The 762,415-nt window shown below is 65.9% G+C and carries 762 protein-coding genes, 18 tRNA genes, 4 rRNA genes and 8 pseudogenes (1 of these 792 running past the window's edge); 398 read left to right on the top strand and 394 right to left on the bottom strand.

Features of this window, described 5'->3' with window-relative positions:
- Nucleotides 1-100 precede the first annotated feature (100 nt).
- The 5 genes from NATPE_RS18375 to NATPE_RS18360 all read left to right on the top strand — a co-directional run bounded on the left by NATPE_RS18375 (nt 101) and on the right by NATPE_RS18360 (nt 3,257).
- A complete protein-coding gene (locus NATPE_RS18375) occupies nt 101-739 on the top strand; it encodes an Era-like GTP-binding protein (protein WP_006183100.1) in 639 nt (212 codons plus the stop codon).
- A 6-nt stretch (nt 740-745) separates the two neighbouring features.
- Entirely contained in the window at nt 746-1,147 is a 402-nt protein-coding gene (locus tag NATPE_RS18370; RefSeq protein ID WP_006183099.1) for a DUF2073 domain-containing protein, read from the top strand.
- Nucleotides 1,147-2,133, top strand: coding sequence for an OapC/ArvC family zinc-ribbon domain-containing protein (locus tag NATPE_RS18365; RefSeq protein WP_006183098.1), 987 nt, complete (start codon nt 1,147-1,149; stop codon nt 2,131-2,133). The genes NATPE_RS18370 and NATPE_RS18365 overlap by 1 nt, the downstream gene beginning before the upstream one ends.
- A 252-nt stretch (nt 2,134-2,385) precedes the next feature.
- Nucleotides 2,386-2,475, top strand: coding sequence for a hypothetical protein (locus NATPE_RS23585; protein WP_015299283.1), 90 nt, complete (start codon nt 2,386-2,388; stop codon nt 2,473-2,475).
- The gene (locus tag NATPE_RS18360) at nt 2,475-3,257 is read left to right on the top strand and encodes a DUF7089 family protein (RefSeq protein WP_006183097.1); all 783 of its coding nucleotides are present in this window, start codon (nt 2,475-2,477) and stop codon (nt 3,255-3,257) included. Before NATPE_RS23585 ends, NATPE_RS18360 begins: the two co-directional genes overlap by 1 nt.
- A gap of 128 nt (nt 3,258-3,385) precedes the next feature.
- Here the strand turns inward: NATPE_RS18360 and NATPE_RS18355 are convergent, their stop codons facing one another.
- Nucleotides 3,386-3,964: a DUF7090 family protein gene (locus NATPE_RS18355; RefSeq protein WP_006183096.1), complete on the bottom strand. Its 579-nt coding sequence runs from the start codon at nt 3,962-3,964 to the stop codon at nt 3,386-3,388.
- A gap of 349 nt (nt 3,965-4,313) precedes the next feature.
- Between NATPE_RS18355 and NATPE_RS18350 the strand changes: the two genes are divergently transcribed.
- Nucleotides 4,314-4,994 (top strand): class I SAM-dependent methyltransferase, encoded by a 681-nt coding sequence (locus tag NATPE_RS18350; protein WP_006183095.1) that lies wholly within the window; start codon nt 4,314-4,316, stop codon nt 4,992-4,994.
- 204 nt (nt 4,995-5,198) lie between these two features.
- Here NATPE_RS18350 and NATPE_RS18345 read toward each other — a convergent pair whose 3' ends face one another.
- Nucleotides 5,199-5,774: a DUF1684 domain-containing protein gene (locus NATPE_RS18345; RefSeq protein WP_006183094.1), complete on the bottom strand. Its 576-nt coding sequence runs from the start codon at nt 5,772-5,774 to the stop codon at nt 5,199-5,201.
- Nucleotides 5,775-5,912: 138 nt separating this feature from the next.
- Nucleotides 5,913-6,149 carry a DUF7127 family protein gene (locus tag NATPE_RS18340; RefSeq protein WP_006183093.1) on the bottom strand — a complete coding sequence of 79 codons (237 nt, stop codon included), beginning with the start codon at nt 6,147-6,149 and terminating at the stop codon, nt 5,913-5,915.
- Between the two features lie 210 nt (nt 6,150-6,359).
- On the opposite strand from NATPE_RS18340, the gene NATPE_RS18335 reads away from it, so the two are divergent.
- Nucleotides 6,360-8,732 (top strand): ATP-dependent DNA helicase, encoded by a 2,373-nt coding sequence (locus NATPE_RS18335; protein ID WP_006183092.1) that lies wholly within the window; start codon nt 6,360-6,362, stop codon nt 8,730-8,732.
- 16 nt (nt 8,733-8,748) lie between these two features.
- Here NATPE_RS18335 and NATPE_RS18330 read toward each other — a convergent pair whose 3' ends face one another.
- Together NATPE_RS18330 and NATPE_RS18325 are read right to left on the bottom strand one after the other, a co-directional pair.
- On the bottom strand, nt 8,749-9,240 hold the full coding sequence (locus NATPE_RS18330; RefSeq protein WP_006183091.1) for an adenylyltransferase/cytidyltransferase family protein: 492 nt from the start codon (nt 9,238-9,240) through the stop codon (nt 8,749-8,751).
- A complete protein-coding gene (locus tag NATPE_RS18325) occupies nt 9,237-9,545 on the bottom strand; it encodes a DUF7521 family protein (RefSeq protein WP_006183090.1) in 309 nt (102 codons plus the stop codon). The genes NATPE_RS18330 and NATPE_RS18325 overlap by 4 nt, the downstream gene beginning before the upstream one ends.
- 377 nt (nt 9,546-9,922) lie before the next feature.
- Between NATPE_RS18325 and NATPE_RS18320 the strand changes: the two genes are divergently transcribed.
- Nucleotides 9,923-11,791, top strand: a complete 1,869-nt coding sequence (locus NATPE_RS18320; protein ID WP_172637306.1) for an SLC13 family permease — start codon at nt 9,923-9,925, stop codon at nt 11,789-11,791.
- A gap of 21 nt (nt 11,792-11,812) precedes the next feature.
- On the opposite strand, the gene NATPE_RS18315 is transcribed toward NATPE_RS18320, so the two are convergent.
- The 5 genes from NATPE_RS18315 to NATPE_RS18295 form a co-directional block, all read right to left on the bottom strand.
- Nucleotides 11,813-12,010, bottom strand: coding sequence for a hypothetical protein (locus NATPE_RS18315; RefSeq protein WP_006183088.1), 198 nt, complete (start codon nt 12,008-12,010; stop codon nt 11,813-11,815).
- A 72-nt stretch (nt 12,011-12,082) separates the two neighbouring features.
- Nucleotides 12,083-12,394, bottom strand: coding sequence for a hypothetical protein (locus NATPE_RS18310; RefSeq protein WP_006183087.1), 312 nt, complete (start codon nt 12,392-12,394; stop codon nt 12,083-12,085).
- 84 nt (nt 12,395-12,478) lie between these two features.
- Nucleotides 12,479-13,516 carry an ABC transporter ATP-binding protein gene (locus tag NATPE_RS18305; RefSeq protein ID WP_006183086.1) on the bottom strand — a complete coding sequence of 346 codons (1,038 nt, stop codon included), beginning with the start codon at nt 13,514-13,516 and terminating at the stop codon, nt 12,479-12,481.
- Nucleotides 13,513-15,414: an ABC transporter permease gene (locus NATPE_RS18300; protein ID WP_006183085.1), complete on the bottom strand. Its 1,902-nt coding sequence runs from the start codon at nt 15,412-15,414 to the stop codon at nt 13,513-13,515. The genes NATPE_RS18305 and NATPE_RS18300 overlap by 4 nt, the downstream gene beginning before the upstream one ends.
- A 4-nt stretch (nt 15,415-15,418) precedes the next feature.
- The gene (locus NATPE_RS18295) at nt 15,419-16,540 is read right to left on the bottom strand and encodes a thiamine ABC transporter substrate-binding protein (protein ID WP_006183084.1); all 1,122 of its coding nucleotides are present in this window, start codon (nt 16,538-16,540) and stop codon (nt 15,419-15,421) included.
- Between the two features lie 98 nt (nt 16,541-16,638).
- On the opposite strand from NATPE_RS18295, the gene NATPE_RS18290 reads away from it, so the two are divergent.
- Nucleotides 16,639-17,754: an AI-2E family transporter gene (locus tag NATPE_RS18290; RefSeq protein WP_006183083.1), complete on the top strand. Its 1,116-nt coding sequence runs from the start codon at nt 16,639-16,641 to the stop codon at nt 17,752-17,754.
- Nucleotides 17,755-17,971: 217 nt separating this feature from the next.
- Here NATPE_RS18290 and NATPE_RS21555 read toward each other — a convergent pair whose 3' ends face one another.
- On the bottom strand, nt 17,972-18,856 hold the full coding sequence (locus NATPE_RS21555) for a halocin C8-like domain-containing protein (RefSeq protein ID WP_015299281.1): 885 nt from the start codon (nt 18,854-18,856) through the stop codon (nt 17,972-17,974).
- 214 nt (nt 18,857-19,070) lie between these two features.
- Nucleotides 19,071-19,892 (bottom strand): helix-turn-helix transcriptional regulator, encoded by an 822-nt coding sequence (locus NATPE_RS18280; RefSeq protein ID WP_006183081.1) that lies wholly within the window; start codon nt 19,890-19,892, stop codon nt 19,071-19,073.
- A 249-nt stretch (nt 19,893-20,141) separates the two neighbouring features.
- On the opposite strand from NATPE_RS18280, the gene NATPE_RS18275 reads away from it, so the two are divergent.
- Nucleotides 20,142-20,354: a hypothetical protein gene (locus tag NATPE_RS18275; RefSeq protein ID WP_006183080.1), complete on the top strand. Its 213-nt coding sequence runs from the start codon at nt 20,142-20,144 to the stop codon at nt 20,352-20,354.
- A gap of 7 nt (nt 20,355-20,361) precedes the next feature.
- Here NATPE_RS18275 and NATPE_RS18270 read toward each other — a convergent pair whose 3' ends face one another.
- The gene (locus NATPE_RS18270; RefSeq protein ID WP_006183079.1) at nt 20,362-21,837 is read right to left on the bottom strand and encodes a hypothetical protein; all 1,476 of its coding nucleotides are present in this window, start codon (nt 21,835-21,837) and stop codon (nt 20,362-20,364) included.
- A 160-nt stretch (nt 21,838-21,997) separates the two neighbouring features.
- The gene (locus NATPE_RS18265) at nt 21,998-22,207 is read right to left on the bottom strand and encodes a hypothetical protein (RefSeq protein WP_006183078.1); all 210 of its coding nucleotides are present in this window, start codon (nt 22,205-22,207) and stop codon (nt 21,998-22,000) included.
- Between the two features lie 263 nt (nt 22,208-22,470).
- Between NATPE_RS18265 and NATPE_RS18260 the strand changes: the two genes are divergently transcribed.
- On the top strand, nt 22,471-23,016 hold the full coding sequence (locus NATPE_RS18260) for a DUF5518 domain-containing protein (RefSeq protein WP_006183077.1): 546 nt from the start codon (nt 22,471-22,473) through the stop codon (nt 23,014-23,016).
- On the opposite strand, the gene NATPE_RS18255 is transcribed toward NATPE_RS18260, so the two are convergent.
- The 3 genes from NATPE_RS18255 to NATPE_RS18245 all read right to left on the bottom strand — a co-directional run bounded on the left by NATPE_RS18255 (nt 23,017) and on the right by NATPE_RS18245 (nt 25,477).
- Nucleotides 23,017-24,309 (bottom strand): ABC transporter permease, encoded by a 1,293-nt coding sequence (locus NATPE_RS18255; protein ID WP_006183076.1) that lies wholly within the window; start codon nt 24,307-24,309, stop codon nt 23,017-23,019.
- Nucleotides 24,306-25,055, bottom strand: a complete 750-nt coding sequence (locus NATPE_RS18250) for an ABC transporter ATP-binding protein (RefSeq protein ID WP_006183075.1) — start codon at nt 25,053-25,055, stop codon at nt 24,306-24,308. The genes NATPE_RS18255 and NATPE_RS18250 overlap by 4 nt, the downstream gene beginning before the upstream one ends.
- A 110-nt stretch (nt 25,056-25,165) precedes the next feature.
- Nucleotides 25,166-25,477 carry a hypothetical protein gene (locus tag NATPE_RS18245; protein WP_006183074.1) on the bottom strand — a complete coding sequence of 104 codons (312 nt, stop codon included), beginning with the start codon at nt 25,475-25,477 and terminating at the stop codon, nt 25,166-25,168.
- A 318-nt stretch (nt 25,478-25,795) separates the two neighbouring features.
- Here NATPE_RS18245 and NATPE_RS18240 point away from each other — a divergent pair, with 318 nt between their 5' ends.
- From NATPE_RS18240 to rpiA, 3 genes are read left to right on the top strand one after another with little or no spacing between them, the layout of a single operon-like run.
- A complete protein-coding gene (locus NATPE_RS18240; protein WP_015299278.1) occupies nt 25,796-26,737 on the top strand; it encodes an ABC transporter ATP-binding protein in 942 nt (313 codons plus the stop codon).
- Nucleotides 26,734-27,588 (top strand): ABC transporter permease subunit, encoded by an 855-nt coding sequence (locus NATPE_RS18235; protein WP_006183072.1) that lies wholly within the window; start codon nt 26,734-26,736, stop codon nt 27,586-27,588. The genes NATPE_RS18240 and NATPE_RS18235 overlap by 4 nt, the downstream gene beginning before the upstream one ends.
- 53 nt (nt 27,589-27,641) lie before the next feature.
- Nucleotides 27,642-28,349 (top strand): ribose-5-phosphate isomerase RpiA, encoded by a 708-nt coding sequence (gene rpiA / locus NATPE_RS18230; protein ID WP_006183071.1) that lies wholly within the window; start codon nt 27,642-27,644, stop codon nt 28,347-28,349.
- A 19-nt stretch (nt 28,350-28,368) separates the two neighbouring features.
- On the opposite strand, the gene NATPE_RS18225 is transcribed toward rpiA, so the two are convergent.
- From NATPE_RS18225 to NATPE_RS18215, 3 genes are all read right to left on the bottom strand, one after another.
- Nucleotides 28,369-28,797, bottom strand: a complete 429-nt coding sequence (locus tag NATPE_RS18225) for a hypothetical protein (RefSeq protein ID WP_006183070.1) — start codon at nt 28,795-28,797, stop codon at nt 28,369-28,371.
- 7 nt (nt 28,798-28,804) lie between these two features.
- Complete coding sequence (locus tag NATPE_RS18220) at nt 28,805-29,257, bottom strand: hypothetical protein (protein ID WP_006183069.1); 453 nt, start codon at nt 29,255-29,257, stop codon at nt 28,805-28,807.
- Nucleotides 29,258-29,374: 117 nt separating this feature from the next.
- Nucleotides 29,375-29,542: a DUF1931 family protein gene (locus NATPE_RS18215; protein ID WP_004267503.1), complete on the bottom strand. Its 168-nt coding sequence runs from the start codon at nt 29,540-29,542 to the stop codon at nt 29,375-29,377.
- A 298-nt stretch (nt 29,543-29,840) separates the two neighbouring features.
- Between NATPE_RS18215 and larB the strand changes: the two genes are divergently transcribed.
- The 5 genes from larB to NATPE_RS18195 all read left to right on the top strand — a co-directional run bounded on the left by larB (nt 29,841) and on the right by NATPE_RS18195 (nt 33,694).
- Nucleotides 29,841-30,599, top strand: a complete 759-nt coding sequence (larB, locus tag NATPE_RS18210; RefSeq protein ID WP_006183068.1) for a nickel pincer cofactor biosynthesis protein LarB — start codon at nt 29,841-29,843, stop codon at nt 30,597-30,599.
- A gap of 118 nt (nt 30,600-30,717) precedes the next feature.
- The gene (locus tag NATPE_RS22840) at nt 30,718-30,867 is read left to right on the top strand and encodes a DUF7563 family protein (protein ID WP_006183067.1); all 150 of its coding nucleotides are present in this window, start codon (nt 30,718-30,720) and stop codon (nt 30,865-30,867) included.
- Nucleotides 30,868-30,946: 79 nt separating this feature from the next.
- Nucleotides 30,947-31,195 carry a GIY-YIG nuclease family protein gene (locus tag NATPE_RS18205; protein WP_006183066.1) on the top strand — a complete coding sequence of 83 codons (249 nt, stop codon included), beginning with the start codon at nt 30,947-30,949 and terminating at the stop codon, nt 31,193-31,195.
- A 58-nt stretch (nt 31,196-31,253) separates the two neighbouring features.
- Nucleotides 31,254-32,237 (top strand): hypothetical protein, encoded by a 984-nt coding sequence (locus tag NATPE_RS18200; protein ID WP_006183065.1) that lies wholly within the window; start codon nt 31,254-31,256, stop codon nt 32,235-32,237.
- 62 nt (nt 32,238-32,299) lie between these two features.
- Nucleotides 32,300-33,694, top strand: coding sequence for a phosphoglucomutase/phosphomannomutase family protein (locus NATPE_RS18195; protein WP_006183064.1), 1,395 nt, complete (start codon nt 32,300-32,302; stop codon nt 33,692-33,694).
- A 278-nt stretch (nt 33,695-33,972) separates the two neighbouring features.
- On the opposite strand, the gene cysE is transcribed toward NATPE_RS18195, so the two are convergent.
- From cysE to NATPE_RS18180, 3 genes are all read right to left on the bottom strand, one after another.
- Nucleotides 33,973-34,488, bottom strand: coding sequence for a serine O-acetyltransferase (gene cysE / locus NATPE_RS18190; RefSeq protein WP_006183063.1), 516 nt, complete (start codon nt 34,486-34,488; stop codon nt 33,973-33,975).
- A 195-nt stretch (nt 34,489-34,683) separates the two neighbouring features.
- Complete coding sequence (locus tag NATPE_RS18185; protein WP_006183062.1) at nt 34,684-35,352, bottom strand: metallophosphoesterase family protein; 669 nt, start codon at nt 35,350-35,352, stop codon at nt 34,684-34,686.
- 149 nt (nt 35,353-35,501) lie between these two features.
- A complete protein-coding gene (locus tag NATPE_RS18180; protein WP_006183061.1) occupies nt 35,502-36,092 on the bottom strand; it encodes an IMP cyclohydrolase in 591 nt (196 codons plus the stop codon).
- A gap of 107 nt (nt 36,093-36,199) precedes the next feature.
- On the opposite strand from NATPE_RS18180, the gene NATPE_RS18175 reads away from it, so the two are divergent.
- The 3 genes from NATPE_RS18175 to NATPE_RS18170 all read left to right on the top strand — a co-directional run bounded on the left by NATPE_RS18175 (nt 36,200) and on the right by NATPE_RS18170 (nt 37,735).
- Nucleotides 36,200-36,769, top strand: coding sequence for a homing endonuclease associated repeat-containing protein (locus tag NATPE_RS18175; protein WP_015299277.1), 570 nt, complete (start codon nt 36,200-36,202; stop codon nt 36,767-36,769).
- A gap of 67 nt (nt 36,770-36,836) precedes the next feature.
- A tRNA-Gln gene (locus tag NATPE_RS22435) sits at nt 36,837-36,909 on the top strand.
- 127 nt (nt 36,910-37,036) lie between these two features.
- Nucleotides 37,037-37,735, top strand: a complete 699-nt coding sequence (locus NATPE_RS18170) for a rhodanese-like domain-containing protein (protein WP_006183059.1) — start codon at nt 37,037-37,039, stop codon at nt 37,733-37,735.
- Nucleotides 37,736-37,739: 4 nt separating this feature from the next.
- Here NATPE_RS18170 and NATPE_RS18165 read toward each other — a convergent pair whose 3' ends face one another.
- The 4 genes from NATPE_RS18165 to NATPE_RS18150 form a co-directional block, all read right to left on the bottom strand.
- The gene (locus NATPE_RS18165) at nt 37,740-39,113 is read right to left on the bottom strand and encodes an oxidoreductase (protein WP_006183058.1); all 1,374 of its coding nucleotides are present in this window, start codon (nt 39,111-39,113) and stop codon (nt 37,740-37,742) included.
- Between the two features lie 53 nt (nt 39,114-39,166).
- On the bottom strand, nt 39,167-39,667 hold the full coding sequence (cgi121, locus tag NATPE_RS18160; RefSeq protein ID WP_006183057.1) for a KEOPS complex subunit Cgi121: 501 nt from the start codon (nt 39,665-39,667) through the stop codon (nt 39,167-39,169).
- Nucleotides 39,667-42,039 carry an ATP-dependent DNA helicase gene (locus NATPE_RS18155; protein ID WP_006183056.1) on the bottom strand — a complete coding sequence of 791 codons (2,373 nt, stop codon included), beginning with the start codon at nt 42,037-42,039 and terminating at the stop codon, nt 39,667-39,669. Before NATPE_RS18155 ends, cgi121 begins: the two co-directional genes overlap by 1 nt.
- A gap of 69 nt (nt 42,040-42,108) precedes the next feature.
- Entirely contained in the window at nt 42,109-42,537 is a 429-nt protein-coding gene (locus tag NATPE_RS18150; protein WP_006183055.1) for a DUF6069 family protein, read from the bottom strand.
- Between the two features lie 296 nt (nt 42,538-42,833).
- On the opposite strand from NATPE_RS18150, the gene NATPE_RS18145 reads away from it, so the two are divergent.
- On the top strand, nt 42,834-43,298 hold the full coding sequence (locus tag NATPE_RS18145; RefSeq protein ID WP_244880097.1) for a universal stress protein: 465 nt from the start codon (nt 42,834-42,836) through the stop codon (nt 43,296-43,298).
- 37 nt (nt 43,299-43,335) lie between these two features.
- On the opposite strand, the gene NATPE_RS18140 is transcribed toward NATPE_RS18145, so the two are convergent.
- Together NATPE_RS18140 and NATPE_RS18135 are read right to left on the bottom strand one after the other, a co-directional pair.
- A complete protein-coding gene (locus NATPE_RS18140; RefSeq protein WP_006183053.1) occupies nt 43,336-44,544 on the bottom strand; it encodes an inorganic phosphate transporter in 1,209 nt (402 codons plus the stop codon).
- A gap of 79 nt (nt 44,545-44,623) precedes the next feature.
- Entirely contained in the window at nt 44,624-45,466 is an 843-nt protein-coding gene (locus tag NATPE_RS18135; protein WP_006183052.1) for a class I SAM-dependent methyltransferase, read from the bottom strand.
- Nucleotides 45,467-45,580: 114 nt separating this feature from the next.
- Between NATPE_RS18135 and NATPE_RS18130 the strand changes: the two genes are divergently transcribed.
- A complete protein-coding gene (locus NATPE_RS18130) occupies nt 45,581-45,826 on the top strand; it encodes a ferredoxin (protein ID WP_006183051.1) in 246 nt (81 codons plus the stop codon).
- 111 nt (nt 45,827-45,937) lie between these two features.
- On the opposite strand, the gene mdh is transcribed toward NATPE_RS18130, so the two are convergent.
- Entirely contained in the window at nt 45,938-46,852 is a 915-nt protein-coding gene (gene mdh, locus NATPE_RS18125) for a malate dehydrogenase (protein WP_015299276.1), read from the bottom strand.
- Between the two features lie 169 nt (nt 46,853-47,021).
- Between mdh and NATPE_RS18120 the strand changes: the two genes are divergently transcribed.
- The 3 genes from NATPE_RS18120 to NATPE_RS18110 all read left to right on the top strand — a co-directional run bounded on the left by NATPE_RS18120 (nt 47,022) and on the right by NATPE_RS18110 (nt 49,360).
- Nucleotides 47,022-47,480 carry a TIGR00725 family protein gene (locus NATPE_RS18120; protein ID WP_015299275.1) on the top strand — a complete coding sequence of 153 codons (459 nt, stop codon included), beginning with the start codon at nt 47,022-47,024 and terminating at the stop codon, nt 47,478-47,480.
- 60 nt (nt 47,481-47,540) lie between these two features.
- Nucleotides 47,541-48,260, top strand: coding sequence for an Sjogren's syndrome/scleroderma autoantigen 1 family protein (locus tag NATPE_RS18115; protein WP_015299274.1), 720 nt, complete (start codon nt 47,541-47,543; stop codon nt 48,258-48,260).
- A gap of 242 nt (nt 48,261-48,502) precedes the next feature.
- The gene (locus NATPE_RS18110) at nt 48,503-49,360 is read left to right on the top strand and encodes a phosphatase PAP2 family protein (protein ID WP_006183047.1); all 858 of its coding nucleotides are present in this window, start codon (nt 48,503-48,505) and stop codon (nt 49,358-49,360) included.
- Between the two features lies 1 nt (nt 49,361).
- Here the strand turns inward: NATPE_RS18110 and NATPE_RS18105 are convergent, their stop codons facing one another.
- Nucleotides 49,362-51,803: a DEAD/DEAH box helicase gene (locus NATPE_RS18105; protein WP_006183046.1), complete on the bottom strand. Its 2,442-nt coding sequence runs from the start codon at nt 51,801-51,803 to the stop codon at nt 49,362-49,364.
- 127 nt (nt 51,804-51,930) lie between these two features.
- Between NATPE_RS18105 and NATPE_RS18100 the strand changes: the two genes are divergently transcribed.
- Entirely contained in the window at nt 51,931-52,431 is a 501-nt protein-coding gene (locus NATPE_RS18100) for a TspO/MBR family protein (protein WP_006183045.1), read from the top strand.
- A 23-nt stretch (nt 52,432-52,454) separates the two neighbouring features.
- On the opposite strand, the gene NATPE_RS18095 is transcribed toward NATPE_RS18100, so the two are convergent.
- The 4 genes from NATPE_RS18095 to NATPE_RS18080 form a co-directional block, all read right to left on the bottom strand.
- Nucleotides 52,455-53,675 carry an MFS transporter gene (locus NATPE_RS18095; protein ID WP_006183044.1) on the bottom strand — a complete coding sequence of 407 codons (1,221 nt, stop codon included), beginning with the start codon at nt 53,673-53,675 and terminating at the stop codon, nt 52,455-52,457.
- 99 nt (nt 53,676-53,774) lie between these two features.
- Entirely contained in the window at nt 53,775-54,359 is a 585-nt protein-coding gene (locus NATPE_RS18090) for a diacylglycerol/polyprenol kinase family protein (protein WP_006183043.1), read from the bottom strand.
- A 195-nt stretch (nt 54,360-54,554) separates the two neighbouring features.
- Complete coding sequence (gene glyS / locus NATPE_RS18085; protein ID WP_006183042.1) at nt 54,555-56,324, bottom strand: glycine--tRNA ligase; 1,770 nt, start codon at nt 56,322-56,324, stop codon at nt 54,555-54,557.
- Nucleotides 56,317-57,168, bottom strand: coding sequence for a CBS domain-containing protein (locus NATPE_RS18080; protein WP_006183041.1), 852 nt, complete (start codon nt 57,166-57,168; stop codon nt 56,317-56,319). Before NATPE_RS18080 ends, glyS begins: the two co-directional genes overlap by 8 nt.
- Nucleotides 57,169-57,297: 129 nt before the next feature.
- Here NATPE_RS18080 and NATPE_RS22835 point away from each other — a divergent pair, with 129 nt between their 5' ends.
- Entirely contained in the window at nt 57,298-57,459 is a 162-nt protein-coding gene (locus NATPE_RS22835; protein ID WP_015299272.1) for a DUF7556 family protein, read from the top strand.
- 178 nt (nt 57,460-57,637) lie between these two features.
- Nucleotides 57,638-58,159: a hypothetical protein gene (locus NATPE_RS18075; protein ID WP_006183039.1), complete on the top strand. Its 522-nt coding sequence runs from the start codon at nt 57,638-57,640 to the stop codon at nt 58,157-58,159.
- Nucleotides 58,160-58,290: 131 nt separating this feature from the next.
- On the opposite strand, the gene NATPE_RS22830 is transcribed toward NATPE_RS18075, so the two are convergent.
- On the bottom strand, nt 58,291-58,446 hold the full coding sequence (locus NATPE_RS22830) for a hypothetical protein (protein WP_015299271.1): 156 nt from the start codon (nt 58,444-58,446) through the stop codon (nt 58,291-58,293).
- Nucleotides 58,447-58,692: 246 nt separating this feature from the next.
- On the opposite strand from NATPE_RS22830, the gene NATPE_RS22430 reads away from it, so the two are divergent.
- Entirely contained in the window at nt 58,693-58,962 is a 270-nt protein-coding gene (locus NATPE_RS22430; RefSeq protein ID WP_015299270.1) for a hypothetical protein, read from the top strand.
- A 110-nt stretch (nt 58,963-59,072) separates the two neighbouring features.
- Here NATPE_RS22430 and NATPE_RS18070 read toward each other — a convergent pair whose 3' ends face one another.
- The 5 genes from NATPE_RS18070 to NATPE_RS18050 all read right to left on the bottom strand — a co-directional run bounded on the left by NATPE_RS18070 (nt 59,073) and on the right by NATPE_RS18050 (nt 65,253).
- Nucleotides 59,073-60,392 (bottom strand): ABC transporter ATP-binding protein, encoded by a 1,320-nt coding sequence (locus NATPE_RS18070; protein WP_006183037.1) that lies wholly within the window; start codon nt 60,390-60,392, stop codon nt 59,073-59,075.
- Nucleotides 60,385-61,545: an ABC transporter ATP-binding protein gene (locus NATPE_RS18065; protein ID WP_006183036.1), complete on the bottom strand. Its 1,161-nt coding sequence runs from the start codon at nt 61,543-61,545 to the stop codon at nt 60,385-60,387. The genes NATPE_RS18070 and NATPE_RS18065 overlap by 8 nt, the downstream gene beginning before the upstream one ends.
- A 2-nt stretch (nt 61,546-61,547) precedes the next feature.
- Nucleotides 61,548-62,576 (bottom strand): ABC transporter permease, encoded by a 1,029-nt coding sequence (locus NATPE_RS18060; RefSeq protein WP_006183035.1) that lies wholly within the window; start codon nt 62,574-62,576, stop codon nt 61,548-61,550.
- A 2-nt stretch (nt 62,577-62,578) separates the two neighbouring features.
- Nucleotides 62,579-63,580 (bottom strand): ABC transporter permease, encoded by a 1,002-nt coding sequence (locus NATPE_RS18055; protein ID WP_006183033.1) that lies wholly within the window; start codon nt 63,578-63,580, stop codon nt 62,579-62,581.
- A gap of 95 nt (nt 63,581-63,675) precedes the next feature.
- Nucleotides 63,676-65,253 (bottom strand): ABC transporter substrate-binding protein, encoded by a 1,578-nt coding sequence (locus NATPE_RS18050; RefSeq protein WP_006183032.1) that lies wholly within the window; start codon nt 65,251-65,253, stop codon nt 63,676-63,678.
- Nucleotides 65,254-65,544: 291 nt separating this feature from the next.
- Here NATPE_RS18050 and NATPE_RS18045 point away from each other — a divergent pair, with 291 nt between their 5' ends.
- Together NATPE_RS18045 and NATPE_RS18040 are read left to right on the top strand one after the other, a co-directional pair.
- Nucleotides 65,545-65,964, top strand: a complete 420-nt coding sequence (locus NATPE_RS18045; protein ID WP_006183031.1) for a PPC domain-containing DNA-binding protein — start codon at nt 65,545-65,547, stop codon at nt 65,962-65,964.
- Between the two features lies 1 nt (nt 65,965).
- Nucleotides 65,966-71,128 (top strand): DNA polymerase II large subunit, encoded by a 5,163-nt coding sequence (locus tag NATPE_RS18040; RefSeq protein WP_006183030.1) that lies wholly within the window; start codon nt 65,966-65,968, stop codon nt 71,126-71,128.
- Nucleotides 71,129-71,369: 241 nt separating this feature from the next.
- Here NATPE_RS18040 and NATPE_RS18035 read toward each other — a convergent pair whose 3' ends face one another.
- Entirely contained in the window at nt 71,370-72,281 is a 912-nt protein-coding gene (locus NATPE_RS18035) for an alpha/beta fold hydrolase (RefSeq protein ID WP_006183029.1), read from the bottom strand.
- A gap of 350 nt (nt 72,282-72,631) precedes the next feature.
- On the opposite strand from NATPE_RS18035, the gene NATPE_RS18030 reads away from it, so the two are divergent.
- On the top strand, nt 72,632-72,970 hold the full coding sequence (locus NATPE_RS18030) for a DUF7130 family rubredoxin-like protein (RefSeq protein WP_006183028.1): 339 nt from the start codon (nt 72,632-72,634) through the stop codon (nt 72,968-72,970).
- Nucleotides 72,971-73,151: 181 nt separating this feature from the next.
- Nucleotides 73,152-74,057 carry a ketopantoate reductase family protein gene (locus tag NATPE_RS18025; protein WP_015299267.1) on the top strand — a complete coding sequence of 302 codons (906 nt, stop codon included), beginning with the start codon at nt 73,152-73,154 and terminating at the stop codon, nt 74,055-74,057.
- Nucleotides 74,058-74,153: 96 nt separating this feature from the next.
- Here NATPE_RS18025 and NATPE_RS18020 read toward each other — a convergent pair whose 3' ends face one another.
- Together NATPE_RS18020 and NATPE_RS18015 are read right to left on the bottom strand one after the other, a co-directional pair.
- Nucleotides 74,154-74,519 (bottom strand): NifU family protein, encoded by a 366-nt coding sequence (locus NATPE_RS18020; protein ID WP_006183026.1) that lies wholly within the window; start codon nt 74,517-74,519, stop codon nt 74,154-74,156.
- A 72-nt stretch (nt 74,520-74,591) separates the two neighbouring features.
- Nucleotides 74,592-74,963 carry a DUF5783 family protein gene (locus NATPE_RS18015; RefSeq protein ID WP_015299266.1) on the bottom strand — a complete coding sequence of 124 codons (372 nt, stop codon included), beginning with the start codon at nt 74,961-74,963 and terminating at the stop codon, nt 74,592-74,594.
- Nucleotides 74,964-75,120: 157 nt separating this feature from the next.
- On the opposite strand from NATPE_RS18015, the gene NATPE_RS18010 reads away from it, so the two are divergent.
- Nucleotides 75,121-75,510 carry a hypothetical protein gene (locus NATPE_RS18010; RefSeq protein WP_006183024.1) on the top strand — a complete coding sequence of 130 codons (390 nt, stop codon included), beginning with the start codon at nt 75,121-75,123 and terminating at the stop codon, nt 75,508-75,510.
- A gap of 32 nt (nt 75,511-75,542) precedes the next feature.
- On the opposite strand, the gene NATPE_RS18005 is transcribed toward NATPE_RS18010, so the two are convergent.
- Both NATPE_RS18005 and NATPE_RS18000 read right to left on the bottom strand, forming a co-directional pair.
- A complete protein-coding gene (locus NATPE_RS18005) occupies nt 75,543-76,349 on the bottom strand; it encodes a DUF7260 family protein (protein ID WP_006183023.1) in 807 nt (268 codons plus the stop codon).
- A complete protein-coding gene (locus tag NATPE_RS18000) occupies nt 76,346-77,272 on the bottom strand; it encodes a DUF7551 domain-containing protein (RefSeq protein ID WP_015299265.1) in 927 nt (308 codons plus the stop codon). The genes NATPE_RS18005 and NATPE_RS18000 overlap by 4 nt, the downstream gene beginning before the upstream one ends.
- 1,061 nt (nt 77,273-78,333) lie before the next feature.
- Between NATPE_RS18000 and NATPE_RS17995 the strand changes: the two genes are divergently transcribed.
- Entirely contained in the window at nt 78,334-79,089 is a 756-nt protein-coding gene (locus NATPE_RS17995) for a CehA/McbA family metallohydrolase (RefSeq protein ID WP_006183022.1), read from the top strand.
- Nucleotides 79,090-79,417: 328 nt separating this feature from the next.
- Here NATPE_RS17995 and NATPE_RS17990 read toward each other — a convergent pair whose 3' ends face one another.
- The 5 genes from NATPE_RS17990 to hemC form a co-directional block, all read right to left on the bottom strand.
- On the bottom strand, nt 79,418-80,920 hold the full coding sequence (locus NATPE_RS17990) for a DHHA1 domain-containing protein (RefSeq protein ID WP_006183021.1): 1,503 nt from the start codon (nt 80,918-80,920) through the stop codon (nt 79,418-79,420).
- Between the two features lie 68 nt (nt 80,921-80,988).
- Nucleotides 80,989-82,077, bottom strand: coding sequence for a CapA family protein (locus tag NATPE_RS17985; RefSeq protein ID WP_006183020.1), 1,089 nt, complete (start codon nt 82,075-82,077; stop codon nt 80,989-80,991).
- A complete protein-coding gene (locus NATPE_RS17980) occupies nt 82,074-82,814 on the bottom strand; it encodes a uroporphyrinogen-III synthase (RefSeq protein WP_006183019.1) in 741 nt (246 codons plus the stop codon). Before NATPE_RS17980 ends, NATPE_RS17985 begins: the two co-directional genes overlap by 4 nt.
- A 3-nt stretch (nt 82,815-82,817) precedes the next feature.
- Entirely contained in the window at nt 82,818-83,615 is a 798-nt protein-coding gene (gene cobA, locus NATPE_RS17975) for a uroporphyrinogen-III C-methyltransferase (protein ID WP_006183018.1), read from the bottom strand.
- Between the two features lie 14 nt (nt 83,616-83,629).
- Nucleotides 83,630-84,769, bottom strand: coding sequence for a hydroxymethylbilane synthase (hemC, locus tag NATPE_RS17970; protein WP_006183017.1), 1,140 nt, complete (start codon nt 84,767-84,769; stop codon nt 83,630-83,632).
- 185 nt (nt 84,770-84,954) lie between these two features.
- On the opposite strand from hemC, the gene NATPE_RS17965 reads away from it, so the two are divergent.
- Both NATPE_RS17965 and NATPE_RS17960 read left to right on the top strand, forming a co-directional pair.
- Nucleotides 84,955-85,320, top strand: coding sequence for a group I truncated hemoglobin (locus tag NATPE_RS17965; RefSeq protein WP_006183016.1), 366 nt, complete (start codon nt 84,955-84,957; stop codon nt 85,318-85,320).
- A 234-nt stretch (nt 85,321-85,554) separates the two neighbouring features.
- A complete protein-coding gene (locus NATPE_RS17960) occupies nt 85,555-87,879 on the top strand; it encodes a nitric-oxide reductase large subunit (protein WP_006183015.1) in 2,325 nt (774 codons plus the stop codon).
- A gap of 174 nt (nt 87,880-88,053) precedes the next feature.
- Here NATPE_RS17960 and NATPE_RS17955 read toward each other — a convergent pair whose 3' ends face one another.
- The 6 genes from NATPE_RS17955 to NATPE_RS17930 form a co-directional block, all read right to left on the bottom strand.
- Nucleotides 88,054-88,506, bottom strand: coding sequence for a hypothetical protein (locus NATPE_RS17955; protein WP_015299264.1), 453 nt, complete (start codon nt 88,504-88,506; stop codon nt 88,054-88,056).
- 96 nt (nt 88,507-88,602) lie between these two features.
- Entirely contained in the window at nt 88,603-89,949 is a 1,347-nt protein-coding gene (gene hemL, locus NATPE_RS17950; RefSeq protein WP_006183013.1) for a glutamate-1-semialdehyde 2,1-aminomutase, read from the bottom strand.
- Between the two features lie 139 nt (nt 89,950-90,088).
- On the bottom strand, nt 90,089-90,676 hold the full coding sequence (locus NATPE_RS17945; RefSeq protein ID WP_006183012.1) for a PH domain-containing protein: 588 nt from the start codon (nt 90,674-90,676) through the stop codon (nt 90,089-90,091).
- A gap of 126 nt (nt 90,677-90,802) precedes the next feature.
- The gene (locus tag NATPE_RS17940) at nt 90,803-92,449 is read right to left on the bottom strand and encodes an ammonium transporter (RefSeq protein WP_006183011.1); all 1,647 of its coding nucleotides are present in this window, start codon (nt 92,447-92,449) and stop codon (nt 90,803-90,805) included.
- Nucleotides 92,450-92,981: 532 nt separating this feature from the next.
- The gene (gene hemB / locus NATPE_RS17935) at nt 92,982-93,995 is read right to left on the bottom strand and encodes a porphobilinogen synthase (RefSeq protein ID WP_006183010.1); all 1,014 of its coding nucleotides are present in this window, start codon (nt 93,993-93,995) and stop codon (nt 92,982-92,984) included.
- Between the two features lie 52 nt (nt 93,996-94,047).
- Entirely contained in the window at nt 94,048-95,667 is a 1,620-nt protein-coding gene (locus NATPE_RS17930) for a succinic semialdehyde dehydrogenase (RefSeq protein ID WP_006183009.1), read from the bottom strand.
- A gap of 335 nt (nt 95,668-96,002) precedes the next feature.
- Between NATPE_RS17930 and NATPE_RS17925 the strand changes: the two genes are divergently transcribed.
- Nucleotides 96,003-96,326 (top strand): 4Fe-4S dicluster domain-containing protein, encoded by a 324-nt coding sequence (locus NATPE_RS17925; protein WP_006183008.1) that lies wholly within the window; start codon nt 96,003-96,005, stop codon nt 96,324-96,326.
- Here the strand turns inward: NATPE_RS17925 and NATPE_RS22825 are convergent, their stop codons facing one another.
- The gene (locus tag NATPE_RS22825) at nt 96,327-96,491 is read right to left on the bottom strand and encodes a DUF6757 family protein (protein ID WP_006183007.1); all 165 of its coding nucleotides are present in this window, start codon (nt 96,489-96,491) and stop codon (nt 96,327-96,329) included.
- A gap of 56 nt (nt 96,492-96,547) precedes the next feature.
- The gene (locus NATPE_RS17920) at nt 96,548-97,327 is read right to left on the bottom strand and encodes a PHP domain-containing protein (protein ID WP_006183006.1); all 780 of its coding nucleotides are present in this window, start codon (nt 97,325-97,327) and stop codon (nt 96,548-96,550) included.
- 158 nt (nt 97,328-97,485) lie between these two features.
- Here NATPE_RS17920 and NATPE_RS17915 point away from each other — a divergent pair, with 158 nt between their 5' ends.
- Nucleotides 97,486-97,773, top strand: coding sequence for a DUF5789 family protein (locus NATPE_RS17915; RefSeq protein ID WP_006183005.1), 288 nt, complete (start codon nt 97,486-97,488; stop codon nt 97,771-97,773).
- A gap of 272 nt (nt 97,774-98,045) precedes the next feature.
- Here NATPE_RS17915 and NATPE_RS17910 read toward each other — a convergent pair whose 3' ends face one another.
- The 3 genes and pseudogenes from NATPE_RS17910 to NATPE_RS17900 form a co-directional block, all read right to left on the bottom strand.
- The gene (locus NATPE_RS17910) at nt 98,046-99,110 is read right to left on the bottom strand and encodes a zinc-dependent alcohol dehydrogenase family protein (RefSeq protein WP_006183004.1); all 1,065 of its coding nucleotides are present in this window, start codon (nt 99,108-99,110) and stop codon (nt 98,046-98,048) included.
- An 89-nt stretch (nt 99,111-99,199) separates the two neighbouring features.
- Nucleotides 99,200-100,180, bottom strand: a pseudogene (locus NATPE_RS17905) (DUF5784 family protein); the annotation flags it as partial.
- A gap of 9 nt (nt 100,181-100,189) precedes the next feature.
- Nucleotides 100,190-100,825 (bottom strand): IS6 family transposase, encoded by a 636-nt coding sequence (locus NATPE_RS17900; RefSeq protein WP_015298673.1) that lies wholly within the window; start codon nt 100,823-100,825, stop codon nt 100,190-100,192.
- Between the two features lie 223 nt (nt 100,826-101,048).
- Between NATPE_RS17900 and NATPE_RS22425 the strand changes: the two genes are divergently transcribed.
- The gene (locus tag NATPE_RS22425) at nt 101,049-101,222 is read left to right on the top strand and encodes a DUF5786 family protein (RefSeq protein ID WP_006183001.1); all 174 of its coding nucleotides are present in this window, start codon (nt 101,049-101,051) and stop codon (nt 101,220-101,222) included.
- 76 nt (nt 101,223-101,298) lie between these two features.
- On the opposite strand, the gene NATPE_RS17895 is transcribed toward NATPE_RS22425, so the two are convergent.
- Complete coding sequence (locus NATPE_RS17895) at nt 101,299-102,291, bottom strand: zinc/iron-chelating domain-containing protein (protein ID WP_006183000.1); 993 nt, start codon at nt 102,289-102,291, stop codon at nt 101,299-101,301.
- Nucleotides 102,292-102,404: 113 nt separating this feature from the next.
- On the opposite strand from NATPE_RS17895, the gene NATPE_RS17890 reads away from it, so the two are divergent.
- Nucleotides 102,405-102,650 (top strand): DUF7561 family protein, encoded by a 246-nt coding sequence (locus NATPE_RS17890; RefSeq protein ID WP_006182999.1) that lies wholly within the window; start codon nt 102,405-102,407, stop codon nt 102,648-102,650.
- Between the two features lie 160 nt (nt 102,651-102,810).
- On the opposite strand, the gene NATPE_RS17885 is transcribed toward NATPE_RS17890, so the two are convergent.
- Nucleotides 102,811-102,899 (bottom strand) — tRNA-Gly (locus tag NATPE_RS17885).
- 223 nt (nt 102,900-103,122) lie between these two features.
- On the opposite strand from NATPE_RS17885, the gene NATPE_RS17880 reads away from it, so the two are divergent.
- Nucleotides 103,123-104,982 carry a helicase C-terminal domain-containing protein gene (locus tag NATPE_RS17880; RefSeq protein ID WP_006182998.1) on the top strand — a complete coding sequence of 620 codons (1,860 nt, stop codon included), beginning with the start codon at nt 103,123-103,125 and terminating at the stop codon, nt 104,980-104,982.
- Nucleotides 104,983-104,995: 13 nt separating this feature from the next.
- Here NATPE_RS17880 and NATPE_RS23330 read toward each other — a convergent pair whose 3' ends face one another.
- The 4 genes from NATPE_RS23330 to NATPE_RS17865 all read right to left on the bottom strand — a co-directional run bounded on the left by NATPE_RS23330 (nt 104,996) and on the right by NATPE_RS17865 (nt 108,518).
- Complete coding sequence (locus NATPE_RS23330; RefSeq protein WP_275040184.1) at nt 104,996-105,118, bottom strand: hypothetical protein; 123 nt, start codon at nt 105,116-105,118, stop codon at nt 104,996-104,998.
- A gap of 35 nt (nt 105,119-105,153) precedes the next feature.
- Nucleotides 105,154-106,326, bottom strand: a complete 1,173-nt coding sequence (locus NATPE_RS17875) for a class I SAM-dependent methyltransferase (protein ID WP_006182997.1) — start codon at nt 106,324-106,326, stop codon at nt 105,154-105,156.
- Nucleotides 106,319-107,440, bottom strand: a complete 1,122-nt coding sequence (locus tag NATPE_RS17870; RefSeq protein WP_006182996.1) for a 60S ribosomal export protein NMD3 — start codon at nt 107,438-107,440, stop codon at nt 106,319-106,321. The genes NATPE_RS17875 and NATPE_RS17870 overlap by 8 nt, the downstream gene beginning before the upstream one ends.
- Nucleotides 107,441-107,744: 304 nt before the next feature.
- Nucleotides 107,745-108,518, bottom strand: coding sequence for a creatininase family protein (locus tag NATPE_RS17865; RefSeq protein WP_006182995.1), 774 nt, complete (start codon nt 108,516-108,518; stop codon nt 107,745-107,747).
- A gap of 137 nt (nt 108,519-108,655) precedes the next feature.
- Here NATPE_RS17865 and htpX point away from each other — a divergent pair, with 137 nt between their 5' ends.
- The 11 genes from htpX to NATPE_RS17815 all read left to right on the top strand — a co-directional run bounded on the left by htpX (nt 108,656) and on the right by NATPE_RS17815 (nt 122,293).
- Nucleotides 108,656-109,546 carry a zinc metalloprotease HtpX gene (htpX, locus tag NATPE_RS17860; RefSeq protein ID WP_006182994.1) on the top strand — a complete coding sequence of 297 codons (891 nt, stop codon included), beginning with the start codon at nt 108,656-108,658 and terminating at the stop codon, nt 109,544-109,546.
- Between the two features lie 24 nt (nt 109,547-109,570).
- Nucleotides 109,571-110,224, top strand: a complete 654-nt coding sequence (gene pspAB, locus NATPE_RS17855; protein ID WP_006182993.1) for a PspA-associated protein PspAB — start codon at nt 109,571-109,573, stop codon at nt 110,222-110,224.
- 273 nt (nt 110,225-110,497) lie between these two features.
- Nucleotides 110,498-111,706 (top strand): outer membrane protein assembly factor BamB family protein, encoded by a 1,209-nt coding sequence (locus NATPE_RS17850; RefSeq protein WP_006182992.1) that lies wholly within the window; start codon nt 110,498-110,500, stop codon nt 111,704-111,706.
- Nucleotides 111,707-111,850: 144 nt separating this feature from the next.
- Nucleotides 111,851-112,882, top strand: coding sequence for a DNA repair and recombination protein RadA (gene radA / locus NATPE_RS17845; RefSeq protein WP_006182991.1), 1,032 nt, complete (start codon nt 111,851-111,853; stop codon nt 112,880-112,882).
- A 75-nt stretch (nt 112,883-112,957) separates the two neighbouring features.
- Nucleotides 112,958-113,122, top strand: coding sequence for a hypothetical protein (locus NATPE_RS22420; RefSeq protein WP_157557363.1), 165 nt, complete (start codon nt 112,958-112,960; stop codon nt 113,120-113,122).
- 348 nt (nt 113,123-113,470) lie between these two features.
- Nucleotides 113,471-114,844, top strand: a complete 1,374-nt coding sequence (locus NATPE_RS17840; RefSeq protein WP_006182990.1) for a diaminobutyrate--2-oxoglutarate transaminase — start codon at nt 113,471-113,473, stop codon at nt 114,842-114,844.
- Entirely contained in the window at nt 114,841-116,424 is a 1,584-nt protein-coding gene (locus NATPE_RS17835) for a pyridoxal phosphate-dependent decarboxylase family protein (protein ID WP_006182989.1), read from the top strand. The genes NATPE_RS17840 and NATPE_RS17835 overlap by 4 nt, the downstream gene beginning before the upstream one ends.
- On the top strand, nt 116,421-118,310 hold the full coding sequence (locus NATPE_RS17830; RefSeq protein WP_006182988.1) for an IucA/IucC family protein: 1,890 nt from the start codon (nt 116,421-116,423) through the stop codon (nt 118,308-118,310). Before NATPE_RS17835 ends, NATPE_RS17830 begins: the two co-directional genes overlap by 4 nt.
- Entirely contained in the window at nt 118,307-118,972 is a 666-nt protein-coding gene (locus NATPE_RS17825; protein ID WP_006182987.1) for a GNAT family N-acetyltransferase, read from the top strand. The genes NATPE_RS17830 and NATPE_RS17825 overlap by 4 nt, the downstream gene beginning before the upstream one ends.
- Nucleotides 118,965-120,431, top strand: coding sequence for a lysine N(6)-hydroxylase/L-ornithine N(5)-oxygenase family protein (locus NATPE_RS17820; RefSeq protein WP_015299261.1), 1,467 nt, complete (start codon nt 118,965-118,967; stop codon nt 120,429-120,431). Before NATPE_RS17825 ends, NATPE_RS17820 begins: the two co-directional genes overlap by 8 nt.
- A 2-nt stretch (nt 120,432-120,433) precedes the next feature.
- Nucleotides 120,434-122,293: an IucA/IucC family protein gene (locus tag NATPE_RS17815; protein WP_006182985.1), complete on the top strand. Its 1,860-nt coding sequence runs from the start codon at nt 120,434-120,436 to the stop codon at nt 122,291-122,293.
- A 259-nt stretch (nt 122,294-122,552) separates the two neighbouring features.
- Here NATPE_RS17815 and sufU read toward each other — a convergent pair whose 3' ends face one another.
- From sufU to NATPE_RS17775, 8 genes are all read right to left on the bottom strand, one after another.
- Nucleotides 122,553-122,972 carry a Fe-S cluster assembly sulfur transfer protein SufU gene (gene sufU, locus NATPE_RS17810; protein WP_006182984.1) on the bottom strand — a complete coding sequence of 140 codons (420 nt, stop codon included), beginning with the start codon at nt 122,970-122,972 and terminating at the stop codon, nt 122,553-122,555.
- 112 nt (nt 122,973-123,084) lie between these two features.
- Nucleotides 123,085-123,717, bottom strand: coding sequence for an HD domain-containing protein (locus NATPE_RS17805; protein WP_006182983.1), 633 nt, complete (start codon nt 123,715-123,717; stop codon nt 123,085-123,087).
- Nucleotides 123,718-123,869: 152 nt separating this feature from the next.
- Nucleotides 123,870-124,319 (bottom strand): response regulator, encoded by a 450-nt coding sequence (locus tag NATPE_RS17800; RefSeq protein ID WP_015299260.1) that lies wholly within the window; start codon nt 124,317-124,319, stop codon nt 123,870-123,872.
- A gap of 421 nt (nt 124,320-124,740) precedes the next feature.
- On the bottom strand, nt 124,741-125,988 hold the full coding sequence (locus NATPE_RS17795) for an aminotransferase class V-fold PLP-dependent enzyme (RefSeq protein ID WP_006182981.1): 1,248 nt from the start codon (nt 125,986-125,988) through the stop codon (nt 124,741-124,743).
- A 362-nt stretch (nt 125,989-126,350) separates the two neighbouring features.
- On the bottom strand, nt 126,351-127,202 hold the full coding sequence (locus NATPE_RS17790; RefSeq protein WP_006182980.1) for a sensor domain-containing protein: 852 nt from the start codon (nt 127,200-127,202) through the stop codon (nt 126,351-126,353).
- An 11-nt stretch (nt 127,203-127,213) separates the two neighbouring features.
- Nucleotides 127,214-127,549, bottom strand: a complete 336-nt coding sequence (locus NATPE_RS17785; RefSeq protein WP_006182979.1) for a DUF7521 family protein — start codon at nt 127,547-127,549, stop codon at nt 127,214-127,216.
- 43 nt (nt 127,550-127,592) lie between these two features.
- Complete coding sequence (locus NATPE_RS17780; protein ID WP_006182978.1) at nt 127,593-127,916, bottom strand: hypothetical protein; 324 nt, start codon at nt 127,914-127,916, stop codon at nt 127,593-127,595.
- A gap of 5 nt (nt 127,917-127,921) precedes the next feature.
- Entirely contained in the window at nt 127,922-128,263 is a 342-nt protein-coding gene (locus tag NATPE_RS17775) for an ArsR/SmtB family transcription factor (protein ID WP_006182977.1), read from the bottom strand.
- 102 nt (nt 128,264-128,365) lie between these two features.
- Between NATPE_RS17775 and NATPE_RS17770 the strand changes: the two genes are divergently transcribed.
- Nucleotides 128,366-129,352 carry an ABC transporter ATP-binding protein gene (locus NATPE_RS17770; RefSeq protein WP_006182976.1) on the top strand — a complete coding sequence of 329 codons (987 nt, stop codon included), beginning with the start codon at nt 128,366-128,368 and terminating at the stop codon, nt 129,350-129,352.
- On the top strand, nt 129,349-130,224 hold the full coding sequence (locus tag NATPE_RS17765) for an ABC transporter permease (RefSeq protein WP_006182975.1): 876 nt from the start codon (nt 129,349-129,351) through the stop codon (nt 130,222-130,224). The genes NATPE_RS17770 and NATPE_RS17765 overlap by 4 nt, the downstream gene beginning before the upstream one ends.
- 106 nt (nt 130,225-130,330) lie before the next feature.
- On the opposite strand, the gene NATPE_RS17760 is transcribed toward NATPE_RS17765, so the two are convergent.
- From NATPE_RS17760 to NATPE_RS17750, 3 genes are all read right to left on the bottom strand, one after another.
- Entirely contained in the window at nt 130,331-130,624 is a 294-nt protein-coding gene (locus NATPE_RS17760) for a DUF424 domain-containing protein (RefSeq protein WP_006182974.1), read from the bottom strand.
- 4 nt (nt 130,625-130,628) lie between these two features.
- Nucleotides 130,629-131,558, bottom strand: coding sequence for a tetratricopeptide repeat protein (locus NATPE_RS17755; RefSeq protein ID WP_006182973.1), 930 nt, complete (start codon nt 131,556-131,558; stop codon nt 130,629-130,631).
- Nucleotides 131,559-131,621: 63 nt separating this feature from the next.
- On the bottom strand, nt 131,622-133,250 hold the full coding sequence (locus tag NATPE_RS17750) for a hydroxysqualene dehydroxylase (RefSeq protein ID WP_006182972.1): 1,629 nt from the start codon (nt 133,248-133,250) through the stop codon (nt 131,622-131,624).
- Nucleotides 133,251-133,369: 119 nt separating this feature from the next.
- On the opposite strand from NATPE_RS17750, the gene thpR reads away from it, so the two are divergent.
- Nucleotides 133,370-133,927 (top strand): RNA 2',3'-cyclic phosphodiesterase, encoded by a 558-nt coding sequence (gene thpR, locus NATPE_RS17745; RefSeq protein WP_015299257.1) that lies wholly within the window; start codon nt 133,370-133,372, stop codon nt 133,925-133,927.
- A gap of 521 nt (nt 133,928-134,448) precedes the next feature.
- Here the strand turns inward: thpR and NATPE_RS21550 are convergent.
- Nucleotides 134,449-135,417, bottom strand: coding sequence for a M48 family metallopeptidase (locus NATPE_RS21550; protein WP_241432778.1), 969 nt, complete (start codon nt 135,415-135,417; stop codon nt 134,449-134,451).
- Nucleotides 135,418-135,652: 235 nt separating this feature from the next.
- On the opposite strand from NATPE_RS21550, the gene NATPE_RS17740 reads away from it, so the two are divergent.
- The 4 genes from NATPE_RS17740 to NATPE_RS17725 all read left to right on the top strand — a co-directional run bounded on the left by NATPE_RS17740 (nt 135,653) and on the right by NATPE_RS17725 (nt 137,213).
- Entirely contained in the window at nt 135,653-135,805 is a 153-nt protein-coding gene (locus NATPE_RS17740; protein WP_004267621.1) for a 50S ribosomal protein L39e, read from the top strand.
- Between the two features lie 2 nt (nt 135,806-135,807).
- Entirely contained in the window at nt 135,808-136,086 is a 279-nt protein-coding gene (locus NATPE_RS17735) for a 50S ribosomal protein L31e (RefSeq protein WP_006182969.1), read from the top strand.
- A 2-nt stretch (nt 136,087-136,088) separates the two neighbouring features.
- Nucleotides 136,089-136,754, top strand: a complete 666-nt coding sequence (locus tag NATPE_RS17730) for a translation initiation factor IF-6 (RefSeq protein ID WP_006182968.1) — start codon at nt 136,089-136,091, stop codon at nt 136,752-136,754.
- A 135-nt stretch (nt 136,755-136,889) separates the two neighbouring features.
- Complete coding sequence (locus tag NATPE_RS17725; protein WP_006182967.1) at nt 136,890-137,213, top strand: hypothetical protein; 324 nt, start codon at nt 136,890-136,892, stop codon at nt 137,211-137,213.
- 1 nt (nt 137,214) lies between these two features.
- Here the strand turns inward: NATPE_RS17725 and NATPE_RS17720 are convergent, their stop codons facing one another.
- Nucleotides 137,215-137,526 carry an ASCH domain-containing protein gene (locus NATPE_RS17720; protein WP_006182966.1) on the bottom strand — a complete coding sequence of 104 codons (312 nt, stop codon included), beginning with the start codon at nt 137,524-137,526 and terminating at the stop codon, nt 137,215-137,217.
- A 150-nt stretch (nt 137,527-137,676) separates the two neighbouring features.
- Here NATPE_RS17720 and rpl18a point away from each other — a divergent pair, with 150 nt between their 5' ends.
- From rpl18a to NATPE_RS17690, 6 genes are all read left to right on the top strand, one after another.
- Nucleotides 137,677-137,850, top strand: a complete 174-nt coding sequence (gene rpl18a, locus NATPE_RS17715; protein ID WP_006182965.1) for a 50S ribosomal protein L18Ae — start codon at nt 137,677-137,679, stop codon at nt 137,848-137,850.
- Nucleotides 137,850-138,296: a prefoldin subunit alpha gene (pfdA, locus tag NATPE_RS17710; RefSeq protein WP_006182964.1), complete on the top strand. Its 447-nt coding sequence runs from the start codon at nt 137,850-137,852 to the stop codon at nt 138,294-138,296. Before rpl18a ends, pfdA begins: the two co-directional genes overlap by 1 nt.
- Before the next feature lie 28 nt (nt 138,297-138,324).
- The gene (ftsY, locus tag NATPE_RS17705) at nt 138,325-139,944 is read left to right on the top strand and encodes a signal recognition particle-docking protein FtsY (RefSeq protein ID WP_006182963.1); all 1,620 of its coding nucleotides are present in this window, start codon (nt 138,325-138,327) and stop codon (nt 139,942-139,944) included.
- A gap of 246 nt (nt 139,945-140,190) precedes the next feature.
- A complete protein-coding gene (locus NATPE_RS17700; protein WP_006182962.1) occupies nt 140,191-140,775 on the top strand; it encodes a hypothetical protein in 585 nt (194 codons plus the stop codon).
- A 303-nt stretch (nt 140,776-141,078) separates the two neighbouring features.
- Entirely contained in the window at nt 141,079-142,806 is a 1,728-nt protein-coding gene (locus NATPE_RS17695; RefSeq protein ID WP_006182961.1) for a nitrite/sulfite reductase, read from the top strand.
- Complete coding sequence (locus NATPE_RS17690; RefSeq protein WP_006182960.1) at nt 142,796-144,538, top strand: Coenzyme F420 hydrogenase/dehydrogenase, beta subunit C-terminal domain; 1,743 nt, start codon at nt 142,796-142,798, stop codon at nt 144,536-144,538. The genes NATPE_RS17695 and NATPE_RS17690 overlap by 11 nt, the downstream gene beginning before the upstream one ends.
- Nucleotides 144,539-144,898: 360 nt before the next feature.
- Here the strand turns inward: NATPE_RS17690 and NATPE_RS17685 are convergent, their stop codons facing one another.
- Nucleotides 144,899-145,858 carry an AEC family transporter gene (locus tag NATPE_RS17685; RefSeq protein WP_006182959.1) on the bottom strand — a complete coding sequence of 320 codons (960 nt, stop codon included), beginning with the start codon at nt 145,856-145,858 and terminating at the stop codon, nt 144,899-144,901.
- A 324-nt stretch (nt 145,859-146,182) separates the two neighbouring features.
- Here NATPE_RS17685 and NATPE_RS17680 point away from each other — a divergent pair, with 324 nt between their 5' ends.
- From NATPE_RS17680 to NATPE_RS17665, 4 genes are all read left to right on the top strand, one after another.
- A complete protein-coding gene (locus tag NATPE_RS17680) occupies nt 146,183-146,791 on the top strand; it encodes a GNAT family N-acetyltransferase (protein ID WP_006182958.1) in 609 nt (202 codons plus the stop codon).
- Nucleotides 146,792-146,869: 78 nt separating this feature from the next.
- Entirely contained in the window at nt 146,870-147,535 is a 666-nt protein-coding gene (gene thiE, locus NATPE_RS17675; RefSeq protein ID WP_006182957.1) for a thiamine phosphate synthase, read from the top strand.
- A complete protein-coding gene (thiM, locus tag NATPE_RS17670) occupies nt 147,532-148,362 on the top strand; it encodes a hydroxyethylthiazole kinase (protein ID WP_006182956.1) in 831 nt (276 codons plus the stop codon). The genes thiE and thiM overlap by 4 nt, the downstream gene beginning before the upstream one ends.
- 88 nt (nt 148,363-148,450) lie before the next feature.
- Nucleotides 148,451-148,723, top strand: a complete 273-nt coding sequence (locus tag NATPE_RS17665; protein ID WP_006182955.1) for a DUF7553 family protein — start codon at nt 148,451-148,453, stop codon at nt 148,721-148,723.
- 277 nt (nt 148,724-149,000) lie between these two features.
- Here the strand turns inward: NATPE_RS17665 and NATPE_RS17660 are convergent, their stop codons facing one another.
- From NATPE_RS17660 to NATPE_RS17650, 3 genes are all read right to left on the bottom strand, one after another.
- Entirely contained in the window at nt 149,001-149,636 is a 636-nt protein-coding gene (locus tag NATPE_RS17660; protein WP_006182954.1) for a hypothetical protein, read from the bottom strand.
- A 68-nt stretch (nt 149,637-149,704) separates the two neighbouring features.
- Nucleotides 149,705-149,917: a hypothetical protein gene (locus NATPE_RS17655; protein WP_006182953.1), complete on the bottom strand. Its 213-nt coding sequence runs from the start codon at nt 149,915-149,917 to the stop codon at nt 149,705-149,707.
- Between the two features lie 115 nt (nt 149,918-150,032).
- On the bottom strand, nt 150,033-150,890 hold the full coding sequence (locus NATPE_RS17650) for a sulfurtransferase (protein WP_006182952.1): 858 nt from the start codon (nt 150,888-150,890) through the stop codon (nt 150,033-150,035).
- 279 nt (nt 150,891-151,169) lie between these two features.
- Here NATPE_RS17650 and NATPE_RS17645 point away from each other — a divergent pair, with 279 nt between their 5' ends.
- Complete coding sequence (locus tag NATPE_RS17645) at nt 151,170-151,973, top strand: sulfurtransferase (RefSeq protein ID WP_006182951.1); 804 nt, start codon at nt 151,170-151,172, stop codon at nt 151,971-151,973.
- 16 nt (nt 151,974-151,989) lie between these two features.
- Here NATPE_RS17645 and NATPE_RS17640 read toward each other — a convergent pair whose 3' ends face one another.
- The 5 genes from NATPE_RS17640 to NATPE_RS17620 form a co-directional block, all read right to left on the bottom strand.
- Complete coding sequence (locus tag NATPE_RS17640; protein ID WP_006182950.1) at nt 151,990-152,331, bottom strand: HalOD1 output domain-containing protein; 342 nt, start codon at nt 152,329-152,331, stop codon at nt 151,990-151,992.
- 71 nt (nt 152,332-152,402) lie between these two features.
- Entirely contained in the window at nt 152,403-153,395 is a 993-nt protein-coding gene (locus NATPE_RS17635) for an IS5-like element ISNpe16 family transposase (protein WP_015299157.1), read from the bottom strand.
- 63 nt (nt 153,396-153,458) lie between these two features.
- The gene (locus NATPE_RS17630; RefSeq protein WP_006182949.1) at nt 153,459-154,136 is read right to left on the bottom strand and encodes a helix-turn-helix domain-containing protein; all 678 of its coding nucleotides are present in this window, start codon (nt 154,134-154,136) and stop codon (nt 153,459-153,461) included.
- Nucleotides 154,137-154,195: 59 nt separating this feature from the next.
- A complete protein-coding gene (locus NATPE_RS17625; protein WP_006182948.1) occupies nt 154,196-155,650 on the bottom strand; it encodes a dihydrolipoyl dehydrogenase in 1,455 nt (484 codons plus the stop codon).
- A gap of 78 nt (nt 155,651-155,728) precedes the next feature.
- Nucleotides 155,729-155,950, bottom strand: coding sequence for a type II toxin-antitoxin system HicB family antitoxin (locus NATPE_RS17620; protein ID WP_006182947.1), 222 nt, complete (start codon nt 155,948-155,950; stop codon nt 155,729-155,731).
- 148 nt (nt 155,951-156,098) lie between these two features.
- On the opposite strand from NATPE_RS17620, the gene NATPE_RS17615 reads away from it, so the two are divergent.
- The 4 genes from NATPE_RS17615 to NATPE_RS17600 all read left to right on the top strand — a co-directional run bounded on the left by NATPE_RS17615 (nt 156,099) and on the right by NATPE_RS17600 (nt 159,710).
- Nucleotides 156,099-156,635 carry a DUF7342 family protein gene (locus NATPE_RS17615; RefSeq protein ID WP_006182946.1) on the top strand — a complete coding sequence of 179 codons (537 nt, stop codon included), beginning with the start codon at nt 156,099-156,101 and terminating at the stop codon, nt 156,633-156,635.
- A complete protein-coding gene (locus tag NATPE_RS17610) occupies nt 156,636-157,085 on the top strand; it encodes a hypothetical protein (protein ID WP_006182945.1) in 450 nt (149 codons plus the stop codon).
- Nucleotides 157,086-157,208: 123 nt separating this feature from the next.
- The gene (locus tag NATPE_RS17605) at nt 157,209-158,600 is read left to right on the top strand and encodes a signal recognition particle protein Srp54 (protein ID WP_006182944.1); all 1,392 of its coding nucleotides are present in this window, start codon (nt 157,209-157,211) and stop codon (nt 158,598-158,600) included.
- 114 nt (nt 158,601-158,714) lie between these two features.
- Nucleotides 158,715-159,710, top strand: a complete 996-nt coding sequence (locus NATPE_RS17600; RefSeq protein WP_006182943.1) for a hypothetical protein — start codon at nt 158,715-158,717, stop codon at nt 159,708-159,710.
- Here the strand turns inward: NATPE_RS17600 and NATPE_RS17595 are convergent.
- Both NATPE_RS17595 and NATPE_RS17590 read right to left on the bottom strand, forming a co-directional pair.
- A complete protein-coding gene (locus NATPE_RS17595) occupies nt 159,707-160,120 on the bottom strand; it encodes an RNA-binding domain-containing protein (RefSeq protein WP_006182942.1) in 414 nt (137 codons plus the stop codon). The genes NATPE_RS17600 and NATPE_RS17595 overlap by 4 nt on opposite strands.
- Nucleotides 160,117-160,695 (bottom strand): AAA family ATPase, encoded by a 579-nt coding sequence (locus NATPE_RS17590; RefSeq protein WP_006182941.1) that lies wholly within the window; start codon nt 160,693-160,695, stop codon nt 160,117-160,119. Before NATPE_RS17590 ends, NATPE_RS17595 begins: the two co-directional genes overlap by 4 nt.
- A gap of 331 nt (nt 160,696-161,026) precedes the next feature.
- Between NATPE_RS17590 and NATPE_RS17585 the strand changes: the two genes are divergently transcribed.
- From NATPE_RS17585 to NATPE_RS17575, 3 genes are all read left to right on the top strand, one after another.
- Nucleotides 161,027-161,383 carry a hypothetical protein gene (locus NATPE_RS17585; protein WP_015299254.1) on the top strand — a complete coding sequence of 119 codons (357 nt, stop codon included), beginning with the start codon at nt 161,027-161,029 and terminating at the stop codon, nt 161,381-161,383.
- Nucleotides 161,384-161,558: 175 nt separating this feature from the next.
- Nucleotides 161,559-161,633 (top strand) — tRNA-Arg (locus NATPE_RS17580).
- 475 nt (nt 161,634-162,108) lie between these two features.
- A complete protein-coding gene (locus NATPE_RS17575) occupies nt 162,109-162,774 on the top strand; it encodes a YIP1 family protein (RefSeq protein WP_006182939.1) in 666 nt (221 codons plus the stop codon).
- Here NATPE_RS17575 and NATPE_RS17570 read toward each other — a convergent pair.
- Entirely contained in the window at nt 162,771-163,886 is a 1,116-nt protein-coding gene (locus NATPE_RS17570) for a glutamate-cysteine ligase family protein (RefSeq protein ID WP_006182938.1), read from the bottom strand. The genes NATPE_RS17575 and NATPE_RS17570 overlap by 4 nt on opposite strands.
- Before the next feature lie 303 nt (nt 163,887-164,189).
- On the opposite strand from NATPE_RS17570, the gene NATPE_RS17565 reads away from it, so the two are divergent.
- From NATPE_RS17565 to NATPE_RS17555, 3 genes are read left to right on the top strand one after another with little or no spacing between them, the layout of a single operon-like run.
- Nucleotides 164,190-164,795 (top strand): NAD(P)/FAD-dependent oxidoreductase, encoded by a 606-nt coding sequence (locus NATPE_RS17565; RefSeq protein WP_006182937.1) that lies wholly within the window; start codon nt 164,190-164,192, stop codon nt 164,793-164,795.
- 48 nt (nt 164,796-164,843) lie between these two features.
- Nucleotides 164,844-165,464: a VOC family protein gene (locus NATPE_RS17560; RefSeq protein ID WP_006182936.1), complete on the top strand. Its 621-nt coding sequence runs from the start codon at nt 164,844-164,846 to the stop codon at nt 165,462-165,464.
- Nucleotides 165,461-166,102 carry an alpha/beta hydrolase gene (locus tag NATPE_RS17555; protein ID WP_006182935.1) on the top strand — a complete coding sequence of 214 codons (642 nt, stop codon included), beginning with the start codon at nt 165,461-165,463 and terminating at the stop codon, nt 166,100-166,102. Before NATPE_RS17560 ends, NATPE_RS17555 begins: the two co-directional genes overlap by 4 nt.
- A gap of 33 nt (nt 166,103-166,135) precedes the next feature.
- On the opposite strand, the gene NATPE_RS17550 is transcribed toward NATPE_RS17555, so the two are convergent.
- Complete coding sequence (locus tag NATPE_RS17550; RefSeq protein ID WP_006182934.1) at nt 166,136-166,555, bottom strand: universal stress protein; 420 nt, start codon at nt 166,553-166,555, stop codon at nt 166,136-166,138.
- Nucleotides 166,556-166,673: 118 nt separating this feature from the next.
- Nucleotides 166,674-167,768 carry an aminopeptidase gene (locus tag NATPE_RS17545; RefSeq protein ID WP_006182933.1) on the bottom strand — a complete coding sequence of 365 codons (1,095 nt, stop codon included), beginning with the start codon at nt 167,766-167,768 and terminating at the stop codon, nt 166,674-166,676.
- Nucleotides 167,769-167,893: 125 nt separating this feature from the next.
- Here NATPE_RS17545 and NATPE_RS17540 point away from each other — a divergent pair, with 125 nt between their 5' ends.
- Nucleotides 167,894-168,910: a threonine aldolase family protein gene (locus tag NATPE_RS17540; protein ID WP_006182932.1), complete on the top strand. Its 1,017-nt coding sequence runs from the start codon at nt 167,894-167,896 to the stop codon at nt 168,908-168,910.
- A 20-nt stretch (nt 168,911-168,930) separates the two neighbouring features.
- On the opposite strand, the gene NATPE_RS22820 is transcribed toward NATPE_RS17540, so the two are convergent.
- Together NATPE_RS22820 and NATPE_RS17535 are read right to left on the bottom strand one after the other, a co-directional pair.
- Nucleotides 168,931-169,077, bottom strand: a complete 147-nt coding sequence (locus tag NATPE_RS22820; protein WP_006182931.1) for a DUF7859 family protein — start codon at nt 169,075-169,077, stop codon at nt 168,931-168,933.
- Between the two features lie 442 nt (nt 169,078-169,519).
- Nucleotides 169,520-170,032 carry a metallophosphoesterase gene (locus tag NATPE_RS17535; protein ID WP_006182930.1) on the bottom strand — a complete coding sequence of 171 codons (513 nt, stop codon included), beginning with the start codon at nt 170,030-170,032 and terminating at the stop codon, nt 169,520-169,522.
- 149 nt (nt 170,033-170,181) lie between these two features.
- Between NATPE_RS17535 and NATPE_RS17530 the strand changes: the two genes are divergently transcribed.
- The gene (locus NATPE_RS17530) at nt 170,182-171,126 is read left to right on the top strand and encodes a cation diffusion facilitator family transporter (RefSeq protein ID WP_006182929.1); all 945 of its coding nucleotides are present in this window, start codon (nt 170,182-170,184) and stop codon (nt 171,124-171,126) included.
- Between the two features lie 18 nt (nt 171,127-171,144).
- On the opposite strand, the gene NATPE_RS17525 is transcribed toward NATPE_RS17530, so the two are convergent.
- A complete protein-coding gene (locus NATPE_RS17525; protein ID WP_006182928.1) occupies nt 171,145-171,555 on the bottom strand; it encodes a hypothetical protein in 411 nt (136 codons plus the stop codon).
- A gap of 163 nt (nt 171,556-171,718) precedes the next feature.
- On the opposite strand from NATPE_RS17525, the gene NATPE_RS17520 reads away from it, so the two are divergent.
- Nucleotides 171,719-173,920, top strand: coding sequence for an ATP-dependent DNA helicase (locus tag NATPE_RS17520; protein ID WP_006182927.1), 2,202 nt, complete (start codon nt 171,719-171,721; stop codon nt 173,918-173,920).
- A 19-nt stretch (nt 173,921-173,939) separates the two neighbouring features.
- Here the strand turns inward: NATPE_RS17520 and NATPE_RS17515 are convergent, their stop codons facing one another.
- The 5 genes from NATPE_RS17515 to NATPE_RS17495 all read right to left on the bottom strand — a co-directional run bounded on the left by NATPE_RS17515 (nt 173,940) and on the right by NATPE_RS17495 (nt 176,743).
- Nucleotides 173,940-174,257, bottom strand: a complete 318-nt coding sequence (locus NATPE_RS17515; protein ID WP_006182926.1) for a rhodanese-like domain-containing protein — start codon at nt 174,255-174,257, stop codon at nt 173,940-173,942.
- Nucleotides 174,257-174,550: a sulfurtransferase TusA family protein gene (locus NATPE_RS17510; RefSeq protein ID WP_006182925.1), complete on the bottom strand. Its 294-nt coding sequence runs from the start codon at nt 174,548-174,550 to the stop codon at nt 174,257-174,259. The genes NATPE_RS17515 and NATPE_RS17510 overlap by 1 nt, the downstream gene beginning before the upstream one ends.
- Nucleotides 174,551-174,599: 49 nt before the next feature.
- On the bottom strand, nt 174,600-175,772 hold the full coding sequence (locus NATPE_RS17505) for a YeeE/YedE family protein (protein WP_006182924.1): 1,173 nt from the start codon (nt 175,770-175,772) through the stop codon (nt 174,600-174,602).
- Between the two features lie 236 nt (nt 175,773-176,008).
- Nucleotides 176,009-176,509 carry a 2'-5' RNA ligase family protein gene (locus tag NATPE_RS17500; RefSeq protein WP_006182923.1) on the bottom strand — a complete coding sequence of 167 codons (501 nt, stop codon included), beginning with the start codon at nt 176,507-176,509 and terminating at the stop codon, nt 176,009-176,011.
- Between the two features lie 48 nt (nt 176,510-176,557).
- Nucleotides 176,558-176,743, bottom strand: a complete 186-nt coding sequence (locus NATPE_RS17495; protein ID WP_006182922.1) for a DUF7554 family protein — start codon at nt 176,741-176,743, stop codon at nt 176,558-176,560.
- Between the two features lie 84 nt (nt 176,744-176,827).
- Between NATPE_RS17495 and NATPE_RS17490 the strand changes: the two genes are divergently transcribed.
- From NATPE_RS17490 to argF, 10 genes are all read left to right on the top strand, one after another.
- Nucleotides 176,828-177,949, top strand: a complete 1,122-nt coding sequence (locus NATPE_RS17490) for a helix-turn-helix transcriptional regulator (protein WP_006182921.1) — start codon at nt 176,828-176,830, stop codon at nt 177,947-177,949.
- Between the two features lie 340 nt (nt 177,950-178,289).
- On the top strand, nt 178,290-179,489 hold the full coding sequence (locus NATPE_RS17485; RefSeq protein ID WP_049804961.1) for an argininosuccinate synthase: 1,200 nt from the start codon (nt 178,290-178,292) through the stop codon (nt 179,487-179,489).
- 2 nt (nt 179,490-179,491) lie between these two features.
- Complete coding sequence (argH, locus tag NATPE_RS17480) at nt 179,492-181,012, top strand: argininosuccinate lyase (protein WP_006182919.1); 1,521 nt, start codon at nt 179,492-179,494, stop codon at nt 181,010-181,012.
- 228 nt (nt 181,013-181,240) lie between these two features.
- The gene (lysW, locus tag NATPE_RS17475) at nt 181,241-181,405 is read left to right on the top strand and encodes a lysine biosynthesis protein LysW (RefSeq protein WP_006182918.1); all 165 of its coding nucleotides are present in this window, start codon (nt 181,241-181,243) and stop codon (nt 181,403-181,405) included.
- A gap of 88 nt (nt 181,406-181,493) precedes the next feature.
- Nucleotides 181,494-182,372 carry a lysine biosynthesis protein LysX gene (gene lysX / locus NATPE_RS17470; RefSeq protein ID WP_006182917.1) on the top strand — a complete coding sequence of 293 codons (879 nt, stop codon included), beginning with the start codon at nt 181,494-181,496 and terminating at the stop codon, nt 182,370-182,372.
- Nucleotides 182,369-183,445: an N-acetyl-gamma-glutamyl-phosphate reductase gene (gene argC, locus NATPE_RS17465; RefSeq protein WP_006182916.1), complete on the top strand. Its 1,077-nt coding sequence runs from the start codon at nt 182,369-182,371 to the stop codon at nt 183,443-183,445. Before lysX ends, argC begins: the two co-directional genes overlap by 4 nt.
- Complete coding sequence (locus NATPE_RS17460; RefSeq protein ID WP_015299251.1) at nt 183,446-184,318, top strand: acetylglutamate/acetylaminoadipate kinase; 873 nt, start codon at nt 183,446-183,448, stop codon at nt 184,316-184,318.
- Nucleotides 184,315-185,463 carry an aspartate aminotransferase family protein gene (locus NATPE_RS17455; protein WP_006182914.1) on the top strand — a complete coding sequence of 383 codons (1,149 nt, stop codon included), beginning with the start codon at nt 184,315-184,317 and terminating at the stop codon, nt 185,461-185,463. Before NATPE_RS17460 ends, NATPE_RS17455 begins: the two co-directional genes overlap by 4 nt.
- Complete coding sequence (locus NATPE_RS17450) at nt 185,460-186,530, top strand: [LysW]-lysine hydrolase (protein WP_006182913.1); 1,071 nt, start codon at nt 185,460-185,462, stop codon at nt 186,528-186,530. Before NATPE_RS17455 ends, NATPE_RS17450 begins: the two co-directional genes overlap by 4 nt.
- Nucleotides 186,531-186,553: 23 nt before the next feature.
- Nucleotides 186,554-187,483, top strand: coding sequence for an ornithine carbamoyltransferase (gene argF / locus NATPE_RS17445; RefSeq protein ID WP_006182912.1), 930 nt, complete (start codon nt 186,554-186,556; stop codon nt 187,481-187,483).
- Between the two features lie 193 nt (nt 187,484-187,676).
- On the opposite strand, the gene NATPE_RS17440 is transcribed toward argF, so the two are convergent.
- Together NATPE_RS17440 and tnpC are read right to left on the bottom strand one after the other, a co-directional pair.
- Nucleotides 187,677-188,162: a hypothetical protein gene (locus NATPE_RS17440; protein WP_006182911.1), complete on the bottom strand. Its 486-nt coding sequence runs from the start codon at nt 188,160-188,162 to the stop codon at nt 187,677-187,679.
- Nucleotides 188,163-188,539: 377 nt separating this feature from the next.
- On the bottom strand, nt 188,540-189,997 hold the full coding sequence (tnpC, locus tag NATPE_RS21545) for an IS66 family transposase (protein ID WP_015298749.1): 1,458 nt from the start codon (nt 189,995-189,997) through the stop codon (nt 188,540-188,542).
- Between the two features lie 223 nt (nt 189,998-190,220).
- Here tnpC and NATPE_RS17425 point away from each other — a divergent pair, with 223 nt between their 5' ends.
- From NATPE_RS17425 to NATPE_RS17410, 3 genes are all read left to right on the top strand, one after another.
- Nucleotides 190,221-190,604, top strand: coding sequence for a helix-turn-helix domain-containing protein (locus NATPE_RS17425; protein ID WP_015299250.1), 384 nt, complete (start codon nt 190,221-190,223; stop codon nt 190,602-190,604).
- 55 nt (nt 190,605-190,659) lie between these two features.
- The gene (gene thrC / locus NATPE_RS17420; RefSeq protein ID WP_006182909.1) at nt 190,660-191,937 is read left to right on the top strand and encodes a threonine synthase; all 1,278 of its coding nucleotides are present in this window, start codon (nt 190,660-190,662) and stop codon (nt 191,935-191,937) included.
- 543 nt (nt 191,938-192,480) lie between these two features.
- Complete coding sequence (locus NATPE_RS17410; RefSeq protein WP_015299249.1) at nt 192,481-193,407, top strand: transcription initiation factor IIB; 927 nt, start codon at nt 192,481-192,483, stop codon at nt 193,405-193,407.
- 90 nt (nt 193,408-193,497) lie between these two features.
- On the opposite strand, the gene NATPE_RS17405 is transcribed toward NATPE_RS17410, so the two are convergent.
- A complete protein-coding gene (locus NATPE_RS17405) occupies nt 193,498-197,016 on the bottom strand; it encodes an LAGLIDADG family homing endonuclease (RefSeq protein ID WP_006182906.1) in 3,519 nt (1,172 codons plus the stop codon).
- Nucleotides 197,017-197,102: 86 nt separating this feature from the next.
- Nucleotides 197,103-197,750 carry a DUF502 domain-containing protein gene (locus NATPE_RS17400; RefSeq protein WP_006182905.1) on the bottom strand — a complete coding sequence of 216 codons (648 nt, stop codon included), beginning with the start codon at nt 197,748-197,750 and terminating at the stop codon, nt 197,103-197,105.
- A 243-nt stretch (nt 197,751-197,993) separates the two neighbouring features.
- On the opposite strand from NATPE_RS17400, the gene NATPE_RS22815 reads away from it, so the two are divergent.
- The gene (locus NATPE_RS22815; RefSeq protein WP_006182904.1) at nt 197,994-198,170 is read left to right on the top strand and encodes a hypothetical protein; all 177 of its coding nucleotides are present in this window, start codon (nt 197,994-197,996) and stop codon (nt 198,168-198,170) included.
- Nucleotides 198,171-198,953: 783 nt separating this feature from the next.
- Here the strand turns inward: NATPE_RS22815 and NATPE_RS22415 are convergent.
- Together NATPE_RS22415 and NATPE_RS17390 are read right to left on the bottom strand one after the other, a co-directional pair.
- The gene (locus tag NATPE_RS22415; protein ID WP_157557362.1) at nt 198,954-199,094 is read right to left on the bottom strand and encodes a hypothetical protein; all 141 of its coding nucleotides are present in this window, start codon (nt 199,092-199,094) and stop codon (nt 198,954-198,956) included.
- A gap of 744 nt (nt 199,095-199,838) precedes the next feature.
- A complete protein-coding gene (locus NATPE_RS17390) occupies nt 199,839-201,317 on the bottom strand; it encodes an IS66-like element ISNpe8 family transposase (RefSeq protein WP_015298760.1) in 1,479 nt (492 codons plus the stop codon).
- 254 nt (nt 201,318-201,571) lie between these two features.
- Between NATPE_RS17390 and NATPE_RS22410 the strand changes: the two genes are divergently transcribed.
- Nucleotides 201,572-202,279 (top strand): DUF3900 domain-containing protein, encoded by a 708-nt coding sequence (locus NATPE_RS22410; protein WP_157557361.1) that lies wholly within the window; start codon nt 201,572-201,574, stop codon nt 202,277-202,279.
- Nucleotides 202,276-204,081, top strand: coding sequence for a hypothetical protein (locus tag NATPE_RS22405; RefSeq protein ID WP_015299246.1), 1,806 nt, complete (start codon nt 202,276-202,278; stop codon nt 204,079-204,081). Before NATPE_RS22410 ends, NATPE_RS22405 begins: the two co-directional genes overlap by 4 nt.
- On the opposite strand, the gene NATPE_RS21540 is transcribed toward NATPE_RS22405, so the two are convergent.
- Nucleotides 204,008-204,814 (bottom strand): beta clamp domain-containing protein, encoded by an 807-nt coding sequence (locus NATPE_RS21540; protein WP_015299245.1) that lies wholly within the window; start codon nt 204,812-204,814, stop codon nt 204,008-204,010. The two genes, NATPE_RS22405 and NATPE_RS21540, sit on opposite strands and share 74 nt — an antisense overlap.
- A gap of 897 nt (nt 204,815-205,711) precedes the next feature.
- A tRNA-Pro gene (locus NATPE_RS17375) sits at nt 205,712-205,784 on the bottom strand.
- A gap of 82 nt (nt 205,785-205,866) precedes the next feature.
- Here NATPE_RS17375 and NATPE_RS17370 point away from each other — a divergent pair.
- Nucleotides 205,867-206,118 (top strand): pro-sigmaK processing inhibitor BofA family protein, encoded by a 252-nt coding sequence (locus NATPE_RS17370; protein ID WP_006182897.1) that lies wholly within the window; start codon nt 205,867-205,869, stop codon nt 206,116-206,118.
- On the opposite strand, the gene NATPE_RS17365 is transcribed toward NATPE_RS17370, so the two are convergent.
- Together NATPE_RS17365 and NATPE_RS17360 are read right to left on the bottom strand one after the other, a co-directional pair.
- Complete coding sequence (locus tag NATPE_RS17365) at nt 206,119-206,814, bottom strand: DUF7504 family protein (RefSeq protein WP_006182896.1); 696 nt, start codon at nt 206,812-206,814, stop codon at nt 206,119-206,121.
- Nucleotides 206,815-206,925: 111 nt separating this feature from the next.
- On the bottom strand, nt 206,926-208,992 hold the full coding sequence (locus NATPE_RS17360; RefSeq protein WP_006182895.1) for a DEAD/DEAH box helicase: 2,067 nt from the start codon (nt 208,990-208,992) through the stop codon (nt 206,926-206,928).
- 170 nt (nt 208,993-209,162) lie between these two features.
- On the opposite strand from NATPE_RS17360, the gene NATPE_RS17355 reads away from it, so the two are divergent.
- On the top strand, nt 209,163-211,523 hold the full coding sequence (locus tag NATPE_RS17355) for a methyl-accepting chemotaxis protein (RefSeq protein ID WP_006182894.1): 2,361 nt from the start codon (nt 209,163-209,165) through the stop codon (nt 211,521-211,523).
- Nucleotide 211,524: 1 nt separating this feature from the next.
- On the opposite strand, the gene NATPE_RS17350 is transcribed toward NATPE_RS17355, so the two are convergent.
- The 7 genes from NATPE_RS17350 to NATPE_RS17315 all read right to left on the bottom strand — a co-directional run bounded on the left by NATPE_RS17350 (nt 211,525) and on the right by NATPE_RS17315 (nt 217,825).
- Nucleotides 211,525-212,634, bottom strand: coding sequence for an ABC transporter substrate-binding protein (locus NATPE_RS17350; protein ID WP_006182893.1), 1,110 nt, complete (start codon nt 212,632-212,634; stop codon nt 211,525-211,527).
- Nucleotides 212,635-212,701: 67 nt separating this feature from the next.
- Nucleotides 212,702-213,769 (bottom strand): ABC transporter substrate-binding protein, encoded by a 1,068-nt coding sequence (locus NATPE_RS17345; protein ID WP_394297128.1) that lies wholly within the window; start codon nt 213,767-213,769, stop codon nt 212,702-212,704.
- Between the two features lie 84 nt (nt 213,770-213,853).
- Entirely contained in the window at nt 213,854-214,717 is an 864-nt protein-coding gene (locus tag NATPE_RS17340; RefSeq protein ID WP_006182891.1) for an ABC transporter ATP-binding protein, read from the bottom strand.
- Nucleotides 214,717-215,826 (bottom strand): FecCD family ABC transporter permease, encoded by a 1,110-nt coding sequence (locus NATPE_RS17335; protein WP_006182890.1) that lies wholly within the window; start codon nt 215,824-215,826, stop codon nt 214,717-214,719. The genes NATPE_RS17340 and NATPE_RS17335 overlap by 1 nt, the downstream gene beginning before the upstream one ends.
- A 120-nt stretch (nt 215,827-215,946) precedes the next feature.
- Nucleotides 215,947-216,312: a cupin domain-containing protein gene (locus NATPE_RS17330; RefSeq protein ID WP_006182889.1), complete on the bottom strand. Its 366-nt coding sequence runs from the start codon at nt 216,310-216,312 to the stop codon at nt 215,947-215,949.
- A 1,012-nt stretch (nt 216,313-217,324) separates the two neighbouring features.
- Complete coding sequence (locus tag NATPE_RS17320) at nt 217,325-217,519, bottom strand: cold-shock protein (RefSeq protein ID WP_005554588.1); 195 nt, start codon at nt 217,517-217,519, stop codon at nt 217,325-217,327.
- An 87-nt stretch (nt 217,520-217,606) separates the two neighbouring features.
- The gene (locus tag NATPE_RS17315; protein WP_006182887.1) at nt 217,607-217,825 is read right to left on the bottom strand and encodes a hypothetical protein; all 219 of its coding nucleotides are present in this window, start codon (nt 217,823-217,825) and stop codon (nt 217,607-217,609) included.
- A gap of 83 nt (nt 217,826-217,908) precedes the next feature.
- Between NATPE_RS17315 and NATPE_RS17310 the strand changes: the two genes are divergently transcribed.
- The 3 genes from NATPE_RS17310 (at nt 217,909) to NATPE_RS17300 (ending at nt 222,619) form a co-directional block, all read left to right on the top strand.
- On the top strand, nt 217,909-218,370 hold the full coding sequence (locus NATPE_RS17310) for an Lrp/AsnC family transcriptional regulator (RefSeq protein WP_006182886.1): 462 nt from the start codon (nt 217,909-217,911) through the stop codon (nt 218,368-218,370).
- A 303-nt stretch (nt 218,371-218,673) separates the two neighbouring features.
- The gene (locus NATPE_RS17305; protein ID WP_006182885.1) at nt 218,674-220,170 is read left to right on the top strand and encodes a proton-conducting transporter transmembrane domain-containing protein; all 1,497 of its coding nucleotides are present in this window, start codon (nt 218,674-218,676) and stop codon (nt 220,168-220,170) included.
- Complete coding sequence (locus tag NATPE_RS17300) at nt 220,160-222,619, top strand: DUF2309 domain-containing protein (RefSeq protein WP_006182884.1); 2,460 nt, start codon at nt 220,160-220,162, stop codon at nt 222,617-222,619. Before NATPE_RS17305 ends, NATPE_RS17300 begins: the two co-directional genes overlap by 11 nt.
- 18 nt (nt 222,620-222,637) lie before the next feature.
- On the opposite strand, the gene NATPE_RS17295 is transcribed toward NATPE_RS17300, so the two are convergent.
- Complete coding sequence (locus NATPE_RS17295; RefSeq protein ID WP_006182883.1) at nt 222,638-223,357, bottom strand: carbonic anhydrase; 720 nt, start codon at nt 223,355-223,357, stop codon at nt 222,638-222,640.
- Nucleotides 223,358-223,487: 130 nt separating this feature from the next.
- Between NATPE_RS17295 and NATPE_RS17290 the strand changes: the two genes are divergently transcribed.
- Nucleotides 223,488-224,504, top strand: coding sequence for an NADP-dependent oxidoreductase (locus NATPE_RS17290; protein ID WP_006182882.1), 1,017 nt, complete (start codon nt 223,488-223,490; stop codon nt 224,502-224,504).
- Nucleotides 224,505-224,538: 34 nt separating this feature from the next.
- Here NATPE_RS17290 and NATPE_RS17285 read toward each other — a convergent pair whose 3' ends face one another.
- From NATPE_RS17285 to NATPE_RS17270, 4 genes are all read right to left on the bottom strand, one after another.
- Complete coding sequence (locus tag NATPE_RS17285) at nt 224,539-225,024, bottom strand: zinc ribbon domain-containing protein (RefSeq protein ID WP_006182881.1); 486 nt, start codon at nt 225,022-225,024, stop codon at nt 224,539-224,541.
- A 59-nt stretch (nt 225,025-225,083) separates the two neighbouring features.
- Nucleotides 225,084-225,887, bottom strand: a complete 804-nt coding sequence (locus NATPE_RS17280; protein ID WP_006182880.1) for an ABC transporter permease — start codon at nt 225,885-225,887, stop codon at nt 225,084-225,086.
- On the bottom strand, nt 225,887-226,894 hold the full coding sequence (locus tag NATPE_RS17275; protein WP_049804959.1) for an ABC transporter ATP-binding protein: 1,008 nt from the start codon (nt 226,892-226,894) through the stop codon (nt 225,887-225,889). The genes NATPE_RS17280 and NATPE_RS17275 overlap by 1 nt, the downstream gene beginning before the upstream one ends.
- 94 nt (nt 226,895-226,988) lie before the next feature.
- Complete coding sequence (locus NATPE_RS17270; protein WP_006182878.1) at nt 226,989-228,227, bottom strand: site-2 protease family protein; 1,239 nt, start codon at nt 228,225-228,227, stop codon at nt 226,989-226,991.
- Between the two features lie 196 nt (nt 228,228-228,423).
- Here NATPE_RS17270 and NATPE_RS17265 point away from each other — a divergent pair, with 196 nt between their 5' ends.
- The 3 genes from NATPE_RS17265 to NATPE_RS17255 all read left to right on the top strand — a co-directional run bounded on the left by NATPE_RS17265 (nt 228,424) and on the right by NATPE_RS17255 (nt 230,517).
- On the top strand, nt 228,424-228,675 hold the full coding sequence (locus NATPE_RS17265) for a hypothetical protein (RefSeq protein WP_006182877.1): 252 nt from the start codon (nt 228,424-228,426) through the stop codon (nt 228,673-228,675).
- A gap of 76 nt (nt 228,676-228,751) precedes the next feature.
- Nucleotides 228,752-229,282, top strand: coding sequence for a 50S ribosomal protein L16 (locus NATPE_RS17260; RefSeq protein WP_006182876.1), 531 nt, complete (start codon nt 228,752-228,754; stop codon nt 229,280-229,282).
- A gap of 365 nt (nt 229,283-229,647) precedes the next feature.
- Nucleotides 229,648-230,517 (top strand): ATP-grasp domain-containing protein, encoded by an 870-nt coding sequence (locus NATPE_RS17255; RefSeq protein WP_006182875.1) that lies wholly within the window; start codon nt 229,648-229,650, stop codon nt 230,515-230,517.
- Between the two features lie 193 nt (nt 230,518-230,710).
- Here the strand turns inward: NATPE_RS17255 and NATPE_RS17250 are convergent, their stop codons facing one another.
- Together NATPE_RS17250 and NATPE_RS17245 are read right to left on the bottom strand one after the other, a co-directional pair.
- A complete protein-coding gene (locus NATPE_RS17250) occupies nt 230,711-231,112 on the bottom strand; it encodes an Hsp20/alpha crystallin family protein (RefSeq protein WP_006182874.1) in 402 nt (133 codons plus the stop codon).
- A 158-nt stretch (nt 231,113-231,270) separates the two neighbouring features.
- Complete coding sequence (locus NATPE_RS17245; protein ID WP_006182873.1) at nt 231,271-232,284, bottom strand: type II glyceraldehyde-3-phosphate dehydrogenase; 1,014 nt, start codon at nt 232,282-232,284, stop codon at nt 231,271-231,273.
- A gap of 212 nt (nt 232,285-232,496) precedes the next feature.
- Here NATPE_RS17245 and NATPE_RS17240 point away from each other — a divergent pair, with 212 nt between their 5' ends.
- The 5 genes from NATPE_RS17240 to NATPE_RS17220 all read left to right on the top strand — a co-directional run bounded on the left by NATPE_RS17240 (nt 232,497) and on the right by NATPE_RS17220 (nt 236,530).
- A complete protein-coding gene (locus tag NATPE_RS17240) occupies nt 232,497-233,453 on the top strand; it encodes an aminopeptidase (protein ID WP_006182872.1) in 957 nt (318 codons plus the stop codon).
- Between the two features lie 71 nt (nt 233,454-233,524).
- Nucleotides 233,525-234,106, top strand: coding sequence for an LURP-one-related/scramblase family protein (locus tag NATPE_RS17235; protein ID WP_006182871.1), 582 nt, complete (start codon nt 233,525-233,527; stop codon nt 234,104-234,106).
- Nucleotides 234,107-234,172: 66 nt separating this feature from the next.
- Complete coding sequence (locus tag NATPE_RS17230) at nt 234,173-234,826, top strand: HVO_0476 family zinc finger protein (protein ID WP_006182870.1); 654 nt, start codon at nt 234,173-234,175, stop codon at nt 234,824-234,826.
- Between the two features lie 160 nt (nt 234,827-234,986).
- On the top strand, nt 234,987-235,628 hold the full coding sequence (locus tag NATPE_RS17225) for a protein-L-isoaspartate(D-aspartate) O-methyltransferase (RefSeq protein ID WP_006182869.1): 642 nt from the start codon (nt 234,987-234,989) through the stop codon (nt 235,626-235,628).
- A gap of 131 nt (nt 235,629-235,759) precedes the next feature.
- A complete protein-coding gene (locus tag NATPE_RS17220; protein ID WP_006182868.1) occupies nt 235,760-236,530 on the top strand; it encodes a protein-L-isoaspartate O-methyltransferase family protein in 771 nt (256 codons plus the stop codon).
- Between the two features lie 545 nt (nt 236,531-237,075).
- On the opposite strand, the gene NATPE_RS17215 is transcribed toward NATPE_RS17220, so the two are convergent.
- From NATPE_RS17215 to NATPE_RS17200, 4 genes are all read right to left on the bottom strand, one after another.
- The gene (locus tag NATPE_RS17215) at nt 237,076-239,190 is read right to left on the bottom strand and encodes a bacterio-opsin activator domain-containing protein (RefSeq protein ID WP_006182867.1); all 2,115 of its coding nucleotides are present in this window, start codon (nt 239,188-239,190) and stop codon (nt 237,076-237,078) included.
- Nucleotides 239,191-239,463: 273 nt separating this feature from the next.
- A complete protein-coding gene (locus tag NATPE_RS17210) occupies nt 239,464-239,874 on the bottom strand; it encodes a group I intron-associated PD-(D/E)XK endonuclease (protein ID WP_006182866.1) in 411 nt (136 codons plus the stop codon).
- A gap of 256 nt (nt 239,875-240,130) precedes the next feature.
- Nucleotides 240,131-240,203: transfer RNA gene (locus tag NATPE_RS17205), tRNA-Asp, on the bottom strand.
- A 376-nt stretch (nt 240,204-240,579) separates the two neighbouring features.
- Nucleotides 240,580-240,652, bottom strand: a tRNA-Asp gene (locus tag NATPE_RS17200).
- A 316-nt stretch (nt 240,653-240,968) separates the two neighbouring features.
- Here NATPE_RS17200 and NATPE_RS17195 point away from each other — a divergent pair.
- Genes NATPE_RS17195 through NATPE_RS17170 form a run of 6 tightly spaced genes read left to right on the top strand, consistent with a single transcriptional unit; the run spans nt 240,969 to nt 249,159 of the window.
- Nucleotides 240,969-241,196 (top strand): DNA-directed RNA polymerase subunit H, encoded by a 228-nt coding sequence (locus tag NATPE_RS17195; protein ID WP_015299243.1) that lies wholly within the window; start codon nt 240,969-240,971, stop codon nt 241,194-241,196.
- The gene (locus NATPE_RS17190) at nt 241,197-242,777 is read left to right on the top strand and encodes a DNA-directed RNA polymerase subunit B'' (RefSeq protein WP_015299242.1); all 1,581 of its coding nucleotides are present in this window, start codon (nt 241,197-241,199) and stop codon (nt 242,775-242,777) included.
- A gap of 3 nt (nt 242,778-242,780) precedes the next feature.
- Nucleotides 242,781-244,610, top strand: a complete 1,830-nt coding sequence (rpoB, locus tag NATPE_RS17185; protein WP_006182863.1) for a DNA-directed RNA polymerase subunit B — start codon at nt 242,781-242,783, stop codon at nt 244,608-244,610.
- Nucleotides 244,611-244,613: 3 nt separating this feature from the next.
- Entirely contained in the window at nt 244,614-247,541 is a 2,928-nt protein-coding gene (locus NATPE_RS17180) for a DNA-directed RNA polymerase subunit A' (protein ID WP_006182862.1), read from the top strand.
- Nucleotides 247,534-248,730 (top strand): DNA-directed RNA polymerase subunit A'', encoded by a 1,197-nt coding sequence (rpoA2, locus tag NATPE_RS17175; RefSeq protein WP_006182861.1) that lies wholly within the window; start codon nt 247,534-247,536, stop codon nt 248,728-248,730. Before NATPE_RS17180 ends, rpoA2 begins: the two co-directional genes overlap by 8 nt.
- Nucleotides 248,731-248,733: 3 nt before the next feature.
- Entirely contained in the window at nt 248,734-249,159 is a 426-nt protein-coding gene (locus NATPE_RS17170; protein WP_006182860.1) for a NusA-like transcription termination signal-binding factor, read from the top strand.
- Between the two features lie 86 nt (nt 249,160-249,245).
- On the opposite strand, the gene NATPE_RS17165 is transcribed toward NATPE_RS17170, so the two are convergent.
- The 4 genes from NATPE_RS17165 to NATPE_RS17150 all read right to left on the bottom strand — a co-directional run bounded on the left by NATPE_RS17165 (nt 249,246) and on the right by NATPE_RS17150 (nt 256,463).
- A complete protein-coding gene (locus NATPE_RS17165) occupies nt 249,246-250,091 on the bottom strand; it encodes a TorD/DmsD family molecular chaperone (RefSeq protein ID WP_006182859.1) in 846 nt (281 codons plus the stop codon).
- Between the two features lie 2 nt (nt 250,092-250,093).
- Nucleotides 250,094-251,296 (bottom strand): 4Fe-4S dicluster domain-containing protein, encoded by a 1,203-nt coding sequence (locus NATPE_RS17160; RefSeq protein ID WP_006182858.1) that lies wholly within the window; start codon nt 251,294-251,296, stop codon nt 250,094-250,096.
- Nucleotides 251,297-251,298: 2 nt separating this feature from the next.
- The gene (locus NATPE_RS17155; RefSeq protein ID WP_006182857.1) at nt 251,299-254,838 is read right to left on the bottom strand and encodes a molybdopterin-dependent oxidoreductase; all 3,540 of its coding nucleotides are present in this window, start codon (nt 254,836-254,838) and stop codon (nt 251,299-251,301) included.
- 419 nt (nt 254,839-255,257) lie between these two features.
- Nucleotides 255,258-256,463, bottom strand: a complete 1,206-nt coding sequence (locus tag NATPE_RS17150; RefSeq protein ID WP_006182856.1) for a P-loop NTPase — start codon at nt 256,461-256,463, stop codon at nt 255,258-255,260.
- 169 nt (nt 256,464-256,632) lie between these two features.
- Here NATPE_RS17150 and NATPE_RS17145 point away from each other — a divergent pair, with 169 nt between their 5' ends.
- Nucleotides 256,633-258,144 carry an aldehyde dehydrogenase family protein gene (locus NATPE_RS17145; RefSeq protein ID WP_006182855.1) on the top strand — a complete coding sequence of 504 codons (1,512 nt, stop codon included), beginning with the start codon at nt 256,633-256,635 and terminating at the stop codon, nt 258,142-258,144.
- 72 nt (nt 258,145-258,216) lie between these two features.
- Here the strand turns inward: NATPE_RS17145 and NATPE_RS17140 are convergent, their stop codons facing one another.
- Nucleotides 258,217-258,852 (bottom strand): 4-vinyl reductase, encoded by a 636-nt coding sequence (locus NATPE_RS17140; RefSeq protein ID WP_006182854.1) that lies wholly within the window; start codon nt 258,850-258,852, stop codon nt 258,217-258,219.
- Nucleotides 258,853-259,265: 413 nt separating this feature from the next.
- Here NATPE_RS17140 and NATPE_RS17130 point away from each other — a divergent pair, with 413 nt between their 5' ends.
- The 3 genes from NATPE_RS17130 to NATPE_RS23325 all read left to right on the top strand — a co-directional run bounded on the left by NATPE_RS17130 (nt 259,266) and on the right by NATPE_RS23325 (nt 260,716).
- Nucleotides 259,266-259,694: a 30S ribosomal protein S12 gene (locus NATPE_RS17130; RefSeq protein WP_004267302.1), complete on the top strand. Its 429-nt coding sequence runs from the start codon at nt 259,266-259,268 to the stop codon at nt 259,692-259,694.
- A gap of 2 nt (nt 259,695-259,696) precedes the next feature.
- Nucleotides 259,697-260,305, top strand: coding sequence for a 30S ribosomal protein S7 (locus tag NATPE_RS17125; protein ID WP_006182852.1), 609 nt, complete (start codon nt 259,697-259,699; stop codon nt 260,303-260,305).
- A gap of 282 nt (nt 260,306-260,587) precedes the next feature.
- The gene (locus NATPE_RS23325; protein WP_006182851.1) at nt 260,588-260,716 is read left to right on the top strand and encodes a DUF7503 family protein; all 129 of its coding nucleotides are present in this window, start codon (nt 260,588-260,590) and stop codon (nt 260,714-260,716) included.
- A 95-nt stretch (nt 260,717-260,811) separates the two neighbouring features.
- Here the strand turns inward: NATPE_RS23325 and NATPE_RS17120 are convergent, their stop codons facing one another.
- From NATPE_RS17120 to NATPE_RS17110, 3 genes are all read right to left on the bottom strand, one after another.
- On the bottom strand, nt 260,812-262,881 hold the full coding sequence (locus NATPE_RS17120; protein WP_015299241.1) for a hypothetical protein: 2,070 nt from the start codon (nt 262,879-262,881) through the stop codon (nt 260,812-260,814).
- 72 nt (nt 262,882-262,953) lie between these two features.
- The gene (locus NATPE_RS17115; protein WP_006182850.1) at nt 262,954-263,652 is read right to left on the bottom strand and encodes a DUF7504 family protein; all 699 of its coding nucleotides are present in this window, start codon (nt 263,650-263,652) and stop codon (nt 262,954-262,956) included.
- Nucleotides 263,653-263,781: 129 nt separating this feature from the next.
- Nucleotides 263,782-264,537, bottom strand: coding sequence for a DUF5781 family protein (locus NATPE_RS17110; protein ID WP_006182849.1), 756 nt, complete (start codon nt 264,535-264,537; stop codon nt 263,782-263,784).
- 241 nt (nt 264,538-264,778) lie between these two features.
- Between NATPE_RS17110 and NATPE_RS17105 the strand changes: the two genes are divergently transcribed.
- The gene (locus tag NATPE_RS17105) at nt 264,779-266,965 is read left to right on the top strand and encodes an elongation factor EF-2 (protein ID WP_006182848.1); all 2,187 of its coding nucleotides are present in this window, start codon (nt 264,779-264,781) and stop codon (nt 266,963-266,965) included.
- 472 nt (nt 266,966-267,437) lie between these two features.
- Nucleotides 267,438-268,976 carry a hypothetical protein gene (locus NATPE_RS17100; RefSeq protein WP_015299240.1) on the top strand — a complete coding sequence of 513 codons (1,539 nt, stop codon included), beginning with the start codon at nt 267,438-267,440 and terminating at the stop codon, nt 268,974-268,976.
- A gap of 301 nt (nt 268,977-269,277) precedes the next feature.
- Here NATPE_RS17100 and serS read toward each other — a convergent pair whose 3' ends face one another.
- A complete protein-coding gene (serS, locus tag NATPE_RS17095) occupies nt 269,278-270,657 on the bottom strand; it encodes a serine--tRNA ligase (RefSeq protein WP_006182846.1) in 1,380 nt (459 codons plus the stop codon).
- Between the two features lie 118 nt (nt 270,658-270,775).
- On the opposite strand from serS, the gene NATPE_RS17090 reads away from it, so the two are divergent.
- Nucleotides 270,776-271,984 carry a potassium channel family protein gene (locus NATPE_RS17090; protein ID WP_006182845.1) on the top strand — a complete coding sequence of 403 codons (1,209 nt, stop codon included), beginning with the start codon at nt 270,776-270,778 and terminating at the stop codon, nt 271,982-271,984.
- A gap of 156 nt (nt 271,985-272,140) precedes the next feature.
- Here NATPE_RS17090 and NATPE_RS17085 read toward each other — a convergent pair whose 3' ends face one another.
- From NATPE_RS17085 to NATPE_RS17070, 4 genes are all read right to left on the bottom strand, one after another.
- Nucleotides 272,141-272,722, bottom strand: a complete 582-nt coding sequence (locus NATPE_RS17085; protein ID WP_006182844.1) for a magnesium transporter — start codon at nt 272,720-272,722, stop codon at nt 272,141-272,143.
- Complete coding sequence (locus NATPE_RS17080) at nt 272,722-273,297, bottom strand: magnesium transporter (protein WP_006182843.1); 576 nt, start codon at nt 273,295-273,297, stop codon at nt 272,722-272,724. Before NATPE_RS17080 ends, NATPE_RS17085 begins: the two co-directional genes overlap by 1 nt.
- Before the next feature lie 141 nt (nt 273,298-273,438).
- Nucleotides 273,439-273,867, bottom strand: a complete 429-nt coding sequence (crcB, locus tag NATPE_RS17075) for a fluoride efflux transporter CrcB (protein WP_006182842.1) — start codon at nt 273,865-273,867, stop codon at nt 273,439-273,441.
- The gene (locus tag NATPE_RS17070; RefSeq protein WP_006182841.1) at nt 273,864-274,271 is read right to left on the bottom strand and encodes a CrcB family protein; all 408 of its coding nucleotides are present in this window, start codon (nt 274,269-274,271) and stop codon (nt 273,864-273,866) included. Before NATPE_RS17070 ends, crcB begins: the two co-directional genes overlap by 4 nt.
- A 209-nt stretch (nt 274,272-274,480) precedes the next feature.
- On the opposite strand from NATPE_RS17070, the gene NATPE_RS17065 reads away from it, so the two are divergent.
- Entirely contained in the window at nt 274,481-275,392 is a 912-nt protein-coding gene (locus NATPE_RS17065) for a cation diffusion facilitator family transporter (RefSeq protein ID WP_006182840.1), read from the top strand.
- A 12-nt stretch (nt 275,393-275,404) separates the two neighbouring features.
- Here the strand turns inward: NATPE_RS17065 and NATPE_RS17060 are convergent, their stop codons facing one another.
- Nucleotides 275,405-276,565: an ATP-binding protein gene (locus NATPE_RS17060; RefSeq protein ID WP_006182839.1), complete on the bottom strand. Its 1,161-nt coding sequence runs from the start codon at nt 276,563-276,565 to the stop codon at nt 275,405-275,407.
- Between the two features lie 144 nt (nt 276,566-276,709).
- On the opposite strand from NATPE_RS17060, the gene NATPE_RS17055 reads away from it, so the two are divergent.
- The 3 genes from NATPE_RS17055 to NATPE_RS17045 all read left to right on the top strand — a co-directional run bounded on the left by NATPE_RS17055 (nt 276,710) and on the right by NATPE_RS17045 (nt 281,863).
- Nucleotides 276,710-277,630, top strand: a complete 921-nt coding sequence (locus NATPE_RS17055; protein WP_006182838.1) for an MBL fold metallo-hydrolase — start codon at nt 276,710-276,712, stop codon at nt 277,628-277,630.
- Between the two features lie 203 nt (nt 277,631-277,833).
- Complete coding sequence (locus NATPE_RS17050; protein ID WP_006182837.1) at nt 277,834-279,792, top strand: AMP-dependent synthetase/ligase; 1,959 nt, start codon at nt 277,834-277,836, stop codon at nt 279,790-279,792.
- 187 nt (nt 279,793-279,979) lie between these two features.
- Complete coding sequence (locus NATPE_RS17045; protein ID WP_006182836.1) at nt 279,980-281,863, top strand: cation:proton antiporter domain-containing protein; 1,884 nt, start codon at nt 279,980-279,982, stop codon at nt 281,861-281,863.
- Between the two features lie 30 nt (nt 281,864-281,893).
- Here NATPE_RS17045 and NATPE_RS17040 read toward each other — a convergent pair whose 3' ends face one another.
- Nucleotides 281,894-282,307, bottom strand: a complete 414-nt coding sequence (locus tag NATPE_RS17040; protein ID WP_006182835.1) for an EamA family transporter — start codon at nt 282,305-282,307, stop codon at nt 281,894-281,896.
- A gap of 51 nt (nt 282,308-282,358) precedes the next feature.
- Nucleotides 282,359-282,982: a DUF2391 family protein gene (locus tag NATPE_RS17035; RefSeq protein WP_006182834.1), complete on the bottom strand. Its 624-nt coding sequence runs from the start codon at nt 282,980-282,982 to the stop codon at nt 282,359-282,361.
- Between the two features lie 145 nt (nt 282,983-283,127).
- Between NATPE_RS17035 and NATPE_RS17030 the strand changes: the two genes are divergently transcribed.
- Nucleotides 283,128-284,813, top strand: coding sequence for an aldehyde ferredoxin oxidoreductase family protein (locus NATPE_RS17030; protein WP_006182833.1), 1,686 nt, complete (start codon nt 283,128-283,130; stop codon nt 284,811-284,813).
- 45 nt (nt 284,814-284,858) lie between these two features.
- Here the strand turns inward: NATPE_RS17030 and NATPE_RS17025 are convergent, their stop codons facing one another.
- The 4 genes from NATPE_RS17025 to NATPE_RS17010 form a co-directional block, all read right to left on the bottom strand.
- Nucleotides 284,859-285,617 carry a TraB domain-containing protein gene (locus NATPE_RS17025; protein ID WP_006182832.1) on the bottom strand — a complete coding sequence of 253 codons (759 nt, stop codon included), beginning with the start codon at nt 285,615-285,617 and terminating at the stop codon, nt 284,859-284,861.
- A gap of 47 nt (nt 285,618-285,664) precedes the next feature.
- Nucleotides 285,665-285,982, bottom strand: a complete 318-nt coding sequence (locus tag NATPE_RS17020) for a hypothetical protein (protein ID WP_006182831.1) — start codon at nt 285,980-285,982, stop codon at nt 285,665-285,667.
- An 87-nt stretch (nt 285,983-286,069) separates the two neighbouring features.
- Complete coding sequence (locus tag NATPE_RS17015; RefSeq protein ID WP_006182830.1) at nt 286,070-286,291, bottom strand: hypothetical protein; 222 nt, start codon at nt 286,289-286,291, stop codon at nt 286,070-286,072.
- A gap of 341 nt (nt 286,292-286,632) precedes the next feature.
- Nucleotides 286,633-287,769 carry a thiolase family protein gene (locus tag NATPE_RS17010; protein WP_015299239.1) on the bottom strand — a complete coding sequence of 379 codons (1,137 nt, stop codon included), beginning with the start codon at nt 287,767-287,769 and terminating at the stop codon, nt 286,633-286,635.
- Nucleotides 287,770-287,975: 206 nt separating this feature from the next.
- On the opposite strand from NATPE_RS17010, the gene NATPE_RS17000 reads away from it, so the two are divergent.
- The 4 genes from NATPE_RS17000 (at nt 287,976) to NATPE_RS16985 (ending at nt 291,705) form a co-directional block, all read left to right on the top strand.
- Nucleotides 287,976-288,632, top strand: coding sequence for a DUF5806 family protein (locus NATPE_RS17000; protein ID WP_006182827.1), 657 nt, complete (start codon nt 287,976-287,978; stop codon nt 288,630-288,632).
- A 47-nt stretch (nt 288,633-288,679) separates the two neighbouring features.
- Nucleotides 288,680-289,108, top strand: coding sequence for a hypothetical protein (locus NATPE_RS16995; protein WP_006182826.1), 429 nt, complete (start codon nt 288,680-288,682; stop codon nt 289,106-289,108).
- Nucleotides 289,109-289,171: 63 nt separating this feature from the next.
- Entirely contained in the window at nt 289,172-290,644 is a 1,473-nt protein-coding gene (locus tag NATPE_RS16990; protein ID WP_006182825.1) for an aldehyde dehydrogenase family protein, read from the top strand.
- A gap of 152 nt (nt 290,645-290,796) precedes the next feature.
- Nucleotides 290,797-291,705, top strand: coding sequence for a hypothetical protein (locus NATPE_RS16985; RefSeq protein WP_006182824.1), 909 nt, complete (start codon nt 290,797-290,799; stop codon nt 291,703-291,705).
- A gap of 194 nt (nt 291,706-291,899) precedes the next feature.
- Here NATPE_RS16985 and NATPE_RS16980 read toward each other — a convergent pair.
- From NATPE_RS16980 to NATPE_RS16965, 4 genes are all read right to left on the bottom strand, one after another.
- A tRNA-Leu gene (locus NATPE_RS16980) sits at nt 291,900-291,983 on the bottom strand.
- 67 nt (nt 291,984-292,050) lie between these two features.
- A complete protein-coding gene (locus NATPE_RS16975; protein WP_006182823.1) occupies nt 292,051-292,392 on the bottom strand; it encodes a ferredoxin in 342 nt (113 codons plus the stop codon).
- A 664-nt stretch (nt 292,393-293,056) separates the two neighbouring features.
- Nucleotides 293,057-293,833, bottom strand: a complete 777-nt coding sequence (locus NATPE_RS16970; protein WP_006182822.1) for an IclR family transcriptional regulator — start codon at nt 293,831-293,833, stop codon at nt 293,057-293,059.
- A gap of 479 nt (nt 293,834-294,312) precedes the next feature.
- Nucleotides 294,313-295,848, bottom strand: coding sequence for an aldehyde dehydrogenase family protein (locus tag NATPE_RS16965; protein WP_006182821.1), 1,536 nt, complete (start codon nt 295,846-295,848; stop codon nt 294,313-294,315).
- A gap of 214 nt (nt 295,849-296,062) precedes the next feature.
- Here NATPE_RS16965 and NATPE_RS16960 point away from each other — a divergent pair, with 214 nt between their 5' ends.
- The 5 genes from NATPE_RS16960 to NATPE_RS16945 all read left to right on the top strand — a co-directional run bounded on the left by NATPE_RS16960 (nt 296,063) and on the right by NATPE_RS16945 (nt 300,189).
- Complete coding sequence (locus NATPE_RS16960) at nt 296,063-296,791, top strand: helix-turn-helix domain-containing protein (RefSeq protein ID WP_006182820.1); 729 nt, start codon at nt 296,063-296,065, stop codon at nt 296,789-296,791.
- 83 nt (nt 296,792-296,874) lie between these two features.
- On the top strand, nt 296,875-297,714 hold the full coding sequence (locus NATPE_RS16955) for a proline dehydrogenase family protein (RefSeq protein ID WP_006182819.1): 840 nt from the start codon (nt 296,875-296,877) through the stop codon (nt 297,712-297,714).
- Nucleotides 297,715-297,851: 137 nt separating this feature from the next.
- A complete protein-coding gene (locus NATPE_RS22810; RefSeq protein WP_006182818.1) occupies nt 297,852-297,998 on the top strand; it encodes a hypothetical protein in 147 nt (48 codons plus the stop codon).
- Complete coding sequence (locus NATPE_RS16950) at nt 297,988-299,676, top strand: sodium/proline symporter (protein ID WP_006182817.1); 1,689 nt, start codon at nt 297,988-297,990, stop codon at nt 299,674-299,676. The genes NATPE_RS22810 and NATPE_RS16950 overlap by 11 nt, the downstream gene beginning before the upstream one ends.
- Nucleotides 299,677-300,189 (top strand): hypothetical protein, encoded by a 513-nt coding sequence (locus NATPE_RS16945; RefSeq protein ID WP_006182816.1) that lies wholly within the window; start codon nt 299,677-299,679, stop codon nt 300,187-300,189.
- A gap of 704 nt (nt 300,190-300,893) precedes the next feature.
- On the opposite strand, the gene NATPE_RS16940 is transcribed toward NATPE_RS16945, so the two are convergent.
- The 3 genes from NATPE_RS16940 to NATPE_RS16930 all read right to left on the bottom strand — a co-directional run bounded on the left by NATPE_RS16940 (nt 300,894) and on the right by NATPE_RS16930 (nt 305,915).
- A complete protein-coding gene (locus tag NATPE_RS16940; RefSeq protein ID WP_006182815.1) occupies nt 300,894-301,841 on the bottom strand; it encodes an oxidoreductase in 948 nt (315 codons plus the stop codon).
- Nucleotides 301,842-301,913: 72 nt separating this feature from the next.
- Nucleotides 301,914-305,339 (bottom strand): PAS domain S-box protein, encoded by a 3,426-nt coding sequence (locus tag NATPE_RS16935; protein WP_006182814.1) that lies wholly within the window; start codon nt 305,337-305,339, stop codon nt 301,914-301,916.
- A gap of 57 nt (nt 305,340-305,396) precedes the next feature.
- Nucleotides 305,397-305,915, bottom strand: coding sequence for a peptidylprolyl isomerase (locus NATPE_RS16930; RefSeq protein WP_006182813.1), 519 nt, complete (start codon nt 305,913-305,915; stop codon nt 305,397-305,399).
- A 127-nt stretch (nt 305,916-306,042) separates the two neighbouring features.
- Between NATPE_RS16930 and NATPE_RS16925 the strand changes: the two genes are divergently transcribed.
- The 3 genes from NATPE_RS16925 to NATPE_RS16915 all read left to right on the top strand — a co-directional run bounded on the left by NATPE_RS16925 (nt 306,043) and on the right by NATPE_RS16915 (nt 307,771).
- A complete protein-coding gene (locus NATPE_RS16925) occupies nt 306,043-306,393 on the top strand; it encodes a helix-turn-helix domain-containing protein (protein WP_006182812.1) in 351 nt (116 codons plus the stop codon).
- The gene (locus tag NATPE_RS16920; protein ID WP_006182811.1) at nt 306,390-306,725 is read left to right on the top strand and encodes a type II toxin-antitoxin system PemK/MazF family toxin; all 336 of its coding nucleotides are present in this window, start codon (nt 306,390-306,392) and stop codon (nt 306,723-306,725) included. Before NATPE_RS16925 ends, NATPE_RS16920 begins: the two co-directional genes overlap by 4 nt.
- 74 nt (nt 306,726-306,799) lie before the next feature.
- On the top strand, nt 306,800-307,771 hold the full coding sequence (locus NATPE_RS16915) for a succinylglutamate desuccinylase/aspartoacylase family protein (protein ID WP_015299238.1): 972 nt from the start codon (nt 306,800-306,802) through the stop codon (nt 307,769-307,771).
- Here the strand turns inward: NATPE_RS16915 and NATPE_RS16910 are convergent, their stop codons facing one another.
- Together NATPE_RS16910 and NATPE_RS16905 are read right to left on the bottom strand one after the other, a co-directional pair.
- Complete coding sequence (locus NATPE_RS16910) at nt 307,772-308,533, bottom strand: SDR family NAD(P)-dependent oxidoreductase (RefSeq protein ID WP_006182809.1); 762 nt, start codon at nt 308,531-308,533, stop codon at nt 307,772-307,774.
- 747 nt (nt 308,534-309,280) lie between these two features.
- The gene (locus NATPE_RS16905; protein WP_015299237.1) at nt 309,281-310,054 is read right to left on the bottom strand and encodes an IclR family transcriptional regulator; all 774 of its coding nucleotides are present in this window, start codon (nt 310,052-310,054) and stop codon (nt 309,281-309,283) included.
- 195 nt (nt 310,055-310,249) lie between these two features.
- On the opposite strand from NATPE_RS16905, the gene NATPE_RS16900 reads away from it, so the two are divergent.
- On the top strand, nt 310,250-311,446 hold the full coding sequence (locus NATPE_RS16900; protein ID WP_006182807.1) for an acyl-CoA dehydrogenase family protein: 1,197 nt from the start codon (nt 310,250-310,252) through the stop codon (nt 311,444-311,446).
- A gap of 1 nt (nt 311,447) precedes the next feature.
- Nucleotides 311,448-312,446, top strand: coding sequence for an MBL fold metallo-hydrolase (locus NATPE_RS16895; protein WP_006182806.1), 999 nt, complete (start codon nt 311,448-311,450; stop codon nt 312,444-312,446).
- On the opposite strand, the gene NATPE_RS16890 is transcribed toward NATPE_RS16895, so the two are convergent.
- The 3 genes from NATPE_RS16890 to NATPE_RS16880 all read right to left on the bottom strand — a co-directional run bounded on the left by NATPE_RS16890 (nt 312,419) and on the right by NATPE_RS16880 (nt 315,988).
- On the bottom strand, nt 312,419-313,408 hold the full coding sequence (locus NATPE_RS16890) for a TIGR03617 family F420-dependent LLM class oxidoreductase (protein ID WP_006182805.1): 990 nt from the start codon (nt 313,406-313,408) through the stop codon (nt 312,419-312,421). The genes NATPE_RS16895 and NATPE_RS16890 overlap by 28 nt on opposite strands.
- Nucleotides 313,409-313,478: 70 nt before the next feature.
- Entirely contained in the window at nt 313,479-314,417 is a 939-nt protein-coding gene (locus NATPE_RS16885) for a D-2-hydroxyacid dehydrogenase (protein WP_006182804.1), read from the bottom strand.
- Nucleotides 314,414-315,988 (bottom strand): class I adenylate-forming enzyme family protein, encoded by a 1,575-nt coding sequence (locus tag NATPE_RS16880; RefSeq protein ID WP_006182803.1) that lies wholly within the window; start codon nt 315,986-315,988, stop codon nt 314,414-314,416. Before NATPE_RS16880 ends, NATPE_RS16885 begins: the two co-directional genes overlap by 4 nt.
- A gap of 177 nt (nt 315,989-316,165) precedes the next feature.
- Between NATPE_RS16880 and NATPE_RS16875 the strand changes: the two genes are divergently transcribed.
- Both NATPE_RS16875 and NATPE_RS16870 read left to right on the top strand, forming a co-directional pair.
- On the top strand, nt 316,166-317,314 hold the full coding sequence (locus tag NATPE_RS16875) for an acetyl-CoA acetyltransferase (protein ID WP_006182802.1): 1,149 nt from the start codon (nt 316,166-316,168) through the stop codon (nt 317,312-317,314).
- The gene (locus NATPE_RS16870) at nt 317,311-317,736 is read left to right on the top strand and encodes a Zn-ribbon domain-containing OB-fold protein (RefSeq protein WP_006182801.1); all 426 of its coding nucleotides are present in this window, start codon (nt 317,311-317,313) and stop codon (nt 317,734-317,736) included. Before NATPE_RS16875 ends, NATPE_RS16870 begins: the two co-directional genes overlap by 4 nt.
- 19 nt (nt 317,737-317,755) lie before the next feature.
- Here NATPE_RS16870 and NATPE_RS16865 read toward each other — a convergent pair whose 3' ends face one another.
- Nucleotides 317,756-318,772: an FAS1-like dehydratase domain-containing protein gene (locus NATPE_RS16865; protein WP_006182800.1), complete on the bottom strand. Its 1,017-nt coding sequence runs from the start codon at nt 318,770-318,772 to the stop codon at nt 317,756-317,758.
- Between the two features lie 264 nt (nt 318,773-319,036).
- On the opposite strand from NATPE_RS16865, the gene NATPE_RS16860 reads away from it, so the two are divergent.
- The 6 genes from NATPE_RS16860 to NATPE_RS16835 all read left to right on the top strand — a co-directional run bounded on the left by NATPE_RS16860 (nt 319,037) and on the right by NATPE_RS16835 (nt 326,751).
- The gene (locus tag NATPE_RS16860) at nt 319,037-319,810 is read left to right on the top strand and encodes an SDR family NAD(P)-dependent oxidoreductase (RefSeq protein ID WP_006182799.1); all 774 of its coding nucleotides are present in this window, start codon (nt 319,037-319,039) and stop codon (nt 319,808-319,810) included.
- Between the two features lie 140 nt (nt 319,811-319,950).
- Nucleotides 319,951-321,528: a class I adenylate-forming enzyme family protein gene (locus NATPE_RS16855; protein ID WP_006182798.1), complete on the top strand. Its 1,578-nt coding sequence runs from the start codon at nt 319,951-319,953 to the stop codon at nt 321,526-321,528.
- Between the two features lie 42 nt (nt 321,529-321,570).
- The gene (locus NATPE_RS16850) at nt 321,571-322,866 is read left to right on the top strand and encodes an MFS transporter (protein WP_006182797.1); all 1,296 of its coding nucleotides are present in this window, start codon (nt 321,571-321,573) and stop codon (nt 322,864-322,866) included.
- 99 nt (nt 322,867-322,965) lie between these two features.
- Nucleotides 322,966-324,510 (top strand): molybdopterin-dependent oxidoreductase, encoded by a 1,545-nt coding sequence (locus NATPE_RS16845; protein WP_015299236.1) that lies wholly within the window; start codon nt 322,966-322,968, stop codon nt 324,508-324,510.
- 289 nt (nt 324,511-324,799) lie between these two features.
- Nucleotides 324,800-326,152: an ABC transporter substrate-binding protein gene (locus tag NATPE_RS16840; RefSeq protein ID WP_006182795.1), complete on the top strand. Its 1,353-nt coding sequence runs from the start codon at nt 324,800-324,802 to the stop codon at nt 326,150-326,152.
- A gap of 104 nt (nt 326,153-326,256) precedes the next feature.
- The gene (locus tag NATPE_RS16835; RefSeq protein ID WP_006182794.1) at nt 326,257-326,751 is read left to right on the top strand and encodes a carbohydrate ABC transporter permease; all 495 of its coding nucleotides are present in this window, start codon (nt 326,257-326,259) and stop codon (nt 326,749-326,751) included.
- 147 nt (nt 326,752-326,898) lie between these two features.
- Here the strand turns inward: NATPE_RS16835 and NATPE_RS16830 are convergent, their stop codons facing one another.
- Complete coding sequence (locus NATPE_RS16830; RefSeq protein ID WP_012289254.1) at nt 326,899-328,065, bottom strand: ISH3-like element ISH27-2 family transposase; 1,167 nt, start codon at nt 328,063-328,065, stop codon at nt 326,899-326,901.
- A 47-nt stretch (nt 328,066-328,112) separates the two neighbouring features.
- Between NATPE_RS16830 and NATPE_RS16825 the strand changes: the two are divergent.
- From NATPE_RS16825 to NATPE_RS16815, 3 genes and pseudogenes are all read left to right on the top strand, one after another.
- Nucleotides 328,113-328,604 (top strand): annotated as a pseudogene (locus tag NATPE_RS16825) (carbohydrate ABC transporter permease); the annotation flags it as partial.
- Nucleotides 328,601-329,473, top strand: coding sequence for a carbohydrate ABC transporter permease (locus tag NATPE_RS16820; protein ID WP_006182792.1), 873 nt, complete (start codon nt 328,601-328,603; stop codon nt 329,471-329,473). The pseudogene NATPE_RS16825 and the gene NATPE_RS16820, both read left to right, overlap by 4 nt.
- Before the next feature lie 44 nt (nt 329,474-329,517).
- A complete protein-coding gene (locus NATPE_RS16815; RefSeq protein WP_006182791.1) occupies nt 329,518-330,603 on the top strand; it encodes an ABC transporter ATP-binding protein in 1,086 nt (361 codons plus the stop codon).
- Between the two features lie 6 nt (nt 330,604-330,609).
- Here NATPE_RS16815 and NATPE_RS16810 read toward each other — a convergent pair whose 3' ends face one another.
- From NATPE_RS16810 to NATPE_RS16795, 4 genes are all read right to left on the bottom strand, one after another.
- Nucleotides 330,610-331,185: an RDD family protein gene (locus NATPE_RS16810; RefSeq protein WP_006182790.1), complete on the bottom strand. Its 576-nt coding sequence runs from the start codon at nt 331,183-331,185 to the stop codon at nt 330,610-330,612.
- A 74-nt stretch (nt 331,186-331,259) separates the two neighbouring features.
- Nucleotides 331,260-331,541 (bottom strand): hypothetical protein, encoded by a 282-nt coding sequence (locus tag NATPE_RS16805; protein ID WP_006182789.1) that lies wholly within the window; start codon nt 331,539-331,541, stop codon nt 331,260-331,262.
- 203 nt (nt 331,542-331,744) lie between these two features.
- Nucleotides 331,745-332,995: an acyl-CoA dehydrogenase family protein gene (locus NATPE_RS16800; protein WP_006182788.1), complete on the bottom strand. Its 1,251-nt coding sequence runs from the start codon at nt 332,993-332,995 to the stop codon at nt 331,745-331,747.
- A gap of 136 nt (nt 332,996-333,131) precedes the next feature.
- On the bottom strand, nt 333,132-334,280 hold the full coding sequence (locus NATPE_RS16795) for a thiolase family protein (RefSeq protein WP_049804958.1): 1,149 nt from the start codon (nt 334,278-334,280) through the stop codon (nt 333,132-333,134).
- 161 nt (nt 334,281-334,441) lie between these two features.
- On the opposite strand from NATPE_RS16795, the gene NATPE_RS16790 reads away from it, so the two are divergent.
- A complete protein-coding gene (locus NATPE_RS16790) occupies nt 334,442-335,227 on the top strand; it encodes an SDR family NAD(P)-dependent oxidoreductase (protein ID WP_006182786.1) in 786 nt (261 codons plus the stop codon).
- Between the two features lie 36 nt (nt 335,228-335,263).
- On the opposite strand, the gene NATPE_RS16785 is transcribed toward NATPE_RS16790, so the two are convergent.
- The 7 genes from NATPE_RS16785 to NATPE_RS16755 all read right to left on the bottom strand — a co-directional run bounded on the left by NATPE_RS16785 (nt 335,264) and on the right by NATPE_RS16755 (nt 343,765).
- Nucleotides 335,264-336,700 carry an amidase gene (locus NATPE_RS16785; RefSeq protein ID WP_006182785.1) on the bottom strand — a complete coding sequence of 479 codons (1,437 nt, stop codon included), beginning with the start codon at nt 336,698-336,700 and terminating at the stop codon, nt 335,264-335,266.
- 136 nt (nt 336,701-336,836) lie between these two features.
- Nucleotides 336,837-338,057, bottom strand: a complete 1,221-nt coding sequence (locus tag NATPE_RS16780) for an acyl-CoA dehydrogenase family protein (protein ID WP_015299233.1) — start codon at nt 338,055-338,057, stop codon at nt 336,837-336,839.
- 21 nt (nt 338,058-338,078) lie between these two features.
- A complete protein-coding gene (locus NATPE_RS16775; RefSeq protein WP_006182783.1) occupies nt 338,079-339,734 on the bottom strand; it encodes a long-chain fatty acid--CoA ligase in 1,656 nt (551 codons plus the stop codon).
- A gap of 75 nt (nt 339,735-339,809) precedes the next feature.
- A complete protein-coding gene (locus NATPE_RS16770) occupies nt 339,810-340,973 on the bottom strand; it encodes a CaiB/BaiF CoA transferase family protein (RefSeq protein WP_006182782.1) in 1,164 nt (387 codons plus the stop codon).
- 87 nt (nt 340,974-341,060) lie between these two features.
- The gene (locus NATPE_RS16765; RefSeq protein WP_006182781.1) at nt 341,061-341,993 is read right to left on the bottom strand and encodes a ferritin family protein; all 933 of its coding nucleotides are present in this window, start codon (nt 341,991-341,993) and stop codon (nt 341,061-341,063) included.
- A gap of 87 nt (nt 341,994-342,080) precedes the next feature.
- Nucleotides 342,081-343,517, bottom strand: a complete 1,437-nt coding sequence (locus NATPE_RS16760) for an APC family permease (protein ID WP_006182780.1) — start codon at nt 343,515-343,517, stop codon at nt 342,081-342,083.
- The gene (locus NATPE_RS16755) at nt 343,514-343,765 is read right to left on the bottom strand and encodes a hypothetical protein (protein WP_006182779.1); all 252 of its coding nucleotides are present in this window, start codon (nt 343,763-343,765) and stop codon (nt 343,514-343,516) included. Before NATPE_RS16755 ends, NATPE_RS16760 begins: the two co-directional genes overlap by 4 nt.
- A gap of 211 nt (nt 343,766-343,976) precedes the next feature.
- Between NATPE_RS16755 and NATPE_RS16750 the strand changes: the two genes are divergently transcribed.
- The 3 genes and pseudogenes from NATPE_RS16750 to NATPE_RS16740 all read left to right on the top strand — a co-directional run bounded on the left by NATPE_RS16750 (nt 343,977) and on the right by NATPE_RS16740 (nt 345,652).
- Nucleotides 343,977-344,714, top strand: a complete 738-nt coding sequence (locus tag NATPE_RS16750; RefSeq protein ID WP_006182778.1) for a 3-hydroxyacyl-CoA dehydrogenase family protein — start codon at nt 343,977-343,979, stop codon at nt 344,712-344,714.
- A gap of 214 nt (nt 344,715-344,928) precedes the next feature.
- Nucleotides 344,929-345,297: pseudogene (locus tag NATPE_RS16745) on the top strand (helix-turn-helix domain-containing protein); the annotation flags it as partial.
- Between the two features lie 70 nt (nt 345,298-345,367).
- A complete protein-coding gene (locus tag NATPE_RS16740; protein WP_015299230.1) occupies nt 345,368-345,652 on the top strand; it encodes a hypothetical protein in 285 nt (94 codons plus the stop codon).
- A 99-nt stretch (nt 345,653-345,751) separates the two neighbouring features.
- Here the strand turns inward: NATPE_RS16740 and NATPE_RS21530 are convergent.
- Nucleotides 345,752-346,375 (bottom strand): annotated as a pseudogene (locus tag NATPE_RS21530) (IS630 family transposase); the annotation flags it as partial.
- A gap of 36 nt (nt 346,376-346,411) precedes the next feature.
- Between NATPE_RS21530 and NATPE_RS16730 the strand changes: the two are divergent.
- Complete coding sequence (locus NATPE_RS16730; RefSeq protein WP_049897244.1) at nt 346,412-347,524, top strand: IS630-like element ISNpe13 family transposase; 1,113 nt, start codon at nt 346,412-346,414, stop codon at nt 347,522-347,524.
- Nucleotides 347,525-347,858: 334 nt separating this feature from the next.
- On the opposite strand, the gene NATPE_RS16725 is transcribed toward NATPE_RS16730, so the two are convergent.
- A complete protein-coding gene (locus NATPE_RS16725) occupies nt 347,859-348,656 on the bottom strand; it encodes an enoyl-CoA hydratase/isomerase family protein (RefSeq protein ID WP_006182771.1) in 798 nt (265 codons plus the stop codon).
- Nucleotides 348,657-348,991: 335 nt separating this feature from the next.
- On the bottom strand, nt 348,992-350,059 hold the full coding sequence (locus NATPE_RS16720; RefSeq protein WP_006182770.1) for an anthranilate phosphoribosyltransferase: 1,068 nt from the start codon (nt 350,057-350,059) through the stop codon (nt 348,992-348,994).
- A 173-nt stretch (nt 350,060-350,232) separates the two neighbouring features.
- Between NATPE_RS16720 and ahbB the strand changes: the two genes are divergently transcribed.
- From ahbB to NATPE_RS16705, 3 genes are all read left to right on the top strand, one after another.
- A complete protein-coding gene (ahbB, locus tag NATPE_RS16715) occupies nt 350,233-351,273 on the top strand; it encodes a siroheme decarboxylase subunit beta (protein WP_006182769.1) in 1,041 nt (346 codons plus the stop codon).
- A 100-nt stretch (nt 351,274-351,373) separates the two neighbouring features.
- Nucleotides 351,374-351,973 carry a membrane protein gene (locus tag NATPE_RS16710; RefSeq protein ID WP_015299228.1) on the top strand — a complete coding sequence of 200 codons (600 nt, stop codon included), beginning with the start codon at nt 351,374-351,376 and terminating at the stop codon, nt 351,971-351,973.
- Nucleotides 351,974-352,029: 56 nt separating this feature from the next.
- A complete protein-coding gene (locus tag NATPE_RS16705; protein ID WP_006182767.1) occupies nt 352,030-352,593 on the top strand; it encodes a hypothetical protein in 564 nt (187 codons plus the stop codon).
- 46 nt (nt 352,594-352,639) lie between these two features.
- On the opposite strand, the gene NATPE_RS16700 is transcribed toward NATPE_RS16705, so the two are convergent.
- The 5 genes from NATPE_RS16700 to NATPE_RS16680 all read right to left on the bottom strand — a co-directional run bounded on the left by NATPE_RS16700 (nt 352,640) and on the right by NATPE_RS16680 (nt 361,736).
- On the bottom strand, nt 352,640-355,714 hold the full coding sequence (locus NATPE_RS16700) for an FAD-binding and (Fe-S)-binding domain-containing protein (RefSeq protein ID WP_006182766.1): 3,075 nt from the start codon (nt 355,712-355,714) through the stop codon (nt 352,640-352,642).
- Nucleotides 355,715-356,051: 337 nt separating this feature from the next.
- On the bottom strand, nt 356,052-356,933 hold the full coding sequence (locus NATPE_RS16695; protein ID WP_006182765.1) for a 3-hydroxyacyl-CoA dehydrogenase family protein: 882 nt from the start codon (nt 356,931-356,933) through the stop codon (nt 356,052-356,054).
- 881 nt (nt 356,934-357,814) lie between these two features.
- On the bottom strand, nt 357,815-358,801 hold the full coding sequence (locus tag NATPE_RS16690; protein WP_006182764.1) for an asparaginase: 987 nt from the start codon (nt 358,799-358,801) through the stop codon (nt 357,815-357,817).
- Between the two features lie 201 nt (nt 358,802-359,002).
- Nucleotides 359,003-360,772 carry a Na+/H+ antiporter NhaC family protein gene (locus NATPE_RS16685; RefSeq protein ID WP_015299225.1) on the bottom strand — a complete coding sequence of 590 codons (1,770 nt, stop codon included), beginning with the start codon at nt 360,770-360,772 and terminating at the stop codon, nt 359,003-359,005.
- A gap of 199 nt (nt 360,773-360,971) precedes the next feature.
- Complete coding sequence (locus NATPE_RS16680) at nt 360,972-361,736, bottom strand: IclR family transcriptional regulator (protein ID WP_006182762.1); 765 nt, start codon at nt 361,734-361,736, stop codon at nt 360,972-360,974.
- Between the two features lie 1,268 nt (nt 361,737-363,004).
- Here NATPE_RS16680 and NATPE_RS16675 point away from each other — a divergent pair.
- On the top strand, nt 363,005-364,147 hold the full coding sequence (locus NATPE_RS16675; RefSeq protein WP_006182761.1) for a thiolase family protein: 1,143 nt from the start codon (nt 363,005-363,007) through the stop codon (nt 364,145-364,147).
- A gap of 155 nt (nt 364,148-364,302) precedes the next feature.
- Here the strand turns inward: NATPE_RS16675 and NATPE_RS16670 are convergent, their stop codons facing one another.
- The 4 genes from NATPE_RS16670 to NATPE_RS16655 all read right to left on the bottom strand — a co-directional run bounded on the left by NATPE_RS16670 (nt 364,303) and on the right by NATPE_RS16655 (nt 370,527).
- On the bottom strand, nt 364,303-365,442 hold the full coding sequence (locus NATPE_RS16670) for an acyl-CoA dehydrogenase family protein (RefSeq protein ID WP_006182760.1): 1,140 nt from the start codon (nt 365,440-365,442) through the stop codon (nt 364,303-364,305).
- Nucleotides 365,443-365,597: 155 nt separating this feature from the next.
- Nucleotides 365,598-367,166, bottom strand: a complete 1,569-nt coding sequence (locus NATPE_RS16665) for a long-chain-fatty-acid--CoA ligase (protein ID WP_015299224.1) — start codon at nt 367,164-367,166, stop codon at nt 365,598-365,600.
- A gap of 106 nt (nt 367,167-367,272) precedes the next feature.
- Complete coding sequence (locus tag NATPE_RS16660) at nt 367,273-369,483, bottom strand: TRAP transporter permease (protein WP_006182757.1); 2,211 nt, start codon at nt 369,481-369,483, stop codon at nt 367,273-367,275.
- Between the two features lie 6 nt (nt 369,484-369,489).
- Nucleotides 369,490-370,527: a TAXI family TRAP transporter solute-binding subunit gene (locus NATPE_RS16655; RefSeq protein ID WP_015299223.1), complete on the bottom strand. Its 1,038-nt coding sequence runs from the start codon at nt 370,525-370,527 to the stop codon at nt 369,490-369,492.
- Nucleotides 370,528-370,753: 226 nt separating this feature from the next.
- Between NATPE_RS16655 and NATPE_RS16650 the strand changes: the two genes are divergently transcribed.
- The 4 genes from NATPE_RS16650 to NATPE_RS16635 all read left to right on the top strand — a co-directional run bounded on the left by NATPE_RS16650 (nt 370,754) and on the right by NATPE_RS16635 (nt 374,099).
- Nucleotides 370,754-371,917 carry an acyl-CoA dehydrogenase family protein gene (locus tag NATPE_RS16650; protein WP_006182755.1) on the top strand — a complete coding sequence of 388 codons (1,164 nt, stop codon included), beginning with the start codon at nt 370,754-370,756 and terminating at the stop codon, nt 371,915-371,917.
- Nucleotides 371,918-372,100: 183 nt separating this feature from the next.
- Nucleotides 372,101-372,865: an IclR family transcriptional regulator gene (locus tag NATPE_RS16645; protein WP_015299222.1), complete on the top strand. Its 765-nt coding sequence runs from the start codon at nt 372,101-372,103 to the stop codon at nt 372,863-372,865.
- Nucleotides 372,866-373,174: 309 nt separating this feature from the next.
- Entirely contained in the window at nt 373,175-373,606 is a 432-nt protein-coding gene (locus NATPE_RS16640) for a hypothetical protein (protein WP_006182753.1), read from the top strand.
- A 130-nt stretch (nt 373,607-373,736) separates the two neighbouring features.
- A complete protein-coding gene (locus NATPE_RS16635) occupies nt 373,737-374,099 on the top strand; it encodes a hypothetical protein (protein WP_006182752.1) in 363 nt (120 codons plus the stop codon).
- 1,204 nt (nt 374,100-375,303) lie between these two features.
- On the opposite strand, the gene NATPE_RS16630 is transcribed toward NATPE_RS16635, so the two are convergent.
- Together NATPE_RS16630 and NATPE_RS16625 are read right to left on the bottom strand one after the other, a co-directional pair.
- Nucleotides 375,304-375,377 (bottom strand) — tRNA-Ile (locus NATPE_RS16630).
- Nucleotides 375,378-375,452: 75 nt separating this feature from the next.
- Complete coding sequence (locus NATPE_RS16625) at nt 375,453-376,037, bottom strand: FxsA family protein (RefSeq protein WP_006182751.1); 585 nt, start codon at nt 376,035-376,037, stop codon at nt 375,453-375,455.
- Nucleotides 376,038-376,163: 126 nt separating this feature from the next.
- Between NATPE_RS16625 and NATPE_RS16620 the strand changes: the two genes are divergently transcribed.
- A complete protein-coding gene (locus NATPE_RS16620; protein WP_006182750.1) occupies nt 376,164-377,801 on the top strand; it encodes a DUF255 domain-containing protein in 1,638 nt (545 codons plus the stop codon).
- An 82-nt stretch (nt 377,802-377,883) separates the two neighbouring features.
- Nucleotides 377,884-378,687 (top strand): TrmB family transcriptional regulator, encoded by an 804-nt coding sequence (locus tag NATPE_RS16615; RefSeq protein WP_006182749.1) that lies wholly within the window; start codon nt 377,884-377,886, stop codon nt 378,685-378,687.
- Here NATPE_RS16615 and mptA read toward each other — a convergent pair.
- Entirely contained in the window at nt 378,684-379,610 is a 927-nt protein-coding gene (mptA, locus tag NATPE_RS16610; RefSeq protein ID WP_006182748.1) for a GTP cyclohydrolase MptA, read from the bottom strand. The genes NATPE_RS16615 and mptA overlap by 4 nt on opposite strands.
- 302 nt (nt 379,611-379,912) lie before the next feature.
- On the opposite strand from mptA, the gene NATPE_RS16605 reads away from it, so the two are divergent.
- The 3 genes from NATPE_RS16605 to NATPE_RS16595 all read left to right on the top strand — a co-directional run bounded on the left by NATPE_RS16605 (nt 379,913) and on the right by NATPE_RS16595 (nt 382,777).
- Nucleotides 379,913-380,833 (top strand): nucleotidyltransferase domain-containing protein, encoded by a 921-nt coding sequence (locus tag NATPE_RS16605; RefSeq protein WP_006182747.1) that lies wholly within the window; start codon nt 379,913-379,915, stop codon nt 380,831-380,833.
- A gap of 426 nt (nt 380,834-381,259) precedes the next feature.
- Nucleotides 381,260-382,018: a hypothetical protein gene (locus tag NATPE_RS16600; protein ID WP_006182746.1), complete on the top strand. Its 759-nt coding sequence runs from the start codon at nt 381,260-381,262 to the stop codon at nt 382,016-382,018.
- A 108-nt stretch (nt 382,019-382,126) separates the two neighbouring features.
- Complete coding sequence (locus tag NATPE_RS16595) at nt 382,127-382,777, top strand: DsbA family oxidoreductase (protein ID WP_006182745.1); 651 nt, start codon at nt 382,127-382,129, stop codon at nt 382,775-382,777.
- Here NATPE_RS16595 and NATPE_RS16590 read toward each other — a convergent pair whose 3' ends face one another.
- The gene (locus tag NATPE_RS16590; RefSeq protein ID WP_006182744.1) at nt 382,778-383,614 is read right to left on the bottom strand and encodes an NAD(+)/NADH kinase; all 837 of its coding nucleotides are present in this window, start codon (nt 383,612-383,614) and stop codon (nt 382,778-382,780) included.
- A 205-nt stretch (nt 383,615-383,819) separates the two neighbouring features.
- On the opposite strand from NATPE_RS16590, the gene NATPE_RS16585 reads away from it, so the two are divergent.
- The 6 genes from NATPE_RS16585 to NATPE_RS16560 all read left to right on the top strand — a co-directional run bounded on the left by NATPE_RS16585 (nt 383,820) and on the right by NATPE_RS16560 (nt 388,749).
- Nucleotides 383,820-384,842, top strand: coding sequence for a KaiC domain-containing protein (locus NATPE_RS16585; RefSeq protein ID WP_006182743.1), 1,023 nt, complete (start codon nt 383,820-383,822; stop codon nt 384,840-384,842).
- A 120-nt stretch (nt 384,843-384,962) separates the two neighbouring features.
- The gene (locus NATPE_RS16580; protein WP_006182742.1) at nt 384,963-385,202 is read left to right on the top strand and encodes an amphi-Trp domain-containing protein; all 240 of its coding nucleotides are present in this window, start codon (nt 384,963-384,965) and stop codon (nt 385,200-385,202) included.
- A 1-nt stretch (nt 385,203) separates the two neighbouring features.
- Nucleotides 385,204-385,566 (top strand): hypothetical protein, encoded by a 363-nt coding sequence (locus NATPE_RS16575; RefSeq protein WP_006182741.1) that lies wholly within the window; start codon nt 385,204-385,206, stop codon nt 385,564-385,566.
- A gap of 91 nt (nt 385,567-385,657) precedes the next feature.
- Nucleotides 385,658-386,086: a universal stress protein gene (locus NATPE_RS16570; RefSeq protein WP_006182740.1), complete on the top strand. Its 429-nt coding sequence runs from the start codon at nt 385,658-385,660 to the stop codon at nt 386,084-386,086.
- Between the two features lie 105 nt (nt 386,087-386,191).
- Nucleotides 386,192-387,676 (top strand): hypothetical protein, encoded by a 1,485-nt coding sequence (locus NATPE_RS16565; protein WP_006182739.1) that lies wholly within the window; start codon nt 386,192-386,194, stop codon nt 387,674-387,676.
- Between the two features lie 107 nt (nt 387,677-387,783).
- Nucleotides 387,784-388,749 (top strand): transcription initiation factor IIB, encoded by a 966-nt coding sequence (locus tag NATPE_RS16560; protein WP_006182738.1) that lies wholly within the window; start codon nt 387,784-387,786, stop codon nt 388,747-388,749.
- Between the two features lie 96 nt (nt 388,750-388,845).
- Here the strand turns inward: NATPE_RS16560 and NATPE_RS16555 are convergent.
- A tRNA-Gly gene (locus NATPE_RS16555) sits at nt 388,846-388,916 on the bottom strand.
- Between the two features lie 442 nt (nt 388,917-389,358).
- Between NATPE_RS16555 and NATPE_RS16550 the strand changes: the two genes are divergently transcribed.
- Complete coding sequence (locus NATPE_RS16550; protein WP_006182737.1) at nt 389,359-390,153, top strand: NAD+ synthase; 795 nt, start codon at nt 389,359-389,361, stop codon at nt 390,151-390,153.
- On the opposite strand, the gene NATPE_RS16545 is transcribed toward NATPE_RS16550, so the two are convergent.
- Nucleotides 390,154-390,693 carry a GNAT family N-acetyltransferase gene (locus NATPE_RS16545; RefSeq protein WP_006182736.1) on the bottom strand — a complete coding sequence of 180 codons (540 nt, stop codon included), beginning with the start codon at nt 390,691-390,693 and terminating at the stop codon, nt 390,154-390,156.
- A 54-nt stretch (nt 390,694-390,747) separates the two neighbouring features.
- On the bottom strand, nt 390,748-391,452 hold the full coding sequence (locus tag NATPE_RS16540) for an enoyl-CoA hydratase/isomerase family protein (protein WP_006182735.1): 705 nt from the start codon (nt 391,450-391,452) through the stop codon (nt 390,748-390,750).
- A 60-nt stretch (nt 391,453-391,512) separates the two neighbouring features.
- Between NATPE_RS16540 and NATPE_RS16535 the strand changes: the two genes are divergently transcribed.
- Together NATPE_RS16535 and NATPE_RS16530 are read left to right on the top strand one after the other, a co-directional pair.
- Nucleotides 391,513-392,286 carry a DUF7114 family protein gene (locus NATPE_RS16535; RefSeq protein ID WP_006182734.1) on the top strand — a complete coding sequence of 258 codons (774 nt, stop codon included), beginning with the start codon at nt 391,513-391,515 and terminating at the stop codon, nt 392,284-392,286.
- Between the two features lie 98 nt (nt 392,287-392,384).
- Nucleotides 392,385-392,456, top strand: a tRNA-Thr gene (locus NATPE_RS16530).
- Nucleotides 392,457-392,511: 55 nt separating this feature from the next.
- Here the strand turns inward: NATPE_RS16530 and NATPE_RS16525 are convergent.
- From NATPE_RS16525 to NATPE_RS16510, 4 genes are all read right to left on the bottom strand, one after another.
- Nucleotides 392,512-392,718 (bottom strand): hypothetical protein, encoded by a 207-nt coding sequence (locus tag NATPE_RS16525; RefSeq protein WP_006182733.1) that lies wholly within the window; start codon nt 392,716-392,718, stop codon nt 392,512-392,514.
- 73 nt (nt 392,719-392,791) lie between these two features.
- On the bottom strand, nt 392,792-394,402 hold the full coding sequence (locus NATPE_RS16520; RefSeq protein WP_006182732.1) for a preprotein translocase subunit SecD: 1,611 nt from the start codon (nt 394,400-394,402) through the stop codon (nt 392,792-392,794).
- Nucleotides 394,399-395,274 (bottom strand): protein translocase subunit SecF, encoded by an 876-nt coding sequence (gene secF / locus NATPE_RS16515; protein WP_006182731.1) that lies wholly within the window; start codon nt 395,272-395,274, stop codon nt 394,399-394,401. Before secF ends, NATPE_RS16520 begins: the two co-directional genes overlap by 4 nt.
- Nucleotides 395,275-395,348: 74 nt before the next feature.
- Nucleotides 395,349-395,822: a DUF5812 family protein gene (locus tag NATPE_RS16510; RefSeq protein ID WP_006182730.1), complete on the bottom strand. Its 474-nt coding sequence runs from the start codon at nt 395,820-395,822 to the stop codon at nt 395,349-395,351.
- A 196-nt stretch (nt 395,823-396,018) separates the two neighbouring features.
- On the opposite strand from NATPE_RS16510, the gene NATPE_RS16500 reads away from it, so the two are divergent.
- From NATPE_RS16500 to NATPE_RS16480, 5 genes are all read left to right on the top strand, one after another.
- Nucleotides 396,019-397,026: a ribose 1,5-bisphosphate isomerase gene (locus tag NATPE_RS16500; RefSeq protein ID WP_006182728.1), complete on the top strand. Its 1,008-nt coding sequence runs from the start codon at nt 396,019-396,021 to the stop codon at nt 397,024-397,026.
- 198 nt (nt 397,027-397,224) lie between these two features.
- Nucleotides 397,225-398,046, top strand: coding sequence for a DUF63 family protein (locus tag NATPE_RS16495; protein ID WP_015299220.1), 822 nt, complete (start codon nt 397,225-397,227; stop codon nt 398,044-398,046).
- 100 nt (nt 398,047-398,146) lie between these two features.
- Nucleotides 398,147-399,031, top strand: a complete 885-nt coding sequence (locus tag NATPE_RS16490) for a carbohydrate kinase family protein (RefSeq protein WP_006182726.1) — start codon at nt 398,147-398,149, stop codon at nt 399,029-399,031.
- A 133-nt stretch (nt 399,032-399,164) separates the two neighbouring features.
- Entirely contained in the window at nt 399,165-399,467 is a 303-nt protein-coding gene (locus NATPE_RS16485) for a HalOD1 output domain-containing protein (RefSeq protein ID WP_006182725.1), read from the top strand.
- A 103-nt stretch (nt 399,468-399,570) separates the two neighbouring features.
- Nucleotides 399,571-400,299 carry a nucleoside phosphorylase gene (locus NATPE_RS16480; protein ID WP_006182724.1) on the top strand — a complete coding sequence of 243 codons (729 nt, stop codon included), beginning with the start codon at nt 399,571-399,573 and terminating at the stop codon, nt 400,297-400,299.
- Between the two features lie 13 nt (nt 400,300-400,312).
- Here the strand turns inward: NATPE_RS16480 and NATPE_RS16475 are convergent, their stop codons facing one another.
- Nucleotides 400,313-401,200 (bottom strand): universal stress protein, encoded by an 888-nt coding sequence (locus tag NATPE_RS16475; RefSeq protein ID WP_006182723.1) that lies wholly within the window; start codon nt 401,198-401,200, stop codon nt 400,313-400,315.
- A 42-nt stretch (nt 401,201-401,242) separates the two neighbouring features.
- The gene (locus NATPE_RS16470; RefSeq protein WP_015299219.1) at nt 401,243-402,046 is read right to left on the bottom strand and encodes an HNH endonuclease; all 804 of its coding nucleotides are present in this window, start codon (nt 402,044-402,046) and stop codon (nt 401,243-401,245) included.
- 108 nt (nt 402,047-402,154) lie between these two features.
- Between NATPE_RS16470 and NATPE_RS16465 the strand changes: the two genes are divergently transcribed.
- The gene (locus NATPE_RS16465; protein WP_015299218.1) at nt 402,155-402,811 is read left to right on the top strand and encodes an amphi-Trp domain-containing protein; all 657 of its coding nucleotides are present in this window, start codon (nt 402,155-402,157) and stop codon (nt 402,809-402,811) included.
- A 48-nt stretch (nt 402,812-402,859) separates the two neighbouring features.
- On the opposite strand, the gene NATPE_RS16460 is transcribed toward NATPE_RS16465, so the two are convergent.
- The gene (locus tag NATPE_RS16460) at nt 402,860-403,597 is read right to left on the bottom strand and encodes a DUF547 domain-containing protein (RefSeq protein ID WP_006182720.1); all 738 of its coding nucleotides are present in this window, start codon (nt 403,595-403,597) and stop codon (nt 402,860-402,862) included.
- Between the two features lie 111 nt (nt 403,598-403,708).
- Here NATPE_RS16460 and NATPE_RS16455 point away from each other — a divergent pair, with 111 nt between their 5' ends.
- Nucleotides 403,709-404,734: an AI-2E family transporter gene (locus NATPE_RS16455; protein WP_006182719.1), complete on the top strand. Its 1,026-nt coding sequence runs from the start codon at nt 403,709-403,711 to the stop codon at nt 404,732-404,734.
- A 24-nt stretch (nt 404,735-404,758) separates the two neighbouring features.
- Here NATPE_RS16455 and NATPE_RS16450 read toward each other — a convergent pair whose 3' ends face one another.
- Entirely contained in the window at nt 404,759-405,286 is a 528-nt protein-coding gene (locus NATPE_RS16450; protein WP_006182718.1) for a winged helix-turn-helix transcriptional regulator, read from the bottom strand.
- Between the two features lie 170 nt (nt 405,287-405,456).
- Between NATPE_RS16450 and NATPE_RS16445 the strand changes: the two genes are divergently transcribed.
- From NATPE_RS16445 to NATPE_RS16425, 5 genes are all read left to right on the top strand, one after another.
- The gene (locus NATPE_RS16445) at nt 405,457-405,651 is read left to right on the top strand and encodes a cold-shock protein (protein WP_006182717.1); all 195 of its coding nucleotides are present in this window, start codon (nt 405,457-405,459) and stop codon (nt 405,649-405,651) included.
- Between the two features lie 180 nt (nt 405,652-405,831).
- The gene (locus NATPE_RS16440; RefSeq protein WP_049804955.1) at nt 405,832-406,179 is read left to right on the top strand and encodes a DUF7471 family protein; all 348 of its coding nucleotides are present in this window, start codon (nt 405,832-405,834) and stop codon (nt 406,177-406,179) included.
- A 26-nt stretch (nt 406,180-406,205) separates the two neighbouring features.
- The gene (locus tag NATPE_RS16435; RefSeq protein WP_006182715.1) at nt 406,206-406,544 is read left to right on the top strand and encodes a hypothetical protein; all 339 of its coding nucleotides are present in this window, start codon (nt 406,206-406,208) and stop codon (nt 406,542-406,544) included.
- A 94-nt stretch (nt 406,545-406,638) separates the two neighbouring features.
- Complete coding sequence (locus NATPE_RS16430) at nt 406,639-407,892, top strand: tRNA (N(6)-L-threonylcarbamoyladenosine(37)-C(2))-methylthiotransferase (RefSeq protein WP_006182714.1); 1,254 nt, start codon at nt 406,639-406,641, stop codon at nt 407,890-407,892.
- Nucleotides 407,893-407,985: 93 nt separating this feature from the next.
- A complete protein-coding gene (locus tag NATPE_RS16425; protein ID WP_006182713.1) occupies nt 407,986-408,351 on the top strand; it encodes a winged helix-turn-helix domain-containing protein in 366 nt (121 codons plus the stop codon).
- A gap of 82 nt (nt 408,352-408,433) precedes the next feature.
- Here NATPE_RS16425 and NATPE_RS16420 read toward each other — a convergent pair whose 3' ends face one another.
- Complete coding sequence (locus NATPE_RS16420; RefSeq protein WP_006182712.1) at nt 408,434-408,913, bottom strand: redoxin domain-containing protein; 480 nt, start codon at nt 408,911-408,913, stop codon at nt 408,434-408,436.
- Nucleotides 408,914-409,015: 102 nt separating this feature from the next.
- Here NATPE_RS16420 and NATPE_RS16415 point away from each other — a divergent pair, with 102 nt between their 5' ends.
- A complete protein-coding gene (locus tag NATPE_RS16415) occupies nt 409,016-409,252 on the top strand; it encodes a glutaredoxin family protein (protein WP_006182711.1) in 237 nt (78 codons plus the stop codon).
- A 95-nt stretch (nt 409,253-409,347) separates the two neighbouring features.
- Here NATPE_RS16415 and NATPE_RS16410 read toward each other — a convergent pair whose 3' ends face one another.
- A complete protein-coding gene (locus tag NATPE_RS16410; RefSeq protein WP_006182710.1) occupies nt 409,348-409,752 on the bottom strand; it encodes a cupin domain-containing protein in 405 nt (134 codons plus the stop codon).
- A gap of 102 nt (nt 409,753-409,854) precedes the next feature.
- On the bottom strand, nt 409,855-410,394 hold the full coding sequence (locus NATPE_RS16405; RefSeq protein WP_006182709.1) for an HIT family protein: 540 nt from the start codon (nt 410,392-410,394) through the stop codon (nt 409,855-409,857).
- Nucleotides 410,395-410,648: 254 nt separating this feature from the next.
- Between NATPE_RS16405 and NATPE_RS16400 the strand changes: the two genes are divergently transcribed.
- Entirely contained in the window at nt 410,649-410,849 is a 201-nt protein-coding gene (locus tag NATPE_RS16400; RefSeq protein WP_006182708.1) for a DUF7835 family putative zinc beta-ribbon protein, read from the top strand.
- 100 nt (nt 410,850-410,949) lie between these two features.
- Here NATPE_RS16400 and map read toward each other — a convergent pair whose 3' ends face one another.
- Together map and NATPE_RS23320 are read right to left on the bottom strand one after the other, a co-directional pair.
- Complete coding sequence (gene map, locus NATPE_RS16395; RefSeq protein ID WP_006182707.1) at nt 410,950-411,846, bottom strand: type II methionyl aminopeptidase; 897 nt, start codon at nt 411,844-411,846, stop codon at nt 410,950-410,952.
- Between the two features lie 64 nt (nt 411,847-411,910).
- The gene (locus NATPE_RS23320) at nt 411,911-412,045 is read right to left on the bottom strand and encodes a hypothetical protein (RefSeq protein ID WP_006649918.1); all 135 of its coding nucleotides are present in this window, start codon (nt 412,043-412,045) and stop codon (nt 411,911-411,913) included.
- A gap of 615 nt (nt 412,046-412,660) precedes the next feature.
- On the opposite strand from NATPE_RS23320, the gene icd reads away from it, so the two are divergent.
- From icd to NATPE_RS22400, 3 genes are all read left to right on the top strand, one after another.
- The gene (icd, locus tag NATPE_RS16390) at nt 412,661-413,923 is read left to right on the top strand and encodes an isocitrate dehydrogenase (NADP(+)) (RefSeq protein WP_006182706.1); all 1,263 of its coding nucleotides are present in this window, start codon (nt 412,661-412,663) and stop codon (nt 413,921-413,923) included.
- A gap of 280 nt (nt 413,924-414,203) precedes the next feature.
- A complete protein-coding gene (locus NATPE_RS16385; protein ID WP_006182705.1) occupies nt 414,204-414,647 on the top strand; it encodes a GNAT family N-acetyltransferase in 444 nt (147 codons plus the stop codon).
- Between the two features lie 110 nt (nt 414,648-414,757).
- A complete protein-coding gene (locus NATPE_RS22400) occupies nt 414,758-414,916 on the top strand; it encodes a hypothetical protein (RefSeq protein ID WP_015299215.1) in 159 nt (52 codons plus the stop codon).
- Between the two features lie 120 nt (nt 414,917-415,036).
- Here the strand turns inward: NATPE_RS22400 and NATPE_RS16380 are convergent, their stop codons facing one another.
- Complete coding sequence (locus NATPE_RS16380; protein WP_006182704.1) at nt 415,037-415,396, bottom strand: cupin domain-containing protein; 360 nt, start codon at nt 415,394-415,396, stop codon at nt 415,037-415,039.
- A 145-nt stretch (nt 415,397-415,541) separates the two neighbouring features.
- Here NATPE_RS16380 and NATPE_RS16375 point away from each other — a divergent pair, with 145 nt between their 5' ends.
- Nucleotides 415,542-415,874: a DMT family transporter gene (locus NATPE_RS16375; RefSeq protein ID WP_006182703.1), complete on the top strand. Its 333-nt coding sequence runs from the start codon at nt 415,542-415,544 to the stop codon at nt 415,872-415,874.
- Between the two features lie 86 nt (nt 415,875-415,960).
- The gene (locus NATPE_RS16370) at nt 415,961-416,485 is read left to right on the top strand and encodes a DUF5817 domain-containing protein (protein WP_006182702.1); all 525 of its coding nucleotides are present in this window, start codon (nt 415,961-415,963) and stop codon (nt 416,483-416,485) included.
- On the opposite strand, the gene NATPE_RS16365 is transcribed toward NATPE_RS16370, so the two are convergent.
- From NATPE_RS16365 to NATPE_RS16355, 3 genes are all read right to left on the bottom strand, one after another.
- Entirely contained in the window at nt 416,451-417,704 is a 1,254-nt protein-coding gene (locus NATPE_RS16365; RefSeq protein WP_006182701.1) for an ATP-binding protein, read from the bottom strand. The genes NATPE_RS16370 and NATPE_RS16365 overlap by 35 nt on opposite strands.
- A gap of 77 nt (nt 417,705-417,781) precedes the next feature.
- Complete coding sequence (gene hmgA / locus NATPE_RS16360; protein ID WP_006182700.1) at nt 417,782-419,008, bottom strand: hydroxymethylglutaryl-CoA reductase (NADPH); 1,227 nt, start codon at nt 419,006-419,008, stop codon at nt 417,782-417,784.
- Nucleotides 419,009-419,057: 49 nt separating this feature from the next.
- A complete protein-coding gene (locus NATPE_RS16355) occupies nt 419,058-419,450 on the bottom strand; it encodes a hypothetical protein (protein ID WP_006182699.1) in 393 nt (130 codons plus the stop codon).
- Between the two features lie 161 nt (nt 419,451-419,611).
- Between NATPE_RS16355 and NATPE_RS16350 the strand changes: the two genes are divergently transcribed.
- Nucleotides 419,612-420,595 (top strand): LLM class flavin-dependent oxidoreductase, encoded by a 984-nt coding sequence (locus tag NATPE_RS16350; RefSeq protein ID WP_006182698.1) that lies wholly within the window; start codon nt 419,612-419,614, stop codon nt 420,593-420,595.
- 118 nt (nt 420,596-420,713) lie between these two features.
- On the opposite strand, the gene gfo6 is transcribed toward NATPE_RS16350, so the two are convergent.
- Nucleotides 420,714-421,784: a D-xylose 1-dehydrogenase Gfo6 gene (gene gfo6, locus NATPE_RS16345; protein WP_006182697.1), complete on the bottom strand. Its 1,071-nt coding sequence runs from the start codon at nt 421,782-421,784 to the stop codon at nt 420,714-420,716.
- A 204-nt stretch (nt 421,785-421,988) separates the two neighbouring features.
- Here gfo6 and nadA point away from each other — a divergent pair, with 204 nt between their 5' ends.
- The 4 genes from nadA to nadC all read left to right on the top strand — a co-directional run bounded on the left by nadA (nt 421,989) and on the right by nadC (nt 426,778).
- A complete protein-coding gene (gene nadA / locus NATPE_RS16340; protein WP_006182696.1) occupies nt 421,989-423,122 on the top strand; it encodes a quinolinate synthase NadA in 1,134 nt (377 codons plus the stop codon).
- Between the two features lies 1 nt (nt 423,123).
- The gene (locus tag NATPE_RS16335) at nt 423,124-424,644 is read left to right on the top strand and encodes an L-aspartate oxidase (protein ID WP_006182695.1); all 1,521 of its coding nucleotides are present in this window, start codon (nt 423,124-423,126) and stop codon (nt 424,642-424,644) included.
- Nucleotides 424,645-424,716: 72 nt separating this feature from the next.
- Nucleotides 424,717-425,874 (top strand): MFS transporter, encoded by a 1,158-nt coding sequence (locus tag NATPE_RS16330; protein ID WP_049804957.1) that lies wholly within the window; start codon nt 424,717-424,719, stop codon nt 425,872-425,874.
- A gap of 88 nt (nt 425,875-425,962) precedes the next feature.
- Nucleotides 425,963-426,778 carry a carboxylating nicotinate-nucleotide diphosphorylase gene (gene nadC / locus NATPE_RS16325; protein WP_006182693.1) on the top strand — a complete coding sequence of 272 codons (816 nt, stop codon included), beginning with the start codon at nt 425,963-425,965 and terminating at the stop codon, nt 426,776-426,778.
- 6 nt (nt 426,779-426,784) lie between these two features.
- On the opposite strand, the gene NATPE_RS16320 is transcribed toward nadC, so the two are convergent.
- Nucleotides 426,785-427,291: a DUF7529 family protein gene (locus NATPE_RS16320; protein WP_006182692.1), complete on the bottom strand. Its 507-nt coding sequence runs from the start codon at nt 427,289-427,291 to the stop codon at nt 426,785-426,787.
- Nucleotides 427,292-427,422: 131 nt separating this feature from the next.
- Between NATPE_RS16320 and NATPE_RS16315 the strand changes: the two genes are divergently transcribed.
- Nucleotides 427,423-427,692, top strand: coding sequence for a hypothetical protein (locus NATPE_RS16315; RefSeq protein WP_006182691.1), 270 nt, complete (start codon nt 427,423-427,425; stop codon nt 427,690-427,692).
- Nucleotides 427,693-427,719: 27 nt separating this feature from the next.
- On the opposite strand, the gene NATPE_RS16310 is transcribed toward NATPE_RS16315, so the two are convergent.
- A complete protein-coding gene (locus NATPE_RS16310) occupies nt 427,720-428,427 on the bottom strand; it encodes a lipoyl protein ligase domain-containing protein (RefSeq protein ID WP_006182690.1) in 708 nt (235 codons plus the stop codon).
- Between the two features lie 57 nt (nt 428,428-428,484).
- Between NATPE_RS16310 and NATPE_RS16305 the strand changes: the two genes are divergently transcribed.
- Both NATPE_RS16305 and NATPE_RS16300 read left to right on the top strand, forming a co-directional pair.
- A complete protein-coding gene (locus NATPE_RS16305) occupies nt 428,485-429,378 on the top strand; it encodes a hypothetical protein (RefSeq protein ID WP_006182689.1) in 894 nt (297 codons plus the stop codon).
- Between the two features lie 98 nt (nt 429,379-429,476).
- A complete protein-coding gene (locus NATPE_RS16300; protein WP_006182688.1) occupies nt 429,477-429,968 on the top strand; it encodes a PaaI family thioesterase in 492 nt (163 codons plus the stop codon).
- A 71-nt stretch (nt 429,969-430,039) separates the two neighbouring features.
- On the opposite strand, the gene NATPE_RS22805 is transcribed toward NATPE_RS16300, so the two are convergent.
- From NATPE_RS22805 to NATPE_RS16295, 3 genes are all read right to left on the bottom strand, one after another.
- Nucleotides 430,040-430,204, bottom strand: a complete 165-nt coding sequence (locus NATPE_RS22805) for a hypothetical protein (protein ID WP_006182687.1) — start codon at nt 430,202-430,204, stop codon at nt 430,040-430,042.
- 200 nt (nt 430,205-430,404) lie between these two features.
- Nucleotides 430,405-430,569 (bottom strand): hypothetical protein, encoded by a 165-nt coding sequence (locus tag NATPE_RS22800; protein WP_006182686.1) that lies wholly within the window; start codon nt 430,567-430,569, stop codon nt 430,405-430,407.
- A gap of 141 nt (nt 430,570-430,710) precedes the next feature.
- Complete coding sequence (locus tag NATPE_RS16295) at nt 430,711-431,283, bottom strand: cysteine hydrolase family protein (RefSeq protein ID WP_006182685.1); 573 nt, start codon at nt 431,281-431,283, stop codon at nt 430,711-430,713.
- A 173-nt stretch (nt 431,284-431,456) separates the two neighbouring features.
- On the opposite strand from NATPE_RS16295, the gene NATPE_RS16290 reads away from it, so the two are divergent.
- The 3 genes from NATPE_RS16290 to NATPE_RS16280 all read left to right on the top strand — a co-directional run bounded on the left by NATPE_RS16290 (nt 431,457) and on the right by NATPE_RS16280 (nt 435,850).
- Nucleotides 431,457-433,118, top strand: a complete 1,662-nt coding sequence (locus tag NATPE_RS16290) for an Hvo_1808 family surface protein (protein ID WP_006182684.1) — start codon at nt 431,457-431,459, stop codon at nt 433,116-433,118.
- Nucleotides 433,119-433,187: 69 nt separating this feature from the next.
- Nucleotides 433,188-434,648: an Hvo_1808 family surface protein gene (locus NATPE_RS16285; RefSeq protein ID WP_015299214.1), complete on the top strand. Its 1,461-nt coding sequence runs from the start codon at nt 433,188-433,190 to the stop codon at nt 434,646-434,648.
- A 38-nt stretch (nt 434,649-434,686) separates the two neighbouring features.
- A complete protein-coding gene (locus NATPE_RS16280; protein WP_006182682.1) occupies nt 434,687-435,850 on the top strand; it encodes a nicotinate phosphoribosyltransferase in 1,164 nt (387 codons plus the stop codon).
- 63 nt (nt 435,851-435,913) lie between these two features.
- Here NATPE_RS16280 and NATPE_RS16275 read toward each other — a convergent pair whose 3' ends face one another.
- Nucleotides 435,914-436,513, bottom strand: coding sequence for a TIGR00296 family protein (locus NATPE_RS16275; protein WP_006182681.1), 600 nt, complete (start codon nt 436,511-436,513; stop codon nt 435,914-435,916).
- A gap of 578 nt (nt 436,514-437,091) precedes the next feature.
- Between NATPE_RS16275 and NATPE_RS23580 the strand changes: the two genes are divergently transcribed.
- On the top strand, nt 437,092-437,730 hold the full coding sequence (locus tag NATPE_RS23580) for a hypothetical protein (protein ID WP_449406624.1): 639 nt from the start codon (nt 437,092-437,094) through the stop codon (nt 437,728-437,730).
- Between the two features lie 318 nt (nt 437,731-438,048).
- Here NATPE_RS23580 and NATPE_RS16265 read toward each other — a convergent pair.
- Nucleotides 438,049-438,121, bottom strand: a tRNA-Arg gene (locus NATPE_RS16265).
- A 277-nt stretch (nt 438,122-438,398) separates the two neighbouring features.
- Here NATPE_RS16265 and NATPE_RS16260 point away from each other — a divergent pair.
- The 3 genes from NATPE_RS16260 to NATPE_RS16250 all read left to right on the top strand — a co-directional run bounded on the left by NATPE_RS16260 (nt 438,399) and on the right by NATPE_RS16250 (nt 441,420).
- Nucleotides 438,399-439,883, top strand: a complete 1,485-nt coding sequence (locus NATPE_RS16260; RefSeq protein WP_006182679.1) for a single-stranded DNA binding protein — start codon at nt 438,399-438,401, stop codon at nt 439,881-439,883.
- Nucleotides 439,884-439,949: 66 nt separating this feature from the next.
- Entirely contained in the window at nt 439,950-440,381 is a 432-nt protein-coding gene (locus NATPE_RS16255) for a histone family protein (protein WP_006182678.1), read from the top strand.
- Between the two features lie 4 nt (nt 440,382-440,385).
- Nucleotides 440,386-441,420, top strand: a complete 1,035-nt coding sequence (locus NATPE_RS16250; protein ID WP_006182677.1) for a histone deacetylase family protein — start codon at nt 440,386-440,388, stop codon at nt 441,418-441,420.
- Between the two features lie 9 nt (nt 441,421-441,429).
- Here NATPE_RS16250 and cca read toward each other — a convergent pair whose 3' ends face one another.
- Nucleotides 441,430-442,830: a CCA tRNA nucleotidyltransferase gene (gene cca, locus NATPE_RS16245; RefSeq protein WP_006182676.1), complete on the bottom strand. Its 1,401-nt coding sequence runs from the start codon at nt 442,828-442,830 to the stop codon at nt 441,430-441,432.
- A gap of 95 nt (nt 442,831-442,925) precedes the next feature.
- Here cca and NATPE_RS16240 point away from each other — a divergent pair.
- From NATPE_RS16240 to NATPE_RS16230, 3 genes are all read left to right on the top strand, one after another.
- Nucleotides 442,926-442,998 (top strand) — tRNA-Asn (locus NATPE_RS16240).
- A 164-nt stretch (nt 442,999-443,162) separates the two neighbouring features.
- Nucleotides 443,163-443,747 (top strand): MogA/MoaB family molybdenum cofactor biosynthesis protein, encoded by a 585-nt coding sequence (locus NATPE_RS16235; protein ID WP_006182675.1) that lies wholly within the window; start codon nt 443,163-443,165, stop codon nt 443,745-443,747.
- A 95-nt stretch (nt 443,748-443,842) separates the two neighbouring features.
- Nucleotides 443,843-443,917, top strand: a tRNA-Ile gene (locus tag NATPE_RS16230).
- 231 nt (nt 443,918-444,148) lie between these two features.
- On the opposite strand, the gene NATPE_RS16225 is transcribed toward NATPE_RS16230, so the two are convergent.
- Nucleotides 444,149-444,523 carry a hypothetical protein gene (locus NATPE_RS16225; RefSeq protein WP_006182674.1) on the bottom strand — a complete coding sequence of 125 codons (375 nt, stop codon included), beginning with the start codon at nt 444,521-444,523 and terminating at the stop codon, nt 444,149-444,151.
- Nucleotides 444,524-444,658: 135 nt separating this feature from the next.
- On the opposite strand from NATPE_RS16225, the gene NATPE_RS16220 reads away from it, so the two are divergent.
- The 7 genes from NATPE_RS16220 to rrf (NATPE_RS16195) all read left to right on the top strand — a co-directional run bounded on the left by NATPE_RS16220 (nt 444,659) and on the right by rrf (NATPE_RS16195) (nt 451,701).
- Nucleotides 444,659-445,501, top strand: a complete 843-nt coding sequence (locus tag NATPE_RS16220; RefSeq protein ID WP_006182673.1) for a hypothetical protein — start codon at nt 444,659-444,661, stop codon at nt 445,499-445,501.
- Nucleotides 445,502-445,849 (top strand): DUF6920 family protein, encoded by a 348-nt coding sequence (locus NATPE_RS23390; protein WP_338047147.1) that lies wholly within the window; start codon nt 445,502-445,504, stop codon nt 445,847-445,849. It begins immediately after the preceding gene.
- A gap of 566 nt (nt 445,850-446,415) precedes the next feature.
- Nucleotides 446,416-447,888: ribosomal RNA gene (locus NATPE_RS16215) — 16S ribosomal RNA — on the top strand.
- A gap of 153 nt (nt 447,889-448,041) precedes the next feature.
- A tRNA-Ala gene (locus tag NATPE_RS16210) sits at nt 448,042-448,113 on the top strand.
- 224 nt (nt 448,114-448,337) lie between these two features.
- Nucleotides 448,338-451,259: ribosomal RNA gene (locus NATPE_RS16205) — 23S ribosomal RNA — on the top strand.
- A gap of 127 nt (nt 451,260-451,386) precedes the next feature.
- Nucleotides 451,387-451,508: ribosomal RNA gene (gene rrf / locus NATPE_RS16200) — 5S ribosomal RNA — on the top strand.
- Between the two features lie 71 nt (nt 451,509-451,579).
- Nucleotides 451,580-451,701 (top strand): 5S ribosomal RNA (gene rrf / locus NATPE_RS16195).
- The 16S, 23S and 5S rRNA genes sit together here with 1 tRNA gene alongside, the layout of an rRNA operon.
- A gap of 105 nt (nt 451,702-451,806) precedes the next feature.
- On the opposite strand, the gene NATPE_RS16190 is transcribed toward rrf (NATPE_RS16195), so the two are convergent.
- The 3 genes from NATPE_RS16190 to NATPE_RS16180 all read right to left on the bottom strand — a co-directional run bounded on the left by NATPE_RS16190 (nt 451,807) and on the right by NATPE_RS16180 (nt 454,320).
- Nucleotides 451,807-453,153, bottom strand: coding sequence for a ribonuclease J (locus NATPE_RS16190; RefSeq protein ID WP_006182672.1), 1,347 nt, complete (start codon nt 453,151-453,153; stop codon nt 451,807-451,809).
- A 444-nt stretch (nt 453,154-453,597) separates the two neighbouring features.
- Complete coding sequence (locus NATPE_RS16185; RefSeq protein ID WP_006182671.1) at nt 453,598-453,873, bottom strand: PadR family transcriptional regulator; 276 nt, start codon at nt 453,871-453,873, stop codon at nt 453,598-453,600.
- A gap of 252 nt (nt 453,874-454,125) precedes the next feature.
- Entirely contained in the window at nt 454,126-454,320 is a 195-nt protein-coding gene (locus tag NATPE_RS16180; protein ID WP_006182670.1) for a cold-shock protein, read from the bottom strand.
- 456 nt (nt 454,321-454,776) lie between these two features.
- Between NATPE_RS16180 and NATPE_RS16175 the strand changes: the two genes are divergently transcribed.
- From NATPE_RS16175 to NATPE_RS16160, 4 genes are all read left to right on the top strand, one after another.
- Nucleotides 454,777-455,502, top strand: coding sequence for a queuosine precursor transporter (locus NATPE_RS16175; protein ID WP_006182669.1), 726 nt, complete (start codon nt 454,777-454,779; stop codon nt 455,500-455,502).
- A gap of 89 nt (nt 455,503-455,591) precedes the next feature.
- On the top strand, nt 455,592-456,689 hold the full coding sequence (locus NATPE_RS16170) for an aminopeptidase (RefSeq protein WP_006182668.1): 1,098 nt from the start codon (nt 455,592-455,594) through the stop codon (nt 456,687-456,689).
- A gap of 320 nt (nt 456,690-457,009) precedes the next feature.
- On the top strand, nt 457,010-457,624 hold the full coding sequence (locus NATPE_RS16165; protein ID WP_006182667.1) for a DUF309 domain-containing protein: 615 nt from the start codon (nt 457,010-457,012) through the stop codon (nt 457,622-457,624).
- Nucleotides 457,625-457,758: 134 nt separating this feature from the next.
- Entirely contained in the window at nt 457,759-458,631 is an 873-nt protein-coding gene (locus NATPE_RS16160) for an LLM class F420-dependent oxidoreductase (RefSeq protein ID WP_006182666.1), read from the top strand.
- 1 nt (nt 458,632) lies between these two features.
- Here NATPE_RS16160 and NATPE_RS16155 read toward each other — a convergent pair whose 3' ends face one another.
- The 3 genes from NATPE_RS16155 to NATPE_RS16145 all read right to left on the bottom strand — a co-directional run bounded on the left by NATPE_RS16155 (nt 458,633) and on the right by NATPE_RS16145 (nt 460,883).
- Nucleotides 458,633-459,604: an aldo/keto reductase gene (locus NATPE_RS16155; RefSeq protein ID WP_006182665.1), complete on the bottom strand. Its 972-nt coding sequence runs from the start codon at nt 459,602-459,604 to the stop codon at nt 458,633-458,635.
- A 63-nt stretch (nt 459,605-459,667) separates the two neighbouring features.
- Entirely contained in the window at nt 459,668-460,441 is a 774-nt protein-coding gene (gene azf, locus NATPE_RS16150; RefSeq protein WP_006182664.1) for an NAD-dependent glucose-6-phosphate dehydrogenase Azf, read from the bottom strand.
- A gap of 85 nt (nt 460,442-460,526) precedes the next feature.
- The gene (locus NATPE_RS16145) at nt 460,527-460,883 is read right to left on the bottom strand and encodes a dihydroneopterin aldolase family protein (protein WP_006182663.1); all 357 of its coding nucleotides are present in this window, start codon (nt 460,881-460,883) and stop codon (nt 460,527-460,529) included.
- A gap of 271 nt (nt 460,884-461,154) precedes the next feature.
- On the opposite strand from NATPE_RS16145, the gene NATPE_RS16140 reads away from it, so the two are divergent.
- Entirely contained in the window at nt 461,155-461,598 is a 444-nt protein-coding gene (locus tag NATPE_RS16140; RefSeq protein ID WP_006182662.1) for a DUF5790 family protein, read from the top strand.
- A 20-nt stretch (nt 461,599-461,618) separates the two neighbouring features.
- Here NATPE_RS16140 and NATPE_RS16135 read toward each other — a convergent pair whose 3' ends face one another.
- Entirely contained in the window at nt 461,619-462,356 is a 738-nt protein-coding gene (locus tag NATPE_RS16135) for a creatininase family protein (protein ID WP_006182661.1), read from the bottom strand.
- A 152-nt stretch (nt 462,357-462,508) separates the two neighbouring features.
- Between NATPE_RS16135 and NATPE_RS16130 the strand changes: the two genes are divergently transcribed.
- Nucleotides 462,509-463,429, top strand: coding sequence for a phosphatase PAP2 family protein (locus NATPE_RS16130; RefSeq protein ID WP_006182660.1), 921 nt, complete (start codon nt 462,509-462,511; stop codon nt 463,427-463,429).
- A 142-nt stretch (nt 463,430-463,571) separates the two neighbouring features.
- Nucleotides 463,572-463,916, top strand: a complete 345-nt coding sequence (locus NATPE_RS16125) for a DUF5789 family protein (RefSeq protein WP_006182659.1) — start codon at nt 463,572-463,574, stop codon at nt 463,914-463,916.
- A gap of 15 nt (nt 463,917-463,931) precedes the next feature.
- Here NATPE_RS16125 and NATPE_RS16120 read toward each other — a convergent pair whose 3' ends face one another.
- Complete coding sequence (locus NATPE_RS16120; protein ID WP_006182658.1) at nt 463,932-465,866, bottom strand: ABC transporter ATP-binding protein; 1,935 nt, start codon at nt 465,864-465,866, stop codon at nt 463,932-463,934.
- A 33-nt stretch (nt 465,867-465,899) separates the two neighbouring features.
- A complete protein-coding gene (locus NATPE_RS16115) occupies nt 465,900-466,529 on the bottom strand; it encodes a DUF192 domain-containing protein (RefSeq protein WP_006182657.1) in 630 nt (209 codons plus the stop codon).
- A 62-nt stretch (nt 466,530-466,591) separates the two neighbouring features.
- On the opposite strand from NATPE_RS16115, the gene NATPE_RS16110 reads away from it, so the two are divergent.
- Nucleotides 466,592-466,665 (top strand) — tRNA-Val (locus NATPE_RS16110).
- Nucleotides 466,666-466,895: 230 nt separating this feature from the next.
- Here NATPE_RS16110 and NATPE_RS16105 read toward each other — a convergent pair.
- The gene (locus NATPE_RS16105; protein WP_006182656.1) at nt 466,896-467,342 is read right to left on the bottom strand and encodes a DUF7344 domain-containing protein; all 447 of its coding nucleotides are present in this window, start codon (nt 467,340-467,342) and stop codon (nt 466,896-466,898) included.
- 220 nt (nt 467,343-467,562) lie between these two features.
- Here NATPE_RS16105 and NATPE_RS16100 point away from each other — a divergent pair.
- Nucleotides 467,563-467,636, top strand: a tRNA-Phe gene (locus NATPE_RS16100).
- A gap of 359 nt (nt 467,637-467,995) precedes the next feature.
- Here the strand turns inward: NATPE_RS16100 and NATPE_RS16095 are convergent.
- From NATPE_RS16095 to NATPE_RS16080, 4 genes are all read right to left on the bottom strand, one after another.
- On the bottom strand, nt 467,996-468,208 hold the full coding sequence (locus NATPE_RS16095; RefSeq protein ID WP_006182655.1) for a YgaP-like transmembrane domain: 213 nt from the start codon (nt 468,206-468,208) through the stop codon (nt 467,996-467,998).
- A gap of 248 nt (nt 468,209-468,456) precedes the next feature.
- Nucleotides 468,457-468,660, bottom strand: coding sequence for a helix-turn-helix transcriptional regulator (locus tag NATPE_RS16090; protein WP_006182654.1), 204 nt, complete (start codon nt 468,658-468,660; stop codon nt 468,457-468,459).
- A gap of 3 nt (nt 468,661-468,663) precedes the next feature.
- Entirely contained in the window at nt 468,664-469,053 is a 390-nt protein-coding gene (locus NATPE_RS16085; RefSeq protein ID WP_015299210.1) for a hypothetical protein, read from the bottom strand.
- Nucleotides 469,054-469,205: 152 nt separating this feature from the next.
- Nucleotides 469,206-469,496 carry a DUF7577 domain-containing protein gene (locus NATPE_RS16080; RefSeq protein ID WP_006182652.1) on the bottom strand — a complete coding sequence of 97 codons (291 nt, stop codon included), beginning with the start codon at nt 469,494-469,496 and terminating at the stop codon, nt 469,206-469,208.
- Nucleotides 469,497-469,672: 176 nt separating this feature from the next.
- On the opposite strand from NATPE_RS16080, the gene NATPE_RS16075 reads away from it, so the two are divergent.
- Nucleotides 469,673-470,533: an aldo/keto reductase gene (locus tag NATPE_RS16075; protein WP_006182651.1), complete on the top strand. Its 861-nt coding sequence runs from the start codon at nt 469,673-469,675 to the stop codon at nt 470,531-470,533.
- A gap of 1 nt (nt 470,534) precedes the next feature.
- Here the strand turns inward: NATPE_RS16075 and NATPE_RS16070 are convergent, their stop codons facing one another.
- The gene (locus NATPE_RS16070; protein ID WP_006182650.1) at nt 470,535-471,821 is read right to left on the bottom strand and encodes a hypothetical protein; all 1,287 of its coding nucleotides are present in this window, start codon (nt 471,819-471,821) and stop codon (nt 470,535-470,537) included.
- A 146-nt stretch (nt 471,822-471,967) separates the two neighbouring features.
- Between NATPE_RS16070 and NATPE_RS16065 the strand changes: the two genes are divergently transcribed.
- A complete protein-coding gene (locus NATPE_RS16065; protein ID WP_006182649.1) occupies nt 471,968-472,816 on the top strand; it encodes an alpha/beta fold hydrolase in 849 nt (282 codons plus the stop codon).
- 30 nt (nt 472,817-472,846) lie between these two features.
- Here the strand turns inward: NATPE_RS16065 and NATPE_RS16060 are convergent, their stop codons facing one another.
- From NATPE_RS16060 to NATPE_RS16050, 3 genes are all read right to left on the bottom strand, one after another.
- Nucleotides 472,847-473,200 carry a hypothetical protein gene (locus tag NATPE_RS16060; protein WP_006182648.1) on the bottom strand — a complete coding sequence of 118 codons (354 nt, stop codon included), beginning with the start codon at nt 473,198-473,200 and terminating at the stop codon, nt 472,847-472,849.
- Nucleotides 473,201-473,414: 214 nt separating this feature from the next.
- Nucleotides 473,415-475,376: an ATP-binding protein gene (locus NATPE_RS16055; protein WP_015299209.1), complete on the bottom strand. Its 1,962-nt coding sequence runs from the start codon at nt 475,374-475,376 to the stop codon at nt 473,415-473,417.
- A gap of 316 nt (nt 475,377-475,692) precedes the next feature.
- A tRNA-His gene (locus NATPE_RS16050) sits at nt 475,693-475,764 on the bottom strand.
- A gap of 166 nt (nt 475,765-475,930) precedes the next feature.
- Here NATPE_RS16050 and NATPE_RS16045 point away from each other — a divergent pair.
- Both NATPE_RS16045 and NATPE_RS16040 read left to right on the top strand, forming a co-directional pair.
- On the top strand, nt 475,931-476,386 hold the full coding sequence (locus tag NATPE_RS16045) for a DUF5814 domain-containing protein (protein WP_006182646.1): 456 nt from the start codon (nt 475,931-475,933) through the stop codon (nt 476,384-476,386).
- Nucleotides 476,387-476,533: 147 nt separating this feature from the next.
- Nucleotides 476,534-476,761: a hypothetical protein gene (locus tag NATPE_RS16040; RefSeq protein ID WP_006182645.1), complete on the top strand. Its 228-nt coding sequence runs from the start codon at nt 476,534-476,536 to the stop codon at nt 476,759-476,761.
- Between the two features lie 24 nt (nt 476,762-476,785).
- On the opposite strand, the gene NATPE_RS16035 is transcribed toward NATPE_RS16040, so the two are convergent.
- Entirely contained in the window at nt 476,786-477,190 is a 405-nt protein-coding gene (locus NATPE_RS16035; RefSeq protein ID WP_006182644.1) for a ribbon-helix-helix protein, CopG family, read from the bottom strand.
- Nucleotides 477,191-477,339: 149 nt separating this feature from the next.
- Here NATPE_RS16035 and NATPE_RS16030 point away from each other — a divergent pair, with 149 nt between their 5' ends.
- Together NATPE_RS16030 and NATPE_RS16025 are read left to right on the top strand one after the other, a co-directional pair.
- Nucleotides 477,340-478,320, top strand: coding sequence for a VOC family protein (locus NATPE_RS16030; RefSeq protein WP_006182643.1), 981 nt, complete (start codon nt 477,340-477,342; stop codon nt 478,318-478,320).
- Complete coding sequence (locus tag NATPE_RS16025; protein WP_006182642.1) at nt 478,317-478,988, top strand: alpha/beta hydrolase; 672 nt, start codon at nt 478,317-478,319, stop codon at nt 478,986-478,988. The genes NATPE_RS16030 and NATPE_RS16025 overlap by 4 nt, the downstream gene beginning before the upstream one ends.
- Nucleotides 478,989-479,033: 45 nt before the next feature.
- Here NATPE_RS16025 and NATPE_RS16020 read toward each other — a convergent pair whose 3' ends face one another.
- From NATPE_RS16020 to NATPE_RS16010, 3 genes are all read right to left on the bottom strand, one after another.
- The gene (locus tag NATPE_RS16020) at nt 479,034-479,678 is read right to left on the bottom strand and encodes an RPA family protein (RefSeq protein WP_006182641.1); all 645 of its coding nucleotides are present in this window, start codon (nt 479,676-479,678) and stop codon (nt 479,034-479,036) included.
- Nucleotide 479,679: 1 nt separating this feature from the next.
- Nucleotides 479,680-480,609: a hypothetical protein gene (locus NATPE_RS16015; RefSeq protein ID WP_006182640.1), complete on the bottom strand. Its 930-nt coding sequence runs from the start codon at nt 480,607-480,609 to the stop codon at nt 479,680-479,682.
- Between the two features lie 190 nt (nt 480,610-480,799).
- A complete protein-coding gene (locus NATPE_RS16010) occupies nt 480,800-481,381 on the bottom strand; it encodes a dihydrodipicolinate synthase family protein (RefSeq protein ID WP_015299208.1) in 582 nt (193 codons plus the stop codon).
- Nucleotides 481,382-481,492: 111 nt separating this feature from the next.
- Here NATPE_RS16010 and NATPE_RS16005 point away from each other — a divergent pair, with 111 nt between their 5' ends.
- Entirely contained in the window at nt 481,493-481,804 is a 312-nt protein-coding gene (locus tag NATPE_RS16005; RefSeq protein ID WP_006182638.1) for a DUF7091 family protein, read from the top strand.
- A gap of 1 nt (nt 481,805) precedes the next feature.
- Entirely contained in the window at nt 481,806-482,846 is a 1,041-nt protein-coding gene (locus NATPE_RS16000; protein ID WP_006182637.1) for a mannose-1-phosphate guanylyltransferase, read from the top strand.
- 37 nt (nt 482,847-482,883) lie between these two features.
- On the opposite strand, the gene NATPE_RS15995 is transcribed toward NATPE_RS16000, so the two are convergent.
- The 4 genes from NATPE_RS15995 to NATPE_RS15980 are packed head-to-tail and all read right to left on the bottom strand — an operon-like array spanning nt 482,884 to nt 485,841.
- Entirely contained in the window at nt 482,884-483,093 is a 210-nt protein-coding gene (locus tag NATPE_RS15995; protein ID WP_006182636.1) for a hypothetical protein, read from the bottom strand.
- Complete coding sequence (locus NATPE_RS15990) at nt 483,094-484,875, bottom strand: b(o/a)3-type cytochrome-c oxidase subunit 1 (protein ID WP_006182635.1); 1,782 nt, start codon at nt 484,873-484,875, stop codon at nt 483,094-483,096.
- Nucleotides 484,835-485,641, bottom strand: a complete 807-nt coding sequence (locus tag NATPE_RS15985; RefSeq protein ID WP_006182634.1) for a cytochrome c oxidase subunit II — start codon at nt 485,639-485,641, stop codon at nt 484,835-484,837. The genes NATPE_RS15990 and NATPE_RS15985 overlap by 41 nt, the downstream gene beginning before the upstream one ends.
- On the bottom strand, nt 485,638-485,841 hold the full coding sequence (locus NATPE_RS15980; RefSeq protein WP_006182633.1) for a hypothetical protein: 204 nt from the start codon (nt 485,839-485,841) through the stop codon (nt 485,638-485,640). Before NATPE_RS15980 ends, NATPE_RS15985 begins: the two co-directional genes overlap by 4 nt.
- A gap of 100 nt (nt 485,842-485,941) precedes the next feature.
- Here NATPE_RS15980 and NATPE_RS15975 point away from each other — a divergent pair, with 100 nt between their 5' ends.
- From NATPE_RS15975 to NATPE_RS15965, 3 genes are all read left to right on the top strand, one after another.
- Nucleotides 485,942-486,157: a hypothetical protein gene (locus NATPE_RS15975; RefSeq protein ID WP_006182632.1), complete on the top strand. Its 216-nt coding sequence runs from the start codon at nt 485,942-485,944 to the stop codon at nt 486,155-486,157.
- A 98-nt stretch (nt 486,158-486,255) separates the two neighbouring features.
- Nucleotides 486,256-487,047 carry a sulfite exporter TauE/SafE family protein gene (locus NATPE_RS15970; RefSeq protein ID WP_006182631.1) on the top strand — a complete coding sequence of 264 codons (792 nt, stop codon included), beginning with the start codon at nt 486,256-486,258 and terminating at the stop codon, nt 487,045-487,047.
- Nucleotides 487,048-487,049: 2 nt separating this feature from the next.
- The gene (locus NATPE_RS15965) at nt 487,050-489,500 is read left to right on the top strand and encodes a heavy metal translocating P-type ATPase (RefSeq protein WP_006182630.1); all 2,451 of its coding nucleotides are present in this window, start codon (nt 487,050-487,052) and stop codon (nt 489,498-489,500) included.
- A gap of 43 nt (nt 489,501-489,543) precedes the next feature.
- Here the strand turns inward: NATPE_RS15965 and NATPE_RS15960 are convergent, their stop codons facing one another.
- The gene (locus NATPE_RS15960) at nt 489,544-489,780 is read right to left on the bottom strand and encodes a CDGSH iron-sulfur domain-containing protein (RefSeq protein ID WP_006182629.1); all 237 of its coding nucleotides are present in this window, start codon (nt 489,778-489,780) and stop codon (nt 489,544-489,546) included.
- A 261-nt stretch (nt 489,781-490,041) separates the two neighbouring features.
- On the opposite strand from NATPE_RS15960, the gene NATPE_RS15955 reads away from it, so the two are divergent.
- Nucleotides 490,042-490,314 carry a DUF7521 family protein gene (locus NATPE_RS15955; RefSeq protein WP_015299206.1) on the top strand — a complete coding sequence of 91 codons (273 nt, stop codon included), beginning with the start codon at nt 490,042-490,044 and terminating at the stop codon, nt 490,312-490,314.
- Nucleotides 490,315-490,632: 318 nt separating this feature from the next.
- Nucleotides 490,633-491,826: an NAD(P)/FAD-dependent oxidoreductase gene (locus NATPE_RS15950; protein ID WP_015299205.1), complete on the top strand. Its 1,194-nt coding sequence runs from the start codon at nt 490,633-490,635 to the stop codon at nt 491,824-491,826.
- 1 nt (nt 491,827) lies between these two features.
- Here NATPE_RS15950 and NATPE_RS15945 read toward each other — a convergent pair whose 3' ends face one another.
- The 3 genes from NATPE_RS15945 to NATPE_RS15940 form a co-directional block, all read right to left on the bottom strand.
- Nucleotides 491,828-492,319 (bottom strand): Hsp20/alpha crystallin family protein, encoded by a 492-nt coding sequence (locus NATPE_RS15945; protein ID WP_006182626.1) that lies wholly within the window; start codon nt 492,317-492,319, stop codon nt 491,828-491,830.
- 201 nt (nt 492,320-492,520) lie between these two features.
- Complete coding sequence (locus NATPE_RS22795; protein WP_006182625.1) at nt 492,521-492,679, bottom strand: DUF7559 family protein; 159 nt, start codon at nt 492,677-492,679, stop codon at nt 492,521-492,523.
- 68 nt (nt 492,680-492,747) lie between these two features.
- The gene (locus NATPE_RS15940) at nt 492,748-493,992 is read right to left on the bottom strand and encodes a winged helix-turn-helix transcriptional regulator (RefSeq protein ID WP_015299204.1); all 1,245 of its coding nucleotides are present in this window, start codon (nt 493,990-493,992) and stop codon (nt 492,748-492,750) included.
- 276 nt (nt 493,993-494,268) lie between these two features.
- On the opposite strand from NATPE_RS15940, the gene NATPE_RS15935 reads away from it, so the two are divergent.
- Together NATPE_RS15935 and NATPE_RS15930 are read left to right on the top strand one after the other, a co-directional pair.
- Nucleotides 494,269-495,996, top strand: a complete 1,728-nt coding sequence (locus tag NATPE_RS15935; protein WP_006182622.1) for a radical SAM protein — start codon at nt 494,269-494,271, stop codon at nt 495,994-495,996.
- Between the two features lie 150 nt (nt 495,997-496,146).
- A complete protein-coding gene (locus NATPE_RS15930; RefSeq protein WP_006182621.1) occupies nt 496,147-496,557 on the top strand; it encodes a TRAM domain-containing protein in 411 nt (136 codons plus the stop codon).
- 206 nt (nt 496,558-496,763) lie between these two features.
- On the opposite strand, the gene NATPE_RS15925 is transcribed toward NATPE_RS15930, so the two are convergent.
- From NATPE_RS15925 to NATPE_RS15915, 3 genes are all read right to left on the bottom strand, one after another.
- Complete coding sequence (locus tag NATPE_RS15925; protein ID WP_006182620.1) at nt 496,764-497,483, bottom strand: YkgJ family cysteine cluster protein; 720 nt, start codon at nt 497,481-497,483, stop codon at nt 496,764-496,766.
- A gap of 30 nt (nt 497,484-497,513) precedes the next feature.
- Nucleotides 497,514-498,338: an MBL fold metallo-hydrolase gene (locus tag NATPE_RS15920; protein ID WP_006182619.1), complete on the bottom strand. Its 825-nt coding sequence runs from the start codon at nt 498,336-498,338 to the stop codon at nt 497,514-497,516.
- Nucleotides 498,339-498,439: 101 nt separating this feature from the next.
- Nucleotides 498,440-498,721 carry a helix-turn-helix domain-containing protein gene (locus tag NATPE_RS15915; protein ID WP_006182618.1) on the bottom strand — a complete coding sequence of 94 codons (282 nt, stop codon included), beginning with the start codon at nt 498,719-498,721 and terminating at the stop codon, nt 498,440-498,442.
- A gap of 210 nt (nt 498,722-498,931) precedes the next feature.
- Between NATPE_RS15915 and NATPE_RS15910 the strand changes: the two genes are divergently transcribed.
- Both NATPE_RS15910 and NATPE_RS15905 read left to right on the top strand, forming a co-directional pair.
- A complete protein-coding gene (locus NATPE_RS15910; protein WP_006182617.1) occupies nt 498,932-499,639 on the top strand; it encodes a class I SAM-dependent methyltransferase in 708 nt (235 codons plus the stop codon).
- Between the two features lie 53 nt (nt 499,640-499,692).
- On the top strand, nt 499,693-500,592 hold the full coding sequence (locus NATPE_RS15905; RefSeq protein ID WP_006182616.1) for a glycosyltransferase family 2 protein: 900 nt from the start codon (nt 499,693-499,695) through the stop codon (nt 500,590-500,592).
- Nucleotides 500,593-500,622: 30 nt separating this feature from the next.
- Here the strand turns inward: NATPE_RS15905 and NATPE_RS15900 are convergent, their stop codons facing one another.
- Both NATPE_RS15900 and cysK read right to left on the bottom strand, forming a co-directional pair.
- The gene (locus tag NATPE_RS15900) at nt 500,623-501,411 is read right to left on the bottom strand and encodes an enoyl-CoA hydratase/isomerase family protein (RefSeq protein ID WP_006182615.1); all 789 of its coding nucleotides are present in this window, start codon (nt 501,409-501,411) and stop codon (nt 500,623-500,625) included.
- 130 nt (nt 501,412-501,541) lie between these two features.
- Nucleotides 501,542-502,486: a cysteine synthase A gene (gene cysK, locus NATPE_RS15895; protein ID WP_006182614.1), complete on the bottom strand. Its 945-nt coding sequence runs from the start codon at nt 502,484-502,486 to the stop codon at nt 501,542-501,544.
- A 136-nt stretch (nt 502,487-502,622) separates the two neighbouring features.
- Here cysK and NATPE_RS15890 point away from each other — a divergent pair, with 136 nt between their 5' ends.
- The 3 genes from NATPE_RS15890 (at nt 502,623) to NATPE_RS15880 (ending at nt 505,598) form a co-directional block, all read left to right on the top strand.
- On the top strand, nt 502,623-503,381 hold the full coding sequence (locus tag NATPE_RS15890) for an SIMPL domain-containing protein (protein ID WP_006182613.1): 759 nt from the start codon (nt 502,623-502,625) through the stop codon (nt 503,379-503,381).
- A 90-nt stretch (nt 503,382-503,471) separates the two neighbouring features.
- On the top strand, nt 503,472-504,647 hold the full coding sequence (locus NATPE_RS15885) for an ABC transporter substrate-binding protein (protein WP_006182612.1): 1,176 nt from the start codon (nt 503,472-503,474) through the stop codon (nt 504,645-504,647).
- Entirely contained in the window at nt 504,648-505,598 is a 951-nt protein-coding gene (locus tag NATPE_RS15880) for an FAD-binding protein (RefSeq protein ID WP_006182611.1), read from the top strand.
- 121 nt (nt 505,599-505,719) lie between these two features.
- On the opposite strand, the gene carA is transcribed toward NATPE_RS15880, so the two are convergent.
- Nucleotides 505,720-506,799, bottom strand: coding sequence for a glutamine-hydrolyzing carbamoyl-phosphate synthase small subunit (carA, locus tag NATPE_RS15875; RefSeq protein ID WP_006182610.1), 1,080 nt, complete (start codon nt 506,797-506,799; stop codon nt 505,720-505,722).
- A 102-nt stretch (nt 506,800-506,901) separates the two neighbouring features.
- On the opposite strand from carA, the gene NATPE_RS15870 reads away from it, so the two are divergent.
- Together NATPE_RS15870 and NATPE_RS15865 are read left to right on the top strand one after the other, a co-directional pair.
- Nucleotides 506,902-507,315: an Lrp/AsnC family transcriptional regulator gene (locus NATPE_RS15870; RefSeq protein ID WP_006182609.1), complete on the top strand. Its 414-nt coding sequence runs from the start codon at nt 506,902-506,904 to the stop codon at nt 507,313-507,315.
- Nucleotides 507,316-507,430: 115 nt separating this feature from the next.
- Nucleotides 507,431-509,299 carry a PAS domain-containing protein gene (locus tag NATPE_RS15865; RefSeq protein WP_006182608.1) on the top strand — a complete coding sequence of 623 codons (1,869 nt, stop codon included), beginning with the start codon at nt 507,431-507,433 and terminating at the stop codon, nt 509,297-509,299.
- Between the two features lie 121 nt (nt 509,300-509,420).
- Here the strand turns inward: NATPE_RS15865 and NATPE_RS22790 are convergent, their stop codons facing one another.
- Entirely contained in the window at nt 509,421-509,588 is a 168-nt protein-coding gene (locus NATPE_RS22790) for a hypothetical protein (protein ID WP_006182607.1), read from the bottom strand.
- A gap of 497 nt (nt 509,589-510,085) precedes the next feature.
- Complete coding sequence (locus NATPE_RS15860; RefSeq protein WP_172637302.1) at nt 510,086-510,811, bottom strand: PHP domain-containing protein; 726 nt, start codon at nt 510,809-510,811, stop codon at nt 510,086-510,088.
- Nucleotides 510,812-510,865: 54 nt separating this feature from the next.
- Here NATPE_RS15860 and NATPE_RS15855 point away from each other — a divergent pair, with 54 nt between their 5' ends.
- The 5 genes from NATPE_RS15855 to NATPE_RS15835 all read left to right on the top strand — a co-directional run bounded on the left by NATPE_RS15855 (nt 510,866) and on the right by NATPE_RS15835 (nt 515,689).
- Nucleotides 510,866-511,837 (top strand): diacylglycerol/lipid kinase family protein, encoded by a 972-nt coding sequence (locus NATPE_RS15855; RefSeq protein ID WP_006182605.1) that lies wholly within the window; start codon nt 510,866-510,868, stop codon nt 511,835-511,837.
- Nucleotides 511,838-511,907: 70 nt separating this feature from the next.
- Nucleotides 511,908-512,468: an NUDIX hydrolase gene (locus tag NATPE_RS15850; RefSeq protein ID WP_006182604.1), complete on the top strand. Its 561-nt coding sequence runs from the start codon at nt 511,908-511,910 to the stop codon at nt 512,466-512,468.
- An 86-nt stretch (nt 512,469-512,554) separates the two neighbouring features.
- Entirely contained in the window at nt 512,555-513,916 is a 1,362-nt protein-coding gene (locus tag NATPE_RS15845) for a glycosyltransferase family 4 protein (protein WP_015299202.1), read from the top strand.
- Nucleotide 513,917: 1 nt separating this feature from the next.
- On the top strand, nt 513,918-514,640 hold the full coding sequence (locus NATPE_RS15840; protein WP_006182602.1) for a class I SAM-dependent methyltransferase: 723 nt from the start codon (nt 513,918-513,920) through the stop codon (nt 514,638-514,640).
- A complete protein-coding gene (locus NATPE_RS15835; RefSeq protein ID WP_006182601.1) occupies nt 514,637-515,689 on the top strand; it encodes a glycoside hydrolase family 15 protein in 1,053 nt (350 codons plus the stop codon). The genes NATPE_RS15840 and NATPE_RS15835 overlap by 4 nt, the downstream gene beginning before the upstream one ends.
- A gap of 294 nt (nt 515,690-515,983) precedes the next feature.
- On the opposite strand, the gene NATPE_RS15830 is transcribed toward NATPE_RS15835, so the two are convergent.
- Both NATPE_RS15830 and NATPE_RS15825 read right to left on the bottom strand, forming a co-directional pair.
- Nucleotides 515,984-516,730 (bottom strand): class I SAM-dependent methyltransferase, encoded by a 747-nt coding sequence (locus tag NATPE_RS15830; RefSeq protein WP_006182600.1) that lies wholly within the window; start codon nt 516,728-516,730, stop codon nt 515,984-515,986.
- The gene (locus tag NATPE_RS15825) at nt 516,730-517,785 is read right to left on the bottom strand and encodes an alkaline phosphatase family protein (protein ID WP_006182599.1); all 1,056 of its coding nucleotides are present in this window, start codon (nt 517,783-517,785) and stop codon (nt 516,730-516,732) included. Before NATPE_RS15825 ends, NATPE_RS15830 begins: the two co-directional genes overlap by 1 nt.
- A gap of 211 nt (nt 517,786-517,996) precedes the next feature.
- Here NATPE_RS15825 and NATPE_RS15820 point away from each other — a divergent pair, with 211 nt between their 5' ends.
- A complete protein-coding gene (locus NATPE_RS15820; RefSeq protein ID WP_006182598.1) occupies nt 517,997-518,302 on the top strand; it encodes a DUF7853 family protein in 306 nt (101 codons plus the stop codon).
- A gap of 12 nt (nt 518,303-518,314) precedes the next feature.
- Here NATPE_RS15820 and NATPE_RS15815 read toward each other — a convergent pair whose 3' ends face one another.
- Complete coding sequence (locus NATPE_RS15815; RefSeq protein ID WP_006182597.1) at nt 518,315-518,626, bottom strand: hypothetical protein; 312 nt, start codon at nt 518,624-518,626, stop codon at nt 518,315-518,317.
- Nucleotides 518,627-518,699: 73 nt separating this feature from the next.
- The gene (locus NATPE_RS15810; protein ID WP_006182596.1) at nt 518,700-519,725 is read right to left on the bottom strand and encodes a zinc-binding dehydrogenase; all 1,026 of its coding nucleotides are present in this window, start codon (nt 519,723-519,725) and stop codon (nt 518,700-518,702) included.
- A gap of 116 nt (nt 519,726-519,841) precedes the next feature.
- Between NATPE_RS15810 and NATPE_RS15805 the strand changes: the two genes are divergently transcribed.
- Together NATPE_RS15805 and NATPE_RS15800 are read left to right on the top strand one after the other, a co-directional pair.
- Nucleotides 519,842-520,408, top strand: coding sequence for a MogA/MoaB family molybdenum cofactor biosynthesis protein (locus NATPE_RS15805; protein ID WP_006182595.1), 567 nt, complete (start codon nt 519,842-519,844; stop codon nt 520,406-520,408).
- A gap of 1 nt (nt 520,409) precedes the next feature.
- Nucleotides 520,410-521,138 carry a 5-formyltetrahydrofolate cyclo-ligase gene (locus NATPE_RS15800; protein WP_015299200.1) on the top strand — a complete coding sequence of 243 codons (729 nt, stop codon included), beginning with the start codon at nt 520,410-520,412 and terminating at the stop codon, nt 521,136-521,138.
- A 566-nt stretch (nt 521,139-521,704) separates the two neighbouring features.
- Here the strand turns inward: NATPE_RS15800 and NATPE_RS15795 are convergent.
- The 4 genes from NATPE_RS15795 to NATPE_RS15780 form a co-directional block, all read right to left on the bottom strand.
- Nucleotides 521,705-522,034 (bottom strand): DUF7126 family protein, encoded by a 330-nt coding sequence (locus tag NATPE_RS15795; protein WP_006182593.1) that lies wholly within the window; start codon nt 522,032-522,034, stop codon nt 521,705-521,707.
- Complete coding sequence (gene guaA / locus NATPE_RS15790) at nt 522,031-522,948, bottom strand: glutamine-hydrolyzing GMP synthase (RefSeq protein ID WP_006182592.1); 918 nt, start codon at nt 522,946-522,948, stop codon at nt 522,031-522,033. The genes NATPE_RS15795 and guaA overlap by 4 nt, the downstream gene beginning before the upstream one ends.
- Nucleotides 522,948-524,633 carry a glutamine hydrolyzing CTP synthase gene (gene pyrG, locus NATPE_RS15785; protein WP_006182591.1) on the bottom strand — a complete coding sequence of 562 codons (1,686 nt, stop codon included), beginning with the start codon at nt 524,631-524,633 and terminating at the stop codon, nt 522,948-522,950. The genes guaA and pyrG overlap by 1 nt, the downstream gene beginning before the upstream one ends.
- Before the next feature lie 131 nt (nt 524,634-524,764).
- Nucleotides 524,765-525,115 (bottom strand): hypothetical protein, encoded by a 351-nt coding sequence (locus tag NATPE_RS15780; RefSeq protein WP_006182590.1) that lies wholly within the window; start codon nt 525,113-525,115, stop codon nt 524,765-524,767.
- Nucleotides 525,116-525,294: 179 nt separating this feature from the next.
- Here NATPE_RS15780 and NATPE_RS15775 point away from each other — a divergent pair, with 179 nt between their 5' ends.
- Both NATPE_RS15775 and NATPE_RS15770 read left to right on the top strand, forming a co-directional pair.
- A complete protein-coding gene (locus tag NATPE_RS15775) occupies nt 525,295-526,215 on the top strand; it encodes a hypothetical protein (RefSeq protein WP_015299199.1) in 921 nt (306 codons plus the stop codon).
- Between the two features lie 48 nt (nt 526,216-526,263).
- Nucleotides 526,264-526,641 carry a cyclophilin-like family protein gene (locus tag NATPE_RS15770; protein ID WP_006182587.1) on the top strand — a complete coding sequence of 126 codons (378 nt, stop codon included), beginning with the start codon at nt 526,264-526,266 and terminating at the stop codon, nt 526,639-526,641.
- A 311-nt stretch (nt 526,642-526,952) separates the two neighbouring features.
- On the opposite strand, the gene infB is transcribed toward NATPE_RS15770, so the two are convergent.
- The gene (infB, locus tag NATPE_RS15765) at nt 526,953-528,752 is read right to left on the bottom strand and encodes a translation initiation factor IF-2 (RefSeq protein ID WP_006182586.1); all 1,800 of its coding nucleotides are present in this window, start codon (nt 528,750-528,752) and stop codon (nt 526,953-526,955) included.
- Between the two features lie 200 nt (nt 528,753-528,952).
- Between infB and NATPE_RS15760 the strand changes: the two genes are divergently transcribed.
- Together NATPE_RS15760 and NATPE_RS15755 are read left to right on the top strand one after the other, a co-directional pair.
- Nucleotides 528,953-529,198 (top strand): PRC-barrel domain-containing protein, encoded by a 246-nt coding sequence (locus NATPE_RS15760; RefSeq protein ID WP_006182585.1) that lies wholly within the window; start codon nt 528,953-528,955, stop codon nt 529,196-529,198.
- Between the two features lie 4 nt (nt 529,199-529,202).
- Entirely contained in the window at nt 529,203-529,661 is a 459-nt protein-coding gene (locus tag NATPE_RS15755; RefSeq protein WP_006182584.1) for an NOB1 family endonuclease, read from the top strand.
- A gap of 55 nt (nt 529,662-529,716) precedes the next feature.
- On the opposite strand, the gene NATPE_RS15750 is transcribed toward NATPE_RS15755, so the two are convergent.
- Both NATPE_RS15750 and NATPE_RS15745 read right to left on the bottom strand, forming a co-directional pair.
- On the bottom strand, nt 529,717-530,832 hold the full coding sequence (locus NATPE_RS15750; RefSeq protein ID WP_006182583.1) for a CPBP family intramembrane glutamic endopeptidase: 1,116 nt from the start codon (nt 530,830-530,832) through the stop codon (nt 529,717-529,719).
- A gap of 70 nt (nt 530,833-530,902) precedes the next feature.
- Nucleotides 530,903-532,198, bottom strand: coding sequence for a hypothetical protein (locus NATPE_RS15745; protein ID WP_006182582.1), 1,296 nt, complete (start codon nt 532,196-532,198; stop codon nt 530,903-530,905).
- Nucleotides 532,199-532,348: 150 nt separating this feature from the next.
- Between NATPE_RS15745 and deoC the strand changes: the two genes are divergently transcribed.
- Nucleotides 532,349-532,984: a deoxyribose-phosphate aldolase gene (deoC, locus tag NATPE_RS15740; RefSeq protein WP_006182581.1), complete on the top strand. Its 636-nt coding sequence runs from the start codon at nt 532,349-532,351 to the stop codon at nt 532,982-532,984.
- 80 nt (nt 532,985-533,064) lie between these two features.
- Nucleotides 533,065-534,483: an HPP family protein gene (locus NATPE_RS15735; protein WP_006182580.1), complete on the top strand. Its 1,419-nt coding sequence runs from the start codon at nt 533,065-533,067 to the stop codon at nt 534,481-534,483.
- A gap of 1 nt (nt 534,484) precedes the next feature.
- Here the strand turns inward: NATPE_RS15735 and NATPE_RS15730 are convergent, their stop codons facing one another.
- Nucleotides 534,485-535,669 (bottom strand): NAD-binding protein, encoded by a 1,185-nt coding sequence (locus tag NATPE_RS15730; protein ID WP_006182579.1) that lies wholly within the window; start codon nt 535,667-535,669, stop codon nt 534,485-534,487.
- A 117-nt stretch (nt 535,670-535,786) separates the two neighbouring features.
- On the opposite strand from NATPE_RS15730, the gene NATPE_RS15725 reads away from it, so the two are divergent.
- Genes NATPE_RS15725 through NATPE_RS15715 form a run of 3 tightly spaced genes read left to right on the top strand, consistent with a single transcriptional unit; the run spans nt 535,787 to nt 538,588 of the window.
- Nucleotides 535,787-537,031, top strand: coding sequence for a TrkA C-terminal domain-containing protein (locus NATPE_RS15725; protein ID WP_006182578.1), 1,245 nt, complete (start codon nt 535,787-535,789; stop codon nt 537,029-537,031).
- The gene (locus NATPE_RS15720) at nt 537,028-538,275 is read left to right on the top strand and encodes a TrkA C-terminal domain-containing protein (protein WP_006182577.1); all 1,248 of its coding nucleotides are present in this window, start codon (nt 537,028-537,030) and stop codon (nt 538,273-538,275) included. The genes NATPE_RS15725 and NATPE_RS15720 overlap by 4 nt, the downstream gene beginning before the upstream one ends.
- A gap of 31 nt (nt 538,276-538,306) precedes the next feature.
- On the top strand, nt 538,307-538,588 hold the full coding sequence (locus NATPE_RS15715) for a ubiquitin-like small modifier protein 1 (RefSeq protein WP_006182576.1): 282 nt from the start codon (nt 538,307-538,309) through the stop codon (nt 538,586-538,588).
- Nucleotides 538,589-538,591: 3 nt separating this feature from the next.
- Here NATPE_RS15715 and NATPE_RS15710 read toward each other — a convergent pair whose 3' ends face one another.
- Complete coding sequence (locus NATPE_RS15710; protein WP_006182574.1) at nt 538,592-539,554, bottom strand: GNAT family N-acetyltransferase; 963 nt, start codon at nt 539,552-539,554, stop codon at nt 538,592-538,594.
- A 165-nt stretch (nt 539,555-539,719) separates the two neighbouring features.
- On the bottom strand, nt 539,720-540,970 hold the full coding sequence (gene gatD, locus NATPE_RS15705; protein ID WP_006182573.1) for a Glu-tRNA(Gln) amidotransferase subunit GatD: 1,251 nt from the start codon (nt 540,968-540,970) through the stop codon (nt 539,720-539,722).
- Between the two features lie 137 nt (nt 540,971-541,107).
- Here gatD and mfnA point away from each other — a divergent pair, with 137 nt between their 5' ends.
- From mfnA to NATPE_RS22395, 4 genes are all read left to right on the top strand, one after another.
- Complete coding sequence (gene mfnA, locus NATPE_RS15700) at nt 541,108-542,214, top strand: tyrosine decarboxylase MfnA (protein ID WP_081597645.1); 1,107 nt, start codon at nt 541,108-541,110, stop codon at nt 542,212-542,214.
- 82 nt (nt 542,215-542,296) lie between these two features.
- On the top strand, nt 542,297-543,118 hold the full coding sequence (locus NATPE_RS15695; protein WP_006182570.1) for a hypothetical protein: 822 nt from the start codon (nt 542,297-542,299) through the stop codon (nt 543,116-543,118).
- A 76-nt stretch (nt 543,119-543,194) separates the two neighbouring features.
- On the top strand, nt 543,195-545,291 hold the full coding sequence (gene metG / locus NATPE_RS15690; protein ID WP_006182569.1) for a methionine--tRNA ligase: 2,097 nt from the start codon (nt 543,195-543,197) through the stop codon (nt 545,289-545,291).
- Between the two features lie 121 nt (nt 545,292-545,412).
- Nucleotides 545,413-545,583, top strand: a complete 171-nt coding sequence (locus NATPE_RS22395; RefSeq protein ID WP_015299198.1) for a hypothetical protein — start codon at nt 545,413-545,415, stop codon at nt 545,581-545,583.
- 99 nt (nt 545,584-545,682) lie between these two features.
- Here the strand turns inward: NATPE_RS22395 and NATPE_RS15685 are convergent, their stop codons facing one another.
- Entirely contained in the window at nt 545,683-545,970 is a 288-nt protein-coding gene (locus NATPE_RS15685; RefSeq protein ID WP_006182568.1) for a GYD domain-containing protein, read from the bottom strand.
- 131 nt (nt 545,971-546,101) lie between these two features.
- On the opposite strand from NATPE_RS15685, the gene pyk reads away from it, so the two are divergent.
- From pyk to NATPE_RS15660, 5 genes are all read left to right on the top strand, one after another.
- On the top strand, nt 546,102-547,859 hold the full coding sequence (gene pyk / locus NATPE_RS15680) for a pyruvate kinase (protein ID WP_006182567.1): 1,758 nt from the start codon (nt 546,102-546,104) through the stop codon (nt 547,857-547,859).
- Between the two features lie 128 nt (nt 547,860-547,987).
- Complete coding sequence (locus NATPE_RS15675; protein ID WP_006182566.1) at nt 547,988-548,377, top strand: DUF7312 domain-containing protein; 390 nt, start codon at nt 547,988-547,990, stop codon at nt 548,375-548,377.
- A 103-nt stretch (nt 548,378-548,480) separates the two neighbouring features.
- Nucleotides 548,481-549,125, top strand: a complete 645-nt coding sequence (locus NATPE_RS15670; RefSeq protein WP_015299197.1) for an NfeD family protein — start codon at nt 548,481-548,483, stop codon at nt 549,123-549,125.
- Nucleotides 549,126-549,196: 71 nt separating this feature from the next.
- Nucleotides 549,197-550,381 (top strand): SPFH domain-containing protein, encoded by a 1,185-nt coding sequence (locus NATPE_RS15665; protein ID WP_006182564.1) that lies wholly within the window; start codon nt 549,197-549,199, stop codon nt 550,379-550,381.
- A 116-nt stretch (nt 550,382-550,497) separates the two neighbouring features.
- Nucleotides 550,498-551,127 carry a winged helix-turn-helix transcriptional regulator gene (locus tag NATPE_RS15660; protein ID WP_006182563.1) on the top strand — a complete coding sequence of 210 codons (630 nt, stop codon included), beginning with the start codon at nt 550,498-550,500 and terminating at the stop codon, nt 551,125-551,127.
- 17 nt (nt 551,128-551,144) lie between these two features.
- On the opposite strand, the gene NATPE_RS15655 is transcribed toward NATPE_RS15660, so the two are convergent.
- The 3 genes from NATPE_RS15655 to yjjX form a co-directional block, all read right to left on the bottom strand.
- Nucleotides 551,145-551,801, bottom strand: a complete 657-nt coding sequence (locus NATPE_RS15655; protein WP_006182562.1) for an HAD family hydrolase — start codon at nt 551,799-551,801, stop codon at nt 551,145-551,147.
- 103 nt (nt 551,802-551,904) lie between these two features.
- On the bottom strand, nt 551,905-552,126 hold the full coding sequence (locus NATPE_RS15650; RefSeq protein ID WP_006182561.1) for a DUF7123 family protein: 222 nt from the start codon (nt 552,124-552,126) through the stop codon (nt 551,905-551,907).
- Between the two features lie 244 nt (nt 552,127-552,370).
- Nucleotides 552,371-552,895, bottom strand: a complete 525-nt coding sequence (gene yjjX, locus NATPE_RS15645) for an inosine/xanthosine triphosphatase (RefSeq protein ID WP_006182560.1) — start codon at nt 552,893-552,895, stop codon at nt 552,371-552,373.
- Between the two features lie 215 nt (nt 552,896-553,110).
- Here yjjX and NATPE_RS15640 point away from each other — a divergent pair, with 215 nt between their 5' ends.
- The 4 genes from NATPE_RS15640 to NATPE_RS22785 all read left to right on the top strand — a co-directional run bounded on the left by NATPE_RS15640 (nt 553,111) and on the right by NATPE_RS22785 (nt 555,625).
- Complete coding sequence (locus tag NATPE_RS15640; protein ID WP_006182559.1) at nt 553,111-554,091, top strand: transcription initiation factor IIB; 981 nt, start codon at nt 553,111-553,113, stop codon at nt 554,089-554,091.
- Nucleotides 554,092-554,152: 61 nt separating this feature from the next.
- Nucleotides 554,153-554,833, top strand: coding sequence for a type I 3-dehydroquinate dehydratase (locus NATPE_RS15635; protein WP_006182558.1), 681 nt, complete (start codon nt 554,153-554,155; stop codon nt 554,831-554,833).
- A 55-nt stretch (nt 554,834-554,888) separates the two neighbouring features.
- Nucleotides 554,889-555,323: a zinc ribbon domain-containing protein gene (locus NATPE_RS15630; protein ID WP_006182557.1), complete on the top strand. Its 435-nt coding sequence runs from the start codon at nt 554,889-554,891 to the stop codon at nt 555,321-555,323.
- 140 nt (nt 555,324-555,463) lie between these two features.
- Nucleotides 555,464-555,625: a DUF7331 family protein gene (locus NATPE_RS22785; RefSeq protein ID WP_015299195.1), complete on the top strand. Its 162-nt coding sequence runs from the start codon at nt 555,464-555,466 to the stop codon at nt 555,623-555,625.
- A 2-nt stretch (nt 555,626-555,627) separates the two neighbouring features.
- Here the strand turns inward: NATPE_RS22785 and NATPE_RS15625 are convergent, their stop codons facing one another.
- Nucleotides 555,628-556,875 carry an NADH dehydrogenase gene (locus NATPE_RS15625; protein WP_006182556.1) on the bottom strand — a complete coding sequence of 416 codons (1,248 nt, stop codon included), beginning with the start codon at nt 556,873-556,875 and terminating at the stop codon, nt 555,628-555,630.
- Nucleotides 556,876-557,091: 216 nt separating this feature from the next.
- A complete protein-coding gene (locus tag NATPE_RS15620) occupies nt 557,092-558,297 on the bottom strand; it encodes a 3-dehydroquinate synthase II (protein WP_006182555.1) in 1,206 nt (401 codons plus the stop codon).
- Between the two features lie 211 nt (nt 558,298-558,508).
- Between NATPE_RS15620 and NATPE_RS15615 the strand changes: the two genes are divergently transcribed.
- Nucleotides 558,509-559,111: a hypothetical protein gene (locus NATPE_RS15615; protein ID WP_006182554.1), complete on the top strand. Its 603-nt coding sequence runs from the start codon at nt 558,509-558,511 to the stop codon at nt 559,109-559,111.
- 35 nt (nt 559,112-559,146) lie between these two features.
- Here NATPE_RS15615 and NATPE_RS15610 read toward each other — a convergent pair whose 3' ends face one another.
- Nucleotides 559,147-560,001 carry an HFX_2341 family transcriptional regulator domain-containing protein gene (locus NATPE_RS15610; protein WP_006182553.1) on the bottom strand — a complete coding sequence of 285 codons (855 nt, stop codon included), beginning with the start codon at nt 559,999-560,001 and terminating at the stop codon, nt 559,147-559,149.
- A 309-nt stretch (nt 560,002-560,310) separates the two neighbouring features.
- Between NATPE_RS15610 and NATPE_RS15605 the strand changes: the two genes are divergently transcribed.
- Complete coding sequence (locus NATPE_RS15605) at nt 560,311-560,982, top strand: HAD family hydrolase (RefSeq protein WP_006182552.1); 672 nt, start codon at nt 560,311-560,313, stop codon at nt 560,980-560,982.
- 3 nt (nt 560,983-560,985) lie between these two features.
- Here the strand turns inward: NATPE_RS15605 and NATPE_RS15600 are convergent, their stop codons facing one another.
- Together NATPE_RS15600 and NATPE_RS15595 are read right to left on the bottom strand one after the other, a co-directional pair.
- On the bottom strand, nt 560,986-561,519 hold the full coding sequence (locus NATPE_RS15600; RefSeq protein ID WP_015299194.1) for a hypothetical protein: 534 nt from the start codon (nt 561,517-561,519) through the stop codon (nt 560,986-560,988).
- Between the two features lie 75 nt (nt 561,520-561,594).
- On the bottom strand, nt 561,595-562,167 hold the full coding sequence (locus tag NATPE_RS15595; protein WP_006182550.1) for a SprT family zinc-dependent metalloprotease: 573 nt from the start codon (nt 562,165-562,167) through the stop codon (nt 561,595-561,597).
- Nucleotides 562,168-562,246: 79 nt separating this feature from the next.
- Here NATPE_RS15595 and NATPE_RS15590 point away from each other — a divergent pair, with 79 nt between their 5' ends.
- Nucleotides 562,247-563,194 carry a phosphorylase family protein gene (locus NATPE_RS15590; RefSeq protein ID WP_006182549.1) on the top strand — a complete coding sequence of 316 codons (948 nt, stop codon included), beginning with the start codon at nt 562,247-562,249 and terminating at the stop codon, nt 563,192-563,194.
- A 15-nt stretch (nt 563,195-563,209) separates the two neighbouring features.
- Here NATPE_RS15590 and NATPE_RS15585 read toward each other — a convergent pair whose 3' ends face one another.
- Nucleotides 563,210-563,812, bottom strand: a complete 603-nt coding sequence (locus NATPE_RS15585) for a poly-gamma-glutamate hydrolase family protein (protein WP_006182548.1) — start codon at nt 563,810-563,812, stop codon at nt 563,210-563,212.
- Between the two features lie 173 nt (nt 563,813-563,985).
- Between NATPE_RS15585 and NATPE_RS15580 the strand changes: the two genes are divergently transcribed.
- Nucleotides 563,986-564,936: a cation diffusion facilitator family transporter gene (locus NATPE_RS15580; protein WP_006182547.1), complete on the top strand. Its 951-nt coding sequence runs from the start codon at nt 563,986-563,988 to the stop codon at nt 564,934-564,936.
- Nucleotides 564,937-564,984: 48 nt separating this feature from the next.
- Here NATPE_RS15580 and NATPE_RS15575 read toward each other — a convergent pair whose 3' ends face one another.
- The 4 genes from NATPE_RS15575 to trpC are packed head-to-tail and all read right to left on the bottom strand — an operon-like array spanning nt 564,985 to nt 568,872.
- Nucleotides 564,985-565,779, bottom strand: coding sequence for a 2-amino-3,7-dideoxy-D-threo-hept-6-ulosonate synthase (locus NATPE_RS15575; protein ID WP_006182546.1), 795 nt, complete (start codon nt 565,777-565,779; stop codon nt 564,985-564,987).
- 24 nt (nt 565,780-565,803) lie between these two features.
- The gene (gene trpA / locus NATPE_RS15570; RefSeq protein ID WP_006182545.1) at nt 565,804-566,742 is read right to left on the bottom strand and encodes a tryptophan synthase subunit alpha; all 939 of its coding nucleotides are present in this window, start codon (nt 566,740-566,742) and stop codon (nt 565,804-565,806) included.
- A complete protein-coding gene (gene trpB / locus NATPE_RS15565) occupies nt 566,739-568,004 on the bottom strand; it encodes a tryptophan synthase subunit beta (RefSeq protein ID WP_006182544.1) in 1,266 nt (421 codons plus the stop codon). The genes trpA and trpB overlap by 4 nt, the downstream gene beginning before the upstream one ends.
- Before the next feature lie 25 nt (nt 568,005-568,029).
- On the bottom strand, nt 568,030-568,872 hold the full coding sequence (gene trpC, locus NATPE_RS15560; protein WP_006182543.1) for an indole-3-glycerol phosphate synthase: 843 nt from the start codon (nt 568,870-568,872) through the stop codon (nt 568,030-568,032).
- 113 nt (nt 568,873-568,985) lie between these two features.
- Here trpC and NATPE_RS15555 point away from each other — a divergent pair, with 113 nt between their 5' ends.
- Nucleotides 568,986-569,195 carry a hypothetical protein gene (locus NATPE_RS15555; RefSeq protein ID WP_006182542.1) on the top strand — a complete coding sequence of 70 codons (210 nt, stop codon included), beginning with the start codon at nt 568,986-568,988 and terminating at the stop codon, nt 569,193-569,195.
- 78 nt (nt 569,196-569,273) lie between these two features.
- Nucleotides 569,274-569,744: an MGMT family protein gene (locus NATPE_RS15550; RefSeq protein ID WP_006182541.1), complete on the top strand. Its 471-nt coding sequence runs from the start codon at nt 569,274-569,276 to the stop codon at nt 569,742-569,744.
- Nucleotides 569,745-569,759: 15 nt separating this feature from the next.
- Here the strand turns inward: NATPE_RS15550 and NATPE_RS15545 are convergent, their stop codons facing one another.
- Genes NATPE_RS15545 through NATPE_RS15535 form a run of 3 tightly spaced genes read right to left on the bottom strand, consistent with a single transcriptional unit; the run spans nt 569,760 to nt 572,007 of the window.
- Nucleotides 569,760-570,350, bottom strand: a complete 591-nt coding sequence (locus tag NATPE_RS15545) for an NUDIX hydrolase (protein WP_006182540.1) — start codon at nt 570,348-570,350, stop codon at nt 569,760-569,762.
- A complete protein-coding gene (locus NATPE_RS15540; protein ID WP_006182539.1) occupies nt 570,347-570,838 on the bottom strand; it encodes a DUF7109 family protein in 492 nt (163 codons plus the stop codon). The genes NATPE_RS15545 and NATPE_RS15540 overlap by 4 nt, the downstream gene beginning before the upstream one ends.
- A 26-nt stretch (nt 570,839-570,864) precedes the next feature.
- Nucleotides 570,865-572,007: a glycosyltransferase family protein gene (locus tag NATPE_RS15535; protein ID WP_015299193.1), complete on the bottom strand. Its 1,143-nt coding sequence runs from the start codon at nt 572,005-572,007 to the stop codon at nt 570,865-570,867.
- A gap of 253 nt (nt 572,008-572,260) precedes the next feature.
- On the opposite strand from NATPE_RS15535, the gene NATPE_RS22780 reads away from it, so the two are divergent.
- Nucleotides 572,261-572,431: an HVO_0758 family zinc finger protein gene (locus tag NATPE_RS22780; protein WP_006182537.1), complete on the top strand. Its 171-nt coding sequence runs from the start codon at nt 572,261-572,263 to the stop codon at nt 572,429-572,431.
- 114 nt (nt 572,432-572,545) lie between these two features.
- Entirely contained in the window at nt 572,546-573,565 is a 1,020-nt protein-coding gene (locus NATPE_RS15530) for a carbohydrate kinase family protein (RefSeq protein ID WP_006182536.1), read from the top strand.
- Here the strand turns inward: NATPE_RS15530 and NATPE_RS15525 are convergent.
- From NATPE_RS15525 to NATPE_RS15510, 4 genes are all read right to left on the bottom strand, one after another.
- Nucleotides 573,562-574,749: a DHH family phosphoesterase gene (locus NATPE_RS15525; RefSeq protein WP_006182535.1), complete on the bottom strand. Its 1,188-nt coding sequence runs from the start codon at nt 574,747-574,749 to the stop codon at nt 573,562-573,564. The genes NATPE_RS15530 and NATPE_RS15525 overlap by 4 nt on opposite strands.
- A 53-nt stretch (nt 574,750-574,802) precedes the next feature.
- Nucleotides 574,803-575,699 carry an SDR family oxidoreductase gene (locus tag NATPE_RS15520; RefSeq protein WP_006182534.1) on the bottom strand — a complete coding sequence of 299 codons (897 nt, stop codon included), beginning with the start codon at nt 575,697-575,699 and terminating at the stop codon, nt 574,803-574,805.
- Nucleotides 575,700-575,811: 112 nt separating this feature from the next.
- Nucleotides 575,812-577,053, bottom strand: coding sequence for a sulfite oxidase (locus NATPE_RS15515; RefSeq protein ID WP_006182533.1), 1,242 nt, complete (start codon nt 577,051-577,053; stop codon nt 575,812-575,814).
- Between the two features lie 67 nt (nt 577,054-577,120).
- Nucleotides 577,121-577,546, bottom strand: coding sequence for a DUF5791 family protein (locus NATPE_RS15510; RefSeq protein WP_006182532.1), 426 nt, complete (start codon nt 577,544-577,546; stop codon nt 577,121-577,123).
- 159 nt (nt 577,547-577,705) lie between these two features.
- Between NATPE_RS15510 and NATPE_RS15505 the strand changes: the two genes are divergently transcribed.
- From NATPE_RS15505 to NATPE_RS15490, 4 genes and pseudogenes are all read left to right on the top strand, one after another.
- Entirely contained in the window at nt 577,706-578,788 is a 1,083-nt protein-coding gene (locus NATPE_RS15505) for a tubulin/FtsZ family protein (RefSeq protein ID WP_006182531.1), read from the top strand.
- A 123-nt stretch (nt 578,789-578,911) separates the two neighbouring features.
- Nucleotides 578,912-580,828: a glycoside hydrolase family 2 protein gene (locus tag NATPE_RS15500; RefSeq protein WP_006182530.1), complete on the top strand. Its 1,917-nt coding sequence runs from the start codon at nt 578,912-578,914 to the stop codon at nt 580,826-580,828.
- Between the two features lie 313 nt (nt 580,829-581,141).
- Nucleotides 581,142-582,023 (top strand): coiled-coil protein, encoded by an 882-nt coding sequence (locus NATPE_RS15495; RefSeq protein WP_006182528.1) that lies wholly within the window; start codon nt 581,142-581,144, stop codon nt 582,021-582,023.
- 454 nt (nt 582,024-582,477) lie between these two features.
- Nucleotides 582,478-583,269, top strand: a pseudogene (locus tag NATPE_RS15490) (carboxylate--amine ligase); the annotation flags it as partial.
- Between the two features lie 224 nt (nt 583,270-583,493).
- Here the strand turns inward: NATPE_RS15490 and NATPE_RS15485 are convergent.
- Nucleotides 583,494-584,309 (bottom strand): IS5-like element ISNpe14 family transposase, encoded by an 816-nt coding sequence (locus NATPE_RS15485; protein WP_015298633.1) that lies wholly within the window; start codon nt 584,307-584,309, stop codon nt 583,494-583,496.
- A 78-nt stretch (nt 584,310-584,387) separates the two neighbouring features.
- On the opposite strand from NATPE_RS15485, the pseudogene NATPE_RS15480 reads away from it, so the two are divergent.
- A pseudogene (locus NATPE_RS15480) lies at nt 584,388-584,978 on the top strand (carboxylate--amine ligase); the annotation flags it as partial.
- A 505-nt stretch (nt 584,979-585,483) separates the two neighbouring features.
- Here NATPE_RS15480 and NATPE_RS22385 read toward each other — a convergent pair.
- A complete protein-coding gene (locus tag NATPE_RS22385; RefSeq protein WP_152422614.1) occupies nt 585,484-586,095 on the bottom strand; it encodes a hypothetical protein in 612 nt (203 codons plus the stop codon).
- A gap of 266 nt (nt 586,096-586,361) precedes the next feature.
- On the opposite strand from NATPE_RS22385, the gene sppA reads away from it, so the two are divergent.
- The 5 genes and pseudogenes from sppA to NATPE_RS15455 all read left to right on the top strand — a co-directional run bounded on the left by sppA (nt 586,362) and on the right by NATPE_RS15455 (nt 590,836).
- Nucleotides 586,362-587,354 carry a signal peptide peptidase SppA gene (sppA, locus tag NATPE_RS15470; RefSeq protein ID WP_006182523.1) on the top strand — a complete coding sequence of 331 codons (993 nt, stop codon included), beginning with the start codon at nt 586,362-586,364 and terminating at the stop codon, nt 587,352-587,354.
- Nucleotides 587,355-587,459: 105 nt separating this feature from the next.
- Nucleotides 587,460-588,755, top strand: a complete 1,296-nt coding sequence (locus tag NATPE_RS15465) for a DUF373 family protein (RefSeq protein WP_006182522.1) — start codon at nt 587,460-587,462, stop codon at nt 588,753-588,755.
- Between the two features lie 47 nt (nt 588,756-588,802).
- Nucleotides 588,803-589,528, top strand: a complete 726-nt coding sequence (locus NATPE_RS15460) for a diphthine--ammonia ligase (protein WP_006182521.1) — start codon at nt 588,803-588,805, stop codon at nt 589,526-589,528.
- A gap of 132 nt (nt 589,529-589,660) precedes the next feature.
- A pseudogene (locus tag NATPE_RS21520) lies at nt 589,661-589,774 on the top strand (diphthine--ammonia ligase); the annotation flags it as partial.
- A 198-nt stretch (nt 589,775-589,972) separates the two neighbouring features.
- Nucleotides 589,973-590,836 carry a hypothetical protein gene (locus tag NATPE_RS15455; protein WP_006182519.1) on the top strand — a complete coding sequence of 288 codons (864 nt, stop codon included), beginning with the start codon at nt 589,973-589,975 and terminating at the stop codon, nt 590,834-590,836.
- A 47-nt stretch (nt 590,837-590,883) separates the two neighbouring features.
- Here NATPE_RS15455 and NATPE_RS15450 read toward each other — a convergent pair whose 3' ends face one another.
- Nucleotides 590,884-591,606: a hypothetical protein gene (locus NATPE_RS15450; RefSeq protein WP_006182518.1), complete on the bottom strand. Its 723-nt coding sequence runs from the start codon at nt 591,604-591,606 to the stop codon at nt 590,884-590,886.
- Between the two features lie 76 nt (nt 591,607-591,682).
- A complete protein-coding gene (locus NATPE_RS15445; RefSeq protein ID WP_006182517.1) occupies nt 591,683-592,654 on the bottom strand; it encodes a sugar phosphate nucleotidyltransferase in 972 nt (323 codons plus the stop codon).
- A 130-nt stretch (nt 592,655-592,784) separates the two neighbouring features.
- Here NATPE_RS15445 and NATPE_RS15440 point away from each other — a divergent pair, with 130 nt between their 5' ends.
- Nucleotides 592,785-593,075, top strand: coding sequence for a transcriptional regulator (locus NATPE_RS15440; RefSeq protein WP_006182516.1), 291 nt, complete (start codon nt 592,785-592,787; stop codon nt 593,073-593,075).
- Between the two features lie 185 nt (nt 593,076-593,260).
- Nucleotides 593,261-593,620, top strand: a complete 360-nt coding sequence (locus NATPE_RS15435) for a DUF7344 domain-containing protein (RefSeq protein ID WP_006182515.1) — start codon at nt 593,261-593,263, stop codon at nt 593,618-593,620.
- Here the strand turns inward: NATPE_RS15435 and NATPE_RS15430 are convergent.
- Nucleotides 593,617-594,051: a Rieske (2Fe-2S) protein gene (locus NATPE_RS15430; protein ID WP_006182514.1), complete on the bottom strand. Its 435-nt coding sequence runs from the start codon at nt 594,049-594,051 to the stop codon at nt 593,617-593,619. The genes NATPE_RS15435 and NATPE_RS15430 overlap by 4 nt on opposite strands.
- Nucleotides 594,052-594,147: 96 nt before the next feature.
- On the opposite strand from NATPE_RS15430, the gene NATPE_RS15425 reads away from it, so the two are divergent.
- Nucleotides 594,148-595,275, top strand: coding sequence for a saccharopine dehydrogenase family protein (locus tag NATPE_RS15425; protein ID WP_006182513.1), 1,128 nt, complete (start codon nt 594,148-594,150; stop codon nt 595,273-595,275).
- A 140-nt stretch (nt 595,276-595,415) separates the two neighbouring features.
- Complete coding sequence (locus tag NATPE_RS15420) at nt 595,416-595,808, top strand: hypothetical protein (protein ID WP_006182512.1); 393 nt, start codon at nt 595,416-595,418, stop codon at nt 595,806-595,808.
- Between the two features lie 4 nt (nt 595,809-595,812).
- On the opposite strand, the gene NATPE_RS15415 is transcribed toward NATPE_RS15420, so the two are convergent.
- The gene (locus NATPE_RS15415; RefSeq protein WP_006182511.1) at nt 595,813-596,685 is read right to left on the bottom strand and encodes an aminotransferase class IV; all 873 of its coding nucleotides are present in this window, start codon (nt 596,683-596,685) and stop codon (nt 595,813-595,815) included.
- Nucleotides 596,686-597,058: 373 nt separating this feature from the next.
- Here NATPE_RS15415 and NATPE_RS22380 point away from each other — a divergent pair, with 373 nt between their 5' ends.
- Nucleotides 597,059-597,805, top strand: coding sequence for a hypothetical protein (locus tag NATPE_RS22380; protein ID WP_152422613.1), 747 nt, complete (start codon nt 597,059-597,061; stop codon nt 597,803-597,805).
- Nucleotides 597,806-598,675: 870 nt separating this feature from the next.
- Nucleotides 598,676-598,894 (top strand): HalOD1 output domain-containing protein, encoded by a 219-nt coding sequence (locus NATPE_RS15405; protein ID WP_006182510.1) that lies wholly within the window; start codon nt 598,676-598,678, stop codon nt 598,892-598,894.
- 19 nt (nt 598,895-598,913) lie between these two features.
- On the opposite strand, the gene NATPE_RS15400 is transcribed toward NATPE_RS15405, so the two are convergent.
- The 4 genes from NATPE_RS15400 to NATPE_RS15385 all read right to left on the bottom strand — a co-directional run bounded on the left by NATPE_RS15400 (nt 598,914) and on the right by NATPE_RS15385 (nt 602,969).
- Nucleotides 598,914-599,615 (bottom strand): anthranilate synthase component II, encoded by a 702-nt coding sequence (locus NATPE_RS15400; protein ID WP_006182509.1) that lies wholly within the window; start codon nt 599,613-599,615, stop codon nt 598,914-598,916.
- On the bottom strand, nt 599,608-601,212 hold the full coding sequence (gene pabB / locus NATPE_RS15395; RefSeq protein ID WP_006182508.1) for an aminodeoxychorismate synthase, component I: 1,605 nt from the start codon (nt 601,210-601,212) through the stop codon (nt 599,608-599,610). The genes NATPE_RS15400 and pabB overlap by 8 nt, the downstream gene beginning before the upstream one ends.
- Nucleotides 601,213-601,378: 166 nt before the next feature.
- The gene (locus NATPE_RS15390; RefSeq protein ID WP_006182507.1) at nt 601,379-602,095 is read right to left on the bottom strand and encodes a helix-hairpin-helix domain-containing protein; all 717 of its coding nucleotides are present in this window, start codon (nt 602,093-602,095) and stop codon (nt 601,379-601,381) included.
- Between the two features lie 70 nt (nt 602,096-602,165).
- Entirely contained in the window at nt 602,166-602,969 is an 804-nt protein-coding gene (locus NATPE_RS15385) for a shikimate dehydrogenase (protein ID WP_006182506.1), read from the bottom strand.
- A gap of 470 nt (nt 602,970-603,439) precedes the next feature.
- On the opposite strand from NATPE_RS15385, the gene NATPE_RS15380 reads away from it, so the two are divergent.
- The gene (locus tag NATPE_RS15380; protein WP_006182505.1) at nt 603,440-604,384 is read left to right on the top strand and encodes a calcium/sodium antiporter; all 945 of its coding nucleotides are present in this window, start codon (nt 603,440-603,442) and stop codon (nt 604,382-604,384) included.
- Nucleotides 604,385-604,420: 36 nt separating this feature from the next.
- Here NATPE_RS15380 and NATPE_RS15375 read toward each other — a convergent pair whose 3' ends face one another.
- Both NATPE_RS15375 and NATPE_RS15370 read right to left on the bottom strand, forming a co-directional pair.
- Nucleotides 604,421-605,746, bottom strand: coding sequence for a DUF7344 domain-containing protein (locus tag NATPE_RS15375; RefSeq protein WP_006182504.1), 1,326 nt, complete (start codon nt 605,744-605,746; stop codon nt 604,421-604,423).
- A gap of 74 nt (nt 605,747-605,820) precedes the next feature.
- On the bottom strand, nt 605,821-608,262 hold the full coding sequence (locus NATPE_RS15370; RefSeq protein WP_006182503.1) for a PAS domain S-box protein: 2,442 nt from the start codon (nt 608,260-608,262) through the stop codon (nt 605,821-605,823).
- Between the two features lie 267 nt (nt 608,263-608,529).
- On the opposite strand from NATPE_RS15370, the gene NATPE_RS22370 reads away from it, so the two are divergent.
- Nucleotides 608,530-608,691: a hypothetical protein gene (locus NATPE_RS22370; RefSeq protein ID WP_157557358.1), complete on the top strand. Its 162-nt coding sequence runs from the start codon at nt 608,530-608,532 to the stop codon at nt 608,689-608,691.
- Nucleotides 608,692-608,839: 148 nt separating this feature from the next.
- On the top strand, nt 608,840-609,232 hold the full coding sequence (locus NATPE_RS22365) for a hypothetical protein (protein WP_152422612.1): 393 nt from the start codon (nt 608,840-608,842) through the stop codon (nt 609,230-609,232).
- 6 nt (nt 609,233-609,238) lie between these two features.
- Here the strand turns inward: NATPE_RS22365 and NATPE_RS15365 are convergent, their stop codons facing one another.
- Nucleotides 609,239-610,240 carry an IS5-like element ISNpe18 family transposase gene (locus NATPE_RS15365; protein WP_015298676.1) on the bottom strand — a complete coding sequence of 334 codons (1,002 nt, stop codon included), beginning with the start codon at nt 610,238-610,240 and terminating at the stop codon, nt 609,239-609,241.
- A 243-nt stretch (nt 610,241-610,483) separates the two neighbouring features.
- Between NATPE_RS15365 and NATPE_RS22360 the strand changes: the two genes are divergently transcribed.
- The 3 genes from NATPE_RS22360 (at nt 610,484) to ftsZ (ending at nt 614,012) form a co-directional block, all read left to right on the top strand.
- On the top strand, nt 610,484-611,176 hold the full coding sequence (locus tag NATPE_RS22360) for a hypothetical protein (protein WP_152422581.1): 693 nt from the start codon (nt 610,484-610,486) through the stop codon (nt 611,174-611,176).
- Nucleotides 611,177-611,304: 128 nt separating this feature from the next.
- Complete coding sequence (locus NATPE_RS15360) at nt 611,305-612,687, top strand: D-aminoacyl-tRNA deacylase (protein ID WP_006181443.1); 1,383 nt, start codon at nt 611,305-611,307, stop codon at nt 612,685-612,687.
- Between the two features lie 158 nt (nt 612,688-612,845).
- A complete protein-coding gene (ftsZ, locus tag NATPE_RS15355) occupies nt 612,846-614,012 on the top strand; it encodes a cell division protein FtsZ (RefSeq protein ID WP_006181442.1) in 1,167 nt (388 codons plus the stop codon).
- 106 nt (nt 614,013-614,118) lie between these two features.
- Here the strand turns inward: ftsZ and NATPE_RS15350 are convergent, their stop codons facing one another.
- Nucleotides 614,119-614,754 (bottom strand): hypothetical protein, encoded by a 636-nt coding sequence (locus tag NATPE_RS15350; RefSeq protein ID WP_006181441.1) that lies wholly within the window; start codon nt 614,752-614,754, stop codon nt 614,119-614,121.
- Between the two features lie 86 nt (nt 614,755-614,840).
- Here NATPE_RS15350 and NATPE_RS15345 point away from each other — a divergent pair, with 86 nt between their 5' ends.
- Nucleotides 614,841-616,022: an MBL fold metallo-hydrolase gene (locus NATPE_RS15345; RefSeq protein WP_006181440.1), complete on the top strand. Its 1,182-nt coding sequence runs from the start codon at nt 614,841-614,843 to the stop codon at nt 616,020-616,022.
- A gap of 4 nt (nt 616,023-616,026) precedes the next feature.
- On the opposite strand, the gene NATPE_RS15340 is transcribed toward NATPE_RS15345, so the two are convergent.
- Nucleotides 616,027-616,359 (bottom strand): 2Fe-2S iron-sulfur cluster-binding protein, encoded by a 333-nt coding sequence (locus NATPE_RS15340; RefSeq protein ID WP_006181439.1) that lies wholly within the window; start codon nt 616,357-616,359, stop codon nt 616,027-616,029.
- Between the two features lie 195 nt (nt 616,360-616,554).
- Between NATPE_RS15340 and NATPE_RS15335 the strand changes: the two genes are divergently transcribed.
- The 3 genes from NATPE_RS15335 to NATPE_RS15325 all read left to right on the top strand — a co-directional run bounded on the left by NATPE_RS15335 (nt 616,555) and on the right by NATPE_RS15325 (nt 620,954).
- Nucleotides 616,555-618,306 carry an alpha/beta fold hydrolase gene (locus tag NATPE_RS15335; RefSeq protein WP_006181438.1) on the top strand — a complete coding sequence of 584 codons (1,752 nt, stop codon included), beginning with the start codon at nt 616,555-616,557 and terminating at the stop codon, nt 618,304-618,306.
- 89 nt (nt 618,307-618,395) lie between these two features.
- Complete coding sequence (locus NATPE_RS15330) at nt 618,396-619,799, top strand: geranylgeranyl reductase family protein (RefSeq protein WP_006181437.1); 1,404 nt, start codon at nt 618,396-618,398, stop codon at nt 619,797-619,799.
- A 375-nt stretch (nt 619,800-620,174) separates the two neighbouring features.
- Nucleotides 620,175-620,954, top strand: a complete 780-nt coding sequence (locus NATPE_RS15325) for a DUF4397 domain-containing protein (RefSeq protein ID WP_049804901.1) — start codon at nt 620,175-620,177, stop codon at nt 620,952-620,954.
- 13 nt (nt 620,955-620,967) lie between these two features.
- Here the strand turns inward: NATPE_RS15325 and NATPE_RS15320 are convergent, their stop codons facing one another.
- The 3 genes from NATPE_RS15320 to NATPE_RS15310 all read right to left on the bottom strand — a co-directional run bounded on the left by NATPE_RS15320 (nt 620,968) and on the right by NATPE_RS15310 (nt 624,156).
- A complete protein-coding gene (locus NATPE_RS15320) occupies nt 620,968-622,194 on the bottom strand; it encodes a M48 family metallopeptidase (RefSeq protein ID WP_015299186.1) in 1,227 nt (408 codons plus the stop codon).
- 129 nt (nt 622,195-622,323) lie between these two features.
- Nucleotides 622,324-623,652, bottom strand: coding sequence for an amidohydrolase (locus NATPE_RS15315; protein ID WP_006181434.1), 1,329 nt, complete (start codon nt 623,650-623,652; stop codon nt 622,324-622,326).
- Between the two features lie 168 nt (nt 623,653-623,820).
- Nucleotides 623,821-624,156 carry an uS10/mL48 family ribosomal protein gene (locus tag NATPE_RS15310; protein WP_006181433.1) on the bottom strand — a complete coding sequence of 112 codons (336 nt, stop codon included), beginning with the start codon at nt 624,154-624,156 and terminating at the stop codon, nt 623,821-623,823.
- 180 nt (nt 624,157-624,336) lie between these two features.
- Here NATPE_RS15310 and NATPE_RS15305 point away from each other — a divergent pair, with 180 nt between their 5' ends.
- Together NATPE_RS15305 and NATPE_RS15300 are read left to right on the top strand one after the other, a co-directional pair.
- Nucleotides 624,337-624,777 carry a bis(5'-nucleosyl)-tetraphosphatase gene (locus tag NATPE_RS15305; protein ID WP_006181432.1) on the top strand — a complete coding sequence of 147 codons (441 nt, stop codon included), beginning with the start codon at nt 624,337-624,339 and terminating at the stop codon, nt 624,775-624,777.
- A gap of 159 nt (nt 624,778-624,936) precedes the next feature.
- The gene (locus NATPE_RS15300) at nt 624,937-625,986 is read left to right on the top strand and encodes a DUF5787 family protein (RefSeq protein WP_006181431.1); all 1,050 of its coding nucleotides are present in this window, start codon (nt 624,937-624,939) and stop codon (nt 625,984-625,986) included.
- A 24-nt stretch (nt 625,987-626,010) separates the two neighbouring features.
- Here the strand turns inward: NATPE_RS15300 and NATPE_RS15295 are convergent, their stop codons facing one another.
- From NATPE_RS15295 to NATPE_RS15285, 3 genes are all read right to left on the bottom strand, one after another.
- Nucleotides 626,011-626,514, bottom strand: coding sequence for a DUF5797 family protein (locus NATPE_RS15295; protein WP_006181430.1), 504 nt, complete (start codon nt 626,512-626,514; stop codon nt 626,011-626,013).
- Between the two features lie 71 nt (nt 626,515-626,585).
- Nucleotides 626,586-627,749, bottom strand: a complete 1,164-nt coding sequence (locus tag NATPE_RS15290) for an epoxide hydrolase family protein (protein WP_006181429.1) — start codon at nt 627,747-627,749, stop codon at nt 626,586-626,588.
- Between the two features lie 87 nt (nt 627,750-627,836).
- Entirely contained in the window at nt 627,837-629,126 is a 1,290-nt protein-coding gene (locus NATPE_RS15285; protein WP_006181428.1) for an MFS transporter, read from the bottom strand.
- A gap of 115 nt (nt 629,127-629,241) precedes the next feature.
- Here NATPE_RS15285 and NATPE_RS15280 point away from each other — a divergent pair, with 115 nt between their 5' ends.
- From NATPE_RS15280 to NATPE_RS15270, 3 genes are all read left to right on the top strand, one after another.
- Nucleotides 629,242-629,496 carry a DUF5789 family protein gene (locus tag NATPE_RS15280; protein WP_006181427.1) on the top strand — a complete coding sequence of 85 codons (255 nt, stop codon included), beginning with the start codon at nt 629,242-629,244 and terminating at the stop codon, nt 629,494-629,496.
- Nucleotides 629,497-629,668: 172 nt separating this feature from the next.
- A complete protein-coding gene (locus tag NATPE_RS15275; protein WP_244880096.1) occupies nt 629,669-630,064 on the top strand; it encodes a hypothetical protein in 396 nt (131 codons plus the stop codon).
- 135 nt (nt 630,065-630,199) lie between these two features.
- On the top strand, nt 630,200-630,508 hold the full coding sequence (locus NATPE_RS15270) for a transcription factor S (RefSeq protein WP_006181425.1): 309 nt from the start codon (nt 630,200-630,202) through the stop codon (nt 630,506-630,508).
- A 415-nt stretch (nt 630,509-630,923) separates the two neighbouring features.
- Here NATPE_RS15270 and NATPE_RS15265 read toward each other — a convergent pair whose 3' ends face one another.
- The 3 genes from NATPE_RS15265 to NATPE_RS15255 all read right to left on the bottom strand — a co-directional run bounded on the left by NATPE_RS15265 (nt 630,924) and on the right by NATPE_RS15255 (nt 633,073).
- Nucleotides 630,924-631,709: a methyltransferase domain-containing protein gene (locus tag NATPE_RS15265; RefSeq protein WP_015299185.1), complete on the bottom strand. Its 786-nt coding sequence runs from the start codon at nt 631,707-631,709 to the stop codon at nt 630,924-630,926.
- Complete coding sequence (locus NATPE_RS15260; protein WP_006181423.1) at nt 631,706-632,086, bottom strand: nascent polypeptide-associated complex protein; 381 nt, start codon at nt 632,084-632,086, stop codon at nt 631,706-631,708. The genes NATPE_RS15265 and NATPE_RS15260 overlap by 4 nt, the downstream gene beginning before the upstream one ends.
- Nucleotides 632,087-632,215: 129 nt before the next feature.
- Nucleotides 632,216-633,073, bottom strand: a complete 858-nt coding sequence (locus tag NATPE_RS15255; protein WP_006181422.1) for an SDR family oxidoreductase — start codon at nt 633,071-633,073, stop codon at nt 632,216-632,218.
- 98 nt (nt 633,074-633,171) lie between these two features.
- Here NATPE_RS15255 and NATPE_RS15250 point away from each other — a divergent pair, with 98 nt between their 5' ends.
- Nucleotides 633,172-633,783: an HD domain-containing protein gene (locus NATPE_RS15250; protein WP_006181421.1), complete on the top strand. Its 612-nt coding sequence runs from the start codon at nt 633,172-633,174 to the stop codon at nt 633,781-633,783.
- A gap of 35 nt (nt 633,784-633,818) precedes the next feature.
- Here the strand turns inward: NATPE_RS15250 and NATPE_RS15245 are convergent, their stop codons facing one another.
- Nucleotides 633,819-634,307, bottom strand: a complete 489-nt coding sequence (locus NATPE_RS15245) for a PUA domain-containing protein (RefSeq protein ID WP_006181420.1) — start codon at nt 634,305-634,307, stop codon at nt 633,819-633,821.
- 114 nt (nt 634,308-634,421) lie between these two features.
- Between NATPE_RS15245 and NATPE_RS22775 the strand changes: the two genes are divergently transcribed.
- Nucleotides 634,422-634,598 (top strand): hypothetical protein, encoded by a 177-nt coding sequence (locus NATPE_RS22775; RefSeq protein ID WP_006181419.1) that lies wholly within the window; start codon nt 634,422-634,424, stop codon nt 634,596-634,598.
- Between the two features lie 38 nt (nt 634,599-634,636).
- Here the strand turns inward: NATPE_RS22775 and NATPE_RS15240 are convergent, their stop codons facing one another.
- A complete protein-coding gene (locus NATPE_RS15240; protein ID WP_006181418.1) occupies nt 634,637-635,134 on the bottom strand; it encodes a LabA-like NYN domain-containing protein in 498 nt (165 codons plus the stop codon).
- Between the two features lie 69 nt (nt 635,135-635,203).
- Nucleotides 635,204-636,028, bottom strand: a complete 825-nt coding sequence (locus tag NATPE_RS15235) for a M48 family metallopeptidase (RefSeq protein ID WP_006181417.1) — start codon at nt 636,026-636,028, stop codon at nt 635,204-635,206.
- A gap of 350 nt (nt 636,029-636,378) precedes the next feature.
- Here NATPE_RS15235 and dapA point away from each other — a divergent pair, with 350 nt between their 5' ends.
- The 8 genes from dapA (at nt 636,379) to NATPE_RS15195 (ending at nt 643,182) form a co-directional block, all read left to right on the top strand.
- Nucleotides 636,379-637,302, top strand: a complete 924-nt coding sequence (gene dapA / locus NATPE_RS15230) for a 4-hydroxy-tetrahydrodipicolinate synthase (protein ID WP_006181416.1) — start codon at nt 636,379-636,381, stop codon at nt 637,300-637,302.
- Entirely contained in the window at nt 637,299-638,066 is a 768-nt protein-coding gene (gene dapB, locus NATPE_RS15225) for a 4-hydroxy-tetrahydrodipicolinate reductase (RefSeq protein WP_006181415.1), read from the top strand. The genes dapA and dapB overlap by 4 nt, the downstream gene beginning before the upstream one ends.
- The gene (locus NATPE_RS15220; protein ID WP_006181414.1) at nt 638,063-638,899 is read left to right on the top strand and encodes a 2,3,4,5-tetrahydropyridine-2,6-dicarboxylate N-succinyltransferase; all 837 of its coding nucleotides are present in this window, start codon (nt 638,063-638,065) and stop codon (nt 638,897-638,899) included. The genes dapB and NATPE_RS15220 overlap by 4 nt, the downstream gene beginning before the upstream one ends.
- 110 nt (nt 638,900-639,009) lie before the next feature.
- On the top strand, nt 639,010-639,261 hold the full coding sequence (locus NATPE_RS15215; protein ID WP_006181413.1) for an AbrB/MazE/SpoVT family DNA-binding domain-containing protein: 252 nt from the start codon (nt 639,010-639,012) through the stop codon (nt 639,259-639,261).
- A gap of 6 nt (nt 639,262-639,267) precedes the next feature.
- Nucleotides 639,268-639,648 (top strand): type II toxin-antitoxin system VapC family toxin, encoded by a 381-nt coding sequence (locus NATPE_RS15210; RefSeq protein ID WP_006181412.1) that lies wholly within the window; start codon nt 639,268-639,270, stop codon nt 639,646-639,648.
- Nucleotides 639,649-639,694: 46 nt separating this feature from the next.
- The gene (gene lysA, locus NATPE_RS15205; protein WP_006181411.1) at nt 639,695-641,071 is read left to right on the top strand and encodes a diaminopimelate decarboxylase; all 1,377 of its coding nucleotides are present in this window, start codon (nt 639,695-639,697) and stop codon (nt 641,069-641,071) included.
- Between the two features lie 97 nt (nt 641,072-641,168).
- Nucleotides 641,169-641,999, top strand: coding sequence for a diaminopimelate epimerase (gene dapF, locus NATPE_RS15200; RefSeq protein ID WP_006181410.1), 831 nt, complete (start codon nt 641,169-641,171; stop codon nt 641,997-641,999).
- Between the two features lie 13 nt (nt 642,000-642,012).
- Nucleotides 642,013-643,182 (top strand): M20 family metallopeptidase, encoded by a 1,170-nt coding sequence (locus NATPE_RS15195; RefSeq protein WP_006181409.1) that lies wholly within the window; start codon nt 642,013-642,015, stop codon nt 643,180-643,182.
- A gap of 34 nt (nt 643,183-643,216) precedes the next feature.
- Here the strand turns inward: NATPE_RS15195 and NATPE_RS15190 are convergent, their stop codons facing one another.
- From NATPE_RS15190 to purB, 4 genes are all read right to left on the bottom strand, one after another.
- The gene (locus NATPE_RS15190) at nt 643,217-643,480 is read right to left on the bottom strand and encodes a hypothetical protein (RefSeq protein WP_006181408.1); all 264 of its coding nucleotides are present in this window, start codon (nt 643,478-643,480) and stop codon (nt 643,217-643,219) included.
- Nucleotides 643,481-643,562: 82 nt separating this feature from the next.
- Nucleotides 643,563-643,979, bottom strand: coding sequence for an EamA family transporter (locus NATPE_RS15185; RefSeq protein WP_006181407.1), 417 nt, complete (start codon nt 643,977-643,979; stop codon nt 643,563-643,565).
- Nucleotides 643,979-644,401, bottom strand: coding sequence for an EamA family transporter (locus NATPE_RS15180; RefSeq protein WP_006181406.1), 423 nt, complete (start codon nt 644,399-644,401; stop codon nt 643,979-643,981). The genes NATPE_RS15185 and NATPE_RS15180 overlap by 1 nt, the downstream gene beginning before the upstream one ends.
- An 81-nt stretch (nt 644,402-644,482) precedes the next feature.
- Nucleotides 644,483-645,868 (bottom strand): adenylosuccinate lyase, encoded by a 1,386-nt coding sequence (gene purB / locus NATPE_RS15175; protein WP_006181405.1) that lies wholly within the window; start codon nt 645,866-645,868, stop codon nt 644,483-644,485.
- 177 nt (nt 645,869-646,045) lie between these two features.
- On the opposite strand from purB, the gene purH reads away from it, so the two are divergent.
- Nucleotides 646,046-647,728 (top strand): bifunctional phosphoribosylaminoimidazolecarboxamide formyltransferase/IMP cyclohydrolase, encoded by a 1,683-nt coding sequence (gene purH / locus NATPE_RS15170; protein WP_006181404.1) that lies wholly within the window; start codon nt 646,046-646,048, stop codon nt 647,726-647,728.
- A 206-nt stretch (nt 647,729-647,934) separates the two neighbouring features.
- Here purH and NATPE_RS15165 read toward each other — a convergent pair whose 3' ends face one another.
- Nucleotides 647,935-648,372, bottom strand: a complete 438-nt coding sequence (locus NATPE_RS15165; RefSeq protein WP_006181403.1) for a DUF5518 domain-containing protein — start codon at nt 648,370-648,372, stop codon at nt 647,935-647,937.
- A gap of 220 nt (nt 648,373-648,592) precedes the next feature.
- On the opposite strand from NATPE_RS15165, the gene NATPE_RS15160 reads away from it, so the two are divergent.
- The gene (locus NATPE_RS15160) at nt 648,593-649,921 is read left to right on the top strand and encodes a glycerate kinase type-2 family protein (RefSeq protein ID WP_006181402.1); all 1,329 of its coding nucleotides are present in this window, start codon (nt 648,593-648,595) and stop codon (nt 649,919-649,921) included.
- Here the strand turns inward: NATPE_RS15160 and NATPE_RS15155 are convergent.
- Nucleotides 649,918-651,279, bottom strand: coding sequence for a GntP family permease (locus NATPE_RS15155; protein WP_006181401.1), 1,362 nt, complete (start codon nt 651,277-651,279; stop codon nt 649,918-649,920). The two genes, NATPE_RS15160 and NATPE_RS15155, sit on opposite strands and share 4 nt — an antisense overlap.
- 342 nt (nt 651,280-651,621) lie before the next feature.
- The gene (locus NATPE_RS15150) at nt 651,622-652,455 is read right to left on the bottom strand and encodes an amidohydrolase family protein (protein ID WP_015299184.1); all 834 of its coding nucleotides are present in this window, start codon (nt 652,453-652,455) and stop codon (nt 651,622-651,624) included.
- Nucleotides 652,456-652,642: 187 nt separating this feature from the next.
- On the opposite strand from NATPE_RS15150, the gene thsA reads away from it, so the two are divergent.
- Nucleotides 652,643-654,187, top strand: coding sequence for a thermosome subunit alpha (gene thsA, locus NATPE_RS15145; RefSeq protein ID WP_049804899.1), 1,545 nt, complete (start codon nt 652,643-652,645; stop codon nt 654,185-654,187).
- Between the two features lie 106 nt (nt 654,188-654,293).
- A complete protein-coding gene (locus tag NATPE_RS15140; RefSeq protein ID WP_006181398.1) occupies nt 654,294-654,665 on the top strand; it encodes a HalOD1 output domain-containing protein in 372 nt (123 codons plus the stop codon).
- Here NATPE_RS15140 and NATPE_RS15135 read toward each other — a convergent pair whose 3' ends face one another.
- Both NATPE_RS15135 and NATPE_RS15130 read right to left on the bottom strand, forming a co-directional pair.
- A complete protein-coding gene (locus tag NATPE_RS15135; RefSeq protein ID WP_006181397.1) occupies nt 654,666-655,511 on the bottom strand; it encodes an SAM hydrolase/SAM-dependent halogenase family protein in 846 nt (281 codons plus the stop codon).
- 28 nt (nt 655,512-655,539) lie between these two features.
- A complete protein-coding gene (locus NATPE_RS15130) occupies nt 655,540-656,058 on the bottom strand; it encodes a nicotinamide-nucleotide adenylyltransferase (protein ID WP_006181396.1) in 519 nt (172 codons plus the stop codon).
- A 285-nt stretch (nt 656,059-656,343) separates the two neighbouring features.
- Here NATPE_RS15130 and lonB point away from each other — a divergent pair, with 285 nt between their 5' ends.
- Genes lonB through NATPE_RS15115 form a run of 3 tightly spaced genes read left to right on the top strand, consistent with a single transcriptional unit; the run spans nt 656,344 to nt 659,895 of the window.
- A complete protein-coding gene (lonB, locus tag NATPE_RS15125; RefSeq protein WP_006181395.1) occupies nt 656,344-658,497 on the top strand; it encodes an ATP-dependent protease LonB in 2,154 nt (717 codons plus the stop codon).
- The gene (locus tag NATPE_RS15120) at nt 658,498-659,523 is read left to right on the top strand and encodes a CPBP family intramembrane glutamic endopeptidase (RefSeq protein ID WP_006181394.1); all 1,026 of its coding nucleotides are present in this window, start codon (nt 658,498-658,500) and stop codon (nt 659,521-659,523) included. It begins immediately after the preceding gene.
- A 24-nt stretch (nt 659,524-659,547) separates the two neighbouring features.
- On the top strand, nt 659,548-659,895 hold the full coding sequence (locus tag NATPE_RS15115) for a hypothetical protein (protein WP_015299182.1): 348 nt from the start codon (nt 659,548-659,550) through the stop codon (nt 659,893-659,895).
- An 86-nt stretch (nt 659,896-659,981) separates the two neighbouring features.
- On the opposite strand, the gene NATPE_RS15110 is transcribed toward NATPE_RS15115, so the two are convergent.
- Together NATPE_RS15110 and rnhB are read right to left on the bottom strand one after the other, a co-directional pair.
- On the bottom strand, nt 659,982-660,359 hold the full coding sequence (locus NATPE_RS15110; protein ID WP_006181392.1) for a hypothetical protein: 378 nt from the start codon (nt 660,357-660,359) through the stop codon (nt 659,982-659,984).
- A gap of 63 nt (nt 660,360-660,422) precedes the next feature.
- Nucleotides 660,423-661,094, bottom strand: a complete 672-nt coding sequence (rnhB, locus tag NATPE_RS15105) for a ribonuclease HII (RefSeq protein ID WP_006181391.1) — start codon at nt 661,092-661,094, stop codon at nt 660,423-660,425.
- A 106-nt stretch (nt 661,095-661,200) separates the two neighbouring features.
- Here rnhB and NATPE_RS15100 point away from each other — a divergent pair, with 106 nt between their 5' ends.
- Nucleotides 661,201-661,500, top strand: coding sequence for a ribbon-helix-helix protein, CopG family (locus NATPE_RS15100; RefSeq protein WP_006181390.1), 300 nt, complete (start codon nt 661,201-661,203; stop codon nt 661,498-661,500).
- 45 nt (nt 661,501-661,545) lie between these two features.
- Here NATPE_RS15100 and NATPE_RS15095 read toward each other — a convergent pair whose 3' ends face one another.
- Complete coding sequence (locus tag NATPE_RS15095; RefSeq protein WP_006181389.1) at nt 661,546-662,919, bottom strand: tRNA pseudouridine(54/55) synthase Pus10; 1,374 nt, start codon at nt 662,917-662,919, stop codon at nt 661,546-661,548.
- 155 nt (nt 662,920-663,074) lie between these two features.
- Here NATPE_RS15095 and NATPE_RS15090 point away from each other — a divergent pair, with 155 nt between their 5' ends.
- From NATPE_RS15090 to NATPE_RS15080, 3 genes are all read left to right on the top strand, one after another.
- Nucleotides 663,075-664,187 carry a S1C family serine protease gene (locus tag NATPE_RS15090; protein WP_015299181.1) on the top strand — a complete coding sequence of 371 codons (1,113 nt, stop codon included), beginning with the start codon at nt 663,075-663,077 and terminating at the stop codon, nt 664,185-664,187.
- A gap of 269 nt (nt 664,188-664,456) precedes the next feature.
- Entirely contained in the window at nt 664,457-664,648 is a 192-nt protein-coding gene (locus NATPE_RS15085) for a DUF7511 domain-containing protein (protein WP_006181387.1), read from the top strand.
- A gap of 8 nt (nt 664,649-664,656) precedes the next feature.
- Entirely contained in the window at nt 664,657-664,845 is a 189-nt protein-coding gene (locus tag NATPE_RS15080; protein ID WP_006181386.1) for a hypothetical protein, read from the top strand.
- A 26-nt stretch (nt 664,846-664,871) separates the two neighbouring features.
- On the opposite strand, the gene NATPE_RS22770 is transcribed toward NATPE_RS15080, so the two are convergent.
- Complete coding sequence (locus NATPE_RS22770; RefSeq protein WP_006181385.1) at nt 664,872-665,048, bottom strand: HVO_A0556 family zinc finger protein; 177 nt, start codon at nt 665,046-665,048, stop codon at nt 664,872-664,874.
- Nucleotides 665,049-665,153: 105 nt separating this feature from the next.
- Between NATPE_RS22770 and NATPE_RS15075 the strand changes: the two genes are divergently transcribed.
- Nucleotides 665,154-665,705, top strand: coding sequence for a metal-dependent hydrolase (locus tag NATPE_RS15075; protein ID WP_006181384.1), 552 nt, complete (start codon nt 665,154-665,156; stop codon nt 665,703-665,705).
- Nucleotides 665,706-665,721: 16 nt separating this feature from the next.
- Here the strand turns inward: NATPE_RS15075 and NATPE_RS15070 are convergent, their stop codons facing one another.
- Nucleotides 665,722-666,033, bottom strand: coding sequence for a HalOD1 output domain-containing protein (locus NATPE_RS15070; RefSeq protein WP_006181383.1), 312 nt, complete (start codon nt 666,031-666,033; stop codon nt 665,722-665,724).
- A gap of 114 nt (nt 666,034-666,147) precedes the next feature.
- Between NATPE_RS15070 and trmY the strand changes: the two genes are divergently transcribed.
- Together trmY and NATPE_RS15060 are read left to right on the top strand one after the other, a co-directional pair.
- Nucleotides 666,148-666,750, top strand: coding sequence for a tRNA (pseudouridine(54)-N(1))-methyltransferase TrmY (gene trmY, locus NATPE_RS15065; RefSeq protein ID WP_006181382.1), 603 nt, complete (start codon nt 666,148-666,150; stop codon nt 666,748-666,750).
- Nucleotides 666,751-666,828: 78 nt separating this feature from the next.
- Nucleotides 666,829-666,901: transfer RNA gene (locus tag NATPE_RS15060), tRNA-Pro, on the top strand.
- Between the two features lie 591 nt (nt 666,902-667,492).
- Here NATPE_RS15060 and NATPE_RS15055 read toward each other — a convergent pair.
- From NATPE_RS15055 to NATPE_RS15040, 4 genes are all read right to left on the bottom strand, one after another.
- Nucleotides 667,493-667,711, bottom strand: a complete 219-nt coding sequence (locus NATPE_RS15055) for a hypothetical protein (RefSeq protein WP_006181381.1) — start codon at nt 667,709-667,711, stop codon at nt 667,493-667,495.
- A gap of 145 nt (nt 667,712-667,856) precedes the next feature.
- Nucleotides 667,857-669,938 (bottom strand): hypothetical protein, encoded by a 2,082-nt coding sequence (locus tag NATPE_RS15050; protein WP_006181380.1) that lies wholly within the window; start codon nt 669,936-669,938, stop codon nt 667,857-667,859.
- A 143-nt stretch (nt 669,939-670,081) separates the two neighbouring features.
- Nucleotides 670,082-671,662: an acetolactate synthase large subunit gene (locus NATPE_RS15045; protein ID WP_006181379.1), complete on the bottom strand. Its 1,581-nt coding sequence runs from the start codon at nt 671,660-671,662 to the stop codon at nt 670,082-670,084.
- Between the two features lie 292 nt (nt 671,663-671,954).
- Entirely contained in the window at nt 671,955-672,344 is a 390-nt protein-coding gene (locus tag NATPE_RS15040) for a PPOX class F420-dependent oxidoreductase (protein ID WP_006181378.1), read from the bottom strand.
- A gap of 246 nt (nt 672,345-672,590) precedes the next feature.
- On the opposite strand from NATPE_RS15040, the gene NATPE_RS15035 reads away from it, so the two are divergent.
- The 3 genes from NATPE_RS15035 to NATPE_RS15025 all read left to right on the top strand — a co-directional run bounded on the left by NATPE_RS15035 (nt 672,591) and on the right by NATPE_RS15025 (nt 674,064).
- Entirely contained in the window at nt 672,591-672,860 is a 270-nt protein-coding gene (locus NATPE_RS15035) for a hypothetical protein (protein WP_006181377.1), read from the top strand.
- Between the two features lie 81 nt (nt 672,861-672,941).
- Nucleotides 672,942-673,670, top strand: a complete 729-nt coding sequence (locus tag NATPE_RS15030) for a hypothetical protein (protein WP_015299180.1) — start codon at nt 672,942-672,944, stop codon at nt 673,668-673,670.
- Nucleotides 673,671-673,809: 139 nt separating this feature from the next.
- On the top strand, nt 673,810-674,064 hold the full coding sequence (locus NATPE_RS15025) for a DUF7511 domain-containing protein (protein WP_006181376.1): 255 nt from the start codon (nt 673,810-673,812) through the stop codon (nt 674,062-674,064).
- A gap of 82 nt (nt 674,065-674,146) precedes the next feature.
- On the opposite strand, the gene NATPE_RS15020 is transcribed toward NATPE_RS15025, so the two are convergent.
- On the bottom strand, nt 674,147-674,422 hold the full coding sequence (locus tag NATPE_RS15020) for a PadR family transcriptional regulator (protein ID WP_006181375.1): 276 nt from the start codon (nt 674,420-674,422) through the stop codon (nt 674,147-674,149).
- A 186-nt stretch (nt 674,423-674,608) separates the two neighbouring features.
- Here NATPE_RS15020 and NATPE_RS15015 point away from each other — a divergent pair, with 186 nt between their 5' ends.
- Entirely contained in the window at nt 674,609-675,178 is a 570-nt protein-coding gene (locus NATPE_RS15015) for an NUDIX hydrolase (RefSeq protein WP_006181374.1), read from the top strand.
- 66 nt (nt 675,179-675,244) lie between these two features.
- On the opposite strand, the gene NATPE_RS15010 is transcribed toward NATPE_RS15015, so the two are convergent.
- Together NATPE_RS15010 and NATPE_RS15005 are read right to left on the bottom strand one after the other, a co-directional pair.
- Entirely contained in the window at nt 675,245-676,339 is a 1,095-nt protein-coding gene (locus NATPE_RS15010) for a hypothetical protein (protein WP_006181373.1), read from the bottom strand.
- 336 nt (nt 676,340-676,675) lie between these two features.
- Complete coding sequence (locus NATPE_RS15005) at nt 676,676-676,867, bottom strand: HVO_0649 family zinc finger protein (RefSeq protein WP_006181372.1); 192 nt, start codon at nt 676,865-676,867, stop codon at nt 676,676-676,678.
- Nucleotides 676,868-676,972: 105 nt separating this feature from the next.
- Here NATPE_RS15005 and NATPE_RS15000 point away from each other — a divergent pair, with 105 nt between their 5' ends.
- From NATPE_RS15000 to NATPE_RS14990, 3 genes are all read left to right on the top strand, one after another.
- Nucleotides 676,973-678,856 carry a bacterio-opsin activator domain-containing protein gene (locus NATPE_RS15000; protein WP_015299179.1) on the top strand — a complete coding sequence of 628 codons (1,884 nt, stop codon included), beginning with the start codon at nt 676,973-676,975 and terminating at the stop codon, nt 678,854-678,856.
- Between the two features lie 108 nt (nt 678,857-678,964).
- The gene (locus tag NATPE_RS14995; protein ID WP_049804900.1) at nt 678,965-679,165 is read left to right on the top strand and encodes a DUF1328 family protein; all 201 of its coding nucleotides are present in this window, start codon (nt 678,965-678,967) and stop codon (nt 679,163-679,165) included.
- 286 nt (nt 679,166-679,451) lie between these two features.
- A complete protein-coding gene (locus NATPE_RS14990) occupies nt 679,452-681,377 on the top strand; it encodes an aldehyde ferredoxin oxidoreductase family protein (protein WP_006181369.1) in 1,926 nt (641 codons plus the stop codon).
- Between the two features lie 195 nt (nt 681,378-681,572).
- Here the strand turns inward: NATPE_RS14990 and NATPE_RS14985 are convergent, their stop codons facing one another.
- Nucleotides 681,573-681,968, bottom strand: coding sequence for a winged helix-turn-helix domain-containing protein (locus tag NATPE_RS14985; protein ID WP_006181368.1), 396 nt, complete (start codon nt 681,966-681,968; stop codon nt 681,573-681,575).
- Between the two features lie 142 nt (nt 681,969-682,110).
- Between NATPE_RS14985 and NATPE_RS14980 the strand changes: the two genes are divergently transcribed.
- Both NATPE_RS14980 and NATPE_RS14975 read left to right on the top strand, forming a co-directional pair.
- Entirely contained in the window at nt 682,111-682,770 is a 660-nt protein-coding gene (locus NATPE_RS14980; RefSeq protein WP_006181367.1) for a helix-turn-helix domain-containing protein, read from the top strand.
- 174 nt (nt 682,771-682,944) lie between these two features.
- On the top strand, nt 682,945-683,094 hold the full coding sequence (locus NATPE_RS14975) for a DUF7560 family zinc ribbon protein (RefSeq protein WP_006181366.1): 150 nt from the start codon (nt 682,945-682,947) through the stop codon (nt 683,092-683,094).
- Between the two features lie 37 nt (nt 683,095-683,131).
- On the opposite strand, the gene NATPE_RS14970 is transcribed toward NATPE_RS14975, so the two are convergent.
- The 11 genes from NATPE_RS14970 to NATPE_RS14920 form a co-directional block, all read right to left on the bottom strand.
- Entirely contained in the window at nt 683,132-683,584 is a 453-nt protein-coding gene (locus tag NATPE_RS14970; RefSeq protein WP_006181365.1) for a pyridoxamine 5'-phosphate oxidase family protein, read from the bottom strand.
- A 104-nt stretch (nt 683,585-683,688) separates the two neighbouring features.
- Entirely contained in the window at nt 683,689-684,060 is a 372-nt protein-coding gene (locus NATPE_RS14965) for a hypothetical protein (RefSeq protein ID WP_006181364.1), read from the bottom strand.
- Nucleotides 684,061-684,321, bottom strand: a complete 261-nt coding sequence (locus tag NATPE_RS14960) for a hypothetical protein (RefSeq protein WP_006181363.1) — start codon at nt 684,319-684,321, stop codon at nt 684,061-684,063. It abuts the gene before it with no gap.
- 50 nt (nt 684,322-684,371) lie between these two features.
- Complete coding sequence (locus NATPE_RS14955; protein ID WP_006181362.1) at nt 684,372-684,692, bottom strand: AzlD family protein; 321 nt, start codon at nt 684,690-684,692, stop codon at nt 684,372-684,374.
- Nucleotides 684,682-685,464, bottom strand: a complete 783-nt coding sequence (locus tag NATPE_RS14950; RefSeq protein WP_015299178.1) for an AzlC family ABC transporter permease — start codon at nt 685,462-685,464, stop codon at nt 684,682-684,684. Before NATPE_RS14950 ends, NATPE_RS14955 begins: the two co-directional genes overlap by 11 nt.
- A 73-nt stretch (nt 685,465-685,537) precedes the next feature.
- Nucleotides 685,538-685,747 carry a hypothetical protein gene (locus NATPE_RS14945; protein ID WP_006181360.1) on the bottom strand — a complete coding sequence of 70 codons (210 nt, stop codon included), beginning with the start codon at nt 685,745-685,747 and terminating at the stop codon, nt 685,538-685,540.
- Nucleotides 685,748-685,815: 68 nt separating this feature from the next.
- Entirely contained in the window at nt 685,816-686,094 is a 279-nt protein-coding gene (locus NATPE_RS14940; protein ID WP_006181359.1) for a ubiquitin-like small modifier protein 1, read from the bottom strand.
- A 68-nt stretch (nt 686,095-686,162) separates the two neighbouring features.
- Nucleotides 686,163-686,513 (bottom strand): hypothetical protein, encoded by a 351-nt coding sequence (locus NATPE_RS14935; RefSeq protein WP_006181358.1) that lies wholly within the window; start codon nt 686,511-686,513, stop codon nt 686,163-686,165.
- Between the two features lie 224 nt (nt 686,514-686,737).
- Nucleotides 686,738-687,124, bottom strand: coding sequence for a hypothetical protein (locus NATPE_RS14930; protein ID WP_006181357.1), 387 nt, complete (start codon nt 687,122-687,124; stop codon nt 686,738-686,740).
- 94 nt (nt 687,125-687,218) lie between these two features.
- Complete coding sequence (locus NATPE_RS14925; RefSeq protein ID WP_006181356.1) at nt 687,219-687,782, bottom strand: PadR family transcriptional regulator; 564 nt, start codon at nt 687,780-687,782, stop codon at nt 687,219-687,221.
- Nucleotides 687,783-687,874: 92 nt separating this feature from the next.
- Complete coding sequence (locus NATPE_RS14920) at nt 687,875-688,732, bottom strand: GNAT family N-acetyltransferase (protein ID WP_015299177.1); 858 nt, start codon at nt 688,730-688,732, stop codon at nt 687,875-687,877.
- A 1,105-nt stretch (nt 688,733-689,837) separates the two neighbouring features.
- Here NATPE_RS14920 and NATPE_RS14910 point away from each other — a divergent pair.
- From NATPE_RS14910 to dpsA, 6 genes are all read left to right on the top strand, one after another.
- Nucleotides 689,838-690,725 carry a VOC family protein gene (locus NATPE_RS14910; RefSeq protein ID WP_006181353.1) on the top strand — a complete coding sequence of 296 codons (888 nt, stop codon included), beginning with the start codon at nt 689,838-689,840 and terminating at the stop codon, nt 690,723-690,725.
- A 287-nt stretch (nt 690,726-691,012) separates the two neighbouring features.
- Nucleotides 691,013-692,014 carry an IS5-like element ISNpe18 family transposase gene (locus tag NATPE_RS14905; RefSeq protein ID WP_015298676.1) on the top strand — a complete coding sequence of 334 codons (1,002 nt, stop codon included), beginning with the start codon at nt 691,013-691,015 and terminating at the stop codon, nt 692,012-692,014.
- 294 nt (nt 692,015-692,308) lie between these two features.
- Entirely contained in the window at nt 692,309-692,704 is a 396-nt protein-coding gene (locus tag NATPE_RS23495; protein ID WP_081597644.1) for an ATP-binding protein, read from the top strand.
- Nucleotides 692,697-693,161 carry a response regulator gene (locus NATPE_RS14900; RefSeq protein ID WP_006181352.1) on the top strand — a complete coding sequence of 155 codons (465 nt, stop codon included), beginning with the start codon at nt 692,697-692,699 and terminating at the stop codon, nt 693,159-693,161. Before NATPE_RS23495 ends, NATPE_RS14900 begins: the two co-directional genes overlap by 8 nt.
- On the top strand, nt 693,158-694,849 hold the full coding sequence (locus tag NATPE_RS14895) for a bacterio-opsin activator domain-containing protein (RefSeq protein ID WP_006181351.1): 1,692 nt from the start codon (nt 693,158-693,160) through the stop codon (nt 694,847-694,849). Before NATPE_RS14900 ends, NATPE_RS14895 begins: the two co-directional genes overlap by 4 nt.
- A 149-nt stretch (nt 694,850-694,998) precedes the next feature.
- A complete protein-coding gene (gene dpsA / locus NATPE_RS14890) occupies nt 694,999-695,544 on the top strand; it encodes a DNA starvation/stationary phase protection protein DpsA (RefSeq protein WP_006181350.1) in 546 nt (181 codons plus the stop codon).
- An 81-nt stretch (nt 695,545-695,625) separates the two neighbouring features.
- Here dpsA and NATPE_RS14885 read toward each other — a convergent pair whose 3' ends face one another.
- The 3 genes from NATPE_RS14885 to arcS all read right to left on the bottom strand — a co-directional run bounded on the left by NATPE_RS14885 (nt 695,626) and on the right by arcS (nt 699,153).
- Nucleotides 695,626-696,012 carry a metal-dependent transcriptional regulator gene (locus NATPE_RS14885; RefSeq protein ID WP_006181349.1) on the bottom strand — a complete coding sequence of 129 codons (387 nt, stop codon included), beginning with the start codon at nt 696,010-696,012 and terminating at the stop codon, nt 695,626-695,628.
- 299 nt (nt 696,013-696,311) lie between these two features.
- A complete protein-coding gene (locus NATPE_RS14880) occupies nt 696,312-696,914 on the bottom strand; it encodes an HdeD family acid-resistance protein (RefSeq protein WP_015299176.1) in 603 nt (200 codons plus the stop codon).
- 487 nt (nt 696,915-697,401) lie between these two features.
- Nucleotides 697,402-699,153 (bottom strand): archaeosine synthase subunit alpha, encoded by a 1,752-nt coding sequence (gene arcS / locus NATPE_RS14875; protein WP_006181346.1) that lies wholly within the window; start codon nt 699,151-699,153, stop codon nt 697,402-697,404.
- A 140-nt stretch (nt 699,154-699,293) separates the two neighbouring features.
- Between arcS and NATPE_RS14870 the strand changes: the two genes are divergently transcribed.
- A complete protein-coding gene (locus NATPE_RS14870) occupies nt 699,294-701,267 on the top strand; it encodes a hypothetical protein (RefSeq protein ID WP_006181345.1) in 1,974 nt (657 codons plus the stop codon).
- Between the two features lie 44 nt (nt 701,268-701,311).
- Here the strand turns inward: NATPE_RS14870 and NATPE_RS14865 are convergent, their stop codons facing one another.
- On the bottom strand, nt 701,312-701,674 hold the full coding sequence (locus tag NATPE_RS14865; RefSeq protein ID WP_006181344.1) for a TRAM domain-containing protein: 363 nt from the start codon (nt 701,672-701,674) through the stop codon (nt 701,312-701,314).
- Nucleotides 701,675-701,929: 255 nt separating this feature from the next.
- Here NATPE_RS14865 and NATPE_RS14860 point away from each other — a divergent pair, with 255 nt between their 5' ends.
- Entirely contained in the window at nt 701,930-702,238 is a 309-nt protein-coding gene (locus NATPE_RS14860; protein WP_006181343.1) for a HalOD1 output domain-containing protein, read from the top strand.
- 64 nt (nt 702,239-702,302) lie between these two features.
- Here NATPE_RS14860 and tgtA read toward each other — a convergent pair whose 3' ends face one another.
- Nucleotides 702,303-703,781 (bottom strand): tRNA guanosine(15) transglycosylase TgtA, encoded by a 1,479-nt coding sequence (tgtA, locus tag NATPE_RS14855; protein WP_006181342.1) that lies wholly within the window; start codon nt 703,779-703,781, stop codon nt 702,303-702,305.
- Between the two features lie 121 nt (nt 703,782-703,902).
- On the opposite strand from tgtA, the gene NATPE_RS14850 reads away from it, so the two are divergent.
- Entirely contained in the window at nt 703,903-705,003 is a 1,101-nt protein-coding gene (locus tag NATPE_RS14850; protein WP_006181341.1) for an archaeosine biosynthesis radical SAM protein RaSEA, read from the top strand.
- A gap of 52 nt (nt 705,004-705,055) precedes the next feature.
- A complete protein-coding gene (locus NATPE_RS22765; protein WP_006181340.1) occupies nt 705,056-705,220 on the top strand; it encodes a hypothetical protein in 165 nt (54 codons plus the stop codon).
- Between the two features lie 15 nt (nt 705,221-705,235).
- Here NATPE_RS22765 and NATPE_RS14845 read toward each other — a convergent pair whose 3' ends face one another.
- The 3 genes from NATPE_RS14845 to purS form a co-directional block, all read right to left on the bottom strand.
- Complete coding sequence (locus NATPE_RS14845; RefSeq protein WP_006181339.1) at nt 705,236-708,418, bottom strand: PAS domain S-box protein; 3,183 nt, start codon at nt 708,416-708,418, stop codon at nt 705,236-705,238.
- Nucleotides 708,419-708,548: 130 nt separating this feature from the next.
- A complete protein-coding gene (purQ, locus tag NATPE_RS14840; protein WP_006181338.1) occupies nt 708,549-709,226 on the bottom strand; it encodes a phosphoribosylformylglycinamidine synthase I in 678 nt (225 codons plus the stop codon).
- A gap of 118 nt (nt 709,227-709,344) precedes the next feature.
- Nucleotides 709,345-709,596: a phosphoribosylformylglycinamidine synthase subunit PurS gene (gene purS / locus NATPE_RS14835; RefSeq protein WP_006181337.1), complete on the bottom strand. Its 252-nt coding sequence runs from the start codon at nt 709,594-709,596 to the stop codon at nt 709,345-709,347.
- Nucleotides 709,597-709,651: 55 nt separating this feature from the next.
- Between purS and NATPE_RS14830 the strand changes: the two genes are divergently transcribed.
- Together NATPE_RS14830 and NATPE_RS14825 are read left to right on the top strand one after the other, a co-directional pair.
- Nucleotides 709,652-709,951 carry a hypothetical protein gene (locus tag NATPE_RS14830; protein WP_006181336.1) on the top strand — a complete coding sequence of 100 codons (300 nt, stop codon included), beginning with the start codon at nt 709,652-709,654 and terminating at the stop codon, nt 709,949-709,951.
- Between the two features lie 52 nt (nt 709,952-710,003).
- A complete protein-coding gene (locus tag NATPE_RS14825) occupies nt 710,004-710,963 on the top strand; it encodes a formyltetrahydrofolate deformylase (RefSeq protein WP_006181335.1) in 960 nt (319 codons plus the stop codon).
- 75 nt (nt 710,964-711,038) lie between these two features.
- Here the strand turns inward: NATPE_RS14825 and NATPE_RS23575 are convergent, their stop codons facing one another.
- Entirely contained in the window at nt 711,039-711,209 is a 171-nt protein-coding gene (locus NATPE_RS23575; protein ID WP_015299175.1) for a DUF7576 family protein, read from the bottom strand.
- A gap of 324 nt (nt 711,210-711,533) precedes the next feature.
- On the opposite strand from NATPE_RS23575, the gene NATPE_RS14820 reads away from it, so the two are divergent.
- A complete protein-coding gene (locus NATPE_RS14820; protein ID WP_006181333.1) occupies nt 711,534-712,841 on the top strand; it encodes an acetamidase/formamidase family protein in 1,308 nt (435 codons plus the stop codon).
- Nucleotides 712,842-713,057: 216 nt separating this feature from the next.
- Here NATPE_RS14820 and NATPE_RS14815 read toward each other — a convergent pair whose 3' ends face one another.
- The 4 genes from NATPE_RS14815 to NATPE_RS14800 form a co-directional block, all read right to left on the bottom strand.
- Nucleotides 713,058-713,330, bottom strand: a complete 273-nt coding sequence (locus tag NATPE_RS14815) for a MoaD/ThiS family protein (RefSeq protein ID WP_006181332.1) — start codon at nt 713,328-713,330, stop codon at nt 713,058-713,060.
- A 149-nt stretch (nt 713,331-713,479) separates the two neighbouring features.
- Entirely contained in the window at nt 713,480-714,775 is a 1,296-nt protein-coding gene (locus NATPE_RS14810) for an MFS transporter (RefSeq protein ID WP_006181331.1), read from the bottom strand.
- A gap of 442 nt (nt 714,776-715,217) precedes the next feature.
- Complete coding sequence (locus tag NATPE_RS14805) at nt 715,218-715,415, bottom strand: hypothetical protein (protein ID WP_006181330.1); 198 nt, start codon at nt 715,413-715,415, stop codon at nt 715,218-715,220.
- A 130-nt stretch (nt 715,416-715,545) separates the two neighbouring features.
- On the bottom strand, nt 715,546-716,565 hold the full coding sequence (locus tag NATPE_RS14800) for a phosphoribosylaminoimidazolesuccinocarboxamide synthase (protein WP_006181329.1): 1,020 nt from the start codon (nt 716,563-716,565) through the stop codon (nt 715,546-715,548).
- A gap of 340 nt (nt 716,566-716,905) precedes the next feature.
- On the opposite strand from NATPE_RS14800, the gene cofH reads away from it, so the two are divergent.
- Nucleotides 716,906-718,285 carry a 7,8-didemethyl-8-hydroxy-5-deazariboflavin synthase subunit CofH gene (gene cofH / locus NATPE_RS14795; RefSeq protein WP_006181328.1) on the top strand — a complete coding sequence of 460 codons (1,380 nt, stop codon included), beginning with the start codon at nt 716,906-716,908 and terminating at the stop codon, nt 718,283-718,285.
- A gap of 190 nt (nt 718,286-718,475) precedes the next feature.
- Entirely contained in the window at nt 718,476-718,898 is a 423-nt protein-coding gene (locus tag NATPE_RS14790; RefSeq protein WP_015299173.1) for a hypothetical protein, read from the top strand.
- A 100-nt stretch (nt 718,899-718,998) separates the two neighbouring features.
- On the opposite strand, the gene NATPE_RS14785 is transcribed toward NATPE_RS14790, so the two are convergent.
- A complete protein-coding gene (locus tag NATPE_RS14785; RefSeq protein WP_006181326.1) occupies nt 718,999-719,652 on the bottom strand; it encodes a cyclase family protein in 654 nt (217 codons plus the stop codon).
- Nucleotides 719,653-719,764: 112 nt separating this feature from the next.
- Here NATPE_RS14785 and NATPE_RS14780 point away from each other — a divergent pair, with 112 nt between their 5' ends.
- Nucleotides 719,765-720,523: an SDR family NAD(P)-dependent oxidoreductase gene (locus tag NATPE_RS14780; protein ID WP_006181325.1), complete on the top strand. Its 759-nt coding sequence runs from the start codon at nt 719,765-719,767 to the stop codon at nt 720,521-720,523.
- Between the two features lie 45 nt (nt 720,524-720,568).
- Nucleotides 720,569-721,027, top strand: a complete 459-nt coding sequence (locus NATPE_RS14775) for a nucleoside deaminase (protein WP_006181324.1) — start codon at nt 720,569-720,571, stop codon at nt 721,025-721,027.
- A 74-nt stretch (nt 721,028-721,101) separates the two neighbouring features.
- Here NATPE_RS14775 and cofG read toward each other — a convergent pair whose 3' ends face one another.
- The 4 genes from cofG to NATPE_RS14755 form a co-directional block, all read right to left on the bottom strand.
- Nucleotides 721,102-722,262, bottom strand: a complete 1,161-nt coding sequence (cofG, locus tag NATPE_RS14770) for a 7,8-didemethyl-8-hydroxy-5-deazariboflavin synthase subunit CofG (RefSeq protein WP_006181323.1) — start codon at nt 722,260-722,262, stop codon at nt 721,102-721,104.
- 60 nt (nt 722,263-722,322) lie between these two features.
- Complete coding sequence (cofC, locus tag NATPE_RS14765) at nt 722,323-722,994, bottom strand: 2-phospho-L-lactate guanylyltransferase (protein ID WP_006181322.1); 672 nt, start codon at nt 722,992-722,994, stop codon at nt 722,323-722,325.
- A gap of 159 nt (nt 722,995-723,153) precedes the next feature.
- Nucleotides 723,154-724,332, bottom strand: coding sequence for a tubulin/FtsZ family protein (locus NATPE_RS14760; protein ID WP_006181321.1), 1,179 nt, complete (start codon nt 724,330-724,332; stop codon nt 723,154-723,156).
- Between the two features lie 235 nt (nt 724,333-724,567).
- The gene (locus tag NATPE_RS14755; protein WP_006181320.1) at nt 724,568-725,488 is read right to left on the bottom strand and encodes a complex I NDUFA9 subunit family protein; all 921 of its coding nucleotides are present in this window, start codon (nt 725,486-725,488) and stop codon (nt 724,568-724,570) included.
- Nucleotides 725,489-725,586: 98 nt separating this feature from the next.
- Between NATPE_RS14755 and tmk the strand changes: the two genes are divergently transcribed.
- From tmk to NATPE_RS14730, 5 genes are all read left to right on the top strand, one after another.
- A complete protein-coding gene (gene tmk / locus NATPE_RS14750) occupies nt 725,587-726,192 on the top strand; it encodes a dTMP kinase (protein WP_006181319.1) in 606 nt (201 codons plus the stop codon).
- Nucleotides 726,193-726,263: 71 nt separating this feature from the next.
- Complete coding sequence (locus NATPE_RS14745; protein WP_006181318.1) at nt 726,264-726,494, top strand: Lrp/AsnC family transcriptional regulator; 231 nt, start codon at nt 726,264-726,266, stop codon at nt 726,492-726,494.
- 140 nt (nt 726,495-726,634) lie between these two features.
- Nucleotides 726,635-727,381: a potassium channel family protein gene (locus NATPE_RS14740; RefSeq protein WP_006181317.1), complete on the top strand. Its 747-nt coding sequence runs from the start codon at nt 726,635-726,637 to the stop codon at nt 727,379-727,381.
- Nucleotides 727,381-727,611, top strand: a complete 231-nt coding sequence (locus NATPE_RS14735; RefSeq protein ID WP_006181316.1) for an Lrp/AsnC family transcriptional regulator — start codon at nt 727,381-727,383, stop codon at nt 727,609-727,611. The genes NATPE_RS14740 and NATPE_RS14735 overlap by 1 nt, the downstream gene beginning before the upstream one ends.
- A 540-nt stretch (nt 727,612-728,151) precedes the next feature.
- Nucleotides 728,152-729,264, top strand: coding sequence for an IS630-like element ISNpe13 family transposase (locus NATPE_RS14730; protein WP_015298696.1), 1,113 nt, complete (start codon nt 728,152-728,154; stop codon nt 729,262-729,264).
- Between the two features lie 169 nt (nt 729,265-729,433).
- Here NATPE_RS14730 and NATPE_RS14725 read toward each other — a convergent pair whose 3' ends face one another.
- The gene (locus NATPE_RS14725) at nt 729,434-729,961 is read right to left on the bottom strand and encodes a DUF5813 family protein (protein WP_006181315.1); all 528 of its coding nucleotides are present in this window, start codon (nt 729,959-729,961) and stop codon (nt 729,434-729,436) included.
- A gap of 183 nt (nt 729,962-730,144) precedes the next feature.
- On the opposite strand from NATPE_RS14725, the gene NATPE_RS22760 reads away from it, so the two are divergent.
- Complete coding sequence (locus NATPE_RS22760; protein WP_006181314.1) at nt 730,145-730,315, top strand: hypothetical protein; 171 nt, start codon at nt 730,145-730,147, stop codon at nt 730,313-730,315.
- On the opposite strand, the gene NATPE_RS14720 is transcribed toward NATPE_RS22760, so the two are convergent.
- The 9 genes and pseudogenes from NATPE_RS14720 to NATPE_RS14680 all read right to left on the bottom strand — a co-directional run bounded on the left by NATPE_RS14720 (nt 730,312) and on the right by NATPE_RS14680 (nt 741,403).
- Nucleotides 730,312-730,701, bottom strand: coding sequence for a DUF7522 family protein (locus NATPE_RS14720; RefSeq protein WP_006181313.1), 390 nt, complete (start codon nt 730,699-730,701; stop codon nt 730,312-730,314). The genes NATPE_RS22760 and NATPE_RS14720 overlap by 4 nt on opposite strands.
- Nucleotides 730,702-730,787: 86 nt before the next feature.
- Nucleotides 730,788-732,080 (bottom strand): O-acetylhomoserine aminocarboxypropyltransferase/cysteine synthase family protein, encoded by a 1,293-nt coding sequence (locus tag NATPE_RS14715; RefSeq protein ID WP_006181312.1) that lies wholly within the window; start codon nt 732,078-732,080, stop codon nt 730,788-730,790.
- Nucleotides 732,081-732,169: 89 nt separating this feature from the next.
- Nucleotides 732,170-733,180 carry a sodium:calcium antiporter gene (locus NATPE_RS14710; RefSeq protein WP_006181311.1) on the bottom strand — a complete coding sequence of 337 codons (1,011 nt, stop codon included), beginning with the start codon at nt 733,178-733,180 and terminating at the stop codon, nt 732,170-732,172.
- A gap of 73 nt (nt 733,181-733,253) precedes the next feature.
- Nucleotides 733,254-734,063: a hypothetical protein gene (locus NATPE_RS14705; RefSeq protein ID WP_006181310.1), complete on the bottom strand. Its 810-nt coding sequence runs from the start codon at nt 734,061-734,063 to the stop codon at nt 733,254-733,256.
- Nucleotides 734,064-734,066: 3 nt separating this feature from the next.
- Nucleotides 734,067-736,704 (bottom strand): annotated as a pseudogene (locus tag NATPE_RS14700) (alkaline phosphatase PhoX).
- A 297-nt stretch (nt 736,705-737,001) separates the two neighbouring features.
- Nucleotides 737,002-737,415, bottom strand: coding sequence for a hypothetical protein (locus NATPE_RS14695; protein ID WP_006181309.1), 414 nt, complete (start codon nt 737,413-737,415; stop codon nt 737,002-737,004).
- Between the two features lie 104 nt (nt 737,416-737,519).
- Entirely contained in the window at nt 737,520-739,298 is a 1,779-nt protein-coding gene (locus NATPE_RS14690) for a histidine kinase N-terminal 7TM domain-containing protein (protein WP_241432749.1), read from the bottom strand.
- Between the two features lie 57 nt (nt 739,299-739,355).
- Nucleotides 739,356-740,930 (bottom strand): 2,3-bisphosphoglycerate-independent phosphoglycerate mutase, encoded by a 1,575-nt coding sequence (gene gpmI / locus NATPE_RS14685; RefSeq protein WP_006181307.1) that lies wholly within the window; start codon nt 740,928-740,930, stop codon nt 739,356-739,358.
- A 176-nt stretch (nt 740,931-741,106) separates the two neighbouring features.
- On the bottom strand, nt 741,107-741,403 hold the full coding sequence (locus NATPE_RS14680; RefSeq protein ID WP_006181306.1) for a hypothetical protein: 297 nt from the start codon (nt 741,401-741,403) through the stop codon (nt 741,107-741,109).
- 92 nt (nt 741,404-741,495) lie between these two features.
- On the opposite strand from NATPE_RS14680, the gene NATPE_RS14675 reads away from it, so the two are divergent.
- Nucleotides 741,496-742,767 (top strand): DNA double-strand break repair nuclease NurA, encoded by a 1,272-nt coding sequence (locus NATPE_RS14675; protein ID WP_006181305.1) that lies wholly within the window; start codon nt 741,496-741,498, stop codon nt 742,765-742,767.
- A 15-nt stretch (nt 742,768-742,782) separates the two neighbouring features.
- Here NATPE_RS14675 and NATPE_RS14670 read toward each other — a convergent pair whose 3' ends face one another.
- The gene (locus NATPE_RS14670) at nt 742,783-743,115 is read right to left on the bottom strand and encodes a DUF7113 family protein (protein WP_006181304.1); all 333 of its coding nucleotides are present in this window, start codon (nt 743,113-743,115) and stop codon (nt 742,783-742,785) included.
- A gap of 427 nt (nt 743,116-743,542) precedes the next feature.
- Here NATPE_RS14670 and NATPE_RS14665 point away from each other — a divergent pair, with 427 nt between their 5' ends.
- From NATPE_RS14665 to NATPE_RS14655, 3 genes are all read left to right on the top strand, one after another.
- The gene (locus tag NATPE_RS14665; RefSeq protein ID WP_006181303.1) at nt 743,543-744,169 is read left to right on the top strand and encodes a DUF7344 domain-containing protein; all 627 of its coding nucleotides are present in this window, start codon (nt 743,543-743,545) and stop codon (nt 744,167-744,169) included.
- A gap of 163 nt (nt 744,170-744,332) precedes the next feature.
- A complete protein-coding gene (locus NATPE_RS14660) occupies nt 744,333-745,115 on the top strand; it encodes a cohesin domain-containing protein (RefSeq protein WP_006181302.1) in 783 nt (260 codons plus the stop codon).
- Between the two features lie 59 nt (nt 745,116-745,174).
- Nucleotides 745,175-747,022, top strand: a complete 1,848-nt coding sequence (locus NATPE_RS14655; RefSeq protein WP_006181301.1) for an ATP-binding protein — start codon at nt 745,175-745,177, stop codon at nt 747,020-747,022.
- A 51-nt stretch (nt 747,023-747,073) separates the two neighbouring features.
- Here NATPE_RS14655 and NATPE_RS14650 read toward each other — a convergent pair whose 3' ends face one another.
- Together NATPE_RS14650 and NATPE_RS14645 are read right to left on the bottom strand one after the other, a co-directional pair.
- Nucleotides 747,074-747,259, bottom strand: a complete 186-nt coding sequence (locus tag NATPE_RS14650; protein WP_006181300.1) for a hypothetical protein — start codon at nt 747,257-747,259, stop codon at nt 747,074-747,076.
- 94 nt (nt 747,260-747,353) lie between these two features.
- Nucleotides 747,354-747,962, bottom strand: coding sequence for an alpha/beta hydrolase (locus NATPE_RS14645; protein WP_006181299.1), 609 nt, complete (start codon nt 747,960-747,962; stop codon nt 747,354-747,356).
- A 373-nt stretch (nt 747,963-748,335) separates the two neighbouring features.
- Here NATPE_RS14645 and NATPE_RS14635 point away from each other — a divergent pair, with 373 nt between their 5' ends.
- Together NATPE_RS14635 and NATPE_RS14630 are read left to right on the top strand one after the other, a co-directional pair.
- Nucleotides 748,336-749,160, top strand: coding sequence for a PspA/IM30 family protein (locus tag NATPE_RS14635; protein WP_006181298.1), 825 nt, complete (start codon nt 748,336-748,338; stop codon nt 749,158-749,160).
- Nucleotides 749,161-749,272: 112 nt separating this feature from the next.
- On the top strand, nt 749,273-749,620 hold the full coding sequence (locus tag NATPE_RS14630; protein WP_006181297.1) for a hypothetical protein: 348 nt from the start codon (nt 749,273-749,275) through the stop codon (nt 749,618-749,620).
- Between the two features lie 51 nt (nt 749,621-749,671).
- Here NATPE_RS14630 and NATPE_RS14625 read toward each other — a convergent pair whose 3' ends face one another.
- Nucleotides 749,672-750,181 carry an FxLYD domain-containing protein gene (locus NATPE_RS14625; protein WP_006181296.1) on the bottom strand — a complete coding sequence of 170 codons (510 nt, stop codon included), beginning with the start codon at nt 750,179-750,181 and terminating at the stop codon, nt 749,672-749,674.
- A 151-nt stretch (nt 750,182-750,332) separates the two neighbouring features.
- Between NATPE_RS14625 and NATPE_RS14620 the strand changes: the two genes are divergently transcribed.
- On the top strand, nt 750,333-751,379 hold the full coding sequence (locus NATPE_RS14620) for a hypothetical protein (protein WP_006181295.1): 1,047 nt from the start codon (nt 750,333-750,335) through the stop codon (nt 751,377-751,379).
- Nucleotides 751,380-751,583: 204 nt separating this feature from the next.
- Entirely contained in the window at nt 751,584-752,030 is a 447-nt protein-coding gene (locus NATPE_RS14615; protein WP_006181294.1) for an AAA family ATPase, read from the top strand.
- 25 nt (nt 752,031-752,055) lie between these two features.
- On the opposite strand, the gene NATPE_RS14610 is transcribed toward NATPE_RS14615, so the two are convergent.
- The 3 genes from NATPE_RS14610 to NATPE_RS14600 form a co-directional block, all read right to left on the bottom strand.
- Nucleotides 752,056-752,955 (bottom strand): hypothetical protein, encoded by a 900-nt coding sequence (locus tag NATPE_RS14610; RefSeq protein ID WP_006181293.1) that lies wholly within the window; start codon nt 752,953-752,955, stop codon nt 752,056-752,058.
- Nucleotides 752,956-753,323: 368 nt separating this feature from the next.
- Nucleotides 753,324-754,370 carry a dipeptide epimerase gene (locus tag NATPE_RS14605; RefSeq protein ID WP_006181292.1) on the bottom strand — a complete coding sequence of 349 codons (1,047 nt, stop codon included), beginning with the start codon at nt 754,368-754,370 and terminating at the stop codon, nt 753,324-753,326.
- Entirely contained in the window at nt 754,367-755,386 is a 1,020-nt protein-coding gene (locus NATPE_RS14600; RefSeq protein ID WP_006181291.1) for a DUF1611 domain-containing protein, read from the bottom strand. Before NATPE_RS14600 ends, NATPE_RS14605 begins: the two co-directional genes overlap by 4 nt.
- Nucleotides 755,387-755,493: 107 nt before the next feature.
- On the opposite strand from NATPE_RS14600, the gene NATPE_RS14595 reads away from it, so the two are divergent.
- Both NATPE_RS14595 and NATPE_RS14590 read left to right on the top strand, forming a co-directional pair.
- A complete protein-coding gene (locus NATPE_RS14595; protein WP_006181290.1) occupies nt 755,494-756,852 on the top strand; it encodes an MFS transporter in 1,359 nt (452 codons plus the stop codon).
- A gap of 362 nt (nt 756,853-757,214) precedes the next feature.
- A complete protein-coding gene (locus NATPE_RS14590; RefSeq protein ID WP_006181288.1) occupies nt 757,215-757,400 on the top strand; it encodes a hypothetical protein in 186 nt (61 codons plus the stop codon).
- A 51-nt stretch (nt 757,401-757,451) separates the two neighbouring features.
- On the opposite strand, the gene NATPE_RS14585 is transcribed toward NATPE_RS14590, so the two are convergent.
- Both NATPE_RS14585 and NATPE_RS14580 read right to left on the bottom strand, forming a co-directional pair.
- Nucleotides 757,452-758,372: a Vms1/Ankzf1 family peptidyl-tRNA hydrolase gene (locus tag NATPE_RS14585; RefSeq protein ID WP_006181287.1), complete on the bottom strand. Its 921-nt coding sequence runs from the start codon at nt 758,370-758,372 to the stop codon at nt 757,452-757,454.
- Nucleotides 758,373-758,401: 29 nt separating this feature from the next.
- A complete protein-coding gene (locus tag NATPE_RS14580) occupies nt 758,402-758,785 on the bottom strand; it encodes a DUF5802 family protein (RefSeq protein WP_006181286.1) in 384 nt (127 codons plus the stop codon).
- 352 nt (nt 758,786-759,137) lie between these two features.
- Between NATPE_RS14580 and NATPE_RS14575 the strand changes: the two genes are divergently transcribed.
- Together NATPE_RS14575 and NATPE_RS14570 are read left to right on the top strand one after the other, a co-directional pair.
- Nucleotides 759,138-759,950, top strand: coding sequence for a hypothetical protein (locus tag NATPE_RS14575; RefSeq protein ID WP_241432748.1), 813 nt, complete (start codon nt 759,138-759,140; stop codon nt 759,948-759,950).
- An 85-nt stretch (nt 759,951-760,035) separates the two neighbouring features.
- Entirely contained in the window at nt 760,036-760,695 is a 660-nt protein-coding gene (locus NATPE_RS14570; protein ID WP_006181284.1) for an ArsR/SmtB family transcription factor, read from the top strand.
- Here the strand turns inward: NATPE_RS14570 and NATPE_RS14565 are convergent.
- On the bottom strand, nt 760,692-761,318 hold the full coding sequence (locus NATPE_RS14565; protein WP_015299171.1) for a hypothetical protein: 627 nt from the start codon (nt 761,316-761,318) through the stop codon (nt 760,692-760,694). The genes NATPE_RS14570 and NATPE_RS14565 overlap by 4 nt on opposite strands.
- A 255-nt stretch (nt 761,319-761,573) precedes the next feature.
- Nucleotides 761,574-762,415 carry the 3' portion of a phosphoenolpyruvate synthase gene (gene ppsA / locus NATPE_RS14560; protein WP_006181282.1) on the bottom strand. It continues 1,495 nt past the right edge of the window, so the window shows 842 of its 2,337 coding nt (coding positions 1,496-2,337); its start codon lies off the right edge, out of view — the gene reads right to left on this strand; the stop codon is at nt 761,574-761,576.

The following is a 762,415-nucleotide window of genomic DNA, read 5'->3' as shown; positions in this document are numbered from 1 at the left end:
AACTCCCGGTCATCGAATTGTCTACATGTCTGACGTAGGCTTAAGTGAGTTCAGTTTGTAGTACGCGCAACTGCACCCCGCGGTGCTGGAGGCCCCACAGATGGGACTGTTCACAGAACTCAAAGATAGTATCTCTCGGGCAACGGATCGCCTGTTTTCGGAACAGGAGCCCAAACGAATCGGTATCTACGGTCCGCCCAACGCTGGAAAGACGACGCTCGCGAACCGCATCGCGCGTGACTGGACCGGTGACGCGGTCGGCGCGGAGAGTCACGTCCCGCACGAGACGCGACGCGCACGCCGGAAAGAAAACGTCGAGATCGAACGCGACGGCAAGACGGTGACCATCGATATCGTCGACACGCCCGGCGTGACGACGAAGGTCGACTACGAGGAGTTCACCGACGATATGGACGAGGAAGACGCCATCCGTCGCTCCCGCGAAGCGACCGAAGGCGTCGCCGAGGCGATGCACTGGCTGCGCGAGGACGTCGACGGCGTCATCTACGTCTTAGACAGCGCCGAGGATCCGATCACACAGGTCAACACGATGCTGATCGGCATCATCGAATCGCGCGATCTCCCCGTTCTCATCTTCGCGAACAAGACCGACCTCGACGACTCGAGCGTCAAACGGATCGAAGACGCGTTCCCCCAACACAAGACCATCCCCCTGTCGGCCAAAGAGGGGGACAACATGGACGAAGTCTACGACAACATCGCGGAGTACTTCGGGTGACCACCGATGCCAAAAGCAACTAACGCGGACGATGCCGATGCCCCCGACGGCGTCCAGATCGACCTGATCAGCGGCGAACGCATGGCCGGCATGGCGACGATGGAGAAGATCAGGATGATCCTCGACGGCGTCCACGACGGCAACATCGTCATCTTAGAGGAGGGGCTAACGCCCGACGAGGAGAGCCGACTCATCGAGGTGACGATGGCCGAGATCAGTCCCGACGAGTTCAACGGGATCGAGATCGAGACCTATCCCAAATCCGAGACCCGCGACTCGTCGCTGTTGGGCCGAATCATGGGCAGCAACGAGACGGAAGCGAAACTGACGGTGATCGGCCCGGCCAACCAGATCGAGACGCTCCACAAGGACGAAACGCTCATCAGCGCGCTCGTGTCCCGCAACTAATGCCCCATCAGTGTACGAACTGTGGCCGGCAATTCGCCGACGGCTCGAAGGAGATGCTGTCGGGCTGTCCCGACTGCGGCGGGAACAAGTTCCAGTTCGCGCCGACCACGACGGCCGCAGCCGATTCGTCGGCCTCGACGGAGGCCGAAACCGACGGTTCAGGGGCAGTCGACGCCGGATCGTCACCGGACTCGAGCGACACCGAGTCCCCGGACGGCGTCGCGACTCGAGCCGCCGAAACCGTCCGGAACCTGATGTCCGCCGGTTCGGCCGACGACGCCGAATCGGACGATGCCGACCACCGACGACCGGCGGATACGGAACCGACCGCGGACACGGAACCGACTGCGGACGACGGTTCCTGGCCCTCGAGCGGGGCCGCCGAGACGGACGGCTCGGAGCCGGCAACCGGCAGCGATGCCGGTTCCGCAGGGGAATTCGACGAATGGCCGGAGACGGCACGCCGGCCCGCGGACCGCTCCGACCCGCCGGCGGATCGGACGGGTGACGACACTGACCGGTCCGATCGGTCGTCGGACGGCTCGAGCCGGCCGACAGAGGGCCCGACGACGACGTACGCCGACGATGAGAACACGGCACAGGCCGATGCCCGAAGCGAGGTCGTTCCCACGGACGAACTGCCGGCACACGAGGGTGACGAACCCCGACTCGAGACCGAGAGTGGCGACGAGTCCCATCCCGGCACCGATGCCACGGGCGACTCCTCACCCGTGACCGACGCCGCCGACACGCCACCGGACCACGGACGGGTCGTTCAGGAGCCGAGCGGCCAGCGCCCGTCGATCGAGGAACTCCGGGCGGAACTCAACGAACAGTTCGAGAGCATCAAAATCGTCCGCCCGGGTCAGTACGAACTCAACCTGATGGAGCTGTACAACCGCGAGGAATACATCATCTCGCTTCAGGAGGACGGCCGCTACGTGATCGACGTACCGGACTCGTGGCGAGACGCCGACGACGAGTGACACGGCATCCGACACCCCTCCGTTTCGATTGTAATTCACCTGTCGTCTCCTTCGTGGCTCTCTCACACAGTGAAACCCGTTCCATTGGAAACGATGCCCACAATCCGGCTCTCCAACAGGTCGTACTGCGGCGATCCGACGACGGAGTCTCAGGCAACTTCGGTGTGACCGTCGAATCCACTGTAGCCGCTCGAGGGCCGTCTCCGAACGAAGAAAGATGGATTTAAACGACGCGGCTACGACCCCTCGAACATGAGTACCGCAACCAAGGTCGTTCTCGCGACGGTCGGAGTATCGGCGCTACTGTCGATCCTGCTCGTCTTCCAGACCGCACTCGCCTGATGTTCGAGGCCCGTGCGCTCTCGGCGGCGGTCGACGCCGTCCGCGAGAGCCACGCACCCGACGTTCGGGTCCTCAACTGCGAACGCGACTTCGAGACGTTGAACCCGGCACGCGCGGAGGATCTGGGGCTGGTCGTCGACTCGCTCGAGCCCGCGAGCTACCCGGCAGCGTGGCTGCCCGAGGACGCACCGACGCTGCTCGCTCGTTACGCGAGTTCGGAGCTGACGATCGGGATGCCGGGCGACGGTAGCGTCGCCTGGACCCGCCAGACCGAGCCCCCGCTCGTGCTGGTCAAACCGCGTGTCGAGGGCTCGCCCGACGCCTTCATCGACTTCCTGATCGCCGAGGCACTGGTCCAACTCGATCTCGGCGTTCCGGAACACTTCATCGGCTTCTTCGAGGAGTCCTATCCCGACCTCGACCGGGCGGTCGAACTGGACCCGAACGGCACCTATCAGGTCGCCGCGGCGCTGTACGACGGCTGGGTCGGACTGCAGACCCGAGAGGTATTCGCCGAGTGGCACGACAACCACCCCGACCTCGCCGACGCCTGGCAGGACGCAGGGACCCGCCTCGAGGACCGCGTTTCGGACCTGCCGCGGGCGGTCGCACGCGGCGACACCGACTTCGCCGACGCGACGGAACTGGCGTGTGCGGCGATCAAGCACGCGATCGAGTTGCCGGCACCCTTCGCCGCGCTCGACACCGAAGCCTACCTCGATCACGGCCCCGAGTACGCCATCCAGTGGGCCGAGACGACCTTCGAGTCGCTCGAGAACTAGTTCGTTTGGCGTCGGCTGTCAGCAACTAGATGCCTGTACTCGATCGGCCACGCGAGTCATGACACGGCACGCGCCACGCTGCGACGCTTTTCTGTGATCGGGAACCCGAACTCACCGCTGCTCGCCGCTCAGAAGTCGGCGTCGATGCTGCCGTCCTCGTCGAGGTCAATCACGCCGTCGAACCGGTCGCGGAACCGGTCGACCAGGTCCGCGTCGTGGGGGTCCTTGGCGAGGTGGAACAGTCCGACCGCGTCGTACTCGGCGAGCAACTCGAGGATCCGGTCGACGGCCTCGAGGGCCTGCTCGTCGCCGGCGTAGTAGGCGAGTTCCGTGACGGAGTCGATACTGATGCGGCGTTTGCCGTCGTGTTCCGCGAGGAAGCCCTCGATGTGATCGACGATGCCGTCGACGTCGTCGGGGGCAGCGACGTAGTGGACGGTATCGGAGGAGCGCCGGGAGTAGCCGCGTTCGATGCTCAGCGTGTCCAGGATCTCGGCCTGCTCCTCGTCGACATCGTAGTACTCGAGTTTCTGTCTGACTTCGCGGGCGGTGGTTCGGGTGGAGACGACGAGGAAGTTGTCGGTATCGGTCTTGAAGAAGTCGGTGTCGATACGGTCGGTCTCGCCGGTACTCGGATGCAACAGGAGTACCCCGGTGCCGCCCGGTATGGTTGCCGGTGTCCCGTCTATCTCGAGCGTATACTCCATACTGGCCGCAACAACTCCGGGAACTCCCTTAAGCGTGCGGATGTCTCTCCCGGGGAAGTCGGAAGCGGTGGAAGGGTCTGAAAAACTGGCGAGGGGTGGGACAGTGCGACTCACCGAACGTCGAGGCGAAATCCGGATGCCCACGGATTTCGATCCGACGACCCTTCGCCTGCTACTTTTTAGGCCAGCCTAAAGAGTCTGTCGGTGGTTCTCGTGGCAGTGAGAACGATCGCCGATACCGGTGATCGTCGTCCCATCGATACCCCTAGGCTACTGCTGTCCCGTTCCATCGAGGTTGCTTCCGTCTCGATGCGAACGCGTTTAGGGTCGCGGCGCGACGCTTGTGGATATGAGCGTTCGCGAGGAGTTCGACGACTGGGCGGCCAGCGGTCGGGATAGAGGCATGGAAGAACGACACTGGCACACCGCAAAACACGCGCTCGCACGGATGCCGATCGAGTCCGGTGACACCGTCCTCGATCTCGGCTGCGGGAGCGGCTACGCCGGCCGCGCCCTGCGGGACACGAAGGACGCAGGGCGGGTCTACGGCCTCGACGGCTCGCCGGAAATGGCACACAACGCGGCCGGTTACACGGACGAGTCGGCCGTTGGCTACCTCGTCGGGGACTTCGACGAGTTGCCCTTCGCCGACGATTCGATCGATCACATCTGGAGCATGGAGGCGTTCTACTACGCCGCCGATCCCCACCACACGCTCGAGGAGATCGCCCGCGTTCTCCGGCCCGGCGGTACCTTCTACTGTGCGGTCAACTACTACGAGGAGAACGTCCATTCCCACGAGTGGCAGGAGTTCATCGCCATCGAGATGACCCGCTGGGACCGCCACCAGTACCGCGACGCCTTCCGGGAGGCGGGCTTGCACGTGGCCGAGCAGGACAACATTCCCGACCGCGAGATCGCGATTCCGCCCGCGGCCGAGTTCCCGACCGAGGACTGGGAGACCCGCGAGGCGATGGTCGAACGCTACCGTGAGTTCGGGACTCTCTTGACCGTCGGCGTCGCACCCTGATTCCCCGCATTCAGTCGTCCGCCACACAAGAATCGCGTTCTGCCGCCCGCGATCGATCCGGAGTCGTGGGTCGAAACCCCCCGGTTTCCACTCGAGGTCCGTAACCTCCTTCGAGGGGCCGTCACACGGCCGCTGACTCGAGTCGAAACGGTCCCGTCCGATCGGTGACAATCATCGGCTCGTGACTGTGGCGTTTCGCCGTCGTTATTCGTGGCGTTCGCCGGCCGGGATCGCGACCTCGAGCCAGTTCTCCTCGGGCGGGAGCGGACAGTCGAAGGTCTCGCTGTAGGCACAGAACGGCGAGTACGCGAGGTTGAAGTCGACGACGATCTCGTCGCCGTCCGCGAGGTCTCGATCGGGCTCGAGTTCCATGTAGCGGCCGCCGTCGTAGCTCTGCTGGCCCGTCGTCTTGTCCCGGAAGGGGAGGAAAAGCGGCTGCTCCTCGGGGCTCTCCTGTTGGTAGGCCGCGAGTTCGAACGTGCCGTCCTGCAGGTCCTCGTCCTCGCGGTCGAGGTCGAACTCGAGCGTCGCGACCCGCAGATAGCGCATCTCCCGGCCCGCAGTGGTGTCTAGCAACACGACCTCGGGCTCGTCGTGGACCGTCGCGGTCGCGGTCACGCGGTAGGTCGGATCCGGCTCGAAGTAGTCCAGTCCCGCGAAGTCCTCGCGCTCCTCGGGCGGGATCGGCGACTGCGGATGGTCGGCGAAAAAGTCGTCTTTCTCGGCGCGTTTGGACTCGAGTTCCGTTCGCCAGCGGTCGACGTCGATGGAATCGCTCATAGCCGGCGTAGGCGGCCAAGCGGGGAAGGCGTTGTGCTTCGACTCGATTTCGGTCGCTATGAGCGCGCGCTATCGAGCGTCGAAAACACGGTCGATCGGGGCCCTCACTGCGCCGTTCGATTTCTGTAGTCCGGCGCGCTACTCTTCGATCGTGAGTACGCCGTTCCGGGCCGAGACGGCGGTCGCTTCCGGCGGGAGTTCGAACTCGAACTGCTCGCCGTCCGCGATGATGATCGCGGTCGACCCGACGATGTCGACCGAGATGTCCGCGGCCGACGTGCCGAAATCGACCGCGATGGTGCTACCGTCATCGTATTCGAACGTACGAACGACGACGTCTCGGTCGACGTTCTCGAGGGAATGGGGAACCTTCACACGCGACCTAGGGACTGAGCTAAGTAAAGGGTCACGCTGGCAGCAATCGGGTGGGTCGATCGCGGATCGATCGTCGGCCCCGTAGCGTCGTGACCGCCCGCTCGATCCCGACCGATCCAGCATCGCACCGACGACCTGAGGTTTATGACTGAGCGAGCGACCACTCCAGTCCGTCAACGCTATGGACGACCGACCATGAGTACTGGCAGAATGACGGACTGGCGGACGGTGTTCGGCCACGACGAGCCCTACGAGCCGCAGGTCGACGGTATCGAGACGGCCATCGACACCGGACGAGAGGGCGGCTACACCGTCATCGAAGGCGCCTGTGGTACCGGGAAGACGATGATCGCGCTCACCGCCGGGATCGATCTGGTGCGCGATCCCGACACCGACTACGAGCGCGTGTTCGTCCTCACGAGCGTCAAACAGCAACTGCGCCAGTTCGAAGCGGACCTCGAGACGATCAACGAGAACCTGCCGGCCGACTGGAACCCCGTGTCGGGACTGACCCTCGTTGGGAAAGCCGACGTCTGTCCGTACAACCGTGAGAAGACGGCGGGGTTCGACGACGGGAACGTCTACGACCGCTGTGAAACCCTGCGTGATCGGACCCGCGATCTCACCGGCGAGAGCGGCGATACGACCGCGAAGAACCTGGCCGCCCGCGCCCGCAGCCAGCAGATCGGGCTGGCCGACAGCGGGAGCCGATCGAAAAACACCTTCCTCGAGACCGCCGGCGAGCCGACTCCCTACCCGCCCGACCTGCCGGAGTACGGCGAGGGCGGGCCGGTCGGGGCCGAGACGGAGTACTGTCCGTTCTACGCACAGTATCTGGAGGACCTGCCGGACGACGAGGACGGCTCGCCCGCGGAGGCGATACCCTACGACTTCACCGATGCGGGAATGATCACGCCCGAGGACCTCGTGGCCCGCTCGGTGACACACGGCACCTGCCCCCACTCCGTGATGGGGGCCGCCCTCGGCGAGGCCGAGGTCGTCATCGGCAACTACTACCACGCGTTCGATCCCCGTACCGTCGGCTCCTTTACGGGTGCCCTGCTCGACGACTCTACCTTCGTCGTCTGCGACGAGGCCCACATGTTAGAGCCCCGCGTCCGCGACCTGGTCAGCGAGGGCGTCGCCGACCGCACGCTGCGGGACGCCGAGACCGAACTCTCGCGGGTCATCCAGCCGGTCAAATTCGAACGGGAGGGCCGACAGGCCGAGGGCGGCTCGAAGACCGCCGACGCCGACCTCGTCCGCGGCGAACTGAACGACAGCGACGTCTCGTTCGAGGAACTCAACCGGACCCTCGAGTTCGTGCAGGACCTCCGGGCCGAACTCGATCGGCGCGTGACTGCCTCCCTCGACCGCAACCACCGAGGCTGGCAGTCGAACCTGAACGACCTCGAGGACGCGGAACTCCCCCTTCGAGACCCCGCAGAGCCCGCCGAGGACGAACTGACCGAGTGGGCCCGCGAGGCGGGCTACGGCGACGCCGACTGGGTCCGTGCCGAGGCCGTCGGCGCGGTCGTCCAGCGCGTTTTAAACGAGGCCGAAGACGAGGACCGGACCCGCGCTGCGCCCGCCGTCGGGCGGGTCCTCGGCGAGTGGTACCGCCGCGGTCACACCGATTACTTCCGCGAGATCGAACTCGAGCGAACCTGGGACGACACCGAGCCGCCCGACTCGTGGCGGCGGGCCTACAACGCTCGCCTCTCGCTTCACAACTGCGTCCCAAGCGACGCCATCGGCGACCGACTCGGGCACTTCGGCGGCGGCGTCCTGATGAGCGCGACCCTCGAGCCGATCGAGGCCTTCACCGAGGTGACGGGCCTGCAGTACCTCGCCCGCGAGGAGGACCGCCCGGTCGTCGAGCGACGGTACGGCCTTCACTTCCCCGCGGAGAACCGCGAGAGCTTCGCGGTCGCCGCGCCGAAGTACACCTACGACAACCGCGGCCGACCGGGCGAGGAGAACCCGACCCGCCGATCCTATGCGAACGCCGTCGCGACGGTCGCCCGCCTCCCCGGCAACGTCCTCGTCGGCATGCCAAGTTACGCCGAGGCCGAGTGGATCGCCGGCCGACTCGAGGAACGGGTCGACAAACCGGTCCTGCTCGACGTCGCCAGCGACGACGAGACGACCGAGTCGCTCAAAGACGAGTTCTTCGCGGGCGCGGGGAAGGTGCTGGTCACGAGCCTGCGGGGAACCCTGACCGAGGGCGTCGACTACAGCGGCGACCGACTCGCCGCTGCGGTCGTCTGTGGCGTCCCGATCGTCAATACCTCGAGCCCCAGAACGAAGGCCGTCCGACGCGCTTACGACGACGCGTTCGGTGACGGCTTCACGTACGCACTCACGATTCCCGCCGTCCGGAAGGCCCGTCAGGCCATCGGTCGGGTCATCCGCAGCCCCGACGACGTCGGCGTTCGCGTCCTGCTCGACGAACGGTACGCCCGCGACAGCTGGGACTCCGTTCGTCCCTACCTCCCCGACAACGGCGAGTTCCAGCCCGTCAGTCCTGACATGCTCGATGTCGGTCTCGATCGGTTTCAGTCACGGCTCTCCTCGCAGTAGCGTCGTCCGTTCCCGCTCAGTCGTCCGATTCGGCCTCGAGCGATGGCCGGCGATCGCTCTCTCCCCGCCGCTCGAGAACTCGCTCGACGATGTCGCTGCTCGAGTGCAGGCGCTTTCCCGTCGGCTCGAGCCCGCTCGCCCGCTCGACGCGACAGTCGATCCCCCACGCCGCGAGCAGCCCGGCAATCTCGTCCTCGTCGTGGTGCTGGTCGTGACCCAGCACAACGACGTCGGGATCGATCTCGCGGATCGGGACCGAGAAGTCCGACGGATGGCCCAATCGGGCGTGATCGACCGCCTCGAGCGCGGCGACGGCGTCCCGACGCTGCTCGCCCGGCAGCACGGGGTCGGGTTTGTGCGTGACACTCTCCGCGCGGGCGACGATGACGTGGAGTTCGTCGCCGGCCGCGGCGGCCGCCTCCAGATAGTGGACGTGGCCGGGATGGAGGACGTCGAAGGTTCCCTGAGCGACGACTCGCGTCGGTCGGCCGGACGGTCCGTCGGTCATACTGACAGCTCCGTGGTCACGGTGATGTCGGTGGTTTCGGCGTACAGCGAGTAGAGCAAGATCGCGAACCCGAGTGCTGTCGCCGAACTCTGGAGGGCGATGCCCAGTCCCATCGTCTCGCCGAGGAGGTGAACGCCGCCGCCGAGGATCGAGCCGATGACGATGACACCGAAGCCGGCGGCGACGGCACGCAGCGCCGCCGACCCGGTCCGTCGGAAGGCCCGATAGGCGAGCAACGCGATTGCGCCGCCGGTCAGTACCGTCGCCGTGTTCGCGATCGCGATGGGGAGCGTGTACTCGTTCATGGCTCGGTGGGGCAGCGGCCGCCGCCCGAGCCACCCTCTCGAGTCGGTCGCCGCGAGAGGCGGTGGGGAGTCGCGGCGACGAGAGGGGGTCGGCCGTCGGCCGTCTCCGTACCCGTTCGTCCTCGGAACAGTCACTTGAGTACGCCCACCGGTTCTCGAACCAAAGGAACGTGGCCGATGATGTTCGCCGCATTCCGACGGCCGACCTGCGCCGATCGCTCGGGAAGACAGCCGATCGCGACGGCGTCGGCGAACCGGGGGCTTCAAGCGGCATCGTCAAGGAATCCGTACTATCAACCGTGACCGGACGTCTCTTCTCCGAGGGCGGAGTCGTACCGCTGGCCGCCGATTCCGGCGGGCTCGCGGTGACGCCCCAGATGCTCGTGGTGTTCGCGATCATCCTTTTCGCGCTGGTTCTGTTCATTACCGAGTGGCTGCCGATCGACGTGACCGCCATCCTGATCATGGTGCTGTTGATGATTCTGGGTGCCGATGGCGTCGCGAACTTCACCGAAATCTCGACGACGGAAGGGACTTCCGGGTTCTCCAATTCGGCGACGATCACCGTGCTGGCGATGCTCATTCTGAGTTCGGGGATCAGCCAGACCGGCGTCGTCCAGATCATCGGCCGGAAGATGTCCGCGTTCGCCGGCGAGGACCTCGACAAACAGCTGCTCGCGACGATCGGCGTCAGCGGCCCCATCTCCGGCTTTATCAACAATACGCCGGTGGTCGCCATCCTCGTGCCCGTCGTCTCCGACATCGCTCACAAGGGCAAGACCTCGCCGTCGAAACTGCTGATTCCGCTCTCGTATGCCTCGATGTTCGGCGGCATGCTCACGCTGATCGGCACCTCGACGAACATCCTCGCGAGCGACGTCTCCGCGCGCCTGCTCGATCACCCCTTCTCGATGTTCGAGTTCACCAAACTCGGCGTCATCGTCCTCCTCGTCGGCAGCATCTATCTCATGACCGTCGGTCACCGACTGCTGCCCGAGCGGGTCCCCGTCGACGAGGACTACGTCACGGAGTACGCCATCGGTGAGTACCTGACCGAGGCGATCGTCGACGAGGGCTCCCCGATCGTCGGCTCGACGGTCGCCGACGCGATCGATCGCGTCGAGTTCGACGCCGACATCCTGCAGGTCGTCCGCGACGGCGAGGAGTTCATCGAACCCATCGGCCAGAAGACGATCCGCGCCGGCGACACGCTCCGGCTGCGGGCCGACCGACCGACCGTCCAACAACTCGTCGAACGCGAGACGCTCACGATCGACGGCGGTCCCGAGACCGACGCCGAACTCGAGCCGGACGAGATCCCCGACCGCACGCTGGTCGAGGTCGTCGTCCCCCGGGGCTCCTTCCTCGTGGGCGAGTCGCTCGAGACGTCGACGTTCCGCCAGCGCTACGACGCGACCGTGCTGGCCTTCCGCAGCCGAGGGGAAACGGTCCGCAGCGACATGGACGAACGCCGCATTCGAGTCGGTGACACGCTGTTGGTCCAGGCGGCACCCGACAGCATCGACCGGCTCTCTCAAAACGACGACTTCATCGTTGCCCACGAGCCGGACGAGCCCGACTACCGAACGGAGAAGATTCCCCACGCGGCGGCGATCATGGCCGGCGTCGTCGGCTTCGTCGCCGTCCCGTGGGGCGCGGTCGGGAGTGCGCTGGCCGGTGTGACCGGTGTCGGCGGCTTCGAGGCCATGTCGTCGCTGTCCCTGCCGATCATGGTCACTGCGCTGGCCGGTGTCGTCGCGATGGTCGCGACGGGCGTCCTCAAGCCGACCGAGATCTACGACGCCGTTGAGTGGGACGTAATCTTCCTGCTGGCGGGAATCATCCCGCTGGGGATGGCCTTAGAGCAGACCGGCGGAGCCGACCTCTTGGGGTCGCTCGTCGCCTCGACCGGGGCCTATCTCCCGGTTCTCGGTGTCCTCTGGGTGTTTTACCTCGCGACCGGACTCATTACGGGTGTCATCTCGAACAACGCGAGCGTCGTGTTGATGCTCCCGGTCGCCGTCCAGACGGCCGACCAGATCGGCGCGAACCCCTTCGCGTTCGTGCTGGCCGTGACCTTTGCGGCCTCGACGGCGTTTCTCACGCCCGTCGGCTACCAGACGAACCTGTTCGTCTACGGCCCCGGCGGCTACAAGTTCACGGATTTCGTCCGGGTCGGCGCGCCGCTGCAGTTGCTGCTCTCGATCGTCACCGTCCTCGGCATCGCGTTCTTCTGGGGACTGTAGCCCTCGATATACTGCCGACTGCTATTCGTCGCTCGCCGCGGTTCCCTCGGCCGATCCCTCGCCGTCGTCCGCGACCGACTCGGCCCCGTCGTCCTCCGCCTCGTCGGCCGGCGGCTCGTCCTCGTCGTCGCGCTCGAGGGCTTCCTCGAGTTCCCGCTCGCGCTGGCGCTTTTCGGCGTCGTCGGCCTGTTTCTCGCGACCGTCCTTGGTATCTGCCATAGTCTCGCACACATCGCCGGTAGGGATAACGCTGTGCCATGCTGGGCCAGCGGTGTCGCCGGCGGCCATCCGTTACCGGGATCCCACGAGACGGTGCGGGCGACGCCTCGAGGCCGTCGAGACGACCCGAACGAGCGCCGATCCCGGCTCGTAGGCCACGCGGTCGGTCGGGGACTTCGCGGCGACGAGTTTCCAGAAGCCCGGCGCGTCGAGTCGCAGCCGACACAGCCCCCGCTCGTCCGTGCGGGCCGATTTCCGTCTCGCCTCGACGAACGCCCCTTCGACCGGCCGTCGCCGGTCGTCGCGAACGCGAACGGTGAACTCGGTTCCGACGGGTACCTCGTGGCGCTCGAGGTCGACCCGGAGCCGGCGAGTGACTTGCATGATGGTTGGTAACATGCACCGATCGAAAAGCGGCCACCCTGTGTATTCCGGCCGAGGGCCGGCTCCGCATCACGCGTGATCGACTCAGTCGGTCGCGACGACGTGGGCGTCGTCGGGGTCGAACCCGACCGTCAGTTCGTCGGCCTCGGGGACCGCGGGGAGTTGCAGGACCATCTCGGCCCCGTTCCAGTGGCCGTGGACGCGGACGGTCTCGCCGAGGAACTCGCTGGTTTCGACGGTCACCGGCAGCCGGTTGGTCCCGACGTTCCGGGAGAGCGCACCCGGTCGCACGCAGACGGTGACCCGGTCGGCCTCCGGCGGGACCGCCGACACCGCGAGGGTCTCGCCGCCGACGTCGATCCGCGCCCGGTCCGCCTCTCGCTCTCGAACCGTGCCCTCGAAAACGTTGTTGTCGCCGACGAACTCGGCGACGAATCGCGTTTCGGGCTCGCGGTAGATCACCTGCGGCCGGCCGACCTGTTCGACCCGGCCGCCGTTCATCACCGCCACGCGATCGGAGATCGCCAGCGCCTCGGCCTGATCGTGGGTGACGTAGACCGTCGTGATCTCGAGTGCCGACTGGATCCGTTTGATCTGCCGGCGCAGCGACTCCCGGAGCTGTGCGTCGAGCGCGCTCATCGGCTCGTCGAGCAAGAGCAGATCGGGAGCCGGCGCGAGCGCCCGCGCCAGCGCGACCCGCTGGCGCTGGCCACCCGATAACCCCTCGGGGTCGCGCTCGCCCATTCCCTCGAGGTCGACCAGCGCGAGCAGTTCCCGGACGCGTTCCTCGACGGTCTGTCCGCCCGGCGGCTGCCGGAACCGCAGCCCGTAGCCGACGTTCTCGGCGACGCTCATGTGGGGAAATAGCGCGTAGCTCTGGAAGACGACGCCGACGTCTCGCTCCTCCGGCGGGACGCCGTCCATCGCCCGCCCGTCGAAGCGGACGGTCCCCTCGGTCGGCGACTCGAAACCGGCGATGGTCCGCAACGTCGTCGTCTTTCCACAGCCGGAGGGCCCGACGAGCGTGAAGAACTCGCCGTCACGGACCGTCAGATCGATCCCCTCGAGCGCCGCGGTCCCGCCGTAGCGTTTGGCGACGCCCGCGAGTTCGAGGGCGGTCATCGCTCGAACCTCCCGCCGACACGGTCGACGACGACGAAGCTGGCGGCCGTGACGAACAGCAGGACCGTTCCCATGGCGATCGCGGGGCCGGAGCGACGACCGAGATAGCGCTCGACGGCGACTGGCATCGTGTAGGTGTCGCCGCTGCCCGCCAAAATCACCGTCGAAGAGAACTCTCCGATCGAAATGGCGAAGGCGAAGGCCGCGCCGGCGACGATGCCGCTGGCCACGAGCGGCAATTCGACGTCCCGGAGCGCGCGGTACCGGGAGGCACCCAGCGCACGGGCGGACTCGACCATCGCCGGATCCAGGTTCGCGAGCAGCGGCGAGACGTTGCGCGTGACGAAGGGGTAGGCCGCGACCGCGTGGGCCGCGACGATCGCGACCGCGCCCGTCACCCGGAACCGCCAGCCGCCGGGCAACGGAATCCCGAAGACCAGCCCCCGGAGCAGGCCGATCCCGAAGACGACGCCGCTGACCGCAAGCGGCAACATCGCCAGCGCGTCGACGACGGCCCCCGAACGGCCCGCCCGGGCGGTTACGACCGAGATCACGACGCCCATCGGGACGGCGACCGCGAGCGTCGCGACGCCAAACAGCAGCGAGTTCCGGACCGCGATCCACGGTAGCGTCTGGTAGCTGGCCCCCTCGAGCTGGCGCTCGAGCAAAAAGGCGTAATGGCGACCCGTCAGGCCGCTCCCGTCGGTGACGCTGCCGACGACCAGACTCGCCATCGGGCCGACGAAGACCACCAGCGCGACGAGCCCGTAGCCGACGATCGCCAGCCGACGCGGCGACAGCGCGGTCCGCAGGTCTGGAACGAGCGGCCGCCTCGCGGTCGAACCGGCCGAACGTGCCAGCCCCGATTGGGCGGACTCGTATCGGAGATAGGCGTACGTGAGTCCCAGCGAGAGTACCGTCTCGAGGACGGCAAGCGTCGCTGCCTCGCCGTAGGCCAGCTGGCGCACCCGGTCGTAGATCCAGACCTCGACGGTCGCCAACTGGAGCCCGCCCAGCGCGAGGACGATGGGGAAGGTCATGAAGGTGAAGATGAAGGTCAACAGCGTGCCGGTCAGGATCGCCGGCAGCAGCTGCGGAACGACCACGTCGCGGAACGCCCGCCGCGGACTCGCGCCGAGGCTGCGAGCGGTCTCGACGGCCCGGCGGTCGACGGATTCCCACGCGGCGACGGTCACGCGGGCCACCAGCGGTGCGTTGTAAAAGGCGTGGGCGACGATCACGATCGCCAACGGGTTCCACTCGATGAACGGGTACGGCCCGAGCCCGACCAGTCCGAGCAGGCCGTTGAGCGTGCCGCCCCGGCCGAACATCGCGTAGAAGCCGACCGCGACCATGATCCCGGGCAGGACGAACGGCAGGATCGTCAGCGATCGAATCGTCCGTCGACCCCGGAACTCGTAGGTCGCGAGGACGTAGGCGGCCGGTAGCCCGAGTGCAACGCTTGCGAGCGTCGACAGCGCCGCCTGATAGGCGGTAAAGCCGAACAGCCCCCACTGCATCCCCGGTGTCTCGAGGGCGAGCCACGGCACCGGCAGGTCGAGGCCGGGGAGCGGCCGGACGAGCGTAAGAGACACCGAGATGGCCCCGAGCCAGCCGGCAACGCCCTCGAGATGGCTCCCGACCGCAAGCGGCTCCGCGAAGACGTCCGCGAGCGCCCCGACATAGAACGGATCAGTCAGGACCCCGCGGAAATGGCCGAGCGTCGGCCGGCCCGCCTCGAGGATTGCCTCGACGAAGACGACCCCGACCGGCAGATAGAGCATGACCGCAAGCACCGCGGCCGTCCCGAGCGCCGCCAGCGAGAGGGCATGGCGCTCGAGGCGCGACTGGAGGGTCACGAACGCGTTCCGAAGCCCTCGGCGATCCGATGCGGGCACGGGCTTACTGGCCGGCGAACTCGCGGGCCCAGTCGTCGACCCACCCCTCGAGGTTGCCCCGGAGTCGGTCGTAGCCGACGGTCACCGCCTCCGGCGGGACGTGGGCGTACTGGTCGAACTCGTCGTCGAGATCGACGAACTCCTCCTCGACGGCGGGGAACTGGACGTTGCGCTGTGCGATGACGGCCTGGGCCTCGCTCGAGAGGGCGAAATCGAGGAACTCGTAGGCGAGGTCGAGTTCGCTCGCGCCCTCGAAGATCCCCATTCCTTCGGGGTTGGCGTACCCCTGATCGTTCGGGAACGCGACCTGATGGCGACGCATGTCGTAGCCGTACTCGTTTGCGTACACCTGGTCGGTCGAGTAGGAGACGACCATGGGTCGCTCCTCTTCCATATACGCGCCGCTGTAGGACTCGGACCAGTCTTTGAGGATGCGCACGCCGTTGGCCGCGAGGTTGTCCCAGTAATCGAGATAGCCATCCTCGCCGTAGGCGTCGATCGTCCACAGCAAGAATGCCTGGCCGGGATCGGAACTCTGGGCGTTCTGGGCGAGCAACGCGTCCTCGTAGGCCGGTTCGGTCAGATCCGCGAGCGTCTCGGGTTCGTCGACGACGGTCTCGTCGTAGACGAGGCTGATGTAGCCCGTGTCGTAGGCGAGGACCCGGCCGTGAGGATCGCCCATGTCCAGCCCGTCGCGGATCCGCTCGGCGTTGTCGATTCGGTCGACGTTGAGATCCCGGAGCAACCCGCCTTCCTCGAGTCGGTCGTCGACCAGAACGAGATCGTCGACGTTCGCGCCGAGATAGACGTCGGCGTCGAGGTCCACGTCGCTTCGCTCGCGCTCGATGTACTGGTTGATGCCGTTTTCCGGCACCGTCCAGGTCAGTTCGGCGTCGGGATACTCCTCCTCGAAGACCTCCTTGAGCCACTCTCCGGCCGGATTCTCGCCGTCGACCATCGAACTGTAGGTCGCGACTCGAAGCTCCCCCTCGAGGTCCGGATTTTCCGGCTCGGGGTCGCCGTCGCTGCCGTCGTCGCCGTTTCCGTCGCCATCGCGAGTCAGACAGCCGGCGACGCCGGCGACCGTCCCCGCACCGACCGTCCCGATGAACGTTCGTCGATCCATTACTCGGTGGTTACACTCAGTGGTCTTAAACGGCGTGATCGGCCGATCGGTCCCGTCAATCGGACAAAGACTTTACCGCTCGAGTGAGAGTCTCGGCTGTGACTGAGACCGCTCGCGGGGGAGATCGCTCGAGACGAAAGCGCCGTTACGTCCTCGCGGGGATCGTCGTCGCGCTCGGGGTCGTGACCGGCGGGATCCTGCTCGAGGTACTGGGAACGATCCTCTTCGCACTGACGGTCGCCTACGTCCTCATGCCGGTCCAGGGGTGGCTCGTCAGGCGCGGGCTCTCGGAGTGGACGGCCGCGCTCGCGGCGACTGTGATCGGCTTCGCGAGCGCGACCGCCGTCTTCGCGCCGATCGTCGTGACGCTGTACTTTCGCATCGAGGGCGTCCTCGAGGCGGTCGAGGCCCTGCCGCGTGAGCTGTCGATCACGGCCTTCGGAACGACCCAGACCATCGAGGCGGGGCAGGTCCAGTCGATGGCGGTCGATTCCCTGAGCGGCGTCGCGACCGACTTCGCGCTTTCCCTCCCGGTGCTGGCGATCAAGTTCGCGCTGTTTCTCGTCCTCATCTTCGGCGTCCTGCTCAAAGGCGACGAGGCGGGCCGGGCCGCCGTCGCGCCGATCCCCTACGACTACCGCGACGTCGTCTACGCGCTCGCCACGCGGGCTCGAGAGACGCTGTACGCGATCTACGTCCTGCAGGTCGCGACCTCGCTCGCGACGTTTGCCGTTGCCTACCCGCTGTTTTGGGCGCTGGGATACGAGGGCGCACTGACGCTCGCGATCGTCGCCGCCGTGTTGCAGTTCGTCCCGATCATCGGGCCGAGCATGTTGATCACGCCGATCGCGCTCTATCAGGCGGTCGCCGGCAACCTCGTTGCAGCGGCCCTGATCGGCGTTCTCGGCCTCGTCCTCGTCGGCTGGCTCCCCGACGTCGTCGTCCGGCCGCGGCTGGCGCGTCGCTCCGCCGGCCTCCCCGGCAGCCTCTATTTCGTCGGCTTCACCGGCGGGCTCTTTACCCTCGGCCCGATCGGCGTCGTCGTCGGCCCGCTGCTGGTCGCCGTCTTCGTCGAGGCCGTCGACCTGCTGGCCGACGAGGTCAACACCGACGCCACGTTCAGCGAGATCATCGAAGCCGATCTCGAGCCGCCCGCGAACGGCGATACGGAGACGACTTTTCAGGAGTCGAGTTCGCAGACCGCGGATGACTGAGTCCGCGGACGAGATCGAATCCAACACGGAACCGAATCCGTACGGCAGGGACCAACGTGCGGCCCCGACGGTATCGCCCGATGGGGGTGGTGGCTCTGCGACCCCGAGCCGGCGCGCAGCCGGGACCGCTATGTACTTATCTGGTCGCTATGTCCCGGAGACATGGTCTCGGCGGGCTGCTGACCGCTCACCGATACCGCATCGCGGGCTCGTCGAATCAACAGAGGTCCGCTCTGTCACAGGCCTCTTCGGCGACTGCATCGCCGCAGCCGCTGTACTCGTCGGCGACGGTACAGATGATCTCGACGAGACCCAGACAGCTGAGTCCGGCAACCGGAACGGTGATCCCGAGGAATCCACAAATGAAGCCGCCGGTCGCACCGCAACCGACGTTACAGACCTGTCCGGCCACGATCTTACAGGCGTCACACCCCGTGACGTCGATCTGCGTCGTGACCGTTCCGTTCGCCGTACCGCCCGCGCCCGACTCGTCTAGCTCGGTCGAGCCGTCCTGTACCCTGCGGATCGCCGCCGTGTCGACGGAGATGACCGTCGTTCCGCCCGCCGAGTCCGCTGTCGCGGTCTCGAGCTGTTCGCTCCCAGCCGCGTCCGCGGATTCCGTTCGATGGACCTCATCCAGAACGCCGTCGTCGGTCTCGTAGTAGTAATCAAGGCTCGCGACTTCGATCTCATCGGTCGTCGGGTCGCGTCCGACGACGATGCTGCCCCGCTCGGCGTCGCTCAGTCCCTTGAGCTCGTATTCGACAATTTCCCGAGTGAATCCCTCACCCGTGGCGTAGCCGGCAGTGACGCCGTCCGCCTCGTTACGAATCAGATTTCCGTCCTCTCGAGCCTGCTGTGCCAGCTCTCGGAACGCCTCGGTCTCGGAAAGCTCGCGGGCGAGTTCCCGTTTCTCTTCGCCGGTAAGGAGCCTCGTTTCCTCCGCCCGCGAGAACTGGCTGCCAGCGGCTGCGACACCGGCCGTTCCGGTCGCGAGAACACCGGCCGTACCGACCGTTCTGAGGACCGTTCGTCGATCGATGCCCGTCTTGTCGTCCGAGCGTTCGTCTTCGGTCATCGCTGCAGTTATTATTTCTTTCATGTGTGTATTAATAGTATCTAGTGCGGAATTAGTATCCAGTGTCGCTCGAACGACTGCCACTCAGTGTGTAGGGCCCGCACGAATCCGCCCGACCGGTCGCTCGACGGTGTTATTCGTCTCGGACCGACTGCAGCGACGGTTACCGCGTCGACGATCTCGGCACTGGCGGCGGGTCACCGAATCACGACCGAGGACTCGTCTGGCAGACGCCGGCTCATTCGGTTAGGGGTAGTTCGGCGTTCCGTCCGCCCTGTTCGAACGACCTGTATTCGTCTTCCAGCCAGTTCTCGATACCGCCCGCGGGATCGTCGAACCGAACGATACCGTGTATCCCGCCCCCGTCGTTGTACGCGACCAGCATGCATCGGTCCTCGTCGAAACAGATTCCGAACGGTGGGCGCTCATCGATTACCGTTACCGCTACCGTGTCCGATCGCCGTAACGTTCGGAGTTCGGCGGCCGCCGTCGCGACCAGCGTTTCGAAACACTCCTTCGGTCCGACGAGTTCGATTCGGGTCGTCGGACACAAATCGGTAAGCAGCGTCACATATCTCGGGTTTATCGCTGGAAGACACAACTGCAACCGGTCCGCGGTTTCGATGAATTCGATGAATTCGTTCACTGCAGCGAACGGCTGGTCGGCTCCGTTCAACGCGATTTCATCGTTTCCCAGCGCGGGGAACTCCTCGGGGAGATCGACGGTACACTCCGTAAGAAACGTTCCAAGCTTGGTCGCGCGTTCGACATCGCGTAGTAATTCGTCGAAACTCGAGAGTACGATCTCGCCCGCGGCCGTGATCGCGTATCGGTTCCCGTCTTCCGCGATCCAGTTTTGCTGTCGCAACGTGCGGAGGTTACGCCGGAGGGTCGTTCGATGGATGTCCATTTGTTCCGCCAACTCGGACTGCGTTCGTGACGACTGCTCGAGGAGACGCAGCAGTCGAAATCGATGTCGCGTCTCCATCAGCACTTTCGCGTCGTCGTACGTGTCGTTCTCGACGCTGTCCTCGACTTCGGTCTGGGTATCGAAGTTCATGTGTAGTGACGGCCTCGACTCTGGTTTGATCCGCCGATGCGCGTTCGCGGAGTACGCTTCTTCTGTCAATTCGACCGGCCCTTTAGTTTCTATATTTTCGATATAGTATTTATTTCTTTTTATGAAAATGTATATGTGGGCGCGAACGATATCCTGTCACGTTCTCTCGAAGTTCCGGGATTGCCCAACGGTAAAAATCGGAAATTAGTAAACATCACTTTAATATGGTTGGTGTATCTACACGTTCGCATGAACCGTCAAACCTCGCTGCCGATCGCCCTGTTGATCACGGGCGTAGCGGCCCTCTGTGGGCTGATCGTCGCGTCGGGGTTCCTCGACCCCGATTGGATGCTCGAGACGCTCGGGCTCGAGGTGTATCTCGCTGCGATCGTCGGGATACTCGTCTGTGGTGTCCTCTCGTTCTGGTTCGACCTCGCAGGGACGATTCGACGGAAACTGTGAGGAGGATTCAATCGAGCGTGTAGCGGTCGAAGCATCGGACCGCGATCCGGTAACAGCCGTATCCGACTCCGGCCTCGATCGAGAGCCAAACGAGCGTTGAGAGTCCAGCGAACATGGAGACCGTTGTGGGATCGCCCTCGAACAGTATCCACGGACCGAGAACGGCGACGACACCTCCAACCCCGAACGCGAACACTATCGTCGAGTAGATCGCGAGGGCGGTCAGACTCGGCGGGACGATGTCCCGTCGTCGACCGATACGGACCGCGCCGAATCGTGGAAACACCATCCCGACGGCGAGTCCGATCGCGATGGCGGTTGACCCGTGAACGCCGGCCCAGACCGCGAGTCCCACGGAGACCGGCAGCGAATACGCCGCGACGCCACTCCCGGCGACGCTTCCGACAAGCAACGGGATGCCGACGACGGCGCTGACAAGCGCCGTTCCCCGCACGAACTGCCGGCCGGCAAGCGGTGACGCTAGCGTCGTCGGTAACGCCGCCCCGTCGTCACCCAGCGGGTTCAGCGTGAGGAATCCGCCGACGAACCACGCCCCGAGGAGCCCGACGGCGATCGGAAACCCGGATTCGATATCCCCGATCCGGGCCAGATCAACGAGCAGCCACGCGCTGATAAGCAGCGGCAACGCAAGGTGCGAGAGCCGAGACGGACGTCGTTTCGCCCGACGGACCGACCGGCATGCGACACAGCGCGTCGGTCGATCGACCCGTTCCGCGAGCGACGCGACCGAGACGAGTCGATCGTCCGACTCGTCCGCTGTCCGTCCGCCCGACCAGTCCTCGTAGGCGGTCGCGTTCCGTCCGTCCAGCCAAAGGGCCGTCGTGGTCCGTTTCGTTGCGCTCCCGCACGCAGCGACGAGAACGCCCGTTCCAAGTACCGCGCCGACGGCTCGGTACGGTGACGCTTCGATCGGTGTTCCGACGGCGAGGAGATCGCCGTACCAGCTCGGCGGCAAGCGCGCGGCGAGTTCGGGAGCCGTACCGAGTCGGCTCATGGCGACGACGAGACCGGCGACAGTGACGAGTGCGATTCCACCGGCCACGAACGACGTCTTCCACTTCGACCGCCGACTGAACAGGGCGATTCCGGAGCCGGCCGCGTAGCCACAACAGACGCTACTCAGCAGTGCGAGACAGACCGTCAGTGGGACGGTAACCAGCGGTGCGTACGTATCGGCTCCCGAGAGAAAGCCGAGACCGAGGAGCCCCGTCGGCAGGAGCGCGAAGGCGAGCGCGCGGACGTATTCACCGACCAGAACTCCGATCGTCACCGCCGTCGGTCCCGTACTCGTCAGTAGCAGCGACGCGTTTTCGATATCGTCGACCCGCATCGCCGCCCGCTGGCCGAACAACGCGGTACTCGACAGCCACAACAACGTCGTGAACAGTCCGACCAGCGGCGGAAGCGTCGGGTCGGAGCGAGCCACGAGTTCCGCGGTGCCGCCCTCGATGACCAGCGCCATCAGCCCTAGATAGAGACACGACACGACACCGCCACAGACGAGCAATGCGAGCCGAAGGGGTTCTCGCCTGAGCGTCCGCCAGTCTCGTACTCCGTCAACGTATCCAATCCGCAGGCCATCGATGAGGGCTCGATATCGTCGCGACATCTCTCGCGGCCGGCTACGAGGCGCCGTATTTCAATCCCCCGTAGTAGATCGCTCCCAAGACCACGCCGGCGACGACCGCCTCGAGTACCGACGGGTCTTTGCCCGTGGCTACGTCGAACCCGATTTTGACGGCGAACACGACCACGGCTGCGATGATGCCGTGAACGACGTGGTTCTCTATTAGCAGTCGATTCAGTCGACCGAAGATCGAGAGTACTGGCATTCTCGGTCCTCCTTCCGTAACTGGTTACGCCCTCATCCGGGCCGCAATCGGTCCATCGGCGATGCTTGTACCCACACGGCGTCTATCCGGTGCTGGTTTATTCATGGCAGTTTATACAAAATCAAATTTTCTACATAGTCTGATATATTTTATGGTTATTACGCCAGGATAGAGCGTGGCGACCGATGGGACGAACGCCGTTGCGGTCGATGTTTCCGAGTGGGTCCCGCCACACCTTTCACTGCGTCCGTCATCCGTTCGATATGGTCAGCACTCGAACCCTTCTCAACGCCGTCATCGGTGCTGTCGTCGGTGTCGTCCTCTCGTTCATCCCGTTCTCGACCGTCCTCGGCGGCCTCGTCGCCGGGTTCCTCGAGGGGCCGGATAGCCGTCAGGGTGCGACCGTCGGCGCGATCGCCGGTGCGATCACGTTCCTGCCGATCGCGGGAATGGGGCTGGTCGTCTTCGGTATCCTCGGGCTCGGGCTCACCGGTGGGGTTCCCCTCGAGGGGTTCGCGCTGGTTTCGATCGTGATCGCCGTCGGCGGGCTCTTTGCTCTCTTCTATACGGTGGGCCTCTCACTGCTCGGCGGCTATCTGGGCGCGTATCTCGCTCGCGAGTATCCCGACCGCCACCACCGGACGCGGGCCACGATCGGCTACGAAACGGAATCCGGTCGGGCACCCCCTGCCGACGGCGAACCGACGTGGGACCGCGACTCGGGAACCGCTGACTCGAGGGAGTTCGGCGCCGATCGCACCGCGGACGAACGTGACGCCGACCGCGAGCGGGATCGCGACCGGTTCTGATCACTCGTAGCGCAGCGCGTCGATCGGGTCCGTCCGCGCGGCCCGCCATGCGGGATACAGCCCGGCGAGGACCCCGACGAGTATCCCCACGACGACCGCGAGCGCGACGTACTCGAGGGGGTAGACGAGCGGCAGGTCGACGTATTCGGCCCCGACGTAACCGCCGACCAGTCCGAGGGCGGTCCCCAGGATCGCGCCGATCACGCCGAGGATCACCGCTTCGGTCAGGAACAGGCCGAGGACGTCGCGGTTCTGTGCGCCGACGGCTTTCATGATGCCGATCTCGCGGGTCCGCTCGGTGACGCTGACCAGCATGATGTTGGCGATGCCGATCGAGCCGACCAGCAGGGAGATGGCCGCGATGCCGACGATGAAGTTCCGCAGCAGGTCGAGTACGTCCTGAAGCTGCTGGAGCAGTTCCGTACTCGTCTGGAACCTGACCGCGAGGTCGTCATCAAGGAACTCGCTGGCGTCGGACTGATCGCTCTCGAGGTAGTCGGTCGCGCTCTCGCGGGCGGCGTCGATGTCGGCCGCGTCGTCGGAGGGGGCTTCGACGATGATCGCGAGGAAGCGCGCCTCGCCGTCCTCGCCGCCGCTTTCGTTCTCGCCCCCGTCGTCGGCCCCGCCGGCTCCGAGTCCCGACGCTTGTTCCGTGTAGTAGGGATCCGTGGGAACGTACACCCGCGGCGAGGACTCGAACCCCTCGAATGGGCTCTGGCCTTCGCTGGTATCGGTGATCCCGACCACTTCGACGGTCCGGCGCTCGCCGCCGAGGATCGTCACGGTCAGTTCGTCGCCGACGGTAACGTTCTCCTCGAACTGGTTGGCAGCCGCCGGGTTGAGGACCGCCTCGGGTTCGCCCTGCCGGAACTGGCGCCCCTCAGCCAACCGCTCCTCGCGGATGTAGGACGGCCCCGAGGCGATCAGCCCGTTCCCCTGGGCGACCGTCTCGTCGCCGTTCGAGATCGCTTGCGTCTGGATCGTCGCGTAGCCGTAGGCCGCCTCGACCTCGTCCAGATCCTCGACCGCCTCGAGGTCGTCGCCGGTAAACACCGGCTGGGCACCCGCCAGCGGCCCGCCTTCGGTGTCTGGCTCGGCCGCCCAGCCGTAGACGTTGCGCTGATCGTCGGGGCTGATATCGCCGATGATGCCGGCCTGGAGGCTCGCACCCAGCGTGACGAAGGCGATCACCGCCGCGATCCCGATCACGATCCCCAGCGTCGTCAGCGCCGACCGGAGCTTGTGGCCCCGGATCGACCGCCACGCCAGCCGTAGGCTCTCTATCGGGTTCACTCGGAATCGGCCTCCGACGACCTCGTTCGCGAGGCCGGCTCCGGTGTGTCGTCGCCCGCGAGTTCCTCGATCCGTTCGATCCGCCCGTCGAGCAGGTGGACGATCCGGTCGGCCCGCTCGGCGACGTGCCGTTCGTGGGTAACGACGATCATCGTCGTCCCGGCATCGTGGAACTCGTCGAAGAGGTCCAAGATCTCCGTCTCGGTGTCGGTATCGAGGTTGCCGGAGGGCTCGTCGGCCAGCACGATCGCGGGATCGTTGACCAGCGCCCGGGCCAGCGCGACCCGCTGGCGCTGGCCGCCCGACAGTTCGTTGGGCAGGTGATCCCCGCGGTCGGCGAGCCCGACCCGCTCGAGCAGGTCACGCGCTCGCTCGCGCCGTTCCGTCCGGTCGATCCCCTGAAACAGCTGCGGGAGGGCGACGTTCTCGACGGCGTTCAGTCGGGGCATGAGGTTGAACGTCTGGAAGACGAAGCCGACCTCGGTGCCCCGGAGGCGAGTCCGCTCGCGGTCGTCCAGCGTGTCGATCGCTCGCCCGCCGACGACGACCTCGCCCGCCGTCGGGGTGTCCAGACAGCCCACGAGGTTCATTAGCGTCGACTTGCCCGAGCCGCTGGGGCCCATGATCGCCGTATAGGACCCTTCCGGTACCTCGAGCGAGACGCCGTCTAACGCGTGGACGGGCTCGCCGATCCGATAGGTCTTGCGGACGTCCGAGAGGGAGACGGCCGTCTCCGCCGTTGCCATGAGCGTTGATCGACGGACGGCTCAAAAAAAGTTCGGCGTAACGATGTATTCGTGCCGGCGCCCGATCGCACGGCCGGCTGGACCGCGGAGCCGGCGACGACCCGTGACGGCTACCAATCGCCGCCCGTCGCGTCGCCGCCCATCGGCTCCGTCGTCGTCTCGTCGCCTCGGAGGAGGACGTACGCGATGACGGCGATGACGCCGATCGGGAAGGCGAAGAACAGCAACGCGCCGACACCGACGGCCCACGCGAGTTCGTTGTTCTCGCGTTTCGAGGCGTCCTTGTATACCCAGTAGGCGACGCCGACCGTGATCGCGACGCCGATGATGAGGCCGATTACCATCGCGGCGAGCATCGTCGTCGAGTCGACGGGGAGGTCTTCACCGCCGGACTGGAGCGGGAAGAGGGCGAGTTGCAGCATTATACCACCCGGCTCGAGCGGCGGGTCGGTCGTCGAACGGGACCATGTTGCCGATCAGAATCGGCGTGATCGGCGGGGTGGAGAGCGGGTTCTTGCATACAAATGATTGTGGCCCAACAGGTGTTATAGCTCTTCCGATCTGGTTCCGTAATTGACAATACGTCCTCGCTGCCGGGACGGATATCGTAGCCGCTGAAGCGATTGACACACTGACTGCAACGCTGTCGTACGATCAGGTGCGCAGTGACTGTCAGTGTCGACTATCGTTCCGGCATGCAGAAAGTTATTTGCCATCCAAAAAAGTAGTATAGTTAAACAGTGCCCTCCATCGATATATCCAACGTGACGAAACGGTACGGCACCGAGACGGCACTCGACGGGCTCTCGCTGTCCGTCGAGCGTGGCGAAATATACGGCTTTCTCGGTCCCAACGGGGCCGGGAAGTCGACAACGATCAACCTCCTATTGGACTTCATTCGGCCGACTACCGGCGAGGTTCGGGTGTTCGACCTCGATGCGCAGGCGGACTCCCTCGAGATCCGCCAGCGAACCGGTATCCTTCCCGAGGGCGCCGAACTCTACGAGCGCCTGACCGGCCGCCAGCACGTCGAGTTCGCGATCGAGTCCAAGGGGGCCGACGACGATCCCGACGATCTCATCGAGCGGGTCGGTCTCTCGCCCGACGCGGCCGGAAAGAAAGCCGGCGGCTACTCGAAGGGGATGGCCCAGCGGCTCACCTTCGCGACGGCCCTGGTCGGCGAGCCCGACCTCCTGATCTTAGACGAGCCCTCCACCGGCCTCGACCCCAACGGGGCTCGCCGAATGCGCGAGATCATTCGCGAGGAAAACGAACGCGGCGCGACCGTCTTCTTCTCGAGTCACGTCCTCGGGCAGGTCGAGGCGGTCTGTGACCGCGTCGGCATCCTCCGGGACGGCGACCTGATCACCGAGGACACCGTCGAGGGACTGCGCGACTCGATGCCCGACCAGACCAGACTCCGCGTGACCCTCGATCGGATCCCCGACGACTCGGATGCTGCCCTCGCGGCGGTCGAGGCGATCGATGGCGTCTCCTCGGTAACCCCGGAGGGACGGTCCCTCGTCGTCGCCTGCGAGGACCGCGCCAAGACCGAGGTCCTCCACGTCGTCGAGGAGTACGGCGTCACTGTCGAGGACTTCGAGACCGACGAGTCCTCGCTCGAGGACCTGTTCGTCGCCTACACTACGGGCGCCGACGGTGGCCGGGAGGTGGTTCGATGAGCGCGATCACCGTCGCGAAGAAGGACTTTCGTGACGCGGTCCGGTCGCGCCTGCTGCTGGGACTGACCGCGCTCTTTGCCCTGTTTACCGTCGGCGGAGCCGCGCTGGCCTCGTGGGCTTCCGGGTTGTTTTCGGAGGGTGGCGGCGAGTCGACGATCGGACTGATCTTCGCGTTGCAGACGCCGGCGGGCTTTCTCGTCCCCGTGATCGCACTGATCGTCGGCTACGGTGCGATCGCGGGCGAACGCGAGACCGGGAGCCTGAAGTTCCTGCTCGGACTGCCCCACCGCCGTCGGGACGTCGTCCTCGGGAAGGTCCTCGGTCGAACTGGCGTCGTCGCAGTGTCGATCCTGATCGGCTTCGCCGTCGGCCTGATCGGGCTCGTCGCCTTCGTCGGCGAGGTCTCGCCCGTCGACTATCTCGCCTTTACGCTGGTGACGGTCGCTTTCGGGTTCGTCTACGTCTGTCTCGGCGTCGGCATCTCCGCGATGACCCGGTCGACGACCAAGGCTGCCGTCGGCGCGATCGCACTCGTGGTCCTGTTCAAAGCCCTCTGGGGACTACTCTCACAGGTCCTGCTCTACGCCATCGAGGGAACGTTCCTTCCCGAAACGTTCCCCGGCTGGTACCTCGTCTTCAACTCCATCACACCGGATGCCGCCTACGGCTCCGCGATCGGGTTCGTCCTCCGCGAATCGCAGTTCACCTCGGCGGGTGCCTACGAGTCACAGGGACTGATCGAGAGCGTGCCGCTGGTGGCCGAGCCGTGGTTCGGTTTCGTGATCCTCGCCGTCTGGGCGCTCCTGCCGCTGGCACTGGGTCTCTGGGGGTTCGGACGAGCGGATCTCTGAGCGGCCGACCGCGAATTACAACGTTTTTGCCCTCGCCGCTCCCGTGAGGAGGTATGAAGACGGCAGGTGGCTCCGACGCGGCGAAACGACGGGCCGGCGAACGCGCGGCCGAGGACGTCGCCGACGGGTTCGTCGTCGGCCTCGGCACCGGTTCGACGACCGCCTATGCGATCCGCGCGCTCGGCCGGGCCGTCGACGACGGCCTCGAGATCCGGGGGGTCCCGACCTCCTTCCAGTCCCGTCAGTTGGCCCTCGAGGTCGGCATCGAACTGACGGACCTCGACGCGGTCGACGGCCTCGATCTGGCGATCGACGGGGCGGATCAGGTCGTCGACGACGCGGACGCGGCCGCACACGGCGCGTTGATCAAGGGTGGCGGCGCGGCACACGCCCGCGAGAAACTCGTGGACGCGGCGGCTGACCGGTTCGTCGTCGTCGCCGACCCCTCGAAGCTGACCACTCGCCTCGAGCGGTCGGTCCCGGTCGCCGTCCTTCCGGACGCTCACACTGTCGTCGCGGACCGGATTCGGGACCTCGGCGGCGAGCCGACGCTCCGAGATGCCGGCGAGAAGGACGGCCCGGTCGTGACCGACAACGGCAATCTCGTCCTCGACTGTGCGTTCGGCTCGATCGACGATCCCGACGAACTGGCGACACGGCTCTCGGCGATTCCGGGCGTCGTCGAACACGGGCTGTTCGTCGGGATGGCCGACGCGACCTACGTCGGCACCGACGACGGCGTCGAGACCCGCCACTACTGACGGGTAGGTGCCCGAGCGGCTACCGGTCCTCTCGCGTCTCACCGTCGGTGGTCGCGTCCCTCGGCGCATCGATCGGCTGCGGGAACAGGGCGACGGCCACGTAGCCGATACCCAGCAGCCGGGTCACCGGCAGCACCCACCGTTTCGGCTCGAGTTCGTTGCCGTTCTCGTAGGCCAGTTCGAGGCCGACCTCGAGGGCCGTTCGGGGGAACAGCGCCAGCCCGAGGCCGACGACGGCCAGTCCCGTCTCGAGACCGGACGGCGAGCCCCGCTTGCGACCGAGCAGCCAGACGACGATCGCTCCCTTGAGCCGAGCGATCGGGATCGTCCACGGCCGGAGCCGTCCGGCGTCCGGATCGACGAACGCGAGGCGCTCGGCGGCGGCGACGATCCGGTCGGGAACCGCGATCACGAGCAGTCCAGCGCCGACCGCCAGCGCTCGTCTCATGGACGCGTCACCGCGAGGGAAGCGGAACTCGACCCGACGGTTTCTCCGACTCCGCCGAGCCGTCCTTGCTCGTTTCCTCGCCCGTACTCCGTGAAAGCAGCGTCACGGTCAGATAGAGGACGCCAAGCAGCCGCGCCGCGGGCTCGACCCACGGCTGCAACTCGAGGTCGTCGGTGTTGGCATAGACCAGGTGCTGGCTGAGGTCGATGATCGGTCGGGGGACGAGGACGAGCGTCAGCCCGGCGAGCCCGAGCAGCCCGGAAACCAGCGTCGATCCCTGCCGGCCGCGGACGAGCAGCCAGACGAAGACAAGCCCCTCGAGCCGAGCGCCGGCGAGCGCCAGCGGCCGCGGTTGGGGCTCGCCGGGGTTTCGGAGGCCGATCCGTTCGCAGGCGGCGATCACCGGTTCGGGTTTCACGATCTCGAGGAGGCCGAAGCCGATCAGCAGTCTGCGCAGCATATCCGTCCGTATCACGGCATCGGGGAAAAAACTCGAGCCGGCAACGTCGTCCGGGCGTCGGCCGGCGACAGCTATCGCTATCGACCGTAGCGTCCGAAAAAATTGGGGTGGCGTCCCTTACAGGTCGCGGGGCTGGACCGTCTTCCGGTCGTTGGCTTCCGCGCGTCGGGCGGCGTCCTCGAGAAGCTCGTCGACTTCTTCGTCGAGTGCGTCGTAGAAGTCGGAGGCAACGTTTTTGTCATCGAGCGCTTCCTTTACGGCGGCTTTGACGATAAGATCTGCCATACGGTGTATCGGTTTCGCATAACTCCATATAAGAATTTTGGTTAGCAGCGGAAATACGGGGGTTGCAGCGGTTGATTCGCCCGTTTCGACCACCGATTTCACCGGAAAGTATATGGCATATGAGTGGCGGCCCCGCTGAACGGGGGTCGCGAATCGGCTGAGTTGCCTCGCGCGCGGTCCTCCGGGGCTCGCACGTACGTTACGAGATCACAAGATCATCGACGGCGTCCGCGCCGTGACTCGTCCCGGACCGACCGCCAGCCGACGCATTCGAGTACGTCGACCCCGGAACGGCGGTATGCGCGAACTCCTCGAGGCCGTGGCCGACGGCGACCTGTCGCCGGCCGAGGCCGAAGCCGAACTCAGGGGATACGTGGTCGGCGAGGCGGGCCGGTTCGACGCGGCCCGTCGACAGCGACGCGGGATCCCGGAAGCGATCTTTGCGGAGGGGAAGTCGGCCGAACAGGTCGTCGCGCTCGCCGAAACCGCCCTCGAGACGACGGGCCGAGCGCTGCTGACGCGTCTATCGGAGCCGCAGTTCGACGCGCTCAGGGATCACTTCGCAGCGACCGCCCCCGACGCGACGCTCGAGCGCCGGAGCGCGACGGCGCGAGTGCTGGCTCCCGACTACGAGCCGCCGTCGCTCGATGCGATGGTGGGGATCGCCACCGGCGGGACGGTCGACGAAGCGGTCGCCGACGAGGCCGAGACCGTCCTGCTGGACGCGGGCGTGACGGTCGATCGCGTCGACGATATCGGCGTCGCCGCGCTGTCCCGAACCCTCGACCAGCTCGACCGGCTCCGCGGGGCCGACGTGTTGATCGTCGTCGCCGGCCGAGAGGGTGCGTTGCCGACCGTCGTCGCCGGCCTCGTCGATACGCCGGTCATCGGCGTTCCCGTCGCGAGCGGCTACGGCTACGGTGGCGACGGCGAGGCGGCGCTTGCCGGGATGCTCCAGTCCTGTACCGTCCTCTCGGTCGTCAACGTCGACGCGGGCTTCGTCGCCGGAGCACAGGCGACCCTCATCGCCCGTGCGATCGCCGCTGGCCGCGACTAAGCTCTACCCCGTTCGGAAAAAAATAGTTTCCACAACCCAAAAGCCAAACAGTGTTTGGAGAAGGCTATTTAACCGTACACCCGGTATACCATGATACCGGCTCCGGCCGGTGTGACCAATGCCCAAGTGTGACCACTGCGGCGCGCACGTTTCCGAACGGTTCGCACGCGTCTTCGCCGACGAACGCGGCGAGATCCACGCGTGTGTCAGTTGTTCGGCCAACGCCGGCATCGCTGAAGCCGCGAAAGAGCGCGCTCGCGGCACCTGACCATCGCGATCGATCACGACTACCACGCGCCCCCACACGGACGAGACGCTTTTTAGGCTGGTCTCCCTGCTCACGACCGATGGCCGATCACGTCGTCTACGTCCTCGAGTGTGCCGACGGCTCCCTCTATACCGGCTACACGACCGACCTCGAGCGACGCGTCGCCGAACACGATGCGGGCGAGGGCGCGAAGTACACCCGCGGTCGGACGCCGGTCGAACTCCGCTACCACGAGCGCTTCGACTCGAAATCGGCGGCGATGTCCCGCGAGTACGAGATCAAACAACTCTCCCGAACTGAGAAGGAACGGCTCGTGGGCCTCGAGTAACGCCGGTCACGACGAATGCCTCGCTGGTCATTTCCCTCTGACACACGCCGAAAAATAGATGTCCGTCGGGAATGACAGTTCTCTCGAGATGCAAATCGATGTCGTCGACGAACTCAGACAACCGGAGTACACCGGCGACAACCGGTGTGAGCCCTGTACCGTCCTGAACCTGGTTATCGCGGCGATACTCGGTTCGATCGTCGCCCGCAAGTCCCGCCTCGGCGGACTGCTCGCCGTCGGCGTGTCGATCGCACTGATCTACCTCCGGGGGTATCTCGTCCCCGGGACGCCGACGCTGACCAAGCGGTACCTCCCGCCCGCGGTACTGCGCTGGTTCGGCAAGGATCCCGAACCCGCGGTCGCGAGCGGCCTCGGCGGCGGCCCGACGACCGAAACCGACCGCGATTCGACGGCGGACGACGCGGTCACGTTCGACGAGGACGCGGCCGTCGCGACCGACGACGCGACGTCAGCCGCCGACGGCGACGGGACCGCCGCTGCCGGAGCCGACGCCGATCCTGTCGCCGATCTCGAGACGTTCTTCCTCGCAAACGACGTCCTCGAGCCCTGCGAGGATCGCGACGATCTCTGTCTCACCGACGAGTTCGAAGCCGTCTGGTTCGGCGAGATCGACCCGCTCGCTGAGTCGGGGGTCGACGTCGAGGCGGCCGTCGACGCCTTCGGGTTCGACGCCGACCCCGAGCAGTTCGAACTCAGCGAACGCGGGGAGGCATACCGGCTGCTCTCGGAGACCGGCGCGGCCGGTCGCTGGCCCTCACACGCGGCCTTGCTCGCCGACGTCGCCGCCAGCCGCGCGCTCGCATCGTGGACCGACGACTGGGAGGCCTACGCGCCCGAGACGAAAGGCGAGGTCCTCAACGGGCTGCGGATGTTCCTCGAGACCTGTCCCTCCGGCGGCGACGTCCGGATGGGCGAGGAGGTCGTCGAGTCCTGTTGTAGCTCCCACGAAGTGATCGCGGTTACCTGCGAGGATACCGGCGAGCGGCTCTTCGAGCAGCGACTCGCTGACGTCGACGCCTGATCGCTTCCGAACGGCCCCGTCGTCCCGTCGCTTTTTTCGCGCCGGCCCTTGACCACCGGTGCATGGAGTCGATCAGCTTCGGTACCGACGGCTGGCGGGCGACGCTCGAGGAGTTCACGTCGCCCCGCGTTCGGATGGTGGGGCAAGCGGTCGCGACGTATCTCACCGACGAGGGCCTCGCGGGCCCGGTCGCGGTGGGGTACGACGCCCGCGAGAGTTCGCGGGGGTTCGCCGAGGAACTGGCACGGGTGCTGTGTGCCAACGGGTTCGATGTCCTGCTTGCCGATCGGGACCGACCGACGCCGCTCGTCGCCTACGCCATCGCCGACCGCGACCTCGCCGGCGGGCTGGTGATCACCGCCTCGCACAACCCGCCGGAGTACAACGGCGTCAAGTTCATCCCCAGCGACGGCGCGCCGGCCCTACCCGACGTTACCGACGCCATCGCCAACCGGCTCGCCGAGCCCGATCCGCTCCCCGAGGCCGACCACGGGGCCGTCACCGAGGTCGACTTCGCCGGGCCACACGCCGACGCCGCCCTCGAGCTGGTCGAATCGATGGCCGGCGACGTCGACCTCGCCGACCGCACCGTCGCCTACGACGCCATGCACGGCAGCGGCCGCGGGACCACCGACGCCCTGCTCGAGCGGGCCGGCGCGTCCCTGGAGTGTCTGCGCTGTGAGCCCGATCCCGCGTTCGGCGGCGGCGCACCGGAACCCGCCGCCGAGAACCTCGAGACGCTGATCGACCTCGTCACCGCCGACGACACCGCGCCGGAGCTGGGGATCGCCAACGACGGCGACGCCGACCGCATCGCCGTCGTCACGCCCGAGCGGGGCTATCTCGACGAGAACCTCTTCTTCGCCGCGCTCTACGACTACCTGCTCGAGACGGACTCGGGGCCGGCGGTCCGGACCGTCTCCACGACCTACCTGATCGATCGGGTCGCCCAGTCCCATGGCGAGACGGTCCACGAGGTCCCCGTCGGCTTCAAGTGGGTCGCGCAGGCGATCGGCGAACACGACGCCCTCGTCGGCGGGGAGGAGTCGGGCGGGTTCACCGTCCGGGGCCACGTCCGCGAGAAGGACGGCGTCCTCATGGCCCTGCTCGCAGCCGTGATGCACGCCGCAGAGCCGATCGACGACCGCGTGGATCGCCTGCTCGCAGAACACGGCACCGTCGTCCAGGACAAGATCAGCGTCGACTGCCCCGACGACGAGAAGGAGCGGGTGATCTCCGATCTCGAGGCTGAGATCCCCGAGTCCGTCGCAGGGACTGCCGTCGAGGACATCAACACCGCCGACGGGTTCAAGCTGCTGCTGGCCGACGGGTCGTGGCTGCTGGTGCGTCCCAGCGGCACCGAGCCCGTGTTGCGGGTCTACGCCGAAGCTGAAGACGAGGAGCGGGTGACGGAGTTGCTCGAGGCGGGTCGGGACCTGGTCGAACCGCTGGTGTGAGTAACTGCATCTGTTGAAGGGTTTGCGTAGGGAGCAGTTCGAGAGGTCAGAGCGTTCTGCTATCGTGGCAACAGGGAGCGGCCACGCCCTCCCCAGCCGATTCGCTCGTTCCTTTCAGTCACTCGCTCATCCCTCGCGCAGTGTTATCGACCGCCCTCGCTAGCGCTCGTCCGGTCGACAGTACGCGCCACCGCAGACGAACGATCGGCTTGCAGTGATACGTGTCTATTCGCGGCGTCCATCGAGCAGTGCTGGATGAGATGGGCAGCCTTTCTCGATCAGTCGACTCGCTCGGCCGGAACGCCGACGACGGTCGCACCGTCCGGAACGTCGTCCGTGACGACCGAACCGGCACCGACGGCCGCGTCCTCGCCGATCGTGATGTCGCCCAGCAGCGTCGCGTTCGCGCCCAGTTGCGCGCCGTCCTCGACCGTCGGGTGGCGCTTGACCGGTTCGTTCGTGTCGCCGCCGAGGGTCACTCCGTGGTACATGTGAACGTCGTCGCCGATCTCGGCGGTTTCGCCGATGACGACGCCCATCCCGTGGTCGATCGTCACCCGGCGGCCGAGTTCGGCGGCCGGATGGATCTCGACGCCGGTCAGCCAGCGCACCAGGTGGGAGAGCAGTCGGGCGAGCAGTCGAAAGCCCGGCCCGCGATTCCAGCAGCGGTGGGCGAGCCGATACCCCCAGACCGCGTGCAGCCCCGAGTAACACAGCAGGACCTCGAGTCGCCCCTTCGCGGCGGGGTCGCGCCCGGTCATCGCCCGGACGTCCTCACGCACGCGCTCGAACATCGGTCTCCGTCGCGGCGGCGGTCTCGAGGCGACGCGTGCGGTGCGGGGACGGCAAGCGACAACACCGGCCCACGGCGCGACGGGGTCGGTTCCGAGCGGGACGCGCGGTGTGGCCGATGGATACCATGTCCGGCAGTAGCAGCGGGGTGAGTGTAAAAGGGTTCGTTTCGGGGTGCCGACCGCATCGCTCGAGTCCTACTTGCCGCGGGCCAGCCGGGTACCGATGCGACTGGGCAGTTCAGCCTCCTCGACGGCCGTCTGGACGGCGTCGACGTCGTACTCGACGCGGTGGGTCTCGACGGTCAGGGCGTCGAGATCGACCACCGCGTAGCCCGCTCGCGGGTCCCCGTCGCGGGGCTGGCCGACGCTGCCCGGGTTGACGACGATCCCATCTCCGAACCGCTCGACGCCTTGGACATGGGTGTGGCCGAGTACCAGCACGTCCTCGTCGCCGAGCATTCGTTCGGTGAACTCCTCCGGGTAGGTGTATCGCGTGTAGCGGTCGGGATCGTCCGGGTGGCCGTGGACCAGTTTGACCCGGCCGTCGCACTCGAGTCGCTCTGCCGGCAGGTCGGCCAGCCACTCGAGCTGGTTGTCGGACAGTTCCCCGTTCGCGTGGTCAACGCCGGCCTTGGCCATGCCGTTGAACCGAAACGGGGTATCCCCGGCGACGGCGGCGTCGTGATTACCCATCACCGTCGGCACGTCCCGCGCACGCAGTTCGTCGACGCACTCCCCCGGCCAGGGGTTGTAGCCGACCACGTCGCCCGCACAGCACAGTTCGTCGACCGCGGGCATGTCCTCGAGGACGGTCTCGAGCGCGACCCGGTTGCTGTGGACGTCAGAGATGAGTCCGACCTTCATGTGTGAGTGATACGCCGCGAGGGATTTGTAGGTTGGCCGGGGCGTCGCTCACGCTCGCTCGGTGTCCGATGGAGAACCGATGTCGCTCCGGTCGGTTAGCTGACCTGCAGTGGCGCACGCTGGCGGCTGGCCGAGCGTAACGAGGTCGTTCAGTCGCCGTTCTCGATCGCCGTCTCGAACCCGTCGTCGGTCCGGGCGACGCCGGCCGCACAGACCGCGTGTTCGAACTCGAGGTCGTAGGCCGCGCTCGCGGCCGCGGCCGCACCGTCGGCGTCGAACTCGAACGCCTCGGGCGCGTTCTTCTCGTAGGTCGCGACCAGCGTCGGCTCGTCGACGGTCTCGATCAGCAGGGCGTCCTTTCGGACGGTCCCGATCAGGGCCTCGCCGTCGCCGCCGATCGTCGCCGCGATCCGGGGCGTATCGTAGTCGTCTTTCTCGTAGTCAAGCGCCAGCAGACTCTCGGCGAGGGCGTCCCGGGCGGGATACCCCAGCTCGAGTTTCTCCGCGATCGGATCGACATGCGAGCCGTTGCCGAAGGCGGCCGTCTCGCCGGTCGGCGTCTCGACGACCCGCAGGCAGTTGTACGAGACGTAGGGGTTGTCCGTCTCCGGAGCGTCCTCGGTGGGCCCGACGGTCAGGGCCTCGTCTCGAGCGGTGATTTCGCGGTTCGGGAACGATCGCGAGGAGACGCGGTACGCGCCGACCTCGGGACCGACGACGACGAATCGTCCGACGTACATACTCGGGGGTGCGCACGAGCGGGGAAAAGGAATGTCGGTTCGTTCTCGAGGTCAGTCGGACGGGTACCGTCCGGAGGTTTATACGGGATCGCGCGGCCAACCGCGGTATGGTTACCGAGGCGGCGTGTCTCGAGGCACTGCGGGAGGCCGCCGAACGACTGGGCGAGTCACCGACGAAGGCGCAGTACGAGGAGTTAGGGCTGACGCCGGCTTCCGCGACGATTATCCGAACGTGTGGCGGGTGGAACGACGCGAAGGAGACGGCGGGACTCGAGACATCCTACTCGAGAGGGCCTCGGGTTGGGCCGAAACCGGATGATGTCGAACTGCCCGAGGGAACGGCATGGGAAGATCTTTCCGTCGATCAGCGGTGGCACTATCGGAACACCGAGTGGAACACGGAACGGTCTCTCGACCGACGAGCAAAACATCGAGCATGGGTGTTCGAATATAAGCAAGAGAAGGGGTGTAACCGATGTGATGAGGACGATCCCAGGTGCTTGGACTTCCACCATCTAAACGAAGATGAAAAGGAGATGGCCGTCGGGAAGATGATCTCTTTCGGGTATTCGAAAGACAGAATCGAGAGTGAGATCGAGAAGTGTCTCGTTCTCTGTGCCAATTGTCATCGGAAAGAACACTACGACTCGCGCTGTACCGACCATCTGAGTTCGTAACACTCTAATACGGCTACCTGCTATCACGTGATACGCCGTTGGAAACGGATCCCAACGGAGACATGCTAGTCCATTAGGGTAGCGGCCAATCCTCCGAGCTTCTGGGGCTCGGGACGCTGGTTCGAATCCAGCATGGACTACTTCTCTGCCGTTTCGACTCGAGCAATCTTCCAGCCTCGCCTCCCGGTTTCCAGTTGAAACGAAGGGGTCAGTAGTGACGTGAGAGTCACCAGAAACCATATCTCCCTCTCGTCGCTAGACGAACCTATGAACCGACGGAGATTCCTCGCTCTCGGGGGGACGGTATCGCTTGGGGCGGTCGCCGGCTGTCTCGGCGACGACAATGGAACGCCGGCCAACGAGTTCGACTACGAGACGACGACGACCGACGGAACCGAGGTCCCGCTCGCGCCGGTCACGGACGTCTACGAGTGGTACGACAACGATGAGGCACAGTTCGCGGACGCACGGGGCCGCGATCAGTACGAGGAACTCCGCATCGCGGGTGCCGTGTTCTCGCCGGCTCCGGACGGAACCGAGAACGACCCGGTCGAGGAGTGGTCGACGAACACGCGGATCGTTACCTACTGTCGGTGTCCCCATCACCTGTCCTCTCAACGTGCCGCGTCGCTGATCGATGCGGGCTACGAACACACGTACGCGATCGACGAGGGACTGGGCGGCTGGGAAATGCAGGGATATCCGGTCGAGGGGTCGAACGTTCAGGCAGACTTCCAGCGCTACGAGATCAGCGGGACGACCGATACCGAGTACGCCGACGAGATGGTCGAACTCGAGCAGGTCGATGCGGACCGGAAGGAAGCGGCACCGATCGCCGACGACGGCTCGTACACCCTGCAGCTTCACTATGCGGGCCCGACCGACTCGCGGTTCAGAGTCGGCGTCGACGACACCTGGACCGAGGGGACGCTCGCGGAGTTGACCAGCGACACCGTGACGCTGTAAGGCGCTACGACCGGTCGTAGGCACCGTTTCGCTCGAGTTCGCCCCGTTTTCGCACCACTGTGGGCGTCCGGCAGACCCCCGGCGCGCCGGTCGCTTGTGGTACCGTACAGTTGTTGCAGCTCTCACAGAGGACACGTACGGAGTCGTCGCCCCCGGTGGCGGACCCGTTACTGCCGGCCTCGAGCAGCCGTGCGCCAAGTCGCGGCTCGGCGTAGAACGGCCGTGCCATGCCGACCATGTCACAGGCCGGGTCGGCGTCGGTTCCGTGATCCCCGCTCGAGTCGCCCAGCAACCGATCCATCTGCGCTCGCTCGCGAATCCCACCCTCCGCCAGCACCGGGATCGACACCTGCTCGCGAACCCGGCGACAGAACGTCTCGTTCCACGCGGGTTCGAAGCCGTACTGCAACGATTGGAGTCGGTTCGCCAGCGCGACGAGTCGCTTTCGTGCTGCGCCGCCGAACGCCGCGTCGTACTCCGCCTGCAGCCCCTCGTTCGACCACGCGCGGTCGGGATATTCCCCGCGGACGATGCTCATGTCCCAGACGACCGACGTCTGCACCGGCACGACCGCGTCGTAGCCGATCTTCTCGAGCCGGCGGGCGATCTCGACGCCGTCCCGGAGCGAGAGCTTCCGGCGGACGACCGGCGCGGGCGGGGCGGGCGTTTCAGCCGGCACCTTCGTCAGCAGCGGCACGTCGCCGGCCCGCTCGCGGATCTCGTCGTGGACGACCGCGAGGAACTCGAGTCGCGCTTCGGGCGAGCCGCCGAACTCGTCGTCTCGGCGGTTGTAGAAGGGCGAGCAGAACTGCTGGACGATCCCCATGTTCGCGCCGGCGAGGTGGACGGCGTCGTAGCCGGCGTCGACGGCACGGGCCGCCGCCCGGCCGAAATCCGCCGCGAGGTCGTACACTTCTTCGGTCGTGAGGACGTGCGGGTCGTACGAGAGAAACCCCAGCTGATCGAGGGTTCGCAACTGCCACGGGGGTCGCGAGACGGCGAGTTGCTCGAGAGCGGGATGCTCGTCGCGGTATTCGGCGTGCCAGGTCTCCATGCTCCGGAGGCCGCCGTGTTCGAGCTGGATGGCGATCCGGCTCCCGTGGTCGTGGATGCGGTCGGTCAGCCGCGACAGTCGCGAGACGAACTCGGGGTCGTGGACGCGGGTCATCCCCGGCGCGGCACAGCCGCCCTCGCCGCGGACGATCGTCGCGCCCTGACAGACGAGTCCGGCCCCCGACTCGGCCGCGGGCTCGAGGTCCGCGATCAACGCGTCGACTGCGTCGGGACCGTTGCCCGCACACTCGAGCAGCGGCGCGCGGTAGAGCCGGTTCGGGATCGTGAGGCCGCCGATCTCGACGGGATCCTCGAGGGTGGCCATGGCCAGTTTTCGAGACGATCGCACAAGAGCGTGCTGTCGATTCTCGACTCGATCTATTTCTCGACTTCGAGCAGCGCGACCCGCTCGCGGACCAGCGCCGCCAGCCCCGCGTCGGTCGCCGCCCGCTCGGCGTCGGGAATCCCGAAGAAGTCACACAGCGTTTCGTCGTCCCGCGAATCGAGCGTCTCGGTCCGCCCGCGGAACGCGGTCAGGTCCTCGACCGCCTCGAGCGCGGCGCGTTCGTCCCCGTCGCCGTCGACGAGTACGACGGCCGGGGTCTCGCCCTCGTCGACGCCCATCTCGAGGGCCCGGTCGATCTGTCGGCGGCCCGCGGCGTACAGCAGGATCTCGACGGCGCGGTCCCGGGCGACGTTCTCGCCGCGGTCGATGGCCCGATCGGCCAGTTCGACGGCCCGCTCGAGGTGGGCGCGATCGGCGACGTAGCGCGCGTCGAAGGCCTGTACCGTCACGTCGTGGCGATCGCCGATTTCGCCCAGCGTCGCCACGAACGCGTCCAGATCGTCGATCGCGAGGGAACACTCGAGTAGCTCCATCAGAAATCACCCAGGCTCGCTTGACTGTCGTCTGGCTCCGCCTCCGTCGCTTCCGCGGTGCCGTCGTCCGTTCCGTCGCTTCCGGTCGTCCCGTCCGCGGCGTCGCTCGCGCTCGGCTCGATGCCGTCCATCGAGGGGTCCTCGCGGCCGGCGTTCTCGAGGATGTTCTCGGCGGTCTTTTTCCCCTTCAACGCCCCGAGGACGACGCTCTTGTCGGCAGTCCGGAGGTCCGCGGGCTCCTCGATCCCCGCGTCGTGGAGCCGTCGGGCGCGCTTGCGACCCACGCCACCGACCGAGACGAGTTCGAGCAACTCCTCCCCGACGCCGTGTTCGACGCGGGCGCGGGCCTCCCGGACCGCGACGGTCCACTCGCTGTCGATCTCGGCGGCCAGCGATTCGGCCGCGCCCAGCAGCCACTCGGCGGTGTCGACCTTCCCGCGCAGGTCGCCGGGGCCGATCTGGTACCGGTCCGTGATCCGTTCCTCGTCGGTCTCGTCGGCCCAGTCCTCGAGCAGTTTGCCGGTCTTGAGCGCGGCCAGCCAATCCTCGAAGCGTTCCTCCTCGAACTCGCTCGGGGCGGCACCCAGCAGTTCGGCCTCGCGCTCGTAGAACAGCTCGCCGTACTGCTCGTCGTCACCCGAGCGCAGGTAGAGTTCGTACATGTCCGGCGTCCTCGAGACGAGTTGGTAGAGCCCCAGCGCTGTCGGTCGCTCGTCGGCGTCCTCGAGCCCGTGGACGATCTCGGCGGCGCTCATCGGATCCAGATAGAGCCTCGAGACGGTGTGACCGAGGCTGGTCGCCTCGAGGTCCTCGTCGCGGCCGCCGCCCTCGAGGGCGGCCGCGGTGGTGAACGCGCCGTGGTCGTCGCGCTCTCGCGGTGAATCGCTCGAGGAGTCCGAGGCGCTACGCGCCTCGCGCTCGATGAAGTCGTTCGACTCGAGGTACTCCAAGACGGTATCGGTGACCGTCTCGAGCCGGCCGGCTTCGCTCGACTGGCTGGCATAGAGGGTGGCCTCGAGGAACTCGAGCAGCCCCTCGCGGGTGCGGGCGAAGCCGGAGGCGATGGTCGCGAGGACGTGGGTCCGCAGCGCAGGCTCGGCCGCCAGCTTCGACCGGACGGGCTCGGGATCGGCCCAGATATAGCGGTCGAACAGCTCCTGGCTCTCGTCGTGGCTCTTCGCGAGCAACACGGCCTCGCCGTAGGGGTCGAGGCCGGGTCTGCCCGCCCGGCCCATCATCTGGTGGACCTCGAGGACGTCGAGCGGAGCCATCCCGCCCGCACTGGGATCGAAGCGCCGCCAGTCGCGGACGATCACGCGGCGGGCCGGCGTGTTGACGCCGGCGGCCAGCGTCGGCGTCGCCGAGATCACCTTCAGGAGCCGGTCGCGAAAGGCCTCCTCGACGATCGAGCGCTGGGTACTCGAGAGGCCGGCGTGGTGGAAGGCCGCGCCCCGTTCGACGCAGTCGGCCAAGTCCGTGCTCGTCTCGGTGTCGCTGTCGTCGCGGATCTCATCGGCTAGATCGGCGAGTTCGGCCCGTTCGTCGCCGGTCAACTCCGGTTTCACGACCCCGCCCAGCCGGCCCGCGGCGGCCTCGGCGTTCCGGCGGGAGTTGACGAACACGAGCGACGAGCCGCCCTCCCGGACGATGTCGCGGACGAGCGCGGCCTCCTGCTTTTCGCTGCCCTGGATCGGCACCTCTCGAGTCGAGCCGTCGTCGAAGTTCAGGGCGTTGCCGTAGTGGACGCCCATCCGCAGGTCGATCGGCCGCCAGTCGGTGTCGATCAGGGCTGCGTCGAGCCAGTCGGCGATCTCGTCGGCGTTGCCGACCGTCGCCGACAGTGCGACCTGTTGCATCCCCGGGTTGAGCTTTCGGAGTTTGGCGAGGGTGACCTCGAGGGTCGGCCCCCGGTTGCGGTCGTCGATCAGGTGGACCTCGTCGCTGACGACGCAGGTCAGCTCCGAGAGCCAGTCCGCGCCGTTGCGCACGAGCGAGTCGACCTTCTCGCTGGTGGCGACGACGATATCCTTCGTCGCGAGCCAGTCGCTGGTACTCTCGTAGTTGCCCGTCGTAACCCCGACCGTGACGCCGAACTCCTCGTAGGCCTCGAACGCTTCCTTTTTCTCGCTGGCGAGCGCCCGCAGGGGGACGATATAGAGCGCTTTTCCGCCGCGTTCGATCGACGACAGCATCGAGAGCGCGGCGATCATCGTCTTCCCGCTGGCAGTCGGGACGGCGGCCACGAGGTTCTCCCCGTCGGTCGCCCCGGCCTCGACGGCCTCGGCCTGGGGCGGGTAGAGTTCCTCGATGCCCTCGCGCCGGAAGTGGTCGACGGCACCGGCCGGGAGCCCCGACAGCTCCTCGATATTCATTACCCGCCCTTGGCCCCTTTCGCGGTTTAAACTATCGTCTTCTGGACTCCGCGGACCGGGACCGCCGTCTCATCGTCCGTTCCGGCGGTCGGTCAGTACCCACACACAAACGACTGCCGTCGTGACGTGCATCAGACCGAGAACCGCGCCAGCGAAGAGACTGCCACCGGGCTGATCGGGGATGACGACGAAATCGGGAAGCACGGAGAGACCGAGGACAATCGCCGCGACGATCGCGAACGCCCGGTCCTGATCGGCAACGGTTCGCGCGAGAATCCCGTACGTGACGGTTGCACCGACGACTCCGATGGTCGTAAAGAACGACACCGGTTCGTAATTTAGTGCCTCCAGTTCGGGCGCGATGCCGCCGGCGTTCGCCATGAATACGATGAGCCAGTTGATGACCAACGACACGACGAGCGCGACCGCTCCCGACCGTACGAGGTCGCTTCGGGAGAGGGGCCGGGCCGATTCCGACACCCCCGCTTCGGAGTCCATGATCTGGGTTCTACTCCAACTGGTGAAAATCATTTGCCACGATTCCGATTCATATTCGAATCGGCGACTGATGTTCCGACTGATACGGTCTGCTGTCACCGCGTCCCGACGTACCCGCGTCGCGGGTCGCAGGCGCGCTGGACACGACTGACAGCGGTTCGTCTGCGGGACGCTGGTCTGCGTCTCGAGCGGCTCCGATCGGTCGTCGCTTGCTCCTCGAACAGCAGTCGGTGCCGGTCGAACCGGGGTGACCGAGATGCCCGGCGCTGCGAGACCGGATCGACGGCGATAGACCGATGGGACTGGCTCCCGAAGCGCCACGCATGGCCGACTCCGATCCCGACCGCGTCCTCGTCCCCACGCTCGGTCGCCCCCGCGAGGACGAGGCGCTTGCCTACGCTCTCGAGACGTTCCCCGACGCCGAGGTCACGCTGCTCGCCGTTGTCACCCCGCTCGATGCCCCCCTCAGCGAGGGCGGCGTCCTCGAGCGCGATGACGAGCGGACGGCGGCCGCCCGGGAGAGCGCGACCGCGTTGCTCGAGTCGGTCGCCGACAGCCGGCCGGAGCGGGTCCGGATCGAGACGGCCGAGGGCCGACCCGGAACGGTCGTCCCGCGCTACGCGTCCGACGAGGGAATCGACCACGTCGTGCTGTACGGCTCGGAGACCGGTTCGACGGGCTTTTTCAGGCGGTTCCTGGGTCGCGGGATCGCCGCCACGGTCGTCGAACGCACTGCGGAGCCGGTGACGGTGCTGGAGTGACCGCCCGGGGTCGCTCTCGAGCCGCCGCGGATACTCATTATCCGCCGATCATCGCCGCGAACAGCCGGTACAGCCCGTAGCTGACGACGACGGAACTCGAGAGCGTGATCAGCCAGAAGGTGATCGTGACGGCGATCTTCCGTCGGGAGACGCCGGCCGAGCCGCCGGCCAGCCCGCCGCCGATGACCCCCGAGAGGACGATGTTGTTCAACGAGATCGGGATGCCAAGCGCGATGGCGAGTTGGGCGATGATAAAGCCGGGTACCAACGCAGCGATCGACCGTCGCACGCCCAGCTGGGCGTACTCCCGAGAAGTCGCCTGCAACAGTCGCGGTGCGCCCATCCACGCGCCGGCGAGGATGCCCGTCGCACCGATCGCCAGCAGGAGAATCCCCGGCAGCCCGAGTTCGACTCGGAAGAGGTTCTCGAGCGGCCCGGTCGCGAGCCCGACCTGCGAGCCGCCCGACGAGAAGGCGACGATGCCGCCCAGCACGAGCAGGAACGAGCGGATGCCGTCCTCGACGGAGACGCGGACGCGATCGCGGACCAGAAAGAACGCGAGGAGACCGGCGCCGACCGTCACGAGGGCGGTGCCGAGGTCGATCCCGGCGACAAGCGTGGGACCGCCGCCGATCAGTCGGGAAACGAAGCCGGCCAGCGTGCCCTGATCGGCGGTCGGATCGGGAATCACCCCGAGCCGGACGTTGGCGACGATCGCGCCGACGACGCCGGCCAGCAGCGGCACGCCCACGGTCTCGGGGACGTCGTCGCGTCGTAGAATCGTCGCCGTCGCGTAGGCCAGCCCGCCGGACATGACCGGAACCAGTGCCCAGAAGATCCCGAGTCGGCGGTAGGTCGCTATCGCGGGATCGCCACCGAGCGAGAGGCCGACGCCGATCATCGCGCCCGTGGTCGCGAACGCCGCGGGGATCGGGTACCGGGTGTAGATGCCGATCGCCATAAAGCCCGCCGCGGTCAGCAGCCCCGCGGTGGCCGCAAGCGGCGTGATCGTCACGCCGTCGATCAGGTCCGCGCCGACGGTCTCGGAGATACTGCCGCCTTGCATGAGCGCCCCTGCGGCCGCGAGCAGGCCGATGACGAACGCCGCCTGCATCGTCGAGATGGCGTTCGCGCCGATCGCCGGGGCAAAGGGCGGCGAGTTGCTGTTGGCCCCCAGTACCCACGCCATGAACAGGCAGGTGGTGACGGACGCGACGACGAGAACTGCGAAGGAGAACGCGACCATTTCGTCTCGTATCCTGTCGTTGTACGACCCGGTGCAAAAGCGTTGGCTCGGTAGTCGTGTCGCGGACCCCGGGCCGTCGCTATTTCGTTGGGCCGTCGCGGTTCCCCTTTCGTAACTCGAGGCTGTAATGACCGTCCTCGTCAGTCCGAGAGACGCGGGCCGTCGTCCACGGCGTTCCGACCGTCGCCTCGCGAAGCCGTCCGGGCGAACACAGCAGGAACTGCAGGGTAGGTCCGACCTCGCGTCGCTGCTCGCCGTTTGTCTCGCGAACGAACTCGAGGTGGAAACAGCGATGGGCGATGCCCTCGCGGGGATCCGACCGGTAGCCGAGGAAGTCGTCGTCCAGTCGCGCCGGGTCGTAGTTGTCCACGACGGCCACGCCGGCGTCGTCGGTCACGCGGGCGAACTCGCGGAGCAGGTCGCGGATTCCGGCCAGCGACCGCCCGAGGCCGATCTGCGTCCCGACGGCGTGGACCGCGCCTACCGCGCCGGTCGCGACTGGCAGGTCGAACATGTCGCCAGCCAGAACGCCCCCGACGCCGCGCTCCGCGGCGTCGCCGCTTCGCCTCGCGGTACTGCGGACCTCGCACCGCTCGCGGGCCGTTCGCACGGCGGTCGGACTCACGTCGACGCCGATGGCCTCGACACCGCGCTCGTCCCACCACAGGAGGTGTTTGCCCGCGCCACAGCCCACGTCGAGGATCGGTTCACGCTCGGCGACTCGATCGAGAACCGTGACCGTCGCCGGTGCCCACGACTCCGGGCTCGAGAAGTAGAACTCGGCGACGTTGCCATCCCGTACGTCCGTCCCGTCGCGGTAGACGAGTTGTCCCGGCTCGTCGCGGTGGTGTGCGAGCATCGCCAGTCCGAGCGGGTCGGCCGCGGCCGTCGATTCGGACGGCCCGGATCGGTCCGCAGTCATGCTCGGAGTGACGACCCGCCGAGTAATAAAATCATACTGACAGGTGGTCTCTGGTATCACGACCCATGGGCAGGGACCGCTACCGATTTACGCCGATCGATCCAACGGCATCGCATGAAGGTCGAATTCGACGAGGACGTCTGTATCGGGATGTTCCAGTGTGTCGCCGAATGGGACGCCTTCGAGGAGGACAAATCGAAGGGGAAGGCGATCCTCGCGGACAGCGAGGAAGTCGAGGAGGGGGTCTTCGTCCGCGAAGTACCCGACGACGCGGAACTGGACGCGAAGTTCGCCGCCCGCTCCTGTCCGGTCGACGCGATCACGATTTACGACGACGACGGCGAGCAGGTGATCTCGTAGCGAGCAAGCACGGGGTCTGTCTGTCGACGGTCAGCACGTTCGGTCCGTCGAGACACACTGCTGACGGCGGGAACGAAACTGTGCGAAAACGGACCGCAAGCGAGGACCGCGTTAGCTGATCTTGTCGTACTGTTCCGAGAGCTTCTCGGCGGCCTCGCCGAGCTGGTTGCGCTCGTACTCGGTCAGGTCCCACTCGACGATCTCCTCGACGCCGTCCGAGCCCAGCTTGACGGGGACGCCGAAAGCGGCGTCCTCGTGGCCGTACTCGCCCTCGAGCCTGACGCTCGCGGGCAGCACTTCGCCCGTATCTCGGAGGATGGCCTCGACCATGTGGCCGACGCCGGTGGCCGGCCCCCACTCGGTCGCGCCTTTCTTCTCGATGACGTTCATCGCCGAGGTCTGGAGTTCCTCTAAGAGTTCCTCCTTCTCGTCCTCGTCGAACGCGACGTCTCGCCCGTCGACCCGCACTTTGGAGAAGACGGGGACCTGGGCGTCGCCGTGTTCGCCGAGGATGGTCGCGTCGACGTTCTGGACGGGAACGTCGAAGCGCTCGGAGATCACGTAGCGAAAGCGGGCGGAGTCGAGCCGGCCGCCGAAGCCGATCACCTTCTCGCGGGCGCGCTCGCCCGTCTCGTAGAGGTGTCGGTTCAGCAGGTCGACCGGGTTCGACGTGGTGACGGTGACGAAGTCGTCGTTGTGTTCGGCGATCGAGGAGCCGATGTCCTCCATGATCGGCGCGTTGTCGCCGGCCAGATCGATCCGGGTCTGTCCCGGCTGGCGCGGAATGCCGGCCGTGATGACGACGACGTCCGAGCCGGCGGTGTCCGCGTAGTCGCCCTGTCGGATCGTCGTGTTCGAGTCGTAGGCCACGCCGTGGTTCGTGTCGGCGGCCTGCCCGATCGTGTCGTCTTCCTTGTCCGGAATGTCCACGAAGACGATCTCGTCCGCGACCTCCCGAAGCGCGATGTTGTAGCCCGCAGCGGCCCCGACGGTTCCGGCCGCGCCGACCACGCTAACTTTCGTCATACCGCGTAATGCTTCCCCATCACACACGTTAAATCCGTCGAAACCTCCCACTTCTAACGGATTGTCCGATACGTATTTCGTCGATCGTCGTACCGGGTCCTCGGCCCGTCGATCGGGCGGCCGACTCGAGACCGAACCGATCATGGTGGCCGCTCGCGCCCACTCACGTATGCGCGTCAGCGTCATCGGCGGCGGGACGATCACGGACGAACAGGCGGCCCGCGCCGAGCGGGTGGGACGCGAACTCGCCGCACGCGGCCACACGGTCGTCTGTGGCGGTCGCGGCGGAACGATGGCGGCGGTCTGTCGCGGCGCGAAAGCCGAGGGTGGGACCACGATCGGGATCCTCCCTGGCGAGCGCCGTGACGCCGCCAACGACGACGTCGATCTCCCGATCGTGACCGGGCTGGGCCACGCCCGAAACGCGCTCGTCCCGCTGAACGGCGACGCGGTGATCGCGCTGGCCGGCGGCGTCGGTACCCTCTCGGAGATCGGTTTCGCCGGCATCTACGACCGGCCCGTCGTCGGTCTCGAGACCCACGACGTCGACGCGGTCGGGCTCGACCTCGAGACCGTCGACACCCCCGCCGCGGCCGTCGACGCCGTCGAAGCGGCCCTCGAGTCCTGATCGCCGGCTCGAGCCGTCGCTGTCGCAGGTTTTTCGACGCCCCGTCACTTCTAGACGGATATGAGCGACTTCGATAAGGAAGCCGAGCGCGAGAAACTCCGCGAGAAGTACGAACAGGACCAGAAAGAGCGCGAGGCGACCCAGCGGATGAGCGACCTGCTGCTCAAGGGCGCGACGATGACCAACGCCCACTGTGGGACCTGTGGCGATCCGCTGTTCCAGCAGAACGGCACCACGTTCTGTCCCAGCTGTCACGGCAATCCGGATGCCGTCGAGGGGACCGACCTCGAGGCTCAGCCAGCCGAGGGAGCTGCCCCCAAGGGAAGCGACGACGGGCGGGCCGAATCGGCGTCGACCGATACTGCCGCACCGGGCGCTGCTGGGACTGAATCCGCGACGGGCGACGGTGCGGCCCCGACCGACCAGCGACGCGACGACCGAACCCCGACCACCGACGACGCGACTCCCCCGAGCGCCGCCGACCGAACGCGGTCGACCCCGACCGAACCCGAGCGCCAGCCACCGACGGCCGACGCCGCCGGCCGCGACGCCTCGCGTTCGCCGACCGACGACCGCTCGAGCGACCCCGGCCCGTCGCGACGCACTCCCGCGGCGACCCCGTCGTCGGTCGACGGCGACCTCGAGGCGGCCCGTGACGCGCTCGTTCGGTCGCTCGAGCGGTTCGCCGAGGAGGCGGCCGCAACCGACGACCCGCGGTACGCGCGGGACTGTCTCGCGGCGGCACGTGAGGCCGGTGAGGCGCTGTCGACGCTTCGGTGACGGTTCGACACACTTGTCGTCTTTTCTGCCATGGCCTCGCCGATCGGTTTCCATCGTCGTCCCGACTCGGGGCGATCGACGTACCAGTAGATATATATTTAGTATAGATGTATGATATCGTGAGTTTACAGCTGATGAATAGATCGACCGGCGCACGTGTCACGGCTGGTCGGTACCGCCCTCCCCGGGCGACCGACGCGTCGCCCGTCCCCCGCTCTACGACCCCCTGATATATCCCACCCATGGCACTCGGATTCGTCGTACTGCTTACGGTACTCGTCGTTTGCATCGGACTCGTCGCGACCTGCGCGGTGTGTCTCGATCGAACCATGCTCGGCCGGGCGTTGGCCGACTACGATCGTCGATTCGTCGAGATCGTCCCGTATCTCGGCGTTACGGCGCTGTTCTTCCTGGGGAAACGCGCGACACACGGCTATAGCCTCCGTATCTCGGAGGCACTCGATTGGGACCTTACCGCCGAAATCTACGCTGCCGAAGGGGAGTTCGTCGCGTGGCTCCAGGGGATCACGCCCGAGGCCACGCTCGAGTTCTTCTCGGCGATGTACATGTTCGGGTTCCCCTACCTGCTGGTGACCGCGCCGATCCTGTATTTCCTGCTGTCCTCCCAGCGGTATTTCAAGGAACTCCTCGTCTCGTACCTGCTGAACTATCTCGTCGGATCGCTCTTTTACACGCTGTTTATCGTCTACGGGCCGCGAAACCATCTCTCGGCCGTCGACGGGCTCATGTACTCCTTTTACCCACAGACACAGGAGATGACCGCGGCCGTGTCGGCGAACACGAACGTCTTCCCGTCGCTGCATACGTCACTGTCCGTCGTCGTCGTGTTGCTCGCGTGGCGCTCCCGGCGGGAATATCCGCGGTGGTTCCCGATCGCGTCGTTCGTCGGCGCGTGCGTCGTCTTCTCGACGATGTATCTGGGCATCCACTGGCTGATCGACGTCGCGGCGGGCGTCGTCCTCGGCGTCGGGGCCGTCGTCGCCGCCGACCGAATCGTCGCCCGAGCGGAGGGCGACGCCGGTCCGGTTCCCGCGCCCGACGAGCGCGAGGACGGCATCGCGTCCGACCCCAGCGACTGATCTACCCCGTGTAGTCGCTCCCAACGACCTCTCGAATTCGCTCGGCAGTCACCTGCCCGACGCCGTCGGCGTCCTGTAACTCGTCTTCGGTCGCGATCATCACGCCCTCGACGGTCCCGAACTCCTCGAGCAGCGAGCGCGCCGTCACGGGGCCGATCTCGGCGATCGAGGCGACGACGTACTCCTGCTGTTCGGACAGCGTTTTGGACTGTTTCTCGCCGTGGACTGACACCTCCCGGTCCGATACTTCTTGTTCGCGGCCGGCGATCACGTCGAGCAGTTCCGTCGTTTCGTCCTCGCCGCCGGTCCGCAGGACGCTCGCGCCGAAGTCGACTGCCAGACTCGAGAGCGCCCCCCGGATGGCGTTGGGGTTGACGTTGCGCTGTTCGTACAGCCCCTCGCCCTCGACGATCACGATCGGCCGGGAGTAATGGCGCGCCATCGCCCCGACCTGCTCGAAGACCGAGCGGTCACCGCCGACCAGCGAGTCGACGAAGTCCGCGACCGACTTGCGCTCGACGACGACGCGATCCGACAGGACGTAGTCGCCAACGTCGAGGGTCTCGAGTTGGACCTCGATCTCCTCGCGTCGTGAGAGGTCCCGCGCGATGTTGGCATCCATCTCGCGCTGGTCGGCGACGATCTCGACTGCCTCGCCCTCGGCGTGGGGCTCGTGGGTCTCGACCTCGTCGTCGGCCGGGTCATCATCGCTCGAGCCGGCGGCGTCGGCGGCGAAGTCCTGCAGTCCGGGCCGGTCCGTGACCCCCTCGCTTCCGTTGGAAGAATCGCCGACTACGTCGGGATCGCCGCCGTCGTCGTTCACTTTCGCCGTACGCTCCCCGTCGCCGAAGTCGGCAAGCGACTGCTGGGAGTCGTCGAGTTCCTCGGCCAACTCGTCGGCCATCCCCTTGAGGTCGCGCAGTTCCGATTCCATCTCCTTCTCGCGCCGCCGGGAAATCCAGAAATAGGCCTCGTCGCGGGTGTCCTCGGCCATGAGGACGACGACCCGCCCCTCCGACTGGCGGCCGGTTCGGCCCTTCCGCTGGATCGACCGGATCGCCGTCGGCACGGGCTCGTAGAAGAGGACGAGATCGACCTCGGGGACGTCTAACCCCTCCTCGGCGACCGACGTCGAGACCAGCACCTCGAACTCCCCGGCGCGGAACTCGTCGAGGACGTCCTGTTGCTCCGTCTGGGTCATCCCGTCGGAGCCCTCGCGGTCGCCCTGTCCGACGAACCGCTTGGCGTCGAAACTGTCCGAGAGGAAGTCGGTCAACGCCTCGGCCGTGTCCCGCGATTCGGTGAAGACGATGACGCGCTCGCCGCCCTCGAGCCCGAGCGTCTCGGCGAGCAACATTCGCGTCTTGCGGTATTTCGGGTGGATCTCGTCGAAACTCTCGGCCTTGCGCATCGCCTCGCGGACCCGCGGATCCGAGACCATCCGCTGGCTGGCCTTCGAGGCCCCCGACGAGCGGGCCTGGTTGCGCTGGCGGTCGAAGTACCGCCGGACCGCCTCGACGCTTTGGGTTTCGACTAAGGTGACGGCCTGTCGGAGCTTCATCACCTCCGCGTGGATCGACATCCCCTCGAACCCCTCCGACTGGTCGTTGTTGATCAGTTCCTGGAGTTCGGCCCGCATCCGGTTGAGGTCCTTCTGGGACTGGTCGGGCTGAGTCGAGGACGCCACACCGAGTTCTTTCAACTTCTCGAGGCGTTCTGTAATCACCTCGTTCAACGCGTCCCGGATCTCGAGGACGGCCTCGGGGAGGTCGATCCGCTCCCACTCGACGTCGGTCTCGTGGGTGAACTCGTCGACGTCGGCGTCCTCCTCGGTCATCACCTCGACCTCGTCGATGCCGAGGTTCTCACAGACCTCGAGGATGGCCTCCTCGTCGCCGCCGGGGGAGGCGCTCATCCCCGTCACGAGCGGCCGTTTCGCGTCGGCATGATAGCGCTCGGCGATGTAGTTGTAGGCGTAGTCGCCGGTCGCGCGATGGCACTCGTCGAAGGTGACGTGGGTCACGTCGGCAAGCGAGATCCGACTCCCGACGAGGTCGTTCTCGATCACCTGTGGCGTGGCCATCACGATCGTCGCCGACTCCCACATCTCGGCGCGGTCGTCCGGACTCACGTCGCCGGTGAAGACGACGATCTCCTCGTCGGGTATCTGTAGGGCCTCCCGGTAGAAATCGGCGTGTTGCTGGACGAGCGGTTTCGTCGGCGCGAGCATCAGTGACTTCCCGCCGACCTCCTCGAGTCTGCGCGCCGTCACCAGCAGGCTCACCGTCGTCTTCCCAAGCCCCGTGGGGAGACAGACCAGCGTGTGGTGGTTCGCGGCCGTCCCCGCGAGTTTCAGCTGGTAGAGTCGGCGCTCCAAGAAGTCGGGCTCGAGGAGCGGATGGTCGATCGATGCCGGCTCCCCGTCCTCGTCCGTCGCTGCCATTACCCGTCGTTCACCCCGGCTGCGAATAAGGGTTCCCGTACCGCGGTGAAAGTGGTCTCGAGAGCATGGACCGGCCCGCGTCGGGCCGGAGTCATCGATATAAATCCGCGGGGGACGTACGGGGCGTATGGAATCGCTAGCGATCGGCCGCCGCCTTCCGGACGGCAGTTCGATCCTCACCGCGATCGGCTTCGTCCTGCTGGTCAACATCGTCGGCGCGGCCCCGAGTGCCGTCGCCTCGCCCGACACGCCGTGGTTTCGCGCCCTCGAGAAGCCGTGGTTCTATCCGCCGACGATCGCGTTCCCGGTCGTCTGGACGCTCCTCTTTGTTCTCCTTGGCATCGCGCTGTGGCTCGTCTGGCGCAGCGACGCCGACGGCCGACGCCTCGCGCTCGGCGCGTTCGCCGCCCAGATGGCGTTCAACGTCGCCTGGACGCCCGCCTTTTTCGCGCTCGAGGCCCCGCTGGTCGCCCTGGGGATCATCGTCGCCCTCTGGGCGCTCGTGGTCGGGACGATCCTCGCCTTCTGCCGGGTCGACCGCCGTGCCGCGGCGCTGCTGGTGCCGTATCTCGCGTGGGTGACGTTCGCGACGGTCCTCAATCTCGAGATCTGGCGTCTGAACGCCTGAAACCGTTCTACTGTTGGCGGGGTTCACTGCTCCGACAGCGAGGGCAGCCACCACGTCAGCCCGACTGCGACGGCAACCAGCCCGGCCAGCGCGAGGTACGCCTCGTCGAAGTAGCCCCGGTCAGCGAACGCGCCGAACGCGACCGGGCTCACCGCGCCGATGGTCATGTAGACGGTCCGTAAGAATCCGAGGCCGGTCCCCTGCATGTCCGACGGGAACGCCGAGGTCATGTACGGCAGGGTGATCGTCCCGTAGCCCAGAATGCTCGAGAGGAAGACCGTCCCGACGACGAGCGGCCAAAAGCCCTCGAGAAACGGGAGCGCGACCAGCGAGACCACGACGACACCCAGGACCGGCGGCAGCGATGTCCGGATGCCGAACCGGTCGTAGAGCCGGCCGGTCAGGGGCTGGACCACGATTCCGGCCGCGAAGAAGGCGCTGAAGAGCCCGGTCGCGACGCTCTCCGAGAACCCCTTGATCTCGATCAGATAGGTAGGGTAAAACCCCGTAAAGGCCTGCCAGACGCAGTAGGTCAGGATCTGGATCGCGGTCACGGTGACGATCTCGGGTCGGCGCAGCTCCGAGAGGACGTATCGGACCGTCTCGAGCGAGACGCTGTCGACGGCGCTGTCCGCACCGGAGGTGTGGGCCGGTACGACCAGCCGGAGGCCGACGGCGACGAGCGCGAAGGCGGGTACGACGAGACCGAAGCCGTACTGCCAGGCGAAGGCCGAGGCGATCCCGCCGGCGGCAAGCGGCAGGAGGGTGTTGCCGGCCTGGCCGGCCGCCATCGTGACGCCGATCGCCGTGCCGTCGTTGTCGGGGTAGACGTCCGACAGCGTCGTGAAGCGGGCGACGCCGTACAGTGCGGTCCCGAAGCCGAAGGCCCCGGTCGCGAGGTAGACGACCGGCGCGGAGCCGGCGACAGCGACGACGCCGAGGGTCACGGCCGAGACGAGCGTACTCGCCACGAGGACGTTCCCCTCGCCGAACCGGTCGGCGAGCAGTCCGCCGGGAAGTTGGCCCAGTGCGTAACAGAGCCAGAGAGCGGTCAGCAGAAAGCCGGCCGTCGTCAGATCGAGGCCGTAGGCCCGCCGGAGATAGGGCAGCAAGACGGGGTAGGCGAGTCGAACGCCGATCGAGAGGAACCAGCCGGCGGCGACGGCGACCAGAATCTCGCCGCGGCCGTCCGTCAGGAACGACCCCACGTTCGACAGCTTCGTCCGCGCGCGTGACAGCGACACTGTTGCCCCTCTTTCGCTGTCGATCGTCTTGAGGGATCCAGAACGGTGTGCGTTTGCCGGTATCGGAACCACGGCCCTGCGGCGCTTCTCTCGAGGCCGCTACAGGGGCGCGAACTCGAGGGCCGCCCACGCGAGACAGGCCGCGTAGATCGGGATCGTCAGGTTGTCGTCGACGATGTAGGTCCGGACCTCGAGGGTGACGCCGTCGGCCAGTGTCGCGCCCACCGCGGCGATCAGCGCCGCGGTGATCGGGAGGAACGGGATCGCGATGAGCGTCGAGACGAGAAACATCGTCCCGAGTACCTTCGGCGGCTTGACCCGCTGGAGGGTGTTGTCCGAGACCGCGCCGCTGATCGGGTCCCCCAGCGCGAGCATCAACATCGCCGGCAGCGCGATATCGGGCTCGAAAACGACCACGACCGCCGCCATACTGATCAGATAGAGCGCGTAGGCGGCGGGGTTGTCCTGTTCGTACTCGCGGGTGAGGACGTCATAGAGCCGCCAGTCGAGTCCCACTCGAAGCCGAAGGAACTCGAGGACGAGTGCGCCGGTCGCCAGCACGACCATGAGGAGCCGGAAGCCGGTCCAGGTCAGCCCGGCATCGAGGGCGTCGGCCAGCAGCCAGAGGGCGACCAGTCCCGAACCGCTGGCGTGAACCAGGCGGCGCTTCAGTTCGTCGGCCATCACGTCGTGCCTCGGGAGAGGTGACCTTCAGTCCGTCGGTTAGTTCTCCGGACCCCTATATAGTATATAAAGGCTCGCGGAACGGACCCCGTCTCGAACCGAGGGCCGGGTCCGTGAGGATGACTCGGCGGGTGCCGTCGATCGCCGTCAGCGGTTCCCGCGGACGACCGCTAGTCCGCGGGTGCGTTCTCCGTTTTACAACTCGTCGAACGCGAGGTCGCCCTCACGAACCGCCGCCAGCGTCTCGGCGAGATCATCGACCGGGAGTCGCTTCTGCTCGGTCGTGTCGCGTTCGCGGACGGTAACGGTCGTCTCCTCGTCCTCAACGGTCTCGAAGTCGACGGTCACACAGAACGGCGTGCCGACCTCGTCCTGCCGGCGGTAGCGACGGCCGATGTTCCCCGAGTCGTCGTACGTGACCGAGAGGCCGGCCGCGCGAAGGTCCTCAACGATTTCGTTCGCTTGTGCCTCGAGCGCGTCGTCGCTTTGCAGCGGGAAGACCCCGACGAAGGTGGGTGCGACTTCGGGCTCGAGGTCGAGATACGTTCGTTCCTCGCCGTCGACCTCGTCCTCGCGGTAGGCGTGGTGGAGGACGGTGTAGACGAGCCGGTCGACGCCGAAGGACGGCTCGATCACGTGCGGGACGATGTGTTCGCCGGCCTCAGTCTGTTCCTCGACCGCGAAGCCGGTCTTTTCGACGGGGATCTCGTGGGTCTCGCCCTCGAGGTCGATCTCGACGCTGTCGCCGTCGAAGGCCGAGCGGTCACGGGCGGCGAGGTCCTCGAGTTTTCCGACGACGGCCTGAGCGTCACCGCCGAACTCCGGGCCGAGATAGCTCATGTCGGGGTCGACGGTGGCGCGCTCGACCGTCTTGGGCTCGTCGTACTGCTTGAAGATGGTAAAGCGGTCGTCGGAGTACTCGTCGTGTTTCGAGAGGTCGTAGTCGCCGCGGTAGGCGAAGCCGGCCATCTCGATCCAGTTGCCGTCGACCTCGCTCTCGGCGTCCCAGCAGTCGCTGGCGTAGTGGGCCCGCTCGCCCGAGAGGTGCTGGCGGAACCGGAACCGGTCCATGTCGACGCCGACCGCCTCGTACCACGGCTTGGCGACCCCGAGGAAGTACGCGACCCACGGACTCGAGATGATCCCCTCCTCGACCGCAGTGCCGATCGTCGTCTCGATCTCCTCGCCGCCCTCCTCGTTCTGCTCGCTGGCCGGGTAGAGCGTGACCTCGACGTCGGCGACGCTCTCGAGGTCGGGCTCGTCGGTCTCGGGGTCGATGAAGTACTCGAGTTCGGCCTGTGTGAACTCCCGTGTCCGGATGATCGAGCGCCGGGGGCTGATCTCGTTGCGGTAGGCGCGGCCGATCTGGGTGACGCCGAACGGCAGTTGGTTGCGCGCGTACTCCTTCAGGCGGGGGAACTCGACGAAGATGCCCTGTGCGGTCTCGGGACGGAGGTAGCCGGGGTCGGAGTCGCCGGGACCGATGTTCGTCTCGAACATGAGGTTGAAGGTCTCGACGGCCTGGCCCGCGAGTCCCGCCCCGCAACTCGGGCAGACGAGTTCGTACTCGGCAATGACCTCCTCGACTTCCGGAATGGGGAGGCTCTCGGCGTCCTCGTACTCCGTGTTGTCCTCGACGACGTGGTCCGCGCGGTGGCTCTCGCCACACTCGGGACACTCGACGAGCATGTCGTCGAAGCCGTCCAGATGGCCGGAGGCCTCGAAGACGGGCTCGGGCATGATCGTCGGCGCGTCGATCTCCATGTTGCCCTCCGCGACGGCAAAGCGGTCGCGCCAGGCGTCCTCGACGTTGCCCTTCAGGGCCGCACCCTGCGGACCGAAGGTGTAGAAGCCGCCGACACCGCCGTAGGCGCCCGACGACTGGAAGAAATAGCCCCGCCGTTTGGCGAGTTCGACTAGTTTCTCGCTCGTTACCGCCGTCTCCGCAGTGTCGTCGTCACTCATAGAGTGCCTCCAACAGATCGATGTCGCGAGCGATACCGACGAGGTCCTCGCCCGTGACTATCGGGATCTGTTCGATATCGTTGCTGATCATCCGCTGTGCGGCCTCCTGGACCGACGTGTCCGCCGCGACCGTCACCACGTCATCGCTCATGAACTCCCGGATCGGGCCCGCGGGGATCTCGATGTCCCGCGTCGGGAGGTAGCGGCTCCCGACGGCCTTGATCCCCTCCCAGGACCAGTCGTCGTCCTGGTCGCCGAAGTTGTCGCCCGTCTCCTCTTCCCCCTCGACGATCCGGGCGACCTCGAGGATGTCGACCTCGGTCAGCACGCCGCTCATTCGACCCTCGTCGTCCAGCGCGACGGTGTAGGGGACGTTGGCGTAGGAGAGTTCCCGCTCGGCGACGGGCAGGGGGGTTCCCTCGTAGGTCGTGTTCACGTCCTGGCTGGCGTAGGCGTCGACGGTACCCTCGGTCGCCTGATCGCCGGCCGCGATCGCGTGGATCACGTCGGTCACGGTGACGATGCCCTCGAACTCGCCGTCGACGACCGGCACGCGGCGCGCGCCTTCCTCGACCATCGTCCGCGCGACGTCCGCGAGCCCGGTTTCGGCGGTCGTCGTCGGTACCTCCTCCATCAACATGACGAGCTGGTCCTCGTCGGGCTCCTCGATGAGTCGCTCTCGGGAGATCAGACCGCGGTACTCCGGCCCGTTGTCGGTCGGTTTGACGACCGGGACCGACGAGAACGATTGCTCTTGCAGGTACTCGAGGACGTCCGAGCGGGTCCCGGGCAGGTCGGCGGTAACCACGTCTTCACGGGGCGTCATCGCGTCGGCTACGTTCATATCCCGTCGGTACGGCGAAAATGAGTATAAACCCAGTGTTTCACGGACCGACGTTCGATCGGCAACCGGTCACTTGGCTGGACAGTCCGATTCGATGCGTTTATATGTGAGTGGTTGTCACTCACTCACATGGCGACGAACCCCCACGCCATGGCGTCCGACGACACGATCGTCGGTTCGATCGATTCGACGGCCACGAGCGATGAGTACGTCATCGCGGACATCTCGGCCGACGGTGCCTGGCTGTCCATGCGGGCCGATGACGCGCTTGCGCTTCCGGCCTGGCGATAACTGGGGGTGGGATGGGATCGATTGTCGCGTCCGGTCGCGACTGCGCTGTTTTCCGTTGTCCGCGTTCCGACGCGAGATGGCCCCGATCGGATGGCTGCCGCGATGTCGACGTTCTCGCCGTTTTCAGCACGTCTCGAGCGGCCGTACCGTTTAGTGGACTCGGGTAGTCGCTACGGCCATGAGACGCTCTCGGCCGCAACGTGACACGGAGTCCGACGCGAGCGACGGCGACGAGTTCGGCCTCGAGCGTGCGGGCGATCGTCCGTCGGTCGTCACGGCCCTCTCACGGTTCGTTCCGGCGGCACTCGCCCGCCGCGTGATCGCCGTCTCCGTCGCGACCGACCGCGAGGTCTACGCGCGTGACGACCCGGTCGAGATCACCGTCGACTTCGAAAACCGGCTCCCGGTCCCCGTCGAACTCCGGACGCCCCGCCAGCGCCGCTGGGGCTGGACGATCGACGGCCACCTCGAGGCCACCGACGAACGCCGGTATATACCGGACCGACCCGCTACGTTCGACTTCCGCGCCGGCGAACGAAAGCGCGCGTCGGTGACTTGGAACGGCCGCCTCGAGCGGACCGGCGGCGACCGCCACGAGTCGGTCGTCCCCGAGTCCGGCGAGTACGAGATCCGGGCGTTCGTCGCGACCGCTACGGGGACGACTCGGCCGGCCGACGCGACGACGATCACGATCAACTGACTGGCCGAGGCGTGGCTACGTGGGGAGGATAGCGATCGGAAAAACCGCGTGTCGTCCGTGACTCACCGGTATCGGTTCGGCCCCGTCGTCGGGGCGACTCGAGCGGTGCATGCTCAGTCAACTCCTTTGGCTTAGCCGGTGAGGAACCCGCCGGGCGAGACCTGCGTCGCCGGCCGGCCGTCGTCGCTCGTCTGGACGCCCGTGAACGAGGGCGAGTGGTCGATCGTTCGCTGTACCTTCGCGCCGGTTTTCGTGTGCGTTGCCAGGATGGCGAGCATCTTACTCATGTATGAGTAAATAGTGGCGGTCCACTCATAAGTGTTATTGCGATGATCGACCGTGTTGGATGATCCTCTCTCACACTATCAGTCCATGACTGTCACGGGAGCGAAACGCCGTCAACGAGTTCGAGGGGCCAGTCTATCGCGGCTATCAGACACGCAAACGCCGGTTCGCGTGATCAATGAGAACGATGGTTACGTTGCGAAAGATGACGGAAAATTATTCTTTGGCACAATCAAATCAATCATTTAATGGGACCTGTTGCTGTCCTCGGTCTGACGATCGTGTACGTATCGATACACGTGTTTCTGTCAATTCTCGTATTGAAAGATGCAGAGAAACGTGGAATCGAAAATTCGGTGACGTGGGCCACAATTGTTGTTGTCTTCTCTGGGGTTGGACTCGTTGCCTACCTCATCAGACGGACTATGCCCGAAAGTGAAGCCGAGGATCCTGAAGATGCGGAGTTTCTACTCCCCGAAACAGAGCATTCTGATGACTCATCTCCCGCAGACGAGTGACCGAGTTATTTTATTGAACCATTTGTGATTTCTCTGTCCTCACCGGTCGAAGGGTCGTCATAGGAAGTGACTGCGACCGTCCTCTGACACGTTCAGCCGTTCAGCCCTTGTTATCGGTGCAGGTGACAGGCGGCGAACCGCTCGCCGTCGCCGGACTCGAGTTCGTAGGCCGGCCGCTCGCGGGCACAGACGCTCGCTTCGGCGAAGGACTCGAGCAATAGGTCGGTCGCGGCTTCCCAGCGGTCGGCTTCGTCGCCGTCCGCCTCGCCGTCGGTGGCGACCAGCTCGATCGCCTCCGCGACGATCGACCCCGCCTCGCCACGGGGCAGCGTTCCGTCGAAAAACTCGGCTTCGATCCGTGCCGCCGGCATCGGTTCGAACGTCCGCCGTTTGACCGCTCGCATGAACGCCCGCGTCCGTGGCCACTCCTCGCCGGTCCAGTCGTACGTGTCGGGGGCGATCAGGCGCGGACACCGCGTCCGGAACCGACACCCCGAGGGCGGATCGACCGGGCTCGGGACCTCGCCCTCGAGGACGCCCCGGGAGCCGTTCTCGCGGGGGTCGGGGACGGGGATCGACTCGAGCAGGGCGCGGGTGTAGGGATGCTGTGGGTTCTCGAACAGTTCCTCTTTCCCCGCCAACTCGATGATGTGGCCCAGATACATCACCGCCACGCGGTCGGAGATATGGCGGATGACCGAGAGGTCGTGGGCGATAAAGAGGTACGTGAGACCGAACTCCTGCTGCAGTTGCTCCATCGTGTTCAGCACCTGTGCCTGAATCGAGACGTCCAGCGCGGAGACGGGTTCGTCACAGACCACGAAGTCGGGATCGACCGACAGCGCCCGTGCGAGGTTGATCCGCTGGCGCTGCCCGCCGGAGAAGGCGTGGGGATAGCGGTTGTAGTGGCGCGGGTCGAGCCCCACCTTCTCGAGCAGTTCCTTCGCGCGGGCCTCCCGCTTCTCGTCGTCTAACATGTCGTGGGCCCGCATCGGCTCCTCGATGATCTGCCCGACCTTCATCCGCGGATCGAGCGATGACTGGGGGTCCTGGAAGATCATCTGCATGTCCGAGCGCGTCTGCCGGAGTTCCTCACCACCGAGGTCGGCCAGGTTCTCCCCTTTGAAGTAGATGTCTCCCTCGGTCGGCTCGAGCAGGCGCAGGATCGTCCGCCCGAGCGTACTCTTGCCACAGCCGGACTCCCCGACCAGTCCCAGCGTCTCGCCGGGTCGAACCTCGAGCGAAACGTCGTCGACCGCTCGCACCCGCTCTTGCTCGACGCTGAACGGTGGGAACTCGCTCGCGTCGAACTGCAGGCCCGCGAACAGGCCGGACTCCTGCCCGAAGTGTTTCGAGACGCCGTCCAGTTCGAGCAGCGGTCCCTCGCTGTCGTACTCGCGGTCCTCGTCCAACCGGAGCCCGCTACTCACGACCCTCACCCCCGTCGTCGGCCGGGTTCGGCGCGAGTTCCGACGCAGTGCCCTCGGCCACCCCGTCTCCGGTTTCCCTCGTCGCGCCCGCAAGCGGCGGACTGCCCTCGTAGTCGACATCGAAGGCGTCGTGTTTCACGCAGGCCGCCCGGTGGGGCTCGCCGTCGGCGTCCGCGACCACCGTCGTCTCGGGATGGACGCGCTTGCACACCTCACGCGCGTCGGGACAACGCGGGTGGAACCGACAGCCCGACGGCGGCTCGATCGCCTCGGGCATCACCCCCTCGATCGCCTCGAGTTCCGTGACGGTGCGGTCGGGTCGTGGGATCGAGTCCAGCAGGGCGTCGGTGTAGGGGTGTTTCGTCTCGTAAAACAGCTCGTCGACCGGCGCTTGCTCGACGATCTCGCCGAGGTACATCACGTTGACCCGGTCACAGATCTCGGCGACCACACCCAGGTCGTGGGTGACCCAGACGAAGCTCGTGCCGTATTTCGACTGTAGCTCGTCGACTAACTCGAGGATCTGGCCCTCGACGGTGACGTCAAGGGCCGTCGTCGGCTCGTCGGCGATGATCAGGCTGGGTTCGCAAGCCAGTGCCATCGCGATCAGCACGCGCTGGCGCATCCCGCCGGAGAACTGGTGGGGGTACTCCTCGTAGCGCTCCTCGGGGTCCGGAATGCCGACCTCGCGGAGCATGTCGATCGCTTCTGCGCGAGCCTCGTCGGCCTCGAGGCCGCGGTTGAGTTCGATGAACTCCCGTAGCTGGCCGCCGACAGTGAACACGGGATTGAGCGACTCCATCGGGTCCTGGAAGATCACCGCGATCTCGTTGCCCCGGATGCGGGTCCGGATCTCCTCGTCGGAGAGGGCGTCGTCTCGCTTTCGCAACTCGCCGTCGGGGCCCTCCTCGAGGCCGAAGATCGTCTCGCCCTTGTAGGTGATCTCGCCGCCGACGATCTCGCCGGGGGCTTCGACGAGCCCCATGATGCTCATCGAGGCGACCGACTTCCCGGCGCCGCTCTCGCCGACGAGGCCGACGATCTCGCCCTCGCGGACCTCGAAGGAGATGCCGTCGACGGCGCGTACTGTGCCTGCTTCGGTGAAGAACTGGGTCTTCAGGTTCTCGACGCGGAGTAGTGGTTCGGAACTCATTGTCAGTCGTCGATTCGGGGGTCGAGGGCGTCCTGCAGGCCGTCGCCGAACAGGTTAAAGCCCATAATGGTGATCATGATCGCGATACCCGGCCAGATCGAGAGCCAGACGTTCGAGTGCATGTAGCCGTGGGCGATGTTGAGCATCTGCCCCCAGTCCGGCGTCGGCGGCTGTGCGCCGTAGCCAAGGAAGGAGAGCCCGGCGACGATGAGGATCGTCACGCCGATCTGGAGCGTCGCGTAGACCAGCACCGGCGCGAAGCTGTTGGGAACGACGTGGCGCAGGATGATCTCTCGATCCCTGACGCCGGCCGCCCGCGCCGCTTCGATGTAGTCCATCTCGCGGACGCTCAGCACGCGACTCCGGATGATGCGGGCGAAGACGGGGACGAACGCGATCCCGACGCCCAGCACCGCGTACCAGATGTTCGCGCCGCCGACGAAGACCGTGAAGACGATGATGAGGATCAGCGGGGGGATCGCGTACACCGTCTCGACGATCCGCATGAGGATGTCGTCGACCCGGCCACCGTAGTAGCCGGCGACGGCACCGACGACCGTCCCGCCGGTGAGTCCGATGAACGTCGAGACGATCCCGACGAACACCGACACCTGCGTCCCGTAGACGATCCGCGTGAAGTAGTCCCGACCGGTGTGGTCGGTCCCCAGTGGATGCTCGAGCGTGCCGCCGGCCGGCAGCGGGTTCCACGGCTGCTCGGCCAGCGGGAAGTACGGCGGCATGTGTTGGGTTCCCTCCCCCGGCGACGGGATGTAGGTCGGGTGATCGAAGATCGGCACCAGCCGCGCGAAGGTGTAGTCCGACAGGACGCCGAACGTGAGCAGGGAGAGGTTGCTGTCGATCGCGGCGTAGATCGCGACGAACAGGACGATCGTGACGACGTACAGCCCCCAGCGGGCCGTCGTGTCCGCTTTGATCCGTGCGGCCGTGTAGCGCCAGCCGACGCGGGCCTCGACGTCGTCTTCGCTTTCCGTCTCTCGATTGCCTTCGAACTGTGATTCACTGACTGCCATGCTTAGTCTCGCTCACCGTAGGTGACTCGCGGGTCGACGTACGCGTACGAGATGTCGGTGATGATGACGCCGACGACGAACAGGACGCCGAGCATCATCGTCACGCCCATCACGAGCTGGTAGTCGTTTCGCTGGATCGCGCCGACGAACAGCTGTCCCATTCCGTTGATGTTGAACACCGTCTCGACCAACACCGCGCCGCCGATCGCCGTCGACAGGTTGAGTCCGACGATCGTGATGATCGGTAACTGTGCGACCTGGAACGCGTGCTTTCGCAGGACTGTCCGCTCGGGCACGCCGTAGGCACGGGCCAGCTTGACGTACTCGCCCTGCAACGACTCGATCATCTGGGTCCGCTCGACGCGCATGATCGTCGCCATCTGCAAGGTCCCCAGCGCGATCATCGGCAACAGCAGGTGTCTGGCCGACTGATAGTACAGCTCGAGGTGGCCATCGATTCCCCGATAGGCGCTCGGCGGTCGCCACGGATAGTAGAGCCCGCTCGAGGGGAGCCAGCCGAGTTGCACAGCGAAGACGAGGATCAGGACGATCCCGATCCAGAACGAGGGGGTGCTGACGCCGACGAGCGCGGCGATGCGGGAGACGTGGTCGGTCGGTTCGTTGCGTCGGTCGGCGGCCACGACGCCGAGCGGGATCGCGGTCGCCAGCGCGAACACGTACGCCGAGACGACCAGCAACAGCGTCGGTCCGAGCCGGTCCAGTATCAGGTCGGTGACTGGCCGCTCGTAGTAGATGCTCTGTCCGAGGTCTCCCTGTAGCAGCCCCGCCATGTACGTCAGGTAGCGTTCGTGTAACGGCCTGTCGAGCCCGTACCGTCGTTCGATCGCCCTGACCAGCTCTTCGCTGTGTTCCTGGCCCTGAAGCATGAGGCTAACCGGATCGCCCGGTCCCAGATTCGCCAGCAGGAACGTGATGACGGAGATCCCGATCAGGACCGGGACCGCCTGTGCCAGCCTGTATACCGTGTACTTGAGTAGCTTCATTGCTCAGCGAGTCGATCGCGTTGGTCGTCGGACGGTGCGACGCGGTCGAGGGGAGTCGACGGCCCGCCGACCGCGACGGGTCGCCGTTCGTCAGTTTACTCCATCGAGACGTTCGTGTACTCCGCGACGAGGGTTGGATTCCTCGTCACCTCCGGATGCGCCTGGAGGTCCTCGACGTAGTCGCGGGACGCCATCGTGTTGTCCTGCGTAAACGCCGGTAAGACGGGCAATTGCTCGACGACCTCCCGGATGACGGGTTCGTAGATGTCGTAGCGTTCCTCCTGACCTGCCGAGTTACGCCCCTCGGCGATCGCCTCGTGGAACCCGTCGCTACCCCCGTAGTAGTGGCCCTGATTGGTTCCCGCCTGGCTCTCGTGGAACAGCGGGTAGAGGTAGTAATCGGGGTCGGGACCGCCGGTCCAGCCGAGCAGGTACATCTGGTAGTCGTCGGCGTTCCCGCTGGTGTAGGTGTCGACCAGCGTCGCGAAGTCAAGCACCTGTACGTCCGCGCCGTACCCGATCTCGTCCAGTCGGGTCGCGATCCGCTCGGCCAACTGGGCACGGATCCCCTCCGGCGTAATGATCGTCGGGGTGAAGTCGTCGGGTGCGTGTTCGTCGAGCAACGACTGGGCCTGATCCGGATCGTACTCCGGTAGCATCTCCTGATACTCCTCTTCGGGGAATTCCCAGACCTCGTTGACGACCGGCGGGATCGGGCTGTACATCGGCGAACTCACGTTGCCCGCGTTCGACTCGATGAAGTCCTGCATCGAGAACGAGTGGGCGATGGCCTGTCGCACCTCGGGGGAGGTCGTCGGCCCCTCGTTGCAATTAAAGGCCATGTACATGAACGTCGGGCTCTCGGCCGAGTGGAGGGTCACGCCGTCCTCGTTCTCGAGGACATCCCAGTCGTCGTTCGGAATCCCAGCGATGACGTCTGTGTCGCCTGCTCGGATGTCAGAGACGCGACCCGCGGGGTCCTCGTGGGCGACGAACCGCACCTGTTCGAGATTCGGCTCGAGGTCGTCCCAGTAGTCGTCGTTGCGCTCTACGTCGACGTATTCGTTTTCTTGCAGGTCGGCGAACTCGAACGGGCCGGAGCCGACCGGGTCCGTATTGAACGCATCGCGGTCTTCGGTCCGGACGCTCTCCGGCACGACCGTCACGCCCATGGTCGCGAGTTCGAACGGGCCGTAGGGCTCCTCGCCGAGGTCGACCTGGAGCTGGTAGTCGTCGATGACCTCCGTACTCTCGATCATGTCGTACTCGGAGGCGTTCTCCGTCTCCTCTTCGACGGGTGCGGTAAAGGAGTGGGCGACGTCCCCCGCGGTCACCTCGTCGCCGTTGTGGAACGTCGCCCCCTCCACCAGTTCGAAGATATAGCGCGTGCCGTCGCGCTCGACCGTCGGCTCGCCGGCCGCGAGTTTCGGCTGTAACTCGAGGCCCTCGTCGAACTCGTAGAGCCCGTCGAAGACGAGCTGAATGACCTGAAAGCTGTACGCGTCGTTCGAGACGACCGGATCGAACTGCTCCTCGCGCGATTGTTCCTGTGTGAAGTGGAACCGATCGCCGTCTCCGGAGCCGCCCCCACCGATACAACCCGCAAGCGCCGCCGCGGAGACGGCGGCGCCCGAGGCGAGTAGCCGTCGTCGCGTTGGGTAGTCCAGCACCATCCTGTGGAGAGTTATCATTCAACCCATTTTGGTATCGACCGAGTACGGCGTGCAATCAGCTCTTACTAACGGAGAATACGTCTACTACCGGTTCCATCAGTGAGACGATTCGGCCAGCGATGGACCCTCCTGTGCATCGATGTCGATTCGCGAAGTCGGGGCCGTCGCCGTCACGAGTCGGGCCACGACGCTGGGTCTCGCTCGTGGAGCGAACGGCCGCTATCGACGGTCGGCGCGGCCAACGCCGACGGACCCGTGGTATTTTTCTTCAGCCGGACACAGAACACGTGTATGAACTATCGCGCCGTCGAGACCACCGAAGAGTACGTCGCCCGACTCGAGACGGGTGCCGACTGGCGGGCCGAGATCGAGTCGCTGGCGGACGCGGTCGAGGCCGAGGCCGGCTGGTTCACCGCACTCGGCGCGGTCCAAGACGCCGAACTCTGGTTCTACGATCAGGACACCTGCGAGTACGCCCCGATCGAGTTCGACGAGCCGCTCGAGGTCGCCGCTTGCGTCGGCAACGTCTCGTGGCTCGACGATGAGCGGTTCGCACATACTCACGCCGTTCTCTCCGACGACGAGGGTCGGACCTACGCGGGCCACTTGAACGAGGCGACCGTCTGGGCCGGCGAGGTCCACCTACGAGTCTTCGAGGAGTCCCTCGAACGCGAGTACGACGAGTCCACCGAACTGGACCTCTGGCTCTGACATGCGCGAAGAAGACGAACAGTACTTCGAGCGACTCGAGGACCAACTCGAGTCGGCCTTCGACGTGGCCGAACGCGCCAAGGAACGGGGCGGCGATCCGAAACCCGAAGTCGAGATCCCGACCGCGCGGGACATGGCCGACCGCGTCGAGAACATCCTCGGGATCGATGGCGTCGCCGAACGCGTCCGCGAACTCGAGGGGAAGATGAGCCGCGAGGAAGCGGCGCTCGAACTCGCCGAGGACTTCGCCGAGGGACGGGTCGGCGACTACGAGACGAAAGCCGGCAAGGTCGAGGGGGCCGTTCGCACGGCGGTCGCCCTGCTGACCGAGGGCGTCGTCGCGGCACCGATCGAGGGGATCGACAAAGTCGAAATCCTCGAGAACGACGACGGGACGGAGTTCGTCAACGTCTACTACGCCGGTCCCATCCGCTCGGCGGGCGGGACCGCACAGGCACTGTCCGTCCTCGTGGCCGACTACACCCGCGCGCTCGTCGGTATCGATCAGTACGGCCCTCGAGAGGAAGAGATCGAACGCTACGCCGAGGAGATCGCCCTCTACGACAAGGAGACCGGCCTCCAGTACTGCCCGAAGGCGAAGGAGGCCAAGTTCATCGCGAAACACCTTCCGATCATGTTGGACGGCGAGGCCACCGGCGACGAGGAGGTCTCCGGCTTTCGCGACCTCGAACGGGTCGACACCAACAGCGCCCGCGGCGGGATGTGTCTCGTCCTCGGGGAGGGGATCGCGCTGAAGGCCCCGAAGATCCAGCGCTACACCCGGAACCTGGACGAGATCGACTGGCCGTGGCTGCAGGACCTCATCGACGGCAACTACTACGACGACGGCGACGCGGACGACGAGGCCGACGGTGACGACGAATCGGACGAGAGCGAGACGGACGACGAAGCCGACGCGAGCGAGGCCGACGCCGCCGATGAACCCGAGGGGCCGCCCCGCGTCGACACCTCCGAGAAGTTCCTCCGGGACCTGATCGCCGGCCGTCCGGTCTTCTCCCATCCCTGTGCGGAGGGCGGGTTCCGGCTGCGCTACGGTCGCGCACGCAATCACGGCTTCGCGACCGCCGGCGTCCACCCCGCCGCGATGCATCTGGTCGACGACTTCCTCGCGACGGGCACCCAGATCAAGACCGAACGGCCCGGCAAGGCCGCCGGCGTCGTCCCCGTCGACTCCATCGAGGGACCGACGGTCAAACTGGCAAACGGCGACGTCCGCCGGATCGACGACCCCGAAGATGCTCTCGAGATCAGAAACGGCGTCGAGAAGATCCTCGACCTCGGTGAGTACCTCGTCAACTACGGCGAGTTCGTCGAGAACAACCACCCGCTGGCCCCCGCCTCCTACACCTACGAGTGGTGGGTCCAAGACCTCGCAGCCGCCGGTGCCGACGTCCAGGCCCTCGAGGACGACCCCCGAATCGACCTCGAGTTTCCCGACCCCGAGGAGGCCCTCGAGTGGGCCACGGAGTACGACGCCCCCCTCCATCCCGAGTACACTTACCTCTGGCACGACATCTCCGTCGATGCCTTTCGCGACCTCGCCGCGGCGGTCGCCGAGGGGCGGATCGAGCGCGACGGCGACGGCAGCGTCAACGGGAACGGGGACGACAGCATCCTCGTTCTCGCGTCCGACGACGGCGTCGCCGACGCCCTCGAGACGATCGTCATCGAACACCGCCAGCGCCCCGACGACGACCGCATCGAGATCGACGACTGGCGGCCGTTCGTCCGCTCGGTCGGCTGTGAGCCCCGGCAGGCCGTCGCCGACGGCGCGGCACTCGAGCCCGAACAACAGCCGAGTATCGAACTCGAGCGCACCTGGACCGACGGCGACCTCTCCGAGCGCGCCCGTACTTGGGGCCACGAGACCGAGGGCGACAACGCCATCGAGGCGGTCAACGAGGTCGCGCCGTTCCGGGTTCGCGAGCGCGCCCCCACGCGGATCGGCAATCGAATGGGCCGGCCGGAGAAATCCGAGAGCCGCGATCTGAGCCCGGCGGTCCACACGCTGTTCCCGATCGGCGAGGCCGGCGGCACGCAGCGAAACGTCGCCGACGCCGCCAAACACGCCGAGACGATGTCCGACACTCCCGGCGTCGTCGAACTCGAGGTCGGCCGCAAGCGCTGTGACTCCTGTGGCACGGAGACGTTCAAGAACCGCTGTCCGGACTGTGAGGAACGCACCACGCCGGACTACCGCTGTCCCGACTGTGATCAACGGCTCGAGCCCGACGAGGCCGGCCGCGTCGAGTGTGACCACTGCGAACGCGAGGGCTCCTGCGTCGAGACCCGTGAGATCGACGTCAACGACGAGTTCCGCAGCGCGCTCGAGTCCGTCGGGGAACGCGAGAACGCCTTCGAGATCCTCAAAGGCGTCAAGGGACTGTCCTCGCAGAACAAGGTCCCCGAACCGATCGAGAAGGGGATTCTACGGGCCAAACACGACGTCTCGGCGTTCAAAGACGGCACCGTCCGCTACGACATGACCGACCTCCCCGTGACCTCGGTCCGGGCCAGCGAACTCGACGTCGACGTCGGTCAGCTTCAGGCACTGGGCTACGAGGAGGACATCCACGGCGAACCCCTGACCCACGAGGACCAACTGGTCGAACTCAAGGTCCAAGACATCGTCCTCTCGGACGGCGCGGCCGAACACATGCTCCAGACGGCCGACTTCATCGACGACCTCTTGGAGCAGTACTACGGGCTCGAGTCCTTCTACGAGTTCGAGGACCGCCAGGACCTGGTGGGCGAACTCGTCTTCGGGATGGCACCCCACACGTCCGCGGCAACTGTCGGCCGAGTGATCGGATTCACGAGCGCGGCCGTCGGATACGCCCATCCGTACTTTCACGCCGCGAAGCGGCGGAACTGTTTCCACCCCGACACGGAAATATGGTATCGAGACGAAGCGGACGAGTGGCATCACGGCCCAATCGAGACACTCGTCGAGGAACGACTCGACGATCCCGAATCAGACGACTTCGGAACGCTTGTTCAGGAACTCGACGGTGACGTTGCCGTTCCATCGATTGACGATAGCGGAAGCCTTACGCGTAAACCGGTCGAGGCCGTCTCGAAACACCCAGCACCCGATCACCTCGTTCGGCTCGAGACACGGAGCGGTCGCGAAATCACACTGACGCCGGACCACGAGGTCCACGTCTACGAAGACGGACAACTCCAGTCGAAACGGGCTGCCCAACTCACGACTGAAGATCACGCTGTCGTCCCTGAACATCTCGATGTCGTCGATACTGACGACGATCCACGCGTGTTCGATCTGCTTGACGAGTTCCTTGAGGTCGATAGCGTCGATCCGTCTCGGCTGATGATCAAGGGACTGGAGAAGGATCGACTGTACGAACTCTTCGAGGATCGGCTCGGCGACGGGTGGGATGGACAGTTCTATCCGCTCACGAGTACAGCCGAATACTTCGATCTGAGCAAGAAGACGTTCAGCAACTACCTGTACCGGGAGAGTTTCCCCGCGGATCTGCTCCTCGAACTGTTCGATTCGCGGCAGGAACTTCTCGAGTTCGTTCCGGCTGACGTCCAGCTCGGTATGCGACGCGATCGAACCGAGATCGACCGGTTCGTAGAACTCAACGAGCGTGTCAGTACGCTGTTGGGATATTACGCTGCTGAAGGATTTGCACGGGAACAGGAAACGCCGAAAGGAGCGATACATCAAACGACGATTTGTGGAACCGAAGCCGAGGCCCGCGACTTCTATATCGATGTGTTCCGGGAGGAATTCGGTACCGAACCGTACCGCGAAAACGAGGCAAAAGTCACTGTTTCGGGCCGACTCACGCGCGTTTTCTTCGATTCGGTACTCAAAGCAGGAATCTTCGCGGAGACGAAACGCGTTCCACAGCCGATCTTCGACGCGTCGGACGAGATCGTCGCCGCCTATCTCCGAGGCTATTTCAGCGGTGACGGCGGCGTCGATGCGAACGCGTTGTTGGTCTCTGCGACGACGGTCAGTGCCGAACTCAAGGAGGACCTGCTCGCCTTACTGAGTCGGCTGGGGATCTGCGGCCGAGCGACGATCACCGACCCGGTTCCGCTCTGCGAGAAGTTCCCCGATTTCTACGAACTCGACGATCCGTCGATGTCCGCTCCGACCTACGTTCTCGATATTTCCTCTGAGGACGCGAGTCAGTTCGCCGAAATAGTGGGATTCCACCTGTCTCGAAAGGACGATCTCTTGCAGTCACATGTCGAAGATATCGTCCCAACTGGACGGCGCGTCTTTGACGGTGGCGATGATGCGTATCTCGTCGAACCGATTTCGTCGGTCGAATATATCGAGTCGACCGTCGATTCGGTCTATTGTCTTACCGTTGCCGAGACGCATTCCCTCGTTGCGAATAACATGTCTCAAAAGCAATGTGACGGCGACGAAGATTGCGTCATGCTGCTTCTCGACGGACTTCTCAACTTCAGTAAGTCTTTCCTCCCCGACCAGCGGGGGGGTAAGATGGACGCCCCGCTGGTCATGTCCTCCCGAATCGATCCCTCCGAGATCGACGACGAGGCCCACAACATGGACGTCGTCTCGCAGTACCCCCGCGAGTTCTTCCTCGCGACCCGCGAGCAGGCCGACCCCGAAGACGTCGACATCGAGATCGCCGAGGTAAACCTCGGCACCGACCTCGAGTACACCGGCTTCGACCACACCCACGACACCACCGACATCGCGATGGGGCCCGATCTCTCGGCGTACAAGACGCTGGGTTCGATGATGGACAAGATGGACGCCCAGCTCGAGCTATCGCGCAAGCTCGAGGCGGTCGACGAGACCGACGTCGCCGAGCGGGTCATCGAGTACCACTTCCTGCCGGACCTGATCGGGAACCTGCGGGCGTTCTCCCGGCAGGAAACGCGGTGTCTCGACTGCGGCGAGAAGTTCCGGCGGATGCCACTGACCGGCGACTGCCGCGAGTGTGGCGGCCGGGTCAACCTCACCGTCCACAAGGGCTCGGTCAACAAGTACATGCAGACCGCGATTCAGGTCGCCGACGAGTACGACTGTCGGCCCTACACTAAACAGCGGTTAGAGGTCTTAGAGCGCTCGCTCGAGAGCATCTTCGAGAACGACAAGAACAAACAATCGGGCATCGAGGATTTCATGTAGAACGAACTTTTGCTCTGCGGGCGCGGCGAAGCCGCGCCCTCGGCAAAACTTCGATGAAAAGCACTCCTCCTTCCGTTCGCTCGGCCTTGCAGGCCTCACTCACATCAGTCGTCGGCCCGCTCGCTCCCGATGGTCGCTCGCGGTCGGTGTCGGGTAGCGGCCTGCCCTTCCCCGGGTCCTGCGTCTCTCGCGTCTGCTCGAGACGCACTCCCGGCCGAACGGCAAAACGACTGCTTCGGAATCAATCGCCGCTGGCGCGCGTCACGCCGGGCATTCCTTCCTTGGTGTACTGCGGTTCCGGCGCGTTCCGGGGATCCGGCAGCCAGTCTGCGAGGACCTCGTTGAACCGCTCCGGTCGCTCTCGCGGCGTCCAGTGGCCACAATCCTCGATGACCTCGAGGTCGGCCTCTGGGATCCGCTCGGCGGCTCGCTGGGACCACTCGAGGGGGACCAGCGGGTCCTGGCGGCCGTGGACGAGCAGCGTCGGCACGGAGAGGTCGGGGAGGTCGTCGACGTAGTTCGTCGCGACCCGGCCGTTGAACGAGAGTTCGTTGTCCTGAAACTGCTTGAACGCCTGTATCGAGCCCGGTTCCTGCAGCTTTTCCCTGACGTCGGCGACGAAGGGAGCGGGGAGGGCGTCGGCGTCCGCGACGAGACTATCGAGGACCAGCCGGACGCTCCGCGTGGATGCGCTGGCAGCGATCTTCCCGAACTCGGTCGCGCCGGGGAACCGCGAGAGGACCTTCCACTGGAGGGCGCTCGGTAGTCGGTCACCCAGCCCGTAGCTGTCGATCAGCGCCAGCCCCTCGACGCGGTCGGGGTTCGCAAGCGTATAACCCAGGGCGACGCCGCCGCCCATCGAGATGCCCGCAAGCGTCACGCGATCGAACGGCAGCGTCTCGAGAAAGCCCTCGAGGACGTCGATGTAGCCGTCGACGGTGTGAGTGACGTCGCCGGTGCTGTTGCCGTACTCGGGCCAGTCGATCGCGTAGACGCGGTAGTCGTCGGCCAGTGCGTCGATCGCGTGTTGCCAGGAGACGGTTGCATCGTCGATCCCCGCGCCGTGACAGAGGACGACCGGCGGGCCGTCCGTTCCCGCGCGTCGGTAGGCGACCCGACAGCCGTCGATCGTGGCGACGCCGGTCCCGCTCATGATCGAATCACGTGCCCGTTTCGAGGGACTGTGGCTATCTCAGCGACCGGGTTGCCCGTGCCGGCCGCGACCGGCCACGGGAGACACACACTACCAGTGGCCGTGTCGGGTGGGGCGCCGGCGAGTAATCCCTGGATGAGACGAATTATCATGATACGGGTTCAGTACTGGGAGTGTATATTGTTTTCTATTATCACGGTATGGCTTAACAGTCGTATCTCGTCGCGGTGCTGACGCATCGACTGCAGCCGTCTCCGTTCGTGGCCGATTCACGCCGTCCCGAGGCTGTGAGCGGCCGCTCGCACAATGCACGCCCTGTCTTTATTCCGATCGGCGGTGTGGCTCCGGTCATGGTCGAAACCGGTGAGAAGCCCGCGGAAGAAGGTGAGCAGGAGGCAATCGAGGCGGTAGAGAAACTCAACTTCGGCCAGCGGGTCTACGACGAGGACGGGAACGAGATCGGGCGGATCCGGGGGTTCGAGCAGAGCGGCGTCTTCGTCACGACCCGCGAGGGCGCGGAGGCCATGAGCGTCGAACACGCCCGCTCGGGCCACGAGTTCGGCGAGGCCGAACTGATGTGGCGCTGCATGGAGTGTGGCGAGATGGGCGAGATCGACGACGGACTGCCCGATCGGTGTCCGAACTGTGACTCCGAGCGCGAGCAGTTGATGTACTGGACCGAGGACTGACTCGACCGCGTCGACCGGGTGTCTCCACCGGCTAGTCCGCGATTTAATATAGCACGATAGGATTTACGGAGGGTATTGCTCCCGTCTTCGGGCGTTGGCGGGGAACTCGTCCAGCCGGTTCGAATCCTCGAGTCGCCCGTCGGACGAAACCCGTTTATACCGCACCGTGTCACCTCGAGCCATGGAGATCGTCGTGTTCGGAGCCGGCAGCCTCGGCAGTCTCGTCGGCGGGTTCCTCGCGCGCGACCACGACGTGACGCTGGTCGCTCGCGAGGACCACGCCCGCGCCGTCCGCGAGTCGGGGCTGTCCCTCGAGGGGGCAGTCGACGGCCCTGACCGCGTCTTCCCGGCGGCGACGACCGACGGCACCGGGCTCGAGGCGGACCTCGCCGTGGTGACGGTCAAGGCCTTCGATACGGCAACAGCGGCCGACCCGCTCGCGACGGGAGCCATCGATGCGGTCCTCTCACTGCAAAACGGCATGGGTAACGAGTCGACCCTCGCCGACCGGCTCGAGGCTCCAGTGCTAGCGGGGACGGCGACCTACGGGGCCGTCCTGCGGGAACCGGGCGTCGTCGAGTGTACCGGCGTCGGCGAAGTGGTGCTGGGCGCTCGCGCGGGCGGTCCCTCCTCACTCGCCGATCGCATCGGCGAGCGGTTCCGCTCGGCGGGCATCGAGACGCTCGTCGCCACGGATATGTCCCACCGTCTGTGGGAGAAACTCGCGGTCAACGCGGGTATCAACGCCGTTACTGCCCTGACCGAAACCGAAAACGGGGCCGTCCTCGACGCGCCGGCGGCCGATCTCTCGCGTGCGGCAAGTCGCGAGACGGCCCGGGTCGCCCGCGCCTGCGGCGTGTCGCTCTCGAGCGACGAGGCGGTGGCTGCCATGGAGGCCGTCGCCGAAGCGACGTCTGCGAACACCTCTTCGATGGCCCAAGACGTCCGTGCCGGCCGGCGCACCGAGATCGACGCGATCAACGGCTACGTGGTCGACCGGGCGGCCGACCACGGGCTCACGGTCCCGACGAACCGGACGTTGGCGGCGCTGATACGGACGTGGGAACGCGGTCGCGGGTTGCGATAGCGCCGCCGTTCGGATCAATAATGGACGCTCCGCGGCCCGTACCGTCGGCTGTCGGGGCGGAAATAGCGAAAAACTCGCGTCGAAACTACGGCGGCGTTAGAACGGTGCTTCGGGGCCTTCGTCGACCTCGCCGTCGTCGTCATCGACGGTTTCGCCGGGGAAGGAGGGACTCATGCCGCCCATCTCCTCTTCGCCGCCGTCCATGCCGGTGGACGCGTTGACTTTCTCGATTTCGGGAATCTCCTTGACCATCCGGCTCTTGATCGCCTGGATCGTCATCGGCGAGATCCCACAACCGCTGCAGGCACCACCGAGAGCGATGCTGACTTCGCCGCTCTCGCGATCGATGTCCTGAATCGCTGCGCTGCCGCCGTGCATCTGGATCTGCGGGAAGTTCCGGCGAAGGAAGTTCGTCACGCGCTCCTCGAGGTCGTCCCCGTCGTTCTGGGTCTCGGTGCTCATGAAACGCTCTTGGGTATCAGCCCCCCTAAACCTTCCGTCCGCCATGTTCGTCTGCCACCGTCGCCGACGGCGTTACTCGAACTCGAAGACGCGTCGGAGTTCCGTTTCGATCTCCGCGACGTATTTCTCGAGGAGTTGCTCGAAGCGCTCTTCCTCGACGAGGACGCCGTCGAGGCGATCGTAGGGGTCCTCCGGGAGTTCGACCCGGAACTCGCCGTCGTGTTCTCGCGGGCTCTGCCCGCTCGAATCGTCCGCGGAGCTTTGCTCCGCGCTACCCTCGTAGAAGGGCTCGCTCTCGTTCAGGACCTGCTGGTCGATCGCGTGGACCAGTTCGGAGTCGTAGCTGTCGTTCATCCGGTTGAACGCGTTCTTGTACGCCTGCTGGAGTTCGGGGAAGTAGTTGGCGTACTTGTCCTCGAACTGCTCGGGGTCGAAATCGGCCATACCCGACTCGAGGACGAGCGGAGACAAAAGTCGGACGATCGACCCGTTTGCCCGGCCTCCTCGTGACCGACCGTCGACCCGCGGTAGGGGATGCCTACAGAGATGCCCGCGCTCGCAAGCGGAACGAACACCCCCGCACCCGGCGATATCAGCGTACATGGCTGTCGACCAGGATCCCATTCCCCAGGAGGCCCTACCGCCGCGCTGGGGCCTCGCAGAACGCTGTGAGGGTCGATTCGTCTACCGACACGCTCGCCCGCGGATCGACCTGATCGCGGACTGTGTCCCCGCGCGGTCCCATCCGACCCTCGGGCTCTGTCGACACTGGGAGCTTCAGTATCGCTTTTTCCTCACTGATCGGTCGGTCTCTCGCTCGATCGGGCGCGTCTCGACCCGACGGGCGGCCGTCGACGGCCTGCTCGAGTGCATGCGGCGGATCCACGAGAGGGTCTCGACGGCCGACGATCCGCTCACGGTCGGGACCGTTCTCGAAGACGTTTCGCTGGCCGATCTCGTTCCGGACCGACTCTCCGAGTCGCCGCCGTAGCGCGGTCCCGCTGGACTGAAACGCGATACGGACTACACGCGTCGAGTCAGGTGGGTCCGGACCGTCCGCTGACAGTCGCCACAGACCCCGTAGAGCCGCGCGGCCGTCGAGAGGAGCGGGTATCTGGCCGGCTGCGCGGAGTACACCGACTCGACCAGCGTCCGATACCGGGTCCCGCCCGGCCCGTACCGGTTCGTCGTCTCGGTGAGCTGTGACTGCCGCCGGGCAGTCAGTTCGTCGAGTCGCTCCCGGGAGCGCTCGAGGCGGTCGTGTTTCGCCCGCAGTGTCTCGAAACCACACTGCAGCAGCGACTCCTCGGCCGTCGACTGCAGCCACGTCAGGATCTCGTCGATCTCGTCGATCGCCGCGACGACGGTCTCCCGTTCGGTCTCGAGGGTCTCCCGAACGATATCGACCTCGCGGCGTCTGGTGGCGATCTCCTCGAGAACGGCGCGTTTGAGCGTCGGCGTCCAGCCCGTTTCGGCGGTGAGCGCGACGGCGACGTCCTCGTTCAACTCCGCGGCGATCGTCTCGGCGAGCGGTTCGTCGTCCGCGAGGTCGGCGGTGCTGTGGGGTGCGACCGTCTCGGCGAAGGCCTCGCGAACGGCGACACATCCCGTTCCGCCCGTCGTCGCACTCGCGCCGCTCGCTTCGCCCGCTGTCGTCATCGCGACCGGCGTCGCCGCAGTCGCCCCTCCGCGGCCCGTCGCCGGGGTCGTCGCTTGGAGGTCACGGACGCGCCGGGCGAACGTCCCGAACGCCTCGTCCCGAGTGGCCACCGCCGCCAATTCCCGGTCGACGCAGTCGGGGGCACCGTGGAGCGCGGTCGATCCGGTCATGGCTGTTCCCCTCGAGTACAGACGAGTCCGGCCGCCGTCCCCGCGTCGCTCGTGAGGACGAACTCCCAGTCGCCGTCGCCCAGCGCCCGTACGTCGGTGACGGCCGGCGCGTCGGCCGTTTCCGACCGTCGCAACACGTCGATCCCGATCGGCAGCGTCGGGAACCGCCGGTCGCCACACTCGATGGCGTACCCCCGCAGCGAGACGGTCCACACGTCCCGGTCCCCGGCCGCCGTCGACCTGCGGCTCAGTCCGTACTCCCGGAGCAGCGACAGCGAGTCCAGGAACTCGAGGCTCGCGGCGACCGGATCCGCAGCCGACGCCACCGGCGGGAGGTTCGACGCCGCTGCCTCCAGCAGGCGGGTCCGCTCGGTCGCCGCGAGGTGGGTCTCTAACTCCGCGGCCATCGTCTCGAGCAACACCAGACAGAGCGTGTTCGGATCGGTCGTCGCCTCGGCCGCGGCCAGGTACGTCTCCATGATCGCCCGCTCGGCGGCGTCGTAATCGCGGGCCGACAGCGCCTCGAAGACGGAGCCGGAGACGTCGTGGCAGAAGCTGATCAGGGGGTCGTCGTCCGCGGGCGCGCTTCCGGTCGTCGACGCCGGGGCCGCCTCTGCCGCCCGTGGCTGTCCCGACTCCGGGGTCGGCCGACTCGAGGTCGTCGGCGTCGGGTCGTCGCCGGCCCGCTCCTGACAGACGACCGGATCGTAAAACGGGAGCTGTGGGTCGTAGCGTCTGAGCGCGGCGCGGTACTGTTCGGTCGCCTGTGCGGCGTCGGCCGCGGCGGTCCGCGTCGGGAACCGCTGTCCGGCAACCGGGACGGGGCGCTCCCCGGAGCGGGCACAGACGACGTAGTAGTTCCCGTCGTCGCTGGCCAACTGTTCGATGTGATGGCGAATCTCTCGGAGCGTGGTTCCGACCATGGGTGCCTCCTGTCTCGTCCCCGAAGGGCCGACTCCGAGCCGTTCGAGGTGGCTCGAGTGCCCATCGGCGACGGTGTCGTTATCCTTTAGGCCAACCTAAACAATGATAAGTCCATCGGAATTTAGGCCGACCTAATTTCTCTATTTGCGTGAACGATCCGGCGAACCCGGCTCGAGAATCCGGTAACAGGTGATTTCCGGTCGGTCCCCTGTTCGGTCGTCCTGACCGACTCTCACCGATTCTGTATACCGAAATGGGATATATGACCGGGCCGCGTTCCGGTCGTCTGGGTCACGATTCCCCGACGAGACGTCCTGTCGCGGGTCACACGACCGTTTACGAGGATTCGGCCCTAACCGGTGAGCAACTGACGTCTACAGCCCGCGTATCGGATTCGGCCATCTATTGTAGCCGCTTCCTCGAGCGCGGGCAGCCGCTACGTCTCGCGACGCGGCGAAAGCGACGGATTTGATCGACGCTCGAGACGGTCGTCCGCCACGTAGCGACTCCGATGCGGTCGTGCGGTTCGGCGGCTGGCTGCTGTCACGTCGGCTCGGTCCCCGGGTGAGAACGGCCAGTTGCCGGCCGCCTACCGGCGACGACCGAACGAAACTGACCTCCTCCTGCCCTCCCACGGGGTCACGTCGTGCCCTCGGAGGAGTCCCCGGCCTCGAGTGGTCCACCCGTCACCCGTCGGCTATTGACCCCATCGTGGGTACCGGTGAACACCGGTCACGTTGACGACCGTCGACGCAGTGGGGTCGTTCGCTCGCGGCTCGGGATCAGCGACCCCCATGATGACTGTTCACGGCTGCTCGTCAACCATGAGTATGACACTTCCGTCGATGTAATCCGCTGACACCGTGTTTTCTCCGTTTTGCTGCCGTCTCGCCGTTCGCGACTGCCGCTCTCGAGTCGCCCGTTCCATCCCCTATTAAACTGAATAACGATATATTGAATTGGGCGACGGCTCGATGATGCCCCGATCGCCGCGACACACAGTGTTTATGCTCGGCAACGAGCTATTGGTAGTCACGACGCGCAGGCCAGTCATTCCCCTATGTCCTCTCAGATTCCGTTCGCGATCGACTTTCACGTGCATTCGGACGACTCCTACGACGGCCACGAACCGATCGAACTCATCCTCGAGCAGGCCGCTGATATCGGGCTCGACGGCGTGGTGATCACCGACCACGACGAGATCTCGGAGTCGCGGCGGGCCGCCGACCTCGCGCCCGACTACGGGTTGATCGGCATCCCCGGCGTCGAGGTGTCGACGCGACACGGGCACCTGCTGGCGATCGGGGTCGAGGAACGGCCCGATCCCGGCCAGCCGTTCATGGCGACCGTCGAGACCGTCCGCGAGCTGGGCGGGGTCGCGATCGTTCCCCATCCGTTTCAGCGCAGTCGCCACGGTGTCCGCAAGCGCTATATCGAGGACGCCGACGCGATCGAGACCTACAACTCGATGGTCTTTACCGGGTATCGCAACCGCCGGGCCCGGACCTTCGCTAGCCGGCGGGACTACCCCCAGATCGGTGCCAGCGACGCCCACTACCTGCCCAACGTCGGCAAGGCTTACACAGAAGTACTTGTCACGCCCGAGGCCGCGACCCCGACCAAAGCCGACATCGACGGCGACGACCTCGTCGAGGCGATCCTCGAGGGCCGAACCCAGATTCGCGGCAAGCGCACGCCGATCCGGAAAAGCGCCGTCCAGTACGGCAAGGGAGCAGTGCGCAAGGCGACCTACATGTTCACCTCGCGCGCACCGTTGCTGCCGACGGTGCCGGCCTCGATGGACCGATCGACCTGATTCGTGGGTAGCGGAATCGGGTTGGGTCGCCGTTCCGTCTCCGTTCCGTTCGACCCGGTATCACACCGGCAGACTTGCGTACAGGCTTCCAAAACCGGGTCGAGTCTGCTATCGTGGCTGCAGTGAGTCGCCACGGCCTCCCCAACCGACTCACTCGCTGCTCACGGCTCCCTCCGGTCACCGTTCGCTTTCGAGACCTCACTCCGTTCGGCCTCGCACCGCTCGTTCGTCCCTCGCACGACGTCGTGAGACGGCTCACTGGTCGTTCGCCGTCTCACAGCGCGCGCCACCGCAGACCGGTCGAACGGTCCGAGCTGCGACGACAGTACTAGGACAGTTGCTCGCCGACGATCTCGTCGGCGCGGTCGACGAACGTCTCCTCTTTCCCTTTCGGTACTGTCGCCCCCGCGGCCACGTCGTGGCCGCCGCCGTCGCCACCGACGGCCCGGGAGGCCTCGCCCATCACGACCGAGAGGTCCAGTCCCTGCCGGACCAGCGAGTGGGTCCCTCTGGACGAGACCTTGACCTCCTCGTCGTTCTTGTCTGCGAACGCGATGATGGGCTTCGAGCGGCTGATCCCCTCGTTGCCCATCGCCATCCCGGCGACGATGCCGACGATGGTCTCGCGGATCTCGTCGCCCGCGTGGAACCACTGGATGTGGTCTTCTTGGGTCGCCCCCTTGCGGGTGACCAGATCGATCCCGTTCGAGAGGTTCCGCCGGTGGTCGCGCAGGAGCTGTCGCGCCCGCTCGAGCGCGCCGTCGCGATCGCCCAGACAGACTCCGAGGCCGACGTCGGCCCGCTCGTAGCGGGCGGTCGCATTGAGTAGCGTCGAGAACTCGCTGGCGTCCCGGAGTTCGGTGCCGACCGGCTCCTCGCTCAGGACGTAGGCCGTACTGACGAGTTCGTCGATCTTTGTCGCGGGGACGCCGCTCGAGACGGCCTGCTGGACGAGGGCGCTGGCGACGGTCCGTTTCTCGTCGTTCGAGAGATCGGCCCACGTTCGCCACTCGCCGTCGCGTTGCAACTCGAGATCAAGTCCGTCGAGAAAGCGCAGCGCCCCGTTCTCGTCGTTCGAGATCCCGGGAATGTGAACGTCGGTGGCGTACTCGAGCAGCTTGGGAAGCGGCCGGGTCTGCTTGCCGTAGAGCGCGAGGTCCTTGCCGGTCTCGAGGACGCCGGCGTCGACGCCCTCCTCGACGATGCCCGTGTTCGCGCCGTGGAGTTCCCCGCTGGTGGCCTGCATGTCCCCGACCGCGCCGACCACCGCGAGGGCGGCGAGATCGCGGTTGTCCGCGCGGGCGTCGGCCGCTCCCGACGCGGTGACGGTCCCGCCGTCGGAGCGAGGCTCACCCCCGTCCGACGCGACCGACGAATCGGCCTCGTCCGCCACGTCCGCGAGCGCTCGCGCGAGGACGTAGCTCGCCCCGGCGCCCGACAGCTCCGACGCGCCGTCGATGCCGAACAGGAGTGGGTTGAGGTGATACTCGGTGTCTCGGTCGGCGGGCTGGTGGTGGTCGGCGATCACGGGCGTGAAGTCGCCGGCGTCCTCGTGGTCGCCGATGCTGTCGAGCTGGCCGCTCCCGAAGTCGGTAAAGAGGACAGTGTCGTAGTCGGTCGCCGCGATCGCGGCGATCGCCTCGTCGTCGAGCTGTTTCTCGAAGACCGTCTCGAAGGGGATCCCCGCCCGCTCGAGCGCCGTCGCGGCGATCGCGGCGCTGGTGAGCCCGTCGGCGTCGATGTGTGAGGCGAGCAACACGCGGTCGGCCGCACACAGCCGCTGGGCACACGCTACCGCACGATCCTCGAGGTCGGGAACCGGCCCTGCCATCGACACACTGTGGGGCGGCTTCGCCCATAAACCCGCGGATCGCCGGCAGCGAGCGGCCGCCGACGCACTTACAGCGAGAGAACGAGATCCGTGCCGTCGCGGTCGTACTCGGTCCCGAACGGCGCGGAGCGCTCGCGCATCGTTTCCCGGAGCCACGCCGCCTCGTTCCCGTCGGCCGGTGTGACCGTCTCGTCGTCAATGACGGCGGGAACGAGGCGCAGTTCCACTGGCGTTCCGTTCTCGAGGCCGAGTTCGAAGAGGACGGTTCGGTCGTTGCGCAACTCCTCTTTGATCACGTAGTCGTCGACGATGTCGCCGGTGTCGTGGAGGACGAGCCCGTCGCCGTATCGCTCGACACCTTGGACGACGTGAGCGCTGTGGCCGTGGACGACGTCGACCCCCTGATCGATCAGCCAGTGGCCGAACGCCCGGAGGTCGTCGTCGGGGTACTCGACCCAGTTTGGCCCCCAGTGGACCGACGCGACGAGCAGGTCCGGCTCGGTCGCCGCGGCGCGCTCGAGGGACTCGCCAACGAGCCGCCGGCTCTCGGCCGATTCCGGGTCGAACTCGACGTAGGCCGTGCCGGGTCGGTCGTCGGTCACACCGTACTCGGCGTAGTGGTCCGCGAAGGAGACGACCGCGACGTCGACATCGCCGATCGAGACCGTCGCGGGAGCGCGGGCCGTCGTCGGCGTCTCGCCGGCGCCAGCGGAGCTGATCCCCGCACCCTCGAGGGCGTCGACGGTGTCCAGCAGCGCCGTCGGTCCGAAGTCCAACATGTGGTTGTTCGCGAGCGACGCGAACCGGACGTTCCCGGCCTCGAGGGCGGGAACGGCCCACCCGAGATCGGCCCGGAAGTAGTAGGTCCGGTCGGGGAACCGCTGGCCCCGCGTCGACAGACAACACTCGAGGTTACAGCAGACGCCGTCCAGCGACTGCAGGCGGGGTCGGAGGTCCCCCCAGACGGCTGCCGGGTCGGTTCCGGCGCGCCCGTATCGCTCGTCGACGTTGCGGCCGAGCATCGCGTCGCCGACGAATCCGACCGTCGCGTCGTGGCGCTCGTGGTCCGCGAACGCGGTCGGCTCGACCGCGGGCGCGGCACAGCCGGCAAGCGCCGCTGCCCCTGCGGTCGCGAGAAACGCGCGACGGCCGGTCATTCGCCGTCGGTCGCCGCGTCGACGGTCTCCGCGGCCAGCCGTTCGAAGGTCGCTTCGCTCGCGACCAGATCGACATCGACGCCCCGCTCGGCGGCGGTCTCGGCCGTCGGCTCGCCGATGACGCCGACGACGGCGTCCTCGAGTCCCGCGATGGTTGCGTCCCGAACTCCCGCTTCCGCGGCGGCCTCGAGGAAGTGGTCGACGGTCAGCGACGAGGTGAAACAGGCGGCGTCGAGGTCGCCGGCGGCGGCCAGCCGGGCGGACTCGCCGCTTCCCTCGGGCCGGACCAGCCGGTAGAGGATCGTCTCGTGGACGTACGCGCCCGCCTCCTCGAGCCCGTCGAGCAACACTGGGCTGCCGTGGTCGCTGCGGGCGACCTCGACGCGTGCGCCGTCGACGGCGTCCGAAAGCGCTGCGACCAGCCCGCTCGAGGTGAACTCCTCGGGAACGAGATCGACCGTGTATCCCTCCGCGCGGAGCGCGTCGGCCGTCGCTGGCCCGATGGCACAGACGGTTTCGCCGGTCGGCTCCCAGCCGGCCGCGGCGATCAGTTCCGCGCCGGTCTTGCTCGTGAAGACGACGTAGTCCGCATCGGTCCGCGGGACGGCGTCGGTCGCCTCGACCGCGAGCATCGGGTCCGGGACCGGCTCGGCACCCAGTTCCGCGAGCAGGTCGGTCGCCCGCTCGATGCGGTCGTCGTCGGGCCGAAAGACGGCGACGGTAGGGGTATTAGTCATCGCTCACTCCCCGCCGTCGGCCGCGCCGTAGTCGTTTTGCAGGAACTCGACCACCGACTCCCGCGTCCCAGCCACGTCGCCGATCACCGTCACCGCGGGCGGTTCGATCCCCGCCTCGTCGCGGGCCTCGACGATCGTCTCGAGGGTACCTGTCGCGACCTGCTGGCCTGGCCAGGTGCCGCGCTCGACGAGTGCCACCGGCGTCTCGGGGGCCATGCCGGCCTCGAGCAGCGCCTTTGTATAGTCCGGCAGGCGGCCGACGCCCATCAGGACGACGATGGTGCCGCCGGTCGCGGCCAGCGCGTCCCAGTCGACGGCCGATTCCTCTTTCGTGGGGTCCTCGTGGCCCGTCACGAACGAGACCGAGGAGGCGTGATCGCGGTGGGTGACGGGAATGCCCGCTACCGCGGGCGCGGCGATCGCCGAGGTGACCGCGGGGACGACCTCGAAGGGGACTCCGTGGGCCGCGAGATACTCCGCTTCTTCGCCGCCGCGGCCGAAGACGAACGAGTCGCCGCCCTTCAGCCGGACCACGCTCTTGCCCTTGCGGGCGAGTTCGACCAGCCGCTCGTTGATCTCGGACTGGGGCGTGCGTTCGCCACCGGCGCGCTTGCCCACGTCCTCGCGGCGGTCCTCGGGAAGCCGGTCGATGATCTCCGGTCCCGGAAGCTTGTCGTGGAGGACGACGTCGCACTCCTCGAGCAGCCGCTTCGCTTTCACGGTCAACAGGTCGGGATCGCCGGGGCCGCTGCCGACGAGGTAGACGGTGCCGGGTTCGGCGTCGATGGCGTTGCCTGACATTCGTTACTCGCTAGCTATTTCCCCTCGGGCTTATCTTCCTCGGAGACGCCCTCGTCGTCGCCCTCGGCGTCCTCCCGTGCCCCTTCGATCAGTTCCGCGGCCCCGCGGTCGGCCAGGTCCCGGGCGAACTCCCGGGCAGCCTCGGCGTGGCTGTCGACGGGCAGGTCGCGGCTGCCGGTCACCGACTCGTCGCCATCCTGATCGAAGACGGTGACGGTCGCGTGGACGTGTTCCCCCTGCAGGATCGCGTAGATGCCGACCGGCGCGATACAGCCCCCACCGAGTTCCGCGAGGATCGTCCGCTCGACGGTCGTCTCGACGCGGCTCCGCGGGTGATCGATCGCGCTCTTGATCTCGCGTGCGGTCTCGCCGTCCGGGGCGGTCACTGCCAGCGCCCCCTGTCCCGGCGCGGGAACGAACGTATCGGTCGGCAGTTCCTGATACTCCACGTAGTGGGCGAGCCCGCTGCGCTCGAGGCCGGCCTGTGCCAGCACGATGGCGTCGTACTCCGTCTCGACCTCCCGGCCCAGCGCCTGGCGCTCGAGTTCCGAGAGATCGTCGAACCACTCGTCGGTGGTGCGGTCGTACTCGGCCTCGAAATCGTCGTCGCCGGTGTTCCCCTTCCGCTCTTTGTCGGCTTCCGATCGCTCCTGATGTTCCGCCTGCAGCGACGGGGCCAACAGCTTCTCGAGGCGCGTGTCGACGTTGCCACGCAGGGGCTCGACCTCGAGGTCGTCCCGTTCCGAGAGCAGTTGCGCGCGCCGGCGCAGACTCGAGGTGCCGACGGTCGCGCCCGCCGGCAATTCCTCGAGGGTCGAGCCGTCGGGCGTGATGAGGACGTCACCCGGCAGTCCGCGCTCGGGAATCCCGGCGGTCACGAGTGCTTCGGGCTGTTCGGTGGGCATGTCCTTCATCGAGTGGATCGCGCCGTCGAGATCGCCCTCCAGGACCCGTTCGTCGAGTTCGCGGACGAACGCGCCCGTCTTGCCGAGCCGGTGAATCAGTTCGTCCCGGATCTGGTCCCCCGTCGTCTCGACCGTGACGAGTTCCACCTCGTACCGGCGCTCTTCGAGGGCCTCTTTGACGAGCGAGGCCTGTCGCCGGGCGAGAGCGGACCCCCTCGTCGCCAGTCGTAACGTCCCGCGTGTTCTCATAGGCGTCAGTCCGAGCCTCGGGTATGAAAAGCGCACGCTTGTCCGACGCGTGGCGGATCGGTCTCGGAGCCGTCGATCGAGAATGAAGTCGGTCTCTTTTCATGTGTTTGGTAACCACACACAATTTTTTTCCACAACGTGTTCGGGCCGGAGTTTATTTACTTCAAGTGGGTACATATGACCCGATGACAGACTCGCTCTACGAGCGACTCGGTGGCGAAGACGCGATTACGGCCGTCGTCGACGAATTCTACGACCGCATCATGGCGGACGAACAGGTTGCAGGGTACTTCGACGATGTGGATATGCAGAAACAGCGGGCCCATCAGGCCCAGTTCATCAGTTCGGTCACCGGCGGTCCCGTCGAGTACGCCGGCGGGGAGATGGAAGCCGTCCACGCGGACATGGGAATCACGCCGTCGGATTTCGGGGCGATCGCGACGCACCTCGACGACGCGCTCGCCGAGTTCGACGTCGCCGAGGACGACCGCGAGGCCGTCCTCGATGAGATCGCGAGCTATCAGGACGCGATCGTCACGGCCGCCGACTGACAGTTCGGTCCACCGCCCCATCGTATGATGGGTACGGCCCCGTTTTCCGACTCGAGCGATCGAGTCTTCGTAGTGACGGCCGCATCCCTTCGTAGCCCCGTAATTTTCGTTCCCGAACGAACTGATACTCGCTCCGTTCCCCTAACCGCTGCCGCGAACACGTTCGTACGTTTTTCCAGTCCGTAGGAACTCCCGGGACGTTTGACGGGGGTCACGGACTGAGTTGCGATCGTCATGCAAGTAACGCGAAAACAGCTGGCGACGTTCCTCGCCACGATCTTCGTCGTCAACCTCATCGTCATGGGCGGTGGGGCGTGGCTCTCCTATGCGAACTCGCCCGACATCCCCGATACCATCGTCGGGCCCGACAGCGAGACGGTCGCTACGAGCGAGGACGTCCAGGACGGCAAAGCTGTCTTCCAGGAGAACGGCTTGATGAACCAAGGGTCGATCCTCGGGCGCGGTAGTTACTACGACACCGACTACACTGCCGATACGCTCGATTCCAAGGCCGAGTACATGCGCGACTATTATGCCCAAGAGCGCCACGACGAGAACTACTCGGCGCTGAACGCCTCGGTCCAGGCCGGGATCGACGAGCAAGTCCGGCAGGAACTGCAGGACAGCGAGTACGGCTCGCAGGTCCAGTACTCCGCGGCGGAGGTCTATGCCCACCAGCAGGTGCGTGAGGACTACGTCGAGCGCTACCACGAGGGCGACCGGGAGCGTGGTATCCCCGCCGGACAGATCGAGAGCGCCGAGGAGGCGGAGGAGTTCGCCGACTTCGCGCTCTGGACCGCCTGGATCTCCCACACTGAACGCCCCGACTCCTCGGCTTCGTTCACCAACGACTGGCCGTACTCGCCCGCGGCGGGCAACGACGCCGGCGGCCCCATCATGACCTGGAGCGTCATCGCGATGGTGTTGCTGGTCGGCGGTGCCGGTGCCGCTATCTGGCTCTACCAGTCCGTCGACCTCCCCGAACCGGAGGCCGATGGCGCGTCGATTCCCCACCCAAGCGAGATCGAACTCACGCCAAGTCAGCTGTTGAGTACCCGGTTCGTCCTCATCGGGGCCCTGCTGTTCGTCGCCCAGACGTTCCTCGGGGGCTTGCTCGCCCACTACTACATCGAGCGTGACGGCTTCTTCGGCATCCAGGAACTGATCGGGGTCGACATCCTCCAGTGGCTCCCCTGGTCGATCGTCAGGACCTGGCACGTCGATCTGGGTATCCTCTGGATCGCCACCATGTGGCTCGGCGCGGGCCTGTTCCTCGCGCCGCTTTTGACCGGCCGCGAACCGCCGAAACAGGCGCTGTACGTCAAAGGCCTCGTCGGCGCACTACTGGTCGTCGCCGTCGGCGGTCTGGCCGGCATCTGGCTGGGTATCAACAACTTCTTCGACGGCCAACTGTGGTGGCTGCTGGGCAACGAAGGCCTCGAGTACGTCGAGATCGGCCGGATCTGGCAGGTCGGTCTGCTGGTCGGCTTCCTCGGCTGGACCGCCCTCGTGGCGCGCGGGTTCAAGCCGCTGCTCGATCGCGAACCCCGCTACGGACTTGCCCACATGATCGTCTACGCGGGCGGCTCGATCGGCCTGCTGTTCATGGCCGGCTTCCTCTACACCCCCAAGACCAACATCGTCGTGACGGAGTTCTGGCGCTGGTGGGTCGTCCACATGTGGGTCGAGGGCGTCTTCGAGTTCTTCATCCTCGTCGTCATCGCCCTCACGTTGGTCTCGATGAACCTCCTCTCGAAGAAGTCCGCCGAGAAGGCGGTGATCTTCCAGGCCGCCCTCGTCATGGGCAGCGGGATCATCGGTGTCTCCCACCACTACTGGTGGGCCGGCCTCCCCGAGGTCTGGCTCCCCATCGGGAGCGTCTTCTCGACTATCGAGTTCATCCCGCTCCTCTTTATCCTCTACGAGGCGCTGGGCCAGTACCGCGCGATGGATTCCGCCGGGAAGGACTTCCCTTACCGGATGGCATTCTACTTCATCGTCGCCTCGAGCGTCTGGAACTTCTTCGGGGCCGGCGTGATCGGCTTCTTCATCAACCTCCCGATCATCAGCTACTACGAGACCGGGACCTACCTCACGGTCGCCCACGCCCACGGCGCGATGTTCGGTGCCTTCGGCCTGCTCGCGATGGGGATGTCCGTTTACATCCTCCGGGTGACCACCCGCGCCGAGAGCTGGACCACGCGCCGACTGCGCTGGTCGTTCTGGCTGTGTAACCTCGGGCTGGCGCTGATGATCTTCCTCTCCCTGCTGCCCGTCGGCTTCCTCCAGCTCGAGGTCGGGTTCACGCAGGGCTATGCCGCCTCACGGAGCCTCGAGTTCTACAACGGCGAGCTGATCCAGACGCTGTTCTGGCTGCGTATGCCCGGCGACACGATGCTGATCGCCGGCGCGGTCCTCTTCGCCTGGGACGTCGTCGCGAAGCTGCTGTTCCAGCGGAAAGCGACCGCCGGCGAGTCGAGCAGTCACGTCATCGCCGACCGGATCTTCGGCGACAGTGACCCGTCGGACGTCGTCGACCCCGTTAGCGACGACGACTAATCCGACGCGGGCCGGCGGCTCTTTTCGAGGTATCCTGCCGATCAGTGACGGCCCCCTCGGCCGTCCCGGGCCCGTCGAGACCGAAAACAGATCGCCGGGGTCGGAAACCGATCCCGACTACTGAAACGATTCTCCACCGATCATACCGCATCGTACGAGCAGGGACGTTCGATGTCAGTCGCTACTCGAGTCCATGATCGTGATCGTGTGTTCTTTCGTCACCGAGTCGGCGTCGTCGCGGTCGGCGTCGCCCCAAGCCGTGATCGCGTAGGCGTACTCCCCCGGTCGTGCGTCCTCGGTGGCCCGAATCGGTACCTCGAGGTCGACGTTCGAACGCGTCTCGGCCCAGCGCCAGCACGGCGGTGACGAGTCGGTCCGATCCGACGGCGACGGTGACAGCGTCGCTGCGTCGATCTCGAAGACCACCGTCTCGGTGGCCGGGACGCGCTCGAACTCGATCGCGCCGACGGTCGTGGCCGAGAGATAGAGGGTCGTCTCTTCGCCGGGACCGAGCGAGACCGTTCCGCCACCGATACTGGGTGACCGCTGTGCGCGGGCACCGAGACACCCGGCAAAAGCGCCGATACTCGTGACTGCTGCGGACGAAAGCAGCGCCCGTCGATTCATGCCGACGGCTTTCCGGACGACCCCGATACGTGTTCCCCCGAACACGTCCGCGTCGGCGGCGAGGGTTCAGCGATCGAGCCCGCGACGGGCGGACACCTATAGCGCTTCTTTGTACGCCTCGAGGGTCCGCTCGACGTCGTCGTCGGTGTGGCCGTAGCTGACGAACTGACACTCGAACTGGTTCTGTGAGAGGAACACGCCCTCGTCTTTCATTTGTCCCCAGAAGACGCGCCGCCAGCGCTCGGTCTCGGCGTTTTTCACGTCGGCGGCGTTTTTCGGACAGTAGTCGTAGCGCGGACAGGTCGGGTCCTGTCGGCAGCCGGCCGAACACTGTTCCTCGAGCGAGTCGGGGCCGGGGCCGTCTCGCGTGAAGATGACTTTGAACATGCTGTCGGTGCCGGTGACGGTGTAGCTCGGGGCCTGATCGGCGACGATGTCGCTGAGCCCGCTCCGGAGCCGGTCACCGAGCCCGTTGACGTGGTCGTAGACGTCGTTTTCCGCGGCGAATTTCAGGGTCTCGAGGCCGGCGGCCATCGTGACGGGGTGGCCCGAGAAGGTCCCGGCTTGGAAGACGTCGCCGGAGGGCGTGAAGTTCTCGACGATTTCGGCGCGGCCGCCGATGGCACCGACGGGGAAGCCGCCGCCGATGATCTTGCCGAACGTGGTCAGATCGGGGGTGACGCCGAACTCGCTTTGGGCACAGCCCAGTCCGCCCACGCGGAAGCCGGTGATCACTTCGTCGAAGATCAGCAGGGAGCCGTGGTCGTCGGTGATCTCCCGGAGGAACTCGTGATAGCCGTCTTCGGGGTAGACGATGCCGTAGTTCCCGAGGATGGGCTCGGTCAGCACCGCAGCGATGTCGTCGCCGTGTTCCTCGAAGACTTCTCGGATGGCGTCCTCGTCGTTGAACGGAACGGGAAGGGTGTGTTCGGAGAACGACTGGGGGATCCCCGCGGAGGACGGTTTGGGATCGTCCGCGTCGCCCTCGACCAGCGTCGACTCCTGGGCGCCGTGGTAGCCGCCCTGCATGACGACGATCTTGTTCCGGCCGGTGTAACCCCGCGCGAGACGCACTGCGGAGGTAGTCGCCTCGGTACCGGAGTTGACGAAGCGGATCTTCTCGACGCTTGGGACGTGGCGAACGACGAACTCCGCGAGGTCGACCTCGATCTCGGTCGGGGTGCCGTACATCGGCCCTTCGCTTGCCTTCTGCTGGATGCTCGCCTGGACGGGGTCGGGTAGGTCGTGGCCCAAAAGCAGCGGGCCGAGCCCCATCACCCAGTCGATGTAGCGGTTGCCATCGGCGTCGATGACGTGGCCGCCCTCGCCCTTCCGGACGAAGAACGGATAGGGTTCGATCGCTGCGCGAACTGCGGAGTTGACGCCGCCGGGCAGCACCGACAGCGCTCGATCGTACAGGTCACGCGAGTTGTCGTCGCTCATATCGCTGCCTTGGAAACCCGACGGGAAAGTAGTACCGAGGTCTCCTCGCTTGTGGTTCCGGACCGGCGGTTCGGACGGCTACGAGTCGATTTCGGTGCGGTCGAGACTCATCCATCCGTCACCGAGCCGACAGCCCGTCTCAGTAATCGCCGGCCTTCCGCTCGGATTGGCGTTGCCGGATCGTATTCGCCACGTCGTCGTAGTTCGGCACGCCCGAGAGTACCAGCGAGTTCGTTCGGCTGAACCCCTGCGTGAACCCCTGCGGGATCACTGCGTGCGAGACGGCGATCGTTCCGAACCCCCGGTCGCGGCTGAAGGCGGTCGTACTCGTCTGTAGCCCGCGGATGTCTTCCATCCACGTCTCGGTGGTCTTCCTGCCGGTAAATCCCGCGATCACGACGATCCGCCGATCGGTGACGAGGTAGCGGACTCGGTTCCGTCGATACCAGATATAGCCCCCGATCACGAGCGCCGTGACGAACCCGAGCAACGCCGCCGCCGTACTCCCGACCGCGAGGCCGACTACCCCGACCAGTCCAGCCAGTCCGCCGACGACGGCGTGGCCGATCCAGTTCCACCACGTCGGCTGTGCGTCGACGAGGACCTCCTCGCCCTCGAGAGGCGAGAGCGCGCTCGTCGTGTCGGTTCGATCCGAGCGGTCCGGATCGCGACCGACCGTTTCGGTTTCGTCGTACGCTACGTCAGATCCGTCGCGTTGCTGACTCATTCACGATGCGTCTCGACGGCAGATAAATGAGTGTACTGGTCGGTTCGCTCGAGCATCACGCGAGCGCTCGGGCGACACACGAGGGCGGAGGACCCACAGAAGCAGTGAAACGGGGTGTGGCCGCGATCAGACCGCGTCTCGGCCGGTCTTGCCGGTCCGGATCTGGGTCGCGCTCTCGACGGGCATGACGAAGATCTTGCCGTCGCCGGGTTCACCGGTTTCGGCACCCTCGCGGATGGCATCGACGACCTCTCCGGCGGGGATGTCGGCGACGACGCACTCGATCTTGACTTTCTGGTGGAGGTCGACCGTGTACTCCTCGCCGCGCCATTGGCCCTTCTTCGCGGGCTGGGAGCCGCGGCCGGAGACGTTGGTGACCGTCAGCGACGGCGCGCCGGCTTCGGCCAGCGACTGCTTGATCGCCCCAAGTCGGTCGGGGCGGACGATGGCGGTGACCATCTTGATCTCGCCGTCGTTCGGCTCACCCCCGTCCGCGCGGATGATCTCGTCGCCGCCGTCGGTGGCGACGTCGGGCTGGCCGAACTCGGGGTAGGTGTCGACGCCGTGTTCGGAGACGTCGAGCCCGTCGCGTTCGTGTTCCGGCGAGACGCGGGCCTGGCCGGTGGCCTTGAACGCGTACCAGATAACGCCGGTCGCGACGATCGTCCAGGCAGCGATGACGACGACGCCGATGACCTGGGCGACGAACGCGTTCACGATGCTATCGACGACGCCCGGTGCGGCGACGAAGGGGAACAGCAGCGTTCCGAGGACCCCGGCCGAGCCGTGGACGGGGAACACCGCACAGACGTCGTCGATCTTCAGGTACTGCTCGACGAACTCGAAGACGAGGGGCAGTTGCACGCCGGCGAGGCCGCCGACGACGAACGCGCCCCACCACGCCGTGGTGTCGGGGATCGCGGTGATCGCGGCGAGGCCGGCCAGCAGCCCGTTGGCGACGTACAGGGTATCGACTTTGCCGGTCTTGAGCCACGCGACGAGGCCGGCCCCCATCGCACCGCAGGCCATCGCGGCCGTCGTGGTCAAGGCGACGCGACCGAGCTGATCGCCGAGGAACGCGCCCTCGCCGATGATCGCCGAGGTACCGACGTTGAAGCCGTACCAGCCGAAGGCGAGGATCAGCGTGCCGAGCACGGCGAAGGTCAGCGAGTGCCCGGGAATGACGTTCGCGCTCCCGTCACTGTTGTATCGGTCCATGCGCGGACCGAGGACCCACGCGGCGGTGAGACCGGCGATACCGCCCATGCCGTGGACGATCATCCCGCCAGCGAAGTCGTGGAACAGGACGTCGCCGTACGCGAGGTGTTCGCCGGCCCACGTGAGGCCGGTGACGACCGGGTAGATGACCGCCGCCAGCAGGAAGGTGTAGCTGACGTACGCACGGAGTTTCGCACGACCGGCGACGGCACCCGAAACGATCGTCGCCGCGGTCATGGCGAAGACCGCACCGTACAGCCAGTCTAGCCAGCCCGCGGCATCGCCTTGGAAGGCCGGCGCGAAGCCGTCACCGGCGACGACGCCCTCAACACCCACGCCGATGAGGAAAAACACCGTCACGCCGACGCTCCAGGTCAGCAGGTTCTTCGTCAGCTGGTTCGCCACGTTCTTCGAGCGCACCTGCCCCGCCTCGAGCATGGCGAAGCCGGCGTGCATGAAGAAGATCAGGAACGTGGCGACCAGGATCCACATGTAGTTGATCGAGTCGATCAACATCTCGACCTCGGCCTCGCTCTGCAGGAGCGTCGGCTCCATCAGGCGTCCACCTCGGTTTTCCACGTACCGTTCCCCTCATCGACCAAACGATCGTCGTCTTTCAGTGCAATCGCGCTCATGTTTGACCTCTTAATCACGTTTGAGTTGGTTGCACTTACATCATTTAAGGGTTAGCGTTGACAAATGGCTAAAATTGTGGGTGTATTAGGGTCACCCGTCCAAAGCTAAAGCAGCTTTAATGTGTATAAGGGTGTTGGAAATTACGACCTTTTCGAGCGGCGGTTATATTTTGCTTGTTTGTAAACCCGGACGGCACCGGATATCCGCTCGCTGTCGCGAGAATTACCGGTTATCGGCGCTCGAAGGGGGCCTCTCAGTACGATTCAGCTCGCGCGCGGCAGATATTGCCACTCCTCGCTCCGCGGCGGGCCGTTGATTGACGATCGTCTACTATCCGGTCCAGAGTGGTCAAACCTGGTCGATTCGACGGTGGCCGACTCGGGCGGGCCGACCGGCAACCCGACCGATCTACAAAAAAGCCGAGTGCCTCGGGGCTTGACCCCGAGGCGGTTCACAGTTGCTTTGCGATGTCCTCGGCGAAGTAGGTCAGAATCAGGTCCGCGCCCGCTCGCTTGATCGACAGCAGCGACTCCGTCGCGACCGCCTCGAGGTCGAGCCACCCCTTCTCGGCGGCGGCGTGGAGCATCGCGTACTCGCCGGAGACGTTGTAGGCGGCGACGGGGTGGTCGAACTCCCGGCGGACGGAACTGATGATATCGAGGTAGGAAAGCGCGGGCTTGACCATCATCACGTCCGCGCCCTGCTCGGCGTCCAGTCGGACTTCCCGCATGGCCTCGCGAGCGTTGGCCGGATCCATCTGGTAGTGTCGGCGGTTCCCGAAGGTCGGCGCGCCGTCGGCGGCGTCCCGGAACGGCCCGTAGAACGCGCTCTCGTATTTGGCCGCGTAGCTCATGATCGGGACGTTCGCGAACCCCTCGCGGTCGAGCGCCGACCGGATGGCCCCGACCATTCCGTCCATCATTCCGCTGGGCGCGACCATGTCCGCGCCCGCCCGGGCGTGGGAGACGGCGATCTTCTCCAGGGCCGCGAGCGTCGCGTCGTTGTCGACGGTCATCGAGGGCTCGCAGGCCGGACCGTCCGCGGCGACGCCGCTCTCGCTTCGCAGCTCCTCCTCGAGCGGGCCGCAGTGGCCGTGGTCGGTGTACTCGCAGAGACAGACGTCCGTGATGACGTAGGCGTCGGTCTCGCTCGTGATTCGGCGCAGCGCCTCCTGGACGACGCCGTCCTCGGCCCAGGCGCGGGTCCCCTCGGGGTCTTTCGATTCCGGGATCCCGAACAGCATGACGGCCTCGACGCCCGTCTCGAGGACGTCCTCGACGCGGGCGACCGACTCCGCGATCGGGACCCGCTCGTGGCCGGGCATCGACTCGATCGGCCGGCGCTCGTCGGTCGTCGCGTCGACGAACACCGGGGCGATCAGGTCCGAGGGCTCGAGGCTCGTCTCGCTGACGAGCCCGCGAACCCGGTCCTGTCGGAGCCGCCGAGGGCGATGTGTGAGGTCCATACCCGAGTATTCGACGGGAGCCGCAAAAGCGCCTCGTTCGAAGAATCGCTCGTCAGAAGCCCGCGTCCCGGAGTCGCCGCGTGACGCTCGCGACCGTCGGCAGCCGCCGTTGCAGGCGCGCCAGCGCGAACATCCCGCGAGCGTACCACGCGGTCGGCACCCCCGGCGGGACGTCGAGTGGCCCGGTTCGGGAGGTGGCGATCGTCCGGGACTCGAGGTAGCGCTCGACCCCCTCGGGGCCGTGGCGGCGGCCGAGTCCGGAGTCGCCGAACCCGCCCATCGGCGCGTCGACGGCCGCCCAGCCGGAGACGTAGGCGTCGTTGACACAGACGGTTCCACAGTCGATCTCGCGGGCGACGGCAACGCCGCGCTCGCGGTCGCCGGTCCAGACGCTCGCGTTCAGGCCGTACTCGGTGTCGTTGGCCCGCTCGATCGCGGTCGCGACGTTCGGGACCGACTCGACCGACACGACCGGACCGAACGTCTCCTCACAGGCGGCCGTCGCCTCGGGCTCGAGGTCGGTCAGGATCGTCGGTTCGTAGCAAAACGGTCCCACGTCGGGCCGGCGCTCGCCGCCAGTAAGCACCGTCGCACCGCGCTCCCGTGCGTCCTCGACGTGGCGCTCGACGCGCTCGAGTTGGTCGCCGTCGATCAGCGAGCCCACGTCGTCCTCGTAGTCGAACCCGGTTCCGAGGGTGTACTCCCGCGTCGCCGCGACGAAGGCCTCGACGAACTCGTCGTGGATCGAGTCGGCGACGTAGACCCGCTCGGCCGCGAGACACAGCTGGCCGGCGTTCGAGAAACAGGCCTGAACCGCGCCGCGGGCGGCCTCCTCGATGTCGGCGTCGTCGAGGACGAGCAAGGGGTTCTTGCCGCCGAGTTCCAGCGAGCAGCCGATCAGGTTGCGGCCCGCCTGTTCCGCGACGAGCCGGCCCGTCTCGGTACTCCCGGTAAAAGAAATGTAGTCGACGCGGTCGATCAGCGCCGGCCCGACGGTCGCGCCGCGGCCAGTGACGATCTCGAAACAATCCGCCGGCAGCCCGGCTCGCTCGAGCAGGTCCGCCAGTGCCAGTGCGGTGTACGGCGTCTTCTCGTCGGGTTTGAGGACGACGCTATTGCCCGCGATGAGCGCGGGAAGGACGTCGGTCAGCGAGAGGGTAAGCGGGTAGTTCCACGGCGAGATCGCGCCGACGACGCCGACCGGCTCGTAGGTCACGCGGGCGGTCGTCGCCGGCGGGATCGCGCCGCGTCGCCGCTCCTCGCGAAACGCCGCGTCCCCGCGATCGGCGTAGTACGAACACGTCAGCGCCACGTCGACGACTTCCTCGACGGCGTGGCGGCGGGATTTACCGGTCTCGAGTTGCAGGATATCGAGCAGTTCCGACCGGTGTTTCAGCACGAGGTCGCCGAACCGGTCGATGATCTCGCGGCGCTTGTCGATCGCCGTTTCGGCCCACGACGATTGGGCCGCTCGAGCGCGGTCGACGGCCCGTTCGACGTCGGAGCCGGCACAGTCCGGAACCGCACCGACTGCGGTGTCCGTCGCCGGCGCTCGTACCTCGATCGTCTCGCTGCCGTCGGCATCGACCCGGTCGGCAAGCGCCGCGAGTCGGCCCGCGGAGACGCTCGTCGCCGCGAGAACGTCCGCTCGGGGTTCGGTCTCGAGTGACATGTGTACTCATATCGTCTGTACCTGCACCCATACGCCTTTGTGTCGCGGAGGGCCTCGATCGGTCTCGGCCGCCGAAGCGGTTCCCATGTCCCGCTTCTCTAGGGGGGGCCCGACCGACCGGAACGCGATCGGCCGTCCGAACCGACGGCCGGACTCACGGCTTCGCCGTCTGGATCCGCGAACTGCTCGACGACCTGGTGGTGGACCGCGACGCGGACCGGACGACGGGCGGCTGCATTCCTGCGACCGCGTCCTGCGGTCGCTCGCGTCGGCGAGTCACGCGTCGCAACGAGTACGCAAATTTAAGTGCGCGTCCCGCATTGAACCTGTTAGCAATGGCCATAGATCCGCAGTTCAATGAGAACCGCGAACAGGTCGACGAACACGAGGGCCACGCGGTCTGGGGCCCGGTCGAGGAGCCGGAGGAACTCGGCATCCACGGCACCCACGTGGCGGTCGATTTCGACATCTGCATCGCCGACGGGGCCTGCGTCGAGGACTGCCCGGTCGACGTCTTCGAGTGGGTCGACACGCCGGGGCATCCCGAAAGCGAGGAGAAAGCCGATCCGGCCAACGAGGCACAGTGTATCGATTGTATGCTCTGTGTCGACGTCTGCCCGGTCGACGCCATCGACGTCGACGCCGGACGAACGGCCTGATTACTCGGCGCGGTCGACGTCGACCTTCTCTTTGAGGCTCTCGAGCCCGTCGGCTTCGGCGAGTTCCTGAAGGCGCTCGCGGAAGTGTTCCTCACAGAGGCCGACTTTGAGTCCATCGGACTCGGCGGCGAAGGCGGCCTCGCGGTCGCAGTAGTGGCAGTTCATACTCACGCGTTGGGACCACGTCGCATTGAACCCTCCGCTAGCGGCCAACGTTTGGATCAATCGACGCTCAACTCGAGTCGCTCGAAGGCTTCTCGCGAGAGGCCCGCGACGCCGATTCGCTCGTCGTGGGCGTCGCTGCCGCCGGTGACCAGCAGACCGTGGCGCTCGATCGCCCGTTCGACGGGGGCGCGGTCGACGTCGCGGCCGTACGGATATCGTAACTCGACGGCGTCGAGAGCGGCCGCCAGCGCCAGCGCGCTCTCGGGGTCGCGGTACCGCAACGGATGGGCGAGCGAGACGAGCCGGCACGACTCGGCCAGCGCCGCCCGCCCGCGCTCGAACGACGGTACGTCCCGAGGCACGTAACACGGACAATCCGAGCCGATGAGGTGGTCGAACGCGCCCTGGTAGTCGTACTCGGCGTCGGGATGGGCCTCGATCGCCCGCGCGATGTGGGGCCGCCCGAACCCGCCGTCGACCGTCACGTCCAGCTCGATCCCCAGCCGGGATTCCACGCAGTCGACGATCGCCCGGCCGCGCTCGATGCGGTTTTCCTGAATCGTCTCGAGGATCGCCTCGAGGTCGCCGCTCGGCTCGAGGCCGTAGCCCAGTAGGTCGAGTCGCTGGCCGCCCGGCGTCTCGACGCGAAGCTCGATCCCGTGGATGAGCGTCACGCCGTCGCGTTCGACGACCGGGCCGTCGAACGGCTGGACCCGGTCGTGATCGGTCACCGCGACCACCTCGACGCCGCCGCGGCGCGCGGCCTCGGGCACCGCCTCGAGATCGAGGCTCCCATCCGACCGCGTCGTATGAACGTGTAAGTCCGCGTGAGGCATACGCTATCCGAACCGGGCCGCTCCTAAAGGCGTTTCTCCGTGCCCGCGTTCTGTTTTCGCGATCTCTAGGGGTCTACTAGGTGTTCTAGGTCTACAGTGCGACTAGGAAACATAGATGGACAATGTTTATAATCATTGTTCACGGAGGATTTGGTGTAATGCTGCTCAATGGCACCGGCGACGTCATCGACGACCACGAGTACCCCGCCACGACCGAGGAACTGATCGAGGAGTACGGGGACCGCACGCTCGAACTCCCCAACGGGACCGAGACGGTCGGCGATGTACTCGCCCGCCTCGAGTCCGAAACCTTCGAAAACTCGGAGGACGCGCGCTTTGCCGTCTACTCCGCTGTCAGCGACAAGGCCGTTGGCCGCGTCGGCTACAGCGACCGCGACCCGACCCCGGTCGGCAGTCCCTACTCGCCCGACGCCGTTTCCTTCTAGCGAACTTTTTACGCGGGGTCCTCCCTCGCTGCGCTCGGTCGAACCCCGCGCAAAAACTTCGATGAAAAAGGCCGAGCGCGCCGACGGCGCGCTCGGTACAACTGCTTGCAACCAGTACAATTGAAGCCTCTACTGCTGCGGTTTGGTTGAGCGTTGCACCCGCGAGTGACCAGCGGGAGCGAGCGGGCCGACGACCGACCCGTAGGGGAGGGAGGAGTGCTTTTATACTAAATTTTGCCGAGGGCCGCCTTCGGCGGCCCGCAGAGCAAAATTTAGTTGAACGTGTCGATGACCGGAATCCCGACGGTCTCGAAGTCGGTCATCGCCTCGAGTTTGTCGCTGACGTCCTCGAGCCCGATCGTCTCGGAGACGACCTTCTCGGGCTCGAGTTTGCCGGTCGAGACCATCCGGAAGATCTCGTCGTAGCGGGTCGGGGGCATTCCGAGCGAGCCGATGAACTCGATCTCCTGCATGACCATCGCGTCGGACGGCAGCGAAATCATCCCCTGTTCGTCCTGAGTCGTCAGCCCGACCTGAATGTGCTGGCCGCGGGCGTCGAGGCTCGAGACGGAGTTTTGGCTGGTCGTCGCGATACCCAGCGCGTCCATCGAGACGTGAGCGCCGCCGTCGGTGATCGCCGAAACCTCGCCGGGGACGTCGCCGACGTCGTCCGCGTTGATCGTCTCGACCGCGCCGAGGGACTCGGCTTTCTCGAGTTTCTCGTCTTTGAGATCGACCGCGACGACGTTTGCCCCGAGCGCGTCGGCGATGTGGACCGCCGAGAGGCCGACGCCGCCGCAGCCGTGGACCGAGACCCAGTCGCCGGCACCGACGTCCGCGCGGTGGGCCAGCGCGTGGAACGAGGTCATGAACCGACAGCCGAGGCCGGCCATATCGACGGACGAAACGCCGTCGGGGAGCGCCACGAGGTTGTGGTCGGCGACGGGGACGTGGACCTGTTCGGCGAACGCACCCTGTGCCTGCTCGATGAACCCGAGCGGCATCACGTTCTCGCAGATGTTCGAGTGGCCACGCTGGCACCGCGGACAGGTTCCGTCGCCGAGGTTGAACGGGACGGCGACGTGGTCGCCCTCCGCGACGTTCTCGACTTCATCGCCGACGGCGACGACGTGGCCAGCCGGTTCGTGGCCGAGGATCTGTCCCGGCTGGGTCTCGAGGCCGAGCCACCCCCAGTCACCCTGCCAGCCGTGCCAGTCACTCCGACAGACCCCGCATGCTTCGAGTTCGACGACGGCCCCGTTCGGTGCCGGCTCCGGCGCGTCGACGTCTTCGATCGATAGCGGTTCGCCGTGTTCCTCGAGGACTGCTGCGCGCATGTCTGTGGCTACCGTTGCCATGGGACAAATACGTCCGACCCCGTCTCAGAACCTGATAATTCACGCAGCCGAACGGTCGGTGGCCGCGCTCAGTCCAGAAAGTCGACCGTGTCGGCCAGCTCGAGCGGGACCGCGCCCTTCCGGTAGCCCTCGACGTGGCCGTTCGGACGGGTGCGGTAGACGACCGCGGGGCGGTGGCGCACGTCGGGCTGTTCGCCCCGAACGGCGGCCCACGCGTCGTCGCGAAAGCTCGAGCAGTCGACGAAAAGGGTCGCGCCGCCGCCGTGTTCCGCGAGTTGGCCGTTGGTCTTGGTCTCGGCGGTATCGCGGACGGCGGCCACGGGGCCGGCCGCGGCGCGGTTGATCGGCGGCTGGGGCCGCGTGACCTCCACGAGGACGTTCGTCTCGGCGTCTTCCGCCCGGAAGTCAAGCGAGTGGCCGGTCGTGACCTCGATCTCCGGGACCACGTCGTAGCCGGCCTCCGTGAGGATCTTCGCGGCGATGAACTCGGCCATCGCGGCGCTCATCCGGACGCGATCGACGTGGTCGCTGGTGCCGAGTTTGCCCGACATGACGTGTCGGTACTCGTCTAAGACGCCGGTCGCGAGGAAGTCCTCGAAAAAGCGGGTCGTCTCCCGGCGGCCGGCGTCGGGGAAGCCGGCCGCATGTTCGCGGAAGAACGCACGGGTCGACTCGCGGCCGTCCTTGGACATGAACACCGGGAGGAAGAACCACGAGAGATGCGGATACTCGGCGAGCCACGGATCTTCCTCGTGCAGCGTCGCGGTCAGTTCCCGCGTCGCCCACCGCGAGACGGGGTAGGGGATCTCGCGCCAGCCGAACTTGTCGGTTTTCCACAGCGCGGAGGGTGTTTCGGTGTTGCCCATCCAGTAGGCCTCCTCGTCGGTGCGCGCGAACAGCGCGATGTCGCCGTTGGCCATCTCGAAGCGGTGTGTCTGCCAGTCGCCGCCGATCTTGAACCACGGCGTGACCGACTGTGCGCCGATGTTCGACTGCAGCGGTTGGAGAATCTCGTTGTGAACTCGCCTGTCGCTCCACGACTGGGGCGAGGGTAGTGTTCAGATAAGCTGATTCCATGCGAAGGCGAACGCTTGGAGCCAATTTTCGACGGTGTCTGCTTCAGCATGGCTAAAACAGTTTGAGAACTGGTTAGTTCGGCGTTTTAGTTCTCGAAATACACGTTCGACACTGTTCCGATTACCGTGTTTTTCGTATCTGTAATCGAGGCCATGTCGGTGGAGTGCCGCTTGCAGCCACGGTGCAGAATCGACGAGAAAGAGCGCGTCATCGACGAGATGTTTGTCGCGGAGTTCCGCGAGGAACATCTCGGTAATTGCTTGATTTCTCGTCGGTGAGAGCTTGACGTGTAGCAAGCGGTTTGTTGCGGGATCAACGGCGGCGTACAGCCAGAATCGTTCGTCATTCAGTTGGATCACGGTCTCGTCAACCGCGACGTGATCCGGATTTGCGCCATCAAGCGGCTGTAAATCTGCCTTCTGCACCCAGTTGTGAACGGTCGATCGACAGCGTTCGACACCCAACCTCTCGAGAATAGAGATGGTATCCGAAAGTGATAGTCCAGCCAGATGGAGCCGGATACCGAGCTTCATCGCGGGCTCGGGTGTCGCCTCTCGCTCCAGAAAATCTAACTCGAAGCAGTCGCTACCTCTGTTGAGGCGGGCGGTTTCGAGCATAGACCACTCAAAAATCGTTCCGCCTCACCCTTCATCCTTATCTGAACACCGCCGGGGCGAGTACCGAAAGCGAAGCGGCCGTGCCACGGCCGTCCCTACGGGTCGGGGTCGCATATATCGTTCGTTGCGCGTCTCGACGGCGCGCCTACGTTTCACTCGTCCGAGGAGTGTGATAGACCGTTACATTCATACCTACCACGCGTCTACTATGTACATACCTACCATGTCAATGGGTGCCTATGACGAGGACGAACACGAGCGTCGCGAACAGCAAGCCTCGAAGGTGGACACGGATTTCGACGACGAGCGGACGATCTATCACGGCGAAGTCGAGTACGACTCCGGCGACTCCGCCGAGGACCTGCTAGACACCTTCGAGCAGATCAAATCCGAGTAACGACGATCGGTTCGTTTCTCCTTTCTCCGCCCTCGAGCCACTCGAGACGCCCGTTGCCACCCGCAGCGACGGGCCGTCACTCGAGGGCGTCCCAGCCCGGCGTCTCGGGCGCGCCCCGATCAGTCTCGACGGCGTCGGCGACGGCCGGTGACGGTACCGTGCCGTCGGCGTCCCGAAAGCGGCGCTGCCAGTCGCGGATCGCCGGCCCGACCCACGAGGACCGCTCGTCGTTCCCCTCGGAACTCGCGTCGCCATCCGTATCGCCGAGCATGCGCTCTCTGGCTCGCTCGTAATGGTGGTCGGAGATGGCCAGCGTTCCGGGGCTCGAGGCGGCTGCGACAGCGACGAGTTCGGCCCGATCCTCGTGCGTGAGTTCGTCCGCCGCGGCCCGGTCGACGATCCCCTCGAGTTCGGCGGGCTGGGGGTGACAGAACAGTTTCGCGCCGATCGCCTGCGAACCCAGCAACAGCCCCTCGGGATCGTCGTGGTCGGCATCGAGCAAGCGTTCGCCCCCGACGATCGCCTCGACGCGTTCGCACTCGGTCGTCCCCTCGAGCGCGAGATTGTGTTCTGGATACGCGCCGCACTCGTCGGGGAAGCGCTCGTCCCCGTGGATCCGACACTGCAGCGTCGTCGGATCGAGGAAGACGCAAGTCGGGAGCCAGACCGGTTCCGCGAGCCCGAACGGGGCGACCGGTTTCGGCGGCTTCCGGAGGCCGACGAAGAAGGCCGGCCGGCCCGCGACGGCGGCGAGGCTGTGGCCGTCCACAGCGATGCCCTCGTCCTCGTCTCGAGCCGCCCAGAACCGCGGCGTCAGGACCTCGCCCATCCCCGCCTCGAGGAACCCGCGTACCTCGTCGCGGGTCAGCGCCACGAAGTTGGTGTCGTCGTCGAGGGGCTCTCGAGACGGTCGTTCGCCCTTGTCGTCGGCGAACGGGTCGTCCCGCTGCCAGTGTCGATGATCGGTTTCGCCGCCCTCGCCGACGTCCTGAGGCGCAGATCCGTGTTCCGCGAGCAGCGATCGCCAGTCCATGCAACAGCCGGCACAGCCCTCGCAGTTCACCTCCATGTGCGGGCGTATGTCACTGACACCCATAACCGCTATGCGGGCCGCTGCGGCAGTTCGGTTCGGCCGGTGGCCGCGGGCGAACGACTTTCACCGTCGGGCACCGACGACCGCGTATGTCGAAGGACTCCTGTGACGGCTGTGACCGCACCGTCACCGTCTCTGGCGGGATCGCCAACATTTGGTCGTTCGGGACCGACGCCGGCACCGTCGGAACCGCGATAACGCTCGAACTCGATGACGGGGGGTCGTACCTGCTGTGTTATCCGTGTCTCGAGGCGTTGCCCGATTATCCGACCGACGAGGACATCGACCGGTTGGAGCAGGTCGACGAGGAAACCTCACGAGTCGGATCGCCGTAGGCCGCGGTCGGCAGTGTCGTGCTGTCGTCGCTACTGCTTCTGATCCGTCGGCGCAAAAAATACGGAGTCGGCGGCCTCGAGAGACGGGTCGGTCCACCGCATCGCTCGAGCGCGAGTACGGCCGGGCCGGTCGGACCGCCGCGGTCCTCGCGGCCGGAAGCGGAAGGGGTGGGATTCGAACGCCACGAGGCGAAATGCCGCCGCGGACCCGGATGGTACCGCGGTACTCTACCGCTGAGCGACCCTTCCGTACCTGAATCGAAGGACGGATTCCGTATTTGTAATCGGTCGGTTACCGGCCCAGTTGTGGACAGCCGTCGATGGTAGGCGGCTGCTACCGGCCGGTAGACGGTAGTTTCGGCCTCGAGCGCCGGTCGCCGTCGATCGACCGCTGACTCTCGTCGACTGGTCGTTCGTCAGCGGGCGCGACGCTCCGTAGCCTTTAGGACGTGGCCGCGCCCTGCAACGAACGGTGAATCCCGAGCGGATCTTCGAGGAGTTCCCCGCACCGAGTTACCGCGGGACGCAGGAACAGGCCCTCCGCGACGTTCGCGACGCCTTCGCGGCCGGCAACGACGTCGTCCTTGTGCGCGCGCCGACCGGGAGCGGCAAGTCCCTGCTGGCCCGCGCCGTCGCCGGCTGTGCGCGCCGTGCCGGCGCGGGCGATCCCAGCGACGCCACCGGGGCCTACTACACGACCCCGCAGGTCTCCCAGCTCGACGACGTGGCCGCCGACGACCTGCTGGCCGACCTCAACGTCATCCGCGGGAAGTCCAACTACACCTGTATCCTGCCCGAGGAGCGGGACACGCCGGTCAATCAGGCCCCCTGCGTTCGGGAGCGGGGGTACGACTGCTCGGTCAAACATCGGTGTCCGTACTTCTCCGACCGCGCGATCGCCTCGAACCGCGAGATCGCGGCGATGACGCTCGCCTATTTCATGCAGACCGCCGGCAGCGAGGTCTTCCGCAAGCGCGACGTCGTGGTCGTCGACGAGGCCCACGGCCTCGCCGAGTGGGCCGAGATGTACGCGACGATCCAGCTCGGGCCACGTACCGTCCCGTTCTGGGACGACCTGCGGGTCCCCGACGTCGACTCGGTCGAGCGCGCCGTCCGCTACGCCGAGAGCCTCGCGGGGACCTGCGAACGCCGGAAAGACGACCTGCTCGCCCAGGACTCGCTGTCCCCCGCCGAGGTGCGCGAACGCGACCGGTTGCAGGAACTCATCGGCGACCTCAAGTGGTTCGTCTCCGACTTCCGCGACCCCCAGAGCCCGACGACGTGGCTGGTCGACCAGTCCGACCCGCGTTCCAGTGGGCGAGACGGCGGCGACGGGGACGACCCGCAGGGCGGCCCCCTGACGATCAAACCGATGAGTCCCGAGAAGTACCTCCAGCACACCGTCTGGGACCGGGGCAACAAGTTCGCCCTGCTGTCGGCGACCATTCTGAACAAGGACGCCTTCTGCCGGCAGGTCGGCCTCGAGCCCGACAGGGTAGCGCTGGTCGACGTCGACCACACCTTCCCCGTCGAGAACCGGACGCTGTACGACGTGACCCAGGGGAAGATGACCTACGACGAGCGCGACGAGACGACGCCGAAGATCGCGCGGACGATCGTCCGGCTCATGCAGCACCATCCCGACGAGAAGGGACTGATCCACGCCCACTCCTACGACATCCAGGAGCGACTCGCCGACCTGCTTTCGGACTTCGGCGTCGGCGACCGGGTCCGCACCCACGACCGAGACGGCCGCGACGCCGCCCTCGACGCGTGGAAAGCGAGCGACGACCCCGATGTCTTCCTCTCGGTGAAGATGGAGGAGGCCCTGGACCTCAAGGGCGACCTCTGTCGCTGGCAGGTCATCTGCAAAGCGCCGTTCCTCAACACCGGCGACTCGAGAGTCGCCCACCGCCTCGAGGAGGGTCAGTGGGCGTGGTACTACCGGACGACGCTGCGAACGGTCATCCAGGCCTGCGGCCGGGTCGTCCGCGCCCCCGACGACTACGGGGCGACGTATCTGGCCGACTCGAGCCTGCTCGATTGCTTCGAGCGCGCGCGGACGGACATGCCCGACTGGTTCGCGGCGCAGGTCGACCGGATGGAGCGACCGGCGCTACCGGAGTTCGAACCCCGGGCCGCGCTCGCGGGGACGGACCCGGCGTCGGGTGGCCGGTCCGGTCGCGGCTCGCACACCGGTTCGCGCGGGGCGACGAGCGGGGCGAACGCCGACGGAAACGGCGGCTCCGGCCGCTCGTCGTCGCGCTCGAGCGGGTCGCGGCGGTCCTCCCGCTCGAGTCCGCTTGCGGACGTCTGGGACACCGACGAGTGAGACGGCCGGCCGATTAGAAGATGGCCGTCGCGCCCCAGGCGACCATCGAGGTCACCATCAGCAGCGCGAAGACGACGGCGATGAGCTGATTCTTGTCCATACAGCGACGCAGTCCCTGCTCGAGTATCAATGCCACGACACCCCGTGGCCGGCGACCGTTTCCGGTCGGCCCTACTCGAACCGAGCGTCGACGACGACGTGGGCCACGCCCGCGCTGTGGCTTTTGACCCGTCGCTTTTCGAGGATCTCGAGGTCGTGTCCGGCCGCGTCGGCGGCCGCCTCGAGGCGTTCTATCGGCCGCTCCCACAGCAGCGCTTCCGGGGTCGCCTCGTGGTAGTGGACGACGCCGCCGGGAACGAGCGCCTCGAGGGCGTCCCCGAGGAAGTCGTGGGCCTCGTCGCTGCGCGTGCCGTGATCCGCGGTTCCGTCTCCACCGCCATCGCCGTCGGCGTGCCCGTAGTAGCCCATGACGACCCGATCGGCATCGATCTCGCTCGCGAGGTCGCGACAGTCGGTCATGTAGGCGTCGACCCGGTCGTCGACGTCGTTGAGGACGGCGTTCTCGAGCAGGTAGCGGAAGGCGGTCGGGTTGATCTCGGTCGCGGTCACCCGCGCGCCGGCCCGGGCCATCGGGAGGGTGAAGTAGCCGATCCCGGCGAACATGTCGAAGACGCGTTCGTCGCTACTCCCGAGTTCTTCCATCCGGGCCCGCTCGGCCTGGTTGCCCGGCGAGAACATCACCTTCGCGGGGTCGAGCCCGTACTGCGTCCCGTGTTCGGTGTGGATCGTTTCCGTGTTCGCGTCCCCGGCGAGCAGTCGGGTCCGGGGCTCGCGATGGGTGCCGGCCGCACCGTCGTTTGCGATCCCTTCGTCGGCCAACACGCTGTCGGCCTCGCCGTGGAGTTCGAGCAGCGCCTCGCCCAGTTCCCGCTCGTCGTGACAGCCCTCGGGCACCGTCACGAGGATCACCGAGCCGATCACCGCCCACGAGCCCGGCACCGACTCGAGGTCGCGCTCGCTCCAGCCCCGGTCGGCGAGCAGGTCCTCGAGATCGGGGCTCCGGGATTCGGGCTCGAGTTGCCTGACGACCTCGAGTACGTCGGTCTCGGTGGGCGGCTCGGTGATCGGGAGCGCGACCCTGTCGGGGCCGTCTTCCCGGACGCGCCGCGTCTCGTCGTAGACCCCCTCCGCGCGGAGCGACTCGGCGGCCGTCTCGGCGCGGGGTTTCGTGACGACCGCAGCCAGTGGGCCGTCGGCCGTCGCCCGCTCTAAGACCTCGTCGGCCGCCGGCTCGAGCGCGCGGTCGGCCTCCGTCGCGTCCGCCTCCACGTACTCGTCAGTCATCGTCCTCGGGCAGGATGTGCAGGCCGGCACGGCTCTTCAGGACGGGGACGGTCTCGGCGTCGGGATCGAAATAGTCCGGCCGGGCGACCGTTGTGGCCTGAAACGTTTCGGGATCGAGGACCTGCACGGCGTTGTCGTCCTCGACGGTGACGACCGTCGCCTCGGCCACGTCCTCGAGGTCGCCCAACTTCCGCGCGTCGGGGGAGTTGCCCTCCTCGTAGCCGGCCTCGTAGCGCTCGCCGGTCGTCACGCGGACGCCCTTGAGGTTGCCGCGAGCGCTGCGGACGAGGACGGGGCCGCCATCGTCGTCGGCGAGATCGATCACGTTGCCGGGCCTGTAGGGCGGCAGTCGGACGGCGAAGGTGACCCGGTAGACCTCGTTGCCGTCCTCGTCTTCCGTGACCAGCGTCTCGGCGTCGTTGACGGTGCCGCCGAACTCCTCGATCATCTTGTTCGAGATCTTCTTCCCGATCTTGTTGGTCGAGACCTTGATGTTCAGCCCGTCGTCTACCTCGCCGATCTCGGTGACGAAGGCGTTGCGGTCGCCCGTGGCCTCCATGTCGGCGACGATCCCGTTCGCGATCTCCTTTGCCCGTTCGATCTCCTCGGTCGTCGGGGTCCGGTCCTCGGCGCGGATCTGGACGATGCTGGCGTAGTAGTCGCCGGCGATCCGTCCACAGCGGGTACAGGTCTGGCGGGCGATCTTGACCGGCACGGTCACCTCTTCCTCGACCGGCGTCTCGCGGACGACGCCGGTGAAAAACGAGTGCATCCGGATCGTGTTCTGATCGACCTGCTCGGGATCGATCTGCCAGGCGACGTCCTCGACGTCGACGTGGACGCCAAGCGCCTCGCTGACCTCCTCGATGGCGATGTCCGTGTAGTCCTGTGCGCCGACGTCGACCCATCGGTTCCCCCGGTAGACCGCGCCACATTGGGCACAGACCCGGACGTCGATCCGGTCCGGCGCGTCGACGAAGTCGAAGTCCTCGAAGTAACAGGAATCGCAGAGTTCGACCTCGGCACCGGGGCGTAACGGATCGTTCGCGTCGGTGGTCGACCGCTCGGGGACCGGATCCCCACACCGGGGACAGAACGCGCGCGACTCACTCATTGGCCCCGTTTGGGACCTCGCGGAGTTAAGCGGCCCGTCTCCGCTCGAGAGCCGTCCGATCGGCCCCCGTCGCTTCCAGTCTCCGACCGGTACGGTTCCGTGACCCTCGCGTCGCTCTACGCGAAACGGAGGGGGAGAGTAGCAAAACGTCAGACGACCGTCACACTACTGCCGGTACGGTCGCGTCAGACGTGACTCCGTCACAAGGTCTCCATGCGAAACGAAGGGGTTCGATCGACCGGCTCGTGACGTATCAACTGCGATTACAATACCGCCGGCGGGCACGACGCGGAGCCGTCGCCGGTCACTGCGTCCCGTCGCTTACGGCGTCGCGCTCGGCTTCGATACGCTCGACGTATGCGTCGGTGACGGCGTCGAAAATCGCCTCGCCGGCGTCGGCCGTGGCCTCGCTGGGATCTCCCAGCACGCCGTTCTCCGTGATCGATTCGAACCCCTCGCTGAGCAGTCGCGCCGTTGAGAACGATCCCTCCGGTCCCGTCTCGAGGCGGTCCGTCCGGACGAGCCCCTCCTTGATCGCGAGGATCATAGCCGTCTCGGCGGCACCGGCGTGGATAACATCCTGTTGATATTCGAGGCCGGCCTCTCGAAGGCCCTCGTTCAGCAGTTCCATGTGATCGTCGAGGTCCGCGAGGGCGATCACGGAGGCATCGATCTCGCGAGCGATTTCGGGTGCGACCGTCGAGACCGGCGCGAAGTTCCCGCCGTGGGTCGGGACGAGGACGACGTGGTCGAACCCGTGATCGTCCAGCGAGCGACAGTAGGCGCGGATCACGTCCATCAGCGTCTCCGGCGGCATCGTGATCGTCCCCGGAAACGCCATGTGGTGGCCCGAGCAGCCGGGGCGGATCGTCGGGGCAGCCAGCGCGTCGCCGAGTTCCGCGGCGATTCGGCGTGCGAGTTCGTCGCCATCGAGCGTGTCCATGTTCAGCGGCAGGTGCGGTCCGTGTTGCTCGATCGACCCGACCGCGACGATCGCCGTCCGTGTTCCGTTCTCGAGCGCCGTTTCGACTTCCGTCCACGTACACTCCTCGAGGCATACCGACTGTGGGGAGGGCATTGCTGTTTCGTCGAAACGCGTCGACCAAAATATACGTTTTCACGGACTGGTCCGACGGCTCCACTCCTCGACGTGCCGGCGCGTTTCTCGGCCCGATGGTCAAGGTACTTATTTCGGCCCAGCCCGTTGCTCTAGGCATGAACTGGCAGGCGGACTGGGGATTGCGACTTCGGATGTTCGTGACGATGTTTCTGCTATTTGCGCTGTATATCGTCTTCGCGGCCGTGATCACCGCCTACGTCGGCGGCGGACTGCTGGTTTTCGGGCTGTTCTTCGGCGGCTTCTCGCTCGTACAGTACTACTTCAGCGACACGCTGACCCTGCGGAGCATGGGCGCGAAGACGGTCTCGGCCGACGAGTACCCGCAACTGCACGCCTCGATCGAACGCCTCTCCCAGCAGGCCGACCTCCCGAAACCGAAGGTCGCGGTGGTCGATTCGAACACGCCCAACGCCTTCGCGACCGGCCGCAATCAGAAAAACGCCGCCGTCTGTGTAACGACCGGGATCATGGACACGCTCGAGCAGGACGAACTCGACGGCGTCCTCGCCCACGAACTCGCCCACGTCAAAAACCGCGACATGATGGTGATGACTATCGCCTCCTTCCTCTCGACGATCGCGTTCATGATGGTTCGCTGGGGGGCGTTCTTCGGCGGTGGCCACAGACGCGGGGGCGATCGGCAGGGTGGGGGCGGTATCGTCGTCGCCATCCTCGTCTCGTTGCTGGTCTGGATCATCAGCTACCTGCTGATCCGGGCGCTCTCCCGGTACCGCGAGTACGCCGCCGACCGCGGTGCCGCGGCCATCACCGGCAACCCCTCGGCGCTCGCCTCCGCCCTGTTGAAGATCTCCGGCGAGATGGACAAGGTTCCCAAGGACGACCTGCGCGAGGAGGCAGAGATGAACGCCTTCTTCATCATCCCGATCAAGTCCGGCGTCGTCGGCCGCCTGTTCGCGACGCATCCGCCGACCGAGAAGCGCGTCGAACAGCTCCGCGATCTCGAGCGCGAAATGCAATCGTTCTAAGGTACGGCGCCCGTCACTCGAGGTATGGGACTGCTGGACGGGCTGCGGGCTATCCTCGGCTCCCGGGCCGAGGCCGACGCCGGCCGTGACGCCGACCCCGACGACCTCTTCGGGATGAGTACCGCCTACCTCACGATGCAGGCCGATCTGGGCTACGAGTCGCTCGACGTCGGCGCGCTCTGTTTCTCCGGCGTCGACTCGGCGGCCTTCCGCGACGCCGTCGACGAGGTCGAGGCGATCCTCGAGGCCGGCCGCGAGGAGACCGGCACAGCCTTCTCGGTCACCAGTGACGACCACGGCTATCACTGGGTCGTCCTCGCGGACGACGACCCCGAGGACCTGATCACGAGCATGCACTTCGCGGCGGACACGTTCATCGAACACGGCTACGGCTCGCGGCTGCTGGCGGCCGTCTTCGCGTACGAGAAGGGCGATGCCGCGAAGCGGCATCGAGACGGAGGCGGTGGAACCGCCGGAGCGGGCGATCCCGCCTACTGGATCTACTCCTTCCGCCGGGGGCGGTTCTACCCCTTCGTCCCCCGGTCGGGCCGGGAACGTGACTCGAGCGCGGAGTTCACTCTCGAGTCGACCTTAGACGGCGAACTCGAGATCGAGCGCGAGAAGGACTACTGGTACCCGCTCTGGCCCAGCGAGGGCGGAACCCACCCCTGGGAGTAGCGCCGTTTTCGAACCGGTCGAATCCGCCGTTGCCCGACGAGGCGATCACGTCGTCGGGGGGTCCCTCGCGGACCGGCCGACTCCCAAATCGTGTAGGAGTCAGCCGTATGCCCGCTCCCCGTATAGGAAGACGTACGCGGCAGGAAGCCACATCATCATCATCACAACTGCGCCATACACCAGTTGCCCCTTTTCCTGCCGCCCGCTCCGTTCGACGAGCGACGGCAGCGGCTCCACCCACTGTTATGACGGTTCGCTCGGTAGCCGGGGACAGTGACCGAGTGGAACCAGTTCAAGGGCGATCCGCACAACTCCGGGTGTCGGCGCGAGATCGACGGCCCCACCCGCGTAACCGAGGGCTGGACGGTCGATCTCGCCGGCCCGCCGGGGTCGCCGGTCTGTGACCGCGACACCGTCTACGTCGGCACGGCACGGGGGAACTGCTATGCCCTCGAGCGGGCGACCGGCCGTCGCCGGTGGGTTGCCGAGACGACGGCCGCGACCGACACCGCGCCGCTTGTGACCCGCGACCGACTGTTTCTGGGGACCGCCGACGGGACGGTTCGTGCGCTCGACCCCGGCCGGGGCGAGGTGGAGTGGGAAGTCGACCTCGTGGACGGCCTCGAGGCCGCGCTTGCGCTCTCCGACGGCCGACTCTACGTCGGCCACGCGGACGGAGTGACCGCGCTCGAGCCCGAGACGGGGACCGAACTATGGCGCCACGAGACCGAGTCGGGCGTCGTCGGCGCGCCGGCGGTCGCCGACGGTCGGGAGGGACGGCGTCGTCGTTCGGCCCTCGAGCGGGACGAACCGTCGGACGCGGACCCCCTCGCCGGGACTGATCCGCGCCCGCTCGAGACGGACCGACCCGCCGACACCAACGGAGAGTGGACCGGTGATCGCCTCTTCGCCGGAACCGAGTACGGGGCCGTCGTCGCCCTCGAAGCTGAGACGGGCGAGGAAGTCTGGACCGCGCCGGCCGACGGCGCGCTCGAGGCCGGCCCGACCGTCGCCGACGGTCGCGTCTACGTCGCCGACGACGAGGGAACGATGGTCGCGATGGACGCCGGTACCGGCCAGTCGTGGTTCACCTACGAGATCCGCGACGCCTTCACCACGTCCGCGACCGTCCTCCCGGCCGCCGAGACCACCTTCGTCGGGGCTGCGGACGGCTACTGCCACGTCACCGACACCACCGTCGGCCGGCGGAAACTGCGGGGCTGGCTCTTCTCCCGGAAGGGGATCGAACTCGACGGCTCGATCCGGTCGTGCCCGGTCGTCGCCGGCGATGTCGTTTGCGTCGGCGACGCCAGCGGCTCGGTATACGGGATCGACGTCGCCGACGACTGCGACCTCGCGTGGCACGTCGCCCTCGAGGACGGCGTGATCGGCACGCCCGCGATCGGCGACGGCCGGCTGTTCGTCGGCTGCGAGGACGAGCGCCTCCACTGCCTCGAGTGGGGCGACGAACCGCGGCGCTGACCGTCGCTCGCCGGTCCCGGAGAGGCGCGTCTTTCGTTCTAAACCCACGGCCTCCAGTTCCGACTACCCCGTTGCCCGCCTGCACTTTCACTTTCACTCCCCTGTAAACGAGGGTTTATGGGGGGTCCGGCACAACGGAGGAGTATGCCCGAAGCAGATCTCGAGGAACTCCCCGGTGTCGGACCCGCGACCGCAGACAAACTCCACGATGCAGGTTTCGACTCCTTCCAGAGTCTCGCCGTCGCCTCGCCGTCGGAGCTGTCGAACACGGCCGACGTCGGCGAGTCCACCGCCGCGGACATCGTCAACGCCGCCCGTGACGCCGCCGACGTCGGCGGCTTCGAGACCGGTTCGACGGTACTGGAGCGGCGAAACGAAATCGGCAAGCTACGCTGGCACATCGACGAGGTCGACGACCTGCTCGGCGGCGGGATCGAGACCCAGTCGATCACCGAAGTCTACGGCGAGTTCGGGGCCGGCAAGTCCCAGGTCACCCACCAGATGGCCGTCAACGTCCAGCTTCCCCAGGAAGTCGGCGGGCTCCACGGCAGCGCCATCTTCGTGGACAGCGAGGACACCTTCCGGCCCGAGCGGATCGACGACATGGTTCGGGGCCTGTCCGACGAGGCCATCAACGCGACCCTCGAGGACCGCGAGATCGAGGGCTCGGCCGACGACGAGGACGCAGTCGACGCACTCGTCGAGGACGTCCTCGAGAAGATCCACGTCGCGAAGGCGTTCAACTCCAACCACCAGATGCTGCTGGCCGAGAAGGCCAAGGAACTCGCGAGCGAACACGAGGACAGCGAGTATCCGGTTCGTCTCCTCTGTGTGGACTCGCTGACCGCCCACTTCCGCGCGGAGTACGTCGGCCGTGGCGAACTCGCCGACCGACAGCAGAAACTCAACAAGCACCTCCACGACCTCGACAAGGTCGGGAACCTCTACAACACCGCCGTCATCGTCACCAATCAGGTCGCCTCGAACCCCGACTCGTTCTTCGGCGACCCGACCCAACCGATCGGTGGCAACATCCTCGGCCACAAGTCTACCTTCCGGATCTACCTGCGCAAGTCCAAGGGCGACAAGCGGATCGTCAAACTGGTCGACGCGCCGAACCTCGCCGACGGCGAGGCCGTCATGCGCGTCCAGGACGGCGGCCTGAAGCCCGAGTAATCGAGCGACACTTCCTTCTACCGCCCCGTCACTGACGCGGCGGCCGCTTTTACGCGCTCGCGTCGAAGCGCGACCATGACCGAGACGGTCGCCGTCACCGGTGGCAACGGTCGCGTCGGCCGGGTCGACGACGGGCCGGTACTGGACCCGTCGCCGGCTCTCTGTCGCCCTTCGATCCGGGGCCGACGATGGACCGCGGCGTCCGAACCGATCCCTCAGTACGACGGACACTTAAATTAACCCGCCCTGTTTCGCGGGTCGGTGTCGGGACGGTCCGATCCTGAACCCGGCCGGGTAGCGGTAGTTACCGCCTGCTACCGGTCGATCCGGCGACCGGCTGCTGGCCGCTGATTCCGCAGTTCGGGCCCGATCACTGGCCGCTTCGGGGGGTCGGTTCGTCCGCTGTGATCGCCGCTTAGCTCCGCTCCACGCCGTTTTGCTTTCTTTCAGCACCTCATGTATAAGCTTTAGGTTGGCCTAAAACCGACACGCTTTTCAATATTTAGGCTGGCCTAAAACCTGCATGACGACGCGACGACTACTACCGACCCGACTCGAAGATCGGTCGCCGGCCGGCGGTGAGCGACCGTGACCGACGGCGGTTCGTCGGCCGAGCAGCTCCTCGCACAACAGGCCCGGCGCGAATCGAACGCGCGGACCTACCCCCGATCGCTGCCGCTGGCGATCGAACGCGCCGACGGGGCGATCCTCGAGGACGTTGACGGCAACGAGTACATCGACTGTCTGGCAGGCGCGGGGACGCTCGCGCTCGGCCACAACCACCCCGCAGTCGTCGAACGGATGGAGGAACTGCTCGAGCGGGGACGTGCGATCCACACGCTCGATCTGACGACGCCGGTCAAAGAGCGGTTCGTCGATCGACTGCTCGAGAGCCTCCCCGACGAGTTCGCCGAAACGGCGAAGGTGCAGTTCTGCAGTCCGGCCGGCACCGACGCCGTCGAAGCCGCGCTGAAACTCGTCAAGACGGCGACGGGGAACCGGTCGATGCTGGCCTTTCAGGGCGGCTACCACGGGATGACCCACGGCGCGCTCGGACTGATGGGCGATACGGCGGCCAAGGAGGACGTGCCGGGATTGATGCCGAACGTCCAGCACCTGCCCTATCCCTACGCCTATCGGTGTCCGTTCGGGCTCGGCGGCGAGGCCTGCTGGCGGACGAGCGCCGAGTACGTCGAGCGAACCCTCTCGAACCCCGATAGCGGGGTCGTCGACCCCGCCGGTATGATCCTCGAGCCGGTACAGGGGGAGGGCGGCGCGGTGCCGGCCCCTGCCGACTGGCTCCGCGAGATGCGCCGGATCACCCGCGAACGCGACGTGCCGCTGATCGTCGACGAGATCCAGACCGGGCTCGGGCGAACCGGCGAACTATACGGGATCGAATACGCCGACGTCGTCCCGGACGTGATGACGCTCTCGAAGGCCGTCGGCGGCGGACTCCCGCTGTCGGTCGTCGTCTACGACGAGTCACTGGACGTCTGGGAGCCCGGAGCGCACGCCGGCACGTTCCGCGGCAATCAGCTCGGCATGGCCGCCGGCGCGGCGACCATCGAGTACGTCCTCGAGAACGACCTCGAGGACCACGCCGCGGCGATGGGCGATCGGCTACGGGACCGCCTCGAGGAGACCGCGGCGACGTTCGAGGCGGTCGGGGATGTCCGCGGGCGCGGCCTCATGCTCGGCATGGAACTCGTCGATCCCGACGGCGAACCGGACTCGCTCGGTCACTATCCCGCCGACGGTGACCTCGCATCGGCCGTCCAGTCGGCGGCGTTCGATCGCGGGCTCGTCGTCGAGACCGGCGGTCGGGACGGCAGCGTCGTCCGGTTCCTTCCCCCGCTGACGATCTCGCCCTCACGGATCGATACGGTCGCCGAGATCGTCCACGAGAGCGTTCGCGCGGCCCTCACGGCCCGACAGGATCGCGCGGAGGCTCCGGCATGACCGGCGGCGACCTCACCGGACGGCACCGCGCGGCGACCGACGGGCCGACGCCGCCGGATACGGCCAGCGCCTTCCTCGGCGATCCGGACGGCAACGCCGCGTACGCGGCGGCGATCGATCGGGCCCGCGACTGCCTCCTCGAGTCGTTCGCGACGGTCGATGGCCCCTACGCCGGAACCGACCACGAGACGCTCCGTGCGCGGATCGACGAACTGACCGTCGTTCCCGAGACGGGCGATTCGCTTGCGGCCGTCCTCGAGACGGTCGCGGAGGAGGTCCTCACCGACTCGGTCCGGGTCCACGATCCCGACTGCGTCGCACATCTGCACTGTCCGCCGGCGATCCCGGCGCTGGCCGCCGAGCTGTTGCTCTCGGGAACCAATCAGTCGCTGGACTCGTTCGATCAGGCTCCCGCCGCCTCCGTCCTGGAGGAACGGGTCGTCGACGCCTGCTGTGACCTGTTCGACTATCCGGCCGATGCCGACGGCGTCTTCACCGGCGGCGGCACGGAATCGAACCTCCTCGGGCTCTTGTTGGCCCGGGACTGGTACTGCCAGACGCGGTTCGACCGCGACGTCCAGTCGGCCGGGCTCCCGCCGGAGGCGGCCGACCTCCGGCTCCTCTGTTCGGACGCCGCCCACTTCACCGCCGACCAGGCCGCCCACCACCTCGGGCTCGGCGAGGACGCGGTCGTCACGGTGCCGACCGACGACGACCGCCGGATGAACCTCGCGGCGCTGGACGAGACCCTTGAGGCCCTCGCAGCCGACGGCCGCCGCCCCTTCGCGATCGTCGCCACCGCGGGCACGACCGACTTCGGGAGCATCGATCCGCTCGCGCCGCTGGCCGACCGGGCCGCGGAACACGACCTGTGGCTGCACGTCGACGCCGCCTACGGCGGGGCCTGTGCGATCAGCGACTCGCTGCGACCCAAACTCGCGGGGATCGATCGCGCCGACTCGATCGCGGTCGACTTCCACAAGCTGTTCTACCAGCCCATCAGCTGTGGGGCTTTCCTGTTGCGCGACGGCGACCGCTATCGGTTCCTCGAGCGCAACGCGGCCTATCTCAACCCCGAGCGCGACGACGCGGCGGGGGTGCCGAATCTCGTCTCGAAATCGCCGCGGACGACCCGTCGGTTCGACGCGCTGAAGCCGTTCGTGACGTTCAACGCGCTGGGCCGGGCCGGCGTGGCCGACTGCGTCGAGTACGTCTGCGAGCTGGCCGACGCCGTCGCTGACGAGATCCGGGCCGAGCCGGCGCTGGAGCTGTGTTGTGACCCCGAACTCAGCGCGGTGGTCTTTCGGTATCGGCCCTCGGATCGCGGCGCTCGAGCGGGCGAGTCGGACGACCGGCCCGGTTCCGCGTCTCGGCCCGCGCTCGATCGGCTCAACCGCGGGATCCGCGACGAACTGTTCGCCGACGGCGAGGCCATCCTCGCGCGGACCGAAGTCGACGGTACCGCCGCGCTGAAACTCACCCTGTTGAACCCGAAAACGACGCTTTCCGACCTCCAAGCTGTCCTCGCGGCGGTCGTCGACCGCGGCGAGGCACTCGAAGCGGAGACCGATTCCACATGACAGTACGACCCACGACACGGACGAGTACGTCCGACGACGGCGTCGACGCGACGCGAGTCGCACGCGACGCGACGGTGCATAGCTTCCTGAACTGCTACTGCCTCGAGACCGGTGCCGGCGAGTTCGTTCCCGCGGCCGAGACGCCGATCGACCGCCGGCCCGAGAGCGGGCTCGTCCTGCGGTGTTCGCTTCCGAACCAGGGGATCGACCTCTTCGTTCCGGTCAGGTACCGGTCCCCGACGGGCCGTCACCTGTTCGATCTGCCGGCCGCTTTCCGGGCCGGCGACGGCGAGCCCCAGCCGTTGGACTATGCGACGCTCGCGACGCTCGCGACGAAGGAACTCGAACTCGCCCGCGGCGCGGACCCCAACCGCGACGACCTCCTCGAGCGGGTCGTCCGCTCCTGTCGAAACGTCGAGCGGTACGTCGAGGCCCGCGCCGACGACGGCGACGCCCTCTACGGGACGGACTTCACCTTCCGCGAGGCCGAGCAGTCGCTGGTCTTCGGCCACCTCCAGCACCCGACGCCCAAGAGCCGTCGGGGGATGGGCAACGACGCCGAACGCTACGCCCCGGAACTCGAGGGCTCGTTCCGCCTGCACTACGTCCGCGCGGACGCCGATATCGTCGAGAGCGAGTCCGCTCGCGAGGGGTCGGCCGCCGGCTGGGTCCGCGAGGCGCTCCGGGCCGATCCGGCCGTCGACGAGTCGGTCCTCGAGGGGTATCTGGGGGCCGACGACGTCCTCCTGCCCGTCCACCCCTGGCAGGCCGAACGGCTGCTCGAGCGCCCCGACGTGCAGGATCTCGTCGCGGCGGGGAAACTCGAGTCCATTGGTCCGCTGGGACGGGAGTTTTACCCGACGACGTCGGTCCGGACGCTGTATGCCCCCGACTCGCCGTTCATGGTCAAGGGGTCGCTGGCCGTCGAGATCACCAACTCCCTGCGAACGAACAAGCGGCCGGAACTCGAGCGCGGGGTCGCGATTTCGACCCTGCTGGCGACCGAACTCGGCGATAACCTGCGCGACCGGTTCCCCGACTTCGACGTGATCCGCGATCCGGCCTACCTCACCGTCGATCCAGACGCGCTGGCGACCGACGGCGACGAGTCCGGCTTCGAGGTCGTCCTCCGGGAGAATCCCTTCCGGGGCGAGGACGCCCGGCAGGCGACGCCCGTCGTCGCGCTCTGTCAGGACGCCATCGGTGACGGCCGCTCGCGGCTGGGCCGGATCATCGCCTCGATCGCCGAGCGCGAGGGCCGCGACCCCGCCGCCGTCAGCGAGGAGTGGTTCCGGCGCTACCTGGCGATCTCGGTGCGGCCGCTGTTGTGGCTCTACCTCGAGCGGGGGATCGGCCTCGAGGCCCACCAGCAAAACAGTGTCCTGACGCTCGACGAGGCGGGGTATCCCGACGAGTTCCGCTACCGGGACAATCAGGGCTATTACTTCCCGGAGAGCGCCTACGACCGGCTCGAGGCGGTCTGTCCGGGGATCGGCGAGCGGGCGAACTCGATTTGTCCCGACGCGGTCGCCGACGAGCGGATCCGTTACTACGTCGTGTTGAACAACGCGCTGGGCGTGATCAACGCCTTCGGGACCGCGGGGCTGGTCGCGGAGGAACGGTTGCTCGCGATCCTCCGCAAGGAACTCGAATCGCTCCGGGAGTTCGACCGGCCCGGAACGTCGATCCTCGACCCGCTGCTCGAGTCCGAGACCGTCCCCCGCAAGGCGAACCTGCTGACGCGGTTTCGCGGACTGGACGAACTCGACGCGCCGTCGCTGGACGAGCAGTCGGTCTACGCCGAGGTGCGGAACCCGCTGGTCGACGCCGGGGACGCGGCCGGTACCAGTACGGGGCAGTCGTCGGGGCCGGAGGTGAACCGATGACGGCCCGGACGCCGGACCGTGGCCCCCACGCCACCGCCGTCGCCGAGTACGACTTCGAGTACTACGACCGGACCATCGACCGACACATCGGCTTCCGGCCGGTCGACCTCGAGCGCGACCTCGGTCGCCTGCACGCGTGGCTGGGTTCGGATCACGTCAAGCCCTCCTGGGACCTCGACGAGCCGCTGCCCGAGTTCCGCGAGACGCTCCGGGAGAAGCTCGCGGACGACCACCAGACCCTGTACGTCGGCTGTCTGGACCACGTCCCGATGAGCTACTGGGAGCGCTACTGGGTCGCCGATGACGACCTCGCGGCGTACTACGACGCCGAGCCGGCCGACCAGGGGATTCACCTCCTGCTCGGTCCGCCCGAGTACGTCGGCGAGGGGGTCGCGATCCCGTTGCTCCGGGCGATGACGGCCTTCCAGTTCAGCCACCCCGAGACCGACCGGGTCGTCGGCGAACCCGACGCCCGCAACGACGCCGTGTTGACGGTCGCCCAGCAGTGTGGCTTCGAGTTCCGGCGACAGTTCGAGTTCCCCGAAGAGGAGAAGACGGCTAACCTCGTCGTCTGCACCCGCGAACGGTTCGAACGAGAGGTCTGGCCGCCGACCGCCCACGGGGCCGCTGTGTCGCCGACCGAGGTGGGCGACGATGACTGAAGGCAATGCCGACGACGCCGACGAACCAGTCGTCGATCGGGGTCACTACGACGTCCTCGGCGTCGGTCTCGGTCCGTTCAACCTCGGGCTCGCGGCGCTGCTCGATGGCGCGGACGCCGATCTCGAGGCGGTCTTCCTCGAGCGCGACACCGAGTTCGCCTGGCACGAGGGGATGCTGATCGAGGGGGCCACCCTCGAGGTCCCGTTCCTCGCCGATCTGGTGACGATGGCCGACCCCACCAGCCCCCACAGCTTCCTCAATTACGCCCGGGAACGGGACCGTCTCTACGAGTTTTACTTCTACGAGACGTTCCAGATCCCTCGCCGGGAGTACGACGATTACCTGCGGTGGGTCGCCGACCGGCTTCCGACGACGGCGTTCGACCGCGAGGTCACGAGCGTCGCGTACGACCCCGACGGCGACTCGGGGGGAACGGAGCCGGACTCGGACGGTGCCGACCCCGGCGACGGCGGGACCTTCGTCGTCGAGGCCCGGTCCCCGGAGACGGGCCGGCGCTACCGCTACCGGGCCGACGACCTCGTCATGGGCGTCGGCTCCCGGCCCGCCCTACCGGCGTTCGCCCGCGACCACGCCGACGGGGAGGCTCCCCTGTTTCACACCGCCGACTACCTCGAGCGCCGCGATGAGGCCCTCGAGCGCGACGCGATCACCGTCGTCGGCTCGGGACAGAGCGCCGCCGAGGTCGTACTGGACCTACTCGAGCGCCAGCCCGATCACGGCTACCGACTCGACTGGCTCACCCGCTCGGACGGCTTCTACCCGATGGAGTACTCGAAGCTCGGTCTCCAGCACTTCACGCCCGAGTACTCGCGGTACTTCTACGACCTCCCTCAGTCGCGAAAGGACGACCTGCTGGCCGAGCAGGACCTGCTGTACAAGGGGATCGACCCCGAGACCAGCGAACGGATCTACGACACCCTCTACGAGCGCTCGATCGGCGACCGCGACCCCGAGTTCGGTATGCTCGCGACGACCGCGGTCCGGGACCTCGAGCGCCTCGAGGGCAGTTACTGGCTCGCCTGCGAACAGCGCCAGCAGGAGCGATCGTTCGCCCTCGAGACCGACGCCGTGATCTTCGGGACGGGGTATCAGCGGCCGATGCCGACCTTCCTCGAGCCGATCGCCGACCGGATCGCGTTCGACGACCGGGGCCGGTTCCGCGTGACCGAGGACTACCGCCTCGAGGGCGCGTTCGCCGGCCCCGATGCCGGCCGCGTGTTCGTCCAGAACGCCCCGCTACACGCCCACGGGGTCGGGACCCCCGACCTCGGGCTGGGCTGTTACCGGAACGCGATCATCGTCGAACAGCTCGCCGGGCGCGAGATCTATCCCGTCGACCGGGACACCGTCTTCCAGGACTTCGACGTCGACCAGTTCGCCGACCACGCGTCAGTTCGTGCCGACGCCCCCCAATCGCTGTCGCTCAATACGGAGTAACCATGCAACACACACGACATACCACGGACCAGGAGTACGGATTCGACGGAACCGACACGCTCGAGACGGTGCTGACCGAGGATCGCTGGGACGACGCCGGCCGCGAACTCCTCGCGAAGATCGTCCGGGAGTTCACCTACGAGGACATCCTCGAGCCGGAGCCGGTCGCCGACCCCGACGGCGAGTGGACGACCTACGAGGCCGACCTCGAGGGGGTCCGATACCGCTTCGACGCCATCGAGCGGTTCTGGGACTCGATCAGCGTCCGCGTCGACTCCCTCGAGCGCGACGACGGCGACGGGTTCGAGCCGGCTGCCGACCCCCTGCAGTTCGTCGTCGACCTCGAGCCGACGATCGAGATGGACTCGATCACGGCGGGGCATCTCGTCCGCGAGTACACCAACACGCTGCTTGCGGACGCCCACATCGATGCCGACGACGGGGCCGACGCTGACGCCGCCGAGACGACGGCGCGCTCGGTCCTCGATATGCCCTACGCCGAGATCGAGGGCGAGATGACCGGCCACCCGTGGCTCACGTTCAACAAGGGCCGGATCGGCTGGGGGTACGACGACTACCGCGACTACGCGCCCGAACGGTCCGAACCGATCCGGCTCTCGTGGTGTGCCGTCTCCCGCGAGGCCGCCACGTTCGTGGGCGTCGAGGGTCTCGACCACGAGGCGCTGCTCGAGGCGGAACTCGGCGACTACTACGGGCGGTTTCGGGACGACCTCACGGACCGCGGGCTCGACCCCGACGACTACCTGTTCCTGCCGGTCCACGACTGGCAGTGGGAGAACGCGATCGTCCCGCTGTTCGGCCGCCAGCTCGCGACCGACGACATCGTCCCGTTGGGGCCCGGGCCGGACGAGTACCTGCCGATGCAGTCGGTCCGTACCTTCGTCAACGCCGACGAGCCGACCAAACACAACGTGAAGCTCCCGCTGCAGATCGTCAACACGCTCGTCTGGCGCGGTCTGCCCGGTGAGCGCACCGAGGCCGCGCCGCTGGTCACCGAGTACGTCAAAGATGTCCGGGATTCGGACCCGTTCCTGCGCGACGAGTGCGAACTCGTCCTGCCCGGAGAGATCGCCGGCGTCAACTTCGATCACCCCACCTTCGACGCGCTCGAGGCACCGCCCTACCAGTACAACGAACTGCTGGGCTGTGTCTGGCGTGAGAGCGTCACCGACCTGATCGACGACGACCAGCGAGCGATGAGCCTCGCTGCACTCCTTCACGTCGAGGACGGCGAGCCGGTGGTCTCGAAGTTAGTCGAGCGCTCCGAGCTGTCGCTGTCGGCGTGGCTCGACGAGCTGTTCGAGACGATGCTGCCGCCGCTGTTGCACTACCTCTACCGGTACGGAACCGCGTTCTCGCCCCACGGCGAGAACACGATCCTCGTCCTCGAGGACGACCGGCCCGCCCGGCTGGCCGTCAAGGACTTCGTCGACGACGTCAACGTCGCCGATGCGCCCCTCGAGGAACTGCAGGGGATGCCCGAGGATCTCGACGACGTGTTGCTGTCGGTCCCGCCGGAAGAGCTGCGGCTGTTCGTCGTCTACGGGCTGTTCGTCGGCGTTTACCGCTACCTCGCCGACCTGCTGGCCCGCCATCACGATTACCCCGAAACCGAGTTCTGGGGCCGGGTCCGGGCCGCCATCGAGGACTACCACGCCCGGTTCCCCGACCTCGAGGAGCGGTTCGACCTGTTCGACCTGCTCGAGCCGTCGTTCCCGAAGCTGACGCTGAACCGCAACCGGATCGTCGGCGTGGGCTACGGCGACCTCCCCGAGCGGCCCCACGCGATCGAACACGGCACCGTCCCGAACCCGCTGGCCGAGGTCGATCCACAGCGGTAAGCTGAGCCGGGAGGCGGCGACTCGCTCAAGCGATGGATGCGATCTCGTCGCCGGCAAAACGAGACGATATCGCTACTTCGCAGACGTGCGGTAGGCGTTACTGGGAAAATGTGATGGCCAGCGATCGCACCCGCGAGCGAACGAGAGCGCGGCGCTACGCGCCGCGCCGAGTGAGCGAGCGGCTCTTTTTTGGTCCAGATTTTTTGCGTGAGTGGTGAGCGAGCGCAGCGAGCGAACCCGAACGCAAAAAAGGTGGGTGTTAGTCCTCGGTCGTCGTCTTCTCGACGTCGAGTTCGCCCTCGTAGATCTCCGCGCCGTCCTGTGCGACCTTCTCGGCCAGCACGGCACATTTGACTCGCATGGGCGAGACCTCGACCCCGAGCATGTCGATCACGTCGTCGCGATCCATTTCCTGGAGTTCCTCGAGGGTCTTGCCGACGAGTTCCCCGGAGAGCATGCTGGCGGAGGCCTGACTGATCGCGCAGCCGTCGCCCTGGAAGGCGACCCGCTCGATCGTCTCCCCGTCGTCGGCGAGGTCGATGTCCATGCGGATCTCGTCGCCACACATCGGGTTCTCGCCGATGTGTGTGTACGTCGGATCCTCGAGTTCCCCGTAGTTACGCGGGTTCTTGTAGTGGTCGAGGATCTGCTGTCGGTACATATCGGAGCCCAGTCCCATCGTTGGCTACGGATAGGCCAGTGAGTTGTAAAAGGGTTCCGGGGCCGAAACGGCCGATCGCGTCGGTTTCCGACGGGTTCGGGGCCGTCGGGTCCGGTCGCCGACCGGCCGCCTATCGCTCGCCGACGACCTCGCTATCGAATCGATCGAGGTACTCGCGAACGAACGCCACACGCTCCGCCGCGAGGTCGCGACCGACGTCGGTGTACATCCGCGCTGGCAGGTCCAGGATCTTCTTGTGGATGTGGTTGTACTGGGTCGCGCCGGCGTCGGTGTCGTCTTCCGCGATCGGCTGGGCGGGGTCGTGGATCGGGTCGCCCATCTCGCCGCCGTAGGCGAACACGCGGGCGATGCCGACCGCGCCGAGCGCGTCGAGGTTGTCCGCGTCCGAGACGAGTTTCGCCTCGAGCGTCGCGGGCTCGAGGTCGTTCGAGTAGCGGTGAGCCCGAATACAGTGTTGGACCCGCTCGATCGTCGCCGCGTCGGCCCCGCACTCGCGCAGGATCCCCTCGGCTTCCCGCGCGCCCCATCGCGCGTGGTCGTCGATCTCGCCGCGGTCTTCCTTCGTCCGGCCGACATCGTGACAGTAGACGGCGAGGCGGACCACCCGCTCGTCGACGGCGTCGGGGTGGCGCTCGCACAGCGTCTCGGCCAGCCGCTCGACTCGCTGGACATGGTGCCAGTCGTGGGCCGGTGACGCGTCATCGAAATAGGTGCGGGCACGGTCGCGAACTGTCTCGAGCATCACCCCCGAATTCCGCCGGCCGAAAAAATAAACGCGCCGGCTGCGGTCGGCGCCATACGGACTACTGGAAGTCGTTTCCGGTGTGACCGCGACCGTCCTGCGGTCGCACCGGGAAACCGTTACAGCAGACCGTATCAGTCGCGGGTCGCCGACTACGAGGGCTTCTGGACGATCGCGAACCAAAACTCCTCGATCGACCCGACGAACTCGACGAATTCCTCGGGCTTGACCGGCTTTTGCAGGTAGGTGTCGGCCTCGAGGCCGTGGGACCGGACGACCTGCTCGCCCGCATCGGAACTCGTGAGGACGACGACCGGAATCTCGTTCAACACGGGGTCGTTCTGTAGTTCCGAGAGGACCTCGATCCCGCTCTTGCCGGGCAGTTGTGGCTCGAGCAGGACGATGTCGGGTCGGGGATCCTCGGCGAACTCGCCACGCTGGTGGAGAAACGCAAGGGCCTCGTCGCCGTCGGAGACGGTGTGGATGGTGTTGAGCAACTTCGCATCCGTGAACTGCTCCTCGAACAACCGGCTGTCGCCGGGGTTGGGCTCGACCAGCAGGATATCGATCGGATCGTCCGTGCCCTCGTCGTCCGTGGCCATCGCCGTTACGTAGCGAGCGAGCGGGTATAACGTCCGTGTCACTCGCGTTGAACAGTGTTCGTACCCGACCGGTCGCGATTCGGCTCGAGTCGATCGTTCGTCCGTGCCGTCGCAGTACTGGCCGGTCACTGACGGCCGACGGGGGAGCCGTTGCCACCCGCTCGAGCGGAGAACTACGCTTTCCAAAATAGTCCCGCTGAGACACTCCTCAGGCGTCGACGAACGGTAGTTATGCGAACAACTGCCGGGCGTCTACGAAGCGGCGAAGCCGCTTCGAGCCTTGCCTCGCTGCGCTCGGCAAGACGTCCCTCGCGCGTCAACGAAAGAGCTGACGCGCCCGGCGAGAGCGAAGCTCTCGCTGGCCTTTGCTCACTCCGTTCGCGAAGACGTCGTCGACATCTCCTCGCACTCCGTTGTTCGCTTACGCGAACAACTGTCGTGCGTCGTCGATGGCGTCGACCAGCTTGTCGACCTCTTCTTTCGTGTTGTAGATGTAGAACGAGGCTCGAGCCGACGCGGCCACCCCCAGTTTATCGTGCAGCGGCTGGGTACAGTGGTCGCCGGCGCGGATCGCGACCGCGTGGTCGTTCATGATCGAGGCGAGGTCGTGGGCGTGGACGCTCTCCAAGTTGAACCCAACGAGGCCGCCGCGTTCGGGACCGGGTTCGGGGCCGTAGATCTCGATGCCGGGTTCGGCGTCGAGCTGTTCGTAGGCGTAGCGGGCCAATTCCTCCTCGTGGGCCTCGATGCGTTCCATGCCGATCCCCTCGAGGTAGTCGATGGCGGCCACGAGCCCGACGGCTTCCGCGATCTGTGGCGTCCCGGCCTCGAACTTCCAGGGGAGTTCGTTCCAGGTCGACTCCTCGAAGGTCACCTTCGTGATCATGTCACCGCCGTAGAGGTAGGGATCCATTGCCTCGAGGATCTCCTCCTTGCCGTAGAGGGCTCCGATGCCGGTGGGGCCGGCCATCTTGTGGCCGGAGAAGGCGTAGAAGTCGGCGTCGATGGCCGCGACGTCGACGGGGCGGTTGGGGACTGCCTGTGCGCCGTCGATGAACGCCAGCGCGTCGTGGTCGTGGGCGATGTCGACGAGGTCGGACACGGGGTTGACGGTGCCGAGCGTGTTCGAGACGTGGACCGCCGAGACCATCGCGGTGTCGTCGGTGATGATCTCGCTGGCGTGGTCCATGTCGAGGCGGCCCTCGTCGGTGACTCGAACGTACTTCACGTTAGCTCCGGTGCGCTTGCCGATCTGTTGCCACGTGACCAGCGAGGCGTGGTGTTCCATCTCGGTGAGGACGATCTCGTCGCCGGGGCCGAGTTCGTTCAGTCCCCACGAGTAGGCGACGAGGTTCTCGGCCTCGGTCGTGTTCTTCGTGAAGACGATCTCCTCGCGGCCGTCCGCGCCGATGAACTCGGCGACGCGGTCGTGGGCCTCCTCGTAGGCGATCGAGGCCTCCTGGCTGAGGTGGTGGATGCCGCGGTGGACGTTGGCGTTGTACTCCCGGTAGTAGTCGCTCATCGCGTCGACGACCGGGTCCGGCGTCTGGGTCGTCGCCGCGTTGTCGAGGTAGACGAGTTGCTCGCCGTTGTCGAACTCCCGCTGGAGGATGGGATACGCCTCCCGGATCGCCCCGACGTCGAGCGCCTCGAGGTTCTGTTGACTCATTGGCGACTAGCAGGGACCGCACGCAAAACACTCCTTCGGTCCGGCGGTGGCCGACGTTCCGGAATCGCGTCGAATCGGCCGCGTCGGTTCGGGGCCGCGATCGCTGGCCGGTCGGCTTCGGACGCGTGGACGAAACGGACGGTGGGTGGGGAGGAAGGGGGTGGGGTGAGGCGGGGTTCGGGAGGTGACGGCAGGGGGGAGTGGGGTCGGATCTGGTGGGTGCCCTGCCGCAACGGGTATTTGGAGCGCCACGGGGATACGGCTACCTCCAAACGATTTTGGGACGCCGACGGCTCGAGTGGCGAGTCCGGCCACGGACCGACCGCGGGACCGGAGACGGCGAGCCACGGTGGCCGTATGGTTCACTCCGTCGGCGGTTCGCTGAAGACCGACGGCTGGGTGCCGTCCAACACCAGTTCCGTGTACCGGGCCAACAGCCACGCGACGGCGTTGAGCAGGTGGAGGACGACCAGTCCGACGAGGACGCCGACGGCCGAGACGACGAGCGCCGACGGCAGCGCGTCGACGTACACCGACACCAGTTCGCCGTCGGTGATCGACAGCGGGATCGGCGAAGTCAGGTCGACGGCCCAGTCCTCGTGCTGGTAGGTGAGTTCGGGGACGATCTCGATCGGGTCGCCGATGTGGATCCCGACCAACTGATTCCGGTAGTGAAGCGGCGCGGCGACGAGGGCGTACGTGAACGCAAACCCCATGATGACCGCGATAAACGAGCAGAGTCCGAGTACGAACTTGCTAAACAGGTAGCCGACCCCCTTCCACGTCCCCCGATCGAAGACGAGCCGGCGAGCCCGCTCACGGATGGTGCTGGCCGGCTCGCTGGTCCGGACGTCCGCACCGAGCAACCGCGTCGCCAGCAGCCGCTCGAGGGCGGTCAGTTCGATCGACGCGAACAGGACGCCGGCCACGAGCGGGCCGCCGATACACACCAGGACCAACGAGAGCGGGATCCCGGCGATGAGCAGCGCGATCGGCTCCGTCATGGCCATATCGACGACCGCGAAGCCGAGCCCGATCGGGATCGCCGCGCCGGTCACGAGGACGGTGAAGTAGCCGATCCCGAGCGGGAACGACAGCAGCAGGTACGCGATATTGGCGTAGGTTTGCTTTCGTGCGACGACGCCGAGGAACCAGCGGCTCCAGGCGCGGACGCGGTCGAGTATGGTTCCGACTGTCGTGCGTGCTGAAGTCATGGGTGTAGATGTCATGTCGAATCGGGCCTCCTGAACGAGCGAACGATCGCGAGCAGTCCGAACAGGTGCGAGAGAGTGACGACGAGCAACACCGTCGCGTCGGTCGCGTCGGTGCCCCAGTCGACCGCGTACGACGAGACGAACGGCACGACCGTGAGGAAGGCGATGCCGACGGCCAGAAACAGCATCGGTCGACTATCGTTTCGCGCGTACCCCCGATAGGCCGTCCACGCCACGACCGTTCCGAGCGCGGCGCTGGTCAGTCCTGTCAGGAAGATCGTTGTCGCCTCGTCGAGTCCGAAGACGGTCGTCTCGAGCGCGGCCGTCGCGAGTCCGGGCCCGGTCACCGGTCCCACCTCGCGCTCGCTCGAGCGGTCCGGCGGATGCCGGTCACGGCCGCCCGTAGACGGTATAGAGGATCGCGACCAGGCCCGCGATCTCGCTGCTCGTCGCGAGGATGGCCGTCGTCACCGACGAGGCACCGAGTACCGTCGGTAACAGGAACCGAAGGACCGTGGGCACCGCGGCCAGCAGCGTGATCCCGAGCGCGAGCCACAGCAGGGGCTTCCGGCGGACGTCCCGGTAGCCGTCGTAGGACCGCTTTGCGATCCAGCACGCGACCACGAACGCCGTTGCCTGCCCGAGGAAGACGGCGACGGCTATCGCCGTCGTCCCGCCTTCGCTTTCGACCGTTTGTAGTAGTGGTCCGAACATGACGCTCACAGGTCTTCGAACAGTCTGGTAAACCGGTCGGCGGGATCCTCGTCGCGGCGGTACACGTCCATCTCCATCGAGCCCTCGGCGATCTCGATCGCCACGCGCTCGAGTCGCGTGCTGTAGGTCTTGTAGTGGTGTCCATCGGGATCGAGTTCCTGATACTCGTCGAGGAACCCCTGGTCCGCGAGCCGCTCGATCCGCCGGTAGATCGTCGGCGGCGATGCGTCGCAGCGTTCGGTGAGGCGGTCGACGGACATCGGTTCCTCGCTGGCCGCGATGAGGATACGACGCGCGTACTCGTCGTCGAGTAAGGCGAGTACTTCTTGGTCCTCATCGTCGGTCATTCGATCGTTCGTATGACAGGATGATATAAAAGACCCCACAGTTTCCGACCGTGAAACCGTGGTTCCTGCCCTATACACGTGCCCGCTGTAGCCTCGCTCGAGATGGTTGCCATCGAAACGACCGGTCTGACCAAGGAGTACGGCGATCTCACCGCCGTCGACGATCTGGATCTGACCGTCGACGACGGCGAGGTGTTCGGCTTCCTCGGCCCCAACGGGGCGGGGAAGTCGACGACGATCAACATGCTACTCGATTTCGCGCGGCCGACCGCGGGGTCGGCGACGGTACTCGGCTACAACGCACAGGCCGAGGCCGACGCGATCAGCCCCCGCGTCGGCGTCCTCCCCGAGGGGTTCGACGTCTACCCCCGGCTGTCCGGCCGCCGCCACATCGAGTTCGCCGCCAAGACGAAAGGGGCCGCCGACGATCCCGACGAGATCCTCGAGCGGGTCGGGCTCGATCCTGCGGACGCCGAGCGGCCGGCCGGCGACTACTCGAAGGGGATGCGCCAGCGGCTCGCGACCGGCATGGCGCTGGTCGGTGACCCCGACCTGCTGATCATGGACGAGCCCTCGACCGGGCTCGATCCCCACGGCATCCGCGAGATGCAGGACCTCGTCGGCCGCGAGGCCGAGCGCGGGACGACGGTCTTCTTTTCGAGCCACATTCTCGAACACGTCGAGGCGGTCTGTGACCGCGTCGGCGTATTGAACGAGGGCGAACTCGTCGCCGTCGACACCATCGCGGGGCTGCGCGAGGAGATCGGCGGGGGTGCGACGATGACGCTGACCCTGGCCGATCGAAGCGCGGCCGACGCCCGCGACCTCGTCCGCGACCTGTCCGGGATCACCGACGTCACCGCGTCCGGGCGTACCCTCGAGTGTACGGTCACCGAGCCGGCTGCGAAGGCCGACGTCGTGACCGCCGTCGCCGACGCGGGCGTTTCGATCGCGGACGTGCGGATCGAGGAGGTCTCCCTCGAGTCGCTGTTTACCGCCCTGACGAACGGCGACGCAACCGAGAACGCGGCGATATCGGGGGCGATCGAACCCGACGCGACCGCGGTCGAACCGGCGGTGTCTCGATGACCTCACACATCCCTACCGTCGCTCGCAAGGAGTTCGACGACGCCGGCCGGTCGAAGCTCCTCTGGACGCTGATCGGCCTGCTCGTCGGGCTGGTCGCGATCGGCTACACCGCGATCTGGTACACGGTCGACGACGTGACCGCGGCCGAGGTGCTGAACTTCCTCGGGCTCCCGCTGCAGGTAATCATTCCGGTCGCCGCGCTGATCGCCGGCTACATGGCCGTCGTCGGCGAGCGTCGATCGGGCAGCATCAAACTCCTGCTCGGCCTGCCACCGAACCGGACCGATGTCGTGTTCGGCAAGCTACTGGGCCGCACGGCGGTCGTCGGGGTAGCGGTCGGCCTCGCGTTCCTCGCCTCGCTCGTCCTCGGTGCCGTCTTCTTCGGCTCGGTGCCGTTCGCCGACTGGCTGGGCTTTGCAGCCGTCTCAGTGCTGTTCGGGACGACCTTCGTCGGACTGGCCGTCGGCGTCTCCGCGGCCGTCTCCTCGCGGGGCAAGTCGATGGCCGTCGTCGTCGGGTGCTACATGGTGTTCGTCGCGCTCTGGGAACTGCTCACTGCCGGCCCGTACTACCTCCTCTACGACGAGGGGCCGCCGATCGAGGCCGAGACGTGGTATCTCGTCCTCGAGCAGTTCAACCCCATCTTCGCGTATACCAATCTGGCCAGCAGCGTCGTCGAAGGGACGATCTATCCCTTCCAGTTCCAGTACGGCCTGCAGTCGCCGGAGGCCTATCAGATGACGCCCGCCGAGCGGTTCCCGGGCGACGCACCGTTTTATCTGCAGGACTGGTTCGGCGTCGTCGTCATGCTGGCCTGGCTGGCCGTGCCCGTCGCGATCGGCTACTATCGGTTCAAGCGAACCGATCTCTAATCGCTCGAGCCGACGGCTCTCCGGACGAACCTTCCGCAGAAATTCCCCGCTGACGCTCGTTCCGTCCCGATCGTAGCGGTCCCCGCTGACACCCGACCCGGACGCCCTACTGCATCCGCAGCAACTGCGCGTGCAGCGTCGTCCCCACCTCGAGGACGTTCGCCTCGTCGATAAAGCCCTCCTCGACGGCGAGTTCGACGGCGCGGGTACCGACGATGTTGGCCACGTCGGCCTGCGCGAGGCTCTCGACGACGGCGTCCTCTTCCACTGCGTCGCCGCCGTAGAACTCCTCGGTGACGGTCAGCGAGAGGTCGCCCTCCTCGAAGGTCTCGCCCAGCACGTCCTCGTCGCAGACCGCAACCAGCAGCCCCTCCTGAGTGTCGCGCTCGTTGACGATCATCCGATCACTCGAGTTCCCACTCGCGATCCTCGTCCTCGTCGCCGGTGCCGAGGTCGCCCAGTCCCAGGTCCTCGAGCCCGATGTCGCCCTGCTGGGGGCGGGACTGCCGGCCGGTCCCGAGTCCGGGCTGGCCGCCGGCTCCCGGTCCGGCACCCATGCCGCCGGGGCCGCCCTGACCGCCGCCGAGGGTTTCCTTGCGGTCGTCCATCATCTCCTGTTCGGCCAGCTCGCGCATCTCGTTTGCCTCCTCGGCGATCTCCTCGGCCTGATCGAACTCGCCGAGTTCCTCGAGGATCTCGGCTTTCTCCTCGAGGACCTTCGCGTTGCGCAGGCCCAGCCGGATCGCGTTGTCGATACAGTGTAAGGCCTCCTCCGAGAGGCCCCGTTCCGAGAGGAAGAACGCGCGGTTGAACCAGCCGGCGGCGAAGCGTTCGTCGATCTCGATGGCGCGTTCGGCGTGTTCGAGCGCCTCCGAGGTTTCGCCGAACTCCCAGAGCGCGTAGGCGAGGTTCGTCTCGGCGGTGGCGGCGTGTTCGCTCTCGTCGTCGATCCGCAGCGCCTCGCGGTGGGCTCCGATCGCCTCGTCGTACTCCTCGAGTTCGGCGTGGGCGACGCCCTTGTTGACCCAGGCCTCCTGCTCGAGACGGTCGTCCTCGGCGTAACGGGCGGTCCGCTCAAAGGCCTCGGTGGCCTGCTCGTAGCGGTTGATCTGCATGTAGTTCAGGCCGACGTCGAGCAGCTCGGTGGCGTCGACCTCGTCCGAATCGATGTTGTGTTTGTCCAGCGTGTCGGTGACGACGCGGGAGTCGACGGGGTCGACCTTCGAGGGGTCGACGCCGAGTTCCGGCGGATCCAGATCGAACTCCTCGTAGGGATCGCCGAAGCCCTCGCCCTCGGAGAACTGATGGTCGCGATCGTCGTCTCGGTCAGTCATTAACAGGAATTGGCGACGGCGACTGTTAAGGGCTGCGACCCGGGTAGCGGCGGGGCTCGGGCGTCAGATCCGCTCGCCGAGCCGCCTGGTCACGCCCCGCAGCGACTGGGTGACCGCGGCCGGATGGGGGAGCCCGAGCCGGTACCGGACACGGTCCTGGCGCTTGAACGGTTCGAACACGCCGGGCTCCTCGAGATCCCAGACCCGCGCCCGCGAGCAGCGGGCACCGCGGCGGTCGAAGACGGCATTTGCCGCCCGTCGGCCGGCCTCGTTGGCCGACTCCATCGAGGCCAGATCCGAGTTCGTCCGCACGTAGTCGCTGGCCAGCGCGAGGTTTCGGACGCCGACGTCGGCCGGCGGCCGGTTCCGGAGCGAGCCGACGGTGTTGATAAGGAGCGGCGAGCGGTTCTCCACTCCCTCGTCCGTCTCCACGATCGACGGATCGAGGAACCAGTCGACGAGATGGTCGTCCCGCAGTCGCTCGTTGGGGCCGTTCAGATGGGCCTTCAGCTGCGCCCAGATCTCCTCGGCGATCTCCTCGCGGGTACACTCCCGGGCCGGTTTCTCGTGGACGATTCCCGGCGTGTCCCAGTCGGAGGCGATCACCGAGAGGACGCCCTCGACCTCGTCCGGACCGCGGCCTTCGAGGGCGTCGTCCGTCCAGAACTGCCGCTGGGAGATCGAGGTCAGCGCCCACGGGGCGTCCGCGTAGACCTGATGGCCCCGCGTCAGTTCGACGTCCGTCGAGAGGTAAAACTGGATCCCGTTCATCCAGGCCGTCTCGAGGCGTTCGATCCGCCCCAGTTCCGGCGCGGCGCGGCGCAGTTGGGGCGTGACGAACTCGGTGGCGACCTCGACCGGCACCGCCAGCACGTAGTCGTCGGCCGCGACCGTCTCACCGTCGGCCAGCGTCGCGCCCGTGATCCGCCGGCCGTCGAACTCGAGGGCTCGAACGGGCGTGTTCGGCCGGAACTCGACGCCCAGCGACTCGAGGTGGGCGAGCCAGGGGTCGATCCAGGCCTCGTTGGTCGGCGCGTTCAGGATTCGCTCTGTCGGTTCGGTCGGATCGAGCTGACCGAAGAGCAGCTGCAGGTAGATCGTCCCGACGGTCCGGGCGCTGCCGACCTGCGGTCGGAGCGCGACCAGCGCCTGCGTGGCGTAGGCCAGCCGGTCACGAAACTCCGGCGAGCGGTTCTCGGCATCGATGAACTCCCACCACGAGATATCGTCGAGTTCCTCCTCGCGTCGCTGATGGCAGGCCGTCAGCAGGTACAGCAGTCGCTCGAGGAGGTATCGAACGTCCTCCCGGGGCAGGTCCTCGGCGAAGGCCGGGCGCAGCGCCGCGAGCCAGCCACGGACCGAGTCGGGCGTTGTCGTCTCGGCGATCCGTTCCTGACCGTCGGTACTCGCGATCAGGGTCGCTTCGGTCTCGACGAGGTTGTCCGCGACGACCCCGTCGCCGTCGGGGATCCGCTCCATCGTCTCGACGACGTGCCGGTAGAACGCCGGGAAGAACCGGAAGCCGTGTTCGCCCTGCAGCGCGTCCGGCTCGTCCGTGATCGGCATCGAGCGCGCTTTGCCGCCGAAGCGGTCGTTGGCCTCGAAGACGGTCACCTCGAGTCCCCGCTCGGCGAGTTCGTGGGCCGCGGTGAGGCCGCCGATCCCGCCGCCGAGGACGGCTACGTCGGTCATTACCCTCTCTGGGACCCCAGCCGTCATAACGCGACCCCCTAACTACGAACTGTCCGGGGCGGATGCGGCCGGTTCGGGCACCCGTCACGCTTGAGTGGCCCGCCGACGAGGTGCCGCGTATGCGACTGTTCGCCAGCGTCGACCTCCCCGACGACCTCGCTGAGCCGGTCGCCGACCTCCAAGACGAGTTCGCGGACGCGAGCGGCCTCGAGTTCACCGACCCGGCACAGGCCCACGTCACGATGAAGTTCCTCGGTGACGTGGACGAGGACCGACTGCCGGCCCTCGAGCGGGCACTCGAGACGGCGGTTACCGACGCCGCCGTCGACCCCTTCACGGTTCGCTACGGCGGGCTGGGTGTCTTCCCGAGTCTCGAGTACATCAGCGTCGTCTGGCTGGGCGTCGCGGACGGCAGCGAGGAGTTGACCCGGCTGCACGAGGCCATCGAGGACCGAACGACGGCAATGGGGTTCGACCCCGAAGATCACAACTTTACGCCACACGTCACGCTCGCCCGGATGACTCACGCCGGCGGGAAGGAACTGGTCCAAGAACTCGTTGAGGAGCGCGAGCCGGCGATCGGCGAGGCCCGCGTCGACGAGGTCCGCCTCACCGAGAGTACCCTCACCGACGAGGGACCGGTCTATTCGACCGTGGCGTCGTTCCCGCTCGGATGAGACCGGCGTCGATCGTGCTTCCCGTCATCGAGTACGTCTGCTGTCGTCAAGCGAATCCACTGTTAGACCGAGTACAGTCAGTCGGATGTTTGGATATATAGATCGGTTCGGTCATATCGAGTCCGAGATTTTAGACCTCGGTCTCAACGACTTCCTGCCGGAACACGCGAACGGTCAGTGACGTCTCACACATCAAAAGACCCTCGCTGCGATCCGAGTGTGACCCTTGCATCTTCGGTCGGTGGACGGAGAGAGCGACCAATACCGGTCGCGACTCGCCGGTCAGTCCGGATCTATCCGGGACTTTCCGCTATAGATCTGACTGGAGTGTGGACTTGACGACGGGTTGTGACTAGACGCCATCTCTCTTGTGACACGCGTGGATCAGCGTCAGGACCCGCACGGATTTTGTTTTTCTATCAGCAAACCTGACCTCGCCTGAGACTGTGCTTCCGTCGATCTTGCCAGTACAATCAGAAGAATCGTACCGTAACTACCGACCTCATCTGTTATGTTGGCACTCATTTCCGACTTTCGTAGTTCAAAATCATCTCAACCCGCTTTTCAGTAGGTGGATGTGTCCGAAATAGCCGTGATTCAAGGCGTAACAAAGGCTTTCGTATTGACCAGCAGAACGGTTTTATATTCTCTTCATACCAGTACCCCAATACTTCTTCCCGGTTGTACGACTCGAATGGGAGGATCGAGAGCGACGATACTGCACGTGCATTCCGGAGGTCCTGAGAGGGCGTCTCCTGAATCTGCTGATCGAGTGTTCGAAGTGCACTCGCTAACGGTGCACCTGAGCCAAGTACCTCGACGGCTGCTTTGTCTGCTGCGAGTTCTCGAGTTCGAGAGCAAACAGTGATGATCGCCTTCGTGACCGGTACCACTGCACGGCCAACAGCGCCCAGAATGATTGCAACGGGGACCCGGTGTCGAGCTAGATCCCGCGTTCGAGCGGCGATCCCAGCCGAGAGTATCATCGGTACTGAAACGATCGTCATGACCGTTGCATCACGGTTCTTTACGTGTGCCAGTTCGTGAGCGATTACAGCCTCGAGTTCAGCTGCATCGAGGGTGTCGAGTAATCCCTCAGAAAGAATCAGCCGGCTGGTCGTCGGTCGAACACCGATAACCATTGCCTCGGGTGCCAAACTATCTGAAATTGAAATAGTAGGTGCTGGTATCCCGAATATCGATGAAACTCGATTTACAGTGGCATAGAGTTCAGGATATTCTTCGACCGTCACTGGTGTCGCAGTTGCCGCTTGCTCGATTTCCCTCGTTCCACGACACTCGAGGACGATGATCCAGAGGAGTAACAAAACTGTCGGAATAATTGAAAGAAGCATCGCAGTGGAAAGAGATGTCCGAGCAAATAGGAAAAAGCCGACAAATACAGCCCATAGGGCGCCAACAAATCCGACAATAGCCACGAACAATAGTAGCAATGAACAGATCATCCTCAAAACGAGGGCTTGTTCCACCGACCAGCGCATTACTGTTTCCTTTGGAAGTCCTGTTGTGTATCGATTACGGTCTTCTCGACGGAGACATCGGGTAATGCCGACTGTCTCTAATTCGCGAGACTGTCTCGCAGCAATAAGCGGAGTACTCGTCATATCGATGCTGACTGGCAGAATCCCGTCGCGACCGTCCTCGATCCACAGGCTCTACAAGATGGACAAGATTTTAAGCCACCGCGGGCTACGTCCGGCTACTATGGGTAAGAAATCGAAGGGCAAGAAGAAGCGACTTGCCAAACTCGAGAACCAGAACAGCCGCGTGCCGGCCTGGGTCATGATGAAGACGGACATGGAAGTCCAGCGCAACCCCAAGCGACGCAACTGGCGGCGCAACGACACTGACGAGTAACGATGAGTGCAAGTGATTTCGAGGAACGCGTCGTCACCGTTCCCCTGCGAGACGTCAAGAAGGGCGCGAACCACGAGGCCGCCGACTACGCGATGCGACTAGTCCGCGAACACCTCGCGAAACACTTCGCGGTCGAGGAAGACGCCATCCGACTGGACCCTTCGATCAACGAGGAAGTCTGGTCGAACGGGCGCTCGAACCCGCCGCGAAAGCTTCGCGTCCGCGCGGCCCGCTTCGACGAAGAGGGCGAAGCGGTCGTCGAAGCCGAGGTCGCCGACTAAACTTGCAACGCCTCGCCTTCGCCGGGTCGGCCTACGTCGGCGTCTTCGCCCGCGCGACCGACTCGTGCGTACTCGTTCGCCACGATGTCGACGACGACGTCGTCGCCGATCTGTCCGACGAACTCGAGGTCCCCGTCGTTCCCACGACCGTCGGCGGCTCCTCGACGGTCGGTGCCCTAGCGACGGGTAACGAGAACGGCCTGCTCGTCAGTTCCCGGGTCCTCGAGTACGAACTCGAGACCCTCGCGGACGAGATCGACGTGCCCGTCGCCGAACTGCCCGGCAGTATCAATGCCGCCGGCAACGTCGTCCTCGCGAACGATTACGGGGCCTACGTCCATCCGGACCTGCCCCGCGAGGCGATCCAGATCGTCGAAGACACCCTCGAGGTCCCCGTCGAGCGTGGCGACCTCGCCGGGGTCCGGACCGTCGGGACCGCCGCGGTAGCGACCAACACCGGCGTCCTCTGTCACCCGAAAGCTACCGACGCCGAACTCGACGCGCTCGAGGAGGCCCTGGACGTCCGGGCCGACGTCGGCACGGTCAACTACGGCGCGCCGCTGGTCGGCTCCGGCCTGATCGCCAACGAGGCCGGCTACGTCGTCGGCGAGGACACGACCGGCCCCGAACTCGGCCGGATCGAGGACGCGCTGGGCTATCTCGACTGACGGTCAGTCCCCCCGATTTCGATTCTCACGTCTTCTCGAGCGGCCGCGATCGACGCCGCTTGACGCCGGTATTTCGTCTTCTCGAGACTGCTTCCGACCGATGTCTATATTTACTCGGTAGCGAGTATCCTCTGTATGGCATGGCAGGATTTGCTCTTCATGGCCGGTAGTCTGCTCTCGGTGGTCTTTCTCGCGCCCGCGCTTCGGGACGTAAACGCGCGGATCCCTCTCGCGACGAGCGTTCCCAAAATGGCGCTGGGTGGCGTCTACGCGATCACGTTCGCGACGATGGGCATGTCGCTGGCCGCGGTCGGCCTCCTCGCAACCGGGCTCATGTGGGGGCTGCTCGCGGCGTACCGGTCGCCGTCGTCGCCCGCGCCCGCTCGCTCCCGCCCGAACGCGTCGTCTGGTACGGTCGCAAGCGATGGACAACGGCCCCCTCGGCGACTCGAGGATTGAGCTACTGCCGTTCGAACCGATGTAAGACGACGTCGCTGTCGTCGTCCCACTCGAAGTTCTCGTGGGCGTGATCGAGCATGCGTCGGTATCCCTCGAGGTCGTCCATCCCTTCGGCTCGGGCGTCCTCGTCGGTCAGGTCACCGAGCGTGCGTTCTCGCACCGCGGTCACCTCGAAGGTCGTGTCGTCGATCGCGAACGTGTCCCCTTCGTCGGCATACTGCTGGCCCCGGTGGATCTGGGTGACATCACCCTCGAGGGCCTGCTCTCGCATTCGCTCGCTGGGCAACAACTCGTCGGCATCGAGTTCGCTCATGGAGCCGGGTTCGATCGCCCGTCGGAAAACGCTTGACCCTTCGCTCGTGGGGAACGCCGGGGAGAGACCCTCGTTCCGGCACCTCGCGTCGGTCGGCGGCCGTCGAATGGGAAGGGAAGATTCTTCCGACTGCCTGCCGGAGGGATAGGCATGAGTCAATTTACGGTCAGTGGTCGGTTCAAGAACCGCGACGGGTTCGCGGAGTTCGAGACGACCATCGACGCCGAGAACGAGAACGTCGCTCGCGAATACGCCTACACGCAGCTCGGAAGCCAGCACGGGCTCAAACGTACCGAGATCGAACTCGAGGAGGTATCCCAATAATGGGTCAGCAGCAACTCCAGCAGCTGTCCCAGGAGCTTCAGGAGATCGAAGAACAGATCGAAGGTCTGCAGGCGAACGTCGAAGCCCTGCGACAGGAACAGACCGAAGTCGACGAGGCCATCGAAGCGATCGAGACCCTCGAGACCGGCTCGACGGTCCAGATGCCGCTTGGCGGCGGTGCCTACCTGCGAACGACGATCGAAAACATCGACGAAGTCATCGTCGACCTCGGCGCCGACTACGCCGCGGAGTTCGAGGAGGGCGACGCCGTCAACGCCCTCGAGAACAAGAAGGATCACCTCGACGACCAGATCGACGAACTCAACGAGGAGATCGCGGAACTCGAGACCGAGAGCGACGAACTCGAGCAGCAGGCCCAGCAGCTCCAGCAGCAGGCGATGCAACAGCAGATGCAGGGAATGGGCCAGGGCCAGCCCGACGAGTAACGCGGCGTAGATACTTTCATCGCCAGCCATGTTCGATAACCTGAAGGACAAGCTCGGAAGCTTCCGCGACGACGCCGAAGAAGCCGCCGAGGAGAACGTCGAGGAGGTCGACGAGGACGACCTCGACGCAGCGGAACTCGAGGATGCCGAGGCCGACGTGGACTCGACGGACTCGAGCGACGCGACCCCGTCGGACTCGGCCGATGCAGCGGACGCGGAAGCCGTCGATACTACCGTCGACGCCGAGACGGCGACGCCGGCGTCCGCCGCGGTCGAACCGGACGCGGCGGTCACCGCTGAATCGGAACCGGAGCCGACGACCGAGGCCGCCACTGCGGACGCGGCCGAATCCGCGGGCCAGGAGCCGGCGACCGACCCCGATCTCGAGGTCGACGACGCCGGTTCGGCCCCGGACGAGTCGGTCTCGGACGAGGAGCCGGCTGCCGACGAAGACGAAGAGGCCACGGCGGACGACGAAGACGAAGACGACGACGGCGGCCGGACCGGGCTCGGCGCCAGAGCACGCTCGCTCTTTTCGGGATCGTCCGACGACGCCGAATCCGATGCCGACGAAACCGGTTCCGACGACGAGCCGGTCGACGCCGCGACGCCGGACGAGGCGGCGGCAGAGACGGCGACGGTCGACGACCCGGCCGCCGAAACGGCGGTCGACGAGGGGCCAGTCGCTGAGGACGCCGACGAGACCCCGGATGAGGCCGACATCGACGAGGACGATGCGACCGCCGACAACGGCGGGACCGGCTTCGGTGCGAAGGCAAAGTCCCTCGTCAAGGGGAAGTTCGTCATCGAGGAGGAAGACCTCGAGGGGCCGCTGCACGAACTCGAGATGGCCCTGCTTTCCAGCGACGTCGAGATGGGCGTCGCCGAGGAGATCCTCGACAACATCCGCGACGAACTGGTCGGGGAGACCCGGACCTTCACGACCTCGACCGGCGAGGTCGTCGAGGAGGCGCTGCACAACGCGATCTACGACGTGATCAGCGTCGGTCAGTTCGACTTCGACGAGCGCATCGCCGAGGCCGACAAGCCGGTCACCATCGTCTTCACCGGCGTCAACGGCGTCGGGAAGACGACCTCGATCGCCAAACTGAGCCGCTACTTCGAGGAGCGTGGGTTCTCGACGGTGATGGCCAACGGCGACACCTACCGCGCCGGTGCCAACGAGCAGATCCAGGAACACGCCGACGCGCTCGAGACGAAACTCATCAGTCACGAACAGGGCGGCGACCCCGCTGCGGTGTTGTACGACGCCGTCGAGTACGCCGAGGCCAACGACGTCGACGTCGTGCTGGGCGATACCGCCGGGCGGCTCCACACCGACGAGGGCCTGATGGATCAACTCGAGAAGATCGACCGCGTCGTCGGCCCGGACATGACGCTGTTCGTCGACGAGGCGGTGGCGGGACAGGACGCGGTCAACCGCGCTCGGGAGTTCAACGACGCCGCCGAGATAGACGGTGCGATCCTGACGAAGGCCGACGCCGACTCCAACGGCGGCGCAGCGATTTCGATCGCTCACGTCACCGGGAAGCCGATCCTGTTCCTCGGCGTCGGGCAGGGATACGACGACTTGGAGCAGTTCGATCCAGACGAGATGCTCGACCGACTGCTCGAGGACGAGGCGTAACGTCCATTCGTCGCTTCGTCGCCGCTGGATTCTCGAAAGATTGCCCGCGGATTCGAAGGCGTGAACGACGATTCTCCCGGTCTCTCGGCGGGTAACGAGACCCCACGGCGGTGAGCCTCGTCGGACCGGCGGTCCGACGCTGGCACGGGACCCCGATCGACTGCTCGAGGAGTCGGAGCCCCGACCGCACCAGTGGACCGATCGTTCTTTCAGAAGATACTTATTGTTAGTTTGAGACGTTAGCGTATGAACCGCCTCCGACCTCGCCGCGGATTTCTCGCGTCGGTCGTCACGACCGTCGCGGTCACGACGGGCGGTTTCGAGTACGCTTCGGACGGGCCGACCGGCCCGCCGCTGGACTCCGGAACCGTCCCGGCCGATTGGTTCGAGTGTGACGACGTCAACCGTCCCGATCCCGATCCGCCGGACGACGCCCCGCTCGAGCCGCGGACGTATCCGTCGTCGCCGTCGTCGCTGGACGATACCATGGTCGAGTACGTCACGACGTTCGAGCGGACGTATCAACACAACGCGTTTCTCGGCCAGTACGGTGCCGAAGCGCGGACCGTCGACCTCCGCCGAACGGACGGCCGTGTGGCTGCCGTCGGGTCGGCGACGAACCCGGATGCGGTCATGGTCGCGATCCGATACGACCTGACGACCGGGACCGGCCGCTCGAGCGTCGACCCGCGTGACAGGTGGGACATCCGCGCCGTCTATTATGTCGACGAGAACGTCGTCCTTCGATCCCGGTACCACGGACTCGCCGAGGAGTTGCGCTTCGAGCCCGATCCACGAACCCAGGGCGAACTCGTCGCCTGTTTCGACTGACCGTCCCTGCTCCCAATCCGGCGTCGCCGCCGGGTACGGTACCGGAACCTATTACCGCTACCGACGACGCGTGGCGTCCCGGTGTCGCCTCGTTCCCGTCCGTGCCGGTGTCTTGCCGACGATTTCCATCCGCCCCTCTCGTCGGTGGCACCACGTCGGGGCAATATTTACTGGTGGGAACGACCCACGTCATGATTCGCCGAGTTGCGGGGGTGTATACGAACGGGGTCGCATTACCCGCTAAACAATGGTCCTTGAAGATAGTCCGACCGCTCGAGTGGCTGCCGACCGGCGGTGGTCCCCATGAACACGGTCGAGCAGCACAAACAGGAGAAACATCCCCTCGACGTCGTCGACGACGTCTACGACTACGCCGACGAGGAACTCTCCTTCGAGGAGATCGAGGAGCGCGCCGGCGGCGGCGAGTGGGAGCGTCTGAAGTGGGCCGGCATGTACGCCCAGAAGCAGGAGGGCTACTTCATGATCCGGACGAAGGTCCCCGGCGGGAAGCTCACCCCGGAACAGGCCGAGGTCATCGGTGAAGTCACCGACGACCTCGCGGTCGCCCCCGAGGAGTACGGCGGCGAGGAACAGAACGAACTCTGGGGCGACGCGTACCTCGACATCACGACCCGACAGGACATCCAGAAACACTGGATCCGCGTCGAAGACGTCCCCGAGATGTGGGACCGCTACGACGAGGTCGGCCTGACGACGGTCCAAGGCTGCGGCGACTCCGCCCGGAACGTCCTCGGCTGCCCCGCGGCCGGCCTCGACGATCACGAGTGTTTCAACGCACAGCCGGTCATCGAGGCGGTCTCGGACTTCTTCACCGAGAACCGCGAGTACGCCAACCTCCCCCGGAAGTTCAAGATCACGATCACGGGCTGTGCCCACGACTGTGCCCAGTCCCAGATCAACGACGTCGGACTCGTCCCCGCGAAAAAGGAGATCGATGTCTCCGGCGAAGCCGGAGGCTCGTCGGACTCGTCCGACGGTGGCCAGCAGCTCTACGGCTTCCACGCCCGCGTCGGCGGCGGCCTCTCCGACGGCCCGCGAATGGGCTCGGAACTCGACGTCTTCATCCGACCCGAAGATGCCGTCGAGTTCTGCCGCGCCGTCGCTCAGACGTTCAAGGAACTGGGCGACCGGAACAACCGCGGTGTCTGTCGCATGCGGTATCTCGTCGAGCAGATGGGTGCCGAGAAGTTCGAGGAAGCCGTCCGCGACCGCTGTACGATCGACCTGCCAACCGGCGGCCAGAACCTGACCGTCGGCTACCAGAGCGACCACGTCGGCGTCCACGAGCAGAAACAGGACGGGCTCAACTACGTCGGCTTCAACGTGATCGCCGGCCGCATGGGCGGCGACGAGTTCGCCGCAGCGGCCCGCGCCGCCGAGAAGTACGGGACCGAGGACGCCTCCGTCCGCCTCGCGACCGACCAGAACTTCCTCATCACCCACATCCCCGACGAAAACGTCGACGACCTGCTGGCCGAGCCGTTCGCCCAGGAGTACAGCCCCGATCCGGGGGCGTTCTCCCGCGGCGCGGTCGGCTGTACGGGCAACGAGTTCTGTAACTACGCCATCATCGAGACCAAAAAGCGGACCAAGCGCTGGGCCCGCGAACTCGACGACCGCATCGATGTCCCCGACGACATCGAGTCCATCCGGATGCACATGTCCGGCTGCTCGGCCTCCTGTGCCCAACCCCAGATCGCCGACATCGGCTTCCGCGGCGAGACGGTCAAGCTCGAGGACGAGGACGGTGACGACATCGTCGAAGGGATGGACTTCGGCCTCGGCGGTTCGCTCGGTGCCGACAACGAGTTCCTCGACTGGGTCGAGAGCGCCGTCCCCGCCGACGCCGTGATCCCCGCCCTCGAGCAGCTGTTCGAGGCCTACTCCGCGGATCGTGACGACGGCGAGGAGTTCTACGAGTGGTGTCGCGGCGTCGACAACGGGCAGCTGCGGTCAATCATGCAAGGGGCCGACGCGCCGGTCGCACGGGGTGTTGCCCATGGGGACTGATAGCGAGGACGAACGTAGTGAGTCCTCGAAGAAGCGAGCGGGAGCGGCGGGATCCGAGCAAGGCGAGGATCCCGAGAATGCGAGCGGTGAAACCGCGAGCGAGAAGCGACACGCGAGCCGCGAGGACGAACCCCGCCTCCCCCACGTGCCGGAATCGGACGACGATGACGACGCCGTCGTTGTCCCCGACGCCGACAGCGGTGCGTCCCGGTCCCGGGAGAACACCGACCACGCTCGAGAGGGCGCCATCGCCGCGGACGGCGGCGAGCGAGCCGACGCGGGTACCGAGGGCGAGAGCTGCTCGCCGAACACCTGTACCTGCGGCGAGAAAACGGCTACCGATACTGATACCGGGTCCGAAACGCCGCCCGTCGCCACGGACGGCGCCGGCGTCGCGAACGTCGACGAGATGGGCGAACTCGGCGACCTCGAGTTCACCGAGCCCGCGGAGGACGTCAGTCAGGACGTCTACGACGACGCTCCCGACACGCGCGTCGGGGTTCCCGAGGGCGTCGATCTGGACACGCCGGAGTACTCGATCCGCTCGCGAATGAACGACATCGAGACGCCCGACGAGAAGACCTGGTTCATGGAACTGGACGAGGCGGTCATCGACGAGGGCCGCTGTATCCAGTGTGGGACCTGTGTCGCCGCCTGCCCGTCGGACTCGATCGGCGTCGGCGACGACGGCCTGCCGGAGCTGGTCAAGATGTGTACCGGCTGTTCGATGTGTTGGGACTTCTGTCCCCGCGGCGGCATGCGCTACGAGCGCCAGTGGAAGATCACCGGCGGCGAGGACAACGTCAAGGGCGCGGGCGACCCGATCACGGAGTTCTCCGCGAAGGTCGAGGACGACTGGACCGACGGGGCCCAGGACGGCGGCGTCGTCACCGGCGTCCTCTCGACGCTGCTCGAGGAGGGTGAGATCGACGGCGCGCTCGTCGCGACCGAGAGCGAGGAACAGGAGTGGAAAGCGGAGAGTTACCTCGCGACCACGACCGAGGAACTCATCGAGAACGCTGGCACCGTCTACAACCAGACGCTGGCGCTTGGCAACCTCGACTTGGCGCAGTGGGAACACAAGCTCCCCGACAAGGACTGGGACGACCTCTCACTGGCCATCGTCGGCACGCCCTGTGAGATCGAGGGCATCCGCGCCCTGCAGGACTTCGAGTGGGACTACCAGGCCCAGAACGAGGGTATTCGGGCCGTGGACTACACGATCGCGCTGATGTGTACGAAGAACTTCAACTACCACAGCCTCATGGGCGAGCAGTTGGAGGAGCAACGCGGCATCTCGCCGTCGGAGATCGGCAAGATGGACGTCCTCGACGGCAAGATGATGGTCTACGACCACGACGGCGAGATGATCGTCGAGGAGGACATCGAGAACTTCCACGACGCCGCGCTCAAAGGCTGTGACGAGTGTGCCGACTTCACCGGCTTCTGTTCGGACATCACCGTCGGCTCCGTGGGCTCGAGCGACGACTACTCCAGTGTCATCATCCGGACCGAACAGGGGATGGACGCCTGGGAGCTGACCGAGTCGAAACTCGACTACCACGACTTAGAGGACAAGTCGGCGGTCGGCAAGCTCCAGGGCTGGGACAAGAAGAAGGCCTTCGAGAGCCTCGAGCGGCCCTTCGATCCCGACGCGCCGCGGTTCATCGACTACACCGACCATGCCGAGAACTACGGCACGGCGTTGAACCCCCACGACCAGGGCCACTGAGCGGTCGCGTTCCGTCCTTTTCCGCTGTTGTACGCCGGGTTGCGTCGCGCTCGAGTGCCGTCGCTGTGGGTCGCATTCCGTCGCTCGAGCCAAAAGGGGGTATGAGCCCCGGGTTCGCCGCCCCCAACGTCCCAATCGTGGCGCTCGCGGTGTCGGATCGGTCGGCGTGATCCACCTCCGGATCAGTGTCAGTTCCGGACGCGGACCATGGTTGACTGTGGGAACAAGACGCATAGTCCTTGGCCCGACCTATGCATGGACGGCGCGCAGGCACGCGATCTCGGGTCCGAGCGACGGCGAAGTGCCCTTTCGAGCCGGCCGAGTTGCCGGTGGCCGCGAGCCGTCACCTACCGCCCTCGTTCAGATCACGACGCCGGACTGTAAGAGTGCGATCAGGGCGGTCAGTATCGGCACCGACAGCAGCGTCGTCAGGAGGACGCAGGTCGAGACGTACTCCGAGACGAGGATACCCTCCGTCCGCGCGCCGTCCGCGAACTCGATGACCAACACCAGCGGCGTCACCGCGGCGGGCATGGCCGTCTCGAGGACGAACACGCGCGCGACGGTCGGGTTCTCGAAGCCGATCAGCAAGGCGACGCCGAGTCCGACCAGCGGCGCGACGACCGTCTTGAGCGCGGTCGCCGGCCAGGCCCGGGAGACCGCTGAGGCAGTATCGGCCCGTGCGAGTTGGATCCCGAGGATGAGCAACATGAGCGGGATCGAGGCGTCACCGACGAGTCCCAGGGTCTCCATCGCCGCGGTGTCGGCGGGCGGAACGAGACCCAGCGCCCGCGCACCCAGCGCGGCGGCGACGGCGTACACCAGCGGGATGTAAAACACCCGGCGGACGCCCTCGAGGCCGGCGGAGCCGCTGCTCCGGGAGGCGACGTAGACGCCGACGGTGTACATCAGCACGGACTGGACCGAGAGGAAGAGGACGGCCGTCTGGCGGCCGACCGCGCCGAACGCGAAGTCCGAGACCGGAATCCCGAGGTTGCCGGAGTTGGTGAAGATCGCGACCAGTACCAGCCCGCTCAGGGCCGGTTCCCGTTCGCCGACGGCGCGGCCGGCCAGTTCCGCGACCGCCCACATCGCGGCCGTGAAGACGCCGATTCCGACCGTTACCCGTACCAGCGTCGCCACCTCGAGTTCGGTGGTCGCGAGGCTGTGAAAGACCAGCGCGGGCGCGAGGACGTAGACGACGGCGGTGTTCAGCGGCTCGGGATCGATCTCCTTGACGGTCGCCAGCAGGTAGCCCACTGCCGCGATGGCGACGATCGGCCCGATCGCCGAGCCGAAGATAGCGAGCAGGTCGGCCATCGGTCAGCGCGCCCCCTCGCGTCGCGCTCGTGGGCTCGAGGGACTCATCGATCGGTGGGCGGTCGCTCGCTGCATTCGCGGGCAGCTACTCGCCACGCGGGGTATGGTACTTGCGATGGCGGCGCGACGCCGGCCGCTGGGAGGGCGGTCCGCGTTCGTTCTTTAAGTGGTTCTGGTCACAAGATGTAGACACGACGGGAGAACGGTCCCTTCTCGAGGCAGTCACGACCGGTCAGCGACGCGTCCCGGCCGTCTCCGGAACGCCCGGCCGCGTCGTCGGCGTCGTTCGGCGGACTTATTCGCCATCGCACGGGAGCCACGACCATGCCTTCCGACGCCCGGATCCGCGTCGCGACGCCGGCCGACGCGGCCGCCGCGCGCGACATCTACGCGCCCTTCTGCGAGTCGACGGCGGTCACCTTCGAAGAGACACCGCCCACCGAGAGCGAACTGGCCGACCGGATCGCGTCCACCCTCGAGCGACACCCGTGGCTCGTCTGCGAACGCGACGGTGCGGTCGTCGGCTACGCCTACGCCGGCCCGCTTCGGAAGCGCCGCGCCTACGAGTGGGTCGTCGAACTGTCGGTCTACGTCGCCGACTCGGCCCGCGGATCGGGCGTCGGCCGCGGACTCTACGAGTCGCTGTTCGCCGTCCTCGAGCGCCAGGGGATCCGCGACGCCTACGCCGTGACGACGGTGCCCAACCCCGAGACGGAGCGGTTTCACGAGTCGATGGGGTTCAAGCGGCTGGTCGACTTCCCGGCGATCGGTTATACCCAGGACGAGTGGCAGGACGTGGCGTGGTGGCGCCGTCCCCTCGCCGAGAAGGCCGAGTCGCCCGACCGGCCGCGGCCGTTTCCCGTGGTCCGCGAGGACGACGATTGGGAGGCGCTCGTCCGGACCGGGGAAGACGCGCTCGAGCCGTCGCCGTAGCGCTCGGCCGTTGTGACGGTCGTCCGTGATCGGCGTCCGACCGACACCGCTTAGTGGCACTACCGACTGGTACCGCCCGTGAATCCCTCGAACTGGCGGACCTACCTCGTCACACAGGCGTCGCTCTCAGACGGCCGGTCGACGTCCGAGATCGTCCGCGCGGCCATCGACGGCGGCGTCGACGCCGTCCAACTGCGCGAGAAGGAGACGAGCGCCCGCTCGCGGTACGAACTGGGCCTCGAACTGCGCGAACTCACCGCCGACGCGGGCGTGGATCTGATCGTCAACGACCGGGTCGACATCGCGCAGGCGATCGACGCGGACGGCGTCCACGTCGGCCAGTCCGACCTGCCGGTCGGGGTCGCCCGCGACCTGCTCGGCCCGGACGCCGTCGTCGGCTGCTCGACGTCGACGGTCGCCGAGGCCCGCGAGGCCGAACGCGAGGGCGCGGACTACCTCGGCGTCGGGGCGGTCTACGGCACGTCCTCGAAAGATGTCGCAGACGACGAGGACGGGATCGGGCCGGAGCGAATCGAAGCGATCGCCGACGCCGTCTCGATCCCGATCGTCGGCATCGGCGGTATCACGGCGGACAACGCCGCGCCGGTCGCCGAGGCGGGTGCGGCCGGTGTGGCCGTCATCAGCGAGATCACGGCGGCCTCCGATCCGGCGGCGGCGACCGCGGCGCTTGCCGAAACCGTCGAAACTTCGAAGGGAGTCGCCGACGGAGGTCGAGGCGCATGAGCGTTACCGACATCGCCGCCGCCGACCTCGCCGACGCCGTCCGGACGGTCCGGGAGACCGAGCCACTCGTCCAGCACGTGACCAACACGGTGACGATCAACGACGTCGCGAACCTGACGCTGCACTGGGGCGGGCTGCCGGTGATGGCCGACTCCTTCGGCGACGCCGGCGAGATGACCGCGGCCGCGCGCGCCCTCGTCATCAACATCGGGCAGGTCCCCGACGACCGCGTCGAGGCCATGCACGAGGCCGGTCGGAAGGCCAACGACCGCGGGGTTCCGGTCGTCCTCGACCCCGTCGGCCTCGGCTCGACCCCCTCGCGCGAGGCGGTCACCGAGAGCCTCCTCGAGGCGGTCGACTTCGCCGCGATCAAGGGCAACTACGGCGAGATCAGCGCCCTGGCCGGCGTCGAAGCGAACGTCGAGGGCGTCGAGTCCATCGGCGACTACGAGGCGATCGAGGCAACCGCTCAGTCGGTCGCGGACTCGACCGGCACGGTCGTGGTCGCCTCGGGCGTCGAAGACATCGTCGCCGACGCCGACGGCGCGGTTCGCCTGTCGGCCGGCCACGAGATGCTCGGCGAGGTGGTCGGCACCGGCTGTATGCTCGCCGCGACCGTCGGCACCTTCGCCGGCGCGCTCGAGGATCCCCGCGAGGCTGCCGTCCACGGGACGCTCGCGTTCGGCATCGCCGGCGAGCGTGCGGCCGCGATGGACTACGCCGGCCCGGGCAGTTACCGGACGAACTTCCAGGACGCTGTCTACGGCGTCACCGGCGACGACCTCGAGTCGGCCGACCTCGCGGACCGGATCGAACCGGCGCTGTAGGGCGACGCGAACCCGTCGGTTCGACCGATGTTCCCGATTTCCGGAACGTACTGCAACGATTTTAGTCCCACCGGACGAACTCGTTCGTATGGCTCGAGACGAACTCGAGAACGCGGCCGACGCCATCGAGGCGGCGGCAGCGGCCGCGGCAGACGACGAGGCACAGGAGCGACTCGAGAAGCAGGCGGCGAAGTTCGCGGAGTACGCGGACGCCGACCGCGGGCCGGACCACGGCCAACTCGCCCGCCACGAACACATCTTAAACGACATCGCCGACGAGGAGGGCGGTGACGTCGCGTCGAAGCTCGCGGACGCGCTCGAGTCGATCAGCGCGTTCCGGGAGACGGTCGAAGGCGTATAGGAAGCGATCCCCGGTCGTGTTCAAGAAACGGCAGGAAACACCCTTTTTCGACGGCGCCTGGACGGCAGCGGGTCGGTTTGCGCAGTGACCGGATAGTGGTTCGTCCGAGTCGGTCGGAGACAGCGGGCGTCCTGCTACCGTGGCGGCACGGAGTGTCCACACCCTCCCCAGCCGATTCGCTCGCTGCTCACGGCTCCCGTTGGTCACCGTTCGCAATAGCGAGACCAGTCGCCAGCGCGCGCCACCGCACGGCGGCTGACCAGTTCGGCGGAACCCGCTAACAGACCGGCTTCGGGTTCGCGCCCATTCCCTCGAGCGTTTCGACGTACTCGTCGTAGGCGGCCTGGATCGCACCGCTTGCGGCCTCCTGAGCGCGCTCCCAGTCGTCGTCGCTCTCGCAAACGTCGCCGAGGAGGTCTTTCGCGCGCTCGAGCTGGTCGTCTAAATCCTCGCCGAACCCGCGGAACAGGCTGGCCGTCTGTGGGTCGGCGTCGCCGACGAAGTAGCCGACGACCTGGTCTTTCGAGCGCTGGCTCGCGAGGATGCGGCCGACGAGCGCGCCGACTCGTTCGACGGTGTCCTCGCGGGCGCGCAGGTATTCGTGGAGCTGCGGGGTGTTCGTCGGCTCGTAGTCGTCGGCGGCGAGTTTCCCGTCGACGGTCTCGTAGTGGTCCTGCTCTTCCTCGGCCGTTTGCTCGAAGGCCGCGCGCGCTTCGTCGTCGGCCTCGTCGTCGGCCCACTCGAGGAAGGTTTGCCAGGCGGCGTACTCGGCGTCCGCCGTCGCCTCGAGGACGGGCTCGGTATCGATCTCGCCGCCGGTGTCGGCATAGAGCGACTTCGAGGAGCCGAGTCGCGAGAGCGCGGTCTGGTTGTCGTCGTTGACGGTCTCGACAAATGCGTCCGGATCGGTCATAGGCGAGCATTCGGGGAGCCGAGTGTTAGGCCTATCGTCACGAGGGGGCATGCGAGCCCGGCTATCGATTACCCGCCGTCGGCCCGGAGCAACCACCCGAGAAACAGGACGATCGCCGTGACGAGGATCAGGAGCAGCAGGCTCTCCGCGACGAACCGTATCGCCGCGGGGCCGGTGTCGCCGACGCTGACAAAGCCCGCGGCGAGAACGACGATCGTGAACCCAAGCAGTCGGTTCGTCGTCTCACGGCTCGCGAGCCACGAGTCCTCGCCGTCGCTCATCGTTTCGGATCACTAACCGATAGCTGATATCGGTTCCGGTCCCGGCGATCGGTCGGCCTCGATCGGGGAACGATCCCGATGGTCGCGTCCCGCGTCGGGCGGGCGACGGATCGCGTTAGTTGCCCTTCTCGATCGGCGCGTTGACGAGGTTGCCCCACTCGGTCCAGGAGCCGTCGTAGTTGACGGTGTCCTCGTAGCCGAGCAGTTCGTGCAGGGCGAACCAGGCGACCGACGAGCGCTCGCCGATGCGGCAGTAGGCGACGGTCGTCTCGTCGCCATCGATGTCTTCCTCGGCGTAGAGGTCCTCGAGTTCGTCGGGGGCTTTGAAGGTGCCGTCGTCGTTGGTCACGGCAGCCCACGAGATGTTCTTCGCGCCGGGGATGTGGCCGCCGCGCTGGGCGGTCTCCTGGAGTCCCGGGGGCGCGAGGACCTCGCCGGAGTACTCCTCGGGCGAGCGAACGTCGACGAGCGGAACGCCGCGCTCGATTGCCTTCTCGACGTCGTCGCGGTAGGCGCGGATGCTCTCGCGCGGGCCGGCGGCGTCGTACTCGGTTTTGGAGAAGTCGGGCTCCTCGTCGGTGGTCGGGTAGTCGTTCTCGAGCCAGTATTCGCGGCCGCCGTCGAGGAGTTTCGCGTCGTCGTGGCCGTAGTACTTGAACTGCCAGTAGGCGTAGGCGGCGAACCAGTTGGAGTTGTCGCCGTAGAGGACGACGGTGTCGTCCTCGCTGATGCCGTGGTCACCGAGCAGGGCCTCGAAGTCTTCCTTCTCGAGGATGTCCCGCTGGGTCTGGTCCTGGAGCTGGGTCTCCCAGTTGAACCCGATCGCGCCGGGTGCGTGTTCTTCCTCGTAGGCTTCCGTGTCGACGTCGACTTCGACGAGTCGGAGGTCGGAGTCGTCGTCCTGGAACTGGTCGAGTCGGTCCTCGACCCAGTCAGCCGAAACGAGTACGTCTTTGGCGTAGTCGTCTGCCATGGACGGTCCTACGATGGCGACACACAAAGGGACTTCTTAACCGGTCAATTCGGACACCGGTCGACCGTGGGGGAAACTTTTGCCGCGTCTTTTCGCCGCGATTCGGCTCGCGCTCGGGAAGAGCGACGCGTTCGGCGGTCAGACGCCGCTCTCGATGGATACCCGTATTTATAGGCTGGCTCCCTCGACAAACAGGGGCAAGAGTTGCCACTGTCCCGGTATCCGCCGCTCGCCCCGAAACCGGTGCGTACTCGGGGCTTGGCTTCCTATGCCGGCCCAATGGACGAATCCGTCGTCGTCTCCCCCGACTGGCTCGCATCGCGTCTCGACGATCCCGCCGTCCGCGTCGTCGACGTCAGGGACGCCTGGGAGTTCGATGGGATCGGACACGTTCCGGGCGCGGTCAGTATCCCGTTCGACAGCTACCGCGACGAGAGCGACGTCGACCGCGGTACCCTACCCGGTGCGGACGCCTTCGCGACCCTGCTCGGCGACGCCGGGATCTCGCCCGACGATACCATCGTCGCCTACGACGATACCCACGGCGTTTTCGCGGCCCGCTTTGTCCTCACCGCCCTCGAGTACGGCCACGACGACGTCCGCCTGCTCGACGGCGACTACAGCGCCTGGAACCAGACCTACGAGACGACGAGCGACACCCCCGAGATCGACCCGGTCGATTACGAGGCCGACCCGCTCGAGCCCGACGAGAGCCCGCTGGTCGGCTACGACGCCGTCGAAGCGGCCCTCGAGCGCGACGCCGTTTTCGTCGACACCCGCGAGCGCGAGGAGTTCGAGGAGGCCCGCTTGCCGGGTGCCGTGCGGTTCGACTGGCGCGACGTCATCGACGACGAGACGCGTCGACTGAAGCCCGAAGACGAACTCGAGGCACTCCTCGCCGACCGCGGGATCACCCCGGACCGCGAAATCGTCCTCTACTGTAACACGGCCCGGCGGATCAGTCACACCTACGTCGTCCTCACAGCGTTGGGCTACGAGGACGTCATGTTCTACGAAGGAAGCCTCACGGAGTGGCTGGCCAACGACGGCGAGACCGAGAGCGGACCGGTTTCGACCGAGTGACCTCGCCGTCTATCTGTTACTCGGCCGGTTCGCCGGCCGCTCGCTCGAGTCGCTCGAGGCCGATCCGTCGGTCGCCAGTGATCGTGATCTCGTACCCGTGGTAGGTAAACGTCACTCGGTCGGGCGTTCCGGCCGTTCCGAAGCCGTCGCTTCCGAACAGTGCGTCGAGTGCGTCCGGGTCGACGGCAGTGTACAGCGGGTCGAGCGCCGTCGTTCCACCGGCGGTACCGCCGGTCGGAACCATCTCGGCGTCCGCGGCAGTCGCAACCGCCGTCACGACTCCCGTACTGATCGACTCGTCGTCCGCAAGCTCGTACACCGTGGCCGTTTCCCCCCGCCGCTGGTCGCTCGTTTCCATCACGTGGGGATACTCCGGGTGGACTGGTGAGTCACCGTCTTACCTATGTAGAGGGTGTCATAGAACTCTTGTCACACCGTGATGATCGTGCTTCCCGGATTATCTCCTCGTTCGTAGTTGGTGATCGCAATAACGAGACGCAGACACAACGACAGGAACACTTGTGCTCGTGCATGGACGCGGCCTCGGGCGTGGACGTGCCCGAGGCCGCAGTCCTTGACTGCGTCGTTAGTTCGTTCGACGCCTGTCCGGCAGTTGTACGTCTCATCTAACGTCGATTGCTTCAACTTCACGTCCTTGCTGTGTTCTTTGATACGGTCTTCGACCCTGTACTCTATGTCCAGTGGATCGTCGGTGTTGCGTGCGTTGTACGGGGCGATTGGCACGACTCCTGCGGTCAGCAGGTAGTCGTGCCAATCGAGTGTGTCATAGGCGCTGTCTCCAAGCATCCAGATCGGAGTGTCGACGGCGAGCGCGTCACGCGTGACGCGCATCGCCGTCTCTTCTGGCGCTTGTTTGCTCTCGGTGAATTCCGCTGCAATCGGGATCTTTGAACCAGTCGAAACGATCGTGCAGCCGTAGCCGTAGTAGTACTCTTCAGCCGTTGGATCGTAGCATTTCGACGCGTCTTGATCGGCTGGCATCGTTCTCACGTCTGTCGAATCAATCGAGTAGGTCAAGTCGAGCAGGCCCCGCAAGGCGGCCTGCTCGACGAGGTGGTCGAAAATCTCGTCGATGACGTGTTCGAGATCGGTGAGGAAACGATCGACCGCGTCTCTCGACGGCGGTCGATCGAAGCCACAGCTGAGCCAGACGACTGTGTTGTTCAGTTCTCGCGCAACCGGACGAATGCCGTAGATATCCTTGTAGTAGCAGTGCAGAAACCCACGCATCATCTCGGGTGGTTCGTGGTCTCGTGTTCGCCCCGTCTCCGCCGGGGCGAACACGTCGAATTCTTCGAGAAACTCGAAGGAGAGATGCTCGAACAGCGCTAGCGTCTCCGTCTCCACGGCATTGAAGAACGTCTCTACCGTAGGATTATCTTGCAGGGTCGCTGGGCTCATACCACCTCAGCGTTCACCCTGCTCTCTGGTATGAGAACTGTTCTATGACACCCTCTATGTAGTCTATTTATACGGCTGGTCGCTGCTCTGTGGGTCCCCGACGATCGTTCCCTCGATGAGGTTCCGATACCCCCGCCTGAGTCGGGACGAGAACGCCTGTCTCGAGATGCCGAGCTGGGAGGCGAGCGTCGCCTGATCGGTCTCACGCGTATCGCTGTAGTACCCCTGATTGTAGGCTAGCAACAGCGCTTCGCGCTGTTCCGGCGTGAGGCCGTACTCGGCACCGGCCGTCATCTCCGAGAGGCGATTGAGCCGTGTGAGCGTCACTTCGATGTCGTGGTCCGCACAGTACTGCTGGAACGCCGAGAACCGATCGACGGACCCCGCACGGAGTTCGAACACCCAGCCCGTTCTGGTCCCGGTCGCCGAGACGACCGTGACGCCGGTTTCCGCGATCGCTCGCATGATCCCCATGTACTCCGGCTTCCACTCGGCGCGATAGAGGCCCCGGTCACCCAGGTCCTCCATGAGAACCGCCGATCGCAGCTCCGGCAACCCCTCGAAGATATTCAAGATTGCCGCCAGTTCCTCGTCGGGATCTTGCACCCAGAAGTACGGCATGACCGTGTCACCGCTTGGGACGACGCGGTCGAGATCCAGCGTCACCTCGGGTCTGTCCTCGAAGACTCGCCCGAGTGGAAAGTCCGCCGGCGCGAGGGTGAACTCGGCGATCGAAGTCATAGTGGCCCTTCGCGCTCTCGACTGTTAAGCCTCACCGCGGGCCGACCCCTCGAGGGCCCTTACCCGTCGCCGACGTCCCGCCAGTCCGGGGCCGTGGAGTACGCCCGCGATGAGAGTTCGTCGAACGCCGCGTAGACGACTTCGTTCAGCGCGGGGTGGACGTGGACCGGCCCGGCGACGTCGTCGACGGTGCCGCCGCCGTCCATCGCGACGACGACCTCGTGCAGCAACGTTGCGGCCTGTGGCCCGACGATGTGACAACCCAAAATTTCGCCGTCCGGTCCGGCGAGGGCCTTCACGAACCCGTCGCCGGCCTCGAGGATCAGTCCCAGCGGCGCGGCGTCGTAGGGAACCGTCGCGACCTCGTACTCCCGGCCGGCGTCCGCGAGGTCGCCCTCTGTCTGCCCCACGCTCGCGACTCGCGGCTCCGTGAAGATCGCGTGGGGCATCGCCTCGTAGTCGACCGTCCGGCTCGCGTCGTCGAGGACGTTCCGCATGACGACTTGCGCCTCGTAATCGGCCGCGTGCTTGTACGGCTGCTGGCCGATCACGTCGCCCAGCACCCAGATGCCGTCGACGGCCGTCTCGAGGCGGTTGTCGGTCTCGACGTACCCCTTGTCGTCGGTCTCGACGCCCGTCTCCTCGAGAGCGAGCGTATCGGTGTTGGGTCGGCGACCGGTCGCGAGCAGGAGGTCGTCGGCGGCGAGTTCGACCGTCTCGCCGCCGTCGTTCCCGTCGTCGCTCGGCTCCGCGGTAACGACGATTCCCTCCCCGCTTTGCCTCTCGTCGGCCGGCTCCACTTCGGCCGCCTCGTAGCCGGTGTAGACGTCGCAGTAGTCCGCGAGCGACTCGGTCACGGCCGTGCTGACGGCCTCGTCCTCGCGGGGCACCAGCCGCTCGCTCCGGCCGACGAGCGAGATGTCGGCTCCGAGCGCGCCGAAGAAGTAGCCCAGTTCGGCCCCGATGTAGCCGCCGCCGACGATCACGAGTTCGTCCGGCCGCTCGTCGAGGAACAGCGCGTCGTCGCTGGTGAGATAGCCGACGCCCTCGAGGCCGTCGATCGGCGGGACCATCGGTCGGCCGCCGACGGCGATAACGACCGTCTCGCCCGTTATCTCCGCGGTTCCACTTCCGTCGTCGGGGTCGACCGCTATCGTCCGGTCGTCGACGAACCGTCCCTCGCCACGGCAGAGCGTCACGTTCGCCGCCTCCCGCATGCTCGAGGTCTGGTTGTCCGCCTTCGCGTAGACGGTGTCGTGAATCGCGTCCGTAATGCCGTCGTAGTCGACGCCGTGTACCCCCGCATCGATACCGAACGCCTCGGCTCCGCGGACCGCCTCGACTACGTCCGCGCGGTGGATGAGCGCCTTCGAGGGGACACAGCCCCGGGTGATACACGCGCCGCCCAGCGGGCCGGGTTCAACGACCGCGGCCTCGAGGCCCCGCTCGGCCGCCGCGGTCGCGACCTGACTGCCCGAGCCGCCGCCCAGCACGACGATGTCGTACGCTTCCATACCCCCTCCGACCACGGACGGCCGCCTAAAACGAGCGCCTGCGATGCGAACGCGCGGTCGTGAGCCGCCTTGCGTCGCTCAGAGCCAGTCGTCGCCGGTCTCGTCTGACTCGGCCTCGCGGTGGGACTCGACGGCCGCCGCGAGGTTCGCCAGCGCCGCCTCGGGAGTCTGGCCCTGGCTCGAGACGCCGGTCGCCTCGTGGTCCGCGATGTGCAGGCCGTGTTCGTTCTGTCGCATGGTGACGTCATCGCCCGCGAGGGCCTCGTAGTCGTCGGGATCGGCGTCCGCATCGGAACTCATACCTGTCGGTTGTCGCGGTCGAGTGAAATACGCATCGACGCCGCTCGAGCAAGTCGTGTGCCGCTCGAGACGGCAACCGCCGCCGCCATGGTCGAACACATATTTGCGAGCCCGCACACATATTACTGTGTATCACGTCGGTACGACCATGAGCGACTTCGATCCGGTACCGAATTCCGACGCCGTCAACGACGTCCGTCAGCGGTGGCGCGAGACGACCGATACGTTTGGTCGGGTCTACGAGACCGCCCTCGGGGTCACGGAGCCGACGCCGTATCCCGAGATCGCGTCGACCGCGGACTGCTCGCCTAACGCGGCGAAGAAACACCTCGACCGGCTCGCAGAGATGGGAATCGTCCGGGCCGACACCGACGCCCAACCGGCCCGGTACGAGCGCGACGACGGCTATCTCGAGTGGCAGGAGGCCAGCCGGATCGCGAGGGAGCTGACCGTCGAGGAGATCATCGACCGCGTTCGCCAGTTGGAAGCCCGCCACGAGGCGTTCGTCGATCAGTTCGGAGCCGACGATCCGTCCGCAGTGTCGCTGCTCGAGCGCGACGATCACGAGGAAATCCACGAACTGATGGAACGGCTCAGTGACTGGGAGGCCGTCGAACGGGACATCCGCCTCTACGAACTCGCGCGACGGCTAGCCCAAAACGACGGGCATCTCATTCCCGCATAGATGGGCCCGGAACGGGAGAGCGGGCCATCGTCACCGGGGCCGCCCGATCGTCGAACGCTCCGACTCCTCGAGCGTCGCCTCGCGGACGACCCCCTCGTCGTCGGGACCGCGTTCGATCCCGACAGTACCGAACCGCGGGTACTCGAGGCGCGTCTCGATAGTGACCTGTTTCCACTGTCGATCGACGGTGCCCGGTTCGATATTCGCTGGTTCACGACCGACGATTTCACGATCCATTACGTCGAGACCGGAGCCGATGGCCATCGATGGGAGTGTCGCTGGGATCGGCATCCGAACCCGCACGACCCGCGATTGCACTTTCACTGCCCGCCCGACGGAACCGAGACGGCCGACCTCGAACTGCCGTCCGTCCATCCGCTAGATGTCATCGCAACGGCTCTCGCCGCTGTCGAGGAACGGATCGACCGAGCATGGGACGCTCGTGACTGATGGCAGTCACGTCGATCGCGATCGACCGGTCCGGACGAGACTGAAGCCACTCGTTCGACGGACCGAACGATCGCGTCGCGCGTAGAAAAAGCCTTTAACGCTATCGCCTCGTACACCCAGCAAATGGTACTCGACGATCTCGGGAGTTCTCTGCGGGGCACCCTCGACAAGCTCCGCGGGAAGTCGCGACTCAGCGAGGAAGACATCGAGGAGATCGTCAAGGAGATCCAGCGCTCGCTGCTCTCCGCCGACGTCGACGTCTCGCTCGTGATGGAGCTGTCGGACAGCATCAAGGAACGTGCCTTAGAGGAAGAACCCCCAGCCGGCACCCCCGCGCGGGACTTCGTCCTCCGGATCGTCTACGAGGAACTGGTCGATCTCATCGGCGACTCGACCGAACTGCCCCTCGAGGAACAGACGATCCTGCTGGCCGGGCTGCAGGGGTCCGGGAAGACGACCTCCGCGGCGAAGATGGCCTGGTGGTTCTCCACGAAGGGGCTGCGCCCGGCGGTCATCCAGACCGACACCTTCCGGCCCGGCGCGTACGACCAGGCCGAGGAGATGGCCGAGCGCGCCGAGGTCGAGTTCTACGGCAATCCTGACAGCGAAGACCCCGTCGAAATCGCCCGCAAGGGCCTCGAGGAGACGAGCGAGGCCGACGTTCACATCGTGGACACGGCCGGTCGCCACGCGCTCGAGGACGACCTGATCGACGAGATCGAGCAGATCGAGGGCGTCGTCGAACCCGACACCTCCCTGCTCGTCCTCGACGCCGCGATCGGGCAGGGGGCCAAAGAGCAGGCCCAGCAGTTCGACGAGTCGATCGGGATCGATGGCGTCGTCATCACGAAACTCGACGGGACTGCGAAGGGTGGCGGCGCGCTGACCGCCGTCGACCAGACCGACTCCTCGATCGCCTTCCTCGGGACCGGCGAGGAGGTCCAGGACATCGAGCGCTTCGAGCCCGACGGCTTCATCTCGCGGCTGCTCGGGATGGGAGATCTCAGTCAGCTCGCCGAGCGCGTCGAGCGTGCGATGGAGCAGACCGAGATGGAGGAAGACGACTGGGACCCCGAGGACATGCTCCAGGGCCAGTTCACCCTCAACGACATGCAAAAGCAGATGGAGGCGATGAACAACATGGGGCCGCTCGATCAGGTCATGGACATGATCCCCGGGCTCGGCGGCGGGATCAAGGACCAGCTCCCCGACGACGCGATGGACGTCACCCAGGAGCGGATGCGGACCTTCAGCGTCATCATGGACTCGATGACCGACGCCGAAAAGGAGTACCCGAAGGCCATCGGCGCGAGCCAGATCCAGCGCATCGCCCGCGGCTCGGGTACCAGCGAGGAACAGGTCCGAGAGCTGCTCCAGCAGTACAAGATGATGGAGAAGACGATCAAGCAGTTCCAGGGCATGGGCTCGGAGAAGGAGATGCAGCGCATGATGCAACAGATGCAACAGGGCGGCGGTGGCGGAGGCGGCATGGGCGGCATGGGGCCGTTCGGGTAACGCCGCGTCCATCGTCCCCCGGAATGGACAGTTTTCCCGCTCTCGAATTCTAAATCCGCTGACGCTCTCGCTGCCACTACGTTAATGCCCTTCTAGACGAACCCTCGAGTAGGAATGAATCGTCGGCAGTATCTCGCTCGGACCGGCGCGGCCGGTGCGAGCCTCGGAACCGTGACGGCGCTGGCCGGCTGTCTCGACACTATCGAGGGGTCGTCGGATGAGGCCGACGCCGAGGTCGAAGACCGGACCGGTCAGCGCGCGCTCGACCGGGCGGCCGGACAACTGAACAAGGCGGCTCAACGGTTGGACGAGGTCGACGGGCTCGAAGACCCCGAAAACGTCGAATTTGATCCCGGAGAGCCACTGCACCACATCTCGTTGGCCGAGGAGTACCTCGAGACGGCCGCCGCCGAACTGAGCGACGATCGGTCGGCCGACCTCGAGACGCTTCGGTCGTACGCGGCCGTCATCGAGGGGCTCGTCTCCGTGACGGTGATCGTCACGGACGACACGATCGAGGACGACATCGACGAGGTCACCGCCGCGGTCGAAGCAAACGGGGACATCGAAGGCGCGAACCAGACGGTCGACGACCGCCACCGGACGGTCGTTTCGGCTGCCGATCGACACGCGCAGGTTCGAGAGACCCTGCAGTCGATCGACGGCGAGCGACTCACGGCCATCGCCGGTACCGATATCTCCGATCTCGAAGAGGGCGCGACCACGCTCGGCGACGTGGTGACGTCGCTCGAGACGCTGACCGGCGCGTACGATTCCATGCTGGATCTCGAGACGGGATACGGCGCGCTCGAGGACGGCCGAACCCAGCTCGATAACGAGCAGTTCGGAGCGGCACGGGAGTCCTTCGAAACCGCCGAAGGGACGTTCGGCGACGCGCTCCAGCGTCTCGAGGACGGGACCGAGGACGCGCCGGACGGGCTCGGCGAGTACTTCGAGACGGCTCGGTGTCAGAACGAGCATCTCGCGGCGGCGTCGGGCCACTTCGCCGACGCGGCAGCGGCGGCCGAGGACGGCCGCTATCGGACCGCGAGACGAAAGCGGACCGAGGGCGAGGCGGCGCTCGACGACGTCGGCGACTGTACGAACTAGGCGTCGACCGGCCGCCCGTCTTCGGTCGGCGGCGCGATATGGTCGACGTACTCCTCGAGGCTGGGCGCTTCGACCCGCACGCGGACGCTGATCTCGCCGAGTTCGTCGGAGTCGCCGACCGAGAAGTTGGCGTGGCCCTCGAAGGCCGCCTGCTTTTTCAGTGCGAAGGTGAACGTCTCGCCGTCGCGGTTGGCGAAGAACTCGCCGCGGGCGGTATCGAGGATCTCCTGCTGGTGGAGCAGGTCCGAGAAGTGATCGAGGGCGTGGGCTTCGCCGCGTACTTCGCCGAACTCCTCCTCTACGTCGGCGTTGGGGAAGATATTCGCCACGGCGTCGACCACTCGGCCCGTGACTTCGGTGTCGTAGATCGGTGCCGTGATCTCGACGTCGACGCGGTAGATTTCGCTCATGGGTCGGCTTCGGCCTCGGCGGGTTTCCCGTCGTCGGTTCGGATCACCGACCGGATCGACTCGTGAAAGGCCACCAGCGAGTCGGTGTTCTCGACGACGACGTCGGCCCGGTCCATCGCGTCGTCCATCCCGAAGCCACGTTCGCGTTCGTCACGCGCCGCGAGGCTCTCGCCGCCGTCGGCCTCGCCGGCGTCCCGGCCGCGCTCGTCGATCCGCTCGGCCCGAGTCTCGAAGGGGGCCTCGATACTGACCAGCGTGAACGCGTCGCCGAACCGCTCCTCGAAGACGTCGACCTCGACGTCCGAGCGGATCCCGTCCACGAGGACGGTGTTGTGGTTCTCGAGGCGGTCCTCGATCATCGGGAGCGACCGCTCGGCGATGGCCGTCGGGCCGTTCTCCTCGCGTAGCGCCTGCGCGACCGTGCCGTGGTCCTTCGCGGGGTCGAGCCCGCGGTCGGCCGTCTCCTGGCGGACGACGTCGCCCATCGTCACTACGGGAATCCCGTCCTCGCGTGCGACGGTGGCCGCCTCGCCCTTGCCGCTGCCGGGGAGTCCCACCGTTCCGATGACGTGCATCGAGCCCACGTACCGGCGAGACGGGCATAAACGCTGTGTTCGCCGTTCGGCCGTCCGTTGTTTCCCTGCAACGGTTTTTCAGCCGCCAATTGCCACGCTGGGAACCGCCTCGGTGGCCGCTCGAGGCGGGATCGGCGTGATCCGGCCTCGCTCGAGGTCGGACGCTTATGCGGGCGCTATCGGTCGGTTTGTCTGCGTCGAAACGATTATTTTGCCGATAGCGACTCGCCCGCTCACTCGAACTCGAGATAATTCGGGTGAACGCTGACTGATCGATGAAACGGAAATACGTCGTTATGTGGCTGTCCGTCGCGGAGACTGGTGTCGTACGATGACAGATACGCCACTCAACAGGCGGCGATTCACGGCCGGACTCGGTGCCGGTCTGGTCGCCGCGGTCGCAGGATGTATGGACGACGGCGAATCCAGCGACGCCTCGCCGAGCGACGACTCGGACGGACCGAGCGACGGAGCCAACGACACCGACAGCCTCGGACCCGACGACTCCGCGGACAACGGGTCCGACGGCAATATCGGAAACGAGTCCGCTGGCGGAATCGGAAACGAATCCGACGACGGAACCGATAACGAGTCCGACGATATGGGCGCGGACAACGAGTCCACCAACGAGTCGACCGACGACACGACGGAAAACGAGAGCGACGACGGTTCGGAGATCGATTACTGACGTCTCTCAGCGGCGTCGGTCACGTGGGTCAGGAGCGCTTCTCTTTTTTCCGTGATTCGACCGATAGCACCGGCTACTCGCGGTCGAACTCCGTTTCCATCCGGGTTCGAAGTTGGATCGACCGCGACCGGAAATCCCAACCGCTTATACCGTTTCGCCGCCGAATCGGACTCGAGGGCGCGTAGCTCAGTCCGGAAAGAGCGTCGGACTTCTAATCCGACGGTCGTGGGTTCAAATCCCATCGCGCCCGTGCAGCGAACGAAGTGAGCGAACCGGCACGTGGGATTTGAACGAGAGAACGGCGAGCGATAGCGAGCCGTTTGCGTGGTTCAAATCCCATCGCGCCCTGGTTCTCGCCGGACTCGTCGCCGATCGCCGACGCTCGAGCGCGCTCCCTCCGAGGCGGTAGCCGAGACGGTTTGGTCGAAAATATATACCTAGTGACTGGTTCCGGTACACTAATGTCAGCCACTAACGTTATATATCGTGTCGGCAGCGCCGGCCGAACGGCACTACAGGGGATACGGGGGACACGGATCATCGCCACACGACGATCACCATCCCCACTGCCGACTGTGTACACCCTTTCGATACCCGACGACACCTCGCCAGCGACTGCCTTTCTCGCATGTAGTTCCGTCACACCGGCCGTGAACACGTGGGCGACTGTCCGCGTTCCCCCTCGAGCCGGAACGCATGAATAGTCGGAGCAACGACACGATGGCATGACTGGTCGCTTGCGACGACTCCTCCTCGAGCCCGCGGGGTTTTTCGCCGCCGAGTCGCCCTCGCTGTCGCGGTCTGGCGGCGTGTTGCTGGCCGTCGGGATGGTCTCGCTGGGAATCGTCCCGCCGGTCGTCTCGCTGTTGCGGTCGCCAGTGATCCCCGACGACGTGGTCCTCGATGCGTTTCCGTCGTTGCGATACGTTACGACCGGTTGGGAGGTGTCCGTTCCCGGTATCGTCGGCCTTCTGGTTGCGGCCCTACTGGCGATGCCGGTACTCGCCTGTCTCCTGTTCGCGGCGTTGTTTTATTTGCTTTCGTGGCCGGTCGCGAGCGAACGGGGGTTCGGCCGGACCGCCGGACTCGTCGCCTGGGGGTTCGTTCCGCAACTGTTCGCGAACGTCCCGGCGGTCGCCGTCCTCCTCGTCGCGTTCCCGTCGACGCCGACCGAGGTCTGGGCCCTCGGCATGACGGTTCCCGCCCGGATTTACGCGATCCCGCCCGCGTTCGATCCGCTGTTCGCCTCGGTGACCGCCGTCGGCGTGATCTGTCCGCTCTGGTCGGGCTACCTGTGGGCCCACGCCGTCGCGGCCGCTCGCGGACTGTCGCTCCGGCAGGGAATCGCCGTCATCGCCGTCCCGACGATCCTCGTTCTCGGCCCGATCTAGGGCGCTCGAACCCGGCGGCGCTCGAGGTCGGCCTCGAGCCGGTCGGCGGCCCGAAGCCGCAGTCGCCGCGCCTCCCGATCGGTGAGCCGGCCGTCCGGCATGCGGTCGGCGAGCGGGTCGTAGTCGGCGGGTGTGAAGCCGAGCCCGCGCAGGTATTGATGGACGCCCGTGCCCTCGAGGCCGTCGCGGATGGCCGCGTCGGTGATCGATTCAACGGTATCGAACGCGGGGAGCCGGAGGGGCCCGTCGGCCGCGTTCGAGTCGACGATTGCGTCGGATGCCGTCCACGATCCGGATCCGTCGTCGACGACCGTGCCGTTCGCGTCGGCGCGGGCGACGACCGACCGGACCTCGCTTGCGAGGCGTAGCACCTGACTCGGCAGGGCCGCGTCCGGCGAGCGCCATTCGACGGTTGGCATCGCTTTGCGAAGGCGAACCGGGTTCCAGGCCGCCTCATAGGGATCGAACGCGTCGTCGAACCGGGCCGGATCGACGCCACGCTCGAGCGCGCGCTCCCGGAACGTCTCGTAGTCGGCCTCGAGCCGCCGTTCCCACTCGGCGACGCTGTCGACGTAGGGTCGCAGCTGGCCCTGTTCGGGACAGGGCTCGTAACACGAGCGCCGGTAGAGGTACGGCCGGGCACACTGGTGGAGCCGCTCGCCGCGGTAGTGCGAGGCGCTGGTCACCAGCGCGAAGGCCGGATCGATCGCGGTCAGGGCGTTGAGCTGGTCGGCGACGCTGGACTGCTCGATGTGGAGGTGTGTCCCGGCACAGACCCGGGCGTCGTCGAACGTCGGGCCGACGATCCGCCGCTGGAGGTCGGTAGCCGCCGTCTCGCGGTACGGGATCTCGGCGGGCGAGGCCGACAGCGGCGTCGCCAGCGGGACGAGCCGTTTGTCCCGTCGGCGTGCCGCGTCGGCGACCCGTTCGATCCGACCGAGCAACTCCTCGCGGAGTTCGGCCATCGATTCGCAGGGCGTCGTTTTGATCTCGAGCATCGGCTCGACGAACTCGGGATCGACTCCCGGCGAAACGTCGAGCAGCGTCTCGGGCGCGACGAGGTCGCCGTCCGTATCGACGACCCAGTACTCTACCTCGAGGCTGGTTTTCATGGATGTATCCGTTGGAGCGTTCCGAATGGCCCTCGAGCAAGCCGTCACTGGGCTACACTGGTCGGGGACGATCAGCCGCCGGGTGCCGTGCGGACCCGGGTCGACTGGACCGTGACCCCGTCGTCTCCTGTTGGATCTGCTGCTACGCCCGACTAATGCGAAGGGGTTGAGCCTGCAGCTGCAGGTCGTGATAGGTGGTACCGCCTCTCCTGAAACCCGTTCGTCCCCACTGACATCGGTGTTACGTGGTGGCCCGCGGGTTGCTGCTGGCTTTATACGTCTGGTAACACAATGTGACTACACATGAGCGACGAAGCGACTGCAGACGCGTCAGTGATCGTAGTCGGCGGCGGCCCCGCCGGACTGAGTGCGGCGCTGTTCACCGCGAAGAACGGCCTCGAGACGACAGTGTTCGACACCGACGGGACCTGGATGCACAAGGCCCACCTGTTCAACTACCTGGGCATCGGCTCGGTCGGCGGCAGCGAGTTCATGGCGACGGCCCGCCAGCAGGTCGACGACTTCGGCGCCGAGCGCCGACAGGGCGAGGAAGTGACTGCCGTAAGCGAGTCCGGTGACGGCTTCGCCGTCGAAACAGATGACGGCGAGTACGAGGCGGACTTCGTCGTCCTCGCGACCGGCGCGAACCGCGACATCGCCGAGGACCTCGGCGTCGACTTCGCCGAGGACGGCACCGTCGACGTCGGCGTCGAGATGGAGACCAGCCTCGAGGGCGTCTACGCGACCGGCGCGATGGTCCGTGCCGAGGAGTGGCAGGCGGCAATCGCCGTCGGCGACGGCGCCGCCGCGGGACTGAACATCCTCTCGGCGGTCAAGGGTGAACACTACCACGACTTCGACGTCCCCGCCGACGCCGAGCGCCTCTTCGGCGAACAGCTCGCGGAGTAACCCGACCGACTCGGCCGCGGGACCGATCCGATCCCCGATTCAGCTACCATGTCCGACGACCCAATCAATCCAGTCACCGCCGAACTACCCGACAGCCCCGTCCACACCACGGGAACTGACCACATCACCATCTGGGGCTCCAACGAGGAGGACACGATCGAGTTCTACCAGGACTTGCTCGGAATGCCGCTGGTGCTTCGCCAGCCGAACCTCGATGACCCGTCCCAGACCCACCTGTTCTTCGACACGGGCGACGGCCGCATCCTGACGTTCTTCGTCAGCGACGACCGTCCCTCCGCCCGCGGCCAGCGCGCCGGCGTCGGCGCGGTCCATCACCTCTGTTTCAGCGTCGACCCCGACGAGTACGAGGAGACGATGCAGGCCTTAGAAGACGCCGGCCACGGCTACAACGTCTTCGACCGCGGCATCTTTCACTCGATCTATACCCGCGACAACAACGGGCTCGTGATCGAACTCTCGACGGACAAATACGAGATCCCCGACGACCGCCGCGGCGAGGTCTTAGCGAAGGCGCAGGAACTCCGCGAGGACGACGGTGCCGACTACGCCAAGGACGAACACCTCCGCGGCGCGATCGAAGCGCTCGGCCTCGAGGTGATCGAACACGACCTGCCCGAGGCCAGCTCGGGCGTCGGTGGTGTCGAATGAGCGCCGACGGCCCCCATCAGGGCCAGCCGCTCGTGACCGGTGGAACCGATCTCGCCGATGCCGAGGCTGCGCTGGTGCTGACCCACGGTCGCGGGGCGACCGCACAGGGGATGCTCCAGTTGGCCGACGAGGTCCACCGCGAGGGCGTCGCCTTCCTCGCGCCGCAGGCGGCTCGCAAGACCTGGTACCCCAACTCGTTTCTGGCACCGGTCGAGCGTAACGAGCCCGGCCGGACCTCCGGCTTGCAGGCGATCCGCCACGCCATCGACGAGGCTACCGGTGCTGGCGTCCCCCTCGAGCGGATCATGCTGGTCGGCTTCTCGCAAGGGGGCTGTCTCGCCAGCGAATACGTCGCGCGCAACCCGCGCCGCTACGGCGGACTGGCCGCCCTCAGCGGCGGCCTCATCGGCGAGGACCTCGACGACGAGTATCCCGGCGATCTCGAGGAAACCCCCGTTTTCCTCGGCTGTAGCGACGTCGATCCGCACATTCCGGAAGAGCGGGTCCACGACACGGCCGCCGTCCTCGAGTCGATGAACGCCGACGTGACAACGCGGCTCTACGAGGGGATGGGTCACGGGGTCAACGAGGACGAACTCGAGTTCGTCGCCGGGATGGTCGCCGAACTGCTCGACTGAGGCGTCGGACTTGACTCCCCGGTTCGAATCGCGTCAGCGGATGACGGTCACGGGGACCGGCGAGCGGCGGACGATCTTTTCGGCGACGCTTCCCAGGAGGACTCGAGAGAGCCCTTCCCGGCCGTGGCTGCCGATGATGATGTGGTCGATCTCGTCGTTCTCGTCCGCGAACGAGACGATCTCGCGGGCGGGGTCGCCGACGGTGGTCTCGGTCCGGAACTCCCTGTCGGGATCGCCGATCAACTCCGCGATATCCTTCGGGAGTTCCTTGGCGACTTTCTCCTCGCGTTCCCGAAACATCTCCTGTGCGAGTTTGATGCCGGCTCCGGTCGATCCCTCCGCCGCTTCGACGACGCGAATGAGAACCACCTCCTCGTCGGGATAGGTCGTAAACGCGTGTTCGACGGCGTCCTGTGCCGGTTCGGAACCATCGTAGGCGACGAGTACTGCCATACCTGTGGTCGGTCTTTCAGGAATATAAACCCGTCCGGTAGTTCCCGCCCGCTTTGCTCGCCACCGCTCGTGAAACACCGTCCGGAAAATCGGTCCGCTTTACCCGTTCTCGCTGTCTCTACTCCTCGAAGCCGTCTTCGAACCGGAAGGTGCCGTTGCGCTGGACGACCTCGCCGTCGACCTCGATGAACGAATCCTCGCTCATGTCGACGATCATGTCGACGTGGACCGCCGAATCGTTGGCGTCGTTGCCCTCGCCGACGGTGTCGTCGTAGGCCCGCCCGACGGCCATGTGGACCGTATCGCCCATCTTCTCGTCGAACAGCATGTTGTAGGTGAACTGGTCGATATCGCGGTTCATCCCGATGCCCAACTCGCCCAGCCGGCGCGCGCCGTCGTCGGTGTTCAGGACCTCCGTCAGGACGTCTTCGTTTTTCGCCGCCGAGTGGTCGATCACTTCGCCGCCCTCGAACTCGAGGTAGACGTCCGTGATCTCCCGGCCCTGATGATAGAGCGGCATGTCGAACAGTACCTCGCCCTCGACGCTGTCGGGCTGTGGTGCGGTGAAGACCTCGCCGCCGGGCAGGTTGTGTTCGCCGTGGTCGTTCAGCGTCGGATTGCCGTCGATCGACATCGTCACGTCGGTCGTGTCGCCGCTTTTGATGCGGATCTCCTCGGCGGGATCCATGATCTCGACCATGTTCTCCTGGTGTTCGCGCTGGGCGTCCCAGTCCTTGTTGACGGCGTCCCAGACGAAACGCTCGTACCCTTCGGTACTCATCTCCGCGAGCTGGGCGTTTGCGGGCGCGGGGTACTGCGTGAGACACCACCGCTTGGAGAGGCGCTCCTCGAGGATGGGGCGGTGGGCCTGTTGGTGGGCCGCTTGCGTTTCGGGGTCGACGTCGCTCGTCTGCGTCATGTTGTCCGTCGCGCGGATAGCGATGTAGACGTCGGTGTTCTCGACGAGCGCGAGTTCGTGGTCGGGCGTCTCGAACTCCTCGTCCGACGCGCGTAGGTACGCGCGCTGCTGGCGTTTTCCGGTCCGCTGGCTCGTCGTGATCGGGTTCGCACCCCGATCGCCGATCACTTCGTGGAGGGCGACGACGAGGTCCTCGGCGACCGGATGGGCGTCGATGATGACGTTGTCGCCTTCCTCGAGGTCGACGGAGTGGTTGGCAATGATCTCGGCGTGTTCGCGAATGCGCGGGTCCATATCCCGACATTACTCCGGGAGGAAAAAAACGGTTCGTAATGGCGACCCCGTCATCCAGTGGTCCGTCGTTGGGTCGATCCGCCGCGAACAGGACGTATTTCACCCTCCATCCGGTAGCGAGTTCCATGATTGACTTCCGAAGCGATACCGTCACGACCCCCGACGAGGCGATGCGCGAGGCCGCCGCCACCGCCGTGGTCGGGGACGACGTCTACGGCGAGGACCCGACGGTGAACGAACTCGAGGCCCGCGTCGCCGACCGCCTCGGTACCGAGGCGGCGCTGTACTTCCCGACCGGGACGATGGCGAACCAGACCGCCGCCCGCGTCCACACCGAACGCGGGCAGGAGGTGATCGCCGACCGGGAAAGCCACGTTATCAAGTACGAACTCGGCGGCCTGGCACAGCACTCGGGGCTGCAGGTACGGACGCTCGACGCCGATCGTGGCGTCCCCTCACCGGAGACGGTCGCCGCGGCGATCGTCGACGAGGACCTGCACCGCCCTGGCACCGGACTGTGCTGTCTCGAGAACACGCACAACGCCCGTGGTGGGCTCGCGATCGAACCAGGGGCGATCGACGCGGCGGCAACGGCGGCTCGCGAGCGCGACGTTCCAGTACACCTCGACGGCGCGCGACTGTTCAACGCCGCGACGGCGCTCGACGTCTCCGTCACCGAACTCACGGCACCGGTCGACTCCGTCATGGTCTCGCTTTCGAAGGGGCTGGGCGCGCCCGTCGGCTCGATGCTCGCCGGCAGCGACGAGTTCGTCGAGCGGGCCCGCCGGACCCGGAAACTGTTCGGCGGCGGAATGCGACAGGCCGGGATCGTCGCCGGGCCGGCCCTCGAGGCGCTCGAGAACGTCGCCGACCTCGAGCGGGATCACGAGAACGCGCGGCTACTGGCCGCGGGACTCGACGACGTCGACGGGTTCGACGTTCGAGAGCCCGAGACGAACATCGTCATCGCGGACGTCTCGGGGACGGGCGAGGCCCCGTCGACTGTCGTCGATCGCCTCGGTGAGCGGGACGTGCTGGCGTCGCCGTTCGGCCCGACGACGGTCCGGTTCTGTACGCACCGCGACGTCTCCCGCGGGGACATAGAGCGGGCGCTCGAGCGAATCGGCGACGAGTTCGCCTGATCGCGGCCGCGTCGTTTGTGCTACCGCTCGCCGCGCATCCCGTCTCGAAACTCCAGGACGGTCCGTCGCAGGAGGAGATACGAGAAGAAGACCAGCGACAGGAGGATGACGACGACCGCGATGATGACGGGATCGTCGGGGACGAGACCGGTCAGGGTGTCCAGCATACGCGGGCGGTACACTGTCAGCGTGGTTAATCGTTTCGACCTCGATCGGTCGTATCCGTACGGCCACGTACCTAACTAAAACTCGAGTTTCAGCTTGCGCTGACTATAACGTGGGCCGGCGCGTATCCCCAAATGCGCCTCGATCGCCGGCCCGCTGCCCTCCACGCCCGTTCGGGTCGGCTCGTGATCGAGGCCAGCTTCCCCTGACATCCGTTCCGATCATCCCCCGACCGCTCGCGGCCCCTCCGTTCGACAGCCCACCGCCGCGGGCGGTCGTTTCCCACTGCTGGTCGTTCCGCCCCGGACCCCCCCCTGACGCTTGCACTCCCACTGATCGGTTCGCTGTCTACACGCATCTCTGTTTCGTCGCCCGCTGAGTTACACACGATTCGAGGCGAACGCCTCTCTGTTCACGGCGGGGACGAAACCACCCGACTGGCGCTTATTCTCCCGCGAACTCCACTGTCTCGAGGACCGTCCCGTCGGGCTCGCGGATCTCCCCCTCGAGTCCCTCGCCGCGCTCCTCGAGGACGGCGAAACCGGGCCGGTTCCCCCGCGGATCGGCGTGGCTCCCCGGGTTCAGCAGGACGATGTCGTCGGTCTCGACGACCGTCGGCCGGTGGCTGTGCCCAAAGACGACGAGGTCGGCCCCTCGCGACCGGCCGAACATCGCGAGCCCGGTTTCGCCGCCGTCCCGTCGGTGGGTCACCGCGATCCGCACGCCGCCCGCCTCGACGACCCGGGCCGTCGGCAGCCGGTCCCTGACCGCCACGCTGTCGGCGTTGCCGTGGACCGCGAACAGGCGGTCACACTCGTCTCGAAACGCCTCGAGCGCCGCGTTGCTGGTGAAATCGCCCGCATGGACCACGACATCCGCCTCGCGCGCGGCGGTCAGGGCCGCGCCCTCGAGTTCGTGGCCCGTGCTGCTGTGGGTGTCGGAAAAGATCGCGATCATGGGCGGGCTTCGGTCGGCGCCGACAGGTGGCTTTCGGACGCGACCGACCGGCGGGCCGTCGGCCACGTCCCGTCCGCGGACTCGCGCCCCGCCGAAACGAACTCCAGAACGGCTTAGGTTTTAGGGACGCCCTTTCGTACTCCCCGGCGATGGCCAGTAGCACCTCCGTCGTCCTCGCCGCCCTGTTCGCGAACGGCGCGATCGCGGTTCTCAAGTTCGGCGGGTTTCTGTTGACCGGGAGTCCAGCGATGTTATCGGAGACGTATCACTCGATCTCGGATACGGGCAATCAGGTCTTTCTGCTGATCGGAATCAGGTACGGTGCGCAGGAGGCGACCCGCGAACACCCGTTCGGCCACGGGAAAGCGCAGTTCTTCTACTGCCTGCTCGTCAGCGTCATGCTCTTTGGCATCGCCGGCTGGGAGAGCGCGCGCCACGGCTACGACGCCTTGACCCACGGCGGCGTCCACCGCGCCGCCGAAGACGTTACCCTGCTGGGCCTGACCTTCGATCCGGTCTACGTCAACTACGCCGTGTTGCTCGGCGCGATCGCCTTCGAGTCCTACGCGTTCCGGAAGGCCTATCAGGGGATCAGTCGCCAGATGGACGAGTACGGCTGGACGACCCTCCGCGAGGCCTTCGCAAAGACCAGCGACGTGACGACCCTGACCGCACTCACCGAGGATACCATCGCACTGGCCGGCGCGGGGATCGCCCTCTTCGGGGTCTATCTCACCCGGACCACCGGGAACCCGATGTACGACGCCGCTTCCGCGCTCCTCATCGGGATCATGCTGATGGGCTTTGCCGTCGCGCTCGCCTGGCAGAACAAGCGACTCATCCTCGGAGAGAGCCTGCCGAAAGAGGCCGAGGACGAACTGCGCGAGATCGTCGCGGGCTGGGACGGCGTCACCGAACTCGTCGACTTCCGGACGGTCTACTTCGGTGCCGAGGAGCTGCTCGTCACCGCCGACGTCGCCTTCGAACCCGACCTTGACGCCGAGATCATCAACGAGCGCATCACGCAGATCGAACTCGCTCTGATGGACCACGACGATCAGGTACAGAAGGTCTACATCGAGCCCGAGACGTAGTCCGCGTCGCCCGATAGGCTACTCCTCCCGTTCGTCGTCCGTGTCGTCGTACCCCGCGACTACCGTCGAGCCCGGCGGCCGATCGTTCAACACCGCCGTCACCGTCGTCTCCTCGAGATCGACCGTCGACTCGAGGGGGTCCCAGCCGGCCTCGGTCTCGACGGCGACGGCCACGTCGGTCGGGCTCGCACCGGCCGGCAACTTCGAGGGGTCGTAGACGAGCGCGATCCGGACGGCCTCGATTGCCTTCAGATCCTCGCATGCCACGAGGTCGACCGGGTCGGCCAGCGCATCGACCGGCGGCTCGCAGCCGCTCTTTCGGAGGCCGAACGCGTCCGGGACGACGCCGGCCACGAGGTCGACGCGGGCTCCCACCTGCTCGAGTGTATACTCGGCGACGGTACTGGAATCGTATCCGGGAATCGTCATACGGGAGGCAGGCACTCGAACCATATGGCCCTGTAGCGCGCGTTCGCCGGCCGGGGGGTCGGCGAGCGTCGCCGCCGTCGGCGTTTAAACGGACCGACGGAATCGAGACGAATCCTTTTATCGGAGCGCGAACCTATCCTCTCGTGTGTCCGAAACCGGGTATATGCGCTTTTTCCCGTACGACCGACCGTACGAGAACCAGCGCGAGGCGATGGACCGCATCCACAACGCCCTCCACCGGGGACAGGACGTCCTCTTCGAGGGGGCCTGCGGGACCGGCAAGACCCTCTCGTCGCTCGTCCCCGCCCTCGAGGTGGCTCGCGAGCAGGACAAGACGGTCGTCATCACGACCAACGTCCACCAGCAGATGCGTCAGTTCGTCGCCGAGGCCCGCGCGATCACCCGCGAAGAGTCGATCCGCACGGTCGTCTTCAAGGGAAAGGGCTCGATGTGTCACATCGATGTCGGCTACGAGGAGTGTCAGACGCTCCGGGACAACACCCGCGCCGTCGTCGACGCCGAGCAGGATCGCGAGCAACTCGAGCGCCGCCAGCGCGAGTTGCTCGCCGAGAGTCAGGACGGCGACGGCTCGGCGGCCGACGCCCGCTCGGCGGTGATGGACGAACTCGAAGACATCGAGGAGCGCCTCGAGGACCTCGAAGAGCAGAACGTCTGTGACTACTACCGGAACAATCTCACGCAGGATACGGACGAGTTCTTCGGCTGGCTCTTCGAGGACGTCCGCACGCCCGACGAGATCTACGAGTACGCCGAGCGGCAGGAACTCTGCGGGTACGAACTCCTCAAAGAGGGAATCGAGGGCGTCGATCTGGTCGTCTGTAACTACCACCACCTGCTGGATTCGACCATTCGAGAACAGTTCTTCCGGTGGCTCGGCCGCGATCCTGAGGACGTGATCGCCGTCTTCGACGAGGCCCACAACGTCGAGGACGCTGCCCGCGAACACGCGACCCGGACCTGCTCCGAGCGGACGTTCGAGTCGGCGCTCGAGGAGTTGGCCGACAGCGACGACCCGCGGGCCGAGGACGCTGCGAATGTCCTCTCGGCTTTCCACCGTGCGCTCGTCGAGACCTACGAGGACTCGTTTGGCTTTGGGGAGAGCGCGGCGCAACGCGCCGCGGACAACGCGAGCGGCCCCGGGCCGCGAGCGCGCGAATCCATCGGCGAGAACTGGACGGACGTCCCCATCGCCAACGACGACCGCAAGGACGATCTCACCCTCGAGTTCTTACAGCGGTACTCGGGCCGCGGGATCGACGACGATCTGGAGGCGGCGATGAAGCTGGGCCAGGAGTTAGACGAGGAGTACGAGGAGGCCTACCGCGAGGGCGAGACGGCCACGCGAACGGAGTGTCAGACCCTCCAGGCAGCTGCCTTCGTCAGCGCGTGGATGAGCGAGGGTTCGACGGAGGGGCTGTATCCGGTCGTCGCCGTCACCCGCGACGCCGGCACGGACGAAATATACGGCCGCGTTGAGCTGTACTCCTGTCTGCCCCGGCAGGTGACCGGCCAACTCTTCGACGAGATCTACGCGACCGTCCTGATGAGCGCGACGCTCCAGCCGTTCGAGGTCACCGAGGACGTACTGGGTATCGAGGACGCGGTGTCGATGGCCTACGGTCTCCAGTTCGCCGAGGAAAATCGCCGAACCTACGCCGTCGAGACGCCGCCGCTTTTCTCCTCGGATCGCGACGACCCCGGGGTCCAGGCGGACGTGACCGAGACGATCAACGACGCCGTGCGGATGACGCCAGGTAACACGCTGGCCTTTTTCCCCAACTACAGCGAGGCGAGCCGGTACGCCGACCGACTCGTCGGTCGGACCGACCGGACGGTATACGTGGACGAGCCGGGCCAGTCGGCCGAAGACCTCCGTCAGCAGTTCGTCGCGGACGACGGGGCGGTCCTGTGTACCTCGCTGTGGGGCACCCTCGCGGAAGGGGTGAGCTTCGACGGCGACGACGCCCACACGGTGTTGGTCGTCGGCGTCCCGTACCCCCATCTCGATGACCGCGCCGAGGCGGTCCAGGAGGCCTACGACGCGGCGTTCGACGGCACCGATACGGGCTGGCGCTACGCCGTCGAGTTCCCGACGATCCGCAAGACGAGACAGGCGCTCGGTCGGGTCATCCGGTCGCCGGAGGAAGTCGGGGTTCGCGCCCTGCTCGACCGGCGCTACTCCCGGCAGGCAAAGCCCGATCTGGGCAAGTACAGCGTCAACGGCATCTTCCCCCACGAGGAACGGGAGGAGCTGATCGACATCGAGCCGGGGAAACTCAAGTTCGCGATGCTCAACTTCTACGGCGGCCACGACGCCTACGACGGCGAGCCGCCCGCGCCCTAGACGACCCTCGAGACGGGGGTCAGTCGGCCGCCGAGGGATCGAGCGGCTCCCACGCGTCGTAGCCGCCAGCCATGCTCGCGACCCGCTCGGCGTCGCCGTACTCCTCGATGAGGCGGGCGGCCTGGACCGAGGTCTGGCCGATGTAACAGTAGACGACCACGTCGTCGGCCCAGTCCCGGTCGACGACGGTGTCCTCGAGTTCGTCGATGGTGAGGTGTTCGGCCTCGGGGAGGTGGCCCTCCGCGTAGTCCTCGTCGTCGCGAATGTCGATAAGGTCGAACTCCTCGTCGTTCTCGATGCGTTCCCGGACCGTCTCGGGGGCGAATTCCTCGACCATTATCGCTTGCGGAGGTAGATGCGGTAGACCGCGTCGCCGCTGCGCCAGACCTGCGCGTCGGCATCGTCGCCGACGGCTCGCGGTACGTTCTCGGTACAGGGGACGTGGTCGGTTTCCTGGACGAGGAGATCGCCTGACTCGAGTCCCTGGAGCCCCTTCTTGGCCTCCACCTGCGGGTACGGACAGACCTCGCCCATCATGTCCTGGACGAGGTCCGCCTCTTCGAGGAGTTCGTCCGCTCGGTCGTCGCTCAGTTCGTCCGGCGTGTCAGTGACGTCGTCGATGGATGGCATTGTATCGTGTTTCCGTGGTCGGATCGGTTTGTAACTGGCGAACGGTTCCTCAGATGGCACAGCCGACTTCGCGGTAGATCCAGTGAGTCATCACGTAGACGCCGGCCACGATGCCGACGGCCGCGATGAAGGAGTGAATCGAGAGTTCGGCGATGCCGGAGTAGATGTTCCCGATGTTGCAGCCGGGGGCGAGACGGGAGCCGGCCCCCATCATGAGGCCGCCGACGACGGCGTTGGGGAGCCGGCGGCGCTTCGGGACCCGCACCGAGAAGTCCCCGCTCCAGAGGGCGGCGAGGAACGCGCCGACGATGACGAACGCGATCATCAGCATGTCGACGGTCACGCCGACGCCCTGGCCCTGGAAGAGGACCGAGCCCCAGTAGTCGAACGATTCGGCGTCGACGCCGGCCTGCGAGAGCAGATAGCCAGTCCATCGGGCCTCCGGACCCGTGACGCCGACGATCGATACCTGACTGAACCACAGCACCGCCGCGGCCGTGATCCCGAGCGCGGCGGTCCGGGGGTCCCACGGCCGCTTGCTCGAGGCGATCGGATCGCGCCACGCGCGGACGAGTCCGCGGAAGTACGCGACCGTCCCGCTGGCGAACCCGCGGAGCCCCGCGACGGGCGCGAGGAGGACGCTCGGGTTGAGCTGTGCTGCATCGGCGCGCTCGCCGAAGTCGGCGGTCGTCGATGCACGACCGGTCAGCGTCGCGTAGACGAGGACGGCGGCGACCGCGACCGCAAGCGCCAGCAGTCCGCCCGGGACGGACGTGAGTTCGAACAGGGTCGCGCCGGTCCCGAACGTGAGCGCGTCGAAGTACGTACTCTCGAGCGTCGGGAAGGCAACGGTGAAGCCGGCGTAGCCGACGCCCATGAACAGCAGGGTGAGCCAGAACTGCAGATAGCCCTCGCCGGCCCGGTAGAGCGTCCCGCTGGCACAGCCGCCGGCGTAGGTCATCCCCACGCCGAAGACGAAGCCGCCGAGGAGGCCGGTCAGCCCCCAGTCGGGCGTCCAGAACCCCTGATAGTAGCCGAGTTGGTAGGCGATACCCCAGAAGACCATGGTGAGAAGCGTCGCAGCGAGGACGCCCTTCGTGACCCGGGAGTCCTTGTACGCGAAGAAGTCACGGAAGGCGTTGACGAAACAGAACCGCCCCTTCTGGAGGAAGGCACCGATGGCGATTCCGACGACCGCTGCGACGAGTAGCGTTGCGACCACACCGTCACCAGCCGTTCCGACGACTTAACCCGCGGCCAGTCGGACAGGGCTTCCCGGACCACTGACGCCGTCCGCTCTCGAGACCGCCCAATAGAGCAGTCGAAAAGTGCTTCTCCCTCGGAAATCGCGCTCTCGCATCACCGTAGGTAGTTGCAGTATTTGTCGAGACCGACAGCCTGGGGTCCGAGTCTGTGTTCCGGCTGCTACGACCTGCCCGCTCGAGACCGCGTGGGGAGCTACGACGGCAGCGAAACGCTGCTGACCGGTAGCTTGTGGGTCCCGTCCCAGAACTCGAGTTCGCCGACCGTCCAGCGGACGGGCTCGATCTCCCGGTCGGCCAATCGCCGTGCCGTCTCGCGGTCGCCGCCGCGTGCGAGGGTCACGTGGGGGACGTAATCGCTGCCCTCGAGTCCCTCGACGGCGTCGAAGGCGTCGGTGAGGTCGGCGTGGATCCGCTCGAGCCCGGGGCTCTCGACGGTCAGGTAGACGACGGGCGCGGAGCCAAGCGGCGGGTCCGCGAAGTAGTCGATGCCGGTTACCGCGGCCTCGACGGCGGGCTCGCCCTCGAGCGCGCGGTGGGCTCGGTGTTGGAGCTGTGCGACGTGGTCGGCGTCGCCGAGTCGCTTGAGCAGACAGGAGTGGTCCTCGCGGACGGTCTCGAACCCGATCAGCTCGGGGTGGAGCCGGTTCGCCAGTTGCCGGACGCGACCGGGGAGAGGGACGTTGACGCTGTACACTTCGTTCGCCTTTCGTTCGAGACGGCTATCAGTTTGCTGGTCTCGACCTCAGAGCCGGTCGAGCAGCCAGAGGACGATCAGGACGGCGATCACCAACGCGATCAGCGGGCCCAGCAGACCGATAATGGTCCCGACGATCGCCTCGAGAACCTCGATAACGAGCAAAACGGCGAGCAGTCCGAGGACGATCTTCAGCAGCGTTTCGACCTCGAGTTCGCCGCGCGTGTCGAGCATACCCTCTAGTAGGCGTGACTGTCTCAAAAACGCACCGACGCGTTCGTCGGAAAACCTATCTGGACGGCTGAGGCATGTCCGATAATGGACGCGAGGGGGCTGCGAGCCCTGAGTATCGTGCTGGTGGTGGTTTGTTCGGTCGCCGCCGCGGCGGCTCCGATCGGTGCCGCGGCCGACCCGGGGAGCCGACCAGCGGCGCTGCAAGCGGAGGACGAACTGGCCCTCGAGGACGCCGATCAGATCGTGATGGACGTTTTCATCGCGGAAAACGGCTCGGCGCTGGTCACCGTCGACTACCAGTTCCGCTACGGCGAGAACGGGACGTCCGAGGCGGCGTGGGAACGGCTGCGGACGGACGTCGAGTCCGACACCGAGTCCTACGTCGACGCGGAGCGGACCAAGTGGAACGACACCGTCGCCGACGGGGCGAACGAGACCGGGCAGAACATGTCGCTGTCGAACCTCTCGATCGCGACGGAAAACGAGACCGCACTACAGAGAATCGGCCACGTCGAGGTCTCTTTCCGCTGGGAATCGTTCGCGGCCGTCGAGATCAACCAGCTCACGGCGGGGCCCGCACTCTCCGGGTTCACGCTGGACGACGACACGCGATTGCAGTTTCGCTGGCCGGCCGGGTACTCGATCTACGAGAACGACGGGCAGCCCCAGATCGATCCGTCGCCGAGCAATCGGACCGACGACATGGTCATCTGGCGGGGGAGCGAGGTCGACTTCTCTTCCGAACAGCCGTGGGTCGTCCTGATCGAGGACGGCGGTTCGAACGCGAACACGACCGCGACGCCCTCGAACGAGGGGCCGACGATGCCGTGGACGATCGTCGTTCTGGCACTGGCCCTGCTCGCGGCCGTCGGCGCAGGCGGGTGGCTGCTCGGCCGCGAACGGACCGCCGACAACGGGAGCAACCGCGAGGCCGAACGGCCGACACAGCCCGACGGATCGACCGGTTCGGCGTCGAACGCCGCCGACAGCCCGCCACCGGAACTGCTCAGCAATGAGGAACGCGTCCTCCGACTGCTCGAAGAACGCGGTGGTCGGATCAAACAGCAGGCGGTGGTCTCGGAACTGGGCTGGACCGAGGCCAAGACGAGTCAGGTCGTCGGCGACCTGCGCGAGGCCGACGAGATCGAAGTCTTTCGGATCGGCCGGGAGAACGTACTGTCCCTGCCCGAAGCGGACGAGGAGTAGCCGGCCACCTCATCGACGAACCGCTCGCGGCGTGTCGGCACAGTCGTCGCCGAACCGAACTCGGAAAGGTTTTAATACTGGGGTTCCCCATTCCGTACCAATGAGCCACTCCGTCGGCACCACGCTCGCCCTTCTCGGTACCGACGGGACCGTCGCTCGGCGGCGACCGCGACGACTTCGACGGGCCTTTTGAGCCCGTCTACCCTTTCACTCCACGTCTCCGATTCGTTCCATCGATCCCGAAACTGCAGATTTTTCGGTTAGCAGACGCTCTACCGGTTATTTTCAAACACTAAACCAATGGGCTTAAGGCCGTCCGCTGGTGTCGTTCGAGTACGACATGACCCGCGTTGCACTCGCGTTCTCGGGCGGCCTGGACACGACCGTCTGTGTCCCGCTGCTCGAGGAGGAATACGGATATGACGACGTGATCGGCGTTACCGTCGACGTCGGCCAGCCGGCCGAAGAGTTCGACGAAGCCGAAGAAACCGCCGAGGCGCTCGGCCTCGAACACTACGTCGTCGACGCGCGAGCGGAATTCGCTCAACTCTGTCTCGAGAGCGTTCGCGCGAACGCGACCTATCAGGGCTACCCGCTCGGCACGGCGCTTGCCCGTCCCGTGATCGCGGAAGCGATCCTGGAGGTCGCAGAGGAACAGGACTGCACCGGCATCGCCCATGGCTGTACCGGCAAGGGCAACGACCAGCTGCGTTTCGAGGCCGTCTGGCGCAGTTCCGATCTCGAAGTGATCGCCCCCGTTCGCGAACTCGGACTCACCCGCGAGTGGGAACAGGAGTACGCCGCCGAGCGCGACCTGCCCGTCGAGGGCGGCAGCGGCGGCGACTGGTCGATCGACACCAACATCTGGAGCCGCTCGGTCGAGGGCGACGCCCTCGAGGACCCCAACTACGTCCCGCCGCGTGACATCTACGCGTGGACCGACGAGCCCGGCACCGAGACCGAGGAGATCGAGATCGCCTTCGAGAACGGTTACCCAGTCGCCGTCGACGGCGAGGAGTACGAGCCGGTTGAACTCATCGAATACCTCAACGACCTCGCCGGCAGTTACGGCGTCGGCCGCACCGACATGATGGAAGACCGCATGCTCGGGCTGAAGGTCCGCGAGAACTACGAACACCCCGGTGCGACGACGCTGTTGAACGCCCACGAAGCGCTCGAGGGGCTCGTCCTGACCCAGGAGGAGCGCCAGTTCAAACAGCAGATCGACCAGCAGTGGTCCCAGAAGGGCTACGAGGGCCTGATCGACGCGCCGCTTGTCAGCGCGCTCGAGAGTTTCATCGACGAAACCCAACAGCGCGTGACCGGGACGGTCACGATCCGCTTCGAGGGCGGCCAGGCGCGTCCGGTCGCTCGCGACAGCAAGTACGCGGCCTACTCGGCCGAACACGCCTCCTTCGACACCGAGACGGTCGGGAAGATCAAACAGGAGGACGCGACCGGCGTCGCGAAGTACCACGGCTTCCAGCGCCGCCTCGCGAACGAGGCCATCGCCGCGAACGCGACCGACGAGGACGAGTAAGCATGACCGAGGAGAGCGCTCACGAGGGCGGCGCGGCCGAACGGGCGATCGCGACGGACGGCGGCGAGCCGACTGACGGCGCGGACGACGAGAGCGTCGTCCGCCGGGACCGCTTCAGCGGCGGCCCCGCCCGGAGCTTCCTCTCCTCGCTCGCGGCCGATCGGCGCATCTTCGCGGCCGACCTCGAGGTCGACCGCGCTCACACCGTCATGCTGGCCGAGCAGGGCATTATCGGCGAGGACGTGGCCGGCGAGATCCTGACCGCGCTGGACGCCATCGAGGTCGACGGCCACGGCTCGCTGCCCGACGGCGAGGACGTCCACGAAGCCATCGAGACCGCAGTCATCGAACGCATCGGTGCCGAGGGCGGGAAGATGCACACCGCCCGCTCGCGCAACGACGAGGTCGCGGCCTGCATCCGCTATCGCCTGCGCGAGGACGTCCTCGAGGCGATCGAGACGACGCTCGCGCTGCGCGAGTCACTGATCGACGTCGCCGACGATCACCGGGAGACGATCATGCCCGGCTACACCCACCTCCAGCCAGCCCAGCCGACCACCGTGGCCCACTGGGCGCTGGCCTACGAGGGCGCGGTTCGCCGCGACACCGAACGCCTGCTCGAGGCCTACGCGCGGATCAACGAGTCGCCGCTCGGCGGCGCGGCCTTCGCGGGAACGACGTTCGATATCGACCGCGAGCGGACGGCCGACTTGCTGGGCTTCGAGGGTGTCGTCGAGAATTCGATGGACGCCGCCTCGAGCCGCGATTTCCTGCTCGAGACGACCCAGGCACTGTCGACCCACGCGACGACGCTGTCGGGGCTGGCGGAGGACGTGATCATCTTCGCGAACCGCGGCTTCGTCGATCTGGCGGACGACTACTCCTCGACGTCGTCGATCATGCCCCAGAAGAAGAACCCGGACACGCTGGAGTTGGTCCGCGCGGTCGCGGGCGACGCGGCCGGCGACGTTCAGGGGCTGACGACGACGCTGAAGGGGCTGCCCCGCGCGTACAACCGCGACCTGCAGCGGGCGACGACCCACGCCTGGGAGACCGTCGACGCGGTGACCGAGGCCAGCGAGGTCGCGGCCGGCGCGGTCGCCACCGCCGACTGGAACGAGGAGACGCTGGCTGCCGAAGCCGGTGCGGGCTTCTCGACGGCGACCGGCGTCGCGGACCTGCTGGCGGCGAACGGGTTGCCGTTCCGGACCGCCCACGAGTTGGTGGCCATCGCTGCCGAGGGCGGTGCGGACTACGACGCCCTCGAGGCCGCGGCTCAGGAGGTCCTCGGCGAGTCACTCGAGGCCCACGTCGAGCGCGAGGCGGTCGAAGCGGCCCTCGATCCGGTCGAGAGCGTCGCGAGCCGCGACTCGCAGGGTGGACCCGCCCCCGAGGCGGTCGCCCCGCAACTCGAGGCCGCACGGGAGTCGCTGGCGACCGACGCCGACGACCTCGCGGCGTTGACCGACGCGCTCGAGGCCGCCCACGAGCGATTGCGCTCGGAGGTGAACGGCTATGTCTGAGGTCGTCAGTTCGCCAGTGGCGGCGGAACACCGGCCGCAATCGCCCCCCGCCGACCGGCCGGTACGACGACGATCCCCGCGAGGGGATCAATTACCGAACACATGATATGTCAAAATAGACTTGCGGTAATGTAGCTCCGACGGACCGTTAGCGTGGCGTGCAGATAATGTAATTTTGCTGTTAAGTTCGAAGGCTTTAAGGGATCCCGGCACCCACGTTGGGGTACAATGACCGAATGTGTCGAGTGTGGGGCTGAGGTGTCCCTCCACGACGATCTGGAAGTGGGAGAAATCGTTGACTGTACGACCTGCGGTGCCGAGCTGGAAGTCGTCGATACCGAGCCGCCAGTCCTCGAGCAGGCCCCCGAGCTGGAAGAGGACTGGGGTGAGTGACCTTGCAGACGGCTGGGAAACTGCCGTCCTCCGCTGCGACGGTTCGCGGGGCGCGTAGCGCCGCGACCCACAATCAGAGGTGGCTCGCGTGAACGTAGGCATACTCTACTCACGGATTCGCAAAGACGAGAAGCTCCTGCTCAACGAGCTTCGCGAGCGCGATCACGAGATCACGAAGATCGACGTCCGCAAGCAGACCTTCGACATTGCGGACGCGCCCGCGGCGTTCGACGGCCTCGACATCGTCGTCGACCGCTGTCTCGCCACGAGTCGGAGCCTGTACGCCACGCAGTTCTTCGAATCGTACGGCATCCCCGTGGTCAACAGCCACGAGACCGCCGACGTCTGTGCGGACAAGGTAAAGAACAGCCTCGCGCTCGAGGACGCGGGCGTCCCGACCCCCGCGACCAAAGTCGCGTTCACCAAAGAGACCGCGATGGAGGCCATCGAGGACTTTGGCTACCCCTGCGTCCTCAAGCCGGTCGTCGGCTCGTGGGGGCGTCTGATGGCCAAGATCGACTCCGAGTCGGCCGCCGAGGCCATCCTCGAACACAAGGCGACGCTGGGCCACTACGAACACAAGGTGTTCTACGTCCAGGAGTTCGTCGAGAAGCCCGGCCGGGACATCCGCGTGCTGGCGATCGACGGCGAACCCATCGCCGGGATGGTCCGATCGTCGGACCACTGGATCACTAACGCCGCGAAAGGCGCGGAGACGGACGTCTTCGAGATCGACGACGAGGCGCTGGATCTCGTCGAACGAGCCACCGATGCCGTCGGCGGCGGGCTGCTCGGGATCGACCTGATGGAGACCGCGGACGGCTACACCGTCCACGAGGTCAACCACACCGTCGAGTTCAAGGCCCTCGACGAGGCCGTCGAGACCGACGTCGCCGGCACCGTCGTCGACTGGCTCGAGGCCAAAGCACAGGCCGCCGATCCGGAACTCGAGGTGTCGGCCCAATGACGGTGGGCGGCGATATCGGTTCCGCGCCGGACGCCGAGGCGGTCACCGCGAGCGTCATCGGTGGCAGCGGCTTCACGGGCGGCGAACTGCTCCGGCTGCTCGCCGGCCACCCCAACTTCGAACTCGTCGAAGTCACGAGTCGCTCGAAGGCCGGCAAGAGCGTCGGCTCCGTCCACCCGCCGCTTCGCGGGTCGGACCTGCGCTTTACCGAACCCGACGACCTCGAGTCGGTCGACGTGCTGTTCGCCGCGACGCCCCACGGCGTTTCGATGGGGCAGATCGACGAGTTCTTCGACATCGCCGACACCGTCGTCGACCTCTCGGCGGACTTCCGCCTCGAGAGCGAGGCCCAGTACGACGAGTGGTACGACGGCCACGAGGCCCCCGAGTACTTAGAGCAGGCCGAGTACGCGCTCCCCGAGATCAACCGCGAGAACCTCGCGGGCGCCGAACTCATCGCGGGGGGCGGCTGTAACGCCACCGCGACCATTCTGGGGCTCTACCCGCTGTTCGAACACGGGATCTTGGAGGGCGGCGAGCAGATCGTCGTCGACGTGAAGGTGGGGTCGTCGGAGGGCGGTGCCGGCGGCGGCGAGGCCTCGAGCCACCCCGAACGCTCGGGCGTCGTTCGCCCGTACGCGCCGACGGGCCACCGCCACGAGGCCGAGATCGAGCAGTTCCTCGACACCTCGGTCGCTTTCTCCTGCCACGCCGTGGACATGATCCGCGGCGCGAGCGCGACGAACCACGTCTTCCCCTCGGGGCCGGTCTCGAAGGGGGACCTCTGGCAGGCCTATCGGGGCTGCTACGAGGACGAGCCGTTCGTCCGCATGGCTGCCGGCGGCTCCGGTGTGTATCGGTATCCGGAGCCAAAGGCGGTCGCCGGCACCAACCTCGCCGAGGTCGGCTTCGAACTCGATCCCTCGAACAAGCGCATCGTCGTCTTCTCGGCGATCGACAACATGATGAAAGGCTCCGCGGGGCAGGCGGTCCACGCCGCCAACGTCGCCCTGGGCCTCGAGGAGACGGCCGGACTCGAGTTCACGGGACTGCACCCCGTGGGGGCACCGTAAATGACTGTAGTGGTCAAGATCGGCGGCGCACGCGCTGTCGATCCCGAAGGCGCGCTTTCCGACGTTGCCTCGCTCGTCGAGGACGGCGAGGACGTCGTGTTGACCCACGGCGGTTCGACCGCCGTCGACGAAACGCTCGAGGACCTCGGCAAGGAGCCGACCTACGTCGAAACGCCCGGCGGCGTCGTCGGGCGCTTTACCGACGAAGAGACGATGGACGTCTTCAAGATGGTCATGCCCGGCAAGCTCAACACCGATCTGGTCGAGAGCCTGCACAACGAGGGCGTCGACGCGGTCGGGCTCTCGGGCACCGACGGTAAGCTCCTCGAGGGCAAGCGCAAGTCCGCCGTCCGCGTCAAAGAGGACGGCAAGAAAAAGATCAAGCGCGGCGACCACTCGGGGAAGATCGAGTCGGTCAACGCCGACCTCCTCGAGACGACGCTTGCGGGCGGCTACACGCCCGTCGTCTCCGTTCCCATGCTGGGCAAGGAGAAGTCGGGCGGCTACACGGCAGTCAACGCCGACGCCGACCGCGCCGCGGCCGCCATCGCTGGCGCGCTCGAGGCCGACCTCGTGGTGCTGACCGACGTCTCGGGGATCTACGAGGACCCCGACGACGAGTCCACCAAGATCGACTCGGCGTCGACCCCCGAGGAGTTCGAGGCCGTCAAGACGGCGGCTGAGGGGTTCATGACGAAGAAGGTCATGGCCGCCGAGGAAGCCCTCGAGGGAGGCGCGGCTTCGGTCACCGTCGCGACGGCAAACGCCGACGACCCGATCTCGAGTGCGCTCGCGGGCGAGGGGACGACCCTCGAGCCCGGCGTGCTCGAAGACGAGACCGACGACGAAACCGCACAGGAGGCCGACGAATGAGCGACCTCGATTTCATCTCCGGAAGCAAACCGATCGGTATCGAACGCGGTGAGGGGCCGTACCTCTACACCGACGACGGCACGGAGTATCTCGATGTCGGCGCGAGCTACGCCTGCACGCCGCTGGGCCACTCTCACCCCGCGGTCGTCGACGCGGTACAGGAGCAGGTCGCCGACCTGACGTTCGTCGACTCCTCCTATCCCGTCCAGTCGCGTGAGGACGCCTACGCCTCGCTCGTCGCGGCCGCACCCGACGGCCTCGAGTCGGCCTGGTTCTGTAACTCCGGGACCGAGGCCAACGAGGCCGCCTTGAAGTTCGCCCGCTCGGCGACCGGCGACTCGAAGATCGTCGCCGCGACCCGGAGCTTCCACGGGCGCACAATGGGATCGCTCGCGGCTACCTGGAAGGACAAGTACAAGAAGCCCTACGAGCCGCTGGCCGGCGACGTGGAGTTCGTCCCCTACGGCGACGGCGAGGAACTCGCGGCCGCCGTGGACGACGAGACCGCGGCCGTCATCCTCGAGCCGATCCAGGGCGAGGGCGGGATCAACGTCCCGCCCGCGGGCTACCTCGAGACCGCCCGCGAGGCCACCGAGGAGGCCGGCGCGGCGCTCGTCCTCGACGAGGTCCAGACGGGAATGGGCCGCACGGGCGAGATGTGGGCCTGCCAGAACGCGGGCGTCACGCCCGACGTGTTGACGACGGCGAAAGGGCTCGGTAACGGCCTGCCCGTCGGCGCGGTCGCGGTGCAGGACTGGATCGCCGACGGCGCGGCCTCGCACAACGCCACGTTCAGCGGCGGTCCCGTGGTCGGCGCGGCCGTCCACGCGACGATCTCGACGCTGGTCGAGGCGGAGTACCCCGCCCACGCCGCCGAAGTCGGCGATTATCTGGTCACGGAACTCGAGGCGGCACTCGGCGATTCGGTACGCGAGGTCCGCGGCGAGGGCCTGCTCGTCGGCGTCGAGTTGAAACGCGGTGCGAACCGCGTCGCTCGCGATCTCGCGATGAACCACCAGGTGCTGGCGCTGCCGGCCGGTCGAACCGTCCTCCGACTGCTCCCGCCGCTCGTGATCGAGCGGGCCGAGGCCGATCGAGTCGTCGACGCGATCGCCGACGCTCTCGGAGCGACCGACGACTCATGAGCGCAAATGCCCACCCCTCGAGCGACGTGTCGGCCGCCGAGGCCCGCGAGTTGCTCGTCGATCTCGTCTCGATCCCCTCGCCGACCCGCGAGGAACGCGAGGCGGCCAAACGGCTCGTGGACTTCTTCGAGGCCCATGACCGGGAGGTCTGGATCGACGCAGTCGGGAACGTCCGTGCGCCGGCGGACGATTCCGTCCTCCTGACCTCGCACATCGACACCGTCCCCGGGGACATCCCCGTCGAGGTCGAGGAGACCGGCGACGACGAGATCCTCTGGGGCCGTGGCAGCGTCGACGCGACGGGGCCGCTCGCCGCGATGGCGGCCGCCGCCGTTCGCACCGGCGTCTCCTTCGTCGGCGTCGTCGGCGAGGAGGTCGACTCGAAGGGGTCGCGCTACCTGGTTGACGACCGCGACGAGGCACCGGCGGCCGTCGTCAACGGCGAGCCCTCCGGCGCCGACGGAATCACGCTGGGATATCGCGGCCTGATCGCCGGGACGTACGTCGCGACCAGCGAATCCGGTCACACCTCGCGGCCGGACCTGAACGCGATCCAACACGCCGTCCGCTGGTGGTCGGCCGTCGAGGAGTACTTCGAGGGCGACGAGTACGAACCGGTCTTCGAGCAGGTGACGACCAAGCCGGTCGACATCGAGGGCGGCGTCAGCGACGACGGCCTCTCCGTCGAGGCGACGATGGACGTCCAGTTGCGCGTGCCACCGGCCCTCGACGTCGGAACCGTCCGCGAGGCCGCCGAGGCCGAACTCGAGGTCGGGACCGTGACCTGGAAGGACAAGGTCCCGCCGGTGATGATGAGTTCGCGAACGCCGGTCGCCCGGGCGTTTCGGGTCGCCATCCGGAAGGAGGGCGACGATCCGCGTCTGGTGCGCAAGACCGGCACGAGCGACATGAACATCTACGCCGGGGCCTGGGACTGTCCGATGGTCACCTACGGGCCGGGCAACTCGGACCTCGATCACGCGCCCGACGAGCGACTGTCGCTGTCGGAGTTCGACCGATCGGTATCGGTTCTCGAGCGCGTCGCACGGACGCTTAGTGAGCAATAACGTTTCAGACGAGCTATCATACCATGACAACAGCAACGAACGAGACGGAGCCGAGACATTTCCTCGACGTCGACGACCTCTCCGAGGCGGAACTGCTTGCAGTGCTGGACAGGGCCGACGAGTACAAACGCGCCGTCGACGCCGGCGATGACCACGCGGACCTGTCGGGCCAGACCCTCGGGATGCTCTTCCAGAAGGCGAGTACCCGTACCCGGGTCTCCTTCGAGACGGGCATGACCCAACTCGGCGGGCACGCGATCTTCCTCGGGGAAGACGACATCCAGCTCGGTCGGGGCGAACCGCTGAAAGACACCTCGCGTGCGCTCTCGCGGTACGTCGACGCCGTGATGGCCCGCGTGTTCAAACACGAGAACGTCGAGGTACTCGCGGAGTACTCTTCGGTACCGATCGTCAACGGCCTCACCGACGACGCCCACCCCTGCCAGACGCTCGCGGACCTACAGACGATTCGCGAACACGAGGACGGCTTCGAGGACGTTTCGGCGGCCTGGATCGGCGACGGCAACAACGTCGCCCAGTCGTTCGCGCTCGGTTGTGCGCTGACCGACATCGACCTGACGATCGCGACGCCGGAGGGGTACGAGGTCGACGGCGAGGTCCTCGAGCGGGCCCGCGAACTGGGCGGCGATCCGACGGTCACGACCGATCCCGTCGAGGCCGCCACCGACGCCGACGTCATCTATACGGACGTCTGGATCTCGATGGGCCAGGAGGACGAACGCGACGTCCGGATGAACGACTTCGAGGGCTTCCAGGTCAACACGGACCTGCTCGAGAACGCCCCCGACGCCTCGGTCATGCATTGTCTCCCCGCCCACCGCGGCGAGGAGGTTACGGATGACGTCATCGAGGGCGATCGGTCGATCGTTTTCGACCAGGCCGAGAACCGACTGCACGCGCAGAAGGCGTTGTTGAGTTGGCTGCTGGAGTAGGTCACCCACGAGCGCAGCGAGTGGGCTTTTTGGTCCAGATTTTTGCGCGAGTGGTCAGCGTAGCTGACCCGAGCGGAAAAAGGTGGCCACGGAGGCGTTGTTGAGTTGGCTGCTCGAGTAGGCGTTTGATCACGAACGGAGTGCGGGCGGTTTTTGATCCGGGTTTTGTGTGACCGAAACGGAGTGCCGAATCTCAGCCACGGTAGGTATCCAGCCGCGGGACGACGGCCGCGTACACGACTCCGAGGCCGAGACCGTAGACGATGTGATCGACGATCGGGCCAGCCGCCAGCGGATCGATCGGCGTCGACATCGAGAGCAGGTGTGGCGCGAGAACGAGGTTCCAGCCGATGACGATGTTGCCCAACCACAGGGCGACCCCGTAGCCAAGGCCAAGGACGGCACCCGTGGGAATCGATTCCGAAAACGGCCGCAGCCGGTGGTGGTAGACGATCAGCCCGTATCCGGTCGCGAAGACGGCGCTGTATCCGATGTGGAGGACCCACCACAACTGCATTTCGGGCAGCGTCGTGAGGACGCCCGTGGTCGGTCCGATATCGGCAATGATCGTCAGAGCCGGCCGAATCACTCCGACCAGTCCCCCGAGAAGGACTGCGTACGGCCAGTACGAGTGGACGACGAGCGATCGGTCGGCGTGGTGAGCATGGTCAGTCGACATACGCGATGCTTGGGATCGGATTCGAATATACGTCCAGTGACGTTTCCATATGCTGGGAACGAGCGCCCGGCAACCGGCCTCCGGCCCGTTGAACCGTGGCAGTATCATCCCACCTGAACGTCCCTGCTACTGATCACACGGTGGCTACCCGGCCGGCCGAACCGACCCGCTGCTCGGGGCTTCCCGCTCCGTGACCGTCAACCGGTGGCCCGCTCCACTTCCGATTAATCGGTTGTTTCTCCGATATAACGTCTCCCATACCTGTTGAAACGTAAGGAAGTATTATACTTCGGGTGGTGGTCGGTGAAATTTACAATGTGGTTTCGATTCGTAGTAGTTGGATAGCGTGACTATAATTCACTGCTCGGTGATGCCTCTCACCCTGAGCTGAGTTCTTCTCCACCGAGGATAGACTGGAGCTGTTCGGGCGGATCTAGTCCTCGTCGTTTCCACGTGGCCAACATGGTCGTGATCGTCTCGTGAATCTGGACCCCTTCGGCTGAGCGGAGGGTCCGGAACATCTTCCGCAGCACAACTTGCTCGCGCAGAGCGCGCTCTGCGCGATTATTCGTCGAATCGACATCTGGCTCTGTAACGAACGTCAGCCAGTGCCCTAACCCGTTCCTGATCTTCTCGATCAGCTTCTTGACCTCCTGTGCCTCGTAGTCTTCCCTGATCAGGCCTTCCAGATGTAACGACGCCTCCGCCCGCTTTTGCTCGCGGGCGGAGGCGGACGGATCCTCCTCGTCGAACGCCGTTAAATCGTCGTGGAGAGCGTGTAACTCCTCAGACAACCTCTCTGCTTCCTCGTACCGTTCAGCAACGTACTCCGCCTCCCGCAACAGATGTGCCCAGCACCGCTGGAGCTTCGTGTGATAGCTCGGATACGCTGACCAACCGTCACAGCTGAGCGTTGAGTCCTCGGCGAAGTCCTCGCCGAGGACGTCCTCTAACACCTGGCTTCCACGACTCTCATCAACCCAGAACAGCACTTCTTCGTCAGTAACGAACGTCCACGCCCAGTGTTGCTCTCCGTCAACAGGAAAGCCCGTTTCATCGCAGTAGACGACGTCACTTTCCTGAATACGGGCTTTGACATCGTCATACGCGGGTCGCAGCCGGTCTGCGACCCGCTTGGTCAGGTTGTAGATCGTCCGATGAGAGATGGGTGTATCGAGCTCCCAGTCAAACAGCTCCGCCTGTTTACGGTTTGGAAGTCGCTGATGGAACCTACCGAGGGCGGTTTGGGCCATGATATTTGGCCCAAACCGCCCGGTTTCCGGGCAGTCAGGATGTTCAGCAACGACTTCGTTTCCACAGGAACAGCGGTGTTTGCCGAGTTCGTACTCGACGACAGTGGTTGGAATAGGGAGAGGTATGTCGATAATCGTCCGTGAGATGTAGCTGTCCGGGTTAGAGAGGATTTGCTCACAGTCTGGGCAATATCCCTGATCGACTCGAATAGTCTCCTCTGGTTCCGGAGGCGGTCGAGTTGTTCCTTCGTGACCTTCGTCACGTCCTGGAGAGGAGTCGCTGGCGGCGTCAGCGTCGCCGCCAGCGTCGTCCCCTTGGTCTTCGTTCTCTTCCTTGTCGCTGTCACCGTTGCCAGGTGATCCAGCCGCGCCACCCTGCTTACTGGGTGGTGTGTTTGGGTTTTCGTACCGCTTGAGGCGAGTCTCAAGTACCTCTATCTGCTGTTGCTTTACAGCGAGTTGACGACGGAGAAGGCGGTTCTCGAGCTTTTGGACTACGAGTTGCTGGCGGAGATGCGTACTGTTCTCGGTGCGGATCGCGGAATCTATCGATTCCGGCGATCCGCCAATCCCCAGCGACACACTTGGTTCACCATTGAGAGACCATTCATGAGACTGCTACGAAATCGGTCTGACGGCAAATCGCTATCCAACTACGATTCGTACTCGCCGTACTGCTCATGCTACTGGGGCCGACGGCGGTACTCGTCGTCTACCTGTTGTAGCGGGATGAAACCGACGGCTGGAGCCGTCCGTGAGCATCGACTGCAACGGGTATTTTGAGACGCCCGCCCATAGGGGTAATATGGCCGAGCCCCCCCAGCATCGCCTCGGAGAACTGATGGAGGAATCGAACCCGGCGTTCGAAGCGGTGATGAGTTGCGTGTTTGGGATCGAGGATCACGAGACACGGACCTATCTCGTCCTGTGTGATCGGCCCGGGAGTACGATCGCGGAACTGGCCACGGCCCTCGAGCGCGACCGGAGTACGGTCAACCGGTCGCTGTCGACGCTCCGGGACCGCGGGCTCGTGTACCGGGACCGGCGGCTGCTCGACGGCGGCGGCGACGTCTACCAGTATACGGCCACGTCGCTGCCCGAGGCCAAGGCGATGCTCCACGAGGCCCTGGACGCCTGGACCGCGACGGTCCACGACGTGATCGACGAGTTCGATGACGGGGCCGACTGAGACATCCACCGTGGAATCCACCCACTTTTTGCCCCTGCGGTCCTCCCCTCCGACAATGAGTCTCAGTCTCTCGGCCGAGCAACCCGACCAGCCTGCCGACGCCGACGAGGGCGTTTGGCTCGAGTGCATCGAGTGCGGCGAAACCTTCGCTCCGTTCGACGACGTCCGCTACACCTGCGACGACTGCGATGGCCTCCTCGAGGTCCGCTACGCCGAGCTGCCGACGTTCGACGACTTCGAGGGCGAGGGTGTCTGGCGCTATGCCGATGCCCTGCCGTTCGAGGCCGGCGTCTCGATTCAGGAAGGGGCGACCCCGCTGTACGAGGTCCCCCGTCTCGAGGACGAGATCGGGATCGAAGCGCTGCGGATCAAACACGAGGGGATGAACCCGACGGGGTCGTTCAAGGACCGCGGCATGACCGTCGGCGTCAAGGTCGCAAAAGAACTCGGCGTCGGCCGACTGGCCTGTGCTTCGACGGGCAACACCAGCGCCGCCCTGGCCGCCTACGGCTCCCGTGGCGGAATGCAGACGCTCGTCCTCTTGCCCGCGGGCAAGGTCGCCGCCGGCAAGATCGCACAGGCCAGCCTCCACGGAGCCCGCATTCTCGAGGTCGACGGCAACTTCGACGCCTGTCTCGACATCGTCCAGGAACTCGCGGGGCAGGGCGAGGCCTACCTGCTGAACTCGCTGAACCCCTTCCGGCTCGAAGGGCAGAAGACGATCGGCCTCGAGATTCTCGAGGGCTTTCTCGCCGACTACGACGCCGTCCCGGACCGAATCGTGCTGCCGGTCGGCAACGCCGGCAACACGTCGGCGCTGTACAAGGCCTTCCGCGAACTCGTCCAGGCCGGCGCACTCGACGAGGACGACGTCCCGAAACTGACCGGCGTGCAGGCCGAGGGGGCCGCGCCGATGGTCGAAGCGGTCGAGAACGGGGCCGACGAAGTACGGCGCTGGGAGGACGTCGAGACCCGCGCGACCGCGATCCGGATCGGGAACCCGGTCAACGCGCCGAAGGCACTGCCCGGTATCCGGGAGACCGACGGAACCGCCGTCGCGGTCTCCGACGAGGAGATCACCGAGGCCCAACGGGACATCGCTGCCGAGGGGATCGGCGTCGAACCGGCCTCCGCAGCCTCCGTCGCCGGCCTGCGAAAACTCCGAGCCGAGGGGATCGTCGACGACGACGAACGCGTCGCCTGTCTGACCACCGGCCACCTGCTCAAAGATCCCGACGCTGCCGCTGCGGCGGGGAGCGAACCCAAATCCGTGCCGGCCGACACTGAAGGAGTCCTCGCGAGTCTTGCGAGTGAGGGCTCGTCGGATCGATAGATCCGACGGCGTCCTCGACCATCTCCAAGAGTAACGTCGGCCGGATGCACGACCGACGTCTGACGCGTCTGACACCCGACTGACTGACCTTTTTCCGGGCCAGCGTCGAACCCGCAGGCGAGCCATGTCCGTCGAACGAGGTCCGACCCAACCCGCCGTCGACGAACCGACGCGTATTACTCACCGGAACCGGTCCGTTCGAGCCGATCCACGCCGGTGTCGTCCTCCGGTCGAGTCCATCGACCAGACAGCCTCCTGTGAACTGCCGCTGTCCGCTCGGATCGAGCGAACTCGACTTCGACTCCGAATCGCCGCACTCGAGCGACTCGTCGCGAGGAGCGAAACGCGCCGACAGGCCGTCATCGACCGGTACGAACGGGTGTTAGCGGATCGAGACGATTCGACCCAGGACGCCGCAGCTTCGTCGTCGTCATCGCTGCTGGCTCAGCTACGCAGCCTCTGATCCTGTCCTATTTAATTCAAACAGTCCTACATTTTAAATATCAGGGGTTGTCAATTTGTTGTAGGGAGAACAAATAACCGATGGCAGATACGGCTGCAGTCTGTCCCGAATGCGATGGCAGATTACGGCAGAGAGGTACCGAAATCGTGTGTGAGGATTGCGGACTCGTCTCCGGCGAGGATTCGATCGATCGCGGCCCGGAATGGCGGTCCTTCGAGGACGAGGACACCGATCGACGACGGACCGGCGCGCCGCTTACCCGCTCGAGACACGATCGTGGGCTGTCGACGGAGATCGGCTACGGCTCCGGCTCCGATTCGGGATACAGCTCCCGGCTGACCGGCCGGAAGCGTCGACAGATCGCTCGCCTCCGAAGGGAACACAATCGCGCACGCATCTCCTCGAAAGTCGAACGGAATCAGGTCTACGGGTTCGCCGAAATCAGACGGATTACCGCCTCGCTCTCGCTGCCGGAATCGGCCAGAGAGCAGGCCTGTGCCCTCTTCGAGTCCGCACAGTCCGAGGGGCTCTTTCAGGGCCGTTCGCTCGAGGGGTTCGCGGCCGCCGCCATCTACGCGACCTGCCGGACCCGGTCGATCGCCCGGACGACCGACGAGATCGCCGAGACGGCCCGCGCCGACGGCGACGAACTCTCCGTCGCCTACGACGCGTTGAACCGCGAACTCGGGCTCCCGACCGGGCCGATCGATCCCGCCGAGTACCTGCCGCGATACGCCTCGAAACTCGAGGTCGGAACGGCCGTCGAGCAACGCGCCCGCGATCACGTCCAAACTCTGCTCGAGTCGGGACGGATCGGCGGGCGAAACCCGAGCGGCGTTGCGGCGGCCTGTCTCTACAAAGCCGCCGGGGAACGCGAGGACTGGCCCACGCTCACGCAGGCCACGGCGGCCGAGGTCGCCGACGTCGCGCCGGTGACGATCCGGTCGACCGTCGTCGATCTCAGGGAACTCGGGTCGGCCGAACTGGTATCCGCTCCGTCGGACTGACCGGCAATCACCGTTTCTCGGTGCCGAGTGGCAGTGGCACCTCGCTCGGCGCGTAAAAACACTCTCGTCCCGTTCAGCGGCCCCGCTCGATCACGTCGTCCGGAGCGTATTCGTACTCGGTTCGTAGACCTCGCCTTTCTGTTTGAGCTTGTCGATCTCGTGTTCGGCCTTTGATTGGTCCATGCCGATCTCCTCGGCCCGCTCCATGACGATGTCGACCGGCGCGCCGTCGTCGTACTCCTCTTCGATGTCCCCGATGAGCTGTTTGAGGTTCTTGATCCGATCGCGCTGGGATTTCGAGGTCCCGGCTTCGACGATGTCAGCGTCGAACTCGCCGGTCTCGGGGTCGACGCCGACGTCTTGTAGACACGAGCGGACGATCTCGATGACCCGCTCGGCGTCCGCCTCTTCGACCGTATCCGAGAGCCGCACGCGGGCGCTGGCCTCCGAGAGCCGCACGAGCGCCTCGAGCTTTCGGGCCGTGACCGGCACCGCGGCGTCCTCGTCGGTCCCTTTCGAGCGCAGATCGACGTAGAAATCCCGGATCGCGTTGCGGGCCGCCTCGGTCATCCGCGGGTGGCAGTTCTGCTTGGCGTAGGCGATGTATTTCCGCAGGAGTTCGGCGTCGATCTCCGGATCGACCTGGTCGGTCATCTCGTCGATCTCTCCCTGACTGACCTCGAGACTGGACATCTCCTCGCGCTGGGTGGTCAACTCGCCGGCGTAGTTGGTGGTGATGATGTGTTCCGCGAGGTTGCGGTCTTTCTCCTCGTCGGGCGTGTCCGTCACGGTAAAGATCAGGTCGAACCGCGAGATCAGGGCCGGCTCGAGGTCGATCTGCTCGCTGATCGGTTCGTACTGGTCGAACCGGCCGTACTTGGGGTTTGCCGCACCCAGCAGCGAACACCGGGACTTCAGCGTGGCGTTGATGCCGGCCTTCGAGACGGAGATCTTCTGTTGCTCTAAGGCCTCGTGCATGGCCGACCGGTCTTCCGGTCGCATCTTGTCGAGTTCGTCGATGGCCGCGATCCCCTGATCGGCGAGGACGAGCGCGCCGGCCTCGAGGCTCCACTGCTGGCCGTCGCCGAAGTCGTCGCGAACGGCGGCGGCGGTGAGACCTGCCGAACTGCTCCCCTTCCCGGAGGTGTAGACGGCCCGCGGCGCGATGTTCTCGATGTATGCGAGCATCTGAGAGTTGTGCGAAACGACGCCGTTCGAGATGTAGTTGTGGGTCCCGTCGACCTCGAGGTCGTATACCCAGTCGTAATCGGGATCGACTTCGTCGATGGACTCGATCCGTTCCCAGCAGATATCTCCGTCGGCGAACTGCTTGAGAGCAGTGACGTCCTTTGCTACTGTTCCTCCGTCAGTCAGAACTGCGCCCTCGTTCGGATGTTCACTTTTCGGTAACGCATCTTCGAAAGCCGAAACGACCCGGCGGAGACTGTCTCGGCTCGGATTTCGTGATCCCCGTTCGTAATGCTGGTACGTCGACCGGGGGAGCCCACATTCGGCCTGTGTGATCGAGAGCGCTTCACGAATTCGTCGAAGCTCCGTTCCGAGATTCGGGATGATGTCGAGATTGGTGTTCCCGTCCGTGTCAGCGTACTGTCGCGCGGTCCGCTGTTTCCGCTGGGTTACGAACCCGATATTGGAAACGTATTTCTCGAATTCATCGCCGCTTATTCTGAGCCGGTAACTCCCGTTCTGTCGGTCGTGAAGCTGTGAACGAATCCCCAGTGAGAGAAGCAGCGTCCTCACGTTTTCGAGGAGTTCACGACTCGTCGAGGCAGCAGTTATCTCTCGTTGAGATTCCGAGACGTGCCCTTCTCCTTCGAGGAACGCTTTGAGGAATTCGGATCTGATCGACTCGGTGGTCCGGAAAATCGGATCGGGAACGCATTGATTGTCCGAGGACTGTAGAAGCTGTTCTGCTAATGTGTCGAGGAAGCTTACGAATTCGCCCGCTGAACAGAGCAGTTCGCGTGCGTCCTTGGACTCATGCGGGTCCCGTTCAGTAACATTCAGCCCCAAGTCCGCTAGTGCATTCGCTGCGTCATCTAACACTTCTCTATCGTTGTTCGTAATCGAAACGAAGCCTGTCTGATCGTCTCGCTGCTCGACGTATCCTTCTGCAACGATGTATCCGATTAGACGTGCCAGTGATGGAGTCCATTTCTCGGGCAAATCAAGCTGCACCGCATTTCGGGACTTGGATCGCCGGAAATCAACTTCAAGGGTATCGTCGCTGTTCGTCTCGACACTTCGTGGGGTTGCGATAAACTGTCCCTCGTTGAGTTCATCAGCAACGATCGGCGTGAATCGTCCGTCCTGTTGGACGAACAGGGGATGCGACGGTGTCACCTCGAGTTCCCGCCCGCCTGCAGTCCGGAGTCGATACATCCGGTCGGGAGCCTCTCGTTTCCAGACCTTTGTCGCACGCTGTGGATCGATCTCCCCGTTTTCCTGTAAGGAGGGGACGTCGATATCGATCTCGTCGTACCAGCCGTCATCGATCGGTTTCGGATTGTCGAGGTTCGATTCGACAAGGTCGCGGATAGGCACGTCACGGCCGTCCGCGAGCGTGACCTTCGTATCGCCGCGGACGCACTTCCCCGTCCCGGGGTCCCCGATCAGAAGCATATGGAGGTCGCCCCGGATCCGCGAGCCATCGGGTAACTGCTTCGTGACGCCCGAAAACAGCTGGAGGATCATCGAGAGCTTCTCCTGATCGTAGCCGTAGATCGAGGGGGCGATAGAGGCGACCATCTTCTCGTAGATGTCTTCGGAACTCGAGAGACGGACGATCTCCTCTTTGTCCTCGCCGGTAATATCCATGTCCTCGAACTGCTCTTCGTCGATCTCGACGGACATGCCCTCCATGTAGAAGTCGAAGACGGGCGACGGGTCCTGCTGGTCGCCCTGTTGCTCGAGGCGGAGAACGCCGGTCGCGGAGACGTGGTCGCCGGGGGTAACCTCGCCGGTGATGTCGTCCTCGATGTTGATATCGAGGGCCTGTGGCGTCTCGCCGCCGCGGAGTCCCTCGGGACTCTCCTGGACGCGGAGCTTCTGGGAGTCGACGAACTCGGACTGGTCGAAGTTCACGCGGAAGGGACCCTGCCGCTCACAGCCCTGACATTCGTGGGGTTCCTGGAAGTCGCCGCTTGACTGGGGGACCCGCGTGAGGGTGCCACAGAGCTGGCACTCGAAGGCGGCCTCTTCGATCTTCGGGCGGACGTCGGTGGCCTTGCGGACGATGCCGTGGACCTGCACGAGGGAGTTCATATCGCGGGCGCGGATCTCGCGGATCTCGGGCGACTCCGTTTCCGGGAGGTTCCGCACGCGGACGTGGGCCTGCCCGAGGCTCACGTCGATCGGGAGGTCGTACAGCCGCAGCGCCTCCTCGGCGTATCGTTGCAGCTGTTCGGGCTGGTTGATGAAGTCGTCGGCAAGATCGGGATCGAACCGGTAGAGGTCCTGCCAGTCGACGTGCAGCGACCGCTGCTCGTTGGGGTACTGCTGGGCAAGCTGCTTGATCTCGCTGTCGTAGTAGTTCCGGAAGAACTGCTCGAAAGAGTCGACGAGTTCGGAGTTTCCCGCTTGCGCCATTGCACACCGCTAGGGCCGCCATCGGGTATAAATGGTCGTATACCGGGGCGAAACTGGTCCCGGACAGTCACGTCGCCTGCCGCCGCTCAGTCGCCGGCTTTGGCCTCGCCGAGGCTGTCGGCGGCCACGCCGAGCGTCGCGATCGACCGGAACGCCTCCTCGACGGTCAGGTCCACCTCGTGGACCTTCTCGGCGGGCATGTGCATGACGTAGCCGTTCGTGGCGGGGTTGGGCGCGAGCGGGACCATCAGCGTCACCATCTCGTCCTCGCCCGCGCTGGCCTCGACCATGGGGGGTGTCTCGGCCGTGAGAAAGCCGAGCATGTACGCACCCTCGTGGGGAAACTCGACGAGTTTCACGTCCTGGAACTGGTCGGACTCGTCCTCGACGAGCAGTTTGCTGGCGCGGCGAACGCTCTCGTAGACGGTGCTGACGCCGGGGATCGTCTCCATCGTCGCGTGGACCCGCTTGGAGAGGTAGGTTCCGGGAGTGTATTCCGCGACCAGTCCGACTAGCAGGAAGACCCCGATCACCGACGCGAGCGTCGCGAACTGGATCACCGGCACCGGCGGCTCGTCGGGCCAGACGTAGGTGATCCCCGCGATCACCGGTGCGAGGGCCCCGAGGATGAAATTGAGGACGATCGAGACAACCAGTAGCGTCGCAACCAGCGGAATCGTGATGACGACCCCGTTGATGAACAACCGCTTGACGCTCGAGGCAGGATCGGCCATGCGTCCTGCCACTTGCGGTGACGCCGAAACCGTTGGGCTTGCGGGCGGATCAAGCACGGACCTGTGCCGGTCGGAGTGTGTCCCACACAGTCATGTGTCTGGCCGCTGCGGGCTCCGGTTCCGTGGGTCGGCACTCGGCCGTGGCCGCCGGCTCGAACAGATCGTTCTCGCGGACGGTCCGCTTTGGGCCCCCTTCACATTTTGGAACGACAGTGATTGCGATGGAGGGCGTTGTTGGACTCGATGTCGACACACTCCGACCCGACGCGAGCCGCGGTCCGCTGTGAGGGCTGTGGCGTGATCCTCGTCGCGGAAATCACGGGCGACGACTCGATCCGTCCGCTCGGTACCAGCGAGGACTGCGTCTGCGGCGACGGGAGTTTCGTTCGGCTCGAGCGACCCGCGACGGTCGCGCACTGACCCGGTCTGTCGGTCGGTTCCGTCGCAGTCGGTCGCCGTCCTCTGTCCTCAAGCGTTCATTGGTCACAAACACCAGTGTCCGCGTTCCGGAAATCGAACAGTATCGTACTGGGCTGGTTTGTGTGGACATTCGTTTCCCTTTAATGTACAGACTGCACCTATTGCGCTAGCAGGAATCTTTATTATTGAACGGACGATACAGTAGTGTGAGGTGATGACAACGAACACAGACACGACCAATGTAGCACCGACCCGCCCACTGTGGCCATTGTGACCGCTTGTCCATACACCCTCGTGGTTTGACACTGGACGCCGCTTGTTCCCGCCGTGGAACGCCGCTATCCACGGTCGTTTACCCCGTCTGCGTTTTCGTCCGTCCCGTCGAAGCGCCCGCTATCGGCATCTCCTGTTCCTCCCGTGATCGTCGGTCGCCGTCACACTCGAGATCGCGAGACGGTCCCGTCTCGAGCGTTCGATCGCTACCGGCCGGCTCGAGCGACTCGGCCGTTCGGTATCGTGACCGCGATCGTAGCCACTGCGAGTCATTGCATATCCGATCGCACGACGGCTGTGTGATCGGTGTGTACCCGTAGAGTACGGCGATCTGCCCCACCTCTGGACAAGAGTGATTGGTTCCATCGAATGGGTACCAAACCGGGGCAGATCACGCGACTCTTGCAAGCGTTCCTACAAAACCCCTCTCATTTACTGCCGGTGAACGACTCGTCCCCGCGCGGGTACTGGTCTCCTGTCGATACGTGTCGGCGGTTCCCGGTCGAAGAATCAGAACCCGAGCGACACCAACCCGTAGTAGTCGGTGACGACATCGACCGCCCCGTACGCTACCGCCAGGATCACAGCCGCACAAAGCAGGAGGAACAGCACGACGAGAGAGACGATATACGTGAGACTCTCGGAGTCCATACTACTCGATCAGCGACTCTCCGACAAAAACGTGGTGTTGATCCGGTTCCGGGATCGCCTTGGGGTCATCCGGCGCATCTGGGACACAGCGGACGTAGCTCGGACCCTGTGATTTTCGGCACTGTCGGCCTCGAGACTCCCAGCAAGCGCTTTTCGCACGAAGCGCGACCCGGTTCCGCCGGCGTTGCCGTCGCTATTGGTCGGATTCACGGACTCGTCCACACGCCCCCGAAATCCGCGTGCTTTCGACTCACTGAACGGCCCCGTTTCAGTCCGACAACGACGGGCCCCTGTGGTCCAGTCGTACAGAACAGTGTCTCGAGTGGCGGTTCGGCTCGAGAGTTGCACACGCGGTGTCGTGACTCGTGTGTATATTCGGGGATCGGGTTCTGGCGACGTACATCCTCAGGGAGAAGAAAACATAGATAGGGCTACCGTTGGTCCAGTAGTAAATAACACTCGAAGAATACCCATCTGACTCAATTTGGCAGATTGATTCCTATCATGGAGTTACTCTTTTATACTGAGTAACTATATTTCCATACAAGTCGGAGCATATCATTTATCATGATTAAACCAAATGCTGTTGGGTTGTTCTATTGTGAGGCAAGTGGTGATATTGATGAGGTTGACGCAGAAGTAATAAGAATTCTAGTTGGGGATGACCTCAATGAGTATAGTGCTGTTCGTGAAGTGGCTGGTCAGCTCTTAGGTCGATTACAGGGTAAAGATTTTCGTACGTGTTTACCCCGAGGTCTCAACAACCGGCACAGTCTGCTCTCGTGAGATCATTTCGTTGTCGTGGACAACCCGCGTAAGTTCCTCGTATGGGTTGCGTCCCTGCTGGCGCCACGTCGCCAGCAGGGACAAGATCGTCTCGTGAACGAACATGCCACGGTCGTTCCGGAGTGTTCCGATGATTTTCCGGAGAACAACAGGTTCACGAAGGGCGTTTTCTGCGGCATTGTTCGTCGGGGAGACCGCTGGCTCACCGACGAAGGTGAGCCAGTGGTCGAGTCCACCTTCGATCTTCCCGAGGAGTGTTGCCACTGGTTCGTCGGTCACTGACCGCTCAACGAGCGATCTGAGGCCGTCCTGACACGCTCGATGCATCTGTGCTCTCGCACGAGGATCTGGGTCGGTCTCCAGCCACGACTGGAGACCGACGAACATCTGCTTGAGATACCGGTACACCGGTTCTGCCTCCTCGTGGTCACTAGCAACGTCTTCAGCCTCCCGGAGAAGATGTGCCCAGCACCGCTGAAGCGTACTGCTGAACGCTGGATACGCCGTCCACCCATCACAGATGACCGTTCCCGCGAAGTCCTCGCCAAGGACTTCCGCGGGAACATCACTCCCACGACTCTCTCTGACCGCGTACAGCGTATGCTCGTCCGTCCGAAACGTCCAGATCCACGCTTGGTCACCGTCACGCTTGATGCCGGTTTCGTCAACGTGGACGATTTCAGCCTCCTGAATCTCTCGACGGATCTGCTCGTACTCACAGCGACCGGCGCGCGCAGCGCGCTCGGTCGCGTGCCACGCGGATGCACCTGAGAGTTCGAGTCCGTGAAGTTGCTCGAAGCGGTCCGTGATTTTCCGGTAGGGAAGGCGGTGATCGTACCGTGACAGGGCAGATTGCGCGATGACGTTCACCCCGAACTGCCCCTCATCGGGGCAGTCGGGGTGAGTCGCAACCGTCTCAGTTCCACAGGAGTCGCATTGGTAGCGGTGTCGGTTGTACTGGGTGACTTCTGGTGGCTGTGGATCCGGGACTTCCTCGACGAGTCGGGGGCTGACGCCCACCGACTCGTCGAAGTGGTCGCCACACTCGGGACAACAGTCAGAGGTGACCTCGATTTCTTCATCAGGATCGGGCGGAGAGCGCCACTCCGGGTTGTGACCGTCCTTTCGACCGGGAGTACCACCATCAGTTCGGACATCGTCGTCTTCGTCGTCCTGCGAGGTCGGGGACTCGTCGGTCCCCGACCGTCGCTTACTGGGTGGAGTGTGTGGATTCTCGTACTTCCGGAGACGTGTTTCGAGTTCTTCGATCCGCTCTTGCTGCTCTTCGATCCGCTCTTGCTGCTCTTCGATCCGTTCGTTCTGTTCCTCGATCCGCTTGTCCTTCTGGGCAATCTTCTCTTCCAGCTCGTCGATTCGCTCCTCCATCTGGAGAAACCGCGAGAGGAGTTCGTCCTTGGAGAGATCGTCCCAGCTCATCGATTCCACCTCGAAACGACGACAGCAGGGCCGACGGGATGGTCTCCGGGCAGCGGAGACCATCCCTGAGAATGTAGACTGACTCCCTGCTGACAGACCATGTATCTGTCACAGGCCACCACCTACGAGACAGTGACGAAATCAGACGGGGCTAAACACGTACAGATTTTCTAAGCCAGAAGAGCGCTCGAGTGCATAAGTTTTCAGAGCAAGCAAAACAGCCACGTGGCGTCAAAGCAGTCAGTACTAAAGATTTGCTTGCCCAAACCGTTGAAGGGGACAATATTAAAGAAAATCTTAAGACACTGGCTAGTTGGTATTTACAGACAGATTATGCACAGTCCGGGTTACTTCTGGTCACGCGTTTCCACTCACATGGTGATCAACAGGTAGGAATAATCAAAGCGCCATTTGTTGATGATATCTACGAGCCAGATGACGAAGATATACTTAATGAACTCAACGAGGTTATTAAGGGGGATTTGAAGAAAGGGATCCTCTACCCGAGAATAACTCCAGATGGGGAATGTAGGTGGGACGAAGTATGTCTCTATCAAAAACAAGGGAGTAGCAGTAGATACCCCAAACACTGGTTCCAATACCTCCATCTAAAGCCTAATCCTACATCTGAGGAGATCCTTTCCGAAATGTTTGAAGAAGAGGAAAATGAATTGAGTGAGGCAGAATCGACTGAGGAGTTTGATGAAATAGTGGATAATATCGACGATATTACTGAGGAAGCAGAGGTTTCTATTAAAATAGGCGGACGAGAAGTGAAAATAGAGATTGGTGAGATACTTCGAAGAGATCGAGTTCATTTAGTGGAAAGTGAAGAGGGATACCATTTGGTGATTTCAGGAGATGAGCCAACAATAAGGTTCTATGATAATCGTCGGGGCGAATATCGCGAAGTCCTGAAGGGAATTGAATCCTTTGATTCGATTGATGATATCATATCATGACTGCACATGAGTTTGCAGAAGATCTAAGACAGATAATCTATACACACGATTGCCAAGAAACATTGGGTCGGATAGAACTAAATCTAGAATTTTCTAACACTGATGATGAGTTAGTAGGTCGGATCTTATCCTTCGCTGATTCTCAACCAGATTTTTTCTCGTTCGGTTCTATCAAGCTTATATTTCAGAATGATAGAGCAGATCTAGATATACTCGATCTTACCTCAACTGGCTTTCAGAAGTCGTTTGAGGAGGAAGAACTACCAAGCAAGATCAGGGATTTTAACAGACAGATTCCATATCTCCTCGATGAGGAACGATATTCTGACTTAGCTGAATTACTCTCCAATGGACCCTGTGATGAGAATTACTATTTTGTTTTCTCTGTAGCAGCAGATAAAGAACCATTCTCTAAATCGCTCTTAGGAGAATACTTGTCTGAATGGGATGAATCGACAATAGATGTATACCTCTGGGTAAGTCCTCAATCTTTGCAAGAATGGGTGAGACAAGAAGGTGTATCTGATGCTTCCCACACCTTTTTTGATGAGTCCTATCCAGTTTTCATTTTCCTTTCTAAAGATACTATTGCACATGATGAAACGCTTGTGTTTAGCACAATAGACGAAGCTGATATGATAGAAAATATTAATGAGAAGATCGATGAGTACCAATCTCACATGGAGTGGGCCTCTGAGATCAGTTCGGATACTATACCTCCAATGATATTCGATTCTAAAGAGGCTCGATCTATCCTTACAGCTCCGTTTCTCTATTCAATAGTATCTACCATTTCGGACAGTTATGAGACAACAGGGAATGCAATCTCGTTTGAGATTGAGTCGACAAAGGGGGTATTCACAGACCGCATCGACACCCAACAAGATAATTACGATATTAGTAGATTATTCAGGTTTTCTGAATCATTTTCCCAAAGAGGGAATAAGCAGGTGTACAGGGAACTCTGGCACCAATCTATAGTCGAACATTGCGAGGATTTCACTGACTTAATAAACAAAGACCAGAATATATGTAAATACTATAATTCTTTGGAAGAGGGGGCCATTCAAGGAAATTTCGAAGAATTAAGCACTGCAGTTCAAGACGCACAGATTTTCATTGGAGGGGTGACAAACACCCTATCTGAATCTACGGTAAATCTAACCACAGAAATTCAAAAAGTAGTTGCAGCCCTATTTGGAGTGATTGCAACGAATGCCTTTTTGATTCTGATCGAGGGGACGGTCGATACTGCTGCTCCATTTACTGTAGTCGCAATTTCTGGACTTCTATTGTTCTATTTTCCAACTGCTCAAGAGAGAATAAACGAACTCAGTAGAGTGGTACGAGAGGGGAAAGAAGACGCTGAATTATATTCTGAATTAGCCTCAAATGTCGGTGCCAAGGAATTGGTTGATGTTTCTCGATTTGAATCACGACATGAGTCTTACATTCAGTTTGCTAATGATAGGGTGGATTGGGCAAAACAGCGACTAGAGTATGCATATCACATTCTCTGTTTGAGTTGGATAGGTATAGGTACTTTTTCGCTTTTTGCCTATTCCGCGCTCTCAGTTCCATTTTTGGTTACAATAGCAACATTACCGGTATCGATCATTATTTCCTATCGTCACAATGAACTCGATTATTATTCCTCGCTACATGATTGTCTTCCAAGTTCTTCAACTTTAGTTGCTATCTCACTAACAATCGGAGTTTTAATAGCAGTTACCCTTCCGGTTGTAACCGCTGAGCCAACCGTATTTGGGTCAATATCTTCTCTTCTACTCGTCTTGTATTAATTTCTAAAGGGTTTTTAGAATCGAAGTTCGATTTGAAAAGGCCATTAGGAGTGAACTTGGGGATATACTCAATATAGTCTGAGGAAAATCTTGCTTGGAGTTCCTTCTTTTTTTCATCGAAAACGATGTCAGCTCCGTCTTGATTATCTTCATCAGAGGCTTCCAAATTTATCTCAGCAGAATCAGCGTCACCTGATGCTGATACGTATACCCCATCGTCTGTGAAATTGAAAACTATCTCTTCATCAGCCATACTAAGAATCTTGTTTGATCTTCTAAAAACACCACTATGGGTCCACACCGTTATTTCATGATCGATCTCATTTTGAGGAGGTTCATTGATTGAAGATATTTCTTTAGGGGCCAAAGAGTAACTCACCTCACCGAAGCTAAGATCCAACTTATTGGTATCGTTGCATAATTCCAACTTGATAGTATCGTTACTATCTGCTTCTTCAAGGAGATTCGCCACTTTTCCGCAGGCTACGCCTATTGGCAGTTCTTCATCCTCTAGATCGACCTGGTATATATCAAACTCATCAGATTCGATGGTTTGTGTAACACTCATCACTCTTGCGCCATCCATCGCACCCACGACCAATTTGTCTTCAGTCCAGCGGAAGATGGCTTTCTTTTCCTTTGTTAATTCGACGGGGGGATTAACTACTGCATCTAAAACGTCAGAACCAATCTCCACATATAGACTATCTTCACTTCCAATTTGTTCAGGCATAGTTTCTTCTGTGCGCTAAGTGTAACTGAGAGTTCTTATCTTAAATATACTTTGACCGGAGACACAGTTCATATTTCACTAAGGTAGAATTGCGGAATCGTGCATCAAAAATATTGTCTATATGTCACTAGCGGGCATATACTACTTCCTGGATATAAAAGAAACCAAAACGGGGATTGTTGGTACCCTAATCTACAGAGTTCACTGACCTCCGTTTCATGTGTTTCAACTGGATCCTGCAAAGAAGAAAGAAGCGCGCTGTCGCCTTGGCGACACCCGCCAAGGGGGCGTTCGCGCGAAGCGCGAAACGACCCCGCCGGCGTTGCGGCACGATCGCGGTGCTGACCCCCGCCCTCGAGCCACTGACCACAACCGGAGTTGCAGACGAAACCGTGGGAGTCAACCTCCGTTACAGAACTGATCGATCTCGAGAGTGGTGCCACTACGCGGCCGGTTCACCGATCCGCAACAGCACTGACGACTCCGGTCTCCGTCCCGCCGCCCGGCGTCTTCCAAGTCAGTTCGACGCCGTGGAGGGCCGCCGGATCGTTCCTCGACGTCGACCACTTCTCGAGGGCCTCACTGGCGATCGTCGCGACGGTCTCGAGCTATCGGCGTTCAATTGCGAGCGGATCGTCTCGATCCGCATCCGGCGCGGGTCACCGTTCTCGTCGTACTCGAGGGCACACGGTTTTCTCGAGTCACGCTCGAGAACCTGCCCTTCGCGCAGAACCTTCGAATCCGATGTTGTAGCCACCGCTTACCGATCGGTCACGATAACGAAGGGATCGCCCGGATTTGAACCACGCGAACGGCTCGCTATCGCTCGCCGTTCTCTCGTTCAAATCCGGGCTCGTTCCAATTGCTGCTGCTCGCGATTTGCTCGCAGCAGCAATATGGGATCGCCCGGATTTGAACCGGGGTCACGGGCACCCAAGGCCCGAAGTATACCAAGCTAACCCACGATCCCGTACCACCCACTACCGTCCCGACGTCATAAAGCGTTTCGTTACGGTCCGAACGGTTTTGGGGGCTGCCGTGATACCGCCGCTATGACCGGCCTCGAGATTCTGGTGTTGGTGGCAGTCCTTGCACTCGTCCTCGTTGCGGCCCAACTCGTCAGGGCGGCCAGCCCATTCATCGTCAACGCGATCGTTGGCCTCGTCGTCTTGTACCTCGCCCAGGCGGTCTTCGGCCTCGCGATCGCGATCACGCCGGTCGTCATCGCCATCGTCGCCCTCGGCGGCCTTCCCGGTTCGATCGTCGTGATCGTCCTGTCGGTCCTCGAGATCGCGTTCGTCTGACTATCGGCTGAGGGTTCGCGCGATCTCCTCGTCGGTGGCCTCCGAGTCCGCCGCGGGCTCGAGGTCGTCGCTTGCTTCGTCCTCCCATTCGGCCAGAAGGTCGGCGACCTCTTCATCGGTCGCTTCCGGGAGCGACTCGTCGGTGTCGTCGTCGGCGACGACCTCGTCGAAGATCGTTCCGAACGTCGAGACGACCCGGTCCTCGTGACGGGTGGGATCGAAGTGAAAGTGGGCGTAGGCGTCGACGTTCGCCAGCCGGTTCGTGAGGACGTGTGCGAACTGGAAGACCGCCTCGGGCGAGGTATGCCGGAGGAGTGCGTCCAGCGAGTCGAAACAGACGGCGATATCCTCGCCGGCCGCGGACCAGTGCTTGCAGAACCGACTGATGGCGACGCCGATCTTGGAGAGGTCGGTCGGATCGGTGACCGAGTCGGTGACGACTGTCTCGTCGAAGTCGGGGGACGACTCGGTCCCCGAATCGGCCAGCACGTCCCCGATGGTGAGCAGGCCTCGCTTGCCATCGACGTCGTCCGCGGCCGGCGGCTCCGGTGTCTCGTCCCCGAAGGTCACTATGAGTCGCGCCGTCTCCGCACCCTCGTGACACAGTTGTTCGCAGGCGTCGGGCTCGTCGCAGTCGGGATGGACGAGCAGGAGGTTCGCCGGCGGCTCGATCGCGGCTGGCGTAAGCGGATCCATGATACGGCCGGGGAGATCCCCGCGTTGGCCTTCGATTGCGCGCTCTCGTTCTTTATGGTTCCGGCCGGATCGAGACTGCCGGGCACGGCCGCCGTCACCGATCGTCGACGGTCACAGCTCCGCGTCGCGTAACTCGATGTCGGCGACGAGTTCGTAGGGGTGGGCGTCCTTCCGGATGCCATCGAGCAGGGTAAACGCTTGGCCGGGCGCGAGGAAGTGTTCGGTGACGACCTGTCCTAGCGGCGTGGGCTCGAAGCCGTCGATGAAGTCGTACTCGAGCAGTTTTCCGATGGCGTGTTTCGTGGGCACCTCGCCGAGCATGCGGTCGTTCAGGGCCTTTGCGGCCTTGCCGCCGACCGCGACGTTCGCGAGGGTCTCCTCAACGGCGGCGGCCTCGTCGTAGTGGGTCATCACGGACTCCATCTCCCCCTTGAGGAGCTTGAACGCGACCTCGTCCTCGGTCATCTCCATCGAGTTGTGGTAGGCGGTGTCGGGTTCGACCAGCACGTACACCTTCCCCTCGTCGTGGTAGTCCGGCCGTCCGGCTCGTCCGAGCATCTGGTGGAACTCCTGGACCGAGAGCCATTCGATCCCCATCGCCAGCGAGTCGAAGACCACCTGCGAGGCGGGAAAGTCGACACCGGCTGCGAGCGCGGCGGTCGTGACGACCGCCGACAGCTCCTGTTCGCCGAACTTGCGCTCGACTTCCTTGCGGCGTTTGTAGTCCAAGCCAGCGTGGTAGGGCGCGGCCGAGTAATCGAGTTTGCGCGAGATTTCGTGACAGCGCCGCCGGGAGTTGGTGAAGATAATCGTCTGGCCGCGATACCCCTTCGACGATTCCGTATCGAACTCGCGTTTGACGAGTTTGTTCTCCACCCTGACTTTCTCCTGGCCGTCGGCGAAGGTGACGTGGCGCTCGATCGGGACCGGCCGCTCCTCGAACTCGATGAGTGTCGACTCGAGTACCTCGGCGAGGTGTTCGGGGTTGCCGACCGTCGCCGAGAGGTAGACCCACTGTGCGCCGCCGTAGTCGTCGCGGCGCTTCGCGCGCTGCTCGCAGGTGTACTTGAGTCGGGAGATCAGCCCGTCCAGCCGGTGGCCCCGGTCTTCCTCTTTCAGGGTGTGGACCTCGTCGATGACGACGGTCCCGATGTCGCCCATCTCCTTGCCCGTCCGCAGGGCGTGGTCGATCCCCTCGTAGGTGCCGACGATGACGTCGGCCTCGGGATCGAACCGTTCGCCCTCGTCGGCGATCCGGCTCGCGCCCACGCGAATGGAGACGTCGACGAGGTGGCCGTACTCGTCCTGGAAGTCCTCGTACTTCTGGTTTGCCAGCGCCACGAGGGGCACGAGAAAGAGCATCGTCCCCTTATCGTTCAACACGCGGTTGATGCCGGCCAGTTCGCCGACCAGGGTCTTCCCGGTCGCCGTCGCGGAGACGACGAGCTGGTCGTCGCCCTCAAAGAGACCGTGTTCGACCGAGAGGCTCTGGACCGGTAGCAAGGTATCGAACCGGTCCTCGAGTAAGTTCTGCAGGCCTGGATGCAGGTTCAGCGAGTCGGTCCGGACGGGGTCGACCTCGTCGGTCGTCGCCGAGATGGTATCGAACTTCGTCAGATCGGGATCGAGCCGCCCCTTGAGGAGGTTGACGATCCGCTCTAAGTCCTGGACCTCCATCATGAGGTCCTCGAGGCGTTCCTTTGCGGCACCCGAGACCGCGCCACCGCCGGAAAAGGACAGTTGGCGCTCGAGTTCCTGCCGAGCGCAGTCGCGACAGATCCAGTCGTCATCGTCCTTGACGGCGGTGTCGGTCGTGATCGGCGAGTACCGCCCCGCGCCGGCACAGTACCGGCAGGTCCGGACGGTCTTGGTCTTGTCCTCGAGCTGGTAGCCCGCGAGCATCTCCCGCAGGTCCTGTCGGCCCGCGGCGGAGGTCTGTTCGGAGATACGGATCCGCTTGGCTCGGCGGGCCAGTTCGACGAACTCGTCGGGCTGGCGGGGCTCCTCGCTCGAGCCCTGTTTCAGCCGGAACTTCGCGGGGCGTGGCCCGGCCGAAGTCTCCGAGAGTCCGAGTTTCGCGCGGAATAGCCGTTTGCCGTCACGTTCGACGACGACGAGGTAGTCGTCGCCCGTTTCGTGACAGAAGATCGTTTCGACCTGCTGGACCTGCTTCGACACGGAACGGAGTAGGCCGTGACGGTATTTCAGCGATTCGGACTGCGGCGACGCGGTCCGGCCGCGGTCGGTGACGGTCCAGCGATATCGTCCATATCCGTCACGATCGATCCATAGGCGTATATATAATTCTTAGCGAGATACATATCGGGGGCGTCGGAATCCGACGCCGTATGGGGATACTTTCGTGGGAGACCGTGCCGGGAGTCCGCCGCAGCTACGCGCTCCGGTTCTTCGCCGCGCTCGTCGCCATCCTCGTGGTGATCGGGGCGTTCGGGGGCAGTATCTACGCACACACCGGGACCGAACTCGAGTCCGAGGTCGAATCGCAGTTGGTCGGCGACGCGAAACAGGACGCCGATCGGCTCGACATCTGGTTCCGGTCGACCGAACGGCAGCTGGAATCGCTGCCCAGATCGGCGGCGTTTCGCGGCGACGACCGGGTCGCGATCGCCGATTCGCTCACCCGCCTGACCGACCGGTCCGCCGTCGAAGGTGCCTACTACGTCGAGTCGGACGGGACGGTCCGCGTCGACGCCGGGACGGACGCGGTCGTCGACGACGACCGGACCGTCAGTCCGGCGGTCGCCGACCGGCTCTCGAACGCGGCGGCGGACGGGTCACAAGTCGTCTTTTCCGAGGCGTTCGAGACGGGCGACGGGCGACCGGCGATGCTCGCGATCAGTCAGGTCCCGGGCGAGTCCGACCGGGCCCTCGTTGCGCTCGTCGACCTCGAGTCGCTGTCCCGGTACATGGTCGGGGGCGACGACACGAACGAGGTCGTCGTCACCGACGCGAGCGGGACGGTCGTCCTCGCCGAGGACCGCTCGCTGTTGCTCGGAAACGATACGGTCGCGCCGACGGGTGCCGGTGACGACGCCGGAACCACGTCGATCGAGGGCGAGGACGACGAGACGCTCGTTGGATACGCGGACCTCGGGAACGCGGACTGGACGCTGACGACCCGCGTGCCGGCCTCGCAGGCCTACTCGCTGCAGTCGGATATCTCGAACTGGATTCTCGCGATGCTCGCGGTCACCTTCGGGGGGATACTCGTCCTCGGCGCGACCGTCGGCCGGTCGACGGCCCGATCGCTCCGGTCGCTGTCCGACCGCGCGGCCGCGATCGAGGACGGCGATCTCGAGGAGCCGGTCGAGTCGGACCGGAGCGACGAACTCGGGGAGCTGCACCGCTCGCTCGACCGAATGCGTCGCTCCCTGCGCGATCGCCTCGAGGAGACCGAGGCTGCTCGGGCCGAGGCCGAACGGGCCCGTTCGGAGTCCGAGACGTTCTCCCGGCACCTCGAGCGGACGGCCGACGAGTACGGCGCGACGATGCAAACCTGTGCTGAGGGCGATCTCACGCGGCGGCTCGAGCCCGATACCGAGAGCGAGGCGATGGCAACGGTCGCCCGCGAGTTCAACGCGATGATGGACGACATCGAGGCGACGGTCGCCGCTGCACGGGCCTTCGCCGACGCGGTCGACGACGCGGCCGCGTCGACGGCCGACGGCGTCGTCGAGGTGCAGTCGGCCTCTCAGCAGGTGACGACGTCGGTCCAGGAGATCGCCGATGGGGCCGAGCGCCAGAGCGACCGGCTCGCGTCGATCAGCACCGAGATCGACGAGCTGTCGACGACGACCGAGGAGATCGCGGCGACCTCCTCGCAGGTTGCCACCCTCGCGGAACGGACCGCGACCACGAGTACCGACGCCCGCCGGGCCGCTCGCCGCGCCATCGAGGGGATGAACGCCATCGAGGACGAGGCCGACGCGGCCGTGGCCGAGGTCGACCGCCTCGAAGCGGAGATCGAGGCGATCGACGACCTCCTCGAGTTCATCGGCGGGGTCACTCAGGAGACGAACCTGCTGGCACTCAACGCGAGTATCGAGGCCGCCCGCTCGAGTTCCGACGACGCGGAGTTCACGGCCGTCGCCGACCAGGTCAAGTCACTCGCTGCGGACACTCAGGAAGCCGCCGAAGACGTCGAGGAGCGCCTCGAGCGGGTCAGCCGCCGGACCGAAGCGGTCGCGGCCGTCGTCCGCGAGACCGACGACCGGATCGCCGACCACCGCGAGGCGGTCGAGACCACGGTCGGAGCGCTCGAGGAGATCTCGGACTACGCCGCGGAGACCAACGACGGCGTCCAGGAGATCTCGGCGGCGACCCAGCAACAGGCCGGGGCGACCCAGGGGCTCGTCTCGATGACCGACGACGTGACGGCGATCAGTGAGGAGACCAGCGCGGAGGCGGAGACGGTCGCGGCGGCCGCGGAGGAACAGACGTCGTCGCTCGCCGCGGTGTCCCGGACCGCGACGTCGCTGTCGGACCGTGCGCGGGAACTCACGGACTCGCTGTCGACCTTCGAGGTCGACGCCGAGCCGGCGGACGCCGTTCCGGGCGACGCCGCGGACGGGGCCGAGGGCGAACCGCTGGCGGTCGACGATTACGCGGCCGACTCGGACGCCGATGAGCGCAGGGCCGCGGACGAATCGTCGGCCAAGCGGCCGTTCGACTGGCTCGAGGCGCAGTAGATTAGAAGTCGCCGTTGACGATGTCGCTGACTTCCTGCGGGTCGTAGAGCTGTTCGTCGACGTCGTAGAGCTGTTCGGCCAACCGCTGAGCGGCGACGAGGTTGATGATCGGGCCCTGATAGAACGGGACGGTCTTGTATACGTTGTCGTTCTGGACGGCCGTCAGTTTCTGCCCGGCGTCGTGGCTCTGTATCGGTTCGATGTAGTTCTGCTGGAACTCCTCCTCGCTGAGGTATTGCTCGGTACGAAGCAGGATGTACTCCGGATTAACTTCGAGGAGCGTCTCGTAGTCGATCGATCCACGGGTGTTGTGGAAGTTCTGGACGTCGGAGTTCGCGAGCGCGTCCTCGACTCCGAGGTCCCGTAGATGTTTGTAACTCGTCGACTCGTCGATGGTGTAGGGGAGGAACGAGTCGTCCGCTATCTGCGGGTACAGGACTGCAACCTCAGGTCGATCGCTCGAGGGAACGACGTTCTCGAGTTCCGACTGGAACTCGTCGTGTAGCGTCTCGAACTCGTCGTATCGTTCCTGTTCCTGGAAGACTTCGGCGAGTTTCTCGAAGGCCTCGTACATCGTGAGGTAGTCGTAGTCCTCATGCCACGAGTAGCCCCGAGAGGTGATACTGTTCCCGAAGAACGGCGTCCCCGTCGATTCGATCCGCTCGATGGCGTCGCCGCTCCAGTCGGCCCGTCCCGTGAGGAAGTTCGGATCCATGACCAGGGCGTCCACGTCCTCGGCAAGGCCGATGAACTTCTCGGGGCCGAACTCGTCGTCCCAGAGCGTATCGATATCGTCGGGGCCGACGCTCACGTCAGGAATGTCGTCGTAATACCCACTATGTAACCGCCCCGCGATATAGAGTCCCACCGGCGGCTCCTGACCTAGTGCGATCCCCATGTCTGCCCAATCCGCGGTGCCGGCGGCCCACGTCTCGGGGACCGACTCGAACTCGACGTCGCCGACCGGCGGCATCGAGACCGTGTACGGATCGACATCGCCCTCGTCGTCCGGTCCGTCACCGCTGATACAGCCGGCCAACGCGCTCACGCCAGCGATGGTCCCGCTCGTTCGAAGCACGTTGCGCCGCGTCCACGTCGGTTCGTTACTCATAATCTTTAGGCTGGCCTAAAACAACAAAAGTGTTCCGAACCCGACGTTGTCTCGCTCCCGCCGAGCATCACTCGCCGGTGACGATATCGCCGACGGCCTGCCGGTCGAACAGTTCCTCGCCGCCGAACTCGTCGGGATAAATCCCCTGTGCCGCCCGCTCGAGTTGGAACAGGTGGATAATCGGTCCCTGATAGGTCATGCCACCGTAGACGACGCGGTCGTTCCGGACCGCACGGAGTTCGCTCGCGACATCGTGATCGCGCATGAACGAGACGATCCCCCGTTCGAAATCCGACTCGGTGGTCTCCCCTTGCTGTCTGATCGCGATGACATCGGGATCGATCTCGAGCAACGTCTCGTAGTCGATGGTGCCACTCGTCGCCTGCGCGTCGCCGACGCCGTTCGCGGCGAGTGCGCCGTCGACCTGCAGATCGGCCCAGTGTTTGGACTGGGTATCGTCCTCGATGTGGTACGGGTAGAACGCGTCCGGCTCGGCCGAGGCGGGGACGAGGACCGCAACCTCGGGCCGCTCGTCGGGGAGTCGGGACTGTACGTCGGCCAGCACGTCATCGTGGAGCCGTTCGAACGCCTCGTAGCGCTCTCGCTCCTGAAAGACCTCCGCCACCTTCTCGAAGGCCTCGTAGAGGGTGTAGCGGGGGTAGTCGTGCCACTCGTAACTGGCCGAGAAGACGGTGTTGCCGACGAACGGGGCGACGTTGTCGGCGATTTCGTCGACCTCTTCTCGGCTCCAGCCAAGCCGGTTGATCATGAAATTCGGATCGATGAGGTGGACATCGGCCTCGAGTTCGTAGAACACCTCCTGTCCAGTCCCGTCGTCCCAGAGTTCGGTCAGATCGTCCGGTTCGACCGAGACGCCCGGCAGTTCGTCGTAGTAGTGGGTTGCGTACCGGCTCTGCAAGCCGATTCCGACCAGCCCGTCGGCCCGTCCGAGTGCAACGCCCATGTCCGCGTAATCCCCCGTATAGGGGAGCCACGTCTCGGGCACGGAGTCGAACTCGACGGTACCGACGGGCTCCATCGTGACGGAGTACTCGCTCTCGCCGTCTCCCGTCCCCTGCGTGCCGAGACAGCCAGCGGTCATACCGAGCCCGGTGATCGCTGCTCCCGTTTTCATCAGGCGTCGTCTCGTCCGTTTCGATTCGGCGGCCATCGATCTTTAGGCCGGCCTAAAAATACAAAAACGTTCCGACTGATGGCGTCACGTCCGGCTGTCCGGAAGCGCCCGCTTCGGCAGTACCTGCAGTTCGGGCTCGTACTCGACGGTGGCCTCGACGCCGAAGACATCGGCGAGCAACTGTTCCGTCACGACTTCCTCGGGCGGCCCCCAGTCGTAGAGTTCGCCGTCGCACATCGCGACCAGATAGTCCGCGAACCGGGCCGCCTGTGAGATGTCGTGGAGAATGACCGCGACCGTAACGCCCCGTTCCTCGTTCAGTTGTCGAATCGTCTCGAGGACGCGGAACTGGTGGTGAATGTCCAGAAACGTGGTCGGCTCGTCGAGCAACAGGACGTCGGTGTCCTGTGCCAGCACCATGGCGATCCAGGCCAGTTGCTTCTGCCCGCCGCTCAGCTGACCGAGTTCCGACTCCCGGAGGTGGTCGATCCCCGCCAACTCGATCGCACGTTCGACCGCTTGCTGGTCCTCCTCGCTGACGCCGTCGAAAAAGCCCCGATGCGGGTAGCGGCCGTGATAGATGAGGTCCTCGACCGAGATCGAGCCGAGCGAGTCGTTCTCCTGCGAGAGGACACCCATTTCGCGCGCCAGTTCCTTGCGACTGAACGCATCGAGGTCCTTGCCGTGTATCTGTACGGACCCCGCGTTCGGCTCGAGATGCTTCGAGAGCGCCTTCAGAAGGGTACTCTTCCCGCTGCCGTTGGGTCCAACAAGCGCGGTCACCGCTCCCTCGGGGATGTCGAGGCGCGCGCAGTCGACGATGGTTTCCTCGCTCGTCGGATAACTGAGTTCGAGGTCGTCGCCGACCAGTGCGCTTTCGACCGCGTTGCCGTCGTCGTCGGTGATCCGCTCCTGTTCTCGATCCGCGCTCTGCTGTGTGCGTGACATTATAGCTCACCCATCGATTGCTGTTTCCGCATCAGATAGAGGAAATACGGGCCACCGATCAGTCCAGTGACGACGCCGACGGGCATCTGGGCCCCACCCAGCGCGAGTCGCGCACCGACGTCGGCGGACACCATCAGTGCGGGTCCGGCGAAGAGACACCCGATCATCAGGCGTCGGTAGTCCCCACCGACCGTGTTCCGGACGATGTGGGGGACGACGAGGCCGAAGAAGCTGACGATACCGGCGACGGCGATTGCGGCGCTGGCGGCCACGATCGCGACGGCCGAGAGAGAAAACCGGACCCGTTCGACGCGCATACCGAGGGATCGAGCGGTGCTTTCACCCAACATGAGGACGTTCAACTGCCGTGCACCGGCGAGCGCGATCGCGATCGCCACGGCTGCTGGCAGGATTGCGATCCGTACTTCTTCCCAGCCGGTGCCCGTGAGCGACCCCGTCAGCCAGGCGATCGCCGTCTGGACGACGCCCAGATCGTCCGCGAAGAAGAACAGCCCCTGCTGGAGCGACTGAAAGATCATGTTTACGACGACGCCCGCGAGTACGAGTCGGACGGGGCTCGTCCCACCCTTCCAGGCGATCGAGTAGACGGTCAGGAACGCGACCGTCCCGCCCAGGGCGGCGATCAGCGGCAGGAACGGCGTGAGGCCGCTAAAGACGACCAACGTCGCCAGCACGGCGAATCCAGCGCCGGAACTGACTCCGAGTACGAACGGACTCGCCAGTTCGTTCCGCGTCACGGCTTGGAAGATCGCACCGGAAATCGCAAGCGTCGCGCCGGCGATGATCGCGACGAACACCCGCGGCATTCGGAGGGTCCAGACGACGATGCTCGCGGTACTCATCTCCGGCAGGTCCGTCCCGAAGAGGAACGCCGACCAGGCGTGGAGGTTGAATATCACGCTGGGTTCGAACACCGCCTGCCAGGCCTCGAGGAACGTCATCGAGTACTCCCCGAAGCTCACCTGGACGAGTCCGGCGACGACGGTGATGACCGTACTCGCCAGACAAAAGAGGACGAGCCGCCCGGTTACCCATCCCTCCCGCTCTCGGGCGGACCTGTGCCCCTCGACCGACTGCGCTTCTCCCATCGCATTTAGGTGTGCCTAAAAGACGTTTAGTAGTTGCGGTTGCAGAACGATGTGACAATCGCTGCCACCAGCCGGAGTCGGTCGGTTCTCTCGACTCGAGCCGCACGACGGGCCGTGCCGTTACTCGAGCAACTCGATTTCGTCGTCGCCGTTTGGCACCGCACAGATGAACGCGCCCGGCCGGTCGCTCTCGTTGCGGTACCAGTGGACCGTTCCCGCCGGGATGAGCAGCGAGTCGCCGGCTTCGACCTCGTACTCCTCGTCCTCGAGTCCTACGGTGTACTCGCCCGCGAGGACGTACTGTTCGTGTTCGACGTCGTTGGTGTGTTTCGGGACCTCGGCGCCGGGCTCGAGGACGAACCGCCGGATCGCAAACGTCGGCGCGCCGTGGTCGTCGTTGAGCAGGACGGCCTTCTCGAGGCCGTCGGCCGCGTCGACGGTCTCGTACTCGAGGTCCGCGCCGCGGCGAAGCAGTGGCTCGGTCATACTGCACGTCGGTGGCCGAGCCGGAAAACCGTCCGGGTTCGCCGAACGCCGAGCCCGTTGGGAGGGTTGGCCTTCCCCGAGTGCAGCCGAGTCAGGGCCTTCGAACGGCCAGCGCGAGGAACGCGATGCCGAAACAGCCCGCCAGCAGAGCGACGTACGAGAGGATCACGAGTTCGTCACCACCCTGCTCGAGGCCGAGGAACACGGCGCCGCCCGCACCGGTGAGCGCGCCGACGCCGAAGACCGCGAGGAGGACGCGTTCGGCCCGGCTCTGCTGACCCGTCGACGCCGTCTCGCGCGTGGCGGCATCGAAAGCCGTTTCGCGTTCTCGTATGCGTCACGGGGCATCACAACGGACGACGGTGCCGTCACGCCTCTCGTCTTGGTGGCGTACGACGGGCGGAGAACGACAGTTTCGACGGCCGGGACGCGGAAGGCGCGAACCGCTGCGAGTTCCTCGAGCGCGAACGACCGGCCGTTTACGCGGACCGTTCCTGTCTCCGGATCGATCCGTCCGCGGGACGTGAGCAGCCACGTCACGATCCCCGTTCCGAACGGAACCGCCACGAACGCCGCCAGCAGCACCGTCGGAACCGTCACGATCGCATGGGGGTGATCCGCCACGTACCGCCTTTCGTGTCACTGAGGTATGAAATCATGCTCGAGGACGAACCGTCGGTCGCGACGGGCGGCACGCCGCGGTCGTCGACGAGGGCTGAGATCGGCTCACAGCGCGCGCCGGAGTTTGGTGGCCAGATACCAGAGCCCGCCGATGGCACCGGCGACGAGTGCAAGGTTGAAGGCGATGATGAGCAGTTCGGGCGGACCGATGGAGAGGACTGGCATATACGCTCGTTCGCACCAATCGCTATTACCTTCTTGCCATCGTGTCGCCGTTCTCCTGCTGCGGTCGTAGTGGTCGGGTCGACCGGCCTCCGTCAGTCGCGACGGCGCTGTCGCTCAGGAGTGGTAAAATACTGCAGTCAAGTGCCGATACCGTTACGAATCCGCGTTACAGGCGCTCGACGTTCGTCGCGCGCGGGCCCTTGGGGGCCTGCTCGATGTCGAACTCGAGTTCCTGTCCTTCCTCAAGGTCCGGGCCGCCGATGTCTTCCATGTGGAAGAACACGTCGTCGTCCGCGTCCTCAGTCTCGATGAATCCGTAGCCGCCAGTGTCGTTGAAGAAATCAACGGTTCCTTTCGCCATTGCTTCTAAAGAGAACGGCCGGTGGGTATTAAACCCTATGACTCCGGAGTCGTCTCGAGAACTGTCGGAGACGACGCGCTCGGGCCCTCAGATACTGTCGCCGTCCTCGAGTCGCTGGACCGAGATAGCGATGAAATACACGAGCATGAACACGAAAAAGCCCCCCGAGAGGCCGACCAGTTCCACCGTTCCCACGCCGTCGGGGTTGATGAGGGCGAAGGCCGCCATCCCGACGACGAACACGGCGATGATGAAGCCGCCGACGGCGTAGTAGAAGCCGAGATCCGACTCGAGTCGTTCGCGCATGCCTGTCCCTTTCGGCTCCCAGTATAAGTATTCGGAGTCTTGGGAGCCGAAGTACCTTATAGCCGCCGCGGCAACGAACGCGTATGGCGGAGTACGAGCTGGACGCGGTCGACCGGGAGATCCTCTACGCGTTACAGGAGGAGGCACGGAACCTCTCCTCCAGCGAGATCGCCGACCGGACCGACGCCTCCTCGAGTACGGTCCGCAAGCGCATTCAGCGACTGGAATCGGAGGGTGTCATCAAGGGCTACAGCGCCAACATCGATTACACGAAGTCCGGCTATCCGATCCGGATGCTGCTGTTCTGTACGGCACCGATCCCCGACCGCGGGGAGTACATCGACGACCTGCTCGAGATTTCGGGCGTCGTCTCGGTGCAGGAGTTGATCACGGGCGAGCGGAACCTCCTCGTGACCGTGGTCGTCGAGAACGACAGGGCCGTCACGCCGATCGCACAGCAGATCGCGGACATGGGACTGACGATCACCGACGAAGTCCTCGTCCGCAGTCATCGATCGACCTCGTTCGACGAGTTCTCTTCCTAACGCGGTCGTCGGGAACCCGGCCTCGACAACCGGCTCGAGGGGACCGAGCCCGCGGGCTTCGTATCGACAGCCGGAGGCGACTCCGGCATGCGATTCAGCCGAAAGCCGCCGGCTCGGCGCTCGAGCGGCCGGTTACGAACGATCGTAACGGCCCGCACCGCCGACTAACGAACGATTTGTTCGAACCGAAGGCTATAATAACCGCTCTGTTCACGTATGGGGTAGAGACGACCGGTTACGCAAGTGTTGCCGTGAACGACACGTCGCGACGGGACCCGATCCCGTGCTGGTCGACTACGATACATGACCGAGGACACAGCAACGATCGACGACGACGTCGCACAGCGCCCCGAACCGACGCCGCCGCGTTCGGCCGTGCCGCGAGCGTCGACCTGGACGGTCTGGACGCTCTTTCTGGCCAGTCTCGCCGTTCTCGCGCTGACGGTTCGAGGGGGTGCCGGCTGGGAGTTTTCGACGCTCCTGCGGGTTGACGGATTGACCGCGGTCATGTGGGTCGTGGTCACGTTCTTCAGTGGGATCGTCCACAGCTACTCGCGGCGCTACATGGCCGGCGACCGTGACATCGAGCGGTTCTTCGGTCGCGTGTTCGGCTTTACCCTCGCCGTCATGACGATGACCGCGGCGAACCACGTCGCGCTGTTCGTGGCCGCGTGGCTGGCGATGGGCCTGCTGCTGGCCGGTCTCATCGGCCACGTTCGCGACTGGCCACAGGCCCAGGCCGCCGGCCGGGTCGCCCGCCGCTATTTCCTCGCCAGCAGCGCCCTGCTCGCCGGCTCGGTGGCGCTGCTCGCCTGGGCAACCGGCGCGATGACGCTTACCGGTATCCTCACCGGGCTCGAGGGTGTCTCGCCGACGGTCACGCTCGTCGCCGCCGCGGGGGTCGTCCTCGCGGCGATGGTCCAGTCGGCGCTCGTGCCGTTTCACGGGTGGCTGCTGTCGTCGATGACCGCGCCGACGCCGGCGTCGGCCCTGATGCACGCCGGGTTCGTCAACGCGGGCGGGGTCCTGTTGACCAGGTTCGCGCCGCTGGTCGGCAACGAACTCGCGATCATGTCGGCGATCGTCCTCGTCGGCGCGGTCAGTGCCCTGCTCGGGCAGGCGATGATCCTCGTCCAGACGGACGTCAAGCGCAAGCTCGGCAGCTCGACGATCGCCCAGATGGGCTTTATGTTACTCCAGTGTGGGCTCGGCTTTTTCGCCGCGGCCATCGCTCACCTCATCCTGCACGGTTTCTACAAGGCGTATCTCTTCCTCTCGTCGGGGGCCGGTGTCGAGCGCGTAGCTCCCAAAGACGCGGGCCACACCGAACTCGGCTTCTCCGGGATCGCCGTCAGCCTCGTGACGGCCGTCGGCGGCGGCGCGCTCTTTGGCATCCTCACCGGGAAGGCGACGAGCCTGACGCTGAACAGCGGGACGATCCTGACGCTTGTCGTGGTCCTGACGACGCTAACCGCGGCTCGGGACATCCTCCGGCGCTCGACCCTGCCGACGGCGGTCCGGTTCGTCAGCGTCCCGCTGGTCGTCCTGACCGCCATCGGTGGCTACGCCGTGATGTTCAACGCCGTCTCCTCGATGCTGTCCGGCGTCCCGATGACCCACGTCTCGACCGAGCTGACCGTCGTCCACTACCTCGTCGTCGCCCTCTTCGTCGGGGCGTATCTCGTCGCGGAACTGGGCTGGTATCGCTCGAGCGAACGTCTCTACGTCGCCCTGCTGAACGTTTCCCAACCCGATCCGTCGACCGTCCTCACCAACACGGAGGAATACAATGACGCGTAACACCGACGATGCCCGTCGCATCGAAACGAGTATCGACCGCGCGGCCGAGCGCATCGGTTCGGTCTGGCCGCTGCACTCGTTCGTCACGGCCAACCCCCTCTCGGGGTTCGAGGACGAACCGTTCCACCGGGCCGTCGCGGAGGCCGAGGAGCTGTTCGGCGGCCGGGGCTACCCCCACCCGTCGGTCTTCCGCCGCGCCTGGGAGTCCGGCCGGATCGATGCCGACACGCTCCGTGCGGAACTGGCGTCCCACGGGATCGAGCGCGATCCCGAGACGCTGCTCGAGGAACTGGCCGACGCCGAAGCGGCCCGCGACGCCGCCGACCCCGATGACGCGACCGAGGCCGTCGACCGAGTCCTCTCGAAGTGGCTCGCGGCCTTCCTCGACGAGGGACAGGCCAAGTGGCCGATGCCCAACCGCGAGGATGGGTTCTATCAGGCGTGGCGCGCGGTGGCCCCCCACGATGGCGACGTGCCCGGCCCCGCCGACGCCGACGACCTCCCCGAGACGGCAATCGAGGCGCTCGAGTCGGCCCTCGGCGACTACCCCGAGGGGCGCTGGGTCGAGATCCTCGAGGCCCATCTCGCGGCGCTGCCGGGCTGGAGCGGGTTCATCACGCAGCGGACCGACGACGCCGTCGATCCGTGGCAGGAGCAGTACCCGATCACGCTGGCCCAGTACCTCGCGGTGCGGCTGACGATCACGGATCTGCTCGACGCGCCGATCGATCTCGACGCCGGCGACGGGATCGACGCCGATACCGACGAGGTCCCCCTGCCCGAGATCTGGCTGACTGCCTGGGAGAAGAGCTACCGCGAGCGACTCCTCGACGGGATCGACGACGCCGTGACCGGTCCCGAAGCCGCCGGGGACGGCGGTCGTCCGGCCGCCCAGCTCGTGTTCTGTATCGACACGCGCTCGGAAGTGATCCGCCGCCACGTCGAGACACAGGGTCCCTACGAGACCCACGGCTACGCGGGCTTTTTCGGCGTGCCGATGCGCCACCGCGGCTACGAGGCCGCGGCCGATACCGACGCCTGCCCGCCGATCGTCGAGCCCGAACACCGGATCGTCGACCGGCCCGCCGACGCCGAGTCGGCGGCCGCCCGCGACCGCTGGACCGGACTCGCCACGGCCGCGCGCAAGCACTTCAAGACGCTCAAGTCCAACCTCGTCGCGGCCTTTACCTTCGTCGAGGGGGCCGGCAGCGCCTACGGCTCGGCGATGGCGGCTCGCACGCTGTCGCCGTCGACGATCGCCACACTCGAGTCGGCTATCGCGGAGCGCGTTCCGAGCCGCCACGAGGCCGCCGCACCCGCCGTCGACTACGACGCCTACGACGATCACGACCACGCCGACCACGACCTTCCACAGGGGATGAGCCACGAGGCGAAAGTCGAGTACGCTCGGAACGCCTTCGAACTCATGGGCTGGACCGAGTTCGCCCGGCTGGTCGTCTTCACGGGCCACGCGAGCGAGACGACGAACAACCCCTTCGGCTCGAGCCTCGACTGCGGGGCCTGTGCCGGCAACCCCGGCGGCCCCAACGCCCGCGTCCTCGCGGCGATCTGTAACGACCCGGACGTCAAGGCGGCACTGCGCGACCACGGGATCGATATCCCCGAGGACACCGTCTTCCTCGCGGGCGAACACAACACGACGACCGACGAGATCACGCTGTTCGACGACGACGACGTGCCCGAGAGCCACCGCGCGGACCTCGAATCCCTGCGCGAGGACCTCGCCCGCGCCCGCGCCGAGGCCGCCGCCGAGCGCACCGCGTCGGCCGACGACGAGGCGGCCGTCAACGAGGTCGAGCGCAAGGCGGCCGACTGGGCCGAGACCCGTCCCGAGTGGGGGCTGGCCGGCAACGCCTCGTTCGTCATCGGGCCGCGTGAACTGACCGCCGACCAAGACCTCGACGGCCGCGCGTTCCTCCACTCCTACGACTGGTCCGTCGACCCGGACGGCGACGCCCTCGAGGCGATCGTCACGGGGCCGCTCGTGGTCACCCAGTGGATCAACAACCAGTACTACTTCGCGACGGTCGACAACGGCGTCTACGGGAGCGGCTCGAAGGTCACTCAGAACCCGGTGGGCAACGTCGGCGTCGTCCAGGGCAACGGCGGCGACCTACTGACCGGCCTGCCGTTGCAGTCGCTCAAACTCGACGACGAGCGCCCGTTCCACCAGCCGCTGCGCCTGACTGCGGTGATCCACGCGCCCCGCGAGCGCGTGACCGAGATCCTCCGCGACCACGAGGACGTCAGGGAACTGCTCGACAACGGGTGGATCGGCGACCTGACCGTCGTCGATCCCGAACGCGACAACGAGTCGTTCCACTACGCGGGCGATCTCGAGTGGGCGAGCCATCGCGAGGAGGCGATCCCGGAGGCGGCGACGCCGACGGAGACGACGCCGGTCGCGGAGTCGACGGCCGACGACTGACGCACCTCACAGTCGCCGTCACTCCACCGATCCGTCGCCGTACAGCAGACTTTTCACCGCCGACTCGTCGCCCGACGGCACCCGTTCGGCGAGGACGTCGGGATCGGTCTCGCCGTCGACGCTGACGAGATACGCACGCCCCGGCTCGTCGCCGTAGACGCCCTGAAAGTCGTAGACGAAGCCGTAGACGTCGACCCGGTCCGGGATCTCGTCGGCGGCACACAGCGAGCGGGCCTGATAGTCGACGTTGTACTCGACGAGCCGGTTGATGACGGCCTCGTCGTCGGCCGTGCGGTCGATCAGCCCGCTCTCGAGGGCCTCTTCGATCACGGGGACGAGCATATCGACCCACTTGTCGACGCCGCGTGGCCCGGGCGGATCCCCACCGGTCGCGACCCGATAGGCGGCGGTGACCGCCCCACACCCGGTGTGGCCCACGACGGCGATGGCGTCGGTCCCGGTGTGGTGGATCGGATAGAGGACGCCACCGTCGACGATCCGTTCCCCGTTGTCGTCGTCCCAGACCTGATTCCCGATGTTGCTGGGCGTAAAGATCGTGCCCGGCCGATCGACGCCCCACATCCCCTCGTGAGAGACCCGCGAGTCGGAACAACAGACCGCGACGACGGACGGGTGCTGGCCGGTCTGGACGTCCGCGAAATGCTCCTCGGGCAGCGACTCGACGTGGCGGCGGTTCCCGGCGAGTAGCCGCTCGAGGGTATCGCGATCGGTTCCCATACTCGACCTACACGAACGGTGATGAAAAAGGTTCGAGGCCAGTATCCCGTCGTGGGAAGACGACGTTCGCGCCGATGGCGCGAGGTTCCGCGAGCCCAATCTTCACCTATGACCGTCTCTATGAGTGAGTATGGCAGAAACCAGACAGTGGCAACTTGCTAGTCGTCCCGTCGGCGAACCGACTCACGACAACTTCGAACTCGTCACCGTCGACCGGCCCGAACCCGACAACGGTGAGGTACTGGTCGAGACGCTCTATCAGTCGGTCGACCCGTACATGCGCGGTCGCATGCGCGACGCGGAATCGTACGCCGAACCCTGGGACGTCGGCGACCCGATGAAAGCCAGCGTCGTCGGCGAGGTCGTCGAGTCAAACAGCGGCCGGTTCGACGAGGGCGATATCGTCACCGGCGAGCTGCTGTGGGCGGAACACGCCGTCGCGGACGCGAACGAACTCCAGCGAGTCAACCCCGACCACGGACCGATCTCGACCGCGCTGGGCGTCCTCGGAATGCCCGGCGTCACGGCCTACTGGGGGCTGAACGACGTCGGTGACCCGAAACCCGGCGACACGGTAGTCGTCTCCGCCGCGGCGGGTGCCGTCGGCTCCGTCGTCGGTCAGCTCGCCCGCCTCGCGGGCGCTCGCGTGGTCGGCACCGCCGGGAGCGAGGCGAAGATCGACTGGCTCACCGACGACCTCGGCTTCGACGCCGCGATCAACTACAAGGAGACCGACGACCTCTCGAGCGCGATCGACGAGGCCTGTCCCAACGGCGTCGACGTCTACTTCGACAACGTCGGCGGTCCGATCACCGACGCCGTCTGGCCCCGGCTGAACGTCGACGCCCGCGTCGCGGTCTGTGGCCAGATCGCCCTCTACAACGAGACCGAGGTGCCGACCGGCCCGCGGAAACTCGCCAAACTCATCGAGTCCCGCGCGACGGTCGAAGGACTCCTCGTCAGCGACTACCAGCCCCGGTGGGGCGAGGCCCTCGAGCGACTCTCGACGTTCGTTCAGAACGGCGACGTGCAGTACCGCGAGAACGTCGTCGAAGGCTTCGAGAACGCACCCGACGCCTTCCTCGGACTGTTCGAAGGGGACAACATCGGCAAGCAGTTGGTGCAGGTCGCCGAGTACGAGGCGTAAGCCGCGCCTCGCCGGCGGCGGTCGTTCCGGTTCTTCAGATGATGTCAGGAGTCGCCGGATACGACCACGCCTCGCCGTCGGCAGCCTTGACCGCGGCGATGGCACAGAACGCCAGATCGACGACCGGCAAGAGCAGTACCGGGACGATGCCGATGACTGCGAGGACGAGGACGGCCGAGACGAGCATGTAGAACGTGAACGCGATCTGCCAGTTCAGCGCGTTCCGCGCGTTCTCCTCGACGAACGGGTCGTCGGTCGCGATGAGGACGATCAGCGGCCCGATAGCCCACGTGAATATCGCGAGGACGTGGGTGAGTGCCGCCATCGTCGTATCCCCGTCGGTCCGGCGGCTCGAGCCGTATTCCGTCCGCGAGTCGCTTCGCGAACCGTCCGAGCCCCAGCTACTCTCCTCGCTCGAGACGCCCCACGAATCGTCGTCGACTGCGTCACCGCACTCGCTGCAGTAGTTCGCGTCCGGCGAGAGCGAGGCACCACAGTTCGGGCAGCTGTCGGGAACCATGGTCTCACATCGAGTCGACGGACAAATAATTGTAGCCCGACCGGTCCGCTCGATCGCGGTCAGTCAGTCAGGCCGTAGCCGATCTTGAACAGGTAGACGTCGATCGCCAGCACCGCCGCAGTGGCGGTCGTCAGGACTCCAAGCGCGAACAGCGGCGCGAAGTCGGCGTAGGGCGCGGGCAGGACGCCGACACCGATCAGGTCCGAGTGGCCAAGCAGCCCATAGCGGACGCTGTCGACCATGTAGACCATCGGGTTCAGCAGCGAGAGGGTTATCTGCCAGGCCTGCTCGAACGTCTCGAGCGAGTAGAAGACCGCGCCGAAGAACACGAGCGGCCGGAGGATGAACTGGTTCATGACCGTCAAGTCGTCGAAGTCCCGGGCGACGAGCCCGCCGATGATACCGAGCCCGGCGAACAGCGCCGTGATGACGACCATCGTCGCGATCAGGAACAGGCCGTGTTCGATCCCGATCGGGACGAACAGCCGGCCGACGGCGGCGATGATGATCCCGACGACCAGGCCACGCACCGCGCTGGCACCGACGTAGGCGACGACCATCTCGGCGTAGGACAGCGGCGAGGTCAGCGTCTCGTGGATGTACTCGTTCCACCGCCCGTGGAAGATCGAGAACGAGGCGTTCTCGAAGGCGTTCGAGATCGCCCCGAGGACGATCAGCCCGGGGACGATAAAGAGGATGTAGGGATAGCCCGCGATCTCGTCGATCCGGCCACCCAGGATCACGCCGAAGACGGCGAAGTAGAGGACGTTCGTGATCGCCGGCGGCATGAACGTGTTCTTCGGCCGGCGGACGAATCGCAATACCTCGCGCCGAAAGAGCGCCCGGAAGCCGACCGACAGCATCAGGCGACCCCCTCCTGTTCGCGCTCCGGTTCACGGCCTTCGGCGGCGCTCTCGCCGTCCGCGCTCTCAGCCGACGACCGCGTGACGGTCCGGTCCTCGCTGCGGGTCAGATCGACGAAGATCTCCTCGAGCGAGGTCCGCGTGATCTCGAGGTCGGCGATCTCGAATCCGCGGGCCTCGAGGTCGTTGAGCAGCCGCGGCGCGGTCGCGCCGCCGTCGTCGACCCGGACCTCGAGCCGGTCGCCCGACACCGTCGTGTCGTGTGCGTAGGCCCCGAGATCGGGGACGGTCGAGGGCTCGGACTCGAGGCGAACGGCGATCGTGTCGGTGCCCCGTTCTTTCAGCTCGTCGGGAGTCGCGACCGTTACCTTTCGGCCTTCGTTCATGATCGCGACCCGGTCACAGAGCCGTTCGGCCTCCTCGATGTAGTGGGTCGTCAGCAGGATCGTCGTCCCCTCCTCGTTGAGTTCGGTGACGAGGTCCCAGAGGTCGTGGCGGAGTTGAACGTCGACGCCGGCGGTCGGTTCGTCCAGAATGAGGAGATCGGGATCGGTGACGAGGGCTCGAGCGAGCAGGAGCCGACGTTTCATCCCGCCGGAGAGCCAGTCGAAGCGTTCGTTTCGCTTGTCGTAGATCCCGACCCGTTTGAGGACCTCGTCGGCGCGCTCGGCGGCCTCGTCCTCGGGGATCCCGTGGTAGCCGGCCTTGTGCAGCAGCACCTCCTTGATGGGGAAGAAGCGATCGACGTTGAACTCCTGGGGGGCAAGGCCGATGGCGTCGCGAGCTTGCCGATAGTCGTCCTCGACGTCGTGACCGAAGACCCGGGCGTCGCCGCCGGTCTTGCGGACCAGGCCGACCAGCGTGTTGATAAACGTCGTCTTCCCCGCCCCGTTGGGGCCGAGCAGGCCGAAGAACTCGCCTTCCTCGACGGTCAGTGAGAGTTCCTGCAGCGCGCGGAGATCGCCGTACTCCTTCACGAGATCGACGGTTTCGATGGCCGGTGGCATCGCCATGGCATCGGCCCCCGCCGCGGTTAAGAATGTTGGTATCGGCACTCGAGCCGGCCGATACGGCCGATATCGTTGCTCACACTGGGGGCGCTCAGTCCGCGGTTCGGGGCCGGCTTGAGGGCGCGATCGAACCGCTTTGCTGGACGATATCGAGGGCGGTCATCACGTCGCTGCGCGAGATCAGCCCGACGAGATCGCCGTCTTCGGGTTGGGGTTCGCCGAACGACCCGCCCGCATCGGGTACCTCGACGACGAGGAGTCGGCCGATCCCGTGTTCCTGCATCCGTTCGATCGCCGTCATGGCGTCCGAGTCCGGCGTGATCGTCTGCAGATCGGTCGTCATCACGTCCGCGACGGTGTAGGCCTCTCGTTCGACCTGGTCGACCTCACGGGCGTCGGACAGGGCCACGAGCCCGACGAGGCGCTCGCCGCCCGCGCCGCGTTCGACGACCGGGTAGCCGGTGTGTCGCTCTCGGAACATCCGTTCGATCAGTTCCGCGACCGTCGTGTCGGGGTCGACCGTGTGGAGGTCCTCGACCGGCGTCATGATGTCGTCGACGGTGACGTCCTGAAAGGCCGCCTTCATCGTCACCTGCTGTGCCTCGCCCGAGGCGGCGATGAAGACGAAGAAAGCGACGCCGATGAGGATGATGTTGAGCGCGAACAGGCCGAACAGTCCCATCGCGACAGCGAACAGTTTCCCGACGCTGGCGGCCTGCTGGGTCGCCTGCGCGTAGGGGCGGCGACGGGCCAGCAGCGCGCGCAGCACGCGGCCGCCGTCCATCGGGAACGCGGGGAGCATGTTGAAGACGGCGAGTGCGACGTTCAGGATCGCGAGATAGCCGAGGACGAACCGCGTCCCGCTAAGCAGTCCCGGCGACGCTCCGCCGAGGATTTCGGGCGTGAGGACGAAGAGACCGTAGGAGCCGATACCGACGAGGACGCTGACGATCGGCCCCGCGATGGCGATGTTCAGTTCCTGTCGCCAGTCTTCGGGCATCTCCGAGAACGAGGCGATACCGCCGAACAGCCAGAGCGTGATCGAATCGATCGGGAACCCGTACCGCTGGGCCGTCAGCGAGTGACCCAGCTCGTGGAGGATGACGCCGACGAACAGGCCGACGGCGGCTGCCAACCCGAGGAGCCACGGAATCGGCCCGCCGGTGATAGCCCCGACGTCGATCCCGGCACCGAGCGCCTCGTTGAGGAGTTCGGAGACGGGCTCGATCCGCGTGCCGATCAGGTACGCAAACAGCGGCAACACGAGCAAGAACGTGAGATCGAGCTTGATCGGGATCCCGAACAGCGAGCCGATCCGGAAACTTCTCATAGTCGTTTCTTTCGGCGGCGGACCCTTAAGCGCGCCGACGACCCGACATCGGCGGCCGACGCCCCGCGACGCTCGACCGGTCCGACCGCTCGAGCGGGCTATAGGGATATATAATTGCAATAATACTACCTAGCGTCTCGATACTATACCTCCCATAGCGTTATATGCAAGTTCGTGGTTTCGTGTTCGTACACTGATGGAAACGACAACTCCCTCACCGCGTGTCGACGAACTGCCGGCCGAACTCGAGTCCGCCCAGTCGAAACTGGTCTATCTCTACGTGCGGGCGACCGACGGGGCGACGGCGACCGACCTCCAGCAGGCGCTTGGCCTCCGGAAACTGGCGATCCTCAGCGTCGTCGGCTCGCTCTCGAGCCGGGGGCTGATCGAGGAAACCGAGGCCGGCTACGTGGCCGCGGCCGCTACGACCGACCCGATCACGGCGTAATCTCCCGACAGCGACGGACGCGGCGCTTCGAAGCCTTTATCCGCTCGGTGGGCTTCCGTTTTCGTAAGTAACCACCATGTCCGACAAACCTGCCTCCATGTACCGGGAGATCAGTAAGCCGGCCTACACGCGCCGCGAATACATTACCGGCATCCCGGGTTCGAAGATCGCACAGCACAAGATGGGCGACGCTCAGGCAAACGCCGAGGACTACCCCGTCCAGATCAGCCTCATCACGGAAGAAGAGGTTCAGATCCGCCACGGGAGCCTCGAGGCCTCGCGCCTCTCGGCGAACCGTCACATGCTGAAAAACGCCGGCGAGAACAACTACAAGATGGTCCTGCGCAAGTTCCCCCACCACGTCATCCGGGAGAACAAGCAGGCGACGGGCGCAGGGGCAGACCGTGTCTCCGACGGGATGCGCCAGGCATTCGGGAAGATCGTCGGCACCGCCGCTCGCATCGACGCCGGTGAGCGCATCTTCACCATCTGGTGTGACGTCGACGACGCCGAATTCGCCAAGGACGCCCTGCGGCGCTCCTACAACAAGATCTCGCCGCCGTGTCGCGTCGTCGTCGAGCGTGGCGAAGAGCAGCTGATCGCCTAGAAACCACCTTTTACGCTGCGCTCGTTTCGCGCCGGGAGCGCCGTTGGCGCTCCGCGGCGCGCCGTCGCTCGGTAAAAGCTGGACCAAAAGCACTCCTCCCTCCGTTCCGAACGCATAGCGTTCTCCACATCGGTCGTCGGCCCGCTCGCTCGCGCCTGCGGCGCTCACTCGCGGTCGGATCGGATGAGCGCCAGCCCTCCCCCGTTGAGCGGACACGTAGTGTCCGCGATGCTCGGAAGAGCTTGCTCTTCCGTAGGGTCGCGCGGCTCTCGCGTCTGCTCGAGCCGCTCTCCCGGCCGCCAGATCTCGAGCGGAGCGGTTCCTCCTCGAGCAGTTTTTTGCCTCCCTCGCCCCGAGTCCCACGTATGATCGATCTCGCGGTCGCGAACGACCAGGAGACGTTCGGGCGGATGCGAGAGCCGCTGGCCGAGCGGGGGATACGGGTTCATCACGTGCCCGCGAGCGAGCGCGTGGTCCCGCTGGGGGACGACGCGCCGTGGACGGCCGGCGACTACGACGTCGGCTTCGTCTACCCCGGCCGGCTCATGGAAGGGGGGGTTGCCGACGCCCTGCTCGAGATTCCGTGGCTCAACGACCACGAGGCCGTGCTGACCTCGCGGAACAAGGCCGAAGTGATCGCGCGCCTCGAGCGAGCCGACCTCCCGGTGCCGCGGTCGGTGTACGTCTCGAACGACGTCGGCGAGGACGAACTGGCGGCGGTCTTCGACCGCTTCGAGCCGCCGGTGGTCGTCAAGCCAAACTCGACGACGCGGGGGACCGGCGTCGCGAAGGCCCACGATCTCGATTCCTTCCTGGGGATCTGTGACTACCTCTCGCTGGTCCACGACTACCGGGCGACCGGCGACCGCTCCTTTCTCGTCCAGGAGTACCTCCCGAACGCGACCGATTACCGTGTCATGGTCCTCGAGGGCGAGTACGTCGGCGCGGTCGAGCGACGACTGCCCGACGACGCGATGCAGGAGGGCCAGTGGAAACACAACGTCCACCGCGGGGCCGAGGCTACCGGCGTCGATCTCCCCGCGGAGTGGCGCGCACTCGCCGAATCCGTCGCTGCCGAACTCGAGATTCCGTTCCTGGGTGTGGACCTGCTCGAGACCGACGACCGGCTGGTAGTCAACGAGACGAACGCCCGCCCGACGATCGACGCCGAGACGAAGTACGAGCCGGACTTCTACGACCGGCTCGCGACCGCGATCCGGACGGCCGCGGAGTGACGGTCGCCGGGACTCCGAGTGCCCCTCCGGGGCGTCCCTCGAACCTCCACGTACGCGCGCGAACGAACAACGTCCGTCCTGCAGTGGTGTGCGCAGTCGAGACCGTCGTGCGAGGGTTGAGTGTGAGTGAATACAGAAGCGACTGAATCACGGTGACGAGACGGAAAACGGGGGATCGACCGCGACTGCCCGACTACTCGAGACTGATGTCCGAGGACTGTTCGGCCCGATCGAAGACGACCTCGAGGACGCCGTTGTTGTAGGTCGCCGAGGCGGTGTGTTCGTTCACGGGCGACGGCAGGGAGACGCGCTCGTCGTACTGGCGGTGGTCGCTTTCCGCGGAGATAGTCAGGGTCGTCCCGTCACACTCGAGTTCGATGTTGTCCTTCTCGACGCCGGGGAGGTCGGCGACGACCCGGACCTCGTCGTCGGTCTCGTGGATGTCGACGTGGGTGTCCATACCGAAGCCGTTCTCGACGTCGCTCGAGGAGTCGAAATCGACGTTCGCGTCCGCGCCGTTCATCATCTCGTTCATCATCCGCTCGATCTCGCGAAACAGGTCGTCGAAGGGTTCGTCGCGGTCGTCTCGGCGCATGTGGCGGTCTAGGGGACCGCGTGGCAAAAACTTTCTGTCGTCGCTATAGGATCGGTGGCCGGGTTCGATCGCCGGTACCCGGACCCGATGCCGCCCCGGTATTCTCGAGGCCTCGAGCGGTCCTCGAACCCCGTCCCGAGAACCGGCGTTTCTCGCGTCTATAGTCCAATACCGAGCGTCTCGTTGGTCGTTGCGATGCTCTCAGCGGCGTCGGCGCTGCCGGTCACGGCACGGATCGCGTCGACGTTCTCGGGGACGACGTCGCTCTCCTGGTGGATCCCCTGGAAGAGATAGAGGTCGTCGCCGACGGTCGAGATCGACTCCTCCCAGATGCAGTTCTCCCAGATGTCGCCGCGCGGGCGACCCGCGTCCATCGCGTACTCCTTGAGTTTGCCGCTCCCGTCGATGTCCATCCGCTCGGGGATCAGGAACAGGCGCGACTCGTCGGCCAGCAGTTCGCGGACCTCGGCGGCGTCGACCTCCTCCTCGAGCGTGACGTTGAGGCTGTGCATGTGCATCAGCGTCGCGGGCACCTTCATCCCGAGCGTGTCGATGTCCAGCTCGGGGAAGATGGTCTCGACGTCCGGACCGTGGTGGGACGGGATCGTCACCGGGTTCGGCAGGATGTCGTTGATCGGGCCGCGCGAGGTCTGTCCGGGGTCGCCGCCGCGTCGAACCAGCGTCGCGCGGACCTTCTCGACGCCGTATTCCTCGCGCAGTGGGGCGATGACCCGCGAGAGACCGGTCGTGTTACAGGAGACGACGCGGACGTGGTCGGCGTCGACGGCGTCCTCGAAGTTCGAGCGTGCGTTGAAGCTCGTCTCGACGAGGTCGGCGTCCTCGCCGCCCTGGTAGAGCGCCGGCGTGTCGTACTCCTCGTAGAGGTCCTTGTTCTGGGCACCGATACCCGACGGCGTGGCGTCGACGACGACGTCGGCGTCGGCCACGAGGTCCTCGACGGGACCGGCGATCTCGAGGCCGGCCTCGTCGAACAGGTGTTCGCGCTCCTCGACGGCCGCATACAGCGGGAATCCCTTCTCGACCGCCGTCTCGGCCTCGAAGTTAGGGCGGGTCTTCGCGACGCCCAGTACCTCCATGTCGGGCTGCTGTCGGACCGCGTCCGCGACGCGTTTGCCGATCGTGCCGTAGCCGTTGATCGCGACCTGTTGCATATGCTCGGGAGTGGACCACCGAGCGGGATAATCGTTTCGAGCCGTCACAGTCGACGTTTACTCGGATCGGAGTTTTCGATCCCTCTCGAGGCCGATCTCGGCGCTCGGACGGCGCGCTCGAGCCGCCGATCCACCGCGTCGGAACTGGACGATTGCATGCCGGCGACGGGCCGAGGGCAAGACATATCGGCCCGCTTACCCCAAGGTAGTGTATGGCAGCACTTCGAGCGGCGGCGGAGACGGCCGTCCGCCAATGTCTGGCTCTCGACACGGCGGAGTCGTGTGCGATCGTCACTGACGACAAGCGCGAGCGGATCGGGGAGGCGCTCTACGAGGTAGCAGCGGAGATCACGGACGACGCCGTGATCGTCCGGTATCCGCCGGGCGACACGCACGGCAGCGAACCCCCCGAGCCCGTCGCGGCGGCGATGGCGGGAGCCGACGTAGTTCTGGCACCGACGACCAAGAGCCTGAGCCACACTCGCGCCCGGACCGAGGCCAACGAAGCCGGGGCGCGGGTCGCGACCCTGCCGGGGATCACCGAAGACGTGTTCACGACCGGACTCGAGGCCGATTACGAGTCGATCGCGGCTCATTGCGAGTCGGTCCGCGAGCAGGTCGCCGACGCCGACGAGATCCGGGTCACGACCGAAGCCGGGACCGACATCACCTTCGGCGTCGCCGGGCGGCGGTGGCTCTCGGACACCGGCATCGTCCACGAACCCGGCGAGATGTCGAACCTGCCCGCGGGCGAGGTCTTCATCAGCCCCGAGACCGCCGACGGCACCTTCGTCGTCGACGGGACGATGCGGCCCCACGGGCTGCTCGAGGCCGACCAGCGGCTCACCTTCGAGGTCGAGGACGGCCTCGTCACCCGCATCTCCGACGACGAGATCCGCGAGACAGTCGCGGGCGCGGCCGAAGACGTTGGTGACGCCGCGTACAACCTCGCGGAGCTGGGCATCGGGACGAACGTCGCGGTCACCGAACTCGTCGGCTCGGTCCTGCTGGACGAGAAGGCGGGCGGGACCGTCCACATCGCGATCGGCGACGACGCGGGGATCGGCGGCGACACGGACGCGCCGATCCACCTCGACGGCATCCTCCGCGAGCCGACCGTCTACGCCGACGGCGAGCCCATCGATCTGCCGACGCCGACCGACGCCTGACCGGGCTTCGATGCGTGCCGGAAGTGTGCGAATATAGTGGATTCAAGTGATGGTGCCGTGTGGCCCCAATCATGAGCGATTCGCGAGCGTACGACATTCAGGGTCTCGAACTGACCGACGACCGCTACACGGTCGAGCAGGGACTCGTCCGGAACAAGTACAGAGCCCTCGATAGCGACGGCAACACCGTTCTCAAGGGGAAGCAGAAGATGCTGAAGATGAAAGAGGAGTTCCCCTTCGTCGACGGCGAGGGCAACGAGGTCTTCACCGTGAAAGCCGGCGGGATCCTCGACGTCGCGGGCAACTACGTCCTCACCGACGCCCGGACCGGCGAGGACCTCGTGGTTCTGGACAACGACTACTCGCTGTTGCAGGACACGTGGACGATCCGCGACGCGACCACCGAGGAGAAACTGGCCGCGATCGATTCCCGTGGCGCACTGGTGACGCTGGCGCGGGCGTACGTCCCGTTCGGCGGCCTGATCCCACACAAATACGAGATCACGGACCGGTCGGGCGCACACGTCGGCTCGATCAGCGGGCGCATCGGGCTGCGCGACCGCTACGACATCACCATCGACGACGCGAGTTCGGTCCCGAAAGAGCCCGTCGTGGCCGCGGCGATGGTCATCGACGCGATTCAGGACAACTAACGACCGCCGTTCGAACGGGCGCGACGGGTTCAATCGCCTTTTCAGTGCGTAGCGTCTAGACAGCCCATGAGCGAGACACCGGATCGGGTTCCGACGCCCTGTCCCTCCTGTTCGCCGGACCTCGAGACGGTCCACGAGGTACTGACGGAAGGCGGCGGCACCTACACCGTTCGTTGCAGCGAGTGCAGCCACGTCCACAAGGTCCAGCCCGACAGCGAGCGCGAGGTCACCATAGACGTCGTCGTCTCCCAGGGCGGCGAGTCCTTTACCGCGAACGTCACCGCGCCCGAAGACGAGTCGATCGAGGTCGGCGACGAGTTCATCCTCGAGACCGAGGAAGTCCTCTCGACGGTTCGCGTCACGAGCGTCGAACTCGACGGTCACAAGCGGGTCGAGGAGGCCCCCGCGGACGAGATCGAGACCGTCTGGACCCGCGAGGTCGACAACGTGGCGGTCAACGTCACCGTCCACCCACAGGACGGCTCGAAAGACGACAGCCGCTCCATTACGGTGCAGGTGCCCGGCGACTACGAGTTCGAGGTCGGCGCGGTCGAGTCGTTCGGCGACGACGAATTCGAGATCGACGCCTTCGTCGTCCGTGGCGACGCCGAGGGCTACCGCCGGGACCGCTTCGAGGAACCGGGCGACACCGGCTTCGCGAAGGACATCAAGCGCGTCTACGCCTACGACGAGCAAAGCAGCGCCTGGTCGGCCTGGTAGTCGGCCGACATCACGAACCGTCCGGTTCGTGCCGGACTCTTCACTGGTACCGACCGACGGGTTCTGCCTCGAGAGTCATACCCAACGTCAGCCGCTGCTCCGGTCGGTGCCGGGACCTGCTACCCGACCGCATACGGCGTCCGAGCCCGTACCCTCGACTATGTCCGACAGCGACGAGGCCGCCCGCCAGCGGATGGTCGAGACCGTCGCGGCTCGCGTCGACGACGACCGCGTCCTCGCGGCTCTCGGGGCCGTTCCACGCCACGAGTTCGTCCCGCCGGACCGTCGCGAGAGCGCCTACGCCGATCGCCCGCTCCCGATCGGCGACGGCCAGACGATCAGCGCGCCACATATGGTCGCGATCATGGCCGACCTCCTCGCGGTCGAACCCGGCGACCGGGTCCTCGAGATCGGCACCGGCTGTGGCTATCACGCGGCCGTCACGGCAGAACTGATCGGCGACGAGCGCGTCTACAGCGTCGAGTACAGCGCCGAACTGGCCGACCGAGCCCGCGAGCGACTCGCCGATCTGGGCTACGACGGCGTCTCGGTCCGGGTCGGCGACGGCCGCGAGGGCTGGCCCGACCACGCGCCCTACGACGCCGTCTACTTCACCTGCGCGATCGCCGAGTTCCCGGCCCCGGTCGTCGAGCAGGTCCGGCCCGGCGGACGGCTGCTGGCCCCCGTCGGCACCGGCCGCCAGACGCTCGTCGACGCGACGAAACGCCCGGACGGCTCGCTCGAGCGGACCGAACGCGGCGGCGTCCGGTTCGTCGAGATGCGGGGCGATAGTAGCCACTGAACGTCACTGCACGCCCGATCGCACGCCAGCGTTGCGATCAGCGTGTCAATCGTTGCAGTGGCTACGATAACCGTGTGACGGCGTCTCCCCGCAAGCGCGCCATTCATAACTGCCGCCCCGATAGCTGGCGTATGGATCCCGCGGTACTGCGCGAGGACATGGTCGACGGCCTCGAGTCCCCGCCTAGGGACGTACTGAGCGATGAGGACGTGGCCGTCGCGATGCGCGACGTCCCGCGTCACGCCTTCGTCGACGACGAGCGGACGGCCTACGCCGACCGCGACCACGAGGCGTTGGGGACGCGCGTCCTCGCCCCCAGCACCGTCGCCCGCCTGCTGCAAGCGCTGTCGCTCGAGTCCGACCAGACGGTGTTGATCGTCGGTGCCGGCGTCGGCTACACCGCCGCCGTGACGGCCGAGATCGTCGGCGAGACGAACGTCCACGCCGTCGACATCTCCCGCCCGTTAGTCGTCGCGGCTCGAGGCAACCTCGCCGAAGCGGGTTACGAGGGCGTCCTCGTCGACCGCCGCGACGGCGCGGACGGCCTCCCCGAGTACGCACCCTTCGACCGCATCCTGCTCGAAGCGGCCGCGGTCGATCCGCCGCGCGCGCTGCTCTCGCAGTTGACCGACCGCGGCCGGCTCGTCTTCCCCCGTGGCACTCAGCGCCAGCGTCTCGAGGCTGTCTCGAGCGACGGCGCGGTCGACCGGTTCGACCCGGTTTCGTTCGACCCGCTTCTCGTTGAGGGCGAGCAGTCCGGCGCGGTCGAGCGCAATCGGACGACTCGCGAGGACCGCGAGCGCGCCCAACGACGCGCCGAGTCCCGCCGGGGCTGGGAACACGACTGGATCGAGTGGGAGGACGCGGGCGACGGGCAGTCCCGACGACAATCGCCACGATAACATCGTCGTCTCTCACGGGCCGGTCGCACCGCTTTCCCGGTCGGTCTCGCTTCGAGATCGTCCGCAGTCGCTGTCGCTGAACGGGAAGTGTGGAAAGGGGGGTGGGGAAAGGGGGTGGGGGTGGCGACAGTCTGTCTCGTATCGCCACTTACGGGTACGTCGCGGTGTGGGTTAAGAATATCTTCTAATCTATTAGTACTGCCGAGATACTATTACTAATCAGTTAGTGTCGAATCGGATAATAACTAATGGCAGCTACTACCTCCCGTCGAGTTCAGTTATCGGGTCGTTCGGCAACGTCCCCGCGAACGGCTGTCGCACGACGGGTCGTCGGCGCCGTGTCGCGTGATGAATCGGTTCGTCGTTTCACTCGACTCGCTCGATGGCCCGAACCACGGAAGCCAGCGGTCGCTATCTGGTGCGAGTTCGGTGAAAGGTGATGGGGGGTGGCGACAATCGATTGCGGATCGCCATTCGGCGGTCCGAACCGATGCTGGGTACGGGCAGTCTCTCATCGGTTGGTGTCGGAAGTGACCAGGTACTACTCAGTTAGCGCTTCCGTCGAACGCCAACGAAACGAGCTTTCGTTCGGCCGCACGGAGATGGTAGTGATAGGTCGGCGACGACACGTCCAGTGCGTCCGCCAGATCCTCGCCGGTACTCTCGCGCGGCCACTCGAAAAACCCGCTGTAGTGGGCCGCCTGCAGCGCTTCCAACTGTTTGTCGGTGAGTCGCTCGGCCAGATGCGTATCGAGCTGTCGCGCCGATATCGTTCCCGTCCGCTCGCGTTTGGCCACGAGTTCCGTCTCGGGATACTCCTCCCTGATCGCCTCGACCAGCGACCGGGTCTCGACCCCCTGTGGCACCTCGAGGACGACCGTCGCCGTCCCGTCCTCGGCCGTCGCCATCCGTATCTGGACGTCGTAGGTCCGCAAGACGTCGAGAAACGGCGTCGACGTGACGGTGAGTTCGAACAGCCGCTCGTCGTCGCCCTCGGAGACGACCGACAGCGTCTCGATCGACGCCCAGTCGGCTTCGAGGTCGGTCAACGACGCCGTCGCCGGCGCGCTGACGAACAGCACGACGCCGTCCTCACCCCGATCGACCACGCCCTCGAGCCTGATCGGTCCCGCGTTCTCGGCGTGGTCGGAGAGGCGGTTGAGCAACAACCGCGAGTCACCGACCGTGAGTTCGAGTTCGAGACGGCTGTCGGTCACCATCGCGCGGGTCCGTTCGACCGATCGGATCGCGTGGCCGATCGTCTCCCCGAGTTCGGCGAGGACCTCGCGCTCGCTCTCGCCGACCGAATCGGCCCCCGCGACGTGGACCACCAAGGCCCCGTATCGGCGCTCGTCGGCGACCAACGGTACCCCGAGTACCGTCTGATAGCCGTAGGTCAACGCCTCCTTGCGCCGCGACTGCCACCCGTCGGCCTCGAGGACGTCCCGGACCGTTCGGACGCCGTTCCCCTCGAGCGTCTCCCGGACCAGTCCGATCTCGGGCGCACGCTCCCCGTCGTCACGGATCCGGTCGATGTAGGCGGCGTCGATACCGGCCCAGGCAGCCGGGACGGGCGGATCGTCGTCGCTCGCGGCGATCCAGGCGAAGCGATACCGGTCCGTCTCGGCGAGCCGATCACAAACGGTCGCTTCGATTTCGTCCCGTGTCGACGCCTGTGCGATCCCGTGATTGATCTCCCGGACGATCTCGTTCGTGTGATTGAGTCGGGTCAGCTCCTCGTTTTGCTGGGTCAACGTCCGGTCGTGGTCCCGAAGCAACTGCTCGCGCTCGGCGCGATCCAGTGCGGCCTCCGTGTTGGCCCCCAGGATGTGCAACAGCTCCGTCATCGTCTCGTCGAATCCGCCAGTCCCCTCCGTTCCCGCGACTAACACGCCGTGGGTTCCAAGCGGTACGATCGCCTCGCACCGACTCACCGCCTCGATGCCGTCTCCGCGGGTGACGTCCGTGTAACAGGCACTTTCCCCTTCGGAGAACACGTCCCAGACGAGCCCCTCGCCCCGCTCAAAGCGCGTCTCGGGATCGCCCAACTCCAGTGACTGTCCCGTCGACGCCGCGTGTTCGAGAACGCCCGCGGTCGGCTCGAACGCGTAGGCCGCGGCGACGGCTACCTCGAGGATCTCGTCTGCCGTCTCGACCGCCGACCGGTAGATTTCGTCTTTGGTCTCGGCCCGCATCAGGTCCCGCGTCGTCTCCTGAAGCGTCGTCAGCGTTCGCTCGTACCGGCGCTCGCTCTCCCGGAGTTCCGTCTCGGTACGGTACTGGGCGACGGCGTTCGTGATCTGGTTGGCCAGCAGGGCATACTGCTTCGTGCCCGACTCTTTCTGGCGGTACTGGGTGACCCCCGCTGCGATCGCCTCGCTGGCGATCTCCTCCGATCCCCGCCCCGTAAAGAGAATAAAGGGGAGATCCGGATCGTCCTCGCGGACCCGCTCCAACAGCTCGAGGCCGGTCATCTCCGGCATCTCGTAGTCGCTGACGATACAGTCGACGTCCCGCCGCTCGATGACTGCCAGCGCCTCCCGGCCGTTCGTCGCCGCCTCGGCGACGATCGATTCGCGTTCGCGCTCGAGCATCTCGCCGGTGAGGTCCGCGAATCCGGGTTCGTTATCGACGATGAGTACGGTGATCGGTTGTGACATGGTTCCGCTGAGACCGACGAACGTGGTTCTGGCGGTGCGTTATCGCCGGTTTATCTATTCGAGTCTCACATAAGTACTAATATATTAGGATCGCCACCGAGTACCCGCTAGCTCTTTCGAGCGAGGGTAACGGAACAGGACTGCAACGGCCGTTCATACGCATCCGCTTCTCATCGCCGACATACTGTGTAATCGAGTCAGCTGGGGGAATCGATTTCTCGAGAGCAGTGCAACGGAACCTGCGAAAAAAGCGCGACGAACACCGTACGATATTCACGGGAGTCGATTCTCGAAGCGATACGTCTCGGCGAACTTGACGCTCGGATGATCGATCTTCGGCTCCGTCAATCGTAAGTACGTACTTTTCTTTCCGATATCGTCGATCGGAACCCAGTACAACGTCTCGGTTTCTTTGCAGCGAACGGCGAACGCATCCACTTCGCCGTCGTAGTTGTCCATCGTCACGGATCCGTCTGTCGTCGTTTTGCTGGCCGTTTTGAACCGTACGACGTCGTCCTCGATCCACCCGGTCTTGCACTGGATGCGGAGCAATTGGCAGCCGGTATCTAGGACGAGATCGTACTTGTCGTTGTCGCCGAACGGAACGGAAACGGTGTACCCCTCCGCGATGAGTGCTGCAATGATCCGTGCTTCCGTTTCGTCGCCGGTCTGTTTGGTATTCATTCGTTTTCGACCGTTCGTTTCTGAAATGAGTGGGGAATGATATAAATACAGGCCTACTTCGACTAGTCGAAAGCAGTCTTCGCCCATCGCGGCGCTTCTCGCTCGAGAATTGAAACCAAGAAAACGCCCGAGACGGGATTTAAACCACGGTCACGGCGAAGGAACTCTCTGCTTCAAATTCCGAGGTCCGCTCTGCCGATTTCGGACTCCTCACGGCCAGCAAGCTGACAACTCGTGGGAATTGAGATCGGAAAAGCGCCCGAGGCGGGATTTGAACCCGCGTCACGACCGTGACAGGGTCGTATGATGGGCCACTACACCACCCGGGCTCGCAACTCTTCGTTTCGCCGTCGGAGTATTAAGGGTTTTGTTCCCGGACCGTTCCCAATGCTGAATGACACGTTTTCTCGTTAGTACTCGTTTCTGCCGAGTCGTGTTCTCGATAGATCGGACGATGTGTCAGATAAACAGTCGAGACTGAGTTACACTCCCGAACTCGACTCGTCGTTTCCGCACTTCGCCGGGCACGTTTTTGCAGTTCCACGCGCTGCTTTCCGATTAGTTCGGGAAAAATGTCCGGGAAGGGTTTTGAACCACGATCGCAGCGACGCCGCTCCCTAATTCAAATTCCGAGTTCCTCTTTGTCGATTTCGGACTCCCCGCGGCCAGCGGACTGACAGCTTGTGGGAATTGAGATCGGAAAAGCGCCCGAGGCGGGATTTGAACCCGCGTCACGACCGTGACAGGGTCGTATGATGGGCCACTACACCACCCGGGCTCGCAACTCTTCATTTCGCGGTTACAGTATTAAGGCTTTTCAATCGAACCCCGTGTGGTACGGTCAATCGATCCACGACCGTCGCCTCGAGCGCCCCTCTCGCCAGTATCGTGATACCGGATCACACGACCCACAAGGAATATAACTGAGAACCGGCTACTCTCGAGTGTGATCGTTCGCTCCGGTCAGGTTCGCCCGGCCGGGTAGCCCTGCTTGTGCCCCGAGTTAGTAACCGTTAAATGGTTCCCGCCGCTATCTGCCTGTAGTATCTCGTGACAGCCGCTTCTCTCCCGATAGCAGACACGCACACCCACACATGGTAGACGTAAGCCAACACGAACTCGTTCCGGAGCATACCGTCCTCGAGGACGACGAACTCGAGGAGGTGCTGACGGAATACAACATCGATCGTACAGACCTGCCGAAAATAAAGCGCAACGACGCCGCGCTCCCCGACGACGCAGAAGTCGGCGACGTCATTCGGATCGTACGCGACTCGCGGACGACCGACCAGTCAGTCGTATACCGACTCGTGGTGGAATAAATGGCAATGGAACTCAACCGCGACAAACGACGAGAGATCTCGCGCGAATATTTCTCGAAGGAACGGATCGCCGAACACCACTACCGCTCGTTCAACGCCTTCCTCAACCGGGGGATGCAGGAGGTCGTCGACGAGAAGGCGACGATCGACACGGACATCGGTGACAAGGAAGGCGAGGAGCCGGTCCACGTCGAGCTGGGCGACGTCCGCGTCGTCACGCCTCGCGTCCGCGAGGCCGACGGCTCCGAGGAACTGCTGTACCCACAGGAGGCTCGCCTCCGGAACATCACCTACTCCGCGCCGGTCTTTATGGAGATGTCGATCGTCAAGGGCGAGGAGGGCGACCAGCGGGTCGTCGACTCCACGGAGACGAAGATCGGTCGGATGCCGATCATGGTCGGCTCCGAGAAGTGTAACATCGCCGGCTTCTCCGACGAGGAACTGATCGAGATCGGCGAAGACCCCGCCGACCCCGGTGGCTACTTCATCGTCAACGGCTCCGAGCGGGTGCTGATGACCAGCGAGGACCTCGCACCGAACAAGATCCTCGCGGAGTACGACACCAAGTACGGCGACGAGATCCAGGTCGCCAAGACGTTCTCCCAGCGCCGTGGCTACCGTGCCCTGGTGCTGTGTGAACGAACGCGGGACGGCCTGCTCGAGGTCTCGTTCCCGTCGGTCTCGGGCTCGATCAACTTCGTCACGCTCGTGCGCGCCCTCGGACTGGAGTCGGACGAGGAGATCGTCCACAAGGTCTCGAACGACCCCGAGGTCGTCAAGTACATGCTCGAGAACTTAGAGGAAGCGGAGGTCCAGACCGAGGAGGAGGCCATCGAGGAACTGGGCAAACGCGTCGCCTCCGGGCAGGGCAAGAACTACCAGCTCAAGCGCGCGAACTACGTTATCGACCGCTATCTCCTGCCGCATCTCCACGAGGACGGCGTCGAGGAAGAGGACGTCCGCATCAACAAGGCCCACTACCTCTGTCGGATGGCCGAGGCCTGCTTCGAACTCGCCTTGGGCCGGCGCGAGGCCGACGACAAGGACCACTACGCGAACAAGCGACTGAAGGTCAGCGGCGACCTGATGAAGGACCTGTTCCGGACCGCACTGAACAAGCTGGCCCGGGACGTCAAATACCAACTCGAGCGCGCGAACATGCGCAACCGACAGCTCTCGGTCAACACGGTCGTCCGCTCGGACGTCCTGACCGAACGGCTCGAGCATCCGATCGCGACGGGCAACTGGGTCGGTGGCCGCTCCGGCGTGAGCCAGCTGGTCGACCGGACCGACTTCATGGGCGTTCTCTCGCACCTGCGTCGCCTGCGCAGTCCGCTCTCGCGCTCGCAACCGCACTTCGAGGCGCGGGACCTCCACGCGACCCAGTGGGGTCGCATCGGTCCCTCCGAGACGCCGGAGGGTCCCAACTGTGGGCTGGTGAAGAACTTCGCCCAGTCGATGGAGCTGTCCCAGAACGTTGAGGACGAACAGGAACTCAAACGCGAACTGGCATCCATGGGGGTCGAGGGCATTCCCGGCCTCGAGGGTATCGAACGAACGGCGGCCTCAGGGGACGACTAAATCATGAGCAGCCAAGAACGAGAGGCGAAAGTCTACGTCAACGGATCGCTGGTGGGCACCCACCCCGATCCGCACGAACTGGCAGAACAGATCCGGGAAGCGCGACGCATCGGCGACGTCAGCGAGATGGTCAACGTCTCGGTCAAAGAGCGCACCCGCGAAGTGATCGTCAACGCCGACGCCGGCCGTGCGCGACGACCGCTTCTGGTCGTCGAGGACGGCGAACCGCGTATCTCCGAGCAGGAGATCGAGGCGCTCCAGGAAGGTGACCTCGAGTTCGAGGATCTGGTCGATCACGGCTACATCGAATTCATCGACGCCGAGGAGGAAGAGGACATCCTCGTCGGCGTCGACGAGGACGATCTGACCGAGAACCACACCCACCTCGAGATCGACCCGTCGCTGATCTTCTCGATCGGTGCGGGGATGATCCCCTACCCCGAACACAACGCCAGCCCCCGCATTACGATGGGGGCGGGGATGATCAAGCAGTCGCTCGGTCTGCCGAGCGCGAACTACCGGATCCGACCGGACACGCGCCAGCACCTGCTGCATTACCCGCAGCTCTCGATGGTCAAGACCCAGACGACCGAACAGATCGGTTACGACGAGCGGCCCGCCGCCCAGAACTTCGTCGTCGCCGTGATGAGCTACGAGGGGTTCAACATCGAGGACGCGCTGGTCATGAACAAGGCCAGCGTCGAGCGTGCGCTCGCTCGCTCGCATTTCTTCCGGACCTACGAGGGCGAGGAACGCCGGTATCCGGGCGGCCAGGAGGACCGCTTCGAGATCCCCTCCCAGGACGTCCGCGGGGCCCGCGGCGAGGAAGCCTACAACCACTTGGACGAGGACGGCCTCGTCAACCCCGAGACGACGGTCGACGAGAACTCCGTCCTGCTCGGGAAGACGTCCCCGCCGCGATTCCTCGAGGAGCCCGACGACATGGGCGGACTCTCGCCCCAGAAACGGCGCGAGACCTCCGTCACGATGCGCTCGGGCGAGTCCGGGATCGTCGACACCGTCACGCTCATGGAGGGCGAGGACGGCTCGAAGCTCTCGAAGGTCTCGGTGCGCGACGAACGGATCCCCGAACTCGGGGACAAGTTCGCCAGCCGCCACGGCCAGAAGGGGGTCGTCGGCCACCTCGCACCCCAGGAGGACATGCCCTTCACCGAAGAGGGCGTCGTCCCCGACCTCGTGCTGAACCCCCACGCGCTGCCGTCCCGGATGACCGTCGGCCACATCCTCGAGATGATCGGCGGCAAACTCGGCTCGATGGAAGGTCGCCGCGTCGACGGGACGCCCTTCCTCGGCGAGGACAAGGACGAACTCCGCGAGGGGCTCGAGGAGGCCGGCTTCGATTCGGCCGGCAAGGAGACCATGTATTCGGGCATCACCGGAGAGAAGATCGAGGCCGAGATCTTCGTCGGCGTGATCTTCTACCAGAAGCTCTACCACATGGTCTCGAACAAGCTGCACGCCCGCTCGCGCGGGCCGGTACAGGTGCTGACCCGCCAACCCACCGAGGGGCGGGCCCGCGAGGGTGGGCTCCGTATCGGGGAGATGGAACGCGACGTGTTCATCGGCCACGGGGCGGCCATGACGCTGAAAGAACGACTCCTCGACGAATCCGACCGTGAGTTCATCCACGTCTGTGCCAACTGTGGGATGAGCGCGGTCGAGAACGTCGAACAACGGCGTGTCTACTGTCCGAACTGCGACGAGGAGACCGATATCCACGAGATCGAGATGAGCTACGCGTTCAAGCTCCTCTTGGACGAGATGAAGGCGCTGGGTATCGCACCACGACTCGAACTGGAGGACGCCGTCTAACCCATGCAAGACACGACACCCAAAGACATCGGAGCGATCACCTTCGGGCTCATGGAGCCCGAGGAGTACCGGGAGATGAGCGCGACGAAGATCATCACCGCCGACACCTACGACGATGACGGCTTCCCCATCGACATGGGGCTGATGGACCCGCGGCTGGGCGTCATCGACCCCGGCCTCGAGTGCAAGACCTGCGGGAAGCACTCGGGTTCCTGTAACGGCCACTTCGGGCACATCGAACTGGCCGCGCCGGTGATCCACGTCGGCTTCACGAAGCTCATCCGACGGCTCCTGCGTGGCACCTGCCGGGAGTGTTCCCGCCTGCTGCTGACCGAGGACGAGCGCGACGAGTTCCACGACCAACTCGACGAATCGCGGAAGCTGAGCCGGGACCTCAACGACGTGACGAAGGCCGCTATTCGGCAGGCCCGCAAGAAGGACCGATGTCCGTTCTGTGGCGAGATCCAGTACGACATCGACCACGAGAAGCCCACGACCTACTACGAGGTCCAGCAGGTCCTGACCAGCGAGTACTCCCAGCGCATCGCCGGCGCGATGCAGGGCGACGAGGAAGAGGGCATCGAGCGAACGACGCCGGACGAACTCGCCGAACAGACCGAGATCGAACTGACTCGAGTCAACGAGATCCTCTCGGGCTCGTTCCGCCCGCGTGAGAGCCAGCGCAAGGCCATCGAGAAGGCCCTGGACATCGATCTGACCGAGGAGGACACGAACAAGCTGATGCCGAGCGACATCCGGGACTGGTTCGAAGCGATCCCGGACGAGGACATGGAGGTTCTGGGGATCAACCCCGAGCGCTCCCGTCCCGAATGGATGATCCTCACCGTCCTCCCCGTCCCGCCGGTCACCGCGCGGCCGTCGATCACGCTCGACAACGGCCAGCGCTCCGAGGACGACCTCACGCACAAGCTGGTCGACATCATCCGGATCAACCAGCGGTTCATGGAGAACCGTGAGGCCGGCGCGCCCCAGCTGATCATCGAGGACCTCTGGGAACTGCTGCAGTACCACGTCACCACGTTCATGGACAACGAGATTTCGGGGACGCCGCCGGCGCGACACCGCTCCGGCCGCCCCCTCAAGACTCTCTCCCAGCGCCTGAAGGGCAAGGAGGGTCGATTCCGCGGCTCGCTGTCCGGGAAGCGTGTCAACTTCTCCGCCCGAACCGTCATTTCGCCGGACCCGACCCTCTCGCTCAACGAGGTCGGTGTCCCGGATCGCGTCGCCAAGGAGATGACCCAGACGATGAACGTCACCGAGCGCAATCTCGAGGACGCCCGGCGGTTCGTCTCGAACGGACCGGAGGGCCATCCCGGCGCGAACTACGTCCGGCGGCCGGACGGTCGTCGGCTGAAGGTGACCGAGAAGAACTGCGAACAGCTCGCGGAGAAGGTCGAAGCCGGCTGGGAGGTCAACCGGCACCTCATCGACGGCGACATCGTCATCTTCAACCGCCAGCCGTCGCTGCACCGGATGTCGATCATGGCCCACGAGGTCGTGGTCATGCCGTACAAGACGTTCCGGCTGAACACCGTCGTCTGTCCGCCCTATAACGCCGACTTCGACGGCGACGAGATGAACATGCACGCGCTGCAAAACGAGGAGGCCCGCGCCGAAGCGCGCGTCCTCATGCGCGTGCAAGAACAGATGCTCTCGCCGCGGTTCGGTGAGAACATCATCGGGGCCATTCAGGACCACATCAGTGGGATGTACCTCCTGACCCACGACAACCCCCGGTTCAACGAGACACAGGCGCTTGACCTGCTGCGTGCCACCCGGATCGACGAACTGCCCGAACCCAGCGGCGTCGACGACGAGGGCGAGCCGTTCTGGACCGGTCACGACGTCTTCTCGGAACTGCTGCCCGACGACCTCGATCTGGAGTTCACCGGCACTGTCGGCGACGAAGTCGTCGTCGAGGACGGCCAACTCCTCAAGGGGACCATCGCCGAGGACGAGGTCGGCGAGTTCGGCGGCGAGATCGTCGACACCATCACGAAGGTCTACGGCAACACCCGCGCCCGGATCTTCGTCAACGAGGTCTCGACGCTTGCCATGCGGGCGATCATGCACTTCGGGTTCTCGATCGGGATCGACGACGAGACCATCCCGGGGGAGGCCCAGTCGCGCATCGACGAGACGATCGCGGACGCCAACGACCGCGTCGAAGAGCTGATCGAGGCCTACGAGAACAACGAACTCGAGAGTCTCCCCGGCCGGACCATCGACGAGACCCTCGAGATGAAGATCATGCAGACGCTCTCGCGTGCGCGTGACAACGCGGGGAACATCGCGGACGAACACTTCCAGGACGACAACCCCGCAGTCGTCATGGCCAACTCCGGTGCGCGTGGGTCGATGCTCAACCTGACCCAGATGGCCGGTGCCGTCGGTCAGCAGGCAGTTCGGGGCGAGCGGATCAACCGCGGCTACGAGGACCGCACCCTCTCGCACTACGAACCGAACGACCTCTCGGCCGAGGCCCATGGCTTCGTCGAGAACTCCTACACCAGCGGGCTCACGCCTCGAGAGTTCTTCTTCCACGCGATGGGTGGCCGCGAGGGTCTGGTCGACACCGCAGTCCGGACCTCGAAGTCCGGTTACCTGCAGCGGCGGCTGATCAACGCCCTCTCGGAACTCGAGACCCAGTACGACGGCACGGTCCGGGACACCTCGGACACGATCGTGCAGTTCGAGTTCGGCGAGGACGGTACTTCGCCGGTCAAGGTCTCCTCCGACGAGGACAACGATATCGACGTCGAGGCAATCGCCAGCCGCGTCCTCGATTCGGAGTTCGATTCCGAGGAGGACCGCGAGGAGTTCCTCGGCTCCAAGCCGCGCCCGACGAACCTCTCGGAACACGCCGACGATCGACTGACCGAGGGCACGGAGGTGAGTTCCGATGACTAACGTCGAGTACGACGTCGACGACGACACCATCGCCGTCGTCGAGGACACCGATCTCCCGCGGCGACTCAAGGACAACGTCTACGAGACCCTCGAGGATCGCGGCGACGCGACCGTCGAGGACGCCGACGAACTGGCGAAGGCCGTCGAGGCCCGGTATCTCGACACCCGCGTCGATCCGCTCGATCCCGTCGGTACCGTCTCGGCCCAGTCGATCGGCGAACCCGGGACTCAGCTGACGATGAACACGTTCCACTACGCCGGCGTCGCCGAGATCGACGTGACCCAGGGGCTGCCCCGGCTGATCGAACTAGTCGACGCCCGGAAGACCCCGGACACGCCGATGATGACCGTCTACCTCGAGGGCGAGTACGCCACCGAACGTGAGAAGGCCCACGAGGTCGTCTGGAAGATCGAGGCGACGAAGATCCTCGCGCTGGGTGACGTCTCGACGAACGTCGCGGACATGCGCGTCCAGATCTCGCTCAACGAGGACACCCTCAAAGAGCGGATGATCACACCCGACGAGGTCGCGGGGATCATCGAGGACTCGCTTGGCGTCAAGACGGTCCAGCAGGGCACTGAGATCCAGTTCGGTCCCGAGGAGCCGTCCTACCGGGACCTCCTCCAGCTCGTCGAGGAACTGCGCGACATCACGTTCAAGGGAATCGAGGACATCTCCCGCGTCGTCATCCGCCGTGAGGAACTGGACAACGGCAACGAGGAGTTCGTCCTCTACACCGAGGGGTCGGCCTTCGGCGACGTCCTGGAGATCGAGGGCGTCGACGCCTCGCGAACGACGTGTAACAACATCCACGAGATCCACCGGAACCTCGGCATCGAGGCGGCCCGCGAGGCCATCATCGAGGAGACGAACAACACGCTGGCCGAACAGGGCCTCGACGACGTCAACGTCCGTCACCTGATGCTGGTCGCGGACATGATGACCAACCGCGGCGAGATCGAGTCGATCGGTCGCCACGGCATCTCGGGCTCGAAGGAGTCCGTGCTGGCCCGCGCGGCGTTCGAGGTGACGGTCAACCACCTGCTCAACGCCGCGATCCACGGCGAAGTCGACGATCTCGACGGCGTCACGGAGAACGTCATCGTCGGCAAGCCGATCAAGCTCGGCACCGGCGACGTCGATCTTCGGATGGGGTCGACCACCTCCGGCAGCGGTCAGGCCGACTGATCGATGGGCGTCACCCTCGACGACGACGCCCGGCAGTATCTGGCGGCCTTCGAGGACGTGACCGGCGTCGACGGACGGGACTGTCTCGTCACCGACGGCGGTGACAGCCTCCTGATCGTCGTCGAACGCGGCGGCATGGGCGAGGCGATCGGCCCCGACGGCAGCACTGTCAAGCGGTTCGAGGACCGCGTCGACGCGCAGGTCCGTCTCGTCGAAGACGCCGACAACGCCGAGGAGTTCGTCGCGAACGCGCTCGCACCGGCGGCGGTCTACAACGTCACGATCAGCGAAAACGACGATACCGTCGCGTACGTCGAGGTCGCGGAAGCCGACCACGGCGTCGCGATCGGCACGAACGGTCGCACGATCGACGCCGCCCGCACCCTCGCGAAGCGCCACTTCGCGATCGACGACATCCAGCTGTTGTAGCCGTTTTTGGTTTCTCTCTCGAGAGGCGGAGCGACGCGGCCTCCGCGTCGGAGGCCGGCCGATCAGTGCCGTTCTCGCCGCGATTCTCAGCCCAAGTCGCTAACGTTCGCGCCGCACCCGCCACAGCCGCGGCCGGCGTCACCGAAGACGTCCTCGTTCCACTCGGTGACCTCGGGATCGTCCGGGACCCAGTCGGGGTCGAGATCGAGGGTCTCGATCTCGTGTTCGACCAGTGCGGCCAGTAGCTCCGCGAGGGCGGCGTAGAACGCCCCGTCGTCGTGGCTGCCGACCTCGTCGGCGAGCCGCCAGTACCACCGGCCGAGGTGGTCCTCGAGGAACGACCGCCGCGCGTCGACGACGACCGCGACGCCCTCGTCGTCGCCCCTCTCCCGGAGCGAGGCCTCCCGGAGACAGAGCGCACTCAGGAACTCCGTCAGGTAGCAGACGTGATCCCCGCGGTCGGTCCCCTCGTCGGCCAGTGAGAGGTCGAACGCCTCGTAGAACCCCCTAACGTCGGCGAGCCGGCGGACGTTGGTCATCAGCGGTCCCGGGAGGTACGTCAGCTCGTAGGGGGAGACGGTCACCCCCTCCTCGACGCCGAACAGGGCAGCCCACTGGTGGTGGAGTTCGTCACCGTCGACACCCTCGAGGGCGTCGGTGACGGCCGCGGCCGCCGCGGCAATCTCGGGATCGATCGCCGCCGCGGACGCGTGGAGGTCCGCGGCGTACGCGTCCTCGTCGCGGGCCGCCTCGAAGTCCTCGCCCGGGCGGTCGAACCCGAGCGAGAGCAGCGAGTAGAGCCGACTCCGGTGGATCGCCGTCTCGGCGTCGCCCGGCAGGTCGGCTGGGTCCGGCGTCGGCTCGGCTTCCGGTTCGTCGGTCGCGTCCGTGGCCCGGTTCGGCGGGCCGCCGAGGATGGTGTTCTCGCTCATGGTTACGTGATATCCAGCCGGTAGACGTCCTCGTCTTCGTCGTAGCGATCCCGTTCGGTGGTGGGTTCGGTGATCGGCACGCGACCGACCTCGTCGCCCTCGTAGTAGCCGACCGCTTCGTCGCCGTCGATCTCGAAGGCCGTGATCGACCACTCGGTCGACCCCATCAGTTTGAACAGCCCCTTGAGCGCGGGCTCGTCGCCGTTACGCATCGCGCGGTAGGTGGCGATGGCGTCCTCGACGCCCGGACCGAACATCTGGGAGAGGTAGTCGGTCGGTGCCGTGATCGGCGGCACGTAGTAGACGTTCGGCTCGAGGCCGAACTGCGGGTACAGCGGCTTCGCCAGCTCCTTCTGGTGGACGACGAAGTCGAGCGGGTTCGTGGGCTCGGCCATCGGATCGGACTCGTCGGCCTCATCGGGCGGGTTGATGTAGCCGTGGAGGCGGATCTTCCCCAGACAGTTCTCGAAACACTGCGGGGCCTTTCCCTGCTCGGTCTTCGTATAGCAGCCGATGCACTTCTGTGACTTGCTCTCGGCGGGGTTGAAGATCGCCTTCTTGTAGGGGCAGGCCTCGTTGCACTGCTGGAAGGCCTGACAGGAGTCCTCGTCGATGAGGACGACGCCGTCCTCTTCGCGCTTGTAGATGGCGGGGACCGGACAGGAGCCGGCACACGCGGCGTACGTACAGTGGTTGCAGATCCGCGGGAGGTAGAAGAACCACACGGGGTGGGTCTCCTCGTCGAAGTGGGTGATCGACTCCATCGAGTCGCCGGCGATCTCGTCCTCGCCGAGGTTCGGATATCGCCAGTCGTCGGTCCCCGGGAAGAAGCCGGCCAGCTCCCCGGCCGCCTGCTGGGATTCCTGGGGATTGTTCTCCGGATCGTCCCAGTCGGTCCCGTTGGCCTCGAAGATCGTGTCGCCCTCGTAGGTACCGTCCTCCCAGTCGCCGGGGTCGAGATCCTCGAGGGTGCGCTTGTCCCAGCCAACCGGGTGGGAGCCGTAGGGTTTGGTTTCGACGTTGTTCCAGAACATGTGTTCCTGGCCCTCGCCGTGGGTCCACGTGGTCTTGCAGGCCAGGGTACACGTCTGGCACTCGATACACTTGTTCAGGTCGAAGACGCCGGCCCACTGGTCGTCGGGGCGTGCGCCCTCGTAGGGGTACTCCATCTCGCGGCCGAGTTGCCAGTTGTCGACTGTTGGCATCGTTAGTCACCCTCCGTTGACGTGAAGTCGCCGTCGAGATACCGCTGCATCGTCTCGGTTTCGTAGCCGGGCCGTAGCCCCATCTCGGCGGGTCGCCACAGCCCTTCGCCGTCCTCGCCGGCGTCGCCTTCCTTCTCGAACTTGACGAACGATTCTCTGGGTGCGCCGTTGGCACAGTGGACGTCCGGGGCGAAGCCCTTGCCGATGGACTGGCCCATCAGTCCCTTGCGGTTCATCTCGTCGGTCAAGATGGTCGGCCGGAGCCACGAGCGGGTCATGCTCTGGTGGCCCCCGCGCCGGTACAGCGACACGTAGTCGGTCTCCTCGTTTTTGGCCATGCCCGTTCGGTCGGGCGTCGCCTCGGTCGTCCCGTGGCTGGCCTGGTTGAGGTTGTGCCAACTTCGGGTCACGCCCCGCGGCATGGCGGGCTGGTATCGCACCCGCATCAGCGCTCGCGAGTACTCGTCGGGATCCCCGTTGGCGCTGGGGTACGGCCGGTCGTTGGGGTCGGCGTCGACCCACACGTAGTCACCGTCTTCGAATCCCTCTTCCTTGGCGTCCTCGGGGTTCATCTCGACGTAGCCCTCGCCGAAGTACGGTTTGCGATCGTCCTTGCGGTCCCGGTCGCCGAACGGCCCCCACCAGACGGCGATGTTCGGCAGGGCGTTACAGAACGTGTGTGCGCCGTGTCTGTACTTGGGGGTCATAAAGGAGTACTTGAACCCGGGATCGACGTCCTGCAGGGGGTGACTCGAGTTCACGAGGGCGTCGGTACTCACGACCTCGTTGCGGACCTGGCGGGCGGAGGCGTCCTCGATGTTGTCGTCGTCCCAGCCCAGATCGTCGGGGGTCTCCGGGTCGATGAGCGGGTGGTCGCCGTCGTCGACGATGACGTTGGGTTTGTAGATGGTGCCGTCGACCGCCTCCCGATGGACCGGGAGGGTCTCGCCCACCTCGGTCCAGGTCTCCTCCTCGCGGAGGAACTCGAGCCGTCCGGTCTTGGTGTACCAGGGTTCGTCGTCGTTGGCCTGTCTGGTCCCGATCTTCTTGGGGTAGGTCGTACTCATCATCAGGGCCGGTTCGCCGCGTTCGGCCTTCTCGATGAGCGTCTCGGCGTCATACCCCTTCGTCATGTTGGAGTTGTCGAGGATCCGTTGGACGTAGGGTTTGCCCCTGTACTCGTCCTCATCGATGAACTCCCACATCTGCTCGAGGCGGGGTTCGTCCAGTTTCTCGGCCAGTTTCTCCGCCACGCCCTGATAGATCTGGCAGTCGTGGCGCGTGTCGTAGACGCGGTCGATGCCCGTCTCCGGGAACACCATCAGGAAGGGGTTGGTGACGGAGGCGGTGAGGTCGTGGACGTTCTGTTCGGCCCACGAGTCCGCCGGGAACACGATATCGGAGTACTCGCAGGTCATCGTCCACCACCACTCGTTACAGAAGAACGCCTCGAGTTTCCCGGTCCGGAGCAGCCCCTCGATGATCTTGTACGATCCCTTCGCGTTGCCCAGGATCGAGTTCGAGCCGGCGACCCACAGCGACTTCGTGGGCGTGTTCATGTGGCTGTCGCCCATGTGGTACTCGCCCTCGATCTTCAGCGGCTTGTCGAGGTTGGAGTAGAAGTGCATCGACTCCATCGTGATCCGGCTATCGACCCGCGAGTCGGCGTCGGGGTCGAGTTCGGGATCGAAGGGATCCTCGAGGTGGTAGTGGGGGATCCCGTTGAGCATCGCCGCGCGGTAGTTGCCCGCGTAACTGCCGACGTTGCCGCTGTGGGTGCCGACGTTGCTGGTCAGCGACGCCACCAGGAAGGCCGCGCGGTCTTTCAGGTCGCCGTTGAAGTACTGGTTGGGCCCCATCCCGGTGAGCAGCAGGGTACTCTCCTTGTTGTCGGCGAACTGCTCGGCGAGGTTCGTGACCGCCTCGGGTTCGGTCCCGGTGACCTCGGCGGTGGACTCGGGGTCCCACGTCGTGTCGAGGTACTCCTTGACGAGGTCGAACACCGGGCGGACCTCGACGATGTCGCCGTCGGCGAGTTCGAGTTCCCAGCTGCCCTCCAGCGCCGCGTCGACGTCGAACTCCTCGCCGACCGCCTCGCGGTCGACGGCCCGAACGCCGCCGGCCGCGTCGTCGTAGACCACGAAGTCGTCCCAGTCCTCGCGCTGGTCCGGGGTGATCCACTGGTCTGCGGTGTCGACGGTCGTCGGGGCCGGGTGTTCGTCGGCCGGCGCGACCTGCGTCCGCTCGAGGTCCGCCGGGTCGTAGTCCTCGAAGACGTCGCTCGCACGGAGGTGGTCGCCCGTATCCATGCGGACCAACAGGGGCAGGTCCGTGTTCGACCGGACGAACTCCGCGTCGTAGCCGTCGGTGGCGATGATCTGCTGGGCGACGCCGAGGAACAGCGCCGAGTCGGTCGCCGGGCGAATGATGACCAGCTCGTCACACTTCGAGGACGTGGCGTTGTAGTCGGTGAAGATGCCGGTCACGTTCGCGCCGTTCATCCTGGCCTCGGTGAGCCAGTGGGAGTCGGCCATCTTCGTACACATCCAGTTGATCCCGGCCAGGACGATGTTGTCGGCGTACTCGACGTTCGCCAGGTCGAAGTCGACCGTCTGCTGGCCGGTCACCATCGGATGGCCCGGCGGGAGGTCCGTGTGGAACGTGTAGTTGTCCCCGCCGACGCCGCCGAGCGCTTCGTCCTCGCCCACGTCGCGGACGTGGTGATCGACGAGCGCCATCGAGTTGGCAAAGCGGTACTCGCCGAACAGCCCGATGGTACTGAGCATCGGCATCCCGCCCCGGAACTTCATCGTACGGGTCCCGACGCCTTGCATCTCCTCGACGACGCGGTCGTCGTACCCCTGCTCGAGCAGCAGCTCCTGGGCGTCCGCCCCGGAGTAGTGGTCGGCGAGTTCTAAGAACGTCTTGGCGGCGTACTCGTAGGCCTCGTCCCAGCTCGCCTCGTACCAGCTGTCTTCCCCACGCTTGGCGTATTCCTCGGGCATCGAGCCGTCCTCCTCGCGCGGGAAGCCCTCGTCGACCCAGTCTTTGAACCCCTGCCGGATCATCGGCGAGGTGACGCGGCGTTCGCCGTAGAAGCGCTCGACCATCGACAGGCCCTTCTGACAGACCCGCGGGTCCCAGCGGTCCGAGGCCTGATTCCCGTACAGGTCCTCGGCCTCGCCGTAGTTCATCGACGGGCCGAGACGCGTCACGACCCCGTTCTTGACGTTCGCCTCGAGGTAACAGTTGTGCGTATCGTTCGGCCGACACGCCAGGTAGTAGGTGTCGTCGACGTCCCAGACGTCGCGGTAGTGGCTCTCCCACTCCCGGTTGGGGTACTCCGTCAGCGGGTTCAGCTTCGACGCCGTCGACGTCCCGTTGCCGTTCCCCTCCCCGTCGTCGGTAAACAGTCGGAGACAGCCCGCGAACCCGGCGACGCCGGCTGCCCCTGCGCCACCGAGGAGCGTCCGACGGGAGACCGACGTTCCTTCGGCCGACCGCTCGTTTGCCGAGTCGACGCTCCGATCGCGGTTAGCCATGGCGACACCACCTCCCGGCGTCGATCACGCTCGAGAGCCGGTGCCGCGGTGACTGTTCGAGCACCATGTGTGACGGATGGTGATCGGTACTGTAAGTGGCTCACCACCGTTCTTATCTGACAGGAACGGTCTGGAGGTGTTCGCCCGACCATTTATGTACTTGCCCTGTTCCTTCACTGGTACAGGTTTATAAATCACGGTTCAAACGGCATCACGTCCCGGAATTATCGGGTATCGCCGATTCCGGCTACCTGCAACTGTTGCGGTATTCAAGTCGGGTCGGTAAGTAGCGTCCCTCGTCGTTGTGCCGAGTCTTCAGTTTCGCACGCGCAGGCGGAACATACTATATAAAACGGATCCAGCAGTCGCGAAAACCGTCGTCACCGTGCCGCTACGTCCGGCCCGGGGTCATACGCCGATCAGCGCCGCGTCACTGCCAGCAACGCACCGGTGGTGGCGATCCCCTCCCGGTCGACGTCCGCGAGTAGTTCGCCGGCGTCGCTCCGGAGGGCGTCCCGGACCCATTCGGGGTCCTCGACGACGACCCGGACGGTGTCCCCGGCGTCGGCGGCCGCCAGCTCATCACACAGCTGGCGCGTCTGGCTGGCCCGCGGCAGCCCCCGCAGATCGAACGCGTCCTTGGGGACGTCCTCGAGGACCTCGTCGATGAACGATTCGACGGTCTCGGCCAGCGCGTCGATCGTCTCGTGCGAGTCGGTCCCGCCGGGAGCGCGCTGAAGGGTGCGATCGAACGGGAGGTCGTGGGCGACGGGGACGTCGATGTCGACGGGGTCCTCGAACAGCCGGTTGCGCTCCCCACAGCACTCGCAGTCGAAGCTGTTCATGTTGACGACCCCGGCGACCGGAGCGACCCCGTTCTCGGCGAACAAGTCGACGGTCCGTTTCGTGTCGTCGACGCTCGCGTCGAAGGGGGTCGTGACGAAGACGGCCCCGTCGACGGGGACGTGTTCCAGCGCCGCTCCGACCACGTCGTCCGTGCCGGCGGGCATGTCGATGATCATGACGTCGCGATCCGACCAGTCGCCCTGTCCGAGCAGGTTCTCGACCGCACCGTAGGCGATCGCCCCCCGCCGCGCCGTCGGCGCGTCGCCGCCGGCCACGCCGGGGCTGAGCATCTCGAGTCCGTTTTCGGCCTCCAGCGGCACCGGCTGGCCGTGTTCGTTCGTCAGGACCGGCCCGTCGACGTCCTCGAGCAGGTGGGGGACGTTCGGGCCGTAGATGTCCGCGTCGAACAGCCCGACGTCGACCCCGCGGGCGGCGAGGGTCCGCGCCAGTGCGACCGCGACCGTCGTCTTGCCGACCCCGCCTTTCGCGCTCGCGACGGCCAGGACGTGATCGACCGTGGGCAGTTCGACCTCTTTGTCCGCGTCCCGGACCGGTTCGATGCGGACGTGGTCCGCGTCCGGCAGCGCAAGCGCCGCCCCCCGGACCTGTTCGACGATCCGCTCGGCGAGGTCTTCGCCGAGCCCATCGATCGCGATTTCGACCGTCATCGTGCCCTCGTTCGAGCGGATCCGCCGGACGATCCCCTTCGAGATCGGATCGCTGCCGTCGGGCAGTTCGATCGCCCGGAACGGCTCGAGGGAGTCGCTCTGCTGTGCCATATCGGTGGGTAGGCCACACAGCGCGTAAAAACCGGACTCGCATTCCCGCCGGGTGAAAAACGGCTGTCGCGGGTTTCGATCCGCCGCTTTCCCGACCGACCTCGATAGTCCGCTATCGTGAATGTCGGATCCAAATGAATAAGCCGGGCCCACCGATAGGCAGACTCACATGACGAATACGAGTGCAGAATCACCCGACGAGGTCGCCGTCGATGACCTCGAGATCGCGCCGGAAACCGGCTGGAACGCCCTGTATCTCGACGGAGAGTGGGTTCCCGCGGGTGACCGTGACCTGATCGACGTCGAAAACCCCGCGACGCGGACGTCCCTGACGTCGGTCCCCTCGGGTACCGAGGACGACGTCGACGAGGCGTACGCGATCGCGGAGGAAGCGCAAGCGGAGTGGGCACAGCGACCGCCCCAGGAGCGCGCCGGGATCGTGTCCGAGGCCTGTCGGTTGCTGGGCGAGTACGCCGACGACCTCGAGACGTTGTTCGCGGTCGAGTGCGGCGGTGTCGGGCTGAAAGCGGACTTCGAGACCCAACTCGCACAGGGGACGATGGAGGTCGGTGCCGGACTGGCGATGCGCGACGGCGGTCGCCGCAAGGACTCGGTCACGCCGGGCAAGGAGAACCTGCTCGTGCGCGAACCGGCCGGCGTCGTCGGCGTCATCACGCCGTGGAACTTCCCGCTGTATCTCTCCAGTCGCGTCGTCGCACCCGCCATCGCGCTCGGCAACAGCGTAGTGCTAAAACCGGACGAACACACCCCGATAGCGGGCGGCCTCGTCCTCGCGAAGGTCTTCGAAGAGGCTGGCCTCCCGGCGGGCGTTCTGAACGTCGTCCCCGGCTACGGTCACGAGATCGGCGACCACTTCTCGGGGCACTCGGTCCCGTCGGTGATGTCGTTTACCGGCTCCTCGGAAGTCGGACGCGGCGTCGGCCAGCGCGCCGTCGGTGCATACACGGAACCCGCACTCGAACTAGGCGGCAACAACGCCCACATCGTCCTCGAGGACGCCGACCTCGAGCGGGCGATCGACGCCGGTGCATTCGGCTCGTTCACCCATCAGGGGCAGGAGTGTATTTCGATCAACCGCCATCTGGTCCACGAATCGCTGTACGACGACTACGTGGCGGGGCTGGCCGACCGCGCCGAACAACTCCCCATTGGCGATCCGCTCGAGGAAGGGACGCTCGTCGGCCCGGTCATCAACGAGAGCCAGCGCGACAAGATCGTCGGCTTCCTCGAGGAGTCGGTCGAACGCGGCGCGACGGTCGAGGCCGGCGGCGACTACGAGGGACTGTTCGTCGAGCCGACGGTGCTGTCGGACGTCACCAGCGACATGCCGGTCGCCTGCAACGAACACTTCGGGCCGGTCGCGCCGGTCGTTCCCTTCGAAACCGACGAAGAGGCGATTCGGATCGCCAACGACACCGAGTACGGGCTGTCGGGATCGGTTCACTCGGCGGACGTCGCCCGAGCGCGTGACGTGGCCGACGCGATGGAGACGGGCATGGTCCACATCAACGACCAGCCGCTGAACGACGAACCGCACGTCGCGTTCGGCGGTGTTGGCGCATCTGGCATGGGTCGGTACAACGACGAGTGGATCCTCGAGACGCTGACGTCGGTCAAATGGATCTCGGTCCAGCGCGAACCGAGAGAGTATCCGTACTGAGTCGGTCTCCTCGTTCCGAACCCGGAACGATCGGGTCGACCGGCTACGTCGCCGGTCGCGACACGGCCCCCATCAAAGCCATTCGACGCGATACTCACAGCGGTGATCGCCGTCCGATCGACACTGGTCGCCGACTTCCTCGACCTGCACGGGGTTGTCGGCGAACTTCTTCGCGACGCCCTTGATGAGCCCCTTATCGAATTCACACGGATAGGGGTTCTCACAGGTCATCACACCCGCGTTCGGACCTTCCTGTTGGAACTCGTAGGAGCCGATCTCGCTGCCGCGGTGGTTCTGGTGGTAGGCCGTATCGATCGCCCGTAACGCGTTATCGACTTCGGACAGGTCCGGCGGAAATTCGACGTGTTCGGGGACGTTCTGGCCCATGTTTCGCATCCTGACGTCGCCGTATTCGTCGCGCATATCGTACAGCATGGCAAGCGGGACCTGGAGCGGATACCATTCGTCGGGCTCGATCTCCTCGAGTCCGTACTCGGCGAGTTTGGACGTGATCTGTTTCCCCACGAACGAGGAGATCGATTCGCCGGCAGCGATATACGACAGGGGACTCCGCCCGATCACTTCCGCGTCCTCGAGTGAGGCTTCGAATCCGATTCGGTCATCGACTGCCTGCAGTTCGTCGCTGGACTGGGACTCCTCGTCGGCGCTCCCGACGAGTCGCTTGATCCAACTGTTCAGTGTGGCCATAACGAGTACAGAACAGCCCCAGTCTATCTAATAACTTTAGCTATCGATCCGGTAAGATTATATGTCTCGGATTGTCACGGCTCGCGATCAGCGACGTTCCGGTCGCTTCGGATGGCAGTTGTCGGACGGTTCGCGGCAACAACCACTCCCGATCGCGCTTCGAGACGAAAGGCAGGCCACGACTCGACGCACAGCGAGGCGACCGAGGCGTCGATTGCCGGACTGCGTCGGGAACGAGTGATCGTCGCGAACGGCACCGATACCGATCCGAACGCAACCGATCCGACGCCAGCGAGCGCCTCCGGCGACGAAACGCGCTGAAATCGCTTCGTTCCCCCTCGTCGCCGATTCTCGAGCCGTAACGCGCGACTCGAAACGGGTCGCTTAAGTGCCTCCGTCGGATAGCGACGCCCATGGCAAACGGCAAATACGCCGCGCGCAAGCTCAAGAAGGACCGCCAGAATCAGCGGTGGTCCGACTCGGACTACGCGCGCCGCGCCCGTGGACTTCGCGAGAAGTCCGATCCCCTCGAGGGCGCACCTCAGGCCCGCGGTATCGTACTCGAAAAGGTCGGCATCGAGGCCAAACAGCCTAACTCGGCGATTCGGAAATGCGTCCGGGTCCAGCTGATCAAGAACGGCAAGCAAGTCACCGCGTTCTGTCCCGGTGACGGTGCGATTTCGTTCATCGACGAACACGACGAAGTCACCATCGCCGGGATCGGTGGGGCCAAGGGTCGTGCGATGGGTGACCTCTCCGGTGTCAACTACAAGGTCGACAAGGTCAACGGCGTCGCACTGAAGGAACTCGTTCGCGGGAACGCGGAGAAACCGGTGCGATAACCATGGCGGCAGAAGACCAACCCGACCCGGACGCGCCGGCCGGCGGCGCGGACGTTTCGGCCAAGCTGTTCGGCGAGTGGGAGATCGGCGAAATCGAGTACGCCGACCCCTCGACCGAACGCTACATCACGGTATCGCCCGTCGCTCACACCGCGGGTCGCCACGCCAGCAAACAGTTCAAAAAGTCCGAGATCTCCATCGTCGAGCGCTTCATCAATCGCTTGATGCAGACCGAGGAGAACACGGGCAAGAAACAGCAGGTCCTCAACTACGTCAGCGACGCGTTCGACATCGTCCACGAGCGCACCGAGGAGAACCCGATTCAGATCCTCGTGACCGCCGTCGAGAACGCGGCCCCGCGCGAGGAAACCGTCCGCCTGAAATACGGTGGTATCTCGGTCCCGAAGGCCGTCGACGTCGCGCCCCAGCGCCGCGTCGACCAGGCCCTGAAGTTCCTCGCCGAGGGCGTCTACAACGACTCGTTCAAGACGACCACTGACGTCGAGGAGGCCATCGCGAACCAGCTCATCGGCGCGTCCAACTACGACGTTGGCACCTACGCCGTCAGCCAGAAAGAAGAGAAAGAGCGCGTCGCGGCAGCTGCACGCTAACGCGTTATGCCGTCGCTTTTCGGTTTTCTTCGGGCGGGATAGCTTCGCCTTCCGGTAGCGAGCGGGCTGCTCGTGACCGCGGGCCATTTTCGACGGACATAGCAGTTTGAGATCGCTTCTCCGAGTCGAGGCGCTTCCGCCGGCCGACTCGAGGCCGAAGATACTTCCGGTTGGTTCTTGCACCCGCATTCTACTGCTGTCCATATTGTTGATATTATTATCTTGACGTATATTATATTAAGATAAACTTTTGTCAACAGGCAACTATTGGTCGAATGTACCATGACGGATGTTACACAGTACCTGAAGAACCACCCACGACTGATCGGCGCGCTGTTTACGATCCTATTGCTACTCGGACAGACAGGCAACGTCGCAGCGACGAACGCGAGTACCTTCGTCGGCCCCTAAACCGGAGATCGCGGACCGGGAACTGATTTCGTGTGCCAGTGTTGACCGCCGTCGGGTCTCGACCACCGTGATCGATTCCGTCCGTCGGACTCGAGTCAGTCGTCGACGAGGTCGGTACTCCACTGGACGTGTCCGTCCCGTATTACGGGGAACAACGCCTCATCGAAAAGCGCCTCGAGTTCCGACTCCGTCACCGGAATCGGCCCCGTCTCACCGGGAACGACGAAATACGACTCGACCGAATCGATGTGTGGCGACAGGACGCTTCCGTGCCGTCTGTTTGCCGCCGTGTACGCGACGATGTTCGCCGTGAGCGTGTCACGTTCCCCGGATACCAGACAGACGTTCGGGATTCGCGTTTCGGACTGTGTGATCGTCGTTCTGCCATCACCGACCAACTGGTACTGTTGCCCGACGATGTTTTCCTGCCGGGCGATGTCCAGCGTGCTGTAGAGGGAGAACCCGAGGTTCAACAGCCGGGAAACGAGGACGCCGACACTGACTGCGCCGCTGTTGACGACGTTACTGAGCGTGACGATTCCGCCGATACTTCCCCGCTCGACGAGATGCAGTCCCTGTTCGTGGGATCGACATGCGTTCAATAAGAACGCCTTTATGCCGACGGTATCGACTGTGTGGGCATCTAACTTCCCGTCCGAACACTGGAATCCCTCGTCGTCGATGTGTCCGATGTAGTGTAAGAAGTCGCTGTCTTTCGCGAGAACGGCCGCGAGGTCGTCCGTGGTGAGATCGTAGTGGATCGTCGTCTCGAACGGGAGTCGCGTCCGGCTCCCGTAGGTTCCGTTGACGCTTTCGAGTTCCTCGCGCATATCCGGGTCGTTACAGACGACCTCGATTTCGATGGGGCCGTCTTTCGGCGTTCGCCCGATATCGTTCCGGTAGGCCGTGACGGACGTGGTGCTGACGATTTCCGTCTCGTCGATACCGGTCCACGACTGCTGGATCGTCGGGGCGTCCGACTGGTCGGTCGCCGTCTCGACGCGTGCGTCCCCACGGACGGAACTGGGCTGTGTGCTTCGCACGAAATCGTCCCGCGTGAACGCGTCGATCGCCCGTTCCGCGACCGGCTCCGGCCCCGCCCGGTCTCGGTCGCTTTCTCTCGTCGTGACGATCGCGAGATCGTCGGCGAGAAACGGGAGAAACGGCACGTGATCGGCGGTCGGCTCGAGCCGTGTCTCGAACTGCCAGTCCGGGAGATGGGGTTCCAGTTTCTCGTATGGAATCTCGAGATAGCGCTCGAGCCGTTCGGCCAACGGTCGGTCGTACGTGTCCGCGATATCGAGGTCGATCACCGGTTCGATCGATCGTCGTTCGCGTGACGGGAGCGGCGTGTTTCCTTCGGTCCTGACGACACAGTCGAGAAGGAACGTTCGTTGCAGGGCCCGCTTGACTGCCGGTTCGAACCCGTCCGAACCGTCGAGTGACTGCGTGTATCCGCTTTCGGTGACGATCCGTGGCCTCGATCCCGGAACGACTGCCGCATCGAGATAGTACGCGAGCGGTGCGACGACGAACACGTGCCGGAGTGTCTCGGGAACCGCTATCCGAACGCTGTGATCTCGATCGAGTGGGGCCGGTATCCGGAGTTCGTCGCCGAGTTCGAGACGGGGCGGATGCCCCCGCAGCGTCGGATACGTCCGTTCCGGTGACGTCGTCTTCAACTCCGAGCCGAACGCCGACACTGCGGCCATCAGATCGGTCGGCGCAGTCGTCGTCGTAATCGTTCTCGCCGGGCGCTTGTGTAACGATCTGGCCCCGAGGTGGACAGCCGTCTCCGTCCCGAAGGTGAGATACGTCTTCTCTCGGTCCGAAAACACCTGTACGGAACCGGTAACACGAGCGTATACCTTCAGCGGACCGGACAAATCAAGCGTATACTCGTCCGGCGGGAGCCCCAATTGCTCGGTCGGGCTTACCTCGGTGAGCATCAGCCCGTCCGAGTTCCGAACGAGGACCGTATCGGGCTTCGGTAACGTGATCGAATCGGTCGTCACCGTCACTGCGGACCCGATCGGAAAGCCGATCCGATCAGTATCCGCTGCCGATGGGGTTACCGGACTTCCGGTCTCGAGATGGTAGCGGTGTCGCTCGATCGGATCGATTATTTCTACGCCGCGTCGTGTGGGCTCGAATTTCGGTTTCATTGGAACGGTCACTCGTGCGGTCGCCCGCGAACCGCCGGGGTCGTCGCTCGGAACTGGGCTGGCCCCGAGCCGTTACTCGGCGCCGACCGATACCCAACCGGAACGGCGGTCGCCGTCCTCGATCGTCCAGCGCTCCTGGTAGTCGCCGTTCCGCTCGCGGAGTTCAACGATAATATCGAAAAGCGGCGAGAGAGTCTGGACGATCCTGGCATCGCGCTCGACCGGCAGGTGGTAGTGGGCCATCCCATTGACGTCCCGCGTTCGTCCGTTGATGAGATGGAGGAATTTGAACACCCGCTGGCGACCGTCCGCCTCGAGCAACGGGAGCAGCGAGTCGATCCCCAGCCTGACTTCGCCGGGTTCGAGCGCGGCGGTATTGGTTTCGAAGTCCTCGATCCCCTGTTCGATGGCGAGCCCGAGGTCGGCGAGCGACTCCGCTTCGGTCGTTTCCGTCCCGACCGACGGTGTCTCCCCTGGCTCGGCCGTTGTGACGTTGCGAGCCTGCGTCTCGTAAGCGATGACCGAGAGGGCTGCCGACCCGGCCTCGTCGATGTGGTGTGTGGCGTGGTGTGGGCCCGCCGTCGTCGAGACGAGGACGCGTCGCCGGACCCGATCGGCATCACAGCCAAGCAGCCGTCGACAGGCGTCCCGACACTGATCGGGGCGGACGGAGCCGACGACGAGAACGCTTGCCCCCCGGCGTTTCAATCGCGATAACTCGTCGGAGAACCCCCCGTCAGTAGCCCCCACGCCGTCCGTTCCCGAGAACATTCTCTATGTTCCACACGTTCTTGGCATCAAACAATAAACGTTCGGGCCGAACTGTAGGCTGGCTCGAGCGATGGGCGTCGCGTTGTGCGCTGTGGGTGTCGATGCCGGACCCGCACGTCACGACGGTACTCAATCGGCCGCAAGGCCGTCACCGCCGACGTACGACCGGGTCGCATCGACCAGCACCTGTCGGTACGTACTCACGTCGGTCTCCCGCCCGAGTTCCCGGAACCGCCGTTTGAACCCTTCGAAGTCGATTTCCGGGGCGTCCATCGCTGCCGCGTGCGCGAGGTCGTAGAGTCGGTGGTCCCTGTCGACGAGGTCGTGTCGCTCCGCGAGCGCGAGCGCGAAGGCCGCGTTCACCGCCGTGATCTCGGGGTCGGCGCTGGCGGACAGCCGCTCAAGGCCGGGACGGGGCGGCGTTTCGGGCCGGTCGGCCACCGCCGCGGCCAGACTCGACTCGAGGAAGGAGAGCAGTTTCTCGCCGGGACCGACCGAGAGGGTGATGTCGTCGGCGTAGATGTCTTTCATGTGGTTGGCGATCTGGTAGCAGTGCGAGAGCTTGCGGCGTTCGACGCTCTTGCCGGCCAGTGCCAGGTAGAGAACCTCCTCGGTCGACTGGGTGTGTGAGGGGTGATCCTGTTCGTGACGCGCCATGTGTGCGAACTCGTGGAGGGCGAGTTCGCTGGCCATCGCGCTCGAGGCGGCCTGTCGCGAGATGTTCAGGACGTGGCGATCGTCGTAGTGGGCGGCCCAGGTCCGTTCGTCGGGATCGTCCCGGAGCTGGACGTGGACCGGCAGCGAGAGGTCGTGTTCGGTTTCGAAGCGGTCTCGGGCGCTGAGGAATGGAGAGGTCGGGCCCGGTCCCTGCACGCGAATATCCATGTGTAGTTCTACCAAGAGCCGACGGGATTTGACTCTTTTGTGCGTTCGCACGTCATCGACTCCGTCGCGTTCGTCGTCTCACATCGCGGGCGGCAACCGACTCGCGGCCGGATCGACATAATATTGGGAGTGATTCACTCACTCAAATTGGATATTCCAACGTTCAAACCGGGAACGACGGCGGATTTCGGCGCCGACGAAACACTACCCTTTTGACCCCGCTGCCGGTAATGAGGGGTATATGGGCCGACGCAAGAAGATCGTCCAAGAGTGTGAACGGCTGATGGACGAACCGAAGAACATTCGGAACATCGCCATCGCCGCTCACGTCGACCACGGGAAAACGACCCTTACGGACAATCTGCTGGCTGGTGCCGGCATGATCTCCGACGAGACTGCCGGTGAACAGCTCGCGATGGACACCGAGGAAGACGAGCAGGAACGTGGGATCACCATCGACGCGGCGAACGTCTCGATGACCCACGAGTACGAGGGTGAGAACCACCTCATCAACCTCATCGACACGCCGGGCCACGTCGACTTCGGTGGCGACGTCACCCGCGCGATGCGGGCCGTCGACGGTGCCCTCGTGGTCGTCGACGCCGTCGAAGGGGCCATGCCCCAGACCGAGACGGTGCTGCGACAGGCACTTCGCGAGGGCGTCAAGCCGACGCTGTTCATCAACAAGGTCGACCGCCTGATCTCCGAGCTGCAGGAGGGTCCCGAGGAGATGCAACAGCGTCTCCTCTCGGTCATCCACGACGTCAACGAACTCATCCGCGGCATGACCGAGGAGATGGACGACATCGAGGACTGGACGGTCTCCGTCGAAGACGGTACCGTCGGCTTCGGCTCCGCACTGTACAAGTGGGGCGTCTCCATGCCGTCGATGCAACGTACCGGGATGGACTTCGGCGAGATCATGGAACTCGAGCGCGCCGACAAGCGCCAGGAACTCCACGACCGTACGCCGCTGTCGGACGTCGTCCTCGACATGGTCTGTGAACACTTCCCGGACCCCCTCGAGGCCCAGCCCCGTCGTATCCCGCGCATCTGGCGCGGTGACGACGAGAGCGACCTCTCGGAGTCGATGCGCCTCGTCGACGAGGACGGCGACGTCGTCCTGATGGTTACCGACATCGGGATCGACCCCCACGCCGGCGAGATCGCCGCGGGACGTGTCTTCTCGGGTACCCTCGAGAAGGGCCAGGAGCTGTACGTCTCCGGGACCGCCGGCAAGAACCGCATCCAGTCGGTCGGGATCTACATGGGCGGTGAACGCGAGGAGGTCGACGAGGTTCCCGCCGGGAACATCGCCGCCGTCACGGGTCTCAAAGACGCCATCGCCGGCTCGACCGTCTCGAGTGTCGAGATGACGCCGTTCGAGTCGATCGAACACATCTCGGAGCCGGTCATTACGAAGTCCGTCGAGGCCCAGAACATGGACGACCTGCCGAAGCTGATCGAGACGCTGCGACAGGTCTCCAAGGAGGACCCGACGATCCAGATCGACATCAACGAGGACACCGGCGAGCACCTCATTTCGGGACAGGGTGAGCTTCACCTCGAGGTCATCACCCAGCGTATCGAGAAGAACCAGGGTATCCCGGTCAACACCGGTGAGCCGATCGTCGTCTACCGCGAGCAGCCCCAGGAGCCCAGCGACGAAGTGGAGGGCATCTCGCCGAACCGGCACAACCGCTTCTACATCTCCATCGAGCCGATGACGGACGACCTCGTCGAGACCATCAAGCGCGGCGAGGCCTCGATGGACATGCCCGAGCAGGAACGCCGTGAGGCCCTGCAGGAGGCCGGCATGGAGAAGGAGACCTCTCAGAACGTCGAACACATCCACGGGACGAACGTCCTCATCGACGACACGAAGGGGATTCAGCACCTGAACGAGACGATGGAACTCGTCATCGAGGGGCTCGAGGAGGCCCTCGACAACGGCCCGCTCGCAAACGAGCCGGTTCAGGGGACGCTCATCCGCCTGCACGACGCACGGCTCCACGAGGATACTATCCACCGTGGCCCGGCACAGGTCATCCCCGCGACCCGCGAAGCCGTCCACAAGTCGCTGATCGACGGCAAGATCAAGATGCTCGAGCCGATGCAGGACGTCCGCATCGACGTGCCCAACGACCACATGGGCGCGGCCTCGGGCGAGATTCAGGGCCGTCGTGGCCGCGTCGACGACATGTACCAGGAAGGCGACCTGATGGTCGTCGAGGGCATCGCGCCCGTCGGCGAGATGATCGGCTTCGCCTCGGACATCCGCTCCGCGACCGAGGGACGGGCCTCCTGGAACACCGAGAACGCCGGCTTCGAGGTCATGTCCAACTCCCTCCAGCGCGACAAGATCATGGAGATCCGCGAGCGCAAGGGTATGAAGCTCGAACTGCCGCCGAGTATCGACTACATATAAGGCCGCCGTTCGAAACGGACAGCCTCGCACCTACGTGCTGATCGGACGCGTTCGGTTCTTTCCGATCAGCCGCGCTTTCTATCGACCGCGAGTGGCGACGCTCTCACGGTCGTCGACACCGTGTTCCAGTTTCGACCGTCGTTCCGACGAACCCTGTCGTGACGTGGAACCGCTTGATGGCTCTCGAGGAGTCGTGACGTTGTCCTGTCGTAGCCGTTGAGTCGCCACTACCCGTTCTCGGTGCATCGTCGATCGGCATATTGACTGTCTATTAATTTAATAAATCTAAAAACGGTTGAGAATCATTTGTAATTTATAGTCGAAAATATTTATCACTGGTGGCATAGTTTGTTGCGCCACTCACACGCAAATAAGTCGTATTGCGAACGCGGTCGGTCAGTGCAGGTAACCGACGAGTGGCAATGCTGTGAGTCCGCCAGCGCCGGGCGTCGTACGGCGTCAGAGAGCAACAATGAATCGACGCAAGTTCATCGCGAGTACAGGCGGTATCGGCACGGCAGCTATCGGCACTGCAGTAGTGCTTTCGGGTTCAGCAGCAGCAGAAATCGGCGACTATCGGTTCACCGGAACTAGCATCAGCGGGGAAAGTGACGACGGGTCCCTCTCGGACATTCGTGCAGGTGCGACCAACGTCGTCTTCCAGTACGAAGGACTGGACGAGGACCCAGGGGAAGCGACGGTCGAACTCCAGGTGGTCCACGGCGGCAACGCGGCGACGATCGACGAGGCGACGACTTCGGTCAGCGGCACCAGCCAGTCGGACGTTTCCCTCGGAGAGGACCTCTCGGGGAGCGTCCTCGATCACGACGGTCTCTCCGCATCCGATTTCCGAGCGGAAGAAGACGGCAGTGTGACTGAAAAGAACGTCGCCCTTCGCCTCAAAGTCACGGTCAACGACGTCAGCGGCTCGAGCGAGACCGATCTGAACGTCGTCATGCGCAACGCGGCCGCGGACGCCGGAATCGGTGGCGAAGCCGACGGTGAGGTCGTCACGGAAGAAGAGGACGAAGATCCTGGCGATGACGGTCCCGTCGCGGAGATCAACGCCATCATCGAGGACATCAACGCGGAACTCGCAAACGTCGAGCCGGTCGGTACGATCGACGACACCGACGACGAGACGATCGGTGCGCTCATCGAGGAGATCTTCACGCAGGTCACGGCCGAAATCGAAGCCCAGGCCGGCGTCGAGTACGATGTGAGTACGCCCGCGGAGGCACGGGAAGCGGCCGAGGAGGCCACGCTGCCGCCGATCGCCGACGCACTGAACAACGCGGCCGACGCCGTCGAGGAGATCGCGGCCATCGCCGACTACACTATCGACGACGGCGGTGACGACGGTGGCGACGACGAACCGGTTGCGGAGATCAACGCCATCATCGAGGATATCAACGCGCAACTCGAGAACGTCGAGCCGGTCGGGACGATCGAGGACACCGACGACGCGACGATCGGCGCGCTCATCGAGGAGATCTTCACGCAGGTCACGGCCGAGATCGAAGCCCAGGCCGGTGTCGAGTACGACGTCAGTACGCCCGCGGAGGCCCGGGAGGCGGCCGAGGAGGCCACGTTGCCGCCGATCGCGGACGCGCTGAACAACGCGGCCGATGCCGTCGAGGAGATCGCGGCTATTGCCGACTACACCATCGACGACGGCGGCGACGGTGACGACGGCGACGGCGAGAACGGCGATAGCGAAACGGTCGCGGAGATCAACGGCATCGTCGAGGACATCAACGCGCAACTCGAGAACGTCGAGTCGGTCGGGACGATCGACAGCACTGACCCCGAGACGATCGACGCCCTCGTCGATGAGATCTTCACGCAGGTCACGGCCGAGATCGAAGCCCAGGCCGGCGTCGAGTACGACGTGAGTACCGTCGAGGAGGCCCGTGCAGCGGCTGAAGAGGCCATGCTCCCGCCGATCGCGGACGCGCTGAACAACGCGGCCGACGCCGTCGAGGACATCCGGAACCTGGCCAGCCAGTAACACCGTTAGTATCGGTGCGGGCGACTGATCCGGAGGCAGTAACCCGGCCATCGACGGTGATTCCGTCGCGGTAATCCCCCGAACTGGCCGCCGGCGCGCGTTCGCGGCGATCGTCCGCCGTCGGCACCCCTCCCCGTCGAGTCAGCAACGGACGACCCAGTCGTCGACGAGGATCCGATCGCACAGTATTTCTCACCTCCACTGGTCAGCATATCCCGCCCCAGACGTATCGACTCCGGACCGAGATCACCGTTCTGACGGGCTAGGTGATTCCGAACAAGGGAGACCCTGCGGGAGCGTGCTACTCGCGTTCGCCTGCACCCAGCGCCGACTCGCCGACCTTCTCGTGGCCTTCGATGACCGCTTTGCCGCCCATGTACGGCCGCAGGGGTTCGGGGATCGTGACGGTGCCGTCCTCGTTCTGGTAGTACTCGAGAATGGCCACCATCACCCGGGGGATCGCGAGTCCCGACGCGTTCAGGGTGTGGAGGTACTCGGCCGACTCGTGGCGCTCGGGCCGGTAGCGCAGGCCGGCACGCCGGGCCTGGAAGTCCTCGAAGTTCGATGCGCTCGAGACCTCGAGCCAGCGCCCGCCGTCCTCGGGGCCGTCGTCCATGTCGTCGCCGGGGGCCCAGACCTCGATGTCGTAGGTCTTGGCGGAGGCGAACGTGAGATCGCCGGTACAGAGTTCGAGGATGCGGTAGGGAAGGTCGAGCCGACGGAGGACCTCCTCGGCCTCGTCGAGCAGGTCCTCGAGGCGGTCGTAGCTGTCCTCGGGTTCGACGAAGTTGACGAGTTCGACCTTGTTGAACTGGTGGACGCGGACGATGCCCCGGGTTTCGGTGCCGTGTTCGCCGGCTTCACGCCGGAAGTTCGGGGTGTAGGCCTGGTGTTTCAGCGGGAGGTCGTCGTCCAGCAGGATCTCGTCGGCGTACATGTTGGTGACCGGGACCTCCGCGGTGGGACAGAGCCAGAGGTCGTCGTCGTCGTAGGCCTCCTCGTTGCTGCCACCCAGCCGGTAGGCGTCGTCGGCGAACTTCGGCAGCTGTCCGGTTCCCTGCATCGCCGAACTCTTGACCGGGACCGGCGGGAAGACGTCGACATACCCCTGCTCGCGGTGGACGTCCATCATGAACTGGATCAGGGCGTGTTCGAGCTGTGCGCCCTCGCCTTTGAGGAAGTAGAAGCCGGCACCGGTCGTCTTGGCGGCCCGTTCCTCGTCGATGATGTCGAGTTCCTCGCCGAGTTCGTAGTGAGGGGTGACCTCTTCGGGGAGGTCGTGGTCCCCGTCGAAGCCCCAGCGGCGGTCCTCGACGTTGTGGCGCTCCTCGAGGCCGAGCGGCACGCTCTCGTGGGGGACCTGTGGAATCTCGAGGATACGTTCTCGGAGTTCCTCCTCGAGTTCGACGCCTTCCTCTTCGACCTCCTCGATCTCGGCTTTGAGTTCCCGCGACTTCTTGATGGCTTCTTCGCGCTCCTCGTCTTTGCCGTCGGCGACGAGCTGGCCTATTTTTTTCGTGATTTGGTTGCGATCGTGGCGCAGGTCGTCGCCGCGTGCTTTCAGCTCGCGCCAGCGTTCGTCGAGTTCGAGGAACTCGTCGATGTCGACGTCGGCCCCGCGGTTCTCGAGGGCGTCGCGTACCTCCTCCGTATTCTCGCGTATATAGGTCCGGTCGAGCATTGATCTTGCCCGTGCGTTCTTTGTGCCCGGGCAAAACCGTGTCGGAAGGCTGCGTCTTACGAGTGTCTGTACCGGCGGCGGGAAACGCTTTTTTCGTCGGCGGGCGGACTCTCGAGGTATGGATCCGCTCGAGGGCGAGACATCGTCGGCGTCGATCGAGTACGAGCCGGTCAGTGTCAAGGACGTACTCGTCGAGATGAAAGACACCGCGGAGCTGTTGATCGACCTCTCGTACTCGGCGGTCCTCCACCGCAGCGAGGAACTCGCGACGGAGGTCCTCCGACTCGAGGAACGGATGGACGTCCTCGAGATGCGAGCCCGAATGAGCCTGCTGATGGCCGCCCGGAAGCCGGCCGACGCCGAGCAGCTCGCGCCGGTGCTGGGCATCGTCGGGGCCGCCGACGAGATCAGCGACGCCGCCGGCGACATCGCGAAGATCGTCCTCGAGGACATGGGGTTGCCCGAGGCGATGCGGGCGGCCCTGCCCGACGCCGCCGAGGCGCTGCTCCGGGGCGTCGTCGCGGCCGATTCCCCCTACGCCGGCCGCACGTTACAGGAGATCGATCTCGAGTCCGAGACCGGCGTCCGGGCCATCGCGCTCCGGCGGGGCAACGAGTGGCTGCTCAATCCGGGGCCGACGACACGGATCGAGGCCGACGATGTCGCGTTCCTCCGGGGGCCCGAGTCGGCGATCGGCGACGTCTGTGAGACCCTGACCGGGGAGGTCTACGAAGCGCCCACGGTCGAGAGTCCCGATATCGACGATCTCGAGCGGGCGGTGGACACGATCATCCACATGAAAGACTTCTCGGAGCTGGCGGTCGATCTGGCCTACAGCAGCGTGCTGTTCGACAGCGAGGAGCTGGCCGAGGAGGTCCGCAACTTGGAGGTCGAGGTCGACGCGATGCAGTCGCGATTCGAGGCCTGGACGTTGCGGGCGGCCGCGGACGCGACGGATCCAGTCGTGTTGCGCGGACTGATCCAACTGGGCAGTAGCACCGAGCGGATCAGCGACACCGCGATCGAGATCAGCGAGGGCGTCCTGCGCGATATCGACGTCCATCCGGTCGTCCAGTTGGCGGTCCAAGAGAGCGACGAGATCATCGCCCGCATCCCGGTCGAACGGGACAGCGATCTCGACGGGACCGCGGTGACCGAGGGCGTCCCCGACGCCGACTCGACGATGTCGGTAATCGCTATCCGCCGGCCGGACGAGGGCTGGCTGCTGGTGGCCGACGCCGACGCCGAACTGCGCGGCGGCGACGTGTTGATCGCGAAGGGGACCCGGACGGCCGCCGCCGCCTTCCGGGATCTCGCGTCCGCGTAGCCGGTGGGGGCTCACGGGCCCACCGGGTCGCTCGCGCTTTAAGTGGTTCTGGTCACAAGATGAAAATACGACGGGAAAACGATCCGTTCTCGAGTCGACTATGACCGGCGAGACGCCAGTCCGTCGTTCGAGCCTCGAGTTCCGTTCGGGACGGTCTCAGTTCAGGACGACGATCGCAACCCCCGAGAGGACGATCACGCCGAGGATGTCACAGACGTTCGTGACGATCGGGATCGTCGTGTCGTCGGGGTCCAGCCCCTGTTTGTAGGAGACGTAGGTCGCGAGGACGCTGAGGACGATCGCGAGCCCGGCCAGTACCATCCCGCTGACGACCGAGATGAGCATGAGGTCAACGAGCGCCATCGGTTCGGCGATGAACTGGCCGACAAGCCAGGCGACGATCCCCAGCGCGGTGAAGATCGTCGCCGCGAGCCCGAAAATCGCCACCACGTTCGTCCACAGCACCTCGTCGCGGGGATCGAACTCGAGCAGGCCCAGGTGGAGCCGCGTCGAGAGCCGCGAGGAGAGGATCGCGCCGAGGTTGCCGCCCATGCCGATCATCACGGGCACCAAGACGAGCAGCGTGGGGTTTGCGAGGTAGGTCTCCTCGAGTTCCTCGAGGACGTAGCCCGACCCCATCTCGAGGATCGAGAGCGCGATCAGGATGGGAAACATCGTGGCGACGATGCTCCGGATCGACCAGGTGTTGACCGACTCGTCGGGATCGGTCGCGCCCATCAGAAGATCACCCCGACGACGGTGATCGCGACGAACAGGAAGACGACGCCGAAGATATCGCCGAGCGTGGTGACGATCGGCCCGATCAGGTTGTCGGGATCGAGCCCGTACTCGTAGCTGGCAAACACGAGCGCCAGCATGCCGAAGATCAGCGTCACCGAGGTCAACACGCCCGAGACCAGCATGATACCGACGAGTTCGACGAGTCGGGCGGACTCACGACCCAGCAACTGGAGAATTCCCCACGAGAGGACGCCGATGAACACCGAGATGCCGATCCCGTTGATAAAGGAGGCCGCGACGGCGTTGACGAGTCGCCGGTCCCACGAGAACTCCGGATCGATCATCCCCTGATGGAGGCCACTCGAGATGCGCGCCCCGAGCGCGCCGTAGACGTTCCCCCGGGTCGCGAGGAATGCGGGCAGGAGCAACAGGAGGCCGGGGAACCGCTCGAATCCCGCGGTCATCCCCTCCGAGCCGAGGACTGAGCCGGCGAAAACCCCGCCGGCGAGGCTGACCACGAGGATCGGCAGTGACTCGCGGTAGATGCGCCACGCGTCTTGGCGAGCCGCCATAGCGTCGTCTAACGCAGGCCGGACATATACCTACCACGGGTCGAACCCGAGCGGATCGCGCGAAACCATGGGGATAGGTACCGCACCTGAGGGATCGCCAACGTGTTTCGACCGGGCCGGCGTGCTGTCCCGAGCTGGACCTCAGAGGGCGGCGACGAGTCCCCACGCGAGGCCGATCGCGGCGAGCGACCCGGCGAGACCGGCCGCGGCGTTGCCGACCGCGAGGGCGCGGTCGCCGCGTTCGTACAGCCGGACGGTCTCGACGGAAAACGAGGAAAACGTCGTGAACGAACCGCAGATCCCGGTCGCGACGAGTTGCAGCGTCGACTCGCTCGCGCCCGCGAAGACGACGAGCCCGAGGGTAAAGCTCCCGAGAACGTTGACGACGAACGTCGCCACCGGGAGCCGCTCGCTCTCGAGGCGACTCGAGACCCACTGGCTGACCCAGTAGCGACAGACCGCCCCGATCGCGCCGCCGGTGCCGACGACGTGGGCCGGCTCGGGATCGACGGTGACGGTCGCGCTGGCGAGCGCCTCGAGCAGCGGGGCGCTCAGCAGTGCCGGGCTCACGCCGTCTCACCACCGGCGGGTCGGGGACCGCCGAGGCGACGCGCGAGCGCACGACCCGCGAGTACCCCGGCCAGTCCGAACCCGTAGTTGGCGGCGACGATGCCCAGCAGGGCAAGCGGCGTCGACGCGAGCGCGGCCTGCAGCGCGAACGTGCTGTAGGTCGACAGCGAGGAGAGAAACCCGGTCGTGAAGAGGAGTCGCGCCCGCGACGACAGCCGGCCGGCGGCCTCGGCTTCGTAGACGACGACGGCGAGGACGGCACTGGCGACCGCGTTGACGAGGACGATCGACGCCGTATCCGGGACCACACCCATCGCGAAGAACCGGAGGTTCGAGCCGGCGAACCCGCCGATCGCGATCAGTGCGACCGTCTCGAGTCGAACGAGGGGATGTGAGTCTGCCATGGCTGGTGGTGGCAGGGACCGTCAGCCGACCGTCGCCGCGATGTGGGTCGTCACGGCTTCGGAACGGCGGTCGGCAGTTGGGTCAGGCGGGCCCCATCGCCCGGATACGACGCGGTTCGTCCAGGCGCGAAATGAACGTTGCGAACACCGTCACGCCGCGACGAGCGAGGAGGGAAAGATCCAAGGTTAGACTCGCTCTAAACCGAGCCATGGCCGAAGACGTCCCCGCGGACGGTGGTCGGTCGGCGTTCGCGAGAGCGTCGTGGGCGAACGTCCTCGGTAACGTCGTGAAGATCGTCGCCGAGGGAAGCGCGGGACTTGCCTTCGGCAGCGTTGCCCTGCTCGCCGACGCGGCCCACTCGCTGGCGGATCTGGTCGCCAGCGTCGTCGTCCTCGTCTGGGGGCGGAGTTCATTCGACGAACCCGATACGACGCATCCACACGGGCACGACCGGATCGAACCGCTGACGGCGCTTTTCGTCGGGGCGATGATCGCACTGCTCGGGCTGAACCTGCTCTACCGGTCCCTCGAGGGACTCGTGGCGGGCCCCGATATCGAGTTCAGCGTCCTGTTGCTCGCGGCGCTTGGCTTCTCGATCGTCGATATGTACCTGGTCTATCGCTACACCGTCCGTATCAACGACCGTCTCCAGTCGACCGCACTCGCCGCGCTCGCGAAGGACTGTTTGAACGATATCTACACCTCGATCGCCGCCATCGTCGGCGTCCTCGGCGTCCTGGTGAACTACCCGCTGCTCGATCCGATCGCCGGCGGTCTCGTCAGTCTGCTCGTCGTCTATCAGGGCGTCGAGATCGGCAAGGAGAACGTCGACTACCTGATCGGTGCCGCGCCCGGCACGGAGAAACGGGGGGAGATCACGGCCGCCCTCCGTCGCCACCCGGCCGTCGAGGGCGTCCACGATCTGACGGTCTTCTACGACGGCACCGTCCTCGAGGTCGAGGTCCACGTCGAGGTCGACGGCGACATGCCGTTCCGCGAGGCTCACGACATCGAGTCGGCGCTGGTCGATCGCCTCCGGGGCCTCGAGGACGTCGGTGACGCACACGTCCACCTCGATCCATCGGGGATCGGCGAGTGGAAGGAGTCGGCCGAGCGGTGACGGGCAGTCGCCTCACTGCGAACGCTCGGCCGCATCGACGTCCGCGTCGGTGGACGCCGCACGCTGTAAGGTCACCGCGAAGACGCTGCCGTTCGGGCCGGTCTCGACGAGTTCGACGTCACCGCCGTACCTGCTCGCGAGGATCCGCGAGAGGTAGAGCCCGAGCCCGTGGTTGGTCGATCTGCGTTCGAACAGCGTTTCCCTGTCGGCCTCGGCAATTCCCGGGCCGTTGTCGGCGACCCTGACGACGACGGTTTCCGGCCCCCGCTCGGCGGTGACCCGAACGCGGGCCTCGCCCTCGTTGTGTTCGATCGCGTTCTCGAGGAGGTTCGCGAAGATCCACTTGACGCCTTCGTTAGCGCTGACGTGGGCAGTTTCCGGGAGGTCGGCCTCGATGTCGACGTCGTCGAACCGGGTGCGATACTCGAGGAGTTGGGACTCGAGTACCGCGACGAGATCGACCGCACTCTCGCTCTGTGGCCCCCGATTCGCGTCCAGCATCGCCCGAACGTCCTCGATGACGCCGACGAGGTTGTCACTCTCGCGTTCGATCGTCTCGAGGCGGTCGCGGACCGCCTCGCGGTCACACTCCGCCTGCAGGAGCGTCGCGTGGCCCCCGATGATCTGCGAGGAGTTGAGGACCTCGTGTCGCAACAGGTCGTTCAGGTACGCCAGCAGCTCCCGTTCGTCCTCGAGTTGCCGGGCACGGACCGTGGCGGCCGTCGCTTCGACCTCCCTCTGGATGGCCCGCGCTTCGACGTAACCGACGGCGAACCCGCCGACAGCACCCGTGTTGATGGCGAAGTGAGCCCAGGTGGTGTTGCCGGCCACCGAATCGGCGGGAAAGAAGACGATCGACAGCATGTTGACCGCCAGAAAGGCGACCGCGCCGCCGAAACACCACTTGCATACCCGGCCGTACCGGCTCTCATCGATGTCGCTTTCCGTGAGCCGGTAGCCGCCCCAACTCAGTCCGACGGCGGGGACGCCGATCGAGAGCAGGGTGGTCAGGTAGGCGGTGGCCCCGATCGTGTCCGCGAAGGCGAGCCACCAGCCGACGAGGCCGGCGATCGAGAGCCCGCCGAACGCGGTGACGAGCCAGGGCAGCGACGACCGCTCGAGCCACAGCGGAGTGCCGACGAGTTGGCTCGAAGCCGGCGTATCGTGGCTCATATCGGCTCCGATGACGGTGGCGATTCGCGGACGATGCGGGTCATTTACACTGTCCATGAGAGCGAGGTGTGAAATCTGTACCGGCTCTCGGCCCGGGGTCGCCGCGACGCGAGCTTTTATCGGGTCCCATGACGGCGTTTCGATATGGCAATCGGAGACGTCCGCGAGGTCACCGCCGGCGACTGTTCGGACTGCTACTACCTCGATACGGGAATGTACGAAACCAGCGGCTACGGTGCCGTTTACATCCTCGACGATGACCGCCCGGCCGTCGTCGACACGGGCATCGGTACGAACTACGACCTGCTTCGCGAGGCGCTCGCCGAGGTCGGCATCGACCGCGAGGACCTCGCGGTCATCGCGCTGACACACGTCCACCTCGATCACGCCGGCGGGGCCGGCTTTCTCGCCGCCGACTGCCCGAACGCCGACGTCTACGTCCCCTCGCTGGGGGCCGATCACATCGCCGACCCCTCCCGACTGGTCGCGGGGACGAAGGCGGCCGTCGGCGACCAGTGGGACCACTACGTCGAACCCGAACCCGTCCCCGAGGACCGGATCGTCGCGATCGAGGACGGCGATGATATCGATCTCGGGGCACACGAACTGCGAGTCCACGCGGCACCCGGCCACGCCCCCCATCAGGTCGTCTACGAAGATTCCGCGAACGACGCGGTCTTCGTCGCCGACGCCGCCGGCATCTGGGTCCCCGACGTCGAACGGATCAGGCCGACCTCGCCGCCCTCGAACTTCGACCTCGAGCAGTGTCTCGCGGACGTCGAAATGCTGCAATCCCTCGACCCAGTCGTCCTCCTGTACCCGCATTTCGGCCCTCGATTCGTCGGCGACGACGCTGAACGGACCCTCGACGAATACGCGACCGTCCTTGAGGAGTGGGTCGACCGGGTCGCCGACAAACGCCGGGACCTTGCGGACGACGAGGCGGTCCTCGAGTACTTCGCCGAGGAAGCCGAGCTGGCCGACGTCTGGGGCAGGGAGAAAGCCAGCGAGGAGGCGAAACTGAACACGCGTGGCGTGTTGGGCTATCTCGATCACCGGGGGTGACCGGGCAGCGTCGCCGCCATGGCGACTCGGTTCCATCGCTCGGAGCCGATTTCGAAACCAACGTCCAGTCCTTTCGGGTTGAGCGTCCGGTTTCAGGGCGCTCGCCGGTTCTCTCCCGGACGGCAGCGACGAGCGATAAACGTAGTGATGGATGAAACAAGTTTCATCACGTTTTATCGCACGGGAGCAACTCTCACACACATATGAACTGGCGGGACGCGGAACGAGAGTACGAGGACGAGGTCATCGGCGAGACGAATCTCGCACGCATGTTCGAGGACGCGGCCGAGCGGTACACGAACCGTCCAGCCCAACAGTACAAGGGCGGTATCTACGATCGGTCGCTGACGGACGACGTCGTCCCCGCCGCGACGCCCGGCGAGTTCCGGACCCTCTCCTATGCCGAGATGCGCGACATCGTTCGCAACCTCTCGGCCGGTTTTCGCGAACTGGGGGTCGACGCGGGCGATCGGATCGGCATCTTCTCGAACACGCGCATGGAGTGGGCCCAGTCGGACTTCGCCCTGCTGTCGGCCGGCGCGGCCGTCACGACGGTCTATACGAGTTCCTCGCCCGACCAGGTCGCGTACCTGCTCGACGACCCCGACGCCGACGGCGTCGTCGTCGAGAACGCGGACCTGCTCGAGAACGTCCTCGCGGTCGAGGACGAACTCGATCTCGAGTTCATCGTCACCATCGACGAGGTCGACGGCTACGATGATCGCGACGACGTGTTGACGTTGGGTGACGTCTACGACCGCGGCGAGGACGCCTTCGACCTCGAGACCTACCAGGTGCGCATCGATGGGATCGATCTCGACGATCTGGCGAGCCTGATCTACACAAGCGGGACGACGGGCAAGCCAAAGGGCGTCCAGCTGACCCACTGGAACTTCCGATCGAACGTCAACGGCTCCCGGAAGCGGTTCGGTCCGCGGCCGGACAAGGACGACGACGTCCCCGTCCTCGACGAGGAGTCGGTAGCGATGTCGTATCTGCCCTTGGCCCACGTCTTCGAGCGGACTGCAGGCCACTTCGCCCTGTTTGCCGGCGGCACCTGTATCGCCTACGCGGAGAGCCCGGACACGCTCCAGGAGGACTTCAGCACCGTACAACCGACGACGGCCACGAGCGTTCCCCGCGTCTACGAGAAGATCTACGACGGCATCCGCGAGGAGGCCAGCGGCTCGAGCGTCTCCCGGCGGATCTTCGAGTGGGCGACCGACGTCGGCGTCGCGTACCAGCAGGCGGCGTCGCCGGGGCCGATCCTGAAGGCCAAGCAAGCCCTGGCCGACAAACTCGTCTTCTCGACGGTTCGGGAAGCGCTCGGCGGCAACATCGAGATCCTGATCAGCGGCGGCGGGAGCCTCTCGCCGGAGCTGTGTCGGCTCTATCACGCGATGGGGCTGCCGATCTTCGAGGGGTACGGGCTGACCGAGACCTCGCCCATCGTCGCGACGAACCCGCCCGAGGGCGCGAAGATCGGGACCATCGGGCCGACGCTGTCCAACGTCGAGGTAAAAGTCGACGAAGCCATCGCCGATCAGGACGCCTTCGCGGACGACGCCGGCGAGGTCGGCGAACTCCTCGTCAACGGCCCCAACGTCACGCAGGGCTACTGGAACAAGCCCGGTGCGACCGAGGGCGCGTTCACCGAGGACGACGACGGCACGCGCTGGTTCCGCACTGGCGACATCATTCACGTCCGCCCCGACGGCTACCTCGAGTTCCGCGATCGCGTCAAACAGATCATCGTCCTTTCGACGGGGAAAAACGTCGCCCCCGGCCCGCTCGAGGACGCCTTCGCGGCCAGCGAGGTCGTCGAGCAGGCGATGGTCGTCGGCGACGGCGAGAAGTTCATCGGTGCCCTGCTGGTCCCGAACACGAACCACGTCCGCGAGTGGGCCGACGCGGAGGGGATCGACCTACCCGACGACCCGCAGGCGATGTGTGACGACGACCGCGTCCGCGATCACATCCAGGAAGAGGTCGATCGCGTCAACGAGAACTTCGAGAAACACGAGACGATCAAGCAGTTCGAACTCGTGCCCCAGGAGTTCACCGAGGAAAACGACATGCTCACCCCGACGATGAAAAAGAAGCGACGGGTCATCCTCGAGCGGTTCGAGGATCGGGTCGACCGGATCTACGAGGACGCCTGATCGGTCCGGCTTGCCGACGGCCGACGCGTTCGATCCCGCGCGGCCGCGATCGACGCGGCAGCAGTTACCCTCGGCCAGTCGTACGGATTTCTCACAGGAGTTAACCGCATGGACTGATTCCTTCGAACCGAATGGTCGGACGAGTCGCACCGGGACGGCGAGCGGGTATGGCGTGTCGGGTCCGACAATGACGGGTGCAGAGGCAAGTGGCGACCTCCTGATACTGGTCGCCATGATCGTCGGACTCGGCGTCCTCTCACAGTTGTTGTCGGCACGGTTTCGGGTGCCGAGTGTTCTCTTTCTCATCACTGCGGGGGTCGCGATCGGTCCGGAGGGGCTCGGCGTATTGACCATCGACTCCTTCGGCGAGAGCGGGCTCTCGACGATCGTCGGGCTCTCGGTCGCCATCATCGTCTTCGAGGGCGCGTTCCACCTCAAGGCCGAGAAGATACGGGAAGCGCCGGCAGCCGTGATCCGATTGACGACGGTCGGTGCGGCGATCGCCTTTCTGGGAACCGCCGGCGCAGTCCGCTTTTTCCTCGGGGCGAACTGGGATATCGCACTGTTGATCGGCGCACTCCTGGTCGCGACGGGACCGACGGTCATCACGCCGATCCTGAAGGTCGTCCCCGTCCGCGACCGGGTCGCAGCGACCCTCGAGACGGAGGGGATCGTCAACGACGTGACGGCGGCGATCCTCGCGGTCGTGCTGTTCAAGTCGATGACCGTCAGGGAGATCCACGCGGACGTCTACCTGCAACTGTTCGCCGAGCGGCTCGGAACGGGCCTGCTCGTCGGCGTCGTCGTCGCCGCGGTCGTCTGGGCGGTGTTGCAGTACGTCGACATTTCGCCCGACGATGCGCCGCGGAACGCACGATTGCTGACGTTAGCGGGGGCGATCGTCGCCTTCGGGACGGCCGATTACGTTTTCGCCGAGGCGGGCGTCGCGGCCGCGGCGACGGCCGGCCTGATCCTGGGCAACGCCAACCTCCCCTACGAGGAGGAGATCGAGGCGTTCAAGGGCGATATCACCCTGCTCGTTCTCTCCTTCGTCTTTATCACCCTCGCGGCATTGCTCGAGTTCGACCAGCTGTTCGCGCTCGGGCTCGGCGGCGTGGCGGTCGTGGTGGCCGTCATGCTCGTCTTGCGGCCGTTTCTGGTCTTTCTCTCGACGCGGGGCGGCCGGTTTACGTTCAGAGAGCGGCTCTTTATGAGCGCCGTCGGGCCGCGGGGGATCATCCCGGCTTCGGTCGCGACGCTGTTTGCGATCCGACTCCAGACCGACGCAGCGCCGACGAACCCGGCCGGTGCGGACCTGCTCGTCGGGACGGTCTTTCTCGTCATCCTCGTGACGGTCGTCCTCGAGGGCGGCCTGGCCCGGCAGATCGCGGAGACACTCGACGTGATACCCATGCGTGTACTCATCATCGGCGGCGGCCGCGTCGGTCGCTCGCTGGCAGAACGACTCGAAGCGCGCGGCGAAAACGTGGTCCTGATCGAGGCGGACAAGACGGTCCTCGAGGAGCTTCGCAACGACGGGTTCACCGCCCGCGAAGGCGACGGCACCGACACCGAGGTGTTACGTGAGGCGGGCGTGGAGAACGCCAAGACCGTCGTCGCGGCGTCCGGCGACGACGACGTGAACCTCCTCGTGGCCCAGCTCGCGAAATCGAACTTCGACGTCGAGAACGTGATCGCTCGGGCGAACAACCCGTCGAACGCGTCGGCGTTCGAGGACCTCGGCGTCCAGACGATCTCGGCGGCCGAGTCGACCGCGTGGGCGATCGACAACCGGATCGAGCGGCCCGCGCTCTCGGACTGGATGTCCGAACTCGGTCGCTCCGGCGACGTACAGGAGATCGAGATCACCGACGAGGATCTCGTCGGGCAGCGGATCGTCGACGTCGGGGGCGAACTCCCGAACGGCGTTCTCATCGCGCTCGTGAGCCGGAACGGGGCCAGCGAAGTGCCGACCCCCGACGTCGAACTGCAGGCGGGGGATCACATCACACTCATCGGCCGCACGGAGGCCGTTCAGGAGGCGATCAACCAGTGTGGCAAACCGGTCTAACACGCGGCTTCTCGCGGACGGACTGACTGATCAGGTCGCGACGAGGCCGACGGCGACGACCGCGAGGACCAGCCCGGCGACGTTCGTCGCGCTGAGCTGTGCCCCGAAGTAGAAGACGCCGACGACGGCCGGGATCACGAAGTAGAGCGCCGCGATCGCGGAGACGATCGCCATGTTGCCCCGGGCGAGGCCGGCGTAGAAGCAGATGGAGGCGGCCGCGAGGAACGCGCCGGAGACGAGGGCGGCGGCGACGTCGACGCGGGTGCCGGAGACGGGACGGCGAAGCGAGAGGACGTAGCCGCCGGCGATGACGAGACTTGCGACGTAGGAGAGGAACACGGCGTTGACCGGCGAGAGCGAGCGGGTCGCGACGCCGCCGGCCACCGCCCAGCCGCCATAGAGGAGCAACGCACCCAGTGCGAACAGGATCGACGTACTGACCATGCGGCCGGCTTCGCCGTGATTCGGAAAAACGTTGCGTTCGCGCTGACTGTCTTACGCGTCGTCGCGATCGTCCCCGCGACGGTCGGGGGCGTCTATCGGCCGATGCTCGGCTTCGCCGGGGAGGATGTCGCCCAACGAGCCGCCAAGCGCCATCGCGGTGAAGACGACTGACACCTGACAGCAGTTCACCCACGGCTCGTCCCACGCGACCCGCCCCCACAACGTCATGAGCCCGGCCGCGGTCGAGAACGCGATGAGCAGTACCCAGACCGGGCGACGCGGGACGGCGCCGAAGTAGGGGTCGTGGATCTGAACCTCCCTGAAATCGGCGACGTAGAGGATGCCGACGACGAGCCCCACGGTAAACAGGAGGTTCGCCACCAGCAGTGCCGGATGGGTCGCGAGGAACGCGCCGATACTGAAGACGCCGTCCTCGACCAGCATCGGGAGCCCGATAACGACGCTGCCGACGAACGCCTCGGCCTTGTCCTTCCGAGTAAACTTGGTGATGGCCTTGCCGACCGCCGCGTTGTGCGAGAGTCGGCCGAGCAGGCGCATCGTCCGCCGTACCTCCGTCCGCTCATCGGCCGTGTCGACCGTCTCCTCGAGCGTCTCGAGTTGCTCGTAAACGTCATCGATGGTCGTGCCCTCGAGCGACTCGTCCGGCTGGGACATACCGGGACCAGACGTCCCGAGTGGATAAATCCAGTCCGACTCGGGATCCGCCGGCCCGATCGCAGCCGCCGCCCGAACGGCTCAGCGTCGAATCCCGCCCGAAAAACCGATACCGTTTTGCGGCCGTGTCCACCACTGTGGTACTATGAAACACTCACGGGGACCGCTGTGTTCGATCGACGTCGGGGACCGAACCGTCGAGACCGAGGACATCGACGACGTCCTCGAGTCCTATGTTGGCGGTCGGGCGCTCGGGACGAAACTCGCCCACGAGCGGATCCCGTTCGATGTCGATCCGCTCGGAGCCGACAACCGCCTGTTCTTCGCGACGGGGCCGCTTCAGCACTCGACGATGAGCTTCACCGGGCGGACGTCGGCGACGACCGTCTCGCCGCTGACCGACGGGCTGCTCTCCTCGAACGCCGGCGGGTTCGTCTCGCGGAACTTTACGGGGACCGGCTACAGCGCCGTCGAGATTACCGGCGCGAGCGACGGCCTCGTCGTCGTCCACGTCACCGACGACGGCGTCGAGTTCGAGGCCGTCCCCGACCTCGAGGGGGCGACCGTGCCCGAGACCTGCGAGTACCTCGAGGACGAACACGACCTCGGGCCGGAACACACCGCCGTTATCGGGCCGGCCGGCGAGAACGAGGTCCGCTTTGCCTCGGTCATGACCTCGGAGGAACGGGCCTTCGGCCGCGGCGGGCTCGGCGCGGTGCTGGGGTCGAAAAACGTCAAGGCGATCACCTTCGACGGCGACTCGACCCGCGAAGTCGAGATCCCGGCCGTCCAGATGGAGATCCACGGCGAGGCCGCCCAGGCCGACCACCCGATGAAGGCACAGGGGACCACTTCGGTTGCCGAGTACGCCAACATGGTCGAGGCCCTCTCGAGTTACTACTTCGAGGACCTCTCCTTCGAGGGGATCGACGGGATCAGCGGTGACCGCGTCGAGGAGAAGAAGTACAAGAAAGGCACCTGCTCGTCGTGTGCCTTCGCCTGCAAACTGCCGACCCGCGACGAGGAATCGGGACTCGAGACGGAAGGCCCCGAGTTCGAGACGCTGATGGCCTTCGGTTCGAACTCGGGCGTCGACGACATCGTCGACGTGATGCAATCGAACAAGCTGTGTGACGTCTACGGGCTCGACACCATTTCGACGGGCGACACCATCGCGGCCTACCTCAAGAGCGAAGACGAGTTCGGCAACGTCGACCTCATCCACAACCTCGTCGAGCAGATCGCCCACCGCGAGGGCGTCGGTGATACGCTCGCGGAGGGCGTCGACCGGATCCACGAGGACCTCGGCGTCGAGAACTGGTCGGTCAAGGGCATGGAGTTCGCCGCCCACGACGGCCGCACCCTGAACGGACAGGGGCTGGCCTTCGCTACCTCGAACCGCGGCGCCGACCACATGTACGCCGAGTTCTACCCCTACGAGTACCCGCTGGTCGGCGAGGAAGACGCGTTCCAGAAGGAGGGTCTCGAGGGCAAGCCGCCCAAACTCGTCGAACTCGAGAACCTAAACGCCGTCAAGGACAGCGCGATCTTCTGTAAGTTCTCCCGTGACTTCCTGACCGAGGAACGCATCGAGACGCTGCTCGATGCCGACTACGACGACCTGCTCGCCCTCGGTGGCGAGGTCGTCGCCATGGAACGGCACTTCAACAACCAGCGCGGCTTCGACCGCGGCGACGACCGGCTGCCCTACGAACTGCCCGACTTCGAGCAGGGGCTCGAGGAGTATTACGCCGAGCGCGGCTGGAACGACGACGGCACCGTCCCCGACACCAAAGTCGGCGGGGGCAGCGCGGCACCGGCCGACGACTGATCACGACTCTATTTGCCCCGATCGGCGCGAGCGGTCCGAGCCCGCTTACTCGATCGGAATTCGCGTTACCGTCCGTGCGGGCGTTCTGATCGGGACCGACTCGGTCCGCTCGGCGGCGTTGCGCTCGCCCTCGAGCGCCGCGAGCCGTCGCTCGAGCCCGTTGTGGTGGCCCGCGCCGACGACTGCGACGACGTCGTGACCGTCACGACGGAGCGCGTGCAGTCGCTGCGCCATCGCCCGGTCCCGGCGGTCGATCAGTACCGCCGCCACCTCGGGGAACAGCCGCCGTAGGTGGTCGATCGCCGGCTGGACGTCGTCGCCGTGTGAGATCTCCGCGACGGGCCGCTCGAGCAGCGCCAGCTGGTCGGCGTACGCGTCCGGTCCCATCGACTGCGCACGGAGCATACTTCGAGGGATCGTCAACGGCCCGACGCGACGGGCGAGTTCCCGCAGGGTCTCCGCCACCGGATCATCGATCAGCGCGACGTCGAGGTCGCACTCGGCGGCCGTCTCGATGGCGGCCTCCATGTCGGTGTAGTCGGGATCGAGTCCGGCGAGGCGAACGACCGTCCGCTGGAACGCACGCACCGCACTGTAGGCAGCCGCGGCCGGCGGCGACAGTTCGCGGCTCAGTTCGGTGAGCGCCGGCCCGCTATCGGCCTCGAGACGCTCAAAGCGCGACTCGTCGAGTTCGACGGCCACGAGGTCCGGTTCGACCGCGCGGATCCGCTCGCGGACCCGTCGGCAGTGGGTCGGCGAGAAGTGGACGCTGGGGACGACGGTGACTGTGCCGTGGTCGGACATCCCCTGTGCGTTCACCGGCCAGCGGCTTGAAGCCACGACCCCGCCCGCTACTCGTCGTCGGTTTCCTCGAGTTCCGGCTCGAGGCGGTCGTCACCGCGTGACGGCAGCGACGTGTCGTCGGCCCGCGAGGGGTGGATGTTGACGTTGTGTCCCCGATAGGGGTCGCTCTCGGGGTCATAGGAGAGTTCGCTGCGCTCGAAGATGTAGATGAAAAACCCGATCAGCGGGATACAGAAGGTGATCGCCGCCCACTTCCACTGGGGCTCGAGGCCCACCCGACCGGCGTCCCAGTAGGCGACCGCGGTGAGCCCGAGATGCCAGGCCAGCGGGATGCCGACGATGATCGTGAGGAGGCCGATGCGCATACGCAGCCTACGGACTCGAGACTACTAAACGACCCGCCACCTGATGGGGGCTCGAGGATGGGCGGCGGAGAGCTGACGGACATGCTGTTAGCTCGCGTACTCCCCCCATCGCCCGAACGCGCACTCGAGGCCGAACATGACGAGCGCCATCGTGACCGCTTGAACGAGGAGGAGGTCCCGACTCAACAGGAAGCCGGTTGCGAGGACGCCGATCCCTGTCACTAGCCCCAACACGGCCGCGTACCGTCTGCGAGAGAGCCCCCGCAACCACGCATCAGTGCGCTCGTAGAGACGTTTCACACTGCCCATCTGTAACTACAATAACTCGAGCGTGAATATCCTATCGGAGCAACAGTACTTTTTATCTCGGATGATGCTCCCGCGTCGCCCTCGCAAAATCTGGACCAAAAAGTCCAGTCCCAGCGGTTTAGTTGACGTCGAATTCGATCGCCGCACCCTGACGCGACCACCTTTTGTCTCGGACGACGCTCCCGCGTCGCCCTCGCAAAACCTGGACCAAAAAGTCCAGTTCCGCTGCTTAGTTCACGTCGAATTCGATCGCCGCACCCTGACGCGACCACCTTTTGTCTCGGACGACGCTCCCGCGTCGCCCTCGCAAAACCTGGACCAAAAGGCCCGGTTTCCGCTGCTTAGTTCACGTCGAATTCGATCGCCGCACCCTGACCGAAGCCGACACACAGCGTCGCCAGCCCGAGGCCGCCGCCGCGCTTCTGGAGTTCGTGGATCAGCGTCACGGGCAGACGCGCGCCCGAGGCACCCAGCGGGTGACCCAGCGCGATCGCCCCGCCGTTGACGTTGAAGATGTCGGGGTCGATGCCGAGTTCGTCACGGGAGTAGAGCGACTGGCTCGCGAAGGCCTCGTTGAGTTCCACGAGATCGTACTCGTCGATGTCGCGGCCGTTGCGCTCGAGCAGGCCCTTCGTGGCCGGGACCGGGCCGATCCCCATGACGGTCGGGTCGACGCCGGCGACGTTGTTCCGGCCGACCTCGGCCATGATCTCGAGGTCGTGTTCCTCGGCGAAGTCCTTGCTGGTGACCAGCAGGGCGGCCGCGCCGTCGGAGATCTGGGAGGCGTTACCGGGCGTGACGGAGCCGTCCTCCTTGAAGACGGTGGGGAGTTCGGCGAGTTTCTCGGGAGTCGTACCCGGTCGGATGCCCTCGTCTTCCTCGACGGTGCCGTCCTCGGTTTCGATCGGGACGATCTCGTCGTCGAAGCGGCCTTCTTCGGTCGCCTCGGTGGCTCGCTGCTGGCTACGGGCGGCGTACTCGTCCTGTTCCTCGCGACTGACGCCGTACTCCTCGGCGACTTTCTCGGCGGTCATCCCCATCTGGAGATCTCCGAGGTCGTACAGTTCGGAGATCTTCGGGTGGATGTGGCCGTAGCTCTCGCCCATCGCGACGCGGCTCATGCTCTCGACGCCGCCGGCGATGATGGCGTCTCGGTTGCCGGCCGCGATGGCGTCGGAGGCGGAGATGACCGACTGCATCGAGGAGGCACACCAGCGGTTGATCGTCGTCGCCGGCACCGACTCGCCGAGTTCGGAGAGTAGGGCGATGACGCGGGCGAGGTTGTTGTCCTGTTCCTCGCGCTGCTGGGCACAGCCCCACATCAGATCGTCGATTTCCTCACCGGAGAGGCCAGTTTCGGCCAGAATCTCGTCGATCAGTGGCACCGAGAGGTCCTCGCTGCGAACGTCGGCGTACACGCCGTCTTCTTTCCCCTGTGGCGTCCGCACTGCCTTGACTACGACTGGCGTCTGTGACATATACTACCGCATGCCCCTCACGGACTTAAATCCGGTCGAACTCCGGCTGGCGGGAAAAGTGTTTACGGGCCGAGTAACCGGTCCCCGACCGTCCGTCGTCGCCGACCCACGGCCCGCCGGGGTCGACGACGGGGGTCGATCGCGCCGCCCTCGAGCCGGTCGGCTCGAGAACAACCCTTATCTCGGATAGCTGGTAATACGCGGGCATGGACGAGGACGGACTGGACGCGTCTCGGTTCGAGGGCGACGACGCCGAATCGGACCGCGATCCCAAACCCGAACCCGCTGGGACGGCAGACGAGGACGGCGACGGCGGCTCGATGCCGGGGGTGCCGGATCCCGACCCGCAGGACGACGATGTCCCCGAGGACGTACAGAAGTACGCCCGGTTCACGAAGATGGACGGCGCGCAGTACGACCGGGTCAACGAGTTCCTCCGGGACCGCACGTACATCACCGCTCGCGAGTGGGCCATCGCGCGGCTCTGTTCGGACTTCCGGACCGAGACCGGCGTCGAGATGACCAAGATCGGCGAGAACCTCCCCGAACTCGTCCCCTTCATGACCGACACCTACTCCCCGCAGGCGGTCAATCAGGCCCGCGCCTCCTTCGAGGAGAAGGTCCGGACCGCCGGCGCGACCTTCCTCTACGGCGCGATGTGTGACTTCTTCACCGCCGAGGAACTCGACGACGTGATGTACGAGGCCACCGAGGTCGCCAAGTTCCTCCTCGAGGTCGAGGGCGTCGACCTCTCGGTCGAGGAGGAACTCGAAGCCGAGGAACGCATCTCGACGGTCATGCGGGAGGTCCGCGAGGCCAGCGAAGAGTTGCGTACGGAGGACCTCGCCGAGAGCGAGGAGTAGGCGAGTGACAGAAAACGGTAATATGGCTGTAGTGAGTCGACACGGACATGAACGACTCTCGTGACGAACGGTCGGGCTCGGCCGACGACGGCGACCGCTCGCCCGGACTGATCGGTGCCGGCATTGGCGTCCTCGAGCTGCCGGTGTTTGGCTATCTCGGGCTCGTCCTGTTCGGCCAACCGATCTTCGGCGCGTTCGTCGGGCTCGTAGTGGGGCTCGGAACGTACCTCTCTTTTCCCGCCCTCGTGGCGGACGACGACTCCAGTGACATCGAGACGACGCCGGAACCCGTCGGCGACCGGCTCCGTCGGTTCCACCGCACGGCGGCCGGGCTCGCGCTCCCGCCTGCGGGGATCCTGCTGTTCGCATGGCGGTTCGTCAACGAGAACGTCCTGCTTGGGGTCCTCGCGACGGCCGTGATCGGCCTGGCGATTTACGCCCCGCTTGCAGTGTTGCTGCCGCGACGACTCTCCTGACGCGGCCGATCGTTGCGCTTGCGCGTCCGCTACTTATGCCCGCTCGAGGGCTATGTCGCTCGCATGACGGACCTTCCACTGGCACCCGACGGCGGCTGGGACTCGCTCTATCTCGCTGGCGACTGGACCGACAGCGGCGATCGCGACGCGATCACCGTCGAGAACCCCTACACGCGTGAGTCGATCGCGTCCGTCCCGGCGGGGACCGACGCCGATGTCGACCGGGCCTACGAGACTGCCGCGTCGGCACAGGAGACGTGGGCCAAGCAACCGCCACAGGCCCGTGCAGGTGTGATCAGCGCGGCTATCCAGTTCGTCGGGGATCACCGCGAGGAGATCGTCGAGCTACTGGCCCGCGAATCGGGGAGTACGCGGGTCAAATCGGAGGCCGAAGTGGAGACTGCGAGAGGGATGATGCAACAGGCCGCCAGTTACCCGTTCCGGATGGACGGCCAGCACGCGGACTCGATCACGCCGGGCAAGGAAAACGTCGCCGAGCGAGTGCCGGTCGGCGTCGTCGGCGTCATCTCGCCGTGGAACTTCCCGCTGCATCTCTCGATGCGGGCGGTCGCGCCGGCGATCGCTGCCGGGAATTCGGTCGTCCTCAAACCCGCCTCGAACACGCCGATCACGGGCGGGTTGCTGCTCGCGCGGATCTTCGAGGCCGCGGGCGTCCCCGAGGGCGTCCTCAGCGTCGTCCCCGGCCGCGGCTCCGAGATCGGCGACGCGGTCGCCGGCCACGACATCCCCCGGACTATCGCCTTCACCGGCTCGACCGAGATCGGACAGGGGGTCGCCGCCACGGCGGCGCGCAACTGCGCCCTACCCGCCATGGAACTCGGTGGGAACAACGTCCACGTCGTCACCGACGACGCCGACCTCGAGCGGGCCGTCGACGGCGGCGTCTTCGGTTCCTTTCTGCACCAGGGCCAGATCTGCATCTCCATCAACCGCCACCTGGTCCACGAGGATGTCTACGACGAGTACGTCGACGCACTGGCCGACCGGGCCGCGTCGCTGCCGACCGGCGATCCGACCGACGACGACACCGTCATCGGTCCCATCATCGACGAGAGTCAGCGCGATCAGATCCTCGAGTACGTCGAGGAATCGGTCGACGCGGGTGCCACCCTCGAGACCGGCGGCGACCACGACGGACTCGTCGTCGAACCCACAGTCCTCTCCGACGCCGACAACGACATGGCCGCGGCCTGCAACGAACACTTCGGCCCCGTCGCGCCCGTGATCCCCTACGCGAGCGACGACGAGGCGATCGAACTGGCCAACGACACGATCCACGGTCTCTCGGGGTCGGTCCACAGCGAGGACCTCGAGCAGGCCCGGGAAATCGCGGACGGGATCGAGACGGGGATGATCCACATCAACGACCAACCGGTCAACGACGAACCGCACGTCCCCTTCGGCGGAATGAAGCAATCGGGAATGGGCCGGTACAACGGCGAGCAGATCCTCGAGGAAGTGACGACGACGAAGTGGATCTCGATCCAGCACGAGCCTCGCGAGTACCCGTTCTGAGTGCCACTTGGTCCACGGATCCACGGCGGTTCCGACCGTCTCGGTCCGTCGCTGCGTCCGATTCGTTCGGGGTCCGTCCTCGTCGCTTCGTCGCGCTTCTCCCGGTTGGAAACGTGGTTCTTATGACAGTGTAAATTAACCAACTAGTAGGCATGGAACGCCGAACCTACCTGGTCACCGCTGGCATCGGCACCTCGTCCCTCCTTGCGGGCTGTCTGAGCGACGGTCCGAGCGATGACGAATCCGACGGCGACGACGAACCGGACCCCGACGGCGGCGAGTCCGAACCCGAAAGCGAACCGGACTACGAGCAGGTCATCGAAACCTACCTCGAGGCTGCTCAGGCCGAAGACCCCGACGCGATGGCCGCGGTCGTCCACAGCGCGAGCCCGTTACAGGGGATCCTCACCGATCCGGAGTGGGAGTTCGAATCGAGCGGCGCCGCCGATCTCGACGCGCTCGAGACCGAAGTCGTGACGGCAGACGGCTCCGTCGCGGATGTCCGCGGGCTGGAGGGTGCCGCGTTCTGGTTCGCACAGTCCGACCTCGAGGCCGAGATCGACGACGCGGAGATCGTGCTGGTCCGCGCCGAACTGGACGATGCGGCCGCCGGCGACAGTGCCGGCGTCTACGCGCTCGTGACCGAGGACGAGGAGTGGAAGATCTTCTGGGTCGAGAGTGGGGACGACTCCCCGGAAAACCCCGAGGACGCGTTCGAGCCGGAGATCATCGATACCGACGAGGACGTCGTCGAGCGGATCGAGTGGGGCGTCGACGCGGTGGACGCCCCCGAGGGCTCCGACGTCGAAACCGGATACTACGCCCGCGTCCACCTCACCGACTCGCCCGGCCGCGAGGCCGACCTGCTCCGCATCGAATCGACGATCGCCGGCTCTACGTTCGAGTTCTACGGCGAGAGTAAAGACGAGCCATCGACCTCGTGGGCGGGCACCTGGACGAACGTTCGGCTCAACACCGACGGCGATCAGATCGTCGTGACCGCCGTCCGCGGGGACACCGAGACGGTCGTCCACCGGGAACACTACGAGCCGTCGGACTGATCCCGTCGATCGGGATCGCGGATTTCGGCTCGAGGGCTGTCGTTGTGCTGTCGCGGATTGCTCGCAGCGACATGCGAGGGTTGGGATTTGAACCACGCGAAGACGGTCGCCCTCGCTTCGCTCGGGCGCTGTGACTTCTCTGATTCGAATCCCACGTCTCGCAGACACGACTCTCACTGTCGTTCGAGTCGGTATGCGAGGGTTGGGATTTGAACCCAAGGACTCCTACGAGAGCGGGTCTTAAGCCCACCGCCGTTGGCCTGCTTGGCTACCCTCGCACAGAAGGCGTTCGATGGTTGTTCCGGGGTGGGGATGTGCGTTTCGGTGTGCGTTCGCGCCGTCGGCCTACCAGTCGACGCTTAACGTGCCGTCGCCGTGGGGGTCGGGCGCGATCTCCTCGTCGGTTCGGCGGTCGACGACGTGGATGCAGCCGTCGTCTTTCTTGGCCGGACAGACCTCCGCAGCGCGGACGTTGTGATCGAGGTCGTCCTCGGCGATGAAGTACTCCTCGGGCTGGGCCATCCCGGAGGCGATGGACATCTCCCAGTTGTCGCTGACCTCGGCACACTTGCCCGCGCCGAAGCACTTGTTGGCCTCGAAGATGATCTTGTAGGGTTTCTCGTCGATCGGGGGCGCGTCGCCGGAACCGACGTCGCTGGCCTGCTGGATACCGTCGTCGTCGCTCATGTGTCCCCGTTCGAGCGAGCGGCCTTTCGCGTTACGGTTGGCGCGAGTGACGGTATCGATTCCACCCGCCGTGAACCAGCGACGCCACTGCTGGGTTCGATTCGAGACCGGTTCGTCCGCTCGTCGTCGTGGCTGCTCTGTGGCGGGTGATTCGTCTCTCGGTATCGGGTGGCCGATCGTCTCTCCCAGAAGTACCAATACGATCATGTTCTTGTACAAGGAGCAATATTGTTTCTAAGGAGCAATACAGTATTGGGGGCAGGATCGATGTTGCTACAGAACCTACTGAGTACGTTCACACTTTGGCCTGGTCGTGAACCGCATGGATACTGTGTCGAACCTCGTTTTGTTTTGGGAGTATTGCCCAGACGATGTGTTCGTACAGTGAATCAGGAACTGTGAAACCTATATACTCGACAAGGCTTATCGAGTGTCGGTACGTCTGCCGCTTCAAATGGTCTTTTATCCTACATTTCTTTGCCAGCTGTTGTTTGGTGATAATGCAATAGTGTGTGCGGATATCGGCATAGTTATCGGATAGCCATATTATCGTATGAGAGACTCTGTTTCCGTGACGTAGCCCCGCTGCATCGACCGGGACGGAGCAGCTGACCCGGCGTTGAAACCCACGACCCCAATTACAAACATATGTGTGTCATGGGTGTCAGAACAGCGTGGACTCGAGCGACCCGATTTCGTCTCGAAGCAGTTGTGCCAACTCCTCGGCCGTCGACTCGTCGGTCGCCATGCGATAGGTCGGGCCGCCGACCGAGAACGCCCCGAGGACTTCGCCGTCGGGGTCGGTTACGGCCGCCCCGATGGACCGATAGCCGTCGATCAGCTCCTCGTCGTTGACCGCGTACCCGCGACGGCGGATCGCCTCGAGTTCGTCGAACAGTTCGGCCTCGTCGGTGATCGTCTGGTCGGTCGTCGCCGGCAGCCCCCAGCGCTCGAGAATCTCGCCGACACGCGATTCGGACATCGACGCCAGCAGGGCCTTTCCGGAGGCGCAGTTATGCATGTAGAACCGGTTGCCCGCCCGGAACGGGCTGGATTCGGACAGACTCCGTCGGGACGACTCGCCAATCGCGTACTCGAGGGAGTACGCGCGGCCGTTCTCCTCGACGATGAAGTCGGCTTCGTGGCCGGTCGTTTCGGCGAGGGAGTAGACGTGCCGGCGCGCCGTCGCGTACAGCGGGTTTCGTCCGCGTGCGTGTTCGCCGAACGCGAGGAACTGGAGACCGACGTGGAAGGTGTCGCCGTCCCGGACGAGGAACCCCTCGTCGACCAGTGTGTGGAGGTGGTTGTGGACGGTGCTTTTCGCCAGCTCGAGGCGGTCAGCCAGTTCGCTCAGCGTGGCACCGTCGCTCTCGCGGACCGCGCGAACGAGTGCGAGCGACGTTTGCGTCGTCTTGACTGGCCGAGGGCGATCGTCGGTCATCGTTCGAAGTCGTCGTGTCGTCCGTGCATAAGGGTTCGGAATGTGTGAACCGTATTCTGGAAGTATCGTCGAATGTACGGTTTATTTCTTGATGATTTACGATGCCAGATCGGTATTTGGGTAGTACCCTATCCGCCTATATATGCGTCACAGTACCACAGGCGATCGGTGGTGTGGCATGCCGGGCTCCGACTCCCGTCGGTGGCCGTCCGTTCGGAATGCGTGAATGGAAGACGGCGGACTCGATCGGCGCGGTCGATTCCGGCCGTTATCTCCCACGTCGGCTCGGATTCGGTGTTCTGGCGTTCGCACCTTCGGAACGCGCTGCCGTCGGCGACCGCGGGCGGATCCGCACGACTGGTTCGGGCGGTGGTCCGGTCGACCGGCGCTAATCGGCGCCGCAGTGGTTCGTCCACCCGCAGTGCTGACACCACTCCTCCGGTGTGTCGGTCAGTCGCCCACAGAGCGGACAGTTCGTCTCAGTCATCGTCGGTCGTGATGTCGGCGGACAGGCCCTGTGCCATCTCGATGTCTTTGGAGTTGTTCAGCGTCCAGGCGGTGCGCTCGGTGACGGCTTCGATCACTTCGCGACCGCTCGGATAGCCGTTCCCGGACTTGTTGACGCCGCCAAAGGGCAGGTGAACCTCCGCGCCGATACACGGCAGGTTCCCGTACGCGAGTCCGACCTCGGCGTTGTCGCGGTAGTAGTTGATCTCGCGGTAGTCCTCGGAGATGATCGCTCCCGCGAGCCCGTACTCGGTGTCGTTGTGGATCTCGACGCCGTCCTCGATGTCGCCCGAGTACGTCATGAGCGCGACGTGGGGGCCGAAGACCTCCTCTTGTGTACATCGGAGGTCGGCGTCCGGGTCGGCCTCGTAGACGAACGGGCCGATCCAGTGGCCGTCCTCGTGGCCGTCGGGCACTTCCGCGTCGGCCAGTTCGTCGCGGTCGACGAGGACGTTCACGTCTTCGCTTCGCGCGAGTTCGTTGTACTCGAGGACCTTCTCCTTGTGTTCGCCCTCGACGAGCGGCCCCATGAACGTGTCTTCGGCCAGCGGGTCGCCGACCGCGATGTTCTCGGCGATCTCGACGAAGCGCTCCTTGAACTCGTCGTAGACGTCCTCGTGGACGATCAGCCGTTCGGCGGAGACACAGCGCTGACCGGTGGTCTTGAACGAACTCATGACCGCCGAGTGGACGGCCGTATCGAGGTCGGCCTCGTCGCTGATGACGACGGCGTTCTTGCCGCCCATCTCACAGGCCGCGAGTTTGCCGGGCTGTTCGGCGACGGTTCGAGCGACCTCCTGACCGACCTCGGCCGAACCGGTAAAGAGGACGGTGTCGACGCGTGGGTCGTCGACGATCGAGGCCCCAGCGTCGCCGAAGCCCTGGACCATGTTGAACACGCCGTCGGGGATACCGCTCTCCTCGAACATCTCGGCGATGATCTGGCCACACCACGGGGTCTGCTCGGCGGGCTTCCAGACAACGGTGTTGCCCTCGACCAGCGAGACGGCCATGTGCCAGAACGGGATCGCGACGGGGAAGTTCCAGGGCGTGATACAGCCGACGACGCCCCGGGGCTTGCGGCGCATGTACGCGTCCTTGCTCCCGATCTCGGAGGGGACTACGTCACCGTGTGGGTGGCGGGCGTTGCCCGCGGCCCACTCGACCATGTGTGCGGCTTCGACGACGTCGGCTTTCCCTTCGGAGATCTCCTTGCCACACTCCTTGGTGACGATCTCGCCGAGTTCGTCCGTCCGCTCGCGCAGTTCGTGGTAGATGTCCCAGAGGAACTCCGCGCGGTCGATGTGCGACAGGTCGCGCCACTCCTCCTGTGCCGCCTCCGCGGCCTCGAGGGCTCGATCGACGTCGGATTGCGTTCCGCGGTGGAAGGTGCGCAACGTCTCGCCAGTCGCCGGGTTCTCGCTTGCGAAGGTTTCCTCGCCCTCGCCGTCCGTCCATTCGCCGTCGATGTAGTGTCGGTCGGGTTGCTCTGTCGTCTGCTGGCTCATACAGTACGGATGACGGATCACGGCGGAATAACCACGGCCTCCCATGGTCGGGCGCGCCGCCCCCAGCGACGATCGACGATGGAGACCGCGACGCGACCCGTGCTTTCGGCTCGCGACGCGGTACGGGTCCAACGCGAGTCCACGACCGGTCCATGATATCGGTATTCAGTATGTTTATAGTCCTCACGGCGTACTGTCCGAGTAGAATCGACACATGAGCAGTACGAGTTCGACGACGACCACGACAGGGGCAACCGACGGGACGCGACTCACGCTCGATATCTGGCATCCGGACTGCTGGGGCCTGCAGGCGACCGAGGCGGTCGACGCCGGCTTGCTCGTCCACACCGTCCACCGAACCGTCGAGGAGACGGTCAAGGGTCACTTCACCGTCTACGCCGACACGACGGCACAACTCGACGAGTTCGTCGCGTTCGCGGCCGAGTCTCCGCTAACGCACTCGACGGTTGAACTCGGCCAGCGCCCCACGACGGCACCGAACCCGGGGAACGCGACGCGCGAACTGTTCGTCGAGTACGAGCCCGAACACAGTATCAGCGACACGCTCGTCTCGCATGGCTTCATCCACGACGCGTCGGTACGCGTCGAGGGCGGCGTCGAACACTGGCCGGTCTTCGTCGCCGGCGGTCGCGACGAGATCCGGCGTCGACTCGAGGCTATCCGGGCCGAGACGGACGCGGAGATTTCGATCAGTCGGGTCGCCACGCCCGACGGCGGTCCGTCGGAGACTGCCGACCGGACGGATCTCCTCACGCCGCGCCAGCGTGAGGCGTTCGAACTCGCCTGCGAGCGGAACTACTACGCGTGGCCCCGCGAGATCAGCACGCGCGAACTCGCGGACGAACTCGGCGTCTCGAAGACGACGCTGCTCGAGCATCTCCGGAAGGCCGAAGCGAAACTGCTCAACCCCGACGACGTCTGATCACCGTGTATTATTTCGCTCTTTGACGGACGAATCTTTTGGTCGGGTATCCATTTAGGTACCTGTCGTCCCAGCAGTCCGGTATGATACCACCGATCGCGAGCCGGTTCGTCGCCGGGACGACTGCGTCAGGCGCTCTGGACCACGTTTCGGAGTGTAACGAAGCGGGGATGGGCGGCATCCTGAACCTCCTCGGCGAACACTACGACGATCCCGAACCCGCCGCGGAGGACGCCGACGCGTACTGTCACCTCGTCTCCGAACTGGCCAGTCGTGGCCTGAACGGCAGCGTCTCGGTCAAACCGTCCCAGATCGGTATCGACGTCGGACCGGACGTCTTCAGGGACAACTTCGAACGAATCGTCGAGACGGCGGCGGCCGAGGACGTGTTCGTCTGGTGTGACATGGAAGACCACACGACGACCGACACGACGCTCGACGCCGTCGAAGCGACGGCCCGGGACCATCCCCATGGCGTCGGCGTCGCGATTCAGGCGAACCTCACGCGGACGCGCGATGACCTCCGTCGCCTCGCTGACGTTCCCGCCGCCGTCCGGCTGGTGAAAGGCGCCTACGACGAACCGTCGTCGGTCGCCCTCGACTCGAAATCGGCCGTCGACGACGCCTACGAGGATCACCTCGAGTTCCTGTTTCGCGAATTCGACCAAGGTGTCGCGGTCGGGAGCCACGACCCGGCAATGCTTCAGGTCGCGGTCGACCTCCACAAGGAGTACGGGACACCGTTCGAAATCCAGATGCTGATGGGGGTCCGCGAGGACGCCCAGCGCGAACTCGCCGCGAAGGGGTACGAGGTCAATCAGTACGTCCCCTACGGCGACAAGTGGATGCAGTACTTCTACCGACGGATCCGCGAGCGCAAGGAGAACGCACTGTTTGCGCTCCGCGCCGTTGTCGGCGTCTGACCGGACTGTGGGGTTCGCGACGGCGTCGTCTACCAGCCCGCTCGAGCGTCGACTCCTTTATTTTTCCACGCTGGCACGTGTGGTATAAAGGGTGCAAATTCGGTATATTTATGTGTGGGTAGTAAGCACACGCCACTATGCCAGAGAGTGGATCAGTCGAATTGATCTGGTTATTCGGACCGTTCGCCCTGTACCTGGCGATGCTCGTCGTCTACTACGTCTGGGAAGGGAAGCGAGAGAAACGACTCCGCGAGCGCTACGAGGAGGCAAAACATGGCCAGTGAGGGGTTAGCCGGCTCGGCCGGGAGCTGGGTCCTCGGAACGTTCGCCGTCTACCTGCTCGTCCTCCTCGGTATCGGACTGTACTCCTCGCGTCTCATGGATTCCGTCGACGACTACGTCATCGGCGGTCGGAGCGTCGGCCCGGTCGTCACCGGCTTCTCCGAACGCGCCTCCGAGATGAGCGGCTGGCTCACGCTCGGTGTCCCGAGTGACGCGTTCGGGACCGGCGTGATGGCCTTCTACAACGGTCTCGGGATGATCCCCGCCGACCTGTTCGCGTGGGCCGGCATCGCGAAACGCCTCCGGAAGTACACCGAGATCGTGAAGGCGGTCACGTTGCCGACCTTCTTCGAGACACGACTGCAGGACGACACCGGCTACGTCAAGGGCGTCTCAGCGTTCGTGCTGATGATCTTCGAAGGCGGATACGTGGGCGCACAGATCGTCGCCGCCGGGACGCTGCTCGAGGTCCTCACCGGCGTCTCGTCGCTGGTCGGGATCCTCGTCGGCGGCGTCATCGTCGTCGGCTACACCATGCTCGGCGGCTACTTCGCGGTCGCGTGGTCGGACTACGTGCAGGGTGCGATCATTCTGGTCGCGTTCATCATCCTGCCGATCATCGCCTTTACCAACTACGGGCTCCCGTTCGGCGACCTCGCGTCCGCCGGGAGTTCGTACACGAGCGTCACGGCTGGCATGACCGGTTGGGCTGCGATCTTCGGGATCATCAGCTACGCCGCCATCGGGCTCGGCATTCCCGGGAACCCGCACGTGATGGTCCGATTCATGGGGATCGACGAGGTCGAGAACATCCGTCTCGCGGCGCTGGTCGCCCAACTGTTCATGTTCGTCGCCTACATCGGCGCCGGCTTCGTCGGGCTCTATGCGCTTGTCGTCTTCGGGCAGGGCGGCATCGAGGACCCGAACAACGTCATGCCGCTGCTCACTCTCGAGTTCTTCCCCGGTGCGATCGCGGGGATCATCCTGGCGGCCGCCCTCGCCGCGATGATGTCCAGTGCCGACTCGCAGCTGCTGGTCGCGACGAGTGCCATCGTCGAGGACGTCTATCACGGCTACGTCAACCCGGACGCGAGCCAGGAGCGGCTCGTTCGCTACTCCCAGTACGTCACGCTCGGGCTCGGCGCAGCCAGCGTCGCGTTTGCGCTCCTCGCACAGAACACGCCGATCTACACGCTCGTCCTCGACTACGCGTGGGGCGGCCTCGGCGCGGCCATCGGCCCGACGCTCATCGCGGCCGTGTGGTGGAAACGGGTCACCGCGACGGGCTCCGTCGCGAGCATGATCGTCGGGACCACGACGATGATCATCTGGACGCAGCTGTCGACTATCCTCGAGCTGCTCGGCCTCATGGGGGCCATCGAGGGGTCGTCGTTCCTCACGGGGCTGGTCGGCGTCTACGGGCTCTTCCCCGCGTTCATCCTCTCGACGGCGACACTCATCGTCGTCTCGCTGCTGACGACGCCGCCCGAGGGCGTCGACGATCACTTCGATTCCTTCAACAAACCGCTCTCGGCCCTCTCGAGCGCCGACGATCCGACCGGAACTCCCGACTACGTGACCGACGGCGGTCGCGACGTCGAACCAAAGGCCGTCACGGAAACCGACACCATTCGCGCACACGTGACCGCCAGCGAATACTGGGACGAGGGTGACGAGTAAATGAGCGACGCGCGTCGACGCTCGGTCGAGCCCGCGACGCTCACGGGCGAGTCGCGTGACCGAGCCGCCCTTACCGTCATCGAACCGACGGTGGCGCGCGCGGACGTCGACTCGAGCGGTCGCGTCGGTGCCGTCGCGTACCCGTATCGGATCTACGACGCCGTCGCGACGATCGAACGACCACTGCTTTCGGACCGCGATATCGAGTACGTCGTCAGCGTCGACCGCGCTCGCCGGCTCGCCGTCAGGGCCGACGTGTTTCCCGACACCGTCACGGAAACCGTCGACGACGTCCTGCTCCTCCCGTCGGAACTCTCCGACGCGCAGGTCCGGGACAAGGCCGAAGACGCGGTGTTCACGTGGACGCTCCGGAAAGTCGCCGTCGGCTCCGCGCCGGACCTGACTTTCGAACGGTCGGTCGACGCCCACAAACTGTTCTGGATCGCGTCCCGCCCCGACGGGGACGTCATCGTCGATAGCGTCCGCGGCACGGAGATGCCACTGACGGAGTGAGCCGGGAGGGGGATCGACTCGGCCGCCGCACCCGCGCGGCGCTCGTCTCGAGTCTGCCCGTCTCCATCGACCCTGAGAAGTCGAAATCCGCGTGCCGGTTCGTTCCTCTTTTCTCGAACCGATCATTCTCGCATACATGTGAGAAAATTAGTATTATCTGATCGTGCGAACCAAGTAGCGAGACACACCGATCGATCGTTTGCTGTCGATGAGAACTCCTCTAAGGGTACGAAATAGCCTTATAATTCTTCTAACGGAGTTTCACTTGATCTCTCGAGACGGAGACGAAAGTCGGTCGCCACGTCTCGGAACGGAACCCCTACGTTCGCCACTGCCCTCGAGATATCGGTGATTCGACGCCGAAAACCCGTATCACCCTCGATACCTGGCCGCCTACATCGGGCGATCCCACGTCCGTCGCCGACCGGGGACCTGCGAGCGGTTGGCGGCTCTCGAAAATGAATCCAAACTGGTAGGTACGAGGACATCTACTCATGCCGACATACTTTCGTGCCAGTCGTTCGTCGGTCCGCAGTTCTATAGTAGCCGCTGAAACGATTCACACACTGATCGCAACGCCGTCGTTCGATCAGGTGTGCAATGACTTTCAGCGGCTACTATCGTGTCACTAGGTATCGAACGCAGCCGGTCTCGTTCATGGAGGGCAGTTCCGGGAGATCCGGCCGGTGTCGAAGCGGCCTCGGTTACGCCGGAACGTCTGCTGCCGGCGTCGGCAGATCGTACGTGACGCCGGTCAGTTCGCTCGAGACGCGCCAGAGCCGCCGTGCGGTGTCTTCGTCGTAGGAGCGGTCTGAGGAGGCCTGGCGTTCGGGCGTGCCGCGCATGTTCATCAGACCGCCGGGACCGTAGTAGGCACCGCCCTCGGCTTCGGGCGCGGTGGCGGCATACAGAGTCGGGAGCGCGCCCATCGCGGCCGATTGGGCAGCGACGGTGTTTAGTACCCTCATCGCGGCTTTGCGGAGTCGGCTGCCGCTCTGCTCGGGGCCGCGCAGCTGTAACTGGGTGTTCGCGTAGCCGGGATGGACGGCCATGCTCGCCGCGTTCGCGTCGGCGGTGAGCAGCCGGCGCTCGAGTTCGTAGGCGAACAGGACGTTCGCTAGCTTCGACTGGGCGTAGGCGTCCCACTTGTCGTAGTCGTCCTCGTGCTGGAGGTCGTCGAAGTCGATCTCGCCGTTCTCGTGAACGCCGCTCGAGACGGTGACGACCCGCGAGTCGGGCGCGGTCTCGAGGCCCAGGTTCTCGAGCAAGAGTCCGGTCAGCGCGAAGTGGCCGAGGTGGTTGACGCCGAACTGTGTCTCGAAGCCGTCGTCGGTCTCCGAGCGGGGGATCGCCATGACCCCGGCGTTGTTGATGAGGACGTCGATTGACTCCTCGAGTCGGGCCGCGAAGTCCCGAACGGACGCGAGATCGCCCAGATCACAGGCCTCGACGCGGAGGTCGGCACTGGGGATCTCCTCGCGAATCCCGTCGGCCGCGTCCGCGCCGCGCTCGGTGCTGCGACAGGCCATGATCACCGTCGCACCGTTGCGCGCGAGTTCACGCGTGGCCTCGAGGCCGATGCCGCTGTTCGCGCCGGTGATAACGATCGTCCGTCCGCTTTGGTCGGGGATGTCGTCGGCTGTCCAGCCCATGGGGTCCGTACGGGCCGGCGACCCTAAATGGGTACGCCGACCACCGGCGGTGGCCGGTCCCCATCGCGGCGCTTACTCCGGCGAGACGGGCAGGACGACCGAGACCGTCGTTCCCTCGTCGGGTGCGGAGTCGATCGTGATCTCGCCGCCGTGGCGTTCGACGATGCGTTCACACAGCGCGAGCCCGATTCCCGTCCCCTCGTACTTCTCGCGGCTGTGGAGCCGATCGAAGACGTTGAACACGCGATCGTGATCCTCGGGATCGATCCCGATCCCCTCGTCATGGACCGCGATCTCCCACTGCGTTCCCCGTCGTTCGGCGTCGACACGGACGCGGGGCGACTCGTCGCCGCTGTAGGTGAGCGCGTTCTCGAGCAGGTTCTGGAACACCTGTCGCAACTGACTGGCGTCGGCCTCGAGGCGGGGAAGGTCACCGATCGTGACCTCGGCGTCGGTCTCCTCGATCCGGACCTGCAGGTCCGCCAGGACGTCCTCGAGGACCGCGTTCAGGTCCGTCGGCTCGAACGGGTTGCCGTTCGTTTCCACTCGCGAGTACTCGAGGAGGCCGTCGATCATCTCCCGCATCCGCTCGGCGCCGTCGACGGCGTAGGCCAGGAACTCCTCGCCGTCCTCGTCGAAGGCGTCGCCGTAGCGCTGCTCGAGGAGGGTCAGATAGCTCGTGATCATCCGCAGTGGCTCCTGGAGGTCGTGGGAGGCGGCGTAGGCGAACTGCTCTAACCGTTCGTTGGACTGCTCGAGCTTTCTCTCGTACTCCCGTCGCTCGGTGACGTCCTGGGCCATGACCATCCCCGCGAAGATCTCGCCGTCCTCGTTTCGGACCGGCAGGGTGTGGGCCCGTACGTCCCGGCCGCGGGTCCGATACTCGAACGTGTTGGACTCGCCGTCGAAGACGGCCCGGAAGTGGGGTTCGATCTCCGCGACGAGGTCGTCGGGGTACCGATCGGCGAGGGTCGTCCCGATGATCTCCGACTCCGCGATGCCCAGTTTGTCGAAGGCCTCGCCACCGACGACGAGATACTCGAGGGCCTCGTCGTAGAGGCCGACCGCGCCGTCGGGGAAGTTCTCGACGAGGGTTCGGTACCGCCGCTCGCTCTCCTCGAGTTCCCGTTCCCAGGCTTTCCGTTCGCTGATGTCCCGGGCGACGCCGACGCGGTGCCACGAACTGTCGTCGGTCGGTAACATCGCGAAGCTCGCTTCCATGGGGATCGTGTCGCCGTCAGCCGTTCGAATCGGGGCTTCTATCGTCGGTAACTCGCCGGCCGCTGTGTCGGATTCCAGTTCCCTGGCCCGGTCGATGACCGTCTCGTCGGCGACCAGCGAGACGTGTTCGCCGATGAGATCCGATGGGTCGTACCCCAGCATCGCTGCGTACGTCTCGTTGACCATAGTGAAGTAGCCGTCCTCGTCGACGACGTAGACGCCGTCGTTGACCACCTCGACGATGGTCTCGTAGCGCTCGAGGTCGTTTTCGCGTTCGACCTGCTCGGTCACGTCCTGTGCGAAACTGAGCCCGGCGAAGATCTCGCCGTCGGCGTCGCACAACGGCGTCGCCCAGACACGCCAGACACGGCCGCCGAACTCGGTCTGGACGTCGCCGGTCTCGCCGTCCTCGACGGCCGTCCGGAACAGCGGCTCGAGGTCCGCCACCGTGTGGTCGGGGAAGCGGTCGGGGAGCCGGCTGCCCTCGAGTCGGTCCGCGGCGGGAAGCGTCTCGCCGAGTTCGATACCCTCGGCGAGCGTGTACGTGAGGTCGTGATCGTAGATGCCGACGGCCCCGTTGGGGAAGTGCTTGGCCAGCGTCCGGTAGCGTCGTTCCGACTCCTCGAGTCGACGCTGGCGCTCGACCCGGTCGCTGACGTCGCGCCCGATCCCCGCCAGCACCGCGTTCCCCTGGGGATCCTCGAGCGTCGTGGCGTTGAACTCGAAGGGGACGGTGTCGCCGTCGTTCGTAGCGAGGTTCACTTCGACGCTGACCGACCCCGTCTCGAAGCCCTCGCGGATCGCAGCGGCGGCGGTCGTTCGGTCCTCGCCCTCGAAGAAGTCGGTCGGCTCCATCGACGCGATCTCCTCGTCCGGATACCCCGTCACTGCGGTCAGGCTCTCGTTCCAGCGCTGGAGACCGCCGTCCTCGTCGACGACGTAGAACACGTCGTCGATCGCGTCCAGGATCTCGTCGGTGTATTGCTGGTACCGCTCGAGTTGGCGTTCGCGCTCCCGGAGCTTCCGTTCGCGTTCCTTGCGTTCGGTGATCTCCTGGACCATGATCATCCCGCCGAAGATCTCGCCGTCGTCGTCCGCGACGGGGAGCGTGTATGCCGTCCAGTCCCGGTCGTGAAACGCCAGCTCGAACGAACTGGTCTCGCCCTCGAGGGCCGCCCGGAACCGTGGCTCGAGGCGCTCGGCAAGCGCCGACGGATACCGTTCCCAGAGCGTCTTCCCGACGATCTCGTCCGCCGACGCGCCGATCTCGTCGAAGGCATCGCCGCCGGCAATCCGGTACCGGAGGTCCTCGTCGAACAGTCCGACCGCGCCGTTTGGGAAGTGATCGATCAGCGTCCGGTATCGCTGCTCGGACTCCTCGAGTTGGCGCTCGTACTCGTCGCGCTCGGTGACATCCTGGGACATGCCGATCGCGGCGGTCGGCTCGCCGCCGTCGTCACGAACCGGGACGATGTGGAAATCGTAGACGCGGCCGTTCGAGGTCGCTTCGAACGAACTGGACTCGCCCTCGAGTGCGGCCTCGTACCGCGGGACGAGTTCGTCGGCCAGCGACTCCGGGATGGCGTCCCGGACCGATTCCCCCTCGATCTCGGCGGCCGTGACGCCGGCCACGGCCGTTGGCTCGCCGCCGACGGTCCGGTACGTGAGGTCCTCGTCGACGAGCGTGACCACGCCGTTGGGGAAGGACTCGACGAGCGTCCGGTAGCGCCGCTTGGACGCCGCAAGGTCGCGCCGCGTACGGACGTTCTCGACGGCCGGCTCGAGGAGGGCGGCCACGCGGCGGCAGAAGTCGACCGTCGCGTCCGTGGCCGCCGCTCGGTCGGTCGCATACACCGCGAGGACGCCCCATGGATCGTCGTCGGAGCCGATGGGGACGCCGACGGCGCTGGTGATCGACTGTGCGGCGAGTGACTCGGGGAGGACCATCCGTTCGCCGGCCCCCGGATCGTCGGTGACGACCGGCTGGTCGGCTCGAAGCGAAGCGCCCAGATGCGTCTCCGGCCCAGTCGAAACCGTCGCCCCGATCCGATCGGCCTCCCAGCCGACGCTGGCTCTACAAACGCCCGTCTCCCCGTCCGGAAGCGACTCGAGGACGACACAGTACTCGGCTCCGACCGTCTCGGTGACGGTCGCGGCCACGTCGCGAAGGAACCCCTCGGGGTCGTCCGTCTCCAGCGCCCGCCGGCAGAGGTCGGTAACGACCTCCTGTCGCCGAAGCCGCGTCCGGAGTCCGTCAGTGGGCGAAGGCGATTCCATGTTACGCCCACAAGCGGGGGTTCGGTAAAACGTCTTGGTCGATCTGCTCGAGCGAGTTTACTCGTAGTCGACGGAGACCGACTCGAGGACGACGTCTTCCTGGGGCTGGTCGTTGGCGTCGGTCTCGACGTTTCCGATCTCGTGGACGACGTCCATGCCGTCGGTGACCTTACCGAACACGGCGTGGCGGTCGTCGAGGTGGGGCTGGGCGTCGAGGGTGATGAAGAACTGCGAGCCGTTGGTGTCGGGCCCGGAGTTGGCCATGCTCAGGATGCCCTCGTCGTCGTGGCGTAGTTCGTCGTGGAACTCGTCGTCGAACTGGTAGCCGGGACCGCCGCGGCCGGTCTCGGTCGGGTCGCCGCCCTGGATCATGAAGCCCTCGATGACGCGGTGGAAGGCGACGTCGTCGTACAGGGGCTCGCCGTCGATTTCTTCGCCCGTCTCGGGGTCTTCCCAGGTCTTGCCGCCGGTCGCGAGCCCGACGAAGTTGTCGACGGTTCGGGGGGCCCGCTCGTCGTAGAGTTCGACCTCGATATCGCCGCGGTTCGTGTGCAGGGTGGCAGTAACGTCTCCCATATCATGCGCGACGGCGGGCCGAGGGAAAACGGTAGTGGTCCGTCCCTGTGATCCCGTGCTGACTCCCGGCTACTATGATACCACTTACAGAATAACGCTTATTACTTCGATTACTCTACTGACCCCTATGCCGCTCGATATCGAGACGTTCGACGAGAACTCGGACGAGGAACTCCGTGGACTCACGAACGCCGAGAAAGTCGTTCGGTTTCTCGCCGATAACAACGACAAGGCGTACACTCCCTCGGAGATCGCCGCCCGGGTTGACGTCAAGCAAAACTCGCTGGGAACGGTCCTCAGTCGCCTCGAGGACCGCGATCTCGTTCGACACAAGGGTGACTACTGGGCGATCGGCGAGATGGAGTCGGTCCGTCGGGCGTACGACCTGCATCGACTCATCGACTCGCTAAACGAGCGGTACGGGGAGGAAGATCTCGATGACTGGCGGGCGCACGCCGCCGAGAACGAACCGCAATGAGAGACGAGCGCTGCGATGTCGTCATCGCCGTCGACCCGTTCAGAGGCGATTCGAGTGGACGGCCGTTTCTCATCGTCGGCAGCGAGGAAACGCCGTTTCACGGCGAGCAGTATATCGCCCTCTCGCTTACGACCCGGACGTGGTACGACGAACGACTCCCGCTGAACGAGGGTGACTGGGACGACGGCGGCGCACCCCGCTCGAGTTCGATCATGCCGTGGTCGGTCAACTCGATCGACGCCGACCTGATCGAGCGCTATCAGGGGCGGCTCGGAACGGACGTCGTCGACGAGGCCACGACTCGGCTCGTCGAGTACGTCGGTCCTGACTGACCGCGCCGCTCAGGGCTCGGTCGCTGACGGTGGCCGGCCGCAGTTACATACCGCGGGCCGTGGAACGGGCCGTCATGAGCGGTGGGACGCACACGGCGGATCGCATCACCCTCGCACGACTCCCGTCGGGCGTCGAGCTGACGACGACGGTCCACACCTATCGCGGCGTGACACCGGGGCCGACGCTGTACGTGCAGGCGGCCCAGCACGGCCGCGAGATCAACGGCACCGAAGTCCTCCGACGGTTCCACGAGCGACTTCCCCTCGAGTCGCTGTCCGGAACCGTGATCGCCGTCCCCGTCGCGAACCCGCTGACGTTCGACCGGGTCTCGTATACGACGCCGGAGCAACTCGACAGCGTCCACCCGAACATGAACCGGATCTGGCCGGGCGATGCCGAGGGCAGCCTCCACCAGCGGCTGGCCGCCCGCCTCTGGGAGTACGTCACGGCGGCCGACGCCGTTGTCGACCTCCACACGGGGAGTCCCGACATGCTGCCCCACGTCGTCTATCGCGAGGGCGACGAGCGCTCCCGCGATCTCGCGGCGGCGTTCGGCACCGATCTCCTGCTCGCCGAGGGGGCCGGCGAAGACGCCCCCGACGAGTGGCACCGACGCGGTTTCGAGGGGAAGCTCCGGGTCGCCGCCGCCGAGGCAGGTATCCCGTCGATCACGCCGGAACTTGCCCACAACAAACAGATCCTCGAAGACGTCGTCGAGACGGGCGTGACGGGGCTGTTGGCCGTCTGTCGCTCCCTCGAGTTGCTCCCCGGCGCGGTCCCCGAGCGCGACCAGCGGATCGCCCGCAACCATCTCGGACAGGTCTCCGCGGACGCCGCCGGCCTCTTCCGGCCGACGCCCAGGCTCGCCGTCGGCGACGAGATCGCCGAGGGGGAGCCCATCGGGACGGTGTACGATCCGACGACCTACGACGCGCTTCAGGAGGCCCGAACGGAACGAAGCGGGCTCCTTTACGCGCTCACGCGCGAGGCGACGGTGACCGCGGGCGATCAGCTCGCAAGCGTGGCACTGACCCGCGAGGCGTAGTCAGCAGGTCGAGAACCCGCCGTCGACGACCAGCCCGTGGCCGCTGACGAACGAGGCCTCGTCGCTGGCCAGAAAGAGGATGGCGTTTGCGATCTCCTCGGGCTCGCCCAGTCGCTTGAGCGGGTAGTCCTCGATCATCTCCGTTCTGGCTACCTCCGGGTCGTCCTGCTGTGCGAGAAAGCCCTCGAGCATCTGTGTCTCGGTGAAGCCGGGGCAGACGGCGTTGGCGCGGACGCCGTAGGGGCCGGCCTCGGCCGCGACCGTCCGAGTCATGTTCAATACGGCGGCCTTGGTCGTCGAGTAAGCCGCCTGCTTGGGGAGCCCGAGAATGCTCGCCAGCGAACCGACGTTGACGATCGAGCCGTGGCCCTGGTCTTTCATGTGGGGCAGCGCGGCCGAACAGCCGTTCCAGACGCCTTTGATGTTGATATCGATCACGAAGTCCCGGGTCTCGTCGTCGAGGTCCTCGAGGTTCCCGCCAGGATGGCCGGTGCCGGCGTTGTTGACCATCACGTCGATGCCGTACTCCTCGGCCACGGTGTCGACGACGTCGTGGAACTGCTCGCTGTCGGTGACGTCGAGTTCGGCGAACTCCGCCTCGCCGCCGGCCGCCTCGATTCGCTCGACGGTCTCCTCGCCGCCCTCGATATCGACGTCCGTGACGATGACGCGTGCCCCCTCCTCGGCACACCGCTTGGCGGTCGACCGACCGATCCCCGACGCCGCACCTGTGATAACTACTGTCTTGTCCTCGAGTCGCATATCGTCCGTATCGGGCGGCCGCTACATAAATTCGTTCATAATTTGCCGGCAGTACTCTGCCGATGTTCATCGGAACTCTCCGTCACGAAAACAGTGTAATCCATTGCTCGAGTCCGATCGGCCACTCGCGGTGCGTCCGGCCATCACCGCCAACAAGTAATGGATAGCCGATACTATTCGAAACAACTGTTTTATTTATAACTTTGATGGAGCGGACCGCGGCCGCTCGATCCTCTCCCGGACCGATGCCACAGTGGCTATACGATTCTGCCCGGAAAGCCGTTGCTAACCGTTGGAATACGTACGAACAGTGTGGCGCTAGCGACGAATCGGGGCTGGAACGCCGTCCGAGCCGATTGCCCCGTCTCGTTTCCGAGTAGTCCGGCTGGAGGGCGCTATTCGTTCGGTTTGGGACTATTTGAGACGACTCACGGACGATACCGGATTTTCGCACCAATCGCTCGAGGGGGCGGCTTTTATCAGTAAGATAGTATACTTTGTGTTCCGTTAGATAGGGTTTCGAACACCACTCGGTGGGACCGGCGCTCCGGTCGCTCGTTGGCCGGCGACTGCCTATCGAACGCCGGCGGGGCCGCGGCGACCACCGGCCGACCACCGATACTTCATTACAATCGTACGGTTGTAATTTCCTTGGAGAACGACTGCTTTTCGTGCCCGTCCACGGTTGCTGGGTTCCAACCGGCGTTCGTCTCGCTCTGTACTGCTGCGTTCGGCCTGACTGAACGGCTACGAGAACATCACGTTCACTTCGATCGTGTTCGCCGTCGACAGCAACCGGTCTCGTAGGTCGTTTTCCTCCCACTCGTTCTCGAGGCGGTGTTGTGGGCCGGCGACGGTGACCGCCCCGTAGACGGTGCCGTCGTTGCCCAAGATTGGAGCGCCGATCGCGCTGATTCCCCGGAGATACTCCCCGTTGTTGTACGCGACGCCGTCCTCCCGGGTCGCGTCGAGTTCGTCGTAGAGCGTCTCTCGGTCGGTAATCGTGTTTTCGGAAAATGCCGGGAGCCCCCACTGTTCGATCACGTCTTCGACTCGCTCCTCGGGGAAGTGAGCGAGCATCGCCTTGCCGCCGGCCGAACTGTGGAGATAGGTGTGTGTGCCGACATCGATGTCGCTGGTAAAGGAACGGGTCCCCTCGCTGACGTTGATGACCGTCCCGAGCCCGTTCTGGTGTGTCGAACAGAGGACTCGCTCGCCGACCTGCGCCGACAGTTCGTCGATCGGCGCGTCGGCGGCCTCGTACAGTGGCTCGGCGTGTTTGACGTGTTCCCCGAAGGAGAGAAACCGGAGGCTTAGCCGGTATTCGTCGCCGTCCTGGACGACGTATCCCTTCGACCGCAGCGTCGTCAGATGGGCGTGTACCGTACTCTTTGCCACCCCCGTTCGCTCGGTGAGTTCGGTGACGCCGGCCCCTTCGGCCTGCCACAGTGCCTCGAGAATATCGAGGGTCTTCACCACCGCTTCGACCCGATTCCCTCCATCTACGCCCGGTGTTGTCATACGCCACGTTCAACGATGGGTGCCAAAACTGTTCCGCTCTGCTGAACGCCGATTACGGACGAAAAAATCGATTCAGCTCCGAACCGACGTGGCTTTGGGTCCGAACCGGCGGATTCACGGCGATCGGGCCACTGTATGTCGACTGAAAACGAGTGTCATGGTAACGTTTATGTATGGCGTCATGTGACGTAGATTATGGACTTCAGCGAACCGTCCGAAGCCGTCCAGATCAAGAAGGCACTCGACGAGTTCATCAAACAGGAGGTCGCCCCGCTCGAGAACGAGTACGATGAGTTCCTCGGCGCGGACTACGAGAAGGAGATCGTCGACGACGAGCATCGGCAGGTCCCCGAGTATCGCAACATCGTCGAGGAGATCCGCCAGAAATCCGTCGAGGCGGGCTTCTACGGCATGACGATGCCCGAGGAGGTCGGCGGCGGCGATGTCGACATCCTCACTCGCGCCATCGTCGGCGAACACATGTCCAATCGGCCGCCGGGCTTTCACAGCGCCATCTTCGGCGGTGCGGGTGGGCCGACGCCGATCCTGCTGAACTGCGACGAACGCCAGCGCGAGGAGTACCTCGAGCCGCTGATGGACGGCGAGATCACCACCTGTTTCGCACTGACCGAACCGGGCCACGGCAGCGACGCCCATCACATGGACACCCGCGCCGAGAAGGACGGCGACGAGTGGGTCATCAACGGCCAGAAGGTCTACATCACGAACGCGCCCTACGCCGACTTCGCGATGGTCTTTGCCCGGACCAGCGGCGACGACGGCGATCTCAGCGGGATCACCTGCTTCCTCGTCGACAAGGAGACGCCCGGCTTCGAGGTCGGCAAGATCCACCGCGCGATGGGGATGACGCCCGGGACCCACGCCGAACTCCACTTCGACGACTGCCGCGTCGGCGAGGAACAGGTGCTGGGCGAGGTCGACGCCGGGTTCCAGTCCGCGATGGACTGGATCGGCGGCGGCCGGATCAACATCGCGGCCGGTGCGGTCGGGACGGCCGAGTTCCTGCTGGACATGTCCCTCGAGTACGCCCGGGACCGGGAGACGTTCGGAAAGCCCATCGGCCATCGACAGGGGATCTCCTTCCAGCTGGCCGAACTCGCGACCGACATCGAACAGGTTCGCCAGCTCTATCGCTACGCCGCCTGGAAGATGGACAACGGCGAGCGCGCTCGGAAAGAGGAGTCGATGGCGAAGCTCCGCGGCGCGAAACTGGCCAACGACGCGGCCGACATCGCGATGCAGGTCCACGGCGGGGCCGGCTTCATGAAGGACCTGCCGATCGAACGCAACTACCGCTCGGCGCGGGTCTTCCGCATCTTCGAGGGGACCGACGAGATCCAGAAACGGACGATCGCTCGCGAACTCATCTGAGATGGGTGAGTCGACGGAGCGGGGCGCAAGCGCCGCCACGGGGCAGGTGTCGCGCATCGACTTCGACATCGAGTGGCCGCCGAAACACGCTGCGGCCTATCTCATCGAGGAGCCCGCGCCGATCCTGATCGACACCGGCGACCCCGAAGCGCGCGCCGAGGCGACGATCCGCGACGGGCTGGCGGCGGCGGGGTACGACCTCGAGGACGTCGCTGCGGTGGTCGTCACGCATCCCCACAGCGATCACATCGGGCAGGTCCCGCTGTTGCGCGAGGCCGGCGCGACCGTCTACGCTCCCCGGCCCGTCCTCGAGCAACTCGAGCGCGACCCGGCCGACCTCGCGGCGGGGATCCGCGAGATCGGCCGGTCGGCCGGCTACCACGGCGAGGCCATCGAACGCGAGACCGAACGCGCGAAATCGTCGCTCGAGCGCAATCGCCGGCTGCTCGAGCCCGAGAAAGCGGTGCCGTTCGGGTTCGACGAGCCGGTCACCGTCGCGGGCCGGGCGTTCGACCCGATCCACACGCCCGGCCACCAGGTTCACCACGCCAGTCTGGCGACCGAGGTCAACGGCGAGCGCGTCCTCTTCTCGGGGGACGCACTCATCGAGCCGTTCCGCCCGGGCGCGATCAACGTCGGCCTCGATTACGGTGCCTACGACGCCGTCGACGACTTCCACCGCGCGATGGACCGGCTCGAGGGCCGCACCGTCGACCGGGTCTTCCCCGGGCACGGCCCGGTCTTTACCGACTACGAAGGGGCCATCGAGAGTACGCGGTCGGCCCTGGAGTCGCTCACGGCCGAAACCCTCGAGTCGGTCAGCGCCGTCGGCCCGGCGACGCCCTTAGAGATCACCCGGCATCGTAGCGGCGAGGTCCGGCACCCCGCCCAGTTGCTCGACACGATCGGCGCGCTCGGCACGCTCGAGGGGCGGGACAGGATCGAGTACGAGGACCGCGACGGCGCTCGCTACTACTCGTTCAGGAAGGCCTCGCCGTGATCGAGCGGGAGGACGACGCGGTCGGCGATCCCGCCGTAGACCGCCTCAGCCTCCGCGAGTAGTTCTTCGGGCGGCGCTTCGATCGCGAACGTCGACACCATCTCGTCGGTCACGAGGTCGGCCATTTCCTCCCACTCGCCGTCTTTGGAGAGTTCGTGTAGCTCCTCGCCGACGGACTTCCAGCCGTGGTGTTCGAGGACGTCGTGATAGGTCCGGGTGCTGCCGTAGAAGGCGATGCGTCGGCGCACCTCTCGGCGGGATCGCTCGCGTTCGTCCTCGGTCTCGCCCGTCACGACGAAGGGGCTCGCGGAGAGCGAGACGTCCTCGAGGGACCGCTCCCCGCGATCGGCTCCCTCGGCGACGGTCGGCGCGATGACGTCGTCGGTGTAGCCGGGGGTGTTGAACACGTGCATGTCCAGTCCGTCGCAGAGTTCGCCCGCGAGCCGGATGTTGTACTCGTTGACGCCTGCGATGTAGATGGGAACGTCGGGATGGTCGATCGGCCCCGGATTGAAGTTGTCCGTCATGAGCGAGAACGAGTAGTGGTCGCCCTCGTAGTCGAGGTCGGCCTCGCCCTGGAACACGTCGAAGATGTGCCGCAACGACTCGACGACCTCGCGCAGTCGCGGGCCGGGCGACTCCCAGTCGACGCTGAACCGGCGTTCGTTGTGGCCTTTGACCTGCGTGCCGAGGCCGAGGACGAACCGGCCGTCGGTGTACTGTGCGAGGTCCCAGGCGGTGTAGGCAAGCGCCATCGGGCTGCGGGTGAACGAGAGTGCGATTCGCGTCCCCTGCTGGATCTCCTCGGTTCGGTCGGCGATCACCGGGTGCGGCAGGAACGCGTCGTTGTCCATCTCGGGGGTCCAGACGCCGTCGAACCCGAGTTCCTCGGCGCGGGCGGCGGCCTCACCCGAATCGTTCGCCAGCTTCGGTACCATCGCGTCGATGCGAAGGTCTGACATACCCGATGGTCGACGGGTCGACCCTTCAATCTATGGACGGGTACGGCCGCGAGTGGAGTGGAAAAAGCGCTCAGACGACGCGGTTCTCGAGCGTCTCACCGTCACGGAACCGGTCGTAGTTCCGGAGGAAGACGTCGGCACACCGCTCCCAGTAGTGGGGCGTGCTGCCGGCCATATGTGGCGTCACGAGGACGTCGTCGCGGTCCCACAGCGGCGACGACTCGGGGAGGGGTTCCTCCTCGAAGACGTCAAGCGCCGCGCCGCCGAGGTCGCCGGCCGCGAGCGCGTCGACGAGCGCGGACTGGTCGACGATCTGCCCCCGTGCGATGTTGACCAGTACGGCGTCCTCCGGCAGCGTCGCGAGCGCCTCGGCGTCGATCAGTCCTCGCGTCTCGTCGGTCAGCGGACAGGCGATCACGAGGTAGTCGCTCTCGGCGAGAACGGACTCGAGCTCGCCGGGACCGTAGATCTCGTCGACGCTCTCGGGCGCGTCGGTCGGGTCCCGCTTCGTCCCGATCACGCGGGCGTCGAAGGTTTGGCAGTAGTCGGCCACTTTCGAGCCGATCGCGCCGACGCCGACGATCCCGACGGTTCGGTCGCCGAGTTCCCCGCCCATGTAGCGCTCCCACTCGCGGTCGTCCTGCTGGGCGATCGCGCGATCGAAGCCGCGCTCGAAGTGCAACAGATAGCCCAGAACCTGCTGGCCGATCGGCTTCGCGTGGATTCCCGAGACGTTCGTCAGCGCCACGCCGCGGTCGGCCAGCGCGTCGTGATCGAAGCGATCGGTGCCGGCACTGAGCGCCTGTACCCACTCGAGCCCGTCGGCACCCTCGAGTATCTCGTCGGGGAGCCGGTGGGTGACGAGGACCTCGGCGTCGGCGACCGCCGCCGGGAGGTCGTCCGCGTCCTCGACGTGTTCGAGGTCGATCTCCGGCCGGCGCTCGCGGATCTCGGCGGTGACCAGCGGCCCGCCGCCCGAGAGGACGTGCGGGGAGACGACGACCTTCACGACTCGTCCTCGCCGTCCTCGAGTTTGTACTTCTGGATCTTGCCGGAGGTGGTGCGGGGGAGTTCCTCGATGAACTCCACCTCGCGTGGGTGTTTGTAGGAGGCGACGTTATCGAGGAAGTACTCCGTGATCTCCTCGGCCGTGATGTCCTCGCCGGGTTCGACGCCCGGCGCGGTGACGACGAACGCTTTCGGGACTTCGTTGCGGCGCTCGTCGGTGATCCCGACCACGGCTCCCTCGGCGACGGCCTCGTGTTCGGCCAGCAACTCCTCGAGTTCGCTGGGGTAGATGTTGTAGCCGGCCGAGTTGATCATGTGCTTTTTCCGGTCGACGATCTCGTAGTAGTTGTCCGCGTCCCGGCGGGCGATGTCGCCGGTTCGGAACCACCCGTCGTCGGTGAACGCTTCGTCGGTGGCGTCGGGCATCCCGTGGTACCCTTTCATGACCTGCGGGCCGCGGACGAGGAGTTCTCCCTCCTCGCCGATCCCGACCGTCTCCCCGCTCGAGTCGACGATCTTGGCCTCGGTCATGCGGGTCGGCTGGCCGATCGTCCCGTGGCGCAGGCCGAACGTCGAGTTGCGCTGGGAGTGGGTCGCGCCGTTGGTCTCGGTCAGCCCGTACCCCTCGGCCATCTCGACGCCCGCAGTCTCCTCGAACTCCTCTTGGACCGCGACGGACATCTTCGCGCCGCCCTCGCCGGCCGACTCGAGGCTGGTGAGGTCGTACTCACCGAAGTCGTCGCTGTTGATCATGTCGACGTACATCGCGGTGACGCCGACGTAGTGGGTGATGCCCTCCTCCTCGATCAGTGCCATCGCGGCGTCGCCGTCCCAGTTGGCCGCGCTGCGCAGATAGACGCTCCCGCCGCGGACGAGGGGCTGCCAGGCGGTGTGCGTGAAGCCGGTGATGTGATAGAGCGGCAGCCAGACGAGGCTTTTGACGGCCTCGCCCTCGAGGGTCTGCTCCTGTGCGAGGACGGAGAACGTCTGGGCCCGGAAGTTGCGGTGGGTCAACTGGACGCCCTTCGGTTTCCCGGTCGTCCCCGAGGTGTACGGCAGCAGCGCCACGTCGTCGTCGGCCCGCTCGACGAACCGCTCCTCGCCGCGGACGTTGTCGAAGGCATGGACGCCATCGTCGTCGGTGTCGCTATCGACGGAGATGACGATCGGATCCCAGTCGATCGCCTCGAGTGCCTCCTCGAGATGGGGCTCGAGGGCCTCGTGGGTGAGAACGGCCGCGGCCTCGGTGTCCTCGAGCTGGTAGGTCAGCTCGCGTTTGCGGTACTGGGGGTTGACCGGCGAGACGATCACGCCGGCTTTGAACGCACCCAGCGCGCCGATCAGGTACGGCGGACAGTTCGGCAGGTACTGGAGCATGATATCCCCCGGCTCGAGCCCCAGGTCGGCCAACCCGCCGGCAAAGCGGGCGCTCTCGGCTCTGAGGTCGTCGTGGGTCAGTGTCTGCCCGTGGTACTCGATCGCCTGCGCGTCGCCGTGCAGCCGAGCCGTCTCGTCGTGGAGCCGCGCGACGTTCCCTTCCCTTGCACTCTCGCTAACGCTTGCCAAATCCATGTCACACGATATCACGGAATGGTATAAAATAGTATCTCTCGGTAGCCGACGACGGTGGGGTCCCACTGATGTGTGACTCGATGTTCCACGGCCTGTGGTATCCCCTACCACAACTTATTTGCGTTCGGTCGAGATATCGGGAGACGATGATACGACCGGTACGACGGAGGGACACCCGTGGCTGAACCGATCCTCGCGGGCGTCGCCGAGAGCGACCTCGGCGAGACGCCCGACCGGAACTGGCTGGACAACGCCGCGATCGCGACAGTGCGAGCCCTCGAGGACGCCGGCTGCCAGCTAGCGGAGGTCGACGGCGTCGCAGTCGCCGGCGGCGACGACTACATGCCCGCGCTGGTACTGTCCGAGTACCTCGACCTCGACGAACCCTCGTTTCTCGAGGGGACCGAGATCGGCGGCTCGTCGTTCGAACACTTCTGTGGCCACGTCCGCGACGCGATGGCCCGCGACGAGGCCGACGTGGTGGTCGTCGCCTACGGCTCGACGAGCAAGACCGGCCCCGGCAGGGACCAGTCGCTCGAGGAGACCCACCCGATCGACGGCTTCGTTCGGCCGACGGGCCTCTTCCGGCCGCCGGGGGCCTACGCGATGGCCGCGCGCCGACACATGCACGAGTACGGCACCACCGAGGAACAGCTCGCGGAGGTCGCCGTCGCGACCCGCGAGTGGGCGTCGATGAACCCCAAGGCCGCCCAGCGGGAGCCGATCACGGTCGACGACGTCCTCGAGTCCCGGGAGATCGCCGAACCGTTCAACCTGCTGGACTGCTGTCTCGTCTCGGACGGCGGCGGCGCGGTCGTCCTCGTCAGCGAGGAAAAGGCCGCGGAACTGGGTGTGCCGGAGATCGGCGTCGCGGGCGTGGCGTCGACGAGTACCCACCGCCAAGACATCAGCGAGATGCCCGACATGACGACCACCGGGGCAGCGGTGACCGGCCCGAAGGCGTTCGACCAAGCCGGGATTACCCATGACGACGTCGACGTCGCCGAGATTTACGACTCGTTTACCTACACCGCCCTCGTGACCCTCGAGGACCTGGGCTTCTGCGAGAAAGGCGACGGCGGCGAGTTCGTCTCGGGCGGCACCACCGCGCCGGGCGGCGAGTTACCGATGAATACCCAGGGCGGCGGCCTCTCGTACTGTCACCCCGGTCACTTCGGGATCTTCGTCCTCATCGAGGCCGCCCGGCAGCTCCGGGGCGACTACGAGGGCGACCGCCAGGTCGACGACGCCGAGGTGGCGGTCGCCCACGGTACCGGGGGGTTACTTTCCTCGAGTAGCACCGTCGTCCTCCGGAGGGAATCATGACCGGGCAGGTCGAGGACCGCCGCGAGGACTGGGAGGGGCCGGTGCCGGTCCCGACCGGCTCGACGGCCCCCTTCTGGGCAGGTACGCTCGAGGGCGAACTGCGCTATCAAGAATGCGAGTGCGGCCACCGCCAGCTGTACCCGCGAGCGATCTGTACCGCCTGCGGGGCCGAGGACCCGCCGTTCGAGGCGAGCGAGGGTGTCGGGACGATCTACACCTACACCGTCTGTCACGTCCCCGGCGAACCCGGCTTCGGCGACCGGGTCCCCTACGTCGTCGGCGCGATCGACCTCGCCGAGGGACCGCGCCTGCTTGCGCTGCTCGACGCCGATCCCGACGATCTCGAGATCGGCGCGGCCGTCGGGGTGGCGTTCTGGCAGGTCTCAGAGGAAGCCGCGATTCCGGTGTTCGTACCGGAGTAAGAGTTCGAACGCGTCTTTTTTACTCGAGGTCGGCCGTCGCCGTCCCGGTCAGTAGCGTCTCGCCGTCGGTCGTCCGGGCCTCGAGTGCCGCCTCGACCGTGCCAGCGTCGGGGTCGACCTCGGCGACCTCGCCGCTCGCGACGACGGTGTCGCCGGGGAAGACCCGTGACTGGAACCGGACGCCGAAGCTCGTCACGTCCCGCAGGTCGAACCAGTTGGCGACGACCCGCGAGGTGACGCCGGCGGTGAACATCCCCTGGCCGAAGACACTCTCGTTGCCCGCCCCGGTCGCGTACGGTTCGTCGTAGTGGATCGGGTTGAAGTCGCCGCTTGCCCCGGCGTACTTGACGAAGTGCTTTCGCTCGAGGTCCTCGACGACGACCGTCGGGCCGGCATCGCCGGGCTCGAGGCCGTCGACCTCCCGGACCCGCTCGAAGTCGTCGACGGTCGGCGAGGGCATCGCGGGATCCGCTTCGGCGGTACCGCCGTCGGGCTCGGCCGGCTCGCCGTCGCTCGCGGAGTCCTCGGCCGCACTCTCGTCGCCGTCGTCGATCGCGCCCTCGGTTTCGATCGCCGTCGAGCGGTCGGTCAGGACGAGTTCGCCCTCCGGGGTTCGGTACTCGGTCTCGAGGACGGCGAAGGTCATCGTCCCCGCTCGACCCCCTTCGCGCTGGAAGACGTCGGCGAGGGTAGTCGTCCCCTCGAGAACGTCGCCGACGTAGACCGGGCGTTCGTACTCGTGGGCCTGCTCGCCGTGGATAACGTACTCCGGCTGGAAGGCTAGGTCGAAGCCCTTGCCGTCGATGTCGGCGGGGGTGTACCGCGGGAACCGGGCGACCTGCGAGTAGGTCAGCGGCGCGGGAACGCGATCGTGGCCCCGCTCGGCGGCGACCGACTCGTCGCGGAAGACGGGATCCTCGGCGGTGATCGCCCGCGCGAACTCCTCGACTTTGCCCGGCTCGATCCGGAATTCCTCGGCCGTGACCGTGGTGTCGCCGACCATCGCCTCGAGTTCCTCGATTGGTCTATTCGGCATCGTGGCCCTCCGTGGCTCTTCCGGTCGTCGCGGGCTGGTCGGTCGTCGCGTCGCGTCGCGCCTCGGTGCTGTGTCCGCGCTTCATTGCCGCCATGGTTTGTGGACGACTGACATAACAGTACCCTTCTCGGACGCCCTTCGTCCCGACTGGTCGAATAGCTTATACCGGCGGTCGATGAACACGGAGACGCTCATGGCAGTGACTATTACACTCGGGTATGGAGACCAGTCAGTAGAACGAACGCACATCGTGGAGGGCGACCGATGACGGTCGACCAGTTCAGCGTCGACGGAGAGACCGCGATCGTCACCGGCTCCTCGAGCGGGATCGGGAAGACGATCGTCGAGCGATTCGCCGACGACGGGGCGAACGTCGTCGTCACCTCGCGGGACATCGATAACGTCCAGCCGGTCGCCGACGACATCAACGAGAGCGAGCGGCCGGGCGAGGCGATCGCGATCGAGTGCGACGTGACCGACCGCGACGCGGTCGGGGACCTGATCGACGAGACGGTCGAGACGTTCGGCGGGCTCGACGTCCTGATCAACAACGCGGGGGCGAGCTTCCAGGCCCCGCCCTCGGAGATCAGCGAGAACGGCTGGAAGACCATCGTCGACATCAACCTGCACGGCACTTTCCACTGCTCGCAACTGGCCGTCGAGTACATGCGCGACAACGGCGGCGGCCGGATCGTCAACTTCGCCAGCGTCGCGGGCACCCGGGGCTCGAAGACGATGAGCCACTACGGCGCGGCCAAGGCCGGCGTCGTCAACTTCACCACATCGTCGGCGGCCGACTGGGCCGAGGACGGGATCTGGGTCAACTGTATCGCGCCCGGACTCGTCGCCACCGAGGGCGTCCGCACCCAGATGGGCGTTGAGGACGACGCCGACGAAATCGCCCGCACCTCGCCGGATCGTACCATCGGCAAACCCGAGGAAGTCGCCGACCTCGCGCAGTTCCTCGCCAGCCCCGCCTCATCGTACATGGTCGGCGAAACGATCGAGATCAAGGGCATCCCCCGCCTCGGCGAGTAACGACGCGTCGCCGCGAGCGCCCGACTCGAGTTCACGGTGGCCTCGGAGCCGACGCCCGACCGCTCGAGACGGGACCGAAACACGAACTGTGTTACCAGTACCTGCACACTTTTCAGGTCGAACGACAAATCAGGGCGAACATGGAGCTCGATATCGTTTCCGCGGAGACGCTCATGGAGTCGCCCTACGACGGCAACGTCGCCACCCTTCTCGAGCGGGCCGTAACCGAACACCCCGATACGATCGCGATCGAACACGCCGGCGAGACCATCACCTACCGCGACTTCGGCGACCGCGTCGCGCGCTTTGCCGACGGTCTGCGGGAACTCGGCCTCGCGGCCGGCGACCGGGTCGGCGTCTACATGCCCAACGGCATCGACTTCTGTACCGTCGTCTGGGCCTGCTGTCACGCCGGGATCATCGCCAGCCCGCTGAACCCCGAGTACCGTCGCCGCGAGATCGAATACCAGCTCGACCACGCCGACGCCGAGGCGGTCCTCGTGGAGGGGTCGGCCGACGAGTACGTCCGCGAGGCCGTCGCCGACCTCGAGACCGACATCGTCAGTGCGACGGCCGGCAGCGACCACCCCTCCCTGCCTGAACTGGGTACCGATACCGAGGCGGCGGTCGTCGACCGCGAGGACGAGGACGTCCTCCTCCAGCCCTACACCTCGGGAACGACCGGGAAGCCGAAGGGCGTCCTGCTGACCCACCGCAACTTCCGGGTCCAGATCGCTCAGGCCGTCTCCAGTTACAGCGCCGGCCCGATCAAGGGCGACGGCATCATCGTCCTGCCGATGTACCACATCACGGGGATGGTCGGCATGCTGTCCTCGCTGTGTGCCGGCCGGACGCTGCACCTGCTGCGGCCAGATCAGTGGGATCCCGAACTCGTCCTCGAGAAACTCGACGAACACGACATCCCGGCCTTCGTCGGCGTCGCCGCGATGTTTGTCGACTTGCTCGAGGCCTACGACCCCGACGAGTACGACCTGTCGACGCTGGTCCGAGCGGGACAGGGCGGGGACAAGCTCCCGCAGCCGACCCGGGAGGGGTTCGAGGAGGCCCTCGACGTACCGCTTACCGAGGGGTACGGGCTGACCGAGACGACCGCGACGAGTCACACGATCCGGTGGTCGTCGCTCGGCAATCGGCCCGGCAGCGTCGGCCAGCCGGTCGGGCACACCCGCTCGAAGGTCGTCGACGAGGACGGCGAGGAGGTCGAGCCCGGTGAGGAAGGCGAGATCCTCATCGCCGGCTCGCAGGTGATGAAAGGCTACTACAAGAACCCCGAAGCGAACGAGGAGGTCTTCACCGAGGACGGCTTCTTCCGGACCGGCGACATCGGGACCCGCGACGAGGACAACTACTACTACATCAGGGGCCGCGAGAAGGAGATGATCCTGACCGGCGGCTACAACGTCTACCCCCGCGAGATCGAGGACCTGCTGTACGACCACCCCGAGATCCACGAGGCCGCGGTCTTCGGTCTCCCCGACGAGCGCCGGGGCGAGACCGTCGCCGCCGCGATCACGCCCGCCGAGGGAGCCGAGATCTCCGCCGAGGACGTCGAGTCGTACGTCCTCGACGAACTCGCGCCCTACAAACACCCCCGTATCGTCGAGGTGCGCTCGGAACTCCCCAAGACCGGCAGCGGAAAGATCCGCAAGACGAAGTTGCGCGACGAGATCGCCGACGAACGCGGGCTCGAATCGTGAGACGGATACCCGTGCGCGCTCGAGTCGTCGACCACTGCCACCATGTCTGAGGAGGCCACCTACTCGACGGGGGAGATCCGGACGATCGCGCTCGCGGTTATCGCGGGGGTTTTCTTCGGCGGCGTCGCGACCGGGGTCGCGTTCCCGACGCTGCCGTTGCTCGACGAGAAACTCGTCATCTCCGCGGTGATGTTGAGCATCATCCTCTCGGCGAACCGGATCGGACGGCTGTTCATGAACACGCCGGCGGGGACGATCATCGACCAGTACGGCGCGCGGACGCCGATGATCTTCGGGCTGTTCACGCAGGCGCTCGCGCCCTTTGGATACATCGTCGGGCTGCACACGCCGCCGACCCACCTCGGGACGCTCCCCCTGCTTGGCGACGTGTCGCTGCCGGGGCTGGTCTTCGTGCTGGCGCGGCTGTTCTGGGGGGTCGGCAGCGCCTTCGTCTTCATCGGCGCGTTCGCGACGATCACCTACGTCACGACGGCGGACAACCGCGGCCGCTGGGTCGGCTACATGCGGGGCGGGCAGTCGCTCGGCTTCCCGACCGGGCTCGTCCTCGGCGGTCTGTTGACCGACCTCGCCAGCATGCAGACCGCCTTCCTCACGGCGGGCGTTCTCGCCTTAGTCGCTGGCACCGTCGCGACGCTCGTCCTCCCCGACGTTCACGGCGGTGCCGACGAGGGCAGAGCTGCCAAGCTCCGCGAGGTCCCCGCCCTGCTCGCGGCCAACCCGACCGTCGTCCTGATCGGCTACGGCAACTTCGCCGTCCGCTTTCTCTGGGGCGGGATCATCCTCTCGACGCTGGCCCGCTACGCCAGCGACTACGGCCTCGAGCTGTCGGCGCTGGGCGCGGCCGGCATCAGCGGGATCGTGATGGGACTGGGCGTGATCACCTCGGGGTCTATGACGATCGTGACCGGCTGGCTCTCGGACATGGTCAGCGATCGGACGCTACTGACGGTGCCGGCGTTTCTCGCGATGGGGGCGGGCTTTCTGGTGATCGCCTACGTGCCCACCATCGAGGCGCTGCTCGGGGCGATCGTCCTCGTCGGCGCGGGGATGGGGGCGGCCGCGCCCGCATTGCTGGCGATCATGGGCGATCTCACCCCCGGCGACGAACTCGGCCGGATGGGCGGGGTCTATCAGGTGATGGGCGACGTCGGGCTCAGTCTCGGCCCCCTCGTCGCCATCCCCGCGGTGGACCTCTGGTTCGGGTACCAGCTGACCTACGTCCTCTGTGCGGCGCTCGTCCTCAGTTGCCTGACGATCGTCTCGCTGCCGCTGCTTCGCAACCCCGAGGTCACGCGGACGGGCGTGAAAGCGGACTGAGGTTGCCGAGGCCCGAACCCGAACCCGAACCCGAACCCGTCTCCCTACGCTCGTGCGCGAAGCTTTCATGTTCGGCCGGGTGTATTGCTACATGTTACCATGGTGGGTTCACGCCTGCGGAGTGCGGTCGTCCGGGTGCGGCCGTGGCTGCCCGCGGTCGCGGTGGCGCTCGCTGCGGGACTGGCTGCCGTCGCGGGGTCGTATCTGGCCGTCGGCCGGCGGCCGGCGTTCGTCGTGACGCCGTTCGACCGACTCGTCGTCGCGCTCAGCCCCGACGCGCTCATCACCTTCGCGATCACCCAACTCGGGACGCTCGGGCATCAGCTGGCGTTTCTGCTGGCCATCGCGGTGGCCTGTCTCGCGTTCGGATTGGCTGCTCTCCCCGGGGTGGCGCTCCTGCTGGGACGCGGTCCCGCCGCCGGGCTACTGGACCGGGGACGTGGGAAAGCCGTCGTCGGCGTCCTCCTCGGACAGGCCCTGCCGTCGGCGCTCGCGTTCGGACTCACGCGCTCCCGGCCGTCGGCGCTCGGCACCGCCGCCGGCGCGGGGATCGTCCTGCTCGTGGCCGCCGTGGCGACCGTCCTCGCCGCCGGCACGGATCGCCCACTCGGCTCGCTCGAGCGGCGACGCGTTCTCGGTTCCCTCGGGACGGCGATCGGCGTGAGCGCGCTCGCCGTTTTCGTCCACGGGACCGGCGAGGAGTCGTTCCCCTCGCCCCTCGAGATCCCCGAGGACGCCCGCCCCGCGGTCCGGGAATCGCTGACACGCGCGAAAGAGCAATCGCTCGCAGTCGAGGGCCTCGAGCCGCTCGTCAGTACGGACTTCTATCAGGTGGACATCGGCAACGTCGATCCTGCCGTCGACCGCGACGAGTGGTCGCTCTCGATCACGGGGGCAGTCGCCGAGGAGCAGGAGTACGACTTCGGGGACCTCGAGGCGATGGCACTGGAAGACCGCTTCGTCACGTTGCGGTGTGTTGGGGACCAACTCAACGGTCGCCAGATGGACACCGCCCTCTGGAGCGGCGTGCCCGTCGCCGACCTGCTCGAGGCGGCGGAGCCGTTGGGCGATCGGGTGATCCTGCACGGGGCCGACGACTACTACAACGAGTTCCCGATCGACGCGCTGTGGCCGGGGCTGTTGGCCTACCGGATGAACGGCCGGCCGCTACCCCGGGCACACGGTGCGCCGCTGCGCGCGCTCGTGCCGGGCCACTGGGGCGAGATCAACGTGAAGTGGTTGACCGAGATCGAGGTCCGGGACGAAGACACCATGGGCTACTGGGAACACCGCGGCTGGCACGGCACCGGGCCGGTCGAAACGGTCGCCAAGCTCTGGCAGGTCAATCGCTTCGACGGCGGCCGGTACGAGGTCGCCGGGCACGCCTACGCCGGCACCAGGGGGATCGAGGCCGTCGAGGTGTCGACCGACGGCGGCGACACCTGGACCGAGGCCGACCTCTCCGAGCCCCTGCCCGGCGACGACGTCTGGCGGCAGTGGCGTCACGAGTACGGGGCCGGCGGGCGCCACGAGGTGATCGTCCGGGCCCGCGACGGGGACGGGAACCTCCAGATCCCCGAGGAGGACGGCCCGAAGCCCGACGGCGCGACCGGCTGGGTGTCCGAAACCGTCGGCCCGCAATGACCGGCCATGACCGGGTGTTTCCCCGCCTGAACGTCGGCCACCCACCCCCGTGACCTGTCCGCATCCACGTTTTATACCTGTACGAGATATTATGATAATTCCCCATCAGGACGGATAACGGAGGTGCTTCGGGTGAATCCCCCGAGTAAACTGGTGGAAAAAACATGAACGTTTATATGGGAGTAGCAGGATGTTAGCAGTGGACAAGAGTGATTGTGAACCAATGACACGGGATTCCATCAACAGGCGACGGGTGCTTACGGGTGCAGGTGTAGGACTTGCGGGGGCAATGGCCGGTTGTCTCGGTGGCGGTGGCGGTGACGACGACGTCCAATTCCTGACGGACTACTACAACGACGCGTGGCAATCGGTCTGGGACGACCTCGAGCCCCAGTTCGAGGACGAGACCGACATCCCGGTCTCTATCGAGGAAGCGGGGATGTCCGGAAGTCAGGAGTCGCGGCTCTCCCAGCTGATTCAGTCGGGCAATCCGCCGGAAGCGAACACGTCTACGTTCGACCAGGTGGCCGACATCTGGGAGACGGACCAGCTCGAGACCGTCAACGACGTCGTCTCGTCGATCGAAGAGGTAAACGGGGAACTGAACGCCGGCGGCGCGTTCCTCGGTGAGGGAGACGACATCTATCAGATCCCCCACGGCGTGTACGTCTCGAACTTCCAGTACCGCCAGGACGTCTACGACGAACTCGGACTGGACGAGCCCGAGACGTTCAGCGACGTCCTCGAGAACGCCGAGGTGATCGACAACGCCGGCGGTGATCTCGAGGGCATGCGCGGCTACGGGCTAGCCGGGGCGAAGACCGGCAAGAGTCAAGACGAAATGCTCGTTTTGCTCGCGAGCGCGGGCATTTCCGGGACCGGCCTCGTCTGGCAGGATCCGGACACCCGCGAGGAGCTCGAGATCTCGTGGCCCGAAGACACGGTGATCGAGGTACTGGAGTACGTGGATGAACTCTCACAGTACTCGCCGGATCCGACCAATATCGGCTGGGCCAGCTCGCTCAGCAGCTGGGTACAGGGGGAATACGCCCAGTGTTACCACCTCAACGCGTGGCCGGTCGGCGTCACCGCACAGACTGCCGAGGCCAACGACAGCGACGGGCTGCGTTCGGTCGCCGAGAACACCGAGATCATCCCCTATCCGATGCTGGACGGCGTCGATCCGGACGAGAACTGGCTGTCCGCGCCGGCCCCCGACGGCTACCACATCTTCGCGAACTCCGAGCGGCCGGGCGACGCCAAGGAGTGGTTCGAGTGGCTCTACGCCGATAGCATGGAGCGCACCGTGAGCTTCTACGAGACGGACCCCGGTCGGTTCCTGCCGACCTACTCCGACGTGCTGGAATCGGACGCGTTCCAGAACCAGGACATCTTCGAGAATCACGGCCACTTGCTCGAGAAACTCCAGTACGTCCAGGACGAGATCTGGGGCAACCACTACGGCAGCGTTGACGAGGCCAACACCTCCTCGCCGGTATCACTGTACATGCAACGGCAGTGGTTCTACGGCGAGATGATCAACAACGTGGTCACCGACTCGATGACGCCACAGGAGGCCTACGACTGGGGGTACGGGGAACTCGAGGACGCCTTCGCAGAGGCACAGGACACGTTCGGATAATCGGTGCCGGACGGCCGACCCTCTTTCGGCCGTGTGAGCGCCGGAGGGAATCGTTTATAGCCAACCGTGAGATTAACATACATGCACGCAGAGGAAATCTAGATATGGCCAGTGAAACCGGAGAATCGATACGGCCTGGCAGGGCGTACATTCCGTGGGACGACCTGCCGGTAAAGCGGGAGACGGTCGCGGGAATCGGGACCGTGCTTCCGGTCGTCGTCCTGTACTTGCTCATCGCGGTGTTGCCAGTCGCGTTCGCGTTCTGGGCATCGTTACACGAGATCCACACGCTCAATCCGGAGTGGCAGTGGGCCGGCCTCGAGAACTACCGGGAGGTCCTGAACATCTCCACGTTCTGGGGCTCGCTGTGGCGGGGGATCGTCTACATGGTCGGCAGTACCCTCCTCCAGCTCGCCGTCGGGCTCTGGATGGCGCTGGTGCTGAACCGCATCACCCGCGGACAGAAACTGCTCACTGCGGTGGTCTTTACGGCCTACCTGATCCCGACGATCATCGTCTCGCTGGTGGCGCTGCGGGTGTTCGATCCGGCCGGCGGCGTCTTCCAGATGATCAGTACCTCACAAAGCATCGCCGGCTAATCCGACTTGAGCCATCTGTTCTGTTGTGGTGAGTCGTCGATCACGGTTGAGCAACGCTGATCGAAGGCGGAGCTGTCGCTGTCGGCGGCGCTCAGCCGCCGACGCGACAGCGTTGCCACTTGCGGAGACGCCGTACTCGGTGGGTGACTACCGGTGGAACCGGTCGTCTGGTGGCCGGTTCGCGGGGACGGCCCGACGCACCGCGAGGGCCGTCCACGCTGCCCGTCGAACCATATTCACGAACTCCTTGTACGGCCACCACCAGAGGCGACGCCCGCCTCGGCGCGGCGTCGCCACGTATTCGTAGTGCAGATACCGCCACGTGTTCTGCAACAGCAGACTCACCACGACGTACAGCAGTCTCACCGTGGAGTCTCGCGTCGTTGTCGTCGCTATCGCTTGCTCAGACAACCGATAGCTCGACTCGATACCGAACCGTTTCGAGTAGTGGTATCGAGCGTCGCGTGGATTCTCGATGAACGGCGCGTCAGCGGCGTAGCCGTGACGCGCCACGCCGTGCTCGTCGTACCGTCCGTTCAGGTACGTACAGTCGATGTAGACGGGAAACTCGACGGTCCAGCTGTGACCGTCGAGTTTCCCCGTCAGATCGTGTTGGATGACGCGACTCCACCCTTCCGAGAGTTCCTGCTGAATCGCTTCACCCCACCGGATGATCGGGACAACGTAGGCGTAGTTGTGCGTCTGTAACAGCGTGAGACACTTGCTGTCGTAGAATCCGCGATCAAGATAGACGGCCTTGACGTCGGTGTCAAGGCCGTCGAGGACACCGAGGAACTCAGCGAGGACGCTGCTGGCGGTGTCGCCGTCTTCGAGACGGCGCACCGCCAGCGTGTAGCGTTTGTTCTTCACACGCGCGTAGAGTGTGGCGTAGGCGTGGAATGCGGTGGTTCCACGCTTGGCTTCCGAGTGATAGAGGTTCTCCGTGTCGTCTTCATCACCGTAGTAGGGCCGCAGGTGGAGGTCTGCGCAGACCTCCACCTGCTCGGGGAGCAGTTCGACGATGTCTCGGCGAAGAAGCGTGTTAGCGACGCGTTCGAGCCGTTCCGGCTCGAACTTCGTCCGTAGATGATAGAGAATCGTGTTCGCCGATGGGGAGTCTTCACTGGAGTTGCACAGCGTCGAGATCGAGGTCCCGTCGGCGGTCGCGCCGACGAGGACCTCGTAGATGTCCTCTGCACCGATTTCAGCGTTGTTGGCGAGGTTGAGAGAAACTTCCTCGTCAAGGCAGTTGACGAGGAAGTTAAGGAGCTGGTCCTCGTGAATCTCACTGTCTGCTTGCTGGGTCGTAGACACACCTTCAGCAAGCAGACGTTCTAACTAAGCGGCTTTGTGATGTACTGATGATCGGTGCTGAGTGGCTCGGCCTGTGGGGCGGACGGGAGGCCCCGCTGGGCTCGCGCGACTGGGCGATGCGGCTGCTGATCCTCGTCGGGACTTGGAAGTTCGCCGTCTTCGTCACCATCTTCACGCTCGCGCAGTTGCGCGCGATTCCCGATCGGTTCTACGAGGCGGCGAAGGTCTGTGGCGCGAACCGCTGGCAGATGTTCCGCGACATCACGCTGCCGCGTCTCATGGGGATCGTGACGGTCGTCGTCCTGCTCCGGTCGGTCTTCATGTTCAACAAGTTCGACATCATTTGGCAGCTCACTGAGGGTGGCCCCGGTAACGCCACGACGACGCTGCCCGTGCTGGCCTACAAGACCGTGTACACGGACCAGGCCTACGGCCTCGCCAACGCGATTGCCGTGGTCATGTTCCTGTTCCTGCTAGCGTCGGCGATCATCTACTTCCAACTGTTCAACCCCAGCGAGGAGGTTGAGACGACGACATGAGCCAAAGCGAACCACCGGGAGGCGTCTTCGGCCTCTCATACGACCGCGAGACGAGTGTTATCGAATCACTGAAAGTCGTCAGCACTGCGATCATCGTCCTCGTCGGTGCCTGGCCGATCTACTGGATGACCCAGTTGGCCTTTACCGAGTACGAGACGGTCGAAGACACAGTCACCGTCTTCCCCACGCCGGACATCTTCACGCTGGATAACTTCAACGTCCTGACCGAACCGGAGATGTACACCTACATGTTCAACACGGTCGTGGTGGCTATCGGGACCATCGTGACGGTCGTCCTCGTCTCGCTGATCGCCGGCTACGGCCTCGCGCGACTGGAGTTCCCGCAAAAGGAGAACTTCGCGCGGATCCTCCTGATCGGCTACCTCTTCAGCCCGATCGTCATCGGGATCCCGCTCTACCAGATCTGGCAGACCATCGGCCTGCTCGGGACCCGATTCGGGCTCATCATCGCCCTCTCGGCGATCTCGATGCCCTTCGCGGTCTGGCTGATGTGGAAGTACATCATGACGATCCCGGAAGCCCACGAGGAAGCCGCGTGGGTCGACGGCGCCTCGCGGTGGCGGGGCTTTCGTGACGTCGTCGTGCCGCAGTGCCGACCGGCGATCATCGCCGCGGCGCTGTTCGCCTTCGCGCTCGCGTGGAACGACTTCACGTTCGCGCAGATCCTCCTGCCCCAGACCGATACCACGACGTTCGCACCCGGTATCCTCCGAGCGATGGGGCAGGCACAGTTCCTGCCGCAGGCCTACCTGATGGCGATCTCGCTGGCCATGACGCTGCCGCCGCTGCTGTTTGCCTACTTCATGCAGAGCTACCTGCTGAAGGGGTTCCAGGTCAGAGCCCTCTGAGCGTGCATCACCTTTACAACTAACACCACGAGACATACCAACATATGCCAGACATCGAGATCCGGAACCTGACGAAAGTGTACAACGAATCGGGTAACAGCATCGTCGCCGTCGACGACGTCGACCTCACCATCGAGGACGGCGAGTTCGTGACGCTGGTCGGCCCCTCGGGCTGTGGCAAGACCACGACCCTACGCTGTGTCGCGGGGCTGAACAAGCCGACCAGCGGGACGATCAAATTCGGCGACCGTGACGTCACACAGAAGCCGGTTCAGGAACGCAACATCGCGTTGCTGTTCCAGGACATCGCGCTCTACCCCCATATGAGCGTTCAGGAGAATATGGCCTACGGGCTCAAGATCTCCGGCTTCTCCCGGGAGGAACGCATGGCCCGCGTCGAGGAGGCCGCCGAGTTGCTCCAGATCACGGACCAATTAAAGAAGATGCCCGCGGATCTCTCGGGCGGCCAGCAACAGCGCGTCGCACTCGGGCGATCGCTCGTGCGGGACCCGGAGATCTTCCTGTTCGACGAGCCGATGTCGGACCTGGACGCGAAACTCAAGGCCGAACTGCGGCCAGTCATCGAGAAGGTGACCGACGAAATCGGCTGTCCGACGCTGTACGTGACCCACGACCAGGAGGAGGCGATGACCATGTCCGACCGCGTCGCCGTGATCAACGACGGCGAACTGGCACAGGTCGCTCCACCGAAGGAGGTCTACGACGAGCCGGCCTCGCAGTTCGTCAGCCAGTTCATCGGCCAGCCGTCGACGCAGTTCTTCGAGGGCAACGTCGGCGCGGTCAACGGAACCGCCGAACTCGACGTCGGCGGCTACGAGTACGCCCTCGCCCGCGACGGCCTCGAGGGCTGGGCCGGCGAGGACGTCCGCGTCGGCCTTCGGCCACAGTACATCCGGGTCAGCGACGATCCTGACGCCGGTATCCCGGCGACACACCTGCTCGACGAGCCGCTGGGCGATGCGACCCACAGCTTCTTCGACACCGAGTTCGGCGAGATCGTCGTCGTCACCGATCCCGACTTCGAGGGCAACGGTGGGGAGTACGGCCTCGTCTTCGAGGACGACTACATCCAACTGTACGACAACGACTCCGGCGTCCGGATCGCCTGATTCCGGTCAGTTCTTTTCGTCGCCGCTCGCTCGAGCGGCCGCGCTCGTGTCCGCGTCGGCAGCGACTGCCGTCTCGAGATCCGCCGGTGCCGTCGAGCGGACGACGATCGTGCCGGCGGCGAGATCGCCGACGCGTCGGCCGTCGGCCACCAGCGCCGAGACGAGCCCGAGTACCAGCGGCGGGACGCCGAGCAGATCGACGTACCGACAGAGGTTTCGGACGGCGCTTGCCCGGAGCGTACACTCGCGACCGTCGGCCATGACGACCAGCAGACCGCGGTTGACTTTCCCCGGCGTCCGCCCGTAGCGCCACTCACAGACGAAGGAGTAGGTAACATAGAGCGGCAAGAGCGCGACCAGCGACAGGAAGACGACGTACCCACCCAGCGCCTCGTAGGGCCCGCTGAGGACCACGCTCGCGGCGTAGATCAGCGGGAACTCGAGCAGGACGTAACAGAGAAACAGGTCGATCGCCGCCGCCGCCACGCGGGCGAACAGCACGTCTCGGTCGGCCGCAGTTTCGACTCTTGGGGCCGGTTGTCGCCGGGTCGGGAGGAACCCGTCCAGCGTCCAGTCGATCACGGTGCGACCGCCTCGGCGTTCATGCGGGAGTCATTCAGTAGCGGACGGGAAATAGCTGCCGTCGTCCGACGGCGTTACTCCATCCGGATGTCCGTTCGCAGCGTCACGAGGAAGTAGGCGAAAAGAGCGAGCGTGATGCCGCCGAACACCTGCGAGTCGATCGAGAGGTAGCCGTCGATCTGGTACAGCAAGACGCTCGTGATCGCCAGCACGACGATGGCACCGAGCGTCCGCCAGCGTTCGATCGTTTTCTCGACGGCGATTCCCGCCGTGGACTTCTCGACCGCATCCGACGCCTTGCGGATGTTCTCGAGCCCCGCGCTATCGGATTTGCGTGATGTGGTATCTCCACTCATATAGTGTTGGCATTCCTTCCGAGAAGTAAATATCTATGGGTACAGGTGACACGATTTCGCCGACGGGGTTACACGGGCAGACGGGCCAGCGGCTCGGCAATGGCAATACCCCCCGACAAAACAGGCCGACGGCGACACCCGTCGAGTCGGCGACGATGGGGCACGTGGAACCCGGCGGCGAGGCCGAGGACTCGAGGCGAGCGTTACTCCTTGAGTTCGTCGTTTCGCAGGTCCTCGTCGAACTGGAGGGTGTTCTCGATCTCGGTCTCGTCGACGTCCTCGAACGCCCAGCGGGCGATCGAGCGACGGTGGACCTCGTCGGCCCCGTCGACGATACGGAACGCGCGGACGTTCTCGTAGAAGTGTGCGATCGGGATGTCCTTCCCGATCCCGTTGCCGCCACAACACTGTAGCGCGAGGTCGATCGTGTCGTTGGTGACGTTCGCGGTGAACATCTTCGACATCGCGACCTCGATGCGTGCGTCGCTGCGATCGAGTTCCCGCGCGGCGTGGCGAACCATGGTTCGTGCGGCGTGCAGGCGGGTTTCGGCGTCGGCGATGCGGTGGCGCAGCGCCTGCTTGTCCTCGAGTTTCGAGCCGAAGGCCTCCCGCTCCTGAAGGTAGGCCTTCGCGATCTCGAGCGAGCGCTGGGCCATTCCGGAGTAGCGCATACAGTGGGTGAGCCGACCGCCGCCGAGGCGCATCTGGGCGATGCGGAACCCGTCGCCTTCCTCGCCGAGCGTGTTCTCGACGGGGACGCGGACGTTGTCGAATTTCATCTCGGCGTGCCCGCCCTCGCGCTCGGTGATCCCGTGGCCGCCCAGGTGATCGACGTTGCGGACGACCTCGACGCCGTCGGCGTCACGCGGCACGAGGATGATCGAGGCACCCTCGTAGGGGTGTGCGTCCAGATCGGTCCGGACCATCGTCAGATAGTAGTCCGCACCCAGCCCGTCGGAGGTCCACCACTTGTGGCCGTTGATGACCCACTCGTCGCCGTCCTTGACGGCGGTACTCTGGAGCATCTTCGGGTCAGAGCCGGCACCTACCTTGGGCTCGGTCATCGCGAAGGCAGTGGAGATCTCGCCCTGTACGAGCGGGCGCAGGTACTCCTCTTTCTGTTCGTCCGTGCCGACCATCTCGAGGGTGTGCATGTTCCCCTCTTGGGGCGCGTTGGCCCGGATCGCGATCGCGCCGATCAGCGAGCGGCCGACCTGCTCGAACGACGGCAGCATGTCGCTGAAGTCCAGTCCCTGCCCGCCGTACTCCTCGGGGACCTGGGGCGCGAACAGGTCGCGCTCCTTGGCCATCTCCCACATCTCGTGGATCTCGTCCATGGAGATCGTCTCACCCGTCGCGAGTGCCTCTCGCTCGCGTGGAATGACGACTTCGTCCATGAAGTCCTCTACGCGGCCCGCAACCTCTTTTGCTTTCTCGGAGTCGTGGTACTCCATATCATCCATAACCGCATACAGCATTGTAAAGCTATAGGTAAGGAAACGCATACATTGGCAACGAACGGGTGGTGAATCGACTACGCGTTCCGAAGCGACGCCCGCTTCCACTCGGCTTCCGACAGCGGTCGTCCGCTCAGACCCGTTCGAGGATCGTCGCGACGCCCTGGCCGAAGCCGATACACATCGTCGAGAGCGCGGTGTCCTGGCCGGTGCGCTCGAGTTCGTGGGCCAGCTTGGTCAGCAACATCGCGCCGGTCGCGCCCAGCGGGTGACCGTGGGCGATCGCCCCGCCGTTGACGTTGACGTCCTCCCAGGACGCGCCGGTCTCCTCGAGCCAGGCCGCGACGACCGAGGCGAAGGCCTCGTTGACCTCGAAGAGATCGATATCGCCGACGCTCATGTCGGCTTTCTCGAGGACGTTCTCGGTCGCCGGGATGGGGCCGCGAAGCATCGTGACGGGGTCGACGCCGACGACCTCGGTCTGGACGATGCGGGCCATCGGCTCCCAGCCGTGTTCTTCGGCGGCCGCTTCGCTCGTGATCAACAGCGCACAGGAGCCGTCGACGATCCCCGAGGAGTTGCCGGGGTGGTGAACGCCCTCCCCTTCCTCGCGGAACGACAGCGGGAGTTCGGCGAGCGTTTCCTCGTCCGTGCCTGGCCGCGGGTGTTCGTCCTGTTCGACGACGACCTCCTCGCCGTCGAGTTCGGTCTCGACGGGCGTGATCTGGTCGTCGTAGCGGCCCTCGTCCCAGGCCCGCTTCCAACGGCGCTGGGAGTCGGCGGCGATCTCGTCGAGTTCCGAGCGCGTGAGGCCGTAGTTCTCCGCGATGCGTTCGGCCCCCTCGCCCTGCGTGGTCAGTTCGTCGAAGTACTCGAAATACGTGTCAGTCGGTGCGTCGCCGTCCGACCCCATCGGCACGCGGGTCATGTGTTCGACCCCGCCGGCGATGAGGATGTCGTGTTGGCCGGCCATGACGTTCGCGGCGGCGAAGTTCGCGGCCTGCTGGCCCGATCCACACATCCGGTTCAGCTGGACGCCGGGGACGACATCGCCCCAGCCGGCGACCATCGGCGCGAGCCGCCCGATGTTCAGCCCCTGCTCGTCGACGGGCGTGACACAGCCGTAGATGACGTCTTCGATCGTTTCCGGCTCGAACCCGTTGCGCTCGCGCAGGGCCTCGAGCGGTTCGGCGGCCAGGTCCTGCGGGTGCGTGTCGCTGAACGACCCGTCGCGTTTCCCGAACGGTGTCCGGACGGCGTCGACGATGACTGCGGAGTTCATGACGTGGACTTGAGTATTCCGCGATCCGTCATAGAAGTTGTGCATATATTCGTGATCGACCGTGCTGGACTCTTTTCGGGGGACTCAGGTTCGCTGATCGGCGTGTCGGTTGGTAGCCCTCCACAACGATTAAATCAGATAGTGTAGTATTCGCTCGGGCGATGGATTTCGGACTACAGGACCGGACCGCCGTCGTCACCGGCGGGGCCGGACGCATCGGAAGCGCAGACTGTCGACTGCTCGCCGAGGAAGGCGCGGACGTCGTCGTCCTCGACGTGGACGCCGACGGCGCAGGGGAGACCGCCGCGGAGATCAACGAGACCGCCGGGGGCGGCGAGGCGATGGCCCTCGAGTGCGATCTGACCGACCGAGCGGACGTGGCCGACTCGATGGCCGCGGTCCGCGACGCGTTCGGCGGCGTGGATGTCCTCGTGAACAACGCCGCGATGGTCGACGCCCGCTCGCGCGTCGGCGACTACGACGACGACGTCTGGGACCGCGACGTCGAGATCAATCTCACCGGCACCTACAACATCAGCAAGGAGCTGTTCCCGCGGATGTGTGAACGCGGCTGGGGCCGGATCGTCAACATGTCCTCGATGGCCGGCTGGTACGGCGGTTTCGGCCAGTTTTCCTACTCCGCGACGAAGGCCGCCATGATCGGCGTCGGCCGGACGATGGCGCTCGAGGGGGCCCAGTCGGGGGTCACCTCCAACGTCATCGCGCCCAACATCGTCGTCGGCGACTGGGCCGACATGAGCCCCGACGAACTCCGGGAGAACGTCGACGAGTACTACGCCCGCATCGCCGACGCGACGCCGATGCGCCACCTCGGGACCGAGGAGGACGTCGCCAACATGGTCACCTACCTCTGCTCGGAGCAGGCCTCCTACGTGACCGGGCAGGTGATCGGGGTGACGGGCGGGATCGACCTCTTTAGCTTCTAATCGCGGGTCGGAAATGCGGTGGTGACGCCGTCGGCCTCACGCGGGATACGCGTCGTGCCACGGCCGCTGGCGCTCGAGGGCGGCGCTGGCCGCGATGACCGCGTCGTCGTCGTGTCGCTGCCCCGCGATCTGCATCCCGACGGGGAGCCCGTCGGCGAAGCCGGCCGGGACCGAGGCCGCCGGCTGGCCGGTGAGGTTGAACGGCTGGGTGAGGACCCAGCCCCGATACGGCTCGATCTCGACGCCGTCGATCTCTTCCGGTTCCTCGTCGTGGGGGAACGGCGTCGTCCCCGCCGTCGCCGTCACGAGGAGGTCGTATTCGTCGAACAGGTCGACCAGTCCGTCGAGAACGTGGGTCCGGACCACGTCAGCGCGCTTGTACTCCCGCGTCGTCGGCTCCTCGGCGTCGACGATCAGTTCGACGAGATACGGCCGCAGGCGGTCGCGGTCCTCGCCGAGCGGGTCGAACCCCTCCGCCCTGAGATTCTCGAGCAGCGACCCCCACCGCACGGTCGCCATGGTGTAGTAGGCGTCCAGGATTGCCTCGTTGTCGTGTCCCAGGTCCGGATCGACCCGATCGACCGTCGCGCCGGCGCGCTCGAACGCCGAGACGGCGTCCTCGAGGACTTCGCGGACGGCGGGGTCGACGGGATAGACCCCCATGTCGGGACTGAAGGCGATCTCCATCCCGTCGATCGGCCGGTCGACGGCGTCGCGGTACTCGTCTCCCTTCGGGACCGAGAACGGGTCCCGCGGGTGGGATCCCGCCATTACGTCCAGCGAGAGCGCCGCGTCCCCGACGGTGCGGGCCAGCGGCCCGTGCGTGGAGAAGGGAGTGTGGCTCGCGAACGCGTTCGGTCGCGTGACGTTCGGGATCACGCCCTGCGTGGGCTTGAGCCCGTAGACGCCGCAGAAACTCGCCGGGATCCGGACGGAACCGCCGGCGTCGGAGCCGGGCGCGAGCGGGACGAGCCGATCGGCAAGCGCCGCGCCGGCCCCGCCGGAGGAGCCCCCCGAGACCCGGTCCGGATCGAACGGGGTCCCCGTCGGCCCGGCGACGCGGTTATCGGTCGTGACGCCGAGCCCGAACTCTGGGGTGTTGGTCTTCCCGACGATGATCGCACCCGCCTCTTTGAGCCGGGCGACGAACGGCGAGTCCGACTCGGCAACGCGGTCCTCGAAGAGCAGGGAGCCGGAGGTCGTTCGGACTCCTTCGACGTCGTCCAAGTCCTTGATCGCGACCGGGACGCCGTGGAGCGGCCCGAGCGGTTCGCCCTCGTCGATCGCCCGCTCCGCCTCGTTGGCCATCTCGCGGGCGAGGTCGTCGGTCACCGTCACGAAGGCGTTCGTCCGCTCGTTTCGTTCGTGTATTCGCTCGAGGACCGCGTCGACGACCGCGGTCGGCGAGAACTCGCCGTCACGGATCGCCCGCGCGAGCCCGGCGGCAGTCCGGTCTGTGGGTCCTGTTACCATGATACGAGTTATCAGCGTACCGGATGAAAAGCGTTCGTCTCGGCGAACCGCAGTTGCGACCGCGAGCTGGGACGCGAAAACCCCTCCCCCGACGAGCGAGCGGAGCTATCCCCTCGAGCGAAGCAGTGGAAGGTAGTTACTCCGTGATGCCCATCGTCTTCGCGATCGTGTTGAGCTGGATCTCGTCGGTTCCCTCGACGATCCGTAGGATCCGCGCCTGGTGGACCAGATCCATGTAGGGGCTCTCCTCGGCCAGCCCGTTGGCCCCGTTGACCTGCACCGCCGCATCGGCGACCTCCCAGAGGACGTTCGTGGCGAACCACTTCAGCACCGACGAGTCCATGATCGTCCGCTCGTCCTGGGCCATCTTCCAGGCGAGTTTCAGCCCCGCCGCGTCGGCCGCGTAGGTCTTTGCCTTCCCCTTCGCGAGCTTCGCGGAGACCTGCTGGAAGTTCCCGATCGGCTCGCCGAAGGCCTCGCGCTCGGTGACGTACTCGCCGGCCTCGGAGAGCAGGTACTCGCTGTACCCCACGGCCTCGGCACCCAGCTCGAGTCGCCCGAGCGAGAGGAACTCCATCGCGGCGTAGAAGGCCTCGTCGACTTCGCCGAGGACGCGGTCCTCGGGGACGCGAATGCCGTCGAGAACGATTTCGGCCTGCGACCCCTCCGCGCCGACGGCGTTGTTGTACGAGCCGATCTCGTACTCGTCTTCCTCGACGATGAAGCAGGTGATGCCGCCGTAGCGGCCGACGTCCTCCTGGGGCGTCGTCCGGGCGAACAGCTGGACGAAGTCGGCGTAAGGCGCGTTGGTGATCCACTGTTTGCGCCCGTTGAGTATCCACCCGTCCCCATCCCGTTCCGCCGTCGTCTCCATATTCGGCGAATCCGACCCCACGCCGGGTTCGGTCTGGCCGAACGCCGTCGACTTCTCGCCGCGGACCACGGGCTCGAGGTATTTCTCGCGCTGGTCGCCCTCGGCCTGTAACAGCAGTGGCTTCGGCCCCTCGGGGCCGGCGAGGACGTACCGCTCGAGGCCGCCGCCGTGGCTCGCGAGGTGCTTTTTCGCTCGATACCAGGTGACCGGTGAGATGCCGTCGCCGCCCGCGTCCTCGGGCAGGTTCATCGCGTAGAAGCCCGCCTCGGCGGACTTCCGCCTGATCTCCTCGCGGGCCTCGAGCAGTTCGTCGGTCCACCGGCCGTTCTCGTGGTGGCCCTTTCGAGGGTTGGTGTAGGTATCGCCCAACTCCTCGACGATCGGCTCGACCTCCCGTTCGATGAACTCGTCGATGCTCTCGAGGATCAGTTCGGTCTCGTCGTCGGTGTCGAAACTCACGCCGCCTGTGGTGTTTGCTACCATAGTGAAATACGTCAAAACCGCTTACTGCTGTGGTGCCTGCTCGTCGTCTGCCGGCTGTTCGTCCTCTTCCGCCTCGAGGACCACGTCGAACTGGTCTCGGAGCGTCTTCTTGTCGAACTTGCCCGTCGAGGTCTTCGGGATCTCGTCGACGATCTCGTAGACGTCGGGCAGCCACCACGAGGGGAACGTCTCGGCGAGGTGGGCCTCGAGGTCGTCCGCGTCGACGGTCGCGCCGTCCCGCGGCACCACGACCGCCATGGGCCGTTCCTGCCAGCGTTCGTGGTCGACGGCGATGACCGTCGCCTCGCTGACGGCCTCGTGGCCGATCAGTTCGTTCTCGAGTTGGACCGAGGAGATCCACTCGCCGCCGGACTTGATGACGTCCCTGTCGCGGTCGACGACGTCGATATACCCCATTTCGTCGCGGGTGGCGATGTCGCCGGTCCGCAGGTAGCCGTCGTCGGTGAAGGCCTGCTCGTTCTCCTCGGGCCGATTGTGGTAGCCGTCGGTCACCCACGGGCTGCGGACCTGCAGTTCGCCCATCGTCTCCCCGTCGGCGGGGACTTCCTCGCCGTCATCGTCGATTACCCGGGTCTGCATCCCCGGGACGGGGATGCCGGCCTTCGCGCGGTACTCGTATTGCTCGTCGCTTGGCAGTGCCGCCGTCTCCTTCCGGAGCGTACTGAGCGTGCCAAGCGGCGAGGTCTCGGTCATCCCCCAGCCCTGGAGGATCGGCGCGTCGTACTCCTCGTCGTACTTCCGGATCAGCGACTCCGGCGGCGCCGACCCGCCGACCGTCAGCCGGTCGATGTTCGAGATGTCGACCTCGGGGTTCTCGTCCAAGAACTCCGCCATCTCGAGCCAAATCGTCGGCACGGCCGCGGAGAAGGTCACGCCCTCCTCGTCGATCAGCCGGGCGATCGTCTCGGGATCGGTGTGGACCGAGGGGAAGACCTGCTTTGCTCCCACGAGCGTCGCGCCGTAGGGGAGCCCCCAGCCGTTGGCGTGGAACATCGGCACGACGGGCAGGATCGTATCGCGCTCGCCGATCCCGTTGGCGTCGACGTGGCCGCCCATGATGCTGTGGAGGTACATCGCCCGGTGGGAGTAGGCGACGCCCTTCGGCAGCCCCGTCGTCCCCGAGGTGTGACACATGCCGTACTCGGCGTCTTCGTCGATCTCGGGCCACTCGTAGTCGGTCGGCTGGCCGGAGAGCAGTGACTCGTAGTCGGTCACCGGCTCGAGGTCGGTCTCGGGGACCTCGTCGTCGAGGACGACGTACTGCTCGACGGTATCGAGGTCGTCGGCGTTGGCTTCGACCTTCTCGATGAGGCCGGGATCGACGAAGATCACGCGGTCTTCGGCGTCGTCGATCGTATGGACGAAGTGGTGATCGGGCAGCCGCATGTTGCACATGTGAATCGACCGTCCCGAACACGCCGGCCCGAAGTAGAGTTCGTAGTGGCGGTAGTGGTTCGTCGCGACGACGCCGACCCGATCGCCCCGATCGAGTCCGAGGTCGTCGAGCGCGGACGCGAGTTGATTGATCCGGTCGTACGCGTCGCCGTACGTGTACCGATGGACGCTCCCGTCGGGCAGTTTCGTCACCAGTTCCCGATCGGGAAACAGGTCGACTGCCCGCTCGAGTACCTTGTCAAGTGTTAACTGGACACCCATCATGGTCGTCGCCACTATTCTGTCCAGTACCTTATGAGTTGGGGCGAGACGGCGGTTGCGCCGTCGACGCGGCGATCAACGGATCGCACCGCGGTCGCGAAGCGCGGCCAGCTCGTCCGCGTCGTATCCCGCGGCGGCGAGCAGTTCGTCCGTATGCTCGCCGTGGCCGGGGACCGATTCGTCGCGGCCCTCGGGGGCGTTCGACCCCAGCGCCGGGAACCCGACCCGCGGCGGCGCGTCGTCGGGCCGTTCGACCAGCCCGCGGGCCTCGAGTTGCGGATGTTCGAGCGCCTCGGCGGGCGTACAGACCGGCCCGGTCATCGTCTCGTCGCTCAGTTCGTCGAGCCAGTCATCCCGCGTGCGGGTTGCGAACAGGGCTTCGAGTTCCTCACGGACGGCGGTCAGTTCGGCGGGGTCGTCGGTCCTGTGCGCGTCGATCAGCTCCTCGCGGCCGACCTCCTCGCAGAAGGCCGTCCAGAACTTCGGCTCGAGGGCCGCCAGCGTCAGATAGCGGCCGTCGGCGGTCTCGTAGACGTCGTACCAGGGGAACTGGCCAGTAAGCGCCGTCTCGCCGGGACGGGGATCGTCGCCGGTCAGCGCCTCGTGACTGATCGCCTGCGAGAAGGAGGTGACCACGTCGGTCATGGCCACGTCGACGTACTCGCCGCCGTTGCCCAGTTCCCGCGAGAGGAGCCCGCCGACGATCGAAAACGCCGCGAACAGCCCGCCGCCGAGGTCGCCGATCTGATAGCCCGGGATCTGTGGGGCCATTTCCTCGTCCTCCCGGGTCATATCGAGTAAGCCGGCCACCCCGACGTAGTTGAGGTCGTGGCCCGCGCGCTCGGCGTAGGGTCCGGTCCCCCCGTAGCCCGACAGCGAGCAGTAGACCAGGTCCTCGTTGTACGCGACGAGCGTCTCGTAATCGATCTCGAGGCGGTCGGCGACGCCGGGGCGGAACTGTTCGAAGACGACGTCGGCCTCGGCGACGAGGTCGTAAAACGCCTCGCGGCCGCCCCCCGATTTCAGGTCGAGCGCGACGCTGCGTTTGCCGCGGTTGACGCTGTCGAACAGTGCGCCGACGTCACGCTCCGTCGTCGGCGGCGTATAGCGGGCGTAGTCGCCCGCGTCCGTGTCCTCGACTTTGATCACGTCGGCACCCGCGTCGGCGAGCAGTTGCGTCGCGTACGGACCCGGCAAGAGCCGCGACAGGTCGAGTATTCGAACGGAATCGAGCTGCATGGTACCACGTCCCGATCCGATCCCAAAAGTCTACTGTCGGTGGTCGGCCGGGGCTGTGGCCCCCCAGCCGCGATCGGCGCGAATCGCTCAGTCGTCGCCCTCGAGCGCCACCAGGTCGTCGACCGACGGGATGTCTGCCGCGGCGTCGGTGATCTGTTGCATCCGGTCGGTGTGTTTTTCGATCGCGTACTCGGCCAGTTCGCCGGACTCGAGGCCGCGGCGATCCGCGGGGTCGTCGGGCTGGAACCGCTCGTCCTCGGTGATCCCCTGGACGAGCGGGAGCAACTCCTCGACGGTCTCCTCGATGAGGTGGGGATCGACCCCCTCGGCGATGAGCTTCTTGAGCTGGTTCATCCCGAAGCCGACGTGGCGGCCCTCGTCGCTGCGGATCTTGGTGAATCCCTGGACGAGCCCCGGCAGGTGTGGCAGCCCCTCGAACTCGCCGCCGTAGGAGGTCTGCATCCCGTAGTAGCCCGTCTGTGCGAGGATGCCCTCCACCGTGAGGTGGTAGTGACAGTACGCTTTCGCCCTGTTTTCGGGGGTGTCTTCCTCGAGCAGTCGGAACTGCGCTTTCCGGTTGCGGTCGAACAGCTCGATGTAGGGGTCGTTGAACCACCGCTCGTGGCGGGGGTTCGACCGCTCCCAGCCGAGTTCGTCCTCGACCGTCCAGACGACCTCGCGCCAGTAGCGATCGAAGAAGTCGGCGTGTTTGGCCTCCTCGTACAGTTGGGTCGTTAGGAACAGCTGGTCGTCGATGTTATCGAGGACGGACCCCAGCGGCGCGAGGTCCTCCGTCACCGCGTCCTCGCCCGCCCCGAACTTCGCGATGCCGTTGAGGGTGCCATACCACGACTCCTGGTCGTATCCGTCCGTCTCCTCCATGAACGCGAGTAAGTTCTCGACGTCTCGCTCGAGGTCGATCTCGCCGGGGTCCCAGTGGCGCTCGACCGCGTTGCGGTAGTAGCGGTTCGATCGGGACTCCCGGTCCATCATCTCGGTTGGCGTGTACTCAGTTGCCATACCACATACTACTCGTCGCGGCTATTAAATGTGCAGTCCCTGTCACGCGGATCGAGTCCGTCGGGGTACCCGGAACCGCTCGAGCGGTCAGTCGCCGCCCTCGCCGGCGTCCGCTCGCCGGCTGTCCCCGCTCGCGTCACCCGAGGCGTGGTGTGTCTCGCTTTCCTCGATGCGCTCGTGGCGGTCGAGGGAGGTCATCGTCCGGTAGGTCTCGATCCGGTCGGTCTTCGCGAGCCTGTAGCGGTAGTAGCCGTAGGCGACGACGAACCAGCCCACGAGGACGACGCCGACGATCGGTCGCTGGAGCAGCGTGACGATCCAGAACGCGCCGGTCGCGACGGCCCCGCCGAGGACCGCGAGGAGGAGCCCGCGGTAGCGCCGGAGTCGGAACGGGGCGTTGGCGTAGTGGGCTGGGAACTCACGGGGCAGGTTCCAGAGCCCGATCGCACAGAAGAAGTACGCGGTGAGGCTGGCCAGGCCGATGAACACCGAGAGCCCCACGATCTCGTCCGCGATCGGGACGAGTACGAACGGCGGGAGGCCGAGCAGCGCAACGGCGTAGTGTGGGGTATCGAACCGGGGATGGATCCGGGCGAGCGACGCCGGGAGGATACCGTCGCGGCTCGCGCGCATGAGCGTCCGGGAGAAGACCAAAAGCGTCGTGTTCACGGTCGTGACGACCGCGAAGACGGCACCGGCGGCGACGACGTACTCGCCCCACCACGGGAGGAACCGCGTGGCGGCCATCGCGAGATCGGCTTCGGCCCCCAGTTCGGTGTAGGGAACGACGCCGACGAGGACGGCGATCAGCGCCACGTAAAACAGGGCGACGATCCCAATGCCCAGCCCCAGCACCAGCGGGATCGTCCGGCCGGGATCCTCGATCTCTTCGCCCAGTTCGACCAGCAGCCCGAAGCCAAGGAACGGATAGAACAGGGCGACCACCGCGAGCCCGAACGCGCCGTAGTCCGGGAAAAACGGCGCGTAGTTGGCGGCGTCGACTGCGGTCGCGCCGGGGACGATAAAGGTCAGGAGCGCGATCACGAGCCCGGCGAAGAAGACGAGTTGGACCTGTGCGACGACCCTGAGCCCGATCAGGTTGACCAGCAGGACGAACGCCAACAGGACGTAAATCAGCGGCGTCGACGGGACGTCGACGAAAATACGGATGTACTCCGCGAAGCCCGTCGCCGTGATGAGCAGCGATGCCCACGCGACCAGCGGGATGGTAACCGGGACCAGAAATCCCCAGTACGGCGCAGTGAGTCGAGAGATATAGACGTACAGTCCACCGGCGACTGGCATCGCCGACCCGAGCAGGGCGTTGTAGAGGACGACGAACGACGCCGGGATCGCCGCGAGGAGGATCGCCACCACGAGCGACGGGCCTGCGGTCCCCGCCAGCGGCCCCGGCAGGACGAATATCGGCACCGAGATGGCGTTCCCGACCAACAGCGCGAGGACGCCGACGATCCCGATGCTCGAGGACAGCGTCGCCGCGTCGGTGTCGCCGGAGGCGCTCATTCCGCCGTGGCTCGATCGGCCCGCCGGCGTCGGACGGCGGCGTCGCGGAGCCGTCGACCGAGGGCGAATCCGACGACGGCGCCGAGAACGGGCGCGACGGCGAGCAGCGCCGGGACCGTCGCCAGCGGGAGGACGATTCCGAGCCCGAGGCCGACCACCAGCCCGCCTTCGGGATACTGCGCCGCGGCGACCTCGCGCTCGACGTCGTCCATCTCCGCCGGCTCGTCGCGGTACTCTCCGATTGCCATGTAATGTCCCACCATACCACGGGTAAAATAGCTTCTGGACGTTGACACCAGCTGAACGTCGGTCGGTGGTGTCGGGACCGCGTCCGCCTCGCAGCGGCGCGTCGCGTTCGCGGCTCCGGCGGCGGGTCGGTGAGCGGCTCGGGCCGGCGACCGACACCGGCCTCCACGCACGTTGATAAGAACTAAGTCGGTTCCCATGAAGGTTGGTGCCATGGCACAAAAGAGTGCTGCCGTCGTCGGTGGCGGCATCATGGGCGCCGGTATCGCACAGGTACTCGCACGGAACGGCTACGACGTGGCCGTCCGCGAGATCAACGAGGAGTTGGCCGACGAGGCTCGAGAGCGCGTGATCTCGGGCAATTACGGGCTCGAGGACGCCGTCGAGGGCGGTTATCTCTCCGAGGACGAGAAAGACGCGGTCCTCGAGCGGATGACGTTCACGACGGATCTCGACGCGGCAACCGACGGGACCGACTTCACGATCGAGGCGGTTACCGAAGACCTGGCGATCAAGGGGCAGGTCTTCCGCGATCTGGACGAGGTCACGGACGATCAGCCGCTGTACTCGAACACGAGCGGGTTCGCCGTCACGTCGATCGCCAACGCCGTCTCCGACCCCTCTCGGGTCGCGGTGACGCACTTTTTCAACCCCGTCGCGGTCATGGACATGGTCGAAATCGTCCAGGCACCGGAGACTGACGAAGCCGTCGTCGAGCGCGCCGAGGAACTGGTCGACGAACTCGGGAAGACACGGGTTACCATCGACGACGATCCCGGCTCCTACGGCTTCCTCGCCAACCGCTGTCACGCGGCGATGCGCGAGGAGGCAAAGAAGATCGTCGACGAGGGGATTGCTACGGAGGAACAGGTCGACAAGGCGCTCGAGGACGGCTACAACCTCCCCGTCGGCCCGTTCTCGCTGACCGGCATCGGTGAGGAGTGGGACTGAGGTCGGTTTCGCAAACTGGTGCAGATTCGCTTCAGTTTTTGACTGCTGAATCGGTATGCGGTGGCGTGCGCTGAACCGCAGTGAGCGATAAGCGAACTGCGGTTCGATACTGCGCGAGGTCTTCGCGAGGTCTTCGCGAACGGAGTGAGCGAACGGCTCGGAAGACGCTTAGTGATTCGGGAAAGTTATTGAGCAGAAGTATCTCTTTAGTGTAGTGACTGGCCGAGAGAAGAAAATTGTGCGACACCTGTGTGAAGAGGATCTGGATCGTCTGCTCGGCGAGGCAGACGGTCAGAAGGAATTCGAACGCCTCGTGTTCATCAAACGGCTGTATAAGGGTGCCACGCTGAAGGAGGCTGCCGATGACGTTGGGAAATCTGAGGGCACCGCCACCAACTGGGTCAACCGCTGGAACGAAGGGGGTCTCGGCAAACTCACTCCGAACTTCGGGGGCGGTCGGCCCCCGAAGCTCGACGAAGACCGACAAGACGAACTCATCGATCGACTACGTGAGGGACAACCGTGGAAAAAACAGGAGATTCAGCATCTTCTCGACGAGGAGTTCGATGTCGAATATCATCCACACTCGGTAGTTCCCATCGAGTCAGCAGTTAGTTACGACTGATGAGGTTAGATTCTCAGAAAGCGTCTAGATGGGTGTTGTGCAATTCCTATACCATCCAGACACCGTTCTTACGGCCTCTGACCTTGAAACCTTAGCGCTTGATCTCCTCTCTGAGGTCCCGATCCCTGGAGTCGAAGGCTGTGGCTTCGACTCCGGGATCATCCGGCAGACACTCCTCCAAGCCGCTGTCGATCAGAAATCCATCAAGGCTGTCACTGACAGCACTCTCGGAACGTACTCCGACGACTACACACTCGCTCAGCTTCATACCGTTCCTGCTGCTGAACTCGAAGCCGTCGTTGTATCTGTTTAGCGGAGCGGCCAAGGTAAAATCGTAGCTCTCAGGGAAGAGCAGGACGAACAGCCACTAATCGTGCTTTCCGGGCTTGACGGATCGCCGGGGTCGTAATGATCAAGGAAACTTTTGAAAATCAAGAAACTTCTCACACCAGCTCTTTGCGAAACTGACTCGTTGTGTCACTTGATCAAATACGTCCTTGACGAGTTCGTGGAACTCGTCTTCGTTCTCAACGATGATCGGTGCCATCGTCCACTTGAGGTATTTCCAAACCTGTTCGATTGGGTTGAGATGCGGTGATCCTGAGGGAAGGAACACGAGATCGATGCCAAGTTGGTGCGCACGCTTGCGCGTGTATTCACAGATGTGGGAGCCGTGCTTGTCCAAGACGAGCAGAATCCGCTTGCCGGGATTCTGCTCGCGTACCGCCTCTAACACCTCGCAAATCCGCTCTTTCTCCTCGGTTTCTTTCCACTGGACCACACTGGTGCCGTTCACTGCGTAGAACCCAACCGCCGAGTCTTCTGTCTTCACTAACGGCCGCTCAATGTGTGGATCATCGACGTACCAGACACGTCGTGAATTGTCATACGGTTGTGGTTGTGATGCATCGAAAAACCCGAGAACAGTGCCTCCATCTGTACAGATATCGTCGTCGACGATCCACCCTTCTTCATCATCTCCTTCACGTTTGTTGTGGGGTTGATCATCTTCGTCGAGCGCGTCGTATAGTGATTCGGGAAAGTTATTGAGCAGAAGTATCTCTTTAGTGTAGTGACTGGTCGAGAGAAGAAAATTGTGCGACACCTGAGTGAAGAGGATCTGGATCGTCTTCTCGGCGAGGCAGACGATCAGAAGGAATTCGAACGCCTCGTGTTCATCAAACGGCTGTACAAGGGTGCCACGCTGAAGGAGGCTGCCGATGACGTTGGGAAATCTGAGGGCACCGCCACCAACTGGGTCAACCGCTGGAACGAAGGAGGCCTCGGCAAACTCACTCCGAACTTCGGGGGCGGTCGGCCCCCGAAGCTCGACGAAGACCAACAAGACGAACTCATCGATCGACTTCGCGAGGGACAACCGTGGAAAAAACAGGAGATCCAGCATCTTCTCGACAAGGAGTTCGATGTTGAATATCATCCACACTACCTCCCAACGTTCCTATACAATCTCGGCCTTTCCTACGCCATTCCTCGGACAAAACGGCCTGATCGACCCGACAACGCCGAAGAGATCCTCGACGAACGCGTCGAGTACGCGTTCGACGAGGATGCTCACGACCAGCCACACAATAAGCGCGACAGTGACGACGATGACGACGAAGAGGAGTGGCGCACCGATGAGGACATCTGTACTGATGGCGGGACTGTGGTGGGATTTTTCGATGTCTCGCATCCACAACCATGGGACAACTCTCAGCGACTGTACACGGTCGATGACCCACATATCACTCGGCCGCTGGTGAAAATCGATACACCAGCGGCCGGGTTCTATGCGCTCAACGGAGAGAGCGTGCTGTCGTTCCCACCGAACCAGGAGAAAGAACAAATCTGTGGGTGTTTCGAGGAGATCCGCGAGCAGAATCCCGGCAAGCGGATTCTGCTCGTGTTGGATAACTTTTCGTCACACGTCTGCAAGCACACGCGCAAGCGTGCTCATGAACTCGGGATTGATCTGGTGTTCCTGCCGGTTGGTTCCCCGGACCTCAACCCAATCGAACCTGTCTGGAAAAGTCTCAAGTGGGAGTCTTCGCCGTTGATTGTTAACGGCGAAGACGAATACCGGAGACTCCTTGACGAACTGTTCGACCAACTGACCGAGAAACTGAGTTTCGCTGCATCGTGGATTGACAATCACCTCAGTGGATTTCTCAATAAGATTTGCTAATCACTACGCGTCTTCCGGTGGATGAGCGAGCATAGCGAGCGAATCGGCTGGGGAGGGTGTGGTCCCTCCGTGTTGCCACGATAGCAGGAGCGCTTACCCTGTGGTTCTAAACACCACACGACGAGTGTCATCGACCAAGATAGCGCATTCTGCTATCGTGGCAACTAGGGATTCCACGTCCTCCCCAACCGATTCGCTCAGTCACTCCGTTCCTTCGCTCATCCCTCGCACAGCGTTGCGTCGCGGTTCGTTCGTCACTCACCGCGACACAGCGCGCGCCACCGCAGGCCGGTTCGTCGGGTAGCGTAAAACCAATGATACCGGTGCGAAGGCGTTACTTCCCGTCGAACTCGGGCTCGCGGTCCTCGGCAAACGCCGCCGCGCCCTCCGCGTGGTCCTCGGTCTTGAGCAGTTCCTGAAAGAGCTGGTTGTCGTAGGCCAGCCCTTCCTCGAGCCCGCTGTGAACCGCCATGTCGGCGGACTTCTTGATCGCCTGGATCGCGAGCGGTGCCTGCCCAGCAAGATCGTCGACGAACGCGTCGACTTCGTCCTCGAACTCGTCGTCGGCGTAGACGTGGTTGACGATGCCTTCCTCGCCCGCCCGTTCCGCGGAAATATGCTCGCCAGTCATCGCGAGTTCCTTCGCGAGGGCGGGGCCGGCAATCTTCGTGACGTACTGGACGCCGCCGGCACCGGGCAGGATGCCGAGGTTCACTTCGGGGAAGCCGAACGTACTGCTCTCGCTGGCCAGTCGGAAGTCACAGGCCAGCGCGGTCTCTAAGCCGCCGCCCAGACAGTAGCCATCGATCTTCGCGATGACCGGCGCGGGGAAGTCCCGAATGAAATCGTAGTGGCTCCGGGCCGAGGTGCCGCCGGCCGACGCGTCGGAGAAGCCGCCGATGTCCGCGCCGGCACAGAAGGCCTTCTCGCCGGCCCCCTCGAGGACCACGGCACGTAAGGCGACGCCGTCGGCACCCTCGTTTTGCTCCTCGAGCAGTTCGAGGCCCGCGACGATATCGTCCCTGAGCTGGGCGCTCAGCGCGTTCAACGCGTCCGGCCGGTTCATCGTCAGCGTGCCGACGCCGCTGTCTTCGTCGAACTCCACTAGGACTGTCTCGAGTGATTCGTCCATGGGTGACGGTCACGGCCACCGATCAAAAAGGTGTCCCGTTTCACACCCCGGCCGACGGACGACCCCAGTCACTGGCCGGCACGTACCATCCTGCTGTCGTCGCCGTCGGTTCCGGGATCGAGTCCGCGCCGGGAGCGACCGCTCGAGCGCTTGTAGTCGCTGAAAACATACTGAAACTCGTCTTTCGGACGATGGGTGCTAGAGTTACCCGAATAATCGTTCCGATCCGATTGCACAACTGAGAGACGATCCGTCGTTTCCGAACGCGGCCGAGGGATCGGCCCGGCAACCCGTTCCCGTCGGACCGATCGATCGGCGAGCGGACTGGCGCTCGGTCAGAACGCCTGCAGGTCCTCGAGGACGGCCTCTGCGCTGCCGTCGTCGATGACCTCACGAGCCCGCTCGAGGCCCGCGTCCAGGCTCTCGACGTCCTGGCGGGCGTACATCCGGAACGCGCCGTTGAGCGCGATGGCGTCGGCGAAGTGGTCCTCGCGGTCGCCGGACAGTACCTCCGCGGTGATCGTCGCGGAATCGACCGCGATGTCGTCGACGGCGAGGTCCTCGCGTTCCATGTCCATCCCGTACTCGGCAGTCTCGATCTCGTAGTCCTCGAGGTCCTCGCCCGAACTCCACTCGGCGACTTTCGTGTAGCCGGGTCGAATGTCGTCGTAGCCCTCCATCCCCTGGAAGAAGATGGCCCGCGAGTAGTCGAGTCGCTCGCTCTCTCGGATGAGGTCGATCATCTTCCGCGCGAACGCGAGGTGGTAGAACGACCCCAGGTGGACGTCCGCGTTCGCCGGGTTGGCGACGGTCTCGATCGTGTTGACGAACGTTCGGACGCCCATCTCGTCGCGACGGTCGAAGAGGTCGTCGATGACGGGGTTGAACGCGGGCTGGTAGTAGAAGCCGAAGCCGGTCTCGTCGACCATGTCGGCGCTCTCGCCCGGCTCGAGTTCGGTCCGAACGCCGAGTTCCTCGAGGACGTGTTTGTAGGGGGTCGCCTTCTGGGAGGGAACGCGGTCCCCGGAGTGGACGACGACCGGCGTGCCCGCGGCGGCGGCGACGACGCCGGCACCGACGCCGAGGATGGCGGAGGTGTCCTTGCCGTCGTAGTTCGCGCCGCAGTCGACCGGATCTGCCTCGGGTTCGGCGGTCACGACCGACTCCTCGCGCATGACGTCGGTGTAGGCCGCCAGCTCCTCGGGGTTGTTGCGCTTCCAGCGATTCGCCAGCCAGAACGCGCCGAGGGTGGTCTGGTCGGGCTCGCCGGCCAGGATCCGCTGGAAGGCCTCGCGGGCCTGCTCGCGATCCATGTCGTCGGCCGATTTGGGGCCGGAACCGACTACCTCCGTCATCAGGCGTTTCAACGGCCAATCGCCGAACTCCTGGGATGCCTGCGCCATGGGCGAGGCTTCGGACGGCCACCGCAAAAACCCCGCGTTTCCGGGATTCCCGCGGCCGTCAAACGACGGGTTCGATGTCGCTCGAGCGACGCGGCGTCACGGCGATCGTCCGGCGCTCCCGACCGCCGAGACGACCCGAAAACGATACGGTCCCCTTCTCCCTAGGACGACCAATGAGTGCCCTGTCGGGGAACTGGCGCGACGCCATCGACGACGTGGACGCGGCGCTGATCGACGGCTATCAGAGCGGGTTCCCGATCGAGGAACGCCCGTTCGACCGCGTCGGTGCCGACCTCGGAATCGACGAATCCGCCGCGGTCGACCGCGTTCGAGCCCTCCGAGAGGCGGGGATCGCCCGCCGGTTCGGAGCCGTCCTCAACCCGCCCGTGATCGGCTCTTCGACGCTTGCCGCGATCCAGGCCCCCGAGGACCGCTTCGACGAGATCGCGGCGATCGTCAACGAGTACCGGCAGGTCAACCACAACTACGCCCGCGACCACGAGTGGAACATGTGGTTCGTCGTCACTGCCGGCTCCCGCGAGGCCCGCGACGAGATCCTCGCCGAGATCGAGGCCCGAACCGGCTGTGACGTGTTGAACCTGCCGATGCTGACCGACTACTACATCGACCTCGAGTTCCCCGTCGTCAACGCCGACCGCTTTGCGCGCGAATCGCTCGAGGCCGGCACCGACTCCTCGGCGACCCGGATCAGCGAGGCCGCGACGGGCGATCTCTCCGCGCTCGAGGCCGACCTCCTGCTCGAGATTCAGGATGGCTTTCCCCTCTCGGCGACGCCGTACCGGGACATCGCCGCGGCGCTCGACGCCCCCGTCGACGACGTCCTCGCGGCCGTCGAACGCCTGCTTTCGACCGGTTGTATCAAGCGGATCGGCTGCGTGATCAACCACGTCGCCACGGGCTTCGATGCCAACTGCATGGTCGTCTGGGACGTTCCCGACGAGGACCTCGATGCGTGGGGCGAGCGGGCTGGCGGGTTGCCCTACGTCACCCTCTGCTATCACCGACCCCGCCGGCCCGAGCAGGACTGGCCGTACAACCTGTTCACGATGATCCACGGTCGCGACCCCGACGCCGTCGACGAGAAGATCGACGAACTCGCCGCCGATTACCTCCCCGTCGACCACGAGCGACTCTACTCCACCGAGACGCTGAAACAGACCGGCGCGCGCTACGACGACCTGCTCGGTACGTAGCCGGGCGCATCGACCGCTCTCGTCGGTGTCGACGCTGCTATTCGAGCAAGTCGGGAGGCGGGAAACGTATTTCCCGTCTCGTCGCTTACGAGGGGACACAATGATGGCGACGACCCACGCGCTGTTGGGCTTGGCTCTGGCGCTGCCACTACTGGCGGTCGCTCCGGACCTCGCACCGGCCGCGTTCCTCGCGGGACTGGTCGGCGGGGTGGCTCCCGACCTCGACCTCTACACCGGCCACCGGAAGACGCTTCACTATCCCGTGTACGGCTCGATCGCGACGGTGCCGGCGGTCGTCCTCGCGGCGCTCGTTCCCACGCCCGTCACGGTCGCGATCGCCGTCGGTCTCGCGGCCGCGGCGCTCCACGCCGTCGCCGACGCGGCCGGGAGCGGCCTCGAGTTGCGGCCCTGGCAGGGGACCTCCGAGCGGGCGGTCTACAGCCACTATCACGGACGCTGGGTTCGCCCGCGACGGTGGGTCCGATACGACGGCGCTCCCGAGGACCTCTTCGTCGCCGGGATCGTTGCGGTGCCGCTCGTCATGCTCGGCGACGGCCCCGTGACTGCTCTCGCAGCCGGCCTCGTCGCAGTGTCGGCCGTCTACGTCCTGTTACGCAAGCCGCTCGCGACCGTCGCCGAGCGACTCGTCCCGTTGCTCCCGGCGGCGGTTCGCCCTTACGTCCCCGCGCGGTATCTGTGACGGGTCGGCACGACTGAACGATATTTTTATCAGTCAGCGATTCGACTAATTCCGCAATGAACGGAGAGCGAGCGGCTGAACGCGGCGTCCGAGCGGGACTCGTCGCCGTCCTCGTCGCGGGCGTACGCCAACGCGATCCGGGCGCGGTCGTCAACGCCGTCGTCGCGTTCGCGGCGACGTACGCCCCCGACGCCCTCGAACGCGTCTTCGGACTCGAGTTTCGCCCGTGGCAACGCGCGTACGTCGACGGTGCGATGCTTACCCACGCCATCGGCATGCTCGGCCCCTACGACGACGTCTGGTGGTGGGACCACCTGACTCACGCCTACTCGTCGACGCTCGTGGGCAGCGCCGCCTTCGCGGCCGCCCGTCGCCGCGGTGACGATCCCTCCCCGCGCGTCGTCGCCGCCGTCGCCGTCGCCGGCTGCTGCTGGGAACTCCTCGAGTACGTCATCCACGCGACCGCGAACCGGCTCGGTCTCGAACCGGTACTGGTCACCTACGGCAAACGTGATACCGCGCTGGATCTCGTCTTCAATCTCGTCGGGGCCGCCGTCGTCCTCTTGCTGGGCGACCACGCCCTCGAGAACTTCGCCCGAGCGCCCGCAGCCGACGACTGATCGGCCGCTTCGGAATACGGACTTCGAATCGTTCCAGCGGACCGTCTCACTCGAGCGCGTCGGCGACGACTTCGATCGGCGTCGGCGGTTCCTCGGTGGCGTCCGGCCGGTTCTCGAGTTGCGTGCGACAGGACGCGCCGGGAGCGACGACCCGGCCCCCGGGACTGTCTTCGACCTGCTCGTAGAGGATCTCGGCGATGGCGTCGCTCATCGAGGCGTGTTCGGACTCGTAGCCGAAACTGCCGGCCATCCCACAGCAGCCCGAATCGAGCGGATCGACGGCGTAGCCCGCCCGGCGGAGGACGCCGACGGCGTGGTGGTCTTTCGCGACCGACTGCTGGTGGCAGTGGCCGTGATAGACCAGTTCGTCGGTGGCCGCTCGCTCGTCGAAGGCGATCCCCTCGTCCAGTCGGAAGGTGTCGAGGTATTCGCAGACGCCGTACGTACCGCCCGCCAGCCGCTCGGCGGCGTCCGAGCCGAGCAGGTCGAGGTAATCGGACTGGAACATGACCGCGTCGGAGGGCTCGATGACGACAACGTCCCAGCCGTCGGCGACTCGCGGCGCGAGCGCAGTGACGTTCTCCCGGGCCGTCTCTCTGGCTTTCTCGAGGAACCCCTTCGAGAACGCCGGCCGGCCGGTGTCGCCGAGGTCGTTCGGGACCGCGACGTGAACGCCCGCGGCCTCGAGGACGCGGACGGCCGCCTTCCCGGCCGCTGGGTGGCTGTAGTTGGTGTAGGTGTCGGGGTAGAGGACGGCTTTGCGGGTGGCCTCGGCCTCGCTCACGCGGCACCCTCCCCGCTCGTGGAACCAGTCTCGGAACGTCTTCGCGCGGAACGTCGGCAGCGGCCGGTCGGAATCGATCCCGACGACGGCCTCGAGGGCCGTCCGAGCGCCCGGGAGCTTCGGGAGGACGTTCGACAGCGGCGCGAGCCGGCTCCCCCACTTCGAGAGGGTCCCGACGTTGGCGAAGAGTCGATCGCGGATGCTCGCGCCGTTTCGCTCGTGATACTCGTGGGTGACTTCGGCCTTGAGCTTCGCCATGTCGACCTCGCTGGGGCAGTCGATGGCACAGCCCTTGCAGCCGATACAGAGATCCATCACCTCCTCGACGAACTCGTCGGAGACCGCCTCGTCCGGGTCGAGATCGCCGCTCATCGCCCCCCGGAGCGCGTTGGCCCGGCCGCGGGTGGCCGTGATCTCCTCGTGGCTCGCGCGGTAGGTCGGACACATCACGCCGCCGGTCGTCGACTGCTCGCCCCGACAGCCGCCACAGCCGTGACAGAGTTCGACCATCCCCTGCATCCCGTTGTCGTTGTCCCACTCGAGTGTCGGCTCGAAGCCGGCGTCGAACTCGTAGTCGGGGTCGAACCGGAGATTCTCCCGGAGGTCGGTCGGCTCCGCCTCCCGGAAGACGACCTGTCCCGGGTTCAGGATCCAATCGGGGTCGAACGCCGTCTTGAGATCCTGGAACGTTTCCCAGAGGTCGTCGCCGTAGCGCTTGCGGTTCCACTGGGTACGGGCGCGGCCGTCGCCGTGTTCGCCCGAGACCGAGCCCCCTAACTCGACCACGAGGTCCGTCACGTCGTCGGCGATACCGTGGAGCTGCTCGAGGCCAACCTCCGTCTTCGAGTTCACCAGTGGCCGGACGTGAAGCACGCCGGGCCCGGCGTGGGCGTAGAAGCTCGCGTAGGTGTCGTGGGCCTCGAGGATCGCCTCGAAGCGCTCGACGAACTCCGGGAGGTTCGCAGGCGGGATCGCCGTGTCCTCGATGAAGGAGATGTGCTTCGCGTCGGTCGTCCGCGAGAGCAGGATCGGGAGGCCGGACTTCCGGAGCTTCCACAGCTTGGCGCGCTCGGGTGCGTCGTAGGCCTCGAGCGCCGCGAGCGCGAGGGGCTCGCCATCGCTTTCCGGTGCGTCGTCGGCCGGCTCCCCCGCCGGCGTCGCCGACGGGACGCGGTCGGCCAGCAGGCCCGCGACCTGCGCTTTTCCGTGGTCGGCGTCCGCGGCGTAGAACTCCACGAGCAGGACGGCGTTGGTCCCCTCGGGAAGGGCCTCGGTGACGGGGCCGAACTCCGCCGTGTCCCGAGCCAGATCGAGCAACACGTCGTCCAACACCTCGACCGCCGCGGGGTCGTGTGCGAGGATCGGCTCGACGTCTTCCATCGCTTCGTGGAGGTCACGGTAGCAAAGCAGGGAGACGGCCTTCGTCTCGGGGACCGGCTCGAGCGAAACCGTCGCTTCGGTGATGACCGCCAGGGTGCCCTCGCTGCCGGCCAGCAGCCGCGCGAGGTTGACGGTGCCCGGCTCGCCGGTCTCTTCTCCGCCCGGCAACGCCTCGCCGCGGGCCTCGGCGACGAGCCGGTCCAGATTGTACCCCGAGACGTTGCGCTTGAGGTCGGGGTAGGTGTCCGCGATGCGGTCCGCGTCCTCCGCGAGGATCCGCTCGACTTCGGCGTAGATCCGCGCCTCGAGGTCGCCGTTGGGATCGGCTCGCTCGCCGACCTCCTCGCGAGTAATCTCGCCAAAGCGCGTTACGGTGCCGTCCGCGAGGACGGCCTCGACCGCCTCGATGTAGGCGTCGGTCTTGCCGTACTGCAGCGAGTGAGCGCCGGTCGAGTTGTTCCCGATCGCGCCGCCGATGGCGCTCTTGTCGCCCCACGCCGGATCGGGGGCGAACTTGAGATCGTGTGGCTCGAGGGCTTCGTTCAGCGTCCCGAGGATCGTCCCCGGCCGGACCGTCGCGGTCCGGCCCTCGGGATCGATCCCGCGGATCTCGTCCATGTGCCGGGTGAAATCGAGGACGACGGCCCGGTTGACCGTCTGTCCGGCGAGGCTCGTTCCCCCGCCCCGCGGGAGGACCGGGATCTCCCGCGCCCCACAGTACTCGAGGATCCCCGCGACGTCGGCCGTCGACTCCGGGAAGGAGACGGCGATCGGCGTCAGCTCGTAGGCGCTCGCGTCGGTCGCGTACAGCTGCCGGGAGTAGGAGTCGCCCCGCACTTCGCAGTCGACGACGGCCTCGAGGTCCGCGACCAGCGCCGGGCGGTCGATGTCGTCGCTCCGGTAGTCGTAGTTCGCGCGCCGGTCGGCGGCCGGGTCAGCGCTCGGCTCGAGGGACATGCGTTATCCTTCCACAGGCGCGGCTAAAAGCGCCCGCATTGCCGACAGTACTGGGGCTCGCCGGCGTACGGTCACGCACGAGTCAATGGGAAGTGACCGGACGGCCGCTCTCGAACCGTCCGGCCCGCACGTGGGGGCGAGGTGCTGGGAGTGGTGACCGAGCGAAAAGTGGCCCCGTCGTTTTCCCACGTGCGCCCCCGGGGCCGCCGTCCGATCTCACGGACGGTATCCGCTTCTATGGGGGACGCCGCAACAAACGATCTGCCTAACTAGTTGGGGGTTGTGCGCGCTCGAACAGCGACGACTGCGGCTGTTACACCGCGGCCGTCATGTCCCGTTACTCGTCCCAGTCACCGCTCGTGCCGACGCGTTCGCCGTCCTCCCAGACGTAGTAGCCCTCGCCGGTCTTCTTGCCGAGCTTGCCGGCCCGTACCTTCCGGCGCAGCGACTGCGGTGGCTTGAACCGCTCGCCGAGTTCCTCGCGGAGGTATTCGGCGATGTGCAGGCGGACGTCCAGTCCGACGTGGTCGGTCAGCTCGATCGGGCCCATCGGATGGCCGTAGCCGATCTCCATCCCCTCGTCGATGTCCGCCGGGCTGGCGACGCCCTGTTCGACCATCCGGATCGCCTCGAGCCCCAGCGCCAGTCCCAGCCGCGAGGTGGCGAAACCGGCCGTGTCCCGGACGACGACGTCCTCCTTCTCGATGTCCCGAACGTAGTCGACGGCGAACTCCTCGGTTCGCTCGTCGGTCTGCTCGGCGATAATGATCTCGACGAGATCCATGATGTGGGGCGGGTTGAAGAAATGGAGACCGACGGCCCGTTCCGGGTTCTCGAGGGCGCTTGCCATCTCGGTCACCGACAGCGAGGAGGTGTTCGACGCGATGACCGTGTCCTCGCCGGTCGCGTCCTCGACGTCCGAGAACACCTGCTGCTTGAGGTCCATGTCCTCCGGTACCGCCTCGACGACCAGATCGGCGTCCGCAACCGCCGCCTCGAGGTCGGTCGTCCCCTCGATGCGCTCTACGGCCGCCGCCATCTCGTCTTCGGTAAGCTTGTCCCGGTCGACCCCGCCCTGGAGGTTCTCCCGGATCCCCTCGAGGCCGTCCTCGACGAGGTCGTCCTCGACGTCACGGAGGACCACGTCGTGGCCCGCCGTCGCGGAGACCTGTGCGATGCCGTGTCCCATACTCCCGGCTCCGAGAACTGCGATTTGCATGTGCGAATCCACAGACGATGCGATCAAAAGCGTTCCTATCACTCCTCAGCGGCCGGCTGCCGCCGCCTCCCTGTGGACGATTTCTGGCGATGTCAATACTATCAGTATGATGGCTAAAAAGAGGTCCTATATTATTTCTCCCATTATGCAGTCAATACGTCGGGCCATCCATCGAACGTAGTATACTCCCGTAGCTGGCCGCGTTCGCCGACAATTGCCGGTCTGCAGCCGTACTGTACTCCGGGCGGTCCACAGTGACTCGGTCGACGATTCGAGACCGTTTCAACTCGAGGTGATCGATAGTCCGACGATAGCGCTCCGAACGGTCGTTCCGCCACGAGGCGTTCGTCCCGTCGCGTGGGTCGGGTCCTCGTTTGCCTCGAGTTATTTTCGATGATATGTCTGAAACAGATGTACTATGAGCAGATTACAGTTCGGGTCATCGACGACCATCGAATGCGTTCGTTGTCACTGACGGTCGGGTTTGCCGGCGTTCGCCTTGGGTCGCCGGTCACCGGTCGTTATCTGTCTCCGTACACGTGCTTTCGATTTTACAGGCTCTGTTCGGACCCGTTGCTGACGTGCGATCGATTGGCGCCCGATAGCAGCCCCAGTTCATACGCTACGAAAAGCGGTGATCGGATCCGGAATGTACGGAACAGTGAGGTGCTTTCGACGTCGTTCTGCTATCGAACGGTACCCTGCCAAGTGGCCACTGCTTCGATGTTCGAGAGGCAGTCTGCTGCGTATTTCGCCGAATTACCGACGTCTCGAGTCAGGTCCGGTTCCACTCTCCGTCTCACGGAATCGTCGCCGCGAAGCGATTGGCTACACGACTCCGTTCTGGCAAACAACTGCATCTCACTATTCGAAAACGTCCGTCACGCATACCCGTGCCCGTCGATTTGGCTGGCATCAAACGCCTCTCCAACCGTCTCGTCTGATTGCTGTGACAGAGCGACCAAGAGTTTGATTCGGGCCTTGTGGGCGGGAAGGTTCGATGCGAACAGCACACCCTCTTCCTCGAGAGTTGCGCCACCGCCTTTGGATCCGTACACTGGCGAGACGACTCCGTTGTGACACCGCGTCGCAATAACGACGACAACGTCGTTGTCAACGGCGTCACCGATGGCATCTGCAACGTTTGCGGGAACATTTCCGAGTCCGAGCGCGTCGACGACGATTCCATCGACGCCGCGATCGATGGCGTGACTGATCTGTCTTCCGTCGGTGTCCGTCGACGTCGGTACGATCTCCACGGTCGCCGTGATATCTCGTGTCGGGAGCGTCACCGATAGACTCTCGGGTCGCCGGTAGAACCAAAGACCGTTCGGTGTCCGATCGGCGACCGGTCCGTAGTTGCCCGAACCGTACGCGTCGGGATTGCTGCTATGTTCTTTCGTTACTGGTCGCGCTGCGTGAAGACGGTCGTTGAAGAAGACGTAGGCACCCGTCCGAACGTGATCGTGACTCGCTGCCGCGAGGGCCCCGTGAATGTTCGCCGGCCCGTCAGGACTACGGCTATCGTACGGTCGTTGTGCGCCAGTGAGGACGACTGGGATGTCGACGTCGAGGACGAGATCGAGGTAGTACGCGGTCTCTTCGATCGTATCGGTTCCATGGAGGACGACGACTCCATCGATATCGTCGGCAACGGCTCGCACACGATCACTCAGTGTCACGAGATCGTCGATTGTCAACTCCGAACTCGGGGCTTGCGTGAGTTGCTCCAGTTCGATATCGACGTGTTCGAACGTCTCCGGATAGGCCTGCACTAACTCCTGTACTGACTCGGTCGGGACCGTCCCGGTGTCGCTCGAGGTACTCACGATCGTGCCGCCGGTAGCAATGATGTACACAGTCGACATACGTCGTACTGCCCGAACAAAACCTATATCGGTTATGATTGACATTGGCAACGACGATCCCCGTTCGGTAAGAGAACCCTGCCGGGTACCGCACGGCGAATATCTCGACGAATCGGTCGTGCTGTCTCTGGTACCCGGACGATGCGTAGCCGGATACGCATTCTTCACCAAAAACGCTGAGACGGAAGTCCCGATCCTCGCCTAGAAGCCGAGGGTCATAAACCCAAATACCAGGCAGAGATAGGCGATAACGATCCCGACTGCGGTCAGCGGAATCGATTCGACGAAACTGTACCGTCCGTTGATCCGGGTTCCGTCGGTTTTGCTTCCGTTCTCGATCGCATCGACGTCGATTTCACCGTTGTCGATGGCGTCGGTCGTCGGCATGACTTCGGGCAGGTTCTTGCGGCGAGCATCGAACTTGTTCAGTGCGATGACAGCGCCCGCAGTGAGGACGACTGATAGCGGGAGCAACACCAGCGGCGACGTCACACCGACTGCGTACAGGAGCAACATGAGGACCGTCACGCCGGCTGCGGTCATCGCGAACGGAATCTGTGTCGTCACGTGATCGATGTGGTCCGAACCGGCGAAGATCGACGACATGACGGTCGTATCACTGATCGGTGAGACGTGATCGCCCCAGATCGCGCCGCCGAACAGCACTCCCATGAGAACCGGCAGGATCGACAGTCCGGACATTTCGTAGCCAAGCGGAATCGCGAGCGGGGTCAGAATAGCCATGGTCCCCCACGAAGTTCCCGTCGTAAATGCGATGAACATCGCTGCAAGGAAGATCAGCAGCGGTAGGAACGAGCCGGGGATGCTACTGTCGACCATGACGTCAACGATATACTGGGCGGTTCCGACCTGGTCAGCGGCGTGACCGATACTCCACGCAAGGACGATGATCGCAGCCGCGATCATCATCGTCTTGAATCCGCTAATCACGGTATCGCTCGCTTCCTCGAGGTCCATGGTCCCGAATCCGACGGCACCGAGCATGCCGACGGCCATGAACGCGAACGAACCGTATAGGAGACCGAGTGCGACATCGGTTTCCTGGAACGCAGTCGCGATATCAACACCGGACTGGTGGCCGCCACCGAGCCACCACATCGAGACGAGTCCGACGACCAGCAGCGACAGAATCGGTGCGAAGAAATTGATCAGCGTCGGGTTCTTCTCGCTCGGCTCGCCGACGTCGGTCGTGATGTCCGAGAGCGGCGTCGCGTCGTCCCGTCGAGTTTTCTTTTCTTTGCGCGCCCGCCACTCCGCGTTCAGCATCGGCCCGTAGAATCGCTGCGTAATCGAAATGAATCCGACCATAAAGAACGCTAGGAAACAGTAGATGTTCCATGGAATGCTCTGCAGGAAGAGTCCGAATGCGGTGATACCGACTTCCTCGGCGGTGAACCGGGCAGCTTCGAACCCAACGATGATCATCGATACTTGGTACCCGATCCAGTTCGATACGGGTCCGAAGGTCGTCACCGGCGATGTCGTCGAGTCCAGCACGTAGGCGTGCATCTCTCGAGAAGTGTTGTTTTCCTGAGACAGCTCACGAGTCGCGTTTCCAGTCACGATGGTACTCGTATACGAGTCGAAGAAAATGAAAATCCCAATGAGCCATGTGAGGATCTGCGAGTCTCGTGCCGTGTTCACCCGATGACCGATCCAGTTCTGGAGTGCGATGATCCCGCCTGACTTGTAAATAAACGCGGCACCAGCGCCCATGAACATAATCAGAATCAGAAACTTGGTGTCAAATGGTGATCTGACGACCTCGACGATCCAGTCCATTGACAACGCTGTTGCTGCGATCGGATTCCAGTCGGCGATCATCAACGCCCCGATCCATACCCCGGCGAACAACGATACGAGTACTTGGCGCGTATACATCGCGAGTGCGATCGCGATAATCGGCGGTGCCAGCGCTAGTGCCGCAATCGGAAGGGATTCGTATGACATACACACCCACTGTCTGAGTTGTACTATTTTAATCTTTTGAAGGAAAATGGGGAGAGGGCGCGGATGGGTGCCTGTAGTGCCGTTCGCTGCGGGATATTCAACGGATATCGCGGGAAAATCTATACGTATACCATTCAAGTTGCCCGTATAGCGGCTACAATCGATCGATCAGCTCCTCTCTCGTCGATCCCGGGGTCGATTACAGGAGTCCCTGTGAGACCAGTTCTGTCTCGAAATTCGGGACGACTCGCTGCAGGATGTCGGGAAATTCCTGGTGGAGATCGGCGTCTTCGATCCGGTACGCCGGACCGGAGACGGTGAATCCGCCGATGACGGCCCCATTGGGGCCCTCGGCGACGACACCGGCAACGCGTTTGCCCGGAATCGACTCTTGATCGTTGATCGCGTAGCCCCGTTCCCGGATACGCTCGAGTTCGGCATCGAGTTCCGCCCGTGACGTGATCGTCTCCTCGGTGAGTTCCGGGAGGCCCCACCGGTCGTCGATTTCGTCGATGCGTGACTCCGGCAATCGAGCAAGGATCGCCTTCCCGATGGCCGTCGTATGCATGTACTCGTAGTTGTTGAGCCGGGAACTTGGCTTGGCGGAACTACCGACCGAATCGAATAGCGTCACGATGCGACCATTCTCCTCGATTCCGAAATCGGATTCCTCGTTCGATTGCTCGGCGAGTTCGATGACGTACTTGCCCGCCAACTCGTATACTTTGCTGCGGTTTCGAACGTACATCCCGATGTGATAGAACCGCGCCCCGAGTCGGTATTCGTCGCCTTCGGAGGCGACATAGCCGTGTTTCGCGAGGGTATAGAGGTGTTTGTAGACAGCACTCTCGGATAACTCGAGTGCCGCCGCGAGTTCGGCTGGCGTCGCCCCGTCGAGTTCCTGAATCGCCTCGATCACCGCTAACGATGTGTCGGTCGTCGTCAGAAGTTGGCTGTCAGTCATACCTTCCCCGTCCGTTCGAGCCCCTATAAATCCATGTATCATGGAACTGCTGTCATTCAGTACAGCGACAACCCCACGATGACATCGATCGTTGGGCCCCTCCCTTGCTCAATACGAGCAGCCTGGTAACCGTGTGTCGTGATTTGTCGCTTTCCGCTTCTTGGGAGAAATCGGCCGTTTTCGGTCTCCTACCCGAATCATTGAACCGGAAGACGGATAATTGTCGTCCCTGTCCCATTGCTTCGATCCACTACTCTATTACATTCGTATATGTGTAAATACACTCTCACCGGCCATCGAAGAACTGTGCTAGAATGGATTCCATGTATGAAAGAACGAATTCCTCATCGGAGTGAGTCCAGTTCGAAATCAGATCTCATCCCGATTTGTACTTGTGTGTATTCAGAAACCAGTTTCATTATCGACAACTGGGTGCGATCTAGTTCCGTCTCTCCCCCCGACTAGCTTTTTCTAATTGGTTTTCAATGCAGTCATTGATGGTGGTAGTAATGTATGAAACAATCAAGACGTTCTCGGATGATTGCCCGACTGTCCCTCACGAATTGTAGAAGCGGTCGACTCTCAGTTTGAACGTGTAGACCCACGTTCCGATGCGGGTTCAACCGACATAATCGGCCCAAATACCCGGGTCTATCGAAAGAGAGCCTGGTAGTCGAATTGATCGACAGGAAACCCAGCTTTGGAACGATCGTTTTCGTGGAACAACTGCAGAAATTCAGCTGGCAGGCATGCCATATCGACCAACTACGACACCATCGAGGATCAACTTTGTCTCGGGTGTTATTGCTATAGGAAAACAATATCGTCTGTCATTTATATTGACAGCAATTCGTCAACAGCGACCGACAATGGTGTCGTCGTCACCAGTCTAATTAATACCATGTTATATATGATTATCCTTTGAAGCTGTTCCCTATCGAGTGGCAGGGTCGATAACGGATAAATAGCGACGAAAAGCTGATCGACAGCTAATAACTGGAAACTAGTCGGGTCGTGTCGACTCTTCTCAGGTTATACTCTACGTCCCATACTATGGAAATCGCTGCCGGTTGCGCGAGCCAACCCGTCAGTTACCTCGTCCCATCGATGTCCTCTAGTAGCAACTGAAACCACCGATATACTGCTTGCAACGCTGTTGTGTAAGCAGGTATGCAATTGGCTCCGCTACTTAGCGGTTCGCCGTCAGGGTACTGACGCGGTACAGAACGGTGCGTCTTTACCGCTGTAGCGAGAGGGAACAGTTACCAATGAGCGATCGCCAGCCAGTCGTCGTGCAGGCAGTCAGAACTCCACAGGGGAAACACGGTGGCGTCTTCGCCGAGACCGGCAGCGAGGAGTTGTCGGTCCCGCTCGTCGACGAGATGCTCGAGCGGACGGGCCTTACCGGCGAGGACGTCGACGACATCCGGTGGGGGTGTGCAAAGCAGGTCAACGAGCAGAGCAACAACATCGCGCGGGTGATCGCCCTCCTGTCCGATCTCGGTGAGGGCGTCCCCGGCACCACGATCGACCGGCTCTGTGCCTCCTCGGCGGAGGCGATCATGAGCGCCAGCGACGCCGTCAGGGCGGGCCAGCGCGACGTCATCGTCGCCGGCGGCGTCGAGAACATGTCTCGCAACGAGCGCCGGAAGGGGATCGACTCCTACGCGGGCATCGCCGAGCAGTACGACGCGGCCGGGCTCGCGATGGGCCAGACCGCCGAGAAGGTTGCCGAGGAGTTCGACATCGGCCGCGAGGAGCAGGACGAGTACGGCGCGCGCAGCCAGCAGCGGGCCTGTAAAGCGACCGAGGACGGCAAGTTCGACACGGAGATCGTCCCGATCGAGACCGAGGCAGGCCTCGTCGAGGAGGACGAGGGGCTCCGCCCCGGCACGACCAAAGAGAAGATCGCCGGCCTTCCGCCAGCGTTCCGCGAGGAAGGTACCGTCACCGCCGCCAACGCCTCGCAGGTCTCCGACGGCGCTGCCGGCGTCCTCATCACGAGCAAGGCGTTCGCCGAGGAGCAGGGCCTCGAGATCATGGCCGAGATCGAGGACCACAACGTCGCGGGCGTCGATCCGACGATCATGGGTGTCGGCCCGGTCCCCGCGGTGCGGGGAATCTGGGAGCGCAACGGCCGCTCGGCCGACGACTACGATCTCGTGGAACTCAACGAGGCCTTCGCGAGCCAGACGATCTACTGCCGGGACGAACTCGGCTTCGACGACGACAGCTTCAACGTCAACGGCGGGGCGATCGCCATCGGCCATCCGCTCGGCGCGTCGGGTGCCCGTCTGCCCGTCACGCTGATTCACGAACTCCAGCGCCGGGGCGGCGGGCTGGGGCTCTCGACGATGTGCGTCGGCTACGGGCAGGGTGCGGCCGTCGAGTTCCGCGTTCCGGAGCAGTAACGACGCCGTTCCGTCTGCGGTCCTTCTCCGGGTTCCGTGCCGGAAAAACCCGTTTCAACTCGGTTGATCGTTCCTCGAGAGCCGTGGGACGGCCCTCTCGGCGGGCGGCAACCACCGCGAAAAAGACGGCGTGGATCCGCGATCGTCGTGCCGGTCTAGAGGATCTGGTCGGCGATGATGTTCTTCTGGATCTCGCTGGTGCCCTCGTAGATCTTCGTAATGCGGGCGTCGCGGTAGTAGCGCTCGGCGGGGTAGTCCGTGACGTAGCCCGAGCCGCCGTGGACCTGAATGCCCTCGTCGGCGACTTCGACCGAGATCTCGCTCGCGAAGTACTTCGCCATGCTCGAGTACTGCGCGGCGACGTCCTGGTTGTTCTGCTCGACCTGGGTCGCGGCGCGGTAGGTCAGCGAGCGGGCGGCCTCGACCTTGGTGGCCATCTCGGCGATCTTGTGCTGGATGGCCTGGAACTCGGAGATCTTCTGGTCGAACTGCTCGCGCTGGTTGGCGTACTCGATGGCGGCGTCGAGTGCGCCCTGAGCGGCACCGACAGCCTGTGCGGCGACGCTGGTGCGGCCGGAGGCGAAGAACTCCATCAGCTGGTAGAAGCCCTTGTCGACTTCGCCGATGACGTTCTTCTCGGGGATGCGGACGTCGTCGATGACGACTTCCGCGAGGTCCGAGGCACGGATCCCGAGCTTGTTGTTGATCTTGTCGGTCGAGACGCCGTCGCGGTCCATCTCGACGAGGAAGGCGGTGATGCCCTTGTGGCCCTCGCCGGGGCTGGTCTTGGCCATGCAGACGCCGACGTCGGCGACGGTCCCGTTGGTGATCCACATCTTGTTGCCGTTGAGGACGTACTCGTCGCCGTCCTTCTCGGCAACCGTCTCGATGCCGGCGACGTTCGAGCCGTGGGCGGGCTCGGAGATCATCGAACAGGAGGCGGTCTCGCCGTTGGCGATCTGGGGCAGCCACTCCTCTTTCATCCACTCGTCACCGAACTCGACGATCATGTCCGTCCCGAAGCCGGCCGAGCCGACGGCGGAGCCGATCCCGGGGTCGGCACGCCAGAGTTCCTCGGTGACGATCGTCGAGGAGATCTTGTCCATCCCGGCCCCGTCGTACTCGAGCGGGATGTTCGGCGCGACGAAGTCGTACTCGGCGGCCTTCTTGCGGAGTTCCTCGGGGTATTTCCCCTCCTGGTCGTGTTCCTCCGCGACCGGCTTCATCTCGTTTTCCCCGAACTCGCGGACGGCCTCACGGATCGCTTCGTGTTCGGCTGACAGCTGGAACGTCATAATAGATTGCTTGGGTTCGTCTTACAAAGTAGCTTCGGATACAATCCCCGGTTGGTGTTGTTAACCCGACTGCCGGATCGTCGGTCACGATGGAAACCGTCGACGGCCGGCGGCGGGCCGATCGCGATCAGGCTGTCGGGGCGGGTTTCAGCCGTCTATTGGTCGTTTTCGCCTTCGCCACGGAGTTCGAACTTCTGGACCTTCCCGGTCGTGGTCCGGGGCAGTGCCTGCACGAACTCGACCTCACGGGGGTGTTTGTACTCCGCGAGGTTCTCGAGGCAGTACTGCTTGATCTCCTCGGGCGTCGCCTCGGCGTCGGGCGTCGTCACGACGAACGCTTTGACCGTCTCGCCGCGGCGCTCGTCCGGCACGCCGACGACGGCGGCGTCGGCGACGTCCTCGTGTTCGAAGAGGAGTTCCTCGACTTCGCGCGGGTAGACGTTGTACCCGCCCGTGACGATCATGTGTTTCTCGCGGTCGACGACGTAGAAGAAGTCGTCCTCGTCCCAGTAGCCGATGTCGCCGGTGTGGAACCAGCGCTTGCCGTCCTCGTTAGTGAAGGCCTCCTCGTTGGCCTCCGGCAGGCCGTAATACTCCTTCATCACGTTGGGACCGTGGATGACGAGTTCGCCGGTGATGTCGTGGATCGCGGCCTCCTCCTCGTCGATCGGACCCTCCGCAACGCGGGGGACCTCCTCGAAGTCCTCGTCGACGATCTTCGCCTCGACGCCCTCGAGGGGCTGGCCGATGCTGCCCTTCCGACGGCTCTCGTTGGTGTTGGCGTGGGTGACCGGACTCGTCTCGGTCAGGCCGTAGCCCTCGTTGAGCTGGACGTCCCAGAGGTCCTCGAACCGCTCGAGGACCTCCAGCGGGAGACTCGAGCCCCCGGAGTTGGCAAAGCGCAGGGACTCGAACTCGTAGCTCTCGGCGTCCGGGTGGTTGATCATGTCGTTGAACATCGCGGGGACGGCGAACATGATGGTGATCTCGTCGTCCTCGAGCTGGTTCATCACCTCGGTGGCGTCCCACTCCGGCACCGGGTAGTAGGTACCGCCGCTGTACATCGCGCCGTTCATGACGACGGACATGCCGTAGATGTGAAACAGCGGGAGCGTCCCGATGAGTCGGTCGGAGGCCTGGAAGCCGCCCGGCGGGATGACGGCGTTGGCCCGGGTCGTAAAGGCCAGGTTGTGATGGGTCAGGAGGACGCCCTTCGGCGTGCCAGTCGTCCCGGAGGTGTAGGGCTGGACCGCGACGTCGTCGTCCGCACGATCGACGACGGCTTTGGTGTCCTCGGCGAGGAAGTCGTCGAACTCGGTCGCGCCATCGACGTCGGCTCCGACGCTGACGACCTGCTCGACGTCCGTATCGTCCTGTACCTCGAGGACGTTGGGGACGAGGTCGGCAAGCGCCACGACGGCTTTCGCCCCGCTGTCGCCCAGCATGTGGCTGATCTCACGGGACTTGTACTGGGGATTCATCGGGACGATGATCCCGCCGGCACGCAGGGTCCCGTAGAAGGCCGTGACGAACTGCGGCAGGTTCGGCAGGTAGATGCCGACGCGGTCGCCCTCGCCGATGCCACGATTCTCGAGGGCCTGTGCGAACTGTCCGGCTCGCTGCCAGAACGCCTCGTAGCTCAGTTCGGTCCCTTCGTACGCGATCGCGGGCGATTCCGGGTTCGCATCGACGGTCTCGACGACCTCCGTCACGAGGTTTGTCATACCTTGTGTATGGTTACCCCGGTCGCAAAAGGGTTGTCACTCGGCGCTTCCATTTACTTCGGTTGTTTTCGAGAACGCGCGACTCGAGTGCCCTGTCGGGCCTCGATCAGTCGAGCGTCGTCGGATCCACGCCGGACTCGGTGCCGGTGTCGTTCGGCAGGTCGTAGCCGACGACGTATCGGGCGTGTAGCAACGCGGCGACGATCGCTGCTGCGGCGACGAGCTGGACCGCGACGTGGACGATCGAGCCGAACATCGCGCCAAGGGCGGCGACGATGAAGAGCGCGCGGACCGGCGCGGAGAGGTCCCGCGCCCCGTCGAACCCGATCGTCGCGACGATCAGGCCAACGGTGCCGGCGAGAACGACTGGGAACGCGACGAGCGTTGCCTGCGACCACTCGATGAGGCTATTGTTCGTGATGAAGGCGTACGGGATGACAAACCCGGGTGCGCCCAGTTTGAGTGCCTGTAAGCAGGATCGAAGAAAACTCGAGTCTGCAATCCGCGAGCCGACGGCGACCGAAATCGCGACCGGCGGCGTGATCGCCGACAGCATCGCGAAGTAGAACACGAACATGTGTGCCGTAATCTGGGGTACGCCCATGCCGATGATACCGGGGGTCACCAAGACGACGACGAGGACGTACGCCGCCGGCGTGGGCATTCCGAGCCCGAACATGATGCTCGCGATCATCGCGAGGAAGAGGACGATGAAGAGTCCGCTTCCGAGGCCGAACAACGAGACACCGTCGCTCAGGCCGGTGATCGTCGTCGCGATTCCCTGCGTGAGGCCGGTCCCTTCGAGGAGTTCGATGATGAGCCCCATCGCAGCGAGGACGCCGACGAGGGGCGCCATCTCGGTGCCACCTCGTTTGAGGCCGTCCAGTGTCTGTTTGGTCGTCACGACGACGCTTCGACCGATCGAGTCGGCCCGTATTCGCTCGCCGACGATTTCTGCCGTCACGTCTTCGTCGCCGATCCCGAAGCCGCCGACGATACCGTTTCGGACGTACATTACGCCGATGATCGTGAGGATGGTATACAGTCCAGCCGAGAGCGGCGTGTACTGCAGGTAGATGAGCGTTACCAGGAGGACTCCGAGCGGGACGGTAAAGTGTAACCCACTGGTTAGCGTCCGCCAGTCGAACGGCGACAGGTCGCGCGAGACCCAGTCGAACTTGAGGATCGTGAAGTGAACGGCGACGAAGACGCTGAGGTAAAACAGCGCCGCGGGGATCGTTCCTGCCTGAACGATTTCGACGTAGCTGACACCGGTGAAGTCGGCCATGAGAAACGCCGCGACTCCCATCACCGGCGGCAACATCTGGCCCCCCGCCGAGGCGACCGCCTCGATCGAGGCGGCGAAGTCGTCGCGGATGCCCTGATCTTTCATCATCGGGATCGTGAAGCTCCCGGTTGTCGCCGTGTTCGCCGCGGCACTACCGGTGATCGATCCCATGACCATACTCGAGATGACGGCGATCTGGACGACGCCGGTCCGCAGGCTCGATCCGAGTTCTCGGCCGATATCGAGGACGAAGTCCATCAGGCCGTAGGCCTTCGCGATCCCGGCGAACATGATGAAGATCGCGACCCACGTCGACCCGATCCGCATCAGCGTCTCGTCGTAGACGCCGCTGACGCTGATTGCGCCGTTTTCCGCGATCGTCCCGACGTTCATCCCGGTGTGGTAGAACAGTCCGGGGAGGTTCGGTCCGACCGCCGTGTGAGCGTAGGCGATCGAGAGGACGGCGACGGCCGCGATGACGTTCCCGAACGCGCGCCGGGTCGAATCGATCGCCAGCGTGATGAGGAGCAGTCCGATGAGATGGTCGGTCGAGTTGTACCCGAGGAGGTGGGCGGACTCGGTCAACCGTGTGTAGTTGACGTGGACGTATGCTACTGCACCGATCGCTGCCACGCCGAGCGCGAGGGCAATGATCGGATCGATCCGTGCGTACGCCGATTTGACCCGCTCGAGCCCTCGCCTGGCACCGGTACTGGCCCCGTGTTCGGTCGTGTTCGCCGACGATGACTCGGACGAACCGTCGTCGTTCGACCGAGAGTCGTCATACTGAGAGCGTGCGTAGTCGAAATAGTACAGGGCCAGCCCCATTCCGAGAAAGACGTTCACGTACTCGTCGGTCTCCGCGAACAGATCGATCTGAATCGCGAACGCGATTTTAATCGCGTACCCGATAGTCAACAGCGTCAACGCGATGCCAAGCAGGTACACGATCCCGTTGAGGACGTCGAGGGGACCGGTCCGTCCGATCGACTGGCGAACACGGCGGTAAAGGCGGCTATTGGAGGCCATCGCTAGTTACGGCTCTGCTGCTCGTTCGAAGTCGTCTTGCCAGACGCCGATCTCCTGGTAGAAGTCGGCTGCAGCGGCGTGGAACGGGACGCCATCGTACATGTTCTCGACCCAGAACTCCTCGTCGTCGAGCCGTGCGAGTACCGCGCTGTAGTCTTCCAGCACGCTGCGGTTCTCGTGCATCGTCTCGAGGAAGTCGTAAACCGTATCGTAATCGAGGTCGGCTCGAGAGACGAAGTTGTACGCGAAGGTCGGGCAGTGAACCTGGTCCGGTGCGTTCTGGGTGCCGTCGATCTCGTCACCGCTGAACGACTGAATGAGGAGTCGGTCGTCGCTCTCCCACTCCTCGAGGGTCGAGTCGTCCACGTCGAGGATGTTCAGGTCGGTCGAGTTCAGCATCTCCTGCACCCAGCCGGGGACGATACTGAAGTTCATGTACGTGCCGACGCCGACATCGAGACTGCCCTCGTTGAGCGAGCCGCTCTGATCGCCGAAACCGACACTCGTCCGATTGTAGTCGTCGGTTGCATAGTCGAGCGCGTGTTCGAGTGCAGGTGCCGTTCCGGATCCTCGCGGCGTCGGAGAAACCGTCGTTCCCGACTCGATCTCCGAGAGGGAGTCGAGGCCTGTCGCCAGGAAGAACCACGGGAGGTCGTAGAAGTGAAACACCTGCGCCATCTCGAACTCGAGCTGGTCGAAGTCACCGGCCCCCTCTTGTACGTCTTGGGCGGACCAGTTCTGGATGTAGACCATTTCCGCGTCCTGACTGTTGAGCGCACCGAGGTTCGCCTCGGTCCCTTCGCTCGTCCGTGCTTCGACGGTGAGATCGTCGCTATTGTCGTTAATGACCTGTGCGATGCCTTCGTTTGCGGAGTAAGCAGTCGTCGAGGCCTGCGACGTCCGCATGCGGATCGTGCCGGACTCGACATCACCGCCCTCGTCGCCGAGGCAGCCAGCTACTGCCGTCGCCGCACCGACGCCTGCTGCCGCGAGAACTGATCGTCGAGTCGACTGCCTATCCGTGTGCTTGTGTTCCTTCGCCATGGGGCATCTCTTCATAGTTACCTGTTATAGTCCTTCCGCTATCTGTTGGAATTGGATCCTTATTGTATGACACTGGATTGCAGTCATTCAGCCGACAGTATTGCTGACGGACGGCTCCCTGTTCGGACAGTGACGGTTCTGAGTGGGCGTCCGCCGTCGTTTCGGTGATCACTAACGTGGCAATCGGTATCGCAATACCTATTGTGCCATTCCCGTAGGTCTAGGTATGCTGGATTTCGTTCAGCTCGAAGACGACCTCGATCAAGAAGAACGGATGATCCGGGACACGGCCCGGGAGTTCGTCGAAGAACACGTCAAGCCCGACATCGGCGACCACTTCGAGGCGGGGACGTTCCCGAAGGAACTCATCCCGAAGATGGGGGAACTCGGCTTCTACGCCCCCAATCTCGAGGGCTATGGCTCGCCGAACGTCTCCGAGACGGCCTACGGCCTGTTGATGCAGGAACTCGAGGCCGGTGACTCCGGGCTGCGTTCGATGGCGTCGGTCCAGGGCGCGTTGGTCATGTACCCGATCCATGCTTACGGGAGCGAGGAACAGAAAGAGGAATGGCTGCCGGAGATGGGACGGGGCGAGGCGATCGGTTGTTTCGGGCTGACCGAACCCGAACACGGCTCGAACCCGTCGGCGATGGAGACCCGCGCCGAGCGCGACGGCGACGGCTACGTCCTCAACGGCTCCAAAACCTGGATCACGAACTCGCCGATCGCCGACGTCGCGATCGTCTGGGCGCGTGATCAGTCGGCCGAGGACGACCCCGTTCGTGGGTTCCTCGTCGAGACCGACCGCGACGGCGTCACGACCAACAAGATCGACGACAAGCTCTCGCTGCGCGCGTCGATCACGGGCGAGATCGGCCTGAACGACGTCCACGTGCCCGAGGAGAACGTCCTCCCTGGCGTCGAGGGAATGAAGGGGCCGCTGTCCTGTCTCACGCAGGCCCGCTACGGCATCGCCTGGGGCGCGGTCGGTGCCGCCCGGGACTGTTTCGAGGAGGCTCGACAGTACGCGAAGGATCGCGACCAGTTCGGCGGCCCGATCGGTCGGTTCCAGCTCCAGCAGCGCAAGCTCGCGGAGATGGGCACCCAGATCACGCTGGCACAGTTGCTGGCTCACCGGCTCGCCGAACTCAAAGAGCGCGGCGAGATGCGGCCACAGCACGTCTCGATGTCGAAGCGAAACAACGTCCGCATGGCCCGAAACCAGGCCCGCATCGCCCGCGAGATGCTCGGCGGCAACGGCATCACCACCGACTACTCGCCGATGCGGCACATGTCCAACCTCGAGACGGTCTACACCTACGAGGGCACGCACGACATCCACACGCTCGTCCTCGGCGAGGAGTTCACCGGCATCCCCGCCTACCAGTAACGCCGCGTCGCCGGTTCGCGTTCTCTCCCGTTTTCTCTCCCCGCTCCGTCCCAGCCACCGATTCTGCTCCGGCGGGGATCTCTCCGACCGAACCGACTCGGCTTCGGAAACGGCCGTCCCGCTCGCCAGTACTCCCGTTCCAGTATCCGAAATATTAATTGCGCCTTCCGAACAGTATCCCACATGGGCATGGATCGAGATGGGGACGACGGGGCCGGAGTTTCCACGACGCGGAAGACGTTCCGGCTCCTCGAGGCACTCAAAGACGAGGAGGGGGTCACCATCGCCGACCTCACCGAGCGGACGGATCTTCCCAAAAGCACCGTCTACCGCCACCTTCGGACGCTGACGGAGTTAGGGTACGTGATCGAACGCGACGGTCGCTACTACGTCGGGTTTCGGTTTGTCGAACTCGGCGAGCAGGCCCGGTCCCGGAGGACGGGATACACGGCCGCGAAGCGAGCGGTGTTCGAACTCGGCAAGGAGACCGACGAACGCGCGGTGTTCATCGTCGAAGAGGACGACGACGCCGTCTACGTCCACCGCTACGGCAGCCTCTCGAATTCGATGATCGGCCAGCGCCGACCGCTGCACTCGATGGCCTCCGGCAAAGTGATTCTCGCGGAGTGGGACGACGACGCCGTCGCGGCCTACGCCGAGCGGAGCGGCCTCGAGGCACACACGGAGAACACGATCACCGATCCCGAGGCGCTCTTCGACGAACTCGAGCGGGTTCGGGACCGCGGCTACGCGGTGAACGAGCAGGAACACATGGACGGCCTTCGCGGGATCGCCGTGCCCGTCTATACTCCTGACGACGAATTCCTCGGCTCGCTGGCCGTCTTCGGGCCGACGAGTCGGTTCACCGACGCCTACGTTCACGACGATCTGGCGACTCGCCTTCGGGACAAGGCGGGCGAGATTAAAGTCACGCTCGCGTACGGGTGATTGTGCCATCTCGCTGCCCGACTGCCGTTCGTCCCCCTGTTCCGCTGGCCGGAACGTGATCGATCCTTTCGTCTCGAACGACCAACAATCCGTCACGCGACCCGATTCTTGGGTTGAGTGTTCCGCTATGCGAAACACGTCTTTCGAAACGATCGAAGACCGCCGTCAGCACCCATACGCGTTTCCCCGTTCTACAATCGGTCGCACGATGACCGAGGCGACGGATCCCGGACCCGACGGTGGCTACCGAACGGGTAGGCGGTGGCCTCCAGCCGAGAGTTTATACGACATTCCGCGGCCAAGCGGGGTATGTCGGACCACACCCGACGACCGCGACGCACGATCCTTCAAACGCTCAGTGCCCTGGGCATCGGGGCAGCCGCCACAGTGACGACTGCCAGTGCGGTTGACGACGCTCATCCCGATGCCGATGCTTCCCCAGCTCGTGGACGGCCGTCAACCGACGACGCGGCGACCGGTGATGAAATCGACGGCAGCGATCTGTACGTCGGCGTCGTGGATCGGATCGTCGACGGTGACCACGTCGTCCTCCTGCTCGAGGACGGTGAGGCGGTCGTCGACCAACTCGTGTTGCCGGCCGAACGATTCGACGGCATGGAACCGGACGACGTTTTCCTGACCGCCGTTATCGACGGCGAGTTACGCGCCCGCCGACGCCTGCCGTCGAAACCGACTGACTGTCACGACGACAGATTCGACCGCATTTCGGAGGAGTTGTAAGCCGGTTTCACGGTCGCTCCGATCCGATCGTCCCGGAACAGTCCTGCCGGTTGAGCGGTGTGAACTGCTCACAGGGCCGGAATCAGCAAGTCCAAGGCGTAATGCTTGGCGGCCCTTCGATCCGACCACGATGGTGGACACAGCGGACGCGTTCGGAATCGGATTGGATCGGCCTGGGACCACCAGCCTCCGTACCGCTTTCTTTGCCGTCTGGTTCGTCGACCTCGTCGCGACAGTGGGCTTTTTCACCGTCCCGTACGCCTACGAACTCAACCCCGTGACGGTCTTCCTCCACGATCTCTTCGGGCTCGCCGGTGTCGTCCTCGCCGCCGTCATCTACGCCGGTGCCGTGATCGCGATCGGCTACGTCCTCTCGAGGCCGTTCGACGTCGGCTTCGTCGTGGCCATCGTCTGCTGCTACGCCCTCTTCGCGAGCAACAACGTCGTCCTGTTGGTCTCCCGAGAACCGCTACTGACGCCGTTGATGCCGTGATCGGCATCGACTGTGGCAACCAGTCGTCACTCCGTTTCGGTTCCCCTCGAATCGCGGCCAGCCTCGGGAAACGCATATCCCCTGTCGCGCAGGCGGATCCAGTCCGGTGTTGCCAGTCGAGACAGTCGCCCGACCGTCACTCAAACTATTACAGATATATGACTGTCTAACTCGGCTGGCCGGGTGTCCCCTTTCGATGACCGCTTGATCGGCCGTACCGTACACGTAGTCGGCGAATACGATCGATTTCGCCGCTGCTGGCCGCTGTTTCACGGTGGGCCGATACACTGGCGATCGGTTCTCCAGAACCGAGCGATACCTGCGGCCGTTCGCCGTACTGCCCCACGTTGGTCCCGGGTTGTAACGGGGACTGATACCGTCCACCGACTCGGTACGGCCGATTCGACGAACACAGTTTGAATGTCTCATATCCGACTATACTTAGATACTACCAGAATTAACATACTACTGGCCCTCTATCGTTCTGGCGATTCGTGCGTGACTAAGGTGCTGATAACAGCCCTAAAACGGAAGTATTCGGCTCTTGACGCAAACAGTGTTTCTCACTGATGTGATTCAATCCGTTTCGAGATCGGAGACCTAAAACCGGTAGAGAAAACGCCATTCATTATTTAGCCTCCATAGAGCCCCTCTTTAGTTCCTGTGTCCTCGAGATCGGCGCCTCTTTCTATCTACCCTTTCGTAACTATCTCCAAATCTGGTATGATCGTACCACTCACGTGGTTCGGACTGCGGATCGTCGCGTTCGCGTGAGTGGTGCCTTGTGTTTTAAGCGGCCACAGCTGTCGCTCAGCGACAATGGGATCTTCCACCGGCTCACGTCCGTCGCCTCGAGACGCGGTCCGGTCGCGCTCTCTGTGTGGCTCGAGGAATCGCTCGCCGCAACCGTCTAGATCGACTCGGAGTCATATCGGAGACGGACGGTCCGGTCACAACTGCGGCTGCTATAGCACAGGTCCTCGTGGCAGCATGTACGCATGACTTCCGGGGTCGATCGTCGTTCCGCCGCTTACGGCTCTCTACGTTCGCGTTGTTCGCAGTAGAAATGGGCTAACTCGGATTTGAACCACCGGAAGACGTTCCGGGTCGCTCACTTCGTTCGCTCCCGGACTGTGACTTCCGTCATTCAAATCCGAGTCGGATTCCATATTTGCGGCTCGCGGAGTTGCTCGCCGCAAAAGTATGGGCCAACTCGGATTTGAACCGAGAGCCTCCACCTTATCAGAGTGGCGCTCAACCTAATTGAGCTATTGGCCCGCGTCCGTCCTTCGCACTCAGTAGTTGCTCGGTGGGACGTTTAAGCGTTTCTTTCTTCCCGACCCGTGCGAACCGCTACCGAGCGAGGGGATCGTCCTCGTCGTCGCCGTCGTCCGGCCGCTCGTCCTCGAAGTCGATCGTGTAGGCGTCCTCATCGTCGACGCTGTAGGCGTCCTCACCGAGGTCGTAGGTTCCGCCGTCGCTCGAGTCGGCGGCCTCTCGAGTCGGGTCCTCATTGGGGAAGCCGAACGTCCAGACCCCGCCGCTTGCGAATCCGCCGGTCTTCTTGTCCGCGTAGGGGACGACCACGTACCGTTTGAGTGCCATTCGGATCGGAACCCGGGTCAGCGGGACGGCCAGCAGGAATCCGAGCAGGTCGGTCACCAGTCCGGGAGTCAGCAGAAAGGCTCCGGCGGCGATCAGCAGGCCCCCGTCGAGCAGTTCGTTCGTCGGGGGCTTTCCCTGAGCCAACGATCGCTGCATCTTCCGAATCGTCCGCCGGCCTTCGGCGCGGACGAGGAGCATGCCGACGAGGCCGGTCAGGACGACGAGCAGTATCATCCCTACCCAACTGAGCGCCTCGAACTGGGTGACGATCACCGCGAGTAACACGGCGTCGAGAAACGGGATGAGCAACAGCGCGAAGATCCACCGGAGCATACCACGATCTAGCCGCCGACGGGTGAAAATCTTTTACTCTCAGTCAGGAACGGAATCGCGGCCACCGGCGGGCCGATTGCGACACGCGAACGAAGGGCTTACGCCCGCGACTCCCGTCGCTCCGGTATGGACGATACGACCCGCGTCGAGTGGCGCGAGTGGGGACAGGCGGCCTTCGACGAGGCCGCCGAGGCCGACCGCCCCGTCTTGCTCTCGCTGACCGCGACGTGGTGTGACCACTGCCACGAGATGGACGAGGAGACCTACGCCGAGCCCCGGATCGCGGCCAACCTCAACGACAGTTTCGTTCCCATCCGGGTCGATGTCGACCGGTACCCGTGGGTCCGCGACCGGTACAACATGGGCGGCTTTCCGTCGACGGTCTTTCTCGCCCCGAACGGCGAGGTCCTGACCGGCGCGGGCTATCTCGGCCCCGACGGGATGCGTCAGGTCTTGGACAGCGTCCGGACCATGTGGGAGACGAAAGGCAGCGGTGCGGCCCGCGTTCCCCGGCCGCTGCGGGAGGACAACCCGCCGGCCGGCGAACTGACCGCCGAGATCGAACAGGGGATGCTCGGCCATCTCACCGACACCTACGACGAGACCGCCGGCGGCTGGGGCCAGAGCCCGAAGTTCCCCCTGCCCGACGCGCTGGAGTTCGCGCTCAAACGCGACCGTGAGATGGCGCTTCGCTCCTACGACGCGGTCAGTGCGAACCTGTTAGACGAGTACGACGGCGGGTTCTACCGGTTCGCGACCGATCGGGACTGGTCGGGACTCCAGCGCGAGAAACTGCTCGACTCCAACGGCGCGTTGGTGCGGGCTTTCGCCAACGCCTACCTGCTGACCGGGAAAGACGAGTACCGCGACCCCGCCGCCGACACCATCGACTACCTGACGACGACGCTGTGGAACGACGAGGTCGACGCCTTCGCGAACAGTCAGGCCCCGGGCGACGCCGACGCCCACAGTCTCGACGCGACCGACCGCGCGGCCGCCGACGAGCCGCCGGTCGATTCGGGCGTCTTCGCCGGGCCGAACGCGCTGGCGATCGACGGCCTGCTGACCTACTACGCCTACACCGACGACGAACGGGCCCGCCGCTACGCCGAGCGCGCGCTCGAGACCCTCCGGACGGACCTGCTCGCAGACGGCGTCGTCGCACACGCACGCGAGGACGCGATCGAACGCGACGAGGCGCTCCCCTTGCTCACCAACCAGGCCCGCGCGTTGACGGCCCTGACGACGGTCGCGAGTACCCTCGAGACGGACGCGCTCGCGGACGCGACCGCGGTCGCCGACGCGACGATCGAGCGGCTCCACGACGGGGATTCGTTCCTCGACGGCCCCGCCGAGGGCGTCGGGCTCTGTGATCGCCCGCTACGGCCGCTGGACGCCAACGTCGCCCTCGCGGACGCGTTGATCGATCTGGCGGTGCTGTCCGGCGAGGACCGATACCGCGAGTACGCACGGGAGGCCCTCGAGGCCTTCGCAGGGGCCAGCGAGCGCTTCGGCGTCCAGATCGCCCAGTACGCGACGGCGACCTCCCGACTGCTCGAGGGCCCGCTGGTGATTCGCGTTGGCGACGACCCCGGCTCGGACCTCCATCGGGCGGCGCTGCGGATGGCCGACCACGAGAAGGTGGTCGTCCCCGATGCCGACCGCGAGTCGGGGACGGCGCGGGCCGAACTGGGCGAAGCCGTGTCAGCCACTGCCGAAACTCCTGCCGAGTTGAGCGACGCGGTCCAGCAGCTTCTCGACTGACGTTCGGTCCCCTCGCGGCCGACGCCATCGAAACGCCAAACTACCACAGTGTTTATGTCTCTTCAGCGGGTTGCTCTCGGACATGGCCAGTCTCAGGGATCTCGGGCTCTCCGAGTACGAAGCTCGAGCTTACCGATCGCTACTCAACACCGGCCCCACAACGGCCAAAGAGTTGTCCCGGGCGAGCGACGTCCCGATGGGCCGGATCTACGACGTGTTGAACAGCATCGAACAGTACAATCTCGTCCGCAGCCAGACCGCCAGCCGGCCGAAGAAGTACGTCGCCGTCGAGCCCTCGACGGCGCTGGATCGGCTGCTCGAGGACAAGAAACGCGAACTCGAGGAGAAGGCCGATCAGTACGAGTCGATCGTCGACGACCTGGCGGACGAACTCGACGCGGCCGAGCCCGTCGAGGAGCAGTTCTGGACCGCCGCGGTCGGCCCCGAGGAGACGAAGGACCTGCTCCTGGAACGGCTGGCGGCCGCCGACCGCGACATCGTGATGGTCTCGTCGCACCCGTCGCCGCAGTGGGACATGCAGGCCGCCAGCGAGGAGATCAACGCCCAGCTCGAGGACGCCCTCGATCGGGGCGTCTCGGTCGATCTGTTGATGACGCGGGAAATGGTCGGCTCGATGTCGGAGGAAGTGGGGCGGCGCTACCGGGAAACCCTCCAGCAGCGAGATGACTTCGACGTCCGCACGAACGATGACATCACGGGCTCGTTCAACATCATCGACGGCGTCGAGGTCTGCATTCAGGTCCCTAACCCACTGTCCTCGGGCGAGGCCTTCGCCATGATCGATCTGAAGGATCCGGAGTTCGCCGCGAACGTCCACGAGGAGTTCGTCCCGCGGTGGGAAGAAGCCGACCCGCTCGAGTTTTAACGGTCGATCTCGTCGCGCAGCGTCCCCAGCTTGACGACTCGCTCGGCGTGGGCGTTGTGCTGGTGGATCGACTCGTCGTTGGATTGGCTCATCGTGATCACCGCGTCGTCGTCGAGGTGGTCGAACTCGTCGACGACGCCCTCCGCCAGCGCGCGCACACAGTCCTCGACGAACTTCGCGTCGGCGTGGGCCGCGTAGGTCATGTGGTCCTCGTCGGGCCGTTTCGCGAGGTTGTAGATCCGCGCGCTCATCGAGTCCCGGGCGATGTCGATGATGTCGTTCAGATCGACTTCAGGGTCGCCGCTGGCCTCGACGGTCAGCGTCGCGTGCCCTCGCTGGGAGTGGCCCGGCTGCGGAACTCCCTCTAAGAACTCCGTGATCGTCTCCTCCTCGACGCCTAAGTCCTCGAGGGTCTCCTTCGCGCGGGCGGCGGACATCCCCTGCGAGCAGGGACAGACGGTCATCCCGGTGACCGTCGCGCCGATCTCCTCGCGAGTCCCCTCGTCGGTCGCCGTCGCCGAGGCGACGATGTCGACCGTGTGTTGGGTCTCGCGGTCGCTCGCGGGGGTCTGCTCGCGGCGCATGAACTCCGCTTCCATCGAGACCTCCGCCTTCGAGGTGTAGTCGTGTTTCTCGAGCAGCCGTTCGGCGGCCTCGCCACAGACTTCCTCGACGCCGTAGGCCTCCTCGCGGGTCGCGTCCTCGAGGATCTCGTCGATGACCTCCATGTTGCGGCTCATGTCGGCCCCTTTGCGCCAGCCCGGTAGGTCGACGAAGACCTCGAACTCGGCGGTGAGGACGATCGGTCGTTTGCCCTCGCGGGCGATCTTGACGAGTTTGTCGACGCCGGTGACGCCGACCTGGCTCAGGCCGACGGTGACGTCGGGTGACGTGGCCTGCACGTCCGGCAACTGATGACTCATTGGCCGCATTCAGGGCAGCGGGCGATTCAACCTTTCGGAACCGGGGGTCGCTTGCGCCCCGGTGCCGACGGCGGCTCGAGCCGTCGTTTCTTTAAGTATCTCTGGTCACAAAGTGGAGCTATGACGGGAAGTCGGCGGCCGTTCTCCGGGTGTTCCGTTCGGCAGTTGCAACGCTCCGTCCGAGCTATCGCGATGCCTGGGGTTCGTTCTTTAAGTACCTCTGGTCACAAGGTGAAGCTACGAAGGGCATTCGTCACCCGGTCTTCTCGCGGTGTCGTTCTCACCGGCCTTGAGCGACAGCTATGACTACCGTCTCGGCAGCCGTCCGTACGACCGTCGACGACCACTTGACGACGATCGAGCGAGACCGCGACGTCGCGATCCCGTTGGCGGTCGCCCGCGGCAGCCACGCGTGGGGTGCGGCCAGTCCCGACAGCGATTACGACGTGGGGTTCGTCTTCGTTCCGACCGACCTGCGTCGATACGCCCACCTCGAGGGCCCGCCGGAGACGGTCGTCGAGGAGTACGGCGAGTTCGAGTATCAGGGCTGGGACGCCCGGACGTTCGCGCGCCTGCTGGCCGACTCCAACGACGGGGCGATCGACCTGCTCCGGAGCCCGATCCGTTATCGGACCGCGTTCGACCCCGCGGCTCTCAGGGCGTACGTCGAGCGGACGTACAATCCGATGGACCTCTATCACGCGTGGCGGGGCATCGCGACGAGCAACTACCGGAAGTACCTCTCGCACCACCTGGTCCGGAGCGACGACGAACTCTTTCCGATTCTGGAGGCGCGCGACGGCGAATACCTCGTCGAGACCGACGACGGGACGACGACGGTGGCGGCCGACGACGACCGCTTTCGGGAAACCCAGACGAAGCCCACCGTGAAGCGAAACCTGACGATTACCCGCGCGGCGATGGCCGCGCGGTACCTGAAGACTACTGGGGACCAAGGCGACCACGACCTGCCCGCGCTCGAGTTCGAGTCGTTTCTCACCGAGCAAGCGCCCGCCGTCTTCGACGCCGACCGGATCGAACGGGCTCGAGACCTCCTCGAGCGAAAACGAGCCGGCGAGGGCGGCGAACGGGTCGGCGACGCCGTGGGTCGGTCGTTCGCCCAGCCGCCGCGGGAGATCGATCCAGACGTTCACGCGCGGGCCGGCCCCGATCCGGCCCGACTCGACGGGTTCGTCGACGACCTGATCGCGGCGGTCCGATAGCTTGCGTCGGCGTCGTTCTTTAAGTGTCTCTGGTCACAAGGTGAAGATACGACGGGAGACCGGTTCTTCTCGGGTCTGGCTCACTGGGTAGCGACGCGTCTCGTCGGCCTCAGTCGCCCAGTCCTGTGACTCGGCGACCACGATTCTGATTTCGAATGGGGCTCGAGCGGGGCCATCGACGACTGAGCGTGATCGCAACCGACGGTTCGTTCTTTAAGTGGTTCTGGTCACAAGGTGAAGCTACGAAGGGCTTTTCGCGAACCGCCACCACCCTCGAGCGACGGCGTTGCTCTCCGAGCCGGCAGTGAACCGTCCGCTCGAGTTTCCGCCCGCCCGGGAAAACCTGTTAGCGGACCTGTCAGTCCGTCCAGCCGATCGATCCGACGGAGCGAGCCTTTTTCACGCTCCCTCTCCGAGCGACAGACGATGCAAGACGACGGTGCCGACTCCGGTCCAGCTACCGAGCCAGTCGCGGCCGAGACCGACGGCTCCCACGCCGATCCGGACGGCGAGCGCCGCCTCGAGACCCGACCCGGCTCCGGCTCGCTCTCGCGGGCGGACGTCCAGCGCGACTCGACGGTCCGCCAGTGGGGCGTCGTCACGCCGAGTGCGACGGTCATCGGCCGGGCGGAGTCGCCCGACGCCGACCTCTCCGAGAGCGTGCGCCGTCTCCACGACGAACAGCACGCGGCCACGCCGGGCTACAGCGAGCGTGCCCACCACCTCGATCGACTGCGGACCACGCAGGCGCTGTGTAACGCCTTAGAGGTGACGCCGTGGCAGCGCGATCTGGCGCTGGGGGTCATGGACGAGATCGATCTCACCGAGTTCGGTAGTCAGCGCGCCATCGAGAAGGTGGCGCTGGTGGTGATCCGCCACGTGGTCGACGTCGACCGGAAGCAGTACTTCGGGCTCGACGAGATCGACGCGCAGGCGCTGTCGGCCGACCGCATGGAGGAGCTGTTCGCCCAGTACCGGGCCCACGATATCACCGACGAGGAGACGTTCGAGCGGCTCGCAGCCGACTACGGGCTGGATACGACGAGCCTGAACCGGCTCCGTCGCGTCCTGAAGGAGCAACTCGAGGACGAGTTGCCGGCCTACGGCCGCAATCCCTACCGCGATCCGAACCTGCCGGACGCGACCGAGACCGGCGACGCATCGCCGTCCGAATCGGAGTCGTAGGCGGCGTCCGCTGGACCCCGTTCGTACTGTCTCTCCGGCCGCGGCCTGAGCCGCGGCCGCCGCTGCCGGGGACCGGCGACTTTTCCCTCTCAGAACCCTACCGGTGGTATGACCGACGCTGACACCGGCCCGACTACCGAGACGACCGATCGTATCGAAATCTACGCCGACTACGTCTGTCCGTTCTGTTATCTGGGGACCCGCTCGCTCGCCCAGTACCGCGAGGGCCGCGACGAGCCGCTTGACGTCGAGTGGCACCCCTTCGACCTCCGACGCGGGAAGCGAAACGCGGACGGCTCGATCGATCACGACGTCGACGACGGCAAAAGCGACGAGTACTACGAGCAGGCCAGACAGAACGTCCGCCGGCTGCAGGAGGAATACGACGCCGAGATGGCCCAGGAGATCGCGACCGACGTCGACTCCTTCGACGCGCAGGTCGCCTCGTGGTACGTCAAGGGGGAGTACCCCGAGCAGTGGGGGGCATTCGACGAGGCGATCTACACCGCCCTGTGGCAGGACGGGCGTGACATCGGCGACGTCGACGTGCTGGCCGATCTCGCCGACGACTGCGGACTGCCGGTCGACGAGATCCGCGACGCGGTCGCCGACGACGGCATCCGGGCGGAACTCGAGGACCTGTTTGCGGAGGCCCAACAGACGGGCGTCACCGGCGTTCCGACGTTCGTCTCGGACGGCCACGTCGCCCGCGGCGCGGTGCCGCCGGAACACTTGGAGCGACTCGTCGACGGCCAGTAGTTACTCGAGTTTGTCGAGGCCGTCGAAGAAGTTGGCCTGCGGGCCGACGAGCGTGACGGGATCGGCCGCGGGCGTTACCGTCACCGTCGCTGGCGGCTCGAGGCGCTGTCTGTTGCGGCCGTCGCTGATCGCGTAGGCGGTGTCGGCATCGGTGACCGTGAGGCTGATTTCCGTGTCCGGTTCGACGACCAGCGGCGGCATCGACTCGGCCGCGGCCATCTGCGTGACGATGACGGCGTCCGTCGCGGGGTGGACCAGCGGCCCGCCCTCGCTCAAGTTGTAGGCGGTCGAGCCCGTCGGGGTCGCGACGAGGACGCCGTCGGCGTGGCTCTCCGCGTACGATTGGCCGTCGACCCGGATCTCGATCGTCGCACCGCCGCCGTGGCCGCGTCGCCGCCCGTGGACGACGATCTCGTTAAGCGCGGGCGCGAGCGTCCAGTCCTCGTCGACGCCGGTCGCCCGGAGCCGCGCCAGTTCCCGGCCCTCGACGCGGCCCGTCCGCGCGATGTCCGCGACGACATCGGTGACGACGTCGACGGCGTTTTCGGGGGCGACGGCATTGAGAAAGCCGACCTCACCGAGGTTGACTCCCATGATCGGCACGGGGCTGACCTCGCGGGCGACGAACAGCAGGGTCCCGTCGCCGCCGATGCTTACGACGAGATCGCGATCGTCCATCGAGTCGACCGGTACGGGGGTCGCCGCGATCGCCGCGCCCGTGGCCTCGTCGACGACTGCGCTCGCGCCGGCCGCCTCGAGTGCGTTGACGAGGGCGGCGGCGAGGTCCTGTGCACGCTCGTTGTCGCGCTGGGCGACGATTCCGACGGCGACGTCCATCGGCGGCGGCTACCCGCCGCTACGCCAAAAACCCACGCTTGTCCGGCCAGCGGCAACAAGCTTAATCCGGATGGAACGATTCCGGTCAGGTGAACCCCTGCGACGACCCCGTCGCAGTGTCCAGTATGGCGTCGGCGTTCCCGTCTCCCACCGGCGATCGCAGTCGACACCAGCGACCGCTTTCTCCGAGGGCCGCGCTCGACAGGTGGTCCCCGTGAACGACGACGCGGACGATCCGGACGACGACTGGTTCGAGCGCGCGCTCGACGACGAGGCCGATGCCGCGGGCGACCCGGACTCGAGCGCGGGCGACGATCCGGCGGCCGTGGACGACGACACCGGCGACTCCACTCCCGAGGACGGCGACGAGTCCCTCTTCGAGGAGGACTTCGGCTCTGCCCTCCACGATACTGACGCCCCGGCTATCGACGCCGACGTCGGCCCCGGGACCGACGGCCCCGAGGGGTTCGACGCCCTCGATTTCGTCCTCGGCGGCGACGAACCCGACTTCGACGAGGCGGTCGACTCGGATCTCCCGCGACTCGACCTCGGGATCGAGGGACTCGACCGAATGATTCAGGGCGGCATCCCGGAGCGGTCACTGCTCGTCGCAATGGGCAGCGCCGGCACCGGCAAGACCACCTTCGGCCTGCAGTTTCTCAACCACGGCCTCGAGCAGGGCGAACGCGCGGTCTTCATCACGCTCGAGGAGAGCCGCGAACGCGTGATCAACAGCGCGACCGAGAAGGGGTACGGCTTCGACGAGTACGTCGCTGACGGCCAGCTGGCCGTCGTCGACGTCGATCCCATCGAGATGGCAAACAGCCTCGCCTCGATCCGCAACGAACTCCCCGCGCTCGTCGAGGAGTTCGACGCTTCGCGGCTCGTCCTGGACTCGGTCTCCCTACTCGAGATGATGTACGAGGACCGCGCGAAACGCCGCAACGAGATCTACGACTTCGCCCGGAGCTTGAAGGAGGCGGGTGTCACCGCCATGTTGACCAGCGAGGCCTCCTCGGAGACTGCCTACGCCTCGCGGTACGGAATCGTGGAGTATCTCACGGACGCCGTCTTCGTTTTACAGTATGTCCGTCCCGACGATTTCCGGGAAACGCGGCTGGCGATCGAGATCCAGAAGATCCGCGACGCGAACCACTCCCGGGAGAAAAAGCCCTACGAGATCACCGGCGAGGGGATCTCGGTCTACCAGCAAGCGAACCTGTTCTAATGATAGTTTACATATCGGCACATTCAATCTGAACGGTACAGACGTTCATGGGCCGGTAAGTGCCACTTATCGATGTGTTCAAGCCCCATACTTTTGCGGGCGGGAACCGGATATGCCCGTATGGCGCAACGGACGACGGCCGACGAAACACTGCCACGGGAGGAACTCGCGGCCTACCTCGAGGAACTCGCCGCGGAGTTCGAGGGCGAGAGCGAGGCGGTCTCGATACGGGTCGGCAACAAGAACGTGTCGCTCAATCCGCCACACAACATCGACGTCTCGGTCGAGACGGTCGAGCGGTCCTCGATGCTGCGGGGCGACCGCGAGACGGTCGAGATCGAACTGAGCTGGAAACCCTAATATGGCTGCCGCAGACTCGATCCTGATCTTCGTCCTGAGCCTGCTGGTCGGGACGATCGGTATCCTCGCTGGCGCGCGGCTGGTGTTGGACAGGGACGCGAGCTTCGTCAACGCGGCGGTCACCGCCCTCATCGGGGCGGCCGCCTGGGGGATCACGAGCTTCTTCGTCGGCTGGATCCCCATCCTCGGCGTGGTGCTGATGCTGGTCATCTGGGTCGGCGTGATCAACTGGCGCTACCCCGGCGGCTGGGGGTCGGCGGCCGCGATCGGCTTCGTCGCCTGGATCGTCGCCGTCGGCATCCTCTATGCGCTGGCTGCCGTCGGCTTCGTCACCCCCGACGCGCTCGGCATTCCGGGCATCTAGAACGTCCGCCCGGATCGCGTCGGATTTCCCGTCGCCGGGGACGGAGGGAAACCCCTTTTTCCGTCCGGGCGAGTGGTCCACCTAGACAGCAATGTACGAGACGATCCTGCTTCCGACGGACGGCAGCGACCACGCGGCGACCGTCGCGGCCCACGCCATCGACGTCGCGGCCACCCGTGACGCAACCCTCCACGTCCTCTCGGTCGTCGACGACCGTGCCTTTCTCGTCCTCGACGACAACCGCGTCGAGCAGGTCCGCGACGACCTCGAGGCGACCGCCCGCGAAGCCGTCGACGAGGCGGCGACCCGTGCCGCCGACCGCGGCGTCGAGACGACGACGGCCGTCGACACCGGGAACCCCGCCGAGTGCATCGTCGACTACGCCGCGAGCGAGCCCGTCGACCTGATCGTCATGGGGACCAGCGGCGACGAGTACGAACGGAACGTCGTCGGTAGCGTCTCCCAGCGGGTCGTCCGCGAGGCCCCGGTCCCGGTCACTACGGTCGGCCCCGACGTCTGAGCCCCGGCCCGCCGATGGTCGTCCGGGGGCGGTCCGAACCGCGCCCGAAACGGTCGGCATAATTACACACGGTTTGATATATACCCCGTCGCTAGTCCTTGAGAGATGCGTCGCTCGATCGTCATCGGAGCGGTACTGATCGTCCTCGCGTTCGTGTTCGTCGGCGGCCCCTCGGTGTTGCTGTCGCTGTCATCCGACCAAACCGCGGCCGGCGGACCCACGGACGGGGAATCGAAGCCGACGCCGGAGTTGGTCACGCCCGAGGACTCCGAGAGTAGCTTCTGGGAGTATCTCAGCCCGCGAAAGGGCTTCCAGAAGCGCAGTCCGGTCAACGTGATCGTCCGCGGCGATACCGAAGACGTCGAGCGAGTCCTGACCGAATCCGACGGCGGCGACTGGTCCGAAGTGAACGAGTCGGAGGAGGTAGCCCTCCCCGATACGTACGCGATTACCGCCGGCAACGAGTCCGACAACGAGACGGACCCGATCGCGGATCCGGGAGCGAACGACACCGCGGGTAACGTGACCGCCAACGACACCGAGAACGCAACTGCCAACGACACCGAGAACGACTCGTCCGATCGCTCGGGCGTCCTGCCGAACCTCAACTGGGGCCAGGCCGACGGCGGCACCCGCTACGCCTACGTCGATCCCGGCGAGAACGAGAGCGGCTACTGGACGACCGAGACGCGCCAACTCGAGGACGGCACCTACTACGGCCAGCGCTATCACATCCGGCTCTACGAGAGCCCCAACGAGGACGACGACTGGGTCGTCATGCAGACCCACTCCGAACACTTCGACTGGTTCACCCTCCGCCATCGCGTCCACGGTTCACAGGACGCCCAGACGAAACTCGAGCAGGACTTCATGGAGCATCCGGGCGTCGATGTCCAAGACGACGTCCGCCGGATCTACCTCGATAACAGCAACTCCGTCGACGCCGACGGCTGGGCGACGCTCGTCGAACTCGCCGGGCTGATCGTCGTCCCCACGCTGGTCGGCGTCGGAACCGGACGCCGTCGCCCCGAGGCCGGCGGGAGCGCCGAGGGATCGACCGAAGAGCGGGTCGCGCGGCACACCCCCCATGCGATCGACGATCACCTGACTGACGTCGACCGCCAGCGACTCGCCGCCGCCTACGACCGCCTCGAGGCCGGACACGTCCTGTTGGTCCTGGCTATCCTTGCGCTGTTCCTGGGGGTCCGGATGGGCGGACTCGTCCTTGAGCGCCGAGCCACGTCGCTGACGCCCCATCAAATCGCTGCGATCCTCTATCCGGTGATCGCGATTGGGATCCCGACCGCGACGTACCTGATCGCACGCGGGCTCACGCGGCGACTCGACGCCGCCGTCATCGCCGCGGGCTCGCTTGCGGCCGCCATCTGGATCGATTACGGCTGGCTCGGCATCACCGCCCTGCCCGTCGACGTCGTTCTCCAGCGGATGCTCGTCGTCGTCGCGCTCGGATTGATCGCCGGCGGCGCGGCCAAACGCGCCGCGCGCAGTTCGAAGTTCAACGACATGCTGCTGGTCGGCTCGGCGATGTGGGTGCTGGTACTGGCCGGCACGCTGTTTGGCTACTTCTGAGCGCGCTTCCGGTCGTTTTTCGACCCGACAGTGACCCTCTCGCCCGTTCGAGGGGGAGCGTCCTGTGCCGAGACCTTAAGTCCTTCCGCCGTCGTTACCAACATGACATGGCAAGCCCCACCCGCCAGCGCGAACGCGATCCTGAAACGACAGAAAAAACGCAGGAATCGGAGCGCGAGCGGGTGTGTGACGAGTGCGACGGCGGGACACTCGTCAAAAGCGAGGACCAGGGCGAACTCGTCTGTGACCAGTGCGGCCTGATCGTCGAAGGGAGCAACATCGACCACGGGCCGGAGTGGCGCGCGTTCAACCACTCCGAGCGCCAGAACAAGTCCCGGGTGGGCGCGCCGACGACCCAGACGATGCACGACAAGGGCCTGACGACCGCCATCGACTGGAAGAACCAAGACGCCTACGGCCGCTCGATCTCCTCGGACAAACGCAGCCAGATGCGCCGCCTGCGCAAGTGGCAGGAACGCATTCGGACCAAAGACGCCGGCGAACGGAACCTCCAGTTCGCTCTCTCCGAGACCGACCGGATGGCCTCCTCGCTGGCCATCCCCCGCTCGGTCCGGGAAGTCGCCTGCGTCATCTACCGTCGAGCCCTCGACGAGGACCTCATCCGCGGCCGCTCGATCGAGGGCGTCGCGACCAGTACCCTCTATGCCGCCTGCCGGATGGAGGGCATCCCCCGCTCGCTCGAGGAAGTCGCCGCCGTCTCCCGCGTCGAGCGCAAGGAGATCGGCCGCACGTATCGGTACATCGCCCAGGAACTCGGCCTCGAGATGGAGCCGGTCAACCCCAAGAAGTACGTCCCGCGCTTTTGTTCGGAACTCGAACTGTCCGAGGAGGTTCAGGTCAAGGCCAACGAGATCATCGACGTCACGACCGAGAAGGGGCTGCTCTCGGGCAAATCGCCGACGGGCTACGCCGCGGCCGCGATCTACGCTGCTTCCCTGCTCTGTAACGAGAAGAAGACCCAGCGCGAGGTCTCCGACGTCGCACAGGTGACCGAGGTCACGATCCGGAATCGGTATCAGGAGCAGATCGAAGCGATGGGGATCCACGAGTAAGGCAGTCGGTCACCGTCCTGTTGTCGCTTTCTTCGACCAGTAACCGATTCTACGAAACGTCGATACAGTGGCTCGAGGGCCATTATATCGAAGAAATGCGCCGGCCGGGAATTGAACCCGGGCCGCGAGCTTGGGAAGCTCGAGTCCTACCACTGGACCACCGGCGCACTACGCTCACTTCGTTCGCTTGTGCGCCGAGGATCGCAAATCCGTCGGATTTGCTCACCACCGGCGTCACTCACGTCGACACTCGAGCATACCCACCGGTCCCACTTCAACGTAGCGCTCTCGAGCGAGTCCGACGACCAGCCAAAAGAACCCGGTCTCGAGTTGCAGGATCTGCGGACCATCCGACCTCCTTACCGATCGGCCGTGGTAGCGAGGGACGCGCCGAGACAGTGTGTCCGGGTTGGGGTAGTGGGCATCCTTCGGCCCGTCTCGGCTGCGACGCGCAGTTCGTTTCTCGCACCCGGACCTCCCGCGTTCGATCACCACAGTCGGCACACTGACTGTTCAGTGACGATGATTCCGGCCCATCGAAACCCAACGTCCGGTCACTTCTTTCCGGTTAGGCGAGCCTATTAGGTCACCGCAGTCGTACCCTCATGTATGATCGATCTTCGGTTTTCGGAGTCGGAACTCGAGCGGCGGCACGAACACATCACGTCCTTTATCGACGATCAGGTCGCGGCCGCGGGGGCCGACGGTGTCGTGCTGGGCCTTTCGGGCGGGATCGACAGCACGCTGACGGCGTATCTCGCCGTCGAGGCGATCGGCACCGAGAACGTCCACGGGCTCGTCCTCCCCGCGACGGTCAGCAGCGAGGAGAACATGAGCGACGCCGAACGGGTCGCCCAGGATCTGGGGATCAGCTACGACGTCCTCGAGGTCGAGCCGATCGTCGACGCCGTGCTGGCGGCCTACCCCGAGGCCGAGGGCGACCGCGAGGCGGTGGGCAACGCCCGTGCGCGCGTCCGGGCGGTTCTGAACTACCTCGTCGCCAACCACGAGGAGCGGCTGGTCCTCGGGACGGGCAACCGGAGCGAGGCCGCGGTGGGTTACTTCACGAAGTACGGCGACGGTGCGGTCGACTGTCATCCCATCGGCAACCTATATAAGGGGCAGGTCCGCCAACTGGCCCGCCACGTCGGCGTCCCCGAGGAACTCGCCGCCAAGACCGCCACCGCGGAGCTGTGGGCCGACCAGACCGACGAGGACGAACTCGGAATCAGCTACGACACCCTCGACTCGATTCTGGCCACCCACATCGACGGCCCGCTGTCGGTCGCGGCGACCGCTCGACTGCTCGAGGTCGACGAGGACACGGTCGAACGGGTTCGCGGCATGTACGAGGGCAGTGCCCACAAACGCACCGCGCCGCCGGCTCCGGAGCCGCTGGACTGATTACGGTTCCCGGTCTCGCCATTCGTCCTCGAGCAGCCCGTACCAGTGGGTGTCACGGTACTCCCCGTCGACGAACTGGAACTCTCTGCTGGTTCCTTCGCGAACGAACCCGACCGACTCGAGGAGTCGCTGGGAGGCCTCGTTGAACGCGAACACGCGGGCCTGGACTCGGTGGAGGCCCAGCTGGTCGAAGGCGTACGCAACCAGCAGTTCGGTCGCCTCGGTGCCGTACCCCTGCCCGTGTTCCTCGGGATCGATCCAGTAGCCGATCTCACCGCGGCTGGCCTCCCAGTCGATATCGCGAACGGCGATCGTCCCGACCGGCTCGCCGTCGGCGGTAATCAGCAGGTGGACGCCATCGTCACCACACACCACCTCGTCGAAGAACTCCTGTTCCTGTGTGCGGTTGATCGGACGAGAGCCGCCGATCGGTCGCCAGATCGCCGGATCGTTGATCGCGTCCCGCAAGTACTCGAGGTCGTCTTCCTCGATCGGTCTGAGATCGACCCTCTCGCCGGGGAGGAACGTCGAATCGGGCATGGTCCCGGATCTCGTCACATGGAGAAAAAGATTATGGACTGCTCACATGTCTCGTCACTCGAGCAGCGCGTCGACGTCGTCGGCGTGGGCGGCCACGAGGTCGGCGAAGGCCGCGGCCTCGCGTCGCTCCTGGGTCGCGCGCTCGCCGTCGTCCCGGAGCCGACGCTTGAGAACCGCCAGCGCGTCCGTCGCGTTGTCGGCGATCTCCGCGGCGACCGTACGGGGTTCGTCCTCGATCCGCGATATCAGACCCATTCGCAGGGCTTCCTCGGCGTCGATCGACCGTCCCGAGAGCGCGAACTCGAGGGCGTCGCCCTCGCCGAGGACGCGGGGCAGCCGGACGGTCCCGCCCCAGGCCCCGAACAGGCCGAAGCTGACGCCGGGTTCGCCGTAGGTCGACTCGGGGGTTCCGACGCGGACGTCACAGGCCAGCGCGAGTTCGAGGCCGCCGCCCCGTGCGGGGCCGTCGATCCCCGCAACGACGACTGCGGGCGAATCCTCGATCGTTCGGGCGACCCGCTGTCCCAGCCGCGCGAACTCGGCCGCGCGGTCCCGATCCCCATCGAGGGCGGCAACCTCGTTGAGATCGGCACCAGCGGAAAAGGCCGGTCCGCGCCCGCGCAGGTAGATTACGGGCTCGTCGGCATCGGCGACCGCCGCTTCGAGGGCCTCGAGCCCGTCGACGGTGAGTGCGTTGCGGGCTTCAGGGCGGTCGATCGTCACGGTCCGAATCCGTCCGTCGGCGTCGATGTCGATCATGCCAGCAGTCGATCCGGCGTTTCCAAAGGTCTTTGCCTCCCCCGTCGTAACCCCCCGCTAATGGACAAGGCCGACAGCTGTCGGCGTGCCGCCGCCGAGGCCGTCGCGGACGTCGAACCACCACAGCTACACGAGTATCTCGGATCCGTTCTCGATCGAGCGTCGATGGTACCCGCGACGCTCACGCTCGAGAGTGCCGCCGCGATGGCGGCCGAGGGCCACGTCTTCGACGAACAGTACGATCACGGGGTGGCCGACGAGACGACCGCCGATCGGAACCGTTCTTCCGGCAGTGACCACGACGTCGTCACCCACGCGGCCGGCGTCCAGCTCATCTACGAGGGGCTTCGACTGACGCGGGCGCTCGCCCACGACGAACCCTGGACGGCCGGCGACGCCGACGCGGGCGAGGCCGACCTCGAGATCCTGGCCGCCGACATCCTCGTCGCGCGGGGCTTTTACCTGCTGGCTCGCACCGAGGCCGCCGGCACGGCCGTCCGCACCGTCCAGTCGTTCGGCCGCGATCAGACTCGGCGGGCCGACCTCCCAACGGATGACGATCCCGACTCGACCGCCGCGATCGACGACGACCCCACGGCGATCGACGCCAACCTCGAGCGCGACGTCCTCGAACTCGCGGTCCGTACCGGGGCCGTCGCCGTCGGCGAGACCCCCTCGCCGCGACTGCTGGCCCTCGCCGAGGATCTGGCCGACGCCGCCGGCACCTCGTTTCCCGCCGTCGAGGACTGTCTCACCGATCTCGGACCGTCGGTCTCCGACCGCTCGCTCGAGGACCACGCGACCGACCGGGCCACGTCGGCGACCGACCCCTGATCGGCCTCGAGACTCCGAGACGGCACCGCGACACACCGACGCATGGCTCCCGTGGATCGAAACGCATAAAGACATCTCCGATCAACGAAGAAGTACGCGCCTGGGTAGCTTAGCGGTAAAGCGCGTCCTTGGTAAGGACGAGAGCCCGGGTTCAAATCCCGGCCTAGGCTTTTCGTTTTCGTCGCCTCGAGTCACCGAGCCCTAGCTATCGGGTTCGAGTCCTGATCAGTGTGGGATCGGATGATCCTCCTCGAGGAGCGTCGTCGACACCGGGCCGTTCTCGGCGAACTGCAGTTGCACGGCGCTTACGAGTACGGTTGCGATCGCAGGCAGTTCGGTATTGATCGTTCCGCCGGTGTCTCGTGTTGGTGTCTCGAATGCCCGTTTGTACGTCCTGTCAGCAGCCGGTTTCGTACGACTTCGTGCGCGCACACGGCGATAGCAACAGTGTCGACTGGTGTCCGCGTGTCGGACGGCGTAAAACGAAAAATCGATCGGACGGCGATCAGCGGTCGGTCAGCAGGCGTCGCAGGATGTCCCCGTAGGCGGGGCGGGTGATGAGGACGCCGATGAACACGCCGAGGATGGTGATGATGGCGAACCCGCGGAGATCACCGAGGCTCAGTACCGCGAGCGGCGAGAGGGCGACGACGGTCGTCGCGGCGGCGGCCCCGATGACCCAGAACGCCTTGCGGAACCGCGATTGGAAGACGCGTTCGGAGCTGACGTCGCCCTCGTCCATCACCTCGTCGGCGATGATCACGAGGTCGTCGACCCCGGTCCCCACGACGGCGATGAACCCGGCGACGTGGGAGAGATCCAGCGGCATGCGTATCAGCGCCGCGAAGCCAAGCAGGATGACCACCTCAGCGATGGCCGTGACGATCATCGGCAAGGCGACGCGGGTGTCGGTGTATCGGGCGTAGACGACGCCGCTGACGGTGAGGACCGAGAGCAGTCCGATCAGCAGCGAGTACTGTTTGAACTGGTCGGCGTGGCCGGGTTCGATCGAGTAGACCTGTTCCTCACTGAAGTCAAGCGGTGCGCGCAGGCTCCCTGCCCGGAGGTTGACCGACAGCGATTGGGCCTGTTCCTGGCTCGGTGCGCCCATCTGGAACGTCGGGTCGTTCTCCCAGCTCCCCTCGTTCATCGGGTTGGCGAGATCGCCCATCGAGTGGGCGTCGACGACCTCGTCGTCCACGACGGTCAACAGACAGTACTGCTGACCGTCGTGATCGAAGTCGACGCTCCCACTGTCACCGCTGAGGCTGCACTGTCCCTGTCCCTCGGTCGTGAATCCCAGATCGACCATCTGCTGTTGGAACCCCGGTGCGGCGTCCTCGCTGACCTGGACGGGAACGAAGTAGCCCGAGCCGCGCGGGTTCTGTTCCGGCGGGTCGACCTCGACGATGTCTTCGCCCCGCAGGACTGTGTCGTTCGTCTGTGTCCCGTTCTCCGGATGGTAGGCGACGACCTTGACCTGGCCGCGTTCCGAGAGGATGGTCCGGAGTTCGTCGGCGTCCATGTTGGGGACCTCGACGACGATGTAGTGGTCACCACTTACTGTCGTCGACTCGTAGGCCGTCCCGCCCGAGAGGCCCGCGGCGTTGATCTTCGTCTGGATCGTCCTGATCATATTGTCGCGGGTACTCTGGGTGACGCCATCGCGGATGTCGTCCTCGGTGGCGTCGATGTCGGCCGTCTGCAACGCCGCGGCGAACTCCGACTCGCTGACGTTGTCGTTGAACACCTCGGCGGTGACGGTCCCGTCGTCCTGAACGGCGACGCTGACGTCCGCCTGATCGAGATCGAGTTCGCTCTGGAGCGTCGACTCGATGCCGTCGATCCGCTCCTGATCGACTGTCCCGTCGTCGCTGACCGCGCCGGTGTCGATGTCCTCCGCGGTCATGCCGGCGACCGGGACCCGGATCCGACTCCCGCCCTCGAGCCCGAGCCCGAACTCGAGGTTCGTCGGGCCGCTGTCGACGCTGTCACTGGCGAGGCCGTCGTCGGCGACGATCCCGCCGGGGATAAAGAGCGCGACGACGGCGAACACGAGGAATGCCCCGAGCAGGAGGACGCGCCAGTTGCCCTTGATGGCGCCGATCGGACTCATGAGCGGACCCCCTCGAACTTGTACCAGCGAAGCAGGCTCAGGTTCAACATGTAGGTGTTCAGCAGGTCGGCGGCGAGGCCGACGAACAGGATGATCCCGATCGATGCCAGCAGGCTGATCCCGAAGAGGGACGCCGAGACGCCCATGACGAGCATCGCGACCATCGACGTGACCGTCATCGTGACGCCGGTCCGCATCGCGCGGTGGGTACTCTCGTAGAAGTCACCGCTCCGGCGCAGGACGTGGTTGTTCAACAGGATGTCGGAGTCGACGGAGTACCCGATGAGCATCAGCAGGCCGGCAACGGTGCCAAGCGAGAGCGGGATGCCGGCCAGCCGCATGAACGCGAGCGGGATCACGAGGTCGGAGAACGCGGAGATGACGATCGCGATCGAGGGCACGAACGTCCGAAAGAGCAGGAAGGCGATCGCGCTCATGCCGACGAACGCGATGACGAGCCCGAGCATGGCCGTCTGCTGACTGTCCTGGCCGAAGCTCGCTGACGTCGACGACACCGACTGGACGACCGCGGCGCTGCCGTCTTGCTCGAGATTGCCCTCGGCCTGATCGCTCAGGGCCTGCGAGTCAGTCGACGAGAACTGGACGATGTACTGGTTCTCGCTTCCCGTTCCGGTCACGGACTCGGGCGTTTCGTCGAACGCCGCGCCGATGTTGCCTTCCGCCGTCGTCGTCTGGACGGTCAGTTCCGTCCCGCCGGCGAAGTCCATGCCAAGCGGCACCGGCGTTCCGTACGCAAGGAACGCGCCGCTTAACACGAGCAGTGCGACCGCGAGAACCGCCAGCGGAACCGCTGCGAGCTGGCGATTACTGTACCGGGTGTAATCGATCTCCGGTACGTCGAAATACCCCATATACCGGACTACTTACAGCCCCGCGAAGTAAGCCTTCTCAATTCGACCCGGGCGAGCGGCCGATCGGACCGTGGTCAGTCCGGCAGGTAGCGGACGCTCAACACGCCCTCGTCGGCGGCCGACCGGACCTCGACCCGGACCGCCTCGAGCCGGGCGGCCCGAGCGATCGTCTCCTCGTCTTCGAGGACGTCGTCGGCGGCGGCCGCGACCTCGTCGCCGGGAACCCGGAACACGTGGATCTCGCCGGTACCGGCCCGCTCCTCCTGGACGAGGTCGCCGATCTCGGCGTCGGCCGCCAGCTCTTTCTCGTAGGTGGTCGGCTCGAGGTCGCTGTCGACCAGTTCGATAGAGCGCTGATCGTCGACCTCGATCACCTCCCAGGTGACTTCCATCGGCGGCTCGGGAGCGACGGTCGCCTCGAGGACGTCGTGGACCTCGAGGTCAGGGTTGGACGCGAGGGTGTGTACCTGTGCGGTCTGGACGTCGCGGACGACCGCCGAGTCGGGCTCGGCGTGGGTCACGACGAACGTGCCGGTTCGTTCGGTCATGGACGCTCGTAGCCGACGGATCGGTTTCCGGGTTTCGGCTTCCGATCACCGGTCGACTCTCGATTCGGTGGCCGATCCGGTTCGACGGTCGCTCGAGCGGTGTTCGGATCGGGGGCTCGGGCTGTCGACCGGATCGACGGAGCGACCCGCCGGAACCGACGGCAGTCTTTTCAGCACTGTCGTGTAACTCGTTCGCATGGGTGATGCCGAACCGGAGGTGGTGCCGGCCGTCGAGTCCACCGCCGACGCAATCGCCGCGATGGAGATTCGCGGGGCGGCGACGATCGCCGACGCGGCCGCGGCGGCGCTGGCGACCCAGGCCGAGGGGAGTCCGGCCGAGACGCCGGCGGCGTTTCGCCGCGGGCTTCGAGCAGCCGCCCGGACCCTCTATGAAACCCGGCCGACAGCGGTCAGCCTGCCGAACGCGCTCCGATACGTGCTTCGGGGCGTCGACGGCGATACCGTCGCCGAGTTACGGGCGTCGACGATCGACCGCGCCGCGTCCTTCCGGCGCGATCTCGAACACGCCCGGGAGACCCTCGGTGGGATCGGTGCCAACCGGTTACGGGACGGCGACGTCGTCCTGACTCACTGCCACTCGACGGACGCGCTGGCCTGTGTAGAGGCCGCCCTCGAGGACGGAAAGTCCCTCGAGGCGATCGTCAAGGAGACCCGGCCCCGCAAGCAGGGTCACATCACGGCCACACAGTTGCGCGAGTGGGGGGTGCCGGTGACGCTGATCGTCGATGGGGCAGCCCGGCGGTACCTGGACGCGGCGGACCACGTGCTAGTCGGGGCTGACAGCATCGCGGCCGACGGCAGCGTGATCAACAAGATCGGCACCAGCGGACTGGCCGTCGTTGCTCGCGAGCGCGGCGTGCCGGTGATGGTCGCTGCCCAGACGATCAAACTGCATCCGGATACCCTGACGGGCCACACCGTCGCGATCGAGACCCGCGACGAACGCGAGGTACTCTCCGACGAGGAGCGCGCGTCGATCCGCTCGAGCGACGCGCCGGACGGGTCAGTCGGCGAACCCGGAAGTGAGGACGGGCTGACCGTCGAGAACCCTGCGTTCGACGTGACACCGCCGCGGTACGTCGACGCGATCGTCACCGAGCGCGGTCAGTTCCCACCCGAGAGCATCGTGACGCTCATGCGGGAACTGTTCGGCGACACGACCGACGAGCCCTGGGCGGAGTGACCGACGCCTCTCGATGGTCGGAACGTCGACGCGGGCTCTCGAGATCTCACCACCGTTCGCACGGTCGATACGCCGGTTCTCGGACGTCTAATGGTTCGAACCGCGTTCCGGGACGACGCGACAGCGGCCGAAACCTTCAACACTGTGAATCGTCCGGGATCGGAAAGTGTTAGTCACTGGTGACAGCCATTGCCCCGTATGGTGTTACCCGAGGGGTTCGTCGTTCCGCCGTGGTACATGGTGGTGCCGGCCGCCGTGATTCTCGGGGGGGTGATCGCGCTGTTGTGGGCGATCGAACCACCCGTGACCGACCGGACCGTGCTGGCCTTCGCCCCGTGGATGATGTTCGGCGCGACGTTACACGTCCTCTACAAGATGGGAGCGTTCCCGCCGACCATCGAGCCCCTGTTTACCGCGCCGATGGTCTACGTCGTGACGGCGATCATCGCGGGACTGGCCTGGGTCGTCGGCGTCTTCCTCCACGTCGGCGGCCTCCAGCCGACGATCCCCCGCTTCGTCGGCGTTGCCGGGACGGCCTTCTTTACCGTGTTCACGATGTTCGCGCTCTTCCGGAGTATCCAGACGGGGACGTTCGAGCCCTTCTGGCCGGTCATCACGGTCGTCATCGCCGGCATCGTCACTGCGCTCGCCTGGCTCGCCCTGAGCCTCTGGTTTACCGACGTCGCGGCGACCACGGGTACGACCGGCGCGCTCGTCGTCTTCGCACACACGCTGGACGGCGTTACGACCGCCGTCGGCTACGACGTCCTCGGGGCCGGCGAGGACGTTCCGCTGTCGCTGCTGTTGCTCGAGGCCGGAGAGGCGCTGCCGACCGCCGAGTACGTCGGTGCCGGGTGGCTGTTCGTGCTGGTCAAGGTCGCGCTCGCGCTGGTCATCGTCGGGCTGTTCCGCGAGTACGTCGCTGACCGGCCACAGCAGGGCCGGACGGTCCTCGCCCTCGTCGCCGCGGTCGGGCTCGGTCCGGCCGTTCACAACGTCCTGTTGTTCACCGTGATGTGACCGCGGGCCGGTTTCCCCGCGTCGTTCGCGTCTGTCCCTCAGCGTCTGCCACCGAAACCTAGGTTTTTGCCGGCCGGTCCCGTCCCTTTACTATCGGCGAATGGATTCGATCACCGTACTCGCGGCCGGCCACGTCAACTGGGACGTGACCCTCCGTGTCGACAGACTGCCCGAGAGCGACGGCGAGGCGGCGATCCGCTCGCAACGCCAGTCGGGCGGCGGCAGTGCGGCCAACGTCGCCGCGGCGCTTGCCGGCCTCGGCGTCGACGTCGGCCTGATCGGCAGCGTCGGCGACGACGACAACGGCCTGCTCGCCCGCCGCGAACTCGAGGCCGCCGGCGTCTCTCTCGCGGGGGTCCGCGTCGTCGAGGACGCCGAAACGGCGGTGAAGTACCTGCTGGTCGACGACGACGGCGAAGTCGCGATCCTCGGCAACGACGGCGTCAACGAGGCCGTCGGGCCGTCGGCCCTCGAGCCGTCGCGGATCCGGGCGGCCGATCACATCCATCTCACGGGACAGCGACCGGAGACGGCCGCCGCGATCGCACGGATCGCCGACGAGGCCGGTATCGGGATCAGCTTCGATCCCGGTCGGCGGCTCGCCGACCGCGAGTACGGCGAACCGCTCGCGCTGGCTGACGTCGTCTTCGTGACCGACCGGGAGGCCGCCGCCCTGTTCGACGACGACCCCGACGGGGCCGCCGACGACCGGATCGTCGTCGTCACCTGCGGAGCCGACGGCGCGGAAGCGTACGCGCCGTCGGGAACCGTCGTTCACGCGGGGTTCGACATCGACCCCGTCGATACCGCCGGTGCGGGCGATGCCTTCGCCGCCGGCTTTCTCACGAGGTGGCTCGCGGACCGCGACCTCGAGCGGGCGCTTGCGACCGGCAACGCCTGCGGGGCCGTGACCGCGAGCCGCGAGGGGGCCCGGAGCGCACCGACCGACGCGGAACTCGAGGGGCTCCTCGAGCGCCGCCCGTAAAAAGGCGTAACGATCGGTCGCGCACCGTCACGTCGCCGCCGTGTGGTTCTCACCCGGTGTCGTCTGACGGTAGGTATATGGGCCGGGCCGTTGGCCACTCGACTGAACAGTCACTTTCCCGTGACTGAGAGACATGACGGAAGGAAGGGTAACCGAGTCCCACGGATGCGGCCTCAGACGGCGCATCCAGTACGACCGACACGATGACGAACCGCCGAGTATCGCCGCTGCAACCGCCCTGGCCCGCTATCACGGCCACGACGTCACGGCGGCCAGCACGCAGCTATACGACTACGTCGATCCCGACGCGCTCGACGAACTGTTCGCCGACACCAATCGCGGCGCCGCTCGAGCGACGGGGATCGTCGAGTTCGAGGCCGACGGCGCGATGGTCACGATTCGGCCCGATTGCGTCGAAGTGCGTCCGACGGGCTGATCAGGGACGGGAAGGGGGTGGCGTCGAGAGTTGCCGAGCCGAACCGGTCGCTTCTCGACCCTTCCTCGAACCTTTTTTCTCACCGCCCGCGGAACCCGAGGGTATGGCGACGCAGCCACACCTGCTGGTCGACGACGGCGACCTGACGGACATCGCATTGCTCCCGGGCGATCCCGGCCGGGTCGATCGGATCGCCGACCACTGCGACGAGTCGGAGACGATCGCGCGCAACCGCGAGTACAAGGTCGTCAACGCCACCTACGAGGGGCGGGAGCTGACGATCTGTTCGACGGGGATCGGCTGTCCCTCCGCGGCGATCGCGATCGAGGAACTGGCGAACGTCGGCGTCGAGACGTTCCTCCGGGTCGGGACGACCGGCGCGCTCCAGTCGGGGATCGAGATCGGCGACATGATCGTCGCGACCGGCGCGGCGAAAAACGAGGGGACGAGCAAACGGTACGAGGCCGTCGAGTACCCCGCGGTGCCCGATTACGACGCGCTGTCCGCGCTGGTCGATTCGGCGGAAGCCAACGGCGAAGCGGTCCACGTCGGCCCGATCGCCTCCGACGACGCCTACTACGCCGAGACCGACGACGCCGTCGACGACTGGGAGGCCGCCGGCCTGCTCGCCGTCGAGATGGAGGCCGCTGCCGTCTTCTCACTGGCCCGTCGTAAGGGACTGGCCGCTGGCGCGATCTGTACCGTCGACGGCAACCTCGTGGAAGGCACCCAGAAGGGGACCGACACCGAGGACGACGAACTCCCGGCCAAGGCTAAAAACAACGTCGGCCGCGCGATCGACATCGCGCTCGAGGCCGCGACCCAACTGTAACGCCGCGACGACGCTATTCTTCGTCGCTCGAGCGACCGAACAGCCGCTCGCGCAGCGACCGCTCGGTCGGGCGCTCGGCCAGCAGCACGGAACACTCGAGGTCGTCGACGACGTCGGAGACGATCGAGCCGCGGACGAGCCGCGAGAGTAGCCCGCGCTCGGTCGCGCCGACGATCACGAGCGTCTCGTCGGTGGCCTCGCGGGCGATCGCCCGCTCGACGTCGCCCGACGTATCGACGGTCAGTACGGCGTCGCCGATGTCGTGATCGGCGGCCCACTCGGTGAGGAACCGTTCGCCGGCCTCGCGCTCGCTCTCGTCGTCGACGACGTGGAGCAGGTCGATCGAGGCCCCGGTCGCCGAGCGCAGCGTCCGCGCGACCTCCGCGCCGAGATCGGAGTCGGGCCCGCCGGCGGTCGGCAGGAGGATCCGGCTCGGATCGTACCCGCGGTCTTTCAGCACGAGGAAGTCACACGGGAGGTCGCGGGCGACTTCGTCGAGTGGCCCTTCGGCACGGCCCGCCGTCCACGGTCGGTCGCCGCCCCAGCCCATGACTACCTGATCGGCGTCGTGGGTGCGTGCGGCATCGAAGATCTCCTCGAACGACCGGTGCGAGACGATCGTCGTCGTCTCCAGCGGCGCGTCGTACTCCGCGGCGTGGTCGCGGGCCCGCTCGAGCAGTTTCTCGGACTCGGCGTCGATCCGCTCGAGCTGCTCGGCACCGCGGTCCAGCGGCGTCTGGTCGGGGACCTGCACGATGTGGACCGCGTGGACGACGCCGCCGCGGTCGGCGGCCAGCGTGCTGGCCAGTTCGATCAGATGCCGTTCCGTGCGGGGGTTCGAGAGCGGCACGAGGACCCGGTACTCGCTCGAGCCGTCGGACTCGACCGTCGACTCGGTCATTCGACTATCTCTAGGCTCGAGACGGCAAAAAGAACGAGGGACCTACGCCGCCGTTAGCCGTTCGGCCAGCGTCGTCGTCCGATCGGTCAGCGTTTCCGTCGTCGCCGAGGCTTCCTGCAGGCGGTCGTTGATCGTCGCGAACAGCCGGTCGAACGCGAGGGTCCCGTCGTCGTCCTCCCAGTCGGCCGTCTCGCGGACCGCGAGCCCGCAGGTGTCACAGGTCGGCCCCGACTCGAGGGCGTCGAAACAGCCGTGACAGCGATCGAGCCCGGTCGCGACGGTTTCGCTCAGTGTCACGACCTCGCGAAGCGCCGACTGGAGGTCGGTCGCGGTCTCGGAAAACGCCTCGAGGGCGTCCGCGGCCGCCGGCTCGTCGGCGTCGTAGTCGAGTGCGGCCAGTCGCTCGAGGCGGGCGTCGACGACGGCGATCGCGAGCAACACGTCGCGTCGGTGTCGCCGGTACTGTGCGATCGATTCCTCGAGGGCGGCGTCCTCCCCCTCGTCGTCGAGTGCGGACTCGAGGTCGCCGGGGAGCGCGGTCGCGACGGAGGCGAACGAGGCGACCGTCGAGATCGTCTCTCCCTGGATGCGGGTCGTCTCGCGGACGTGGTGAAACAGCTCCTCGGCGCCGGTCGGCATCGCGGACGGCGAGTCCGACAGCGTCCCGAAACAGTCCGCACAGACGGTTACGAGCGCGCTCTCGTGGACCTCCCCCTCGAGCGCCACGTCGCCGACGGGGTAGGCTCGGAGCGCCTCGGTGTCGTCGGCAGTCCCGCAGTGTCGACAGGTCCGCGCGTCGCGGTCGAAGACGGCCTCCCGGTCGGCGTGCCAGTCGCGTGCAGTCACGAGCGTGCGAAGGAAGGGCGTCGACAAAAACGCACCGACAGGGTGCCCGGCACGAATCGAGGCCAGCGCGTGGGAAACACTAACCCGTCGCCTCCAGTACACGTCGGTATGGTGGCTTCCGACGAACCCGACGACGAGTTCGAACTCGAGCGCGCACACGACCGAACGGAACTCGCGGCCGTCTTCCGCGAGTTCGCGACCGCCTTCGAGTCCGGTCGCCCGGTCCGGCTGAACGGCGAGGGACGAAGCGTCAGGGTCGCCGTCCCCGAGCGGGTCGTCGCGGCGTTCGAGGCCGGACTCGGGGCCGACGAACCCCAGGTCGGTGAACTCGAGATCGAACTCGAGTGGGACGATCCGGCCGACTCGAGCGTACGGATCACCGACCACCCGGCCGACGGCGACGCTGCGGGTGGTGATCGGGACGAGACGTCGACTGCGGCCGACGTCGACCCCGCGGCAGCGGTGATGCCGCTCGAGGGACTCACCGGCGACGACTCACCGGAAGACGGCGGGACGGAGGCGACGCCGGTGACGGCCGAGGGGGACGACACGGCAGCGATCGACGAGACGAGCGAGACCGGCCGGACGAGCCGGTTCGAGGTCTACGAGGACAGGGGCGGCGAGTGGCGCTGGCGGCTCGTCCACTGGAACGGCAACATCGTCGCCGACAGCGGCGAGGGGTACGCCTCGCGGTCAAACGCCGAACGCGCGGCCAGAAGCGTGATGCGAATCGCGCCGAACGCGACGATCCAACGCCTCGAGTGAGCCGGCCGGACCGTCTGCCGACTCGAGCGTCGGCCTGCGGGGTCTCGGCTACCGCCGGACCTCGTCGCCCTCCAGATCGACGTCCAACTCGGCGGAGTGGTCGACCCGTTCGTATTCGAGCGAGGGGCCGGCGTCGGCCGGGACCGCGTTGTACTCCCGGAGGAACGCCACGATGCCGCGGCGGCCGCCGAAGTCGCCGCGATAGCGTCGGAAGAGTTGGGGGACCGTCGCCGTCTCGGTTTCCCGGTCGTAGCTGACGTTTTCCTCTAAGAACCACTCGATGGCGATGTCGAGTTCCTCGTCGACGTCTTGGGGAGAGTAGACCGCGATCGGCGGACAGTGATCCGTCGCGTGACTGATCGCGAAGTGGATCCGGGGATCGCAGTCGTCGAGGCGAAACTGCCGTTCGAACGAGGAGGGAAACGGGCGCGGGAGATAGCCCATTCCCCACGGCAGCTTCGAACTCCGGAGCAGCCCGTGTTCGATGTCGTTGAGACTCAGCCAGACGCCGCCGACGGGGACCCGATCGCGGGCGAAGAACTTCCACGCCTCGAGCAGCCCGCCCTCGTGGAGGTCCGGCTCCTCCGACTCCAGCAGGAGCTGGGCGTAGGCGTTGTAACAGTTGAGCCAGAAGGCGAGTTTCCCCTCGCGGCTGGACAGCGCCCGCTCCAACCGCGACCGATCGATCGTCGCGAGGTGGTCTCGCAACGGCTCGGCGTCGCCCTCGGTCTTGACCGTATACAGGAGATCGGCCGAGAGGGAAAGGGGATCGAGCTGAGTCGACATTCGGCTAGAAATACACGTACCAGCCTCTTGAAGCCGTGTGACGCCTTGCTACGACAGTCCAGAGTGGCGATACGTTCATGCCGTGGTTTTATGCCAACGAACGGAGAAATAATGGGCGTGAATATCAGCAAGGGATTTCTGCTCGTTCTCGTCGGGCTCTTCGCCTATCTCTCCCTGTTGCTCGTGTTGCCGTTCTCCCAGTACGTCCTCGGCGCTATTCTCATCGCGTACGTTCTGTATCCGCTCCAGCAACGCCTCGAGGAGCGGGTCGCGCCCCCGATCGCCGCGTTCGCGCTCGTCGGGCTCGCGGTCGCTGGCTTCGTCGTCCCGCTGGTCGTCATTGTCGCCGCAATCGCCAGCGATGCCCGGCGGCTCCTCGAGCAGGTCAACACCGACTCCATCCAACTCGGCGAACTCGAGCGTGCCATCGAGGAACAGACCGGGCAGACGGTCGATCTCCCGTCGGCGCTGGCCGACGCGGCACAGAACGTCGGGACGATGGTCCTCGAGAGTTCGACCGAGTGGTTCAGCGCGATCACCCACACGCTGATCGGGCTCGGGCTCGCGATCTTCCTGCTGTACTACCTGCTCAAGGACGGTAGCGACCTGCTGACGTGGATGCGAGAGCTGACGCCGCTACCTGACGACGTACAGGACGACTTTTATCAGGAACTGGACGAGGTCATGTGGGCCGTCCTCGCCGGCCACGTCATGATCGCGATCATTCAGGGGACCCTCGCGGGACTGGGACTGCTGGCGACCGGCGTCCCGAACGCGGCGTTCTGGACGGCGATCATGATCATTCTGTCGCTGATCCCACTGATCGGGTCGTTCATGGTTTGGGGACCCGCCGTGATCTATCTCTTCCTGATCGAGGAGCCGCTGCTTGCGGTCGCGCTGTTCGTCTACAGTATGATCGTCGTGGGCCTGTCCGACGACTATCTCCGTCCCATCCTCGTCGATCGGTACGCGGAACTCAACCCCGCCGTCATCATCCTCGGGGTCCTCGGCGGTGTCTACGCGTTCGGCGTCATGGGACTGTTCTACGGGCCCGTCGTCCTCGGCGCGCTGATCGCCGTTCTCGACGTGATGAACGACCACTACGACCGGCTCGCGGACGAGCCCGGGATGCGGTGATCGGCGACCGACTCGAGCGAGCCGCTACGACGAGTCACCGGTCCCTGCAAGCAGTTCGTCGACGAGCCGCGTGAACCGGTCGACGAGCCGATCGGGAACCGTCGGCGTCACCGTCGTCAGGAGCCGTCCCGTCGCCTCGGGATCGGCGAGGTCGAGGACGACGCGGTTCCGGTCGTCGTAGCGTTTCTCGACGATGTCGTGTGCGACGAGCCGATCGACGTGGTACTCGAGGGTGCTGCGTGCGATCCCGAGGTCGTCGGCGATATCGGCCGGCGCGGCGGTGTCGGTTTCCGCCAGCGCGACGACGATCTCGCGGGCCGTCTCCCGGCGAAACAGTGCCAGCGCGGCCCGCTCCCACTCGTCGTAGGTCGGCGGATAGTAGTGGGTCCGGCCGTAGAACTCCTCGCGAACGAGCCGGTCGTCCTCGAGCAGCCGCCGGATGTGGTACTGTATCTGTCCCGGCGCGAACGCCGACTCCCTGACGAGTTCGTTGAAGTGGACGCCGGCGTTGTCGTCGACGTGTGCCCGAATTCGTTGTCGCGTGTCGGTCATATGAGTCCCCGCAAACCCTGGCGTCGGCTAGCGCCGGGGGGCATATAACGGGTGGCTCGCGTTCCCGGCCGCCGAGAACCGCGGCCCGATCCCGGTCCGATCGGGCCGACGGTCGTGGTATCACGACTCTCGGAAGGGTTATCCGTGTATTGCCCCTCTCTTTGGTTGTAATGGCGAAAGGCAACGTTGATTTCTTCAACGACACAGGCGGCTACGGTTTCATTTCGACTGAGGATGCGGACGATGACGTGTTCTTCCACATGGAAGACGTCGGCGGCCCGGACCTCGAGGAAGGCACCGAGATCGAGTTCGACATCGAACAGGCCCCCAAGGGTCCTCGCGCGACGAACGTCGTCCGCAACTAACGTCGCCGTCAGTGTCGCTTTGACGGCGCTGTACGACGATTCCGTTTTTCGAGACGCTCCGTACCGAGCCGCGGCTCCCGACTCCGGCGAGTGAGAGCCGAGCCCGACGGCGCGGCGGGGACTCGAGCCCGACACCGAAGCGAATAGGTAGCCACCGGTCCGAGTAGCGGTATCGATCGCATGGTGCCCGCAATGTCGGTCGCCGAGGGGTGGCTCGACCCGCAACTCGCGCCCGTCCTCGTCGCGATCATCGTGCTGGCCGCGCTCGGGACGACCGCGCTGTTCGTCGTCGGCGTCGCCGCCTACGCCCGGCGTCGAACGGCTCGTTACTGTTTGATCGCGGTCGTACTGGGTGTGCTTGTCGTCCGGTCGATAACCGGACTGGGAACCGTCCTCGGGCTCGTCCCGATGACGGTCCATCACCTCGTCGAACACGGCTTCGACTTCCTGATCGCACTCTTGCTTCTCTACGCGATCTATCGGAGCGGCACGGCTGGCGACGGCCGAGCCGCCGAGTTCGACGACTAGAAACCCGTCGGGTCCGTACCGCGACCATGCGCGTCCGTCGTTACATCTACGACTCCGATCGCGCCGCCGACCACGTCGACGACGTCCTCGAGCGGCTCGCGGCCCTCGAGGAATCGATCGACCGACAGGACGTCGCCGCGGCCGCGGACCGGGACGACGCGATCCGGGAGGCGATGCTCGCGGTCCGCGAGTCGGTCCGGATCGGTTCGAATCCCGACGAGATCTACGACGAGAACGGCGACCCCGACTTCTCTGCCGGCGTCCTCATCACCCAGGCACCGACGGGCCGGCGACACCTCTATACCGGTCGGGACGCGCTCGAGGCGCTGTCCGAAGCGACGGGGGCCGATTCCGACGACGCGTGACCTCGCGTCGACACCGTGTGAACCGATCCCGGAGCCGTGACGACCGGGATCCGTCGGGCTTTTGGCCTCCCGCGCCCGATGGATCATCGAACGGATGGCCCGGTATCACATCGAAACCTACGGCTGCACGTCCAACCGCGGGGAGAGCCGCGAGATCGAGCGGCGACTCCGAGACGCGGGCCACTACCGGGTCGACGGCCCCGAACAGGCCGACGTCGCCATCCTCAACACCTGTACCGTCGTCGAGAAGACCGAACGCAACATGCTCCGGCGGGCCGAGGAACTGGCAGACGAGACGGCGGATCTCTTCATCACGGGGTGTATGGCCCTGGCCCAGGGTGAGGAATTCGCACGGGCCGACGTGGACGGGCAGGTACTGCACTGGGACGAGGTCCCGGAAGCGGTCACCAACGGCGAGTGCCCGACGACGACCCCCGACGCCGAGCCGATCTTAGACGGCGTCGTCGGCATCCTCCCGATCGCACGGGGCTGTATGTCCGACTGTTCGTACTGTATCACCAAGCAGGCCACCGGCAAGATCGACTCCCCGTCGATCGAGGAAAACGTCGAGAAGGCCCGGGCACTGATCCACGCCGGCGCGAAGGAGATTCGTATCACCGGTCAGGACACCGGCGTCTACGGCTGGGACGAGGGCGAGCGCAAACTCCACCGCCTGCTCGAGCGGATCTGTGCGATCGAGGGCGACTTCCGCGTGCGAGTGGGGATGGCCAACCCGAAGGGCGTCCACGGCATCCGCGAGGACCTCGCCGATGTCTTCGCCGAAAACGACGAACTCTACGACTTCCTGCACGCACCCGTCCAGTCGGGCAGCGACGACGTTCTCGGGGACATGCGCCGCCAGCACCAGGTCGAGGAGTATCTCGAGGTCGTCGAGGCCTTCGACGAGCGACTGGACTACTGGACGCTGTCGACGGACTTCATCGTCGGCTTCCCGACCGAGACCGATCACGACCACGCGCAGTCGATGGCCCTGCTTCGCGAGACCCGGCCGGAAAAGATCAACGTCACGCGCTTTTCGAAGCGGCCCGGCACCGATGCCGCCGAGCTGAAGGGGCTTGGCGGGACGATCAAGAAGGAACGCTCGAAGGAGATGAGCGAAGTCAAGCGCGAGATCGTCGGCGAGGCCTACGCCGACATGGTCGGCGAGGTCCGCGAGGACTGTCTCGTCGTCGAGGACGGCACCGCCGATTCGGTGAAGTGTCGTGACTCGGCCTACCGGCAGATAATCGTCCAAAACGCCGACGACTACGGCATAGCGCCCGGCGACTTCGTCGACCTCGAGATCACGGCCCACGAGACGATGTACGCCTTCGGCGAGCCCGTGTAGCGAGTCGGTAGCCGACCCGACTCGTACAGACCAATCCTCAGTTGCCGGGAACCGGCTCTGGGAGCAAAGTGGCTCCGGTGCGTATCAACGAACATGAACGAGTCAGCCGACCGGCCGACCCGCTGTCCGCGGGAGAAACGGGACGGCGAGATGGGCTGTGATCCCTATCGGGTCATGGACCTGCTCAACGACGACGACGCGCGAGCGGTGTATCTGTACGCCGAGGAGCCGACGACGGTAAACGAGATCGCCGAGGCGCTGGATCTCCCGCAGTCGACGGCCTATCGGAAGGTCGAGAACTTGGAGGAAGCGGGACTGCTCTCACAGCTCAACGAGCGGTCGCGGACCGGCATGCCCGCCCATTACACGCAGGCCATGGATCACGTGTCCGTGACCTACGACGATCCGCTCCGGATCGAGTGTGAGTGCAACGGCAGGACGCTGTACTGTGAACACTGAGACGGTCGCCTGTCCGTCAGTGTCGGTGGGATCGGCTCGTCCTGGGCCCACCGAGAACGGGACAGCAACCCGTCTGCCGTCCCTACAGCTCCGCGACGGCGGCCTCGATCTCCTCGCGGGGGAGCGGCGAGATCCAGTCGTCCGCGACGAAGGCGTACTGGACCTCGCGATCCGCATCGAGGACGAACGCCGACCGCCACGGCGTCGAGACGTCCGCCATATGATCGCGGTCGGCCAGCAACTCGAGCGACTCGCTGACCTCACCGTCGACATCGGCGAAAAAGCGGAACCCGGGCTCGTCCAGCCAGCGCAGGAACTCGTTTTGTGCGTACGGACCGTCCCGACTGATCCCGAGGACGGCGACGTCCTCGAACTCGTCCCAGCCGGCCCGAACGAACTGTTTCCACCAGTTCTGTGCGATCGCGCTGAACGCGAAGCCGGTCGCGATCACGACGCCGCCGCGCTCGCCGAGCGCCGCGGACAGCGCCGTCGACCGGAACGTCTCGCCGTCACACAACAGCGCCTCGAACTCCGGCACCGTCTCACCCTCGATCGGTGGCATACCCCGAATCGACCGTCGACCGACTAAAACCTCCGTGCCGCGGCAGCCTATCGCTCGAGACGGGCACCTACGCTTTTGTCGCCGCGACCCGAACGGGCAGGTATGGTTACCCTGTACCAACTCGAGGGCTGTCCGTACTGCGAACTCGTCGCCGACCGCCTCGACGAACTCGACGTCGAGTACGACAGCGTCTGGGTCGAAGGACTCCACTCGAAACGCAACGAGGTCAAGCGTATCTCCGGCCAGCGGCAGGTCCCGGTCATCGTCGACGAGGACCGTGGGATCACGATGGCCGAGTCCGAGCGGATCGTCGACTATCTCGACGCGACCTACGCCTGAGACGGGTTGCTGTACCGATTTACCGGTGCAACTGCGACCGCTCTACAGTTGCACCGGTACTGACGGACAGGAGACCGTATGGGAACCCCGCCTCGCTACTCCTCGTCGAGCCCGTGGGGATCCAGCCCCGGGTCCTCGACCGCAGGTGCGCCGATCGCGAGGACGACGCCTTCCTCGTCGCCGACGTTGCGGTGGCCGTGGCCGACCTCCGGCTTGGCGACCCAGAACGTTCCGGGGGCCGCGTCGACGTACTCTGCCTCGCCCGAGCGACCGAGTTTCAGCGAGAACTCCCCTTCGAGGACGTAGTATAACTCCTCCTGCTCGGCGTGGGCGTGATACTTGATCTCCTCGCCGGGCTCGAAGTACCACAGCTTCAGGTTGACCGCGTCGGTGTCGAAGAAGTCATCGAGCGCGCGGATCCGCAGGTCCGGTGGGATTTCTTCGACCTCGGAGAGGTCGGTCATCGGGACATCGTCGGTGTGGACAACGTCGTGGTCCATGGTACCGTATGGCATTACCGGGACCAAAAGCGTCCGGTCGTCCCGCACGGATTGCTGGCTCTCCGGAAGCGCCCGTTCGCGACCGCCCTCGAGCCGTCGTCGCTACTCGAAGCTGATCGCGTCGTCTTCGCCGGCGACGGTCGCCCCCTCCTGTGCGGCGAAGGCCTCGCGCACGCGGTCGTACGTTTCGTCGAGCGCTTCGACGATCACCGAGGTGTCGCCGATGACCGGCATGAAGTTGGTATCCCCCTCCCATCGCGGGACGATATGGGTGTGGAGGTGGTCGTCGATGGAGCCGCCGGCCCCGTCACCGAGGTTCAAGCCGGCGTTGAACCCGTTCGGCTCGAGTGCGGCATCGAGCGCGTCGAAGGTTCGCTGTTTCAAGCGGGCGTGATCGAGCAGGATCGGGTCTTCAAGGGCCGCGTACTCGCCGGTGTGGGTGTGTGGAATCACCATCGCGTGGCCCGGGTTGTAGGGGTAGTTGTTCAGCATGACGAACGCGTGTTCGCTTCGCGCAACGATCAAATTCTCCCGATCCGAGTCCTGATGGGGCAGTTCACAGAAAACGCAGTCCTCGATATCGGCGTTTTTGTCCTCGCGTTCGATCCACTCGATCCGCCACGGTGCGAACACCTGCTCCATGTCGGATACCACTCGAGGCGCGCCTAAAGCGTTTCAGTCCCGCCGCTCGGGGCGATTGTAGGGGATTTTGTTGCCGCTTTCCGGCCGTTGTCTCGGGAATAAACGCTCGTAACGCGTCGAGCGTTGTCGATAAACGAAATAGGACGCTCTCGTCCGGTCTCTCGAACGAAGGCAACGCCGTCTTGCGGTTTTGACGACTCACCCTTCAAAATGAAGCGTGGGTTTAAGATGGGACTACTGCAAGTAATCAGGTAATGGCAACGACTGACGACTCCTTTAACGGGATGACCGAACACTGCGAGGAGTGCGAGTTGGAAACGCTTCACGAGGTTTCGGTCCAGATCAGAACCGAGAGCATCAAACAGGAGAACGCCCAGTTCTCCCGCGAACCGTACCGCGTGAGCGAGTGCCAGCGCTGTGGCAATCGCTCGAGCCAGCGGATGAACAACGCCTGAGAACGCCGCACTGACCGCGGCCGGTCGGTCTCCCGTTTTCTCCCCCTCCGCGGATCCCTCGTTTCGGCCCAGTGCCGATTTCGGTTCGAAACCGACTGCGTTATTCAGTCGTTACTTCGCAGCCGTCCTCGGTGACGATGATCGTGTGTTCCTTCTGGCTGACGAGGAAGCCGTCGTCTTCCTTGAGAACCGGATAGCTGTGGACGATGTCGTTGCGCTTGAGCCGCCGCAGCGCCATCTCCGGCCGGTCCGTCTCGAGCCAGCGGGTCGCAAACGGCAGCGTCCGGAACTCCTCGGTGATCTGCTCCAGGGCATCGCGGGCCTGCCGGTTGCGGACGGTGCCCTCGCGCTCGAGCGAGAAGATCTCCTCGCTTGCACCCTCCGAGACCTTGCCGCCGCCGTCGGTCGCGAACGGTTCGATCGCGACGACATCGCCGACCTCCAGCGTCGTCCCCTGCGAGACGGCGCGGTTGGGGATGTTCGGACTGGTGTGTTGCTCCCAGTGGCCCAGCCCGTGTCCGGTGAGGTTGACGACGGGGTTGTAGCCGTAGCCGTCGATGACGTCTTCGATCTCGGCTCCGATCTCGCCGGTCCCGACGCCGGGTTCGACGATGTCGAGCGCGGCCTCTAAGGCCTGTTCGGAGGCCTCGGCGAGTTCCGGATTGCCGGAGAGGTCGACGGTGACGGCGGTGTCGGCCAGCCAGCCGTCGACGTGGACGCCGATGTCTAAGTTGATCATCTCTTCGCCGAATGTCGTCTCGTCGTCGATCGACGGCGTCGCGTGGGCCGCCTCCTCGTCGACGGAGATATTGACGGGGAAGGCGGGTTCGCCGCCCAGTTCGCGGATGCGATCTTCGGCCCACGTCGCGACCTCGAGGTGGCTCGTGCCGACCTCGACGCGCTCGGCGGCCTCCGCGCGTACCTGCGCGAGGATCTCGCCCGCCTCGCGGTGTTTCTCGTACTTTTCGGACTCGAGGTCCACGTCGGATTCGGCCATGCACCGGGGTTGTACCGGTCGACAAAAAGAGGTTCCGTCTCTCCGACGGCCTCGGTCGGACCGATCAGTCACAACGCGGCCGATCCGGTCGGTCGGTGATCCACTGACAGTCGGGACAGGCGTCGATCCCCTGGACGTTCGCCAGCGGTAACCCACACTGCGGACACCGCCGGATCGCGTGCTGTGGTACTCGGAGCATGGTTCCCCAGATGAATACGTCGATAATAAAACTACTTCACGACGATCGTCGAAACGCAGGCGATAGCGTCCCGTTCGTCGGGAGAGCAGTCGAGACGGTCCGGTCGCGAACCCGACCGTTCGAGGAAGAAACGACGTGTATACCGCGTGTGGCAACGATAGAGTCTGCGCCGTTAGGTGCTTTCTGGCCGGAAATCCCGCGACTGGGAATCTCGCTTCCGGGAACCCCGAAACGGCCGCCACGCGTTATACCGATCGGCGGACTCGTCCCGAGTGGCGTGAGAGACGCCAGCCGGGCGCGTCACTGGCACGCTGATTCGTCCGAAACGCTCGCCGTCCCGAGGCCGGCAGCGAGGACGACCTCGGCGGGTGGATCCCGGGTTCGGGACGGCACCCACGGCCGGTTCGCGGTGAAGTGCTGGTTTTGCGGCGAACGCACCCATCATTTAGTGGATTTTTATCCCGTGGTGGACAGTCATCGAGAGCGATTCCCCGCTCGTCGGCCGTTCTCCGTCGGTTTCGGGCCCAGTAAGTCGACTGCGCATCGGTCAAGTTTTGCCGGCCCGCGATGGAAATGGTAGACCTTTTACCCCCATCGAAGAACCGTATAGACGAGATGAGCTACGACAAGATCGAAGTCCCCGAAGACGGGGCGCAGATCACGCTGAAAGAGGGTACCGACGACGAACTCGAGGTACCTGACAACCCGATCATCCCGATTATTTACGGCGACGGCGTCGGCAGCGACGTCGGCCCCGCCGCACAGAAGGTCCTCGAGGCCGCCGCGGAGGAGACCGGCCGCGAGATCAACTGGATGCGTCTCTACGCGGGCGAGTCCGCACGCGAGAAGTACGACGAGAACCTGCCCGACGAGACCGTCGAGGCGATCAAGGAACACCGCGTCGCGATCAAGGGTCCGCTGACGACGCCTGTCGGTGCCGGGTTCCGCTCGCTGAACGTCGCGCTGCGAAAGAAGCTCGACCTCTACGCGAACGTCCGACCGACCTACCACCTCGACGGCGTCCCGTCGCCGGTCAAGAACCCCGGCGAGATGGACATGGTCACGTTCCGTGAGAACACGGAAGACGTCTACGCCGGCATCGAGTGGGAGGCCGGTACCGACGAGGTCCAGGAGGTCAAGGAGTTCGTCGAGAACGACATGGGCTTCGACAGCACCATCTACGACGGCCCCGTCGGCATCGGCGTCAAGCCGATCACGGAGTTCGGGACGAAGCGACTCGTCCGCCGCGCCATCGACTACGCCCTCGAACACGACCGCGACTCGGTCACGCTGGTCCACAAGGGCAACATCATGAAGTTCACCGAGGGCCAGTTCCGCGACTGGGGCTACGAGGTTGCAGAAGAAGAGTACGGTGACGAGGTCATCACCGAGGACACGCTCTGGGAGGAGAAAGACGGCGAAGCGCCCGACGACGCGGTCGTCGTCAACGACCGCATCGCGGACAACATGCTCCAGCAGATCCTCACCCGGACCGACGAGTACGACGTCGTCGCGACGATGAACCTGAACGGGGACTACATGTCCGACGCCTGCGGTGCCCAGATCGGTGGTCTCGGCATCGCCCCCGGTTCGAACTTCGGCGACGGCCTCCTGCTGGCCGAACCCGTCCACGGCTCCGCGCCCAAGTACGAGGGCCAGGACAAGGTCAACCCGACCGCCATGATCCTCTCGGGCCGCATGATGCTCGAGTACCTCGGCTGGTCCGACGCCGCCGACCTCGTCCGCGACGCCGTCGAGGAGACCATCTCCTCCGGCAAGGTCACCTACGACTTAGAGCGCCAGCTCGAGGACGCCGAGAAGCTCGCTACCAGCGAGTTCGCCGAGGAAGTCGTCGCGAACATCGAGAAGCTTTCGTAGAAAGCTTCTCGCGCTCACGCGGTGGAACCGCGTGAACATCGAAAAACTGTCGTAAACAGTTTTTCGAGCAGTCAGAACGCTACGCGTTCTGACGACATCGAGAAACTCTCGTAACGGGTTTCTCGCACTCACGCGGCATCTCTCTGTCTCGATTTCTTTTGCCATCGATATCGACCAGCGATAGCCAACTCGAGTCCGTTCACCCGTCGGATCCGCTCGAGCGACGGCCGCTCCGTTCGCTTCGTAACGCTCTCACGGCCGGCCGTCGTAGCCCTCGTCGATGGACGAACGCGACCTCGCGGTCCGGATCGCCGACACTGACCGAAAACGAACGGACGCCTTCGACGTTCGCCACGCGGTCTTCGTCGCGGAACAGGGCGTCGACGAAGAACTCGAGTACGACGACCACGACGAGACGGCGACCCACTTCGTCGCCTACGACGGCGCGGAGCCGATCGGCGCGGCCCGGCTGCGCGAACCCGAGGACGGCGTCGGCAAGATCGAACGCGTCGCCGTCCTCGAGTCCCGCCGCGAGGAGGGCGTGGGACGGGCGCTGATGGCAACGCTCGAGCGCCGGGCCGCCGACGAGGGGCTCACGACGCTGAAACTCCACTCCCAGACCCACGCCGCCGATTTCTACCGCGAACTCGGTTACGAGCGCCACGGCTCGGAATTCGAAGAGGCGGGGATCCCCCACGTAGAGATGCGCAAGTCGCTAGCGTGATCCGTCGGGGCCGCGGTCGTCCGTCGGCGCTCGAGCGGGTGCCGCCCCGCCGCCGGCGTCGGCCGCCCGTCTGACTGACTTTCAAGAGTGCGGCCGTGGGCATCGGAGCTATGCAACAGGACAGCTACGTCCCCCTGACCGTCCCCGAAACGACGCTGACGAGGCTGCGAACGACCGGCCGAATCGTCCTCCCGCTCGCGGTCGCGGCCGCCATCACCTGGCTCGGGGTCGTCGTCTTCCTCGAGGTCGTGACGACGCTGCTGACGTAGGGGACGGTGGACTGGCGAGGCACGCTCGAGGCGGTCCGTCGAACCGCTCTCGAGTACGACGTGGGGACCGCTGGAGCGACCGACGGCGGTTCCGCATCGAGACGGCGGTGATCGACGGCGTCATTCCCCGCGCCAGCTCGGGTCCTTCCGCGGCGGGCTGAAGATGTCGACGCCGCGGACGACTTCGTCGCTACGGTTTTCCGCGGCATGGGGCTGGTCGCCCGGAATCGCGTAGGAGTCGCCCGGACCGCAGACGATCTCCGTTCGCCCGTCGCGGTCGTCGCCACCGACGAGAAAGGTCAGTTCTCCCGAGCAGATGTACCCGGTCTGTTCGTGTGGGTGGCTGTGTTCCTCGACGACCGCGCCCGGTTCGATCTCGAAGTGCTGGACGTTCATCGAGTCGGTACCGGCAAGCAGCGCCAGATGGACGCCATCGGCGGCCTCGGCCGGCTCGCGGTCGGTCAGGGAAACGCGTTCCATACGACCGTCGAACGATGATCGCCGATATAATTCCACGGGTTCCGATCGATTCCGGCACCCACCGATCGACCCGGGCCGGGACGTGGGTCGCCGACGACGGATCGCGACCGGAAAGCGTATCAACCACATGTGTTAATGGAGCAACATGAATCCGTACGTACTGCTCGCCGGGGCGATCCTATCGGAACTCGTCGGTACGACGGCGCTCAAACTCTCCGAGGGGTTCTCACGGCCGCTCCCGAGTCTCGTCGTCTTGCTCGGCTACGGCGTCGCTTTCTACCTCCTCTCGTTGACTCTCGAGGAACTGCCGGTCGGACTCGTCTACGCGACGTGGGCCGCGCTCGGAATCGTCGGCGTCGCGTCGATCGGCGTCGTCGTCTTCGGCGAGCGCCTCGATCCGGCAGCCGTCGTCGGGCTGGGACTCGTCCTCGCTGGCGTCTACTGTCTCAACGTCGTCTCGGACGTGGCCGCCCATTGACGTCGCCGGAGCAGTAGCGAACCGCCGGCGATCACGATCGCTGTGCGTGGCGAAGGTTGAACTGTCCCGAGGAGCCATCTCGAGCCATGTACGCCGTCGTCGGCTGTAGCGAGTGTTCGAACCTCTGGATCATCGAGGGCCGTTCGGAGACGACCCAGTGTCCCCGCTGTGGCGCGCGCAAGGCCTACGAGAAACGCAAGAAGTTCGTCGAGACCGACGACGCGGCTCACGCCCGCGACGTGCGCGCCTCGATGCTCGCGAACCGACAGGGCGAGGGCGAGGCCTTCGCCGAACTCGATTCCTTCGACGCCCTCGAGGACGAGGTCGCCGACGGCGTCGTCGACGACGACGAGTACCTCGCGGAGTCCGGACTGGACGTCGACGCGGTCGACGCCGCCGGCGAGCGCGACCCGCGCGGCCCGACCCGAAGCGGGAGCAAGCGAGAGATCGTGGAGTCGGCCCTCGAAGCCCTCGAGGAGCCGACTGAGGGCGAAATCATCGATTACGCTGCCGAACGCGGCGTCAGGCCAGAGTACGTTCGGGACGCTCTCGAGAAGCTGACGCGCCGGGGCATCGTCAGCGAGAGCAGCGGCCGGTATCGGTTGCTGTAGTACCGCTACAAGTGTTCCCTGAACCGGTTCCGATCGGTGCCGCCACGGTGACCGGCGGGCGGTTGAACACGCGGGAGACGGGACGAATCGGCCAGGGCGAGGCATCGGAACCAACAGCCCCAGCGAGGCGGCCACAGCCGTCGGTCGCGGCCGCCCGCGGGAGTTCCACGACGAACACCGATCCACGGGGCTCGTTGTCTTCGATCCGGACGCTCCCGCCGTAGGCGTCGATCAGCGTCCCGACCAAGGAGAGCCCGCTCCCGGAGGGATCGCCCGGCTCGGAATCGAAGATCGTCCCCTTTCGTGAATCGGGGATTCCCGGGCCGTTGTCCCGAACGACCAACCGTACCGTTTCCGAGTCGGTCGTCACGTCCACGTGGACGGACGGGTCGTCGGCGTCGTTGTGTTCGGCGGCGTTCTCGAGGAGGTTGTCGACGACCGACCGCAGACCGGCGTTGCCAGTGACCAGCGCCTCGTCGGGCAGGTCGGTCGTGACGGTCGCCTCGAACGCCTCCTCGACGCGGTTCGCCATCTCCGCGGTGATCCCCGCGATATCGACCGGCTCGAGGGACGCTTCGCCGAGTAACGTTTCGGCGATCGCCTCGGTGGTGTCGATACGGTCGAGTGCCTCAGTGGACTTCTCGACGACGACCGACGGACCGCCCGGACCGTTCTCGTTCGCGGTCGGTCCGAGATCGGCCGCGATCGCCTCGGCGTAGCCGCGGATGACGGTCAGATCGTTCCGCAGGTCGTGACGAATGAGCGTGTTCACGAACGCGAACGCGTCGCTTATGGTCTTCGCCCGTCGGGCGTCTGCCCGCGCTCGAGCGTTGTTGTATCCGGCGAGCAGTCCGGCGATGGCACCGACTTCGGTCGCGACCAGTACCGGAAAGATCGGTTCGGCGATGGTCCGTCCTTCGAACGCTCGGACGAGGACGGTCGCGCTGATCACGCCGCCGATCAGCACGGCACCGCCGAGCGACCAGCTCAAGGCCGTCCACTCTCCCTCGGTCGGGAGGTCCGTCCCCGCCACCCAGTAGCCGCTGTAGACGATCCCCAGCGCGAGCAGGCCGTCGAGCGCGACGGCGAGTACGGGCCCGGTCACGCCGTCTATAAGGGAGACCTCGTTTACGTGATGTGCGATCGCAACGAGAAACAACACCGCCCCGAAACAACCCAAGAGGAACGGCGCGCTCGCACGGAGTCGGTGCTGGCTCATACGTCTACTGTCTGACGATCGCGTTTAGCTGTTCTGGCTGATAAGGTGGGTCGGTGACGGTCCCGCGCGTGACGTCGCTATCGACCGAGGTCTTCGTGGGCACTCGCGAGGTGGTTCGACGCCAACGCACCGAGCAGGGAGAGTTCGCCGGCGAGCGCGCCGACGGCGATGATTTCGGCCAGCGCGTCGGCGTTCGAGCCGGGCGGATCGCCCCCGCCTCGCAGCCCCAAAACGTCCAGCGCCTCGGCCTGGGTCGGGAGTTTCGTGCCGCCGCCGACGGTCCCGACCTCGAGCGAGGCCAGCGAGACGCTGGCGTAGAGGTCGGTGGTGCCGTCCTCGCGCTCGCGGGCGTCCATCGTCGTGATGGTGTTGGCGGCCTCGACGACCTGGGCCTCGTCCTGTCCGGTCGCGAGGAAGGCCGCGCCGACGACGTTGGCGGCGTGGGCGTTGAACCCCAGACTGCCCGCCTTGGCGCTCCCGACGAGGTTCTTGCGGGTGTTGGCCTCGGCGATGGCGTCGGCGGTCGTGTGCAACCGGTCCTCGACCAGTTCGCCGGGGATCACGGCGTCGGCGGTGACCGAGCGGCCCCGTCCCTCGACGGCGTTGATGGCGGCGGGTTTCTTGTCCGAACACATGTTCCCCGAGAGCGCGACGAGCGAGGCCGGCGTCTCGCGCTCGACGAGTTCGCAGGCCTCGCCGGTGGCGATCGTGGCCATGTTCATCCCCATCGCGTCCTTGGTGTCGTAGGCAAAGCGCAGGAAGACCGAGTCGCCGACGACGTAGGGCTCGACGTCGAGCAGTTCGCCGTGGCTCGTGGTGGACTCGGCGGCCTCGGCCAGCGCCTCGAGGTTCTGAGAGACCCAGTCGACCGTCTCGGCCGCCTCGGCGACGCCCGCGACCCGAAACACCGGGGCGCGGGTCATCCCGTTTTTCGTCACGCGGGCGTCGGCACCGCCCGCGGACCGGATCACGCCCAGCCCGCGGTTGACCGACGCCAGCAGCGCGCCTTCGGTCGTCGCCAGCGGCAGGTAGTGATCGCTGTCGGCCGCGCCGCCGTCCACTGGGACCGGTCCCACGACGCCCATCGGCACCTGCGCCGCACCGATCATGTTCTCGATGTTCGGCTCCGCCCGCTCGGCGTCGAAGGCGTAGTCGCCGATCGCCTCGAGGTCGGTCCCCGATTCACGTTCGACCAGCAGCCGTCGGGCCGCGGCCGCGGTGTCGTGGTCGGCGTGGTCCTCGAGTTCGTGAATGCGGAGGTCCCCCTCCTGCACCCGGTCGGCGAGGGTCTCAGGATCTGTCATGAGTAGGCCGAGACGGGGCCGGCCCCTAACAGTTGCTGATTGGCCGCGGTCACTCCGAGCCGAGATCGAACGAGAAGTCGCCGCCGGCGGCCCGATACCCCGTGACCCCCTCGTAACAGACCAGCGCCAACAGCGCGCCGGTCCCGATCGTGGCGATGACGAGTTCCCGGAGCCCCTCGGCCTCGGCGGCGAACGCGACTGCGAATACGGCGGTCGCGAGCGCGGCGAACCGAAGCCTGCTTTGGGGCCGGATCGTCGCGTCAGTGGCTGCGAGATACAACTGCGGAATGGCGACGGCGACCCCGGCGAACAGCAGTACCGCGACCACCGGGCCGTCCCGAAGCGAAACCCCGAACTGTCCCTCGAGGACGACCGAGACAGCGACCGCGAGGACGAACACCAGCAGCGAGCCGAAGAGGACGCGACCTTCGCGATCGATCATACCGATCGGTCAACGCGGAGCCGGGTCAACGTTGCGTTCGTTTGCAGGTTCGGCGACTGTCGGCGTCGTCGTCGCGGCCCCGCACGGTCACCGGGCCGTCGGCGATCCGCGGGACCGCTCGAGGGGGTCGATTTTTGCCGCTGGATCGAGAGGACGGGAGCATGGACGTCGGACTCATGGTGACGGACTTCGGCGAGACCGATCTCGCGGACGTGGCCGTCCGCGCGGAGGACAGCGGCTACGACGCCGTCTGGCTCGGTGAACTCTGGGGGGCAAGCAGCATCGTACAGGCGACCGAGATCGCCTGCCGGACCGACGAGATCGGGATCGGTACCGCGATCGTGAACGTCTACTCGCGGACGCCGGCCGTCCTCGCGATGACCGCCGCCTCGCTCCAAGACGTCTCGGACGGCCGGTTCAGGCTCGGCCTCGGAACGAGTACCGCCACCGCGGTCGAGGGGCTCCACGGGATGGCGTTCGACCGGCCGGTGCGACGCGCCCACGAGACGATCGAACTGGTCCGCGAACTGACCGCGGGTACCGGCGACCCGGTCGACTACGAGGGCGAACTGCTCGAGTCGTCGGCGTTCCCGTCGATCGAGGTCTCGGTGCCGATCTACCACGCCGGGCTCGGCCCGGCCAACCGCCGGGTTGTCGGCCGGCTGGCCGACGGCTGGATCCCGCACAACGTCCCGTTCTCGCGGCTCGAGACGGCCTTCGAGGAGGTCGCAGCGGCCGCACGAGAGCGCGACCGCGATCCCGATTCGATCGAGATCGCGCCGTACGTGCCGTCGGCGGTCAGCGACGACCCCGAGGAAGCGCGCGAGACCCTGCGCCGCCACGTCGCCTACTACGTCGGCAGCGGCGAGGGGTACCGCCGGGCGGTCGCGACCGAATACCCCGACGAAGCCGATCGGATCGCCGAAGCCTGGCGGGCGGGCGAGAAGGGCGAGGCGGCGGCCGCGGTGACCGACGCGATGATCGCGGATCTGGGCGTAGCCGGCACTCCTGAGGCGGCTCGCGAGCGGTTCCGGACCCTCGTTTCCGAGACCGGGATCGACCATCCGATCGTCGTCGTCCCCGAGCCCGCTTCCGATGACGTCGCCGAGGCGACGATCCGGGAACTCGCGCCCGACCGGCTGTAGGCGGACCGAGTGGCTGGGCGGCTCGGCAGCCCGCGGTCGTGTGATCCGGCAGCCGACGACGCGACCGATCACGTGGCTCTCGCTCTCGAGACTGACTCCGAGACGTCCGTCGCCGGCGCTACTCGAGCCCGACTCGGCACCCAGTCTCGGCCGATTCGTAGGCAGCCTCGATGACGCGCAGGTCCGCCAGCCCGTCCGCGCCGTCGGGTTCGGGTGTGGTGCCGGTCAGTACGCAGTAGCCGAAGTAATCGAACTCCTCGCAGACCTCGTCGACGGACGGGCCGGTGTACTCCATACAGACGTCCCCGCTCTCGACGACCATCTCCTGTGGAACGACGCCGCCGAACGGCGACTCGATGTGGACTTTTCCGTCGGTGCCGACCAGCTCGAGCCGGCTGCTGGCGTGAGCGTCGAAACTGGCGGTACACGAGGCCGTCGCGTCCGTCCCGAACTCGAGTTGGACGGCGACGTGTTCGTCGACGGCCGCGAAGGGGCCGCCGCTGGAGTGCGTGGTCGCGTACACGCCCGTCGGCTCGCGATCGAGCAGGAACCGGACCGTGTTGAGCGGATAGATCCCGAGATCGACCAGCGCGCCGCCGCCGGCGAGAGCGGGATCGAGCCGCCACGTATCGGGCCCTGCGGTCTCGAGCAGCGGGTTCGAGAAGCCGCCGTGGATCTGAACGACGTCGCCGATAGCCCGTTCGCGGACGAGTTCTCGGGTACGACGCACCGTCGGCTCGGTCTGGAGTCGATAGGCCGTCATCAGGGTCACGCCGGCGTCGGCACACGCGTCGACGATCTCGCGGGCGCGGTCGACGGTCGTCTCGAGCGGTTTTTCGCAGATGACGTGTTTGCCGTGGTCGGCCGCCGCGATCGCGTACCGTCCGTGGGTCGCGTTCGGCGTCGCGACATAGACGGCGTCGTAGGCGTCCGCGCGATCGCCCGCGAGGAAGGCGTCGTAGTCGACGACAGCGTCGACGTCGTACGTCTCGGCGACGTCCGTCGCCCGATCGGGGGAACTCGTCACCAGCGTCGTCGTCTCGCAGTAGGCCCCCGCGTCGATCGCCGGCAGCGCGCGCTGGCGTGCGAAGCCGCCGATCCCGACGACGGCGAGGCGAACCGTGCCCGCCGCCGATTCGCGCTCCCAGTCCCGTCGGGTGAAGTCCGCGAAGGCGTCCTCGAGTGCCATACCGTCGCTAGGGCGGCGAACGGAAAGGCTCCAGTGTCCCGGTCGCGGACTGTCTCGGCTACGGACCGGTCGGTCTGCCCGAACAACTGATAGCTGGTTTTCGATCGTTCTACCAGCCGATGGTATTCCCCCGGAACGCAGTATCGAAGGAAAAAATTATTCAATATGCGCCTCTGAGTTGTAGTCACTCACAGGTGACGTCCAATGGCTAACATGGAAACGGCGGAGCTGGAAACCGACCTGAGTCTGTTCAAATACGACAACCTAGAGCAGTTGCCCCCCCAGTACCGGGATCTCGAGGAGTCGGAACGAACGGACCGCATCGAGGCGGCCCTCGAGGAGTTGGGTGACGACGTCGTCATCCTCGGGCACAACTACCAGCGACGCGAGATCGTCGAACACGCCGACTTCATCGGGGACTCCTACCAGCTCTCGAAGGAGGCGGCCGAGGCCGACGCCGAGTACGTGATCTTCGGCGGCGTGACGTTCATGGCCGAGAGCGCGGACATCATCACCGACGACGACCAGTCGGTGATCCTGCCAAGCATGGAGGCCTCGTGTCCGATGGCGGGGATGGCCGAGGCCCTGCAGGTCGACAGCGCGTGGGCCGAGATCACGGCCGCCGCACCCGACGAGGAGATAATCCCGATCACCTACATGAACTCCTACGCGGACCTGAAGGCCTTCTGTGCGAGCCAGGGCGGGCTCGTCTGTACCTCTTCGAACGCCCACAAGGCCTTCGAGTACGCCTTCGAGGAGGGCGATAAGGTCCTCTTTCTCCCGGACAAACACCTCGGAGAGAACACGGCCCACCGGCTCGGTATGGAAGACGAGATTGCCCAGTGGGACCCCTGGGATCCGGCGGGGAAAGACGCCGACGAGGTCGCGGAAAGCGATATCATCCTCTGGGACGGCTACTGTCAGGTCCACGAACGGTTCACCGCCGACCACATCACCGAGATCCGTGCGGACCACCCCGACGCGAAGGTGGTCGTCCACCCCGAGTGTCGCCGCGAGGTCGTCGAGGCCGCCGACCGGGTCGGCTCGACGAGTACGATCTGTGAAACCGTCGAAAACGCCGACCCCGGCGAGACGTGGGCCATCGGCACCGAGATCCACCTCACGAACCACCTCCAGCGCTGGCACCCCGAGGTGAACGTCCTCCCGCTCTGTGGCGAGGCCTGCATGGACTGCAACGCCATGCGCCAGATCGATCCCAACTACCTCACCTGGGTCCTCGAGGAACTCGTCGCGGGCCGGGAACACAACGTGATCGAGGTCGCCCCCGAGGAGAAGGAACTCGCGGAAGTGGCCCTCGACCGCATGCTCGAGATCTGAGATGACCGAAACCGACACCAGCACGGCGACGACGACCGACGGCGAAGTTACGGACGTTCTCGTCGTCGGCAGCGGTATCGCGGGCTGTGCGGCCGCCCTGTCGGCCGCGCGGGAGGGCGCGAACGTTCTCCTCCTGACGAAAGCGACCAAACCTGACGACGCCAGCACCGACTGGGCGCAAGGGGGTATCTCCACGACGCGGGACGATCCCGAGTCGCTCAAATCGGATATCATCGACGCCAGCGACGGCACTGCCGATCCCGACGCCGTCGAGACGCTCGTCGCGAACGCCGACGACGCCGTCGAAGACGTTCTCGTCGATACCCTCAAGGTCGCGTTCGACGAGGGCGAGGACGGCGAGTTCGACTACACCCGCGAGGCCGCCCACTCCGAGTACCGGATCCTCCACGTCGACGCCGCGACCGGCTCGCACATCCTGCGGCCGTTCCTCAGCTACGTCGACGATCACGAGCGCATCGAAGTCCGCCAGGACACGGCGGCGCTCGAGTTGATCACCGCCGAGGGACGGGTCCACGGCGTGGTCAGTGACGAGGATCCCGAGGGCCACCCGATCTATGCCGGCGCGACGGTGCTGGCGACCGGCGGCATCGGCGCGCTCTACGGCCGGTCGACCAACCCCGGCGGCGCGACCGGCGACGGGATCGCCATGGCCGCCCTCGCCGGGGCCGACGTCGAGGACATGGAGTACGTCCAGTTCCATCCGACTGCGTATGCCGGCGAGGACCCGTTCCTGCTCTCGGAAGCCCTGCGCGGCGAGGGCGCAGTGCTTCGCAACGGCGACGGTGAGCGGTTCATGACCGAGTACCACTCGCAGGGCGATCTCGCGCCGCGGGACGTGGTCGCCCGCGCCGTCGAAACGGAACGCGAGGAAACCGGCGCGGTCGTCCTCGACGTGAGTCCCCTCGAGTTCGAGGCGGAGTACCCCGCCATCGCCGAGAAGTGCCGGGATCGGGGCATCGAGGGCGACGAGATCCCCGTCGCGCCCTGCGAACACTTCCTGTGTGGCGGCATCGCCGTCGACGACCGCGGCCGCACCTCGCTCGACCGGCTCTACGCCGCCGGGGAGTGTGCCCGCACCGGCGTCCACGGCGCGAACCGGCTGGCCAGTACCAGTTTGCTCGAGGGGCTCGTCTGGGGACTGCGCGCGGGTGAGGACGCAACTGGGTTCGAACCCGAGTCCGTCGAGGCGCCCGAACTCCGGAACCGCGACCCCGACCTGCCCGACCGGTTCGCCGCCGAGAAGTTCACCCGTCTCACGCGGACGATGGACGAGTACCTCGGTCTCGAGCGCGACCCCGAGGAGATCGCCCGCGCGGGTTCGGTCCTCCGGCGGCTCAAGGGCGAGGTCGACGCCTACGTCCGCACACGGACGACACGCAGCCTCTACGAACTGCGCAACGCCAGCGTCGTCGCGCTGTTGATCGCGCGTGCGGCGAGCGAGAACACCGAGTCGATCGGCTGTCACTACGTCGTCGACGCGGAACGTCCGCCTCGAGCCTGACCGGACGACTCCTGGTAGCAGTCCCCGTTCCGCTTTCGGAACGCTTGAAGTCACCTGTGGAGAATGTCGAGCGTGGCCCGCGCTCGACTCTTCGCCTCCCTCTGTGGACTCGTCTTCTTCGTCAACCTCGCCAGAATCGTCTTCGCACCGCTGCTCGACGTGTTCATCGGCGAGTTCGCGATCGGCGAGGCGACCGCCGGCCTCATCGTGACACTCGCGTGGGTTGGGAGCGCATCGCCCCGATTGCCCACCGGGTGGCTGCTCACGAAGGTCCCGAGACACTACGTCGTGATCGGTGCGGGCACGATCCTCGCGGTCTCGTCCGGCCTCGCCGCGACCGCGACGACGGTCCGTCATCTCATGATCGGCGCGTTCCTCATGGGGATCGCCTCCGGGGTGTACTTCGTCTCGGCGAACCCGCTGTTGAGCGAACTGTACCCGACGCGGATCGGCCGCGTCATGGGGATTCACGGGGCCGCCAGCCAGCTCGCCGCGGTGATCGCTGCTCCCTTCGTCGCGCTCGCCCTGCTCGTCGACTGGCGGCTCTCGTTGTGGGTGATCGCCGTCGGAGCGGCGCTCGTCACCGCCTACGCGTGGTACGCCGCGAGCGGGACCGAGATGCCGGCGGCCGGACGGGCCGACCGCGATTTCGTCGCCGGCGCGCGCTCGGAGTGGCGGATCATCGTGACGGCGCTTGCCATCGTCGGCGCCGCGTCGTTCGTCTGGCAGGGCGTGTTCAACTTCTACGAACTCTACATGCAGTCGAAGGGGCTCTCCGACCGCACCGCGGGGGCGATGCTCACGATCGTCTTCGCCGCCGGGGTGCCCGCGTTCTTCTTCGGCGGCGACCTGGCCGACAGGCTCCCGAAGGTCCCGTTTCTGCTCGGGATCGTCGGTGCGTTCTCGGCGTGCCTGCTCGCGCTTACCGCCGTCGACGGCCTGCTCGTGCTGGTCGCGCTTTCGGCTGTCATCGGGTTCGTCATCCATACGCTGTTTCCGGCCACGGACACGTATCTCCTCGATACGCTCCCGGACTCCGCGCGCGGCAGCGCCTACGCCGTGTTCAGTTCCGCGTGGATGCTCACGCAGGCACTCGGCTCGTCCGCTTTGGGACTGTTCATCGAGCGGGGATACACCTACGACGCGGTCTTCGCCGTCGCCGCGCTCGGTCTCGCCGCCACGATCGCGGTCCTCGTCGGCCTCGAGCAGACGGGCCGACTCCCCGAGTAGCCCGTCGATCGCGACGAACCGGCTCGGTCGCGAGTTCGAGGCCGCACCAAGCGGGTCGCTTTTTTGCCGGGCGCTCACAGACTCGCGTATGATCACCGACGTGCAGGTCGAACGCTGGCTCCGCGAGGACGTGGGCCACCATGACGTGACGAATCAGGTGCCCGGCGAAACGACCGGGCGACTCGTCGCGAAAGAGTCGGGCGTCGCTGCCGGCCTCGAGGCCGCGACGGCGGTCTTCGACTACCTCGATGTAACCGTGACCGACCGCCTCGAGGACGGAACCGAGATCGAACCTGGCGACGAACTCCTTCGGGTCGAAGGGGCCGCACGCGAGGTGTTGCGGGGCGAGCGCGTCGCCGTGAACCTCGCGGGCCACGCCTCGGGGATCGCGACGCGGACGCGCGAGGCCGTCACCGCGGCGCGAACCGAATCGGATGACGTCGCGATCGCGGCGACCCGAAAGACGACGCCCGGCCTGCGCGGGGTCGAGAAGCGCGCGGTCGTCGCGGGCGGCGGCGACACCCACCGGCTCGACCTCTCGCATATGGTCATGGTCAAGGACAATCACATCGAAGAGATGGGCCTCGAGGGGGCGATCGCCCACTTCGACGAGCGGACGTCGTTCGCGACGAAGATCGACGTGGAGGTCGAGCGCGTCGAAGACGCCCCGCGTGCGGCCACAGCGGGTGCCGATATCGTCCTGCTGGACAACATGACGCCCGACCGAACGCGGGACGCGGTCGCGGAACTCGCCGACTACGACGGCGTGTTGGCCGAGGCCAGCGGCGGGATCGCCGTCGCGGACGTGCCCGACTACGCCGCCACCGGCGTCGACGTGATATCGATGGGGTCGCTGACCCACTCGGCGCCGTCGCTCGATCTCTCCTTTCGAACCGGAACCTGACGCCTCTTACTCCTCGCTCCAGGCCTGCACGTCCGACTCCTCGAGGAAGAGCGAGGGATCGTCGTGGGAGAACGTCACCCAGCCCGCGACCGGATCGGCCGCGACGTGAACCAGCAACTCTGCCTCGAGCAGCGCGGTTTCGAAGACGGATCGACACGCCGAGACGTCGTAGACCAGCGGGACGAGGACGGCCGTCTCGGTTTCCTCGTCGCGTTCGACCGCAAGCGCCACCCGCCGATCGCCGTCGCCCTCCTCGAGGGGCCGATAGTAGACGTCGGCCGCGGAAATCGTCACGTCGCCGTCCTCGATCAGGCCTTCGACGAGTTCGTACGCCGACTGCGAGACCGCGACGTCGAGCCCGGTCCGGTCGTCGCTTTCGACCGGTGAGACGTCGGTCGGTTCGAGGACGACGGCGTCCCATCCCTCCTCGCGGTACTCTTCCGCGATTCCCGCCGCGTCCTCGAGGAGGTCGTCCCAGACGTCGTCCGTCCCCATCGAGTCCTCCGCCGTCATCGCCGCCCCTCCGGTCCCGTCGGTGTGTGCATACCCGGGGGAACGACGTGGAGACGAAAAACGTTACCTCACTTCGGGGATCGTGGTAGCGGTCCGATATTATTAGGTGATGGCGCGTCGACACGTCACGTATGTCCGCCCGCGACGACTCGGGGCGCGATCGCAAACCGTTCCCGAAACGATTGGGTGAACTCGCCGTTTCGATCGTCGTCCTGACCGGCGTGACGGTCGTGGTCGGCTACGGCGGCTGGGCCGTCCTGACGTTGCTCGCCAAGCTGGGCGGTCCCGACCCGGAGACGGCCGACGGGGACCCGCTCAGGGAGCGACTCCTGGCCTGGCCCGAACGGAACCGCGAGTTCATGCGAAACGACGGCTGGGGGGAACTCCCGCTGAAACCGTAGCCCGACGCGAGCGGCCGACTCGTTGCGTCACGGCTCCGACTCCGCGTCGTCGATCGAACCGACAGTCGCGTCGCCGACCAGTTCGTCCTCGAGCGCCCGGCGCACGGGCGCTGGATCGGCCGGGCCGTCCGCGTCCGCGACTGAGCCGACCGACGCCGGCTCGAGCGAGAGCCCGAGCGTGCCGTAGACTTCCTCGAGAACGTCTGCGAGTCCTTCCCGGTTCGCGACGAGGACGACGCCAGCGACGAGCGCGGCGTCCTGCCGGACCCGCTGGGCGATGCCGACGACCTTCCGTCGCTGCCCGTCTCTGTCCTCGGCCGACAGCGAGTGGGTCCCCGGACAGAACGCGTCTTCGGGCTCGCCCCTGACCGGCGAGGGGCCCAGTCCCTCGAGCGTGCGCTCGACGGCGGCCGTGACGCGCTCGTAGCGGTCGGTTGTCCCCTGCCGATACTCCGCGACCGGCTCCGCACGGGCAAAGGCAAGCGTCGTCTCGCCGTCGTAGGCGACCGCCCGCCCGCCGACCGACCGCTCGATCGGCGGGAACCCCCGTTCGTCGGCCGCCTCGCGGGCGCGGTCGTACCCCTCGAGTTCGGCGTCCCGGCGGCCGAACGCGACCTGTCGGTGAGGGACCCAGACCCGGACGGCGGGTTCACCGTCGGCGGCGCTCGAGAGCAGTCGTCGGGTCGCGTCGCGATCGGCGGGGATCGAATCGGCCCGTCCACGAAGCACGCGCATATCGGCCGTTCGACTCGGTGGGTCTAAACGGTCACGCCACCCAGCGTCGGACGACCGATGGCCGTTACGCTCCCCGAAGCAGTCCTGGCCCAGTACGAGCGCTTCTCGCTGTACAACTCGCCCTATCCCGCCCACGACGGCGGCTGTGCGATCGATCTCTATCCCGGGACGCTCGCCGACGGGCGGACGACCGCCGCGCCGAGCCCGGTCGCCGGCACCGTCCGGGAGACCCGCACCGTCCGCGCGCCGCCGAAACCCTACGCGCCCGACCACGACTACCTGATCCTGCTCGAGCCAGCGGCCTCGAGCCCGCTGGCTGGCCACACAGTCCGGATCCTGCACGTCGAGCCCGCGGTCGCGGCCGGCGACCGCGTGGCGCGTGGCGACTCGCTGGGGCGACTCGTCCGCGCGGGCTTTTTCGCGCCGTGGGTCGACAACCACCTCCACGTCGGCGTCCGGGAGCCGGACCAGAACCCCTACCGGGCGTCGGGCTCGCTCCCGCTCGAACTCGGGGTGTCGGTCCGGCCCCTCGAGTGGGACGGCACCGGCCGGGTCGTCTCGACGGGGGAGACCTACGCGGTCCTCGATTCGCCGGCGCATCCGAACCCCGGCGCGGAATTCGCCGGCGTCCGGGCCGACGACGGCGGCGTCATAGACGGCGGGCTCCCCCACTACGACGGCGGCGGACTGCTCGAGGGCGGCGAGTCCCTCGAGGTCGACGACCCGGCCGAGACGGTCGTCTCGCTGAACGGCGACCGACTCGGCGTCGCGACCAGGCGGACGATCGCGTGGGACGACGTGACCGTCACCGCGAACGGCGAGCCGATCACCGGGGTGTCGCTGTTCTGTGCCCGCGACGGCGCGTTCGGTGCGAAACTGATCTGTCCCGATCGCCGCTTCGAAGTCGGCACGAACGTTCGCGTGCGGGTCCGCTCGAGCGACGAGCGCTGATCGATGCCTGTCCCGGACCGCGGTCCGCGAACCAACGGCGGACAACGGGAACGACTAGAAACGTAGCTGTCAAGAGCGTCGCCGAGAGACGGGCGGCTATGACTGAGGACACCCCGACGGAGGCCATGCTCGAGGAGTTCGACGATCGCGAGAGCATGCTGCAACACTTCCTCGACGAGAACCAGGAGTTCCTCTCGTGGCTCGGGACGAGCATCGATCACGTCGGCGACGGCACGATGACGATGTCGATCCCCTACGACGAGAAACTGACGAACACGCGGCCCACCGCCGCCGACGACGAACGGGCGGACATGCACGGCGGCGTTGCCGCGACGCTGATCGATACCGTCGGCGGTCTCTGTCTGCGGACGGCCATGGACGATCCCTTCAGCGCGCGGATCGCGACCATCAATCTGAACCTCAACTATCTCCGACCGGCGACGGGGGATCTCGTGGCGACGGCGGACGTCGTCCGAGTCGGCGGCAGCGTCGGCGTCAGCGAGATCGTCGTCGAGAGTACGACGCCCGACGGGGAAACCCACGAGGTCGCGATCGGGCAGGGCGCGTATCGGGTCTTCCGGGGCGACTAATCGCGGTCACGGCCGCGCTCGTCGCGGCTCCGCCTCGTTCTCGCTCTCCGTCGGTCACCGATCGGCGTCGTCTACGAGTCGGCGGTCAGTATCCGCAATCGAGCCACGAACGCCGCGGTAACGAGCCCGAAGACGAGCGCGGGCAGAAACGCACTCGCCGAGACGTAGTACCAGAACACGTACGCGCTACCGGCGGCACCGAGCAGGTACACCGGCAGTAACCGCCGTTCGTTCATTCGGACGGTCCCTCCATCGTCGATCCGTCGCTCGAGTTATCGTCGACCACCACACGTACCGATCGAACCCCGCTCATACCCGTTCGTTCGACTGACGGGGGTAAACATCTGCGGACCGGCACCCGTCGGCCGAGCGTTCCGCTCTCGCGAGCGACGTGTCCCCGTCGGTGGCAGTCCTCGAGTATCGGCGGCGCAGCGACTCAGCCGTCGGTGGATACCATCCGCAGCCGAACGACGAGATAGCCCGCGACGAGGGCGAACGCGCCGGCGTACAGCCACGTACCGTTCGTGACCGCATAGCTGAACGCGATCGCGTTGAGCGCGATACCGACCAGATACAGCGGACGCAGTCGCCGCCGGTTCATGTGCGATCACCGCCCGTCGCCGACTCGAGGCGCGGACCGTTCGCTTCGTCGTCGAGTCGTGATCGACCGGAGTCCATAGCCGACCCTTGGACCGACGGCCGTGAAAAGGCAGGGGCCGAGCGAGCAACCATCGACGGGCGGTTACGCGAACGCGATCTCCGCGCTCGGTTCGACCTCGCCGAACAGCCACGCGGCGTGATCGAGGGCGTACTCGCGGTGGTCGTCCTCGATCGCGCCGATGCAGTCCTCGAGCATGATCGGCCGGAAGTCCCGCAACCCCGCGCTGCCGCCGGTGTGGAGGACACAGACGTTCGCGAGGGTCCCACAGATCACCAGATCCTCGATCCCGCGGGCGTTCAGCCACCCCTCGAGTTCGGTGTTGTAAAAGGCGTCGTAGGTGTGTTTCTCGATCACGTGGTCCCCGTCTTCGACGGGCAGCCCGTCGACGATCTCGGCCTCCCACGAGCCCTCGAGGACGTGTTCGCCCCACTGGTCGAACTCGTCGTAGTAGTGGGCGTCGTCGAACTGTTCCGGCGGGTGGACGTCGCGTGTGAAGATCACCTGCGTCCCGGCCTCGCGAGCGCGCTCGAGCAAGTCGGCGATCGGTTCGATGACTGCCTCGCTGCCCGGCGCGTACAGCGAGCCGTCCGGATGACAGAACCCGTTTTGCATGTCGACGACCACCACCGCCGTGCGCTCCGGCTCGAGTTGCATGTCCGACGGTACGGACGGGATCGTCAAAACGTTCGCGCCGGCTCCGAAGGAGCGCTCGAGTCGATCGTCGACTCGCCGCATGCGACACCGATATGGCCGCCCGTATCGGTGAACGCGCGGCGTAACCATTGTTCTTTTTACACTCCTGTTCCAACGGATACCTATCACATCGTATGAAATCGATTTCTTCCCGTTCGTCCGTCGCCCTTCTCGCAGTCGTCTTCGCCGCAGTGCTTGTAACCGGCGGGGTCGCCGGGCCGGTCGTGGCGACGACCCCGACCGCTGAGTCGAGTACCACCGTCGACGCAGCGCCCGCTATCGAGCCGGTCGCGAGCGCGGCGACGGAACCGCAGGCAGACCGCCCCGCCGACCCCTCGACCGAGGACACCGTCGGCTACGTCGAGGGCTACTGGTACGACGACGACCTGCCGGTCGACGACCGCAGTGACGCCGTCGTCGACGAGTCCGAACTCGACGCCGTCGTCTACCGGTCGATGGCCCGCGTCGAGCGCATCCGGAACCTGACCTTCGAGGACGGCGTCGATGTCGATGTCGTCACCCGCTCGGAGTACCAGGAAACCAACGACGACCGGTTTGCCAATGTCACCGACGCCGACCGTCTCGAGGGCAACGTCGGGTACGAGGCGCTGTTTATGGTCGACCGGGACACCGACGCGATGAACTCGACGAAGTCGGTCTACGGCGGTTCCGTCGCCGGCTACTACGACCCCGAAACCGACGAGATCGTCATCGTCTCGAACAACCCCGAGACGCCGGAGTTAGACGAACTCACGCTCGGTCACGAACTCGTCCACGCCTTGCAGGATCAGCGGTTCGACCTTGCGTCGCTTGAGGGGACGACCCAAGACAGCGATACCGGGATGAGCGGCCTCGTCGAGGGCGACGCTAGCCATGTCGAAAACGAGTACGAGCGTCGGTGTCGTACCGACTGGGACTGTCTCACGCCCAGCGGAAGTGGTGGGCAGGGCGGCGTCGGCGACGTCAACTGGGGGATCTACTTCAGTATCTACCAGCCCTACAGCGACGGCCCCAACTACGTCGATCACCTGCGCGAGCAGGGGCCGGGCTGGTCCGCAGTCAACGCCGCCTACGACGACCCGCCGACGACCACCTCGGCGGTGATTCATCCCGGTTCCGACCGCGAACCGGCGACCGTCTCGGTGCCGGATCGCTCGAGCGAGGACTGGCGACAGCTCAGGATCGACGGTGAGGTGGCAAACGACACCGTCGGCGAGGCGGGGATGGTTGCGATGTTCGCCGCCGACACGGTCGATCGGAACCGCGAGTCGGTGATCAGCGCCGACGACTTCTTCCGGGGCGGCACCGGGGAGTACGACTACGACCAGCCGGCCACCGACGGCTGGGCCGGCGACGAACTGGTCGTCTACACGAACGACGGCGCCGACGCCGCGAGCGGCCCCGGTGCGGCCGGCGACGCCGGCTACGTCTGGCGGACACAGTGGGAGACGGACGGCGACACCGAGCAGTTCGTCGACGCCTACAGTCAGTTACTCTCGACTCACGGTGCGGAATCGGTCGAGGACCGGCGTGATACCGCCGTCATCGAGGACGGCGGCTACGCCGGTGCGTACTACCTCGAGCGCGACGGCCGAACGGTGACGATCGTCCGCGCGCCGTCGGTCGCGGAACTGCCGAACGTCGAGGCCGGTGCCGCGCCGGCGGGCGACGATGAACTCCTGACCCTCGATGAGGGTGCTGAGACCGTTCCCGGCTTCGGCGTCGGGGTCGCGGCGATCGCGCTCGCACTGGCGGCGGTCGTCGCCCGCGTCGCCGCCGGTCATGGACGGAACTGACCCTCGGGCGGGTCCCAGCACGGCTCCCCGACCGATGGCTCTTTGATCGCGTCGCCGAATACCCACCCTATGTCTCGAGTGCGGCTGTTTGCCGTCCTCGCGCTCGTCGTCCTCTCGGGCTGTGCCGTGCCCGGCACCTCCGACGGGTTCGACACCGATCGCGACCTCGGCTACGTCGACGACTACGCCCACGACGACGTCTTTTCGTTCGATACGAGCGACGGCCTCACCGAGTCCCAACTCGAGGCCGTCAAATACCGCTCGATGGCGCGGATCGAGGTCGCTCGCGGGCGCAAGTACGAGCGCGACGTCGACCTCGAGATCGTTACCCGCGAGGAGTACCGGGCCCAACGAGGGGCGACCCGCGGGAACGGCTCGGCGTTCCGAAACGAGGTCTGGCGCGGTGCCTTCCTCGTCGACGGCGAGACGGACGTCGACCGGGCGTTCGACGACCTCTATGCCGATTCGGTTCAGGGCTACTACGTGAACGATCGGATCGTCATCGTCGCCGACGACGCCGACGAGATTCGTATCGACCGGCGGACGCTAGTCCACGAACTGACCCACGCGCTACAGGACCAGCACTTCGGCATCAGCCGCGAGAGCGAGACGATCGATGGCCTACGTGCCGAGAACGGGCTGCTCGAGGGCGAGGCGGGCTACGTTCCCGCTCGGTACGATCGCCGTTGTGGCGCGGCGTGGCAGTGTCTGCCGGACCCACAGCCGCCGGCGGCCAGCGGCGAGGCGCTCACCCGTCGGCCGTTCAACGCCGGGCTCTTCCTCTCGATCTACGCCCCCTATGCCGCGGGGCCGCCGTTCGTCGCCGATCTCCACGACCGCGGTGGGTGGGCGGCCGTCGATCGCGCTCACGACGATCCGCCCCGGAGTACCGCACAGCTGCTCCACTCCGAGCGATATCCCGACACCGAGCCGGTTTCCGTCGAACTGCCGGACCGCTCGAGCGATGGCTGGGACCCCGTCTCGGACGACGGCGAGCCGCGGACGGAGACGATCGGCGAGGCGACGCTGTTCGCGACGCTGTGGGCAAACGGCGTCGTCGACCGGCCGCTCACCAGCGGCGCTGGCGAGAACTCGCCGTACAACTACACCCACCCGGCGACCGCGGGCTGGGCCGGCGACGGGTTGCAGGTGTACCGGGCGACCGACGACACCGACCGGACGGGCCACGTCTGGCGGCTCGCGTGGGACAGCTCGGCCGACGCACGCGAGTTCGCCGACGCCTACCGCGGACTCCTCGAGAACCGCGGGGCCGAACGAATCCGGGCCGCGGGTGACGGTGTATACCGCATTCCCGACGGCGAGTCGTTCGCCGGCACGTATCGCGTCGCCGTTACCGACGACCGCGTCGAGATCGTCGGCGCACCGACCGTCGACGCACTCGCGGCGATCCGTCCTAGGGAAACGGACGCGCGGCCAACGCCGTCGCTCGAGGCGGCGGACCGACCGCTGTCGACCGGACCGCCCTCGGCGACGGCGCCGGGGACGCCGGAGCCCGCCGCCACGCCGTAGACGGGCAGTTTTTTTGTCTCCCACGGGAAACCGACGATATGTCAAACCCGTTCGGCACCGTTCCCCCGGACGCGATTCTCGCGGGGGAAGCCACCGACGCCTACTTCGAGCGGACCCGGGCAACGCTCGAACACGCGGACAAGAACCCACACGTCGTCGCCGAAGTCACCGCCGATCAGTTCCCGACCGGCGAGTTCGACGTTTTCACCGGCGTGAAAGACGTCGCGACGCTGTTCGAGGGTCGTAACGTCGACGTCGACGCGCTCCCCGACGGTCAACTGTTCGACGGCGGCCCCGTCTGCCGGATCGAGGGCCCCTACCTCGAGTTCGCCGCACTCGAGACCGCGCTGCTTGGCTTTCTCTCGCAACCGAGCGGGTTCGCGACGGCTGCCCTCGAGGCACGGGTGGCCGCCCCTGACTCGCTGGTGCTTTCCTTCGGTGCGCGCCACGTCCACCCCTCGATCGCGTCGACGGTCGAGCGGGCCGCGCTACTGGCCGGACTCGACGGCTTCTCCCACGTCGCGGCCGGCGAGATTCTGGGCCGGGAGGCCGGCGGCACGATGCCCCATGCGCTCATGTTCTGCTTCGGCGAGGGCAACCAGGCCGACGCCTGGACGGCCTTCGACGAGGCCGTCGGCGAGGACGTGCCACGGATCGCGCTGGTCGACACCTTCTGGGACGAGAAAAGCGAGAGCCTGCTGGCCGCCGAGACGCTCGGCGACGATTTGGACGGCGTCCGGATCGATACCACGGGGTCCCGCCGGGGCGACTTCCGCCACATCATCCGCGAGGTCCGCTGGGAACTCGACGCCCGCGGCCACGAGGACGTCGATATCTTCTGTAGCGGCGGGCTCGTGCCCGAGACGATTCGCAACCTGCGCGACGTCGCCGACGGCTTCGGCGTCGGCAGCCACATCACGGGTGCCGACTCGGTGGATTTCAGCCTCGATATCGTCGAGATCGAGGGCGAACCGATCTCCAAGCGCGGCAAGCTGTCGGGGGTCAAAGACGTTTACCGAACCCCCGACGGCGGCCACCACGTCGCGCTGGCCGACCGCGAGGCACCCGACGACGGCGAGTCACTGCTCGAGCCGCTGGTCCGGGACGGCGAGGTCGTCCGGGAGTTCGACCTCGAGACGGCGACCGATCGCTGTTTGACCGACGCCGCTGCCGTCGACTTCGGCTCGACACTCGAGGAGTAGTTCCGGACGACAGCCGTCGCTTCGCGTTCGAGACGGATCGAGCGGCGGAAAACAACGTGGCGTCTAGATCTCTTCGATGCTGCCGTCGGCCTCGCGCTCGCGGAAGACCTGCCCCTCGAACAGCGTCACGACGACGTCGTCGTTCTGCCAGGCCCCCGGGGCGAGCTTCGCCTTCCGGCAGGTCCGATCGAGGTACTCGCGGGCGCTCCAGTTGTTCTCGACGGGAACAGTCGGGTAGAGCCAGCCGCCTTCGCCGCCGTCGATGGCGACGCCGTGCGTGCCGAGTTCGAGGTCGGCCAGCGGATCGTCCGTCAGGACGACGCTCTTGACCGTACAGACCGACACCGTGAGGTTCGGCAGCTCCGAGGGGCTGACCTCGGAGCCACAGGAGTCCTCGCTGGCGGCCTCGATGGCCGCGTCGACGATGACGTGGCCGAGCTGGTCATCCGAGTGGTAGCCGCCCGCACAGCCCCGCAGGCTCCCCCGGCCGCGGGTCGACTCGAGGCGGACGAACGCCCCGGTCCGCTCGTAGAAGGCTTCGCGCATACTGCCCGGTTGTTCTCGTTGCCCGTGTTGTACGTAGGATTCGACGGATTCTCGCGCGAGTTCGACCGCGCGAGCCCCGTCTTCGTAGGAGAGGTCGACGCCCTGTCGCTGGGACATACAGATGGACAAGGGGATAGTCGTCCTAAAACGCTTCCATTCGTCACTGGCTGTTTTTTGCGTCCCCGACCGGGGGACTTATTCGCCCCACGAGCCTAGATCGAGTGGGAGAGAGAGCCCGGCCGCCGCGATGGTCGCACCGGCAACGGCGCGGCCACCTAGTGCGGGCCGCCCCTCCGGGGTGCCCCGCGCTCTACCGTTGCCCGTCCCTCCAGGACGCGCAACGCTCATAACGTGATCCGTCCCTTCGGGACGCATCACGCTCGCGAGGAAAGTCCCCCCACCTGTTCGGGCAGGTGACCGGACGCAAGTCCGGAGCGGGAGACCGCTGGCTCTGGAACAGAAACGACACGTCTCGGCCCGACCCATGACGCGTGCGAACCCGACCGAGAGGAAGGGGAGTTGACCCGCAGAGGGAACGCGTGGGCGCTTTGCGCCCACGTTACGTGAGGCGGTGGGAACCGCCGAACGGGCGAGCGGCGGACGCCGCGAGCCGTGTGCGGTCGTCAAACCGTGGTTCGAATCCACGGGTCACGAGCGCGGTTCGGAGCGCCCTCGGCGCGAGAACCGCGAACGTCGTGATCGACCGCACACCGACGGCCGAGGAGCGATGGAACGGCGAACCCTCACCGGTGCAAGTCCGCGCCGTGGTAGCCCGAACGCCCCGCGGCACCGCCGCGGACGGCGTGGACGCTCAGCCGAATGCCGGGCCGAACAGAAGGGGGCTTACTCCTCTCACCCAGTTTTCGCCCTCGAGCGGTCGCTATCCTCGCAGAAACTCCGACAGAAGTTATTTATTCGCTGTCACGCTTTGTTCTGATATGAACAGCCGCGAAGTCGTCGTCTATCTCGGGGCCATACTGCTGGCGTTTGTGGGGGTACTCGTGGCTGGTTTTGTGGCGTATGGCCTCGATTTCAACTCAGACATGGTGGAAATCGCAGTGGTACTCGTATTCTACGGGATCGCACTCGGCGGCGGCCATCTGTACCTCGCGCTCCGAAATGAGGGCAGCGACGTGCCACCGTCCGCACGATGGCGATATCTCGCGGTTCTCATCGTCCTCCTCGTCGCAGGTGCTGTACTCGCCGTTAACGGTGAGCAGACCATCGTAACGATCGAACTCAGGACGATCGGACGGGCCGTTATCGGCGTGACGATCGTCGGCTACGTCCTGACTGAAGCCGTCGACGGCTATCGGACAGTTCGCTCGAGTTGATTCGCCAATTTCCGCGGACAAGTTTCATCGACAGCAGCCGCTCGCTTCGCTCTCGAGTTGTCTCGGCAGAAACGCGTCCTGACGGAGTCCAACGCGAGCGTTAGCGAGCGTTGGGCACGTCAGGACCGAACGACGCAGCGAGTGCTGAACATCGTGAAGCACTCGTAAGGAGTGAGCGTCCTGACGGAGATTTGAACACGGGAAGACGGTCGGCCTCACTTCGCTCGGCCGCTGCGACTTCCCTGCTCAAATCTCCGTGTATGAGTTTCCTTCAGCACGAACCGCTCGCTACGCTCGCGGTTTTGTGCTGAAGAGAAACGTCCTGACGGAGATTTGAACTCCGGTCCCTGGCTCCGCAAGCCAAGAGGATAGTCCACTACCCTATCAGGACTCATCTCTTCATACCCCGGTGAACATTAAAGCCCTTTCGAAAGGACCCCGTCGTCGTCCCTGATTCACATGGTCTAAACGTGAAGGTTTATATACAGAACCGGGGCCAGTCGAGGGCGTGACTCCCCACTGGCACCCCCTCGAGCGAGCGGCCGGCCGCGGCGGTTCGACGCGATCAGAATCGACCGACGGAGCCGGATCGTCGGCAGCCGTCCGGCACCGGCCGGGACGCCGAATGGATAACGCTTATGCGCGGGCTACCCATGCACGAGCATAGAATGAGCGATATCGAGGGCGTATACGAGGACCTCGAGGCCGACGTCTCCCTCGAGGAGTTTCGCGAGGCCGTCGAGCAGAAAGTCGAGCAGATGGGTGGGCTCGCGGACGAGGAGACGGCGGCGATGCTCATCGCTCACGAGATCGGCGAGAGCGAAGTCGGCGGGATCGCCGACATCGAGCCCGGCATGGAGGAGGCGAAGTTCGTCGCCAAGGTGATCTCGATCGGCGAGAAACGAACGTTCGAACGTGACGGCGAGGACGAGGACGGCCAGGTCGTCAACGTCGAGGTCGCCGACGAGACCGGCTCGGTGCGGGCCGCGTTCTGGGACGACCACGCCGAGGCCGCGATCGGGGAACTCGAGGAGGGGCAGGTCCTCCGGATCAAGGGCCGTCCCAAGGAGGGCTTTAGCGGCGTCGAGGTCAGCGTCGACGACGTCGAACCCGACGACGACACCGAGGTCGAGGTGCAGGTTTCCGACACCTACGCCATCGAGGACCTCTCGCTTGGCCTCTCGAACGTCAATTTGGTCGGTCTGCTGCTCGATACCGACAGCGTCCGCACCTTCGACCGCGACGACGGCTCCGAGGGGAAGGTCTCGAACCTCGTGCTGGGCGATTCGACCGGCCGGATCCGCGTCACGCTGTGGGACGAACGGGCCGACCTCGCGACCGAACTCGAGGCCGGGACGACCGTCGAGGTCGTCGACGGCTACGTCAAGGAACGCGACGGCCAACTCGAGTTACACGTCGGCAACCGCGGTGCGGTCGAGGAAGTCGACGAGGAAGTCGAGTACGTCCCGGAGAGTACGCCCATCGAAGACGTCGAAATCGGTCAAACGGTTGATCTCGCTGGCGTCGTCCGTTCGGCCGACCCAAAGCGGACCTTCGACCGCGACGACGGCTCGGAGGGACAGGTCCGCAACATCCGGGTTCAGGACGCGACCGACGACATCCGCGTGGCGCTGTGGGGCGAGAAAGCCGACATCGATATCGGCCCCGGCGACGAGGTCGCCCTCGGCGATGTCGAGATTCAGGACGGCTGGCAGGACGACCTCGAGGCCTCCGCGGGCTGGCAGTCGACGGTGACGGTCCTCGAGTCCGACTCGGGGGCGGCCGGCGAGGAGGCCGACGGCTCGAGCGACGAGAACGCGGGGCTCTCCGCGTTCGCCGGCGACGGAAGCGCGGCCGAGGAGACCGCGGCCGACGGAACCGGCACGGCGGACTCAACCGGTGACGGCGACCCCGCCGATTCAGCGGCTAAAACCGCCGCCACCGACGGCGCTGCCGTCACCTCCGACGAGCCGACCGACGGCGAGGAACTCGAGTTCACGGGCGTCGTCGTGCAGGCCGGGAGCCCGGTCGTCCTCGATGATGGAGAGACGACCATGAGCGTCGCGACCGACGTCGACGTCGGGCTCGGCGAGGAGGTAACCGCCCGAGGGGTCGTCCGCGACGGCCGCCTCGAGGCAAACGACGTGTTCTGAGGTCGCGAGCAACCTCATCGAGCGCCTAGGAAAAGCGTTAAGGGAGTTAGCTTCGCCTATGAATATATGAACGTCGAACTCCCGTTCGCCCCGGTGGATACGATCATCCGGCGGAACGCGGGCGATCTTCGGGTGAGTGCCGACGCGTCGAAGGAACTCGCAACGCGGATCCAGGAACACGGGAGCGAACTCGCGATCGACGCCGCCGAGGAGGCGACGGCGGACGGGCGCAAGACGCTGATGGCCCAGGATTTCGGCGTCGAACGCGTCGTCGACAAGGACGACCTCGAGTTACCGGTCGCACCGGTCGACCGCATCGCCCGACTCGAGATCGACGACCGATATCGCGTCTCGATGGACGCCCGGGTGGCACTGGCCGACATTCTCGAGGACTACGCCGACAACGTCGCCCGCGCGGCGGCGATCCTCGCGCGCCACGCCGACCGGCGAACGATCACCGACGACGACATCGAGACCTACTTCTCGTTGTTCGAGTGAGCAGATGCAGTTCGGCTACAGCGAGATCTGTCTCGCACACGATCCCGGTTCGCGCCACCCCGAGTCGCCGGACCGGCTACGGGCGATCCGCAAACGGCTGCAGAAAAAACACGGCGTCGAGTACGTCGAGGCCGACCCCTGCGACCTCGATGCGATGGCGACCGTCCACGAGCGCGAGTACCTCGAGTCGGTCCGAGAGTTCTGTGCCGACGGCGGCGGCAGCTGGGACCCCGACACCACCGCCGTCGAGGAAACGTGGGACGCGGCCTCCCGGAGTGCGGGGTTAGCCTGTTGGGCCGCCGAAGAAGCCCTCGAGGGAGCGACGGGCCGCGAGACGCCCTTCTCGATCGGGCGTCCGCCGGGTCACCACGCGGTCTACGACAACGCGATGGGGTTTTGCTTCGTCAACAACGTCGCCGTCGCCGCCCAGCACGCACTCGATCACGACGCCTACGACGTCGATCGGGTCGCGATCCTCGACTGGGACGTCCACCACGGCAACGGCACGCAGGACATCTTCTACGACCGCGGTGACGTCTTCTTCGTCTCGCTCCACGAACAGGGGCTCTATCCTGGCTCCGGCGATATCGACGAGACCGGTGAGGGCGACGGCGAGGGGACGACGATGAACATTCCCATGCCGGCCGGTACCGACGACGGCGAGTATCTCGCCGCCGTCGACGGCCCCATTGCCGCCGCGCTCACCGACTTCGATCCCGACCTCCTGTTGATCAGCGCGGGCTTCGACGCCCACCGTCACGACCCTATCTCGCGGATCCGACTCTCGACGGAGGCCTATGCCCTGTTGAGCGACCGGGTTCGAACCCTCGCTGAAGATACCGACGCCGCGCTTGCTTTCATTCTCGAGGGAGGATACGGCCTGGACGTCCTCGCCGACAGCGTCGCGATGGTCCACGAGACCTTCGACGGCCGCGAACCGATCGAGCCCGACGACGAGCCCGACGACAACGCCGAATCGACCCTCGAGGATGTCCTCGAGGCACACGACCTCGACGTCGAACTGGACGATCACTACTAGCGATCCGGCTCAGGGTCGCGGCTCGAAATAGGCCGCGAGTTCCGCACCGAACGTCGCGATCAACGCCGTGACCTCCTTGCCGACCAGCACTTCGTACCCGTCCTCGAGCGTCGTCTCGACGTGTGCGCCCAGTCCCACGTCGAAGAGCCGGTCGCTCTCGAGGAACTCGCAGGCGGTCGTGAACTCCCGCTCGCGCTCGGTGACGTATCGGTCGTCCTCGATGAACGGGCCGTACGACTGGGGATCGTCCGCGTAGGCGCCGTAGAACCCGCCGGCATGGTCGCGAACGTGGACCGGTGGCCCCTCGTGGCGCTCGACTCCGGGCCGCTCGCTCACCGCGAGTTCGACGAAGACGACGGCGTCCCCGTCGGCCATCGTCGTCGCCCGGAAGACGTCGAACCCGCGCTCGTCGAGCCCTCGCGTGATCCCGTCCAGTGACTTCCGGAGCTGTGGATAGAGTTGGTCCTCGACGAGGTCCGGGGCGTCGAAACGGACGGCGACGGGAGTCGTCCCACGGCGCTCGAGGTGGTCGCGCAGCTCCGCTTCGGTCAGCGGCTCGGCCGTCTCCGGTTCGAACAACGCCGAACGCGGCGACTCGAGGAACGACCGGGCGTAGTGTTGGAACCGGGCGACGTTCGCCGCCGAACAGACGGCGGCGACGTTACGCTCCGGATCGGTCGGATCGATGATCACCAGCGGATCGTCGAACGTCTTCGTCCCGTGATCCTCGGGATCGAGTTCCACCGGCGGTCGCCAGTCCGCTGCGGCCTCGAGCAGCGGTCGAAAGCCGCCGTACTCGCACACGAGGAGTTCCGTAAGATAGCCGCTGAACCCGCGCGTTCGGAGGTCGCTTCCGTAGACGCCGATCCCCTTGAGGAACTGCTTCGTGAGCCGAACGTCCCCCGCAAGCTCGTCGTCGAGCCGTTGCTGGAGATACTGCGTATGAAACGGCGTGCGGTCGACGGCCGACCGAATCTCCGTCGCGGACTCGAGCCGGAAACACGGGACCACGTCGATATCGAACCCCTCGACCTCGCCTTTGACGTAGGGGTGTTCGGCGTACTCCTCGTGGCCCGACGGCAGGGTCGCGTGGCCGACCGCGAGGCCGTACTCCTCGAGGGTCTCACGGTCGAGTTCCGGCGGAAACCGAACGAAGATGTCGATGTCGCGATCGCCGGCGATCCAAGTGTTCCGGGCGGTCGAGCCGACCTGCAAGACGTCAGCCCCATCACAGCGATCGGTCGCCGCGGCCTCGGCCCGGTCGATGAGACGGTCGGCGACCTCGCGAAGCCGCGTCCGTTCCGCCTCGTCGGGGGTCACGCGATCACGAACCTCGGCGAGTACCGCCTCGAGATCGCGATCTCCGTCTCCATCCTCGGGTCCGTCCCGGTCAGCGTCCTCCTCGCTCATCGACCGAGCGTACTCGAGCAGTGCGTGAAAGGGTGTCGAACCCGCTGCAGGCAAAACGAAAGCCCTATCAAATACACCCGACTATCGGAGGATAGGCCGAAGTAGCTCAGATGGTAGAGCACCTCGCTGTTAACGAGGTTGTCCCAGGTTCGAGTCCTGGCTTCGGCGTCTTCTTCCCGACGCCGTGATCGATAGCATTGAGTCTCCTCGCAGGTCGTAGTCGCTCGCCGGAGCATGGCGCAGGGACACTCCCTGCGTCTCAGCGATGGCAGCCGATGCATGACCCTGCCTTCGGGGGAGGGATTAACCACCTCCGCCAGCCATGTGTACCTATGACCGCCGATCACGACGATCGCCGGAGTACCGACGACCACGGCCACGACCTCATCGACCCACTCCACGTCGGCATCGTTACCGTCTCGAGTTCGCGCGCACGCGAAGACGATCCCGACGACCCGGGCGGAGACACCATCCGTGACTGCTTCGAGGGCGACGGCCACGAGGTTCGAGCCCGACTACTGGTCCGGGACGACTACTCGGCGATCCGAACCGCCGTCCGGCGGCTGGTCGCCCGTCAGGACATCGACGTCGTCTGTACCACCGGCGGGACCGGTGTCACCGTCGACGACGTCTCGCCGGAGGCGACGTCGTCCCTATTCGAACGCGACCTGCCCGGCTTCGGTGAACTGTTCCGCTCGCTCTCCTGGGACGAAGTCGGCACGCGGGCGATGGCATCACGCGCGACCGCAGGCATCGCAGTCGACACGCCGGTCTTCTGTCTGCCCGGTAGCAAAAGCGCCTGCGAAACCGCCTGCGAGGAACTGATCGTGCCCGAAGCGCCACACCTCGCGGGACTGGCGACTCGCCATCGGACCGGGACGACCGATCAAACGCTCGCGGAGTACCGAGACGAGTAGCCGGCACGTCCACCGGGCAGTTGGGTCCCTTACGTTTCTCTCGAGCGGACCGGACAGCAAACGTTAATTAGTGCGCACGATTGGTCCCGACTGGAGGGCCCTTAGCTCAGTCCGGTGAGAGCGCTCGGCTCATAACCGAGTGGTCGATGGTTCGAATCCGTCAGGGCCCATGGTTTGAGAGAATTGGTGTAAGGGCCACTCTGAGGACAAAACGGCGCTTATTCTATTACAGAACACTTCGACCTGGTGAGAGCATCCCGAATGTGCAGGTTCCTGAGCCAGTGGAATGTGGCACTTCGTGTCTCGCACGACACACTTCTCTGGTACCAGATGTGAGAGATGAGTTCATCTGCTAACAGATTCCACAGGATTCTCAGTACCATTCTGCCAACGAATCCGAGTCAGATGAATTGAGAATACACCACTGCGACGAGGATTCCCAGGTTGGCGACGATGCCGGCGTAGGCGACTGTGTAGTCGAGAACTGTCAAGATCAGTGAAAAGAGCGCAACCAAGCCCACCAACAACGGCCAGTGGTCCCAGTCTACGAGTACTGCGCCGGCGGCGGCGACGAATCCGATGGCAGCCACTGCCCAGAGGATCCCGAACACACGCATACCCATGTCCCCTACGTTCACCGCACTGCCGAGGAGCGTCGTCTTGTATGGGAACTCGGCAACATCGGCGAGTCCGAGATACACGGCGGTGCCGAGAAGATGAACAATCCCATGTCCAACGAGGATGATCGATCCCACGTACGCCAGGAGGCCCCTCATGCCTGTAATTATACAGTGTCTCAGAATGATTGTTTCGATATATGAATATTTTCCCCGAATGCAACATCCCGTCACTGTCCGTGTTAAAGACCATGCTAGCGCACCGCGACGCCGATCGGAGCAACGACTGAGGTTGTGAGCGTGTCTCAGATACCGATTCCCCGCCCGTACCGTCTCGCATCGCTCGCGACGCTGGTGCTGACGACAGTTGCCACCAGCGTCGGACTGTTCGTCCCGAACTTCTACCGCGATCACCCCGTGTTGCTGCCCCAGATATACGGGCAAGACCTGTTAACGCTCATAGTTGGCGTCCCAGCTCTCGCTATCTCGCTGTACTACGCAAACCGTGGGTCGCTACGGGGCTACGTCATTTGGCTCGGCGTGACTGGCTACCTGTTGTATACCTACGCCTCGTACGCCTTCATGACCGCGTTCAACGAACTGTACCTCGTGTACACGACGTTGCTCTGGCTGACGCTGTTCACGTTCGTCGGTGGGATGGTTCGGCTCGACGCAGCAACGCTGAAACGCGACCTGGGCGAGGCGTCCGTTCGCCCCTACGTCGCCTTCCAGCTCTCGCTGGCCGTCTTGGTCTCGTTGCTATGGCTCTCGGAGATTTTGCCGGCGACCCTCGAGGGGACGTCACCGCTGGCCATCGCCGAGGCGGAACTCCCTACCGCAGTTATTTATTCGCTGGATCTGGGCATCATCGTCCCTGCATTTGTTCTGACAGCCTACTGGCTTTGGAACCGTCGGGCCTGGGCATACGCGTTCACCGCCGTTTTGCTCGTGAAGATCGCCACACTCGGTGGCGCCGTCCTCGCAATGATCGTTTTCATGACCCTCGAGGGGCAGGCTGTGCCGCTGCCCCAGATACTCATCTTCGGAACGCTAACAGCTATCAGTCTGTGGCTGATGGGTCGATTTCTGATGGCGATCGGTTCTGAGTCCAACCCGGTCCGGGCAAGAACATCGTAGATGGGCCTCCGGTATCCGACGACTGTCCGTGAAATACGCTTAAGACGCGGGCTGCGGTCCTGTACCTATACGATACGTACTATTCTCAAACGCATTATCAGGGTGTCCGTCGCTCTCGCCGGAACCGTCTGGCACCAGCATGAGACGGCCCGCCGCGTAGACGATGGCTACGAACTGATGCCCTGGTCCGGCTACTGGCGGAACTACGAGACACGAAACGGCATGACCGTGCCAACAGAGGGAGAGGTCGTTTGGTACCTTCCGGACGGTGACGTACACGCATGGCAGGGGAGAGTCACGGATATACAGTACGACGAACTTCTTTCCTGTCGTGGACGTAACCGATGACCCTGACCCTCTTTGCCTCGCCCGAATCCGATCCGGACAATGGCTCCCCTTCGTCCACCGACACTGCACGAGGCGGTCACAGCCCATGACGGGCTGTGAGCCGACTCGAACGGCACGGATCGGGCTGACGCGAAGCGAACTGTCTCCGATAGTTGATCGGCTCTTAGTATGAACGGCTGTCATTTCGGGGGAGATAATTGGAATACTGTCCCATAACCGTGTGTGGGACTCCCTCTCTGTGAAGTATCGGTTCGTAGGCCTTAAGTAGTAACCAGCGATTGTGAATATATACGAAGAAAGAGGCGGCGTGCGTGACGCACTCTGTCTCCACGGATGGTTCGAACCCGAAGGGGTTATGTACCCCGGACGGTCTACGAATACATCCGAAGGAAATGAGGATTCCACCCCTGCGGTCCGCCGTACAGATGGGATCTGATGTTAGCCTTGGTAGTTCGGTGACGCTCGATCGGTCAGACGACCGGCGTCAGCGAACGTGGACCCATGTGTGAGTGTGTACCAACATTCACCGCCAAACAGACCCTCCCCAGCTGGGGAGATCAGATAGCATTCCGGTTGATCCTGCCGGAGGTCATTGCTATTGGAGTCCGATTTAGCCATGCTAGTTGCACGAGTTTAGACTCGTAGCAGATAGCTCAGTAACACGTGGCCAAACTACCCTATGGATCCGAATAACCTCGGGAAACTGAGGCTAATTCGGAATACGATTCATCACCTAGAGTGGTGTGAATCCGAAACGCTCCGGCGCCATAGGATGTGGCTGCGGCCGATTAGGTAGACGGTGGGGTAACGGCCCACCGTGCCCATAATCGGTACGGGTTGTGAGAGCAAGAGCCCGGAGACGGTATCTGAGACAAGATACCGGGCCCTACGGGGCGCAGCAGGCGCGAAACCTTTACACTGCACGAAAGTGCGATAAGGGGACTCCAAGTGCGAGGGCATATAGTCCTCGCTTTTTGCGACCGTAAGGTGGTCGCGGAATAAGTGCTGGGCAAGACCGGTGCCAGCCGCCGCGGTAATACCGGCAGCACGAGTGATGACCGCTATTATTGGGCCTAAAGCGTCCGTAGCTGGCCATGCAAGTCCATCGGGAAATCCGCGCGCTTAACGCGCGGGCGTCCGGTGGAAACTGCATGGCTTGGGACCGGAAGACCAGAGGGGTACGTCCGGGGTAGGAGTGAAATCCCGTAATCCTGGACGGACCACCGGTGGCGAAAGCGCCTCTGGAAGACGGATCCGACGGTGAGGGACGAAAGCTCGGGTCACGAACCGGATTAGATACCCGGGTAGTCCGAGCTGTAAACGATGTCTGCTAGGTGTGGCACAGGCTACGAGCCTGTGCTGTGCCGCAGGGAAGCCGTGAAGCAGACCGCCTGGGAAGTACGTCCGCAAGGATGAAACTTAAAGGAATTGGCGGGGGAGCACTACAACCGGAGGAGCCTGCGGTTTAATTGGACTCAACGCCGGACATCTCACCAGCATCGACAATGTGCAGTGAAAGTCAGGTTGATGACCTTACTGGAGCCATTGAGAGGAGGTGCATGGCCGCCGTCAGCTCGTACCGTGAGGCGTCCTGTTAAGTCAGGCAACGAGCGAGACCCGCACTCCTAATTGCCAGCAACACCTAGCGGTGGTTGGGTACATTAGGAGGACTGCCAGTGCCAAACTGGAGGAAGGAACGGGCAACGGTAGGTCAGTATGCCCCGAATGTGCTGGGCGACACGCGGGCTACAATGGCCGAGACAGTGGGATGCAACCCCGAAAGGGGGCGCTAATCTCCGAAACTCGGTCGTAGTTCGGATTGAGGGCTGAAACTCGCCCTCATGAAGCTGGATTCGGTAGTAATCGCGCCTCAGAAGGGCGCGGTGAATACGTCCCTGCTCCTTGCACACACCGCCCGTCAAAGCACCCGAGTGGGGTCCGGATGAGGCCGACGCAACGTCGGTCGAATCTGGGCTCCGCAAGGGGGCTTAAGTCGTAACAAGGTAGCCGTAGGGGAATCTGCGGCTGGATCACCTCCACAGACCGGGACTGGGGCGTCGCCCCAGCCTACCTTGACTCGTAGCATTCGTGCTACGTAGTCCACGTTCGATCGACCCACGTCGTGGCCGATCGGGCACCTTTGAACTACCAAGGCTAACGCTTCACGCTCTGTCCGCCCTTGTGGCGGACGTGGGCCCATAGCTCAGTGGTAGAGTGCCTCCTTTGCAAGGAGGATGCCCAGGGTTCGAATCCCTGTGGGTCCATGTCTCGGAGGAAATCACAGATCGTGCCCCTTAAGTGGGAGACGACCCGAGGATTGAATCCGAACGAACCGATGCACCACCCCGCGCAAGTGCGGGTGGGAAGGGTTAATGCAGGCCGGCCGTCTACCGGCGTGCAGATGAGACCGTGTGTACGTGTAGTCCAGGCGTCCACTGGACCCGTTCCCGGGTCACGATGTTGCGACTCTGTCGCAACGCCGATCCGATGAACGTGGCTACTGTGCCAGCTGGTGGATCGCTCGGCTTGAGAGCTGAAGAAGGACGTGCCAAGCTGCGATAAGCCCAAGGGAGCCGCACGGAGGCAAAGAACTTGGGATCTCCGAATGGGAATCCCCACCGCAATTGCTTCGCGCAATGGGGAACGTCGAGAATTGAAACATCTTAGTATCGACAGGAAAAGAAAGCAAACGCGATGTCGTTAGTAATGGCGAATAAACGCGACACAGTCCAAACCGAAGCCTTCACGGGCAATGTGGTGTTCGGACTGACGATCACTTCCCGAACGGCGACGCGAAGTCTCTTGGAATAGAGTACGAAACAGGGTGACAGTCCCGTACCGTCGACAAGTAAGGAACGAGTCAGCTCCAGAGTATCGGGGGTTGGATATCCCTCGTGAATATCGCGGGCATCGACCGCGAAGACTAAACACTCCTCAAGACCGATAGCGAACAAGTAGCGTGAGCGAACGCTGAAAAGCACCCCACGAAGGGAGGTGCAATAGGGCGTGAAATCAGTTGGCGATGGAGCGACAGGGCACACAAGGTCCCGGACAAAATGAATCAGGTGCGAACCTGTAGTAAGAAGTTTGGGAAGCCGGTGTTCTGTCGTACGTTTTGAAAAACGAACCAGGGAGTGTGCCTGTTTGACGAGTCTAACTCGATCATCGAGGAAGGCGAAGGGAAACCGACATGGCCGCAGTGCTTTGCACGAGGGCCGCCGTGTTCAAGCGCGGGGAGTCAAACGGGCACGACCCGAAACCGGACGATCTAGGCGTGGGCAAGGCGAAGCGTGCCGAAAGGCACGTGGAGGCCTGTTAGAGTTGGTGTCCTACAATACCCTCTCGTGACCTACGTCTAGGGGTGAAAGGCCCATCGAGTCCGGAAACAGCTGGTTCCAACCGAAACATGTCGAAGCATGACCTCTGCCGAGATAGTTCATGGGGTAGAGCGACGGATTGGGGGATCGCACTCCGAGAGGAGTGTGCCCCCCTGTCCAACTCCGAACCTATGAACGTCGTTTGACGCAGGGAGTCCGGTGCACGGGGTAAGCCTGTGTACCGTGAGGGAGACAACCCAGAGCTGGGTTAAGGTCCCCAAGTGTAGACTAAGTGCGATCGAAGGTGGTCTCAAGCCCTAGACAGCCGGGAGGTGAGCTTAGAAGCAGCTACCCTCTAAGAAAAGCGTAACAGCTTACCGGCCGAGGTTTGAGGCGCCCAAAATGATCGGGGCTCAAGTCTACCACCGAGACCTAGCAGCACCACTGATACTGGTGATCTCGTAGGTTGGCGTTCTGTTCGGGTGGAAGCACGGTCGAGAGATCGTGTGGACCGTTCAGTAACGAAAATCCTGGTCATAGTAGCAGCGTTAGTCGGGTTAGAACCCCGACGGCCGAACGAGTAAGGGTTCCTCAGCAATGCTGATCAGCTGAGGGTTAGCCGGTCCTAAGTCAGCCCGTAAGTCGAAGCTGACAACAGGGAAATAGGTTAATATTCCTATGCCAGTGTGTACTCAAAGCCAACGCTTTGGGGCCGCCTCTGCCGGGCTTTCGCCCGGTCGAACTATCGAAGTTCGTGGAAGCCGTAATGGCACGAAGCGACCGAATGATAGGATAGCGCAAGAGAGGTCAACCTAGAGCCCGTGAAAAGGCAAACACACTGTCCGTACCGAGATCCGACACAGGTACTCGTGGCGGCGAAAGCCAAGGTCTGTCGGGAGCAACCGACGTTAGGGAATTCGGCAAGTTAGTCCCGTACGTTCGCAATAAGGGATGCCTGCCCTGCAATGGGGCAGGTCGCAGTGACTCGGGCGCTCCGACTGTCTAGTAACAACATAGGTGACCGCAAATCCGTAAGGACTCGTACGGTCACTGAATCCTGCCCAGTGCAGGTATCTGAACACCCCGTACAAGGGGACGAAGGACCTGTTAACGGCGGGGGTAACTATGACCCTCTTAAGGTAGCGTAGTACCTTGCCGCTTCAGTAGCGGCTTGCATGAATGGATCAACGAGAGCGCCACTGTCCCAACGTTGGGCCCGGTGAACTGTACGTTCCAGTGCGGAGTCTGGAGACCCCCAAGGGGAAGCGAAGACCCTATAGAGCTTTACTGCAGGCTGTCACTGAGACGTGGTCGCCATTGTGCAGCATAGGTAGGAGCCGCTACACAGGTACCCGCGCTAGCGGGCCACCGAGGCAGCATTGAAATACTACCCGATGGTGACTGCGACTCTCACTCCTGGCGGAGGACACTGGTAGCCGGGCAGTTTGACTGGGGCGGTACGCGCCTGAAAAGATATCGGGCGCGCCCCAAGATTTCCTCATCCGCGTCGGAGACGCGGAAAAGAGCGCAAGAGCAAACGGAAGTCTGACAGTGTCCGGCACAACGACGGACGCTGACGCGAAAGCGTGGTCTAGCGAACCAATTAGGCTGCTTGATGCGGCCAATTGCTGACAGAAAAGCTACCTTAGGGATAACAGAGTCGTCACCCGCAAGAGCACATATCGACCGGGTGGCTTGCTACCTCGATGTCGGTTCCCTCCATCCTGCCCGTGCAGAAGCGGGCAAGGGTGAGGTTGTTCGCCTATTAAAGGAGGTCGTGAGCTGGGTTTAGACCGTCGTGAGACAGGTCGGCTGCTATCTATTGGGGGTGTTACGGTATCTGACGGGAACGTTCGTATAGTACGAGAGGAACTACGAATGGGTGCCACTCGTGTACCGGCTGTCCGAAAGGGCACGTGCCGGGCAGCGACGCACCACGGGGTAAGAGCTGAACGCATCTAAGCTCGAAACCCACCTGAAAAAGAGATACCACTGAGATCACTCGTAGAAGACGAGTTCGATAGACTCGGGGTGTACGCACCAAGGCAACGAGGTGTTGAGCCCGCGAGCACTAATCGATCGAGCCACACATTCATACTACATCGCATTGGATCCGTGACGCGTGAACGGGTCCGGACGCAAACTGGACTACACGTACACTCGGTCTTGGAGAGACCACCGATATTGGCATGATCGCGGTTCGATTCCGTGAATCGGCGTTACGGCGGCCATAGCGGCGAGGTGCCTCCCGTACCCATCCCGAACACGGAAGATAAGCTCGCCTGCGTTTCGGTCAGTACTGGAGTGGGCGACCCTCTGGGAAATCTGATTCGCCGCCACCATTCATATCGGCCAATAGAGCCGAAATATACCGATCGTGGTCTGACGGCGGTTCGATTCCGCCGGTCGGCATTACAGCGGCCATAGTGGCGAGGTGCCTCCCGTACCCATCCCGAACACGGAAGATAAGCTCGCCTACGTTACGGTCAGTACTGGAGTGGGCGACCCTCTGGGAACCCCGTTTCGCCGCTTCCATTCATACTTCAACCCGCATAGTCGCTACTATGCGGGTTTTCGTATTTATTGTCGCACACTCTATGCTATTTGTATCTGAGAGAAGAGAAATCGCTGTTGGCTAACTCAGACGAGGTCGATGATATTCCCGTTCGAGGTGACGTGCAGATCCCGTCCGAGCTTGTACCCCTGATTAGAGGCCAGATCGACGTATCCCGAGAAGCCGCTCATGTTCTGGTGGGCCGGAATTACGTGTTCAGGCTGCAACTCATCGAGCATCTCGTAGTGACCCTCCTGACAGAGGTGCCCCGAGACGTGAATATCGTCGTAGATGCGCGCACCTTGCATGCGGAGGAGTTTCTCGGCCTGGTAGCGCTGGCCCTCGTTGGTCGGCTCCGGAATGACTCGTGCCGAGAAGACGACCTTGTCACCGTCTTCCAGTTCGTAGGGTGTCTCGCCGCGGCCCATGCGGGTGAGGGTCGCACGCGGTTCGCCCTGATGTCCAGTGACGACAGGCAGGAAGTTCTCCTTGCCCTCGTTCATGATCCGCTCGAACGTCTGCTCGATGGATTGGCGGTAGCCGACCATCTCGACATCGGACGGGAAGTCGATCCCGATTTGTTTCGCGGTGCCGGAGTACGTCTCCATCGAGCGGCCCAGCAGAATCGGCTGCCGACCGATATCTCGAGCGAACTCGATGAGAGACTTCACGCGCGCGATGTGACTCGAGAACGTCGTCGCGACGATGCCGCCGTCGTAGTCCTCCATGCTGTAGAGGACGTCGCGGAGGTGTTCGCGGGCGACGCTTTCGGAGGGCGTTCGGCCCTTCTTGTTCGCGTTGGTACAGTCCTCGATGTAGGCGAGGACGCCCTCGCCCTCGCGGCCGATCTCGCGGAACCGCTCCATGTCGATCGGATCGCCGATGACGGGGGTGTGGTCCATCCGTTTGTCCAGCCCGTAGACGACGGCGCCTTCGGGCGTGTGGAGGACGGGATTGATCGCGTCGACGATGGAGTGGGTGACGTTGACGAACTCGAGGTCGAGGACGCCGCTGTCGCCGATCGAGGTCGTCTCGCCGGGATCCATCGCGATCAGTTCGTTGTCGGCGTCGAACTTGCCTTCCTCCTCGAGTTCGCCTTTGACCAGCTCGAGCGTGAACGGGGAGGCGATGATGGGGGCGTCGTACCGGTGTGCGAGTTTGCTGATCGCACCGATGTGGTCGAGGTGACCGTGGGTCGGCACGATCGCCTGGACGTCGCCCTCGAGGTCGCTCATGATCCGATCGTCCGGAATGGCACCCATGTCGATCAGATCGAGACTGTGCATCCCTTCGGTTCGGATGTTGTCGTGAATGAGTACCTTCGACAGGTTCAGGCCCATGTCGAAGATCACGATGTCGTCGCCAGCGCGGACAGCCGTCATCTGTCGGCCGACTTCCTCGTAACCGCCGATCGTCGCAATTTCGATTTCCATTGGTGGGACCGATCAGAGCAGTCCTGTGGACAGTCACGCGGCCAGAACGGCCGCCGGACGGATGTGCTGCACGGCGAGAACCGGCGTCGATCACGTCTCGGGCGGCCGAACCGATATCCGGCCCCGACTGCGCCACGGACAGCGCCTTTTTCGGATAGTATAGCAACCGCTCTCCCGACGTAAGTAGCCCCGGGTTTCAGCGAGCGAGAGAGCGATCAGCCGGGGGTCGATTGGTGTGAAAACGGGTAGTCGCGGGAGCCGGGAACCGAGACGCGACGGTGAATCGCATCGGCACCACGTTTTGGGTCGGATGGCGGCTCGAGGCGGTGCTGACTGGGTCGAGCGGGATGGTCGGGACAAGGGCCTATTCGGTACTCGTGGCGTCGGGTGGTTGCCGTCCGTGGCGGCCCCGTGGTATCGACCTCGTGTGGCGGTCGGCGGAGCTTAGTCGCTGATATACTGTTGCTCCCACTCGCGGCGTCGTTCGATGGCTTGTTGGCCGCTGTCGCTGATCTCGTAGTAGTTCGTCCGGCGGTCGAGTTGCCCTTTCTCGACGAGGTCCTTGTTGACGAGCGTATCGAGGTTCGGATACAGCCGCCCGTGATTTATTTCGCTGTTGTAGTACGTTTCGACTTCGTCTTTGACGTCTTGGCCGGACGGCTGATCGGCCCCCGCGATCACGTACAGAAGGTCTCGTTGAAACCCAGTCAGATCGTCCATTGTGTACTCGGGTGGACGAACGGGAATCCGACTATTTGTTATCGATTTCGTATCAACCGTTCCGAAGTCGTTTCGGGCAACTAATTGAGGCTCTCGGATCGATGGGTCCGATTTCACTCGGTAACGACTGACTATATCCGAACGACGAGGGAGTCGTTCGCCGAGTAAGAGAGAACGCAGTCGCTCAAGCGTCTGCGTTCCGAAGAATGGTATTCGAACTGTGAAACCCGTTACCGAACGCAAGTAGCCGTATTACAGGCGGGTGACGTTGGTGGCGCGGGGGCCCTTGGGGGCCTGTTCGATGTCGAATTCGATCTCTGTGCCTTCTTCGAGGTCCGGACCGCCAACGTCTTCCATGTGGAAGAAAACGTCATCGTCCGCGTCGTCAGTCTCGATGAAACCGTAGCCGCCTGTGTCGTTGAAGAAATCAACGTTTCCTTTCGCCATTGCAATTCCAGAGAGACCCGCGATGCGTATAACAGTTGTGCAATTATTCCGCAGCCGAAAGAAAAATACTGAGCTATAATTGGAAACGGGTGACGAGCGAACTGCAGAGAAACGGTGGAACCTGTTTTTCTCGAGTGGTGCGTGGCGGAATCGGACGGAAACCCACGGAACAGCTCTCCAACTGGATGTACTTCCCAACTGTCCCCGTAGTCGTCGGTTAAATACGTCTCGAGAGTTCGTGACGTCGTCGATGTCGTTGGGTCCGATTCGAATCGGAGTGACCGTCCGTCAAGAACGCCTTCGGACCGCTTTCCCCTCGAGGGCGTGCGTTCGATGGAGGGTCGAACAGTGGACGCGGGTTATCGTCGATGCGTCCGACCGCCGTTCGAGGCGACGGACGGCGATCACGGCAGCGAAGTAGCATCGTTTAGGTGAGTCCGACGGATACGCGGCGGCATGAGTCAGGAACGATCCACGGGTGTCCCAACGGCTGCCCAGGTCGCGTTGATCGGTCTCTTCGTGGCGGCGCTCGTCACCGCACAGTTGACTGCCTCGAAGGTATTGGCCTTCGAACTACCCGTCGCGATCCCGATCACCGGGGCACAGCTCGCGTTGCCGGGGGCCGCGCTCGCCTACGCACTGACGTTTCTCGCGAGCGACTGTTACACCGAACTGTACGGTCGCCGCGCCGCACAGGTGCTGGTCAACGTCGGCTTCGTGTTGAACTTCGTCGTTCTCGCGCTGGTCTGGTCGACGATCGCCGCGCCCGCCGCCCCCTCGAGCGTCGATCCGGGCGCGTTCGAGACCGCGCTGGGGGCGTCGACGAACGTGGTACTGGGGAGCCTCCTGGCCTACGTCGTCAGTCAGAACTGGGACGTTCTCGTCTTCCATCGAATTCGCGAGTACACCGGCCCCGAGAAGCTCTGGCTTCGGAACATCGGGTCGACGGCCTCCAGTCAGGCCATCGATACCGTCATCTTCGTCGTCGTCGCGTTCGCCGTTGCACCCGCCGTCCTCGGCGTCGGGACGGTCCTCACGCCCGACCTCTTGCTCTCGTTGATCGTCGGCCAGTACCTGCTGAAACTCGCAATCGCCTTCCTGGACACCCCGATCGTCTACGCCATCGTCTCGCTCGTGCGTTCGCGCGAGGGGGTCCCGGCCGAGGACGCCAGCACCGCCTGATCGTTCGCGGCTCGCAGTCCCCCTCCTCACAGCCCCGGATTCTCGGTCCGAACGGGGAGCGTTTAGTAGCCCGCTCGAGAGGTGCGGGTATGGACGAACGGGTCCGCGAACACGCCGAAGTACTGGTCGACTGGAGTGCGCGGGTTGAGGCGGGCGACGACGTGGTCGTCTCGGTCGGGCCGGACGCCCACGAACTGGCCGTGGCCGTCGCCGAGAAACTCGGCGAGCGGGGCGCGAACCTGCTCGCGACGTACAGTTCGGGCGAGATTACGCGCGCGTATCTACAGGCTCACGACGACGCGTTCGACGAGACCCCCGCCCACGAACTCGCGCTCGTGGAGAACGCGGACGTCTACCTCTCGCTGGGCGGCGGGCGAAACACGAGCGCGACGGCGGACGTGCCGGGCGAGCGCCGGCGGGCCTACACCGAGGCCAGAAACGAGATCCGGGAGACGCGACTTGGGACCTGCTGGGTGTCGACGGCGCATCCGACGCGCTCGCTGGCCCAGCAGGCGAACATGGCCTACGAGGAGTATCAGGACTTCGCGTACGACGCCATCCTGCGTGATTGGGAGTCGCTGGCCGACGAGATGGCTCAACTGAAAGACCTCCTCGATGCGGGCTCGGAGGTGCGGCTCGTCTCGAGCGACACCGATCTCACGATGTCGATCGAGGGCCGAACGGCGGTCAACAGCGCCGCCTCCGTCGCCTACGACTCCCACAACCTGCCGAGCGGCGAGGTGTTTACCGCGCCGTACGCGACCGAGGGCGAGGTGACATTCGACGTGCCGATGACGATCCGGGGCGAGGCCGTCCGGGACGTCCGCCTCGAGTTCGCGGACGGTGCGGTCGTCGATTACGACGCCGAGCAGGGCGGAGACGTGATCGGCGACGTCCTCGAGACGGACGACGGCGCGCGCCGGTTGGGCGAACTCGGTATCGGGATGAACCGCGGGATCGACCGCTACACGGACAACATCCTCTTCGACGAGAAGATGGGTGATACCGTCCATCTGGCGCTTGGACGGGCATACGATGCCTGTCTCCCCGACGGCGAAGCGGGCAACGACTCGTCGGTCCACGTCGACCTGATCACCGACGTCAGCGCGGACTCCCGCCTCGAGATCGACGGCGAGGTCGTCCAGCGAAACGGGACCTTCCGGTTCGAGGATGGGTTCGATGCCTGAACGCTCGAGCTGACCGACCGGTAGGAAATGCTTACCGTCCTCGAACGCGCTCGGAAACGCCGGAAGCAATCCCATACTAATCCGTACGGAGCCCCTCACAACGGATACCGCCGCACCGGTGGCGGCCAGTAACCGGTTGGGATCACACGTCCCGGAATCGACCCGTCCACAGTCGTCTGCCCGCCCTGCCGGAGGCGGTACGCGTCGTCGGGCGGCGATTGGGCCGTTCGCTCCCGGTGCGGCCCCGATCGCTTCCCGACGAGGTATCCGGCGGTCACCGTTTTCGTCACGTTCTCGAGTTTCGAGCCCCAACCACGGCTATGCGCGATCACCTTCGAGCCGGGGCCGCGATCTTCAACGCCGGTTATTACCACGCCGCTCACGACGCCTGGGAGGACCGGTGGCTCGAGTGCGAGTCCGGCAGCGACGACGAGCGGCTGCTCCACGGACTCATCCAGTACAGCGGTGCGGTCCACCACGCCCGTGAGCGCAACTGGGAGGGCGCGGTCGGGCTCGCCGAGAGCGGCGGCGAGTACCTCGCGGGGCTGCCCGCGGACTACCGCGATCTGGGACTCGAGCCGATCCGGACCGCGCTCTCCGGACTCGCGGCCGATCCCGAACGGATCGAGCGGGGCCCGCCGGTCTCGATCGAACACGAGGGCGCGCCCCCCTCACTCTCGGACCTTGCGTTCGAGCCGACGGCGATCGCGGCGGTCGTCCTGGCCGAGGAGTTCGGCTACGACCCGGAGCCGGTCGCACGGGCCCGGGAGTACGCCGAGGACGCTCTCGTGGCCGGCGAGGACGACAGTCGGTTCATCACGCTGGTGTTCGATTTCGTCCGAGAGGACGAGCATCGGGGGATCATTTATCAGCGCCTGACGGACCACGTCGGCCGGCGGCGGGCTCGCGAGGAGGACGTCGAGGGATTGTTCTAATGTGTCGGCGCTCGAGTCTCGGGTGACGATTCGCCAGGTGATGTTGAGCGGCACGTGGTCGTCCAGCGTGCCGATAGCCGCCGTCGTTCGCCGACGGCCGGAGCTTCAAGTCGGCCCCGTCCGAACGCCGGGGTATGGAAATCGGTACCGTGTTACCGCAACTCGAGATCGGCCACGACCCGGAGACGCTCGCCGACTACGCACGGCGGGTCGAGTCATCGGGGTACGAACACGTGCTGGCGTACGATCACGTCCTCGGGGTGAACCCGGACCGGGAGGGATGGGACGGCCCATACGACTACGAGAGTACGTTCCACGAGCCGCTGACGACGTACTCTTATCTGGCTGGGCAGACGGAGGCGTTGACGTTCATGACGGGGATTCTCGTCCTGCCACAGCGCCAGACGGCGCTCGTGGCGAAGCAGGCCGCCCAGCTGGATCGGTTTACCGACGGACGATTTCGGATGGGGGTCGGCGTCGGCTGGAACGAGCCCGAATACGTCGCGCTTGGCGAGGACTTCTCGCGACGCGGACAGCGTATCGAGGAACAGGTCGAAGTCCTCAGGTCCCTGTGGACCGACGACTTAGTCGAGTTCGACGGCGATTTCCACGAGATTCCCGATGCCGGTATCCGACCGCTGCCGGTCCAGCAACCGATTCCGCTCTGGATGGGCGGGATGGCAGAACCGGTCAAGCGCCGGGTCGCCCGCCTCGCCGACGGCTGGTTACCCCAGTTCCAGCCGGGCGACGACGCCGAGGCCCACCTCGCGGACCTCGCTGAGTACGCCGAGGAAGCAGGTCGCGATCCCGACGACATCGGCCTTGCCGGCCGGATGTACGCCGTTCCCGACGAGGAAGACGAGTGGATCGAGCGCGCCCAGGCCTGGCGGGAGCTGGGGGCCGACTACCTCTCGATCACGACGATGTACCAGGGCCTCGAGGGGGCGGAACACACGGCCCACCTCGAGCGGGTCGCCGAGGTGTTGACCGAGACCGGCCTGCTATAGTTTATTGGTGTCCAGCCACCGGCAACGGCTCGTACGGTTCCTCGAGGTACTCCATATCGGAGTCCGAGAGGTCGATCTCGAGTGCCTCGACGGCGTCTTCGAGGTGTTCGACGCTGGTCGTGCCGACGATTGGGGCATCGACCCAGTCCTTGTGGAGCAGCCAGGCAAGCGAAATCTGGGCCATCGAGACGCCCTTGTCGGCGGCCAACTCCTGAATCCGTTCGTTGATCGCCTCGCCGCCGCCCTGGAGATAGGACATCTGCTCGAGGTACTGGTCGGTCCGACCGCGCGTGGTCGACTCGATCTCCTCGTGGGGGCGGGTCGCGACGCCGCGGGCCAGCGGCGACCACGGGATGACGCCGATGTCTTCCTTGTCACAAAGGGGTAGCATCTCGCGTTCCTCCTCGCGATAGAGGACGTTGTAGTGGTTCTGCATCGTCGCGAACCGCTCGAGGTCCAACGCATCGCTCGTTTGCAAGGCGTTGGCGAACTGGTGGGCCCACATCGAGGAGGTGCCGATGTAGCGTACCTCGCCGCGGCGGACGGCGTCGTCGAGCGCACGCAGTGTCTCGTCGATCGGCGTCTCGTAGTCCCAGCGATGGGTCTGGTAGAGGTCGATGGTGTCCATCCCGAGTCGCTCGCGGCTGGCCGCGAGTTCCTGCTCGATGGCTTTGCGGGAGAGGCCGCTGGCATTGGGGTTGCCGGGATCCATCTCGCCGAAGACCTTCGTCGCGACGACCTGCGAGTCGCGGTCGTAGCCCGCGAGCGCGTCGCCGAGGATTTCCTCGGACTCGCCGGTGGAGTAGACGTTCGCGGTGTCGAAGAAATTGATGCCGAGATCGATCGCGCGGTCGATCAACGCCTTGCTCTCCTCGGGATCGAGCATCCACTCCCGTTCCGTACCGAAGCTCATACAACCGAGACAGATTCGGCTGACCGTCATCCCGGTCGAGCCGAGCGTCGTGTACTCCATGGATCACGATCCGACCGGCGGCGACAAAAAATCGGGCTCGTCGGAGTCGGTTGCCGGCTCTTGTCAGGCGTCCGGTTCGACGACTTGCTCCTCGCCGTCGTAGTACGCGGAGTTGTCCTGCGGGTCGTAGCCCAGCGCCTCTCGAGCGCGCTCGATCGAGTAGTACTTGCGGTCGTTGTCGGAGATGCCGTAGACGATCTCGTAGTCGTAGTCCGCACGAATGCAGCGATCGAACAGATGCGCACAGTCGCGGTAGGAGAGCCACATCGCCTGCCCGCGCTCGTAGTCGATCGGCGGGTGACCCTGTGTGAGGTTGCCGATGCGCACACAGGCGACGGAGAGGTCGTGTTCGTCGTGATAGTACCGACCCAGTGTCTCGCCGGCGGCCTTCGAGACGCCATAGAGGTTGCTTGGCCGCGGGAGTTCGGTCCCGTCGAGCAGGTAGTCGTCGTCCTCGCGATACATCTCGGGCGTGCGCTCGTCGGTCTCGTAGTTGCCGACGGCGTGGTTCGAGGACGCGAAGACGACCGCCTCGACGCCGGCGTCGACGGCCGCCTCGAAGACCGTCTGGGTCCCGTCGATGTTGTTCGTCAAGACGCTGTTCCACGGCGCTTCCGGACGCGGGTCGCCCGCGAGGTGGATCACGACGTCGATGCCGTCCATCGCCTCCCGGACGGCCTCCGCGTCGGTGATGTCCGCGACGACGAACTCGCCCGGCTGGTCGTCGGTCGGCGGCTCCCGATCCAGTAATCGCCACTCGTAGTCGTCCGCGAGGCCGCCGAGGATGGCGTCTCCGACCCGCCCCGCAGCCCCGGTGAGCAGGACTGACTGTGCCATTCGTTCGGTGGAAGGGAAAGCGTCGATAAGTACCATGCGGTTTGCCGGGCGTGCGGTCGGTGATGCCACACGTCCGTCGATCGGCTCACTCTCGAACCGACTCGAGTCGCATCAGGGGATAGCCGTCCTCCATTTCCATACGGGTGACGACTGTACAGCCCTCGTAGTCGACGACGATCTCGACCTCGAGAAACCGTCCCGTCAGCTCGGTGTAGTCGGCCGTCGACTCGGCGAGTTCGGCCTCGAGTTCGTCGGTTCGGACGTCGACGGTGACCGCGCGACAGTGAGGCTGGTTCTCGATCGATTCCGCTATCGCCGTCGCGAGGCTGGGCGCGCTCTCGGGCGAGACGGGCGTGCCGGCGAACTGGTGGTACAGCGAGCCGAACTTGATGCCGGCCTCGAAGCAGGCCGTCTCGGCGTCGGTCGGTGTCTCGGAACTCATACGATGGGTCTCGTCTGCGGCCGGCAAGGGGATTCCGATGTTCGTGGAGCGACGATTGCGACGGTCCGGACACGTCGCTTGCGTCTGGCCGTCCGTCCGGAGCGGTCGTCGGCTCGCTGCCGAACGAGGCGGACGCAAGCGATCCGCCGCTGGACTGAGGACCTCCCTTTCGAAATCGTGCCGCCGTTCGACCGATACCGACCCGCTCGCGACTGATTTCACTTTCACTTTCGGGCTATCTTTTAACCCCCGTGCCCGCAAAGACGGTGACATGAGCCAAGCGACGCTCGGCGACGACGAGGAACTGTTCGGGGAAGCCGCCAACGAGATGCGCGAGGACGTCGAGTCCTCGCTCGAGGCGGCCTGGGCGGCCCTGCCCGACGCCGACGACGTCTGGGAGACCGACGCGGACAACGTGTTGGGTGCGCTCAACGGGCTCAACTCCGCGCTTGAGGTCGGCGACGCCGAGGATCACCTCCGCGACGCGAAGAAGTGGTTCACGATGGGCCAGCGCGCCGACGCCTTCGACGACGCCGATGACCTCGAGGCCGAGATCGAGGACCTCGAGGACGCGATCACGGACATCGCCGAGGCCGGCGAACAGGTCGGTGAACTCACCTCGACGATCCCGGCGCTTCGGGGTACGCTGCAGGACGCCGGTCCTGCCGACGATGAGTCGGCCGACGCTACGGACGACGAGGAAGACGAGGAGTAATCGAGCGCCGGCCCACTCGTCTATCGGTCCGCGGGTCGCGAAACGTCGCGTTCGGCGACCGCCTCGAGCAGCCGAGCGAGCGCGTCGCCGGCGAGATCGAGCAGTTCCGCGCCGCGAGCAGCGTCGCCGTCACCCGGATCACCGACGACTCCGTTCTCCGTAAACTCCGCCGCGTCGTAGGCCAGGTTGGCGTGACTCGTCCACTCGCCCCAGCCGTCGGCAGCGCCGTCGCGGGCCTCGTCGATGCGGTCCTCCCGAACCGAGTCGGGATCACAGTGACGTAGTAGGGCCGTCTCGAGGGGGCCGCCGTGGCCCATATCGGCGCTGTGGTCGCCGACGGCCTCAAACCAGGTGAAGGGGACGGCGTAGGCGTCGCCGTCCCGCGTGAGTCGGCCGCCGACCTCCCGGAGGGCGTCGACGTTGCCGCCGTGACCGTTGACGAGGACGACCCGGTCGAAGCCGTGATGGGCGAGGCTCGAGACGGCCTCGCCGACGTAGTCCCGAAACGTGTCCGCCGAGACCCACATCGTGCCCGGGAACTGGCGGTGTTCCTCGGCGACGCCGACCGGGATCGCCGGGGCGCGGGCGACCTCGCGCTCGCAGCGGTCGACTCCGGCGTCGGCGACCGCCTCGGCCGTCGCCACGTCCGTCCCGAGCGGGGCGTGGGGCCCGTGCTGTTCCGTACTCCCGACGGGGACGACCGCGAGGTCGGTCTCGAGGTCTCGGGCGTCCGTCCACGTCGCCGTCGTGAGGTCCATAGCGGAGTATGCCGACCGCGGGGACATGAAACCCGCGATGGTGAGCAGGCAGTCATCGCTGCCGGGCGCGTGACGCCGGCGCTCGAGGCGAAAAAGACCGGCCTGCAAGTTCCCGGCCGAGCGTTATCGGCAGTGCCGTGAAAGCCGCTCGTGTGTTCCGCGGAGCCCGCCTTCTCGACGGTATCCGCGACCTCGTCCCCGACTGGGGGGTGGTCCTCGCCGCGGTCGTGACCCAGCTCGGCGACGGCTGGTGGCTCCTCGCGCTCGGACTCGGCGCGTCGTGGGCGACCGCGTGGCGGCGGCGCGGTCGCCCCGGACACCGGCCCGGAGTCGGCCGTTCCGACGGTCCCTGGTTCCTTGCGGTCATCGTCGGTGGGCTGGCAGTGATGACGGCGCTAAAACATTTCTTCGCGTTGCCGCGTCCCGACCTCGGGACGGTCGTTCCCGCGTGGCTCCCCTCGTCGCTCGAGCCCCTGTACCGCTCGGTCGCCAGCGCCGGGGGCTACGGCTTTCCCAGCGGCCACGCGGTCGGCGCGACCGTCACTTACGGCCTGTTCGCGCTGATCCTCGAGGCCGGAACCCGTCGGCTCCGGCTTGCGGTCGCCACCTCGCTCGTGGCCGCCGTCTCGGCCACTCGGCTCGTCCTCGGCGTTCACTACCCGCTCGATGTCGTCGCTGGGGTGGTCGTCGGCGGTGCGTATCTCGCCGTCGCGTGGCGGCTCCTCGAGCGGTCGCCGTTCGATCGAACGATCACCGCATCGGGGCTCGCACTGACGCTGGCCGGCGTGGCGGGGCTCACGAGTGGGGGAGCGGACAGCGCCGTCGGGTACGTCGCGCTCGTGGCCGGCGCGCTCGCAGGGTGGCTCGGCGGTCAGGCGCTTCCGATGCCCACGGCCGGACGGTATCACACGGGGGTCCTGTTGCTCGCGATCGGGGCACTGACTACCGTCGGTGTCTCCCTCTTCGACGGCCGGGCGCGACTGGTCGCGTCGGCGACGCTGCTCGGTCTCCTGGCGGGAGTCCCGACGGCCGTGCTTTCGCGCTCGAACAGGGGCGAGCCGGCGTCGGACTGACCCACCGTCTCATACGGATTATTGTCACTGTTTCCCGGTGTCCCCGCAGGACGGTCGCGGGGACCGGTACTGACTGACAGTACACCGTCTCACGGCGAACGCAGGCCCAACCCGTTTGCGTCGCCGACTCCTTTCACGACCCATGCCCGACGATAGCCGCGAACGCGGCGTCGAACTCGGCGGCTTGCAGGAGACCCTCGAGAGCGAGTCGTACCCGATCGGCCACGACGAACTCCTCGAGAAACACGGCGACGAGACGATCGAGATGAGCGGCAACACGACGACGCTCGCGGACCTCATCGGACCGCTCGGCGAGGACGAGTACCGCGACTACGAGGAAGTCGAGGGCGCGATCATGAACATGGTCAGCGACGAGGCCATCGGGCGGAAGAACTACAGCGACCGGACCCCGCCCGCCGCGGGCGAGGACAGACAGGACGAGGGCGGGCCGGACCAGGACGATCAGGACGGACAGGAATCCTTTTAATTCAGGCGGGACCCCTCAGTCGTCGCCGGCTTCGGTCCGGGCCTGTCGTCGTTGGGCCCGCTCGATGAACTCCTGCGGTAACTCGTCGATCTCGCCGGCTTGGACGCCCCAGAGATGCGAGTAGAGTCCGCCGTTTTCCAGCAACTCTTCGTGGGTACCCCGCTCGACGACCTCGCCGCCCTCGAGGACAAGCACCTGATCGGCGTCCTTGATCGTCGAGAGTCGGTGGGCGATGGCGAAGGTGGTCCGGTCTTCCGCGAGGTCGTCGATCGAGCGCTGGATGAGCATCTCCGTCTCGGTGTCGACGTCGCTGGTCGCCTCGTCGAGGACCAGAATGTCCGGGTCCTTGAGGATCGCGCGGGCGATCGAGAGCCGCTGGCGCTGGCCGCCCGAGAGCTTGACGCCGCGTTCGCCGACCTCGGTATCGTACCCCTCCGGCAAGTTCTGGATGAACTCGTGGGCTTCGGCCATCTTCGCGGCTTCGATCACGTCCTCGCGGTCGGCGTCGAAGGTGCCGTATTTGATGTTTTCCTCGACGCTGCCGTAGAACAGGAACGTGTCCTGACTGACGTAGCCAAGCGACTCGCGCAGGCTCCGAAGCGTCACGTCCTGGATCCGCTGACCGTCGACGCGGATCTCGCCCTCGTCGACGTCGTACATCCGCAAGAGGAGTTTCAACACCGTCGACTTGCCGGCCCCGGTCGGACCGACCAGCGCGAGCGTCTCGCCGCCCTCGACGGTGAAGTCGATGTCCTCGAGGATCGGCTCCTCGTCGTAGCCGAAGGAAACGTCGTCGTACTCGACCCGGCCCTCCGTTACCTCGAGATCGGGGGCGTCGGGCTCTTCCCCGACCCGGTTTGGCTCGTCCATCAGCCCGAAGATGCGGGCGCTCGAGGCGCGAGCCCGCTGGTACATATTGATGATCTGGCCGAACTGGGCCATCGGCCAGATGAAACGCTGGGTGTAGAGGATGAAGACGACGAACATCCCGGTCGAGAGGTCGCCGGTAAACGGCCCCGGCGGGCCTTGCGTGACCCAGAGGCCGCCGACGAGGAAGGTGACGACGAAGCCGATTCCCGCGAGGACCCGCAGGCCGGGGAAGAACTTGATCCGGGTGCGGATCGCTCCCCAGTTGGCGTCGAAGTACTCCCGGGAGACGTCCTCGACGCGGTCGGACTCGTAGGACTCGGTCGTGCTGGACTTGATGACCTGGATGCCGCCGAGGTTGTTCTCGAGCCGGGAGTTGACCTTCCCGACGGTCGAGCGGACTGCTGCGTACTTGGGCTGGATGGTCTGGATGAACAGGTAGGTGAAGACGGCGATCAGCGGCACCGGAAGCAGTGCGACCAGTGCGAGTTGCCAGTTGATCGCGAGCAGGAGGCCACCGATCCCAACCACCATCACGAGCAGCCGAAAGAGGGAGTTCATCCCGTCGTTCAAGAACTTCTCGAGGCGGTTGACGTCGTTCGAGAGGATCGACATCATCTCGCCGGTCTGTTTGTCGGCGAAAAACCCCATGTCAAGGCGCTGCATCTCGTCGTAGGTGTCGGTCCGGACGTCGTGTTGGACGTTCTGTGCGAACGTGTTGAACCCCCAGTTTCGGGTCCAGTGAAAGCCGGCCGAGAGGATAAACGCGCTCGCAATGATCCCGATCGTCAGCCAGAACTGGGCCATCTGTCCGTCGGGAACGTACGGCCCGACGAGGCCGCCGCCGACCGGGAACGCCTCGGCGTAGGGCACGTCCTGCCGGATCACGGCGTCGATCGCGACCCCGAGCATGAGCGCGGGCAGCAGGTCCAGGATCCGGGCGAAGAAACTCGCGATGACCCCGACGACCGCAGCACCGGTGTAGTTCGACCCGTACTCCAGGAACAACCGCTTCATCGGGTTCTCGATCTCTTCGCGTTGTTCCTCGAAGGGATCGTCCTCGTCCCAGTCGACGCCACTCATTGCACACGGCTCCGGGATCGCCGGCAATAAGGGTTACCTACGAACCGAAACATGTCGGACGCCGACGGCCGCCGCTGGGACCGAATCGGGGTCGGCTACTGCCGCCTGACGCTCGAGCGAATCGGCGGGAACGGTGTCGAAGATCGACGTCCGGTTCGACTCGAGGTCGATCTCGACCTGGTCGCCGACCTCGATTCCGGTTTCGTTCGCGTAGCCGCGGGGGACCTCGAGGACCCACTTCCCGCGGCCCGAGTACTGGAGTTCCTCGCCGTCCTCGCCGGGTTCGGGTGCGCGGGCGTGGTGTATCTGAGTTATCTCGCCGTCGGCGTCGATGAAGATGATGTCGATGTCGAAGTCCATCTCGCGCATGACGTAGGTCAGGTCTCGTTCCCCATTGTGGACGAACAGCATGCCGTTGCCCCGCTCGAGCGAGTCGTGATTGCTTAGTCCGGTGCGACGTTCTCGTGTGTCGTCAGCAATCTCGACGTCGACCACGGCCTTGAGTTCGGTTTCGTTCCCGCCGTCGGACTCGTTGTGGACCTGTACTTGCCCCTCGTCCGGTCCCCATGGAACCGAGACCAAACCGGCTTGCACGAGGACGACGCCGACGAGCAAGACGGCGGCGATCACCAGCAGCCCCTTCCAGACGGACTCGAGCGCCATGCACGATTCCTGTGGAGCCAGAGAGTAAAGGTTATTCGGACGGACCCACTCGTCTCGGGTGCGGGCTCGTGGTCTAGCTGGTCATGACGCGGCCTTTACAAGGCCGAGGTCGGTGGTTCGAACCCGCCCGAGCCCACTTCCTGCTGCGAGCAACTTCGCGAGCAGCAGGTATGTGGACCGAGTGCGGTTCGAACGAGAGTAGGCGACGCGAACCCAGTGAGCGAGTCTTCGCGTTGTTCGAACCCGCCCGAGCCCAGCCGAGTCTTCACCGTGTTCAAACCCGCCGGTCCGAGTGGTCCGGCAAACGCGGAGAAACGACCTCGAGTCGAGACGTCTGACTGACCAACGCCGGCCGCAGTGCTGGCGTTACTGTTTGAGTCGGGCGACGTTCTCGCGGATCTGGCCGAGCAGGCCCTCACCCGACTCGGTCTGGAGGGCGGCATGCAGCGTCGAGTTCTCCGGTTCGTCCTTGACGACGATCCGGAGGTACGGCTCGAGTTGGTCGAAGTTGTCCGCGAGGACGACGGTGTGGTTGTCCTCGTCGTGGTCGACGACGCCGGCGTCGTCCAGTTTCGGGACGTGACACTGGACCGACGACACGTAGACGCTCTTGTACTCGTTTTTGGCGACCTCGTCCGGTGGGACGTCGTGTTCCCAGCCCGCAACCGTCTCGGCCAGCGTCGAGAGTTCGATCGGGTCCTCCCGCCCGCGAAGGGCATAGAGGAGGTAGCGACGCCGGCGGTTCGCTAACAGCTCGAGAATCGTGTCGGCGTCGAGTTCGTGGGCCTCCTGACTCGAGGTAAGGGCTTCCATAACACGGTATTACCTCCCGGGGCGCAAAAGGGTGTCTTGAATATCCGAAATTCCAACAGACGCCGGTAATGGCACGTAGAGTCGCGTGTATCGCCTCCATTACTCACGAATCACAACCGTACTCGAGCGGTCCGGTCGCCGGTCGGCCATCTGTAAGCCGATCGGAACGACGATCGCGATTCGAAATCCTTTTTTATACGATGGACGGAGAAAGAGATGCGCCGCCTTAGCTCAGACTGGGAGAGCACTCGACTGAAGATCGAGCTGTCCCCGGTTCAAATCCGGGAGGCGGCATTTTCCTGCGAACGAAGTGAGCAGTAAAAACGCTCCCGAGCGGATTCTGAACCCTGGAAGTCATAGCCCGCGCAGCGAAGCGAGCAGGAATGTCTTCCTTCGGTTCAAATCCGGGAGGCAGCATCCTTTTGCGGTTCGTTGCAGATTGACCGTACAGCGGTGGATTTCGACAGTGTTGTCCCCGTGATTCCGGAGCGATTTGAACCGGCTCATGAACGCACCCTTCGCTGGCGGGCGTTTCATTATACGTCCCGCCGACCAGCATTCGCTGTCGGTATCACTCGAGTCGGGAACGGAACTCGAGGCTGAACGGCTTGTGAACGAGGCGTAGTCGCTCTCTTTCGCTCGAAGAAGGGGCGCTACTCGTCGGTCGTCGTGTCGATCCCGAGCGCCTCATTCAGCCCGCAGAAACACGTCGTCGCGTTGAAGCCGAGCCCGAGCGCCCCGACGAGGGCAAGTAGGCCGGTCTTGCGCTTGCCGTTTCGGAGCGTGGTTGCTGCGACGAGCGTCAGCACAACGGCGAGTAGTGCGCGGACGAGTCTGTCACGGCCACCGACGTTCTGGTCGACCATATCCGACTCATGGGCCGCTTCGGTCTTGTATTTTCCCGAGCGGATGCTAACTCCACAGCTAGCCCCTGCAGTGAAGCAATCCGGACCTCCCGGTCAAATCCGGGACGGCGTTTCCGTTCGGTCCCTCTCCGAGAGCCGACTCTGTGAGGCCGGCCATCGAGTCCCGGTCGTGAAAGACACGCCACGTGAGCGGCCGGTCGACGGCGTAGAAGCGAGTACTGAACGCTTTCGATCGGGTTCCCCAGCGCTCAGTCGTCGGCCGACTCGTAGTCGAAGATGTCCTCGATTCGGCAGTCGAAATAGTGTGCTAGTTCGAACGCGAGTTCGAGGCTCGGGTCGTACCGCCCGCGTTCGATCGCGTTGATCGTCTGTCGCGAAACACCGACCTGATCGGCGAGTTCGGCTTGCGTGATATCGGCTTTCGCCCGCCAGACGGTGAGATCGTTCTCCATCGTTTACATGACCCGTCCGTAGTACCAGATCGTACTCGGCAATACGAGAAACGGCACGATCATGAGCCACGTCAGCGGTTCGAGTACCGGCGTCGTGAGATCGGTACTGCGCTCGAGGGTCGTCCAGACGGCGACCGCCCAGAAGAACACCCAGAGGGAGACCGCCGTTCCCCGGAGGCCGATCTTGAGATACCGTTCGTCGTAGTCGTTTCGTCGCTCGGTGAGGCGAAACGACCAGACACCGACGAGCGTGATGAGGAGGCCGCCGCCGATCGCGAGGGCAGTGCTGATCTCCGGATCGGGTGCCACGTCGGCACCGACGGTCAATGCGATGACGCCGGCGACCATGAGTCCGATCCCGGCGGAGAGCTTACGGGAGTACGTTTCTGCCATCTCGTGTAAAGCACACTTTCCAATACGTTATAAGAATTTTCCATACTATCGGAGAGATACGACGCTCAAGTGACGACGGCTCACGGAACTAACTGTAGAACGGCCCACGACGAACGGCCCTCGATCGGTTACCTCGATCCGTTCGGGAGCGGTCAAAGCGGCGTCGTACAGCGACGACAGTACGTGAATTCGGCGTCGTTTTCCGCGCCACAGCGACGACACGTCACGCGCGTTCGATCCGCCGTGTCCGCCTCGAATGCTCCGGGAGGCCTGCGGTCGAACTCCTCGTCGTCGGTGTCGCGCTCCAGTTTACCGGCCCGTCGCTTGCGGTGGCGCTCGAGGCCGTCCCGTGCGATTCCGACGAGAACCGGGACGCTGACTCCCAACGCGACGAGCAGGAGAACGCCGATGATGGCGGCATACAACTGCCCGGGGGCACCCATATCGTCGCTACGGTCGCCCGACAGTTAGCGATTGGGGCATGATACCATACGATACTCGTCCGGCGAGACGAACGGTGGTATCTCTCGAGTCGGACGGCGAAACGGACCCAACTGACGTAACCGGCACATCGTTCGGGAAGCCGACTTCTCAAGGGGCCCGAGGCTGACATACGGACGTGAGCAGTAACTCGATTACAAACGAGAGCGACACGTTCGAGATCGGCGAGACGACGGTCCATCGGCTCGGATTCGGGGCGATGCGGATCACGGGCGAGGACATTATCGGCGCACCCGACGACGAGGCGGCCGCCCGTGAGGTCGTCGAACACGCCGTCGACTGCGGCGTCGACCTCATCGACACGGCCGACTCCTACGGCCCGGCAACCAGCGAGCGACTCATCGGCGAGGCGATCGGCGATCCCGACGACGTGCTGGTCGCGACCAAGGCCGGCCTGTTGCGCAACCGCGAGGGCGACTGGCTCGCCCACGGCGACCCCGACTACATCCGGAATCAGGTGCTGACGTCGCTGGACCGGCTCCGGACCGACACCATCGACCTCTACCAGTTCCACCGGCCAGACGACGACACGCCGTTCGAGGACTCCGTGGCAGCCTTCGCGGAACTCAAAGACGAGGGACTCGTCGATCAGGTCGGCCTCAGCAACGTCTCCCCGGAACTCATCGATCAGGCCCGGGAACAGATCGAGGTCGCGACCGTCCAGAACCGGTACAACCTGAACGACCGCGGCGCGGCCGATTCCCTCGAGGTCTGTGCCGAGAACGACATCGGCTTCATCCCGTGGGCCCCGATCAACGGCGACGACCTGGCCGAACACGGCGACCTCTTAGACGAGATCGCCGAGACCCACGACGCGACGCGCCGACAGATCGCGCTGGCGTGGCTCCTCGAGCGCTCGCCGGTTATCCTCCCGATTCCGGGTACCTCGGATCCCGACCACCTCGAGTCGAACGTCGCCGCCTCGCAGCTGTCGCTGTCCGACGACGAGGTGCAGCGACTGACCGACGCGGCCGAGTGAGTCACGAGGCCGCGAGTCGGCCGGCGATGCGCTCTGAGAGGTCGGTGAGATAGAACGAGCCCCAGACCGCGGCGACGACGGCCCCGACGGTATCGTAGACGAGGTCGACGATCGTGTCCGAGAGCCCGTGCTGGGCCAGCACCGCCTCGAGGCCGAGCCGCTGGGCGCTCCAGTCGATGCCGAACTCCATGAGTTCCCAGACGACGCCGAAAGCCAGTACGAACACGAGGATGAACGTGAACAACATCGCAGGCGGGACGTAGATCTCGTCGGTATGGAGGTCGATCGCTCGGACGACTGCGTAGCCGCCCGCGGCGACGATCGACGCCGAGACCGTGTGCGTCATGCTGTCCCACTGTCCGACGAGCGCGTACATGCCGGCCGATCCGAGGACGTGCAGGAAGACGGCCGCCGTGAGCCAGAACACCAGCCCCGGCTCGAGGGGCAACTTGGCGTCGCGCTCGAGAAGCGCGGGGAGGAACGTGATCGCGAGCGCGATGGCGGCGTTCGAGACGGTCGTCAGATCGCGGCTGACGACGCCGTATACGAGGAGGATCGCGAGCGCCGCCTGCATGCCTCGGGAGAGTCGGACGACGATCCCATCGGGGACGTCCAGCTGATCGCGGATCAGCGTCGGGACGGGATCCGGCTCCTCGTCGGGTGAGGTGTCCCGCGGCGTCGGCGTCCGTCGCGTCTCGACCCCCTCGTCGCCGTCGGATCCGAAGTAGCGGCCGAAGAGGACGCCAGCGAACAGGCCGGCCACCGCCGCGTACCCGAAGTCGATCATCAGTGCGCGGTTGGCCGCGTCCTGCGAGCGCCCGTTCAGTATGTACTCCGTCCCGAACGTTACGTCGGCCAGCCACTGGGCGACGTTCCACGCGCCGGCGACGGCGAGGGTCGTCAGTACGACGAGCGCGACCGCGAAGGCGTGGTTCATCCGGACCGCGGTGAACCGGTCGATCTCCACGGTGACGACGAGCGCGACCGCGGCGACGGCGACGTAGACGGCGATCGACGTGAGGGGCGATTCGCCGAGGACCGTCGCGTCGACGACGGGGAGCAAGACCAGCACCAGCAACTCCCACGGCGGCATCACGAGCGGATCTCGAAACGCGACGACGGGAAGCAGGACGATGGCGACCGCGAACGCGGTAAACGCGAACCAGCGGTACGAGTCCGCGAACCCGTGATTGATCGCCAACGCGACGAGCGCAATCGTCAGCGCCCACGCGAGTACCGCGTTTCCTTGCGTGTCGTCGAACAGGCCGTCGAGTCGAGCGTCCGCCATACGACGCTGTATGGGCCGACGGCCCTAAACGCGAGAGCATGACAAAGCCACCGCCCGGCTCGACTGCCTCGAGCGACTCCGAACGGCCCGACTCGCCACCCCGTTTCCGACGGAAGCCTGATACGTCAGTCCCGCAATGGTGACGTATGGTTGCACGTGACGACCTCGAACACGGACAGGCCCGCGTCAACGACACGAAACTCCACTACGTGACCGCTGGTGACGGCCCGCCACTGGTCCTGTGTCACGGCTGGCCACAGACGTGGTACGAGTGGCGGGACGTGATCCCGTCGCTCGCCGACGACTACACCGTCATCGCGCCCGACCTCCGTGGGCTGGGTGATTCCGCGACCCCAACCTCGGGATACGACAAGGACACTGTCGCGACCGACGTCCGGGAACTCGTCGCCCACCTCGGCTTCGGCGACGATCGGATCGCCCTCGTCGGCCACGACTGGGGGATGCCGACGGCCTACGCCTACGCCGCCCAGTATCGCGACGAAGTCCGTGCGCTCTGTGTCCTCGAGGCCGGCCTGCCGGGGATCAACGAAGACGGAAAGACGAAACTCTGGCACACCCGATTCCACGGCGTTCGTGACCTGCCCGAGCGGCTAGTCGCCGGCCGGGAACGGCTCTACCTCGACTGGTTCTACAAGGAGGGCGCGTACGATCCGTCGGCGATCGACGACGAGGCCCGCGATGAGTACGTCCGCTGTTACTCACAGGCCGGCGGCCTGCGGGGCGGCTTCGAGTATTACCGTGCCTACGAGACCGACGCCGAACACAACCGTGCCCACGCCGAGGAACCCCTCGAGCTGCCGGTCCTCGCACTCGGCGGTGCGGCCTCGTTTCGGGAGCTGCCGATCAGGGACATGGAGGCGGTCGCGACCGATGTCGAGGGCGAGGTCGTCGACCGTGCCGGCCACTGGATCCCCGAGGAACGGCCGGCGTACTTCGTCGATCGGTTGACGACGTTTCTCGACGACGCCGCGTGACCGCCCCTCGAGCCGGTCGTGACTACGCGCTCAGTACTGTTCTTTGACCCTGTCGATCTGGCAGTCGAGACAGAGATCGTCGGCAAAACAGGCGACGTTGTCGTGGGGGCAGTCGTACGCCTCGACGTCGACGGAGAGGCGGCGTTTCGCGCGTTCCCACTCGGTCTCCCAGTCGTCGATCGTCATCTCCGCGGAGGTAAAGACGACATCGCCGCCCCGGTCGACGATCTTCGCGACCGTGACCGAGCGGTGGTTGGCTTTGACGACGTCGATCGCCTCCTCGTAGGAGCCACAGCGGATCTCCTCCCGGCCCGACTGATCGTCCAGCAGGTGGACGGCGATAGAGCCGTCGTACTCCTCGGTCGGCTCCAGTCCGTGGGTCATGTGGTCCACTGTCGGAGTCGTACGATAAAAAGTCCCGCTTCGGGACTGGAGGCCGCCTTCTTCCGGGCGGCGCATTGCCCGGTGAGTAGGCCATCGCCGGCGCGTGGCGCGTGGTCCCGATCCGGCGGTCTTTGAACGCCGCCGCCGTCGGCCACGCGATACCGGTATCGTCCTCGACTCACATCACCTCCATCGGCGCACTCCCGTTCGCCGATCACGCATCGCGATCACGTGGTGCCGGCAGCGTAAACGAGAACGTCGACCCGTCGCCCGGTTTGGAGTCGACCCAGATCTCACCGTCGTGGCGCTCGATGATCCGCTCACAGAGTGCCAGCCCGATACCGGTGCCAGCGTGTTCGTCGGGGCCGTGGAGCCGCTGGAACACCTCGAAGACGGCCGCTTGGTCGTCAGGATCGATCCCCATCCCCTCGTCGCTGATCGAGACCACCCAGTCCCGCCCGGCCCGCTCTGCAGAGATGGCGATCCGTGGCGGCTCGTCTCCCGCGTACGTGACTGCGTTATTCAGTAAATTCTGCAAGAGTTGGCGCAGCTGGCTGGCGTCTCCCTCGACACGGGGCAGTGACGCCGCCGTGATGTCGGCGTCCGTTTCCTCGAGTTGCAACTGTAGATCGGCGAGAACGTCGTCGAGTACCGCGTTCAGATCGACCGGTTCGAGCGGGTCCCCCTCCGTATCGACACGAGAATACTGCAGCAATCCGTCGACCATCGCACGCATCCGGTCTGCGCCGTCGACAGCGAACTCGAGGAATTCCTCACCCTCCTCGTCGAGCGTATCCTCGTACCGCCGTTCGAGGAGTTGCAGGTAGCTCGAGACCATCCGCAGCGGCTCCTGCAGATCGTGAGAGGCGGCGTAGGCAAACTGCTCCAATCGCTCGTTCGATTTCTCGAGTTTCTCGACCGTGTCCTCCAACTGTTGTTTGCGCTCTTTCTGTTCGGTGATGTCCTGGGCCATCGTCATTCCGGCAAAGACCTCACCAGCATCGTCGGTCACCGGCACGGCGTGCACTCGCCAGTCTCGGTTTACGTACTGAAACTCGACTGACGTCTCGTCGCCGTCAAGCGCCGCCCGGAGTGCAGGTTCGAGGTCGTCAGCAACCGAGTCACCCCACACTTGTGCTGGTGTCCGCTCTTCGACGTCGTCCGGCGAGATCGGTAACTCCGCGAACGCCTGTCCCGCGGCGAGCGTGTACTCGAGGTCGGCACCGAACAGCGTGACGATCCCGTTCGGGAAAAACTCCGCCAGCGTTCGATACCGACGTTCGCTCTCTTTGAGTTTGCGCTCTCGCTCCTTGCGTTCCGTGACGTCTCGAAAGTAGATCGAGAGTCCGGATTCGGAGGGATAGGCGTGAACCTCGAACCACGTGCCAAGCGGCGGGTAGTACTCCTCGAACGATGTAGGTTCCTGCGTTCGTACCGCCTCCCGGTACTCTTCCTCGAACGTCGTTCCGAGCGCCGGTTCGAACATCTGCCAGAAGTTCTCGCCGACTAAGCCCTCGTCTTCGGGGTCGAGGACGTTCTTCCCCCGCTCGTTCGCGTACGTGATAGTCCAGTCTTCATCGAGACCGACGAATCCGTCGGTGATCCGTTCGAACGTCCGCTCGAGTTCGGTCTCTCGCTCCTCGAGTTTCCGTTTGGTTCTCGTTTCCTCGATCGCTGCTGCGAGGACGTTCGCGACGTTTTTGACGAAGGTAACGTCGTGGTCGGTGAACTCGCGCTTCTCGGTGGCGTGTACACCGAGGATCCCCCACGGGTTTTCGATCGAGCCGATAATGACGCTGATCCCGCTGACGACGTCGTGACTGGTGAGGAGTTCGGGGCCGGAAAAGCGTTCCTCGGTACGCAAGTCGTCGACGACCACGGGCTCTTCGGAAAGCAGCGTGTAGCCCGCCTGTGAGCCCCGGTCGGTCGGGACTGTCGCGTTCCCGACGAGACCCTCCCGCCAGCCGACACCCTGCCGAAGGAAGAGTTCGTCACCACTGGGCAGCAACTCGAGGACCTTACAGTAGTCGTTGCTCAGCGTCTCGGCTACTGCAACGCATGCGTCGTGCATCAACTGATCTATGTCGTCGGTTTCGAGCGCCTGTTGGCCGAGTTCAGCGACAACCACTTGGTGTCGAATTCCGGAGTGAGGATCTGTATCGGCCGATGAAGCCATGCCCAATTCAAACGGAGTGAGACGGGTAAAGCCTTCTCCGGCGTCTCGCCAGTCGACGGGCTCTCGTTCGGAATCGAACACAGTCACCACAGGCCTCAGCAGGTACTCGTCGGAACCGTGCCAGTCGGAGACACTCGTCTCGCGTGGTTCCGCCTTCCGGCTTTTCCACTCTTCTCGATGGTCGTCGCGACAAAGTCCGGGTGCGAGAATCGAACCGTAGCCAGACGGTCGGCCTCGCTTCGCTCGGCCGCTGCGACTGGCAGGGTTCGATCTCGGTCGGATTTGCGCCGCTCACGGATTTGTTCGCGGCGACAAAGTCCGGGTGCGAGAATCGAACCCGCGTCTCAGCCTCCACAAGGCTGAAGGATAACCACTACCCCAACCCGGACACGCTTACACCTGAACCTACAGCCGGTTGGACTAAAATACGTTACGACTCCCGGACGCGGTGTGTGATGCCCTCGCTCGGTTTCGGCCGGCGGATCTCGGCTGCCCCCGCGGGTCGCTCGCGACCGAGACGTTTTTCGATCCGCGGGCGTTAGTCCCGCCAACGCGTGGCCATCACCGACAAGATCTACGTCAAGAATCACCGCCAGCTCAGCTCCCAGCTCGAGACGAACATCCCCAAAGGGGCGTTCAAGGGCGCGACGCTGGACATGCTCTTCCAGGGGGAAGGCCTCGAGAAACTCGACGACGCGACCCGCGAGCGGGTGCTGGATTTCACGCAGGACTTTCTGGACTGTAGCTGCGACAACAACCCCTACTGTGGCTGTCCCGAGCGCAAGTTCATGACGTACCTGCTCGAGTTGCGCGCCGAGGGACTGGGCCCGGACGCGATCGTCGACGTGATGACCGACGACTACATGGTCTATGCCTACTCCGGGGACGTTCTCTCCTTCCTCGATAACGCCGTTCGAACCCTCGAGGCCGCCGAAGGGTTGGCGCGAGTGGACGGTGCCGGGGAGAAACACGACGAAATTCGGCGGGCGAAACGGAACCTCGAGCGGTAACCGACTGTTGTTCCGTTCTCCGACCGCCCTTACACCCTGGTCGACGCGCCGTCTCTCGGTTGTAGTGGCCACCTACGCGTTTCGAACATTATTAATAGTCTATAATCATCGAGCGCGACATCAGTGGGTCTCCCCTATCGAGAATCGATGCCGGACACGACGATAGAGACGATCAACACGATGCTCGATAGCGTCCAGGGGGAACTCGAGGACCCGGACCTACGGTTCAAGCTCCGGACTGTGCGGCAGTTGCTGTTGGTGATCGAAGAACGACACGACATCGGACGAGACGCGCTTGCGGACGCCGATCTCGACGACTCGACCCGCGAGGACTTACAGCAACTCGGGTATCTGGGCGCGGACGACGACTGCTAGGTTCGTTCCGACCGGGAACGATCGTCAGCGCAACTGGTAGGATTCGTCTTCGTCGTCGAGTTCGTCGAGCAACAGGATCTCCTCTTCCTCGTCCTCGAGGCGGTCCTGGAGGTCGTTGACGTAGGCCTTGTACTCCTCGAGTTGCTCCCGGAGGTGTTCGGCCTCGAGTTCGAGTCGCTCGTGTTCGCGGACGAACCGCTTTGGCACCTCGACGGTCGGCGGGAACGACACGTCTTCCCCCTCGTCCGTGCGGGCCTCGAGGTCGGCCTCGGGGACGACCTCGACCTGGCCGTCGTGTTCGACCAACTGGTCGACGTAGTCACGGAAGACGGCCGACAGCGAGATGTCGCGCTCCTCGGCGATCGCCTGCAGCGCCTCGAAGGCGTCCTCGTTGACCCGGAACGAGATGGTCTTGTTCTTGTTCCCCATCGATACCCCTAGTCGTCGTTCACGGAACTTAACTATTAGTCAGACACGGGGCGTCGCGATGACCGCTGACCGCGCTCGAGCGCCGGGCGAGAACCGACGTGACCACTCGGGATCCGACACGCTATGCGCCTCGAGGCCCAACACGGCGTATGCTGACTGACACGGCGGGACTCCACCACGTGACCGGGATCGTCGGGGACGCCCAGTCGGCGATCGACTTCTACGGCGGCGTCCTCGGGCTCCGGCTCGTCACGCAAACGGTCAATTTCGAGGACGTCCTCCAGCATCACCTCTACTTCGGCGACGCCGCCGGCCGGCCGGGGACGGTCCTGACCCACTTCGCGGACCCCCACGGCGATCCCGGCCGGTTCGGGGCTCCCCAGCCCGAATCGGTCGCGTTCGTCGTCCCCGACGGCTCGCTCGCGTACCGGGCGGACCGGCTCGCCGAACGCGGCGTCGCGCTCGAGGGGCCCCTCGAGCGGTTCGACGAACGCGTCCTGCGCTTTGCCGACCCCGCAGGGACGCGACTCGAACTCGTCGCCGGCCCGCCGGTTCCGGGCGACGTCGAGCCGTGGACCGAAGGACCGATCCCGACGGACCACGCGATCCGCGGCCTCCACGGCGTCGCGACGCTGTCGGTCAACCCCTACGGGACCGCGGGCGCGCTCGAGACGCTCGGGTTCGAACACGAAGCGGAAGACGGCGACCGGATCCGGTATCGTGCGTCCGGCTCACGAGCCGCAGTCGTGGACGTCCTCGATCGCGACGCGGCGTTCGGCCGCGAGGGACAGGGAACGCTGCATCACGTCGCGGTCCGGGTGGAGAGCGAGGACGCCCTCCACGAGTGGCGGGACCTGTTCGACGAGCGCGGCCACGACGTATCCCGCGTGAAAGACCGGCACGTCTTCCACTCGCTGTACGTCCGTGAACCGGGCGGCATCCTCCTCGAGCTGGCGACGGAAACCGACGGCGTCGCCGCCAGCGGACCGACCGGCGGCCCCGGCGAGTCGCTGTACCTGCCCGCGTGGTTCGAACGCGACCGGGAGTTGATCGAGAGCCAACTGCCCGAGCTAACGGTGCCTAACGGGAACGGGGACGACGAGAGCGGCGACTCTCCCACGGACCGATGACCGGCTCCGGCCGCTCGATGGACGGCGTCTCGGGGCCCCACGCCGGCCGACCGCTGCTCACTGCCGGCGCGCCCGCGCTGGCGGCCGACGCCGCGCTCGTCGCCTGTCACGGCCGCGGCGCGACCGCGCAGGGCGTTATCAACCTCATGGAGCCGGCGATTCGCCACGGCGTCGCCGTCCTCGCGCCGGACGCCGAGCGAAGCCGCTGGTACCCCCGCCGGGCGACCGCCCCCCGAGCCGAGAACGAACCGTGGCTCTCCTCGAGCGTCGACTGCGTGGCGGCGGCCGTCGATGCGGCGGCCGAGATCGGCGTCCCGCCGGAGCGCACCGTCGTCGCGGGCTTCTCGCAAGGGGCCTGCGTCGCCGCCGAGTTCGCCCGCCTGAACCCGGCGCGGTACGGTGGGATCGCCGTCCTCTCGGGAACGCTCCCCGGGACGCTCGCCGAACTCCGTGCGACCGCGATCGACGGCTCGCTCGAGGGGACGCCGATACTACTGGGCTACGGCGCTGTCGATCCACACGTCGCTCCCGACCACGTCGCCGAGACGACCCGAATCTTCGAGGGCGCGGCTGCTTCGGTCGAGACGCGGCGCTATCCCGAAACCGGCCACGAGGTCACCGACGACGAGTTCGACGCGATCGGGGCGATGCTCGAGGCCGTGCTGTAGCTCGCCGTTCGACTAAACCAAAAAACCGGTCGACTGGTTCAGGCGTCAGACCGTCGCTTCCGCGTCGTCGGGCTCCTCGACGTCCTCGAGTTGCTCGAGCGCCTGAATGACGTCGTTGCGGTAGTTGACGACCGGCGAGTCGTAGCGCTCGCGGGCCATCTCGGCGTATTCGTTCGTGGGTGCGGTCGAGCCGCTTTCGGGTGCTTCCTGCTCGGCTTCCCACGCTTCGAAGGCCTCGATGCGGTCGAGGGTGCGTTCGGCGGTTTCGACGACCCAGCGGTCGCGGGTGGCGTCGTCGACGACCGCGATGGACTCGGGTCGCAGGGAGACGTTGACCGTGCCGTCGTCGGTCTCGTAGGTCCGGGGTTTGCCGACGATCGAGACGTAGGCCGGCGGTTCGGTGTCCCGGAGGACGGCGGCGGCTTCCGGCTGGTACTGGCCGGCGTAGACGAAGAACGTCCCGGTCGGGTCGACGACCCGGCCGCGCCAGTACTCGCTTTCGTCGCCGACGTCTTCGGTCTCGGTCAGGGTCCCGGTGACGAACACGCGGTTCGCGCGGTCGCCCGTCGGTAAGAGCGCGTAGTTGGGCGCGCGCTCGTCGTCGCTCTCTTTGAAGGTGTACGTCGAATCGTTGAATTCCGATGCGAAGACGCGGCGGGCGACTTCGCGGGTGAGTTCTGCCTGGCTCATATCACATCGACCTCGCTTTGATCAGCAGTTCCTCGCCATCGATCGGCCCGTCGAGCTCCTCGACGTCATCGGCCAGCACGTACCGGCCGAAGGTCGGCCCCTCGATGCGGTAGTAGGTCCCGACGATGTCCTCGCGGATCTCGTCGGCGACGATGGTCGTATCCAGGGCGTCCATCGCCATCTCCTTGGCCTCCTCGAGGCTCAGTCCCGTCAAGTTCTCCGTGGCGTCCTTGTCGAAGATGACCTCGTGGGCGTCGATGCCGTCGTCGACGACGGCCTTGATGCGGAGGTCGAACTCGCCTTCGCCCTCGCCGTGTTCGTTACAGCGGCCGTTCTGGAGGACGCGGGTACAGCCCTCCTCGGGACAGCGCTTGATCAGTCCGCTGCCGCTTTGCATGTCGACCAGTGCGCCCTCGACCTCGCTCGTGTCGTTGCCGACCTCGAGGTCCTCGTCGAGTTCCTCGATCACCGTCGTCGAGTTGAGTTTGACCGAGTACCGGCCCTGGTACTCGTCGGTGACGACGTTGCGAAGTTCGTAGACCTTGCCCTCCTCGAGCGCGGGGAGGTCGGACTTGGCCCACTTGGTGAACTTGATCGTCCCCGTCGGGTCGCCCAGCAGGCCGACCTGTGCGACGGAGTCGCTGCGGGGATCCCAGAGTTCGATGACCTTCGCGGTGAGGTCGATCCACTCCTCGGGCTCGTCGACGTCCTCGACGTTGGCCGCCTCGCTGTCGCCGCTCGAGATGTCCTCGCGATCGAGGCCGGCCTCCTCGAGGTAGTGGTTGGTGACGCTCCGGCGTGCCTCGTCCATCGGTACTTTGTACTCGTCGACGAGCGTCGTCAGGCGCTCTTCGACGTCCTCGACATCGACGTCGAGGTGGTCCGAAAACTGCTCGTGGATGTCGTCCGCGTGTTGTCGTACGTCGCTCATTGGCTTCACGCCTCCTCTTCGGTTTCAGTGGGAGGCATACACCCGTTCGCTCCCAATGGTATTTAAACTACCGCCACCGGAGCGAAAGTGAACGGCGGCGGAAGAAACCGCAAGACGGCGTCGCGGGGCCGATTGAAGATGTCGCTCTGCAGCGGTGTCGTCGGGTTCCGCCGATCCCGTGGACCGGCGGTTACTGCCTGCCGACCTCGAGCGTCGTCTCGAGGGCGGCGGCGATCGCGTCGGTTCCCGCGTCGTCGACGCCGACCAGCGGCGGGCGGACCTCGTCGGAGGGGATGACGCCGCGCTCGGCGACGGCGGCAACGGTCTCGGGTTCGATCCGCTGGCCCGTACACTGCGGAATGTTGTACAGCAGGACGGGGAGCGCGGCATCGTCGAGGACGGCCTCGAAGAACCGCCGGTTGCCGTCGGGCGCGTTCGCCGTCGTGAAATACGGCGCGACGATCGCGGCGGCATCGGCTCCCGCCTCGGCCGCGCGGTCGATGGCTGTGACGGTATCGGCGACGCTCGTGGCGGCCGCACCGGCGACGACCGGGACGTCGACGCGGTCGACGGTCGCCGCGACGATCCGGCGCTGCTCCTCGGTGGTCAGGCTCGGAAACTCGCCGGTCGTCCCGCAGGGAAAGACCGCGTCGATGCCGCCGTCCTCGAGGTGGGCGAGCAGATCGGTCAGGTCCGCCTCGTCGATCGCGCCGTCGTCGAAGGGGGTCACCGTCGGTGCGGTGATCCCGCGGAGTGCATCGCGGATAGCCATGCTCGTTGCCTCCGTCGGGACGATGAAAATCGTTCGCATCGGTTCCGCAAGCCGTCGCCGCGCCTCCGACCACCGGCGGGCCTATGTGTCCGGCGGTCGAACCACGGGGCAATGGCGGATCGGCGTCGACTCGAGCGGTTCCTGCGCTCGACGCTGCAGGGAGCCGGCGAGCAGTTCGAGGAGCTTCGCAGATCGACCGACGACCAGCTCGAGGAGGCCCGCGAGGCCTACGAGGTGGCGCGAAACGCCCGCGAGTTACCCACCGACGAGGCGGGCCGAGCGAAGATCGTCTGTCGGCGCTACGCCCAACAGCGGGCGGCGAAGTTAGACGAGGAGTACCGACCGGCCTGTTACGAGGCGGATCACCCCGACTGCGAGGGCTGTGCCGAGGACGTCCGGAACGGGCGGATCGAGACCTGGTAAGATGGATCGGCCCATCGTTGCCTGTGTCCTCGCCGGGGGTATCGGCAGCCGGCTCTATCCCGCGAGTCGCGGGGAGCGCCCGAAACAGTTCCTCGAGTTCGGCGGCGACCGCTCGCTCCTCTCGCAGACGATGGATCGGACGGCGTTCGCCGACGAGCGCTTCGTCCTGACTCGCGAATCGTTTGCCGACGAAATCCACGAACACGCGCCGGAAGCGGGCCTGCTCGTCGAACCCGCCGGCAAGGACACCGGACCGGCGCTGGTCTATGCCGCCTGGCGGCTCCGGGAGCGGTTCGACCGCGCCCCCGTCCTCGTCTGTCTCCCCAGTGACCACCACGTCGGCGACGACGCCGCCTTCGCCGCCCACCTCGAGCGCGCCGCCGAGATCGCCGCCGAGACGGACGGTCTCGTGACGCTGGGCGTCGAACCCACTCGGCCGGCGACGGGCTACGGCTACATCGTCCCCGACGGCGACGCGGACGAACTCGAGGGGGCGAGCGCGGACTACGACGGCGTCGAACGCTTCACCGAGAAACCCGACCGCGAGGAAGCGCGGCGGCTCCGCGAGGCGGGCGCGTACTGGAACGCCGGGATCTTCGCCTGGACGCCCGCCGCCCTGCTGCGGGAAGCGCGGGCCTCGCCGCTTGCCTCGCTGGTCGAGGCCCTCGAGGCCGGCGAGCCGGAACGCGGCTTCGACGCGGTCGAGGCCGTCAGCGTCGACTACGCGATCATGGAGCGGGCGAGCGACGTCTTCGTGACGCCGTTGCCGGTGGACTGGGACGACCTCGGAACGTGGGACGCCGTGGGGCGGACCCGCTCGGACCGTGACGCGGCCGCGACGAACGACCGAATCGCCGGCGAGATCCTGCCGGTCGACGCGGCGAACAACGTCGTCGCCGCGCCCGATCGGCACGTCTCCCTGCTCGAGGTCGAGGACCTGATCGTCGCCGCCTACGACGACCGGATCCTCGTTGCGCCACGGACGTCGTCACAGCGGGTTCGCGAAGTCGTCGATCGGCTTCGTGAACGCGACGCCTTCTGAGAAACAGCGACGGAACGCAGCGAAACGAGTGCGGCTGTCAGCTCGAGTCGGCCGTTCCCGTCCCGCCGTTACCGTTTTTCGGCCACACCGCCCAGAGCAGGAGCCCGAGGACGAGGACGCCGGCAAGGGCGAGCGACTCGAGGACGGTGAGTTTGATCCCGAACCACGACAGCGCCGTTCGGAACTCGACGACGAACGGGACGAGCAAGGCCACGACGACCAGTAGCGCCCCCTTCGAGATACGCATCTAGCGAATCACCTCACCGAGAGACTCGATGACGGCGGGATCGACCCACGTCGAGAGCCTGACGCCCTCGATGTCGGGCCCGAAGATGCCGCCGGCGTCGATGATGCTCGCGAGCGGGAGCGTGTACGCGATGATCACGAGGACGACGGCGATCGCGGTCCAGAGCTTGAGGTTGTCGAGGATGCGCGGCGAGTCCTCGGCCCCGGAGAGCGTCCCCGCGTAGGTGTTGTCGGGGATCGACTCGCTGTCGTCGCCGATCGACGTCATGATCATGTTCAGGAGGAACAGGGCCAGCGACAGCGTCAGGATGACGCCGCCGAGGGCGACCTGCATGTTGATCTCGCCGACGGTACCCACGGCGGGTTCGAAGTTGAAGCCCTGATACTGCGGTTCGGCGGTCCGGCGGGGCATCCCGAACAGTCCGGAGCGGTGCATCGCGTTGGACATGAACGTCATGCCGATGAACCAGAGGAGGACCTGTCCGAGCGCGACCGACCGGTTCCAGAGTTCCTTGCCCGTCAGCTGCGGGATGAACCAGTAGGACGCCGCCATGAACGTCAGTGCGACGGCGGTGCCGACTGTGAGGTGGAAGTGACCGACGACCCACCACGTGTTGTGGACGAGGTAATTGATGTTCATGCCGGCGTTGATCATGCCGGAGAAGCCGGCCGCGGCGAACATCAGGCCCGCGAGCGCCATCCCGGTGAAGATCGGGTTGCGCCACGGGAGCGCCTTCAGCCAGCCGAGGTAGCCCTCGCCGCCGCGCTGGCGCGCGCCGTGTTCCATGCTCGCGACGACGGTGAAGGCGGTCAGCAGGCTCGGCAGGAGGAGGAACATCGTGTTCGTCATCGCGATGAACTTGTACCCCTCAGCGATGCCCGGATCCAGATACTGATGGTGGATTCCAAGCGGTGTCGAGAGCAGCAGGAACAGCACGAAGACGACGCGTGCAAGCGGGTCGCTGAACAGCTTTCCGCCGGAGAACTTCGGCAGCATGATGTACCACATCATGTACGCCGGCATCAGCCAGAAGTAGACGACGGCGTGACCGAAGTACCAGAACAGCGTCCGGGTCAACAGTGGGTTAACCGAGTCGGTGATCCCCAGCGACCACGGCAGCAGGAACACGAGGATCGACAGGGCCACACCGAACGTGCAGATGTACCAGAACAGCGTCGTCGTCAGCACCATGAAGGTCGGCAGCGGGATCCGCTCGTCGGGGTTCTCGCTCCGCCAGGCCAACCACGTCCGGAACCAGTCGACGCCGGCGAGCCAGGAGCCGACCACGAACAGCACCAGTCCGATGTAGAAGATCGGATGGGCTTCCAGCGGCGCGTAGAACGTAAAGAGGACGTCGGCGTTCAGTTCCGAGCCGAGTACCGACGGCGCCGACTCGAGGAAGCCGCTAAAGATCGCGATCCCAACGAGTGCCGTGCCGATGACCATCATGATGTACCAGGCCCAGGTGAACCGGACGTCGACGACGCCCCGGTCCAGACTGGTCGTTACCGCCCACGTGAAGGTCCCCACGAGGAAGAAGATCGTGAACGTGATCGCCAGCAACACGCCGTGGGCGGTCAGGACGGTGTAGTAGTCGGGCGACTCGATGAACCTGAAGACGTCGGTCCGGTGGAGTGCTTGGATCAGCCCGAGCGTCCCGCCGATTGCCAGCGCGATGAAGGAACTCCAGAAGGCCGCTTTGATCACTCGCGCCTCGTCGGGGAACTGGTCAACGTAGGCGTTACGCATCGCCGTCACCTCCGTCGGCGGACTCGTTGCCATCGGGAGTCACGACCGACAGCGTTCCGCTTTCCTCGTAGTCGTCGACGGTCACGGTCCAGTCGTGGTCGCCCTCGCCGAGGTCGGCGCTGTCGACGGTAAACGCGACTTCCTCGCTGCCGTCGCCGGGGACGGTGATGTCCGCTTCACGCGTTTCGTCGTCGATCTCGAGGGAGACGGTCGTCTCGAGGTCCTCTTGCATGCCGTTTTCCACGTTCGCGGTGATCGTCGTCTCGTTGCCCGATTCGACCTCGTCGTCGGCCTCGACGGACAGTTCGGTCATGTCGAACTCGTCTTCGGGAACGACGTTCAGTTTGCCTTCCATCGTGTGGTGATACTCGCCGCAGTACTCGTTACAGAGGATGCCGTACTCGCCGGGTTCGTCGAACTCCACGGTCATCTCCGAGACCTGCCCGGGAATGACCATCGTGTTCACGTTCGTTCCCACGACGGAGAAACTGTGTGTCACGTCCCGGCTGGTGACATAGAAGGTCACCTCGCTGTTGGCTGGCACCTCTATTTGGCTCGGCGTGTACGACCACGCCTGTGCGACGACCGAGACTTCATACTCGTTGCCGCCGACGTGTTCGACGCCGGGCTCGGCGAACCGTTCGTCGTCGTTGATCTCGTCGGGGTTGATGTCGCCGCCGTCGTCGTCGATCATCGCGATACCCGGGCCGACTGCCCCGTACGTGATCGTCGCGATGAAACCAACGATTAACACCATGGCGGCGACGAGCCATACCTTCTCATAGGTGTGAATGTTCATGCCAGTCCCACCACCGTCAGGGCCATTCCGACGACGGTCGGCCCGTTGCCGAGAAACTCAACGAAGTACATGAATATCCACAGCAATACCAGTATCAGGAAGTAGATCCCGATCAGGATCGCCGTCCCGATCGGATCGTACTCCTCGTGCCCGAGTGTTTGAACATGTTCGGGCTCCCGTTGTTCAGTTTTGGAACTCATACGGACGAGTAGGGAATAGGGACGACTTACTATCAACCTTGGTTCCCGATCGATGGGAAGATGGTGGGGTATTAAGCGCTCGTCCCGCCCAGTACCGTGTATGAACCTCGAGACAGTACCGCCGCGGCTGGCTGCGATCGCGGGGCTACTGGCGATCGTTCCGCTGCTCGTCTATGGGCTCACCAACTCGACGGTCGCCGGCGCCGTCAGCGCGGTCAACGTCGTTCTTATCGTCGGCTCACTGTACCTCGCGATGTCCCCGGTCGAGGGCTCGCACGGCGATCACCACGGTGACGGCAACGGAACTGCCGGGTGACCGCCGCCCGCGAAATGACCCCTAGTTCACTTTCCCCGGAGCTACTGACGACTAGCGCGGGGCACGGAGCCGTCCGGTTCCCCATCGGAACACCGCTGATGGCGAGTCCGGGCTCCGGACTCGCCCCCGAACACGTGAACCTGTTCGTCCTCTTCGTCGTCGGACTGCTCGCCGGCGCACACTGTCTGGGTATGTGCGGCCCGCTGGTGACGACCTACGCCGATCGGATCGGTGACGCCAGTGACAAGCGCCGCGACGACACGCTGACCGGCTACGAGGTGCGCCAGCACGCGCTGTTCAACCTCGGCCGGACGCTCAGCTACGCCGCGATCGGGGGCCTGTTCGGTCTCCTCGGTGCGGTGACGGTCGCCTCGAGCGAGGCCGTCGCCGCGGTCGGCGATAGCGTCAGGGGGGCGACCGGCATCCTCGTCGGGATCGCGATCGTCGCGAGCGGCCTCTACTATCTCCGGGGCAAGACCGCCGTTCCCGGCCACGGGCTCCCGATCGTCGGCACGCTGTTTCGCCGACTCTCGGAGCTGCTCTCGAGCCATGTCGATCGGCTCGCGACGTCGCCGGGGATCGTCGCGCTCGGAGCGGTTCACGGGGTCATGCCGTGTCCGATCATCTATCCCGCGTATCTCTACGCGTTCGCGCTGGGATCGCCGGCACGCAGCGCGCTCTCGCTGGCCGTCCTTGGACTCGGAACGATCCCCACGCTGTTCGTCTACGGCACCGCCATGACCGCGATCGACGTCGACACGCGGGTGCGACTTCACCGCGCGCTGGGCGCGGCGTTCATCCTCCTCGGCTACATCCCACTCTCGCACGGCCTGATGCTGTACGGCATCCACCTGCCCCATCCTCCGCTCCCGTACGAACCACTATTCTAACGATGACACCGGATTCACCACCCGCTCGAGGCTCGCTATCGGCACCGGCTGAAACCGGCGGGACGGCGGCGGACGACGACTCAGTTGCTGACACCTGCGACCTCTGTGACCTGCCGACGCCCGCGGAGCCGATCACCGACCCGGACGTCGACGGCACGTACTGCTGTCGTGGCTGTCTCGAGGTCGCTCGCACGCTCGACGGGACCGACGACGCGCCCGACGAGTCGGCGGTCCGATCCCGCCTCGATTCCGGCGACGACGGGCCGGACCTCGACGATCTCGACGGCGAAGACGCCTACCTCGCGGTCGACGGCATGCACTGCTCGACCTGTGAGGCGTTCCTCGAGACCACCGCCGAGCGAGAACCCGGGGTCCGCGGCGCGACGGCGAGTTACGCGACGGATACGATTCGGCTCGTCTACGATCCCGACCGACTCGATTCCGACGACCTCCCCGAACTCGTCTCCGGCTACGGGTACTCCGCGTCGGATCGATCCGCTGTGGGCGAGACGAGCGGTTCGGACGACGGGCTTGCGCCGCTCTTGTTCGGCGGTTTCTTCGGCATGATGGTTATGATGTGGTACATCCTGTTTCTCTACCCGACGTACTTCGGCTACGAGCCGGTCGCCGACTTCGGCGGGTACGAGACCGCCTTTCTGTCGGCGAACATCTGGGTGTTCACCTCGATCATTCTCTTCTATACCGGCGGTCCGATCCTTCGGGGGGCGTACGTTAGCCTCCGGGCCGGCAGCCCGAACATGGACCTGCTGGTGGCGACGGCAGCGCTTGGCTCCTATAGCTACAGCGCCGTCGCGACCCTGCTCGGCAGCAGTCACCTCTACTTCGACGTCACCGTCGCCGTCATCCTCGTCGTCACCGCGGGCGGGCGCTACGAACAGGCGGTCAAGCGCCGCGCGACCGGCCTGCTCTCCGACCTGACCGAACGACAGGTCGACGAGGCCCGTCGCGAGAGCGGCGAGACGGTGCCCCTCGAGGCGGTCGAGCCCGGCGATCGTTTGCTCGTTCGTCCCGGCGAGCGGGTTCCCCTCGACGGCGAGATCGCGGAGGGATCGGCCGCGGTCGACGAGTCGCTGGTCACCGGCGAGTCGCTGCCGGCCGAGAAGGGACCCGGCGATCCGGTCCGCGGGGGGACCGTCGTCACTGACGCCCCGATCGTCGTCGCGGTCGGTGACGAGGCGGAAAGTACCCTCGACCGGCTCGTCTCCCTGCTCTGGTCGATCCAGAGTTCCCGTCCGGGCGTCCAGCGGCTCGCGGACAAGCTCGCGACCGTCTTCGTCCCGCTGGTGATCGCCCTTGCCGCCGGGACGGTCGCCGTCTCGCTGGCGACCGGCTCGAGCCCGGCGACGGCGCTGTTGCTCGGGCTCACGGTCGTCATCGTCTCCTGTCCCTGCGCGCTGGGACTGGCGACGCCGCTTGCCATCGCTGCGGGGGTCCAGTCGGCCGCCGAACGGGGGATCGTCGTCGCCGCGGAGACGATCTTCGAGGACGCCACCGAGGTCGATACCGTCGTCCTCGACAAGACGGGGACACTCACGACCGGGACGATGACCGTTGATACCGTCCATATGGCCGGCGGCGACGCCGCGGGCGGCGGCCCCGGGCGCGAGGAACTGCTCCGACGGGCCGGCGCGGTCGAGTCCCTCTCCGAACACCCCGTCGCGGCCGCCGTCGCCGACGCGGCACCCGACGACGCGACGGCAGCCAGCACCGTCGCGGACTTCGAGCGGGCGAGCCGCGGCGTCAGCGGTCGCGTCGACGGCGACCGGGTCGTCGTCGGCCACCCCGACTTCTGTCGGGAGCGCGGGCTGGCGATCCCCGACGCCCTCGAGCCCCGGATCGAGGACGCGCGATCGGCGGGCCGCGTGCCCGTCGTCGTCGGCTGGGGCGGCCAGGCTCACGGCGTCGTCGTCGTCGGGGACGCACCGCGTGCGGACCTCGAGGCGGCCCTGACCGACCTCTCGGCGGACCACGAGATCGTCGTCCTCACCGGCGACGAAGGGGCGGCGGCCGAGCGTTTCCGCGACCTCGCAGGCGTCGACGAGGTCTTCGCGGGCGTGCCGCCGGAAGCGAAGGCCGAGACCGTCGACCGGCTCCGGGCCCGCGGGACGGTCGCGATGGTCGGCGACGGCAGCAACGACGCGCCCGCGCTGGCCGCGGCCGACGTCGGCATCGCGATGGGCGGGGGAACACAGCTCGCGACCGACGCGGCCGACGCGGTGATCGTCGGCGACGACCTCACGGCCGTCGGCGAAACCTTCGACGTGGCGACGGCCACGCACCGACGGATCCGCCAGAACCTCGGCTGGGCCTTCGCCTACAACGCGGTCGCGATCCCGCTGGCAGTCGCCGGTCTGTTGAACCCGCTGTTTGCCGCCGTCGCGATGGCCGCGAGCAGTCTGCTCGTCGTCTGCAACTCCGCCCGCTCGCTGTGAGCGAGGCGATGCCGATGCCGTCGCGTCCCGGCCTCGAGCGCCCCTACTCGTCCGCTTCGTCGGCCGTCACGACCCGTTCGACTTCTCGCCGTTCGCCGTCCTCGTAGACGTACGTCGTCCCCTCATCCTCGTCGCGGGTCCGCCGGTGGCTCCCGTCACAGAAGGGGAACTCGTCCGAGAGCCCGCACTGACAGACCGCCACGTCGCCTTTCCCGTCGTCGATGTCGTCCGGCTCGAGCTTCCGTGGGCCGTTGGCCTCGAGTTCGACCAGTCGCGTCATCGTGTGTGTCTCGCGTCGCCGTCGGCAAAACGCTTCGCTCGCAGCCGTTCCACGGCGGTGTGATCCGCCAGTGTGCCGTCATCCGGCGGAAAGCAGCCACGAACCGCCGATCCCTGGGACCGGCGTCGACGTCGACTATCAGTACCGGCGACTGGTAGTGTGGGATGGTGGCACGGAACACCGTCTCCGGGAACGGCAAGGTTCTTGGTTCGGCTGTTGAAAATCAGGATAGGAACAGTCATGTGGGTCTCCGCCGCGACAATGCCGACCGCGATCGCCCTCGCGGTCGTCAAGACGCTCGTCCTCATCGTCGGCGGCGTCATCACGTTCTTCGCCTACAAGGCCTACCGGCGCACTCGTCAGTCCGCGCTGGGCTATCTCTCGCTCGGCTTCGGCCTCGTCACCCTCGGACTGGTACTGGCCGGCATGCTGTATGAAATACTCGGCGTCCCGCTGATGACCGGCATCCTCCTCGAGAGCCTGCTGGTACTGGCCGGCTTCTTCGTGATCGCATACTCGTTGTACGTGACCTGAGCCGCGTCGATGTCGCGATCGGCCAAATTTATTTGGGAGTAACGGTATCCGTGATCGGCGAATAACCGAAGGTACGGCAGGGACGATCGGCGCTGAACCATGGAGCTTCACGCCCCCTGCCGTCGTACCCCCTCTTCCCCCATCCACTCCCCCTTTCGTTCGACGCGCCGGTCTTCGCACAGGCGATACGTTCGCTCGGATCGCGGAATCACCCAGAGGTAAGTGGGCCGCCACACGAGTGACCGCTATGCGAACCGAACACGCAGCCGACGGGCAGTCGCCGAGCGGATCGGCCACCGCGTCGGTGGGGGATCGACGATGAGCAGTCCGGACGACGCCGAGCTGGCGGTCGGTGCGGACGCGTTCACGCAGGACGGCAGCGGCCTCGAGGTCGCGGTCGTCGGCGCGGGTGCCGTCGGCGCGACCGCGGCCTACGACCTCGCCCGCGAGGGTGCCGACGTGACGGTCTACGACCGCGGGAGCGTCGCCAGCGGTGCCAGCGGCCGGGCGGCGGGGATCTGTTACGACGCGTTCGCGGACGGGCTCGACGCCGAGATCGCCGGCGACGCCATCGAGCGATTCCGCGCGCTCTCGGGCGACGATACCTTTGCGTTCGTCGAGTGTCCCTACGTCTGGCTCGCCCGCGAGGACGACCTCGAACGCGCTGACGCGATCCGAGAACAGGTCCGTCGCATGCAGGAACACGGTATCGTCGCGCTCGAACTCGAGGGCGACGCGCTCGCGGACCGGTTCCCCGCGCTGCGGACCGACGACGTTGCCGTCGCCGGGATCGCCGGCGCGGCGGGCTATGCCGATCCCGCCGAGTACACCGCCTGTCTCGCGGCCGCGGCCACCGGTGCGGGTGCGACTCTCGAGACCGAGACCCCGGTCGAGGTCCGGGCCGATCCGAGCCGGGTGATCCGTCCGGACGGCGGCGTTCACGAGGTCGACGCAGTCCTCGTGGCAGCCGGGGCCCGGACCGGCGGCTTGCTCGCGGACGCGGGCCTCGAGTTGGCCGTGAAACCCTACCGCGTCCAGGCGCTGCTCGCGGACGGCGATCTGGCGGAGCCGATGTGTTACGATGCGAGCGGCGACTTCTATCTGCGACCGCACGCCGGCGGCATTCTCGCGGGCGACGGGACCGAAGAACGCGAGGCGGATCCCGACGGCTACGACCGCGAGGCCGATCCCGAGTTCCGGGCCGATCTCCGCGAGCGGGTCTCACACCGGGTCCCGGCGATCGATCTCGGGGGCGAGAACGCGATCACGCGCTCGTGGGCCGGTCTCTGTACGTCGACCCCGGACCGGGATCCACTGGTCGGTGCGGTTCGGGACGGGGTCTACGTCGCGACCGGCTTCCAGGGTCACGGGTTTATGCGCGCGCCGGCGATCGGACAGCGACTCGCGGCCGAGATCCTCGGCGGCGACGGGATCGACGCGTTCGACCCGACCCGGTTCGACGGCGACGAAGCATTCGAGATCGCGGAAGGAATGTCGACGGAGCCGAACTGACTTAGTCGTCGACGGCGACCGGTTCGGTCTCGGGGTCCGTCTGTGTGGACCCGGTCCGATCGGTTTCCTCGCGTGACTCGGCGCTCGAGTCAGCCTCCTGTGACGGCTCTTCGAGCGACGATCCCTTCGGGATTTCGACGCTCAGCGTGCCGGTTTCGGTGAGTCGGGCGGTCCCGGCGTCGGGATCGACGACGGCGTCGCCGGGCAGTTCGGCGGCGCCGGATAACGACATTCCCCGGCCGGGAAACCGCATTTCGTAGCCTTCATGGAATCCCCGAAAGCGATCGATCCGGATTTTGACGGTGCCATCGAGATATCGGACCTGCACGTCGTCGGGTTCGGCACCGGGCGCGTCGAAGACGACCCGATAGGCGTCGTCGTTCTCGAGGATGTCGACGGGGAGCGAACGGTGGTTCTGGACGCGGCCGCTCGCGCGCCCGATCTGTCGATACAGCGTGCTGCCGACCGATTCCCCGAGATCTTGGAGGCTCACGGGACCTCACCTCGGGCGGGACGGCCGGCGCGGGCGGCGGTCGTGGGGACCGAGAGAAGGGACTGACAGTACGTGGGAGACATGGCCGTACGACCGGATACGTGAGCCCGTTTCATATCTCTTTTGCCCATGCCAAAAGAAACGTCAGACGCGCGGCTCGACACCGTCCCAGCAAGACGACGGACGGACGCCACTCCCCCGTCAGAGTTCGACCCGCTCGAGGCAGTCGGTCCCCCCACAGACCGGACACGACAGGTCGGTGACCGCGAGGTCATCGGGAACGTCGTAGGTGTAGTGGTTCTCGAAGATGTCGAGAAAACAGTCGTCGTCGGTACACACGATCTCTTCCGTCGGCGGCATACCCGTCCGTTCGGTCGGGAAACTAATCAACATTGGCTTCACCCACGACGACTGCAGGCTCCGGTGGCTCAGTCCCGCTCGAGGGCCGGCTCGACGCCGGGTGCGAGGCTCGTGATGACCGCCGGGCCATCGCGGTCCCTGACGACGAGCCCGTCCTCCTCGAGCGTCGAGAGGTGATGGGTCACCGTACTCGGATCCCGATCGAGGCGGTCGGCGAGCGTCGTCGTCTGTGCCGGCCCGTCCTCGGCGAGCGCCTCGAGGATGCGACGGGTCGGTACGTTCTCGAGCGCCGCCCGCAGTTCGATATCGACGTCGTCGATCGCGTCCGCACGGGCGTAACAGCGGTTCCCCCGGCGCTTCGTCGACGCGATCAGGTTCTCCTCCTCGAGGATCCGGAGGTGGTGGCGGACCGTCGACAGGGAGGCGTCGGTCGCCGACTCGAGTTCCGAGAGTACTATTCCCGGCTCGTCGTCGATCGTTTCGTAGAGCGTCTGCCGGACGTCGTGGTCGAGCGGGTCCGAGTCGTCGTATCGACTGTAGCGAAACAGCGAGCCCAGCACCCGCCACGGCCGGTCGCCGCCCGCCTGCTCGAGGGAGAGCGCCGCCATCCGGGCCGAGGACTGGCCCGCGACGACCGAGGCGCTGCCGGTGGCCGAGGCGTTGACCGCACCCGCAGTGAGCATCGTCGCGAGCGCCAGTCCGGCCGCCTCGCTCGGGCTCGTGGACTCGTCAGGCGGCGACTCGGGACCCGACTCGTTCCCGTCGCTCGAGTCGACGGGTTCGGTAACGTCGGCCGACTCGAACGGGTCGCCATCGGCCGTCGACCCCGATCCGTCGCCGGACCCGTCCGTGCGGTTCGGTCCGTCCGGAGTTTCGGCGTCGTCGGCACCGTCAGGATCATCGGGGTCATCTGAATCGTCGGGGTCGTTTGGATCATCTGGGTCATCCGGGTCGTCGGAGTCGTCCGGATCATCGGGGTCATCAGGATCATCGGGGTCGTCCGGATCGTCGAGGTCGTCAGAATCGCTCGTGTCTGTGGTGTCGCTGGTATCGGACGTATCGTTCTGGTCCGACGTATCGTCGGGATCGTCCGGGTCGTCCGGATCATCAGGATCATCGGGATCGTCCGGGTCGTCGGAATCGGTCTGTATCGCAAACGCGGTCCGGTCACCGTCCGAGACGAGGGACTCCGCCCGGTCGCCGGTTCCGTCCGCAGCGGCGGCCGTCGCCGTCGCTCCCGCCGTGACCGTCGTCGCAAGGATCACTATGACGACGCTCATCAACAGCACCGGTCGCGCGCGTCCGACCCTCATGGGTACTCGAGTCACCGATCGGAACGCTGTCCTGCCGGCCGGCGAGTCGCCATCGGCCGCGATCGTGACACGATGTCGGGGCCGACGGCGGCGGCTCTCCGTGCGATCGTCTCCGTTCCGACTGTTCGAAACGAACATCGTTCCGTCCTTTAAATTAATCCACTCGATACGATCCGGACTCGATCAGCCGCCCGAGAGACGACCGCGGCGAATCACTGCAGTGTCGGCCGAGAGCGTGTAGTCACCGTTTTACCCCTCGAGGCGCTACCGGGAGCCATGACTGACCCCGAGACGCTGTCGGTGACGATCGTCGACGGCTACGTCGACGAGCCCGCACACTTCGGGGTGCCGCCGTATATCTCGACATATCCCCGGTACGCGGCAGGTGCGCTCGTCGATGCGGGTGTTCCCCGGGAGCGGATCACCTACCATACGATCGATCGACTCCGCGACGAACCCGACTACTGGCGAGACGTCGACGAGGCCGACCTCTTGCTCTATCTGGGCGGCATGACCGTCCCCGGGAAGTACGTCGGTGGGACGCCGGCCGAACCCGACGAGGTCCGCAAGCTGGCCTGGACCGCCAACGGCACGAGCCTGATGGGCGGCCCCGTCAAGTTCGGCGTCGGCGACGAAAACGCCGGCGCGACCGAGACTGAACGGCAGGATCTTGACTTCGATTTCGTCGCCAAGGGCGACGTCGAGGCTGCCGTCCACGATCTCGTCGAGAGCGGCCTCGAGGGCTTCAACAACCGGATGCGAGACATCGAGGAGGTCTCACGGTGGGCACGGGAGGGGGCGTTCGTCGTCGAACAACACCCCAACCACCCGGACCATCTCATCGCCGAACTCGAGACCTCGCGGGGCTGTGCGTATCGGTGTTCGTTCTGTACGGAGCCGCTCTATGGTAACCCCGAGTTCCGACCGCCGCCGACCGTCGTCGGCGAGGTCGACGCTCTCTCCGATTACGGCGTCAAACACTTCCGGCTCGGCCGGCAGGCCGATATCCTCGCCTACGGCGGCGACGGGGAAGCGCCCAACCCCGACGCCCTGCGCCAACTCTACGGCGGCATCCGCGAGGTCGCGCCCGACCTCGAGACGCTCCATCTGGACAATATGAACCCCATCACGATCGTCGAGTGGCCCGAGCAGAGCCGCGAGGGGATCCGGATCATCGCCGAACACAACACGCCCGGCGACACCGCAGCGTTCGGCCTCGAGTCGGCCGATCCGGTCGTCCAGGAGGAGAACAACCTCAACGTCACCGCCGAGGAGTGTTTCGAGGCGGTCAAGATCGTCAACGAGGAGGCCGGCTGGCGACCCGGCGAAGACCCCGGGGACGGCCCGAGCGTCGGTCGGGACACCCCGAACCGGCTCCCAAAACTCCTGCCCGGCATCAACCTCCTGCACGGCCTCAAGGGTGAGCGCGAGGAGACCTACGAGCGCAACCGTGAGTTCCTCCAGCGGGTCTACGACGAGGGCTACATGCTTCGCCGGATCAACATCCGGCAGGTGATGGCCTTCGACGGCACCGACATGAGCGACACCGGAGCGGAGATCGCCAACGACCACAAACAGCTGTTCAAACGCTACAAGAAGCGGGTCCGCGAGGAGATCGACAACCCCATGCTCGAGCGGGTCGCCCCGCTCGGCACCGTCCTCCCCGACGTCCACCTCGAGTACCATCAGGACGGCAAGACCTTCGGCCGCCAGCTCGGCACCTACCCCCTGCTGGTCGGGATTCCGGGCGAGCGCGAACTCGGGCGGACGATCGACGTCGCGGTGGTCGACCACGGCTACCGCTCGGTGACCGGCGTCCCCCACCCGCTAGATCTCAACGCGGCCTCGATGGACGAACTCACCGCCATCCCCGGCATCGGGGACAGCACCGCCGGCGACATCGTCGTCGACCGTCCCTACGAGACCCTGTCCGACGCCGACTTCGGCAGCGAGGTCGACCTCTCGCGGCTCGCGACTGTTCGCCCCCTCGAGCGCGCGGACTGATTCCTCGCGTCTGGGACCGTCACACACTCGCATGGCCCCTCGAACCGCCCGGTCGAACGGGTACACAAGCCTCTTTCCCCGTCAGTCGACGGCTCGGTGTCGGTAGTTCTATTATGGATGGGTCTCTGCAATGAAATAGAGGGTCTACCTGTGGAGATATCTGAAAAGCTGCTGTGTCTGTTCAGTACGGACGTTTCGGAGGAAGAGGATCGCTACGTCATCGAAGTACCCCGTCAGGAGGTCGAAACCGGCGACATCGACCCCGGCGAGGTCTACCGTGTCGCGCTCATCTCGCGGGACGAGGCGGCCGCCGAGGACGACTCGGGGACGGCGAGCCAGCCCCAGAGCGCACCGTCGGAGCCGCAGCCACCGGTCGACGTCGGGGAAACCCGCTACGTCGAAATCGAGGACATCGGCAAGCAGGGCGACGGCATCGCCCGCGTCGAACGCGGCTACGTCATCATCGTGCCGGGTGCCGACGTCGGCGAACGGGTCAAGATCGAAGTCACCGAGGTCAAGTCGAACTTCGCGGTCGGCGAGATCATCGAGGACACGTTCTAGAGACCACCTTTTTTGCGCTCGGGTCGGCGGAGCCGACCTCTCGCGCAAAAAATCTGGACCAAAAAAGGCCGAGCGCGAGCGGGGCGAGGGCTGAACGAAGCGAAGCCCTCGGAAACGCGAGCGCTCGGTGAAACGGCGCGCGGAGCGCGCCGTACAGGACTGCTCCTAAGAAGTCCCACTGCTCGAGCCGTCGGTTTCTTCTTTTGTTACTCCTCGAGCGGCGTCCCATCGGCCCGCTTCGCACCCTCGGAGTCGTGGACGACGACCTCGCCTGGGTCTGGATCGGCGGGCGCGTAGTTGTCCCGAACGGCGATGGCCTCCTCGAGTTCCCGCACGGCCCGTTCCTTCAGCGCTCGAGCCAACTCCTCGGCGTCGGCTCTCGAGATGTCGCGGCCCAGCCCCTCGCACTCGTGGGCGCGGACCATCCCGGCCTCGTCGCCGGCTTCGCCGGCTTCCCGTTGCGCTTCCAGCGCAACGCTGTCGACCACCTCGCCCATCGGCTGGCTGGTGCCCGCGAGCGCGACGCTGAAGGGGTAGGTCCGACAGATCAGCGGCCGATCCCCGTGTGCGGCACACGCGCCCGTGCCCGAGTCGTCTTCCTCGTAGAACGTACAGTCGCCGCAGTCGTCGGTCTGTAAGGCCCACTCGAAGGTCTCGCCCTCGAGATCGCCGTCCTCGGTCTCCGAGAGGCCGTACGGCATCGGTCGGGCGATATCGCGCCAGTCGTAGTCCCCGTCGTACTCGTCGCTTTCCTCGAGGTCGCGGACTTCGTCGGGGAACACCGTCGCGGTGTGATCGTCCTCGGCCTCGCCCGTACAGCAGGCCCCACAGCGGGTACACTCGAAGCCGATGGACTCGATCGCGTCCGCGAGGTCGGCGATCGAGAGCTGGCGGGCGTCTTCGAGTTCGGCTTCGAGCGATTGCACGCTCGAGGGGAGGGGGTCGAGGCGGAAAAGTCAGTCGTCCGCGGACGGTGCGGCGCGCTCGCCGTCCCACTCGACCCGTCCCTCGACGGCGAGTTTCTCGAGGTGGGCCAGGACCGTCGCCTGTGCGAGGTCTTCCACCCCTGAGAGGTCCTTGTCGTAGGCCGCCGCGAGGATCCTCTCGAGCGTGTCCGCGCCACCGGTGACGGCCTCGCGGACGCGCTGCTCGCGGTCGGCCCGGTGGGTAAGCAGTCGCTCGAGGGTTTCGCGGGGGGCGTCGATCTCGGGGCCGTGGCCGGGATACAGTGCCGGCGGATCGGCCGCCCAGAGGCGACGGAGAGTCGTCACGTACGCGCGCATGTCCCCCTCGGGCGCGCCGACGACGACGCTACCCTCGCGGACGGCACAATCACCACAGCAGATCGGGCCGCCGTGGCCGGCCTCGAGGGCGACGTGGTCCGGCGCGTGGCCGGGCGCGTCGAGAACGCGAACTCGCTCCTCGCCGAGCGGAATTTCGGTCCCCGGCGTGAAGGTGCGGTCGGGCTCGATCCCGGTCGCGTCGCGAAAGCGGTCGGCGCGGCCGTAGCGGGCCCAGACCGTCGCGTCGGTTTCGGCCGCGTAGGCCGCGACGGCACCGACGTGATCGGGGTGGGTGTGGGTGACGAGAACGTGATCGACGGATCGGTCGCAGACCGCCCGGTCGAGGGCGTCGGTTCGAGCCGCGGGGTCGACGAGGATCGCCGATTCGGGGCTGGACCCGCCGTCCGAGGACGGTTTCGCTCCCTCGAGGAGGTACGCGTTGGTGTCGCCGGACGGCGCGCGCGTCGCGACGGGGACGGACCACCGAGTAACGTGCATGTCAGGACAGTACGACCGGGTGAAAAAAGACGTATCGGCGGCGACCGGCACTCGACCCCTCCCCGCTCCCCCGAGCAGTGGAGACGTGGGCGGCGAGCCGGTCAGTGATTCAGGTAGTAGACCTGTTTGCGCGCGTCGCGGAAGCTGTATCGGGAGCCGACCAGTCCGACGTCTTCGAGGCGATTGAGGGCGTAGCGGACGGTGCGGTCGGGCAGCAGCGACTCCTCGGCGAGTTGGCCCTGCGAGAGCGGCGAGTCGGTCTCGAGAACTTTCGCAACGAGTTTCGCGCTCGGGGGCAGATCGCGGAGTCGGTCGCGGTATTCGTCCTCCGACAGCGTTTCTTCGGCAGCAGCGCCACGGTCCTCGGCTGTACTCATGCTCATACCCACTTGAGTGCAATCGCCAGTGGTAAAGCTTCCCTATATGTGGATACGAACAATGCAGTTTGTATAAGGCATATGAATGAGGTATTAACACAATATATTGTGCCCGGCTCCGATCGACCGCAGGCGGGTGGGTAACTGCCGTCGACACCGATTCGTCAGTCGACTCCAGTATCGTTTTATCCCATCGCGACAGTAGATTCGCTCAGTGTGAAAGGACAGGAGTGGTACCAAGCCGACGACATCGCCGAGGAATACGACGACAAGCGCTTCTCCCGGGGCGGCCAGCTGATCGACCGCCGAGAGAAGGAGGCCGTCCTCGAGGCCATCATGCCGGTCGAGGACCGCAAGGTCCTCGAGATCGCCTGTGGTACCGGGCGGTTTACGGTCATGCTGGCCCACCAGGGGGCTGACGTCGTCGGACTCGACATCTCGGCGGCGATGTTACAGCAGGGACGACGGAAGGCGAAACAGGACGAGCTTTCGGGAACGCTGGAGTTCCTCCGGGGGGACGCGGGGCGGCTGCCGTTCCCGGACGATCACTTCGATACCGTCATCGCGATGCGGTTTTTCCACCTCGCTGACGACCCCGAGGCCTTCCTCGAGGAGATGCGACGGGTGGCCCGCGATCAGATCGTCTTCGATACGTTCAATCGGTTCTCGAGCCGGAGCGTCTACAACTGGGCGCTGCCGATGGGGTCCCGACTCTACTCGAAGAGCGAAGTGGCGGTCCTGCTCGCGAAGACCGATCTCACGCTCGTCGACGTGGAAGACGACTTCCTCCTCCCCTACGGGTTGTATCGATCGATTCCGAACGCGCTCGCCTCGCCACTTCGGGCGATCGACGAGGCGGTTGGGACGCTCCCGGTCACCGATCACTTCGCGTCGGTATCGTACTGGAACGCGCGCGTTCGGTGACGGCATCGGGGTCAATCCAATCTATTTACTATCAGGAGCCCGTACCGGGACGTATGGAGCTCTCGGTAGTCGTCTCGACGCTGAACGACCGGGAGCGGTTGCCGTCGTGTCTCGACGCCCTCGGGGGACGAACGCCGTCGTCGACGGAAATCATCGTCGTCAACGGCCCGTCCTCGGACGGGACCACTGGCGTCGTCCGTGATCGCGACGACGTCGATGTCCTCGTCGAGATCTCCGAGCGAAACCCCGGCGTCTCCCGAAACGCCGGCCTCGAACTCGCGACGGGAGACGCGATCGCCTTCCTCGACGGCGAGTACACGATCGATCACAGCTGGTATCCGGCCATCGAGGGGGCGATGGCCGACGAGACCGATGTCGTCACCGGCCCCATCACCGGCGGGTCCGATCGCGAGCGCGATCGCTCGCCCCGGCGGATCGGCGGCCGGACGGTGACGGAGTTTCACGGCGACAACGTCGCCTTCGAGCGGTCCGTCCTCGAGGCATTGGACGGGTTCGACGAGTACCTCGTCCAGGAAAGCGAGTGCGACTGTGCCCACCGCGTGGCCGGCCTCGAGTACGAGGTCTCGTGGGACGCGGCGATGGCCGCCCGCCGTGAGGTCGGGACCGACGGCGGCCGGGCCGACCCCGACTGGGGGCCGACCTACCGCTCGCTGTCCTACCGACTCGCGAAGAACTACGGCCCCCGGCCGAGCGTGTTCGCCCGGACCGTCGGGAGCGCGCTCCGGGACGGTGCCGGCGGCGTCCGCCGACTGGCCGCCGGCGAGGCGACGCCGACCGGCTGGGTCTCGGACGGCGTCGATGTCACCGAAAACATCGCCCGCGGGCTCTGGGACGGCGTCCGCGCCCGCTATGCCGACCGCTCGAGCCGACGGAACCCCAACGGGCTCTCGGAGCGCCACGACCGGGCAGTTCGGGTCTACGACCGGCGCTGATGTGATACCGCGGGCCCGCCCCACCACCTGTTATTCGCCGCGGAACTCGGGTTCCCGGCCCTCGAGTCGCGCCTCGAACCCCTCGCGGTAGTCGTGGGTGTCGTCGATCTCGTAGGCCAGTTGGCGCTCGTAGGCCAGCCCCTGCTCGAGGGGGGTCTCGAGGGCGGCGTTGAGGGCTTTCTTCGCGTTTCGCAGACCGAGCGGCGCGTTCTCACAGAGTTTGTCGGCGAAGGCCTTCGCCCGCTCGTCGACGTCGTCGGTGTCGACGACCTCGTGGGCCAGGCCGATGTCGGCGGCCTCCTCGGGGTCGACGAACTCGCCGGTCAGGACGATCTCTTTGGCCTTCGAGAGTCCGACCAGCCGGGGGAGCCGCTGCGTGCCCCCTGCATGGGGGAAGGTCCCCAGTTGGACCTCGAGCAGGCCGTACTTCGCGTTTCGGCCGATGATCCGGAAGTCACAGGGCAGCGTGAGTTCGAACGCGCCCGCGGGCGCGGCGCGTTTGATGCCGACCACGACCGGTTGGCGGGTCTCCTCGATCGTCTCGAGGACCTCGGGGAATTTGTTGCGGTCGATCCCAGCGTCGGGCTCGACCCGGTCGCGCATCATCTCGAGGTCCATCCCGGCACAGAAGACCGGCCCTTCGCCGAGCAGGGTGGCGGCACGGATGTCCTCGTCGGCGTCGACCCGCTCGAAGGCCGTGATGAGGTCGTCCATGAGCGGGACGGTCATCGCGTTTCGCTTGTCGGGTCGCGAGAGGTAGACGTCGGCCCGGTCGTCGTGCCAGTCGATCGCCGCGAGGCCACTGCCAACGGATTCCATGAGCGATGCATTGCACAGGACCCGGTTAAGTGTGGCTGGGGCCGCACGTCCTGCCGATACCATCGCTCGAGTGCGACGCGATTCCCGGATCAGTCGCGCTCGAGGCGGGTTCCACGACTCGAGTCCGCGGTCAGTCCTCGATGTCGTAGAGGTCCGTCGAGAGGTAGCGTTCGCCGGTGTCGGGGAGGACGACGACGATCAGTTCGTCGGGGTTGTCGGCGGCGTAGTCGGCGGCGGCCGCGATCGCTGCACCGGCGGAGATGCCCACGAGCAACCCCTCCTCGCGGCCGAGTGTCCGGGCCGCGGCCCTGGCGTCGTCGGCCTCGACGGCCCGGACCTCGTCGACGAGTTCGGTCCGGAGGATCTCCGGGACGAAGCCGGGGCCGATCCCCTGGATGTCGTGGCCGTCGGAACTGAGTTCCGAGAGGGTCGGCGACTCGGCGGGTTCGACCGCGACCGACGTGAACTCGGTCTTCCCCCGCTCTTCCTTGATGTACTCCGAGACGCCCGTGATCGTGCCGCCGGTCCCGACACCGGCGACGACCGCGTCGACCGCGCCGTCCGTAGCCGCCCAGATCTCGGGGCCGGTCGTCTCCCGGTGGGCCGTCGGGTTGGCCTCGTTCTCGAACTGGCCCGCGAGGACGGCGTTCTCCCGATCGGCGACGATTTCCGCGGCCCGCTCGTTGGCGCCGCCCATCCCGTCCTCGGCAGGGGTCAGCTCGAGGTCGGCCCCCAGCGCCCGCAGGAGCTGGCGGCGCTCGGTCGACATCGATTCGGGCATCGTCAGCACACAGTCGTAGCCTCGAGCGGCCGAGACGGCCGCCAGCCCGATCCCCGTGTTGCCGCTGGTCGATTCGACGACGGTGCCGCCGGGCTCGAGAGCGCCCTCGCGCTCGGCGGCATCGATGATCGCCCGCGCGATCCGGTCTTTGACGGAGTAGGGGTTGGCCGCCTCGACTTTCCCGACACAGTTGTCGGCGACGGCATCGAGTCGCAACAGCGGCGTCTCGCCGATCAGTTCGTCGACGGTCGCTGCGGCATCGATCTCGGCTGCGGCGGGAAGCGATGAGTCCATCACCCGAATCACTGGCGAGGACGCCAGTCCGCGTTATCCCGAACAGGTTCGTACGGGTTCGTGACTCGCGGCCCTGGCTCAAAGACACGTTTGAGCTTGGGGCGGGCTTTTTTCCGTTTCCGAACGAGCGTTCAGTATGGATCGACGACGATTCCTCGCGGCCTCGAGTATCGGGCTCGCGGCCGCAGTGGCAGGATGTACCGGAAGCGCGACCGAGGGCGACGACGACCCCGAGTCGGGGTCGACTACGGACTCGAACACGAACGACGATGCCGACGGCGAGATCACGGTGAGTGCCGACGGTGAGGTCGAGGCCGAACCGGATCAGGCGACGGTCGATGTCGGGGTCACTGCGACCGGCGAAAGCGCCGACGCGGTCACCGACGAACTCGCCAGCGGTGCCGAACGGCTCCGCGAGACCTTCGACGACCTCGGCATCCCCGACGAGAACGTCGAGGAGGGGCGGTACCGCGTCCATCCCGCTCGCGGGCGCGAGACCGACGGGTTCGAGGGGTCTCACTCGTTCGACGTGACCCTCTCCGATGTCGACCGGGTCGGCGAGGTCATCGACGCCGCGATCGAGGCCGGTGCCGACGACGTCGGCCGGGTCCGGTTTACGCTACAGGAGGAGACCCGATCGACGCTACGCGAGGACGCGATCGACGCCGCGCTCGCGAACGCCGACGCGGAGGCGGCACACATCGCCGACAACCGCGAGGTCGAGATCACGGGAACGGCGGCCGTTACGACCGGTGACGTACAGGTGCATACGGTCCGTACCGAAGCCAGCGACGACGCGGCCGGCGGTGCCGGCGGGGCCCCGCCGACCGAAATCGACGCCGATCCGGTCAGCGTGACCGCGAGCGTGACGGTCACCTACGACTTCGAGGAGTGACCGTTTCGGCGGGCCCGTCCGGCGGACCGCAACGTTTTCGGCCAACCTAAAACCGAACGCTTTTTGAATAATTAGGCGCGCCTAAATCGTATGGATCCGACCCCACAGGCGGACCGAAGCCGTCGCGCGTTCGTCGCGACGGGTATCGCGGCCGGCAGTGCGGCAGTAGCCGGCTGTATCGGCGGAATCGATTCCGAATCGACGAGCGATGGCGACTCCTATACCGTCTCGATGGCCCCGATGGGCGAGGTCGAGTTCGATTCCGTTCCCGAGGACGCCTTCGTCTCCTTCCCCCAGTATGCGGACATGGCCGTCGCACTCGGTCATGGCGACGCGGTCACCACCCTCTTTGCGCCCGACATGTCCGGCGCGACGATGAACACCTACTACGACCGCCTCGAGGGCGTGTCCTTCGAGTGGGAAGGGCTCGAGAACCCCCTCGCGGAGGGACTCAGCGAAGAGCAACTCTACGCCCTCGACAGCGACGTTCACTTCCTCGACCCGTCCTACCCCGTCAAGACCGACGACGACTGGGACGACTCGAGGATCGCGGACGTCGCCGATCAGATCGGCCCGTGGGTCGGCAACTTCCACAGCGGCGTCCACAGCGAGCCCGCGTCGGCCTACGCCGACAGCTACGAGTACTACACGCTCTGGGAGCTGTTCGAGCGGGTCGCCGCGGTCTTTCGCGAGGAAGAACGCTACGAGGCCCTCGCCGAAGTCCACGCCGACCTGCGTTCACACATCGCGTCGAAGCTCCCGCCCGAGAGCGAGCGGCCGACGGTCGCCCGCGTCACGCTGGACGACGGCCAGTTCTTCGCCTACCACCTCAATGCGGACGGCTACTGGCAGGCGGACACGCGCCCGCTCGGGGCCCGCGACGTCTTCGCCGACCGGGACTGGGAGCGCGACTGGGGCACCGTCGGCTACGAGGCGATGCTCGAGGAAGATCCCGACGTGATCCTCCACCTCTGGGGGATCACGCCCCGATACGCCATCGGCAACGTTCGCAAGCGGCTGGCAAACGACTCCGCCGGCAGCCAGCTCACCGCGGTTCAGGACGACCGGGTCGTCCCCGGCGGGATGCGCTATCAGGGGCCGCTCATGCACCTCTTCCAGCTCGAGATGACGGCCAAGCAGCTTTACCCCGAGCAGTTCGGCGAGTGGCCCGGCTACGAGTCGGGCGAGTCCTACCCCGAGATTCCGGCCGCCGAGCAGCTGTTCGACCGCCAGCGCGTCGCGGAGATCGTCACCGAGGGCGCGTAGATGGGCGCAGACAGCGACGACACGGACGGCCGCACCGACCGCGAGTTCGATGCCGACGTAGCCGTCGTCGGCGGCGGGCCGGCCGGCTGCGCCGCCGGCGTCTTCACCGCGCGAGCGGGCCTCGAGACGACGATCTTCGACCGCGGCCCCTCGTCGCTACGGCGGTGTGTCTCCCTCGAGAACTACCTCGGCTTCCCCGGCGGGATCGACGTCGAGACCTTCCTCGATCTCGCACAGGATCACGCCGAGACGGCGGGCTGTCGGTGCCGCGAGGCCCTCGTCGAGTCCGTCGCGTTGCCGGCCGACGGCGGGTTTCGGCTCGAGACGCAGGACGGAGCGTCCTACCGGACGCGGTACGTGATCGCCGCGAGTAAGTACGATGGCTCGTATCTCCGCGGGCTCGACGACCCCGACGCGCTGTTCGTCACCGAGGAGCGCGACGGCGAGACGGTCGAGCGCTTCGACGAAACCTATCCCGACGCCGACGGCCGGACGCCGGTCGACGGACTCTACGTCGCCGGCCCGCTGGCGGGCTGTGGCGATCAGGCGATTATCGCGGCCGGCCACGGCGCGACGGTCGCCCGGTCGCTGCTCCGGGACCGCCGCGAGGACGCGGGCTACTGGGGCCGGTTCGCCGAGCGCTACGACTGGCGACGCGACGCCGCAGACAGGGCCGAGGAGTGGGCCGATCCCGACCGCTGGGTCGATCTGTTCGAATCGGACGCCCCCGAGGAGTACGACCCCGCCGAGATCCGTCGCCTCGCGGAGGCCTACGCCGACGAGCGCGAGGGCAGCTACGTCGACCCCGAAACTGCGAACCGGCGGGCCGAACGCGGCCAGCGACGGCTTGCGGCCGCGCTCGACGACGACGTGCTGCTCGAGGCCGTCGACGACGACGCGATCCGCGCGTACGTTCGCGACGCGGACGGCGACGAGCCGACGAGGGACTGACCGGAGACGGCCCGCGAGCGGCGATTGCGTGTTCGATCGCACGCTCGAGTGATCGGGTTCGCATCGCACGCTCTATCGAGGTACGTAGTGAATACCGAACGGAAAACGGGGGTCGCGGCCGTTAGTCGTCGGCCGGAACCGCCTGCGAGTCCGCTCGCCCGGAAGCCATGGCGAGGACGTCGTCGAAGAAGTCGAGGGTGTCGTGCGGGCCGGGGTTGGCCTCGGGATGGTACTGGCGGGTGATCACGTCGTACTCGACGCCGTCGATTCCTTCCGGCGTGTCGTCGTTGACGTTGATCTGGGTGACCTCGAGGTGTTCCCCGGGGTCGGCAACGGTGTAGCCGTGGTTCTGGGTGGTCATCACGACCTGCCCGGACTCTAAGTCGAGGACGGGCTGGTTGACGCCGCGGTGGCCGAAGGTCATCTTTTCGGTCGACCCGCCGAGGGCCTCGGCGACGATCTGCTGGCCGAGACAGATGCCCGCAACGGGCGTGTCCTCGACGAACGCCTCGACGAGGGTGATCGCTTGCCCGAAGTTGACCGGGTCGCCCGGGCCGTTCGAGATGAAGAGCAGATCGGGGTCGACGGCCTCGACCGCGGACACGTCGGCGTCGTAGGGCAGCACGTGAACCGTCGCGTCGCGCTCGAGCAGCGAGCTGATGATCGAGCCCTTCGCGCCGCAGTCGATCAGTGCGACCGTCTCGCCGTCGTTGTCTTCGCCGTAGACCTCGGGCTCGTCGACGCTGACCTGTGCGCCGATGTCGGTGTGGTCGCTCATCGCCTTGCAGGCCTCGAGTTGCTCTAAGGCGTCCTCCTCGGTGACGTCCTCGCCGACGGCGATACCGCATTTCATCGCGCCGCCGTCGCGGATGTCGGTGACGACGTCGCGGGTGTCGAGGTGGTCGACCGCCGGGATCCCCTCGCGCTCGAACCAGTCGACGATCTCGTCGGTGAACTCCTTGGCGATCGCGGCGCGGGGGTGGATGCGGTCGTCCTCGAAGCGCTCCTCGCGGACGCCGTAGTTGCCGATTAGCGGATACGAGAACGTGAGGATCTGCTCCTCGTAGGAGGGATCGGTGAGACTCTCCTCGTAGCCGGTATACGCTGTTGTGAATACGATTTCGCCGCGGGCAGTCCCGTCGGCACGACCACGTCCCTCGAGTACGTGGCCGCCTTCCAGTGCGACGTAGGCTTCCGTCATTACGATCTACGTATCGGATGGACCGGCATAAGTGTTGTCTTCGAAACTCAGTTACGATTTTCGTAATCGGTAAGTGCGGGTTCGCCGTAGGTACGCATCTCCATGGACGACCTGGACCGACAGATCCTCGATATTCTCCGGCGAGACAGCCGAACGCCCTACACGGAGATCGCCGACGAAGTGGGGACCAGCGAGGGGACCGTCCGGAACCGCGTCGAGCGAATGCTAGACGACGACGTCATCGAGCGCTTTACGATCTCGACCCGGACGGGCAACGTCCAGGCGATGATCGAACTCAGCGTCGCGGTCGACGTCGACACCAAGGCCGTCTCCGAGCGGATCGCCGAGTGGAACGAGGTCGACTTCGTCTGGATGGTCTCGGGCGAACAGGACGTCGTCCTCGTCGTCGACGCCGCGGACACGCGCGGGGTCAACGATCTGATCACCAAGGCCCGCGATCAGGAGGAGGTCGTGAGTACGAAAACGCGGCTGATTCTGGACGAGGAACTCGGCTGAATCCGCCGCTCGCGTCGACCCGGGACGAACCGACGGCGACTCGAGTCGCGCCGGTGTTCCCGTTCGGTAGGCGAACTTCCTCGCTTTTTTGCCCGATGGGCCACATTCCGTTCCAATGACCACCGAGAAACGCTCCGGAAACCGAAACGAGTCGGTCGCGACCGATCGGGCGGGGGATTCGAATCGGGACCGACCGGTGGCCCCCGACGAGGCCGAAACGCTGTTTCACGCCGTCGAGGGGGCAGTCTTTCTAATCGACGTCGAACGGACGGGGCGGGATCTCGAGTTCACGTTCCGACGCGTCAACCCGGCCTACGAAGCGGCGACTGGCCTGACCGACGCGTCGGTCACTGGAAAGTCCTTACAGAACGTGTTCGAGTTGCGTCCCGACGGCGAGACGCTCCGCCGTTACCGGGAGTGTGTCGAGGGCGGAGAGCCGGTCGATGTCAGCGCGACGCGTTCGTTGCCGGTCGGGCAACGAACCGTCGAGACGACGCTGCACCCGGCCGACTCGAGCGGTCCGGTTCGCCGGATCGTCGGCATCGTTCGTGACATCTCCGAACGGGAGACGCCGGAGCGTGAACTCGAGCGGAACCGGGACCTCCTGACGAAAGCGGAGGACCTCGCGGCCGTCGGCGGGTGGGAACTCGATCTCCGAACGAACGATCTCCGGTGGACCGACGGGACGCGAGCGATCTTCGAGGTCGACGACGACTACGAGCCGACGCTTCCGGACGCGATCGAGTTCTACCGGCCCGCCGATCGGCCCCGGATTCGGGCGTTCGTCGAGGCATGTCGACACGACGAGGAGTCGTACGACGGCGTCCTCGAAATCGTCACGGCCGAGGGGAACGACCGATGGGTCCGGACGGTCGGGAAACCGGTCACGGAGGGCGGAACCGTCGTCGCGTTACGCGGCGCGGTTCAGGACGTCACGGCTCGGAAGGAACGCGAGCGGGAGTTGCAGCTCTTCCGAAAAGCGGTCGAACAGGCCGGTCACGGGATCATCATCACGGATCGCAGCGGGACCATCGAGTACGTCAACCCGGCTTACGAACGGGACACCGGATACAGCCGAACGGAGGCCGTCGGTCTGAATCCACGGATCGTCAAGTCCGGAAAGCACGACGAGGCGTTCTACGAGGACCTCTGGGACACGATCGGCTCGGGCGAGATCTGGGAAAGCGAACTCGTCAACCGGCGCAAGTCCGGCGAACTGTACCACGTCGACCAGACGATCGCACCGATTACCGACGACGCGGGCGAGATCACGCATTTCGTGGCCATCGAGACCGATATCACGGCACAGCGGTTGCGGCGACAGCGTCTGGGCGTCCTCAACAGAATCCTGCGACACAACATCCGAAATGCGATGAACGTCATCAAAGGGAACGCGACCCGGCTCCGGACGGCGTCCGCCGCGGCGGAGCGTCACACCGCCGTGACGGCGATCGAAGAGCAGGCGGCCGACCTCCTCAAGATCAGCGAGAACGCGGCCGCCGTTCGGGACCTGTTCCAGCGGGAGCGAGACGCCGACGCGACCTGTGACGTCGGCGCGATGGTCTCGAGGCTGGCGGCCGACTTCGACGAGCAGTACCCGGACGCCGCGATCACGGTCACGGCCCCCGATTCCGTCCCGGTACAGGCCGACGACCGCCTGGAGATGGCAATCCGAGAGGCGATCCACAACGCCGTCAGTCACAACGACCGCCCCGTCCCGGACGTGACGGTCGGCGTCACCCCGCCCGAGGCGACCGACAGCGGTGACTGGGTCGACATCGTGATCGCCGACAACGGCCCCGGCATCCCGGCGGAAGAACGACCGATGATCGAACTGGGTCACGAGACGCCGCTCGTCCACGGCACCGGCCTCGAGCTGTGGCTCATCTACTGGGTGACGAAGAACGTCGGGGGCGAACTGCGGATCAGCGAGAACGAGCCGCGTGGCACGATCGTCACGCTCCGGGTGCCGCCGGCGACGTAGCCCGCCCGCGGTGGGGGCGACTGTGCCGCCGCGGTTCGGAGACACGAACCGCCAGCGAGGCGTTGCATGCGACCTCGAGCGGGTCACCGGTGGTCCTCGAGCGCCGGTCAGACGGCCCCTGTCAGTCCTCCCGATCGGGCGTCAACAGGGCCGGCGGCAACGAGCAGCCACAGGGTTCGACGGTGCCGGTGGACGGCCCCGTGGCGACGACGAACGCGACCGGCTCGCCGCAGGTCGGACAGTCGGGAAACGGCGTGTCGTCGTCGCCGGTCTCGGGGTCGCTACTCATCGGCCCGCCTCCGTGGGATCTCGAGCGAGTGGGGACGGACTCGAGTGTAGTCGCGACTGGCGATACGGCTGTCGTGCGGGACGTTTATATCCCGGTAGAACGAACTGAATCATGGCTTGCTAACCCTCTCGGGTTGGAAGCCGGGTCTCGGGTGCTAGGTCCACCCGGGACGTTTCGAGACGTCCCCTGCTGGAGATCGGCTTCCGTACTAATTGTTGGGTAGTAGAAACTTATATCTACTGTTACTGGTGTGGAATCTGACGGTGTCTGCTCGAGATGATCGATCGATGACTGTGTCTGAGAAGGATGATATCGACGATGAGTGTGCTACTATCGTGGCAACACGGGGTGGCCACGCCCTCCCCAGCCGATTCGCTCGCTCCAGAGTCGCTCGCTCATCCCTCGCACGGTTTCGAACTGTGCCTCACTCCCGCTCGGCACAGTTCAGCGCGCGCCACCGCACGGTGGCTGGTCGAGTTGCTGTCGGAGAGCGGCCGTTACTGCTCGACCGAGTTGTCGTCCTCGCCGGGCGGTGTGCCCACGCCGGGCGTCGGGCGGTCGATGGCGTCGATCACGCCCTTCCGGTCGTGGACCACGCGGTAGGCCCGCCGCAGCAGGCTGTCGAACCCGGATCTCGAGACGGTCGCGCTCACCCGGCCGTCGCGGATGGCCGCGACGATCGATTCGGGGGTGAGCCGGTCGGCCTCCACGACCGTGTAGGCCCGGCCCACTTCGACGGGGTAGTGGGCGTCGCTGCCGCCGACCAGCGGCAGGTCGCGTTCGCCGGCCAACTCCTCGACCAGCGGCTGCGAGCGGGGGTGTTTGCCGTTGACCTCGATCGCGTCGAAGGGAACGTCCTCGAGTTCCCGCACCGTGCTGTTCCGGAAGGGGTGGGCGACGATGGCGGCACAATCGCGGTCGTGGGCCAGCGCGACGGCTTCTTCGGGCGAGAGCGCACCGGGTTTCGTCGCACGGGGCGGATCGGGGCCGACGACGAGGACGTGGCCCCGATCCGTGGTGATCTCGATGCCCGGTAGCGTCGCCACGTCGGGCGCGGGATCGAACGGCGTGTAGTAGTCGTGATTGGTGGTTGCGACCCCGTCGAGGCCGCGGCGTTCGGCCACCTCGGTGAGGAGTCTGACGCCCAGCGGATCGAACCGGTCGCCGAGCCCGCGGCGGCCATGGAAGAATCGCGTGTGCGCGTGGAGGTCGACGGTGTACACGAATATGCAGACGCCGGCCAGACCCTTTTGCGCTCGGCCGGCGTCTCCCATGGTATGCAATCGGAGGGGCCGGACGACGCTCGAGCGGCCGCGGATCGCGTCCTCGTCTGCAACCCGGTCAGCGGCAGCGGGGACCACGTCGACACCGTCACCGCGCTCGCCGAGCAACACGGCTTCGAGATCCGACGGACCGAGGAGGCGGGCGACGCAACTCGACTCGCTCGCGAGGCCGCGCCCGACGCCGACCTCGTCGCCGCGGCCGGCGGCGACGGCACGCTCAATGCGGTCGTCAACGGCGTCGCGGCCGCCGACGCCCTCGAGTCGACAACGATCGCCGTCGTCCCCGCGGGGACGGGCAACAACTTCGCGACGAACGTCGGGATTCGGGGGATCGAGCATGCCTTTTCGGTGATCGAAGAGGGCCGCCGCCGGGAGATCGACGTCGGCTGGGCGAACGACCGAACCTTCGTCAACTCCTGTGTCGGGGGGATCACCGCCGAGGCCAGCAGCGAGACGACTCCCGAGAGCAAGGCCGAACTGGGTGTGCTGGCCTACGTCAAGAACACCATCGAGACGGTCGGGGAGTTCGACTCGCTCCCGCTGCGCGTCGAGACGGCCGCGGGCCCGAACGGCGAACGGGCCCGCGCCTGGGAGGGCGAGGCGATGTTCGTCCTCATCGGCAATTGCCGGCGTTTTACTGGCGCACGGACCGCACAGGCCGACGTCGAGGACGGCCTGCTCGAGGTGACGATCGTCGAAGACGCCGCGACGACGGACCTGCTGAGCGGCGCGGCCCTCGAGGGGTTGTTCGGCGGCGATAGCACGCACATCGTCCGCCGACGAACGCCGACGCTGTCGATCGAGAGCCGTGCGGACGCCGTCGAGTACAGTCTGGACGGCGAGACTCTCGAGACCGAACGGCTGCGACTCGAGACCGAGCCCGGCGCGCTCACGATTCCCGTCGGGGAGGCGTACCGCCCCGATCCCGACGGGGGCGAGCTATGGTCGCTCGAACCCGCCGGATAGGGAGCATATCGATTCGAAACGGCCGTCACGAGACGATACTGGTTTCAGGAGTCACGGTAATTGTGCGGGTATGAGTACGCCGGAGGAAGACCTCCAACACGAGAACGCCGGACAGGACGTGATCGCCGTCGACGCCGACGATACCGAACTCGAACTGGTCAACCGGCTCGACGCCCACACCGGCGACGGGATTCGTCACCGAGCATTTACCTCGCTCGTCTTCGACGGGGAGGGCAACATTTTGCTCGCACAGCGCGCGCCGGACAAGCGCCTGTGGGGCACCTACTGGGACGGCACCGTCGCCTCCCACCCCGTCGAGGGCCAGAGCCAGGAGGAAGCGACCCGCCAGCGTCTCGAGGAGGAACTGGGGATCTCCCCGGACCAGTACGACGACCTGCAGCTGACCGACCGGTTCGAGTACAAGCGCTACTTCGAGAACGCGGGCGTCGAACACGAGGTCTGTGCCGTCCTGCAGCTGACGCTGTCCGACCGGAGCCTCGATCCCAACGAGGAGGAGGTCGCCGGCCTGATGTGGGTCCCTTACGAGCGACTCCACTCGAACCCGGAGTGGTACCGCCAACTGCGACTCTGTCCGTGGTTCGAGATTGCGATGCGACGGGACGTGCGATAACGAAACGCACGACGAAACACCCTCGAGAAACAGTACACGAGCGGGAGGTTTATAGGGGAGTGCCCACACATGGCGGATAGACTGCGATGGTGATGGGTACGCTCAGACGGCTTCTCCGGGGGAGTATCAGTACGTCGGTCGCGTCGACGGGGGAGTCGCCCGCTACGGCGGCGACGGCGGAGCCGTCGGCCGAGGCGAAGCGGCCCGCCGAACAGCTCGATATCTGTCTGTTGAGCTACCGCTCGAACCCCTACTCCGGGGGACAGGGCGTCTACGTCAAGTACCTGAGCCGAGCGCTGACGGAGCTGGGCCACTCCGTCGACGTCATTTCGGGCAAACCGTATCCCGACCTCGACGACGACGTCGGACTGGTGAAACTCCCCGGCGAGAACGTGGTCGACGAACTCGACCGGCTGGGGCAGTTCGAACCGTCCTATCTGCGGGAGCCGCTTGCGCTCTACGAGTGGCTGAGCGCGCTCACCGGCGGCTTTCCCGATCCCTACGCCTTCGGCCGCCGGGTCGTCGACTACTTCGAGACACACGATCCCGACTACGACGTGATCCACGACAACCAGTCGCTGTGTCACGGCCTCCGGACGCTTCGCGAGCGCGGGCATCCCGTCGTGGCGACGGTACATCACCCGATCACCGTCGACCGCGACGCCGCGCTTGCGGCCGCCGACGACTGGAAAGAGCGGCTCCTGATCCGGCGGTGGTACCGGTTCCTGCGGATGCAACGCGAAGTCGTTCGGGAACTGCCCCACGTCCTGACCGTCTCGGAGTCGGCCAAACACCGCACCGTCACCGACTTCGGAGCCGACCCCGACTCGATCCGGGTCGTCCACAACGGGATCGACACCGACCTGTTTCGCCCCGTCGACGGCGATCATGACCGCCCGCGCGTGATGACGACCGTCAGCGCCGATGTCCCGCTGAAGGGAGCCCGACACCTGCTCGAGGGGTTCGCGACCGTTCGGGAATCGATCGACGCCGAACTCGTTGTCGTCGGCGAGTTCGACGAGGGCGGCGACTGCGACCGGCTGGTCTCGGAACTCGGCATCGAAGACGCGGTCGAGACCCACAGCGAGATCAGCTACGAGCGGATGGTCGAACTCTACGGCACCGCCGATGTCGCCGTGGTCCCCTCGATCTACGAGGGCTTTGGCCTGCCTGCCGGCGAGGCGCTGGCCTGTGGCATCCCGGTGGTCGCCACGACCGGCGGCGGCCTCCCCGAAGTGGTCGGCGATGCGGGCGTGCTCGTCGAACCGGGCGATTCCGACGCTATCGCCGACGCCGTTCACGAACTACTCGTCGACGACGAGCGTCGACGGCAACTCGGCCGGCGCGGCCGGGAGCGCATCGTCGAGGAATTCGACTGGGAACGGGCCGCCCGCGAGACGGTCCGGGAGTATCGGGCCGCCATCGAAACCCGGTCGCGGGGTGTCTGAGATGGAGACGATCGACTTCGACCGATTGACGCTGACCCCCGGCATGCGGGTCCTCGACGTCGGCTGTGGCGAGGGCCGCCACGTCAACGCCGCCGCCCTCGAGAACGTCGGCGAGGTCGTCGGGCTCGACCTCGAGCGGGCGAACCTCGAGGCAGCCCGCGACGATCACGACGAGTACATCGCGCCCGAGTCGGACGTGCCGGTCACGTTCCTCTCGGGGGACGCGCTCAGACTCCCCTTCGAGGACGGCGCGTTCGACGTCGTCTGCTGTACCGAGGTCCTCGAACACATCCCCGACTACGAGGCGGCGCTCGACGAACTTCGGCGGGTCTGTACGCCGGGCGGGGCGCTGGCGGTCAGCGTTCCGCGGGCCGGCCCCGAGCGTGTCTGCTGGGCCCTTTCCGACGAGTATCACGAGGTCGAGGGCGGCCACGTTCGGATCTTCGACCGCGAGGAACTGCAGGCGGCGATCGAGCGGCGCGGCTTCGAGCGGGTCGACGGCCACTTCGCCCACGCCCTGCATGCCCCCTACTGGTGGCTGAAGTGTCTCTGGTGGGACCGCGACCAACAGGGTGACGCGCCCCTGCCCCTGCGGGCCTACGATCGGTTCCTCGAGTGGGACGTCCTCGAGTCGCCCCGGCCCGTGCGGCTGCTCGAGCGCGGGCTCGACCCCGCGCTGGGCAAGAGCGTCGTCTACTACTTCGAACTGGAGGGGTCGGCGTGAGCAACGCTACGCTCGAGTCGCTTTCCGACTGGGGGCTCGAGCCCGCGCTCGAACACATCGAACGTGCCCAGCGTTCGGACGGGCTCATCCTCTGGTATCCCGAGGGGCCGGCCGATCCGTGGGACCACGTCGAGAGTGCGATGGCGCTGTCGATCGCCGGCCGCGAGGATGCAGCCCGTCGCGCGTACCGCTGGATCGCCGACGCTCAGCACGACGACGGCGCGCTGTGGGCGACCTACGGCGAAGCCGAGGACAACGACGGGGCCCACGCCGGCGACGAGCCGCGCAAGGAAACCCACCGCAGCGCCTACGTCGCCGTCGGCGCCTGGCACCACTATCTCTGTACCGAAGACCGGGACTTCCTCGCAGAACTGTGGCCGACCGTCCGCGATGCCCTCGCGTTCGCGTGTCGCCAGCAGGCTCCGACCGGCGAGATCTACTGGACCGTCGGCCCCGACGGCGAGCCCTACGAGGACGCACTGATCTCGGGCTGTGCCTCCCTCTACAAGAGTTTGGCCTGTGGCGCGGCGATCGCGGACGTGCTGGGCCACGACGCGGCCCGCGAGCGCTGGCTCGCGGCCCGTACCGACCTCGGTGAGGCGATCCGAACCCGCCCCGACCGGTTCGACCGCACGTGGGAGAGCAAGTCCCGCTATGCGATGGACTGGTTCTACCCCGTCCTCTGTGGGGTACTGACCGGGGACCCGGCACGGAACCGGCTCGAGGCCGGCTTCGATCGGTACCTCGAGGAGGGACTGGGCTGTCGTTGCGTCGCGGACGAGCCGTGGGTGACCGTCGCCGAGTCCTGCGAACTCGTCGTCTCGCTGGCCGCGGTGGGCCGGACGGAGCGCGCTCGCGAGATCTACGACTGGCTCTTCCAGTGGACCGATGACGAGGGGGTCTTCTGGACGGGCTACCAGTTCGAGGACGAGGAGTTCTGGCCGGGCGAGCGGCCGACGTGGACCGGCGGAGCGGCGGTGTTGGCTGCGGATGCGTTATCTGGACTCTCCCCCGCCGCGGACCTATTCACCGACCCGCGACCGGAGTGAGCGCGGTTCGGACGACGCTGGTGAATAGTGGATCGACTGTCTTGTTGAACCGTATCGCTCCGAGATCGGCTAACCGACCTGCGGTGGCGCGCGCTGTCGGTCGGCCGAGCGGTGCGAGGCCGAACGTAGTGAGGCCTCGATGCTGCGAACGGTGACCGAAGGGAGCCGTGAGCCGAGCGAAGCCGACCGACGACATTGTGCGAGGGATGAGCGAGTGACTGAAAGGAACGAGCGAATCGGCTGGGGAGGGCGTGGCGACCCCGTGTTGCCACGATAGCAGTACGCCTCGAGTCGTCAGTACGTATTTTCCGACGCCGGTATTCGAGCGATCCCCGTATCACAGACCACACACGACCCCAACCCGTTCGCATCGGTGAACCGGTCGAACAGCCCGGAGAGCCGCACGTCGTGGCTGGCCAGAACGCCGCCCGATGCGAGATGCGGAAGCGCCGTCTCGTACTCGAAGCGCATGTGGGGCAGCCGGTGGTCCGAGTCGTGCAGGAACAAATCGACGGGGCCGACCGCCTCGAGCAGGTCGGGCAGCACCTCCCGTGCGTCACCTCGATGCAACTCCCACCGATCCCGACACCGGTCGGGGATCAGGTGGCCGTACTCGAAGGGGCCGGGCGGGCCACCGGGCAGGTCAACCGCATGCAGCGTCCCGCCGCCGTTTCGCTCCATCGCCGCCAAAATGTGTGCGTCGAACGAGCCGAACAGCACGCCGGTCTCGACGGCAGTCTCGACCCCCAGCGCACGACAGACGACGTAGATCGTCACGCCGTCGCGCCAGTGGGTCGTGTCGGTGGCCACGCCGGCCTCGTGGATCTCGGCGACGCGGTCAGCGTAGGCGTCGTGAAACCACTCGAGGTCGTCGTACTCGCGCTCGTAGCCGCGGAGTTCGTCGGCCGAGGCCGGTAACACGTCGGCCATCCGGTCGGCCCGTTCGCGCGTCTCCCGGCCGTAATCGAGCCGGCGGCGCTCGAGGCCGAGCCGGGCCTTCCGCAGGGCATAGATCGCGTCCCGGATCGGGGTCCCGACCATTAGCGGTACCCCAGCGCCTCGAGGCGCGATTCGATCTCGCCGTCGTCGTCTCCGGCGGCCGAATCGCCCTCGCGGATCCCCGCCGGAAGGGCGGGGTCACAGGTCTCTCGGTCGCGACCCTCGCGGACGACCCAGGGGACCCGGCGCACGGCGGGGACAGGGGTACCCGGCGGATGCGACCAGACACCGAACTCGCCGAGGCCGTTGCCGTGGTCGCTGGTCAGTGCGAGCCGGCCATCGCAGTTCTCGTAGAGCCGGGTCAGGTCGTCTAAGACCCACTCGAGGTTGTCCCGGTAGGCCGCCCAGACCGCCTCGCGGGAGAGGTCGCCCTCGCGGACCCGCAGCCAGGGGTCGTTCATCGAGTCATCGTCGTCGTCGGCCTCGGCGAATGCCTCGAGTGCCTCGCGTTCCTCGGCGGTCAGCGATTCGGGGTCGAACTCCTCGTCATCGTCGTCGGCCTCGACGAACTGGCCCCAGTGTTCGATGTCGGCCGAGCCGAAGAACCAGTCCGGCTGGGATCGGAAGGGGGCATGGGGCTGCATGTAGTGGACGAGAACGCGGTCGATCCCCAGTCGCTCGCGGGCGCGCCAGACGGCGATCGCGGCGTCGGTCAGCGGCGTGGGCGGAATCGTCGAGATATCGTCGTCGACCCACTCGTCGCGCCAGGCCTCGTGAAGGACGCCGAAGTCGTCGGCCGAAAGCGGGAGGACCTCGTCGGAAGTCACGAGGATGTGGTCGCAGGGTTGCGAGGAAAACGGGTTGCCGGTCACGTAGGCGGTCCGGGCCATCCGCTCGCGATGCTCGGGGGCGAAGGTCCGATCCATCCACTCTGCCGACTGGGAGCCGACCGACCACAGCGAGCCCACCCCCTCGGGCCCCGGCAGCAACTCGTGGCCGGCGGCCGCGGTTTCGCGCATGAGATCGTACCGGCAGCCGTCGAGGACACAACAGACGTCCCACTCACGTTCCCAGACGGCCGTCGACGGGACGAGCCGGGAGATCGCGTGTCCGACGCGGCCGGTCGCGATCGATTCCGTCAGCCTCGTGAGATCCATTCGGTCGTCCCGTTCCTCGGGGCGATTCTGTTAGTAGCTTTTGATCGACGGCCGACCCGTTGTCGGCCGTGGGTCCGTCGGTCACCCCCGCGTGGCACGCGACCGTTGTAGTTTAGCGGAACGCGGCAATCATGACACTCGGTAACAAGGCTTATTATCACGCTGTTCGTAGCGTTGCCTGAGGACCGACACCACGGTCCCGTCTGACGAAATGAGTTCCTCACCACAAACCGAGACGTACGAAGTCACGCTCTCCCGAGACGAGCAATGGGTCGCCCATCACGTCCTGTCGAACCGGCTTGACGAGGCTCTCGACGGCGACGAGACACCGCCGGAGTGGGTACTCGAGTCGATCGACGCGGTCGAAGCCGACGGCGAGACGCGACTCACCGGTTCCCAGGCCGATCGGCTCTATACCGCGTTGGTCTCGTACGTCGACCGCGAGGACGCTCCGGAACGGGACGTCAGCCACGGGGCGGCCGTCCTCGAGACCCTCGAGGGCGTTCGCGAGCCCTAAGGGACCGCTTTTTCAGGGGCGCGTCGTCGCCCAGACGGCAGTCACGGCGAGCAGAATAGCTGGAGCCAGCGGCAGGATTAGTAATGCGAACCGATACCCCTCCGCGCCGGGCGGGAAGAGATAGATCGCGGTCGGGGCGATCAGGAAGGCGAACACGAGGACGCCGACGAGGACCCAGCCGCGCCAGTCGAACTCGCGGTCGACCGCCTCCGGGTGGACCGGCTCCCCACCTTCGCCGTCTGCAGCCGACTCGTCGCTCTCCCCGTCGTCGGCGTCGAACGCCGCCGGATCGTGGACGTAGCCGCCGTCGTCGTTCGAACTCACTATCGGACCCTTTGACCGCATCGTAAAAGCCCTCACGGTTGGCCAACCGGGTCGGCCGTGATCGAGACGGGGGTTAGAGTTCGCTGTCCGGCCGAACGACGACCTTGCCGAAGCCCTCCCGGTTCTCGATGATCTCGTGAGCGCGGGTCGTCTCGCTCATCGGCAACTCCTCGCGGATCGCGGGTTCGAAGGTGCCGTCCCAGACCAGTTCCATCACGTCGTCGACCTGCTCGGGCGTAGCCATTGTCGAGCCGATGATCGTGAGCTGTTCCCAGAAGATCCGCGGGATGTCCGTCTCGGGGTTACCCCCGCCGGTGCCGCCACAGGTCACGAGCCGGCCACCCTTGGTCAGGCTCTTCAGCGAGTCCCGCCAGGTGGGCGCACCGACGTGTTCGACGACTACGTCGACGCCACGGCCGTCCGTCTCCGAGAGAACCCAGTCCGCGAAGTTCTCCTCCTCGTAGTTACAGACGTGGTCCGCGCCGTGTTCCTCGGCGTACTCGAGTTTCTCCTCGGTGCTACCGGTCGCGTAGACTTCCGCGCCCGCGTAGTCGGCGATCTGGAGGGCGGCGTGGCCGACCCCGCCGCTTGCCCCCAGCACGAGGACGCTCTCGCCGGCCTCGAGGTCCGCTCGCTCGATGAGCATGCGCCATGCGGTCTGGAAGACCAGACTGCTCGAGCCGGCGACCGCCCAGTCGACGCCCTCCGGGACGGGAATCAGGTTATCCTCGGGGACGGCGGCGTACTCGGAGTGGACGCCCCGGACGTGTTCGCCGATGATGTGGAACTTCGGGTCGAGCGTCGGGTCGTCCATCCGCAGGTCGCCGACGCCGGCCGAGACCGCGACGCGGTCGCCTTCCTCGAAGCGGGTGACGTCCTCGCCGACCTCCTCGACGACGCCCGCCGCGTCGCTGCCGGGAATGTGGGGCATCTCGAGGTCGAGGCCGGGCATTCCGCGGCGCGTCCAGATGTCCAGGTGGTTGAGCGCGGCCGCCTTGACATCGATCAGTACCTCGTCCCGATCGACCTCGGGGTCGGGGAACTCGCCGTACTCGATGACGTCGGTGTCGCCGTGTTCCGTGATTTGGACCGCTTGCATATACCGTGGCCAACGGAAACGGCGTCCATAACAGTTGGGCTACCAGCACCTGACGTAGGGATCGTCGATACGGATGCGTGCGTAGCTTTTACCCGCCGGCTTTCGAAGGCAGGCGTATGGACGAGACGGACGCGGACGCAGCCGCGGACACGCTCTGTACCGGCGTCATCACGATCGCCTCGGACCGCGGGCTCGAGGAGGACGCGGCCGGGGAGACGGTCACCGATCTCCTCGAGGCTGACGGACACGAGGTCGCGGTACGAGAACACGTCAACTCGGACCACGATACGGTCCAGTCGATCGTCTCACGGCTGCTCGACCGCGACGACGTCGATATCGTGATCACGGCCGGCGCGACCGGTGTCGAGCCCGGCGATATCACGATCGAGGCGGTCGAACCGCTCCTGAAGAAGGAACTGGCCGCGTTCAGCGAACTCGTCACCGTCCTCGGCTACGAGCGGGTCGGCACGGAAGTCGTCGGCGCACGGACGCTCGCGGGTGTGGCCGACGGCACGCCGGTCTTCTGCCTGCCGGGTCACGTCGACGCGGTCCAGCTCGCCATCGAGGAGATCGTTCTCGAGGAGGCACCGTCCCTCGTCGAGCGCGCCGGGTACGAGGCATCCGACGCCGACGAGGAACCGACCGACGCGAACGGGGCCGAACCCGCCGACGGGGGTGCCTGACGTGAGCGAGACTCTCGAGAAGACGGCCGTCCGCGAGCGCGTCTGGGATGACTTGGAGGTGAGTGGAGAAGCCCGGTTCCCGTTCCCGCCCCACGGCCGGATCCCGAACTTCGCAGGGGCCGACGACGCCGCCGATCGACTGGCCGAGCAATCCGAGTGGGAGCGAGCGACGGCGATCAAGGCCAATCCCGACGCGCCGCAGCTGCTCGTCCGCCGGCGGGCGTTGCGCGAGGGCAAGACCGTCTACATGGCCGTCCCGCGGCTCCGGGACGAGAAGTGCTTCCTGAAGCTCGATCCGGACGAACTCACCGACTACGACGCGGCGACGACCGTCTCGGGCTCGTCGGACCACGGCGAGCAGGTCGGCCCCGACGAGGTCGATCGGGTCGATCTGATCGTCTCCGGGAGCGTCGCCGTGACGAAAGCAGGCGGCCGCATCGGCAAGGGCGAGGGCTACAGCGACCTCGAGTACGCCGTCCTCCGAGATCTCGGTCTCGTCAACGACTCGACGCCGGTCGCGACGACGGTCCACGAGCGGCAGGTGATCGACGACCCGGTCGCGATCGGGAGCCACGACGTCGCGATGGATCTCGTGGTCACGCCCGACCGTACGTTCCGGCCCGAGACCGACGACCAGCCGGCCGGCATCGACTGGGACCTGCTCGAAGACGAGCGACTCGCGGAGATTCCGGTCCTCCGGCGGCTCCGGGAGCGGTATAGTAGCCACTGAAACGATTCACACACTGATCACACTGTCCGCGGTTCTCGCTCACGTCGCTCGCTCCGAACCGCGCTCCTGTCGTGCGATCAGTGTGCAATGACTTTCAGTGGCGACTATCGTTCAGCGTCGAGGAAAGGGGATCCATCCCCGGGGCACGGTCGGGCCGTGCCCCGAATGCCAGGGTCGCAGGGTGTGACGCGAGCCGGTGGGGCGGGCTCGCGTCGGCGAGAATCGGTTGGCAGTGGTGGGGGAAGGGTGCTGTGGTGGGGTTGCTGGAAGTCGCGGGAACAGGTGGTGGGTGCCTTGGGGTCTGCCCGTCGACCTCCACGCGATGGTAGCGGCCGATCCCACTTGAACGGCGGTGATGGTATACCGCTCTTACGCCGAGTTTGACCGAATTCAACACGGCTTTATCGGCTCGAGATCCGCCATGAGACGGTTTATACTGGGCGTCTCGGACGTAATGAAAGCGAACGCTGACGGTCGCCGGAACGGACGCTTCGTCGGCGTTCGGACGACGACGAATTCGGCTGCCATCGCCCCGGCTCCTCGTGACCGGTGTTGTGGCGGCTGCCTCAGTCGACGAGTTCCTCGACGACGATGTCGGCGTCCATCAACTGCGGGTCGATCGCGATGTCGAGTTGGCCCTTGACGAACTCCGGGACCGTCCGGTTGGCGTAGACGACGGTTCGGACGGCGTCGTTCAGATCGCAGACGATTGGGATCGTCGTCGCCTGCCCGACGTCGGTCAGGACGTAGAGGTCGGCCTCGACGACGCCGGCCTCCTCGAGCTGGGGACGGGAGACGACGCCCATGACGCGGGTCACGTCGACGCCTGCGTTCTCGAGGGCCGCGCCGATGCCGTCCTCGTCGTCGCCGGCGACGACCGCGGTCGTGGCGCTCATTCGTACTCGATGGTCGCGGGCGGTTTGTGAGTCACGTCGTAGACGACGCGGGCGACGTTCTCGTGGGACCCCGTAATTCGGGACTGAATGCGCTGGAGGGTGTCCCAGTCGATCTCCTGGGCGCGGGCGGTCATGCCGTCGCGGGACTCGACCGAGCGCACCGAGACGACCCAGCCGTGGACGCGGTTGTCACCCTTGACGCCGGTGGCCTTGCCGATGACGGCCGCCAGCGCCTGCCAGGGCTCGTACTCCTCGAGTTCCTCCTCGACGACGTGGTTGGCCTCGCGGGCGACCTCCAACTTCTCCTCGGTGATCTCCCCGATGATCCGCACGGCGAGACCGGGGCCGGGGAACGGCATGCGTTCGGAGACGACCTCCTCGAGGTCGAGCGCGCGGGCGACCTCGCGGACCTCGTCCTTGTAGAGGTCACGCATGGGTTCGACGATGCCCTCGAAGTCGACGACCTCCGGGAGGCCGCCGACGTTGTGGTGGGACTTGATCGTCCCCTCGCTTTCGATGCGGTCGGGGTAGATCGTCCCCTGCACGAGGTAGTCCGCGTCGACCTCGTTCGCGACCGTCTCGAACTCCCGGATGAACTGCTCGCCGATGATGTGGCGTTTCTCCTCCGGGTCGGTGACGCCCTCGAGCGCCTCGAGGAAGCGGTCTTGGGCCTCCACGATCCGGAGACTGTCCATGTAGTCGAACGTCTCGCGGATCTCGTCGGTTTCGCCTTTCCGCATCAGGCCGGTGTCGACGTAGACGGCCGTAAGCTGGGTGCCGATCGCTTCGTACGCCAGCGCGGCGGCCGTCGAGGAGTCGACGCCGCCCGAGAGGGCGATGACGGCGTTTGCATCGCCGATTTCGTCTTCGATCTCTGCGACTGCGTCGGGAACGAACGTCTCGGTATCTACCATCAGTGGGTTACCTCTGTTTCCGCGTCGGTGTCGTCGTCTGCGGGGTCGGTGTCGTCGTCATCGGCCGGTTCCTCGAGAACGGCCTCGACCAGCCCCAGGAACGGCGGGCTCGGCTGGCCGGGTCGGGACGTGTACTCGGGGTGGAACTGCGTCCCGACGAAGAACGGATGATCCTCGAGTTCGAGGATCTCCATTCGGTTGCCCGCGGTCCCGGAGAACGTCAGCGGCTCGTCCTCGAAGGCGTCGAAGTACTCGGGGTTGACCTCGTAGCGGTGGCGGTGGCGCTCCGAACAGGAGGTGTCGCCGTACAGGTCGTAGGCCAGCGTCTCGGGCTCGATGACGGTCGTGTGTTCACCCAGCCGCATCGTCCCGCCCATGTCCTCGACCTCGTATTGCTCGGGCAGGATGTCAATGACGGGGTGGGGCGTGTCTTCCTCCATCTCGGCGGAGTGGGCGCCCTCGAAGCCCAGCACGTTCCGTGCGTACTCGACGACGGCCATCTGGAAGCCCAGACACAGGCCCAGGAACGGCACGTCGTTCTCGCGGGCGTACTGGACCGCGCGGATCTTCCCTTCGGAGCCGCGCATCCCGAAGCCGCCGGGGACGATGACGCCGTCCATCCCCTCGAGTTGGCCGTCGTAGCCCTCGCTCAGTTCGTCGGCCGCGACCCAGTGGACGTTCACGTCGACGCCGACCTCGAAGCCGGCGTGTTTCAGCGACTCGTGGATCGACATGTACGCGTCCTCGAGGTCGTACTTGCCGACCAGCGCGATGTCGACCTCACCGTCTTTCTCGCTCGTGACGATCTCGCGCCACTCGTTGGCACGTTCGCCTTCCGGCAGGGCCTCCTCGGCCAGCCCGAAGTGTTCGAGGACGTACTGATCTAACCCTTCGTCCTCGACCATCAGCGGGACGTGGTAGACGTCCTCGACGTCGGGGTTCGAGAACACCGCCTCCGTCGGGATGTCACAGAACAGCGCGATCTTCTCTTTGGTCTCGGGATCGAGTCGATCCTCACAGCGGCCGACGATCACGTCGGGCTGGAGACCGATCGAACGGACCTCCTTGACCGAGTGCTGGGTCGGCTTGGTCTTCTGCTCGCCGTTTTTCGAGTACGGGACGAGGGTCACGTGGGTGAAGAGGACGTTCTCCTCCGGCTCCTCGTGGGCGAACTGGCGCAGCGCCTCGAGATAGGGCATCCCCTCGATGTCCCCGACCGTTCCGCCGACTTCGATGATACAGACGTCGGTGCCTTCGGCGGCCTCGCGAATGCGACGTTTGATGTCGTCGGTGATGTGAGGGATGATCTGGACGGTCTTGCCCAGGTAGTCACCCGCGCGTTCCTTCTCGATGACGTGCTGGTAGGTCTTGCCCGTCGTGATGTTGTGATCCGAGGTCATGTCGATGTCGAGGAACCGCTCGTAGTTCCCCAGATCGAGGTCGACCTCGCCCCCGTCTTCCAGTACGTAGACTTCCCCGTGCTGGTAGGGGTTCATCGTCCCCGCGTCGACGTTCAGGTATGGATCGATCTTCACTGCGGTGACGTCGAACCCGGCGTTTTTCAGGAGTCGGCCGGTACTCGCAGCCGTAATCCCCTTGCCGAGCCCCGACATGACGCCGCCGGTGACGAAGATGAACTTGTTCCCCAGCGAGGGGTCATAATGAGTGTCCGATTCCGTCGGCATACCGAGTGTGCGCGCGACCGCTTGAAAACGATTTCGGGAGCGAACCGCTCCGATAGGGGTTGTCACTCCCCATTGCCGTTGGAGACAGTCACTATCACGGCCACGACAGCCACGGTCGTCCACCGGGACTCTCACCCGGGGGCTTCGTCCTGTACGTCGACGATCTCGGCCTGCTCGAGGGATTCGTTCCCGCCCTCCATTCGTATCTGGATCGTCCGTCCGGGGAGTCCCGGATCCCCTTCGTCGGCGTCCTGTAGCACCGACACGGCGGTGACGCCGTCGATCGTGACCGACCGGCGCTGGATGGGGTCGCCCTCGTACTCGACGGTGTCCCACGTCTCGACATCGAACTCGTCCATCTCGGCCCCGAAGTAGTCTTCCGCATCGGGATTCACCGTGTCCTCGGTCTGGGACTCACCGGTCGTTCGGTTGTCGTCGAACTGGACCTCCTCGTGTTTGTACTGGTGGAGCTGTACGAGCATACGCTAGCCACGGCCTCCAGTGTGGTAACTCTCATACTGGAACTCGCCGGCCGGTCTCGAGTCGCCGGTACGCCGTCGACGAGAGCGTGCAGCGGCGGGTGAGTCGAGACTGGCGAGCGTGTAATCGGACTAAGGGTACCGGTTTTATTTTATGCTCGGGAACCGAAATCGCGAACACCGTGGCATCATACGACCGGCACCGTCCCCTCGAGGTGAGCGACCCCGACATTGGCTTCCAAGCCGGGTTCGGCTTCTACCTCGGGATCGTCGTCACCGGGATCGTCGCGATCGCGGGGGTGTTCGCCGACGTGGGGACGGCGGCGCTGCTTGGCATCCTGCCGAGTACAGTGACTGCCGTCGCCATCGTCGGCCACATCTACGCCAGCCGGGCGCGGGGACTGCCCGAGCGTATCGGCCGGAGCCGCTGGCGACGACTCGGCTGTTACGCCCCGGCAGCGGCGTTTACGGTGCTTCTCTTTACCGCCGAGACCATGCCGATCGCCGACACCGGTCGGTTCATCGTCCTGACCGTCGCTGCGGCCGTTCTGGCCGGCGTCTCGGGCCTTGGCCTCGAGCGGATGGCGAAAAACCGGTACGTCGACGCGCTCACGACCGATGTACCCGCCGCGACGTGGACGTGGCAGCGAAGCGGCGGGTGGAGCGGCGAGCCGATCTATACCGTGATCATGGCGTTCATGATCGTCGCCGGGCTCGTCAGCATGTGGCAGGGCGAGTGGTACCTCGGGCCGTTCTGGGTCGTCTACGGAGCCGTGATGATCCTCTCGAGACACTACGACTGGTACGACCTCGAGGAGACCGACCGCTGGAACCCACCGGAGATCCGCGTCCACGAGGCCGGCCTCGTCGTCGACCGGTCGTTCTGGACGGAGTTCGTTCCCTGGGAAACGGTCGACGGCGTCCGGCTGACCGACGACGAACTCGTCGTCGAGCGGCGGCGCTTCGGCCTCGAGAGCGGCGTCTTCGACCTCCGCTGTGACCGGGCGGCCATCGACGACGCCGACGCGGTCGCTGGGGCGCTCGAGCGCGCCCGCGAACGGGCCACGAGCCGCGATTTGCGGGCCGTCGACACCGCCGACTGAACCGCCGCGGTCGCCGCTCCGGAGTCCCCGCCGTTCGTCGGATCGTCCATGAGCGATCTCCGCGTTACCGTCGCCGACCGCGACCTCGCGGTGATCTGGGCCGACGACACACCGGCCACCAGGGCCGCCCTCGAGGCGGCGCTGCCCGCGGCGGGCGAGGCGACCCGCTGGGGCGACGAACTCTACGACGATCTCGAACTAGATGCACCGCTCGAGAACGTACGGGAAGCGGTACCTGAGGGTGCGATCGCCGACTGGCCGGCCGGCGGGAAACCGTGTCCGTTCTGGGGGCCGATGTCGGCCAGCGAGGACGGGGAGCCGCGTGCCGCCGCGCCCGTGACCGTCGTCGGGCGGCTCGAGGATCCCGGATCGTTGTCCGATTTCGAGGGTGGGGCACGGGTTCGGCTCGAGGCGCTAAACGACTGACGACGACGTCGGCACGAGAAGGGCAGCGAGCGCACTTCGAGCAGTCACAGTCGCATTGTAACACCAATACGCAGGATTGTACCCGAAGAGGAACGCGGGATGGTGGGGCCAGAACGGACCGTTCTGCTATCTTGGCAACGGGGAGTCGCCACGCCCTCCCCAACCGATTCGTTCGCTCACTGCGTTCGCTCACTCATCCCTCGCACGGCGTTACACCGCGGTTCGTCGGTGACTCACCGCGGAGCAGCGCGCGCCACCGCACGTCGAGTGGGTAGTCGAGACCGAGATGCCGCCCGCGATCCTGAACGGACTTACTTGCCCCAGAAGGGGTCCCGGTTGCGCTGCTTGTCGAGGTACATGTTCAGCGCCTCGAGTTCGTCGCCGGGGATCTCGCTTGCGAGTTCCTGCTCTAAGATCTTCGCGTGTTTCTCGGGGATCTCGGCCCAGAGTTCGTCGTCTTCCTCGATGCCGCGGCCGACGGTGGGGCCGTCGATGGCGACCGAGACGCGGTTGCCCGCGCGGGCCTCGTCGACGTCCTCGCCCTGTTCCTGAATGCCTTTGACCTGGCCGACGCGTTCGGGCTCGTTGCCGTCGAACTTGACGACGTTGGCGTTGGTCTGGATCGTCCCCGAGTTCACTTCGACGCCGACGACCGCCGGATCGTTCTGGCGGAAGGTGTGATCCGGCAGAATGCGGAACCGGGCGGGCCGGGTGATGTTCTCGAGGATGGTGTCTTGCTGGGCCTGTTCGATGTTTTCGACGTACTCCTCGTAGCCCTCGACGAGCTGGTAGATGACCTCGTCGGTGAAGATCGAGACGTCCTCGATCTCGGCGCGTTGCTCAGCGTCGTCTAACGTGTCGACGTTGAACCCGAGGATCACCTGCTGTTTCGGATCCTCGGCGGTCGAGGCGACCGAGACGTCACGCGGCGCGACGTCGCCGACCTCCGCGCGGACGATCGGGACCTCGGCCTCGCCTAGGGCGTCGGCCATCGCCTCGAGGCTGCCCAGGGTGTCTGCCTTGACGACGACGCCTTCCTCGGCGGTGTCGACGGCGATGTCGGCCAGTTCGGCCTGGACCTCCGCGATGACTTCGTCGAGATCGCGGTCGCGGACGACCCGGACCGGCGCGCCGGCCATCGCGTCCGCGAGGTCGGGCGCGGCGACTTTGATCCCGGACGCGGCCGAGACTTCCTCGACCGTTTCGAAACGGCTCTCGGTCCGAATTTCGGCGAGCGGCCGCGGCTGGAGCAGGGCTCGGACCTCGGTGACGATCGGCTCGTTTTGCCCGCCGACGACGAGCGTGTCGTCGGCCCGGATTGTCCCGTCGTACAGCACCGTGTCGATGGTCGTTCCGAACCCTTTCTCCTCTTTGACCTCGAGGACGGTGCCGACGCCGGGGCCGGCGACGTCGATCTCCATCTCCTCTTTCATGTAGCGCTGGGACAGCCCCATCATGACGGTCAGGAGGTCGGGGACCCCTTCGCCGGTCATCGCCGAGACGGGGACGACCCCGACGTTGCGCTGGAAGTTCTGGACCCGCCAGTAGAGGTCCGCGGAGAACCCTTCGTCCGAGAGGTTGCCGATGATCTCGTAGAGGCTCTCGTCGAGTCGTTCGCGGACGCGATCCGTCTGGGACTCGTAGGTGTCGTTGATCGGCGCGTCCTCGTTCTCCTTCCAGCCCGGGACGGTGTCGATCTTGTTCGCCGCGACGATAAACGGCGTTTCCGAGCGCTTGAGGATGTCCAGGGCCTCGAGCGTCTGGGGCTGGAAGCCGTCGTTGACGTCGACGACGAGGATGGCGATGTCGGCCAACGCGCCCCCGCGAGATCGCAGCGTCGTAAAGGAGTGGTGACCCGGCGTGTCGATAAAGAGGAGGCCAGGGAGGTCGAAATCGTCCGGGTCGACGAGATCGCCCGCGATCGTCGAGATGATGTCCAGCGGCACGGCAGTCGCGCCGATGTGCTGGGTGATCGCGCCTGCTTCGCCCTCGATGACCGCGGAGCCGCGGATCTTATCGAGGAGACTTGTCTTGCCGTGATCGACGTGTCCGAGGACGGCGACGATCGGCGTTCTGAGGGATGTGGGGTCGCGTGTATCCGTGTCCGACATGATGAACCACCCGAGAAGGTCTTACCTAAATCGTCCGTAGCGCCGTAGTTAAACCCATCGTCATCCGCGTTCCGGACCGCCACGATCGACTGCCGAGTCTCGGCGGTCGCCGACTCGACTCGAGGGCGGCCGTTCCGGCGGTCCGCTCGCCTCGAGAGCGGTCCCAATCGTTTAATACCGATTAGTAAGTACGGGCATGCATGAGCGATATACTCGCTGAAAACCTCTCGGGGAAGTCCGTCATGGGTTCCGACGGCACCGAGCTTGGATTGCTCTATAACATCACCATGGATCTCAAATCGGGTACGCTTCACGATCTCGTCATCGAGCCCGACGAGGAGCTGTCGACCCGCGCCGTCGACTTCGATCTCGACGAGGGCGGTCACTTCCTCGTTCCCGTCAACCGTGTCCAAGCGGTGAAAGACTACATCGTCGTCCAGCGCTAACGGTATGTACGTTCTCGACTCCTCGGCTTTTATCCACGATTTCCATACGACAGAACAGACTGCGACGATCCCGCTCGTCCGCGAGGAACTCGAAGACGAGAGCGCCTATCGCTACGACGCGATGGAGGGATCGGGCATGCACATCCACATCCCGAACGACGACACCACCGAAAAGGTCGAACGCGCGGCCCGGGAATCCGGGGATCTCGGCGTCCTCTCGGACACCGACGTTCGGCTCGTCGCCGCGAGTTTCGAACTCGACGCCACCTTGGTGACCGACGACTACGCGATGCAAAATGTCGCGGAGAAGCTCAACGTCGCGGTCGACGTGATCGCCCGGGAGGGAATCGACGAGCAGCGCCACTGGACCTACCAGTGTCAGGGCTGTGGCCGCGAGTTCGACGAGGAGAAAGAGCGGTGCCCGATCTGTGGGTCGGAACTGGCCCGGAAGAACCCCTCGTAGCTCGCGATCGGTTCGGTTGCGGTCGATGTCCCCGTAAGCGTCGGCAGGCCCGCGCTCAGGCGTGGATGAAATAGAGGTTCAGGAACGTCAACGCGTTGTATAACCCGTGGACCAGCGCCGGGATCAGGAGGTTGTCGGTCCGTTCGTAGATAACACCGAGGACGATCGAGAGCCCGAAGATCGTCCCCAGACTGGCGATGACCGCGCCCAGCCCGTTGGTGGCGTACGCGAGGACGTGGACCGCTGCGAAGATGACGCTTGCCACCGCGACGGCACCGAACCGCGAGAACGTCTCGTACAGCGACTTTTGGATCACGTTCCGGTAGAGGACCTCCTCGAACGGCCCGATGATCAGGATCGCGATCGGTACCATGATAAGCATCAGTCCGGGGTTGCTCTCGGCCTGCTGTGTGGTCGAGTGGTCGGCGCTCTCGACACCGGTCGACTGCATGAGCGTCGAAATCGCGAACAGCGCGCCGAAGAGGACGATGAGGCCGCCGACGGTCCAGGCGATCTCCCGCAGCGTGGGCCACCGGAGATCGATGAACGCCAACCCTCGGTCCGTCCAGCGAAGAAAGGCGACGACCACGATCGCCGTGCCGATGACCACGCCGAGCTGGGTGATGAGCTGGGTGGCCACGAGCCGCTCGATCTCCGGCAGCGTCTCGAGGAACGGATAGACCGGTGCGGCAAAGAGAATCATCAGTAGCTGCGGCAGGATGAGCCCGACGAGGCCGACCCCCGTCATGACGAGGGTCTGGCTGGTCCGGCGCTTGAGCCCGACGACGCCGATGCCGAAGAAGTCCGCGACCGCGACGCCGACGGTCAGCCCGGCGGTCACGAACGCCACGAACACGATCGGTATCGAGAGCAGCGACGTCGTGACTCCTTGATTCAACGCGTAGCCGGCGAACAGGACGACGCCGACGCTCGAGCCGGCGGCGATCGCTGCGAGGGGCTGGGGTTCGCGCGAGCCGTGGCGGCGAACGAGGAAGGCGAGGACGGCGGCGACGGCCAGGCCGGTACCGGCCCAGACACTGGGGTCGTCGACGCCGTTGCGAACGGGGACGAACATGGCGACCAACGTGAGCCCGGCCAGCAGGGTTCCGATACCCGGGATCGCGCCGGACGCGACCGGGCCGGCGTCGTCGGCCCGTGCAGTCTCGGTCATACGTGAGTGTTCGTCCGAGGGCTCATATGCACACCGCAACCGGACGACGGGTGCAGGTCGGCTCGGTCGGCTACCGCTCGACTCGAAGCTCGGTCTTCTCGGCGACCGCTTTCGCCTCTTCGAACTCGCCGCCGCCGAGTAGCCCGCGGGTGGCCTTCTTGGCCCATTCGACGGCCGGCTGCTCGAAGGTGTTCACGCCGTAGAGCTCGCCCGCGAGGACGCAGGCGGCTTCCATCCCGTAGAGGAAGCCGCCGAGTTCGTACTCGTCGACGGCCTCGAGTTCGACCCGGACGTTCGGCCGGCCGGCCGCGGCCAGGCTCGCCTCGGTGGCCTCGAACTCCGCCTCGAGTAGTTCACCCAGCGTCGCGTCGCCCAGATACGCGAGTTCCTCGACGTCGGTCGTGGGGATCGAGCGGTCGGCGTCCGCGTCGGCCGTCACGAAGGTGACGAGTTTGTCCCGCGGGCCCGCCCGGTAGAGTTGCAGTTGGGAGTGCTGGTCGGTGACCCCGAGCGCACGCACCGGCGTCTGGCCGAGATCGTCCTTGCCGAGGCTCTCGGCCCACAGCTGGGCGAACCACTCCGCCGAGGTCTCGAGCGACTCGGCGTAGGGCATCATGGCGTTTACTCCCGCGCCGCGCCCGTCCAGCGCGTAGGTCGTCGCGCCGTAGGCGTAGGCCGGACAGTCAAAGAGCGAGCCCGAGAGCGTCTCTCGCTCGGCGGCCGCGCCCGCGAGCAGGGCCTCGAGGTCGTGGCCACAGACGGCGGCGGCGACCATGCCGACGGCCGACAGCGCCGAGAAGCGGCCGGGGACGCCGTCGGGGACTTTCAGCGACGGGAGGTCGTGGCGGTCCGCGAGGTCCCGCAGCGGCCCCGACTCGCCGGTCGTGACGATGGTCCGCTCGGTCCAGTCGACGCCGGCGTCCTCGAAGGCCTCGCGGACGACGAGGAAGTTCGCCAGCGTCTCCGCGGTCGTCCCCGACCGCGAGACGACGTTGATCGCCGCGTTCTCGAGCGCCAGCCCGTCGAGGCGGCCCGACACCCACTCGGGGTCGACGTTGTCCAGAAAGACCGTCTCGGTGTCTGACTCGAGGGCGTCGACGATCGTCGCCGCACCCAGCGAACTGCCGCCGATACCGACGGTGATCAGGGTGTCGGCGTCGGCGACCGGCTCGACGGCCGCCCGGATCTCGTCGGGATCGGTCCGCTCGGGGAGGTTCAGTGCTTCGTAGCCGTGGTCGGCGTTTGCCATGCCGCGCTCGATGCGCTCGTGGGCGGCCGCGACCTGTTCGTCCAGTCGCTCGAGAGAGGCCCGCGAGACGCCCGGCGAGGCGACCGACGCGAGCGCGTTCCCGATATCGACGTTCATACTCGAGGAGGCGACCGCCGAGGTCAAAGGCGTTCCGAGACGGCCACGGACCACCACTGCGAGCGACCATTGGACTCAAGCGAACTCGAACCGGCACCGACCTCGAGCCGACCGACCGGCTTTTTGCCCGTTCGCCGAGTCGCCCCGCGTATGGAGCGCAGCGAACTCGCCCCCCTGATCGATCACACGGTGCTTGGTCCCGAGACGACGCCGGCCGACGTTCGGCGGGTCCTCGACGAGGCCGCCGAGTACGGAATGAACGCCTGTGTCCCGCCGTACGCGGTCGAGATGGCCGCCGAGTACGCCCCCGACGTGACCCTCGCGACGGTGGTCGGCTTCCCCCACGGCCAGCACGCGCCCGCGGCGAAACGCAAGGAGGGCGTCGGGGCCTGGCAGGACGGTGCGGACGAACTCGACGTGGTGATCAACGTCGGTCGGCTGCAGGCCGGTGCGGGCGAGGCCGTCGAAACGGCACTCGCCGACCTGGTCGCGGCCATCCCGATTCCGGTCAAGGTCATCATCGAAGCCCCGTTGCTGACCGACGCGGAGAAACGGCGGGCCTGCGAGGCCGCGGCTGCCGCCGACGCGGCGATGGTGAAGACCGCGACCGGGTTCGGCGGGGGTGGCGCGACCGTCGACGACGTCGCCCTCATGAGCGACGTCCTCCCCGTCAAGGCCAGCGGCGGTATCGGCAGCTACGACGAGGCGATGGCCATGCTCGAGGCCGGCGCGGAACGCATCGGGGCCTCGAGCGGGGTCGCAATTCTCGAGGGCGCACCCGAATAGTTCGTGGATCCTCGCTGGCTTCGCTGATCACCCGTGCGAGAAGCCAAACGGTTTTGGTCGTCGCTCGAGCAACGCATCCCATGCTCGAGGGGGTACGTGCGCGACTCCGCGCGCTCGCGAGGCGGCTTCGACGACTGGAACGACGTGAACTCGAGGCCGTCGTCCGATGGCTCGAGCAGACGGGGAACCTGCTTCACCTGTCGGTGCTGGTCTTTGTCCCCCTGTTGATCGCCGCGGTGACGTGGCTGGCGAACGCGACCCCCGTGATCTCGTTTCTGCTCTTTCCGCCGCTTGCCTCGGGGACCTTCACCCTCTTTGCGGAGCCGGAAGGGAAGTACGCCTCGCCGGGGAAGTTCGTCGGCGGGATGACCATCGGGGCCTGCTGTGGCTGGCTCGCGCTCGCGCTGACGGCGGCCGTCGGACTGGGTGGCGGCATCAGCGCCTGGGGTGCCGCACTCGGGGTCTTCTGTACCGGCGTCTGCACGTGGGCGCTCGATCTCGAGGTACCGACGGCGTTCTCGACGGCCCTGCTCGTTCTCGTGACCGGCAACGCACAGGTGGCCTACGTCCTCGGGATCGTCATCTCGAGTTCGTTCGTCGCGGCCGCGTTCGTCCTCTGGCGCGACCGGTTCTACGAGCAACGCGCCCGCTATCTCTATCGGACGACCAGCGGCGACGATCACGTCCTCGTCCCGATGACCGACTGCGAGGAGACGGTCGCCCGCTTCGCCGCGTCGATCGCCGGGGCCCACGACGCCGGCAAAGTGGTCCTCTTCGACGTCGTTGAGACGGTCGACGACGAGCAACCGGACGCGTCGGCCGACGGCGACCCGGACGAACCGACGCCCGCCGAACGCGCGGCTACCGACGCCGGTCGCCGTCTCGAGTCGCTCGCGGCTGATCTCCAGAGCGCGTACGACGTCCCCTGCGAGGTCGTCGTCGCGGCCGACAGCGACCTCTCGTCGGGACTCGTCCTCGAGACCGCGCGAGCGGAGAACTGCGATCTCATCGTCACGCCCTACGCCGAACGCGAGGGTGGCGGCCTCTCGTCGTTTATCACCGGGCTGTTCGAGGGCGAGATCGATACGATCGTCTTCCGCTCGAACGGCGTTCGACGGACGCGTTGGCGGAGCGGCCTCGTCGCGGTTCGCGGTGCGGGCGATACCGCTCGCGCAATGCTCGATTTCGCGATCCGGGTGACCGAGTCCGGCCGGCCGATCAGCGTCTGTACCTGCATCGATCGGGAGTCGCGCCGTCGGGCGGCCGAGGGGACGCTCGCGGATCTCGTCGATGCCTTTGCCGGTCCCTTCGAAACCCACGTGGTCACCGCCGCCGTCGAGGACTACCTCGCCCGCATCGCGCCCCGCTATGACGTCTGTTTCGTCGGCTCGAGTACCGACCGCTCGGCGGCCTCTCGCTTTGTCTCCCCGCCGACGTTCCGGAAACTCAGCGATCTGGAGGCGGACGTGGCGATCGTCCATCGGGGTCGCCGACGGTAGGTTATTCGCGCTCGAGAATACGGTCGATCAGCCCGCTCTCGTCGCTGCCGAGCGCCGACCGCACGAGCAGGTGGCCGCCCAGCACCGAGGGGCTGATCACCGCGTCCGCGCCGGCCCGCTCGAGTTTCTTCGTGTTCTCGCGGTCGGTCGCGGCCGCGACGATCCGGGTGGTCGGCGCGAGTTCGCGGGCGGTCAGGACCGCCAGCGCGTCCTCCGCGTCGTGGTTCGTCGCAACGACGATCGCGGCCGCCCGGTCGATCTTCGCACGCTGGAGCGGTTCCTCGTCGCTGGGGTCGCCGGTGACGACCGAGATGCCACGGTCGGTGAGATCCGTCGCGACCTCGCGATCGTTGGTCACGACGACAAACTTGCGGCCACCGTCGGCCAGTTCGTCGACGATCGGTTCCGTCAGTTCGCCGTAGCCGAGGACGAGGATGTGGTCCTCGAGGAGTTGCAGCTGTGAGTCGGTCATCTTTCCGAGTGTCTTCGAGATGCGGTCCTGAATGAGTGGGCCGACCAGCGCCCCAATGGCGATACCGAAACTGGCCACGCCGAGGATGAGGACGGACATCGTAAACAACATCCCCTCGATCGACTCCTGATTCGGCGTGACGTCGCCGTAGCCGACCGTACTCGAGGTGATCAGCGTAAAATAAAACGCATCGAGAATGTTGTTGATCCCGTCGAAGTGTTCCCGCATGGCGTAGCCGCCGATGGTGCCGTACAGTTGGACGCCGACCAGTGCCGCACCGGCCGCGATCTGCGTCGTCGTCAGCGAGAGCGGTTTGTCGAACCGGCCGCGGGTCAACAGGAGGGCCGGAATCGACACGATCGAGAGGACGACCAGCGGAACCGAGTACTGGCTCGACTGGAGGAGGCCCTGTCCCGCGGTCACCGGGAGCAACAGCAGCGTCGCCCACCAGCCGGCGCGGAGCCCGCGTCGGAGGGCAAGCGCACTCCCGACCATCATGAACCCGGTGAGCGCCCCGGTGAACGCGGCGGCGCTTTGAATCGCGTCGGGAACGTACCCGTGGAGCGGCCCCGGGTTCGGGGTCCAGATGTTGATGACTGCAGTGGCGACCGAGAGCAGCGCGACCAGCAGGACGAGGATCACGGTCGCCCGCGTCGTCAGCACGTGCTGCCAGTCGTCCGGGAGTCGTCCTCGAAGCGACCGGTCGTCGGCCATACACACCGGTGAGCGACGGCGTCAGTTAAACGTCTCCGTTCGGAATTCGGGGGATCGCCGCTCGAGCCGGAGACGGCTGCCGGTGCTAATTTAACCGCTCCGGTCCACTGGCCCACAATGCCATCCCTTCCGGTCGAAGTGTTGCTCGGTCTCTATCTCGGCCTCCTGACCGGTATCGTTCCCGCCTTCGTCGCCGGTTCGCTCGGCTTTCTCGTCCGGTATTTCACCGGCGTTACCCTGCCCGGGTTCGGTGTCGTCGTCCTCGCGCTGTCGATCGCCAGCGTGCAGGGCGGACTGCTCGGGCTCGTCGAACCTACCATCGCCCAGTCACCGCGGCTGCTCGTCGCCGTGCTGGTCGTCCTCATGCTCGCGCTGTACGCCCACAACCAGGGCGACAAGCTCGGCTCGGAACTCCCGCGTCGGCTCTCCTTGACCTCGCTGCGCCAGCGGACCCTCTCGGCCGATGTCGTCGAACTCGTCGGCTCGGTCGGTCAGGTCACGGTGCGTCCCACCGGTGAGATCCACGACATGGAAGGCTACCCGCCGCTGTCGGCCGACCTCCGCCGGACGTTGAAAGGGGGGTCGTGGCGGCTCCCTGCCGACCTCCCGCTCTCGGAACTCGAGGCCCGTCTCGAGGAGCGCCTGCGGACCGATCACGATCTCGCGGACGTCGCCGTCGCGATCGACGAACGGGCCCGGGCGACCATCACGGCCGCGCCGCCGTCGGGTGGTCTCTCCCGGCGCGTCCCGGCGGGCCGGCGGGCCGTCTCGCTGACGACGCTCGTCCCGACGGGACTCGCGAGCGGGGACGTGGTGAGCGTCCGCGTCGGCGACCGCTCGATCGGAGGGACCGTCGTCAGCGCCCGTACCGAGACCGACGACGAGATCGACGGCGACGACGGGTCGTCGGGGCCTGCCGACGCGGTCGCGCCCGATGGCGGCGCGGACCCCGAGCCCGCTCCCGCGGCGAAACCGCACGCGGCGACGGCCGGCGGCTCGGGCCGCGTGACGATTGCCGTCCCCCGTCGGGACGTCAAGCCGGTCCTCGAGGCCGAGTCGCCGCGGCTCGTCGTGCGCTCGCGGGGCACCAGCCGTGAGTTCGAGGCGCTCTCGCTGGTCAAACGCGAGGGGTATGCCATCCGACGACTGACCGTCGGTCCGATCGGGGCGACCGACGAGACGATCGCCGGGACCGACGTGACGGTCCTTGCGGTCCGTCGACAGGGCAGCGAGACCGGTGAGCGCCGCCACGGCTGGGTGTTCGCTCCCGGGATCGAACGGCCGCTCGAGGCCGGCGACGAGGCGTTCGTCGCGGGTCCCGACGACGCGGTCGAGGCGTTCGCGGAGGCGATCGCGCAATGACTGCGATCGTCGCGGCGGCGGTCCCGACCGAGACGCTGCTCGAGGCGGTCGTCCGGATCCTCGGGTTCGCCCTGCTTGCGGCCGGCAGCGGGGCCGGCGTCGCCTTCGTCTATCGCTGGTATAGCGCCGACGGGATCCCGGAGGGCATCGCGGTGTTGTTCGGCGTCGCGCTCGTCGCGATCTGGCTGAACACTCAGACGGCGCTCCAGCAGGCGATCATCGGGAACACGGGCCTGCTCGAGCCCGGCACCGCGATCTACACGGTCGGTGCCTTCGCCGCCAGCGCGGTCGCGGCCGACGGCGGCCGGCGGCTGGGCGATTACCTCGCCCGGGACGTGTTCATGGTTGCGACCCCGCGGACGATCACCGAGGTCACCCAACTCGTCCGCTCGGCCGGCCGGGTCGTCACGGTCGAACTTCCCGACGAGATCGACGACATCGAGGGCTACGACCCGGTCGACGAGTCGGTGAAAGCCGACCTCGCCGGGCAGACGTTTCTCCTCCCCCGGCGGCTCACCGACGAGGAACTTCGCGAGCGGCTCGTGGCCCGCCTCGAGCGCGACTTCGGGATCGGCCACGTCGACGTCGATCTCGAGCCCGACGGCACGGTCGCGTTCCTCGCCGTGGGTAGCCGGCCGGCCGGTATCGGCCCGACGCTCGCGCCGGGGACCGTCGCCGTCGCGCTCGAGGGCGACCCCGCGGCCGACGCCAGCCCCGGCGATGCAGTCCGGATCTGGGCCCGCGGCGAGGACGGGGGTGCCCGACGGATCGCGGGCGGGGAACTCCGCGGGACCGCCGGCGACGTCGCGACTGTCGCCCTCGACGCCGAGGACGCCCGCGACCTCGAACCCGACGGCGACTACCGGCTCGTGACGCTGCCGGGCAGTCCCGACGCCGAGCGCGACCTCGTCTCCCTCTTGCGGGCGGCCGACGAGACGGTCCGATCGATCACCGTCGAGGCCGACGACCCCCTCGTCGGACTGGCGGTCGACTCGCTGCCGGTACTGGTCCTCGCGCTCGAGCGCGAGGGCGACGCCGACCACCGGCCGCTGCCGGCCGGGGACGTGCGACTCGCGGCCGGCGACGTCGCGTACGTCCTCGGCCGGCCGGACGCGCTTCGCCGGGTGACCGAACGGTCGCTGGCTGACGCGGACGAGTCTGCGACACCGCCGGCCGACGACGGCCAGCAGGCGGCCGCCGATCCGGATCACGGCCACGCGCCGGAACGGCCCCGAGAGCGGTAGCTACTTGCCGCCGGCACCGATACCGCCACGTATGCCCACGGAGTGGAAACTGTTCGCGGATCTGGCCGAGCGCGCCGGCGACAAGCACGTGACCGTCGAGGCCGGGGCCGGCGACACCGTCGGCGACGCCTTCGAGGAACTGCTCGAGGAGGCCCCCGCCCTCGAGGGCCGCGTCCTCGAGGACGGCGAACTGCGCTCCCAGATCAACGTGCTTCGCAACGGCACGAACGTCTTGGTCGAGGAGGAGGGGCTGGCGACGGTTCTCGAGGCGGGCGACGAGCTGGCGCTGTTCCCGCCGGTCAGCGGCGGGTAGCCGTCAGCGAGTCGCCGTCAGGTCGATCCCCAGCACGAAGTCCGGTTCCTCGGCGATATCGACACCCGCAGCGGGCACGTCGGTGACGAACCGGGCCGTTTCGGGAATCAGGACGCGCGTCTTTTCCGCGCCGCAGTCGGCCGCGTCGCGAGCGATCGCGGCGAACAGCGAGCGGGCGGCTTCGACCCCGTCCCATGCGGCGACCCCGTACTCGACCCACCGCTCGGTTTCGGGATCGTCGCTCGAGCCATCCATCGCGTCGCCGTCGACCGGCCGGTCGTAGCTTCGGGTGCGGTAGGCAGCGCCAGCGAGTCCATCCTCGCTCTCGACGGCGAAAACTGCCGTTTCGTCGGCCAACTGCTCGAAGTCCTCGCGCGTGAGTTCGCGGACGGCCCACGATTCCTCGGGCGCGAGACCGAGCCCGCGCAGGTATTCGCGGGCGTCGCTGTGGGTCCAGTAACGCCACGCCTTGGTCGGATCGCTCGAGACCCGATGCGGCCCCTCGGCGTCCGGGTCGGGGTCGGGATGGGCGAAGCGAAACTCGGTGACCGGTTCGAAGCCGCTGGCTCGTGCCGCGCCCAGTGAGGCCGCGTTCCACGAGAAGATCATCACGCGGCCGACGGTCGCGCCCTGCCGGCGGGCCCACTCGAAGGTCGCCTCGTTCAGCCGGTGGCTTACGCCCCGCCGGCGGTAGTCGGCCGCGACGCGCATGCCCTGGAACCAGGCCTCGTCCTCGGAGAGCATGACGGCCTGGACGATTCCCGCGGCCTCGCCGTCGACTTCGGCGAGGAAGGTTTTCTTGCCCTGGCCCGGCTCGTCCTCGAGCCAGTCGTGGTAGATTCGCGGGATGTAGTCGCCGCCGCGGTCGGGCCAGATATCGCCCGTGAAGTCGGCGACGGCGTCGTAGTCGTCGTGAGTAGCGCGGCGGATCTCGATGGCGGATTCGGAATCCAACTCTGATGCCATAGCTGTCGAGTATTGGCATCTCATGTGGTCGCCCGTGAAAGAACTTCGCGGGCTCGAGGCGGGATCGACTGCGGTGGCACACGCTGTCGGCCGTCCGATTTCGAGTGCGCGTCCCAAAACAAATTCTCGACTCCGTCTCCGTTCAGCCGCGTCCAGCGGACGTGATCACTCCCAGGGGACCGACCGCTCCTGGATCTCGCCGGCCAGCGACGTGCCCATCGCCTCCGCGACGTCGTCGCTGTTTTCGAGCGCCCACATCAGCTTGACTTTCGCCGTCCCGGGCAGCGTGTCGCCGGCCTCGATGACACCGGCCTCGAGCAGGTCCCGACCCGTGTCGTAGACCCGGTCACAGACCCGCCCCTCGAGACATTGGCTGGTCATGACGACTGTCGTCCCGTCCGCGATGAGTTCCTCGATGCGGGGGATCAGATCGGTGTGGACGTGTCCGAGCCCGGAGCCCTCGATGATCAGGCCCTCGCTCCCCTCGACGACGTCGAGGAACGCGGGGTCCATTCCGGGGGTGAACTTGAGCAGTTCGACGTCGCCCTCGAGGTCGTCGCGGAGTTCCAGCTCGCTCGCTCCACGCTCCTGATACGCCCGCCGGAACTCGACGGTCTCGGTCTCGTACTCGACCTCGCCGAGCGGTTCCGCGCCGACGGTCTCGAAGGCGTCCCGCCGCGAGGTGTGGTTCTTCCGCACGCGGGTCCCGCGGTGAAGGGCACAGCGGTCGTCCGACTCGGTGGCGTGCATACAGACCATGACCTCCGCACAGTCGCTTTTGGCGGCCTCGACTGCCGAGACGGCGTTCATCACGTTATCGGAGGAGGGGCGGTCGGCCGAGCGCTGGGAGCCGGTGAAGACGATCGGCACCGGCGTCTCGAGCATGAACGCGAGGGCGGAGGCGGAGTACTGCATCGTGTCGGTGCCGTGCATGACGACGATGCCGTCCGCGCCGGCCTCGATCTCCTCGCGGACCGCCTGCGCGAGGTCCCGCCAGATCGACGGCTCCATGTTCTCCGAGAGGATGTTGGCGACGACACGCCCACGGTAGTTCGCCCGGCCGGCCAGATCCGGCACCGCCCGCAGGACGTCCTCGGCGTCGAACTGGGCGGTCACCGCGCCGGTACGGTAGTCGACCGTCGAGGCGATCGTCCCGCCGGTCGAGATCAGCGAGATCGTCGGCAGGTCGTCGTCGAACTCGATCTCCGAGGCCCCATCGTCGCCCGCGGCGTCGGTACCGTCGATCTCGTAGACGTCCTCCGCGAGGACCTCCACGTCGGCCCCGCCCCGGTCGACGCCGACGTTGTAGCCGCCCTCGAGTTTCACCACGAGCTGGTCGTCCGTACTCGAGGGGAGCAACACGCCTTCGTACGTACGGTCCGCGCGATCGACGCGGACGCGGTCGCCTGGGTTCATGCGTGGCCGTAGCGCGGCCCCGGACTTGAAGGCACGCTTTCGCGCTACCGGCGGCCGGGCCGGCAGACCCGCCCACGGAACCGAAGACGGCGAGAGAATCCCCTCGTGAAACGTCGTCAAACGCAACAAATAAATCGCTGACCGATTACATACGTGATATGCAAATCGAGCCGCAGGCGTTCGACCGGGTTCTCTCCTCGATGTGTACGGAACCCCACCCGGCGGCACGCGACGCGGCCGAGCGGTTTCTCGCGACCAACCCCGGCGATCCGGGCACCTATCCCGGCGTCTCGGAACTCGAAGAGGACGCGATCGCCCTGCTGAGCGAGATCGCCGGCCTCCAAGAGCCGGCGGGCTATATCACCAGTGGCGGCACGGAAGCGAACATTCAGGCAGTCCGGATCGCCCGCGAGCGGGCCGACAGCCGGAATCCGAACGTCGTCATGCCCGAGTCGGGCCACTTCAGCTTCCAGAAGGCCGCGGACCTGCTCGGGGTCGACCTCCGGATCGTGCCGACCGACGACGACTACCGGGCCGACCTCGAGGCCGTTCGGGCCGCCGTCGACGAGGACACCGCCGCGGTGATCGGCGTCGCGGGGACGACCGAGTACGGCCGCGTCGATCCCATTCCGGAACTCGGCGAGATCGCCCGGTCGGTCGACGCGACGATGCACGTCGACGCCGCCTGGGGCGGCTTCGTCCTTCCGTTTACCGACTACGAGTGGAACTTCGACCACGCCGCGGTCGACACGATGGCGATCGATCCCCACAAGATGGGCCAAGCCGCCGTTCCTGCGGGCGGCCTGCTCGTTCGCGATTCGGCCCTGCTCGACGAACTCGCCGTCGACACGCCCTACCTCGAGTCGACCTCACAGGCGACCCTGACCGGCACCCGCTCGGGTGCGGGCGTCGCCAGCGCCGTCGCCGCGATGGAGGAGCTGTGGCCGACGGGGTACCGCCGGCAGTACGTCCGCTCGCAGAACAACGCCGAGTGGCTCGCCGATGCCCTCGAGAAACGCGGCTACGAGGTCGCCGACCCGACGCTGCCGCTGGTGGCGGCCGACGTCCCCCGCTCGACCTTCGACGCGTTGCGGGCCAAGGGCTGGCGGATCTCGAGAACCGCGACCGACGAACTGCGCGTGGTCTGTATGCCCCACGTCACCCGCGAGATGCTGGCCTCCTTTATCGGCGATCTCGACCGGCTCGAGGTGCGTGCGAGCGTCCCGATCACGAGCGACGACTGACGGTCCGTCGTCGCTTTCGCGTCTTTTCTCTCCGTCGCTGCAGTAATTCTCTTTGGAGTGGCGTTCAACTGACCAGCCACGGATGGGAGAGCAGACACGCCGACGTCGATGTTCGGAGGATCGGACGGGGAGGACCAGGCGGCGGTTCCTGACCGCAACCAGCGTAGCGTTCGCGGCCGGACTGGCTGGCTGTCAGGACACGACGGATGCCGGGGATCCCGACACGAACGACGGGGCGTCGTCGTCGCTTGAGCCCCCGACGGGAACCAGCGAGGACGGGATCGACGACCCGACGGCGCTCGTCGACGCGACGCAGGAAGCGTTGTCCGCGAACGATTATGCCCTCGAGCAGGAACTCGTCAACGCCGTCGATGGTGAGGAATCACTGGCCGTGACCCAGCGGCGACGGAGCAGCCTCGAGGACGAGCGACGGCTCTTCGTGTTCGATGCGCAGTCCGAGACGAACCGTCGTTATATCGAGGGTGACACGGTGTACAGTCGGTGGACGTCGGACGGCGAAACGACCGTCGGATCGAGCGAGGCACGGCGGGCGTTCGCCGAGACGCATCCACCGGAACTGCTCGGTGGGAGCGAGAGCCTCGGGGGAATCGTCGAAACGGGGACGTACACACCCGGCGAGACGGCCCGTCGGAACGACCGGCGAGTACTCCGGTTTGACCTCGAGTCGGCGGACGAGTCGGCTGTCTCCGGGACAGTGACCGAAGCAACCGGGACCGTCTTCGTCGACGCCGACAGCGTCGTTCACGATGCGAGCCGATCTCTGACCGTCGAGGAGGACGGGGTGACGACCACGGTCGAACAGTCGTTCGTCGTCCACGAACTCGGCGCGGTCGACGTCCAACGGCCCGACTGGTTCGAGGCGGCTCGAAACGCCGGCGACTGATCGCCGGCGCGTCCCGCGGTCGGCCACGCCGATCGAAACCGGCGGGTTTTACGCCCGCGAGCGCGACGTGACGACCATGAGCCACGAGGACTTTCCGACGGACGAACCCGCCGTCGTGACCTGTGGGCTCCCCTACGCGAACGGGGACCTTCACATCGGTCACCTGCGGGGGTATATCGGCGCGGACGCCTTTTCCCGCGCGCTCGAGACGCTGGGACAGGAGACGGCCTACGTCTGCGGCTCGGACATGCACGGCACGCCGGTCGCGGTCAACGCCGAGCAACAGGGCGTCGACCCCGAGGACTTCGCCCTCGACTGGCACGAGCAGTACAAGGAGACGTTCCCGCAGTTCAACGTCGAGTTCGACAACTACGGCCACACCCACGACGAGACCAACGTCGAGACGACCCAGGAGATCGTCCGGACGCTGGACGACGAGGGCTACATCTACGAGAAGGAGATCCAGGTCGCCTACGATCCCGACGCCGACCAGTACCTCCCCGACCGCTACGTCGAGGGCACCTGTCCCTACTGCGGTGCGAAGGCCCGCGGCGACGAGTGCGACGAGGGCTGTCAGCGCCACTTAGAGCCCGGCGAGGTCGAGGACCCGACCAGTACGATCACGGGCAACCCCGCGGAGTACCGCGAGCGCACCCACAAGTTCTTCGAGGTCTCGGAGTTCTCCGAGTTCCTCACCGAGTTCCTCGACGGCCTCGAGGGCACCTCGAACGCCCGCAACCAGCCCCGGCAGTGGATCGAAGACGGCCTGCAGGACTGGTGTATCACGCGGGATATGGACTGGGGGATCGACTATCCAGACGACGATGCGGGTGGTGAGGACGACCTCGTCCTCTACGTCTGGGTCGACGCGCCGATCGAGTACATCTCGAGTTCGAAGCAGTACTCCGAGCGCGTCGGCAAAGACGCGTTCGACTGGGAGCAGGTCTGGAAGGGCGACGGTGAGATCATGCACGTGATCGGCCGGGACATCATCCAGCACCACGCGATCTTCTGGCCGGCCATGCTCGAGGGCGCGGGTTACAACAAGCCCCGCGGGATCGCCGCGACCGGCTTCATCACGATCAACGGCAAGGGGCTCTCGACGAGTCGCAACCGGGCGATCTGGGCCAAGGAGTACCTCGAGGAAGGGTTCCACCCCGATCTGCTGCGGTACTATCTGACGACGACCGGCGGGCTCCAGCAGGACGTCGACTTCTCCTGGGACGCCTTCCAGGAGACGGTCAACGGCGAACTCGTCGGGACCATCGGCAACTTCTGGTACCGCTCGCTGCTCTTTGCCTACCGCAACTACGAGGGGACGCCGGACACGGACGTCTCCGAGGAAGTCCGCAAGCGTATCCAGGACGCGATCGGCGACGTGCGCGCAAACGTCAACGACTACTCCATGCGCGGGGTCGGCGGAGCGGCGACCGAACTCGCGCAGTTCGGCAACGAGTACATCCAGCGCAACGAGCCCTGGAAGCTCGACGCCGAAAGCGAGGAGGCGACGCAGGTCATCCGCGACTGCGTCCAGATCGCCAAGGCCGTCGCCGTCCTGCTCGAGCCGATCACCCCCGACAAGGCCCAGGCCCTCTGGGCACAGATCGGCGAGGACGGCGATATCGCCGACGCACATCTCGAGGATGCGCTCGAGGCTCCACCACGGGACTTCGACGAACCCGGCGAACTCTTCGAGAAGATCGAGGACGACCGCGTCGACGAGCTGACCGAAAAGCTCGAGGAACGCGTCGCGGCCGCCTCGGACGATGACGACGCGGAAACCGAAAGCGACGAAAGCACCGACACGGAAGCCGACGGTATGAGTGACACCGATGATCTCGAGCCGCTCGCGGACGAGCGGATCGGGTTCGAGGACTTCCAGGAACTGGACGTCCGGGTCGGCCGGATCGAATCCGCCGAGGGGATCGAGGACGCGGACGACCTCGCGCGCCTCGAGGTCGACATCGGCTTCGAGACGCGACAGATCGTCGCGGGGATCAAGCAACTACACGACCTCGAGGAACTGCCGGGCGAGAAGTGCGTCCTGCTCGCGAACATGGAGAAAGCCGAACTGTTCGGCGTCGAGTCCAACGGGATGATCCTCGCCGCGGGCGAGGAGGCCGACCTGCTGACGACCCACGGCGACGCCGCCGTCGGCGAGAAGATCAAGTAAGCGACTCGGTCGGGAACGGGAGATTGGGCGGTCGTGTACCGGCCGTTCGACACCCCGCCACGGGACTATCTGTCAACCCGCCTCAAATACAGCTATGTGGCTAGATGAAATACGTTCTCATATGTCACAGAGTGACGGGCGCGCTCGAGGGGTCGTCGGTCGAGACGTGGGATCGAACTGGCTCGCGGGACTTCCCGCCGCTTGCGGATCGGCGGAAGCCAGGGCGCTCGTCGTGATCGCCCTCTTGCTGTTTTCGCTCATGGCGCTTGGCAACCTCGCCGGCCTCTGGTGACCGCTCTCCGGTCCCACCGCTTGAGGCGGTGCGGCGGACCGGCGTTCGTCGCCACGCGGGGGTGACGTCCGGGAGCGTCGCCGCCGCCAGTTCGTGGCGTCAGACCTCGTCGACGATGTCGGAGAAGTCGTCGGTATCGACGATCGGCATCGTCTTTCCCTCGAGGCCGTGGCGGTGCAGCGTCAACGCGGACTTGAACGCCGCCTCGCGGTCGCCCGCCTCGAAGGTGATCAGGAAGTCGTGTTCGCCGAGCGCGGCGTAGGAGTCGAGCAACTCGGTGTCGTGTCCCTCGAACTCCGTCCGGATCTCGCCCCAGATCGTCGCGAGTTCCTGTGCGTTCTGGACGTCGCGATCGGCGAGGTCGACGAGGGTGGCGTAGGTCGGCATGGGAACTCGGAGGGTCGATCCGCGGAAAACGGTTGGCGTGGCAGGCGACGGGACCGCAACCGGCGGCCCGAACTGGTACTCGAGGGCGAGTAAGCGACCGGTTTTTACGCCACCTGGCGTTAGCCCCCGACATGAGAAACGCGAAGATCGTCTGTACGCTGGGACCGGCGTCGAACGACCGGGAAACGATCCGGGAGTTGGCCGAGGCGGGGATGTCGGTCGCACGGCTGAACGCGAGCCACGGAAGCCGCGAGGACCGCGCCGCATTGATCGACCGGGTCCGCGCGGTCGACGAGGAGCGCACCGAGCCCGTCGCGGTCATGCTCGACATGCAGGGCCCCGAGATCCGGACCGCGCCCCTGCCCGAGGGGGAGACAGTGACGCTCGAGACGGGCTCGGAGATCCGCTTCGTCGAGGGCGGGACGGCGACGCCGGAGACCGTCGGGCTCTCGCTGTCGATCGACGCCGTTGAGCCCGGCGATCGGATCCTGCTCGACGACGGGTTGATCGAGACGACGGTCCTCGAAACCGAGGGCGAGGGCGTCCGCGCCCGCGTCGATACCGGCGGCGACCTCGGCGGCCGCAAGGGGGTCAACGTCCCCGGCGTCGAACTCGGTCTCGACGTCGTTACCGAGTCTGATCGGCGGGATCTCGAGCTGGCCGCCGAAAAGGAGGTCGACTTCGTCGCCGCGAGTTTCGTCCGGGACGCCGACGACGTCTACGAGGTCGACGAGGTACTCGAGGCGGCCGGCGCTGACATTCCGGTCATCGCGAAGATCGAGCGAGCGGGCGCGGTCGAAAACTTGGACGAGATCATCGACGCCGCCTACGGCGTGATGGTCGCCCGCGGCGACCTCGGCGTCGAGTGTCCGATGGAGGACGTCCCGATGATCCAAAAGCGGATCATCCGGAAGTGCCGCGAGGCGGGGCGACCGGTCATCACGGCGACGGAGATGCTCGACTCGATGGTGACGGCTCGCCGGCCCACCCGTGCGGAGGCCTCCGACGTCGCCAACGCCGTCCTCGACGGCACCGACGCGGTCATGCTGTCGGCCGAGACCGCGATCGGTGACCACCCTGTCGCCGTCGTCGACGCGATGGACAGCATCGTCCGCGAAGTCGAGGGCTCCGTGGAACACGCCGAACTGTTCGAGCAGCGGGTCCCGGCCGCGGGCGAGGCGCGGACGGACGCGCTGGCTCGTTCGGCCCGCTTTCTGGCCCGGGATATCGACGCGGACGCGGTCGTCGCCGCGACCGAGTCCGGCTACACCGCACTCAAGACGGCGAAGTACCGCCCGGGCGTACCCGTCGTCGCCTCGACGCCGAGTCAGGCGGTGCGTCGCCAGCTCGCGCTGACCTGGGGCGTGACGCCGCTGTATGCCTCCGTCTCGGATCAGGGTGCCGACGCCGTCGTCGAGAAGGCCGTTCAGGCCGCGTTAGACGCCGGCATCGCCGAAAGCGGGGACACCGTCGTCGTCCTCTGTGGCATGATGACCGAACTCGAGGGGGCGAACACGACGAACATGCTGAAGGTCCACGTCGCGGCCGACGCCCTGACGACCGGCCAGGTGGTCGTCGAGGGCCGGGCGACCGGGCCGATCGTTCACGCCACCGACGGCGATCTCTCGGGAGTCCCCGAGGGAGCGATCCTTGCGCTGTCGGCCGACTTCGACGCGGAATTCTCGAGCGAGACGGATCGAATCGGCGGGATCGTCAACGCCCAGCGGGGGATGACCGGTTATCCGGCGATGATCGCGCGCGAACTGGGCGTGCCGATGATCAGCGACGCGGACGTCGAGACGCTGTCGGCCGGCGAGACGGTCACCGTCGACGCGGAACGCGGCGTCGTCTACGGCGGCGACATCGGGGGCCGTCCCGAGCGCCCCTGAGACCGACTGTTGGACCGATTTCCCCGTGTAACTGCAGGACATCGGGGTTGGACCGGAGGTGACGTACGACGGGCCGTCCGCCGCGTTCGGACCACGGGTTTTTGACGGCGGATCCGTTACGATCAGCCATGGCAGACGAACCGTCCGGCACGCGAGACGACACCGACGACGGCCGGCCCGATCCGTCGGCCGCGGATCCCGATACGGACGCCGCGGTCGATGCGGACCGGTCCGGGGCGGACGGGGACGACTGGGGCGTCGCCGACCGGAACGCCGACACGGAACGAGGCGATTCATTTTGGGAGGAGCGCGACGACGAGCGCATCCCGCTTGATCTCTCGGACTCGAGCGATGACGCGGCCGACGGGGACGACGATGAGGACGAGTACGCGCCGGAGCCGAACGAGACGCCCATTGAGCCCGGGGAGCCGGAACTGGAAAGCGCGTTGTTCGTCCTGTTGGGGGCGATCGCGATGGTGTTGGTCCTCGTTCGTCTCGTGATGATTCCGCTCGGGTGAGGCGGGCTCGCCGCCGGCGGGAGCGCGAGGTCGTGGCCGGAGCGATAAAATCACTCGAAGATCGCAGTAAACATTTAATCGGGGCGAGACCTTAGCCCCGGATATGGTGGAATCCCTCGCGGGGAACGTGCCGCTTTTGCTCCTAGTCGCGGGACTCGTGTTGATGGTCCTCGAGGCGGTGTCTCCCGGCGCACATCTCATCGTCATCGGCGTCGCGCTCGTCGGTGCCGGGCTGATCGGCGTGTTGTTCCCGCCCTTCGCGAACGTCCTTGTGTTGGCCGTGTTGACGCTGCTCATCGGCGCCGCGGCCGCCTACGTCTACCGCGAGTTCGACTTCTACGGCGGGAAAGGCTCCGGCAGGACGACCGACTCGGACTCGTTGGCCGGCGTGACGGGCTACGTCACCGAGACGGTCACGACCCGCAGCGGCGAGGTCAAACTCGAGGAAGGCGGCTTCGCTCCCTACTACAGCGCTCGGACCACCGACGGACGGATCGAGGAGGGCTCGGAAATCATCGTCATCGACCCCGGCGGCGGGAACGTCCTGACCGTCGAGTCCCTCGATGCGATCGGCGAGGACGAGATCGACCGCGCGCTCGCACGCGACCAGGCCGAGACCGAGGCGGCCGCTGAAGCCGATGCCGCCTCAGTGGCCGACACGGAGACCGACGGCAAGCCGTCCGACGGTGACGCCGCGACCGACCCCACCGAGGCCGACCCCGAAACGGAGACCGAGACCGAGCAGTGATCCGCGCTCGAGGTCGGAAGTGTCGACAAAACAAGGGAACGCTTTTCCCCCCACCGCCGTAAGTCGGGGATATGGTGGTCCAACTCATACCGATGCAGGCCCTCGGTGGTGCCCTGCTACTCGTCGGAGCCCTCTTGCTCGTCCTCGTGATCGCCGCGCTGCTGAGCGCGATCGAGATCGTCGACGCCTACGAGAAACGCACACTAACCGTCTTCGGTGAGTACCGCAAACTGCTCGAGCCGGGGATCAACTTCGTCCCGCCGTTCGTCTCGAACACGTACGCGTTCGACATGCGAACCCAGACGCTGGACGTGCCCCGGCAGGAAGCGATCACGCGCGACAACTCGCCCGTGACCGCCGACGCCGTCGTCTACATCAAGGTGATGGACGCCAAGAAGGCGTTCCTGCAGGTCGACGACTACAAACGAGCCGTCTCGAATCTCGCCCAGACGACGCTGCGTGCCGTGCTGGGTGACATGGAACTCGACGACACGCTGAACAAGCGCCAGGAGATCAACGCCCGCATCCGCCAGGAACTCGACGAACCCACCGACGAGTGGGGGATCCGCGTCGAATCTGTCGAGGTCCGCGAGGTCAACCCCTCGAAGGACGTCCAGCGCGCGATGGAGCAACAGACCTCCGCCGAACGGAAACGCCGTGCTATGATCCTTGAGGCACAGGGTGAACGCCGCAGTGCCGTCGAGAAGGCCGAAGGTGACAAACAGAGCGAGATCATCCGCGCCCAGGGTGAAAAGCAGAGCCAGATCCTGGAGGCACAGGGTGACTCCATTTCGACCGTGCTGCGAGCCCGCTCGGCCGAATCGATGGGCGAGCGCGCCATCATCGACAAAGGGATGGAGACGCTCGGCGAGATCGGCCAGGGCGAGTCGACGACGTTCGTCATGCCCCAGGAACTCACCTCGCTGGTCGGGCGCTACGGCAAGCATCTCTCGGGTAGCGACGTCGAAGGGGACGGCCAGGAACTCGAGAGCCGCGAGTTCGACGACGAGACGCGCGAACTGATCGGCCTGGATGACATCGCCGAGATCATCGGCGAGATCGACCAGGAGGCCGAGATGGACGTCGAGGCGATGGAACAGGAGGCCCAGGCGATCAAGGAAGGCCAGGACACGGCGGACATCTCGGATCCCGACGAGGTCATCGAACAGATGGATCAGGACTTCCAGGGCCAGACCGACGGTGGGACCGGCGTGCCGAGCGACGAGGCCGGCGACGACCCCTCTACCAGCGACTGATCGGCCCGCCCCGCGTTCTTTTGCCGACGCAGCCGTCCAGTAACCGGTCACTATCGGAAAACAGGACGGAGCGAAACCTGTTTTACGGGTCGAACCGTTGTGGACCGTAGATAGACATGACGAAGCCCGACGGGGTCGACGACGAGAAACGAGCGACCCTGCGCCGATTCGCTGCCCTCGGTGCCGCCTCCCCGCTCGTCGGTCGCGCCGACACAGCGGCGGCTGAAACGGGCGAAAGCGACGCGCGCGACGCGATCGCGGGCTATCTCTCGACGACGCCCGGTGCCCACTTCTCGAAGATCCGCGACGACCTCCAGCTGGGGACCGGCGAGACCCAACACCACCTCCGCCGACTCGAGGACGCCGGCGCGATCGAACGCTACCGCGACGGCGACTACAAGCGCTATGTCACCGCCGGCCGGTTCGACGAGTTCGAAAAGCGGGCGCTCGGCTACCTCCGGCGGGAGACCCCACGTGGCATGCTGATCGAACTCCTCTTGACCCCGTCGGCGACGGCCGCCGATCTTGCGGACGCGCTCGAGGTCTCCGCGCCGACGGTCAGCAAGTACGCCGGCGAACTCGAGGAGGCGGGCCTGCTCTCGCGGGCGGACGGCTACGCCGTCGAACGACCCGAGACGGTGCTGGTGCTGGTGGTTCGACACGCCGACTCCTTCGGCGATCGGGCGCGGACGCTGGCTCGAAACGCCGACGGCTATCTGTCCTACCACGGTTCTTCATCCGGGTAATACGGCTTCCTCCCCGGTTACAGCGACTCGAGCGCCGCCGGGAGCCCCGTCAGTCCCTCGAGTTCGACGGTCGCGTTCGGCGGTCGTTCGTGATCGCGGTTGTGATCGCGTCGCACGTAGACCGTCTCGAGGCCCGCTGCCTGCCCCGCGGCGACGTCTTTGTGGGAGTCGCCGACGTAGACACCGTCTGCGACGCCGAGGGTCGCCAGCGCGTCCTCGATGTAGTAGGAATCGGGTTTGCGCCGCTCGTAGCCTTCGAAGGTGGGATCTCGCCCCCGGACGGCGTCGAAGTCGATCCCGACGTAGTCGGCGACGAATTCGGCGGTTTCGTGGCGGTTGTTAGTTACGAGCCCCACCGTCGTCCGGTCGGCGAGGTCGCGTATCGTCGCGACGTCGTCGTAGATCTCCCGCTCGCCCGCACGGAGCCGGTCGTGGGTGCCCTGTGAGGCGTAGCGCTCTTTCAACTCCCAGAAACGGTCGGGATCGACCCCCAACTCCTCGCAGTGGGTCCTGATCCGCTCGGCGTCGTGTCGCCTGAAGTCCTCGCGCTGTGCCGGCGATGGATCGATCTCGAGATCGGCTACGGCCGCGTCAGCGGCGTCGGCGTATACCTGCGGGTCGGTGCGCGGTCCCTCGAGAACGATCCCGTCCATGTCGAACAGTACCGTCGTCATTCGGCGCTGCTAGGGGAGCGAGCGAAAAGAGGGTTCGGCAGCCGCGGGGCTCGTGAAACGATCGACAAACGGCAGCGAAATGAGCCCCTGGGTCGGTTCCGTCTCAGATGTCGACCTTCCAGGTGGTACTCGAGGAGTACCCCCACTTCTCGATCTCGACGTCGTAGTCGCCCTCTTGGAGCGCTGTAATGTTCGAGCCGACCTCCTTGGCCGTCATCCCGAGTTCTTGGCCGATCAGGCGGGATTTGAAGTACGTCTTCGTCGCCGCGTTGTTCCGAAGGTACTCCAGAATCCGGCGCTGTTTGCTCGTGAGGTCGGGGGCCATTGCAGTGCTCATACCCGATCGGATGGCAGGAACACCCTTAGGGGGTTTGGTACGTGCAGTTAACCCGCCGCCGTCCTGCGATTTTTGTGGCCGGTAATCGATGTATACTGCCGTCGAAAGCTTTCGTTGGTACGCGCGGTTAATATATATTTGATGGCGACTATCATCTGTACGTGTCCGTTTCCGATCGGCGGAATCGTCCGGCTGTCGGGCCGTACAACCGGCGAGTCGGTGCCGGTGACGGTCAGCTGTCGGTGTCGTAATAGTTCGTTAGGAACGGGCCAAACGAACATGCAACCGCCTGCCCGAGCGCCGCCGTCCGGTCGGTGAGCCGATCCGTGAAGACGCCGACCGCTCCCGCCCCTTCGGCGAGTCCCTCGGTGCCGAGCAGTTCGTCCATCACCGGCCCCAACTCCCGGCCGTCCTCGAGTCGCGCCGCGACGTCGTCCGGAAGGCGGATCGTCGGACCGGCACCGCGTTCCAATCGATCGCCGTCGGTGACTGCACCCCACATGATCAGCGAGAGGCCCGGGGTTCCCTCGAGTCGCGCGACCCCGCCCTCGAGGCCGACGCCGTAGTCGGCCCCGGTCGCCTCGAGCGCCCGCCGGGCTCGGTTCTCCGCACCCGAGACCGTCTCCGCGACCGACCGGGGCTGTTCGCTCACGCCGGAGTCGACGGCGACCGCGCGGACGGTCGCCTCGTCTCGCTCGATGATCCGTTCGACCGCGTCGATCTTGACCGGGTTCGTACTCCCGACTGCGATTTCCATATCGGCCGTTCGAGCGGGGCCGATTTGGGGGCTGTGTTTCTGCTCGCGTTCGCAGTTTTACTCCGCCTATCTATCATGCTCTTTTGCCCGAATTACCCGTTTTCGAGGGATGTGCGGTTGGGATTTCGAAACCCTTAACCCTCGAGTGTCTGAACGTGGGAGGTAACGACTCCGCCCGGGCTTTTACGATCGGTTCGGCCGGGAGCATTCGCGATATGACTAACGCACCATCGAACACGAGAGTACGACGTAGCGAACCCGAAACGAACGAAACGGAAACCGAAACGGAAGAGGAGGATCTCGTCTGTCCGGAGTGTGCGGGCAATCTCGTCGTCGACGACGAACACGGCGAAACGGTCTGTGAGGACTGTGGACTGGTCGTCGAGGAGGACTCCGTCGACCGCGGTCCCGAGTGGCGCGCGTTCGACGCCGCCGAGAAGAACGAGAAGTCCCGCGTGGGTGCGCCCACGACGAACACGATGCACGACAAGGGGCTCTCGACGAACATCGACTGGCGCAACAAGGACGCCTACGGCAACTCGCTTGGCTCGCGCCAGCGCGAGAAGATGCAGCGCCTGCGCAAGTGGAACGAGCGCTTCCGAACTCGAGACTCCAAGGAGCGCAACCTGAAACAGGCCCTCGGCGAGATCGACCGCATGGCCTCTGCACTCGGCCTCCCGACGAACGTCCGCGAGACGGCGTCGGTCATCTACCGGCGCGCACTCGACGAGGACCTGCTCCCCGGTCGCTCGATCGAGGGCGTCTCGACGGCTTGTGTCTACGCCGCCGCCCGGCAGGCCGGCGTCCCCCGAAGTCTCGACGAGATCGCCGACGTCTCCCGCGTCGAGAAAAACGAGATCGCACGCACCTACCGCTACGTGGTTCGGGAACTCGGTCTCGAGGTCCAGCCGGCCGACCCCGAGAGCTACGTGCCCCGCTTTGCTTCCGGCCTGGAACTCTCCGACGAGGCCGAACACCGCGCGCGGAGCCTGCTCCAGAACGCCAAGGAGAAGGGCGTCCACAGCGGCAAGTCGCCGGTCGGCCTCGCCGCGGCAGCGGTCTATGCCGCCGCACTCCTGACCAACGAGAAGACCACGCAGGCCGCCGTCTCCGATGTCGCCGACATCTCCGAAGTCACGATTCGGAACCGCTACCACGAACTCCTCGAGGCCGAGGAGACGATCGGCCTGGCCTAACTCGCGGCGACGTTCGCCGAAACGATACCGTTTTCCCCGCTCTCGTCCGCACTGCGTAGCAATGAGTCTTCGATTCGATTCGTTCGTTCTCGCGGCGTCGACGGCCGACCTCGCCGACGAGCCCGCGGCCCGCGACCACGCCGACGCGATCGAGTTCCGGATGGATCTGGCCGACGACCCCCTCACCGCCCTCGAGGCCTACGACGGCGACCTCCCGATCCTCGCGACCAACCGCGCCGCGTGGGAGGGCGGCGAGTGGGACGGAACCGACGAGGACCGACTCGAGGCGCTTGCCGAAGCGACCGCGCTCGCGGGCGTCGACGCGATCGACGTCGAACTCGCGTCGATCCTCGAGGGCGGGGCCGAGGGACTGCTCGAGACGGCCCGCGACCGCGACGTCTCGATCGTCGCCTCGGCCCACGATTTCGAGGGGACGCCACCCCGCACGGAGATGGTACGGACGCTGACCGAAGCGGGCAAGTACGCCGACGTCGCGAAGCTGGCAGTGACCGCGGAGTCGACGGCGGACACCCTGGCGCTGCTGTCGGCGACCGAGCAACTGACCACCCACGGCGACGCCGTCGCGACGATGGCGATGGGCGAGGTCGGGAGCCACACGCGTGCCGTCGCGCCGGTCTATGGGTCGAAGATCGGCTATGCGCCCGTCGATCCCGCAGAGGCGACTGCGCCCGGGCAGTACGACCTCGAGACGCTCGCGGAGCTGGTCGGTCGGCTCGAGTGAAAACGAGCGAAATCGGAATGTTAAGGGTCGGGGTCCCCTACGACCCCAACACACAATGACATGGTTCCGTGCGCTTCTCGCGGCCGGCCTCTCGATACTCCTGCCGGGTGCGGGCCATCTCGTGATCCGGGACTGGCTTCGCGCCGCCGTCTTCGCCGGCCTCTTCATCTCGGCGAGTGCGATCTTCCTGCCGATCGAACAGCTCACCGCCGCTGGGCCGATGACGAGCGTCGGCGATATCAACGCGTACGCGGACATCATGGCCGAGGAGACCGACGCGATGACCCAGTTCCTGCTCTCGTTTATCGGCCTCTTCGCCGCGATCGACGCGACCTTCCGCGCACTCGGGTTCCCGCCGGGCAGCGATACCGGCGGGGACGGCGCGACCTGTCCCGAATGCGGGAAGGAAGTCGACGAGGATCTCGAGTTCTGTCACTGGTGTACGACCCGGCTCGAGCCCGCCGCCGACGAAGAGCCGACCCACTCCTGACGCCCCCTCGTTCGGACCGATCCGACCGACGCTGTCGGCGGCATATAACCACGCTAGTAGTACTTCCACGGAGCCCTTTTGTCTCCGCGTCGGATACCCCGGCCATCAACGCCGGTCCCGTGGGCCGGCGAGAGCTTCGAATGCACACTGACGGAACACGACGTCTCGACGGCAGCGAGACGGTCGACTTCGAAAACGAGCGATACACGAGCTACCGGGACGGCAACGGGCGGGTCATCGTCGATCGACGGAACCCCGCGGCGTGGGTTCGATCGACGGTCGTTCGCCCCTGCGTTCGATAGCGTCACCGGCACTGGCTACAGACGAACTCCGTGGGGCTGACCGCCTCGAGCTGTGGCTCCGGAAGGTACCGGCCGCACTCGCGACACCAAGACCAGTAGATCCGGTGTGGATCGGCCGGCTCCGCGCCGGTCGTTCCGGCCGCCGACGGGTCGTCGCGCTCGATCGTCACGGACCGATCCGCGACGGCGGTGACCGTGCCGTCGATCGGGGCGTGCTGGGCCGTGCTGATCCCTTCGCCCGGACGGGCGATCAGCTCGCCCGTTTCGACCTCGTCGCCGGCCCGAACGATCGGCTCGCTGGGTGTCACCACGCCCTCGAAGGCGGGGTTCGTCAGCAACGGAACGACGACGCGTTCCGGCTCGAGCCGGGCCGTCGGGGCCGTCTCGTGGCTCGATTCCGACCAGGCCGCCGACGCGAGGACGTTGATCCGGCCGCCGCTCCCGAGGCGGTTCTCCTCGACGACCGAGTCCGCCATGACGAGCAGACAGTTCGTCCGCTTTCGGACGCCGAACTCCTCCGGCGGGCGCTCGATCTCGAAACACCAACCGGGGCCGCCGTCGAGGATGACCTCGTTCGCCCCCAGATCGTCGGATCGCCCCGCGGCCTCGAGGAGGTCGGTCGCGGGCGTCCCGATCGGGACTTTGAGGAACCGGTGGGTGGGGACGCGGCCGTCGACGTGGACGAACTTCTCGGTTACCGGCTCGCCGTCGACCAGCGCTCGAGCGACGTTCGCCAGCGTTTCGGTGTTCTGGACGATCCAGCCGTGATCCATGGGCAGTTCGTCGCCCGCCATGACGACGCCCGCAACGATCCGCATGAGGACTGTCTCCATCCCGAATTCGTATTTGTCGGCGGTGTATGCGATCACGACCCCGGTTTCGGTCCCGTCGATCGGCAGGTCACCGGGCTCGTAGACCGTCGCCTCGGTCGCCGCCTCGAGGTCGCCCAGCCACGCCTCGCGGTCGGTCCGCTTGGCGGCGACGACGATCCGATCGAACGCTCGATCGAGCAGGCCGTCGAACAGCGCCGCCAGTTCGTCGGCCCGCTCGCGACCCAGCCACTTGTCCATGTAGTAGTTGGGCTCGCTCTCCTGGTGGTTGACCAGCAGTGAGTCGACCTCCTCGAGCCGGTCCCACTTGGCGTAGGTCGGGAACCCGGCACCGCCGGCCCCCGCCAGTCCGGCGTTTCGCAGCGTCACCGCGAACGCCGGCGGTTCGACCGCACTGACTTTCTCTCGAGTGACGCTCATAGCGTGTTATTGGTGTGGTGCCAGCTACCATAGATAGTGTATACCGTTTCCGTGACGCGATCGAAAAACGATCCGTTAGCGGCCGAGTCGATATCAGGTCCGATGACAGTCCGGGTTTCCGTGGGTCGATCGGCGGCGTTCGATCCGCCGCGACATCGTTCGTGTCCTCTGTTGCCAATTAACTATGGGGGCGAACCGACGGGTCGAGGAAACCCGCTATTTTTCGATGATACTCTCCTCGACGGCCTCGCCGAAGTGTCGGGCCGTGTCCTCGTAGTACAGCAGGATCTCGTCGCCGGCCTCGAGGTCGGTCACTGCCTTGCGGCCTTCGTCGGCGGCGACCTTGATCGTCTCGGCGTTCTGGAGCAGGGTCTCGACGCGGTCACCCTCGGCGGTCTCGAGGGCGATCCGGAACATCGGCCGCTGTTCGATCTTGACCCGGCCGACGATGGCCTCGCGGGTGTTGCCGTCGGTGTCGACGACCTGGACCTCGTCGCCGCTTTGCAGTTCCGAGAGGTACTTCGTTCCGCCGTCCGGCGTGCGAACGTAGGCGTGGACCGCGCCGGCGTTGACACGGAACGGCCGTGAGGCGACGTAGGGCGATTCGGCCGTCTCGGCGTGGACGAAGACCAAGCCGCGGCTCATCGAGCCGACGAGCATCCCCTCGTCGTGTTCGAGCAGGCTGCCGGTATCGATACAGACACGGTCCGCGCTGCCGGCGCGTTCGACCTCGAGGACTTCGGCGGTGGTCAGATCGAGGCTCTCACGGGCGGCCTCGTCGCGGACCTCGACGGTCTCGCGGATCTCGTCGGGATCGTCCGAATCCAGCAGGACGGCGTCGGAGCCGATCTCGAGCGTCTCGAAGGCCGTCTTGGCCTCCTCGGCGCTCGTAACGCCCGCGATCAGGTTCGTCTCCTCGCCGATCCGGGCGATCAGGTTCTCGAGGGGGATGATCGTCCAGTCCTCGCCGACGACGATGGTGTGGTCGGCTTCCTCGGCGGCGGTCTCGGCGAACCGTTCGTACTCCTTGCCGAGGATGCGGACGTACGCGCCCCGCTGGAAGTCGCCGTCCCGGCGCAACGTCGAGAGGTCGGCCGAGCCCGCAAAGTCCTCCGGCAGGTCGATCGTCGCGTCGCCCTCGCCGTTCTTGCCGACGACGATCGCGTCCGCCTGCGATGCGGCCGAGTCGTCCGTATCGCCGTCGTCGGCTTCGGCGTCATCGATGTCGTCGACCAGCGTCACGTCCCCGTCGGTCCGAAACGCCGCGACGTTGATCTCGCCGAGTTCGCGGACGCGCTCCACGTCGTCCTCGTCGACCAGTACCCAGTCTGCACCCGCCTCGAGCGCGGCGGTGATCCGCGCCCGGCGGTCGTCCCAGTCGCCGACGGCATCGTCGGCTTTCACCCAGACAGCTCGCGTCATGAATCGACTCTCGAAGGGAACCGGCTTGAACGTGGCGGATCGGGCAGGGACGTCGGTTCGGTCGGTGATTCCCCGCCGACTCGACCGCTCGCGATCGATTCGCCGTGATGATATTCTGTTTCGTACCAATTACCTCGACACCTGCGATAGTAACGATAGTAACGATACTTTCAGGATAGCTGATAATACATGTCCGGGAGAGCGTTCGAGTATGGGTCAGCGACACCTCGAGGCCGAAGCCGCACCGTCGATCGACTGCGCCGCCCGCCGACTCGAGGTGGAGCCTGCCGCCGCGGTCGCCCGTGCGGCGTTCGACCACGCCGGCGAACTGGCGACGCTGGCGTACGATCGGACCGCCGCCGTCCTCGGTGCGGTTCGACTCGCCGCCCGCCGGACTGACGCCGGCGAACCCGATCGCGCGGAGATCGCCGCCGCGTTCGATGTCGACCCCGAGCGGGTCGTCGCCGCCGACGAACTGCTGGCGTCGCATCTCGGGTCGCCCGCCGACGCCGACGCGACCCGCTCGCTGCGTCGCGCGCTCCTCGTGGCCCGAGAGGTCCTGACCGCCGTCGAACGCGACCGCAACGCTGGCCCCGAACTCCCGGGTTCGCGCCTCGCTGACGCCGCGCCCGTCCTCCTCGCTCGCGCGCGCTGGCATCTCGACCCCAGCACCGACTACGAACACCCGGGACTCGAACCGGCGGCGCTACGGGCCCACGTCGAGCGCCTCGAGGCCGACCTCGCGTTCGCCCGGCTGGGGCCGCGGCTGTACGCGCTCGTTCACGAGGACGACGGCGAGACCGACGAGAACTGAACCGCCCCCGACCCCCGCTGATGCTCCCTCTCTGACTACCGTCGGTCGCCGCCCTCGTCCATGAGCTTGTGCCGGAACGCCCGGTAGGCGTTCTCGCCGCGCTCGGTTAGTTCGACGACACGGCGGCGGCCGACCGACTCGATCGTGACGTAGCCGTCCTCCGAGAGGGGCTCGAGGACGTGACTGTCGAGGACGCGGAAGGCACCCTTGTCCTCGCCGGCCCGCTCGTCGGGCGAGCGCCGATCGGCCATGAACGCGAGGTCCCGATCCCGCGCGTACTCGATGAGGTCTTTCTTCTTCGGCGGAGCGGTCCGGTCGTCGTGAAACCCCTCCCACGCGCTCGGCTCGGCGAGGAACTCCATGATCGCGACCTGGTCGCGGGTCGGCGATTCGATGGGGTAGGTCGGAACCTCTTCGATTTCGTCGAGGCCGAACGAGACCGGCTCGGTCGTTCCGTCGTGGGCGTACTCGGCGGGCTCGACGTAGTAGGCGTGAGCGTCCGTCGAGACATCCATACACGCGATGGTCGCGCCGATCGCCGGGATCGTCCCCGCGCCGGAGACGTTGACGTACACCTGGTCCTCGGCGTGGACGTCCGCGATCGTCGTCACGTCCCCGAGGACGGCGTAGACGTCCGTCAGGTCACACTCCCTGGTCCGGACCTCGGGGACGATGGACTCGAGTTCCGCGCGGAGTTCCTCGTGATAGTCGGCCGTCGCCGTCGCGTTTCGCTCCTCGACGCCGCGGTCCGCCCCGCTTGCTCGCCGCCCACCGGCCCCCTCGTCCTCGAGCAGGTAGACCAAATCCGCCCGCTGGTCCCGGATCGGCTCGAGGATCCGATCGAACTCGTAGCCCAGCGGGACGACGTGGACTCGCTTGACGACATCCATACGGAGTGGGACTCGTCAGTAAAAATAACTGCTGCGGATCGACGGTGGGCTCGAGTCGACCCCGAACCCGGCGAGTTTCGGCAGCCCGACCATCCCACCGTCCGGGTGGGACTGAAAGGGGCGACCGGGGTCGCGAGGCGAGACGACGGAAGCACTGGAGCGAACGGAGTGAGCGAAGCGCACAGCGAGTCGCAGCCCGCGAGCCCGGTCGGGGCTTTCAGGCTGTTGGCGGTACCACCGTTTTCGATCGCGACTCGAGCGTCTAGTCGGCGAAACGTTCAGAACGCCCTCGCCCCTATACGTACTCGAATGGCCGCCTACGACGCGATCTGTTTCGATCTCGATCACACCCTCTGTACCTCGACCCAAGACGCCGAGGCCCTGCTCGAGTCGACTTTCCACCGGGCCGGCCGCGAGCCGTTCTGTACGCCGGCGGACCTGCGCGCTGCGGTCCCGGTCCTGCCGACCGCCGAGACCGACCGTGAGTTCTACGACAACCTCTTTACCGAAGTGGCGACGCGAGCGGGCGTCGACACCGCCGTCGCCCCGCGACTCGCCGCCGAGTACCTCGCGGCGCGGGATCCGACCGCCGTCGAGTTCCGCCCGGGCGCGAAGGCAGCCCTCGAGTCCGCCCGCGACCGGGGGCGGGTCGGACTTATTACGAACGGCGGTCGGGAGACACAAACGCAGAAACTGCGGGCGCTGGACATTGCGGACGCGTTCGACGTCCGTGTCTTCACGGAGCCAAGTGCTGGGATCCACCCGAAACCGCACGCGGCCCCCTTCGAACACGCGCTGGCCGAACTCGAGGTCGGGCCGGACGCGGCGATCCACGTCGGCGACTCCCTCCATGCCGATATCGCCGGAGCCAACGCGATGGGGCTGGACTCGGCGTGGTTGGCGACCGACGCCGACGGTCCGCGCGATCACGAGCCGACCTACGAACTCGCGTCGCTCGAGGCCTTCGACACGATCGTCTGATCGCTACTCGTCGGGCAGGAGGTCGGTATGGATCACGGCCCGGTACTGGGTGTCGGTCCCCGTCTCGAGGCGCTTGAGCAGGGCGGCCGCGTCGGCGAAGTTCTCCGGAACCGTGAACTCGTCGCTCGTATCGTCGTCGCGGCGCTTACAGAACTTCACGAACGCCAGCAGGTTCTCGTAGGTGCCCGGCCGGGCGTAGACTACGCCGATGTCGCCCTCGAGACGCGCCTGCCAGTCCTCGATCACGGGCTCGACCTCGCCGCGGGGCCCCTGCATCCGTTCGGTCAGTTCTTCGGCGTCGACCGCGCCCTCTTCGATCATCCCGTCGAGAACCGCCTGGACGTCCTCGGTGCCGCCCTCGAGCGCCGGGGCGTCGGCCTCGGCCGCAAGTAGCTCCGCGAAGGCCTCGACCTCCGCGCGCCGGACCGCGACGGGGTAGACGAACTCGTGGGTCTCTTTCGGCAGCGTGTACGACTTGGCCGCGACGCCCTGTTCGCCCTCGCCCGGACTGCCCAGCATGAGATCGAGTATTCCCATACTCGAAACAGGTAGTGTGAGTCGAATAAGCCTTCCGCGCTCGCACCGGTTCGGTTCCCCGCTCGAGCGGCCCGCCTACCACTCCTCGCTCAGCGCCGCTTTCGCGCCGCCGTAGCCGCCGGCGGTCGTCCACGTCCGGCCGCTGTCGACGTGTTCGACCTCGTAGGACCCACCGCAGGCCCCACAGCGGTAGCCGTCGGGCGATTTGACCGGCTTCGACGCCCGGTGGCGCTTCGCGTGCCAGTCACACTCCGGCTCGAGACACCGCAGGACGTAGCGCGGGTCGGCGAACTCCTCGCAGTGCCGTGGCGCCTCGAGCGCGGCGGCCCGCTCGCGAAACCGCGACCCGTGACCCGACTCGCCGAACGCCTGGAACTCCCAGGCGTGGACGAGTTCGTGTCTGACGATTCCCGCGAAGGCGGGCCACTCGTAGGCCTCGTAGGCCCGCCGCGCCAGTACGATCGTCGCCGTTTCGGTCTCGGCGTCCCATCGACACGCACCCGCCCGCCGTTTGGCCCGCGTCGAGACCGCCCACTCGAGTGCCTCGAGGTCGACCGGCAGGTCGTGTTCGGCGACGACCTCGCGGGCGTGGATCCGCGCGCGGGCGAGGATCTCGTCGGCGAGGGTGTGGTCGGCGTCGTCCGTCACGGACCGACCGAGGAACGGCGAGGCCGAAATCCTTCCGGAACGGCGGGATACTTGCGCCGCCGGTCCCGAGTCGAACCCGATGAGCGACCGCGATCTCCCGACGCCCCGTATCCCCGACCCCGACGCACCTGTCCGACCGTCCGCGCTCGTGATCCCGGCGGTCGCCGACCCGCCGCTTACCGAACGCCGTCCGTGGCTCGAGCGCGCCGCGATCACCGACGCCGTCGCGGTCCCCGGGACGGACACGCCGCTGTACGTGGCCGAGGACGGCGTCGCCGTCACGACGACCGGGATCGGCAAGAGCGACGCCGCGACGACCGTCACCGCCCTGCTTGCGGCCCCCGGCGTCGACCTCTCGTCGGCCTACGTCGTCTCGACGGGGATCGCCGGCGGCCCGCCGGACCGGACCGCGCTCGGTTCGGTCGTCGTCGCCGACGCGATCGTCGACTGGGACCGTAAACACCGCTGGGACCGCGGAGACGCCGACGCGAGTCCCGCGGACGACGACCCGGCCGATCGGATCGATCTCCTCGCGTATCGGCCCCGCGACTACGTCCACCGCCTCGAGCCCCGACTCGTCGAGCGCGCGCAGTCGGTCGCCGCGAGCGTCGACCTGCGGTCTGACGACGCCGTCCGGGCGTCCCAGCGGCAGTATCCCGACGCGCCGGCGGCAGGCCCGACCGTCGAGACGGGGACCAGCGTCTGCGGCGACGAGTTCTGGCACGGTCGCGAGCGGGCCCGCGAGGTCGCGTGGCTCTGTGAGGCATATGGCGTCGCTCCGTTCCTCGCGACCCAGATGGAGGATGCAGCGACGGCAACGGCCCTCGAGCGGTTCGACCGGCTCGAGCGCTACCTGAGCGTGCGGGCGGTGGCCAACTACGACCGGCCGGCACCCGGTCAGTCGGCCGCCGAGAGCTTCGATGGCACCGATGCGAGCCGCGAGTTGGCGATCGACAACGCCGCCCGCGCCGCCGGTGCGGTCGTCGACGACCTCGTCGCCGCGGACCCGCTCGGACTCGACAGCTGACGCGACACGCCCGACTCAGACCGGTCGGCAGCCGCCGTCTTCGACGAGGGCCTCGAGCGCGGCGACGACCGCCTCGCGCTCGCCGTCGCGGACCGCGGGCCCCTGCTCCAACTGGAGCCCGCCCCGGTCCCCATCGGCGAGCCAGTTGACGAAGTTGGCCGGACTGACGCCGGCGTAGGGGCCGTCCGACGCCGCCTCGACGGGGGGAGAGACCGCGGGCTCGAGGCGGTGGCACACGCGTCGCTTGACAGGGGCGTCGACCCCGCCGCCGACGACGACCCGATCGTCGGCGAGCCCGTGGAGGCTGATGACGGTCTCGAAGCCGCGGTCGGCGATCGCCGACAACAGGGGGTAGTCGGCGGGGTCGATGGCCGACGAGGGCGGATGCCACGCCGCGAACGCATCCTCTTCGTCGTAGCCGAGGCAGGCCCAGCAACTGGCGTCGGACAGCCGGGTCGCGAGTTCGAGAGCCTGCTCGCCGGTCCCCGGTTCGACCCCGCCACCGTGGGCCGCACAGATCAACACGTCGTCGTTCGCGCCGTCGTCGTACAGCAGTTCCGTACAGTGTCCCGTCGCGGTCCGCGCGACGGGCCGCGTCGTGAGCGTCGGATCCGACACGGACGCGGGCTACGACGGGTGTCGAGGTAACTCTTGGCACGCTCGACGAGGTCGGGCTCGCCCGAGAGCGACCGATTATTAACTCACTCGCAAGAAGTTGCTAATAATTGCCGTCGAAACGCCGTTTTGTAGCAGCCGATTTAATAAGTCTCCGCCCGCGAGATCGGTCCACGATGGGTCACAACGAGTCGACCCGCGCTCGTGACTCGAGTTCACACGCGGGTCACGACCACGATCACGGCCACGGCGGCGGGTCCACGAGCAGCCGCAAACTCGCCGCCGTCTCCGTCGTCAACGTCGTCGGCTTCCTCGTCGAACTCGCGGGCGGGCTGGCCTTCGGCTCGGTCGCGCTCATCAGCGATGCCGTCCACATGCTGTTCGACGCGCTGGCGTACGTGATGGCCTTCGCCGCCGCCCGCGTCGCCGAGGGGTACGGTAACGGCGATCGGTGGTCCTACGGCCTCCACCGCCTCGAGCCGTTCGCGGCCTTCCTGAACGGCCTGCTTCTCCTCCCGATGGTCGGATTCATCCTCTGGGAATCGTACCAGCGATTCCTCGAACCGGTTGCCATCGGGACCGGCCCGACGATCGCCATCGCCGTCGGCGGCCTGTTGGTCAACGTCGGCTCGGTCTCCATCCTCCACGACGACGCGATGAGCCTCAACGAAAGGGGGGCGTTCTATCACTTGCTCGGCGACGCCGGCGGCTCGATCGCCGTCATCGTCTCGGTCCTCGTGATCGAAGTCACCGGGATCCGCGTCGTCGACCCCATTACCGCGGGGTTGATCGCGGCCGTGGTCGCGTGGTCAGCGGTCCGGGTCCTGCGAGGTAGCGGCGCGATCTTCTTCCTCGAGACGCCGCTGGATATCGGTGAGATTCGAGCCCACCTCGAGGCGATCGACGGCGTCGACCGCGTCGACGACGTCCACGCGTGGCAGATCTGCAGTCAAATTACGGTCGCGACGGTCCACGTCGAAACCGGCGTCGAGACGATGGCCGAGGCGGAGGCCGTCGTCGGGCGGGCCCACGACGAACTCGCCGGCCACGGCGTCGATCACGCCACCGTCGAACTGAGTCCGCGCTATGCCGACCGGGACGTGCATCTGAACACGCACTGTCACTGAGCCGGCAACCGGACGGCGTCGACCAACGGAGCGAACGGGAGTCGAGAATCAGGCCTCGAGCGCCAGCCCTGCTTCGGCCAGCGCGTCGTCGACCGAGAGATCGTCGTGGACGACGCCCGCGACGGCCCGGGCGATGGCTTCGGGGTCCTCGTGCTGGAAAATCGAGCGACCCATGGAGATGCCAGCGCCGCCGGCGTCCATCGTGCCGCGGACCATCTCGATCGTCTCGCGGTCGCTTCCCTTCGAGCCGCCGGCGATGATGACCGGCAGTCGCGTCGATTCGACGACGTGCTGGAAGCTCTCGGCGTCGCCGCTGTATCCCGTCTTGACGATATCAGCACCGAGTTCCTCGGCGAGCCGAACCGCGTGTCCCAGCGCTTCGGGGTCCGTCGAGTCGACGCCGGGGCCGCGGGCGTAGGCCATCGCCAGGACCGGCATCCCGAGCTGACGGGCCCGCTCGGTAACCTCCGAGAGCTGGCTGATCTGATCGGGCTCGTGATTCGAGCCGACGTTGATGTGGAAGGAGACGGCGTCGGCACCGACCCGAACCGCTTCGTCGACGGTGCCGGTCAGTCGCTTGTCCTGCTCGTCGGGGCCGATCGTCGTCGAGCCGTTGAGATGGACGATGTAGCCCTTTCCGTTCTTGTTCTCGTGAACGCGGGGCGCGATCCCTTTCTGCGTGAGGACGGCGTCGGCACCGCCGCTGGTTACCCCGTCGATCGTCGATTCGATGTCTTTCAGTCCCTGGACGGCACCCATTGTGATGCCGTGGTCCATTGGGACGATCACGTACGAGTCGTCCGTCCCGATTCGATCGAGTCGTGCGTCGATTCCTGTAGTCATTGCGGGAGTGTAGCAAGCTAGCGGTTATGGCTGTTCTGGTTCCGGTGCATCTTCCGGATCGATCGTGACGGTTTCCGCGCCGCTGCGCGCGCCTTCCTTGAGTTCGCGGGCCTTCGCCTCGAGTCGATCCACCGCGTCCGCGGGCGTGTCGGCCTCAGCGATGATGTCGACCAGCGCGCTGCCGACGATGACGCCGTCGGCACCGGCTTCGACGATCTCCGCGGCGTGGTCGCCCTTACTGACCCCGAAGCCGACGGCTTTGGGGACGTCGTACTCCGAGAGACGCTCGAGGCTCTCGTGGGTCGCGCCCGAGACGTTCTCGCGCGCACCCGTCGTCCCGAGTCGGGCCTGGACATAGGCAAAGCCCGACACATGGGACATGATCCGATCCAGACGCTCGCCCTCGGTCGTCGGCGCGATGATGAAGACGAGATCGAGCCCGTTGTCGTCGCAGGCCTCGCGCAGCGGCTCGGCCTCTTCCGCCGGGAGGTCGGGAACGATGATCCCCGCGAGGCCGGCTTCGGCCGCCCGCTCGACGAAGGGCCGAACGTCGGGCTCCGAACCGTATTGGAGGATCATGTTGTAATACGTCATCACCAGCAGCGGCGCCTCGGTCTCGAGGTCGTCGACCAGTTCGAAAAAGCCCTCGGGGGTCGTCCCGGCCGCCAGCGCGCGGTTGATGGCGTCCTGAATCGTCCGACCCTCCGCGATCGGCTCCGAGAACGGCAGCCCGAGTTCGATCAGGTCCGAGCCGCCCCGATCGAGCGCCTCGACGTAGTCTTTGGTGTCGGCCAGCGAGGGGTCACCGGCGGTGATGTAGGTGATCAGCGCGGGGTGGTTCTCCCGGATCGCGGCCTCGACTTCGCTGTCGTACTCGGTCGACTCGTCGCTCGCGGGTCGCTTCCCTCCCCGCTCGCCGTTCCGAGGCTCTCCTCCCTCCGGTCGTCGATCCTCGTCGCTCATCCGTCGAACACCTCCACGTCCGGTGCGGCCTCGAGATCCCGTTTCTCGGTCTCCTCTAACACGGTCTCGAGGTCCTTGTCGCCACGTCCCGAGACGTTGACGACGACGAGGTCGCCGAGTTCGTCGGCGGACTCCTCTAGATACCCCAGCGCGTGACTCGACTCGAGCGCGGGGATGATCCCCTCGAGCCGCGAGAGTCGGTGGAAGCCGTTGAGCGCGGCCTCGTCGTCGACGTTCGCGGGCGTCACGCGACCGGTCTCGACGAGATGTGAGAGTTCGGGCCCGACGCCGGCGTAGTCAAGCCCCGCGCTGACGCTGTGGGATTCGACGATCTGGCCGTCGCCGGCCTGCAGGAGCTTCGTCATCGCGCCGTGGAGGACGCCGTCGGTGCCCGTCGAGAGCGTCGCGGAGTTGGGGGCCATCCCCTCTTCCTCGTCGATCTCGAGGCTCGAGCCACCGGCCTCGACGGCGTATAAGTCGACCTCGTCAGCAGGGACGAACGCGTGGAAGGTGCCCATCGTGTTCGAGCCGCCGCCGGCGCAGGCGACGACGCTGTCCGGCAGTCGCCCCGCTTTCTCCCGGATCTGCTCGCGGATCTCGTCGCCGATGACCGCCTGGAAGTCACGAACCATCTGCGGGAACGGATGCGGGCCGACGACGGAGCCGATGACGTAGTGGGTCCGCTCGACGGTCGTCGCCCAGTCGCGCATCGTCTCGTTGATCGCCTCCTTCAGCGTGGCGCTGCCGGCCTCGACGGGGTTGACCTCGGCCCCGTTCATCCGCATCCGGTAGACGTTCGGACGCTGGCGGTTGACGTCGGTTCGGCCCATGTAGATCTCGCAGGGCATGTCCAGGTGGGCCGCGGCCATCGCCGTCGCGGTGCCGTGTTGGCCCGCGCCGGTTTCGGCGATGATCCGCTCTTTGCCCATGTACTTCGCGAGCAGGACCTGCCCGAGCGCGTTGTTGAGCTTGTGGGCCCCGCCGTGGAGCAGGTCCTCGCGCTTGAGATAGACCTCGCGGTCGTAGCGGTCGCTCAGCCGGTCCGCGCGCTGGAGCGGCGTCGGCCGCCCGCCGAAATCGTGCATCCGCTCGCGGAACTCGTCCATGAAGCCGTCCTCGTTTTCCAGGACGTACCGCTCGTAGGCGTCCTCGAGTTCCTGTAAGGCCGGCATCAACGCTTCGGGGACGTACTGGCCGCCGTAGTCGCCGAAGGTGCCCGTCCGTCCGGCGTCGCCGTCGTCGTGGTCGTGTTCTGTACTCATGTCTGAATAGTGTCGTCGTGGTCGCTCATGTGGAGTCTCCCGCTGTCGATTCCGCCCGCGTGAGCCGCCGCGTGTTCTCGGTCACGTCGCTGTCGCCCGTCCCGTGGTCCATGATCGCGCTGCCGACCAACAGGGCGTCGGCACCTGCCTCGCGCATCCGCCGCACGTCGGCCGGCGACGAAATCCCGCTCTCGGCGATCAGCGTCACGTCGTCCGGTACGTCGCTCACGCCGTCGCCGTTCGCGTTCTCGAGACCCGTCACGCGTCTCGCATGGGGTGCGACCGACTCGAAGGTTTCCAGTTCCACCTCGAGCCGCGCCAGATCCCGGTTGTTCACGCCGACGATCTCCGCGCCCGCATCGATGGCCCGCTCGAGTTCCGCCCGGTCGTGGACTTCCACGAGCGGCTGGAACCCCCGCTCGCGGGCCGCAGCGACCAGACCCTCGAGGTCGTCGACGAACCGCGCGATCAGCAAGAGCAGGTCGGCTTCGACGACGTCCATCCCGTCTTCCTCGAGGACGAAGTCCTTGCGCAACACGGGGACGTCGACGGCCTCGCGGACCCGGGTCAGCGCCTCGGGCGAGCCGTCGAAGTGGGTCGGCTCCGTGAGGACCGAGATCGCCGCCGCGCCGCCCGCGACCATCGCCTGCGCGAGTTCGACCGGGTCGTCGGCGCGGGTCCCCTCGGCGGTCGGACTCGTCGGTTTCACCTCCGCGATCACTGGGACCCGCCCGTCGGCCTCGGCCGCCGCCAGCGCGTCGGGCAGCGAGCGCGCATCGACGTCGACGACGCCCTCCCCGCCCGACCGGCCCCGAGCGGCCTCGAGGATCGATCGGACTGCCGGGGCGAGTTCGGTATCGGAGTCCATTATTGTACATCGACGTACTCATATGTACATAAGGCTTGCGTCATCCTCACGGGGCCGGCGGTCGCAGCGAACGGCTAAAGTGCGCCTCGTGGTAACACTAGACGGGGTTCAGTATGTCCGCCGAGAACGAACCCACATTGGATCCGCCGACCTGCTCGCGCTGTGGCCGCGAGATGGAACTCCGTGCCGAGGGGACCGAAACCACGGTCCCGCTGCTCGGCAGCGAAATTGAGTACCGCCAGTTCGGCTGTCCCGAGTGCGGTCAGGGGGCTCGGTTCGAACGGAGCGGCGACGACGAGGACTGGACGCGTACCGGCGTCTGACCGACCACGGTGTCGCGGTCCCGGCACCGAACGTCCGGGACCGGCGGCTATTCAAGCCCGGCTCGCCTACGGGCGGGTATGGACGACGTTACGGAGGCCGGAATCTACGCGCGGGAATCGCCGTACCTCGATCGATACGTCCAGCTCGGTGCCGCGAGCGGACGCGTCCTGAGCGTCTCGTTCCCGGAGATTCCGGACGACGACGCCGAGGACGACCACCCCGTCCTCGACCGGATCTTCGAATACCTCGACACCGTCGAGGAGATCACCTTCGAGGACGTCCAAGTCGCGATGACGATGCCGACCGACCGGCGGGCAGTCCTCGAGAGCGTCCAGTCGATCCCCTACGGCGAGCAGGTCTCCGTCGAGACGCTCGCCCGGATGACCTCGGGACTGTCCCACGAGGACGACGACGACCTGATTCTCGTCCGGACCGCCCTCGACGAGAACCCCGCCCCGTTGTTGATTCCGGACCACCGCGTGCGCGACGGGCCCAGCGCCGCGCCGCCGGACGTCGAACAGAAGCTCCGGTCGCTCGAGGGGCTCTAAGCGCCGGCCGCCGTCTCAGAATTCGGACCGGTCGACCTTCTCTGGTGCTTCGAAATCCGTCGCCAACTCGAGCAGTTGCACCAGGATCCGGCCGGTCGCGCCCCAGACGGTGTAGCCGTCGACGTGGAAGTAGTGGATCACGATCTCGCCGTAGTAGGGGTGAGAACGGCGCTCGTACTCGTAGTTCGAGCGGTCGAGCAGCCCCGACAGCGGGAGGACGACGATCTCGGCGACCTCGCTCTCATCGCGGACGTACTCCCGGTCGGGGACGTGTGCGACGAAGGGGGTGACGGCGTATTCGGTGACGGTTCGGATGTCGTCGAGTTGGCCGACGACCTCGGCCTCGCTCCGCTCGAGGCCGATCTCCTCGTTGGCCTCCCGGAGCGCGGTGTCGAGGATCGTCCCGTCTTTGGGTTCGGCTCCGCCGCCGGGGAAACTCATCTGGCCGGGGTGTTCGCCGAGGTGGTCGGCCCGCCGGGTAAAGAGGAGGTGGTCCTCGCCGTCGCGGTCGACGATCGGCGCGAGAACGGCCGCGTCGAACTCCTGATCGGTGATCTCCGTCGGCTCGTAGCTTGCGACCGGCTCGAGCGTCAGTCGGGCCGTCATTCTTCGAGCCGTTCCTCCAGTCGTCGGCGTTCGTCGGTGCAATCGATCGGAGCCCACGCCTCGAGGTCGTAGGTGACGTCGATCAGGGTCCGCATCCGGTCCGTATCGTCCGCGGCGACGGCCGAGTCGACGGCTGCATGCAGCCGTTCGCTGGCGGCCTCACCCAGCGCCTCGCGGTCGAGTCGTCGGCGGTCGATCTCGAGGATGTGCGGAACGTCCTCGGCGTCCTCCGGAACCGTCGGAAAGGCGGTCGGGCCGGCGACCAACAGCGCCTCGCCGTCGGGTCCACCGTTGTCCCCATCGGGCTCGTACCGCACGAGCGCGAACGACTCGAGGGCGTCCTCGATCGCCGTCTCGAGGGCCGCCGCCTCGATCGACCCCCCGTCGGCGCGGTAGGCGGCCTCGGCGAGCGCCCGCTCGAGTTCCGTGCGGGTCAGCCCGCCGAAGAGATCGACCACGCCGGCCAGTTCGTCGGCGGTCGCGTCCATACGGTGTGCAAGGAGCGGTGAGAGGATTAGTCTTGCGAGCGCGAGCCGGCGCGGCGGTCCCGCCAGGGGCGGGCCGCCGCCAGCACGTCGGCCGGCGCGAACGGGGCCTCGGTCCAGCGTGGCAGCCGCGTGTCGGCTTCCGGTGGTGCGATCGACTCGGCGTAGCGGGCGAGCTGGTCCCGCTCGGCCGTGGGCTCGTAGTCGAGGGCGTTGAACGCGGCGTCGGCTCGATACTGGGCGATCAGCTCCTCGCCGGCGGCCCGGTAGCGTTCCGGCAGACTTCCGTAGGCGGGCTCGACGCCGTGGTCCTCGAGGACGCCAAACAGCGTCGCGGCCACTTCCCGGCTCATCCCCTCGAGGCCGGCGTCGCCGGCGACGGCGCGGTGGTCGTGGACGTGCCGGCCTAGATCCACTTGCGCGGAGCCGTCGAACCCGGCGACGTCGAAGGCGTCGCCCAGCGTCCCGACCTCGAGACCCCACGCCCGCGGGGTGCGCAGTCGACGGGCCAGCGAGGCCGTCGCGGCGAACTCGCCGGCCAGCGCGTAGCGAAACGCCCCGAGGTAGTCGAGGATCGGGGCGTCGTGGGCGTCGGCCAGCGCCCGCACGAGCGGCGCGTAAAACAGCCGGAAGAGCCGCCCGTAGAGCCGCTCGTCCTCGACGCGGGCGTAGTAGCCCTTCGCGAAGTCGAACTCCAGTTGCAGCGGTGCGAGCAGGCGGTGGACGTGTTCGGCCTCGTAGCTGCGGGCGTCGGCGTCGTGGACGACGACCGCGTCGCCGACCGCGGCGGCGGGGCCGAGCGCGAGCCAGACGTCGCGGCCCTTGCCGAACCCGCCGTCGAGCCCCGCCTCGGCGAACAGCGTCTCGACGCCGGGTGCGTTACACCAGAGGAGCCTGATCGGCAGGGCAAACGAGGCCAGCCACTCCCGGAACGGCTCGACCCGGTCGGGCTCGGCACGGATCGGCACGAAGACCGCGGCCGGCGAGGGCTCGAGGCGCTCGAGTTCGCCGAGGACGCGCGCGGCGGCGGGGCTCTCCAGTTCGCGGCCGGCCATGGGGACGACGACGGCCGTCTCGGCGACCGCATCGACCGCGCTCGAGCGGGCCCCGCCGGCCGAACTCGCCTCGCCGAACTCGTGGAGCGTCGCGATCCGCTCCTGGACGTACTCCATCGGTGGGGTCTTCGGCCCGACCGGTAAAACGGCCACGGATCCGGCCAGATATCGCAGCCGCTGAAACGATTGCTACTCCGATCGCAACGCTGTCGTGGGATCAGGCGTGCAGTGCCTTTCAGTGGCTACTATTGGTGAGTTCGGAGTGGACAACGACGAACGCCGTCGCCATCGCGACTCCCCAGTTCGGTCGTCGAGTCGACACTCGAAAAAGCACCGGTCTTTTTGTCCCCCACCTTCTTACAGGGCGAATATGAAATCAGTCCGGAAGGCACTCCGCGACGGCGAACTCGAGAAAGACACCTACGATCGACTCGTCTGTGGCGAGTGTGAAAAGCCCCTGAAGACCGAAAACGACCCGGACGAGATCAAGACGGTCCGTATCTGTCCCGACTGTGCGGATGAGTGGAAAGAGATCCGGTAACGGCCGTCACGCGTGCCGCTGTGGCCGGTCCGCGAGGACCGGACGGGCCGCCGCTCGAACCGACCTTCGCCGCGCTGGCCGGTGTCTTTTGGCCACGGGCGACGAGTTCCGACCGTGAGCGACGACCATCGCGACCGTCCGGCATCCCTCGAACACGACGACCCCAGACAGATCGTCACGCTTCCCGACGGTAGCGTCGATCGCTGGTACACGCTGGGTGGCTCGGGCGGCGACCGCTTCGAATCGGCCGACGCGTTCGCCGACCGGCTCGCGGCCGGCGACCGCACGTTCTCGCTCGAGCCGACGGCCGTTCGGCCGGGCGGACAGGCGGTCAACGCGGCGCGACAGGTCCACGCCCTCGGCGATCGGCCGACGCTTATCGGCCACCTCGATCATCCGGTGTTTCCCGACTTTCCGTTCGAGACGCGCTCGATGGGGCCGCCGGCGACGGTCCGCGTCGTCGACGTCGGCGGAGAGGAACTCCAGCTCGCCGAACCGGGGCCGACCGAGGACTGGGGACTCGCGGAGCTGCTCGCGGTCGTCGACTGGGATCGGCTCGTCGCCGCGGACGCGCTGTGTTGTACGAACTGGGTTTCGGTCCGGGGCCTCACCACCGTCTTCGACCGGCTGGCGGCGACCCCACCCGCGGATCCGCTTCCGATCGTCGTCGATCCGGGACCGATCGAGACCGTCGACCCGGCCGCGCTCGAGGGGCTGTTCGACGCGCTCTCGCGGGCCGACCGGGCCGACGGCTCGATCACGGTGGTCCTGAGCGTGAACCCGACGGAGTTTCGGGCCGCCGCGCGCGTCGTCGACGTCGACGCCGAGCCCACCGCCGACTCGCTGGCCGCACTTCGCGCTGCGCTCGGCCTCACCGGCGTCGTCTTCCACGGCGCGGACGCGGCCATCGGCGCGACGCGGGCAGAGACCGCCGTCGCGGAGATGTACGACGTCGGCGACCCGCGGCGGACGACCGGTGCCGGCGACCGGTTCTCGGCCGGACTGACCTGTGCGCTGGCCCGCGGGTGGGCCCTCGAGCCGGCGCTGTCGCTTGGAAACGCCTGTGCGGCACACTTCGTCGAAACGGGTGACACGGCCGATCCGGCGGCCGTCCGGGCGCTGCGCGAGGACTAGCGCTCGCCGGCCATCGCAGAGAAGAGGCGCTCTTCGAACTCATCGCGGCTGATGCCGTCGGAAGGACCGATCCCGTTCATGTGATCGATCGAGAGCTGGCCGCCGCCCATCCGCGCGTGGCCGCCCGCACTCGCCATCGGAATGTCGCTGATGGCGTGGCGAAGCGCCTCACCCATGTGGACCCGATCGTCCCGGGACCGCCCCGAGAGGTGGATCGTCCCGTCGTGTTCGCCGTAGACGACGACGGCCGTCACCCCCTCGAGGTGCATGAGTTCGTCGGCGGCCTGGGGGATCGCATCGACGTTGCCGATCTCGCCGACGTCACAGACGGCGAAGGGGCCCTCGATCCGCTTTTCGGTGATCGCCGTCGCCTTAACCCGGAGGACGTCGTCGCTGACCTGCGGGTTCGCGATCCGATCGAGCAGGTCCTCGTCGATCCCGGAAAACAGCGTCGCACAGGCGTCGAACTCGGCCCGCGAGCAGCCGTTGGTCAGGTGGTTCGTATCCGACTGGATGCCATAGAGCAGCCCGGTCGCGAGTTCCGGCGATACTTCGGGGCCGCTGCCCTCCCCGTCGTCCAGCGTCGCCCCGATCTCCTCTAAGTACTCGACGATGATCGTCGAGGCCGCGCCGTAGTCGGTCCGGACGTCGGTGAACTTCGTGCCGGCACCGTTGCCGGGGTGGTGGTCGACGACCGCGATCGGCTCGACGGTCTGGGCCCCGGTGAAGCCACGCGGCGTGTTGTGATCGACCAGGACGACCGGGTCCGCGGCGAGCTGGGAGCTGGCGTCGATCGCGTCCATCTCCAACTCGAGAACGGTCCGGAACGCCCGGTTCTCCTGATGGCGGATCTCGCCGGCGTACTGCAACTCGGCGTCGGTGTCGACTGCGTCGGCGATCGCCGCGACGCCCATCGCACACGACATGGCGTCGGGATCCGGGTTCGGGTGCATCAACACCGTCACCTCGTCGTGGGTCGCCAGCAGCCGCTGTAACTGCGCGCCTGGCGGCCGCCGGAACCACCGCACGACCCACCAGCCGCCGACGGCGAGCCCGACGACGGCAAGCACCAGCAGGGAGAGAACGAGCGGCTCGAGGGAGCGCACCGAGTCGCCGATCGACTCGGTCGCGAGCGGTGTCGCCCCGACGACCCCACCGTCGATCGGGGCGCTCCGATAGCTCATACCCGGAAATCAGATCGAACCCTCAAGAATTTTCCCCCGATTCCGGCCCGCTGTTACTTCTCGGTCCCGCGATAGCGATCGATCGCGTCGCGATACCCCTCACGGAAAGTCGGATACGCGAACTCGTAGCCGAGGTCGCGCAGTTTCCCGTTCGAACAGCGTTTGCTCGTCAGGATCCGCCGCCGGCTCGCCTCGGAGAGGTCGTCGTCTTCGAGCCGCTCGGCTTTCGTCCGCTTGGGCGGCCGGTCGACGCCGCACTCGTCGGCCAGCCAGTCCGCGAACGTCCACTTCGAGGCCGGCTCGTCGTCGACGATCTGGACGACCTCCCCGCGCGCGAGGTCGTCCGTAAGCAGGTACCGGACCGCGCCGGCGGCGTCGTCGCGGTGGACCATATTGAGATACCCCTCCGTGACCGGCCCCTCGAGGTAGCGCTCGAGGCGATACCGGCCGGGACCGTAGAGGCCGGCGTAGCGGGCGACGGTCCCCTCGACGCCGTACTCCGGGGGCAGTTCGAGGGCGATCCGTTCGGCCTCGGCCAGCACCTCGGTCTTCTCCGTCGTCGGCTCGAGGGGCGTTTCCTCGTCGACCCAGTCGCCGTCGTGGTCGCCGTGGACCCCCGTCGAGGAGGTGTAGACCAGTCGGTCCGGGGGGGCCTCGCGCTCGCCGAAGGCCTCGATGGCAGTCTGTAGCCCTTCGACGTAGACCTCGCGGGCGGCCTCGGCACCGCGGCCGCCGCTGCTGGCGGCAAAGACGACGGCGTCGACGTCGGGAACCGCCGAAAGCGCCTCGCGGTCGGTGACGTCGGCTCGAATCCCCTCGAAGCCGGCGTCTTCGATCCGCTCGACCCCATCGGCCGACCGGCGAACGCCGATCGGCTCGTGGCCCCGCGCCGCGAGCTGGCGGCCCAGTTCGAGACCGACGTGCCCACAGCCCAGAATTGCAACCTTCATACGTCGAGTCGTGGTCGCCCGTACATAATTACACCGCTCGAGATCGGTTTTCTCCTGTCTCCGCGCCGATTCCCGTGAATATTCAATCGGGGGACTCGAGCCGCGATCGGCATCACTCGACGGTGACCTCGACCGCGTGGGGGAGACAGGCGTTTTCGGCGTAGCCGCCCTCGTTCCACGGGTACTCGTCGTCTGCCTCGTCCTCGGGTGCTGCGATCCGCATGGGCTGGCGGCGACCGCGCTCGTCGGTCGCCCGCGAGACGAGCATGTGGCTGCCCGGCGCGGGCTCCCAGTCGTAGCGAAACAGCCGCCAGGCGCAGTCGTAGTCCGGGCCGACACACTCGGCCTCGGTCCACTCCTCACCGCCGTCGGTCGAGACCTCGACGCTCGTCACCGCGTCGTCGCCGGCCCAGGCGACGCCGACGACCGCGATCGGCCCGTCCTCGCTCGAGACGGTCGCGCCGTCGTCGGGCGCACCGATCGTCGACTTGACGTTCTGGTCGAAGGTGTAGGGGTGGTCGATCTCGGCCGACTCGAGCTGGTCCCACGTGTCGAACGTCGGGATCGTCGCGTTCGACTCGGGTTCGACGCCCTCAGGGTGGATCCGGTAGGACGACTGCTGCCAACGGGTGTAATCTTCCCCGTCGCGGTCCGTCCACTCCTCGCCGTGGACCATCGTCTCGGTCACGTGGAGTTCGGTGACCCACTTGACGCTGTTGACGCCGTACCAGCCGGGGACGAGCAGTCGAACCGGGTGGCCGTGTTCCGGGGGCAGCGGCTGCCCGTTCACCTCGTAGGCGAGGACGCAGTCGGCCAGTACCTTCTCCATCGAAATCGAGCGGGCGAACCGGTCGTTCTCGCCGTCGACTTCCGGGCGATCGCCGCCGACCGCGGTGAGCCACATGTCGTCGGTCGCCGCGCCGTGATCGACGAGGACCGACCGCAATGGGGTTCCCGTCCAGAACGCGGTGCTGACCGCTCCGTACTCCCACTGGACGCTCCCCGTCTCGGGCTCGAAGTAGCCCCGCCCGTTGCCCGCACACTCCATCGTGTGGGCGACGGCGACCGTCGGATACTCCTCTCGGATCGCGGCCATCTCGAGTTCGGCGTCGCGCTCGACCGCGCCGCCGAGTTCGACGGTCCACTCCTCGGCCACGGGATCCAGCGTCTCGTTGCGGTGACAGACGTAGTGTTCCGCGACCGGCGTCAGCCAGTTCGCGTACGTCTCCCGGTCCGCGGCACCGACCACTCGATACCGGTCCGCGAGATCGGTGACTCCCTTGGTGCCGGGTTTCCGTGCCAGAATGTCGTCGATCTCCCGACGCCGGTTCTCGCTGCGCTCCGTGTTCGACATGGTGGGTCGACGCCGTCGAGGGCGATAAATCACGGGGCGCGGTATCAATGACCGTTACCGGGCAGCGCTACGGCGCGCCGTCCGCGATCACGTACTGGACGTGGACGAACTCGTCGAACGACATCGGCGCGCGGCTCTCGATCTTCTGTTGGATCTCCTTGGCATCGAGGTCGATCTCGAGTTCGCTCTCGACGGCGTCGACGTCGAGTACCGCCGTCGACATTCCCAGCAGTAGGTGTTCCAGCGCCATCGTCTTCGTCGTCTCGGGATCGGGCGCGCCCTCGGCCAGCGACTGGATCGCCGCGGCCTCCTCGAGGGTCAGCTCCGGCAGCTCGCCCGCGGCGACCGCCTCGAGGCGCTCCCGCTCGAGGTCGGTTTCGGCGGCCGCTTTGGCGGGGCCACGTTCCGTAACGATCGCCGCGAGGTCGTCCGCGTACTCGGCCCAGAGGTCGGCGGGCGAGTCCGGGACGGTCATCCGCTGTTCGTGGAACATACCGAACCCGACGGGGATACTCCACAAGTGTGTTGTGAACTGCGGTGACTGGGACGCCGGTGTCTCCCGTTCCGAGTGGCCTATCGTGCGTTCGCCGCGTTCGAACCCACGTCTCAGATCACCGGAACGTTAAACAGCCCCCTCCCATATGCAAGTGGTATGAAAGTAGCCCTGATCGGGGTCGGTCAGGCCGGTGGGAAGATCACCGAACGGCTCGCGAGGTTCGACGCGAACATGGACTTCGGAGCCGTCCAGGGAGCCCTGGCCGTCAACTCCGCGAGGCCCGACCTCCAGTCCCTCGACGTTGTCGATACGAAGCTGATCGGTGCCGACCGCGTCAACGGCCACGGCGTCGGCGGCGACAACGAACTCGGCACGGAAGTGATGCAGGCCGACATCCAGCAAGTACTCGGCGCGCTCGACGGCCGAGTAACCTCGAGCGCCGAAGCGATCGTCGTCGTCGCCGGACTGGGCGGCGGCACCGGCAGCGGCGGCGCGCCCGTGTTGGTCCACAACCTTCAGCAGGTCTACGACGTCCCCGTCTACGCGCTGGGCGTGTTGCCCGGGCGCAACGAGGGGGCGCTGTATCAGGCAAACGCCGGCCGTTCGCTGAAGACGCTGCTGCGGGAGGCCGACTCGACGCTGTTGATCGACAACGACGCCTGGCACGAACAGGGCGAGAGCGTCGAAGGTGCCTTCGAGACGATCAACGACCGGATCGCGAAACGGGTCGGCCTGCTCTTTGCCTCCGGGGAAGCCGTCGAGGGCGTCGGCGAGAGCGTTGTCGACTCGAGCGAGGTCATCAACACCCTCCGAGCGGGCGGGGTCGCGGCGCTTGGCTACGCGACCGAGGTGGCAAGCGACGACAGCGCCGAGAACATCAACACCGCGATGACCGTCTCGCGGCAGGCGCTGTTGACGGGGACGAGCCTGCCCGACGCGACCACGGCCGACTCCGCGCTGTTGGTCATCGCCGGCCAGCCCGACGCCATCCCGCGCAAGGGCGTCGAGCGCGCCCGGCGCTGGCTCGAGGACGAAACCGGCAGCATGCAGGTCCGGGGCGGGGACTTCCCGCTGGACAGCGATCGGCTGGGTGCGCTGGTGTTGCTCGGCGGTGCCGAGCGCTCCGACCGGGTCCAGGCGTTCATGGAACGGGCCCGCGAGGCCAAGGAGGCTCAGGAGGAAGAATCGACAGACCACGCCGAAGAGTTCGCCGACGACCGCCTCGAGAACCTGTTCTGAGACGGATCCCTGTACGGTTTCCGGCGCGATCCCCGAGCGGTCGGGGTCGGGCCGGAACCGACCGACAGCGAACCCTCTGAACCGTCGGAAGGGATTTTTATCTCGGGTTCACTCTCGGGGGTAATGACCGACGAGTGGACTGCCGGCGTCGTCACCGACGCCGGCGGTGACGACCCGCCGACCGTCGAAGGGTGGCGACCGGTATCGGTGCCCGGCCGCCCTGCGGCGTTCGCCGACGCGGACGGCCCGATCACCTATCGAACGACGGTTCCGGATCCGCGGGACGAGGCGTCCGAACGGGCGCTGCTCGAGATCGGCGGCACGGACGGTCCGGCCGAGGCCTGGCTGAACGGGTCGCGGCTGGGCGCGAGCGACGTGGGGTTCGTCCCGGCCCGTCTCGAGTTCGATCCCCGCCTGGAGAACGAATTACTGGTCGTCTGTGAACGGCCGGACTCCTTCGCCGGAATCCGCGGGACCGACGCGGTCCCCGACCGGTTCGACACGCCTGGGATCCGCTGGGGCGTCGCGGTCGAGTCCCGTCCCCGGACATTCCTGCGAGCGTTCGAGGCCCGTCCGCGATTGGGACCGGTGTCGGCGGGCGATGCGAGCGAGGGGGCCGCGTCGGCCGCGAACGCGGCTCTCGACGGCGCGGGCGCCGCGATCGACGTGACCCTCGAGGTCGACGCGGGGGCGGCCGTCGACGACGCCGTAACGCTGTCGCTGCGGCCCGAGGGCTTTCGCGGCGGCGCGGCCATGGAGCGGGTGCCCGTGCGGGCCGAGGCGGGGGAACGGACCACCGTCTCGCGGACGCTCACGATCAGGGAGCCGTCGCTGTGGTGGCCCCGCGAGTACGGCCCGCAGGACCGCTACACCGTCCGGGCGAAACTCGAGGGCGATACCCGCGAGCGGACGGTCGGGCTGCGCCGCGTCGAGCGCGACGGCGACGGACTGCTGGTCAACGGCCGCCGGGTGCGGGCCCGCGGGTTCACGCGGCTTCCCGGCGGCGATCCCCGCGCGGACGTCGACCGGGCCGTCGACGCGAACGCAACGTTGCTCCGGGCGCGCGGTCACGTCCCGTCCCCGTCGTTCTACGAGGCCTGTGACGAGGCTGGACTGCTGGTCTGGCAGGACCTGCCGGCCTGCGGGGCCGATCTCCCGGTCGAGCGGGGGATCGAACTGGCGACGGCGCTGGCCGAGGCGTACGGCGGCCATCCGAGCCTCGCGATGTACGGCGTTCAGGACCGGCCGGCCGATCCGTACGCGGAGCCGCTTGGAGAGGGCTTGCTCGCGAAACTCGCCGTCCGGTATCGGGCGTGGCGAGCGTCGGTCGACCGGGAACCGGCGGACGAGATCGCCGAGAACCTCCCCGACGAGCTGCCGGTCGTGTCGGTGGCCGGCCCCCCGGGAACCGACCCCGACGCGGCGCATCTCTTCCCGGGCTGGCGATACCTCGAGGCCGCCGATATCGACTGGCTGCTCGAGACGTACCCGTCGCTCGGTGAGGTGGTCGGCCGATTCGGCGCCGGATCGCTCGCAACCGATGAGGCCGACCCGGCGACGATACCGGGACTCGAGCCGTCCCTGCTCGCCGACGGGGCCGACGCCGAGGACTCACAGCGCGAGCAGGCACAAATCCTGAAAACGGTCGCCGAGACGCTCCGCCGGCGGGAATGTGGCGTCCTCGCGGCGTCGACGCTCCGCGACCCCGCACCGGGCGGCGGCATGGGCGCTCACACCGCCGACGGCGAGCCAAAGCGGGCCGCCGAGGCGATCGCGCAGTCCTACGAGCCGATTCAGGCCGTCCTTGACGGGCCGCCGACGCCGGGGGCCGTCGGGATCACGCTCTGTAACGACAGCCACGAGGCCGTCGAGACGACCGTCGGCTGGCGTGCGGGCGAGGAGACGGCCGCGACGACGGTAGACGTCGACCCCCTCGAGACGGCCTCCGCCGGAACCGCCCGGATTCCGCCCGACGCGGAGCGGGTCGATCTCGAGGTCGCCGTCGGTGATCGAACGGTCCGTAACCGGTACTATTTATAACTACGTTCGGCCCACCATGTCACGGGCTAACGGGGCGAGACGAGGCCCCTGCGAACCGTTTTCAGGGGTTGGGGTACCGGTAGTTTTAAATTAGAGGCGACAATAGTACCAGTCACCAGAACGCCACCGGGGCGCGTATCGCTCGACGATCGATGACAGGAAATCTTATTCACCGAGGTTTCGCAGATCGTGAGCAGTCGCTTCGAACGACTGGTTGGCTACCGCCGAACCGATCGCCGAATCGCCGGCGATCGGCTCGGACGGCCGGCCGGTCGGTTTCCCGGTGCGGGTATGGCACAGAGGTTTGACTAACATGGTAGACGAATCGAAGAACATCGAACTGACAGAGGACGACCTAGAAAACAAATCGAAAGGACAGCTCATCAAGATGGCCGGTCAACTGCGAGACCGGCGCAACGAGCTGAACCAGATGGCTTCTGACCGGGCTTCCAAACGCGACGACCTTAACGCGAAGACTCGCGAGAAGGTCGACGAAGCCCAGGAGCACCGCGAGAAACGCGACGAACTCAACGAGCAGGTCCAGGAACACAAGGAGAGCCGCAACGAGCTCAACGCCGAGGCCAACGAACTGTTCGACAAGGTCGAACAGCTCAAATCGGACATGGAGCTCGACGAGGGCAAGGACCTCGAGGACCTCGAAGAGGAGATCGAAGACCTCGAGTTCAAACAGCAGACCGAGGTCCTCTCGAGCGAGGAAGAGCAGGAACTCATCGAGAAGATCGAGAGCAAGCGCGAGGAGTACGAGGAGCGCAAGCAGAAACTCGATCAGAACGAGGACCTCGAGGAACTCGTCGAGGAGGCCGAGGAAGTACGATCGGAAGCCTCCCAGCACCACCAGAAGGTCACGGAACTCGCCGACAAGGCCCAGGAACATCACAACCAGATGATCGAGGCCTATCGGGAGGCCGACGACATCCGTGACGAGGCCGACGAGATGCACGAGAAGTTCGTCGAGGCCCAGGAGGCCGCCGACCGCCACCACGAGGACTTCGTCCGCGTCCAGAAGCGCCTGCGCGAACTGGACAAGAAAGAGGAAGAAGAGCGCAAGTCCGAGCGCGACAAGAAGAAAGAAGAGGCCAAGGAAGAGGCCGAGGAGATCTACCAGAAGTTCAAGGAAGGCGAAACCCTCGACACCGAGGACCTGATGAAGCTCCAGAAGACGGGACTGCTCTAAGTCGATTCCGTCTACCCCGCGGTTTTTCTTCCCCGAGTCTTCGGGGTTCTCGAGTCCGTCCAGCGACGGCGCTGGCGGGCCGACGGTAGCTCCGGGATCGGCTCCCGTCTCTCGAGCGCGGCGGGACCGTGACCGTGTCTCAGCCGGCCGACTCGTCCCCGTCAGCTCCCGCCTCGTCGGCCGGCGGCTCGTCGCACCCACACCGGCCGGTCCGGTGTCCGATCGATAGGAGCGACATACGAGTCCTGTAGCGCCGTCCTAGCGCCTGCTATCGGTTGTCGGCCGCCGGAATCGACGGGTTCGACTCGTGGCAGCCGGTCGTACTGGCGTCTCGGTGCCGGCCGTGGGTAGCCCGCGCCTACAGCCACCGGTCGGAAGCCGGGCCGGTGGTGTCGTCGTCCCGCCGCTGTACCCGATCTATAACAATGGAACCGGCCGTCCTCAGTCGCTGCTCATGCAACGTCACAGGGAGGACGCGAGCGTTCTCGTGCCGGGAATCGCCGCCCCGAGTACGGTCGCCTGTTGCCGCTCGCTTCGACCGCGCGGCGTTCGAACCGTCGTCGGCTCCGAGTCGCGATCGACGCCGGCGGCGACGTCGGCCTATCGCGACGAGTTCGTGGGGCTGCCCGACCCCGAGACCGATCTCGCCGCGTACGGCGACGCCCTCCGCTCGCTCGCCGAACGGACCGATATCGAGACGATCGTCCCGGTCCGCGAGGAAGACGTCTACGTCCTCGCGAACCGCAGGGACGAGTTCGCGACGGACGTCGCGACCCCGTGGCCGTCGTTCGAGACCCTTCGCCGTGTCCAGGACCGGGTCGAACTCTTCGCCGCCGCCGACGCGGCCGGCGTCGCGGCCCCCGAGACCGCCCTTCTCGACGAGTGGGACGACTGGGATCGCGAGACGATCGTCAAACCGCGCTACACCGTCGCGGCACCGGCCTATCTCGGCTCGAGCGCGGCACACGCGACGATCGGCTCGACCGAGTACCAGCCTCCGGGAACGGAACCGGACCGGCAGGCCGAGATCGACACGCGAGGCCACGTGCCGCTGGTCCAAGAACGGATCCCGGACTCGCCGGAGTACGGCTTCTTCGCGCTGTACGATCACGGGGACCCGGTCGCGACCTTCCAGCACTGCCAGCGACGGGGCTGGAAGTACTGTGGCGGACCCAGCGCCTACCGGGAATCGGTCTTCATCCCGGAACTCGAGGACGCGGGGCGGGCGCTGCTCGACGAACTCGAGTTGCTCTGTTGAACGCAAGACGGCGGCAGTATTGAAACTTTGACATTCAGGCAGGTGGCGTTAGAACTCCTGTACTGATGGTTTTGAGATCTGGATGATGTGGGAGGAGTACAGTTCGTTGATTCTGCAACCATCAGAATTAGGTCACTTTGTGAGAACCCGTACGTGGATGACGGCGATGTCTCTGGCGGATACGTCCAGAGAAAGAGAGCAGGCGGCGAGCCCTAACTCGCCGCCTGCGATAGGTTATGCACGATACACTTGCGCGTGAGCTCTCGGAACTGGCCGTGCCAGCTCCGAGAGCGTAACTTCTCACCGTCATCCTTCAGCAGTGAGAACGCAGTCTCACTCAGTGTCCGCTGATGGTACAGATCTTCGTCCATCCGAGCGTTATGCGCTTTCTTCAGCGCATTGTGCTCCCTGTGTTTGATTAGCGGTCGTGTCGCGCCAGCGCGACACTCCTCTCTGAGATCTGACCACGAATAGTTCGCATCTGCAAGGAACTCTTGCAGGTCTTCGGCGTTGCGCCGATAGACCTGCAAGCCGATGTGTCCGTCCCACTTGCGCTTCGTCGTGAAATGAACGTCTTTGATCGCCAGTGACTCTGTATCGACCAAAATCGTTGTCTTCAGCTTGTGAAACGAGAAGCCAGCACGATTCCGGTAATGATAGCTGGTTTGATCTCGCTGGAAGCCACTGGCGTCGATTGCTGCTGTTCCCGACCAGCCAGCCTGCTCCGCACTGCGGCGGAGCAGGCTGCGGAGTTCACGCATGTCGACCTGTTGCTCCCATCGACAGAGCGTGGTGTGATCCGGCGATTTGTCGATGTTAAGCTCTTCACGGATGGCTCTGGAGTCATTGAACCATGCTTCAGTCTCTCGGAAATCTTTGTCGAGTTCCGCATGCAAGAGGATAAACGCGATCTGAGTCCACTCGGCGAACCCGCTGGCGCCGTCCGGCGCAGCGGGTTCGTCAGGGTTATCCACGTGCTGTTTGGCAAGATTCTTACACTGCCGTATGATCGGCCGTTTCGACCTCATATCGCAAGACGGCGTCCAATTCCCCACAAGCCTCACGGAAATCAGCCGAGAACAAGGCTGAAACTGGTGCTATTCGACGCTGCAACAGAGCAACTCGAGTGGCACGGGCTCGCGATGGTGGAGTTCCTGCGGGATCCGTCCGACGGCGAGTTCAAGCTGATGGAGATCAACCCGCGATTCTGGTCCTCGTTGCCGTTCTCGGTCCGGGCGGGCGCGGACTTTCCCGCCTACTACTGGCAGTTGGCGACCGGCGAGCCGATCACGTCGGAGCCGACCTACGAGGTCGGCGTGGGCGGCCATCTGCTGCGGGGCGAACTCAGCTACGTACACAGCGTCGCCACCGAGGAGTATCCGCTGGTCGAGCGACCGTCGCTCGGGTCCGCCGTCCGCGAGGTTGCGACGTCGCTCATCGCTCACCCACGGTTCGATTACGCCGTCGCCGACGACCCGGTGCCGTTCGTGCAGGACGGCGTCAACCTCGTTCGGACGTGGCTCGGGAGCCGATCGGGGACGGACGAGGCGGCGGCCGAGACGGGGGACGACGGGACGGAGCCGACCGGCGCGACGCCGACGATCGATCGCCCGGCGACGGAGTCGACGGGACCGGCCCAGACCGACGGCGGCCCGACCGGACTGCAGTCCGGCGATGCGGACGACGGGACGCGGTGACCGACACGTTGCCAGCGCGAAACGTCGATGTAACCGTCCAAGACCAGCAACACAGCACAATCGGAATTACGGAATTCGTAACTGACTCGTGTTCACAGTACCAAAATAGATCGCAAAGCGGGAGATCAGGTGTCAGTCGTACTCGGAGGCGAGTTCGAGCGCCGTGTTCCGAGTACGTATAGCACAGTCATGACGAGCAAACCGCCGAAGAAGAACGCAAAAAGGAGTTCGGACCATGTTTCATCGGAAATGAGTGTCCCTATCGTCCCGCCGGCTACGACTGCCCATGTCGCTTTCAGGATCGTACTCTCCCGTGTATACTCGATAAGAGCGCCGAGGGTTCCGAGCGCGGCCGCGACGAGTAAGTAAGGCAGTGGCGTCACGACTTCGACTACCTGCCCCGTAGCGATCGTATATAGCCCCGTTGCCACCACCCCGGATAAAATCATGGTGAACGTAGTTCTTGTCTGTGATGTGTGATTAGTCATCTAGTTTCAGCCCTGACTTATGGACTAGGGTCGGCGAGTGCGAGATATCCTGGAACGCTCTCTGCTTCCTCGAGATCTTCATGCGAATATTCATGACCTGCTGCAGTACCAATACGAATTTGGGGGGTACCAACTGGACCGTCGCTGGCTTCGTCCCAAAGGCCCACGGTGAATTCGTCCCCGGCCGTATCGAAGTCTATGATAACGCTCCCAATGGCCCCACAGACCCCTGCTGCACCCCACCCCGCACCGGGGAGAGCCGCACAGATTACACCCCCAATTGCACCCCCAGCTGCCTGTCCAATATCTTCCCCTGCTACTGCTGCAACCCCGACTTCGTATTTTGTGACATTAGGAAACGAGTATTCACCGAGAGTATCCCCCCAAGGGTCGGTTTCTTGGAGGATTTCGAGATCAGTGTCGACTTGTTGAGTACCAACATTGGTACGAGGGTTCGCTTCTATGAGATGAACCGAAGTACTCTTCTTGTCAATTCGGTATCTGTATGTTTCATCAATACTTACGTCCACTATCTTCTGTTGTTCTGTTTCCGAGACCACTTCAACACTACACTCATCGCATTCGTCGTTTGATTGAGCTGCGCCGCTTCCGACTGCGGCGATGCCCAAAGTGAGTCCCGATGCACACGTGCGCAATACCGTTCTTCTTTTTCTCATATTGCGACCTGAAATACCATGGATGGAAAGTAATCTGTTGAGTACTACTTTCTATTCTGTTAACTTATCGTAGCTATTATAAACTACTTTCCTGACCCAAATATATGGGAATTGGACGGTACCGGTCCTTACTATAGTTACTGACTGAACTTCAGTTTGGACCACCAACGCTTAACGGAGCGCACACGCAGCTATCAATATGACTCGAGGTGTCACCGATGGTTAGTAACGAGACCGAGCGACTCCTGACGGTCGCTCTCGGCGGGCTCGCGTCCGCTGCGGTCGCGGTCGCGCTGTTCGTCGTCTATCCGCAGACGCTGACGGATCTGTTCGGCGTGTTGGTCGCGATCGCCGCCGTCCTCGTGGGGCTGCGATTCACGAGCAACATCGCCGGGTCGCTGTACCCGAGCTATGACGTCGCCGAGGTCGCCGTCGAAGGACCGATCAGCCGCGACGGCGGCGGTGGGCCCCTGCCGACGAGCCCGGGTGCGACGCCGGCCGACGACGTCGTCGACCAGATCGATCGTGCCGACGAGGACGACAACGTCGACGCGCTCCTGTTGAAGCTAAACACGCCCGGCGGTGAGGTCGTCCCCAGTGACGACATTCGCCTGGCCGCCGAGCGATTCGACGGGCCGACCGTCGCCTACGCGACCGACGTCTGTGCCAGCGGCGGCTACTGGATCGCCAGCGGCTGCGACGAACTCTGGGCCCGCGAGGGGTCGATCGTCGGCTCGATCGGCGTCATCGGCTCCCGGGTCAACGCCAGCGACTTAGCCGAGAAGGTCGGCCTCTCCTACGAGCGCTTTGCCGCCGGCGAGTACAAAGACGCCGGCACGGCGCTCAAAGAGATGGACGAGGACGAACGCGAGTACCTGCAGGGGATCATCGACGACTACTACGACACCTTCGTCGAACGGGTCAGCGACGGCCGCGACTTAGAGCCGGAGTTCATCCGCGACACGGAGGCCCGGATCTACCTCGGGGAGCAGGCCCACGAGCTGGAGTTGGTCGACCACCTCGGTACCCGCCGCGAGATCGAGGCCGAACTGGCCGACCGGCTCGAGACCGACGAGGTCGTCGTCGAGGAATTCGAACCCGAGCGTCCGCTGATGGCCCGCGTCGGCGCGGGCGCCCAGAAGGTCGCCTACGCCTTCGGGGCCGGCATCGCCGGCCTCGGCGACGGCCGCGGGTTCCGACTCCGGAGCTAACTGCGCGGGGTCGCCCGCTCGAGTCCCCGTCCCCCGGTCGAGACCGCCACGGGAGCGATCGAACGAGTAAGTGGTTTTATCGTTGCACAGAATGCATCGGCTACCGTGACAACGCTGGTCGTCTGTCTCGACCGGACCGACGACGTGGGCCGCAAGACCGGCCTGCGCTCGCCGGTCGTCGGCTGGGAGGCAGTCCGCGCGCTCGTGACCGATGTCGGCCTCGCGGATCCGGAGGACTCGGGAGTCAACACCTTGCTCGAGTCGCTGCGGGTCGCCCAGGACTTGCGCGACGAGAACGAGGAGGTCGTCGTCGCGGTCGTCTCGGGGGACCACGAGTCGATGGTGTCGGCCGACCGGGCGGTCGCCGAGCAGCTCGACGACCTCATTGCGGACTACGATCCGGACTCGGCGGTCGTCGTGACCGACAGCGCGGAGGACGAACGGCTGATTCCGATCGTCGAGAGCCGCGTCCAGGTCGATTCGGTCGACCGGGTCGTCGTCCGCCAAGCACGGGACATCGAATCGACGTACTACCTGCTCAAGCAGTTCCTCGCCGACGAGGAGCTGCGCCAGACGATCCTCGTCCCGATCGGGCTGACGCTGCTGGTCTTTCCGCTGCTCGCGACGACCGTCGGCCCGGCTGAGGGAGCGGCCGCGATCACGACCGTCATCGGTCTCTTCCTGCTCTACAAGGGCTTCAACATCGACGAACGCCTGACCCGACTCGCCCGCGGGACCCGCGAGTCGCTGTACTCCGGGCAGGTATCGGTCGTCACCTACGTCGTCGCGGCCGGGCTGACCTTCGTCGGCCTGTTCGTCGGCGCGCTCGGCGTCTCGGGGCTCGAGGATACGTCCGGCGTCGTGATCCCGGCGACCCGGTTCGCGTTCGACAGCGTCCCGTGGCTGGCGATGGCCGCCCTGACTGCCAGCGCCGGCCGCCTGCTCGACGAGGCGATCGGCGACGACCCCATCCGCACCTCCTTTCTCAACCTCCCCTTTATCGTCGTCGCGGTGGGGCTGGTCGTCCGCGGGTTCTCCGCGTACTTCCTCGAGCAACAGGGCCAGATGGAGTCGTTTGTCGTCCCGGCCAACGAGTTCCTCATCTTCTCGAACGAGCGGTTCGTGATGGGGGCCGGCGAACGCCTCGCGCTCTACGTCGTCACCGCGATCGTCATTAGCCTCGTCGGCGCACAGATCGCGGCTTCGCTCAGTGGCTCGAGCGGCGAGGACGAACGGAGCGACGGCGGCTCCGATGCGGGTCCACAGGACGGCGCGACGGCCGACGGCGAGTCCGCGGCCCCAACCCCCGATTCCGGCGCGGTCCCGGATCGGAGCGATCCCGAACTCACCGACGGCGGTGCGGCCACCGGCGCCGACTCGCCCGCCGATCGCGACCGCTGACCGTTTCGACTCGGTATCCATTTACCCGCGCCGGCCGACGACCGACCATGAGCGACGCAGACGGGACGTGGGTAAGCCTCTTCTCGGGCGGGAAGGACTCCTCGTGGGCGCTGTACCGGGCCCTCGAGGCGGGACTGCCCGTCGACCGGCTCGTGACCGTCCACCCCGCGGGCGACTCGTATATGTATCACGTCCCCGCGACGGAACTGGCGACGCTGGCGGCCAAGAGCATCGGCATCGAACTGATCGACGTCGAGCCCGACGACTTCGCGGCCGACACGGCCGCCGACTCCGGGGTGCAAGGCGACGCCGAACTCGAGCCCCTCGAGGCCGCCCTCGAGGAACTCGACGCCGACCTGCCGGGCGGGATCGCGGGCGTCACCGCCGGTGCCGTCGAGAGCGAGTACCAAACGAGCCGCATTCAGGGCATGTGCGACCGCCTCGGCTGTGAGCTGTTCGCCCCGCTCTGGCAGGAGGATCCCCGCGACCTCGCCGACGCGATGCTCGAGGCCGGCTTCGAGATCGCGATCATCCAGGTCGCGGCCCACGGCTTGGACGAGTCGTGGCTCGGGCGCACGCTCGACCGGGAAGCGATCGCCGAACTCGAGGCGCTACACGAGGAGTACGGCGTCCACATTTTGGGTGAGGGCGGCGAGTTCGAGACCTTTGTCGTGGATGGGCCACATATGGATCGGCGAATCGACCTCGAGTACGAGCGCGAGTGGGAGGGGACACGCGGCCGGTTGCGGATCACGGACGCGACGGTAACATAGGGCAGTGTACCGCGAGCGAACGGAAATGCGGCGCGTAGCGCCGCGGGTCAGTGAGCGAGCGGGCTTTTTTGGTCCAGATTTTTTGCTCGAGTGGTCAGCCGTTGGCTGACCCGAGAGGAAAAAAGTGGTTCTGAGACCTTCGTCGTGGATGGGCCACATATGGATCGACGGATCGACCTCGAGTACGAGCGGGAGTGGGAAGGGACGCGGGGGCGCTTGCGGATCACCGACGCCCGACTCGAGTGACGTGGTTCGCGATCGATGCGGACCGGCTCGAGGGGGCAGCAAGAGATCGGTTCGAGCCGACCGTCGATTGCTCTGTCTCTCGAGATTCATGGTCGTGAACGCCCACAGATAGTACAACTGGGCGACGATTCGAATTTTATTTCGATGGTCGTATCGGTCACAACGATTTTATATAATACCTGATTACAGACCGAGCGGATGCAATCGAGACGTGACGTTATTCGAACTGGGGCAGGCGTTGCGGGGACCGGACTACTGACGGCGCTTGCCGGCTGTAGCGAGATTCCGGTCGTCGGGAGTTACTTCGGCTTCGACTACACCGAGTGGGTCTACGATCCCGACGGGCTGGATTCGGACTCGGTGACGGCCTTCCTGATGAACGTGGAGGCGATCCTCGAGACGGACGAGGTGGAGAACAAAGGCGACCTGCGCGAAGAGGCCACGAACAACTACAGCGGCGAACTCGTCGCCGACGACATCGAGTACGTCCTCAACGTCGGCCGGTCGGAGATACTGACCGGTTCCTTCGACGGGGAGGAGGTCGTCGACGGGATGGGGTTCGCCGCGGAGGGCAGCCACGGTGACTTCGACCTCTACACGGACGACGAGGAGGAGAACGCGGTGATCGGAACCGACGGGGACGTCCTCGTCAAGACGTCCGGAAACGGGTTCTCAGACGTCGACGCCCGCGAGGAGATCGAACACCTGATCGATACCGCCAGCGGCGACGTCGACCGGTTCGTCGACGTGAACGACGACTTCGATCAGGTACAGAGCGAAGTGGACACGGACCACTACGTCTACGTCAGCGGACAGACCGAGTCGGCGACCGAAGACGCCGCCGACGATACCGTCGTCACGACCGCGATCACCGCGGAGATCGACGGCGCTGAGACGAACGGGACATACCTCCTGTTGTACGCGAGCGAGGACGGCGTCGATCTCGAGCAGGCCGAATCCGACGTCGAGAGCGACCTCTCGGAGGAGGCGACGCTGGGGGACGTCTCGCAGGACGGCCGTCTCGTGACCGCCGAATTCACCGTCCCGACCGAAGAGTTCTAGTCCGATCGCGCCGCGTCGGCGGCCACTGCGGCCCCGTGCCGGTCGGTTCAGCGGTCCCGATCGACTCGAGCGCCGTGAACGTCGGCGATTCGCTCCCGGTCGGCCGGCTCCGTCGCCCGCCACCACGCGATCCGATCGATCTCGAGTCGGCGATACCCCGAGACGACGGCGAGCCACTCACAGGAGGCGATCGTCCGCTGGGGCGTCGCGGTGTCGATCGGCGAGCGCTCGAGATCGTCGTCGATGGCCGACAGCAGGTTTTCGAGGGGCGGATCCGGCCGCGGGGTATCGACGCCGGCCAACTGTCGCAGGTACTGAACGGTCCCGAGGCCAACGCCGGCGATCGATCCGATCGGATCCGACTCGTGCCGGTAGTGATCCGCGGTTTCGGCCCAGTCGACCAGCGCCTCAAGGTCGTCGTCGGTCGGGGAGTCAGCGAGGACGGCCGCGATCTCACAACAGACATCGCGCTTGCGCCGGGCACCCAGCGCCGCCACGAGGTCGTCGTCCTCGCGTTCGAGGGCGGCGAGGTCCGAAAACGACGCGATCCGCCCGGTCGCGACGAACGCGTCGCGAAACCGCTTGACGGCCGGTTTGATCCCATCGAGAAAGCCCTGTCCGGTCGCGGCCGCGGCGGCCTCGGCGACGAGCAGTAACGGGTTCGAGCCGGTCCAGCGCCGGAACTCGCGGAACTGGGCCGTGAGTTCCGCGGCCGGGACGCCGTCGGCGCGGGACTCGAGTGCCGCCCGGGCCGTCTCGTCAACACTCATGTCCGTTGGTCACGGGTGACACACGGCATGCCCATAGGTGTATCGCCCGATTCCCGCGATCGACGGCCGGCCGTCGCTACGCGCCGCCGTTCGTGATCGTCGTGTGGGCACCGATGAGCGCCCCCGCGAGATCGAGGTCTTCGAGCGTGGTTCCCCGATCGATGATCGAACGGCGAATGTCGCCGTTGCGAACCGTCGCCTCGGGGAAGACGACGGTGTGGTCGAGGTCGGTCCCCTCGAGGGTCACGTCGGCCATGACGTGGACGTTCTCGCCGATCGTGGCGTCTTCCAGCGTCGCGGAGTCGGCGACCAGCGAGTCGCCATCTAAGTGCCAGGCGACGGCGTCGAGATAGCTCTCGGGGGTGCCGATGTCGAACCACGCGCCCTCGAAGGTGTAGGCGTAGGTAGCCTCGCGGTTCTGGAGCCACTGGACGAACCAGCCGGGTTCGTCGGGGTTGTTGCCGTCCTCGAGGTAGGTCGGCAGGAGATCGAGCGATTCCTTCGGGAACGCGTAGCAGGCGATCGAGACGAGCGTACTCTTGGGGTCGTCGGGCTTCTCCTGGAAGTCGACGACGCGGTCGCCCTCGAGCTCGACCAGCCCGTAGGATTTGGCCTTCTCGCGGGTGCCGACGTCGTAGGCGGCCAGCGTCGGCGCGTCCCGCGCTTCGAACGCGTCCAGAAAGTCGGCGACGTCGAAGCTGATCAGGTTGTCGCCGGCGATGATCAGCAGGTCGTCGTCGACGTCCTCGCGGTCGATCAGCTGGGAAAGCGCGCCGACGACGCCGAACTTGTCGTCTTCCTCGGTCGTCTCCTCGACCGAGAGCCGAGGCTTGTCGAACTCGCTATCGGCCAAGTGGGCCTCGAAGTCGGGGGCGAACCGTTCGTTGGTGCTGACGTAGACCTCGTCGATTCGCTCGTCGGCCTCGAGTTCCGCGAAGATGCGATCGACGACGGTCGACTCGCCGATCGGGAGGAACATCTTGGGCCGATGTTTGGTAATCGGCCACATCCGAGTCGCGTACCCGCCTGCAAGGACGACGGCCTTCATAGGGCGGTGTTCTCCTGCGGGGTCTAAGTCAGTTGTCCTTTCACTGGGTTCGGGCGAGCGGCGGCCACGGACGGACTCGCGGCGGTGAGCGGAGAGCAAACGGTAAAAGCACACTCGCCGTACCCCCGGTATGCGCGAGGCCGACGAAACCACCCGACAGAAACTCGCCGACGCCCTCCGGGCCGAGCCGGCGACGCCGAGCGAACTCGCGACGCAGTTCGATCTCACGCCCCACGCGGTGGTGGGCCACGTCGAACACGTCTCCCAGTCGGTAGCCGACGGCGACGAGCAGTTCCTCGTCGCCCCGCCGACGTGTCGGGACTGCGGGTTCGACGACTACGACGACCTGCTGAACCTCCCCTCGCGGTGTCCCGACTGCAAGAGCGAGTCTATCGACGAACCGACGTTTACGATCGAGTGACCCGACAGTCCACCCTCGGAGACTGTCATCACCGGTGTCTAATTTCGTCTTCGATTCGACACTAATATTTAGCGCGCAAGAGCAAACCCGGTAGTCCCCTCGAGCGAGCGGTCGTGTCCCGGTCGACGAACCCCCGCGTGTCCGGGCACCGTCTCGGCCGTTCGACTCGAGCCCATCGAACAGATATGAGTCCCGCACCACACTCGGAACCCGATCGCGCCGAGTTCGTCCAGGCCGTCCTCGACTGGCTCGACGAGCCCACCGCATCGGCAGAGACGATCGACGACGCGTTCGCGTTGCTGTCCGACCAGCGCCGCCGGCTGCTGTTGCGGGTCATGCGCACCTACGACGAGGAGCTGACGCTGCCCGACGCCGCGGAGGAGGTCGCCATCCGGGAGACAGGCCACGGCGTAACGGACATCCCGGCCGAGCGGGTCACCGAGGTCTATCTCTCCCTCTATCACGATCACCTGCCGCGGCTGGTCGATGCCGGCCTGCTCGTGTACGATCAGGAACGCGACCTCGTCGCTCCCGATGGGATCTAGAACTCGACGTTCGAGGTCGACGTCCGATCGAGATCGTCCGTCTCGAGCGGGCCGGGACCGACGAACTCGTACTCGTCGTCGGTCAGGTAGACGTCGCCGTCCGAGACGGTGATCTCGAGGTCGGTGAGATAGGCTCCCTCGCAAGGGCCGAAGGTACAGCGGCCCGAGTCGGGTTCGAAGTACGCGCCGTGGTTCGCACAGACGAGTTCGCCGTCTCGGATCGGTGCGCCCGACCCCTTGTCCAGTTTGATGTGGGTGAGATGCTGACAGTAGTTGAGCCAGCAGGCGACCTCGTCGGCAGGACCGTCGCCCTCGGCTTCGGTCCGAACGAGTATCGCTTCCTGCTCGTCGCCCGCGCCGTCGGCGACACGAAACAGCACCGTCGAGTCGGCGGGCACGTCCGCAAGCGCCGTGATCCGTCCTGCGTCCATGGGACCCCGATTACCGGTCGTTTGCCCTGAACGTTTCGACAACGAGCGTGCATATGTCTGACGGAGTTTTAACCGCCTCTCCGCCAAACGCCGCCTATGGATTCCCTTCTCGTCTACGGCTCCTACGGCTACACCGGGCGGCTGATCGCTCGCGAGGCGGTCGCTCGCGGCGGTTCCCCCGTCGTCGCCGGCCGCGACGGCCGCGCGGTCGCCGAACAAGCCGACGCGCTCCGGGTCGAGGGCCGGACCGTCGACCTCGCGGCCGACGACCTCGAGCGCCGACTCCGCCCCTTCGACGCCGTCCTCAACTGCGCCGGCCCGTTCGTCGAGACGGCCGGCCCGCTGGTCGACGCCTGCCTCGAGACGGGGACGGACTACCTCGACATCACCGGCGAGTTCCCGGTCTTCGAGCGGCTCCGCCAGCGCGACGAGCAGGCCCGCGAGGCGGGGATCACGCTATTGCCCGGCGTCGGCTTCGACGTCGTCCCCTCGGACTGTCTGGCGGCATTTCTCAACGAGCAGCTCCCGGCCGCCGACCAGTTGCGACTCGGGATCAAGGGCGGGGGCGGCCTCTCACGGGGCACCGCCCGGACGATGCTCGAACACCTCGGAGACGGCGGCGTCGTGCGCCGCAACGGCCGACTCATTCAGGTGCCGACCGCGTTCCGGTCCCGCGAGATCGACTTCGGCGACGGCCCCGAACACGCCGTCACGATCCCGTGGGGCGACGTCGTCACCGCCGCCCACAGCACCGGGATCGAGTCGATCGAGGTCTACGCCGCCGCGCCGTCGTGGGCGGACCGGGCCCTCTCGGCGGTCGACTCGCTGGGCTGGCTCCTCGAGCGCGGTCCCGCCGAGCGAGTCCTGAAGCGACTGATCGACGCCCGACTCGAGGGGCCGGACGACCGCCAACTGGCGACCGGCAGCGCCGTCGTCTGGGGCGAGGTGACCGACGAGGCGACCGGCCGACGGGCGCGAGCCCGCCTTCGTACCCCCAATCCCTACGCTCTGACGGCCGAGTCGGCGGTCGCGGCCGCTCAGCGGATCCTCGAGGGGGGCCGGGTCCCGGCCGGCTTCCAGACGCCCGCATCGGCCTTCGGCAGCGAGTTCGTCCTCGAGCTGTCGGCGACCGAGCGGGAACTGGTCGAGGCACCGGCCGAGTCCGGCGGGCAAGCGGCGGCGATCGGCGAGTCCGAGCGGCCGTCGCCGGTCGAGCCGCGGTGAACTCGCTCCGTTCGGCGGGAGTGGAACCACGTTTTCCCATGGCACTCGAGTGGCGAGCCCCGGCGAGGCGGTCCCGAGGACTGCAGACCTCTTGGATAACCAATCACTTTTGTGCGTCCGGCTCGAGTCGGTAGCTATCGATGTCCTCCGATCGACCCACCCTCCGTGAGCGGTTCAGGAACGATCTCCGGACCGGCTCGCTGCCGGTTTTGCTGACCGCGGTGCCGATCGCGATGGCGGTCGGGCTCGGGAGTACGTGGTACTGGGACGAGTTCGCCGGTGGGTTCATGGTACTCATGCTGCTCGGCGTGATCGTGCCGTCCGTTCACGAAGCACACTGGCCACAGGAGTGGCCCTGGTCGACCGATGTCTTGTGGACCATCGCCGCGTCCGCCGTCGCGCTCGGGCTGTTCGCCGTCACGTATCTGCTCGCCGGGTTCCCAATCGACGACCCGACTCACCGCGCGGCGATCGCCTTCGCCGTGACAAGTCTCGGCGGCTGGTCGCTGTCGTGGGCGATTCGACGGGAGTGAGCCGCTATTCGTAACAGATCCGCTCGACCCGCTCGTCGTACAGCCGCGCGAGCCGGTCCGTGATCGGCCCGCCGCCGATCGCATGGCCGTCCACCGTCTCGATCGGCCGGAGTTCCCACGTTCGGTTGGTCAGCAACGCCTCGTCGGCCGCGCGGACAGCCGCCGGCTCGTATCGCCCCTCGCGGACCGGAATCCCGGCCTCGCGGGCGAGTTCGAGGACGATCCCGCGGGTGATCCCCGGCAACACCGGGCCGTCGGTCGTCGGCGTGTGGAGCGTGCCGTTCCGGACGAAACACAGGTTGCTCGTCGCGCCCTCGGCGATCCGGCCCTCGAGATCGCACATGAGCGCCTCGTCGCTTCCGGGCTCGAGTTCCGTGCGCGCGAGGATCCCGTTCAGGTAGTTGTGGGTCTTGGCGGCGGTGGGGATCGACTCGTTGGGGACCCGGCGGGTGTCGACGGTTTCGACGGTCGCCGGCCCGTCCCAGACGGGCTCGCCCTCTACTCCGCCCCGCGGGAGCGGTTTGGCGTAGACGACGACGGTCGGGTCGACCTCGGGAGCGGGCGTGAGCTTCCCCGGTTGGACGCCGCGGGTGATCGACAGCCGGACGTAGGCGTCCGCGAGGTCGTTGGCCGCCAGCGTCTCGTCGATCCGTTCTCGGAGGTCGGCGGCGGCGAGCCCATGCTCGAGCGAGAGCGCTTCGCAGGTCCGCTCGAGGCGTTCGCGGTGGGCGTCCCACGCGAAGACGGTCCCGCCGTAGGCCCGCAGGGTCTCGAAGGCGGCGTCGCCGTAGCGAAAGCCCCGGTCGTCGACGCTGACGGTCGCCTCGCTGGCGGGGGCGAGGTCGCCGTCGACGTGGTAGATCGGGTCGTCAGTCATGGCGGTGAATCGTCTCGTCGTGGCACTCGGAGGTGTATGAAGGTGCTGTCTGTGGCTCGAGGGCGCCGGCTTCGTCCGTCGATACGCCCTCGATCCGCCTGTCGTTCGAATTCTTGTGTTCGTACACACGAACCACCACGTCGTCGTTTTTTACGTTCTTGAGTAGTCCATGGAGTCCTGTGCAGGGACTTTTCGTCACCCAATCTGAGTACCGACTGTTCTCTCGGGGCGATCATCGGTTGATATGCACACGACGAGTCGCGACTCGTGTGCATATTCGGGGATCAGTTTCTGTCGATGTGCAACCCCAGGGATAGAGAGAATAGATCAATGATATGGAAAAGTGTAAAAATTTGCAAATTTGTTACTGCCTATGGACTATATCGAGATTCTCAGGTTTGGTCTCGCTTTTCTAGGAGGGGGAATTCTAACAGCGATTCTGAGTAGTTACATTGACCTGATAAGAGATAGACAAGATGAATTAAAGAATGAAGTCTATGACCCAATATATGATGAATTAATGCTTGCTAAAGACGGAGAGCTGCCATATGATTCTGGTGAATTCCGGTCAGAGTGGAAAGATATAGATCCACACAAGAAATATAGTATTGGAGAGAACACAAGAAGCGAACTTAACACCTATTCTAATCATATAGACCAGTGTAATGATTTGGTCGCTAGTATTAGGAGTGAAATATATCAGAGGGCAAATGACGGATCAAACCTGTTTGTAGCCACACAAGGAGGCTCTATGGTTATACTCCCTTCTTCTCCCCAAAGGACATCAGAACTTTATGCCGATAATTTCGTGAAAACATATGCGTCTGTTTTGCTAAGATCGAGATCTGCAGAAAGTTTAGAGAAAGAACTTATAGAGTATTCTATCGAGAGTAACCACGCTAATAAGAAGAGTTTTCGAATGTGGCCATCAGAGTACTATCTTGAGGTATGGGATTGTATCGAAGAGGCAGAAAAGGAATGGGCGAATAATAATGATTTCAGTAGCCGATTCGAATTGTTCGACACTATTCAAAAAGAGGCCATGGAAATCCATCCAGAGATTGAATCACAAATGAAAAAGATGCGGAGTTGGGCATACTGGATCCCAATCTTACGGTGAGTAACAGAGATGAGACAGTTAACCCACAGAAAAATAAGGAAGCAAGCTGAGGCGCTGTGATTTTGATGCTATCGCCAAGGCGACGGGGTAGTGTTTCTGCTGCAACGCTGCAGAGCGGTACGGTATATTTTGGTGAAGTGACCGTACTCACACGACCTGCTGGGACAGGAGGGCTACTCAAGCGACTTCGCGCTGCTCCACTGGGACAGCGGCAGGGATCACCACGACGCCGAACAGGTGAGGATCTCGATCGACTCGGTTTTCTGACCCGCCTAAGCGCTTTCGCTAGTTCTGGTTAGCACGGTCCCACCCTCGCCTATCACCGCTGTAGGGTCTCTGTATCGTTCGGTATCCGCCAGTTCGACTCACCGCCAGCGCGGCGCGCGCTCTGCGCGCCGCGTAATTGCCCTGCCCCCTTAGGGGCACCTCATTTTGCAGATAGTAAGGACGAACCGTGGCAGTCGTCCCGCCTCTCGAGCCGCCATCACTCAACCAGTCAATATCCTAACGTTCTTTAGGATAGATTCCGTAACGCACAGACGCGCACGAAAGTGCGCAAGAGCCGGAGCAGCCAGGTCCAACTAGCACTCCGGCTCACACGCGGCCCCCGCGTCGCGGGAGCAATCCACCATTGACGGTGGCGAAATAAAGAAGTGCCGACGTCCGCCGATCAGTCGCTCCCGTCGCCGACGCCCTCGCTGGGTTGCGTACCGCCGCGTCGGGGCTCCACCCAACCTATGGTCTCGAGACTCACCATCCACTGCGACTGTGGCACGGACAGCCGTATCGAACCGACCGACGGTCCGGTCATCTGCCCGGGCTGCGAGACGACGTTCGCGACGATGATCTTCGAACACCCCACCGATCACCATGCACCCAGCGCTCGCCACGGCACTCACGCGTATCGCGGACCGTGAGGACCGTGCGGTGACGGGCCTGCCGCCCCTCTCCGAGGCGGTCGACACCGAGGCGCTTGCCGCCGTCCTCGAGTCGAACCCGACCGTCACCGTCCGCTTCGAGTACGCGGGCTATCGCGTCGTGGTAGGTCCCGACCCCGACGCGGTCACGGTGATCGAACGGGATCGCTGAGGCCGCTCGAGCGGCCCGCTCACGCGTCGGCGCGGGCGGCGAGCCGACAGAAGTTCGCGATCAGCTGTTTGCCCACCTCGAGCGAGATCTCCTCGCCGCTCCCGTCCTCGCCGGCCGTGCCCGGATCCGCCCGCGTGAGGATGCTCTCCGGGTGGAACTGCACCCCGAACTGGGGCTTCTCGCGGTGGCGGACCGCCATCAAAACGCCGCGCTCGTCGGTCGTCCGGGCGGTCTCCTCGAGCGTGTCCGGCAGGCCAGCGCGCTCGACCGACAGCGAGTGATAGCGGCCGACCCGAAACTCCGACGGCAGCCCGTCGAAGAGTCCCGTCCCGTCGTGGGTGATCGTCGACGGCTTCCCGTGGACGACCTCGGGCGCGTGGCCCACCGGTGCGCCGTTGGCCGCACACAGCGCTTGATGGCCCAGACAGACCCCCAGAATCGGGTACTCGGTCTCGGAAAACAGCGACATCGAGATCCCCGCCTCCTGCGGGGTCCCCGGCCCCGGCGAGACGACGATCCCCGTCGGCTCGAGGGCCCGAACGCCCGCGAGATCGATCTCGTCGTTCCGGCGGACGACCACCTCGTCCGCGATCTCGCCGACGTCCTGCGGCGACGCCGCAGGGCCTGTCGAAGCGATCGCTTCGGCAACGTATTGGACCAGATTGTACGCGAACGAATCGTAGTTGTCCACCACGAGGACGCGGGTCCGCGAGTCAGTCACCCCGCTCACCCCCGCCGGCCGTCTCCGGGTTCGCCTCGTCGCTTTCGGCCTCGAGCCCCAGTGCGGCCCGCTCGCCCAGCGCTTCGTCGACGGCCGTGATCAGCGCCCGTGCTTTGTCCAGCGTCTCGTCGTACTCGCGCTGGGGGTCGGAGTCGTGGACGATCCCCGCGCCCACCCGGAGGTGGTACTCGTCGGCCTGCCGGACCAGCGTCCGGATGACGATGTTCAGCGTCGCACGGCCGTCGAACCCGAAGATCCCGACGCTGCCGGTGTAGGGACCCCGCCGGGTCGCCTCGAGTTCGTCGATGATGGCCATGGTCCGGGGTTTCGGTGCGCCGGTGATCGTCCCGCCGGGGAAGACCGCCCCGATGGCGTCCGAGAGCGTGGCGTCGGGCCGGAGTCTGCCCGTGACGTTCGAGACGAGGTGCATCACCTCCGAGTAGCGGTCGATCCGGCGATACTCCGATACGTCGACCGAGCCGTACGCACAGACCTTTCCGAGGTCGTTGCGCTCTAAATCGACCAGCATCGCGTGTTCGGCCCGCTCTTTCTCGTCGGCCAGCAGGTCGGCCTCGAGCGCGTCGTCCTCGGCCGGCGTCTCGCCGCGGGGTCGGGTGCCCGCGATCGGCTCCGTCCGGACGAACTCGCTATCGCGCGCTAACAGTAACTCGGGACTCGCACTGACCAGTTCGGCCGCTCGGAACTCGAGCAGACAGGAATAGGGCGCGGGGTTGACCCGCCGCAGGGCGTCGTAGGCGGCGACGGGGTGGACCGCCGCGGGCGCGACCAGCCGCTGGGAGATATTCGCCTGAAACGTGTCGCCCTCGCGGACGGACGCCTTGACCCGGCGCACGCGGTCGGCGAAGGCCTCGCGACCGCAGTCACTTTCGAAGGTCGCTTCGGGGCTCGAGACCGGCGGGTCGCCGACTGCCGGATCGCCCTCGCGAATCCGCTCGGCGAGGTCGAGCGCCCGCTCGCGGCCGCGTTCGTAGGCGGACTCGATGGCGTCGTCGGCCGGCGCTTCGTCCGCGTCGTCGGTCCCGACTCGCGGGCAGGCCGTGATCCGCAGCGTCGTCTCGCCGTCGACCGGTGCCTCCCACGCCGCCAGCCGGTCGTAGACCGCAGCCTCGAGCCGCGGTAGCCCCCGGTCGTCGACGGCCGACTCGGGGAGCGCCTCGAGTTCGCGGGCGACGTCGTAGGAGAGCCAGCCGACGGCCCCGCAGGGGTAGGGGACGTCGCAGTCGCCCCGCGCCAGCCGCTCGGTGGCGAGCAGGCCCTCGAGGGCGGCCAGCGTCGGCGAATCTCCCTCGGCTCGTGGCACCGCGTCGGGGCCGACGGTGAGCCGGTCGACCGGATCGACGCCGAAGTAGCCCCAGCCGGGCTGGCCGCCGGTCGTCTCGAGGAAGGCATCGCCCTCGCCGTCGCGGGCGCGGCGGTAGGCAGCGAAGGGATCGTCGACGGTGAGTCGCACCTCGACGGGAACGCGGCGTCCGGTGCGCGTCGCCGGGGCGTCACGGGGGGTCGACGCGCCGGGCTCGGGATCGCAAGCGGCGGCGCGAAACGAGTCGAGCGTCGTGACGACGCGCGGATCGCTCATGTGGCCCGGGACGGACCGAGCGGATAATTCGCTTGCGATTCGGGACCCCGGCTCGAGGGCGATCGTGGCCGTGGCCGTAGCCGAATCGGCGCTTACGGCCGGCGGCCGTCACTCGCCGGAGCAAGAAGAAGGGACTCGGGAAACGGCGCGAGGTGGGGTCGGGTGGCTATCTAACTTCGGCGCGGTCGATCCAGCCCTGAATGCGCTTTTCGGAGATATCGGTTTGCTCGGCCAGGTCGGCGGCGTCGGCGACGGCGAGTTCGCCGACGGTCTCGACGCCCGCGCCGGCCAGCCGGTCGGCGTAGGCCGGGCCGATCCCCTTGATCACGTCGACCGATTCCTGGTTCTCCGGGTCGGGTTCGTCGGCGTCCGGTTCAGTCGCCTCGTCGTCCGACTCCTCGAGCGCGGGTTCGGCGGCGCTTTCGTCCGCGGCGTCGGCTTCGACCGCCGTGTCCTCCTCGTCTTCGGCGTCGTCGGTCTCGGCTGCGGTTTCGGGCTCGGGTTCCGTCGACTCGGACCCGGCCGCCGTGTCGGCGTCGGGTTCGGCCTCCTCGACGGGCGACTCGGGTTCGGCCGTTTTCTCGGTCGTCGGTGCCGCGTCCTCGGTTGCCGGCCCGGTCGCCTCCGCCGGTTCGGCGGCCTCCTCCGGGCGATCGGGCTCGTCCGTCAGCGACTCCGTCGACGCCGCCGCCGTCGAGCCGGTCGCGGCCGACTGGGGCGGCTCGGCGGCCCCTTCGTCCGCCGCGCCCGCGTCGGCGTCGCTCCCGGCGTCGTCGTTCGATCGTTCCCGCTCGACCGTTACCCCGACCTCTCGAGCGCCCCCGCGCTCCGAGTCCGACTCGTCGAACCCCAACAGGGACTTCAGCTTTTGGAGGATTGCCATTATCTGGTCGTAGTGGGTTCCAACACTTAAATTCGCCTGATACTGTGGCTCCGACGGTGCTGGCGCCGCGTTACAGCCGCGAGCGCAGCGCCTCGTTCATCGCTTCGACCGGCGCGTCCCGGCCGGTCCAGATCTCGAACGCCTCGACGCCCTGATACAGCAGCATCCACGCGCCGTCGACCGTCGTGGCTCCCGCTTCGGCGGCGTCACGCAGGAGTCGGGTCTCGAGGGGCTGATACACCGCGTCGAGGACGGCCAGATCGCCGTGGAGCGCGTCGGCCGGTACCGGCGTCGAGTCCTCCTCCATCCCGACGCTGGTGGCGTTGACCAGCACGTCGGCCTCGGCCAGCAGCCGCTCGAGGGCTGCCAGCCCGTGGCCGCTCGCCCGGGGAACCGCCTCGGCCAGCTGACGGGCCTTCGGCTCGGTTCGGTTGGCGATCGCGACCGTCGCGCCGGCGTCGGCCAACCCGAACGCGACCGCTCGCCCGGCCCCGCCGGCCCCGACGACGACCGCCCGCGCGTCCTCGAGGTCCACGTCGTGGTCCCGGAGCGCGCGTAACGCGCCGACGGCGTCGGTGTTGTAGCCCGTCGGCGGCCCGGAGCCGGAGAAGTCGATCGTGTTGACCGCGCCGATCCGGGTCGCCAAGTCCTCCGGCGCGACGATCTCGAGCGCCTCCTGTTTGAACGGGATCGTCACGTTCAGCCCCGCAATCCCGAGGGCGTCGGCCCCCTCGATCGCAGCCGCGAGATCGTCCTGATCCGGTTCGAAGGTCACGTAGCGGGCCTCGAGGCCGAGTTCGTCGTAGGCCGCCTCGTGCATCGGCGGGGACAGGGAGTGTCCCACCGGGTTGCCGAGGAGCCCGTACACGTCCATTGCCATCGTTTCCCGGTAGTCGGCGCGGCGGGCCTATAATGGGACCGGCTCCGGCAGGGAACTAGAACGCTCAGCTATAGTAGCCGTTGAAACGATTCACACACTGATCGCAACGCTGTCGTGCGATCAGGTGTGCAATGACTTTCAGCGGCTACTATAGTATGGTTCGATCGACTGGAACGGTCGGATTCTGCCGTCGCGGTATCCGTCACAGTCGTTTTCCGTCGCGAAACGAGCGTCCTGCTATCGTGGCTGCTGTGAGTAACCACGTCCTCCCCAGCCGATTCGCTCACTCACGAGGTTCGTTCGCTCATCCCTCGCGCAACGTTATTGGCCGTCCTCACTCGTCGTTCGGCCGGCCGACAGCGCGCGCCACCGCAGTGATACGAGATCGATCGTTCGCGATCGATGTCGACACGGGGATAGCTCGTTTCGCGTCGCTTTTAGGCCCCTCGTGAGTAGCCGCCGGCATGCTTTCGGGAACGCCGTTGTATCTCCTCCTGTTGGCGGCCGGTATCGTCGCGCTGTATGGCGGTGCCGAGCTACTGGTCTCGGGGGCGGGGCGGCTGGCGCTCGGGATCGGACTGCGGGCGACGACCGTCGGCGTGACCGTCATCGCCTTCGCGACGACCGCGCCCGAACTGTTCGTCTCGACTATCGGCGCGCTGAACGTCTCGAGCGACGTGGGACTGGGAACGGTCGTCGGCTCGAACATCGCGAACATCGGGCTCGTCCTGGGGGTATCGGCGTTGATCAAACCGCTCCCGATCGGCGAGCGGGTCCTCCGCCGGCACGTCCCGACGATGGTACTCGCGGCCCTGCTCCTGGTCGGCCTGGGAGCGAACGGGCGGATCGGCCGCCTCGAGGGCGCGATCTTCCTGCTGGTGTTGGCCGGATTCACGGCCTTTCTGCTGTACTACGTGAACGCGGATCCGCCGTCGGTGGCCGACGATCCGGACGCCGGCGCGGGCGTCTCGATCCGCGATATCGGGCTCGTCGTCGCCGGCCTGATCGCGCTGGTGGTCGGCTCGCGGTGGCTCGTCGCCGGCGGGACGGGGCTGTTGTCGGCCCTCGGCGTCCCGGACCTCATCATCGGGCTGACGGTGCTGGCGCTGGGGACGTCGTTACCCGAACTGGCGGCCTCGGTCGTGGGTGCCGTCCGCGGCGAGACGGAGTTCGCGGTCGGGAACGTCGTCGGCTCGAACATCTACAACGTCCTCGCGGTACTCGGGGTCGTGGCGCTGATCACGCCGATCGAGATCCAGCCGGCGACGCTTCGGTTCGAACTCCCGGCCATGGTCGCCTTTACGCTCGTGCTGGTCGGCATGATGAGCTACGGTCGGCGGCTCACGCGACTCGACGGCGCGGCCCTCGTCGTCGGCTACGCCGGCTTCATGGCCTTGCTGGTCCTTTGATACGGTCTACTGTCGTCAAGCAAACCGTCTGAGCCGTCACATCGGCAGGGGCGTCCCGTCGGTTTCGTCGCCGGCGGTCGGCAGCCGGTCCAACCGTGGTCCGAGCTGGGTGCGGACGACCGACACGAGCGCATTCTCGCGGCCCTCGCCGGTGATCGCGCCCGCTCGTACCGACTCGTCGCCCACTTCGCACTCGGCCGTCACAAGCATGGCCGCCTCGCGGTCCGCGAGGAGGACGTATCCGCACTGTGGCGCGTCCACCGGGAAACTGAACCAGTCGAACCGCGGTTCACAGACCGTCGCGGTCGGTACCGCCGACCGGACCGTGTCGCGAACGCGGGGCGACCGCGACGCCACGTAGACGTCGACCCCACGGTCGGCGGCATCCCGCAGGTTCTCGAGGCAGGTCGACCCGAGTAACACGGCGCTGGGCGCCATAACGAACAGTTCCTCGTCGGCCCCGGCGGCGATCTCGTTGCCCCGCTCGGCGACGTTCGCCTCGCCCTCGAGCGTCCAGCAGCTCTCGACGTCCGTCCCCGTCCGCCGGTTCTCGTCCGAGTCCCGAGCGATCGTCCGCGCCGGGACCGACGGCTCGCGCTCGGGTCGCGCTCGTCGCGTCGAGTCGGACCGAACGAGCGCGGCGGCTTCGGCGAGCGGGCCGTCGGCGAGCCAGTCGACGTCCCAGTGTGGCGCGTCGGTCTCGAGCGCGGCCCGTCCCGACTCGTCGTCGTGGGCCACGAGCCCCGCAGCCGCGAGCGCGGGGAGCTGTTTGTGGGCCAGTTCCGTCGCCACGGCCGTCCGCTGCGAGCCGGCCACGTCGGCGGGGCGGTCCGCCTCGCCCTCCCGGACGAGGACGCCGGCGGCGAGGTCGTCGACGGCGATCGATCCGTCCCGACTCGCGAGTTCGGTACAGACGGTCAGACGCCGCGGCTCCCGGAGCGCCTCGAGGGTCCGGGTCAGCGTCTCCGCGGCGACAGGAACGTCGTCCCCGGTCGGATCCGTGAGGAGGCTCTCGACCCACTCGAGATCGAGGATCGGGTGGGCAGTGAGCGAGACCGCCGGGTCGTCGCCGTCGGCGTCACGCGACAGAACACCGCGGTCGACCAGCCGCGGGACGTGCCGGTGAATCAGTTCGATCTGGAGGCGCTCGCAGTGGGCATCGGGAACGATCGGGGTGCCCCGTTCCACGGCCGCGACCTCGGTCGCGAGGTCGGCGATCGGCATGGCGGGTCCCGCCGCTGTGGTGGCCGTCGGGGTTTGCCCTTCACGGTCGCGCAACACGGCGAGGAGTGTCCGCCGGTGTGGGTCCGCGAGGACGTCCGCCGCGGTCGTCGTCAGCTCGAGGAACGGGGGGAGACTCATTGGCGGATAGAGACAGCGAGCGGTGGAAAGAACTGTACCAGCATACTCTGGTATCGCTCGGTGGTGCCATCGGCTCACTCGTCGTCGCCGAAGTACGCCGACAGCAGTTTCGCCTGTGCGACCCGGAGGTGCTGGTGGAAGGTCTGGCGGGCGATGTCGAGCCGGTCGGCGATCTCCGAGGCGTCGCTGTTTCGCGTCGGCCACTCGAAGTAGCCGCCGTGATAGGCCGCCTCGAGGGCGAGGCGCTGTTTTTCGGTCAGTGCCGACTCGACGGTCCGCCGGAAGTCCCCGCGGGTCCGGACCGGCCGATCGACGGTCCGCTTCGAGACGAGCCGGGTGTCGGGGTAGGCCGAGGTGATCGCCCCGACGAGTTCCCGGAGATCCGAGTCGGGGCTGGTCTGGACGGTTAACTCGGCCGTGCCCTCCCGGACGACCTTTGACTCGAGACGGGCCCCGTACTCCCCGAGTAGCTCGGTGATCGTCGAGCCTCGGACGACGATCTCCCAGTAGCTCTCGTCGTCGTCGGCGTCGATGAGACGCAGTTCCGTGATCGCGGCCGCCTCGGTCGCCGCCGATCGGAGCGTGTCGGGATCGATGCCTGACACGGTGAGATAGTAGACGAACACCTCGTCGGTCAGCGGCAACACGTGGTCGATCGAGAGATCGCAGCCCGCCGCCCACGAGAGATCGATACAGACGTCCCCGCGGTCGGTCGACTCGAGTTCGAGTTCGACGACGGTGTCGAGATAGAGGAGTCGGCGGACCGCCATCGCGTTGATCGCGTGCCCGATGGTGCCGCCGAACTCCTGTAACACCTCCCGCTCGCGGTCGGCGAACGCCGACGGTTCGCGGGCGGCGATCACGAGCGCGCCGAGGGGGCGATCGCTCGCGACGATGGGGACGACCGCGACCGACGCGTACTCGTGGGCCGCCGCGTGGGTTCGCCACGCCTCGATATCGCTCTCGGGGAGGGCCCGGTAGCGCTGGACGCTCCGACTCTCGAGTGCCGGCGAGCCGTCGGCCTCGGCCGGGGGATCGACGAACGACGAGAGGAGGTCTGCGTTGGCCGGCGGGTCGATCCCCGCACCCGTCTCGGGCGTCCAGGCGTAGCCGTCCATCCCACCGGGGTCCGCCCGACCGATGACGGCGAACCGGTAGGCGTCGGCGGCCGCGAACGCCTCGACGATCGCCCGCTCGATCTCGTCGCGTGTATCGGCGGCGACCATCGTCTCGTCGATCGTCCGGACGATCGCGTTGAGCCGCTCGAGGCGCTCGAGTTCGCGCTCGCGGGCCTTGCGGTCGCTGATGTCGCGGCCGACGCCGGTAAAGCCCAGGACGGTGCCGTCGTCGTCGGTGATGCGGGCGCTGTTGAACTCGTAGGGGATCCGCTCGCCGTCCCGGGTGAGGAGCCGCCCCTCGGCGGTCACGCGCTCGCCGGCCTCGAGGATGCGATCGATCGCCGCCCCGATGTGGTCCCGGTCTTTCGGCGCGATGAATCGGAGCGGATGCATGCCGACGAGATCGGCCGACTCGTAGCCGGTCACGTGCTGGAACTGGTCGTTCCAATCGATCAGGTTCCCCTCGGTGTCGAAGGCATAGAGGATGTCCGGCTGGGCCTCGAGGACGCTCTCGGTGAAGGCCTTCTCCTCGCGGAGTTCGCGCTCGCGGGCCTTGCGATCGCTGATGTCGCGACCGATGCCGGTAAAGCCCAAGACGGTACCCTCGTCGTCGGTGACACGGGCGCTGTTGAACTCGTAGGGGATCCGCTCGCCGTCCGCGGTGAGGAGAGCGGCTTCGACGGTGACGGACGTCTCGTGTTCGAGGACCCGATCGATCGCTGCCTCGATTCGGTCTCGATCCGCCGGCGCGACGAACTCGAGGGGTTCCATTTCGAGCAGTTCCGACTCGGTGTAGCCGGTCACGTCCGGCACGCGATCGCTCCACTCGATGAACTCCCTCTCGGTGTCGAACGCGTAGACGATGTCCGGCTGAGCCTCGACAACCCGTTCAACGACGTGCTTCTCCTCGCGAAGCCGCCGTTCGCGCTCGTGGTCGTCGGTGCGGTCGTGGACGACCCAGACGTACCCCCGCAGGTCGGCTTTGTCGGGCGCGTCGCGTCCGACCGCGCCGTCCTCGCGGATCGGCGCGAGTTCCTCATGGGCCCAGAACCAGCTACCGTCGCTCCGGACTCGCCAGCCCTCGTCTTCGGCTCTCCCGTCCGCGCGCGCTCGCTCGAGTATCCGCTCCGGCCGACCGGAGTCGCGGGCCTCCCGCGGAAAGCACGTCCGGTAGTGCGAACCCACGATCGTCGCTTCGTCGTATCCTATGAGCTGACGCGCACCGTCGTTCCACGCGGTGACGCGTCCATCGGCGTCCAGCAGCGTGATGGCGTAGTCACCGACGAAGTCGCTGAGATCGCAAATGTCGAACTGGCAGTCAAGCGAGTTATCACTATATCCGTCGGATCGATCTGCCTCGTGCGATGAGTCGGTTCGCTTGCAGGGGTTCTCCTTCATACTAGCCACCAGCCCATAGTAATGCATGTTATCACCCCACACTGGAAAAACTATAGGCCGCTCTCGCCGCGGGTTTTTGAGCAGAGATGAGAATCGGCAGAAATCATCGCACCGTTTCCGAACCGGTGATCGATTCAGCCCCTCTTGGAAGTTTGTCTCCTATATTCGAATTATGAGAGTTTCATGTATGCATAAAATATATTAATAATGTTCTACTATATGATGCAAAAGAGGAATGTTTTAGTATATCGGACAGGAGAATTATCTATGGACGAGATAGATAGCTTGATGATGTATGGAATTTCAATCATAGTTTTTTCTATATTCTCCCTTAGATTCGATATCCTGTTTCAGAGTTGGGGAGAGTCACTTGGCCTACTTGGATTTCTTATCTGCACAATATCCCTAGTTGTGAAGTTCGTAAAATGAACCATTCTTAATGGGTGCCTCAAATACAAACCATGTGAATGATAATATCCTTCCCTTTCTATTCATCAGGTATTAATATAGTAGTAGGATTTTCAGGCCCAGTAATCACTGCTTGGTTTATATTATGTCTTGTGAGTAATATCGTTTTATGGCTAAAGACTATATTAAAAGAAGAAAAATACTTAAAACAATTCCGGCAGCAACTACGATTCCGCTTATCGGATCGGTGACGGCTCAAGACGACTCAATAGCTGATGACAGTGGTCCCAATATCGGATACTTAAAGAAAAACCCAACTGATCCAATAACTCAGTCTGAAGTCAAAGAGATTCGCCAAAGAGTAACAAAACAAGGGGGTAGCTTGAGCAGAGTAAGCACTACCAGTACAGATAGTCCAAATAAAATTCTTCTCAGTAAGATCCCCTCAAGTTCAGAGAGGATTATTACCGGATATGCCTTCTCGCTGCAACAAGGGCACCCTATTGAGAAAATAGTAACTGCTCCAGAAGGGATCAGAAACAAGACGAAGAGCGTGTCATAGAATCGATCACAGGGTTTTGAGCTTCGTTCGTCCGGGATTGTGTCCTCTTTCGTAGTTGGTAACTGCGACGATCACGCGGAGACTCAGTGCAAGGAACACCTGTGTTCGTGCATGTACGCGGCCTCGGGCGCGGACGTGCCCGAGGCCGCAGTCCTTGCAGGCTTCGTTTGTTCGTTCCACTTGCGTCCGATGATCATACGTCTCGGCGAGTACTGATTGTTTGAGACTGATGTCTTCGGCGTGTTCGTCAATGCGGTCCTCGACCCTGTATTCGATGTCAAGCGGATCGTCCGTATTGCGTGGGTTGTACGGCGCAATCGGCACGACTCCCTGCGACAGCAGGAAGTCGTGCCACTCCAGCACGTCGTAAGCGCTGTCTCCGAGCATCCAGATCGGTGTATCGACGGCGAGCGCGTCCTTCGTGACGCGCATCGCCGTCTCAGCATCGATCTGCTTTCGCTGTGTGAACTCTGCAGCAATCGGAATCTTTGGCCCGGCCGACACAATCACACAGCCGAATCCGTAGTAGTGTTCCTCAGCCGTTGAGTCGTAGTTCCACGTCGCTTCATCGTTGTACTGGATTGCAGTGACGTGAGTCGAATCGATGCGGTATGTGGAGTCGAGCAGGCCCCGGCAGGCGGCCTGCTCGACGAGGCGGTCGAAGACATCATCCACCACCAATTCAAGATCGGTGAGAAACCGATCAACAGTGTCTCGTGAGGGCGGCTTCTCGAAACCGCAGGAGAGCCAAGTGAGTGTATTGTGGAGTTCTCGTGTGACTGGTCGTGGGCCGTAGATGCCTTTGTAGTAGCAGTGCAGGAAGCCTTTGAAGAGTTCTGGGGGCTTGTGGACTCGTGTTCGCCCCCTCGAAGCGGGGGCGAACACGTCGTACTCCAGCAGAAACTCGAACTCTAAGTACTCGAATAGCGGTGCTGTCTCCGTAGCCGCGACATTCAAGAAGTCGTCAACCGAAGCTACGCCTTGCAGGGTTGTGGCGCTGCTGGACATAGTTTCCACACCCTGCTGCCTTCGTTGAGAACGTTTCTATGACACGCTCAGACGAAGCTAAATAAAACAGCAAGCACATCCGGTATAGAATCAGATAGGTTGAACTCTAGTATAGATGAGTTCGTTCAGCGTCAAAAACAAACTTCGGCACAAAATCAGTCACAATTATCTACAGCACAAGCAGATGACTCGCCAGCGTCACCTAGAGGAAGTACCACGAAAATTGGAACAATACATTCAGAATTGCCTGCCTACGATCTCGAAGAAGTTACAAGCCCAACAAAGGTAGGCCGTATAGAACTTTGGTTAGACGCTTGGGAGGTTGATGGTGCAGAACGTACTTACCTAACTGCTCTACGCGGAAAACAGATACCTGCTAGCTATTCACAGCAAGATGGAGAGTCCTCGGCGAGAAATGACTATACGTGGCTACGTCAATACTGGAACAAAACCGATCTCGGTAGTGTCGCGGTAAAAGATAGGGCCCCGAAGGGTGACAAGTCTGGCAGTATCGATACAACGCTGAATATCGGCATATCTAGTGACAAGACGGGAAATGCTGGATTAAGCGTGGACATGGAAGTCCCTGACATCAGCCGAGAAGAAAAGTCTGATATTGGAAATACTATTGAACAGGGATACCAATATGCTGAAAAGACATTTAATGATGATTCTACAGATGATCCAGTGACGTTCTACTCTCTCGGACATGGTGTTGTCTCCAAGGAGCCAGACAGTTATGGTCTCTGTACCGCGCCTCCAGGTTACCCAGATCAGGATGGTCCGACACTACTCGAGGCTGAAATGAAGGCGAAGTTTGAATATCACAATCCGATTCCTGATGTTGGTGGGACGGGATCCACCACGTTGGAAACAACGGGTAGTATAACCATTGATGGTAAGTTGGCGTGTTTAGACGAGCCAGTTCAGCCGTAATCTGAATATAAATCCTATTCTTATCAAAATAATATATTAGCTAGAAAACTTGTAAAGTTAGGGTTCGAAGCAAATCCGAGCGCGTCGAAAGCGTAGCCTATTCGTCGCCCCGTCACCGACGCCACCTCGTGATCGCCATCGTCGAGAGCCGCGCCGACCGCGCCTCGGTACACATCTGTGACCGCCTCCGCGAGCGCGCCGACTGGACGGAACGGACCGACGACGCCCGGCCGTCGGCCGACGGCGGCGGTACGTACTACCGGACCGAAGGGGCCGAACTCCGCTCGTTCGACGACCTTCACATCGAACTCGAGGCCCCCGCCGAGGCCTTCGACTGCGACCCCGACCTGCTCGTGTTCGCCTCGAGACACTCCGGGGACACCGGCCCGCTGCTGACGGGCCATTTCACGGGTAACTTCGGCCCCGCCGAGTTCGGCGGCGAGCCCGACGCGCTGGCCGATGCCGCCCCGAACGCGCTGGCCCGCCTGCTCGAGGCCTTCGACGAGTACGCGCCGGCGGAGTACGAAGTCGGCATGGAGGGGACCCACCACGGCCCCACCGACGTTGGCTGTCCGTCGCTCTTTGCCGAACTCGGCAGCGGCGACGAGCAGTGGGACGACCCCGCCGGTGCCGAGGCCGTCGCCCGCGCCATCCTCACGCTTCGGGATGTCGACCCGCATCGCTCCAGACAGGTCGTCGGCTTCGGCGGCAACCACTACGCCCCCCGGTTCGAACGGATCGTCCGCGAGACCGACTGGGCGGTCGGCCACGTCGCCCCCGACTGGGCGCTCAAGGCGATGGACCACCCGACGGCCCACCGCGACGTCCTCGAGCGCGCGTTCGACGCCAGCGACGCCGAGATCGCGCTGCTGGACGGCGAGTGGCCGGTCCTCGAAGAGACGCTCGCCGACCTCGATTGCCGGCTCGTCGGCGAGACGTGGCTGCGGGAGGTCGACGACCGGCCGCTCGAACTGGTCGATCGGATCGAAGCCGACCTCGGTCCGATCGCCGACGGCGTTCGCTTCGGCGACTGTCGCGCGGACGCGATTCACGTCGTCGATCTCCCGACCGACCTCCTCGAGACCGCACAGGGAATCGACCCTAACAGGGTCCGGACGATCGTCGAGAACCACACCGTCGCCTTCACGACGGACAACGGCGGAACGCGTGTCGGCTCGCGGGCGGCGATTCCCGCGAGCGCGGGCGATGCCGCGGACGACCGTGACGGCGCTGTCGGGGACGAACGCGATGCCGACACGAGCGGTCCGCGGCGGGCGATCGTTGAGGGGCTGACCGTGGTCCTCGAGGCGAAGTTCGACGCCGTCCGGCTCGAGGCCGAGGCCGTCGTCGCCGAGGAGACGGCCTTCGATCCGAAGTTAGCACGCGAAGCCGGTGTTCCCGAAGGGCCGAAGTTCGGCGCGCTCGCCGACGGCGAGCCGGTGACCGTCGACGGCGAAACGGTCAGTCCCGAGAGGGTTCTGACTGAGCGTACGCGACGGTTCCCGATCTGACTGAAACGGAGCCCGACAGTAATAGAACCATATACGCCTCCCGTAGCGGCTTTCGTAGTGTCCTGTGTTCGATACGTAAGAATCTATTACCATGTCAGACAGGCGGCTGACGTGTAGGGGAAAGGTAATTATGCTCCATCTTTTAGACAGGGCCAAGAATGGACTCTCTCATCGACGACGCAATCGACGAGGCCGAAGACGGGGAGGCCGCGGTCCCCGACGAGACGCCACAGGGCGGACAGTCGGCCGACAACACTGGATCGGACGGCCGACAGACCGGGACGATGACCGACGACGAACTCGAGGACGTTCTCCAGGATCTCCAGACCGACATCACCGTCGTCGGCTGTGGCGGTGCCGGCGGGAACACCATCAACCGCATGCACGAGGAGGGGATCCACGGCGCGAAACTCGTCGCGGCCAACACCGACGTCCAACACCTCGTCGAGATCGAGGCCGACACCAAGATCCTCATGGGCGAGGACAAGACCGGCGGCCGCGGTGCCGGCTCCCTGCCCCAGGTCGGCGAGGAGGCCGCCCTCGAGAGTCAAGAGGACATCTACGAGGCCATCGACGGTTCGGACATGGTCTTCGTCACGGCTGGACTGGGCGGCGGTACCGGGACCGGTTCCGCACCCGTCGTCGCCAAGGCCGCCCGCGAGGCCGGCGCGCTGACGATCTCGATCGTCACGACGCCCTTTACCGCGGAGGGCGAGGTCCGGCGAACCAACGCCGAGGCCGGCCTCGAGCGCCTGCGCGACGTCTCGGACACGGTGATCGTCGTCCCCAACGATCGCTTGCTCGATTCCGTCGGTAAGCTCCCCGTCCGACAGGCGTTCAAAGTTTCCGACGAGGTGTTGATGCGCTCGGTCAAGGGCATCACGGAACTCATCACGAAACCCGGCCTCGTCAACCTGGACTTCGCCGACGTTCGCACCGTCATGGAACGGGGCGGCGTCGCCATGATCGGCCTCGGCGAGGCCGACTCCGAGGCCAAGGCCGAGGACTCGGTCAAGACCGCCTTGCGCTCTCCCTTGCTCGACGTCGACATCTCCGGCGCGAGTTCCGCGCTGGTCAACGTCACCGGTGGCAACGACATGGCCATCGAGGAAGCCGAAGGAGTCGTTGAGGAGATCTACGACCGGATCGACCCCGACGCCCGCATCATCTGGGGAACCTCGATCGACGAGAGCCTCGAGGGCAGCATGCGCACCATGATCGTCGTCACGGGCGTCCAGTCGCCCCAGATCTACGGCCGGCCGGACGGCGAGGAGCCCGTCCAGCCCGAGCCCGCACAGGGCGACGACATCGACTTCGTCGAGTGATCGGCCCGTCGCCGTTGCGTCGCCGATTCGAGTCCCACTTTCGGTTTCTGTTCGCGTCTCGAGTCCGCCGATAGCCCCGGCTCCGGACCGGTCGGTTCCCGCCGGCTCAACAGATCGGTTTCGGGTCGATCCCCAACTCGTCCAGCGAGCCCGCGTATGCATCGTACGCGGCCCCGATCACCGCCTCGGCCGCGTCTCGAGCCTCGTTCCAGTCGGCGTCGTCCGCACAGACCTCGGTGAGCAACGCGGCTGCCCGCTCGCCCTGCGCGACCGTCTCGCTACGCAGCTCTCGGAACAGATCGGCCCGCGACTCGTCGCCTTCGTTGACGAAGAAACTCACTACCTGCAGGTGGGTCCGATCCCCGACCAGCGCCCGCCCGACGAGCCCGCCCAGCCGGGCCGCCGTCGACTCGAGCGAGCGGAGTTCGGCGTGCATCGGGTCGACGCTCTCGGCGTCGCCCTCGTGATCGTCCTCGAGCAAGTCCGTAATGCGGTCGCAGTGGTCTCGCTCCTGCGTTCGGAACTCGGCGAAGATATCGGTCGCCCCGGCGTGGTCCTCGTCGTCGGCCCACGCCGCGAGGGTGGCCGCGGCGACGCGCTCGCTGTCCGCAGCGGCTCGGAGGACCTGTGTCTCGGTCAGGTCAGCATCGGTCAGCGCGACGAGGCGCTTCGACGAGCCGAGCCGCTCGAGTTCGGTTGCCATCGACTCCGCGACCGCGGCCTCGAATTCGTCGGCGTCCATACCGGCCCGACACCGGCCAGGATGTTGAACGTTAGCCAGCGGTGTCCGCCGGCGGGTTTACCAGCGACGGGGACGTATCCGAACCCATGACCGACCGGAGCGACGCCGACGGACCGGCCGACGTCCCCTCGATCACGCCAGTGGCGCTGGCCGAGCGGCTACGAACCGGGGCGGAACTGACCGTCCTCGACGTCCGTGACCGCGACGAGTTCGAGCGCTGGCACCTCGGGGGCGAGGGCGTCGAGGCCGTCCAAATCCCGCACATGAAGTTCATCCAGGCACAGGCGACCGGCGGGGTGGCCGACCTCGCGGCCGACCTCGAGGAGCCGGTTCTGGCGGTCTGTGGACACGGCGAGGCGAGCGCCCACGCCGTTTCCCTCCTCCGGGACGCGGGGATCGACGCCGCCAACCTCGCCGGCGGGATGGACGCCTGGGCCGACCTGTACGTCGCTCGCGAACTGCCGGTCGACGCGCTCGCGACGGTCGTCCAGTACGACCGCCCCTCGAGCGGCTGTCTCGCCTACGCGATCTATAGCGACGGCGAAGCCGCGGTGATCGACCCGCTGCGGGCCTTCGCCGACCGGTACGAGGCCGACGCCGATGACCGGAGCGCGACCCTCGAGTACGCCATCGATACGCACGTCCACGCCGACCACGTCAGCGGCGTCCGGACGCTCGCAGACCGGACCGACGCGATGGCCGTCCTCCCCGCGGGCGCGATCGACCGCGGGCTGGCCTTCGACGCCGCGACCGTCGCCGATGGGGACGTACTGCGGGTCGGCGACGCGACGCTTTCCGTCGTCGCGACGCCCGGCCACACGAGCGAATCGATTTCGATTCGACTCGAGGGCGACGGCGGCGGGACCCTGTTTACCGGCGATACGCTCTTCCTCGAAGGAGTCGGCCGGCCGGACCTGGAACGCGGCGACGACGGCGCAGCCGCCGCTGCCGAGACGTTGTACGAGACGCTTCAAAACCACGTCCTCGAGTTCCCCGACGACACGACGATCGCGCCGGGACACTACGGCGACGCCGCCGATCCACGCGCGGATGGGACCTACGCCGCCCGGCTCGGGGCCCTTCGCGATCGTCTCGAGGCGCTCTCGATGAACGATCGGGAGTTCCTGGCCCACGCGACGACCGACCTCCCGCCGCGGCCGTCCAACCACGAGCGCATCGTGGCGGCGAACCTCGGGCATGAGGCGATCGACGACGAAACGGCGTTCGAACTCGAGTTGGGACCGAACAACTGCGCCGTCGCGGACTAACCGGTCAGTCGTCGGCGACCGCGCCGTCGCTCGAGACGGCCTCGAGATCGCCCTCGATGCTCGGCGGATACTTCCCGCGGTCGAGTTTCAGGTCCGACTGCGGCCGGGCCATACAGGTCAGCGCGTAGTTCTCGGCTTCTTCCTCGGTGAGGCCGCGGGCGGCGGGCTGGGTGACCTCCCCCGCGATGATCTCGGCCGAACACGCCAGACACATCCCCACCCGACAGGAGTACTCCTGGGCGATGCCCTCCTCGAGACACCGGCTCAGGATGGTCTCTTTGTCGGTACAGGTGATCGTCTCACCCGTTCCGACGAACTCGATGGTATACTCGGTCATACGGCTCGATACGGCGGACCTCACTAAAACTCTTTATTCCCAGCTATCGTGACACTCTGTGCGATCCGGTGGGGAGCCCATCCTCCCGGAACCGTTTCGGTGCTTTCAGCCCCGCACGGCCGGCTCAGCACACTGATTCTATCGTTATTTATAATCGTAGTTTTTATTTATAACAATTAACGATGGTCGTCTGCGATGTCACTGACACGCAAACAGGTGGGACTGCTCGCACTCTCGCTACTGCTCGTCTTCAGCGGGAGCGCGCTGGCACAGTGGGGACAAACGGCGGGCGGCGATATCGACGTCGAACGCGTCGAGATCGAGACCGACGACGGAGGGACGATCGACGGCTATCTCTACGTCCCGGACGGGGTCAGTGCGGACGACCCCGCGCCCGGCGTCCTCGCGATTCATGGCTATATCAACTCCAAGGAAACCCAATCGAGCTTCGCGATCGAGTACGCCCGGCGCGGCCACGTCGTCCTCGCGATCGACCAGCCGGGCCACGGCTACTCCGACCCGCCGGCGTTTGCAAACGGCTGGGGCGGCCCGCCGGCGCTCGAGTACCTCGCCGATCACGAACTGGTCGACGAGGACAACATCGGCCTCGAAGGCCACTCGATGGGTGGCTGGGCGGCGGTCTCGGCAGCCGCGGAGCATCCCGACAGCTACGAATCGGTCGTCCTCGTCGGCTCGTCGACGGGCTCGGCGGGCGCACCCGAGGGGAACGAGACGTTCCCGCGGAACCTCGGGGTCGTCTTCGCGGACTACGACGAGTTCCACTGGCTGATGTGGGAGTCCGCGACCGGGCCGGCGACGCCGCAAAGCGAGAAACTGCAGTCCGTCTTCGGCACCGACGACGAGATCGCCGAGGGGGAAGTCTACGGCTCGATCGACGACGGCACGGCGCGGGCACTGTACACGCCGCGGACGACACACCCCGGCGCACACCACACGCCGAGTGCCGTCTCCGACACCGTCGGCTGGACACAACGAACCCTCGAGGGAGCCGATGAGGAGCCGGGCGATCACGTCTGGTACTGGAAGGAGATCGGCACGGCGATCGCACTGCTCGGCGGGTTCCTCTTCTTGGTGCCCGCCGGCGCCGTGCTGACCAGTCGGGAGCCGTTGGCCGACGCGACGCGGACGGTGCCCGACGCGGTCACCGAGCGCGACCGCGGCTGGTACGTCGCGGCCCTGCTCGCGGCCGTGGTTCCGGTCGTTCTCTACTACCCGACGATGCTCTTTGGCAGTCAGGCAATGCCGGTGACGGCTATTACGCCACAGGGGGAGACGAACGGCATCGTCCTCTGGGCGCTCGCGAACGTCGTCGTCATCGCCGGCCTGTTCGGGCTGTGGCACCGCAATAGCGGTCGCTCGCTCGGCGACGAGCGATACGGGCTCGATATCGGTGACGGTGCGGCGACCATCGCGAAATCGCTCGCGGTCGCGGTCGGCGTGGTTGGGGGCCTCTACGTGCTGCTGTGGATCGTCGACACGGTCTTCATGACCGACTTCCGCGCCTGGGTCCTCGGACTGAAGCTCATGTCGACCCTTCACGCCCGGATCTTCGTGACCTATCTCCCGGCCTTCCTCGCCTTCTTCGTCGCGCTCGGGGTGCTGTTGCACGGCCGACTCCGGACGCCGGAGACGACGCGGTCGCTCCCGCGGGCGATGGCGACGAACGCGATCATCCTGACTGGCGGGTTCGCACTCTTGCTCGTGATCCAGTACGGCACGCTGTTTGCAACCGGTGCGCTCGCGGTCCCGATCACGGCGCTGCAGACGATCATCGCTTTCCAGTTCCTCGCCTTGCTGCCGGTCATCGCGGTGGTCTCGACCTACTTCTTCCACCGGACCGGCCGGATCTGGGCCGGCGCGTTCGTCAACGCGCTTCTGATCACGTGGCTGATCGTCGCCTCGCAGGCGATCCACTACCCGTTCTAGGGACTGCCGAGTCCCGGACGGGAGTTTCTCCGTCTCGCGACCGGATCGACCATAAAACGTTTTCTTACCGCGGTGTCCAGAGTGTTGGTATGAGTACGCAGGAGCAGTCGGCCGCGGGTGCGGCGACGACCCGGTCGCCGGATGCCGTCGTCGTCGGTGCCGGAACGTCAGGGTGCTACGCGGCAGCGACCATCGCACGGGAGGGCTACGACGTGGTCGTCCTCGAGCGAAAGGACGAGGAAGAGGCGGGCCACATCGCCTGTGGCGACGCGCTGAAGGGTGCCGATGCCTTCCCCGACGCGATCCCGAAGTCCAAACTCGAGCCGGCCTTTACGAACACCGACGTCGACCACGGGCGCTTCGAGATCCCGCAGGAAGACACCGTCCTCGAGATCCCGGTGCCGGGCGAACTGGCCGTCATCGACCGCTGGGAGTACGGCCGCCGGATCATCGACGGGGCCGAGGACAGGGGGGTCGAGTTTCGCTACGATACGGTCGTTCAAAACGTCCGCCAGAACGACGACGGCCGCGTCACGGGCGTCGAGGCGATCCGCAAGGGCGATCCGGTCACCTACGAGGCCGACATCGTCATCGACGCCGCCGGCTCGCTGTCGGTGCTGCAGGACCACGTCGACTTCTCGGATTCGACGTTCGACACCAACGTCGATTACAGCCACTTCTGTTCGGCCTACCGCGAGATCGTCGAGGTCGAGGAGCCGGTCGAGTGGGACGACGCGCTGGTCTTCAAGCCGACCGAGCGCGCGGCGGGCTACCTCTGGTACTTCCCGCGGACCGACACCGAGATCAACGCCGGGCTGGGCTTCCAGATGACGGAAGAGCCCATGCAGCTGGTCGACGACCTCAAGCGCGACCTCGAGAACCGCCCCGAGTTCGACGGGGCCGAGGTCGAGGACAAACTCGGCGCGGCGCTGCCCACCCGGCGACCCTACGACTCGGCCGTGCATCCGGGCTACATGGCCATCGGCGACGCGGCCGGCCACGTCAACCCCACCACCGGCGGCGGCATCGCCGGGGCTGCCTACGGCGGCAAGTACGCCGCCGAGTGTGCCATCGAGGCGCTCGAGACGGGCGAGTTCGGCGAGGACGTCCTCTGGGAGTACAACCAACGAGTGATGGACCACTTCGGCGCGCGCTACGCCGCCCTCGACGTCTACAACATCCTCTCGACGGCCGTCGACGTCGACGACCTGATGGGGCTGCTCGCCGCGATGCCCGGCGACAAGCTCGCCGAGGCGCTGTACTCCGGCAGTACCGACATCGGGCTCACGCTCAAACTCGAGGCGCTGGTCAAGAGCCGCGGCCACTGGGGCACCATCTGGAACCTCTACAAGACCAAGCGCCGCGCCGACGAACTCCTGGCCCACTACGAGAACTACCCGACCAGTCCCGAGGGGCTGGCGGGCTGGCAGGATCGCCGCGACGACCTGATGGAGAAAGTCTACGAGACGACCGGGGCCGACCCGAAGTACTAGAGCCGAACTTTTGCTCTGCGTGCGGTCGCGAAGCGACCGCACTCGGCAAAACTTCGATGAAAAGCGCTCCTCCTTCCGTTTCGACCCGCTACGCGGGTCTCCACATCAGTCGTCGGCCCGCTCGCTCACTTCGTTCGCTCGCGGTCGGTACCGGGTGACAGCCTGCCCTTCCCCGGGTCGCGGGCTCCTCGCGGGGCTCGGAGCCCGCTCCCGGCCACCAATCGCTCGAGCGGGTCGCATCGTTCCGTTCTCGAGTGATTCGTCCGATTCGGCCGCCGGCGTACAGTTCGGTCAGCCGTACTATCGATTCTCGTGAATATTCCCCTACGCTGTTAGGATATCTTGGCTTTCCTATCCGTCAAATAACGGGGTATGATGGTACAGAACCACACACGTCGACGCGCACTGACACTGATCGGTACCGCAGGCGGCATCGCGCTCGCCGGCTGTATGGGTGGCGGCGACGAGGACGACGAGATGAGCGACGACGATTCGGGTAACGGGATGAACGACGACGGGATGGAAGACGATGGCATGGACTCCGCGATGTCGAACGTCCGGGTCGCGCATCTCTCGCCCGACGCCCCCAACGTCGACGTCTACGTCGACGGCGACGCCGTCCTCGAGGACGTGCCCTACCGGGCCGTCAGCGACTACCTCGAACTCGAGTCGGGCACCTACGCGGTGATGATCACCGCGGCCGGCGACGCCGACACCGTCGTCTACGACGAGGACCTCGAGATCGCCGAGGGGTCGTTCACGATCGCGGCGCTGGGCGAACTGGCCGACGAGAACCAGCCCTTCGAGCCGGCAGTTCTGGAAGACGACGTCAGCGACCCCGGCGACGACGCGCGGGTGCGGTTGGTCCACGCCTCGCCGGACGCCCCCGCGGTCGACGTCACCGTCGGCGACGGCGAGACGGTCCTGTTCGAGGACGCCGCCTTCGGCGACGCGGCTGCGACCGAAGTGCCGGGCGGCGACTACACCCTCGAGGTCCGACCCGCGACCGAGAACAACGACGGCGACGTGGTCGCGACCTTCGACGTCGCTCCGGAGGGCGGCAGCGTCTACAGTGCCTTCGCCGTCGGCTACCTCGAGCCCGGCTCGGCTCCCGCCGACGAGGCGTTCGACCTCGAGGTCGTCATGGACGCCTGATCGACGAGACGGGTCAGCGCTGGGACCGAAGCCGTTCGATCCGGCGCTCCGTCGGCGGGTGCGTGCCGAACAGCCGCCGGTGGAGGAACCGCCGTGTACGGTCGAAAAAGCGGTGTTCCTCCCACGGCGGCGGGACGATCGAGAACGCAGCCGTCGAGCGGTGTTTGCGGAGATCGTTCGAGGGCCGTTCCTCGAGGGCGGAATCGAGTTTCTCGAGGGCGCTTGCCAGCGCCGCGGGGTCGCCGGTGATCGCGACGGCACCGCGGTCGGCGACGTACTCCCGATAGCGGGTGACGACGGCGACGGACCACCGGACGAGGACGATGACCATCCCACACGGGACGGCCACAAACGGGTGGAAATCGTAGCGCTCGATGAGCGCGGCCGCGGACGCTGCGGGCACCGATAACGCGGTCAGCACCGCCGCGTCCCTGTTTTTGGCGTGGGCGAGTTCGTGTGCGAGGACGGCGTCGAGTTCGCGGTCATCGACGGCCTCGAGCAGGCCCTTGGAGACGACGATCGTGGACGATCCGGCCCGATAGCCGACGGTCGCCGCCGTTGGCGTCGATGAAACGCCAAGACGGACCGTCGGTGCGGGGAGATCGGCCTGCTTGGCGAGCCGGTCGACACGGCGTTGGACGGCTGTTCGGCGTTCCTCGAGGTCCTCGTCGGGCCGATCGATGACGCGGACGACGCCTTCGATATCGCGGAGCGCAGCGGCGTCGTCGGTCCGTTCGGAGTAGGCGATCCACGCCACGTGTGCGAGGACGACGAGGACGCCGACCGCAGCGGCGGCGGACAACGGATCGACGATCGAGCGCCACGCGACCGCCTCCGTGAACGCGAATCCGACGAACGTCCCGAGGGCCACACCGCCGAGCAGGCCGAGGATTTTCGGCCAGTTCGCGATCGCCTCCGCGGACAGCAACGTCTCACCGACGGCTTCGACTGCGTCGGCGGTCCCGTCGTGAGCGATGCGATCCGAGAGGGTCCGGTCGGGATAGTAGCGTCGGATCACTATCGCGACACCGAGCCACCAAACGAACGCACCAGCAAACAGTAGCGAGAGGACGAAGAAAACGGAGAGAACCCCCTCGAGCGCCATGAGGAGAAACAGCGCGACGAACCCGCCGACGGCGAACTCGAGTGCGAGGACCACGAGCTGTGCGGCTCCGACGAGCGTTCCGGCGACCGCCATCCGCACCCAGAGTCCGAGGTGGAGGGGCGTCGGACGGATCACCGACCGGCCACCTCGAGCGCGGCCGTTCGGGTCGTCGATCGCAAACCGGGGACTGGATCAGCGAACTGCACCGTCACCGATCCGTACTGGTAGGATACCCAAGAACATTCGGGGTCCGTTCTCGGTCGGTTACTGGTCGTGGCCGAGTCGCTCGATCGTGCCCGCGAGCGTGTCGATGCCGTGTTGGATACTTGCCTCGTCGACGTCGAACGTTGCGGTGTGGTGGCCGCCGGGATGGTCGGTGCCGACGCCGACGTAACAGGCACTGCCGCCGTTTTCTTGCACTGCTCGCATCAGGTAGGTCGCGTCCTCGCTGCCGCCCAACTCGTCGCGCTCGAGGACGCGCTCGACGCCGGGTGTCTCGCCGGCGACGTCGGCGACGATCGAGACCAGTTCCTCGTCGCTGGTCGCGCTGGGGGCCTCCGCACCGATCTCGATTTCGACCTCGCAGTCGTGCATTGCGGCGGCGCTCCGGAGGACCTGCCGGGTCCGCCCTTTCATGTACTCCATCAGGTCGGTCGTCTCACCCCGGACCTCGGCGACGATCCGCGCGTCGGCGGGGATGACGTTGGCCGCGCTGCCGCCCTCGACGACGCCCGCGTTGACCCGCGTTGCGCCGTCGTTGTGCCGTGGAATCCCGTAGAGGTTCTGGACGGCCGTCGCCATCGCCTGGACGGCGTTGCGGCCCTGCTCGGGGTGTCCCCCCGCGTGGGACGACGCGCCGGTGAACTCGGCCTCGAGGTGCGAGACCGCCAGGAAGCCGTCGATACCGGCGACGATCTCGCCGGTCGGGTGGTCGAGACCGATGTGCGCCGCGAGCAGATAGTCGACGTCCTGTAGGTGGTCGCTCTCGGCCATCGCCTTCCCACCGCCGACGACCTCCTCGGCGGGCTGGAAGAAGACTTTGAGGGTGCCCGCGAAATCTACGTCGGAACGCTGTTCCGACGAGGATCGCGACTCGTCGAGTCCCGCACCGCTCTCCGCGATCCGCTCGAGGACGCCGACCCCGATCGTCGCGTGGGCGTCGTGGCCACAGGCGTGCATCGCCCCTTCGTGTTCGGAGCGAAAGCCCTCGTCGACGGGCCGGTGGCTCGGGTCGTCGGACTCGGTTTGGGGCAGGCCGTCGATGTCGACCCGAAGGCCGACGGTCGGTCCCTCGCCGCGCTCGAGGACGGCCACTGCACCCGTATACCCGCCGTCCAGTCGCTCGAGGGTGGCCTCGTCGACGCCGGCGTCCCGCGCCTGTTCGTACCAGTGGGTGAATTCGGTTTCCTCGGGGACCGCCAGCCGGTGGTCGCCGGCGATCGCCTCGGGGCCGACGTGGAGTTCGGCGAGGTCGTCGCCCAGTCGGGACTCGAGTTCGTCGACGATCCGTGCAGTCGTGTAAAACTCCCGCCAGGCTGGTTCGGGTTTTCGGTGCAGGTCTCGACGCAGCGTAACGAGGTCGTCTGCGGTCATACGATCATCTCGTCGTGAACGACCAAAAGCCCTCCCGACGATTTCGGCATGCGACGATCCGGAGACGACGCGAGGCCCGCGCTCGTTCATACGGTCTACTGTAAGTCATTACCAGTTGGACCGCGATCGTCCTGCGGTCTCACCGGGAAATCGTTACAGCAGACCGTATCAGTTGCTGCGGCCGGCCCCGTGGATCTGCTCGACCTCGGCCTCGATGTGGACCGAGTCGGGGAAGTTCTGTGAGGCGATGTTGCGCGCGAGGTCGTCGTGGCCGTGGATCTCGAGTTCGCGGGTGAAGACGGTGTACTCCCAAGAGTCGAAGTGACGGTCGTCGTCGGCGTGGAGCCGGCAACGCTGGGGGACCGACAGCTTTTCCGGCGGGTGGGAGTGGGGACCTTTCAGTGCCGCCCCCTTCCGTTCGGCGGTGGTTTTGATGTCCTCGACGATGCCATCGAGCGCGGCGCGATCGCCGCTCTGGAGGGTGAGACGGGTGACGAAGGTCATGGCTGGTGCTGTCGCATACGTCTGCGACGGGCGCGTAAAAACCTGCTGAGACGCGTCGCTGGCACGACAGTGAACGACTGCAGACGATCGCCCGTTTCGTGCGTGACAATCCGGTCGGATCCGTGTCCGTAGGACGAACAGTCCGATATTCTCTTAACGTCGCACCTGTTAGCCCACCTAATGGCAGTCGAAGCTACGAGCGCAGGCGCGATCCTCTTCCGCGACACGCGGGGCCGGCGCGAGTATCTTCTACTCAAGAGCCGCCCGGGCGATTGGGAGTTTCCCAAGGGCGGTGTCGAAGGAGACGAAGAACTTCAGCAGACGGCTATCCGCGAAGTAACGGAAGAGGCAGGTATCGAACAGTTCCGACTACTCGACGGCTTTCGCAAGGACTACGACTACGTCTTCGAGGCGAACGGCAAGACGATCCACAAGACCGTTCATCTCTTCATCGCGAAGTCGTTCGAAGCCAGCGCGGAACTATCGAACGAACATCGCGACCTCCAGTGGCGCGACTACGAACAGGCGGTAAACACCGTCACGCAGGACGGCCCCAGAGAGATCCTCGAGGACGCCCACGAGTTCCTCGACGAACGCGAGGCAGAAGACGACGAGGAGTAGCCGGTCGCGGCCGGTGAGAAGTCGCTTCTCTCGTGTCGTGCGACGCGGGCATCGCGACCGACCCCGAAATACGGTCGATAGCATCGCCCATATCGTTCGCTCGACCCGATCGTCGGCCGATCGGGCAGTGTTTTTGCACCTCCGAATTCAACGGGGAGCGTGGACGCATACACCGCCGAGTTCGGGTTCGAACTCCGGACCTGCCGGTGGGCCGAACGCGAGTGGCCGCCCGGCGAAACCGACGGCGTCGACACCGCCGTCCTCGTCGCCCGCCAACTCGGGACGACCCGCCGCCGCTGGGACACGATCGTCCTCGAGTGCGACTCCGAGGGGCTGCGCCGCCGCGCCCGGTTCGGCCCCGATCGGCTCGATAGCGATCTCCTGCACGTCGTCCGGAACGCCCCCGACGAGTGGTGCTACTACCGCGACGCGCTCCCGGATCCGGGCTACCCGTGGCGGTACGTCCGCGAGTCGATCCACGAGGCCGCCGACCGCGGGATCCTCGAGACCCGCAAGTCGGGCAACCGGATCGAGATCCGGCGAAAATGGGCCTACCCCGACTGGCTCGAGCGGCTCGTCGCGATCGAGAACAAGCCCGACTTAGACGCCAGCGCCGCCCGCGCGCTCGGATCACAACTCGAGTACGACGTGGCCGTCGGGCTGGCCGACGAGGCTTGGGTCGCGACCCGTCGAACGGACGACCCCGTCGAACCCGTCCTCTTCGAGGACCTGCCGGTCGAAGCCGGGGTCCTCGCGCTCGAGCCCGACGACCTGACCGCCGAGGTCGCGTGGTACCCCCGCTCGCTCCCGGTGACGGAACCGGGAACCCGCATCCTCGAGCGTCCAGAGGGCGGTAAACGAGACGGCTCGGCGGCCCGGTTCGAGTATGCCGGCCCCGACTGGAAGGCCGACAAACGCCTCGCCATCGCCGAGCGCGCCTACGAGCGTGGCTGGCGCTCCTTCGTCGAGACGATGCGGCCCGACTGCCGACGCTTCGAACTACGCGCGCCCGACGGCCCGCAGGCGCTGCCGTACTGCACTGCCAAGGGGCGGTGCCAGACGGCCGCCGAATGCGCCGGCTCCTGCAGCGAGTTCGAGCCCGAACCGCCGGCCTGGCGCACCCGCGGCTGGCCGATCGAGGGCGGGCCCGGAAAACGGGTCCAGCGAATCCTCGCGGAGCGCCGGCGACGACGGCGGCCGGAGCTGTAGTCATCGACCGTTCGAAACGGAGAGTCAGTCGGAGACGGCGACCTCGAGGTCCGCACGCTCGACGGCCAGCCGGAACGTGGGGACGGTGCGGTACTCGACTTCGACGACACCCTTTCGCCGGAGACTCTGGAGACCCGACCGGACGTCCTCGGCCTCGGCGTCGACGTCGTACTCGTCCCGGAGTTTGTGCAGTACCGAGACGACGCTCTCGGAGCGTTCGTCGGGGCCGGCCAGTACCGCCACGATCCGCGCCTGTAGTTCCGGGACGCGGACCTTCGAGGGGACCCCCTCGTCGTCCGGGTCGCTCTCGATCCCCGGCTCGACGTCGACGAGGTCGGCGGCTTCGGCGGTCGCTCGGATCAGACTGTTGTCGTCTCGGAAGTAGTAATCGCCGAGTTCGTTCTCGAGGTACTGGTGGACCTCGCTGCCGCTCTCCATCCCCCACCGCTCCTGCAGTTCGCCGTTCTTCGTCGGCTGTAGCTCCACCACGTCCGCCAACCGGTCCTGGGCCTCCTCCGAGAGCGTCATCGTCGAACCGTATGGGGATCCGGTACTTTTGCGTTGCGTCCCGCCGCGGCTCGAGCGACTCCGTCCCGCCCTCAGCCGAACTCGCCGGCGAACGCTCGCAGGTCCTCGACGAACAGTTCCGGCACCTCCATGGCGGCGAAGTGCCCGCCTTCGGGCTGTTCGGACCAGTACTCGACGTCGTAGACCGCCTCGGCCCAGCCGCGAGGCGTCTTATACACTTCGGCCGGATAGCGCGCGTGGCCCGTCGGCACGTCGACCGAATCCGGCGTCGCCGCGCCCACGTCCGTCTCGGCGTAGAGTCGCATCGAAGAGCCGATCGTTCCGGTCAGCCAGTAGACGCTCAGGTTGTCGAGCAGCCGGTCACGGTCGATCCACGACTCGAGGTCGCCGTCGCAGTCGCTCCAGGCCCGGAACTTCTCGACGATCCAGCCCGCCAGCCCGGCCGGGGAGTCGGTGAGTCCGTAGGCCAGACTCCGGGGTTTGGTCGCCTGGATCTCGTGGTAGGCGGTTTCGGTCTCGCGGAACGCCGCGGTCTCCTGGTAGTCAGCCAGCCCCTGTTCGTCGAGCAGGTCGGTCGGGTCATCGGCCTCGAGCGACGAGGGGTTCAGGAACAGCATGTTCGTGTGGATCGCGTCCACGCGGTCGGGGTAGTTCGCACCCAGCAGCGCGGCGACCAGCGCGCCCCAGTCGCCGCCCTGGGCGACGTAGCGGTCGTAGCCGAGCCGGGCCATCAGGTCGGCGACGACGTCGGCGATGCGGGGCACGTCGTACCCCCGCTCGCCGGTCGGGCCGGAGAAGCCAAAGCCCGGCAACGAGGGCGCGACGACGTGAAAGGCGTCGGCCGGATCGCCGCCGTGGGCGGCCGGATCCGTCAGCGGCCCGAGAACGTCGAGGAACTCCGTGACGGAGCCGGGCCAGCCGTGGCTCAAAACGAGCGGCGTCGCGTCCGACTCGGGCGACCGGACGTGATAGAAGTGCAGCCGCTGCCCGTCGATCGTCGTCACGTACTGGTCGAACTCGTTACACCGGTCCTCGAACGCCGCCCAGTCGAACTCCGCGCGCCAGTACGCACAGAGGTCCCGGAGAAACTCGCGCTCGGTCCCGTCCGCCCAGCCCGTCTCGGGGAGTTGGTCCGGCCAGCGGGTCCGCTCGAGGCGCGTCCGGAGGTCGTCGATCTCGTCCCGGCCGACCGACACCTCGAACGGTCGAATCGAGTCGTCGGCGTCCGTCGTCATGTCGCTACCCCGGTTCGAGTTCCGCCATCGTTCGTGATACCGACCCGCATACCGGATTCGACTCGGCCACGTCACAAAGGCGTATCGTCAATCGTCACCGATGACCGGAACCGGGACCGTCGTCTCGAGGGTCTCCTCGACCTGCGTGTAGACGAGGATCGTCCCGAGGACGGCGAGCGCGGTGCCGAAGACGAACGGGGTCTCGAAGCCGAACCGCACCAGCGCGCCCGAGGAGAGCGGCCCGACCGCGATCCCGTAGCCGAAAGCCATCGTCAGCACCGACAGCTTCGAGCCTGACTCCCCCTCGCCGGCGAGGTCGCCGGCCAGCGCCAGCGACGGGGCAAAGACCATCGCGGCGGCGATCCCCTGAAACAGGCGGGCGACGAACATCAGCGCCGAAGAGAGCAGAAAGCCCTGGACGAGCGTCGTCGGGATCAACAGTGCCATCCCAGTCACGATGAACGGCCGCCGGCCGTACCGATCGCAGGCCCGCCCGATCGGCGTCTGGAGCGCGACCTGTGCGATGATAAACCCCGCGAACTGCAGGCCGAACCAGGTCGCCCCCTGCTCGAGGCGGGCGTTGACCTGCGGCTGGATGGTCGCGAACAGCGCGATGGCGGTCGCCATGAAAAACGACGCGACCCCGAGGGTGAAGATCGGATCGAGCAGGTTCGGGCCGGTCCGATCGAGGATCGGGATCGAGAGGTCCGCGCCGGCGTTGGCGGCCGTCGACTCGGGGTCCGAGACCAGTACCGTCACCATGCCGTAGCTGATCGTCGCGGTGATCGTCGCGACGTAGAAGGCGGCGTCGAACCCGGAGACCGCCAGGTCGCCGGGGAGCGCGTACGGCCCGCGACTGACGACCGCGCCGGCCACCGCCGGCCCGGCGCCGAACCCGATCAGTCGGAACGTGTTGTAGACGCCCATGTTCCCGCCGCGGTCGCCCGTCGTCGCGAGTTCGTTGACGAGCGCGACCGACGACGGGATGATGAAGGCGACGCTGACGCCCTGTAACCCCCGGATGACCAGCAAGGAGAGGTACGTCTCCGCGAAGACGTACGCGACGTTGGTCATCGCGAGGCCCGCGAGCCCGACCAGAATGAACGGCTTGCGCCGGCCGAGCCGATCCGATAGCCGGCCGGTAAACGGCTGGAACGAACTATTGAGAAAGCCAAAGAGCGAGAGGATCACCCCGATGAGCAGCGACTCGCCGAGACCGAAGGCCGTCCCGCCGACGACGCCGCTGGTCACGTACAGCGGGATGACGATGATCAGAAACGAGTTGCCGATCCCGTCGGCCATGCGGGCGCCCGCCAGTGCGAGGACCCGTCGATCGACGGCGAAGGGCGCGACGAGACGTTCCACCACGCTCCGCATTGGCAACACCTGCGTGATCCCGACCGATTATAGTTTCGAACCGAAATGTCGATCGAATGGATAGTCCGCGGGAGCGTCGCGGAGCTACAAGCCGCTGGCCCGCCTCCGTTCGTCCATGCCCGACGTCAAACTCAGCCGGATCGACTCCGTCCTTGAGAACCTCGAGTACCCGATCACCACCGACCGCGCCGCGTCCGAACTCGCGGACGTCACCCTGTTGCTCGCCGACGGCCAGCGGAACCTGGGCGACCTCGTCGCGAAAAGCGACAGCGACCGCTTCGAGTCGACCGAGGACCTCCAGTCGGAACTCAATAACGTCCTCCCACGGGAAGCCGTCGGCGAGCCCTACCAGTCCGAAGGCGAGGGCTAGACCGATGAGACGCTGCAGTCACTCGGTACGTACTTCTCGTTTGTCAGTCCCGACTGACGTCCCGGGTTCCTGACGAGGAACCGCCACAACGGAACAGGGGATCCATCCATAGATCTTGTCTCCGTATAGTTGGAAATATAACAGAGTGGCGAACTTCTAGAGACGATCGACGGTGAGCAGAAGACGAACCGGTCTCGATATCGTCTCGCTTCTCATTTCTGGATATTGTCTCGTGTACGTCAATTCGACCGTGATCGAACTGTCGATAGTCTGGTCGTTCGTTCTCCTCGTACTCGTTCTGGTCGGTGTTCATCGGACGATCGAACGGCTATACGAAGCGCTCTCCGGAAACTCGATTCGAGACGACCGAACCGATGACGGTGAGAAAGCCCTCGCCGATAAACACGACTCGGTCTCTGTTGTAGTGGTTGCATCCACGGTCCTCATCACCGAATACATCGACTCCACCGTCGTCTCGCTTTCCGACTACCAGACGCTGGTTCTCGCCGTCGGTCTCGTGTTTGCGATCCACGAGGCGATCGAACGGACCTACAGGTGGGCAGTGTGATGAGGTCACGCCCAGGCTCCCTCGGCTGATCCGTTGCTTTCGCCTCGCTACCGACGCTATCACCCAGTCAACGTCCCGCTCGCAGGACAGCTGCGTTTCTACACACTTAACCGGAGTGAGTGACAACCGAGTCGTATGGAATTCTGCGACGAATGCGGTTCGATGATGAAGGCTGACGACGGCCTCTGGGAGTGTGGCAGCTGTGGATACACGGAGCCGAAAGGCGACGCCGACCAGTACGTCATCACCGACGATCAGGAAGTCGGCGAGATCATCGAGTCCTCCGGCGAGACCTCGCTGCCCGAGACCGACGCCATCTGTCCCGAGTGTGGCAACGACCGTGCCCACTGGTACATGCAACAGATCCGCTCGGCCGACGAGTCCGAGACGCGCTTTTTCATCTGTACCGAGTGCGAACACAAGTGGCGCGAGGACGACAACTAACGAAATTTTGCTCTGCGGTCTATCGCGAGCGAGGCGCTCAGCGCCTCGCTCGCGATGTCCCTCGGCAAAATTTCGATTAAAAGCACTCCTCCTTCCCTTGGCTCGCGGCCTTCGGCCGCTCGCCTCGACGCGGCGCTTCGCGCCGCGCTCTCCGGGTCAGTCGTCGGCCCGCTCGCTCGTTTCACTCGCTCGCGGTCGGTATCGAGTGACGGCCTGCCCTCCCCCGTTGAGCGGACGCGTAGCGTCCGCGAGGTCGTCGGCGTGAAGCGCCGACTGCTCGAGGGACCTTCGGTCCCTCGCTGCTCGGAAGAGTTTGCTCTTCCGTAGGATCGCGGGCACCTCGCGTTGCTCGGAGCCCGCTCTCGGCCATTGCTCTCTCGAGTTGAATACGGAATTTGAGTAAGGAGAAACTGTACTACTCGTTTCGCGCGATCGTCAGATAGCCGGTATGCCCGACGGGTGCGGTCGTCGGCCGCGAGCCCCGCTCGTCGAACTGCATCTCGCGCTGGATCGTCTCTCGAGTAGTGACGTTTGCGAGGCCGACCTCGCGGGCCGTCCGTGCGACCTCGCGGGTCGACTCGATGAAGGGGCTGTAGACCGCGACGAAGCCGCCGTCGACCAGCAGGTCGGGTGCGTGTTCGACCATCGCGGGCGCGTCGGCCGTATCGAGGGTCATGACGTCGAACGACGACGGCTCGAGGGCGTCGATCTCCTCGGTCACGTCGCCGGTCCGGACGTCGACGGCGTCGGCCACGCCGCCGAGTGCCATGTTTCCGCGAGCGACGTCCGCGAACTCGGCGTCCTGTTCGTAGGTCACGACCTCGGCACCGGCCCGGGCCAGCAGGGCCGCGAGGACGCCGGTTCCGGTGCCGGCGTCGAGGACCCGGTCGCCGCCGGCGATGCCGGTCTCGCCGATGACGAGCCCGATGTCGCGGGGCACCATCGGCGCGCCCGTCCGCTCGAAGTGATGAAAGAGATCGGGGCCGCGCAGCCGACGCACCTGGAACTCGTCGCCCAGATGCGTCTCGATGGTGTCGCCCGACTGCACGTCCTCGGGGACCTCGAGTACGCCGAGGTCGGTCCCCTGTTCGCCGCCGGGTTCGACGAGGTACTCGCGGTCGCCGCGGACGAGCAAGACCGGGACACGATCCGTGCCACTTTCGGCGTCGTCCGCGCTCTCGTCCTCGCTCACGCGAGTCACTCGAGGGATTCGACTGCTGCGGCGAGGTCGCCGTCGGCGTCCTCGAGGGCCTCGCGGGCCTCGTCTTCGCTCACGCCGGCGCGGGTCGCGACGAGTTCGACGTCCTCGTCGGGGATCGACGAGCCGGCGTCGCCCCCGGCGTCGGCGCTGCCGCCGGCCGAGCCGGCCTCGACCTCCTCGGGCGAGCCGATGACCTGGTAGGTTTCCTGGCCGCGGGCGTCCATCTTGGTGACCTCGGCGTCGTCGAAGACGAGGTCGTACTCGTCGGTGCGGATGATGACCTCTTCGGCGTCGATGTCCTCGACGTCGATGCCCATCTGTTCCATCATCTGTTCCATCTTGCGCGGGTTGAGTCCGCCGCCGCCTCCTCCGAACATACTCGACACGTGGCCACGGGCGACCTTTTAGTTTGTCGTTCGCTCGAGGGTGGGCGGACAGTCCCGGCCGTCAGTGTCGGCGCGACCGCAGGACCCGCGGTCGCGCCGCCGATCGTACAGCGGCCCGTCTCAGGCGTCGTCCGGCCGCGAGTAGCCCGGATCGAACAGCTGTGCCGACGTCGGTTCGGGATCGCCCTCGGTGAGGTTGTACTCGGAGAAGTCCTCGACGCCGGCCTCCCGGAGGAAGTCCTCGTCGTAGACGCGGTTCCCAGTGAACTCGGCGGGATCACGGGCCAGGATCTCGAGGACGGTGTCCGAGACGATATCGGGCGTTCGCCAGTCGTCTTCGGTCCCCATCTCGAAGTACCGGGTCGCGCGCGTGTCGATCGCAGTGACCGGCCAGAAGGTGTTACAGCCGATCTCGTCGTCGGCCAGTTCCTGAGCCATCGACAGCGTCACGAACGACATCCCCATCTTCGACCAGGAGTAAGCGGCCGACCCCGGGGCGCGATCGAGTTCGACCGGCGGCGCGTTCGTCAGGATCCAGGCGTCTTCCTCGACGCCTTTGAGGTGGTCGATGAACGCCCGTGAGACGAGATAGGTGCCGCGCACGTTGACCTCGTTCAGGAGGTCGTAGCGATTCGCCGGCAGGTCCTCGACCGCGCCCATCTGGATGGCCGAGGCGTTGTTGATCACGATGTTGATCTCGCCCATCTCGTCGATCGCCTCCTCGACGGCCGCCTCGATGGCGTCCTCGTCGCGGACGTCCAACTGGATCGCGTGCGTCTCGACGCCCTTCTCGGCGCAGGCCTCGGCGGTCTTGTGGATCGTCCCCTCGAGGTCCGAGTCCGAGTCGTCGACGGTCTTGCCCGTCGAGACGATGTCACAGCCCTGCTCGGCGAGTGCGAGTGCGAGTTGCTTCCCGATTCCACGTGTGGTACCCGTTATAAACGCGGTCTGTCCGCTCAGGTCTGGTTTCTGCGGCATTCGTGATCTATACACATACCTGCACCCATAATAGTCCATTCAAACTCCCGGGTCGCCGATCGACGTTTTCAATCCCCGTCGGGGCGTGGGCGACCGTAATGGCCGACGAACTCGACGCCCTGCTCGAGGCCCTCGAACTGAAAGACGAGCGCCGGACCGGCTGGGATCTCCGCGGGATCGACTCTCCGGAGTCCGTCGCGGCCCACACGTGGGGCGTGGCGACGCTGTGTCTGTACTATGCCGACCGGGCCGACGGCGTCGACCGCGACCGCGCGGTATCGATGGCGCTGCTTCACGATCTGGGCGAGGCCCGCATCGGCGATATTGCGACACGCGCCGAGGACGACAACCAGCGAGTCGACGGCGACGAGAAAGTCGCCCGCGAGCGGGATGCGATCACGGACCTACTCGAGCCGTTCGACGGCGACGAGTTTCGCTCCCTCTGGGCAGCGTACGAGGCCCGCGAGACTCAGACGGCGCGGTTCGTCAAGGACATGGATCTGATCGACAACTGTCTGCAGGCGCTCAAATACGAACGCGGGGAGCGCTACGACGAGACCGAGCGCAATGAGGCGTTCGACGAGTACGAAAACCTCGACGAGTTCTTCGCGACGGCCGCGCCGCGGCTCCGGACGCCCGTCGGCGAGCGGCTCTTCGAGGCGATCAAGACGCGGTACGAGCGCGAGATCGGTCGGGAGTGTCAGCTCTAGCTGTCCTCGCGGACCGGCTGCCGGTCCGTCGAACACTACGTCTCTGCGGGCGCACCCTCGCGCACGTTGACCGCCATCCCCGTCTCGAAGTCTCGGATAGCGTCGGCGTCGAGTTCGGCCGTCCCGACCGCCAGCAACTCGCCGCGTTCGTGGACCACCAGTACCTCGTCGCCCGGCCGGATCTCGTCGCCGACCTCGAGGACGAACTTCGCGAAGACGTTCTTCTCCTCGCGGACGAAGGGTTCGCTCTCGTCGTCGACGACAACTCGATAGGCCGGCGGCTCGAGCGCGGCCGCGAGCCGGCGACCGCCCTCGAGGCCGAGCGTGAACCGGCCGTCGGTGCCGAAGGAGACGATCCGGCCGGCGTCGGCGTGGATCTGCTGGGGGCGGCCCGAGGAGGTCCGTTTGACCGTCAGCGATTCCGCCGGCGGGAACAGTGCCGCCCCGGCGTCCGCGCCGAACTGGTAGTCCGCGATGGTCCGAAGCTGGGGCAGGCCCGCGCTCCCGTCTGCTGACTCGCTCATTGGGCCGAATTTGCGCCGGCGGGTCGAAAGCCCTTCGACCCGCGATCGGCCATCGACGCGACCGAAACGAGATGGAGAACGTTATTATCGTTGCTTCAGTAGTATCGGCCCTACATGGACGTCACGCAAATCGGTCTCGGGGTCGCCCTGCTGGTCATCGGGACCCTGACACTGATCGGGCCGGCCGCGATCGCCACCGGTCCGCTCGTCTATCTCGTTACCGGCGCGACGCTGCTTGTCACCGGCTACGCGCTGGTGATCGGTCTCTGGCAGACCCGCCAGCCGAACTGATTCTCGGTCCGAACCGGGTGTGGTTCGGGTCGGCGCGCCTACAGCAGGAACGTCTCGTGGCGTTCGCCGAGATCGAGGAAGGAGTCGGCGGCGTCGATGAGTTCTTCGGCCGTCGAGGACTGGAACGCCATCACCTCGACGCGGACCCCTTCGTGGCGCAGGTGCGAACACAGCCGCGAGAAGTCGCCGTCGCCCGTACAGAGGACGATCGTGTCGACGTGGTTGGCCAGCGTCACCGCGTCCAGACTCATCCCGACGTCCCAGTCGGCCTTCTTCGAGCCGTCGGCGAAGGTCTTGATGTCCTTGATCTTCGGCTCGAAGCCGATATCGATCAGCGCCTCGAAGAAACTCTCCTCCTCCGGCGAGTCCGCGCGGATGACGTACGCGATCGCACGCGTGAGCTGGCGGTCTTGGACCGCCTTCTCGAGCAGGGCGGAGTAGTCGATATTGCGGCTGTGCATGCTCTGGGCAGTGTGATAGAGGTTCTGGGCGTCGACGAGGACGGCGACGCGCTGCCCGGGGTGAATTTCCGTCATATACTAGCATGTCGCGGGCGGCTATAAAAAATCGCGGCGTTCGAGACGGCCCCGGTGGGCCTGTCGTGGTTAACTCCGAAGCTTCCGAATGCGCTTTTCCGTCGGCGGGTGGGTGGCAAACAGCGTCTGCAGCAGGCCCTTCTCCGAGTTGAAGATACACAGCGCGCTCATGCTGTCGTCGAGTTGGGATTCGCGACCCTGCGCACCGTTCGAGATCTTCTCGAGGGCGCGGGCGAGCGGGTCGCCGCTGCCGATGTACTGGCGGGCGTCGTCGTCGGCGACGTACTCGCGGTACCGCGAAATCGCGAGGACGAACACCATCACGAGCATCTGGGCGATGTTCGAGATGATCATGCCGACGATGATGCTGCCGATGTTGCGTTCCCCGCCGAACATGTAGACCATGTAGGCGACCCAGCCGACCATCATCGCGATGGAACTCCCGAAGACCATCGCGAGGACGTCGCGGTTCTTGATGTGGGCGAGTTCGTGGGCGATGACGCCCTCGAGTTCGTCCCGCTGGAGCAGGCGGATCAGTTCCGTCGAGACGACGACGTAGCCGTTCCCTTTCCGGCCGGTCGCGAAGGCGTTGGGGACGCCCATATCCATGACCATCAGTTTGGGCTTCTCGATGCCCATGTCACGACAGAGCGACTCCGTCATCTGGTGAACCTCGCGATACTGGCCGTCTTCCGGCATCTCTTCGGCTCGTCTCGTAGCCCTCCAGGTCCCGATCTTGTACTGGATGAACGGGAGGACCAGCAGGCCGAGGCCGACGAACGGCCACGCGCCGACCCCGAACATCGCCAGGCCGAAGGCGCCGACGAGCATGTAGAACGCGAACAGGATCGAGCCGACGATCGCCATTCGCACTTTCAATCCGAAATTCGTCATGGCTGACTCTAGACAACGACTCGGGATAAGTTACGCGGATTCCTGTGTCAGACCGACTCACCCACAGCGATCGGGTCGGTCGAAGACACAACGGCTAAGTCGGTTCGGCTCAGTCTCCCGGGTATGCGTCACGTCGCTCGCTCGAGGCTCGAGCCCACCGTGAGCGGCGTCGCCCCCCGTTTTTCGAAACGTAAACGCGCCTGCGAGTGCTCGCGGCGGGCGTAGCGCCCCCGTCCCGGGCACGTTTCGACCGCGCGTGATCGATTCCAACGACCCCAACGACCGATCGGAACCGATAGGACCTCTCGATCGGAGTTCGACACACGACTCAACGACACCACCACCATCACATGACTGCTATCGACCTTTCGGGCGTCTTTCCGGCGATGTGTACGCCCTTCGACAGCGACGAACGGATCGACTTCGAAACGCTGCAGACCGACGCCCAGCGCCTCGAGGCCGCGGGCGTCGACGGGCTCGTCCCGGTCGGCTCGACCGGTGAATCGGCGACGCTGACCCACGACGAACACGTCCAGGTCGTCGAGGCCGTCATCGAGGCCGTCGACGACGTGCCCGTCATCGCGGGCACCGGTTCGAACAACACGCGCGAGGCGCTGGAACTGTCAGAGCGGGCCGCCGACGCGGGTGCAGACGGGCTCTTGCTCATCTCGCCGTACTACAACAAGCCCGAACAGCGCGGACTGATCGAGCATTACCGGACGATCGCGGACGCCGTCGACCTGCCCCAGATCGTCTACAACGTCCCCTCGCGGACGGGCCGGAACATCGAGCCCGACACCGCCGTCGAGCTGGCGAGCCACGAGAACATCGTGGGCTACAAGGCCGCCAGCGGCGATCTGGGCCAGATCAGTGAGGTCGTCGAACGCACGCGCGACGAGGACTTTGCGGTGCTGTCGGGCGACGACGGCATGACCCTGCCGACCCTCTCGGTCGGCGGCACCGGAACGATCAGCGTCGCCGCGAACATCGAACCCGAGCGCACGTGTGCCATGGTCGGTGCGGCACTGGAGGGCGATTACGAACGCGCTAGAGAACTGCACCACGAACTCGGCCCGCTGTTTCGCGAACTGTTCGTCGAGACCAACCCCATCCCGGTCAAGGAGGCCATGGAGATCCGTGGCTACGGCCCGGCCCGCCTGCGCTCGCCGCTGTCCCGACTGGCCGACGAGTATCGCGACGACCTCGAGGCAGTGCTGGCCGACCTCGAGCGCGACGAAACGGACGTCGCCGATCCGGCGGAGGGTGATCGATGACGGTCCGGCTGGGCGTCACCGGCGCGACCGGGCGAATGGGCCGGGAAGTCATCGCCGCGGCAGCGGGACGCGAGGACTGCGAGGTCGCCTTCGCGATCAATCGCGATCCTGACGGCGAGGCCATCGAGGGCATCGACATCGAGCCCGCGGCCGAGTTCCACTCGCTGGTCACCGACCGCGAGCCGGCCGCCGTGATCGACTTCACCGGCCCGGAGTCGGCCGTCGACTACGCCCGTGCCTGCGCCGACGCCGGCGTTGCGTTCGTCACTGGGACGACCGGCTTCGACGACGATGGGTACGGGGTCCTCGAGGACGCAAGCGAGGAGATCCCCGTCCTCCATGCGCCGAACTTCGCCCGCGGCGTGCAGGCCCTGCTCAACGTCGTCGGCGAGGCAGTCCGGAACCTGCCGGGATACGACGTGGAACTCGTCGAGACCCATCACAACGCCAAGCGCGACGCCCCGAGCGGCACTGCCAACCGGCTGCTCGAGGAGATCGAAGCCAACGGCGACTTCGGCGAACGCGTTCACGGCCGCGAGGGCGAGGCCCCGCGGACGGAGGCCGAGATCGGCGTCCACGCGCTTCGTGCGGGCAACGTTACGGGCGAACACGAGATCGTCCTCGCGGACAACCACGAGGAGGTCCGGCTCACCCACCGCGCCGAGGACCGCGGGGTCTTCGCCGCGGGCGCGGTCGACGCGGCGGTCTGGATCGCTGGACAGAAGGCAGGGTGGTACGACTTCGCAGACGTGATCGGAGAATGAGCGCACTCGAACGTGAAATCGGCGAGCTGTGGGACCGCAAACAGGACGGCGACGTCAGCGCCGATACCGCCGGCGAAGACGAATACGCTACCCTCGAGGCCTTTCTCGACGCCCTCGAGTCCGGCGAGGTCCGGGCCGCCGAGAAGTCGGGCGACGAGTGGGAGGCAAACGAGTGGGTCAAGCAAGGGATCCTGCTGAACTTCGGCCTTCGGGAGATCCAGCAGTACGACCACGGCGACACGACGTACAACGACGTGTTGCCGCTTGCGGACTCGAGCGCGTACGGCGACCGTGGGAGCCGCAACACGCCCGACGGCACCGTCGTCCGACGGGGCGCACACGTTGGCTCCGACTGTATCATGATGAGCCCGTCGTTCGTCAACATCGGCGCGTACGTCGGCGACGGCACGCTCGTCGACTCCTGTGACACGGTCGGTTCCTGCGCCCAGATCGGCGATAACGTCAAGCTCGGCGCGAACACGCTCATCGGCGGCGTCCTCGAGCCGGTCGAGAACGCGCCGGTCATCGTCGAGGACAACGTCTCGCTGGGTGCGGGCTGTCGCGTCACCAGTGGGTTCGTCGTCGGCGAGAACAGCGTCGTCGGCGAGAACACCCTCCTCACGCCGCGTATCCCCGTCTACGACCTCGTCGAGGAGGAGGTTCTCTACGGCGAACTGCCCGCGGATCGGCGCGCCTTTACCCGGTTCGTCGAGTCCTCGATCAGCGACCACGACCTCTTCGAGGGCGGGGCCTACAAGCCCGCCGTCGTGGCGACAGACCTGGAAACGGAGACGCTCGAGGCGACCGAGCGCGAGGACGCGCTGCGGGAATAGACGAGCCGTACCCATCGGCTCCGTGCGAATCGCTGTGATCGCACTCGGTCCGGGGAAACCACAGGAGATCGTGGGAGGACTTTTGGTCGTTCCCCCAGTAGTGGATCGTAATGAGCAAACGGGCCGAAGCCGACGATCGGGGTCGCATCGTCATCCCCCACGAGATCCGTGAGAGACACGGCGACCGATACCGCGTCGTCGAACTCGAGGATCGGATCGAACTGATCCCGTTGAACGACGACCCGATCGAGGGCCTCCGCGATGCCGTCGGTGACGCCTTCGACGGCAGATCGATCGACGAGATCAAACGCGAGGCACGCGAGACCGCTCGAACGGATGCGATAGACGACGCGAGTGAATAGGGTCAGATGATATACGCCGATACCGACTTCTTCATCGCGTTGGTGAAAGACGACGACTGGCTGCAGGATCGGGCAGCCGAGATCGCACTCGAGAACGACGGCGAAATCTACACCTCGCGAGCGACGCTGCTCGAACTGCTCGTGATCTCGGACCGGTTCGAGTTCGATCGGATGGAAGCGCTCACGTCCGCGCTCGAAATCGCGACTATCCCCGAAGACGAAGATGTCCTGTTTCAGGCGGCGGACTATATGGAAGAAGACGGTCTCACTGCGTTCGATGCGTACCACGTCGCCTACGCGGCGGCAGATCCGATCGTTTCATCGGACAAATCGATCGACGACGTGACGGACGATCGGATCGCGATAGAAGAACGGGAATCGGAGTAACGAAGAACCCAAACGCTTGAATCCTCTCGCTCACTTTGAGGTACCAATGACTGACGACGCGGCTTCGGTGCCCGTCCGCCGCCTCTCCGACTGGGACGCGGCCGAACTACACACGCTCGTCGAGGACTACGGCTCGCCGCTGTACGTCCTCGATCTCGAGCGCGTACGGGAGAACTACCGCCGCCTCGAGACGGCCTTTCCCGACGCTGAGATCCTGTATGCGGTGAAGGCGAACGCGCTGGGAGACGTTCTCTCGACGCTCCACGAGGCCGGTGCGGGCCTCGAGTGTGCCTCGGCCGGCGAGGTCCAGCGCGCGCTCGAGGCCGGCGCGTCCGGGTCGGAGATCCACTACACAGCGGTCAACCCGCCGGCGCGGGATCTCGACTGGATCGTCGACGCCTGGGCCGACGAACCGGAGCTGACCGTCACCGCCGGCTCCGCGGACACGATCGATCGTCTCGAGGAGCGCGGCTACGACGGCCGGCTCTGTCTGCGGGTGAACCCGGGGATCGGTGCCGGCCACCACGAGAAGGTCAAAACCGGCGCGGCCGCGAAGTTCGGCGTCCCCGCCGAGCGAGCCGTCGACGTGCTGGCCGACGCCGCCGATCGGGGCTTCGACGTCGTCGGGATCCACGCTCACGTCGGCTCCGGCGTCTCGAGCGACCAGCTCGATGCTCACCGGGAGTTCGTCGCGCGGATGGGCGGACTGGCTCGTTCCGTTGCCGACGCCGTCGGTGGCCTCGAGTTCGTCGACGTCGGCGGCGGCTTCGGGGTGCCCTACCGCGAGGACGAGACTCCGCTGGACCTCGAGTCGGTCGCCGAGACGACCCGCGATGCGCTGGGTGACGTCGACGCCGACCTGACGATCGAGCCCGGCCGCTACTTCGTCGCGGACGCGGGCGTGTTGCTGACCGAAGTAAACACGGTCAAGGAAGCCCGCGAGACGACCGTTACCGGCGTCGACGCCGGGATGACGACCCTGCTCCGGCCGGCGATGTACGACGCCTACCACCCGATCCGAAACCTGACCGCCGAGACGGCGGGCGACGGCTCGAGCGATCGCGACGCGACCGACGCCGCCGGGCGCGAGATCGTTCCGCAGACCGTCGCCGGCCCCATCTGCGAGAGCGGCGACGTTTTCTGTGCTGAGCGTGAACTACCGGCAAGCGAACGTGCGGACATCCTCGCGATCGGCAATGCGGGGGCCTACGGCTACGAAATGGCGAACCAGTACAACACCAGACCTCGACCCGCGTCGATCGTCCTCGCGGACGGCCAGGCGCGACTCGCCCGCCGTCGCGAGACGGTCACCGACGTGACCCGCCCCGAACGCGAGGCGCGGGGCGTCTCGGATACCTCGAGCGGTGCGAGGCGCGACCGAAGTGAGCGCCTCGATGAAGGAGCGGGGCGGAACGACCCGTGAGCGAGTCACCGCGAGAGCGCGAGGCGAGCGATACTGCATCGGCGGACCGAAAGAACGACCACGACCGAGCGACCGACACCGACAACGACCAAGTACGATGAGCGTCCCATTCCAGAAATACCACGGCACCGGCAACGACTTTCTAATCATCCAGGCTGACGAGTACGTCCCCAATCGGGGTGCGCTCGCCGAACGCGAGTGCGACCGCGACGACGGCGTCGGTGCCGACGGGATCCTCTATCTCGCCCTCGAGGAGCGGTTCAACCCGCCCCGCGTCGTGATGACGCTGGTCCAGCCCGACGGCGCGACCGCGCCGATGTGTGGCAACGGCGCGCGCTGTGCGGCCGACTGGGCCATGGATCGGACCGGAGCCGACAGCGTCATGATCGACACGCAGGCCGGCACCCTGCGCGCGGACCGGACCGACGGCGGGATCATCATCGAGATGGGGACCCCGACGTTTGACCCCGAGGAGGTCCCCGTCAGGGCCGACGAACCGGTCTTCGAGGAGGAGATCGAAGGCCTCGAGGTGACGATGGTCAACACCGGCGTTCCCCACGCCGTGAGCTTCGTCGACGACGTCGACGACGTCGACCTCCAGACCGTCGCGCCGCGGGTCCGCTATGCCGACGCGTTCCCCGTCGGGACGAACGTCACGATCGCCAGCCCCGACGGCGAGGGCGGCTTCGACCAGCGGACCTACGAACGCGGCGTCGAGGACGAGACCGACTCCTGTGGCACCGGTGCGGTCGCCATCGCGGTCGTCGCGCGACGGCTCGGACTGACCGACGCCGATCCGGTCGAGGTCCGACCGCCGGGCGGGGACCTGCAGGTGAGCTTCAACGACCGGGGGAACGCGACGCTTGCCGGCCCCGTCGAACACGAGTTCGACGGCGAGGTAGCCGTCCGATCGCCGACCGAACTGTGAACGGGATCCAGCGATGAGCGGGAACGAGCCGACCGCGAGCGGCCCCGACGGCGACGACGAGTTCGACCCCATCGCGTTCCTCGAGACGGCGGTCCAACACGCCTCCCACGAGGACGTCGACCCGATGCGGACGTATCTCTGCGAGACGCTCGAGACCCACGGGGTCGACCCCCGCGTCGACGACGCCGGAAACGTGCTGGCGAGTCGCGGACCGCCGGCGGCCGACGCCGACAGCCACGTCGTGTTGAACACCCACATCGACACGGTCTCGCCCCACGTCCCTTACGAGCGCGACCCGGATGCACCCGAGGCCGACGGCGGTGAGGTGATCCGCGGACGGGGCTCCTGTGACGCGAAGGGACCGCTCGCGGCGCTGTTGTCGGCCTTTTTCGCGATCGAGCCGACCGATGACCGCGTCACGCTCGCGATTACGCCGGACGAGGAAGTCCTCTCGACGGGCGCGTACGCGCTCGTCTCCGGCGACGAGTCGCTGACCGCGGACGCCGACGCCGTGATCGTCGGCGAACCGACCGATCTCGACGTCTGTACGGCCGCCAAGGGCCGGTTCCAGGGAACGATCCACCTTTCGGGTGCCAACGCCCACGCCGCCGAACCCGAGACCGGAACCAATGCCGTCGCTGCCCTTGAGGGCGTCCTCGAGGCGATCCGGACGTTCGGCGAGCGCGCCGACGCGCCGCCGACCCACCCGCAACTCGGTGCGGCGACGCTGACCCCGACAGTCGTCGAGGGCGGCGACGCGACGAATCAGGTGCCGGCCGACGCCGCATTGACCGTCGACCGCCGGAGCGTCCCCCCGGAGACGGCCGACGAGTTCCACGAAGCACTGACCGCGCACCTGCGGGCCACCGTCCCCGACGATGTCGGCCTCGACTTTCGCTTTACCGGCCGACCGACGCCGTTCCTCGAGGCCTGGGACACCGATCCCGACGCGCCGGTTGCGCGAACGCTTGCGGACGCCGCCGGCGGCGACATCCGACCGTTCACCGCGGCGACGGAAGCCTCCTACTTCGCCGCCGACGCCCCGACGGTCGTCTTCGGTCCCGGCGTCCTCGCCGACGATGAGGGGGCCGTCGCACACGCGCCACGGGAGTACGTGCGGCTCGAGGCCGTTCGGAAGGCTGCCCGAGCGCTCGAGGCGACGCTATCGGAACTGGTCGAATAGGGCGGTACGATTCGATTCTCTGCGCTGCGTGGCGTCAGGACAGCAACGTGAGAAGTCCCCCGAGAACGGTGAGGATCGCGCCGACTGTCACGACGGTTACCACCCGGTCGTCGGGGATCGAGGGATCGTCGGCGATCGTGACCTGGTAGGCCGTCGCCAGTACCATCCCGACGCCGCCGATCGAGAGCAAAACGGCCGGAATGGAGGTGATCCCCGACGCGAGCGTCGACAATCCCATGACACCGAGCGTGCCGCCGATAATGGCCATGGACGCGTGATAGCGGAGTGCGGTTCGCATGTGTGTCAATTGGCCCGGCACGCACAATAACTGTTTTCTCGGTGAACTGTTCGTCCATCGGGACGATGTCTCGGCCCCGTCGTCAGACCGACATCAGCGCGATCGCGACCACGCTCAGTGCGATGGCGGCGAGTTTACGCGGTGTGACGGTCTCGTCGAAGGCGACGATCCCGATCAGGGAACTGACCACGATGAACAGGCCGTAAATCGGGACGACGATGCTCACCGGGCCGAGCGCGAGCGCCCGGTAGTAGGTCAGCAATCCGATCGTCAGCAACACGCCCATCGCGAGGATGTACGGGGTGCGGGGGTGGTGCAGATACGGCCGCACGGGGTGGCCACGATAGCGGACGACGAGACCGACGGTGACGAACATCACCGAGTTCGAGAGGAACACGGCGAGGGAACTCGGCAGATCGGTCATCGCGATCGAGAGCAGCGGCGCGACCAGGCTGTAGGCCAGACAGGCGAGGACCGATAGCTCGAGGTATCGGCGCATTATTCCTCACCCCCCGCGGCGAGGTAGATCGCCGCCGTCGCGACGGCGATCCCGGCCGCCCGCGTCGCGGTCAGCTCCTCGCCCAGCGCGGCGATGCCGACGATCGAACTGCCGACGATAAAGAGGCCGTAGATCGGGACGACGACGCTGACCGGCCCCTGCTCTAAGGCCTGATAGTACGCGAGGATCCCCGTCGAGAGGAAGAGGCCGGCGACGTAGACGATCCCCGCCGAGGGCGTCGTTACGTCGGTCGGCTGGCCCGTCCCGGACACCAGGAGGACGACCGCTGTCAGACAGAGGAAGATCGTCGTCGAGAGAAAGAGCGCGACCGCGGGCGGAACCTCCTTCGTTACGAAACTCGTCAGCGGTGCCATCAGCCCGTACGCCACGAGGGCGACGATCACCCAGAGGAGATACTCCATACCGACGGTCCCTCGAGGGCGACCTATACAGTCACGATCCCGGAACGGCGTGCCGGTGCCGTCCTCGGCCGGGGCCGCGTCTCACTCGAGCCCGTCGACCAACTCGCTGGCCACGCCCGTGTACCCGGCCGGCGTCAGCGCGTGTAGTTCCTCGAGGACGTCCTCGTCGACCTCGAGGTCGTCGAACATCTCGCGGAAGTCCTCGAGGGTGACGTCCTTGCCCCGGGTGACGGCTTTGACGCGCTCGTAGGCGTCTTCCTGGCCCTCGCGTCGGAGGATGGTCTGGACGGCCTCGCCGATGATCTCCGGGGTGGCCTCGAGGTCGTCGCGCATGACCTGCTCGTTCGGCACCACTTTCGAGAGGCCGGCGGCGGTCTTGCCGTAGGCGATCAGGCAGTGGGCGAAGGCCCCGCCGATGTTGCGCTTGACCGTCGAGTCCGAGAGATCCCGCTGGAGCCGGGAGGTAGTGACGTAGTCGGCGAGGAAGGTGAGATCCGAGTTCGCCTTCGAGAGGTTCCCCTCGCTGTTCTCGAAGTCGATCGGGTTGACCTTGTGGGGCATCGTCGAGGAGCCGGTCTCGCCCTCGACGGCCTCCTGTCCGAGGTAGCGATCGGAGACGTAGAGCCACATGTCCAGATCGAGATCGAGCAGGACGTCGTTGGCTCCGCGGAACGCGTCGAACAGCGCCGCGAGGTCGTCACAGGGGTTGACCTGCGTCGTGAGCGGTTCGAACTCGAGGCCCAGTTCCGTCACGAACTCTTCTGCGAAGTCCTGCCAGTCGACGTCGGGATAGGCGGCGACGTGGGCCGCGTAGGTACCCGACGCGCCGCCGAGTTTGCCGCGCAGGTCGTCGGCCGCGTGCTGGATCCGGCCGGTCGCACGGCCCAGCCGCGACGCGTAGACGGCCATCTCCTTGCCGAAGGTCGTCGGCGTCGCGGGCTGGCCGTGGGTCCGGGCCAGCATCGGGAGGTCCCGATATTCCCGCGCCATCTCGGCGAGCGTGTCGCGGACGCCGTACAGTTCGGGCAGCAACACCTCGTCGACGGCGTCGCGGACCAGCAGCCGATGGGCGAGGTTGTTCACGTCCTCGCTGGTCAGCCCGAAGTGGATCCACGCCGAAGCGTCGCTGCCCTCGGGCAGTCGGTGGCGCACGAAGTACTCGACGGCCTTGACGTCGTGGTTGGTCGCCTCGAAGCCGGCGTGGCCCTCCGTCTCGAGTTTCTTGATCAGTTCGGCGTCCTCCTCGGCGAAGTGCTTGTAGAGACTTCGTAGCTCCTCGCGTTCCTCGAGGCCGAGTTCCAGCGGCGTCGCCTCGAGGTCGGCGAGCGCGATCAGGTACTCGACCTCGACGCGAACGCGGGCCCGCATGAGCGCGGCCTCGCTCGCGTACGGCGACAGTGGTGCGGTCCGTCCGTCGTACCGGCCGTCCAGCGGCGAGACGGCGTACAGGGCGTCGGTATCGGTCATGGTGCGAGTCTATCCAGCGCGGTGCAAAAGCGTATCGAAACCGCGACCCACTCAGGGCCACGAGCGTGCATATATAGAGCGCCCGATTCGGAAATACAACCCGAAGTATACACTCCTGTGCATACATCGGGGATCGAGACCGCAACGGCTTTGCCCCTCGCGGGCGGGCATCCGATCATGACGCGAATCGCCGGGATGGCCGGCAACCGAGGGCGCAACCTGTTGAACATCGCCGACCGAGCGCCGGGCGGGGCCGCGTTCGCCGTGATCCTCGCGACCGATCCGGACGCGCCGGTGCTGGAGGGCGCGGCCGAGCGGGAGATTCCGACCGAAGTCGTCCCGCTCGAGGACGACATGAGTCGCAGCGAACACGAGGAGGCGGTCCTCGAGGCTCTCTCGGACTACGAGTTCGACCTCGTCTGTCTGGACGGCTACATGCGGATCCTCTCGGAGACGTTCCTCGAGGAAGCACCCACCACGCTGAACGTCCACCCCGCCCTATTGCCGTCGTTCCCCGGGATGGACGCCTGGGGCGACGCGCTCGAGGCGGGCGTCTCGGTCACGGGCTGTACGGTCCACGTCGTCACGGACGCGACCGACGAGGACGGGAACGTCGTCGAGGACGACGTCGACGCCGGCCCGATCGTCACGCAGGAGCCGATCCCGGTCTACGAGGGCGACGACGAGGCCGACCTCAAAGAGCGAGTTCTCTACGAGGGCGAGTTCCGTGCCTACCCGCGGGCAGTCAAGTGGTTCGCCGAGGGAGCGGTCGACGTGGACTTGGAGGCGGGCGAGGTCACCGTCGATGCTGACGTGGCCAGCGTCGACGACGCCGATCACGATGGCTTGCCGAGTCGGCGTCTCGTCTCGGACGACCGCGCGGACACGCTCCGCTACGGGGAAAACCCCCATCAGGATGCGGCAGTCTACACCGACTACACCACCGACGAGGCCAGCGTCGTCCACGCCGACCAGTTGAACGAGGGCGCGAAGGGGCTCTCGTACAACAACTACAACGACGCCGACGGCGCGCTGAATCTGATCAAGGAGTTCGACGAGCCCGCGGCAGCGGTCATCAAACACACCAACCCGGCGGGCTGTGCGACCGCCGACTCGCTTTCGGACGCATACGAGAAGGCCCTCTCGACGGACCCGATGAGCGCCTTCGGCGGCATCGTCGCGCTCAACCGGGAGTGCGACGCAGAAACGGCCGAGCAGATCATCGACTCCTTCAAGGAGGTCGTCGTCGCGCCGGGCTACACCGACGACGCCCTCGAGGTCCTCTTCGAGAAGGACAACCTGCGCGTACTGGACGTGGGTCGCGAGGCGCGTAGCGCCTCGGATGCGAGCGGCGAGCAGCCGCGAGCGCTGGGCGAGCGCACCGAACGGTTCACCGAGAAGCCGCTGGTCGGTGGTCGCCTCGTGCAGGAACGCGATCTGCAGTCGATCTCGGTCGACGACCTCGAGGTCGTCACCGAGCGCGAGCCCACGGACGACGAACTCGAGACGATGGTCTTCGCGTGGCAGACCCTGAAACACGTCAAGTCCAACGGCATCCTCTTCGCGGACGGCACCGAGACGGTCGGGATCGGCATGGGACAGGTCTCCCGCGTCGATGCGGTTCGGCTGGCGGCGATGAAGGCCGACGAACACGCGGAGGGGAAAGACGCCGAGGGCGCGGTGATGGCCTCGGACGCCTTCTTCCCGTTCCCGGACGGCATCGAAGAGGCCGCCGAGGCGGGCATCGAGGCGGTGGTCCAGCCCGGCGGCTCGGTCAACGACGAGGACGTGATCGAGGCGGCGGACGAACACGGGATGGCGATGGCGTTTACCGGCCAGCGGTCGTTTCGGCACGATTAGCGCCCGCGAGTGAGTGCAACGAACGAGCGGTTTTTTGGTCCAGATTTTTGCGCGAGGGTGAGCGACCAACGAGAGCGAACCCGAGCGGAAAAAGGTGGATGCCGCGATGGCGTTTACGGGTCAGCGGAGTGTTCGGCACGATTGGGATCTCGATCGCTCATAGCTTGCCCGGGGAACGGAACGGCTGAGAACGCGACCGGCACTTCTCACAGAGCGAGGCCGGCCGGGCGCAGCCAACTGGTCTTCGCACGTAGCCAGCCGCCGACCCGCGCGCCGACGGCAGCGACCGCGACGGCCAGTCCGAACAGCAACGCGGTAAACAGCGTCAGAACGACCACTGCTGCCATGCGCGCTGGCCCCGACTCCATCCCCGTCGCGATGAAGAACACGCCGTCGGAGACCAACCACAGCCCCGGCAACGCGCCGATGACGCCGGCCCTGTTCGCGGCTCGAGAGCGCGCCGGCGGGTCGGCGACGAGATAGCCGGCGATGAGGCCGGCGACGAACACCGGACCGAGCGTGACTTCGCTTCCCGTCCGGAGGTAGGCGGCGGTCGTGAACGGGACGGCAGCGACGCCGCCGACGAGTCCGGCTCGCCAGCTCTCGTCCTCGAGCAGCGGGCGGAGGGACAGGGCGGGGCTCATGGTCGACTAGTCCGCGGTCTCCCCTATAAAGACAACTGATAGACACGTACGGCGAACTGGGCTCCGCGATGTCCTGACACGAAGCGCGCCGAATCCGCGAACTTTAGCCGGTCGCGACTGACCGCTCGCACATGACAGCGACGGGAGCCACCGATCGAACCGCGACCGCTTCGAGCGCCGACGCCGGTCCGCGACCGCACTCCGCCCGGGGTGGGCAGGCGTGATCGAGGACCGCGACCGACTCGCCTCGAGCGAGGCCCGCGAGGCCGCGCTCGCCTGCGTCGAGGCCGGCATCGAGGCGGGCCGTCCACGCACCGTCGTCCGCGAGGCCGTCTCGCTCGCGGGCGAAACCCTCCGCGTCGCCGACGCGACCTACGACCTCAGTGCGTACGACGAGGTCCGCGTCCTCGGCGGCGGTAACGCCGCGGCCCACGTCGCCGCGGCGCTCGAGGGCGTCTTGGGCGACCGGCTCGACGGGGGCGTGGTCGTCACTGACGACCCCGTCGAGACGGACCGGGTGACGGTCCGCGAGGGCGACCATCCGACACCGAGCGAGCGCGGGGTCGCGGGAACGCGGGCCCTGCTCGAGGCGGCCAACGCGGCGAGCGAGGACACGCTCGTGCTGGCGGCGATCACCGGCGGCGGGAGCGCGCTCATGGCCGCGCCCGCCGGCGACGTGTCGCTGTCCGATCTGCAGTCGACCACCGACGCCTTACTCGAGAGCGGGGCCGACATCGGCGAGATCAACGCGGTCCGCAAGCACCTCTCGGCGCTGAAAGGCGGCCGGCTGGCCCGCCGGGCCGCCCCCGCGACGGTCGCCGGCGTGATCCTCAGCGACGTGGTCGGGAACGACCTGAGCGTGATCGCCAGCGGCCCGGTCGCCCCCGACGCGTCGACGTTCGACGACGCGCTCGCCGTTCTCGAGCGCTACGGGATCGACGCGCCCGACGCCGTCCGCGAGCGTCTCGAGCGCGGCGCGGCCGGCGAGGTCGCCGAGACGCCCGGGCCGGACGACCCGGCGTTCGAGCGCGTCTCGAACCACATTGTCGCGGACGGGATGACCGTCCTCGAGGCCGCACGGGACGCGGCGATCGAGCGGGGGTACGAGCCGCTCGTCCTCTCCTCGCGCGTTCGCGGCGAGGCCCGCGAGGCGGCGACGACCCACGTCGCGATCGCGGAGGAGATCCGGGCCACCGGAACGCCGCTCGAGCCGCCGGCCGTGGTCCTCTCCGGCGGTGAGACGACGGTGACGGTCCGGGGCGACGGGTCGGGCGGCCCGAACCAGGAGTTCGCGACGAGCGCGGCGCTGTCGCTCGCGGAGCGGGAAACGGACGTCGCGGTCGCCGCGGTCGACACCGACGGCATCGACGGCGCGACCGACGCGGCCGGCGCGCTGGTCGACCGCGCGACCGTCGAGGACCCCGACGCGGCGCGGGCAGCCCTCGCCGATAACGACGTCTATCCGTATCTCGAGTCCAGAAACGGCCTCGTTTGTACGGGGCCGACGGGAACGAACCTGAACGATCTGCGGGTACTGGTCGTCCGCTAGAAGGCCAGTCCCGCGACGTTTCGGAGGACGACGATCCAGACGATACTCGAGAGGCCGAGTACCAGCGTCGCGAGCGTCCAGGCCTGGTAGGCCGTCGACGTCTCCATGTCGGTGAACTCCGTGATGATCCAGAAGTAGGAGTCGTTGGCGTGGCTGACGGTCATGCTGCCGGCCCCGATCGCAAGGACGGTGAACACCTTCCCGATCTCGGTGTCCAGGCCCAGCGAGCCAAGCAGCGGCGCGACGAGCCCCGCCGTCGTCAGGATCGCGACCGTCGAGGAGCCGAGCGCGGACTTCATCGCCGCGGCGACGACGAACGCGGCGAGCAGGCCGATGCCGAGCCCGCCCAGCGTGTCGGTGATGAAGTTCTCGAGGGGCAGCGCCGAGAGGACCTCGCCGAACGCGCCGCCGGCGCCGGTCACCGCGAGGATGACCGCGGCGTTCTTGATCCCATCGGAGACCCACTCGTCGGTCACGTCGCTGGTGAAGTCGGGCACGATCGCGAAGGCGATGAACGCGCCGATGATCAGCGCGACGGCGGGGTCACCGAGGAACAGCAGCCAGCGCTGGAGCGTTCCAGTGATCAGTTCCGGGTTCTCCGCTTCGGGGTAGGCGGCGATCGAGCCGAGCGCGATGAGTACGATCGGCACGAGCAGCGGGGCGAACGATGCCGCACGCGAGGGCATCGACCCGTACTCGGACTTGATCTCCTCGATCGTCATCTCGGGGTTGGGGTCGATGTGGTAGTTCGAGGCGACCCTGTCGGCCCACGTCGCGGCGACGAAGACGATGGGGGCACTGACGATGAGTCCCGCGAGCATGACGAGGCCGATGTCCGCGCCGATGATTCCGGCCGCGGCGATCGGGCCCGGCGTCGGCGGCACGAAGACGTGCGTGACGTAGAGCCCGCCCGCGAGCGCGACGCCGAGCGTCGACAGCGAGAGCCCCGACCGCTCGGCGAGCGACCGGTTCAGGCCCGAGAGAATAACGAACCCGGAGTCACAGAACACCGGGATCGAGACGATGCTTCCCGTGATCGCCATCACCTGCGTGGTGTACTCCTCTCCGACGTAGTCAAGAACCGTCTCCGCGATGACGATGGCGGCACCCGACCGCTCGAGGCAGGTGCCGATGATCGTCCCGGCGACGATGACGATCCCGATGTAGCCGAGGATGCCGCCGAAGCCGTCGGTCACGAGTGAGGCGACCTCCGCGGGATCGAGCCCCGCGGCGAGGCCGGTCAGGTAGGCGGCGATCAGCAGTGCGAGGAACGCGTGCAGATCCAACTTCGCCGTGGCGACGATAATAAAGGCCACCGCCGCGGCGAGCAACAGTACCAGTGGAAATCCTTCGAGCATGTAGTCGGTTCCCGCTCATGAACGATGATGAATTTATCGATCAATACGTGATTCGTGATATCTGGTATATGATTCTGCCCCATATCTTGCACCTGAAACGTAGGAATGGAGATATTTGGTAAGTGATTCAGGCGAATCGGGGGCCACTCGTGTCGAAACCCGATGCGTTTCGTTCCCGAAGCGCGAGCCCCCTCGCGGGCCGGCTCACCCGCCGCTGTCCGGTCGTCGAGTGGCGGGTCGGCGAAATCCGTTCGTCGGCGGACGGCGGGCGGAGTCCGAGCGGTCGACGAGAACCGCACGACCCCCGGCGCGAACGGGCAGGACCGCGGCCGCCGCCCGATTTCAGTTCCAGGCGTCTGCCTCGGGCGCAAGCGCGTCGATCACGCGACAGGCGTTTTTCGAAAACGCACGGCGAAGCATGTCCTCGGAGACGTCCAGCGTGAGGATCTCCATGACCGCGACGTTGGGGTGACAGGCCGGGGCACCGCTGCCGAAGAAGACGCGGTCGGGATGCTCGAGGACGGCGCGCTCGAGTTGCTCGCGGTAGCGGACGAAACTCGTCTCGAGGTAGCAGTCGTCGTACTCGTCGAGGAGGTCGATCATCTCGTCCATCAACTCGCGGTTCAGCGGGTGGCCGCCGAAGCGGCCGACGACGACGGGGAACGACCGATCGAGTACCGTTTCGGCGAGGGTCTCGGGAGGCGCGTCGACGCCGCCGCGGACGATCACGGGGAGGCCGACGTCCTCGAGGGCCGCCAGCACGTCCTCGTCGGGGTAGTCGTCGACGGCGGGATCGAGGACGAACCCGTGAAACCGGTCGTCGTAGGCGAACTTCTCGACGTCGCTCGGCGAGGTGTGGTGGTCCTCGCGGCCGCTGACGGCATTGCGGAGTCGGTCGGTGGTCGTCCGTCCTGGCGTTTCGGTCCCGTTGATCCGGGCGAAGGCGACGAACGGGCGGTCGACGCTCCGCCTGGCGACGCCGTTGTTCGGCGCGAGATAGCTTGTCTCCGGCAGCGACGGCGGGAAGACGACCGATCCCGTGATCCCCGCCTGATGCATCTCCCGCTCGAGTCGATCCGCGGTGATCGTTGGTACGCTGGGCACCCCCATCCCGTCGGCCGGCGGCAGCCGCGTCGCGACGTCGACGACGCGGAACCCGTGTTCCAGCTCCAGCATTCGTCCGGTCATTCCGAGCGGACCCATATTTCCCTACCGGCTCGTCGCCGACCCGTCGTGTCGACGGTTCACACGGGCAATCGCAAGACGGAGTGGTGGTGGGAGGGAAACGCTTATATAGAAGTGCTAACGACATAGGTAGTGAGGATCAACGATGGCACAACAGCGACGCATGGGTGGGCAGCCCATGTTCATTATGAGCGAGGATAGTCAGCGAACGCAGGGTCGGGACGCCCAGTCGTCCAACATCATGGCCGGCAAGGCCGTGGCCGAGTCGGTACGTACCACACTCGGACCCCGCGGTATGGACAAGATGCTCGTCGACTCCGGCGGGGACGTCGTCATCACCAACGACGGCGCGACCATTCTCAACGAGATGGACATCGAACACCCCGCGGCCCAGATGATCGTCGAAGTCTCCGACACCCAGGAGGAGGAAGTCGGCGACGGAACGACCACCGCCGCGGTACTGGCCGGCAACCTGCTTGGCGAGGCCGAGGACCTGATCGAACAGGACGTCCACGCGACGACGATCGTCGAGGGCTACCACGAGGCCGCCGAAATCGCCCTCGAGGCGATCGACGAGCAGGTCAACGAGGCCGACGTCGACGATGAAATCCTCCGACAGGTCGCCGAGTCGTGCATGACCGGCAAGGGTACCGGCGGACTCACCGCCGAGTCCCTGGCCGAGACCGTCGTCGAGGCGATCCGCCACGTCGACACGGACGAGGGCGTCGCCCGCGACAACGTCACCGTTCACACCCAGATCGGTGCCTCCTCGAACGCGACCGAACTCGTCCCCGGGATCGTCGTCGACGAGGAGCCCGCCCACGACGGCATGCCGAGCGCGGTCGAAGACGCGTCGATCGCCATCCTGGACGTCGAACTCGACGTCCGGACCGGCGACGTCGACGCCGAGTACGCCATCGACTCGATCGACCAGCTCAACGCCGCCATCGACGCCGAAGAGGGCGAACTCGAGGGCTATGCCGAGGCCGTCGCCGACAGCGGGGCCGACGTCGTCTTCACCACCGAAGACGTCAACGACCGCGTCGCGAACGCGCTGGCAAACGAGGACGTTCTCGTCTTCGAAGGGCTGGGCGACAGCGACGCACGACAGGTCGCCTCCGCGACCGGCGCACGCCGCGTCGGCGACCTCGACGACCTCGAGGACGAGGATCTCGGCTCCGCCGACCGGATCCGCACCGAGAACTTCGGCGACGACGACCTGGCGTTCGTCGAGGGCGGCGCGGCCGCCGAGACGGTCACCGTCTTCGTTCGCGGTGGCACCGAACACGTCGTCGACGAACTCGAGCGCGCTATCGGTGACGCACTCGACGTCGTCGCGACGGCGCTCGAGTCGGGCGAGGTCGTCCCCGGCGCGGGCGCGACCGAGATCGCGATCGCGGACAAGGTCCGCGAGGAAGCCGCCGGTATCGAGGGCCGTAAACAGCTCGCCGTGACGGCCTTCGCCGACGCGGTCGACATCGTCCCACGGACGCTCGCAGCCAACACCGGCCGCGATCCCATCGACGCGCTCGTGGACCTCCGTGCCGCCCACGACTCCGAGGGCCGTGCGGGCCTGATCACCGACGGTGACGAGGTCACGATCGACGATCCCTTCGAGTACGGCGTCGTCGACCCCGCCGACGTCAAGCGTGAGGCCGTCGAGAGCGCGACCGAGGCCGCGACGATGATCGCCCGTATCGACGACGTCATCGCCGCCGAGTAACGTCGCTGTTTCCCGCGTTCGCGTTTTTTTTCGTGTCGCTTGCTGCTGATCCCGGTCGATTATGGCCATTACTGTTAAGTGTTAACAAACATCACCTAGATCTAGTATGTCCGGAACCGCTCCGCGAGACACCCTGACGCCGATCGGTGACACTGACGGTCGGACGGTCTACTACGACGAGGACCGCGGGACCTACCACACGTGGTGTGACGACCGCGCCTATGAACCGGTGAGTACGGCCCTGCTCATGACCGTCTCGTCGGTCCTCGGCGTCGAGCCCGACGATCTCGAGGCGCTTTCGGAGTGTATCGATCCGGACGCACTCAACGCCCTGTTCGTCCACTGGCGGGGCGACGAGCCACGGATCGGCGACGGCTCGGTGTCGTTTACGTTCTCACAGTGTGCCGTGACGGTGTATGCCGACGGCGAGGTCGTAATCGATCCGGCGCGACAGCGGCCGCGGCCGGCCGATGACTGACTACGCCGCTTTCTCGCCGCCTTCGGGCTCGAGGACCACCCGATCGCCGGGTGCGAGGCCGAACGCGTCGTCACCGCGGCCGCGGTTGACGTCGAGTTCGACGTAGCCGTGGCTCCCGACGGTCGCGAGTCGCTCACCCGCCGGCACCGCGGCGAACGTGTCGCCGACCGGGATCGCATCGCCGTTCGCGACGATCCGCGCTCGGCCCTCGAGATAGGAGCCCGGGACGTTCGTAATGGCGTTCCCGAAGCCGTCGACCACCAGCACCTCGCCGACCGCCCGCTCGCCGTCCAGCGTCGGCGTCGGCAACGTCAGGTCGACATCGATCGCCGTCGGTTCGAGCCACTCGAGCGAGTCCAGCGCCGCCGGATCGGCCTCGTGGACGGCGGCGGCCGCGGGCGCGAAGACGTCCCGACCGTGGAACGTGTTGCTCCGGCCACCCGGCGGTCGCTGTGGGCTCTCACCGTCGATCGACTCGACGGGTGCAGTCGGTTCGACCGGCTCGAGCGCCGCCTCGTCGACGGTGTAGCACTCGAGGTTCTCGGATCCGGCGAGTCGGGTCGCTGCGGGGACCAAGACGCCGTTGTCGGGGCCGACGAACGTGTGATCGCCCGCACGGAGAACGATCGCGTCGCGGTCGGTTCCGACGCCGGGGTCGACGACGACCAGATGGGTCGCCGGCGGAAAATAGGGCAGTACTTCTCGGAGCCAGAAGGCGGCCGTACGGACGTCCTGTCGGGGGAAATCGTGTGCGACGTCGACCAGCCGGGCATCGGTGCGTTGCAACAGCACGCCCTTCATCGCCGCGGGATAGGGCGAGCCGAAGTCGGACGCGAGCGTGATCATGGGCTCGGTTACGACCCTCGAGGCCAAATCAGTCCCCGTTCGAGTCCGAATCGCTGACCATCTGAATCCGTTCGATACCGTCCATCTCCTCGACGACCTCGACGACGGCGTCGGGCACGAGCGACTGCCAGTCGCCGTCGGTGATCATCCGTTCGCGGACCTCCGACCCCTCCAAGACGTCGCGGTTGAACATCGGGGACTGGCGGATCTCGATGCCGGCTTCCCGGAAGAGTTGGATGACCAGCGGATTGTTCGAGTAGGCGATGTCGAAGTCGGGGCTCATGCTCTGGACGTGGCTCACCCACACCGAGTTCCGTTCTAAGTCCTCGATCGGGACGGCGTAGGTGACCAGATCGTACTCGACCAGCGACTTCGTGATCATCATGATGCGTTCGCCCGCGGTAAACGGGTTACGTACGGTGTGTGAGTCGTCGGCGCTACCGATCCCGAGGACGAGTTCGTCGACGTCTTCGGCGATCTGCTTGACCATGTTCAGATGGCCGTTGTGAAACGGCTGGAACCGACCGATGTAGAACCCCCGAGTCATGCCGGGAACTGCTCGGGCACGGCGCTTAAGCGTGGCGAGTCGTCTCGAACGCGGGACACTGACCGACAGCGCCCCGTCACCCCCCGCTCGTCCCGTGCCGGTCACGCTGACCGATCACCGAGCGATACATTCGCTGAATATGTACCGAATTAAAACAGGGACGGTCGCTCCCTGATTAGCCACGTCGGGCGCTGTTCCCGCCGGTATCAGCAACTGACACCATCCTCCGCATGGAGAAAGTATATCAGTCGCAATCCCTTCGAAACAGATACCGAACAGAGTTCTATGAGTAACGATACGAACGTTGACGATCCTCCCGAAGACGCTTCGGACGCTGCTCCCGACGAGGACGGGCGCGAGCAGCCCTCCGAGCGTCAGGGAGACCGGCCGCCGCTCGAGGACGAGGGCGACCGAGGCGACGACCTCGATGAGCCGATCGACGGGTTCGAGCCGTCGTCCGACGAGGACGACGACCTCGAGACGGTCGAGGACCTCGGCAGCACGGTCGAGGTCGATCCCGGCGTCGAGGTCGACGAGGAGATCGCCGAGGACGACCTTCTCGGTGGACTGAAGATCGATTCGACCGAGGACATCGAGGTCCCGGATCGGCTCGTCGATCAGGTCATCGGCCAGGACGAAGCACGCGATATCATCATCAAGGCGGCCAAGCAGCGTCGCCACGTCATGATGATCGGTTCCCCGGGGACCGGCAAGTCGATGCTGGCCAAGGCGATGAGCCAACTGCTCCCGAAGGAAGATCTCCAAGACGTCTTAGTCTACCACAACCCGGACGACGGTAACGAGCCGAAAGTCCGAACCGTTCCTGCTGGGAAAGGCGAGCAGATCATCGACGCCCACAAGGAGGAAGCCCGCAAGCGCAACCAGATGCGGTCGATCCTGATGTGGATCATCATCGCGATCGTCATCGGGTACGCGATCCTCACGGGTCCGATCCTGCTTGGTATCCTCGCAGCCGGGATCATCTGGCTGATCTTCCGCTACACCTCTCGGGGATCGGACGCGATGGTCCCCAACATGATCGTCAACAACGGCGATCAGCGCGTTGCCCCGTTCGAGGACGCGACCGGCGCTCACGCCGGTGCGCTGCTGGGCGACGTCCGCCACGACCCCTTCCAGTCCGGCGGCATGGAGACGCCGAGTCACGACCGCGTCGAACCCGGCGCGATCCACAAGTCCAACAAGGGCGTGCTGTTCGTCGACGAGATCAACACGCTCGACATCCGCACCCAGCAGAAGCTGATGACGGCGATCCAGGAAGGCGAGTTCGCCATCACGGGCCAGTCCGAGCGCTCCTCGGGCGCGATGGTCCAGACCGAACCCGTCCCCTGTGACTTCATCATGGTCGCTGCGGGGAACCTCGACGCCATGGAGAACATGCACCCCGCGCTGCGCAACCGGATCAAGGGGTACGGGTACGAAGTCTACATGGACGACACCATCGAGGACACTCCCGAGATGCGGCGCAAGTACGCCCGCTTCATCGCTCAAGAGGTCGAACGCGACGGGCGTCTCCCCCACTTCACCGACGACGCCGTCGAGGAACTCATCCTCGAGGCCAAGCGTCGCTCGGGCCGGAAGAACCACCTCACGCTGCACTTCCGGAGCCTCGGTGGCCTGGTCCGCGTCGCCGGCGACATCGCCCGCGCCGAGGATCGGGACCGAACCACCCGCGAGGACGTCCTGCAGGCCAAGCAGCGCTCCCGGTCGATCGAGCAACAGCTCGCCGACGACTACATCGAGCGCCGCAAGGACTACGAACTGCAGGTCAACGAAGGCGGCGTCGAGGGCCGTGTCAACGGCCTCGCGGTCATGGGCGAAGACTCGGGCATCATGCTCCCGGTCATGGCCGAGATCGCCCCCGCACAGGGCGGCGGCCAGGTTATCGCCACCGGGAAGCTCCAGGAGATGGCCGAGGAGTCGGTCCAGAACGTCTCCGCGATCATCAAGAAGTTCTCCGACGTCGACCTCTCGGAGAAGGACATCCACATCCAGTTCGTTCAGGCCGGCCAACAGGGCGTCGACGGCGACTCCGCCTCCATTACGGTGGCGACCGCCGTCATCAGCGCCCTCGAGAACATCCCGGTCGACCAGTCGGTCGCGATGACCGGCTCGCTGTCGGTCCGCGGCGACGTGTTGCCGGTCGGTGGGGTCACCCACAAGATCGAGGCCGCCGCCAAGGCCGGCTGTACCAAGGTCATCATTCCCCAAGCGAACGAACAGGACGTGATGATCGAAGACGAGTACGAGGACATGATCGAGATCATCCCCTGCTCGAACATCAGCGAAGTCTTGGACGTCGCCCTGATGGGCGAACCCAAGAAGGACTCGCTGGTCGATCGACTCAAGTCGATTACCGGTACCGCGTTCGATCAGGGCACCGTCGGCTCCGCCGGCGGGTCGAACCCGAGCCCGCAGTAGATGCCGCAGTGGGCGACGTTCCTCGGTCTCGCGGGCGTCGTCCTCGTCTTGCTGCTTGTTTTGTCCCACCTCACGCAGTCGGCGTTTACCGACGAAGCCGACGACGCCACTGACGGACCGGCTACAGCGAGAAGTGACGCATCGGCCGGCGAGTCGCCGCCGTCTACCGACGCCTTCCGCGAGCCGTCATCGGACGACGACGGGTCGCGGCCGCCCGACGCTCACGGCCGGGGCCGGCCCGGGTCGGCGACTCACGCCTCGAGCGACGGTGAGCGCCCGGTAGAGCGATCGGCGACGCCGCCGAGCGCCACCGATGCCGGTACCGAGCCCGATGGGGACACGAACACCGACTCGAGCGATCCGGCTGCGTCCGCTCTCGATGCGGACCACCCGGCGAATCGCGGCGTCGATCCGGACTCGCTCTCGACGGGGATGGTCCTCGCCAACGTCGCGTTCTCGCAGGGGCTGTTCGCGGTCCTCTTGCTCGGCGCGGCGATCTATACGGCGATCCCGGCGTCGGCCCTGGGCGTCGAGCTCTCCCTCCCATACCTCGAGTCCGGCCTGCTTTTGGGAACCGTCGCCGGGCTCGGATTCTACGTCGCGAACGAACTCGTCGCGGCGGGGGCGACCCGGTTCGGGTTCGATCACGACGAGGCGTTGCGGGAACTGCTCTCGCCGGACTCGGCGGCGGGCTGGCTCGTCCTGTTGGTCGGAGTGTTGCCGATCATCGCCGGCTTCGAGGAACTGCTCTTCCGGGCGGCGCTGATCGGCGTCCCGGCAGCCGGCTACGGCGTCTCGCCGTGGCTCCTCGCGGTCGGCTCCTCGATCGCCTTCGCCCTCGGGCACGGGATGCAGGGCTCGGTCGGCGTCGTCGTCACCGGCCTGCTCGGATTCGGCCTCGCGGCCGTCTATATCGTCACCGGCAGCCTGCTGGTCGTCGTCGTCGCTCACTACTTCATCAACGCCTTCGAGTTCATCGTCCACGAAGGGCTGGGTCTCGAGTGGGCCGAAACCCTCGAAGGCTAAGGGACGGGAGTCCGTCGACCGGCTATGGATCTGACTGCCGGCTCACCGGCTCGCTCTCGAGCGGTCACCGCCATGATCGTGAGCTACTTCGCCGTGTTGGCCTACGCGACGGCGACGAACGATCCGCGGGCGGTGACGCTCACGGAACTCGGCTTCGGCGTCATCGCGATCGCGGTGGGGACGATGCTGTACGGGCAACGGTCGACTACGGGGCTGCGGTCGGTGCTGACCGTGGGTGCGGGGAGTCTCGTCGCGGGCGGCGTCTTGAACTTCGGTGCCGTTCTCACGCGCTCGAGCGCCGTCGAGACACTCTCCTCGCTGCTGGTCTTTCTCGGTGTCGGCTGCTACGTCTACGCGGTCTGGCGCAGTTGATCGGTTTCGAGGGGTCGGTCCTCTCGTGGCGTCGCTCGAGTCGGCTGTCACCGAGACGAACCCGTCCGTCCTCGTCGCGTGTCGCGCTATCCGGCCGGCGGTTTCTCGCCTCGAGCCCGAAGCCCGCCGACGAGGCCGCCGATGAGTCCGACGCCGGTCGCGATCACGATCGAACCGGCCACGCCGGCCCGGAGTAAGACGAGCGCGACAGCCAAGACGGTGAGAAAGGTGACGCCGAACGTCCCGAGGCTCAGCGCGAGCGGGTGGGGCGTCCCGTCCGCGTTTCGTCCGAACTGGATGAGAACGACGGCTGCGACCAGGACGCCGGCCCCGATCCCGGCCGGGAGGCCGACGAGTACCGAGAACTCGATGAACGGGAGCAGGAGTTCCGACACGGCGACGAAGACGACGAGAAACGCTGCGATACCCGCCGCCGCGGTGTAGCCGAGCGTTCGAACGCGCATATCAATCACGGTGACAGTACGACTGTGACCACGATATAGGCTCCGACCGGGACCGTGGGTCGGTCAGAACTGCTCGAGCCCGGTCTGTTCGGCCGCGGCTAGCACGTCCTCGCAGGTCGACCACGACGCCCGCGCGAACGGCGGGAGGTCGCCGTGTTCGTCGACGTAGTCCGCGAGGAACTCGCGGGTCGTTGAATCGCCCGGGTAGCCGCTGCCGATCTCGCCATACTCGTCGGCCAGCGCGGCGACGTGGGCGTCGCGTTCGACCTTGGCGACGACGCTGGCCGCGCCGACCAGTGTCGACTCGTCGTCGGCTCCGTGACGCGCGTCGATGGAGACGGCCTCGAGCGGGCAGGCGTCGGCGACCCGCCGGGCGAAGCGGTCGGCGTCGGTGTCGCAGGCGTCGCAGAGTCCCGAGAACTGCTCGTCCGCGCTCGCGTCGCGAGCGCGGTCCGCGAACGCGCCCTCGATCGCCTCGGCGTGGGCCGCGACCGCCAGCGAGTTCATGTCCGTCTCGGGGTCGTCGATCCGCGCCGGCGTGATCTCGGCGACGCCGATCGCGATCCGGTCGTCGTCTCGTAGTGTGGCCGCCAGTTCCTCGCGGCGCTCGGGCGAGAGCCGCTTCGAGTCCCGGATCCCGTCCGGGAGGTCGTCGGGCGCCTCGCAGTGGACGGCCGCGGCGAACATCGATCCCAACGCGGGGCCCTTGCCGGCCTCGTCGACGCCGAATGGCATACGCCGTGGATCCGTCGCCGGGCGCTAAACCGTTGCGTTGTCGGTCCCTGATTCGCCGCGTCGCGTGTCGCACGATATTTGTCCGTGGCCTCGAAACCGGCGCGTCGTGCAATCCGACAGCGAGGGACTCGAGGTCGACGCGCCCGATCGGCTCCTCGAGCGGGCGGATGTTCTGGCGACCGCACTCGGGACGAGCCGGTCCGAACTGCTCGTCGCCGCGCTGCGGGACTACGTCGAGAACGCGCGGGAGGGACCGCTCGAGGGGGAGGTCGCCGCCGCCTACTACGACGACGAGGTCACGTTCGAGGAACTGACCGCTCTGGTCGGAAAGCGGCGCGCGGCGGACTTTCGGCTCCTCAAGCGGCAACTGGAGGAGGCGTCCGTCGACGGATCTCCGGAACAGTAGCTGGGGCGTGAGCCGCCCTGTTTCGACCGAGCGGCCGACGACGGCTCAGGCGTCGCCGGCTGCCGTTTCGGAGCCGTCGCGCGGCTCGTCCAGGAAGTACGCCTCGCGCTCGAACGGCTCGTTCTCTCCTTCGACACCGGTCACGTCCAGCGCGGTCACTTCGGCGTCGGTCTCGAGCAGGCCCGCGAGGCTGGGTTCGGTCCGGCCGCCGTCGCTGCTGATCAGTTCCTTGACGTAGAGGCCGCCCTCGCCGTGGAGTCGGACCTCGACCTCGGTGGGCGATCGCAGATCACCGTCGATGTCATAGACCGTCCGCTCGCGGGTCAGCCCCGCCCGGCGGTGGTCGACCCGCTCCGGCGTGTACTGATCGACGGTCGTTCCCTCGAGTTCGTCGAGTGCGGTCTCGAAGGCGTCCCCGTCGACCGGTTCCGCGAACTCGACGTCGGCGCGGTAGCGTTTGCTCGCGTCGTGTTCCTTGACGCGCTCGACCATCTCGTGGGTCGCCAGCCGGAGGCCATCGACCTCGACGGACCCCTCGGCCGCGTCGTTGATCTCGGCCTCGAGTTCGGCCGGGTCGGGGTCTCGCACCCGGGGTCGTTTCACTTCGAGGACGAACGGCCGCCCGCCCTCGAGCATGCGGGCGTCGACGTCCTCGCGGCCCGCGCCGTGGAAGGTGCCCTCGTCGCCGTCCATGGCGTCGACGACGTGAGGGCGGACGACCTGTTCGACGCTGGTGTCGTACATGTAGCCCGAGCCGCCGCAGTAGTCACAGGGCTCCTCGCCGTCGTCGCCCAACTGAATGCCGCTGCCGCCACACTCCCGGCAGGGCCACTCGGTCTGGGGAATGTCCCGCTCGAGTTTGCGGTAGCGGCCGTAGACGAACGCGGGGTTGATCTGGACGTCGACCGCGTGGCTCGTGACGGTCCCCGACTCGAGGGCCTCGCGCGGGTCGAACCCCGCGAGATCGACGACCGCGAGTACGTCGGGCCGGTCGAAGTCGACCTCGGTCTCGGTCGTCGCGCCGACCCGCCGGCCGACCTCCCGGTTGATCTCCCGTTTCATCGACTCGCCGACGTCGGGCTCGAGGCCGGCGTCCTCCCGGAGCAGCCGTTCGTTCTCCTCGACCAGCGGCGGGATGCGGCTGCCGACCTGATAGGTGGCGAACTCGGTTCCCTCGAGGGCCTCGACGATCGTCTCGGCGACGGCGTCGAACGTGCCGCAGTAGCCCTCACAGACCCAGCAGTCCGCGGGCGCGGTCGGCTCGAAGTCCTCGTCGTCGGCCAGTGCGACGGTCGTCCGCAGCGCCCGGCCGCGTTCGGCGTTGGTCAGCCCGAAACTGCGATCGGCGAAGGGCCGTCCGAGACACGAATCGCAGACGGCACCTGTCGACAGCAGCGCGCGGGCGTCTTCCGTGATCATGTCTCGGGACTCGGGGTGCCGCGGGTAACACGTTTTCCCTTCGCGAGGCCGACCGTGGTGTCGACGATGGGGCCGTCCGGTTCGGCGGCCGGCGACCCTCGAACGCGCCGATCGCTAGCCCCGACGTTCAAATGGATCGGGTCCAAGGTCACGACATGAACGAGTCCCGACTGGATCGCCGTTCCTTTCTCGCGGCCGCAAGTGCTGGGGTCGCTGCGGTCGCCGGCTGTGCCGAACCCCGAGCTGACAGTTCGATCGAGGGCGACTCCTCGTTCAACAACCGCGGGAACCTCGCCGACGGCTCGGCGTTTACCGACCTCTACAACGAGATCATCGAATCGGTGACACAGGTGCGTGCCTTCGGCGTCGAGAACCCATCGACGGGCGAACGGGGGCGAGGCCAGGGTTCGGGCTTTCTCTACGACGAGGACCACGTCGTCACCAACCACCACGTCGTCGCCGGTGCCGAGGCCGCGGACCTCCAGTACGTCACCGGCGACTGGGCCGGCACCACGCTCGTCGGCAGCGACTACCACAGCGACCTGGCCGTCCTCGAGGTCGATTACGCTCCCGACTCGGCGACGCCACTGTCGCTGACCGACGACCGACCGGTCGTCGGCCAGCAGGTGGCCGCGGTCGGCAACCCCTACGGCCTCGAGGGGTCGATGTCCGCGGGGATCGTCAGCGGCGTCGATCGGACGCTCGATGTCCCGCGGCGGCAGTTCTCCTTCCCGAACGTCGTCCAGACCGACGCCGCGGTCAACCCCGGCAGCAGCGGCGGCCCGCTCGTGAACCTCGACGGCAAGGTCGTCGGCGTCGTCAACTCCGGCGGCGGCGACAACATCGGCTTCGCCATCTCGGCCGCACTCACCGAGCGCGTGGTCCCGTCGCTGCTCGCCGACGGCTCCTACGACCACTCGTACATGGGGATCGGACTCAGGTCCGTCGACCGGCTCGTCGCCGAGGCGAACGGCCTCGACGAGGCCAGCGGCGTCCTCGTCACCGACGTCGTCGACGGTTCGGCGGCCGACGGCGTTCTCGAGCCGGCTACGGGAACCGTCGAGCGCCGCGGCGAGGCCATCCCCGTCGGCGGCGACGTCATCCGCGCGTTCGACGGGACGCCGATCCCCGACCGACACGCCCTCTCGACGTATCTCGCGCTCGAGACCAGTCCCGGCGAGGCCCTCGACGTGCGGTTCCGCCGGAACGGGCGAACCGAGACGGCGCAACTCATGCTCGACGCCAGGCCGGAGCCTCCCTCGGCGTAGGATCGACCGTCGGGAAACCGCGGCTCCGAGGGCACGCGACTGGCGGAAACGATCAGTTATTGCGTTGATACGGCGATGACTGTCCGGAACCCGTGCCATAGCAGCGTCGTACACGTCAGCCCCCGTTACCGTCAGTGTCGTGGCAGTGACCGGTCTCGAACCGACTGAACCGAACGCTATCGTCCGCGTTCGAGGCGTTACCCACTCGATAACAATAGTAGGGGACCGGATAGGAACTCTCGGCGCGCGTACCCGTCGCCTGATCCCGCATGACCGACGCCGATGTCCACCGCACTGACAGCGAGGAACCGCCAGTCGAACTCGAACACGTCACCATCGAAAACGATGATGCACCCAACGAGTGTGCCATCTTCCCGCGCCACGCCAGCGGGAGCGTGTTGACGACGACCTGGATCACCGCCCACGGAGAGGGGTTCGTCGACCTCGAGGCGATGCGCTGATCGTGCCGATGCCGCTGCACCGCTCCGTTACCGCGGCGGGCTTCTGGCTCGGGGCCCTGCTTCCGATCGTCTACGTCCCCGTCATCGTCGCGGGGATCGACTCGTTCGGCCGGCTCACGATGTTTCTCGGGCTCATCGCGGTTCACGCACTCGCGCTCGTCATCGGCCACGACTACTCCGGCTCGCGGTCGCGGTGAGCGGGTCTCGCTCGGTCCCTCGAGCGCTAGCCGGTCCAGACCTGCGCCCGCGGCGTGCCACAGCTGTCGCAGACGACCGCTCGCTTGTCCTTGTAGCTGTCCCGCTCGAGTTCGCCGTCGGCGCAGTCCGGGCAGGGCCGCCCCTCGAGGATCGCGAGCAACCGCCGACTACCGCCGGACTGCGACGACTCTGATTTCGCCATATACGCACTCCATACTCGAGACGGGGAAACCGGTTGGCCATGCCTATGCAGCCCGACGGCGGCGAGTCGAAGCGCCTATGCCGGCTTCCGGAGTAGACCCGCGGGATGTGGCCCTGGGGACACCTCGCCGTCGCCTACCTGCTGTACACCGCCGTCGTTCACCGCCGGTTCCGCCGCCCGCCGCGTGCCCTGCCGGCGATCGCCCTCGCCGTCGGCTCACAGACGCCGGACCTGATCGACAAGCCCCTCGCGTGGAACGTCGGAATCTTGCCCGGCGGGCGGACCCTCTCGCACTCGATTTTTACCTTCGCCGCGCTCGTGGTCGTGGTACTGGCCGTCGCGACACGACTGCGCCGTCGCCCGCTCGGCGTCGGCTTTCTGGCAGGCTACGGCTCGCACCTGCTGGCCGACGTTCCGCCAGCGGCGCTGGGCGGTGACTTTTCCGGCGCGACCTATCTCCTGTGGCCGGTCCTCGAGCCGCCACCGGAGGAGCCGGTCGCCGGCATCCTCGATGCCATCCTCAGCTACTACGAACTCGGGGCCTTCGAGTGGGTTCAGTTCGGCCTGTTCGCCGTCGGGGCCGTCGTCTGGTATCGCGACGGCATGCCGGGACTGGGGCTCGTGACCGCCCCGCTCGAGCGGTGGGTGACCGCGTAGACCCGTTTACGACGGCTCACTCAGTCGGGCAGATGCGGGCCGGATCGTCGCGGACCGCGACCGTCCCCGCGCTCGTGACGACGACCGTACAGTCCCCGACCGCGAACTCGAGGCGCACGTCGCCGCCTTTCGCCGCGGCGTGGGCGAACAGATCGACCATCGCCTCCGGCTCGATCCAGTCGTAGAGCGGCCGGTCGGGAGCCGGCGGTTCATCGACGGCTTCGACGCCCCGTACGACGGTGTCGACGATCGCCGTCGGCTCTTCGTACTGCATTCGAACCGACGCACCGCCGTCCGTGATCGGTAACTCGTCGTCCGAGCGTGACATATTATCAATCTAGAGAATCACAGTGATATATGTTATCGATCGTTTCACAGTTGTCGGGCCGAACCGCCGATCCGGAACCGTGGCAGCTATTCCGTTCGTCCTCCTTGCACCGGTATGCGCCAGTTCGTGTTGCTCGGTCACGACATCCCAACCGAGCCCGATTTCTCGCTGGACGACCTCGCGGGCGGGGCCGGTCGCCTCGACGCGCTCTGTCGGTCGATCACCGCCGCGTTCGTTACCTCCCACGGCATCCGGGAGGCCGTCCGCGTCCACCTGATCGCACAGGACGAACTCACCATTACCTTCGACGGACGCGAGCTACAGCGGCTCAATCCCGACGAGCGCAGCACCGCCGCGCTGGTCCGCAACGCCCTCGAGCATCGCGAGGACGCCATCGGGGCCCTCCCGGCCGAGCCCAGCCCCGGGGTCGAGCTGTACCGGCGCGGGTTCGAGGGGACCCTCGAGGAAATCGCCGACGACGGCCCGGTGATCCAGCTCCACGAGGAGGGCGACGCCGTCGTCGACCTCGACCCCACGACGCTCGCCGATGGGGTCTTCGTGCTGTCGGACCATCGGGATTTCACCGCCGACGAAGCGGCGCTGCTCGAGGCGCACGCGGCGCAGCGGCTTCGGCTGGGGCCGAAACTCCTGCATGCCGATCAGGCGATCACCGTCGCGCACCACTATCTGGACACCGGCGGCTACGAGCGGTTCTGAGCGCAGCGGCGTGCCCTCGGGCGGTCCGACGGCGGCTTTCGCAAGCGTTAAACGCCCGGCCGCGTACGATTCGAATGCGGGCCGGTGGGGTAGCTTGGTATCCTTCGGCCTTCGGGTGGCCGTAACCGCGATTCGAATTCGCGCCGGCCCACTTTTCCCCACTTTCGTTCGTCCAGTGACGACCGTCGGGTGGCCGTAACCGCGTTCTCGTGAGCGGTGCGGGACCGGAGGTCCCGCTGGAAGCCAGCCGCAGGCCGGCGACGAACCGAACGAGAGCAAGCGAGACGAGTACCGTGAGTCTCGCGTGTCTTCACAGCGACGGCTTTCGGGTGGCCGTAACCGCGCATAGGTGGAAGACGATGATCAGCGTTCGGACGGAACAGTGGTTTCGAGAAACGCCGACGGAAGCCGGCGTTGGAACCCCCTCCGATGATGGGAAATCGATCGGATGGATCCGAGATCGTCGCACTGTGGCCAGTGGCGGCGAACGATCTCATGGGCGAGGTGCCGTCTGTCTCGGAGTCGGCGGATTCCGTCGGGAAACGACTGAACCGTGCCTCGCCGTTCGTGACGTTGTGCCGTTCTTAAATAGCCTTGTTGGCCGCAGGTTGGTCATCGTCCAACGATGACGGCCCGACATCCCGTACCCAAAGAACGGAGTCGATCGATAGCACCGCCCGTTCAGCTCCGGGGTGAGTACCGCCTCGGTACCATCGGAAGCACGGGCAAGCGCTCGAGTCGACTACACGCCGGGATGTGCCTCCCCGTTCTCGTCCGGGTCCGCGTCGTCGAAGACCTCTCCGCCGTCGATGACCCGCGGCGACGGGTCCGCACACGGACAGGTGTTGTGCGAACTCACCGGCCGGACAGTCCCGTCGCGGGTTCGCCAGACGGTAAAGAGTTCGCCACAGTTGCGACAGATACCGGCCGCCTTCTCCCGCTCGTCGTCGGCGTTCGTCACAGAAACAACCTCATCTTCGTATATTGCTAACTACCCCCACACAGAAAACGCTCGCGGTCGAACGCCCGCCGACCGTCGTCCGAACGGCCCACTCGCTTCGCGCTCCCCACGACGCCACGTGGACGACAGCCGCATCGGGGACTCCTCACAGCGTCTCGGACGCCCGGGCCTGTTCGGCGCGCCGATCGGCCTGTTCGAGGCGCTTCTCGGTCGCCCGCGAGAGCGACGCCGGCATGTCTTCCTCCGCTGCAGCGAGACGCTCCCCGACCCGCTCGAGTCGGTCCCGGACGGCCTCGAGTTGCTCGTCCGCGTTTCCGCGATCGCCAGCACGCGCTCGTTCGGCGGCCCGGCTTGCGGCGTCGGCGACGGCCGCGAGGGCGCGCTCGAGACCGGTAACGGGGTTCGACGAACCGTCGTCATCGTCGTCGTCCGTATCGCCCTCGGGTTCGACCGCGGCGACCGCCGCCTGCGTCTCCGCGGCGATTTCCGCGACGAACGACGCCAACGATGCCGTGCCGGTCTCGGGGCGGTCGATTCGGACCGGTTCCTCGGCGCCGGCATCGGGGTTGATCCGATAGGCACCGATCTCGTCGTCGGCGTCCCGGACCTCGGTCGTGTAGGCCCCGCCGTCGTGGACGTAGACCGCGTCGCTGCCATCGACCGACGACTCGTAGAGTCGCCCGGCGAAGTCGTCCTCGAGGGCCACCCGCGACAGCTCCCCGTCGCTTTCCTCGCCGCCGACCTCGAGTTTCGTCGCACGCTCGCGGGCGACTAGCGGGATCTCGCCGTCGACGCCGGCCGCCGTCGTCGCGCCGTCGTCGGCCACGGTGACGCGCTCGCTGTGGGGTGCCGTCCCGGCCCCGTTGGCGGTCAGCCGGTGGTCGCCGGCCGGCACGTCCTGCACGACGGCGACGCCGTCGAAGGTCGGTACGGCTTCGGGGTCGCTCTCGAGCAGGACGACCGATTCGACCCCCGTCGCGGTCGTCGTCAGTCCCTCGTCGGCCGGCGCGTCGTCAGCCGTGACCGCCGCCGTGATCTCGCTGACGACGGTGTTTATCGGTGCAGGGTCACCGATGGCGTCGTAGCGGTCGGCCAGCGCTTCTCGGTGGTTCGGCGCGGAGATGTCTGCCGCCGGGTTCTCGTAGCGGGGCTGGTCCCACGGGATCCCAGTCGCCGTGATATGGCCGGCGACGGCGTCCTCGATGGCGTCGGGGACGGCGAACTCGAATCTCAGTTGCGGCCCCGAAAACGCGGTGATATGCTCGATGTCGGCGGTCGGGACGAGGTCGTACGCGACGTCGGCGTCGCCGGCGCGCTCGCGGTGGTCGAAGACCAGCCCCGTTTCGCGGGCCGGGAGATCGGTCGGCGGCGATGTCAGCGCGTCGAACGAGCGGACCGTCACCGCCGCGTCGATCAACGAGTCGCGGGAGACCGACGGCAGGTCCTCGTGGTCGTACAGCGGCGCGCCCTCGTACTCCGGAACGACGTAGGGGAGTCGCGAGCCCTCGTCGCGGGGCAGCCCGTACGCCAGCGGGATCTCGGCGAGGTCCTCGATCCCTTCGATTGCCGTATTCGTGATGTCCGCCAACAGGTCCTCGACGGCGACCCGCTGGAAGCGATCCGGGACGTCGTTGACCGAGAGCGTACTCGAGTGCGAGCCCAGCTCCGAGAGGACCCGTGGGACGGCGTCGGGGTCGGGATCCAGGAACTCGTTGTTGGGGACCGTTCTGGAGTGGGAGCTGGCGACGTACAACTGGGGCTCGTCGGTCTCGGTGTCGACGAAAACGTGCAGTACCTCCCAGTCGTGCCAGTGGAAGTTGGTCGTGAACTGGTCGAACGCCGAGTACGACCAGAACTGGACGGCCGCCAGCGGCGAATCCTCGTACGCGACGGCGTGGTAGAAGACGGTCGGGTTCGGCGGCTCCCCGTCGCTCGCCCGGGCGTGGTACCCCTCGAGCGCGTCGAAGCCGTCGACGACGGTGTCGCCGTTGCGCTCGCTTTCGTAGGGCCGGGGATCCGTCGGGAACCACGGCTCCCGGCTGTCGAAGTACAACGTCGGGGCGAACCGCTCGGCCAACTCCCGCGCCGCGTCGTCGTCCAGTTGCTCGGTCTCGGCGTCGCTCTCCCGCTCGAACGCCGAACAGCCGGCGAGGGCAGCCCCACCGACGCCGGCGAGCGCGCCGAGTACCGTCCGCCGATCCACGTTGCTCCCATCGGCGTCGGTCACGTACCGTCACCGTCCGTCGTTGCCGCCCGCCCCGGGACGCGGCCGCGCGGCTGCCGAGTGAACATACGTCCGGATACGCCTAATCGTTCAAGTAGCTTCTGTCCGCCCCGCCCGACGCGCTCCTTCCTGAGCCCCGTCGCCGCTCACTCGAGTCGGACCTGGATCACCGCCAGTTCGTCCGACGGGACGGCTCCGGCGAACGCCGCCTCGAGTTCGTCCCACCCGTCGGGGCGGTAGGCCTCGATCCCGAAGCTCTCGGCGAAGGTCACCAGGTTCGGCGTCGTCAGTTCGGTGCCGGTGTGGTCGGCCCGATGGGCCTCCTGTTTCTCCGAAATGAGCCCGTAATCCTCGTCGTCGAAGACGACGGTGGTAAAGCCACAGTCCAGTCTGGTCGCGGTCTCGAGTTCGGCCGCGTTCATCAGGAACCCGCCGTCGCCGGTGCCCGCCACGACGTTCGCGTCGACGGCCAGATCCGCCGCCAGCGCGCCCGGGACAGCGATCCCCATGCTCGCCAGCCCGTTCGAGATCACGCAGGTGTTCGGCTCGTAGGTCGGGAACGACTGGGCGATGGCCATCTTGTGACTGCCAACGTCCGAGACTAGTACGCCGGAATCGGCCATCGCCTCGCGCAGGAGCGGGAGGGCGTTTCGTACCGTCACCGGGTCGTCGTCGGTCGGCGGCTCCGTCACGCCCTCGAGCAGCCGGTCGTGGAGGTCGTCACACCACAGCGAACAGGCCGCCGCGGAGAGGTGATCGGCGATGGCCGACAGCGCCGCACCGACGTCGGCGACGATCTCGACGTCGGGGTTGTAGTGGCGGTAGACCTCCGCGGGCTCGTAGTCGACGTGGATAATGGTCTTCTCGAGGTCCGGGTTCCACCCCTGTGGATCGTGTTCGGCGATGTCGTAGCCGACGGCGACGACGCAGTCGGCCCGCTCGATCGCCCGCGCGGCCTCCTCGTCCGGTCCCGAATCGAGCGTCATCAGCGACGCCGGCTCGCGGTCGGAGATCGCCCCCTTTCCCATGTAGGTCTCGACGACGGGGAGCCCGACGCGGTCGACGACCGCCCGGACCTGCTCGGATGCGCGGGTCCGGACCGCGCCGTTGCCCGCCAGCAGGATCGGTCGCTCGGCGTCGGCGATCAACGCCGCCGCGCGTTCGGCCGATTTGTCGTCGGGATCCGGCCGCCGGACCGGATCGCGACGGTCGATCGGCTCCGCGTCGATCTCGGCCGCCGCGACGTCTTCGGGGAACTCGAGGTGGGTCGCACCCGGCTTCTCGTACTCGGCGAGTTTGAACGCCTTGCGCACCGACTCGGGGGCGATCTCGGGTTCGCCGATCTGAGTGTTCCACTCGACGATCGGCTCGAAGACGTCGACAACGTCGAGCGCCTGGTGGCTCTCCTTGTGGAGCCGCTCGCGGCCGCCCTGACCCGTGATCGCGACGACGGGGCTCTTGTCCAGTTGGGCGTCGGCGACGCCGGTCATCATGTTCGTCGCACCGGGGCCGAGCGTCGACAGACAGACGCCGGCCGCGCCGGTCAGCCGGCCGTGGACGTCCGCCATGAACGCCGCTCCCTGTTCGTGACGCGTCGGAATAAAGCGGATCGACGACGCCCGCAGCGAGAACAGCAGGTCCTCGATCTCCTCGCCCGGCACGCCGAAGACCCGGTCGACGCCCTCCGCCTCGAGACAGTCGACCAGCAGGTCCGCAGTGGTAGCCATAGGCGGCCGTCCATACCGTCGGCATTAATCGTCGCCCCTGCAGGCGGCCGCGGGGGTCTCGAGTGGCATGCCATATCGGATCGATGTCGCGCTCGCGCGGTTCTCACGGGTACGTCGGCCGGCCGAATCCGAATTTAGTATCGCCCGTATTAGTTTATCACCTCGCTAGTGAGGGGATCTCGGCCGGTCCGTCGGCCGCACTGACGGCGAATCGTGAGGTGACGGCTTCACGGGCGGGATCGCTCGAAGCGAAGCGGCCGCTGGCGGTCGGAAATTTCTGTCCTCCCGCGGGCTACAGGACCCGATCCGGCCGAATTCGCAGCATCACGCGCTCGGTTTCGATCGTCGGCTGGTACTCGTCGACGTCCTGATAGCGCCGGGCCAGTTCGTCGATGTGGGCTCGAGCGCCGTCGGTCGTGACCTCCTCGACCTCACCGATCACCGAGAGGAACCGGTAGGGATCCTCGGGGTCGGTCATGCTGACGCCGACGCCGGGGTTGTTCCGGACGTTTCGCTCCTTCTGTCGCCCCCGCTCGGTGTTGATCAGCAGCCGGTCGTCGGCCGTATCGTAGTCGATCCAGACCGGCGTGACGTGGGGCAGCCCCTCGTCGGTCAGCGTCGCGACGTGAGCGAACGTTGCCTTCTCGAACAGGTCGTGGAACCCCTCGGGGATCGAGACCATGGACCACGGTTCACCGGCCCCGTTCTTGGGCGTGATGCCTATCGTAGCCACTGAATATCATTAGGCACCTAACCACACGATGGCGTTGCGAACAGTGTGTGAATCGTTTCAGTGGCTACGATACATCGACCGGGATCGAGGCGTCGCGGCTCCGGCGGCGGTGATCGCCCTCCCGTGGCCGCGGGCGGAGACGACCACGCACGTGCCGCCTGACGGCTTATTCCGGTCGCACTCGACTCGTGGCGTATGACCAACGACCCGTCGACGACTCGCCGACGCGTGCTGGGACTGACCGGTGTCGCGGCCTCGAGCGCCTTCCTTGCCGGCTGTGGCGGGCCGGGCGGCGACAGTGAGAACGACACCGAGACCGAGGCCGAAGAGGGGACGGGCAACGGCCAGGACATCGAGGAGGACGAGGAACCGAGCGAGGAGACGCCCGGGGTGAGCGACAACGAGACCGACACGAACGAAACGAACGAGACGGCCGGCGCGAACGAAACCGACGAAAGCGAATAGCACCCCGTCCCGCCGTCGGGTTGTCCCGTCACCCAGCACCGTGGCGAAACCGTTACCGGCCCTCGGTTCCTCCCTCGAGTGATGACCGACGGACTCGAGGCGGACGTCGAAGGGGCAGACGACGTCGCCCAGCAGCGCGACGAGCTGGCGACCCGGGTGCGGACCCACGCCGGCCGGATCGCACGGGAGTTGGCCGTTTTACAGGGCGGCGACTACGGACAGAAGACGTTCACCACCGACGCCGGCAGCTGGACGCTCAAGTACGAGGCCGGCGACGTGCAGTACCTGCGATACGAGCCCCAGTCGGGGTCGGAAATCTACGCCGTCTCGAGCAAGCAGCCGCCCGAGCCCGACGCGCTCGAGCGGGCGATGACCGACTACGAGGCCTTCGTCGCGGCCTTCAACGAGTACGTCCGGTCGTTCGAGGGGCTCTTCGCGGACGTGCCCGACGAGTTCCCCGAGGTCGAATCGACCGCCGAGCTGGCCGCCCAGCGGGATCGAACCCTCGAGCGGATCCGCGAGGTCTGTACCGCAATGGCGGGCCAGCTCCACCGCTACGACGGCGACTACGGCACCTACGCGACGACGATCGACGGGACCCGCTGGGAGCTGAAGTGGGACGGCGACGCGGTCTCCTATCTGCGCGTCGGCGGCGAGGACGGGATCTACCTCCTCTCGCAGTACGGGCCGCCGCCGGCCCCCGAGGTCCGCCGGCTGGTCGACGACGTTCCCGCGTTCGTCACCGCGTTCAACGACCACGTCGAGGACCTCGAGGCCGACCTCGAGACGGTCGCATTCGAGTCGCAGTGAGCCCGCCGTCGGGGTGTCACCGTGTCGAGGGCTGGCGAACGGCCGACGCGCTCGAGGCCGTTTTCGAACGGTACCGAGTTCACGTGACCCCTCTATACTCCAACTAGTAGCCGTTTTTACCGCCCAGCCCCTACTACCGGTGGCGACGACGCTCGCCGAGATCACCATGGACGGCGCTACTGACGGGACCGACGGGGGCACTGGCAACGAGGACGCGACCGACGACCGAGCCGGACCCGCCGATGCGGCCCTGTTCGAGGCCGTCGTGGTCCGCTACGAGTCGGACTGCGATCGCTGTACGCTCGTGCCGCGCGACGGGTCGACCGAGGCGAAGCTCAACGCCTGGCTCGCGGCGGATCTCGAGACGGTCGTCGATCTCGACGACGCCCGGTGACCGCCCGCCGACGAGCCGCCGGCGACTGGCCGGCGATACGCGTGGCTGCCGAGTTGGGTCAGAAGGGCCACGACGTCAGAAGTTATACGTCGACGTACTGGTCGACCCACTCCTGACGGCGCTGGAGCGCGCGTCGGCCCTTGGGCGTCAGCGCGTAGTAGTTCGTCCGGCGGTCGAGTTGCCCCTTTTCGACGAGGTCTTTCTCGACGAGCGTATCGAGGTTCGGATACAGCCGGCCGTGTGTCACCGGCTGCTCGATATAGTCGTTGATGTCGTCGAGAATGGCCTGTCCGGACGGCCGATCTTTCCCTGCGATCACGTACAACAGGTCACGTTGGAAGCCAGTTAGCTGGTCCATGGATCACCCTCTGAGTGACGACGTTCACCGTGCTGTGGCTTTGTTATAGAACGTGTACGTCGGCCGGGAACCCCCGAACGGACCGCGTAGAATCGGTCTCTGCCGCAACCGGTGTCTGACCGTGGCCTCGCTGTCCGCCGGTCGCGTGACGCGGTGTTTTTGACCCGGACGGCCGTAGTCGCGGCTGTGCCAACCGATTCGCTCGAGTGGGAGACCCGCGATCGTCGCGTAGCCTACTCCTGTCCGGGGTTCGATGTCGTTAACGAGTCCGTTCGACTTCCCGACGGGACCGAAACCGACTTCGATTACCTCTCGGAGCCGGCCAGCGTCTGTGTGCTGCCGCTGACGCCCGACGGCGACGTCGTCTGTATCGACGAGTGGCGACAGGCCGTCTCCCGGGTCAGCCACGGCCTCCCCGTCGGCGGCACCGAGCCCGAGGACGACGACCTCGAGGCAGCAGCTCGTCGGGAACTCGCCGAGGAGACCGGCCACGAGGCCGACGAGCTGGAGCCGCTGGTGACCGTCGAACCGGCAAACGGGATCGCCGACGCCGTGTTGCATTTCTTCGTCGCTCGGGGCTGTCGGCCGACCGCCGAACAGCGCCTCGATCACAACGAGAGCATTCGCGTCCGAACCCGGTCGCTCGAGGCGCTGACCGATGCGGTGGCCGACGGCGAGGTCCGCGACGGCCGGACCGTCCTCGCGCTCTCGTACTACCGACTGTTCGGGACGGACCGCGACTCGGACGAGGTGTAGTCGTCCGGAGATCGGCGACGAACGGCCGCGAAGCGACTACCGTGACTGGGGAGTCGCTGTCCCACGTCACCCGGTTTCGGTGTCGCTTGCAGTGTCTGTCTCGTTCCCGCTCTCGTTGTCGGCCGTCTCGTTCTCGCCCTGTGACTGCTCGAGGGCGGCCTGTAATCCGTCGGTTTCACCGAGGGTGACGCTGCTCGCCGCGACGTCGTCGATCGTCATTGAGCCGGCCTCGAGCGAGGGGATCGTCTCGCCCGCCATCTCGTCGTCGGTACCGGTCGGTTCCGGTTCGTTGCCAGCCGTCTCGTTGCCGGCGGTTTCGTTCTCACCAGTCTCGTTCGCCGTCGTTTCGTTTCCGCCGGTTTCGTTGCCGGCCATCTCGTTGTCGGCTGTCTCGTTCCCGTCGGCCTGTGTCTCGAGGCTGCCGACGGTCATCGAGGTGACCGTAATCTCGTCGACGTCGAACTCCTCGACGGTCAGTTCCTCGATATCCTGCGTGCTGGCGTTCTCGCTCTCGTTGGCCTCGCCGTCGCCGTCACCGCCGAACAGGCCGCCGATGAAATCGGAGATCCCCGAGAGGATGCCGCCGCCGTCGTCCTCGACAGTCAGGTCCTCGACGGTCAGTTGCTCGGTGGTCATCGACTCGATCGTCATGTTTCCGACCGTGACGTTCGTGGCCCCCTCGTCGATCGCCTGCCCGATGCCGGCCGTGGAGTCGTTCTCGCCGGCGGCGCTCTCGTTGTCGGTCGCGTTTTCGCCATCGGTTCCGCCGAGGTCCTCGATCGAGACGTTCTCGAGCGCGAGCGACTCGAACGCGACGTTCGAGATCGTGACCTCGTCGCCCGCGGACTCGTTGCCGGCCGCGGTGTCGTTTCCGGTGGACTGGTCGTCCGCGGACTCGTTCAGTGCGTCTTGGAGCCCCTCGCTGTTCTGGACGTCCAACTGCTGGACGCTGAGTTCTTCGATCGTGGCGTTTCGAACCGTGACGTTCTCGAGTTCCAGCGTCCCGACCTGGACGTTCTGTAGCGTTGCGCTCGTGTCGCTCATGTCTCCGGCGTCGTCGTTCGCGGCCGGTGCGGTCGCCCCTACGAGGGCGGGACCCCCCGAGAGCGCGACCAGCACGGCGACGAACGCGACACCGAGTGTTCGTGGTCGTGAAACCATACGGACCGACGTAGGAGCGGTCCCCGGCTAAAACGGGTCGACTGTTACGGGATTAGACCGGAGAAAACAGCCCTTTCGAGCCCGGAGCCGATCGATCATGGTCATACGACCCCCGTTCGACTGCGTCGGCTGCGACCGACCGAAAGCGATCGGCGGTGACTGCCGGATCGACGCCGCGACGACTGAAACCGACGATTCTGCGCCATCCAGTCGGTCTCAGTTCCTCGTTACCGACGGCTCCTGCGGAAAAAGGCGGGTTTCCGTCCGAAACTGAGCGGTCGATGGGCGGCGTCGCCGCTCGCGAACGGCTGCGGTCGCTCGAGCCCCGGTGAGCGATCACTCGAGGCGGAGTTCCCTGGTTTCGACGGCGTCGCAGGTGGGACAGACGAACTGGTAGCGGACCCGGCCGCCGGACGTGGTCACGCGCCAGCCACCCTCGGTGTCGACGTAGCCACACTCCGGACAGCGACGCTCGGACTCGTCGAACTTCTCCCGGAGCCGCTCGAACGGTGATCGATACGCTGACATGTGTTACACTATACTGTGGCAGTATTTAACACCCTAGCCTGCGATGCGGCTGGGATGGTTCGTCCGATCGCAACGGTTCTTAGGGATCCGTCCGTATACGGAGGTATGGACGATGTGGATGCGGACCGGCGTGGTAACGTCGGCGACCCCGCGGCCGCAGCACGTGCCCTCGAGCACGTCGTCGATCCGCTCGTAGCGGTCGCTGACGGGACGATCACGTACGCGAACGAGGCCGCGCGCAACGCCTTCGGGATCGGCGAGGCCGACCGCGACGCCGCGACCGCACTCCCGGGCTACTGGGACCGGCTCGCGACGGCGATCGACGAGACGACGGTCGGCACCGTTCGCCGGGTCGATTTCGACGACGATCGGCAGGGCGCGCGGATCCACCGCGGGGTCGACGGCGCGACGATCACGTTCGACCGCGGGGCGACCGGCGCCGACGACGAGGGGGCACTGGCCGGCACTCGGGACCGACTCGTCAAGGACCGCGCGCTCGAGGAGGCGCCGGTCGGGATCACCATTTCCGATCCCGACATGGAAGACAACCCGCTGGTGTACGTCAACGAGGCCTACGAGGAGATGACCGGCTACGAGTACGACGAGGTGGTCGGTCGGAACTGCCGGTTCCTCCAGGGCGAAGACTCCAGCGAGGCGGCCATCGCGGAGATGGCGGCGGCCGTCGCGGAGGACTACCCGGTGACCGTCGAACTCAAAAACTACCGGAAAGATGGGACCGAGTTCTGGAACGAGGTGACCATCGCGCCCGTCCGCGACGAGGACGGCACGGTGACCAACTACGTCGGCTTCCAGAACGACGTCACCGCGCGCAAGGAGGCCGAACTCGCACTCGAGGAACGGACCGAGGAACTCGAGTACATCCTCGACCGCGTCGAGGGGCTGATTCAGGACGTGACCGCGGTCGTGGCGGGCTCGACGGATCGTTCGGAACTCGAGAGCGAGGTCTGTGAGCGGATCGCCGCCGAAGACGGCTACGACGGAGCCTGGATCGGGGAACGGAACCCCGCGACCGGCACGATCGACGTTCGCTCGAGTGCGGGCAGCGGAACGGACCGCCAGCAGCTCGAGACCGGGGCGGACCACCCCGCCGTCGAGACCCTCGAGACGACCGAATCCACCGTCGGCACGGTCGAAGGCCGCACCTGTGTCGCCCTGCCGCTGTCGTACAACGGCATCGAGTACGGCGTGTTGACGGTTCGGGCCGACCAGGACCGGGACGTCGACGAGCGGGAGACGGTCATCCTCTCCGCGCTGGCTCGGTCGATCGCAAGCGGTGTCAATGCCCGCGAAACGAGCCGGGTCCTCGCGACCGACGCCGTCGTCGCCGTCGAACTCGAGTTGGCCGACCGGTCGTTCGCGCCGGCGGCTCTCTCGTCGGCGGCCGATTGCCGGCTGGAGTACCGCCGGTCGGTCCATCGCACCGGCGACGAGACGGCGTCGCTGTTTACCGTCGCCGGTGCAACCGGCGAGGACCTCACCGCGGCAGTCGCGGACCTCGAGGGGGTCGATTGCCGGGTCGTCGTCGAACACGACGACGAGTGTCTGGTCGAACTGACCGGCGACTCCGGCCTCGTCGGCTGGCTCTCGGAACGGGGCGCCCGAACGCAGGCGATCGAGGCCGAGGACGGTCGGGCCCGGGTCACCCTCGAGATCCCCCGCTCGGCGAACGTCCGATCGATCGTCGAGGCCATAGAGGACCGCTACGCCGGCACCGACGTCCGCTCGTTCCAGCAACGCGAACGCGAGGGCGAGACCCGGCAGGAGTTCGCCGCCCGGCTCGAGGAGGCGTTGACCGACCGCCAGTTCGGGGCCCTACAGCGGGCCTATCTCGGCGGCTACTTCGAGTGGCCCCGGCCGACGACCGGCGAGGAACTCGCCCAGTCGATGGGCGTTTCGCGGCCGACGTTCCACGAACACCTGCGGACGGCGGAGGCGAAGCTCTGTCGCGCGTTCTTCGGGGACGCGTAACCCCCGGCCCGGACTGTCTTCGCTCGTGACCTGTAGTCCCGGCTTAGGACTCAGAACGGTCGTGGACGGTCGCGGAGGTTTATGTGAGCAGTCGTGGGAGCGATGAGCATGTTCTCGTTCACGATGCCGCTGCAGACCGTGCCGCTGCAGACGGGTGGTGGGTTCCTGTACTGGGCGATCGTCTTCTTCGTCCTCGCGATCATCGCCGCCGCCGTCGGTGCCCGCGGGGTCGCCGGCATCTCGATGGAGATCGCACGGATCTTCGTGCTGATCTTCATCATCCTCGCGGTGGTCGCGTTGTTGTTGTGATACGGTTTGCTGTACGGATTTACCGGTGCAACCGCAGAGCGGTCATGGTTGCACCGGTAATGACTTACAGTAGACCGTATGAACCGGTCGCCCCGCCGGTTACATCGATGTCACTACCGGTGGTTACGGGTTCGCAGAACTTGCCAACCCGACTATCGGTTCGGGACGGGACAATGTCTGCCTGTTTTCACTCGGACCGTCCACCCCGGCACGTAACCCGTTGCGGTTACGTGTGGTTGAGAACTCCTAACACTCTGGGCGTCGTAGATAACACGGAACGGTTACCATGACTGAACTCGGCGGATTTCAAGACAGGGTCGCCCGCATCGATCTCTCGGACGGGGAAGTCGCATACGAGTCGATCGACGACGAAGATGCAAAGCAGTATATCGGTGCGCGGGGGCTTGGGGTAAAGTACGTCTTCGACCAGGGTCCGGACGTCGATCCGCTCGGACCCGACAACCTGCTGGCCTTCATGAACGGGCCGCTGTCGGGCACGCAGGTAACGATGAGCGGCCGGATCGCCATCTGTACCAAATCGCCGCTGACCGGGACAGTTACCGACAGCCACCACGGCGGCTGGTCCGGCGCTCGGCTCAAGTGGTCCGGCTTCGACGGCCTGTGTTTCGAAGGTGAGGCCGACGAACCGGTCTACGCCTTCGTCGAGGACGGCGAAGTCGAACTGCGCGACGCCTCCCACCTCTGGGGCGAGGGCTTCCACGACACGCGCGATGCCATCGAGGAGGAAGTCGAGGGGTCCTACGGCAAGAACCTCTCGATCATGGGGATCGGCCCCGGCGGCGAGAACGGCATCAAGTACGCCTCCATTATGAACGAGGACGACCGGGCCTCCGGCCGCGGCGGCACCGGCTGTGTCATGGGGTCGAAGAACCTCAAGGCAGTCGTCGTCAAGTCCTCGACGAAGATGCCGAAGCCGGCCGACCCGGAGACGTTCAAGGAGGGCCACCAGCAGGCCATGCAGGCCATTCAGGAATCGGAGGTCACCGCGCCCAACGAGGGCGGTCTCTCGATGTACGGCACCAACGTCCTGATGAACATCGGCGAGGAGATGGACGGCCTCCCGACCAAGAACGGGAAATACACCTCGACCAAGAGCATGCGCGAGGCCGAGGGCGTCGACATCGACGCTGAACGGGTCTCCGGCGAGAACGTCCGCGAGAACATCCTCGTCGACGAGCCGACGTGTCACTCCTGTCCCGTCGCCTGCAAGAAGGAAGTCGAGGTGACGACGATGCACAAGGGCGAGGAGATGAACGTCCGCACCGAGTCCTACGAGTACGAGTCGGCCTACGCGCTCGGCCCCAACTCCGGCCACACCGACCGCGACAAGATCGCGCTCATGCTCGAGCGCTGTAACGACATGGGCATCGACACCATCGACGCGGGCAACATGATGGCGATGGCCATGGAGATGACCGAGGAGGGCAAACTCGAGGGCGTCGGCGAACTCGAGTGGGGCGACACCGAAACCATGATCGACATGATCGAGCGCATCGCCCACCGCGAGGACGACCTCGGCGACCTGCTGGCGGAAGGTCCAAAGCGCGTCGCCGACGCGAAAGACGCCCACGACAACTCGCTGGCGGTCAAAGGCCAGACCATCGCGGCCTACGACCCGCGCTGCATGAAGGGGATGGGCATCGGCTACGCCACCTCGAACCGCGGGGCCTGCCATCTGCGCGGGTACACCCCCGCAGCCGAAATCCTCGGGATCCCCGAGAAGGTCGACCCCTACGAGTACGAGGGCAAGGGCGAACTCACCGCCCAGTTCCAGGACCTCCACGCCATCAGCGACTCCTTCGACATCTGCAAGTTCAACGCCTTCGCGGAGGGCATCGAGGAGTACGTCCTGCAGTACAACGGGATGACCGGCCGCGACGTCGGCGAGGAGGAACTGCTCGAGGCCGGCGAGCGCATCTACAACTTAGAGCGCTACTACAACAACCTCAACGGCTTCGACGGCGCCGACGACTCCCTGCCCGTGCGCTTCCTCGAGGACGGCATCCGCGGCCAGGGCGCAAGCGAGGGCGAGTACTGCGAACTCGAGGAGATGAAAGAAGAGTACTACGACCACCGCGGCTGGGTCGACGGGGTCGTCCCCGACGAGAAACTCGACGAACTCGGCATCGACCTCGGCCCCGGCACCGGCGTCAGCGGGGAGGGCGGTGCGGCGGTCTCGAGCGACGACTGAGCGGTCAGGTCGGGTTCGTTTTTTCGCGGTCGAGACGGCGTGTCCGGAGTGATATCGGTCGCCCTACCGACTGCTGTCGTCCGATCCGAGCAGTAGACGACGGCAACGATGCGACGAGAAGGAATCTATCGACGAACGGTGTCGACTCGAGCGGGATCCACTACAATCGATCCGAAGACGGCGAACGCGCCCGGTTCAGTCATCGGCGACCGCGGGCGAGCCGTAGCTCGACCCGGCCTCGGCGTCGCTCTCCGGTTTGGTCAGTTCGATCTCGAACCCGTCGTCGCCGACGGAGACGTGGACGTCGTCGAAGTTCGTGGCGTATTCGGTCGCGTGCTTGCCCGAGGTGTTGATCCGGACCTGCTCCTCGACCAGGTCGGCGTCGGTCAGCAGTTCGACCTTCCGGTAGGCGGTCGACATCGGGATGTCACAGCGGTCGGAGAGTTCCGTCGCGGTCAGTGCCTCCTCGGTCGTCACCTCGAGGATGGCCCGACAGGCATCGTCATCGAGGGCGGCCAACACGGCCTGTGTATCGACGGTCTCGTCGCGGTGCCAGCCTCGCTTCCGGGCGTCGGAGTTCGTAGCGGACATCTGTTACACCTCATCGTATCCACCGAGCCCCCTCCAAACGAGTCCCAATAAATACAGGGCCCTTTATATAGGGTGGGATGCGGGTGGCGGGGTCGAACTGCGGACACAGGGTTTAGGATGCCGGCCCCCCGAGTACCGGTCGATGGCTTCGGGGATTCGCGCTGAGATAAAGATCGACGACCCGCCGGACTGCGTCGTCGCGCAGGCCGCCGCGGCGGCCAGTGGGCGGGTCCATTCGGTTTCCAAAAGCACCAGCCCGTCCGCGCCCGAGCGCGTGACCGAGGAGTTCATGCTCGAGGCCGACGACTACCCCGAGGAGTTCGACGTCGACGCCGAGATCGAGTCGATCTTCTCCTACGGCTCGAGCGAGGTCTACCGGTTCGAGCGCGAGCTGGGCCACGGCTGTCCCTGCGAGTGTATCGAGGGCCACGACTGTCCGGTCGTCGACGTCCGGGCACACGGCAGCGCGTTGTATCTCACGTTCCACACCCCGGACATGCACGTCCTGCAGGCGGTCATCGGCGACCTGCGCGAGCGGTATTCGGGGCTCGACGTCCAGCGACTGCTTCAGTCCCAGCAGGACCACGACGAGCGACACCTCGTCTTCGTCGACCGGAGTACGCTGACCGACCGCCAGACCGAGGTGTTGGAGACGGCTCACCGGATGGGCTACTTCGACCACCCAAAGCGGGCCAATGCCGGCGAGGTCGCCACGGAACTCGGGATCACCAGTACGACGTTTACCGAACACCTCGCGGCGGCCCAGACGAAACTCCTCGATGCGATCCTCGACCATGAGTGACCGACGACGCGTCGGTCGTCGGTCGGGACAACGGGACGAGGACGGCGGCTGCTGACTCGAACCCTATGAACGTAACGGGACCTACAGGCCGGTGGCACCGAACCGCAACCCTATATATACTGGACGTACAGCTATACGGTAGACAACCGACGGTTCACGCGAGTTTCCCCCGACATGAGTAGATACGAGTTCACGTGCCCCGAGTGCGGGCAGGAGATCGAGGTCAACGAATCGATGCGCGAGGCCACGCTTACACACGGCTGTCCGGTCTGTGGGGCATCGGTCTCGTCGGCGGACTTCGTCGCAGAACAGCAGACGAATTAGACTCGCTCCGAGTCGGCACCGGCCCGATCGCCCGCTCTTACTCCTCTCGATCGACTTCGGTTCGCCGTCCCGCCAGCGTTGCGGGCACGAGGCGGTAGAGTTCGATGTCGAGTGCGTCCTTCCCTTCGGCCCAGATTTCGAACAGCGGCCGCTTCGCGTCGCCGTACTGGGCGATCTGGTCCGGCGTCAACTCCGCGGGCTCGATGCTTTGTAGTTCGCCGGTCGCGATGACGCTCCGGTAGGTCGAACCGGCTTCGTCGTAGACGACGAGTCGCCCCGCAGGCGTGGATTCGAGGAACTGCCGCTTCTCGCTGTCGGGCGTCGATACCATCCGCATGTAGAACTCCCGGGCGTCGTCGTCGTAGCCGTACGAGATCGGAATCGCATACGGGTCGTCCGTCCGCGCGAGCGACAACACCCCCGTCTCGTGACGACTGAGGAAGTCGTCGATCTCCGCGTCGGTCATCTCGGTTTCCTGGTCGATAGCCATCGTCTGGGTGGTTCTTCAAAGGTGAAACACGATCTTTATAGTTGCCATCGACCGCGAGCGGCCGCGGCGCGACCGCGACGCCCACGAGGGGCCGCTGACCGCCGCTACTCGTCGTCTTCCGGCGTGGCGATGACCACCGGCTCGCGGATCTCGAGGGCCGTCTCGAACTCCGCCTCGCGGTCGGTTCGTCGGCCGATCCGCAGGAGTTGCTCCTCGTGTGCGCGACGAACGGCCGACAGTTCGCGATCGGTGAGTCCGATCTCCTCGCCGATCTCCTCCCAGTGGCCCCACCCGACCAGGAAGGCCTCGAGATCGTCGTCGGCGTAGCATCGCTCGAACTCCCGGCGGTACCGCTCGCGATCGGGGCCCACCCTCGCCTGCGCCCGCTCGATGAGGTCCGGCAGTCGGGTCGCCGGGACGCTCGCCTTCGCGGCCGTCAGCAGGAGGACCTGCCCCTCGATCGGTTCGCCCGCCATCTATCCGCCCGCGCGCATCGCCTTCTGTGCGAACTGCTCGACCAGCGGCTCGAGGGTCTCCTCGTCGCCCTCGAAGACGATCGTCACCTCGGTCAGTTGCAGCGACGGGCCGACGCCGACCCGCTCCGACGAGAACGTCGCCGTCCAGTCCTCGCCTTCGACTGTCGTATCGTCGACCTGCTCGCCACCCAGATTCGTCAGGTAGCGGACGACGAGCCGCTCGGAGATGCCGCGAAAGGACCGTTCGAGACGAGTTACCATACACCCGGTTCGACGGCCGGACGGATAAAATCGCGTTCAGCGGTAACGGGTTACAAGAGTGCGCGGAACGCGATGACGGCGCCGATTCCGCCACACAGCGACACCAGGATGTTCTCGGTGCGCCACATGATCGCCACCACGACGCCGGCTGCGCCCCACTCCGCGGGCCCGCCCGCCGCCAGCTCCGGTCCGAGGATCGCGATCACGATCGCGCCCGGCAGGACCGAGAGGCCGGCTTCGACTCGATCGCTCACCTCGAGTCGGGAGAGCAGCCAGAAGCCGCCGATTTTCGTGAGGGCGGTCACGATCGCCATCGCGAGGACGACGCCGACGACGAGCGGATCGAGCGCGAGCGGTCCCTCACTCATCATAGCGGACCACCTCGACGGCGGCGGCCGCGAACCCGCCCAGGAGGATGTACCACTGGCCGGACAGTAGGGCGTCGGCGACGACGGCGGTTGCGAGCGCGACGAGCCACGGCACCAGCGTCGCCCGCCCCTCCCAGAGTTCGAGCGCGAGCGCGACGAAGACCGCCGCGAGGACGAAATCGAGGCCGTACCGGGCCGGGTCGCCGATCACGCCGCCGGCGGCCGCGCCGACGACCGTCGCCGCGACCCAGAAGAGCCACATCACGATCCCGGTCCCCAGCAGGAACGCGCCCCGGCTGCCTCCGTCTTTGAGTTCGCGCATCGTCAGTGCCCAGTTCTCGTCGGCCATCAGCAGGAGGCTGCCGTAGCTCCGAAGCGGGGTGAGTCGCTCGAGCCACGGGCGAAGCGCCGCGCCCATCAGCGAGTACCGGAGGTTGATCGCCAGCGTCGCGAGGAGGACGGTCGCAATGGGGATCGGCTCGGTCCAAAGCTCGACGGCGACGATCTGGGCCGCGCCGGCGAGGACCGTCGCACTCATCAGTGCCGCCTCGGCGACGCTCAGGCCCGCCTGGCGCGCGAGCATCCCGAAGGCGATCCCGTAGCCGCCGACGCCGACGGCGATCGGGAGACAGGTCAGGAAGCCGGCGCGGATCCCTTCGCGATCGAACGTGACCGACTCGGCCTCGACCTCGGCGGGTCGGCCCCCGCCGATCGAGTCCGGTGGCGTCTCACCGGCGGCACCGCGATCCGCGTCACTGCTGTCGGTTTCCGTCACGTTCGACTCGAGTATCACGAGGCCTAAAGCGTTCTCGAAAGTGCCCGCAGCTATCGGGGGCGTCCGCTCGGATTCACGCGCCGTAGCGCAACAGCGCTAGCGCGACGACGCCAGCGGCGGCCCCGTACAGGAGGCCACTGACAGCCGCCAGCGCGATCGCGATCAGTGCAGCGACGACCCCGAGGAACAGACAGGCCTGCTGGATTCGCGACCGGTCGTCGGTCCGCTCGATGAGGCGGTCGACCCCCAACTCGAAGACGAGTTCGGCGGCTTCGTCGAGCATACGCTGATCGTTTCGACCGACCAACAAAAGCGTCGGGGAAATCCCCCGGATCACCGCCCGATTTCACCCTACCCGCCGGCGACCGGCGGGAACACCGACACCACGTCGCCCGCTTCGAGCGTCGTGTCGACGCCCTCCATGTGGACCACGTTGCGGCCGTTTTTCAACACGCTCAGTTGCGGCCGAACCTCGCCATCGGCGAGTAGCTGCCCCTCGAGGCCCTCGTACTCGGCCTCGAGGCTCGCGAGGACGTCGCCGACGGTGGCGTCGTCCGCCACGGTTCGCGTTCGCTCCTTCTCGCCGACGGCTTCCCGGAACGTGGCGAAGAATCGGAGATCGATGTCCATACCACGTACTCGCCGTCCAGCGACATAAGTCCGTCCGGTAACGCGGTCCCGGGACGCGGCGGCCGTTCTTAGATCGGTTCGACCGTCGGCGACGACGCGTCGTCGTTGGGCTCGGCGTCGGTCCCGGCGAGCGCCGCCTCGATCGCGGCCATCCCTTCCTCGGCCGCCGCGTCGGCATCGTCGGCGTCGACGGTCACCGTCACCGCGAACTCGAGCGCGATCGTGTAGGGATCGAACGGCGCGGTCGGGTGTTCGTACACGTCGGCGTCGGCGATCTCCCAATCGGTCAGCCGGCCCGCCGCAACGAGCGCCTCGAGGGCCTCGGCGAGTTCGGCCTCGGCCTCGTTGCAGGCGGTGGTATCGGATCCTCCATGGAGGGTGAGATGCGTCGTTCCGGCGTGGGAGACGGCGAATGACATACCGTTTCCTACGCCGTCCTGAAGTTTCAACGCTTGGGAGAAGAGAGCGTGTCATAGAATAGTTCTCAGGAGGCGTTGTTCACGGTTTCGCCCTTGAGCAAAACCCATGACTGACGAAATTCATAGGATTACACGCGAATTGGAAGCTGTATAATCGCCAAGTTGAGGGTATGAGACGTATTCTATGACACGCTAAGAAGACGGTTCGAAACGGGTCGCCGTCGCTACAGGTCCTGCAGCCGAATGCCGTCCTCGACAAGTCGCGCGTTTCGCTCCCGGTCGAGATGGTCGGCGAGGTCGTCGTGGTCGTACAGTTGGGCGATCACGTCGGCGTACAGCGTCCGCCACGCGATCGCGTAGATCGGCGACTGGCCCCACGCCCGGAGTTCGGGCACGAACGCGTCGTAGGTCTCGTAGCGCTCCTCGAACCGTTCGATGGCCTCGAGTATCCGTCCGGCGGCCTCGCGGTCGTCTTCGGCCTCCTTGCGGACGCGGTTGAGTTGGTCCTCCCAGCCCGCGACGGCCTTGTGCATGTCCGCCGCCGCGCTCTCGTCGTCGTCCGGCAGTCGCTCGAGGATCGGCTCCGGTACGCCAAGGGAAATTTCCTCCATGCGGCATGATATGGGATCAACTGGCAAGAAGATGGTCCTCCGTCCTTGCGATGGTGTCGGCGTCCGGCGCTCCGCGAGTACCGACGGGATGGGGTCACGACCGACGCTGTGGCTCGGCCTCCAATTCGTCCCACAGCTCGGTCAGCCACTGGCAGTACGTGTCGACGAGCCGGATCGCGAGGTCCTGCAGATCACGCCGGTACCCGGTCGGCTCCGCCAGCGTCTCTTCGTGAGTCGCTTTGACGTCGTGCCATCGGCTGCGGGCCCGTTCGAACCGATCGATCAACGCGGCGAGCCGGTCGCGCCGTTCGTCGGTCGGGAGGTGATGGAGAAAGCCGATCGTCAGAACGAGTCGCGGGCCGCCCATCGGAATCTCGTCGTCGGGGATCGGCTCGTTCAGCAGCGTCCGAAGTCGCTCGCGACCGTTGTCCGTGATCGCGTACTCGGTTTCCCGGCGGCCCGCCTCCGTGACCGACGTGACCGCCGTGACGTGACCCACCTCCCGGAGCCGCTCGACGGTCGGCTCGAGCGCCCCGTACCCCGCTGTCCAGTATCGACTGAAGTTGTGCCGGAGCCGCTCGCGGACGGTTTCCGTGTCGGCGGGCTCCTCTGCGAGTACTCCCAATACGCCGAGTTCGGCGAACTGATTCGATTCCATGCGTCCGAGTCCACTGTGGCTATGTATAGTGCTACCGCCAAACAGCGTATTCGTCGAGGCCGATGCGACGGATCGACTCGCTCTCCAGTGTGCTACGGCCAGATCGCCAGCATGACCTCGTCGACGTACTCGCCGTCGAGACAGTACTGCCTCTCGTGGGTTCCCTCCCGCTCCCAGCCGTTCTCCTCGAGGAAGGCGATCGCCCCGTCGTTGGTCGCGGGGACGTGCTGGTAGCACTTCTCGTAGCCCGCGCCGATCGCCCACTCGAGGCCGTATTCGAGCAGTTCGGTGCCGATTCCCTCCCGGCGGTGGTCGGGATCGACGCCGACGGTCACCTCGGCGGTATGACGGAGCGCCCGGCGTTCGGGTGCATCGACGTGGAGCCAGCCGACGACGTCGCCGTCCGTCGACGCGTCCGCGTTTCCGCCGGAATCCGCTTCCGACTCGTCCTCGTCATCGGACGCCGGCTCGAGGATCGCGGTGAAGACGACCCGCGCCCGGTCCTCGTTGGCTCGTACGAGCGCCCGATCGCGCTCGAGGTCGGTCGCGACGTGGTCGGCGACGACGTACGGCCCATCGGCGGCGACCGTCCGCATCGTCTCGATGATCCCCGCTCGGTCCCGCCCGCGTGCCGGCCGGATGGTGACGCGCCCGTCCTCGCAGTCGAGGTCCGTCGTCGTCGCCGCGAGCGCGACCCGAAGCTTGCCGTCGGTCTCGGTCAGATGTCCCTCCGCCTGCAGTGCCTCGAGACACGTGCGGAGTTCGTCCGGCGTCGGCGGCACCGACTCGGTGTAGGTCCCCGACCGCGCGGGCTTGGAGGTGGCCCGGCCGTCGTCGACCGTGATCGAGCGGGCCAGCTCGTCGCGAGTGACGGCTCCGTTACGCTCGACGTACTCGTAGACGCGCCGCTGGAGGTCGGTCGTGAACGATCCCGTCGGGTCCGGTATCATATCTACGCCCGCGCCGACCGCCGCCATTAGTATGCGATCCGTATCGTCCGCCCCGTGGGACCGCTCGCGGCGACGCCGCAGTTTCGATTCCGTTTCGGACCGTCGATCACCCCGTTCCGTCCGGCCAATCTCCGATTAGGGCCGCTCCGACGCAGTCGATGTCCGTCCGGCCCAGTATAGGAATTGCTATAGCAGTATGTAGTTTATGAGATACTGTTCGAACGGACGTTCCCGTTCTGACCTCGGAGCAAGCGCCACTCGACTCGATGGACCGATCGTTCCGACCGGCAACTGGGCCGACGATCGGTTCGTCTCCCTCAGTACCTGGCCATCGTTGCCAGTTCACACGATTTCACGGCCGATGGCACGGCGTCAGTCACGACCGGGACTCCGGGCCGCGACGGTCGACTGCAACGCTGCAGTCGAATCCGTCGTTCGTCGGCGATCGAGTTTCCACGATACCACCGGGTGGCTCGAGTCGGTATCGGCCCGTTCGGAGCGGCCGGTTTTCGGGTCGTGACCCAGGGGTTTGAGGCCGGTGACGACGGTTCCCGACCGTCGGACGAGAACCGGATTCCGATCGGACTCGAGCGGGCCGGGTGGCCACGGGAAGTCCGGTCGTCGCCGATCGCTGTCGATGAGTCGCCCGCGATCGGCCGAACGGATGAGTTGCCGGTCGTCGTCAGAGTCGTGCCCGGGTGGTCGACTACGGCGATCGGTCGTCGGTTCGAACCTTCCCCTTCGACTGCGGACGCCATTTCAGGGCTGTTTCGGCTCGTCGTTACTTGCGGACGGCGATGACGTCCTCGGGTGGCCGTCCGTTCAGTCCCTGAGTATCGAAGCCCGCGCGGACCGCGACCGGGCTGCGACGCGTCGCTATCGGCACGAGTCCGGTTGTTTGCGGCGACTCATTCGAGCGATCGCGGTCCGATCACGCTCGGTCGGTACTCTCCCCTGCACCACAGGTATAAACTACATATGGCGATACAGAAATGGTGTTCGGAGCCCGGTCCCTGGCGGTGGTGGAGTCAACGAGCCGATCGACGTCCGTCGTCGGCATTTGGCCGAAAGAGCCACTTAGGGGCCTCGAGCCCGTAGGACACGTATGACTGCGTCTTCGGATCCATCCCCGACGCTTCCGGACGGCACCCGACTCGGCCGGGCCGCACTGGTGGTCGCCGACCGCACTGCGACCGTCGACTTCTACCGCGACACCGTCGGCCTCCGTGTGTTAGAGCGGGCCGATCGAACGACGACCCTCGGAACCGAGGGGACGGCACTGCTGGTCGTCCGCGAGGACTCGACCGTCGCGTCGCGCGACGAGCGGGCGGCCGGTCTCTATCACATCGCCTTCCGGGTCCCCTCGCGGGCAGCGCTTGCCGCCGCCCTCGAGCGACTCCGGGATGGCTGGACGCTCGAGGGGGCCTCCGATCACGGCATCAGCGAGGCGCTGTACTGTACGGATCCCGCGGGTAACGGAGTCGAGATCTACCGCGACCGGCCCCGAGCGGCGTGGCCGCGGGCCGACGACGGCACCATCCGGGCCGCCGGCGCGCCGCTCGACCTCGATACCCTCGCGGCCGCCGGCGATGCCGGGCCGGCTCCCGCGGGGCCGCAACTGGTCCCCGACGGAACGACGATCGGCCACGTCCATCTCGAGATGTCCTCGCTTGAGGCGGCGCGGTCGTTCTACGCCGACCGGCTGGGATTCGACGTGACGATGACGGGCGTGCCCGGCGCGCTGTTTTTCGCCGCCGGGGGCTATCACCACCACGTCGGGACGAATACGTGGAACCGCCGGTCGGAGCCGGCCGGCGGGCGGGGACTGGCGTGGTTCGAACTGCTCGTCCCCGGTGAGGGGGCCCTCGAGGCAGTCCGGGAGCGACTCCTTGAGGCCGACGTTTCGATCACTGATCGTGGGGACGGGTTCGAGGTCGTCGATCCTGACGGGACCGCGGTTCGACTCCGACCGGGAACCGATGGGAGCCACTGAAGTCACTGCACACCCGATCGCATGACGGCTGTGCGATTGGTGTGTGAATCGTTTCAGTTGTTACTAGCGTGTCATAGAATACGTCTCATACCCTCAACTTGGCGATTATACAGCTTCCAATTCGCGTGTAATCCTATGAATTTCGTCAGTCATGGGTTTTGCTCAAGGGCGAAACCGTGAACAACGCCTCCTGAGAACTATTCTATGACACGCTCGTTGTTACTATAACTGGCTGGTGGAGCGTGTCATAGAAACGTTCTCAACGAAGGCAGCAGGGTGTGGAAACTATGTCCAGCAGCGCCACAACCCTGCAAGGCGTAGCTTCGGTTGACGACTTCTTGAATGTCGCGGCTACGGAGACAGCACCGCTATTCGAGTACTTAGAGTTCGAGTTTCTGCTGGAGTACGACGTGTTCGCCCCCGCTTCGAGGGGGCGAACACGAGTCCACAAGCCCCCAGAACTCTTCAAAGGCTTCCTGCACTGCTACTACAAAGGCATCTACGGCCCACGACCAGTCACACGAGAACTCCACAATACACTCACTTGGCTCTCCTGCGGTTTCGAGAAGCCGCCCTCACGAGACACTGTTGATCGGTTTCTCACCGATCTTGAATTGGTGGTGGATGATGTCTTCGACCGCCTCGTCGAGCAGGCCGCCTGCCGGGGCCTGCTCGACTCCACATACCGCATCGATTCGACTCACGTCACTGCAATCCAGTACAACGATGAAGCGACGTGGAACTACGACTCAACGGCTGAGGAACACTACTACGGATTCGGCTGTGTGATTGTGTCGGCCGGGCCAAAGATTCCGATTGCTGCAGAGTTCACACAGCGAAAGCAGATCGATGCTGAGACGGCGATGCGCGTCACGAAGGACGCGCTCGCCGTCGATACACCGATCTGGATGCTCGGAGACAGCGCTTACGACGTGCTGGAGTGGCACGACTTCCTGCTGTCGCAGGGAGTCGTGCCGATTGCGCCGTACAACCCACGCAATACGGACGATCCGCTTGACATCGAATACAGGGTCGAGGACCGCATTGACGAACACGCCGAAGACATCAGTCTCAAACAATCAGTACTCGCCGAGACGTATGATCATCGGACGCAAGTGGAACGAACAAACGAAGCCTGCAAGGACTGCGGCCTCGGGCACGTCCGCGCCCGAGGCCGCGTACATGCACGAACACAGGTGTTCCTTGCACTGAGTCTCCGCGTGATCGTCGCAGTTACCAACTACGAAAGAGGACACAATCCCGGACGAACGAAGCTCAAAACCCTGTGATCGATTCTATGACACGCTCGGCTGGTGAGGTACTCGAGCGCCACCGTAAGCGACGGCCGATCCTCGCCGACCGTTCGGTCACTCCCATGATGGGTCATACGGACGGAAAGTCACTCTCGAGACAGTCCGGCGCTAGGTTTACGCTTCTCGCGGGTCTTTCGAACGGTAGTATGGCTGCTGTCGATCCCTCGTCGGACGCGCTCGCCGCTCGACTGCGGTATCGGGTGGCCGTCGCGACACGCGGCCAGCGGGCGCTCGAGTCGGCCGACCTCGAGGTGCGGACCGAAGAGACCGATGTCGGGATCGAGACCGGCCCCACGTCTTCGTGTCGATGGCGACCCCGACCAGTTTTGGCAGCCGTTCCAGAACCTGCCGGATTCCGCGATTACCTATTCGGGCGAACGAACCCCACGTATATCCGTATTCGCCGAGTACGATGGTCCGAGATGGAAGGTTTCAGTCCGCGACCGGGGATCGGATCGATCCGAGGGAGACGGATCGTCTCTTCCGGGTGTTCGATCGGCTCCACGGCCGCGAGGAGTACGCCGGCACCGCCGGGGGCTCGCGCTCTGTCGGCGCATCGCCGAGCGCCACGATGGCGCGATCACCATCGACTCGGAGACGGGCGGGGGAGCAACGGTCTCCGTCGCGTTATCCACCACACCGGACCACGACTTGAGCGATGACTGAGACACCACACACCCAGCCCGAGCCGGCCCGAATCCTGCTCGTCGAGGACAATCCCGGCGACGTTCGCCTGACCAAGGAGGCGTTCAAACAGGGTCGTATCGAGAACGACCTGTACGTCGTCTCCGACGGGACCGAGGCGTTGGAGTTCCTTTCCAAGCACGGCGAGTACGCCGATGTCCCCCGTCCGGACCTGATCCTGCTTGATCTTAATCTCCCCGGCAAGGACGGCGAGGACGTCCTCGAGGACCTCAAGGCCGATCCGAAACTGCAATCGATCCCGGTGATCGTACTGACCAGTTCTCGGGCGGAAGAGGACATCGCCCGGTCCTACGAACTCCACGCGAACGCCTACCTCACGAAGCCGGTTGATCCGGACGAGTTCATCGAGACCGTTCGGGCCTTCGAGAAGTTCTGGTTCTCGGTCGTTCGGCTGCCACCGGAGGTCGATCCCCAATGAGCGAGACCGACACCAGAGCGGGGGCGGGCGGAGAGGGCGACGCGACCGACGTCCTTCGGGTCCTCCTGATCGAGGACAACCCCGGCGATGCCCGGCTAATCCAGGAGATGCTCCGGGACACCGAGGAGTTGGTCCAGCGGGTCAGCCCCGGCGATGCGGCCGGTGGGGCACCGGAGATCGTCCGCGAAACCCGCCTCGAGGACGGGCTCGCGACCGCCGAGACCGAACCGACCGACATCGTCCTGCTCGATCTGAACCTCCCCGACAGCGAGGGGCTCACGACCCTCGAGACGGTCCACGAGGAGACCGGCGAGACGCCGATCGTCGTCCTGACGGGGGTTCGCGACCAGCAGGTCGGTGTCAAGGCGATCCAGCGGGGCGCACAGGACTTCCTCGTCAAGGACGAGGTGACCAGCGAACTGCTGGTGCGGACGATCCACCACGCGATCGAGCGTGCCCATCAGGAACGAAAGCGCCGCCAGCAACGCGAGCAACTCGAGGCGCTGAACCGGCTCAACCGGATCGGCCACGACATCAGCCACGCGGTGATCACGACCGAGACACGTGCGGAACTCGAACAGCAGGTCTGTGACCGGCTCGCCGCGGAGGACGCCTACCGGTTCGCGTGGATCGGCGGTGTCAATCCGGGCAGCGACCGCATCGTGCCGGAGGCGGCCGCCGGCGTCGAGGACGGCTACCTCGACGAGATCGACGTCACCGTCGCCGCGGACGACGAGGCCGGGCAGGGGCCGGCCGGAACGGCCGTCCGGACCGGCGAGGTACAGGTCATGAACGACATGCGGACGGATCCGACGTACGGACCGTGGCGAGAGGCCGCGCACTCCCGCGGCTACCAGTCCTCGGCGGCGATCCCGATCATCCACGAGGACCTCGTCTACGGCGTGTTGAACGTCTACTCGTCGTCGCCGCGAGCGTTCGAGGGGCCCGCGACCGAGGTCCTCGCCCGGACCGGCGACGTCATCGCCCACGCGATCACCGCGATCGAGCGAAAGGACGCGCTGGTCAGCGACGCCGTCGTCGAACTCGAGTTCCGCATCGAGGAGCTGGCGGAACCGCTGATCCAACGCTCGACCTCGGAGGGGTGTACGATCGAGTTCGAGCAGTTGGTCGGCGGCGACGAGACGCTGCTGGCCTACGGCTCGGCGTCGGGGATCTCGCAGGAAGCCTTTCGCGACGCCATCGACGAGAGCGACGGGATCAGTGATGTCCGGTTTCTCGCCGTCCGGCGCGACGAGTTCGAGTTCGAACTCGTCGCCCCCGCGGCGGTATCGCTGTTCGAAACGATCGCAACTCACGGCGGCCGCGTCGCGTCGGCGACGATCGCCGACGGGGAGTTCCGGTTCGTCATCGAACTGCCACGGGGCCGGGACACCCGCCGGATGATCGAACTCATTCGGGACCAACGCGACGACGCGACCTACCTCGCCCAGCGGACCACCGAGCGGGGCGACCGCAACGACACCGGTCCGCTGTCGGTCCTCGAAGACGAACTGACCGACAAACAGCGGGCGGCCCTCGAGACGGCCTACTTCGCGGGCTATTTCGACTGGCCGCGAGGCAGTACGGGCGAGGAGATCGCCGAGCGCCTCGGTATCGCGCCCGCGACCTTCAACCAGCATCTGCGGACGTCAGAGCGGAAATTCTTCGAGTCGGTATTCGGCGAGTAACACGACCGAATGCTATCTCGGTGCCAGCCGGTCTCTAGCAGTTCCGTTCTCGGCCCCTGAACCACCGTGTGCCCGCCGCCCGATTTTTAGGCTACACGAAAAAATATAAGATAAGTTATATGAGTGTGGGTGCCCTATAGACTACTGTGATGAACACGCAGCAGACCGTCCAACAGGAAGCCGGTACCGTCGAGGAGAACTCGCTCAGGCTCGAGCCCGAGAAGGCCGAGCAGATCGTCGAGGCGCTCAACCGCGATCTGGCGGACGCGTACGTCCTCTATCACCAGCTCCACAAGCACCACTGGAACGTCGAGGGCGCGGAGTTCCTCGACATTCACGTGTTCCTGCAGGAGGTCTACGAGGACGTCGAGGACGCCGCCGACGAGATCGCCGAGCGACTGCAGGCGCTTGGCGGCGTTCCACACGCGAACATGACGACGCTGGCCGAGAAGGCGACCGTCGAACCCGAAGACGAGGACGTCTACGACATTCGGACGTCGCTTGCCAACGACCTCGAGATGATGGGCGACATCATCGAGAGTACGCGCCAGCACATCGAACTCGCCGAGAACCTCGGCGATCACGCGACCGCCGAACTCCTCCGCGAACAGCTCGTGACCATCGAGGAACACACCCACCATATCGAACACTACCTCGAGGACGACACGCTGGTCCTCGAGTCGGCGACGAACTGACGGCCGCTCGTGCGGGGCGATCCCCCGCCGCGGCTCGAATCGCTCTCTCGACCCGGCTCTTGTTATTTCTCGATCGCCGTCTCAGACCGGCACGTCGATCGCTTCGATGTCTTCGGCCTCGAGCAGCGTTTCGGCGACGCGTTCGGTCACGAGCGGACTGACGCTGCCCGCCAGTGTCATCGCCTCGCGGTCGGGCTCCGCGAGGTCGAGGACCTCTCGGAAGAACGTCGACAGGACGACGTAGCGCTCGTGGAGGTCGGCGGCCGCCTCGCGTCCCTGTTCGGTAAGCGTCGCTCCCTCGTACGGTTCGTAGCGCAGATAGCCCCGCTGCTCGAGACGCTGGAGCGTCTCCGTCGTGACCGACGGCGACCGCTCGAGTTCGTCCGCGACGTAGCCCGGCGACACCGGCTCCCCGGTCTCCTGTGCGCCCAGATAGCACACGAGCAGGTACTGGGATGCGTCCGTCATCCATGCCGTACGGACCGATTACGGCCGAGTCGCTGGCGGGCCTCACGAGCAGCGTCGGGGCGGGTCTCGGGTGACGCGACGGACTGCCGCGTCGGCCCGCGATCCCCGCGTGGATCGCCGTCCATATTATTTAGGCTTGCCTAAAACAATAAAGTAGTTGCGGCTCAGACGTTCCGTCGGTCGCCGTCGTCGCCACTAAAACGAGTGCCACACCCATCGCGGCTGTCGTCGGGCGAGCAAGTATGCAGCGACTTTCGCGGCGACCGCTGGAGCCGGGCCGTCCCGGGGCCCGACCGGGATTACGCCCCGCGCGGTCCGGTCGCGGACGGGGTCGCCTCCTCGAGCGGCCGACGAGCGGCCGCGGCGACGGACACCATCGCGATCCCGGTTACGAGGAGGTTCGCGCCGACGAGCAGGCCGATCGCCCACGCCGCAGTCGCCGGGAAACCGGCCCAGAGGAGGCCGGCGAGGACGAGCGCAGCGACGCCACTGACGGCGATCGAGGTCCGGCCGCGGGAGGCAGGCAGCCGCATCGCCGCCACGAGTTCCGTGATTCCCTCGACGGCCAGGTACGCTACGAGCGCGATCGTCAGGGTAACGAGCGCGATGGCCGGAGCCGCGAGTACCGCCGCTCCAGCGACGATCGAAACGACCGCCAGCGCAGTCTGCCAGGCCGAGCCGCGCCAGCCCCGCACCGCGAACGCGTGGCCCGCGTGGACGATCCCGCCCGCGATCAGGAGCAGTCCCAGCGCGAGCGTGACCGAGATCCCGGTCACGACCGGCACGGCCATCGCAAGCAGTCCGAGTAGCCCGACGATTCCGCCCGCGATCGCGAGCCGCCGCCAGTCGTTCTCGAGGGCGATGCCCTCGCCGTGTCCAGTGGGTGCTGTGATACTGTTCATCTCGTTCACCGCATTTTCCTACGTCGCGTCTGGAGATAAAACGAGTTCACGGTTTGACGGTCTGTCCCGGCTTCGGACCGGTCCGAACGGGTTTCGGGGCCGCTCGAGCCGTTGTCGGAATCGGTCCGGCGAAACAGACATTGTCGTTCGGGTGCCACCTCGAGGCGTGACCGACGACCGCGACGATCGCGAGTGTGACCTCTGTGGGGAATCGGTGCCGGCGGCCGTCTATCGCGAACACCTGCTCAAGACGTGTCCGGGACGGTAGCGGCGTCGCCGCCCGGTGTTTTCTCGAGATGAGAAGCAGGGAAAACCCTATACGAGTTGTCAGAATCAGGGAGACACAGTGATGGGGGCGTTCGACGCGAGTCTCTGGGAGTGTCCGGCGTGTGGTCGATCCGTCAACCGATTCGTAAACGGCCGTCAGTGCCCGTCCTGCCGGGTGGACGGTTCGGAGGGCCGTGACTGTGAATCCGACGCGACGTGACTATTTCTCTTCGACGTGGCGGACTTCGCAGGCGACCCCGCGCGTACTCTCGGCCATCTCACGGCCGAACATCTCGGCACGGCCGACGGCGAAAGCCTGGGGTCCCTCGACGATCACCTCGTCACCGACGCGAATGTCGTCGTCGGCGTCGATGACTCCCGGCGCGAGGACGCTTCCGTGGGGGACGAAGCCGTCGATCTCGACGCGTTTGGTCGGTGCCGCGCTCTCGAGCCACCGCTTCGCTCCCTCGAGCGTAAAGGAGAGGGTGCCGTACTGGGGGACCATCGTCGCGAGCTGGGTGTCCTCGTCGTCCCGGACCTGGATCTTGGGGTAGCGGCTCGTCGTCCGGATGTCCTCGAAGAGGTCGTCACCGGCTCCATCACCGAGCAGGTAGTCGGCGAGCGCGCGGACGGTGTTGTGTTCGCGCTCGCGCTTGGAGTACTTCAACTCGCCCGACAGCGCCTCGGCGAGGTTCGCGAGCGACTCGTCGTCGGTCGGGTGGTCGGCGACCGTATAGGTAATATCGAGGTCGAGCCGTTCCTCGACGCGTTCGACGATGTCGCGGTAGCCCTCGTCGGGGACGTGGGCGACGATCTTCGGGTACTCGTTGCGCTCGAGATATCGCTGCAGCACCTCGGCGACGAACCCCTTCTCGTCCTCGGACCAGCGGCCGGTCACGACGGTATCGTAGTGCTGGGCCGGGTAGGTCGTCTCGAGTTCCTGGGGCACGACGCCGATCGGCGAGGTCATCGAGACCAGATGCCCGCGCCACTGGATGGCGTCGTGGAACTGACGGTGGCTCTGTGACTCGCTGTAGGGCTTGGCGGCCGAACAGGGAACCAGCACCAGCGGGTTGTCGAACCGGTTGCGATAGCGCGTGGTCACCCGGTCGGCAAAGCGCTGGATCTCGACCCGGCGGAGGGTGTCGCCGGTCGCGGCGTCGATCCGTTCGTCCCGGAGGATCGGCGTCCGTTCCTCGAGGTAGCCCCACTGGTCATCGAGTTCACGCATAGCCGCGGTGAGCCACTGGTCCTGGCGGGCCTGCCCCTCGAGGTAGTCCCGCAGGCGCCCGTCGCGGATCCGCCGGCGGACGATCGCCAGTTCGGATTCGAGCGCGTTCCGGTTGTGGTCGGCACAGTCCTCGCGGGTGAACTCCTCGCGCGGTTGCTGACAGGCCGGACACGAGCAGGGGAGTTCCTCGAGGTCCTCGAGGAAGTAGGCCTCGTCGGTCGTCAGATAGCGACCCTCGGTGCCTTTCACGACGGCCGCGGTCGCGTCGAACAGGTCGACGCCGGCGTAGGCGAGCAGGGCCACGTTCCGCGGCGTCGCGACGCCGGAGAACAGCAGGGCGGTGTCGGCCGGGATCGCCTCGCGGACGTCGACGACCGCCTCGACCAGGGCCGCCCCGTGGCCCGTCACCGATTGGACGTTCGACAGCGCGTAGGCGTCCGTTCCCTGCGGCTCGACCTCCTCGCTCGAGACGACCGCGACGCTTGGGTAGTCGACATCGGGGGCGTCGACGGCGAACGACTCCTGGACCTCCTCGGGGGTGCCGCCGGGGAACGCCCGGTGGGGCAACACGGTAAGCCGGGACTTGTCGCCGTCGGGGAGATCGCGGTCCGCGCTCCAGAGCGACCCCGTGTCCTCGAGGACGTCGTCGACGAGTGCTGGCGTCGTTCGGGGCGAGGAGAGGCGGAGTTCGCCCACGCGCGCGGCCCCGTCGCGCTCGTGTACTTCGAAGTACTCGGTCATACCCGATATGACCGCGGCGAGCGAAAGAGGGTGTCGATAGCGAGCGGTCGGTTCGACCCGCGGCGAGGGCCGTCTCCTTGGCTACCGGTAGAAACGTGTGAAAATCAACCTTTATGACCTCTCGATCGAATGTCATTCGTATGGAATCCAAATCAGACCTCCGATCTACGGACGGGTTCAGGGCGTTCCTGATCCTGTCCGTGGTCGCCGCAGTCGCCCTCGCGACCATCGGCCTGCCGGTCATCTACGGCGGGTCGACGACGACTGCGGCCGCGGAACCGACCGTCGAATCGTATCAGACCGCCTCCCAGGCCGGCTCCGAACTCGGTGCGGCCGACGACGTCTACCTCGGCGAGAACGGCAGTGCAGTCCTCGAGTACGAGGACGAGATTGACGACCTCGAGCAACTCGAGGTCGGCATGGACGTCAGCGAAGGGCTCGCCTACATGCTGGTCGAGGGCGGCTACGAGGAGACCGACGAGTTCGAGAGCGGGTCCTTCTCGGCGATCCTCGATCAGGAGGGCTTCTCCGGAAACGGATCGATGGTGATGCAACAGCCCGACGACCTCGAGCGACTCGACCTCGACGTTTCCGGTGAGGTCTCCGACGAGACCAACGAGTTCGACGCGACCGTGACCGGCGCGTTCGCCAGCGAAGAAGCGGATCCGACGACGGTCGAGTCCGACGGGCAGGTCACGATGTCCGGGGACCGACTCGAGACGAGCGGCTCCGCGACCGTCGCGGTCGAGAGTCCGACGGGATCGCCCGCCGGCGGCGAGTCGCTCGATGCCTCCCTTCAGGAGACGTCGAACGGCTACGTCCTCGACGTGGCACAGGAACGCACCGTCGGTAACCCCTCCGACTGGGACACGCGCGACAGCGCGTCACAGACGCTCACCGAACAGTACGCGGCCGTCGCCACGCGACTCGGCGGGAACGCCGACGTCGGAATCGAGAACTACGACTTCGACGACGACCGGAACCGCCTCGATATCGAATTCACGATCGAGTACACCGGGATCGATAGCGGGATCGAACAGGCGCTCCCGATCGCGCTGATGAACGACGAGACCGCCGGACTGAGCCAGGAAGAGGCCCAGGCGGTCGCGACCGGGGTCACCGACCTCGAGATCGATACCATCGAGGTGGCCTACGAGCAGAACGGCGGCTCGATGGACGCCCAGTGGAACGTCCAGATCGGGAACTACGACGAACTCACGTTGGCGATGCTCGACGCGGTCGAGTCCAGTGCCACGGAGGAAGAACTCGAGCAACTGAACATCGAGGAGACCAGAACGATCATCGAGGCACAGCAGGCCGCGAACCTCGAGACGAATCTGGAGTGGGACGCGTCGATCGAGCAGATCAGCGGTCAGGAACTTCAGTTCGACGTCGAGGCCTCGGGTGACACCGAGAACTGGGGGGCCTACCTCGACGAACTCGAGTCCCGCGACGTCCAGCGCCCCAACGATGTCAACTTCGATCTGTCCGCCGAAACCGCCGACGGGAAACTCTCGCTCGACGGGACGTTCGAGATCGAGGGCGAGGACCTGGCCGGACAGGCGCTCGATACCATGGCACAGTCGGCCCAGACGGGTCCGACCGGAACGGCACCCGAAACCACCCGGTACGTCGAGACGCTGTCCGACGCCAACCTGCAGGTCGCCCGCGTCGACGCCGACGTCAGCGACGGGACGGTACGGCTCGAGGGCGGTGCGAAGTTCGAGGACATGAGCGAACTGACCGACACCGTCACGGGGACTATGGCCGTCAGCGGCGTCTCCAGTACGGCGTCCGGTGACACCGCATCGATGTACGTCCACGTCGAGGACATGGGCGACGTCGACACCGCCTCGGCCACGAAGGCAGATATCGACCACCTCGAGGTCGTCGGCGACGAGACGACCGTCCACGAGGCCGGCGAGTGGGACAAGGAATTCCCCGAGGTCCCCACCGACACGATGAGCGAGTATCTCAGCACCGAAAGCGCTGAGACGAGTAACGAGACCGACGACGGCGACGAAGACGACAGCATCCCCGGCTTCGGTCCGGGGATCGCGCTCGCGTCGGTCGCGGGACTGCTGACGGCACTACTGCTCCGCCAGCGGAACTGAGACGATCGCTTTTTTCGGCCGTTCGACCGGTAGCGACGCGACGCTCAGGCGCGCTCGAGATACGTCGCCGTCGCGGAGGTGTGGCCGCGGTTGAACGAGAGGATCTTGATGCGGATCGCGTCGGTCGGCTCGCAGTCGGCGGGGACGTCCTCGACGAAGACGACGAACCCTTCAACCTTGCCGACGGCCCGTCGCTCACCGGAGTGGTGATCGGTGAACTCCCGAATTGCGACGGTCTCGACGTCGCCGATATCGACCGGTGGGTCGCGGTCCTGTGCCTCTTCGTGGCGCTTTCGGGAGCGCTGTGCGGCCGCCGACCGCCCGCGGCCACGAATCCGTCTGAACAGCCACGTCCCGATCACGAACGCAACGAGCAGCCCGCCGCCGAGTACGGCTGGTCCGAACATACCGGGAACGGGAAGCGCCGAGGGTTTCGGTGTTCCGATCCGGATAGCCCACCGCTGAGGTCGGTCGGAAACGTTCCGTTGGTGCGGACGAGTGATCGGTCGCCGTGACGCGCGAGGGCAGCCAGCCGTTCCGAACAGTGTGGGAACAGAATTGCGCCACAGCGAGCGTGAGGGGGTTTATTTCGACGTACAAATAGCGCTCTATCCGAGACAATCGCCGTCATCGTTTTATACGCAACGCCGCTTGAGTACGTCGTGACAAACTCCTCCACCGGCACCAGCAGCGACGCAGTCCACGAGACGGTCAGTAGTGCGGTCGTCAACGTGATCGCGACCCACCGGAACGTCGATCCGGTCGATCTCCCACCCCTCTACGAGTGGATCGATCCGGACGCGATCGACGCCCTCTTCGAGCCGACGCGGACCGGCGGCCCTCGGCACGGTCGCCTCGAGTTCGAGTATGACGGACAGACGATCGCGGTCGACTGTACCGACGACGTCGAGATCTCGATCGACGGCGCGTCGGCCGCCCCGTCGGTCTCGGTTCGCCAGTCCAACGTGTAACCTCGTCCGCCGGAACCCGGCCGCGCCGGCCGATTCTTCGGTTGCTCGCTCGAGCAGCCCCGGCTCACGCCTCGTCAGCGAGATCGACGAGGGCCACCCCGTCGGGGAGTCGCTCGAGGACGTCGGCGGGCCAGTCCCGATGTGCGAGGGTCACGTCCGTCTCCGGGCTCGTTTCGACGAGGCGAGCGACGCCGTCGGCGGCGGCCTCGAGGGCGGCCCGATCGGTCCGCTCGGGGGTCTCGGCGGTGAGCGGATACGTCTTCGAGAGCGCCCGCGGGAAGGGACCGAAGGGCGGTTGGACCCGCCAGACGTCGTCGTACCCCGCGTCGGGCGCGGATCGGTCGACGGTGAGCAACAGCGAGTCCGGCACCGAGAGCCGCTCGAGCCGTCGGTGATGCCGGACGACTTCGGGACGACGGGCGCTCTCGTGGGAGGTGTAGAAGAACGACCCCTTCGAGACGGGGTCGGAGCGCGCGAGCTGGGCGGCGTGATCGAGCAGCGTGCGGTAGCCGTCGAGCATCGCCGGATGTGAGCGGGCGCGTTGCTCGACGAGCTCGAGCAGGTTGCCGGCGCGGATCGCCTGCTTGATCCGACGGATTTCCGCGAAGGTGACGTGGAGGTTGTGGGCGGCCAGTTCGGACTCGCGCTCGGCGTCGGGCAGCGCGCGCAGTTCGGCCGGCGAGTGATCGGTACAGACGGCACAGGAACAGGGGAGGTAGTCCAGATCCGCGAGGTGTCTGGTGCCCCGGACCGTCAGGTAGCGGTCATCGCGGGCGTACAGCGCGTAGGCCGCCGAGTCGAACAGGTCACAGCCCGCGGCGACGGCCAGCGCGAACATCATGGGGTGGCCGGCCCCGAAGAGGTGGACCGGCGCGTCGGCTCCCAGTCCCCGCTTGGCGGCAGCGACGACATCGATCATGTCGTCGTACCGGTAGTCGTTCATCAGCGGGACGACCGCACCGACCGGGAAGACGTCGAGGTCGGTGCCCGTGGCGTGGCGGCCGGCCTGCTCACGAAGATCGGGGTAGGTCGAGCCCTGGACCGGCGCGCTGACAAGCATCTCGCCCGTATCAACGTCCTCGGCGATCTCGAGGCGTTCCTGTGTCGTCTCGAGGTCGCTCGCGGCCCGGTCGTGGGAGACGTCCGGCGGGGTCGGGATGTCGACCGGCGTGGCGATGTCGGAGCCGATCTCGCGCTGGAAGTCGAGGATCTCCTCGGTGGTGACGTCGATCTCGCCGTACTCCGAGAGCTGGAACGAGCCGGAGTCGGTCATGATCGCGCCCGGAAAGTCGAGCAAGTCGTGGAGCCCCTCCTCGAGGGCCCGCTCGTGGAGCGTGTCGTCGCCGTGGATAATGTAGGAGTTCGTGATGAGGATCTCGGCGCCGAACTCGTCGGCGAGTCGACGGGGGCTGATCGTGTCTAAATTCGGGTTGATGACCGGTAACAGGGCCGGGGTCTCGACGGTCGTCCCGGCGCGGGGAACCGTCAGCTTCCCGATACGGCCGCCGGCGTCGGTGTCCCGGATCTCGAAGGACTCGCGCATTGGCTTCGGGTTGGCCCGTCGGACGTAAGTCGTGACGGTTTTCGATCGGTCGAGCGGGCGGCTCCCGGTCGGACAGCCATAGACGAAGGCGCTTTACGCTCCGGGCCGCTTGCGTCTCCTAATGAGGAAACCGAGCCCCGAGGTCTACGAGCAGGGCAAGGGCATGGACGCCCACAATCAGGCGATGCGGGAGATCCGCTCGCGCAAGGAGGCAAGCTACGACCCCCACGAGCCGACCCGTGTCTGGCTCGACGAGGACAACACGCCTGACGGCGTCAAGACGAGCCTGACGATTATCCTCAACACCGGCGGCTGCCGGTGGGCCCGCGCCGGCGGCTGTACGATGTGTGGCTACGTCGCCGAAAGCGTCGACGGCGGCTCGGTCTCCCACGACGCCCTGATGGACCAGATCGATGTCTGTCTGGCCCACGAGGCCGAGAACGTGGACGAGCCCGCCGACCTCATCAAGATCTACACCTCCGGCTCGTTCCTCGACGAGCGCGAGGTCGGCGCGGAGAGCCGTCGGGCGATCGCCGACACCTTCGCGGACCGCGACCGGATCGTCGTCGAGTCGCTGCCCGACTTCGTCGACCGCGAGAAGATCGGCGACTTCACCCAGCACGGGCTCGATACGGACGTCGCGATCGGCCTCGAGACGGCCACAGACCGGGTGCGCCACGACTGCGTGAACAAGTACTTCGACTTCGCGGACTTCGAGGAGGCCTGCGCCGAGGCCGCCGCCGCGGACGCCGAGGCGGACGGCGACGTCGAGGCCGGCATCAAAGCCTACCTGCTGATGAAGCCCCCCTTCCTCACCGAGTCCGAAGCCGCCGAGGACATGATCTCCTCCGTCGAGCGCTGTGCCGACGTCGACGGCTGCCATACCGTCTCGATGAATCCCTGTAACGTCCAGCGCTACACGATGGTCGACGACCTCTACTTCGAGGACGGCTACCGGCCGCCGTGGCTCTGGTCGGTCGCCCACGTCTTGGAGGAGACCGCGGACGTCGACGCCATCGTCGTCTCGGACCCGGTCGGCCACGGCTCCGACCGCGGCCCGCACAACTGCGGGGAGTGTGACGACCGCGTCCAGAAGGCGATCAAGGACTTCGATCTGCGACAGGACCCGTCGGTCTTCGAGCAGGTCTCCTGCGAGTGCGAACTGACCTGGGAGACGGTCATCGAGCGCGAGCGGAGCTTCAACCAGCCGCTAACCCGATAACGGCGGCAGTCGCAGGACGAACCGTTTTGACACTGGCGCGGGTCGGTTGCGTATGGCGCTTCCCGTCCCATCCCGATACGTCAACGAACTCGAGCCGACCGTCCTGATCCTCATCGGTATTCTCCTCGTCGTCTTCCCCGAGCCCGCCACCTCCGCGTTCGGCGCGGGACTGCTGTTGCTGGGGCTTGGCTGGTGGTTTTACGAGTGGGGTCGGTAGTAACAACAACCCGTCTCAATCGCCGGTCGCCGGCTCGTCCGACGCCGAGCGGATCGGCTCCGCATCCGCGCGCGGAATCTCGAGCGTGACGACGGTCCCGCGGGGATCGTTGTCGGCGAAGGAAAGCTGACCGCCGGTCTGAGTGACGACCCAGTTGACGAGCCAGAGGCCGAGTCCGCTGCCGTGGCGCAGTTGGGTGATCTCCCGTTCGCCCTCGAGCAGTTCGCGCTCCTCGTCGGGGATCCCGGGGCCGTCGTCGGCGATCGAGAGCGTCAGCAGTTCGTCGTCCGGGCAGTCCCGAAGGGTCACGTCGATGGCCGGCCGGTCCCGGTCGCTGTGTTCGACGGCGTTCTCGAGGACCTGATAGATCGCCGTCTCGAGGTACTCGTCGGCGCGCGCCTGGACACCGTCCGGCAGCGTTCGGGTGACCTCGACCGCCGGCGCAGCGTCCTCGAGGCGGTCGATCGCGCGGTCGATCGCCGCCGAGATATCGAGCGGGCCGGTCGGCGCCTGATCGCAATCGAGGACGCGCTCGACGGCGCGGGTCTTCTCCGCGAGCCCGACGAGTTCGTCCGTCCGATTCCGGATGGTGTCGACGTACTCGTCCTCGCCGACGGCGTCGGCGAGCATCTCGGCACAGCCCTCGATAATGTTCATCCCGTTTCGTAGGTCGTGTCGCAGCACGCGGTTGAGGATCTCGAGGCGCTTCTGGCGCTGTTTCCGCTCGGTGATGTCGGTGTACAGGCCGAAGGCACGGTCCGACGAGCCGTCCATCTCGATCGGGACGACCCGGAGCCGGAAATCGCGCAGGCCGTTCACGGTCCGCCGTTTGACCTCGGCCTCACCGACCTTGCCCCTGCTGCCGCGTCGGTTGAGCGTCTCGGCCTCGTCCGTCCTGTCGGTCGGCACGACGAACTCGTCGAGCGACTCGCCGACGAGGGTCGACTCTTCGTAGCCGAAGAGCCGCTCGAACGCCGGGTTGACCGCCTCGACGATCGGCCCGTCCGAGAGGTTACTGACGCTGACGACGCCGTCGGGGACGTTCTCGAACAGGGCGGCGAACCGGTCGCGCTCGGTTCGCAGTCGCTCCTCGAACGCGATCCGGTCGAGCGCGTCGGCGACGTGAGAGAGCAACAACTCCGTCAGTTCCTCGTCGGTCGGGGAAAACGCCGACGGCTCCCGGGAGACGGCCTGGAACACGGCCCGATCGCCGATCGGGGCCGTCAGGACCGACCGGCAGCCCTCGATCCGTGGCGTTCGAGCGCCCGTCACGTCGTCCAGTCGGAACAACTGGCCGGTGCGATAGGTTTGACCGGCGAGACAGCCGTCGATCGGGGTCCTGTCTTCGAGGGCGGCCGTGAGAGCCGACGACGCGGCTTCCGTGACGAGTTCGTCCCCGCTGACCATGTCGATGATGCAGCCGTCGAAATCGAGGACATCCTCCGCGGCTTCGATGGCCACGTCGTAGATCTCCGCGCGGCTCTCACAGCCGTCAAGACGGGAGGCGACGCCGTGGAGCCCCTGAATCTTCGCCTTTCGATCGACCAGCTGTCGCTCCATGCGCTTGCGGTCGCTGATGTCGCGGGCGATGCCGACCGTTCCCTCGAGTTCGCCATCGGTCGTCAACAGCGCCATGTTGACCTCGGCGGGCGTTTCCGTCCCGTCAGTATTCGTCAGCGTGATCTCGTAGGTCGCGACGCGTCGGTCGTCGTCGGCCAGCAACTCCTCGACGTAGCGTTGCCCGCGCGCGACGCTTTCGTCGGTGAGTATCGTCGAGACGTGTTCGCCGAGGAGGTCGTCGCGATCGTAGCCCGTCGTCGTCGCCATCGTATCGTTGACGGTCACGAACCGGCCCTCGTGGTCGAGTTGATAGACGCAGTCGCCGACCGTCTCGACGACCGTCTTCGTTCGCTCGAGTTCGCGTTCCCGAGCGGCCCGATCGAGCGCCGCCTCGGCGGTCGTCGCGAGGACGTTGAGGAGGTTGCGTTCGGCCTCGTCGAGTTCGCTCGTCGCGGGAGAAGCCACGGAGAGTATTCCGTGATCGCCGAGCGGCTGGAGGACCGCGTTCCCCATGCCGATCGTGACATCGTAGGGGACCCGGTCGGTTGATGGCTCCTCGACGACGGTCGATCCCCCCTCGGTGTAGGCGTTCCAGAGGCTCGTATACTCGCCGCCGACCGACGAAATATCGCCGGTACGACGGTCGAGTTCGGACGTGATGCCGGCGAGTTCGAGGCGGTCGGTTTCCTCGTCGTAGTACCTGATCGAGCCCAGCGGCCGGTCGATCACGTCCTCGGTCGCCGCCATGACGATGTCGGCGATCTCGTCGGTCGATTCCGCCCGGAGCAGCTCACGGGTCGTCTCCTGCAGCGCCTCGAGCGCGGTCGCGCGCTTGACGTCCGCGGTGATGTCCTGCCCGAACGAGAGGACGCTGACGATCTCGCCGTCCTCGACGATCGGCGTGTTGAACCACTCACAGGTTATCGTCGTCCCGTCCTTGCACTGGTTGCGGTTGACCTGCCGAGAGGGCAACTCATCCGGGTTGCCGTCGACGAGTCGTTCCCAGTACTCCCGGACCGCTTCGCGGTCCCCCTCGGGAACGAGGAAGTCGGGCGCGACCTGGCCCATCGCCTCGTTGGCGGTGTAGCCGAACAGTTCCGTCGCCGCCGGGTTCCAGTTTCGGACCCCGAACTCGAGGTTCCACTCGATGATCGCGAGCGGCGACTGTTCGACGAGCAGTTCGAGTCGGCTCGAGGGATCGGCCGTCGATGACGGAACGGCCTCGAACGGACGCTTGTGTTCGGTCTCCGACGGGCACCGGTTTCCGTTCTCTCGGTCCGCAAGCAGTTTCCGAAGCCGCTCGAGGAGCGTCTCCGGACCCTGTGATCGGGGGACGTAGCCGTCTGCTCCCGCCGCGACGACATCGCCTGCGAGCCGTTCGCTGCCGTCATCGGGGAAAACGACGATCGGCACGTCGGCCCGCCGGTCGCGGAGTCGCCGACAACACGCGACCGGGTTCACGGCCGAACCAGAGCCGGCGATGACGATGCAGTCGGCCGTCCCGAGTCGGTCGAGACATTCGGCGACCGACCGAGTCGACGCGACCGAGACGCCACGCTCCTCGAGGGCGCGTTCGGCGTCGCCGGTGTCGGCACCGATGACGACGGCTCGCGTGTCCGGACCGATGATCCTATCCATGCCTCGATAGTCCGGTCGTGTTCAACGAACCGGCCCCCTATTACTGTTTCACTCAGTTCACGAACTGCGTCGCAGTTCTTATCGTTTCGGAAGGAGGGTAAAATAGACCGAGCGGCAGTGACGCTGTGAATTACTGTTCGAACCCGCACAACACACCCTGTCCGTCGGTCGGGCCGATGTCGGGGAGGGTCGCACGCTCGGGGTGGGGCATCAACACCGCGACGGTGTCGCGTTCGCCGAGGACGCCCGCGACGGCGTGTTTCGAGCCGTTGGGGTTGGCCTCGGGGCTCGTCTCGCCGTCCGCGTCGCAGTATCGGAAGAGGACCCGACCTTCGTCCTCGAGGTCGGCCAGTCGGTCGTCGGCGATCTCGTAGCGGCCCTCACCGTGGGCGATCGGCACCTCGATGACCTCGCCTTCCTCGTAGGCGGCGGTCCAGGGGGTGTCCGCTCGCTCGACGCGCAGATGGACGTGTTCACACTGGAAGCGCGCGCTCTCGTTGGTGGTAAAGGCACCCTCCGTAAGTCCGGCTTCGCAGCCGACCTGCGCGCCGTTACAGACCCCGAGGACGGGGACGCCGTCCGCGGCGGCCTCGCGGACCTCGGCCATGATCGGCGACCGAGCCGCCATCGCGCCGGCTCGCAGGTAGTCGCCGTAGGAGAACCCGCCGGGGAGGACGATCCCCGTCGTGTCCGCGGGAAGTCCGTCCTCGTGCCAGACGATCTCGGCGTCGATGCCGAGGTACTCGAGGGCGCGCTCGGCGTCGCGGTCGCAGTTCGAGCCGCCGAAGCGGACGATCGAGACCGTCACAGGCGACACCCCCCGGTGTTTCGGCCGACGGACTCGGTCGTCGTGATCGAAACCGTCACAGTCGCCACCCCGCGGTGTTGCGATCGACGGTTTCGATCGGTGTGAGAGAAACCGTCATCTACCGTTCGGCGACCTCCACGTCGTAGTCGTGGATGGTCGGGTTCGCCAGCAGCCGTTCGGCCATCTCGTCTGCGCGCTCGCGCGCGGCCTCGGCGCTTTCGGCCTCGAGGTCGACCTCGAAGCGGTCGGCCGAGCGCAACTCCTCGAGTTCGAAGCCCAGCCGCTCCAAGGCCTGTGCGGTCGTCTCGGCCTCCGGATCTAAGACGCCACGTTTGAGTCGAACCGTCACCGTCGCGGTGTAGGCGGTCATCACCTGATACCCCGCAACCGTGCTCAAAAACGCTTTCGCCTTGGCTCCGTAATACATGTTCGTGGATATCGATACGAGTCGGGGGATCGCCCCGTGTCCCGCCGCCCCAGTCGCCGGTGGCGTGGACGGTCACCCATTGGCGTCCGACTGGAACGACACCTGTCCGGCGGTCCGATCCGTCGCCCGTGGGGCAAACAGCGTCTCGTGTCCGGCGAATCCGCTCGAGGGAGCCGTCTCGCTGCTGGCACGGCAGGAACGCCACTGCCATCGGACCGGCATGGTTCGCCCCGACGGACCGCTCCGAAACGGAATGCGGGCGATTCTCACGCACTCTGGCGGAAAGCAGGACTTTTAGCCGCTCGTGGACTGGGATCCGTCGTGATGAATCGCGAATCGCTCGAGCGGAGGTGGCAGCGTTGACGACCGACGTAACCGAGATCACGGTGATCGGAGAGGACGACACGGGACTGATCGCGAACGTAACCAGCCTCCTGTTCGAGCGCGGAATCAACATCGAGGACCTCGATCAGGCGGTTCGTGACGGCGTCTTCCGGATGTATCTCGCCGTCGACACCTCGGAGATGGTCTGTACCGAGTCGACGCTCCGCGAGGACCTCCACGACCTCGGGGACGACCTCGGACTCGACGTCCAGGTCCGGTTCCCGTCCGATCGCGAGAGCCAGCAGATCGCCGTCCTCGTCACCAAGGAGAGCCACTGCCTCGAGGCGCTGTTCGAGGCCTGGGCCAACGACGAACTCGGTGCCGACATCGGGGTCGTCATCGGCAATCACGACGACTTACAGCCGCTGGCCGAACACTACGACGTCCCGTTCCACGACATCGGCGACGACGGCGGCCAGCAAAACGAGGACGAACTGCTCGAACTCCTCGCGGAGTACGACGTCGACCTGATCGTCCTCGCGCGGTACATGCGAATCCTCTCGCCGAACGTGGTCTTTCGCTACGAGGACCGCATCATCAACGTCCACCCCTCCCTGCTGCCGGCCTTCCCCGGCGCGGAGGCCTACCGGCAGGCACTGGACGAAGGCGTCCGCGTCGCGGGCGTCACCGCCCACTACGTCACGACCGACCTCGATCAGGGGCCGATCATTACCCAGCGCGCGTTCGACGTCCCCGACGACGCCGATATAGACGACATGAAACACCGCGGCCAACCGCTGGAGGCAGACGCCTTGCTCGAGGCCGTCCAGCTCCACTTAAACGGCGACGTTTCGGTCCACCGCGGTCGGACCTCGGTCCGGGAAAACGGTACCAAATACCAGCTCGGGCTCCCCGACGAAATCGACGAGTTCACGCCCGATCGGCCGGTCGACGGGATCGGCAGCGCGGTCGCCAAGGATCAGTAGCCGCGGCGGCTTCGTCTCTCCCGCTATCTTTCGTTTTCGTTTGAGGACCGTAGCGACCCGTCTCGAGCCCGATACTCAGGCCGAGTCCGACGACTCCCACTGATCGCGGCAGTCGTCGCTGCAGAAATGTCGGTGGACGGCGGTACCGTCCTCGACGGTCGTGATCACGCGCTGTTCGGAAGACGGTCCCACTGGGCTCCCACACTGTCGACACTCGGGCGAATCCGCATCCGTCGAGTCAGTCATCGCTTGACAGAAGACACGAGAGCCACTTGAACGAACCTATTGCGGCGGATTCGGCCACGGCCAGCCGAACGGGTTCGACCGACCCCGGCAGGCGTTCTCCCGGTCGATCGCGACCCGTTCGAACAGCGGCGCGTGATCGTCGTGGATGTCGGGAACGCAGCCGCAACCAGCGCCGGTCGCCGCCGAAACCGGATCGGGGAGTCGAATCGGCGTCGCTCGACATATTTTCGCCCCGTCGTCCGTTCATCCGAGGGCGGGCGAGCGCTCACCGTCGGTTCCGTGAGCGGCACCCTTATCGACGTCAGTGACCAACTATGGATTGGTATGGCACAGCAAGATATCCACCGGGAGCTACACGTCGACCAGTACACGCTCGGGCTCGTCGGCCCCGATCAGGAGTGGGCGGGGACCGTCGCGGACGGCGGGACGATCGAGACCTACACCCCGCCGGGCTGTTGGGGCCCGATGATAACGCCGGAGTTCCACGGCGGCCACGAGGTGACCCGGCCGATCCGCGTCGCGGGGGCCGAGGTCGGTGACGCGATCGCCTTGCACATCCGTGATATCGAGGTCACGAGCATGGCGACGAGTACGGGCTCGATGGCCGAGCGCGAGGACGCCTTCGGCGACGACCCGTTCGTCGACCACCGCTGTCCGGAGTGTGGCACGGAGTGGCCCGACTCGATCGTCGAAGGGACCGGCGAGGACGCGATCAAGTGCGCCGAGTGCGGCGCGAACGCCTCTTCGTTCGGCTTCGAGTACGGCTACACCGTCGCTTTCGACGACGACGGGACCGTCGGAATCACCCTCGACGAGGACGCGGCCCACGAACTCGCCGCGGACGCCGCGGAAGTAATGGATATCCCTGCCAACTCCAAACAGCACCCGATCCTGCTGTACGAACCCGGCGAGATGCCCGGGACGCTGGGCCGGCTGCGCCCGTTCATCGGCAACGTCGGGACGACCCCGCCGGTCACGATGCCCGACTCGCACAACGCCGGCGACTTCGGCCAGTTCCTCATCGGAGCCGACCACGACTACGGCGTCGACAGCGAGGCCGACCTCGAGGCCCGCACCGACGGCCACATGGACATCCCGCAGGTCCGCGAGGGCGCGACACTGATCTGTCCAGTCAAGGTCGACGGCGGCGGGGTCTACGTCGGCGACCTCCACGCCAACCAGGGCGACGGCGAACTCTCGCTGCACACGACCGACGTCAGCGGCACCGTCCGGATGGACGTCGAGGTTATCGACGACCTCGAGATCGACGGCCCCGTCTTGCTCCCGCCGGAGGAGGACCTGCCCTTTATCAGCAAGCCCTACAGCGACGAGGAGCGCGAGGCGGGCCACGACCTCGGCGCGGAACACGACGTCGACGTCGAGACGGACATGGGCCCGATTCAGGTCGTCGGCTCCGGCGCGACGGTCAACGACGCCACGCAGAACGCCTTCGACCGCGCCGGCAAACTGCTCGAGATGAGCGAGGGCGAGGTCCGCTCGCGGTGTACGTTTACCGGCGGCGTCCAGATCGGCCGACTCCCCGGCGTCGTCCAACTGGACATGCTGGCCCCGATGGAGGTACTCGAGGATCGCGGGATGGACCACCTCGTGCGCGAACAGTACGGACTGTAGCCGGCCCCGTGCCGTAGCCCCCTCCGCCTTCCCCCTGCGGTGGCGCGCGCTGGGACACGGCGAACTACTGGTGAGCCGTGGCACGATCTCGCGCGAGGGATGAGCGAGCGAACGGAGTGACCGAGCGAATCGGTTGGGGAGGGCGTGGACACTCACTGTTGCCACGATAGCAGCGGACTCGTTCGTCTTCCCGTTTCTTTCGACTCCGTCGATCACTCAGTGACGAGATCCGCCCTGTACGGCCGGCACTACCGCCAGCGCCGCGCCCTCGGGCACCGGCTCCTCGAGCCCGGCCCGATCGCCCGCGAGCGAGACCCTGACGCTCGCGCGTACCGCGTCGCCGTCGTAGAGATGCGACGCCGCGCGCGGATAGGCGTCGACGAGCGCCGCGAGCGCGTCGGCGACGATCCCGCCCGCCCACTCGAGGACCACCGTCTTGTCGCCGGTCGCGCTCCGGAGCGGGCCATACACCGTGACTTCGGTCTCCATACCGTCAGTTGCGCGACCGGCCACATATACCGACCGCCGCCAGCCGCTCGAGGACGCCGACTTCGAGGACAGCGCGCCGTCGCCCGTCTGGTGGGGATCAGTACGGGCTGTAGGGTCGACTCCGCGCAGTAGGAATCGAAGCGAGCCCGTTACGGTTCGGGTCGCTCCGTCTCGGTCCGGAGATCGAAGTCGTCCGGCGTCGCGGCCTCGGCCGCGGGGAGGCGGCGGAGCCGCGGCCGTAGGAGGACGTAGACGGCCGTGAAGCCGAAGCCGCCCGCGGCCAGCGCCATGGTCGTCGTCGTTCCCAGCGCTTCGGCGACGAACCCGCCGACGAGCGAGCCCAGCGGGAGCGTCGCCCCCGAAGCGGTTCCCTTCGTCGCCGAGATCCGGCCCAGTAGATCGGCCGGAAACAGTCGCTGGTTCAGCGTCGCCGTGAGTACGCCCGATGCGCCGATCGGCACCCACGCGAGGCCGAACAGCGCGACCGTAAGCGCCGGCGACGGCGCGACGACCGCCGCGACCCAGCACCCCGCACCGAGCCCGTGCGAGAGCAGTACCGTCCCGTAGGGGACACCGGCCACGTACGGGCCAAGGATCGATCCGACGAGCCGACCGATGCCGAGGGCTCCCAGCAGTAGGCCGTAGATCGCGGGGCCACCCAGTCCGTCGCCGAACGCCGGCAGAATCGCCAGCGCGATCCCGGTCGCGAAGTTCGCCACCGCGGTCAGCAGAATCAGTTCGACGAAGAGAGTCCCGCGGAGGACCTCGACACCCGCTCGGAGATCGGAACCGTACGACCGGAGTACCGATTCGACGGACGGTGCGGACTCGTCGGCCTCACCGCTCTCGTTCGAATTCGCGGGCGTTCCGATCGTGAGTCCGGCGAAGAGTACCGCTGCGACGGCGAACGTGAGCGAGTCGACGAGGAACAGCGTCGTCGCGCCGAAGACGGCGATGAACCCACCCCCGATCGCGTCGAACACCATGTCCAGCCCGAGCGTTACCGTCGCCAGCGCGGAGTTGGCCTCGGAGAGCCGGTCCTCGTCGACGATCCGGGGGAGCAGCGCGGTCTCCATCGGTCCCATCACCAGCGTCGCAAGCATCAGCACCGGGGCAACGACGAACAGGAGACCGACTCGGAGCCGTCCGGTCACCGCTGCGAGCGGCAGGACGAGTACGACGACGCCCTGAACCACCTGTGAACCGACGAGGACGGATCTGAGCGGTAGCCGATCGACGAGCGGGCCGGCGAACACCTGCAGCAGCCACGGGAGCAGCAGTATCGCGTTCAGCGCGCCGGTGACGAGGGTCGACCCGGTCAGTTCGAAGGCGAGCCAGAGTACGGCGACCGTGTAGAGACTGTCCCCGGCGTTCGTCGCGAACTGACCGGCGACGAAGCGGCGAAAGTCCCGGTTCTCCCGCAACAAGCGCCCGGCGGCGATCATCGCGGACCACCCCTGCGGAGCGGCGGCACGACTTCAGGCGGCTCGAGCGAGCGAGGCGGCGGTGATTCGAATATCGATACGCGGTCGTGCGAGCCCCGGTCGGTGACCGGAGGCTCGGTGGATGTCGGCATGTGCGTGTTCGATCGAGAGAAAGTGCGGCTACCGCGGCGGTAGCGAAACGAACCCGAGTGCTGCGGCTATCGGGCCCGTCACGCGGCGGGGGGCGAGAGGGGGTCGAACACCGGACGAACCGAGAGCCGGCGGCTCATAGAACGAACCGTTGAGAGGATCCGCACGATCCGACAAAAGTATACTGATTCCGTACTGTCCGGAACTCCGTCACGTGTCGGCGGTGAACGCAGGCGGGCGAAACCACAGGAACAGCATCCGCTCGAGTCGTCGCTCGAGACGATGCGAGAGGAACGAGTGACGGGCGAGGTGTTCAGTCGTCGCTCGGTTCGGCACTCGCGGCTGTCGCAGTCGCGTCCTCCCGGCCCGCCCACTCGCTCGAGCGCAGGGGCGCGAACGTCAGAAACAGGATGGCCAACATGAAGACGCTCAGCATGACGGTCGCGACCATCGCGATACCGGCCGTGAAGCTGAACAGGACGATACCCGCTGTGCTGGCTATGAGACTCATTCGTGTTCGTTCGACCGTCGCAACTCCCGCCATATGAGGGTTACTGTGTCCGGTGCCGGGTGCGAAATGACAGCAATGGACGCGTGATCGAGCCGGTCGCGGCGCTCGTTCCCGCCCGGACTCGCCGTCGTCAGAGCCGCCGGACCGCGCCGATCGCGCTCGAGAGCGGCGGCGCGTCGAAGAACTCGCGGTCGGTGTAGGCGTTCGCACCGCTGCAATACAGTTCGCTCGCGGTCTCGAGAACCGACTCCTCGAGGGGTTCGGGCTCCTCCTCGCAGAGCGATTTCCAGTCGGCGACGTCCTCGGCTTTGGCCTCGGCCTTGGCGTCGTCGACGGCCCGGACCCAGTCGGGCTGGGTGCGCTTGTGGTACTGGCGCAGGACCTCCTTCGAGAGCTGGGTCCCCTCGTAGCTAAAGCGGTTCTCGTCGAAGGTGCCGACGACGTCGCCGACCCGGATCTCGCCCTGATAGTAGAGACACTCGATCTTGCCGTCCTCGTGGGTCAACCCGGCGGCGTCGGCCTGCTCGGTCACGATCCGGTTGACCTCACGGGCCAGCGACTCGAGGTCGTCGATCGCCGCCTTGCCGGCGATGGCGTCGGCCTCCGCCCGCTCGAGATAGCGGTCGCCTTCCTCGTACTTCGTGGAGAACTCGACGATCGGGTCCGCGAGGTCGACGGCCTCGTCGGGCCACTCGTTGAACGCGAGCCCGTGGTCCGCGGGGTCGGTTCGGCTGCGCAGGCTCGAGCCGACCGGGACCCGGTTGCGGAAGACGATCTCCAGCGGGATCAGGTAATTCTCGCCGGCCGCCTCGTGGTAGCTGTCGTAGTCGTACTCCCGTCCCTCGTGGGGGAGGTCGGGCACCTGTGTGAGGTCGATGGCCATCTCCCAGGGCGGGTGGGAGGCGTCCGCGAGATCGACGACGTCGCCGTTTTCGACAACGCCGCGGTAATGGGTGGGGATGCCCTCGGACTCGAGCAGTTCGAAGTTGAACGCGCCCATGGTACAGAGGCTCGCGCCCTTCTGGGGGATCTGATCGGGCATCTTCCCCCAGTCAAACACCGAGTAGTCGTCGGTGAAGACGAACGAGCCGCGGCCGAGATCGTCGTCGGTCGCGTCCTCCTCGATGCGGAACTCCTTGACGCTGGTCATCGGATCCACCCCACGTGGATCCTGGACCGGTCGAACGGTTGCGCTGTGAGTGCAGTCACGCGAGACACCTCAGGACGTGTTCGCCCCCGTCGCTCATATCTCAGTTGCCGTGGCCGGAGCGTAAGAAGGTTTCAATATTCGGTCGGTAGTCGGGAGCCCGAACGCCCGGAGCCAGACGCGGAGTGACGAGCGCCACCGCCGGTTCGGTTCGACGGCCGGCGCTGGCCGCGATCCGCCTTCCCTCGCGTCATCGGTAGCGGCAACTCTCGACGCGGCCGATTCTGACGGGTGGGGTCCGGATCCATCACCCTTTTCTCGCTGTGCGAGCATCGTTACGTCGATGGAGCGACCGGTGACCGAGGCCGACCTGGCGTTCGAACACGTTCCCGAGACCGACCAGTCGTTCGAGAACGCACTGGCGAAAGCGCGCGATGGCGACCGACTCGATGTCGACGACGCCATCGAGTTACTCACGACTGGGACCGACAGCGACGGCATCGATCGCCGGCGCAAGGAACGCGTCCTCGAGGCGGCCGACCGCCGGCGCGCCGAGCAGGTCGGCGAGGAGGTCACCTTCATCGCGAACCTGAACAACAACGTCACGACGGCCTGTAACGTGGGCTGTCTGTTCTGTAATTTCAAAGACGCAGCTCACACCTTCGAGAGCGAGACGGAAATCGAGACGGCCGGATTTACGAAGACGCCCGCCGAGTCCCGCGAGATCGTCGCCGACGCCGTCGAGCGGGGGATCTACGAAGTCACGTCCGTCTCGGGACTGCACCCCGCGTTCGCGCTCGACGAGGAACACCGCGAGATCCTCGAGGCCCACCCGAACCCGAAGGAAGTCAACTACAAGCCGCCGGCGGTCTACGACACCAGCCCCGGCACCTACACCGACCAGATTTCGGCGATGGGCGTCGACGGCGTCCACGTCCACTCGATGACGCCGGAGGAGGCCTACCACGCCCGGCGGGGCACCGACTGGTCCTACGAGGAGGTCTACCGCCGACTGCAGGAGGCCGGGCTGGATACCGTTCCCGGCACCGCAGCGGAGATCCTCGTCGAGGAGGTCCGCGAGGTGATCTGTCCCGGCAAGATCAGCACGGAGGGCTGGCTCGAGGCCATGGAGGCCGCCGCGAACGTCGGCCTCGGGATGACGGCGACGATCATGTACGGCCACGTCGAGAACGAAGCCCACCGCGCACTGCACTTGAAACGGATCCGGGACCTACAGGATCGGACGGGCAACATCACGGAGTTCGTCCCGCTTTCCTTTATCCACCAGAACACGCCACTGTTCGAACACGACGTGGTCTCGGGCGGGGCCAGCATCGACGAGGACGAACTGCTGATCGCCGTCTCGCGGCTGTTCCTCGATAACATCGATCACATCCAGGCTTCGTGGGTCAAGTACGGCGACGAGCAGGGGCTGAAGATGCTCTCGTGTGGGGCCGACGACTACATGGGGACGATCCTTTCGGAGGAGATCACCAAACGCGCCGGCGGCGGCTTCGGCGAGTTCCGTTCGTTCGAGGACTACGTCGAGATGATCGCCTCGATCGGCCGCGTGCCCGTCGAGCGCTCGACCGACTACGAGAAGCGCCGCGTCATCGACCCCGACGACCCGCCCTTTGGCCCCCGACTCGGGCCGAAGGCCGACGGGACGCCGCTACTGACTCGAACGGAACGGGAAGAACGGGCAGTTCCGGCCGACGACTGATCGGTGCCGACCGTCCGTCGTCCCGTCGGACCACACTAACGGCGCTCCTGAATACTCTAACGGCGCTCCTGAATACTACAACGGTTCTTTCAGTTAGACGAACGCCTAACTGCGACCCGGTCCCACTGATGGGTATGTCAGCTAACGAACCTCATGAACGTACTCCCGCTGCCGCTGTTTTGCCCCGATAATGTCGGTTTCATTCCACGGGAGCGGTCGCGTGTTGCTGGGACTCGTTCTCGTCGTGACTACGATAGCGTTCGCCGGCTGTGTGACGCAGGAAGACTACTCGACATCGGTGGGCGAACCGACCAACGGGACGGTCATACGGAACGTCTCCGTCTACGACGTCAACGAGATAGACGGGGCACGATACGAACTCGACTACCGTCTCGACGACGCGACCAATTACACCCTCGAGACGTACGAACGGACGAACGGGACGGACGAACTCGTCGACACGACCTCCTTAGCGGGGCGTGAACCGACGAAACGGGGCGATCTCGCACCGCCGTGGGACCCCGGTGACGAGCGGACGTACAGACTCGTCGTCGTCCGATCGGACACCGGTGCGACCGTCGACGCGGTCACGATAACGATCGAGCGGAACTAGCGTTCACGGTGGGGATTCGCGGTCGTGTGACCCAGCGTACAACTGAACCGATTCAGACACCGATCACATCGCAGTCGTGCGATCGGGTGTGTAGTGACGTTCAGTGGCTACTATCGCCCCCGTCTCGGACGCCGACGGCCCGTACCGGCGCACCATCGCCAGCGAGCGCGAGCGGATACGCCCGGAGTTCGAACCGCTCGCCGACCGCCTCGAGCCCGGTCAGGTTCTCGAGGATCAGCCGGTCATCACCGAGCAGCGCGTGGTGGGCCGGGACGCCGTCGGGCTCGTCCGCGCCGGCACCCTCGGTCGGCGTCGGATCGGGGTTGAGCGTGTCGACGGCCACGTCCAGTCCCCGGTCGGCACAGGTTTCGGCCGCGGCCGGCGAGAGAGAGGGATGCTCGAGGTAGCGGTCGGTCCCCCAGTGGGCGTCCCAGCCGGTCCAGAACGCGGCGAGGTCGGCGTCGCTGTCGGGCACTCGCGACGCGGGGATCGACTCGCGGGCCTCGAGATCGCGACAGTCGACCCGGACGGCGTCGAAGACGAACCGCTCGAGCGGATAGGAATCGAGCGTTCGGCCGTCGGGCTCGGTGTGGGCGGGCGCGTCGACGTGGGTTCCGGTGTGGCTGCCACACTCGAGACTCGAGACGCGAGCGCCGTCGCCCGCATGGGTCGCGTGGGGGTGGACGGCGACCGGGGGGTCGCCGGGGTAGGTCTGCATCCCCGTTTCGATCGGCTGGGTGAGGTCGATCTGCATGCGGGATAGCTGTCGGCGACGGGGCATAACGCTGTTCGGTCCTCGAGCCGATCGACGGTCGATTTCCAGAACCGGTAACAATTATTATACGGTACCCCGATAACGTGTGGGTATGCGACTCGAAGGCAAGACAGCGCTTATCACGGGTGCGGGCTCAGGTCTCGGGCGGGAAGCAGCGCAGTTGTTCGCCGAGGAGGGCGCGACGATCGTCGCGGCCGACATCGATCACGAGAGCGCCGCAGAGACGGTCGCTCGCGTCGAAGACGCGGGGCAGGACGGTACCGCGCTCGAGTTGGACGTCCGGGACGCCGACGCGGTCCACGCGGCCGTCGACGAGGCGGTCTCGGAGTTCGGCCTCGATATCATGCTGAACAACGCGGGCGTGAGCCACGAGCGCTCGAAGATCGAGGAGATCGACGAAGGTGAGCGCGATCGGGTCATGGACGTCAACGTGAAAGGCGTCTGGAACGGCTGCCATGCCGTGATCCCCCACTTCAAGGAGCAGGGGTCGGGCGCGATCGTCAACACGGCGTCGCTGGCGGGGGTCATCGGTGCGCCTCAACTGGGTGCCTACTCGCTGTCGAAGGGTGCAGTGGTCAACTTCACGCGGACCGTCGCGGCGGAGGTCGGCCCGGCCGGCGTCCGGGCGAACGCGGTCTGTCCGGGCGTCACCGACACGGCGATGCCCCGGCAGAACCGCACCGAGGAGGAGTGGGAAGCGACCAAAGAGGAGATGTCCCGTCACTACCCGCTCAAGCGGCTGGGCGAGCCGGAAGACATCGCCAACGCCATGCTGTTTCTGGCCAGCGACGAGGCCGACTGGATCACCGGGCAGGCGCTGGTCGTCGACGGCGGCTTCTCCTGTACATAGACTTTCGAGGGGAAGCGTTTCGGAACCGGCGACCGAACGGTCGCTATGGCTACTGACGACTCGTACGTGCGGCAGGCGATCGACCTCGCGGAATCGGCGGTCGAGAACGGCAACACCCCCTTCGGTTCCCTGCTCGTCGTCGACGATGAAGTCGTCCGGACCGCGGAAAACACCACCCTAACTGACGACGACGTGTCGGCCCACCCCGAGTTCAAGCTCGCTCGGTGGGCCGCGCGCGAACTCGAGCCGAGCGAACGCGCAGCCTGTACGATGTATACAAGCACCGAGCCGTGTCCGATGTGTGCGAGCGCGATCGTCTATGCGGGGCTGGACCGGGTCGTCTACAGCGTTCCCGTCGACTCGCTTGCCGGGATCCGGGACGACGGCGTGATCGAGATTTCCTGTGACGAAGTCGTCGAGCGAGCCGATGCCGACACCAGCGTCGCGGGACCGGTCCTCGAGGACGAGGGGCTGGCGCTCCACGAGGCCTACTTTTCCGAGTGACCGCGAGCGAACTTCCCTCCCAGTCCAAAACCGACCTCGTCCACCATACCCCGTGGCGTTGGCGCTCGGAGAAATTAAGCGTGCGGCACGGCCTCGTCCCGAAGCACCGCACGATACCGCTTCCCGGCCGCGTCGTCGGCCGCAAGTGCGTCCCGGATCGTCGACGAAATCCACTCCCGGTCACCGTCCGCGCCGTCAGCCAGCCGGCCGTCGAACCCGTCGGTCCGCAGCTCGGCAGGCAGGAACCGCTCGTAGACCGGCAGCCGCTCGCCGAGCGGCACGCCCGCGCTGGCGGCGATCTCCTCGAGTTCCCTGAGCGCGGGCCACGTGTACTCGGGGTTGATGTGGTCGTCGGTGACCGGCGAGACGCCGCCCAGATCGTCGACGCCGCAGTCGATCAACTCCTTTGCGGGGGCGAGGTTCGGGGGGACCTGGACCGAGACCTCCTCGGGCAGGGCGGCACGGGCCATCGCCGTCACCTGCCGCATGGTCGCGAGGTCGGGCGAGCCGCCCGACCAGCGTTCGTTCTCGACGACGGGCTGGACGATCACCTCCTGAATGTGGTCGTAGCGCTCGTGGAGTTCGCGGATCGCGAGCAGGCTCTCCGCGCGGTCGCGCCAGTCCTCGCCGATCCCCACCAGAATCCCGGTCGTGAAGGCCACGTCGAGTTCGCCCGCGTTTTTGAGGGTGCGCAGGCGCTGGCCGGGCACCTTCCGCCGCGGGCCGGCGTGGGCCCCGACCTCGGCGGTCGTCTCGAGCATCACGCCCATGCTGGCGTTGACGTCGGCGACGACTGCCATCTGTTCGCGGGTCTGGTCGCCCGGATTCGCGTGGGGAAGCAGGCCCTCCTCGAGCGCCACTTCACAGGCCTCGCGCAGATAGGTATGAATCGAGTCGTGGCCCCACGCCTCGAGTTGTGCGTGAATCTCGGTGTAGCGGTCGTCGGGATCGTCGCCGAAGGTAAACAGTGCCTCAGTACAGCCGGCGTCGGCCCCCCGCCGACAGATCTCGCGGACCTCCTCGAGCGAGAGCAGTTCGGCCTGCCCCGGCGGGTCGAAGTACGTACAGTAGGTGCAGGTGTACCGGCAGGCGGTCGTCAGCGGCACGAAGACGTTCCGCGAAAAGGTAAGTGCCGGCGGCGCGTCGACGTCGCTCGGGCTGACTTGGAGGAGATCGTCGACGGCCTCCTCCTCGACCGTGACGTCGACGCCGTACTCGCTGGCCCCGGGGAACATTACCTCCGATTGGCGTGGCTCGGCACATAAGGCCTTCACTTCGCGGCAACCGCTGGGCCGTCACTCCGTCGGCCCGCCCTCGCGGACCGCGGCGACCCGGCCGTCGCGACGCTCGAGTTCGAAGCCGAACTCGCGGAGGACGGCCGGTGCGCGGTCGCTCTCGCGGCCGTGGACGAGGACTTCGACGAGGTCGGCGGGCTCGTCGACGTCGGTCCCGAGCCGGAAGGAGTCGACCGTCTCGAGGGTCGCGCCGACCTCGCGGGCGATCCCGCGGTGGTCGAGATAGGAGAGGCCGTGGTAGTCGACGCGGAACGCGGGGTGATCGACGACGAGGGCGTTGGTGCCGCCGCCCCGACCGGGCGCGATCGCGATGTCCGCCGAGGGAGTCAGCAGGGCCTCGAGCGCGTCGGGCGTCGCGAGCGCGAGATCGGCCATGACGACGGCGACGGGCTCGTCACCGGCGTCGGCCGGCAGCCGCGCGTTGACCGCCTCAGTCAGGGGTCGGTCGTCGAGCGTCAGCGACGTCGCCGCGGCGACGTCGCCCGGCGTCTCGAGGGCCGCGAGATCGAGCGGCGCGGTCGAGACGACGGCGGGCTCGTGGCCCGCGCGGACGATCGCGCGAAGCACGTCCGCGAGCATGGCGCGGGCGAACGCCGAGCGCTCGGCCGGCGAGAGAACTGACTCGAGCCGCGTCTTCGGCGTCTCGGCGGCGAACGGAACCACGACGCGCATCTGAATCTAGTTGCGGTAGCCGGGGCGGCCCCAAAAGTACGTCGGAGCGAAGATCGAGGGCGGCCAACGGTGACTGCTGGCTCTCGAGGACTGGCGATCGACTGCCCCCTCCCGGCGAGCGCGGCCGCTCGCCCCGTCGATCGTCGAAAGAACGGCGGCCTAGAACAGCGGCTCGAGTTCGTCCTCGTCGTCCTCGACGAGTTCCTCGAGGTTCTCTTCGCTTTCCTGCTGGATGTCGTCGATGTTGTCCTGTGCCTCGATGGCGACCTGCTGCAGTCGCTTGATCCGGGGGACGTTGGTCACGCCGGAAAGCAGGATGGCAGCGGCCACCTCGGGCTCCTCTCGCGGGAAGTCGCCACCGCGGACTTCCATGCTGCCCGTTTCCTCCTCGAGCCACTTGCGGCCGCGTTCGATGCCTTTCCGATTGAGGTACTCGGAGGGACCGGAGAGGACGAGCAGCGCGCGCTCGGTGCCCTCGATCTCACAGGGAAGCGTGAGTCGGCCGAGCGCGGCCTTGCGGACGAGGCTCGTGATGCGGTTGGTCGTGTTTGCGGCGTCTAAGTCGTCCTCGCTGCCGCCTTCGCCGGTAAAGCGAGAGAGGAGGCCACCGCCCGTGTTCATCTCGACTTCCTCGCTCGCGAAGCCGACGGTCGAGACGCCGCCGCCGGAAAGCGTGTTGATGATCTCCGAGGAGTCGACGACGCTCTCGGCGACCTCCTGTCCGTCGCCGACCTCGCCGGCGCCAAAGAGGATGCCAAAGCGGCGGACGATCTCCTCGTTGATCTGGTCGTAGCCGCCCTCGACGGACTCGCCGGTCTGTCGCCAGGAGTCGTTGTCGAAGACGAGCAGGTTGTCGACCTCGCGAACGAACGTCTGGAAGGATCGTGCCGCGTTGAGCGTGTAGATTCCGCCTTCGTCGGTGCCCGGCAGGACGCCGAGGCCGTAGACCGGGATCGTGTAGATCCGCTGGAGGTGTTTCGCGAGGACCGGCGCGCCACCGCTCCCGGTGCCACCGCCCATCCCGGCGACGATGAGGAAGGCGTCGACCTCGTGGGTCGGGATCGCGTCGATCGCGTTTTGCACCTCGTCGATGTCTTCCTCGGCGACTTCCGCGCCGAGTTCGTTGTCAGCACCCACGCCGTGGCCCTTCACGCGGGCCTGGCCGATGAGTACGCGATTCTCCTGTGGAATATTTTCCAGGCCCATGAGGTCCGCTTTCGCGGAGTTGACAGCGATCGCTGCCCGGACGATTCCGCTTCCCGTCCGATCGTCGTAATCGAGGAACCGATCGACGATTTTGCCACCGGCCTGTCCGAATCCGATCATCGCCAGCTTCATTGTTTATCAGGGGGCTCCGTTGGATTGGTAACAGTGGGATAGAGGATATAAGTCTTGTGCTAATCTGAATTTCTCGATTAATAGAGTATTGCTCGAGAGCGCCGCGTAGAGGCAATGAAGCGCCCAATATCGCGAGTAGTAAATATCTTTTTACCCTCTCCAATAGTGTTTTTTATATTACGTTTCGTGCCTGATCGCCGTTGATCGGAACGGTGACCTCCCGGCTGGCGCTCGATCAGGCAGTTCCCGCCGGCCGCCCTCGGCGACCGGGTCCCGCGAGGCCGAGATACGAGGCGAGCGTCGTCAGGTCGGCCGGATCGCGATCGAACGCGATCACGTCGTTGTCGGTAACGGTGTTGTCGAACGCCAACGAGCGTGCCTGATCCGGGCCGAACGGCAGGAACGGGACCGGGCCGATCGCCGAGAGGCCGACCTTGGCCAGTCCCATCGGGATCGGGACGATCGTGATGTCTTTGCCTTCGGCCGCATAGGCCAACTTGGTCACGTCCGCGAGGGTCAGGACCTCCGGCCCCGCGAGGTCGTAGGTCTCGCCGGCGTGGGCCTCGTCCTCGAGCGCGTCGGCCAGCATCGGGACGAGATCGCCGACCCAGATCGGCTGGAACCGCGTCTTTCCGCCGCCGGGGAGCCCGGTCACGTACGGCGTCGTCAGCGCCTTCGTGAAGTCGACGAATTCGCCGCCGTCCCCGAAGACCACGGAGGGGCGAACGATCGTCCACTCGAGGGCGGACGATCGGACGACCCCCTCGGCCTTGCCTTTCGTGCGGATGTAAGCGGTCGCGCCGTCGGGGTCCGCTCCGAGCGCGCTCAACTGGAGGAACCGGTCGACGTCGCCCGCCTCGGCGGCTCGCACGAGGTTCTCCGTGCCGCCGAGGTGGACCGTCTCGTGGCTCTTCCCACCGCGGGGCTTGAACAGCGGCGAGAGCGCGACGAGGTTGACGACCGCGTCGTGGCCTGCGACGGTGTCGACGATCGAGTCGTAGGCGCTGACGTCGCCTATCGCGACCTCGACGCCGTCTGGCAGGCCGCCGCCGTCGGGCGAGCGCGACAGCGCCGTCACCTCGTGGCCGCGCTCGGCCAGTTCCGCACACAGGTTCGTCCCGATGAAGCCGGTGCCGCCGGCGACGAGGATCTTCATACACGAACGTGCCGGCGCAACGATAAATAGCTAGGCGGCTACGTAGTGAGGTCGTCCGTCTCGACAGATTGTAGTAGCCGTCACGCCCAGATCCGGGCATGCTCGTCACGCTCGAGGGGTTGGACGGCAGCGGCAAGACGACGGTCCGGGAGGCCTTACGCGAGCGCTATCCGGACGCGACGGTCACGCGTGAACCCACTGACGACTCCTGGTACGGCGAGGCCGTCTACCGCTCGATCGCGGACGACGACGCCGACCCCCTGGCGGAACTCTTTCTCTACACCGCCGACCACGCGGCCCACCTCGAGCGGGTGATCCGCCCCGCCCTCGAGGCCGGCGACCTCGTGATCTCCGATCGCTACTCGGACTCCCGTTTTGCCTATCAGGGTGCGACCCTCGCGGACGCTCCGGCCTACGACTTTGCGGACCCGATCGAGTACGTCGTCGATCTCCACCGGCCGTTCTCGATCGAGCCCGATCTGACGATCTATCTGGATCTCGACCCCGAGACCGCCGCCGAGCGGGCGGGGACGACCAACAAGTTCGAACGCACCGCCTACCTCGAGACGGTCCGGGAGAACTACGAGCGCCTGCTCGAGCGCGATCCCGAGCGATTCGTCCGGGTCGACGCGACGCAGTCGCCCGATACGGTTCTCGAGGCCGTCGTCGACGCGCTCGAGGACGCTCGGCAGAGCGACCGCTGACCGGGCCACGACCGCGCCGCGAGTGGATTCGGGCAAAGGCTTTAGTCGTGGCAGAGTGTACCACACCGCCGATGGTCCACGCCTTCATCATGGTGAAGACCGCCGCCGGGAAGTCCGAGCGCCTGCTCGCGGAGATCGGCGATCTCGAGTCGATCACCGACGCCCACATCGTCGCGGGCAACTACGACATCATCGCCGAGGTCGATACGCCGGAGGTCTACGACGTTCTCCAGACCGTCTCCTCGGACCTGCAGGCCCTCGACGGCGTCACCGACACGAAAACGTACATCGCGATGGGGTAGGGTCGCTCGAGCGCCGTTCGTCTCGTGGGCCAGTCACCGGTTCTCGCCGTCCGCACATCGTGCCCTCGAGCCCGCCGGCCGAACGCATGCCATGGTAATCCGGGGCAAGCTTATTGACCGGGGCCGGCGTATCCCCCTGCATGCGGTTCGTGATTATCGGGGCCGGACGGGTTGGGCTGCGCACCGCGCGCGTCCTGCGCGACGAGGACCACGAGGTGACGATGGTCGAGCGCGACGAGCCGACGCGCAGACGCGCCCGTGAGCAAGGGTTCACCGTCGTCGACGGCGACGGCTCCCGCGAGGACGTCCTCGAGGCGGCCGGAATCGCCGACGCCGACGCCCTCGGCGCGCTGACCGGCGATCTGAACGTCAACTTCACCGCCTGCATGATCGGGAACCACCACGGCTGTCGGACGGTGATGCGGATCGACGAGGCCTACCGCGAGGGCATCTACCGGAAGTACGCCGACCAGGTCGACGAGGTGATCTACCCCGAACGACTCGGCGCGATCGGCGCGAAAAACGCCCTGCTGGGCGGGACGATCCGCGCCATCGCGGATGTTGCCCCCCACCTACAGGTGGTCGAACTCACCCTCACCGCCGACGCTCCCGTCAACGGCTACACGATCAGCGAACTGCACCTGCCCGCCGACGCGACCGTCCTCGCGTTCGGCAAGGGCGACGGTCCTCTCGAGATCCCGACCGAAGACCTCTCGCTCGAGGCCGACGACCGGCTTGTCGTCCTCGCGGACTTCGACGTATTGAGCGAGGTCCGCCAGTTGCTGGTGGGTGAGACCGCCGAACGGGCGACCGCCAACGCCGGGACGGGGACGAGTTCGGCCGCGACCGAACTACTCGAGGGCGATACGGACGGAGGTGACAACTGATGGTTACGGCATTCGTCATGATCAAGGCGAACACGGGCGAGGCGGATCGGCTCAGAGACAGCATCGAATCGGTCGCCGGCGTGGAGTCGGCCCACATCGTCGCCGGCGACGTCGACCTCATCGCCAAAGCCAGCGTCGAGACGCCCGCGAAGGTCAAGGAGATCGCCGCCACCCACATCCAGGCCATCGAGGGTATCGAGGACACGCAGACGTACATCGCGATGGATTAGAAACGAAGTTTTGCGCTGCGGGCGCGGCGGAGCCGCGCCCTCGGCAAAAATTCGATTAAAAGCACTCCTCCTTCCGTTCGTTCCTTTCAGTCACTCACATCAGTCGTCGGCCCGCTCGCTCCCTGCGGTCGCTCGCGGTGAGTATGGGTAAGGGCCTGCCCTCCCCCGTTGAGCGGACGCGTAGCGTCCGCGATGCTCGGAAGAGCTTGCTCTTCCGTAGGGTCGCGGGACTCTCGCTGTCGCTCGAGCCCCGCTCCCGGCCGCTAAACTACACTGAACCGTTCCACGAATAGTATCTCGGCGAGTGAGCGGTTCGGAGAACCCGAGCGACGCCGTTCACCGAGCGCTGCGCGCTCGGGCCGACGAGCGACCAAGGCGTGGCGCGAAGCGCCACGGGATGGCGAACGGCGATAGCCGTGAGCCCGGGAGCGAGGAGGCTTTTATACTAAATCTTGCCGAGGGCCGTCTACGGCGGCCCGTGGTTCGAAAGGCGCGTAGTGATTCGGGAAAGTTATTGAGTAGAAGTATCTCTTTAGTGTAGTGACTGGTCGAGAGAAGAAAATCGTGCGACACCTGAGTGAAGAAGATCTGGATCGTCTTCTCGGCGAGGCAGACGATCAGAAGGAATTCGAACGCCTCGTGTTCATCAAACGGCTGTACAAGGGTGCCACGCTGAAGGAAGCCGCCGACGACGTCGGGAAATCTGAGGGCACCGCCACGAACTGGGTTAACCGCTGGAACGAAGGAGGTCTCGGCAAACTCACTCCGAACTTCGGGGGCGGTCGGCCCCCGAAGCTCGACGAAGACCAACAAGACGAACTCATCGATCGACTACGTGAGGGACAACCGTGGAAAAAACAGGAGATTCAGCACCTTCTCGACGAGGAGTTCGACGTCGAATATCATCCACACTACCTCCCAACGTTCCTACACAATCTCGGCCTTTCCTACGCCATTCCTCGGACAAAACGGCCTGATCGACCCGACAACGCCGAAGAGATCCTCGACGAACGCGTTGAGTACGCGTTCGACGAGGATGCTCACGACCAGCCACATAATAAGCGCGAGAGTGACGACGATGACGACGAAGAGAAGTGGCGTACCGATGAGGATATCTGCACTGATGGCGGGACTGTGGTGGGATTTTTCGATGTCTCGCATCCACAACCATGGGACAACTCTCAGCGACTGTATACGGTCGATGAACCACATATCACTCGGCCGCTGGTGAAAATCGATACACCAGCGGCCGGGTTCTATGCGCTCAACGGAGAGAGCGTGCTGTCGTTCCCACCGAACCAGGAGAAAGAACAAATCTGTGGGTGTTTCGAGGAGATCCGCGAGCAGAATCCCGGCAAGCGGATTCTGCTCGTGTTGGATAACTTTTCGTCACACGTCTGCAAGCACACGCGCAAGCGTGCTCATGAACTCGGGATTGATCTGGTGTTCCTTCCGGTTGGTTCCCCGGACCTCAACCCAATCGAACCTGTCTGGAAGAGTCTCAAGTGGGAGTCTTCGCCGTTGATTGTTAACGGCGAAGACGAGTACCGGAGACTCCTTGACGAACTGTTCGACCAACTGACCGAGAAACTGAGTTTCGCTGCATCGTGGATTGACAATCACCTCAGTGGATTTCTCAATAAGATTTGCTAATCACTAAGCGCCTTTCGTCATCAAGCGAAACCTTCGGTTTCGCGGACCTCGCGAATTCTGGCGAGACGTACGTCTCGCTGACCTCGCGGGAGCGAAGCTCCCGCTTAGCTCCGATTCGCTCAGTCACGAGAGAGCTTCGCTCTCTCGAACGACAGAGCAAAATTTAGGTTTACATCGGCATTCCGCCGCTGCCGTCGCCGTCAGCGGCCTGTTGACCCCTGTTCTGGGCGTTCTCGAGCAGCGTCGCCGCTTCGCCGCGGTAGTCGTAGCCTGGAATGATCCCCTGTGCGAAGGTGCCTTCGACGAACTCGATGAGGGCCTTAGCGTCGTCGACGCCCTCGGCGGCGTCCCAGGCAGTATACTCGAGGTGAACTCGAACTTCGTCGGCATCGCGTTCGATGGCCGGCTCCTCGTGGGTACTCGTGTGGGCGACGGTGAAGACGTCCGCGAGCCGTCGCTCGAGCGTTTCGAACCAGCCGTCCTCGACTGGTTCGGCGACGACCTCGCCCGCCACGGCGGCGTCGAGCGTGGGGAGGACAACGGTAATCGAAAACCGGCCGTCGCGTTTCCCCGCCGCGTCGTCGGCCGTGACGGTCGTCTCGAAGACGGTCGTCTCGAGGTCGTAGGCATCCCCGCGGGCCGTAAACGCGTCGTGGGACTCGAGTGCGGTGGCGACGAGATCGGGCAGGTCGGTCATTGGGGAACCAACGAGCGTGGCGGAAAAGGGTGTTACGTTGTTCGATGCGGTGTGGTCGACACGTCGGCGACCGTTTCGAACGAAACCGCATGACAGCGCGGGGATCGTTTCACGCCGGAAGCGCGGCGTTTCGCGCGGAAACGGCCCCTATTACTACAAGGGACTCCCCCATCTGTCGTCGGCATGAGTCTCGATAGACACGCTGCCGATCGCCGTCGCTTCGCTCGCCTTCTCGGAACGGACGGCGACCGCGGCTCCGGCCTGCCGATCGGCGGCGACGATAGCGATGACGGCGACGCGGACGACCCTCCCGAAGCCGACGATACCGATAGTGACGACTCGAGCGCGGATTAGTCGAGTTCGCGCTCGCTGAGGAACGTATCGAGCGCCGTGGCGACTTCTTCGAAGTCCTTGACTGTGAGGCCGTCCGTGGTGGCGAAGACCCCCTCGCTGTCGTTCGTCACGCGGATGAGGAACCCGTTTTCGAAGACCCGGATCGTGTAGTCGTAGCCGCCAAGTTCCGACCCCTCGTAGGCGGTCTGGGTCGTCTTGAAGCCGCGCCACTCGTGGCCGATGAACGTCGAGAGGTCCGCGTCGCGTTCGAGGTCCTCCCGCAGGTAGACCTGCTCGAAGTCGTCACGTGTGAAGTAGGTGACCGACCGGAGGCTGTCGCCGATGGCCGTCCGACAGGTCGCGACGATCTGCTCCGCCGCATCGTCCGTGAGTATCCCGGTTGCCATATCCGACCAGTCGAACGCCGGTCCCTTAACCGCGGGGGCTAGTCACAGCGCAGTGAAAACGCCGGCCGGCCGCGGGCGGCGGTCGATTACGCTTGCTCGATCGCGCGATCGAGGTCCGCGATCACGTCGTCGACGTCCTCGATGCCGACCGAGAGCCGAACGAGGTCGTCGGTGACGCCACTTGCCAGCTTCTCCTCCTCGGTGAGCTGCTGGTGGGTCGTACTCGCGGGGTGGATGATCAGCGTCTTCGCGTCGCCGACGTTTGCGAGCAGGCTCGCGAGGTTGACCTCGTTACAGACCGTTTCGGCGGCGTCGTAGCCGCCCTCGAGTCCGAACGTGATCATGCCGCCGTAGCCGCCCTCGAGGTACTTCTCGGCGTTCTCGTGAGTCTCGTGGCTCTCGAGGCCGGGGTAGTTGACCCACGAGACCTTCTCGTGGTCCTCGAGGTACTCCGCGACGGCCATCGCGTTCTCGCAGTGTTTCTCCATGCGCAGCGGCAGCGACTCGAGTTTCTGCAGGGTGACCCAGGCGTCGAACGGCGACTGCTGGTTACCCAGGTCGCGCAGGCCGCGGGTGCGAGCGGTGAAGGCAAACGCCGCGTCGCCGAACGTCTCGCGGAAGTTGATGCCGTGATAGGCCGGGTTCGGCTCGGTGATCTCGGGGTAGTCGCCGTCCTCCCAGGGGAAGGAGCCACCGTCGACCAAGATCCCGCCGACGGTCGAGCCCGCGCCGTGGATCCACTTGGTCGTGGAGTTCCAGACCAGGTCAGCACCGTGTTCGAGCGGCCGGCAGAGATACGGCGTCGCGAAGGTGTTGTCGACGAACAGCGGCACGTCGTGATCGTGAGCGATATCGGCGATTCGCTCGATATCCGGCGTCACCAGGGCGGGGTTGCCGATCGTCTCGAGGTGGACGAAGGCGGTGTCGTCGTCGATGGCCTCAGCGTAGGCCTCGTAGTCTAAGGTATCGACGAACTTGGTCTCGACGCCGCGTTTCTCGACGGTGTGGGTGAGGTAGGTGTAGGTCCCACCGTACAGCGACGACGAGGAGACGATGTTGTCGCCGACGTCGGCGAGAATGAACGTCGCGAGGTCGAACGCGGCCATCCCCGACGCGGTCGCGAGCGCACCGACGCCCCCCTCGAGCGTCGCGATGCGTTCCTCTAACATCGCGTTCGTCGGGTTCATGATCCGCGAGTAGATGTTTCCGGTTTCCTCAAGGCCGAACAGGGCGGCGGCGTGGTCGGTGTCGTCGAACTCGTAGGAGGTGGTCTGATACAGCGGCGGCGCGCGGGCCCCGGTCGTCGGATCGGGTTCCTGCCCGGCGTGGACGCTATCGGTGGCGAATCGGTTCCCCTCGGAGTCTGAATCGTCGCTCATACCCGCCCCGTCGCAGGCGGCCCAAGTAAAACCACTAGACGTGTGGCTTCGGCTGGGAAGCACTGTGGATCGCAGGGCGGCCGGCCGCGTCAGAGAACGCTGACGACGCCGAGGCTTTCAATGAGCAGCCAGCAGACGAACGCTCCGTACAGCCCCAAGAGCAACCACCCCTCGCGTCTGGTGAGGGCCATCCCGGTTCGGGAAATCGCGAAGAACGCGACCGTCGCCAGGACGAGAAACCCCATCATCGGAACGATGTTGGCGAAGTTGACCGTCAGTGCCCCCTTGACGACGACGCCGACGGGCACGGCCACGAGCAGGTCGAACGTGTTGCTGCCTAGGACGTTCGCCAACGTGACCGTCGGTCGGTCGGCCCGCGCTGCCGCCAGGCTGACGAACGTGTCCGGCAGACTCGAGCCGGCGGCGACGACGGTCATCCCCCAGAGAAAGGAGGGGGTCCCGAAGGCCTCCCCCAGCCCGATCGCCGCTCGGACGAGCGCTTCCACGCCGACGACGATGAACGCCAGCCCGACGACGAACCAGAACCACGTACGCGCGAGCGCGATCGAGCCGTCCGCCTGCTGCTCGGACTCAGCAGCGTCCAAGTACTGCGTGAACAGGTAGAGGCCGTACAGGGCGAGTGGGAACAGGGCGAGCGGCCTCGAGACGGAACCCCCAATTCGGACGCCGGCCTCGTCGACGGGGTTGTAGATGACCGCCAGCGAGAACGTCAACAGCAGGGCGGCGACCGCGAGCATGTAAAACAGCGACTCCTTGTAGACGAGTTCGCGCGTCGTGTCGACCACGCCGCCGGCGACGACGACCGCGAGCCCCGGAATCACGAGGAGGTTAAACACCGCCGAGCCGACGATCGATCCGACTCCGAGTTCGAACTCCCCGTGTACCAGCGTCGCGAGCAACACGCTCGCCAGTTCCGGCGCACTCGAGCCGACCGCGGCGATGACGGCACCCTGGACGACCGCCGGCAGTCCGTACGCGACCGCGAGTTTGTTCGCCGAATCCTCGAGCCAGCTACTGCCTTTCCAGACGATCGCCGTGCCGACGGCGGCAAGTCCCAGCAGCGTCGCGACCGCGAACATGACCGATTGTTCAGACGACCGACTGATAAAACGCTCGACGGCTCGGTCGGGTCCGACGAGCGGGCGTCGCCCGTCAGCGCGTCCGAGCGAGCAGGGTGACCGCGAGGACGGCGAGCGCGAGCAGCGCGGCCCCGCCCGCGAAGCCGGGGATCGACTCCGAGTCGGTCGACGTCGGTTCGCCGTCGGTTCCCGTCTCGTCATCTCCGTCGTTCGCGGCCGCTTCGGTGTTCTCGCCGTCGTCCGATCCGCCCGCCGATTCCGACCCGTTCCCGCCGTCCGCGACGGTGACCGTCCCCGTCTCGAGCGACGGTTCCATCCGGCTGCCGCCGTCGGCATCGAGCCGGGCGTCGGTCACCGCGAGCGCCGCCGTGCCGGGCTCGGTCCCGCTGACCGTGACCGTCGCGAGCGTGACGTCGCTCGCGCCGGGGGTGACCGCGTCGTCGAGATCGACGGCCTCGACGGTCACCGTTTCCCCGTCGTCGCTCACGACGGGGTCGGTCGTCATCCGGTAGTCGTCGGGATAGCTGGCGTTCTCGACTGCCGCCGCGTCGCCAGACAGCTCGAGGCTGAGTTCGAAGCCGGCGAGCCCGTCGGGCGCGTCGGTGAGTACGATGCGGTGGACGGCTGTCCCGTCGGGTTCGACCGTCGCATCGCTGACGACGATACTCCCGGCCGAGACGGACTGGTCGGCGGTCGCCACCGCGGGGGCCGTCCCCCCGTTCGCGGCCGCCGTGACCCCCGCCGCCGGCACGAGCGCCGCCCCCATCGCGAGGACGACGACGAGGGCGACGGCGGGCCGTCGCCACCATCGTTGTCGGGGAGCCGACGCCGCGGTGTCGGCCCGGTCGGATGAACTCGTCGCAACGGTGTCGTCTGCGGCCATCGATTACAGCTCGTCAGACAGCTCGACGACGTCGTCGTAGTCGATGCGGCCGTTGTCGTTGAAGTCGTACGCGTCGACGGTCAGCGACCCGGAGTCGTCCTCAATCTCCTCGAACAGGAGGACGATGTCGTCGTAGTCGAGCCGCCCGTTCCCGTTGACGTCCTCGTAGCGGCCGTCGCCGTCGGGATCGGTCGGAGCGCGTCCGCCCGAGCCGCCGGACCCGCCGCCGACCGGCGGCGGCCCGGTGACTACGACGCCCGTGTGCGGCCGGGACTCGATCGGCGCGCCGTCGTCGTCGTCGAGCGAGTCGACCGTCACCGAGATGTCGGTCGTCCCCATACTCGCGCCCTCGAGTTCGACCGTCGCCACCGACACGTCGGTCGCGCCGGGCTGGATCTCCTCGTCGATATCGGCGAACTGGAACTCGACCGTCGAACCGTCGTCGCTGACGGTCGGGCCGGCGGTGAGTTCGAGCGCGTCGTGGTAGGTCGCGCCCGTGATCTCGGCGACGTCGGTGTGATCGACCGAGACGGACACCGTCCCGCCGGCGAGCCCGTCCGGCACCGCGGACAGGGTCAGCTCGGCCGCGGCGGTCGCGTCCTGTCGCACCGCGACGGAGTCGATGTAGACCGAGGTCGGCGGCTCGTAGACCCACAGCGCGTCGTTGGGGTACGACCGGCCGAAGCTGCCCTTGTCCTCACAGAGGAGGACGCGGCCGTCGTCGAGTACCATGACGTTGTCCACGTTGATCGGCGCAGCGTCGACGATCGACTCGCGGTCGGTCGCGTCGGGGCCGACGACCGCCGGCTCGAGCGTCGAGACGTCGTAGTCTTCCTCGAGTTCGGCCCGGTAGACGACGCCGCCGTCGACCCGGTCCATCCGCAGATCGCCCCGATCGTCGCTCATGGTGCCGTTCAGTTCCGCGAGACCGAAGTAGACGAAATCGCCCGGCTCGGCGTCGTCGAGCGAGTCGATCCCTTCGGCCTTGGTGAACTCGATGCTGGCTCCGATCTCCTTCGCGGCGGCGCGGGTCTCGAGGAACGGGACCCGACGAAGTTTCTCGTCGACGCCGCCGGGGCCGTACGCCTCGTACTGGCGGGCCCACTCGGCGATTTCCTCGTCGGTGATGTAGTCCTGATTGCCGTTGATCGCGACCTCCTCGTCGGCCGCCGCCAGCGCCGCCTCGAGGTCACTCTCCCAGTCGACGTCCGCGTGGGTCTCGAGGTAGTCGACCTGCGTGATGTCGTCGTAGTCGGCGATCCAGGACGCGACCTCGGCGTTGCTCGCGGTGCCGAGTTCGACCCACTCGATCTCGAGGTCGACCTCGGCCGGCGGGTTGTTCTTCGCGGCCTCGTCGTTCGTGACGCGGGCGGCGAACAGCGTGCCGCGGACGTCCATCCGGTCGTCGTAGCTGGGGATCGGTTCCTCGGCGACGAACTTGTAGAGCCCCTTGCTCGCGCCGTCGGAGGCGAGGTAGACGGTCCGTTCGTCGGGCATGAACTCGGGACACTCGAAGGCGGCCCGGCCCATGACGTAGTGTTTGACCGGCGTCGGCTCCGCGGCCGTCGGCTCGGTGACCTCGACGATGTGACCGTATCGGTAGCGGTTGGGGTACCCCTCGCCGATCGGCTCGGTCGTGTTGGTGTCGCCGTCCTGATCGACCGGCTCGGCCCCGAGGTAGTAGGCCTGCATCTCGACGCCGCCCAGCGCCCAGGTCCCTTGCGGGTACCAGCTCTCTTCGAACAGGTCGCCGTCGTCGCCGAGTACGCCCGCGATCTCGGTCGGATTCGGCCGGTTCCAGAACGCCGCCGCGCCCCGGATCCCCACGCCGCTTTCGGCCTCGACCACGTCGCCGACCGTCGCCGACCCGGAGACGCGCGTGTGGCTGTAGTCCTCTTCGGACGACATCGGCGTCCCCCACGGACTCAGGTCGCCGTAACAGTTGATCCGCGTGCCGCCGATCTCACGGAACGCCTCGCGGTTCTCGAGTTCCATCGCGTTCGCCGCGTCGGCGCTCCAGCCGTCCTCGCCGCGGCTGATCGGCGTCCGCGTGATACAACCGGGGACTCGTCTCGTTGTTCGTAAAGAGGTATCCCTCGAGCCCCGCGTCGTCGGTCGGGACGAAGAAGTTCATGTCGGGGTTGTAGCCGACGTCGCCGTACCGACTCCCGACGAACTCGGTGACGTCGGTGCCGTCGGTCGTCTGGGGGTGTCCCCAGCGTTCCGTCCCGCCGTTGATCGTCTCGCCTTCACGGATGAGGATGTCGTACTCGCCGCCAGCCACCTGAACCTGCTCCTGTGCCGCTGCCGACCGCGGGGCCTCGAGTTCGTCGAACTCGTCGTTGCGGCCGTTGAACTCGAACTGATGGCCGGCGAGGACGCCGACTGCTGCCGTGTCGTAGGGAGCGGGGTTTTCGCGGCTCGGATGCTGGAGGCTGAACAGCACCTCGCCGTTCTCGAAGACGAACGGGCCAGTGACCTCGGCCCCGCGGGCCGTGGTCGCGAGTCGGTCGATGTCCCCCCGAATCGTCGGCGCACCCGGTGTGTCCGTATCGTCCGCGCTCACGGTCCCGATCGCACCGATACCGAGCGCCGCCGCCGCGGACGACGCCATCAGTTTCCGCCTGGTGAATTCGACCATGCGTGTGGGGAGAGGCGCCCGACATATGGTTAGATTTTATAATAGTATTCTTTACCTGAATTATTTTGGCGAAGGAATACGATGCCGGTCAGAGGGAAACGAACGGAAACCGACCGCTCTGTACGGCTATTGAGACGGCGACCGACCGCAGTACTCCCCCGTGCTGGAGACGGATCGAAAAGAGCGCGACTCTCGTAGCCACTGACAGTCACTGCATACCTGATCGCACGACAGCGGTGCGATCAGTGTGTCAATCGTTTCAGCGACGACTATACCGAGACGCTGCGGACGAGCGCCCTACTCGAGGCCGTGGGCGTCGGCCCGCGAGCGGATCTCGTCGGCGCGGTCGCGGACCCACGAGCAGTAGCGCTCGATCTCCTCGGGGGTCGTCCCGTAGAATGAGGCAACCCAGTTGACGTCGGCCCACGGACAGGTCACGAGGTAGGCGGCGAGGGTGTCCTTGCCGGCCTGGACGACCTCCGGCGGGACGCCGCGGGTACCGGTGTCTTCCTCGACGAAGCCGTTGACGTCGAAGTAGACGTCGGCGTAGCGGCGGGCCGTCTCGAGGTCGTCGAAGTCGATGGCGGTGTGGTTCGGTGCGACGAACTCGTACCGCGGATCGCCGTCGGCCGACTCGGTTTCGACGATCCGGACGCCGAGGACGTACTCGTCGACGATCGACTCCGCCTGGGTGGTGGCTGACTGGGTCATGGCGTTCGGCTGCACGCAGGCGTGTCGGCCCATTGAACCTTCGTATGTGACGTATATAGCGCTCGGGACCGCTCCGTTCGGCTCCGGTCGGTTCGAGACGCGACTCACTGCGATCGGTCCGCGTTCGCCCGGCGGTCCGCAGCCGCCGATCGGTCGGCGCGTGTCCCATCGGCCGACTGCGCCGCTGACGGGTCGACGACGCCGGGGAGCCGAACCGTGACGCGCGTTCCGCCCTCGTCGGTTTCGAACGCGAGATCGCCGCCGACGGCCGTGACCGCCCACGAGGCGATCCACAGCCCGAGTCCGCTGCCGTGTTCTAGCGGCGTCTCCTCGCCGCGCTCGAGGACGGCGAGTTCGTGGTTCGGAATTCCCGGGCCGTCGTCGCGGACGGTGAAGACGGCGGTCCGGTCCGACTCGACGCCCTCGAACGCGACTGTGACGTGGGGATCCTCGTCGTCGTGGACGAGCCCGTTCTCGACGAGGTTCGAGACGGCGAGTTCGAACAGGTCCCGATTCGTTCGCAGCGTGAGGTCGGACGGCACGGTCACCGCGACGCGGCCCCCGGTCTCGCCCTCGAGGTCGGCCGCGACCGCGTCGAGGGCGTTCCGGGCCGAAAACGTCCCTGCGGCGGACGTCGCCTCCACCGCTCGTTCGAAGGCCCGGACCTTCTCGGTCATCCCGATCACGCCGTCGACGTCGGCGGCGGCCGTCTCGAGGCTCGCCCGGACGTCCTCGTCGTCGGTTCGATCGGCGGCGAGGCCGACGTATCCCCGGACGGCGGTCAGATCGTTCCGGAGGTTGTGACGCAACACGCGGTTGAGGATCTCGAGGCGCTGTTCGCGCCGCCGCTGGTCGGAGATGTCCTGGAGGATGACGGTGTGGCCGACGACCCGTCCAGAGTCGTTTCGGAGCCGCGAGGTCGAGACGGCGAATTCGCGGCGTTCGCCGCCGTCGGAACGGGTGATGACGCGGCCGTCCGCATCGTCGATCCGCAGGTCGGTCACGGCTGCGAGGGGGTCGCCGAGGACGGTCGGTTTCGCGACGCCGAACAGGGAGGCGGCCGCGGGGTTGCAGTCGACGATCCGCTCGTCGGTGTCGACGGCCAGGAAGGGGTTCTCGAGATCCTCGATGGCGGACCGGTCGGCCGTCCGGCGGACGGAAGGGCTGTAGGTGAACAGATCGCCGCCGACGAAGGCGTAGGCGTCGAGGGCGACGTGGGGGAGAAACAGCACTGCCGAGAGGTTGAGCTGCGGGACCGGGCCGAGTTCGAACAGCCAGACCAGGAGGGCGACGCCCGGCGGCAGCGTACTGAGTCCGACCGCGAGCGCTTCCGTCCGGTAGAGCGGGCCGTAGCTGACGACCGTATCGAACAGCAACAGCGTCCCGGAGGCCGCGAAGACGGTCGCGGTCATGATCGCGAAAAAGGCCCACGCGTTGGGCTCGTAGGCGACCGTCGCCGCGCCGAAGACCGGCTCGAGCCGGAATTCCGTCCAGACGAGTTCGTGGAGCGGGTTCGTGACGACCAGCCCCGTAGTCACCACCGGCACGAGAACGAGCAGGCCGAACCACGGGGTTCTGACGACAGCCCCGCGGCCGGTGTACGTGAGACCGAAGGCCAGAAACGGGACCCCGGTCCAGACGATGCCAGTCCAGGTCAGGGCCTCGAGCGCCAAGCGAAGCGTCGGGTCGAACACGAGCAACCCGAATCCGTAGGCGAAACACCACACCGCCTGCGCGACGAGCGTCAGCAGCAACCAGTGGGCACTCGGGGTCCCGCGATGCTCGCGGAGACACCAGAGCAACAGCACGGTGCCGACGCCGGATAGCAGGGAGCCGGCCGCCGGCCACGGGATCGGAAGCACGCTACTCGAGGGTACGAACACAGCGACTTCGGTGTTGCGGCCCCCGGCGTGATCGCGAACGGCGTTGCGGCCCCCGCCTCACTCGAGCAGCGACTCGCCGGTCATCTCCGGGGGCTGTGCGAGATCGATGACCTCGAGGATGCTGGGTGCGATGTCGGCGAGCGTGCCGCCCTCGCGGACGGTTCGTCCCCCGTCGGTCCCGTCGCTCACGGGCCGTTCCTCCCCGTTCGCATCTCCGAGGTCACTTTGCGACCTCGCTGGCGAGAGATAGACCAGCGGCACCTCGTTGTAGGTGTGGGCGGTATGGGGGTCGTCTGCGGTCCCCATGTCGTCGGCGTTGCCGTGATCGGCGGTGATGAAGACGTGTGCGCCCGCCGCCTCGAGCGTCTCGACGAGTCGGCCGAGTTGCGCGTCGACGGCTTCGACGGCCTCGATCGCGGCCTCGTAGTCGCCCGTGTGGCCAACCATGTCGGGGTTGGCGTAGTTGAGGACGAGGACGTCGGGATCGTCCGCTTCGATAGCGTCGATAGCGGTGTCCGTGACTTCGGGCGCGCTCATCTCCGGCTGCAGGTCGTAGGTCGGCACGTCGGGGCTCTCGACGATCTCCCGGATCTCACCGTCGAACTCGACCTCGCGGCCGCCGTTCAGGAAGTAGGTGACGTGGGCGTACTTCTCGGACTCGGCGATCCGCAGTTGCGTCCGGCCCGCGTCGGCCAGTACCTCGCCGAGTACCTGCTCGGGCTGGTTCGGCGGGTAGGCCACGGGGAGGTCGAACGTCTTGTCGTACTGGGTCAGCATCACGACCTCGGCGTCCGGTGGGCTGGTCTCGACCTCGTCGGCCCAGTCTGCCGGTCGAATGTCGGCCAGCATTCGCTTAAGCTGGCGGGCCCGATCCGAACGGAAGTTGAACCAGACGACCGAATCGCCGTCCTCGAGTGCCGGTCGATCAGCAACGAGCGTCGGCTCGACGAACTCGTCGGTCACGTCCCGGTCGTAGGAGGCCTCGACGGCCTCGACGGCCGATTCGGCGGTCCACTCGGCCTCCCGGTTGACGATCGCATCGTAGGCCCGCTTCGTGCGCTCCCAGTTCTGGTCGCGGTCCATCGCGTAGTACCGGCCCGAGACCGTCGCGACGTGGCCGGTGTCGTGGTCGGCGACGACGTCCTCGAGCGTCGCGAGGTAGTCCCGCCCGCCGGTCGGCGAGGTGTCACGGCCGTCCGTGATCGCGTGAGTGACCGCCTCGACGCCGCGGTCGCCGGCGAGTTCGATCAGCGCGTGCAGGTGTTCCTGGTCCGAGTGGACGCCGCCGTCGCTGACGAGGCCGACGAAGTGGACGCGACCATCGTTGTCCCTCGCGCGGTCGAAGGCCGCGTTGATCGCGTCGTTCTCGCGGAAGGAGCCGTCCGCGATGGAATCCGAGATCCGCGTGTACTCCTGATAGACGACCCGGCCCGCGCCGATGTTGAGGTGGCCGACCTCGCTGTTGCCCATCTGGCCTTCGGGCAGCCCGACGCGTCGGCCCGCAACCTCGAGTCGACCGTACGCGCCCGATTCCGCGAGCTGGTCGAAGACCGGTGTTTCGGCCGCCGCGACCGCGTCTCTGCCGCCGTCACCGAGTCCCCAGCCGTCGAGGACGATCAGCGCAGCTTCCATACGAAACCGCAACTCGGCGTCCCGTAACTAGCTGTCGTTGTTCGTCGTCGTCGCGATGCCAATATCGACGGACCACCCAGAACAGTGTCATTCGATGGGACCGACTCGAGCGGACGCCGTCCGTATCCATCCCGCGTCGGTTCGGTACGTCGCTCGAGTCCCGTTCGGCCGTCCGATCAGCCCCGCGGGGCGTGATCGAACGCCGTGCCGCAGTCGCCACAAACGGTGCCGTTACCGGGTTTGCTCCGCTGGGCGAACACCGCGCCACACTCGTCACAGATCATGAACAGCCGGTGTTCGGGGTCGATGCCGGCCTCGAACTCGGCGTGGATCCAGGCGTCGGCGTTGCCCTCCTCGTAGAGGGTGACGCCGGAACCGGTCTGTCGCCAGTTGACTGGACTGTCCCCGCGGTCGACTGCCGCCGACTCTCGCTCGGACATCGAGATATGCCGACCCTCGAACCGCCCATACATACGCTTTCTGATAGTAATTTACACGGGATCGAGTGAACGTCTCCGTCACCGCGATCACTGGCTTTTTGCCGGTCGGGTCGGTCCCACCGTGCATGACGCTCGATCCGGTCCACTTCGACGGTATCGCGCGACTCGCCGGGCGGATCGACCACGGGGCCGACGAGCGCGACCGCCGCGCCCTCGCCGAAACCGTTTGGGAGGAGTTCCTGGATCCGCTGGTCGTCGACGGCCGGCCGATCCTCGAGCCCCTCGATGAGCGAGCGCGACGGCTCGTCGACTGCGAGGCCGTCGCCTTACGCGACCGGGAGTTCCCGACCGAACACGGCCTCGACGCGGGAACGATCAATCCGACGACGTTCAAGAACGGACTCGTGATCGACATCGCGCAGGCGGCGATGAGCGCGACGCCGAGCGACCTCGACCTCCACCGTTCGCGGACGACCGTGATGACGGTCCACTCCAACGACGAGACGATGGCCGTCGACGAATCCTGGGGCAAATTCGACGCGGGCTACAGCAAGAGCCGGGCGGTCAAGGTGCCGCCGCTGCCGCGCTTTGCCGAGGGCGTCGTCCACGCGCTGGCACTCTATCTCGCCGAGAGCAAACACGCTCGCGACCACGCCCACACGGTCTCGGACCTGCTCGTCCTCGACGGCCCGCTCTACCCCCGTGGCCTGTTGCGCTGGGCCGACCAACACCCCGACCTCGCGGACTTCCTGCTCGAGGACCCCCGTCCAACGACGGTGCTAGAGAACTACGTCCGGCTGGTCGAGGAGTTCGTCGACCGCTCGGTGCCGCTGGTCGGCTTCGTCAAAAACCCCGCGACGCGGGTCATCACGCGCTCGCTCAAATCCGAACGGGAAGTCAGCGTCCCCTGGGCCGACGATTCGGCGCTGTTTACCCGCCTGCTCGAGCGCGGCGAGTACGTCGACGACGTCGACGGCGACCGCTGGGAACGGGACGACTCGGCGCTTTCTTACACCAACTGGTTCCGATCGCGGGGCGGCGTCGACCGGCCGCTATCGACCGACGGCGACGCCCTCGGCGTCGAACGCCGCCTCGAGCGCGCGGCCTACGAGGTCACCTTCTTCGTGATCTACGACCCCCGCGACGACCTGCTGTACCGGATCGAGGCCCCCTACGCGTTCACGAAGGATCCGGACACCCGTGAGCGGCTGACGATGCAGTTGTTACAGGACGTCGCCATCGCTCACGGCCCGCCGACTATCGTCGAAAAGGCCGACGAACTCGCCCGAATCAGCAATGCCGAGAAGGCATCGCTCCGGGAGACCCTCGAGGAGCGGTTCGACGCCGCACAGGACCGAACGTACGACGATCACCGGTGGGACGACCAGCCCTATTGAGCCGCTCGAGCGGCCCTAGCCGTCGCTTTTCTCGACTGCGAGGTCGACGTCGTCGGGATCGACGCCGATCCGGGCGAACTGCGTCCGGACGTGTTCTTTGGCTCCCTCGAGGGCCTGCTCGCGGGTGTCGAACCCCCGCGGCATCGGCGACTCGAAGGCGAGGTTGACCTCCCGGCCGTCGACTAACTGCGTCGAGCCGCCGCTGTCGACCTCGTAGAACTCGTCGCAGACCCAGACGTACGCGGCGTCCTCGTCGGGCGCGCCGCTGAAGGTCGGGGCCCGCTCACCCCGTTCGTACAGCGTCCCCGTGAGTTCCGTCCCACCCGCATGACCGCGTACCAGTAGCATGACCTAGTGTACGGCTCCTGACGGCAAAAACACGGCGCATCGGAAGCCGGACTGAGCGTCTCTACGCGTCGATCGACCCCGCGGGCGGTCGGCCGAGGACGGGTCTCGAGCGACCGCTGTCAGGCCGACTCGCATCACCGGTCCGTCGCTCGGTCAGTAATCATGTGGTACAGTGACACTGGGTTCGGTCCGTCCGTCGTAATCCGCTCGTACCACACCGCTCGAGCGACAGTAACCGGTTTCTGAGACTTCCAGCGCGGTGATGGTTTTCGGATGCTGAGACTCGTATTTTCACCACAGATCGCCTCTATCCGCAGATATCGGCTGCCTCAGCCAAGTACTACGATATTACGTGAGTAACGGCTGACTTGCGGCCCAAATCGTTTTGGAAACGGGCTTATCCCCGTTGCAGGGGTTGGTGGGGGTAATGAGTTCGGACGCTCACCTCGGCGACGACGTATCCCATCCACTCGCGAACGTCCCGACGGAGTGCTACGAGATCCTTCGCCACCCCCGTCGGCTTCGCGTCCTCGAGATCCTCGGCGCTCGCGGAACGCGACTCTCCCTGTCGGAACTGACGACCGCGCTGCTCGAGCGGGCCGCGACGGACGACCACACTGACCGGCGGCGACGCGAGGTCCGGATCAGCCTCGTCCACAACCACCTGCCGCGGCTCGCGGACTACGACATCCTCGAGTGGGACGAGGACGGCGTCGCGCTCGTCGACGAGTCGCCGGTTCACCCCGCCGACCTCTCGGTGTTGCTCGATCTCTGCGGGGACGGTGACGGCGCGGAACTGCTCGAGACGCTCGTCGACCCTGCCCGGATGCGCCTGCTTTCGGTCCTCGCCGACAGCGACCGACCACAGTCGGTCGAGCAGTTGGCTGGTCGGCTCGCCACCACCGACGGCGGCCCCTTCGTCGATCCCGACCGCGCGGCGATCGCGTTGCATCACTCCCATCTCCCCGCGATGGCGGCGGTCGACGTCCTCAACTACGACCCCGAGTCGGGGCTGGTGACCCGATACGCCGACGCCGTCTCGATCGTCCAGTAACCGCCGATTCGATCGCGTCCGTCCGATCGTCTCTCCCTATCTCGTTCCGTTCCCGATTGCGTTCTTGACCGGCGAGAGGGGACCGTCTCACTCCTCGCTCGGCCCTCTCGGACGCCACATCCGGAACCTGTAAGCGGGCCTCGGCCGTAGCTCCGCTCGATCCATGACATCGGCCGACGGCGACCGCGTTCACGGACCGCCCAGCGACACCCGCAGGGCCGTCGCCGTCATCGTCGTCGCCGCCCTCCTCTCGCTCGCGTCGATCACCGCCGTTGCGAGCGTCGCCGCGATCGATCAGGTCGCCTTCGTCTCGCCGGACCGGACCGAACTCGAGGCCGACCCCGGCGAGACGGTCGAACTCACCGTCGGCCTCGAGAGCCGGGGTGGCCACGGCGGTGAAGGTGTCACGGCAGTCGCGTTGATCGCCCAGTATCACCCCGACTACCTCACTGTTACCGACATCGAGCGGGGGCCGTGGCTCGAGGGCGAGGGCACCGAGATCGAAACGCGGTCGACGCTCGCCGACGAGGCCGGGACGGCGATCCTCGAGCAGCGCCGCGAGCCGGCCGCGGGCGGGACGACCGGCTCGGGGACGATCGCGACGCTGACCGTCCGCGTCGCCGAGGACGCGCCGACGGGCACGATGCCGATTTCGTTCGGCGAAAGCACCGTGTCGCTGACCGGCGACTATCCGCCGGCCGTCGTCGACGAGTCCGCGACCGTCGCCATCGCCGGCGGAAACGAGTCGCTCGACTCGTTCGATCATCCCGGTCCCGACGACCTCGAGCGCGGCGGCGAGTTCGACTCGAGCGGGGACGCGGACGAAACCGACGACGCCGCGAGCGACGGCGGAGCGCCGGTTCCGGGCATGACGATCGGGGCCGCGCTCACGGCCCTCGCGCTGGGAACGCTCCGTCTGGCCGTCGCTCGCGACCGTCGGCACTGATAAACAGTCCATCCGACTGGAGGGAAACGCGTTTCAGGACCCGGTCTGATGGGACTGATATGAGCGATCTGGGAGACTTCGGCGATTTCGACGCCGACGCCGGCACCGACGACGGCGCGGCGGCCGACTCCGCGGGCTCGTCGCCGGCGTCATCGGACGGCGAGCGCACGGCGACGAGTTCGACGACCGACGCGGATGACGGGTTCGAATCGACGACCGTCGAACCCAGCGGCGAGGACGTCGGGATCGGGACGATCTGTGTCTCGCAGGGACTGCGCGTCGCCGAAGACGGTGACGACACCACCCTCCGGGCCTACGTCACCCGCGGCAACCGCTCGTCGGTCCGCATCGGGAGCTACCTGCTCGCGCCCTACCCCGACGGCGAGACGCTGTTCTGTCGGATCACGGGACTGGAGTACGCCCAGCAGTACCACGCCGACGACGCGACCGAGATCCACGCCCGCCGGGCGATGCGCACCGACGACATCGACGAGTCCGACTACAAGTTCGTCGCCGAACTCGAGCCCGTCGCAGTGCTGTACGACGACGACGGCGAACTCAAGCGGCGGATGACCGACCGCGTACCCAAGCCCCAGACGGTGATCCGGCAGGCCGACGACACCGCCGAGATCAAGACCGGGCTGAAGATGCCCGACGACGGGGTCTTCCTGGGCCACCTCTCGGTCGGCGGCGAGAAGGTCCGGACCGCCGCCTCGCCGCCCACCATCGATTACCGGCTCAAGGACGACTACGACGCGGGCGATCCGCTGGTCTTCCGTCACACGCTGATCGCCGGCGGGACCGGATCGGGGAAGACCCACGGGGCGAAGAACATCCTCCGCCAGTACCTCGCGGACGAGCGGACCTACCCGATGACCGACGGCCGCGAGGTCACCCCCGCAGTCGTCCAGTTCGACCCCCAGGACGAGTACGCCCAGATGCACGACGACAACCCCGACCTGGACGACGAGTTCGCGCGCCGCCTCGAGCGCGAGGGGATCGCCTACGGCGGCCACGACGACACGACGGCGTTCGTCCCGAAGGTCGGGTCGGCGTCGTACGCGGCGGGCCACCACCGCGCCCAGCAGGTCGAGTTCACGATTCCGTTCGCGATGGTCCACGACAACCCGTGGCTGGTCGCGGGCAGCGGGTTAAACGACAACCAGTACGGCGCGCTCGTCAGCGTCCTCCTCCCGCGGTTCCGGAAACAGTACGGCGCGGACGGCACCTACGAGGAGTTCACGACGTTCCTCGACGACCCCGCCCTGCGCGAGGAACTCGACGAATCCGGCCGGGTCCACGAGGCGACCTTCGACGCCGTTCGCCGGCGCGTGCTGGGATTCGACAACGTCTTCGATCAGGACGCCCGGCCGATCACCGAACTGGTCAGTGACTTCGTCCGCCCCGGCGAGCTGACCGTCGTCCCGACCTACCACATCAACGACAGCCGGGCGACGGAAACGATCGTCCTCGCGGTCTCCTCGCTGCTCATCGATCAGAAGCTCTCGAACGACCCGGACTACGACCGGATCAAGGAGACCCCGCTCTTGCTGGGGATGGACGAGGCACACAACTTCCTGACCGACGCCGACTCGGTTCAGGCGGGCAAGGTCATCAGCAAGTTCACCGAAGCCGCCAAACAGGGCCGCAAGGAGCGACTCGGCCTCTTTCTCATCACCCAGGATCCACAGGACATCCACGACGCCGTCTTCAAACAGATCAACACCACGGTCGTCCTCAATCTCGGCGACGAGGACGCCATCAAGAGCGTCAACATTCCGAGCAACCTCGAGTCGAAAGTGCCCTACATGGAGAAAGGCCAGATGGTCGTCTACTCGCCCGACAACTCCGAACCCGTGGAACTGATCGGGCTCCCGAAGTGTCTGACCCGGCACGGTCGGGACTGACTCTGCGATCTCGCCTTTTGGGACGGTGAACGCACCAGCCACTACAGCTGCTTACTCTTCAGCCGTGACGAACAAGACAACGAGTGCCAGCCCCAGAGAGACAGCCATCAGCGGTTCCCAGGTTCCAGTCCGTCCCGTGTAGTAGGCGGCGGCTATGACGGCTCCAACCCCCAGCAGAGACACACATAGTTCCAGTCTCTCGTCAATAGCGAGGTTCGGCACTGAGTTCTCGGTCATTGTCAGTGTATATGACGTGTTGAACTGTAAGCATTATGCCTCTGTGGAAATGAGATCAGTTCTTCGTCTGTCCGTCTCGCTGTGATCCCGGTCGTCAGGTCGCCTCGAGCAGCCTCTCTTCGAAGAACGACCGAACCGCGGTCGCGATCTCGTCGCGCGTGCCGAGGAAGAAATGGTCGGCGGGCAGCGACGTGGTCTCGTCGCCGCGTTCTCGCGCCCGTTCCACGACCGGCTCCCAGTCGACGGTGGTGTCACGTTCGCCGTAGAGGACGTGAGTCGGACGGTCGATCCGGTCCAGCGCCGCGAGCGCGTCGAGGTCGTCGGCAAGTTGCGCGGTCGGTGCGAGGACGGCGACGGCATCGGGGTCGGCCTCGGCCGCGGTGAGCAGGGCAAGCGACGCGCCGAAGCTGTAGCCGAAGAGCCCGACCGGCAGGTCGTCGTACTCCTCGCGGGCCCACCGGACGGCGTTGCGAACGTCTTCCCGCTCGCCGTAGCCCTCGTCCCACGCGCCGTAATCGAACCGCAGGCAGGCGATGCCGGCCTCGACGAGAGCGTCCGAGACCGCCCGCAGTCGCTGGTCACTGCGCGAGCCGCCGTGTTGGGGATGGGGCGGGCAGGCGACGACGATCGCCCGCGGCTCCGCTGTCGGTTCCTCGAGCGTCCCTCGGACGTCGCGACCGCCCGGAACTAAGACATCGCTCATGGGCGTTCGTTCCGAACCGGCGCTAATCAAACCCGGCGTCGCCGGCGGCCTCGAGCCACGCTCAGGACCGGATCGACGAGGCAGTAAACGACTCGTGCAAGCGGGACCGTTCGTATTCGCCGAGGACGGCGTAGGCGACGAAGCCGACGACTAGGGTCGAGTCCCAGGACCCGGTCCGAATCCACCTCGAGGTTGCGGGCGACGCCGGCACGGCGACGATCGTCGTCGACGACTCGCTTGCCGTCCGATCGGTCGCTGTCGATCGATAGCCGCGGCGTGTGTCGCCGTCGGCAGCGCCACCGGAGCCGCGCTCGTGAACATTGGATATTCCTGAAGTGACATTTTTAAGGCCCGCGAGCAATACGTAGCGAGTATGGGCATCCTCTCTCGGGCTTCCTACGTCATCCGGTCGAAACTCAACTCGGTACTCAACCGGGCCGAGGATCCGACCGAGACGCTCGACTACTCCTACGAGCAGATGCGTGACCAGCTCCAGCAGGTCAAACGCGGCATCGCCGATCTTACCACGCAGAAAAAGCGCCTCGAGATGCAGAAACGCCGCCTCGAGGAGAACGTCGAGAAACACAACGATCAGGCCCGGACCGCGGTCCAGCAGGGTCGGGAGGACCTGGCGCGACGCGCCCTCGAGAAGAAGAAAACGAAGATGAACCAGATCGAGGATCTGGAGCGCCAGATTTCGGACCTGCAGAACCAGCAGGACCGACTGATCGACCAGAAGAACGAACTCCAGAGCCGCATCGAGGAGTTCCGCACGAAAAAGGAGACGATGAAGGCCCGCCACGAGGCCGCCAAGGCCAGCTCCACGGTATCGGAAGCGATGACCGCGACCGGCGAGGAGTTCGAGGACGTCGGTCGCGCCATCGAACGCGCCGAGGAACAGACCGAGGACATGGAGGCCCGTGCCGCCGCGATGGACGAACTCCACGAGTCGGGCGCGTTCGACGACGTCCTCTCGGACAAGGACAACATCGACCGCGAACTCGAGCAGCTCTCGACCGACAGCGGCGTCGAGGCCGAACTCGAGACGCTGAAGTCCGACGTCGGTGCCGACGAGGCGGAGTCGGCGGCCGAACAGACCGGCGAGACCGACGAGGCGGAGCTGACCGACCTCGAAGGCGAGGATCAGGACGAGGTTGAGGCCGAACTCGCGGAGTTGCAGGACGAAGAGAGCGCTTGAGCAACGGGGAGTCGACCGCGGTACCGCGACCGCGAGCGTCTCGAGCCGACGCTCGGTCTCCGCTGCTGTAGTCGGGAGAAACTGTTACCATTGTTCACGATAAAGGACCGGTATGAGCAACGCCTCGCGGTTCGACTCGATTTCCCTGACCAATCAGGCCGTCCTGCTTGGTCTCGCTGATCTGGCCAGCGAGGGGGAGACGCCGGTCCAGACCCACGACGTGAGACGGCACTGCAAACAGCGGCTCTCGGATGTCGATACGGAAGTCGTTGGGACGATCTCCGAGGCCGATGTCATCCGATCGCTCTACCGGCTTGAGGAAGAGGAGTTAGTCGAGGAGGTTCCGCCCGCGGAGACGTCGCCGACGGGGAAGGGGCGACCGGCCTACGCCCTCGCCGTCGAGTCCGACGCGGTCTACGACGGCGTCGTCGACGAACTGGTCGAGGGGACGCGGGACTGACGCCGCGGCGGTCGGGGGAACGATGGGCGCGATCGCCGGTTCCGACGCCGGTCACGAGGGTGTTCCGAGTACCGTGATGTCGTAGTCGGCCACGTCGCTGGGGGCCTCGAGGACGACGACCTGAAACTCCCAGGTGTCGTCGGCCCCGAGGTCGCCGGTGCTGGCGAGATACCGGCCGAGGAGGTTGCCGGCGTCGTTGTAGATCCGGGTCCGGACCTCGACGATCTGGAGCCGGTCCGCTCCCGTGTTGGTCACGATACCCTGAACCGTTGAGCCGAGGTAGCCGTCCTCGAGGACGAACTCGTGTTCGACCAGCTCGAGGGGATCGAGCGGCGTCACCGAGTTGTTCGGTTGCTGTTGGGCCAGCGACGAGGCTGTGGACATCTCGCTTGCGTTCCTACTCGAGGCGTTGCTTGCGTTTATTTGTCCCACGGTACCGCTTTCGTAGCTCGGCTCGCCGCCGAGCCCGTCGCTGCCGGTACAGCCGGCGGCCGCGGTCGCCATCCCGACGCCGAGCGACGCGAGCAGTCGCCGTCGGCTCGTCGCGTCCGAGTGTGTCATCGCGGCCTCCCCGTCGTCCGCGAGTCGATTCCGGTACCGAGCATGTCTTCGGGGACACCGTCGACGCATTTCAGTGTAGGCCCTGAAGCGACAGCGCTCGGCGGTGTATGCAACGCAGGCCCTTATTGTCGGGTCGATTGAACGTGTCTCCATGTCCTCCGAGACCGACGAGACGCTCGAGTCCTACGGGGCCGACGTGGGCGGGCCGGAGGGGCCGCTGACGCGGTTCCACGAGTGGGTGCTGATTCAGGGGAACCGATTGGTCGTCGCGGCGTTGCTCTCGGCGGTCATCTTCGCGCTTATCGTCGGCCTGTACGAACTCGGCGTGATCAACTTCGTCAACGGGAGTTCCGTGACGAGCGTGGCAAGCGGCATGATCGCGGGCACGTTCTCGCTGGTGACGCTCGTCGTCTCGGTCAACCAGCTCATCCTCTCCCAGGAGTTCGGCGCGGCGGGGAAGGCCCGCGACCGGTTCGAGGGCGTCGTGTCGTTCCGCGAGGACGTCGCCGAGGAGGCGGCCGTTCCCGCGACGCCGGTCGCACCCACGAGGGTCCTCGAACTGATCATCGAAGCGGTTCGGAACGACGCCGCCGGCCTCGCCGCCGCGGTCGCCGACCACGACGACGAGGTCCGGGAGACGGTCGTCCGGTACACGAACGGCGTCAGGGAGCGGGCCGACCGGGTCGACGAGACGCTCGAGCGGTCCGACTTCGACACCTTCTCGGCCGTTTCGGCGGCGATTCACTACGACGAGGCCTGGCAGCTGTACGCTGCGACGCACCTGCGCAACGACTACCACGAGTCGCTGTCGCCGGCCGCGAAGGCGCAACTCGACGAGCTGGTCGACTCCCTGAAGCTGTTCAGCGTGGCCCGCGAGCAGTTCAAGACGACCTACCTGCAGCGGGAACTGACCCGGTTCTCGCAGCTGACGATCTACTGCGGCGTGCCGTCGATCCTGTCGGCGATCGTCGTCGGCCTCCTGTACGCCGACTTCGCCGGGCCGAGTCTCAGCGTCGTTGCGCTCCCCTACGTCGTCGCCGCCCTGATCGTCGTCGTCCTCTCGCCGCTGTCCCTGCTGGTCTCCTACATCCTCCGGACCGCGACCATTACCCGCCGGACCGCATCGGTCGGTCCGTTCGTCCCCCAGAAGGACCCCGACGAGGGACCGTTCGACGTAACCGCCGGCGAGGACCGCTGATCACTCCCGGTCGGCGTCGGCTCCACGACCGGTCTCCCGGCGGATGAACGGCTCGATCGCCGCGTCCGCTTCGCGAGGTGGGGAACCGGGAATATGCGACGGGACGATCGCGAACGGTGTCACGGAGCGCGAAGGCGATACCGACGACCACCAGTCCGTGGTCGATCCCCGGGGTTCGTATCCCCTCGGGGGCTACCGGCGACCGTGATCGTCGTCATCTGCGGGCCGCCGGGCGCGGGCAAGTCAACCGTGACGGCCCGCGTTCGGGACCGCCTCGAGGCACGCTCGATTCCCGTCCGGACCGTCCACTCCGACGACTTCTCGAGTCGGACCTACGAGCAGTTGGCCGAGCGAGTCGCCGACGCGCCCGCGACGGGCGTGACGCTGGTCGACGGGACGTTCTATCGGCGACCCTGGCAGACCCGGTTTCGGACGCTTGGCGATGTCCGGTTCGTCCGCCTGACCGCGAGCCTGGAGACCTGCCTGGAGCGCAATCGCGCTCGTCCCGACTCGATCGACGAACGGGGCGTCCACGTGGTCTACCGGGAGTTCGATGCGCCCGACGCCGCCCTCGAGATCGATACCGACCGCTGCGGCCCCGACGCGGCGGCCGATCGGGTCGCGGCCGCGATCGAGGGCTGGCTCGAGTGATCTCGCTCGAGCCGTTCCGGAGCGATCACAGCCCCAAATCGATGCCGAACGGGTCGACTCCGGACGGGTCGAACGGGGCGAGATCGGCTGGTAGTTCGTCGGGGACGACATCCTCCGGGAGCGCCGCCCAGCCGAGGTCGTCCTCGCCGGGAACCGCGTCGGTGTCGAACGTCGGTTCGTCGGCGGGGTCGACGTCGCGGTCCTCCCGCGGTGGCGCGTCGTGGGCGTAGACGCTCTCGGGATGGTCGACGGTCCAGACGTGGAGCATACAGGGGGTCCGACAGGGGAACTCGAGGTCGCCGTCCGCGGCCGCTCCCTCGTAGGTCTGCCGGTAGAACCACCACGCGAACCGACCGGGGAGGCCGGTGTGGGCGTGCCACGGCGAACACAGCTCGGCGTCGGCGTCGATGTCCTCGCCGTACACCGCCGGCGGCTCGACGGCCGCACCGTCCTGCGTCGCGATGAACATGACGCCGATCGAGCGCCACGTTTCATTGTCGACCAGCACCGATTCCGGTCGCTCGGGCTCGAGGAGGTCGCCGTCGCCGATGAACGCCGGATTGAGCCAGTGCGACCAGCTGTCGTCGCCGGTCTCGAGCGTATCGAAGTACGGTTTGTAGCCCGCCTCGAGCAGTGCATCGACGTCCGGGTACCGGCGCTCGAGGGCGTCCGCGACCGCGGACTGCAGGGCGACCGTCGTCGGGTGGTCGTCCGCACAGCCCTCCATGCTCGCACCCTCACAGTGGGCCATACTGGGCTCGATCGTCGCGTCGGGACAGTCACGATCGAACCGTCGGGCGAGGTCGTCCCGCTCGTTGCCGTCGTCGGCGCGGGCGCTCCCGATGGCCGAGAGTGCGGCCGTTCCGGCCGAGGCCTGCAGGAGCGTTCGTCGGGACACGGTTCGATCGTCGTCGCTATCGGACATACCACACGTTCCACACCGACGATCGGTATGAAACCCCGTTGGGAGTTGTCCTGACAGTCGCCGACAGTGGTGTGAGGCGCGCAGTTGAACGCTGACTCGAGGATGGCTTCGCCGTCGCGACCGAGTGGGCGATGTCGATCCGGACGCGAACCGGCAGTGGATGGATCGATGGGCATGCGTCGCGGTCTCGCGCTCTCGATACCGCTTGCTTGCCACTGTCGACTCGAACGCAAACACCTCTAATTGTACGTTCATTTCCCGATGATGGACCATCGAGCGAACGCAGCCGCCGGTCGGGCTGGGTGCCATCGAAGGAGCGCCGCTGCCAATACGGGGACGGTCCGGCCGTCGGCGGGACGGTCCCGTGATCAGGACGAACCGAAGCCGGCGCCCGTCCCGGACCGCTCGAGGGCGGCGAGGTCGATCCGACCGTCCGCAAGGGGGACGCCGTCGACGGGGTCGTCGGCGAGCAACAGCGAGCCGTCGAGGTCGGCGTAGTCGAGCAACGGCGCGAGATGACAGGCCGCGGCGATCGAGGCGTTCGACTCGTTCATACAGCCACACATGACCTCGAGGCCGTGGGCCCGGGCGGCGCTGATCAGCCGTCTGGCCTCCCGGAGCCCGCCGCATTTCATCAGTTTCAGGTTCGCGATGTCACAGCGGTCCGCGATACGGGGGATGTCCGCGAGCGTTCGACAGGACTCGTCGGCGGCGATCGGCAGCGCCGAGCGCTCGGAGACGAACTGCAGCCCCTCGGGGTCCTCGGCGGCGACCGGCTGCTCGACGAACGCGAGGTCGAACTCGGCGAGTCGGTCGATCTTTCGGACCGCCTCGCGGGGGGTCCAGGCCTCGTTGGCGTCGACGAACAGCCGTACGTCGGGTGCGACCGATCGAATCGTCCGGACGATCTCGAGGTCGCGGTCGGTCCCGAGTTTGACCTTCAGGGTGTCGAACCCGCGCTCGAGGGCCGTCTCGGTCTTCTCCCGCATCCGCTCCGTGTCGTCGAGCCCGATCGTGTACGAAGTCGAGAGCGTCTCGGCCGGGTCGAGTCCCCAGTAGCGATAGAGGGGCACCTCGAGCCGCTTCGTGACGAGGTCGTGGAGCGCGATGCTCACTGCGGCGCGGGCGGCCGGGTTCTTCCGGACCGTCTCGCGCATGCGGCGTTCGATCCGCTCGAGTTGGTGGGGATCGCCGACCGATTCGACGACCGCGAGCAGGTCGGGCAGGACGGCCGCGACGGTGGCCGCGGTCTCGCCGTAGTGTGTCGACGGAGCGGCGGCCCCGAGACCGGTCGTCCCGTCGTCGTCCTCGATCCGGACGTAGACGACCTCGATCTCGGTCGTCGTGCCGCGGGAGATTCCGAACGGGTACTCGAGCGGCAGCGAGCGCCGCTCGAACGATGTCTCGAGGCTCATAGCAGCGCCTCGAGGACGTCGTCGGTTCCGAACCGGATGACGTCGTCGGCCGGCGCGCCGAGGGCGTCGGCGTACTCGGCGACTGCGTCGCTGGCGGCCGCGTCGTCCGCCAGCCCGGACGTGTTGAGCGCGCCGGCGACGACCTGCCCTTCCGCGACCGGCGCGGCGACGCTCTCGTAGAGGTCGATGTACGTCGGGATCGACGGCAGCGCGAACGACTCGTAGCCGTGGATCGCCTCCCGGCCGGCCTCGTGACAGAGGACGAGTTTGTCGGCCATCGAACCGTGGAGAATGCCGAGCGTGACCGGCGAGTACGCCGGATGGACGATGCTGCCCTGCCCCTCGACGAAGAGGTAGTCGTGGTCGTCGCCGATCTCGAGGATCATCTCCTCGACCGCGCCGGCGGTGAAGTCGCTGACGACGCGGTCGATCGGGTTGCCCCAGCCCTCGATCATGATGCCGGTCTGGCCGGTCGGGACGACGGCGGCGTCGTGGCCGGCCGCGCGGGCGTCCCGGGCCAACTCCATTGTTGTCGTCATCTTGCCGACCGAACAGTCCGTGCCGACGGTGAGGATCACTTCGGCGTCGACCTCGTCGGCGATGCCCTCGGCCACCGTGAGGCCCTCGGGCGGCTTCCGGACGTCGCGCAACTCACAGTCGTTTTCCGCCGCCAATCGGGCGAACTCCTCGTCATCGGACAGGAAGGAGTGCAGCCCCGAGATCACGTCATAGCCGTTCTCGAGTGCGACTCGAATATCGTCACGCCAGCTTTCCTCGAGGTCGCCGCCGATCGGTGCGATCCCGATCAGCAGGGCGTCGACGGCGTCGGCCTCGAGGTCGTCCATGCCTTCGACGATCGGTGCGTCCTGGACGTCCGGAACGAAGTCCGACACTCGTTGGCCGGCGCTGTCACGGTCGAGGACGGCGACGATGTCGTGGTCGGCGTATCGGAGAACTCCGAGCGCGGTCTTGGCTCGGTCGGGAAACTGTTCGTGGGCAAGAATTGCGACGCGCATATCGGGACCTAGACGGGTGGTGATTAAAGTGGTGCGGTCGCTGTCCGGAAGTCGGAGCCGGCCGGGGAATCGCCAGGCCTTAGCTGGTCGCGAGTAAGCGGTGCGTAATGTCGGATCGCTGGCTCGTGGCCTGGGGTCTGGGTTCGGTCGCGTTCGGTGGCGCGTCCCTGCTGATACCGCTCTACATCGTGCAACTCGGCGCGTCGCCGGTCCAGTTGGGACTGCTGGCCGCGACGGCCGCGGCCGTCGGTGCCCCCGGCGCGATCGCGTTCGGGCGCGCCGCGGACCGGGTCGACCGCCGCCGGTTGCTGGTCCTCGCGACGCTGGCCGGCGTCGCGGGCTCGCTGGCCGCGATCCCGTTCCTGCGCTCGATCACCGCCGTTATCGCGGCGAACGCGGTCCTCTGGCTGCTCGTCTCCTCGATCGGGCCGGTCCTGACCATGCTCGTCGTCGATGACGCACCCGAGTCCGCCTGGAGCGAGCGCATCGGACTGGTGAACTCGTATCAGGGCTACGGGTGGGCCGGCGGACTCGTCCTCGGAACGGTCTGGCCGGTCGTCGGGAGCCGATTGCTCGCGGCCGGCGCGGTGACGCGGGCGCTGTTCTGGTTGCTCGCGGCCTGTGCCGCGGTGAGTGCGATCCTCGCGGCGCGGACCCTCCCGCGGCCCGCACCGTCGGCCCACGTCACGGGCGATCGCGCCGCCCGCCGAATCGGGCGACTCCTCGCGACCTCGAGTCGCGGCGTCAAGGGTGCGACGTTCGCCCTCTCGCCGGCCCGACTCTACTGGACGACTCGGGGGATCGACCCACGACGACTCGCGACCCGGTTCGACCCCGCGCTGACGACCTACTTCGTCGCCGGCCTCTTCTTTTTCACCGGGTCGGCGGCCTTCTGGGCCCCGCTCCCGCTGTTCCTGACCGATCTCGGCTTCGATTCGGGGCGGGTCTTCGCGTGCTATCTCGCCTCGAGCCTCGGCTCGGCGGCCTGTTACGGCGCTGCCGGGCGACTCTCGGCGCGGGTCGACGACCGGATCCTGCAGTCCGGGACGCTCGCCGTCAGAGCGGTCCTCTTCCCAGCGGTCCTCGCCGTGGCGGGACTGGGAACGGCGGCGTTCGGAACTGCCGGTCTCCTCCTCGGCGGCATCGGCATCACGTGGGCCGGGATCGCTGTCGTCGGGACGGCGATCGTCACCCGCCTTGCCCCGCCGGCCGCTCGCGGTGAACTGCTGGGCGCGTACGTCGCACTGGGCGCGATCGGGGGCGGTATCGGCGGCGTCCTCGGGGGTTGGGCCGCGACCGCGAGCTACGCGGTGGCGTTCGCCGTCGCCGGCGGGCTCGTCCTCGTCGGGGCGGTCCTCGTCGCCGCGCTCGTAGCGCTCTCGAGTGGCGACGGGAAAGCGGCGTCGGCCGCGTCGGTTCCCGATTCCGTCCCGGCCGGTACCGTCGAGGAGCCGCCGACCGACTGAGGGCCGCGGGGACGGGCGCGGCTCCTCGCCACAGGTGTTCCGACAGAACGAGCCGGATCGGGGTCAGTTCGTCTCGAGCGCACAGGCCGGACTGCAGAACCCGCGTTCGGCCGCGTTGAAGTCCGGATACGCCTTGAAATCGCCACGACACTGCTCACACGTGACGGTTTCGAAGTCGGACATTCCCGACTGGGACGACAGCTTCGAATCCGAACCGTCTCGGAGCGGTCCGGCGGCCGCCCCCGTAAGCCGTTCTTTCGGTCACGGTCCCGTTCACGGACTGACCGTTTCGGTTCCCGGACCGATCGACCGATCGGCAACGGTCGGTAGACTTATGCCTGTGGGGCGTGGCACCATGTGTCATGAATGGTGTCCTCAACGAGACGACGAACAAGATCCACAAGCACGAACACGGTCGTTCGGACTTTCAGACGACTTGTGGCGCGACCGCCCACGTCGCCCACGAGGATCTCCGACTGATCCCCGTCGAACAGGCCGACGACGCGAACCGCTGTGGCCGCTGCTTCGAGGACGGCGGCGGCTACTGACACAGACGTACTATTGTCACCGGTTTCCGGTACCCCGCAGGACGGCGGCTACTAGAGGACTCGCAGTTCCGTCGTCCAGAACGACCGAACGGCGTCCTCGAGCGCGGATTCGGGATCCCCGGTCGCGTCGACCGCGGCGGTTCCCGCCGGCTCGAGGCCGGCTTCAGCGACGAGCGTGTCGACGACGCCGCGCTGGCCGACGACGAACAGTCGATCCACGTCGCCACGGCGTGTCGCGACGGCCTCGCGACAGCGCTCGAGGTGGTCGTCGATCTGTTCGTCACGGATCCGTTCGAACCGGGCCTGTGAGAACCCGCCCTTCGAGTGGCTGCCCTTGACGTCGCTTTCGAACCCGCGGTAGTCGACCCGCTCGTCGCCGTCGTACACCCCGAGCGCGAACAGGTCCGTCCGGACCAGCGCGAGGGCGTGGCGGCCGGTCGGCAGGAAGGTCCCGCGGTCGATGGCGAACCCGTCGTCCCACGTCGGCTCGAGCGTCGGCTCGATCGGCGGCGACAGAGCCACCGCGATCAGGCCGGCGTCGTCGACACAGCACAGACACGGCGCGGCGTCCTCGAGCAGTGCGACCCGGTCGCCGAGCGGTTCCTCGAGAGTCGACCGGACCGATTCGGGTAGCCCCGCCTCATCGACCGCGACGGTCAACGCGCCCTCCGGCCCCGTCCGGAACGAGTCCAGTCGGTCGAGGATCGCCTCGAGACGTCGTCCCCGGACCTGTATCCGGCGACGGACGGCGACGCCGTCGTCGGCGTCGTCGACCTGCTCGAGTTCGCCCTCGAGTTGGGCGATCCGGTCCTCGAGACGGTTGACCCGCTGTTCGGCCTCCTGTCTCGCCGTGGCCGCCTCGGCCCGGCGGTCGGACTCGGCCTCGTAGCGCTCGCGTAACCGCTCGTTTTCGTCCTCGAGGTCCTCGATGCGCTCTTTGAGCGACGCACGGCCGAGCAACTCGTCGATCATTCGGCGGAAAACGGGAAGCGAGCCTACTTCTAGGTTCCGGCGTTGGACAGGTCCGTGCCGGCCGGGTCGGGTTGCCAGCCGCCGGCGAACTCGAGCAACCGACGGGCGCAGTCGCGCCGGGCGAGAAACACCTCCCGGAGCGACGGCGGGTTCCTGATATCGGTCCCCTCGAGCATCGACTCGGGGAGCGCGAGCGTGTTCGTCGGGACGTTCTCGCCCCCGTGGACCGCGAAGTGTCGCGACTCGAGTTTCATTACGAGCGGGGTATCGAGCCGCTCGAGGCCGTCGCCGCTGGCGTAGACCTCCTCGTTGAGCCGCTCGTGTTGCTCGCTGTGCATGAGTGCGTGATCGCCCTCCGTGGGAGTCACGTAGAGTCGTCCGAGATAGTAGCTCCGCGAGAACACCTCGAACATGATGTTTGGTGACAGGGGACGCACCGATATAACCCTTTTCGGACAGGTTTAAATCGACGCGCTAACAGATCGATCCGTCGGTGAGGCGTGATGCGGTTCCGGGTCGCGGCCGCTCGGCGGTCCGGTAGGGAACGTCGACGTACCGCCGACGGTTCCGCGGCCCGTGAAACGGTTCGAACGGTTGGTGACCGAACCGTTCGCGAGGCCCGATTGTCGGCGACGGTCGACCGGAGACGACGACAACTCCGCCCGCCTTGAACGCTCAAACGGTACCTCGACCGACGATGAGATCGATTAAACGGTCCGAACGAAGGTCCGTCTTTTTACTATGTTCCCGCAGACAACACACACGATGACAACCACTCGGTCGGTCGCCCTCCTGGTGGCCCTCGCAGTCGGCCTCACGGTCGCGCCGCTTGCGAGCGGTGCCGTCGTGAGTCCGTTCGCCGAGCCCGCCGCTGGCCAGAACGAGTCAGTATCGGGGAACGCCTCCGTTGGAACGCTTCTGCAGGCGAGCGCGGCCGATACGGAAAGCACAGTCGATTCCGAGCAGTTCGAAGCCGCCCTCGAGAACACGGCCAACGAGAGCCGGTTGCTTACCGACCGGACGGCCGATCTCGAGTCGCGGTTGGCCGACCTCGAGGCCGAACGCGATCGCCTCGAGGCCGACTACGAGAACGGCACCATCACGAAGGGTGCCTATCGGTCCCGGATGGCGAAGCTGACGGTCGAACTCGCCAGCCTCGAGCGGTCGATCGAACGGACCGAACGCCACGCCACCGAGGCTGGCGTCGCGGCGGACCGCCTCGCTGACCTCCGCGGAAACGCTTCTGCGGCTCGACAGAGCGCGGTGGAACGCGGTGGGCCCGGCGTCCGCGGCGTCGCTCGCGGGCTAGCCAACGGCGGTGGCCCGCCGGGCGATCGCGGCGGTTCGAACGGTCCGGCGGCCGACCCGGGCAAAGAGTCACCGGGAAACGGACCAAATAACGCCGGCTCCGCCGGGAACGCGACTGCGAACGGGTCCGGCGGTCAGTCCGCCGGGAACGGCGACGGCGGTGGACAATCCGAAACGACCCCACCGGCGTCCGGTTCGGGGCAGACTCCCGACAAGGGAGCCAACGGCGAGTCCGCAAGCGGTTCGAAGTCGACGGATTCCGACGACTGAGCGTCGTCGCTCCGCCTGAGCCGCTCGCCGTCGCGGATCCGGCAAGCAGACACGCTTTTCAGCGGTGACCACTTACCCTCGCTCGATGGATTCCGCCGCGTTGTTGGACTTACTCGGGAACGAAAACCGGAGACGGATCCTTCGGTTGCTCGCCCGCAAACCGTGTTACGTGACCGAGATTTCGGAGTACATCGGCGTAAGTCCCAAGGCGGTCATCGAACACCTACGGAAACTCGAGGAAGCGGGGTTAGTCGAGAGCCGGGTCGACGACCAGCGGCGAAAGTACTTTCATATCGCTCGGAACGTCCGACTGGAAGTAAACGTCTCCCCGTACGGCTTCGCCAGCAAGAGCGCGTATCCGGCCAACAGTAGCTTCGATATCACTACCTGTCGACACCTCTCGACGGACGTCTCCTGGGACGACACGGACGACCTCGGCGACCTGCTCGCGACGTTGGAGGACCTCGAACAACTGGAGAACGAACTGTCGTTGGCCCAGCGCTGGGTACAGGGCCAACTCTGTGAGGTCCTCGACCGCGTCTCGGAAACCGTCGGAGCCGGCCCGGAGAGTCGGATCTACGCCGACCTGCTCGCGAGTATCCGGACCGAACCCAAGTCAGTCGGCGAACTCAGCGACGACATCGACGCCCCGCGGGAGGTCGTCGCCGAACTCCTCGAGGTGATGGCCGACAACGGCGTGGTTCGGCGGACCGAACGCGGCTGGGAGCTGACGACCAACAGTTAGACGTCCCGCGCGAGTCCGTCGCGCAGGTCGCGACCGAAGTAGTAGCCCACGACGGCCGCAAGCAGCCCGACGCTCGCGCCGACGGCGACCAGTGACTGGCCCGAGCCGACCGCCGCGAGAACGGCGTTGTTCAACACCGCGGCGATACCCCCGACCGAGACACCGGCGATTCCCACCTCGAGATAGCGCCGCTTCGACGCGACGAGGCCGACGAGGAAGGCGACGCCGAACATCCCGATCAGTCGGCCGGCGACGGGCAGCACGGTCGAACCGCCCACCAGACCGACCCCCAGCAATGCGACGAGTGCGAGGTACTCCTTCGGTGAAAAGTATCGGCTCAGCGAAAGCCGCGACGTGATCGGCGCGAGCCACGACCGCGAGTCGTCGCCGTCGTCGGCCGCCTGTTCGGCGTCGCGGTCGGTCCCGGTGCTGGGACCGAGCGACGAGTCACCCAGCGGGTCGTCGATCGGGGCTGCCGGCTCGCTCCCGGCGGCGTCGGCTGCCGTCCCCACGTCGCCGACGTCCGCGCCCGAGTCCGAGAGCAGTCGGTCCGTCTCCTCGAGGAGGTCGTCGGTGGCGGCGGGGTCCCGACTCTCGGTCACCTCGTCCGAGCGATCGCTCATGCTCGAACGGAGGGCGGCCGTCGGCATGGGCCTTTCCCCGGCCACAGGCTATCGGTCGCCGGCCACCCCACTGGCCCCCGAGCTGGCTCGGCCCGGCGATCGCGGTCGCGGCCCCCGGCGTCGGCCTCGAGTTTCTCGTCATCGCGGGGCAGACGTACCCGTGGTGACCGCGGCCGTCGGGGACTGCGACGGAGCTACTGGAGACTACTCGAGGTGCGGGCGACCGAGGCGAAAAACCGCAACTGATCGCAGCCGTTAGCGGACCGAATCGAGCAGGAGCTTCTGTTCGACGCGTTTGACCTCGTGTTGGACGTCGCGGACGGCGTCGATGTTCGCGGAGATCGACGTGATGCCCTCCTTGGCGAGGAACGTGACCATCTCGGGCTTGGAGCCGGCCTGCCCGCAGATGCTCGTGTCGACGCCGTGTTCGCGGCAGGTCTCGATGACGTCGCCGATCAGGCGCAAGACGGCGGGGTGGAGTTCGTCGAACCGGTCGGCGACGTTCTCGTTGTTCCGGTCGACCGCCAGCGTGTACTGGGTCAGGTCGTTCGTTCCGAAGGAGGCGAAGTCGATACCGGCCTCGGCCAACTCCTCGACCGACAGCGCGGCCGCGGGCGTCTCGATCATCGCTCCCCACTTGCGTTTCTCGGGGTCGATACCGGCCTCTTTCATGCACGCTTTGGCCCGATAGACGTCCTCGGCGTCGTTGACCAGCGGCAGCATGATCTCGACGTTGTCGTAGCCCATCTCGTAGAGCCGCCGGAACGCCTCGAGTTCGTGGGCGAACACGTCGGCGCGATCGAGCGAGCGTCGGATGCCCCGGTAGCCCAGCATCGGGTTGTGTTCCTCGGGCTCGTCGGCGCCGCCCTCGAGCTGGCGGAACTCGTCGGTGGGGGCGTCGAGGGTGCGCACGCGGACGGGACGGGGATAGAACTCGTCGGCGACGCCGCGGATCCCGTCGACGAGTTCCTTCGTATAGGCGTCAGTGCCGTTTTCCTCGATGAACTTCTCGGGGGTCTGGTTCAGCGAGAGGATCATGTGTTCGGTCCGAAGGAGGCCGACGCCGTCGGCCCCAGTCGCGGCCGCGCGTTCGGCCG

This window comes from Natrinema pellirubrum DSM 15624, from assembly GCF_000230735.2.
In the GTDB taxonomy this organism is placed as follows: domain Archaea; phylum Halobacteriota; class Halobacteria; order Halobacteriales; family Natrialbaceae; genus Natrinema; species Natrinema pellirubrum.
Note: the sequence above shows the minus strand (reverse complement) of the source record. Positions and strands in the feature narration are given on the sequence as shown.

What these genes read in the sequence shown, in the direction of transcription:
- NATPE_RS18375 (WP_006183100.1), top strand. Translation starts at nt 101, where the DNA reads ATGGGACTGTTCACAGAACTCAAAGATAGTATCTCTCGGGCAACGGAT.
- NATPE_RS18370 (WP_006183099.1), top strand. Translation starts at nt 746, where the DNA reads ATGCCAAAAGCAACTAACGCGGACGATGCCGATGCCCCCGACGGCGTC.
- NATPE_RS18365 (WP_006183098.1), top strand. Translation starts at nt 1,147, where the DNA reads ATGCCCCATCAGTGTACGAACTGTGGCCGGCAATTCGCCGACGGCTCG.
- NATPE_RS23585 (WP_015299283.1), top strand. Translation starts at nt 2,386, where the DNA reads ATGAGTACCGCAACCAAGGTCGTTCTCGCGACGGTCGGAGTATCGGCG.
- NATPE_RS18360 (WP_006183097.1), top strand. Translation starts at nt 2,475, where the DNA reads ATGTTCGAGGCCCGTGCGCTCTCGGCGGCGGTCGACGCCGTCCGCGAG.
- NATPE_RS18355 (WP_006183096.1), bottom strand. Translation starts at nt 3,964, where the DNA reads ATGGAGTATACGCTCGAGATAGACGGGACACCGGCAACCATACCGGGC.
- NATPE_RS18350 (WP_006183095.1), top strand. Translation starts at nt 4,314, where the DNA reads ATGAGCGTTCGCGAGGAGTTCGACGACTGGGCGGCCAGCGGTCGGGAT.
- NATPE_RS18345 (WP_006183094.1), bottom strand. Translation starts at nt 5,774, where the DNA reads ATGAGCGATTCCATCGACGTCGACCGCTGGCGAACGGAACTCGAGTCC.
- NATPE_RS18335 (WP_006183092.1), top strand. Translation starts at nt 6,360, where the DNA reads ATGACGGACTGGCGGACGGTGTTCGGCCACGACGAGCCCTACGAGCCG.
- NATPE_RS18330 (WP_006183091.1), bottom strand. Translation starts at nt 9,240, where the DNA reads ATGACCGACGGACCGTCCGGCCGACCGACGCGAGTCGTCGCTCAGGGA.
- NATPE_RS18325 (WP_006183090.1), bottom strand. Translation starts at nt 9,545, where the DNA reads ATGAACGAGTACACGCTCCCCATCGCGATCGCGAACACGGCGACGGTA.
- NATPE_RS18320 (WP_172637306.1), top strand. Translation starts at nt 9,923, where the DNA reads ATGCTCGTGGTGTTCGCGATCATCCTTTTCGCGCTGGTTCTGTTCATT.
- NATPE_RS18315 (WP_006183088.1), bottom strand. Translation starts at nt 12,010, where the DNA reads ATGGCAGATACCAAGGACGGTCGCGAGAAACAGGCCGACGACGCCGAA.
- NATPE_RS18310 (WP_006183087.1), bottom strand. Translation starts at nt 12,394, where the DNA reads ATGCAAGTCACTCGCCGGCTCCGGGTCGACCTCGAGCGCCACGAGGTA.
- NATPE_RS18305 (WP_006183086.1), bottom strand. Translation starts at nt 13,516, where the DNA reads ATGACCGCCCTCGAACTCGCGGGCGTCGCCAAACGCTACGGCGGGACC.
- NATPE_RS18295 (WP_006183084.1), bottom strand. Translation starts at nt 16,540, where the DNA reads ATGGATCGACGAACGTTCATCGGGACGGTCGGTGCGGGGACGGTCGCC.
- NATPE_RS21555 (WP_015299281.1), bottom strand. Translation starts at nt 18,856, where the DNA reads ATGAAAGAAATAATAACTGCAGCGATGACCGAAGACGAACGCTCGGAC.
- NATPE_RS18280 (WP_006183081.1), bottom strand. Translation starts at nt 19,892, where the DNA reads ATGAACTTCGATACCCAGACCGAAGTCGAGGACAGCGTCGAGAACGAC.
- NATPE_RS18275 (WP_006183080.1), top strand. Translation starts at nt 20,142, where the DNA reads ATGAACCGTCAAACCTCGCTGCCGATCGCCCTGTTGATCACGGGCGTA.
- NATPE_RS18270 (WP_006183079.1), bottom strand. Translation starts at nt 21,837, where the DNA reads ATGGCGCTGGTCATCGAGGGCGGCACCGCGGAACTCGTGGCTCGCTCC.
- NATPE_RS18265 (WP_006183078.1), bottom strand. Translation starts at nt 22,207, where the DNA reads ATGCCAGTACTCTCGATCTTCGGTCGACTGAATCGACTGCTAATAGAG.
- NATPE_RS18260 (WP_006183077.1), top strand. Translation starts at nt 22,471, where the DNA reads ATGGTCAGCACTCGAACCCTTCTCAACGCCGTCATCGGTGCTGTCGTC.
- NATPE_RS18250 (WP_006183075.1), bottom strand. Translation starts at nt 25,055, where the DNA reads ATGGCAACGGCGGAGACGGCCGTCTCCCTCTCGGACGTCCGCAAGACC.
- NATPE_RS18245 (WP_006183074.1), bottom strand. Translation starts at nt 25,477, where the DNA reads ATGCTGCAACTCGCCCTCTTCCCGCTCCAGTCCGGCGGTGAAGACCTC.
- NATPE_RS18235 (WP_006183072.1), top strand. Translation starts at nt 26,734, where the DNA reads ATGAGCGCGATCACCGTCGCGAAGAAGGACTTTCGTGACGCGGTCCGG.
- rpiA (WP_006183071.1), top strand. Translation starts at nt 27,642, where the DNA reads ATGAAGACGGCAGGTGGCTCCGACGCGGCGAAACGACGGGCCGGCGAA.
- NATPE_RS18225 (WP_006183070.1), bottom strand. Translation starts at nt 28,797, where the DNA reads ATGAGACGAGCGCTGGCGGTCGGCGCTGGACTGCTCGTGATCGCGGTT.
- NATPE_RS18220 (WP_006183069.1), bottom strand. Translation starts at nt 29,257, where the DNA reads ATGCTGCGCAGACTGCTGATCGGCTTCGGCCTCCTCGAGATCGTGAAA.
- NATPE_RS18215 (WP_004267503.1), bottom strand. Translation starts at nt 29,542, where the DNA reads ATGGCAGATCTTATCGTCAAAGCCGCCGTAAAGGAAGCGCTCGATGAC.
- larB (WP_006183068.1), top strand. Translation starts at nt 29,841, where the DNA reads ATGCGCGAACTCCTCGAGGCCGTGGCCGACGGCGACCTGTCGCCGGCC.
- NATPE_RS22840 (WP_006183067.1), top strand. Translation starts at nt 30,718, where the DNA reads ATGCCCAAGTGTGACCACTGCGGCGCGCACGTTTCCGAACGGTTCGCA.
- NATPE_RS18205 (WP_006183066.1), top strand. Translation starts at nt 30,947, where the DNA reads ATGGCCGATCACGTCGTCTACGTCCTCGAGTGTGCCGACGGCTCCCTC.
- NATPE_RS18200 (WP_006183065.1), top strand. Translation starts at nt 31,254, where the DNA reads ATGTCCGTCGGGAATGACAGTTCTCTCGAGATGCAAATCGATGTCGTC.
- NATPE_RS18195 (WP_006183064.1), top strand. Translation starts at nt 32,300, where the DNA reads ATGGAGTCGATCAGCTTCGGTACCGACGGCTGGCGGGCGACGCTCGAG.
- cysE (WP_006183063.1), bottom strand. Translation starts at nt 34,488, where the DNA reads ATGTTCGAGCGCGTGCGTGAGGACGTCCGGGCGATGACCGGGCGCGAC.
- NATPE_RS18185 (WP_006183062.1), bottom strand. Translation starts at nt 35,352, where the DNA reads ATGAAGGTCGGACTCATCTCTGACGTCCACAGCAACCGGGTCGCGCTC.
- NATPE_RS18180 (WP_006183061.1), bottom strand. Translation starts at nt 36,092, where the DNA reads ATGTACGTCGGACGATTCGTCGTCGTCGGTCCCGAGGTCGGCGCGTAC.
- NATPE_RS18175 (WP_015299277.1), top strand. Translation starts at nt 36,200, where the DNA reads ATGGTTACCGAGGCGGCGTGTCTCGAGGCACTGCGGGAGGCCGCCGAA.
- NATPE_RS18170 (WP_006183059.1), top strand. Translation starts at nt 37,037, where the DNA reads ATGAACCGACGGAGATTCCTCGCTCTCGGGGGGACGGTATCGCTTGGG.
- NATPE_RS18165 (WP_006183058.1), bottom strand. Translation starts at nt 39,113, where the DNA reads ATGGCCACCCTCGAGGATCCCGTCGAGATCGGCGGCCTCACGATCCCG.
- cgi121 (WP_006183057.1), bottom strand. Translation starts at nt 39,667, where the DNA reads ATGGAGCTACTCGAGTGTTCCCTCGCGATCGACGATCTGGACGCGTTC.
- NATPE_RS18155 (WP_006183056.1), bottom strand. Translation starts at nt 42,039, where the DNA reads ATGAATATCGAGGAGCTGTCGGGGCTCCCGGCCGGTGCCGTCGACCAC.
- NATPE_RS18150 (WP_006183055.1), bottom strand. Translation starts at nt 42,537, where the DNA reads ATGGACTCCGAAGCGGGGGTGTCGGAATCGGCCCGGCCCCTCTCCCGA.
- NATPE_RS18145 (WP_244880097.1), top strand. Translation starts at nt 42,834, where the DNA reads ATGGGACTGGCTCCCGAAGCGCCACGCATGGCCGACTCCGATCCCGAC.
- NATPE_RS18140 (WP_006183053.1), bottom strand. Translation starts at nt 44,544, where the DNA reads ATGGTCGCGTTCTCCTTCGCAGTTCTCGTCGTCGCGTCCGTCACCACC.
- NATPE_RS18135 (WP_006183052.1), bottom strand. Translation starts at nt 45,466, where the DNA reads ATGACTGCGGACCGATCCGGGCCGTCCGAATCGACGGCCGCGGCCGAC.
- NATPE_RS18130 (WP_006183051.1), top strand. Translation starts at nt 45,581, where the DNA reads ATGAAGGTCGAATTCGACGAGGACGTCTGTATCGGGATGTTCCAGTGT.
- mdh (WP_015299276.1), bottom strand. Translation starts at nt 46,852, where the DNA reads ATGACGAAAGTTAGCGTGGTCGGCGCGGCCGGAACCGTCGGGGCCGCT.
- NATPE_RS18120 (WP_015299275.1), top strand. Translation starts at nt 47,022, where the DNA reads ATGCGCGTCAGCGTCATCGGCGGCGGGACGATCACGGACGAACAGGCG.
- NATPE_RS18115 (WP_015299274.1), top strand. Translation starts at nt 47,541, where the DNA reads ATGAGCGACTTCGATAAGGAAGCCGAGCGCGAGAAACTCCGCGAGAAG.
- NATPE_RS18110 (WP_006183047.1), top strand. Translation starts at nt 48,503, where the DNA reads ATGGCACTCGGATTCGTCGTACTGCTTACGGTACTCGTCGTTTGCATC.
- NATPE_RS18105 (WP_006183046.1), bottom strand. Translation starts at nt 51,803, where the DNA reads ATGGCAGCGACGGACGAGGACGGGGAGCCGGCATCGATCGACCATCCG.
- NATPE_RS18100 (WP_006183045.1), top strand. Translation starts at nt 51,931, where the DNA reads ATGGAATCGCTAGCGATCGGCCGCCGCCTTCCGGACGGCAGTTCGATC.
- NATPE_RS18090 (WP_006183043.1), bottom strand. Translation starts at nt 54,359, where the DNA reads ATGGCCGACGAACTGAAGCGCCGCCTGGTTCACGCCAGCGGTTCGGGA.
- glyS (WP_006183042.1), bottom strand. Translation starts at nt 56,324, where the DNA reads ATGAGTGACGACGACACTGCGGAGACGGCGGTAACGAGCGAGAAACTA.
- NATPE_RS18080 (WP_006183041.1), bottom strand. Translation starts at nt 57,168, where the DNA reads ATGAACGTAGCCGACGCGATGACGCCCCGTGAAGACGTGGTTACCGCC.
- NATPE_RS22835 (WP_015299272.1), top strand. Translation starts at nt 57,298, where the DNA reads ATGGCGACGAACCCCCACGCCATGGCGTCCGACGACACGATCGTCGGT.
- NATPE_RS18075 (WP_006183039.1), top strand. Translation starts at nt 57,638, where the DNA reads ATGAGACGCTCTCGGCCGCAACGTGACACGGAGTCCGACGCGAGCGAC.
- NATPE_RS22830 (WP_015299271.1), bottom strand. Translation starts at nt 58,446, where the DNA reads ATGAGTAAGATGCTCGCCATCCTGGCAACGCACACGAAAACCGGCGCG.
- NATPE_RS22430 (WP_015299270.1), top strand. Translation starts at nt 58,693, where the DNA reads ATGGGACCTGTTGCTGTCCTCGGTCTGACGATCGTGTACGTATCGATA.
- NATPE_RS18065 (WP_006183036.1), bottom strand. Translation starts at nt 61,545, where the DNA reads ATGAGTTCCGAACCACTACTCCGCGTCGAGAACCTGAAGACCCAGTTC.
- NATPE_RS18060 (WP_006183035.1), bottom strand. Translation starts at nt 62,576, where the DNA reads ATGGCAGTCAGTGAATCACAGTTCGAAGGCAATCGAGAGACGGAAAGC.
- NATPE_RS18055 (WP_006183033.1), bottom strand. Translation starts at nt 63,580, where the DNA reads ATGAAGCTACTCAAGTACACGGTATACAGGCTGGCACAGGCGGTCCCG.
- NATPE_RS18050 (WP_006183032.1), bottom strand. Translation starts at nt 65,253, where the DNA reads ATGGTGCTGGACTACCCAACGCGACGACGGCTACTCGCCTCGGGCGCC.
- NATPE_RS18045 (WP_006183031.1), top strand. Translation starts at nt 65,545, where the DNA reads ATGAACTATCGCGCCGTCGAGACCACCGAAGAGTACGTCGCCCGACTC.
- NATPE_RS18040 (WP_006183030.1), top strand. Translation starts at nt 65,966, where the DNA reads ATGCGCGAAGAAGACGAACAGTACTTCGAGCGACTCGAGGACCAACTC.
- NATPE_RS18035 (WP_006183029.1), bottom strand. Translation starts at nt 72,281, where the DNA reads ATGAGCGGGACCGGCGTCGCCACGATCGACGGCTGTCGGGTCGCCTAC.
- NATPE_RS18030 (WP_006183028.1), top strand. Translation starts at nt 72,632, where the DNA reads ATGGTCGAAACCGGTGAGAAGCCCGCGGAAGAAGGTGAGCAGGAGGCA.
- NATPE_RS18025 (WP_015299267.1), top strand. Translation starts at nt 73,152, where the DNA reads ATGGAGATCGTCGTGTTCGGAGCCGGCAGCCTCGGCAGTCTCGTCGGC.
- NATPE_RS18020 (WP_006183026.1), bottom strand. Translation starts at nt 74,519, where the DNA reads ATGAGCACCGAGACCCAGAACGACGGGGACGACCTCGAGGAGCGCGTG.
- NATPE_RS18015 (WP_015299266.1), bottom strand. Translation starts at nt 74,963, where the DNA reads ATGGCCGATTTCGACCCCGAGCAGTTCGAGGACAAGTACGCCAACTAC.
- NATPE_RS18010 (WP_006183024.1), top strand. Translation starts at nt 75,121, where the DNA reads ATGGCTGTCGACCAGGATCCCATTCCCCAGGAGGCCCTACCGCCGCGC.
- NATPE_RS18005 (WP_006183023.1), bottom strand. Translation starts at nt 76,349, where the DNA reads ATGACCGGATCGACCGCGCTCCACGGTGCCCCCGACTGCGTCGACCGG.
- NATPE_RS18000 (WP_015299265.1), bottom strand. Translation starts at nt 77,272, where the DNA reads ATGGTCGGAACCACGCTCCGAGAGATTCGCCATCACATCGAACAGTTG.
- NATPE_RS17995 (WP_006183022.1), top strand. Translation starts at nt 78,334, where the DNA reads ATGTCCTCTCAGATTCCGTTCGCGATCGACTTTCACGTGCATTCGGAC.
- NATPE_RS17990 (WP_006183021.1), bottom strand. Translation starts at nt 80,920, where the DNA reads ATGGCAGGGCCGGTTCCCGACCTCGAGGATCGTGCGGTAGCGTGTGCC.
- NATPE_RS17985 (WP_006183020.1), bottom strand. Translation starts at nt 82,077, where the DNA reads ATGACCGGCCGTCGCGCGTTTCTCGCGACCGCAGGGGCAGCGGCGCTT.
- NATPE_RS17980 (WP_006183019.1), bottom strand. Translation starts at nt 82,814, where the DNA reads ATGACTAATACCCCTACCGTCGCCGTCTTTCGGCCCGACGACGACCGC.
- cobA (WP_006183018.1), bottom strand. Translation starts at nt 83,615, where the DNA reads ATGTCAGGCAACGCCATCGACGCCGAACCCGGCACCGTCTACCTCGTC.
- hemC (WP_006183017.1), bottom strand. Translation starts at nt 84,769, where the DNA reads ATGAGAACACGCGGGACGTTACGACTGGCGACGAGGGGGTCCGCTCTC.
- NATPE_RS17965 (WP_006183016.1), top strand. Translation starts at nt 84,955, where the DNA reads ATGACAGACTCGCTCTACGAGCGACTCGGTGGCGAAGACGCGATTACG.
- NATPE_RS17960 (WP_006183015.1), top strand. Translation starts at nt 85,555, where the DNA reads ATGCAAGTAACGCGAAAACAGCTGGCGACGTTCCTCGCCACGATCTTC.
- NATPE_RS17955 (WP_015299264.1), bottom strand. Translation starts at nt 88,506, where the DNA reads ATGAATCGACGGGCGCTGCTTTCGTCCGCAGCAGTCACGAGTATCGGC.
- hemL (WP_006183013.1), bottom strand. Translation starts at nt 89,949, where the DNA reads ATGAGCGACGACAACTCGCGTGACCTGTACGATCGAGCGCTGTCGGTG.
- NATPE_RS17945 (WP_006183012.1), bottom strand. Translation starts at nt 90,676, where the DNA reads ATGAGTCAGCAACGCGACGGATCTGACGTAGCGTACGACGAAACCGAA.
- NATPE_RS17940 (WP_006183011.1), bottom strand. Translation starts at nt 92,449, where the DNA reads ATGGAGCCGACGCTCCTGCAGAGCGAGGCCGAGGTCGAGATGTTGATC.
- hemB (WP_006183010.1), bottom strand. Translation starts at nt 93,995, where the DNA reads ATGGACCTCACACATCGCCCTCGGCGGCTCCGACAGGACCGGGTTCGC.
- NATPE_RS17930 (WP_006183009.1), bottom strand. Translation starts at nt 95,667, where the DNA reads ATGTCACTCGAGACCGAACCCCGAGCGGACGTTCTCGCGGCGACGAGC.
- NATPE_RS17925 (WP_006183008.1), top strand. Translation starts at nt 96,003, where the DNA reads ATGGCCATAGATCCGCAGTTCAATGAGAACCGCGAACAGGTCGACGAA.
- NATPE_RS22825 (WP_006183007.1), bottom strand. Translation starts at nt 96,491, where the DNA reads ATGAACTGCCACTACTGCGACCGCGAGGCCGCCTTCGCCGCCGAGTCC.
- NATPE_RS17920 (WP_006183006.1), bottom strand. Translation starts at nt 97,327, where the DNA reads ATGCCTCACGCGGACTTACACGTTCATACGACGCGGTCGGATGGGAGC.
- NATPE_RS17915 (WP_006183005.1), top strand. Translation starts at nt 97,486, where the DNA reads ATGCTGCTCAATGGCACCGGCGACGTCATCGACGACCACGAGTACCCC.
- NATPE_RS17910 (WP_006183004.1), bottom strand. Translation starts at nt 99,110, where the DNA reads ATGCGCGCAGCAGTCCTCGAGGAACACGGCGAACCGCTATCGATCGAA.
- NATPE_RS17900 (WP_015298673.1), bottom strand. Translation starts at nt 100,825, where the DNA reads ATGCTCGAAACCGCCCGCCTCAACAGAGGTAGCGACTGCTTCGAGTTA.
- NATPE_RS22425 (WP_006183001.1), top strand. Translation starts at nt 101,049, where the DNA reads ATGTCAATGGGTGCCTATGACGAGGACGAACACGAGCGTCGCGAACAG.
- NATPE_RS17895 (WP_006183000.1), bottom strand. Translation starts at nt 102,291, where the DNA reads ATGGAGGTGAACTGCGAGGGCTGTGCCGGCTGTTGCATGGACTGGCGA.
- NATPE_RS17890 (WP_006182999.1), top strand. Translation starts at nt 102,405, where the DNA reads ATGTCGAAGGACTCCTGTGACGGCTGTGACCGCACCGTCACCGTCTCT.
- NATPE_RS17875 (WP_006182997.1), bottom strand. Translation starts at nt 106,326, where the DNA reads ATGACTGACGAGTACGTGGAGGCGGACGCGACGGAGGCCGACCGCGCG.
- NATPE_RS17870 (WP_006182996.1), bottom strand. Translation starts at nt 107,440, where the DNA reads ATGAGTGAGTCGCGCGCGTTCTGTCCCCGGTGTGGGGATCCGGTCCCC.
- NATPE_RS17865 (WP_006182995.1), bottom strand. Translation starts at nt 108,518, where the DNA reads ATGCCCTCCCCACAGTCGGTATGCCTCGAGGAGTGTACGTGGACGGAA.
- htpX (WP_006182994.1), top strand. Translation starts at nt 108,656, where the DNA reads ATGAACTGGCAGGCGGACTGGGGATTGCGACTTCGGATGTTCGTGACG.
- pspAB (WP_006182993.1), top strand. Translation starts at nt 109,571, where the DNA reads ATGGGACTGCTGGACGGGCTGCGGGCTATCCTCGGCTCCCGGGCCGAG.
- radA (WP_006182991.1), top strand. Translation starts at nt 111,851, where the DNA reads ATGCCCGAAGCAGATCTCGAGGAACTCCCCGGTGTCGGACCCGCGACC.
- NATPE_RS22420 (WP_157557363.1), top strand. Translation starts at nt 112,958, where the DNA reads ATGACCGAGACGGTCGCCGTCACCGGTGGCAACGGTCGCGTCGGCCGG.
- NATPE_RS17835 (WP_006182989.1), top strand. Translation starts at nt 114,841, where the DNA reads ATGACCGGCGGCGACCTCACCGGACGGCACCGCGCGGCGACCGACGGG.
- NATPE_RS17830 (WP_006182988.1), top strand. Translation starts at nt 116,421, where the DNA reads ATGACAGTACGACCCACGACACGGACGAGTACGTCCGACGACGGCGTC.
- NATPE_RS17825 (WP_006182987.1), top strand. Translation starts at nt 118,307, where the DNA reads ATGACGGCCCGGACGCCGGACCGTGGCCCCCACGCCACCGCCGTCGCC.
- NATPE_RS17820 (WP_015299261.1), top strand. Translation starts at nt 118,965, where the DNA reads ATGACTGAAGGCAATGCCGACGACGCCGACGAACCAGTCGTCGATCGG.
- NATPE_RS17815 (WP_006182985.1), top strand. Translation starts at nt 120,434, where the DNA reads ATGCAACACACACGACATACCACGGACCAGGAGTACGGATTCGACGGA.
- sufU (WP_006182984.1), bottom strand. Translation starts at nt 122,972, where the DNA reads ATGGGACTGGGCTCCGATATGTACCGACAGCAGATCCTCGACCACTAC.
- NATPE_RS17805 (WP_006182983.1), bottom strand. Translation starts at nt 123,717, where the DNA reads ATGCTCGAGACAGTTCGCGACCGTGCCCGCACCTATTTCGATGACGCG.
- NATPE_RS17800 (WP_015299260.1), bottom strand. Translation starts at nt 124,319, where the DNA reads ATGGCCACGGACGACGAGGGCACGGACGATCCGATCGATATCCTGCTG.
- NATPE_RS17795 (WP_006182981.1), bottom strand. Translation starts at nt 125,988, where the DNA reads ATGAGTCAACAGAACCTCGAGGCGCTCGACGTCGGGGCGATCCGGGAG.
- NATPE_RS17790 (WP_006182980.1), bottom strand. Translation starts at nt 127,202, where the DNA reads ATGACTTCAGCACGCACGACAGTCGGAACCATACTCGACCGCGTCCGC.
- NATPE_RS17780 (WP_006182978.1), bottom strand. Translation starts at nt 127,916, where the DNA reads ATGTTCGGACCACTACTACAAACGGTCGAAAGCGAAGGCGGGACGACG.
- NATPE_RS17775 (WP_006182977.1), bottom strand. Translation starts at nt 128,263, where the DNA reads ATGACCGACGATGAGGACCAAGAAGTACTCGCCTTACTCGACGACGAG.
- NATPE_RS17770 (WP_006182976.1), top strand. Translation starts at nt 128,366, where the DNA reads ATGGTTGCCATCGAAACGACCGGTCTGACCAAGGAGTACGGCGATCTC.
- NATPE_RS17765 (WP_006182975.1), top strand. Translation starts at nt 129,349, where the DNA reads ATGACCTCACACATCCCTACCGTCGCTCGCAAGGAGTTCGACGACGCC.
- NATPE_RS17760 (WP_006182974.1), bottom strand. Translation starts at nt 130,624, where the DNA reads ATGATCGTCAACGAGCGCGACACTCAGGAGGGGCTGCTGGTTGCGGTC.
- NATPE_RS17755 (WP_006182973.1), bottom strand. Translation starts at nt 131,558, where the DNA reads ATGACTGACCGAGACGACGATCGCGACCATCAGTTCTCCGAGGGCGAG.
- NATPE_RS17750 (WP_006182972.1), bottom strand. Translation starts at nt 133,250, where the DNA reads ATGACCGACGTAGCCGTCCTCGGCGGCGGGATCGGCGGCCTCACCGCG.
- thpR (WP_015299257.1), top strand. Translation starts at nt 133,370, where the DNA reads ATGCGACTGTTCGCCAGCGTCGACCTCCCCGACGACCTCGCTGAGCCG.
- NATPE_RS17740 (WP_004267621.1), top strand. Translation starts at nt 135,653, where the DNA reads ATGGGTAAGAAATCGAAGGGCAAGAAGAAGCGACTTGCCAAACTCGAG.
- NATPE_RS17735 (WP_006182969.1), top strand. Translation starts at nt 135,808, where the DNA reads ATGAGTGCAAGTGATTTCGAGGAACGCGTCGTCACCGTTCCCCTGCGA.
- NATPE_RS17725 (WP_006182967.1), top strand. Translation starts at nt 136,890, where the DNA reads ATGGCATGGCAGGATTTGCTCTTCATGGCCGGTAGTCTGCTCTCGGTG.
- NATPE_RS17720 (WP_006182966.1), bottom strand. Translation starts at nt 137,526, where the DNA reads ATGAGCGAACTCGATGCCGACGAGTTGTTGCCCAGCGAGCGAATGCGA.
- rpl18a (WP_006182965.1), top strand. Translation starts at nt 137,677, where the DNA reads ATGAGTCAATTTACGGTCAGTGGTCGGTTCAAGAACCGCGACGGGTTC.
- pfdA (WP_006182964.1), top strand. Translation starts at nt 137,850, where the DNA reads ATGGGTCAGCAGCAACTCCAGCAGCTGTCCCAGGAGCTTCAGGAGATC.
- ftsY (WP_006182963.1), top strand. Translation starts at nt 138,325, where the DNA reads ATGTTCGATAACCTGAAGGACAAGCTCGGAAGCTTCCGCGACGACGCC.
- NATPE_RS17700 (WP_006182962.1), top strand. Translation starts at nt 140,191, where the DNA reads ATGAACCGCCTCCGACCTCGCCGCGGATTTCTCGCGTCGGTCGTCACG.
- NATPE_RS17695 (WP_006182961.1), top strand. Translation starts at nt 141,079, where the DNA reads ATGAACACGGTCGAGCAGCACAAACAGGAGAAACATCCCCTCGACGTC.
- NATPE_RS17690 (WP_006182960.1), top strand. Translation starts at nt 142,796, where the DNA reads ATGGGGACTGATAGCGAGGACGAACGTAGTGAGTCCTCGAAGAAGCGA.
- NATPE_RS17685 (WP_006182959.1), bottom strand. Translation starts at nt 145,858, where the DNA reads ATGGCCGACCTGCTCGCTATCTTCGGCTCGGCGATCGGGCCGATCGTC.
- NATPE_RS17680 (WP_006182958.1), top strand. Translation starts at nt 146,183, where the DNA reads ATGCCTTCCGACGCCCGGATCCGCGTCGCGACGCCGGCCGACGCGGCC.
- thiM (WP_006182956.1), top strand. Translation starts at nt 147,532, where the DNA reads ATGAGCGTTACCGACATCGCCGCCGCCGACCTCGCCGACGCCGTCCGG.
- NATPE_RS17665 (WP_006182955.1), top strand. Translation starts at nt 148,451, where the DNA reads ATGGCTCGAGACGAACTCGAGAACGCGGCCGACGCCATCGAGGCGGCG.
- NATPE_RS17660 (WP_006182954.1), bottom strand. Translation starts at nt 149,636, where the DNA reads ATGACCGATCCGGACGCATTTGTCGAGACCGTCAACGACGACAACCAG.
- NATPE_RS17655 (WP_006182953.1), bottom strand. Translation starts at nt 149,917, where the DNA reads ATGAGCGACGGCGAGGACTCGTGGCTCGCGAGCCGTGAGACGACGAAC.
- NATPE_RS17650 (WP_006182952.1), bottom strand. Translation starts at nt 150,890, where the DNA reads ATGGCAGACGACTACGCCAAAGACGTACTCGTTTCGGCTGACTGGGTC.
- NATPE_RS17645 (WP_006182951.1), top strand. Translation starts at nt 151,170, where the DNA reads ATGGACGAATCCGTCGTCGTCTCCCCCGACTGGCTCGCATCGCGTCTC.
- NATPE_RS17640 (WP_006182950.1), bottom strand. Translation starts at nt 152,331, where the DNA reads ATGGAAACGAGCGACCAGCGGCGGGGGGAAACGGCCACGGTGTACGAG.
- NATPE_RS17635 (WP_015299157.1), bottom strand. Translation starts at nt 153,395, where the DNA reads ATGAGCCCAGCGACCCTGCAAGATAATCCTACGGTAGAGACGTTCTTC.
- NATPE_RS17630 (WP_006182949.1), bottom strand. Translation starts at nt 154,136, where the DNA reads ATGACTTCGATCGCCGAGTTCACCCTCGCGCCGGCGGACTTTCCACTC.
- NATPE_RS17625 (WP_006182948.1), bottom strand. Translation starts at nt 155,650, where the DNA reads ATGGAAGCGTACGACATCGTCGTGCTGGGCGGCGGCTCGGGCAGTCAG.
- NATPE_RS17620 (WP_006182947.1), bottom strand. Translation starts at nt 155,950, where the DNA reads ATGAGTTCCGATGCGGACGCCGATCCCGACGACTACGAGGCCCTCGCG.
- NATPE_RS17615 (WP_006182946.1), top strand. Translation starts at nt 156,099, where the DNA reads ATGAGCGACTTCGATCCGGTACCGAATTCCGACGCCGTCAACGACGTC.
- NATPE_RS17610 (WP_006182945.1), top strand. Translation starts at nt 156,636, where the DNA reads ATGGGCCCGGAACGGGAGAGCGGGCCATCGTCACCGGGGCCGCCCGAT.
- NATPE_RS17605 (WP_006182944.1), top strand. Translation starts at nt 157,209, where the DNA reads ATGGTACTCGACGATCTCGGGAGTTCTCTGCGGGGCACCCTCGACAAG.
- NATPE_RS17600 (WP_006182943.1), top strand. Translation starts at nt 158,715, where the DNA reads ATGAATCGTCGGCAGTATCTCGCTCGGACCGGCGCGGCCGGTGCGAGC.
- NATPE_RS17595 (WP_006182942.1), bottom strand. Translation starts at nt 160,120, where the DNA reads ATGAGCGAAATCTACCGCGTCGACGTCGAGATCACGGCACCGATCTAC.
- NATPE_RS17590 (WP_006182941.1), bottom strand. Translation starts at nt 160,695, where the DNA reads ATGCACGTCATCGGAACGGTGGGACTCCCCGGCAGCGGCAAGGGCGAG.
- NATPE_RS17585 (WP_015299254.1), top strand. Translation starts at nt 161,027, where the DNA reads ATGACAGATACGCCACTCAACAGGCGGCGATTCACGGCCGGACTCGGT.
- NATPE_RS17575 (WP_006182939.1), top strand. Translation starts at nt 162,109, where the DNA reads ATGACTGGTCGCTTGCGACGACTCCTCCTCGAGCCCGCGGGGTTTTTC.
- NATPE_RS17570 (WP_006182938.1), bottom strand. Translation starts at nt 163,886, where the DNA reads ATGAAAACCAGCCTCGAGGTAGAGTACTGGGTCGTCGATACGGACGGC.
- NATPE_RS17565 (WP_006182937.1), top strand. Translation starts at nt 164,190, where the DNA reads ATGAGCGACGAAGCGACTGCAGACGCGTCAGTGATCGTAGTCGGCGGC.
- NATPE_RS17560 (WP_006182936.1), top strand. Translation starts at nt 164,844, where the DNA reads ATGTCCGACGACCCAATCAATCCAGTCACCGCCGAACTACCCGACAGC.
- NATPE_RS17555 (WP_006182935.1), top strand. Translation starts at nt 165,461, where the DNA reads ATGAGCGCCGACGGCCCCCATCAGGGCCAGCCGCTCGTGACCGGTGGA.
- NATPE_RS17550 (WP_006182934.1), bottom strand. Translation starts at nt 166,555, where the DNA reads ATGGCAGTACTCGTCGCCTACGATGGTTCCGAACCGGCACAGGACGCC.
- NATPE_RS17545 (WP_006182933.1), bottom strand. Translation starts at nt 167,768, where the DNA reads ATGGACCCGCGCATTCGCGAACACGCCGAGATCATTGCCAACCACTCC.
- NATPE_RS17540 (WP_006182932.1), top strand. Translation starts at nt 167,894, where the DNA reads ATGATTGACTTCCGAAGCGATACCGTCACGACCCCCGACGAGGCGATG.
- NATPE_RS22820 (WP_006182931.1), bottom strand. Translation starts at nt 169,077, where the DNA reads ATGCTGGACACCCTGACCGGTCTCGTCCCCGACGATCCCGTCATCATC.
- NATPE_RS17535 (WP_006182930.1), bottom strand. Translation starts at nt 170,032, where the DNA reads ATGATCGCGATCTTTTCCGACACCCACAGCAGCACGGGCCACGAACTC.
- NATPE_RS17530 (WP_006182929.1), top strand. Translation starts at nt 170,182, where the DNA reads ATGGCCAGTAGCACCTCCGTCGTCCTCGCCGCCCTGTTCGCGAACGGC.
- NATPE_RS17525 (WP_006182928.1), bottom strand. Translation starts at nt 171,555, where the DNA reads ATGACGATTCCCGGATACGATTCCAGTACCGTCGCCGAGTATACACTC.
- NATPE_RS17520 (WP_006182927.1), top strand. Translation starts at nt 171,719, where the DNA reads ATGCGCTTTTTCCCGTACGACCGACCGTACGAGAACCAGCGCGAGGCG.
- NATPE_RS17515 (WP_006182926.1), bottom strand. Translation starts at nt 174,257, where the DNA reads ATGGTCGAGGAATTCGCCCCCGAGACGGTCCGGGAACGCATCGAGAAC.
- NATPE_RS17510 (WP_006182925.1), bottom strand. Translation starts at nt 174,550, where the DNA reads ATGCCATCCATCGACGACGTCACTGACACGCCGGACGAACTGAGCGAC.
- NATPE_RS17495 (WP_006182922.1), bottom strand. Translation starts at nt 176,743, where the DNA reads ATGCTCGACACGCGCGGCGAACTCGAGGTCGAAACGCTGCTGAAGATC.
- NATPE_RS17490 (WP_006182921.1), top strand. Translation starts at nt 176,828, where the DNA reads ATGGACGCGAGGGGGCTGCGAGCCCTGAGTATCGTGCTGGTGGTGGTT.
- NATPE_RS17485 (WP_049804961.1), top strand. Translation starts at nt 178,290, where the DNA reads ATGACCCGCGTTGCACTCGCGTTCTCGGGCGGCCTGGACACGACCGTC.
- argH (WP_006182919.1), top strand. Translation starts at nt 179,492, where the DNA reads ATGACCGAGGAGAGCGCTCACGAGGGCGGCGCGGCCGAACGGGCGATC.
- lysW (WP_006182918.1), top strand. Translation starts at nt 181,241, where the DNA reads ATGACCGAATGTGTCGAGTGTGGGGCTGAGGTGTCCCTCCACGACGAT.
- argC (WP_006182916.1), top strand. Translation starts at nt 182,369, where the DNA reads ATGACGGTGGGCGGCGATATCGGTTCCGCGCCGGACGCCGAGGCGGTC.
- NATPE_RS17460 (WP_015299251.1), top strand. Translation starts at nt 183,446, where the DNA reads ATGACTGTAGTGGTCAAGATCGGCGGCGCACGCGCTGTCGATCCCGAA.
- NATPE_RS17455 (WP_006182914.1), top strand. Translation starts at nt 184,315, where the DNA reads ATGAGCGACCTCGATTTCATCTCCGGAAGCAAACCGATCGGTATCGAA.
- NATPE_RS17450 (WP_006182913.1), top strand. Translation starts at nt 185,460, where the DNA reads ATGAGCGCAAATGCCCACCCCTCGAGCGACGTGTCGGCCGCCGAGGCC.
- argF (WP_006182912.1), top strand. Translation starts at nt 186,554, where the DNA reads ATGACAACAGCAACGAACGAGACGGAGCCGAGACATTTCCTCGACGTC.
- NATPE_RS17440 (WP_006182911.1), bottom strand. Translation starts at nt 188,162, where the DNA reads ATGTCGACTGACCATGCTCACCACGCCGACCGATCGCTCGTCGTCCAC.
- NATPE_RS17425 (WP_015299250.1), top strand. Translation starts at nt 190,221, where the DNA reads ATGGCCGAGCCCCCCCAGCATCGCCTCGGAGAACTGATGGAGGAATCG.
- thrC (WP_006182909.1), top strand. Translation starts at nt 190,660, where the DNA reads ATGAGTCTCAGTCTCTCGGCCGAGCAACCCGACCAGCCTGCCGACGCC.
- NATPE_RS17410 (WP_015299249.1), top strand. Translation starts at nt 192,481, where the DNA reads ATGGCAGATACGGCTGCAGTCTGTCCCGAATGCGATGGCAGATTACGG.
- NATPE_RS17405 (WP_006182906.1), bottom strand. Translation starts at nt 197,016, where the DNA reads ATGGCGCAAGCGGGAAACTCCGAACTCGTCGACTCTTTCGAGCAGTTC.
- NATPE_RS17400 (WP_006182905.1), bottom strand. Translation starts at nt 197,750, where the DNA reads ATGGCCGATCCTGCCTCGAGCGTCAAGCGGTTGTTCATCAACGGGGTC.
- NATPE_RS22815 (WP_006182904.1), top strand. Translation starts at nt 197,994, where the DNA reads ATGTCGACACACTCCGACCCGACGCGAGCCGCGGTCCGCTGTGAGGGC.
- NATPE_RS22415 (WP_157557362.1), bottom strand. Translation starts at nt 199,094, where the DNA reads ATGGACTCCGAGAGTCTCACGTATATCGTCTCTCTCGTCGTGCTGTTC.
- NATPE_RS17390 (WP_015298760.1), bottom strand. Translation starts at nt 201,317, where the DNA reads ATGAGCTGGGACGATCTCTCCAAGGACGAACTCCTCTCGCGGTTTCTC.
- NATPE_RS22405 (WP_015299246.1), top strand. Translation starts at nt 202,276, where the DNA reads ATGACTGCACATGAGTTTGCAGAAGATCTAAGACAGATAATCTATACA.
- NATPE_RS21540 (WP_015299245.1), bottom strand. Translation starts at nt 204,814, where the DNA reads ATGCCTGAACAAATTGGAAGTGAAGATAGTCTATATGTGGAGATTGGT.
- NATPE_RS17370 (WP_006182897.1), top strand. Translation starts at nt 205,867, where the DNA reads ATGACCGGCCTCGAGATTCTGGTGTTGGTGGCAGTCCTTGCACTCGTC.
- NATPE_RS17365 (WP_006182896.1), bottom strand. Translation starts at nt 206,814, where the DNA reads ATGGATCCGCTTACGCCAGCCGCGATCGAGCCGCCGGCGAACCTCCTG.
- NATPE_RS17355 (WP_006182894.1), top strand. Translation starts at nt 209,163, where the DNA reads ATGGGGATACTTTCGTGGGAGACCGTGCCGGGAGTCCGCCGCAGCTAC.
- NATPE_RS17350 (WP_006182893.1), bottom strand. Translation starts at nt 212,634, where the DNA reads ATGAGTAACGAACCGACGTGGACGCGGCGCAACGTGCTTCGAACGAGC.
- NATPE_RS17345 (WP_394297128.1), bottom strand. Translation starts at nt 213,769, where the DNA reads ATGAAAACGGGAGCAGCGATCACCGGGCTCGGTATGACCGCTGGCTGT.
- NATPE_RS17340 (WP_006182891.1), bottom strand. Translation starts at nt 214,717, where the DNA reads ATGTCACGCACACAGCAGAGCGCGGATCGAGAACAGGAGCGGATCACC.
- NATPE_RS17335 (WP_006182890.1), bottom strand. Translation starts at nt 215,826, where the DNA reads ATGGGAGAAGCGCAGTCGGTCGAGGGGCACAGGTCCGCCCGAGAGCGG.
- NATPE_RS17330 (WP_006182889.1), bottom strand. Translation starts at nt 216,312, where the DNA reads ATGACCGAGCCACTGCTTCGCCGCGGCGCGGACCTCGAGTACGAGACC.
- NATPE_RS17320 (WP_005554588.1), bottom strand. Translation starts at nt 217,519, where the DNA reads ATGGCGAAAGGAACCGTTGATTTCTTCAACGACACTGGCGGCTACGGA.
- NATPE_RS17315 (WP_006182887.1), bottom strand. Translation starts at nt 217,825, where the DNA reads ATGCGCGAACGACTCGAGTCGGATCTCGGCTTCTACTACGCCGTCGGC.
- NATPE_RS17310 (WP_006182886.1), top strand. Translation starts at nt 217,909, where the DNA reads ATGGCGGAGTACGAGCTGGACGCGGTCGACCGGGAGATCCTCTACGCG.
- NATPE_RS17305 (WP_006182885.1), top strand. Translation starts at nt 218,674, where the DNA reads ATGACCGAGGACACAGCAACGATCGACGACGACGTCGCACAGCGCCCC.
- NATPE_RS17300 (WP_006182884.1), top strand. Translation starts at nt 220,160, where the DNA reads ATGACGCGTAACACCGACGATGCCCGTCGCATCGAAACGAGTATCGAC.
- NATPE_RS17295 (WP_006182883.1), bottom strand. Translation starts at nt 223,357, where the DNA reads ATGGGAACCGATCGCGATACCCTCGAGCGGCTACTCGCCGGGAACCGC.
- NATPE_RS17290 (WP_006182882.1), top strand. Translation starts at nt 223,488, where the DNA reads ATGGCAGAAACCAGACAGTGGCAACTTGCTAGTCGTCCCGTCGGCGAA.
- NATPE_RS17285 (WP_006182881.1), bottom strand. Translation starts at nt 225,024, where the DNA reads ATGGTTCCCGACAGCTGCCCGAACTGTGGTGCCTCGCTCTCGCCGGAC.
- NATPE_RS17280 (WP_006182880.1), bottom strand. Translation starts at nt 225,887, where the DNA reads ATGCTGTCGGTCGGCTTCCGGGCGCTCTTTCGGCGCGAGGTATTGCGA.
- NATPE_RS17275 (WP_049804959.1), bottom strand. Translation starts at nt 226,894, where the DNA reads ATGCCACCGGCCATCGAAACCGTCGATCTCGTGAAGGAGTACGGCGAT.
- NATPE_RS17270 (WP_006182878.1), bottom strand. Translation starts at nt 228,227, where the DNA reads ATGAGAAGTTTCCGGATCGGCTCGCTGTTCGGGATCCCGATCAAGCTC.
- NATPE_RS17265 (WP_006182877.1), top strand. Translation starts at nt 228,424, where the DNA reads ATGGAAACGACAACTCCCTCACCGCGTGTCGACGAACTGCCGGCCGAA.
- NATPE_RS17260 (WP_006182876.1), top strand. Translation starts at nt 228,752, where the DNA reads ATGTCCGACAAACCTGCCTCCATGTACCGGGAGATCAGTAAGCCGGCC.
- NATPE_RS17255 (WP_006182875.1), top strand. Translation starts at nt 229,648, where the DNA reads ATGATCGATCTCGCGGTCGCGAACGACCAGGAGACGTTCGGGCGGATG.
- NATPE_RS17250 (WP_006182874.1), bottom strand. Translation starts at nt 231,112, where the DNA reads ATGCGCCGAGACGACCGCGACGAACCCTTCGACGACCTGTTTCGCGAG.
- NATPE_RS17245 (WP_006182873.1), bottom strand. Translation starts at nt 232,284, where the DNA reads ATGCAACAGGTCGCGATCAACGGCTACGGCACGATCGGCAAACGCGTC.
- NATPE_RS17240 (WP_006182872.1), top strand. Translation starts at nt 232,497, where the DNA reads ATGGCAGCACTTCGAGCGGCGGCGGAGACGGCCGTCCGCCAATGTCTG.
- NATPE_RS17235 (WP_006182871.1), top strand. Translation starts at nt 233,525, where the DNA reads ATGAGCGATTCGCGAGCGTACGACATTCAGGGTCTCGAACTGACCGAC.
- NATPE_RS17230 (WP_006182870.1), top strand. Translation starts at nt 234,173, where the DNA reads ATGAGCGAGACACCGGATCGGGTTCCGACGCCCTGTCCCTCCTGTTCG.
- NATPE_RS17225 (WP_006182869.1), top strand. Translation starts at nt 234,987, where the DNA reads ATGTCCGACAGCGACGAGGCCGCCCGCCAGCGGATGGTCGAGACCGTC.
- NATPE_RS17220 (WP_006182868.1), top strand. Translation starts at nt 235,760, where the DNA reads ATGGATCCCGCGGTACTGCGCGAGGACATGGTCGACGGCCTCGAGTCC.
- NATPE_RS17215 (WP_006182867.1), bottom strand. Translation starts at nt 239,190, where the DNA reads ATGTCACAACCGATCACCGTACTCATCGTCGATAACGAACCCGGATTC.
- NATPE_RS17210 (WP_006182866.1), bottom strand. Translation starts at nt 239,874, where the DNA reads ATGAATACCAAACAGACCGGCGACGAAACGGAAGCACGGATCATTGCA.
- NATPE_RS17195 (WP_015299243.1), top strand. Translation starts at nt 240,969, where the DNA reads ATGGTAGACGTAAGCCAACACGAACTCGTTCCGGAGCATACCGTCCTC.
- NATPE_RS17190 (WP_015299242.1), top strand. Translation starts at nt 241,197, where the DNA reads ATGGCAATGGAACTCAACCGCGACAAACGACGAGAGATCTCGCGCGAA.
- rpoB (WP_006182863.1), top strand. Translation starts at nt 242,781, where the DNA reads ATGAGCAGCCAAGAACGAGAGGCGAAAGTCTACGTCAACGGATCGCTG.
- NATPE_RS17180 (WP_006182862.1), top strand. Translation starts at nt 244,614, where the DNA reads ATGCAAGACACGACACCCAAAGACATCGGAGCGATCACCTTCGGGCTC.
- rpoA2 (WP_006182861.1), top strand. Translation starts at nt 247,534, where the DNA reads ATGACTAACGTCGAGTACGACGTCGACGACGACACCATCGCCGTCGTC.
- NATPE_RS17170 (WP_006182860.1), top strand. Translation starts at nt 248,734, where the DNA reads ATGGGCGTCACCCTCGACGACGACGCCCGGCAGTATCTGGCGGCCTTC.
- NATPE_RS17165 (WP_006182859.1), bottom strand. Translation starts at nt 250,091, where the DNA reads ATGAGCGAGAACACCATCCTCGGCGGCCCGCCGAACCGGGCCACGGAC.
- NATPE_RS17160 (WP_006182858.1), bottom strand. Translation starts at nt 251,296, where the DNA reads ATGCCAACAGTCGACAACTGGCAACTCGGCCGCGAGATGGAGTACCCC.
- NATPE_RS17155 (WP_006182857.1), bottom strand. Translation starts at nt 254,838, where the DNA reads ATGGCTAACCGCGATCGGAGCGTCGACTCGGCAAACGAGCGGTCGGCC.
- NATPE_RS17150 (WP_006182856.1), bottom strand. Translation starts at nt 256,463, where the DNA reads ATGGCACAGCAGAGCGACTCCCTCGAGCCGTTCCGGGCGATCGAACTG.
- NATPE_RS17145 (WP_006182855.1), top strand. Translation starts at nt 256,633, where the DNA reads ATGACGAATACGAGTGCAGAATCACCCGACGAGGTCGCCGTCGATGAC.
- NATPE_RS17140 (WP_006182854.1), bottom strand. Translation starts at nt 258,852, where the DNA reads ATGGCCACACTGAACAGTTGGATCAAGCGACTCGTCGGGAGCGCCGAC.
- NATPE_RS17130 (WP_004267302.1), top strand. Translation starts at nt 259,266, where the DNA reads ATGGCAAACGGCAAATACGCCGCGCGCAAGCTCAAGAAGGACCGCCAG.
- NATPE_RS17125 (WP_006182852.1), top strand. Translation starts at nt 259,697, where the DNA reads ATGGCGGCAGAAGACCAACCCGACCCGGACGCGCCGGCCGGCGGCGCG.
- NATPE_RS23325 (WP_006182851.1), top strand. Translation starts at nt 260,588, where the DNA reads ATGACGGATGTTACACAGTACCTGAAGAACCACCCACGACTGATCGGC.
- NATPE_RS17120 (WP_015299241.1), bottom strand. Translation starts at nt 262,881, where the DNA reads ATGAAACCGAAATTCGAGCCCACACGACGCGGCGTAGAAATAATCGAT.
- NATPE_RS17115 (WP_006182850.1), bottom strand. Translation starts at nt 263,652, where the DNA reads ATGTTCTCGGGAACGGACGGCGTGGGGGCTACTGACGGGGGGTTCTCC.
- NATPE_RS17110 (WP_006182849.1), bottom strand. Translation starts at nt 264,537, where the DNA reads ATGGATATTCGCGTGCAGGGACCGGGCCCGACCTCTCCATTCCTCAGC.
- NATPE_RS17105 (WP_006182848.1), top strand. Translation starts at nt 264,779, where the DNA reads ATGGGCCGACGCAAGAAGATCGTCCAAGAGTGTGAACGGCTGATGGAC.
- NATPE_RS17100 (WP_015299240.1), top strand. Translation starts at nt 267,438, where the DNA reads ATGAATCGACGCAAGTTCATCGCGAGTACAGGCGGTATCGGCACGGCA.
- serS (WP_006182846.1), bottom strand. Translation starts at nt 270,657, where the DNA reads ATGCTCGACCGGACCTATATACGCGAGAATACGGAGGAGGTACGCGAC.
- NATPE_RS17090 (WP_006182845.1), top strand. Translation starts at nt 270,776, where the DNA reads ATGGATCCGCTCGAGGGCGAGACATCGTCGGCGTCGATCGAGTACGAG.
- NATPE_RS17085 (WP_006182844.1), bottom strand. Translation starts at nt 272,722, where the DNA reads ATGGGCGCGACCGATCCCGACGAGTCGGTCAACACCTGGTCGATCCGG.
- NATPE_RS17080 (WP_006182843.1), bottom strand. Translation starts at nt 273,297, where the DNA reads ATGGCGGCTCGCCAAGACGCGTGGCGCATCTACCGCGAGTCACTGCCG.
- NATPE_RS17070 (WP_006182841.1), bottom strand. Translation starts at nt 274,271, where the DNA reads ATGGCAGACTCACATCCCCTCGTTCGACTCGAGACGGTCGCACTGATC.
- NATPE_RS17065 (WP_006182840.1), top strand. Translation starts at nt 274,481, where the DNA reads ATGGCCGAAGACGTCCCCGCGGACGGTGGTCGGTCGGCGTTCGCGAGA.
- NATPE_RS17060 (WP_006182839.1), bottom strand. Translation starts at nt 276,565, where the DNA reads ATGAGCCACGATACGCCGGCTTCGAGCCAACTCGTCGGCACTCCGCTG.
- NATPE_RS17055 (WP_006182838.1), top strand. Translation starts at nt 276,710, where the DNA reads ATGGCAATCGGAGACGTCCGCGAGGTCACCGCCGGCGACTGTTCGGAC.
- NATPE_RS17050 (WP_006182837.1), top strand. Translation starts at nt 277,834, where the DNA reads ATGAACTGGCGGGACGCGGAACGAGAGTACGAGGACGAGGTCATCGGC.
- NATPE_RS17045 (WP_006182836.1), top strand. Translation starts at nt 279,980, where the DNA reads ATGACGGGTGCAGAGGCAAGTGGCGACCTCCTGATACTGGTCGCCATG.
- NATPE_RS17040 (WP_006182835.1), bottom strand. Translation starts at nt 282,307, where the DNA reads ATGGTCAGTACGTCGATCCTGTTCGCACTGGGTGCGTTGCTCCTCTAT.
- NATPE_RS17035 (WP_006182834.1), bottom strand. Translation starts at nt 282,982, where the DNA reads ATGTCCCAGCCGGACGAGTCGCTCGAGGGCACGACCATCGATGACGTT.
- NATPE_RS17030 (WP_006182833.1), top strand. Translation starts at nt 283,128, where the DNA reads ATGAAACACTCACGGGGACCGCTGTGTTCGATCGACGTCGGGGACCGA.
- NATPE_RS17025 (WP_006182832.1), bottom strand. Translation starts at nt 285,617, where the DNA reads ATGTCCGACCACGGCACAGTCACCGTCGTCCCCAGCGTCCACTTCTCG.
- NATPE_RS17020 (WP_006182831.1), bottom strand. Translation starts at nt 285,982, where the DNA reads ATGCGCATCGGCCTCCTCACGATCATCGTCGGCATCCCGCTGGCCTGG.
- NATPE_RS17015 (WP_006182830.1), bottom strand. Translation starts at nt 286,291, where the DNA reads ATGGGCAGTGTGAAACGTCTCTACGAGCGCACTGATGCGTGGTTGCGG.
- NATPE_RS17010 (WP_015299239.1), bottom strand. Translation starts at nt 287,769, where the DNA reads ATGTCACAGACGCCAGTCGTAGTCAAGGCAGTGCGGACGCCACAGGGG.
- NATPE_RS17000 (WP_006182827.1), top strand. Translation starts at nt 287,976, where the DNA reads ATGGACGAGGACGGACTGGACGCGTCTCGGTTCGAGGGCGACGACGCC.
- NATPE_RS16995 (WP_006182826.1), top strand. Translation starts at nt 288,680, where the DNA reads ATGAACGACTCTCGTGACGAACGGTCGGGCTCGGCCGACGACGGCGAC.
- NATPE_RS16990 (WP_006182825.1), top strand. Translation starts at nt 289,172, where the DNA reads ATGACGGACCTTCCACTGGCACCCGACGGCGGCTGGGACTCGCTCTAT.
- NATPE_RS16985 (WP_006182824.1), top strand. Translation starts at nt 290,797, where the DNA reads ATGGAACGCCGAACCTACCTGGTCACCGCTGGCATCGGCACCTCGTCC.
- NATPE_RS16975 (WP_006182823.1), bottom strand. Translation starts at nt 292,392, where the DNA reads ATGAGCGACGACGACGGTATCCAGCAGGCCAGCGACGTCGGTTCCGGC.
- NATPE_RS16970 (WP_006182822.1), bottom strand. Translation starts at nt 293,833, where the DNA reads ATGACCGACGATCGCCCTCGGCCAGTCAAGACGACGCAAACGTCGCTC.
- NATPE_RS16965 (WP_006182821.1), bottom strand. Translation starts at nt 295,848, where the DNA reads ATGAGCCAGCAGACGACAGAGCAACCCGACCGACACTACATCGACGGC.
- NATPE_RS16960 (WP_006182820.1), top strand. Translation starts at nt 296,063, where the DNA reads ATGAGCAGTACGAGTTCGACGACGACCACGACAGGGGCAACCGACGGG.
- NATPE_RS16955 (WP_006182819.1), top strand. Translation starts at nt 296,875, where the DNA reads ATGATACCACCGATCGCGAGCCGGTTCGTCGCCGGGACGACTGCGTCA.
- NATPE_RS22810 (WP_006182818.1), top strand. Translation starts at nt 297,852, where the DNA reads ATGCCAGAGAGTGGATCAGTCGAATTGATCTGGTTATTCGGACCGTTC.
- NATPE_RS16950 (WP_006182817.1), top strand. Translation starts at nt 297,988, where the DNA reads ATGGCCAGTGAGGGGTTAGCCGGCTCGGCCGGGAGCTGGGTCCTCGGA.
- NATPE_RS16945 (WP_006182816.1), top strand. Translation starts at nt 299,677, where the DNA reads ATGAGCGACGCGCGTCGACGCTCGGTCGAGCCCGCGACGCTCACGGGC.
- NATPE_RS16940 (WP_006182815.1), bottom strand. Translation starts at nt 301,841, where the DNA reads ATGGGCTGGACAGCCGACGACATCCCCGACCAAAGCGGACGGACGATC.
- NATPE_RS16935 (WP_006182814.1), bottom strand. Translation starts at nt 305,339, where the DNA reads ATGGAATCGCCTTCGCCCACTGACGGACTCCGGACGCGGCTTCGGCGA.
- NATPE_RS16930 (WP_006182813.1), bottom strand. Translation starts at nt 305,915, where the DNA reads ATGGGAGACGTTACTGCCACCCTGCACACGAACCGCGGCGATATCGAG.
- NATPE_RS16925 (WP_006182812.1), top strand. Translation starts at nt 306,043, where the DNA reads ATGCCGCTCGATATCGAGACGTTCGACGAGAACTCGGACGAGGAACTC.
- NATPE_RS16920 (WP_006182811.1), top strand. Translation starts at nt 306,390, where the DNA reads ATGAGAGACGAGCGCTGCGATGTCGTCATCGCCGTCGACCCGTTCAGA.
- NATPE_RS16915 (WP_015299238.1), top strand. Translation starts at nt 306,800, where the DNA reads ATGAGCGGTGGGACGCACACGGCGGATCGCATCACCCTCGCACGACTC.
- NATPE_RS16910 (WP_006182809.1), bottom strand. Translation starts at nt 308,533, where the DNA reads ATGCGACTCGAGGACAAGACAGTAGTTATCACAGGTGCGGCGTCGGGG.
- NATPE_RS16905 (WP_015299237.1), bottom strand. Translation starts at nt 310,054, where the DNA reads ATGACAACACCGGGCGTAGATGGAGGGAATCGGGTCGAAGCGGTGGTG.
- NATPE_RS16900 (WP_006182807.1), top strand. Translation starts at nt 310,250, where the DNA reads ATGGACTTCAGCGAACCGTCCGAAGCCGTCCAGATCAAGAAGGCACTC.
- NATPE_RS16895 (WP_006182806.1), top strand. Translation starts at nt 311,448, where the DNA reads ATGGGTGAGTCGACGGAGCGGGGCGCAAGCGCCGCCACGGGGCAGGTG.
- NATPE_RS16890 (WP_006182805.1), bottom strand. Translation starts at nt 313,408, where the DNA reads ATGTCAGACCTTCGCATCGACGCGATGGTACCGAAGCTGGCGAACGAT.
- NATPE_RS16880 (WP_006182803.1), bottom strand. Translation starts at nt 315,988, where the DNA reads ATGGATTTGGCAAGCGTTAGCGAGAGTGCAAGGGAAGGGAACGTCGCG.
- NATPE_RS16870 (WP_006182801.1), top strand. Translation starts at nt 317,311, where the DNA reads ATGACCGGGCAGGTCGAGGACCGCCGCGAGGACTGGGAGGGGCCGGTG.
- NATPE_RS16865 (WP_006182800.1), bottom strand. Translation starts at nt 318,772, where the DNA reads ATGCCGAATAGACCAATCGAGGAACTCGAGGCGATGGTCGGCGACACC.
- NATPE_RS16860 (WP_006182799.1), top strand. Translation starts at nt 319,037, where the DNA reads ATGACGGTCGACCAGTTCAGCGTCGACGGAGAGACCGCGATCGTCACC.
- NATPE_RS16855 (WP_006182798.1), top strand. Translation starts at nt 319,951, where the DNA reads ATGGAGCTCGATATCGTTTCCGCGGAGACGCTCATGGAGTCGCCCTAC.
- NATPE_RS16850 (WP_006182797.1), top strand. Translation starts at nt 321,571, where the DNA reads ATGTCTGAGGAGGCCACCTACTCGACGGGGGAGATCCGGACGATCGCG.
- NATPE_RS16845 (WP_015299236.1), top strand. Translation starts at nt 322,966, where the DNA reads ATGGTGGGTTCACGCCTGCGGAGTGCGGTCGTCCGGGTGCGGCCGTGG.
- NATPE_RS16840 (WP_006182795.1), top strand. Translation starts at nt 324,800, where the DNA reads ATGGCCGGTTGTCTCGGTGGCGGTGGCGGTGACGACGACGTCCAATTC.
- NATPE_RS16835 (WP_006182794.1), top strand. Translation starts at nt 326,257, where the DNA reads ATGGCCAGTGAAACCGGAGAATCGATACGGCCTGGCAGGGCGTACATT.
- NATPE_RS16820 (WP_006182792.1), top strand. Translation starts at nt 328,601, where the DNA reads ATGAGCCAAAGCGAACCACCGGGAGGCGTCTTCGGCCTCTCATACGAC.
- NATPE_RS16815 (WP_006182791.1), top strand. Translation starts at nt 329,518, where the DNA reads ATGCCAGACATCGAGATCCGGAACCTGACGAAAGTGTACAACGAATCG.
- NATPE_RS16805 (WP_006182789.1), bottom strand. Translation starts at nt 331,541, where the DNA reads ATGAGTGGAGATACCACATCACGCAAATCCGATAGCGCGGGGCTCGAG.
- NATPE_RS16800 (WP_006182788.1), bottom strand. Translation starts at nt 332,995, where the DNA reads ATGGAGTACCACGACTCCGAGAAAGCAAAAGAGGTTGCGGGCCGCGTA.
- NATPE_RS16795 (WP_049804958.1), bottom strand. Translation starts at nt 334,280, where the DNA reads ATGAACTCCGCAGTCATCGTCGACGCCGTCCGGACACCGTTCGGGAAA.
- NATPE_RS16790 (WP_006182786.1), top strand. Translation starts at nt 334,442, where the DNA reads ATGGATTTCGGACTACAGGACCGGACCGCCGTCGTCACCGGCGGGGCC.
- NATPE_RS16785 (WP_006182785.1), bottom strand. Translation starts at nt 336,700, where the DNA reads ATGGTAACAGGACCCACAGACCGGACTGCCGCCGGGCTCGCGCGGGCG.
- NATPE_RS16780 (WP_015299233.1), bottom strand. Translation starts at nt 338,057, where the DNA reads ATGGTAGCAAACACCACAGGCGGCGTGAGTTTCGACACCGACGACGAG.
- NATPE_RS16775 (WP_006182783.1), bottom strand. Translation starts at nt 339,734, where the DNA reads ATGGGTGTCCAGTTAACACTTGACAAGGTACTCGAGCGGGCAGTCGAC.
- NATPE_RS16770 (WP_006182782.1), bottom strand. Translation starts at nt 340,973, where the DNA reads ATGCAGCTCGATTCCGTTCGAATACTCGACCTGTCGCGGCTCTTGCCG.
- NATPE_RS16765 (WP_006182781.1), bottom strand. Translation starts at nt 341,993, where the DNA reads ATGGCAACTGAGTACACGCCAACCGAGATGATGGACCGGGAGTCCCGA.
- NATPE_RS16760 (WP_006182780.1), bottom strand. Translation starts at nt 343,517, where the DNA reads ATGAGCGCCTCCGGCGACACCGACGCGGCGACGCTGTCCTCGAGCATC.
- NATPE_RS16755 (WP_006182779.1), bottom strand. Translation starts at nt 343,765, where the DNA reads ATGGCAATCGGAGAGTACCGCGACGAGCCGGCGGAGATGGACGACGTC.
- NATPE_RS16750 (WP_006182778.1), top strand. Translation starts at nt 343,977, where the DNA reads ATGGCACAAAAGAGTGCTGCCGTCGTCGGTGGCGGCATCATGGGCGCC.
- NATPE_RS16740 (WP_015299230.1), top strand. Translation starts at nt 345,368, where the DNA reads ATGGGTGTTGTGCAATTCCTATACCATCCAGACACCGTTCTTACGGCC.
- NATPE_RS16725 (WP_006182771.1), bottom strand. Translation starts at nt 348,656, where the DNA reads ATGGACGAATCACTCGAGACAGTCCTAGTGGAGTTCGACGAAGACAGC.
- NATPE_RS16720 (WP_006182770.1), bottom strand. Translation starts at nt 350,059, where the DNA reads ATGGCGCAGGCATCCCAGGAGTTCGGCGATTGGCCGTTGAAACGCCTG.
- ahbB (WP_006182769.1), top strand. Translation starts at nt 350,233, where the DNA reads ATGAGTGCCCTGTCGGGGAACTGGCGCGACGCCATCGACGACGTGGAC.
- NATPE_RS16710 (WP_015299228.1), top strand. Translation starts at nt 351,374, where the DNA reads ATGATGGCGACGACCCACGCGCTGTTGGGCTTGGCTCTGGCGCTGCCA.
- NATPE_RS16705 (WP_006182767.1), top strand. Translation starts at nt 352,030, where the DNA reads ATGAACGGAGAGCGAGCGGCTGAACGCGGCGTCCGAGCGGGACTCGTC.
- NATPE_RS16700 (WP_006182766.1), bottom strand. Translation starts at nt 355,714, where the DNA reads ATGTCCCTCGAGCCGAGCGCTGACCCGGCCGCCGACCGGCGCGCGAAC.
- NATPE_RS16695 (WP_006182765.1), bottom strand. Translation starts at nt 356,933, where the DNA reads ATGCAAATCGCAGTTCTCGGAGCCGGGAGTATGGGACACGGCATCGCA.
- NATPE_RS16690 (WP_006182764.1), bottom strand. Translation starts at nt 358,801, where the DNA reads ATGTCGACTGTGTACATCATTGCTACCGGCGGCACGATCGTGAGTACC.
- NATPE_RS16685 (WP_015299225.1), bottom strand. Translation starts at nt 360,772, where the DNA reads ATGTCATACGAATCCCTTCCGATTGCGGCACTAGCGCTGGCACCGCCG.
- NATPE_RS16680 (WP_006182762.1), bottom strand. Translation starts at nt 361,736, where the DNA reads ATGACTGACAGCCAACTTCTGACGACGACCGACACATCGTTAGCGGTG.
- NATPE_RS16675 (WP_006182761.1), top strand. Translation starts at nt 363,005, where the DNA reads ATGAGCGATCGCCAGCCAGTCGTCGTGCAGGCAGTCAGAACTCCACAG.
- NATPE_RS16670 (WP_006182760.1), bottom strand. Translation starts at nt 365,442, where the DNA reads ATGACGTTCCAGCTGTCAGCCGAACACGAAGCGATCCGTGAGGCCGTC.
- NATPE_RS16665 (WP_015299224.1), bottom strand. Translation starts at nt 367,166, where the DNA reads ATGACAAACCTCGTGACGGAGGTCGTCGAGACCGTCGATGCGAACCCG.
- NATPE_RS16660 (WP_006182757.1), bottom strand. Translation starts at nt 369,483, where the DNA reads ATGGCCTCCAATAGCCGCCTTTACCGCCGTGTTCGCCAGTCGATCGGA.
- NATPE_RS16655 (WP_015299223.1), bottom strand. Translation starts at nt 370,527, where the DNA reads ATGGCGAAGGAACACAAGCACACGGATAGGCAGTCGACTCGACGATCA.
- NATPE_RS16650 (WP_006182755.1), top strand. Translation starts at nt 370,754, where the DNA reads ATGCTGGATTTCGTTCAGCTCGAAGACGACCTCGATCAAGAAGAACGG.
- NATPE_RS16645 (WP_015299222.1), top strand. Translation starts at nt 372,101, where the DNA reads ATGGGCATGGATCGAGATGGGGACGACGGGGCCGGAGTTTCCACGACG.
- NATPE_RS16640 (WP_006182753.1), top strand. Translation starts at nt 373,175, where the DNA reads ATGTCGGACCACACCCGACGACCGCGACGCACGATCCTTCAAACGCTC.
- NATPE_RS16635 (WP_006182752.1), top strand. Translation starts at nt 373,737, where the DNA reads ATGGTGGACACAGCGGACGCGTTCGGAATCGGATTGGATCGGCCTGGG.
- NATPE_RS16625 (WP_006182751.1), bottom strand. Translation starts at nt 376,037, where the DNA reads ATGCTCCGGTGGATCTTCGCGCTGTTGCTCATCCCGTTTCTCGACGCC.
- NATPE_RS16620 (WP_006182750.1), top strand. Translation starts at nt 376,164, where the DNA reads ATGGACGATACGACCCGCGTCGAGTGGCGCGAGTGGGGACAGGCGGCC.
- NATPE_RS16615 (WP_006182749.1), top strand. Translation starts at nt 377,884, where the DNA reads ATGGCCAGTCTCAGGGATCTCGGGCTCTCCGAGTACGAAGCTCGAGCT.
- mptA (WP_006182748.1), bottom strand. Translation starts at nt 379,610, where the DNA reads ATGAGTCATCAGTTGCCGGACGTGCAGGCCACGTCACCCGACGTCACC.
- NATPE_RS16605 (WP_006182747.1), top strand. Translation starts at nt 379,913, where the DNA reads ATGACTACCGTCTCGGCAGCCGTCCGTACGACCGTCGACGACCACTTG.
- NATPE_RS16600 (WP_006182746.1), top strand. Translation starts at nt 381,260, where the DNA reads ATGCAAGACGACGGTGCCGACTCCGGTCCAGCTACCGAGCCAGTCGCG.
- NATPE_RS16595 (WP_006182745.1), top strand. Translation starts at nt 382,127, where the DNA reads ATGACCGACGCTGACACCGGCCCGACTACCGAGACGACCGATCGTATC.
- NATPE_RS16590 (WP_006182744.1), bottom strand. Translation starts at nt 383,614, where the DNA reads ATGGACGTCGCCGTCGGAATCGTCGCCCAGCGCGACAACGAGCGTGCA.
- NATPE_RS16580 (WP_006182742.1), top strand. Translation starts at nt 384,963, where the DNA reads ATGGCGCAACGGACGACGGCCGACGAAACACTGCCACGGGAGGAACTC.
- NATPE_RS16575 (WP_006182741.1), top strand. Translation starts at nt 385,204, where the DNA reads ATGGCTGCCGCAGACTCGATCCTGATCTTCGTCCTGAGCCTGCTGGTC.
- NATPE_RS16570 (WP_006182740.1), top strand. Translation starts at nt 385,658, where the DNA reads ATGTACGAGACGATCCTGCTTCCGACGGACGGCAGCGACCACGCGGCG.
- NATPE_RS16565 (WP_006182739.1), top strand. Translation starts at nt 386,192, where the DNA reads ATGCGTCGCTCGATCGTCATCGGAGCGGTACTGATCGTCCTCGCGTTC.
- NATPE_RS16560 (WP_006182738.1), top strand. Translation starts at nt 387,784, where the DNA reads ATGGCAAGCCCCACCCGCCAGCGCGAACGCGATCCTGAAACGACAGAA.
- NATPE_RS16550 (WP_006182737.1), top strand. Translation starts at nt 389,359, where the DNA reads ATGATCGATCTTCGGTTTTCGGAGTCGGAACTCGAGCGGCGGCACGAA.
- NATPE_RS16545 (WP_006182736.1), bottom strand. Translation starts at nt 390,693, where the DNA reads ATGCCCGATTCGACGTTCCTCCCCGGCGAGAGGGTCGATCTCAGACCG.
- NATPE_RS16540 (WP_006182735.1), bottom strand. Translation starts at nt 391,452, where the DNA reads ATGATCGACATCGACGCCGACGGACGGATTCGGACCGTGACGATCGAC.
- NATPE_RS16535 (WP_006182734.1), top strand. Translation starts at nt 391,513, where the DNA reads ATGGACAAGGCCGACAGCTGTCGGCGTGCCGCCGCCGAGGCCGTCGCG.
- NATPE_RS16520 (WP_006182732.1), bottom strand. Translation starts at nt 394,402, where the DNA reads ATGAGTCCGATCGGCGCCATCAAGGGCAACTGGCGCGTCCTCCTGCTC.
- secF (WP_006182731.1), bottom strand. Translation starts at nt 395,274, where the DNA reads ATGGGGTATTTCGACGTACCGGAGATCGATTACACCCGGTACAGTAAT.
- NATPE_RS16510 (WP_006182730.1), bottom strand. Translation starts at nt 395,822, where the DNA reads ATGACCGAACGAACCGGCACGTTCGTCGTGACCCACGCCGAGCCCGAC.
- NATPE_RS16500 (WP_006182728.1), top strand. Translation starts at nt 396,019, where the DNA reads ATGGGTGATGCCGAACCGGAGGTGGTGCCGGCCGTCGAGTCCACCGCC.
- NATPE_RS16495 (WP_015299220.1), top strand. Translation starts at nt 397,225, where the DNA reads ATGGTGTTACCCGAGGGGTTCGTCGTTCCGCCGTGGTACATGGTGGTG.
- NATPE_RS16490 (WP_006182726.1), top strand. Translation starts at nt 398,147, where the DNA reads ATGGATTCGATCACCGTACTCGCGGCCGGCCACGTCAACTGGGACGTG.
- NATPE_RS16485 (WP_006182725.1), top strand. Translation starts at nt 399,165, where the DNA reads ATGACGGAAGGAAGGGTAACCGAGTCCCACGGATGCGGCCTCAGACGG.
- NATPE_RS16480 (WP_006182724.1), top strand. Translation starts at nt 399,571, where the DNA reads ATGGCGACGCAGCCACACCTGCTGGTCGACGACGGCGACCTGACGGAC.
- NATPE_RS16475 (WP_006182723.1), bottom strand. Translation starts at nt 401,200, where the DNA reads ATGACCGAGTCGACGGTCGAGTCCGACGGCTCGAGCGAGTACCGGGTC.
- NATPE_RS16465 (WP_015299218.1), top strand. Translation starts at nt 402,155, where the DNA reads ATGGTGGCTTCCGACGAACCCGACGACGAGTTCGAACTCGAGCGCGCA.
- NATPE_RS16460 (WP_006182720.1), bottom strand. Translation starts at nt 403,597, where the DNA reads ATGTCGACTCAGCTCGATCCCCTTTCCCTCTCGGCCGATCTCCTGTAT.
- NATPE_RS16455 (WP_006182719.1), top strand. Translation starts at nt 403,709, where the DNA reads ATGGGCGTGAATATCAGCAAGGGATTTCTGCTCGTTCTCGTCGGGCTC.
- NATPE_RS16450 (WP_006182718.1), bottom strand. Translation starts at nt 405,286, where the DNA reads ATGACCGACACGCGACAACGAATTCGGGCACACGTCGACGACAACGCC.
- NATPE_RS16445 (WP_006182717.1), top strand. Translation starts at nt 405,457, where the DNA reads ATGGCGAAAGGCAACGTTGATTTCTTCAACGACACAGGCGGCTACGGT.
- NATPE_RS16440 (WP_049804955.1), top strand. Translation starts at nt 405,832, where the DNA reads ATGGTGCCCGCAATGTCGGTCGCCGAGGGGTGGCTCGACCCGCAACTC.
- NATPE_RS16435 (WP_006182715.1), top strand. Translation starts at nt 406,206, where the DNA reads ATGCGCGTCCGTCGTTACATCTACGACTCCGATCGCGCCGCCGACCAC.
- NATPE_RS16430 (WP_006182714.1), top strand. Translation starts at nt 406,639, where the DNA reads ATGGCCCGGTATCACATCGAAACCTACGGCTGCACGTCCAACCGCGGG.
- NATPE_RS16425 (WP_006182713.1), top strand. Translation starts at nt 407,986, where the DNA reads ATGAACGAGTCAGCCGACCGGCCGACCCGCTGTCCGCGGGAGAAACGG.
- NATPE_RS16420 (WP_006182712.1), bottom strand. Translation starts at nt 408,913, where the DNA reads ATGCCACCGATCGAGGGTGAGACGGTGCCGGAGTTCGAGGCGCTGTTG.
- NATPE_RS16415 (WP_006182711.1), top strand. Translation starts at nt 409,016, where the DNA reads ATGGTTACCCTGTACCAACTCGAGGGCTGTCCGTACTGCGAACTCGTC.
- NATPE_RS16410 (WP_006182710.1), bottom strand. Translation starts at nt 409,752, where the DNA reads ATGGACCACGACGTTGTCCACACCGACGATGTCCCGATGACCGACCTC.
- NATPE_RS16405 (WP_006182709.1), bottom strand. Translation starts at nt 410,394, where the DNA reads ATGGAGCAGGTGTTCGCACCGTGGCGGATCGAGTGGATCGAACGCGAG.
- NATPE_RS16400 (WP_006182708.1), top strand. Translation starts at nt 410,649, where the DNA reads ATGGCAACGACTGACGACTCCTTTAACGGGATGACCGAACACTGCGAG.
- map (WP_006182707.1), bottom strand. Translation starts at nt 411,846, where the DNA reads ATGGCCGAATCCGACGTGGACCTCGAGTCCGAAAAGTACGAGAAACAC.
- NATPE_RS23320 (WP_006649918.1), bottom strand. Translation starts at nt 412,045, where the DNA reads ATGCTCCGAGTACCACAGCACGCGATCCGGCGGTGTCCGCAGTGTGGG.
- icd (WP_006182706.1), top strand. Translation starts at nt 412,661, where the DNA reads ATGAGCTACGACAAGATCGAAGTCCCCGAAGACGGGGCGCAGATCACG.
- NATPE_RS16385 (WP_006182705.1), top strand. Translation starts at nt 414,204, where the DNA reads ATGGACGAACGCGACCTCGCGGTCCGGATCGCCGACACTGACCGAAAA.
- NATPE_RS22400 (WP_015299215.1), top strand. Translation starts at nt 414,758, where the DNA reads ATGCAACAGGACAGCTACGTCCCCCTGACCGTCCCCGAAACGACGCTG.
- NATPE_RS16380 (WP_006182704.1), bottom strand. Translation starts at nt 415,396, where the DNA reads ATGGAACGCGTTTCCCTGACCGACCGCGAGCCGGCCGAGGCCGCCGAT.
- NATPE_RS16375 (WP_006182703.1), top strand. Translation starts at nt 415,542, where the DNA reads ATGAATCCGTACGTACTGCTCGCCGGGGCGATCCTATCGGAACTCGTC.
- NATPE_RS16370 (WP_006182702.1), top strand. Translation starts at nt 415,961, where the DNA reads ATGTACGCCGTCGTCGGCTGTAGCGAGTGTTCGAACCTCTGGATCATC.
- NATPE_RS16365 (WP_006182701.1), bottom strand. Translation starts at nt 417,704, where the DNA reads ATGAGCCAGCACCGACTCCGTGCGAGCGCGCCGTTCCTCTTGGGTTGT.
- hmgA (WP_006182700.1), bottom strand. Translation starts at nt 419,008, where the DNA reads ATGACAGATCCTGAGACCCTCGCCGACCGGGTGCAGGAGGGGGACCTC.
- NATPE_RS16355 (WP_006182699.1), bottom strand. Translation starts at nt 419,450, where the DNA reads ATGATCGATCGCGAAGGTCGCGTCCTCTTCGGCTCGCTGCTGGTGTTC.
- NATPE_RS16350 (WP_006182698.1), top strand. Translation starts at nt 419,612, where the DNA reads ATGGACGTCGGACTCATGGTGACGGACTTCGGCGAGACCGATCTCGCG.
- gfo6 (WP_006182697.1), bottom strand. Translation starts at nt 421,784, where the DNA reads ATGGCACTCGAGGACGCCTTCGCGGACTTCACCCGACGGGACTGGGAG.
- nadA (WP_006182696.1), top strand. Translation starts at nt 421,989, where the DNA reads ATGGCTAACATGGAAACGGCGGAGCTGGAAACCGACCTGAGTCTGTTC.
- NATPE_RS16335 (WP_006182695.1), top strand. Translation starts at nt 423,124, where the DNA reads ATGACCGAAACCGACACCAGCACGGCGACGACGACCGACGGCGAAGTT.
- nadC (WP_006182693.1), top strand. Translation starts at nt 425,963, where the DNA reads ATGATCACCGACGTGCAGGTCGAACGCTGGCTCCGCGAGGACGTGGGC.
- NATPE_RS16320 (WP_006182692.1), bottom strand. Translation starts at nt 427,291, where the DNA reads ATGACGGCGGAGGACTCGATGGGGACGGACGACGTCTGGGACGACCTC.
- NATPE_RS16315 (WP_006182691.1), top strand. Translation starts at nt 427,423, where the DNA reads ATGTCCGCCCGCGACGACTCGGGGCGCGATCGCAAACCGTTCCCGAAA.
- NATPE_RS16310 (WP_006182690.1), bottom strand. Translation starts at nt 428,427, where the DNA reads ATGCGCGTGCTTCGTGGACGGGCCGATTCGATCCCCGCCGATCGCGAC.
- NATPE_RS16305 (WP_006182689.1), top strand. Translation starts at nt 428,485, where the DNA reads ATGGCCGTTACGCTCCCCGAAGCAGTCCTGGCCCAGTACGAGCGCTTC.
- NATPE_RS16300 (WP_006182688.1), top strand. Translation starts at nt 429,477, where the DNA reads ATGACTGAGGACACCCCGACGGAGGCCATGCTCGAGGAGTTCGACGAT.
- NATPE_RS22805 (WP_006182687.1), bottom strand. Translation starts at nt 430,204, where the DNA reads ATGAACGAACGGCGGTTACTGCCGGTGTACCTGCTCGGTGCCGCCGGT.
- NATPE_RS22800 (WP_006182686.1), bottom strand. Translation starts at nt 430,569, where the DNA reads ATGAACCGGCGGCGACTGCGTCCGCTGTATCTGGTCGGTATCGCGCTC.
- NATPE_RS16295 (WP_006182685.1), bottom strand. Translation starts at nt 431,283, where the DNA reads ATGCAACTCGAGCCGGAGCGCACGGCGGTGGTGGTCGTCGACATGCAA.
- NATPE_RS16290 (WP_006182684.1), top strand. Translation starts at nt 431,457, where the DNA reads ATGAAATCGATTTCTTCCCGTTCGTCCGTCGCCCTTCTCGCAGTCGTC.
- NATPE_RS16285 (WP_015299214.1), top strand. Translation starts at nt 433,188, where the DNA reads ATGTCTCGAGTGCGGCTGTTTGCCGTCCTCGCGCTCGTCGTCCTCTCG.
- NATPE_RS16280 (WP_006182682.1), top strand. Translation starts at nt 434,687, where the DNA reads ATGTCAAACCCGTTCGGCACCGTTCCCCCGGACGCGATTCTCGCGGGG.
- NATPE_RS16275 (WP_006182681.1), bottom strand. Translation starts at nt 436,513, where the DNA reads ATGTCCCAGCGACAGGGCGTCGACCTCTCCTACGAAGACGGGGCTCGC.
- NATPE_RS16260 (WP_006182679.1), top strand. Translation starts at nt 438,399, where the DNA reads ATGAGCGATATCGAGGGCGTATACGAGGACCTCGAGGCCGACGTCTCC.
- NATPE_RS16255 (WP_006182678.1), top strand. Translation starts at nt 439,950, where the DNA reads ATGAACGTCGAACTCCCGTTCGCCCCGGTGGATACGATCATCCGGCGG.
- NATPE_RS16250 (WP_006182677.1), top strand. Translation starts at nt 440,386, where the DNA reads ATGCAGTTCGGCTACAGCGAGATCTGTCTCGCACACGATCCCGGTTCG.
- cca (WP_006182676.1), bottom strand. Translation starts at nt 442,830, where the DNA reads ATGAGCGAGGAGGACGCTGACCGGGACGGACCCGAGGATGGAGACGGA.
- NATPE_RS16235 (WP_006182675.1), top strand. Translation starts at nt 443,163, where the DNA reads ATGACCGCCGATCACGACGATCGCCGGAGTACCGACGACCACGGCCAC.
- NATPE_RS16225 (WP_006182674.1), bottom strand. Translation starts at nt 444,523, where the DNA reads ATGAGGGGCCTCCTGGCGTACGTGGGATCGATCATCCTCGTTGGACAT.
- NATPE_RS23390 (WP_338047147.1), top strand. Translation starts at nt 445,502, where the DNA reads ATGGGCCTCCGGTATCCGACGACTGTCCGTGAAATACGCTTAAGACGC.
- NATPE_RS16190 (WP_006182672.1), bottom strand. Translation starts at nt 453,153, where the DNA reads ATGGAAATCGAAATTGCGACGATCGGCGGTTACGAGGAAGTCGGCCGA.
- NATPE_RS16185 (WP_006182671.1), bottom strand. Translation starts at nt 453,873, where the DNA reads ATGGACGATCTGACTGGGTTTCAACGAGACCTTCTGTACGTGATCGCG.
- NATPE_RS16180 (WP_006182670.1), bottom strand. Translation starts at nt 454,320, where the DNA reads ATGGCGAAAGGAAACGTTGATTTCTTCAACGACACAGGCGGCTACGGT.
- NATPE_RS16175 (WP_006182669.1), top strand. Translation starts at nt 454,777, where the DNA reads ATGAGTCAGGAACGATCCACGGGTGTCCCAACGGCTGCCCAGGTCGCG.
- NATPE_RS16170 (WP_006182668.1), top strand. Translation starts at nt 455,592, where the DNA reads ATGGACGAACGGGTCCGCGAACACGCCGAAGTACTGGTCGACTGGAGT.
- NATPE_RS16165 (WP_006182667.1), top strand. Translation starts at nt 457,010, where the DNA reads ATGCGCGATCACCTTCGAGCCGGGGCCGCGATCTTCAACGCCGGTTAT.
- NATPE_RS16160 (WP_006182666.1), top strand. Translation starts at nt 457,759, where the DNA reads ATGGAAATCGGTACCGTGTTACCGCAACTCGAGATCGGCCACGACCCG.
- NATPE_RS16155 (WP_006182665.1), bottom strand. Translation starts at nt 459,604, where the DNA reads ATGGAGTACACGACGCTCGGCTCGACCGGGATGACGGTCAGCCGAATC.
- azf (WP_006182664.1), bottom strand. Translation starts at nt 460,441, where the DNA reads ATGGCACAGTCAGTCCTGCTCACCGGGGCTGCGGGGCGGGTCGGAGAC.
- NATPE_RS16145 (WP_006182663.1), bottom strand. Translation starts at nt 460,883, where the DNA reads ATGAGTTCCGAGACACCGACCGACGCCGAGACGGCCTGCTTCGAGGCC.
- NATPE_RS16140 (WP_006182662.1), top strand. Translation starts at nt 461,155, where the DNA reads ATGAGCCAAGCGACGCTCGGCGACGACGAGGAACTGTTCGGGGAAGCC.
- NATPE_RS16135 (WP_006182661.1), bottom strand. Translation starts at nt 462,356, where the DNA reads ATGGACCTCACGACGGCGACGTGGACGGACGCCCGAGACCTCGAGACC.
- NATPE_RS16125 (WP_006182659.1), top strand. Translation starts at nt 463,572, where the DNA reads ATGCCCGACGATAGCCGCGAACGCGGCGTCGAACTCGGCGGCTTGCAG.
- NATPE_RS16120 (WP_006182658.1), bottom strand. Translation starts at nt 465,866, where the DNA reads ATGAGTGGCGTCGACTGGGACGAGGACGATCCCTTCGAGGAACAACGC.
- NATPE_RS16115 (WP_006182657.1), bottom strand. Translation starts at nt 466,529, where the DNA reads ATGGCGCTCGAGTCCGTCTGGAAGGGGCTGCTGGTGATCGCCGCCGTC.
- NATPE_RS16105 (WP_006182656.1), bottom strand. Translation starts at nt 467,342, where the DNA reads ATGGAAGCCCTTACCTCGAGTCAGGAGGCCCACGAACTCGACGCCGAC.
- NATPE_RS16095 (WP_006182655.1), bottom strand. Translation starts at nt 468,208, where the DNA reads ATGGTCGACCAGAACGTCGGTGGCCGTGACAGACTCGTCCGCGCACTA.
- NATPE_RS16090 (WP_006182654.1), bottom strand. Translation starts at nt 468,660, where the DNA reads ATGGAGAACGATCTCACCGTCTGGCGGGCGAAAGCCGATATCACGCAA.
- NATPE_RS16085 (WP_015299210.1), bottom strand. Translation starts at nt 469,053, where the DNA reads ATGGCAGAAACGTACTCCCGTAAGCTCTCCGCCGGGATCGGACTCATG.
- NATPE_RS16080 (WP_006182652.1), bottom strand. Translation starts at nt 469,496, where the DNA reads ATGGGTGCCCCCGGGCAGTTGTATGCCGCCATCATCGGCGTTCTCCTG.
- NATPE_RS16070 (WP_006182650.1), bottom strand. Translation starts at nt 471,821, where the DNA reads ATGGCGGACGCTCGACTCGACGGCCTGTTCGACGACACGCAAGGAAAC.
- NATPE_RS16065 (WP_006182649.1), top strand. Translation starts at nt 471,968, where the DNA reads ATGGTTGCACGTGACGACCTCGAACACGGACAGGCCCGCGTCAACGAC.
- NATPE_RS16060 (WP_006182648.1), bottom strand. Translation starts at nt 473,200, where the DNA reads ATGACCCACGGACTGGAGCCGACCGAGGAGTACGACGGCTCTATCGCC.
- NATPE_RS16055 (WP_015299209.1), bottom strand. Translation starts at nt 475,376, where the DNA reads ATGGCTTCATCGGCCGATACAGATCCTCACTCCGGAATTCGACACCAA.
- NATPE_RS16040 (WP_006182645.1), top strand. Translation starts at nt 476,534, where the DNA reads ATGCCGGACACGACGATAGAGACGATCAACACGATGCTCGATAGCGTC.
- NATPE_RS16035 (WP_006182644.1), bottom strand. Translation starts at nt 477,190, where the DNA reads ATGGGGAACAAGAACAAGACCATCTCGTTCCGGGTCAACGAGGACGCC.
- NATPE_RS16030 (WP_006182643.1), top strand. Translation starts at nt 477,340, where the DNA reads ATGCTGACTGACACGGCGGGACTCCACCACGTGACCGGGATCGTCGGG.
- NATPE_RS16025 (WP_006182642.1), top strand. Translation starts at nt 478,317, where the DNA reads ATGACCGGCTCCGGCCGCTCGATGGACGGCGTCTCGGGGCCCCACGCC.
- NATPE_RS16020 (WP_006182641.1), bottom strand. Translation starts at nt 479,678, where the DNA reads ATGAGCCAGGCAGAACTCACCCGCGAAGTCGCCCGCCGCGTCTTCGCA.
- NATPE_RS16015 (WP_006182640.1), bottom strand. Translation starts at nt 480,609, where the DNA reads ATGAGCGACGTACGACAACACGCGGACGACATCCACGAGCAGTTTTCG.
- NATPE_RS16010 (WP_015299208.1), bottom strand. Translation starts at nt 481,381, where the DNA reads ATGGCTATCCGCGATGCACTCCGCGGGATCACCGCACCGACGGTGACC.
- NATPE_RS16005 (WP_006182638.1), top strand. Translation starts at nt 481,493, where the DNA reads ATGGCGGATCGGCGTCGACTCGAGCGGTTCCTGCGCTCGACGCTGCAG.
- NATPE_RS16000 (WP_006182637.1), top strand. Translation starts at nt 481,806, where the DNA reads ATGGATCGGCCCATCGTTGCCTGTGTCCTCGCCGGGGGTATCGGCAGC.
- NATPE_RS15995 (WP_006182636.1), bottom strand. Translation starts at nt 483,093, where the DNA reads ATGCGTATCTCGAAGGGGGCGCTACTGGTCGTCGTGGCCTTGCTCGTC.
- NATPE_RS15990 (WP_006182635.1), bottom strand. Translation starts at nt 484,875, where the DNA reads ATGGCAACGAGTCCGCCGACGGAGGTGACGGCGATGCGTAACGCCTAC.
- NATPE_RS15985 (WP_006182634.1), bottom strand. Translation starts at nt 485,641, where the DNA reads ATGAACATTCACACCTATGAGAAGGTATGGCTCGTCGCCGCCATGGTG.
- NATPE_RS15980 (WP_006182633.1), bottom strand. Translation starts at nt 485,841, where the DNA reads ATGAGTTCCAAAACTGAACAACGGGAGCCCGAACATGTTCAAACACTC.
- NATPE_RS15975 (WP_006182632.1), top strand. Translation starts at nt 485,942, where the DNA reads ATGAACCTCGAGACAGTACCGCCGCGGCTGGCTGCGATCGCGGGGCTA.
- NATPE_RS15970 (WP_006182631.1), top strand. Translation starts at nt 486,256, where the DNA reads ATGGCGAGTCCGGGCTCCGGACTCGCCCCCGAACACGTGAACCTGTTC.
- NATPE_RS15965 (WP_006182630.1), top strand. Translation starts at nt 487,050, where the DNA reads ATGACACCGGATTCACCACCCGCTCGAGGCTCGCTATCGGCACCGGCT.
- NATPE_RS15960 (WP_006182629.1), bottom strand. Translation starts at nt 489,780, where the DNA reads ATGACGCGACTGGTCGAACTCGAGGCCAACGGCCCACGGAAGCTCGAG.
- NATPE_RS15955 (WP_015299206.1), top strand. Translation starts at nt 490,042, where the DNA reads ATGCCGACCGCGATCGCCCTCGCGGTCGTCAAGACGCTCGTCCTCATC.
- NATPE_RS15950 (WP_015299205.1), top strand. Translation starts at nt 490,633, where the DNA reads ATGAGCAGTCCGGACGACGCCGAGCTGGCGGTCGGTGCGGACGCGTTC.
- NATPE_RS22795 (WP_006182625.1), bottom strand. Translation starts at nt 492,679, where the DNA reads ATGCCGCCGACGGAAGAGATCGTGTGTACCGACGACGACTGTTTTCTC.
- NATPE_RS15940 (WP_015299204.1), bottom strand. Translation starts at nt 493,992, where the DNA reads ATGAGGGTCGGACGCGCGCGACCGGTGCTGTTGATGAGCGTCGTCATA.
- NATPE_RS15935 (WP_006182622.1), top strand. Translation starts at nt 494,269, where the DNA reads ATGACTGACCCCGAGACGCTGTCGGTGACGATCGTCGACGGCTACGTC.
- NATPE_RS15920 (WP_006182619.1), bottom strand. Translation starts at nt 498,338, where the DNA reads ATGCACGTTACTCGGTGGTCCGTCCCCGTCGCGACGCGCGCGCCGTCC.
- NATPE_RS15915 (WP_006182618.1), bottom strand. Translation starts at nt 498,721, where the DNA reads ATGAGCATGAGTACAGCCGAGGACCGTGGCGCTGCTGCCGAAGAAACG.
- NATPE_RS15905 (WP_006182616.1), top strand. Translation starts at nt 499,693, where the DNA reads ATGGAGCTCTCGGTAGTCGTCTCGACGCTGAACGACCGGGAGCGGTTG.
- NATPE_RS15900 (WP_006182615.1), bottom strand. Translation starts at nt 501,411, where the DNA reads ATGGAATCCGTTGGCAGTGGCCTCGCGGCGATCGACTGGCACGACGAC.
- cysK (WP_006182614.1), bottom strand. Translation starts at nt 502,486, where the DNA reads ATGGACTCATCGCTTCCCGCCGCAGCCGAGATCGATGCCGCAGCGACC.
- NATPE_RS15890 (WP_006182613.1), top strand. Translation starts at nt 502,623, where the DNA reads ATGGATCGACGACGATTCCTCGCGGCCTCGAGTATCGGGCTCGCGGCC.
- NATPE_RS15885 (WP_006182612.1), top strand. Translation starts at nt 503,472, where the DNA reads ATGGATCCGACCCCACAGGCGGACCGAAGCCGTCGCGCGTTCGTCGCG.
- NATPE_RS15880 (WP_006182611.1), top strand. Translation starts at nt 504,648, where the DNA reads ATGGGCGCAGACAGCGACGACACGGACGGCCGCACCGACCGCGAGTTC.
- carA (WP_006182610.1), bottom strand. Translation starts at nt 506,799, where the DNA reads ATGACGGAAGCCTACGTCGCACTGGAAGGCGGCCACGTACTCGAGGGA.
- NATPE_RS15870 (WP_006182609.1), top strand. Translation starts at nt 506,902, where the DNA reads ATGGACGACCTGGACCGACAGATCCTCGATATTCTCCGGCGAGACAGC.
- NATPE_RS15865 (WP_006182608.1), top strand. Translation starts at nt 507,431, where the DNA reads ATGACCACCGAGAAACGCTCCGGAAACCGAAACGAGTCGGTCGCGACC.
- NATPE_RS22790 (WP_006182607.1), bottom strand. Translation starts at nt 509,588, where the DNA reads ATGAGTAGCGACCCCGAGACCGGCGACGACGACACGCCGTTTCCCGAC.
- NATPE_RS15855 (WP_006182605.1), top strand. Translation starts at nt 510,866, where the DNA reads ATGCAATCGGAGGGGCCGGACGACGCTCGAGCGGCCGCGGATCGCGTC.
- NATPE_RS15850 (WP_006182604.1), top strand. Translation starts at nt 511,908, where the DNA reads ATGAGTACGCCGGAGGAAGACCTCCAACACGAGAACGCCGGACAGGAC.
- NATPE_RS15845 (WP_015299202.1), top strand. Translation starts at nt 512,555, where the DNA reads ATGGTGATGGGTACGCTCAGACGGCTTCTCCGGGGGAGTATCAGTACG.
- NATPE_RS15840 (WP_006182602.1), top strand. Translation starts at nt 513,918, where the DNA reads ATGGAGACGATCGACTTCGACCGATTGACGCTGACCCCCGGCATGCGG.
- NATPE_RS15830 (WP_006182600.1), bottom strand. Translation starts at nt 516,730, where the DNA reads ATGGTCGGGACCCCGATCCGGGACGCGATCTATGCCCTGCGGAAGGCC.
- NATPE_RS15825 (WP_006182599.1), bottom strand. Translation starts at nt 517,785, where the DNA reads ATGGATCTCACGAGGCTGACGGAATCGATCGCGACCGGCCGCGTCGGA.
- NATPE_RS15820 (WP_006182598.1), top strand. Translation starts at nt 517,997, where the DNA reads ATGAGTTCCTCACCACAAACCGAGACGTACGAAGTCACGCTCTCCCGA.
- NATPE_RS15810 (WP_006182596.1), bottom strand. Translation starts at nt 519,725, where the DNA reads ATGCAAGCGGTCCAAATCACGGAACACGGCGACACCGACGTCATCGAG.
- NATPE_RS15805 (WP_006182595.1), top strand. Translation starts at nt 519,842, where the DNA reads ATGGACGAGACGGACGCGGACGCAGCCGCGGACACGCTCTGTACCGGC.
- NATPE_RS15795 (WP_006182593.1), bottom strand. Translation starts at nt 522,034, where the DNA reads ATGAGCGCCACGACCGCGGTCGTCGCCGGCGACGACGAGGACGGCATC.
- guaA (WP_006182592.1), bottom strand. Translation starts at nt 522,948, where the DNA reads ATGGTAGATACCGAGACGTTCGTTCCCGACGCAGTCGCAGAGATCGAA.
- pyrG (WP_006182591.1), bottom strand. Translation starts at nt 524,633, where the DNA reads ATGCCGACGGAATCGGACACTCATTATGACCCCTCGCTGGGGAACAAG.
- NATPE_RS15780 (WP_006182590.1), bottom strand. Translation starts at nt 525,115, where the DNA reads ATGCTCGTACAGCTCCACCAGTACAAACACGAGGAGGTCCAGTTCGAC.
- NATPE_RS15770 (WP_006182587.1), top strand. Translation starts at nt 526,264, where the DNA reads ATGAGCGATCTCCGCGTTACCGTCGCCGACCGCGACCTCGCGGTGATC.
- infB (WP_006182586.1), bottom strand. Translation starts at nt 528,752, where the DNA reads ATGTCGGACACGGATACACGCGACCCCACATCCCTCAGAACGCCGATC.
- NATPE_RS15760 (WP_006182585.1), top strand. Translation starts at nt 528,953, where the DNA reads ATGAGCGATATACTCGCTGAAAACCTCTCGGGGAAGTCCGTCATGGGT.
- NATPE_RS15755 (WP_006182584.1), top strand. Translation starts at nt 529,203, where the DNA reads ATGTACGTTCTCGACTCCTCGGCTTTTATCCACGATTTCCATACGACA.
- NATPE_RS15750 (WP_006182583.1), bottom strand. Translation starts at nt 530,832, where the DNA reads ATGACCGAGACTGCACGGGCCGACGACGCCGGCCCGGTCGCGTCCGGC.
- NATPE_RS15745 (WP_006182582.1), bottom strand. Translation starts at nt 532,198, where the DNA reads ATGAACGTCGATATCGGGAACGCGCTCGCGTCGGTCGCCTCGCCGGGC.
- deoC (WP_006182581.1), top strand. Translation starts at nt 532,349, where the DNA reads ATGGAGCGCAGCGAACTCGCCCCCCTGATCGATCACACGGTGCTTGGT.
- NATPE_RS15735 (WP_006182580.1), top strand. Translation starts at nt 533,065, where the DNA reads ATGCTCGAGGGGGTACGTGCGCGACTCCGCGCGCTCGCGAGGCGGCTT.
- NATPE_RS15730 (WP_006182579.1), bottom strand. Translation starts at nt 535,669, where the DNA reads ATGGCCGACGACCGGTCGCTTCGAGGACGACTCCCGGACGACTGGCAG.
- NATPE_RS15725 (WP_006182578.1), top strand. Translation starts at nt 535,787, where the DNA reads ATGCCATCCCTTCCGGTCGAAGTGTTGCTCGGTCTCTATCTCGGCCTC.
- NATPE_RS15720 (WP_006182577.1), top strand. Translation starts at nt 537,028, where the DNA reads ATGACTGCGATCGTCGCGGCGGCGGTCCCGACCGAGACGCTGCTCGAG.
- NATPE_RS15715 (WP_006182576.1), top strand. Translation starts at nt 538,307, where the DNA reads ATGCCCACGGAGTGGAAACTGTTCGCGGATCTGGCCGAGCGCGCCGGC.
- NATPE_RS15710 (WP_006182574.1), bottom strand. Translation starts at nt 539,554, where the DNA reads ATGGCATCAGAGTTGGATTCCGAATCCGCCATCGAGATCCGCCGCGCT.
- gatD (WP_006182573.1), bottom strand. Translation starts at nt 540,970, where the DNA reads ATGAACCCAGGCGACCGCGTCCGCGTCGATCGCGCGGACCGTACGTAC.
- NATPE_RS15695 (WP_006182570.1), top strand. Translation starts at nt 542,297, where the DNA reads ATGGGAGAGCAGACACGCCGACGTCGATGTTCGGAGGATCGGACGGGG.
- metG (WP_006182569.1), top strand. Translation starts at nt 543,195, where the DNA reads ATGAGCCACGAGGACTTTCCGACGGACGAACCCGCCGTCGTGACCTGT.
- NATPE_RS22395 (WP_015299198.1), top strand. Translation starts at nt 545,413, where the DNA reads ATGTCACAGAGTGACGGGCGCGCTCGAGGGGTCGTCGGTCGAGACGTG.
- NATPE_RS15685 (WP_006182568.1), bottom strand. Translation starts at nt 545,970, where the DNA reads ATGCCGACCTACGCCACCCTCGTCGACCTCGCCGATCGCGACGTCCAG.
- pyk (WP_006182567.1), top strand. Translation starts at nt 546,102, where the DNA reads ATGAGAAACGCGAAGATCGTCTGTACGCTGGGACCGGCGTCGAACGAC.
- NATPE_RS15675 (WP_006182566.1), top strand. Translation starts at nt 547,988, where the DNA reads ATGGCAGACGAACCGTCCGGCACGCGAGACGACACCGACGACGGCCGG.
- NATPE_RS15670 (WP_015299197.1), top strand. Translation starts at nt 548,481, where the DNA reads ATGGTGGAATCCCTCGCGGGGAACGTGCCGCTTTTGCTCCTAGTCGCG.
- NATPE_RS15665 (WP_006182564.1), top strand. Translation starts at nt 549,197, where the DNA reads ATGGTGGTCCAACTCATACCGATGCAGGCCCTCGGTGGTGCCCTGCTA.
- NATPE_RS15660 (WP_006182563.1), top strand. Translation starts at nt 550,498, where the DNA reads ATGACGAAGCCCGACGGGGTCGACGACGAGAAACGAGCGACCCTGCGC.
- NATPE_RS15655 (WP_006182562.1), bottom strand. Translation starts at nt 551,801, where the DNA reads ATGACGACGGTACTGTTCGACATGGACGGGATCGTTCTCGAGGGACCG.
- NATPE_RS15650 (WP_006182561.1), bottom strand. Translation starts at nt 552,126, where the DNA reads ATGGCCCCCGACCTCACGAGCAAACAGCGCCGGATTCTGGAGTACCTT.
- yjjX (WP_006182560.1), bottom strand. Translation starts at nt 552,895, where the DNA reads ATGGAAATCGCAGTCGGGAGTACGAACCCGGTCAAGATCGACGCGGTC.
- NATPE_RS15640 (WP_006182559.1), top strand. Translation starts at nt 553,111, where the DNA reads ATGACTAACGCACCATCGAACACGAGAGTACGACGTAGCGAACCCGAA.
- NATPE_RS15635 (WP_006182558.1), top strand. Translation starts at nt 554,153, where the DNA reads ATGAGTCTTCGATTCGATTCGTTCGTTCTCGCGGCGTCGACGGCCGAC.
- NATPE_RS15630 (WP_006182557.1), top strand. Translation starts at nt 554,889, where the DNA reads ATGACATGGTTCCGTGCGCTTCTCGCGGCCGGCCTCTCGATACTCCTG.
- NATPE_RS22785 (WP_015299195.1), top strand. Translation starts at nt 555,464, where the DNA reads ATGCACACTGACGGAACACGACGTCTCGACGGCAGCGAGACGGTCGAC.
- NATPE_RS15625 (WP_006182556.1), bottom strand. Translation starts at nt 556,875, where the DNA reads ATGAGCGTCACTCGAGAGAAAGTCAGTGCGGTCGAACCGCCGGCGTTC.
- NATPE_RS15620 (WP_006182555.1), bottom strand. Translation starts at nt 558,297, where the DNA reads ATGACGCGAGCTGTCTGGGTGAAAGCCGACGATGCCGTCGGCGACTGG.
- NATPE_RS15615 (WP_006182554.1), top strand. Translation starts at nt 558,509, where the DNA reads ATGGGTCAGCGACACCTCGAGGCCGAAGCCGCACCGTCGATCGACTGC.
- NATPE_RS15610 (WP_006182553.1), bottom strand. Translation starts at nt 560,001, where the DNA reads ATGGATGTCGTCAAGCGAGTCCACGTCGTCCCGCTGGGCTACGAGTTC.
- NATPE_RS15605 (WP_006182552.1), top strand. Translation starts at nt 560,311, where the DNA reads ATGGCCGCCTACGACGCGATCTGTTTCGATCTCGATCACACCCTCTGT.
- NATPE_RS15600 (WP_015299194.1), bottom strand. Translation starts at nt 561,519, where the DNA reads ATGGGAATACTCGATCTCATGCTGGGCAGTCCGGGCGAGGGCGAACAG.
- NATPE_RS15590 (WP_006182549.1), top strand. Translation starts at nt 562,247, where the DNA reads ATGAGCGACCGCGATCTCCCGACGCCCCGTATCCCCGACCCCGACGCA.
- NATPE_RS15580 (WP_006182547.1), top strand. Translation starts at nt 563,986, where the DNA reads ATGGGTCACAACGAGTCGACCCGCGCTCGTGACTCGAGTTCACACGCG.
- NATPE_RS15575 (WP_006182546.1), bottom strand. Translation starts at nt 565,779, where the DNA reads ATGACTACAGGAATCGACGCACGACTCGATCGAATCGGGACGGACGAC.
- trpA (WP_006182545.1), bottom strand. Translation starts at nt 566,742, where the DNA reads ATGAGCGACGAGGATCGACGACCGGAGGGAGGAGAGCCTCGGAACGGC.
- trpB (WP_006182544.1), bottom strand. Translation starts at nt 568,004, where the DNA reads ATGAGTACAGAACACGACCACGACGACGGCGACGCCGGACGGACGGGC.
- trpC (WP_006182543.1), bottom strand. Translation starts at nt 568,872, where the DNA reads ATGGACTCCGATACCGAACTCGCCCCGGCAGTCCGATCGATCCTCGAG.
- NATPE_RS15555 (WP_006182542.1), top strand. Translation starts at nt 568,986, where the DNA reads ATGTCCGCCGAGAACGAACCCACATTGGATCCGCCGACCTGCTCGCGC.
- NATPE_RS15550 (WP_006182541.1), top strand. Translation starts at nt 569,274, where the DNA reads ATGGACGACGTTACGGAGGCCGGAATCTACGCGCGGGAATCGCCGTAC.
- NATPE_RS15545 (WP_006182540.1), bottom strand. Translation starts at nt 570,350, where the DNA reads ATGACGGCCCGACTGACGCTCGAGCCGGTCGCAAGCTACGAGCCGACG.
- NATPE_RS15540 (WP_006182539.1), bottom strand. Translation starts at nt 570,838, where the DNA reads ATGGACGCGACCGCCGACGAACTGGCCGGCGTGGTCGATCTCTTCGGC.
- NATPE_RS15535 (WP_015299193.1), bottom strand. Translation starts at nt 572,007, where the DNA reads ATGGAGTACGTCCAGGAGCGGATCGCGACGCTCCACGAGTTCGGCGAG.
- NATPE_RS22780 (WP_006182537.1), top strand. Translation starts at nt 572,261, where the DNA reads ATGAAATCAGTCCGGAAGGCACTCCGCGACGGCGAACTCGAGAAAGAC.
- NATPE_RS15525 (WP_006182535.1), bottom strand. Translation starts at nt 574,749, where the DNA reads ATGAGCTATCGGAGCGCCCCGATCGACGGTGGGGTCGTCGGGGCGACA.
- NATPE_RS15520 (WP_006182534.1), bottom strand. Translation starts at nt 575,699, where the DNA reads ATGAAGGTTGCAATTCTGGGCTGTGGGCACGTCGGTCTCGAACTGGGC.
- NATPE_RS15515 (WP_006182533.1), bottom strand. Translation starts at nt 577,053, where the DNA reads ATGTCGAACACGGAGCGCAGCGAGAACCGGCGTCGGGAGATCGACGAC.
- NATPE_RS15510 (WP_006182532.1), bottom strand. Translation starts at nt 577,546, where the DNA reads ATGTTCCACGAACAGCGGATGACCGTCCCGGACTCGCCCGCCGACCTC.
- NATPE_RS15505 (WP_006182531.1), top strand. Translation starts at nt 577,706, where the DNA reads ATGAAAGTAGCCCTGATCGGGGTCGGTCAGGCCGGTGGGAAGATCACC.
- NATPE_RS15500 (WP_006182530.1), top strand. Translation starts at nt 578,912, where the DNA reads ATGACCGACGAGTGGACTGCCGGCGTCGTCACCGACGCCGGCGGTGAC.
- NATPE_RS15495 (WP_006182528.1), top strand. Translation starts at nt 581,142, where the DNA reads ATGGTAGACGAATCGAAGAACATCGAACTGACAGAGGACGACCTAGAA.
- NATPE_RS15485 (WP_015298633.1), bottom strand. Translation starts at nt 584,309, where the DNA reads ATGAGGTCGAAACGGCCGATCATACGGCAGTGTAAGAATCTTGCCAAA.
- sppA (WP_006182523.1), top strand. Translation starts at nt 586,362, where the DNA reads ATGGTTAGTAACGAGACCGAGCGACTCCTGACGGTCGCTCTCGGCGGG.
- NATPE_RS15460 (WP_006182521.1), top strand. Translation starts at nt 588,803, where the DNA reads ATGAGCGACGCAGACGGGACGTGGGTAAGCCTCTTCTCGGGCGGGAAG.
- NATPE_RS15455 (WP_006182519.1), top strand. Translation starts at nt 589,973, where the DNA reads ATGCAATCGAGACGTGACGTTATTCGAACTGGGGCAGGCGTTGCGGGG.
- NATPE_RS15450 (WP_006182518.1), bottom strand. Translation starts at nt 591,606, where the DNA reads ATGAGTGTTGACGAGACGGCCCGGGCGGCACTCGAGTCCCGCGCCGAC.
- NATPE_RS15445 (WP_006182517.1), bottom strand. Translation starts at nt 592,654, where the DNA reads ATGAAGGCCGTCGTCCTTGCAGGCGGGTACGCGACTCGGATGTGGCCG.
- NATPE_RS15440 (WP_006182516.1), top strand. Translation starts at nt 592,785, where the DNA reads ATGCGCGAGGCCGACGAAACCACCCGACAGAAACTCGCCGACGCCCTC.
- NATPE_RS15435 (WP_006182515.1), top strand. Translation starts at nt 593,261, where the DNA reads ATGAGTCCCGCACCACACTCGGAACCCGATCGCGCCGAGTTCGTCCAG.
- NATPE_RS15430 (WP_006182514.1), bottom strand. Translation starts at nt 594,051, where the DNA reads ATGGACGCAGGACGGATCACGGCGCTTGCGGACGTGCCCGCCGACTCG.
- NATPE_RS15425 (WP_006182513.1), top strand. Translation starts at nt 594,148, where the DNA reads ATGGATTCCCTTCTCGTCTACGGCTCCTACGGCTACACCGGGCGGCTG.
- NATPE_RS15420 (WP_006182512.1), top strand. Translation starts at nt 595,416, where the DNA reads ATGTCCTCCGATCGACCCACCCTCCGTGAGCGGTTCAGGAACGATCTC.
- NATPE_RS15415 (WP_006182511.1), bottom strand. Translation starts at nt 596,685, where the DNA reads ATGACTGACGACCCGATCTACCACGTCGACGGCGACCTCGCCCCCGCC.
- NATPE_RS22380 (WP_152422613.1), top strand. Translation starts at nt 597,059, where the DNA reads ATGGACTATATCGAGATTCTCAGGTTTGGTCTCGCTTTTCTAGGAGGG.
- NATPE_RS15405 (WP_006182510.1), top strand. Translation starts at nt 598,676, where the DNA reads ATGCACCCAGCGCTCGCCACGGCACTCACGCGTATCGCGGACCGTGAG.
- pabB (WP_006182508.1), bottom strand. Translation starts at nt 601,212, where the DNA reads ATGAGCGATCCGCGCGTCGTCACGACGCTCGACTCGTTTCGCGCCGCC.
- NATPE_RS15390 (WP_006182507.1), bottom strand. Translation starts at nt 602,095, where the DNA reads ATGGCAATCCTCCAAAAGCTGAAGTCCCTGTTGGGGTTCGACGAGTCG.
- NATPE_RS15385 (WP_006182506.1), bottom strand. Translation starts at nt 602,969, where the DNA reads ATGGACGTGTACGGGCTCCTCGGCAACCCGGTGGGACACTCCCTGTCC.
- NATPE_RS15380 (WP_006182505.1), top strand. Translation starts at nt 603,440, where the DNA reads ATGCTTTCGGGAACGCCGTTGTATCTCCTCCTGTTGGCGGCCGGTATC.
- NATPE_RS15375 (WP_006182504.1), bottom strand. Translation starts at nt 605,746, where the DNA reads ATGAGTCTCCCCCCGTTCCTCGAGCTGACGACGACCGCGGCGGACGTC.
- NATPE_RS15370 (WP_006182503.1), bottom strand. Translation starts at nt 608,262, where the DNA reads ATGAAGGAGAACCCCTGCAAGCGAACCGACTCATCGCACGAGGCAGAT.
- NATPE_RS22370 (WP_157557358.1), top strand. Translation starts at nt 608,530, where the DNA reads ATGGACGAGATAGATAGCTTGATGATGTATGGAATTTCAATCATAGTT.
- NATPE_RS22365 (WP_152422612.1), top strand. Translation starts at nt 608,840, where the DNA reads ATGGCTAAAGACTATATTAAAAGAAGAAAAATACTTAAAACAATTCCG.
- NATPE_RS15365 (WP_015298676.1), bottom strand. Translation starts at nt 610,240, where the DNA reads ATGTCCAGCAGCGCCACAACCCTGCAAGGCGTAGCTTCGGTTGACGAC.
- ftsZ (WP_006181442.1), top strand. Translation starts at nt 612,846, where the DNA reads ATGGACTCTCTCATCGACGACGCAATCGACGAGGCCGAAGACGGGGAG.
- NATPE_RS15350 (WP_006181441.1), bottom strand. Translation starts at nt 614,754, where the DNA reads ATGGACGCCGACGAATTCGAGGCCGCGGTCGCGGAGTCGATGGCAACC.
- NATPE_RS15345 (WP_006181440.1), top strand. Translation starts at nt 614,841, where the DNA reads ATGACCGACCGGAGCGACGCCGACGGACCGGCCGACGTCCCCTCGATC.
- NATPE_RS15340 (WP_006181439.1), bottom strand. Translation starts at nt 616,359, where the DNA reads ATGACCGAGTATACCATCGAGTTCGTCGGAACGGGTGAGACGATCACC.
- NATPE_RS15335 (WP_006181438.1), top strand. Translation starts at nt 616,555, where the DNA reads ATGTCACTGACACGCAAACAGGTGGGACTGCTCGCACTCTCGCTACTG.
- NATPE_RS15330 (WP_006181437.1), top strand. Translation starts at nt 618,396, where the DNA reads ATGAGTACGCAGGAGCAGTCGGCCGCGGGTGCGGCGACGACCCGGTCG.
- NATPE_RS15325 (WP_049804901.1), top strand. Translation starts at nt 620,175, where the DNA reads ATGGTACAGAACCACACACGTCGACGCGCACTGACACTGATCGGTACC.
- NATPE_RS15315 (WP_006181434.1), bottom strand. Translation starts at nt 623,652, where the DNA reads ATGACCGCAGACGACCTCGTTACGCTGCGTCGAGACCTGCACCGAAAA.
- NATPE_RS15310 (WP_006181433.1), bottom strand. Translation starts at nt 624,156, where the DNA reads ATGACCTTCGTCACCCGTCTCACCCTCCAGAGCGGCGATCGCGCCGCG.
- NATPE_RS15305 (WP_006181432.1), top strand. Translation starts at nt 624,337, where the DNA reads ATGGCAGTCGAAGCTACGAGCGCAGGCGCGATCCTCTTCCGCGACACG.
- NATPE_RS15295 (WP_006181430.1), bottom strand. Translation starts at nt 626,514, where the DNA reads ATGACGCTCTCGGAGGAGGCCCAGGACCGGTTGGCGGACGTGGTGGAG.
- NATPE_RS15290 (WP_006181429.1), bottom strand. Translation starts at nt 627,749, where the DNA reads ATGACGACGGACGCCGACGACTCGATTCGACCGTTCGAGGTGTCGGTC.
- NATPE_RS15285 (WP_006181428.1), bottom strand. Translation starts at nt 629,126, where the DNA reads ATGCGGAGCGTGGTGGAACGTCTCGTCGCGCCCTTCGCCGTCGATCGA.
- NATPE_RS15280 (WP_006181427.1), top strand. Translation starts at nt 629,242, where the DNA reads ATGCCCGACGTCAAACTCAGCCGGATCGACTCCGTCCTTGAGAACCTC.
- NATPE_RS15270 (WP_006181425.1), top strand. Translation starts at nt 630,200, where the DNA reads ATGGAATTCTGCGACGAATGCGGTTCGATGATGAAGGCTGACGACGGC.
- NATPE_RS15260 (WP_006181423.1), bottom strand. Translation starts at nt 632,086, where the DNA reads ATGTTCGGAGGAGGCGGCGGCGGACTCAACCCGCGCAAGATGGAACAG.
- NATPE_RS15255 (WP_006181422.1), bottom strand. Translation starts at nt 633,073, where the DNA reads ATGCCGCAGAAACCAGACCTGAGCGGACAGACCGCGTTTATAACGGGT.
- NATPE_RS15250 (WP_006181421.1), top strand. Translation starts at nt 633,172, where the DNA reads ATGGCCGACGAACTCGACGCCCTGCTCGAGGCCCTCGAACTGAAAGAC.
- NATPE_RS15245 (WP_006181420.1), bottom strand. Translation starts at nt 634,307, where the DNA reads ATGAGCGAGTCAGCAGACGGGAGCGCGGGCCTGCCCCAGCTTCGGACC.
- NATPE_RS22775 (WP_006181419.1), top strand. Translation starts at nt 634,422, where the DNA reads ATGGACGTCACGCAAATCGGTCTCGGGGTCGCCCTGCTGGTCATCGGG.
- NATPE_RS15240 (WP_006181418.1), bottom strand. Translation starts at nt 635,134, where the DNA reads ATGACGGAAATTCACCCCGGGCAGCGCGTCGCCGTCCTCGTCGACGCC.
- NATPE_RS15235 (WP_006181417.1), bottom strand. Translation starts at nt 636,028, where the DNA reads ATGACGAATTTCGGATTGAAAGTGCGAATGGCGATCGTCGGCTCGATC.
- dapA (WP_006181416.1), top strand. Translation starts at nt 636,379, where the DNA reads ATGACTGCTATCGACCTTTCGGGCGTCTTTCCGGCGATGTGTACGCCC.
- dapB (WP_006181415.1), top strand. Translation starts at nt 637,299, where the DNA reads ATGACGGTCCGGCTGGGCGTCACCGGCGCGACCGGGCGAATGGGCCGG.
- NATPE_RS15220 (WP_006181414.1), top strand. Translation starts at nt 638,063, where the DNA reads ATGAGCGCACTCGAACGTGAAATCGGCGAGCTGTGGGACCGCAAACAG.
- NATPE_RS15215 (WP_006181413.1), top strand. Translation starts at nt 639,010, where the DNA reads ATGAGCAAACGGGCCGAAGCCGACGATCGGGGTCGCATCGTCATCCCC.
- NATPE_RS15210 (WP_006181412.1), top strand. Translation starts at nt 639,268, where the DNA reads ATGATATACGCCGATACCGACTTCTTCATCGCGTTGGTGAAAGACGAC.
- lysA (WP_006181411.1), top strand. Translation starts at nt 639,695, where the DNA reads ATGACTGACGACGCGGCTTCGGTGCCCGTCCGCCGCCTCTCCGACTGG.
- dapF (WP_006181410.1), top strand. Translation starts at nt 641,169, where the DNA reads ATGAGCGTCCCATTCCAGAAATACCACGGCACCGGCAACGACTTTCTA.
- NATPE_RS15195 (WP_006181409.1), top strand. Translation starts at nt 642,013, where the DNA reads ATGAGCGGGAACGAGCCGACCGCGAGCGGCCCCGACGGCGACGACGAG.
- NATPE_RS15190 (WP_006181408.1), bottom strand. Translation starts at nt 643,480, where the DNA reads ATGCGAACCGCACTCCGCTATCACGCGTCCATGGCCATTATCGGCGGC.
- NATPE_RS15185 (WP_006181407.1), bottom strand. Translation starts at nt 643,979, where the DNA reads ATGCGCCGATACCTCGAGCTATCGGTCCTCGCCTGTCTGGCCTACAGC.
- NATPE_RS15180 (WP_006181406.1), bottom strand. Translation starts at nt 644,401, where the DNA reads ATGGAGTATCTCCTCTGGGTGATCGTCGCCCTCGTGGCGTACGGGCTG.
- purB (WP_006181405.1), bottom strand. Translation starts at nt 645,868, where the DNA reads ATGACCGATACCGACGCCCTGTACGCCGTCTCGCCGCTGGACGGCCGG.
- purH (WP_006181404.1), top strand. Translation starts at nt 646,046, where the DNA reads ATGACGCGAATCGCCGGGATGGCCGGCAACCGAGGGCGCAACCTGTTG.
- NATPE_RS15165 (WP_006181403.1), bottom strand. Translation starts at nt 648,372, where the DNA reads ATGAGCCCCGCCCTGTCCCTCCGCCCGCTGCTCGAGGACGAGAGCTGG.
- NATPE_RS15155 (WP_006181401.1), bottom strand. Translation starts at nt 651,279, where the DNA reads ATGCTCGAAGGATTTCCACTGGTACTGTTGCTCGCCGCGGCGGTGGCC.
- NATPE_RS15150 (WP_015299184.1), bottom strand. Translation starts at nt 652,455, where the DNA reads ATGCTGGAGCTGGAACACGGGTTCCGCGTCGTCGACGTCGCGACGCGG.
- thsA (WP_049804899.1), top strand. Translation starts at nt 652,643, where the DNA reads ATGTTCATTATGAGCGAGGATAGTCAGCGAACGCAGGGTCGGGACGCC.
- NATPE_RS15140 (WP_006181398.1), top strand. Translation starts at nt 654,294, where the DNA reads ATGTCCGGAACCGCTCCGCGAGACACCCTGACGCCGATCGGTGACACT.
- NATPE_RS15135 (WP_006181397.1), bottom strand. Translation starts at nt 655,511, where the DNA reads ATGATCACGCTCGCGTCCGACTTCGGCTCGCCCTATCCCGCGGCGATG.
- NATPE_RS15130 (WP_006181396.1), bottom strand. Translation starts at nt 656,058, where the DNA reads ATGACTCGGGGGTTCTACATCGGTCGGTTCCAGCCGTTTCACAACGGC.
- lonB (WP_006181395.1), top strand. Translation starts at nt 656,344, where the DNA reads ATGAGTAACGATACGAACGTTGACGATCCTCCCGAAGACGCTTCGGAC.
- NATPE_RS15120 (WP_006181394.1), top strand. Translation starts at nt 658,498, where the DNA reads ATGCCGCAGTGGGCGACGTTCCTCGGTCTCGCGGGCGTCGTCCTCGTC.
- NATPE_RS15115 (WP_015299182.1), top strand. Translation starts at nt 659,548, where the DNA reads ATGGATCTGACTGCCGGCTCACCGGCTCGCTCTCGAGCGGTCACCGCC.
- NATPE_RS15110 (WP_006181392.1), bottom strand. Translation starts at nt 660,359, where the DNA reads ATGCGCGTTCGAACGCTCGGCTACACCGCGGCGGCGGGTATCGCAGCG.
- rnhB (WP_006181391.1), bottom strand. Translation starts at nt 661,094, where the DNA reads ATGCCATTCGGCGTCGACGAGGCCGGCAAGGGCCCCGCGTTGGGATCG.
- NATPE_RS15095 (WP_006181389.1), bottom strand. Translation starts at nt 662,919, where the DNA reads ATGATCACGGAAGACGCCCGCGCGCTGCTGTCGACAGGTGCCGTCTGC.
- NATPE_RS15090 (WP_015299181.1), top strand. Translation starts at nt 663,075, where the DNA reads ATGAACGAGTCCCGACTGGATCGCCGTTCCTTTCTCGCGGCCGCAAGT.
- NATPE_RS15085 (WP_006181387.1), top strand. Translation starts at nt 664,457, where the DNA reads ATGACCGACGCCGATGTCCACCGCACTGACAGCGAGGAACCGCCAGTC.
- NATPE_RS15080 (WP_006181386.1), top strand. Translation starts at nt 664,657, where the DNA reads ATGCCGCTGCACCGCTCCGTTACCGCGGCGGGCTTCTGGCTCGGGGCC.
- NATPE_RS22770 (WP_006181385.1), bottom strand. Translation starts at nt 665,048, where the DNA reads ATGGCGAAATCAGAGTCGTCGCAGTCCGGCGGTAGTCGGCGGTTGCTC.
- NATPE_RS15075 (WP_006181384.1), top strand. Translation starts at nt 665,154, where the DNA reads ATGTGGCCCTGGGGACACCTCGCCGTCGCCTACCTGCTGTACACCGCC.
- NATPE_RS15070 (WP_006181383.1), bottom strand. Translation starts at nt 666,033, where the DNA reads ATGTCACGCTCGGACGACGAGTTACCGATCACGGACGGCGGTGCGTCG.
- trmY (WP_006181382.1), top strand. Translation starts at nt 666,148, where the DNA reads ATGCGCCAGTTCGTGTTGCTCGGTCACGACATCCCAACCGAGCCCGAT.
- NATPE_RS15045 (WP_006181379.1), bottom strand. Translation starts at nt 671,662, where the DNA reads ATGGCTACCACTGCGGACCTGCTGGTCGACTGTCTCGAGGCGGAGGGC.
- NATPE_RS15040 (WP_006181378.1), bottom strand. Translation starts at nt 672,344, where the DNA reads ATGGTCTCGATCCCCGAGGGGTTCCACGACCTGTTCGAGAAGGCAACG.
- NATPE_RS15035 (WP_006181377.1), top strand. Translation starts at nt 672,591, where the DNA reads ATGACCAACGACCCGTCGACGACTCGCCGACGCGTGCTGGGACTGACC.
- NATPE_RS15030 (WP_015299180.1), top strand. Translation starts at nt 672,942, where the DNA reads ATGACCGACGGACTCGAGGCGGACGTCGAAGGGGCAGACGACGTCGCC.
- NATPE_RS15020 (WP_006181375.1), bottom strand. Translation starts at nt 674,422, where the DNA reads ATGGACCAGCTAACTGGCTTCCAACGTGACCTGTTGTACGTGATCGCA.
- NATPE_RS15010 (WP_006181373.1), bottom strand. Translation starts at nt 676,339, where the DNA reads ATGGTTTCACGACCACGAACACTCGGTGTCGCGTTCGTCGCCGTGCTG.
- NATPE_RS15005 (WP_006181372.1), bottom strand. Translation starts at nt 676,867, where the DNA reads ATGTCAGCGTATCGATCACCGTTCGAGCGGCTCCGGGAGAAGTTCGAC.
- NATPE_RS15000 (WP_015299179.1), top strand. Translation starts at nt 676,973, where the DNA reads ATGGACGATGTGGATGCGGACCGGCGTGGTAACGTCGGCGACCCCGCG.
- NATPE_RS14995 (WP_049804900.1), top strand. Translation starts at nt 678,965, where the DNA reads ATGTTCTCGTTCACGATGCCGCTGCAGACCGTGCCGCTGCAGACGGGT.
- NATPE_RS14990 (WP_006181369.1), top strand. Translation starts at nt 679,452, where the DNA reads ATGACTGAACTCGGCGGATTTCAAGACAGGGTCGCCCGCATCGATCTC.
- NATPE_RS14985 (WP_006181368.1), bottom strand. Translation starts at nt 681,968, where the DNA reads ATGTCCGCTACGAACTCCGACGCCCGGAAGCGAGGCTGGCACCGCGAC.
- NATPE_RS14980 (WP_006181367.1), top strand. Translation starts at nt 682,111, where the DNA reads ATGGCTTCGGGGATTCGCGCTGAGATAAAGATCGACGACCCGCCGGAC.
- NATPE_RS14975 (WP_006181366.1), top strand. Translation starts at nt 682,945, where the DNA reads ATGAGTAGATACGAGTTCACGTGCCCCGAGTGCGGGCAGGAGATCGAG.
- NATPE_RS14970 (WP_006181365.1), bottom strand. Translation starts at nt 683,584, where the DNA reads ATGGCTATCGACCAGGAAACCGAGATGACCGACGCGGAGATCGACGAC.
- NATPE_RS14965 (WP_006181364.1), bottom strand. Translation starts at nt 684,060, where the DNA reads ATGGCGGGCGAACCGATCGAGGGGCAGGTCCTCCTGCTGACGGCCGCG.
- NATPE_RS14960 (WP_006181363.1), bottom strand. Translation starts at nt 684,321, where the DNA reads ATGGTAACTCGTCTCGAACGGTCCTTTCGCGGCATCTCCGAGCGGCTC.
- NATPE_RS14955 (WP_006181362.1), bottom strand. Translation starts at nt 684,692, where the DNA reads ATGATGAGTGAGGGACCGCTCGCGCTCGATCCGCTCGTCGTCGGCGTC.
- NATPE_RS14945 (WP_006181360.1), bottom strand. Translation starts at nt 685,747, where the DNA reads ATGCTCGACGAAGCCGCCGAACTCGTCTTCGAGTTGGGGGTCGACCGC.
- NATPE_RS14940 (WP_006181359.1), bottom strand. Translation starts at nt 686,094, where the DNA reads ATGGACATCGATCTCCGATTCTTCGCCACGTTCCGGGAAGCCGTCGGC.
- NATPE_RS14935 (WP_006181358.1), bottom strand. Translation starts at nt 686,513, where the DNA reads ATGTCATTCGCCGTCTCCCACGCCGGAACGACGCATCTCACCCTCCAT.
- NATPE_RS14930 (WP_006181357.1), bottom strand. Translation starts at nt 687,124, where the DNA reads ATGGAGGAAATTTCCCTTGGCGTACCGGAGCCGATCCTCGAGCGACTG.
- NATPE_RS14925 (WP_006181356.1), bottom strand. Translation starts at nt 687,782, where the DNA reads ATGGAATCGAATCAGTTCGCCGAACTCGGCGTATTGGGAGTACTCGCA.
- NATPE_RS14920 (WP_015299177.1), bottom strand. Translation starts at nt 688,732, where the DNA reads ATGATACCGGACCCGACGGGATCGTTCACGACCGACCTCCAGCGGCGC.
- NATPE_RS14910 (WP_006181353.1), top strand. Translation starts at nt 689,838, where the DNA reads ATGACTGCGTCTTCGGATCCATCCCCGACGCTTCCGGACGGCACCCGA.
- NATPE_RS14905 (WP_015298676.1), top strand. Translation starts at nt 691,013, where the DNA reads ATGTCCAGCAGCGCCACAACCCTGCAAGGCGTAGCTTCGGTTGACGAC.
- NATPE_RS23495 (WP_081597644.1), top strand. Translation starts at nt 692,309, where the DNA reads ATGTCGGGATCGAGACCGGCCCCACGTCTTCGTGTCGATGGCGACCCC.
- NATPE_RS14900 (WP_006181352.1), top strand. Translation starts at nt 692,697, where the DNA reads ATGACTGAGACACCACACACCCAGCCCGAGCCGGCCCGAATCCTGCTC.
- NATPE_RS14895 (WP_006181351.1), top strand. Translation starts at nt 693,158, where the DNA reads ATGAGCGAGACCGACACCAGAGCGGGGGCGGGCGGAGAGGGCGACGCG.
- dpsA (WP_006181350.1), top strand. Translation starts at nt 694,999, where the DNA reads ATGAACACGCAGCAGACCGTCCAACAGGAAGCCGGTACCGTCGAGGAG.
- NATPE_RS14885 (WP_006181349.1), bottom strand. Translation starts at nt 696,012, where the DNA reads ATGACGGACGCATCCCAGTACCTGCTCGTGTGCTATCTGGGCGCACAG.
- NATPE_RS14880 (WP_015299176.1), bottom strand. Translation starts at nt 696,914, where the DNA reads ATGAACAGTATCACAGCACCCACTGGACACGGCGAGGGCATCGCCCTC.
- arcS (WP_006181346.1), bottom strand. Translation starts at nt 699,153, where the DNA reads ATGACCGAGTACTTCGAAGTACACGAGCGCGACGGGGCCGCGCGCGTG.
- NATPE_RS14870 (WP_006181345.1), top strand. Translation starts at nt 699,294, where the DNA reads ATGGAATCCAAATCAGACCTCCGATCTACGGACGGGTTCAGGGCGTTC.
- NATPE_RS14865 (WP_006181344.1), bottom strand. Translation starts at nt 701,674, where the DNA reads ATGTTCGGACCAGCCGTACTCGGCGGCGGGCTGCTCGTTGCGTTCGTG.
- tgtA (WP_006181342.1), bottom strand. Translation starts at nt 703,781, where the DNA reads ATGCGCGAGTCCTTCGAGATCCGGGACACCGACGCCGGCGGCCGTATC.
- NATPE_RS14850 (WP_006181341.1), top strand. Translation starts at nt 703,903, where the DNA reads ATGAGGAAACCGAGCCCCGAGGTCTACGAGCAGGGCAAGGGCATGGAC.
- NATPE_RS22765 (WP_006181340.1), top strand. Translation starts at nt 705,056, where the DNA reads ATGGCGCTTCCCGTCCCATCCCGATACGTCAACGAACTCGAGCCGACC.
- NATPE_RS14845 (WP_006181339.1), bottom strand. Translation starts at nt 708,418, where the DNA reads ATGGATAGGATCATCGGTCCGGACACGCGAGCCGTCGTCATCGGTGCC.
- purS (WP_006181337.1), bottom strand. Translation starts at nt 709,596, where the DNA reads ATGACCGCCTACACCGCGACGGTGACGGTTCGACTCAAACGTGGCGTC.
- NATPE_RS14830 (WP_006181336.1), top strand. Translation starts at nt 709,652, where the DNA reads ATGTTCGTGGATATCGATACGAGTCGGGGGATCGCCCCGTGTCCCGCC.
- NATPE_RS23575 (WP_015299175.1), bottom strand. Translation starts at nt 711,209, where the DNA reads ATGACTGACTCGACGGATGCGGATTCGCCCGAGTGTCGACAGTGTGGG.
- NATPE_RS14820 (WP_006181333.1), top strand. Translation starts at nt 711,534, where the DNA reads ATGGCACAGCAAGATATCCACCGGGAGCTACACGTCGACCAGTACACG.
- NATPE_RS14815 (WP_006181332.1), bottom strand. Translation starts at nt 713,330, where the DNA reads ATGGAGACCGAAGTCACGGTGTATGGCCCGCTCCGGAGCGCGACCGGC.
- NATPE_RS14810 (WP_006181331.1), bottom strand. Translation starts at nt 714,775, where the DNA reads ATGATCGCCGCCGGGCGCTTGTTGCGGGAGAACCGGGACTTTCGCCGC.
- NATPE_RS14805 (WP_006181330.1), bottom strand. Translation starts at nt 715,415, where the DNA reads ATGAGTCTCATAGCCAGCACAGCGGGTATCGTCCTGTTCAGCTTCACG.
- NATPE_RS14800 (WP_006181329.1), bottom strand. Translation starts at nt 716,565, where the DNA reads ATGACCAGCGTCAAGGAGTTCCGCATCGAGGAGGACGCGACCGACGAC.
- cofH (WP_006181328.1), top strand. Translation starts at nt 716,906, where the DNA reads ATGGAGCGACCGGTGACCGAGGCCGACCTGGCGTTCGAACACGTTCCC.
- NATPE_RS14790 (WP_015299173.1), top strand. Translation starts at nt 718,476, where the DNA reads ATGTCGGTTTCATTCCACGGGAGCGGTCGCGTGTTGCTGGGACTCGTT.
- NATPE_RS14785 (WP_006181326.1), bottom strand. Translation starts at nt 719,652, where the DNA reads ATGCAGATCGACCTCACCCAGCCGATCGAAACGGGGATGCAGACCTAC.
- NATPE_RS14780 (WP_006181325.1), top strand. Translation starts at nt 719,765, where the DNA reads ATGCGACTCGAAGGCAAGACAGCGCTTATCACGGGTGCGGGCTCAGGT.
- NATPE_RS14775 (WP_006181324.1), top strand. Translation starts at nt 720,569, where the DNA reads ATGGCTACTGACGACTCGTACGTGCGGCAGGCGATCGACCTCGCGGAA.
- cofG (WP_006181323.1), bottom strand. Translation starts at nt 722,262, where the DNA reads ATGTTCCCCGGGGCCAGCGAGTACGGCGTCGACGTCACGGTCGAGGAG.
- cofC (WP_006181322.1), bottom strand. Translation starts at nt 722,994, where the DNA reads ATGCGCGTCGTGGTTCCGTTCGCCGCCGAGACGCCGAAGACGCGGCTC.
- NATPE_RS14760 (WP_006181321.1), bottom strand. Translation starts at nt 724,332, where the DNA reads ATGAAGCTGGCGATGATCGGATTCGGACAGGCCGGTGGCAAAATCGTC.
- NATPE_RS14755 (WP_006181320.1), bottom strand. Translation starts at nt 725,488, where the DNA reads ATGAAGATCCTCGTCGCCGGCGGCACCGGCTTCATCGGGACGAACCTG.
- tmk (WP_006181319.1), top strand. Translation starts at nt 725,587, where the DNA reads ATGCTCGTCACGCTCGAGGGGTTGGACGGCAGCGGCAAGACGACGGTC.
- NATPE_RS14745 (WP_006181318.1), top strand. Translation starts at nt 726,264, where the DNA reads ATGGTCCACGCCTTCATCATGGTGAAGACCGCCGCCGGGAAGTCCGAG.
- NATPE_RS14740 (WP_006181317.1), top strand. Translation starts at nt 726,635, where the DNA reads ATGCGGTTCGTGATTATCGGGGCCGGACGGGTTGGGCTGCGCACCGCG.
- NATPE_RS14735 (WP_006181316.1), top strand. Translation starts at nt 727,381, where the DNA reads ATGGTTACGGCATTCGTCATGATCAAGGCGAACACGGGCGAGGCGGAT.
- NATPE_RS14725 (WP_006181315.1), bottom strand. Translation starts at nt 729,961, where the DNA reads ATGACCGACCTGCCCGATCTCGTCGCCACCGCACTCGAGTCCCACGAC.
- NATPE_RS22760 (WP_006181314.1), top strand. Translation starts at nt 730,145, where the DNA reads ATGAGTCTCGATAGACACGCTGCCGATCGCCGTCGCTTCGCTCGCCTT.
- NATPE_RS14720 (WP_006181313.1), bottom strand. Translation starts at nt 730,701, where the DNA reads ATGGCAACCGGGATACTCACGGACGATGCGGCGGAGCAGATCGTCGCG.
- NATPE_RS14715 (WP_006181312.1), bottom strand. Translation starts at nt 732,080, where the DNA reads ATGAGCGACGATTCAGACTCCGAGGGGAACCGATTCGCCACCGATAGC.
- NATPE_RS14710 (WP_006181311.1), bottom strand. Translation starts at nt 733,180, where the DNA reads ATGTTCGCGGTCGCGACGCTGCTGGGACTTGCCGCCGTCGGCACGGCG.
- NATPE_RS14705 (WP_006181310.1), bottom strand. Translation starts at nt 734,063, where the DNA reads ATGGCCGCAGACGACACCGTTGCGACGAGTTCATCCGACCGGGCCGAC.
- NATPE_RS14695 (WP_006181309.1), bottom strand. Translation starts at nt 737,415, where the DNA reads ATGACCCAGTCAGCCACCACCCAGGCGGAGTCGATCGTCGACGAGTAC.
- gpmI (WP_006181307.1), bottom strand. Translation starts at nt 740,930, where the DNA reads ATGGAAGCTGCGCTGATCGTCCTCGACGGCTGGGGACTCGGTGACGGC.
- NATPE_RS14680 (WP_006181306.1), bottom strand. Translation starts at nt 741,403, where the DNA reads ATGTATGGGCGGTTCGAGGGTCGGCATATCTCGATGTCCGAGCGAGAG.
- NATPE_RS14675 (WP_006181305.1), top strand. Translation starts at nt 741,496, where the DNA reads ATGACGCTCGATCCGGTCCACTTCGACGGTATCGCGCGACTCGCCGGG.
- NATPE_RS14670 (WP_006181304.1), bottom strand. Translation starts at nt 743,115, where the DNA reads ATGCTACTGGTACGCGGTCATGCGGGTGGGACGGAACTCACGGGGACG.
- NATPE_RS14665 (WP_006181303.1), top strand. Translation starts at nt 743,543, where the DNA reads ATGAGTTCGGACGCTCACCTCGGCGACGACGTATCCCATCCACTCGCG.
- NATPE_RS14660 (WP_006181302.1), top strand. Translation starts at nt 744,333, where the DNA reads ATGACATCGGCCGACGGCGACCGCGTTCACGGACCGCCCAGCGACACC.
- NATPE_RS14655 (WP_006181301.1), top strand. Translation starts at nt 745,175, where the DNA reads ATGAGCGATCTGGGAGACTTCGGCGATTTCGACGCCGACGCCGGCACC.
- NATPE_RS14650 (WP_006181300.1), bottom strand. Translation starts at nt 747,259, where the DNA reads ATGACCGAGAACTCAGTGCCGAACCTCGCTATTGACGAGAGACTGGAA.
- NATPE_RS14645 (WP_006181299.1), bottom strand. Translation starts at nt 747,962, where the DNA reads ATGAGCGATGTCTTAGTTCCGGGCGGTCGCGACGTCCGAGGGACGCTC.
- NATPE_RS14635 (WP_006181298.1), top strand. Translation starts at nt 748,336, where the DNA reads ATGGGCATCCTCTCTCGGGCTTCCTACGTCATCCGGTCGAAACTCAAC.
- NATPE_RS14630 (WP_006181297.1), top strand. Translation starts at nt 749,273, where the DNA reads ATGAGCAACGCCTCGCGGTTCGACTCGATTTCCCTGACCAATCAGGCC.
- NATPE_RS14625 (WP_006181296.1), bottom strand. Translation starts at nt 750,181, where the DNA reads ATGACACACTCGGACGCGACGAGCCGACGGCGACTGCTCGCGTCGCTC.
- NATPE_RS14620 (WP_006181295.1), top strand. Translation starts at nt 750,333, where the DNA reads ATGTCCTCCGAGACCGACGAGACGCTCGAGTCCTACGGGGCCGACGTG.
- NATPE_RS14610 (WP_006181293.1), bottom strand. Translation starts at nt 752,955, where the DNA reads ATGTCCGATAGCGACGACGATCGAACCGTGTCCCGACGAACGCTCCTG.
- NATPE_RS14605 (WP_006181292.1), bottom strand. Translation starts at nt 754,370, where the DNA reads ATGAGCCTCGAGACATCGTTCGAGCGGCGCTCGCTGCCGCTCGAGTAC.
- NATPE_RS14600 (WP_006181291.1), bottom strand. Translation starts at nt 755,386, where the DNA reads ATGCGCGTCGCAATTCTTGCCCACGAACAGTTTCCCGACCGAGCCAAG.
- NATPE_RS14595 (WP_006181290.1), top strand. Translation starts at nt 755,494, where the DNA reads ATGTCGGATCGCTGGCTCGTGGCCTGGGGTCTGGGTTCGGTCGCGTTC.
- NATPE_RS14590 (WP_006181288.1), top strand. Translation starts at nt 757,215, where the DNA reads ATGAATGGTGTCCTCAACGAGACGACGAACAAGATCCACAAGCACGAA.
- NATPE_RS14585 (WP_006181287.1), bottom strand. Translation starts at nt 758,372, where the DNA reads ATGATCGACGAGTTGCTCGGCCGTGCGTCGCTCAAAGAGCGCATCGAG.
- NATPE_RS14580 (WP_006181286.1), bottom strand. Translation starts at nt 758,785, where the DNA reads ATGTTCGAGGTGTTCTCGCGGAGCTACTATCTCGGACGACTCTACGTG.
- NATPE_RS14575 (WP_241432748.1), top strand. Translation starts at nt 759,138, where the DNA reads ATGACAACCACTCGGTCGGTCGCCCTCCTGGTGGCCCTCGCAGTCGGC.
- NATPE_RS14570 (WP_006181284.1), top strand. Translation starts at nt 760,036, where the DNA reads ATGGATTCCGCCGCGTTGTTGGACTTACTCGGGAACGAAAACCGGAGA.
- NATPE_RS14565 (WP_015299171.1), bottom strand. Translation starts at nt 761,318, where the DNA reads ATGAGCGATCGCTCGGACGAGGTGACCGAGAGTCGGGACCCCGCCGCC.